Consider the following 908,683-nt stretch of genomic DNA (forward strand, 5'->3'; position numbering starts at 1 on the left):
CCCAGCGGGCGATGTCGCGCTGGGTGCGCAGGCGGCCCCACAGGTCCACTTCCCAGCCCAGCGAGACGCCGGTGGAATAGCTGCGGCGCCAGTCGTCGGCCTGGTCGGTGGCGCGGCTGGCGCTACCACTCACACCTGAAGACGAAGGCTGCGGCCACAACGCGTTGCTGGCCAGGCCGGCCTGCAGGCGCGAACGCTGCACGGCCAGGCCAGCGGCGGCAAGATCGCTGTTGGCGGCCAGCGCCTGCGCCACCAGACGGTCGAGACGTTCATCGCCGAAACCGGTCCACCAGGTGTCCTGGCGGATGTCGCGGCCCGGAGTATCCAGGCTGCTGCGCGGATCGTCGGCCGGCGCATTGAGGGTGGCATCGCCACGACCGTAAGTCGCCGCCACGTCGGGGGCCTGCACCGGATAGCGGCCCATCGATGCGCAGCCGGACAGAGCGAGCAGTACAGCGCCCGCCAGCAACAGGCGCGAGGGGGCAGGGAAGGGCAGTCGGGTCATCATCTTCATTCGCGGGCCAGGGCCTCCACCGGGTCGAGCTGCGCGGCGTTACGCGCGGGCAGGAAGCCGAACGCCACGCCGATCAGGGTCGAGCAGGCGAACGCGGCAACGATCGAGGCAGTGGAGAACAGCACCTGGAAGTCGCTGGCGAAGCGGCCGATCATCGAGCCCAGCAGCAGGGCCAGGCCGATGCCGAGCACGCCGCCGAGCAGGCACACCAGCACTGCTTCGATCAGGAACTGCTGGCGGATATCACTCTGCCGTGCACCGACGGCCATGCGCACGCCGATCTCGCGGGTACGCTCGGTCACCGAAACCAGCATGATGTTCATCACACCGATACCACCGACCAGCAGTGCGATGGCGGCGATGGCGCCGATCAGCAGGGTCATCGTGCGCGTGGTCTGCTCGATGGTCTGGCGGATCTCGGCGCTGTTGCTGAGGAAGAAGTCCTCGGTGCCATGGCGCATGGTCAACAGTCGGGTGATCGCTTCCTGTGCGGCATCCATCGGCGTGGCGTCGTCCACGCGCACGGTGATGCTGGACACGTGGCTCTGGCCGAGCATGCGCGACATCACCGTGGTGTACGGCAGCCACACGCTCAGGCTGGTGCTGCCGCCGAACCCGAAGCTCTGGCGCTTGGCCACGCCGACCACGCGCGCCGGCACGTTGCCGAGCAGGATCACCTGGCCGATCGGATCGACATCGGGGAAGAACTGGGTCTGGGTGTTCTCGTCGATCACCGCCACCTGGCCGAGGCCCTTCACTGCATCGGCATCGAAGAAGCTGCCGCTGAGCAGGGTCACACCCTTGACCCGGAAGAACTGCTCGCCGACGCCGCTGACCTGGGCGGTGGAGGACTGGTTGCGGTAACGCGCGGTGACCGAGGTCGACACGCTGGGCGTGGAGCTGTCGACGTAGCTCTGCCGGGCCAGCGCATCGGCATCACTGGCTTTGAGCGTCTGCACGCGGGCCGAGCGCATGTCGCCGAAACCACGGCCGGGGTAGACATCGATGGTGTTGGTGCCGAGCGCGCTGATGTTCTGCAGGATCTGCTGCTGCGAGCCGTTGCCCAGCGCCACCACCGAGACCACCGAGGCGATACCGATGATGATGCCAAGCATGGTCAGGAAGGTGCGCAGCCGATGTGCATTCATCGCCAGCAACGCCATGCGGAATGCTTCGGTGAAGCGGTCGCGCGCGGCTCGCCAGCTGTTGCCGCGGGCGACGCCGGTGCTGGCCTCGCGCTGCGCGCGGTAGGTCGGTGCATTCGGGTTGGCGCGGTCGGCGATGATCTCGCCGTCGCGGATCTCGATGATGCGCTGCGCGTGTTCGGCCACGCTCATGTCGTGGGTGACAATGATGATGGTGTGGCCTTCGGCGTGCAGCTCGCCGAGGATCGCCATCACTTCCTCGCCGGATTTCGTGTCGAGCGCGCCGGTCGGTTCGTCGGCCAGGATCACCTCGCCGCCGTTCATCAGGGCACGGGCGATCGACACGCGCTGCTGCTGGCCGCCGGACAGCTGGCCCGGCTTGTGGTGCATGCGGTCGCTCAGGCCCAGCCGCTGCAGCAGTTGTTCGGCACGCGCGTTGCGCACCGGGCCGGGGCTGCCGGCGTACACCGCCGGCACTTCCACGTTGCCGCGTGCATCGAGGTCGCCCAACAGGTGGTAGCGCTGGAAGATGAAGCCGAAATGCTCGCGGCGCAGTTCGGCCAGCTCGTCCGGCTCCATCTTCCCGGTTTCGCGGCCGGCCACCTGGTAGCTGCCACGGGTGGGACGATCGAGGCAGCCGAGGATGTTCATCAGCGTCGACTTGCCTGAGCCGGACTGGCCGACGATGGCCACCATCTCACCGGTGTGGATGTCGAGGTTGACGTCGCGCAGCACGGCGATCACATCGTCGCCGGCCGGGAATTCGCGTCGCAGGTCACGCAGGCGCAGCAGCGGCGCCGTCGTGCTCATCGGCGCCCCATGCCCGGGCCGCCGACCCGCATCTGCATGCCGCCGCGGTTGCCGCCGCCGGCGCTGGCACCGGCCGCACCGGCTTCGCCGACCACCACGCGCTCGCCTTCCTTCAGTCCCGACAGGATCTCGGCCGAGGCGCCGTTGTTGATGCCGACGGTAACCTTGCGCGGCTGCGGCTGGCCCTTGTCGTCCAGCACCCGCACCATGCGCTCGTCGCCACGGCGCTTCGGCCCCAGTGCCACCGCCGGCACCATCAGCACGCCCTTGGCCTGCTTCAGCAGTACCGAGACCTGCGCGGTCATGTCGATGCGCAGGGTGCCATCCGGATTCTCCACGTCGAACAACGCGTTGTAGTAGACCGCACTGCTGGAACTGGAACTGGACGAACTGCTGGAACTGGACGAACTCTCGTTGGCGATCGAGGCCGGCGCCGGATTGATCTGACGCAGCGTGGCGTGGTACTTGCGGTCCGGATCGCCCAGCGTGGTGAAGTACACCGGCATGCCTGCCTTGATCTTGACCACGTCGGCCTCGGAGATCTCGGCATTGACGGTGACCACGTCCAGCCGTGCCAGCATGACGATGGTCGGTGCGGTCTGGTTGGCGTTCACGGTGCGACCTTCCTCGGCCACCACCGCCACCACGGTGCCGTCCATCGGCGCGGTGATGCGGGTGTAGGCCAGGTTGGCGCGGGCGGTGCCCAGCTCGGTCTCGCGGCCCTTGATCTGTGCCTCGTAGGACTGCAGCTGGGCACGTGCGGTCTTCAGCTGTGCTTCGGCGGCATCGTATTCCTGGCGCGAGGTGGCCTCGGCGGCCAGCATCTGCTGCTGGCGCGCGAATTCCAGTTCGGCCTGGCGCAGGGTGGCCTGCTGCACGGCGCGCTGGGCGGTGACCTGGTCCAGCGAGGCCTGCGCATTGAGCACCTGGTTCTGCTGGGTGGTGGCGTCGATTTCGGCAATCAGGTCGCCTTCCTTCACGGTATCGCCCAGCTGCACCTTCAGCGACTTGATCTGGCCCGAGGCCTGGGCACCGACGCTGACCAGCTTGTAGGCGTCGATCACGCCGGTGGCGTCCACCGTCTGCTCGATGTCACCACGGCTGGCGGGCGTGGTCGCCACCGCCGGGGCGGCGGGCTTGCGCAGCAGCCACCAGGCGGCTGCGGCAACGGCAAGGGCGAGCAGGGCGATCAGTATCAGGCGACCCCGGCGGGTCGCGGGCAGCAGGCGGAACGTCACGTCGTGGCTTCACTCTCGGGGCCGCGGTGGCGGCGTTGGTGGGCATTGTGAAGACCGGGCGATGGGCGGCTCAATCCTCGGGGTATGTCTCTATGTAACACTGTCGGTGAATACGCGTAACCACAGGTATCCCGCCCATGGCTGGATACACTGGTACGCATTGCCCCGGATGCGGTTCAGCTGCCGACACGGGATGATCGCGACATGGAGACTGAAAACACGATGCATCGACTGCTGATCGTCGACGACGACAACGACATCCGCACCCTGCTGGCCGAACAGCTCGGCCGGGCCGGCTACCAGGTGAGCACGGCCGCCGATGGCACCGCCATGCGCCAGCTGCTGGACCGTGAGCATGTGGATCTGATCGTGCTCGATCTCAACCTGCCCCGCGAGGATGGCCTGACCCTGTGCCGGGACCTGCGCGCGCGCTCGAACACACCGGTGATCATGCTGACCGCGCGTGCCGAGCCGATCGACCGCGTGCTGGGCCTGGAAATGGGCGCCGACGACTACCTGGCCAAGCCGTTCGAACCGCGCGAGCTGCTGGCACGCATCCGCAACGTGCTGCGCCGGACCGAGGCGCTGCCGGCGAACCTGGAGCCGCTGGCGGTGCGCCGTGCGCGCTTCTCGCGCTGGGTGTTCGATCTGGAGCATCGCCACCTGGTGGACCCGGACGATCGCGTGGTGGTGCTGTCCGGCGCCGAGTTCCGCCTGCTGCGGGTGTTCATCGCCCACGCCAACAAGGTGCTGTCGCGCGAGCAGCTGGTCGCGCTCAGCAGCGGCCGCAACTACGAGGCGCAGGATCGCGCCATTGATCTGCAGGTCAGCCGGCTGCGCAACAAGCTGGGCGACGACGGTGGCCCGGACGGACTGATCAAGACCGTTCGCAACGAAGGCTATGTACTGGCCTCCTCGGTGAACCTGGAATAAGCCGCGATGAAGCGCCTGCGCCATTTCCTGTCCTCGATGGTCGGGCGGTTGTTCGTGATCCTGCTGCTGGGCATGAGCGTGGCCGCGATCGGCGCGACCATGCTGGCCACCTCCAAGCGCCAGCAGGAGTTCGAGCGGCAGAACCTGAACCGCATCGCTGACCGCCTCCAGGGCTACGTCAACCTGCTCGACGGCAACCCCGAACTGCGCGAGCGCCTGCTCGAAATCGGTGGGCCGAGCGTACGTGCGCTGCAACCCGGCGCACGCCTGGGGCGGGCCGATACCGCGTTGATGGAAGTACTCGATGACCGGCCCGGCCCGGTCGCACGCGCGCATGTGCACTTCGCTTCGTTCCGCTCCTGCATTCCCAAGCTGCAGGACCTGCTGCCCCCGCCGCCACCGGGGCATCGCAAGCATCCGCGCGAACGTGATCCGGCGTTCATCCCGCCCAAGTGCCGTGCGGTCGACGTGACCCTCAACGATGGCACGCTGCTGAAGCTGGCGCTGGATTCGCCGGCGGTGGCACACAACGGCATCCTCGCCGTGGACCCGTGGTTCCTGACCCTGCTGGTGCTCGCGATTGCGGTGCTGGCCTATATCGTCGCGCGCATGGCCAGCGCGCCGCTGCAGGAACTGGCCGCAGCCGCCGAAGACCTGGGCGACGACCTGCAGCGCGATCCACTGCCGCTGCGCGGCCCGCGCGAAGTGCAGCGCGCCGCCGAAGCCTTCAACGCCATGCAGCATCGCCTGCAGCGGCACCTGGCCGAGCGCACGCAGATGCTGGCGGCGATCACCCATGACCTGCAGACCCCGCTGACCCGGCTGCGCCTGCGCCTGGAGAATGTCAGCGACGAGGTGCTGCGCGAGCGCCTGATCGGCGATCTGGCCGCGATGCAGGCGTTGGTGCGCGAAGGCCTGGAGCTGGCGCGCAGCGCTGAGAGCGCCGAGCAGCGCGCCGCACTGGACCTGGATTCGCTGCTGGAGAGCATCGTTGAAGACACGGCCGAGGGCGGCGGTGATGTCGTCTTCGAAGGTGGCAGCGGAGCGGTGTTGATGTTGCGTCCGCTGGCCATGCACCGCCTGTTTTCCAACCTGGTGGACAACGCGGTGATGTATGCCTACCGGGTGCGGGTACGGGTCGAGCGTAGTGGTGGCGCGATCACCGTGGTGGTGGCCGATGACGGCCCGGGCCTGGCCGAGGATCAGCTGGAAGCCGTGTTCGACCCGTTCGTGCGGGTGGAAACCTCGCGTTCGCGCGAAACCGGCGGCGCCGGTCTGGGCCTGACCATCGCCCGCGCCCTGGCTGAGAAAGACGGGGCGCGGCTGTGGCTGCGCAACCGCGTCGAAGGCGGGCTGGAGGCGGTAGTGCAGTGGCCGGCCAGTGCACAGGTGACGCCGCCGGGCCGCGCGGGCTGAGCCTTCGCGGCTGGCGATGGTGACGCCCTGGGCCGGGTTTGGCCTATCATCTGCGCATCTTCCCAGTTCCCCCCCGATGAGCCAGCCCGTTCCCGCCGGCATGCCGTCCCGCGCTGCCCGGCAGTTCCCGCATGCTGCCAGGCCCGGCAGCCCTGCATGGCCGCCGCCGCTGCACTGATGGCCGGACAGGGGGACATCGGGCGCTGGGTGGAGCGCTGCGGATCAGATATCGGTCGATGGCTGCGACAGGGCCTGCTGTGGCTGCTGCTGGCCCTTGCACTGCCGGTGGCAGCGCAGGAGGGGGCTCCGCCACTGCGCGACTACGCCATTGATGTATGGACGTCGCGCAACGGCCTGCCGCACAACTCGCTGCGCGACATCGCGCAGACCCCCGAAGGCCACCTGTGGTTCGCCACCTGGGAAGGCCTGGTGCGTTACAACGGCCTGGATTTCACCGTGTTCGACCGCAGTACCCGGCCGGGACTGCGCGACAACGGCATCGGCGCGCTGTTCGTCGACCGCCAGGGTGGGCTGTGGATCAGTGATTCGCGGGGCAATGTCAGCCATCGCGGCAACGATGGCCAGTGGCGTGTCTGGGAGCACCAGGCCGATACCCCGCAGGTCCTGATCCAGTCCATGCAAATGGACAGCCAAGGCCGCCTGTGGCTGCTGTATGAAGGCAAGGGCATCGGCTATCTGACGCCGGACACCGGCATCGTCTACCAGGCTCCGGCCGCCGACCTGCCGATGGCGATGAGCTTCACCAAGCTGGTGGTCGATGCGCAGGACCGGGTCTGGGCCGGCACGTTGGATGGACTGGTGCTGCGCGACAACGACGGGGTGCTCAAGCGCGCGCCCGCGGCGTGGGAGCTGGGCGCCGGCAGTGGCCTGTCGTGGCCGTACCGCGCTCCGGATGGCGCGCTGTGGATCGTCGCCGGCGAGCGCCTGTACCGGGTGGAGGATGATCAGCTGGTGCTGATGCACCGCCTGCCGGGGCAGCTGCACCTGACCTCGATGCTGCAGGATCGCCATGGCGACCTGTGGCTGGGCACCGAGAACCAGGGCCTGCTGCGGATCTCAGCGCATGGCCTGGAGCGCCTGCCGGCGGGCCTGAACCTGCCGGGTGGGCGCGTGGTCAGCTTGCGCGAGGATGCCGAGGGCAGCATCTGGGTGGGTGCCAACGGTGGCCTGTACCGCCTGCGCGAAACACTGTTCAGCAGCTACACCGAGCGCGATGGCCTCAGTGGCGACTATGTGCGCACCGTGTTCGAGGACCGCGATCGCCAGCTGTGGGTCGGCAGTGCCAGCGGCCTCGACCTGCAGACTGCTGATGGCCGCTTCCGCGCGATGCCGCTGCACAACCGCGGCGGCAAGGCACCTTCGGTGCTCAGCCTGGCGCAGGGTCCGGACGGTGACCTGTGGGTCGGAACGTTCGGTGATGGAGTCTACCGTCTTGGCCCCGATGGCCGGCTGCGGCACAACTATGCCGCCGCCGATGGCATGCCGGGCGGCAACATCCGCGCGATCAGCGTGGACCCGCAGGGTGTGGTCTGGGCCGGCACCCAGAAGGGCGTGGTCCGCATCGACGGCGACCGCGTGCAGGTATCAAGCGTTGCGGGTATGCCCAGCGGCCTGATCACCGCGCTTGAGCACGATCACCAGGGCAACCTGTGGATCGGCACCATCGAGGGCATCCGCGTACTGCGCGGCGACCACGTGCAGTCGATCGACCTCGCGCCGATGGGCGGTGGCCGCAGCGTGTTCGGCTTCCATCAGCTGGGTGACGCGATGTGGATCAGCAGCGACCGTGGCCTGTACCGCTGGCGCAACGGCACGCTGGCACGGGTGGGGCTGGAGCAGGGCATGCCGGTGGATGCGGTGTTCCAACTGGTGCCGGATCGCCTTGGCAACGTGTGGATCAGCAGCAACCGCGGCGTGCTGCGCACCGACATGGCCACCCTCAACGCCGTGGCCGATGGCCGCGCACCCCGGGTGGTGGTGGAGCGCTACAACGAGATTGACGGCATGGCCAACGCGCAGGCCAACGGCAGCTCCGGGCCATCGGCGATCCTGCGCCAGGACGGCACGTTCTGGGTGGTCACCGCCGGAGGCCTGAGCACCGTCGATCCGCAACGCCTGCAGCGTTTCCGCGAGCGTCTTTCACCACCGGCAGCGATTGAAAGCGTGCAGGTGGATGGCGCACCGGTGCATTGGGAAGGCCCGGACCGCAACTACATTCCCGGCGGCCGCCGCTTGGCGGTGAGTTATGTCGGCCTGAGCTACCTGATGTCTGACCGGATCCGCTACCGCACGCGGTTGGACGGCCTGGATACGGGGTGGGTCGAACGCGGCCCGCAGCGCAGCGTGGAGTTCGTCGGCCTGCCGCCGGGCGACTACACCCTGCACGTGGCCGCTGCCCATCCGAGTGGCAGCTGGGGCCAGCAGGAAGCGGTATGGAGCTTCACCGTGGAGCCGTTCTGGTGGCAGCGACGCAGTGTGCAGGTGCTGGGTGGCCTGTTGCTGCTGGCCGGGCTGGTGGCGCTGTACCGCCTGTTGCTGCAGCAGCTGAAGGCCAGCAACCTGCGCCTGGCACGGCGGGTGGATGAAGCCACCTTTGACCTGCAGGCCAAGACCGTGCACCTGCAGGCGCTGAACCAGGAAAAGACCGAACTGGCCGAGCGTCTGGCACGCCAGGCCGAGGCCTTCGAACGGCAGGCCCGCGAGGATGCACTGACTGGCCTGGCCAACCGCCGTGCCTTCGATGAAACGCTGGCGCGTGACTTCGCGCGTTCGCAGCGCAGCGGTCATCCGCTGTGCCTGGTGGTGCTGGATATCGACCACTTCAAGGACGTCAACGACCGTCACAGCCACAGCATCGGTGATGCGGTGCTGGTGCAGGTGGCGCGGTTGATCGCCGCCGCCAGCCGCGATTCGGACCTGCCGGCGCGCACCGGCGGCGAAGAGTTCGCGCTGCTGCTCAACGACACCCGCCTGGAGGAAGCCGCGCAGCTGTGCGCGCGCCTGCGTGGTCTGTTCCATGACCACCCCGACTGGGCCGGCGTGGATGGACTGCGCGTGACCTTCAGTGCGGGCCTGGTGGAACTGGATGCCGACGACCGCACCCCGGCACTGCTGTACCAGCGCGCAGACCGCGCGTTGTACCGCGCCAAGAGCGACGGCCGCGATCGTACGAGTATTGGTTGATCGCATCCACGCATGGCGTGGATCTACGGGTGTTGCCGTACCAACGGTCGGCACCCACCAGAGACGTGACCCACCACAGAAGTGATCGGCAGCCCCCAACGAGCGCAGCGACCCGCGGTTGCTCCCGCTTTTTCTGATCTTTCCGTGGCGCCAGCTGGAAACTGTCCGTGCCCGGGCGGGTGGGCTGCGCAGGGGCGTGAGCCGCATGGATGCGGCGACCGAGCTTACAGGGACGTACTTGCAGCGTCCCCTGCGCAGTCCACCCGCCCGGCCCTACCAGGAATCGCTGTCAGCCCGCCACGAGGGGCTCCGCCGTTGGCCGCTTCACCGCGGCCAGGCGTTGGCGATGGTGCAGAACAACCGCGCGGTCTGCTCGGTGTCGTACACCGCGCTGTGTGCCTCGTTGGCATCCCAGCCCAGCCCGGCGGCGGTGGCCGCACGCGCCAGCACGGTCTGCCCGTAGGCGATGCCGGCCAGGGTGACCGTGTCGAACACGCTGAACGGATGGAACGGGTTGCGCTTGTGGCCGGTCCGCGCCACCGCTGCGTTGACGAAGCCCAAGTCGAAATGGGCGTTGTGGCCGACCAGGATCGCGCGCTGGCAGCCGTATTTCTTCATCGCCGCACGCACCGGGGTGAAGATGTGGTCCAGCGCGGCCTTCTCTTCCTTGGCCAGCCGGAACGGGTGGTCGAGGATGATGCCGGTCACTTCCAGTGACTTCGGATCGATCTCCAGGCCCTCGGCCGGCACCACGTGGGCACTGGCGGTCTGGCCGGGGTAGAGCAGGCCGTTCTCGTCCATCTCGATCGGCACGGCGGCGATTTCCAGCAGCGCGTTGCGCTGGCTGTCGAAGCCGCCGGTTTCCACGTCCACCACCACCGGCAGGAAGCCGCGGAAGCGTTGTGACATCGCGCGCTGCGCCTGGGGGACTGCGGAATCGGGAGCGGCGGCAGGTGCGGGGGTGGGGTCAGTCATGCGTGAATTCTAGCAGAGCGACCCTGAGCGCCCGGCCAGCCCTCGGTGCATGCGTTCCCTGCGCGGGCGTGTGTCGACCAAGGTCGACACCTACCGGGACACCGCGCGCTCAGGATTCCGGTAGGTGCCAACCCTGGTTGGCACACGGTGCGCCGACCAGGTTTGGCGATTACCGGACTGCTGGCCGTGCAGGTGTGGCCGAGGGAGACCACCGCGCCAACCACGCATCCACGCTCAGCCTGCCGGCGCCGGTGAAGATCAGCGGCAGCAGCATCGCCATGAACAGTACTGGCAGCTTGAAGTTGCCGAAGCCCTGGTCAGTGATCGCGTAGCCCATGGCCAGGTCGGCCAGCGAGTTCCACTCCATCGGCCAATGCACCGCATAAGTGGCCACTACGGTCAGCACCAGCAGACTGGCGGCGGCAAACCGCGTGCCGAAGCCAACCAGCAGGCAGGCCGCCCCAATCAGCTCGAACCAGGTGGCAAGCTGCCAGTTCAGGGTGGCCGGCAGCTGGTCGAACGGGAACGGGAAAGCGTCCTGCAGGTCGGCGAACCAGTTCTGGCCGCGCAGCTTTTCGCGGCCGGATTCGAAGTATTCCCAGGCCAGCAGCAGGCGCAGGCCAAGCGGCGCCAACCAGGGGGCGAGACGGTCCAGCTGGCCGCGCGCGGCGGCCAGGGTCGGAAGGTTCATCGGTGGTTCTCCGGGGGGAAGGGGCGTCAGCCAGGGACTGTGAGCGGGCCGATCACGCCGGCCTGCAGGAACTGCTGCAGCAGTGCAGCACCGGGTTCGGCCAGCGCCTCCTCAGCCAGGCCGTGCGCGGCGGCCAATTGCCGCAGATAGGTATGTCCATCGAGGCCGGGTTGTTCGCCGATGCTGGACAGCAGGTATACCGCCAGCGGGCTGAGTGCGGCGAAGCGCACTTCGCCGTCAGCCTCACGGCGCACCAGCAGGCCGGTCGGTTCGGCTGGCGGGTGCATTGGTGCATCCTCGGCACCCAGCCGGTGCACCGGCCACTGGTACAGCAGCGGCCACGCCAGCGGCGAGCGCTGCAGTGGTACCTGCAGCGGATCGATGTTGCCCGGCGCCGGCAGCGGCTCGGCAGGAAGCTGGTACAGCGCGGTTTCCACCCACTCGTAGTGGGCCAGCTCGGCCAACGCCGGGTGCGGCAGCTGCGGCTGTGCCTGCAGCCACTGCACGAATTCGGCGGCCAGTTCGGTGAACAGCGGCGTCTGGCAGCGATGGGTGGCGAAGTAGTGGCGCACCAGATCGCTCCAGGCCGGTTCGCCGAGCAGGCGCACGCAGACCGGGAAGCCGTTGCTCAACAGGCCCAGCAGGTTGTTGAACAGCAGCCGCTGGTACACTGCGACCCGGCGTGGTTCCAGCCCGACCGGCGGTGGCACACCCTGCGGATCGCGCAGGTGTGCGGTGAACGCATGCTGCTGTGCGCGCAGAGTGTGGGAGGTATCAGCCATGGGCGATACCGGCATGGCTGGACTGCAGGCGGCGGATGGTCTGCAGTTCGCCCTGCAGCTCGGCGTACGGGGGGAAGTTGAAATCGCGTTCGAGCAGGGTGGGGCGTGGGCCGATGCGCGCGTAGGTACGCGCCAGCAGCTCCCAGACCGGGTCGATCACCGCGCTGCCATGGGTGTCGATCTTCAGGTCCGGTGCCTCGTCCAAGTGCCCGGCCACGTGCAGGCAGACGATCCGCTCTGCGGGCAGCCCGGCAATGAAGCTGTCGGCATCGTAGCCGTGGTTGCAGGCGTTGACGTAGACATTGTTGACGTCGAGCAACAGGTCGCAGTCTGCTTCGGCGAGCACGGCATTGGTGAAGGCCAGTTCGTCCATCGCCGGCTCCGGCGCCAGGTAGTAGGACACGTTCTCCACCGCGATGCGGCGACCCAGCAGGTCCTGCACTTGGGTGATGCGTGCGGCGGTATGGCGCACGGCTTCGTCGGTGAACGGAATCGGCAGCAGGTCGTACAGGTGGCCGTCGTCGCTGCAGTAGCTCAGGTGCTCGCTGTACAGCGGCACGCGGTGTTTTTCCAGGAACTGGCCGACCTGTTCCAGCAGCTGCGTATCCAGTGGCGCGCTGCCGCCCAGCGACAACGACAGGCCGTGGCAGCTCAACGGATGGCGCTGCGCCAGTTCGGCCAGTGCATCCCCGGCGGGACCACCGACATGGATCCAGTTCTCCGGCGCGCATTCGAGGAAGTCGAAGTCACCGGCCGGTGCATCGCGCAGATCCTGCAGCAGCGCCCGGCGCAGCCCCAACCCGGCGGCCGCCGCACGAAGCGGCGACCGCAGGTGGACGGCGCTGGCGCGGACGTCAGTGCTTGGCACCGCACTTGCCTTCGCCGCACTTGCCCTCGGCCGACTTCTTGTCGCCGCTCTTGGCCTTGGCGCCTGCCGCAGCACCGGCGGCCTTGCCCTTGTCGGCGCCGCACTTGCCTTCGGCACTCTTGCCGTCGGCACCACATTTGCCTTCGGCGTGCTTGGTCGCGTCCGCGGCCATCTTGGTGTCCGCTGCCTTGGCATCGGTGCTGGCCTTGGCGGCCTGGCCAGCGACCAGATAGCCCTGGGCCAGGTCGCTCATGCTCAGGGCCGAGGCACTGGCGGTCATGCCCAGGCCGGCGGCCAGGGCGGTAGCAGTCAGCAGGGACAGGGTCTTGTTGGAACTGCTCATCGGTGGTGCTCCTGGGTGGTGTGGGCGGTTGCCCGGGTCGCCGGCAGGGATGCCGGTGGAAGCGATGGTGCAGCGATCCTACTCAACGAATCCTCGCCAAGACCTCAAATTTTCGTGAGGTTTGTTACAGAAGGGGAACACGGTTTCCGGTAGATCCACGCCATGCGTGGATGAATTGCCGGAATGCCCAGAAACAAGAAGGCCGCTGTCACCAGGACAGCGGCCACCTTGGAGTCAACTCCGGTGTTGCAGTGCAGCGTCAGGGCTGTCCGGTGCTGGAGGTCTCGTCGCGTTTTTCACGTGGCGGCAGTGGCTGCTCGCCATGTACCAGGAACCACACGTTCTCGGCGATGTTGGTGGCGTGGTCGCCCACGCGCTCCAGGTTCTTGGCCATGAACAGCAGGTGGGTGCACGGGGTGATGTTGCGCGGGTCTTCCATCATGTAGGTCAGCAGCTCGCGGAACAGCGCGGTGTACTGCGCGTCCAGGCGGGCGTCGTCCTCGCGCAGCGCCAGCGCAGCGTCGGCATCGTTGTCGCGGTAGGCGGCAATGGCGCGGCGCACCTGCTGCGCGGCCAGGCGACCCAGCGCCCGCAGGCCCTGGATCTGTGGCAGCGGCGGCACTTTGCCCAGCGCGATCGAACGCTTGGCAACGTTGGCCGCATAGTCGCCGATGCGCTCGATGTCGGCCGGGATGCGCAGGCCGGCCAGGATCTCGCGCAGGTCGCGCGCCATCGGCCCACGCAGCGCCAGGCGCATCACGTCATGGCTGATCTGCTGCTCCAGCGCATCGATCGCTTCGTCGTTGGCGATGATGCGATGGGCGGCGTTCTCGTCGCGCTTCTCGATCACGTCCATCGCCGCTTCGAGCTGAGCGACGGCCATCTCGCCCATGCGCACGATTTCGGCCACCAGCCGCTGCTGTTCTTCGTCGTAGCTCTTGACGATGTGGTCGTTGGGAAGATTCATGGTCTGCAATCCGGGTAGAGCCAGGCCATGCCTGGCTGGCGTGATTTGTAGAGTCGAGCCATGCTCGACTGACATTGTCTGTCTGTCGACTGCCGTTTCAGCCGAAGCGACCGGTGATGTAATCCTCGGTCTGCCGCTGCGACGGCTGCGAGAAGATCACTTCGGTGCGGTCGTGCTCGATCAGGTCGCCCAGGTACATGAAGGCGGTGTAGTCGGACACGCGCGCGGCCTGCTGCATGTTGTGGGTGACGATGACGATGGTGTACTCGTGCTTGAGCTCTTCCACCAGCTGCTCGATGCGGCTGGTCGAGATCGGGTCCAGCGCGGAGGTCGGCTCGTCCAGCAGCAGCACCGACGGGCGCAGGGCCACGGCACGGGCGATGCACAGGCGCTGCTGCTGGCCACCGGACAGGCCCAGTGCGCTCTGCCCCAGCTTGTCCTTCACTTCGTCCCACAGCGCGCCCTGGCGCAGCGCCTGCTCGACGCGGTCGGCCATGTCGGCCTTGCTCAGCTTCTCGTGGTGGCGGATGCCGTAGGCCACGTTCTCGAAGATGGTCATCGGGAACGGCACCGGCTTCTGGAACACCATGCCGACCTTGCTGCGCAGGCGGTTCATCGGGTACTTCGGCGACAGGATGTTCTCGCCGTCCAGCAGCACTTCACCACGCGCCTCCAGCTTCGGGTACAGCGCGTAGATGCGGTTGAAGATGCGCAGCAGGGTCGACTTGCCGCAGCCGGAGGGACCGATCAGCGCGGTCACGCGCTTTTCCGGAATCTCCAGGTTGATGCCCTTCAGGGCATGGAACTTGTCGTAGTAGAAGTCCAGTCCACGCGCAGCCAGCTTCACCGGCGACGGCGTGTGCAGGCTCTCGTGCGAGGACGGCACGGCGATGCGCTGCATCGGCACGGCGTTGGAAAGGTCGTTCATGGCGTTATCCACGGAAAGGTCAGTCATGGGAGATACGGTTGCGCAGCAGGATGCCGCGGGCGGCAAGGCTGACCAGCAACACGAAGACAGTCAGCACCAGGGCACCGGCCCAGGCCAGCACCTGCCAGGATTCATACGGGCTGCCGGCGAACTGGTTCATCACCACCGGCACCGAGGCCATCGGCTGGAAGATGTTGTTGTTCCAGTACTGGTTGCCGAAGGCAGTGAACAGCAGCGGTGCGGTCTCGCCGGAGATGCGGGCCAGCGCCAGCAGGATGCCGGTGATGATGCCGGCCGAGGCACTGCGGTACAGCACCTGCACGATCACCTTCCACTGCGGGATACCCAGCGACAGGGCTGCCTCACGCATCTGCGAGGGCACCAGGCGCAGCATCTCGTCGGTGGTGCGCACCACCACCGGCAGCACGATGAAGGCCAGCGACAGGGCACCGGCGAACGCCGAGAAGTTGCCGCCGGTCTGCATCACGTACAGCGTGTAGACGAACAGGCCAAGCACGATGGATGGGGCCGACAGCAGGATGTCGTTGACGAAGCGGACCACGGTGCCGGCCTTGCGGGCGTTGCCGTACTCGGCCAGCCAGGTGCCGGCCAGCACGCCCAGCGGGGTGCCGATGCCGATCGCCAGCGCACACATCACCGCACTGCCGAAGAAGGCGTTGGCGAGACCGCCCTCCTGCATCGGCGGCGGCGTCATCTTGGTGAACAGATCCCAGTTGATGCCGGCCAGGCCCTTGGAGGCCAGGGTGAACAGGATCCAGCCGAGGAAGAACAGGCCGAACAGGGCGGTGGCGCAGGAGGCGGTGATCGCAACGACGTTGCCGATGCGACGGCGCAGGTACAGCGAATCAGCGGTGGTGGACATCAGTTGCCCTCCTTGCGGGACAGGCGCATCAGCATCAGGCGGGCGATGGCCAGCACCACGAAGGTGACGATGAAGAGGACGAAGCCGAGCAGCAGCAGGGCCGAGCGGTAGGTTTCAGTGGCTTCGCCGAAATCGTTGGCGATCAGCGCGGCGATGGTAGTGCCCGGTTCGAGCAGCGACGGCGACAGGCGCACGCTGTTGCCGATCACGAAGGCCACTGCCATGGTCTCGCCCAGGGCGCGGCCGAGGCCGAGGAAGATGCCACCGATCACCGCCGAGCGGGTGTAGGGCAGCACGATGTCCCAGCTCACTTCCCACTTGGTGGAGCCCAGCGCGTAGGCCGATTCCTTCAGGCGGGTCGGCACGGTCAGGAACACTTCGCGCATCACCGAGGAAATGAACGGAATGACCATGATGGCCAGCACGAAACCGGCAGTGAGCATGCCGATGCCCAGCGGCGGGCCCTGGAACAGCGGGCCGATGATCGGCATCTCGCCCAGGGTTTCGTTGAGGAACGGGGTGACGTACTCGGTCATCACCGGCACCAGCACGAACAGGCCCCACATGCCGTAGATGATCGAAGGAATGCCGGCCAGCAGTTCGATGGCGGTACCGACCGGGCCACGCAGCCAGCGCGGCGCGACTTCGGTGAGGAAGAAGGCGATGCCGAAGCTGACCGGCACGGCGATGACCATCGCGATGAGCGCGGTGACCAGGGTGCCGTAGATCGGAGCGAGGGCGCCGAACTTGTTTTCGACCGGATTCCAGTCGGCGGAGAAGAAGAAGCTCAGGCCCTGCATCTGCAGGGCATGGCGGCCGCCCCACAGCATCGACAGCGCGGCGCAGGCCAGGGCGATCAGGACGAAGATGACGGTGCCGACCAGCACCCATCGGAACAGTTTGTCGTTGCGGGCATCACGCGCATCACGCGTGGACGGGGCGGCTACAGGCTGGGCGATGGCATTCATGGGGACGGCAGGGCCAGGAAGGGGCGGGGCGGCACGGCGTGGAAGAAGCGGTGCCCGCTCGGGGCGGGCACCGTCGTGTCCATCACTTCAGGTCGGTCGCCCAGTAGGCCTCGATCTGCTTGACCAGTTCGGCCGGCAGCGGCACGTAGTGCAGCTCGTTGGCCTGGGCCTGGCCGTTCTCGAAGGCCCACTTGAAGAAGGCCAGGGTGTCCTGGTTGCGCTTGGCGTCCTTCGGCTGCTTCTGCATCAGCATGAAGTTGGTGGCGGTGATCGGCCACGCCTGCTCGCCCGGGGCGTTGGTGATGACCAGGTTGAAGTCCTTGGCGCTGGCCCAGTCGGCGCTGGCAGCCGCAGCGGCGAAGGTTTCCGCGCTCGGCTCGACCCAGTTGCCGGCGGCGTTCTGCATGGCGGTGTACGGCATGCCGTTCTGCAGCGCGTAGGCCAGTTCGACGTAGCCGATCGAGCCCTTGATCTGCTTCACGTAGGAAGCGACGCCTTCATTGCCCTTGCCACCGACGCCGTCCGGCCACTGCACCGAGGTGCCTTCGCCGACCTTGCTCTTCCACTCCGGGCTGACCTTGGACAGGTAGTTGGAGAAGTTGAAGGTGGTGCCCGAACCGTCCGAACGGTGGACCAGGGTGATCTTGCCGTCCGGCAGCTTCACGCCCGGGTTGGCGGCGACGATGGCCGGGTCGTTCCAGGTCTTGACCTTGCCCAGGAAGATGTCGGCCAGCAGGGCGCCGCTCAGGCGCAGCTTGCCGGTTTCCAGGCCTTCGATGTTGACCACCGGCACCACGCCGCCGATGGCGGACGGGAACTGGGCCAGGCCGGCCTGGGCCAGCTCTTCGCTGCTCAGCGGCTTGTCGGAGGAACCGAAGTCGACGGTGCCGGCCTTGATCTGGGCGATACCGCCACCGGAGCCGATCGACTGGTAGTTGATCTTGGCACCGGTGCTGGCGTTGTAGTCAGCCGACCACTTGGAGACCAGCGGGAAGATGAAGGACGCGCCCGCGCCGGACACTTCGGCGGTCACCTTGGCACCGGCAGCGGCCGGGGCGGCGGCACCGTCGGCAGCCGGCTGCTGCGCGGCCTGCTTGTCGCCACCGCAGGCCGACAGGCCCAGGGCGATGGCCAGGGAAAGGGCGGCAAGGCCGGCCGAGTGCAGTTTCATGGTCACTCCATAGCGGGGAAGAGCCGACGTCGTCGGCGGATGCGGCTATGAAATGATGTTTTTGTTACAGCCGTATTACGACCATGACAGAGGTGTCCTGGATCACGTTCTGACAAGGGTTTCACGGGGTTGGCCTCCATTCGGAAGCTCCCCGGAGACCCCGGATCTGCGCACCGATATGACGGCAGGCACAAGGTACAGCCGAGCCCATGCTCAGCTGCGCGCGAGGCCAGGCCAGAAGCAGCCGAGCATGGGCTCGGCTCTACAAACACTCCTGCCTTTGCTCCTGCCTTCCATGACCCCACCGCGCCCCCGTTGAATCCGTCCAGAGGCGGTGGGCCAGGGCGTGCAGGACCGTCCACGGCATGGATGCCGTGGCCGAGCCCCCAGGGACGGGTTTACGGCGTGTCCTGCACGCCCTGGCCCACCGACTTCCCCACGGATCAGCGAAGGCGCAGCGCTCTTCACGATCAACCCCCAAAAACAAGAAGAGCGCGAGATCTCGAGGATCTCGCGCCCGGGGTGGGATCGGTGGGGGAGAGAGGACCCGCCGATCCCGTTCCTGCGGGGGAACGCGCTTGCTTACTTCAGGTTCTGCGTCCAGTAGGTCTCGATCTGGCGGACCAGGCTGTCCGGCAGCGGCACGTAGTCCAGCTGGCGGGCCTGGGCATCGCCGCTCTTGTAGACCCAGCGGAAGAACTCCTGGGTGGCCTTGCCGTTGGCAGCGTTCTTCGGCTTCTTGTGCACCAGGATGAAGTTGGTGGCGGTGATCGGCCAGGACTCGGCGCCCGGGGCGTTGGTCATCACCAGGTAGAAGTCCTTGGCGCTGGCCCAGTCGGCGCTGGCAGCAGCGGCGGCGAACGACGCGTCGCTCGGCTGCACGAAGCGGCCGGCGGCATTCTTCATCGCGGTGTACGACAGCTTGTTCTGCAGCGCGTAGGACAGTTCGACGTAGCCGATGCCGCCCTTGATCTGCTTCACGTAGGCAGCAACGCCCTCGTTGCCCTTGCCGCCGATGCCGGCCGGCCACTGGACCGAGGTGCCTTCACCGACCGAGCTCTTCCACTCCGGGCTGACCTTGGACAGGTAGTTGACGAAGTTGAAGGTGGTGCCCGAGCCATCCGAGCGGTGCACGACGGTGATCTTGGCGCTCGGCAGGGTCACGCCCGGGTTCAGCGCGGCGATGGCCGGGTCGTTCCAGGTCTTGATCTTGCCCAGGAAGATGTTGGCCAGCACGGTGCCGTCCAGCTTCAGCGCGCCCGGGGCGATGCCGGCCACGTTGACCACCGGTACCACGCCGCCGATCACCGACGGGAACTGCGCCAGGCCCGCAGCAGCCAGTTCTTCCGGCTTCAGCGGAGCATCGGAGGAGCCGAAATCAACGGTCTTGGCCTTGATCTGGGCGATACCACCGCCGGAGCCGATCGACTGGTAGTTGACCTTGTTGCTGGTGGCGGCGTTGTAGTCGGCCGACCACTTCGACATCACCGGGTAGATGAACGATGCGCCCGCGCCGGTGATTTCAGCGGCGTTGGCGGCGAACACGGACGACGCTGCGAAGACGGCAACGGCAACGCGCGACTTGAAGGCGTGGATCACGGGGTGGCTCCTGGGTTGATTGGGATGCGGGGTTACCCGCCCGGCGCACATTCCATAACGGTTCGATGACAGCGCAGGGACCGTTGTATGACGCAACCGTTACAGCGCTGCCCGGCGCCCGCACAGCCAGGGGCGTGAAGGTTCTGAGTGCTGCGGGCAACGTGATGACCATGCGCCGGAGACGGCCGTGGCCCGGTTGCGATCACGTTCTATATGTCGCTGATGGACTGCCCGGTGTGGTCGTCAATGCCATCCCGGCCTGGCATTCCGCAGTGATGCCGCGTCATCCACACGAAACCATCAATGCAGGTGAGCGCTGCGCGGCGGTCGGCCCGGGCCGGGACGCTGATACGTGACGCCATATGCCGCAAGGGATCGACAAGCATGTGGCGGCAAATGAGTCGTACGCATGACCGCACGAAGAAATCTGTGGTTGGTGCTCAGGTTGTCATTCGGCTGTCATGGTTTTAACGGAATGTTCGCAAAACGCTTGACCGGCCTGCCGGCGTGGCGTTCTGCCCAAGCCATTCCAACCCTCTGGAGAAATCCAAAATGCGTTCCCATTTGCTCGCCGCCGCGGTCGTTGCAAGCCTCGGTCTGGTTTCCGCCGACGCCTTCGCAGCTCCCGCCAGCACGGGCGTATCCCAGGCACAGCTGCAGCAGCTGCAGGCGCAGATCGCTGCCCTGCAGGCCCAGGTCCAGCAGTTGCAGAACGATTCGCAGGCGCTGCAGGCACAGTCCGATGCGCAGTCCGAAGTGAACATCACCCAGGCCCAGGCCCTGGAAGGTGCACAGAAGACCCAGACCAGCGTCGACAAGCTGGCCAAGCTGGTCAATGACAACAAGATCGGCGGTCGCATGTTCTTCGACCTGACCAACATCGACAAGACCAGCAACGGCAAGGACACCGCCGCCAGCGGCACCGGTCTGGACGTCAAGCGCTTCTACCTGACCGTCGACCACAAGTTCAACGACATCTGGTCGGCCAACCTGACCACCGACTTCCAGTACAGCTCGGCCATCGGCAACACCGAACTGTTCGTCAAGAAGGCCTACGTGCAGGGCAGCTTCGACCCGGCCTTCAACCTGCGCGTCGGTGCCGCCGACATGCCGTGGATTCCGTATGTCGAGAAGTTCTACGGCATGCGTTATGTCGAGAACACCCTGACCGACCGCCTGAAGTACGGCAACTCGTCCGACTGGGGCCTGCATGGCTTCGGCAACCTGGGCAACAACTTCAACTACGCGGTCTCGGTTGTGTCCGGCGCCGGCTACAAGAACCCGACCCGCAGCAAGGGCATGGACGTGGAAGGCCGCGCGGCCTATACCCCGAACGAGAACTTCGTGGTTGCCGTCGGTGGCTACAGTGGCAAGCTGGGCAAGGAAACCGACATCCAGAGCGCCGAGAACACCTACACCCGCGCCAATGCGATGGTGGCCTACGCCAGCAGCGACTTCCGCGTCGGTGGCGAGTACTTCCAGGCCAAGAACCTCAACAACGTGATGACCGTTGCCACCGACAAGACCAGCGGCTGGTCGGTCTGGGGCAGCGTGCGCGTCACCGACGGCGGCATCAACGTGTTCGGTCGTTACGATGACACCGACGTCAGCAAGACGCTGGACCCGACCCTGAACGACAAGTACTGGAACGTCGGCGTCGAGTTCCCGGTCATGAAGAACCTCAAGCTGTCGACCGTGTACAAGTACACGCACCTGGCCAACGCCAGCGACAAGAAGAACGACAAGACCAAGGAGTTCGGCGTCTGGGGCGACCTGTCGTTCTGATGTCCTGAAGCACTCTTGTCTACAAGCAAAGACGGCGGGCCCTGTGCCCGCCGTCCTTGTTTTGTCACACCACGAACGCGTTCACGCCTCGGCCGTGGTCTTTTCCTTGAACCGGCACAGGTCGGCGATCACGCAGCCCGGGCAATCCGGCTTGCGCGCCTTGCACACATAACGTCCGTGCAGGATCAGCCAGTGATGCGCGTCGAGCAGGAACTCGGCCGGAATCACCTTCACCAGTTTGTCTTCCACTTCGCGCACGTTCTTGCCCGGGGCCAGGCCGGTGCGGTTGGAGACGCGGAAGATATGCGTGTCCACCGCCATCACCGGCTCACCGAACGCAGTGTTGAGCACCACGTTGGCGGTCTTGCGGCCCACGCCCGGCAGCGCTTCCAGTTCATCGCGATCGCGCGGCACTTCACCGCCGTGCTTCTCCAACAGGATCGCGCAGGTGGCGATCACGTTCTTCGCCTTGGCGTTGAACAGACCGATGGTGGCGATGTACTGCTTCAGCCCGTCCTCGCCAAGCGCGAGGATCTTTGCCGGGGTATTGGCCACCGGGAACAGGCGGCGCGTGGCCTTGTTGACGCCCACGTCGGTGGCCTGCGCCGACAGCGCGACCGCCACCAGCAGTTCGAACGGTGAGCTGTACTCCAGTTCGGTCTTCGGGTGCGGATTGAGTTCGCGCAGGCGGGTGAACATCTCCACCACGTCGGCGCGCGGCATGCTGCCACCGCGTCGCGCCGGCGCGCGCGGGGTCTTCTTCGCAGCGGCCATTACTGCTCCTTGCCGGTGGCGCGGGCCTTGGCCCGGGCGAGAATCGCGGCGGCGGCCGGGGGCAGGGCGGGCTTCACGTCCGGCGCCGGGGCTGGCGTGCGTCGCGCATCGCGTTCGGCCTCGCGGCGCGCCAGGCGCACGGCACGGGCACGGTAGCGTTCGCGTGCGGCCCAGGCCGCGTGCAGCTGCTGCTGGGCCTGCTGCAGGCGTCGTGGAAGGTCCGGGTGGCCGGGCAGCAGCTGTTCGTCGCCGGCACGGGCAACGTAGTCCATGAGGCCGGCCTGCAGGGCGCCATCGAGATCGTCTGCCTGGACCCGGGCGAACAGCTGCGCGGGGTTGGGTCGGGATGCCATGGCGTCAGCGGTTCTGGAAGGCCGGCGGGCGGCGCTGCAGGAAGGCGCTGGTGCCTTCGCGCATGTCTTCGGTGGCGAACAGCAGGCCGAACTGCGCGCTTTCGTACTCCAGCCCAGCCTCCAGGCTGCATTCACCACCCACGTGTACCGCGTCGAGCAGGCCACGCAGGGCCAGCGGGGCCGAGCGTGCCAGCTGGCGCGCGATGTCCTGTACACGGTTGTCCAGCGCATCGGCGGGCACCACCTCGTTGACGATGCCCAGTTCCAGCGCACGCGCGGCGTTGATCGGTGCACCCAGCAGGCACAGCTCCAGGGTGGCGGCGCGGCCGCACAGGCGCAGCAGGCGTTGACTGCCGCCGAAGCCGGGAATCAGGCCGAGATTGATCTCCGGCTGCCCGACCTTGGCCGTATCGGCAGCGATGCGCAGGTGGCAGGCCATGGCCAGCTCCAGCCCGCCGCCCAGGGCGAAGCCGTTCACGCGTGCGATCACCGGCTTGGGCATGCGCTCGATCTGGCGCATCAGGGCCTGGCCGAGCAGGGAGAAATCACGTCCCTGAACCGCACTGAGTGTGTTCATCTCGGCGATGTCGGCCCCGGCCACGAAAGCCTTCGGACCGGCACCGGTCAGCACCACCACGCGCACGTCCGGGTCGGCTGCGGCGGCGCTGAACGCCTCGGTCAGCGCCTGCAGGGTCGCGGCATTCAAGGCGTTGAGCTTGTCCGGGCGCTGGACGGTCACGGTGCGGATGGCGCCGTCGTCGGCGACAGCGATCAGGGCATCGGCCACGGGGAAACTCCTGAAACGTTAAAAAAAAGTGAGATTGAACTCCGCCAACGCAGACGGGTCTTAGCCTGCATCGTGAGTAGCGGTTACACGTTGTGCCCGTTATCCTAACCCGTCGCCTCAGGGCGGCGCAGAACGTCCCTGAGTTACCACCCCTGGAGAACTGTTTGATGAAGTTGCGTTCTATCGCGGTCGCCGTCGCGGCCCTGGCCCTGACGGGCAATGCCTTCGCCCAGGACGTCTCGTCCGAAAAGGGCAAGCTGAGCTACTACTTCGGTTACGACTACGGCAACAACCTGGCGGAGCTGACCGGTCGTGGTGAGCAGCTGGACATCAACTCGGTGGTGAAGGGCCTGCAGGACGCCTACGCCAAGAAGCAGCCGGCGATTACCGCCGACCAGCTGAAGCCGGCCGTTGAAGCGTTCCAGAAGCGCGAGCAGGGCCGTGCCCAGGCTGCCAAGGCCGAGTACGAAAAGGCTGCTGCCGAAAACAAGACCAAGAGCGATCAGTTCATCGCGGCGAACAAGGCCAAGGCCGGCGTGCAGTCCCTGCCGAGCGGCGTCCAGTACCGCGTGATTGAAGCCGGCAAGGGCGCCAAGCCGACCCAGGCCAGCACCGTGCAGCTGGAAGTGGCCGGTCCGTTCCCGTACGGCCAGCGCCCGACCGAAGCCCGCCCGGCCCAGCAGATTCCGTCGATCAAGGTCAGCGAAGTCGAAATGAAGGCCATGCGCGAGACCCTGCTGCAGATGCCGGCTGGCTCGAAGTGGGAAGTCACGCTGCCGCCGGACCAGGCCTACGGTGCCGACCCGCGCACCCCGTTCCCGCCGAACGTGGCTGTGCAGTTCGAGATCAAGCTGGTCAGCGTCAAGTAAATCGAAGCGGTAAACGAAACGCGCCGGTGATCCCACCGGCGCGTTTTTGTTTGCGCGGAGCGCGACGCTGCCGTGCACTGCATATTGACCCCGCGCAAGTTCAGCCCGATCGCGCTACTGTTGTCGGGTGCAAACAATGGAAAAAACGGCGCGTGTTGTCGCAAGTCCCTGCATCGGAGTGTGCACGCTGGATCCGCACCGGCAATGCACCGGCTGCGGGCGGCATATCGATGAGATCGCGCGGTGGTCGTCGATGAGCAACGAGGAACGCAGCCGCATCCTGCATCGCGTGCAACCTCTGCGGGAACAGCTGCAGCAATCACTGCGCGGCTCGCTGGCTGATCACGAGCGCCTGATGCGCGCGCTGCATCCACTGGCCGAGCCGCCGGCCGGCGACGGCTGGAACCGCAGTGAACTGATCGATCTGCTGCCGCCCGGGCCCCCGGTGGAAGCCGCCGTACTGGCCGGCATCGTGCCGCGCGCCAACGGCGCACAGGTCATTCTCACCCGTCGCACCGAAACCCTGCGTACCCATGGTGGCCAGGTCGGTTTCCCCGGTGGCCGCACCGAACCCGATGACCGCGATGCGTTGGCCGCTGCACTGCGCGAGAGCCAGGAGGAAATCGCATTGGCGCCCGGCCAGGTGCAGGCGCTGGGCTATCTCGATCCCTTCGTGACGATCACCGGCTACCGGGTCACGCCGGTGGTGGCCGTGGTCGATCCGGATTTCGTGCCGGTGCCACAGCCCAGTGAAGTGGCCGAAGTGTTTGAAGTGCCGCTCGATTACCTGATGGCAGCCGACAACCTGCACCAGGTCGAAATCAATCATCGCGGCCGCGTCCGCCACGTCCTCGAATATGGCTGGCCCGGCCAGCGCATCTGGGGCGCCACCGCCGCCATCCTCTACAACCTGCGTCGCCGCCTGGAGCAAGTGCAATGAAGCCGATCGATCCGCCGTGGACCACCCTGGTCGATGTCGCCACCCTGGCCGCTGCATTGGGCGAGGGCGTTCGCGTGGTCGACGCACGTGCTACTGCCAGTACCGCCGTACGCGTGGTCGATGCACGTTCCTCGCTGGCCGATCCGCAGGCGGGTAACGGCCAGTATCTGGCGGGGCATGTTCCGGGCGCGGTGTATGCCGACCTCAATCGGGACCTGTCGGATCTGACCCGCAGCGGCCACGGCCGTCACCCGCTGCCGGACAGCGATGCCTTCGCCGCGAAACTGGGCCAGTGGGGCATCGGTCCCGACACCCAGGTGGTGGTCTACGACGGCAGCGATGGCAGCATGGCCGCCTCGCGCCTGTGGTGGCTGCTGCGCCTGATCGGGCACAGCAAGGTGGCCGTGCTTGATGGTGGCATCGCCGCATGGCAGGGCGCAGGGCATCCCTTGGCGACGGGGCAGGATGAGGTGACCGCGCTGCCGGTTTACCCGGGCCGTTTCGACACCACCCAGATCGCCAATGCCGAGGAAATCAGCGCACGCCTGAAGCACGCGCCGGGCTGGTTGGTCGACGCACGCGCAGGCGAGCGCTTCCGCGGCGAAGTGGAGCCGCTGGACCCGGTCGCCGGCCACGTGCCCGGCGCGGTCAACCGTCCGTTTGCGTTGAACGTCGCCGACGGCCGCCTGCGTGATGCACAGGAACTGCGCGCCGAACTGCAGGGCGTGATCGGCAACCGTGAGCCGCAGCAGGTGGTGCTGATGTGCGGCTCCGGCGTCACCGCCTGCCACCTGTTGCTGGCGATGGAAGCGGCCGGTCTGTCCGGCGCACGCATCTACGCCGATTCCTGGAGCGGCTGGGTGAGCGACAGCAGCCGCCCGGTCGCCACCGGCGCCTGAGCAATCCGGGCAAAGAGCAGTCGAGCGCGGCTCGACTCTACAAAGGCACCCTCCGATCGATTCGATCCCGTGCCGACCAACGGTCGGCACCCACCAACAGCAGCGGGAACCTGTCGAAGGCGGGGTGGGTCCGGTTGCGGGGGCGTGAGCCGCATGGATGCGGCGACCGAGCTTACATGGACGTACTTGCAGCGTCCCCCGCAACCGGACCCACCCCGCCTCCCCTCAGGAAGTCAGCTTCTGCTGTTGCTCTGGCTTCGGCTTCTGCGGGTGCAGGGCGCAGCCCTGCCGCTTACCCAACCGGCTGCAACGGCACCTTCGCCAGAATCCGCGCCCACGGGAACAACGGCCCTGGGTCACGCTTGCGCGCCACCATCATCGTCGGGTCATCACTGGCCGGCACCTGCTCCAGATCCAGCTGGTCATGCCCGGCAATCCGCCGCAGCGAGGGATAGCGCACCACCAGCGCCTGCAGCAGCTGCTCCAGCGCCTGCAGCTGCGCCTCGGTGTACGGCTCGTCCATCGCCTGCTGGCGGCTGTCGAACCAGTGCGGGTAGCGCCCGGTGTTGACCAGCTCGATGCCCAGCGTATGCGCGTTCATGCCGCGCACGTGATGCGCCACGCGTTCCGGTGCCACGTACTGCACCACGCTGCCATCGCGGTCGATGTAGAAGTGGCCGCTGTTACCGGCGCCACTGTCATACAGCACGCGCTCGCCGTACTCGCGGGCCATCGCCAGATCGGGCAGCTCGGTGCAGTGGATCACCACCATCTCCAGCGTGGCCGGGTCGCGCAGTGGCAGACGGTCTTCGTAGGGCAGGGGCTGCAGCTGCAGGCCGGGCAGGAGCGGGTTGGGCATCCGGCGATGCTAGCATTGCGGCATGAACCTGCCTTCCCTTTCCTCGTCGGCCTGCTCCCATGGAGCGCGCGCATGAGCCGCGGCCACTGCATCCTGTCCCACGGCTTCGAGAGCGGCCCGGAGGCGACCAAGGTCACCGCGCTGGCCGACGTGGCGCAGCGCCTGGGCTGGACCCATGAGCGCCCGGACTATACAGACCTGGACGCGATGAGCGAGGTCAGCCGCGTAGGTGACGTGCCGACCCGCCTGCGCCGCCTGGTCGAACGCACCGCCATCGCTGCCCAGCAGGGCCCGGTGGTGCTGGCCGGTTCCAGCCTGGGCGCCTACATCTCCGCCATCGCCTCGCTGCAGGTGCCGGTGGCCGGCCTGTTCCTGATGGTGCCGCCGACCACGATGGGCCCGATGCCGGCGCTGGACGCCGCCGCCGTGCCGACCACCGTGGTCCAGGCCTGGCATGACGACGTGGTTCCGGCCGCCGGGGTGATTGCCTGGGCGCAGGCGCGTTCGGCGCAGCTGCTGCTGGTCGACGACGGCCACCGCCTGGAGCACCACGTGGAGGCCTCCGCGCAGGCCTTCGAGCGCCTGCTGCGGCAACTGTGAAGCCCGGGCGCACGGCGCGCCCGCCCGCATTGACTACAATGGCAGCCCCGCCGCCCCCGGCGCGGGCCTGCCGGCCGTGCCTACGGCCCTCCTTTCCGACTGGCCCGGCCCCTGTGCCGCGCCCGACCACCTGCGAACCGATCCTGTGAAATTCTTCGTCTCCTGCGCCAAGGGCCTGGAATACCTGCTTGCCGATGAACTGTCGGCCCTGGGCCTTGGCAAGGCCACTGCCACCATTGCCGGCGTCAACGCCGAAGGCGAACTGGAGCAGGCGCTGCGGATCGTGATGTGGTCGCGCCTGGCCAGCCGCGTGCTGTGGCCGATCGACGAGTTCGACTGCCCGGACGAGCAGGCCCTGTATGACGGCGTGCGTGCGCTGCCGTGGCACGAGCACATCAAGCCGGAGATGACCCTGGCGGTGGACGCGCACGTGTCGGGCGACAAGATCACCCATGCCCGCTTTGCCGCGCAGCGGATCAAGGACGCCATCGTCGACCGCATGCGTGATGAAGGCCTGGAGCGCCCGTCGGTCAACACCGACCTGCCGGATGTGCGGGTCAACCTGTCACTGCGCAAAGGCCGTGCCTCGCTGTCGATCGACCTCGGCGGCGGCCCGTTGCATCGCCGTGGCTGGCGCGGCGCCGCTCACGAGGCACCGCTGAAGGAAAATCTGGCCGCCGCGCTGCTGCTGCGCGCGCAGTGGCCGCGGCTGCACGCCGCCGGTGGCGGCCTGCTGGACCCGATGTGCGGCAGCGGCACGCTGCTGATCGAAGGCGCGCTGATGGCCGCCGACGTTGCTCCCGGCCTGATGCGCCACGGCAGCCTGCCGCCGAGCCGCTGGCTGGGCTTCGACAAGGCCGCCTGGAAGAGCCTCCAGAGCGAGGCGCGTGACCGCGAAGCGGCTGGCCTGGCCGCGCTGAAGCCGGTCATCCACGGCAGCGACATCGACCCGACCGCGATCCAGGCGGCACGCGAGAATGCCGAGGTGGCCGGTGTCGCCCACGCGATCCGCTTCACCCGCGCCGATGTCGCCGACCTGGCCGCGCCGGAGCAGGAGATCGGTGCGGTGGTCTGCAACCCGCCGTATGACGAACGCCTGGCCGCCGACCCGGCGCTGTACCGCGCACTGGGCAATGCCCTGCAGAAGGCGGTGCCGCAGTGGCGCGCCAGCCTGCTGTGCGGCAATGACGAACTGGCCTTTGCCACCGGCCTGCGTGCGGGCAAGAAGTACCAGATGTTCAACGGTGCGCTGGAATGCGCGCTGATCGTCTGCGACCCGATCGCCGTGCCGGGCCGTGACCCGGCGCAGCCGCGCGAACTGAGCGAAGGCGCGCAGATGGTGGCCAACCGCCTGCGCAAGAACCTGAAGAAGTTCAAGAGCTGGCGCGCCCGCGAGGACATCACCTGCTTCCGCGCCTACGACGCCGATCTGCCGGAGTACGCGGCGGCCATCGATGTCTACGAGGAAGACGGTGGCAAGCGCCGCACCTTCCTGCATGTGCAGGAATACGCTGCACCGGCGGCGATTCCGGAGAACGACGTGCGCCGCCGCCGCAACGAGCTGCTGGCGGCCGCGCGCGAAGTGTTCGGCGTGCCGCCGGAACAGGTGTCGATGAAGTCGCGCGAGCGCGGCAAGGGCGGCAGCAAGTACGGCCGTTTCGAGCAGCGTGACGAATTCATCGTGGTGCGCGAGAACAACGCGCTGCTGCAGGTGAATCTGTTCGACTACCTGGACACCGGCCTGTTCCTCGACCATCGCCCGCTGCGCCGGATGATGGCCGAACAGGCGCGTGGCAAGCGTTTCCTCAACCTGTTCTGCTACACCGGCGTGGCCAGCGTGCAGGCCGCCGTGGCCGGTGCGGCCAGCACCACCAGCGTCGATCTGTCGGCCACTTACCTGCAGTGGTGCTACGACAACCTGGCGTTGAACGGGCAGGGTGGCAACCAGCACCTGCTGGTGCAGGCCGATGCGATGGCCTGGCTGGAAGGCGACCGTGGCCAGTACGACGTGATTTTCTGCGATCCGCCGACCTTCTCCAACTCCGCGCGTGCCGACGACTTCGACGTGCAGCGCGAACAACTGAAGCTGCTGCGCGCGGCGGTGGCACGGCTGGCACCGGGTGGCGTGCTGTACTTCTCCAACAACTTCCGCCGCTTCAAGCTGGAAGAGAACGCCATCGCCGAATTCGCCCAGTGCCGCGAGATCACCGCGCGCACCATCGGCCCGGATTTCGAGCGCAACGCGCGCATCCACCGCGCGTGGGAACTGAAGCGGTTGGGGTAAGCCCGGTAATGCCGGCCGCTGGCCGGCAACGGTGTCAGATCCGCAGAGGGTTCATGGGATGCCGGCCAGCGGCCGGCACTCCCCATATCTGGCCGGTACATCCACGCCATGCGTGGAGGGCTGTTCAGTAGATCCACGCCATGCGTGGATGGCGGTTACAGCAACGCCACCAGCAGCCCGGCCACGGGCAGCGCGATCGCCAGCGGCGCGATCCATTTCGGCCGGTACGGGTACAACCCGAACGACAGCACCACGCCGCCCACGGTCATCACGCCCAGCCACAGCACCGGGCCCATCGCCCAGCCGTGGTCGACCACGCACAGTGCAAACGCTACCGTCAGCAGCACCCAACCCAGCACCCGCCACTGCGTGCGCCGTGCCGGGGTGGCTGCAGCCTTGCCGTGCAGGTCGTGCTGGTGCTTCTCCATCGCCAGCGACAGCGCGGTGAACGCGGAGAACGACAGGGTCAATGCCAGCAGCATCATGCGCTGGCCTCCGCTTCGGCGGTTTCTGCAGCGTCCACCGGGGCCTTGGGCGCCGCCGCCGCCGCTGCACGCTTCTTCTTCTCGGCCGCGCTCAGCGGTGGTGTCCAGCGCTGCATGCGCCAGCCGCACAGCGCCAGCATCGCGCCGAACGCGATCATCGACAGATCAAAGCCAGCCAGCACCCAGTCCCCGTTGCGCAGGGTGTTGCCCAGGTGCGCATGCGTGGTCAGCGCATTGACCACCGGCACCAGCGCGAACGCGGCTGCGCCCAGGTACAGCTGCCAGGCCCACATCATCCGCTTCGGCCAGATGAAGGCGGCCAGCAGTGCCGCGCCCCAGGCGCAGAAGAACACGTTGGCCTCGGCGCTGGAGCGTTCGGCGATGTCCAGCGGCAGCAGGCGGTTGCCCCAGAAGTACGCTGCAAAGGCGATCGGCAGGCCGGCCACGGTACCGATGTTCAACGCATCGACCAGGCGCAGGCCGAAGCCTGTGCGGCCACTCTTGGCGTGCTTGGGCCGTTCCTTCACCGCCCACAGCACCACGCCGCTGGCCACCATCAGGCAGCCGACCAGGCCGGACAGGAAGAACAGTGCGCGCAGGCCCCAGTCGGCGAAGCGCGCCAGGTGCAGGCCGTACAGCACGCCGCGGGTGGCGGTGGCGCCACCGGAAGGCGGTGTTTCTTCCAGCAGCGTGCTATTGACCATGTCGTAGCGCACGGCCGGGGTGTCGGTGGACAGGCGCTTGCCGTCACGCTGGCGGATGTCGATCACTGCATTGGCCGCGCCCGGGTTGGACACGGTGAAGCCGGCCACTTCCACGCCGTGCCAATGCGCTCGCGCGCTGTCCAGCAGCTGCGCGATCGGCAGCGGCGTGGCGCGGCCTTCGGCAGGTGCAGTCACCTCCGGCATGCCACCGAAGGCCTCGCTGTAGAAGGCATCCTCGTCCTGCGGGTAGGCCACCTTCACGCCCCACGGCAGGTACATGATCATCAGGGTCACGATGCCGGTGTAGGTGATCATCGCGTGGTAGGGCAGGGCCATCACCGCGCTGACGTTGTGGAAATCGAGCCAGGAACGCAGGCCCTTGTCCTTGCGGAAAGTGAAGAAGTCCTTGAAGATTTTCTTGTGGGTGATGACGCCGGTGATGATTGCCACCAGCATGAACATCGCGCAGAAGCCGACCAGATAGCGCGCCCACAGCACCGGGATGTAGTGCAGGTCGAAATGCAGGCGGTAGAAGAAATCACCGCCGCGAGTCTCGCGGGCCTTCAGTGCCTGCCCGGTGTTCGGGTCCAGTGTTGCGTCGCCGAAGCCCCCTCGACGGCCACGGCTGGGGTCGGCCAGCTCCGGCGGCAGCCGCCAGAACATCTGCATGGCCGGGTTGCGCGGTTGTGGCAGGGTGACGAACCAGTTCTCGGCCTGCGCGGCGTTGGCCTGCAGGTAGTCCACGGCACGCTGCGCGGCCACATCGATGCTGACGTTGCTGGAGGGCAGTTCCGGGCGCATCCAGCGGCTGATTTCCTCGCGGTAGTAGCTGGCCGTGCCGGCCATGAAGATCAGCAACAGCAGCCAGCCGACCAGCAGGCCGGTCCAGGTGTGCAGCCAGGCCATCGACTGGCGGAATCCGTTCTTCATGCCCAGGCCCCCAGCATGCGCGCGATGACTGCCATCAGCAGGGTGGGGGCGAGGATGCCGACCCACGCACGCAGCGCACTGCGGGTGGCGAACGCCCACAGCGCCGCGCAGGCGGCCACCAGAATGGCCAGCAGCATGCCGGTCAGCACGGTCTGGCCACGTGCGCCGGGCAGCGCCACCGCGCAGAATACGCTGGTCACGGAAGCCAGCGCGTAGCCGCCGAAGATCGCCGCCAGCGAGCGTGACAGCACGCCCCAGCGCGGGTTGGAGAAGAAGGTGCGGGGGCTGGCGGTTGCGGGCGAGCGGTCCACGGCGTTCCTGCAGGTTTCAGTGAAAAGGAACCGGCGCACCGCAGCGCGCCGGGGTTGGCCATCCGTGGCCGGGCACCGGTCGCAGAACCGGTGCCATCCATCGAGGGTCAGAGCTTCCAGCGCAGTGTCACGGTGACATTGCGTGGTTCGCCCCAGTACACGCCGTTGTAGAAACCGACGTTGTTGAAGTACTTCTTGTCCAGCAGGTTGTTGATGTTCAGCTGCGCGCTGAAGTTCTCGTTGAAGCGATAGCCGCCGGCCAGGTTCAGCAGGTAGAAGGCGTCCTGAGTGATGTTGGCCTTGCTGCGATCCGCCTTGGTGCTGGTGTTCCAGATGCGGCTCTGCCAGGTCACGCCGCCACCCAGCCAGAAGCGGCCATCGATACCACCGGGGCGCCAGCTGGTGTTGAGGCGGAAGGTATCCTGCGGGGTCGTGGTCCGCTGCAGCACGCCATCCTTGTTGCGGATGACGGTGTGGGCGAAGCCTGCCGAGACGTTCCACTGCTCGCCGATGCTGCCCTGGGTTTCGATTTCCCAGCCCTTGACCTTGTTGCCCTTGCCGGTGGAGCGGTAGGCCTGCTCACCGCCGGGCAGCGAGTTGACCGGTACCGAATCATCCTTCTCGGCGACGTTGTCCTGCTTGCCCTCGAATACGGCGGCGGAGGCATTGAGCAGGCCGCCGAAGAACTCGGCTTTGACGCCAGCTTCGTACATGTTGCCGACTACCGGTTCCAGGAAGTTGCCGTTGCGGTCGCGGTTGCTCTGCGGCTTGAAGATATCGGTGTAGCTGACGTAGGCGCTGAAAATCGAGTTGAAGTCGTAGATCAGGCCGGCATACGGGGTGAGCATATCGTCGGGCTTGTAGCCGTTGCGCCTAGTGCCATTGCGGTTGCCGGTGGCGTCGTAGGAATAGTCCCACTTGCGGGTTTCCCAGCTGCCGTAGCGTGCGCCGACTACGGCCAGCAGCGGATCGGCAAGTCGCAGGCGCGCGGCGAGGTAGGCGGCGCGCTGGCGCAGCTCATCCTGTGATGACAGGCGGCCGAGACGGGTGACCGGCAATACCGGGACGTTGCCGGTCCAGTGCCGCCAGTCAGGCACCTTCGCATAGGCCGTGTCGTAGTTGAAATCCATTGCTTCCGATTCGCCCTTGCGAACCGATTGGCCCAGGCCGAACACAAGCTCATGCTCGCGACCGAACAGCTTGAACGGCCCCCCCACGTTGACGTCGAACACGTCCATCGTGCTGTGCTGGTTGAAGTGCGAGATGTAGGCCGTTATGCCGGTGCCGTCCGCGCTCGGATTGCCGGCCGCACCGTACCAGACGCTGCCGTCGGTATCGCGCACCGCATGGCTGACGTTGCCCTTCACCGACCAGCCGTCGCCCAGTTGCTGTTCCAGCCGCGCGAAGGTGGTCTTCTCCACGATCGGCCAGCTGCTCCACGACGCGGACAGGTTGGTCGAGCGCGGCAGGTTGGCCGGCGTGCCGTCTTCCCCCCAATAGGGCACTACACCCCAGGTCACGCCGGTGCTGCGGGGTGACTGGTATTCATAGCCCACTTCGAACAGCGTGCTATCGCTCAGATCGGCCTGGACGATGCCATAGAACACGTCCTTGTCCAGTGCGTAGACGTCGCGGAACGAATCACTCTGCTGCTTGGCGGCCACGATGCGTGCACGGATGCGGCCGTCCCAGGCGATGGGGCCGCCAAGGTCGGCTTCCAGGCGCCGGTTGCTCCAGCGGCCGAGGGTCAGGTTGGCACCCATCTGGAAGGTGTCGGTCGGACGCTTGCGGATCATGCTGATGGTGCCGGACGGATCGCCCGCGCCGGTGGTCAGGCCGGTGGCACCGCGGATCACTTCGATACGCTCGTAGATGACGTTGTCGGTGTTGGTCTTGACCGAGCCTCCGAACGTATTGAGCATGCCATCGACCTGGAAGTTTTCGATGGTGTAGCCACGCGAAACATAGTTGATGCGCTCGCTGTCGGTGACCGACACGCTGACGCCGGTGACCTGGCCCATCACGTCCGACAACGAGAACAGGCCCATGTCATCCAGGCGCTGGCGGGTCACCACCGTCACCGATTGCGGAGTCTCGCGTAGTGACAGGTCGAGCTTGGTCGCGCTGCGCGCCCCCTTCACCGTATAGCTGTTGGGAATCTCGCCATCGGCGGTCACCTTCACGGTATCCAGCGTGCGTGCGGAAGGATCGGCAGTGCCGTCGGCGTGGGCCAGCGGGGCGATCATCAGTGCGGTCACGGCCAGGGCCAGCAGAGTGGGACGAGGGTGGTTCAGCGGCATTGCCATCAGTGCGATTCCATGCAGGACGAAACAAGCGATGGAATGCGCAGACGCAGCAGCCGTGCGCTTCGCGCACGTCGCCCAGCAAGTCCCATCGACGGTGCGCCACCCGTGTAATGCGGGCGACCCGGTAGTCGGGGGATGTACACGGGCGAAGGGGCGGGTGGGTGCGTGCTTCCGTGCCCCGCTTGGCTAAGCGTACAACCGATCGGCAAATGATAGGCATTCGCATTTCGTTAATCAAGCGTGACGAATTCCGTCTCCACGCAGGACGTGGATCGACTGCCGGATGGGGTCCTAGAACCTGAACACCACCGTCGCGGCGTGCAGCAGCAGGCCGATCAGGCCGCCCACCAGGGTGCCGTTGAAGCGGATGAACTGCAGGTCGCGGCCCACGCTCAGTTCCAGCTGTTCGACCAGATGCCGTTCGTCCCAGCTCTTCACGGTCTGCGCGATATGCGTGGTCACGCCTTCGCGCAGGCGGCCGGTGAGGCGCTGGGCGCCCTCCAGAAGATGCTGGTTCAGCGCGTCGCGCAGGGCCGGGTCGGCCTGCAGGCTGCTGCCCAGTGACGCGAGGCTGCGCTGCAGGTGGCCGACCAGCGCCGAATCCTCACGCTGCAGGTCGGCACGCAGGCTGGCATGGATGCGCGCCCACAGCCCCTGCACGTACTCCTGCAGGGCAGGGTGGTCGATCATTTCCTGCTTGAGCTGTTCGATGCGCTCGGCCAGGGCCGGGTCCTCGCGCAGGCGCTGCACGTAGTTCTGCAGCCAGCTCTCGTAGTCCTGGCGCAGCGGATGCTGCGGCTCGGCCAGCACCTGCTGCAGTTCTTCCAGCACCGCCCGCGCCAGTCGCTCGGCCAGGCTATCGCCGATCTCGTCGATCGGCTTGACCCAGTTCACCGTGCTCGACAGCGTCGGCCACTCGCGCTGGATGTAACGCACGATCAGCTGCGAGGCGCGCTCCTTCACTTCCGGCTGCTCCAGCCAGCGTCCCAAGCGCTGCAGGCCCTCGTCCAGCACGCGCTGGTGGCGCCCATCGGCGGTCAGCAGGGCCAGCAGCTCACCGGCGGTGGCGGCGGCATTCCACTGCCGCAGTTGCTGCACCACGAAGGCGTGCAGCTGCCGGCGCACCGCGGTTTCGTCGAAGAAGTCCAGTGCCTGCAAGGCCCAGCCGCGGGCCATGTCGGCCAGCATCCGCGAACGTGCAGGGTCGGCCAGCCAACTGCCGAGACGGCTGGCCGGGTCGAATACCTGCAGCTTTGCCAAGAGGACCTGTGGTTCAAGGAACTGGTCGCGCACGAACAGGGCCAGGCTGTCGCCGATGCGTTCCTTGCTGCGTGGGATGATTGCCGTATGCGGGATCGGCAGGCCCATCGGCCGCCGGAACAGCGCGACGACCGCGAACCAGTCGGCCAGTGCGCCTACGGCCGCTGCTTCGCAGAAGGCCGAGACCCAGGCCCAGATGCCGCGCTCGCCCTGCCAGTGGCTGACCGCGAAACCGGCCAGCATCAACAGCAGCAGTCCCAGCGCGAGGGCTTTCAGGCGCCGCAGCTGTGCGCGGCGCGGATCGTTGGCAGACGTCATGCCGGAAGTCTAACCGGCACGGCATGAGCATCTGGTAGTGCCGGCCGCTGGCCGGCATCCGCAACGCACCCGGAACGTTCATGGGGTTGCCGGCCAGCGGCCGGCACTACCCGTTGGTTCAGAGCGCTTCGAGCTGCTTGCGCAACGCCGCCAGCTGCGCGCGCAGAGTGTCGTTCTCGCGGGTCAGCGCGACCACGCGGCGGCGCAGCGCCGGGGCATCCTCGCCCAGCTGCTCCAGTGCCGACAGCACCTCGGCGTCGCGGCTGGCGATCTGCTCTTCGTCCGCTTCCTCGAAGTCCATCTCGGCTGCTTCCGGCTTCGGTGCGCGCGGCTTGCGCTTGGACTCGCGCACGCGCTTGGCGGCCTGCTTCAGCTCATCCTTGCCACCGGCGGCAGCGGCGCGCTGCTCGTCTTCCGGCAGGTCGGCCACGGCAGCAGCAGCGCTGATCGAGATCACGCCGGCCTTCACCGCTTCCACCACCTCGGCCGCGGCCTGGGCGTGGATGCGTTCGATCATGCCGACCTGGCTGGTGCTCAGCTTGGCCTCGCGGGCCAGCTCGGCGCGGCTGATCTTCGGTGCCGGTTCCCACGGCGGGCTGTCCTCACCCGCGTCCTCGATGGCTTCGGCGGTGCCGTCGCTCTCGCGTTGCAGCTGCGCCTGCTCGATCTGCTTGCGGGCGGCCAGGATGTCGCGCTTGCGCAGCGCCAGCACGCCGCGCTGGAAGTCGGACACGCTGCGGCGGCCCAGGTGCTGCTCGATCATCCACAGGTGTACGTCTTCCATGCTCTGGAAGTGGGTGTTCTGCACGGTATTGAAGGGCAGGCCATGCTTCTGGCAGATGCCGAAACGGTTGTGGCCATCGACCAGCACATCACCCCACAGCACCAGCGCATCGCGGCAGCCTTCGGCCAGGATGCTGCGCTCCAGCGCGTCATGTTCGTCCGCGGTCAGCGGGTCGATGTAGGCCTTGAGTTCTTCTTTGACGACGATATCCATGGGCACGGCAGCGAGCAGGAGCGGAACCGCCCATTGTACCCGCTCGCCACCGCCGGCCCGGGCTCAGGCGGTGGCCCGGATCATCTCGCCCAGGATGCTGGTGATCTGGTCGATCTGCGCCTTGTCCACGATCAGTGGTGGCGACAGCGCGATGATGTCGCCGGTACAGCGCACCAGCAGCCGGCCGTCCTGGAAGCAGCGCCGGAACACCTCGTAGCCACGGCTGCCGGGGGCATCGCGGCGCGGCGCCAGCTCGACCGCGCCGACCAGCCCGAAGTTGCGGATGTCGATCACGTTGGGCAGGCCCTGCAGCGCATGCAGCCGTTCCTGCCAGTATTCGCCCAGCTCGATGGCACGCTCGAACAGGCGCTCCTCGGCATAGACCTCCAGCGTGGCCAGCGCTGCGGCGCAGGCCAGCGGATGGCCGGAATGGGTATAGCCATGGAACAGCTCGATGGCCTGCGGCGGTGCCTGCATCAGGGTTGCATGCACGGCGTCGCTGGCCAGCACGCCACCCAGCGGTACCGCGCCGTTGCTGACCGCCTTGGCGAAGGTCAGCAGGTCCGGGGTGACCCCGAAGCGCTGCGCGGCGAAGGGCATGCCGACCCGGCCGAAACCGGTGATGACCTCGTCGAACACCAGCAGGATGCCGTGGTGGTCGCACAGCTCGCGCAGGCGCTGGAGGTAGCCGGGCGCGGGCAGGATCACCCCGGCCGAACCGGCAATGGGCTCGACGAACACCGCCGCGATGGTCGAGGCATCGTGCAGCGCGATCAGCCGTTCCAGGTCGTCGGCCAGCTCCGCGCCCTGGCGTGGCAGGCCCTTGCTGAACGCATTGCGCGGCAGGTCCAGGGTATGCCGCAGGTAGTCCACGCCGCCCAGCTGCAGGCCGAACGCCCTGCGGTTGTTGGGCAGCCCACCCAGCGCCATGCCGCCGAAACCGACCCCGTGGTAAGCCTTCTCGCGGCTGATGAAGCGGGTGCGCTGGCCCTCGCCACGCTGGCGGTGATAGGCCAGCGCGATCTTCATCGCGGTATCCACCGCCTCGGAGCCGGAGCTGGTGAAGAACACATGGTTGAGCGGGGCAGGCGCCAGTGCGGCCAGCCGCTGCGCCAGTGCGAAGGCCGGCGGCGAGCCCATCTGGAAGGCCGGCGAATAGTCGAGCGTGCGTGCCTGCTCGACGATGGCCTCGACGATGCGCGGGCGGGCGTGGCCGGCGTTGCAGCACCACAGGCCGGCGGTGCCGTCGAGGATCTGGCGGCCGTCGACGTCCTCGTAGTGCATGCCTTCGGCGCGTACCAGCATGCGCGGCGCGGCCTTGTACTGGCGGTTGGCGGTGAACGGCATCCAGTACGCGTCCAGTGACTCGGGACGCTGGGTGGCCAGGTCGTGCAGATCGCTTTCGGGACGCTTCATGCCAGCTCCATCGGGTCCGATGCGACGAATGTAGCGCAGCCGCGTCACGGTGGAGTCGCGGCGGTCCCGGTATAACCAAAGCTCGTTGACCGCTGGAGCTTCCCATGGCCGATTTCCCCGACCGCAGCCACTGGCAGGCGCTGTCCCTTTCAGCTCTCGATGCCGGGCCAGGCCTTCATCGATGGCCGTTATGTCGATGCCGCCAGCGGCGCCCGCTTCGACTGCATCAGCCCGATCGATGGTCGCGTGCTGGGCGCGGTTGCCGACTGCGACGCGCAGGATGTCGAACGCGCGGTACTGGCCGCGCGGCGCAGCTTCGAGGCGGGCCACTGGTCGCAGGCGAGCCCGGCGCATCGCAAGCGCGTGTTGCTGGCGCTGGCCGCGCTGGTGGAGAAGCACGCCGATGAGCTGGCGCTGCTGGAAACCCTGGACATGGGCAAGCCGGTTCGTGACGCACGCCGTATCGACCTGCCCGGTGTGGTGCGCTGCCTGACCTGGACCGCCGAAGCGGTGGACAAACTGTATGGCGAGATCGCGCCGACTGGCCCGCACGAACTCGGACTGGTCACCCGCGAAGCCGCTGGCGTGGTGGCGGCCATCGTGCCGTGGAATTTCCCGTTGCTGATGGCCTGTTGGAAGATCGCGCCGGCGCTGGCGATGGGCAACTCGGTGGTGCTCAAGCCTTCGGAGCGGTCGCCGCTGAGTGCGCTGCGGCTGGCGGCGCTGGCCGCCGAGGCGGGCCTGCCGGAGGGCGTGCTGAACGTGCTGCCGGGCCATGGCGCGCGCGTTGGCGAACCGCTGGCCCTGCACATGGACGTGGATGTGTTGGCGTTCACCGGTTCCACTGCCACCGGCGCGAAGCTGCTGGAGTATTCCGGGCGATCCAACCTCAAGCGGGTCTGGCTGGAATGCGGCGGCAAGAGCCCGCACGTGGTGTTCGCCGACGCTCCCGATCTGGACGCGGCGGCCAAGGCCGTGGCGCAGGGCATCTTCTTCAACCAGGGCGAAGTCTGTACCGCCGGATCGCGCTTGCTGGTGCAGCGCTCGATCCGTGAGGATTTCGTGCACCAGGTAGTTGCTTATGGCCAGCACATGCAGCCGCAGCATCCGCTGGACGCCGACGCGCCGATGGGCGCGCTGGTGGACGCCGCGCATCTGGACAAGGTGATGCGGGATATCGCACGCGCCGAAGCTGAAGGTGCCCGCCTGCTGCTGGGCGGGCATCGTGCCGAGGTGGAGGCGGGTGGCAGCTATGTGCAGCCCACGGTGTTCGACCAGGTGCGCCCGGAGCAGGCCTTGGCACGCGAGGACGTGTTCGGGCCGGTGCTGGCCGTGCTTGGCTTTGACGACGAGGCCGAAGCGGTGCGCCTGGCCAACGACAGCCGCTACGGGCTGGCCGCCGGTCTCTGGACACGCGATCTGGGCCGCGCGCATCGGGTTGCGCGCCAGCTGCGCGCCGGCAGCGTCTGGGTGAACGGCTGGGATGGCGGCGACATGACCGCACCGTTTGGTGGTTACAAGCAGTCCGGCAACGGCCGCGACAAATCGCTGCACGCCTTCGACAAGTACAGCGAGATCAAGGCCACCTGGATCCAGTTGTAACGACGCGGCTGCTTGACCGCTGTTCGCTCTTTGTAGAGTCGAGCCATGCTCGACTGCTTTTCGTTCTTCGGTAGAGCCGAGCCATGCTCGGCTGCTTTTCGTTCTTCGGTAGAGCCGAGCCATGCTCGGCTGCTTTTCGTTCTTCGGTAGAGCCGAGCCATGCTCGGCTGCTTCTCGCGAAGAGCAGTCGAGCATGGCTCGGCTCTACAGAAGGCAGACAGCTGTCGAGCTACCGGCAGCGGGTACTCACCTGCAGCACCGCTGCACGCAGCAGATCCCGGTCGGCTTCTTCGACGGCATTCTGGAAGTAATCCATGTCCTGCCGGCCCAGCTCACACGGGTCGACGATGTATCCCGGTGGCCACAAACCCAGCAGTTGCGCTACGCCATGCACGATCTGCTCCGGCGTCATCTGCCGGCGGATCCGGAAGTAATTGCGGCGCGGCGCGAATGCCGGGTGTATCTCGCGGCGACCAATAAGGCGCGGAGCGACACCCGCAGCGCTGATGCCGTCGCCACCGTCGATGCTGCCCGCCGGGAGGCCCAGGATCAGCGGCGCCGCAACGGCCGTTTCCTCTGCGGCTGGTAGGGTGGAATCTGTCTGGGCAGCCGGGGCAGGACGTGGCATCGCCGAAGCGGCCGGACGCGTCACCTGTGCGGAGCGCAGGGTAGGCTGTTGAGGCGCCAGCGTTGGCGGTTCCGGCGGCAGCCAGCGCAGCGAGATCCTTGCGTCGTCGTTACTGCGCAGCATGATCCTGCCGCTGCCCAGCAGCCACACTGCCATCAACCCATGCACCAGCAGCACCACCAGCCATGCCGCCATGCGCGGCAGCTTCGGCGAATCGGACCACGACAGCGCGACTGCAGTCATCGGCAAAGCATCCATGCAGGGACCGGTGGCGCAGCCTAGCGGGTGGCCCGAAAAATTCCGTTGGCATCGGTGTCGGCTGAAACCATCGCCCCGTGCGGCCACCGGCCCGTGGCAGAATCGGGCGATCCGCCGTTACCCGTGTTGCCGATGTCGACGATCACCGCTGCCGCGCCGCCCGTGAATTCCCCCCGCCGTGTCCTGCTGGCCAGCCTGATCGGCACCACCATCGAGTTCTTCGATTTCTACATCTACGCCACGGCCGCGGTGCTGGTGTTCCCGCACCTGTTCTTCCCGGACAGCAGCGAACAGGCTGCGCTGCTGCAGTCACTGGCAACGTTCGCGGTCGCGTTCATCGCGCGTCCGGTGGGCTCGGCAGTGTTCGGCCACTTCGGTGACCGTATCGGCCGCAAGGCCACGCTGGTGGCCGCGCTGCTGACCATGGGCCTGTCCACGGTGCTGATCGGTTTGCTGCCGACCCACGCGCAGATTGGCCTGTGGGCCCCCGCGCTGTTGGCGCTGTGCCGCTTCGGCCAGGGCCTGGGGCTGGGCGGCGAGTGGGGTGGGGCAGTGCTGCTGGCCACCGAGAACGCACCGCCGGGCAAGCGCGCCTGGTACGGCATGTTCCCGCAGCTGGGTGCGCCGCTCGGCTTCCTGCTGTCGGCCGGCATTTTCCTGGTGCTCGGCCGCTGCCTGAGCCAGGACGACTTCCTGCAGTGGGGCTGGCGTATCCCGTTTGTGGCCAGCGCACTGCTGGTCGGCCTCGGCCTGTGGGTGCGCCTGAACATCCACGAGACGCCCGATTTCAAGAAGGCGCTGGAGCGCAAGGCACCGGTGCGGTTGCCGATGTGGACGGTACTGCGTGACCACCCGGTACCGATGCTGCTCGGCACGCTGGGTGCGTTCGCCACCTTCGTGCTGTTCTACCTGATGACGGTATTCAGCCTCGGCCACGGCACCGCGGTGCTGGGCTACAGCCGCGAGCAGTTCCTGCTGATGCAGATGGCCGGCATGCTGTTCTTCGCGCTGGGCATCCCGCTGTCGGCGCGCTATGGCGACCGTTGGGGCACGCGGCGCACGATGATTGTCGCCAGCGTACTGATCGTCGGCTTCGGTGTGCTGTTCGCGCCGCTGTTCCAGCCGCACAGCCCGTGGCTGGTCACGGCCTTCCTGTGCCTGGGCCTGTTCCTGATGGGGCTGACCTACGGCCCCTGTGGCACCTTCCTGGCCGAGATCTATCCGGTGGAGGTGCGTTACACCGGCGCCTCGCTGTCATTCAATCTGGCCGGCATTCTCGGTGCGGCACCGGCGCCGTACCTGGCCACCTGGCTGGCCGAACGCTTCGGCCTGGTCGCGGTCGGCTACTACCTGTGCCTGACTGCGGTGGCGACCCTGTGCGCGCTGGTGGCACTGCACCGGCGCGCCCTGCGGCTCAACCAAAGAAGCGCTTGAGCGTACGCCCCAGCCAACCGCCGCCCTGGTGCTCGCGGGCGAACTGGTTCAGGTGCGCCTTGACCTGTTCGGCATAAGCCTGGTCGTCGCCGCGGATGTGATTGAACAGCCAGCGTGAGAGCATGGTGCGCAGTTCGTCGCTGATGTCTTCGCCGGCCTGGAAGCGCATGCGGTATTCCGATACCCGCTTGATGAAGACCTCATGCACGCGCTTGTGCGCGGCACAGAACGGGTAGCCCGCTTCTTCCATCAACTCTTCTTCAAATGCGAAGTGCGACATGGTGTAGTCCACGACCTCGTCGATCACTTCACCCACCGCCGCACGCTGCATGCTGGCCTGGGCCACGTGCAGGTGGTTGAGCATCTCGATGATGCGGCGGTGTTGTTGATCGATCACATCGATGCCGATGTTCAGATCGTCCTGCCAGACCAGTAGTGCCATCCCCGGCTCCCCTTCATGCGTATGTCGGGGCCGACTGTAGAGCCGCCGCGCGGGTGCGGCGTTGATCTGGATCAAAGCGGGCCGGTCAGGGCAGGGCGGGCTCGCGCGGGCGCAGCGGGCTGGCCACCGTGGTGCAGCTGACCCGGTTGCGGCCACCGGCCTTGGCCAGGTACAGCTGGCGGTCGGCCTCGGAGATCAGCCGGTGCAGCGCATCACGCTGCGGGCGCAGGCAGCACAGGCCGATGCTGACCGTCATGCGAAGCGTCGCGGTGCCAATGTCCACTTCCAGTGCGGCGATGCGCTGGCGCAGCTCCTCGAAGTACTGCAGTGCCTCGTCCTGTTCCATGTCCGGCACCAGCAGGCAGAACTCCTCGCCACCGAAGCGTGCGATCAGGTCCTGGCTGCGTGCATGCGCGGCCACCGCACCGGCCACCGCACGCAGCGCATCGTCGCCGGCCTCGTGGCCGTGGGTGTCGTTGATGTGCTTGAAGTGGTCGATGTCGATCATCGCCACCGCCACGCACTGGCCATGCAGCTGCAGCTGCGGCAACTGGCGCTGGCTCTGTTCCAGGAAGCAGCGGCGGTTGGGCAGGCCGGTAAGGAAGTCTCGGGTGGCCAGATCCTGCAGGGTGCCGATCAGTTCCAGCTGGTCCACGTTCTGCGAGACACGGCAGAAGAATTCCTCGCGCGAGAATGGCTTGCGCAGGAAGTCGTTGGCACCGTTCTTCAGGAAGCGCGGGATCAGCGATGCGTCGGTGTTGCCGGAGATGCCGATCACCGCCACCTTGTCGCGTGAGCGCAGGGTGCGCAGGCGGCGGGTGAATTCCACGCCCTGCATGCCGGGCATTTCCTGGTCGACCACCGCCAGGCGGATCGCCGGATGCGCCTCGATCGCGGCCAGGCCCTCGTTGCCATCGGCCGCTTCGTGCACCTCATGGCCATACATGCGCAGCAGGGCGGCGGCATAGCCGCGCGCGGACGGGGAATCGTCCACCACCAGCGCCGCGATGCGGCGGTTGCGTTCCAGCCGCTGCACCAGCCACACCAGGTAGTCGATGCTGCCGGGGGTGTTCTTCAGTACGTAGTCGATGATCTGCTGCTGCAGCACGCGCTTGCGCAGGTCTTCGTCGTAGACGCTGCTGACCACCACGGTGGGCAGACCGCGCTTGAGGAAGAACTCGACCACCGCATCGCGGTCGCCGTCGGCCAGCACCAGCCCCGTCAGCACCAGGAACCAGCCGCCATCCTCGCTCAGCAGGCGATCGGCCTCGGCCAGGGTGGAGGCGATCACCACCGGCAGTTCCAGGCGTTGCTCGATGGCTTCGCGCAGCATGCCGGTAAAGGCACGGGAATTTTCGACCAGCAGGATCCGCTGCGGCAGCGGATCGGCCAGGTCGCCGTCGACGGCGGCCTGCGGCAGGACGGGCATGATGCGGTGGCTCACGAGGGAGGGGCTCGGCACGGATAGCGGCTGTTTCGGGTGTAACTTTAGCGGCGAACGTTGCGCGCCGGGCCAGATCCCGTGTCAGGCCGCCGCTGGCGAGGCGTGGGTGATCGATTCATGCAGGACCAGTCGCAGCCGATTGCCCCGGCAGTGGACCGTTCCGCCGTAGGCAAGCATCCGTCCGGCCAGACGCTCGACGGCCTGTTGGGTGGTGCGTGTCGACAGCGTGCAGTCACGGTCGAGCAGGCTCACGACGGCAACGATGCCGCGACGTCCGCCCGCGCGGCCACTTCGGGCGCGCACGCAGACTTGCCCGGTCTCCAGCTCCAGCAGCAGCGACACCGCCTCGATCAGGGAGCGGTAAATGGCAAGTTGCAGATCCACGGTCAGCAGGCAGGGGTTGCCCGCCAGCCTGGGCGGAATGACGCGGTGCGTGTTGTTCCAGATTTCGCATGCACCACCGGCTTGCAGCGCGATGTACAGCCCCACCTGCTCCAGTCCGGTGGGATAGACCAGGCTGGCCTGTTCACGGAACAGCCGTGAGTGCACGGATGAAGCGTGTTGCAGGCTGTTCGCCACTGCATGATGGCCCTGAGCCTTCAGCCAGCTGACCATTTCAACGAGCGAGCTGTCCATGCCGTCGCTCAGATGCTTCAGGTGGACGGCCCGTTCACGCAGCTCCCGCTCGCTGGTCTGGTGGGAACTGCGTGCCAGGCGCAGCGTCGTTTCTTCGGCCAGGCCGCGGGACCGGGCGCGCTGATGGTGGTAGCTGATGCTGGACCCGAGCGCGAGCAGCGCGACACTCATCACCGCCATGTTCTGCTGGGTGGCGAACGTACCGAGGTCGAAAGAGGAGGGCAGGCCGGTACTGGGCGTAGCGCCGTGAAGTGGGAGATTCAACAGCGGAATCGCGATGGCAGCGCCGCGCCAGCCATGCATGAAGGTCAGGGCGATGGCAGGTAGAGCCGCCAGCAGGACAAGGTGTGTGCGGGTGGTATGTGCGCTATTGTCTGTCAGCTGCATGCCCAATCCCAGTATCAGCATCGCCAGGATCGCCGCAGCTGTAGGCGCAACAAAGCGGGTGCTCCACCTGGGATCCGCGTGCCGCTGCGCCCAAAGGAAGGCCAGCGGGAGCAGGGTAATGATGGCCGCGAAGTGACCAAAGAGCGTTCGGTCGACCGCGTCCAGCAGGTTGCTCGGCGGAGGGTTCGACCAGAGGACATATGAAATGCTCAGGTTTAGACCCGGGACGAACAGTGCCGTGCAGATCGACAACGACAGCAGCCAGAGACCGGTGGCGGCCTCGGACGGTATTCTCCTGAGGTGAAGGTAGACCACCAGCATCGCCATCGGCATCAACAGTGTTGACGCCAGGATGACCCACGCCAAGCCGTAGGCATCAATCATGGGAATGCGCAGCGTCGCGAAGTAGATGTATTCGCCCAGCAACAGGTAGGGCCACAAGCGGGGCGGGACGATCAGCAGTGCCGCTGCCCGGATGCCTGCGGGCAGGAAGAACTGATCGAGAGAGAACTGACGCGATATGAGGCAGCTGGCCGCATAGACGGCGGCCAGCACGAGACCGACCGGACGGATCCGGAAGCTCAGTTCAATTGCTTTCTTGAATCGGTCCAAAAACAAGACTCCTTTGCTCCCGCTCAGCTACCGCTGGCCCGCTACTGGACACTATCCACTAGATCGTCGCAGGCGCAATCAGCACCCTCCTTCTTCTGCAGATGACATGGTGCGGGCATGGTGTGCAAGGGGGGCACGAATGGAACTAAATCGTCCGGATTATCCGTCAATCACTTTGTTGTGGCGGGAAGGCGCTACTATCGTTTTGAGGTTGTTTGCTCTTATCCCGACCAGGAGGTCATTGTGCGATCCATATTTGTTGGTGTTGTAGCCGGGGCAACATTGTTCGCCGCAGATCCGGTATTCGCGAGTGATAGAGGGGGCGGTGACTACCACGGCAGTCCCTTGGCAAGTGCCGCAGTTTCGAAGGCAGGCCTTGGTGAGACCAACCCTGCCGCCGCAGACATCAGCGCCGATCCCGCTTGGCAGGTGTATGCCTTCCAACGCGATGGCATGGTCTACCTGCAGGTCAACGATCTGACCGGGCAGGTAAAGCTGATCATCGGCAATGCCGCTGGTGCGTACTTTGCATTGCCTGCCGGCAAGTCCGCAGCACTTGTTTCGCTTCCCGGTCAGCGACTCACTGTCCCATCCACTGCAAAGCGTTCCGAGGTGTATCGTGCGCAGGACGTGGTACTGGTGCGGTATGCCACCGCGGATGGCGACATCTGGTCTGTCGAAACACCGTAGCGCCCGGACCGGAGGGCTTGAGGCGTGCGAGCGATCAAAACCGCTTGCACGTTTCCGCGACCACGCTCAAGGCGGGGGCAAATGCCTGCTATCGAAACAGAAGTCAGTAGACCTTGTCATTCAAGCCTGAGCGCGTGAGGGACCCGCTTCGAGTCCCGAAAGGCTGTTCCGGGCATCTGATGAAAAAGCATCCAGAGGAGCGGCTGTACCCGTTTCCTTCATTGCCAGCACGATGCGATTTCGGTTGCATTTCAGTGTGCCGCCGTAGGCAAGCGTCCTGCCGGCAAGTCGTTCCATCGCGGCGGCGGCGGTTGTGTCCGAAAGGCGTTGATGTTGATCCAGTAGTGATACCGCTATCAGGATTCCACGATGCGAACCCGTCCGTCCGCAACGCGCCCGCACGTAGATCTGTCCCGTTTCACCCTGGATCAGCAGTGACACCGCATCTATCACAGTGCGGTAGGCAGCAAGCTGCAGTCCGACACTGAGTTGACAGGGGTCGCCAAGCAACGACGGATTGGCGACGCGAGCCGTTCTTTCCCATGCTTCGCGAACGCCACCTGCTCGGAGGGCAACATAAAGGCCGAGCTGCTCCAGGGCGGTCGGATAAATCATGCTTGTCTGCTCGCGGAACTGGCGCGAATGAATCGACGCCACATGTACAAGGCTCTCCGCAATCGCATGATGGCCTTGTGCAGTAAGCCAGTTGATCACCTCATCAAGCGCATGATCAATGCCATCCCCAAGCTTCCGCAGATGCAACGCGCGTTCGCGAAGATCCAGCTCACTGGCGACATGGGAGCTCCGAGCAAGTCTGATGGCATTTTTCTCGCCGACCTCCCGCAGTCGATAACGGTGATAGTAGTGAGTGATCCGGGAGCCCAGTATGAGCAGTGCTGCGCCCGTGACGGCCATGATCTGCTGGGTCGCGAACGATGCAGGATCGAATGACTCAGGGTGAGACGAAGGTGTTGTCAGACCGATAATCATGTTCAGGGTCGGCACGCCGATGGCGGCGCCCCGCCACCCATATACGCATGTGAGAAGAACGGCGGGAAGCGCCATGAGGAGTTGCAGGGATACTTTTGTCGTCACAGCATCGGCAGGTACGTCCGCAGCCCAAAGGCCGAACACGACCATCAGCGCAAGCGCTCCTGCCATCTGTGCGATATCCCGTTTCCGGACCTGCACTTCAGCCTTGCCTCGCGACCACAGCAGCACAAGCGGCGCAAACGTGAGTATGCCTATGAAGTCACCTACTACCAGGCGGACGATTCCGGTCAACAGCGGAAAAGCGGGAGGTGTTGGCCAGAGGAAGTTCGCCAGAAGCAGGTTGATCAGTGTGACGGAAACTGCAGCGAAGGCAGCAATCGAGATGAGCCAAGCGTTCTTTACTGCCGAGATTACATTGCGATGGAGATAGACGATCGTCATTACAACCGGCATCTGGAACACCGAGCCGAGAATGACCCATGTCAGCCCGTACCGATCGATCATCGGCACTCGCATCTGTGCGAAATAGGCGTACTCGCCCAGCAGGAGATAGGGCCAAAGCCGAGGAGGGCAGAGCAGTACCGCGGCCACGCGTACACCAGCGGGCAGATAGAACTGATCAAGGGACAGCTGGCGGGTGGCCCAACAGGCAATGGCATACAGCACAGCCAAGGCAAGTCCTGCCGGATGGATGCGCAACTTCAGCTGCAGGCCTTCATTCCACCAATTCAATCGCACTACCCCTTCACAGTACGTTCCCTGTCAGCATCCATTCGCCGCGGGACCCGGTTCTTACCGACGGTATCGACACGCGTTCGATTATGCAATCACTGCAGCGCAGCGCCGGGCAAGTGAGAAAATCATCACATGAATTGCCGTGGCGACGGGTTTCACAGTTTTCGAGGCAGCTGATTCAGGGGGATCCCTGATCAACTCACCACAACGCATCCCGCAGCTTGTACCACGACATCGCCGCCACCAGCAGCGGCGTGCGCAGCAGCCGGCCACCGGGGAAGGGCGCATGCCGCAGGCGCTGGAACACGTCCAGGCGCTCGCTCTGGCCGGCAATGGCAGCGGCGATCACCTCGCCGGCCAGCCCGGCGGCGGCCACGCCATGCCCCGAGAAGCCTTGCGCGAAGTACAGATTGCCGTCCAGCCGGCCCCAATGCGGGGCGCGGTTGCGGGTAATGTCCACATAACCACCCCAGACCTGGTCCAGTGCCACGTCGGCCAGCTGTGGGAACACCTGGTGCATGCGCCGTTGCATCACCCCGCGCAGGCCCGGTGGGGGCAGGGCCGAGTAGCTGGCGCGGCCGCCGAACAGCAGGCGGTGGTCGTGGCTGAGGCGGAAGTAGTCCAGAGCCCACGCGGTGTCGGCCACGGCCATGTTGTTGCCGATCAGCGCCCGGGCGCGTTCAGCACCCAGCGGCTGGCTGGCGCCGATATAGGTGCCCACCGGCATGATCCGCCGTTCCAGCTCGGGCAGCAGGCCCTGCAGCCAGGCGTTGCCGGCCACCACCAGATGCGCAGCGCGCACGCTGCCCTGAGCGGTATGCAGGGAAGGCTGTGGTCCGCGCTGCACGCGGGTCACTGCGGAATTCTCGTGGATCACCACGCCGGCGGCGCGCGCCGCATCGGCCAGGCCGCGTGCATACGCCAGCGGTTGCAGGTGCGCGCTGAGCGGATCGAACATCGCGGCGCGGTAGCGCGGGCTGTCCAGCTGCGCGCGCAGGGCATCACGGTCCCACCATTGCATCGGGTAGTCGTAGTGGCGCTGCAGGTGCTCGCAGTTGGCCAGTAGTTCACGCTCATGGCGTTCACGGATGGCGACGCTGGCATGGCCTTCCACCCAATGGCAGTCGATGCCGTGGTGATCGATGCGCGTGCGCATTGCCCCGACCGCGTCACGTGACCAGTCGAACAGGTGGCGCGCATCGTCGCGGCCGAGCTGGCGCTCCAGCTCGTCCACCTCGCAGCCATAGCCCACCAGCGCCTGGCCACCGTTGCGACCGGACGCGCCCCAACCGATCCGCTGGGCTTCCAGCACCACTACGCGCTGTCCACGCGCGGCCAGCTCCAGCGCGGCGGTCAGGCCGGTGTAGCCGGCGCCAAGTACCGCGACATCGGCCTGCACATCGCCCTGCAGTGGGGGCAGTGCGGGTGGTTCGGGCAGGCTGGCGGCATACCAGCTGGGCGGGAAGGCGGCGCTCACCGCCGGCCTCGCAGGCGCAGTACGGAAGGACGGAGCGGGGGAGGACGATCAGTGTTCACGCGACTAGTTTCGCCGATGCGTGACGGCCATGGTGTGACGGCGACGACTTGCCGCATTCGCGGGCCGACGGGTAACGTGTCGGCACGCCAAGGAGTTTTCCCATGCGCCGCCTGCCCTGGGTGGGCCTGCCCACCGACAGCACCGTGCTCGGCCATCACCGCTTCGCGGTGGCCGGCGAGAAGTACGTGCGCGCGCTGGCCGAGGCTGCCGAAGTGACCCCGGTTGTATTGCCGAGCCTGCAGCCTCCTTTGCCGGCTGGCGAATGGCTGCAGGGGCTCGATGGCCTGCTGTTGACCGGCGCGGTCAGCAACATCGAACCGCAGCACTACGAGGGCGGCCGCAGCTGGCCAGGCAATCCGCACGACCCGGCCCGCGATGCCAATGCCTTCGGGCTGCTGCGCGAAGCGCTGGCGTTGGACCTGCCGGTGCTGGCGATCTGCCGCGGCTTCCAGGAGCTGAACGTCGCGCTGGGTGGCAACCTGCATCCGCAGGTGCACGCGGTGCCTGGTCTGGCCGACCATCGCGAAGACCCGCAGGCGCCGGTGGAGGTGCAGTACGGGCCGGCCCACACGGTCACCCTGGCCGCTGATGGCTGGTTGGCGCGGTGGAGCGGCAGTGGCCGGACGCAGGTCAATTCGGTACACGGGCAGGGTATCGCTCGTCTGGCGCAGGGGCTGCAGGTCGAAGCCGTGGCCGATGATGGCCTGGTCGAGGCGGCACGCAGCCTGCACCATGGTTTCGTGCTCGGCGTACAGTGGCACCCGGAGTGGCGTGTCATGGATTCGCCGTTCTATCACGCTATTTTCCGTGCGTTCGGCCAAGCTTGCCGGCAGCACCAACAGAACCGACTGGATTCCCGATGAGTTCCCGAACGCGCCCGCGCAAGACGGCTACGCCCCCCGCACCGCAGGAAAGCAGTCTGCTGCGTTGGCTGAAGGAGCGGCGCATCACCGAGGTCGAGTGCCTGGTGCCGGACATCACCGGCAACGCGCGCGGCAAGATCATTCCGGCTGACAAGTTCTCGCACGACTACGGCACGCGGCTGCCCGAGGGCATCTTCGCCACCACCGTCACCGGCGAATTCCCTGACGATTACTACGACCTGACCTCGCCGTCGGACTCGGACATGATGCTGCGCCCCGATCCGGACACCGTACGCATGGTGCCGTGGGCGGCCGATGCCACCGCGCAGATCATCCACGATTGCTACACCAAGAGCGGTGAGCCGCACGAGCTGGCACCGCGCAACGTGCTGCGCCGCGTGCTGGCGGCCTACGCCGAGCTGGGCCTGCGCCCGGTGGTGGCGCCGGAGCTGGAGTTCTTCCTGGTGCAGAAGAACACCGACCCGGACTTCCCGCTGCTGCCACCGGCCGGCCGCTCCGGGCGTCCGGAAACCGCGCGGCAGTCGTACTCGATCGATGCGGTCAACGAATTCGACCCGATCCTCGACCTGATGTACGACTACGCCGATGCGATGAAGCTGGACGTGGACACGCTGATCCACGAGTCCGGCGCGGCACAGCTGGAGGTCAATTTCACCCATGCCGATGCGATGGACCTGGCCGACCAGGTATTCCTGTTCAAGCGCACCATGCGCGAAGCGGCGATGCGCCACGGGGTGTATGCCACGTTCCTGGCCAAGCCGATGGAAAACGAGCCGGGCAGTGCTATGCACATCCACCAGAGCCTGGTGCGGGTGAGCGATGGCAGCAATGTGTTCGCCGGTGAGACCCATGCCGAGGGCGAGTTCAGCCCGGTGTTCGGCCACTACCTGGGCGGCCTGCAGAAGTACGTGCCGCAGGCGATGGCCTTCTTTGCGCCGAACGTGAATTCCTACCGCCGGCTGGTGTTCGGCGAGGTTTCGCCGAGCAACGTGCACTGGGGCTATGACAACCGCACCTGCGGGCTGCGTGTGCCGCTGGACACGCCGGAGAACATGCGCGTGGAAAGCCGCTTCGCCGGGTCTGACGCCAACCCGTACCTGGCGATGGCGGCGACCCTGGCCTGCGGCCTGCTGGGCATCCGCGAGCGGCTGGCACCGGATGCGCCGGTGACCGGCAGCGCCAAGGAACTGGGCTACAACCTGCCGCGCTCGCTGGGCGAAGCGCTGGACGGGCTGGAGCAGTGCAGCGAGCTGCAGGCGCTGCTGGGCGAGCGCTTCTGCCGCGCCTACATCTCGGTCAAGCGCAAGGAATATGAGACCTTCTTCCGCGTCATCAGCTCGTGGGAGCGCGAGTTCCTGCTGCTGAACGTCTGAGCATCTGGAATAGAAAAATCCGCCGCCGGGGGGTAGGCTGGCACCCGTCGCCGGCCCCGCCGGCCCCCTTTCCGCATTCTGGAGCACCCGATGAAGCTGCGTATCCTCACGCTCGGCCTGGCCTCCGCCATGCTCGCCGCCTGCAGCGGTGGCAACGGCGGCGCGCAGGACAGCCAGGTCCTGAACGTCTACAACTACAGCGATTACATCGCCGAGGACACCATCCCGACCTTCGAGAAGGAGAGCGGCATCAAGGTGACCTACGATGTGTTCGACAGTGATGAGATGGTCGAGACCAAGCTGCTGGCCGGCAACAGCGGCTACGACGTGGTGGTGCCGACCCTGAATTTCTTCGGCCGCCAGATCCAGGCCGGTGTGTTCCTGCCGCTGGACAAGAGCAAGATCCCGAACCTGGCCAACCTCGATCCGGCGGTGATGAAGCGCATCGCCACCCAGGACCCGGGCAACCAGTACGGCGTGCCGTACATGATCGGCACCACCGGCATCGGCTACAACGTGGAGATGCTGAAGCAGCGCTTCGGCGGCAGCACCGACATCGCCAACAGCTGGGACCTGGTGTTCAAGCCGGAGAACATCAGCAAGATGAAGGACTGCGGCGTGACTATCCTGGACACGCCGGCGGACATGATCCCGATCGCGCTGCATTACCTGGGCCTGGACCCGCACAGCGGCGACCCGGCCGAGCTGCAGAAGGCGGCCGACCTGCTGAAGTCGATCCGCCCGTACGTGCAGAACTTCCATTCCTCGCAGTACGTGGGTTCGCTGGCCAACGGCGGCACCTGCCTGGTGGTCGGCTGGTCGGGTGACATCATCCAGGCCCGCGACCGCGCTGAGGAAGCCAGCAATGGCGTGCACGTGGCCTACTCGATCCCGAAGGAAGGCGCCCCGCAGTGGTTCGACATGCTGGCTATCCCGAAGGATGCCAAGCATCCGGAAGCCGCGTACGCGTTCATCAACTACCTGCTGCAGCCGAAGGTTGCCGCGGCCAACACCAACTTCATCCACTACGCCAACCCGGTGCCGACCGCGACCCCGCTGGTGGATGAGGCGATCCGTACCGACCCGACCATCTACCCGCCGGCCGACGTGGCCGACAAGATGTTCACCTATTCGATCAATACGCCGGAAACCGACAAGCTCTACACCCGGCTGTGGACCGAGGTGAAGACCGGCCGTTAAGCCGGTCTGGCGCCGCCGGGCCATGCCCGGCGGATTGCTTCATCCTTGGCCGGGCGCGGTACCGCCGCCCTGGTCAAGGTGCCGCAGGATCGCCGGCAACAGGTCACGTGCATCGCGACCGCCGTTGCACAGGAACGACGAACTCATCCGCTGCAGGTTGTGCATGCCGATGAAGAACAGCCCCGGATGCGGTGAAACGCCGAACTCGCCGAGCGGATAGCCATGTGCGTCCAGCACGCCCTGCACGTCGAGCCAGGGCCATTCGGCGACGAAGCCGGTGGCCAGCACCACCGAGCGGATGCCTGCGGCCTGCAGATCCAGTTCACGCGGGGCGGCGTCCGGCTCCCAGTGCAGATAGACCTCTTCGGGAATGTAGCGGGCATCGTCGGTGCGTGGTTCGGGGCGCGTGGCGTAGTACGCGCTGGCCAGCGAATCGAGATAGGCATATTCGGTCCGTGTCGCCTCGATCGCGGTGCGCAGCTGCGGGCGCACATCGGCGAAGCGGGCGACGTTTCCATCGAAGCCCTGCAACCGGCCCAGCAACCTGATGCCTGCGCGGTGCATCGCCAGCAGGCTGATCGAGCTGCCCAGGCCGGCACGTCCCTTGCCGGAAATCAGCGGAAATTCAGCGGTGCGGGCCTTGCGCAGCGCATCCGGTTCTCCGGCCAGGACGGCGGCCGCTTCACTCACGTGCTGGTGGATGCGCCCGGCCATGTCCCACCAGGTCATCGAGTCCTTGCCGCGCAGCCGGCGAGTATGCGAATGCCGCTGGGCCAGTGACCAGTGCACGCTGCGACCGCTGTCGCGCAGGTCCTGGGCGATCTGCGCGCCGGACTGGCCACCGCCAATGACCAGCACGCCGCCGTCGGGCAGCTGGCGGGGGCTGCGGTAGTCGCCGGAGTGCAGCACCGTCAGACCCGGTGCGGGCGCGAAGGGGACCCGGGGCATCCGCGCGCGCCGGTATTCGCCGGTAGCGACCACAACCGCCCCAGCCCGGATCAATCCGTGGCTGGTTTCGATGGCATAGCCGCCCGATTCGGGCGTGACCCGCTGAACCGCACAACCTTCGCTGATCGGCAACGAACGTTCGTCGGCATAGTCGCGCAGCCGCCGGATCACCTCGGGGGCCCCCATGAAACCTTCCGGGTCGTCGCCCGCATAGGCATGGTCGTGCAGGGCCATCGTCGCGTTGGCGGTGTTGGTCTGGAACGAATCCCAGCGCCGCTGCCAGCTGGCGCCCACGGTTTCGGCCTCCAGCACGCGATGCTCGACGCCGGCTTCCTGCAGGAGCGCGCTGAGGGACAGCCCGGCCTGGCCGGCGCCGATGATGACCAGCGGCAGCGTTGCAGGCAGGGAGCCCGGCAGGCGGGGCGGGAAAGGGGAGGGGCGGTCCGGGGAAGTCACCAGGATGGGTCCATGCAGGGGCTTGATCCGGGCCATTGCGCGGGGAATGCCCCGGGCCTTCAACAGATCCGGTTCTGAAAAACGTTGCAGATCGAGGCGTCGCCTGTGGTGTCTGGCCGGGACGACCGCAGGGGCGTCCAGGGGAGCCCGGGCCTTTGCGCGGACAGGCCACCATGGCGGGGGAAAACCGACACTCCCAGGGCCCCCGGGGCTGGCCAGCGGCCGCTTCCGCCTGCCGCCGTCATATCCCCTGGGCCCCCCGGCCGTTAGAATGGCGGCCGCTGTCCACCGCCCGCTCCCGGAGCCCCCATGCCCGTTGAAGCCCAGCCGGTAGCCACCGTCGTCGACACGACCGGTGCGCCCGGCTATCTCTCCATTCGTGACCTGCGCAAGGAATTCGACGGTTTCGTCGCCGTTGACGACGTCAATCTGGACGTGCGCAAGGGCGAGATCTTTGCCCTGCTCGGTGGCTCCGGCAGTGGCAAATCGACCCTGCTGCGCTGCCTGGGTGGCTTCGAGACGCCCACCAAGGGCAGCATCACCCTCGACGGCCAGCGCCTGGACGCGCTGCCGCCGTATCAGCGGCCGGTCAACATGATGTTCCAGTCCTATGCCCTGTTCCCGCACATGACGGTCGAGCAGAACATTGCCTTCGGCCTGAAGCAGGATGGCCTGGGTAAGGACGCGATCAGCAAGCGCGTGGGCGAGATGCTGGACCTGGTGCAGATGGGCCACCTCGGCAAGCGCAAGCCGCATCAGCTGTCCGGCGGCCAGCAGCAGCGCGTGGCGCTGGCGCGGTCGCTGGCCAAAGGGCCGAAACTGCTGTTGCTGGACGAGCCGATGGGCGCGCTGGACAAGAAACTGCGCTCGCAGATGCAGCTGGAACTGGTCAGCATCATCGAATCGTCGGGTGTGACCTGTGTGATGGTCACCCACGATCAGGAAGAAGCGATGACCATGGCCACCCGCATCGCGGTGATGGATGCCGGCTGGATCCAGCAGGTCGGCAAGCCGGACGAGGTCTACGAGCAGCCGGCCAACCGCTTCGTCGCCGAGTTCATCGGTTCGGTCAACCTGTTCGACGGGGTGATCGACGAGGACCTTCCCGAGTACGTGACCGTGCGCTCGCCGCTGTTCCCGGCGCCGATCTACATCGCCCATGGCATCACCGGCTATGAAGGGCAGCCGGTCGCGTTCGCGCTGCGCCCGGAGAAGGTGATGATCGGCAAGGACGAGCCGGAAGGGCACACCAACAAGGCGCAGGGCGTGATCGAGGACATTGCCTACTTCGGCAGCCACTCGGTGTACCACGTGCGCCTGCCCAGCGGTGCCAAGGTACTGGCCAACTTCGCCAACTCGCAGCGCTGGGCCAGTGATGGCCTCACCTGGGGCGACGAGGTGTGGGTGCACTGGCGCGACAACGACGGCGTGGTGCTGACCTCATGAGCGTCGCCGGCCTGAAGCGCTGGTTGCCGGGGCTGCGTGCCACGGTGATCGGCATTCCGTATCTGTGGCTGCTGCTGTTCTTCGCAGTGCCGTTCCTGATCGTGCTGATGATCAGCTTCTCGCTCAGCCGGGTCGGCTCGCCGCCGTACACCTGGCTGCTGCAGTACGCCGATGGCGGCTTCTCGCTGAAGCTGAACCTGGAAAACTACCTGGCGCTGTTCCGCGATTCGATCTATGCGCAGGCGTTCCTGAGCTCGATCAAGATCGCGGCGATCTCGACCTTCCTGACCCTGCTGATCGGCTACCCGATGGCCTACGCCATCGCGCGCCTGTCGCCGGCCGCGCGCAACGTGGCGATGATGCTGGTGGTGCTGCCGTCGTGGACCTCGTTCCTGATCCGCGTGTATGCATGGAAGGCGATCCTGGACCGCAACGGCCTGCTCGACCAGTTCCTGCAGTTCACCGGTCTGCAGACGCTGATGACGTCGATGGGCCTGCCGAAACTGCAGCTGATCGACACCCCGACCGCCGCCTATATCGGCATCGTCTACTGCTATCTGCCGTTCATGGTGCTGCCGCTGTACGCCAACCTGGTCAAGCATGACCACCGCCTGCTGGAAGCTGCCTACGACCTCGGTGCCAAGCCGTGGCAGGCGTTCCTGCGCATCACCCTGCCGCTGTCCAAGGCCGGCATCATCGCCGGCTGCATGCTGGTGATGATCCCGGCGATCGGCGAATTCGTGATTCCGGAAATGCTGGGTGGCTCGGAAACGCTGATGGTCGGCCGCCAGCTGTGGAATGAATTCTTCAACAACCGCAACTGGCCGGGCGCGTCGGCGATGGCAGTTGCGATGATCCTGTTGCTGCTGGTGCCGATCCTGCTGTTCAACCGTTCCCAGCAGCGCCTGCTGGAAGGGAAGCAGGCATGAGCCCGCGTAGCGCAAAGGGCCTCGGGCTGGGCGTGCTGCTGCTCGGCTTCGCCTTCCTGTACCTGCCGATCCTGTTGTTGATGTTCTATTCGTTCAACAGCTCGCGGTTGGCGATGGTCTGGGCCGGGTTCTCCACCCGCGCTTACAGCGACCTGTTCGCCGACCGCGCGCTGATGGATGCGATGTGGACCAGCCTGGTGGTGGCGTTCTGGACCGCCTGTACCGCCACCGTGCTGGGCACGCTGGCGGCGATGGTGATGACGCGCTTCAAGCGCTTCCGTGGCAAGCCGCTGTTCGGCGCGCTGGTGACCGCGCCGCTGGTGATGCCGGATGTGATCCTGGGCTTCTCGCTGATGGCGCTGCTGGCCTCTATGGGCGCGATTCCCGGCTTTCCGGCGCGCGGCCTGACCACCATCTGGATCGCCCACGTCACCTTCACCCTGTGCTTCGTCACCGTGGTGGTGTCCTCGCGCCTGCAGGAAATGGACCTGTCGCTGGAAGAAGCAGCGATGGACCTTGGCGCCAGCCGGCTGACCGTGTTCGGCCGCATCACGCTGCCGATCATCGCGCCGGCGCTGGTGGCCGGTTGGCTGCTGGCGTTTACCCTGTCGCTGGATGACGTGGTGGTGGCCAGCTTCGTGGCCACGCCGGGCTCGACCACGCTGCCGATGAAGGTGTTCGCCTCGGTGCGCATGGGCATCAGCCCGAAGATCAATGCGCTGGCCACGCTGCTGGTGTCGGCGGTGTCGATCGCCGCAGTGATCGGCTGGTACATCAACGCCCGCGCCGAGAAACGGCGCCAGCGCGACCTGCAGCTGGCGCGGCAGGACAACGGCTGAGCACACGGTCTGTCGACAGCGTCGGCAACATCCGGCTCACGGTCGGCGGCGCACAATGGGGGTCTTCCAGATGGAGATCCCCCATGACCGTCGAGATTGTCGATCCGGCCACCGGCCAGGTGACCTACCGCCATGAACTGATGGGTGCTGCCGACGTCGAGCAGCGCCTGCAGGCCGCCGCCGATGCATTCCCCGGCTGGGCCGAGCGCTCGTTGCAGGAGCGGGGGGCGATCCTCAAGCAGATCGCTGGCCAACTGCGCGCGCGCCGCGACGATCTGCAGCAGGCGATGACCCATGAGATGGGCAAGCTCAAGGCCGAAGCGCTGGCCGAGGTCGACAAGTGCGCGGCAGCCTGCGAGTTCTACGCCGACCACGCAGCTGATTATCTCAAGCCGCAGCTGATCGACACCGAAGCCCAGCGCAGCTATGTGCGCTACGAGCCGATCGGCTGCGTGTTCGCGGTGATGCCGTGGAATTTCCCGATCTGGCAGGTGTTCCGTTTCCTCGCCCCGGCGTTCATGGCAGGCAACGTGGCCCTGCTCAAACACGCCAGCAACGTGCCGCAGTGCGCCGACCTGATCCTGGCGGTATGCCGTGACGGTGGCCTGCCTGACGGCGTGTTCGATGTACTGCACATCGACAACGACCAGGCGGCTGAGGTGCTGCGCGACGCACGGGTGAAGGCGGTGACACTGACCGGCAGCGAGCGGGCAGGGCGCTCGATCGCGTCCAACGCGGGCAGCCAGCTGAAGAAGTCGGTGATGGAGCTGGGTGGCAGCGATGCCTTCGTGGTGCTCGACGATGCCGACCTCGACAAGACCGTGGCGGCGGCGGTGAAGTCGCGCTTCGATAACAGCGGGCAGACCTGCATCGCGGCCAAGCGCTTCATCGTGGTCGAGGCGGTGGCCGATGAGTTCACCCGGCGCTTCGTGGAAGCCGCGGGCGAGCGCCAGTACGGTGATCCGGACGAGCGCGGTACCACGCTGGCGCCGATGGCGCGCGCGGACCTGCGCGACGAACTGCACAAGCAGGTGCGGGCCAGCGTGGCCAAGGGCGCGCGGGTACTGCTGGGTGGTGAGCCGATTGCGGGTACACATGCCGGCTATCCGGCCACCGTGCTCGATCAGGTCGGCCCGGGCATGCCGGCCTACGACGAGGAGCTGTTCGGGCCGGTGGCTGCGGTGATCCGTGTCGCTGACGAGGCCGAGGCACTGCGCGTGGCCAACGACACCCGCTTCGGCCTGGGCGGCAGCGTGTGGACGCGCGACCCGGTGCGTGGCGAAGGCTTTGCCCAGCGCATGGAATGCGGTGCCGCGTTCGTCAACGCCATCGTCAAGAGCGACGCGCGGCTTCCGTTCGGTGGCAGCAAACAGTCCGGTTTCGGCCGGGAGCTGGCCGACCACGGCATCCATGAATTCATGAACATCAAGACCGTCTACGTGGCTTGATGCACCAGCTTCTGTAGTCGAGCCATGCTCGACTGAGCTTCGCTCTCGTAGAGTCGAGCTTGCTCGACTGCTTTGGCTGGCATCAGTCGAGCAAGCTCGACTCTACAGAAGCGGGTCATGCGCCACGACCAACGGTCGTGGCCTACCGGTCCGGTGGGTATCGACCGTTGGTCGATACGCCCTACAACCACTTCGCGCGCTTGAACAACCGGTACAGCCCCACGCACACACCGCCCACGCCCACGATCATCAGCGGGTACGACCACGGCTCGCTCAACTCCGGCATGTGGCTGAAGTTCATGCCGTACCAGCTGGTGATCAGCGTCGGCGCCGCCAGCAGCGCGGCCCATGCGCCCAGGCGCTTGACCGTCTCGCCCTGCGCCAGCGTCACCAGCGACAGGTTCACGCTCAGCGCGGTGCCGAGCATCTCGCGCAGCGTGTCGATCACATCGCTGATGCGTACTGCGTGGTCGTGGACGTCGCGGATGTACAGCTTCACTTCGTCGGGGATCAGCTCGCCCTGGTAGCGGCGCAGCTGCGCCAGCACATCCTGCAGCGGCGCCACCGCCATCCGCATCTTGTTCAGCTCGCGCTTGAGCTCGTACAGCCGCACCACCGTGCTGCGCTTGTAGGTGTCGGCGAAGATGTCCTTCTCCAGCAGCTCCAGGGTGTCGCGGAAGCGGTGCACGATGGGCAGGTAGTTGTCGACCACGAAGTCGGTCACCGCGTACAGGCAGTACGACGGGCCCATCTTCAGCAGCTGCGGCTCGCGTTCCACCCGCGCACGCACCGGGGCATAGGACAGCGAAGCGCCATGGCGTACCGTCACCAGGAAGCGCGGGCCGAGGAAGGCATGGGTTTCGCCGTACTGGATGCGCTCGTCGACCATCTGCGCGGTGGTCACCACCACGAACATGGAATTGCCGTAGGTCTCGACCTTGGGCCGCTGGTGCGCGTTGCGCGCATCCTCGATGGCCAGGTCGTGCAGGCAGAACTCTTCCTGCAGTTTCAACAGCACATCATCATTGGGGTCGTACAGGCCGACCCAGACGAAGCCGTTGCCACTGGCAATGACATCGCTGATGGCGTCCAGGGTGATGTCGTGGCGTTTGCCCTCGTCATCGTAGTGGACGCAGTTGATGACGCAGGCGGGGTTGGCCGAGGCGGGCGCGGCAGCAGAGGCGGGCAATGACATGCCCGCCATCGTGCGTCAGGGCTGTGTTTTGGACAAGTGAGGAGTACGCCCCAGCACCCATGCCAGCGCGACGTGGACGGGCAGCAGCAGCACGATCCACTGCACGTTGTACTGTGCCTGCAGGCTCAGCCAGTGCAGTACCAGCGCGGCCACCGCCTGTACCGCCAGCAGCCACAACACGATCCTGAACATGCGGCCTGGCACGCGACGGCGCAGCAGGGCGATTGCACCCGGCAACAGCAGCACGGCCAGCGGCGAGAGCAACAGCAGGTTGCGGTTGGCCCATGCGGCGTAGTGGATGCTGAAGCCCCACAGGAACACCAGCACGCCACCAAACAGGGCGCACAGCAGCCAGAACGGCAGGGCCAGCCCGGCCAGCAGGCGCGGGCGGTTGCGCAGCGCCAGCACGCCGCCGGCCACGATCAGCCCGAGCAGCAGCCACGGCCACCAGCGGCGCGCGAATTCCTTCGGCTCCGCATCGATACGATGCGGCAGCAGTTCCTGTTCGGACTGCACCAGCGGACGGCCATCGCTGTTGCGTGCCTGGCGCAGCGCATCGGCCAGGCGCATCGGCACGAAGGCTTCCTGCCAGCGCGACAGCGGCTGGTCGGCAAATGGCCCAAGGCCGACATCGAAGCCCAGCCACATCCACGGTGCCGGCGACGCCAGGCGGACCGATTCACTGCGGTAGGTGTTGCCGCGCGAGCGCCCCGACAGCTGCGACTGCAGGCCGCCACCCAATGCCTTGTCCACCGTGTCGCGCACCATCGTGGCGCAGTTGGCGGTGTAGTAATCGTAGTGGTAGCGCGCGTTTTCCGGCTTGGCCCGCTCGGCCAGGTCGGCGGCCAGCGCACGCGCCTGGTCCGGGCGCAGGTCCAGCCACTGCACGCTGGCGCCACGGCCGGTCTCGTCGTAGTAGGACAGGTCCTGCTGCAACGGCAGCGCGACCAGGTAATACATCATGTCGCCGCGTGCGAAGCGGCTGATGAAATCGTCCTCGGACGGATCGAAGTAGCCGAAGTTGTACGAGGTTGCCTCGCCGCTGACCGGATCGACCACGACGATGGCGTCGTGGCCGAAGCGTTCGAAGAACACGGTGCCCGGCTGCATGGTCACCACGCCGATGCGCGGGGCAGGGGCTTCAGCGTTGGTCGCGGGTACGGCAGGTGTGGCTGCGACCGGCTGCGCGAAGGCGGCCAGCGGCAGGGCCATGGCCAGCACGCACAGTGCCAGCCACACCATGAGGATCAGGCCGCGGCGCTTCAAGCGTCGTCCTGCGCGTCCGGCGGCAGCACGGTCACGTGGAAGGCCTGTACCCGGCGCGCATCGGCGCGGGCCACGCGGAACATGAAGCGATCCAGCGCCAGCTCGTCACCGACTTCCGGCAGATGGCCCACGGCCTCGGTGACCAGGCCGCCGATGGTGTCGTAGTCCTCGTCGGAGAACGTCGCGCCGAAACGCTCGTTGAAGTCGCCGATCGGGGTCAGCGCGTCGACCACGTACTGGCCGTCGGACTGGATGGCGATCTGCGCCGAGGGATCTTCAGCCTCGTCATGCTCATCGTCGATCTCGCCGACGATCTGTTCCAGCACGTCCTCGATGGTGACCAGGCCGGCGACACCGCCGTACTCGTCCACCACGATGGCCATGTGGTTGCGCGACAGGCGGAATTCCTTCAGCAGCACGTTGAGCTTCTTCGCTTCCGGGATCAGCACCGCCGGGCGCAGCAGCTCGCGCACGTTGGCCGGGCCGTTGTCGGCAACCACGCCGCGCAGCAGGTCCTTTGCCAGCAGGATGCCAAGGATGTCGTCCTTGTTCTCGCCGTGTACCGGGAAGCGCGAATGGCCGGATTCGACCACCTGCTTCATCAGTTCCAGGAAGGGCGCTTCAACCGGCAGCGAGACCATCTGCGAGCGCGAAATCATCACGTCGCCCACGGTCAGCTCGGCCACCGAAATGGCGCCTTCCATCATCTTCAGGGTATCGGCGGCGATCAGACCCTCTTCCTGCGCAGTGTGCAGGACAGCGACCAGCTCGTCGCGGGTATGGGGTTCGCCGGAGAAGGCGGAGGTCAGGCGTTCAAGCCAGCCGCGCTTCTTTTCACTGTGCTCCGCAGGGGAGCTACTACTGTCGTCTTCTGACATCTCTGGAAAAAAGGCACCCGGCAGGCCGGGCGTTGACCCAAGTCTAGCAGGATGTGACGGCCTGTCAGTGACTGCCGGTGGCCGGGGTTGGGGCGGCCGGGGCCGGCTCCTCCTCGGGCAGGTCCAGGCTGTAGGTGCAGCCGGCCAGGGTCTTGCCGGGGTGGGAGGCCACGGTGGAGACACTGAGGATGATCGACTCGATCTGGGCCTCGCCGGTCTTCGGGTCGGTCACGTCGCGGCTGACCAGTTCGCGGCCGGCCATGAACTTGCCGTCCTGGTCGTAGCCGGTCTCCAATCCCAGCCGTTTGGCCAGCGGGCGTGGGTCGGCCTGCTCGAGCACCGCCATGATGCTGGCGCCGGCCACCGCCACCCGCTCGGTCTGTTGGCCGAAGACGGTGATCGGGCCGGCCAGCCGGAACTCGCTCATGAACTGGTTGCCCTGCGGCAGCGGCTGCAGGCCCTGGGCCACGGCCTTCAGCGGATCGGCCAGCAGCGGCGCCAGCGCGGCCTGCTCGGCCACGCCCTGGCGGCATTCGATCAGGGCCGGCAGGTCCAGGCTGGTGGCGAAGGCGGCGGGAGCGGCGAGGGCACAGAGCAGGGGCAGGCAGCAGCGCAGTGACACGGTCGATTTCCGCAGGCGAAGGGCCGCCATCATAGCCCCGGCGAGCGCCGGAACAGCCCCGTGAGAAGGCGCAGGAAACCGGTCATCGCCCGCCGCACGACCATCAGTGAGAGGGTCAGCACGACCGCAAGCATGGCGACCTGCATCGATTGCCCCGCGATGCGCGCCACCGCCGGCCACAGGCCCGGGCTGGTCAGCCAGGGCATCAGTTCCGCTGCCGCGGTCTTGGCCACTTTCATGTAGATCACAGCCAGCACGAACAGCACCAGCAGCGAGGTACGGCTGGCGTGGAAGAACGGGAGTGCGTTCACGGAGCGGCCCAGGCGGCGGTGCACGATCATCCGCCACAGGAGCGGAAGGGTCAGTGCACCCACCAGCGTCAGCACCATCGACGTTTCAAGCAGACCGGGGAGATGGGCCGGTTCCAACCGTCCGCTGAGGTGCGGGCCGATCATGCCGATCGCCAGCCCGGCCAGCAGGCACACGGGCGAGAGCAGGGCCAGGCTGCGCAGCAGCCAGTGCCTGCCGCTGGGTTCGTGGGCGCTGATGCGGCGCACGGTATAGGCACCCAGCACCAGCAGCATGGCGAACAAGGTGGCGCCGATCACAAACATCATTGAGCCGTTTCCCGAGGTCATCCTTGTTCCTCTCGTGTTCCTGGCGACGGGCGGTGGCCCGCTCAGCGCTCGCCCGCGTATGGATCGTCGATGCCCAGCTCGGCCAGGATTTCCCGCTCCAGCTGCTCCATCGCCTCGGCTTCCTTGTCGTCCTCGTGGTCCCAGCCGAGCAGGTGCAGCACGCCGTGCACGGTCAGATGCGCGTAATGGGCATTGAGTGCCTTGCCCTGTTCGTCGGCCTCCCGTGCCACGACCGGAGCACAGATCACCAGGTCACCCAGCAGCGGGAATTTGACGCCCTTGGGCAGGCCTTCGGGCACTTCGGCCGGGAAGCTGAGCACGTTGGTGGCGTAGTCCTTGCCGCGGTAATGGCGGTTCAGCGACTGTCCTTCCTTGGCATCGACCACGCGGATGGCCAGATCGGCCTCGCGGATGCGGCCCTTCAACGCGGCGGCCACCCACTTGCGGAAGCTCACTGCCGCCGGCAGGCCGGCGCGCGGCAGGGCATAGCTGACGGCGACGTCCAATCGCACGGGACCACGGGTCATGGAGTTGCTCCAGGTTGGATCTGATGCAGGTCGCGGCGGTCGTACGCGCTCACGATGCGCGCTACCAGCGGGTGGCGGACCACGTCACGGGATTCGAAGAAGGTGAAGCTGACGCCCTCGACCTCACGCAGCACGTCGATGGCGTCGCGCAGGCCGGACTTCACGTGCTTGGGCAGGTCGGTCTGGGTCAGGTCACCGGTGACCACCGCAGTGGAACCGTAGCCCAGGCGGGTCAGGAACATCTTCATCTGCTCGATGGTGGTGTTCTGTGCTTCGTCCAGGATCACGAACGCATCGTTGAGCGTGCGGCCGCGCATGTAGGCCAGCGGCGCGATCTCGATGACGTTCTTCTCCAGCAGCTTGACCACCTTTTCCACGCCCATCATCTCGTACAGGGCGTCGTACAGCGGTCGCAGGTAGGGATCGACCTTCTGGCTCAGGTCGCCGGGCAGGAAGCCCAGCTTCTCGCCGGCCTCCACCGCCGGGCGCACCAGGATCAGGCGCTGCACCCGCGATTCATTCAGGGCCTCGACCGCGCTGGCCACGGCCAGGAAGGTCTTGCCGGTACCGGCCGGGCCGATGCCGAAGTTGATGTCGTGGGTGGCGATCTGGTGCAGGTAGCGGCCCTGGTTGGCGCCGCGGCCGCGCACCGTGCCGCGCTTGACCTTGATCGCCACGTCCTGTGCTTCGTAGGAGCGCTCGGCGATCTGCTCGACATTGGCCTGCGCCAGGCGGAGGTGGATGGCGTGGTTGTCGAAGGTCGTTTCGCCGGCTTCGGCGTACAGCGCTTCAACCAGCTTCTGCGCCTCGACGATGGCTTCGTTGGGGCCGCTGATGCGGAACACGAAGCCACGATTTGCGATCTCCACGCCGAGCTTCAGCTCGATCTGGCGCAGGTGCCCGTCGAAGGGGCCGCACAGGTTGGCCAGTCGCTCGTTGTCTTCCGGCGACAGGGTGAAGTCTCGATGATCGATGCTTTTCATTGCTTTGGGTGGGGCGGACGCCTTCCACCGCAGTGTATTCAGGGAGGACAAGGGTAGCGCGCGTGCGGGGCACACGGCCAGCAGACGGTCGATACAGCGTTTTCCACACCCGGTGTGGACGGGGCACGCGGAAACCTGTGGATAGACCTTCGCAATGCTTGTGCCACAAGGCCCATGAGGTCCTGGTGAAAAAAACGTCATGGTCGCCGGTCGCTACGGCAGCACTGCCACGGGTGGCCTGCACGGGGGGATTCATCGTGATGGCAGTGCAGGTTTCGTTGCCGGGCGAGCAACAGCGCCGGGTCCTGCCGGATTTCCACAACGGTTGTGGAATGATGCCGAATCAACCTGTGGATAGGTGGTGCGGAGCCTTGCAGCAAAAGGCTTGCCCACGCGTGGTGAAAAAACCGTCAGGGCTGATTGGAATCATTGAGGGTGCACGGGGCACATGGCACCGTGTCGCCGTCGCAGGAGGGGATGGCATGGGCATCGGCAACGGGATGCGTGGAATCGGACTGGCGGGCATCGGCCTGCTGGTGGGGTGTGGGCAGTCAACGCCGACTGCGCTGGGCACGCTGGAGTGGGACCGGATCACGGTGCCGGCACCGGCGGCCGAAGTGATCGCCACGGTAGAGGTGCGCGAGGGCCAGCAGGTCAAGGTCGGGACCGTGCTGATGCAGCTGGACCCGGCGCGGGGAGACGCGCAGTTCGCCGCAGCGCAGGCTGATACGGCGCGTGCGCAGGCGCAGCTGGAAGAACTGCAGATCGGCCCACGCCAGGAGCAGATCGCTCAGGCCCAGGCACAACTGGCCGCGTTGCGCGCACAGGCTGCCGAAGCAAGTGCCTATTACCGACGAGTCCAGCCGTTGGCCCAGCAGCGCTTGATTGCCGCCGCTGAACTGGATCGAGCACGCGCCGCCGCCGGCAATGCCGAAGCCAGCGTGCGTGCTGCCGAGCAGGCCTGGCTGGAGCGGGTGCACGGCAGCCGTGTGCAGGATATCGCCCAGGGCCAGGCGGCCGCCGATGCCGCACGGGCACAGCAGGTGGTACAGAGCGTGAACCTGCAGAAGCTGCAGTTGCGTGCACCGCGCGACGGGGTAGTCGATGCATTGCCCTACCGGCAGGGTGACCAGGCACCGATCGGTGCGCCGCTGGCAGTGATGCTGGTCGGCGAGCGCCCCTATGCGCGCGTCTACCTGCCGCAACCGCTGCGTCTGCAGGTCAAGGTCGGGCAGGCCGCGCAGATACAGCTGGAAGGCGGCAACACCGTGCTGAAGGGGCATGTACGTGCGATCCGTAGCGAACCATCGTTCACGCCGTACTACGCACTGACCGGCGATGACGTCGAACGGCTGAGCTATCTGGCCGAGATTGAAGTGGACGGGAACAGCGATATGCAGAAACTGCCAGCGGGTCTTCCGGTACAGGTGCGCTTCTGAACACCGGTGCGGACATCGCGGTGCATGCGCAGGGCCTGACCCGCCGCTTCGGCGAGCTGCTGGCCGTGGACAACGTCGACCTGACCGTACCGCGCGGACAGGTATACGGTTTTCTGGGCCCGAACGGGTCTGGCAAGTCGACCACCATCCGCATGCTGTGCGGCCTGCTGGAACCCAGCGCCGGGCAGATCGAGGTGCTGGGCCTGGCGGTGCCGGAGCAGGCAGAGGCGCTGCGCCGGCGCATCGGCTACATGACCCAGCGCTTCTCGCTGTACGAAGACCTGTCGGTGCGCGAGAACCTGGAATTCCTCGCCGCCATCCAAGACCTGCCGCGTGCGCAGGCCCGGCAGCGGATCGAGGCGCTGCTGCAGCAGTACCGTCTGCAGGACCGGCAGCCGCAGTTGGCCGGCACCCTCAGTGGTGGGCAGAAGCAGCGCCTGGCGCTGGCCGGTGCGGTGATACATGGGCCGGAACTGCTGTTCCTGGACGAGCCGACCAGTGCGGTCGATCCGGAATCGCGCCGCGATTTCTGGGAAGCCCTGTTCGAGCTGGCCGACGCCGGTACCACCGTTCTGGTTTCAACCCATTACATGGACGAGGCCGAGCGCTGCCACCGGCTGGCGATTCTCGATCGTGGCGCACTGGTGGCCGACGGCACGCCGGACGAACTGTGTGCACAGCTGCAAGGCCGCACGTTGCAGGTCACGTCAGTGCAACCGCGTCAGGCCAGCCGCGCGCTGGCCGCATTGCCTGGCGTGCTGAGCGTGGCGCAGATCGGCACTCAGCTGCGCGTGCTGTGCAGTGAGGAGATGGCAGATGTTGCCGAGCTGCGCCGTGCACTGGCCGGTGCCGATCCGCAGGCCAGCATTGAGGCGGTGGCACCGAACCTGGAAGACGTGTTCGTGGCGGCCACCCGCGGCCGTGGCCGGGAGCCGGCGGCATGAACCTGCGCCGCCTGTGGGCGATCATGCTCAAGGAGCTGCGGCAGCTGCGCCGCGACCGCATCACGCTGGCGATGATCGTCGGCATTCCGGTGATGCAGCTGCTGCTGTTCGGCTACGCGATCAATCTCAACCTGCGCCATCTCAACGCCGGTGTCGCCGACCAGGCCAACAGCGCGGCGTCACGCGCGCTGGTGCAGGACATGGTCGCCACCGGCGTGATCACGCCGCGCAGCGAGGCGTACACGCCCGATCAACTGATGCAGGCGCTGCGCCGTGGCGAAATCAGTGTCGGCATCGTGGTGCCGGCCGACTTCGAGCGGCGCCGTTTCGATGGCCGTGAGGCAGTGCAGGTACTCGTCGATGGCAGCGACACCGTTGTACAGAGCGCAGCGATCCAGCTGGCACAGGTGCCGCTGGATACGCGCCCTGCCAGCAACACGCGGCCGCTGCGCGAAGGCAGCATCGCTGGTGGTCCGATCAGCGTGACCAGTTTCTACAACCCGCAGCGGCGTTCGGCGGTGAACATCGTGCCGGGCCTGATCGGGGTGATCCTGACCATGACCCTGGTGATGTTCACGGCCGTAGCGGTGGTGCGTGAACGCGAGCGCGGCAACATGGAACTGCTGATCGCCACACCGGTGTCGCGCAGCGAACTGATGGTCGGCAAGGTGCTGCCCTATGCGGCCATCGGTCTGCTGCAGACCACGCTGGTACTGGTGCTGGGCACCTGGCTGTTCCAGGTGCCGATCCGCGGCAGCCTGCTGGACATCTATCTGGCCGCGGTGCTGCTGGTGCTGGCCAACCTGGCGCTGGGCCTGCTGATCTCAACGCGCGCGCGCTCGCAGTTCCAGGCGATGCAGATGACGTTGTTCCTGTTCCTGCCGTCGATCCTGCTGTCGGGCTTCATGTTCCCGTTCGCCGGCATGCCACGGCCGGTGCAGTGGCTGGCCGAAGTGCTGCCGCTGACCCACTTCCTGCGCCTGGTGCGCGGCATCATGCTGCGCGGCGCCTCGCTGTGGGAGCTGTGGCACGATGCACTGGCGCTGCTGGCCTTCATCGTGGTGATGATGACTCTGGCGATCCTGCGTTTCCGCAAGCGATTGGATTAGGGAATGCCATCCGGTAGTGCCGGCTGCTGGCTGGCATCAACTCCGGTGGGTGCCGACCGTTGGTCGGCACACCCTAACCTTATTCCGCCACCACCCGCGCGCGCAGCGAATTGGTCAGCGCTTCGGTGATCACCACGTCCACGAACTGGCCGATCAACCGTGCCGGCGCCGGGAAGTTCACCGAACGCATGTTCTCGGTCTTGCCGGTCAGTTCGTTCGGGTTCTTCCGCGAAGGACCTTCCACCAGCACCGTCTGCACGGTACCGACCATCTTTTCGGAAATGCCGGCAGCGTGCGCATTGATGCGTTCCTGCAGGCGCGACAGGCGCGCGTGCTTCTCGGCATCGCTGATCGTGTCCTCCAGATCCGCAGCCGGTGTACCCGGGCGACGCGAATAGATGAAGGAGAAGCTGTGGTCGAAGCCGATGTCCTCGATCAGCTTCATGGTCTTCTCGAAGTCGGCATCGGTCTCGCCGGGGAAACCGACGATGAAGTCCGAGCTGATCGAGATGTCCGGGCGCACCGCGCGCAGCTTGCGGATCTTCGACTTGAATTCCAGTGCGGTGTAGCCACGCTTCATCGCCGACAGCACGCGGTCGCTGCCTGCTTGTACCGGCAGGTGCAGGAAGTTGGCCAGCTGCGGCACGTCGCGGAACGCGTCGATCAGCGAATCGCTGAACTCCAGCGGATGCGAGGTGGTGAAGCGGATGCGGCCGACGCCATCGATCTCGGCGATGGTGCGGATCAGCAGGCCGAGGTCGGCGAACTCGCCGTCCCCATAGGGCCCACGGTAGGCGTTGACGTTCTGGCCGAGCAGGTTGATCTCACGCACGCCCTGTGCAGCCAGCTGCGCCACCTCCACCACCACGTCCTCGAACGGGCGGCTGACTTCGGTACCGCGGGTGTAGGGCACCACGCAGAACGAGCAGTACTTGGAACAACCTTCCATGATCGAGACGAAGGCCGAAGCACCTTCGGCGCGTGGCTCGGGCAGGCGGTCGAACTTCTCGATCTCGGGGAAGCTGATGTCCACCTGCGGGCGCTTCTGCTCGCGCCGTGCACGGATCAGTTCCGGCAGGCGGTGCAGGGTCTGCGGGCCGAACACCAGGTCGACGAACGGCGCGCGCTTGATGATTGCCTCGCCTTCCTGCGAAGCGACGCAGCCGCCCACGCCGATGATGACCTCGCGGCCCTTGTTCTTCAGGCCCTTCCATACGCCCAGCTGGCTGAACACCTTCTCCTGCGCTTTCTCGCGGATGGAGCAGGTATTGACCAGGATGACGTCGGCGTCGTCCGGGCTGTCGGTCAGTTCCAGCCCATCGCTGGCGGCAAGCACGTCGGCCATCTTGGCCGAGTCGTACTCGTTCATCTGGCAACCGTGGGTCTTGATGTACAGCTTGCCTTTCACCTGGTCGGGCTTGCGCGGACCGGTGGGCAGGGCAACGAGCGGGGTACCGCCCGGCGTGGCGGGCGGAAAGACGTCTGGCGTCCCGGTCATGGCGCTTAATCCATTCGGGTGGCGGGAAAGCGGGCAATTCTACCCGCATCCCAGCGCGTGCGCCGGCCCAGTAGAGCCAGGCCATGCCTGGCTGCTTTCCGTCCCGCAGGCACGGCGGGCGGGTCATCCACGCATGGCGTGGATCTACTGGAATTCCGGGTCCGCCCCCCGGTAGCGCCCGGCCGCGCCCGTCGGCATGCCTCAGGCCGCTGCCAGCTCCGCATCGATCTGCCGCGAACGGTCGAAAGCGGTCATCGCACTCATCCGTGCAATGTAATCAGCCGTTGCCGGCGCCGGCTGCACCAGGCCAAAGGCGGTGGTCCAGGCCAGCGCATTGCCCCACAGCACGTCGGCGGCGCTCATCGTCTCGCCGAGCAGGTACGGCCCCTGTGCCAGCTGGGCTTCGATCACCTGCAGCACCGTCTCCGCGTCGTTGTAGGGCGACATCAGGCGCGGCGGCGGCTCGCGGTGCATTGCCTTGTCGATCATCGCCGGCTCGAAACAGGCGCCGTAGAAGGCCATCCAGCGCAGGTAGGGGCCGCGCAGGGCGTCGCCGATCGGCGGGGCCAGCCCGGCTTCCGGGTACAGGTCGGCCAGGTACAGGTAAATCGCCACCTGCTCGGTCACCAGTGCGCCGTTGTGGACGATGGCCGGTACCTTGCCCATCGGGTTGATGGCCAGGTAGGCCGGGGCCAGGTTGGCGCCGGCCTTCAGGTCCAGCACCTGCATGCGGTAGTCGGCACCCAGCGCTTCGAGCAGGGCCACGGCGCCGCTCGAGCGTGAACGGGCGGCGTGGTACAGGGTGATCTGGCGGGATGTCATGGCATTGCTCCTTGCGGTGGGTGGTGAACTGGAGCTCATCCTGGGGCACTATTGCGGACGACTTCTGTCCTCGATCCTTCATGCGCCATACCGCCCATCGACTGTTGCGCCTGATCGCCCTGCTGCAGGCCCGTCGCCAGTGGTCCGGGGCCGAGTTGGCCGAGCGCATGGGCGTGGACCGGCGCAGCATCCGTCGTGACATCGAGCGCCTGCGCGAACTGGGCTATCCGGTGCAGGCCTCATCCGGGGTTGGCGGCGGCTACCAGCTGGGGGCAGGGGCACCCGTACTTCCCATGCTGTTGGATGAGGAAGAGGCGACCACCCTGGCCATCGCCCTGCGCGCGGCCTCGGCCACCGTCGCCGGCATTGACGACACCGCGCGTGGCCTGCTGTCCAAGCTCGACCCGCTGGTGCCGACCCGTCGCCGCCAGCAGGCCGGCGAGGTGCATGCAGCGACGGCCACCCTGTCCGATCTTCCGTCCACCGATGCGCGCGTGCTCGGGCGGCTGGCCCAGTACTGCCGGCAGGCGTCGCGGCTGGCCTTCGAATACCGCAGCGCACAGGAGGCCGTCACCCAGCGCGAGGTCGAGGCCCAGCACCTGGTCAACTACGGGCGGCGCTGGTACCTGCTGGCCTGGGATCTGGGCCGGCAGGACTGGCGCACCCTGCGCGTGGACCGGATGGGCGAGGTGCGTGAGTGCTCCGAGCCGGGCATGCACCGGCGCACCCCGGCGCCGCCGGACGTGATGGTGCGGCAGGCGGTCAGCCAGGCCCCGTTCGCGCTGCAGGCCATCGTCCGTCTGGCCGGCAGCCGCGCCGAGCTGGAAGGCCGCATTCCGCCCTGGTGCGGGGTGCTGGAGGCGGATGGCGCCGAGCACTGCCTGCTGCGCATGGGGGCCGAGAGCCGGGGCATGATGCTGGCGCAGATCCTGAGCCTGGACCGCGTGCCGGTGGCGCTGTGGACGACGCCGCCGGGCCTGCGCGACGAACTGGCCCAGCGCTTGGCCGGGCTGGGCCAGGTGCTGGCTGTGCCGCCGGTCACAGGCTGAGCCACATCGCTTGGCAAGCCCCGACGAAGCTGGGACACTCGCCGCCATGAAGGGGATACTGGGGACAACGGCGATCATCATCGCTGCGCTGACCGCTGCGCCGGCCAGCGCCGGAACCCTGTACAAGTGCCAGGGCCCTGACGGCGTCACCAGTTATGTGAGCAAGCGGGTGGCCGGTGCGCGCTGCAGCACCATCAGTTACAGCCGCGACACCCGTCCGGCGCCGCGCCCGGTGGTGGCCGCGCCAAGGCCGACGCCGACCGCGGTGGCCAGCATTGAACGCAATCCGGTGGCCGTTGCCGCGAGCGCCGCAACGCCGGCAGCGGCCGCGCCGACACCTGCATCCGCGCCCGCAGCTGCTCCAGCACAGCCGGTCGCCCCGCGCGCCGGACGCATGGTCAGCGGCCAGGTCTATTCCTTCATGAAGGACGGCGTGCGCCACTACACCAGTGCGCGCCCGACCCAGGTGGCCAACCTCGGCCCGGTGCGGACCATCCGCTACAGCTTCATGGAGCGCTGCTACGCGTGCGGGGTCAATCCACGCGTGGACTTCGGCACCGTGCGCCTGAACACCTCGGCCTTCCAGGCCGAGATCACCTCGGCCGCGCGCGAGTTCGGCGTGGAAGAGGCTGTGGTGCGCGCGATCATCCACGCCGAGTCGGCCTACAACCCGACCGCGCTCAGCCGCGCGGGTGCGCAGGGCCTGATGCAGCTGATGCCGCCGACCGCTGCCCGCTTCGGGGTCAGTGATTCCTACGATGCCGGGCAGAACATCCGTGGCGGCGTGCAGTATCTTGCGTGGTTGTTGAAGCGCTTCAATGGCGATCTGACTCTGGCGGCGGCGGGCTACAACGCCGGCGAAGGCGCGGTCGACCGCCATGGTGGCGTACCGCCCTACAGCGAAACCCAGTACTACGTGCGCCGGGTTGGGCAGCTGGCCGAGCGTTACCGCAGCGCATTGACGCACCAGTAGTGCCGGCCGCTGGCCGGCAACCCCTGGGCAATGGCCGGTACCGACCGGCCGCTGGCCGGCAACCCCGCAATCAATGTTGTTGCAATGCGTTGTGTGGCGCGCGACGGTTCCGCTACACTCGACCGTGATTCAATGCGGCTCTGGCCCCCACCGGATCCGCTGGCAGCCTTAAAGCTACCTAATCAATATCGGAGTGCCGGATGGCCAACGATGGGGTACACGATCCAGTCAACACCGGACGTCGGCGTTTTCTTTCTGCCACCACAGCCGTGGTGGGCGCCGTCGGCGTCGGATTCACCGCAGTTCCTTTCATCAAATCCTGGAACCCCAGTGCCCGCGCCAAGCTTGCCGGCGCACCGGTGGTGGCCGACATCAGCGCCCTGCAGGAAGGCCAACGCCTGATCGTGGAATGGCGTGGCCAGCCGATCTGGATCGTCAAACGGTCCAAGGCGATCCTCGATGCGCTGCACGGGCTGGATGGCCGTCTCAAGGACCCCGAGTCCGGCGAGAAGGACCAGCAGCCGGAGTACGTGCTGAAGCAGAACCCCGAGCTGCGCTCGATCAAGCCGGACATCTCCGTGCTGGTCGGCCTGTGCACGCACCTGGGCTGCTCGCCGGAAATGGTCGCCGAGATCCGGCCTGAACCCTACGACCCGCAGTGGAAGGGCGGCTACTTCTGCCCCTGCCACAAGTCGCGCTTCGATATGTCCGGCCGCGTCTTCAAGGACGTGCCGGCGCCGATCAACCTGAAGGTGCCCGCGCACCACTACCAGGACGACAACACCATCATCATCGGTGTCGATCCGCAGGGGGCTGCCTGATGGCCAATATCCTCAGCCGTACCGCCAGCGGCGTGGCCGACTGGGTCAATGCCCGGGCACCGGGCCTGATGCCGGTGTACCGCAAGCACGTCAGCGAGTACTACGCGCCGAAGAACTTCAACATCTGGTACTACTTCGGTTCGCTGGCGCTGCTGGTGCTGGTCAACCAGATCGTCACCGGCATCTTCCTGACGATGCACTACAAGACCAACGCCGCCGAGGCGTTCGGTTCCATCGAATACATCATGCGTGATGTGGAGTGGGGCTGGTTGATCCGCTACATGCACTCCACCGGGGCCTCGCTGTTCTTCATCGTGGTCTACCTGCACATGTTCCGCGGCCTGCTGTACGGCAGTTACCAGAAGCCGCGCGAGCTGGTGTGGATCCTGGGCATGCTGATCTACCTGGTGCTGATGGCCGAAGCGTTCATGGGCTACGTGCTGCCGTGGGGCCAGATGTCGTTCTGGGGCGCCAAGGTGATCATCTCGCTGTTCGGCGCGATACCGGTGATCGGCAACGGCCTGACCGAGTGGATCATGGGCGACTACCTGCCCAGTGACGCCACGCTCAATCGCTTCTTCGCGCTGCATGTCATCGCATTGCCGTTGGTGCTGTTGCTGCTGGTGGTGCTGCACCTGGGCGCGCTGCACGAAGTGGGTTCGAACAATCCCGATGGCGTGGAGATCAAGAAGGGGCCGAAGGGCAACCGCTGGTCGCCGAACGCCCCGGCTGACGGTATCCCGTTCCATCCTTATTACACGCTCAAGGATGGCGTCGGCGCCGGTTTCCTGCTGATCATCGCCGCCTTCATCATCTTCTTCGCGCCCGGTTTCGGCGGCCTGTTCCTGGAGCACGACAACTTCACCGAGGCCAACCGCCTGGTGACCCCGGAGCACATCAAGCCGGTCTGGTACTACACGCCGTACTACGCGATGTTGCGCGTGGTGCCGAACAAGCTGGGCGGCGTGCTGGTTATGTTCTCGGCCATCGCGATCCTGTTCCTGGTGCCGTGGCTGGACAAGGCGAAGGTGAAATCGGTGCGCTACCGCGGCTGGATCTCGAAGGTGATGCTGGGCGTACTGGCGGTGTGCTTCGTCTGGCTGGGCGTGATCGGTTCCGGCCCAGGCACCGACGTGCACGAGACCTACATCGGGCGGGTGCTGACCTTCCTGTACTTCGCGTTCTTCATCACCATGCCGCTATGGACAAGGTTGGACAGGACCAAGCCGGTACCGGAGAGGGTGACCACCCATGACTGAACGCTGGATGGTCCGGCTGGCCCTGACGGCCGCCCTGATGCTGGGCAGTTTCCTGGCCTCCGCCGCCGAAGGCGGCACCAAGCTGCTGCAGGCCGGCAACGATCTCGGTGACCGCGCCTCGCTGCAGCGCGGCGCGCAGCTGTACATGAACTACTGCTCCGGCTGCCATGCGCTGAAGTACCTGCGCTATTCGCGGATGGCGCAGGACCTGGGCCTGACCGAGGAAGAGGTGATGAACAACCTCAACTTCACCGGCTCGGCGATCGGCGACCCGATCCCGGTGGCGATGCCCAAGGAGAACGCCGAGAAGTGGTTCGGCAAGATGCCGCCGGACCTCAGCCTGATCGCGCGCGTGCGCGGCAGTGACTGGGTCTACACCTACCTCAAGTCGTTCTACCTGGACAGCAGCCGGCCGCTGGGCTGGAACAACGCGCTGTTCGCCAACGCGTCCATGCCCAACCCGCTGTGGGAAATGCAGGGCCTGCAGCATGCCGTGCATGGCAAACCGGAGGCGCCGGGCATGGACCCGCCGGTGACCGGCCTGCGCCTGGAAACGCCAGGCAACGTCGATGCCGGACAGTACGACCAGGCCGTGCGCGACATCACCAACTTCCTCGAATACGCCGGTGAACCGGCCGCGCTCAAGCGCCAGCAGCTGGGCGTGTGGGTGATCCTGTTCCTGGCCCTGCTGACCTTCCTGCTGTACCTGCTGAAGAAGGAATACTGGAAGGACGTTCACTGAATCTGCCGCCGACCATCGCACGGGCCTATTGGCTTTTGTGATGGTCGGTTGCACACTCGGGGAGGAGTCGATCGCTGGCACGGTGCCGGCGGCGCCGATGCGGCAGGCGGTCTCCTGTCGTGGGAGAGCCTTTGATGGCGGCGAGCGTACGCATGCGCAATACACTGACGCTGTTTTCCTCGAACGACGATGTACTGTGCCACCGTGTACGCCTGGTGCTGGCGGCGAAAGGGGTCACGTTCGACTTCGTTCCGGTCGATCCGCAGAACCCGCCTGAAGACCTGATCGACCTCAATCCGTACCACTCGGTGCCGACCCTGGTCGAACGCGAACTGGTGCTTTACGCCGCGTCGGTGGTCAGCGAATACCTCGATGAGCGCTATCCGCATCCGCCGCTGATGCCGGTCGATCCGCTGTCGCGTGCCCGCATCCGGTTGGCCATGCTGCGCATCGAGCACGACTGGGTGCCGCAGGTGCAGGCCATCCAGCTGGGCAACAAGACCCAGGCCGAGGCCGGTCGCAAGCGCCTGAAAGAACTGCTGACGGCCTCGCTGCCGCTGTTCAAGGCCAGCAAGTTCTTCCTCAACCCGGAAATGAGCCTGGCCGACTGCGCGATGGCGCCGATCATCTGGCGCCTGCAGTCGCTGGATGTGCCGCTGCCGAAGGACGGCAAGGCGATTGAAGACTACGGCAACCGCATCTTCCGCCACCCGGGTTTTGTCCGCAGCCTGACCGACCAGGAAAAGAAGCTGCGCGATCTGCCGGGCTGATCCCGTCTTGCTTTACCCGTCTGCACGCCGACCGGCGTGCAGGCGATCCGCCCCGGCGGGGCGCCGGGCGCGTACACTTCACGCATGACCGAAGACTTCTTCCACATGACCAGCCACCGCCCGTACCTGCTGCGGGCGCTGGTGGAATGGATCAACGACAACCAGCTGACCCCGCACATCCTGGTCGACGCCGGCGTCCCCGGCGTGCAGGTCCCGCCTTCGGCGGTCAAGGATGGCCGGGTTGTGCTCAACATCGCCGAACGTGCTGTCGTGCGGTTGATGATCGACAACGAGATGGTGAGCTTCTCGGCGCGCTTCTCCGGCACCAGCTACCCGGTGCAGGTGCCGATCAGCGCCGTGCTGGCCGTCTACGCCCGCGAGACCGGGCAGGGCATGGCACTGCCGGATGACATTCCGGGCAGCGAAACTGCGCCGACCAGCGACGAACTGCTGCACGAGGAAGGCACGCCGCCGGACGATACCCCGCCGGCGAGTCCGCCGCCCAAGGGTCGTCCGAACCTGCGCGTGGTCAAGTAATCCCTCTGACGCCGCCCCGATGGGCGGCGTTTTCCTTTACAGGATTTACCGGTGGGTGCCGACCGTTGGTCGGCACTCAAAGCCCTTAGACATCCTCGGCATCCTCCGCATCCGGCCGGATCTGGCTGATCCGCGCCGCTCCCGGGCCAGTGAACGAGATCAACTGGTCGCCGCGCAGCACCATGCGGCCCACGTGGCGATCGATGCCATCGTAGGAATACTCGAACTTGAACGTGCGCTCGAAACCGAGCCGGCCATCCTCGCCGCGCGACAGGCGCAGGCCGGTGGCATGCACCGCCTGGTCCAGCCATTGCACGTCGGCTGCGCGGCAGGCATTGCGACCCAGCTCGACCGCGCGCTCGGCGGCCGAACGCGCAGCGTTCCAGAAGAAGTAGATGATTCCGCCGGCAATCAGCAACAGCAGCAGGGTGGGCATGGCGTCAGCCGTCAGAGGTCGATTCCGCAAAGATGGCGGCGAACGAGCGCTGGATCAAGCGCTGGATTCACCGCCGCGGCTGCGGTTCGCTGGATACCGGTTGCGCGGGCACGATGACCGGTTGCGGTGTCGGGGCGGGCTGCATCGGCGTCGCAGTGGGAGAGGGCATCACCAGCGGTGATGTGGCGGTCAACTGCAGCAGCGCTGCCCAGTCCTGCCGGTTGAAGCTGCATTCGTCCTCGCGGCCCGGCGTGCAGCTGGGGTCGATGCCGGTGCTGTTGCGTTCGCGCGCGGGCGGCAGCTTGATCAGCCCGGTGCGGTCCAGCGGCAGCAACCGCATCGCCACGTTGTTCATCACGTTGCCACCGACCAGGTACAGGGTCTGGTCGCCGCCAAGATTGGCCGCTACCACCACTTCGCAATGTGATTTCCAGTGGCCCACCGAGCCATTGCCGAGTGCCTGCACCAGCCCGCTGTAGCTGAGCGTGGTGCTGCGGTCGCGCAGGAAGCACAGCAGGTCGCCCGGTGCGGGCTTTGCGGTCGCGGGATCGACCAATCGGTACGGCACGCCCGAGGGGCCGCCCTGGTACGCGGCACGGATGTAGTCGATGTGGCGTGGCGAGGTGTTGAAGCCAGGAACGCCGGACTGCACCATCACCCAGGAAATGAACGCGGCCGACCACGGGTTGTCGACCAGGAAGGCGCGGCAGTCGCTGTCGGTGTAGCGCGTACCCAGCGGTGCCAGGCAGCTGCTGGCGCCAGCGATGCTGCCCATTGCGTTGAGCGTGCCGCTGTTGCGCCAGTAGCCGGCCACGCGCTGCCAGGCGATCAGGCCGTTGTCGGCCAGGTGATCGCTTTCGGCCTCGGTGACACTGAGGCTGGCGGCGCGGCCATCGCGATCAATGAAGGGCCGGAACCACAGCCGGTGCTCGTTGCAGGCGGTATTGCGGATGGCCACCGCCAACGGGCTCAGGCCGAAGCGGGGCGGCACATCGCAGGCTTCGGCGGCCGCTGCGGACAAGGGGGCTGCGGCCAGCAGCAGGCAGGCAGGCAAGAGCATCCGGCGCATGCGCGGCTCCTGTGGGGGATGACCGCAGCGTCGCAGCGCTGTCGTGAACGCCGGGTGTGAGAACCGGGTCAGGCCTCAGCCCGGCGGCGGGCCCAGCTTCAGCGACAGATCAATCGCCTGCACGTGCTTGGTCAGGCCGCCAATGGAGATGCAGTCGACGCCGTCCTCGGCGATCGAACGCAGGCCACCCAGGCCCACGCTGCCGGACACTTCCAGCGGAATGCGGCCCGCCGTGATGCGCACCGCCTCGCGGCGCAGGTCGGGGCTGAAGTCATCCAGCAGGATGCGTTCGCAACCAGCCTCCAGCGCCTGGCGCAGTTGCGCAAGATCCTCGACCTCGACCACCAGCGGCAACCCAGGCCATTGCCGGCGTGCGGCAGCCACGGCTGCGGCCAGTGAACCGGCAGCGCGGATGTGGTTTTCCTTCAGCATCACCGTGTCGTACAGGCCGAAACGATGGTTCTCTCCACCGCCGCAGCGCACCGCGTACTTCTGCGCCAGGCGCAGGCCGGGCAGGGTCTTGCGGGTGTCGAGGATGCGCGTGCCGGTGCCGGCCACGGCCGCCACGTAGCGCGCGGTGGTCGTGGCGGTGCCGGACAGCGTCTGCAGGAAGTTCAGCGAAGTGCGCTCGGCGCTCACCAGGCTGCGGCTGCGCCCGTGCAGCAGCGCCAGTACGGTGCCGGCGGTGACCGTGTCGCCCTCGGAGACATGCCATTCGATGCGCACGTCCGGATCGAGCGCGCGGTGGGTGGCGTCGAACCAGGGGCGGCCGGCGATCACCCCGTCCTGCTTGCACAACAGGTAGGCGCTGTCGGCCTGGTCGGGCAGCAGGGCGGCGGTGACGTCGCCGCTGCCCAGGTCCTCGGCCAGCGCACGCGCGACATCGGCGGCGACAACGGCCGCATCCGGCGTCGGCAGCGCGCTCATGCGGCCGGGAAGTCGGCGATCTGGGCGGTCGGGATGGCTTCCTCGGCCAGCAGCACCGGGATGCCGTCGTCAACGCGGAACACCTGCTTGCGGTCGCGGGTGACCAGCGCTTCGCGCAGCGGCTGCGCCAGCGGGTTGCCATCGGCCTTGTTCACCGCGCCGGTGGAAATGGCCTTGTTGAGGGCTTCCAGGCCCTTGCCATCCAGCAGGGACAGGGGCTGGCGGGTGTCCGGCGACACCAGCAGGTCGAGCAGCTTGCGATCCATGGTTCTTCGTCTTGCGTGGAAGACGGCTAGAATACGTCTTTAAGGCAGGTGACGGCCAATGACCCCCAACCCGATCGCGCCGCTTGTCGGCATCGTCATGGGTTCCCGTTCCGACTGGGAAACCATGCAGCACGCCGCCCAGAAGCTTGAAGCTCTGGGTGTTCCGTTCGAAGTGAAGGTAGTGTCCGCGCATCGGACGCCGGATGTGTTGTTCAGTTACGCCGAGCAGGCGGGCCCGCGTGGCCTGCGCGCGATCATCGCCGGTGCCGGCGGGGCCGCGCACCTGCCGGGCATGATCGCCGCCAAGACCGCCGTGCCGGTGCTGGGCGTGCCGGTGCAGTCCAAGGCCCTCAACGGCATGGATTCGCTGCTGTCGATCGTGCAGATGCCAGCCGGCATCCCGGTCGCCACCTTCGCCATCGGCAATGCCGGCGCCTCCAACGCCGCGCTGTTCGCCGCCGCGATGCTGGCCAGTGACCAGCCGGCGATCGGCCAGGCGCTCGACGCGTTCCGCGCACGCCAGACCGAAGACGTGATGGCCCACGACGATCCGCGCCAATGAGCCTGACCGTAGGCATCCTGGGTGGCGGCCAGCTCGCCCGCATGATGGTACTGGCCGGTGCGCCGCTGGGATTGCGCTTCGAACTGTACGACCCCGCAGCCGACGCCTGCAGCGGCCCGCTGGCGCCGCTCACCGTCGGTGCCTTCGATGACCGCCAGGCGCTGGCGGATTTCGCGGCCAAGGTCGACGTGGTCACGTTCGATTTCGAGAACGTGCCGGCCGACAGCGCGCAGTTCCTGGCCGACCGCGTGCCGGTCTACCCGCCGCCGGCCGCACTGGCCGTGGCCCAGGACCGGTTGAGCGAGAAGACCCTGTTCCAGCAGCTGGGCATTCCGCTGCCGGCCTTCGCTGACATCCGCAGCCGTGACGAGTTGGCCGCGAAGGCTGCCGAGTTCGGTCTGCCGTGCATCCTCAAGACCCGCCGCCTCGGTTACGACGGCAAGGGGCAGTTCCGCCTGCGCAGCGAGGCCGACATCGATGCCGCATGGGATGCGCTGGGTGCGCAGGTCGAGCGTACTGGTCTGATCCTGGAAGGCTTCGTGGCCTTCCAGCGGGAGGTCAGCGTGGTTGCCGTGCGTGGCCGCGATGGCAGCTTCGAGGCCTGGCCGGTCACCGGCAACTGGCACGTCGACGGCGTGCTGTCGGCCAGCGTGGCCCCGGCCGAGTTGTCGGCCGCCGAGCACGAGGCCGCGATCGGCTATGCCCGCCGCATTGCGGAGCACCTGCAGTATGTCGGTGTGTTCGCGCTGGAGCTGTTCTGCCGCGATGGCGAGCTGTTGGCCAACGAGATGGCGCCGCGCGTGCACAACTCCGGCCACTGGACCATCGAAGGCAGCGAGACCTCGCAGTTCGAGAATCACCTGCGCGCTGTGCTGGGCCTGCCGCTGGGCAGCACCCGCATGCTCGGCCATGCCTGCATGCTGAACTGGCTGGGCGCGATGCCCGACCCGGCGCCGGTGCTGGCCCAGGCCAGCGGGCACTGGCATGACTATGGCAAGGAGCCGCGCGAAGGTCGCAAGGTGGGGCATGCCACATTGCGCGATGACGATGCCGCAGCACTGGCCGACGCGCTGGACCAGGTGGGCCTGGAGCTGGGTCGCCAGGCCCAGGTGGCGCCGGCGGTACACGCGCTGCGCAACCGCTGAACCCGGTAGCGCCGGCCGCTGGCCGGCAATGCAACGCTTTGACGCGCCGGTGCAGGCATCGGCGCAACATTCCCGGTGGTAGCGTGGAGCTCCTTTCACAGGAGTCACGACCATGCTCGACTGGAATGCCTACCGCAAGGAACTGAAGGGCCGCATCGGCGAGATCGGCAAGCTCTCGCCGGATACGGTCAAGGGCTATGCCACCCTGGCCAATGCCGGCACGCAGACCAACCACCTGGATGCCAAGACCCGCGAGCTGATCGCGCTGGCCGTGGCAGTGACCACCCGCTGCGACGGCTGCATCACCGTGCATGTGGATGCAGCGCTGAAGCACGGCGCCAGCCGCGAGGAAATCGCCGAGGCGCTGGGCGTGGCAGTGTCGCTCAATGCAGGCGCCGCGCTGGTGTACTCGGCACGGGTGATGGACGCGGTGGCCGCGCACGAGAGCGCGTGAAGCTCCGTACTGTTTCCCGGTAGTGCCGGCCGCTGGCGGGCGGATCGGGTATGGTCGTGCGCGTATGGGGATGCCGGCCAGCGGCCGGCACTACCCCGTGGCGGAGCCGCTGCCTCAGCGCAGCTGGCTTTCGGCGAATTCCCAGTTGACCATCTGCCAGAACGCGTCCAGGTAGCGCGCGCGATCATTCTGGTAGTCCGTGTAGTAGGCGTGCTCCCAGACGTCGCAGCACAGCAGTGGGGTGCTTTCGCCGGTCAATGGCGTGCCGGCGTTTCGGGTGGCCTGCAGGCCCAGCTGCCCGCCCGGATGCTGCACCAGCCACACCCAGCCCGAGCCGAACAGGCCCAGTGCGGTGCGGTTGAATTCCTCGCGCAGGCGCTGCACGTCGCCGAACTGGCGCTTGACCAGCTCGCCCAGCCGCCCCTGCGGCTCACCGCCGCCGCGCGGGCGCAGGCACTGCCAGTAGAAGCCATGGTTCCAGGCCTGGGCGGCGGCATCGAACAGCATGCCCTGGGCATGGCGGACGATCTCCTCCAGCGACGCTTCCTCCCACTCGGTGCCGAGGATGCCGGCATTGACCGCATCCACATAGGCGCGATGGTGGCGGCCGTGATGCAGTTCCACGGTCTGTGCGGACAGGTGCGGCTGCAGGGAGCCGGAGAGGTAGGGCAGGGCAGGCAATTCGACAGGCATGGACAGGTTCGTGGCCAGGGGGCGGCGGCAGCCGGTTCCATCCGCTTACAATGGCGGCTACCGTGGGCAGTCTAGCCGACCATCACGGTCGGTTTGTCCGGCGAAGCAAGGAGTGTGGTTGTGGCGGTAATGCAGCAAATCCAGGCCGAGGTCGATCGTTACCCGCTCGTGCTGTTCATGAAGGGCACCCCGCAATACCCGATGTGCGGCTTCTCCAGCCGCGCCGTACAGGCATTGATGGCGGCCGGCGCGGTCACCCTGCGCACCGTCAACGTACTGGAAGAGCCCGAGATCCGCGCCAACCTGCCGCGCTTTTCCAACCTCCCGACCTTCCCGCAGCTGTTCATCAACGGTGAGTTGATCGGCGGCTGCGACATCGTGCTGGAGCTGTTCGAAGCCGGCGAGCTCAAGCGCATCGTCGAAGAGGCGACCCAGGGATGAGTGCCTGGCCATCGACGTCACCGGCCGACGGGGCGCTCGATGGCCGCCCGTTGCAGGATCGCGTGGTGCTGGTTGCAGGCGCTGGCGGTGGCTTGGGCAGTGCGGCGGCCGTTGCGGCCGCAGCGGCCGGTGCCACCGTGGTCCTGCTGGGCCGCAAGCCGCGCCGCCTGGACCGTGTCTACGCCCAGGTGCAGGCTGTCGGCCCGGAACCCCTGCTGTACCCGCTGGACCTGGAAGGCGCCGGCCCCGATGACTATGCCGAGCTGGCCCAGGCCCTGCAGCGCGAGCTGGGGCGGCTGGACGGCCTGCTGGTCTGTGCCGCCCACTTCCCGGGCCTGACCCCGTTCGAGCTGGCTGACCCAGCCAGTTTCGCCCGCGCGGTGCACGTTACCTTGACCGCGCCGGCCTGGCTGGCCCAGGCCTGCCTGCCACTGCTGCGGCAGCGCGAAGATGCGGCGCTGGTGTTTGCGGTCGATGCCCCCGACCGGGTCGGGCAGGCTTACTGGGGCGGTTACGGTGTGGCCCAGCATGGCCTGCGTGGCCTGATCGCCAGCCTGCACGACGAACTCGGCCGCAGCCCGGTACGGGTCAGTGGCCTGTACCCCGGTCCACTGCGCACAGCCCTGCGGGCCCGGGCGTATTCCGTAGACCAGGACCCGGCCGCCCAAGGCCCGGAGGCCGCCGCAGCTGCGGCCGTGACCCTGTTGTCCGGTGCTGGCGCCACCTGGCGCGGCCGGATTCTCGATGCCAGCGGGGCGTCCCCGGCCGAGTGAGTGCCGGGGAAAGGCGGAGTGAAGAACCCGTCACGATTGCGTTGCGATCGGGTGCCGTTTGTCGCACAACCGTCACATTGATGGCGTAGCGTGTTAATCTAGTGTTAACCGTTGTGGCTTCCTTCAGCCAAGCGGTAGGGAACCCCAGATAAATGTCCGACCAGCCACCCGCAGGGCTGTTTGGATGCGCTTTTTTTCCGCCATCGCCAACTCGCATCGAGGCTACCGAAAAATGACCCACCCACTCCGGATGTCCAAGCTCACCCTTGGTCTCGTGGCTGCGCTCGCCGCCGCTCCCGCCTTCGCCCAGAGCACCTCTGCCGGTGTCGGCGGCCAGGTGATGTCCTCTGCAGGCCAGCCTGTCGCTGGCGCTGAAGTCACTATCACCCACACCGAGTCGGGCACCGTTTCGCGTGCCACCACCGACGCGTCGGGTCGTTACAACGCGCGCGGCCTGCGCGTGGGTGGCCCGTACACCATCACCATCACCAAGTCCGGTGAGGGCACCAAGACCGAAGAAGGTGTCTTCCTGAACCTGAACCAGGTCAACACGGTCAACGCCAGCCTCGGCGGCGACCTGGCCGCGACCAACCTGGACGCCGTGAACGTTGTCGCCACCGCCGGCGGCCTGGACCTGTTCAGCGCCACCAAGATGGGTACCGGCACCAACGTGACCCGCGAAACGATGGACGCGCTGCCGTCGGCCAACCGCAACATCCAGGACTATATCCGCCTGGACCCGCGCATCTCGCAGGTCAGCAAGGCTGACGGTGCGATCTCGGCCGGTGGCCAGAACACCCGCTACAACGCCATCCGCATCGACGGCATCAGCGCCTCCGATCCGTTCGGCCTGGGCTCCAACAACCTGCCGACCGAGCGTCAGCCGGTGTCGATGGACGCCATCCAGGAAATCAACATCGACCTGGCCAACTACGACACCACCATCGCTGGTGGTACCGGTGCGGTGATCAACGCCGTGACCAAGTCGGGTACCAATGAGTTCCACGGCACCGTGTACGGTTCGTACCGCGACAAGGACATGGTCCGTTCGCGCCTGGAAGGTGATCGTACGGACTTCAACGGCTTCAAGGACGAGAAGACCTACGGCATGACCTTCGGCGGCCCGATCGTCAAGGACAAGCTGTTCTTCTTCACCAACTACGAAAAGTACGAGCGTAGCGGTGGCGGCGTCAGCCTGAGCGAAAGCCCGTACAACAAGGATCCGGCGAAGGGGGGCATCAGCGACGCCGACATCTCGGCCGTGCAGAAGCGCATGGCGGAACTGGGTCATCCGGTGGGTAGCGTCAGCGACCTGAACAACAAGACCGAGATCGAAGAGTACGCGGTCAAGCTGGACTGGAACATCAACGAGAACCACCGTGCGGCCCTGCGCTACAACAAGATGAAGCAGGACGTCGTCCGCTTCCCGCAGGTCAGCAGCAGCGCACTCTCGCTGAGCGATTTCTGGTACACCCAGCCGACCCAGTACGAAACCTGGATGGGTGAGTTGTTCAGCGACTGGTCCGAGAACTTCTCGACCGAGTTCAAGATCTCGCACAAGGACTACTCGTCCAACCGCGTCGCTGCCTCGCACCTGCCGCAGATGCGCGTCCGTTTCGGCAACAACTCGCTGTACCTGGGTACCGAGCAGAACACCCACACCAACCTGGTCGAGTCGAAGGAACTGAGCGCCTTCGGTGCCGGTACCTGGTACGTCGGTGACCACACCATCAAGTTCGGTTTCGATTACACCGACAACGACCTGATGAACTTCTACGGCCGCAACCTGTACGGCGCGTATGACTTCCGTGACCTGGCCTCGTTCCTGAAGGGCACCGCGAACGGCTACCAGCTGCGCGTTCCGCGTCCGGGCGGCAGCCTGGATGACATTCCGGCCAAGTTCCACCTGAAGAACACCGGTCTGTTCATCCAGGATACCTGGGCGGTCAACTACAACCTGAGCCTGATGTTCGGCGTCCGCGTGGACATCCCGGACTTCACCAGCCAGACCAAGTACAACGCCGACATCCAGACGCTGTATGGTTACAACAACACCAAGCTGGTGGACAAGAGCCTGATCCAGCCGCGTGTTGGCTTCAACTACACCTTCGACAGCGATCGCCCGACCCAGCTGCGCGGTGGCGTAGGCCTGTTCGGCGGTGCAGCCCCGAACGTGTGGCTGGCAGGTGCGTACCAGAACACCGGCCTGAACTACGTTGAGTACAACGTCAGCGGCAATCCGGGTGGCTTCAGCGTCGATGCCGACAATCCGTTCATCCCGGATCCGTCGAAGATCATCGCCCGCCAGAACGTCGACATCATCAACCCGGGCACCCGCCTGCCGTCGGTATGGAAGGCCAACCTGGCCTTCGATCACGAACTGCCGTGGTATGGCATCGTGGCGTCGGCCGAACTGCTGTTCACCAAGGTCAAGGATGGCCTGTACTTCGAGCGCCTGGACCTGACCAATGGCAAGGGCAATGGCCCGACCTACGTGTCCGCACAGGACGGTCGTGAGATCTACTGGAACGACAAGGGCCTGAACCAGGCCAACAGCAAGATCGACAACCGCAGCGGCGACAACCTGGGCATGGAGAACGGCACCAACGGCGTGCTGAACCGCAACTACCGCCCGAACAACATCGGCGACGTGCTGCTCCTGCGCAACACCAACAAGGGCCGTGGCAGCCAGGCGACCTTCTCGCTGGCCAAGCCGCTGACCGAGAACTGGGGCTGGTCGCTGGGTTACACCTACACCCAGTCGAAGGAAGTGAGCCCGCTGACCAGCTCGCAGAACACCTCGAACTGGAACAACACCCAGATCCTGAACGCCAACGAGAACATCGCGTACAACTCGCGCTATGCGATCAAGGACCGTGTCACCGGTACCCTGGAGTGGAAGCACAACTTCTTCGGTGACAACGCCACCCGCGTCGGTCTGTTCTATGAAGGCCGTTCGGGCCGTCCGTACAGCTACGTGTTCTACAACGATGCCAACGGCGACAGCGCAATCGGCAACGACCTGTTCTACGTGCCGAAGGGCCCGGGCGACGTGATCTTCGTGGGTGGTGCAACCATGGAGCAGAAGTTCTTCGACTGGCTGGCGCAGAATCCGGAACTCGATGCTTACCGTGGCAGCACGGTGCCGGCCAACCAGCACCGCGCCAAGTGGGTCAACAGCTTCGATGTCCGCATCAGCCAGGAGTTCCCGGGCTTCGCGAAGACCCACAAGGGTGAAATCGCGCTGGACATCATGAATGTCGGCAACCTGCTCAACAAGAAGTGGGGCCTGATCGACGACTACGGCTTCTACGCCACCCGTCGCGTGGGCAACTTCGCAGGTATCGATCCGGCCACCGGCAAGTACGTGTACTCGTTCACCGGTGCGGATGATTCCTCGGTCCAGGAAAACAACAACGACAAGGGCAACACCGCCGTGTCGCGCTGGTCGATGCAGCTGACCGTGAAGTACAAGTTCTGATCCATCAGAGCCTGAAGCAGTAAGTGAAAACGGCCGGGGAAACCCGGCCGTTTTCCGTTCATGCGAAAGTCCTTGCAGGTCATCTGGCATCGGCGTAGCATCCGGAAATGTGCGCGGTGCCAACGCCGCCGATGCGGTCCCGGAAAGGCGAACGCGGGAAGCACACATCCAACGGTCGGGCTTCCCGGCCGTTTTGCTTTTTAAGGGGGCGGCAGTACAGTCGGAAACCTTGAAGGAAGCGAAAAATTGGACATGACCACGAACGAAAAATCAGCCCGTGCACTGCCGGTGCAGGATGCGCGGATCTACCCGCGCGGTGGGCTGGATGTGCTGTCGCGGGCCGAAGTGGCCCGCCTGCGCGATGCGTCTGCCGGCGGTATGCACGAGCTGCTGCGCCGCTGCGCGCTGGCCGTGCTGACCAGCGGCAGCGCCTCTGACGATCCGCGCGCGGCGCGCGATCTGTATCCCGATTTCGACATCCAGGTGGCGCAGCAGGATCGCGGCGTGCGCATCGACCTGGTCAATGCACCGGCGATGGCCTTCGTCGATGGCGAGATCATCCGCGGCGTCGCCGAACTGCTGTTCGCCGTGGTGCGTGACCTGGCCTACATGGCCATCGAGATGGGCCCGGCCTACGCGGCCGAGCTGGAGTCGTCCGAGGGCATCACCAACGCGGTGTTCGGCCTGCTGCGCAATGCGCGCATCCTCAACCCGGGCGACCCGAACCTGGTCGTGTGCTGGGGTGGCCATTCGATCTCGCGCGACGAGTACCTGTACACCAAGCAGGTGGGTTATGAGCTGGGCCTGCGCGGCCTGGACATCTGCACCGGCTGCGGTCCAGGTGCGATGAAGGGCCCGATGAAGGGCGCCACGATTGCTCACGCCAAGCAGCGCCGTACGGTGACGCGTTACATCGGCCTGACCGAGCCGGGCATCATCGCGGCCGAGTCGCCGAACCCGATCGTCAACCACCTGGTGATCATGCCGGACATCGAGAAGCGTCTGGAGGCCTTCGTCCGCATCGGCCACGGCATCATCGTGTTCGCCGGTGGCGTCGGCACCGCCGAGGAAATCCTGTACCTGCTCGGCATCCTGCTGCGCGAGGAAAACAAGGACCTGCCGTTCCCGCTGATCCTGACCGGCCCGACGGTGGCAGCGCCGTACTTCGAGCAGATCGACCGCTTCATCCGCCTGACCCTGGGCGATGCGGCCGCCGAGCGCTACGAGATCGTCATTGGCGACCCGGTGGCGGTGGCCAAGAAGATGGCCAACGGCATCAAGCGCGTGCGTGAGCACCGCCTGGCACAGAAGGACTCGTTCTTCTTCAACTGGTCGATCGAGATTCCGTGGGAATACCAGCAGCCGTTCGTGCCGACCCACGAGGCAATGGCCGCGCTGGACCTGCACCACGGACGTGCCCCGCACGCGCTGGCGGCCGACCTGCGTCGGGCGTTCTCGGGCATCGTTGCCGGCAACGTGAAGGAAGACGGCATGCGCCGCATCGAGCAGTTCGGGCCGTTCCAGATCCATGGTGACCCGGACATGATGCAGGCCCTGGACGCGCTGCTGCGCGCCTTCGTCGAACAGCGCCGGATGAAGATCTCCGGCGAATACCAGCCCTGCTACCAGGTGCTGGCCTGAGCCTGCGCCGGCGCGATGGGGATCGTGCCGGGACAGGCAGGGGAGGGCGGGCCGTCAAGGCGTTGACGCCCGTCGCCCCGGAATGACCGTTCATCCTGCCGCCGCTTGCCGGTGGCAGGGCGATGGCCCATGGTGGCCATCAACACGCTGGGGAGCGTCCAATGTCTTTGCGCCGGCAAAACGGCTTTACGCTGGTTGAGTTGATGGTCACGGTTGCCGTGCTGGCGATCCTGAGCACCATCGCCTATCCCAGCTTCCAGAGCACGATCCGTTCCAATCGGATGGCCACGACCAGCAACGAGTTGATGGCCTCGCTGGCGTTGGCGCGCTCGGAAGCGGTCAAAAATGCGCACGGCGCTGGCATGTGTGCTTCCAGTACCGGTACCGGTTGCGATGGCAAGTCATGGACCGACGGCTGGATGGTTTGGGATGACACCAACGGCAATGGCGGCTTCGATGCCGGGGAGGCCGTCCTGCGCTACAGCGAGCCACGCGCAGCGATGTCCGGGGTTGATGTGAAAACGGTGTCGGTGGCGTTCGATCCCCGTGGGCGCAGTCGGGCCGCTACCGCCACCGACATTACTCTTCGCCCGGACAAATGCGGTGACCAGCCACTTCAACGGCGTCTGACGGTGTCGCTGACGGGCCAGCTCAGGTTGCACAAGGAGGCCTGCAAATGAATCGTCGTCGCATCCAGTGGAAGACGGCGCGCCATCGCGCGCAGAACGGGTTCAGCCTGATTGAAGTGCTGATCGCCATTCTTGTGCTCGGCATCGGGCTGCTTGGCTTTGCCCTGCTTCAGACCATGAACGTACGCTACGTCCAGAGTGCGAACTACCGTACCCAAGCCACCAATCTCAGTTATGAACTGCTCGATCAGGTCCGTATCAACCGTGTAGCTGCCGCGTTGTACGTAGGTGACTACTCAGCGACTACAAGCGAGTGCAATCCGCCGATCGGCAAGGACATTGATCAGGCCGCCTTCATGAAAGATTGGCGTTGCCGGTTGGGTAAAGCACTAGGCGACAACGCCAGTGCATCCGTCACTCGCAACAACAACGTGGTCACTGTGCGCGTCAGCTGGGGAGATGAGCGCTGGAGTGCAGATGCCGATGACACTACCTTCAGTGCGAGTACACGCCTGTGAGCACGCTTCGTTCCCGTCGTCATCTGGCTGGCGTGTCGATGATCGAGCTCATGATTGCGCTCGCGATCGGCCTGATCATCATGCTCGCCGTGATCCAGGTGTTCGCCGCCTCCCGCGCCGCCTATCAGTTGTCCGAGGGTATGGCGCGCGTGCAGGAAAATAGCCGCTTCGCGATGGATACCCTGCAGCGCGAACTGCGGATGGCCGGCCATTTCGGTTGCGTCAACGACCAGTCGCACGATCTTTCCGGATCGCTGCACAGCACTTTGACTGCCAACGCGCATCCAACCCTGGACTTCGGACGTTCCATTCAGGGCTATGAAGCTGTCGGGACCGCGCCCGGCAAAGATGTCACGATCAGCGCAGATCCGCCGACTGGTGGCGTGGACTACCTCCCCGTGCTGCCGAAGGAGATCGCTGATGCCCTGCCGAACCGGGTCAACGGTAGCGATATCGTGGCAATGCGTTACCTGATGCCCGACGGTGTCCCGGTAACCCTGATCGGCGGCACCGCGTCCAAGCCGATCTTCAGTTTCGATCCCAAGCGCGTAGCGGTGCTCAACAGTGGTGTCAGCAATCCGGGGTTGTTCGGTGTTGCGGATTGCATTTCCGCGACCACGTTCCAGGCCAATGCAGTGAATGCCACTGCCGGTACCGTGACCTTTGACACCGCGCCGAACAACACCGGCACATTCAGCAGCGTCTATACCGAAGGGCAGACCATGTTGCATCGCGCCGAAAGCGTGGTGTTCTACGTTGGTAAAGATGCCGACAGGGAGCAGACCTCGCTGTACCGCGTCCGCTTCGGCGCCGCTCCCAATGGTGCATTCACTGCCGGCGCGCCCGAAGCGCTGGTCGAGGGTGTGGCCAACATGCAGCTGCTGTATGGGCAGGATCGCGGCCTGACGCGGACCGCACCAACCGGCTTCATCGACCGCCAAGGCACCGCTGATGACGTGGAGAAGTCATTGACCGATACCGCGCAGGCCTGGCGACGTGTGGGTGCGGTGCAACTGGGTCTGGTTATGTCCAGCCCGGATCCGGCCGCTGCTGTGCAGGCCAAGGACGGGGCGGCACTCACTGCGCTGGGGGTCACCTTCGCCGCGCCCAGTGATGGCCGCATGCGCTCCACCTACCAGACGACCATCGCAATCCGTAACCGCCTGTTTGGCAACTGAGGCATCCCATGGCTCTACGCGCGCCCCGCTGGCAACCTCCTCGCACCCAACGGGGTGCGGTGCTCTACGTTGCCCTGATCATGCTCATCCTGCTGGCCCTGATCGGCATCGCAGGCATGCAGGTGACAGGCATGCAGGAGCGTATGGCGGCCAATTATCTAAGGACCAACCTGGCGTTCCAGAACGCCGAGCAGAACGCTCGTCAGGTTGAGGACACCATTGCCACCACCATCGAGGGCGGTGGGTTGTACGCTGCGGCGCAGGAGGCCTGCAGCCCTACCTACGACCCACTGACCTGGGCCAATGGAGTTTCCGCCAATTCGGCGCAGTACACCCGTCGGATCGACAAGTGCTTCCCGTCCTCCAGCCGTCGCGTGGGTGCGAAGTTGAACGAAGACACCGGCAACATCTATCAGGTCACTGCCCTGTCCAGTGATGCCACCACCAACGCTTCGGCCAGCGCCGTCATCGATACGGTTTTCATTCCATGAACACTCCGCGCCGTTTCCTCCGCCTCACTCCGTCCCAGTGGCTGCGATGGGGTACCGCTGGTGCTGTCGTCGCTGCTGTCGCCGCACTGGTGATTCCGCTACGTGCGGCCATTGGTGACTTCGATATCGCCCAGGAGCCGCTGTACAGCAAGCAGAGCCAGCCACCGCTGATGATGATGGTGATGTCGCGCGACGAACAGCTGTTCAACAAGGCATACAGCGACTACACCGACATTGGTGGCGGTCCTGATGGCAGTGAGGACGGCATCCTCGATACGACCTATCTGGATGCGTTCGAGTACGGCGGCTACTTCGACTCCAAGCTCTGCTACTCGGTGACAGGCACTGGCGCCAATGCACTGTTCAAGGCTGCGGCAAAGGGCGGCGGCAGTAACGGCCACAGCTGCACAGGCCAGTGGTCAGGCAACTTCCTCAACTGGGTCACCATGAGCAGGCTGGACGTCATGCGCAGCGTGCTTTACGGTGGACTGCGCACCACGGACAGCCTGACCCAGACCATCATTGAACGCGCGCGGATTCCCAATGATCTGCACGCATGGGTGAAGGTGTATACCGGTTCAGACATCGGCAATTTCGCACCGCTGACGGCGAACTCCACCGGCTGGTCATTCTGCAATGGCAACACATCTGCCACCAGCGGATCGTTGATGCGGGTGGCTTCGGGCAACTGGTCCGAGTGGGCAGCGACGGCCAGTTATCAGTGCGGCGTCGGTCGTACCGATACCGACGGCAAGCGCGACGTGCCCGGGTCGGCGGCGGACTATGCTGTACGCCTGGATGTCTGCGCGGGAGGCACTGATGCATTGCGGGAGAACTACTGCCGCAAGTACACCAGTGGCAATACCGATCGTTACAAGCCGGCCGGCCTGCTGCAGACCTATGGTGAGAGCGGGCGCCTGCGTTTTGGCCTGATTTCCGGTACATATGCCAATCCGCGTGATGGTGGCGTACTGCGCCGGAACATCGGCAAGCTGGCCGGCAATGGTGACAGCTTCTGCGGCACCGGTGACGAGATCGATCTCTCTACCGGCCAGTTCTGCTACATGAAGTCCGGCGCGACCGCCAATGGTGAAGGGGTGATCAACACGATCTCCAACTTCAGCATCGACCAGTGGAACTGGAAGGACAACTGGAGCGACTGCAACCAGTACGGCATCCTCAATCGTGTAGGTACCGATAATTCGAAGATCCTCAATAACCCGGGTGCGGGCAACCAGAGGTGCAGTGCCTGGGGCAATCCGCTGGCGGAGATGTATGCAGAGGCGCTGCGGTATGTGACCGGTGGAAGCAAGGTCTATGGTGACTCTGGTGACCTCGCTACGCTGCCAACCGGAATTGCCTGGGTCGACCCCTATCGGGACCCGGCCAAGGGCGGAAATTCCTATTGCGCCACCTGCAACATCCTGGTCATGTCATCCGGCCTGCCGTCATTCGACAGTGACAACATAGGTACGTTGCCAGTTTCGATCAACGCGACTACCGCGACCAACGATATCGGAACCGCTGAGGGCATCGCCGGCAAAAGCTGGATGATCGGCCGCGTCGGTGCGACCCCGAGCGGTACTGTGCTCAATACCCACGAAGACATATGCCAGGGACGTACCGTCGACAATCTCAGTCTGGCGCGCGGCATCTGTCCGGATATTCCTTCGATGGAAGGCAGTTATCTCATGGCCGGCATGGCCAAGTCTGCGGCGGCGACGGACCTTCGTCCGGGTGTACAGAGCAAACCGGCCAGTTACAAGATCACGGCTACCACGTACACCGTTGCGATGGCCGAGAATCTGCCGAAATTCGAAATCAAGGTCGGCGGCAAGACCATCAGCCTGGCACCGTTGTGCCAGGCCAACAATGACGGTTGGTTGGAAATCGCCGACAGCGGCTGGCGCAGCTGCTTCCTGGGTTCGGTTGGTATTGGAGTGAAGTCCGGCGTCAACAACAACAAGTACGGCCGACCGTATGCGAACGATGCGAGCTCGGGCAGCTTCTCGCTGGTGTGGGAGGATTCGCTGTGGGGCAACGACCACGACAACGATGTCGTGGCGATGATGAGCTACTGTGTAGGGGCGGCCTGCAACTCCGTGCCAGCCGGCGCCAACGACATCTGCTGGCGTGCCGATCCGATCCGCAGCGTGGTCGCCAATACCACCACCACACTGTGCAACCGCGACTCGTCCAGCCGTGGCACTACGCTGCGCAGCGCCGTGGCGGCCGATGAGGTGCTGATCCGGATCGAGAACCTCTCCGCCTTCGCCGGAAACGCGATGCTGACCGGCTACACCATCTCTGGCTCAAATGCCGCCAACACGGTGCAGAGGCTGACCCTGCGCAAGGGTGACTATAAAAGGGGCACTACTGGCCCTGCTCGCAATGGTTCCGTCATTACCCAGTCCGATGATTTCCCGAGTACTTGGGATCGGCCGGTTGTGATCAAGTACAAGGCCTCAAGTGGTGCGGCGGCCGGCCAGCTGGAAAGTCCGCTGTGGTATGCCGCCAAGTATGGCGTGCCGGCTGGCAAGAAATGGGACAGCAAGAAGCCCGGAGTGCCCGACAACTACTTCCTGGCTCGCAATCCTTCCAAGCTGCGCCAGGCGCTGGATGACATCTTTGCCAGTGCTGCCGAGGGCGACGCGCCGGTCGGTGGCAGTGGCTCGGGTGCACGCATCACTACCGGCTCGTTCACGGTAGGCTCGCATTACAAGGTTACTGCCGGCTCAAATGACTGGACGGGGGACGTGGTGGGAACCCAGGTGCTGCCCAGCGGCGCCGATGGTGATGAATTGTGGCGTGCATCGAGCAGGATGGCGGGCGCCAACCGCAAGATCTTCATGGCGACATCCGCCAATATGCAGGACACCAAGGATGTGGTCACGCCGGTAGCTGCAGCGGCGTTCACGGCGTCCAGCATTCCAGGCAGTACCCGCGCGCAGAAGCTGGCGGTGATGGGCTTCAGCACCACCCCGACGCCGATTCCGGCTTGGTTCGGTAGCACGACTGTCGACCAACTGGTCAACTATCTCAGCGGCAGCGCAGTGCCTGGGCTTCGGACCCGCACCTCGCCTCTGGGTGACATCATCAACTCCACTACCGAAATCGTGTCCAACCGCGATGATTTTGGCTATGGGGGATGGACGGCGCAGGGCGTTGTGTGGAAGCAGACGCTCGGCAGTGCCTACAAGACCTTCCTGAATGCCAAGCGTGCGGCGAATGGACCGCCAACCATGGTCTATGTCGGTGCCAACGACGGCATGTTGCACGGCTTCAATGCCAGCACCACAGCGGCGGCGGGCAGGGAGGAGTTTGCTTTCATTCCGTCCACATCGCTGCAGCACATTGCCGAACTGGCGAACCCGAAGTATGGCCACCGCTACTATGTGGACGGGCCGGTGACATCTTCGGATGTCTATTACGGTGATTCCTGGCATACCGTGGTGGCGGCGACCACCGGCGCCGGCGGCGCGAGCAAGGCGCCGAATGCGGCAAGCGTTGGCAATGGCTCGGTATTCGCTCTGGATGTCAGCGATCCGACCGGGTTCGATGCCAGCAAGGTCCTGTGGGAAGTATCCGGCAAGAACGAATCCGATCTTGGTTTCGTGCTTGGCAAGCCAGCGATCGTTCCGTTGACCAGCGCCACCAGTGGCGGAGCACCGCGTTTTGTCGCGTTGTTCGGCAACGGTGTGAACTCGTCAGGCGGCAAGGCTGTGCTGTATGTGGTCGATATCCAGACCGGCAAGGTGCTCAAGCGCTTGAGTCCGGCTGATTCCAAGTATGTTGGCCGCAATGGCCTGATGAACATCGTGCCGGTGGCACTGAAGAATGCGGACGGGGTGACCGATACGGTTTATGGCGGCGACATGAAGGGCAATCTGTGGAAGTTCGATCTGTCCAGCAATGATCCAGCCAACTGGAACGTGGCCTACAGCGGAGCACCACTGTTCACTGCAACCCGCAACAACGTGGCCCAGCCCATCACCGGAAGCATCGAAGTCAGCAGTGGTCCGGCCGGTGGCATCAGTTTGTTCTTCGGTACCGGGCAGTACTTCGCGGCCGACGACAACACCGTCAACGCGAATACCGGCGTGCAGACGCTGTATGGCGTATGGGACGATCTGAAGACACCGATCGCCGACCGCACCAGCCTGGTTCAGCAGAGCGTTCTGGTTGGTACCGACAGCAATGGCTATGAGACCCGCGACATTACCTCCAATCCGGTCAGCTATACGAACAAGCGTGGCTGGTACGTAGACCTGACAGTCGATTCAATCGTTGATGGTGAGCGTTTCATTGCAACGCCGACGATTCAGAGCGGCCGTGTGTTCTTCCTGACCTATGTTCCCGGGAGTGCAATCTGTGGCAGCGGCGGGGTCAACTGGCGCTACGGTGTGTATCTGCTGACAGGCGGGGGAGGCATGTCTGGCCTCAGCGACAAGCCTGGCGGTGATTCGATCTGCACCGGCAACTGTGGTGGAATCAAGTTGACCAAGGGAGGTAAGGGCAGCCAGGGCGGACCTATTACCAACAACAGCGTGTTCGTACCCAAGCTGACACCCTGCGACCCCAGCAAAACCAAATGCAAGGTGGATGAGTTACTGGAGCCATGCACCTATATGCTTGGTACCCAGGGGGCCGATGGCATGTATCTGCCCCGGCCCTGTGGGCGCCAGTCATGGCGGCAGATTCGATGAACTGTTTGCAATCCGGGAAGCCCATGCGCATGAAATCCCCACTTCGTATCGTCCGTGGTTTCACTCTGATCGAGCTGATGATCACCGTTGCCGTAGTTGCGATTCTTGCCGCTGTTGCCATGCCGGCTTACACCGAGCACGTGCGCAAGGCTCGGCGCGCTCAGGCCAAGGCCGATCTGGTTGAGCTGGCGCAGGTGTTGGAGCGCAACCACACCACTCAGAATACCTACGCCGGTCTGACTCTGCCGTTCACCAGTTCGCCGCGCAACGGCACCTCGTTCTATGCACTGTCTTTGAATGGTGATGCGACCGCAGCCACGTTCGAGTTGCAGGCGGTACCGGAGAATGGCCAGGAAGACGACAAATGCGGGACCCTGGCCTTGGACCAGGCCGGACGAAAGACGCCAAGCGCCAGCGAGGGCCCCGGATGCTGGTGAAGGGCGTGCCGATTTGCCACATCGCAGAAAAGGCTTGCACTCCCCTGCAAACGCTGGCTAAAATGCGCACCCCGCCCGAATAGCTCAGCCGGTTAGAGCACTTGACTGTTAATCAGGGGGTCGTTGGTTCGAGTCCAACTTCGGGCGCCAGATTCGAAAAAGCCGCGAGAAACCGCGGCTTTTTTCGTTTCCACGATGGCATTGCAGGTTTCAGCAGGGGGTGGACCTGCGCGGGCGCTGGCTCCTGACCCGTCCGGGGACGCTGATGATGACGCGGCTGTGCTCCTGTCCATCCACGCACAACACGATGGACTGGTTGGTACCGGCATTGCGGCCGTCGGGCCGGAACCGCACGTCGGGCCGATGATCGCTGGTGCGCAGGTCGACATGACGCTGGCGTGTCCTGTGCATGCGCAGTTCCCTTGCGGCGGCGGTCGCGCTGTTGGCCGGTTCGACCTGCACCCGCCAGCCCTGGCTCCATGCCTGGTCACACATCATGCCGTCCGACGATCCGCAGACCGTCACGCGGCGGTGTTCGGTGATGGCGGCGCTGCGCGCCATCGACAGGCTGGCGACCAGTTCGGCGCGCAGCGCTTCCGCCTGGACGTGCCGCAGCGTGCGTTGCCAAGGGCCCCAGGCCAACGCCAGCAGGACCGACAGCACCATGACGGCGACCAGCAGCTCGATCAGATGGAGCCCGCGGTGGAGCCGGGCAGGGCGAAGACGATGAGGCATGCCTCCAGCCTCGACGTACGCCGGGGCATTCACCATCAGCCAACGCCGCGCTCACCTGCCCGGAAACCCCTCAGCGGGCCGTCACTCCATGCCCCGTATACTCATCACTCCCGGGAACTGGCACCACCATGAGCGACCGTTTTGAACTCGTCTCGCCGTATTCACCGGCGGGCGACCAGCCTGATGCCATCGCGAAGCTGACCAGCAACTTCGAAGCGGGCATCGCCAAGCAGACCCTGCTGGGCGTCACCGGCTCGGGCAAGACCTACACCATCGCCAACGTCATCCAGAACGTGCAGAAGCCGACGCTGATCATGGCGCCGAACAAGACGCTGGCGGCGCAGCTGTATGGCGAGTTCAAGGCGTTCTTCCCGCACAACGCGGTGGAGTACTTCGTCAGCTACTACGACTACTACCAGCCGGAAGCCTACGTACCGTCGTCGGACACCTTCATCGAGAAGGACAGTTCGATCAACGAGCACATCGAGCAGATGCGGCTGGCGGCGACCAAGACCCTGTTGTCGCGCCCGGACGCGATCGTGGTGGCGACGGTGTCGGCGATCTATGGCCTGGGCGCGCCGGAAGACTACCTGTCGCTGCGCCTGATCCTGTCCAAGGGCGAGCGCATCGACCAGCGCGACCTGATCAACCACCTCACCCAGCTGCAGTACACGCGCAACGAATACGAGCTGCAGCGCGGTACCTTCCGCGTGCGTGGTGAAGTCATCGACGTGTTCCCGGCCGAGTCGGACAGCGAGGCGCTGCGCCTGGAGCTGTTTGATGGCGAGGTCGAGAAGATCACGTTGTTCGATCCGCTCACCGGCGAGACGCTGCGCAACATGCAGCGCTTCACGGTCTACCCGAAGACCCATTACGCCACCACGCGCGAGCGTGTGCTGGCGGCGATCGAGACGATCAAGGTCGAGCTGAAGGAGCGCCTGGAGCAGCTGTACGCGCAGAACAAGCTGGTGGAGGCGCAGCGCCTGGCGCAGCGCACCCAGTTCGATCTGGAAATGATGGCCGAGGTCGGCTACTGCAACGGCATCGAGAACTACTCCCGGCACCTGACCGGCAAGAACGCCGGCGAACCGCCGCCGACATTGTTCGACTACCTGCCGGCCGACGCGCTGCTGGTGATCGACGAATCGCACGTGACCATTCCGCAGATCGGTGCCATGTTCAAGGGCGACCGTTCGCGCAAGGAGACGCTGGTCGAGTTCGGGTTCCGGCTGCCCTCGGCGCTGGACAACCGGCCGCTGCGCTTCGAGGAGTGGGAAGAGCGCTGCCCGCGCAGCATCTATGTGTCGGCCACGCCAGGCCCCTATGAGTACCGCGAAGCCGGTGACGAGATCACTGAACTGGTCGTACGCCCCACCGGCCTGATCGACCCGGTGGTGGAGATCCGCCCGGTGGGCACCCAGGTTGACGACCTGATGAGCGAGGCCAACGCGCGTATCAAGGCCGGTGACCGTGTGCTGGTCACGACGCTGACCAAGCGCATGGCCGAAAATCTCACCGAATACCTGACCGAGCACGGCATCCGCGTGCGCTACCTGCACTCGGACGTGGACACGGTCGAGCGCGTGGAGATCATCCGCGACCTGCGCCTGGGCAAGTTCGATGTGCTGGTGGGCATCAACCTGCTGCGCGAGGGCCTGGACATGCCCGAGGTGTCCCTGGTGGCGATCCTGGATGCCGACAAGGAGGGCTTCCTGCGCTCGACCGGCTCGCTGATCCAGACCATCGGCCGTGCCGCCCGCAACGTGCGTGGCAAGGCGATCCTGTATGCGGACAAGATCACCCGCTCGATGCAGGCGGCGATCGACGAGACCGACCGCCGTCGCGCCAAGCAGGTCGAGTACAACGAGCAGCACGGCATCGTGCCGCGCTCGGTGGCGCGTCCGATCACCGACGTGCTGGAAGGCGCGCGCTCCGATGCGGCCGAGAAGGAAGCAAAGAAGGGCAAGGGCAAGGGCAGGCCCGGCGTTGCCGAGGAGGGGAGTGACTATCGATCGCTCAGCCCGGCCCAGCTGGCGTCCCGTCTCAAGGCGCTGGAGCAGCAGATGTACCAGCACGCCAAGGACCTGGAATTCGAGGATGCAGCCCGCGTGCGTGACCAGATCCGGCAGCTGAAGGAAGCGAGTCTGGGCTGAACGCGGCAGTGCAGCATCTTCTTCACAAAAGTGTTGCGCTTCACGGCCGGCATCCGTAATATACGCGGCCTGCACCGACGCAATCGCGGACGTTCAGAAGCAAAATCGGGCGGTTAGCTCAGCGGTAGAGCACTACCTTGACATGGTAGGGGTCACAGGTTCGAACCCTGTACCGCCCACCACGAAGTCCCTGGAAGGGGGCTGTCGTGAACTGCAAAGCCCGGCCCTGGCGCCGGGTTTTTACGTAGCAAGGCCAGCTTTCGGGCGGCAAGAACAAGATGGGCGGTTAGCTCAGCGGTAGAGCACTACCTTGACATGGTAGGGGTCACAGGTTCGAACCCTGTACCGCCCACCACCTGGCTCCCGGCATTGCCGGTGCAGCGGTGGATCACGACGGAAGCCGGCCTTGTGCCGGCTTTTCTCGTTTCAGGCATCGATCACGGTTCCACATGGTCAGCGTTGCACGACCAGGTCTTCGACGCTGATCATCCGCTGCAGCTTCCAGTGACCGTCCACGCGCTCCCAGAGCTGGGCGACGCGAACCGTCGCACCACGCGTGGGCTGGGCAACGCCGGGTTCGTGTTGCAGGGGCTGGTTGGCCAGCCTCAGGACCCGGTCCTGGCGCAGCCGGTAAAGCAGCAGGGAGGGCGAACCGCAATCCTGTCGTACGACGTCCGGCTGCTGGGTTTCGGCAAGCAGGATCTGGCTGCGAAGGGCCTCTTCAGTGGGCCCGTTGCCAGCGCCGAACAGGCTGGAGAGCAGCAGCATCAGGGCAAGCATCGGCATGGCACGGTGCTCCAGCGGGAAAGTGCACGCAGGCTGGCATGACATGTGGGGTGCTGCAGCCGGCCTGCGACGAAGGCCGGAATTGAACCGCCAAAGACGGCCGGGGGGCGATGAATCCGGGCCGTGCAGGCGTAGACTCCGGTCTACCGCGCAATCGCGCCGTCACTGCAAGGAGCTGCCGCATGAGTGATCACGTTCCGGTTTCCCGGCCCAATCCCATCATCGAACTGCTGTTCGGCGGCAACATGCTGGAGGGTACCTTCAAGGCGGTGATCTGGGTGGCCCTGCTGGCGGCAGTGCTGGCGTGGACCACGTTCCGCTGAGTCTTCCCGCTGCCTGCGGCAGCGGCGGCGTCGCAGGCCTGCGCTCAGGCGCTGAAGGCCTGGCGCAGGCTGCGCAGCGTGGCCTGGCGATGTTCCTTTGCGGTCGCTTCGCCCATCTCCAGTTCCTGCAGGCGCAATCCCACCAGCGTCATCGACAACGCGTAGCCGCGTGCCGCATCGGCAGCACGCGAAAGGCCCAGTGCGCGGCGCGTCAGCGCGTTCACGTGTTCCAGGTCGGGCAGCAGCCCCAGGTAGACGCGCTCGGCGCTGTCCAGGTCGGGGGCACGCAGGATCGCGTGCGCTTCAGCAGCAGGGGAGACGGAGGCCATGGGGGGTCCTTGTCCGTTGCGGGCGCTCGATCAGAACGAGCGCATCAGGGAAACGAAGGCCGACGTCTGCGTACCGCGACGGGCCATCGGGCTGTCCTTTACTGCATCGCCGAACCACTGGTTGGCGACGACGCCGGTCGCGCGCCACTTCGTGCCCAAGGGCGTGCTGACTGCGATCTGCAGGCTCGGTGATGTCGCGCTGCCCGGGTTGTAGGCGGCGAGTCCCGAGCGCAGCGCTTCTTCGTCGGTGATGCCGTAGTAGTAGTCGAGCAGGCGCGCACTGGAGTGCACCACGCCGACCTTGGGCACCCAGGTGAAGCGACCGGCCTGGATCGGATAGCTGTAGTGCAGGCGCGACTCCATGCCACCTCCGTGCCCGGTGACCTCGCGCATCACGCTGGCCTCGACGATGCCCCAGTCGGCGCTGTACTCACCGTTGATGCCGGCCATGGCCGACATCTGCCGGCTGTGCAGGCGACGTAGTTGAGGATCGTTCACGTCGTCGGTCTTGAAGCGCAGCGTGTAGGGCGTGACTGCCGCCGACAGGCGCAGGCCCTCGCGCTTGTACAGGTACATGCCCAGCGAGCCCGGGCTGGCGAAGAAGCGCTCGCCCTGCCAGGCAATGGACGGTACGACCAGCGGCTTGACGTCGTAGTGGGCGTACGCCCCCGAGGTCGCGCCGGCACTGATACCGGCCTGCACGCCCGGGTTCCGGTCGGCGGCGTGGGTGATCAACGGCAGGCCGATGGCAGCGGAGAACAGCAACGGGCGCAGCAGGGTCGGGGACAGCGACGGCATCGATCAACCACTTTGCGGGGGATGGCTGTGCATGGTGCGGGTACAACATTGTCAGAACATTGCGCCTTCGCAACTGGCACACGAAGACGCCCAAACCTGGCGCCAGGCACTATGATCGGCACCGTTTCCGGTAGCCGAGCCCCTGATGCGCATTCTCCTGGTCGAAGACGATCCCGATCTGTCCCGAGCCCTGCAGTCGGGCCTGGAGCGGCAGGGCGTGGTCGCCGACGTGGTCGGCAGCCTGGCCGAAGCCGCGGTTGCGCTGCGCGAGCCGGTGCATCAGCTGATGCTGCTGGACCGTCAGCTGCCAGATGGCGATGGCGTGGCTTTCGTCGCCACCGCACGCGCGCTGCGCCCGAACCTGGCGGTGATCATGCTGACGGCCAAGGGCAGGTTGTCGGACAAGGTCGAGGGCCTGGATGTCGGTGCCGACGACTACCTGGTGAAGCCGGTGGCGATCGAGGAGCTGATGGCGCGGATCCGTGCTGTCTCGCGGCGGCCCTCGGCCATGGTGACACCGAGCCTGCATCTGGGCCGGCTGGAATTCGACTTCGAATCGCTGCAGGCACAGGTGGAGGGCCAACCGCTGGCGCTGCCGCGGCGCCAGGTGCTGGTACTGCAGGCACTGGCGATGCGCCAGGGGCGCACGGTCACCCGCACGGCACTGGAGGCCGCGGTGTACGGCTTCGACGATGAGATCCAGTCCAATGCGCTCGATGCGCACATTTCCAAGCTGCGCAAGGCGCTGCAGCAGGCCGGGGCGGGCGTTGAAATCCATGTGATCCGGGGCGTCGGCTACCTGCTGGCGGAGGCCTGAGATGGCGCGTCCGACACGTCCGATCCGTTCCATCACGCTGGGGTTGGCCTGGCGGTTGTTCCTGGCGCAGGCCTTCACCGTGCTGTTCGCCGTTGTTGCGCTGATCCTGACCTGGGGCGACAAGGACACCTGGGGCATGGACATGTTCATGGCCGAAGCCGTGGCCAAGGCCGTGCACAGTGAAGGCGGGCGGTTGGTGCTGGACCAGGCGCGCTGGAACAAGCTCGACGCCGAGGCCGGGGGCAACCTCTGGTTCGCGGCGGTCGACGACAAGGGTGTCTGGCTGGAACGCGGCACGATTCCGGCGATCCACGCCCCGCTGCTCGCGCGCCTGCCGACGCTGGGTGCCACCGAACTCGGCTCGCTGGTGCCGCCGTACCTGGACGTGGCGCGGGTCATGATCCGCAAGGAGGACGGGCGGCGCATCACGGTGATGGTGGGTGGGGCGCCGAAGGGCGGGTTGCTGGACGGTGCGCTGATGGTGCTGCGCCTGATCGGGCTGTGGTTTTTCCTGCCGCTGATCGTGATCACGCTGCTGGTCATGCCGACCGTGATCCACCGCGCGATGCGCGGCGTGCGCCGCTCCGCACAACAGGCCAAGGAGCTGGATATCGGCCAGCCGGGGGCGCGTCTGGATGCGCAGCTGGTGTCGACCGAGGTCGCACCGCTGGTGGAAGCCTTCAACGACGCGATCGACAAGGTGCAGCAGGGGTATGCCGCGCGTGACAAGTTCCTTGCCGATGCCGCGCACGAACTGCGGGTGCCGATTGCAGTGGTGCAGGCGCGCCTGTCGCAGTTGCCGCAGGGCGAGCTGAAGTCGCAGCTGCTGACCGACGTGGCGCGGCTCGGTAACGTTGCCGAGCACCTGCTTGACCTGCAGCGACTTGATCGTAATGTCGGCGCACTGCAGCGGCTGGATCTGGCGTTGCTGGTGCGCGAAGCGGCCGCCGATCTGGCGCCGCTGGTGGTGGGGGCCGGTTACGGCTTCGAAGTGGATGCACCCGAGATGCCAGTGTGGATCCATGGCGACAGCCTGGCGCTGGGGCGGGTGATCGCCAACCTGGTGCACAACGCCATCGTCCACGGCGGCGGACGCGGCACCATCTGCGTGCGCCTGGATGCACGTGGCCTGCTGGAGGTCAGCGACCAGGGCGCCGGTATTCCGGTGGGCGACCGTGAAGCGATCTTCGAGCCGTTCCATCGTCTGCGCGCAGCGGGTAGCGGTAGTGGCCTGGGCCTGCATCTGGTGAAGGAAATCGTGCAGCATCACGGGGGTTCGGTCAGTGTCGGCGAAGCTGCCGGCGGTGGTGCCAGCTTCCGGGTCAACTTCCATCGCGGCACCGTCCGGCGCTGACAGCCACGCGGGGAAATCCCCGATAGGCAACCTCCTACGTCCCTCGGCAGGCTGCTGGAATGGTTCCCGAACGTTCCGCTCCGGCACTGTTTGGCCCCGGCTGCGCCGCCGGCCTGGTGCTGGGCGCGCTGGCCTGCGTGCAGATGCCGGCACTGCTGCCGTTGTGGCTGAGCGCGCCGATGGCCGTTGCCGGCGTCGCGGGCTGGCTGCTGCGCTGGCGCGGCCGCGCGTGGGCTGCAGTCCTGCTCGGCCTGGCATGGGCAACAGTGCACGGGCAGTGGGCCCTGCACGGCCAGCTTCCACCCGGTGCGCCGCCGCAGGATGTGCAGGTGCGGGGGCGGGTGGCCGATCTTCCACAGAGAGGGGCCGGCTACACACGTTTCGTACTGCACGTGGATGACGCCGATGCGCCGCCAGTGCTGCGTGGCAAGCGCCTGCAGGTCACCTGGAACGACCCGTGGCGCGGATCGCCAGCGCACCAGGCGGAGGGCGGGCGCCACGCGGTTCGTGCGGGATCACATTGGCAGTTGTCGTTGCGCGTGCGCGCGCCACGCTCGCGGATCAATCCTGGCGGCTTCGACGGCGAACGCCATGCATTGCTGCGCGGTATTTCCGGCAATGGCACGGTGCGCGACCCCGGCGCTGCGCGTGAGCGCGCGCCTGCGCAGGGCCTGCCGGCCTGGCGCGAGCGCAGCAGTGACGCCATCGCAATGCAGGTGGCACATCCTGCCGCGCGGTTCGTGCAGGCCCTGGCACTGGGCGACACGCGCGGCCTGTCCGACAACGACTGGGAACACCTGCGCGCGCTGGGCCTGACCCATCTGGTCGCCATTTCCGGTTTCCACGTTGGCGTGGTGGCTGGCTTTGGCGTACTGCTGTGCCGCGTGTCGTGGTGGCTGTGCCCGGTGCTGGGACGGTTCTGGCCTCGGCCGCAGGCGGCGGCATGGGGCGCGGCACTGGCCGCAGCCGTCTATGCCGTGGCCGCCGGCGGCGCGCTTCCAACAGTGCGTGCGGCGCTGATGATCGGGCTGGTGGCACTGGCCCGTGCCGGGCGTCGCCCGGTGGGTGCGGGGCAGGGACTGGCCCTGGCCGCGATGGTGATGCTGCTGCCGGCGCCGCTGTCGGTGCTGTCGGCCGGCTTCTGGCTCAGCTTCGGGGGCGTGCTGTGGCTGCTGTGGTGCCTTCCACGGACCGGGCCGGACGGCGTCGGTGGGGGCCTGCGCGGCTTTCTGGCCGCCCAGGGCGTGGCCAGCCTCGGCCTGTTGCCGCTGTGCGTGGCCCTGTTCGGCGGCACCGCGCGCTTGGGGCCGCTGGTCAATCTGCCGATCATTCCGTGGTGGACCCTGCTGGTGGTGCCGTTGTCGCTGCTGGGTACCGGCCTGCACGCGTTGCATGATGGCGCCGGGCGCTGGGCATGGCGCGCCGCCGCCTGGCTGTTCGAGCTCAGCTGGCAGGCCCTGCAGCCACTGGCGCTGCACCCGCAGGCGATGTGGTGGCTGGCCGAGGCACCGCGCTGGGCGGTGCCGGCGGCATTGGCGGGGGTGTTCTGGTGGCTGCTGCCACGCGGCGCTGGCGGTGGCCTGGCAGGCCTGCTGCTGTGCCTGCCACTGCTGTGGCCCGCCCGGCATGCACCGGCTGAAGGCGAACTGGAGCTGCTGGTGCACGACGTAGGGCAGGGCACCGCGGTGCTGGTGCGTACGGCGAGGCACGCGCTCTGGTACGACGTGGGGCCGCCGACCGGCGGCGACGGCAACGAACGCATTCTGGTCCCGGCCCTGCGCGCGCTCGGACAGGGGCCGCCCCAGCAGGCGATGCTCAGCCATGACCATCTTGATCACACCGGCAGCCTGCCGAGCCTGCGAAGGCAGCTGCCCGGGCTGCAGCTGCTGGCGCCACCGGGCAGCACCATCGCCGGCGCTGCGCCCTGCCAGCAAGGGATGCAGTGGCAGTGGGACGGAGTTGATTTCCAGGTCCTGCACCCGGCACCGGGCAGCCGCCAGGCCGAGAACGAGGACAGCTGCGTGCTGCGCGTCGCCAGCCGTCACGGCGTGGTCCTGCTGCCTGGCGATATCGGCCGCCCGGCCGAGCAGGTGCTGCTGCAGGCGTCTCCGGCAGCACTGAAGGCGGATGTGGTGCTGGTGCCGCACCATGGCAGTGGCGGCAGCTCCAGCGCGCCGTGGGTGGCCGCCGTGGCGCCACGGCTGGCGGTGGTCTCGGCCGGGCACCGCAACCGCTTCGGGCACCCCCGCCAGGACGTGGTCCAGCGCTGGCAGGCGCAAGGGGCGGAAGTGCTGGCCACGACCGATTCCGGGGCGATCCGCATATGGCTTGGCGCACAAGGGCTGCAGCTGCGTGAACAGCGCATCCACGCATCCCGGTGGTGGGATGCCGCTGGGCGGGCGCGGTCGGCTGCTATCCTATCGCCGATCGAACAAGCGGCCGTTGGGCCGGAGGGTTGAAACGTGTGGGAACTGGTCAAGGCCGGTGGCTGGCCGATGGTGCCGCTGCTGCTGTTGGGCGTACTGGCTTTGGCGATCATCCTGGAGCGTTTCTGGTCCCTGCGACGTACTGAAGTGCTGCCGCCCGGCCTCGGCCAGGAAGTGCGCAACTGGGCGGCACGCGGCAAGCTCGACCCCGCCCACCTGCAGACCCTGCGGGCGAACTCGCCGCTGGGCGCGCTGCTGGCCGCCGCGCTGGAAGCGCGCAACCGTCCGCGTGACCAGATCCGCGAGCGCATCGAAGACACCGGCCGCCACCTGGTGCACCGCATGGAGCGTTTCCTCAACGCGCTGGGCACCATCGCATCGGCCGGGCCGCTGCTGGGCCTGCTGGGCACGGTGATCGGCATGATCCAGATGTTCCTGGGCATCCTCGACCATGGCGTGGGTGATGTGAACCAGCTGGCCGGTGGTATCGGCAAGGCGCTGGTGTGCACCGCCACAGGCATGATCGTCGCCATTCCAGCGCTGATGTTCCACCGCTACTTCAAGGGCCGTATCCACGGTTACGTGGTGGAGATGGAGCAGGAAGCCAGCGCGCTGCTGGATACGCTGGATGGCCGCCCCGGCGTGATGAACCCTGCTGCTGCCACGCGCCCGGCCGGCGCGGCCACGGCGAAGGCCTGATCGATGCGTATCGGCAACGACCGATCCCAGGATGAGCCGCATATCGACCTGGTGCCACTGATCGACGTCATCCTGGTGCTGATCATCTTCTTCGTGGTCACCACCACCTTCGATGCGCGCTCGACACTCCAGGTGGAGCTGCCTACGGCCAGCCAGCAGCCCAGCAATGAGCCGCCGCGCTCGTTGAGCGTGCTGATCAACGCCGAAGGCCGCTACTTCATCAATGACCAGGAAGTGCTGCGCAGCGACGTCGAGTCGGTCAAGCAGACCATCGCGGCCGTTGCCGGCAGCGACCGTACCCAGCCGGTGCTGTTGCGTGCCGATGCCCGCACGCCCTATCAGGCCGTGGTGACCGCGCAGGATGCGCTGGGTCAGCTCGGCTTCCGCCGTATTGCCATTGCAACAGCACCCGAGGTGCGTCCATGAGTTCCAAACACGCGCCGGTGTGGCCGATCTACAAACGTCTGCTGGGATACACCCGTGCCTACTGGGGCATGATGGTCGCCGCCGTCATCGCCATGGCGGTGGAGTCGGTAGCCGGCTACCACTTCACCAAGCTGATGGAGCCGCTGGTCAACCGTGGCTTCGTCAATCCCGAACCGAAAATGGCGGTGATCCTGCCGCTGACCATCCTTGGCCTGTTCCTGATGCGCAGCGCCGCCACCTGGGTGAGCGACTACGCGCTGGCCAAGACCGGTCGCAGCGTGGTGCGCGACCTGCGTGAACAGGTGCTGGCCAAGTACCTGCACCTGCCGTCCTCGCATTTCGATACCGAATCGACGCCGGTGATGGTCAGCCGCCTCAACTTCGATACCGAGCAGGTCACCCAGGCCAGCGCCGATGCGCTCAAGACCGTGGTTGCCGACACCCTGACCATCATCGCAATGCTGGCGGTGATGCTGCAGATGAGCGTCAAGGTGACCGTGGCCATGCTGGTGGTGGTGCCGATGATCGGCGTGATCGTGTCTTACGTGGGCAAGCGCTACCGGCGCATCAGCCGCGGTATCCAGGACGGCATGGGCACGATGGCGCAGACCGCCGAGCAGTCACTGGCGGCCCAGCAGGAAGTGAAGGTGCACGGCACCCAGCAGCATGAGATGTCGCGCTACTCGCGCCTGGCCAACCGCATGCTGGCGCTGAACATGAAGGTGGAAATCACCCGTGCCGGTGCCTCCAGCGTGGTCCAGTTCCTGGCCGCGCTGGCGCTGGCGGTGATCGTCTGGGTGTCGACCCGCGAAGCACTGGCAGGGCGCCTCAATGCCGGCCAGTTCATGGGCCTGATGATCTCGATGACGGCGATCATCCCGTCGCTGCGCCGCCTGACCAGCGTGCAGTCCTCGATCTCCCGCGGTGTGTCCGCCGCCGAGCGCCTGTTCGACATCCTCGACATGCCGGTCGAGCGCGACGAAGGCCGCAACACGGTGCAGCGCGTGCGTGGCGAACTGGCCTTCGAGCACGTCATGCTGCGTTACCGCGAAGACAGTGGCATCGCCCTGGACGACATCAGCTTCGTGGCCAAGCCGGGTACGGTCACCGCCATCGTTGGTCGATCCGGCAGCGGCAAGACCAGCCTGATCCGGCTGGTGCCGCGCTTCTACGAACCCAGCGGCGGGCGCATCACCCTCGACGGGGTGGCACTGGACGACTATCCGCTGGCCGACCTGCGTCGCCAGGTGGCGATGGTCGGGCAGAAGGTCATGTTGTTCGACGACACCATCGGCGCCAACATCGCCTATGGCATGGACGCGACGGATGAACAGATCCGAGCGGCAGCTGAAGCCGCGAATGCCTGGGAGTTCATCGCACGCATGCCGCAGCAGCTGCAGACCCCGGTGGGCGAGAACGGCGCGCTGCTGTCCGGTGGCCAGCGCCAGCGCCTGGCGATCGCGCGTGCGATCCTGCGCGACGCGCCGATCCTGATCCTCGATGAAGCCACCGCAGCGCTGGACAACGAATCGGAGCGCCTGGTGCAGGACGCGCTGCAGCGATTGATGCCCGAGCGCACCACGCTGGTCATCGCGCATCGCCTGTCGACCATCGAGCATGCAGACCAGGTGCTGGTGATGGATCACGGTCGCATCGTCGAGCGCGGTACCCACAAGGAGCTGCTCACCATGGGTGGCCTGTACCAGCATCTGCACAGCATGCAGTTCCGCGAAAGGCAGGACTGATGGCCGGCAAGGGTACCCAGACCCCGCCGTACTGGTACGACGGCACCCCGGTTCCGTGGGCAATGCGCCTGCTGGCGCCGCTGTATGCCGGCGTCACCGCGCTGCGCCGGCGCGCCTATCGGCGTGGCTGGCGCAAGCGCTACACGCTGCCGGTGCCGGTCATCGTGGTTGGCAACATCACCGCCGGTGGAACTGGCAAGACGCCGCTGACCATCGCGCTGGTGGAGCGCCTGCGCGCCGCCGGTTGGAAGCCGGGCGTGGCCAGTCGTGGCTACGGCCGCGAAGATGCCGACAAGCCGCTGTGGGTAAAGGCCGATACGCCGACCGCCAAGGGTGGCGACGAGCCGGTGCTGATTGCCTGGAAGACCGGCGTGCCGGTGCGCGTGGACAGTGATCGTGTTGCAGCCGGCAAGGCGCTGATCGAGGCCGGCTGCGATGTGATCGTCTGCGACGACGGCCTGCAGCACTACCGGCTGGCACGCGACATCGAGATCGAGGTGGTCGATGCGCAGCGCCGCTACGGCAATGGCCGGATGATTCCGGCCGGGCCGCTGCGTGAGCCGGTCAGCCGCGCCAGCGAGTGCGATTTCCGCGTGGTCAACCTCGGCCAGGCCGATGAGGAGACTGCAGCACAGGCCTGCGGCTTCGGCCAGTGGCCGATGGCCCTGCACATCGACAGCGCACAACCGCTGGCCGGTGGCCGTGCCCGTCCGCTGTCGTATTTCAAGGGCCAGCGCGTGCACGCCGTGGCCGGCATCGCCCACCCGCAGCGCTTCTTCGACATGCTGCGCGCGCGTGGCATCGGCGTCGTGCCGCACGCCTTCGCTGACCATCAGGCCTATCAGCCGCAGGACCTGTCCTTTGGCAGCCAGCTGCCGGTGCTGATGACCGAGAAGGACGCGGTGAAATGCCGCGCGTTCGGCAATGACTGGCACTACGCGGTCCCGCTGCGCGCCGAGCTGCCTGCCGCATTCTGGGTGGCGCTGACCGACCGCCTGGACAAGCTGCGACCGAACTGAGTGGCGCGGCGGCGCTTGCATTCATGCGCCGCCGGCCGCATTCCCGTTGTAACGAGCCTGCCGAGTACCGCCCCATGACCGAATTCGTCGTCGCCATCCCGGCCCGCTATGCCGCCTCGCGGCTGCCGGGCAAGCCGCTGCGCCCGCTGGGCGGTGAGCCGCTGGTGCTGCACGTGGCGCGTCGCGCGCTGCAGGCCGGTGCCGGCGAGGTCTGGGTCGCTACCGACGATCAACGCATTGCCGACGCACTGTCCGGCCTGGCCGAAGTGAAGGTGGCGATGACCGCCACCTCGCATGCCTCCGGTACCGACCGCCTGGCCGAGTGCGCGCGCATCGCCGGCTGGGCCGATGACACTGTCGTGGTCAACCTGCAGGGCGACGAGCCGTTCGCGCCGGCTGCGGGTATCCGCGCGGTGGCCCAGGCACTGGTTGAAGGCAATGCGCCGATGTCGACCCTCGCCACGACCGTCGAAGACGCGCATACCCTGTTCGACCCGAACGTGGTGAAGCTGGTGCGCAACGTGCGCAACGAGGCGATGTACTTCAGCCGCGCCCCGATCGTCTGGCACCGCGATGGCTTTGCACGCAGCCGTGACACGCTGCCGGCCGGTCACAACTGGCTGCGCCACATCGGCATCTACGGCTATCGCGCCGGTTTCCTGCAGCAGTTCGCGGCGATGCCGCCGGGCCAGCTGGAGCAGATCGAATCGCTGGAACAGCTGCGCGTGCTGGAAGCGGGTTTCCCGATCAGCGTGGCGATCTCGCCGGAACCGTTCCCGCCGGGCATCGACACGCCCGAGGACCTGGAACGCGCCGAAGCATTGCTGCAGACGCTGGCTGCCCGATGAAGCTGCTGGTCGTCTGCCTCGGCAACATCTGCCGTTCGCCGATGGCCGAAGGTGCGCTGCGCGCGCGCCTGGACGCTTCGCCGCTGGCTGGTCGGGTGCAGGTCGATTCGGCCGGCACCGGCGACTGGCATGTGGGCGAGCCACCGGACCGGCGAGCGATCGCCTGCGCGGCCGGGCATGGCGTGGACATCGGCGGCCTGCGCGCGCGCCAGCTGCAGGTCGCGGATTTCGACCGCTTCGACTGGATCCTGTGCGCCGATGAGGCCAACCTGCGCGATGCGGGTCGCCTGGCGACACCCGCCCAGCGCGAACGCCTGGCGCTGTACCTGCCGTGGTCCGGCGGGCAGGGCAGGGGTGCGATCCCGGACCCGTACACCGGCGGCAGTGAGCATTTCGAACAGGTCTGGACATTGGTCGACGATGCTGCAAAACGTGCCGTGGCACGACTGTTGCATGACGCCGACTCCGGCATAATCGGGCCATGAACGTCCAGCCCGTCCCGGACCTGCCCGAGTTCGCCACCTGGCTCAACGCCACCCCCTGCACCCTGACCGAACTGCGCGGTCGGCCGGTGGCGCTGTTGTTCGTCAACGCGGCTTCCGCCTGGAGCGCGCAACGCCTGGCCGAGTTCGGCCAATGGCTGTCGCGCCACCCCGGCAAGCTGCAGCCGCTGGTGCTGCAGGTGCCGCGCTTCGATTTCGAACGCGAGGCCGGCGCCGCATTGAAGCTGCTGCGTCGCCAGGGCCTGACGATGCCGGTCCTGCTCGATGCCGACTGGGATGGCTGGCGCCGCTTCGGCATCACCGCCTGGCCGACCCTGGTGCTGCTGGATGCGCAGGGCCGCGAACAGCAACGGTTGGTCGGGCAGGGGGCACCCGGTGAGCTGGAGCGTGCCTTGAACGCGCTGTGCGAAGGCGCACCGTCGGCGCCGCCGCGTGGCGGCAGCGAACTGCACCCGGAACCCCGCCAGGCGCTGCGCTTCCCGCTGGGCCTGGCAGTCAGTACCGAACGGCTGTACATCGGCGACAGCGGCCATCACCGCATCCTCGAATGCAGCCATGGTGGTCGCATCCTTCGCCAGTTCGGGCTGGGCACCGCCGATTTCATGGACGGCAACCTCGCCGAAGCCGCGTTCCACCGCCCGCAGGCGCTGGTGCTGGAGCGCGATTCGCTGTACGTCGCCGACACCGGCAACCACGCGGTGCGCCGCATCAACCTGCTGACCGGGATCGTCGACACGCTGTGCGGCAACGGTCGTCCCGGTGCACCGATGGAAGGGCCGGTCGCGCAGGCGCGGCAGGTTGCGCTGGACCATCCGGTCGGCCTGGCCATCGCCGACAATCAGCTGCACATCGCCATGGCCGGCGACAACCGCATCTGGAGCTACCACCTGGGCCAGCGCAGCCTGCAATGGCGCGCGGGCAGTGGTTCCATCGACGAGCGTGATGGCAGCGGGCATCTGGCCGCCTTCGCCCAACCCACCGCGTTGGCCGTGGTGCAGCAGGTGCTGTACGTGGCTGATGCGTTGGGATCTTCAGTGCGTGCACTGCAGCTGCGCGGCGACCTGGTGCAGACCCTGGTCGGGCAGGGGCCGTGGCGCTTCGGCAGCGAAGACGGTCCGCGTTCGGACGCCAGCCTGCAGTTCCCACAGGCGATCGCGCTCAGCCCGGATGCGCCGCTGTTGTGGATTGCCGATACTGGCAACGGCCGCCTGCGCACGCTGCGCCTGGGCGGTGGCGAACTGACCACCCAGCCGTTGCCACGACGCCTGCATGGCCCGGCGGGGTTGGCGGTAGGCGCCGGTGCGGTGTGGATCGCCGAGACCGACGCCCATGCCGTGCTGCGATTCGACCCGGATAGCGGCGTGCTCAGCGAAGTCCCGATCAGCGAATGACAGACGTTCCCGCCCCGGCCTTCGACGGCAAGGCCTTCGCGGCCCAGCTCAGTACCGCCCCTGGCGTGTACCGCATGTACGCCGCCGACGACACGTTGCTGTACGTGGGCAAGGCGCGCGCGCTGCGCAACCGTGTCGGCAGCTATTTCAACGGCAGCCCGAAGAACGCGCGGATCATGTCGATGATCTCGCAGATCACGCGCATGGACGTGACCGTGACGCGCTCGGAAGCCGAGGCGCTGCTGCTGGAAAACCAGCTGATCAAATCACTGTCGCCGCGTTACAACGTCTCGCTGCGCGACGACAAGACCTATCCGCACGTGCTGCTGACCCGAGAGGACTGGCCGCGCATCGCGCTGCATCGCGGCCCGCGCGCCATTCCCGGCCGCTATTTCGGGCCGTATCCCGGCGTCACCGCGGTGCGTGAAACGCTGAACCTGATGCACAAGCTGTTCAAGCTGCGCAGCTGCGAGGACAGCGTGTTCCGCAACCGCTCGCGGCCGTGCCTGCAGTACCAGATCGGTCGCTGCAGCGCGCCCTGCGTGGAGCTGGTGCCGGCGCCGGACTACGCCGAGTCGGTGCGTCGCGCCGCACTGTTCCTGGAAGGCAAGAGCGACGAGCTGACCCGCGAACTGGGCGAGCAGATGCAGGCCGCCAGCGAGGCACTGGAGTTCGAGCAGGCCGCGCGCCTGCGCGACCTGATCTCCTCGCTGCGCAGCATGCAGACCCGCCAGTACGTGGATGGCCGTGCCGCGGATCTGGACGTGCTGGCGGTGGCCATGCAGGGTTCGCAGGCCTGCGTGCTGCTGCTGGCTTTCCGCGATGGCCGCAACCTCGGTACCCGCCCGTTCTTCCCACGCACCAACGGTGAAGAAAGCCCGGAGGAAGTGCTGGCCGCGTTCGTCTCGCAGTACTACATCGAATTCGAGCCGCCGCGCGAGATCCTGTTGGACCGCGAGATTCCCGATGCCGACCTGCTGGTCGCCGCGCTGTCGGCCTCGGCCGAGCGCAAGGTACAGCTGAAGTGGAACGTGCGCGGCGAGCGTGCCGGCTACGTGGAGCTGGCCAGCCGCAACGCGCAGCTGACCCTGGCGACCGAACTCAACAGCCGCAACGCGCAGCACGCGCGCAGCGATGCACTGCGCGACATGCTGGGCCTGGCCGAGCCGGTCAAGCGTGTTGAATGTTTCGATATCAGCCACACCATGGGTGAGGCCACCGTGGCCTCATGCGTGGTGTTCGACGCCGCCGGTCCGGTGCGCGCGCAGTACCGCCGCTTCAACATCAGCGGCATCGAGCCGGGCGACGACTACGCCGCCATGCGCCAGGCCATCGACCGCCGTTTCCGCCGTGCGGTGGAAGAGCAGGGCGTGCTGCCGGACGTGCTGCTGATCGACGGCGGCGCCGGCCAGTTGGCCCAGGCCCAGGCCGCGCTGGCCGACCTGGGCGTGGAAGGCGTGTTGCTGGTGGGCGTGGCCAAGGGCGTGGAACGCCGCGCCGGCCACGAAGCGCTGGTGATGCCCGATGGCCGCGAGCTGCGCCCGGGCGCGGCCAATCCGGCGCTGCAGTTCATCCAGCAGGTGCGCGATGAGGCGCACCGCTTCGCCATCACCGGCCATCGCGGCCGCCGCCAGAAGGCGCGGATGACCAGCAAGCTGGAGGACATTCCCGGTATCGGGCCGCGCCGCCGCGCCAGCCTGCTCAAGCATTTCGGCGGCCTGGTGGGCCTGAAAGCCGCTGGTGAAGCGGAAATCGCCAAGGTGGAAGGCATCAATGACGCCCTCGCGGCACGTATCTACGCTAACCTGCACGGGTTGGCCACGCCTGATGCGGCCGAGTAGAGAGAGAAGCACCCAAGCATGAAGTTGACCCTGCCCACCTGGCTGACGTTGTTGCGGATCGTGATGATCCCGGTGCTGGTGCTGGTGTTCTACCTGCCCTACACCTGGACCAACTTCGCTTCGGCGGCGATCTTCGGCCTGGCCGCGATCACCGATTGGCTCGACGGCTGGATCGCACGCCGTTACCAGCTGGAATCGGCCTTCGGCGCCTTCCTCGACCCGGTCGCGGACAAGCTGATGGTGGCGGTGGCGCTGTTCCTGATCGTGCAGGGTCACCCGACGCCGTGGATGGCGTTCTGGGCGGCAGTCATCGTCGGCCGTGAAATTGCGGTATCGGCGCTGCGCGAATGGATGGCCGAGCTGGGCCAGCGCGCCAAGGTGCGCGTGGCGATGATCGGCAAGGTCAAGACCACGGCGCAGATGGTCGCGCTGCTCTGCCTGCTGTATTCGGTGGCACCGAACGTGCCGGTGGAAGACATCTGGATGGGCTGGCCGGTGTTCCACATCGGCGACTGGACCCTGGCGATCGCCGCGGTGCTGACCCTGTGGTCGGGCCTGCAGTACCTGCACGCCGCCTGGCCGAGCCTGCGCGATGACGAGCGCGCTGCGCGCGAGCGTGCGCGTCAGAAGAAGCTGGGCAACTGAGCCCCGGGGTCGGATCCCTTTCCGCAGGAAAGGGCTCTGACCCCATCGATGCGCCTATCCACGCATGGCGTGGATCTACTGGGGTATGCCGTCTTCGACATGTACATGCTCCATTGATGCACATGTGAACCCTCCGATGAAGAGGGCTTCGCATTGCTCTGGGCGCTTGGGCATGAAGGTGCCCAAACGCAGTGCTTGGTCGTACGCGCCTTCATTCAATGGATAGCGGGTCAGTACGCCTGTCAGGGAGTGCTTGGCGGCCCAAGTCAGTCCCGACTCCCGGCTGACGAAGACACCTCCGGCGAAGCGCGCGCCTGCGCCATGGAAGACCCAGATGCCATGGATTTCGGTGTTGATGTTCATCTCCTTGGTAGATCCACGCCATGCGTGGAATCGACATTTCAGTGACTTCGTGAGGCCCCGGAAAAGCACTTGACGCCACTTCCAGAACAGGTAGAATTTCGCCTCCCAAGCGGGAATAGCTCAGTTGGTAGAGCGCAACCTTGCCAAGGTTGAGGTCGCGAGTTCGAGTCTCGTTTCCCGCTCCAGATTCAAGAAGAACGCTCCCGCAAGGGGGCGTTCTTCGTTATGGGCCATCAAAGTGCCCTGAGGTGATTTCGACCGGGTCTGAGAGTTGCTCGATGTGGTGTCCCCAACATCCGGCCTGTCAGGCCGGTCGATCATCATCGCGCACCAGACTTGGTCCTTGGCTCGCGAGGCTTGGTGTCCTCCAGAAAAATTTTCATCCATGCATCCATGACGCTGAAGACATCAATGTCGAATTCTGGAACTTCAGGATTCTCATGCCACCAAATCAGGCCATCCGAATCACCATGGTTGTCGGCGCTTACTGCGACATAGTCTCCGCCGCCGTTTGAGAATACGGTGATCCAACCTGCTGCAAAGGAGTCGTCTGACTCGTCGACCAGTTCGGAGATCCGTGACTGGTCGCCAAGGCGTTGCGGGCCCATGGAGCGTGCAGGAAAGAAGGTTTATCCGTCGTGCACTTCGCGATAGAAGTCCTGCAGTCTCCTGGGCAGATGCTTGAACTCGAAGGTCTCTGCGGCTTCACCTTCGACGGGCTTTCCCCCTACGTAGTAGTAGAGACCATCTCCGTCGTGAAAGATGTACGCCAATTCAACTTCATCACCTAGTAGCAGTGCTGTGCCCAGCAGGCAGTCGTTGAACAGTGCAATTGTCGATGGGAATTCATTGGAGAATGAGCTCCAGCCAGCAGGAAAGACCGGGGCGACGTCGGGCCTGAGTCCGAAGTTCTCCCAGCTTCTGGGCAATGCGACATCTTGAGGTACATCATCGAGTGAAAGACATACCTTGTGATGGGGGAATGTATTGCCAAGGTCCTTGGCAATGTCATCAAGCGTAGTCATGTAATTCTTCCTGCAGCGACCCGAAATAATTTCCTGTAAACCAATCGTCCTGCTGATCGATAAATCCGGCTGTCTCGAAGTTTTGAATAAGCATCTGCTCGGCCTCTTGGCAGTGCGCTCATTCCGAATGGCTTGTCGTACGTTGCTATGCTGGGCGGAAAGGGGCCATACAAATAGTCCGAAAAGACGCAGCAAATGCCCATGTTCGAATCTAATGTGACCAGGACATTTCCGGGCGACGAGGAGGGGCCTGTCAGCCTTTGGAACAGTGCCAGTCCTCCGACGCAGATCGGTCGATGCCGGAGGGAATAGACCAGTTGGTAGAGCGCAACCTTGCAAGGTTGAGGTCGCGAGTTCGAGTCTCGTTTCCCGCTCCAGATTCAAGAAAAACGCTCCCGCAAGGGGGCGTTTTTCGTTTGCGTCCAACGCGCTTCATTGCCACTTCACCGTCGCTCCATCGCCCCACCACATGAAGGTTGGATGCTGCATCCTTCGTTCCAAGGGTGACGCCGCGATGCTTCATCAATCCTCCGCCTACGACCACGATGTGGTCATCGTCGGCGCCAGTTTCGCCGGTGCCGCCTGCGCGCTTGCCGCTGCCCAATACGGCCTGCGCGTCTGCGTACTCGAACGCAAGGCCGACCCTGGCGAGCGCCTGCACACCACCGGCATCGTGGTGAAGGAGGTGATGGAGCAGACCTGGCTGGGGCGAATGCCGGAACACCTGGTGCAACGCGTTGCCAATGTGCGTCTGTATGCGCCGAACCTGCGCAGCGTGCTGCTGGCAGCACCGGGCTATTACTTCCTCACCACCGATACGCCGAACCTGATGCGCTGGCTGGCCAGCGAGCTGCGAGCGAACGGCGTGGACCTTCGCCTGCAGCAGTCCTTCACCGACGCACATCGCAGTGGTGACGGCTGGCTGGTGGAAGGGGGAGGGCGGTGCGCCTACCTGGTCGGCGCCGATGGCGCGCGCTCACGCGTTGCCCAGCGCACCGGCCTCGGCCAGGTGCGTGACAACCTCTACGGCGTGGAACGTGAGTTCGCCGGTCTGCAGTTGCCGCAGGGTGACGCACTCCATTGCTTCGTCAGCAAGCGCTTTGCACCGGGCTACATCGGCTGGGTCGCGCAGAATCCAACCGGCCTGCAGGTGGGATTGGCGCTGCGTCACGATCCGCAACAGGTGCGGCCGCCGGACATCGATGGCTTTCTTGAGCACGTGCGCGATGTGGTCGGCATTCCGCCTGCGGCGCGTCCCTCGGCCACCCGCGCCGGCCTGGTGCCTTGCGGCCGGCCGGATGGGCCGTTCACCGGCCAACGCGTGATCCTGACCGGCGACGCGGCGGGCATCGTCTCGCCATTGTCCGCCGGGGGCATCCACTCCTCGTGGCGGCACGGCTGGGCGGTCGGCGAGGCGATTGCCCGTCATCTGCGTGGCCAGGGGCCGGAAGCGGAACGGGTGGCGCGGCAGGTGGCGCCGGCATTCCATGGCAAGCGCCTGCTGCGCTGGGCGATGGATCATTTGCAGGCCGATTGGCCGCTCAATGCACTGCTGCACACGGCGACCACGCGGCGCATCGCCGAGCAGGTCTACTTCCATCGCCGTGGCCTACGCACGTGATTCGCAATTCGATGGCCATCTAATTCCATTATTCTGTATTTATTTGCGCAAATACGCATATAAGCCACAAAATTAGGGAATTAAATTCATTGAACAGGGGTGGTGCCGATCCTATAATTTGGGTGACAACTGGCATGGGAAGAGGGTGGTGAGCGCTATGTTGGATTTGGGCTTCAGCAAGCCCGGCGAGGTTGTCAAGCGACTCTGCGAGCGCTTGCGCACAGAGCGCATGGCGTTGGGCATGACACAGTCGGATCTGGCCGGGCGTGCCGGCATTGGGACCAACACCGTGTCCAACCTGGAGGCCGGGCGCAATGTTGGCTTCGAGGCGGTGGTCCGCGTGGCGATGGTCCTTGGTCGGATCAACGAACTCGAAGGCCTGTTCCAGCCAAAGCTGGACAGCATCGAAGACATTCGGCGCTACGAAGAGGCCGCGAATCGCCTGCGGACGAAGAGGAAGCCCCGCAATGCCTGAGCAAGTGAATGTCTTCTACGAGGGGTGGGGAGAGCGATGGCTCTGGGGAACGCTGGTCTCCACCACCGCCCTGACCGGTCGCCCGCTGATCGCGTTCGAGTACAGCAACGAGGCCAGGCAAAGGGGGCTGGAGCTGTCTTCGTACAAGCTGCCGCTGGCCGGCCCTCCGTTGCGGCGGGATTTTCCGGACCATCAACTGCAACTGCCCGGGCCCGTGTATGACGCCTTGCCAGACGGCTGGGGCATGCTGCTGATGGACCGCATGTTCAGGCGCCGAAGGATCAGCACAGCACGCATCGGCCCGCTCCAGCGTTTGGCCTGCATCGGTGGCAACGCGATGGGGGCCATGACGTTTGAGCCTGTGGCGCCCGAGGGCGAGGCGCCGCAGGTCCACGTCCCGCTGGAGCAGCTTGCCGCCGAAGTGCAGGAGGTGCTCCGGGGAGAAGGTGGCGAATTTCTGCAGACCTTGCTGCTGGTGGGCGGCTCACCCCAAGGTGCAAGGCCCAAGGCACTTGTCTATCGCGATCCGCAGTTCGGTGGGTTCACCACGGCCGCCGAGCCAGGGTTCGAAGCCTGGCTGGTCAAGTTCCCGGCCAGAGAAGAGCATGCCGAGGTGTGCGCCATCGAAATGGTCTACGCCGAGTGCTTGCGCAGGTGCGGCATCGAGACCCCGGACACGCAGTACTTCAGCCTGCCCAATGGGCTGGCCGCGTTCGCCAGCAAGCGCTTTGATCGCCACGATGGGTTGCGTGTACCCATGCAGAGTCTTGCCGCATTCACGGGCGCCAACTACCAGACGGCGGGGTCCTTGGACTATGTCAACTTCCTGCGCGCGACCCAGCTGTGTACCAATGACGTGCGGCAAATGGCCGTGGCCTTCGAGCGTGCGGTCTTCAACGTCGCCTTCAACAACCGGGACGACCATCCGAAGAATTTTGCCTACATCATGTCGCCGGATGGGCAATGGCGCTTGGCCCCGGCCTACGACGTGACCTTCTGCGAAGGACCCAACGGATATCACCAGATGGACGTCATGGGGGAGGCACTGGCGATTTCCCGTGCTGACATGCTTCGGCTTGCCGAGGAAGCAGAAGTGCAGCAGGGTGACGCCAGTCTGGCGATTGACAGCATCTGCGAGGTGGCCAGCCAATTCACCGAAATCGCCAACGGCATGTATTCAAGCGTTATTGCTCAAGACACCTTGAGCATGATCCAAGGGCGTATCAACGAGAACGTGGCTCTGCTGCGGCAAGTCCGGCCTGGCCTGCGGACCTGAGGCCCGGGCGCAGGGGCCTGAACGCCCCCCTTCACTTCACCTGAAAATTCCTGTTGACGCCGTGCAGCAATATCGACACAATAGCGCTCCTTCGACGCAGGTCGAACGGAATCTGCGGGAATAGCTCAGTTGGTAGAGCGCAACCTTGCCAAGGTTGAGGTCGCGAGTTCGAGTCTCGTTTCCCGCTCCAGATTCAAGAAGAACGCTCCCGCAAGGGGGCGTTTTTCGTTTGTCACACCGGTTGCACCACCGCCGCGCTAGCGTGCCTTGCCGGGCAGGGCGCTGCACCAGGTCCGGGCATCCTGCCGGTGGAAACCGGGGCAGCGGTTGTCCTGCGGGATGTAGACGTAGGGAGCGTCATCTTCGTAGGTGAAGTGGTAGTAGTAGGTCCGGTCCTTCCCGTACAACCAGTAGTTCGACGAGCCCTGGTTGATGGCATACGGCTCGAACGTGAAGATCGAGGATTCGGCGGGAATGAAGTTGCTGCGCTCCATCAGTAGCAGCGTGGCGTTCGAGACCAGTGGCGTGGTCAGGACGAGCACGATCACACCGACAGTCGCTGTCGTGATCGAGCCAATCAGCAGCCAGCAGCGGGGACGTTTCACGGTCGGGCAGCATCGAAGCAAGACAATGCCGCAATGTGCAATACGCTGTGAAAGTCGTCCAGTGTTCCGTGCCGGGAACGCATTGAAAGCGTAGTGAAAGACTGGGTCGGCGTTGCCTGAACCGCACGCGTGCTGTGACCTTTTTCGGACGATTTCTCCATGTTCGCTCCACAATCGCACGGTAGCCTTCATGCTCCTTCTACACGTTGGCGGGCTGGTGGTCAGGCGTATCACTTCAGTGGCAGTGCCCAAGGCCGGGCACCGACTCTCCCTGCATGCAGTGCTGCGCCCTGGTGCGTTGTTGGCAAGCCTGGCCCTGGCCGGTTGCATGTCGGTGCCTGTTCCGGACCTGCCTGACCGCACGCCCAGCACCTGGACCCAGGTGCCGCAGGGCCAGGGCGTGGCAGTGGATGCCAGACAGTGGTGGAAAGTGCTGTCCGACCCGGCACTGGATGGCCTGGTCGACCAGGCCATCGCTGGCAATCTGGACCTGCAGCAGGCTACGCTGCGCCTGCAGGCCGTTCGGATCGTCGCCGGCACTTCCGACTCGCGTTTCCTGCCGGAAATCTCGGCCAGCGCCAAGCAGGTGCAGGACGCCGCCGCCGTCGATACCTACTTCCATGCCGGCATCGAAGCGATCTGGGACCTGGGCCTGTTCGGCGCCGCCGAGAGCGCGCAGTTGAGTGCGCAGGCTTCGGCCGGCAATGCCGAGGCGCTGCGCAACGCCGCGCAGGTGGCGGTGATTGCCGACGTGGTGCGCAGCTATCTGGACCTGACCGTTGCACAGGCCCAGCAGGACCTGCTGGCCCGCCAGCAATCGGTGGATGACCGCGGCGAGCACCTGGCCCTGGTCCGCCAGCGCCTGCGCCTGGATGAGCCCGGCGAACTTGATCGCCTGCGTGCACGCCAGGCCGCCACCCACGCCGCCACCGCACAAGCCCGGGAAAACGCCGACAACGCCGCCCGTGCGCTGGCATTGTTGCTGGGCCGTGATGGCCCGGATCCGGCTTGGCGCGCCTATCGCTCGCCGCCGAAGCTGGGCACGTTCTCCCTGCAGCAGGTACCGGCCGATCTGCTGCGCCACCGCCCGCAGATTCTGCTGGCCGAATCTGAAGTGATGCAGGCCGCGGCCAGCAAGGGCTCCGCACGCGCTGCGATGTATCCGCGGGTCAGCCTCGGTGGCTCCATCCTGTACGCGTACAACCTCACCCAGAACGCCCGCTCCAACTCCGACTCCAGTCCCTCGATCGGCCCGTACGTCGATATCCCGCTTTGGGATTGGGGCCAGCGTCGTGCGCGCTTCAATGCCGATGAAAAGCAGCTGGATGCTGCACTGCTCGGTTACCGCAAGGCGGTACTGGAAGGCGTGAGCGAAGTGGAGGGCGCGCTGGGCAGCCTGGCGCGCCAGGACAGCAGCATCCAGTCGCTGCGTGCGGCCAATGATGCCGCCGGCCAGCAGGTCAAGCGCCAGGCACGGCAGGTGCAGCTGGGCCTGTCCAGCGAGTTCGATGGACTGGATACGCAGCGTGCCGCGCTCGCCTCGCAGGCTGATCTGATCGGTGCGCAGGGCGCACGCGTGCTCGCGTTTGCTTCGCTGTACCGCGCGCTTGGCGGTGCACCGCTGCCGGCTGAGGGTGAGGGCGAACAGCAATGATCGCGCTGGCCCGCAAGACCCTGGCCTATGAGTGGCGCCGGTTCCTGCCGGTAGTGCTGGCGATGTGCTTCGCTGGCGTGCTGCTGATCGTGCAGGCGGCGCTGGTGCTGGGTATCTTCGGTACCGCCGCGATCTACGTGAAGGCATCGTCGGCTGATATCTGGGCCGGTTTCCCCGGCACCCAGAGCGTGAACTACGGCCATGCAATCAGTGCGGATGTGGAAAGCCACCTGCGCATGGATCCGGATGTCACCCGCGTCGAACCCTACGAGTGGGTCGATGGCGAATGGCGTTCCAGCGCGCAGGGTACCGGCAACGTGTCGGTGTACCTGTCCGGCATCTCCACCCAAGGCGACGCGATGATGTTCGCGCGCATCCTGCCCGCCGACCTGCGCGCGCAGCTGCGCGAACCCGGTGCGGTGATCGTCGATAGCGCCGATCTGGATACGCTGGGCGTGGACCTGCAGAACAACCGTGCGTGGATCAATGGCAAGGCGGTGCGCGTGGTCGCGGCACAACCGGGCCTGCGTGGCCTTGGTGGAGTCAACGTGCTGGCCTCGCTGGATACCGCGCGCGCCATCGCGGGTACCGATCCGCACGAGGGCAGTACCTATTTCGTGGCGGGCCTGCGTTCGCCGGACCTGGCCGACCGTGTGCGCGACCGCCTGGCCACGTCGATGGGGCAGGCCACGCCGGTCGAGTTCTGGACGGCACCGGAGTTCGCCAGCCGCTCGCAGCAATACTGGCTGTTCGATACCGGTGCCGGCATCGCAGTGCTGTTCATGGCGGTCATCGTCTGCTTTGTCGGCGCGGTGATCACCAACCAGTCGTTCGCTTCGGTGGTGGCCGGTTCGGTGCGCGAGTACGCCACGCTCAATGCACTCGGTGCCGGTCGCTATGCGCTGGCGCGGGTGGTGTTCGAGCAGGCGCTGCTGATCGGCGGCGTGGGCATGTTGCTGGCGGCGGCGTTCAGCACCGTCGTGCTGTTGATCGCACAGACCCAGCGCGTGCCGGTGCAGCTGACGCCGATGGTCATCATCGGCTGCGTGGCACTGGTCGCGGTGATGGCCATGCTGTCGAGCATCATGGCGGTACGCAGTGTCGTCCGCTCCGATCCATCGTTGCTGCTGCGTTGAGGAGCGGCCGATGACTTCCATACGCGCCGTCGCCCCGACCCTGCAGGCCGATGCACTGGAAAAGGGCTTCATGTCCGGCGATGTGCAGGTGCCGGTGCTGCGCGGCCTGTCGCTGGACATCTATCCCGGTGAACTGACGCTGGTGTCGGGCCCCTCCGGCTGCGGCAAGAGCACGCTGCTGTCGCTGCTGTCCGGCTTGTCATCGCCCGATGGCGGTCGCGTGCACGCGCTGGGCCAGGACGTGGGCCACATGACCCGCAGTGAAGTGGAGCGCTTCCGCCTGCACCATGTCGGCTTCGTGTTCCAGGGCTTCAATCTGTTCCCCGCACTGACCGCACTGGAACAGGTGCAGCTGCCGCTGGGCTATCGCGGCATGAGCAATCGCGAAAGCGAACCGCTGGCCCGCAAGGCATTGGACGAGGTGGGCCTCAGCCACCGCAGCCACATGCGACCGGCGCAGCTGTCCGGTGGTGAGAAGCAGCGCGTGGCCGTTGCGCGCGCCTTCGCCAAGTCGCCGACGCTGATCTTCGCCGACGAACCCACCAGCGCGCTGGACGCCGAGAACGGCCAGCGCGTGATCGACATCCTGCATCGCTACGCACGTGCGCACGGCGCCACCGTGCTGTGCGTGAGCCACGATCCACGCCTGATCCGGCATGCCGATCGGGTGATCGCCATGGAAGACGGCATGGTCCGTGATGACCGCCGCCAGAACGAAACTGTAGAGTCCGCCCCATGACCAAGACGTTGCACCTGCTTCCCTTCAGCCTGGTACTGTCCGCGGCGCTGCTGCTCGGCGCCTGTTCCAAGGACGCGCCTGCCCAAGCACCTGCAGATAAAGCCGGCACTGCCACCGCCGGAAAGGTCGCGGTGGCGCGCGGCATCATCGACGTCGAGGGTGGCCTGATCGCGCTGGCGCCGCCGGTGGATGGCTCGATCACCGCCGCGCCGGTGAAGGAGGGTGCCACGGTGAAGAAGGGACAGTTGCTGCTGTCGCTGGATGGCGCCCTGCTGCAGCAGGAAGTGGCGATGGCCACCGCCGATCTGGCCCTGGCCAACGACCGCCTGAAGGGCAGCCAGGCGCAGTTGCGCGAACTGGAGCGCAACGCCACCCGGCTGTCCACCGGCGCCAGCGAAGGCGTGTCGTCCAACCAGCAGGCCGATGCGGCCAAGCAGCAGCTGGCCGGCGTACGTGCCGATGTCGATGTGGCCGGTGCGCAGGTCGACATGGCCCAGCACAAGCTGGAGCACGCCAGACTGAAACTGCAGCAGATGTCGCTGAGCGCGCCGGAAGCCGGCACCGTGGTCGGCCAGGTGCCGGGCCTCGGCGCCTTCGTGCAGGCTGGCAAGCCGGCGATCTCGCTGCTGCCGGCACGCCCGCTGCAGGTGCGTGCAGAACTGAGCGCCGCCTATGCCGATGCCGTGCAGGTGGGCATGAAGGCCACCGTCGTGCCGGACAGCGATGGCGCCGAGAACACCGGCTCACTGCCACCCGCGCGCGTGGTGCGCATCAGTCCGGTGTTCGCGCAGGCGCGCCTGCCTGAAGATGCCGGGCGGGGCGTGGCCAAGGTGGTGGAGTGCGTGCTGGAGTTCGACGGCGCGGCCAAGGCGCGCTTCGGCCAGCATGTGCGGGTGGAGTTCCGGAAGTAGGGCTCGGGCCTCAGTTCCCGAGCCAACGTCGTAGGCGAGGCCAGAGTGAGGCCGGCACAACCACGAGCAGTGCAAGCAGCAGGAGGGCGCTCATGCCGAGCAGCCAGTTCGAATGGACGTCGCGCACGGGGGATTGATGCATGGCAGCCAAGCCCCATAGGACGTTCCACCCCAGCCATGGAATGAGGCTGATCAGGATCCGCAGCCACAGGCGGCGGAACCGCCATGGCTGCACAGCCAGGCCCAGCGCTGTCATTTCCACGAGGACGATCAGCGCGAACGTGATCACCGAGCCGATGGGATAGGGCAGTGTCCCGGACTCGGTGTGACGCAGTTGCCAGTAGTCTGGCTTGAAGCCGGCATGGATGAGCGCGCAGACGAGCAGCAGCCACACAACCAGTGCGAACTGCCAGAAGCCTCTTGATGCTGCAGGGGGCTGGGAAGAGGATTTCATCTACTGGGTCAGGTAACCCTGCCGCCTCCAGAAGTTCATCGCGAACGCATCATCTCGCGCGAAGTACGGGGCTTCTCCGCTCAGCAGGTCAGCATTCGCACTGCGCATTTCCCTCGCGCCACGCTTGTAGATACGCAGTGCGCCTGCCAGTTCAGCCCCTCCAACGGGATCCAGTTGAGCCGGAGAGTCCTCCAGATCCTGGTCGGCCTTGTAGCGGATTCGGACGCGCTCACTGCCATCCATGCAGGTTTCAACGTCGAAGTAATAGCTCTCGATCACGCTCGTGCCGTCAGGCTGATTCAGTTCGCGAGACAGGCGAAGTGTAGGTTCCACTGGATCTGGTCCCTGCTCCTGTTGGCGAAATGCCGCATGACAGTGACCGATCCAGAATCCGCACCGGTCATCATCGTCATAGTTGTCGTAGGGCTGGCAGATCTCCAGCGCAAGAAGATCCTTGATCTCGCTCGCTGGAATGATCTCCGCGGTCCAATGGCGGCTGGACGCCCCTTCCTGCAGAAATTGCCAGGCTTTTAGGACGAGTGAAACGTGGGCGGGCGGGATCTCATGCGCTTCCACTCGCGCCCATTCGCTCTGGTCGCTATTGACATCACTGCAGATGTAATTCCAGAGACCCCAGCCAGTCTCGGGCCTTCGTCCCTTGAGGCGATCAATTATTCCGACAGATGTCTCAACCCGCTCCATGACGAAGCGTGCGGCGATATTCCTTGATGGGTCTTCCATCTGCATGATGTAAGAGGGGGCGCCAGCATCCTCGATGTCCGCTCGTACTTGAAGTGAGAGGCCGTCACGATGGAAATCATAGCCGCAGATATTCATCGGAAGCATGTCTTCGGCGCAGATCCGCAGGAAGTTGTCTGGACTGATAGTGCCGTCGCCAAACAGATTCACTGTGCATAGCAGCGGGTCCGGCGCTGACAGGCCCTCCGCACGGATGACGCTCTTTCCGGCAGTGAGCCTTTCCAGCATGGCTCCCGCGTCCAATGACCAGAAGCTGTCCGGATCCTCGGATTCGCGTGACAGACAGTCGGGTTCGATGATCTGCTCAATTCCGTCGTCAGTGATGGCTTCGTCGTCCATCCGACGCACGCAGTGAACCGAGCCATCGAATTGCATGGAGTAGTCGGTTTGAATGAGAACCGCTGCCTCGGTGTTCCCAACGACGTGCAGTTTCCCATGGTTGTAGTCGCCCCAGAACAGCTCGCGGACCCGTAGGTTGCCGCCTACGCGGATTTCCTGTCCGCCGACGATGGCATTGGTTGTCGTCAGGTCGCCCGAGACAAGCAGTCCGCATGCGCCGTCGGTTTCAAGGCTGTGAACATGGCGTGTGATCTCTGCATTGCCGCGAACCAGAATGAAACGGATGTACGCACCAAGATCCTCTTCCGGCCACGGGGCCAGCGGGTCGTCGAGATCCAGTGTGTCCAGCTTGAGATCGCCATCAACTAGGAGAACCAACTCATCGGGATCACCCCAGACGTAGTGCTCTGGTGCGTATGTTGAGTCCTGCGGTACCTCAGCCTTTATGTCGGCGTATCGGACGACCTGAAAGGGGCATTCCGGAGAAAGGTGAGCAACGATTTCCTCGGGTGTCGGTACGGGCGGTTGTCGCATGACGGCGACGAGTTCGCCATGCGACGCTTCACGGAAGAGCTGGAACTCGACAAGCTGGGCCAGTATCGAGAAGTGCACGGGTGCCTCAACCACCTGCAGTGAGTCCAGTTGCGCGACGCCTCCCAATCCGAGTGCAGGGAAGAATCCGTAGCAATGTCCTACACCCAAGGGGCCTTGCGCCAGCACTGCTGCATCGAACATTGGATGGCCGTCTTTGTCGACCAAGTCCAACCTCTCTTCAGGGAGCCGGAAGACGGAAGTTGCATCTCCGCCGATATCACCTGGCGAGAATCTGTCCTCCGTCAATCGCCTGCAGAGGACTGAGCCGCTCAAGAGATCGATCTGGCCCGGACCGTACTGCGTATGCACGAAGTAGATGGTGCCGAACGCAGAGTAAGCGTAGGCGAGTGTGTCCTCTGGAGCGAGATCCGGATCGTGCCGTAACGCCAGCTCCATCACCATTGCGAGATCCTGCGGATGGCATAGCTGGATGCGGCCGCCTCTGAAGACTGATCGCCCGCGACGGATCAGCAGGTCGCGAATCGCAGCTGGTATTACGTTTTCGAGTGCGTCAACTTCTACGTTGCTGAGGGGGGCAGAATTCAAAAGGCTCGATTGCTGCATGGACGGTCCTGACTCGACAGGAGGTCACTGCTGGGCATGGTCAATCGGAACGCTGCCAGTGCTGGAGACCTCGGGTCAGATACTGTCTGTCATAGATCTACCTTGAGGCTATGCAACTAGTCTGAAAAGAGGCTCGCGGGCGTGGCCTCGCATTCGCGATTCAGCATCTTCGACTACCGGCAGTCGGAGTTGCTGGAAGAAGCTCGCCTGAGCGCCCGCCATGCGCTCACCGCCGACACCACGCACAGCGCCAGCAGCAGTCCCACGTCCAGCAGCAGCAACCACAGCAGATGCATGCCGTGCACCGGCGGCTGGTGCATCGCCGACAGCATCCACGGTACCGACCACACCACAAGCAACGCGAACGCGATCAGCAGGCGCAGCCACAGGCGCTTCAGTTTCCAGGGCTGCACGATCAGTGCGGCCACCACCAGCTCGACGGCTCCCAGCAGCGCGAACACGATGACGCTGCTGGTCGGGTAGGGCAGCTCGGCGCCTTCCAGGTGGTGCAGCAGCCAGTAGTCCGGGGTGAAGCCGGCATTGACCAGTGCGGCGATCAGCGCCAGCCAGGTCAGTGCGACCAGCAGCCAGAACAGGCGAACGTAGCGCTTAGGCATGAGTGGAGTCCGTCGTGGTGAGCGCGCAGTGGAGCGATCGATAGCGCAGGCTTGCCACGATTGCAGCCAGCGCCAGCAGGCCGGGCCCCACGGTGAAGTACACCAGGCGCAGCGGATGGTTGTGCATCAGCGTCCAGGTCGCGAACGCCAACGGGATCGCCAGCACCAGCAACTTGGCGAACAGTGGCCGCAGTACCGCGATCAACGGCTGGGCGCCAATGAACATCCAGAACAGATGGAACTGGGCGATGCCCAGGCCGATGTCGCGATGGGAGGTGAAGCCGAAATAGTCGCGATACGCGTTCATTCCCCGCGGAATCAGTGCCCAGTACAGCAGCGCCACCAGCAGATGCAGCAGCAGGGCGATCAACAGGGGCGTGCCGCGAAGGAGCATGGGCGAACGGGGCCGGGCGGGGCAGCGTACCCCAGTGCGGACGCCCGTGACCGCATGATGTGAAGACTGTTGACGGCGTGAAGGAATTTGGACACAATAGCGCTCCTTCGACGCAGGTCGAACGGAATCTGCGGGAATAGCTCAGTTGGTAGAGCGCAACCTTGCCAAGGTTGAGGTCGCGAGTTCGAGTCTCGTTTCCCGCTCCAGATTCTACAGGGCCCCGGTAGGGGCCTTGTTTTTCTCCCGCCACGGCAAGGCGGGGCACGTTGGGCCACAAGGCTTTACGCGCAGTCAGAAAGGTGAAATCGCTGGTGTGTGTTCCGGATTTCCGGTACCATGGCGGCTTACGCGGGAATAGCTCAGTTGGTAGAGCGCAACCTTGCCAAGGTTGAGGTCGCGAGTTCGAGTCTCGTTTCCCGCTCCATGTTCCGACAGGCCCCATCATGGGGTTTTGTCTTGTCAGGGCTCCGTTCCTGGCGCGCAGTACGTTGGCCTCATGGCAGAGTGGCTATGCACCGGATTGCAAATCCGTTTACAGCGGTTCGATTCCGCTTGAGGCCTCCAATTGAAAAGCCCTGACTCCGGTCAGGGCTTTTTTGTTTGTCTGGATGCCAGCTAACCTGCGTCCGGATCGATATCCGCTACAGCCTGGCCAGCGCCTGCACCGTGGCCTGGGTCAGTGGCTGGGGCAGAGCATCCAGCGCGAACCAGCCCAGGCCAGTCTGCACGCCCGGCTCCTGGATGGAAGCCTCGGCACCCGCAGGTGCCCGTGCCTCGAAGATCGGCGCGACCCAGTGCTGCGCAAGCGCCGGCTCGAAATGATCGGCCACGCACAGCAGGCGCAGCAGCGTCACTTCCAACGCCGTCTCCTCGCGAGTTTCGCGGACCACGGCAGCCTCCACCGTTTCCATCCAGTCGACTTTGCCGCCGGGCAGGCCCCAGTGCCCGCGCTCCGGATCGCGTCCGCGCTGGATCAGCAGGATGCGGCCGTCGGCATCACGGACGACGGCGCCGCATCCAACGCGGGGAATCTGAAGTTCAGTCATGGCGGAGAGTGAAGAAGGAGCCGTCTTCATTCTTGCATGCACGCCGTATCAGGCGAACCCGCGCTAGGCTGGGCACCTGGGCATCAGCAACCTCACAGGTGTGTCGCATGCTTCTTCGGCAACTCGGCGCTGACGACGCCGATATTCTCTGGCAAGCCCGGTTGCAGGCCCTTCGCGAGTCGCCTGCGGCGTTCCTGTCCACGCTGGCCGAGGCGCAGAATGACTCGGCGGACGTGATGCGCGCCCAGCTTGGCGATCCTGGTACGCGCTACTTCGGCACGTTCGTTGACGGCATGCTGGCGGGCTTCCTGCGCTATGTGCGTCCGGTGCGGTTGGCGCGGTGGCATACGGCGGAGATCCACAGTGTCCATGTTGGCGCAGCCCATCGTGGACACGGCATCGCCCGTCAACTGTTCCTTGCCGCGTTCGCGGCTGCGCGCGCGGAAGGCATTGAATCGCTCACTCTCACGGTGCTGGCGGACAACGCCGCCGCGCGCGCGCTGTATGAATCGCTGGGTTTCACCGAATCCTGCGTCGAGCCGCGCGCTGTGAAGCGCGACGGCCGCTATGTGGACATGGTGTCGTACTGGATTTCAGTGACCAGCCACCCACCATCGCCGGCACCTTGAATCACCCGCTCTACGCCGGATCGTGGACCGGCGTCTGCGCGCGGAAGTTGCGCCCGACCGGTTCACCCACGCTCAGGTAGTGGCGGAACAGATAGATCAACGGTTTCCAGTGGGCGACATCGATGTGCTGGGTGCCAGCCACGGTGATCGCTTCGTGCGCATGCACGCAACGGATCCGTCCTTCGACGATCACGAAGCCCTGGCTGTCATCCTCGGCGGGCGGGTGCATCGCCATCACGCTGACTTCCACCTGCAGCGGGCACTCGGCAATCGCCTCTGGCGCGACGTGCGTCGAGGCGACCGCACTGAAGCCCCCCAGCGCGAACTTGTCGCGGACGTGCACGTAGCCCATCGCCTGTTTGGCAGTGGGCACCGGGTCGCAGCCTGTCGCGCGCGCGATGGCCTCGACCTGTGCGGCCTGCGCGGAGGATGGGAAGTTCAGTACGCACTCGTTGCGCAGCTGCAGGTTGCGATAGCCCTGACCCTGCACGCCGAGGCCCAGCACTACCCGGTTGCCCAGGGCCCAGAACGAAGACAACGGACTGATGTTGCTGCTGCCGTCGTCGTTCAGCGTGGTCATCAGCAGCACAGGTGTGCCCGGGTACAGGACCGAAGGGGTGATGCGGCGGCGGGGAATCGGAGCGGAATTCATGGCAGGCCTTGCACTATCGGGGTGGCCACTGTGCCGTGGCAGGGGGGGCCGACGCTTCGGCCTGCATCGAACTGTCGGCCTGCAACGGCGTGCCACAATGCGGGCATGGTCCACACCTCCGGTTCCCTTGTCAGCGTCGGTGCCCTGGTTGGCGACCAGGCGCGCGCATCCATGCTGCTGCAGTTGATGGATGGGCGTGCGTATACCGCGACGGAGCTGGCACGCGTGGCTGGGGTGACACCGCAGACGGCAAGCACGCATCTGCGCAGGCTGGTCGAGGGCGACCTGCTGGTCGCTGTCGCGCAGGGGCGCCACCGCTATCACCGGCTGGCCTCGCACGAAGTCGCCGACATGCTGGAGGGCATCCTGCGCGTTGCGGACCGCACGCCGTCCTGCACCGCTGAGGCATCACGCAGCATGCCGGCGTTGCGCCAGGCGCGTTCCTGCTACCGGCATCTGGCCGGTGTGCATGCGGTGGCGATCACCGACCGCTTGTTGCAGGCCGGGCACCTGGTCCCGCACCAGGCGCATTGGCAGGTGAGTGTGGAGGGCGCAGCGTTCCTGCAGGAGCTCGGCCAGCCGCTGGCTGAGCTGCTGCGGCTTCCCGTGACGGTCAAGCCTGCGCGCTACTGCCGAGGATGCCTGGACTGCACCGAGCGGCGCCCGCATCTGGCCGGGCTGGTCGGCGAGGCGATGCTGGACAGCTTCGTGAAGAACGATTGGCTTCGGCGGGTTGAGGGTCGACGCGAACTGCGCCTGACGCAGCCGGGGCGCGAAGCGCTGTGGACGCGGTTCGGCCTGGCGACATAAGGGCCCCTCCAGTCTCATTCGCCCACGACATGGCAAGGCGCTATGGTCGAGTTCCAAGTCTTAGGGAGCTGCAATGGCGAGCAAGGACATGAACGATCGCGGCACGCTGGCGGTATGCCGGCAATGAGCAAATCTTCTGTGGAAGTACGTTGGCTGACGTTCCGCCTGATGAACGGCCAGTCGATCGGACCGGATCGGCTGAAGGATGGATGGGTGATTGCTTCGGAGACCCGCCACTGTGGCGTGCGGCGTGAAGCCATCGAAGGCGCGGGCGTGGTCTACGCGCTGTATGCACCGGCCAACCTCGCCTCACCGCGGCGCGCGGAGATGCGCATGCGCGAATTCCTGATGAGCTCCGGCTACACCTTCACCATGGGTACGCTGGGCGGCTGACGCCGCCCTTTGGGGTCACGGGCGTACGGTCAGTGCCTGGCCGAGCATGCCGATCGGACCGCGCGCATCGTGCAGCACGGTGCTGGTCAAGCCGAGACCCTGGTGGCCAAACGACACCGACGTGTCGAAGCCCAGCCACTCGCCTTCGGGCACGCCGAACAGGTGCGCGGTCAGATCGAGGTTGGGGAAGGCGACCTCCTTCGGATCGGCGCGCACGGCCATGCCATTGGACAGATCGAACAGGGTGGCGGCACGGGCCAGCGGACTGACCGGCTCGCCGTCCAGCAGCGCGTGCTTCGCGCGCGCCCAGTAGGTGGCACGGCCGGGCCCCTGATCATGTCGGCGGATCTCCACGCTCTTGATGAAACCACCTGGCCAGACCGTACCTGGGTCCCACGCGGGCATTGATTCCGGCGGAGCAATGCCGGTGATCGGCGTGCCGGCGATGGCCTGCGTATCGTTCGGGCGCATCAGCCATGCACGCACGCGCAGCGCCGGGCGATCGTCATGGCGCAGCGTGGCTTCGACCAGTTCGATGGTGCGACCACCGCGCAGCACCTGTACGTCGGCCTCCATCGCTTCGATCGGAATGGTGCCGAGGATGTCGTAGGACAGGCGCGCGATCAGAAAACCGTGCCCACGCGCTGCGGCGTCGCGTTCCAGGTGGTGCGCCAGCAGCCCGATCGCAGGTGCGATGTGTTGTTCGCGGATGTTCCAGGCGCCGCCCGTGTGTTCGGTCGGCAGGTAGCGGGTGTCACTCAGTCGTTCGAAGAAGGCCATCGTATGCGTTGTGTCAGCAGGGAGGGGAGGCGGCAGATGCTGCGCGGGTCCCTGCATCGTAAGCGTTTGGCAGCGTGGCCGGCTGAGCCGGCTCCCGCAGGAGCCGGCCGGATGCCGGTCAGGAGGACTGGCAATCCATTTCGCGGCACATCTTGTACTGGGCCAGGCATTCTGCGGGTGTCTTGGCCAGTGGGCCTGAAGTTGCGCGCAGACAATATTCGTACTGCTGGCTGCAGAATTCACAGGGGCCTGCGGCGAAGGCCAGCCCGGTCACGGCCATGCCAAGGAACATCACGGTCTTCAAGGTCGTCTTGATCATCACGTCAGTCCTTTGTGTGCCCGTCAATGGGCCCGGCCACCATAGCAGTCCTTATGGCGCGCCCCTGATGCGCTGCGACACGTTGAGCTCAACGCTGGATTGCCTTCAAGGCGTCGACAACCTGTGCTTCAGAGAAGCCACAATGCCCTTCGCCCACCGGCGGCAGCACGCGCGGCAATGGTCGCGCGCCGGCCTGTGCGGCCATCTGCGGATACACCGCCTGCATGTGCGGCACGATGGTGGGATCGTTGTTGTTGAACTGGACCACCAGCGGTCGCTTCAACGCGCCGCTCAGTGCAAGCTTCGCGCGGACATCGGCCTGTGCCGCAGGCACGGGAGCGATGCGCTGCACGCCTGCATTGAACGCGGCGTCGTCACCGAATCCGCTGTACACCACACCAAGGTTGCCGGCCGGCATGCCGCCGCTGCGCGTGGCCAGTTCATGCAGGACCAGCGTGTGCAGGCTGATTGTCCCGGCCAGTGCATCCGGAGCGACCTGCAGTCGCTTGGCGAGCATGTCGGCATGCTGGGGATTCCGTTGCAGCGCGTCGGCGATGCCCTGATAGAGCACTCCCTGCGGCAGCACGGCCGCTTCATGCGAAGCCAGTCCGGTGGCCGGCAGGCCTGCAGCGTTGGGGAAAAAGTAATCGAAGGCGACCAGCGTGGTCAGCAGATCTGCGGCGATCTGTTCGCCACTGAGATTGGCACCGCACAGCGAGACGCCACCCGTGTAGTGCTGCGGGTAGCGCTCGAGGCTGGCGAGTGCCACCGCGCCGCCCATCGAGAATCCGAGCAGCCAGGTGTGGCGCACGCGCTTGAGTTCGCCCAGCGCGTGCTGGCGCAGGCGCTCCATGTCGGTGATCGCATCGGCCACTGCCCAGCCTTGGCTGGCGTAGGCACTCTGCGCGACGGCGTAGCCTGCGGACAGCAGCGTTGCGGTGCTGTCATTGGCGGTCATCGGCGTAGTGCGTGGCACGCCCACCGGCTCGTAGCCGTGCGCCAGCATCACCAGGTCGCCGTTCCAGTCAGCCGGCACGTCCAGCCGCCAGGGTGCGCCCTGCAGCTCGCCGCTGAGCATGCGTGGTGCCGTGGGGGGCGCAGCCAGCAGCGATGCCGCAGGCAGCAGAAGGCCGAGGGCGAGGGCGCATCGAAGCAAGGGTCGCATCGTGGTCATTCCATGCGGGAATGGCGCCGAGCATAGATCCCCGCAAAACCTTGCGCGCGCTGCACTGCCGCAGGGGATTGCCCGCCGGCCAGGCTGCGCTCTACGCTGGCGGCATGGTCCTGCACAGCACCGCGTCGATTATCCGCATTCCCCACGGGAAGGCGGGATAGCGCGCGGTTGCCACGGCCATGCAACCCGCCCGGGAAGGCGGGTTGCATGCGGCGCTCTCCCGGGTACTGGAATCCATCAAGGAGAACGCAGATGCATCATCTTTCATCGACCGACAATGCGCCGACCCTGCACCTGGTGTGCGGCAAGATCGGTGCCGGCAAATCCACCCTGTCGCAGCAGCTGGCGGCGCAGCCACGTCATGTGCTGATCAGCGAGGACGCCTGGCTGGCCGCGCTGTATCCCGACCAGATCCACTCCGTTGCCGATTACCTGCAGCGCGCGGCCGCGCTGCGCGGAGCGCTGACGCAGCATGTATGCGCGATCCTGCAGGCCGGCGTTTCGGTCGTGCTCGACGTTCCGTTCAATACGCGGGCCGCCCGTGCATGGGGCCGCGAACTGTTCGAGTCGGCCGGTGTTGCCCACCAGCTGCATTTTCTCGATGTTGCCGACGCCATCTGCAAGGCGCGGCTGCATGCCCGCAACGCGCGCGGCGAGCACCCGTTCCAGCCCAGCGACGAAGCCTTCGAGCAGATCACCCGTCACTTCGTGGCACCTGCACAGGAAGAGGGCTTCGTGGTGATCCGTCATTCACAGGAGGCTTGAGGGCGCAGAGAGGGCGGCGTTCAGTCGACCATTTCGGTGGCGATTCCGATACGATCTGTCGCATTGAGCTCGCCTCGCTTGACCCGGAGTCCCGTCATGGTCGACCGTCTCGCCATACTGCTTGAACGTTTTGCGGTGACCGCCTCGGTATTCCATGCCGGTGCGCTGTGCGGCATCAACACGCTGGAGGGCGAAGACGAGGCGGGTCAGCTGCACCTGGTGCGGCGCGGGCCGGTGCAGGTCAGCCACGGGCAGCAGACCGTGCAGGTCGAAGTGCCGAGCCTGCTGCTGTATCCGCGGCCGATGCCGCATCGCTTCAGCACCGACCCGCAGCAGGGCGCCGACATGGCCTGCGCCAACCTGCATTTCGAGGGCGGTCGGCTCAATCCGATCAGCGCCGCGCTGCCTGATTTCATCTGCCTGCCGCTGGCCGATCTGTATGGCGGCAACGCGGCGCTGGAACTGCTGTTCGAAGAAGCGTTCGAGCAGCGTTGCGGGCGGGCGGCGATGGTCAACCGGCTGTTCGAGGTGGTGATGATCCAGGTGCTGCGCCAGCTGATGGAAGGCGGCGAGATGCGTGGCGGCCTGTTCGCCGGGCTGGGTCATCCGCGGCTGCGGTTGGCGCTGGTGGCGATGCATGAAGCGCCGGCGCAGGCGTGGACGCTGGAGGACCTGGCCGAAGTGGCCGGCATGTCACGCAGCGTGTTCGCCGCCAGCTTCCGCGAGGCGATGGGCACCACACCGGGCCAGTACCTGCAGGGCTGGCGGGTGGGGTTGGCGCAGCAGGCACTGCGCCAGGGGCGGCCGCTGAAGCGGATTGCCGATGATGTGGGCTATGGCAGCGAAGCGGCGCTGTCGCGCGCGTTCAAGGCGCACACCGGGCAGTCGCCGCGGGAATGGCGGGGACAGGCCCGTGCCAGTGCGGCCTGAGCGTCAGCCGAGCACCAGCCGGGCCAGCTTCATCCCACCGAACAGGCCGGCCAGGCCCAGTGCCACCGAGCCGCCGGCATACAGAGCCGCCAGCCCATGCTGGCCACGCTGCAGCAGCAGGCCGATCTCCAGCGCATAGGTGGAAAACGTGGTGTAGCCGCCGAGGATGCCGGTGGCCAGCAGCAGACGCAGCTGCGGCGAGGCGCCATTGCGCATCGCGAAGACCTCGACCACCACGCCCATCAGCAGGGCGCCGCTGACGTTGATCAGGAAGGTCGACCAGGGCCAGGGACTGCCGACGGCCACCCGCGCGCCGATCAGGTTGCAGGCATGGCGCAGGCAGGCACCGATGCCGCCTCCGACGAAGACCAGGAAATAATTGTTCAGTGTTTGCATGGCGTGCCTCGAATGCGGGTTCGCAGGGTCAATGGCGAACGCCGAGGGCAGGCACGACCTGCCGTCGACGAACACCGGGTTCGTCCTGGCAGGAGCCATCAGCCTTCTCAGGCGGTTATCGGGGGAGCCCCATCCCCATCGCGGTCCATGCTACCAGCGGCGGTGCATTCACGTCATCGAGGTCGTCAGCACGCGGGCGACCTTGCTGCGGCTGAAGCCATCCATCAGCAGTTCGAACGCGAGCAGATCCAACGCTGCATGGCGGCGATGGTCGATCTCCAGCCCGTTCTCGGCCACCAGGTGACTGACCAGCTCGTAGGCGTCCTGCCAGACATCCAGATGGGCCTGGCTGGGGATGTAGGCACTGCCAGGCTCACCGACGCCGAGCCCGCTGACCCCGTACAGCAGCTCGCGTGCGTCCAGCTTGGCCGCATCGGCGATGCGGAACAGCTGTTCGGCTTTCACGTGCGAGGCGCTCACGTGGTCGTTGAGCCAGTTGCTGATGGTTGCTGTCGTTGATTTGGCGGCGCGTGCCAGATCGGCCGGGCGTGGGTGCCCGGCTTTCTTCATGGCTGCCGCGAGTCGTTGGCCGAGAGTATTCATCTATGCAAGCCAGCTTAACGCGTGGATTGCGAAGAAGCCTTGTCGCAAGAATCAGTCTGGTTAACAGAAGGACCGACCGTGACCGAATTCTGGAGCAAGCGGCAGGTGCGCACCCGGCTGGGATTCCAGACCGATGCCGAACTGGCCCGCTTCTTTGGCATCAGCCGTTCCGCAGTGTCGCAATGGCCGAAGGATTTCCCGATTCCGGCCCTGCGGCAGTACATCCTGCATCAGCGCTATCCGAACCTGTTCCCCACGACAGAAGCGTCGGCGGGCGAATCCATCTGACTTGCGCCGCCTTTTGTCGCATTTAGCACGCTAAGCGCAATTTGCTAAGTATGCTTAGCGAAATAGGCAAGATCGATCGATCTGAGGGTCACAATCGGCGCCATCTACTGGAGTCATCGGTCCATGGTTTCCGCGGCCTGTCGGCTTCACCCCATCCGGGGGACCCGGGGTCCCGTATGTAGTTTCGTGAACGATTAATAATTTCAATCGCTAAAGTCGCCGCATGTAATTGACCTGTCGTGAAATCTATGACTAATTGGAGTCAACCAAGCGTGAAGCCTGGGAGTCTTTCAGTAGCACGCAAGTGAGTCGGTAGACCGTCAACAATGCAGAACAAGTCCAACGGAGGTCGTATGGAATACGGCATGCATGGCTTGGCTGAACGGGTACGCCGCGAACTGGAAGCCAGTTACCACAAACACGGATGCGGTCCGGCGTTCTGGGATACCTACCAGCAGGTGCTGGACCGTCTGGTCCCGCAGGGGACCGAGCGTACCGAAGTCACCAACGAAATGGCGCTGATCATCGAACAGCTGGGCATCGTCCGGCGTGCGCAGCTTGTGCCGCCGCACGCCAGCGGGTCGCGTTGATTCAGAGCAGGCGCCAGGCGCCGCAGGCAAGCAGCGCCAGCAACAAGGACAGCAGGGCCAACGTCCGGGGTCGCCACAGGCGCTTCGGTTGTCCGGCCATTGCCTGCGGACTGCAGTAGCGCACCAGCGCCGGACCGAAACCGGCCCGGTGCTGCTGTTGTGCGCAGGCCTCCAGGCAGGCACCGCAGGCCAGGCAATCGGCTTGCGGTCCCTGTCGGATGTCCAGTTGCATCGGGCAGGCAATGACGCAGGCCGCGCAATCGGTGCAATCACCCAGACGGTCGGCGCTGAAGGTCGGCATCGGTCCAGCCAGCAGCGGATGCGCGGCGCGGAATACGTAGTCCTGCGCAGTGGTCGGGTCGAGCAGGCCGCGGCCACGGCCCAGCACCCCGCCGAGCCCGGATGGACGTGGCCCGCGCGGCTCACCGCGACGGGCGTCGTACAGCATGCGCGGCGTATGCGGATCGGTCAGCAGTGGTTGCATGCGTGCGAACGGGCACAGCGAACGGCAGACCTGCTCGCGCAGGAAACCGGCGTTTCCCCAGGTGGCAGCGGCATAGAACAGTACCCAGAACGTTTCCCAGCCGCTCCAGCCAGCGTTTGGCGCGGCGGCCAGCAAGCCGGTGATCGGGCTGAACAGGCCGACGAAGGTAATGCCGGTCCACACTGACAGCAGTCCCCAGGCAAGCTGGGTGACCGGGCGTACAGCAGGTGCCGGCAGCATGCGGGCCGCGCTGCGGGCGATCCAGTCGAAGGCGCGCCGCCACAGCGTCTGCGGGCAGGCATGGCCGCACCAGATGCGTCCGGCGAGGTGGGTAAGCAGCGCCAGGCCGACGGCCAGTACCGCCAGCAGGCCGATCAGTACGCCGACGTCGCCGGGCCACAGGGTCCAGCCGAACAGGTCGAATCGCCGCGCGTTGATGTCCAGCAGCAGCGCCTGGCGGCCCTCCCAGCGCAGCCACGGCAGTGCGTAGAACAGCGCCAGCAGGGCGGCGCTGAGCGTGCCGCGCCAGTGCCAGGGACGGGGAGTCCGGGTACATGACGTGCTCATCCCAGCGGCAGCTCGTCGTCGTCATCGCTCGGCATGGGCCGCTGCAGGTACCAGGTGACCGCGCTGGACAGTGCCGTCACCGACCAGAACATGAAGAATCCCGCCGTGTAGCCCAGTTCGCGGCTGATTGCGGTGCCCGGGAAACTGATGGCCTGCAGGCGCAATGGATCGACGAAGGCGAAGAACACCACGCTGGCCACGCCGGCGGCGATGAAGCTGGGCCAGAGGATGGCGCCCCACTGCTGGATCAGCCGCTGGCGGCGGTTGGGAGAAGGTCTGTTCATGCTGTCCCGGATCGAAAAGTGGGCGGCGCGTATACTTCGCCAGGGTCGGCGCCGCATCCGCAGGGCATGCTTCCTGCAAGCGTGCCAGCCTAGGCGCAGCGGACTGCGCCGACATTGATCTGGATCAACGGTGGTGATGGCCGGCTGCGGCACACTGCCGGCACGCTTTGGGTACCCCGATGAACGCAACACCGCCGCCTGTCCTCCCCGTCGCCTCGCCCGAGTTGTGCACCGAGCAGGAAGTGACCCGCCTGGTTCATGACTTCTATGCGCGCGTGCGCGAGGAAGAGCGGCTGGGGCCGGTGTTCGGCGCGCACGTCCACGATTGGCCCGAGCACCTGGCGCAGCTGGTCGACTTCTGGTCGGCGATGTTGCGCGGCACCCGCCGGTTCAAGGGCTCGCCGATGTCCAAGCACATGGCCATCGAGCTGGACAAGGACCTGTTCGACCGCTGGCTGGTGCTGTTCCGGATCACCACCGCCGAATGCAACAACCCGCCGATGCAGGAGCTGGCCAACGACGTGGCCGCGCGTATCGGTGACACCTTCTGGAAGCGCTACCAGATGCTGCGCTGGCCGCAGGTCGGCCTGCCGGTGCTGGGGATCCCCGGCAAGGATTGATCTGGGTCAAGGCGGCGCAGGCCGCCCGGCGCGATGCTGGCGGCATGGACACGTTCTCTCCCGCCGCTGGTGGCCTGGCCTGGACCTTCGACCCCGATCTTCTGCGCCGGCACGACCGGCCGGGCCCGCGCTACACCTCGTACCCGACCGCGCCGCATTTCCATGATGGCTTCGACGCGCCGGCGCTGCGCCAGGCGATCGCCGACAGCAACCAGCTGGCCCGTGCGCTGTCGCTGTACGTGCATGTGCCGTTCTGTTCCAGTCCCTGCTTCTACTGCGGCTGCAACCGGGTGATCACCCGTGATCGCGGTCGTGGCCACAGCTACGTCTCACGCGTGCTGGCCGAGGCCGACCTGCTGGCGCCGCAGTTCGATGACGGCCGTGAAGTGATCCAGCTGCACCTGGGCGGTGGTACGCCGAACTTCCTCGATGCCGAAGCGATGACCACGCTGGTGGAAGGGTTGCGCCGGCGCTTCGATTTCAGTGATTCGCCGCAGCGCGATTTCTCGATCGAACTCGATCCGCGCTTCATCGACACCCGCGACGTCGCCATGCTGGCGCGGCTGGGCTTCAACCGGGCCAGCCTGGGCGTGCAGGATTTCGATCCGCAGGTGCAGGAATCGATCAACCGCGTGCAGGGCGTGCAGCAGACGCTGGACATCCTGCGCGCCTGCCGCGACAGCGGCATGCGTTCGGTCAACGTCGACCTGATCTATGGGTTGCCGGGACAGAGCCTGGAAGGCTTCGGTCGCACCCTCGAGCTGGTGCTGGCGCTGCGCCCGGACCGCCTGGCGGTCTACGGCTACGCGCATCTGCCGCATCTGTTCCGCGCACAGAAGCAGATCGACGAAAGCTGTTTGCCGTCGCCGGAAGACAAGCTGGCATTGCTGGGCCTGGCGGTGGAGAAGCTCTCCGCGGCGGGCTACCAGTACATCGGCATGGATCACTTTGCGTTGCCGGAAGAGGATCTGTCGCGCGCACAGCGCTCCGGCCAGCTGCATCGCAACTTCATGGGCTATACCACCCACGCCGATACCGATCTGCTCGGCCTGGGCGTGAGTGCGATCAGCCACATCGGTGCCACCTACAGCCAGAATCCGCGCGACCTGCCGTCGTGGGAGGACGCGGTGGACCAGGGCCAGCTGCCGGTCTGGCGCGGCGTGGCGCTGAGTGCCGACGACCAGTTGCGCGCGGAACTGATCCAGCAGCTGATGTGCCAGGGCGAGGTGGATGGCGTGCTGCTGGGGCAGCGTCACGGCGTGGATTTCGAGCAGTACTTTGCCGAGGACCTGCGTTCGGTACAGCGGCTGCAGGAAGACGGCCTGGCCGAATACCGCGATGGCGTGGTGCGTGCCAGCGAACCCGGGCGACCGTTGCTGCGGTTGCTGGCGATGTGCTTCGATCCGTACCTGCGTGCGGCGCATGAGCAGCCGCGCTATTCGCGTGCGATCTGAAAGCGGGACGTGCTGCGTGCGTGTGGTGCCCGGAGCCGGAATCGAACCGGCATGGGGTTGCCCCCGGCGGATTTTAAGTCCGATGCGTCTACCAGTTTCGCCATCCGGGCCTGCAGCGCGGCGCCGATTGTAGCCCACCTGCGGTTCCGCGACCGGATTGCATCATGGCGGCGGCGTGCTTAACTGTCGATCGCATTCATGTCATAGTCCCTGCCATCGTTCCCAGGGGGGGAGCCACCTGATGTCGCTGCACGCGATTGCCTATGCCAGTGAGGCCCGCGCCGATCTGCAGACAACCGATCTTGACCGCCTGCTGGCCGACGCCACGGCATTCAATCGTGTAGCCGGTGTCACCGGCGTGCTGATGTTCGACGGAGCGCGCTTCCTGCAGTATCTCGAGGGCCCGGAGGACGGCATCGATTCGGTGTTCCAGCGCATCCTCAATGCGCGCAGCCACGGGCAGCTGAAAGTGTTGTGCCGTGCCCCCGTAGTGCAGCGCGCATTTCCGCGCTGGTCGATGGGCACGCGGCGGATCGAACCGGAGCTGCTGGCAGAGATCGTTGACGCCGCGTGGCCCGGCTTCCTGCTTGGCAGCGGTGGATTCGAGCGCCTGCTGCAGGCCTGGACCGGCGCAGACGGCGAACTGGAACCGGCCGCGGTGGCGTTGGGGTCCTGAGCCCGCCTTGGCGGCAGGGCGCCGGGACCGGTAGGCTGTAGCCTTTCTGGCGCAGGTTTTCCGGAGTGGTGCAGCAGATGAGTGTGTTGGCCGAGGCCATGGCAGCGTATGTGCGATCGCATCCGTTGCGCGGGATGTGCCGATGAGTGCACCGGTAGCGGCGGCCAGCGCACCCCGGTTTGCGGTGATCGGCCTGGGCTACGTCGGCCTGCCGTTGGCGGTGGCGTTTGGCCGGCAGTGGCCGACGTTGGGTTTCGATATCGATGCCGGTCGCATCGCCGAGCTGCGCAACGGCCAGGACCACACGCTGGAAATGGAATCCGACGAGCTGGCAAGTGCGCAGCTGCTGCAGTACGGCAGCGATCCGGCACTGCTCGATGCCTGCAACGTCTACATCGTCACCGTGCCGACCCCGATCGATGCTTACGAGCAGCCCGACCTGGAGCCCCTGCGTTCGGCGACACGGCTGATTGCCAGTCATCTTCGCGCCGGCGACCTGGTGATCTACGAGTCCACGGTCTACCCCGGTACCACCGAGGAAGTGTGCGTGCCGCTGCTGGAGCAGGGTTCGGGCCTGCGCTTCAACGAAGACTTCTATTGCGGCTACAGCCCGGAACGGGTCAGCCCCGGCGACCGCCAGCGGCGCCTGGCCGACATCCGCAAGATCACTTCCGGCTCGACACCGGAAGTTGCTGCGGTGATTGATGGTCTGTACCAGCGCATCATCGCCGCCGGTACCTTCCCGGCACCGTCGATGCGGGTGGCCGAAGCGGCCAAGGTGGTCGAGAACATCCAGCGCGACGTCAACATTGCGCTGGTCAATGAGCTGGCCCTGATCTTCGACAGGCTGGGCATCGATACCCAGGACGTACTGGACGCCGCCGGCAGCAAGTGGAATTTCCTGCCGTTCCGGCCGGGGCTGGTCGGCGGCCATTGCATCGGCGTGGACCCGTACTATCTGCTGCACAAGTCCGAGAGCGTGGGCTATCACCCGGACCTGATCCACACCGCACGACAGGTCAACAACCGCGTCGGCGAGCACGTGGCGGCGCGGGTGCTGGCGATGCTGGCCGAGCGTGGCCGTGCGCCGGCGGACGCACGCATCCTGGTACTGGGCGTGACCTTCAAGGAGGATTGCCCGGACCTGCGCAACAGCCGCGCGCTGGAGCTGGCGCAACGCCTGCGCGATGCCGGTGCGCAGGTGGAGGTCAGCGACCCCTGGGTCGGCCCGGCGGCGTTGACCGGCGAGGGCCTGGATTGGCTGGCCGATCCCGGGGCGGGGTGTTATGACGCGGTGGTGCTGGCGGTGGCCCACGCCCGTTTCAAGGCGATGGATGAATCCGCAATCCGGGGCCTGCTGGCGCCGGGAGGCCTGGTCTACGACGTGAAATCGGCCTGGCCGCGCAACGTGGTTGACGATCGCTTGTAAGCCTTGGCAGCGGGCGGCGCGGTAGACTCGGGGGCAGTTGCAACCGAGGAAAGCCATGCACCGGTATATCGTCTACCTGCTCGCCATCCTGATGTTCCCGATATGCCTGTGGCTGGCCACGATCTGGCCGGCCTGGTACTGGGGCGTCGGCCTGACTGCCGCGATGGTGGCGCTGGGGACCTGGGACCTGCTGCAGAAGCGCAGCACGCTGCGCCGCAACTATCCGGTGATGGCGCACTTCCGCTACGGGCTGGAATCGATCGGCCCGGAGATCCGCCAGTACTTCGTGCAGAGCGACCTGGAAGACGTGCCGTTCTCGCGCCAGCAGCGTGCACTGATCTACCAGCGCGCCAAGAACGAGATGGACACGGTGCCGTTCGGCACCCTGCGCAGCACCTATGCGGTGGATTACGAGTGGATCAACCATTCGCTGGCACCGACCGCCATCGCCAAGCATGACTTCCGTGTGTTGATCGGCCCGAACTGTGCCAAGCCTTATTCGGCCAGCGTGTTCAACATCTCGGCGATGAGCTTCGGTTCGCTTTCGGCCAATGCCATCCGCGCGCTGAACGAAGGCGCACGCCGCGGTGGCTTCTATCACGACACCGGCGAAGGTTCGATCTCGCCCTACCACCGCGAGATGGGCGGCGACCTGGTGTGGGAGATCGGCTCGGGCTACTTCGGTTGCCGTGACGAGAAGGGCGGTTTCAGCGAGGAACGCTTCGTTGCCAATGCCACCCATGATCAGGTCAAGATGATCGAGATCAAGCTGTCGCAGGGCGCCAAGCCCGGCCACGGTGGCGTGCTGCCGGCGCCAAAGGTGACCGCCGAGATCTCGGTGACGCGTGGCGTGCCGATGGGTGTGGACTGCGTGTCGCCGTCGCGCCACTCAGCGTTCTCGACGCCGGTCGAGCTGCTGCAGTTCGTTGCACGCCTGCGCGAGCTGTCCGGTGGCAAGCCGGTCGGTTTCAAGCTGGCCATCGGCCACCCGTGGGAGTGGTTCGGCATTGCCAAGGCGATGCAGGAAACCGGGCTGCTACCGGACTTCATCGTGGTCGACGGTGCCGAGGGTGGCACGGGTGCGGCACCGGCGGAGTTCGTCGACCATGTCGGCGTGCCGATGCACGAAGCGCTGCTGTTGGTGCACAACACCCTGGTCGGCCTGGATCTGCGCGATCGCATCCGCATCGGTGCGGCCGGCAAGATCACCAGCGCGTTCGACATCGCGCGGACCATCGCGCTGGGGGCTGACTGGTGCAATGCCGGCCGAGGCTTCATGTTCGCGCTGGGCTGCATCCAATCACTGAGCTGCCATACCGACAAGTGCCCGACCGGCATCGCGACCCAGGACCCTGCACGCTGGAAGCATCTGGATGCACCGGACAAGGCCACCCGTGTGTACAGCTACCACGAGCACACGCTGCACGCCCTGAAGGAGCTGCTGTGTGCGGCGGGCCTGAACGATCCGGCCGAGCTGGGGCCGGAGCACATCCTGCGCCGCGTCTCACCGGTGGAAATCCGTTCGCTGGCCTCGTTGTATCGCTACCTGGAACCAGGCGAACTGCTGCACAAGGTGCCCGACCATGCGGTGTTCCATGCGTTCTGGGCCGATGCACGCAGCGACTCGTTCCAGCCGCCGCCGAAGATCCAGGCGCTGCGCGCCAGCAAGTCGCGGTAACCGTTGCTGTAGCGTCGAGCCCTGCTCGACTGCCTTTCAATCAGGCGTCGAGATTAACGATTCTGTAGAGTCGAGTCTTGCTCGACTGCCTTTCAATCAGGCATCGCGCTGTTGGAACGAAGAACAGCCGAGCATGGGCTCGGCTCTACAAGGAGGCGTCATGCAGTTCAGGACCGGCACCATGGATGATGTGGCCAGGCTGTGGGCCCTGCGCACGCGCTGTGTGCGCGAGACCTGCAGCAGCCATTACCCTCCCGAGGTCATCGCGCCCTGGTCGGCCTCGCCGCCACCGTCGCAGTACGCGCGGCTGTTGTCGCAGGGGGGCTGCGTGGTGGCCGAGGACGGGCAGGGTGTCCTGCTCGGGTTCGGCGTGTTTGATACCGATGCCAACGAGGTTGATGCGTTGTTCGTCGATCCGGATCGCGGCGGCAAGGGCATCGGCCAGGCGCTGATGCAGCGCCTGCTGGCGATGGCCGATCGTGATCGTGAGGTAGTGCTGTCGGCCTCGCTCAACGCCGTGCCGTTCTATCAACGGCACGGGTTCATCAGCGTGCGCGAAGAGACCTATCCGCATCCCAGTGGCGTGGCGCTGGCCTCGGTGAGCATGCGCCGGCCGTGGTGATGTAGCGTCGAGCTTGCTCGACTGCTCTTGTAGAGTCGAGCTTGCTCGACTGCTGTTGATTCAAGCCAAGTGTGGCTCGGCTCTACAGCGCGAAGCAGTCGAGCAAGCTCGACTCTACCGGGCCGGTCCTACCGCGCCGCCAGCCACCCGATCACGCCTTCCGCAGCACGCAGGCCACTGGCGTAGCACGCGGTCAGCAGGTAGCCACCTGTCGGCGCCTCCCAGTCCAGCATCTCGCCGGCACAGAACACGCCGGGCACTGCCCGCAGCATCAGGCCATCATCCAGCGCATCCAGGCGCACGCCACCGGCGGTGCTGATCACCTCGGCCATCGGCCGGGGGCGCAGCAGGCGCAGGGGCAGGCGCTTGAGCGTAGCTGCCACGGCAGGCAGGTCGTTGCCCGCTTCCTTGCCCAGCATCTCAAACACCAGTGCGGCTTTCACTGCATCCAGGCCGGCCTGGCGGCGCAGGTGCTCGCCGAAACTGCGACCCTTGCGCGGGCGTGACAGGTCGGCCAGCAGGCGTGCTTCATCGCGGCCCGGTACCAGGTCCAGCCACAGCATCGCGTGGCCATCGCGGTTGATGGTCTCGCGCAGGTCTGCGGCCAATGCGTAGATCAGGCTGCCTTCGATCCCGTACTCGCTGGCCACGCACTCGCCCTGCAGCGACTGCGGTTGTCCCGCCAGGTCCAGCCAGTGCGCGACCACCGGCTTCAACGGTGCGCCGGCATTGCGCTCGGCGAAGAACGGCGTCCAGTCCACGTCGAAACCGCAGTTGGCCGACTGCAGCGGTGCGATGTCCACGCCACGTGCCTGCAGTGGCGAGACCCAGGCGCCGTCGCTGCCCAGCTGCGGCCAGCTGCCGCCGCCCATGGCCAGCACGGTAGCATCGGCATGCACTTCAACGGCGCCGTCTTCGGTTTCAAATCGCAGGGCGCCGTCGTCGCTCCATCCGATCCAGCGGTGGTTGGCGTGCAGGCGCACACCCTGTTCTTTCAGGCGGCGCACCCAGCCGCGCAGCAGTGGGGCTGCCTTGCGGTCGACCGGGAACACGCGGCCGGAGCTGCCCACATAGGTCTCCACGCCAAAGCCGGCAGCCCAGTCACGTAGCGCCTGCGCGTCGAAGCCGTCCAGCCAGCGTCCCACGGCAGAGGCCTGCTCGCGGTAGCGGCTGTCGAACAGCGGCCGCGGATCGGAATGGGTGAGGTTGAGCCCACCCTTGCCGGCGATCAGGAACTTGCGGCCGGGCGAACCCTTGGCCTCGTACAGGTCCACCTGCAGCCCAGCGGCGCGCAGGCGCTCGGCGGCGAACAGGCCGGCCGGGCCGCCGCCGATGACGGCGACCCGTGGAGGCGTTGCGGTATTACGGTTTGACATCGAGCAGCTCGACATCGAACACCAGCGACGAGCCGGCCGGGATCGGGCCAACCCGGCGGTCGCCGTAGCCGTAGTCCGGCGGGATCATCAGCGTGCGCTTGCCGCCGACCTTCATGCCGGCCACGCCCTCATCCCAGCCGCGGATGACCTGGCCGGCGCCGAGCGCAAAGGTGAACGGTTCGCCACGGCTGACCGAGCTGTCGAAGGTCTTGCCGTGCTTGGTTTCGGTGCGGTTGTCGTAGATCCAGCCGGTGTAGTGCACGGTGACCTTGTTGCCGGCAACGGCTTCGGTGCCGGTGCCCGGGACGGTATCGATGCGCTCGAAGGTGGTCAGGGTGCCACCCGGCGGTGGGCCGGACGGTTCGGTCGAGCAGCCAACGGCGGCGAGGGATAGCAGCAGGGGAAGCAGCAGGCGGCGCATCGGGCGTCTCCGGAAGGGCGCAGGGCGAGGGCGGCAAGGGTAGCGCATCGGCGCCGGGTATCATGGGGGCATGGCAAAACTCCTGCTCAATCTGCGCAATGTCGGCGACGACGAATACGCCGATGTCTGCACGCTGCTCGACCAGCACGGCATCGCCTGGTATCGCACCGAACCCAGCCCCTGGGGCATTTCCAACGGCGGCCTGTGGCTGCACGAGGACACCGATCATCCGCGTGCAAAGGCGCTGATGGCGGAGTACCAGGCCGAACGCGGGCCGCGCATCCGTGCCGAGCGCGAGCAGGCCTTGCGCGAGGGGACGGCGGAGACCTTCGGCAGCCTGTTCCGGCGCCGGCCGGTGTATGTGGTGCTGGTGCTGCTGGCGATGGCCGGTGCGGCGGCGCTGGTGCTGCTGCCGTTCGTGCTGTTGCGGGGATAAGGGGTTTCGGCCGGGTTGCACCCGGCACCCGCCGATGCCAGGGCAACTACAACAGCAACAGCAACAGCAGGCAATCCGTGGTGGGCAGGGCGGTGCGGGCAGGCGGGACACGCCGTAAACCCGTCCATGGGGGCTCGATGGCGCCATCCATGGCGCCAACGGTCCCGCCTGCCCACACCGCCACGCCTCTGACAGATTCCGGGTGCCTGCCGGGGTCGGATCCCTCTGCTGCGCAGAGGGCTCTGACCCCTGAATCTGTCCGTGCGGGCGGGAGGCGCTAAAATGGCGGGATGATCGCCAATACCGCTGCCTACCATTTCGCCGTCATCGACGCCCCCCAGGCCCTGTGCGACCAGCTGCTGGCGCGCGCCGAGGCGGCGCAGCTGCGCGGCACGATCCTGGTGGCGGGCGAGGGGCTGAACCTGTTCCTGGCCGGTGCGCCGGAGGCGATCGAAAGTTTTTATGCGGCGCTGCATGCCGATGCGCGCTTTGCCGATATGCGGGTCAAGACCAGCCTGAGCGAGCATCAGCCGTTCGCGCGGCTGAAGGCCAAGGTGAAGGACGAGATCATCAGCTTCCGCCGTGATGACGGCCAGCCGCTGGAGTATCCGCGTGCACCGGCGGTCGATCCGGCTACGGTGCAGCGTTGGCTGCGGCAGGGGCATGACGACGCTGGCAAGCCGGTGGTGATGCTTGATACGCGCAACCAGCAGGAAGTGGAGTACGGCACCTTCAAGGATGCGCTGGTGCTGCCCATCCACAAGTTCACCGACCTGCCCGAGGCATTGGCGCCGCACCGCGAAGCGCTGAAGGACAGCACCGTGGTCAGTTTCTGCACCGGCGGCATCCGCTGCGAGAAGGCCGCGCTGTGGATGGTCAACGATGGCATGGAAAATGTGCTGCAGCTCGACGGCGGCATCCTCGGCTACTTCGAGGAGGTGGGCGGCGAAGGTTACGAAGGCCGCTGCTTCGTGTTCGACGAGCGCGTGGCGCTGGATGCCGAGCTGAAGCCGATGGTCGACCAGCCGCTGCCGGAGCCGCGCCCCAGCGCGTTCTAAGCCGGGACGTCGATTCCCCGGTAGAGCCGGCCGCTGGCCGGCTGCCAGGGCAGGTTGCCTGCCGGCCAGCGGCCGGCACTACCGGATCAGCGCGGTCAGCCCTGAACCCGTCCCACGGGAATCAGCATCCCGCCACCGTCACTGGCCGCCGCGCCCGACCGACCCCATGCATGGGGGATCCTGTGACGGAAAACTGCTGATGATCCCGTTGTCGATCCTTGACCTGGCCCCGGTCTGCGAGGGCAGTGACACCACCGCTGCCTTCGCCAACATGCTGGAACTGGCCCAGCACGCCGATGCGCTGGGCTACCGCCGCTACTGGCTGGCCGAACACCACAACATGCCTGGCATCGCCAGCGCGGCCACCGCCGTGCTGATCGGTCACGTGGCGGGTGGCACAAAGCGCATCCGCGTCGGTGCCGGCGGCATCATGCTGCCCAACCATGCGCCGCTGCAGGTGGCCGAGCAGTTCGGCACGCTCGCCTCGCTGTATCCGGACCGCATCGACCTCGGCCTGGGCCGTGCGCCGGGCACCGATCAGCCGACCGCGCGTGCACTGCGCCGCTATTTCGACAGCGCCGACCAGTTCCCGCAGGACGTGCGCGAGCTGCTGCATTACTTCGAACCGGTACAGCCCGGGCAGGCGGTGCAGGCGGTTCCGGGTGGTGGCCTGCGGGTGCCGACCTGGATCCTCGGTTCCAGCCTGTTCGGTGCGCGCATGGCCGCGTCGATGGGCCTGCCATACGCGTTCGCCTCGCACTTCGCACCGGACGTGATGGACGAAGCGCTGGCGGTGTACCGCCGCGAATTCCGCCCCTCGGCCACGCTGAAGCAGCCGCACGCGATGCTGGCCCTGAACGTCGTTGCCAGCGACAGCGAAGCTGAATCGCGGCGCCTGTTCACCAGCCAGCAGCAGAGTTTCGTGAACCTGCGTCGTGGCCGACCAGGCAAGATTCCGGCACCCATCGACGACATCGAGTCCTTCTGGGAGCCGCACGAAAAAGTGGGCGTGGAGCGGGCACTGGCCTGCACCGTGCTGGGGGATCCGCAGCAGGTGGCGGAAGGCATCGCCGCGTTTGTCGAGCGCCACACGCCGGACGAGCTGATGCTCACCGCCAACCTGTATGACCACCGTGCGCGCCTGCGCTCGTTCGAACTGGCGATGCAGGCCTGGCACGCCCGCCACGCGGGCTGAACAATTGCGTCACGGCCCATTGCGGCCGAACCGCGTCTGATGGGGGCTCATATCGAAGGAGCCCCCACATGGCCGACACCCGCGCCGAACACATTGCCCAACTGGCAGAACTGATCAAGGACGTGGAGGTGGCGATGTTCACCACCACCGGCGTCGACGGCCGCCTCTACAGCCGGCCGCTGGCCACCCAGCAGGTCACCTTCGACGGTGATCTGTGGTTCGTCATCACTGCCGACAGCCCGAAGGTGGCCGAGATTGCGCTCGACCCGCGCGTCAACGTGGCCTATGCCTCGCCATCGAAGAACACCTATGTGTCGGTGGCCGGGCGCGCGCGCGTGGTTGATGATCGCGCGAAGATCGAGGAACTGTGGTCGCCGGCGATGAAGCTGTTCTTCCCGGGCAGCAAGGACGACCCGAACCTGCGCCTGATCCAGGTGCGCGCCGACTCGGCCGAGTACTGGGATGGACCGGGCACGCTGCTGGGCACAGCGCTGAGTTTCGTGTTGTCGGCAGTGCAGGACGAACCGGCGGCGTTGGCCGACAACGGATTCATCGACCTTCGATGATGGCCGATGTCCAGTATTGGTAGTGCCGGCCGCTGGCCGGCAAACCTGGAAACGTGGCAGCCGGCCAGCGGCCGGCTCTACCGGATTCCGGCTCAGAACCAGCGCTGGAACAGTTCCACCGTGTAGCCCACCAGCTGCCCCGAACTGAAACCGAAGAACGCGATCGCCGCCAGCGCCGCGATCCAGTTGAACAGCATCAGTGCGCCATCGCGTTCCAGCAGCGCCAGCGAGAACAGCAGCAGCTGGAAGCCGAACAGGAAGTTGGTGAACGGAATCGGTAACGACAGCAGCAGGCCCAGCAACACCAGCAGCAGGCCGCTGAAGGCATGCGCCGGCAGCGGTGTCAGCAGCTGCGGCAGGCGCGGTTTCAGCATCTTGTCCAATCGCCGCAGCGGGCGGTCGATGCGGTCCAGGAAGCGGTGCATGGTGCCGCGCTTGGGCCCGCGGCGGGCGATGAAGCCGGGCAGCCACGGCCGGCGCAGGCAGAACAGCATCTGCAGGCCGATCAGGATCACCAGCGGGCCGCTGACCGCGCCGCCCATGCCCGGGATCGGGATGAACGAGGGCAGGATCGCCACGAACAGGAACACGCCGAACGCGCTCTGCTGCAGGTTGCACAGGATCTGGCCGAGCGGCATGTGCTCGGCCGGGTCGCCGGAGGCGAACATCTCCAGCAGGGTGCGGATGCCCTCGTTGCGGTAGGCGGGGCGCTTGACGCCCGGGCCCTGGCCGGCCTCAGGCGGTGAGCTCATCGGCCTGCTCGTCGGACAGCGTGCGCAGCAGCAGCTTGTCCACCCGCGCACCGTCCAGGTCGACCACTTCGAAGCGCCAGCCGGCCCAGTCGAAATACTCGCCGGCGTGCGGGATGCGGCCGAAGTAGTGGATGCACATGCCGGCCAGCGTGTAGTAGTCACCATCCTCGGCATCGGGCAGGTCGTTGCTGCCGATCAGTTCGCGCACGTCTTCGATCGGCAGCGAGCCGTCCACCAGCAGCGAACCGTCTTCGCGGGTCACCACCAGTGCGTCCTCGTCGGCGTTCTCCACGGCCTGCAGGCGGCCGACCACGGCACCCATCAGGTCGCTGATGGTCACCAGCCCCTGGATCTCGCCGTACTCGTCCACCACCAGCGCCATCGACTGCTGTTCCTCGCGGAAGATCTCCAGCAGCTTCATCGCGTGGGTCGATTCGGAGACGTACAGCGGTTCGCGCAGGGTCTGGAACAGCGCGTTGTCGCCACGCGCCATGCGTGTGGCCAGCGATTTCAGTTCCAGCACGCCGACCACGTCCATGTCGTTGTCGCGGTACACCGGGTACCGCGAGAACTCGTGCTCGGCCATGATTTCCAGGTTGCGCTCCAGCCCAGCCTGGGTATCCAGCCAGGCGATGCGGTTGCGCGGGGTCATCAGGCTGTCGGCGGTGCGGTCGCCCAGGCGCATGACGCGGTTCATCATGTCGCGCTCGTGGGCGTCGATCACACCGGCCTCGTGGCTCTCGGCCACCAGCATGCGGATCTCTTCTTCAGTCACCGAGGCGACTTCATCCTTGCCCAGGCCGAACAGGCGCAGCACCAGCTGGGTGGTCCTGGACAGCAGCCAGACGAAGGGCAGGGCCAGCTTGGCCAGCCAGCTCATCGGCATCGCCACCAGGCCGGCAATGGCCTCCGAGCGGGTCAGTGCCAGGCGCTTGGGCACCAGTTCGCCGAAGATCAGCGTGATGAAGGTGATCAGGCTGACCGCCAGCGTGGTACCGACGTTGCCGGCGTAGGCAAAGCCCGGCATCAGGCCCTGGATCCAGCCGGCGAAGGCTTCACCCAGTGCTTCACCACCGAGGTAGCCGGTCAGCACGCCGATCACGGTGATGCCGATCTGCACAGTGGACAGGAAGCTCTCCGGCTTCTCCGACAGCTCCAGCGCCTTGGCGGCACGCTTGGAGGTGGCGGCCATCTGCTTCAGGCGGCTCTTGCGCGAGGTCATGACCGACATCTCGGACATGGCGAAGAAGCCGTTCAGCAGAACAAGCGCGAAGACAATCAGGATCATTTCAAACACGGGCGTCGTCCCCGGTTGGTGGCAGGGAGGGCGGGTGCTTGCGATGGCGGCTGGCGCTCAGGAACAGGGTCCGGCGCGGCGCAGGGGGGTAAGGGTCGTCGTCCATAAGGTGCGCCCGAAGGCGCGCTGGCATCTTAGCAAAGGGGCGTGGCAGGGTGGCAACCGCCTGTTCAGGTTGGGGCTTCCAGAGCCCCGGAAGGGGGCAGGGATACCCGTGATGGTCATCTAGCCGTCATAATTCCGTCTGGTGCCGTCCTTCCCGCGACGGCTGACAGGTTTCTCAATGTTCTCTCTGCAGACCATTTTCGGTTCCGGCAAACAGTTCTACACCCTGCTCGATGAGGCTGCCGTCGCGGCTTCCGACGCCGCCAAGGCGCTGCATTCCATGCTGCGCGAGGCCGACCGCCAGCCCGCGCTGGACGCGTTCAAGCTGGCCCGCCTGCGCGAACGCGCGGCCTCGGACAAGATCAGCCAGGCGCTGGTGGACAGCTTCATGACCCCGATCGAGCGCGAAGACATCGAAGCGCTGGGCTCGGCGCTGTACAAGATTCCCAAGCAGATCGAGAAGTTCGCCGATCGCTATTCGCTGGCCACGACCCACCTGGAGCACATCGACTTCGCGCCGCGCGCGGCGATGCTGGAACAGGCTGCCGGCGTGGTGGTGGAGATGGTGGCCGACCTGCGCCACATGAACCTGGACCGGATGACCGCTCTCAACGAGAAGCTGCGTTCGCTGGAGAACGAGGCCGACCGCCTGATGCTCGAGCTGTACCGCGACATCTACTCGGGCCGCCTGGACAACCTGCAGATGTTCCTGCTGAAGGAATTCTTCGAGATCCTGGAAAAGGCCATCGACCGCTGCCGCGAGGCCGGCGTGGTGGCGTACCAGATCGTGTTGAAGAACAGCTGACGGACGCCGCCGCATGTTGACCCTTGTCCTGGTGGTGATCCTGGCCGCGCTCGTCTTCGAGTTCATCAACGGCTTCCACGACACCGCCAACTCCATTGCCACCGTGGTGGCGACCAAGGTGCTCTCGCCCGGCTGGGCGGTGATGCTGGCCGCCTTCATGAACCTCATCGGTGCACTGACCGGTACCGCGGTGGCGCTGACCATCGCTTCGGGCCTGCTCAATACCAACGTGGTCGACGTCACCCCGCAGGTGATCCTGTGCGCCCTGCTGGGCGGCATCATCTGGAACCTGATCACCTGGTGGAAGGGGCTGCCGTCCTCGTCCTCGCACGCCCTGATCGGTGGCCTCTGCGGCGCCGGCCTGGCCGCTGCCCACAACAACTGGGACGCGCTGATCTGGTCCGAGCGCCTGGGCAGCTGGGCGCAGAACAAGGGCCTGCTGTGGAAGGTGTTCGTGCCGATGATCACCTCGCCGATCGCCGGCTTCCTGCTCGGCATCGTGGTGATGGTGCTGCTGTGGGGCCTGATTGCCGGCCTGGCCAAGATCGGTGGTGCCATCGGTCGCCTGGCCCGCCCGCGCATCGTCAACGCCTTCTTCGGCAAAGCGCAGATCGCCTCGGCGGCCTACATGGGCTTCGCCCACGGCCACAACGACGCGCAGAAGACGATGGGCATCATCGCCATGACACTTATCGGTGCCGAAGCCACCGGTGCGCTGGATGACCTGCCGTCGTGGCTGGCCTTCATGCACCCGGACGCCAGCGCCGGTGACGGCATCGCGATGTGGATCGTGCTGACCTGTGCGGTGGTGATGGCGGCCGGTACCGCCTCGGGCGGCTGGAAGATCATCAAGACCCTGGGTCACAAGATGGTCAAGCTGCACCCGATCCACGGCTTCGCCGCGGAGACCAGCTCGGCCACCATCCTGACCCTGGCCGCCCACTTCGGCATGCCGGTCTCGACCACGCACAGCATCTCCACCGCGATCATGGGCGTCGGCTTCGCCAAAAACCCGCGCTCGCTGAAGTTCGGCGTCATCGAACGCATCGTCTGGGCCTGGATCCTGACCATCCCGGCTGCCGGCGGCTGCGCGTACCTGATCCTGAAGCTGTTCGAACTGTTCGGCTGGACCTGATCGCCACGCCAGGGTTGCAAACGGAAAAGCCCGCCGGTATCCGGCGGGCTTTTTCATGGGCAAAGAATTTTTCCGCACACATCGTGTCGACCAAGGTCGACACCTACCAGAGCAGAAGCAGGGATCCGATCCCGTGCCGACCAACGGTCGTCACCCACCAACAGCGCACGGAAACTGTCGAAGGCGGGGTGGGATGGGCAGGCGGGGGCGCAGAGCGCCATGGATGGCGCTCTACGAGGCACGCAGGAGCAGTTTTTGCCGTCCCCCGCCTGCCTATCCCACCCCGCCAACCCACGGAAACCCTGCTTTTGCCGTTGCCGTTGCCGTTGCCGTTGATCCGGCGGGTGCCGGGCCGCAGGCCCGGCCGAACCCCTCAATTACGCTGGAACAGCGCCTGCACATCCTTCCGGAACGCCGCCTGGCTGTCCGCCCGGCTGTAGAACATGTGCCCGCCCGGATAACTGCGCACCTGCACCCGGTCCGGATTGCTGCCCATCGCCGGCATCTGGTCCACCGTCAGGATCGACCCCATGAACGGGCACGACAGATCATTCCAGCCATGCACGATCAGCACCTGCAGATGCGGATCGATCGCCACCGCCTGCCGCAGCTGGGTCACCGCGCCCTGGCGCAGCTCGCCGTTGCGGTCCCACAGCCGGTTCACGTCGTAGTTCAGCGCCTGGTAGCGTGCATCCACCTTCCAGCCAACCACCCGCGTCACGAAGTCGACCATCGCGGTGGTGGTCGGCGCAATGATGCTGTCCAGCAGCGGATCGTTGGCGCGCTGTTCCGGATCATTCGGGAACGGATCGAACGCGGTCACGTTGGAGTCGTAGCGGCTGCCCAGCGTGCCCTTGTCGCGGAACACCTCACGCAGATAGGCCTGCGTCTCCAGTCGGCCACCGGCGCGGCGCACGAACTGCGCATCCAGCCCGGTCAGCTCGGTCACCCGGCGCAGCATCGCCTCGGTCGCCTGCGGATCGCTGCGGCCCTTCATCAGCGCAGTGGCGTAGTCGCCGCGGGTGTATTCCACCACGTCGCGCATCGCCGCATCGGTCAGTTTGCCCTGGCGCTCCAGGTGCGCTGCAGCGATCGACGGCAGCGTCTGCATCCACGCCATCGGCGAGACATCGGCGTTGTCTTCCAGGGTCGGGCTCAGGTACGGCGACACCAGCACCAGGCCGTTCATCGCCACGCCCAGGCGGGTCTGCAGGAAGTGGGTGATGCGCGGGCCGCGGTAGCCGCCGTAGCTCTCGCCGGTCAGGTACTTGCGTGCACCCATGCGCTGGTTGCGCAGCAGCCAGTCGTAGATCGAGCGCGACAGGTATTCGATGTCGGCGCTGGGGTTGTACAGCTGCTTCTTCGCTTCGTCATCGCCGATGCGTGCACGGCTGAAGCCAGTGCCGACCGGGTCGATGAACACCAGGTCGGTGAAGTCCAGCCAGGTGCCGGGGTTGTCGTGCAGGGTGGCCGGCGCCGATGCGCTGTCACCCTCCGAACCAAAGGTGACCACCTTGGGCCCGATCGCGCCCATGTTGAGGTAGACCGAAGATGCACCCGGGCCGCCATTGAGCGCGAAGGTCACCGGCCGGTCCTTGCCCGGCATCGTGTAGGCGGTGAACACCACGTCGGCGATCACCTTGCCCTTGGCATCGCGTACCGGCAGGGTGCCGACGGTGGCGGTGTAGTCCAGGGTGCGGCCGGCCAGGCGCATGCTCTGGCGGGCCGACGCATCGGCGGGCAGCGCGGGCGCTTCGGTCTTGTCGTCTTTCGGATCGGGCTTGGCCTCGGCGTCGGGCGCGGCCAGCACGCTGGCTGGGGCGATGAGCAGGCCGACGCAGAGCGCGGCAGTGTGCAGCAGGGACTTCATGGCACCGGATCGGCAGCGGAAGGGGGTTCCGATGCTAGGCCGGTGGAGGGCATGTCGTATGTGTCCAAAGGCATGGCCGCGCGTCGAGGCCGCCAGTGGCCAGATTGGGTCAAGCGGGCAGGGTGGTGCGCAGTTCGTCGTCGGCCAGCAGGCCGTATACCGCCGAATCGGACAGTTCGCCCTGGATGCGCCAGCGCTGCCGCAGCACGCCCTCCAGGTGGAAGCCCAGCCGTTCAAGCACGTGTGCCGAGGGCCGGTTGCGCGGGTCGACTTCGGCTTCCACGCGATGCAGGCGCAGGGTCTGGAACAGGTAGTCCAGCAGGTGCTGCAGCGCTTCGTGCATGTAGCCCTGGCCTTGCCTGTCGGGGGCCAGAAGGTAGCCGATCTCGGCACGAGCGGCATCGCGATCCAGGGCGAACACCACGCAGATGCCCAGCAACGGGCCGTCCAGCGTTTCGCGCACGGCCAGCTTGAGCTGGGTGCCGGTGGCCTGTGCCGCCAGGTCATCGTCGATCTGCGCGCGCGCTTCGGCCGGTCGTGTCCACGCCGGGTGGTTCCAGAACCGCATCACGTCCGGATCGGACTGGATCGCGAACAGGGCGGCCGCATCGTCGCGGCGGATCGGGCTCAGGACCAGGCGCGCGCTGTGCAGCGGCAGGCCCGGGAACAGCAGCGAGTGGCTGGCCAATACGATGGTCCACACAGATGGACGCGCATTATGGCGCCGCCGGGTTTGCCGATGGGGGCGTAATGCCAAGGGCACATGAACCGGCATTACCGGGCGATGGGGCCAGAGCCGTTTCCCTGCAGGAAACGGATCCGGCCCCGCGTCGGGTCAGACTTCCAGCGAAGCCAGATCGCCCTTGCTCTCCAGCCAGCCCTTGCGGTCGGAGGCGCGCTTCTTGGCCAGCAGCATGTCCATCAGCGAACGGGTCTGCTCGCCGTCGTCCACGGTCAGCTGCACCAGGCGGCGGGTGTCGGGGTGGATGGTCGATTCACGCAGCTGTGGCGGATTCATCTCGCCCAGGCCCTTGAAGCGGGTGACGTTGATCGCGCCCTTGATCTTCTCGCGTTCGATCTTGTCCAGCATCGAGCGCTTCTCTTCTTCGTCCAGGGCATAGAACACCTGCTTGCCCACATCGATGCGGAACAGCGGTGGCATCGCCACGAACACGTGGCCGGCATCGACCAGCGCCGGGAAGTGCTTGAGGAACAGCGCGGTGAGCAGGGTGGCGATGTGCAGGCCGTCCGAGTCCGCGTCGGCCAGGATGATGACCTTGCCGTAGCGCAGGCCAGCAATGTCGTCCTTGCCGGGGTCGCAGCCGATGGCCACGGCCAGGTTGTGCACTTCTTCCGACGCCAGCACGCTGTTGGAGGACACTTCCCAGGTGTTGAGGATCTTGCCGCGCAGCGGCAGGATCGCCTGGAAGTCCTTGTCACGCGCCTGCTTGGCGCTGCCGCCTGCCGAGTCACCCTCCACCAGGAACAGCTCGGTGCGCGACAGGTCCTGGCTGATGCAGTCGGCCAGCTTGCCGGGCAGGGCCGGGCCCTGGGTGACTTTCTTGCGGACGACCAGCTTTTCGGTCTTCAGGCGCGCGCTGGCGCGCTCGATGGCGATCTGCGCGATCTTCTCGCCCAGCTCCACGTTCTGGTTCAGCAGCAGGCTGAACGCATCGTGGGCGGCGCCTTCGATGAAGCCGGCGGCCTGGCGCGAGGACAGGCGTTCCTTGGTCTGGCCACTGAACTGCGGGTCGGTCATCTTCAGCGACAGCACGAACGACACGCGGTCCCACACGTCTTCCGGGGCCAGCTTGACGCCACGCGGCAGCAGGTTGCGGAAGTCGCAGAACTCGCGCAGCGCCTCGGTCAGGCCGGTGCGCAGGCCGTTGACGTGGGTGCCGTGCTGGGCAGTGGGGATCAGGTTGACGTAGCTTTCCTGCACCAGCTCGCCTTCCGGCAGCCAGGCCACGGCCCAGTCCACGATCTCGGTGTCTTTCTTCAGGTTGCCGACGAACAGCTCGGCCGGCAGCATCTCGCGATCGCCCAGCTCCAGCTTCAGGTAATCGCGCAGGCCGTCTTCGTAGTACCAGGTATCAACTTCACCGGTGGCTTCGTCGGTCAGCTTCACGGTCAGGCCGGGGCACAGCACGGCCTTGGCGCGCAACAGGTGCTTGAGCGCGCGCACCGCGAACTTGGGCGTGTCGAAGTACTTCGGGTCCGGCCAGAAGCGCACGCGGGTACCGGTGTTCTTCTTGCCGACGCTGCCGACCACTTCCAGCGGGGTGGCGCGGTCGCCGTTGCGGAAGGTGATGCGGTGCTCGGCACCTTCGCGCTTGATGTGCACCTCGACCAGGGTCGACAGCGCATTGACCACGCTGACACCGACGCCGTGCAGACCGCCGGAGAAGGTGTAGTTGTTGTTGCTGAACTTGCCGCCCGCATGCAGGCGGGTGAGGATCAGCTCGACACCCGGGATCTTCTCTTCCGGGTGGATGTCCACCGGCATGCCGCGGCCGTCATCGCTGACCTCCACGCTGCCGTCCTTGTACAGGGTGATCTCGATCGAGCGCGCATGGCCGGCGAGGGCCTCGTCCACCGAGTTGTCGATCACTTCCTGCGCCAGGTGGTTCGGGCGCGCGGTGTCGGTATACATGCCGGGACGGCGCTTGACCGGGTCAAGGCCGGACAGGACTTCAATATCGGCGGCGTTATAACGGGCGTTCATCTGTCTTCGAAAGCTTGGAGCGACGGGCAAGTGTGGGGTCTGGCACGGGATTTTGCACGCCTGCGGTTCAGTCTCGGCGACGCAGAGGGGGTAAAATGGCAGTCGCTGGAATCTGAACACCGGCGACCCCCGTTGGGTCGAAACGTCCAAGCCATACCGCGAGGAGGACCTCATGAAGAAGTTGCTGACCATTGCGATCCTGGCCGCTGCCGCCGTTGCAGTGCCGCTGGTGGTGGCGCAGAACGCCGGCCAGCCGGCCCCGCAGCAGGGTGACCAGGCCGACAAGGCGCAGGCCGAAGCCGATGCCAAGGCCAAGCGTCGGGCCCAGGCCAATGCCGAAATGAAGGCGCAGGGCCAGCCGGCCCCGCAGCAGGAAGAGGAAGAGGAAGCGCGCAAGAAGCGCTGATCCCGCCCCCTGCCAGGCGCCCTTGCGACAAGGGTTGCGCTCCGGAACGCCCCGCTTTGCGGGGCGTTTCTTTTTAGTGGCGTGCCATCTGCCTCTTGGGTTGGCGGCCATCAATCTGTAAACTATGGCTTTCCGGGAGTAAGTGCGTGTCCACCATTTGCGAATGGGCTGGAGCGGCCAAGCGTGGCTTCCAGCATGGCGGGTCGCAGGTGACGGTCGATTTGACCGGCACGGTCGCCCCGACCTCGCACGGTGGTCCCCGTCCGGCGCCTGCCGTCGCACGGATCCGCACCTCCCTCGCTGCCACAGCGAACCGGAAAACCCCCTCTGAGCACCATGCCTGCCCTCCGGGCGCGCGTGGTGCTGCCGTTTTCCATTTCCAGACAGGATGCTTGCAGCCATGACTCCCTTGATTTTCGTAACCGGCGGCGTGGTGTCCTCGCTCGGCAAAGGCATTGCCGCCGCGTCGCTGGCCGCCATTCTCGAAGCCCGTGGCCTGAAGGTCACGATGATGAAGCTCGACCCGTACATCAACGTCGACCCGGGCACCATGAGCCCGTTCCAGCACGGTGAGGTCTACGTCACCGACGACGGCGCCGAGACCGACCTCGACCTGGGCCACTACGAGCGCTTCGTGCGCACCCGCCTGAGCCGCAAGAACTCGGTCACCACCGGTCGTATCTACGAGAACGTGATCCGCAAGGAACGCCGCGGCGATTACCTGGGCGCGACCGTGCAGGTCATTCCGCACATCACCGATGAAATCCGCCGCTGCATCGACGAGGCCACCGAAGGCTACGACGTGGCGCTGGTGGAGATCGGCGGTACTGTCGGCGACATCGAGTCGCTGCCGTTCCTGGAGGCGATCCGCCAGGTGCGCACCGAGCGTGGCCCGGAGAAGGCACTGTTCATGCACCTCACCCTGGTGCCGTACATCGGCGCCGCCGGTGAGCTGAAGACCAAGCCGACCCAGCACTCGGTGAAGGAACTGCGCTCGATCGGCATCCAGCCGGACGTGCTGCTGTGCCGTTCGGAACAGGCCGTGCCGGATTCGGAGCGCCGCAAGATCGCCCAGTTCACCAACGTTTCCGAGCGCGCGGTGATCAGCGTGCCGGACGTGGACGTCCTGTACCGCATTCCGTCGGGCCTGCATGCGCAGGGCCTGGACGAGATCGTCGTCAACCAGCTGAAGCTGGCCGACAAGGTCGGTCCGGTCGATCTGTCGATGTGGGAAGACGCGGTCGATGCGACCCTGCATCCGCTGGACGAAGTGACCATCGCCGTGGTCGGCAAGTACGTCGATCACCAGGATGCCTACAAGTCTGTCGGCGAAGCGCTCAAGCACGGCGGCCTGCGCCAGCGCACCAAGGTCAACCTGAAGTGGCTGGAAGCACAGGACCTGGAAGGCACCGACATGGCCGCACTGGCCGATGTCGACGGCATCCTGGTGCCGGGCGGCTTCGGTGACCGTGGTTTCGAAGGCAAGGTGCTGACCTCGAAGTTCGCCCGCGAGCAGCACGTGCCGTACTTCGGCATCTGCTACGGCATGCAGGCGGCCGTCGTCGATTACGCCCGCAACGTGGTCGGCCTGGAAGGTGCCAACAGCACCGAGAACGACCGCCAGTCGCCGAACCCGGTGATCGGCCTGATCACCGAATGGCGTACGGCAACCGGCGACGTCGAAAAGCGTGATGACAAGAGCGACCTCGGTGGCACCATGCGCCTGGGCCTGCAGGAACAGCGCCTGAAGCCGGGCACGCTGGCCCGTGAGCTGTACGGCAAGGACGTGGTTGCCGAGCGCCACCGCCACCGCTACGAGTTCAACAACCGCTACCGCACCCAGCTGGAAGATGCGGGCCTGGTGATCGCCGGCAAGTCGATGGACGACACCCTGGTGGAAGTGGTGGAGCTGCCGCGCGATGCGCACCCGTGGTTCCTGGCCTGCCAGGCGCACCCGGAATTCCTGTCCACGCCGCGTGACGGCCACCCGCTGTTCATCGGTTTCATCCGTGCCGCACGCGAGCGCAAGGCCGGCGGCAAGCTGCTGCAGGAAGCCCGCGCCTGACTTGTGATGGGGGCCGCCGGCCCCCATCTTGCACGCTTCAACCCCCAGCGCACCGGCCCGGCCGGTGCCGCGGACAACAAGGAAACGCCATGAAACTGTGTGGATTCGAGGTCGGGCTGGACCAGCCCCTGTTCCTGATCGCCGGCCCCTGCGTGATCGAGTCGATGCAGCTGCAGCTCGATACCGCCGGCAAGTTGAAGGAAGTCACCGACAAGCTCGGCGTCAACTTCATCTTCAAGTCCAGCTTCGACAAGGCCAACCGCACTTCGGGCACCGCATTCCGCGGCCCGGGCATGGAAGAGGGCCTGAAGGTCCTGGCCGAGGTCAAGAAGCAGATCGGCGTGCCGGTGCTGACCGACGTCCACGAATACACCCCGATGGACGAAGTGGCCTCGGTGGTGGACGTGCTGCAGACCCCGGCGTTCCTGGTCCGCCAGACCGACTTCATCCGCAAGGTGTGCTCGGCCGGCAAGCCGGTCAACATCAAGAAGGGCCAGTTCCTGGCGCCGTGGGACATGAAGCCGGTCGTGGAGAAGGCCAAGGCCACCGGCAACGAGCAGATCATGGTCTGCGAACGCGGTGCCAGCTTCGGCTACAACAACCTGGTCAGTGACATGCGTTCGCTGGCGGTGATGCGCGATACCGGTTGCCCGGTGGTGTTTGACGCCACCCATTCGGTGCAGCTGCCGGGTGGGCAGGGCACCAGTTCCGGTGGCCAGCGTGAGCACGTGCCGGTGCTGGCCCGCGCCGCCGTGGCGGTGGGCATCTCCGGCCTGTTCGCCGAAACCCATCCGGACCCGTCCAAGGCGCTGTCCGATGGCCCCAATGCATGGCCGCTGGACCAGATGGAAGCGCTGCTCGAGACCCTGATGGAACTCGATGCGGTGACCAAGAAGCACGGCTTTTCGCGCTTCGCGTGAGTCGTGACCCGTGGCTGGCGCTGGAAACCCAGCGTCACCGCCGGCACTGGAAACGGTGGCCCTGGGGCCTGATCGCACTGGGCCTGGCCGTGCTGTTCACCGTGGGCATGTTTGGCCTGGTGCTGATCGGTGCCGCGTCGGTGCGCCCCCCGGGTGATGGCAGCAGCGCGCTCGATCTGCGCGCGTACTTCATTGCGCTGCTGGTCGCGGAGCTGCTCGGTGCGGTGGGCTGCGTCGCTGCCGCGGTGCTGGCCTGGCGGCTGAACCGCGGCAAGGTGACGGCTGGCCTGGCGATCATCCTGCTCTCGCTGTGGCTGGGTGCCCTGTTCTACGGATTGCTTTGATGAATACGACCACGTCGGCGCGTGGCTGGCCCTGGGGCCTGATCGCGCTGGGGCTGTCCGTGTTGACCTGGATCGCCCTGGTGGTGGGCGTGCTGGCCTTCACGTCCGGTTTCCGGCCGCCGGGGGATGGAAACAACGGCGTGCAGGCCACGCAGTGGTGGCTGCTGGGCGCGCTGGTCACGATGGTGCTGTCCTTCCTGGGCAGCCCGGTGGCGATGGTGCTGGCCTGGCGACGGCGGCGTGGCCCCATCCTGGCAGCGATTGCCGGTGCATTGCTGGTGATGCTGGTGTCGATGATCCTGATCGTGATCGGGTCCAGTTGGGGCTGAAGCCGCCCACGCCATTTGGCAAGTGGCGGGCAGCCGGGGATAATCACGCGGCATTCGTTTTGTCGCCCCCTCTCCATACAGGTAACCGGCCCGACCATGAGTACGATCCGCAGCATCCACGCCCGTGAAATCCTCGACAGCCGTGGCAACCCCACGCTGGAAGCCGAAGTCATCCTGGAGGACGGTTCGTTCGGTCGTGCCGCGGTTCCCTCCGGCGCCTCGACCGGCACCAAGGAAGCGGTCGAGCTGCGTGACGGCGACAAGACCCGTTACCTGGGCAAGGGCGTGCGCAAGGCTGTCGACAACGTCAACACCACCATCGCCAATGCGCTGAAGGGCTTCGAAGCCACCGACCAGGCTGGCCTCGACCGTCGCCTGATCGACCTTGACGGCACCGAGAACAAGGGCCGCCTGGGCGCCAACGCGCTGCTGGGTGTTTCGATGGCCGCCGCGCACGCCGCCGCTGCATCGAACAAGCAGGCGCTGTGGCAGTACCTTGCCGCCAAGACCGGCGTGACCCCGTCGCTGCCGGTGCCGATGATGAACATCATCAACGGCGGCGCGCACGCCGACAACAACGTCGACTTCCAGGAGTTCATGGTGCTGCCGGTCGGCTTCACCTCGTTCTCCGAAGCGCTGCGCGCGGGCACCGAAATCTTCCATTCGCTGAAGTCGGTGCTGAAGGGCCACGGCCTGAGCACGGCGGTCGGCGACGAAGGCGGCTTCGCACCGGACTTCCGCAGCAACGTCGAAGCACTCGACACCATCCTCGAAGCGATCGGCAAGGCTGGCTATACCGCCGGTGAAGACGTGCTGCTGGGCCTGGACGTCGCCTCCAGCGAATTCTTCGAAAACGGCAAGTACAACCTGGTCGGCGAGAACAAGCGCCTGACCTCCGAGCAGTTCGTCGACTTCCTCGCCGATTGGGCCGCGCAGTACCCGATCATCACGATTGAAGATGGCCTGGCCGAGAACGACTGGGCCGGCTGGAAGCTGCTGACCGACCGCATCGGCAAGAAGGTGCAGCTGGTTGGCGACGACCTGTTCGTGACCAACCCGAAGATCTTCCAGGAAGGCATCGACTCGGGCACCGCCAACGCGATCCTGATCAAGGTCAACCAGATCGGCACGCTCAGCGAAACCCTGGAAGCGATCGCGATGGCCGACCGCGCCGGCTATGCCGCCGTCGTCTCGCACCGTTCGGGCGAAACCGAAGACACCACCATTGCCGATATCTCGGTGGCCACCACCGCCACCCAGATCAAGACCGGCTCGCTGTGCCGCAGCGATCGCGTGGCCAAGTACAACCAGCTGCTGCGCATCGAGGAAGCCCTCGGCGCCGGCGCGCGTTACGCCGGTCGTGACGCGTTCGTTTCGCTGAAGCGCTGAGCCGATGCGCGACTGGCGCTGGATGCTGCTGGTGCTGGCCCTGCTGCTGGGCTGGCTGCAGTACCGCTTCTGGTTCGGTCCGGGCAACTCGGGTGAAGTGATGATGCTCGAAGCCCAGGTCGCCAACCAGGAGCGGGACAATGAGGGTCTGCAGCAGCGCAACGACGCGCTCGCTGCCGAAGTGAAGGACCTCAAGGAAGGCCAGTCCGCCATCGAGGAACGCGCGCGCAGCGAGCTGGGCATGATCAAGCCTGGCGAGAAGTTCTACCGCGTGGTCGAGGATGCGCCGGTCCACCCGGCGCAGCCTGCTGCCGGCGTCACTGCCCAGGCGGGCGAACACCCGGCAGACGTGCCATGAGCGCGGCGATCTGGGTCGTTGTTCCTGCGGCCGGCCGTGGCACCCGCTTCGGTGCACCGCTGCCCAAGCAGTACCTGCAGGCGGGCGGGCAGATCCTGCTCGCCCACACGCTGGACGCGCTGCTGGCGCACCCCGCCGTGGCCGGAGCGATGGTGGTGATCGGCCAGGACGATGCCGACTGGCCGGGCTGGAATGAGTGGTCGGGCAAGCCGGTGCTGACCTGCATCGGCGGCGCGACCCGTGCCGCCTCGGTGCTGGCCGGGTTGCAGGCGCTGCCGGACACCGTGCGTGCCGATGAATTCGTGCTGGTCCACGATGCTGCACGGCCGAACCTGTCGCTGGCCGATCTCGGTCGTCTGCTTGAAGTCGGTCGTGCCGACCCGGTCGGGGCGATCCTGGCTGCGCCGGTGCGCGACACCCTCAAGCGCGCTGGCGACGACGGCGGCATCGATGGCACCGAGCCACGCGAGCGCCTGTGGCGCGCACTGACGCCGCAGCTGTTCCGCCGCCACCAGCTCAGCCGCGCGCTGTCTGACGCTGCGGCCGCCGGTGTTGACGTCACCGACGAGGCCATGGCCATGGAGCGCCAGGGCCAGCGCCCGCTGCTGGTGGAAGGCAGCGAGGACAACTTCAAGGTCACCACCCCGGCCGATCTGGACCGGTTCGAATTCGTACTTTCCCGCCGCGCCGGCTGACCGTCCGCGCGGCCCTGTTGCAAGGGTTGCATCCATGAGCACCGCACCGTTCCCGCCCGTCCGCATCGGCCAGGGCTACGACGTCCATGCCTTCGGTGAAGGCGATCACATCATGCTCGGCGGCGTGAACGTGCCGCACAGCTGCGGCGTGCTCGCGCACAGCGATGGCGACGTGATCCTGCACGCCCTGTGCGATGCGATGCTCGGCGCGCTGGCGCTGGGCGATATCGGCCAGCATTTTCCGCCGAGCGACGACCGCTGGAAGGGCGCCGACAGCAGTGATTTCGTTCGCCATTGCGACAGCCTGCTGCGCGAGCGTGGCTGGCGCGTCGGCAACACCGACATCACCGTGATCTGCGAGCGGCCGAAGGTCGGCCCGCATGCGCTGGCGATGCGTGAGCGCATCGGTGGGTTGCTGCAGTTGCCGCTGGATGCAGTCAGCGTCAAGGCCACCACGTCTGAGAAGCTGGGCTTCACCGGTCGTGGCGAAGGCATCGCCGCACAGGCGGTGGTACTGCTGGTGGCGGCATGATTCCGCTGCCGTTGGCGTTTGGTGCACCGTTGCTGACGGCGCGCATCCGCACCACGCCGGACGATTTCCAGGTTGACGAACTGCCGGCCTTCGAGGCGACCGGTGAAGGCGAGCACCTGCTGCTGCATATCCGCAAGCGTGGAGCCAACACCGTGCATGTGGCCAAGCTGCTGGCCAAGTGGGCGGGCCTGCCGGAAATGGCGGTGAGCTATGCCGGGATGAAAGACCGCCACGCGGTCACCACCCAGCGTTTCAGCGTGCACCTGCCAAAGCGCATCGCGCCGGATCTGGCCGAGCTGGCCAGTGACGAAATCGAGGTGCTCGAAGCGACCTGGCACAACCGCAAGCTGCAGCGTGGCGCACTGGCCGGCAACCGCTTCAAGCTGGTGCTGCGCGAGGTGCAGGGTGATGCTACGGCGATCAGCGAGCGCCTGCAGCAGATTGCCGAGCGCGGCCTGCCGAACTGGTTCGGCGAACAGCGCTTTGGCCGTGACGGCGGCAATGTGCCGGCGGCACTGGCGATGTTCGGTGGCCGCCGCATGCGCAAGGACCTGCGTTCACTTCTGCTCTCTGCAGCCCGCTCGGCGCTGTTCAACCGCGTGCTGGCCGCGCGCGTGGAGCAGGGCAACTGGGATCAGCCGCTCGATGGCGAAGTGTGGATGCTCGATGGCAGCCGCAGCGTGTTCGGACCCGAGCCGTACACCGACGTGCTGGCCGAGCGACTGGCGCGTTTCGACATCCATCCCAGCGCGCCGCTGTGGGGCGAAGGCGAGCTGCGCAGCGCCGACGCGGCACGTGAGCTGGAGCTGGCCGCGCTGGACGACGAGGAGTCAAAGGCACTGCGGGCCGGCCTGGAAGATGCACGGCTGAAGCAGGAGCGCCGCGCATTGCGCCTGCGCCCGGCGCTGCTGCAGCACCAGTGGCTGGCCGACGACGTGCTGGAGCTGTCATTCGCGCTGCCGCCAGGCTGCTACGCCACCGCCGTACTGCACGAACTCGGCCCCGTCGAAGACGCCTCTCAGGCCTGACAGGAAAAGGGGACGGAGGGAATTAAGTCGTTTGTGCCACAAACGACTTAATTCCCTCCGTCCCCTTTTTCATCTACGGGCCAGCAGCACCAGCACCGCGCCGGTGCCGCCTTGTCCGGTCGGCGCCGAATGGAACGCCAGTACGTCATTGCGCAGCCGCAGCAGGCGATCGACCAGATTCTTCAGCACCGGTGCACCGCCATCGGACTGCAGGCCCTTGCCGTGGATGATGCGCACGCAGCCATAGTCGTGTGCATGCGCTTCCAGCAGGAACTGGCGCAGCAGCGCCTCCGCCTGCGACGCAGTGGCGCCGTGCAGGTCCAGCTCGTCCTGCACCGAGTACTGGCCACGCTTGAGGCGCTGGAACAAGCGTGGTGGCAGGTTGTCGCGGCGATAGCTGGCCACGTCGCCGGCTTCCAGCGGCGTGCTGTCGCGCAGCAGCCGGGCGAATTCGCCGGCGGCTTCGGCCTCGTCACGTTCGGCCATGCGCGCGCGCGGCTTCGGCCGCGGCGCGGCAGGCGCCGGCTCGGCATCCTTGCGCAGCGGCGTCACTTCGCCGATGGCCGCACGGAACAATGCGGCCGGATCTTCGTCTTCAGGGTGCGACATGCGCACAGGGTAAACCGCCGGCGCAGCTCTGCCTATGACGGTTCGATGTCGGTCATGACCGCCGACAGGGTAGGACCGGCGGCTCGCATGCGGCACAATAGACGATGCCCTTGCAGGGTCGACGGCTTCCGCAGGGGAGTACGGCGGTCCCGCCCACACTGCACGGTGACGGAATCGAATTCTTGGAAAATCAAGCGGTTAAATCGAAGATGCGAATCCTGGTCAGTAACGACGATGGCGTCGACGCCGCAGGCATCCGGATGCTTGCTTCGGTGCTGCGCGAGGCCGGACACGAAGTCACGGTGGTCGCGCCCGACCGTGATCGCTCCGGCGCCAGCAATTCGCTGACTCTGGACCTGCCGATCCGCCTCAAGCGCATCGACCATTACACCGTTTCGGTGGCCGGCACTCCGACCGACTGCGTGCACCTGGCGCTGACCGGGCTGCTCGAGTTCGAACCGGACATTGTCGTGTCCGGCATCAACAATGCCGCCAACCTCGGCGATGACGTGATCTACTCCGGCACCGTCTCGGCGGCGATGGAAGGTCGCTTCCTCGGCCTGCCGGCGGTGGCGGTCTCGCTGGTTACCCGCAACCACGATCCGAAACATTTCGAGACCGCCGCGCGCGCTGCGGTGGAGATCGTTGCCCGGCTCAAGGCCGATCCGTTGCCGGCTGACACCATCCTCAACGTCAACGTGCCTGATCTGCCGTGGAGCGAGGTCAAGGGCTTCGAGGTCACCCGCCTCGGCAACCGCCACCGCGCCGAAGGCTGCATCGCGCAGAAAGACCCGCGCGGCAACGAGGTGTACTGGATCGGCCCGGCCGGCCGTGAGCAGGATTCCGGCCCCGGTACCGACTTCCATGCGGTGCGCACCGGGCATATCTCGATCACCCCGATCCAGGTGGACCTGACCCGCTACCAGGCACTGGAGAAAGTGGCCAGCTGGGTCGGCGGCCTCAGTGCCGCGCTGGACCAGCCGGCATGAGTCCACGCCTGCGCCTGCAACCGGAAGCCGTCGGTATCGGCATGACCTCGCAGCGTGTGCGTGACCGCCTGGTCGACCGCCTGCGCGAAGCCGGCATCGTCGACGAGCCGACCTTGAATGCGATCCGGGTGGTGCCACGCCATCTGTTCATCGACGAGGCACTGGCCTCGCGCGCGTATGAAGACACTGCGCTGCCGATCGGCCACGGCCAGACCATCTCGCAGCCCTGGGTGGTCGCGCGGATGACCGAGGCGGTCCTCCAGGTCGCGCCGAAACGGGTGCTGGAAGTCGGCACCGGTTCCGGTTACCAGGCCGCCATCCTCGGTGCGCTGGGCCTGGAGGTCTACACCGTGGAGCGCATCGGTGATCTGCTGCGGCAGGCCCGCAAGCGCTTCCGTGCGCTGGGCATGAACATCCGCACCAAGCATGACGACGGTCGCGTCGGCTGGGCCGAGCACGGTCCGTTCGATGCCATCGTGGTCACTGCGGCGGCGCCGGCACTGGTCGACGCCCTGATCGAGCAACTGGCCGAGGGCGGCCGCCTGGTGGCGCCGGTCGGTGGCCCCGGGGCGCAGTCGCTGGTACAGCTGGACCGCAAGGCCGACGGCAGCATCGAACAACACGTGCTGGCGCCGGTCACGTTCGTGCCGCTGCTGTCTGGCATGCTCGACTAATCCACGGAGCAGGGTTGCATGAAGATTTTCGGGCCGCTGTACGAGCGGGCGATGAAGTGGGCGGCGCACGAACGCGCGCCGACCTACCTGACGGTGTTGAGCTTCTTCGAGGCGATCATCTTCCCGGTGATGCCGGAGGTGATGCTGGCGCCGATGTGCGTGGCCCAGCCCAAGCGCGGTTGGTGGTTCGCCACCCTGAGCCTGGCCGGCTCGATGGTCGGCGCACTGGTTGGCTACGCGCTGGGTCATTACGCCTTCGAGGCGATCAAGCCGCTGTTCGAGGCGCTGGGCATGCTGCCGGCCATCGAGCAGGGCATCACCACCGTGCAGGCGAAGATGGCCGAGTCGCCGTGGGCAGTGTTCACCTTCCTGGTGCTGGGCGGATTCATGCCCATCCCGATGAAGGTCTTCACGTGGGCATCGGGTATCGTCGGTGTACCGATGCCGCAGTACCTGTTGAGCATGCTGATCGGTCGTGGCAAGCGCGTGTTCGTGCTGGCTGCGGTCATCCGTATCGGTGGTGCGCGTGCTGAAGCGGCACTGCGTCGCTGGATTGAACCGCTGGGCTGGATCGCCACCGCGCTGGTGGTGGTGCTGATCGCCTGGCTTGTATGGAGGTCGAAGTTCGCATGAGTCCTGATCGTCTGAGCAAGGGAGTGCGCATCGGCGCGCTGGCGTTGCTGGTTTCCACCCTGGCCGCCTGCGGCACCGCCACCGTGGTTCGTCCTGGTGGTGGCAGCGCCGGTGGCGGTGTGACCACGCCGAAGACCTCGGTACCCAAGCCGGGGCAGACCGTGGTGGTGCGCAAGGGCGACACCATCTATGCGCTGGCCCGCATCCATGACATCACCCCGGCCGACCTGATTGCCTGGAACAGCCTGGACAACCCCTCGACGATCTATCCGGGGCAGGTGATCCGGCTGTATCCGGCCGGTGCCAGCGGCGGCCGCGCGCCCACCACGGTGGTCACCCCGCCGCGTTCCGGTGGCAGCAGTGGCGGCAGCACCACGCCGGCCCCGGCGCCGGTCGGTCCGGTGAAGAGCAACATCGCCTGGCGCTGGCCGGCTGATGGCGCCATCGTTGGCCGTTACGTGGCTGGTGATGCGACCAAGCAGGGCGTCGACATCGCCGGCACCAGCGGCCAGGCGGTCAAGGCCACCGCCAACGGCGTGGTGGTGTATTCCGGCGCCGGCCTGGTGGGCTACGGCGAGCTGATCATCATCAAGCACAGCGACCAGTGGCTGTCGGCCTATGGCCACAACCGCAAGCGCCTGGTGAATGAAGGGCAGAGCGTGAAGGCCGGTGAGCAGATCGCCGAAATGGGCCGTACCGGTGCGAACCGCGACATGGTCCACTTCGAGATTCGCTACAACGGCAAGCCGGTCGACCCGCAGCAGTACCTGCCGGCACGCTGATCGTCAGATGCGATAGCGCCGGGCCATGCCCGGCGTTCCTGACCTGTAGAGTCGAGCCATGCTCGACCCGGGTACCGCAGAGTGGTCATTTGCGATCTTGTGTGTCGCAGGCTCACCTTCACGGCGGACGGGATACCCGGCATTCTTGATCGGTCCCAGTCGATCCGGTGCCCCATGCTCCGTCTTGCTTCCACTCTCGCGTTGCTCATCGTCGCGCCGCTGGCCTCCGCAGCCAGCGATCCGCGCGACGTGGTCACCCGTCTTTACGCGGCCGTCCAGGCGCCGGCTTCGGACGAAGCGACCATTCCGCCGTTGCTGGGCGATGCGCTGCGCTCAGCCATCGATGCGCAGCGCGCTTACGAGCGGGCCTGTGCGGTGCTGGCCGCGCATGACGAGAAGCCGCACATGCTGGACCAGAGCCCGTATCTCATGGCGCCGGATCGGCCGGAAACGGTAAAGGTGGGGCTGCCCGCGACGAGCGGCGATGGCAGTTGGGTACCCGTCGAAATGGCGGTGGGCGACTATCGCTGGACCGACCGTGTCCTGCTGCAAAGGCAGGGCCAGGACTGGAAGGTCATGGACATCCGCTGGGGCCAGAGCGGCAACCTGATCGGGCGGCTGAAGCAGTTCTCGGCCTTCCGCTGCACCGCTTCTGGCGGCTAGCGCCGGGGCGCGCCCGACGCCTCGACTCAGCCTTCCAGAATGAAAGCGGCCGCGACCTTGCGGCCTTCGCCCGCCAGGATGTTGAAGGTGCGCGCGGCGGCCGGATTGTTCATCACTTCCAGGCCGATGCCGCGTGACAGGCAGGCAGCCATCACCACTGCCGGCGGGAATACCTGGCGGTCACCCGTGCCGAGCACGATCAGCGCCGGGTTCAGCGCCAGGATCGGCTCCAGGTCAGCCAGCTGCAGCGCGGTGGCGCTCACTACCGGCCATTGCGTGACCAGCTGGTCCGGGGTCAGGAAGAAACTGCTGCCCAGCACCTGGTCATTCACCTTGGCCGAGCGGCCATCGGCGGCGCGCAGGCTGTAGGCGTAATCGGGCGGTTCGTGGTTCAGCTGCATGGCAGTAAGGCGATCAGCCGCGCGGCAGCACGATCTGGCGCTGTTCCTTGCTCGGGCGGTACAGCACGGCGACGTGGCCGATGCGCTGTACCAACGCGCTCTCGGTGGCTTCGACGATCTCGCCGATCATCACGTCACGGGCGTCGCGGTCTTCGGCAGCGACCTTCACCTTGACCAGCTCGTGGCGCTCCAGCACTTCGTTCAGCTCAGCGATGAAGGCCGGGGTCACGCCCTTGCCGCCGGTCTGCAGCAGGGCCTTCAGGTCGTGGGCTTGGCCGCGCAGGAAACGGGTCTGGGAAGCGGTCAGGGCGATGGACATGCAGGAAAACACGGTTGAATGGGGCGATCAGGGTATCATGAGGACCCCATCAGCCCCTATTTTCAATGGCTACCCGCAGCAAAAGCAGCCAGCGCTGGCTCAAGGAACACTTCTCCGACCCCTTCGTGAAGAAGGCCCAGGCCGAAGGCATGCGCTCGCGCGCGGCCTACAAGCTCGAAGAGCTGCTGGAACGTGACCGGTTGCTGAAGCCGCACATGGTGGTGGTCGACCTCGGCGCGGCCCCCGGCGGCTGGTCTCAGCAGGTTCGGAGACAGATCGGCGACACCGGCCGCGTGCTGGCACTGGATATCCTGGACATGCCGCCGCTGGCCGGCGTGGAGTTCCTTCATGGTGACTTCAGGGAAGAAGCCGTTCTATCGCAGTTTGAAGCCATGCTCGGGGATCAGCCGGTAGACCTTGTGCTGTCGGACATGGCCCCCAATAAGAGTGGTGTAGGCGCGGTCGACCAGCCGCGGATGATGCACCTGGCGGAGCTGGCCCTGGATTTTGCCGACAACCACCTGAAGACCGGTGGGGCATTCCTGATCAAGCTGTTCCAGGGCGAGGGCTTTGACGACTACGTGCGCGACATGCGCCGCCGGTACGACAAGGTCTCCATCCGCAAGCCGGAAGCCTCGCGCAAGCGCTCTCCCGAGGTGTATGCCTTGGGTCAGGGAAAACGCGCCCACATGAAGTAAGCTCGCAACGTACGCAAGTTCGACCCCAACGCAACGCCAGCACTGAGAGGAACACCGGAGCCAATGAGGATGAACGACTTGACCAAGAACCTCCTGCTATGGGTGGTCGTCGCCGTCGTGCTGATGGTGGTCTTCCAGAGCTTCTCGCCCAAGACCTCCGGGGCTGGGGCGCAGGGTGCGTCGTACTCGCAGTTCCTGGACCAGGTGGACAGCGGCAACGTGCAGAAGGTCGCCTTCGGCGGCGACATGCGCGGCGGTACCAGCCAGCTGACCTACACCACCCGGGGTGGGCAGTCGTCCACCATCACCGCACCGTTCGATCGTGACCTGATCAACGTGCTGCGCACCAAGAACGTGGAGATCGTGCAGGAGGAGCCGTCCAGCGGCATCTCCCTGGGCGCGATCCTGATGAATTTCCTGCCGGTCATCCTGATCATCGGCTTCTGGTTGTTCATCATGCGCCAGATGCAGGGCGGTGGCGGCGGTGCCAAGGGCGCGATGTCCTTCGGCAAGTCGCGCGCCAAGCTGCAGGGCGAAGACCAGATCAAGGTCACCTTTGCCGACGTTGCCGGTTGTGACGAGGCGAAGGAAGAAGTGGGCGAGCTGGTCGACTTCCTGCGCGATCCCTCCAAGTTCACCAAGCTGGGCGGCAAGATTCCGCGCGGCGTGCTGATGGTGGGCCCGCCGGGTACCGGCAAGACGCTGCTGGCCAAGGCCATTGCCGGCGAAGCCAAGGTGCCGTTCTTCTCGATCTCCGGTTCGGACTTCGTGGAAATGTTCGTCGGCGTCGGCGCCAGCCGCGTGCGCGACATGTTCGAGCAGGCCAAGAAGCACGCCCCCTGCATCATCTTCATCGACGAAATCGACGCCGTCGGTCGTCACCGTGGCGCCGGCCTGGGCGGCGGTCATGACGAGCGCGAGCAGACCCTGAACCAGCTGCTGGTCGAGATGGACGGTTTTGAAGGTGGCGAAGGCGTGATCGTGATCGCTGCGACCAACCGTCCGGACGTGCTGGATCCGGCGCTGCTGCGTCCGGGCCGTTTCGACCGCCAGGTGGTGGTCGGCCTGCCGGACGTGAAGGGTCGCGAGCACATCCTGAAGGTGCACATGCGCAAGCTGCCGCTGGCCGACGACGTCGAGCCGATGGTGATCGCGCGTGGTACCCCGGGCTTCTCCGGCGCCGACCTGGCCAACCTCTGCAACGAGGCTGCCCTGTTCGCCGCGCGTGGCAACGAGAAGGAGGTCCGCATGGACCACTTCGACCGTGCCCGCGACAAGATCCTGATGGGTGCCGAGCGCCGCTCGATGGCCATGAGCGAGGAGGAGAAGACCCTCACCGCCTACCACGAAGCCGGCCACGCCATCGTCGGCCGCCTGGTGCCCGAGCATGACCCGGTCTACAAGGTCACCATCATTCCGCGCGGCCGCGCGCTGGGTGTGACCATGTACCTGCCGGAAGGCGACAAGTACTCGATGAACCGCGTGGCGATCAAGTCGCAGCTGTGCTCGCTGTACGGTGGCCGCGTGGCCGAAGAGCTGATCTTCGGTGCCGACAAGGTCACCACCGGCGCCTCCAACGACATCGAGCGCGCCACCAAGATGGCCCGCAACATGGTCACCAAGTGGGGCCTGTCCGACCAGCTCGGCCCGATCGCCTATGGCGAAGAGGACGACGAGGTGTTCCTGGGCCGTTCGGTCACCCAGCACAAGAGCGTGTCCAACGACACCGCGCGCCGCATCGACGAGGAAGTGCGCAACATCCTGGACGAGGCTTACGCACGCACCACCGAGCTGATGACGGCCAACCTGGACAAGCTGCACGCGATGTCCCAGCTGTTGCTGCAGTACGAGACCATCGACGCGCCGCAGATCGACGCCATCATGGAAGGCCGCGATCCGCCGCCGCCGGCCGGTTGGAACAAGTCGAACAAGGATGGTGGCAACGACAAGGGCGGCGACGCCCGTCCGCTGCCGCCGATCGCAGGCCCGGCCGAATCGCACTGACGGCCCGCTGCACGTGACACCAGACGAGGCCGGGGCAACCCGGCTTCGTCGTTTCCGGGCCACTGGCCCATCCCGAAGAACTGATCTGACGCTGGAGCCCGCATGTCCGCCCCGAAGCCCGAACCGATTTCCCACACCGCCGAAATGGTCATCGCCACCGTGGTCGGCGTGGGTGTGGGCCTGGGGGCCGACAATCTGCTGCTGGGCTGCGTGGTGGGTATCGGTGTCGGCATCGTGCTGAGCATCGCCAGGACCTTGTACGTGGACCGCAAGCGCCGCCGCCGTTGAGGGGTATCGGCAGGGCTGCGCCCTGCACCTGCTCCGAGCCAGAGCAACAGCAACAGCAACAGCGAGTTTCTGGGGATGGCGGGGCGGTGTGGGTTGGCAGGACACGCCGTAAACCCGTCCTTGGGGGCTCGATGGCGCCATCCATGGCGCCAACGGTCCTGCCAACCCACACCGCCCCACCCCTGACAATTTCCTGCTGCTGTTGGTAGGTGTCGACCTTGGTCGACACGATAGATCCACGTCATGCGTGGATGAATCTTCATCGAAATTGAATATCTCGATATCTGTGAGATCTGAGCCGAGCATGGCTCGGCTCTACAGAAATGCCGACAGATCGCAGAAATCTGTCGAAGGCGGGGTGGGTCCGGTTGCGGGGGCGTGAGCCGCATGGATGCGGCGACCGAGCTTACATGGACGTACTTGCAGCGTCTCCCGCAACCGGACCCACCCCGCCATTCCTCAGCAAGCCAGCTGTTGCTCCGGCTCGTGCTGTCGCTCTGGCCTCTGCGGGTGCAGGGCGCCGCCCTGCCGAACTAAACTACCCGCCGTTGTCCCTGCAGGATTGCCCATGTTCGATACCTCGCCCCAGCTCGATTGCGCCGGCCGCATCCTGCGCCTCGACCGTGCCCGGGTCATGGGCATCGTCAACGTCACCCCGGATTCGTTCTCCGATGGCGGCGCGCACGACACCACCGAGGCCGCGGTCGCACATGGCCTGAAGCTGGTCGAGGAGGGCGCGGACCTGCTCGATATCGGCGGTGAATCCACCCGTCCGGGCGCCGCCCCGGTATCGGTCGAGGACGAGCTGCGCCGGGTGATTCCGGTGATCGAGCAGCTGGCCGCCCGTACCCAGGTGCCGATCAGCATCGATACCTTCAAGCCGGAGGTGATGCGTGCGGCGGTGGCCGCTGGCGCCGGCATGATCAACGACATCTACGGCCTGCGCCAGGAGGGGGCGCTGGACGCCGCCGCTGTAGCCGGCGTGCCGGTGGTGCTGATGCACATGCGGGGTGAGCCGGGCCACATGCAGGCCGATCCACACTACGACGATGTGGTCGCCGAGGTGCATGGCTTCCTGGTGCAGCGCCTGTTCGCTGCCGAGATGGCCGGCATTGCGAAGAAGAACCTGCTGGTCGATCTCGGTTTCGGCTTCGGCAAGACCACCGCCCACAACATGACCCTGCTGGCGCGCTCCGAGCGCTTCCTGGAACTGGGCGTGCCGATGCTGGCCGGCTTGTCGCGCAAGCGCAGCCTGGGGGAACTGACCGGCCGCGACACGCCGTCCGAACGCGTGGCCGCGTCGGTGGCCGCGCACCTGATTGCGGTGCAGCGTGGTGCGCGCATCGTGCGCGTGCATGACGTAGCCGCCACTGTGGATGCGCTGAAGATCTGGCAGGCGGTCGAGGCGGTGCCGACGCCACGCGCCGACGCCACGCCGACGATCCGCTGGCCGGACGAAGACTGATGGGCATCGACCGGCGGCCGCTGGCGATCGCCGTCATGGGGCCGACCGCCAGTGGCAAGACCGCCACCGCGATCGCCCTGGCGAAGCAGCTGGATGGCGAGATCGTCAGCGTCGATTCGGCGCTGGTGTACCGGCACCTGGACATCGGTTCGGCCAAGCCGGATGCGGCCGAGCGCGCGCAGGCCCCCCACCATCTGCTGGACCTGCGCGATCCCTGGCAGACCTACTCGGCAGCCGAATTCGCCGCCGATGCCGGCCGGGTCGTGGCCGACATCGTGGCACGCGGCAAGATGCCGATCCTGGCCGGTGGCACTGGCCTGTACTTCCGCGCCCTGTTGCAGGGCCTGTCGCCGATGCCGGAGGCCGATCCGGCGACGCGCGAAGCACTCAGCGCCGAGGCGGCCGAGCGTGGCTGGGCGGCACTGCACGCAGAGCTGGCCCAAGTCGATCCGGCGGCGGCCGCACGCATCCATGCTACCGACCCGCAGCGCATCCAGCGGGCGCTGGAGGTCTATCGCCTGACCGGCACCCCCATCACTGAATGGCAGCGCCGGCCGGGCGTGGCGCCGTTGCCGGTGCGCACCCTCAAGCTGATCCTGGCGCCGCGTGACCGCGCGGTGCTGCACCAGCGCATCGAGGCACGCTTCGACGCCATGCTGGCGCAGGGCTTCCTCGACGAGGTGCGGGCGTTGCGCGCGATGCCGGAAATGGCTGCCGTGGAGGCGCCGCTGGACCTGCCGGCAGTGCGCGCGGTCGGCTATCGCCAGGCCTGGGAGTACCTGGACGGGGAGGGCGATGCTGCCCGCTTCCGTGACAAGGCCATCTTCGCCACCCGCCAGCTGGCCAAGCGCCAGCTGACCTGGCTGCGCGGCGAGCTTGATGCGCGCTGGTTCGACCCCCATATCGACCACGAGCGCCTTGCCGGCGCGGTGTCGACCTTCGTCGCACGCTGAACCCCCGCCAGCCGTGTAACATCATCGGTCGGCGGGCGGCTCGGGGGCCGTGGCAACCGTCGGCAACCCAATAAGAACAATAATCAGGAGTGTGCAATGTCCAAGGGGCAATCGCTGCAGGATCCTTTCTTGAACGCACTGCGGCGCGAACGCGTGCCGGTTTCGGTGTACCTGGTGAACGGCATCAAGCTGCAGGGCACGATCGAGTCGTTCGACCAGTTCGTGGTCCTGCTGCGCAACACGGTCAGTCAGATGGTCTACAAGCACGCCATTTCCACGGTCGTTCCGGCACGCAACGTGAAGGTCGGTCCGGGTGGCGGTTACGTGCAGTCGGGTGAAGGTGGTCAGGCAGGTGATGAAGCAGACGAGTAATACCGGAGCGGTGAATGTTTGACCGCTCGAAAAAGGGTGAACACGCCCTGTTGATCCAGCCCCATTTCGGCAAGCTGGAAGACGATGTGCTGGAAGAATTCGGTGATCTGGCCCGCTCGGCTGGGGCCAGCATCGCCGCGACGATCACCGCGCGCCTGGATCGTCCGAATCCGTCGACCCTGATCGGCAGCGGCAAGCTGGACGAGATCAAGGCCGCGGCCGATGCCAGCGGTGCCGACCTGATCCTGGTCAACCATGCGTTGAGCCCGGGCCAGGAGCGCAACCTGGAACGTTTCCTCGAGCGCCGGGTGATCGACCGTACCGGCCTGATCCTGGACATCTTCGCCCAGCGTGCGCACAGCCACGAGGGCAAGCTGCAGGTCGAGCTGGCGCAGCTGCGCCACCTGGCCACGCGGCTGGTGCGCGGCTGGACCCACCTGGAGCGCCAGCGCGGTGGTTCGATCGGCCTGCGCGGCCCGGGTGAAACCCAGCTGGAAACCGACCGCCGCCTGCTGCAGAAGCGGGTCGAACAGCTGCAGAAACGCCTGGAAAAGGTGGAAGTGCAGCGCACCCAGATGCGCCGTGCACGCGTGCGCAGCGAACTGCCGCGCGTGGCCCTGGTGGGCTACACCAACGCAGGCAAGTCGACCCTGTTCAACGCCATGACCGGCGCCGAGGCTTATGCCGCCGACCAGCTGTTCGCGACGCTGGACCCAACCGTGCGCCGCATTGCGGTGCCGGGGGGCAACGTGGTGCTGGCCGACACCGTCGGTTTCGTCCGCGACCTGCCACATGACCTGGTCGCCGCGTTCCGTTCGACCCTGTCCGAAGCGCGCGAGGCCGATTTCCTGCTGCACGTGGTCGACGCTGCCGATCCGCATCGCGAGGAGCGCATCGCGCAGGTCGACGAGGTGCTGACCGCGGTCGGTGCCGGCGACCTGCCGCAGCTGCTGGTGTTCAACAAGATCGACCGCATCGACGGTGCCGACGTCCGCCACGACGGCCAGGATGGCATCCCGGACGAATCGCGCCGCGAGCGGGTGTGGATTTCCGCACGCGACGGGCAGGGCCTGGAGCTGCTGCAGAGCGTGCTGGGCAAGCGCCTTGGCCTGCAGCACGTGACCGGTGAGCTGCGCCTGCCGCCGGATGCCGGCCGCCTGCGTGCGCGCCTGCACCAGCTGGAAGTGATCCGCAGCGAGCAGGCCGACGAAGACGGCTGGCTGCTGCAGGTCGACCTGCCGATTGCCGAAGCCGAAAAACTGGCTGCCAGTGCCGACGGCGCGCCGATCCGGGCGCTGCTGCCGGAGAAACTGCCGGAGTGGTGAGGTAGCGGCCCATGCCCGGTAGTGCCGGCCGCTGGCCGGCAGCGCAACCGTGCCGGAGGGGCGCGACATCCAGCTGTCATCTGCGGTACAACGTGCAGGTTCTTCACCCCACCGTCATGCCGATGTCCATTCCCACCGATGCTGAACTCAACGCCCAGTCCGCCGCGCTCGGGCAGCGCCTGCAGCAGGCTTCGCTGCAGCTGGTGACCGCTGAAAGCTGCAGTGGTGGCTGGATCGCCAAGTGCATGACCGACATCGCCGGTTCCTCGGCGTTCTTCGACTGCGGCATGGTGGTCTACAGCTACGAGGCCAAGCAGCGCCTGCTGGGCGTGCGTGCGCAGACGCTGGAGCAGTTCGGCGCGGTCAGCCGCGAAACCGTGCTGGAAATGGTGTCCGGTGCGCTGGTCAATTCCGGCGCCGGTATCGCCGTGGCGGTGACCGGCATCGCCGGTCCTGGTGGCGGCAGCCCGGACAAGCCTGTCGGCAGCGTCTGGATTGGCTGGAAGCGCCGCGGTGGCTACGCCCGTGCCGAGCTGTTCCAGTTCGACGGCGACCGCGAAGCCATCCGCCGGCAAACCGTGGCGGCGGCATTGCGCGGTATCGACGCCCAGCTGTGACATGCTGCTCCGGTAATCGTCCGGAGCACGCATGATGTGGGAAACGCTGGGCACGGTCCGTGACCTGGGCCGACTGCAGGAAATCGCCGTCGTCCTGATCCGCTATGGCTTCGGCGACGTGGTGCGGCGCATCGGCCTGGCCAGCACGCTGGAGCGGGCAGGGCGCCTGCTGCACTGGAACGAGGAGCGGCAGGAACTGTTGCGGATGACCGCGCCGGTGCGCGTGCGCAGCGCGATGCAGGATCTCGGCCCGACCTTCGTCAAGCTCGGCCAGGTACTGGCGACGCGCGTCGACCTGCTGCCGCCGGAATGGATCGCCGAGCTCTCTGAACTGCAGAACGCAGTGCCGGCGCTGCCGTACGCGGATATCCGCGAGCAGCTCGAGGCCGACCTTGGCGCATCGCCTTCAGAAGTGTTCGCCTTCCTTGATGAAACCCCGATGGCCGCCGCCTCGTTGGCGCAGGCCCACCGCGCGCGCCTGCATGACGGTCGCGAGGTGGTGCTGAAGGTGCGTCGCCCCGGCATCCGCGATGTGGTCGAGGCCGACCTGCGGCTGCTGGCCCGCTTGGCGGAGATCGTCGAGGCGCGCCTGCCGGACCTGCGCCGCTATCGCCCGGCCGAGGTGGTGCAGCAGTTCACCGTGTCGCTGCGTCGCGAGCTGGATTTCGCCGCCGAATGCCGCAATGCCGAGCGCATCGCGCGCAACTTCAAAGGCCGCGACGACATCCTGATTCCCGACGTGCACTGGCAGTGGACCTGCGAAAGCCTCAACGTGCAGGACTTCGTCGACGGCATTCCAGGGCGTGATCTGGCTGGCGTTGATGCGGCAGGACTGGACCGGCGCGAACTGGCGCGACGCGGTGCGGACATCGTGCTGAAGATGGTGCTGGAGGACGGCAGCTTCCACGCTGATCCGCACCCGGGCAACATCATCTACCTGCGTGACGGCCGCATCGGTGTGATCGATTTCGGCATGGTCGGTGCGCTGTCCGAAGTGCGTCGTTTCCAGGTTGCGCAGCTGCTGCACGGGCTGGTCGAGCAGGACCCGCAGGGTGTGGCCGACGTGCTGCTGGACTGGGCCGGCGGCGTGGAAGTGGACGAGAACCGGCTGCAGCACGACATCAGCCAGTTCGTCGACCAGTACCGTGGCGTGCCGCTGAAGGACCTGCGCATCGGTCTGATGCTGGGCGACATCACCCAGCTGCTGCGCAGCTACAGCCTGACCCTGCCGGCCGACCTGGCGCTGATGATCAAGGCGTTCCTGACCCTGGAAGGCATGGGGCGGCAGCTGGACCCTGATTTCGACATGGCCAGTGCCGCGCGCCCGTTCCTGGAACGGGTGGTGCTGCAGCGCTATGCGCCCAGGGCCCTGCTCAAGCGCGGCCGCCGCAGCTTGCTGGGCCTGGTCGACTTCGCCGGTGAACTGCCCCGCGACCTGCGCAAGCTGGTCCAGGCCGCCCGCCGTGGGCGTCTGCAGCTGAAGGTGGAAACCACGGCGCTGCAGGGCTTCGGCGAGCAGGTCAACCGTGCGGCGAACCGGCTGGTGATGGGCATCGTCACTGCCGCCCTGATCATCGGCTCGTCGATCGTGATGCACAGCGTTGGCGGCGTCTCCAGCCGTTGGCTGCTGGCATTGGGCGTGTGTGGCTTCATCGGCGCCGGCTTCTGCGGCGTCTGGATCCTGTTTTCGATCTGGAGAAGCGGCAAGCACACATAGTGTGCTTGCCGCAGCGGTTCCCAACGGGAACCGCGGAATCGCTGCGCGATTCCTGTAGAGCCGACCGCTGGTCGGCGCTTTTGCTCCGCCTTTGTCTCTGCCAGCCAGGCCAAGCCCAGCGACGATTACCGAGCACAGCTCGGCACCACAGCTGTCGCCGTGTCGCCCCCGGCACTTGCAGTTCCGCTCATTAGTAGTAATACTACTAACCATGGACCTGACCGACACCCAGCAGGCGATCCTGCAGTTGATCGCCGAGCGTATCGAGAGCGAAGGCGCGCCGCCGTCGCAGACTGAAATCGCACGTGCGTTCGGCTTCAAGGGCGTGCGCGCGGCCCAGTACCACCTGGAAGCCCTGGAGCAGGCCGGTGCGATCCGTCGCATCCCGGGCCAGGCCCGCGGCATCCGCCTGGTACAGGCGCCACCGGTCGAGAAGCTGGCCGAGCCGGGCCTGCCCGACAGCGTCCTGCGCCTGCCGGTGCTGGGCCGTGTCGCAGCCGGTCTGCCGATCGGTGCTGATATCGGCTCGGACGACTTCGTGGTGCTGGACCGGGTGTTCTTCTCGCCGGCACCGGATTACCTGTTGAAGGTGCAGGGCGATTCGATGATCGACGAGGGCATCTTCGACGGTGACCTGATCGGCGTGCACCGCACCCGCGATGCCCATTCCGGACAGATCGTCGTGGCCCGCATCGATGACGAGATCACCGTCAAGCTGCTGAAGATCGCCAAGGATCGTATCCGCCTGCTGCCGCGTAACCCCGACTACAAGCCGATCGAGGTGCTGCCTGACCAGGACTTCTCGATCGAGGGCCTCTATTGCGGCCTGTTGCGACCCAACCGTTGACCCGTTCCATAGCGCATTACCCCGCGGTCTTTTGTGGCGATTCTCTGGTTCCACTGAGGTTGGTACGGATGTCCGATAATTCTTTTCAGAGCGCCGGGCAGAATCTCAGCCTGTGCGATACGTCCGACTTAAAGTGAACCCATGGCAAAGAAGACCCCCAAAGACAGCACCTCCAACGACACGACCTCTGCAAGGACCAATCCGATGGACGAGAACAAGAAGCGCGCCCTCGCTGCAGCTCTGGGCCAGATCGAAAAGCAGTTCGGCAAGGGCTCGGTGATGCGCATGGGCGACCGCGTGGTCGAGCCCGTCGAAGCCATCCCGACCGGTTCGCTGATGCTCGACATCGCGCTGGGCATTGGCGGTCTGCCGAAGGGCCGTGTCGTTGAAATCTACGGGCCGGAATCCTCGGGCAAGACCACGCTGACCCTGCAGGCCATCGCCGAATGCCAGAAGATGGGCGGCACCGCGGCCTTCATCGACGCCGAGCACGCGCTGGACCCGATCTACGCCGCCAAGCTGGGCGTGAACGTGGACGACCTGCTGCTGTCGCAGCCGGATACCGGCGAGCAGGCGCTGGAAATTGCCGACATGCTCGTCCGTTCGGGTTCGGTGGACATCCTGGTGATCGACTCGGTCGCCGCGCTGACCCCGAAGGCCGAAATCGAAGGCGAGATGGGCGACCAGCTGCCGGGCCTGCAGGCCCGCCTGATGAGCCAGGCGCTGCGCAAGCTGACCGGCAACATCAAGCGCTCCAACACCCTGGTGATCTTCATCAACCAGCTGCGCATGAAGATCGGCGTGATGATGCCGGGCCAGAGCCCGGAAACCACCACGGGTGGCAACGCGCTGAAGTTCTACGCCTCGGTCCGCCTGGACATCCGCCGTATCGGCGCGATCAAGAAGGGTGACGAGATCATCGGTAACCAGACCAAGATCAAGGTCGTCAAGAACAAGCTGGCACCTCCGTTCAAGCAGGTCATCACCGAGATCCTGTATGGCGAAGGCATCAGCCGTGAAGGCGAGCTGATCGACATGGGTGTGGATGCCAAGCTGGTCGAGAAGGCTGGCGCCTGGTACAGCTACGGTGAAGAACGCATTGGCCAGGGCAAGGACAACGCCCGCGGCTACCTGCGCGACAACCCGACGGTCGCTGCCAAGCTTGAAGCCGAGCTGCGCGAGAAGTTCCAGCCGACCGAAGCCAGCCGTGAGGAAGGCGACGACGAAGGCGACGACGAATAAGGCTTGCTGTGGGGCAGGGCGGCGCCGTCAGTGACGTCGCCCTGTCCCGCAGGTTCGAATCGCCCAGGGATGGGCTGGGCGCCACGGATGGCGCCACCCTTGGAGCACCGATGTCCGACGCCGACGACATTCCCACCGGCCGCAAACGCCGGCCGCGCGAGCAGACGCCCGTGCAACGAGCGCTGGGCCTGCTGGTCCGTCGCGAGCACTCGCGCAAGGAGCTCACCCGCAAGCTGACCGCACGCGGCATCGAAGACGAAGCCGCGCAGGCGGCTGTGGCCAAGTTGACAGAGGCCGGCTGGCAGGACGACACCCGTTTCGCCGAGAACCTGGTGCGGATGCGCGCCAACACCGGTTATGGGCCGATCCATGTCCGCGCCGAGCTGGGCACTCACGGCCTGGACAGTGCCGCGATTGCCGCGGCGATGGACAGCTACGAAGGCGACTGGCAGGAAAATGCCCGTGATCTGGTCCGCCGACGCTTTGGCGAGGCCGGTCCGCAGGACCTGACGCAGCGGCGCAAGGCCGCCGATCTGCTGGCCCGACGGGGCTTCGACGGCGACAGCATCCGCCGTGCGACCCGCTACGACCCGGATGACTGAGACTGGCGGCGCCGGGCCTGATACCCTTTAGGTTTTCGGCGGTCCCTCGCGACCCTGGCCAACGCGGCCGGTGGTCCGGGCCCGCCGGCCCGCAGACTGCCAGCCCCCAATGAACGCATCCGCCAAATTCACGACTTCCCAGATCCGCAGCGACTTCCTTGAATTCTTCAAGGGCAAAGGCCACACCATCGTGCCGTCGGCGCCGCTGGTGCCGGGCAATGATCCGACCCTGCTGTTCACCAACTCCGGCATGGTGCAGTTCAAGGACGTGTTCCTTGGCGCGGAGAAGCGCAGCTACGTGCGCGCGGCCGATGTCCAGCGCTGCCTGCGCGCCGGCGGCAAGCACAACGACCTTGACCAGGTCGGCTACACCGCACGCCACCACACCTTCTTCGAAATGCTGGGCAACTGGTCGTTCGGCGACTACTTCAAGAAGGATGCGATCGCCTGGGCCTGGGAACTGCTGACCCAGGTCTGGAAGCTGCCGGCCGAGCGCCTGCTGGTCACCGTCTACCAGACCGATGACGAAGCGTACGCACTGTGGCGCGACATGGTCGGCGTGCCGGAAGAGCGCATCGTGCGCATTGGCGACAACAAGGGCGCACCGTTCGCTTCGGACAACTTCTGGCAGATGGCCGACACCGGTCCGTGCGGCCCGTGCACCGAGATCTTCTACGACCACGGCGACCATATCGCCGGCGGCCCCCCGGGCTCCCCGGATGAGGACGGCGACCGCTTCATCGAAATCTGGAACCTGGTGTTCATGCAGTTTGACCGCCAGCCCGACGGCACCCTGGTGCCGCTGCCGGCACCGTGCGTGGATACCGGCATGGGCCTGGAGCGCCTGGCGGCGATCCTGCAGCACGTGCACACCAACTACGAGATCGATCTGTTCCAGGCCCTGATCCGCAAGGCATCCGAGCTGACCGGCACCGCCGACCTGGAAAACAAGTCGCTGCGGGTGATCGCCGATCACATCCGTGCCTGCTCGTTCCTGATCGTCGACGGCGTGCTGCCGTCCAACGAAGGCCGCGGCTACGTGCTGCGCCGTATCATCCGCCGCGCCCTGCGCCACGGCTGGATGCTGGGCGTGCGCCAGCCGTTCTTCAGCAAGCTGGTGCCGACCCTGGTCGAGCAGATGGGCGAGGCCTACCCGGAACTGCCGGCGGCGGTGGACACCGTCACCCGTGCGCTGCAGGCCGAGGAAGAGCGTTTCGCCGAAACCCTCGATGCCGGCATGAAGATCTTCGAGGACGTGGCCGGCAAGGCCAGCAATGGTGTGATCCCGGGTGTTGACGCGTTCCGCCTGTACGACACCTATGGCTTCCCGCTCGACCTGACCCAGGACATCGCCCGCGAGCGCGACCTGACCGTCGACATTGCCGGCTTCGATGCCGCGATGGAACAGCAGCGCGAGACCGCACGTGCAGCCGGCAAGTTCGGCGGCGGCGTGACCCTGCCGGCCGAGCTTGTGGCCACCCTCAGCCCGACCGTGTTCCTGGGCTATGACCGCCTGCAGGCCGACGGCCTGAGCGTGCTGGCCCTGCTCAAGGACGGTCGTCCGGTGCAGTCGGCCGATGCGGGTGATTCGGTCATCGTCATCACCAATCAGACGCCGTTCTACGCCGAATCCGGCGGCCAGGTCGGCGACACCGGCGTACTGACCGGTAACGGCGTGCGCCTTGCGGTGGAGGACACCCAGAAGTTCGCTGGCCAGTTCCATGGCCACGTCGGCACCCTGTCCGAAGGCGGCCTGAAGGTCGGCGATGTGCTGTCCGGCCAGGTCGATGGCGAGCGCCGTGGCGCCACCATCCTCAACCACTCCGCCACCCACCTGCTGCACGCCGCCCTGCGCGAAGTGCTGGGCACCCACGTGCAGCAGAAGGGCTCGCTGGTGGCGCCGGACCGCCTGCGCTTCGACTTCTCGCACTTCCAGCCGATCAGCGCGGAAGAGCTGGCCGTGATCGAGCGCAAGGTCAATCAGCAGGTGCGTGCCAACAATGCAGCCGAAGTGCACACCATGGGCATGCAGGAAGCGCTGGACTTCGGCGCGATGGCCCTGTTCGGCGAGAAGTACGGTGAGCACGTGCGCGTGCTGAAGATGGGTGACTACTCCACCGAGCTGTGCGGCGGTACCCACGTCAACCGTACCGGCGACATCGGCCTGTTCAAGATCACCTCCGAGGGCGGCGTCTCCGCCGGCGTGCGCCGCATCGAGGCGGTCACCGGCCAGGGTGCCCTGGACTACGTGGATGCCGAAGAGGCCCGCCTGGCCGAGGCCGCCGACCTGCTTGGCGGCAGCGCTGCCGACGTGGTCGAGAAGATCCGCGCCCTTGGCCAGCGCCAGAAGCAGCTGGAACGCGAGCTGGAGTCCGTGAAGGCCAAGGTTGCCGCTGGCGCCACCGCCGACCTGTCCGGCCAGGCCGTCGAGGTTGCCGGTGTGAAGGTGCTGGCGGCGCGCCTGGAAGGCTTCGACGCCAAGGCCCTGCGTGACGCCATGGACCGCCTGAAGCAGCAGCTGGGCGATGCGGTGATCGTGCTGGCGGGCGCCCAGGACGGCAAGGCCGCCCTGGTCGCGGGTGTGAACGGCAGCGCAATGGGCAAGGTCAAGGCCGGGGAACTGTTGTCCCATATCGCCGGTCAGATCGGGGGCAAGGGCGGCGGACGCCCGGACCTCGCCCAGGGTGGTGGCGAGGACGGGCCCGCCCTTGCCACTGCGCTGGCTGCAGTCGTCGAATGGGTCAGCCCCCGCCTGTGATGAACCTGGCCGTCCCCCTTCTTGTAGGAGCGGGACGGCTGACGGTACCATTGCGAATCTTTTCCCTTTGTCGTGGTAGCGCTTCTTGACGGAGCGTCAAGCCGGTGGGGGATACCCTTCCACACGGTTCCATGGAGACTTACAAAAATGTTGATCCTGACTCGCCGCGTCGGCGAAACCCTGATGATCGGAGACTCGGTGAGCGTCACCGTGCTTGGCGTCAAGGGTAACCAGGTGCGTATCGGCATCACCGCGCCGAAGGACGTCGCTGTGCATCGCGAAGAGATCTATCAGCGCATCCAGCGCGGTGACGAAGCCGGTGGCACCGGTAGCGAAAATTCTGCCGAATAACGCTTTACCTTCGCACTCGATTAACGTTATGATTCACGCCCCGCTGAGGTGCAACGCACCAGACGCGGAGAAAACCCCGGAGTGATGCCCGAGTGGCCGAAGGGGCTCCCCTGCTAAGGGAGTATAGGGTCAAAAGCTCTATCGAGGGTTCGAATCCCTCTCACTCCGCCAGATACAAAAAAGCGCCTGCAGATCCTCGATCTGCAGGCGTTTTTCTTTGCTCCAATACTCATCTCTGAATCACCATCCACCGATCATCGATCAGTGGATGGCGGCGAATCCTTTGTCCGCTCAAAGCTTCACCGTCACACCCACCTGGAAGCCTCGCCCGGGCAACGGTGCGATGTACTTCAACGGCGAGTTGTGCGGGCGTGCTTCTTCATTGAGCAGGTTGCTGCCGTTGACGAACACCTCCATGCCGGCGATGTAGCTGTTGCGTACCGGCAGCTCACGGCTGACCTGCAGGTCGACCAGGTTGAACGCGTCCAGTGGCACTTCCTCGCTGACATTGCGGCCGAGGTACTTCTGCGTGTCGTAGTAGGTGCTGGACAGCTGCGCCTTCCAGCCCTCGTGCTGCCATTGCAGGTTGGCACCGTAGCGGTTGGTCGGCATGTTCGGCAGGTACTCGCCGTCGTTGTGGGCACGCAGCGAATCGGGGTGGTCGGCCTTGTTCTTCACCAGGTCGGCGAAGGCGGAGACGTTCAACGTGCCATAGCGGCCCAGGTCCAGTGCCTGCGACGCATCGATCTCGAAGCCCTTCACCGTGGTGTCGGTCTGCTTCCAGTACTTCAGTGGCAGGCGGTTGGCGGTCTGCAGGCCGGAGTAGCCGAGGTAGAGGTAGTTCTCGTACCGCATCCGGTATGCGGTGGCGGACAGCTCGAAACCACCGAGGTGGAACAGGCCGGTCAGTTCCAGGTTCTTCGCGCGCTCCGGTTCCAGGTTCTGGTTGCCTTCTTCCTGTGTCATCACCGAATAGTGCGCGTTGCTGGCATACAGCTCGTTGATCTCCGGGGCGCGCTGTGAGGATGAGTAACGGATCTTGGCTGAGAACAAGGGGCCGAGCTCGACGTACGAGCCGAGGCTGTAGCTGTTGAGCCGGTAGTCGCGGTTCTGCAGTTTGGTGTTGGCGGCATTGCGCGCGGTCTTGAAGCTGCTGGGCTGCAGTGCGTGGTCGACGCGCTCGTGGCGCACGCCGGCATCGAAGGTGGCCCAGCCGAAGTCCAGCGTCTCCTTCAGGAACACCGCATTGCTGCGCGTGTCCACGTCCGGCAGGTAGCGCTGCGAGCCGCTGCCGGTGACATCACGCGACTGATGGCTGAAACCGAGCAGGCCGCTGAGAGGGCCGATGCGTTGATGGCTGAGCAGCAGCTCGGCCTGGGTGCTCTCGAAATCGTAGTCGTTGGCCTTGGTGGCGCCCAGCCGCTCGCCTGAGGTGTTGTCCAGCTTGGAAACACGGAGTTCCGCGCGCTCGAACCACGGCAGTGGATCACGCAGCAGGGCTTCCAGCGCGTAGCGCTGTTGCTTGATCACCACGCCCACCGGCAGGCCATCGGCATAGTTGGAACCGAACGACAGGTTCTGCATCGAGAAGCCCGGTACGCCGTACTCGCTGTCCTTGGCATCGATGCTGACACCCACGTAGCCACGGTCGAAGAACAAGGTCGAGCCGAAGGCCACCTGACTGTTGCGCGCATAGCTGTTGCCCAGCCGGTGATGGTAGTCGGGTGTGACATCGTTGTTGATCTGCTTCTGCACGTACGACGGCGTGCCGGGCACGTAGGCCGGGTTGACCGGATTGATGTAGGTGCGGCGCTGCCAGACCGAGGTCGGAGCGTTGGTGTAGAACGAGAAATCGCCGTCGGCCCAGTCCGGGTTCTCGGTCATGAACTGGTCGATGTATGGCTGCGAGGCTTTGTTGTAGATCTGCTGGACGCGCGCCTCTTTCTGGCAGGCGTCGGCCAGTGCCGAGTTGACGCCCCCGCCTGCCGGGAACAGCCCGGTGTTGCAGACGCTGGCCTTGCTGTTGCCGGGGATGTCGTAGTGCGAGATGCGCTGCCGCGACACCTGCAGATTGGTGGAGATGTTGCGCTGGTTGTTGAAGTTCATGCGGAAGCCCTGCGCGTCGGCCGCGTTGAAGCCCTTGCGCAGGACCAGTTCCATCGACTGATCCTTGTCTTCCATGCTGCGCGAGATCAGGCCCGAGTCGATCTCCACGCTGCCGCCGATCGCATTGCCGCCATAGCGCACGGTGTCGGAGGACTTGTTGACGGTGACGCTGCGTACGAACAGCGGATCGAACGGGATGTTGATGTCACCGCTGATCGCGTTCATGCCCAGAATCGATTGGCCGTCCTGCAGGATCTGCACACGGTTGCCGCTGAGGCTGCGGATGACCGGAGCGCCCGCGTTTGGCCCGAAGGCGCTGCTCTGCACACCGGAGACGTGTTCGAGCAGGCCGCCGAGGGTGCGGTTCTGCGCCTGCGGATTGTCGACGGTGACCCGGCTGTCAATGCGCGAAGGCTGGGTGGCCTGGACCTGGAGGGTGGGGAGGGTGGGTTCGTCCGCGGCCTGGGCGGTGTGGACGGCGAACAGAATGGCTGCAGCAAGGAGATGGCGGCGCATGACACGATCCGTGAACTTGATGTGAAATGTTATAACGTAACTCTTTGTATCGACAAGGGCGGATTGGGCCTTGCCACGAAGGCTGGATATGAGAACGGTTCTCATATGAGAATGGCGGGTGATTCTTCACGGGCGCACCATGCACAGCCTCACCCTCGCCGACCTGGACCGCCTGGGCCGCAGCAGCGGCTTCCGCTATCGGCTGCCTGCACTTGCGTCCGCCGCGGATTCGGGCGCGCTGTGCGTGGTCGAGGGCAGGGTGGAACAGCGCTGCTTGCGCCCTGGCATCAGCCTGGCGCTGTCGGACGTGGTCGCGCATCAGCCGTTCGAGGCGACTTCGGAGGCACCCCCGCCGTTCGCTGCGATCGTGATGCTGGAAGGTCGCGCCGGAGCACGCCTGGAAGGGCAGGCTGTGATCGGCATGAACCGCGGCGCCGGCGCGATGGTGTTGGCCGATGCCACCCCGATGACTGCGATTCATCCGGCCGGTCAACGGATGCGCAGTCTGAATGTCTCGCTGGATGCACCGGCCGAGATGGATGATCCGGTGATCAGCGAACTGCTGTTGCAGGCGCATCGCCATGGTCGCCGGCGGCTGCACAGCTGGCAGGTACCCGCGCATCTTGAACATGCCGCCGAACAGTTGCTGTCGGGGACCTGGCAGGGCGCAATGCATGCGCTGCTGTGCGAGGGTGTGGGCCTGCAGATGCTGGCGATGGCGTTGGGTGCGCCTGCCCAGGAGGCATCGCCGGACCAGCGTGTTTCAGCACGTGATCGCCGCATGCTGCAACGGGTGATCGACTGCCTACAGGCATCACCTGCGGCTGACCACAGCCTGGAGGATCTGGCGCGCCTGGCCTGCATGAGCCCGAGCAGCCTGCGGCTGAAGTTCCAGCAGGTGCACCGGTGTTCGGTGTTCGCCTGGCTGCGCGAGCGGCGCCTGCAGCTGGCCTGCGAGCAGCTGCGGCAGGGCTGCAGCGTGCAGCAGGCCGCACATTTCGTCGGCTACCGGCACGCCACCAATTTCGCGACCGCATTCCGCGCGCGCTACGGCATAGCGCCCAGCGAGCTTCGCTGAGTCCGGACCACCGTCGGCAGTGCGCATACGCCTGCTGCGTCCGCGCATACGTACGCTCACGCTCAAATGACAATAATTCTCATCCAGCCTTTCCTTCCCGCTGGATCTCCCATGCCTGCCTGTTTCCGCCCGTGTGCCCTGGCTAGCGCCATCGGCACGACCCTGGCGCTGTTCAACGCTGCCCACGCCGCCGAACGCACTCCGTCCGTAACGCCTTCCCAGCTTCCAACCGTGCAGGTCACGGCCGACCTCGATGGCAGCACCGAAACGTCGCGTTCCTACACCACCGACTCGATGGGCACGGCGACCGGACTGTCGCTGACCTCGCGGCAGACCCCGCAATCCGTCAGCGTGGTCACCCGCCAGCAGATCGAGGACCGTGGCCTGCTCAGCACCGCCGATGCCCTGGCGACCGCGCCCGGCATCTCGGTCACGCGCAGCGATGCCAACCGCTACTCGTTCTCCGCACGCGGCTTCGACATCGACAACTACCAGTTCGATGGCGTGGTGATGCCGGTGTTGTCGCCATGGAACTTCGGCGAGAACAATCTGGACATGGTGGTGTACGACCGCATCGAGATCGTGCGCGGTGCCAATGGCCTGATGACCGGCGCCGGCAATCCCTCGGCGGCAGTGAACTACGTGCGCAAGCGCCCGCTGCGCGAGTTCGCTGCCAGTGGTGGCATCAGCCTCGGCAGCTGGGACGCACGGCGCGCGTGGGCGGATGTGTCCAGCCCGCTGAGCCGGGAAGGGCGTGTGCGTGGTCGCGTGGTCGCTGCGCAGGCAGAGGGCGACAGCTACACCGCTGGCCTGGACAGTACGGCGAAGACGCTCTACGGCGTGGTCAGCGTGGACTTGGGCGAGGACACCGGGTTGATCGCCGGCATCTCCTACCAGAGCAACGACAACCGCGGCTTCGGCAGCGGCTTCGCGCTGTTCAACGCCGATGGCACGCGTACCCGCTTCGACCGCTCGGTATCAGCCACCGCGCCGTGGGCACGGATGAGCACCGATACCCGCAACGGTTTCTTCGATTTCAACCATCGTTTCAGCAACGACTGGCAGGCGCGCGTCTCCTACAGCCGATCGCATACCGACATGGAAATGAAGCATCTCTATCGCGGTGGCTACCCCGATCCGGTTACCGGCGCCATGCCCAATGGCAACAGCTTCACCCGCTACGACGGTCCGGTGCGCCGCGAAGCGATCAGCGCCAGCCTGACCGGTCCGTTCCAGCTGTTCGGCCGCCAGCACACTGCGTCCATCGGCTGGTCGCGCTCACGCGATGAAATCGCGCTGGGGCAGTACCGCGCGCTGGCGCCGCTGCCGCCGTTGGCCAGCTATCTGGACTGGCACGGGCCGGGCACGCCGGAGCCGACGTGGGCCAGCAGCAAGACCCAGGCCGATGACCTGGACAACCATCAGAGCGGTGCCTACGCGGTGGCGCGGCTGTCGCTGGCCGATCCGCTGCACGTGATCGTCGGTGGCCGCATGAGCAACTGGGAGACCGACCAGGTCTACTTTGGCACCAAGCGGAAGTACCGCTACCGCAACGAGTTCGTACCGTATGCCGGCGTGGTCTGGGATTTCAACGGCTACAGCAGCGTGTACGCCAGCTACACCGGCATCTTCAAGCCGCAGAACAACCGCAACGAATCCGGGCAGATCCTCGATCCGGTCAGTGGCCGCAGCTATGAGCTGGGCCTCAAGGGCAGCTGGCTGCAGGAGCGCTTGAATGCGTCGGCGGCGCTGTTCCGCACCCAGCAGGACAACCTGGCCGAGGCCACTGGTGGTCTGGTCGAAGGCAGCACGCAGGCGGCCTACCGTGCGGTGAAGGGCGCAACCGTGGATGGCCTGGAACTGGAGCTGGCCGGCGAGCCGCTACCGGGCTGGAGCCTGGGTACCAGCTTCACCACCTTCATCGCGCAGGATGCACAGGGACGGGCGATCAACACCGCCAAGCCGCGCAGCCTGTTCAAGCTGTTCACCACCTGGCGGCTGCCGGGTACCTGGGATCGGCTGACGATCGGCGGTGGCGTGGACTGGCAGAACCGCATGTACCAGACCGCCACCGCGCCAGGGAATCGCCGTGTGCCGGTGGAGCAGCCCAGCTACGCGCTGGTGAACCTGATGGCGCGCTATCAGTTCAGTTCCCACGTCTCTGCGGCGGTCAACATCAACAATCTGTTCGACCGCCACTATTACTCGCAGATCGGCTTCTACAATCAGGGCTGGTACGGCGCGCCGCGAAACGTGATGTTCACTGTGAAGGTTGGCTATTAAGGCACGGCGTTGCCCTCCGTTCAGCGCCCTGCCTTGTGCGGGGCGCCGATGCTGTGCAGCATCCGGATGCTGCGCCCCACAGTGCTTCACGCAGCGTCCTCTTCACGGGAACGGAGCAACGTATGAAGCTGTTGTCCGCTGTGTTGTTGTCTGCGCTTTCACTCCCCGCCGTTCCGGCGCTGGCAATGGAGGCATCTCCTTCGCCGCTGTTGGGGCGCTGGTCGCTGGATATCGCCACGTCCGCGCTACCCGAAGCGCAGCGCCCGAAGCATGTGGTGCTTGAGTTCAAGGACGCCGGTGCGGGGCGTTGGAGTTCACACGTGGACATCGTCCTGCACGACGGCAAGACCATGAAGTCCGACGGCACGCTGGCGCTGGACGGCACGCCGGGGCCCTTGTCCGGCACCTATGGCGCAGACAAGGCCAACCTGAAACTGCCAGCGCCGAACACCCTGGTGATGCAGCTGGTGGACCACGGCACGCCGGCCTCCACCCGTATCTATACCGTCGCGGCCGACCGCTCGACGATGACCGAGACCAAGGCGTTCTACGGCCACGACGGTACGCCGATCCTGCAGACCAATCTGTTCAAGCGAATGCCCTAGCGTTGCCGCCGGCACCACGCCCGTAGAACGGGCGTGGTGAATGCAGCAGCCTTACACCGCAGCCGGGTCGCGCTTGCCGGTGTCGATGCCGTACCTGTCGATGGCGTCCTGCATCCGCGCGCGCTCGATGCGGCCTTCGTCGGCCAGCGACTTCAAGGCGGCCAGCACGATGAAGTGGCGATCCACCTCGAAGAACGTGCGCAGCGACTCACGCGTGTCGGAGCGCCCGAAGCCATCGGTGCCGAGCGCGGTGAAGCGGCGGTCGTTGATGAAGGGACGGATCTGGTCGCCGACGATCTTCATGTAGTCGGTGGCCACCACCACCGGGCCTTCATGGCCCTGCAGGCACTGCTGCAGGTAGGGCACGCGGGGCTCCTCGGCAGGATGCAGCAGGTTCCAGCGCTCGGCGGCCAGGCCATCGCGGCGCAGTTCGGTCAGGCTGGTCGCGCTCCACACATCGCTGGCGATGCCGAAGTCCTGCTGCAGCAGTTCTGCCGCGGCTTCCACTTCGCGCAGGATCGAACCGCTGCCCATCAGCTGCACGCGTGGCTGCGAGTCGCTGTCGGCGGCCGCCGGGTGCAGCAGGTACAGGCCCTTCAGGATGCCGGCCTCGGCGCCCTCGGGCAGCGCCGGCTGCGGATAGTTCTCGTTGAGTACGGTGATGTAGTAGTAGATGTCTTCCTGCTCGACGTACATGCGGCGCAGGCCGTCGTGGATGATCACCGCCAGCTCGTAGTTGTAGGTCGGGTCGTAGGACACGCAGCTCGGGATCACCGACGACAGCACGTGGCTGTGGCCGTCATCGTGCTGCAGGCCTTCGCCCATCAGCGTGGTACGGCCGGAGGTGGCGCCGAGCAGGAAGCCGCGGGTGCGCGCATCGGCGGCGGCCCAGGCCAGGTCGCCGACGCGTTGCAGGCCGAACATCGAGTAGAAGATGTAGAACGGAATCGTCGCCAGCCCGTGGTTGCTGTAGGCGGTACCGGCGGCGATCCACGAACAGATCGCACCGGATTCGTTGATGCCTTCCTGCAGGATCTGGCCGTCCTTGGCTTCCTTGTAGTAGCTCAGCTGGCCGGCATCCTGCGGGGTGTACAGCTGGCCCAGGTACGAATGGATGCCGATCTGGCGGAACAGGCCTTCCATGCCGAAGGTGCGCGATTCATCGGGCACGATCGGAATCACCAGCTTGCCCAGTTCCGGGTCCTTCAGCAGGCTGGTGAGGATGCGCACGAAGCCCATGGTGGTGGACTGGCCGCGATCGCCGCTGCCCTGCAGCTGGGTGTTGAAGATCGACAGCGGCGGCAGCGGCAGCGGATCGACCTTGGCCAGGCGCGCCGGCAGCTGCCCGCCCTGGATGCGGCGGCGTTCGGCGAAGTAGGTCGCCTCGGCGCTGCCCGGCTCCGGACGCAGGTACGGCATGTCCTCCAGCTGGTCGTCGCTGACCGGCAGGTTGAAGCGGTCACGGAAGGCGCGCACCGCGTCGGCGCTCATCTTCTTCAGCTGGTGGTTGATGTTCTGGCCTTCACCGGCTTCACCCATGCCGAAACCCTTGACCGTCTTGGCCAGGATCACGGTGGGCCGGCCGCTGGTGTTCACTGCCTGCTGATAGGCAGCGAACACCTTCTGCGGATCATGGCCACCACGCGCCAGCGCCCAGATGTCGTCGTCGCTCATGTGCGCGACCAGTTCCAGCAGTTCGGGGTAACGACCGAAGAAGTGCTCGCGCACGTAGGCACCGTTCTGCGACTTGAAGGTCTGGTAGTCGCCGTCCACGCATTCCATCATGCGCTGGCGCAGCAGGCCGCTGTGGTCGCGGGCCAGCAGGTCGTCCCAGCCGCTGCCCCAGATCAGCTTGATCACGTTCCAGCCAGCGGCGCGGAAGGTGCCTTCCAGTTCCTGGATGACCTTGGCGTTGCCACGCACCGGACCGTCCAGGCGCTGCAGGTTGCAGTTCACCACGAACACGATGTTGTCCAGCCGCTCGCGGCCGGCCAGCGAGATCGCCGCCAGCGATTCGGGCTGGTCCATCTCGCCGTCGCCGAGGAAGGCCCAGACTTTGCGGCCCTGGTGTTCTTTCAGGCCGCGGTATTCCAGGTAACGCATGTAGCGCGCCTGGTAGGCGGCGGTCAGCGGGCCCAGCCCCATCGACACGGTGGGGAACTGCCAGAACTCCGGCATCAATCGCGGGTGTGGATACGAGGACAGGCCTTCGCGCCCGGCTTCACGGCGGAAGTTGTCCATGCGCGCCGGATCGATGCGGCCTTCCACGTACGCGCGGCCATAGATGCCCGGCGCGGAGTGGCCCTGGATGTAGATCATGTCGCCGTCGAAGGTGTCGGTACGGCCACGGAAGAAATGATCGAAGCCCACGTCGTACAGTACTGCCGCCGACTGGTAGGTGGCGATGTGGCCACCGACGTTGGAATGCTTGCCGGCACGCAGCACCATCACCATCGCATTCCAGCGGATCATCGCGTTCAGGCGGCGCTCGATGGCCAGATCACCCGGGTAGGCCGGCTGGCGCTCGGGCGGGATGGTGTTGACGTAGGCGGTCCAGGCACGGGTATGCAGGTCGCCGTGCTGCTGTGCATCCAGCTCGCTGAGCTGGTCGATCAGGTAGTGCGCGCGCGGCCGGCCACCGGTCTGCATCACCGCTTCCAGTGATTCACGCCACTCGCGGGTTTCCAGCGGATCGGTGTCGAAGGGAATGAGCGCTTGGTTCATGACTGTCTCCAGAGGGCGCCGGTCGGACGTCTGCCTGGGCGACAACACCGGCAGGGCGCACAGCACTGGAGCGGGGTCGCAACGGCGGGGCCGTGACGCGAAGGGCGACCGTGGCGGCCGCCGAGAAGACAAGCGTAGGCCCGGCCACCCGGCTTCGATAGGCGGGCCCGGCTTGGGTCTCTGGCAAGCAAGGGTTGGCACGGCGCGCCGTATCATGGGCGGGCGTGCTGGGTGCGGCCGCTGATCAGGCCGGTGACAGGCCCGGGAAGAACATCGGGATGACCGCCACACCAATGCCCAGCAGGCACCAGGCCACGATCGGCAGCCAGCCCGAGAGCTGCTGGCAGCGTTCCGGCAAGCGGCGTCCTCCGATCCACAGCAGCAGGGTGAGCAGGCCCAGCGCGTAGGCGAGGGCGACGACCACCGGATGCACGTGGACGACACGGCTGGGCGGCCACATCTGCTGCTGGTAGGCGGTGGTGTGGGCGACCAGCAGCAGGAACAGCAGGCTGCTGAGGGTGTTGATGGCGGTGCGGGCGTTCATTGCGGGGCACTCCTTGTGCCGGCTGCTGGAAACTGCAGGGGCGGCATTCTAGCGGCTGCGTGCCGGCAGTTGAAACGCCACTGTCATCGATGGCCGTCACCCTGCGGGGCTTTCCAGCCTTGGGGTGGTTGGCCGGCCGTGAACAGCGTGAGGATCTGGGAGAAGAGCTATGCGCTGCGGCGGCGGCTGCTGCGCGGCTTCTTCCTGCGCCGGGGTTCTGCCAGCGAAGATGCCGAGGATCTGGCGCAGGAGGTTTACCTGCGGCTGCTGCGCAGCACCGGTGAGCATGCCGACGCGGTCGAGAACCCGGAAGCCTACCTGTTCACCGTGGCCGCCAATCTTGCACGGGAGCACGCGCGCGCGCGTTCGTCGCTGCCTCCGCTGGAGGACGTCGACCTCCTGGCCGAAGTGTTGAAGAGCGAAGAAGACATCGAAGGCGAATTCGAGCGCGCGCAGCGGTGGAGCGATATCCGCAGCACCATCGCACGGCTGCCGGCGACCACGCGGCGGGTGATGGAGCTGCATTATCGCGACGGGCTGGACTGCCCGGCAATCAGCCAGCAGCTGCAGGTCTCGGTGCACATGGTGCGCAAGCATATCGGCAAGGGGCTGGACGCCTGCAGGAAGGCGCTGGGCGCCAGGGAGCTCACATGAAACGGAATCCATCGGGTGCGGCCGACGACGTGATCGCCAGCGAGGCCATGGATTGGTTCCAGCGCAATCGCGAGGGCGTGCTGGGCGAAGCCGAGCGGGTTGCGTTGCTGGACTGGATGAAGCGCTCGCCGGAGCATGTGCGCGCCTATATGCACGCCCTCGCACTGCACCGGCAGGTTGGTGAGGCGCTGCAATCGGCATTGGCTGAAGAGGCCTCGGTGCCGCCACAGCAGGCCGCTGCCAAGGTCGTGCCGCTGTTCGGACACGCACAGGCCCCGCTGCGCAGTGCGCCGCACAGCCGTCGCACGCGTTGGTGGGTGGCGGCTGCCGCAGCCTGTATCGCCCTGCTCGGCGTGGGCCTGGTACCGCAGCTGATGCCTACCGAGCAGCTTTACAGCGCCGGACATGGAGAAATTCGCGACCTGGTGCTGCCCGACCAGACCCAGGTGCGGCTCAACGCGGACAGCCGCCTGCGGGTGCGCATGGGCGGGTTCAGCCGCAGGGTGGAGCTGCTGCAGGGCGAGGCCACGTTCGACATCGCCCTGGACCGACGGCCGTTCGAGGTGCAGGTGAACGGATTGCAGATCCGCGATATCGGCACGGTGTTCGACGTGTCGCGACGGCTGCAGGGCACCCGCATCGGTGTGGTTTCCGGCGAGGTGGAAGTGTGGAGCCACGGTGCGGATGCGCGGCGTCTTGCACAACTGGGTAAAGGTCAGGTGGTGCAGGTCGACGCGCGCAGCCATGCGGTCGAGTCGTTGGATGTGCCGTTGTCGATGCTGCTGGACTGGCAGCAACGCAAGGTCTCTTTCCTGGACGAGCGGCTGGATGAGGTGGCCGCCGCCTTCAACCGCCACAACCAGGTGCAGGTTCGGGTGCTGGATGAAGGTGCGGCGTCGGCGCGGTTGTCCGGCAGCCTGGACGCGCATCGCATCGGTGCGCTGCAGGCCTTCCTCGAACGCGATCCGCGTTTCGTGGTGCGGCGCGAAGGCGACACCGTGCGGGTTGGCAGTCGCTGAGGTCGACATGGCCGTGGGTTGTCAGAAAAAATTCATCAAATCCGCGTTCTCCACTTCGGTGGATGCGGGCTCTTACTTGGGAGAAGCCGCTGCCGAGTCACGCAGCGGCACCTGCTGCTTTCTCTCTTCCAAGGACCCGTGATGCGCAACACGCTTTACCTGTCGATCATCCTCGCGCTGTCTCCCTGCAGCGTGCCGCTGGCGGCTGCGGCCACTGCCGATGGCCTCGAGGCCCGCGTTTCGGCGCCGATCGCGGCGCAGCCGCTGGCGCGCGCGCTGGAGCAGTTGTCGCGCAGTTCCGGCGTGCAGTTCCTGTATTCGGGCAGCGGTGACGTGCACATGGCCGGTGCGGTGCCGCGCGGTGCCACCGTCAAGCAGGCGCTGGACGCGCTGCTGGCAGGGACTGGCCTGGGCTACACCGTGGTGGATGGCAACGTCATCGCCATTGATCCTACGCCGGCACACAACGAACCGAAGCCGGCCGCGCCGAAGCCGCGCGAGGCCGAAGCTGTGGTGGCGCCGACCCTGGGCACGGTGAAGGTGATTGCTGCGCATGAGGTGATCGACCAGAAGAAGACCTCGCCGGTGATCAAGGATTCGGTGGTCTACGACGAGATGGACAGCTACGGCGACGAGACCCTGGCCGAGAGCCTGATGGCCGCGCCGGGCCTGAGTGCCGTGGAGGATGCCGGTGAGCCCCGTTACGTGACGGTGCGGGGCGTGCAGGCCAACCTCAACTACACCACCATCGATGGCATCGCGATTGCCAGCGTGGGTGGCAGTGGCTCGGGTGAGCGCATGAACAACCTGCAGCTGATTCCCAGCGACATCGGCACCCGCACCGACATCTACAAGAGCTTCAGCGCAGAGCAGGCGCCGGATGCGATCGGCGGCGTGATCGACATCATCAGCCGCAGTGCCTTCGACCGGTCCGGCAAGTACGTGTTCGCCGATGTGGCTGGTATCTACTCCACGGCCGAGACCAATGTCGAGCGCAGTGCCGGTGGCAACCACGAGACCCTGGGGCATTTCGGCAAGAGCGCCAAGATGGTGTTCTCCAACCAGTTCGGCGCCGACCAGGAATTCGGCCTTGTTGCGGTAGCGCGCTATGAGCAGCGTTCGCGCAACAGCGTCAAGCGCTGGGTGGAGTCGAACTACTACTATAACGACGCCGGCAAGTACCTCACCGACGGCACCACCGGGCCGGACGAGGCCAAGGGCTGGAACGGGCTGCGTGCGCCCGGCAACTTCAGCACCGGCACCTACACCAACTTCATCACCAACTTCGGGGGCTCGGCCAAGCTGGAATGGAAGCCATCGGACGATCCTTTCTACGCATCGTTGCTGCTGTACTCGTACCGGTTCTACGAGAACTCGACGATGAACAAGACCGATCTGTACGGCAACGCCAAATTTCCGATCCGCAACCAGACCGAAGACAGTGGCACCACCCAGATCAACAGCATCTACATCAAGAACCGCCACGACCGCTGGGACCGCAGCAATCGTGGCGCCATCGCCAGCTTCAACTGGGATATCGGTGATCGCTCGCGGCTGACCCTGCGCGGTGGCCACACCGAAGAGACCTTCCACAACAACCAGGTCTACTGGGGTGTGCGCGCCTACCCAAGCAATCTGTTCGTCGACTACGAGAACGACAGCCACGGCTTCCCGAACGCAGTGGCGGTTTCCGATTCCAGCCTGCTGACCAGCTCGGCGTTCAAACTCAACCCGGCACAGGCCTATGTCTCGCCGCGCGACGCCAAGGAGAGCATCGACAACCTGCGTGCCGACTTCAGCTACAACGTCGACGCCGATGCGCGTGGCTTCGGCCTGGCCGCCGGCGCCGAATACCGCCATCTGAAGATCTGGCAGGACATCGACTTCGACTACTTCAAGAGCAGTGCCACGCTCAACGATTACCTGTATCCGGGTTCGACGCTGCTGGGCAGCGTGCCGGGCTTCCCGCTGATCGACAACCGCAAGTGGAACGAGGAACTGCTGCCGAAACTGGGCAACAACAATGCGGCGTATCCAAATGCCAACTTCACCAGCGACTACAAGTACGTGGAGGACATCACCAATGCCTACGTGTCCGCACACTACGCCTGGGACCGGCTGCTGCTGATCGGCGGCCTGCGCTACGACCACACCCGCTTCGATGCCTACAGCCCATTCAGCGATGATGGCGGCACTACGTATACCTCTGCCTTCCGCAATACGAGCGGTGGCTACAACAACCTGCTGCCTTCATTGAATGCGACGTTCAAGTTGAGCGAGGACCAGCGCCTGCGCTTCTCCGCCAGCCGAACGCTGGGCCGGCCGACACCCAGCAACATCGCCCAGGCCACCAGCACCAGCTGTGGTGATGACGAGGAGGGCAGGGGCTTCTGCACCATCAAGCAGGGCAACGCCAACCTGCAGCCGCGCCGTTCCACCAACATCGACCTGGCGTGGGACCTGTACTTCAATGGCAATAACGGCCTGGTCTCGATTGCGCTGTTCGACAAGGTGATCAAGGACGACATCTACACCCTGACCACCTTCGAGAACGTGGGTGACACGCGCTACCGGGTCACCCAGCCGATGAACACCGATGAGTCCAAGCTGCGCGGCGTCGAGTTCGCGGTGGCCAACCGCAACCTGCAGTGGGGCCGCCAGCGCTTCGACATGTACTTCAACGCCACGCGGCTGGAAGGCCAGACCAACTACCGCATCAGTGATGGCACCGAACGCCGCCTGGACCGCCTGCTGTACCAGCCGGACTGGTCGCTCAATGGGTCGGTGATCTGGCGCATGCCGTGGAAGAGCGCACAGCTGCGCCTGTCCGGTACCTACCGCAGCCGGATGCTGGTCGACTTTGGCGATACCCAGTGGCTGGATTCGTACTACGACCCGTACATGACCTTCAACATGGGCTTCAGCCACAAGGTCAGCAGGCACGTGACGCTGAAGTACGAGGCCAAGAACCTGTTCAACACGCAGCCGACCTACAGCACCGGCCCGAACGGGCGCTTCCGTACCGAGATCGACGACTACGGCCGCTTCTTCTATTTCCACATCATCTACAACTGAGGGCACAGCCGTGGATATGATCAATCGCAGGCGATTCCTGGCCCTGGCCGGCCTGTCTGCTGCCGGCGCGTGGATGGGCACGGCGCACGCGCTGGCCGCACAGACCGATGCCGCCGCGCTGAACCCGCGCAACCTGCTGGCGTCGCCGCGGTTCGCCAGCACGCCGTTCACCCTGGGCGTGGCCTCGGGTGATCCTTCGGCCGATGGCATGGTGCTGTGGACACGGCTGGCGACCGAGCCGCTGGTGTTCGGCGGTGGCATGCCGACCCGGCCGATGGTGGTCGAATGGCAGCTGGCCGCGGACGAGGGCATGCGCAGGGTGGTACGCCAGGGTTCGGCGATGGCGCATCCCGAACTCGGCCACGCCGTGCACGTGGAGCTGGGTGGGTTGGCGCCCGCACGGCCTTACTGGTACCGCTTCACCGTAGGCGGCCACGCCAGTGCGGTCGGTTGCACCCGCACGCTGCCCGCAGCCACGGCCGCAGTGGATCGCGTGCGTTTTGCGGTGGCCGGTTGCCAGCACTACGAAGAAGGCCACTACACCGCGTGGCGGCGCATTGCCGAGGAACCGCTGGATTTCGTCTTCCACTACGGTGATTACATCTACGAAGGCGAAAGCCAGCCGGGCCTGCGGAAAATGAACGGCCAGCCGTTCACCAACCTGCGCAATCATGTCGGGCCGCAGACCTACACGCTGGACGACTACCGTCGCCGCTACGCCCAGTACAAGAGCGATGCCGACCTGCAGGCCGCGCATGCGTCGGCGCCGTGGTTCGTCACCTTCGATGACCATGAAGTGGACAACAACTGGGCCGGCGCCGAAGACCAGGACGATACGCCCAGCGAAGTGTTCCTGCTGCGCCGTGCACAGGCGTTCCAGGCCTACTACGAGAACATGCCGCTGCGCCGTTCGGCGTTCCCGCGCGATGGCCACATGCAGATGTACCGGCGCGCACGCTATGGCACGCTGATGGACCTGCACCTGCTCGACACACGCCAGTACCGCAGCAAGCAGGTAAACATGGCGCTGAGCGAGGAAGTGGAATCACCGGCGCGCAGCATTGTGGGTGCGAAGCAGGAGCGCTGGCTGTTCGACGGCCTGGCCGATGCCGCGCCGCGCTGGCACACCATTGCCCACCAGGTGGCGTTGGGCAACTACATGCGCGAGAAGGACGGGATGGTGCAGTCGTCCGACGACCAATGGTCGGGCTATCTGGACAGCCGCCGGCGCCTGCTCGATCACATCCAGAAGGTCGGATTCGGCAACGTGGTGACGGCGTGTGGCGACGCACACCGGCATTACGCCAGCGACCTGGTGCAGGACCATCGTGATTCAGGCGTGGTCTCCAGTGAGTTCCTCGCCACTTCGATCACTTCCGGCGCCGACGGCCAGGGCGTGGATGCGTACGCCAGGAATCAGCTCGCGCACAGCCCTTATCTGAGGGCGACCACCGACAAGCGTGGCTATGTGCTGTGCGATGTCACCCGTGATGCGTGGATCGGCGACATGAAAACGCTGGATACCGTGATGCAGCCAGATGGCGCACTGCAGAGCTGGAAGCGCTATGCGGTCGAGCACGGTCGGCCGGGGCTGCAGGAGGCCTGATCAGGCACGCCCCCTTGTAGAGTCGAGCCATGCTCGACTGCTTTTCGATCGTTCTTCGATCATTGACCGGAAAAAGCAGTCGAGCATGGCTCGACTCTACAACAGCGCGACGGTTCAATCGTGCTCGAACCGCAATGGTTCGCTGCCCATCGCGGGGTCGCTGGTGCCAGGACGCCCATCCTCGGCACGGCCCGCCAGGCGCAGCACACTCTCACCTGCGCTGACCTGCAGGTCATACCAGCCGGCGGTAGGCGTTGCATCCCACGCCAACGAAGTCTCTGCATGCGCGGGCAGTGCCAGCGTCTGCTCGGGCATGTGCCCGGCATAGGCACCGGCATGCACGCGCACTTGCTGTGCACTTTCACCCAGATTGCGCAGGTGCAGCCGCAGCTGGCCGTCGGCGCGCTCGACCGACGCCTGCACAACGGGTCCTTTGGCAGCGCCCTGGAAGTGACGGTGGAAGCCGTTCGGGCCCAGCAGCCAAAGGTCGTAGCGACCGTGCACATCCAGCGGCCAGCGCTCCCGCAGTGGCGTGCCCGGTATCAGTGTATAGCGGCGTGGCACCGCACCCAGCCGCAGCCGATCGTAGACATGCAGGACCGCTGCCGCACCTTCGCAGGACAACACCAGTTCCACGCCCGATGTGTTGATCGCGGCAATCGATGCCTGCGGCCGATAGGGCAGGGCACGCGCCGGACGTACGCCACGTTCCTGTTGCGCCGGTTCCAGCCCCTCCGGCAACGCCGGCACGGTGCGTCCCGGCAGGGCGGCGGCACGTGCGGCCGCCGCGCTCACGTCGGGCAGGCCGCGTATGAACGGACGGGTATCGCGCTGGGCGAAGTCGAAGGCGTTGCTCAGGTCTCCGCAGACCGCACGGCGCCAGGGTGAGATCTCCGGTGCGGCCACGCCGAAGCGGCGTTCGATCAGCCGTATGACCGAGGTGTGGTCGTACACCTGCGAATCGACCCAGCCACCGCGGCTCCAGGGTGAAATCACGTACAGCGGCACGCGCGGCCCCAGCCCATACGGGCGGCCGCGCAGTTCTGCGGCGTCGTACTTCTCATCCCCCGGTGCCGGATGACGGTGATACTCGCCTTCGGTACTGACCGAAGACACACCCGCCCAGCCACCGTTTTCCGGTGAAGGCGGTGCCGGTGGCGGCATGTGGTCGAAGAAGCCGTCGTTCTCGTCGAACATCAGCAGCAGGGCGGTGCGGCTCCACACCTCCGGATCGGCGGTCAGTGCATCCAGCACGCGTGCGGTATAGGCCGCGCCCTGGGCCGGGCTGGAGGGGCCGGGATGCTCGCTGCCGGCCGCGTCGGCGATGATGAAGCTGACCTGCGGCAGGCGTCCATCGACCACGTCCTGGCGCAGCTGCGCCAGGCCACGCGTGCTGACCCCGCGTGCTCGCAGCTGCGGGTCATGCCCCGGCGCAGCGCGGTAGGCCTGGCGGAACGCCTCGAAGCCGGCCAGCGGGTTGTCGGTGAAGTTGTCGGCCATGTCCTGGTAGATCTGCCAGGAGACGCCCGCCTTCTGCAGGCGTTCGACATAGCTGGTCCAGCGATACGACGCCGGATGCCCGCCGTGCTCGGGGAAGTTGTCGTGCGAGTTGGCGATCACCGGGCCGCCAGCACGCGCGTGTGCATCATTGTGACCGGTCCACAGGAACACCCGGTTCGGGTTGGTGCCGGCCTGCATCGCGCAGTGGTAGGCGTCGCAGATGGTGAAGGCATCGGCCAGTGCGAACTGGAAGGGCAGGTCGCTGCGCTGGAAGTAGCCCATCGAGTGGTTCTGCTTGGCCTTCGGCCATTGCCCCATGCGGCCGTGGTCCCAGGCGCGCTGTGCGTCCGGCCAGGTGTGTGGTGTGCCCTCCACCCGCATGTAGCCGAAGTGCGCAGCGGTATCCAGCGGGAACGGTGCGATCGCGCGCGTGCCGCTGGCATCGGGTTGCAGCCACAGGCTGCGCGTGCGGCCGCCGGTCTGCAGTGCCGGCGCGGGAGCCACGAAGCGATCGCCGAAACCCCGTACGCCCGGCAGCGTGCCGAAGTAGTGGTCGAACGAGCGGTTCTCCTGCATGAACACCACGATGTGCTGCAGGTCTTCGAGGCTGCGCGTCTGCGCGGCGGGGGCGATCGCTGCGGCCCGGGCGATGCTGGGCAGCAGCGGGGAAAGGCCGGCGGCAACGCCGGCCTGCAACAACCGGCGTCGGCCGATATCAGTCACGGGCTCACTCACAGGTCCACACGGAAGGAGATGCCGACAGTGCGCGGGGCGCCGATGAAGGCGTTGTCGCGGCCGTCCACCCCTGCAAGATACCGCTTGTCGGTGAGGTTGCTCACCACCAGGTTGGCACCCATGCCCTTCAGGCGCGGCGACAGGCCCTGCAGGTCGAAGCCGATATTGGCGTTGAACACGGTGGCCGAAGGCAGCTTGTTGACGTTGGCGGCATCGAGGTAGCGCGTGCCGAGGTAGCGACCGGACAGGCCGAAGTTCCAGTTTTCGCCCTGCCAGTCGGCCGACAGCACCAGGGTCTGTTCGGGCTGGCCGATCACCTTGGCACCGTCGACGATGCCCAGCTGGGTATCACGTGCGGCATCGCCACTGCCCAGGTACTTGGAGCGGTTGTAGGTATAGGCGGCGTTGAGGCGCCAGCCGTTGTCCCAGCCATAGCCGAACGCCGCCTCCAGGCCGTTGCTTTCCACGCCGCCGAAGTTCTCGTAAACGCCGTCGGTCTCGCCGAGGTAGTCGATGCCGCTGACGAAGCCGGCCGGCAGGTAGACGATGCGGTTGTCGAACTTGATGTTGTACAGGGTGACCGAGGCGGTCAGCGGCCAGCGGCTGATGCGCATGCCCACTTCGATGTTGTCGGCGGTCTCCGGCTCGACGTTGCGGAAGCGCTGCGGGTCGGTCTCGCCGAGCACGCCGGAGGGAATGGCGGCGAAGTTCTGCGAGAAGCCAGCGAACAGCTCCATGCCTTCCACACCGGGCGCCCAGGTGAAGCCGGTGGACAGCAGCGGATCGGACCTGGAATCGGATTTGACGTGCTCGCTGGCACCGATCACGCGGCGGCGCGACTGGTCGACGAAGAACTGCTTTACGCCCAGGCGTGCGCTGAACGGGCCGAAGCGGGCGACGTCCTCAACGTAGTACATCTGCTCGTCAACCTTGTACTTGTCTTCGAACTGCACCCAGTACGGCTGATGGTCGAAGGCGATGTCCTGGCCTACGTTGAGCAGGCGATGCCAGTCGCGGCGCGCCGAGCGGTCCAGCTTTTCCACCCACAGGCCGCCGCGGATCGTGTTGTCGACGGCACCGAAGGTCTGCCGCCATTCGACGTCGGCGGTCACGCCCATGCGGTCGTTGTCGTAGTGGGTGTGGCGATACGACTGCGCGCCCAGCACGTTGCCGGCATAGCAGTTCGGATCGTATTCGGCAGTGAAGCCCAGCCGCGGCGTGCAGCTGGCCAGGCGCTGCGCGGCGCTGCCATCGGGATTGACGAAGAAAATCTGGCCGCGGTTACTGCCACCGTACACGGTCTTTCCACCGATGTACTCCGACTCCGGGCGACCGGCACCATCATCGCTGACCTGCGCCAGGTAGGGGGGCAGCCAGTCGCCACGACCTTCCATGCGGTGCCCGTAAGCCGCCACCGAGGCCTTGAAGCCGTTGCCGCCGTCGAAGGCCGCGCGCAGGTAGCCGAAGGTGTTCTCGCGCAGCGCACGCGAGCCGGAACGGTAGTTCTGGTCCAGGTACGGAATGCCGGTGAGGGTGCCGACCAGGTTGTCGCGGTCCGGATTGGTGGCGAAGCCCTTCGGCGAGACGCTGGTGTACTCCGGCTCGTCGGCATCGTTGTAGGACAGGTAGCCGGTCAGCGTCCAGCGATCCAGCTCGGTGATGAACTTGCCGGCGATGTGGTCATTGCTGGTCTTGCCGCTGCCATCGATCCAGTCGTGCACACGTGCGGAAGAAGCGCTGACCCAGGCGCGGGTATGGCCGCCGAGCAGGCCGGTGTCGTAGCGCACGTAATACTTGCGCGCCTCGTTGTCACCGGCACCGACCACGAAACGCAGGCGGCTGTCCTGCAGCGGATCGCTGGTGAGGAAGTTCAGGGTGCCGCCGAGGGCTTCGTTCGAGCGCGAGGAGATATCGGCGGTGCCCTGGCTGACTTCCACTGTTTCCAGGTCCAGGGTATCGATGTAGCGGTTGGCCAGCGAACCGCCACCGTAGCCCGAGCCGCCATTGGGCAGGCCGTCGATGGTGGTGCCGATCTGCTGGGTGTCACGGTTGGTCACGAAGCCGCGCATGCTGATCTGCGTGCCCCACACCGACGAACCGGTGGCATCGGCCTCGCTGACCACCACGCCGGGCACTTCGTTGAGCGCGTCGTTGACGCTGCTCATCACCGTCTGCCGGTTCAGTGTTTCCGCGCGCACCGAAGTCTTCGCGTAGCTGGTGGCCTGACCAATCACCTGTACCTGGTCGAGGGTACGCGCATCGCTGCTGCGCGCTTCGCCCGTATCGCCCTGCGGTGCTTCTGCGAGGGCGTCCAGGGCGGGGGCGATCAGCAGGGCCAGCAGCGAGACACGGGGAAAACGCGCAATCGTTCGCATCGAAACCGGACCTTCAGAGGGAGGAAACCCCGGAGTGTCGGCAGCGCCAATGACATCGGGATGACGTGGCAGCGCAGGAACGATGGCACTGTGGGGGCGGTCACGGCCTTCGGGTATGCTCGGCGCTTCAATGGACCTGAGGTGGTGGCGATGCAGAAGCGATCGAAGATCTGGCTGGGAGGTGCAGCCCTGGTGCTGCTGGCAGGGTGCAACCGGACGCCCTCGGATGGAGAGGTGGCGCCGCCTGCGCCAGCCACGGCGGACGAGGCCGCAGCACCGGCCGCCGCCCCAGCGGGTTCAACGGCCGCCGCCGACGGCACCGCACTCACCGACCGCGATGGCAAGCCGGTGCCGCTGGTGCCTTTCGACACCGGCAGCGTGCCGCTGAGCGACACCACGCTGGGTGAGCTGCCGTTCTTCAGCCTGCCGCAGGGCTACGCGCCGCAGAACGCCCCGCACCCGCGCGCCTGGGCGCGCTTCCCGTTCCGGATGGGCGAGGGTGTGCATTGGGTGGAAGGTCCGAGCTGGTCGGCACGCATCGTGACCGACAGTGAGGCGGCCCCCGACAAGGCGTTCTCTGCGCTGGAAGTGCAGCGCAACTTCGACGGTGTGATCACCGCCGCTGGCGGCCGCAAGGTCTTTGAGGGCACGCTGCTGCGCGACATCTACTACGGCCCGCAACTGGAAGGCGAGATCGGTGGTGGCTTCATCGATGCGGTGAACGGTGAACAGGACGCACCCACCACCGTCTACGTGCTGCGCCAGGCCAACCGCACCGTGTGGGTGCAGCTGGCAGTGGACAGCAACGGCGCCGGTCTGGTGGTCGTGGATGACGTGCCGTTCAAGGCCACGGCGCAGTGGTCGGACCGTTTCCCGCACCTGTCCCTGCCGGCCGGCTATCGTGAGCGCAACACGCCCGAGCAGCGTGATTTCGATGCCTTCCCGTTCTGGACCGGAGATCACTTCGAACCGGTCGAGGGCCGCACCTTCGCTGCCGATTTCGACAAGGGCGAGCGCGAATACTCGATGCATGAAGTCCGTCGCAACCTTGAGGCGATGATGGCCCAGGTCAACGGCACCAAGGTGTTCGAGGGGCGCATCCCGCACGAGGCGGCCGAGGGCGTGTCGAAGCAGGTGCAGTCGTCCTACGGCAACGCGGCCAGCTACAGCTGGGACAACTACGACACCGTGGTCTATCGCGTCGATCTGGCTGACGGCCGCCAGGTGTGGGTACATGCTCGCCTCGAATACCTCAGCGCTGGCTGGGTCGTGGTCGAGCGCAAGGGTTTCACCCAGACCGCGGCGCTGCTGCCGGCCGATGCGTTGAAGAAGAAGCTGGACAGCGACGGCCGCGTGGCGATCCAGGTCAACTTCGCCACCGACAAGGCGCAGATCCTGCCGACGTCCGAACCGCAACTGGCGCAGGTGCTGGACCTGCTGCGTGCCGACCCGTCGCTGAAACTGTCGATCGAAGGCCACACCGACAACAGCGGCGCGGCCGCGCACAACCGCAGCTTGTCCGAGGATCGTGCGCGGTCGGTGGTGGCGGCGTTGACCGCCAAGGGGGTCAACGCCGACCGCCTGCAGGCGGCCGGCTTCGGCGCCGACAGGCCGGTGGCCGACAATGGCAGCGAGGAAGGCAAGGCGCGCAATCGCCGGGTCGAGCTGGTCAAGCGCTGAACCACGCCCTCCTCAGTACCGCGCGTCCTTGGGTTTCGGGTCGCGCGGCCAGTCCTTGGCCTTGTTGGCGAAGTCCGGCCGCGGTTGGTTGATGAAGTAGCTGGCGATGTCCACCGCATCCTGGTCGGGCATCACCTGCTGCCCCAGTGGCGGCTCGCGGGTCACCGCCGGCGGCATGTTGTGCTTGACGAAACCGGCCGCCTTGTACAGGCGCGCCATGCCGGCGCCGATGTTGAAGCTGTGGTCGCCCCACAGCGGCGGGAAGGCGATATCACCGCTGGCGTCGCGCCGGCCTTCGCCGTTGTCGCCATGGCAGGCGGCACACTGCACGGCGTACAGCGCCTGGCCACGGATCGGGTCCGGGGTCAGCGTGCTGTCGATGGGGCCCTCGCTGGGGGCGGCCACCTTTGCACCGTCTGGCACTGGACTGCTCAGCCACGCCATGTAATCGAGCATGGCGCGCATCTGCGGTGAGTCCTTCGGTAGCGGCTTGCCGTTCATCGAGCGCTGCAGGCAGCCATTGATGCGCTCGGTCAGCCCGATCACCTTGCCCGGGCGCGGCATGTAACGCGGATAGGCGCCGCCGCCGGTGTTGAAATAGTGGTTGCCGAACGGTCGCTTGCCCTCGGCCATGTGGCACGAATTGCAGTTCAGATCGTTGCCGACGTTGTCCGGCAGCAGCCGTGCGGTCTCGTTGAGGAGGCGGCGGCCAAGCATCACCGATTCGGCATTGCCGAGCCCGGCGATCTCCTCGGCGCTGGGTGCGTGGTAGTGGCCGACCACCTTGCCCTGCGCATCGAGGATATCGATCGTGCTGGCTACGGCAGCATCCAGGTCCGGGTACAGATGGCGATAGGCGAGGGTGCCGGCGCCGGCCAGCAGCACGAGGGTGACCACGCTGCCGACCAGCAGGCGGGAGCGTTTGCGCGAACGTTTCATCGTGCGGCCTCCTGCGGAACGTAGTGCACCGGCTTGTCACGCACCACCCGGCGCATGCGCGCCACGTCGACCTCGCTCACCGCGCTGGCCTGGTTGCCCCAGCTGCTGCGGATGAAGGTCAGGATCTGTGCCAGCTGTGCATTCGGCAGCTGCTCGAAACCGGGCATGGTGAAGGCCATGCGGTCGTGCGGGGTATGCGGCGTGCGGCCGCCGATCAGGGTTACCTGTACCAGCGAGCTGGGATCATCGGCGAACACGATCGAGTTGCCGGCCAGCGCCGGGTAGACCCGTGGCATGCCGCGGCCGTCGGCGCGATGGCAGGCCTGGCAATGCTCGGCATAGGCCAGCGAGCCGGCCACGCGATAGTCGCCACTGCGTAGTGCGGCGGTGGAGGTGTCGGTACCCGGTGACCACTGTGCACTGCGGCCCTCACGTGCCGGCAGCTGTTTCAGGTAGCGGGCCATCGCCAGCAGGTCGGCGTCGGACAGGTACTGGGTGCTGTGCTCGACCACGTCGGCCATGCCGCCGAAGGCCGCGGAGCGATCGGTGCGTCCGGTGCGCAGGAAGTCGACGATCTCGCCCTCGTTCCAGCTGGCCAGACCGGTTGATTCATTGCGCAGGTTCTTCGCATACCAGCCCTCCAGCACCGAGCCGGACAGGAACTGGCGGCTGCCATCATCGGCCATCGCCTTTTCCTGGAACGCCAGGCCGCGTGGCGTGTGGCAGGCGCCGCAGTGGGCAAGGCCTTCCACCAGTTCGGCGCCGCGCTGCTGGCTGGCATCCAGCGACGGATCCGGGTTGAACGTACGCGGGCGTGCGAACAGCAGCTGCCACCAGGCCAGTGGCCAGCGCATGTTGGCCGGCCAAGGGATCGTGCTGTCGGCGTTGCCCTGCTTCACCGGCTGCACCGAGCCCATGAAGTAGGCGTACAGCGCCTTGATCTCGGCATCGCTGGCGATCACGTATGAGGCATACGGCATTGCCGGATACAACGGCTGCCCATCGTGACGGATGCCGCGACGGACCGCGCGCTCGAAGTCGGCGTAGTCGTAGGCGCCAATGCCGGTGTCCGGATCGGGCGTGATGTTGGTCGAGTAGATCGTGCCCATCGGCGTCTGCATACCGAGGCCACCGGCGAACGGCTTGCCGCCCGGCGCAGTGTGGCAGGCGGCGCAGTCGGCGGCGCGCGACAGGTACTGTCCCTGCGCGATCAGCGTCGGATCGTGGATGTCGACCTGCGCCGTCTGTCGCGGTGCGAACCAGTAGGGCGTGGTGCGGGCGATGCCGTAGGCGGCGGCCAACGTGGCGGCCAGGGCAATGGCGAGCTTGAGCGAGGTGCGCATGGCGGCACTGTGGGCAATCCCGCGCGCGCGTTCATTGATCCGGATCAATGACTGAACGGATACAGCTTGTACACCAAGCTGAATCGTTCCTGCGTTGTCATCAAGCCGTCATCCGCGCGCGATAGATGACCGGTCTATCGGGGCGTTAACGTCCCAGCCTGTCTGATTCACCCCAATGACGTGATATGAAGCGCCTGCTGCTGTTGTTGCTGGCGTGCGCCGGCCTGTGGCTGGCTGCATGCTCGTCCTCGATCAATGCCTCGTCCACCTCGCTCGCCGATCGGCTGATCGCGCCGGGTGGCGTATCGACCCTGCTCGATCGCCCGCGCATTGCCGCGGCCATTGCCGAACTGCCCAATCGCCATGGCTTCGCGCCGGGCCGCGATGGCGTGCCGATCTTCTGGCGTGTGTTCGATCCTGGCGATTATGGCGCGCGTTACCACTACCTGCCGCAGCGCCACGAGAACGGCCTGCCGCTGGATACCGGCCTGAGCCTGGCAGTACCGCAGCCGTTCCGCGCGCAGCCACCGCGCGGCACCGTGGTGCTGCTGCACGGCTGGATGATGAACGGTGATTCGATGCTGCCGTGGTCGTTGCAGTTGGCCGAATCCGGCTACCGCGTGGTCACGCTCGACCTGCGCAACCATGGACAGTCCGGTACCGGGCCGTCGGGCTATGGCACCTATGAATCCGACGATGTGGTGGATGTGATCGGCGAGCTGCGCGCGCGTGGTGAAGTCACCGGCCCGCTGTACCTGTTCGGCGTGTCCTATGGCGCCGCCACAGCGGTATTCACCGCCGACAAGCTCGGTGACCAGGTGGAAGGCGTGGTGGCGATGGAATCGTTCGCCAATGCCGGTGTGGCGATCCGCACGATGATTCCGCACCTGATGGGACTGCAGCCGGAAGGCCTGAAGGCGCAGGCGGTGGCGTCGTACGCGCGCTGGCGCTACGGCGGCCAGGACATCAACCAGGTGATCGCCGCCGCCAGCCGCCGCATCGACGTCGATCTGGACCGCGTGGATGTAGCGCGCGCGCTGGCCGATACCCGCGCCTGCGTACTGCTGCTGCACGGGCAGGGCGACCAGCACATTCCGGTCAGCCAGGGCCGCGAACTGGCCCAGGCCAACCCGCGCGCACACTACATCGAGATGCGCGGCGAGGACCACATCACCCTGCCGCTGCGGCTGGACCTGCTGGCCGGGGTGGTCGATGACTGGATGGCGCGCGACGAGCACCATCCGCAGAGCGCGTGCCCGGCACCACAGCTGCCGGCCCAGGCCGAGTGGCTGACACGCAGCTGAGAAAAGGGGACGGAGGGGATTAAGTCGTTTCCCGCACACTTGCGCTAGAAACGACTTAATCCCCTCCGTCCCCTTTTTCTGTCAGGCCACCCGTCGTGCCAGTGATCGCGCGGATGCGGCTACGCCCAGCAGCAGCGCGGCCACGCACAGGAAGGCGAAGCCGAGGCTGGTAGCGTGTGCGAGTGCGCCGATCGCTGCCGGTCCGGCGAGGATGCCGGCGTAGCCCAGCGTGGTGACCGCGGTGATGGCGATGCTCTCCGGCATCACCCGCTGTTGGCCGGCCATCGAGAACAGCGCCGGCACGATGTTGGCGCAGCCCAGCCCGACCAGTACGTAGCCGGCCAGCGCCACCGGGAACGATGGGACCAGCGTCGCCAGGGTGAATCCCGCAGCCGCGGTGATGCCGCCGAAGACCAGGGTGCGGGTCCGGCCGAGGCGCTCGACGATGCCGTCGCCGAACAGGCGCATCGCGGTCATCGCCAGGGTGAACAGTGCGAAGCCGGCACCGGCCTGGTCACGTGGCACCTGCCGCACTTCGGCGAGGAACACCGCGCTCCAGTCCAGCATCGAGCCCTCGGCGAGGAACACCACGAAGGCCAGCACGCCGATGAACAGCACCACGCCATGCGGCAGTGCCAGCAGGGGGCCTTCATGCAGGATCCGTTGTGGGCGCCAGTGCGGTGCCGACAGCACTGCCACCAGCAGCAGAGCGGCCACGGACACCAGCGCGGCCAGCCACAGTGGCGTACCCAGGATCAGCAGGCCGGTCATGCAGCCGGCGCCGACGAAGCCGCCGATGCTGTAGAAGGCATGGAATCCGGACATCATCGCGCGCCCGGCGTCGCGCTCGACCGCGACCGCCTGCATGTTCATCGCACAATCCAGTGCACCGACGCCGGCGCCGAACACGAACAGGGCCGCGCCCAGCGCTACCGGAGAGGGCGCCAGCACCAGCAAGGGCAGGGCGCACAGCATCATCGCGCAGGTGATCACCATCACCCGGCGGCATCCCAGCCGCCCGGTCAGCGCACCTGCCAGTGGCATCGCCAGCAGTGAGCCGAGCCCGAGGCACAGCAGCACCGCGCCGAGGCTGGCGTCGGACAGCCCGGCCTTGGCCTTGGCGTAGGGCACCATCGGCGCCCATGCGGCGGTGGCGAATCCAGGGATGAAGAAGGCGGCACGGGTGGCGTGCTGTTGGGCACGTGGGGATGAAGGCGTCATGCGCGGTGCGAAGCTCCAAGGGGTGTTCATGAAAACGTTTTCAGGGCGGCTCGGCAAGTGCCATGCGTGACATCGGGCGACGCATACGATTGCAGTGACCCGATCGCGTCACTGGCGATTAACGTCGCCCACGGACAGTGGCGACACGGTCGGCATTCCGCCGGCCGCTGCCGGAGATCCGTACATGAGCACGACACCGACCATCCTCCTCGTCCATGGTTTCTGGGGCGGGGCCGCACACTGGGCCAAAGTGATCCTGGAGCTGCATCGCAACGGCCATGACCGCGTGCAGGCGGTGGAACTGCCACTCACCTCGCTGGCCGACGATGCCGGCCGCACCCAGAAAATGATCCGGCAGATCGACGGGCCGGTGCTGCTGGTCGGCCACTCCTACGGTGGTGCGGTGATCAGCCAGGCCGGCAACGAGGCCAACGTGAAGGGCCTGGTCTATATCGCAGCGTTCGCCCCGGATGCCGGCGAGAGCCCCGGTGGCATCACCCAGCAGCATCTGCCGGAAGCGGCGCCGAACCTTGCGCCGGACAGCGATGGCTACCTGTGGCTGCGTGCGGACAAGTTCCATGAGAGCTTCTGCCAGGATCTGAGCGAAGACGAGGGCCGGGTGATGGCGGTGACCCAGAAGGCGCCGCTGGCCAGCACTTTCGGTGATGCGGTGAGCGACCCGGCGTGGAAGCACAAGCCGAGCTGGTACCAGCTGTCCCGCCATGATCGGATGATCGCGCCGGAGAACCAGAGGGCAATGGCCACGCGCATGCAGTCCAAGCGACTGCTGGAGCTGGATGCCAGCCATGCCTCGCTGGCCTCGCAGCCGAAGGACGTGACCGCACTGATCCTGGAGGCCTGCGCCGCTATCGGCGGCTGAGCCTGCGGCAGCGCGCCGCACCACAGCACACCGCACGACAGCCGGGGCGCAGGGGAGTACACTCCTGCGCCTGCGGCCATCCGGCCGCGTCCCCGTCTTCCCTCCAGCCGCCGCCAGAGGATCCCACCCGATCGTGGAGGTCCCGCCGTGCTGTCTGTGCCTGATGCCCGTATTCCGTCCCCATTGCCGCGTCGCCGTGCGTTGCCGCAGGCGCTTGCCCAGGGCCTGCTGATCACCGCACTGGCCAGCAGCGGCATCGCAGCCGCGCAGTCCGCCGCCGAGCCGGACAAGGCCGCCGAGGCCCCGGCCTCGCAGACCCTGCAGACCGTACAGGTCACCGCCAACCAGCTCGGCACCATCACCGAAGGCAGCGGCGCCTACACGCCGGGCACCATCGCCACCGCCACCCGCCTGGTGCTGACCCCGCGGCAGACCCCGCAGACCATCAGCGTCATTACCCGCGCTCAGATGGACGACTTTGGCCTGAACGGCATCGATGACGTGATGCGGGTGACCCCGGGCATCAGCATCGTCACCTACGACAGCGAGCGCACCGAGTACTACGCACGTGGATTTGCCGTGCAGAACTTCCAGTACGACGGCATCCCGATGTCGCGTGACTCGGCCTATTCGGCGGGCAACACGCTCAGCGATACCGCGATCTATGACCGCATCGAAGTGCTCAAGGGCGCGACCGGCCTGCTCACCGGCATGGGCGATCCCGGCGCGACCATCAACCTGGTGCGCAAGAAGCCGGGCAAGGACTTCGCCGGCAGTGCCACGCTGGGTGTCGGCCGCTGGGATGACTATCGTGCCGAGATCGATGTGGGTGGCCCGTTGACCGCCGATGGGCGTGTCCGCGGCCGCGCGGTCGGTGCGTGGCAGGACAAGCATTCCAATCTCGACTTCTACCAGCGCACCAGCAAGGTGGGCTACGCGGTGCTGGAAGCCGATCTGGGCGAGCGCACCCTGCTGACCGTGGGTGGCGATGCGATGGACAGCGACCCGAAGGGCTCGACCTGGGGTGGCATCCCGCTGCTGGACAGTGCCGGCAACTTCAATGACATGCCGCGTTCGTTCAACAACGGCACCCGCTGGAGTGGCTGGCGCCAGTATGTGCGAACCGGTTTTGCCACGCTCGAGCATACCTTCGCCAACGATTGGGTGGCCAAGCTGCAACTCAACCACCAGGTCAACGGCTATGACGCCGCACTGGCCGGCGCCGCCGCCGGCAATCCCGATCCGTTGACCGGCGAGGGCGTCAGCCTGTGGCTCGGCAAGTACGTTGGCAAGACCGTCAGCAATGCGGCCGACTTCTACCTGAGCGGTCATTTCGGCCTGTTCGGCCGCGAGCATGAGCTGGTCGTCGGTGGCAGCGCCTCGCGCAAGCGCTGGACCAATACCGGCTACGGCCCGCAGGCGGGGTTCCCGGATACCGTGCCGGACTACAGAACCTGGAATGGCGACATTCCCGAGCCGGAGTGGCAGCGCAGCTACAGCAACAACGAAGTGACGCGTGAGAACGGCCTGTACGTGGTCGGTCGTTTCGACGTGGCCGATCCGTTGAAGGTGATCGTCGGCAGCCGCCTGGCCAGCTACCGTTCGCCGCAGACGCGCGAAACCGGCGTGTTCGTACCGTATGCCGGCGTGGTCTACGACCTTGGTGAGCACTATTCGGTGTACGCCAGCTACAGCACCATCTTCAAACCGCACAGCGAACGCGACGAGCAGGGCAAGGCACTGGATCCGCTGGAAGGCCGCAGCTACGAGATGGGCCTGAAGGCCGAGTTCCTCGATGGGCGCTTCAACGCCAGTGCGGCGCTGTTCCAGCTCGACCAGGACAACTTCGCCCAGCCCACCGGCGGCAAGACGCCGGACGGGCAGGATGCGTATCGCGCCCTGATGGGCGTGCGTACCAAGGGCTACGAGCTGGAAATGTCGGGCCAGCTGGCCGAGGGCTGGCAGGTGCAGGGTGGGTTCTCGCACAAGATCGCCCGCCAGGCCGGTGCCAAGGTGACCACACTGGAGCCGGAAAACCAGTTCAGCCTGCACACCAGCTACCGCCTGCGTGGCGACTGGAAGGGGCTGACGCTGGGCGGTGGCGCGCGCTGGCAGGATTCCACTTTCGGCGAGATCACCAACCCGGCCACGCAGGCCAAGGTGGTGCATCGCACCCAGCCCTATTGGCTGCTGGATGCGATGGCGCGCTATGAATTCAACGATCGCCTGTCGGCCACGCTCAACGTCAACAACCTGCTGGACAAGCGGTACTACACGATCTTCAGCTGGTACAGCACCTACACCTGGGGTGAGCCGCGCAATGTGCGGTTGGCGATGACGTACAAGTTCTGACGCCGGTGGTGCCGTAGAGCCGAGCCCGCGCTCGGCTGGCTGTCAAACCGCAGCCGAGCATGGCTCGGCTCTACAAATACGCCCGCGATGCTTTTCGGCATCGCGGGCGTTGTCGTTACAGCGGCAGGTCGAACACCAGCACTTCGGCGTCGTTGCCGTTCTCCAGGGTCAGCTGCGCTTCGTCGCTGACCTGCAGCGCATCACCGGCTTCCAGGGTGATGCCATTGACCTGCAGCTGGCCTCGGGCCACCTGCACATAGGCGCCACGACCGTTGCCGAGGGCGTGGTGCAGCTTCTGGCCGCCATCGAGGATGGTGGCGAAGATGCGGGCATCCTGGTGGATGCGCAGCGAACCATCGGCACCGTCCGGCGAAGCGATCAGGCGCAGCTGGCCGCGCTTGGTTTCCGGGGCGAAGTGGGTCTCTTCGTACGACGGAGTAATGTTCTCCGCGTCCGGGAAGATCCAGATCTGCAGGAAGTGCACGGTCTCGTCGGCGGAGTGATTGAACTCGCTGTGGCTGACACCGCTGCCGGCACTCATGCGCTGCACGTCGCCGTAACGCAGCACCGAACCGGTGCCCATCGAGTCCTTGTGCTCCAGCGCGCCGCCCAGCACATAGGAAACGATCTCCATGTTGCTGTGGCTGTGGGTGCCGAAGCCCTGGCCGCCGATCACCTTGTCTTCGTTGATCACCCGCAGCGGGCCGAAGCTGACGTAGCGGGGGTCGTAGTAGTTGGCGAAGGAGAAGGTATGGCGCGAGGACAGCCAGCCATGCTCGGCCAGGCCACGGGTAGCGCTCTTGCGGATCTGCAGCATGATGGAATCTCCTTGTTCGATGGTTTCGATGGGGCGGGGTGGGCTTGTAGCCGCTGTGTTTCCCCGTTGGAGAGAAGTATCCGCTTGCGCCCGGGGTTTGAAAAACGGATAGTTTTGACAGCCATCATCGAAAAATTCGAATGCTCAAGCTCAGCCTCGATGCCCTGCAGATCCTGGACGCCATCGACCGCCGCGGCTCGTTCGCCGGCGCCGGCAAGGCCCTGCACAAAGTGCCTTCGACCATCTCCTACACCGTGGCCAAGCTGGAGGAGGACCTGGGTGTACAGCTGTTCGACCGGGTCGGCCCGCGCGCCGAGCCGACCGAGGCTGGCCGCGCGTTGCTGGACGAAGGCCGCCACCTGCTGCGCGCAGCCCGGGAGCTGGAACTGCGGGTGCGCCGGGTGGCGTCGGGCTGGGAGACCGAACTGACCCTGGCGGTGGACTCGGTGTTCCCGACCTGGCTGCTCGGCCCGGACATCGCCGCATTTCGTGAGGCCGAGGCACCGACCCGGCTGCGATTGATCGGCGAGGCCCTGTCCGGTACCTGGGAGGCCTTGCTGGACCGCCGTGCCGACCTGCTGGTTGGTGCGCCGGGCGAGGGTCCCAGCGGCGGCGGTTACGTGGTCGAGCCGCTGGGTACGGTGGAGTTCGTGTTCGCGGTCGCCCCCGGTCATCCGTTGGCTGCAGTGCCGGGCGTGCTCGGACGCGAGCAGCTGGTCGAGCACTGCGCGATCGCGGTCTCCGATTCGGCGCGGCGGCTGCTGCCGCGCACGGTCGGCCTGTTGATGGGGCAGGAGATGCTGACGGTGCCGGACATGGCCAGCAAGCTGAAGCTGCAGTGCGAAGGCGTGGGCTTCGGTTTCCTGCCCGAGCCCTGCGCGCGTGCGGCGGTGGCGCGTGGCCAGCTGGTGATCCGCGAGGTGGAGGAGCACAAGCCGGAAGAGACCTTCTGGCTGGCTTGGCGCACCGGTGAGGATGGCGCCGCACTGCGCTGGTGGCGAGAGCGCCTGCGCAGGCCGGAGCTGCTGTCACAGTGGTGGCAGTCAATGGCCAGGGGGTAGGGGTACGGCAGGGCTGCGCCCTGCACCCGCTACGAGCTGGAGCAACAGCAACAGCAACAGCAACAGCAGAAGCTGGTTTCCTGTGGGGAGGCGGGGTGGGTCCGGTTGCGGGGGCCGCTGCAAGTCCCCCTCCGGGGCCCGGCCCAGCCGCTGGCGGCTGTGCGTTCGGGCGCTTGCGAAGCAATGCTTCGCAAGCAAAGCGCCCTCACCCATGTAAGCTCGGTCGCCGCTTGCTCGTGTGCGCTGTCCTGCGTACACGGCAAGACCCGGGTTGGGCGTCCTGCCCAACCCGCCCGAGGCATGCCTCGGGCCCATGCGGCTCACGCCCCCGCAACCGGACCCACCCCGCCTTCGACAGTTTTCCGCGATCTGTCGGAACGGCGTACTGCTCTGGTAGGTGTCGACCTTGGTCGACACGGTAGATCCACGCCATGCGTGGATGAATTCATTCGATATCTGACAGAGGTGTCGACCAAGGTCGACACCTACCAACAGCCGCGTGAACCTGTCGAAGGTGGGGCGGTGTCGGAGTGCGGGGTGTCAGCCGCATGGATGCGGCTGCCAAGCCTACAGGGACGTACTTGCGGCGTCCCCGCACTCCGACACCGCCCCGCCAACCCACGGAATGCCAGCTTTTGCTTTTGCTTTTGCTTTTGCTGTTGAGGTTGCCGGCCAGCGGCCGGCACTACCAGGGGTGCAGGGCGCAGCCCTGCCGAAAAACACACATAAAAAAACAGCAGGCCGAGGCCTGCTGTTTCGGTGTAATGGTGCGCCCGGAGAGATTCGAACTCCCGACCGCCTGGTTCGTAGCCAGGTACTCTATCCAACTGAGCTACGGGCGCCAATTACATAAACTTGTTGTGCTGACTGTGTATGGTGCGCCCGGAGAGATTCGAACTCCCGACCGCCTGGTTCGTAGCCAGGTACTCTATCCAACTGAGCTACGGGCGCGCGGTACACAATCAACTTACTGCTTAATTTTACTGCATTTCCAGCGGCGGATGCTGAAAACCTGTCGAGTGGTGCGCCCGGAGAGATTCGAACTCCCGACCGCCTGGTTCGTAGCCAGGTACTCTATCCAACTGAGCTACGGGCGCCCTGCGACAGGAGCGGAATTATGCGGATGTCGGCGCGTACCGTCAACAGTTTTGTGAAAATTTTCATCCAACTGAATGAAAAAGCTGTCAGCTACGGCCTCCGGCGCCTTCAGCCACGCGAAATGATCGGCGCGCGTGCCCAATTCCTGCGCGGACAGCACGCGCAGCTGCGCGTCCACATTCGGCAGCTTCGCCAGCAGCGTCTGCATCGATCCGGTCGGTGCCAACCAGTCGTGCTCCATCAATACGGCCTGTGCGCTGCCATGCACACGCGCCATCTGCGCATCGAGGTCTTCGTTCATGCCGGCCGCGGCGTAGTGGTTGTTCAGGCCAACGCGCGCCCAGTCGGCGATCAGCCCGCGCGCTTCGGTGCCACCAAAGCCGAGGCGCCGACCATGCAGCACGCCCTGGCGTTGCGCGATCCACGGCAGGAAACGATAGACCAGTGGCAGCAGCCAGCCACGCGGTGGCGGGAAGCCGCGCCAGAATGGTGAGCCGCTGGCGGCCAGCCACAGCCGGTTGAAGTGCTGCGGGTTGCGGCCGGCATGCACGCAGGCCAGCTGCCCGCCCAGACTGTGTCCACCGATGATCCAGGGCAGGGCGTCGGTGGCGTCATCGGCTGCGGCCAGGACGGCCTGGCTGGCCGGCAGATCCTGTTCGAGTACTTCGCGATAGCCCCAGTCCTGCGTGCGCGAGGGGCGCAGTGAGCTGCTGCCGTTGCCGCGCCACTCATGCAGGTAGACCGCCACGCCCTTCGCCGCCAGCGCCGATGCCAGTGGCATGTAGTGACGCGCGGCCACGCCCAGCGCTGGCAGCCACAGCAGGCGCGCGATGGGCTGTGCGGGCACGCAGGCGATCACTTCGTAGCGATGGCCATCAGTGCACTGCACGGCAACGACGTCCGGTGCGAGACTCATGCGTGCGGTGCCGCGCCGAAGTGATCGAGTACCAGCACCTCGCTGCGGCCAGGCGCGTAGCCCTGCTGCAGGCCGCGCGCAACGTAGTCGATGCCGGCTTCGCAGGCATTGGCCAGGCTCAGGCCGTTGCACAGCTGCGCGGCGATGGCCGAGGCGAGCGTGCAGCCTGTGCCATGTGCGTCCAGCGGCAGGCGGGCGTGGATGAATTCTTCGCTGCTGACGCCGTCGAAGTAGCGATCGATTACGCGGTTGCCTTCCTGCAGGTGGCCCCCCTTGAGCAGGACTGCGCCGGCTCCGAGATCGAGCAGGGCAGAGGCAGCCTGTTCGGCGTCATCGCCGTTGCCGATCTTCCGGCCGATCAGGAGTTCTGCTTCCGGGGTATTGGGTGTAACCAGCGTCGCCAACGGCAGCAGGCGTTCGCGCATGGCCTTGAGCGCACTTTCCTCCAGCAGGCGCGCGCCGCTGGTGGCGACCATCACCGGGTCCAGCACCACGTGCGGCGGGCGATGCTTTTCCAGTGCGTCGGCGACCGCATGGATCACCTCGGCGTTGGCCAGCATGCCGAGTTTCACGGCATGGATGTCGAAGTCATCGAAGCAGGCTTCGATCTGCGCCTGCAGGAATGCGATCGGTGGCACATGCACGGCGGTGACGCCACGGGTGTTCTGTGCAGTCAGCGCGGCGAACACGGCCAGGCCATGCACGCGGTGCGCGGCGAAGGCCTTGAGATCGGCAGGGACACCGGCGCCACCGCCGGAGTCGGAGCCGGCGATGGTGAGGGCGGAAACGGGAGTGGTCGGGCTCATTCGGCGATTGTGCCGTGGTCCAGCTGGGGAAGGTAGATCCACGCCATGCGTGGATGGCTTTGATTCAATGCCGCCAACGCGCCCACTGCTGGTACACCACATAACCCAGCCCGGTCAGGCCGGTCAGCAGGGCGGGGGCGAGCAGGGCGTCGTACTGCCAGCGCATGAACAACCAGGCGCCGAGGATGCCGCCGGCGAGGAAGCCGCTGATGATCAGGCCGCTGAGGGTCAGCCGCCGTACCTGCAGCGGCAGTCCGCGCAGCAGGTGGCCCAGGCCGATGCCGAGGTCGGTGAACATGCCGCTGAGGTGGGTGGTGCGCACCACCGCGCCACTGAAGGTGGTGGCCATTGCGTTCTGCAGGCCGCAGGCCATGGCGGCGGCCAGTGCACCCCAGATCTGATGCTGTTCGAACAGCGGAATGGCCACCAGCAACAGTGCTGATTCCAGCGCCAGTGCCACGCCGTAGCGCCGGCCCAGCTGCAATGCGCTGTCCTGGATCAGCAGGCCGCTGAGCATCGCGCCCAGCGAGAACGCGATCAACAGTCCCCATAGATGGCCGACTGCGCGCCAGTCGCCCTGGGCCAGCGCCATGCCCAGCTGGCTGGTGCTGCCGGTCATGTGGCTGACCGCCTGGTGCTCGAAACCGAGGAAGCCGACCACGTTGACCATCCCGGCCACGCACGAGAGCGCGACCGCGCCGATCCAGACCCAGGTGGGCAGGCGTATTCCCATCGGCGGGGCCCCTCAGGGCCCGCCGAAGCCGCCGTTGAACTGCAGCTCGCTGAAGGTGTTGCTGGCCGGGTCGAATACCGCGCCCCAGAACTGCGTGCCGCCGTCACAGACGCGGATCGCTTCCCGTGCCGGGTTGATGCCGCTGTCGTCGGGCAGATGGAAGGCGTTGATGTAGATCAGCCGCTTGCCGGTGCTTTCGATGCCGACGTATTGGCGGTCGAAGTCCAGCACCTTCGGTACCTGTGATTCCAGCGACGACAGCTGCGCTTCCAGCTGGTCGATCTGCTGCCGGCTGGGTGCCCAGTAGCCGCTGACCCGCCCGGCCTCGCGGCCGGGACTGGCGCGCGAGCAGGTGTCGAGCACCTGCGCGGCGATGATCGGGCGGGTGACCACCCAGGATTGGCCGGTACGCTCGGCGGTCGGCACGCTGGCCGGGCCGCGCGTGGTGGTGCAGGCCCCCAGGGCGGCTGCGAGGGCGATCGCAGCCGTGGGCAGCAGCATGCGGGTGCAGCGGTTCACAACACCTCCGAAGCGTAATCGGCCAGGCGCGAGCGTTCGCCTCGGCGCAGGGTGATGTGCGCACTATGCGGCCAGTTCTTGAAGCGATCCACCGCGTAGGTCAGGCCCGAGGTGGTTTCGGTCAGGTACGGGGTGTCGATCTGCTCGACGTTGCCCAGGCAGACGATCTTGGTACCGGGGCCGGCACGGGTGATCAGCGTCTTCATCTGCTTGGGGGTGAGGTTCTGCGCCTCGTCCAGGATCAGGTAGCGCGACAGGAAGGTGCGGCCGCGCATGAAGTTCATCGAGCGGATCTTGATGCGGCTGGCGAGCAGGTCGTTGGTCGCCTGGCGCCCCCAGGTGCCGCCTTCCTGGTTGTGCGTGAGCACTTCCAGGTTGTCGGTCAGTGCACCCATCCACGGCGTCATCTTCTCTTCCTCGGTGCCGGGCAGGAAGCCGATGTCCTCGCCGACGCTGACCGTGGCGCGGGTCATGATGATCTCGCGGTAGCGCTGCTGGTCCATCGTCTGCGCCAGGCCGGCGGCCAGCGCCAGCAGGGTCTTGCCGGTGCCGGCGGTGCCCAGCAGCGTGACGAAGTCGATCTCCGGATCCATCAGTGCGTTGAGCGCGAAGTTCTGCTCGCGGTTGCGTGCGCTGATGCCCCACACGGCGTGGCTGCCGTGGCGGAAATCATCGACCAGCGACAGCACCACCTTGCCGTCGCCGACCACGCGGCTGACGCGCAGCTCGACTTCATCTTCGCCAGGCAGGTAGGCGTACTGGTTCGGGTACCACTCCTCGCCATCCTGCGCCAGGATTTCGTAATGCGTGCGGCCCTTGTCGCTCCAGCTGCGCAGGTCATCGCCGTGGCGCTTCCAGAAGTCTTCCGGCAGCTCGGTGGCGCCGGTGTAGAGCAGGCTGAAATCGTCCAGCGCACGGTCGTTCTCGTAGTCCTCGGACACGATGCCGGCGATCGCGGCCTTGATCCGCAGGTTGATGTCCTTGGAAACGAACACCACCGGCAGGTCCGGGGTTTCTTCCTTCAGCGCCAGGATCGCGCCGAGGATGGCGTTGTCCGGGATGACCTTGCCGAAGCTCTTGCCGGCGTCGAAATGGCTGGTCTGGAAGCGCAGCTTGCCGGCGCTCTGCTTGCCGCGCAGCTGCAGGCCATTGGGTCGCTGCAGCGGAATGCCGTCGGCCAGGTTGTCCAGGCCGGATTCCTGCACCAGCTCGTTGAGGAAGCGGCTCACCTGGCGGGCGTTGCGGCTCGCTTCGGAGGTGCCCTTCTTGCCGTTGTCCAGCTCCTCGATCACCTGCATGGGCAGGTAGACGTCGTGCTCCTCGAATTTGAACAGCGCGGTGGGATCGTGCATCAGCACGTTGGTATCCAGCACGTAGATGCGCTTGCCTCGGGTCATCGTCGATTCCTGGTTACGGACAGGGAAAAACCACCACGGCCTGCTGCGGGGCAGGGTGATGGCAGACACAGTAGGCAGTGGGACTCACTTGGACTGGGAGGCCTTCAGTTCGGCGAGAACGGCATCGGCATGACCTGCAACCTTGACCTTGCGCCAGGACTGCACGATGCGGCTGTCGGGGGAAATCAGGAAGGTGCTGCGTTCGATGCCACGTACCTGCTTGCCGTACATGTTCTTCATCTTGATCACGTCGAAGGCGCTGCACAGCGCTTCGTCGCCATCGCTGACCAACGGGAAGTTGAAGCCCTGCTTGGCACAGAAGTTGTCGTGCGACTTCACCGAGTCGCGCGAGACACCGAGTACCACCGCGCCTGCCTTCTTGAATTTCGGCAGCAGTGCGTTGAAGTCGATGCCTTCGGTGGTGCAGCCGGGGGTGCTGTCCTTGGGATAGAAGTACAGCACCAGCCAGTGGCCGGCGTAGTCGCCGAGAGTGGCCTGTTCGCCACCGGACAGCGCCAGCGGCAGGGAGAGGGTGGTGCTGTCCAGGGTATCGCCGTTGTTCATGAGGTCCTTCTGTCGAGCCTGGGTTCTTTCTACGACAATTGCATGAAACGCCACGCGCCCGTGAGAGGCGCGCGAAGAATCAGAATTTCATCGGGTCCATGATCGCGTCCAGGTTCAGGTGGTCGCAGAATTCAAGGAAATCGTCGCGCAGCGCGGCGATGTGCATGTTGGCCGGCACGCCGATGGTGACCTGCGCGCTGAACATCTCCGCACCGGTCTGCATGGCGCGGTAGCGCGTGCTCTGCAGGTTCTCGATGGTGATGCCCTGGCGGTCGAAGAAATCGGCCAGCTGGAACAGGATGCCCGGCTTGTCGGCGGCGATCACTTCGACGATGTACGGCAGCAGGTTGGACTGCGCCTGCTTGGCGGCAGTGCGGTACCAGACCAGCTTCAGGCCCTCTTCGCGCTCCAGCCGGGTCAGCATCGCTTCCAGCTTGGCCACCGAGTCCCAGGAGCCGGTGGCCAGGGCGGTGACCGAGACATCGCGGCCGACCGTGGCCAGGCGTGCGTCCACCAGATTGCAGCCGCTGTCGGCAATGCGGCGGGTGACGGACAGCAGGGGAGACTCCGGATGCGTCGTGTAGGCGTTGATCAGGAGGTGGTTTTCGCTCGGCGCGGGGCGCGGGGTGGTGTCGGTCAAGGCGATTCCGGGTAATGCATGCGTTAGTCTGAATGCCCGCCAGAGGCGGGGATCCACCGGTGTCCAGCATACTTGCCCGTGCTTTCGCGCCGCAAGTAACATTCAGGTCGCCCCCGGCCTTTCGTGGCGGGCGTTTTCCCTTTCCAGCCAAGAGCAGCACGTCCTTGTCCCTTTCCGGCCTCATCACCGCGCTGGCGACCCCGTTCCGGGCCGACGGCGCCCTCGATCCCGACGGTTGGCAGCGCCTGCTGCACCTGCAACTGGAAGGTGGCGTCCATGGCGTTGTCGTAGCCGGCTCGACCGGTGAAGCAGCGACCCTCACCGATGCCGAGTACGACCTGCTGCTGGCCAGCGCGGTCGAGCGCATCGGCGGCCGCATCCCGGTCATGGCCGGTACCGGCCTGTCGGGCACCGCCAAGACCATCGAACAGACCCGCCGTGCCGCCGCGCTTGGCGCCAGCCACGCGCTGGTGGTCACCCCGCCGTACGTGCGGCCGACCCAGGCTGGCCTGATCGCCCACTACCGCGCGGTTGCCGACCAGGGCGGGCTACCGGTCGTGCTGTACAACGTGCCCGGCCGTACCGGGTGCGACATGCAGCCGGAGACCGTGGCCGAACTGGCCAGCCATCCCAACATCGTCGGCATCAAGGAGGCGGTGGGTGACACCGGCCGGGTGCAGGCGCTGCTCGCCCTGCGCAGCCCGCAGTTTGCCGTGCTCAGTGGCGACGACGGTACGGCGGCGCGCTCGATCCAGGCCGGTATCGATGGCCTGATCTCGGTCGGCTCCAACGTGCTGCCCGGCGCCTACCGCCGGATGTGCGAGCTGGCTGCCGCCCACGACCACGAAGCCACCGGGTCCTGGGATGCGCGCCTGCAGCCGTTCCATGATTTCTGCGGCGTTGAGCCGAACCCGATTCCGGTCAAGGCGTTGCTGCGCCGTATCGGCATCGGTCACGACCTGCGCCTGCCGCTGCTGCCGCTGTCGGTGGCGCACCACCCGGCGGCCGATCATCTTGCCGGCGACATCGCCGCCCTCGAAGCCCTTTCCAGCCACTGACCTTCCGTCTTGGTCTGACCCAGGAGATTCACATGCGTCAATCCGTATCCACCATCCGCGTGCTGTCCTACGCCCTGCTTGCGGTGGCCGTTGCCGCCGGCACCACCGGCTGCTTCAAGCGTGGCGTCAAGGGCGACTACGCCCTGGCCCCGGAGATGCGTCCGCTGGAAGTGCCGCCGGACCTGAACCTGCCCAACGCCACCAGTGACAACAAGGTGCCGACCCTTGCCTCGGCGACCAAGCCGGCGGCCCCGGTGGCTGCGGCCCCGGCCGTGGGCAACACCGGTTTCACCATTGCCGGCGGCAAGGACGAGGCTTTCGCCAAGGTCGGCACCGCGCTGGAAGGCGTGGAAGGCGTGACCATCGCCAGCCGCGCGCAGCTGCTGGGCTCGTATGACGTGGCCTACGAAGGCAGCAACTTCCTGGTCCGCGTGGTCGCCGTCGATGCCGGCGCCTACATCTCCGCGGTCGACCCGCGTGGCCTGCCGGCCACTGCAGAAGCGCCGGTGAAGCTGATCGCCGCGCTCAAGGCAAAGCTGGCCCAGTAAGGGCCGGTCGGGTAGGTGCGGGCCCAGGTCCGCACGTGCCCGGGTAGAGGCCGACCTTGGTCGGCGCTTCTGTGCCAACCAAGGTTGGCACCTACCGGATCCTGCGGTTGGCACCTACCGGATCCTGCGGTTGGCACCTACCGGATCCTGCGGTTGGCACCTACCGGATCCTGCGGTTGGCACCTACCGGATCCTGCGGTTGGCACCTACCGGATCCTGCGGTTGGCACCTACCGGATCCTGCGGTTGGCACCTATCGGATCTTGCGGTTGGCAGCTACTGGATCTTGCGGTTGGCATCTATCGGATCGCGCGGATGCTATCTGCCGAGCAACGAAAAAGGGCGCCATAGGCGCCCTTTTCGTTGCCGCAAGAGGCGCTTCTCAGCGCTCCAGCAGCTTCAGCTTGTCCGGCTTGCCGTCCCATTCGCCGGCGTCGGCGGGCGGGTCCTTGCGCACGGTCAGTACCGGCCACTCCTTCGCCAGCTCGGCGTTGAGGGCGACGAAGCTCTCCTGGCCGGCAGGAACATCGTCCTCAGGGAAGATCGCGTTGACCGGGCATTCCGGTTCGCAGAGGGTGCAGTCGATGCACTCATCCGGGTCGATCACCAGGAAGTTCGGGCCTTCGTGGAAGCAATCCACGGGGCATACTTCCACGCAATCGGTGTGTTTGCACTTGATGCAGTTTTCGGTGACGACAAAGGGCATGGGCTGGGGGTGGATCGATTCCTGAACCCGCCAATTCTAGAACAGGTTGGCCCCCGGTGTCGGCGCGGGGCGGAAATCGGGCGTCTGGCAGGCGCGGCCGTGGTGGTCGTTGGCGGCAGGGTGAGGCCTGTGCGACGCTGCGGGTCAGCCGGCTGCGTTGGATGGCCGGACCCCTTCCCAGCAGGATCGTTCATGTCCCCAGCCCAGCCCAACATCGCCTCCCATGGTGGTGAGAACACTGCATTCATCGTCCTGATCAGCTGCGTGGCCACGCTGGGTGGATTCCTGTTCGGCTTCGACAGTGGTGTCATCAATGGCACGGTCGACGGCCTGCGCCAGGCCTTCAACTCCAGCGAGGCGGCGCTCGGTTTCGAAGTGGCCTCGATGCTGCTGGGCTGCGCGATCGGTGCCTTCCTGGCCGGCTGGCTGGGGGATCGCCTGGGCCGTCGTGGCGTGCTGATCGCCTCGGCACTGATGTTCCTGGTCTCGGCGCTGGGCGCCGGTGCCGCTCACGCTTCCTGGCTGTTCATCGCCGCACGGGTGCTCGGCGGCTTCGCGGTGGGCGCGGCCAGCGTGATGTCGCCGGCCTACATTGCCGAGGTGGCCTCGGCGCGCTATCGCGGGCGTTTGGCCACGGTGCAGCAGATGGCGATCATCTGCGGCCTGTTCGCGGCCTTCCTCAGCAATTACCTGCTGGCCCGAGCTGCTGGGGCGTCAACCGAGCCGCTATGGCTGGGCCATGAGGCCTGGCGCTGGATGTTCTGGATGCAGGCGCTGCCGTCCGGGCTGTTCCTGCTGTTGTTGCTGGTGATTCCGGAAAGCCCGCGCTTCCTGGTCCTGAAGGGGCGTCAGCAGCAGGCGAGGGCGGTACTGTCGCGGCTGTACGGCGAGGCGGCAGCGGCGACCAAGCAGGCCGAGATCGAAGCCAGCCTGGCCCAGGATCAGCACAAGCCGCGCTTCAGCGACCTGCGCGACACGGTCACCGGCAAGCTGCGCCCGATCCTCTGGGTAGGCATTGGCCTGGCCATGTTCCAGCAGCTGGTCGGCATCAACGTGGTGTTCTATTACGGCGCGGTGCTGTGGCAGGCGGTGGGCTTCTCGGAAAGCGACGCGCTGCTGATCAACGTGCTGTCCGGCGCGCTGAGCATCGGCGCCTGCCTCCTGACGGTGCTGTTGATCGACCGCATCGGGCGCAAGCCGCTGCTGTGGATCGGCTCGGTTGGCATGTCGGTGGCGCTGGTGCTGATGGTGGTGGCGTTTGCCAGCGGCAGCCTGGCCGATGGTCGCCTGCAGCTGTCCGATGGCATGGGCCGGCTGGCGCTGGTTGCGGCCAACGTCTACGTGGTGTTCTTCAACATGTCCTGGGGCCCGGTGATGTGGGTGATGCTGGGCGAAATGTTCCCGAACCAGATCCGCGGCCCGGCACTGGCGGTGGCCGGCGCGGCGCAATGGACCTCGAACTTCGCCATTACCGTGACCTTCCCGATGCTGCTGGCCGGCATCGGCCTGGCCGGGGCCTACGGCATCTACGCTGTCGTTGCGATCCTCTCGATCTTCTTCGTGGTCCGCTGCGTGCGCGAGACCAAGGGCAAGGAGCTGGAGCAGATGGAAGGCTGACGTTGCCCGGCTTCGGTTGCATCCTGTTGGCGCCTGGTTGTCCCGAGTTTGAGGGGGCAGGCCGCCCTCTCCAGGACACGCAAAAGCCCATCCATGGTGCTCGATGGCGCCATCCATGGCGCCAACGGTCCTGGAGAGGGCGGCCTGCCCCCTCCTGACAGTTTCATGGTGCGTGCGGACGCGGCGAAGCGCTGGTCGGTTGTTGCCGGGGGCGCAGGAAACCGTCCAGAGCCGGTGGGGTCACCCAGGGCGGGACCGTTGGCGCCATGGATGGCGCCATCGAGCCCCCATGGATGGGTTCACGGCGTGTCCTGCCCTGGGTGACCCCACCGGCTCAAGCCGATTGCAGGGAGGCGCCGATGCGACCAACTCGACAGCAGTCACTGCAATCCCGGAAAACAGAAAAGCCCGCACGAAGGCGGGCTTTTTCGGTTCCTGCTGCGGCGACTGGCGCTCCCTAGGGGACTCGAACCCCTGTTTTAGCCTTGAGAGGGCCACGTCCTAACCACTAGACGAAGGGAGCGTAACTGTGTCGCTGCCGAGGCAGGAGCGCTAGTATATGCACCTCGATGCCATTGGGCAATCCCGAAACTTCAACCGGAAGCGCCAACATCATTTCCTCTGCTACATCACCGTTCAGCCTGCGCGTCATCCCGCGCGACCAGCACACGATCTCCCGCAAGGACATCAGCCCGAACGCCCTGCGCGTGCTTTATCGCCTGCGCGATGCCGGCTTCGGCGCCTACCTTGTCGGCGGCGCGGTGCGCGATCTGCTGGTCAATGGCCAACCCAAGGATTTCGACGTGGCCACCGACGCCACGCCCGAACAGGTCAAGCAGCTGTTCCGCAACTGCCGCCTGATCGGTCGCCGGTTCCGCCTCGCCCACGTCGTGTTCGGCCGCGAGATCATCGAAGTCGCCACCTTCCGTGCCAACAGCGATGACGGCAGCGGCGACCGCGAGATGGAAAACGGCATGCTCGTGCGCGACAACGTGTACGGCACCATCGAAGACGACGCCATCCGCCGCGACTTCACCTGCAACGCCCTGTACTACGCCATCGAGGACTTCTCGGTGCGCGATTACACCGGCGGCTTCGAGGACGTCCAGGCGCGCCTGATGAAGCTGATCGGCGACCCCGAGCAGCGTTACCGCGAAGATCCGGTGCGCATGCTGCGTGCGGTGCGCCTGGCGGCCAAACTCGGCTTCCAGATCGAAGAGGGCACCGCCGCGCCGATCCCGCACCTGGCGGGCCTGCTCAACGAAGCCGCACCGGCGCGCCTGTTCGAAGAAGTGCTCAAGCTGTTCCTGTCCGGGCACGGCGTGGCCAGCTTCGAAGGCCTCGAACGTTACGGCCTGCTGGACGTGCTGTTCCCGGAGAGCGCCAAGGCGCTGAAGTCCAACCGCACCGGCGCGCTGCGCCGCATGCTGGTGGAGGGCCTGGCCAACACCGATGCACGCGTGGCCAACGATGAACCAGTCTCGCCCGCGTTCCTGTTTGCGCTGCTGCTGTGGCCGGCGTTCTGCCGCGCCCAGGCAACCCTGCTCAAGCAGGGCGTGGCACCGGAAGAGGCGCAGCGCCGTGCGGCCGACCGCGTCACGGTGCAGCAGCTGAGCACCATCGCGCTGCCGCGCCGCTTCTCGCTGCCGATGCAGGAAATCTGGCTGCTGCAGTCGCGCTTCAGCTCGCGCCAGCGCAAGCGCGTTTTCCGTACCCTGACCCATCCGCGTTTCCGCGCTGCGTTCGACTTCCTCAGCCTGCGCCAGGTGGCCTCGGCCGAGCACGCCGCCGATGTCGAGTTCTGGCGTGAGGCGCAGGCGCAGTCCGGTCGCGAGCTGGAATCGTCGCTGGACGTGATGCACAGCGAAGAGGGGGATGACGAGAGCGGGGCACCGCGCAAGCGCCGCCGTCGCCGCCGTCGTCCGGGTGCCCCGGCCGGTGCGGCTGGCGAGTAAACGATGACCCTTGCCTGGATCGGCCTGGGCGCCAACCTTGGCGACGCGGCCGTCACCGTCGGCGCGGCGATTGCCGCGCTCGACGGCCTGCCCGATACCCGCCTGCGCCAAGCCTCAAGGCTGTACGCCACGCCGGCCTGGGGCAATGAAGACCAGCCGCCGTTCGTCAACGCGGTGGCTGCGGTCGAGACCACGCTGCCCGCCGATACGCTGCTGCAGGCGATGCTGGCGCTGGAGCAGCGTTTTGGTCGCGTACGCGATCCGGCGGTGCACTGGGGCCCGCGCGCGCTGGACCTGGACCTGCTGCTGTATGGCGCGCAGGTGCTCGACCAGCCTGGTCTGCAGGTGCCGCATCCTTACCTGCACGAGCGTGCCTTCGTGTTGGTGCCGCTGGCCGAAATCGCGCCGGATCTGGCCATTCCCGGCCATGGCCGCGTGCGGGATGCAGTGATGCGGGTGGATGCCTGCGGGATTGCGCCGATAGGGTGATAATGCCCGGGTTATCTCCCCCGGTTATCAGCACATGAGCACCCACGCAGACAGCAAGCCCTGGACCGTTCCCGCCCTGGCCGAGGCCAAGCGCAATGGCCAGAAGCTGGTCATGTTGACCGCCTACGACGCCGGCTTCGCCCGCACTTTCGATGCCAACGGCGTCGACCTGATCCTGATCGGCGATTCGCTGGGCATGGTCGTGCAGGGCCATGATTCGACCTTGCCGGTGACCGTGGCCGACATGGTCTACCACACCCGCGCCGTGGCCCGCGTGCTGCAGCGTGCGTTGCTGGTGGCCGACCTGCCGTTCGGCGCCGATGCCACCCCGGAGCGCGCGCTGGATGCCTCGTTGCAGCTGCTGCAGGCCGGCGCCGAGATGGTCAAGATCGAAGGTGCCGGCTTCAAGGTCGACATCATCCGCTACCTGGTGGAGCGCGAGATTCCGGTCTGCGCGCATCTGGGCCTGACCCCGCAGTCGGTGCTGCGACTGGGTGGCTTCAAGATCCAGGGGCGTGGCGATGCCGCGCGCCAGCTGGTGGAAGATGCCAAGGCTGTGGCCGCTGCCGGCGCCAGCATCATGGTGCTCGAATGCGTGCCGACTCCGGTCGCCGCCGAAGTGACCGCTGCGGTGGATGTGCCGACCATCGGCATTGGCGCAGGCCCGCAGTGCGATGGCCAGGTGCTGGTGCTGCACGATTTCCTCGGCCTGGACAGTGGTCATCGCCGTCCCAAGTTCGTCAAGGATTTCCTTGCCGAAGGCGGTTCGGTGGCCGGTGCCACCCGCGCCTATGCCGACGCCGTGCGCGACGGCAGCTTCCCCGACGAACAGCACGCCTACGCCCAATGATCCAGACCTTCAACGAGCTCGGCGCGCTGCGCGGGCAGATCGCCCAGTGGAAGCGCGAGGGCCTGCGCGTGGCGCTGGTGCCGACCATGGGCAACCTGCATGGAGGTCACCATTCGCTGGTGACCCTGGCCCGCCAGTACGCCGACAAGGTGGTGGCGAGCATCTTCGTCAACCCGACCCAGTTCGGGCCGAACGAGGATTTCAGCCGCTACCCGCGCACGCCCGAGGCCGATGTGGCCGGGCTGGAGCAGGCCGGCTGCGATGCGGTGTGGCTGCCCAGCGTCGAGGTGATGTACCCGCTGGGGCTGGACAAGACCACGCGCATGCACGCGCCGGGCGTGAGTGAAGTGCTGGAAGGCGCCAGCCGTCCGGGGCACTTCGATGGCGTGTGCACGGTGGTGGCGCGCCTGTTCCTGCAGGTGCAGCCGGATGTGGCCGTGTTCGGCCGCAAGGATTACCAGCAGCTGGCGGTCATCCGCCAGATGGTGGCCGAGCTGTCGTTCCCGATCCAGATCGTTGGTGCGGAGATCGTGCGTGACGAGGATGGCCTGGCCAAGAGTTCGCGCAACCAGTACCTGAGCGCCGAACAACGCCCGGTCGCGACCACCATCCACCGCACCCTGATGGGCATGCGCGAGGGTTATGTCGCCGGGCAGGCACGCGAGCGCATCGAGGCCGATGCCACCGCTGCGCTGCAGGCCGCCGGTTTCCAGGTCGACTACGCCGTGTTGCGCACTCCGGAACTGGCCGAGCCGACCTTCGACGGCGGTGGCCGCGTGGCGCTGATCGCCGCGCGGCTGGGCACCACCCGCCTGATCGACAACCTGGAGTTCTGAGCCGCATGCGGCTCCGGGGCGCCCGCAATGGGCGCCTCTCGACTTCCCACGGACGGGAGACCGGAAATGAAGACCCCCAGCACCGATACCGGCCGTCTTGCCCAGGCCTCGATCCTGGCGGTGCTGGCCGCCGGCATGCTGCCGGCCCAGCTGTTTGGCGGCCTGTTGTTCGCGCTTGAATTCCGGCGCACGCCGATGCCTGCGCTCACCGGCGGTGGGCTGATGTTCGTATTGGCCGTGTGCAATGCGATCGCGGTGTTGCTGCCGATGGCGCTGATCCTGCAGTCTCAACAGCGGCTGCGCCGGACTGGATTCGTGCTGGTCGGCTTCGGACTGGGCGCGCTGGCCATGGCCACCTGCACCTGGCCGGGCGCGGACAATGGTCCGCTGCTGCAGCGCCTGCGCTATGTCGACACCTTCGACGTGATCAGCTATGCCTTGCAGGTGCTGGCCGCAGGTGGCTTCGGCCTGGTCGCCGGGCTGGCCTTCCATACGGTGTTCCGGCTGTCTCTGGAGGGCAGTTCCGGGCATGCCGCGCCGCCGCCGCCGGGGGAGGGGGCCTGAACAGCCTTCAGCGTCCTGCTGCGGCCCCGTGACGATGGCCAAGCGGGTGCTAGAATCCGCTCTTTCCTTTGCCGTTGCAGCGCCCCCATGCACCTGTCCCTGCTCAAGACCAAGATCCACCGCGCCACCGTCACCCATTCCGAGCTGAACTACGAAGGCTCGATCGCCATCGATGACAACCTGCTGGCTGCCACCGGCATCCGCGAGTTCGAGCAGGTGCACATCTGGGACGTGACCAACGGTGCGCGCTTCTCGACCTACGCCATCCGCGCCGAAGCCGGCAGCGGCGTTGTCTCGCTCAACGGTGGTGCTGCGCGCCACGTGCAGGTCGGTGACATCATCATCATCGCCGCGTTCGCCAGCATGACCGAGCAGGAAGCTGACAGCTTCAAGCCGAAGCTGGTGTACGTTGATGGCAAGAACCAGATCTCCCACACCAACGACACGATCCCGACCCAGGCCGCATGACAACGAACAACGGATTCGACTCGCTGCATTCCCACGCCCAGCGCCTGAAGGGCGCAAGCATTCCCAGCCTGCTCGCCGCCGAACCCGGCCGCGTGCAGGACCTGGCGCTGCGGGTCGGTCCGTTGTATGTCAATTTCGCGCGGCAGAAATACGATGCCGCGGCGTTGCAGGCCCTGCTCACGTTGGCCGCCGACCGTGATGTCGGTGGTGCCATCACCCGCTTGTTCCGTGGCGAGCAGGTCAACCTGACCGAAGGTCGCGCCGCGCTGCATACCGCGCTGCGTGGCGACGTGGTCGATGCGCCGGTGGCGGCCGAGGCCTATGCCACCGCGCGCGACATCCGCCAGCGCATGGGCGTGCTGGTGCGTGCGCTGGAAGACAGCGGCGTCACTGACGTGGTCAGCGTCGGCATCGGTGGTTCCGATCTCGGTCCGCGCCTGGTCGCCGATGCGTTGCGCCCGGTCACCGGCGCGCGCCTGCGCGTGCATTTCGTATCGAACGTGGACGGCGCCGCCATGCAGCGCACACTGGCCACGCTGGATCCGGCGAAGACCGCCGGCATCCTCATCTCCAAGACCTTCGGTACCCAGGAAACCCTGCTCAACGGCCAGATCCTGCACGACTGGCTGGGTGGCAGCGAGCGCCTGTACGCGGTCAGTGCCAATCCGGAACGTGCCGCCAAGGCCTTCGCGATCGCCGCCGATCGCGTACTGCCGATGTGGGACTGGGTCGGTGGCCGTTATTCGCTGTGGTCGGCCGTTGGTTTCCCGATCGCGCTTGCGATCGGTTTCGAGCGCTTCGAGCAGCTGCTGGACGGCGCCGCGCAGATGGATGCGCACGCGCTGGATGCACCGCTGGAGCGCAACCTGCCGGTGCTGCACGGCCTGACCGACATCTGGAACCGCAACCTGCTGGGCCATGCCACGCACGCGGTGATGACTTACGACCAGCGCCTGGCGCTGCTGCCGGCCTACCTGCAGCAGCTGGTGATGGAAAGCCTGGGCAAGCGCGTGCAGCGTGACGGCCAGCCGGTGACCACCGACACCGTGCCGGTGTGGTGGGGCGGCGCGGGCACCGATGTGCAGCACAGCTTCTTCCAGGCGCTGCATCAGGGTACCAGCATCGTTCCGGCCGACTTCATCGGCTGCGTACACAACGACGATCCCTACACGATCAATCATCAGGCCCTGCTGGCCAATCTGCTGGCGCAGACCGAAGCACTGGCCAATGGCCAGAGCAGCGACGACCCGCACCGTGATTACCCGGGCGGCCGCCCGAGCACGCTGATCCTGCTCGACGCGCTGACCCCGCAGGCGCTGGGTTCGCTGATCGCCATGTACGAACACGCCGTGTATGTGCAGTCGGTGATCTGGAACATCAATGCCTTCGACCAGTTCGGTGTCGAGCTGGGCAAGCAGCTGGCCAGTGGCCTGCTGCCGGCGCTGCAGGGTGAGGATGTGGCGATTGCCGATCCGATGACCCGCGAGATCCTGGCGCAGCTGAAGGGCTGACCCGGCCTGCGGATGTGCCGGCGCCGGCCGGCCATCCGATGCCTCTGCGGTTGCCTTCGATCCGGTCACGCAGGAATGGCGGCGCGGCCACTCATTCCACGTCACTTCCGTACTTTACGTGCAGCGTATTCGTGCGTCCTGCCGCAGCGCAGCTTGACGCACTTCACACGCGGATGCAGTGTGCACGGGCGGCTGTACCTGTCATCCAGTATCGCTCGCAGCATGATGTTGATGCCAGGGACTGGCCGTATCCGAAGGGACGTGGAATCGATCCATGTCCTCAACGCCTCATGTTGTGAATGACAGGAGATTGCGAATGGATCTGAACGACGATGTTGTGTCCGGCTGGCTCAATGGCTCGGACGATGTGGATGGGTGTGCCAACCCTGCGGGTTCGCTGTTCATCTACGGTGCGGCAGCCACCGAAGCGGCCCTTACCGGAGCTTCGGACACCATGATCACCGGGGGCACCAACGAGTGCACCACCACGGTATCGGTGATCAACCACTGCCTGTGTTGCTGATGTAACCCGAGCCGGCACGCAGAGACATGCAGCTGCGTGCCGGCGACTGGAACAGACTCTCGATATCTCGCAGGGGGCGTAATGACCGCTTCTCCGGCTGCGGCCGCGTTTGCGTGCATCACCGAACATTTCCTTGCCCAGGCGCGCGCTGCGCTGGTTGCCGGCCTGCATGATCCCGCCATTGCTCTGCAGCCTGGCGAGCGCGATCTGCTGCATGCACGGGGCGATGCGGCACTGCGTGAGCATGCCCAGCTCAAGCTCAACCGCGTGCTGCTGCTGGAACTGCACGCCGCTGCGCGCAGCGGTGACATCGGCCCGCTTGACAGCGCTGGGGTGCTGGACGAATTCGTTGCCCTGGCCACCAGCGAGGGCTTCCGCACGCATCTGCAGCGACGCTATCCGGTGCTGCTGCCGCGCCTGACGCGCATGCTCGAAGGACAATGTGCGGCTGTGGTGGAGCTCGCTGTTCGCATCGGCAGCGATCGTGCGGCGCTGGCAGAGTTGCTGGGTGCGCCGGCGGGCACGCTGCATGCCGTTGCATTGGGACGCGGTGACCTGCATGGTGGCGGCCGGACTGTGGCACGGCTGCAGTTCGATGGCGGCACGGTGATGTACAAGCCACGCTCATTGCGCATCGATGCGACGCTTGATGGCCTGTTGTCCACGGTCTTCGGTGACGGCCCTGACCGCGTATGCGTGCCGAAGGTGATTGATCGTGGCAGCCACGGCTGGGCCGCCTTCGCCGCGCACCGCTACTGTGCCGATGACCTTGAACTGCGTGCCTACTACCGCGGTCTTGGCCATTGGTTGGCAATCCTGCGCCTGGTCGGTGGCACCGACATCCATCTGGAGAATCTGATCGCGGTCGGGCCGGTTCCTGTCGTGGTCGACGCCGAAAGCGTGTTCTCCCGGGTAATCGACATCGAGCCATCAGGGCTTGGCGATGCGTACGACACCGCCGTCAAGCTGATGCGTAATTCAGTGCTGCGTACCGGAATCGTGCCATTCCGTACTGCCGGCCTGGGCATGGAAGGCGTGGATCTGTCCGCAGCCGGCGCACTGCCGGGCGAGCAGCCGCGGGTGCAGGTGCCGGTGATTGTCGAGGATGGGACGGAACCGGCCCGCTTGGGCATGGTTGAGGCCGAGGTCTCCGTTGCGCAGAATCATCCCAGCGCGCAGCCCGATGTGTCGTTGTACTGGGATCACATCAGCGAGGGCTTCATCGACGCCAGTGGGCGCCTGCGCGCGCTCGATGCGAAGGGTGAACTGATGCCGCTCCTGGCGGCTTTCGAGGGCTGCCAGGTGCGCGATGTGCGGCGGCCGACCATGGCCTACGCCGAGCTCGGGAGAATGCTCTGGCATCCGGCATCGCTGCACAACGAAGCCCAGGCGGTTGAACGCGCGATCGACCTGCTGGTGCGCAATGCGGCGGTGTCACCGGCCGCGCCATCGGACCTGGAGACCGTGCGCGGCGAAGTGGACGACCTGCGCCACGGTGACATTCCGATCTTCGCATCGCAGCTGGACGCGGCCCGCATCCGCTCCATCACCGACAACTGGCGTGCGATGCGCATCGACCTCGAAGACGTGACCATCCGCAGCACGCTGGTAGCCACCGACCTGAACCAGCATGCGCTGGCCCGCGCCGAGGCTAGATCCGGCCACAGCTATGCAGCACAGCATCCGCGTGCGGACGACCTGGATGCACGCCGTCGCACGCTGGCCGCGCGCGCGGTGGAGAGCCTGCTGCGGCTGGCGGTGCACGGCGAAGACGGTTCGATGACCTGGATCACGCCCGAGGTGACCCGTACCGGATGGACCGTCCAGCCGGTGCAGCCCGACCTGTATTTCGGGCTGGGAGGCATTGCGTTCGCACTGGCGGCCTACCGCCGGGAAGTGGAGCAGGGGCGTGCCGACCCGGTAGTGGGGCTGGCCCCGGCCATCGATGGCGCCCTCGCGGTGTTCCAGACCATGTGTGAGCGGCATCCCGCCGAGATCGATGGTGGATTCGTCGGAACCGGTTCGCAGATCTGGACATTGCTGGCATTGAACGACCTGTTGCAGCGACCGGCGCTGCTGGCGCTGGCGGAGCGCTGCGCAGAAGCCGCAGAGCGTCGCGGATTCCAGGAGGCGACGAAGTTCGAACTGATTGATGGCGTGTCCGGCATGATCCTGCCGTTGCTGTCGCTGGCCGGGGCTACCGGAAACGCGCGCTGGCTGGAGCTGGCGGCCGCAGCGGGACGTCGCCTGCAGGATGCTGCGATCGTCGACATGGACGGTGCGCGCTGGTCAACGCCACAGTTCCGCGAGCCGATTGGTGGCTTTGGCCACGGCGCGATGGGCATGGGCTGGGCGCTGGCACGGCTGGCGCGTTCGGATGCCGGCAGCGTGCCTGAGCGGGCCGCCTGGCGGCAGCTGGCCGAAGGAGCCTTTGCGTTCCAGGCGGCGCTGTTCGAGTCGCATACCGGGCGCTGGCGCGATATCCACCTGGAGGACGGGCAGAAGAATTTCCCGACCTGGTGCCATGGCAGTGTTGGCATCGGTCTGGCGGCGGCGGATCTGTATGCCCGCACCGGCGATCCCGCGCAGTTGCGTGACATGCGGCGGGCTGTGGCCGACGCGCGCGGCAAATGGGGGTTCAGCCACACCCTGTGCCATGGCGATGTGTCCACCCGGGAGCTGCTGGTGCTGGCGGCTGCGCTGGATCCGGAGGGATGTCCCTATCCGCAGGACGAGGCCGCCATCGAGATCGTTTCTTCGATCGAGGAGCACCAGGGCATGGTCGGCGGGCTGACCCGCGCGGCCTTTACTCCGGGCCTGATGATCGGTCTGGCAGGTACGATCTATGGCTTCCTGCGCATGCATCCGGCCTGCACGCTGCCGTCGCCGCTGCTGCAGGAGACGGTAGCGGCGCGGGTCGATGCGACGGCGTCGCGCTCCAGCGCCGCGCAGGACCGAGCAGTGCTGGCCGAGGTCTGAGCCGGACGGGTCCGGCGATCAACGGCTGGGATCGCGTTCCGGGCTCGGCCGCTTGGCCAGCTTGCGCTGCAGCGAACGCCGGTGCATGCCGAGCAGGCGGGCGGCTGCGGACACGTTGCCGCCGGTCTCGTGCATCGCCTGCTGGATGTGTTCCCACTGCAGGCGGCTGATCGGCGTCATCGCATCAGGTACTTCCATTTCACCATCATCGGCCGGGCCGTCGTCTTCCTCGCCGAGCGCGCGCAGGATCATCGGCACCGTGGCCGGCTTCGGCAGGTAGTCGTCGGCACCGAGCTTGATCGCCTCCACCGCGGTGGCGATGCTGGCATAGCCGGTCACCAGCAGGATGCGCATGTCCGCGCGCAGGGCACGCAGCGGCTGGATCAGTGCCAGGCCGGAATCGCTGCCCAGCTTCAGGTCGATCAGCGCGAACGCCGGCGGATGCTGGCGGGCCAGCGCCAGCGCACTGGCGGCATCCTGTGCGGTCTGCGTTTCAAGCCCCTTGCGGGCCAGGCTGCGCTGCAGGGTGCGCAGGTACAGCTCGTCGTCGTCGACCAGCAGGCCCAGGGTGGAGTGATGAAGGCTCATGGGGTGTCCTCACGTGGGGTCAGCGGCAGGCGGAAGCCGACGCGGCTGCCGGCCCCCTGGGCCGGGCGCATCCACATCTCGCCGTCGAGGCGTTCGATGGTGGCATGGGACAGGGCCAGGCCGACGCCCATGCCCTCGCTTTTGCTGCTGCCGAACAGCTTGCCCGGCAGCACCGCGGCACGGGCGTCGAAGCCGTGGCCGTAGTCGCGGACTTCGCCGATCAGGTCGTCGCCTTCGATGCGCAGGTCCAGGTCCACGCGCGGCCGGCCGGCCTGCTCGCCGGCATCGGCGGCATTGTTGAGCAGGACCATCAGCAGATGGCCCACGCCCGGGTCGAGTGGCAGCCGCAGCGGCGCATCGTCATTGCGATGCAGGTCGATGGTCGGCCGCACCAGGCGCCACTGTTCCAGTACCTGCTGGGCGCTGGAGTGGCTGCGACCCGGTGCATCGGCCGAGGCCGGTGCGGCCAGCGCCAGCACGCGCTCGCGGCACTGCACCAGCAGCTCGCGCAGGGTTTCCATGTCTTCGCGTACTTCGGGCTCTTCGCTGCGCTCGGCGACGTCATCGGCGAGCAGGGTCATGGTCGCCAGCGGCGTGTTCAGTTCATGCGCCACCGAGGCGGCATGGGTGGCCAGGGCGACGATGCCCTCGTTGCGGGCGAAGCGTTCGCGCAGGGCCGACAGTTCCAGTTCGCGCTGGCGCAGCGCCAGTGCCAGGCGGGTGGAGAAGGTCAGCACGACCGCTGCGGAAATCAGGAAATTGGCGACCACGCCCCAGCGGTTGAGGTCCTGGGCGCGGAAATAGCCATCCGGCAGCGACTGGCCGAAGATGCCGCTGGCGGCGTAGCCGAGCAGGCAGGCCAGCGCCACCGCCAGTGCCCAGCGCAGGGGCAGGGCGAACGCGGCGAGCGCGATCAGGATCAGGAACAGCGAACTGAACGGGTTGGCCATGCCGCCACTCCAGCCCACCATCCAGGTCAGGATGATCACGTCCACCAGGATGTGGCCGAATGCGGTCAGTGGCGCGGTGTCGGCCGCCTCCGGGCGCAGCTGGGTGTAGATGTTGAACAGCGTCAGCACGGCCACGCCCGCCCACAATGGCAGCTGCGGCAACGGCAGGCCCAGCACCCAGGTGGCAACCAGGATGGTGGCGGCCTGGCCGCCTACGGCAAGCCAGCGCAGGCTGCACAGGGTTCGGAGAAACGGGGCGTCGGGACCGGTCATTCACGCTCATCGTATGCGTTCACGCGTGACCGTGCCTGCGACAATCGGCCGCAGCCGTGCCGCCGGCTGAATGCGAGTCACCCGGAATGCGGAGGCGGGCGGTAGAATGCGCCCATGCACGACGCCGTTACCCGCCCGACGCCCCCTTCCGATGCCACTGCCTGGCCCCGCCGCCAGACCCATGCCGTCCAGATCGGCGGGGTCACCGTAGGCGGAGGCAAGCCGGTCGTGGTGCAGTCGATGACCAACACCGATACCTCCGACGTGGCCTCCAGCGTGAAGCAGGTGGCCGAGTTGTGGCGTGCGGGTTCGGAAATGGTGCGGCTGACCGTCAATACCGTGGAAGCGGCTGCGGCGATCCCGCGCATTGTCGACAAGCTGGCGATGATGGGCATCGACGTGCCGCTGATCGGTGACTTCCATTACAACGGCCATCAGCTGCTGACCGCCGAACCGGCCTGTGCCGAAGCGCTGGCCAAGTACCGCATCAACCCGGGCAATGTCGGCTTCGGCAAGAAGAAGGACCTGCAGTTCGCCCAGTTGATCGAGTTCGCGATCCGCTACAACAAGCCGGTGCGCATCGGTGCCAACTGGGGCTCGCTGGACCAGGCCCTGGCGGCAAGGCTGATGGACGAGAACAACCTGCGTGAGCAGCCCTGGGACGCCGGCCGCGTGCTGCGCGAGGCGCTGATCCGCTCGGCGCTGGATTCGGCAGAGCAGGCGGTGGAGCTCGGCCTGCCGCGCGACCGCATCGTGCTGTCGGCCAAGGTCAGTGGCGTGCAGGAGCTGATCGCGGTGTACCGCGACCTGGCCCAGCGCTCGGATTTCGCCCTGCACCTGGGCCTGACCGAGGCCGGAATTGGCAGCAAGGGCATCGTCGCCTCGTCCGCGGCGCTGAGCGTGCTGCTGCAGGAGGGCATCGGTGACACCATCCGCATCTCGCTGACCCCGGAACCGGGCCAGTCGCGTACGCAGGAAGTGATCGTCGCCCAGGAGCTGCTGCAGACCACCGGCCAGCGCGCCTTCACACCGCTGGTCACGGCCTGCCCGGGCTGCGGCCGCACCACCTCCGAGTTCTTCCAGGAGCTGGCCAAGGTGGTACAGAACCACGTGCGCGAGAAGATGCCGCTGTGGAAGATCCACCACCCGGGTGCGGAGAACATGACCCTGGCGGTGATGGGCTGCATCGTCAACGGACCGGGTGAGTCGCGCCATGCCAATATCGGCATCTCGCTGCCCGGCACGGGTGAAACGCCTGCAGCGCCGGTGTTCGTCGATGGCGAAAAGAAGGTGACCCTGCGTGGCGAGAACATCGCCCAGGAATTCGTCGCCCTGATCGACGATTACGTCGAACACAAGTATGTCCGAAGCGCCGGATAAGCCTGCGATCCTCGCTGCACCGGAGTCCGCCTCCGGCTTCCGCCACTGGATGGCGCGCAATGCCTGGCGCCTGGTCCTGCTGTTCGGTGGCGTGCTGCTGCCGCTGGCCGGCTTCGTCGCCCTGGCTGACGAGGTGCACGAGTTTGAATCGTTCCATTTCGATGCGCCGCTGCTGTGGCAGATGCATGGCCTGCATTCGCCGCTGCTGGACCGCTTCTTCGTGCTCATTTCCAGACTGGGCTACGAATGGTTCCTGATCCCGGCCGACGTGCTGATCATCGGCGTGCTGCTGGGCTACCGGCGTTGGCGCGAGGCGACCTTCGTGGCGGTCAGCTTCGTCGGCTCGGCGCTGCTGAACATGGGCAGCAAGCACTTCTTCCAGCGCCAGCGCCCCAGCCTGTGGGAATCGATCGCGCCGGAATCGACGTTCAGCTTCCCCAGCGGCCATGCGATGGGCTCGATGACCCTGGCAGTGACCCTGGTACTGCTGGCCTGGAACACCCGCTGGCGCTGGCCGGTGCTGCTGCTGGCACCGGCATTCAGCCTGCTGGTCAGCGTGTCCCGGGTCTACCTGGGGGTGCATTACCCCTCCGATATCCTGGCCGGATGGTGTGCCGCGCTGGTTTGGGTGGTAGGGTGCTATCTGGTCATGTTCAGTCGCCGGCACCCATGGCGACGTCACGGCTCGCCGCCAGCGAAGGCCAGCGAAGCATCATCACAGGGGGATTGACGTGGATGGCCCTTGAGGGACGTCTACGTGATAGATCAGTTGTTTCGTTGCAGCAGGTTCTGCAAGACAGGGGGCAAGCACAACGCGCGGTAGTGTGATGCGCAAGGCAGATTGCCGGGGTCGCATTCCGAACGCGCTTGCAGGGGTATCGGCACCCTGCCTAGCTTGACCTGCAATGGCCGCATTCGAAGAGGTACGTGAATGACGATTCGAGTCTACCTGGTGGATGACCACGCGCTGGTCCGCACCGGGATGAAGATGATTCTGTCGGGGGAAACCGACATCGAGGTGGTGGGCGAAGCCGAGACCGGCGAAGACGCGCTGCGTGAAGTCCGCCAGCTGCTGCCCGATGTGGTGCTGTGTGACCTGCACCTGCCGGGTGTGAGCGGCATGGAAGTGACCGAGCGCATCGTGCGCAGCCACCGCAATACCCGCGTGGTGATCGTGTCGGTGCTGGAAGATGGCCCGCTGCCGAAGCGGCTGCTCGAGGCTGGCGCCGCCGGTTACATCGGCAAGGGCTGCGATGCGCAGGAGCTGTTGCGCGCGGTGCGTGACGTGGCCGGTGGCCGCCGTTACCTGGGCACCAGCATCGCGCAGAACCTGGCGCTGTCGACGGTGGAAGGCAACGGTTCGCCGTTCGACAGCCTGTCACCGCGCGAGCTGGAAGTGGCGCTGCTGCTGACCCAGGGCCTGCGCCAGGAAGACATCGCGCGGCGGTTGAGCCTGAGTGCGAAGACGGTGAACACGCACAAGGCGCGGTTGTTCGAGAAGATGGGGATCCACGACAACATCGCGTTGGCGCGGATGGCCAGCCAGTACGGGCTGGTGGATCCGGCACGGCCGCTGTAAGGGTTTCGGCCAACGGCTGAGCCCCTCGCGGTGTGCGGCAGGATTCGTGGGGTTGGCCCTGCGGAGGGATTGCGCAGGGGACGCCGTGAATCCATCCCTGGAGGCTCGGGCGCGCCATCCATGGCGCTTACGCCCCTGCGCAATCCCTCCGCAGGGCCACGGACAGGTTCCGTGCGCGTCCACCGCGGAATGAAGAAGGAAGAGCAGGAGCGGGTCGCGCGCTGTGCGCGCTCGTCGCCCGGGGTCGGATCCCTTTCCCGGTGGGAAAGGGCTCTGACCCTTGATGATGCCGGAGCCGAGCGTGGGCTCGGCTCTACCCCTTTGCCGGGCTCAGTGGCCGCGCACGCGCTTGATGATCTTCGCGGCGTCGGCGGCGCTGGCGCGCACCTTGTCCCATGCGCCGTCGGCGATCCAGTTGCCCGGCACCATCCACGAACCGCCGATGCAGACCACGTTCTTCTGCTCCAGGTATTCGGCGGCGGTGTTTTCGGTGATGCCACCGGTCGGGCACAGCTTGAGATCGGCGACCGGGCCGGCCAGGCCCTTGATCATCGCCAGCCCGCCCACGGCCGTGGCCGGGAACAGCTTGCACACGCGGAAGCCGCGCGCATACAGCGACAGCAGCTCGGTCGGCGTCGCCGCACCCGGCACTACCGGCAGCGGTGCCGCCGCCAGTGCATCGGCCAGCGCCGGTGGCGTACCCGGGGTCACCAGGAAGTCCGCGCCCGCATCGATCGACTGCTGCATCTGCTCCACGGTCAGCACCGTACCGGCACCCACCACCACATCCGGCAGCTCGCGCTTGAGCATCGCCAGCGCTTCCATCGCCACCGGCGTGCGCAGCGTCAGCTCGATCGCCGGCAAACCACCTTCCAGTAGCGCCGCACTGACCGCACGCGCCTGGTCCAGCGTATGAATCGTCACCACCGGCAGGATGCCCGCCGCACGCAACAGCTCCGCCGCCTTTACCTGATGTTGTTCGATACCCATGCTTTTGCCCTTGCCTTTGCTCTTCTTGATTCAGTGGCCGCAGCGCAAATGACGCGCCGGGAATTGTCCAAGGGCAGTAGAGCGCCCTGGCCGGGACCGTGAGCGGCATGGATGCCGCGATCGAGCCCCCATGGATGGGTTTACGGCGTGTCCCGGCCAGGGCGCTCTACTGCCCAGGCCGGGAAGCCTGCCGCGGCTTTTCGCTTCAGGCGTCTTTCGCCTCATGTGGCGCCGCCGCTGCCGCCGCATCGTGCCCCAGCTCGTATTCCGCGTCGTACTCCCACGGCCCACCATCAGCCGCCGCCGGCCCGCACGAAATCGAAATCGCCCCCTGGTCGGCCGGACCCACCACGCGACGGTTGATCGCGAACAGGTTGCGGCCCAGATCATGCGCGGCTGGCGCGGTGTTCGGCGCCAGCGGGCGCGCGGCCCATTCGGCTGCGTCCACCAGCACTTCCAGCGTGCCGGCCTCGCCATCGAGGCGGATCATGTCGCCCTCGCGAACCTTGGCCAGCGGACCACCCCGCGCCGCTTCCGGCGTCACATGGATCGCCGCAGGGATCTTGCCCGAGGCGCCGGACAGGCGGCCGTCGGTGACCAGCGCCACGCGCCGGCCCTGGTTCTGAAGCAGGCCCAGCAGCGGCGCCAGCGAATGCAGTTCCGGCATGCCGTTCGCACGCGGGCCCTGGTAACGCACCACCGCCACGAAATGCTCGGGCAACAGGCCGCCGGCATGCAGCTTGTTCAACACCTGCGGCGCATCGACCACCACCGCCGGTGCTTCGATCGTGCGGTATTGCGGCTTCACCGCCGACAGTTTGATCAGCGACTTGCCGAGGTTGCCGCGCAGCAGGCGCAGGCCACCCTGGTGCTCGAACGGATTGTCGACGCCACGCACCACCTCTTCGTCGGCGCTGCGTTCCAGGCCCGGCAGGTAGACCAGCTTGCCGTCGCGCAGCTGCGGTTCGCGTGCGTAGTCGGCCATGCCGCCACGCGCCACGCTGACCAGGTCGCCGTGCATCAGGCCGGCCTTGATCAGTTCGCCGAACACGAAGGCCGGGCCGCCTGCTGCGGCGAAGCGGTTTACATCGGCTTCGCCGTTCGGGTAGACGCGGGCCAGCAGCGGAATCAGCTGTGACAGCTCGTCGAAGTCGTCCCAGGTCAGCACGATGCCGGCCGCACGCGCCACCGCGATCCAGTGGATGGTGTGGTTGGTCGAGCCGCCGGTCGCCATCAGTGCGATGACCGCGTTGATGATCGCGCGCTCGTCGATGATCCGGCCCAACGGGCGGAAGTCGTCGCCGAGTGCCGTGATGTCGAGCGCGCGCTCGGTGGCTTCACGGGTGAGGGCGTCGCGCAACGGCGTGCCTGGATTGACGAACGATGCGCCCGGCAGCTGCACGCCCATCGCTTCCAGCAGCACCTGGTTGGAGTTGGCGGTGCCGTAGAAGGTGCAGGTGCCGGCGCCGTGGTACGAGGCGGACTCCGCTTCCAGCAGTTCTTCGCGGGTGGCTTCGCCGGCAGCATAGCGCTCGCGCACTTCGGCCTTCTGCTTGTTCGGGATGCCCGGGGTCATCGGGCCGGCCGGCACGAACACCGCTGGCAGATGGCCGAAGGCCAGCGCACCGATCAGCAGGCCCGGCACGATCTTGTCGCACACACCGAGGTAGACGGTGGTGTCGAACATATCGTGGCTGAGCCCGATCGCGGTGGCCTGCGCGATCACATCGCGCGAGAACAGTGACAGTTCCATGCCGCCGCGGCCCTGGGTGACGCCGTCGCACATCGCCGGCACGCCGCCGGCCACCTGTGCGGTGGCGCCCAGCTCGCGGGCGATCTCGCGGATCTGCTCGGGATAGGTCTCGAACGGCTGGTGCGCCGACAGCATGTCGTTGTAGGCGGTGATGATGCCGAGGTTCGGCGTCACGCCGCCGCGCAGGCGGCTCTTGTCGGTGCCGCCGCAGGCGGCGAACCCGTGGGCGAGGTTGCCGCAGCTCAGGCGGCTGCGGAACGGGCCTTCACGCAGGGAGGCGTCGATCGCGGCCAGGTAGGCGGCACGCGAGGCGGCGCTGCGGCGGATGACACGCTCAGTGATGGCTTGCAGTTGCGGATGGAGGCTCATTGGCTACCGGCGTTCGTGGTGGCGAGAGGCAAGCGGCGGCGCGGCGCCGCCGCCGACATCAATCAGCCCAGTGGACGCGCAGGCGCGCGCCTTCCAGATTGATCGCATTGAGGATGGGGTACTGCTGGGCGTCGTTGCTGTCCAGCGCCTGGCGCAGCACCTGCAGCTTCTGCTTGCCGCGCAGCAGCAGCAGGCGCTGGCGGCACTGGCGCAGGCCATGCGGGGTCAGGGTGATGCGCAGCGGCCACTGGTTCGCGCCCGGGCAGCCGGTGGCGTCCAGCGCGGCATAGGGCAGGGTGCTTTCCAGTGCGCGGGCCAGGTCCTTCGAGCCGGGGAACAGCGAGGCGGTGTGGCCGTCGTTGCCCATGCCCAGTGCCACCAGGCTCGGCGGCTGGCTGTGCTGCGCCTGCAGGTTGGCGGTGTACACGCATTCCGGCAGCGGCTTGCCGATCCGCACCAGCGGATCGAAATGCGCACCTTCGGCGCGCTTGAGCAGATTCTCGCGCACCAGCCAGGCATTGCTGTCGCGATCCTGCGGCGACAGCCAGCGCTCATCGGCCAGGCTCACTTCCACGCGGTCCCAGTGCACGTCCAGTTCGGCCAGCGCCTGGTACACCGGTGCCGGCGTGGTGCCGCCAGACAACAGGATGCGGGCGCGGCCCACTTCGTTGATGTCGTGGTTGAGGGTCTGCGCCATCTCGGCGGCCACCGCCTCGATCCAGCCATCGGCATCGCCGTGCTGGATGAACTCGATGCGGTCGTCGTGGAAGGTGGTGGGGCTCATGCGGCAACTCCAGGTGCGTCACGTTCGGCGTCGGCGGCATAGGCGGCGGCGCCCAGCAGTCCGGCGTGGGGATGCATCACGGCCAACGAGGGCACCCGCGCCATGATCGAGGAGAAGCGGCCCTTGTGTTCGAAGCGCTGGCGGAACCCGGAGTGCTGCAGCGAATCGAGCATCTTCGGGGTCAGCCCGCCGGTCAGGAACACGCCGTCCCATGCGCCCTGGGTCAGCACCAGGTCGCCTGCGATGGCGCCGAACACGGCGCAGAACACATCGACGGTGCGCATCGCCTGCGGGTCACCGTGCAGGGCGCGGGCGGTCACGTCCACCGGCTGCAGTTGGCCCGGATCGATGCCGGCCATCTCGCATACCGCGCGATGGATGTTGACCAGGCCAGGGCCGCAGATCAGGCGCTCGTTGGAGACGCGGCCGAACTGTTCGGACAGGATCTCCAGGATGCGGATCTCCTCCGGCGTTCCCGGCGGGAAGCTGACATGGCCGCCTTCGGTTTCCAGCGGGTAGCAGCGGCCGTGGCGCAGGATCAGGCCACCGACACCCAGGCCCGTACCCGGCCCGATCACCGCATAGTTGCGCGGCTGGCCCGGCTTGCCCGGGACCCAGGCGGCACCGCCGACCTGGACCACGTCATCGGGCTGCAGCAGTGAAATCGCCATCGCCTGCGCTGCGAAATCGTTGATCAGGTGCAGTTCGTCGAAACCGAGCATGGCGGCGGTGCGGCTGCGCGAGATCACCCACGGGTGGTTGGTGATGCGCGCTTCGTCACCGTCGACGCGACCAGCGACCGCGAACACGCCGCGGCTGGCGGTAGCGCCGATCTGTTCCAGATGGTGGCGCGCGGCATCACCCAGCGACGGGAACTCCGCCACCGCGTACTCGCGGATGCTGTCCTTCTGCAGCGGTGCGTCCTGCGAGGTGTCGGCCAGGGCGAAGCGGGCGTTGGTACCGCCGATGTCGGCGACCAGCACCGGCTGCGAGCTGGCACTCATGCCGACGCTCCGCTGTCCGGCGCGTCCACGCCCTGCGGCAGGAACTCGCCCGCATTGCTCGGGCCCCATTGGCCGGCCGGGTAGGGCTCCAGCGGCAGCTTGGCATCCTTCCAGGCGTCGGCGACGCTGTCGATCCACGCCCAGGCCGCGCGCACTTCGTCATCGCGCACGAACAGCGTGTGGTTGCCGTTGAAGGCATCCAGGAACAGGCGTTCGTAGGCGATGCGGCGGTGCAGACCGGTCGGCACCGACAGTTCCAGTTCCAGCGGATGCAGTTCCAGCGCGCCCCATTCCGGGCCGGCCAGGCTGCTCATCAGGCCCAGTTCGATGTTTTCCTGCGGCTGCAGCTGGAACACCAGGCGGTTCGGTGCGGCCTGCGCGCGCTGCGGGCGCTCGAACAGCCAGTGGGTGACCGGCTTCAGCGTGACCACCACGCGGGTGGTGCGTTCGGGCAGGCGCTTGCCGGTGACCAGGTGGAACGGCACGCCGCTCCAGCGCCAGTTGTCGATATGCGCGGTGACCCCGGCGAAGGTCTCCACGTCGCTGCCTTCCGGCGGCTGGTAGGCCTGGGCCGGCTGGCCGTTGATGGTACCGGCGGTGTAGCGGCCACGGATGCTGTCACGCGCGGCGTGCTTGGCATCGAGCGGGCGCAGGGCGCGCAGCACCTTGACCTTCTCGTCGCGGATGCGGTCGGCTTCCAGCGAGGCCGGCGGCTCCATCGCCACCATGCACAGCAGCTGCAGGATGTGGCTCTGCACCATGTCGCGCAGCGCGCCGGAGCGGGCGTAGTAGGCGTCGCGGCCATCCACGCCTTCGCTCTCGGCCACCAGGATGTGCACCGATTCGATGTAGTTGCGGTTCCACACCGCTTCCAGCAGCGTGTTGCCGAAGCGCAGTGCGATCAGGTTCTGCACCGCCGCCTTGCCCAGGTAATGGTCGAGGCGGAACACGCGGTCCTCGTCGATCCACTGGCCGATGGTGCTGATGATTTCCTCGGCGCTCTCGCTGTCGCTGCCGATCGGCTTCTCCAGCATCAGGCGTGCCGGTGCGGCGAGGGCGCCACCCTTGGCCAGGCCTTCGCAGGTGGAGATGTACAGGCCCGGCGGAATGGCCAGGTAGCTGACGCACTTGCGGTGCACCAGGTCGGAGACCGCGGCGGCAACCGAGTCGACGTCGCGCAGGTCCACCGAACGATAGTCGATGCGGCGCAGCAGGGCGCTGATGTCGTCCTGCGTGGCCATCGGCATGGCCTGCTGCAGGCGCGGCCGCAGGATGTCATGGAAGGCTTCGGTGTCATGCCCGGACAGGGCCAGCGCACGGATGCGGAAGTCCTCCGGCAGCAGGCCGTCGCCAAGCAGGCGAAGCAGCGAAGGGAACAGGTAGCGCTGGGCCAGATCACCTGTGGCACCGAACAGGAAGAGGGTGTCGTGCATCGCTCGAGTTTCAGATCCGGGTGACATCGTTGTCAATCGCTTCATGGCTGGGTTCGGGGGACATCCGCGCAACTGCCTGTCCGAGGTTCGTCAGGTGCGATCTCCGGGGTAGCGGAAGACCGTTCCATTCGAAACCACTGCCTCGGCGGAACCTTCGTTCAACCGCCGACGCAGATCGGTGCGCACCGATCATCGGATAGTGCCACGTGAAAACGTTTACATGGCAGAATGGGCAACTGTATTCGATTGCAGTGCTCGCCGTCATGCGGCAGGCGCGCAATCATCACTGCCATCGGGAGGGCCGAGGCAGTCCCAAAAGACAGCCCGGCTTCGGGCGGACCGGATAGGTGATATGGCAAAAGTGCAGTTGCAGGGTGTGCGCAAGGTCTATGACAACGGCCAGGTCGCGGTGAAGGACGCCAGCTTCGAGGTCGCCGATGGCGAGCTGATGGTGCTGGTCGGTCCGTCCGGCTGTGGCAAGTCGACCCTGCTGCGGATGGTGGCTGGCCTGGAGGAGATCAGCGGCGGCACGCTGACCATCGGTGATCGCGTGGTCAACGACGTGGCGCCGAAGGACCGCGACATCGCCATGGTGTTCCAGAGCTACGCGCTGTACCCGCACATGACCGTGGCCGAGAACCTGGCCTTCGGCCTGAAGCTGCGCGGGCATGACAAGGCGACCATCGACAAGCGCATCGCCGAAGCAGCGCAGACCCTGGGCCTGACCGAGATGATGGACAAGCTGCCCAAGGCGATGTCCGGTGGCCAGCGCCAGCGTGTTGCGCTGGGTCGCGCACTGGTGCGCGAGCCGGCGGTGTTCCTGCTCGACGAACCGCTGTCCAACCTCGATGCCAAGCTGCGCCACAGCGTGCGCACCGAGATCGCGCAGCTGCACCGCAAGCTGGGCACCACCATGATCTACGTGACGCACGACCAGGTCGAAGCGATGACCCTGGGCCAGCGCATCGTGGTGCTGAAGGACGGCATCATCCAGCAGATCGATACGCCGATGGCGCTGTACGACCGCCCGGCCAATCTGTTCGTGGCCGGTTTCCTCGGCAGCCCGGCGATGAACGTGCTGCGTGGCATGCTGCAGGGCGATGCCGGTGGCGTGACCGTGGTCGACGGCGAATGGCGTGCACCGCTGGGCCAGGCCACGATCGATCCGGCGTGGCTGCAGAAGCCGATCGCGGTGGGCGTGCGCCCGGAGCACCTGCAACCGGCGGCCGCCGATGATGCGCATGCGTTCATCGCGCGCATCGAAGGCATCGAGCCGGTCGGCAACGAGATCTTCGTGAATCTGAGCAGTGGCCAGCACGCGCTGACCATGCGCGTGGCGCCGCAGTCGCTGCCGGCGGTGGGCGAGCAGATCCGCGTGGCGATCCACCCGCAGGGCCTGCACTTCTTCAACCCGGAATCCGGCGAGCGGCTGTAACGGGTAGTGCCGGCCGCTGGCCGGCAACTTCAACCATGCATGGTTGCCGGCCAGCGGCCGGCACTACCATTCCTTCATCCACCGGGCTCAGCGCGCCAGGCCATCCAGCAACGGCATGCGCTGCGCGATCGCATCACCCACCTGCAGATCAGCGTCGCTGGCTTCCAGCGGCAGCACCGCCAGTGCCAGGTCGCCGGCCACGCAGGCAATCGTGCCCAGCGCTGCGCCACCCTGCTGCACGCCATCGCCGGCCTGCGCCGGTGCCGCGGTATGCAGCAGCTGCACCGCGCGCTTGGCTTTGCCGAGGAAGTGGGTGCGGGCGACGATTTCCTGGCCGGGATAGCAGCCCTTCTTCACGCTGTAACCGTTCAGGCGGTCCAACCCCAGCTGCTGCGGGGTCCACACTTCGCGCTGGCTTTCTTGCAGCCGGGGCAGGCCGTAGCGCAGGTCTGCTTGGCGCCAGGCCAGGGCGAAAGCGGCCTCATCGGCTTCGCTGCCAGCGGCGAACGCTTCGGCGCTGCCAATGCGCAGGGTGCGCGGCAGGGCGTCGCTGCCCAGGTCCAGCTCCCAGCCGTCACCTGCAGTCTGCGCAATCGCGGCGCCGCTGGCGGCCTCGGGTGCGGTGAACGCGCCGGCCACCGCCAGATCGCTGCGCACCTGCACCTTCACCTTGCGGCGGAACACGAAGCGCTGCAGTTGCGACGCAATCGCATCGGCATCACCATCGGCCAGCACCAGCATCACATGGTCTTCGGCCAGCCGAAGCAGCTGGAACACCGCCAGGGTGCGGCCCTTGGCGCTCAGCCAGGCGCTCCACTGCCAGTGCAGCAGGGGCAGGGCAGTGACATCGCTGCTGAACTGGGCGTGGGCAAAGACAGCCGCATCCGGGCCTTGCAGGCTCAGCAACTGGTGGCCGGGCAGGCGCGGATATCCGACGAAAGCAGGGGGCAGGTTGTCAGGCACGTGAACGAGGTCTAAAATTTGTGCGTTGCGAGACCGAACATGATAGGCCAAACAACCCCCACTCCCGACGACGAATCTGAAGCCCCGCTGGTCCCCGCGGCACCCGTGCCCGTGGAACAGGAAAAAGCAGAGGAATTCGGCGGCCGCGGCGGACTTGATCCGGTGCGGTACGGCGATTGGGAGAAAAACGGACGCTGCATCGATTTCTGATCAGCATTGAGCCAACGCGGCCGCGTGCCGCCCAGCCGAGACAACGAGCCCAGCGAATGGCGACCAGACAACGCCCACTTTCCCCGCACCTTCAGGTGTATCGCTGGCAGATTCAGATGGCCACCTCGATCCTGCATCGAGCCACTGGCGTCTTTCTGTCTGTTGGTGCCCTCATCATCGCTGCCGGCCTGCTGGCCCTGATGATGGGGCCCGAGTCCTGGAACTGCTTCACCGGCCATGCCGGGGCCTGGTATGGCCGCGTGTTCCTGTTCGCGTGGACATGGTCGTTCGCCTATCACCTGTGCAATGGCATCCGCCATGTGGTGCAGGACTTCGCCATCGGCTTCAGCATCCCCGCTTTCATCCGCAGCAGCTGGCTGTCGGTCATCGGCAGCCTGGTGATCACCCTGCTGGTGTGGGCCTATGTGATGTTCGGAGGTGCTGCGTGAGCAAGTTCCGTACCCCGCTGAAGAACGTGCGCGGCCTGGGCTCGGCCAAGACCGGCACCGAGCACTTCGTGCACCAGCGCCTGACCGCCGCCGCACTGGTGGTGCTGGGCATCTGGTTCCTGGTCTTCGTGCTGGGCCTGCTGGGCTCGGACTACGCGACCGCCGCCGCCGCCGTGGCCAAGCCGTGGAACGCGGTGCCGCTGATCGGCCTGCTGATCGCCATGTTCTGGCACGCGCAGCTCGGCATGCAGGTCGTGCTGGAAGACTACATCCACGAATCGCTGCTGGCCCTGGTGCTGCAGACCGCGGTGAAGTTCGTCGCCGTGCTCGGCATGATCGTCAGTGTGTTTGCGGTGGGCCGCATCGCCCTCGGCGTTGCCTGAGCCCAGGCACCTACACAGGAATCCAGATTAGATGTCCGCTTACAAGATCACCGAACACAAGTACGACATGGTCGTGGTGGGCGCCGGCGGCGCCGGCCTGCGCGCCACGTTCGGCCTGGCCGCCAAGGGCCTGCAGACCGTGTGCCTGACCAAGGTCTTCCCGACCCGTTCGCACACCGTTGCCGCCCAGGGCGGTATCTCGGCCGCACTCGCCAACATGGGCGAGGACGACTGGCGCTACCACTTCTTCGACACCATCAAGGGGTCGGACTGGCTGGGCGACCAGGACGCCATCGAATACATGTGCCGTGAGGCCATCCCGGCCATCATCGAGCTCGAACACTACGGCGTGCCGTTCTCGCGCACCGCCGAAGGCAAGATCTACCAGCGTCCGTTCGGTGGCATGACCACCAAGTACGGCGAAGGCCCGGCGGCGCAGCGTACCTGCGCGGCGGCCGACCGTACCGGCCACGCGATGCTGCACACCCTGTACCAGCAGTCGCTGAAGCACGATGCGCGCTTCATGATCGAGTACTTCGCGCTCGACCTGATCTTCGACGACGAAGGCGCCTGCCGCGGCGTGCTGGCGTTGGACATGTCCGACGGCACCCTGCACCTGTTCCGCGCCCAGGGCGTGGTGCTGGCCACCGGCGGTTACGGCCGTGCCTACTTCAGCGCCACCTCGGCGCACACCTGCACCGGTGACGGTGGCGGCCTGGCCATGCGTGCCGGCATCGCCATGCAGGACATGGAGTTCGTGCAGTTCCACCCGACCGGCATCTACGGCGCCGGCTGCCTGATCACCGAGGGTGTCCGCGGTGAAGGCGGCATCCTGCGCAACAGCAGCGGCGAGCGCTTCATGGAGCGTTACGCACCGCACTACAAGGATCTGGCCTCGCGCGACGTGGTCAGCCGTTCGATGACCATCGAGATCCGCGAAGGCCGCGGCGTCGGCGAGCACAAGGACCACATCCTGCTCGACCTGACCCACCTTGGCCCGGGCGTGATCGACGAGAAGCTGCCGGGCATTGCCGAGAGCGCCCGCATCTTCGCCGGCGTCGACGTGCACAAGCAGCCGATCCCGGTGATCCCGACCGTGCACTACAACATGGGCGGCATTCCGACCAATTACCACGGCGAAGTGGTGCGCAAGGATGGCGACAACCCCGATGCGGTGATCCCGGGCCTGTACGCGATCGGCGAAGCCGCCTGCGTGTCGGTGCACGGTGCCAACCGCCTCGGCTCGAACTCGCTGCTGGACCTGGTGGTGTTCGGTCGTGCGGTGGCCAACCGTTGCGCCGAGACCATCAAGCCGGGCGCGTCGCACAAGCCGCTGGCGGCCGATGCCTGCGACAAGGCGCTGGGCCTGCTGGACAAGCTGCGCCACGCCAACGGCGATACCCCGACCTCGGTCATCCGCGATCGCATGCAGCGCACCATGCAGGCCGACGCGGCGGTCTTCCGCACCAGCCAGACGCTGAAGGAAGGCTGCGAGAAGATGGACAAGATCTTCGACTCGTTCCAGGACGTGAAGGTCTCCGACCGTTCGCTGGTCTGGAACTCGGACCTGATCGAGACCTACGAGCTGAACAACCTGCTGCTCAACGCGGTGGCGACGATCAACTCGGCCGAACAGCGCAAGGAAAGCCGCGGCGCGCATGCGCACGAGGACTATCCGGACCGCGACGACGTCAACTGGCAGAAGCACACCCTGGTCAGCGTCGACGAGAAGGGCAAGTGCAGCTTCGACTACCGTCCGGTGCACATGTACACGTTGACCGACGACGTGTCCGTAGTGCCGCCGAAGCCGCGCGTGTACTGATCCGACCCCGCCTACCATGCAATCCGCGCCCACGGGCGCGGGCCGCCTGAGCCAACGAGAGCAGCCATGGCCGAGTTTTCACTCCCCAAGAATTCCAAGATCACGAAGGGCAAGCACTTCCCCGTCAAGAACGGCGGCAAGAACGTGCGCACCTTCAAGATCTATCGCTGGAGTCCGGACGACGACAGCAACCCGCGCACCGATACCTATGAAGTCGATCTGGACGCCTGTGGCCCGATGGTCCTGGACGCCCTGATCAAGATCAAGAACGAGATCGACCCGACCCTGACCTTCCGCCGCTCCTGCCGCGAAGGTATCTGTGGTTCGTGCGCGATGAACATCGACGGCACCAACACCCTGGCCTGCACCCGAGCCATCTCGGACTGCGGCAAGAAGGAAGTGCCGATCTACCCGCTGCCGCACATGAACGTGGTCAAGGATCTGGTTCCGGACCTGACCCACTTCTACGCGCAGTACGCCTCGATCAAGCCGTGGATCCGCACCCAGACCCCGGCACCGCCGGATCGTGAGCGCCTGCAGTCGCCGGAAGACCGCAAGAAGCTGGACGGCCTGTACGAGTGCATCCTGTGCGCCTGCTGCTCGACCAGCTGCCCGAGCTACTGGTGGAACGGCGAGCGTTACCTGGGCCCGGCGATCCTGCTGCAGGCCTACCGCTGGATCATCGACTCGCGCGATGAGGACACCGGTGCGCGCCTGGACGATCTGGAAGATCCGTTCAAGCTGTACCGCTGCCACACCATCATGAACTGCGCCCGGACCTGCCCGAAGGGCCTGAACCCGGCGCTGGCGATCGCCGAGATCAAGAAGCTGATGATGGAACGCCGCGCCTGATCAGGCCTGGCTGTACCCGGTAGAGCCACGCCACGCGTGGCTGTGCCACCCCAGTAGAGCCACGCCATGCGTGGCTTTGCTGTATCTGGAGAAACATGATGGAAGAAGACGTTCTGCTGAAGAAGCTGCGCTGGCGTTGCCGCCGCGGCATGCGTGAGCTGGACCAGCTGTTCGGTCGCTACCTGGACCACGAATGGAGCACTGCGCCGACCGAAGAGCGCGAGGTTTTCCTGTTCCTGCTCGACTGCGAGGACGATAAGTTGTGGCGCTGGTTCATGGGCTATGAGGCCTGCCCGCATGCGCACGCGATCCCCCTCATGCAGAAGATCCTCGCCCTCAAGCCTTGAGTGGCGCACCTCGCGGCTGCAGGCCGCCGCCCAGTTGGCGGTGCTGCTGGCTGCGCCCTGGCTGCTGCGCGCATCGGATCTGCCTTCACGGTTGCTGATGCCCGCGGTGGTGCTGGCCTGGGTCATCGGGTTGGCCGAACTGGCCTGGCGCCAGCGCAAGCCACGCGTGCAGGTGCTTCTGCCGGCACCGCCCGAGCCGCTGCAGGTGGCGGGGCAGGACGCCGATACACCCCAGCTGGTCGTGCGTGGTCCATGGCTGTTGTTGCTCTGGCGTGAGGATCGGCGCCGCCGGCGCCTGCTGTTCTGGCCGGATGTGCTCGATTCCGGGCAGCGACGTGAACTGCGACTGGCCGTGGCCGCACGTGGCGTTTCCCGTAGGCCCCGGTCGATGGCACCATAAGCTGAATTGACCGGCGTGCCTGCATGTTCAAACCCATTCCCGTGGCCATTGGCCTGCGCTACCTGCGCGCCAAGCGCCGCAACGGCTTTATCTCCTTCATCTCGATGGCATCGATCCTGGGCATCGCGCTCGGCGTCACGGTGCTGATCACCACCTTGGCGGTGATGAGCGGTTTCCAGAAGGAAATCCGCAGCCGCCTGCTGCAGATGACCGCGCACACCACCATCAGCCGTGACGGCGAGCCGATGCCGGACTGGATGCGCGTAGTCGACGTGGCCCGCAAGGACCCGCGCGTGGCTGGTGCTGCGCCGTACATCGAGATCCAGTCGATGATCAGCGGCCCGCGCGTGCAGGGCGCGATCATCCAGGGCATCGATCCGGCGCTGGAGCCGAAGGTATCGGTGATCGACAAGAAGGTCACCAAGGGCAGCTATGGCAGCCTCACGCCGGGCAGCTTCAACCTGCTGCTGGGCAAGGAACTGGCGATCTGGCTGGGCGTGGACGTTGGCGATCAGGTGCTGGTGACCTTCGCCGAAGTGCAGGGCACGCCTGCCGGTGCGGTGCCACGGATGAAACGCTTTACCGTGAGCGGAATTTTCGAGGCCGGCTACAACGAGGTCGACCGCGGCGTCGGCTTCGCCAACATGAAGGACCTGGAGCGCGTGCTGCGTTCCGATGGCGCCACCGGCGTGCGGCTGAAGCTGCACGACATGGACCGCTCGCTGGAAGTGGGCGTGGACCTCGCGCAGAACCTCGGTGGTGCGTACCGCGTGAGTGACTGGACCCAGCAGAACGCCAACCTCTACCACTCGCTGCGCATGGAGAAGGTGGTGATGGGCATCCTGCTGTCGCTGATCATCGCCATGGGCGCCTTCAACCTGGTGTCCTCGCAGGTGATGCTGGTCACCGACAAGCAGGCCGACATCGCCATCCTGCGCACGCTCGGCCTGACCCCGGGCGGGGTGATGCAGGTGTTCATGGTGCAGGGTTCGCTGATCGGCATCTTCGGCACGCTGGCCGGCCTGATCGGTGGCATCACCCTCACACTCAACCTGGAGCGCATCCTGGGTGCCATCGAGAGTGTGTTCAACGTCAAGCTGATGCCGGAGGATGTGTACTACATCACCGGCCTGCCGACCGACATGCAGACCGGCGACGTGGTGGCGATCACCGTGGTCGCGCTGCTGATGAGCTTCCTGGCCACCCTGTATCCCGCCTGGCGGGCAGCACGCACCCAGCCGGCGGAGGCCCTGCGTTATGAATAAGGTCTTCAACCGCGGCGATGAAGTGATCCGCGCCGAAGCACTGGGCAAGACCTACGCCGAAGGGCGCATGCAGACCCCGGTGTTCGATGGCCTGGACCTGACCGTGACCGCCGGCGAAACGGTGGCGATCATCGGTGCTTCCGGTGCCGGCAAGAGCACGCTGCTGCACCTGCTGGGTGGCCTGGACATTCCGACCGCCGGCGAGGTCTATGTGACCGGCCAGCGCATGTCAGCGCTGTCCGATACCGCGCGCGGCCTGCTGCGCAACCAGGCGCTGGGCTTCGTCTACCAGTTCCACCACCTGCTACCTGAGTTCACCGCGCTGGAAAACGTGATGATGCCGGTACTGCTGGCCGGTACTGCAGTGGCCGAGGCGAGCAGCCGGGCCACCACGCTGCTGGAAGCGGTCGGCCTTGGCCATCGCCTGGACCACAAGCCCGGCGAACTGTCCGGTGGCGAACGCCAGCGTGCCGCAGTGGCGCGTGCGCTGGTCAATCATCCGGCCTGCGTGCTCGGGGACGAGCCGACCGGCAACCTCGATGACCGCACCGCGGCGACGGTGTTCGAGCTGATGCTGGAACTGAATCGTGCGCGGCATACCAGCCTGGTGCTGGTGACCCACGACCGCAGCCTGGCACAGCGCCTGGACCGGGTGCTGGAGCTGCGCGAGGGGCGCCTGCACGCGTTGGCCCACGCCGACGTCTGAGGCGCCGGGCCCGCTTTGGTGGAAGCCGATCTTGGTCGGCTGCTCTTGCAGGGCAAGCGCCAACCAAGGTTGGCGACTACCGGAATCGGAGCCTTGGGCCTACTTGGGTCGACCGCCGACCGGCTGCTGAATGGGGCACTGGCTTTCGCGCCGGCGTTGTCTGCGCAGGCGCATGATGGCGACAGTTCCCCGAGGAGATCGCGATGAAGACCCCGATCCTGATGGCCGGACTCTGCTTGGCGTTGGCCGCCTGCGCGACCACCGGCCGGCTCAGCTCTGCCGAGAAACTTGACCTGTACCGTGCCCATGCCGGCGCGCCGCAGAACGACATGCAGTTCTTCGGCAGCCTCAACGGCTGGACCGAACTGGGTGACAGCGCGCTGGCGGTGTGGACGCGTCCCAGCGAGGCCTATCTGCTGGAATTGAGGGGTCCCTGCCAGGACCTGCCGTATGCCACCGCCATCGGCCTGACCAGCCAGATGAACCGTGTTTCGGCGCGCTTCGACAAGGTGCTGGTGCGGGACCCTGCCGGTGGCCCGCGCATGCCGTGCTTCATCGACAGCATCCGCAAGCTGGACGTGAAGGCGCTGCGCGCCTCCGAGCAGGAGCTGCGCCAGGCGCAGGTGCAGGAGCGCGAGGAAAGCACGAAATAGCGTGGTAGTGCCGGCCGCTGGCCGGCATCGCGCAGATGCCAGGTTGCCGGCCAGCGGCCGGCACTACCTGTGTGTCAGGCTTCCGGGGTGAAGCCGGCCGGCTTTTCCGCGTCCTTCTCGAACAGGAACTTGACCAGTTCGCCTTCAAGGAACGCGCGATGCTCCGGCGTGCGCGGCGACAGGCGGTTCTCGTTGATCAGCATGGTCTGGTGCGCCAGCCACGCAGCCCAGGCCTGCTTGCCGATGTTGTTGAAGATGCGCTGACCCAGTTCGCCGGGGTAGGGCACGAAGTCCAGGCCCTCGGCATCGCGTTGTTCGTACTGGCAGAAGACGGTTCGGGACATGGCATTCACTCGTGGTTGCGGGGTTTCTTGGAATTTCGTTTCGGCGTCTTGATCGTTGCGCCGTCGAGCAGTTTGCGGATCGGTGCCGGCAGGCCCAGCGCGTGCAGTTCGTCGCTGGCGACCCAGCGCAGCGTGGGTTCTTCCACGCGCAGTCCGTGTACCTGCCGCGACAATACCTGCAGATGCAGCTTGTAGTGGCTGAAGGTGTGCTGCAGCACTGGCAGCTCTTCGGCCTCTTCCAGCGAGCCGTCGACGTGCACGTCGAACCAGTCCTGCAGCACGCTGCCGGCATCGGCCTGCGGCAGCGTCCACAACTGCGCCCAGATGCCGGTGTCCGGCCGCTTCTGCAGCAGCACACGCTGCTGGGCGTCGCGCAGCAGCAGCGCAACGGCCTCGCGCTCGGGCAGGGTCTTGCTGGGCTTGGGCGTGGGTAGTTCAGCGGTGCGGCCTTCGCGCCGTGCCACGCAGTCATCCTGCAACGGGCAGATCACGCAGGCCGGTTTGGCACGGCTGCACACCGTCGCGCCCAGGTCCATCTGCGCCTGCGTGTAGTCGGCCATGCGCCCGGCCGGCACCTGCGCCACATGCGCCTCGGCGATCGCCCACAGCTGCTTCTCGATGGCCGGCAGCCCGGGGAAGCCATCGATGCCGTGGTAACGGCTGAGCACCCGCTTGACGTTGCCATCGAGGATCGCGAACGGGTCGTTCCAGGCCTGGCTGAGGATCGCACCGGCGGTGCTGCGGCCGATGCCGGGCAGAGCATGCAATGCATCGAAATCACGCGGCAGGTCGCCGTCGTGCAGTTCCACGCAGCGCTTCGCAGCGGCATGCAGGTTGCGTGCGCGGGCGTAGTAGCCGAGCCCGGCCCACTGCGCCATCACCGCGTCGTTGCTGGCGGCGGCGAGGTCGGGCAGGGTCGGGAAGTGCTGCAGGAACCGCTGGAAATACGGGATGACCGTACTCACCTGGGTCTGCTGCAGCATGATTTCCGACAGCCAGACCCGGTAGGGACTGCGTGGGTGCTGCCAGGGCAGGTCGTGGCGGCCGTGGTCGTCGAACCAATGCAGCAGGTGGGCGACGAAGCCATCGGTCTGCGTGGTTCCGGCGCTGGCGTGCGGCTGGCGGGGCATCGGTGTTCCAGAGAGGCAGCCACCCGTGGGGTGGCTCTACTGGATTGCAGTAGAGCCACGCCATGCGTGGCTGCACGGTGTATCAGGCGCCCAGCGCTTCGGGCAGCAGGGCGTCGACGAAGGCTTCCGGGTCGAACACGCGCAGGTCTTCCGGGCGCTCGCCGATGCCGGCGAAACGGATCGGAATGCCGAACTCGCGGGCCAGCGCGAACACCACGCCGCCCTTGGCGGTGCCGTCCAGCTTGGTCACCACCAGGCCGGTCACGTTCACTGCGGCATTGAACTGGCGCAGCTGCGACAGCGCGTTCTGGCCAGTGGTGCCGTCGATCACCATCAGCACTTCGTGCGGGGCGGTGGGGTCGATCTTGCCGAGCACGCGGCGGATCTTGCCCAGCTCGTTCATCAGGCCGGACTGGGTATGCAGGCGGCCGGCGGTGTCGGCGATCAGCACCGAGGTGCCACGGGCCTTGCCGGCCTGCAGCGCGTCGAATGCCACCGAAGCGGCATCGGCGTTCTGACCCTGCGCGACCACGGCCACGCCGTTGCGCTCGCCCCAGGCCTGCAGCTGTGCCACGGCGGCGGCGCGGAAGGTGTCACCGGCGGCCAGCATCAGGCTGTGGCCATCGTCCTTGAAGCGCTTGGCCAGCTTGCCGATGGTGGTGGTCTTGCCGACGCCGTTGACGCCGACGGTGAGCACCACGAAGGGCTTGGCGTTGCGGTCGATCACCAGCGGCTTGGCCACCGGCTGCAGGATCGCGATCAGCTCCGCGCGCAGCGCGGCCAGCAGCGCATTGGCGTCGGCGAACTCGCGCGACTTCATGCGCTTGCGCAGGCCCTCGACCAGGTCGGTGGTGGCGCCCACGCCGACGTCGGCGGTGATCAGCGCGGTTTCCAGCTCGTCCAGCAGGTCGTCGTCGAGCTTGGGGTTGCGCGAGAACAGGCCGCCGAAGCTGCGCGCGATGACGCTGTTGCGCAGGCGTTCGCGCCAGCCGGGCTTGCCAGCAGGCGCCGGAACGGCGTCGATCGAGGCGGCGGCAGGCAGGTCGTCGGTGACCGGTGCCGGTGCCGGGGTGGGCTCAGGCAGTGGTGCGGGTGCCGGTTCGATGGCCGGGGTCGCGATGGGGGCGACGTCGATCTGAGCCGTCGGCGCAGGAGTTGCTGGAACCGGTGCGGCTGGGGCCGGAATAACCGGGGTGGGCTCGACAGCGACCGGAACGGCGGTTGCTGGGGGCGGCTCGACCGGTACAGGCTCGGCCGGTACTGCTACCGGCGCCGGCTCCTTGTCCTCGACCGGCGCGGCCGACGGGAATGCCGCCGCCAGCTCTTCAGCCGAGTAGTGCTGGGTCTTGGGTGCCTCCGTTGCGGGGGCATCCTGGGGCTTCTTGCGGCGGAAAAAACTGAGCATTGGCAAAAGGCGCTGAAATCAGAGGGATATGCTACCACTCGGGCCTGTCGGGCCGATGTGGACTCAAGGTTGCGGCCCACCGGCCGTTAACCGGTCCGGAGGGCTGCGCGGTGCGGCCCGGAGACCGCCATGGACAACGTGATGGGAATCGCCCTCAGCGGGATGCGTGCGGCCCAGCAGGGCGTGCAGGTGGCCGCGCACAACGTGGCCAACCTGGCGACCCCGGATGCCCAGCACCTGCAGTTGCAGCGCAATACCACCGAGCAGGGTGGGGTGCAGGCTTCGGTGACGTCCACCGGCGCCGATGCCGGCGCGCCGCTGGGTGATCTGCTGGCCGCGAAAGCCGAGGTCGTGGCCTTTGCCGCCAATGCCACGGTGATCCGTCGCCAGGACCAGATGCTGGGCTCACTGCTGGATCGGGACGCCTGAACCCCCTCGGCAGCTGCCAACCGCCACCCCTGGTGGGTGCCAACCTTGATCGGCACGCTTCGACCCAGCCTGGTAGGTGCCAACCTTGGTCGGCACGCTCGACCCGCCCTGGTAGGTGCCAACCTTGGTTGGCACGCTCGACCCGCCCTGGTAGGTGCCAACCTTGGTTGGCACGCTCGACCCGCCCTGGTAGGTGCCAACCTTGGTTGGCACGCTCGACCCGCCCTGGTAGGTGCCAACCTTGGTTGGCACGCTTTTGGGGCGCCAACCAAGGTTGGCCTCTACCAGGGCAACAGTGCCAACCAAGGTTGGCACCTACCAGAGCAGGAATGCCAACCAAGGTTGGCCTCTACCAGGGCAGCAGTGCCAACCAAGGTTGGCACCTACCAAAGCAGGAATGCCAACCAAGGTTGGCATCCACCCGCACCCGGTAGCGCCAGGCCATGCCCGGCGACCACCGCCTCGATCAGACCGACAGCTCCAGCAGCAGCTTGTTCAGGCGCGCCACATAGGCACCCGGATCCTTCAGGCTGTCACCGGCGGCCAACGCAGCCTGGTCGAACAGCACCCGGCCGAGGTCGTCGAAACGCGCGCCATCGGCTTCGGCATCGAGCTTGGCGATCAGCGGGTGGCCCGGGTTGATCTCCAGCACCGGCTTGCTGTCCGGCACCTTCTGCCCGCTGGCTTCCAGGATCTGGCGCATCTGCAGGCCCAGGTCCTGTTCGCCGATGGCCAGCACCGCCGGCGAATCGGTCAGGCGGTGCGAGACGCGCACTTCGGCCACGTCGTCGCCCAGCACCGTCTTCAGGCGCTCGACCAGGCCCTGCTTGTCCTTGGCCGCCGCTTCCTGTTCCTGCTTGTCCGCTTCGGTTTCCAGCGCGCCCAGGTCGAGGTCGCCACGGGCGATGTCGACGAAGCCCTTGCCGTCGAAATCGGTCAGGTAGCCCATCAGCCACTCGTCGATGCGATCGGTCAGCAGCAGCACTTCCACGCCCTTCTTGCGGAACACTTCCAGGTGCGGGCTGTTGCGCACCTGGCTGTAGCTCTCGCCGGTCAGGTAGTAGATCTTGTCCTGGCCTTCGGTCATGCGGCCGAGGTAGTCGGCCAGCGACACGGTCTGCGCATCGCCGTCGCCACGGGTGGAGGCGAAGCGCAGCAGGCCGGCCACCTTCTCGCGGTTGTTGTAGTCCTCGGCCGGGCCTTCCTTCAGTACCTGGCCGAATTCCTTCCAGAACGTGGCGTACTGCTCCGGCTTGTCGGTGGCCAGCTTCTCCAGCATGTCCAGCGAGCGCTTGGTCAGCGCCGCCTTCATCGAATCGATGACCGGGCCGGACTGCAGGATCTCGCGCGAGACGTTCAGCGACAGGTCGTTGGAATCGACCACGCCCTTGATGAAGCGCAGATACAGCGGCAGGAACTGCTCGGCCTGGTCCATCACGAACACGCGCTGCACGTACAGCTTCAGGCCCTTGGGCGCATCGCGGTGGTACAGGTCGAACGGTGCGCGGCCGGGCACGTACAGCAGCGAGGTGTACTCCAGCTTGCCCTCGACCTTGTTGTGGCTCCACGCCAGCGGGTCGCTGTGATCGTGCGCGACGTGCTTGTAGAACTCGGTGTACTCGGCGTCGCTGATCTCGGTGCGCGGGCGGGTCCACAGCGCGCTGGCGCGGTTGACGGTCTCCCACTCACCGGCGGCGCCTTCTTCGCCCTCCTTCGGCATCTGGATCGGCAGGCCGATGTGGTCCGAGTACTTCTTGAGGATGCTGCGCAGGCGCCAGCCATCGGCGAAGTCGTGCTCGCCGTCCTTCAGGTGCAGCACGATGCGGGTGCCGCGCTCGGCCTTGTCGACGGTGGCGACGTCGAAATCGCCTTCGCCGCGCGAGGTCCAGCGCACGCCTTCGCCTGCAGCCAGGCCGGCGCGGCGCGAGGTCACTTCCACTTCGTCGGCGACGATGAAGGCGCTGTAGAAGCCGACGCCGAACTGGCCGATCAGCTGCGAATCCTTCTTCTGGTCGCCGGACAGCTGGCGCAGGAAATCGCCGGTGCCGGACTTTGCGATCGTGCCGAGGTGGGCAATCGCTTCGGCGCGGCTCATGCCGATGCCGTTGTCTTCGATGGTGATGGTGTGGGCGGTGGGGTCGAAGCTGACGCGCACGCGCAGCTCGCTGTCGCCTTCCAGCAGTGCCGGCTGGGTCAGGGCCTCGAAGCGCAGCTTGTCGGCGGCGTCGGCGGCGTTGGAGACCAGCTCGCGCAGGAAGATTTCCTTGTTGGAGTACAGCGAGTGGATCATCAGTTGCAGCAGCTGCTTGACTTCGGTCTGGAAGCCAAGGGTTTCGGTCTGGGTGGTCTCGGTCATCGATAAGGCTCCGTGTGCAATGCCGCGCCAGCGCGTGCGGCCTCGCCAAGGGGTATGGCTGATTGTCCCGAAATCAAGGGGTTGGTCGGCCGGGCTGCGCCCGGCACCCGCAGAGGCCGAAGCAACAGCAACAGCAACAGCAACAGCAGGCATTCCGTGAGATGGCGGGGCGGTGTGGGTTGGCAGGACACGCCGTAAACCCGTCCCTGGGGGCTCGATGGCGCCATCCATGGCGCCAACGGTCCTGCCAACCCACACCGCCCCGCCTTCGACAGGTTCACGCGGCTGTTGGTAGGTGTCGACCTTGGTCGACACATCTGTCAGATATCGATACATCAAATGGAGTCAGATCCGTTTTCCGCAGGAAAACGGATCTGACTCCAAGAGAGTTCCGACAGATCGCAGCAAACTGTCGAAGGCGGGGTGGGTCCGGTTGAGGGGGCGTGAGCCGCATGGATGCGGCGACCGAGCTTACATGGACGTACTTGCAGCGTCCCCCTCGACCGGACCCACCCCGCCATCCCAAGGAATGCCCGCTGTTGCTGTTGCTTCGGCCGTTGCTGTGGCTTCTGCGGGTGCCGGGCGCCGCCCGGCCGAACTACAATCCCGCTCATGCTGAAATTCTCGAATACCTCCCGCCGGGGGAGCCGATGAGCGGCCGTGGCGGCAATGAAGGCCAGGTCCGCATCATCGGCGGGCGCTGGCGCAATACCCGCCTGCCGGTGCCGATCCTGCCGGGGCTCCGCCCCAGCAGCGACCGTGTGCGCGAAACCCTGTTCAACTGGCTGATGCCCAGGCTCGGTGGGGCCCGCGTGCTGGACCTGTTCGCCGGCAGTGGCGCACTGGGCCTGGAGGCGGTCTCGCGCGGTGCCGCACACGCCACCCTGGTCGAACGCGATGCGCAGCTGGGACGCAATCTGACCGCTGCCGTGGCCAGGCTGCAGGCCTCCGACCAGATCAGCGTCGTGCAGGCTGATGCCCTGCGCTGGCTGCAGGGCGCGCCGGCGCAGCAGGCCGATCTGGTCTTCATCGACCCGCCGTTCGCCGACGGCCTGTGGCAGGACGTGCTGGCCCAGCTGCCGCGGCATCTGGCCGCCGATGCCTGGCTGTACCTGGAATCGCCGGCCGGCCACGTGCCGGTGCTGCCACCGGACTGGCTGCTGCACCGCGAGGGTGGCACCCGCGAGGTGCGCTTTGCCCTGTACCGCCGCGCCACTGCTACACTTTGACCTCATCTGAACATCTGCATCCGCCCATGACCGTGGCCAACCGCCGCATTGCCGTCTACCCCGGCACGTTCGACCCCATCACCAACGGCCATATCGACCTGGTGAGCCGGGCCGCGCCGCTGTTCGAAAAGGTCGTGGTCGGCGTGGCGCAGAGCCCGTCCAAGGGCCCGGCGCTGCCGCTGGAGCAGCGCGTGCAGCTGGCGCGTGGCGCGCTGGCCCACCACAGCAACGTCGAGGTCATCGGCTTCGATACCCTGCTGGCGCATTTCGTACGTTCGGTCCAGGGCGGGGTGCTGCTGCGCGGCCTGCGCGCGGTGTCCGACTTCGAGTACGAGTTCCAGATGGCCAGCATGAACCGGCACCTGATCCCCGAGGTCGAGACCCTGTTCCTGACCCCGGCCGAGCAGCACAGCTTCATTTCGTCCTCGCTGGTCCGCGAGATCGCGCGCCTGGGCGGCGACGTGTCCGGCTTCGTGCCGGCCGCGGTGCTCGAAGCCCTGCGCAAGGTCCGCGAAGCGAAGTCGGCACAGTCGTAAGCCCCGCTGTACCCGCACCCCATTACGTACAACACCACGCACCATTCCGGGAGGAAACCCATGAACACCACCATGCGCGCGATGCTGATCGCTTCGTTGGCCCTGGCCTTCACCGCCTGCAAGAAGGAAGAGGCCGCTCCGGTCGACGAGGCCAAGCAGGCCCTGGTCGCTCCGTCCAAGGACGACGATGCAGGCTGGAAGAAGTACCTGCAGGAAGTGGCGATCCAGAACATGGGCAACATCACCAACAGCCCGTTCCTGTACTACCTCTCGCCGGAATCGGACCCGGACTTCCAGGCCAAGTACGAGCGCCAGACCGAGAGCGCGACCCAGGCCGTGGCCCGTGGCGTGCAGCCGGGCAACATGCTGGCCTTCGGTTCGTCGGCCTCGGGCAAGATGGCTGACATGATCCAGGCCGTGTTCAAGGACGTGTCGCCGGATTCGATGAAGGGCGTGCGCGTCGTCTTCATCGGCCAGTCGGCCGACAACGCCCGCGTACAGGCTGCGATCCAGCCGACCGGTGCCGAGTACATTTTCGTCGAAGCCAAGTAATACCGAGCCATGGCGGCCATGCTCCGGCATGGCCCGGGCGGCGTCCTGCAAGGGCGCCGCTGATGACCTGACCGGCCCGCGCGCCCGCGCTGGCCGGTCCTTTGTCCCAGGGCGCGGGCGAGGAGTATCGCCGTGTCGCTGAAAATCAACGAGCTCTGCGTCAACTGCGACGTATGCGAGCCGGCCTGCCCGAACCAGGCCATTGCGATGGGTGAAACCATCTACGTGATCGACCCTGCGCGCTGCACCGAATGCGTGGGTCATTTCGACGAGCCACAGTGCGTGGTCGTCTGCCCGGTCGAGTGCATCGACCCGGACCCGGAGATCGTGGAAACGGAAGACCAGCTGCTGGCCAAGCTGCGCCAGCTGCAGCACGATCACCCCGAACTCTACGCGGAGCCCCCATCCGAATGAAGACGCTGATCGTCCGCCCCCTGTTGCTGCTCGGCCTGCTGCTGAGCCCGATTGCCTGGGCCGACAGCCCGGCCCGTGCCGAGCGCCCCGATGGCGCGGCCATTGCCAGCGGCCATGCCCTGGCCACCCAGGCGGGCATCGACATCCTGGCGCAGGGCGGCAACGCCTTCGATGCCGCGGTGGCGGTATCGTCCACGCTGGCGGTGGTCGAGCCGATCAGTTCCGGCCTGGGCGGTGGTGGCTTCTTCCTGCTGCACGATGCGGCCACCGGCAAGGATGTGATGCTGGATGCGCGCGAGACCGCGCCGGCTGCAGCAACCCCGCAGGCGTTCCTCGACAAGCAGGGCAACCTCGACCGTGATCGTTCGGTCAACGGTGCCTGGTCGGCCGGTATTCCTGGTCTGCCCGCAGCGCTGGTCGAGCTGTCGGCCAAGCACGGCAAGCTGCCATTGGCGACCTCGCTGCAGCCGGCCATCCGCATCGCGCGCGAAGGCTTCCCGGTGTACGACCGCATGGCCAAGGGCTATGCCTCGCGCCGTGAAGTGATGGAGCGCTATCCCGGAACGCGCGAGGTCTACCTGCGCAACGGCAAGCCGATCGCCAGCGGTGACCTGTTCAAGCAGCCGGAGCTGGCACAGACGCTGGAGCGCCTGGCCGCAGGTGGCTTCGATGGCTTCTACAAGGGCCAGACCGGAACGCTGTTGCTGGCCGGCGTGAAGCAGGCCGGCGGCAAGTGGACCGCTGAAGAGCTGGCCGGTTACCGCGTGAAGCAGCGCGAGCCGATCGTGTTCAACTACAACGGCTGGAAGATCACCACCGCGCCGCCGCCGTCGTCCGGTGGCATCGCGCTGGCCAGCATGCTGCAGATCCTGGAAGGCTGGGATATCAAGAAGATGGACCCGGCGCACCGCACCCACCTGGTGGTGGAGTCGATGCGTCGCGCCTACCGCGACCGCACCTTCTTCCTCGGCGATCCGGACTTCGTGCAGATCCCGCAGAAGGTGCTGACCAGCAAGGACTATGCACAGGGCCTGCGGGCGACCATCCATCCGGAGAAGGCCACGCCCAGCGACCTGCTGTCGGGCAACCCGACGCCGCTGGAAGACGACGAGACCACGCACTTCTCGATCATCGACCGCGACGGCAACCGCGTCGGCGCCACCCAGACCGTCAACCTGCTGTACGGCTCGGGGCTGATTCCCAAGGGCACCGGCGTGCTGCTGAACAACGAGATGGACGACTTCGCGCTGAAGCCGGGCACGCCCAATGCGTTCGGCGTGATGGGCTATGAAGCCAATGCGCCGAAGCCGGGCAAGCGCATGCTCAGCTCGATGACGCCGACCTTCATGGAGAACGCCGACAAGGTAGTGGTGCTGGGCACCCCGGGTGGCAGCCGCATCATCACCATGGTGCTGCTGGGCATCCTCGGCTACGACGACGGCCTGGATGCGCAGCAGGTTGCCGCACTGCCGCGCTACCACCACCAGTGGCTGCCGGACCTGATCGAAGCCGAGGACGATGCGTTCGACGCGGCGACGGTGAAGCAGCTGCAGGCGATGGGCCACAAGATCGACCTGCCGGGCAATGTCGCCGCGGGTGGCCGAGGTTCCAGCCACGTGTGGGGCAACCTGCAGACCGTGGAATGGGACCGCAAGACGAACACGCTGTTCGGCGGCAGCGACCCGCGCAATCCGGTCGGCAGTGCCCAGGTGGTGCAGGCACACTGATCCGGTGGTGCCGGCTGCTGGCCGGCAATCCGGCTGATTATCGAAACCCCGCCTTTGCCGGCGGGGTTTTCTGTTTCCCTTCTAGCGATTATTTAACGAGCCGGCGCCGATAATCGACACATGAAACTCTGGTCTATTCGTGGAAACTCGCAGCGCCTTGATGGCGGCGCGATGTTCGGCAACGCGCCGCGCGCGTTGTGGGAAAAATGGGCGGCACCTGACGAGCTCAATCGCATCGAGCTGGCCTGCCGTGCGCTGCTTGCCAGCCCGCTGGAAGGCAAGACGGTGCTGTTTGAAACCGGCATCGGCGCATTCTTCGATCCGCGCATGCGCGAACGCTACGGTGTGCAGGAAAGCCAGCACGTGCTGATCGATTCGCTGCGTGAAGCCGGTTTCGAGCACGAGGATATCGACGTGGTGGTGCTCAGCCACCTGCATTTCGATCATGCCGGTGGCCTGCTGGCGGCATGGAGCGAAGGACGCGAGCCCGAGCTGCTGTTCCCCAACGCAACCTATGTGGTCGGCGCGCAGCATTGGCAGCGCGCCGTGCAGCCACACCCGCGCGATCGCGCCAGCTTCATTCCGGAACTGCCGGGCCTGCTGCAGGCCAGTGGCCGGCTGGAAGTGGTGGACGGGGAGTACTCGAAGGCGCTCGGCCGCAGCGTGCGCTTCAGTTACAGCGACGGGCATACACCGGGGCTGATGCTGGCCGAGATCGTCGGTCACGCGCATCCAGGCGAAAGTGCGCATGGTGGCGTGGTGTTCTGTGCCGACCTGATCCCGGGCCGCTCATGGGTACACGTGCCGATCACCATGGGCTACGACCGCAATGCCGAGCTGCTGATCGACGAGAAGCGGCAGTTCCTGGAAGACAAGCTGGCGCGCAACGTGCGGCTGTTCTTCACCCACGATCCGCAGGTGGCATTGGCGCAGCTTGGCAGGGATGACAAGGGGCGTTTCGTGACCCTGCACGAGCAGGGTGAGCTGAAGGCACGCGCCCTGGGGTAATGGCATGGCCGGGCAATGCCCGGCCTTTTACTGATGTCCGTGGATCCACGCCATGCGTGGATGGCGTTTTATCCGGATGCGACCATTACGACGCCTTCAGGCAGCTGCTCATGAAGGTCTTGCGCGCATCACCGGCCAGCTTTTTGGCGCCCGCGTCAGCGTTGCACTTGCGCATGCGTTCCTGCTGCGTATTGACCGGCTTGGCGTCGGCCGCGTGGCCGCTGAGGCAGGAGCTCTGTGCAGTCTTGTAGGCATCGCCCTTCAGCCCCTTGTTCTTGGCCGAACATTCGGCCATGCGCTGCTGCTGCGGAGTGGTGGCATTGGCAGCCAGGGGCAGGCCGACCAGCAGGACGGCGGCCAGCAGGAAAGAGGCTTTCATCGGGAGCTCCAAGGGTGGCGGGTGCGCGGAGCATTCGCTTCCCGGCGCCAAGAGCACGTGAAGAATCGCAACGCGGCCGCGATGGCCTGCGCTGTTGGGGTCAGCCCCCTTTCGCGGTGAAAGGACTCTGACCCCGGTTCGTCGGATCAGCCGACGCGGGTACCGAAGATGCGGTCACCGGCATCGCCCAGGCCCGGCAGGATGTAGCCCTTGTCGTTGAGCTGGGCATCAATGGCCGCGGTGTAGATCTCCACGTCCGGGTGCACGGCCTTGACCGCCTCGATGCCTTCCGGCGCGGCCACCAGGAAGATGCCCTTGATGCGGCGGGCACCGGCCCGCTTGAGCATGTCGATGGTGGCGATCAGGGTGCCGCCGGTGGCCAGCATCGGGTCCAGGATCAGCGCGTCGCGCTCTTCCAGGCGCCCGGTCAGGCGCTCGAAGTAGGGCACCGGCTGCAGGGTTTCCTCATCGCGCTGCAGCCCGACCACGCTGACACGGGCCGCCGGGATCAGCGACAGCACGCCGCTGAGCATGCCCAGGCCGGCGCGCAGGATCGGCACCACGGTGATCTTGGCGCCCGCAATGCGCTGCACGGTGACCGGGCCGGCCCAGCCGGGCAGGGTGTGCGGCTCGGTGTCCAGGTCGGCGGTGGCCTCGTAGGCCAGCAGCGTACCCAGCTCGTTGGCCAGTTCGCGGAAATCCTTGGTGCTGAGCGCAGCGTTGCGCATCAGGCCGATCTTGTGCTGCACCAGCGGGTGGCGCACTTCGACGATCTTCATGGTCGGGAAGGGGAAAAGGAGAGAGGGCGCCATTTTGCCGGATCGGCGGGCCGAACCCAAACCGGGCCGTGGCCCTGGTACGCGAAATGTGCAGATGCATGTCATTGCCATGCAACCTTGCGGACATACCGTGCAGACCCATTCTTAACAGGAATGGGGATTCCCAGTGCATATCAAGACTCCGTTGGCCGTTGCCATCACCCTGACCCTGGCGATGGGGGCCGCAGCCCCGCTGCAGGCGGCCGGGCAGCAGGCGGTAGCCGCCACCGGCGCCGTGGCGTCCGACGCGGTCGACCTGGACCGCATCGAAGTGCGCGCCCAGCTCGAATCACAGATCCGCGCGGTTGACCTCAAGCGCAGCAGCGACGCCATCGAAGATGCGGTGTCCTCCGATGCACTGGGCCAGTACCCGGACAAGAACGTCGCCGAGTCGCTGCAGCGCCTGCCGGGCATCAGCGTGACCCGCGACCAGGGCGAGGGGCGCTTCGTGGTCATCCGCGGTCTGGACGCCAACCTCAACAGCGTCAGCGTGGATGGCATCGCCATCGGTACGCCGGAGGATTCCAGCCGCGCCGCACCGCTGGACGTGATCCCGTCCGACTCCACCGAGCGCCTGCGCGTGGTCAAGTCGCCGACCCCGGACATGCCCGGTGATGCCATCGGCGGCGCCGTGCTGGTGGAATCGGCCTCGGCCTTCGACCGTGACGGTCGCAGCCTGCGTGGCAAGATCGAAGGCAGCCACCAGCAGTTGTCCGGTGAGACCAGCCCCAAGGCTGCCTTCAACTACAGCGAAGTGTTCAACGACACCTTCGGTGTGGCGCTGGGCGTGAACTACCAGAAGCGCAGGTTCGAGTCGGACAACACCGAAGTGGAGTATGACGGCAAGGACGATGCCGTCCCCGGCGATGTCACCGCGATCAACCTGCAGCACCGCAAGTACGAGATCGAGCGCAAGCGCATCGGTGCCAACCTCAACCTCGACTGGCGCCCGAATGAAGACAGCAAGTACTACCTGCGCACGCTGTACAGCCAGTTCGACGATGCGGAGACCCGCCAGCGCGTGATCTTCAACTTCGACGACGCGAAGATGGTCAAGACCGGCACCGACCAGTACCGCCTGGATGGAATGCCTAAAGATTCCATCGACAAGCGCATGCGCTACCGCACCAAGAAGGAGAACACCTTCGCGGCCAGTCTCGGTGGCGAGAACAAGCTGACCAACGCCGTGGTCGATTACCGGATCGGCTACACCCGCACCGAAGAACGCGTGAACGACGAGATGGAGGCGCGCTTCAAGCTCAACGGCAAGGCCTTCAACGGCACCCTGGACCAAAGCAGCCGCCTGCCCAGCTACAGTTTCGACAACCCGCAGTGGCTGGACAACAGCAACTACGCGTTCGACCGCTTCGTGCTCTCACCCAAGCAGGTGAACGACAAGGAGCACAGCGCGCAGGTCAACGTGCGCTTCGACGGCGACAGCAGCAGCATCAAGTTCGGCCTGCTGGGTCGCTGGCGCGACCGTGACGTGAATGTGGACGAGCGCGAACTGCGTGTCGGCCCGAAGGTGGCGCTGTCGAGCTGGGGCACCTCCTCGCCGGAGCACCGCCACGGCAACCTCGGTGACGGCATGGATTCGGCCGCGATGCGTGCCTTCTGGGCGGCCAATGGCGGCCAGTACAGCGCCCGTCCCCAGGATGCCGGTGGCAACGCGATGACATCGCTGGAAGAGGACTACGTGGCCAGCGAAGACATCTTCGCCAGCTATGCGATGGGCACCTGGGACGTGGGCGCGCTGCGCATCATCGGCGGTGTGCGCGTGGAAAACACCCAGTTCAAGGCGATCGGCAACCAGGTGGACGTGGCCGCCAACGGGCGCAGCTTCACCGTCACCCCGAGGGTGGCCAACAGCAGCTACACCAACGTGCTGCCGGGCCTGCACCTGCGCTACGACGCGGCCGATGACTGGGTGCTGCGCGCCTCGGCCAACAAGACCGTATCGCGTCCTTCCTTCGGCGATGTCTCGCCACGCGTGGGCTACAGCCGCGGCGACGAGGAAGTGCGCCTGGGTAATCCGGAACTGGATCCGTACGAGTCGAAGAACATCGACCTGTCGGTGGAGAGGTACATCGGCAGCACCGGTATCGTTTCACTTGGCCTGTTCCACAAGTCGATCGATGGCTACATCGTGCAAACGGTGCGGACCAATGATCCCGCTTATGGCGGCTTCGACGTGACCCAGCCGATCAATGGCCGCAAGGCCACCGTGCGTGGCGCGGAATTCAACTGGCAGCAGCAGCTGGCCTTCCTGCCGGACGGCCTGGATGGCCTGCTGGTCGGTGCCAGTGGCACCTGGCTGGATACCAAGTTCGACGCCGGCATCAAGGACCGTGCAGGCGAGGACTTCACCCTGCCGCGCGCCTCCAAGCATGTCTACAGCGCACACATCGGCTATGAAAAGTACGGTGTGAGTACACGCCTTGCGGCGGTATACCGCAGCGAGTACCTGGACAGCATCGGCAAGGGCCGGGCGTTCGACATCTACGTTGCGCCGAACACCCAGCTCGATTTCTCGCTGGACTACAAGTTCACCCCGCGCGTGAGCATGTACTTCGAGGCGCAGAACCTGCTGGACAAGCCGCTGGAGCTGTACCAGGGCACGCGCTCGCGCACCCTGCAGATGGAAGAGTACGGCCGCACCTATGCGCTGGGCCTGAAGGTGGCACTGTGATGGGGCGTGGCATCACCGTCCTGGCGGTCGCGCTGGCGGTAGCATTGGCTGCCGGCTGCACGCCGGCCACCGGCAATGACCCTGCCTCGGCCGCGACGACAGCGAAGGCCAACGGCGAACGGGCGGTGACCACCATCGCCGAGGCCTTCCTTTCGCCGATGACCCCGGCCGACAACATCGACTCGCCGGCGGCCTGGCGCGCGCCGGACGGCGCGCTGTGGCTGATCGCCACCGCCAAGGCCACCGACAAGCTGGTGGTCTACGACGGCAGCACCGGCCAGCACCTGCGTGACGTCGGCAGCAGCGGCTCCGCACCGGGGCAGTTCGACCGCCCAAACGGCATCGCGGTAATCGACGACCTGCTGTGGATCGTGGAGCGCGACAATCACCGCGTGCAGGTGCTGAGCCTGCCGGACTTCGCGCCGCTGGCGACGTTCGCTGCGGACGACCTGCGCAAGCCGTATGGGCTGTGGGTCGACCGCCGTGCCGATGGCTACAGCGTCTACGTCACCGATTCCTGGGACAACGGCGAGGATGCGCAGGGGCGTGACATCCTGCCGCCGCTGGCCGAGCTGGACAAGCGCGTGCGCCAGTACCACGTGACCCGCGACGGTGCGAAGGTCGAGGCGAAGCTGGTGGCCAGCATCGGTGACACCAGCGAAACCGGTGCGCTGCGCGTGGTCGAGTCGATCTGGGGCGACCCGGAGAATGATCGCCTGTTGATCGCCGAAGAGGATGAAAGCTACGCCAGCGAGTTCAAGGTCTACACCCTTGCTGGACGCTTCACCGGCACCACATTCGGTCGCGACGTGTTCAAGGCGCAGGCCGAAGGTGTGACCCTGCGTACCTGCGGCAAGGACGGCTGGTGGATCACCACCGAACAGGGCAAGCAGCGCAGCGTGTTCCATCTGTTCGACCGGCACACGCTGAAGCCGGTGGGCGCGTTCCAGGGGAATACCGTGGCCAACACCGACGGCATCTGGATGATGCAGCAACCCAGTGCGCGCTTCCCGCACGGCGCACTGTATGCAGTGCATGACGACCAGGGCGTGGTGGCGTTCGACTGGGAGAGCATCGCCAAGCAGTTGGCATTGCCGCTGGAGTGTGGCGCATGAGCCGGCAGTGCGTGATGCGCACGCTGGCGTTGGGCCTGCTGCTGGCACTGCCGTCGCTGTCGTTCGCAGCGGCCGAACCGAATACCCAGGTGCCGGCGGGCAGCCACCACTACGCAGCGACGTCGGTGCCGGATCGCATCGTCGCCTCGCCGGCGGTGGATCCCAGCCACGGTTTCGCCGTGGCCTGGCGTACTGACGGCAGCGTGCAGGCACCGCTGCTCGAGATCGCTCTCGCCGGGGATTCGCCGGCCATCGAGGGCATCCGCCAGGTGCGCGCAACGACCCGCGCGCTGCAGACCGAGAACGGGCTGTCGCATCATCATCGCGCGGACATCAGCGGCCTGCAGCCGGATACCCAGTACGTCTACCGTGTGCAGGGCAACGGCAGTTGGAGCGCCTGGAACCAGCTGCGCACGCTGGCTGCGGCCGACCAGCCGCTGACCCTGCTGTACTTCGGTGATACCCAGAACAAGAACGTCAGCCATGTCAGCCGTGTAGTGCGCGCCGCGCAGAAGGCCGCACCGCAGGCGCGCATGAGCCTGTTCGCCGGTGACCTGGTCAGCGGCGGCGACAACATGGATGACAGCGAATGGGGCGAGTGGTTTGCTGCCACCGGCTGGCTGGCGCAGGAAACGCTGGTGGCCCCGGCGATCGGCAACCACGAGTATTTCGAGGAATTCGAGGACACGCCGCAGGAGCGTCGCGTGCTGGGCCGGCACTGGCCGGTGACCTTCGCGCTGCCGGGCAATGGCGCCACCGCCGCGCAGCAGACCAGCTACTGGTTCGATGCGCAGGGTGTACGCGTGGCGGTGGTCGATGGCACCTCGGCACTCGACCTCGGCACCGCCAAGGCACAGGCGCAGTGGCTGGACAAGGTTCTGACCGGCAACCGGCAGCCGTGGACCATCGTGCTGCTGCACCAGCCGTTCTACTCACCCCGCGAAGGGCGCGAGAACGCTGCGCTGCGTGACGTGCTGTTGCCGGTGGTACGCCGCCACAACGTCGACCTGGTGCTGCAGGGCCACGATCACACCTATGGCCGTCGCGGTGAAGGGCAGGCCGCCACGCCGCAGTACGTGGTGACCGTGGCCGGGCCGAAGCAGTACCGCCTTTCCGACGAGGCACGGAAGACGATGGATCCGGTAGCCGAGGATACCCAGTTGTTCCAGGTGTTGAACATTGATCCGCAGCACCTGCGCTATGAAGCACGCACGGTGACCGGCCGTCTCTACGATGCCTTCGAACTGCGCCGTGACGCCAAGGGTGGCAAGCAGCGCACGGAGCTGACCGAAGGTCGCATCAGGCCACGCGACTGCCCGCGTGCACAGACCGCCAAGGGTCGTGCCGACCGCTGCTGGGAGTGAGAAGAGGCATATGACCACGCCCCGACGCATCCTTCCGCTCGCCGCCATCGGTGCCGCCCTGCTGTTGCTGGCCAGTGCGGTGACCGCTGCCGATACCGTACTGCATCCGTTCCTGGTGGCCCAGCCGAAGCAGGCCCCACAGGAGGTGAATCTGGCGGTGGAGATTCCGGCCGGCAGCTTCACCAAGTACGAGATCAAGGAAGACGGCCTGGTCCATGTGGACCGCTTCCAGTCGATGCCGGTCGCCTATCCGGCCAACTACGGCTCGATGCCGCGCACTCTGGCCGGCGACAACGATCCGCTGGACGCGCTGGTGCTGACCCGTGAACCGCTGCATCCGGGCGTGATCGTGCGCTTCCGGCCGATCGGCTATCTGAAGATGATCGATGGCGGCGAGCACGACGAGAAGATCATCGGCGTGCCCACCGACAAGGTTGACCCGACTTACGCCAGCATCCGCGACCTGGCGGATCTGCCGGAGGTCGAGCGCCAGCGCATCGAGGCGTTCTTCCGGGTCTACAAGGACCTGCCGGCCGGTCGCAACCCGGTGCAGCTCAACGGTTGGGGCAACGCCGCCGAGGCGCGGGTACTGATCAGCGAAGCGATGAAGCGCTTCGAAAAGTAGATCCACGCCATGCGTGGATTCAGTCCAGCAACGTCTCGATGAACGACTCGGCCTGCAGGCGGTCGCCCAGTACCCGGGCCACCGCCTGTACGGCTGCCTCCTGGTGTTCAGGACGGATACCGCCATCGTCATCGTCGTTGTAGAGGTCGTCGCCTGCATCGAGGTACACCGTGCCTGCAGCAGCCAGAGCCGCCATCAAGGTCGGCACATCGGTAGTGACCTCGCCGGCATCCAGCAGGCCCGCACCGTGGTGACTGAACAGCACACGGCCGTCATCCAGGTCGAGGATGAACGGATCGGCGCCGCGATCGGCAATCACCAGCCAGTTCGATGGCCAGTTGTCGATCGGCTCGCCGCTGATGCCATGCCAGCGATAACCGGCCTGGTGACTCCACACACGCCGCAGCGGCGGTATCCAGACATCGAGGCCCGGAATGGTGATGCCGGAGTTGCCCACCTTCGCATTGATCTCATGACCCAGCGGTCCCACCTGCGCGTAGAAGCACGCCAGCACCGGTGGTAACGGGAACGGTCCCTGCCAGTCACCTTCGTGCTGGGCCCGCAGCAGCCCGAAGCGGGCGAATGAGGCGTACAGATCATCCATGGCGGGGTCCAACGAGGAGCGGCCCAGCAGCCTAGCAGACGGCGTCTGCGTGCAGCGCCTTCACCGCCTCTGGCTATCATGTCCGCCTTCAACAACGAAGGCGGTGTCTGTGTCGGTAGCGTTGGTATGGTTCCGCCGTGATCTGCGGCTGCAGGACAATCCGGCCCTGCAGGCCGCGCTGGATGCCGGTCACGACGTGGTGCCGATCTACATCCATGCGCCCCACGAAGAGGGTGAGTGGGTGCCGGGTGCCGCCTCCGATGCGTGGCGCCACCGTTCACTGGCCGCGTTGGACGCCGACCTGCGCGTGCGCGGTTCGTCGCTGGTGCTGCGCAGTGGTGACAGCCTGCCGGCCCTGCAGTTGCTGATCGAGCAGACCGGCGCCGGGGCGGTGTACTGGAACCGCAAGTACGAACCGGCCACCCAGCCACGCGACGCCACCATCAAGCGCACGTTGCGCGAGCAGGGCATCGACGCACAGAGCTGCAATGGCAGCCTGCTGTTCGAGCCGTGGGATATCGCCACCCAGCAGGGCCAGCCCTACAAGGTATTCACGCCGTACTGGCGCAATGTACTCAGTCATTGGCGCCTGCCCGCGCTGCAGGCCGCACCGGAAGCATTGGCGACGCACGCGGTCGACAGCCTGGCATTGGATGATCTCCAGTTGGCACCGACGCTGGACTGGGATACCGGCTTCTGGGAGCACTGGCAGCCGGGTGAAGCCGGTGCGCTGGAAGCGCTGTCCGTGTTCGAGGACGGTGCGCTGCGCGGCTACCGCGAGCAGCGTGACCTGCCAGATCGCGTGGGCACCTCGCGGATGTCGCCGCACCTGCATTTCGGCGAGATCGCACCGTGGCGCATTGCCCATGCGCTGGAAGGCCTGCGCAGTGCCGGTACCGACGCCGACATCGACGGCTATCTGCGCCAGCTCGGCTGGCGTGACTTCGCCTACCACCTGTTGCATCACTTCCCGAAGACGCCGACCGACAACCTCAACCCGCGCTTTGACCGTTTCCCGTGGGCCACACCGAGTGCCGCGCAGCTGCACGACTGGCAGCGAGGCAACACCGGCGTGCCGATCGTCGATGCAGGCCTGCGCGAGCTGTGGCACACCGGTTACATGCACAACCGGGTGCGGATGATCGTGGCCAGCTATCTGTGCAAGCACCTGCGCGCGCACTGGCTGCATGGCGCGCGCTGGTTCTGGGACACCCTGGTCGATGCCGACCTGGCCAACAACACGATGGGCTGGCAGTGGGTGGCCGGGACCGGTGCCGATGCCGCGCCTTACTTCCGCGTGTTCAACCCGGTCACCCAGGCCGAGAAGTTCGACCCCCAGGCCCGCTACATCAGCCGCTGGGTGCCCGAACTGGGGACGCTGCCGGTGAAAGCGCGCTTCGCACCGTGGCAGCATCCGTTGCTGCTGGCGGCACATGCCCCGGGCTATCCGCGCACGCCGCTGGTGGACCTGGCGGTTGGCCGCGATGCCGCATTGGCGGCTTACCGCCAGTCGGGGGCGGGGTAAAGGGCGACCTGAGCGATCTGGTCAGTTAGCTGAACGCGGCCCTGTCGGTGTGCCCGATCATCATTCCGGCATCGCATCGGGCTGTTTATTCTCTTTGCGCCCGCAGGCCGCCGGCCGACCGGAAACCAAGGAGAACCTCATGATCCGCAACACCACCCGCAACGTCGCACTGGCCCTGATGAGTGCGGCCGTCCTGTCGGCCTGCGCCACCGGCGGCTCCTACGTACAGAGTGACCAGTACGGCAACCCGACCGAGCAGCAGAACCGCACCGGCCGCAACGCGCTGATCGGCACCGCCATCGGCGTAGCCGCCGGCCTGCTGACCGGTGACAGCGCCACGGAGCGTCGTCAGCATGCGCTGATCGGCGCCGGTATCGGCGCGCTCAGCGGCGCCGCGGTAGGCCAGTACCAGGATCGCCAGGAACGCGCACTGCGCGAGCGCACTGCCAACACCGGCATTGATGTGCAGCGCCAGGGCGACAACATCATGCTGAACCTGCCGGACGGCATCACCTTCGACTTCGGCAAGTCGACCCTGAAGCCGCAGTTCTACGGCTCGCTCAATGGCGTGGCAGGCACCCTGCGTGACTACAACCAGACCATGATCGAAGTGGTCGGCCATACCGACAGCATCGGCAGTGACGCGGTCAACAACCGCCTGTCGAAGGAACGTGCCGACTCGGTCGCGCAGTACCTGATCGGCCAGGGCGTGCAGAGCGTGCGCATCGAAACCCTGGGCGCCGGCAAGTCGTACCCGATTGCCGACAACAGCACCGATGCTGGCCGCGCCAAGAACCGCCGCGTCGAGATCCGCGTGATTCCCCTGAAGCAGTAACGCGTAGCGTTACGGTTCCGGCGTAGCCGGAACGAAAATGCCGCCCTTGCAGGCGGCATTTTCTGTAGGTGCCGAGCTTGCTCGGCACACCGATAGCGCTCCCGGTCGCGGCTTCTCCAAACGGCGCCGACCAAGGTCGGCATCTACCAAAAGCCACGCCGCCGGAACGAAAATGCCGCCCTAGCAGGCGGCATTTTTGTGGGTGCCGAGCGTTGCTCGGCACGCCGAGAGCGCTTCCGGTTGCGGCTTCTCCGAACGGCGCCGACCAAGGTCGGCATCTACCGGAACTCCAGCGTAGCCGGAACGAAAATGCCGCCCTTGCAGGCGGCATTTTCTGTAGGTGCCGAGCTTGCTCGGCACACCGATAGCGCTCCCGGTCGCGGTTTCTCCGAACGGCGCCGACCAAGGTCGGCATCTACCGAAAGCCACGTAGCCGGAACGAGGATGCCGCCCTTGCAGGCGGCATTTTCTGTAGGTGCCGAGCTTGCTCGGCACACCGATAGCGCTCCCGGTCGCGGTTTCTCCAAACGGCGCCGACCAAGGTCGGCATCTACCGAAAGCCACGTAGCCGGAACGAAAATGCCGCCCTTGCAGGCGGCATTTTCTGTAGGTGCCGAGCTTGCTCGGCACACCGATAGCGCCCGTAGAGTCGAGCTTGCTCGACTGAAGCGCAAGAGCAGTCGAGCAAGCTCGACTCTACGGAATGCCCGTAGATCCACGCCATGCGTGGATGCTTCCGGTCATGCGGCCGAAGCGGCCACCTTCTCCAGGATCCGCTTGCCGCTGCTTTCCAGCGCGGCGTCTTCCTTTTCCTTCTGCTGCTGCGCCAGCTTCGCGCCCGGGCACTGGGCGAGCATGTAATTGGCGTCGAAGTTGAGCTTCTCGACCAGGAAGTCGACGAATGCACGCACCTTCGGCGAGACCAGGCGGCCACCGGCGAACACGGCGTTGAAGTCCACCTCCGGCCCGGTCCAGCCAGCCAGCACACGGCGCACCATGCCCGACTCAACGAACGGCTTGGCCATCACATCGCCGGTCAACAGCAGGCCTTCGCCACACACCAGCGCACCATTGAGCGCGGACATGTCGTTGGCGGTCATCAGCGGGGTGACCGGGAAGTCACGCAGCTCGCCGCCGTTCTCGCCCAGCTGCCAGGTGAAGCGCGGCGAGTTGCCGGTGTGGTACGGCTTGCGCATCGCCAGGATGCGATGGAACTGCAGCTCTTCCGGGTGCAGCGGCTCACCATAGCGTTCGATGTAGGCCGGGCTGGCGAACACCTGCGTGCGCAGGCTGCCCAGCTTGCGTGCCACCAGGTTGGAATCGGGCAGGGCACCCACGCGCAGGGCCAGGTCCGCCTCACCTGCAATCAGGTCCAGCTTCTCGTTGCCCATGTGCATGTCCAAGCGGATCTCTGGATACTGCGCATGGAACTGGCCCAGCAGCGGTGCAATCCAGGTGATGCCGATCGAGTAAGGCACAGTGAAGCGCAGCCAGCCGCGCGGACCGGACTGCAGCTGGCTTACCGCGCTCTCGGCTTCTTCAAGCTCGCGTGCGATGCGCTGGCAGTGCTCGTGATAGATCGAGCCGGCCTCCGTCAGGCCAAGGCGGCGGGTGGTCCGGTGCAGCAGTCGCGCACCCAGGCGGGTTTCCAGCTCCTGCACTTTGCGGCTGACCGTGGTCTTGGGCAGGCCGAGCGATTTGGCAGCGGCAATGAAACTGCCTTGCTCGACCACTTTGACGAAGATCAGCGTCTCGTTGAGATCGTGGGACATGGTCTGGGATCCTGGACGTCGGGGATGGGACAATCGTGACAGAACGATTGGACCGGGAGCGGGATGATTATTCCCCTTAATCAGGACTAATCAAGTAAAGGTTTGAGGTCTATCGTGGCGCCATTCGTTATTTGGAGCCCGTCCGCCATGAGCCTGCGCAACATTCTTGCCCGTCTCCGGAACGCCGGCCAGAGCACCCTGGACCTGGCAATGACCGTTGAAGTCCGCCCGAGTTCCTTGGTACACAAGGACTTCCGTGAGTTTACCGCGCCGATGCGTCAGCAGCGTGGCGGTGCCATCCGCCTGGCCCCGCACAAGGGCGACCGGCTGCGTCGAATCGGGACTATCCCGGATTTGGGAGGAAATGTCCCGTGAATGGGATGCTGACGCCCGAAGTCCTGGTCCTCGGCGGCACAGGTGCCGTCGGCCAGGGCGTGGTTGGCGCACTGCTGGAAGCCGGCAGCCCGGTGCTGGTGGTCGGTCGCGACCCGGGCCGGCTGGCGGCGCTGCATGAGCAGTTCGCCGATGAGCCGGGCCTGGAGACGCTGCTGGGTTCGCTCAGCGATGACGGCTCGGCGCGCGCACTGGCCGAACGCATCGCGCATCGCCCGCGTCCGCTGGCGGCAGTGATCGCCGCAATGGGCGGCCCTTACCGTCGCGGCCGGGTGACTGACCGCAACGGCGATGAACTGCTGGGCGCGATGCAGGCCGATCTGATGCCGCACGTGCACGCGGTGCGTCATCTGCTGCCGCTGCTGCAGGACAACGTGCATGCGCGCCGCTACGTGATGATCGGCAGCCCGGCCAATGCCAAGCCATGGGCGGGCTACGGCGAAACCTCGATCACCACTGCGGCGCTGCGTATGTACGCGCAGGTGGTGCACCAGGAAGCCCAGGCATTGGGCGTGCGCGCGCAGATGCTGGAAGTCTGCAGCCCGGTGTGTACGCCGGCCAACGCGGCCAATGCCTGCATCGAGTGGCCCAGCTCACTGCTGGTCGGTCGTCGCGTGGTCTCCCTGCTCGACGGCTGCCGCGACAACCGCGCCATCGTCCGCTGCGACAGCAGTGATGCCGAACTGCCGCGCGGCCTGCTGCACCTGGACGTTCCTCCCCTGTGGCGCGATACCGCGGGCGTCGCTTGACCTCGACCATGGTTGAGGTCGCAGGATACGCCGCCTGTTTTTGCAACACGTTCTCATCTAGCTGTACCACCCCTCCGTACGGATGCATGCCATGACTTCCCCCAATTCCACCCCACATCGTTTCGGCCATCGCATCGCGATGGTCGGCGTGTCGATCCTCGCCGCAGCCGTGCTGGCGGCCTGCAGCGGCGGCCACGCCGAAGAAGCCGGTGCACCGCCGCCGCCGCAGGTCAGTGCTGCACCGGTGCTGGTCAAGCAGGTCAGCCAGTGGGACGAGTTCAGCGGCCGCGTCGAAGCGGTACAGAGCGTTGAACTGCGCCCGCGCGTGTCCGGCTACATCGACAAGGTCAACTACGTCGAAGGCCAGGAAGTGAAGAAGGGCGAAGTGCTCTTCACCATCGACGCGCGCAGCTACCAGGCCGAGTACGATCGCGCCGCTGCCGAACTGGCCCGCGCCCGCACCCAGGCCACGCTGGCCCGCAGTGAATCCGAGCGTGCCAAGCGCTTGTCCGAGCAGCAGGCCATTTCCACCGAGACGGCCGAGCAGCGTCGCGCTGCGGCTGACCAGTCCGGTGCCGCCGTACAGGCGGCCCAGGCTGCGCTGGATGCGGCCCGCCTCAACCTGGAGTTCACCAAGGTGCGTGCGCCGATCGACGGCCGTGCCGGCCGCGCGATGGTCACCGCCGGCAACCTGGTCACCGCCGGCGACAGCGCCAGCGTGCTGACCACGCTGGTCTCGCTGGACACCGTGTTCGTCTACTTCGATGCCGATGAAAGCACTTTCCTTCGCTATGCACAGATGGCGCGCAAGGGTGAACGCCCGAGCGAGCGTGACAGCGATCTGCCGGTGAAGGTCGGCCTGTCCGGCGAAGAGGGTTACCCGCATTCGGGCAAGGTCGACTTCCTCGACAACCAGGTGGCACGCAGCACCGGCACCATCCGCGTCCGCGCGCTGCTGGACAACGCCGATCGCCAGTTCACGCCGGGCCTGTTCGCCCGCGTGCAGTTGCTCGGCAGCGGCCAGTTCCAGGCCCTGCTGATCGACGAGAAGGCTGTTCTGACCGACCAGGATCGCAAGTACGTGTACGTGGTCGACAAGGATGGCAAGGCCCAGCGCCGTGACATCCAGCTCGGCCGCACCGCCGACGGCCTGCGTATTGTCGAGCACGGCCTGGCCGCCGGCGACAAGGTGATCATCGACGGCGTGCAGAAGGTCTTCATGCCGGGCATGCCGGTGCAGGCCAAGGCCGTGGCGATGCAGCCGCAGGCTGCGCCACCGGCACCGGGCCGCGATGCCACCGCCGCGCTGAACCACTGATCCGCCGTCTCCTGATCCGCGTCCCCGCTTAGCTGCCGGCGCCAGCAGCAGCCTTCCCTGCCTTCGTCATCTCGGCGAGGGGCGGGGAGGCTGTTGCTCGCCGAACGCCTTTCCCAGGAATTCCTCCATGGACTTTTCCCGTTTCTTCATCGACAGGCCGATCTTCGCGGCGGTGCTGTCGATCGTGATCTTCGCCGCAGGCCTGATCACGATTCCAATCCTGCCGATCAGCGAGTACCCGGAAGTGGTGCCGCCGTCGGTGGTCGTGCGCACGGTGTATCCGGGCGCCAACCCCAAGGTCATTGCCGAGACCGTCGCCACGCCGCTTGAAGAGGCGATCAACGGCGTTGAAGGCATGATGTACCTGAAGTCGGTCGCCGGCTCGGACGGTGTGCTGCAGATGACCGTCACCTTCCGCCCGGGCACCGACCCGGATGCGGCGGCGGTGAAGGTGCAGAACCGCGTGGCGCAGGCGCAGGCGCGCCTGCCCGAGGACGTGCGCCGGCAGGGCGTGACCACGCAGAAGCAGTCACCGACCTTCCTGATGGTGGTGCACCTGACCTCGCCGAACGGAAAGTACGACACCCTGTACCTGCGCAACTACGCCCGTCTGCACGTCAAGGATGCGCTGGCGCGTATTCCGGGCGTGGGTGACGCGCAGATCTTCGGTGGTGGTGACTACGCCATGCGCGCCTGGCTGGACCCGGACAAGGTCGCCTCGCGCGGCCTGACCGCCAGTGACGTAGTGCGCGCCATGCGTGAGCAGAACGTGCAGGTCTCGGCCGGCCAGCTCGGCGCCGAACCGCTGCCGAACAGCCAGTTCCTGACCCTGATCAATGCCCAGGGCCGCTTGAAGACTGAAAAGGAATTCGGCGACATCGTGCTCAAGAGCGGTGTTGATGGCGAGATCGTGCGCCTGGCCGATGTGGCCCGCCTGGAACTGGGTGCCGGTGACTACACCCTGCGTTCGCAGCTGGACGGCAAGAACGCGGTGGGTATCGGTATCTTCCAGTCGCCGGGTGCCAATGCACTGGAGATCCGTGACCAGGTCATCTCGACGATGGACGAGATGCAGAAGACCATGCCGGCCGACGTGAAGTACGAAGCCGTGTATGACACCACCATCTTCGTGCGCGACTCGATCAAGGCCGTGGTCTCCACGCTTCTGGAAGCGATCGCGCTGGTGGTGCTGGTGGTGATCCTGTTCCTGCAGACCTGGCGTGCGTCGATCATTCCGCTGATCGCGGTGCCGGTGTCGGTGGTCGGTACTTTCGCCGCGCTGTACCTGCTGGGCTTCTCGATCAACACGCTGAGCCTGTTCGGCCTGGTGCTGGCGATCGGCATCGTGGTCGATGACGCGATCGTGGTGGTGGAGAACGTCGAGCGCAACATCGAGGAAGGCCTATCGCCCACCGCCGCGGCCCACCAGGCCATGCGTGAGGTGTCCGGCCCGATCATCGCGATCGCGCTGGTGCTGTGTGCCGTGTTCGTGCCGATGGCATTCCTGTCGGGTGTCACTGGCCAGTTCTACAAGCAGTTCGCGGTCACCATCGCCATCTCCACGGTGATCTCGGCGATCAACTCGCTGACCCTGTCGCCGGCCCTGGCTGCGCGCCTGCTGAAGGCCCATGGTGCGCCGAAGGACGGCCCGAGCCGCTTGATCGACCGCCTGTTCGGCTGGGTGTTCCGTCCGTTCAACCGCTTCTTCAAGTCCAGTTCGGAGAAATACGAGCGTGGCGTGGCCCGCATCCTCGGCCGTCGTGGTGCGGTGTTCGTGGTCTACGCGATCCTGCTGGTCGGTACCGGTGTGATCTTCAAGCTGGTGCCGCCGGGCTTCATCCCGACCCAGGACAAGCTGTACCTGATTGCGGGTGTGAAGCTGCCGGAAGGTTCGTCGATCGCGCGTACCGATGAAATGCTGCGCAAGGTCGCCAAGATCGCCCAGGAAACCGATGGCGTGGCCCACACCATCTCGTTCCCGGGTTTGAACGCGCTGCAGTTCACCAACACGCCGAACACCGGTGTGGCGTTCATTCCGCTCAAGCCGTTCGCCGAGCGCCATGGCCGTACCGCCGCGCAGATCAACGCCGAGATCAACCAGAAGATCGCCGGCCTGCAGGAAGGCTTCGCCTTCTCGATGATGCCGCCGCCGATCCTCGGCCTGGGCAACGGCAACGGCTACCAGATGTTCATCGAGGACCGTGGCAACCTGGGTTACGGCGCGCTGCAGAATGCCGTACAGGCGATGCAGGGCACCGTTGCGCAGACGCCGGGCATGGCCTTCCCGATTTCCAGCTACCAGGCCAATGTGCCGCAGCTGGATGCCGAGGTCGACCGCGTCAAGGCCAAGGCACAGGGCGTGCAGCTCACCGAACTGTTCGACACCCTGCAGACCTACCTCGGTTCGGCCTACGTCAACGACTTCAACCAGTTCGGCCGTACCTGGCAGGTCATCGCGCAGGCGGACGGTCCGTACCGCGAAACGGTCGAGGACATCGGCAAGCTGCGTACCCGCAATGACCGCGGCGAGATGGTGCCGATCGGTTCGATGGTCACCATCAAGCAGACCTTCGGCCCGGACCCGGTGCTGCGCTTCAATGGCTATCCGGCAGCGGATCTGGCCGGTGAAGCCGACCCGCGCCTGCTGTCTTCGGCCGAGGCGATGAACAAGCTGACCGAGATCGCCGGCAAGGTGCTGCCGGTGGGCATGACCACCGAATGGACCGACCTGAGCTACCAGCAGGCAACCCAGGGCAAGGCCGCCTTCATCGTGTTCCCGGTGGCGATCATGCTGGCCTTCCTGGTGCTGGCCGCACTGTACGAGAGCTGGTCGCTGCCGCTGGCGGTGATCCTGATCGTGCCGATGACCCTGCTGTCCGCGCTGTTCGGCGTATGGCTGACCGGTGGTGACAACAACGTGTTCGTGCAGGTCGGCCTGGTGGTGCTGATGGGCCTGGCGTGCAAGAACGCGATCCTGATCGTCGAATTTGCCAGAGAGCTGGAGATGGGCGGCAAGGGTATCGTTGAAGCTGCGCTGGAAGCCTGCCGCCTGCGCCTGCGCCCGATCGTGATGACCTCCATCGCGTTCATCGCCGGCACCGTACCGCTGGTGCTGTCGCACGGTGCAGGTGCCGAGGTGCGCTCGGTGACCGGTATCACCGTGTTCGCCGGCATGCTGGGCGTGACCCTGTTCGGCCTGTTCCTCACCCCGGTGTTCTACGTGGCCCTGCGCAAGTTCGTCACCCGCAACGGTGGTGGCCAGCTGGTGCAGCACGGCGAGCCGACCATCCACCACTGACATGGAACCCCGTCGCCGCCGGTCACTGGCCGGCGGCGGCTTCCCCCCCACGAGGCAAGAATCCATGAACTCTCATCAGAACAAGATCGCGCTGGTCACCGGCGCCACCCGCGGCATCGGCGCCGAGACCGTGCGCCAGCTGGCCCAGGCCGGCGTGCATACGCTGCTGGCCGGCCGCAAGCGCGAGACCGCCGTAGAGCAGGCGCTGAAGCTGCAGGCCGAGGGCCTGCCGGTGGAAGCCATCCAGCTGGACGTGACCGATGCCGCCAGCATCGCCGAAGCGGTCGAGCAGGTACGCCAGCGCCATGGGCGCCTGGACATCCTGGTCAACAACGCCGGCATCATGATCGAGAACCCGGCGCAGGCGCCGTCCGAACAGTCGCTGGATACCTGGAAGCGCACTTTCGACACCAACGTGTACGCACTGGTTGCGGTGACCCAGGCCTTCCTGCCACTGGTCAGGCAGGCCAAGTCCGGGCGGATCGTCAACGTTTCGAGCATGCTCGGCTCGCAGACCCTGCATGCTGATCCGACCTCGGGCATCTACGATTTCAAGATCCCCGCGTACAACGCCTCCAAGGCAGCGGTGAACAGCTGGACGCTGGCGCTGGCGCATGAACTGCGCAGCACCCAGATCAAGGTCAATACCGTGCATCCGGGTTATGTGAAAACCGATATGAACGGCGGCCACGGCGAGATTGAGATCAGCGAAGGCGCGCGCTCCAGCGTGCAGATGGCACTGATCGGCCATGAAGGTCCGAACGGCAGCTTCACCTACCTGGGCGAGGTGCTGCCATGGTGATCCGCACGTTGGCGATGGCCGTCTCCAGCCTGGTGCTGGCAGGCTGTGTCAGCGTCGGCCCGAACTACAAGGCGCCGGTGCAGGATCCGGTGGTGCTGCAGGGTGCGCAGCAGCCGGTGTTCAGCACCACCTCGCCGGTGGCCAGCTGGTGGGCGCAGTTCGATGATCCGGTGCTGGAAGAGCTGGTGCACGGCGCACTGTCGGACAACCTGGACCTGCGCGTGGCCGTGGCCCGCGTCAGCCAGGCCCGCGCGGTGTTCGTCGAAAGCCGCTTCGACCAGGCGCCGCATGTCACCGCAGGCGGCAGTTACGATCGCCGCAAGCAACCCGATCCGCAGCTGGGTGGGCAGCGGGTGTTCAGTGAAAGCTACCAGCTCGGCTTCGATGCGGGCTGGGAGCTGGATCTGTTCGGCCGCAAGCGCCGTGCTGCAGAAGCCGCCCGTGCCGACCTCGATGCCGAGCAGGCCAACCTGGCCGACGCACAGGTACTGATCGCTGCCGAAGTGGCACGCAACTACTTCGAGCTGCGCGGCACGCAGAAGCGCATCGCCGTGGCCCAGCACACCCTGGTCAATCTGCGCGAGACGCAGAAGCTGACCGAGGCACGCTGGGAGCTGGGCGCCGGCAGCGAGCTGGACGTGCAGAGCAGTCGTGCCCGGCTGAAGGCGATCGAGGCCGACATTCCGCTGCTGGAAGTGGCCGAAACGCAGTCGCGCAACCGCCTGGCGGTTCTGCTGGGCCAGCGTCCGGAAACGCTGACCGCCATGCTTGCGCCGCACGAAGTGCCGGCATTCGCCAAGGCGCTGCCGCTGGGCGATACCCGCGAGCTGCTGCGCCAACGCGCCGACGTGCGCGTGGCCGAGCGTCGTCTTGCCGCCGCTACCGCGCGGGTGGGCGTGGCCACGGCGGATCTGTTCCCGCGGCTGTCGCTGTCCGGATTCGTCGGCTTCCTCGGTGGCGATGCCAGTGGCCTGGTCAATGGCAACAACAAGGCCTGGTCGCTGACGCCGTCGCTGAGCTGGGCGGCCTTCGATTTCGGCACCGTGCGTGCACGCCTGCGTGCCAGCAAGGCCGAGGCCGAAGGCGTGGCAGCACAGTACGAGCAGACGGTGCTGCTGGCACTGGAAGACACCGAGAACGCGCTGACCCGCTATTCCAAGCAGCAGGCGCGGCTGGCGATCGTGGTCGAGCAGGCGCAGGCGGCACGCCGTGCCGAGTCGCTGGCGCAGATCCGCTATCGCGAGGGTTCGGAGGACTTCCTGACCCTGCTCGATGCACAGCGCACCCAGCTGTCCGCTGATGATGCGTTGGCCGCGGCCGAAGCCGAGGTCAACGTCAGCGTGGTGGGGGTGTACAAGGCGCTCGGTGGTTGGGGTCAATCACCGCAGCCGGCGAGTGTGGCGCAGGTGCAGTAACCGCAGGGGACGGAAGCAGTGGCTTCCGTCCCTTTCTTCTTTCAGGGCCAGTGATTGGCTGGTGTCTCGCGCTCGCGCTCGCGCTCGCGCTCGCGCTCGCGCATGCGCACGATGCAGAAGCGATGGCCGGTCGGTGCTTCCATCACCCACCAGCGTTTGACGAAGCCTATCCGCCGCGCGCCGAGCTTCTCCAGGCGGTCGGCCTCGGCGTCGATGTCGTCGCTCTCGATGTCCAGGTGCACCCGTGAAGGATGATTGACGCGTTGCACCTCCACGTTCAGGCCTGCGGGCGCGCCCTGCAGGTCGGCGTACTCGGCGCCGTCTTCGGCATAGGCGGGCTGCGCCTGCAGGCCGAGCGCGGCAGACCAGAAGCGGGCGCCTTCGTCGGCGGGAATGCCCTCGCAATCGATGATGAAACCGGCCAGGCGACTCTGGTGTGCCATGCCTTTCTCCACAGTTCGGGAACGGGGGCAGGGTAGCGCGGTGTGTGCTGTGGACGTTGTCACAGTCGTGACGTTTCTGACTCTGCCGGAAGCCGTGTCCGCCGTGTAACTAGTGGGGGCAGATTCCAGGGAGTAAAGACGATGAGTGATGACAGGCGGGATACCCAGCGCATGCTGTTTGGCGACCCGGGGCCACCCGGCGCGGGCCTTTCGGTGGCGGTCGTTGTGCTGCTGGTGCTGGCGACGATGGCCGCTGCGATCGGTTTCCTGCGACTGCCTGATCCGATGCTGGGGCTGGGCCTGATCGGCGTTGCCGTGTTCCTTGCTGTCGGCGCCCGCATCTGCCAGGCGCGCAACCAGCACCTGGCGTTGTACCGGCTGTTGTCGCGGCAGCCGCCGCGGTAGCCACGGCGGCCGCGGAGATTCAGTGCTTCGGCCAGTCCAGCTCGACCACCAGCGGGAAGTGATCCGACGGCAGCACGCCGTCGATGCGGCGGTCATCGGTGAGGAAACTGCGGGCATGGAAGCCGCGCACCAGCACCCAGTCCAGCTGCACGGTGGCCTTGCCGGTGAAGTCGTGGAAGGTCAGGCGTGGTCCCTGCGGTGCATTCACCTGCGTGCGTGTGTCCTGCAGCAGGCGGGTGAATGCCTTGTAGGTGTCACCGCCGGGCTCGCTGTTGAAGTCACCGGTCAGGACCACCGGCAGGTCGGCAGGCAGGGCTTGCAGGCGCTTGCCGATCAGCTCGGCACCCTTCACCCTGCGCGGTTCGTCCTCGTCGCGGTAGGGCAGGTGGGTATTCATGAAGTAGAAACGGCGGCCATCGTCCAGGCGCCGGAACAGGGCCCAGGTGACCATGCGCGGGTACAGGTTGCCCCAGGTGATGCTGCCGGGTACTTCGGGCGTATCGGATAACCAGAAGTTGCCGGATTCCTCGATGGCCAGCACCTTGCTGTCGTAGAACACGCCCATGTGTTCATCGCCGCTGCCACCGCGGCGGCCTTCACCGAACCAGCGGTAGCCGGGCAGATGCCCGGACAGGAAGTCGGCCTGTTCCTTCACCAGCTCCTGCGTGCCGATCACGGCCGGGTGTGCATCGAGGATGACCTTGACCATGGCATCGCGACGGTCCGGCCAGCGCTTGCCCGGTTCGGTATCGGCCGGGGTACGGACATTGAACGACATCACTTTCAGTGGCGCCGGCGCAGCAGCCCAGGCGACGGCAGGCAGAGCAAGCGCCAGCAGCGCACACAGCGCAGGGCGACGGAAACGCGACAACATCGTGGAATCCCTCCATTCCATGAAAACGGTTTCATGAAGCATGCCATGGACGGTGGGGTCGGCGATATGCCGGGATGGGCGGATGGAAGATGCCGGGCGGGCGGTGAAGGTCCCGCCCGGCGGATCGCGCGGGCGCGATCAGGGGGTCATGGGTGTTTAGTCGGCGGGCAGGTACCACTGGCCATTCTGGTCAATCCAGTACACCTGGATGTAGGGAGTGCCGTCCTCGTCGAAGTACGTCACTTCGCAACGTTGATGGTAATAGGGCCCCATCTTGACCCGGACGCAGTTCGTGTTCTCCGGACCACCGCCACCACCGCCGGCGGTGGCCTGGGACGGCGTGGAGAGAGCTCCCACGGCAAACATCAGTGCGGCCATCGAGGCCAGGTGCAGTTTCATGGGCATCATCCTTGTGTCTGCAATCGCGCATCTGCGCGGTGTCGTGCAACTACCCCCGGGTAGAGCATGCGCCCGAGTGGCAGCCGCTGCATGCGCGCCGGCCCGGCGGGCGGCCCGGCGCAGTCCCCTGCCGGCTCAGTCGCGCAGGTAAGGGTTGCCGTACTCGTCGATCCAGTACTCGGCTTCGTACACGTTGCCGAATTCATCGGTGTAGGTTTCAGTGCAGTGCTGGTGGACCCGGTTGTGGTCCACTTTCACCGGCACGCACGAAACATTTTCTTTCGGTCCCCCGGCATTGGCGTCCGCTACCGGAGCCAGGGTTGCCGTTGCCATCACCAACGCGGCCATCGCGGCCAGTTGCAGTTTCATAAGCATCGTCCTTGCTTTCTGCAATCGCGCACATGCGCATGGCGTGTGTAACACGCGAACCAGAGCGCCGGAAGTGTCTTGCCCGGATCAGTCCTCGATCTCGCCGCGCCGACTGGCAGCACGCACCGCCTGCGCGGTGGTTGCCACGCCCAGGCGCTGGCGCGCGCGTCGCAGATGATTCTCCACCGTACGGGCGGAAAGCCCCAGCGTGGCCGCGATTTCCGCCTGGCGACGGCCGGCGGCGACCCAGCGCAGCACCTCGCGTTCGCGCGTGCTCAACGCACTTCCGGAAAGCTCGGTGGGCGTCTCGGAAAGCCGGCGTGCGGCACGGAATGCTGCAGCTGCAGCAGCATCCAGCAGCAGTCGCGCGCTGGCCGATGCATCGATCGCTGTCCCCGCAAAACTGATCGCGCCTTCCAGCCCTGTGGTGCCGAACACCGGCACCTGCAGACCGTGCAGGCCTTCACCACGTGGCTGCTTTACCACCTGATAGCGTTCGCCGCGAACGCCCTGGCGCTTGCTCCAGAAGAACGGCGCGTCACTGTCCAGAACGTGGCGATTGACCGGACAGGCGTGCAGGTAGCGCGCGAGGTCGGTAGTGCTGCCGTCGCCGAACCAGTCGCCCTCGATCCAGTACACGCGCTGGGTACCGCGTTCCAACCCCGTGCCGGTGGCGAACACCAGCACGCGGTCGTAGCCCAGCGGTGCAGAGATGCCGCGTAGTACCGCGCCCACCGCACTCAGTGAGCGGGCGCGTTCCAGTTCCAGCAACGCCTGCACCAGATCGCTCACGCCAGTCAGCGCCCGGCCAATGCGTCGAGCAGCGTGCGCGCGGCCAGCCTGCCCAGCGCATTGCCGGCCAGCGGGCTGTCGCCGGTCAGTAACAGGCGGTCCTGCAGCACGCTGCCATCGATGCCGTCGTTGACGATCTGCACGCCCTGCTGCGCCAGGCGCTCACCGAAGAACCACGGCAGCTGCCCGGGCATGTAGCCGATCTCCGGCGTTTGCCGGTCCATCGCATCGGGGAAGGCACAGATGCGGTAGCCGCGGAACAGCGAACCACCGTCGGACTCGTCAACGCCTGCGGCCAGCAATGCGGCCGGGCCGTGGCAGAGGGTGATGATGTGACGTTGCTCGGCCATCGCCCAGTGCAGGGCCGCCTTTACCGCGCGACTCTGCGGCAGTCCGATGAGGGCGCCGTGGCCACCGGGAATGAACACGGCTGCATAGTCCGACGCGGCATCGAGGCCTGCCACCACCTCATCCAACGGCAGTGGCTGGCGGAAGCGGGCTTCGTAGCGGTCGTACAGTCCGCCGATCTCCTTGTCCTCATGCGGGAACGCCCACCACTCGAACTTGGCGGCGTTGCCGGACAGCGTCGCCACATCGATGTCGAAGCCGGCCTTGTCCAGGTGGTACATCGGCAGCAGGGTTTCCACCGGATGGTTGCCGGTGGAGAACAGGTGGCCGTTTGCGGTGGGCAGATAGCGTTCGTCCGCAGCGATCATCAGCACCTTCCAGCGGCCATCGCGGCGAGCGTCGGGATAGTCGGCGCCGGACAGGTCGCTCTTCGCCGATGTGAACTGTGACAGCGAGTACGGCGACGGGAAGAAGGCGTCGCGCTCGGCCGGATCGGGGCTGGGGTGGCGGCTGGGCTCTTGCGTGTTCATGCGGACCTCCAGTGGGGTAGTGGAGCCAGCATAGAAGGGCGGATGCGTACAGGCGATGAGGGTTTTCCCCTCATTCGCCCCCTGCTATTTCACCACGGCGCCGTGCTGTTGCATGTCTTCATGCAGGATCCGCCGCAGTTCGACGATGGCCGGCGTGGCTTCCTGCACGCTGTGCCCGGACACGATCACCTTCTCCGAATCCGCGTGCGGAAGGTGCGAGCTCCAGTAGGGCACCAGCCCGTCGTCGGTCTTTTCCAGCGGACCATCTGCCTTGGCGCGCGCGATGATCGAGTGGTAACGCACCTTCGGTGCCATCGGCAGGTCGGCCACGGCGCGCACGAAGGGATCGTCCTTGTCCAGGTTCTGGATGCTGTTCATCTGGTAGCCGTGCTTGCCGTCGTTGCGATCGATCTTGCCGTCGTTGGCGATGGTGGCCACGTCCTCCAGGACGGTCAGTGGCAGCCGTACCAGGCGGCCGATCCAGCGGCCGAGGCGGGTGCTCGCCACATCGGTACCGCGGTGCGGCGTGGCAATGAATACCACGCGAGATACTTCCGGTTCCGGCAGGAAGGTCAGCACCGGCGCGCCCTTGGTGCGCAGCAGCTCCTGCTGCGCAGGCGTCATCTGTGCGGTCGCCAGCAGGGTCTCTACCAGGTGGTCGCCGGAAGAAGACACCATCAGCCGTGAGATCACCCCACCCATGCTGTGCCCGACCAGCACCATGTCATGCGAGGCCTGCGCCTTGCCGCTGGGGTCGAAGTGCTTGAACACCTCATCCAGCGTGTGGCGCATCGCATCGTGGCTCATCGCGATGGGCATGTTGGTCGGGTAGTAGAACTGCCAGACCTGGAAGTCCTGGCGGATCTCGTCGTCGCGCATCAGCTCGTTGGCGACGTTGACCCAGGCTTCCGGGCTGCTGGCCAGGCCATGGATCATCAGCAGCACGCGGCGGTTCGGGTCGTAGGGCTGCATCATGTACAGATGCGGCGTGTCGATGCCGCCCTTGCCACCGAACAGCGAACGCAGCGATTGGTGGCTGAAATTGGAGCGCGCCAGCCACAGTGCGTAGCCTGCGGTGAAGTTCGCGGCCAATGGCACCTGCTGCCCATGCAGGGTGACTTCCGTGACCTGGTAGGGATCGTGGATCTCCAGTTCCGGCTCGTCGTCGTGCAGTACTTCCCACAGGTTCTTTCCGGAGAAGCGCAGCAGCACCGTCATCGATGGCGACGGCATCTCGCTCCAGCTCTGCGTGATGGGCATGGTGGCCTGCGCGGCGGCTGTGGTGGCCGGCGGCGTGGTGGCCGTAGTGGCGGCGGGATCATCCATCACGGCCACCAGTTCGGCACCGAAGCCATCGCGGCGATGCACGCTGCGCAGCGTGCCGGTGAACGACAGCGAGGCTGCCGGTACCAGTTCGGTGGGCGTACGCGTATCCAGCGGTGATGCTTGGCCCGACGGCGCCAGCACGAACGTCCAGCGGCCCAGCTGGAAGTGGCTGGCTTCACCATGCACGCGCCCGGTGGCATAGGCGTTGTACAACTGTACCGAGGCTTCCTGCACGGCCAGGTTGTAGTAGTCGCGCACCTGGGTCTGGCGGTCTTCGAAACCGCGCTGGTTGGCCGTGCGCTCGGTGAAGAACAGGTAGGCGTAGGCCTGCCGCGCGACCTGCATCCACGCGTCCAGGCGCGGCTGGAAGTCCGCATCCAGTTCGGTGATCGCGCTCTTGGCGCGGCCTGACGTGGAGTACTCGCGCTTGGGCGCGGGCAAGGTCATCGCATACTGCAGCCACAGCTCGGCCAGGCTTGAGCGCTTGTCCTCCTCGCGCACCACGATGCTGCCTTCCATGGCCTCGATGCAGGGCAGGCCTGGCTTGGCGCAGACGCCTTCGTCGAGGCCGGCGACGCGCAGCGTCTCCATGGTGGCCGAACTGAGCTTGCCGGTGGTCAGGATGTCGCCGCGTTTCAGGGCGATGTACTGGCCGGGGGTGACCGAGGCCACCTGCACCGACGGCCCGAACTGGCGCAACGTCGCGCAGCCGCCCAGAGTGAGCAGCACGGTGATGATGAGGGTCGTGCGGCCGATGAAGCCCAAGCCCGTGGTTGCCATACGATCCTCCTGCGCGGTGGCGCCACTCTAGCGGTCGGCATGTCAAAGCGGAAGATACCGGGCGGTCGGTTTGGAGTGCCGAAATGCCGCCAACCGGGCGATTCAGGCATTTCCGTGTGACACTGGGGTGAACAGGATGAATGCGGGGCTGCGATGCGATGGCTTGAGACCCGTGTTCCTCCGCCTCTTGTGATGCTGTTGTGCGCCGCCATCGGCTACATGGGCAGCCGATGGCAGCCGGGCGGGGCGCTGCAGCTACCCGTGCCGGAGGTGCTTGCGGGTCTGGTGATGGCCTTCGGCGTGGTATTGAACCTGCTGCCGAAGCTGGCCTTCCGGCGCGTGGGCACCACGGTCAACCCCCTGCGGCCAGCGACGTCGAGCGTGCTGGTCACGCACGGCGTGTACCGCTACACGCGCAACCCGATGTACCTGGGCCAGGCCACTGTCCTGGCAGGTGCCATGCTGTACCTGCAGAATCTGACCGCACTGCTGGCCGTGCCGCTGTTCGTGCTGTACATCAGCCGATGGCAGATCATGCCGGAAGAGCGGGCACTGTCGGCCCGCTTTCCGGAGGCATACGCAGCCTTCCGCCAGCGCGTACGGCGCTGGCTCTAGCGCGGGTCAGGCCGTCACGGTGTGATCTGGCATTTCACGGCAGCGGAATAACCTTCGTAATCGTCACCGGCAATCACGTGCAGGGTGTGGTGCTTGTCGATGCGCTTCACGTAGGACGGTGCTTCGGTGTTGGCGTATTCGTTGACCGTGGTCACCGACCAGGTCTTGGCCAGGCGCTTGGGGTCGACACCGTTCAAGTAGACGAAGATGCTCTTCTCGCCCTCGGCGACATTCACGTCGGCATGGGTGACGGTACCGCCGAACAGGGCGACCGGCGTGGTTTCCGGCTCGAACGTGCCGCCAGGCTTTCTGGCCAGGCCGGCTGCCTGCAGGGCATCGATGGCCTCGGCTTCGCTGAAGGTCGAGCCTGCCTTGCAGGCCAGCAGGGCTTCGAGTGTTGCGGTGCCGGGCGGCGCGATGGCGGGTGCAGCCGCGTGCGCAGCCGGGGTCGCGGCACAAGCAGCCAGGAGCAGGGCAGAGGTGATGATCACGGTTCTCATCGCAGGTCCTTCTGTAGATAGTGGGCAGCAACACGGACGGAGGATGCCGCCTCATTGTGCGATGTTCCAGTCAGTGCCGCGTGCAGCAATGGATCATGACCCATTCCGGTTGCCGTCGTCCGATTCAAGCAAGACGGCGCCGTCGCCGCGTTGTGACAACTGGTCGCCAGGGTTTCGCAACGGACAGTCCTTCAGTGACAGGCAACCACAGCCGATGCAGCCGTCAAGCTGGTCGCGCAGCTGGACCAGGCTGCGGATGCGCTCGTTCAGCATGTCGCGCCAGTTGCTGGACAGCCTTGCCCAGTCCTTCGAACTGGGCGCCCGTTCGGCTGGAAGATCATCCAGCGCGATCTTGATCGTGGCCAAAGGAACGCCCGCCCGCTGTGCGACCTTGATCACGGCAATGCGCCGCAGCACGTCGCGGCGGTAGCGGCGCTGGTTGCCGTTGTTGCGCCAGCCATGGATCAGTCCCTTGGCTTCATAGAAGTGCACGGTGGCAATGCTGACCCCGCTGCGACGCGCGACTTCGCCCACGGAAAGCGGAACGCTGACATCGATCTTCATGGCCGGGGTTCCTTGACCTCATCAATACATGAGGTTTTATAAGGCAGTTCCCTCTTTCCTGCATGTGAACCCTGGGCTGCAGGTCATGAATCATAGGTTTGAACGAAAATGGAACAGCAAGGCATCGCCGTCCCCGGCACCCGCTGGGGCGATCTCCTGTCCGGCCGCAATGCAGTGCGCTCACTTGCCCTGGCGGGCGGGGTCGCACTGCATGCGGTCAACGTCTACATCGCCACCACCATGTTGCCAACCGTGGTGGAGGACATCGGTGGCCTGGATCTCTACGCATGGAACACCACGCTCTTCGTGGTCGCGTCCATACTGGGGTCGGCACTGTCGATCAAGCTGCTTGAACGTGCCGGGCCTCGTGGAAGCTATGCACTGGCGACGCTCATCTTCGCAGCCGGTGCCGTGATCTGCGCGCTCGCGACCTCGATGCCGATGATGCTGGTGGGGCGGCTGGTGCAGGGTGTCGGCGGCGGCTTCCTGTTCGCACTGGCCTACGCCATGATCCGGCTCGCGTTCGAAGAGCCGCTCTGGCCCCGCGCGATGGCCCTGGTTTCGGGGATGTGGGGCGTGGCGACGTTGATCGGACCTGCGGTGGGCGGCGTCTTCGCCGAATGGGGCGTATGGCGGGCCGCATTCTGGTCGGTCACCGCGGTTGCCGTGTTGTTCGCGCTGCTGGCGTCGAACGTCCTTCCGCAGAGGGAGGCACCGTCTTCAGCTGCGGCCAGGTCTTCGGTCCCGTGGCTGCAGATCCTGCTGCTGACCCTGGCCGTCATCAGCGTCTCCCTTGGCAGTACATCCTCGAGCGCAGTCAACAATTTCATCGGCATCGTGATGGCCGTGTTCCTCGCAGTGGTGCTGATGAGGATCGAGTCCCGAGCGAAGCAGACGCTGCTTCCTTCCGGCGCTCTCCGGCTCCGCTCGCGGCTGGCCGGGTTGTATGGGCTGATGTCGCTGCTGGTGGTGATGATCACCAGCGGCGAGGTCTTCGTGCCACTGTTCCTGCAGGTGCTGCATCAGCAATCACCGCTTGCTGCGGGCTACCTCGCGGCGCTGATGGCGGCCGGTTGGACGCTCGGGTCGTTGGTCGGCTCCGGCTTCAGCGGGCGCGGCGTTGACCGGGCGTTGATGATCGGCCCGGCGCTGGGATGGCTGGGCATGATCGGGCTGGTGCTGTGGGTGCCGGCTGCCGGCAGCGGTACGTGGTTGCAGATGATGCCGATCTGCGTGGCGCTGGCCGTCATCGGGATTGGCGTGGGCCTGGCTTGGCCCCACCTGCTGACACGCGTTCTGACCTCTGCACCGCCGGAGGAGCAGGAGCGCGCCGGTGCGTCGATCACCACCGTCCAGCTGTTCGCCACCGCGGCCGGGGCAGCGCTTGCCGGGATGGTCGCCAATGCAGCGGGACTGATCGAGCCGGGCGGGGCCGAGGGAACCGCGCGTGCGGCCCGGTGGCTGTTTGCCACCTTCGCGCTGGCGCCGATGCTGGGCATGCTGCTGGTGAAGCGATGCCGCTTTCCGGCGGACGTGAACTGAGCAACGGAGGAGGGCGCAGCGACCTTGCCGGGCCGCTGCGCCATGCCATCAGTTGCTGGCTGCCTTCACGGCTTCGGCCGCGTCAATGATGCCTGGCCCGCAGCCACCCGGGCAGTTCGCTGCGGCGATCGGGTGCGCAGTGCGACGCAGGATGTCCTTGACCTGGTCGGTGGTCTTTGGCACCGGCGCCACCGCTTGCATCAGCGCGACGATGCCAGCGACGTGAGGCGCCGCCATCGAGGTGCCGGACATGAAGTCGAAGGCGTTGTTACCCACCGTGGACAGGATGCCCTGCGCCGGATGCTGACGGGTCGGGGCGCAGTTGGCCTGGCTAGGCGGCGTGGCCAGCGGCAGGAACTCGCCGACGGACGCGCGGCAGGACCAGGTTTCACCACCGGGTGCGGTGATATGGATGCCTGCGCCATAGTTGGAGTAGAACGCGCGTCGCCCGCCCTGATCGTTGGCAGCCACGGCGATCACGCCCTTGCAGTTCGCCGGAGCAAACTCGGACACATCCAGATTGCTGTTGCCGGCGGCGACCACCACGATCGTGCCCTGCGCGGTGATGTCGTCGATTGCATCCTGCTCGGCCGGCGAGCAGGCGCGGCGGCCGCCCAGGCTGAGATTGATGACTTCGGCCGGGTTCGCATTGGCCGGGACGTTGGGCACGTTGATACCGGCACTCCAGAGCATGCCATCGATGATGTCGGCGGAACCGCCATTGCCCTGGTTGCCGAGTACGCGTACCGGCACGACCTTCGCGTTGTAGGCCACGCCGGCCACTCCGATCTGGTTGTTGGTCACCGCAGCGACCGTTCCGGCGACGTGGGTGCCGTGTGCGATGCCCGAGGCATCGAAGGCATCGGCGTCGCGTCCATCGCCATCGTCGGATCCGCCACAGCCGGGATTCATTCCGCCGATGATGCACTGCCAATCACTGAACGGACGGGTCGACGAGATCATGTCGTAGCCCGGCAGCAGGTTGGCCTGCAGGTCGTTGTTGTTGAGGTAGCCCGAATCGACCACAGCCACCACCACGCCCTGGCCAGTGGAGCGATCCCACGCGCCGGGCAGGCGCGCACCACTGGTCGGATTGCTGTAGTGCCACTGCTCGCCGTAGCGTGGGTCGTTCGGTGTGGCGAATGCGCTCATCATGTAGTTCGGCTGCACGTACTCCACATCCGGATCGTCGGCGATGCGCTGCATCAGGATCTGCGCTTCCGGGAGGTCCAGTGGCTTGTCCGTGGTGACCACGTCGGCCCCGCCGCCCATGCGGCGTTGATGGGTTACGGACGCGGCTGCTGGCGGTGCGTTGCCGATCGAACGCTTGCTGCGCTGCTGGACGCCGAGGCGCTTCTTCAGCGCATCCTGCGCGGTGGTGGCGGAGACGCGCTTGCTGCTGCCGTCCCGGTACTTGACGATGAAACTGCTGTACTGCTCGTTGCTGGCCATGCCTCGCGTCCATACCCGTTCGGTGGGTTGGGCGAAGGCGGGGGCGCTGGCCAGGACCAGGGTGATGGCGCTGGCAAGGGAAACCCGAAGCGACGTACGCATGGATACAGTTCCTTTGTGGAAGATGTGTCGAACAGGCCGTGCCCTTCGGGCTCGGCTTGGATGTGAAGGGTGCAGGTGTCCCGTGGTCTCCTTTTGATGGCGACCAAGGACGAACGGCTTCGCGGACACATCCCCCCCAAGGAGAGGGTGGGAAATTTCTGAAGTGGTTTAGTGATGTCGAAAGCGAGAGAAGATGGCGGTTGCCGACATTGCTTGACGGCATCGGACCGCGATTGCGCCGCGGCGTCGAACTTCGCAGCGGCGTAGAGCAGCCAATAAAAAAGCCCGGAAACCCACGTTGGTGGAATTTCCGGGCTTCTCCGGTCCTTGACGGACCGTTCGTTGGTGGAGGTGGGCGGAATTGAACCGCCGTCCGAAGGCACTCCATCCCCAGCACTACATGCTTAGCTCACCGTTGAATCTCATCCCCGAGCAGCACGGTGTGCAAAGCGCACCCGGGAACCAGCCTGTTGTGTTCTAGTGCCGGACTGACAGGCAGCCGCCCAGCGCGATTCCATGATAATGACTCTACGCTGCGAGCATGGACACAAGCAGTTTCGAGGCTCCGCCTAAGTCGGCAGAAGGTCACGCACCGCAGTTTTTAGGCTGCGAGAGCGACCGGAGCGTAGTTGTCGTCGTTGGCAACTAGAGTTTTGCAGCTGGATTTACGAGGAAAGCTACCCCCTCGGCATGCGCCAGGCGACTTCACAACCCCCGTCGAAACCAATGCACCCCCGGTTTCTTCAAGCATTGCAAGGCTTTGCGGCCAATGCCGTCATAAAAGCTGACACTGACCCTGCCCAACGAGACGGATCTTACGGCAATCTTCCTGAACAGTCACGCGAGTGAGCGTCCGGCCCCCAGCTGTTTGGCACGTTGCGATCCCTTGGGACGCCGTGCTCGAATTTCCGGTACCACTCCACGGGGGGGCCTCATGGCCATTTCCGTCAGCCCCGGCAACTGGGGACAGTATCGGATCGGGCAAGAGGTGCGCGGTGGCATGCTGTCGGCTGAATCGTCCTGGTGCATCCAGCCACACGCAGATCGTGCGGCGAAGGCCCTCGCGGCAGCGTTTCCGGCAACGGGTCCTGCACCAGGGCTGCAGGCCGATCCGTTGTTGAAGGCAGTGGCATCGGTCTGTGCTCAAGACGGGCCGCAATAGCGCCAAACGCTGAAGTGGGCCGGCGTAGGTGCGATCAGGCTTGATAGCATCCAGATTCCTGAAGTTGAGCCAGTGGAAGGACGCCATGACGCTGGACGTTGCAGTTACAGATGAACCCAGCGACGAAGCGCTGGAGGTGATTGGCGCTGGCTTGGATCAGTTCAATCTTGACGCTGCCGGTTACGCCGATCGGCGCACACTGGCGGTGCTGGTCACCGATCCGGCCAGTGGCGAGGTGGTGGGGGGCCTTACCGGGCGAACCTCACTGGGCCTGTGGTTCGTGGATCTGTTCCATCTGCCAGCGGCCCATCGCGGCAACGGGCTGGGGTCGCGTGTGCTGAAGGCCGCAGAGGACGAAGCGCGGCGTCGCGGTTGCCGTTCCGGCGTGCTGTACACCCTCAGCTTCCAGGCGCCCGACTTCTATGTGAAGCATGGATGGGTCGTGTTCGGCCGGGTGCCATGCGATCCGGCCGGCACATGCAGGGTGTTCCTCAGCAAGGATCTGTCGGTGGGGTGAGCGCTGCGGGCGAGCCGCGCGTCCTGTCAATCCGCAACTTGTTGTAGAGCGTCTGTCATAGCGGATTGCTAACTTCGTGGGCACGAATTTGCGACACACTGGCGATGACCATCCGAGCCAGGACAGACACGGAGACCATGGGTGACCGATGCAAGCCAACAACGCAGCCTGCGGCAGCTGATCGGGCCGGTCGGTGCCGACTACCAGCGGCGTGCGTTGCCGCCGGGCTGGGTCTGGGCGGTGCTGGCGGTGCTGCTGGCGGCCACCTGGGTGACGGAGTTGCCGGCCACGGCAGCTGCGGCACTGGTCGCCAGCGCGGTGGTGGTGCACTGGTCGCAGCGCGGCCGCATCCATTGGCTGGGGTGGCGCCTGCCGGGCCTGGCGGTGCTGGCTGCCCTGCTGTGGGGGCCGGAGGTGCTGTCGCAGTGGTTTGAGCACGGGCTGGCCGTGGTCCTGATGTCGCTGGCCAGCCTCAGCATCGGTGTGCATGTCTGGCAGTCGCGACAGATGGCGCGCCAGCTGCAGGGCGCGGCCGATGCACTGGACGACGCGCAGTTGCTGGCGTTGCTGCCGGCTGATGCCGCGAACCTGGCCCAACAGTGGCGCTTGGGCGATGACCGTTACGCACCGGAGCTGGCGGTAGTGATGCACCTGGCGGTGATGCACGCGGCGCTGTCGCCGCGGATGCGCAGGCAGGGCATGCTGGCGGGGTGACCCGCCTTTTGCAGAGTCGGGCCATGCTCGACTTCGGCGTTCCACAAATACCGTAAAGCAGTCGAGCATGGCTCGACTCTACATGGTCGTTCGCAGACGCCTTACGCGTCGCGGTTGCCGCGACGCATCACGCGCTGCTTCTCGATCGCCCAGTCGCGGTCCTTGGCGGCATCGCGCTTGTCGTGGGTCTGCTTGCCCTTGGCCAGCGCGACTTCGAGCTTGATCTTGTTCTTGCTCCAGTACATCGCGGTGGGCACGATCGTGTAGCCATCGCGCTCGACCTTGCCGACCAGCTTGTCGATCTCGCTCCGGTGCAGCAGCAGCTTGCGATCGCGCCGGTCGTTGGCCACGACATGGGTCGAGGCCTGGATCAACGGAGTGATCTGCGCGCCGATCAGGAAGATCTCACCATCCTTCACGTAGGCGTAGGCATCGACGATGTTGCCGCGGCCAGCACGGATCGATTTCACCTCCCAGCCCTGCAGGGCCAGGCCGGCTTCGAAGCGGTCTTCGATGTGGTACTCGTGGCGGGCACGCTTGTTCAACGCGATGGTTTTGTTGGCCGTCGCGCTCTTTGCTTTATCCTTGCCGCTGTTCTTGCTCATTTCCGTATTGTCTCCGATTCGGGTCCGCCCGGTCGATTGCCGAAACGTCCTGTATTCATGCCTACTATCCGCCGCAGCGCCCTGGTCGAACATTCGGCCGCGCGCATGTTCGACCTGGTCAATGATGTCCAGGCCTATCCGCGCCGTTTCCGCTGGTGTTCGGCTGCCCAGATCCTGGAGCAGGGCGAGGACCGGCTGGTAGCACGCCTGGACCTGGGCCTGGGCTCGTTCAGCACCTGGTTCCAGACTGAAAACACCCTGCAGCGCCCGCACAGCATCGATATGCAGCTGCGCGACGGCCCGTTCAAGCAGCTGCACGGCCGCTGGGAGTTCCATGCGCTGGCCGAAGATGCCTGCAAGGTCACCCTGAGCCTGGACTTCGAGCCCAGTTCACGCCTGCTCGGTCCGGCGCTGGCGTTGGGCTTCCAGAGCCTGGCCGACCGCATGGTCAACGACTTCATCCGCGTTGCCGACGAGGCCTGAGCGATGATCGAGGTCGAGGTGGTGCTGGCCTGGCCGCAGCGGGTGCTTTCGCGCCGGTTGCAGCTGGACGAGGGCGCGACGGTGGCCGAGGCCATTGCCGCTGCTGCGCTGGACGGCAGTGCCGACTGCCCGGCGGCGGCCGTGCATGGGCTGCTGGCGCGCCCGCAGCAGGTGCTGCTGGATGGCGACCGCATCGAGCTGCTACGCCCGTTGCAGGCCGACCCCAAGGACAACCGCCGGCGTCGCGCGCTCGGCGGTTGATTCCTGTCGCCCGTCCGCGAGGACGGGCAGGGGGCGTCAGCGACCCTTCTTCTTCTTGTCCTTCGGCAGATTGCGGCCGAACTGGCGCACGGTCTGCTGGGCCAGGGCCTTGTCGTTACCCGGGAAGTAATCGCCTTCCCAGCGGGTCACGTTGTCATTGTCGAAGAACACGGTGAAGTTCTTCACCTCGGTACGGCCCAGGCGGTTCACGCGCTGGCTGGAGGTGTAGTCCCAGCGCTGGGCGTGGAACGGGTCCGGAATGGACGGGGTGCCCAGCAGCGCAGTGACCTGCTGCTTGCTCTGCCCGACCTGCAGCTTGGCCACGGCATCTTCCCGGATCAGGTTGCCCTGATAGATGGGTTGCTTGTAGATGATGCCGCACCCGGTGGTGGACAGGGCGACGGCGGCGACCAACAGGAGATTGCGCATCGGGACTGGCGGTTGGGGAAATCAAACCGATGATACACTCCCGGCGTGCCACCGCGACCCAATCCGAGGCAGCTGGCGCTAAATCGCCAATGAACGGAGACCTATGGAAACCCACGACCTGCGAAAAGTCGGCCTGAAGGTGACCCATCCACGGATGCGGATCCTGGCGCTGCTTGAACAGCGCAATGCCCAGCACCACATGACCGCCGAAGACATCTACCGCCAGCTGCTCGAGCATGGCGACGAGATCGGCCTGGCGACGGTCTACCGGGTGCTGACCCAGTTCGAGGCCGCCGGCCTCGTGCTCAAGCACAATTTCGAAGGCGGCCAGGCCGTCTACGAGCTGGACCGTGGCGGCCACCACGACCACATGGTCGACGTGGACAGCGGCAAGATCATCGAGTTCGAAAGCCACGAGATCGAGGAGCTGCAGCGCAAGATCGCGGCCGACCACGGCTACGAGCTGGAAGAGCATTCGCTGGTGCTGTACGTGCGCAAGAAGCGCAAGTAAGCCGTTCCAGCCAGCTGGATGCGACGAAACCCCGGGCCTGCCCGGGGTTTTTCGTTGCTTACGGCAGATCCACGCCATGTGTGAGGGGCCCCATCAACACCTCCAGATCCACCGCCTCGGCCATGGCCCGGTTACCCGCATCGCCCGGATGCAGGTGGTCGCCGGAGTCGTAGGCGGCGGCCATCCGTGACGGATCGGCCGGGTCGCGCAGCGCCGCATCCAGGTCGATCACCGCATCGAACGGGCTGTCGCTGCGCAGCCAGGCATTGAGCTGTTGGCGCAGTGCTTCCTTCTCCGGCTGGTAGTAGTCGTCCAGCGGCGTGCCGGGCAGGGCGCCGGCGAACGGCGTCAGGGTGGCGCCGAGGATGCGTAGACCCCGCCGATGGGCCTGCTCGGCCAGGGTGCGATACCCCGCCTGCAGTTCGGCCAGCGTGGGCCGGGCCTGGTTCCGGGCGAAGGCGGTGCCGGGCCAGCTGATGTCATTGATGCCGATCAGCACGACTACGCTGATCACGCCTGGTTGATCCAGCACGTCACGCCGGAAGCGGGCCAGGGCGGATTCGCCCATGCCATCGCGCAGCAGCCGCCCCCCGGAAATACCGGCGTTGACCACGGCAACGCCCCGCGGTGCCAGACGCGCCGCCAGATGGTCGGTCCAGCGCTGGTCCTGATCGAGGCTGGCGGTGGCGCCATCGGTAATCGAGTCGCCGATCACCACCACGCTGCGTGCGCTGGCAGCGGCCTCGACCTCGATGCCGGCCAGGAACAGGCGGGCAGTGGTGCTGCTGGCCCCGCTCAGAGCCTGGGCCAGGCTCTGGTCGCCGGGCGCAATCCAACTGGTCTGCCGACCCTCCCAGTGGAACGTCTGGACTGGAGTAGGTCCCGGCACAAAGACAATGATCTGCAACGCCTGGCGGTCATCCGTGGCCACCGCTAGTGGATCGCTCAGCCGTTCCTGACCGGGCTCGATCGATACGCCGGGCTGGCCGTCGAAGCTGAGCGGCTGCGGGGTGGCACCGGCGTGTGCGGCCACGCTGGCCGCCCCGATCCGCAGTGGCTGGGTGCCGTAGGCATTGCTCAGCCGCACCCGCAGCCGGGGCCCGCCCAGGCTGATGCGAGCGGTCTGGCGGAAGGTCTGGTCCTGCAGCGTGGCCGGGACCAGGGTCGGGAACAGGAATTCGGCGCCCCAGACCGGTTGCGGGCTGGCCTGCCAGCTGGCGACCCAGTGCGGGGCCGGGGCGGCACTGGCTGCGCTGGATAGGGCGATCAAGGCGGTCGCGGTGAGCTGGCTGAGGCGGTTCATCGGGCAATCCCGGGAGGAGGGAGGGCCATGGTGATTCTCCGTCGATCTGTGAACTAGACTGCGCATGGATAATCATCTGTGAACTGGATTCATCGCCATGGCGCGACCCGACATCAACCGATCCGGCGAACTGGAAGTGTTCGTGCGGGTGATCGAGACCGGTGGCTTCTCTGCCGCCGCCCGCACCCTGGACATGACGCCGTCGGCAGTCAGCAAGCTGGTGGCCCGGCTGGAGCAACGGCTGGGTACGCGCCTGCTGCAGCGCTCCACCCGCCAGCTGCAGCTGACCCCGGAAGGCTGCGCGTTCTACGAGCGCGGCCTGCGCGTGCTGGCCGACCTGGAGGAGGCCGAGCGCTGCGCCAGCGCCCATGCCGAGCCGCGCGGACGCCTGCGGGTCAATTCCAACGTGCCGTTCGGCCAGCATTTCCTGTTGCCGCTGCTGCCGGCATTCCTGGAGCGCAATCCGCAGGTGGGGGTGGATCTGACCTTGAACGACGAGGTGATCGACCTGCTTGAGCAGCGCACCGACGTGGCGGTGCGGGCCGGCCCGCTGAAGAGTTCCAGCCTGGTGGCGCGACGGCTGGGTGCGACGCGGATGATGATCGTGGCCGCGCCAGCCTACGCGCAGCGGCATGGACTGCCGCGCAACGCTGAGGAGCTGATGTCGCACAACCGTCTGGACATCGGCCATGCGCGTGCGATGCAGGGCTGGCCGCTGCTGCAGGACGGACGCGAGCGGATGGTGCTGCCCAGTGGCAATGCCCGCGCCAGCAACGGCAACGCGCTGCGGCAGCTGGTGCTGGGCGGGTTGGGCATGGCGCGGCTGGCGACCTACCAGGTGCAGGAGGACATCGCCGCCGGACGCCTGCTGCCGGTGCTGGAAGAGGCCAATCCCGGTGACCTGGAAGAGGTGCACGCGGTGTTCCTGGGGCAGGGTGGCTACCTGCCGCTGCGGGTGCGCGCGTTCCTTGATTTTCTGGTGGAAACGGTGGATCTGGCGCGGCCACAGGGGTAGTGCCGGCCGCTGGCCGGCAACCTCATGATCTTCGTTCACCTGTGTTGGGTTGCCGGCCAGCGGCCGGCACTACCTCGCGCGTTGTAGATCCACGCCATGCGTGGATAACCGCGAACAGGCCTCAGACCTGCAGCAGCTTGCGGGCGGCGGCGCGCGCTTCCTTGCTCACTTCCACGCCGCCCAGCATGCGCGCCAGCTCTTCCTCGCGCGCCTTGCTGTCCAGCTTTTCCACCGCGCTCTGGGTCATGCCTTCCACCGGCGCCTTGCTGACCCGGTAATGCGCGTGGCCCTTGGAGGCGACCTGCGGCAGGTGGGTCACGCACAGCACCTGGCGCTTCTCGCCAAGGGCGCGCAGCTTCTGGCCGACGATGTCCGCCACCGCGCCACCGATGCCGGAGTCGACTTCGTCGAACACCATGGTCGGTACTGCATCCAGGTCCAGCGCGGCCACTTCGATGGCCAGCGAAATGCGCGACAGTTCACCGCCCGAGGCCACCTTGCGCAGGGCGCGCGGTGGCTGGCCGGCGTTGGCCGCCACCAGGAACTCCACGCGTTCGGCACCCTGCGGGTCGGGCTTGCCGGCGTCCTGCGGTTCCAGTTCGATCAGGAACTGGCCACCGCCCATGCCCAGCTCGGCGATGATGCCGGTGGTGGTGGCCGACAGTTCGGCAGCGGCGCTGCGACGGCTGGCGGTCAGCACCTCGGCCTGTATGCGCCAGGCGGCGGCGGCTTTGTCGATCTCGCCGGACAGGCGCTGCAGGCGTTCGTCGGCGCCGCGCAGCTGTTCCACTTCGGCATGCATGCGCTCGCGCTGCGCGCCCAGCTCGTCCATCGGCACGCGGTGCTTGCGGGCCAGGTCGTGCAGGCGGCCGAGGCGACGCTCGTTCTCCTCGAACTGCTCCGGGTCGGCATCAAGGTCGTCGTGCACGCGGTCCAGCAGCGACAGGGCTTCGTGCAGCTGGATCGAGGCGTTCTCGATCAGACCGTCCACCTCGCCCAGGCGCGGGTCGTGTTCGATCAGGCGCGACAGCTCGTGGCGCACCTGCTGCAGCAGGTCCAGCGCGGAACTGCCGTCGTCGCCATTGAGCTGGTTGCTGGCCGCCTGGCAGGCGCTCAGCAGGGCGCTGGCATGGGCCTGGCGGCGGTGGCTGGCACCGAGTGCGACGATCGACTCCGGTTCCAGATCTTCGCGGTCCAGTTCGCGCAGCTGGTGCTCCAGGAAGCCGATCCGGTCACTGACGTCGCCCTGTTGCGACAGCGCCAGCGATTCATCGACCAGAGCCTGCCAGGCCGCGGCGGCGCGGCGCACCTGGCGGCGCTCGTTCTCGTTGCTGGCATAGGCATCCAGCAGGGCCAGCTGCGACGGGCGCGTCAGCAGGGCCTGCTGTTCGTGCTGGCCGTGGATCTCCACCAGCAACGAGGCCAGGTCGCCCAGCTGGGCCAGGGTCACCGGACGGCCATTGATCCACGCCCGCGAACCGCCGTCGGCACGGATCACGCGGCGCAGCTGGCATTGTTCCTCGTCGTCCAGCTCGTTGTCGGCCAGCCATTGGCGCGCGGCCTGCAGCTGGTCCAGCGCGAATTCGGCCGAAAGCTCGGCGCGGGCGGCGCCGTGGCGGACCACGCCACTGTCGGCGCGCAGGCCGGACAGGAAGCCCAGCGCGTCGACCATCAGCGACTTGCCGGCGCCGGTCTCGCCTGAAACCACGGTCATGCCTGGCCCGAACTCCAGTTCGGTGGCGCGGACGACGGCAAAATCCTTGATCGAAAGATGTCTGAGCATGGGTAAGGGGGTATCAGCAGCCGCGCAACGCTAGCACGCGGGCGAGGGAGGTCCAATGACTTGCCAAGGTGATGCGCCGCCATTATCTAGTGTCCGTGTCTCACAGGTTGATTCCATGCACGGTTCTCCCGACCAGCTTGCCCCGCGTGCGCGCCATCTGCTGCGCACGCTGATTGCGCGTTACATCCAGGACGGTGAGCCGGTCGGCTCGCAGACGCTGGCGCGCGTGGCCGGCCTGGAGGTCAGCCCGGCCACCATCCGCAACATCCTCGGCGACCTGGAAGACCTGGGGCTGCTGGCCTCGCCGCACACCTCGGCCGGGCGCATCCCGACCGCGCATGGCTATCGGGTGTTCGTCGACAGCCTGCTGCAGATGCAGCCGCCGGGCGAGGGCGAGCTGGCCCGGTTGCGCCAGGAGCTGGCCAGCGGCGGCAGCACCCAGGCCCTGCTCGGCAGCGCCTCGGAGCTGCTGTCGGCGATGAGTCACTTCGTCGGCGTGGTCAGCGCGCCACGGCGCGAGCAGTTCGCCTTCCGACAGATCGATTTCGTGGCGCTGGACGGGCGCCGGGTGCTGGCGATCCTGGTGTTCGCCGACAACGAGGTGCAGAACCGCGTCATCGAGACCCGGCAGGAGTTCGCGCCGGGCCAGCTGGAGCAGGTGGCCAACTACCTCAATGCGCATTTCGCCGGCCTGCCGATGGCCGAGATCCGCACCCGCCTGCTGCTGGAGCTGCGCGATGCCCGTTCCGAGCTGGAGCAGCTGCTGGCGCACAGCATCGAACTGGCCGAGCAGGCCCTGCAGCCGGCCGCCGACGACATGCTGGTGGCCGGCCAGACCCGCCTGATGGGGGTGCAGGACCTGTCCGACCTGGAGCGCCTGCGCGAACTGTTCGAGCTGTTCTCCAGCAAGCGCGAGATCCTGCAGCTGCTGGAGCGGACCATCCAGGCCCCAGGCGTGCGCATCTTCATCGGCGAAGAGACCGGGATGATGCCGCTGCAGGGGGTCTCGCTGGTCACCGCCCCGTACACCGCCAATGGCCAGGTACTGGGCGTGCTGGGCGTGATCGGCCCCAAGCGGATGGCCTACGACCGCATGATTCCGCTGGTCCAGGCCACTGCCGATGTGCTCGGCGCGGCCTTTTCACCGGCCGGGCGCACTCCCGGAACATCCGACGCTTGAAACGCAGCATCCCGCCCACACTAGGGTGGGTGGAGGCGGAGATTGACCGCCAGGGACCCAGACATGAACCACGAACATCCAGATATCGAATCCCAGCAGACTGCCGCCGATGCGGCCGCCGCCGCCGGCGTCAACGACGAAGTGGAGCGCCTGCGCGCCGAAGTCGAGCAGATCAAGGCCGATGCGCTGCGTGAGCGCGCCGACCTCGAGAACCAGCGCAAGCGTGTTGCCCGTGACATCGAGCAGGCCCGCAAGTTCGCCAACGAGAAGCTGCTTGGCGAGCTGCTGCCGGTATTCGACAGCCTGGATGCCGGCCTGAAGGCCGCCGGCGACGACCCGCATCCGCTGCGCGAAGGCCTGGAGCTGACCTACAAGCAGCTGCTGAAGGTCGCTGCCGACAACGGCCTGGTCCTGCTGGACCCGATCGGCCAGCCGTTCAACCCGGAACACCACCAGGCGATCAGCCAGGTGCCGACCCCGGGCGCCGCCCCGGGCAGCGTGGTGACCGTGTTCCAGAAGGGCTACCTGCTCAACGAGCGCCTGCTGCGGCCGGCGCTGGTGGTGGTGGCCGCCGATTGATCGGCCGGGCCGGGCCATGCCCGGTCGCGGTCGTGCCAGGCCATGCCTGGCAAGGTTTTCCAGGCGCTGAACACAGCGTTCGGGAGGTGGCTTGAATGTTCCACGAGCCTCCCCCACATCGTATTCATCCACCGGCCGAGCGGCCGGACTGACCCCAACAAGCATCCTCAGGAGTCTCCCCCATGGGCAAGATCATTGGTATCGACCTCGGCACCACCAACTCGTGCGTGGCGATCATGGACGGCGGCAAGGCCCGCGTCATCGAGAATTCGGAAGGCGATCGCACCACCCCGTCGATCGTCGCCTACACCAAGGACGGCGAAGTCCTGGTCGGCGCCTCGGCCAAGCGCCAGGCCGTGACCAATCCGAAGAACACCTTCTATGCGGTGAAGCGCCTGATCGGCCGCAAGTTCACCGACGCCGAAGTGCAGAAGGACATCGCCCACGTCCCGTACGGCATCCTGGCCCATGACAATGGCGACGCCTGGGTGTCGACCAGCGACGGCAAGAAGATGGCCCCGCAGGAAATCTCGGCCAAGGTGCTGGAAAAGATGAAGAAGACCGCCGAGGACTTCCTCGGTGAGAAGGTCACCGAAGCGGTCATCACCGTGCCGGCCTACTTCAACGACAGCCAGCGCCAGGCGACCAAGGACGCCGGCCGCATTGCGGGCCTGGACGTCAAGCGCATCATCAACGAGCCGACTGCGGCTGCGCTGGCCTATGGCCTGGACAAGGGTGACAACAAGGATCGCAAGATCGTGGTGTACGACCTGGGCGGCGGCACCTTCGACGTCTCGGTGATCGAGATCGCCAACGTCGACGGCGAGAAGCAGTTCGAAGTGCTGGCCACCAACGGCGACACCTTCCTGGGCGGCGAAGACTTCGACAACCGCGTCATCGAGTACCTGGTTGAAGAGTTCAACAAGGACCAGGGCATCGACCTGCGCAAGGATCCGCTGGCCCTGCAGCGCCTGAAGGACGCCGCCGAGCGCGCCAAGATCGAGCTGTCCAGCGCCCAGCAGACCGAAGTGAACCTGCCGTACGTCACCGCTGACGCCTCGGGTCCGAAGCACCTGAACATCAAGCTGACCCGCGCCAAGCTGGAAGCGCTGGTGGAAGACCTGATCAAGAAGTCGATCGAGCCGTGCCGCGTCGCCCTGAACGATGCCGGCCTGCGTTCGAGCGACATCAGCGAAGTGATCCTGGTCGGTGGCCAGACCCGCATGCCGAAGGTGCAGCAGGCGGTGACCGAGTTCTTCGGCAAGGAACCGCGCAAGGACGTCAACCCGGACGAGGCCGTGGCACTGGGTGCTGCGATCCAGGGCGGCGTGCTGGGCGGCGACGTCAAGGACGTGCTGCTGCTGGACGTGACCCCGCTGTCGCTGGGCATCGAGACCATGGGCGGCGTGTTCACCAAGATCATCGAGAAGAACACCACCATCCCGACCAAGGCCTCGCAGGTGTTCTCCACCGCCGAGGACAACCAGTCGGCCGTGACCGTGCACGTGCTGCAGGGTGAGCGCGAACAGGCCCGCTTCAACAAGTCGCTGGCCAAGTTCGACCTGTCCGGCATCGAGCCGGCCCCGCGCGGCCTGCCGCAGGTGGAAGTGTCCTTCGACATCGACGCCAACGGCATCCTGCACGTGTCGGCCAAGGACAAGAAGACCAACAAGGAACAGAAGGTCGAGATCAAGGCCGGTTCGGGCCTGTCCGAGGAGGAGATCGCACGCATGGTCGCCGACGCGGAAGCCAACCGCGAAGAAGACAAGAAGTTCCAGGAGCTGGTGCAGGCCCGCAACCAGGCCGACGCCCTGATCCACGGCACCCGCAGCGCCATCACCGAGCACGGCAGCAAGGTCGGCGGCGATGTCATCGGCAAGGTCGAGGCGGCGCTGGCCGACCTGGAAACCGCGATGAAGGGTGACGACAAGGCACAGATCGAAGCCAAGTCGAAGGCACTGGAAGAAGCCGGCCAGTCGCTGTTCGCCGCCGCTTCGGCCGACCAGGGCGGTGCCGCCCCGGGTGCCGACGCTGGCAATGCGGGCAAGCCGCAGGATGACGTGGTGGACGCCGAGTTCACCGAAGTCAAGGACGACAAGAAGTCCTGATCCGGACCGACACGGGACGCTGGCCATCAGCGTCCCGTTGTCGCATCAGGGTCCTGACCGCCCACCGGCGTGTCGGGGCGCCCGACGCAAGAGCGGACCTGGTTCCGCTCTTCCGCTTTGACGAATCCCGACTTTCCGGAACCCGATTCACGATATGAGCAAGCGCGATTACTACGAAGTGCTGGGCGTTGCCCGCACCGCCAACGACGAAGAGCTGAAGAAGGCCTACCGTCGCTGCGCGATGAAGTTCCACCCGGACCGCAACCCGGGTGATGCGGCGGCCGAAGCCTCCTTCAAGGAGTGCAAGGAAGCCTACGAAGTGCTGTCCGACGGCAACAAGCGCCGCATGTACGACAGCCATGGCCACGCCGCGTTCGAGCACGGCATGGGCGGAGGCGGTCCGGGCGGCCCGGACATGAACGATATCTTCGGCGATATCTTCGGCAACATCTTTGGCGGTGGCGGCGGTGGTCCGCGCCAGGCCCGTCGTGGCGCCGACATCGGCTACGTGATGGAACTGGACCTGGAAGAGGCCGTGCGCGGCGTCGAGCGCCGCATCGAGATCCCGACCCTGGCCGAGTGCGGCGACTGCGATGGCAGTGGCTCCGAAGACGGCAAGGTCGAGACCTGCAATGTGTGTCATGGCCGCGGCCAGGTGCGCATCCAACGCGGCATCTTCGCCATGCAGCAGGCCTGCCACAACTGCGGCGGCCGCGGCCAGATCATTGCCAAGCCCTGCAAGACCTGCCACGGCAATGGCCGTGTCGAGGAAGACAAGGTGCTGTCGGTGAAGGTGCCGGCGGGCGTCGATACCGGCGACCGCATCCGCCTGCAGGGCGAAGGCGAGGCCGGCCCGGCCGGTACGCCGCCGGGCGACCTGTACGTGGAAGTGCGCGTGCGCGAGCATGCGATCTTCCAGCGCGATGGCGACGACCTGCACTGCGAAGTGCCGATCCGCATCTCGCAGGCGGCACTGGGTGACACCGTGCGCGTGGCCACCCTGGGCGGCGAAGCGGAGATCCGCATTCCGGCCGAGACCCAGACCGGCAAGCTGTTCCGCCTGCGTGGCAAGGGCGTGCGTTCGGTGCGCAGCCGCAGCGAAGGCGACCTGTACTGCCGTGTGGTGGTGGAGACCCCGGTCAACCTCACCAACGAACAGCGCAAGCTGCTGGAGCAGTTCGAAGCCACCTTCGTCGGTGAGGAAGCGCGCAAGCATTCGCCGAAGTCGGCCACCTTCATGGATGGCGTGAAGGGTTTCTGGGACCGGATGACGTCCTGAGTTTTTCGACGGAAGCGATGAACGATAGCGCCGGGCCATGCCCGGCGTTGTCGTATGCGGTCAACGGAAAAACGCCGCCGGCGTCTGCCCCAGCTGCCGCTTGAACATGCTGGTGAACGCGCTGGGGCTGTCGTAGCCCATCGCCAGCGCGACATCGATGACCTTGTCGCCGACCGCCAGTCGCTCCAGGGCGGCCAGCAGCCGTGCTTGCTGCCGCCACTGCCCGAAGGTCATGCCCAGTTCGCTGGCGAAATGGCGCTGGATGGTTTTCACGTCCACCTGCAGCGCCTGCGCCCAGTCCTGCAGGGTGGCGTCGTCGCCGGGATGTTTCTGGATGTGCTGGCAGATCCGCTGCAGGCGCGGGTCGGAGGGCGAGGGCAGGTGTAGCGGCAGCACGTCCATGCGGTGCAGCTCGTCCAGCAGCAGGCGCACCACGCGGCCGTCGCGGCTGTCATCCACATGCGCGGTCTCGATCAGGCTGGCGGCGAGCAGCAGCTCGCGCAGCAACGGCGCTACCTGTACCGCGAACGCCTCGTCCGGCAGCTGCGGCGCGAAGTCCGGTTCGACATACAGGCTGCGCATATGCACCTCAGCGATGCAGTCCACCGCATGGGCCATGCCGGCCGGCACCCAGATCGCGCGGGTCGAGGGCACCACCCAGCGGCCGCCGTCCGCACGCACCACCATCAGTCCGGACATGGCGAACACCAGCTGGTGACGGCGATGCCGGTGGGGCGCGATGTGGGTGCCGGGTTTGTAGTGGCGGGCGCGGCAGGTCACCGGGCGGTGCACCGGAACCTCGTTCCACGGCGCAGTCTCGCGGACCGGGCAGGGAGTGTCCTTTTTGCGATATGCCATGACCCGAACGCGGCAGAAGGGAGGGGGAGGCCACCGTAGCATGCGTGGCTCGCCCCCAACCTGACTGTGTCCATGTCGACCCTGGCTTCTCCCGCAACGACCTCACGCCCGGTGGCCCCCGGCGTGCTGGCCGCCATTTCCACCTCGCATGTCGTCAACGACATGATGCAGTCGCTGATCCTGGCCATCTATCCGGTGATCAAGGGCGGCTTCAATCTCAGCTTCACCCAGATCGGCCTGATCACGCTGACCTACCAGCTCACCGCCTCGATCTTCCAGCCGTTGATCGGCATGGCCACCGACCGTCGCCCAGCCCCGTACTCGCTGCCGATCGGCATGGCCTCGACCCTGTGCGGCATGCTGCTGCTCGGCTTCGCACCGAACTACGCGGTGGTGCTGATGGCGGCGGCGATGGTCGGTATTGGCTCGGCCATCTTCCATCCGGAAGCCTCGCGCATCGCGCGACTGGCCTCGGGCGGCCGTCACGGCTTCGCGCAGTCGGTGTTCCAGGTGGGTGGCAATTTCGGAACAGCGCTGGGCCCGTTGATCGCTGCCGCAGTGATCGTGCCGTATGGCCAGCACGCCGCATCGTGGTTTGCCGGCGCCGCTCTGATCGGCATCGCTCTGCTGACCTATGTCGGCCGCTGGTACGCGTTGCATCTGGGCACGCCACGACCGGTCAGCACGGCTGCGATGGCGCCGCGGCATCCGCCGCGCACCGTGGCCAAGGTACTGGCGATCCTGCTGGTGCTGATCTTCAGCAAGTACTTCTACATGGCCAGCATCGGCAGCTACTTCACCTTCTACCTGATCCACCACTTCGGCATTCCGGTGGCGCAGGCCCAGCTGCATCTGTTCGCGTTCCTGGTGGCGTCCGCCGCCGGCGGCTTCCTTGGTGGCCCGCTGGGTGACCGCATTGGCCGCAAGCCGATCATCTGGACCTCGATCCTGGGCGTGGCCCCGTTCGCGCTGATGCTGCCGCATGCTGATCTGCTGTGGACGACCGTGCTGGCGGTGCTGATCGGCTTCGTGCTGTCCTCGGCGTTCTCGGCGATCGTGGTGTACGCGCAGGAAATGATGCCGCACCGCATCGGCATGGTGTCCGGCCTGTTCTTTGGTTTCGCATTCGGCATGGGAGGGCTGGGCGCTGCTGTGCTGGGCCTGCTGGCGGACAAGACCAGCATCGAGTACGTCTACCAGTTGACCGCGTTCCTGCCGCTGCTGGGCGTCGTGGCGGCGTGGCTGCCACCGTCGCGGCCTGCTGCTCACTGAGGGGGTGGGGTTTGCAGGGCTTGCAGCCCTGCACCTGCTGAAGCCAAGGCAACGTCAACGGCAACGGCAACGTCAAATTCAAAAGCTGGCTTTCCGTGGGTTGGCGGGGTGGGTCCGGTTGAGGGGGACGGCGTAAATACGTCCCTGTAGCCTCGGTCGCGCCATCCATGGCGCTCACGCCCCCTCAACCGGACCCACCCCGCCTTCGACAGTTTTCCGCGATCTGTCGGAACAGCGTCCGGCCCTGGTAGGTGTCGACCTTGGTCGACACGGATGAATTCGTTCGATATCTGACAGGTGTGTCGACCAAGGTCGACACCTACCAACAGCCGCGCGGAACAACAGGCGCAGTTGCCAACAGCCGCGTGAACCTGTCGAAGGTGGGGCGGTGTCGGATTGCGGGGTGTCAGCGGCATGGATGCCGCTGCCAAGCCTACAAGGACGTACTTGCGGCGTCCCCGCACTCCGACACCGCCCCGCCACCCCACGGAATGCCGCTTTGGCTTCGGCCGTTGCGGTTGCCGTTGCATTGAGCAGGTGCAGGGCTGCGAGCCCTGCCGAAAACTCCCTTGGGCGTAGAATGCGGGCATGAGCGAATCCCTCGATAACCACCTGGTCCACGGCCGCCGCCAGCGGCCCGACGGCCCGTCGCCGATCGATGTCATCTCGGTCCAGTCGCAACTTGTCTACGGCCACGCCGGCAACAGCGCCGCCGTACCGCCGATGCGTGCGCTCGGTGTGCGCGTCGCGGAAATTCCGACCGTGTTGCTGAGCAATGCGCCGTTCTACGACACCACGCGCGGTCGGGTGCTGCCCGCCGACTGGTTCGCCGACCTGCTGCTGGGCACCCACGAGCGCGGCCTGCCGCAGCGGGCGAAAATGCTGGTTTCCGGCTACTTCGGCAGCACCGCCAACGGTGCCGCCTTCGCCGACTGGCTGGACAACATCCTGCCGGCCTGTCCGCAGCTGCGTTACTGCCTGGATCCGGTGATTGGTGACACCCACACCGGCCCCTACGTGGAACCGGGCCTGGAAGCGATCTTCGCCGAGCGATTGCTGCCGCATGCCTGGCTGGTGACCCCGAACGCCTTCGAACTGAATCGTCTGACCGGTATGCCGGCACTGGCCGAGGCTGATGCCATCGCCGCCGCGCGTACGCTGCTTGACCGTGGCCCGCACTGGGTGATCGCGCACAGCGTGGGCGGTAACCCGGGTGAGCTGGTGACCCTGGCGGTCGGTCGCGAGGAAACCTGGCGCTGGACTTCGCCGCTGCTGCCGGTGGACGTGGCCGGCACCGGTGACGTGCTGATGTCGCTGGTGGTGTCGTTCCTGTTGCGAGGTGAATCGATGCAGCAGGCGATTTCGCGTGCGATTGCCGGTACCCACGCGGCGCTGGAGGCGACTCTGGACAATGGCTTCGAAGAGTTCGACGTGATCGCGGCGGCGCCTGCCGCACTGGCCGAAGGCACGCGCTTCCGCGCCGAACGCGTGGCATGAGCGGTCTGCTCGAACGCACGCCGCGCACGGTCGGCATCGTCGGCAGTGCCGGCGCCTATGGGCGCTGGCTGAGCCGATTCTTCCAGCAGCACATGCAGCTGCAGGTGATCGGCCACGATCCGGCCGATCCGGACTCGCATACGCCGGAACAGCTGCTGGCGCAGGCCGACGTGCTGGTGTTCTCGGCACCGATCCGGCATACGCCGGCTCTGATTGCCGAGTACGTGCGGCAGTCGGCCGGCCGTGAGCAGGACCGGCTATGGCTGGACGTGACCTCGGTGAAGGAAGCGCCGGTGCAGGCGATGCTGGCCTCTCAAGCCGAAGTGGTCGGCCTGCACCCGATGACCGCGCCACCCAAGGCGCCGACCCTGAAGGGCCGGGTGATGGTGGTCTGCGAAGCGCGCCTGCAGCACTGGCAGCCGTGGGTCGATACGCTGTGCACGGCGCTGCAGGCCGAGTGCGTGCGCGCCACGTCGCAGCACCACGACCAGATGATGGCGCTGGTGCAGGCGATGGTGCATGCCACCCACTTGGCCCAGGCCGGCGTGCTGCGCCAGTACCAGCCGCAGCTGGGCGATCTGGCCGCGATGATGCCGTACCGTTCGGCATCGTTCGAGCTGGACACGGCGATCATCTCGCGCATCCTGTCGCTCAACCCGGCGATCTACGAAGACATCCAGTTCGGTAACCCGTACGTGGCGCCGATGCTGGAACGGCTGGTCGGCCAGCTGCAGGCCCTGCAGGCGCAGGTCGGGCAGGGCGACGACCGTGCGCGTGGTGAATTCCGCGAGCAGCTGCTGTCGGCCAACCGCAGTGCCTTCGGCGAGCAGGCGCTGGCGGACGGCAACTACACCTTTGAACGCGTGGGTTATCTGCTGGCTGACCTGACCGAGCGCAACGCGTTGTCGGTGCACCTGCCGGAGGACCGGCCAGGCTCACTGCGTGAGCTGCTGAACGTGTTCGAGCAGCATCGCATCAGCCTGGCTTCGATCCATTCCTCGCGCACGCCTGGTGGCGAAGTGCATTTCCGCATCGGGTTCGTGGCCGGCAGCGATGCTGCGGCGATCACCCGGGCCGCAGCCGACGTGGACGCCAGCGGCATCGGGCGGGTACTGGGCTGAATTCATCCACAGGCGGTGTGGATGGTTCCTGAGCAAACGTGTGGATAACCGGGCGCAGCCCTTGGTGGTAAAGGCTGTCAAGATGGTTGGTCAAAAATTGACCGCGCTTTTTTGTAGGGTCGAGCCACGCTCGACTGCCCGTGGCAAAAGGCGTGTCGACCAAGGTCGACACCTACCAGAGGCAAAAGGCGTGTCGACCAAGGTCGACACCCACCAGAGCGGGGGCAATACGAAATCCGGTAGCGCCGGACCATGCCCGGCGAACCTCAGATCGTCAGCCGCAGCTCGCCGCCACTGGTGGTGAACTCGCGGCCATCGCGCACCAGCGGCCGCCCGTCATCCAGTTCGTAGCGTGGCGTGGCTTCGGAGTGATGCCCGCTGCCATTCGCCTCGGGCTTGAACTCGATGATGATGTGGCTTTCGCCGTTGCTGTCGACAGCGGGGAACTGACGGAACGACATCGTGCACCTCCTTCAGCGGATGCGGCTGTTGCGCGGCCAGCTTGGCCGCGCCGATGTTAGCCGGACGTCATCAATCGATGAACTGCAGGCGCGCAAGTTCAGCGTACAGTCCACCTTCGGCCAGCAGCTGTGCGTGCGTGCCCTCGGCGACGATGCGGCCCTGGTCCATCACCACGATGCGGTCGGCCTTGAGCACGGTGGCCAGGCGGTGGGCAATGACCAGTGTGGTGCGGCCCGCCATCAGCCGCTCCAGCGCTTGCTGCACGCTGTGCTCGCTCTGCGCGTCCAGCGCGCTGGTCGCTTCGTCCAGCAGCAGGATCGGCGCATCCTTCAGCAGCGCACGGGCAATCGCCACACGCTGCTGCTGGCCACCGGACAGGCGGGCACCGCGCTCGCCCAGCTCACTGTCATAGCCCTGCGGCAACGCGCGCAGGAAGCCATCGGCCTCGGCGGCGCGCGCGGCAGCCTCGACTTCGGCGTCGCTGGCCTGCAGGCGGCCATAGCGGATGTTGTCGCGCGCACTGGCAGCGAACAGCGTCGGCTGCTGCGGCACCAGCGCCAGCTGCGCACGCAGCTCGGCCGGGTCGGCCTGGCGCACGTCGATGCCGTCCACGTCGATGCGGCCGCTGGCTGGATCATGGAAGCGCAGCAGCATCGAAAGCACCGTGCTCTTGCCCGCCCCCGACGGACCCACCAGCGCCACGGTCTCGCCGGGGCGGACGTGCAGGTTGAAGTGGTCCAGTGCGGCCTGGTCCGGTCGCTGCGGGTAGTGGAACACCACGTCGTCGAACCGGATCTCGCCACGCAGCGGCTGCGGCAGCGCGTGCGGCTGTGCCGGCGCGCGGATCTCGATGTCTTCCTGCAGCAGTTCGCCGATGCGGCCCATGCCGCCGGCCGCGCGCTGCAGTTCGTTCCACACTTCGGCCAGCGCGCCCACCGAGCCGCCACCGATCAATGCATACAGCACGAACTGGCCCAGCGTACCGGCGCTGAGGCGGCCGTCGATGACGTCGTGCGCGCCCAGCCACAACACACCGACGATGGCGCCGAACACCAGCAGGATGGCGCTGGCGGTGACCAGCGACTGTGCGCCGATGCGGCGACGGGCGGCGCCGATGGCATCACCGAGTGCCTTGTCGAAGCGCCCGCGCTCGTACGGCTCGCGTGCATGTGCCTGCACCGTGCGTACCGCACCCAGGGTTTCACTGGCCAGGCTGTTGGCATCGGCGATGCGGTCCTGGCTGTTGCGTGCGACCGTGCGCAGCTTGCGCGCGCCGATGATGATCGGCAGCACCGCCAGCGGAATGCCGAGCAGCGACCATGCGGCCAGCCGTGGGCTGGTGACGAACAGCATTGCCAGGCTGCCGATGACGGTGACCGTGCTGCGCAGCGCCACGGACATGGTCGAGCCGACCACGCTGCGCAGCAGTTCGGTGTCCGCGGTCAGGCGCGAGACCAGCTCTCCGCTGCGGCTGCGGTCGTGGAAGCCGGCGCCCAGCTGGATCAGGTGGGCATACAGCTGGCTGCGCAGGTCGGCCACGACCTTTTCACCCAGCAACGATACGAAGTAGAAGCGCGCGGCCGTGCCCAACGCCATGACGACCGCCACCAGCATCAGCAGGGCGAAGGCACGGTTGATCTGGCCGCCGCTGCTGAAACCGTGATCGATCATCTGCTTCACCGCCGGAGGCAGGCTCAGCGTGGCTGCAGAAGACACCGCCAGGGCCAGCAGCCAGGCGGTGAACAGGCCGCTGTGGCGGCGCACGAACGGCCACAGCGTGCGCAGGCTGCCGAGGCGCCGCAGTGGCGGGGTCGAAGCGGGGGCGTCGTCCTTGTCAGTCATCCTGGTCGTCGTCTTCTATGCGGATACGGTCACGGGTGGCGTCGCGCAGGCGGATTTTCAATGCGTCGACCTGATCGGCAGGCAATTCGATCCGCAGGCACACACCATTGGCATCGAACTGTTCATCGCGCTTTTCGGCACCGAAGGCGGGCAGGGTGGCATGCAGGGTACCCAGGTCCTCGAAGCCGGCCAGCAGCTGCAGCCGGGCCATCGCCACCAGCGGCAGGCGCGGGGCGGTGCGCAGGCACTCGGCGGCGGCGCCGCCGTAGGCGCGCACAAGGCCACCGGCACCGAGCTTGATACCGCCGAACCAGCGCGTCACTACCACCATCACCCGGTCGAAACCCTGGCCGTCGATCGCCGCCAGAATCGGACGTCCCGCCGTGCCGGCCGGCTCGCCATCGTCGCTGGAGCGATAGTCCTGCCCATGCCGGTAGGCCCAGCAGTTGTGGGTGGCATCGGCCACCGCAACCTGCTGCAGGAACGCCATGGCCGCTGCGGCGCCATCGATCGGCGCGGCATGGGCGATGAAACGGCTGTGTTTGACTTCCAGCGTGTGGCTGACCGGCTGGGCGAGAGTATCGAGCATTCCCGTCATTCTACGGGGTTGCCGGGTATTCCCGTCCGCTTCAGTCGTCCAGCAGCGGGCGCAGGTCGCGCGGCAGGCGTGCTTCCGGGTACTGCTGCATGTAGCGCTCCAGGCTGGCACGGGCCAGATCGCGCTGGCCCTCGTCGCGTCGTGTACGGATCTTCTGCAGCCACTGCCGGCGCGGCAGTCGTGCGTCAGCGTCCACCTCGGCCTGCACGGCATCCGCGCTCAGGCCCGCATCGCTGCCGCGGCGCATGATGCCAGGTGCGGAACGGCTGGGAGCCTCACGCTTCATCGAGGTGATTTCTACCCGGTCCAATGCCGGGGCCTGTTCGGCCTGCACGCTGTTGGACTCTGGCGTGCCTGCCGAGCGCGCCTTCAGCGAACCACTGGCGACAACCGGCGCCATCAGCGGCGCGGGTGCGGAGTAGGCGGTGGGAGCCGGAGGCGCAGGGGGGGCTGCTGCCGGCGCTGCGGCCGGAGCGGGCGGCAGGGCCGCAAAGGAGGTATCGGCGGCCGCATCCGCAGCCATCGATCGTGCAGCCTGGGCCGGCGCTTCAGCGGTCCCGGCCGGCGCAGGCTTGCTTGCGCGCGCGATGGCCGGTGCCGGGGCAGCGGCAACCGGGGCTGCCTCGGGTGCTGCGGGCGCAGCGGCCGGTTCCGCAGTCGCCACCGCGCTGTCGGCTGCATTGCGCTCAGCGGCCTGATCGGCAGCCGCGACGTCTTCTGCCGCAGCCGGTGCCGCCGCAACAGCGGCCTCACCCGCCGGAACCGGTGGCGGTTCCGGACGCAGCTGCCAGGCGATGCCGATGGCGAACACCATCGAGGCGGCGATGCCGAACACCGCCGGCCAACGCGGGCGTGTGCGCTGCGTACGTGGTGCTTCGGGAGAGGCGACCGCATCGGCAGCCGGAGCGTCCACGGCAGCGCGGGCCGCGGCCAGGATGGCGGCGTCCAGTGCGGCGGGCGGTGCCTGTTCGGCGCGACGGCCGAGCAGCCGGGCCAGCTCGCGTTCTTCCGGCGTCAGCGGTTCGTCTCGGTTCATGCGTTCAATCCCGCACGCAGCTTGTCCATCGCATAGCGGAGCCGCGATTTCACGGTTTCCCGGCCTACGCCGGTGATCTGGCCGATCTCCTCCAGGCTCAGTTCCTGATCCAGCCGCAGTTGCAGCACTTCGCGCTGCTCGGGCGGCAGTTGTTCCATCGCCAGCTGGATGCGGCGACGTTGTTCGAATTCGGAAAGCTCGCCTTCCGGGGTCTGTCCATCCTCGATCGCGGCCAGGCGCAGGTCGGCATCGGCCGGGGCAGCCGGCCGGTGGCGGGCGGCGCGCCAATGGTCGTTCAGGCGGTTGTGGGCGATGCGGAACAGCCAGGTGCTGAACGCCGCGTCCGGTTGCCACCCCGCACGGGCGCTGATCACCCGCTGCCAGACGTCCTGGAAGATCTCCTCGGCCAGCGCGTTGTCGCGCAGTTGCCGCAGCAGGAAGCCGAACAGGCGCTTGCGATGGCGCGCATACAGGCTTTCAAACGCACGCAGGTCGCCACCGGCCCAGGCCAGCATCAAGGCTTCATCGGTTGGCAGTGCGCTGGCTTCCACGGCGTACAGGGTAAGGCCTGCAGGCGATGGCGCATAGCCGGTGGCGAGGGCGGGCAGGGTGAGGGTCATGGCTCGGAAGGGGCTACGGTCAGCAGGAAAAACGTACGGGCGCACGATTCGGGGTTTACGGGCTTCCATTGCCCCCCGGGTGGCGCGCTATGCTCGGCGGCTCAGGGGAGGCGACGCACTGACGGCGCCAAGAGATTGTCATTTGTCCACGCATGCTGAACCGGCGGAAGAGCCACCACACGAGGCCGTGCTGAGCACGGCGCTGGTGCGCGCGTTGCATGCGCTTCTGCCGGAAACGGCTGTGGTCCGCGTCGGCTGGGATGACCCGCAGCTTGGCCGTGGCCAGGGGGCCTGGCCGAGGGCGACTGCCGGAGGTGATGCGGCAGCGCCAGGCGTGGGCGATGGCCAGCACGGCTGGGAACATGATGGGGCGCGCCTGCTGTTGTCGGTGGAAGGCGCGGTGCCTTCGCCGGCATGGTGGGGGGTTGCCCGGCAGGCGATGGAGCTGGCGCTGCAGCGCGGCCGCCAGGCCGGCCAGATCAAGGCGCTGGAAGAGGCCGAGCGGTTGCAGCAGGCCTTGTTCCAGATTGCAGATCTGGCCGGTGCCGACCTGGAAATGCCCGAGATGCTGCGCCACGTGCATGGTGTGCTGGGCACGCTGATGTATGCCGAGAACTGCTACATCGTGGAATACGACGATGTGCGCGACCAGATCCGTTTCCTGTACTTCGCCGATCAGGTCGATGATTTCGTCGCCGATCCCACGCAGAGCCATGACGCCAGCGAGATGCCGCGCAGCCTGACCGTGGCGTTGCTGCGTCATGGCAAGCCGCTCAGTGGTCCCTCGCGCGAACTGCTGGCGCAGGTGATGGAGCAGGAGCACGACCCGCAACGCGGGCCCGAAAGCCTGGATTGGCTGGGTGTGCCGATGCTGCGCGATGGCCGCGTATGCGGTGCCATCGTGGTTCAGAGCTATGAGCAGGCGGCCCGCTATGGCGAGGCCGAGCGCGCATTGCTGGGCTTCGTTGCGCAGCACGTGCAGACCGCGATGGACCGGCGCCAGGCGCAGGTGCGGCTGGAGCAGCAGGTGGCGCGGCGCACCCAGGAACTGCAGCGCGCCAATCACAGCCTGCAGGACGAGGTTGCCGAGCGTCGACGCGCCGAACAGCTGCAGACCGCCCTGTACAACATCGCCGAGATGGCGATGTCGGCCGACAGCCTGGCGCAGTTCTACGGACAGGTGCATGGGGTGGTCGGGCGCCTGCTCGACGCTCGCAATTTCTACATCGCCCTGGTCAACCCGGCCGGCAACGGCCTGGACTTCGTCTATTCGGTGGACGAGCACAACGCCAGCCGCGCGCCACGACCGTTCAGCCGGGGCCTGACCGAGTACGTCGTGCGCAACCGGCGGCCACTGTTGGCGTCACGCGCGCAGATCGATGCGCTGCTGGCCAGTGGCGAAGTGCGTGAATCCGGTGCGCGTTCGCACTGCTGGCTGGGCGTACCGCTGCTGCGCGACGACGAAGTGGTCGGCGCGATCGTGGTGCAGAGCTACAGCGAGAACAGCATTTTCAGCGTGCATGACCAGCGCCTGCTGACCTTCGTCGCACAGAACATCGGTACCGGCCTGGCCCGTCAGCGCGACCAGCAACGGCTGCGCTCGGCGCATGCCGAGCTGGAGAAGCGCGTGGAGGAACGCACGCGCGAACTGGCCGAGGTCAACGAAAAGCTGCTCGGCCAGATCGGCGAGCGCCTGCGTGCCGAACAGCGCCTGACCCACCAGGCCATGCACGATGCGCTGACCGGGCTGCCCAACCGCCTGCATCTGCTGGACCGCCTGCAGGATGCGCTGGCCCTGGCCAAGCGTGAGGGCGGCCCGGTGTTCGCCGTGCTGTTCCTCGATCTGGACCGCTTCAAGCTGGTCAACGACAGCATCGGCCATGCTGCCGGCGACCGCATGCTGGTGGAAGTGGCCAAGCGCATCGTATCGATGGCCGGCACCGAGGACGTGGTGGCCCGGCTGGGCGGTGACGAATTCGCGGTGCTGCTGCAATGCCCGCAGGGCCTGGCCCAGGCCTTGGACTTTGGCCAGCGCCTGCTGCTGGCGCTGCAGGAGTCGATGTGGATCGCCGGGCGCGAACTGTTCCCGTCCGGCAGCCTGGGCATCGCGCTGTGGAACCCCCGCTACCGCACCGGTGAGGAGCTGCTGCGTGATGCCGACGCGGCAATGTACCGGGCCAAGGCGCAGGGCCATGACCGCTGTGCGATCTTCGACGAAGACATGCGCGAGCAGGCCATGCGCAGCCTCGATCTGGAAGCCGACCTGCGTCGTGCGATCAACAACCGCGATTTCGTCCCGTTCTACCAGCCGATCGTGCGCCTGTCCGATGGCGAGGTGGTGGGCCACGAAGCGCTGCTGCGCTGGCAGCATGAGCGCCGCGGCCTGCTGCTGCCGGGGGCGTTCCTGGAGCTGGGCGAGGAAAGCGGCCTGATCGAGCAGGTCGACTGGCTGATCTACGAACAGGTGATTGCCGGCCTGGCCGAGGGCGGGCAGAGCTACGTCTCGGTGAATGTATCACCGCGCCATTTCCGCTCCGCCGGGTTCAGCGGCCGCCTGTTCGGCCTGCTGGATGCATGTGGTGCCGATCCGCGTCGGCTGCGCCTGGAGATCACCGAGGTGGCGCTGCTGGACGATGGCCCGCACACGCTGCGCATCCTGCAGGGCCTGCGCGAGCGCGGCATCCAGGTGCAGCTGGACGATTTCGGTACCGGCTTCTCGGCGCTGTCCTACCTGCACCGTTTCCCGATCAGTACGCTGAAGATCGACCAGAGCTTCATCGCCGGCCTGCATGGGCCGGAAGTGCAGAGCACGCGGGCGCTGGTTGAGGGCGTGCTGTCGTTGGCGCGTACGCTGGGCATCGAGACCATCGGTGAGGGCATCGAAACCGAGGCGCAGCGGCAGACCCTGCGCGAACTGGGTTGCGACTACGGCCAGGGCTATCTGCTGGGGCGGCCCGCACCGTGGAGCTGCGCGGCGGTCTGAGCCGCCGCGCAGGAAAGCATCAGCGCAGGGCGGCGCGACGCTTTTCGTCGATCCACTTCGAGGCCTGCGCTGGCTTGTAGTTCTTCATCCACTCCAGCATCTCTTCGATATCCGAGCCGTACCACAGGTCCTGGCGCTGGTCCGGGTGCAGGAAGCGCTCTTCCACCATGCGGTCGATCATGCCGATCAGCGGGGCGTAGAAACCTTCCACGTCGAGGAAGGCGCACGGCTTGTTGCCGATGCCAAGCTGGCGCCAGGTCAGCATCTCGAAGATCTCTTCCATGGTGCCGAAGCCGCCGGGCAGCGTGACGAAGCCGTCGGCGAGGTCGAACATGCGCGACTTGCGCTCATGCATCGAACCGACAATTTCCAGTTCGGTCAGGCCGCGGTGGGCCACTTCCCAGTCGGCCAGCTGGCGCGGGATCACGCCGGTCACTTCACCGCCGGCGGCGAGCACGGCATTGGCCACGGTTCCCATCAGGCCGACATTGCCGCCGCCGTACACCAGGCGCATCCCGTCGCGGGCGATGCGATCACCCAGGGCAAGGGCGCGTTCGGTGTAGGCCGGCTTGCTGCCAGCGTTGGAACCACAGTACACACAGATCGATTTCATGGATCTTCCTGTCTCTTGGCCGGAAACGAAAACGCCCCGTCGCCGACCGCAGGGCGGTCAGGGACGGGGTGTCTATGGAGTATGGACCTTCGCGGTTGCCGTCTGTAGAGCCGCGCCGCGCTCGGCTGTTCTTCGTTCAGTAGAGTCGAGCTTGCTCGACTATCGCGGCGCCTGAACGAAGTGCAGTCGAGCAAGCTCGACTCTACAAAGAACGAGACTTACGCCGCCGCTGCCTGCTCGCGGCGCGGGCCTTCACGCAGCGCGCGGCCGACCATCCCCACCAGCAGGTCCAGCTCTTCGCTGTCCATGCCGAAGTGCGGAGTGAAGCGCAGCGAGTTCTCGCCACCGTGGATCACGTTGATGCCGTGCTGGCGCAGCCATTCTTCGGTGGAGTTGGCGCCGTAGCACTTGAACTGAGGAGCCAGCTCGCAGGAGAACAGCAGGCCGGTGCCCTGCACCTTGGTGATCAGGCCGCCCAGCTCGTTCTTCAGCTGTTCCAGCTTGCGCACGGCCTCGGCACCACGCTCGGCGATGTTGGCGCGCACCTGCGGGGTCAGCTGGGCCAGGGTGGCACAGGCCACGTCCAGCGCACGCGGGTTGCTGGTCATCGTGTTGCCATAGATGCCCTTGCGGTACAGCTGCGCGGCATGCTCGGTCACCGCCAGCACCGAGAGCGGGTACTGCGCGGCGTTGAGTGCCTTGGAGTAGGTCTCCATGTCCGGCGGGTCCAGGCCTTCGAAGCCCGGGTAATCGACCACCGAGAGCACGCCATGCGCACGCAGGCCGGCCTGGATCGAGTCGAGCAGCAGCAGGCTGCCATGGGCACGGGTCAGTTCGCGGGCAACGGCATAGAACGACGGCGGCACCGAGCGGCCCGGGTCGCCTTCGCCCATCACCGGTTCCAGGAACACCGCCTCGATGAACCACTGGTTGCGCGTGGCATCCTCGAACACCTTGCGCAGGCCGGCTTCGTCGTAAGGCGCCACGGTGATCACCGAATCCTCGCCACGGTAGCTGGCCAGGTGCTGCATGTAGCTCTTGCGGCTGGAATCCGAATAGAGGGCAGGGCGGTCGGTGCGGCCATGGAAGCTGCCCTTGACCACCACGCGCTTGATCGCAGCACCGGCGTGGCGTGCGCCCGGGTCGGTCTGCAGCTTCGCGTTGACGTCGGCGATGCGCGCGGCCAGGCCGACGGCCTCGGAACCGGAATTCAGGCACATGAAACGGGCAAACGGGCAGCCGCCACGGCGGTGGCCGATCTCGGCACGCAGGGCGGTGATGAAGCGCTGCTGCGACAGGCTGGGGGTCATGATGTTGGCCATCACCTGCGGGCGGGCCATCGCCTCCAGCACGGCGTCCGGGGTGTGCCCGAAGCCGAGCATGCCGTAGCCGCCGGCGTCGTACAGCACGGCGCCCTTCAGGGTGACCACCCACGGGCCGCGTGCAGCCAGTGCCACATACGGGGTCACCGCGTCATCGGCATAGAAATTGACGAAACCGTCCTGCATCGCGTCGATCTGCGCCTGTTCGTCCTGCGCCAGCAGCGGCCCCAGGTCGGCCTGCACGCGCGCGAATTCCTCGGCGGCGGCGTCCACCGCGGCGATCAGCTGCGGGTGGCTGGCGGACAGGGCGGTCAGGGTGGCGTCGTCCAGGCCGGAGGTGAGGCGGGTGCCGGGCTGGTTGCGCAGGGGGGCGAGGCGTTCGATGAAGCTCATTGCAGATCTCCTGAAACAATGGGTCGCACGGGTCTTCAAAAGCAAAACGCGCGTCATCACGCGCGCTTGGGGCAGGCTCGTGCAGCGGACTTCCGACTCGATGCTAGCACTTGTTTTTTTGCGCGATAACCCCGCAGAAACCTGCTGCATAGCAGCATTTTGCGCGACGTTCGCCGCGAAGCACGCCGGCTCGCAGACGCTGGACGTACAATGCGCGCCATTGTCGACCTGTTGCCGCCCACTGCCTTGAAGAAGTCCGATTTCAACTACGACCTGCCGGCTGAACTGATCGCGCAGGCGCCCCTGGCCGAACGTTCCGCAAGCCGCCTGCTGCTGGTGCCTCCGGCGCCCGATGCCTTCACCGACCTGCAGGTGCGCGACCTGCCGTCGCTGCTGCAGCCGGGCGACCTGCTGGTGTTCAACGACACCCGGGTGATCCCGGCGCGCCTGTTCGGGCAGAAGGCCAGTGGCGGCCGCGTGGAGATCCTGATCGAGCGCCTGCTGGGTGGCCAGCAGGCCCGCGCGCAGGTGGGCGCCAGCAAGTCGCCCAAGGCCGGCAGCCGCATCGCGCTGGATGCCGGTGGCGAAGCCGAGGTGCTGGGCCGCGATGGCGAGTTCTACGTGCTGCAGTTCCATGTGCCGGAATCGCTGGAACAGTGGCTGCTGCATGCCGGCCGCCTGCCGCTGCCGCCCTACATCCAGCGCGAGCCGGGTGTGGATGACCGCGAGCGCTACCAGACCGTGTTCGCGCGTGAAGTGGGCGCGGTGGCCGCGCCGACCGCTGGCCTGCATTTCGACGAACCGCTGCTGGCCGCATTGAAGGACAAGGGCGTGGACTTCGGCCACGTCACCCTGCACGTGGGTGCGGGCACCTTCCAGCCGGTGCGTGCCGATGACCTGAAGGACCACGTGATGCACCGCGAGTGGCTGAACGTGGGTGCCGAGCTGGTGCAGCAGGTACGGCGCACGCGCGCCGCCGGCGGCCGCGTGATCGGCGTCGGCACCACCGTGGTGCGCGCGCTGGAAAGCGCGATGCGCGATGGCGAGCTGCTGCCGTTCGCGGGTGAAACGCAGATCTTCATCACCCCCGGTTACCGCATCCGCAGCGTCGACGCGATGGTGACCAATTTCCACCTGCCGGAAAGCACGTTGCTGATGATGATTTCCGCGTTTGCCGGCAAGCAGCGCGTGTTCGAGGCCTACCAGCACGCGATCGAGCAGCGCTACCGGTTCTTCAGCTACGGCGACGCGATGCTGCTGTTCCCGCAGGCGGGGTAGGGCGCTGACCTCTGCCTGCTTGTGGTGGGTGCGCACCGTTGGTGCGCACTTGCAGGTGACTGAAGGCCAGGGAAGCCACGCATGGCGTGGCTCTACTGTCTTCGGCGCTGTAGTAAATCCACGCCATGCGTGGATCATTCCTTCCGCAAGTGGGTTCCGCCGGGCTGCTCAGCCCACATCCACCTTGCATTCGCTGAGCGGAACGGACTGGCCGTCGGAGATGATCAGGTGGTCATCTTCAATGCGGGCCAGGCTAAGGCCGAGGTTGCGTGCCCCGGCTTCCACAGCCTTCCGCCATCCATCCAGATCGCCGTGGAAGGAAAGGGCGAGGAAGCGCTGGCCGTTGGGTAGGGTTATCCGGCAGCTGTCCGATACGATGCCACCGCTGCTCGCGGTGAACTCGCCAGCAGAGGCCAGCAATTTGCGGAACTGACTTGAAGCGCTGCTGGTATGGAAATCCTCGTAGTAGATGAACTCCACTCCGGCTACAGGATTTATGCCCGGGGCGATTCGATCGGCTCGTTGCTCGATTTTTCCCCCAAGAATTGCTTCTAGTACCTCGCGGTCACTTCTATTCATCTTGGGCCTGATTTCCTGGCGAAATACGTAGTCCGCCATCTTGGAGGGGCGACCAGTCAGGGCCAAGGCCAGATGCGACAGTCCAGCAGCCGCGTCGCTCAGGTCATTGGTTCCGTTCAGGCCTGAATGGGCGGTCGACTCGGTTTTGGGAGACAATGGGCGACTATTTGCCCGAATGACCGCTCCATGTCCCGATTGCAGTTCCAGCTCCAGACCCGCGACGGCCGTGCCCGCCGTGGCCGCCTGACCTTCCCGCGTGGCACGGTGGAAACGCCGGCCTTCATGCCGGTGGGGACCTATGGCTCGGTCAAGGGCATCCTGCCGGACCAGGTGCGTGCGCTGGGCGCCGAGATCATCCTCGGCAACACGTTCCACCTGTACCTGCGCCCGGGCCTGGACATCATCGCCGACCACGGCGGCCTGCACGGCTTCTGCCGCTGGGATGGCCCGATCCTGACCGACTCCGGCGGCTTCCAGGTGTTCTCGCTGGCCCACCGCCGCAAGATCACCGAGCAGGGCGTGACCTTCGCCTCGCCCACCGACGGTGCCCGCGTGTTCCTGGGACCGGAAGAGAGCATGAAGATCCAGAAAGTGCTCGATTCGGACGTGGTGATGATCTTCGACGAGTGCACCCCGTACCCGGCTACCGAGGATGTGGCGCGCCGCTCGATGGAACTGAGCCTGCGCTGGGCCCAGCGCAGCCGCAACGCGCATGACGAGCTGGGCAACGACGCGGCCCTGTTCGGCATCGTCCAGGGCGGCGTGCACACCGACCTGCGCAGCCGCTCGGCCGAGGCCCTGCAGGCGATCGGCTTCGACGGTTACGCCATCGGTGGCCTGGCCGTGGGCGAACCGGAGCACGAGCGCAACGCCATGCTCGACCACCTGGACCCGGAACTGCCGGGCGACCGTCCGCGCTATCTGATGGGTGTGGGCCGGCCGGAGGACCTGGTCGAGGGTGTCGCACGTGGCGTGGACATGTTCGACTGCGTGATGCCGACTCGCAACGCCCGCAACGGCCACTATTTCACCTCGTTCGGCACCGTCCGCATCCGTAATTCCCAGTACGCGCGCGACATGGATCCGATCGAGCCCGGCTGCGGCTGCGTGGCCTGCAGCGGCGGTTACACGCGTTCGTACCTGCGCCACCTGGACCGCTGCAACGAGATGCTGGCGCCGATGCTGGGCACCCTGCACAACCTGTTCTATTACGAAAAGCTCATGGCCGACATCCGTGCGGCCATCGAGGCGGGAACCTTCCTGGCCTTCCGTGAGTCTTTCTACGCGGCACGCGGGGCGGTAGCACCGCCCCTGTAACCCGAACACCCCCTGCCAAACGGCCCAAGGACGAACGCCCGGGGCCGTGGCATACTTCAAGGCTGACCCAGATCCGCGGTCGACACCCCGTGCCCGTGAAAGGGCCGGAGCGCCGCCCAACCAAAGGACCAACGATGAACCTGCTTGCCTTCCTGATTCCCGCCGCCCACGCCCAGGCCGCCGGCGGCCAACCGCAGGGCATGGGCCTGACCACGCTGCTGTTCCCGGTCATCCTGATCGCCATCATGTACTTCCTGATGATCCGCCCGCAGATGAAGCGGCAGAAGGAGCACAAGGCCATGCTGGAGAAGATCAAGCGTGGCGACGAAGTGCTGACCAACGGCGGCATCGCCGGCATCGTCACCGACATCGGCGACAACTTCATCACCATTGAAGTGGCGGACAACGTGCGCATCCGCGTGCAGAAGGGCGCTGTCGGCAACGTGCTGCCGGCCGGTACCCTGAAGTCGGCCCAGTAAGCCACTCCCTTTCCGATGCACAACCGCGGCGCCGGGGATGGCGCCGCGCGGGACCCAAGCAATGCTCGAATTTCCACGCTGGAAGTACGTCGTCATCCTGATCGTACTGGCGCTCAGCGCGCTGTACGCGCTGCCCAACATCTACCAGAAGGACCCGGCCCTCCAGATCACCGCCAACCGTGGCGGCCAGATCGACGATGCGCTGCGTGACCGTGTGCTGGCCGACCTGAAGACGGCCGGTGTCACCACCATCGGTGTCGAGAAGGAAGGGGAAAGCCTGATTGTCCGCCTGCCGGACCTGAAGGCGCAGTCCGCTGCCAGCGACGCCCTGCGTGACACCATCGGCGAGAAGTACACCGTGGCCCTGAACCTGGCCTCGACCGTGCCGGACTGGCTGGCCAACCTCGGCGGTCGTCCGATGGTGCTGGGTCTGGACCTGCAGGGCGGCGTGCACTTCGTGCTGCAGGTCGACCAGAAGGCTGCCCTGGACAAGCGCCTGGATGCCTACGCCGAAGACGTGCGCAGCACCCTGCGTGATGCGCGCATCCCGTACCAGTCGGTGGAACGCCGCGCTGACAACAATATCGTGGCCAACCTGAGCCCGTCCGCCGGTGACGATGCCGCGCAGCGTGCCCGCACCGCCCTGGTGAAGGCGCAGCCGACCCTCGGCTACGACGTCAGCGGCAATCGCATCACGGTGACCGTGCCGGAAACCGAGATCACCCAGATCGCCAACGGCGCCATCGAGCAGAACATCAATACCCTGCGCAACCGCGTGAACCAGCTCGGCGTGTCCGAGCCGATCATCCAGCGCCAGGGTGCCGACCGCGTGGTGGTGCAGCTGCCGGGCGTGCAGGACACCGCCGAAGCCAAGCGCATGATCGGCGCCACCGCTACCCTGGAATACCGGGCCGTGGTGGACGGTAATGCACAGGACGCCATCAACTCCGGGCGCATTCCGCCGGAAGCGAAGGTCTACCAGCGTCGTGATGGCGGTGGTCCGGTCCTGCTGAACAAGCGCGTGATCGTCACCGGTGACCAGATGGTCGGCGCGCAGGCGGTGACCGATTCGAACAGCGGCTCTCCGGCGGTCAGCGTGACGCTGAACAATGTCGGCGGCCAGCGCATGTTCGACTTCACCAGCGCCAACGTGAACAAGCCGATGGCGGTGGTCTACACCGAGCGCGTGCCGACCGTGACCGTCGTCGACGGCCAGGAAGTGCGTGGCTTCAAGGTCAACGAGGAAGTGATCTCGGTGGCCAACATCAACGGCGTGTTCGGCAAGAACTTCCAGACCACCGGCCTGCAGAAGAAGGAAGCCGAGGACCTGGCCAAGCTGCTGAAGTCCGGCTCGCTGGCCGCGCCGATGGACTTCGTCGAAGAGCGCGTGGTGGGCCCGAGCCTGGGCGCAGAGAACGTCAAGAACGGTATGCGCGCGGTGGTGTTCGCATTCCTGTTCACCCTGGTGTTCTTCAGCGTCTACTACCGCATGTTCGGCGTGATCACCTCGATCGCGATGCTGTTCAACCTGCTGATCGTGGTGGCGGTGATGTCGCTGTTCGGCGCGACCATGACCCTGCCGGGCTTCGCCGGCCTGGCGTTGTCGGTCGGCCTGTCGGTGGACGCCAACGTGCTGATCAACGAGCGTATCCGTGAAGAGCTGCGTGCCGGCGTGCCGGGCAAGACCGCGATCGTGACCGGTTACGAGCGTGCTTCCGGCACCATCCTCGACGCCAACCTGACCGGCCTGATCGTCGGTGTGGCGCTGTTCGCATTCGGTACCGGTCCGCTGAAGGGCTTCGCGCTGACCATGATCATCGGTATTTTCGCCTCCATGTTCACCGCGATCACCGTGTCGCGTGCGCTGGCGACGCTGATCTACGGCCGCCGCAAGAAGCTCCAGAACGTGGCCATCTGACGGGACGACACGCACATGAAACTGTTTCCGCTGCACATCCTCCCGAACGACACCAAGATCGACTTCATGCGCTGGCGCCATGTCGCGATGGTCGTCACGGTCATCGTGTTCCTGGCCTCGGTCGCCATCATCGGCGTCAAGGGCTTCAACTACGCCCTGGACTTCACCGGCGGCACCCTGATCGAAGCCCGCTTCGACAAGGCCGTGGACGTCGAGCAGGTCCGCACCAAGCTCGAGCAGAATGGCTTTGAGGGTGCCCAGGTGCAGAGCGTCGGTGGCAACACCGACCTGCTGATCCGCCTGGCCCCGCATGGTGAGCACGCTGCCGGTACCGGCGACGCCGCGCACGAGGACAAGGCCACCGCCGCCGCCGTGGTGAAGGCACTGTCCACCGCCGACAACCAGGCCACCGTGCTCCGCAACGAGTTCGTGGGCCCGCAGATCGGCAAGGACCTGGCGATGAATGGCCTGTACGCCACGATCTTCATGCTGGCCGGCTTCCTGATCTACATCGCGGTGCGCTTCGAATGGAAGTTCGCGGTCACCGCCAGCATCGTGGCGATGTTCGATCTGATCGTGACGGTCGCTTACGTGTCCCTGCTGGGCCGTGAGTTCGACCTGACCGTGCTGGCCGGCCTGCTGTCGGTGATGGGCTTTGCGATCAACGATCTGATCGTGGTCTTCGACCGCGTCCGCGAGAACTTCCGCAGCCTGCGCGTGGACTCGATGGAGGTGCTGAACCGTTCGATCAACCAGACGCTGTCGCGTACGGTGATCACTGCGGTGATGTTCTTCCTGTCGGCACTTGCCCTGTACATGTACGGCGGCAGCTCGATGGAAGGCCTGGCCGAGACGCACATGATCGGCGCGGTGATCGTGGTGCTGTCCTCGATCCTGGTGGCGGTGCCGATGCTGACGATCGGTTTCCTGCGCGTCAGCAAGCAGGACCTGCTGCCGAAGGCGAAGGACATCGAGGCCCTGGCCCGTCGCCCGTAAGCACCCGCTGCACGCAACACACAGAGAACCCCGCGCAAGCGGGGTTTTTTGTGTGCAGGGCTTGCAGCCCTGCACCTGCTCAATGCAACGGCAACGTCAACGGCAACGTCAAAAGCCGGAGCTGGCTTTCTGCTGGTTGGGCGGGGCCATGTGGGTTGGCAGGACACGCCGTAAACCCGTCCTTGGGGGCTCGATGGCGCCATCCATGGCGCCAACGGTCCTGCCAACCCACATGGCCCCACCTCTGACAGATTCCTGCGGCTGTTGGATCGCGCGGCTGTTGGTAGGTGTCGACCTTGGTCGACACATCTGTCAGATATTGAATGAGTTCATCCATGTCGACCAAGGTCGACACCTACCAGAGCAGGATGCCGCTCCAACAGATCGCGGAAATCTGTCGAAGGCGGGGTGGGTCCGGTTGCGGGGGTGTCCGCGGCATGGATGCCGCGGCCAAGCCTCCATGGACGGATTTACGGCGTCCCCCGCAACCGGACCCACCCCGCCAACCCACAGGAACCCAGCTTTTGAAGTTGCTCCGGCTCCGGCCGTTGCTCCGGCCTCTGCGGGTGCAGGGTGCAACCCTGCAGAACAAACCCCACCCTACGCCGCCGTCGGTTGTGCAATCTTCCCCCGCGCACTACGATCCTGCGGTTCGCGCGCGCAGGCGCGCGCCCGTATTCCTGCTGAGCGCCCCGTGCGCCGCATCTGCCAACCCGAGGTATCCATGGTCATCAAACCGCGCGTCCGCGGCTTCATCTGCGTCACCACCCACCCGACCGGCTGCGAAGCCGCGGTCAAGCAGCAGATCGACTACATCCGCGCGCGCCCGCCGATCCAGAACGGCCCCAAGCGCGTGCTGGTCATTGGTGCCTCCACCGGCTACGGCCTGGCTGCACGCATCACCGCCGCCTTCGGCAGCGGTGCCGCCACCCTCGGCATCTTCTTCGAGCGCCCGGGTAGTGAAACCAAGCCGGGCACCGCGGGCTGGTACAACTCGGCCGCGTTCCATAAGTACGCCGACGAAGCTGGCCTGTACGCCAAGAGCATCAACGGCGATGCCTTCTCCGATGAAGTGAAGGCCAGGACCATCGAGATGATCAAGGCCGATCTCGGCCAGGTCGACCAGGTCGTCTACAGCCTGGCCGCGCCGCGCCGCAAGCATCCGAAGACCGGCGAGATCATCAGCTCCACGTTGAAGCCGATCGGTGAGCCGATCACCCTGCGTGGCCTGGATACCGACAAGGAAGTGCTGACCGAGACCCATCTGCAGCCGGCTACCCCGGAAGAAATCGCTGGCACCGTCGCGGTGATGGGTGGCGAGGACTGGCAGATGTGGATCGATGCGCTGGCCGATGCCGGCGTGCTGGCCAACGGCTGCACCACCACTGCCTTCACCTACGTGGGCGAAGAGATCACCCAGGCGATCTACTGGAATGGCTCGATCGGTGCGGCCAAGAAGGACCTGGACACCAAGGTGCTGGGCCTGCGCGAGAAGCTGGCCAGGATCGGTGGCGACGCGCGCGTGTCGGTGCTGAAGGCCGTGGTCACCCAGGCCAGCTCGGCCATTCCGACCATGCCGCTGTACCTGTCGCTGCTGTTCAAGGTGATGAAGGAAAAGGGCACGCACGAAGGCTGCATCGAACAGCTCGACGTGCTGTACGACATCCTCTACGGCGGCAAGGCCGAGGGCGTGGCGGTCGATCGTCTGCGCCACGACCTGGTCGATGGCGATGGCCACACCGTCGCGCTGGTCGATGACGAAGGCCGCCTGCGTGCCGATTACAAGGAAATGGCCGCGGACGTGCAGGGCAAGGTGGTCGCGCTGTGGCCGCAGGTGACCAACGAGAACCTGTACGAGATCAGCGATCTGGCCGGCTACAAGGCCGATTTCCTGCGCCTGTTCGGTTTTGGCGTGGAGGGTGTCGACTACGAGGCCGACGTCAATCCGGACGTGAAGATCGAAAACCTGGTCGACATGACCTGATCAACGAAGAGGCCGGCGAAAGCCGGCCTTCTCTTTGGGTGGTGCCGGCCGCTGGCCGGCAACCCCGGGTACCTGCAGCTGCCGGCCAGCGGCCGGCACTACCATCGGTCATCCGAACTCGAAGCCCATCTCCGGCAACGCCGGGCCGACGAAGTCGCCCTGCACGTAGTCCACGCCGGCGCTGAACAGCAACGTCATCGAATTGGCATCGCTGACGAACTCGGCGATGGTGCGGATGCCGGCTTCCTGCGCGCGCGCGGTGATCTGGCTGATGCGGTCGATGTTCTCGCGGGTGGCCGCCAGGTCACCGGTGAAGCCGCGGTCCAGCTTGAGGAACTGCGGCTGGAAGTGGGCCAGCAGCTGGAACGAATCCAGCCCCGAACCGAACTGCTCCAGGCCGATGCGGCAGCCCAGCGGTGCCACTTCAGCAAGGAACTGCTGTGCACTGCGCAGGTGGGTGAACACCTTCGCTTCCGGCGCATGCAGCCACAGCCGTTCGCCAGGCACACCCTGAGCCTGCAGCTCGCGGCGCAGGGTAGCGATCATCTGCGGGTCGTCGAAGGATTCCGGCGTCACTTTCACCAGCATCTGCGTGGCATGGCCTTCGCGTGCACGCTGGCCCAGCACCGCGATGGCCCGTGACACCACCCAGCGGTTGATGTCGGCCAGCAGGCCGTGCTCCTCCGCGATACCGAGGAACGCGGTCGGGCTCAGCAGTTCGCCATTGTGCTCCAGGCGCAGGTAGGCCTCATACAGCTCCAGCGACTCGCCCTGCAGGTTCAGCACCGGCTGGTAGTGCAGCTGGAAGCCGTCACCGGCCAGCGCTTCACGGATTCGGGCGACCCAGCGCAGCACGCGTTCTTCCTCCACGCGGTCGGCGGCAGCCGGGTCGAAGATGCGGCAGGTGTTGCCCAGTTCGGCGGCGGCCTGCGTGCACTCGCTGGCGCGCGCCAGCACCTGGCCGATGCTGGCGATCTTCTCGCCCACCTGCACGCCACCGATGCTGACCGTTACCGTGGCCGAGCGCGCGCCGATGCTGAAGACGTGTGCGGCGTAGGCTTCGCGGATGCGCTCGGCCAGTGCCACGGTCTGCGCATAGGGCCCGGCCTGCAGCACGGCGAAATTGTGCTCGCCGAAGCGGGCCAGCTGTGCGTCTTCGCCAACGACTTCGGCCAGCAGCGCGGCGAGCGCGCCGATCAGGGTGTCGGCCGAGGCCAGGCCAATGTCCGGCAGCAGGCGCGCGTAGTGGTCCGGCTCGATCAGCAGCAGGCCGAACTGGCCTTCGCTGCGCCCGGCCTGGGCCACCGCGCTTTCCAGCTGCAGCATGAAGGTCGGGCGATTGAGCAGGCCGGTGACCTGGTCGCGCTGGCGCAGGTCCTCGACCTCACGTGCCAGCTCAGGGTCGAATTCCATGCGGCGGCGGAGCACCACCTGCAGGCAGGATTCGCCTTCGTAGGTGGCAGCGGCAAACTCCATCGTCGCCGGGAACGCGCTGCCATCCTCGTGGCGCGCGTCGAGCTGGTACTGCGGCGGCGGCGCCTCGCCACGGCTCAGCCCCTTCAGCAGCTGCTTGAAGCCCTCCACGTGCTGGGCGGCGACCATGTCCAGCAGCGAGATGCCTTCGATGTCGTCGAAATGTTCGTAACCGAACATCTCCAGATAGGCGTCGTTGGCGCGGATGTGCATGCCTTCATGCACGTAGGCGATGGGGTCGCGCGAGGAGGCGATCAGCGCGTCGCAGCGGCGCTCGGTCTCGCGCATCTGCGCCTCGATGCGGCGCAGGCCGCGGCGTGCCTGCAGGTCCACCCACTGGTCGCGGACCACGGCGAGCAGGTGCTCGGGGCGCTGGCGCAGGGCGAGGGCGCGGATGCCATGGCTGCTGGCCTGCACCAGTTCGTCCTCGTCGATGCGCTCGGCCAGCAGTACCAGTGGAATGTCCTTGCCGCTGGCAGCAATATGCTGGGCCACCAGTGGCAGCGGGATGCCCTGGGAGGGCGAAGCCAGCACCAGGTCGATGGCCTGGCTGGCCAGCACCTGGGCCAGCTCGGCTGCATCCTGCGGACGCCACGGGCGTACCGCGATGCCGCTGTTGCGCAGCGTGCTGACGATGGCTTCGGCATTCTCGCCGCTGTCATCGACGATCAGCAGGCGGATGGTGATGTCGTTCGCGTTCTGCATGCACTGCTCCCCAATCTGCGAATCTAGATACACGATGCGCGGCGAACCGTCCATGCGCGCACCCCTTGCGCGCATCGAACGGCGATCTGGTTCACACCACGCCACCGGCCGCGTGGCCGCTGGCCCAGGCCCACTGGAAGTTGTAGCCGCCCAGCCAGCCGGTCACATCCAGTACCTCGCCAACGAAATGCAGGCCGGGCACGCGCTTGGATTCCATCGTCGAGGACGACACCTCGGCGGTATCCACGCCGCCCAGGGTGACTTCGGCGGTGCGATAGCCCTCGGTGCCGCTGGCCACCAGCGGGAACGCGGCCAGCAGCTGTGCGGCCTGGCGCAGCACCGGCTCGTCCAGCTGGCGCACGGGCCGGTCGGGCAGCCAGTGTTCGCACAACCGCTGTGCCAGCCGCTTCGGCAGTACCTCGGCCAGCACCGTGCGCAGCTCGGCGGCAGGACGTTCGCGCTTCATCTGGCGCAACCACTCGCCGGCATCCTGGCCGGGCAGCAGGTCCAGCTCCAGCGCGTCGCCGGGTTGCCAGAACGAGGAGATCTGCAGGATCGCCGGGCCACTCACGCCGCGATGGGTCAGCAGCATGAAATTCTGGAAGCTCTTTCCGTTGCAGCGCGCCTCGATGGGCAGAGCGACGCCGCTGAGATCGGCCAGCCGTTCCTGGTGCTTGCCGCTGAGCGTCAGCGGCACCAGCCCGGCGCGGGTCGGCAGCACCTGGTGGCCGAACTGTCGGGCCACTTCATAGCCGAAGCCGGTGGCGCCCATGCTGGGAATGGACAGGCCGCCGGTGGCCACCACCAGCGAGGCGCAATGGAACAGGCCCTGCGTGGTGTGCACGCGGAAACCATCGCTGCCATGCTCGATGCGCTGCACGCTGCAGTCGGTACGCACCTGCACGCCTGCCGCCAGGCATTCGTCCACCAGCATCTTCACGATCTGCTTGGACGAGACATCGCAGAACAACTGGCCCAGCTCTTTTTCGTGATACGCGATGCCGTGCTTGCTGACCAGCTCGATGAAGTGCCAGGGCGTGTAGCGCGCCAGTGCCGACTTGCAGAAGTGCGGGTTGGCCGACAGGAAGTTGGCCGGAGTGGTGCCGGTGTTGGTGAAGTTGCAGCGGCCACCGCCGGACATCAGGATCTTCTTGCCGACCTTGTTGGCATGGTCGATCACCTGCACCTGGCGGCCGCGCTGACCAGCCGTGATCGCGGTCATCAGCCCGGCCGCACCGGCGCCGATGACCACCACGTCGCAACGGATCGTGCTCATGCCTTGGCGCGCTTGCGCCAGTTCGGGATCACGTCGAGCTGGATCTGGTCGTTGAGCAGCTGCACTTCACCGTCCTGGATCAGCACGCTCCAGCGCATGGCGCGCTGGATCTGCTGGCCCCAGCGCTCGACGAATTCACCGTCCAGATCAACCACCGAGAGATTGTCGAAGCGTGCCAGGCCCTTGCTCTGCTTGCCCCACCAGATCTCCGAGGCGTTGCCGCCGTAGTTGATCACCTGCACCTGGCGGCTGCGATTGCTGGCCTTGCGGATGCGCGATTCGTCCGGATGGCCCAGGTCGATCCACTGCAGGATGTCGCCGGTGTAGTCGTGTTCCCACAGATCGGGCTCGTCATCGGTGCTCAGGCCGCGGCCGAATTCCAGGCGGTCGCCGGCGTTCAGCGCGAAGGCGAGCAGGCGCACCATCAGGCGATCGTCGGTCTCGGACGGGTGCTGGGCCAGGGTCAGGTTGTGGGTCGCGTAGTAGCCGCGATCCATGTCGCTGATCTGCAGTTCGGCCTTGCGGATGGTGGCGGTGAGGGCCATGGGGGGTCCGTGGACTAAAGACGACAATGATAGAGGTTTGCTCCAGGGGTGTCCGTTGCCGGTCTGTCTGCGCAGCGTCAACGGTGGCACTCTTGCGCTCTTTCCCGTGGCCGGAGTGGACGCCATGACCTTGCCCAGCCGCCTGCAGCTGCCGCCCGGCCACTGGTCCAGCCTGCTCGATGGCCTGTGCGCGCGTTTCCCGCGCATCGACCGTGCGCAATGGCAGGACCGCTTCGCCCGAGGCCGCGTGCAGGATGCGCAGGGCAGGGCACTGGCGCCGGACATGCCTTGGCAGGTGGGGCTGGAAATCCAGTACTTCCGCGAGGTGGCCGACGAGCCGGTGATTCCCTTTGCCGAGACCATCCTGCATCTGGATGCGCACCTGCTGGTGGTCGACAAGCCGCACTTCCTGCCGGTGACGCCGGCCGGTGGGTATGTACGGGAAACCCTGCTGTCGCGCCTGGTCGCCCGCACCGGCAACACCGAGCTGGTGCCGCTGCACCGCTTGGACCGGCTGACCGCCGGCCTGGTGCTGTTCTCGACCCAGGCAGGCACGCGTGATGCCTACCAGCGGCTGTTCCGCGAGCGGCGCATCGGGAAGACCTACGAGGCGCTGGCACCGGCGCTGCCGGGGCTGGAGTTTCCGCTGCAGCGGGACAGTCGTCTGGTGCCGGGGGAGCCGTTCTTCCGCATGGCCGAAGTGCCGGGCGAGCCCAATGCCCGCAGCCGGATCGAGCTGATCGAGGCCGAGGGGCCGGTCTGGCGCTACCGGTTGCGGCCGGAAACCGGCCGCAAGCACCAGCTGCGCGTGCATATGGCGATGCTGGGCGCCCCCATCGAGGGCGATGACCTGTATCCGCAGCTGAGGCCGCGCCCGGATGAAACGGTCGAGTCACCCCTGCAGCTGCTGGCGCAGGGGCTGACCTTCGACGATCCATTGAGTGGGGAGCCCAGGCGGTTCAGCAGCCAGCGTCGCCTGTGCCTGCCCGGCCAGAGCGGGTAGGGTCGTTCAGCGAACCGGGCGTCGCGCCAGCCAGCGGTCCAGCTCGGCCGCGAACAGCTGCCGGTCGCGCGGGCCCAGCGGCGGTGGGCCCCCGGTCTGCACCCCGGCGCCGCGCAGCTCTTCCATGAAATTGCGCATCGACAGCCGCTCGGCCATGTTGTTCGGGGTGTACAGCTGGCCGCGTGGGTTCAGCGCCACCGCCTTCTTCTCCAGCACCAGAGCGGCCAGCGGGATGTCCTGGGTGACCACCAGGTCACCGGCGGCGACCCGCTCGACGATGGCGCTGTCGGCCACGTCCAGGCCCTGGGGGACCTGGATCGAGCGCAGCCAACGTGAGGGCGGGGTCCGGATCCACTGATTGGCGACCAGGGTCAGCTCGATCCCAACGCGTTCAGCGGCACGGAACAGGATGTCGCGAATGACGGTGGGGCAGGCGTCCGCGTCTACCCAGATGCGTGGGAGAGCGGGTTCAGCTTGGGTTTCAGCTTCAGTCATTTACCCAGTGTAGGGTAGGAAAATCCTGAATGGGGGCTCGGAGTTAGCCTCGATCGGCTGCCAGCCCTTGTCACGTCTAGCGGGCGGGGTCTGCCCATGAACGTCCGGGCTATCGCTTTTTGCAGAAAACACGCGTATCGTTCGTCCCACTGTGTTTGCTAGGGTCACCGTGAATCGTGGCCTGGTGCAGTTGATCTCACGATCCGCTCATCGATCCGCTTTACCAACGCCTGCAACTCAGTCTCGGCCCCGATACCCGGTGGCTGCGATTTTTTCAACATGTGTTTCAGGAGTTAGTCAAATGTCTGATCGTCAGACCGGCACCGTCAAGTGGTTCAACGACGCCAAGGGCTTCGGCTTCATCACCCCGGAAAGCGGCCCGGACCTGTTTGTGCACTTCCGTGCCATCCAGGGCACCGGCTTCAAGACCCTGCAGGAAGGCCAGAAGGTTACCTTCATCGCCGTCCAGGGTCAGAAGGGTATGCAGGCTGACCAGGTGCAGGCGGTCTAATCCGTCTGCTACCGTTTGGTAGCCAGAACGCCGGAAGCGAAAGCTTCCGGCGTTTTTTATTGCCCGTTGTTTTGTAGAGTCGAGCTTGCTCGACTGTCTCTGGAAAGCAGTCGAGCAAGCTCGACTCTACAAAAGGCATGCAGCTGGGCGGGCTAAGATCAGATGCATCCTCCCATCGCGGAACCGTCCATGCGCATCGTCCACCATCTGGAAAACTCCCGTTCCCTGCGCGTGCTGTGGATGCTGGAGGAGCTGGGGTTGGACTACGAGCTGCGTCGCTATCCGCGCGATCCGAAGACGCTGCTGGCGCCGCCGGAACTGCGCAACGTGCATCCGCTGGGCAAGTCGCCGGTATTGCAGGATGGTGAGCTGGTGTTGGCCGAATCCGGCGCCATCCTCGATTACCTTGCCGACCGCTACGATACCCAGCGCCAGCTGTCGCCGTCGCCGATGCCGGCCGATGGTGCCGAGCGCATCGCCTACCGCTACTGGCTGCACTACGCCGAAGGTTCGGCGATGCCGCCGCTGCTGCTGACCCTGGTGATGGGCCGCATCCGCAATGCGCCGATGCCGTTTTTCGCGCGCCCGATCGCACGCAGCATCGCCGACAAGGCCGAGCGCGGCTTCATCGGTCCGCAGCGGCGCCTGCACCTGGACTGGATGGAGCGCCGCCTGGCCGAAAGCCCGTGGTTCGCCGGCGAGCGCTTCAGTGCGGCCGACATCCAGATGAGCTTCCCGATCCAGGCCGCTGCCGCGCGCGGTGGTGGCCTCGACGACAAGCCGGCACTGCGTGGCTTCCTCAAGCGTATCGGTGAGCGCCCGGCCTACCAGCGTGCCGAGGCCCACGGCGGCCACCTGCAGGCGCTCAGCGGCAATTGAGGCGGGCGGCCTTCGCCCCCATCTTCAGCACCATGGATACCGACAGCCCCCGTTTCGACAACCGCCTGCTGCATGCCCTGCCGGGCGACCCCGAATCCGGCCCGCGCAGGCGTGAAGTGCTGGGCGCGGCCTGGTCGCCAGTGATGCCGACCCCGGTGACGGCGCCCACGCTGCTGGCCTGGGCGCCGGACGTGGCCGAAATGCTTGGCTTCTATACCGCTGAGGTCGAGAGCGAAGGCTTCGCCCGTGTATTCGGTGGCAACGCACTGTACGCAGGCATGCAGCCTTGGGCGGCTAACTACGGTGGCCATCAGTTCGGCCATTGGGCCGGCCAGCTCGGCGACGGCCGTGCGATCTCGCTGGGTGAACTGGTCGCGCCGGATGGCCGCCACTGGGAGCTGCAGCTGAAGGGGGCCGGCCCCACGCCTTACTCGCGCGGCGCCGATGGGCGCGCAGTGCTGCGCTCGTCGATCCGCGAATTCCTGTGCAGTGAAGCGATGCACCATCTGGGGGTGCCGACCACGCGCGCGTTGTCGCTGGTCGGTACCGGCGACGACGTGGTGCGTGACATGTTCTACGACGGTCATCCGCGCGCCGAGCCTGGTGCCATCGTATGCCGGGTGTCGCCGTCGTTCCTGCGCTTCGGTTCGTTCGAGCTGCCTGCGTCGCGTGGTGAAACCGCCCTGCTGCAGCAGCTGGTTGATGCCTGCATCGCCCGCGATTTCCCCGAGCTGGAAGGGGAGGGCGAGACGCTGTACGGCGACTGGTTCGCGCAGATCGCGGTGCGCACCGCCGAGATGATCGCGCACTGGATGCGCGTGGGTTTCGTGCATGGCGTGATGAACACCGACAACCTGTCCGTGCTCGGCGTCACACTCGATTACGGCCCTTACGGCTGGGTCGAGGATTTCGATCCGGACTGGACGCCGAACACCACCGACGCACAGGGCCGCCGTTATCGTTTCGGTACCCAGCCGCAGGTGGCGTACTGGAACCTGAGCCGATTGGCCCAGGCGTTGTCGCCGTTGTTCGCCGATGTGGCGCCGCTGCAGGCCGGTCTGGCGGCCTACCAATCCACCTTCGTGGCCTGCACCCGTCGCGATGCCGCAGCCAAGCTGGGCCTGGCCGCTGCCGACGATGACGACCTGCAGCTCTACCTGCGCTGGCAGCAGCTGATGCAGGACGGTGGCATGGACATGACCCTGGCCTGGCGCGCGCTGATGCGCCTCGATCCGGCGGAACCGGATGCGGCGCTGCTGGACGCGGTGTACTACGACGAGGCGCGCCAGCAGGCGGTGCAGGCTCCGTTGCAGCAGTGGCTGCAGGACTACGCGGCACGGTTGCAGGCCGATCCGCTGTCGGCCACTGAGCGCACCGCGAAGATGGCCGCGGCCAATCCGCTGTACGTGCTGCGCAACTGGTTGGCGCAGGAAGCCATCGATCGTGCAGAGCAGGGCGACCTCGGTGGCGTTCACGCACTGCAGGACGTGCTGCGTGATCCGTACACCGAGCGTGCCGGGCTGGAGCATTTCGCCGGCAAGCGCCCGGCGTGGGCAGACAACCGTGCCGGCTGCTCGATGCTGTCCTGCAGTTCCTGAGGGTGGGTTTCGGCAGGGCTGCGCCCTGCACCCGCAGAGGCCAGGTCAAAAGCCAAGGCAAGAGCTGGCTTCCGTGGTTTGGCGGGGTGGTGTCGGAGTGCGGGGACGCCGCAAGTACGTCCCTGTAGGCTTGGCAGCCGCATCCATGCGGCTGACACCCCGCACTCCGACACCGCCCCACCTCTGACAGATTCCGGCGGCTGTTGGTAGGTGTCGACCTTGGTCGACACGGTAGATCCACGCCATGCGTGGATGCTCTTCGTTCAATTCTCGAAACATTCGATTTCGGTAGAGATCCATCCACGCATGGCGTGGATCTACAGAAAGCAATGCCCGACAGATCGCAGAAATCTGTCGAAGGCAGGGTGGGTCCGGTTGCGGGGGCGTGAGCCGCATGGGCCCGAGGCATGCCTCGGGCGGGTTGGGGAGGACGCCCAACCCCGGTCTTGCCATGTGCGCAGGACAGCGCACACGAGCAAGCGGCTGCCAAGCCTACAGGGACGTACTTGCGGCGTCCCCGCACTCCGACACCGCCCCGCCAGACCACGGAATCCGCTTTTGCTCTGGCGTTTGATCTGGCCTCTGCAGGTGCCGGGCGCAGCCCGGCCGAATACCCCCAACAGGCAGGCGACGCCCGGAACAGGTACCCTATGCCGCCATCAGATAGCCAACGTGACATGACCGACGCCATCGTCGCTCCGCAGTGGGCCTCCCGCCTGCGCGACATCGCCGACTTCCCCAAGCCCGGCATCCTCTTCAAGGACATCATGCCGCTGCTCGCCCATAGCGAGGACTTCCGCGGTGCCATCACCGCGATGGCCGACCGCTGGCGCGACCAGAAGCTGGACGCGGTGATCGGTATCGAATCGCGTGGGTTCATCCTCGGCGCCGCGATGGCGCTGGAACTGGGCGTCGGCTTCGTGCCGGTGCGCAAGCCGGGCAAGCTGCCGGGCCAGGTGCTGCGCGAGGAATACACGCTGGAATACCGCAGTGACTGCATCGAAGTGCACGCCGATGCGCTGCCGGCCGGTGCCCGCGTGGCGATCATCGATGACGTGCTGGCCACTGGCGGCACGCTGGTCGCGGCGCTGTCGCTGGTGCGCCGCCTGGGCGTTGACGTGGTCGGCGCCGGTGTACTGGTCGAACTCGACGGTCTCGGCGGCCGCGCGCGCTGGGAAGCGGATCTGCCGCTGTACACCGAACTGGTGTTCTGATCGAAGGGTGGGTGCCAACCAAGGTTGGCATCTACCAGAGCGAATGGCTTGGAGCCGGTAGTTGCCAACCTTGGTTGGCAGCGCCTTTCGCGACTGGCGCCACGGATGGGCCAACCAAGGTTGGCCCCTACCAGGTCAGATCGTTGCCAACCGTGGTTGGCAACGCTGCTTCAATCACAACATCCGCACGCGGAAACGACGGCCCTTGATCTTGCCGGCTTCCAGCTTGGCCACGGCCTTGTTGGCCTGCTCACGCGCGATCGCCACATAGGAGCGGGTCGGGAAGATCGCGATCTTGCCGATGAACTTGCTCGACAGGCCGGCATCACCGGTCAGTGCACCGAGGATGTCGCCCGGGCGCAGCTTGTCGGTCTTGCCGCCGTCGATGCGCAGCGTGCGCATTGCGGCCTGCGGCAGTTCAGACGGGCGCGAGGTTGCCAGCGGCGTCTTCTGCCAGTCCAGCGGCTGCCCCATCTGCGCTTCGATGGCTTCGGCGCGGGTCTTCTCGCGGCCGGCCACCAGGCTGATCGCCAGGCCACTGGCACCGGCTCGGCCGGTACGGCCGACGCGGTGCTGGTAGCTCTCCACATCGGTGGGCAGCTCGTAGTTGATCACCGCCGCCAGCTCTTCCACATCGAGGCCGCGTGCGGCGACGTCGCTGGCCACCAGTACGTTGCAGCTGCGGTTGGCCAGCAGCAACAACACTTCCTCGCGATCGCGCTGTTCCATGTCGCCATGCAGGGCCAGTGCAGAGAAGCCGAACTGCTGCAGTGAGTTGGCCACTTCGTCCACGTCCTTGCGGGTGTTGCAGAAGACCACCGCCGATTCCGGCGTGTACTTCAGCAGCAGGCCGGCCAGTGCCTTCTGGCGATGTGCCGGTTCCACCTCGCAGAACAGGTGGCGGATGGCTGGGGCCTGGTCGGCGCCTTCCACGGTCACTTCCACTGCGTCGCGCAGCAGGTCACGCGCCATGGCGCGGATGCTGTCGGGGAAGGTGGCCGAGAACAGCAGGCTCTGGCGATCCTTGTGGGTGCGGCCGGCGATCTCGCGGATCGGCTCTTCGAAGCCCATGTCGAGCATGCGGTCGGCCTCATCCAGCACCAGCGTGCGCACCGCGCCCAGGTTCAGCGCACGCTTGCGTGCCAGTTCCTGCACGCGGCCGGGCGTGCCGACCACCACATGCGGATCGTGGCCTTCCAGCGATGCCAGCTGCGGGCCCAGCGGCACGCCGCCAACCAGCAGCAGCAGCTTCAGGTTGGGGATGCCGGTGGCCAGCTTGCGGATCTGCTTGCCGACCTGGTCGGCCAGTTCGCGGGTCGGGCACAGCACCAGCGCCTGCACACGGATCAGGCTGGGGTCGATGGCCTGCAGCAGGCCCAGGCCGAAGGCGGCGGTCTTGCCGCTGCCGGTCGGCGCCTGTGCGATCACATCGCGGCCATCCAGGATGGCCGGCAGGCTCTGCGCCTGCACGGGGGTGAGGGTGGTGTAGCCGAGGGCGTCCAGGCCGGGCTGCAGGGCCGGGCTCAGCGGCAGAGTCGAGAAGTCAGTCATGGCGCATTGTACCCGTCCGGAAGGCTGGGCCCCCCGGCCTTCTTCACCCGCTCAGGGTGTGCGATCCAGTAGATCCACGCCATGCGTGGATGACACTGTCCAACCTTCAGTGCAAACCGAGGGCCACCAGCCGTACGGCCATCGCTTGCAGCTGCTCCTGGGTGGCCGGCTTTCCGGCGACCCGGGGTTCCAGCAGCAGCTGGTGAAACCACGGGTTGGCGTGCTGCGTGTCGAAATGGAACGCGCAGCTTGCCTGCTCGCCCATCACCGCCTGCACGATCGCGATCAGCGTGTCTTCGGCTTCATCGACATTGCCCGGCCCATAGCGATCATCCAGCAATCGCAACGGGACCGGCAGCAGGGCGGGGGAGGCGGGCATGCCTCAAGTCTAACGATCCACGTAGGACATGCGGAGCAGGCTCAGGCCGCGTCAACATGGAACTGAATCAGGCCACAGTGCAGGCACTCGAACGTGTAGAAGCCGATATCTCCACCGGGTGCGTAGTCGCCGACCAGCTCCGACCAAAGTGATTCGTCGGCGTCATTGGCCGCGCACCAGGCCGCGATGGTCGCTGCAGTGGCCTGACTCACCTGTTCCATCGTGGCGTCGCCCAGGAAGCGGCAGATATCGTTGCAATGCGCCAGCCATTTCTCCCCCTGAAAACTGACGTAGCCAGGCGTGCGCAGGGACAGCTCCTCCAATGCGGTTTCGGACACGCTTTCGTCGATGTCCAGACTGCAGGCAAATGCGACATCCAGCGCCGATGCTGCACGGCCATCGGCAATGCACCAAGGGCAGATCTGTTCCGAAAAATCACTGTGCCCATCATGCAGGGCATCGCGCAGGTACACATATCCACGCGCCTGCTGGCAGACCCTGCAGGCCGTAGTGGAGGGCCCCACGTTGCCCGTCGCTACCGGGTCCGGATGGTAACGGAAGCTCGGAAGGTGATGGATGGTCATGTCGTCCGTGTCGACCAGCGCAGGGGACGTTCTTTTACGGCCTGCGGATGGATTCGGCAAGCGGGGAGGGTCGATCAGCCAAGCACCGCCAGCACGCCCTGGTGGATCGCCAGGCCCCCGAACAGCAGCCAGGCAAACAGGATCAGCGCCAGCAGCAGCGGCTTCAGCCCGGCCTGGCGCAGCGCTGAGACGTGGGTGGTCAGGCCCAGCGCGGCCATCGCCATCGCCAGCAGCACGGTATCCAGCTGCACCAGCCCCGCCTGCAGGCCAGCCGGCAGCAGGTGCAGCGAGTTGAAACCGGCCACCGCCACGAAACCAAAAGCGAACCACGGCACCACAATGCGCGCCTTGCTGCCATCGGCGCTGGCCTTGCCGCCACGCGCCAGCCACAGCGACAGCGCCACCAGGAACGGTGCCAGCAGCATCACCCGCACCATCTTGGTGATCACCGCCGTGTCAGCCGCCGCTTCGTTGACCGCGCGGCCAGCGGCGACCACCTGTGCCACTTCATGCACCGTCGCGCCGGTGAACAGACCGTACTGGCGCGCGTCCATTGCCAGCCAGCCGTGTGACTGCACCAGCGCATACAGCGCCGGGTACAGGAACATCGCCAGCGTGCCGAACACCACCACTGTCGACACCGCCACCGTGACCTGTGCCGCGCGGCCACGCACCACCGGTTCGGCGGCCATCACCGCTGCCGCACCACAGATCGCGCTGCCGGCACCGATCAGCATCGCCGCCTCGCGCTCCATCTTGAACACGCGCATGCCCAGCCAGCAGGCCAGGCCGAAGGTGCTGGCGACCACCAGCACGTCCATCAGCACGCCGGTGACGCCGACATGGCCGATGTCCTGGAAGGTCAGGCGCAGGCCGTAGAGCACGATGCCGGCGCGCAGCAGCCAGTGCTTGGAGAAGCCGACACCGGCTGCGCTGCTCGGCGCCAGCCGCGGGTAGAGGGTGTTGCCGACTGCGATGCCGGCGACGATGGCCACGGTCAGCGCGCTCAGACCGTGCGCCTGCAGCCAGGGTAGCTCGGCCAGGTACAGCGACGCCGCCGCGATCAGACCCACCAGCAGCAGGCCGGGCAGGCGCGGCTGCCAGCGTTGGCGCAGGGCGGGCAGGGACCAGGGGGAGAGAGCGGGGGCGTTCATGGCAGGGGCAGGGCTGGAGTGATGGGGCAAGCGTGCGCCTCTGTCGCTGACCTGTAAAACGAATAATATGGGTGAAACCTACCTATCAAGCGGGTAAATTGCATGCGCCTGACCTTGCGCCAGCTGCAGGTCTTCGTCGCCATCGCCGATCATGGCAGCACTACTGCCGCCGGCCAGGCCATCGCCCTCTCGCAGTCGGCCAGCAGCGCCGCCCTGCAGGAGCTGGAGGCGCACTTCGGCACACCGCTGTTCGACCGCATCGGCCGCCGCCTGGCCCTGAACGGCCACGGCCGCGCGTTGCTGGAGCCGGCGCGTACCCTGCTGGTCAATGCCGCCGATCTGGAGCGGCAGCTGGCTGCCGGCGGCGACCCGTCGCAGGGTGCACCGCTGCGGCTGGTGCTGGCCGCCAGTACCACCATTGGCAACTACCTGCTGCCGCCGCGCATCGCCGAACTGCTGCGGCAGGCGCCGCAGGCCGAAGTCGACCTGCGCATCGACAACAGTGCCGGCGTGGTCGCCGCCGTGCAGCGACTGGACGTCGACGCCGGCCTGATCGAAGGCCCGTGCCACGAGCGCGGGCTGCAGGTGACCGCCTGGCAGCAGGATCCGCTGGTGATCGTCGGCGCCGCCGACGCCCCCGCGCGCTGGTCGCTGGATGAACTCCGCCGCGCCCGCTGGCTGCTGCGCGAACCGGGCTCCGGCACCCGCGAAGCGGTGGAACAGGCGCTGCTGCCGCACCTGCGCGGCTTCGCGCAGACCCTGCAGCTGGGCAATACCGAAGCGATCAAGCAGGCCGCCATCGCCGGACTGGGTCTGGCCTGTCTTTCCCGTCATGCGCTGGAAGAGCCGCTGGCCCTCGGCCGCCTGCGCGTGCTTGAGACCCCGTTGCCCGCCCTGCAGCGCACCCTGTGGCTGGTACGCCACCCCGGCAAGCAATGGTTGCCGGGGTTGCAGGCGTTGTTGGGGGAGGTGCAGTAGCCGGGATCCATCTTCCACAGCGCGAACTCCACGAAGGGGTCAGAGCCCGTTGCGCAGCAACGGGATCCGACCCCGACAGATCGACAGGCCTTGCAGCGCTCATCCACGCATGGCGTGGATCTACCGTGTCGACCAAGGTCGACACCCACCAGAGCAGAATGCCGCCCCGACAGATCGCGGTAGCCTCCCACAGGAAACCAGCTTTTGACGTTGCTGTTGAGGTTGCCGGCCAGCGGCCGGCACTACCGCGGGTGCCGGGTGCAACCCGGCCGACGCCCCCAACCCGTACAATAGGCGGATGCCTCTGATTACCCTACAGAACGTCGACTTCAGCGTCGGCGGCCCGTTGTTGCTGGAAAAGGCCGAACTGTCGATCGAGCCGGGCGAACGCATCGCCCTGATCGGCCGCAACGGCGCCGGCAAATCCACCCTGCTCAAGCTGCTGTCCGGCGACCACAAGCCCGATGACGGCGAAGTGCGCGTGCAGCAGGGCGTGCGTGTCACCCGCCTGGAGCAGGAAGTGCCGCACGGCGCTGCTGGCTCGGTGTTCGACGTCGTCGCCGACGGCCTTGGCGAGCTGGGCCAGTGGCTGGCCGAATTCCACCACCTCAGCCATGCCGAAGTCTTCGATGGCGAAGCCCTCGGCAACGTGCAGGCCAAGATCGATGCCGCCAACGGCTGGGGCCTGGACCAGCGCGTCAGCGAAACCCTGACCAAGCTCGACCTGGATGGCGAGGCCGAGTTCGGCCGCCTGTCCGGCGGCATGAAGCGCCGCGTGCTGCTCGCCCGCGCGCTGGTGTCCAGCCCCGATGTGCTGCTGCTGGACGAACCGACCAACCACCTGGACATCGAAGCCATCGACTGGCTCGAAGCGTTCCTGAAGGGCTGGAGTGGCAGCGTGGTGTTCGTCACCCATGACCGCCGCTTCCTGCGTGCCCTGGCCACCCGCATCGTCGAGATCGACCGCGGCCAGGTCACCAGCTGGCCAGGTGACTGGGCCAACTACGAGCGCCGCCGCGAGGAACGCCTCAATGCGCAGGCGCAGGAAAACGCCCGCTTCGACAAGCTGCTGGCGCAGGAAGAAGTCTGGATCCGGCAGGGCATCAAGGCCCGTCGCACCCGCGACGAAGGCCGCGTGCGCCGCCTGAAGGCGATGCGCGTGGAGCGTTCGCAGCGTCGCGACCTCAGCGGCAACGTCAAGATGGAAGCCGCACAGGGCGTCAGTTCCGGCAAGAAGGTCATCGACGTCAAGGATATTTCGTTCGCCTTCGGTGAGCGCACCATGGTCCGCGACTTCACCACCACCATCATGCGCGGCGACCGCATCGGCCTGATCGGCCCCAACGGCAGCGGCAAGACGACGCTGCTGAAGCTGCTGCTGGGCGAGCTGCAGCCGGCCAAGGGCGAAGTCAACGCCGGCACGAACCTGCAGATCGCGTATTTCGACCAGTACCGCGCCGTGCTGCGCGAAGACTGGAGCGCGATCGAGAACGTCGCCGAAGGCCGCGATTTCCTCGAGTTCAACGGCAAGCGCAAGCATGTGCATGCCTACCTGCAGGACTTCATGTTCACCCCGGAGCGCGCGCGTGCGCCGATTACCCGCCTGTCCGGTGGCGAGCGCAACCGCCTGCTGCTGGCCAAGCTGTTCGCGCAGCCGTCCAACCTGCTGGTGATGGACGAACCGACCAACGACCTGGACGTGGAAACCCTGGAGCTGCTGGAAGAGCTGCTGGGCGAGTACACCGGTACGCTGCTGCTGGTCAGCCACGACCGTGACTTCATCGACAACGTGGTGACCTCCACGCTGGTGATGGAAGGCGACGGCGTGATCGGCGAGTACGTGGGGGGCTACAGCGACTGGCAGCGTTATGCGGCCAGCATCGCAGCGCCTGCCGCGGCCCCTGCCGCCAAGCCGGCGGCCGCTGCGCCGGCCACCCCGGCTACCGCAGCTCCGGCTGCACCCAAGCGCAAGCTGGCCTACAAGGAAGCGCGCGAACTGGAGCAGCTGCCGAAGACCATCGAGAAGCTGGAAGGCGACGTCGAAGGGCTGACCTCGGCGATGAACGACCCGTCGTTCTACACCCGCAGCAGTGCCGAAGTAACCGCGCACACCCAGCAGCTGGCCAAGGTGCAGGCCGAGCTGGATGCCGCGTACGCGCGCTGGGAAGAGCTGGAAGGCTGAGCTGAGCGTCCGCCGGCGCTGCCGGTGAACTCAGTAGATCCACGCCATGCGTGGATATCGGGATCCGTGCGGACCAACGGTCCGCACCTACCGAAGCCGGTTACGCCTCCGTACGGACCAAGGTCCGCACCCACCAATCAACGGTCCGTGCGGACCAAGGTCCGCACCCACCGGGGCGCCGGCGGTCATTTAACCCCGTGCAGATCCCGCAGCTGGCTCGGCCGGCTGCCGAAATACGCCGCCAGATCGGCGATGTCCTGATCACTCAGGTCCTTCGCCTGCGGCGTCATCAGCGCATGCTGGCGGTCACCGGCGCGGTAGGCCTGCAGCGCATGCGCCAGGTAATCACCGTACTGCCCACCCAGCTTCGGATAGGTCGCATCGATCGGCGCGTTGCCATCGGCGCCGTGGCAGTCGAGGCAGCTCTGGTTGGTGGCCTTGCTCTTCACCTTGGCGCGGGCTTCACCGGCGGCCTCGCGGCCTGGTGGCAGGCCGGCAGAGGATGAAGAACCGTGTTCGCCGCTGGCATGGCCCGGGTCGGCGGCGGATTTCTCGCTGTTTTCCACCTGCGACTGTGAACAGGCGGCCAGCAGCAGGGCAACGGACAGCGCGATGGCGTGACGCATCGGATGCGCGGCTTTCGACATGGGCGGGCCTTACTTGACGGTGGACAGGTAAACAGAGAGATCGGCGATCTCCTGTTCGCTGAAACTCATCGACTGCGCCTGCATCGTCGGATGCCTGCGCTTGCCCTGGCGGTACTCGGTCAGGGCCTGGGCCAGGTACTGCTGGGTCTGGCCGCCGATCTTCGGCACCCGGTAGCTGGGGTAGGCGTTCTTGTAGCCGGTGATGCCGTGGCACCCCTGGCAGGTGTAGGCCAGCACGCGGCCATTGTCGAAGTTGCCGGTGGGGGCGGCAGGCGCCGGGGCAGCGGCGGGAGCCGGGGCCGGGGCAGGTGTGGCAGGAGCAGGAGCGGGCTGTGCCGCGGCCCCAAGGGGCAGGAGGACGGCCAGAGCGAGACAAGCGGCGAGCGGCTGCGGGCGCATGGTGTCGTTTCCGGGGATTCGGGTCTGGTCGTTCCGGCGTGGGGTACGGAACGACCCGAGTATAGCCCCAGGTTTCATCTAGCTGAAATGGGGGGCGGGCCGACCGGTGGCACGAAGACACCATGACCTTTGGGATATGGTGTTGCCGTGAAGTGGTGCATTACTTTGCTACCACACCTGTCCACGCATCCTCCAGGGATCTGACGATGTCTCACCCAACCTTCCTGTCCGGCCGCCGCAGCGGAATCTGCGCTGCCGCACTGCTGATCTCCACCTCCCTGCTGCTGGGCGGTTGCGCCGCAGGGCCCAATTCCGAAGCCAAGGCCGCCGAGACCAAGGAGGAGAAGAAGGTCGACGCGGTTCCGGTCGAGGTGGCCGTGGCGAGCCATCGCGCGGTCGCCGCCAGCTACACCGGCACCGCTGCGCTGGAGCCGCGTGCCGAGTCGCAGGTGGTCGCCAAGACCTCCGGCGTGGCGCTGGCGGTGCTGGTCGAGGAAGGCCAGCGGGTGACCGCCGGCCAGCCGCTGGTGCGTCTGGACCCGGACCGCGCGCGCCTGGCCGTGGCACAGAGCGAAGCGCAGATGCGCAAGCTGGAAAACAACTACCAGCGCGCGCAGAAACTGGTTGGCCAGCAGATGGTCAGCGCCGCCGATGTCGACCAGCTGCGTTACGACCTGGAAAACGTCCGCGCGCAGTACCGCCTGGCCACGCTGGAACTGTCCTACACCACGGTGGTGGCGCCGATCTCCGGCGTGATCGCGTCGCGCTCGATCAAGACCGGCAACTTCGTGCAGATCAACACGCCGATCTTCCGCATCGTCGACAACTCGCGGTTGGAAGCTACCCTCAACGTGCCCGAGCGCGAGCTGGCCACCCTGCGCGCCGGCCAGCCGGTGACGCTGGCCGCCGACGCGCTGCCGGGGCAGAGCTTCACCGGCACCGTCGACCGCATCGCACCGGTGGTGGATTCGGGCAGTGGCACGTTTCGCGTGGTCAGTGCCTTCGATGGCGCCGCGCACGCGTTGCAGCCCGGCATGTTCGGTCGCATCCGCATCGATTACGACCAGCGTGCCGATGCGCTGGTGGTGCCGCGCCTGGCGCTGCTCGACGATGGTGAGCCGGCGGTGTTCCGGGTGCGCGAAGGCAAGGTCGCACGCGTTCCGGTCAAGCTGGGTTACGCCGAGGGCCCGTGGGTGGAGATCCGTGATGGCCTGGCGGCCGGTGATCAGGTGGTCACCGCCGGCAAGGTCGCCCTGCGCGACGGCACCGCAGTGCAGGTGATCGCCGATCCGAAGGCAAAGGCGAAGACGGTCGCAGCATCGGCCAAGCCGGCAGACAAGGCCGGGAGCAAGCAATGACCGCCCCGGGCCACGACCACGGTGCCTCGCCGGCGAGCGACGGCGCCGCCGCCAGCATGCGCGGCGGTCTGGTGGAATTCGCCACCCGCCGCCGCGTGACCATCGCCATGTGCACGGTCACCCTGCTGCTGTTCGGCCTGATCGCGCTGGGCAACCTCAAGGTCAACCTGCTGCCCGACCTGAGCTACCCGACGCTGACCGTGCGCACCGAGTACACCGGTTCGGCGCCGACCGAAATCGAAACTCTGATCACCCAGCCGGTCGAAGAAGCGGTCGGCGTGGTCAAGAACCTGCGCAAGCTGAAGTCGGTCTCGCGCACCGGCCAGAGCGATGTAGTGCTGGAGTTCGCCTGGGGCACCAACATGGACCAGGCCAGCCTGGAGGTGCGCGACAAGATGGAAGCGCTGAACCTGCCACTGGAGGCCAAGGCCCCGGTGCTGCTGCGCTTCAATCCGTCCACCGAGCCGATCATGCGCCTGGTGCTGTCGAACAAGGTGGCGCCGACCAGCGATGCCGATGCGGTCCGTGAGCTGACCGGCCTGCGCCGCTATGCCGATGAAGACCTGAAGAAGAAGCTGGAGCCGGTCAGCGGCGTGGCGGCGGTCAAGGTCGGTGGCGGCCTCGAGGACGAGATCCAGGTCGACATCGACCAGCAGAAACTGGCCCAGCTGAACCTGCCGATCGACACCGTCATCAAGCGCCTGAAGGACGAGAACATCAACATCTCCGGCGGCCGCCTGGAGGAGGGTTCGCAGCGCTTCCTGGTGCGTACCGTCAACCAGTTCGCCGATCTGGAGGAGATCCGCAACCTGCTGGTCACCACCCAGGCGTCGAACGGCAGCGCGGCCGACTCGGCGTTGCAGCAGATGTTCAACATCGCCGCGTCGACCGGTTCGGCGGCAGCCATCGCGGCGGCATCGGCGGCGCAGAGCGCATCGTCCGGCGGTGGTTCCAGCGTGGTCGCCAACGGTGTGCCGGTGCGCCTGAAGGACGTGGCCACCGTGCGCCAGGGCTACAAGGAGCGCGAAGCGGTGATCCGCCTGGGCGGCAAGGAATCGGTGGAACTGGCGATCTACAAGGAAGGCGACGCCAATACCGTGTCCACCGCCGAAGCGCTGCGCAAGCGCCTGGAGCAGATCAAGGGCACGTTCCCGTCCGACGTCGAGATGACCACCATCGAGGACCAGTCGCGCTTCATCGAGCACGCCATCGCCGACGTCAAGAAGGATGCAGTGATCGGCGGCCTGCTGGCGATCCTGATCATCTTCCTGTTCCTGCGTGATGGCTGGAGCACGTTCGTGATCAGCCTGTCGCTGCCGGTCTCGATCATCGCCACATTCTTCTTCATGGGCCAGCTCGGCCTGAGCTTGAACGTGATGTCGCTGGGCGGTCTGGCACTGGCCACCGGCCTGGTGGTGGATGACTCGATCGTGGTGTTGGAGAGCATCGCCAAGGCGCGCGAGCGTGGCCTGGGCATCCTGCAGGCCGCCATCGCCGGTACCCGCGAAGTGAGCATGGCGGTGGTCGCCTCGACCCTGACCACCATCGCGGTGTTCCTGCCGCTGGTGTTCGTCGATGGCATCGCCGGCCAGTTGTTCCGCGACCAGGCGTTGACCGTGGCGATCGCCATCGCGATCTCGCTGCTGGTGTCGATGACCCTGATCCCGATGCTGAGCTCGCTGAAGGGACGGCCGCCGCTGGCGTTCCCGGAAGAAGCGCCGAACGAACCGTGGCAACCGCAGAACCGCTGGCAGAAGCCGGTGGCACTGGGCCGTCGTGGTGCCGTGGCGACCGCGCGCTGGAGCTTCTACGCGCTGGCCTGGCTGGTGGTGCGGGCGTGGCGTGGCGTGGTGGCGGTGGTCGGCCCGGTGATGCGCAAGGCCAGCGATCTGGCGATGAAGCCGTACGCCGGTGCCGAGCGTGGCTACCTGCGCCTGCTGCCGAGCGCACTGGCGCACCCGGGCAAGGTGCTGGGTGTCGCCTCGATCATCTTCGTGGCGACCATGGCGCTGGTGCCGATGCTCGGTGCCGACCTGATTCCGCAGCTGGCGCAGGACCGTTTCGAAATGACGGTGAAGCTGCCGGCCGGCACGCCGCTGAAGCAGACCGATGCGCTGGTGCGTGAACTGCAGCTGGCACACGGCAAGGGCGAAGGCGTGGCCTCGCTGTACGGTGTCAGTGGCAGTGGCACCCGCCTGGATGCCAGCCCGACCGAGAGCGGCGAGAACATCGGCAAGCTGACCGTGGTGATGGAAGGCGGCGGCAATGCGCGTACCGAAGCGGAGATCACCGAGCGCCTGCGTGACACCATGGGTCAGCATCCGGGGGCACAGGTCGACTTCGCGCGGCCGGCGTTGTTCAGCTTCTCCACGCCGCTGGAAATCGAGCTGCGCGGGCAGGACATGGCCACGCTGGAAGTGGCCGGCCAACGCCTGGCGGCGCTGCTGCGCGGTAACGCGCACTACGCCGACGTGAAGTCGACGGTGGAAGAAGGCTTCCCGGAAATCCAGATCCGCTTCGACCAGGAGCGTGCCGGTGCACTGGGCCTGACCACCCGCCAGATCGCCGACGTGGTGGTGAAGAAGGTGCGCGGCGATGTCGCCACCCGCTACAGCTTCCGTGACCGCAAGATCGACGTGCTGGTGCGTGCGCAGGAAGGCGACCGCGCCAGCGTGGAGAGCATCCGCCGGCTGATCGTCAATCCGGGCAGCACCCGTCCGGTCACGCTGGACGCGGTAGCCGAAGTGGTCGCCACCACTGGCCCCAGTGAGATCCACCGTGCCGACCAGACCCGGGTGGCGGTGGTGTCGGCCAACCTGCGCGACATCGATCTTGGCGCGGCCATGCGCGAAGTGCAGCAGATGGTCGCCGAGCAGCCGCTGGGTGCGGGTGTCGGCCTGCACATCGGTGGCCAGGGTGAGGAGTTGGCGCAGGCGGCGAAGTCGCTGATCTTCGCCTTCGGCCTGGCGATCTTCCTGGTGTATCTGGTGATGGCTTCGCAGTTCGAATCGCTGCTGCACCCGTTCGTGATCCTGTTTACCATCCCGCTGGCGCTGGTCGGTGCGATCCTGGCGCTGATGCTGACCGGGAAGCCCATTTCGGTGGTGGTGTTCATCGGCCTGATCCTGCTGGTCGGCCTGGTCACCAAGAACGCGATCATCCTGATCGACAAGGTCAACCAGCTGCGCGAGGCCGGCGTGGCCAAGCACGAGGCGCTGGTGGAAGGCGCGCGCTCGCGCCTGCGGCCGATCATCATGACCACGCTGTGCACGCTGTTCGGCTTCCTGCCGTTGGCGGTGGCGATGGGCGAGGGCGCCGAAGTGCGCGCGCCGATGGCGATCACCGTGATCGGTGGCCTGCTGGTGTCGACCCTGCTGACTCTGCTGGTGATCCCGGTGGTGTACGACCTGATGGACCGTCGCGGCGATGCGTATTACCGCGAACGTGGTCGCAAGCATGCCGGTGAGATCGAGCCGGGTGCAGCGGGCAGTGCGGCGGGTACGGAGGAACCGGCATGAGTGTGGCCGAGTTCTCCATCCGCCGTCCGGTCACCACCATCATGTGTTTCGTGTCGCTGGTGGTGATCGGCCTGATCGCTTCGTTCCGGTTGCCGTTGGAAGCGCTGCCGGACATCTCCGCGCCGTTCCTGTTCGTGCAGATCCCGTACACCGGCTCGACCCCGGAGGAAGTGGAGCGGACCATCATCCGCCCGGTTGAGGAATCGCTGGCGACAATGACCGGCATCAAGCGCATGCGCTCGTCGGCCACCTCCGAGGCGGCGCTGATCTACATCGAGTTCAGCGACTGGGACCGCGACATTGCGATCGCCGCGTCCGACGCGCGCGAGCGCATCGATGCGATCCGCAGCGACCTGCCCGACGACCTGCAGCGCTACAACGTGTTCAAGTGGTCCAGCAGTGATCAGCCGGTGCTGAAGGTGCGCCTGGCCAGCACCACCGACCTGACCACCGCGTACGACATGCTCGACCGCGAGTTCAAGCGGCGCATCGAACGCATTCCCGGCGTGGCGCGTGTCGACATCACCGGCGCGCCGCCGAACGAGGTCGAGATCGCCATTGATCCGAACCGCCTCAACGCGCACGGCCTGAGCATCAATGAACTGAGCGAGCGCCTGCGCACGCTGAATTTCTCGATCTCGGCCGGGCAGATCGACGACAACGGCCAGCGCGTGCGCGTGCAGCCAGTGGGTGAGATCACCGACCTGCAGGAAATGCGCGATCTGGTGATCAACGCCAAGGGCCTGCGCCTGGGGGACATCGCCGATGTGCGCCTGAAGCCGGCGCGGATGAACTACGGCCGCCGTCTCGATGGCAACCCGGCGGTTGGCCTGGATATCTTCAAGGAGCGCAGTGCCAATCTGGTGGAAGTGTCGCGCGCGGCATTGGCCGAGGTTGAATCGATCCGTGCCGAAGCGTCGATGCGCGACGTGCAGATCAAGGTGATCGACAACCAGGGCAAGGCGGTGACCTCCTCGCTGCTGGAACTGGCCGAGGCCGGTGCGGTCGGCCTGATCCTTTCGATCACGGTGCTGTTCTTCTTCCTGCGCCATTGGCCGTCCACGCTGATGGTGACCCTGGCCATTCCGATCTGCTTCACCATCACCCTGGGCTTCATGTACTTCGTCGGGGTGACGCTGAACATCCTGACCATGATGGGCCTGCTGCTGGCGGTGGGCATGCTGGTCGACAACGCCGTGGTGGTGGTGGAGAGCATCTACCAGGAGCGCGAGCGCATGCCGGGGCAGCCGCGCCTGGCCTCGATCATCGGCACCCGCAACGTGGCCATCGCGCTCAGTGCCGGTACGCTGTGCCACTGCATCGTGTTCGTGCCGAACCTGTTCGGCGAGACCAACAACATCAGCATCTTCATGGCGCAGATCGCGATCACCATCTCGGTCTCGCTGCTGGCCTCGTGGCTGGTCGCGGTCAGCCTGATCCCGATGTTGTCCGCGCGCATGGCCACGCCGAAGCTGGTGCACTCGCAGACCGGCGTGATCGCACGCCTGCAGCGGCGCTACGCGACACTGCTGGACTGGTCGCTGCGCCATCGCGGCTGGAGCCTGCTCGGCATCGTGCTGGTGGTGCTGGTCAGCCTGGTGCCGATGAAGCTGACCAAGGTCGACATGTTCGGTGGTGACGGCGGCAAGGACATCTTCATCGGCTACATGTGGAAGGGCGCCTACACCTACCGGCAGATGTCCGAGGAAGTGGCGCGGGTGGAGAACTGGATCGACGCCAACCGCGAGCGCCTGCACGTCAAGCAGGTGTATTCCTGGTACAGCGAGCAGGAAGGCAGCTCCACCGTGGTCACCCTGGACGAGAAGTACGCCAAGGACATCAAGGCGCTGCAGGAAGAGCTGCGCAAGGGCCTGCCGAAGTCGGCCCGCACCGACTACTTCGTTGGCAACCAGGGCGGTGATGGCGGCGGTGGCGGCAACCAGGGCGTGCAGGTGCAGCTGGTCGGCGACTCCAGTTCGATGCTGCAGGAGATCGGCCAGGAAGTGGTGCCGCTGCTGGCCCAGCGCGCCGAGCTGCGCGATGTGCGCATCGACAACGGCGAAAAGGGTGGTGAACTGAAGGTGCGCGTCGACCGCGAGCGTGCGGCGGCGTTCGGCTTCAATGCCGAACAGGTAGCCAGCTTCGTCGGCCTGGCCCTGCGCGGTGCACCGATGCGCGAGTTCCGCCGCGGCGACAACGAAGTGCCGGTATGGGTGCGCTTCGCCGGTGCCGAGCAGAGCAGCCCGGAAGACCTGGCCGGTTTCAGCGTGCGCACCGGCGATGGCCGCAGCGTGCCACTGCTGAGCCTGGTCACCGTCGATGTCGGTTCGTCAGCCACCCAGATCGGACGCACCAACCGCCAGACCACGCTGACCATCAAGGCCAACCTGGCCGAGAAGGTCACCGCGCCGGATGGCCGCAAGGCGATGGAGTCGGTGCTCAAGCCGATGAACTTCCCGGCCGGCTATGGCTTCACCTTCGATGGCGGTGACTACGGCAACGACGACGAAGCGATGCAGCAGATGGTGTTCAACCTGCTGATCGCGCTGGTGATGATCTACGTGGTGATGGCGGCGGTGTTCGAGTCGCTGCTGTTCCCGGCGGCGATCATGAGTGGCGTGCTGTTCTCGATCTTCGGTGTGTTCTGGTTGTTCTGGATCACCGGTACCTCGTTCGGAATCATGTCCTTCATCGGCATCCTGGTGCTGATGGGCGTGGTGGTGAACAACGGCATCGTGATGATCGAGCACATCAACAACCTGCGGCGCGGCGGCATGGGACGCACCCAGGCGCTGGTGGAGGGCTCACGCGAGCGATTGCGGCCAATCATGATGACCATGGGCACGGCGATCCTGGCGATGGTGCCGATCTCGCTGACCAGTACGCAGATGTTCGGCAACGGCCCGGAGTACGCACCGATGGCGCGCGCGATTGCCGGCGGCCTGGCGTTCTCGACCGTGGTCAGCCTGCTGTTCCTGCCGACGATCTATGCAGTGCTGGATGACCTGCGCAGTGCGGTCACGCGACTGATCCGCCGCGCCCGCGGTCTGGAGATCGTGCCGGGTACCCCGGTGTAGTGGTCGAGCTTGCTCGACCGTAATGCGCGCCAACGTGTTGTGGTGTGGGGGAGGCCGGTCGTAGTGGGGCGGCCTCCCCCTTTTTTTGATGTTCTGCGCAGAGCATGCTGGGCCGATCTTTGCGGTCGGCGTAAAGCGTGCCAACCAAGGTTGGCACCTGCCGGTCGCGCGCGCAGATGCGGTGCGGCCGGTAGCGCCGGGCCATGCCCGGCGGGGCGTTGCAATCAACCGGCGACCTTGCCCCACACCTTGAACGTGGTCAGCCACAGGCCCAGCATGCTGCCGATGTTGGTCAGCATGAAGGTCAGCACCACGCGGGTGACGCGGTTGCGATACCAGCCCTTCAGGCTCTGCGCATCGTCGCGCAGCTTCAGGAAGTCCTCATACGCCGGCTTGCGCAGGCGCGCTTCCACCAGGGCCGAGAATGCGCCAGTCGGGATGCTCAGGCGGAACGGCTTGAACGGCGCCACCGCGATCGCGGTGAGGATGCTCAGCGGATGGCCGCCGGCCAGCAGGCAGCCCAGGCCGGCGAGGCCGCCGGTATACATCGCCCAGGTCGCCAGCAGTTCGGTGCCCACGCCCAGGCCACCGCGGTAGAAGCCTACGCCGATGCCGGTCGCCACGATGGCCAGGATGCCCAGCGTGAACCACGGAATGTTGCGCTTCTTCGGCACCGCTTCCAGCTCGGCGCGCAGCGGTGCCGGTGCTTCGGTGTCGGTTTCCAGGTAGCGCGCCAGCCCGGCCAGGTGGCCGGCACCCACCACCGCCAGCACTTCACGCTGCTGCGGGTCGTGTTCCTCGCGCAGGCGCGTGGCCATGTAGCGGTCGCGCTCGCCGATGATGGTCTCGTACAGCGCCGGGCTCTCGCTGGCGAACTCGCCGAAGCTCGACTCCAGCATGTCGCCCTGCTTGAGCTTCTCGATCTCGTTTTCGCCCACTTCCTCGGATGAGAACAGACCTGCGCCAAGCCCGGCGACCAGCTTCAGCTTGCCGAAGAAGCCCAGCCGTTGCGAGGCACGGCGGAAGGTCAGGCCGACTTCACGGTCGATCAGGTGTACCGGCAGGTTGCGCTCGCGCGCCAGTTCCACCGCGCGCTTCAGTTCGGCGCCCGGCTCGATGTCGAGCTGTTCGGCCAGGCGGCGCTGGTAGGCGGACAGGGCCAGGTTGGCGGCGAACAGGGCGACGCGGCCCTTGCGGATCACCTCGACCAGGTCGAGCTTGGCCAGGGTGTCTGGGTCGCTCAGGGCCTGCAGGCGCTGCGGATCGAGCTCGACGGCCACCGCGTCGAAGCGGCCACTGTCGATCGCTTTTTCCACCGCTTCGACGCTGGCGCGGGAAACGTGCGCGGTGCCGAGCAGGGTGTAGCGCACGCCGTCGCGTTCAACGATGCGCACCGGCTGGCCGGCGAACAGGTCGTCGCCGGTGTCAGGAAGGGTTTCAGTCATGGGTTCATTCATTGGAAGGTGCGGTGTCGGCGCCATCGCCGAGCGCGCGCTGCATCTGCACGGTATCCAGCCAGCGGCCGTGCTTGCGGCCAAGGCCACGGAACACGCCGATCAGCTCGAAGCCGAAGCGTTCGTGCAGCTTGATCGACGCGGCGTTGGTCGGTTCGCCGATCACGGCCACCATCTGCCGGTAACCACGCGCCACGCAGGCATCGATCAAGGCCTGCAGCAGGCCGGTGCCCACGCCCTGGCCCTGGAAGCGGGCATCGACGTAGACCGAGTTCTCCACGGTCCACTGGTAGGCGATGCGGGTGCGGTAGGTGTTGGCGTAGGCATAGCCGGCCACCTGGCCGTCGATCTCGGCGACCAGGTAGGGGAAGCCGCGATCGATGATGTCGCGCATACGGCGCAGCATCTCGGTCGCGTCGGGGATGTCGTACTCGTAGGTGTTGACGAAGTCGGTCACTTCCACCGCGTAGATCGCGGTGATCGCGGCGATGTCGGCCGGGCCGGCATCACGGATGAGGACGGCCATGCGCGGGCTCCGGCTCAGTCGATGTAGCGCTTGAGCAGGTCACCGTACGCGTCGATGCGGCGATCGCGCAGGAACGGCCAGATACGGCGCACGTGCTCGCTGCGCTGCAGGTCGACATCGCACAGCAGCACGGTGGCGTCGGTGCCGGCTTCGGCCAGGAATTCGCCCTGCGGGCCGAGCACGTGGCTGTTGCCCCAGAACTGGATGCCCGAAGCACCCAGCGGCGAGGCTTCGTGACCGACGCGGTTGCAGCTCAGCACCGGCAGGCCGTTGGCCACGGCGTGGCCGCGGTGGCTCAGCACCCAGGCGTCGCGCTGGCGGGTCTTCTCGTCCTGCACGTCGTCCGGGTCCCAGCCGATCGCGGTCGGGTACAGCAGCAGTTCGGCGCCGGCCAGCGCCATCAGGCGTGCCGCTTCCGGATACCACTGGTCCCAGCACACCAGCACGCCGAGGCGGCCCACCGAGGTATCGATCGGCTTGAAGCCGATGTCGCCCGGGGTGAAGTAGAACTTTTCGTAGAAGCCCGGGTCGTCCGGGATATGCATCTTGCGGTACTTGCCCAGCAGCGTACCGTCCTTCTCGAACACCACCGCGGTGTTGTGGTACAGGCCGGCAGCACGGCGCTCGAACAGCGAGCCGACCAGCACCACGCCATGCTTCTTCGCCAGCGCGCCGAGGCGCTCGGTGCTCGGGCCGGGGATCGGCTCGGCCAGGTCGAACTCGTCCACCGATTCGTGCTGGCAGAAGTACGGGCCGTTATGCAGTTCCTGCAGCAGCACCAGCTTGGCACCCTGCGCAGCCGCCTCGGCCACGCGTGCTTCGATCACCGCCAGGTTGGCGGCGGCATCACCGTGGGTGCGCTCCTGGATCAGGGCGACGGTAAGGGGGCTGCGCGAGTTCATGCGGGGCGTTCCTGCGGGGGAAAACCTGCATGTTAGCGCGGATGGGCGGCGACGGCGTGTCGCGCGCTGAATGGGTGCTGGTAGTGCCGGCCGCTGGCCGGCAACCCCGTCAATCCATCAGGCATTGCATGGTTGCCGGCCAGCGGCCGGCACTACCCATCCTCAGGCCTTCAACAACCCGGCCGGCAGCTGCATGGTGATGCAGTGCAGGCTGCCGTTCTGCCAGATCAGCGAGCGGCAGGGCACCTGCACGATTTCGCGGCCCGGGTGCGCCTGCGCCAGTACATCGCGGGCCAGGTCGTCGGCCGGATCGCCATAGGCCGGCATCAGCACCGCACCATTGACGATCAGGTAGTTGGCGTACGACGCAGCCAGGCGGCGGCCTTCGTCGATCACCGGCTGTGCCCACGGCAGCGGGAACAGGCGGTACGGCTGGCCATCCTTGGTACGCAGCGCGGCCAGCTCATTGCCCATCGCCTGCAGTTCGGCGTAGTGCGAGTCGCTCTCGTCGTCGCAGGCCTGGTAGACGATGCTGTCAGCCGAGGCGAAGCGGGCGAGGGTGTCGATGTGCGCGTCGGTGTCGTCGCCTTCCAGGTAGCCGTGGTCCAGCCACAGCACGCGGTCCTGCTGCAGCCAGTCGGCCAGGTCGGCGCTCAGGCTGGCGCGGTCGCGGTCCGGGTGGCGCTCGTGCAGGCACTTCCAGGTGGTCAGCAGGGTGCCTTCGCCGTCGGTCTCGATGCCGCCGCCTTCCAGCGCGAACGGAATGCTGCGCACCGGTGCGTCGTTGAACACGCCGGCCTGGTCAAGCACGCCCACCAGCTGGTCATCCAGGGTGGCGTCGAACTTGCCGCCCCAGCCGGTGAAGCGGAAATCCAGCAGCTGGAAGCCGCCGTCGGCACGGCGCAGGGTGATCGGGCCGGAGTCGCGCAACCAGGTATCGTCGTAGGCCGCCGTGGTGAAGTGGACCTTGTCCATGTCGATGCGGTTGGAGCGCAGCCGCATCTCGGCATAGGTCTCCACATCGTCGTCGGCCACGCAGATCAGCACCGGCTGGAAGCGGGTGATGGCCGCGACCAGCGCGATGTAGGTCTCTTCCACCTGGCCCAGGCGGTCGGCCCAGTCGGTGTCGGCGGTGGGCCAGGCAATCAGGACGCCGCTCTGGGCTTCCCACTCGGCAGGAAAACGAAGGGTCTGGTTCATGGTCTCGCTACACAGGCCCGCCCACGGCGGGTAAAGGGATCAACGGATCGGCGGTTTCGGGCCGATTTCGTTCGGGTCCGCCTGGTTGGCCACCACGTCGATCACCTTCTGCTTCTCGAAGTAGACGGTGAACTGCGGGTACACCCAGCGGTTGATGGTCGGCCATTGCCGCTTCTGCCCGCCACGCGGCTGCAGCTGCTCGCTTGGCGCGCCGAACTGCGCCTGTACCTGCTGCATGCTCTGGCCGCGCACGGGCAGGGCACCGGCCGGCTTCTCGCGGGCACGGTCGACAAGCAGGGTATCGGCCAGCGCCGGCGTGGTGGCGGCCAGGGTGGCCATCACGGCCAAGGCGGACAGGTAACGCTTCATCTCGATCTACTCCCCAGTGGTCAAGAAAGGCGATTACAGCAAAAACGGCAGGAAAAAGCCGCATAAACAAAAAACCGCCCGAAGGCGGCTTTTTGCATCGGGTCGGCCCCGCGTAGGGCCAGCCGCAGCCGCGAAGGCTGTTGGGCTTAGCGCTGACGCGCCTTGAAACGCGGGTTCGACTTGCAGATGACGAAGATCTTGCCACGACGACGCACGACCTTGCAGTCACGGTGACGGGCCTTCGCCGACTTCAGGGAGGACAGGACTTTCATGGCATACCTCGGCGTAAACAGTAGTTGTTCGGGTGGAGCGTGGCCGCGATATGCGAAAGACAATCGGCAGTTGACGCTCGTTCAAGCCCGCCATTCTACCGGGCTTTTCCTCGTGGTTTCAAGTGGTTGCACAAAAGATCCCATTGGGGGCGTCTGACAGGGGCTAGAATGACCCCTTCACACGCTCTGGGAACCCCATGAATCCACTCGCTCCCGTCCTGACCATCGACGGCCCTTCAGGGGCTGGCAAGGGTACCATCAGCCGCATCATCGCGCGCCGGATGGGCTGGCATTACCTGGATTCGGGCGCGCTGTACCGGGCGGTGGGCGTGGCCGCGAGCTGGGCCGATATCGATACCTCCGATGCCTCGGCGCTGGTCCGCTGCACCTTTGATACCCACGTTCAGTTTGTCGAGCAGGGTGAAGCCATGCGGGTCATGGTGAACGGGACCGATGCCACCGACGAGCTGCGCCTGGAGACCACCGGCGCGCTGGCCTCGGCCATCGCCGCCATTCCCGAGGTCCGGGCTGCCCTGAAGGAGCGCCAGCGCGCATTCAGGGAGCTGCCCGGCCTGGTCGCCGATGGCCGCGACATGGGCACGGTGATCTTCAAGGATGCCCCCTACAAGGTCTTCCTGACCGCCAGTGCCGAGGAGCGCGCCGAGCGCCGGCATAAGCAGTTGAAAGACAAGGGGGTTTCTGTTAACTTTGATGACCTCCTGCGCGAGATCATGGCCCGCGACGCCCGTGATGCTCAGCGTACCGTGGCGCCCCTGAAGCCGGCAGACGATGCTGTCCTCATCGACACCACAGGCATCGGCATCGCAGATGTCGTTGCCAGAGTGATGGATCTGCTTCCGGTTCCGGCTGCCTGATCCGTTCGCGCGGGAGCACTGCCAGCAGCATCGGTGGTGGTCGCGCATAGCAGTGCTGTACCAGCTCCGTCGCGCAATGATGCGTGGCGGTTTTCCTACTACACACGACCTGCGTTTCCGGGGTCGACCAACAGGCGGGCGGTCGCCATTCCCCTGAAGGGGACGCCACCGACCCATGTGTCCAACAGAGTAAATCTAATGACCGAATCATTTGCCGAACTGTTTGAAGCCAGCCAGGCCAATCTGGCCAAGCTGAAGCCGGGCGCCATCGTCAGCGGTACCGTTGTTGAAGTCCGCGGCGACGTCGTGGTGATCAACGCTGGCCTGAAGTCCGAAGGCATCGTGCCGATCGAACAGTTCCGTAACGACGCTGGCGAAATCGACGTCGCCGAAGGCGACATCGTCAAGGTCGCCCTCGACTCGATCGAGAACGGCTTCGGCGAAACCGTCCTGTCGCGCGAGAAGGCCAAGCGCGCGATGGTGTGGGACGAGCTGGAAGAAGCGTTGGAAAAGAACGAAACCATCACCGGCCGCATCAGCGGCAAGGTCAAGGGTGGTTTCACCGTGGACATCAAGGATGTCCGCGCCTTCCTGCCGGGTTCCCTGGTCGATGTGCGCCCGGTGCGCGATCCGGCCTACCTGGAAGGCAAGGAACTCGAGTTCAAGCTCATCAAGCTGGACCGCAAGCGTAACAACGTCGTGGTCTCGCGCCGCGCTGTCGTCGAAAGCGAGCACTCGGAAGAGCGCGAGCAGCTGATGGACAAGCTGCAGGAAGGCGCGATCCTGAAGGGTGTCGTCAAGAACCTGACCGATTACGGCGCGTTCGTGGACCTGGGCGGTATCGACGGCCTGCTGCACATCACCGACATGGCGTGGAAGCGCGTGCGTCACCCGTCGGAAGTCGTGAACGTCGGCGACGAGCTGGACGTCCGCGTGCTGAAGTTCGACCGCGAGCGCAACCGCGTTTCGCTGGGCCTGAAGCAGCTGGGCGAGGATCCGTGGGACAACATCGGCCGTCGTTACCCGGCCAACAGCCGCGTCTTCGGCAAGGTCTCCAACGTCACCGATTACGGTGCGTTCGTTGAGATCGAGCCGGGCGTCGAAGGCCTGGTGCACGTCTCCGAGATGGATTGGACCAACAAGAACGTCAACCCGTCCAAGGTTGTCCAGGTTGGTGATGAAGTCGAAGTGATGGTGCTGGACGTCGATGAAGAGCGTCGCCGTATCTCGCTGGGCATGAAGCAGGTTGCCGCCAATCCGTGGGAAACCTTCGCTGCCACCCACAAGAAGGGTGACAAGGTGTCGGGCCAGATCAAGTCGATCACCGACTTCGGCATCTTCATCGGCCTGGACGGCGGCATCGACGGCCTGGTCCACCTGTCCGACATCAGCTGGAACACCACCGGCGAAGACGTCGTTCGCAACTTCAAGAAGGGCGATACCCTGGACGCCGTCGTCCTGGCTGTCGATCCGGAGCGCGAGCGCATCTCTCTGGGCGTGAAGCAGCTGGAGCAGGATCCGTTCGGCCAGTACATGGCTGCCAATCCGAAGGGCTCCAAGGTCGAAGGCGTGGTGAAGGAAGTCGACGCCAAGGGCGCGATCATCGAGCTGGCTGACGGCATCGAAGGTTACGTCTCGGCACGCGACATCGCCAACGAGCGCGTTGACGATGCCACCCAGCACCTGAAGGTCGGCGACAAGGTCGAAGCCAAGTTCGTGGGCATGGACCGCAAGGGCCGTACCCTGCAGCTGTCGATCAAGGCCAAGGACGACGCTGAAATGCGCGAAGTGCTGGAGGAATACCAGTCCTCTTCGGCTTCCAGCGGCACCACCCAGCTGGGCGCGCTGCTGCGTGCACAGCTGAACGGCAACAAGTCCGAGTAATCGGCCTTACGCTGTTCGTTGTTTCCTGGACGGCCCGGGCATTGCCCGGGCCGTTTCAGGCTGAGATACCCCTGATGTGAGCCGGTAATGACCAAATCCGAACTGATCGAAATCCTTGCGCGCCGCCAGGCGCACCTGAAGGCCGATGATGTCGATCTGGCGGTGAAGTCGTTGCTGGAAATGATGGGCGGATCGCTGTCCGCCGGGGATCGCATCGAAATCCGTGGTTTTGGCAGCTTCTCGCTGCACTATCGTCCGCCGCGCCTGGGTCGCAACCCGAAGACCGGCGAATCGGTTGCCCTGCCGGGCAAGCACGTCCCTCATTTCAAGCCGGGCAAGGAACTGCGTGAGCGGGTCAGCAGCGTGCTGCCGCTGGACGCCGATCCGGCCTGAGCCTCCCGTCGCGCCACCGCGTGCGAATCCAGCCGCGAGTCGGATAAGCTACGGACTCCTGCCACTGGAGCTGTCGCATGAAGGTTTTTCGTCTGCTGGTCCTGCTGGCGGTTCTGATCCTTGGGTTGATCATCGGTGCGGTCAACATGACCGCGATGTCGATCAACCTGCTGTTTACCCAACTGCATACCTCGGTGGGCGTGGCCCTGATCGCCGCGCTGCTGGTGGGTGTCATCGTCGGTGCCGGCCTGGTGCTGGTGAGCGTGGTCATTCCGCTCTACAGCCAGTTGCGCCGCGCCAACAAGTCCGCTGTCGCCACGCCGGCACCGGTTGCTTCCCCCCAATCTTTTGATGGACGCTGATCGAAGATGGATTTCGTCACCGAGTGGTTCTGGTTCTTCCTGTTCGTTCCGCTGGCCGCACTGGCCGGGTGGGTGATCGGACGGCGTGGTGGTCAACGCCACGGTGACAGCCAGGTCAGCCGCCTGTCCAGCACCTACTTCCGCGGCCTGAACTACCTGCTCAACGAACAGCCGGACAAGGCCATCGAGCTGTTCCTGCACATTGCCGAGCTGGACAAGGAAACCTTCGAGACCCAGGTCGCGCTGGGCCACCTGTTCCGCCGCCGCGGCGAAGTCGACCGCGCCATCCGCCTGCACCAGGGCCTGGTCAACCGCCACGACCTCAGCGATGCGCAACGCGTGCAGGCGCTGCTGGCACTGGGCGAGGACTACATGAAGTCCGGCCTGCTGGACCGCGCCGAGACCGTGTTCACCGAACTGGCCCAGCTGGACCAGCGTGCGCCGCAGGCACTCAAGCACCTGATCGGTATCTACCAGGCCGAGCGCGACTGGGAAAAGGCCATCGACAACGCGACCCGTTTCGAGGACGTCACCGGCGAGCCGATGGGCAAGCTGATCGGGCAGTTCGAGTGCGAACTGGCCGAACGCTTCCGCGGTGCTGGCAAGCTGGAAGAGGCGAGGGCAGCGATTGCCCGGGCCTACCAGGCCGATGCGATGTCGGTACGTGCCGGCATCATTGAAGGACGCCTGGAAACCGATGCCGGCAATCCGGAAGCGGCCGTGCGCGCCTTCGAGCGTGCCGCGCGCAACGACCCCGAATACCTGCCGGAACTGCTGCCGGCGCTGATGCAGAACTACCGCAAGGTGGGCGATCTGGCAGGCGCACGCGCGTTCCTGTCGGAGATGACCGAGCACTATCGCGGCATCGCCCCGGTGCTGGCGCTGACCCGCCTGATGGAAGAGCAGGAGGGTGTGGCCCCGGCCCGTGCCTACCTGGGCCGCCAGCTCAAGGATCGCCCGTCGGTGCGTGGCGAGTCCGCGCTGATCGACCTGACCCTGGCTGAAGGCGCCGATTCCACGGCGACCCTGCACGACCTGAAGCACATCACCGACCAGTTGCTGGTGCGCAATCCGGCCTATCGCTGCACCCGTTGTGGTTTCGGTGCGCGCACCCACCACTGGCAGTGCCCGAGCTGCAAGGAGTGGGGTACGGTCAAGCCGCTGCTGAACTACGCGGTGCTCTGATCCATGCCGTGGCTCGTGATGGGCGCGCTGCTGGGTCTGGCCCTGCTGAGTGCGGCACTGACCTGGGCGGCGCGGGGCTATGCGCTGCGCCGGCAACTGTTTGACCAGCCGGGCGAGCGCCGCAGCCATAGCGTGGCGACCCCCCGCGGCGGCGGCATCGCCATTGTCATCAGCCTGCTGGTGACCGCCGGTGTTGCCATGTGGGCCTGGCCCGAAGCGCGTCCGAGCCTGCTGGTCGCCAGCCTTGGCCTGGCGCTGGTGGCGGGTATCGGCTGGTGGGACGACCACCGGCCGCTGCCGGCCATGCGCCGCCTGATGGTGCACTTCATCGCCGCCGCGCTGCTGGCCGCGCTGGTCAAGGTCCACGGTGGCAGCTGGCTGCTGGCCGTACTGGTCCTGCTGTTCACCGCCTCGCTGATCAACATCTGGAATTTCATGGATGGGATCAACGGCATCGCGGCCAGCCAGGCCATCGTGGTCGCGCTGGGGCTGGCGCCGCTGCTGCCCTGGCCGTACTCGCTGGCGGCGGTCGCGTTGGGCCTGGCCTGCCTGGGCTTCCTGCCGTTCAACTTCCCGCGGGCCCGGATCTTCATGGGCGATGTCGGGAGTGGCGCGCTGGGCTACGCGGTGGCGGCAGTGCTGGCACTGGCCAGCGTCAAGACCGACATCCACTGGATCCTGCTGCTGGTGTCGGCATCGCCGTTCCTTGTGGACGCGGGCTTCACACTGCTGGCGCGCATCATTTCGGGACAACGCTGGATGGAACCCCATACCCAGCATGTCTACCAGCGCGCGGTGCAGGCAGGAGCCAGTCACGCCCAGGTAACAGGGATGTACTTTGCTTTGGGCCTGTTCAGTATTACAGTGCTTAATGTCTGCTCCAATTTGCAGCCGAGGTGGGAGGCTGCCGTGGCGTTCGCGTGGTTCATTGCGCTGAGCGTCCTCTGGCTCCTCCTGCGCAATGGATTGCGCCACCCAAAAGGAAATACCTGACTTATGGCTTCACCCTGGCGGGACAGAATCCTCGGCCTGATGCCGCGTTCGGCCATCGTCTGCCACGACCTGTTCATGGTCTGGGCATGCTGGCAGCTGCTCCACGCGGGGCGGTATTCGATCCTGGCCAACGCCCCCGAGCTCCCTCTCTGGAACGTCGACACCACGCTGGTGCTGCTGCTGCAGGGCATGGTGTTCTGGCGCGTGGGTCTCTATCGGGGCCTGTGGCGGTTCGCCAGCGTCAGCGACCTGCTGAACATCTTCAAGGCCAGCTTCATCGGCATGGTCGCCATCGTGCTGGTGCTGATGTGGAAGCGCTTCGACGGCGTGCCGATGTCGGTGCTGGTGATCTATCCGTTCGCGCTGTCGGCGCTGCTGGGCGCGCCGCGCCTGCTGTACCGGGCCTGGAAGGACTATCAGGCACTGCAGTCGGACTCGTCCGCGCGCCGCGTGCTGATCCTGGGTGCCGGCCAGGCCGCCGAGACCCTGGTCCGTGACCTGCGCCGTTCCGGTAATTTCGAGCCGGTCGGCCTGCTGGACGACGCGCCGCACCTGCGCGGCGCCAAGCTGCAGGGCCTGCCGATCCTCGGCACCCTGGACGATGCGCCGACAGTGGTCCGGGAGACGGCGGCCAAGCTGCTGGTGATCGCCATTCCGTCACTGGACGCGGCGGGCATGCAGCGGATCGTCGCCATCTGTGAAAGTACCGGTGTGCCGTTCCGCACCGTGCCCAAGCTCAGCGACATCCTGCAGGGCCAGTCGCTGCCGGGGCAGCTGAAGGAAGTGGCGATCGAGGATCTGCTGGGCCGCAAGCCGATCATGCCGGACTGGAACCTGATCCGTGGCTGGCTGGGCGGGCGTACGGTGATGGTCACCGGTGCCGGCGGTTCGATCGGCTCCGAGCTCTGCCGCCAGTGCGCACGGCATGGTGCCGGCCGCATCATCCTGCTCGAGATCAGCGAACTGCTGCTGCTGACCATCGAAGGCGAGCTGCGGCGCAGCTTCCCCGATGTCGAGATCGAAGCGGTGCTGGGCGACTGCGGTGACCCGGCGGTGATCCGCCACGCCCTGTCGCTGCATCCGGTCGACACCGCCTTCCACGCGGCTGCCTACAAGCACGTGCCGGTGCTGGAGCGGCAGCTGCGCGAAGCGGTGCGCAACAACATCCTGGCCACCGAGAACGTGGCCCGCGCCTGTCTGGAAGCGCGCGTTGAGCATTTCGTGTTCATCTCCACCGACAAGGCGGTCGACCCGGTCAATGCACTGGGCGCCAGCAAGCGCTATGCGGAGATGATCTGCCAGAGCCTGGACCAGAAGTCCACGCATACCCGTTTCGTCACGGTGCGCTTCGGCAACGTGCTGGCCTCGGCCGGCAGCGTGGTGCCGCTGTTCCGCGAACAGATCCTGCGTGGCGGTCCGGTGACCGTCACCGACCCGGAAGTCAGTCGCTACTTCATGACCATCCCGGAGGCCTGCCAGCTGATCCTGCAGGCGGCCGCTTCGGCATCGCATGGTGCGATCTATACGCTCGACATGGGCGAGCCGGTGCCGATCCGCGTGCTGGCCGAGCAGATGATCCGCCTGGCCGGCAAGCAGCCGTACAAGGACATTCCGATCATCTACACCGGGCTGCGTCCGGGCGAGAAGCTGCACGAGACGCTGTTCTATTCGGACGAGGACTACCGTTCCACCGCGCACCCGAAGATTCTCGAGGCCGGTGTACGTACGTTCTCGCGTGACCTGGTGCTGGGCAATGTCCCGCGCCTGCGCGATGCCGTGGCTGGTTACGACACGACCAGCATCCAGGAGATCCTGTTCGCGACGATGCCGGAGTTCTCTCCCATCGAACAGGATGCTTACATTTCATCCGCTAAAGTCGTGCCCTTTCCGGCACGTGAGGCCAACAGGCACCAATGAGCAAGCGAATTCGCAAGGCAGTTTTTCCAGTGGCAGGGCTCGGGACGCGCTTTTTGCCGGCAACCAAGACGGTTCCGAAGGAAATGTTGCCGATCATTGATCGTCCGCTGATCCAGTACGCGGTCGATGAAGCGATTGAAGCCGGTTGCGACACGCTGGTGTTCATCACCAACCGCTACAAGCATGCCGTGGCCGACTACTTCGACAAGGCCTACGAACTGGAGCAGAAGCTCGAGCGCGCCGGCAAGCAGGAGCAGCTGGAGATGATCCGCCATGTGCTGCCCAATGGCGTGCGCGCGATCTTCGTGACCCAGGCCGAAGCACTGGGCCTGGGCCATGCGGTGCTGTGCGCCAAGGCCGTGATCGGTGACGAGCCGTTCGCGGTGCTGCTGCCGGACGACCTGATCTGGAACCGCGGCGACGGCGCACTGAAGCAGATGGCCGACCTCAACGAGGCCAGTGGTGCCAGCGTGATCGCCGTTGAAGACGTGCCGCACGACAAGACTGCCAGCTACGGCATCGTTGCCACTGATGCGTTCGACGGCCGCAAGGGCCGCATTTCGCAGATCGTGGAGAAGCCCAAGCCGGAGGACGCGCCGAGCGACCTGGCGGTGGTTGGCCGTTATGTGCTGAGCCCGAAGATTTTCGAGTTGCTGGAACAGACCGGCAGTGGTGCCGGTGGCGAGATCCAGCTGACCGATGCGATCGCGCAGCTGCTGAAGACCGAAGAGGTCGATGCCTACCGCTTCGAGGGCACCCGCTTCGACTGCGGCACGCACCTGGGGCTGGTGGAGGCGACGATCCGTTTCGCGCTGGACAACCCGAAGCTGGCAGGGCCGGCGCGGGAGAAACTGACGGCGATGTTGGCGGATTAAGGGTTCTATCAAGCGCTCCGTGCTGCGCCTTGATTGATACGTGGGGGAGGGGGCGGATGGCCCTCTCCAAAACACGCCAAAGCCCTTCCATGGTGCTCGATGGCGCCATCCATGGCGCCAACGGTTTTGGAGAGGGCCATCCGCCCCTCTCGACAGTTTCCGTGCGGCGCGGACGGGAAGGGCGGAATCAAAGCACAAGCAAAAAAGGCAGCCGATGGCTGCCTTTTTTGCTTGTTGGGGTCGGATCCCTTTGCGCTGCAAAGGGCTCTGACCCCTGCCTTTGCCCCTGCCTTTGCTCACCCCTCCGCCGCGTGGAATGTTGGCTGGCACGGGTGGGTGAGGCTGACCGGGACCGTTGGCGCCATGGATGGCGCCATCGGGCCCCCAGGGACGGGTTCACGGCGTGTCCCGGGCAGTCTCACCCACCCGGGCCCTGCAGTACGCCGACATCCCGACCGGCAACGCTTTGAACCTTACAGCGCCTCGAAAATACCCGCTGCGCCCATGCCGGTGCCGATGCACATCGTCACCATGCCGTACTTCTGCTGGCGACGACGCAGGCCGTGCAGCAGGGTCGCGGTACGGATCGCGCCGGTCGCACCCAGCGGGTGGCCCAGGGCAATCGCGCCACCCAGCGGGTTGACCTTGCTCGGGTCCAGGCCGCAATCTCGGATCACCGCCAGCGACTGCGCGGCGAACGCTTCGTTCAGTTCAATCCAGTCCAGCTGGTCCTGGGTCAGGCCCGCCTGCTTCAGTGCCTTCGGGATCGCGGCGATCGGGCCGATGCCCATCACTTCCGGGCGCACGCCGGCTACCGAGAAGCTGACGAAACGGGCCAGCGGGGTCAGGCCGTAGTCCTTGATCGCCTGTTCCGAGGCCAGCAGCACGGCACCGGCGCCGTCGCTCATCTGCGACGAGTTGCCAGCAGTGACGGTGCCGCCGAACTGGCCGTTGCGGAACACCGGGCGCAGCTTGGCCAGGCCTTCAGCCGAGGAATCCGGGCGCGGGCCTTCGTCGGTGTCGGCGATCTTGTTGCGGGTGATGATGCGCTGGCCATCGGCCAGGTCCGGCAGGTGCGAGACGATTTCGTACGGGCTGATCTCGTCCTTGAAGTCGCCGTTCTGGATCGCGGCCATGGCCTTCTGGTGCGAGGCCAGGGCGAAGGCGTCCTGGTCTTCGCGCGAGACCTTCCACTCTTCGGCCACCTTCTCGGCGGTGATGCCCATGCCGTAGGCGATGGCGACGTGGTCGTTGTCGAACACGCTCGGCGCCATGGCGATCTTGTTGCCCATCATCGGCACCATCGACATCGATTCGGTGCCACCGGCCAGCATCAGGTCGGCATTGCCCAGGCGGATCGCGTCGGCGGCCTGCGCCACGGCCTGCAGGCCGGAGGAGCAGAAGCGGTTCACGGTCTGCGCGGCGATGGTGTTGGGCAGGCCAGCCAGCAGCACGCCGATGCGCGCCACGTTCATGCCCTGCTCGGCTTCCGGCATGGCGCAGCCGATGATCGCGTCATCGATGCGGTTGACGTCCACGCCCGGGGCCTGGGCGACGACGCTGCGCAGCACGTGCGCAAGCATGTCGTCGGGGCGGGTGTTGCGGAACATGCCCTTGGGCGCCTTGCCAACCGGGGTACGGGTGGCGGCGACGATGTAGGCGTCCTGGATTTGCTTGGTCATTGCAGTGATCTCTCGAATAGGTTTTGTAGAGTCGAGCCATGCTCGACTGCCACAGCAGGTGGTGCCGGCCGCAGCCGGCACCCGCCATCAATCAGTTACGCAGCGGCTTGCCGGTCTTGAGCATGTGCGCGATGCGGGCCTGGGTCTTTTCCTGCTGGGCCAGTTCGACGAAGTGCTTGCGCTCCAGGGTCAGCAGCCACTCTTCGTCCACCAGGGTGCCGCGGTCGACCTTGCCGCCGCACAGCACGGTGGCGATGCGCTCGGCGATCTCGTAGTCGTACGGGCTGATGAAACGGCCTTCCAGCATGTTGACCAGCATCATCTTGAAGGTGGCGATACCCACGTCACCGGCGACCTGGATGCGGCGTGCCGGCAGCGGCGGACGGTAGCCCGCTTCGGCCAGGGCGCGCGCTTCGGCCTTGGCGATGTGCAGGGCCTCGTAGCTGTTGAACACCACCTTGTCGGTGCTGCGCAGCAGGCCCAGTTCCTTGGCGTTGACCGCCGAGTTGGAGACCTTGGCCATCGCCACGGTTTCGAAGGTCTTCTTCAGTTCGGCGAACACGTCACCGCCCGGGCCAGCGGCCTGCGAGGCGCGCACGGCCAGTTCCTTGAGGCCACCACCGGCCGGCAGCAGGCCGACGCCGGCCTCGACCAGGCCGATGTAGCTTTCCAGGAAGGCCACGGTCTTGGCGCTGTGCATCTGGAACTCGCAGCCACCACCCAGCGCCAGGCCACGCACGGCAGCCACCACCGGCACCAGCGAGTACTTGATGCGCTGGCTGGTGCGCTGGAAGTTGGCGACCATCTCTTCGAACTGGTCGACCTTGCCGGCCTGCAGCAGGCCGAGCGCACCGGCCAGGTCGGCACCGGCGGAGAAGGGTTCCTTCTGCTGCCAGATCACCAGACCCTGGAAGTTCTTTTCGGCAAGTGACACGCATTCCTGCAGGCCGTCGAGCACCTGGTCGGACACGGTGTTCATCTTGGTCTTGAAGCTGACCACGGCGATGCCATCACCGTCCTGCCACATGCGCAGGCCGTCGTTCTCGAACACGGTCTCGCCCGGCGCGAACTTCTCGCCCAGCAGCGGATCGGGGAAGCGCTGGCGCTGATACACCGGCAGCGACGAGCGCGGTAGCTTGGCGTTGCGCGACGGGCTGTAGCTGCCCTCGGCGGCGTGCACGCCGTCGCGGCCATCGAACACCCAATCCGGCAGCGGGGCGTTGCTCATGCTCTTGCCGGCGACGATGTCATCAGCAATCCACTGTGCCACCTGCTTCCAGCCGGCGGCCTGCCAGGTTTCGAACGGGCCCAGCGACCAGCCGTAGCCCCAGCGGATGGCCAGGTCGACGTCGCGCGCGGTTTCGGCGATGTCGGCCAGATGGTAGGCGCTGTAGTGGAACAGGTCGCGGAAGGTCGCCCACAGGAACTGCGCCTGCGGGTGCTGGCTTTCGCGCAGCTTGGCGAACTTCTCCGCCGGGTTCTTGATCTTCAGGATCTCGACCACTTCCGGTGCGGCGGTGCGATCAGCAGCGCGGTAGTCCTGCTTTTCCAGGTCGAGGACGACGATGTCCTTGCCGACCTTGCGGAAGATGCCGGCGCCGGTCTTCTGGCCCAGCGCGCCCTTGGCGATCAGCGCGTCCAGCCACTTCGGCGACTTGAAGAATTCATGCCACGGGTCGTTGGGCAGGGTATCGCCCATGGTCTTGATGACGTGGGCCATGGTGTCCAGGCCGACCACGTCGGAGGTGCGGTAGGTGGCCGACTTCGGGCGGCCGACCAGCGGGCCGGTCAGGCCGTCCACTTCATCGAAGCCCAGGCCGAACTGCTGGGTGTGGTGGATGGTGGACAGGATCGAGAACACGCCGATGCGGTTGCCGATGAAGTTCGGGGTGTCCTTGGCGTACACCACGCCCTTGCCCAGGGTGGTGACCAGGAATTCTTCCAGGCCTTCCAGCACGGCGGCGTCGGTGGTGGTGGCCGGGATCAGCTCGGCCAGGTGCATGTAGCGCGGCGGGTTGAAGAAGTGCACGCCGCAGAAGCGGTGGCGCAGCTGCTCGGGCAGCACGTCGGCCAGCTTGTTGATGCCCAGGCCCGAGGTGTTGGAGGCCAGCACCGCGTGGTCGGCCACGAACGGCGCGATCTTCTTGTACAGGTCCTGCTTCCAGTCCATGCGCTCGGCGATGGCCTCGATGATCAGGTCGCAGTCCTTCAGCTGCTCCAGGCCGGACTCGTAGTTGGCCGGGGTGATGGCTTCGGCCAGCGACTTGCTGGCCAGCGGCGCCGGGCTCAGCTTGCCCAGGTTGGCGATCGCCTTCAGCACGATGCCGTCAGCCGGACCTTCCTTGGCGGGCAGGTCGAACAGCACGGTATCGACGCCAGCGTTGGTGAGGTGGGCGGCGATCTGGGCACCCATGACGCCGGCACCCAGCACGGCGGCGCGGCGGACTAGCAGGGAATTGGACATGGTGTAGGGCCTTTGTTGGTCAGCAGTTACTGGGTGGAATCAAGGGGAAGCGGGCAGGGCGCTGGCGCGTGCGGCGGCGCGGAACCCGGCTTCGGCGAAATGGATCAGTTCGTGGGCGGCATGGGCACGATGCGCCGCTTCGGTGACACCGGCGGGACGCTTGATCAGCCCGAAGTCGGCCATGGCATAGGTGAGCGAGCCGGCCAGGAAATCCAGGCGCCAGTACAGCTCTTCCTTGCTCAGGTCGGGTGCGCATTCGGCAATCGCCTTGCCGAACGCACGCAGCACGTGACCGTAGTGGTCGGACAGGAACTTGCGCAGGTTGTCGTTCTTCTCTGCGTAGGCGCGGGCGATCACGCGCACGAAGGCGCCGCCGTTCTGGCGGTCCTGGGCCAGCGCCAGTGCCGGCTCGACGAAGGCGGCCAGCACCGGGCGCAGCTGCCCGGGGTGTTCGCTGCGGGCGCGCTCGAGCTGCGCCAGGCGCGCGCCGGTCATCTCGTCCATGCGGCGGCGGAACACCTCGTTGACCAGGTTTTCCTTGGAGCCGAAGTGGTAGTTGACCGCGGCGATGTTGACGTCGGCCTGGCTCGTCACCTGGCGCAGCGAGGTGCCGGCGAAGCCGTGCTGTGCGAACAGCTCCTCGGCCGCGCCGAGGATCCGGTCCTTGGTCGAGAAGTGGGCGGGTTTGGCCATCGGCGGGCGGACCTTAATCAAACGATTGTTTGATACTAGGACCAGACGGTAGCGTATGGCATTTTGCAGTGCAGCAAAAATGCCAGGACCGGTCAGATTTCACTCAGGTGGGTGAATGGGCGCAAAGGGTAGTGCCGGCCGCTGGCCGGCAACCGCAGGCAGCCCGTGGGGCGCCAGCCTGCCGGCCAGCGGCCGGCACTACCACGCTGCCGCTTTATCTTTTACAATTCGCCTACGTTTATCAGGCTAAGCCCGCGTCCCGACGCGGGTTTTTTTCATGTTACCCTTCGGGCCATCAGCGGCCCGATTCCATTGGAGACATCCCATGGCGCTGGAGCGCACCCTTTCGATCATCAAGCCGGACGCCGTTGCCAAGAACGTCATCGGCGAAATCTACGCCCGCTTCGAGAAGGCCGGCCTGAAGGTCGTGGCCGCCAAGTACAAGCAGCTGTCGCGCCGTGAAGCCGAAGGCTTCTACGCCGTGCACCGCGAGCGTCCGTTCTTCAACGCGCTGGTCGAGTTCATGATCTCCGGCCCGGTGATGATCCAGGCCCTGGAAGGCGAGAACGCCGTCCTGGCCCACCGCGACCTGCTGGGCGCCACCAACCCGAAGGAAGCCGCGGCTGGCACCATCCGCGCCGACTTCGCCGAATCCATCGATGCCAACGCCGCCCACGGCTCGGACTCGGTCGAGAATGCCGCGATTGAAATCGCCTACTTCTTCGCCGCCACCGAAGTCGTTTCGCGCTGAGAGTAATGCCGTGAACGAGGTCGTACAGTCCCCCGCCATCCAGCCGCTGCCGAAGTCGGCACCCACGGCTGGCAAGCAGAACCTGCTCGACCTCGATCGCGCGGGCCTGGAGAAGTTTTTCGTCGAGGTTCTCGGCGAGAAGAAGTTCCGTGCCCATCAGGTGATGAAGTGGATCCACCATCGCTACGTCACCGATTTCGATGAAATGACCGACCTCGGCAAGGTCCTGCGCGCCAAGCTGCAGGCCCATGCCGAGGTGCTGGTTCCGAACATCGTGTTCGACAAGCCCTCCGCCGACGGCACCCACAAGTGGCTGCTGGCGATGGGCGTGGATGGCAAGAACGCCATCGAGACCGTGTACATCCCCGACAAGACCCGCGGCACGCTGTGCGTGTCCTCGCAGGTCGGTTGCGGCCTGAACTGCACGTTCTGCTCCACCGCCACCCAGGGCTTCAACCGCAACCTGACCACCGCCGAGATCATCGGCCAGGTGTGGGTTGCCGCACGCCACCTGGGCAACGTGCCGCACCAGATGCGCCGCCTCACCAACGTGGTGATGATGGGCATGGGCGAGCCGCTGATGAATTTCGACAACGTCGTGCGCGCCATGAGCGTGATGCGCGACGACCTGGGCTACGGCCTGGCCAACAAGCGCGTGACCCTGTCGACCTCCGGCCTGGTGCCGCAGATCGACCGCCTGTCTGCCGAAAGCGACGTGTCGCTGGCGGTGTCGCTGCATGCGCCGAACGACGCGCTGCGCGAGACCCTGGTGCCGCTCAACAAGAAGTATCCGATCGCCGAGCTGATGGCCTCGTGCGCACGCTACCTGCGCGCCAACAAGCGCCGCGAATCGGTCACCTTCGAATACACCCTGATGAAGGGCATCAACGACAAGCCCGAGCATGCCCGCGAGCTGGCTCGCCTGATGCGCCAGTTCGACAACGCGGTGCAGGCCAAGGATTCGGGCAAGGTCAACCTGATTCCGTTCAACCCGTTCCCGGGCACCCGCTACGAGCGTTCGGAAGAAGCGCACATCCGTGCCTTCCAGAAGATCCTGCTCGACAGCAACGTGCTGACCATGGTCCGCCGCACCCGTGGCGACGACATCGACGCCGCCTGTGGCCAGCTCAAGGGCCAGGTGATGGACCGCACCCGCCGCCAGGCGGAGTTCAACAAGACGCTGCAGGCGGGGAAGGGGAGCGATGCCGCGGCCTGACCGCCTCTGGCTGGTTCTGTTCGCAGGCGTGCTGGCCGTTGCGGTCGGTGGCTGCAAATCCCATCCCAAGGCCAAGCTGGGCCCCAGCGAGGCGCCGGTCTACTCGGTCCGTGATCCGGACAGCGTGCGCCGCCAGGTGCGCCTGCAGGACCTGTTGGCCCTGGCCGCCCGCGACATGCAGGTAGGCAACCTCGATGCGGCCGAACGCAAGGCGCGCGAGGCGCTGAAGCTGGCCCCCGAGTCGCCCGATGCGCTGGTGCTGCTGGCCGGCATCGACGAGCGCCGTGGCCGGACCCAGCAGGCTGGCGAGAGCTTCCGCAGGGCTGCCGAGCAGGCACCGCAGCGCGGGGACATTCTCAACAATTACGGCGCGTGGCTGTGCCAGCAGGGCCGGCCGGCCGAGTCGCTGGTCTGGTTCGATCGTGCGCTGCAGGCGCCGGGCTACGCCACGCCGGCCGAGTCCCAGGCCAATGCCGGGGGCTGTGCGCTGGACGCCGGCCAGTTCGAACGTGCCGAGCGCGACCTGCGTGCGGCGCTGGCAACGCTGCCGGGAAACCCGGTCGCGCTGGAGGCGATGGCCCAGCTCAGCTTCCGCCAGGGGCGCTTCATGGAGGCCCGGGCCTTCGCCGAACGTAGGATTGCGGCTGCACCCGCAACGCGTTCCGTGTTACAACTTGCGTCTCAAATCGAAGCGCGGCTGGGAGATCGGGCGGCATCTGACCGCTATCTTCAGCGCATTCGACAGGAATTTCCGCAGGAAGCGGGCTCCTAACTCCAGGGTTGATGCATTGTGATTGATGACCAGACTGTGAGCGCTCTCGAGACTGCGGCCGGCTGCGGCAGCCGCCTGCGCCAGGCCCGCGAGGCGGCCGGACTGACCCTCGAAGATGTCGGCTCGCGCCTGCGCATGCCGGTCCAGGTGGTCAAGTCGCTGGAAGAGGAACAATGGCAGAAGCTGGGGGCGCCGGTGTTCGTGCGCGGCCAGCTGCGCAGCTACGCGCGCCTGCTGGACGTGGATGTGAGCCAACTGCTGGAGCAGGCCCAGGTCGGCCCGGTGGTTCCGCCCACCCTGATCAGCCATACCCATACCCCGCGTGCGCGCCGCATTGCCGAGAATCTCGGCCGTCGCGTGCTGTATGTCGGTATCACCGCGGTGCTGGCGGTGCCGGTGTGGTTCGCCACCCGTGGTCATTTTGATGGCAGTGCGACGCCGTCGCCGAACACCGCTTCGCTGGACGCGATCCCGGCCGCTGTGCCGGTGACCCCGTCTGCCGCCGGCGTCGAGCCGGCCGCCGTGGCTGACGTGGCGAGCGCCCCGGCCAGCAAGCCAGCCGCCACCCCGTACGTAGCCTCGCTGGCCCCGGTGCCGCGTTCAGCCCCGGTACCAGCGGCTGCCGCCAACACGCTGGACATGCAGTTCAGCGGCGACAGCTGGGTCGATATCGGCGGCCCGGACGGCGCTACCGTCGAGAAGGCGCTGATCAAATCCGGCGAGAGCCGCAGCTTCACGCCGGGCCAGGTGACCCGGGTGACCCTGGGCAACGCCTCGGCGGTCCAGGTTCAGCAGAACGGCGCTATCGTCGATCTGACCCCCTACCAGCGAGCCAACGTGGCACGCTTTCAGGTATCCTCTGAAGGCTCCGTAGTCCCGGTTTCGCACTGAGGCGCGGTTTCACCACCTTCGATTAATCCCAATGGTCCCTCCCGATGGGCGGGGCGAGAGTACGCATGGCGATCGACGATCTGCTCGACGAGCACGAACAAAGTGAACGCGTCCGCAGCTGGCTGCGGAAGAATGGCGCCAGCATCCTCGGTGGCGTAGTCATCGCCATCGGTGCCATTGCCGGCTGGCAGTGGTACCAGAAGGATCAGGGCGGCAAGCTGGCCTCGGCCAATGTCGAGTACCAGAAGGCGCTCGTTGGCCTGCAGCAGAACAAGCTCGACGACGCCTCCAAGGCGGTCAAGGCGCTCGAAGCCGGCCCGTCCAGCATCTACGGCGACCTCGCGGCGCTGCAGCTGGCCAAGGCCCAGGTCGACGCCGGCAAGAACGAAGAAGCCCTGGCCACTCTGCGCGGCGTGAAGGTCGAAGGTGACCTGCAGCGCGTGGTCGACCAGCGTGTGGCCCGCCTGCTGGTGGCCACCGGCAAGAGTGACGAGGCGATCAAGCTGCTCGGCAGCGCCACCGACAGCAGCAGCCTGGAAATCCATGGCGACGCGCTGATGGCGCAGGGCAAGCGTGATGACGCCCGAGGCCAGTACGAGAAAGCGCTGAAGTCGCTGGACGTGGCAGCGCCGCAGCGGCGCCTGCTGGAAACCAAGGTTATGGACGCCGGCGGCACCGTTGCCGCCCCTGCGGAGTCGGTTTGATGAGTCAGAAGGTCATGATCACCCGCGTCGCCACCGTGCTCCTGATGGGCATGGCCCTGACCGGCTGCAGCACCGTGAAGGGCTGGTTCGCCGGCAAGGACGCGGCCGCGAAGAAGGCACAGGAACCGGCTGAGCTGGTCAAGTTCGAGCCGACCCTGAAGGTCAACAAGGCCTGGTCGGTCAACCTCGGCAAGGGCGAGCGCCGCATCGGCGTGCGCCAGGGCCCGGCCGTGGCCAACGGCCACGTGTTCGCTGCGGCACTCACCGGTGGCGTGCACGCCATCGACCTGCAGACCGGCAAGAAGGTCTGGACCTGGGAGCCGAAGAAGGAAAAGAAGAAGGCCAAGCTGCGCCTGTCCGGCGGCCCGGGGGTCGGTGAGAACCTGGTCGTGATCGGCACGCTCGATGGCCAGGTCATCGCCCTGGACATCAACGATGGCAGCGAGAAGTGGCGCGCCCGTGTTCCGGGTGAAGTCATCGCCGCGCCGGCCATTGCCCAGGGCGCGGTCTACGTGCGCAGCAATGACGGCCGCATCACCGCGTTCGATGCCGGCAACGGCACCCAGAAGTGGTTCAACCCGAGCGAGCTGCCGGCGCTGACCGTGCGTGGCAACGCGCCGGTGGTGACCGGCCCGGGCGTGCTGTTCATCGGCAAGGACGAGGGCGCGGTTGCCGCCCTGGCCCAGCAGGATGGCCGCACCCTGTGGGAACAGAATGTGGGCAACGGTGAAGGCCGTACCGAGCTGGAGCGCATGGCCGATGTCGACGGTGCGCCGGTGCTGGATGGCAACACCCTGTTCGTGAGCAGCTTCAAGAACCAGACGATGGCCATCGAAGGCCCGACCGGTCGCCCGCTGTGGGCGCGCGACCATGGCGGTGCCGGTGGCGTGGCGGTCTCGTCTGGCAATGTGTTCGTCACCGACAACAAGGGCGGCGTGTTCGGCCTGGACAAGGCCAGCGGTGCGGCGATGTGGTCGCAGACCGCACTGGCCCGTCGCTCGCTGACCGGCCCGGCACTGCACGGCGACTACGTCGTGGTCGGCGACTACAAGGGATACGTGCACTGGCTGCAGACCTCCGATGGTGCGATGGCGGCACGGGCAAAGAGCGGCGGTGACGCCCTGCTGGCCCAGCCAATCGTCGTAGACGGGGTGCTGCTGGTGCAGAACGTTGATGGCAAGCTGACCGCCTTCCGGTTGGCAAATTAAAAATTGGAGTAATCGCGATGCTGCCTTTGGTCGCCCTGGTTGGACGGCCGAATGTCGGCAAGTCGACTATTTTCAATGCGCTTACGCGCACCCGTGACGCGCTGGTCCATGACCAGCCCGGCGTCACCCGCGACCGCAACTACGGTGTCTGCCGTCTGGACGAGGACAATCATTTCCTCGTCGTCGACACCGGCGGTATCGCGGAAGAGGAAGAGGGTCTGGCAGGGGCTACCACCCGCCAGGCCCGTGCCGCTGCGGCGGAAGCCGACCTGATCCTGTTCGTGGTCGATGCCCGTGAGGGAACGTCGGCGATGGACGACGAGATCCTGGCCTGGCTGCGCAAGCTGTCGCGCCCGACGCTGCTGCTGATCAACAAGATCGACGGCACCGACGAGGACACCGTGCGTTCGGAGTTCGCCCGTTATGGCTTCGGCGAGATGCTGACCGTGTCGGCTGCGCATCGCCAGGGTCTGGACGACCTGCTGGACGAAGTGGTCCAGCGCCTGCCGGAAGAAGGCAGCGGCGAAGAGCTGGACAACGATCCGAACCGCATCCGCATCGCCTTCGTCGGCCGCCCGAACGTGGGCAAGTCCACCCTGGTCAACCGCATCCTCGGCGAGGAGCGCATGATCGCCTCCGACGTGCCGGGCACCACCCGCGACTCGATCGCAGTGGACCTGGAGCGTGATGGCCGCGAATACCGCCTGATCGACACCGCCGGCCTGCGCCGTCGTTCGCGCGTGGACGAGGTCGTCGAGAAGTTCTCGGTGGTCAAGACCATGCAGTCGATCGAGCAGTGCCAGGTGGCCGTGCTGATGCTCGACGCCACCGAAGGCGTGACCGACCAGGACGCCACCGTGCTCGGTGCCGTGCTCGATGCCGGCCGCGCGTTGGTGATCGCCATCAACAAGTGGGATGGCCTGACCGAGTATCAGCGCGAGCAGGCGGAAACCATGCTGTCGCTGAAGCTGGGCTTCGTGCCGTGGGCCGAGTCCGTGCGCATCTCGGCCAAGCATGGCTCGGGCCTGCGTGAGCTGTTCCGTGCGGTGCACCGCGCGCACGAATCGGCGAACAAGACCTTTACCACCAGCGAAGTGAACAAGGCGCTGGAAGTGGCGTACGAGACCAACCCGCCGCCGACCATCCGCGGCCATGTCTCCAAGCTGCGTTACGTGCACCCGGCCGGGGCAAACCCGCCAACCTTCATCGTGCACGGCACGCGCCTGAAGGAGCTGCAGGAATCGTACAAGCGCTACCTGGAGAACTTCTTCCGCAAGCGCTTCAAGCTGATTGGTACGCCGGTGAGCTTCATCTTCCGCGAGGGTACCAACCCGTACGAGGGCAAGAAGAACGTCCTCACCGAGCGGCAGGTCAAGGCCAAGCGGCGCTTGATGAAGCACGTCAAGGGCAAGTGATGCAGAGAAAGGCGGCCGCAGGGCCGCCTTTCTTGTTTGTGGTAGTGCCGGCCGCTGGCCGGCAACCCGATGATGCCTGGCGTGTTCACGAGGTTGCCGGCCAGCGGCCGGCACTACCCCCACGTCTACAGATCTCGATCAGGGCGGACTGCTGCGACGAGCGCGGCAATGCGGCAACGCGCATGGGATGCCTCGGCCGCGCCGCGATGTTGAAGCCGGTTGCACCTGGCTTGTGGCGGGGATCGATTCCGGCAGCTGCACCTGCCCCGAGATGCTTGCCCAGACCAGGGTCGTACCCAGTGCACCTGCCAGGTACGCCACCGACACCGCCCCGATCAGCAGGCCCGCGGCATGCTCCAGCCATGGAAGCAATCGGCAACACCCCTGTGCCCTGCGCGGATGGCTGCCGAGCCACGCCATCAGCAGGCCGAGCGACAGCGCGACGCCACTCAGGCAGGCCACGTAAGCGGCCTGGGTGCCAGTGTCGGCTACGAGGCCGGTAACCAGGGCTGCAATCGCGAACTGCAGCATCCAGTTGCTGCTGCTGGCGAGCGCCAGCAGGCATCCTGCTTCGGCGTGCGGCCAACGGGAGCGGGCGCGCAGGCCCAAGGGCATCTGCAGGGAAAGCGGAGAGAACGGGGTCAAGCCGGCGTCGCGCAGGCACATGCCCGCCAGGCGCAGCAGCAGGAGGCAGCCCGCGCACTGCATCGCCAGCGTCCACAGGCCGCGGTTTCCCAGCATGCCCGCTGCAACGAAAGCCGTCGCACAGATGACGCCCGTACCGATGGCGATACCGAACGACGCGGCCATGGCGGCGTGCCCGCCCGCGCCCATCGCGGTGCGCAGGATCTTCGCGTGATGCGAAGCAGGCAGGAGCATGGCGAAGCCGTACAGCACCGCGACGATGAAGAACTGCTGCACGTAAACCTGCCACTGACCTACAGAAAGTGCAGAGTGTGGGCGGGTGTGAACGCGCGGTATTGAACGCCATTGCGACAGGCGCGAATCGCCGGCATCAGCCGGCCCGCAGCGACACGACGATCCATAGCGCCAGTGCGATCATCAGTAGCCCTGCGGCCCGCTCCAGCCAGGGCAGGGCGCGTGCGAACCGACGCAGCACCCACGGGTGGCCGACCAGCGCGGCGACCAGCAGATCCCAAAGCAGGACGATGCCGAACATCCACGCGCCATAGAAGAACTTCGTTGCGGCGTTGGCCTGGGGGCCATTGAGCATTGCCGCCAACGTTGCGTAGAACAGCGCATTCTTCGGGTTCAGCAGCGCAGACAGGGCGCCCAGCCCTGCCGCCTTCCACCACCCGTGCGTATCGCCTGCGCGCGATTCCGCGGCAGGTGCCTGCAGCGTCGTCGAGCCCGCATGGCGCAGGAACAGCGTGCCGAGGTACAGCAGGAATCCGCAGCCCGCCAACTGCACCGCAATGAACCCTGCGCTGCCCGCGCGCAGCATGGCCATTCCAGTGAAGGCGGCCACGATGAAGACGCCATTTCCGAGGGCGATGCCTGCGCAGGCGCCACTGGCGGTGCGCCAGCCAGAGGTGATCGCAGTGCGCGCAACAAGGAAGAAGTCGGGGCCGGGTGAGAGCAGGGCGAGAAAATGTACGGTGGCGATGACCAGGAACTGTTCCATCGGGTCCGGCGGCGGCTGGCGGGGGCGCCAGTGTGGGGATGCGCCGCGCGGTGGTATTGAACGTTATTGCAGGCTCAGCGCCGGTACTGGCCCGGGGTCGCACCGGCGTGGGCCTTGAAGACCCGCTGGAAATGGCTCTGGTCGGCGAACCCCAATGCATGGGCGACCACGGCCAGTGCCTGCCCTTCGCACAGCCGCCGCCGGGCCTCCTGGATGCGCTGGTCGATCTGCCAGGCGTGCGGGGTCAGGCCCGTGGCACGTCGGAAGGCGCGGATCAGCTGGTAGCGGCTCATGCCTGCCAGCGATGCCAGCTCCTGCAGGGCCGGGGTGTGTTCGAGCCGCTGGCGCAGAGCGTCCATCACCGGCTGCACCCGCTGCTGTAGTGCGGCGTCTTCAGGCGGACCGGCGACGGCTACCCCATCGTGTTCATCCAGATCGCCGACGAACGCGATCAGGGCCGCTTCCTTGACGCTGACCGGATCGTCGGAGAACAGCGTCTCGTTGAGCTGGCAGTACTGCTGGTAGCGCGGGCGATGGTGGGAAATCCGGATGGGTTCCTGCTGCCAGTCGGGTCCGGGCAGGCCGTCATACTCGGCGCGGACTTCGGCCATCCAGCGCGCATCCAGGTGCAGCATCTGGTAGCTCCAGACCTGGCCGGGCAGGGGGTTGCAGGCATGCACGCGGCCTGCGGGTACGCCGACCAGATTGCCGGGTTGCAGCAGGCGCTGTCCTTCCGCCGCGCCGGTGAACACGCTGTTGCCAGCGTCCACGGCGCCGATCGAGAAAGTGTCATGGCTGTGCGGGCGATGGCAGGCGCGGCTGTCGCACGCCCGTCGGCTTTCGACGAAGGGCATGCGCGGGTCACGCCAGAATTCGGTGGCAGAGCGCATGCAGCGGTTCCGGGATGCAGGGAGCAACGCCCGCATGGTGCCATGTTCGGGGCAAGGCGCGTCGAGGGTGTCTGCGCGATAATGCGGCCATGAGCATCCAAGAGCTTTTCCCCGCGCAGGCGCGTGAACGCCTGGCCCACGGCGCCGTGCTGATCGATGTGCGCGAGACGCATGAACGGGCCGGGGGCATGGCCGAGGGCGCGCGTGGCGTGGCCAGGGGCGAGCTGCAGGCCGACCCGGCCGCGCATCTGCCAAAGCACGACCAGGAAATCCTGCTGATCTGCCAGAGCGGCAAGCGCTCGGCCGATGCTGCGCAGTTCCTGCTGGAGGCTGGATACACCAATGTGGCTTCCGTGAGCGGCGGTACCGTGGCCTGGCGCGAGCAGTCGCTGCCGCTGGTGCAGCCGCTGGCCAGCGCCGCCGACCGCGACTTCTACGACCGCTATTCGCGCCACCTGCTGCTGCCGCAGGTGGGCGAGGCTGGCCAGCGTACGCTGCAGCAGTCGCGCGTGCTGGTGCTGGGTGCCGGTGGCCTGGGCGCGCCAGCCGGCTTCTATCTGGCCGCCGCCGGGGTAGGGCACCTGCGCTTCGCCGACCATGACCGCGTGGAGCGCAGCAACCTGCATCGGCAGATCGTGCATACCGAAGCCAGCGTCGGCCAGCTCAAGGTCGATTCCGCGCGCGAGCGGCTGCTGGCGCTGAACCCGTCGATCGAGGTCGAGGCGGTGCCGGAGCGGGTCACCTCCGAAAACGTGGATGCGCTGCTGGAGGGCGTGGACGTGGTGCTGGATGGGTCGGACAACTTCCCGCTGCGCTACCTGCTCAACGACGCCTGCATCAAGCACGCCAAGCCGCTGGTGTATGCCGCCATCGAGCGCTTTGATGGCCAGGTAAGCGTGTTTGACGCTGGCCGCCAGCGTGGCGTGGCGCCGTGCTACCGCTGCCTGTTCCCGGAGCCGCCGCCGCCGGAGTTCGCGCCGAACTGTTCCGAGGCCGGCGTGCTGGGTGTGCTGCCGGGATTGGCCGGCGTGCTGCAGGCCACCGAGGTGCTGAAGCTGCTGCTGGGCATCGGCGAGCCGCTGGTCGGCCGCCTGCTGCGCTTCGATGCGCTGGGCATGCGCTTCCGCGAGACCGGCATCCGGCCAGACCCGCATTGCCCGGTGTGCGCGCCGGGCGTGCCGTTCCCGGGGTATATCGATTACGCGGCGTTTTGCCGGGGTGGGTGAACCCGGCCGGGGAATGCCTTGGTAGATGCCGACCTTGGTCGGCGCTCTCGTGCCAACCAAGGTTGGCACCTACCGAAGCGGGTGCATGGTTGGCGCCTACCGAAGCGGGCGCATGGTTGTCAGCTACCGAAGCGGCGCATGGTTTCAGGATCCCGCATCCGGCCGGACCCGCATTGCCCGGTGTGCGCGCCGGGCGTGCCGTTCCCGGGGTATATCGATTACGCGGCGTTTTGCCGGGGTGGGTGAGGCTGGCCGGGGAATGCCTTGGTAGATGCCGACCTTGGTCGGCGCTCTCGTGCCAACCAAGGTTGGCACCTACCGAAGCGGGTGCATGGTTGGCACCTACCGAAGCGGGTGCATGGTTGGCGCCTACCGAAGCGGGCGCATGGTTGTCAGCTACCGAAGCGGCGCATGGTTTCAGGATCCCGCATCCGGCCGGACCCGCATTGCCCGGTGTGCGCGCCGGGCGTGCCGTTCCCGGGGTATATCGATTACGCCGCGTTTTGCCGGGGCGGGTGAGGCTGGCTGGGGAGTGGATTGGTAGATGCCGACCTTGGTCGGCGCTCTTGTGCCAACCAAGGTTGGCACCTACCGAAGCGGGTGCATGGTTGGCGCCCGCCGATGCGCATGCATGGTTGGCACCCATCGACGCGCATGCATGGTTTCGGGATGATGCTGGGGGTCGCTCCCAGCATCGTTCCACCTCCAAGACAATCCGGCGCAACATGCGTGCTATTGCCGTCATCGGCATTGCTCTATTGTTGAACCCGATTCTGGATCTTGGGGAAAACACCGCATGGCGGTAGAAGCAGCGACCAGCGAGCTGGTCAAGGTCGTGGCCCTGTTGGGCGCGGCGGTGGTGATGGTGCCTTTGTTCCGCCGGGCCGGCCTGGGCTCGGTGCTGGGCTACTTCGCTGCCGGCCTGGCGATCGGACCGTTCGGGCTGGGCTGGTTCTCCGACCCGCAGGCGATCCTGCATACCGCCGAGCTCGGCGTGGTGATGTTCCTGTTCGTGATCGGCCTGGAGATGCGGCCCTCGCACCTGTGGAGCCTGCGCAAGGAAATTTTCGGACTGGGCACGCTGCAGATCGTCACCTGTGCGGTGGTGCTGACCAGCATCGCCAAGCTGTTCGGCCTGCCGTGGCAGGTCGCCTTCATCGGCGCCACCGGCTTCGTGCTGACCTCCACCGCGGTGGTGATGCAGCTGCTGGCCGAGCGTGGTGACATCGCGCTGCCGTCGGGGCAGAAGATCGTCTCCATCCTGCTGTTCGAAGACCTGCTGATCGTGCCGTTGCTGGCGCTGGTGGCCTGGATGGGTCCGAGCGCCGGCAGTGCCGACGGTGAGGGTTCGCGTTGGTTGTCGGTGGCGATCGGTGTCGGTGCCATCGTCGGCCTGGTGCTGGTCGGCCGCTTCCTGCTCAACCCGCTGTTCCGCGTGCTGGCCGAATCGAAGGCGCGCGAAGTGATGACCGCCGCTGCGCTGCTGGTGGTGCTGGGTGCGGCGCTGCTGATGCAGCTGTCCGGCCTGTCGATGGCGATGGGCGCGTTCCTGGCCGGCGTGCTGTTGAGCGAGTCGACCTTCCGCCACCAGATCGAGGCGGACATTGAACCGTTCCGCGGCATCCTGCTCGGCCTGTTCTTCCTCAGCGTCGGCATGGCGCTGGACCTGGGCGTGGTGGCCGGTAACTGGCAGCTGATCCTCGGCCTGGTGCTTGCGTTGATGGCAGCCAAGGCGCTGTGCATCTACGTGGTGGCGCGCATCATGGGCAGCGACCACGCGCAGGCGCTGGACCGTGGTGTGCTGATGGCGCAGGGCGGCGAGTTCGCCTTCGTGCTGTTCTCTGCCGCCGCATCGGCCGGCGTGATCAATCTGGAGATCAATGCCAACTTCACCGCCGTGGTGGTGCTGTCGATGGCACTGACCCCGCTGGTGGTGCTGGTCTACAAGCGCATCGCGCCGAAGCCGACGGTGAACATGGACGGCGTGGACGAAGCCGATGGCCTGTCCGGCAGCGTGTTGCTGATCGGCTTCGGTCGCTTCGGCCAGGTTGCCAGCCAGTCGCTGCTGGCGCGCGACGTGGACGTGACCATCATCGACAACGATGTGGAGATGATCCAGAGCGCCGCGCGCTTCGGTTTCAAGATCTATTACGGCGATGGCACCCGCCTGGATGTGCTGCATGCCTCGGGTGCCGCGACTGCGCGCGCGATTGCGGTGTGCGTGGACAAGGCCGAAGCGGCTGACCGCATCGTGGAACTGGTGGCGCATGAGTTCCCGCAGGCCAAGCTGATGGTGCGCTCGTTCGACCGCGAGCATTCGCTGCGGCTGATCCACGCCGGTGTCGATTTCCAGATCCGCGAGACCTTTGAATCGGCGGTGTTGTTCGGCCAGGCCGCACTGGTGGAGCTGGGGGCGGATGAGGACGACGCGATCGAGATCGCCGAGCAGATCCGTCGTCGCGATGCCGAACGCTTTGAGCTGGAGATTGCTGGTGGCGGTCTGAATGCCGGCGCGCGGATGATCTATGGCAACAGCCCGCAGGGCGTACCGACGCCCACGCCGTTCACTGCGCCGAAGCGGGAGAGCAAGACGCTGAACCCGCAGGATGTGCCGGAAGAGGAAGAGTAGCCCCGGTAGTGCCGGCCGCTGGCCGGCTACCTCAGCGCACCACCCGTCGGTAGTGCCGGCCGCTGGCCGGCAAATACGGAAACGTTCCGACGTCATGAGGTTGCCGGCCAGCGGCCGGCACTACCGGAGGTTGGCAATTTGCGTAACCCCGGGGTCAGAGCCCTTTGCCTGCGGCAAAGGCATCCGACCCCATCAGGACCCATTCCGCGGTGGGCGAGGGGGCCTGAATCGGGGACAATAGCGTCCCCGCCGCCCCACGCCTGCTCCCGATGACCGATTCCGCCCCCCAGCTTCCTGCCCGCATCCTTGATGGCCGCCGTATCGCCGAGGACCTGCTCGACAGCCTGAAGGTGCGCGTCGACGCCCGCGTGGCCGCCGGCGGCAGCCGTCCGGGCCTGGCCGTGGTGCTGGTGGGTGGCGACCCGGCCTCGACCGTGTACGTGCGCAACAAGCGCCGTGCCGCCGAGAAGGTCGGCATCGAAGCACATGACTACGATCTGCCGGCCGGTACCACCGAGGCCGAGCTGCTCGACCTGATCGACCAACTCAATGCCGACCCGAAGATCAACGGCATCCTGATCCAGCTGCCGCTGCCGGGAATTCCGGACGCGCGCCGGCTGATCCAGCGCATCGACCCGCGCAAGGACGTGGACGGTTTCCACCCGGAAAACGTCGGCCACCTGGCCCTGCGCGAGTTCGGCCTGCGCCCGTGCACCCCGCGCGGCATCACCACGCTGCTGGGCCACACCGACCAGCCGGTGCGCGGCCGCAACGCCACCATCGTGGGCGTGAGCAACCACGTCGGTCGCCCGATGGGCCTGGAGCTGCTGATTGCCGGTTGCACCGTGACCAGCTGCCACAAGTTCACCCCCAAGGACGTGCTGGAACAGGCCGTGCGCAACGCCGACATCCTGGTGGTGGCGGTCGGCCGCCCGGGCATCGTTCCGGGCGAATGGGTGAAGCCGGGCGCGGTGGTGATCGATGTCGGCATCAACCGGTTGGATGACGGTCGCCTGGTGGGTGATGTCGGGTTTGAAGCGGCGGCCCAGCGGGCGAGCTGGATCACCCCGGTGCCCGGTGGTGTGGGCCCGATGACCGTGGCCACCTTGATGCAGAACACCCTGGAAGCGGCGGAAGCGCTGAGCTGACCTGCTGTTGGGGAGATCTGCCGTCGGTGGGTGCCGACCGTTGGTCGGCACAATGCCGGCAGGCCGATGACCCGCTCCTGGTAGGTGCCAACCTTGGTTGGCACACATCCATCGGGGCCATCGGCCCATCTGGGGCACCGGTGCCGGACGGATCGTGCCAACCAAGGTTGGCACCTACCAAAGGCAGTTCCAGGACTGGCCCGAGTGATCCTCTTAAGGTGGGTGCCGACCGTTGGTCGGCACATCCATCGGGGTCATCGGCCCATCTGGGGTCCAGGTGCCGGATGGGCCGTGCCAACCAAGGTTGGCACCTTCCAAAGGCGGTATGCCGTCGGCCCCGACGGCCCCCCTGAACCAATCACCGCCCGCGCGACAGTGCGTCGCATCTACCCCCTGCCACACGGCGCGAAAACAGGGTAAAATGTCGCGCTTCCCCACATCTCGGGTATGCCGATGCTGCGCATCCAGGCTGAAGCACTCACTTACGACGACGTCTCGCTCGTCCCCGCCCATTCGACCATCCTGCCCAAGGACGTCAACCTCGAAACGCGGTTGACTCGCGACCTGAAGCTGAAGCTTCCGATCCTGTCCGCAGCCATGGATACCGTCACCGAAGCCCGCCTGGCCATCGCCATGGCACAGCTCGGCGGCATGGGCATCATCCACAAGAATCTCAGCCTGGAACAGCAGGCCGCGGAAGTGGCCAAGGTCAAGAAGTTCGAGGCCGGTGTCATCCGCGACCCGATCACCGTCGGCCCGGAAACCACCATCCGCGACGTGCTGGCCCTGACCCAGGCGCACAACATTTCCGGCGTGCCGGTGGTGGGCAGCGACGGCCTGCTGGCCGGCATCGTGACCCACCGCGACATGCGCTTCGAGACCGAGCTGGACGATCCGGTCCGCCACATCATGACCAAGAAGGATCGCCTGATCACGGTCAAGGAAGGCGCCGCGTCCGACGAAGTGCTGCAGCTGCTGCACCGCAACCGCATCGAAAAGGTGCTGGTGGTCAATGATTCGTTCGAACTGCGTGGCCTGATCACCGTCAAGGACATCCAGAAGAACACCGACTTCCCGAACGCCGCCAAGGATCTGTCGACCCGCCTGCTGGTCGGCGCTGCCGTCGGCGTGGGTGGCGATACCGATCGCCGCGTGGAAGCGCTGGTCGCCGCCGGCGTGGACGTGATCGTGGTCGATACCGCGCACGGCCACTCGCAGGGCGTGCTGGACCGCGTCAGCTGGGTCAAGAAGAACTTCCCGAACGTGCAGGTCATCGGTGGCAACATCTGCACCGGCGAAGCCGCACTGGCGCTGCTGGACAGCGGCGCGGACGCCGTGAAGGTCGGCATCGGCCCGGGCTCGATCTGCACCACGCGCGTGGTTGCCGGCGTCGGTGTGCCGCAGGTCACCGCCATTGATCTGGTGGCCGAAGCCCTGCAGGACCGCATCCCGCTGATCGCCGATGGTGGCATCCGCTACTCGGGCGACATCGGCAAGGCGCTGGCCGCCGGTGCCTCGACCATCATGGTCGGCGGCCTGCTGGCCGGTACCGAGGAATCGCCGGGCGAGACCGAGCTGTACCAGGGCCGTTCGTACAAGAGCTATCGCGGCATGGGTTCGCTGGCTGCCATGGAGAAGGGGTCGAAGGACCGCTACTTCCAGGACGCCGCCACCGCCGACAAGCTGGTGCCGGAAGGCATCGAAGGCCGCGTGCCGTACCGCGGCCCGGTGGGCGGCATCATCCACCAGCTGATGGGCGGCCTGCGCGCCACCATGGGCTACGTGGGCTGCGCCACCATCGAAGACATGCGCAGCAAGCCCAAGTTCGTGAAGATCAGCGGCGCCGGCCAGCGTGAGAGCCACGTCCACGACGTGACGATCACCAAAGAGCCGCCGAACTACCGCGCCTGATGCGCTTGCGAACTGCTCTTGCGATTACGGGCAGCCTGCTGATGGCAGGCTGTTCGTTGTCCGAACCGCCGCCGCGCTCCGGGTCTCCGGGCGCGGCGGTTTCGCAATTGCAGGACGTACAGGCCTGCCAGAACGCGTTCTCGCTGCCGAAGGGCTGGCAGGTGCAGGCCGCTGGCGAACAGCGCTGGCTGCTGAAGGGCACCGGCGAGCGCCCGCTGCAGGTCATCCTGCGGTGCGTTACCGATCTGGGTGACAGGCTCGAAGACCCCGTGGTCACCGCCGAGCTGGGGCCGCTGGAGCCGAAGCGGATGAGTGCAGCGATGGCCGATTGGGGTAATGCGAAAGCATCTGGCTACCCGATGCGTGCCTTTCAACGGCGCATCGTGCCCGGCACCGAAGTGCAGGAAATCGCCGAGCTGCCGCGCGCTGACCGCTCCAACCCCAACGCACCGCACGGCCTGCTGATGCTGCGCTGGGACGAGGAAGACCCCTCACATATTCAACAACGCGAGGCGTTCATCGCCACGCTGACGCAGAGCCTTGAAGCGCCGGGCACTGCGAAAAACACCACTGGAACGGCACCATGACCAACATCCATAACGACAAGATCCTGATCCTCGATTTCGGCGCGCAGTACACGCAGCTGATCGCCCGCCGCATCCGCGAGCTGGGCGTCTACTGCGAAATCTGGGCCTGGGACCACAACCCGGCCGAGATCGCCGCGTTCGGCGCCAAGGGCATCATCCTGTCCGGTGGCCCGGAATCGACCACGCTGCCGGGTGCCCCGGCCGCGCCGCAGGAAGTGTTCGACAGCGGCCTGCCGATCTTCGGCATCTGCTACGGCATGCAGACCCTGGCCGCGCAGCTGGGCGGTGCCACCGAAGCCGCCGACCAGCGCGAGTTCGGCCACGCCGAAGTGAACGTGATCAACCCGGATGCGCTGTTCAAGGGCCTGAGCGACCACGGCGGCGAGCCGAAGCTGAATGTCTGGATGAGCCACGGCGACCACGTCTCCGTGGCACCGCCGGGCTTCACCATCACCGCCACCACCGACCGCATTCCGGTGGCCGCCATGGCCAACGAAGAAAAGCGCTGGTACGGCGTGCAGTTCCACCCGGAAGTGACCCACACCCTGCAGGGCCAGGCGCTGCTGCGCCGCTTCGTGGTAGACGTGTGCGGCTGCCAGACCCTGTGGACCGCCGCAAACATCATCGACGACCAGATCGCCCGTGTGCGCGAACAGGTGGGCGATGACGAAGTGATCCTGGGCCTGTCCGGCGGCGTCGATTCGTCCGTGGTGGCTGCGCTGCTGCACAAGGCCATCGGCGAGAAGCTGACCTGCGTGTTCGTGGATACCGGCCTGCTGCGCTGGCAGGAAGGCGACCAGGTGATGGCGATGTTCGCCGAGCACATGGGCGTGAAGGTGGTGCGCGTGAATGCCGCCGACCGTTACTTCGCTGCGCTGGAAGGCGTGAGCGACCCGGAAGCCAAGCGCAAGATCATCGGCAACCTGTTCGTTGAGATCTTCGACGAAGAGTCGAACAAGCTGAAGAACGCCAAGTGGCTGGCGCAGGGCACCATCTACCCGGACGTGATCGAGTCGGCCGGAAGCAAGACCGGCAAGGCGCATGTGATCAAGAGCCACCACAACGTGGGCGGCCTGCCGGAGCACATGAAGCTGGGCCTGGTGGAGCCGCTGCGCGAGCTGTTCAAGGACGAAGTGCGCCGCCTGGGTGTTGAGCTGGGCCTGCCGCGCACCATGGTCTACCGCCATCCGTTCCCGGGCCCGGGCCTGGGCGTGCGTATCCTGGGCGAAGTGAAGCGCGAATACGCCGAGCTGCTGGCGAAGGCTGATGCCATCTTCATTGATGAGCTGCGCAAGGCGGACCTGTACGACAAGACCAGCCAGGCGTTTGCCGTGTTCCTGCCGGTGAAGTCGGTGGGCGTGGTAGGCGATGCGCGCGCTTATGAGTGGGTGATTGCACTGCGGGCCGTGGAGACGATTGACTTCATGACGGCCCATTGGGCGCATCTGCCGTATGAGTTCCTGGGTACGGTGAGCAACCGGATCATCAATGAGTTGCGGGGGGTTTCACGGGTTGTCTATGACATCTCGGGGAAGCCGCCGGCTACTATTGAGTGGGAATGAGTTGAAAGAACGAGGGCGCCGAGAGGCGCCCTTTTAATTTCTGCTTAGACACCAGCGCGACTGTCAATCAATTCGTTCTCTGACTACGCTCGCTTCTTCTCTGTGGGCTGAAGTGCGAGCCGTGCTTCAGGTGATCTTGCCACTCATTTCTATGAATACTAATATCTGAAAGCTGCTTCGCGTCGGGCAGGTTTACAGGTAGATATGCTCTGTCGCTAGTTCTTGCCGAATCGCAAGTGAATAATGAGTCGCTTAATCTGCAATGATGGTTTGATTTTTTGGATTTCAGTTAAAGGGAAACGCGCGTCGGCTGGGGTTATGGTGTTTGAATCATTAATAGCGACCTGTATGTCGCACCATTCGCAAAGGGAAGAGCGTGGAAAGTATTAAGGTCTTTATTTCATACAGTTGGGACGGCGAGGGCCATAGGGCCTGGGTTAAAAATCTTGCTGATTCACTTGAGGAGATTGAAGAGGTGTCGGTAACTTGGGATGGTTACGACCTCGATAGCCTTGTTGACAAGAACTTTTTCATGGAGTCCGGCATCCATGAGGCTGATTACATCCTTGTCGTCGCCACTGAAAATTATAAGGAAAAGGCCGATGAGCGGAAGAATGGTGTTGGGTTGGAGACATTTTTAGCCTCTGCAGTGCACTGGGACGGAATGTTGCGAGATAAGAGAAGTAAGATAATAATAATTAGCCGTGATCCGGAGTCGACACCCAACTACCTCAAGGGTCACTTTCATCTTGATTTCGCGGATGAATCTCAGTTTCACAAGAAATTTGAAGAGCTTCTTAGGCTTTTGCAGAATAAGATGGTTTCCGATAGGCCTAGAAAAAGAAGAAGTATCAGCACCATTGCAGATGGTGTTTATGATTTCAGTCGCTTTGAAGAGGTAATACAAGTAAATTATCCAAACAGGCGCGCGATTGTGGGTAGTTTGGAGGGGACTGATTTTTCAGGCGGGAGCAGGGTGAAGTATGAGCTATGGGAGACGAAGTCGCCCGCCCTTAGCTACTTCCTAGCATTGCATGCTAGCGGAAACATCAGGCAGAGCGTGCAACATGCCGCGCGCCAACTTCTTAAGGCTGGATTAAGACCGGCAGATATTACTGTCCTTCGTCCTCGTGAGGCGAGGCCAGAGCAGGATTTGATTACAAGGTCGTTCGCAGAAGAAGGTCTCGCGATACGTGCTCACGAATGTACTTATAAGGAATACATTTGGGAGTACTGTATCGATGCTTCGCTGAAGAAGATTGAGCCCCCAAGCCCAATTGAGAATTACACGAATCAGGCTATAAGCTACCGAGGTAATGATGTTAATGAGATCATGCGTGCCGATTCGGCGCTGGATTTTATTGTGGACGCGCTTCAAAAGACTTCGGGAGTGGCTGCTCATCTCATTGTTGCGCCAGGAGGAATGGGGAAGACGTCTCTATGCCTATCGGTGGCGCAGCGTTTGCATTTCAGAGAGGATCTTCGTTCTTCCGTTATCTTGATACAGGCTGAACTAATAAAGAGATACGTCGCAGAGAGTGGTCTTGCTCAATCAAGAATTGATAGCATTTACGACTTGTATGAGCTTTATGCGAAGTGTCACGGTCATTTGCGGCTTTTTGAGAGATCAACTTTCGATCTCGCGGTTGTTTGTGGAAATTTGTCGGTGATTATTGACGGATTGGATGAATTAACAACTCTTTTCCAGGAACGGTTCGATGTTTCTTCGTTTCTTGAGTCCCTTAAGTATCTTCATGATCAGCTTGGCAGTTCTCATGTTCTTTTGACTACTCGCAACAATGCAATCGCCGAGGGCACTAGACTTGAGTCATTGGCTATTGAGCGGTATGAGTTGCTTGGCTTTGATGCCGAAACCTGTCAAAGGTATGTCAAGCGGCGACTGTCGGCTTACCCGTCAGCAGGCGCAATGATTGACAGGGTTATGAGTCAGATTGAAAAAATAAAGATGCGTGATGAAGAGGGGAGAATTATCCCCTTCTTGGCTGATATATCCGCGACCGTCGTCGAGGATGGGTTGCGAGAGGGTAAGGCTAATGATTTTGAAGTGTCAGAGGATGCGACGCCCTATCGATCTAATAACAGGGTCACTGATCATATAATTTTCTCGGTCCTCAGGCGAGAGGCGACTCGGCATGACATGGAAATACCCGTTGTTGAGGTTGTTGAGTTGCTGTCAGACCTAGCCGCAGATTTTGGTAAGCGCTGGCCAGCGAAGGAGATGTCCGAAAGGCTTCAGATAATGTACGAAGCTAGGGCTGCATCAATACAGTCCAAGCTCTGCCTAAATCCGCTACTCACACAGAAAGGCGATCAGATAGAGTTGAGATACTCTTTTCTTGGGTCCTACTTTGAATTGCTGTTGATGCTTCGTGGACTTGGCGCAGCTCCGCTTGACAGAACTGCGATGAGAACCTTCTCTCGCCTCGATCTGGAGAGTGAAGAGTCTGGAGAAATTAAGCTCTTCTTCAGAGAGAATGCCGAGTTGGCGGATTCTTCATTGAAGTCTATGATTCCGTCCATTCGAGATCAGGCTGTGGCTGAGGTTTCAAGTCGGTATTCTAGGGTTGAGATAGAGCATGCAAAGAGTGCGATGTCTAACATTCTAGATCTGTACTTTTCAACTCAGAATTCTTCGGTATCCGACACGACAGAGCGGCTGTTCTCATTCTTTGACTTCAGTCGGGTGCAGGAAGGAGGACGTGGAACAATAACCGGGTTGCATTTGAAAGGGGAATTTCCAGTTCTTGATTTCTCGGGCGTTATTGTCACCCAGTCAAGGTTTCAGGGGTATCGGAATTTTATGTCGTGTCGTTTTAGGGACTCCACATTTATGTATTCCGTTTTTGAGGAGTGTGCAAATCTGTCCTTGAGAAATACGCAGCTTGAACCATCGATGATTGATTCGACCTGTGATATTGGCGACCTGCGTGACGCATTTGCTGTGGCGCTTGGAGTAAGGGCGGAAGAGAAGGCCATGATAAGTGGCGAGGTGGCGAAGTTCTGGCGCTCGTTCTATCGCGGGAATCGATTTGTAGATAATCGGATCGAGTTCATAAAGTTTTCAAGTAAGGTTCCGGGTATTGCCAAAGGGAATTTTAATCGATTAGTTGCTAGTGGATATTTTGTTCATACAAAAGCAAAGGTGGTCGCTGACTTTTATGAGATTGCCCCGGAATACAAGAGTAGTGTAAGAAAATTTCTTAGTGATGGGTATCCGGATGGGAAGATGAGGAAATTTATATCGCTCGTGAGCTAGTTTGATTTTTAGGCTTGCGCGCAATGATCCTCCGTTACCTTTCTCTACGGAGACACCGATGAGCGGAATAATGGGAGGAGGAAATCAACAGTTGAGCCAGCGCCCGCGTCTGGCTGGAGACAGGAGTTCGCCGATGCAAAGTTCGGCCAATTCTGCCGTAAGCGTCTTGCGGTTGAGCCAGTCACCCCGGCCTAACTTCCCGACAAGCCCACTCAACCAACCCCCGGCAAGCTAGAAACAACCCGTCCACAACCCCCTCATCCAAATGCCGCTCCGGCTCCGCTGCCACCCGGCAGCGGTCTGCCGCGTGCAGCAGCTCCAGAACAGTCAGCGCGCCTACCATCGCGCGCTCGCTCCGGGCCAGGCTCACGCGGCGGCCGGGTGACACGTCGGTCTCCGGCCAAGGGTGCCCATCTGCGCCCTCGCAGCCGCGCATGCGCTTGAGGATGCCGAGCAGGGAGTTCAGGTCGGGCAGGGGAGTGTCGTCGTTGATGGGCTCAACAACGGTGTACGAGGAAAAGGTGTCGGATTCGTTCATGGCGTCGGCTTCCGTGGCTGTGCTTAACAGCGCCACCGCGAAGAGGTGGCGGACGATGCGTGGCTGCAAACCGGGATGAAGTAGCGTCATAGAACCGGTGGATCCGAAGACCCCCACGCACCGCCCGCCAAAAAGGCCGACGGATTGCCCGCCGGCACCGGTTAAGGACGGTGCCGACGGGCAAGCGCAAACTACAGACGCGTACATCAATGCGGGTTTGCAGACCCGGCCACCCGTTGTCGGTGGCGCGCCATGGTGTTTACGCCGCCGCTTCGAATGCCAATAGAAATTGGCGAAGGAATCGCGGAATCCGAGAGCGAAGAACTATTGTTGCACGCACCATTCGTGCAGCACGCGACACCGCCGGACGCATTAGCGCAGCTGCTCTGTTGATTGCGATTCTGAATGACGCAATCGCCTGCACCATAAGCGAATAGCGCGACGGCCTTCTTTGCAACAGTTCTTAGTCCTGCCCCGCAGGCATCGGCGCCCGATCAGCCTCACACTCAGAAAATCGGTTCAATCCCGACAACGCCAGCGAACCTCGCGGCCTCAGCCAGCACCATCCTCAGCAGGCCCCGCATTGCCCACCAGCAACTCAATCATCGCCCGCGCCGCCGCAGACTGCCGCCGATGCGGCGCATAGATCACCGAGAACGGCCGTGATCTTCCCCGCAGCTCCGGCAGCACTTCCACCAGCTCCCCACGCATCAACCGCTCGCGCACGATGAACTCGTAGCTCTGGCAGATGCCGATGCCCTGTTCGGCCAGCGACACCACGCCCAGTACGTCGTCGGAGGTCTCGATGGACGAACGCGGCAGCCAGTCCACGTCGCGCCCGCCGTCTCGGAAGATCCAGGGCGCCAGCCGCCCGGTGCGCGGCATCACGAACGGCAGGCACAGGTGCTGCTGCAGGTCGTCCAGCGTCTGCGGCGTGCCGCGGCGCTGCAGATAGTCCGGCGCGGCCACCAGCAGCAGCGGCGCGTCTTCCAGCTTTCGCGCTACCAGTCCGCTGTCCGGCAGCTGGCCCAGGCGGATGGCCAGGTCGAAGCCTTCGGCCACCAGGTCCACGTTGCGGTTGGTGATGTTCAGTTCCACCTGCACCTGTGGGTACTGTTGGGCAAAGCGCGCCAGCACGGGCGGCAGCCGGTAGTGGCCATAGGTGGTGGGCACGCTCAGGCGCACGCGGCCAGCCAGCGCACCGTCCTGGGCCAGTACGTCGCGCTCGGCGTCGTCCAGCAGGCCGAAGGCGGTGCGCACCTGTTCCAGATAGAGCCGCCCGGCGTCGGTCAGGCCCACGCGGCGGGTGGTCCGCTGCAGCAGCTGCCGGCCCAGCCGCGCTTCCAGGCGGGTGACCGCGCGGCTCAGCACCGAGGGCGTGGTGGACAGCGCCACAGCGCCGGCGGTGAATGAGCCGTGCTCGACCACCGCCAGGAACACTTCCACATCGCCAAGGTAGTCGAACTTTCGGCTCATTTGGCTCTCCGGAGAACAGATGTTTTGCGATGGGGCCAATTTATCGCCGCTGCGGCGATCAATAAAGTGGCAATCAATCCCCGATAGGAGCTCCCGTGAACCTGATGACTCGACTGGCCGCAACCCTGGCCCTGACCCTGGCCGCTACCGGCGCACATGCCGCCAACGTGCTGGTGGTGCTGTCCGACGAAAACCACTTGGACCTGAAGGACGGCAAGGTGCTGTCCACCGGCTTCTATCTCAACGAGCTGATGCAGCCGGTCAAGCTGCTACTGGATGCGGGCCACGAGGTGACCTTCGCCACGCCGCAGGGGCGGGCGCCGACGGTGGATGTGTCCTCGGTGACGCCGGCGTACTTCGGCAACGATGCCGCGCAGCTGACGCTGCACAAGGAGCTGCTGGAGAAATTGGCACTGACCTCGCCGATGGCCTCGCCGGTGGTCAGCCTGGCGCGCGTTGAGCAGCAGGGCTACGCGCGCTTCGATGCGGTCTACATTCCCGGTGGCCACGCGCCGATGCAGGACCTGCTGAAGAGCCCGGCGCTGGGCCGGTTGCTGGCCGACTTCCACCAGCGCAACAAGACCACCGCGCTGGTCTGCCACGGGCCGATCGCGCTGCTGTCCACGCTGCCGGATGCTGCGGGTTTCGTGGCGAAGATGGAAGCCGGTGCGATGCCGGCCACGCCGCAGTGGATCTACAGCGGCTACCAGATGACGGTGATCAGCAACCAGGAAGAAGAGCAAGCCAAGCCGCTGCTTGGCGGTGGCGAGATGAAGTTCTACCCGCAGACTGCGTTGGAGCGGGCGGGTGCGAAGTTCAGCAGCAATGCCACGCCGTGGACGGGGCATGTGGTGGTGGATCGTGAGCTGATTACCGGGCAGAACCCGGCTTCGGCGCTGGAAGTGGGGCAGCGGTTGGTGGAGCGGTTGAAGTAGGGCCGATTCCGCATCGCGTGCGATGCCGTGGCACCATGGTGGGCTGGCCTCGTCCTTCCGGGCGGGGCCGTTTTCCCAGGGAAGCCCTCGAACACGACATGCGAACGTCTTTTTTCATTCTCTCCGCCCTGTGCCTTGGCTTGCTGTCCGGCTGTGCCAGTGGCCCGGAGGAGCACGCCTCAAGCCGCGAGATCACGGGTGCGTTCGTGGCCGATGACGGCCAACTGTATCTACTACCGCGCTTTGAAGAACCGATGCGTTTCAATGCCGCGCCGTTCCGCGAGTACCGCGCGCTGATGGACAGCCCGCTGCGCGAGGCGGTGGCCTGCGCGCAGATGTACTTCCATGAGGATTGGCGCGACCCGGCCAACAAGGCCAAGGTGCACGGCAGCTATGCGCTGCTGCTGCGGCCGGAGCAGGTGACGCCGGAACAGGCCGCGCAGTTCAAGCTGGAGCGGATTGAGGTGCTCCCGCGCGAGGCGAAATATGTGGACGAGCGTGCGCGCTACTACCTGCCGCAGGACCGGAGCCGTTATGCGCTGGCGTTTGATCGGGCCTGCAATCTTTCAAAGAAGGGTGGCAGCTATTACAGCGCGCTGTTCGAGGGCGACGGCGAGCGGGTGAAGTTGCCGGACGCTGCTGCGTTGGCGGAGAAGGGGAAGCTGGCACAGCCGATCAGTGCGCGGGCGCAACGGATCCTGCCTGAGCGGGAGGACAAGCCGGGTGTGGGTTCGGCGGCGGGCAAGGTGCTGGGGGCCGCGTTGATCCCTGTGGCGGTGCCGGTGTTTGTTTTGAGCCTGCCGTTCCTGGGGCCGGATCATTGGAAGTGATGGGGCGTTGAGGGAGAGCATCCACGCGTGGCGTGGATCTACTTGGGTATCGCCTGAAAGTTCATCCTGGAGATCTGTGTGCCCAGCACGCTGGAAACTGTTTTGAAGACCGTAGGCTTCATTGTCCTCGCGGCACTTCCGTTGGTGATCCTCTGGTTCACACTTCGGCGAATGTCAGCGACCGCGCGTTCTGCATTGGGATCAGGGCTGCGTTTGGATCCCCCTCGCCGGATTTCTGGCAAGTCCATGACCTTGGTGTTGGTGGATGGCAAAGAGGATCGCGAGCACTATTTCTTTGATACAGAATCCTTCTACCTGCGACGTGGGCCGGTGCCCACGGCAGTTCCGCTTTCGCAGATCACCTCAGTCACACGAACGTCCGACAGGATTTACGGGCGCTATGTCTGGAAGGTGTGCTTCAGCAGAGCATCGGGCAGAAAGGGTGTGACGTTCACCAACAACCTGACGCTGTTCAATCGGGATTTCCTGCTGTTCCTGGAGGCGGTGCGGAAGGCCAATCCACTGGCGACCGTCGATCAGGCGGGTCTGTTCTTCTGATTGTGCGGCGATATCAATAGGCCGATTGGCAAACAGAGGGACCAGGAGGGCGGGTTGTTGTGAATGATTTCGCGCGTGTCTCGCCCACTCAGCCCATGCTGGCGGCGCGTATCTGGATATCGTGCTGCGCGCGCTGATCTTCCAGCTGCTGTTCGAGTTGGTTGGCGATGGCGCGCTGCTGTGCTTCGCGGCTGACTGCGTCGAACTGCTGCATTGATTCTTCAACTGAGGTCTGTGCAGCCAATTCGGTCGGCATTGCGGCGCGCTGGTGTGCGGGGTCGCTGGGCTCGCCCTGGACCACGAACAGAGTATGACCGGCGGGTTTGTCCGCGGTGGCGTTGCTCAGCAGCACGTGGTCGACGCGGTCGAGGTCATTGTCCTTTGCCAGCACCAGCAAACTGGCAGTCATGCGCTCGCTGGCTTCGTCGAACGTGCGGCCGTGCTTTGCATCCAACGTGGCTATGCGTTCGCGCACCTGCTGGTAGAGGGCATGATCGGGATGTTCAGGCTGGGTGGGTAGCAGGGGCGCGGGCGGTGCTTCGGGTTCTCGCTGGGCCGTTGCGCTCGGGGGCGGTGCTACCGGTGCTTCCACGGGTGGCGACGTGTAAAGAGGCTCTTGCTCCGAGACCTTGGGCGCGGCGTCTGTTGCCAGTGCGGGTGCAGCGGGCTCGGCTGCTGCGAGGTTGGCTGGAACGCCTGACTCCGAATGGATCGGCGCGGGCGTTGCTTCCAATTCGTGGAGGCGAGCAGTAACCGGCGCGGCGTCAGCCACTTCGGTCTGGATCGACGAGACCGAGGAGTGGGTGTGAGTCGCAACGGCCTCCTGCTTGGGATCGGGGTGCTCGACATCCGGCGGAGGTAATGTACTCACTTCCGGCTGGGCGGGAGATCGCTCAGCGGGGGGAGTGCCGGATGACGGCACAGGGGCAGCCGGCGTCGGGTGCGCGGGAGGATTTGCCTCGGTATGCGCTTGCCGCTCGCTTGACTCTTTCGATGCCGGCGGCGTTGCGACTGAGGTCGGCTCCGGCCGTGGCGCTTCGCGGCGAGCCGGTTCCTCTACGGGTTCCGCACGATCCGATGGCATTGGCGCTGCAGGCGTAGGGGAGCGATGTTCCTGCGCCAGAGGCGGCGCGCTGGGCGACAGTGCCGCCTGCCCATCGGTGCGTGCATCGATCACCGCTTGCGGGGTCAGGCGCTCTTCGGCGTGCTCGCCGCGAACCTCAGCCACGGCAGCGGCGGCCACCTGCTGCGCCTGCGGTGCAGCGACACCCAGTCGATTGGCTTCCTGCATGGCCTGGTCGTGGGCATCGCGCTCATTGACGGTCAGTGCCTCGATACGACGCTCGTGGGCACTGGGTACGGGCGCCTCCATTTGTTGAATGGCGCGAATCTGTGGGTAGGTGCTGTTCAACTCGTCGCGGACGTTGCCCTCGGCCAGCGAATCGTAGATCCAGCCGTCATGCAGCCACTCGCCATCGCCTTGGCGCTGATAGGTGCGTCCATCGGATGCCAGTACGTGATCGGGATGGTCTTGGGCCCAGATCACTTCGTCCGGAATCGCTCCATATCGAGACCAGCCCTGTGCGATGTAGGCCTGTTCGTACTGCTTGGCGAAGGCGGCTGAGCTTCGGGCGGCGTTGAAGGCCATGATGCCCTGTGCGGCTTCATCAAGCTGGGCAGCCTTGGTGGCGTCGGCCACTTCTACTGTGGTGTTCTTGATGCCGTGCTCGAGGACCTGATGGACGACCTCGCGCCGCCATTCGCCATTCTCCGGGTTGCGCTCCCAGGAACGCGGAAGGGCGCTGGGTGTATCGCTGGCGTCGCCGGCAATGCTGAAGGGATTGATAGGTTGATCAGGCTCGGACAGCCGCAGCCCGACGGCCCGGCTTGAGGCCTGGTAGTTCAGTTGCTGGGTCAATTCGGCATCGGCGGTAAGCAACGTGGTTGCGCCGTAGATCGGGCGATCCGCAAGGGTGCCGACGGTGCCTATGATTTCCCGTTCGCTGTGCGTCCAGCCCTTTTCAGGGTTCGCCGGATCAAACGTCCAGATCTTGCCGGTGCTGTCGGCCTGGTTGTTGATCTGGTACTTCTCGATCCAATCGACGATCTCACTGCCACCCCAGGCGCCTAACCCGCCACCAATGATGCCGGTGACAATGGCGCCAGGGCCGGACTCGATGCCCAGCAGCGTACCGACCTTGGCGCCCACCGCCGCGCCGGTCCAGCCGCCGACACTGCGTGCACCGAAGTCCAGCAGCGCGGCTTCCGCGCCCGTCCGGTTGTCGTGCGCGTACAGGTCGGCAATCTTTGTTCCTTCCGTGGCGGCTTCAAGGACGGTCGCTGCGGCGCCACCGATGACGGCACCCCGCACCATGTTTGGACGCACGCGGATGGTGTGGTCGATGCCGCGGGCTTCCTGGATGTTGGGCGTTATGCCTTCAACAACCTTGAGCGTTGCGCGCTCATCGAAAACGGCTGCTGCTGTTGGTGGACTGACCTTGTCGTTGAGCGGCAGGGTGTCCGTAAGTTCGGCGTGCCACCGGCCTTGTGCGCGCCAGCCATCGCGCACTGTTTGGGTGATTCGAGGGTCTTTCAGCCGAGCTTCGCGTTCGGCTTCCAGTGCTGCGCCCGGCAGACGGGTATCGCTATGGCTGTCGTAGACCTGAGCGCCTTCGCGTCCGTAGAGTCGAATCTGGATGCCGGTCTCGGCCTGGACCTTGTCCAGATTGCCGGGCAGGGCATCGTAAACGTGTTTGCGTACGTCTTCGGGGACGTAGCGGCCGAAGCCGACCAAGTCCAAGTCAGACGTGAAACGTCTATCGACACCAAGCTCGCTCTCCAGCCGGTGCGCTACAACTCCCCGAATCTCGACTTCATAGCCATTTGCTTGTAGATCTCTGATCAAGGCGACTGCGCTGTCACCATTGCCCAGTGTAGTATCGAGGATGAGGTTCTTGCGACCATCGATTGCTGAAGATCGTAGTTCCTTGGCCCACTGGCTGGCGTCGTCGTGCGTGTGGCCTGCCCAAGTGTAAGGATATTGCTTGCGTAGACTCCGAACGTACTCATGCTCGTCACGTAGTGCGTCGGGATCGATAGTGATGACATCGTTGTGCAGTTCCCGCCGAACCTGACCTGCTAGGCCACCCTTGCCAGCCCCAGGTTGACCGGCGAGTATCACTGCCTGGGGATTTTCATATGACGTGCGGCTATCCAGGCCGCTCTTGGGAATGATCTGTTCCCATAGAATCTGCTGGTGCAAATCAGGCGAAAGAGGGTTAGTGGTGGAAGCCATCAGGTCCCTCTGAAGTTGACTTGAAAGTACTCCCACAAATCGTCAATTTCAGCCATGCCAATGTTTTTGGACCTGGCGAACGACATCAGTCGTTTTTTCTCATTGGCCTCAGCTATTGCCTTTGGGTTGCCCGACGTCTCCGCAGCCTCAAGCTCATCGCTAGCTTCCATGATGAACGCCCCGAGCACCCCTTCCAAGGCCCAGATTGCGTCATCGAACGGCATCAGCGGAACTCTTCGCGATCGTTCAACCGATCGATTGAGAGCTGCCTGCAGTCTTTCGATATGCTCCGGATAGCCCTTGAGCATTTCGCGGAGCTTGGCTGGAACTGGAGGAGTGGCTTGAAGCATGGTCGACACCTATTCAGCGGTCTGACACGTTTTCATGAGTATCTGTACTGGTAATGGCAAGTTCAATGCCATCTGTGGCTTCTGACTATCGGAAGGCGTCGTTAGATGCCTCTTGAATGAAGGTCGAAGTACTCTCTGAGTTCGCCGAGCCTGAGCATACCAATCCCGCCGGACCTGGCGAAGGACATGAGCCTCTCCTTTCCTTGAGCCTGGGCAATGGCTTCGGGGTCGCCCGACGCTTCTGCGGTTGCCTGTTCAGCTCGCGCTTCGGAAATAAAGCCACTGAGGTGGTCCACCAGTAGCCAGACTGCGGCTTCATAGGGCGGGATGGACTGGGTACTTCTGTCCTTTACCGAATTGAGGGCCCTCAGCAGCTTTTCGATATGTTCCGGATAGTCCTTATGCATTTCACGTGGCTTGGCTGGAACAGGAGGGTATGAGGAAGCCATGGCTGCTGGATGATTCAAACATGCGGACGCTGAGGCAGTTAATCCACGCGTGGCGTGGATCTACAGCTTGACTTGCCGCCCGCCACGCATGTCGCCCGCCAAGGCTCCCAGGCCTTGGCATCGATGCCGGCCTTCATCGCAATGGCCTGCAGCTCCGACCAGTTCCTCGGCGAAGGCGCGGCCAGCAGCCCGCGCATGAAGGCCTGCATCTTCGCTTCGCCCACCTGCTTCTCCAACGAGAGCAGCAGCAAGGGCGCATAGACGTAGCGATACACCTCGCCGAGATCCGAGTTGCCGTCGATGGCATCGAACGCCGGCAGCGGCTTCTCCTGCATTTCGATGGCCGATTGCAGTCGCGCAATGTAGCGATCCGCCGCGGCATCCCCACTGATCTCACGCAGCGCCTTGATCGACAGGAACTCTGCGCTGGATTCCAGCAGCACCCAGAAGTACGGCCCCTGCGGACGGTTGAGCGTACCGAAGTAGTAGTGGCCCATTTCATGCGCGATGTACTGCACGCGTCGCTCGGCTTTCTCGCCACCGGCCATCAGCGAATCCGCGACGTTGCCGATGCTGCCGCTCATGGCGATGGTCGGCCAGGTGGCAAAGCCCCACTCGCTGCCCTCGCGGTCGCGCTCGATCTGGTTGAGCGTGACCATACGCAGGAAGGTGGGGCGGTCGACCAGCGGCACGCCCATGTAGCGGCTGTGCACGTCGGCTATCTTCTGTACCGTGCTGGACAGTGCCTCGACCTTGGCCGCGGGCAGGGTCTCATTGAGGATCGTGACCTGCGCAGTGCGGGTGATCGGGCCGCTGCCGCCGAACAGCAGGATCGGCCGCGCCTTGTCGCTGCGGAATCGTCCCTGCGCGCCTTCGATGGCCGGGCTGCCGTTGAGATACAGGAAGCGGCAGCCACGGCAGTCCACCTGCAGGTCGTAGCGGCTTTCGCTGCTGCGCACGCGGGCCTTGGGATCGAACGCCTGCGGCAGCCATGCGGACTGTTCGGTGAAGCGGGCGCTGTCGCCGTTGAAGGCGATCAGGCCCTTGAAGTCGGTCGGGGCATCGTGCCGGGCGTAGACCGGGAAGGCGCCCACGTACTGCACGCAGAGCGTGGCGGGTGGCTTGGCCACGGTGTACACGCGTGCTTCGCCATCCACGCCGGGGTCGTACCAGCCTTCGAAGTCCAGCGGCGCGCCATTGCCATCGGTGACCCGTGCGACATTCAGGCCGGCGTTGAGCACGAACGAGCCCATCGATTCGGCAGGTCGGCTGGATACGCAGACGTTGCCTTCCACGCGGCCGGTCGCTATATCCACCCGCACGCTGCCGGTGGTGAGCGGTGTGGCGTCTTGAGCAGGCGGCGCGGCCTGGCTGATGGCAGGGGCGAGCAGTGCGGCAACAACGGCGGGCAGCAGGGCCTTGCAGGGGTTCATCGGGCCATCCATGGGTGGATTGGGGTGAATATAGGGGGGGATGTGGATTTTTGCCGAGGGGCAGCATCCACGCATGGCGTGGATCTACTGATCCAAGCGTGCGGTGGATCCAGAGGGCTACACTGCCTACCTACGCCCCTTGGAAGCTCACCCATGTTCTCTGGAAAGGTTGCGGTGGTTACCGGCTCCACCAGCGGTATTGGTCTTGGCATTGCCACGGCGCTGGCGCGGCAAGGCGCCGACATCGTGCTGAATGGCTTCGGCGATGCGGCGGAGATCGAACGCATCCGTTCCAACCTGGAAGCCGAGTTCGGCGTGCAGGTGGTGCATGACGGCGCCGATCTGTCCCGTGGTGAGGCGGTGCGCGGAATGATTGACCACGCCGTTGCGAAGATGGGGCGCATCGACATCCTAGTGAACAATGCCGGCATCCAGCACACCGCGTCGATCGAGGAGTTTCCGGTCGAGAAGTGGGATGCGATCCTGGCGCTGAATCTCTCGGCGGTGTTCCATGCAACGGCAGCGGCCTTGCCCCACATGAAGCAGCAGGGCGCCGGCCGCATCATCAACATCGCATCCGTGCACGGCTTGGTGGGCTCGGTGAACAAGTCGGCCTACGTGGCGGCCAAGCACGGCGTGGTGGGATTCACCAAGGTGACCGCGCTGGAGAATGCGGGCACTGGCATTACCGCCAACGCGATCTGCCCAGGTTGGGTGCGAACCGCACTGGTTGAGCAACAGATCACTGCGTTGGCGGAGCGCGAAGGCACGGATCAAGAGTCCGCCGCGCGCGCGCTGTTGGCCGAGAAGCAGCCTTCGTTGCAGTTCGTGACGCCCGAGCAGCTGGGCGAGGTGGTGGTGTTCCTGGCTTCGGACGCGGCGGCGCAGATCACCGGCACGGCGTTGCCGGTCGATGGTGGCTGGACCGCCCGCTAGCGGACCCGCATCGGCCGCATTGCCGACGCCGCAGCAGCCAAGGCGCCTGCGGCGTCGTCCCGACGCAGCCGTTTACTGCGGCTTCGCAAAAACATCCAATCCCTTGCCGGTCTCCAACATCGACTTCAGGCTCGACAGCACGATCGGCCAGCCCTGGCGGATGCCGGTATCCATGCCGCTGCCGGGTTCCAGTTCGTCGTGGGTGACGGTCAGCCGCACCATGTCCTGGTAGGGCACGATGTCGAAGGTGACGCGGCTGTAGGCAGCGGGGTTGTCGGCCTGCGAGGCGGCGGCCCAGGTGATGACCAGCCGCGAGGGCGGGGTGCTTTCCACCACTTCGCCGACCAACTCGACCGAGCGCGTTTCGTTGGCGCGCACATGCTGCCAGCGCGAGCCGGGTTTCCAGTCCGAGACGTTCTCGTGGCCCCAGTAGCGGCTGGCGATCTCGGGGCGGGTGATGGCCTCGAACACCTTCTGCGGCGTGGAGGCGATGTAGATCACGTGGATGAAGCGGGTGGACTCTGCGGACATCGTCATTCTCCTTCCAGTTCTCGTTTCAGGTCATGCAGCAGGCTCAGGCGCTGCTGCTCGAACTTGCGTACCCAGCGCTCGTAGACTTCGTGCAGTGGCACCGGGTTGATGAAGTGCAGCTTCTCGCGGCCACGGCGCACGGTGCTGATCAGGTTGGCGTCTTCCAGCAGGCCCAGGTGCTGGGTGACCGATTGCCGGGCCATGTCCAGGTGCTCGCACAGCTGGCCGAGCGTCTGCCCGTTGTCTTCGCAGAGCAGATCCAGCAGCGTTCTGCGCGTGGGATCGGCCAATGCCTTGAACACCTTGTCTGCATTCATGCGGGGCGTCTTCAATTCCAGTTGTCGATCCTGATGTCGTGTGGGTTGGGCTGGCCCTTGCCGGATTCCACCAGCGCTTTGAGGCTGAGCAGGAAAACCGCCCACTTGGTACTGCAGTGCGAGGTGAACTCGACGCGTTCCTTCCAGCCTCCATGGGTGAACAGGACGATGCAGTAGTCACCTTCCTGTTTCAGCACGAAGCGCGCGTGGGTGCCGATCCATTCAGCAGGGCCGGCGACGAACTGCCAGAGCACGAGCTCGCCTGGAACAAGCTGCTCAAGTTTCATTTCCATGGCGCCGATTTCCTGGCCGTTGTTCGTGAAGCGAACCTTGACCGTCCCGCCGGCCACGCGGTCGCCATGAATGTCTTCAGCCCACCAGGCGGCGACGCCTTCGGGGGTGGCCAGCGCCTGGTACACCTGGCTTGCGGGGGCCTTGATGCCGACCCTGTGTGCGATATCCACCATTGCAGGTTCCTCGCGATGGGCCGGCAGGCGCCGCCCTTGAGTGGACTATATGCAGGTAAATGCCTGCATGTCAAATCCGGTGGACGGGGGGGGCTGGATCAACACACTGGGCACCTGCCAGGCATGGCCTGGCACTACTGGATCTACGGGACGTCAAGGAGTGCAGGCATGACTGAAGCTGGAAAGGAAATCTTGAACATCCGCCGCGCCAGCGAGGCCGATGCCCCTGCGGTGCTGGCGCTCTTCGACGAAGTCATCGAATGGTTCGTATCGATCGGCAATGTGCAGCAATGGGGCAGTGAGCCGTGGTCCACGATGCCGCGCCGGATCACCCAGGTGACCGATGCCTGCGCGCTGCCCGGTGCATGGGTTGCCCATAACGAGCACGGCGTGGTGCGCGCGTTCCTTGCGCTGGGCGAGTCGATGCCCTATGTGCCTGCGCCCACCGGCCCGGAACTGTATGTACGGGTACTGGTGGCATCGCGTGATGCGCGCGTGCGTGGCATCGGCCGCCGCCTGATGGCCTTTGCCGATGAGCAGGCGCGGGCTGCAGGGCTCGACCATCTGCGTGTGGACTGCTACGGCGGTGGCAACGGTGATCTGGTGCGCTTCTATGAGACCTGCGGCTACACGCGCATCGCGCCGTTCAATGTGGATGGCTGGCCGGGCATGCTGCTGGGGCGACAGCTCTGACGTGGCTGCGTCACTCGGTCGCAGCCTGTGTGCAGGAAACGGTACATCGGTTCGGCGCTAGAGTAGGGGCATGACCTGCATGGAATGGCTGTGTCATTCCACTGTGGGTTCCTGATGACCCCCTCCAGGAAGGAGCAACGCATGTACTACAGCAGTGGCAACTACGAAGCCTTTGCGCGCCCGCGCAAGCCCGCCGGTGTCGACGGCAAGCGCGCATGGTTCGTCGGTTCGGGCCTGGCCTCGCTGGCCGGCGCCGCGTTCCTGGTGCGCGACGGCCGCATGGCCGGTGAGCGCATCACCATTCTCGAGCAGCAGCAGATTCCCGGTGGCGCGCTGGATGGCCTGAAGGTGCCTGAAAAGGGCTTCGTGATCCGCGGCGGCCGCGAGATGGAAGACCACTTCGAGTGCCTGTGGGATCTGTTCCGCTCGATTCCGTCGCTGGAGATTGAAGATGCCAGTGTGCTGGACGAGTTCTACTGGTTGAACAAGGATGATCCGAACTATTCGCTGCAGCGTGCCACGATCAATCGCGGCGAAGATGCGCACACCGACGGCCTGTTCACGCTGAGCGAGCAGGCGCAGAAGGACATCATCGCGCTGTTCCTGGCCACCCGGCAGGAGATGGAGAACAAGCGCATCGACGAGGTGCTGGGCCGCGATTTCCTGGACAGCAACTTCTGGCTGTACTGGCGCACCATGTTCGCCTTCGAGGAATGGCATTCGGCGCTGGAGATGAAGCTGTACCTGCACCGCTTCATCCACCACATTGGCGGCCTGCCGGATTTCTCGGCGCTGAAGTTCACCAAGTACAACCAGTACGAATCGCTGGTGCTGCCGCTGGTGAAGTGGCTGCAGGACCACGGCGTGGTGTTCCAGTACGGCACCGAGGTGACCGACGTCGACTTCGATCTGGCGGCCGGCCGCAAGCAGGCCACGCGCATCCACTGGACGCGTGACGGTGTAGCCGGTGGCGCGGATCTGAGCGCGGATGACCTTGTGTTCATGACGATCGGTTCGTTGACCGAGAACTCGGACAATGGCGATCACCACACGGCTGCGCGATTGAACGAGGGACCGGCACCCGCCTGGGACCTGTGGCGACGCATTGCCGCCAGGGATCCCGCATTCGGCCGCCCGGACGTGTTCGGCGCGCACATTCCGCAGACCAAGTGGGAGTCGGCGACGGTGACCACGCTGGATGCGCGCATTCCGGCCTACATCCAGAAGATCGCCAAGCGCGACCCGTTCAGTGGCAAGGTGGTGACCGGCGGTATCGTCAGCGTGCGCGATTCGCGCTGGTTGATGAGCTGGACGGTGAACCGCCAGCCGCATTTCAAGAACCAGCCCAAGGATCAGATCGTGGTCTGGGTGTATTCGCTGTTCGTGGATACGCCTGGAGACTACGTGAAGAAGCCGATGCAGGACTGCACCGGCGAAGAGGTCACCCGCGAGTGGCTGTACCACCTGGGCGTGCCGGTGGAGGAGATCGACGAATTGGCCGCGACCGGCGCGAAGACGGTGCCGGTGATGATGCCGTACATCACCGCGTTCTTCATGCCACGCCAAGCCGGTGATCGGCCGGACGTGGTGCCGGAGGGTGCGGTGAACTTCGCCTTCATCGGACAGTTCGCCGAATCGAAGCAGCGCGACTGTATCTTCACCACCGAGAATTCGGTGCGCACACCGATGGAAGCGGTGTACACGCTGTTAGGTATCGAGCGCGGTGTGCCCGAGGTGTTCAATTCCACCTATGACGTGCGCTCGCTGTTGGCGGCGACCGGTCGCCTGCGCGATGGCAAGGCGCTGGATATTCCCGGGCCTGCGTTCCTGCGCAACCTGCTGATGAACAAGCTGGACAAGACCCAGATCGGTGGCCTGCTGCGCGAGTTCAAGCTGGTGCAGGAGGACTGAGCGTGCGTCAGCGTGGAGGGGAACGCGCCGGCAACACCGCGGATCAGTCGGCCAGCACGGTACCCGCTCGTTCGCCATAGGTCGCCCTCGCGCTGCCACACACCGCGTAGGTGGCAGCGCTGGCTGGCAGGCCAGTGGCCTTGATGCCGCGCCGCGAATCGCCGTCAAACACTTCGGCGTAGCGTTCGGCGGCCAGCGCGTCATCGGGCAGCATGTACAGCAGGACGCGCTGCAATGTGGACTGCCCGTGCAGTGGCTGCGGCTGCCGGAACGCGGGCACCTGCACGCGCGCGCTGTGCCACCGCGTCGGCGCGTCTGCAGTCTGCCAGCGTACCTGCAGGGGCAGGTTGAGCGGCAACAGCGCGGGGCTGACCGGGTAGCCGTAGGCCGTGCAATCCCGGGGCGCTTCCGGGATGTTCGCGATGGCCCCGTCGCCGATGTCCAGTGTGAGGCCATTGATTTCCACCCGAAGGATGGGCGCACTGCTGTAGTTGTGGATCTTGAACAGCGTCAGGCCTTCGAAGCGGCTGCGCTCCAGATCATCGGTGGTGAAGCCACTGAGGCGTGCGAGTGCGGGCGCGACCTCTACGTGATCGCTGTAGTGGTAGTAGATATGCACGAGCTCGGGTGTACCCGCGCGTCGCCAGGCCGCATTGAATGACGCAAGCTCGGGGTACGGCCGACGGACCAGCGGCACATCGGTGACGGCGCGATCTCCAGACGGTGTGGCGTAGCGGTAGTGGTCGACGGAGGGCTTCAGGCGCGCTTGTTCATACGGGAAGGACCTGTCTGCATCGGACTGCGGGTTGGGGTAGCGGTGGAAGGCCAGGAAGCGCTGGGGCGTTTCGCCCTGCATGGGCAGGTCCGGGCCAGCGCCAGAACCGGTGGATGCATACGGCGAGGTGTCCAGCCAAAGGGGTTGCCCGCTGAGGTTGACGTGCAGCTCGGCGATGGACACACGTGAGCCGCCGGCCAGGCTGTCCACACTGCCTTGCAGGACGTGCCACAGTGGAATGATGAGCATGGCGGCGGCGGTTGGCACGAACATCAGCACGTGTATGCGGCCCGGTACCTGCCCGCGCTGGCGCACCATGTAGCGCAGCCAGGCCAGCACGAGCACCAGCAGCAACGGGACGGCGACCCAGATCGCGATGGTGGCCAGCGCCACGACGCCCCAACCCAGGTTGGGGCTGGACACGGCAATCAACGAGAGCGTGGCGATCAGTGCCGCCAACAGCAGCGATACGCCGATTCCGACGCGGTAGGTCCTGTAGGGGCTGTCGGTCATCACCGGTCCGTCGGCAGTGCGGGGCATGCCCCTATAGTGCAGTGGTGGTGATGGCGTGGAAAGTCGTCGACGAAGAGGGCGGGGGGCCTTGCCTGCCGGCCAGGGGCCGGCATTACCCGGGGCTCAGCAGCCGACCAGGCGGTCCGCACTGATGCCGTTGCGATGCTGGCTGCGGTACTCGGTGGGGCTGGCATCGACCTGACCACGGAAGTGCCGACGGAATGATTCCTGCGAACCAAAGCCGGCCTGCTCGGCAATCCACTGCAGTGGCCGGTCGGTGGTTTCCAGCAGCTCACGCGCGAAGGCCACGCGCTCGCGGATCAGCCAATCGATGGGCGACAGGCCGGTGGCTTCCAGGAACTGCCGTTGCAGAGTGCGCTGGCTGAGTGCGGCCTGCTCGGCGAGGCTGCCTAGCGAATGTGGCTCGCGCAGGTTACGGCGCATCCACTCCATCAGCTTCGCCAACCGCGTGGGCTCGCCGTTGGGGATGGCCCGGCTGACGCGCTGGCTGCGCCCGGCATCACGCCAAGGTGCCAGCACCAATCGCTCGGCCACCAGATTAGCCACGCGCGCGCCGTAATCCTTGCGCACCATGTGCAGCATCATGTCCATGCCGGTGGCCGAGCCGGCCGAGGTGATGATGCTGCCGGTGTCCACGTACAGCACATCCTCGCGCACATCGATGCGTGGGAACTCGCGTGCCAGCGCTTCGGTGAGGCGCCAGTGGGTGGTGGCCTCGCGGCCATCGAGCAGCCCGGCCCAGGCCAGCACGAACGCACCGGAGCAGATCGACGCGATGCGTGCGCCGCGTGCATGGGCGCGGATCAGTGCATCGAGCAGTGCCTGCGGCGGACGCTCGCTGGGCTCGCGCCAACCGGGGATGACGATGATGTCGGCGTCATCGACGCTGCTGAGATCGTAGGGCAGCTGCACCTGGGTGCTGCCGAGCATGCGCAGTGCGCCGGGTTCGCCGGCGCACAGCTGGGTGCGGTACCAGGCCACGCCCAGTTCAGGCCGTATCGGTGCGAACAGGCCGACCGCACAGCCGAACTCGAACAGCCCCTGGCCGTGGCAGGCGACGATGGCGACGAGTGGTGCGGTGGGATCGGCGGAAGGGCTGTGCATGGCCTGATGCTACGGGTGGTGGTGCGTGGCGCAGAGTGGTGCGCGGGCATGAGGTGATGCCTGCGGGGTATGTAGAGCCGAGCCATGCTCGGCTGCTCTTTGTGGCTCAATTGAATGGGCTTCGTCCGGCATTGAGCCGAGCGTGGGCTCGGCTCTACAGAGAGCAGTGCACCGGCGCTGCCGCCTAACGTCATTACCAGCAGTCATGTGGGTGGCCGGATATTACGGTTGGGTGACGCGATCCCGCCTGTCGCGGTGGGTGAACAGGCCCTTGAATGGAAGCGTGTTTCCGGCCCACCCCCACGAGCCCCCATGCCTGCCGCCTACGCCCCAGTCCTGAGCACTCTTGCCGTCCTGATCGCGGCCGCCCTCTCTGCATCGCCCAGCCATGCGGCGGAAGCCGATGCGGACCCTGCCACCACTGCAGCCACCGCCAATGTGGCGGCCTCCACGCTGGATGCGGTGGTGGTCACCGGCTCACGCACCAGCACGCGCACGGTGAAGAACAGCTCCACGCCCATCGATGTGATTTCCGCCGAAGACCTTGCCGCCACCGGCCAGGGCAACCTGCTGGAAGCGCTGCAGCGCAGCCTGCCGTCGCTGAGCCAGATCGGCGGCTACCAGAGCGACCAGGAGAGCCTGATCCGCGGCTACCAGCTGCGCAATCTGTCGCCGGGCTACACCCTGGTGCTGGTCAACGGCAAGCGCCGCAATGCCAGTGCCTATGTGAGCGGTGCCAATGGGGGCGGCTTCCCCGGCCATGCGTGGGCAGACCTGGCGCTGATTCCGGTCTCGGCCATCGACCATGTGGAAGTGCTGCGTGATGGTGCCTCCGCCATCTACGGCTCGGACGCGATCACCGGCGTGGTCAACGTGATCCTGAAGTCGCAGGCGCACGGTGGTGATGTGTCGGTGGAGAGCGGGCAGAGCACCGATGGTGATGGTTCGCGAACCAGCGTGCGCGCCAACGTCGGCCTGCCGTGGGGCGAGGATGGCTTCATCAACCTCTCCGGCGAGACCACCCGCCAGCATCATGCGATCCGTACTCGTCGCTACATCGACGGCTACCTGAGCTATCCGGCAGTGGATGGCAGCGGCAATCTGGTGGCGCTGCGGCCGAACAATCGTTTGCCAGCAGGTGCCACGCCGAATCCGGCCGAGGCCAGCCGCAATGCCGAGGCCAACACCATCCTCAGCTCGCCGTCCTATGCGCTGAAGGCCTTCGCGGTGAACGTGGGCCATGGCCTGGGCGAGAGCGCGCAGTTCTACGCCAATGCTACGGCCAGCGATCGCACCGCACAGGCGATCCAGAATTTCCGTCTGCCGGCGACCATCTTCACCACTTACAGGGCTCCCGGCGTTCTGAGCGTGTTTCCCGATGGCTTCCTGCCGGTGCTGGAAACCAAGGAAAAGCAGTACACCGGTACGGCCGGGGTAAAAGGCCAGATCGCGGGTTGGGACTACGACGCCAGCCTGACCGGCAACCGCAGCACCGTGCGCACCTATACGCGTAACTCGGTGAACTACTCGCTGCCGTATCCCGGTTCACCCACCGACTTCTATGACGGCAAGCTGGACTACCAGCAGGGCATCGCCAACCTGGACCTGCGCCGCGGCTTCGAGGTGGCGGCATTTGCTTCGCCGCTGGAGGTGAGCGCGGGCGCCGAGTATCAGCGCGAACAGTACGAGCGTGGAGCAGGGCAGTGGGAGTCGTATACCGGCTTCGGCGCTGCAGCCTTCGTCGGCTATTCCACCGCCGATGCGGTGAAGGCTACCCGCAACAGCAAGGCGGTGTACGTGGGTGCGGCCACCAACATCACCTCGCGCTGGTATCTGGATGCAGCCGCGCGTTGGGAAGATCACTCCGACTTCGGCAGTGTCTCCACCGGCCGCCTGACCACGCGCTTCGACTTCACCGACGCGCTGGGTGTGCGTGCCACGGTCAGCAATGGCTTCCACGCGCCCAGTCTGGGTGCGCAGTTCTACCAGGCCACCGGCAGTTGCCCGTGCGGCACCACGCTGGTGGCGCAGGTGTCTTCGCCCGCGGCGATTGCGTTGGGTGCCACACCGCTGAAGCCGGAAAAGGCCACCAACTACAGCCTGGGCGTGACCTGGGACCCGAGCCCGGCGTTCCATCTGGCGGTGGATGCCTATCAGATCGACATCCGCGGCCAGCTCGGCCAGTCCAGCCAGATCGGCTACAACGCGCAGGATCCGGCGCGCGTCACCGACAACAGCGGCACGGTGCTGAGCGCGGCGCAGAAGAACACCATCGACGCACTGCTGGGTTCAGCCGGCATCAGCATCCTGCCGGGTGATGCGTTCTACGCCAGCTACTTCACCAACGTGGGTAATACCCGTACACGGGGTGTGGAGCTGACCCTGGAGGCGAACCAGGAAACCGCGTGGGGCAAGCTGCGCTGGAGCTACGCGGCCAACGTCGGCCGTACCACGATCCAGAAGGTCAGCGACATTCCGGCGGCGCTGCAGGGGCTGCCGAACATCAACCTGCTGACCAGATCCAGCGAGTACGCGCTGCGCTTCCGCACGCCCAGCTATACGCAGGTGGCAGGGCTTGGCTGGCAGAACGGGCGCTGGCGCTCGAATCTGGACTTCACCTACTACGGCCCGATCAAGCGCCTGAACAACGGCGTGGAATACAAGCAGCCGCCGGTGCTGGTGACCAACCTGTCCGGTGGCGTGGAGCTGGGCGCGGGCTGGAGTGCGGCGCTGGGCATCAACAACGTGTTCGACAAGCGCACCCGCAAGGTGCCGGAGTACGCGCGCAGTGCCACCGATGTGGCGAGTATCGAGACCACGTGGGACAGCGGCGATGTGCTGAGCAATGTGGGTGCGTACTGGTACGGGCGGGTCAGTTACCGGTTCTGAGGTGGGAAGCAGTCGAGCATGGCTCGACTCTACAAAAGCGAAGGGCAGCCGAGCATGGCTCGGCTCCATACGGGAGCAGTTCATGTCTTCTGCATTGAGGGTGGTTGCATTGGTGGGGTCACCGACCAGCTCGGCGACGTCGCGCACGTTGTTGCTGGTACGGCATCTGCTGGACTCGCTGCAGCAGCGGGTGCACGCCAGCGTGGAGCTGGTGGAGCTGGCGCCGATCGCGCGTTCGCTGGGCCAGTCGCTGTCGCGTGGCGAGGCGGAGCCGGCGGTGGAACAGGCACTGCAGACCATCGAGGCGGCGGAGCTGCTGGTGGTCGCAGCGCCGGTCTATCGCGGCTCGTATCCCGGCTTGTTCAAGCACCTGGTCGACTTCATCGGGCTGGAGGCGCTGGTGGATGTGCCGGTACTGCTGGCAGCGACCGGCGGCAGCGAGCGCCATGCGCTGGTGATCGATCACCAGCTGCGGCCGTTGTTCAGTTTTCTGCAGGCGCACACGCTGCCGATCGGGGTGTATGCCACGCCTGCCGACTTCGAAGGCGAGCACATCAGCAGCGCGGCCCTGCAGGCGCGCATCGAACTGGCGACCGAGCGTGCGGCCGGGCACTTGGCCACGCAGGCGCAGGCGCTGACGGTAGCGGCGCCGCTGCGACGTATTGCCTGACGCCATAACCGGCGGCGCTTTGCTTATGGCTACGCCGCATCTGCGTGGCCGGATCTGACCGCCGATTGTCGCCAGCCGTCGCTGCTGTGGCTGCTGGCATCTCTAGCATCGATATCGAAGCGGCATCGCATTGCCGGCCCCGATGAGGACGACCCCTGTGACTTTCGACGCAGCAAGCAAACCCATCCTGTTCCTGCTCGACCGTGAATTCGAGGACGGCCAGATTCCCGGCCAGCGCTTTTTCTGCCGGCACAGCCTGTTGCTGGAGGGCGCGCTGTCGAGCATCGATGGCCTGGACGCGCAGCTGGACGTGCGCCGCATCGGTTTCGCGCGGCCGCGCCGCGAGGTGATTGCCGAGATCGGTGAGCAGGACCAGTCACTACCCAAGCTGGTGTTGCCGCAGGGCGTGCGCAGCGAACTGGCCAGTGGCGCGCACCAGGACCGCCAGTACATCTCCGGTGCCGAGCCGATCCTGGCCGCGTTGAACGGCTTGCTCGGCATTCCCGTGGCCCACCCCTGAGCGAGGACGTGACCATGAGCTATCAGATCAGCGTGCTGGACAAGAGCCCGGTGGCCGAAGGTGCCTCGCCGGAGCAGGCGCTGCGCAACAGCCTGCAGCTGGCGCAGCGCGCCGAGCAGCTGGGCTACCACCGCTACTGGTTTGCCGAGCACCACGCTGCGCCGACGCTGGCCAGCCCTGCACCGGAAGTGCTGGCTGCGTGGGTGCTGGCGCAGACCCGGCGCATCCGCATCGGCAGTGGCGGGGTGATGCTGCGCCACTACGCGCCGTACAAGGTGGCGGAGAACTTCAACCTGCTGGCGGCGTTGGCGCCAGGGCGCGTCGATCTGGGCGTGGGCAAGGCCCCGGGTGGCCTGCCGGCCTCGACTGCCGCGCTGGCGGCCGGGCGCCCGGCGTTCGCCGACTTCGATCAGCAACTGCGCGACCTGGAAGGCTATCTGTCCGGGGCGGACACCGAGGCGCTGGCACGGCCGGTTCCGCAGCAGGCACCGGAGCGCTTCCTGCTCGGGGCCAGCCCGCAGAGCGCGCAGCAGGCGGCCGAGCTGGGCTGGCGCTTTGTCTATGCCGCGCATTTCGATGGTGACCCGAAGCACATCGAAGCTGCGTTCGACGCCTACCGCAGCGTCTCCTCGCAGCCACCGCTGCTGGCCACGGTGGCGTTCGCCGCCCCAACTGCCGAAGCCGCAGCGCGTCATATCGGTGCGCTGCGCGTCTACAAGCTGCACCTCGGTCCCGGGCAGACGGTAAACCTGCCCAGCCCCGAAGCAGCTGCCGAGTATGCGCGGCAGGTGGGCGTGGCCGACTTCCGCATCGAGGAAACGCGCCCAAGCGTGTTGTCCGGTGATGCGCAGCACGTGCGTGACGAACTGGATGCGCTGCACCGGCGCTTCGGCGTGGGCGAGTTCATCCTCGATGCGCCGGTGGCCGACCTTGATGCACGCCTGACATCCCTTGAACTGCTGTCGCCCGCGCCGCGCGCGGCGGTGGCCTGACCTGCAGGAGCGATTCCCATGAGCACGACCCCGCGCCACATTCCGTTCGGCATCATGCTGCAGGGTCCTGGCAGCCACATGCATGCCTGGAAGCATCCCTCCAATCCGGCCGATGCCAGCGTTAACCTGCAGTTCTACATCGACATCGCGCGTACCGCCGAGGACAACGGCATCGCCTTTGGCTTCGTGGCCGACGGCCTGTACATCAACGAGAAGTCGATCCCGCACTTCCTCAACCGCTTCGAGCCGATCTCGCTGCTGTCGGCACTGGCCACGGCGACAAAGAAGATCGGCTTGGCCGGCACGCTGTCGACCTCCTACAGCGATCCGTTCACCGTGGCCCGCCAGTTCGCTTCGCTGGATCTGCTCAGCGGCGGTCGCGCTGGCTGGAACGTAGTGACGTCGCCGCTGGAGGGTTCGGGGCGCAACTACGGTCGCCCGCACCCGGAGCACGCGCTGCGCTACCAGATCGCCGACGAGTACCTGGACGTAGTGCAAGGGCTGTGGGATTCCTGGGATGACGATGCCTTCGTGCGTGAGCGCGACAGCGGCACGTTCTTCGCACCGGAGAAGTTCCGGCGGCTCGATCACAAGGGACGCTTCTTCCAGGTGGAGGGGCCGCTCAACATCCAGCGCTCGCCGCAGGGACAGCCGGTGATCTTCCAGGCCGGTTCGTCTGATGATGGCATTGCGTTGGCCGGCAAGTACGCCGATGCGGTGTTCACCCATTCGCCATCGCTGGAGGAGACCCGCGCGTTCACCCAGAAAGTGAAGAACTCGGCGATCGCCCACGGCCGCAGCGGCAATGACGTGAAGATCTTCCCGGGCATCGGCCCCATCGTCGGCCGCACCGCGGAGGAGGCTGAAGCCAAGTACCAGGCGATCGCCGCACTGGCCACGCTGGAGGATGCACTGGCGTACCTGGGGCGCTTCTTCGACCACCACGATTTCAGCCAGTACGATCCGGACGCGCCGTTCCCCGAGCTGGGTGACATCGGCAGCAATTCGTTCCGTTCCACCACCGACCGCATCAAGCAGGATGCACGTGAGAAGGGCCTGAGCCTGCGCCAGGTGGCGTTGGAAGCGGTGAGCCCGCGACCGAATTTCATCGGTACGCCGGAACATGTGGCCGACGAGCTGATCCGTTGGTTTGATGCTGGTGCCAGCGACGGCTTCATCCTCGGTTTCGCGGCACAGCGCGAAGGCCTGGACGATTTCGTGACCCAGGTGCTGCCGATCCTGCAGGCGCGCGGCTACCACCAGCGTGAGCTGGAAGGGCAGACGCTGCGAGCGCATCTGGGCCTGCCGTACAAGGCCAGCCGCCATGCGACCGATGCCGAGCCGGCGCGGAAGGCAGGGTAAGGCGATGAGCGGAGAATACGCGGCAGCGCCGGGCCATGCCCGGCGGAATTCCCAAACGACGGGCGTATTGCCGGAGATCGCGGCACGCGCCGAGGCCGCCATCGCGATCCGCCATGACCTGCATCGGCACCCGGAGCTGGCTTTCGAGGAGCACCGCACCAGCGCACGCGTGGCTGAGCTGCTGCAGCAATGGGGCTATGAGGTCACCACCGGTCTCGGTGGCACCGGCGTGGTCGGCACGCTGCAGCGCGGGCAGGGCAGCCGACGCCTCGGCCTGCGTGCCGACATCGATGCACTGCCGATCCATGAGGATTCCGGCCTGGCCTACGCCAGCCAGAACGAGGGGCTGATGCATGCCTGCGGCCACGATGGGCATACCGCCATCCTGCTGTCTGCGGCGCACTACCTGGCCCATCACGGCCGCATCGACGGCACCCTGCAGCTGGTGTTCCAGCCGGCCGAGGAAACCGGTTCGGGGGCCTCGAAGATGATCGCCGACGGCCTGTTCGAACGCTTCCCGGTGGATGCGATCTATGGCCTGCACAACTGGCCGGGTGTGCCGGTGGGGCACTTCGGCTTCGTCGATGGCCCGGCGATGGCATCGGTGGACTGGGCGCGGCTGAAGGTGATCGGCAAGGGCGGTCATGGCGCCGAGCCTCAGGGCAGTGTCGACCCGATCCTGGCGGCGGCGCATATCGTCACCGCGCTGCAAAGCGTTGTCTCGCGCAATGTGGATCCACGGCAGATGGGCGTGGTCACCGTCGGTTCGATCCACGGCGGGCAGGCCGCCAATGTGATCCCGGACGTAGTGGAGCTGAAGCTGACCGTGCGCGCCTACCTGCCCGAGGTACGTGACACCCTGCGGCGCCGTGTTACCGAGGTCGCCGAGCAGACCGCCGCCGCGTTCGGCGCGCGCGCGGAGATCGAGTTCCCGCGTGGCTTCCCGAGCGTGATCAACCACCCGCAGCAGACCGCCTACATCCGCGACGTGGCCGTGCAGGGCTTCGGCAGCGAGCAGCTGGTGCCGGAGTTCGCGCCGCGCACTGCCAGTGAGGATTTCGCGTTCCTGCTGCAGGCGCGGCCCGGCAGCTTCGTGTTCGTCGGCAACGGCGACAGCGCACCGCTGCACAGCCCGCGCTATGTATTCAACGACGCCGCCATCGCACCCGCCGCCAGCCTGTGGGCGCGGCTGGCTGAAGACTATCTGGTGAAGGACGTGGCATGAGCAGCAACGAACGCTTTCTCTACACCTCGGTGGACGATCCACTGGCCCGTCCACTGTTCGATGGACTGGAACAGGAGTACGACAGCCGCTACGCCGACGTGCGTCGACGCATCGGCGGCAGCGCCCGCGAGGAACTGCAGCGCTACCCGGCACAGGCGTTCGCGGCACCGGTTGGTGCGTTCGTGCTGCTGCTGCGCGATGGTGTGGCGATCTCCGGCGGTGCCTTCATGCCGCACCGCGATCCGGACACCGCCGAGTTCAAGCGCATCTGGACATTGCCAGGGCTGCGCCGCCAGGGCATCGCGCGGCGCGTGCTGCAGGAGCTGGAAGACCAGGCAGCGCGGCAAGGATACCGGCGGGTGTTCCTGACCACCGGCTTCCGTCAGCCTGAAGCCGTCGGCCTGTACCTCAGCCACGGCTACACCGCGCTGTTCGATCTGGAGGCCGATCCGGAATCCATCGCCCACTTGCCGTTCGAGAAGCACCTGGGCGTATCGGCACCCGCCGTTGTGCCATCACAGACCGTGCTGCACGGAGCCCACGCATGAGCACGCCTTCGACCGCGCTGGATGGAATTGCCACACGCCCGGCGCCAACCCCGGCGTTGAAGATCGTGCCGGCCCGGCATCCGCTGCAGGTGGTCGGAACCCTCCTCGCGTTGGCGCTGATCCTGATCGGGCTGCAGTCAGTGTTGGGCAATCCGCGCTGGGGCTGGGGCACCTTCGCTGAGTGGTTCTTCGCACGCCCGGTTCTGGAAGGCCTGGGTCGCACACTGCTGCTGACCGCACTGGGTACCGGACTGGGATTCGCGCTGGGTACCTTGCTGGCGTTGGCCCGCGTGTCCGGCTCGCCACTGCTGTCGGCGGTGTCGTGGGGCTATGTGTGGCTGTTCCGGTCGATCCCGCTGCTGGTGCTGTTGCTGCTGCTGAACAACCTGGGCTACCTGTACAGCACCATCGAACTGGGGGTTCCCTTCACCGGCATCAGCCTGTTTTCGTACCCGACCACGCAGCTGATCGGTGTGTTCACCGCCGCAGTGCTGGGCCTGACCTTGAACCAAGCCGCGTTCTCGGCTGAGGTGATCCGTGGCGGCATTCTTTCGGTCGACCACGGCCAGTACGAAGCTGCGGCCGCGCTTGGCCTGCCCCGTGGTCGCCAGGTGCGCCGCATCATCCTGCCACAGGCGATGCGTTCGATCCTGCCGGCCGCGTTCAACGATGTGATCGGCCTGGCCAAGAGCACCTCGGTGGTCTACGTGCTGGCGCTGCCCGAGCTGTTCTACACCGTGCAGGTGATCTACCGGCGCAACCTGGAAGTGGTGCCGCTGCTGATGGTGGCCACGGTCTGGTACCTGGTGATCCTGACCGTGCTGTCGCTGCTGCAGCGGCGCGTGGAGCAGCGCTTTGCGCGCGGCCAACTGCAGCGCGAGCGTTCGGTATCGCGTGTCTCGTCACCGAGGCGCGCCACAGGTGAGGCTGCACCGCGCGTGGTCAATCGCCCGCGCATCGCCGCGCAGGTTGAAGCGGGCGAGGGGGCATCGGTATCGCTGCATGGTGTGGGCAAGGTGTTCGGCGACCAGCCGGTGCTGGAAGACGTGAACCTGGACCTGCGCGCTGGCAGCGTGACGGTGCTGATCGGCCCGTCCGGCGCTGGCAAGTCCACGTTGCTGCGGCTGATCAACCACCTGGAACGTGCCGACAGCGGTTACGTGACCGTCGGCGGCCAGCTGATCGGCTACCGCCGCGATGGCGACACCCTGTACGAGCTGCCCGAACGTGAGATCCGCCGCCGTCGTGCGGAAGTGGGCATGGTGTTCCAGGGCTTCAACCTGTTCCCGCACCTGACCGCGCTGGAGAACATCATCGAGGCGCCGATCGCGGTGCGCGGCGTGCCGCGTGCGCAGGCTGAGCAGCAGGCGCGCACGCTGCTGGAACGGGTCGGCCTGGCCGACAAGGCCGATGCCTTCCCGCGCCAGCTGTCCGGCGGCCAGCAGCAGCGCATCGCGATTGCCCGCGCACTGGCGCTGCAACCGAAGGTGCTGCTGTTCGATGAACCGACCTCGGCACTGGACCCGGAGCTGGTGGCCGAAGTGCTCAGCGTGATCGAGGAGCTGGCCCGTTCCGGCACCACGCTGGTGATCGTCACCCATGAGCTGAGTTTCGCCCGCCGCGTGGCTGACCACGTGGTGATGATGGACCAGGGCCGGGTGATCGAGCAGGGCACGCCCGAGGCGCTGTTCGAACGTCCGCGCCAGCAACGCACCGCCGATTTTCTGGCCAAGACCCTGTAACCCCGGAAGGAAGACCATGAGCCCTGCAGCACCGCGTCGCCCCTCACGCAGCACCCTGTTGATCGTGGGTGTGCTGGTCATCGGCATCGCCGGCATCGTCTACTCGCGCGTGCGTCAGGCGCCGGATACCGGCACCGTGGCCGCAACCAGCCTGGCGGGTGCGAACACCACCATCCTGAAGGGCACGCTCGATCCGAAGGCGCAGGCGTTGATCCCGGCCGACTATCGCTTTGTCACGCCCGGTACGTTCACCGTGGCCACCCATCCGGGGCAGCTGCCGCTGGCCGATTATGGTACCGACAGCAAGGACGTGGTCGGCATCGAGCCGGACATCGCACGGCTGATCGCCGATGGGCTGGGCCTGAAGCTGGTGATCGTGCCGGTGGCGTGGGCGGACTGGCCGTTGGGGTTGGAATCAGGCAAGTACGATGCGGTGCTGTCCAATGTGACGGTTACCGAAGAGCGCAAGAAGAAGTTCGACTTCTCCAGCTACCGCTACGACCTGCTCGGCATCTATACGCGCACTGATGGGCCGATCCAGAAGATTGAAAAGCCGGCTGACGTGGCCGGGCTGAAGGTGGTGGTCGGCGCCAGCACCAACCAGGACCAGATCCTGCGCCAGTGGGACCAGCAGAACATCGCCGCTGGCTTGAAGCCGGTGGAGTACCAGTACTTCGATGACGCCGTGGTTGGGCGGCTGGCGGTGATCACCGGGCGCGCCGATGTCTCGTTCGAGCCCAACGCCACTGGTGCCTATTCGGCGCGCGATGGCAAGGTGCGGCGTGTGGGCCTGTTCCCCGGTGGCTGGCCGAACGCCGCGGCGATCTCGGTGACCACGCGCAAGGGCAGCGGCCTGGCTGATGCGGTGACGCAGGCGCTGAACACCCAGATCAGCAGCGGCACTTATGCGCAGGCGCTGAAGCGATGGAATGTGGCCGAGGAGGCCGTGCCGCAGTCGCAGACCAACCCGCCAGGGCTGCCGACGCTCTGACGCCGGGCATGGCCGGCGCGCCCCTGTAGAGTCGAGCTTGCTCGACTGGCGCATGGTGATCGGCGAAATGCAGTCGAGCAAGCTCGACTCTACCAACGCGCCTCCAGCGTCTTGAACGGTTTCGCGAGGCGCACGCCCTCGGCATCGAAGTCGGAAACGCTGCGTCCATCCACGCGCACAGACTTCGGCGCGGTCCGGTTCGGCCACCACATGCGCACGGCGGTGTCCTTGCGCAGCCCCTCGCCAATCACCACTGTCAGCAGCCCGTCGCGCTGCCGCGCCTGCATCTGCAGCGTGCCATACGCGGTCGGCAGGCGTTCCACCGCCAACCCATCCCCGGCCACCCAAGACGGCGGCGTGCCCGGCAGCAATGACAACGCGTCATCGTCCTCGCGCATCAACATGCCGAACAGCGTGCGGCCGTATTCGGCACCGATCCAGGTATGCGGCATGTCGCCGAGGTAGCGCGGGAAGCGCAGCCGCGAATGCACGACCTCGGCCAGCACCTGCCACTCAAGCGGGCGCCGATCATGCAGCAGCCCCTGTAGCAGCTCGTCGGCCGCCTGCGGCTGGCCCAGGTGCACATAGCTCAGCACGTTGCGGATTTCGTAGGGCGTATAGGCGTACAGCGCGCCTGGCTGGTTGCGCTTGCGCACATCGTCCAGATAGCGGGCGAAGGTGGTTCGCAGCGCATCTGCCGGCAGCACGCTCTGCGCACCGGTGGGGTCCAATGCAATCGAAACGCCGGTGGGATCACCATCGCCCAGATCCGCGGAGGAAGGAATGAAGTCGATGCCCTTCCACGCCATCGTCTCCCGGATCGAGGCATGCAGTGCGTCGTACAGCAGCTTGTACTGTTCGCGCGCCCAACGGGCGGTTTCATGGTCGCCAAGTGCCTCTGCCAGCCACGCGCCGTCGTGCCAGCCCTTCAGTCCCCAGTAGTCATCCCAATAGCTGTGGGTGGGCGAAGGGTAGCCCTCGTGGCTGATCGACGGCGCAAGAATGCCCGCGAAGCGCTCCGGCGCTGGCTGGTCAGCCATGTAACCCGCTACCAGCGTGCGCTCGCGCAGCTGCTGCAGGAAGCGCAGCGCCGCCTTCACTTTCGGCAGGTACGCGCGCACCGACTCCGCACCGCCATCGAGGCGGGCGACATCGGCGACCAGTGCCACATACTGGCCCTGGCTGTCGTACTCGATGTCCGAACCAAAGCCGGTGTTGACGCTGCCATCGTCGTTGAGGATCGGCGAGACCAGTCCGCTGCCGTGCACGCCGTGCTGGCTGTACCACGCCAGGTAGTCGCGCGCGACCTTGGCTTCGCCCATGCGCAGCAGCACCGCCGAGGTGGCCATGCCATCGCGGATGAAGGAGCGGTTGTAGTTGCGCGGGCCGGGCTGCATGGCCGGGCCGGTCTGGTTGATCAGCATGTAGGCAGCCTGCGCGCGCAGCATGTCGACCAGCGAGGGATCGGGCAGGCGCAGGCCGACCTGGCCCAGCCGCGCCTGCCAATCTGCGGACGCCTGCGTGGCCAGCGTCTCGAACGCCGCATTGGCATCACGGGGCAGCGTGGACAGGTCAAGGGCAGGCGCCTCGGGCAGCACGCCATTGGCATCGGCAGCGGCGGTACCGAGTGGGAACGCCACGACCACCGCATCGCTGGCACCGGGCGCGAGGCGGATCCGGTAGCTCAATGCGGCTGCGGCCAGTCCTTGCTCGTCACGTGCCTGCTGCGAGGAAGGCAGTTCGCCGGCAGCGATGTCCGCGGTGATCTCCGTTGTGCCGTCCTTCCCGAACGGCGCAACGCCGGACGCAGCCACCGGCGTGAGCGAGCGCAGCAGCGTGCGGCCGTTCACGCGCACCGTGTTGGCTTCGACGGCGACCTCGCGGATCGGCGACAGCCCACCGTTCTGCCATGGCGGGTTCATCTGCATCGGTCGTACCGCCAGGGTCAGCGTGCCGTCGATCGCGGTGGTGCCGGTGTTGTGCAGTCGATGGCGGAGAAAGGTCACCGGCTGGCCATCGCGCTCGATGGCGAACACCTCACTGCGCAGCTCCAGCCCGGGTTGCGGTGACCAGGTGGCGGAGGGCATTGGCTTCCAGCCGTCGCGCAGTGCGTGCTGCACCTTCTGCCCGGCGGCACCGGCTGCGCTGCCATCGGCATTGCGCCAGATCGGCTGTACCAGCGGCGCACCCTTGAACGCTTCCAGGTTGCCGTATTCGTCGAAGATGGATTTCTGCCGACCCGCGTGCACACCCACGGCGGTCCAGTAGGTCTGCTGCATCTGCAGCGAAGCGGGGAACAACGCGCGCTGTGCACCGCTGGCGGCGATCTGGTAACGCTTCATCGGCGTCATCACCGCCTTCGGGCCGAGAAGGCGGATGCGTGCCACCTGGGGGGCATCGCCGTCGACGTTCAGCCGCAGTGCCTGCAGGTCCAGCGGCGCGCTGGCCGCGAGCCAGCTCTGCTGCCGGGTTGCCGCCTGTGCATCCGTGGCCAGTTCGTGCCAGCGGCCCTGGGCATCGCGTGCCTGCAGGCGCGCAGCGCCGTGCTCATTGGCCCAGTCCACCGCCAGCCCGGTGCTGGACTGCGCGCGCGGCAGAACGATGTCGAGTGTGTGGGTACCGCCCTTGCCGGCGGGAATCGCCACCGCACTGCCGCCCTGCCAGAGTGCCGCGGACTGCGTGGCATCGAGTCCGGCCACGCGCGCACTGAGCGTGCTGTCCAGCGGCTCCATCTCGAAAATCGACACGCCCCAGTCGGACGTGCGCTGCGGGCTGGCCAACCGCAGGTAGCGCGCCTGGCGTGGCGCGAAGTACAGCGTTTCCACGTCGCCCAGCGAATCGGCCATGGTGTACGCGGTCTGCCACTGTGTGCCGTCCAGCGAGGTCTGCAGCGAATAGCCTTCCGGGTTGGAGACATCCCAGGTGAGGCGTGCGCCGGCCAGCATTGTTGGCGCGCCGAGGTCGATCTGGAACCAGTGGCCCGGACTGAAGGCACCGCCGGTGACGGTCTTGGGGTCGCCGTCGATCAGATGGCTGATCGCCATCGCCGGAACCTGCTGCGAGGAGGCGCTGGCCTGCCATTGGCTGCGTGGTGGCAATGTCTGTGCCTGCGCGGAGGATGCCAGGACGGCGAGCATCAGAGTGGCGGCAGGTCGCCATGGGGCAGGTGGGCGGGAGACCTTGGAGCGTTCGGCGCGCAACGTCATTACGGACAGCCTCGCAGGTTCGACCGGAATCGGGCGAGCGCTACGCTAGCAAGGGATGTAATCGGTTACATGACGCACTGCAGCGCCGCCGGGCGCTGGCGCTGCCATCGCGGGAGCGCTGACGGATGTGGCTCTGGACGGCTGCCGGCTTGCCCCTATCCTGACTGGCAGCGACCACCGATCTGAAATGGATTGATGATGGAATTCAGTTTCACGCTGATGTACCGAGTGCCTGATACCGGAAAAGATCTCAGTGCATTTGAGCGAGGTCTTGCAGAGGTGGGGTGCGACGATGCGCTGCTGGGCAGTGGTTCGCCGGGCGTGTTGGCGTTGCGATTCCAGCGAGAAGGCACAGCCGCAGACGATGTCGCGCGTGCCGCATGCGTGCAGGTTCAGAGTGCGCTACCGGAAGCCGAATTGATAACCGTGTATGTCGATGTCAGCAATGCTGCCGGCGTCTCCAATTTCGGTGCCTCCAAAGCTGAGCTTGTTTGACGTCCACGGCGCATTTCTCGGAAGCAGCCGAGCATGGCTCGGCTCTACATGGCTTCCGGCAGGTCAAGCGGCATCCCCCATTACAGCTCCACCGTCTCCCACCAGCGCGTACCCGCCTGCGGCGCCTGCATGTCCAGTGCTTCGCCCATCATCGGCGTGGCCACCGGCACGTTCTTTGCGGCGGCCAATGCGGTGATGCGCTCGAACGGTTGCTGCCAGGCGTGCAGCGCCAGATCGAAGGTGCCGTTGTGGATCGGCAGCAGCCACTTGCCGCGCAGGTCCAGGTGCGCCTGCAGGGTCTGTTCGGGCTGCATGTGCACGAATGCCCAGCGCGGGTCGTAGGCACCGGTTTCGATCATTGTCAGGTCGAACGGGCCGTACTTCTCACCGATGGCCTTGAAGCCGTCGAAGTAGCCGGTGTCGCCGCTGAAGAAGATGCGGAAGTCATCGTCCTGGATCACCCATGACGCCCACAGGCTGCGATCGCTGTCGCCCAGACCGCGGCCGGAGAAATGCTGGCCCGGGGTGGCGGTCAGGCGCAGGCCACTGGCCTCGGTCGATTGCCACCAGTCCAGCTGTTCGACCTTGCTGGCGTCCACGCCCCACGCAATCAACTGGTCGCCCACGCCCAGCGGTGCGATGAAGCGCGCGGTCTTGCCGGCCAGCTGCATCACTGCGGCATGGTCCAGGTGGTCGTAATGGTTGTGCGAGAGGATCACGCCGGCGATCGGCGGCAGTTCGTCGATGCTGATCGGCGGTGCGTGGAAGCGCGCCGGGCCCATCCACTGCACCGGCGAGGCGCGCTCGGAGAACACCGGATCGGTCAGCCAGTATTGGCCACGCAGCTTCAGCAGGATCGTGGAATGCCCGAGCCGGAACAGGCTGCGATCAGGCGCGGCGTCCAGGGTGGCGCGGTCCAGCGGCAGCACCGGAATGGGGTGGGCGGGCACGGTGCCCTTGGGCTTGTTGAACAGGAATGTCCACCAGATCTCCGCGCCATCGCGCACGCCCATCGCCGGACGCGGCAGGGCATTGCGGAACTTGCCGTCGCGGTACTGCGGCGAATCGGGGAAGTCGGGGAGGGACCAGGACTTGCAGAAGGTGTAGGCGGTCACGGCGAGGATTCCAAGCAAAAGGACAAGGAGCAGGCGCTTCATGGGTGACGTCCGCTGGGTACACTGCACAGTGTAGTTTTGTATTTTTCAAAAGTACACTGCCGGGTGTAAAATGGTGGCATCCGTTCAGTTATCTGGTTCCTGCCATGTCCCGTGCCCCGCAACGCCTGACCGACCGCAAACGCGAAGCCATCGTGCGTGCGGCGGTGGAGGAGTTCCGCGCGTCGGGCTACGAGGCGACCAGCATGGACCGCATCGCCGAGGTGGCCGGGGTCTCCAAGCGCACCGTCTACAACCACTTCCCGAGCAAGGAAGCGTTGTTCTCGATGATCCTGGAGGAGCTGTGGGAGCGCAGCGTGGCCAGCGACGCACTGCCGTACCGCGCCGACCAGCCGCTGCAGGCGCAGCTGATGCAGCTGCTGGGGCAGAAGCTGGAGCTGCTCAGTGATGCCAACTTCATCGACCTGGCGCGGGTGGCGATGGCCGAAATCATCCACTCACCGGAACGGGCGCAGGCCATCGTCTGCCGCATGGGCGAGAAGGAAAGTGGCGAGAGCGCATGGATCCGCGCGGCAATCGCCGATGGCCGGCTGCGCCAGGTCGATCCGGAGTTCGCCGGCCACCAGCTGCACGGCCTGGTGAAGAGCTTTGCATTCTGGCCGCAGGTGACGATGGGGCAGGCGCCGTTGAACGAACAGGAGCGCGCACGCGTGGCCGAATCGGCGGTGGCGATGTTCCTGGGTTACTACGCGGTCTAGCTGGCGGCGAAGCGGCGGAACTCGTCGGCCGGCAACGCGGCCGAGTACAGATAGCCCTGGCCGACATCCACGCCCAGTGCGCGCAGTTGCTGTTCCTGCGCGAGGGTTTCGGTACCCTCGGCCACCACGATCGCACCGCAGCGATGCGCGACTTCGACGATGAAGCGAACGATCGACTGCGACTTGGCGTCGGACAGGGTGGCAATCAACGCCTGCTCGATCTTGACCTCGGCAATGGCCAGCTGCGAGAGCAGGATCAGGGTTGAATAGCCGGCACCGAAATCATCCAGTGACAGCGTGACCTCCGCCGCCAGCAGCTGTGCGATGTTGGCATCGACCACGTCGCGCTCGACGATCTCGGTCCATTCGACGATCTCCAGGCGCAGCATCACGCCGGGCACATCGTGCAGTGCCAGCAATTCCTGCAGGCGCAGGCCGAAGTCGGGCAGGCGCAGTGACTCGGCCGAAACGTTCACGGCGATCTTCAGCTGCGAGCCATCGCGTCGGCACTGCTGCAGGAAGTGGATGGCCGACTGCAGCGTGGCCCATTCCAGTTCAGCCAACCGCCCCTGCCGGCGCAGCAGCGAGATCACCCGCATCGGCGCGATCAGCCGGCCCTCGCTGTCGCGCATGCGCAGCAGTGCTTCGGCGCCGACCAGCTGGCGATCCTGCAGGCGATGCTTGGGCTGGTAGCACAGGGGGGCATCTCCCTGCTGCAACCAGCGTTCGAGGGCGACTTCGATCAGGGCGTCGATCTCGCTGTCGCGCTGGATCGGGTCGTCGAAGAACACGACGCCGGATTCGATCGCACTCAGCGCCACGGTGATCGCGCGGAACGGAAGATGTCCTTCGTCGGCATCGGAGGGGGGCTTCAATTCGACCACCGCACAGCGGAACAGCGGCCGGAAGCCGGGCCAATCGCGGCCGACCCGATCGGCCAGGTTGCTGGCCAGCTCGGTGATCTGCGGCTGCGTGCGCAGTTCGAACAAGGTCAGGTCGCGCACCAGGATCGCCAGCGCGGCATCGCCGAACTGGTAGATCTCCAGCTGCCCGGCTGGCAGCGAGGGCAGCAGCCGATGCACCTCGTCGGTGCTGTCGCGCTGCCACAGGCCGTTGTCCTGCAGCGGACCATAGCGCAGGCGCAGATCGCGCAGGTTGCCCATCTCGGCCACGATCAGGCAGGCCTTGCCGATGCCGTCGTTGTCGCGCCAGTAATGTTGCAGGCGTTCGCCAAGTGCACGCATGTTGGGCAGGCCACTGATCGGATCGATGCGCAGCCAGGCCTGTTCGCGCTGACGCTGTGCATCGATCTGCGCATCGTTGTAGACCAGCGCGAACACCGCGCCGAGCATCAGCAGCGATAGTGGCAGTGCCAGCAGCCGCTGGATTGCCAACTCCTCCACGGGCAGCTGATTGGCGCCGATGATTGCGACGCCCAGTGCCAGGCCCAACGCAGTGACGGCGATACGCACGCCCCAGGCCTGCAGGATCACGCGCAGCGAGAGCTCATTGAGCATGCGCGGGTGCAGGCGCCTGCGCAGCCAGACGCCGGCCAGCATCTGCAGCGTGGCCTCGAGGCCGGCCGGCAGGAAATACTGGGTGCCGGCAAACTGGTAGCGCGCCAGCAGGCTGGCGGCCAGGCAGGTCAGGCCGCCGCGCCAACCGCCCAGCAGGCCACTGACCAGCAGGATGTCGAAGCCGAGGTGCAGCTTGACCACACCCTGGGTGTAACGGGCCACGAACCAGGAATTGAACAGGTAGATCAGGCCCAGCGCCACGCCGACATACAGGCGACGGCCTTCAATGGCGTGCCCGGCGCGGCGGGTGGCGATCAGCAGCACGCCGATCATGCCGATCACCGCCGTGGCCTGCAGCAGGTACAGCGGCAGGCTGGGCAGGGCGCTGTCCAGGACCTGGGCCGAGACCCGTGAAAGCGCATCCATAGCAGGTTCCCGCCTGTGACCGACGGCCAGTGACGAGCAGCGTAGTCGCAGCAGGGCGCAGGTTCAATTGCACTGGCTGGGTTCGGGCAGGAGGTGGTCGGCCATGAAATCGACAAACGCGCGTACACGCGGCTGCTGATGGCGATGGCTTGGCCAGAGGGCCCAGAAGGTGCTGCGCTCGGTGCTCCATGGGTCCAGGACGCTGACGAGTTCACCGCGGTCCAGCGCATCACGCGTGGCGAAGTCGGGCAGGCACGCAATGCCATGGCCATCAATGGCCATGTGCAGGATCGTCTCAAGATGATTGGCGGTCATTGCGGCAGTCAGCCGTGGCTCAGTGCCTCCCTCATGCGTGGGCAGCGGCCAACGTTCGATCAGGCCGGTGCCGGGAAAGCGATGGAGGAGGCACGCGTGGCCGCTCAGATCATCCGGGTGCTGTGGCGTGCCGCGCTTGGCGAAGTACGCAGGGGCGCCCACACAGAGCAGGCGGGCACTGCCGAGGTTGCGGCCGCGCAGCCTGGAGTCGGCGGGGTTGCCCGTGCGGACAACGGCGTCGAAGCCCTCCTCGATGACATCGACAAGACGGTCGCTGAAGTGCAGGTCGAGTTCGATGGCCGGGAAGCGGTGCGCAAAGGCCGATAGCACCGGCAGCATCAGTCCGCTGGCGAGTGGAAGACCGACCTTCAGGCGACCGCTGGGCACGGCCTGGGCGTCGGTCAGCTCGCGCTCCGCTGCGGCGACCTCGATCATGATGCGACGGCAGCGTTCAAGGAACTGCTCGCCTTCGGCAGTCAGGCTGACGCTGCGGGTATTGCGATTCAGCAGGCGGGCGCCCAGACGCTCTTCCAGCCGGGCAATGGTCTTGCTTGCCGCCGAAGGGGTGATGCCACGCTGTCGTGCTGCGGCCGCGAAGCTGCGTGCCTCGGCGACCAGAACGAAGAGGCTGAGACCGGCAAAGCTGTCCATGACATGGCCATTGATGACGTTCATGTCATTAAAGCACGGACACAACGATGGATTCTTAGGCGATAGCGTCGTCGATAGCATCAATGCGGTGGCGCCTGGCCACGCTGGAGCTTCATCGACATGTCAGTTGCTTCTGCTGAGACGGCCGGATCATCACGCTTTGGAGTGGTGCTGGCGGGCTGCCTGACGGCGCTCACCATTCCGTTGAGCATTGCCAGCCCCGCCGTTGGCATTCCCGCCATCCGGGACGCGCTGGGCGGTTCGCCTGCGGCGTTGTCCTGGATCATCAACGCTTATCTGTTGACCTACGGCTGCACCACGCTGGTGGCCGGTGGGCTGGCCGATCTGCATGGCAGGCGCCGGATCTGGCTTCTGGGCGGCGCGTCGTTTGCGCTGGTCACCGGCCTGATCCCCTTGATGCCCGATGTGGCGTGGATCAATGCACTGCGACTGCTTCAGGGGATGGCGGCGTCGGCTGCGTTCGCCGGTGCGATGGCGTCGCTGGCGCAGGTGTTCGACGGCCAGGCGCGGGCCAGGGTGTTCAGCCTGATCGGCACCACCTTTGGTGCAGGAGCTGCAGGCGGTCCGCTGCTGGCAGGCGGATTGATCGATGCGCTGGGCTGGGAATGGGTGTTCTTCCTGCCTGCGTTGCTGGCCACCCTGACCGTACCGTTGGTCGCCCTGTCATCCGTCGAATCGAAGAGCACCGGTTCGCCACGCCTGGATTGGCTGGGCGCCGTCACCTTCATGCTGGCGCTGGGGTCACTCACCTACGCCATGATCGTGCTGCCGGAACGCGGCCTGTTGCATCCGCAGACGCTGGTACTGCTGGCGCTCTCGATGGTGTTGCTGGCCACGTTCGTTGCCGTCGAGCGCTCCCATCGAACACCGCTGCTGGATCTCGGGCTGTTCCGCAACCGGCGCTTTGTCGGTGTGCAGATTCTCGCCGCTGCGCCTGCATTCTCGTACGTCGTCCTTCTGGTGGTGCTGCCGGCGGGGTTCATCGGTGTTGAAGGACTGCGGCCCACCGAGGCTGGACTGGCGATGGCAGCACTGTCTGCACCCTTGCTGGTTGTGCCCCTGGTTGCCGGTTACCTGCTGCGCTGGATTCCGGCGCGGACGCTGTGCTGTGCGGGCCTGTTGATTGGCGCGCTTGGGCTGGCATGGCTGGCCCAGGTGTTCCAGCTACCTTCGGTGCGCTGGATGCCGATGCTGGTCATCGGGATCGGCATCGGTCTGCCTTGGGGGATCATGGATGGCCTGGCGGTCAGCGTGGTTGGCAAAGAGCAGGCAGGCATGGCCGCGGGCATCTTCAACGCAATGCGACTGGCAGGCGATTCCATTGCCCTCGCGCTTGTCGGCATCATGCTCTCATCCCGCATTGGCGGGAGTATGGCGCTTGAGGCCAGCGTCGTGGCCCGTGCCGCCGTGCACAGGCTTTCCATGGGCGACCTTGGCGGAGCGGTGGAGGCATTGCCCGGCGTTTCGAGAACGGCGCTGGCCCAGGCATACATGGAGGCCGTCCGTGGCCAGCTGTTTGTCCTGGCGATGGCGACCGTGCTGACCGCCATCGTGCTTGGGTACCTGTTGCGCGAAGAGGGGGAGCCTGGCCTGTGCAGGCGCGGTCAGTAGCGCGGGTCGGCGATGGCCGGCAGCACCAGTTCGCGCACGAAGCCGGACGGTGACAACTGCAGCAACGCGCGCACCATCGCAACGACGTCGTGCACCGGCACCAGCTCGCCGTCGCCGCGCGCTGCGGCCTCGGCCACCGGCACTGAAAGTGCATCGTCGGTGTTGAGGTAGCCCAGCTGCAGGCTGGTCACCGCCAGGCGGCGATCGCGGAAGCCCTCGCGCAGTGCATCGGCGATGCCGTTGAGCGCGAACTTGGATGCGCCGAACGCCACTTCCGGGCGGCCGCTGCGTGGCAGTGCCGAGGTCGAGCCGGTCAGCACCAGCTGCGGGCGTGGCGCGCCCAGCACCCGAGGCAGCAGGCGCTGCAGCAGCACCAGGGTGGCGGTGATGTTGACGTCGACCAGTTGGGTGAGTGCGGCATCGGTTTCGTCGAGGAAGGCGTACTCGTCGCTGAAGGCGGTCTGTTCCCAGATGCCCAGGTTGTGGATCAGCACATCCAGATCGGCAGGTGCCTGTGCTGCGATGTGGTCGGCAGCCACGGTCGGCTGGGACAGATCGGCTTCGATCCACTGCAGGGTGACGCCCTCGGGGCATTCAATGTCGCGCGGTCGGTTGCGTGAAACGCCGATGACGGTGTCGCCTGCACTGCACAGGCCTTCCACGAACGCCCGACCGAGGCCCCTGCTGGCGCCGATGACCATCAATTTCATGTTGCTTCCTTGTTGTACTGCGGCGGCCTCAGTCGGCCGCCAGAACGGTGTCCCAATCGGCGAACGCACGCAGGCCGCTGCGTTCGGCGGTAATGATCGAGGCGGTGTTGTCGAGCTGGCAACGGTACTGCGGCTGCAGCCCCGCCGTCTGTGCGGACACGGCCATGGCGTGTACCAGCTGGCGCGCGTGCCCGCGACCGCGGGCCTCGGGCAGGGTCAGCACGCCCATGTCGGCCAGGGCCGGATCCAGGCTCCACGGGTACATGCTCCCCGCGGCAACCAGCCGCTCGCCATCGAAGGCGCCGAACACCTGCCAGTGGTCCAGCTCGACCCATGCGGCATCCAGATCCTCCTCGCTCGCGCTGGCCTGGAACCCGTCGAACGCGGCTGCGTCGGCCGGGCCAAGACGGCGGATATGTGGCGGTGCAGGGCGCTCGGCCAGGGCCGCAAGTTCTGCGGCGGGGAAGTAGAAGACGCGATCCGCGCCATGCGTGCGCTGGCCGAGCTGCTGCAGGCGCAGTTGCAGCTGCGGGAGCGTCCAGTGCGGCTGCGCGTGCAGTTGCAGGCGAGCGGCCAGGGCCGGGCGCAGCAGTGCGCGCGCGGGGCCCGCGACCGGCTGCAGCAGCATGCCGTCCTCGCCCTCATCGAAATCATCGCTGCACGCCAACTGCAGCAGTGGATCATCCTGCAGCATGCGCTGCCCGGAGAACACGCTGCGCCAGGTCGCATCGATCAACGGGGCAAACACATCATCCATGACCGGTGTCTCGCTCAGTGCCGGGGCAGGTCCACCTGCAGGCCGGCGGCCTTCCATTCGGGGTAACCGGCGGCGAGCCGCTGCGCGGTCAGTCCGGCCTCGCGCAGCATCGCCACCGCATCGTTGGACAGCACGCAGTAGGGACCGCGGCAGTACGCGACAATGTGGACGGCACGCGGCAGTTCGTCCATCCGTGCACGCAGTTCCGTAACGGGAATGTTCAGCGCGCCGGGCAGGTGTCCCAGATCGAATTCCTCACGCGGCCGCACATCCAGCAGCACCACGCTGCTGCGTTGTTCCAGCAACTGCTCGACAGTCAGGCCTTCCAGAGCATCGCGGCGCTGCAGGCTGTCGTGGATCACGCCGTGCATCTCGCTGCGCTGGTGGTCGGCATAGTCGCGCAGCGCGGCCAGCAGGTTGCCCAGCGGACCCTCACCACTGCGGTAGAGGATGCGCTTGCCATCGCGTCGGGTCTGAACCAGGCCGGCACGGCGCAGCTGCTGCAGATGCTGGGAGGTATTGGCCACCGACAGCCCGGTCAGTTCGGCCAGGCGCTCCACGGCGCGCTCGCCCTGGGCGATGTGCTCCAGCAAGGCCAGGCGATGGGCATGGCCGAGCGTGCGGGCGATCTCGGCCAAGGCTTCCAGCGGTGAGAGCGGTGGCTCCGTTGCAGCGTTCATGCGGCGCACGCTAGCATCGCTCTATCATTCAAGCAAATAATTGAAGGTGTGCGATATGACTGGCCTGGCGACATTCGTGATGGATTCGGTGGTAGTCGGCGTGGGAGCGACCGCAGTGATGGACCTGTGGGCGCTGGTGCAGCGGCGGCTGCTCGGCATTCCCTCGCTGGATTTCGCGATGGTGGGCCGCTGGCTGGGGCATCTGCCGCGCGGGCGCTTCCGCCACGATGGCATCGGCCGCTCGGCGGTTGTCAGTGGCGAGCGCGCGCTGGGTTGGACCGCGCATTACGTGATCGGTGTGGTCTTCGCCGCGTTGCTGCTGGCCGTGGTGGGGAACGGTTGGGTGCAGGCGCCGACACTGTGGCCGGCGCTGGCCTTCGGCATCCTCAGCGTCGCCGCACCGTTCCTCATCCTGCAGCCGGGCATGGGCGCGGGCATCGCCGCTTCAAAGACCCCGGCGCCGGGCAAGGCGCGCCTGCGCAGCCTGGTGGCGCACAGTGTGTTCGGCCTGGGCATGTACCTTTCCGCGTTGTTGTTGGCTGCGGTCCATGCAGGATGAGCGAGAATCCGTGGGGTCACCGGCAACAGGAACACCTCGGCATGGAAGCACCCGAATCCATCACTGATGACATGCCGCTGCCGTGTGCGTGGCAGGAGGCGTTGGCCGATGCACGCATCGAACGGCAATCGATCGGTGTGTCGCGTGCGGATGTTGCCCGCGTGCATCGGCCGGGCCAGGCCGATGCCTTCCTGAAGTCGGAAGTGATCGACGCCTTCAGTGAGCTGGGCGATGAGACCGCGCGCCTGCGTTGGCTGCAGGCACAGGGACAACCGGTGCCAACGGTGATTGCCACTGCCGAAGAGGCGGGCCGGCGCTGGTTGCTGATGAGCGCGCTGCCTGGCCGCGACCTGGCCTCGTCGCCGGAGCTCGCGCCGCAGCAGCTGGTGGAACTGCTGGCCGACGCGCTACGCGGGCTGCATGCGTTGCCGGTGGCAGCCTGTCCGTTCGACCAGCGACTGGCCTCGCGCGTGCAGGTCGCGCAGGCCCGCATTGAAGCGGGCCTGGTGGATGCCGATGATTTCGATGACGAACGCCTGGGCCAGAGTCCGCAGCAGGTCTTCGCCGAACTGTGCAGCACCCGGCCCGACCATGAAGACCTGGTGGTCAGCCACGGAGACGCCTGCCTGCCGAACCTGATGGCGGTCGAGGGCCGCTTCAGTGGCTTCATCGACTGTGGCCGGCTGGGTGTGGCCGACCGCTACCAGGACCTGGCGCTGGCCGCGCGCAGCCTTGTCTACAATTTCGACAACACGCGTTGGGTGGTGCCGCTGTTCAAGCGCTACGGCATGGTTGCCGACGAACGACGGTTGGCGTTCTACCGGTTGCTCGACGAGTTCTTCTGAGCCCGCGCATGGCTGGCGATGGCCGCGCAGATCAGGCCACCGACCACGCTCAGGTGCTCCAACGCGAAGAACAGGGCCAGCTGCTGTTCGGCGCCGTGCTTGTTCCAGAAGGTATGCACGATGACGATGGTCAGCAGCATGAACACCGCCAGCGCGCCGCTGCCCAGCCAGAGCAGGCGATCGAGCAGCAGGCACACTGCGCCGCCCAGCAGCACCACGGCGCTGGCGATGTTGAACAGCACAGGCGGTTGCAGCCCGGCCGCCTGCATTTCGGCCACGCTGTTGTCCCACGCCAGCAGCTTGGCCAGGCCCGAGGACAGGAACACCACGGCCAGCAACAGCCGCGCGAGGAACCACAGCACGCGGCTGTCGAGCAGGGTGATGATCATCCGTGGCATGCAGGAGCTCCGGCTTGAGCGTGGGACAGGCCGCGCAGCATCGGGCCTCAACCGCAGTTGAGGTCAAGGCTGGCTGAACGGAGCCCGGCGTTGGCCGGATTGCCAGCTTCTAATTGGACGAACGTTCGTTCACTATTTGTGCCATGAACCGAGCCGACCGCAACGAGCAACGCATCGCGCAGATCCTGCAGGCCGCCCTGCAGTGCTTCCTCGCGAAGGGATTCCACCAGACCAGCATGCGTGACATCGCGCAGGTGGCCGGCGTCAGCCTGGGCAATCTCTACAACCACTTCCCGGGCAAGGAAGCGATCATCCTTGCGGTGGCGGTGGCCGAGAGCGAAGAACTGGCACCGTTGCTGCAGCGACTGGCCGCGTCCGATGGCGAACGCACACAGGTGATGGCCTTCCTGCAGGACTTCCATGCGCTGTGCCGGCAGCCGGAGTGGGCAACACTTGCGGTGGAGGTGCTGGCCGAGAGTGCACGCAATCCGGCCGTGGCCGAGGCCTTCGCGGCCAATCGCAGGCAATTGCAGGCGACGCTGGCCGAAGCCCTGCAGCAGATGGCACAGCGCGAACGTCGGCGTCCCGTACTGGCGCCGGCACTGCAGGCGCAGGTGCTGCTGGATGCCATCGAAAGCGACGCACTGCGTCGGGGGCTGGGCGAAGCCGAGGGCACCGATGAAGCATCGCTGGATCTTGGCCTGCTCGCGCTGCTGCTGGGCGCACGCGCATGAATGCTGCTGACCGGCGGTTGCACGGGCTGGACCTGGCGCGTTACCTGGGACTGGCCGGCATGGTGCTGGTGAATTTCCGTCTGGCGATGGCCGTGCCGGCAGAGGGTGAGGGTTGGCTGGCAGGGTTCTTCCATCTGCTGGAAGGCAAGGCTTCGGCGACGTTCGTTACGCTGGCTGGCTTGGGCCTGGTGTTGGCCACGCAGCGGCAAGGGTGGTGGCCGGCCAGCGTGCAGACCTGGAGGCGCGCGCTGTTCCTGATGGTGCTGGGCCTGCTCAACCTGACCCTGTTCCCGGCCGATATCCTGCACTACTACGCGGTGTATTTCGCGCTGGCGGTGGTGTGGCTGCGTGCCTCGCCGCGGGTGTTGCTGGCCAGCATCGTGGGCCTGGCGGCCTGTTCGTTCTGGGCGTTGCTGCACTGGGACTACAGCCAGGGATGGAACTGGCAGACGCTGGAATACGCCGGTCTATGGCAATGGCCGGGCGCGGCCCGCAACCTGCTGTTCAATGGCTTCCACCCGTTGATGCCGTGGCTGTGCTTCTTCCTGCTGGGCATGCTGCTGGCGCGCCTTCAGTTGTCGCAGCCTCGGGTGCAGCATGCATTGCTGGTGCTGGGCCTGTTGCTGATCGCGGCTGGACATGGCGTGCAGCAGCTCGCACAGGGAACGCTCTGGCAGGCGTGGCTGGGAACGCAGCCGATGCCGCCGGGACCCGCCTACGTGCTTACTGGTGCGGGCGCGGCCTGCAGTGCCATCGCCGCCTGCCTGTGGCTGACGCGTGTACGCCCGGGCGACTGGCTGGAGCCGTTCACCGCGGCCGGGCGCATGACCCTGACCCTGTATGTGGGTCACATCCTGCTGGGCATGGGCACGCTGGAAAGCCTGGGCCTGCTCGATGGCAGTGCCTCGCTCGCGTCGGTGCTGTTGTGGGCGCTGCTGTTCCTGATGCTGGCGACCGCTGCGGCGTGGCTGTGGTCATGGCAGTTCGCGCGCGGTCCACTGGAGGCGGTGATGCGCCGTATTGCAGGCTAGTTCTTTGGTCGTGCCGAGGCGATGTTGTGACGGACATGTCTGTGTCGTGGCGAGCGCATCTGCGATAGTGGCGGCAGGTAACACTTTCCGCTTGCATCCATGTCATTCGCTTCGGCGCAGCATCTCGGCGAAGTCCTGCAACAATCCTATGGCATCACCCCGACCGCCGTGGTGCCACGCCCGGTGGGCGCCGACGCCAATGCCAGCGTGTATCGCGTCGATGCGCGGCACGGGCAGTGGTGGTTGAAATGCCGCACCTACCAGGTCGACCCATCGGTGTGGGACAGCCTGCACTGGATGCGCGGCACGTTGGGTATCGATGAGATCGTCGCGCCGTGGCCGGCACTGACCGGTGGTGCGTCGGTACAGCGCTGGGGATTGCAGTTCACCCTGTTCCCTTACGTGGAAGGCCAGTCCGGGTTCGAGGCAGCGTTGAGCCGCACCCAGTGGAAACGGCTGGGTGAGGTGCTGCGGCGCCTGCACGGCGCGCAGCTGCCGGCGGAACTGCAGCAGGCGCTGCCGATCGTCCGGCTGGAAACCGCGGCGCTGGAGACCGTCGGGCAGTGGTTGGCCGGCGAGGGCCTGGCGGCCGCGAAGGACGGGCTGGGCCGCGCATTCGTTTCGGTATGGGACCAGCAGCATGCACGCATCGCGGCGCTGCATTCACAGGCACGGGAACTGCGCGCGGCCTTGCAGGACGTGCCGGTAGACCTGCATCTGTGCCACACCGATCTGCATGCCGGCAACCTGCTGATGGGCAATGACGGTGGGCTGCACCTGATCGATTGGGATGGCCTGTCGCTGGCACCGCGCGAGCGCGACCTGATGTTCATCGGTGCGGCGGTTGGCGGGCGCTGGGGGCGCGAGAATCCGCTGGGCTTCGAGGACGGCTACGGCAGCGACCGCGGCGATCCGCGCTGGATCGCCTGGTACCGGCACTGGCGCATCCTGCAGGACCTGATCGAGTTCCAGCAGGTGCTGCTGGGCAGCGATGGTGAGGAGCGCTCGCCGCAACTGCGCCGGCAGTCGCTGCATTACCTGGGCGAGCAGTTCGCGCCAGGTAATGTGTTCGATGCGGCGGAGCGGGTGTATCGCGCGTTGTAAATGCACGTCACCTGCCATGGGTGAACCGTCGCGCTTCGCGCGATGAGTCGAGCATGGCTCGACTCTACAGTTACGCTCGGCAGCTCTTTGTGTCGCCATCGTTGATCGGGCGGACAGGAATCATCCGCGCAGGGCGCGGATCTACTCGGCGGGCTTGGCTGCCGCCGAGGCCGCTGCGCTTGCGGCGCGGCGCGACAGCACGGCCTCGCGATGGGCGATGTAGGCGTTGGCGGCGAGGATGATGCCGGCACCGATGATCGTCCAGCGGTCCACCGTTTCGTTGAACAGCAGCCAGCCGAACAGCGTCACCAGTGGCAGTTGCAGGAAGCTGATCGGGGTCAGTGCCGAGACTTCACCCAGGCGCAGCGCACGCGTCCACAGCAGCTGGCCGATGGTGCCGAGCACGCCGGTGGCCAGCAGCCACAGCCACGCCACGCCGGTGGGCCAGACCCAGACGAACACTGCCGGGATCAGCGACAGCGGCACCCAGAACACGTACGTGTAAAGCACCACGGTGTCGGCGCTGTCGATGCGGGTCAGCTGCTTGATCTGGATCGCCACCAGCGAGCTGAGCACGGCGGCGGCCACCGCGACCAGACTGCCAGCGGTGAAACCGGCGGTGCCGGGACGCACGATCACCAGCACGCCGATGAAGCCGACAACCACCGCCGCCCAGCGGCGCACGCGCACGGTTTCACCCAGCCACAGCACCGCGGCAATGGTGACGAACAGAGGGGTGGAGTACGAAAGCGAGACCGCCTGCGCCAACGGCAGATGGCCCAATGCCCAGAAGGCGCACAGCATCGAACCCAGGCCGATCGCACTGCGCACGAAGTAGCGCGGCAGCTGTTGGGTCTTCAGCGGCGCGTGGCTTGGCCGCAGCAGCATCGGCAGCAGTGCCAGCAGGCCGAAGGCATTGCGGAAGAACGCCACTTCCTGGGTGGGCACGTAGCGCGTGGCATAGCGGATCGCCACCGCCATCAGGCCGAATGCCATCGTGCTGCCGAGCATCAGCAGCGCCGCCCGCATCGGGGTGGCGCTGGGGGAGAGGGCGGGGGTGTTCACCACTGTGCGCCGAGCAGGCGGGGCTCCGGTTCGATTGGCACGCCGAACTTCTCCAGCACGGAAGCAGAGATGCGTCGCGCCAGCGCCAGCAGTTCAGCGCCGGTGGCGTTGCCGTGGTTGACCAGCACCAGTGCGTGGCTCGGCGCCACGCCAGCATCACCTTCGCGGAAGCCCTTCCAGCCGCAGGACTCGATCATCCATGCCGCCGAGACCTTGCGCTTGCCGTCCTGGTCGGACGGGAACACTGGCAGCTCGGGGAAGTGCTGCAGCAGCACGTCGACCTGTTCCAGCGGCAGCACCGGGTTCTTGAAGAAGCTGCCGGCGTTGCCCAGTACATCCGGGTCGGGCAGCTTGCGGCGGCGGATCGCGATCACCGCATTGGCCACGTCCACCGCACTGGGCAGCTCCACACCCTGTGCCTGTAGTTCCTCGCGGATGCCGGCGTAGTCCATGCGCAGGTCATGCAGCAGTGGCAGCTTCAGTTCGATGGCGGTGATCAGATAGCGGTCCATCTGCTGCTTGAACACGCTGTCGCGGTAGGCGAAGCCACACTGTTCGTTGTCCAGCCGCACCCAGGCCTGCCCCTGGCAGTCCCAGGCTTCGACGGCCTGGATGAACTCGCCGACCTGCGCGCCGTAGGCGCCGATGTTCTGGATCGGCGCGGCACCGGCGGTGCCGGGAATCAGGGCCAGGTTCTCCAGGCCGGACAGGCCTTCCTGCAGCGACCACATCACCAGGCCGTGCCACGGCACACCGGCACCGGCGCGGATCACGGCATGGTCGGCGCGATGCTCGAGGAAGCTGATGTCACGGTTGCCGAACACCAGCACGGTGCCCGGCAGGTCCTCGGCGATCAGCACGTTGCTGCCGGCACCCAGCACCAGCAGCGGGCCGCTGGCCACTTCGGGCAATGCCAGCACTTCCGGCAGCAGCGTGGGATCGTGCAGTTCCAGCAGCTGAGCGGCGCTGGCCTGCACATGGAAGGTGTTCAGCGCCTGCAGCGGCGCATTGCGGGTGAGCGTCCAGCGCAGCGGGGCGTTGCCGTCGACGGTATCCATGGGTGTGCTCACAGTGGGGCCACCGCGCCGCGGCTCGGCGCTTCGCGGCGGCGACGGATCGCCTCCACGCATTCGGAGACGAGGGCCGGGCCACGGAAGATCAGGCCGCTGTAGCACTGCACCAGCGCCGCACCAGCAGCCATCTTGGCCACGGCGTCGGCACCGGACAGGATGCCGCCAACACCGATCAGCGGCACCGACTCGGGCAGGCGCGAACGCAGGCGGCGCAGTACCAGGGTGGACTGCTCCAGCACCGGCGCGCCGGACAGGCCGCCGGCCTCGTTGGCCAGCGGGTCGCCGGCCACCTTGCTGTGGTCGATGGTGGTGTTGGTGGCGATCACGCCGTCCACCTGCAGTTCGCCCAGCACGCGGGCAGCGGCATCGATGTCGCGCTCGCTCAGGTCGGGCGCCACCTTGACCAGCATCGGCACGCGGCGACCGTGGCGGGCCGCGAGATCTTCCTGGCGGTCGCGCAACTGGCTGACCAGCTGGCGCAGCGCGGTTTCTTCCTGCAGTTCACGCAGGCCGGCGGTGTTGGGCGAGGAGATGTTGACGGTGATGTAGTCGGCCAGCGGGTACACCTTGTCCAGGCAGGCGATGTAATCGTCCACGGCCTGTTCGTTCGGGGTGTCCTTGTTCTTGCCGATGTTGATGCCGAGCAGGCCGCGGCGGTTGCGCGCGCGCTCGACGTTGCGCACCAGCGCGTCCACGCCCGCATTGTTGAAGCCCATGCGGTTGATGATCGCGTTGTGTTCCGGCAGGCGGAACAGGCGCGGCTGCGGATTGCCGGCCTGCGGGCGCGGCGTGATGGTGCCGATTTCGACGAAGCCGAAACCCAGCGCGAACAGCGCATCAATGTGCTCGCCATTCTTGTCCAGGCCGGCGGCCAGGCCGACCGGATTGGGGAAGGTCAGCCCGAACACCGTGCTGGGCATCGGCGCGATGCGTGCGGCCAGCAGCGGCGTGGTGCCGGTGCGATAGGCCAGGTCCAGTGCGGACAGGCCAAGGCCGTGGGCGCGCTCGGCGTCGAGCGAGAACAGGAAGGGGCGGGCAAGCGAATACATGCGTCGGTTCAGTCCAGCGTGCCGAGGAAGGCTCGGGTTCGATATTCAAAAGCAACCTGGCCGTCGACCGCGTGGGCGGCGAACAGGTCCTGCAAAGCGTCGATCATCGGCGCGTGGCGCGGATGACCGGCTTGCGGGGCATAGGAGGAGGACAGCAGGCGCCCGCGCAGGGCATCGAAGTCCAGGTGCTGCACGTTCGGCAGCTCCACCATGCCGCGCAGGCCGGGGCCGAACCAGGCCTGCATGGTGGCATCGTCCTGGTAGCGCTCGGCCACGGCGGAGTAGTCGGTGCCGTAATCCAGCAGCAACTGTTCGTAGCCGACCAGGAACGGACTGGCATCGAGCAGGCGCGAATTCCAGTAGATCAGTGCCAGGCCACCCGGGCGCAGGATGCGCTGCCACTCGGCGCGCACCGCCACGGTGTCGAACCAGTGGAAGGCCTGCGCGACACTGACCAGATCGATGCTGGCGTCGTCCAGTGTGGTGGCCTCGGCGCGGCCGTCGACCGCGCGGAACTGCGGGTACTGCGGTGCCAGCCATTGCTCGGCCGCGCCCCGCATGGCGGCATTGGGCTCAACCGCGACTACCGGATGGCCGCTGGCCAGGAACAGGCGACTAGAAATACCGGTACCGGCGCCGATGTCGGCGACCAGCGCCTCGCGGCTGACGCCCATCGGGCCGTGCAGCCATTCCAGCAGCGCGGGTGGATAATCGGGCCGGTAGCGGACGTAATCGGCGACGCGGCTGCTGAAGCGTTCAGTGCTGTCGGAGGCGGTCATGGCAGTCAGTTCGACATCGCAGCGAGCCAGGCCAGGCCGCCGAAGAACAGGATGAAGACCAGGATGGCGGCGATCACGGCACCGACCATCACCCAGCCCAGTACCAGACCGGTGACGGCCAGGCCATCGCCTTCCAGTTCATGCGGGCGGCGGCGGATCTCGGCGCGGGCCATGTGGCCGGTGATGATGGCCACGATGCTGGCCACGAAGGGCAGGACGGTCCAGCTGGCGATGCCCATGACCAGGCTGACCACGGCCAGGGCGCTTGTCTGTCGGGGTGCCACGCTCATCGGGGTCCTCCTTGGCAGTGTGCACATGATAGTGCCTCTGCCCGGGCAATCCCATGCCCGGCGGATGCGATGGCAGGCGTCGACCTTGGTCGACGCAGGGCATTCCAGCCAGGCAGGCGTCGACCTTGGTCGACGAAAGGCATTCCAGCCGTGGTAGGCGTCGACCTTGGTCGACGAACCGCATGCCAGCCGTGGTAGGCGTCGACCTTGGTCGACGAAAGGCATTCCAGCTGTGGTAGACGTCGACCTTGGTCGACGAAAGGCATTCCAGCCGTGGTAGGCGTCGACCTTGGTCGACGAAAGGCATGCCAGCTGTGGTAGACGTCGACCTTGGTCGACGAAAGGCATGCCAACCAAGGTTGGCAACTACCGGCGTGCCGGTGTCAGCCCATCAACACCTGGCCACCATCCACGTTGAGCACATGGCCGGTGATCCAGCGCGCCAGCGGCGAGCACAGGAACAGGGCGGCATCGGCGATCTCACGCGGGTGGCCGAAGCGACCGAACGGAATCTTCGCCAGCGTGCCGTGGTACAGCGCCGGGTCTTCGGTGCGGCGGCGGTCCCAGAGGCCGTCATCGAACTCGATCGAGCCCGGCGCGATTGCGTTGACGCGGATCCGGTCCTTGGCCAGCGCGAGCGCCTGCGAGGTGGTGTAGTGCGACAGCGCGGCCTTGGCGGCGGCGTAGGGCGCACCACCGGGACGCGGCTGCTGCGCGGCGATCGAAGAGAGATTGAGAATGCAGGCGTCACTGGACGCGCGCAGCCAAGGCAGGGCCAGGCGCGAGGCCCGAACCGCCGCCATCAGATCGACCTGCAGGCTGGCGGCCCAGCCGTCCTCGTCGTCGGCCATGCCGTAGCCAGTGGCGTTGTTGACCAGCACATCGATGCCACCGAATACATCGGCGGCGGCCTGCAGCCACGCCTGGATCTGGCCGGGATCGGCCAGATCGGCGGAAAACGTGTGGAGTTCGAAGTCCTGCGCCCGTGCATCGGCGCGCAGGCCATCCAAGCCGGCCTGGCCGCGGGCGCAGACCGAGACCTGCGCACCAGCGCCGGCAAACGCCAGCGCCATTTCACGGCCAATGCCCTTGCTGCCGCCGGCGATGAGCACGCAGCGGCCGGTGAAATCAATCACCGGCTTGCCAGCCTGAAGAGCCGAGCCATGCTCGGCAGCATTTCCTGCGGTGTTCATGGCGCATCCTGCCGAGCATGACTCGGCATTACAGAAAGCGTTACAGGTCGAACTTGATGCCCTGGGCCAGCGGCAGCGAATCCGAGTAGTTGATGGTGTTGGTCTGGCGGCGCATGTAGACCTTCCATGCATCCGAGCCGGACTCGCGACCACCGCCGGTGTCCTTCTCGCCACCGAAGGCGCCGCCGATCTCCGCACCGGACGTGCCGATGTTGATGTTGGCGATGCCGCAGTCGCTGCCGGCCGCCGACAGGAACTTCTCGGCGGTCTTCAGGTTCTGGGTGAAGATCGAGGACGACAGGCCCTGCGGCACGCCGTTCTGCATGTCGATGGCTTCGTCGATGCTGTCGTACGGCATCACGTAAAGGATAGGCGCGAAGGTTTCGTGCTGGACCACGGCGTCGCTGTTCTTCAGGCCCGAGACGATCGCCGGCAGCACGAAGTTGCCGGCGCGGTCGATGCGGGTGCCGCCGGTTTCGATGGTGCCGCCGGCCGCCTTGGCCTGGGCGATGGCATCGAGGAACTGCTGCACGGCGCCATCGCTGTTCAGCGGGCCCATCAGGTTGGCGGCGTCGGTCGGGTCGCCGATCTTGCCTTCCACCTGCTTATAGGCCTTGACCAGCGTGGCCAGCACGTCGGCATAGATCGAGCGGTGCACGATCAGTCGGCGGGTGGTGGTGCAGCGCTGGCCGGCGGTACCGACGGCGCCGAACACGATGCCCGGCACGGCCAGCTTCAGGTCGGCGGTTTCGTCCAGGATGATGGCGTTGTTGCCACCCAGCTCCAGCAGGCAGCGGCCCAGGCGGCGGGCGACCTTCTCATTGACGGTGCGGCCAACCTGGGTCGAGCCGGTGAAGCTGATCAGCGGCACGCGGCGGTCATCGACCATCTTCTCCGACAGCGCGGTGCCGGCATCGTTGATCAGGAAGAAGATGTCCGGGAAGCCGGCTTCACGCAGGGCGTCGTTGCAGATCTTCAGCGAGGCGATGGCGGTCAGCGGCGTCTTGTTGGACGGCTTCCAGATGCACACGTCGCCGCAGATGGCGGCCAGGAACGAGTTCCAGCTCCACACCGCGACCGGGAAGTTGAAGGCCGAGATGATGCCGACCAGGCCCAGCGGGTGGTACTGCTCGTACATGCGGTGGCCGGGGCGCTCGGAATGCATGGTGTAGCCGTACAGCATGCGGCTCTGACCCACGGCGAAATCGGCGATGTCGATCATCTCCTGCACTTCGCCATCGCCTTCCGGCTTGCTCTTGCCCATTTCCAGGGCGACCAGCGAACCCAGCGCGTCCTTGTGCTTGCGCAGTGCTTCGCCGCACAGGCGCACGGCTTCACCGCGGCGCGGGGCCGGCGTGGTGCGCCAGATCTTGAAGGCTTCCTGGGCGCGGGCGACGACGGTCTCGTACTCGGCCTCGGTGGTCGCGCGGACCTGCGCGATCGGCTCGCCGGTGGTCGGGTTGACCGGGGTGATCAGCTCACCGCTGGTCGCGCTCGACCACTCCCCGTTGCCCAGGTACGTGCCAGCGTTGATCGCGTCCAGGCCAAGGGACTTGAGCAGCTCGGAAGACATGCAGACTCCTGTGTTTCGTTACGTTGTTTGGCGCCATCGCGGGCAGGTGGGGGACGCGATGAACAGAACCGCCGATGGTAGCAGAGGGAGGTTGCTGGGCTTTGGTGCGGTGCGGGGTGGGGTGAGCTCGAGACTGTCAATTTGCCGACATGCGATCCGGACGTGGATGGATGATTTCGACGCAAAATGACGCACATTGACTCATTGTGACACATATGAAATTCACAATAATTCTAGGGACTTACGTAACTTCCTGACGATAACTTCAGTCAGTCCCCGACTTGACGTTCCTATCTTTTGCTTCGGACTTCATTCACAATCCCTCCACATTTAATTGACGCAGCCTCGATATTTCCGTGCTGGGTGGGGAGTCCATGCACGTGACCGCGGACGCTCCGGCGTCCGGTCGAGCAGGTATTGGAGAAGTGCTTTGCTACATGGATCAGTAGAAGACCTTCCCGCAGAGCGGGCCCGGGCGGGTCGCCGCCGCGTCGAGGCCCGAGCCGCCCTCGAATTGGGGTTGCGCCTGGGCGATCTGTTGCTGCTGCCGGGTATGGCAGTGCTCTCCCACATCCTGATGTCTGGGGCAGGGGCCCCGGATTCCTCCCAGCGCATCGTGTTTGGTGCATTGATCCTCAGCGCAGTCATCTGCTTCTCGGTGGCGCCGGTTTATCGCAACTGGCGGATGCGCGGACTTCTCGCTGATCTCTGGTTGTTGCTGCTGGCGTGGTCTGCCACCTTCGCGTTGTTCTCGCTCTACGTCGTCCTGGTCGGACTTGCCGATGCGGTCCCCTCTACCTGGCTGATCGGCTGGTATGCCTTTGGCCTGGGCTCCATGGCTGCACTGCGCGTATTGCTGAGAGTGCAGTTGCATCGCTTGCGTTCACGCGGGATGGATCATGAGCGGATCCTGCTGGTCGGGCTGCGGGCGCCTGCCTTGAGGCTGCACCGTCTGCTGCGTGGGAAACCAGAGCTTGGCAAAGACGTCATCGGCTATTTCGCCAGTGCGGGCGATATCGCCACCCGTCGCGGTGGGGACGCGCCGTGCCGGCTGGGGCGACTGGAAGACGTCCCGCAGTACATGGATCAGCACCGCGGCGAATTCGATCAGGTCTGGGTGTCGATGCCGATGGGGCACGCGGCCGCGATCAAGGACATGCTCAAGCAGATCGAGCGATTTCCGGTGCCGGTGCGCCTGATTCCGGATACCACGGGGCTGGGTGCGTTGAATCCCGGCGTACACCAGGTGGGTGACGTGCCGATGATCGGCGTACGCCAGGGTCTGGTGGATCATCGCTTCCGCCTGTTCAAGCGGGTTGAGGACATCGTTGTGGCAGGCATTGCGGTGATCCTTCTGGCACCGCTGTTTGCCGTGCTGGCCATCGGCGTGAAGCTGAGCTCACCGGGGCCGGTGCTTTTCCGGCAGAAACGTCATGGCCTTGGCGGTAAAGAGTTCTGGATGCTCAAGTTCCGCTCCATGCGTGTGCACGCGGAGGGGGAGGGGCGGATCACCCAGGCAACGCGGGGTGATCCGCGCGTCACCCGGTTTGGCGCCTTCCTGCGCCGCAGCAGCCTGGACGAGCTGCCGCAGTTCTTCAATGTACTGGGTGGGAACATGTCGGTGGTGGGGCCGCGACCGCACGCGATCCAGCACAACAACCACTACGAGCGGGTGATCGAACGCTACATGCACCGCCACTACGTCAAGCCGGGAATCACAGGCTGGGCGCAGGTGCATGGGTTGCGTGGCGAGACGCCGGAGCTGCGCTCGATGAAGAAGCGCGTCCAGTACGACATCGATTACATCCGGCGCTGGAGTCCGACTTTGGATGTGCGCATCATCGTGATGACGGCATTCAAGGTGTTGGGCCAGAAGTCGGCTTATTGACGCGTCGCTGGTTGGGGAAGTGCGACGTAATGCCATGAATTTACTGGTCATTTCATCGCTTGTAACGTCATCGTAAGGTATCCTGTATGGCTGCCGCCGCCCCACTTTGGGGCCGTGGCGCTGCATGGAATGCCACAGGATCGAAGTCAGTGTTCAAGAATGTTCTATTCGTATGTGTCGGCAACATCTGCCGCAGTCCTTCGGCCGAAGTCATGCTGAGGCAGGCCGTCGCCGGCAAGGGCATCCAGATCTCCTCCGCAGGACTAGGGGCACTGATCGGCCATGGCATTGATGCCACGGCACAGGAATTGCTGGCGGAGCAGGGCATGGACGGCCTGGCGCACCGCGCCCGGCAGATCGATGACGCCATCCTGGGAGCGGCCGACCTGGTGCTGACCATGGAGCGCAAGCACGTGCGCCGAATTGCCGAAATCGCGCCGCAGGCCTCGGGCAAGACGTTTCTGCTGGGCAAGTGGCAGCAAGAGCAGGAAATTCCTGACCCGTACCGGCAGCAGCGGCCGGCGTTTGAGCACGTATACAAGTTGATGGCTGAGGGTGTTGAGAGTTGGGCGCGGCACTTGTAGTGCTGCTGCACTTTCTTTTCCCTCAGTCCTCAACCCGTACGCAATTGAAGAGCGTTTACTGATGACCACCGATCCCCGTAGTCCGACGCAGGGCGATACCGATGAAATTGACCTGCGACAGTTGCTTGGCACTTTGATTGACCATAAGTGGTTGATCGCAGGGGTTACCTGCGCCTTCTTCGTCATTTCTGCGGTTTTCGCAGTCCTCTCGACGCCGATCTATCGAGCGGATGCAATTGTCCAGGTAGAGCCCAAGGTTCCTAGCCTGCCCGGGCTTTCAGATATCAGTCAGTCACTCGGAATGGGAGGTGGCGCTGCCGAGGCGACTACAGAAATTGCCCTGATTACCTCGCGCGCGGTAGTTGGTAGTGCTGTCGAAGCGTTGAAGCTCGATGTGGCAGTGGAGCCGAATCGTTTCCCGTTGATCGGTGGTTATTTTGCACGCCGCTCTGAAAGTGCAAACCCCGACGGCTTGGCTGGCGTCCGATTCGGCATGTCGCGATTCGGCTGGGGTGGAGAGCGGCTTGACGTCTTCCAGTTGAATGTCCCGCGCCATTTGATTGGCAAGCCACTGACTCTTGTTGCAGGTGAAAATGGGAGTTACGAGCTGGAGGACGATTCCGGTAATCAATTGCTGACTGGCCAGGTGGGGAAGCTGGCTTCAAAGGCAGGTGTAGTGATGCAGGTTGCCGAGATGCGGGCACACTCGGGGATGCGATTTGAAGTTGTAAAGCATCGGAGCCTTGCGGTCGTAAGCGACCTGCAGAAGTTAATTGCGGTTGGCGAAGCAGGTAAGGATTCTGGGATTCTTACTCTGGGGTACGAGAATTCGGACCCCGATCTCGCCCGCAACTTCCTGCAACAGATTGCCTCGGCATACGTTCGGCAGAATGTCGAGCGAAATTCTGCAGAGGCTTCGGCACAGCTTACCTTTGTCAAGGAGCAGCTTCCGAGTATCAGGAATCAGGTTGACGCAGCCCAGAAGGCACTTAGCGCCTATCAAACCCGCGCCAACTCCGTTGACCTTACTCTTCAGACTAAGGGCTTACTCGATCAAGAGGTGGCTGTCGAGACGAGTATCCAGCAGCTTCGCCTCCAGCAAGCTGAGATGGATCGGAAATTCACCCGTGATCACCCTGCATATCAGGCGTTGATGCGCCAGATTGGCGAGTTGGAAGGAAGAAAGAACAGTTTCCAGGGGCAGGTGAAGCAATTGCCTGAAGCGCAGCAGGAGCTGTTGCGTTTGACACGAGATTTGCAGGTTAGTAATGAGATGTACACCGGCATGCTTAACCAGGCTCAGCAGCTCGATGTCGCGCGGGCAGGCACCGTCGGTAATGTGCGAATCGTCGACTCGGCTGAAGTGGACTCGACCACGCCAGTGAAGCCTCGCAAGCCGATGGTAATGCTGATAGGAACAGTGCTGGGTCTGTTCCTTTCTATTGCATTGGTGCTTCTGAAGCAAATGCTCAATAGAGGGGTTGAAGATCCGGCACAGATTGAGGAGCTAGGACTGCCTGTTTACGCATCGATTCCCGTTAGCGCGCAACAGCAAAGCGACTCTGTGCGTGGCAAGTTCCGAGGCGATGGCAAGCTCCACTTGCTGGCCGTAAAGGATCCTGCTGACTTGGCTGTAGAGGCTGTCCGGAGTCTCCGGACTAGTTTGCACTTTGCGCGCTTGGAGGCAAAGAATAATATTGTGCTCATCTCTGGTGCCAGCCCGAATGCTGGTAAGACATTTGTCTCTTCAAACCTCGCCGCAGTGATTGCACAGGCGGGGCAGCGTGTCCTAATCATTGATGCTGATATGCGTAAGGGGACTTTGCATAAGGCTCTCGGAGTGTCGCAGACCCCGGGGCTTTCGGACTTGCTCGCTGAAACTGCAACTGCAGGTGAGGTTGTTCGCGCTCTCCCTGGTATCGATAATCTCAGCTTTATTTCACGTGGCGAGGTTCCGCCGAATCCATCAGAGCTTTTGATGCATTCGAATTTCACGCGCCTTCTTGAAGATCTCTCGCCGCATTACGACTTGGTTATTGTTGATACTCCCCCAATTCTGGCTGTGACTGATGCTGCGATCATAGGGCACCAGGCTGGTACATGTCTGATGGTCGCAAGGTTTGGATTGAATCAAGCAAAAGAGCTTGCTCTCGCTAAGCGCCGCTTTGAACAAAACAATGTCCGTGTCAAGGGCGCCATTTTCAATGCTGTCCAGCGACGCGCCACGGGCTATTACAGCTACGGGTACTACGAGTACAAATCGACATCTCATTGATCTCGGTTAAGTCCCGCACTTCGTATTTTCAGCTGGTGGTTTTCGATCACCAGTTGCGCATTTTAGCTGCGGGACTGAGATTTAAGGCAGGGAGGCGACGTGGGTTCGATTACAATTTTTGACCTTTCATTCATTGCTGATCGGCGCATCAGTGGTGTTGAGCGATTTTCAATCGAAATCTATGAGGCGGCGGCTGGCCTGGCTCCGGATGCAGTGATTGCTCTGGTTCCAAGGGGGGGCGCTGCACTCGTTTCTATTGGCAGAGTCCACGCTCTGCCGTTCAGATCCAAGGTGCTCAATCAGCTCTTCGGCGTCCCATTCGCGATCTGGAAGCTGCGTGCCACCAAGATCGTCTTTCCGAGTTTTCCTCCAAGCCCGCTGTGTTTGCTGATTCGTAATCTTTCAGTATTTCGTGTAATCCACGACACCGTATATTGGGACAAGTCGTCCACGCTATCCCGCAAGGCGAGGCTCTATCTCAAGCCGCTGGAGAGGGCCTGGCTTATGCGATACAGAAGAATTGCAACTGTTTCGTCGTTCTCAAAGAGTAGACTCACTAAGCTCTTCCCTGGACTGCTTGGGAAAATAGAGGTCGTTCCCAACGCTGTCTCTGGTCGGCTAGCAGATCCAGGGCCCGCGCCAAGTATCGATAAGTATGTACTTTCGGTCGGTACCATTGAACCTAGAAAGAATTTCCCCTTCTTAGTCGCGGTTTTCGAGCACCTCGCTAAGTCAGATGGAGATCTCAACTTGGTGATCTGTGGCAGGCGAGGCTGGGCCTATGCTGGGCTGCGTGAGCTTTGCGACAAATCTCAATTCTGTAGCCGCATTCATCTGATAACAAACTCTTCCGACTCTGAACTTGCTTCTTACTACAAACACTGTCGAACATTCGTCTTCCCCTCGATTGAGGAGGGGTTTGGAATTCCTCTCATTGAGGCTATGTTCTACGGTCGACCCGTAGTTGCCGCAAATAACTCTGCCATCACTGAGATTGTCAGCGGTGTTGGTACGTTAGTTGATGGGTACGATATCAATAAGTGGTCCGCCGAGGTGGAGCGTTCCATTGTTGAGACACCCCTGGAAAAGCAGGAGCGCCTGCGCGAGCGTTCAGCGCAGTACTCTTGGACCGCCTCGGCGCGAAAGCTGATAAGGATGATCGAAAATGAGGCCGCATAGTGTTTTTCCAATAGGCATCGATGATTTTCCCCTGCCTGAGGTGGTTCGCCTGTGCTTGGAGCTTGGTAAGTTTCGATACGTAGTCACGCCTAACGTCGATCACATGTGCCGAATTTATGATGACGTCGAGATGCGTCGCCTTTATGAAGAAGCTGACCTCTGCGTCTGCGATAGCAAAATTCTTCAATACATTGCCACGCTGAAAGGCGCTCCTGTAAAAAATGTCGTCCGCGGGAGTGATTTGGTTTTCGCAATTCTGAGCGAGATTCCCAAGGATCGACGAGTGTTTGTTCTCGGTTCGCACGATGATCTAGGGCCCGCCGTGAGCTCTCGATTTGGACTGAGACACGTTGGGGTGATGTCGCCGCCATTCGGCTTTGAGCACGAGGCGGAGGAGATGGATCGCGTGTTGAAGGCGATTAAAGCCTTTGATGCGAGCCTCATTCTTCTCGCTGTTGGATCTCCAAGGCAAGAGATTGTCGCTCGTCATCTCGCCTCCATTCTAGATTCGGGTGTCGCTGTCTGCTGTGGGGCTGCGGTGAGCTTTGCTGTTGGCGATGTGAAGCGAGCTCCGCGCTGGATGTCGGCGATCGGTGCTGAATGGTTGTACCGCATGCTCCAAGATCCTAAGCGGCTCTTGCCTCGGTATGCAGGAAATCTACAGATATTTCGCAAGGCATTTTTGAAATGAGAGACTCGTCCAGTTCTCAATCGCGCATGTTGCTGGTCTGGCATGAGGCCGGGAATCCGCTTTACGTGGATCGCTTTCATGCTCTCTCGGAGCACTTTGAGCTCACGGTCTATGGATTCAAGGAATTCCAGGGCGTCAGTTTCTCAAAGCCTGTACTTGATCATGGGAATTTTGTTTTTGAGCTCTTCCGACCCATCTTCGCTGCACACTGGCTAACAGTTTTCTCATTCTCGCTGCTTTGGCGAGCATGGCGGGGTCGATTCGAAACTATCTATGTTCATCAAGAGCCTCACTCGTTGCTAGCGTTCCTGCTCGTGCTCTTCTGTAGAGAAAGTGCCATCTATCTTGACGCAGCTGTAATTAATAAGCGACTGAATTTTGGTGGTCTAAATCCATTCGAACGCTACGTCTATCGGCGCACGAGCGGAATTTTTTATCGTAATGACGACGTGCGTAGCGTGCTGAGGTTTCGTGGTTGCCCAGATTCAAAGCTTGTTCAGCGCTTGGGAAATGGAGTTTCAAGCAGAACGTTTTACGACAAAGGTGTAGACGCCAGGGAGGAACTCACTGGTTTTCCCGCGTCTGGAACCCTCGTGGTGGGTTATGCGGGTCGAATTTGGGGGTACAAAGGCGTTGAAATTCTGGGGGCGATCGCTGCAATGCCTGGAGTATCCGCCGTCGCGTGTGGGCCAGTATGGGACGAGGAGCTGGCCGCATCCCTTGCGGCAAGAGGCGTAATACTCTATCCAAAGCTCGATAAGGACGAGTTGGTTTCCTTCTATTCGTCGATTGATATATTCATCTTGCCAAGTATTCCGTCGCCGAACTGGGTAGAGCAATTCGGCAGAGTCGTGGTTGAAAGTGTATTTTGCGGCACGCCCGCCATTGGTAGTAGTGCAGGCTTCATCCCCAGCCTGGTCGGCAAAGCACAAGTCTTCGATGCATATCGTCCAGGCGAAGCTTTGCCACTAATAGATCGGCTGCGAAATAGTGCCCTGAGGGCCGAATTGCTCGCGGAGCAGAGGTCACGCCTAATGGATGAGTATTCATGGGAAGGGATCGCTAGTGCCGTCCGCAAGCGCATAGTGCCAAACTCCTTGGTTGAGAATTCGACTTATGAAAGATGAACGACTGTACGCGCTTGATGTAACTCGGGGCCTTGCCGCCTTGGCGGTCGTCTTCTCTCATTGGCGACACTTTTTCTATGTTGGCGGATCACTGCCCGAAGGCGTAAGTTCTCAATCCTTCCCCGGTTATTCATGGCTGTGGCCGCTCTATGACTACGGATGGATTGCCGTAGACTATTTCTTTGTTGTTTCTGGATTTGTGTTCTTCTGGCTCTATGTCGACGTTATTCGAGATCGTGCGATTTCATTTGGAAGGTTTGCCTGGTTGAGGTTGTCGAGGCTTTATCCACTGCACTTTGCAACACTGATTCTGGTGCTGGTTCTGCAGTGGGCATGTCTGTCCAGAACGGGTGAGTATTTTGTGTATCAGTACAACGATGCACTTCATTTCATACTAAATATTTTCTTTGCGTCGCACTGGGGTTTTCAGGCTGGTGACTCCTTCAATGGGCCAATTTGGTCTGTTTCAGTCGAAGTCGCTTCCTATGGGGCTTTCTTTCTCGTTGCTTTTCTGATTCGTGGCAAAATCTTGCGCATTGTCATTCCACTGATGCTGTCACTGGCGTTTAATGCGGCTGGTTTTAATCCGCCTCTGGCGAAGGCGCTGCTGCTTTTCTTTGTTGGCGGTGGAGTTCATCTGCTTGTGGCTCGATTTCCGGTCCGGAATCAAGCTGCCTCACTCGCCTGGCTTGCTGTGGCAGCAATCAGCTGGATAGTTACGATCCAGTTCGTATCCCGTGGCTCATGGGAGGCGGCGTCGAACATCCTCGGTTTTCCATCGATCCTTTCCGAAAACACGAAATACTTGTCAAGAGTATTTACTAGTTTCTGGCTTTTCCCTGTTACAGTCTATTCGGTTGTTGGTATAGACTTTGCGAAATTGATCTCCTTGCGATCAGTTTCTTGGGTCGGAGACATCTCTTATGCGTCGTATTTAACGCACTTCCCGCTTCAGTTAATTGCGCACTTGATCATGCCGGTGTTCGGGCTGGGCATTGCCGTGTTCTATACCTGGCAGTCTCTGTTGATCTTCTACGCCATTCTTATCGGTCTTTCGCTTGTTGTCTTCACTCAGTTTGAGAAACCAGCGCAGACCAAGATGCGAGATGCATTCTTCGCGAAAGGCAGATTGGTGCGCAGTGTCTAGCGTATCGGCTAAGCGCGTCCCATTTGGTGTAGCCGAGTGGCTGGTCATCGCGTTCGTATTTTTCAATGCTTTGCTCTGCGCAGCGCTGGGCGCGGGTGTGCAAGTTACCAATACATACGTAGCGGTAGTTCAGGCGCTTCTCTTTTCGATGTTCGCTGTAGTCATAGCTATTCGTGGTGGTCTGCGGGCTGTTGACTTGGTCCTGATTCTTCTTCTTGTCCTGGCTGTTGGTTACTCCCTTCTAGTCGGAAAAGTATCTTCACCAAAGGCTTTCTTTGACGTTCTTGTTCTTCCTTTGGCTCTTATTTTCGGATTAAAAATCCGCATAAATATCTGGCTTGTAGTTAGACTTGTGTTCATCGTCAATGCGATGTTTGCCGTTCTTGAGTGGTTCTTTCCCTCTCAGTTTCTAGATATATTGCCAGTGGGTAGGTACTACTTTGAGACGCGGGCATGGGTGGCTGATGGCGCTCCTGACTTTGATGTATCGGGTTTCTATATTGGTGCAGAGCGCGCTGGCGGGGGCTATTTCACCGGTGGACACCGCTTGGCATCCTTAATGCTAGATCCCCTGACGCTCGGGTACCTGATGGTTCTTGTGGCGGCTTCTGCATGCATATTCTCGCGATCGAAAAAAGAGTTTTGTTTCTACTACTTCGGTGCGATAGCTTTGACGGTTCTAAGTGACTCCCGAGTAGCATTGCTCCTGCTGTTGCTTACTCCTTTGCTGGGGAGGGGGATAATTCCCCGTCTTCATCTCATTTTAACTATGGCCGCGCTATGGATTTCTTCACTGGTCATTTGGTTCTTCTACGGAAGTTTGTTGGGCGAATTCAATTATCGAATTTCTCTCACGGTATCTGCTTTGCGTGATAATGGTTTGGATGGTTTGTTGGGCTTCTCGGAATTTGCTGGAAAGGCAAACGATTCTGGGTATGTTTACTTGCTCAATATTATGGGCCTTCCTCTGGCCATTGTGGCAGTAGCTTATTTGGATGGCTATAGAAAGATGGCCTGTAGGGCAGGTGTGGCTGGTGGTGTGGTCGCATTGGCGCTATACCTTGCAGTAACCATGTTCTTCGGCGCAGCGTCACTTTCGGCTAAAGTCGCTATCATCTGGGGTGCCTTTGCTGGCGCATTGGCCCAGCAGGGGCGATCCACTAGTAAGCACCAGGAATCGTGGTGATCAGGTCTTGGAAGTCAATTGTGTCGAGGATCCCGCACAGGCTTTCCGATAGGGAGACTCGAAGAATACTGCTGCAGACGATGCTTTCCCTGCTGCTTAAGGTTTTCGCGGGAGTTTCTGGTTTTGTTCTCAATTTGGTCGTATCCCGCTCGCTTGGTGCGTCTGATGCGGGTACGTTTTTTCTGGGCCTGACCATCAGCAATGTTGTTGGTATCTGCATTCAATTCGGCTGCGATCAGGCTGTTTTGAGGCGAGTCGGGGTCGCGAAGAGCGCTGGTGACTTTAGTTCGGCGCGGCAAGCTCGAAGAGCGAGTTTCCAGATTCTCGCGATCGGTGCCGGAATCTCCATCCTTGTTGGCCTTCCCCTTGGGCTATCTGCGCTCAAAAGTCACAATCTCACGGAGGTTCTGCCTCTCGCGGTAATGTGGCTGGGTGCAATTCCTTTTGCGATCAGTTGGTTGCTCGCGCACTGCTTTCTCGGATGGGGCTTGATTGCAAAGTTCCAGGCGTACCAGAATTTAGTGTCTGCAGCGTTGTTCTCGTTGTTGTTCCTTGCGTGGCAGTTCTTTACGGGGCGGCATGAGGTTCTAGATGCATCTATACTTTACCTGCTCTCTCTGAGTGTGGTTGCGGTGGCGGGTGAGTTTTCCTGGCGCCGATTGATTGGTGTCGGGCTTGCCGAGGCTGCGTCTGTCCGCAAGCTTGCGCATGAGGCCGCTCCTCTGTTCGGCATTGCGGCGCTTGGTCTACTGATGACTTGGGGAGCGCAGGTTGTTCTGGCAATGTTTGCTCCTGCATCTGACGTGGCAGTATTTACGGTGGCGCTGAGAACAGCCACCTTAGTTTCCGTGGTACTCACTGCGGGTAACAACATACTCTTGCCAAGATTTGCCTCGCTTTATGCGAAGGGTGAAATTGTCGCGCTTAGAAAGCTCTGTACGCTATCAACTCGCGTCATGCTCGTACTGTGCGCTCCGGCACTTGTACTCATGTTCGTCTTTCCTCGCGAGGTTATGTCGCTCTTTGGTGGCGATTTCTCTCACGGCGGCGCCGTCCTGAGCATTCTTGCGTTAGGACAGTTAGTAAATGTTGCTACCGGAGCCGTCGGTGGCTTGCTGAATATGACGGGCAATGCATCTCTCGCGCTGAAGGCGAATGTGATTGCTGCAGCATTTACGATCTGTGCGATATTTCTTTTGGTGCCAGCTTATGGCTTGGTAGGGGCGGCCGTAGCGCAAGCTCTTGGTCTGGCCCTCCAGATGATTCTTCTGTCGGTATGGGCAAAAATCAAACTCGGCTTCATGCCCGCGAGTTTGAGGTGACATTCGCCTGTCCTTGCCTTGTATGAGATCTGCAAGTTGCTTGTCGAATGATGGGCCGCCGGTGCTCAGACGGCTGCTTTGAGCGTCAATTGAGTGGGTGCGAATAGACTCCTCGTGCTGCGGTGAGTCGGGCCACTGTGTCCTCTTTCCTTGGCGTCTACAGCGCACTTATCCGGCAAGTGGCAGTACAAATGACTGCTACGATTGCAGGTGTAACGTTCCTATCAGTGCCGATTCGGTCATGGTCTCATTACGAGCAAGCACGACCCTCTTGGAAGGTCCTGTTTAGACGCTGACCGCTGCTCAATTTTTCCGATTCATCACTTTTCCGTGCTCTGGTGCCGGCAGCCGATTCGTCTTCTTCTCGTAGATACACGCTGGGCAACGTGTGTGTTGTCAGATTGGCGCGCTTACTTCGAGATATTTCCTAGGTTGCGGAAGAAGAAGTCGGGATCGCGTTCTGAAGTGGCCTGATAGAGGTTGTAGCCTCTGGAGAGTCGCGCGCCACCATCTCTGTAGAGTGGTGTCCAGGCAAAATTCGCGCGCGCCCTTGTTGACCGAGGTAGCAGAAAGTCAAATGGCACTGATACGTAGATGCCCTTGTCGAAGCTGCCCTCACCAAACTCTGCAGAGGATACATTCGTCTTTGTAGCGTATGCACCAATTGAGGCGCCATTATCAAACGCGCGAGAGACGGAGACGGTTGCGCCCCAGTCCTTTGCAAGATACCGGCCTGCGCTCAGCACACTTACTATCTTTCTCTCGGTGCCCCATTGGTAATAGAGCGTTGCATGGCCAGTGGTAACACTATAGTCGCGGAAGCTGAACCTCTGATCGAAGTCGCGTTGCTTTACCCAGTTGAGCTCTGCGCCAACTGACCAGCGTTCGTTGAGCGGGCGGTAAAGTAACTCGCCTCCGATTCCTCCGTACATTGATTCAAATAATCCCGCGTACGCCGAAGCATAAACGTCTCGCCCAAGCTGTTGTGTGCTGGTCAGCTGAAGATTGGGGATGGTCAGGTCTTCGGTGGTGAGATACTTTCGAATGTCAGTTCTCACTCGTGGGAGATCGCTGGGTGCGTCGTAACGGAAACGATGGTAATTGTTGTATGCGTTATAGCTTGCGCTGCCGCTCAGCCAAGTGCTCCTCGACAAATTAAATGTCGCTGAGTACGATCCGGCAATTTGGAAAAGGATGAATCCATCGGGGCCGCCGATAGACTGCTGATATCCCAAATTGAACGCGCCATCGAAGCGCTTGAGCGGCGCTTTGTACAAAGTCTCATGCGACTGCTTAACTGGAGCAGTGAGTTCAATGTGGCGAGCGAGCTGTTTCAGTTCCAGGCGATTATCTAGATACGCGTTGAATGCTTCGCGCTCTATGCTGGTGTCCACTATGGGCAGGCCAAGTCGCGTGTTTTTGACAGTAAACCAAGTGGTACTCTGAGGAAGTGCATAGTCGAGCAGTCGTGCGGAACGCCCCAGACCTTGGCTGGGATAGAAGTACCGGCGTTGCTCTCCACTAACAACCACCTCTTGCCCTTGGCGGCTAATTTCCAGGACGCGAACGCCAGCGTTCTCCTCCAGCTGGACTGCCAATGCCTTCCAGTCCACACTCTCATACGCCGCAGGTTGACTGTGCTGCTCCTCGCGTTGAGGTGCTGAAAATGGTGGCGGATCCAACAGCTTGGGTGCCGACTTGGTCGTTGCCACGTTGCCCCGGAGTGTAATCCCCAGCATGAGTGCATCTCCTCGCTCCCAGCCGGCATGCAATTGCACGTTGGGACTTAGGAGGTAGCTGGCCCCGAAGTTGATCGGAAGGCGCTGTCTTTGGTTATTTCGCTGAGGCTCGCTCTTGTAGTCGTTGCCGTCGTACTCTAGCTTCAACTGCAGGGGGTGCCACGGGGTTTGGTAGGCAATCCCGCCAAAAATGCCCACAGGCCCTTTGAACATAGAATTTGAGTTCAGGCGCCCAGCCTCTTCAACGCCTCGGAATTGATCTGGACGATTGCGAAAATCTGCGTCAAGCCAGCCCAGCGGATTGTTGAAGTCGCCTCTGTTCCCAATGTAACCCGTCGCCAAGCCCAAACTGGCATCGACGCTTCCGAACCTCTTGCTTGCCACAATGTATTCGCTGGAGAACTGACCGGTGCCTCCTATGTCTCGCATGCCGGCTGCTACGCTTGGGAGCCAGTGCGTTTCCTCAAACAGACGCACCTTGAGGTCGATCGATTTGTCCTTGTAACTCTGACGTCCGCTAAGCCACTCCGGGCCATACTTTCGGTTCGCTACGGAGACGTAGCGGAAAGCGCCTTCGACCCAAGGCATTGGTTGCATGACCACAGAGTATCGGCTGTACGGGGAAGTATGGCTTGCGGTTAGAGCGATCTCGCCTTCGTCAGCCATGCGGGCAGTCGGCGTCTGCAGGAGGCCAATTCCACCCCAGTCACTGGCGGTCGGAATCGGTGCGCTCTCCGCATGAAGGGCGGCGCTGATGCTGAGGCTAAGAAGTGCGAGGGCAACACGGGTTGGGGGCGCCAGAATCGAGCGATGGTGCATTAGAGGGAGGCTCCCGGCGCATCCAGCACCTGGGTGGCGAGGAAGCGAGCAGCCTCCTCATTGATGTCGGGGGCGACGGATTTGATCTTGTCGTCGTTTAGCGGAACCAATACAACCGCGCCAGGCGCGAGGTGCGCGGGTTCTCCACGATTCCAGAGGGCGATGCCTACCTTCTGGACGTGACCATCCGGTTGAATGACGTACAGGCTATCCGGGCTGGCGACGCGCAACACGCCGCAGGCATCCCGATAGGCGCGCGCGTCTTGGCTGAAACTGTGCGGAAGCATGCAAGGCCGAGTCACGGCGCCAGTCACTTGTACCGTGGCGGGTCGGGTAGGGTAAATCAGTCGGTCTCCTGCTTCGGCAGGACGATCCTGCTCCCTGCTTACTTCCAGTCCGCGTGGGTCAAGCATTTGTGGCTCGCGACCGGTCACTGGCAGGCTGGTAAAGCTGTCGGCCATGGCCCGTGCAGTCGCCGCAAGATCTGGTGATTCGGGCTGCGCGGCCAATGTCTCGAGGTCGAACAGCAGGCCCGCCTTCAAGCGCGTTTGTGACTGTAAGGCGCTCTGACGCAGCAAAGCTGCGCCCAGTAGATACGCATCTTCGGTAGGGATGGCGGCCAGTGCAGCCACGCTCAGGCGAGTTCCGGCCGGGATTGCTTGGCTACCGCCGTTGCGGACATTGCCAGTGACTTCTACTTGGATGGGGGCGGCGGCACTGACGCCGCTAGCCATGCCGATGCCAAGCATGAGCATTGTCAATCGCAGCATCATTGGGCTTTCAGGTCCTGCGAATAGGGCTTGAGCTGGATGATTTCCAGGCTGGTGTCGGGGGCAATGGCCTGCACACTCTTCCAGATGAAACCATTGGTGGGATCGACCCAGTAGTCGTTGTTGCGGCTCCAGCCGCTGCCATGCAGTCGTTCGCGGACATGGAGCAATTCGCGTGATCTGCCAAGAATCTCAACGCTCTCACGGCCCATTGTGTTTAGCGTGCCTGTGACTTCCATGCCGAAGCGATAGCCGGGCATCACGTCGTAGCGCCGGCGAACCGTTGTGCCGTTCGCAACCTGGTGGAGCGCCCGGAACGGGGACGCGTCCTCGATATGCATTTCCTGCAGCTCTGGCTGGCCGTTATGGGTTCCGACGACCAGGCCATCGGCCAGATAGACAATGCTGCGATCAGCGCTGTACCACGCGCGACGCTCACCGTCGACGTTACCCAGCACGAGGACAGCGCCGCCGGCAGGGCCCGTTACCTTTATCTGTGGATAACGGGCCGCGGCCACTTCGGCGGCTGTGGGCTGTACATCGGGCTTGCCCTGGATGGCCAGTTGCACAGTTTTAATACTGGTGCGGCCGACTACGCCGCATCCGGCCATCATCAGCACGCCCAGCGCAGCCAGCGTCCAGGCGAGCTGGATTCCAGCGAAACGGGCGAGACTGGCCAAAGCGCTCCTGCGCATGGTGAACCTCGTCAGTTGCCCAGATCGTTCTTTGCGCTGGCGGCGTTGGTGATGATCGCGGTGAACGGCAACAGCTGGTTGACGAAGCGACTCCAGCGCGTCACGCCGGCGGCGCCGACAAAGACGACGTCACCGGGCTGCAGGTTGAACTGGCTGGCGACGGCGAAAGCGGCGGGCGAGCGTGCTTCCAGATGGAACACCTGGGACGGCGTACTCTGCAGATCATTGGAGCCGCGGATCACATACACTGCGTTGCCGTTGGAGGTGGTCTGCAGCAGGCCGCGAGCCCGGCCAAGTGCTTGGCTCAGCGAGATGTCGCCGGTCTTGAAGTTCAGTGCGCCGGGCTGATTGACCTCGCCGACCACGAACACTTCCTTGCGATCCAAGTAGGGCACGTAGATGTGGTCGCCGGCCGCCAGGAACACATTGGTGTCGCCACCACCATTGCGGCCCAGACGATCCAGGTCGATGGTGTAAGTGGTGCCATCGCGCGTGAGGCGTACACCCGATAGGTCCGCCTGGGTCGCGTCCAGGCCGGCCTGGCTGATGGCGTCGCCCAGCGTGAGGGGCACCACGGTGAGTGCCACGATAGCAGGCTGGCGCGAGGCGCCGGTCACCCACACGCGTTGACTCGCATACGTCAGCAGCGAGACATCGACCTGCGGTGATTCAATGTAGCGCGCCAGCTTCGTGGTCAATTCCTCCCGAAGTTCGCCTGGCGTCTTGCCTGCCGCGGTGATCTTGCCGATGTAAGGGTAGAACAGGGAGCCGTCGGACTGCACGGGGCGGCCAGCTGCGTTCAGCTGCTGCTGCGGACCGGCGGGCACGGTCAGTTCGGGGTGGTCCCAGACCGTGATGTACAGGACGTCGCCCGCACCAACGCGATATGGGCCCGGCCGGAACTGCGTCAATGCAGCCGGCAGGCCTCGCGCATTGTTCGACGCACGATCCATTGCGATCAGCTTCGGCGTGATGGGGATCAGCTCGATCTGGTCATTGCCGACGGGCTGGTCGTCGCGCGCCAGTACGCTTGAGCGCAAGTGCTGGCCAGGGGCCCACATGCAGCCGGTCAGGGTAAAGGCGATTGCCATCGTGGCAACGAGACGCTTGCAGTCCATGGAAAATTCTTCCTGGCCCTGACGGGCATGAAAAAACCCCCACCGAACTGACGCCCGGCGGGGGCGGGGGTACAACGTCGGTCAACCGATCAGTTGGTGCCGGTGGTGCCGGTGGTGCCCGTCGTACCGGTGGTGCCGGTCGGCGGCGGGCTGGTGCCACCGCCATTGTTGTTGCCCGCATCGTCCTTGCTGCTGTCGCTGGCGACGCTGTAAACAACGGCGGCGGCGGCAAGGCCCATGCCAACGGTCGCAACCGTGGTCAGGGTGCCAGTGGCGGCAGCGCCGGCGCCTTCAGCACCGGCAGCAACTTCGGCGGCCGGCTCGGCAGCCGGGGCATCCTGAGCGAACACCGGCGAGGACAGGCCCAGCAGGGCCAGAGCGGCAATCATCTTCTTCATCTACGGGGTCTCCTACTCCGTGAGGGAAATTTTTCCACCGCTATGTTGGCTGCTATTCATTTGCCCTGTCAAGGAACGTGAAGGAAATGTGGGGTCGCCCTGGCGATTCTCAGAAGTGTTGGAAGATCTCAGCCCTGCCGGAGATGAGCTTTGCTAGTGCAATGACGAGTTGGTGCGTGTGGACGTCCGGCAAGGCGAAGGGCAGGACCATTCCCGCGAGCACGGCAGCGACAACAGCCATCGCAGGGGCACGACCGACGGGTGATGCGGCGTGCAGTGCCCAAGTGCTGCAGCTCAGCCCAAGAGCCAGTCCGGCAATGACTTCCGAAAGGCTATGGGCATGCAGCGGGATTCGTGACCAGGCAATGGCGGTGGCCAACAGCGCGCCGATTACCAGGCCGATCGACCGTGTGCGCTTGCCGGGGCCGGCAAGCAGTACACCAACGACCGGATAGACGACACTGGACATCGCGGCATGCCCGGAGAAACCGGTGAAGTGCACGCTCTTGATGCCAATCCCCCAGCCCATGAAGGCCAGCTTTGAGGCAAGCGTAACGCCGGCGGTGACGGCGATGGCCAGCAGCCATCGCCATTTCAGGCGTGCGTCTGCACGGGGCAGGGTGATCAGTAGCACCTGGGCCATCGGCAGCAGCCAGCGGCTGTCGCCGAGGGCGGAGAGGGTTCGCCAGACGTCGGACATCCAGTTCACAACGGGTCGCGGCGGGCCAGCATATCTACTCCGAGTGCCCTGCAGAACGCCCCGCGCTTGGTCCATTCAGCCAGACGAGGTATCCTTTCCCGCTACCAATGGCCCCGTAGCTCAGCTGGATAGAGCGTCCCCCTCCTAAGGGGAAGGTCGCCCGTTCGAATCGGGCCGGGGTCACCATCTTCCGCAGGCGCCTGGCAGCCGCACTCCGGGGTTCTACAACAACCCCAGCCCGCCCAGCACCGCCGCCACCTCCTCGCGCTCGCCACCACGCAGCCCCTGCAACGGCAGCGGCAGGCAGTCCTCGCAGCACAGTCCCAGCAGTGCCGCCGCGCAGGCCATGACGCGAATCCCGCCGAACCGGTCGTACAGGGACCACAGCGGCGCCAGCCGGGCAGACAGGGCAATAGCACCCTCTTCATCGTCACTACCCACGGCCCGCATGATCTGCAGCGCAACCTCGGGGAACAGTCCGGCGGTCACCGAATACCAGCCGTCACACCCCGCCAGCAGCCCTCGCACCGCCGAGGCGTCACCACTGACGCCCAACGTCACATGTGCGGGAACGCACGCACGCAGTGCAGCAACGCGCGCGTCAGCCTCGACGGGATCATCAGCAAGGCGCGGAATCTTGATCGAAGCGATGTTGGGCAGCGCGGCGATCCGGCCATGCAGTGCATCGGTGAAGCGAAAGTGGGTGGTGCCCGGATTGTCGTAGACGCAGATAGGCGTGCGGACCGCTGCGCATACTGTTTCGAACAGTACTTGCACCTCATGGTCCTTCAGGGGCTGGTAAGACACGGGGGCGAGCAGCAGGCCTGCAGCACCTGCATCCTCGGCGTCCAGGGCCAGTTCCAGCACATCGCGGGTACGCAATGCACCGATGCCGGCGATCACCTGAACACCCCCGGCGTGCGCGAGTGCTTCGCGCAGCACGCGCTTGCGCTCGTGCTTCTCCAGATAGGCGTAGCTGCCAGTGGAGCCAAGCACGCCCATCGAATCAACATCGGAATCCGCCAGGCGCTCGACCAGTCCGGCAAACGCACGAAAGTCGATGCCGGCTTCAGAGAGCGGGGTCAGTGGAAACGCGCTGAGGCCTTTGAACATGGGATCTCCCGAAGGGGGAATGGGCTGGACACCTGGAATTGTTTATTGTCCTATGACAAAACTCAAGTGTCGCCATGCAGCGTGTCTAACCGCCACGAATGACGCACCATGCGGGTCATGAAACCAAGCCTTTGCGCCGTCCAGCCTTCCCACTACGCCACCATTGCCGATTGGCTTGATTCCGCCGAGGCCACCCAGCGCTGGGCGGGCCCCGGCGTGCCGTTTCCCTTGCCGCAGGAACGGTTCGCGCAGGTGCTCGAACTCGGGCCGAGGCCGGGCTGGGCGCTGCTGGACGAGCAGGGCCAGTGCCTGGGCTTTGGCCAGTACTGGATGACCGACGCCGGCACCGCGCACCTGGGTCGCATCATTGTTTCCCCGCTGGCACGCGGGCGCGGCCTTGGCCGGCTGCTCATGCAGGCCTTGAGTGAACAGGCCATGCGCGAAGACGGTGTGCAGCGCCTCACGTTGCGCGTCTATCGTGACAACGCAGCTGCCGTGGCCCTGTATCGCGACCTCGGTTTCCAGCAGGTTGATGCGTCCTCGACGCCGGAACTTCTGTTCATGCAGCGCACGTCGGCCTGAACTCCGCTCATGCTGGCAAGGTGGCCTGCAGGGCAAACCATTGCTCGCGGGTAATGCGGCTGATGTGCTCTGTGCGGTAGTCGCCGAGGAAGCTGTTGAACTTGTTCACTTCGGTATGGTGATGCTGGAAGCCGCATTTGCTCTGCGCGCTGAGCGATTGCAGGTTGTCAGCGAAGTAGCCGCACCACAGTGCGTCCAGTTCCAGTTGCATGAAGGCGTGCCGCATCACTTCGCGCACCGCTTCGGGTACCAGTCCGTGGCCCCAGTACGGAACGCCGATCCAGTAGGCGATCTCACCCTCTCGATCGCTGATCTCGAAGTTGCTGTCGGTGCCGATCAGGATGCCGACACAGCCGATCGCGTGTCCGTCCTCGCGGCTCTGCAGCGCGTAGACCTCTGGCCGGTTGAAGACGGTGCGGATGATTTCGGTACTTTCCTCAACGCTGGTGTGCACCGGCCAGCCGGCGATGGGGCCCACGCGCGGGTCGCGGGCGTACTCGTACAGATCGGCAGCGTCGGTGTCGCGCCAGGGGCGAAGGATCAAGCGTTTGGTGTGCAGCTGCATGTCAATTCCACGGGAACAAAGAGAGTGCACAGGCTAGGTCGCCAGGCGCGATCGGCCCAGAGCGGGACCTTGATGGTTTCGGTACTTTTCACAACGGGTGGTCGAGCCCGGGTATGCTGGGGCCCGGAATACAGCCGGATCGGCCGATGGATCGCGTACCCCAGCTCCTGGACCAGGACGAATCCATGCGCCTGGAGGTCAGTACGCTGGCCGAAGGGCAGGGCGTCCCGTTGTCGTTCGGCCACGCTTATCTGGCGGTACTGGTATGCGTATCGGGGCGTGCGCGCTTTGCACTGAACTTCCGCGAGGTAGCGGTGCAGCGGCACGATGTGCTGGTGCTGGCAGAGGACACGCTGGCGCTGCTGCGGCAGCGCTCACGCGGCTTTCTGGCGGTGGTCTGCCTGATGCCCAAGGCGCTGGCATCGGAGGTGGCCTATGTGCTTCCCAATGCACTGTTCAAGTTCCTGCACGATCAGCCCCACTGCGTTCCGTCGCCGCTGGACGTGCCGCTGCTGCAGGGCTGGCTGCAGCAGTTGATGGATGCGCAGCACAATGGCGGCCGCTATCGTCACGTGATGCTGCGCAACCTGCTGCAGACGTTCTTCCTCAAATTCGCAACGCTGTTGCCGGCGCGCAGTGTGGCCGTGGCGCAGGTCAGCCGACGCGAGCGCTTGGCCTGGAACTTCTGGGAACTGGTCGGTGAGCGGAGCACGCGCCAGCGCGACGTGCAGTCCTATGCCGACGCGCTGTGCATCACCCCGTTCTATCTTTCGCAGCTGACCCGCGAGTGCTTCGACGAAACGCCAAAGGCGTTGATTGATCGCCAGGTGGTGCTGGAAATCAAGGCGCTGCTGACCTACAGCGAATTGCCGATCGGGCGCATCGCCGAGCGCCTGTGCTTCGAGGATGCATCCTACCTGTGCCGCTACTTCCGGCGGCACACCGGGCAGTCGCCGACCGGCTATCGCCGGGCAGGGCAGGGCGGTACTAGTGCGACACGAACAAGGGCGCCGGTACTTCGGCCAGCAGATCCTCGGTGACCCCGCCGAGCACACGCTCGACCACCCGGCTGCGGCTGTAGGGGCCCAGCACCAGCAGGTCGGCGTCGGCATCGAGCACGTGCTGGCGGATGGTCGCGGCAACGCCGCCCTGGCTTGAACTGATCGCCTGGATCTCTACTTCGACGCCGTGCCGCGCCAGGTGCTGGGCCATCTCGGCGCCAGGTGTGGCCTCGGCCTTGGGCGTGTCGACCATCAGCAGGTGCACCGCTTTTGCACGTGCGAGCAACGGCAGTGCATCGGCTACCGCACGGCGTGCCTGCTTGCTGGCATTCCAGGCCACCACGATGCGATGGCCGACCTGGTCGCCATGCCAATGCGGTGGCACCAGCAGCATCGGCACGCCGGTCTGGCGCAGCGTTCCCAGCGGGTGCCAGCCAGAAGGGGCGCCGGGAGTACGCGGATAGCCGGCGATGATCAGGTCGCAGTACAGCGACTGCAGGGCCAGGTCGGCGCCGCCCAGATAGTCCGAGACGATGCGCAGTTCGGTGCTGATCTGCAGCGGCTCGGACACGGCACGCAGGTTCTGCATCAGCTGCGCGGTGCAGGCGGCATCCGCGCGCGCCTCGTGGTCGAGTGCGGCGGCGATGCCGGCACCGCGCGCGAAGCCGTTGGCGATGTCGGTGGGATGCTGGGCGGTGGAGACCGCGACCAGATGGGCCTGCTGTGCCTGCGCCAGATGGGCGGCGATGTTGAGAACGCGGTCCCCGGTGTCGCTGGCGTCGAACAGCACAGCGATATCGCGTAGTGGATGCAGCATGGCGTTGTCTCCTTCGATGCCTGTGACGCGTTCCCTGCCGTGCACCGACCCGGGTGCACCGGACGCATCCCTGTTTTAGCGCATCGGTGATCCGAATGAATCATTTGTGATTCAGTTTATTAATTGGTGATTCATGCTAGCGTGAGGGCGAACCCACACCTCAGCGCTTTCATGCGACCTGCTGCAGCACGCACCCGCCGCGACCTGCCCCACGCGCTGGCGGCCACCCTGGTCAGCCATCCACGCTGCACCCTCAGCGAACTCGCGCGCGGGGCGGGTATCAGCCGCGCGACCCTGTACCGGTTTGCGCCCACCCGGGAGGCGATCGACGAGGCACTGTTCGCGGCCGGCTTCGAGCGCGTGGAAGCGGCGGCGGTCTGGTTCGATGAGGGCGGTGATGCACACCACGTGCTGGAGCAGGTCACCGCCACGCTGCTGGCGGACTGGGAACTGGTAACGCTGCTGTTCGCGCGGATGATGGAAGAGCAGCAGCGCCAGGGTGACCTGCATCTGCTGCCGGAGCGCTGGGCGCCGATCGGCGAGCGCTTCGAGGCCTTTTTCCTGAGAGGTCAGGCGGCCGGAGAGTTCAACGTCGGTTTCACCGCAGTGTGGCTCGCGGACTTCTACTGGACCTGCTTCTATGGCATCACCTGGTCACTGGCGCGCGGTCGGCTGGCGCCGGCAGCGGCAGCCTCTACGCTGCTGGCTTCGTTCCAGCGGGGGGCGATGACGGGTTGACCGCAGGGCCCTGCTGCCGGGGCACCGTGGATTACGCCTGCTTCAACAACTGCACCAGCTGGCGCAGGCGGTACGGCTTGGGCAGGAATTCCACCTGTTCCGGCAGGGGCGGCAGCTGCGAGCGCGCATAACCGGACGACAGGATCATCCGCGCCTGCGGCTGTTCGCGCGCCACATGCTCGCTCAGTTCGATGCCGGACATGCCGTTGGGCATGCTGACGTCACTGAACACCACGTCGAAACGCGCTTCGCCCTTCAGCAGGGCGGCGGCCTCATGCGCATCGGCGGTCGTGGCCACGTCGATGCCGAGGTCGCGCAGGGCCAGGCCGATCATTTCACGCAGATCGGTCTGGTCTTCCACCATCAATACGCGGATCGGGTCATCGGTCATCGGCAGGGTCCTCCATTGCGGGGAGCAGCAGGCTGACCGTGGTGCCGACACCGGGCGTGGTGGACACGTCGACGAAGCCGCCGCTCTGGGTAGTAAATCCGAACACCTGGCTCAGGCCCAGGCCGCTGCCTTTGCCGATGTCCTTGGTGGTGAAGAACGGCTCCGTCGCCCGTTCGGCGATGTCGGCCGCCATCCCGTGGCCCTCATCGCAGACGCTGAGGGTGACATAGCCACGTTGCAGCGTGGAGTCCGCATCCGGGTCGAGGCGATGCTCCAGCGCGGTGCCGATCAGGATGCGGCCGCCTTCAAGGGTAGCATCCGCGGCATTGGCGACCAGATTGGCCAGCGCCGTCTGCAGCTGCAGCGCATCGGTGTTGATCGCAGGCAGGCCGGGCGCCAGCTGGGCATCCAGCACCACCGTGGGCGGGCAGGCGCGTCGCAGGTCCGGCAGCCACTGCCGTATCAGCGCATTGATATCCAGTGGTTCGCGGATCAGGGTCTGGCCGGTGCTGAAGGCCAGCAGCTGGCGGGTCAGCAGCGCACCACGATCGGTCGCGGTCTGCGCCGCATCAAGCAGCTCGGCGGCGCGTGCATCGTCACCGTTCACGCGCAGGGACAGCAGGTCCAGGGCGTTGCCGATGGTGGTCAACAGATTGTTGAACTCGTGCGACAGCCCGCGGCTGAGGCGGCCGACGGTCTCGAACTGTTGGGTATTGCGCAGCGCACGCTGGGCATCACGCAGCAGCCGCTGTGCCTGCCACTGCTCGGTGATGTCGCGGGTGATCTTGACGAAGCCGAGCAGCTCGCCTGTTTCGACGACCGGCTCGATGACCACGCTGGCACGGAAAGACGAGCCATCGCGGCGCACCCGCCAGCCTTCACTGGCGACGTGACCGTGCTGCGCTGCGAGGCGGAGCAGGCGCTGCGGTTCCCCGGCTTCGCGATCGGCAGCCAGATAGAAACGGCCAAAGTGCGTGCCGACCACTTCACCGGCTGAATAGCCCTTGATGCGCTCCGCGCCCGGGTTCCAGCTGCAGACGATGCCATCAGGATCAAGCAGGTACAGCGCATGGTCGCGCACGCTGTCGATCAGCAGTCGCAGTTGGCGGGAAGGGTCCGTCAGCACGGACGTCGTAGAAGCAGCTGCGTCCACGTGGAAATGAGCATTACCCCTGGGAGGGACGTGAAGCTAGGCAGTGCAGTGTGAAGAGTGCGTGCAGGCGCGGCACGTGCCAATGGTCCTGTGCGGCTGAATACGACACGGAGTACCATCACCCACCCTTTGTGCTCTGGAACCGACCTGCATGCGTCCTGGTGCGACTACGCGTGACCGCTGGATCTGGATGACCTCCGCCGTACTGCTGGCAGCGACCATTGCGTTGGAACTGGTGGTTCCGCTGGGCTACGCCGTCTGGCTGGCGTACTTCCTCGCTGTCGGCGTCACGCTGTTCCAGCGCAGTGCACGCGCGCCGTTCATCGTGGCCGTCGTCGCCTGCATCCTGTTGATCATCGGCTACAACGTTGCCCCGGCCAGCTCCAACTCGGCGTTCTCGTTCGTCAACCGCAGCATTGGCGGGTGTGCGTTCCTGATGATCGCGCTGATCGTCTCCCGCGCCATCCAGGCGCGGCGCGAAGCGATGCGCGCGCTGTGGCTGCAGGAGGCCGAGAACGCGGTGGCGATGAGCCTGCGCGGTGATCTGGGTCCGGAGCAGATCGCCGAGGCGGCGGCAACCAGCCTGGGGGCCCAGCTGCAGGCCGACGTCGCCGCCGTCTACCGTCTGGAAGGGGGAAGACTGCAGCTGACCGGCGGTCTGGCGTTGCCGTCCGGTATGCCGGCGTCGCTGGCATTGCAGGAGGGCGTGGCCGGGCAGGTGGCACGGGACGAACGCATCCGCCACCTGCATGGGGGGGATGATGCGGTGCTTGAGCTGCAGACCAGCCTGGGGCGGTTGCCGGTACGCGAGCGCATCCTGGCGCCGATCAGCAACGATGGTGCGGTGGTGGGCATCATTGAACTGGGACGCACCCGCGCCGGCGAACAGGATCGACTCGATGTCGAGCTGCTGGAGCGCTGTGCCGAGACCATCGGCATGGCGCTGCGTGCCTCGCTGCTGCGCGCACAACTGGTGGTACTGCTGGAGGAATCCCAGCGCCAGGGTGAGGAGCTGCAGGCCCAGCAGGAAGAGCTCCGCGTGGCCAATGAGGAGCTGGAAGAGCAGAGCCGCAGCCTGCTGCAGTCGCAGAGCCATCTGGAAGAACAGCAGGCCGAGCTGGAACAGAGCAACGTCCAGCTGGAAGAGCGCACCCACGAGCTGGAGGCGCAGAAGCAGGCGCTGCTGGTCGCGCAGAGCCAGCTGGTGCGCAACAGCAACGAACTGGCCGCCACCTCGCGCTACAAGTCCGAGTTCCTGGCCAACATGTCGCACGAGCTGCGCACGCCGCTGAACAGCTCGCTGATCCTGGCCAAGCTGCTGGCCGACAACAAGGACGGCACGCTCACCGAGGAACAGGTGAAGTATGCGCGTGCGATCCTGTCGTCCAACAACGATCTGCTGGCGCTGATCAACGACATCCTGGACCTTTCGCGCATCGAGGCCGGCCACGTCGAGCTGGCCGATGAAGTAGTGGTGACGGGCAGCGTACTGCAGCGCCTGCGCGAGACCTTCGAGCCGATGGCGCGGCAGAAGGGCCTGGCCCTGCAGATCGAGGCCGATGCGCTGGCCCCCAGCCAGCTGGTGGTCGACAGCCAGCGCCTGCAGCAGATCCTGAAAAACCTGCTGGCCAATGCGGTGAAGTTCACCGAGCATGGCAAGGTCAGCCTGCACGTGCGTGCGGGCGGTCAAGGACGCATCCGTTTCGAGGTCTGCGACAGCGGTATCGGCATTGCCCGCGAGCAGCTGCAGGTCATCTTCGAAGCCTTCCGCCAGGCCGATGGCAGCACCCGCCGCCGCTACGGTGGCACCGGCCTGGGCCTGTCGATCTCGCGCGATCTGGCCGAGCGCATGGGTGGCAGCATCCAGGTCGACAGTGAACCGGGTCGCGGCAGCTGCTTCATCCTGGAACTGCCGTTGCAGGGCGCGCCGGTTTCGGAACCGGGCGAAGTGCCTGCCGCCGCCTCAACAGCGCCTGCGCCGCAGCCTGCGCCGCCGATCGCTGCGCGCACCCCTGTCGCACCGACCGTTGCATCCGTGGCGCCCGTCACCGCCAGCGTGGCCGATGACCGCGGCCGTCGCCAACGCGCCGGCCGCTTGATCCTGGCCGTCGAGGACGACGCCACGTTCGCCGAAGCGCTTGTGGCCCTGGCCCATGAACTGGACTTCGACTGCGTGGTGGCCGGGACTGCCGAAGAGGCGCTGACCCTGGCCAGCGAACTGCGCCCCAACGGCATCCTGCTCGATATCGGCCTGCCGGACGTGTCCGGCCTGAGCGTGCTGGAGCGCCTGAAGCGCAACCCCGATACCCGGCATATCCCGGTGCACGTGGTTTCGGCGATGGACCGCAGCCAGGTGGCGCGCGAGCTGGGTGCGATTGGTTTCGCGATCAAGCCGACCACGCGCGAGCGGCTTGTGACGGCCATCGAACAGCTGGAACAGACCAGCCAGCGCGACGTGCGGCGCCTGCTGATCGTCGAGGACGACAGCGAGCTGCGCCACAACCTGGAACTGCTGCTGGGCCGTGATCAGCTGCAGATCGTTGCAGTGGGAACGCTGGCCGGCGCGCTGGAGCAGCTCAGCACGGTCACCTTCGACTGCATGGTGATGGACCTGTCGCTGCCCGACGGCAGCGGCTACGACCTGCTCGAGCACATGGCCGGCAATGATGATGTCGGCTTCCCGCCGGTGATCGTCTATACCGGTCGCGCGCTCGGCCGCGAGGAAGAGCAGCGCCTGCGCCGCTATTCGAAGAGCATCATCATCAAGGGCGCGCGTTCGCCCGAACGCCTGCTGGATGAGGTCACCCTGTTCCTGCACAGCGTGGAAGCCAGCCTGCCCACCGACCAGCAGCGCCTGCTGCGCGAGGCCCGCCGTCGCGACACCGTGCTCGATGGCCGTACTGTTTTGCTGGCCGAGGATGACGTACGCAACATCTTCGCGCTGTCCAGCGTGCTTGAGCCGCTGGGCGTGACGCTGGAGATCGCGCGCAACGGCCAGGAAGCGGTGGATCGCCTGGCCGAGCGCGAGGTCGACCTGGTGCTGATGGACATCATGATGCCGGAGAAGGACGGCCTGGCCGCGATGCGCGAGATCCGCGCGCAACGTCACCTGCAGGACCTGCCGATCATCGCGCTGACCGCCAAGGCCATGCCCGATGACCGCGAGCGTTGCCTGCAGGCCGGTGCCAACGACTACATCGCCAAGCCCATCGACGTCGACAAGCTGGTCTCGCTGTGCCGGGTCTGGTGCTCGCGGCAATGAACGAACAGGCGTTGTTCGACCTGGAGCTGAAGGTTCTTCTGGAGGCGCTGTACCAGCGCTACCACTACGATTTCCGCAGCTATGCGGTGTCGTCGCTGCGCCGGCGCATGCGCCAGGCGATGCAGCGCTATGAGTGCGAACGGCTGGTCGACCTGCAGTACCGGCTGCTGCATGAGCCGGAGCTGTTCGCCCAGGCCATGCAGTTCTTCACCGTGCAGGTCTCGGAGATGTTCCGTGATCCCGCGTACTTCCGTGAACTGCGCGAGCAGGTGGTGCCGGTACTGCGCACCTATCCCTCGGTGAAGCTGTGGGTCGCCGGTTGCAGCACCGGTGAGGAAGTGTGGTCGCTGGCGATCCTGCTGCATGAGGAAGGTTTGCTTGATCGCAGCATCGTCTATGCCACCGACATCAATCCGGCCGCGTTGGCCACCGCCGAGGCGGGCGCCTATGGCATCGACCGGATGGCCCAGTTCAGCCGCAACTACCTGGCGGCCGGTGGCACGGCGTCGCTGTCCGACTATTACGCCACGGCCTACGACGGCGCGGTGTTCGACCGCCAGCTGCGTCGCAACGTGGTGTTCGCCGACCACAGCCTGGCGACCGATACCGTGTTCTCCGAAGTACACCTGGTGTCGTGCCGCAACGTGCTGATCTATTTCAACCGCGACCTGCAGGACCGCGCTGTCGGTCTGTTCCGCGAAGCGCTGGTGCACCGGGGCTTCCTCGGTCTTGGCAGCAAGGAATCGCTGCAGTTCGGATGCCACCATGACGCCTTCGAGGTCTGTTCGCGCGAGCACCGCCTGTACCGGAAGGTGGCCTGATGGCGCTGCCGGCGCGTCCTGCCGTGCTGGTGATCGGCGCGTCTGCCGGTGGCGTGGCGGCCCTGCAGGCGGTACTCGGTGCGCTGCCGGCGACGCTGCAGGTGCCGGTACTGGCCGTGCTGCACCTGCCGCGTGACCGCACCAGCCGCATCGCCGAGGTGCTGGCGCCGTACTGCGCGCTGCCGGTGCGCGAAGCCGAAGACAAGCAGCCGTTGCAGCTGGGCACGGTGACGTTCGCGCCGCCGGATTACCACCTGCTGGTGGAGGACGAGGGGGCGGTGGCGTTGTCGGTGGATGCGCCGGTGCTGTTCTCCCGTCCGGCCATCGATCCGCTGTTCGACTCCGCTGCTGCGGTGTTCGGCAGGCGGGTATTGGCCCTGCTGCTGACCGGTGCCAGCAGTGATGGAAGCGAGGGCGTTGCCGCCGTGCGCCGTGCCGGTGGCCGTGCCTGGCTGCAATGTCCCGAGGAAGCCGAAGCGTCGATGATGCCGGCCTCCGCCCTGCAGTACGCCGGCGCCGATGCCGTGCTGCCCCTTGAACTGATGTGTCGTCGCCTGAAGGAGTTGTTTGCATGAACCTGCTGCCACCGGACCCTGCGCAGTCGCAGTCCCCGGTCAACCTGCTGATCGTCGATGACGTGCCGCAGAACCTGGTGGCCATGCAGGCGCTGCTGCAGCGCGAGGGCGTGAATCTGCTGCTGGCCGGTTCCGGCGCGCAGGCGCTGGAGCTGCTGCTCGAGCACGAGGTGGCACTGGCCCTGCTGGACGTGCACATGCCGGAGATCGATGGCTTCACCCTGGCCGAACTGATGCGCGGTTCGCATCGCAGCCGCGACGTGCCGATCATCTTCCTGACCGCCTCCCCGGATGATCCCCTGCGCGTGTTCAAGGGCTACGAGAGCGGTGCGGTCGATTTCCTGCACAAGCCGGTAGCGCCGCAGGTGATCCTGAGCAAGGTCAACGTCTTCATCGAGCTGTACCAGCAGCGGCAGCTGCTGAAGGCGCGCAACGAGGCGCTGGAACGCGCGCTCAAGCTCAACGAAACAATGGCGGCGGTGCTGACCCACGACCTGCGCACGCCGCTGTCGGCGATCCTGCTGTGCAGTGACAAGCTGGCGCTGGAGATCCCGCAGGACAATGCGGGCGCGCAGCAGACCCTGCAGTACCTGGAGGCCAGCACCCTGCGCATGGCACGCATGGTCGAGCAGCTGCTGGACTTCTCGCGGATCCGCAGCGGTGGCCTGCGCCTGCAGGCCAGTGCCTGCGATCTGGCCGACGTGACCCGCGCAGTGGTGGCCGAAGCGGGCAGCGCGCATGGCGCGGACCGGATCCATCTGGACATGCACGGCGATACGCGGCTGCAGGGCGATCTGGACCGTCTCGGCCAGGTTGCCGCCAATCTGGTCGGCAACGCGCTCACCCATGGCAGCGAGGCGAGGGTGGAGGTGGATGGGCGCGATCCGCGCAGCGTGCTGCTGCGGGTCAGCAATGCCGGCCGGATCGACGACGCGCTGCTGCCGCGGCTGTTCGAGCCGTTCAAGGCCAGCTTCCACCAGAGCAAGGGCCTGGGGCTGGGCCTGTATATCGTCGATCAGTTCGTGCGCGCGCACGGAGGGCGCATCGCAGCGCGCAACGAGGCCGGGCAGGTGGTGTTCGAAGCCCTGCTGCCGAGACGCGCAGAAGGGTTGCCTGCAGCGGCAAACTGAATTCTTCAGGAAACATCCACGTGCACTGAGACGGACTCGTCCGCAACTGCTACCGTGGGTGTACATCTTGTCAAGGAAGCACCATGCCACTGCGTGCCATCGCCTACGTCAGCCAGGCGTTGCCGGATCTTTCCGCTGAACGGTTGCAGGCGCTGGTCGACGATGCCGCCCGCTTCAACAAGATGGCGGGCGTGACCGGTGTGCTTCTGCATGACGGCGGGCGATTCCTGCAGTACATCGAGGGGCCGCCGGACGGTATCGATTCGGTGTACGAGCGCATCCTGCAGGCCGGCAGCCATGTCGACATCATCGAGCTGGCGCGCGGCCGCCTGGGCCAGCGTCAGTTTCCGTACTGGTCGATGCGCGCGTTGCCGGTGGATGCAGCATTGCTGCGCCAGCTGTCGGCCAGCGACTGGTCGGGTTTCAGCCGGGCGCTGGAAGGTGATCGTTCGGCGCCGACCCCGGTGGATCTGCTCGACAACGTCGTGCAGCCTGCCCTGCACGCCGGCTGAGCGTCAACGCGAAGTGCCGCCGCAGTAGGCGGCATGCAGCGCCTGCAGCACGCCCAGTGCGGGCCCTTCAATCACGCGGTAGTGGATGGCCTGCGCTTCGCGACGCGTCGCGACGATATCCAGTTCGCGCAGCACCGCCAGATGCTGTGACAGCGCCGATGCGCTGAGGCCGGTCAATGCCTGCAGTTCCGGTACTGGTGCCTCACCTTCGACCAAGCGGCACAGCACGCGCAGCCGCGCAGGATGGGCCAGGCTCTTAAGCAGCGTTGCAGCCTCTGCGGCGTGTTCGGCCATGGCGGCGCTGTCGAGCGGGGTGCGGGCCATGGTTGACCTTTTTGTTTAGAAGTGTCTAATTTAGATAAATCTAAATTAAAGGGCAATCCCATGAGCGGCGTGAAAGAGGGCAGGGCATGAACCTGCCATGGACTGCGGTGGCTGGCGGAGCGCTGATCGGCGCCGCCGCGGTGTTGCTGCTCGCCACTGTCGGGCGCGTGGCGGGTATCAGCGGGATCGCTGCGGGCAGCCTGCGCGCAGCGGAAGGCGAGCGTGGCTGGCGCTGGGCATTCCTGCTGGGGCTGCTCGCAGCAGCGGGGCTGGTGCTGTGGTGGCAGTCGCTGCCCGAGGCCTCGCCACGTGTGCTGCTGCGCGATGCCTTGCCTGCCTGGCAGTTGATCGGCGCTGGCCTGCTGGTGGGCTTCGGCACGCGCCTGGGGAGTGGTTGTACCAGTGGTCATGGCGTCTGTGGCATGGCCCGCGGCTCGAAGCGCTCGCTGCTGGCAGTGCTGGTGTTCATGGCCTGCGCGATGCTGACCACGTTCCTGGTCCGTCACGGCGGAGGCCTGGCATGAGCCGCGCGGTCGTGGCCGCCGCGGTGGCAGGTGCGCTGTTTGGCGCGGGGCTTGCGCTCTCGGGGATGACCGACGCGCGTCGGGTACTCGGCTTCCTCGATGTGGCCGGTGATTTTGATCCGACGTTGATGTGGGTGCTGGGCTCGGCACTGCTGGTCAGTGCCGTCGGGCAGCGCTGGGTACTGCGACGCGCGCAGCCGTGGTTCGCGCTGCGCTTCCAGCTACCCAGTGTACGTGATGTCGATGCTCGCCTGCTGCTGGGTGCTGCACTGTTCGGTATCGGCTGGGGATGGGCTGGTTACTGCCCCGGACCGGCCATCGCCGGGCTGGCCGTCGCATCGCGTGAAGCGCTGTGGTTCGTGCCTGCCATGGTGGTGGGCTTCTGGCTGCACGATCGCTTCGTGCGCTGAGGCTTCACCCCTGTGTCACCATGGATCGGGTCAGATCGACGGACCACGGGGAAAGGAGCGTAACGACATGGCACGGATGAAGTGGAAGGGAAAGGCAATGCTGGCCATGGCGCTGGCATCTGCGATCACGCAGGCACTGGCCTGCACGCGTGCGGTGTATCGGGGCGACAACGGCGATGTGATCACTGCGCGCTCGATGGACTGGAAGGTCGATGTGGCGACCAACCTCTACGTGTTGCCGCGTGGCATCGCACGCACCGGCCTGGCCGGTCCGAAATCGCTGGCCTGGACTGCGCGCTACGGCAGCGTGGTGGCCACCGGCTACGACGTGTCGACCACCGATGGCATGAACGAGAAGGGGCTGGTGGCCAACCTGCTGTGGCTGGTGGAATCGGAGTATCCGCAGCAGCGTGGCAACAAGCCGGGACTGGCGATCTCGCTGTGGGCGCAGTATGTGCTGGACAATTTCGCCACCGTGGACGAGGCGGTCGCGGCGCTCAAGCGTGAGCCGTACTCGATCGTCACCGACAAGGTGCCGGGCGAAGACCGCCAGGCGACGCTGCACCTGTCGCTGTCCGATGCCACCGGCGACAGTGCCATCGTCGAGTACATCGGCGGTCGCCAGGTGATCCACCATGACCGGCGCTATCAGGTGATGACCAACTCGCCGATCTTCGAGCAGCAGCTGGCCCTCAACAGTTACTGGCAGCAGATCGGTGGCACGGTGATGCTGCCGGGCACCAACCGCTCCGCCGATCGTTTCGCGCGCGCCTCGTTCTACATCAACGCCATTCCCAAGGCCGAAGATCCGGTGGAGGCCCTGGCCAGTGTGTTCAGCGTGATCCGCAACGCGTCGGTGCCGTATGGCATCACCACGCCGGGTGAGCCGAACATCTCATCCACGCGCTGGCGCACGGTGGCTGATCACAAGCGGCGGCTGTACTTCTTCGAGTCGGCGTTGACCCCGAACACCTTCTGGGTCGATCTGAACAAGGTCGATTTCGGCGGCCAGGTGCTCAAGCTCGATCTTGGCAAGGACCAGCGCAATACCTTTGCCGGCGATGCACTGGGCCAGTTCGTGCCCAGCGCACCGTTCACCTTCCTGGGCGTCGACGGTTAGTTCGACGCCTGGCTGGAGGCCGGGTAGACCGCCTGGATCGCGCAGCTGCCGCGGGTGTACTGCGGCAGTGGGGCGATGCTTTCACCGCGCAGATCGTCTGTCTCGAACTCGGCAGTCATGATCCGATCGCCGGGATTGCCACAGATCAGGCCGTTCTGCAGGCCCGAGTGGAAGCTCAGCTGCGGCGCTCGGTCGAGCTGGCGGCAGTGGCTGCCGAGTTCGACCCGGTAGTAGCGGTGGCCGCCATTGCGGCGCGGATTGGTCTCCACCAGCATGCCCTGCGGGTCGGACGACCACGCGCGGACGTTGCGGGTGGCAAAGCAGTACGACGGTGAGCCGCCGAAGCTGCGGCGGATTTCCCTGCGCTCGCGGATGGTCACGGCGGGCAGGGTAGCCGTGCGCAGGCGGTCGCTGTCGCGGGCGACGCTGGCGTAGTCGCGATCCTGCAGCGGGGTGACCGCACTGACGGCGCAGCGGCGGCCGTCGACCACGACGCGTTCGCTGGGACGACCACAGGCCCAGCCGGCAGGTGCTTCCAGCTTAAGCGAGGTGGCACCGCGGACGCCGGGGCAATCCTCGCTGAAGTCGATGCGATAGGCTTGTCCGGAGGCGGCGCGCAGTGCGATCGAGCGCGGTGATGCCTGCTCCACTTCCTGCACGCCGACCGCGTCCATGCAGTGCGGGGCCGGGGGCGTACGCTCCTGTGCGGAGACCGAAGCTGCGAGCGCCAGGCCGAGGCTGGTGGCGAGCATCAGTGACACCTGCCGATGGGCCATGTCCTGCACTCCCTGCGTTGGATGACGGATCGACTATAGCAGCGGTTTGCACGGCCGTTGCTACACGCGCACACTGCGCGGATGGGCGCCATCTTCCATCTGCGGCACTACGGCCAGGCCACCGGCCTGGATCGCCATGACTACGCGCAATGGGTGTTGCCGCTGCAGGGCGAACTGCACTTCGAGATGGAAGGCCGCGGTGGTCGCCTGGACCTGCTGCAGGGGGTTTTCGTTGCGGCCGGCGAAGCGCATGACCAGATGGCCGATGGCCCGAACGGTTTCGTGATCGTCGATTGTCCTCCCGGCGTGCTTGATGACGGCACGCAGGAGCATCTGTGCCGGCAGCGCTGGCTGCACCTGCCGCATGCGCTGCGACAACGCCTGGCGGGCGTGCAGGACGGGCAGCCGATGCCGGCCCTGCTGCCGCAGCTGCTGCAGGTATTTGCACCGGCCGGCAGTGGCGCGCGCATGCAGGGACTGTGTGCGGCAGTGCAGGCCGATCCGGGCCAGGCGTGGCCGGTGGCGCGCATGGCCGCGTCTGTCGGGGTCAGCGAGAGCCGGTTGCACGCGCTGTTCCAGCGTGAGTTCGGGCTCAGCCCGCAGGCATGGCTCAGTACATGCCGGTTGCGCTGGGCCAAGCACCAGCTGCGCACCAGCACGGCGCCGATCAGTGATATCGCGCTGGCCGCAGGCTATTCCGAGCAGAGCGCACTGACCCGCGCGCTGCGCCGTGAGTGTGGGCAGACCCCCGCCGCGTGGCGCAGGAACGCCGGACTGTAGCGTCGAGCCATGCTCGACGGCTTCTGCACCGACCACCTCGCGAACGGCAGTCGAGCATGGCTCGACGCTACAAAGGCGGGAGGGCAGTAGCCTCGGTCAAGAGCGCCCAGCGGCCAGCGCTTACACTGCGCGGCCTGTTCTCTCCCCCCGAAGAACCCGAATGCGCAACAACCCGATGGCCTTGGGCATCGCCAATGGCGTTGCCGCTGGCGCGCTGTGGGGCGTGGTCTTCCTCGCGCCCGCCGTGCTGCAGTCGTTCAATGCCCTGCAACTGTCGGCCGGCCGCTATCTGGTCTACGGTCTGATCGCTGTAGCCCTGCTGCTGCCGCGCTGGAAGCGGCTGGCACCACGGCTGGGCCGCGCCGAGTGGATCGGCCTGTTGTGGCTGAGCCTGGCCGGGAACCTGGTGTACTTCCTGCTGCTGGCGACGGCGGTGCAGTGGGCCGGCGGTGCGGCGGCGTCCTTGATTGTCGGCCTGATTCCGGTGGTGGTGACCCTGGTCGGTGTGCGCGAGCAGGGCGCGGTGCCGCTGAAGCAGCTGCTGCCGGCACTGGGCCTGTGCGTGCTGGGCGTGGCACTGGTTGGCTGGGAAGCACTGATGTCTGAGCACCTCGCGACACCGTGGCGGCAGCGCCTGATCGGCCTGCTGTGCGCGTTCGGCGCGCTGTTTTCGTGGGCGTTGTACTCGATCGGCAACAGCCGCTGGCTGGCGCGCCGACCGGATCTGTCCAGCCACGACTGGTCGCTGCTGACCGGTGTCACCACCGGCGGCCTGGCTCTACTGCTGGTGCCGATGGCCTTCATCGGCCACACCGGCGGGCACACGGCGGCGCAGTGGAGTGGTTTCTGGGCGATCAGCGCGGGTGTGGCGGTGGTCGCCTCGATCCTTGGCAATGCGTTCTGGAACCGTGCCAGCCGCCTGCTGCCGCTGACCCTGACCGGCCAGATGATCGTGTTCGAGACCCTGTTCGCGTTGCTCTACGCATTCGCCTGGCAGCAGCGCTGGCCCTCGCTGCTCGAAGCGCTGGCGATCGTGTTCCTGGTGGCCGGCGTGATGCTGTGCGCGCATGCGCATCGCACGCCCCGCGCGATCGCCGAACATGTCGGCTGAATGCGGCCATCAAGCATACTGATGGCCGCTTTGTCTCAGATGCAACCAAATGCCGGCACGTTGGCCGATGATCGCGGCAACGACTTTTTGCACCGCAGCACTTGACAGCGGCCCGGCGCACGGTGTTTTCTGTGCGTCATGGTTCTTGATGCCGCCCACGCCAGCCTGATCGCCTCCGCTACTGCGGGCCGTTCGTCTGCGCCGGTCGCCACCACCACCATTACCACCACCACCGTCACCACTGCCCTGGTGCGGCCCGTCGTCTTCGTGTAACTCCCGAAAACCACGGCCCCGCACCATACAGGTGGCGGGGAAACTCGACACCTGCATGCGACGGGGCCTCCTGCCGAGGTCTGCATGTCTTCCCACGCCCCCGCTCATCCCGTTGCCCCGGCCGATCTGGCTGCACCGTCCATCGTCGTGCACAAGTTCGGCGGCACCTCGGTGGCCGATGCCGAACGCTACCGCCATGTTGCCGGCCTGCTGCTGGCCCGCCCCGAATCGCTGCAGGTCACTGTCGTCTCGGCGATGAAGGGCGTCACCGACGCACTGATCGATCTGGCCCAGCTGGCAGCCAAGGGGGACGAAGGCTGGCGCGAGGCCTGGCATGCGCTGCGCGCGCGCCACCGTGGCGCCGCCGTGGCCCTGCTGGGCGAGCAGGTGGGCGAGACCGTCGAATGGATCGACGCCCGCTTCGATCAACTGGCCGAAGTGCTGGCGGCGTTGGCGGTGATCGGCGAGCTGCCACGCGAAGTACTCGACCGCGTGCAGGGCCTGGGCGAAGTGTTTTCCGCGCAGCTGCTCGGCACGCACCTGCAGGCGCTGGGCGCAGACTGTGCAGTGCTGGATGCGCGCGACGTACTGGTGGTGGGGCATGGCGAACTGGGCGTGGATGTCGACTGGGAAGCCAGTGCCGACCGCCTGGCCAAGTGGCGCCTGCAGCATCCGCAGCCACGCCTGGTCGCCACCGGCTTCGTCGCCCGTGACCGTCATGACCGCATCACCACGCTCGGCCGCAACGGCAGCGATTACTCCGGCGCGATCTTCGCCGCGCTGTTCAACGCCGATGAACTGCACATCTGGACCGATGTCGACGGCGTGCTGTCGGCCGACCCGCGGCTGGTGCCCGAGGCGGTGCAGCTGGAGTCGCTGAGCTACGACGAGGCCTGCGAGCTGGCTTATTTCGGCGCCAAGGTGGTGCACCCGCAGACGATGTCGCCGGCGATCCGCCTCGGCCTGCCGATCTTCATCCGCAATACCTTCCAGCCGGCGCATCCGGGGACGCGCATCAGCGCCGAGCGCTCGCCGCGTGGGCCGGTGAAGGGCCTGACCCTGAGCCCCGGGTTGGCCCTGCTGAACCTGGAAGGCACCGGGCTGATCGGTGTGCCCGGTACCGCCGAGCGCGTGTTTGCCGCCCTGCGCCAGGCGCAGGTGTCGGTGGTGATGATCTCGCAGGGGTCGTCGGAACATTCGATCTGCTGCGTGGTGCGTGCTGCTGAAGCCGGCCGTGGCCGCGAGGCGCTGCTGCATGCGTTCGCGCATGAACTGTCGGTGGGCCAGGTGCAGCGCGTGCAGGTCAGCGAAGGGGTCAGTGTGCTGGCCGCAGTCGGTGACGGCATGGCCGGCCAGCCCGGTGTGGCCGCACGTCTTTTCGAGGCGCTGGGCCGTGCGCAGGTGAACATCCTGGCGATCGCGCAGGGCTCGTCCGAGCGCAACATTTCGGTGGCGGTGGACAGTGCCGATGCCACCCGCGCCTTGCGCGCTGCACATGCCGGCTTCTGGCTGTCGCCGCAGACCTTTGCGGTCGGTGTGATCGGGCCGGGCAACGTCGGTGCCGCACTGCTGGACCAGCTGCTGGCCGCACGCCCGCAGCTGCTGGCCAAGGCCAATGTGGATCTGCGCCTGCGCGCGCTGGCTTCGCGTTCGCGCATGCGTCTGGAAGTGGATGGCCTGCACGCCGACTGGCGGGAGGCCTTGCAGGAAGCAGGTGAGTCCAGCGATCTGGATCGTTTCACCGAGCACCTGCTGGCCGCCCACCTGCCGCATGCGGTGGTGATCGACTGCAGTGGCAGTGCCGAGGTGGCCGAGCGTTATGAGGGCTGGCTGGCGGCCGGCATCCACGTGGTCACCCCCAACAAACAGGCCGGCGCCGGGCCGCTGCCGCGCTACCAGCGCATCCGCGCCGCTGCGGCGGCCAGTGGTGCGCGCTTCCGCTACGAGGCCACGGTCGGTGCGGGCCTGCCGGTGATCACCACGCTGCGCGATCTGGTCGATACCGGTGACGAGGTGCTGGCGATTGAAGGCATCTTCTCCGGCACGCTGGCCTGGCTGTTCAACCGCTTCGATGGCAGCCAGCCGTTCTCGCAGCTGGTCGCGCAGGCGCGGTCGATGGGCTACACCGAGCCGGACCCGCGCGATGATCTTTCAGGCGTGGATGTGGCGCGCAAGCTGGTGATCCTCGCCCGCGAAGCCGGCCACGCGCTCAGCCTGGAACAGGTACAGGTGGAAAGCCTGGTGCCGGCGCTGCTGCGCGACGGCAGCGTGGATGAGTTCATGGCGCGGCTGGGTCAGTCTGATGCCAGCCTGCTGCAGCGCCTGCAGGACGCGCGGGCGCGGGGGGCGGTGCTGCGCTATGTGGCACGGCTGGGTGCCGACGGCGCCTCGGTCGGCCTGCAGGAACTGCCGGCCGATCATGCCTTCGCCAACCTGCGGCTGACCGACAACGTGGTCCAGTTCCGCACCCGCCGTTACTGTGACAACCCGCTGGTGGTGCAGGGGCCGGGTGCCGGCCCGGAAGTCACCGCGGCGGGTGTGTTTGCCGACCTGCTGCGGGTCGCGGCCGGTGAAGGAGCGCGGCTGTGATCGCACGTGCGTTCGCGCCTGCCTCGGTGGCCAACGTGGCGGTGGGCTTCGATATTCTCGGCCATGCCATTGCCGGCATTGGCGATACCGTGAGCGTGCGCCGCATCGATGAGCCGCTGGTGCGCATCGAGGCGATCCGTGGCAGTGCCGTCGAGCTGCCGCTGGATGCCGCCGGGAACACTGCGGGTGCTGCGTTGATGTCGCTGCGCGCTGGGCTGGGCCTGGACTTCGGTTTCGTGGTGGAGATCGACAAGGGCATTCCGTTCGGTTCCGGCATGGGCGGTTCGGCAGCGTCGAGTGTCGCGGCGCTGGTCGCCGCCAACGCGCTGCTGGATGTGCCGCTGTCGCGCGAGGCGCTGTATCCGTTTGCGCTGGATGGCGAGGCGGTGGCCAGTGGTGGTCGCCACGGTGACAACGTGGGGCCGCTGCTGCTGGGTGGTCTTGCGCTGTGCACGGCCGATCGGCTGCTGCCGATTCCGGTGCCGGCTACCTGGCACAGCCTGCTGGTGCATCCGCATGCGGTGCTGGAAACACGCCGCGCACGCCAGGCCCTGCAGGGCAGCTATGCGCTGGGCGAGTTCGTGGCGCAGAGCGCGAACCTCGCACTGGTGCTCAGTGGTTGCCATCGCAGCGATGCCGCACTGGTGCGCGCGGGACTGCGCGACGTGCTGGTCGAACCGCGACGGGCCGGATTGATTGCCGGCTTCGAAGCCGCCCGTGATGCGGCGCTGTCGGCCAATGCAATGGGCGCAGGCATCTCCGGTGCCGGTCCCAGCGTGTTCGCCTGGTTCGAGGATGCCGACCAGGCGCGTGCCGCCGCCACACCGGTGCAGGCCGCATTTGCAGCCGCAGGTTTCGACAGTGACGCCTGGGTGTCGCCGCTGGATGCACCGGGAGCTCGCTTGTGCTGAATCCTTCCCCTTTACTGGATACCGAACCCATGCAATTTGTTTCGACCCGCGGCCAGTCTCCGGCCGTTGGCCTCAGCGCGGCGATCGCCGCCGGATTGGCGCCCGATGGCGGGCTGTATGTTCCGCAGATGCTGCCGGCGCCACGTGAGCTGCAGGCCGGCGCGACGCTGGCCGATACCGCCGCCGATCTGCTGATGCCGTTCTTTGCTGGCGACGCGCTGGAGTCTGCTCTGCCATCGATCTGTCGCGACGCCTTCGACTTCCCGGTCCCGCTGCGCGCTCTCGGCGATGGTGACCACGTGCTGGAGCTGTTCCATGGGCCGACGGCGGCGTTCAAGGACATCGGCGCGCGCTTCCTGGCCGGTACGCTTTCGCGGCTGCAGGCCGGCAAGGACCGCGATCTGACGATTGTCGTCGCTACATCCGGCGACACGGGTGCTGCGGTGGCAGCGGCTTTTCATCGCCAGCCCGGCGTGCGCGTGGTGGTGCTGTATCCGGATGGCCGCGTATCTCCGCGCCAGGCGCACCAGCTAGGCTGCTTCGGCGACAACATCCAGGCGCTGCGCGTGGCGGGCGCATTCGACGATTGCCAGGCGATGGTCAAGCAGGCGCTGGCTGACCGCGAACTGCAGGCGCAGGTGCCGTTGAGTTCGGCCAACAGCATCAGCCTGGGCCGACTGCTGCCGCAGATGAGCTACTACGCGCATGCAGCGTTGACCCACTACGCCGCGCATCGTCGCCGGCTCAATCTGGTGGTGCCGACCGGCAACCTGGGCAATGCGATGGCGGCCGTGCTGGCGCGCGCGCTGGGCGTGCCGATCGGTCAGATCGTGCTGGCCACCAATGCCAATGCGGTGCTGCCGGCGTACTTCAATGGCGGCGACTACCAGCCGCAGGCCAGTGTGGCGACGGTGGCCAATGCAATGGACGTGGGTGCGCCGAGCAACTTCGAGCGACTGCGCTGGCTCTACCACGGCGACGACGCGGAACTGCGTGCTGCGTTCCGCGCGTTCGCGGTGGATGACGTAACCATCCGCGCGACGATTGCGGCGGCGCATGCCAGCAATGGCGAGCTGTTCTGCCCGCATACCGCGACGGCGGTGAAGGTGCTGCAGGACCTGCGTGCTCGCGGTGCCAAGGGTGACTGGGCGGTGGTGGCCACGGCGCATCCGGCCAAGTTCGAAGCCGTGGTCGAGCCGTTGATCGGCGAAGCGGTGGCGGTGCCGCCTGCACTGGATGCGTTGCTGCAGCGGCCGGCGCACGCCGAACCATTGGCGGCCGATTACGCGGCATTGCGTGAGGTACTGCTGCGCTGAGCGGAGAGGGACGCGGTTGCCGGCCAGCGGCCGGCACTACCCGTGCTGCGTTATCTGGTAGTGCCGGCCGCTGGCCGGCAACCCCACGGACCGCGATGCGGTCAGATCAACCCTTCACCGGCCAGCGTACGCAGCCCATCCTCGTCGAGGATCTCCACCACGTTCAGGTGGGGCAGGGCGATCAACCCCTGCTGGCGCAGCTTGGTGAAGGTGCGGCTGACCGTTTCCATGGTCAGGCCCAGATGGTCGGCAATATCGCCGCGGCCCATCGGCAGCGATACGCGCAGGCCGTCGCCGCCCAGCTTGGCCTCGCGCGCGGCCAGGCGCAGCAGGAAATCAGCCAGCTTCTCGGCCGGCTGCAGGCGCGCCAGTGCCAGCGCGGCGTCCTGCGCGGCATCCAGTTCCTGGCAGGCACGCTGCAGCAGCTTGCGCTCCAGGTGCGGGAAACGGCTGCGCAGTGCCTTCATCTGTGGCAGCGCGACGCGGCAGACGCGGCTGTCGGCGATGGCCTCGATGTCGTAGCGATGGTGGTCGCTGCCGCTCAGGCCCAGATAGTCGCCGGGCAGCACGAAGCCGTTGATCTGGCGGCGGCCGTCGGCCAGGGTGCGCACCAGGCGCAGTGCGCCGCCGGTCAATGTATAGACATGGTCGCGCTCTTCACCGGTGCGGGCCAGCGTGCTGCCCATGCTGACCTGCTGCGAGACGGTGACCTGCTCCAGCGCCTGCACTTCATCGGGCGACAGCGCCGAGCACACCGCAAGGTGGCGAACCGAGCAGTGCAGGCAGTCCAGCGTGGTGCAGGACGGCGAGGCGGGATCGTTGGTGGCGGGCGGAGCGCCGGAAGGCCGTGACATGTTGCGGGGGGCGTATCGCGGGCGGGGAGGGCCTTATGATACTTCAAGCGGCCGTTCGACCCTGCCCGCGGCGGGGGCGCTAGAATGTCGCCCCCTCCCACGTCCCGTTCCAGCAGGAGTTCCGCCCGTGATCAAGCCCCGTACCCCGCCCGGCACCCTTGAACTGCTGCCGCGCGAGCAGATTGCGTTCCAGCGCATGCTGGACGTCATCCGCCGCAACTACGAGCGCTTCGGGTTCCTGCCGGTGGAGACGCCGGTGTTCGAGCTGTCCGACGTGCTGCTGACCAAGTCCGGTGGCGAGACTGAGCGCCAGGTGTACTTCGTGCAGTCCACCGGCGCGCTGGCCAACGCGGCCGAATCGGGTGACCGCTCGCTGCCGGAAATGGCGCTGCGCTTCGACCTGACCGTGCCGCTGGCACGCTACGTGGCCGAGCACGAACACGAACTGACCTTCCCGTTCCGCCGCTACCAGATGCAGCGCGTCTACCGCGGCGAGCGCGCCCAGCGCGGCCGGTTCCGCGAGTTCTACCAGTGCGACATCGATGTGATCGGCAAGGACAGCCTGAGCGTGCGTTACGACGCCGAAGTGCTGGCGGTCATCCATGCGGTGTTCTCGGAACTGCGCATCGGTGATTTCAGTATCCAGTTGAACAACCGCAAGCTGATGCGCGGCTTCTTCGAGAGCCTGGGCGTGGCCGAAGGCGAGCGCCAGCTGGCGGTGCTGCGCGAAGTGGACAAGCTGGACAAGCGCGGTGCCGATTACGTGCGCGAGACGCTGGTGGGCGAGGGCTTCAACATCCCGGCAGAACAGGTCGAGAAGATCCTGGCGTTCGTCGCCGTGCGTTCGCAGGGCCATGCCGATGCACTCGCGCAGCTGGCCACGCTGGAAGCCGACGCCGGTTCTTCGGAGATCCTGCGCACCGGCGTCGCCGAACTGCGCGAAGTGCTGCAGCTGGTGCAGGCGCTGGGCGTGCCGGAAACCGCGTATTGCCTGAACTTCTCCATTGCGCGCGGCCTGGATTATTACACCGGTACCGTCTACGAGACCACGCTGACCGACCACCCGCAGATCGGTTCGATCTGCTCGGGCGGCCGTTACGAAGACCTGGCCAGCCACTACAGCAAGTCCAAGCTGCCGGGTGTGGGTATCTCCATTGGCCTGTCGCGTCTGTTCTGGCAGCTGCGCGAGGCCGGCCTGATCGACGGCATCGAAGCCAGCAGCGTACAGGCGCTGGTGGCGCTGATGGACGAGCAGGGCATGCCGCAGTCGCTGGACATTGCCCGCCGCCTGCGTGCCGGTGGCATCAACACCGAAGTGCAGATGGAGCCGAAGAAGATCGGCAAGCAGTTCCAGTACGCGGCCAAGGCTGGCATCCGCTTCGTGGTGTTGGCGGGTGAGGATGAACTGGCGCGCGGCGTGGTGGCAGTGAAGGACCTGCTGCGCGAACAGCAGTTCGAAGTCTCCCGCGACGAGCTGGCCAGCACCCTGCTGGTGGAGCTGGAGCAGTCCAAGGCGATGGTGTGAAGCCTGCCGCCGCAGGAGTGCTGAGCGTGCTCCTGCTGGCGGGCTGCCAGAGCGACCCGGCGCTGCACAGCACGCGGATCGGGCCGGCGCAGTACCGGCTGGCGGTTGATCGCTGCCATGCGATCGACCGCGCACAGCTGGAGGACGATCTGCAGGCCCTGGCCTCGCGGACGTGCCGGGCGGGAGCGGGGGCGTTGGAGAACATCCAGTCCCTGCCGAGCCGGCAGGGCAGCCTGTTCGGCGAATGCCTGCGGCGCGGAGCGCTGCAGGCGGAGGTGCGCTGTATGCCCTGAGTCGGGCCAGGTGGTTGATTTAAAAGTAGAACGCCCGCCCTTCGGTGGGCGTTTTGCGTTTGTGGAAAACAGCAGTCGAGCACGGCTCGACTCTACAAAAGCCGGTTCCGATCAGTTTCTCAGCGAGATCCAGCAGATCGCGGCCAACTGTCGAAGGCGGGGAGGGTCCGGTGGCAGGGGTGTGAGCGGCATGGATGCCGCGACCAAGCCCCCATGGATGGGTTAACGGCGTCCCCTGCCACCGGACCCTCCCCGCCAACGCTCAGCAAATCAGCATTTGCTTTTGCTCTGGCTCTTGGCGGGTGCAGGGCAGCAGCCCTGCCGCCCCCTCAATCCTCGATTTGACGCACTGCGCAAGAATGCGCTAATGTACTAACGCGCTATTACATTGATGCATGGAAGCGACCCCGTGAAAGCCCGCCCCGAGATTGCCGCCAAAGACCCGAAGGCCGACCTGGAAGCCCTGGCCCAAGCCTTTGCCGCCCTGCGCGAACCGGAACAGGTCGAAGCCTTCCTGCGTGATCTGTGCACCCCGGCCGAGCTGGAAGCCATGGCTGACCGCTGGAAGGTGGTGCCGCTGCTGCAGCAGGGCGTGCCGTACCGCGAGATTCACGAGCGCACCGGCGTCAGCGTGACCACCACCGGACGGGTGGCACGCACGCTCGAGCATGGCCATCGAGGCTATGCCGCCGCCATCGACCGCCTTGCCTCGCGCTGATCCGCGCCCCGTTCCGAACTTCGAGACATCCCCCATGAGTGCAACCCAGGCAGCGCCGGCACGAGACCGGCTGCGTATCGCCATCCAGAAGAGTGGCCGGCTGGCCGAACCCGCGCGCAACCTGCTCAGCGCCTGCGGCCTGAGCTGGCGCGAGAGCCGCGACAAGCTGTTCTGCTACGGCGAATCGCTGCCGGTGGATCTGCTGCTGGTGCGCGACGACGACATCCCCGGCCTGATCGCCGACGGCGTCTGCGATCTCGGCATCGTCGGCCGCAACGAGCTGGACGAACAGGCCGCCGCGCGGCGCCAGATCGGTCTGCCGGATGCCTACCAGGCATTGCGCGGGCTGGGCTTCGGCCAGTGCCGGCTGATGCTGGCGGTGCCCGAGGAATGGCAGTGGCAGGGCCCGGCGCAGCTGGCCGGCACCCGCATCGCCACCAGCTACCCGGCCATCCTCAAGCAGTGGCTGGCCGAGCAGGGCGTGGACGCACAGGTGGTCGAGCTGTCCGGTTCGGTGGAAATCGCCCCGCGCCTGGGCACCGCCGACCTGATCTGCGATCTGGTGTCCAGCGGCGCCACCCTGCGCGCCAATCAGCTGACCCCAGTGCACAACCTGCTCGACAGCGAGGCGGTGCTGGCCGGCGCGGTGCGCGCGCCGGATGATGCACGTGCATCACTGCGCGCGATGCTGCTGCGCCGCCTCGACGGCGTGGTTCAGCGGCAGGACCGCAAGCTGCTGATGTTCCGCGCCAGCGAGGATCGCGTCGACGCGCTGGCACAGCTGCTGGCCGATGCCGAGCCGCTGGTGCGGTTGCCGGCCGATGGCGGCGCGCTGCGCCTGCAGACCATGTGCCCCGGGCCGTTGAGCTGGCAGCGCATGGAGGAACTCGAGCGCGCAGGTGCGCAGGGCCTGATGGTACTGAGCGTGGAGCGGTCGCTGGCATGAACCGTCTGATCTGGTCCCGACTTGATGAGGCCGCGCGCAGCGCGGCATTGACCCGCCCGGTGCAGACCGTGGCGCAGCAGACCCGTGACGCGGTGGCGGCCCTGATTGCACAGGTGCGCGCGCAGGGCGACGACGCATTGCGTGCGATTACTGCACGTTTCGACCGTGTCGAGCTGGCCTCGTTTGAAGTTTCCGAAGCCGAATTCGCTGCTGCCGAAGCCGCCGTGCCCGCCGAACTGCGACAGGCGATGGTCGAAGCCGCCGAACGCATCGCGCGCTTCCACGCCGCGGGCATGGGCAAAGGCTATGCAGTTGAAACCGCGCCGGGCGTGGTCTGCGAACGCATGTTGCGTCCGATCGGCCGGGTGGGCCTGTACGTACCGGCCGGCAGCGCGCCGCTGCCGTCCACCGCGCTGATGCTGGGTGTTCCGGCGCAGCTGGCCGGCTGCCCGCAGGTGGTGCTGTGCACGCCGCCGCGCGCCGATGGCAGCGCCGATCCGGCGGTCCTGGTGGCCGCGCGGCTGACCGGCGTGCAGCGCGTGTTCAAGCTGGGCGGCGCGCAGGCGATCGCCGCGATGGCTTACGGCACGGCCAGCATCCCGGCCTGTGACAAGCTGTTTGGGCCCGGCAACAGTTTCGTCACCGAAGCCAAGCAGCAGGTCGCACAGGATGGCGCCGCCGCCATCGACATGCCGGCCGGTCCCTCCGAAGTACTGGTGATCGCCGATGCCGGCGCCAATCCGGCGTTCGTGGCCGCCGACCTGCTGTCGCAGGCCGAGCACGGTCCGGATTCGCAGGTACTGCTGTTGACCGATGATGCCGTGATGCTGGCGGCGGTCGAGGCCGAGGTTGAGCGCCAGGTGGCCCTGCTGCCGCGCCAGCAGATCGCGCGACAGGCCTTGTCGGCGTCGCGGCTGATCCAGGTCGATTCGCTGGACGAGGCCTTCGCGATCAGCAACCGCTACGCGCCCGAACACTTGGTCCTGGCCCTGCGCGAACCGCGCGCGTGGCTGGACAAGGTGCAGGCAGCCGGCTCGGTGTTCCTCGGCGACTACACGCCCGAGGCACTGGGTGACTATTGCAGCGGCACCAACCACGTACTGCCCACCGCCGGTGCCGCGCGTGCCTACAGCGGTGTCAGCGTGGCCAGCTTCCAGAACCTGATCAGCGTGCAGAGCGCCAGCGCTGCAGGGTTGGCGGCAATCGGCGGCTGCGCACGCATCATCGCCAGCGCCGAAGGCCTGGATGCGCATGAGCGTGCGGTTGCGCTTCGCATGGAGGCGGCGGCATGAACGCGGCTATCGATGATGTGCTGGCGCTGGTGCGCCCGGATCTGCAGGCCTTCGACGGCTACAGCTCGGCGCGCAGCGCGGCGGTGCAGGGCGAGGTCTGGTTGAACGCCAACGAGTCGGCCTGGGCCAATCCGGCTGATGCGGCGGGCAACAGCCGGCGCTATCCGGAACCGCAACCGCTGGCGTTGCGTGAGGGCCTGGCGGCGCTGTACGGCGTGACGCCGCCGCAGCTGCTGATCGGCCGTGGCAGCGACGAAGCCATTGATCTGCTGGTGCGCGCCCTGTGCGTGCCGGGCCGCGATGGCGTGCTGGTCACGCCGCCGGTGTTCGGCATGTACGCGGTCTGCGCGCGCCTGCAGGGCGCCGCACTGATTGAAGTGCCGCTGGTGGATGCCGAAGACGGCCTGCGTGCCGATCTGGATGCTGTGATCGACACCGCCAGGGCACGCAATGCCACGCTGGTGTTCCTGTGCGCACCGTCGAACCCGGCTGGCAGTGACATCGCCCTGGACGAGGTCGAACGCGTGGCGGTTGCCTTGCGCGGGCAAGCGCTGGTGGTGGTGGACGAGGCTTATGTCGAGTACGCGCAGCGCCCGTCGGCGACCACGTTGCTGGCCACGCACGCCAATCTGGCAGTGCTGCGCACGTTGTCGAAGGCGCACGCACTTGCGGCCGCGCGCATCGGCACCCTGATCGCCGCGCCGGAACTGATTGCCGTACTGCGGCGCTGCCAGGCGCCGTACCCGGTGCCGACCCCGTGCGCCGAGCTGGCCGTGCAGGCGCTGCAGCCGGCCGCACTGGCACGTACCGCCGAGCGCGTGGCCACGGTCATCGCCGAGCGCGAACGCCTGTTCGCTGCGCTGCCGGGCCTGCCTGGCGTTCGTCGCGTGTACCGCTCGTCCGGCAACTACCTGCTGGTCCGCTTCGCTGATGCGCAGGCAGCGTTCGACACCTTGCTGGATGCCGGTGTGGTGGTGCGCGACCAGCGCGCCGCGCCGCAGCTGGGTGATGCACTGCGCATCAGTATCGGCAGCCCCGAAGAGAATGACCGCGTGCTTGCGGCTCTGTCGGCGCGGAGGGCCGCAGCATGACACCGATCCTGTTCATCGACCGCGACGGCACCCTCATTGAAGAACCGGCCGACTTCCAGATCGATGCTTACGAGAAACTGCGCTTCGTGCCACAGGTGATCCCGGCGCTGCTGAAGCTGCGCGATGCCGGCTACCAGTTCGTGATCGTCACCAATCAGGATGGCCTCGGCAGCGACAGCTACCCGCGCGCCAGCTTCGATGGCCCCAACGACCTGATGCTGCAGATCTTCGAAAGCCAGGGCATCACCTTCCGTGACGTGCTGATCGACTGCAGCTGGCCGCAGGACAAGGCGCCGACCCGCAAGCCGGGCATCGGCTTGATGACAGGCTACCTGCAGGACCGCAGCATCGACTGGGCGCGCTCGGGCATGGTTGGTGACCGCATCACCGACCTGCAGTTCGCCGACAACCTCAACATCCGTGGCTTCCAGTTGCGCACCGAACAGTTCGGTGGCGAGTGGGACTGGCCGGGCATCGCCCACGCACTGGCCGACGCGCCACGCATCGCGGTGGTCCAACGCAACACCAAGGAGACGAAGATCCGCGTTGAACTGGATCTGGACCGTGCCGGTGATGCGCGCATCGCCACCGGGCTGCCGTTCTTCGATCACATGCTGGAACAGATCGGCAAGCACGGCGGGTTCGCGCTGGACATCCAGGCCGAGGGCGACCTGCACATCGACGAGCACCACACCATCGAGGACACCGGGCTGGCGCTGGGTCAGGCCCTGCGCGAGGCGCTGGGCGACAAGCGTGGCATCGGACGCTACGGCTTCACCCTGCCGATGGACGAGACCCTGGCCAGCGCTGCGCTGGATTTCAGCGGCCGCCCCTATTTCGTGTTCGAGGGCGAGTTCAAGCGTGAGCGCGTGGGCGATATGCCGACCGAGCTGGTGCCGCACTTCTTCCGTTCGCTGTGCGACGCCAGCGGCCTGAACCTCAACCTGCAGGTGCGCGGCGACAACGACCACCACAAGGTCGAGGCCTGCTTCAAGGCACTGGCGCGCGCGCTGCGCCCGGCATTGGCGCGCCAGGGCACGGCACTGCCGAGCACCAAGGGGGCGCTGTGAGCGACGTTGCGCTGATCGACGCCGGCGGTGCCAACCTGGGCTCGGTGCGCTACGCATTGGAGCGCCTGGGCGCGACGGTGCGGCTGGTGCGCGATGCGGACGGTCTGGTCGGTGCGCAGCGGGTGATCCTGCCCGGCGTCGGCGCCGCCGGTCCCGGCATGCAGCGCCTGCACGCACAGGGCCTGGTGGAGCCGTTGCAACGACTGGAAGTGCCGTTGATGGGCATCTGCCTGGGCATGCAGCTGCTGTTCGAGCGCTCCGAAGAGGCCGGCGTCGAGACACTGGGATTGATTCCGGGCGTGGTGCGCAAGCTGGTACCGGCCTGTGGCATCCGTGTGCCGCACATGGGCTGGAACCGCCTGCTCCCGCTGCGCGAATCGCTGCTGCTGCAGGGCGTGCCGGAGCGCGCCAGCGCCTATTTCGTGCACAGCTATGCGGCACCGCTCAACGCCCACACGGTAGCCGCCTGCGATCACGGCGGCCTGTTCACCGCGGTGGTGGAGCAGGGGCGCTACTTCGGCGCGCAGTTTCATCCCGAGCGCTCCGGTGAGACCGGTTCGCTGATGCTGCGCAACTTCCTCGAGGGCACTGCTGCATGAGTTTCATCGTCTACCCCGCGCTGGATATCCGCGATGGCCGCGTGGTGCGGCTGCGCCAGGGCGACTACGCGCAGGAAACCTCGTATGGCGACGATCCGTTGCCGCGCGCACAGGCCTTTGCCGCGCAGGGCGCGCAGTGGATGCATCTGGTCGACCTGGATGCTGCACGCGCAGGTGGCTACACGCTGGCGCCGCTGTTGGCATCCATTCGTGCGCAGACCCCGCTGCAGGTACAGACCGGTGGGGGTGTGCGCGGCCGCGACGACGTGGCACGCATCCTCGACGCCGGCGCCGGCCGCGTGGTGGTGGGTTCGCTGGCAGTACGCCGCCCTGACGAAGTGGTCGGCTGGCTGGAAGAGTTCGGTGCCGAGCGCATCACCATCGCGCTGGATGCCCGCCAGGATGCGCAGAGCCAATGGCAGCTGCCGGTGCACGGCTGGACCGAGAACGCCGGGGTGACCCTGGATGATCTGGCCCAGCGCTATGCGCGTGCCGGCATGCGCCACCTGCTGTGTACCGACATCGCCCGCGACGGCATGCTGGCCGGGCCCAACATCAGCCTCTACCAGCACCTGTCGGCGCTGCTGCCGGGCGTGGCCGTGCAGGCCTCCGGCGGTATCCGTGACGTGGCCGATGTGACAGAAGCCCGTGCCGCAGGTTGCGGCGGTGCGATCCTCGGCAAGGCGCTGCTGGAGCAGCGCATGGACCTGGCGGAGGCGCTGGCATGCTGAGCCGCCGCATCATTCCCTGCCTGGACGTGCGCGATGGCCGCGTGGTCAAGGGCGTGCGCTTCCGCGACCACGTCGACATGGGCGACATCGCCGAGTTGGCGCAGCGCTATCGCGACCAGGGGGCGGACGAGCTGGTGTTCTATGACATCGGCGCCAGCCCCGAGGCGCGTTCAGTCGACGTCGCCTGGATCGAGCGCATCGCACGCCTGATCGATATTCCGTTCTGCGTGGCCGGTGGCATCGACAGCGTGGAAACCGCGCGCCGCGTGCTGTTCGCCGGTGCCGACAAGGTGTCGATCAACTCGCCTGCGCTGGGCCGCCCGGAGCTGATCACCGAGTTGGCAGACGAGTTTGGCGTGCAATGCGTGGTGGTCGGTGTCGATTCGGTGCGCGAGACTGATGGCCAGTGGCGGGTACGCCGTTTCAGTGGTGACCCGGACAAGACCCAGGCGGTGCCGCTGCGCACGCTGGACTGGATCGTCGAAGCACAACGACGTGGCGCTGGCGAGATCGTGCTGAACTGCATGGACAGCGATGGCGTACGCCGTGGCTACGATGTCGTGCAGCTGCAGCAGGCGCGGGCCCTGTGCCAGGTGCCGCTGATCGCCTCCGGCGGTGCCGGTGCGATGGAGCACTTCGCCGAGGCCTTCGACCAGACAGATGTCGACGGCGCGTTGGCGGCCAGTGTGTTCCACAGCGGCGCCATCGCCATTCCAGAATTGAAGCGCTACCTGCGCGGACAGCAGATCGAGGTGCGGGATGTCTATTGAAGTGAGGCCGTCGCTGCATGCGCTGCAGGCGCTGGACTGGGGCAAGGGCGACGGCCTGCTGCCGGCGGTGGTGCAGGATGCCGACACCCTGCAGGTGCTGATGCTGGGCTATGTCAGTGCCGATTCGCTGGCGGCCACGCTGGCCATCGGTCACATGACCTTCTTCAGCCGCAGCAAGCAGCGGTTGTGGACCAAGGGCGAGCAGTCCGGCAACGTGCTGGTGGTGCAGTCGATCAGCGTCGACTGTGATGCCGACACGCTGCTGGTGATGGCGCGCCCGGCCGGGCCGACCTGCCACACCGGCGCCGAGAGCTGTTTCGACGGGGCACCGAAGGATTTCCTGGGCGGGCTGGGCCAGCTGGTGGCGATGCGTGAGGTGCAACGCCCGCCGGGCAGCTATACGACCAGCCTGTTCGAGGGCGGTATCCGCCGCATCGCGCAGAAGGTGGGCGAGGAGGGCGTGGAGACGGCGCTGGCGGCGGTGGCACAGGACGACGAGGCGTTGCTGGGCGAGGCCTCGGACCTGCTGTATCACCTGCTGGTGCTGCTGCGCGCGCGAGGCTTGTCGCTGGATGATGCGCGGGCGGTGCTGGAAAAACGCCACCGTTGAGGAAGGCGTGCGGACCAACGGTCCGCACCCACCTCTGCAATGCAGCCGAGCATGGCTCGGCTCTACAATAGGGGGTCTTCTTCTTTCCCGGACCGCCCATGAAACTGCCTGCCGCCTGGCTGTGCTGCCTGTTGCTGACCTCGCCGGCCTGGGCCGCGGATACCGTGGTCAGCGGCAAGGTCTACCTGGAGCGCGACGGCAAACCCGGGCGCGGTGCGACCGATCCGGGCCTGGCCGGGGTGCAGGTCTCCAACGGCGAGGCCATCGTCAAGACCGCCGCCGACGGCAGCTACAGCCTGCCGGTGCGCGACGGCCAGACCGTGTTTGTGATCAAGCCTGATGCGTACGCCTTCCCGAAGGCCACCGACGGCCTGCCTTCGTTCTGGCGCCACTACCGCCCGAACGGTTCACCGGCACTGAAGTACGGTGGCATCGCCGCGACCAGCGACGTCACCCGCAACTGGGATTTCGCCCTGCAGTCGGATCGCCATGACAGCCGCCGTGGTTTCCAGATGCTGGTGTTCACCGATTCGCAGACCGCCAGCCTGAAGGACATCGGCTACTACCAGCAGTCGATCGTGGCGCCGCTGGTTGGCCAGACCAGGGCGCGCATGGGCACCACCCTGGGTGACATCGTCAACGACGACCTGACCCTGTACCCGGCGATCAACAAGGTCACCACCGCGCTTGGCGTGCCGTGGTTCCACGTGCCGGGCAACCACGATCTCGACTTCGATGCGGCCAGCGACGAACACTCGCTGGACAGCTGGCGCAACATCTACGGCCCGGACACCTATGCGGTGGAAGAGGGTGGCGCCAGCTTCGTGTTCCTGGACGACGTGGTCTACGACCCCAAGGCCAAGCCGAAGTACATCGGCGGCCTGCGCGAAGACCAGTTCGCTTTCCTCGCCAGCTACCTGAAGGGCCTGCACAAGGACCGCCTGCTGGTGCTGGGCATGCACATCCCGCTGTTCGACGCCGCGCCGGGGCGCGAGACCTTCCGCCACGCCGACCGCCAGCGCCTGTTCGACCTGCTCAAGGACTTCCGCAACGTGCTGGTGCTCAGCGGCCACAGCCACACCCAGCAGCACGTCTACCACGGCAAGGCCGAGGGCTGGAACGGCGACAAGCCGCTCCACGAATACAACGTCGGTGCCAACTGCGGTGCGTTCTGGTCGGGGGTGAAGAATGCCGCTGGCGTGCCGGACAGCACCATGAGCGACGGCACGCCGAAGGGCTATGCCCTGCTCGATGTGGCCGGCAACGGCAGCTACAAGCTGCAGTACCGCGTGGCTGGCCAGCCGGCCAGCGAGCAGATCGGCCTGCATGCACCCAAGGTACTGCGCCAGGGCGCTTACCCGGCCTGGGGCATCTATGCCAACGTCTACATGGGTGAGGACGCCAGCGTGGTCGAGTACCGCGTCGATGGCGGCGCGTGGCAGCCGATGAAGCAGGTCAGCCAGCCCGATCCGCGCCTGATGGTGGAGAACGTGGCCGATGATCTGGCCAGCAGCCTGCGCGGCTACGACCGCTCGCCGGAGGCCACTGCATCGCCGCACCTGTGGCGCGGCGCGTTGCCGACCGATCTGGCCGTGGGCAGCCACAAGGTCGAGGTACGCTCCACCCAGCCTGATGGTGCAGTGTTCACCGCCACCACCAGCTACAGCCTGCAGACTGCCCAGCCCTGATCCAGGGCGCCGCTGCCCAACGCGAAAGGACCCCGCATGGATATCCGCTTCATGGCCGGCACCACGCCGGTGACCCTCAGCCGCCACTGGTTCACCGGCGCGATGCTGCTGCAGAGCGCCACCGAGAAGGTCTGGGTGCAGCACCCGCTGCATCCGGGCACCCACTTCTCGTTCTCGCTGGTACAGTCGTGGCTACGTCACATCGCCGGCCACGAAGTGCTGGTCGAGCGCACCCGGCCGCTGTTGTTCGCCGGCTTCCGCCCGCAGCGCCTGCGCGTGCTGGTGGATGGCGTGCAGGTGGCCGAACAGGAAGGCATGTAGACCAACCTGAACCATCGGCGCGCTAGGCAAAGCCGCCCCGATGCCTGAGAATCGGGGCGATTCAATCGATCCAAGCAGGCCAGCGTGACCATCGCAGCAGCGTCCCCGGTTTCCTCCGACTCCGCCCGCGGCGGTCTTCCGCGCCATCTGGTCGTTGCCGATGTCGGCGGCACCTTCGCCCGCCTGGCCTTGGCTGAGACCCAACCCGGTCAGGCGCCGCGGCTGGGCAGCCATCGCACCTATGCCTGCGCCGAGCATCCCAGCCTGGCCGCGATCCTGGCCGATTTCACCGAAGGCCTTGGTCAGCCGGTGCAGACCGCGGTGGTCGCCATCGCCGGCCTGCTCGATGGCGATGTGCTGATCAACTCGAACCTGCCGTGGACGGTCTCGCTGTCGACCACGCGCGAACAGTCCGGCCTGCGCGAACTGCAGCTGATCAATGATTTCGAAGCGGTGGCGCTGGCCATCCCGTACCTGCAGCCGGAAACCCTGGTGCCGCTGAACGGCGACGCCGATCCAGCCCAGGCCTTCCCGGCGCTGGTGCTGGGTGCCGGTACCGGCCTGGGTGCCGCGCTGCGTTTCGCCGATGGCGAGCGCCCGGTGCTGGCCAGCGAGATCGGCCATGCCGCGCTCGGCGCCGGCAACGCGCTGGAACTGCAGGTGCTGGGCAAACTGCTGCAGCGCTGGCCGCACGTGGACAACGAACGGGTGCTTTCCGGCAGCGGCCTGATGAACCTGTATCCGTGCCTGTGCGAACTGCGCGGCGTCACCCCGGTGTGGACCAGCACCGAGGCACTGATCGGCGCCGCGCGCAGTGGCGAGGACGCGCTTGCTGTGGAAACGTTGCAGGTGTTCTGTGCCTGGCTGGGCAGCCTGGCCGGCGACGCGGCGATCGCCGTCGGCGCGCGCTCGGTGTATCTGGCCGGGGGCATTTCCGCGCATGTGCAGGATTTCCTGGCAGATGGCCGCTTCCGTGAGCGCTTCCTCAACAAGGGCGTGCTGACCGAGGTGCTGCGGCAGGTGCCGGTGTGGCGCGTGGAGCACGGCCAGCTGGGCGTGCTCGGTGCAGCGGTCTGGCACGCCGCACGGCAGCCCACGCACGACTGATCGGCAGGGCCGGCATCGGGCCGGCCATGCATTGCAGACTGGGAGGGGAAGATGGTGGATCGCAGGCAGTTCCTGCAGGCCGGTGCACTGGCCGCAGGCATGGCGGCATTGCCGGGCGTGCAGGCGCGCACGCAGGGTGGGGCCAAGGTGGTTTCGACCTGGGACTTCGGCGTGCCGGCCAACCAGGCTGCATGGCAGGTGCTGGCGCAGGGTGGCAGCGCACTGGATGCAGTCGAAGCCGGTGCACGCTGGGCCGAGAGCGAGCTGTGCAACCCCACTGTCGGTCATTGCGGCAACCCGGATCGCGACGGCGTGCTGAGCCTGGATGCGAGCATCATGGATGGCGATGGCCGTTGTGGTGCGGTGGCGGCGCTGGTCGACATCCTGCATCCGGTGTCGGTGGCGCGCAAAGTGATGGAGAACAGCCCGCACGTGCTGCTGGTGGGCGAGGGCGCGCAGCAGTTCGCGGTGCAGCAGGGTTTCGAGCGCAAGCACCTGCTGACGCCGCAGGCCGAAGCGGCCTGGCGCGAGTGGCTGAAGACCGAGAAGTACCAGCCGCAGATCAATGCCGAGCGCCGCGGTATTCCCGGCAACAGCGACAACCACGACACCATCGGCATGCTGGCACTGGATGCCAATGGCCATCTGGCCGGTGCCTGCACCACCAGCGGCATGGCGTGGAAACTGCACGGTCGCGTTGGCGACAGTCCGATCATCGGTGCCGGCCTGTACGTCGACAACGACGTGGGCGCGGCCACTGCTTCGGGCGTGGGTGAAGAGATGATCCGCAACGCCGCCTCGTTCCTGGTGGTCGAGCTGATGCGCCAGGGGCGCTCGCCGGCGCAGGCCTGCCGCGAAGCGATCGACCGCGTGGTGCGCAAGCGCCCTGAAGCGAGCAAGACACTGCAGGTCTGCTTCCTGGCCATGAACAAGCAGGGTGAGGTCGGCGCTTACGCGCTGCATCGTGGTTTTGTCTATGCGGTGTGCGATGCACAGCGCCAGGATGACCTGCGCGACTCGCCATCGATCTACACGAGCACCCAGACGTGAGCACGCGGCTGACCCTGGAGATCGCCAGCAATTCGCTGGCATCGGCGCTGGCCGCGCAGGCCGGCGGTGCCGACCGCATCGAGCTGTTCGACAACCTGGCCGAAGGCGGCACCACACCGTCGTTCGCCAGCATCGCGATTGCCCGCGAACGCCTGTCGATTCCGCTGTTCGTGCTGGTGCGGCCGCGCCCGGGCGACTTCCACTACGACGGGCTGGAAGCCGAACTGATGCTGCGTGACATCGCGCAGTGCCGCGCACTGGGCTGCGATGGCGTGGTGATCGGCGCGCTGGATGTACAGGGCGGGATCGACGTGGCGCTGTGCCGCGAGCTGGTGCAGGCTGCCGGGCCGTTGCAGGTGACCTTCCATCGCGCCTTCGATGCCGCCCGCGATCTGCCCGCCGCGCTGGAGCAGGTGATCGGGCTGGGCTGCCAGCGCGTGCTGACCTCGGGCGGTCAGGTCAGTGCCGAGGCGGGTGCCGATGTGCTGGCAGGCCTCGTTACCCAGGCAGCAGGCCGCATTACGGTGATGGCTGGTGCCGGATTGGCACCGGGCAACATCGCTACCGTGGCAAGGCAGACCGGCTGCACCGAACTGCACGCCTCGGCCAAGGGCCTGCGGCGCTCGGCCATGCAGTTCCAGAACCAGGCTTTGCGAGGGCTGGACCCGGACTGGAGCCAGACCGCCACCGCCACCGTAGCTTCGCTGCGGCAGGCGCTGGACGGTTGAACGCCGCCGGGGTCGGATCCCTTCGCAGAAGGGCTCCGACCCCACTGTTCGCGATGGATTGGGCGCTGGATCAGATGACGCTTCAGGCACATGTGATTGCCGGGGTCGAAGCGGCAAGTCACGGAAAGTAAACGTCATCTGCGTCTGCATATGGCGGAGCACGGTATCAATCCGGACAGTGTGGCCGACCATCCTTCGACCGCGAGCGCCCAGATGTTTCGACTGCTTCCGCTGCTCTCCTGTTTGCTTGCGCTCAGTGCGAGTGGCGACGAAGAGGTTTCGGCATCCGTGTGGCAGTGGCACGAAGCCAATGGCGAGGAAGGTCGGGAGATCCTGCCTATGCCCGGCGTGAAACTGGCGCCAGCCGCTCGGGGCGCATTCGTCGACAGGCGCATGCATGAAGTTGGGGGAAAGCGCTTTCGCGCGCTGTACCAGGTATTCGATTCAAACGCCGATAATCCGATGGGCCGTTGTGGCGCGGGGCGCGAGATCGAACTCTACGTCTACGAATTGATCCCGCCCAAGCCTGTCGAGCGGGGCAGGATACTGATCAGTAGTTGCCTTGAGACCGTGTCCCTGGCCAGCCAGAACTCGGGAAGTCCCGAAAGTGAGTCCGACTTTTCCTCGGTGGTCTGGCAGCACGACGGGTTCACCATCACGTGGTGGGGTGCCAGGCCTGACGGGAAGGCCTCAAGCCACTATGCACTCCGCAATGGCCGTTTTGTCCCGGCTCAATCGGACGAGAGAAGCCGCTGGGGGCGGACAAAATAGTTCCGCGCACGATTGTCGCGATCGTGTCATTGACGTGTGCGCCGTCTTCTCAGCGATGTTTCGCAACCCTTTGATTGTTCTGGATACCTGCAGCCGATAACGGCATTGCGCCACGTGTTGCTGCGTCGCCGCATGCCCGGCGCGGTTCAGCTGTGCTTTAGTTTGGATCGATCCACAGGGGAGGGCGCCGTATCGGTCTTGAACCGATCCAGGTGCCCGGATCAGCCGTAGTGCCGCGCCACCACCCGTCCGTGCGTCCACACTTTCGAAGAGCAACCACCCATGGCTCAGATCGTCCGCAAGCGTCGTCACCTGCTGTCCCAGGCCCTGGTCCTGGCCCTGTTGCCCCTGGCGGCCAGCGCGCAGGAGGCCGCCAGTTCGTCCACCAAGGATCTCGACGCGGTCACCGTCACCGGTTCGCGCATCAAGCGCGCCAGCGTTGAAGGCCCAGCGCCGGTCAACGTGATCACCGCCGCACAGATCCAGAAGGAAGGCTTTGTTAGCGTTTACGACGCACTGAAGACGCTCACTGAAGCCACCGGTACCGTCGAGGCGGCCTCGCAGTGGGGTTCGCACACGCCCAATGCCAGCGGCCTGAACCTGCGCGGGATGGGCCCGAACCGTTCGCTGCTGCTGGTCAACGGGCGTCGCGTAGCGGACTACCCGTTGCCCTACGGTGGCGAAACCAACTTCTCCAACTACGGGAACATTCCCGCTGCCGCGGTGGAGCGCATCGAAGTGCTGACCGGTGGTGCCTCGGCCATCTATGGCTCGGATGCGATCGCCGGCGTGGTCAACGTCATCCTGAAGACCAACTACGACGGCGACGAAGTACGCGTGCGCGGCGGCACCTCCACCGAAGGCGGTCGCGATACCTGGGATCTGTCCTGGGCCGGCGGCAAGACCGGCGACAACTGGAGCGTGACCTACGCGCTGCAGTACACCAAGCGCGATCCGCTGTTCGGCCGTGACCGCCCGCAGATGGACGATGCCGATGATGCGCCGTACCCGTCCTGGAACATGGAACAACGCAAGGTCGGCTTCCGTCCCACTGCCGGCCTGGCGCTGATCGATCCGACCACCGGCCAGCGCCTGGCGCCGCCCACCGGCACCTGCGAGAAGTTCGATGGCGAGTACTACACCGCCGATCGCCTGGTCTACAACTACGCCGCCAACACCATCACCAACACCGGCCGCCTGTGCGGCATGAGCGCCGACTACGCCAACTGGCTGCTCACCGGCGGTGCCGAGAACGTGTCCGGCAACCTGTATGCCACCTTCGATTTCAGCAATGACCTGCAGGCCTGGACCAACCTGGCGGTATACCGCTCCGAAGCGATCTGGGGCACCAATCCGCCCGGCGTGTCGCTGATCGACGATGACAACGGCTACTACTGGGATGCCAACCGCAACCGCCCGATCCTCGGCGTGCGCCAGTTCACCCCGAACGAGGTGGGCGGCCTGGATACGCTGCGTAACACCAACCGCGAACTGTCCTGGGACTGGAGTGCGGGCCTGCGTGGACGCCTGGCCGATCGCTTCGACTGGAGCGCCACGGTGGGGCGTTCCTATTACCGCGTGGAAGAACGGCAGAACGTGGTCGACAAGCAGAAGTCGTACGACTATTTCCTCGGCCCGAAGCTGGGCACTACCGCCGACGGCGAGGCGATCTATGCGTTGAACGAATCGCGCTGGTGGAACCCGCTGACGCCGGATCAGTACTGGCAGATGGGCACCGTGGCGAAGAACCGTGCGTCCTCATGGGTCAACCAGGCGTCGGCGGACATCACCGGCGAGCTGTTCCAGGGCTGGGCCGGCCCGATCTCGTTCGCGGCGGTGGCCGAAGTCGCGCAGCAGGGCTATCACCTCAGTCCGGATCCGCGCGCCGGCATCGACTTTGACCTGCAGAACGTCGATCGCGGTGGCGGCGAGCGCACCCGCTATTCGGCCGGCGTCGAGTTCAAGATCCCGCTGCTGGAAAGCGTGACCGCCACTGCGGCCGCGCGCTATGACCGCTATGGCAGCTACAAGGCTGACAACAGCGGCGAAGCGCTGGACATCGGCAGCCAGAAGGAGACCACCTGGAATGTCGGCCTGGAATGGCGCCCGGTGGAGTCGCTGCTGGTGCGTGGCTCCTATGCCACCAGCTTCCATGCGCCGGACATGCACTACCTGCTGGGCCAGCCGAGCAGCTCCGAAGTGCAGACCTATGACCGCCTGCGCTGCATCCAGAGCGGCGCGTACCTGGTCAACAACTGTGGCGTGGGCAATACCGATGTCTGGTACACGTTCGATGTGAACCGGCGTGGCACGCCGCTGCTGCGCTCGGAGACCGGTGATTCGTGGACGGTCGGTTTCGTCTGGGACGTGATGCCCAATCTCTCGGTCAGTGCCGACTACTGGGCAATCAAGCTGGAAGACATGATCGTCGACGTTGGCGCCGACGAGGTGCTGGCCAGCGAAGCGGGCTGCCTGACCGGCAAGAACATGGACGGTACGCCGTGGGCCAATCCGGCCGGTGGCGAGTATTGCGCTGGCATCCTGGCCCGCGTGAACCGTGACAGCAACGGCCGCCTGGTATCGATCGAGCGCGGCCCGTTCAACCTGGCCAGCCGCGAAGTGCGCGGCATCGACCTGGCCGCGCGCTATCGCCTGGAAACCGCGCAGTGGGGCAGCTTCCAGCTCGGCCTGAACTACACCAACCAGATCTCGACCAAGGAGCAGCGCTACGCCAACGATCCGAACCCGGAGCGTCGTGACCGTGACCTGCGCAGCAAGCTGCGCGCGAGCCTGGCCTGGCAGCGTGGCAACTGGAATGCCAACGTCTATGCCGATCGCATCGGTTCGGTGCCGGGCGTGCGCTACCACTGGGGCACCGATCGCCTGGACAATCCTGGCGGCTGCCTGCCGTTCGCCGATGGTTACGTGCCCAGCGACAGCCCGTCGCTCAACTGCCTGGAGCCGGCCACGCGTCCGGACGGCTCGCCGAATCCGAATCCCAACGCCGGCCAGCAGACGGCGCGCTACTACGGGCGGGTGGGGCCGTTCATCACCTGGAACTTCAACGTGGGCTACCAGGTGACCGAGCACGCCAAGGTCAACGTCTACGTCAACAACGCGTTCAACTCGGCCAGCTGGAACCACAAGGACCCGTACAAGCTGGACTACGATTTCGCCCCGACCCGCCTGCTCGGCGCGGTTGGCCGCGAGTTCGCGCTGGAATACGTGTTCACCTTCTGAGGTGGACGGCGGGCGGTACGCCGGGCATGGCCCGGCGCTACCGGCTGGACGGGGTGGCTGGATTTGACCTTCCCACGATGGCAAGGTTTAGCTTGTCCGCATCCAGAAGGAACCCCGGGAATCCGATCATGAGCACGCCCCGCGCCACTGCAGTCCCCGCAAGCCCGTCCACCATCAGCCTGCCCATCGAGGGCATGACCTGCGCCAGCTGCGTCGGCCGTGTCGAAGCGGCGCTGTCCAAGGTCGAGGGCGTCGGCAGTGTTTCGGTCAATCTGGCCACCGAGCGCGCGGATATCCGCGCGTCCGGTCCGGTCGATCGCGCCGCGCTGATCCAGGCGGTGGAGCGGGTGGGCTATGACGTGCCGGCCGGCACCATCGAGCTGGCAGTGGAAGGCATGACCTGTGCCTCCTGCGTCGGTCGCGTCGAGCGCGCGCTGCTGGCGGTACCGGGCGTCAGCCAGGCCAGCGTCAACCTGGCCACCGAACGCGCCACGGTGCGCGGCGTGGCCGCTGTGGATGCGCTGGTAGCGGCCATCGACAAGGTCGGTTATGCCGCCCATGCCATCGAAGCGGGCGTTCAGTCCGATGACGAAGCGGCGGAAAAGAAGGATGCCGAGCGCGCCGAACTGAAACGCGACCTGATCGTGGCCACCGCACTTGCACTTCCGGTGTTCGTGCTGGAAATGGGTTCGCACCTGATTCCCGGCATGCACGAATGGGTGATGGCCACCCTCGGCATGCAGACCAGCTGGTACCTGCAGTTCGTACTGACCCTGCTGGTGCTGGCCATTCCCGGCCGCCGTTTCTACCAGAAGGGTTTCCCGGCACTGCTGCGGCTGGCGCCGGACATGAACTCGCTGGTGGCGGTGGGTACCGCCGCAGCGTTCGGATACTCGGTGGTGGCGACCTTTGCACCGCGGTTGCTGCCGCCGGGCACGGTGAACGTCTACTACGAAGCAGCGGCGGTGATCGTCGCGCTGATCCTGCTCGGCCGCTTCCTTGAAGCGCGCGCGAAGGGCCGTACCTCGGAGGCGATCAAGCGCCTGGTCAACCTGCAGGCCAAGGTCGCGCATGTGATCCGTGACGGCCGCACGATCGAGATCCCGGTCAACGAGGTTCTGAGCGGCGATGTGGTGGAAGTGCGCCCGGGCGAGCGCGTGCCGGTCGATGGCGAGGTGATCGAGGGGCGCAGCTACATCGACGAGTCGATGATCAGTGGCGAACCGATTCCGGTCGAGAAGCAGCCGGGCAGCAGCGTGGTCGGCGGCACGGTCAACCAGAAAGGTGCACTGACCGTGCGTGCCACGGCGGTGGGCGCGCAGACCATGCTGGCGCAGATCATCCGCATGGTCGAACAGGCACAGGGCTCGAAGCTGCCGATCCAGGCGGTGGTCGACAAGGTCACCCTGTGGTTCGTGCCGGCGGTGATGCTGGCCGCACTGGCGACCTTCGCGGTCTGGTTGATCTTCGGCCCATCGCCGGCGTTGAGCTTCGCGCTGGTCAATGCGGTGGCGGTGCTGATCATTGCCTGCCCCTGCGCGATGGGCCTGGCTACGCCGACGTCGATCATGGTCGGAACCGGTCGTGGCGCCGAGATGGGCGTGCTGTTCCGCAAGGGTGAAGCGCTGCAGTTGCTGAAGGACGCGCAGGTGGTGGCGGTGGACAAGACCGGCACGCTGACCGAAGGCCGCCCGCGCCTGACCGACCTGGAGATCGCCGACGGCTTCGATCGCGCCACGGTACTGGCCGCGGTGGCTACCGTGGAGTCACGTTCGGAGCATCCGATCGCCCGTGCCATTGTCGATGCAGCCACCGAGCAGGGCCTCGCAGTGCCGGCCATGGTCGACTTCGAATCGGTCACCGGTATGGGTGTACGCGCCAGCGTGGAGGGTGCGCGTGTGGAGGTCGGCGCCGATCGTTTCATGCGCGATCTTGGCGTGGATATCACCGCGTTTGCAGCGCTGGCGGCCGAACTCGGCGCGCAGGGCAAGTCGCCGTTGTACGCGGCCATCGATGGACGCCTGGCAGCGATCATCGCAGTATCCGATCCGATCAAGCCGAGCACGCCGGCCGCGATCGCGGCACTGCACCAGCTGGGCCTGAAGGTGGCGATGATCACCGGCGACAATGCCGGCACCGCGCAGGCGATCGCACGCCAGCTGGGTATCGATGAAGTCGTTGCCGAGGTGCTGCCGGAAGGCAAGGTCGAAGCGGTGCGTCGCTTGAAGGCCACGCACGGCCAAGTCGCCTTCGTTGGTGACGGCATCAACGATGCGCCGGCGCTGGCCGAGGCCGATGTTGGCCTGGCGATCGGGACCGGCACCGATATCGCGGTGGAGTCGGCCGATGTGGTGCTGATGTCGGGCAACCTGCAGGGCGTGCCGAATGCCATCGCGCTTTCGAAGGCAACGCTGGGCAACATCCGGCAGAACCTGTTCTGGGCCTTCGCCTACAACACCGCACTGATTCCGGTGGCGGCCGGCGTGCTGTACCCGGTCTGGGGTGTGCTGCTCTCGCCGGTGTTCGCCGCCGGTGCGATGGCGCTGTCCAGCGTATTCGTGCTGGGCAACGCGCTGCGCCTGCGCCGCTTCCAGCCGCCGATGGCGGATGCCCCCGCTGCGAGCCACTGAAGGAGAACCGCATGAACATCGGTGAAGCCGCCAAGGCGTCCAGCGTTTCGGCGAAGATGATCCGCTACTACGAACAGATCGGCCTGATTCCTGCGGCCGATCGCACCGAGTCCGGCTACCGGGCATATTCGCAGGCGGACATCCACCGCCTGCGCTTCATTCGGCGGGCGCGCGATCTTGGCTTCCAGGTGGCCGAGATCACCGATCTGCTCGGCCTGTGGAACGACACCTCGCGGCACAGTGCCGACGTCAAGCATCTTGCCGAACAGCACATCGCCGACCTGGAGCAGCGTATCGAAAGCATGCGGCAGATGGCCGACACGCTGAAGTCGTTGATCAGCTGCTGTGCGGGCGATGAGCGCCCGGAATGCCCGATTCTGCAGCGGCTGGGCGAGGACGAAGAGACCCTGGCACCGCCGGAGACCGCGAAGACCGGTGCAGTACGGCGCCGCACGCACAAGCACTGACCTGGCGTTGCGTGCATGAAAAAGCCCGCCCGGTGCAGCTGCACCGGGCGGGCTTTTCGTTGCAGGCGCAGGGTAGGGGATCAGGCCGTGCGCGGCGGGAAGCCTGCATCGGTCAGCGCCGCCACGATCTGCGCTTCGCTGGCCGAGGTCTGCACCTGCACGCGACGGCTGGCCGGATCTGCCTGCACGCTGGCCTGCGGATCGACCAGCTCGATCGCCTTGGTCACGCTGCGTGCGCAGCCGCCGCAGGTCATGCCTTCCACGTGGAATTCCATCTGTAGCTCCTTCGGTGCTCTTGGGGTGGCGCCAGTGTGCACCTTCCAACATTGGCAGGGTCAAGCGCAGGGCTGAACCGAAGACAAAGCACCAATGAAAACGGCAGCCACCTGTACCAGCGTGGCTGCCGTGGAGGAACGTCCCCGCCAGGGCGGGGCGTGGGTTGCACCGGGGCAGGCCCGGGCAACCCGGTGTTGCCTTAGAACTTCCAGGTAGCGCCGAAGTACAGCTGGCGGCCTGCGTAGGTATTGGAGATCAGGCGTGCCTTGGTGTCGCTGCCCAGGTGAACGCGCTGCTCGGACTTGGTGGCATTGATCACCGAGGCGGTCAGGGTCCAGTCCGGGGTCAGGTTGTAGGCCACGTTCAGATCCAGCTGGTCATACGGCTCGGTGTAGACGGTGAGGCCATTGTTGAGCCCACCGACCACCTGGCCGCGACGGTTGAACGAGGCGCGCGCGAGGAACTTATCGTTCTCGTAGAAGACCGTCACGTTGGCCTGGTTCTTGGCGCTGCCGACCAGCGGCGAGGAGCCGATTTCCTGCCCGTCCAGAACAATCGAGGCCAGGTTGGTGTCGTTGTAGGTGTAGTTGGCCTGCACACCGAAGCCGAAATCGAAGGTGTACTGGCCATACAGCTCGACGCCCTGCGAGACACCATCGCGGCCATTGGCCTGGGTCTGGTAGCGCTGCACGTTCACCGCTTCACCGTTGATGACCATCGGCGTGTCGCGCACCACCGGCAGGGTGAAGTTGTCCACGTTCTTGCGGAACAGGCCGACGCCGGCGACCGCGCCCGGCTGGAAGTACCATTCCAGGCCCAGGTCGAACTGGGTGGCCTTGAACGGTTCCAGTTGCTTGTTGCTGCCCTGGCCGACCCAGCCTGCGGTCGATGCGCCACCGGCAACGCGGCGATCATTGACGTACTCCTCGCTGTAGTAGCTCAGTGCGCCCGGTGCTGCGATGTCGGTGTAGCCAGGGCGGGCGATCACCTTCGATGCGGCACCACGCAGCACCAGCGTGTCGGTGATGTCCCAGGCGATATTGAAACTCGGCAGCACGTCGGTGTAAGTACGATCCACGCCGATCAGGCTGTAGGTCTTGCTCTGCGCCAGGTCGTACGGCAGGCGCACGAAGCCGCTCTCGCAGCTGTAGGCCGGGTAGGCCGCAGCGGCTGGATCGGTGCACGCCATCGGCGCACCGGACGCGTTGTCCAGGAAGTAGTCGTTGAACTTCTCGATCGAGTCGGAGGACTGCGCGAACTGCTTGGTGCGCACCACGCGCACGCCGACGTTGCCGCGCAGGCGCTCGGTGCGGAAGTTGGCCTGGAAGTAGCCCGAGTAGATCTTTTCGTTGACGTTGTAGACGAAGTCTTCCTCGGTGCGGTTGTGCGAGCCGCCGTAGGTCTTGTTCAGATAGTCGATGTACGCCGGGTAGTTGATGCCCGGGAACACGTTGGCATTGAAGCCGCCGGCAATATTGCTGATCGGATTGGACAGGAAGAAACCGGGCTGCGCGTCGCCGGCAGTGGGGTCGCAACCTGCTTGGTAGCGGCCGTCCTTGTAGTCGGCGGGATCGCGGCCCTGGCAGGTCCAGTAGGTGTTGCCGGTGTTGCGATGGACCTTGCCATCGCGGTACTTGGCACCAAACTGGATGGAGTCCAGCCAGCCCGATTCAAACAGCTTGGTCACATCGGCCTGGAAGTAGTTCTGCTTGACCTCGGTGCGCTTCCACGACGAATCGGTCGAGCCGGTGTCGACTTCGGCGATGCCGTTCATCAGCTGCTGCTGCAGGTCGGGCGAGAAGGTGGCCGACGGCGTACCGGTCAGGTCCCAGGCGCTGTACAGGTTGCCCGACAGGTAATCGTTGCCGACCTTGCGGCGCGGCTTGGCCGACATCCGGAAGTTCATCGACGGACCACCTTCGGACCAGGTACGGCCGCCGGTGAACGAGGCCTTCCACAGCGGGCTGATGTCCCAGTCGATGGTCAGGTCAGCGGTCTGCGAGAGCGCCTTTTCCTTGCTGTAGCCACCGGTCAGCTGCGGCGTCGGAACCGTGCAGTCGTCCGGGCCCCAGCCGCCGGGCTTGAGGCCAGCGGCCTTGGCCTGGTCTTCGCTGCAGTAGTAGGTCTTTCCAGCCAGCTTTTCGAACTGGGCGCCGGTAACGGTGTTGCCGCTGGGATCGAAATCCAGGCCGTTGAGCAGGCGGCCGCCGGCCCAGTTTCCATCGCCGTTGAAGCGGGCCATGCTCCATTCCGGAATCTTCAGCATGTTCTGGGTGTAGTCACCCTGCAGCTCGAAGCGGAAGTAGTTGGCCGTCATCGTAACGTTGTCGACCGGCTTGAACTGGAAGGTCAGCTGGCCGCCCTTGCGTTCGCGCTTCTCTTCCTTCACCGCGAAGTTGACCGACGTCGGCATGAAGAAGTCGCTGTAGTTGCCGCCGGTCTGGTTGTTGAAGCCGGACTTGCCCCACCAGTAGTGGATGCCATCCTGCGCCTGCACGTTGCCATAGGCATCGCGCGCCTTGCCGGCGCCGTACCACTGGTAGTCCTCGGTGCTGGCTTCCATGGTACGGGTGGTGCGCTTCTGCTGCGTCACGCCGATCAGCACGCCGAAACGCTCGTCCTTGCTGTGCCACGAATACAGCGCGGAGGCCTGCGGGTCGATATCGTGGTGGGTATCGGAGGAGGTGCCCTCAAGCGTGACGAAGCCCGAGTTGGACTCCATGTCCAGCGGGCGACGGGTGTGCAGGATGACCGTGCCGCCGATGCCGCCTTCATCGATGCGTGCTTCCGGCGACTTGAACAGCTCGGCGCTGGACAGCATGTTCGACGGCAGCAGGGTGTAGTTGAACGAACGGGTGGCTTCGTCGTTGGTTTCCGACGTGGCCACGTAGTTGCCGTTCAACTGGGTCAGGGTCAGGTCGGGTGCCAGGCCACGCACGCTGACGCTCTTGCCTTCGCCGCCACTGCGGGTGATGACCACGCCGGGCACGCGCTGAAGAGCGTCGGCGACGTTCTTGTCGGGGAACTTGCCGACGTCTTCGGCGGTGATCACTTCGACCACGGCGTTGGCGTCGCGCTTCTGCTCAAGACTCTTTTCAATGGCGTAGCGGTAGCCGGTGACCTGGACGCTGTCCAGGTTGGTGGCTTCCTGCGAGCCGGTGGAAGCGGCCTGCTGCGCGGCGGCGCCAGCCGGAATGACGGCGGCGGCCAAGGCCAGCGCGATGGCCAGCGCCAGTGCGTCCTGGCCATGCGTACGTGTTGAATGCTTCATTCCCATCTCTCCCTCTCTCCTGGATTGATCCGGTGACGTGGCACGGACAACTTGAATCGATCTAATTTGAAGTGACATTGTCGCTATTGCCATGCAGTGGCAGTAGCACCGTGCGCGTGGCCTGGTACGTCCTGTTGCTGCTCCCCCAACTCCCGGCCATCGCAGTGTCGTTCTTGGATCGATCTAAGCGATGGGCGGGCGTTTTTTAGCATGGGTCGCCCGCGGGCGCATGCTGCTCCGCAATATGGTACTGGCGTGGCGAAGGCGTGACGGTTTGCTGAAATCAGTGAAATCGTTTTCGTGCGCAGGGGAGGGTGGGGCGGCAGGGCTGCGCCCTGCACCTGCGGTAGTGCCGGCCGCAGGCCGGCAACAGCCAAAGCCCCGGCAACAGCCAAAGCCAAAGCCAAAGCCAAAGCCAAAGCCAAAGCCAAAGCCAAAGCGGCTCTGGGTTTCTGCTGGTTTGGCGGGGCGGTGTGGGCTGGCAGGACACGCCGTAAACCCCCAGACCGGCCCAGCCGCTGGCGGCTGTGCGTTCGGGCGCTTGCGAAGCAGTGCTTCGCAAGCAAAGCGCCCTCACCCCTGGGGGCTCGATGGCGCCATCCATGGCGCCAACGGTCCTGCCAGCCCACACCGCCCGACCATTGACAGTTTGCCGGTGACGGTTGGATAGGTCCTGGAATCACCGGGATCATGTGGTCAGATCCGTTTTCCATTGGAAAACGGATCTGACTCCCGATTGATTTCGATATCTGATAGAGATTCATCCACGCACGGCGTGGATCTACAGATCGCGGGAATCTGTCGAAGGCGGGGTGGGTCCGGTTGCGGGGGCGTGAGCCGCATGGATGCGGCGACCGAGCTTACATGGACGTACTTGCAGCGGCCCCCGCAACCGGACCCACCCCGCCTCCCCACAGGAAATCAGCTTCTGCTGTTGGTGTTGCTGTTGCTCCAGCTCGGAGCGGGTGCAGGGCGCAGCCCTGCCGAACACCCCCTCTCATGCTGCGCCGCAGAATGCATTCGGCTGAACCTGCATGCTCTACTTGAATCGATCTAAATTCACGGTCTGGTGGGTCGGGCGTCATTCCAGGGGGAGCTTTCTGCCAGTCGTGGCGGGGCTCAGCGGAACGGTGCCGGACGGCCCCGGCCGTCTGCCTTCGCGTCATCGACTACAGGAACCCGACATGCGTCCAGTGCCGTCCGCTCCCGCCGTCCCATTGTCCTCGCGCCCGCTGCTGCGCCTGGCCTGCCTGCTCGCACTATCGTCAGTGCCGGTGCTGCTGCAGGCTGCACCGGCTGCGCTGGAGCGCGAGGTCAACACCTTCATCGGCAGCAAGGACGACGGCAACACGTTCCCGGGCGCGTCGGCACCGTTCGGCCTGATCCAGGTCAGCCCGATCGGCAGCCACTATTCGGGCTGGCGCTACGACGACGAGAAGATCCGCGGTTTCGGCCACTCCTTCATCTCCGGCGCAGGTTGCTGGGAGCAGGGTGGCCAGGTGTCGGTGCTGCCGGTGACCGGTTCGATCGGTCCCGGCGGCGATTTCGATACCGGCAACGCGAAGAAGTTTGACCACAAGGCCTATGCCGCGTCGTACACGCATGACGGCGAGATCGGCCAGGCGGGCTATTACAAGGTGCGGCTGACCAGCTACGGCGGCATCGATGCCGAGACCACCGCGCGTACGCGTGCCGCGGCCGAGCGCTACACCTTCAGCCAGCGCAGTGGCGATGGCCACGTGCTGGTCAACGTCGGCCAGGCCAATGAGCGCCACTCGGTGATCGGCAGCGTGGTTGATGTGGTCGGCGACCGCGTGGTGGAAGGCAAGCTGGTCACCAAGAGTTTCTGTGGTGGCCATCAGTACACCACCTGGTTCCGCATCGAGTTCGACCGCCCGTTCAAGGCACACGGTACCTGGGGCGAAGGCGGTGGCCTGCCGGGTGCGCGCCACAGCATGGAAGGCGAGCAGAAGCCGAACGGCGCCTGGCTTAGCTTCGACCTGGCCAAGGGCCAGTCGGTGACGGCGGTCAGCGCGATCTCGCATGTGGACGCCGAAGGCGCGCGCATCAATCTGCGCGCGGACGGCATGCAGGGTGGGGCGCTGCTCGGTTTCGACCGCATGCGCACACTGTCCCAGCAGGCGTGGCGTGAGCAGCTGGGTCGGGTGCGTGTGCAGGGCGGTACGTCCGATGACCGCACCGTGTTCTACAGTGCGGCCTACCACGCGCTGCTGCAGCCGATGACCGGCAACGATGCCGACGGCCGCTATCGCGGCTATGACGATGGCATCCACCGTGCCGATGGCTGGACCTATTACGAGTACTTCTCGCTGTGGGATACCTACCGCGCGCAGAACCAGTGGCTGGCACTGACCCGCCCGGACGTGGCGCGTGACATCGGCCGTACCCTGCTGGCGATCGACGAGCAGGGTGGCTGGCTGCCGCGCTGGGGCTATGCCAACTTCGAGACCAACATCATGACCGGCGATCCGGTCACGCCGTTCATGGTCGACCTGTGGCGCTTCGGTGCGCTCAAGGGCCGCGAATCACAGGCCTGGGACGCGCTGCGTCGCAATGCGTTCGGCACGCCGCCGCTGAACTCGCGCATGGCCGGCCGTTCCGGCAACCCGACCTACCTGGACAAGGGCTACGTGGTCTACGACCGCGCATTCCCATCCAAGGGCATGGACGTCGATCCGCACCACGGCGGTTCGGCCACCTTGGAATATGCGCTGGCCGACTGCGCGCTTTCGCAGATGGCCGATGGCCTCGGCCACGCGCAGGACGCGGCGACGCTGCGTGAGCGCGGCCGCAACTGGCGCAAGGTGTGGGACCCGCAGGTGCGCGATGCCGAGACCGGCTTCACCGGTTTCCCGCGCCCGCGTACCGAGGACGGCCAGTGGTACACGCCGGCCGATGGCCATTACAGCCCGCGCTCGCACCATGGTTTCCATGAGGGGACGGCGTGGCAGTACCAGTGGCTGGCGCAGCAGGACGTGCCGGGCCTGGTCGAAGCGATGGATGGCCGCGAACAGGCTGGCCGCCGCCTCGATGCCTTCTTCGCGATGGACGCGCTGCAGGCCGACCCGCTCAATGCGGCCCGCAAGGAGTGGGTGGTCGGGCCGTACAGCTACTACAACCAGTTCCGCTACAACCCGAACAACGAGCCGGACCTGCACTCGCCGTGGCTGTACACGCTGATCGGCCAGCCGTGGAAGACCGCCGCCGTGGTGCGTGCCGCGCAGCAGTTGTTCACCAATGCCCCGAATGGCGTGACCGGCAATGATGACCTCGGCACGATGTCGGCCTGGTACCTGTTCAGTGCCATCGGTGTGTATCCGGCGGTGCCGGGCAGCGGCCAGTTCCTGCTGCATACCCCGCGTTTCAGCAAGGTGGAAGTGGACATGGGCAATGGCCGCACCCTGCGCATCGACGCGCCGGGTGCCGATGGCCGCCGCCTGCAGTACGTGCAGGGTGTGAAGGTCGATGGCCAGGCGCATGCGCCGGTGTGGCTGGATTGGAACCAACTGCAGCAGGGCCCGCGCCTGCAGTTCGCGCTCGATGCGAAGGCGCCGGAGCAGGGCTGGGGCACGGCGGTGAAGGACCTGCCGGTGTCCTGGTGTGCGGCACCGGGGAGCCAGCTGCGCTGAGACGGACTGTGCCGTTCGCGGTGACCCAGCGAACGGCACGGCACGACAGGGCCCTGATCCATTAGGCTTGAGCCTCCAGCGGAGTCCGGGAAGACGATGAACGACAACGGCAGCAGTCCCAGCAAGCGCGCCGGCAAGGCGGTGACGGTGACCGACATCGCGCGTGCCATCGGCGTGTCACGGGCAACCGTGTCGCTGGTGCTGCGCGGCAGCCCGCTGGTCAACGTCGATACCCGCGCCAAGGTCGAGGCCGAGCTGCGTCGCCAGCGCTATGTCTACAACCGCGCGGCGGCCAACCTGCGCCGGCGGACCTCGTCGAGCATCGCGCTGGTCATCAACGATCTGTCCAACCCGTTCTTCGCCGAATTCGCGTCCGGCGTGGATGAGGCGCTGGGCGGACGCGGTTACGTGACCCTGCTCGGCAGTACCGGTGAATCGCCGGAGCGGCAGCAGGCGGTGCTGTCCACGTTGATGGAGCACACGCCGGCCGGCCTGATCCTGTCGCCGGCCGAGGGCAGCGATACCGCGCTGCTGCGGCAGGCGCTGGGTGCCAACGCCAACGTGCTGCTGTTCAACCGCGAGCTGGACGGGGCCGACTGGGATTTCCTGACCCTGGACAACCAGCACGGCGCCTATCTGGCCACGCGCCACCTGATCGAACGCGGCCATCGCCAGATTGCCTTCTTTGGCGGCCACGCTGCATCGAGCTCGTGCCACCAGCGCCGTGCCGGTTTCCAGCAGGCGCTGGCCGAGGCCGGTCTGTCGCTGCCGCCGGGCTGGATGATCGAGTCGGCGCCGAACCGCCTGGAAGCCGCGGCGCGCACCGATGAGCTGTTTGCCGACGGTCATCGCCCGAGTGCAGCGGTCTGCTACAACGACACCGTCGCGCTGGGCCTGATGCTGGGCTTGAACTCGCGTGGCATCCGTCCGGGCGGTGACTTTGCCGTTACCGGATTCGATGATATTTCCGAGGCATCTGTCGCGGTGCCGCCGTTGACCACGCTCACCGCCGATCCGCGCGAGCGGGGCCGGCAAGCTGCCGCGCTGTTGCTGCAACGACTGGACGAGCCGGATGCGCCGCCACGGCGCACGGTCGCGCCGGTGCAGCTGCGCATCCGCGAAAGCAGTGCCGCACGACCGAACTGATTCCTTCCATATACCCCTTCCACGCAACAACGACCTTCCGCGCATCGAGGCGCGTACCGCATGCCGATCTCCGCAACGCCCCGTCCATCGGGTACCTCCAGCAGCCAGGCGCCGGTCATGAATGTCCGTGCTGCTCTGGCGGTTGCCACCACCATATTCTTCATGTGGGGCTTCCTGACCAGCCTCAACGACGTGCTGATTCCGCACCTGAAGGCGGTGTTCGAACTGAATTACACCCGCGCGATGCTGGTGCAGTTCACCTTCTTCGGCGCGTACTTCCTGATGTCGGTGCCGGCCGGTCGGCTGGTGGCCCACCTGGGCTACAAGAAGGGCATCATCGCCGGCCTGCTGATCGCCGGCGTGGGCGCGCTGGGCTTCTGGCCGTCGGCCGCATTGCGCACCTATGAAGCGTTCCTTGGTTCGCTGTTCGTACTTGCTACCGGCATTACCGTGCTGCAGGTGGCAGCCAATCCCTACGTCGCGCTGCTGGGCCCGGAACAGACCGCATCGAGCCGTCTGACCCTGGCGCAGGCACTCAACTCGTTGGGTACCACGCTGGCGCCGCTGTTTGGTGGTTTCCTGATTCTGAGCACCGCAGTGAAGAGCGGCGACGAGATCAACGCGCTGCCCGTGGCCGAACAGATTGCCTACCGTACCGCCGAAGCGCAGTCGGTGCAGGGCCCGTACGTGGGCCTGGCCATCGCACTGGTGCTGCTGGCAGTGTTCGTCTACCTGTTCCGCCTGCCCAGCCTGACCGAGACGACCGAGCAGGCCGACAGCGGCCACCACACGCTGCTGGATGCACTCAAGCATCCGCACGTACTTTTCGGCGTGCTGGCTATTTTCTTCTACGTCGGTGCTGAGGTGTCCATCGGCAGCCTGATGGTGAACTACCTGGCACTGCCGGAGATCGGCGGCATGACTGAACAGCAGGCCACGCACTATGTGTCGGCCTACTGGGGCTGCGCCATGGTTGGTCGCTTTGCAGGTGCGTGGTTGCTGGCCAAGTACTCGCCGCGCGGCCTGCTGGCCGGATTCGCAGTGGCCAATGTGGTGCTGCTGGGCGTCACGCTGGCGTCGGGTGGCAAGGTCGCGCTGTACGGCATCGTGGCGACCGGTCTGTTCAATTCCATCATGTTCCCGACCATCTTCTCGCTGGCCATCGAACGCCTGGGCCCGCTGACCAACAAGGCGTCCAGCCTGTTGATCATGGCCATTGTCGGCGGCGCGATCATCCCACTGCTGCAGGGCGTGCTGGCCGACCGCATCGGTCTGCACCTCAGCTTCGTGCTGCCGATGGTCTGCTACGTCTACATCATCTTCTACGGCCTGGTGGGTTCGCGCCCGCCGGCTTCCGCAACGCAGGGAGGCTGAGTCGGAAATGGGTGCCATTGTCTGCTTCGGCGAAATTTTGATCGATCTACTAGCGCAGCCGCCGGCCTCGGCCGATACCCCGCGCGCGTTCCTGCAGTACGCCGGCGGTGCGCCGGCGAACGTCGCGGTGGCGGCTGCGCGGCTGGGGGCGAAGACGCAGTTCGTCGGCATGCTTGGCCGCGACATGTTCGGTGATTTCCTGGCCGACAGTCTGGTCGAGCACGGCGTGGGCACGGATTACATCGTGCGCACCGACGCCGCCAAGACTGCGCTGGCCTTCGTCGCGCTGGATGCCAGTGGCGAGCGCAGCTTCAGTTTCTACCGCCCGCCGGCGGCTGACCTGCTGTTCCGTGACAGCGATTTCCAGGCCGCGTGCTTCGACAGCGCGCAGTGCTTCCACGTCTGTTCCAACAGCCTGACCGAGCCGGCCATCGCCGAGGCGACCTTCGCCGGCATGGAGCGCGCCCGTGCCGCCGGTGCGGTGGTCAGCCTGGACCTCAACCTGCGCCCGGCTCTGTGGCCAGCCAACGAAGATCCGACGCCGCGCCTGTGGCAGGCGCTGGAGCGCGCCGACCTGGTCAAGCTGTCGCGCGAGGAGCTGGATTACCTGGCGGCACCGCTGGGTGCCGATGGCGAGTCAGTGGTGCTCAAGCGCCTTCTGGCCGCGCAGGCGCGCTGGGTCATCGTTACCGATGGTGCGGCCACGCTGCACTGGTACACGCGCGACAACCACGGCACGGTCACCAGCTTCCGCGTGGCCACCGTCGATACCACGGCCGCCGGCGATGCCTTCGTCGGTGGCGTGCTGGTCGGCCTGCTGGAGCGTGGTGGGGCGGGCGCAGGCTTTGCCGCGTTCTGCCAGGACCCGGAGGCGATCACCGCCACGCTGCGCTTCGGTGCCGCCGTGGGTGCGCTGGCTGTTACCCGCAAGGGCGCGTTCGCCGCGATGCCCTCGCTCGATGAAGTGCAGCAGCTGCTGCAGGCCCAGGACATTACCGCATGAGCACCTCGCCCGATTTCCGTTCGCCCGCGTTCCTGCGCGCGCATATCGCCGACACGATGGCGTTCTACCACCCGCGCTGCATCGATCCGGACGGCGGTTTCTTCCACTACTTCCGTGATGACGGCAGCATCTACGATGCCAGCCACCGCCACCTGGTAAGCAGCACCCGCTTCGTCTTCAACTATGCGATGGCCTACCGCGAGTTCGGCAATGCCGAATACCGGGAGGCTGTCGAGCATGGCGTGCGCTATCTGCGCGAGGTGCACCGCAACCCGGCCACCGGCGGTTATGCCTGGACCCTGCGCGACGGCAAGGTCGAGGACGACATGAACCACTGCTACGGCGTGGCCTTCGTGCTGCTGGCCTACAGCTGCGCACTGAAGGCCGGCATCGAGCAGGCCCGCGACTGGATGGACGAGACCTGGCAGCTGCTGGAAGCACGCTTCTGGGAGCCGCAGCATGGCCTGTACAAGGACGAAGCCGACGGCCAGTGGAACTTCACCGGCTACCGCGGCCAGAACGCCAACATGCACATGTGCGAGGCGATGCTGGCCGCGTTCGAGGCCAGTGGCGAGCAGCGCTATGTCGAGCGCGCGCTGCAGCTGGCCGACAACATGACCCGCCGCCAGGCCGCCAAGGCCGGTGGCCTGGTCTGGGAACATTACGATGTGAACTGGGAAATCGACTGGGACTACAACCTGGACGATCCCAAGCACCTGTTCCGCCCGTGGGGCTTCCAGCCGGGGCATCAGACCGAGTGGGCCAAACTGCTGCTGATCCTCGATCGCCACGTGCAGGCCGACTGGCTGGTGCCGACCGCGCAGCATCTGTTCGACGTCGCCGTCGCACGCAGTTGGGACGACACCCGTGGTGGCCTGTACTACGGCTTCGCACCGGAATCGCGCCGGCAGCCCGGTATGGACGGCGCCCCGATCGGCGGCGACAGCTTCGTCTGCGACGACGACAAGTATTTCTGGGTGCAGGCCGAAACGCTGGCGACCGCCGCGCTGATGGCCAAGCGTACCGGCGATGACCGCTACTGGCAGTGGTACGAACGCATCTGGGCGTATTCGTGGGAGCACTTCGTCGACCACCAGTACGGTGCATGGTTCCGCATTCTCGATGCCGACAACCGCAAGTACAGCGACGAGAAAAGCCCTGCCGGCAAGGTGGATTACCACACCATGGGCGCGTGCTACGAAGTGTTGAACGTCGTGCGTTGAAGATCGTTCGAATGCAGTAGTGCCAGGCCATGCCGCGCCGCGCCGCGCCGCGCCTCGGTCCGGGCGCCGGGATGATGAACGCATCGCCATGCGCGCGGAGCCAGCCGCAGGCAATGGACACTCGCTTTGGCCTTCAGCAGAGAAACAGGAGTATCACGTGCATCGCATTTCCCTCGTTGTCCGTCTGCTCCTGCTGCTGGTCGCAGCCTCCGCTTTCCCGGCAACTGCAGCGCCTCTGCAGGCGCAGTGGGAATTCCGCATGCTGCCCGGCGACGCGCAGGGCGCCGCGCGTCCAGGCCTGCAGCAATGGCGTGCGGCGAAGGTGCCGGGCAGCGTGCACACCGACCTGCTGGCGCATGGGCTGATCCGCGATCCGTACGTCGGTGCACCCGAGGCCGAGCTGCAATGGATCGGCTTGGCTGCCTGGGAGTACCGCGCCCGCTTTGACGTGGACGCCACGACGCTGGCCAAGCCGAATGCCGAACTGCGTTTCGACGGGCTGGATACCTACGCCGAGGTCAGCCTCAACGGCAAGCCGCTGCTGCGCGCGGACAACGCGCACCGCACATGGCATGCACGTGTGGACGGGCGCCTGCGCGCGAACGGCAATGAACTGCAGATCGTGTTCCGCTCACCGATCCGCACGCTGCTGCCGGGCGTGCAGGCAATGCCGCACAAGATCGCTGGCAATTACCCGTCGCCCTATGGCGATGAGCCGAAGGAGGCGATGGTCGGCAACTTCGCGCGCAAGCCGGCCTACCACTTCGGCTGGGACTGGGGCCCGCGTTATGTCACCGCCGGGGTCTGGCGCGGGGTCGACCTGCAGGCCTGGGACGCGCACCGCCTGACCGATCTTGCCGTGCGTACCGATGCATTGAGCGCGGAGCAGGCGAAGCTGGCGGTGTTGCTGCAGGTGGAGCAGGATGCTGCAGCGGGTTCGGCCTTGGTGAATGTGGATGTGCGTGATCCGGAAGGCCGCAACGTGGCGCAGGTGCAACGCACGGTGTTGCTGAAGCCAGGCCAGAATACGGTTGAGCTGCCGGTTGAGCTGGCCACGCCGCGGCGCTGGTGGCCGGTGGGCCATGGTGCTCAGGATCGCTATACCGTGCAGGCTCGCCTGGATGGTGGCGGCGATGCAACGCTGGCGCGCGAGCAGCGCATCGGCCTGCGCACGGTCGAACTGCGCCGCGAGGAAGACGGCAAGGGAGGGCAGGGCTTCGCCTTCGTCATCAATGGTGTGGAGATCTTTGCCAAGGGCGCCAACGTCATTCCGTTCGACGCCTTCCCCGCACGCGTCGATGCCGCACGCCTGCGCCAGGTGCTGACCGCCGCGCGCGACGCCAACATGAACATGCTGCGCAACTGGGGCGGCGGCTACTACGAGGACGATGCGTTCTTTGACATCGCTGATGAGCTGGGCCTGCTGGTCTGGCAGGACTTCATGTTCGGCGGCGGCATGCAGCCGGGCTACGATCCGGCCTTCCGGGCAAGCGTGGTGGCCGAGGCGCGCGACAACGTGCGCCGGCTGCGCCATCACCCCAGCATCGTGCTGTGGTGTGGCAACAACGAGGAAGAAACCGCCTGGAAGGACTGGGGCCACGGCCGCGACCTGAAGGCGGCCGACCCGGCATTTGCGGCGAAGGTCTGGCAGGGCTATGTCGACCTGTTCGGCAGCGACCTGCGCCAGGTGGTGGGCGAGGAGGGATTGGGCGTGCCGTACTGGTCCAGCTCGCCCAGCAATGATCTGGATGAGAAGGCCAACGATTCCACCCGCGGCGACAAGCACTACTGGCAGGTCTGGGGCAATCCAGCGCTGCCGGTGCAGGCCTACCTGCGTGAGACCCCGCGCTTCATGTCCGAGTACGGGCTGCAGGCGTGGCCGTCGGTGGCGACGGTGGACCAGATCGCCACCCGCGCCGAGCAGCGCATCGACAGCCCGGTGATCCGCGCGCACCAGAAGTTCATGGCCGGCGAGGGCAACAGCCGCCTGCTGCACTACATCGAACTGGGCTACGGCACGCCGAAGGACTTCGAGGACTTCGTCTACCTCAGCCAGGTGATGCAGGCCGATGGCATCGCACTGGCGGCGCTGCATCATCGCGCCTCGCGGCCGTACACGATGGGCTCGCTGTACTGGCAGCTCAACGACGTCTGGCCAGGTGCTTCATGGTCCAGCGTGGACTACTTCGGTCGCTGGAAGGCGCTGCACTTCGCCGCGCGGCGTTTCTTCGCGCCGGTGGCGGTGGCGGCGTTGCGCGACGAGGGCAGTACGCGGGTGCGCCTGATCAACGACGGTGCCGCGCTGGATGCACGCTGGCGGTTGCGGGTGATGGATGTAGACGGCAAGGTGCTTCGCCGCCGCGAGGAAGCGGTGTCGCTGGCTGCCGCCGGTGTCACCTCGATCGGTGATTTCCGCGACGCCGAATTGCTGGCCGGTGCCGATCCGAAGCGCTCGCTGGCGGTGTTCGAGCTGCTGCAGGGTGGGAAGGTCAGCGCGCGCCAGGTGGTCGGCTTCGTCGAGGCCAAGGATCAGATCCTGCCGCGGCAGAAGCTCAAGGCCAGCCTGTCCATTGAAGGCAACCACTACCGTCTGCGATTGGAAAGCGCGGCCTACATGCGTTCGGTGTGGATCGACTTTGGTGCATTGGACGTGCAGGTGGAAGACAACCTGCTGGATCTGCTGCCGGGCGAAACCCGGGACATTGCGTTGCGTGGCCCGGTGGACCTGGTGACCCTGCGCGAAGCGCTGAAGGTGAAGACCCTCAACGATCGTTGAGCAAAAAAGGGGACGGAGGGGATTAAGTCGTTTGTGGCCCATGTGTGCCACAAACGACTTAATCCCCTCCGTCCCCTTTTTCTTGCTTACAGCTGGATCTGCTGGAAATTCTCGACCCGCTCGTGGCCGTTGGCGGCCTGGCCGGTGCGCGGCAGCGGGTAGTCATCCAGGCGATCAATCAGGCGGGTCTGCAGGCCGGCTTCGCGGGCGGCATCCAGTTCTTCCACCACATCCGACAGGAACAGGATCTCGCCGGCCGGCACGCCAATGGCCTGCACGATGCGGCGGTAGCTGTCGGCCTCGCGCTTGCCGCCGACTTCGGTGTCGAACCAGCCCGACACCAACGGGCTGAGGTCACCGGCGTCGCTGAAGCCGAAGAACAGCTTCTGCGCCGGCACCGAGCCGGAGGAGTACACGTACAGCGGCAGGCCGGAGGCGTGCCAGCCCTTCAGCACCGGCGCGACTTCCGGGTAGAAGTGCGCGGTGTAGTCGCCGCGGCGGTAGCCTTCGTCCCAGATCAGGCCCTGCAGCGCCTTCAGCGCGGTGTGCTTGCGGTCCTGGTCGATCCAGCCCTGCAGCGTCTCGGCTACCAGGCTGTCCTGGCAGGCGCCGCCGATCTCGGTGGCCACCGCATCCAGCCAACGGCGGACTTCCGGCTGCTGGCCGTGCTCGGCGACGAACGCGGGCAGCGCCTTGCGGGCATAGGGGAACAGCACGTTCTTGACGAACGAGATGCTGCTGGTGGTGCCTTCGATATCGGTCAGGATGACGCGGGGCTGCATGGATCAGGATGCCTGGGTAGGTACGTAACGGGGGAATTTCTGCGCGATGTCGGTGCCGGTGAAGTGACCGACCCAGCCATCCGGCTCGGTGAAGAAGCGGATCGCCACGAAGCTGGGCTCATCGCCCATGTCGAACCAGTGGGTGGTGCCGTCGGGCACGGCGATCAGGTCGTCTTTCACGCACTTGATCTCATAGACCTTGTCGCCCACGTGCAGGGTGAACAGGCCGGAGCCTGCGACGAAGAAGCGCACCTCGTCTTCCTTGTGGAAGTGTTCGTCGAGGAACTTCCTGCGCAGCTCGGCGCGGTTCGGGTTGTCCGGGGCGATCGAGGCCACGTCCACGCTCTTGAAGCCGCGCTCGGCAACCAGGCGGTCGATGTCGGCGCGGTAAGCGGCGAACACTTCATCCTGGCTGGCGCCCGGTGCGACCGGTGCGGTGGCCTGCCAGCGCTCGAAGGTGACGCCGATCTTCTGCAGCTCGGCAGCGATGACCGCGCCGTCCTGGGTATCCAGAAGCGGCGATTCGGGGCGGGTGTCGTCGTAGATGCGCAGTCGGCTCATGGCGGCAGCTTGAACGTCTCGGGGGGAAGACAGGGTAGCAGGGTGGGCACGAGGTGCAGATTCCGGATCGGCATCTGCACCTGCTTGCGGGTTCAGCCGCGCAGCTTGCGCAGTTCCAGCTCGCAGTGGAACAGGAACTCGAACGCTTCCAGGTGGCGGCGTGCCTCGGCCATGTCGCGGCCCCAGGCATACAGGCCGTGGCCGTCGATCAGGTAGCCCCACAGGTTCTGCCGGTCGAGCAGGTCATCGACCTGCTTCGAAAGCACGTTCATGTCCTGGGTGTTGGCGAACACCGGCACGTCGATGGCCATCTCGTGGGTGCTGTTGCCGGCGAAGGCCTTCAGCAGTTCGTAGCCTTCCAGGCGGATGTGGCCCTGCGGCGCGTACAGGCGCGAGGCGACGGTCTGCACCGGCGAGTGGGTGTGCAGCACGCAGCCGATTTCCGGGAAGCGGCGGTACAGCTGGGTGTGCAGCAGGGTTTCGGCGGACGGGCGCAGCGGGCGGCCGACGGCCAGGCCGTCGAAGTCCACCACCATGATGTCGTCCTCGATCAGGCGGCCCTTGTCCTTGCCGGAGACGGTGATCGCGGCGTGGCGGTCGTCCAGGCGGTGGGAGAAGTTGCTGCTGGTGGCCGGCGTCCAGCCGGCGTGGGCCAGCTCGCGGACGTTGTCGATCAGCAGCTGGGCCAGTTCGCTCAGGCGCGCGGTGTCGTACGGGAAGGTGGGGGCGTTCATGCCGTCGATTTTACTGGATTCGGCCAACGGCTGAGCCCCTCGTGGCTGTCTCGCCGGGCTGGATTTCTTGCTTTGGCCGGGCGGGTGGGCTGTGCAGGGGACGCCGTAGACCCTTCCTTGGGGGCTTGGCCGCGGTATCCATGCCGCGGACACCCCTGCACAACCCACCCGCCCGACCACGGACAGGTTCCGTGCGCGTCAGCCACGGAGTGAAGAAGGAAAGGCAGAAGCGGGTCGCGGCGCTGCGCTTGCTCGGAGCCGAGCATGGCTCGGCTCTACAGAGAATTCATTTCCCAGACCGAATTCATCCACGCATGGCGTGGATCCACCGGACGCGCCGGGAGAGTGTCAGGGGTGGGGAGGCATGGGTTCGCGGGGGTGTCCGCGGCATGGGCCCGAGGCATGCCTCGGGCGGGTTGGGCAGGAGGCCCAACCCCGGTCTTGCCGTGTGCGCAGGACAGCGCACGCGAGCAAGCCGCGGCCAAGCCTCCAGGGATGGATTCACGGCGTCCCCCGCGAACCCATGCCTCCCCGCCAAACCCTCTGCCCAGCTCTTGTCGTTGCTCCGGCTTCAAAGGCGGGTGCAGGGCCGCAGGCCCTGCAATCCCTTTACTTCACCCGCAGCCGGCTGTGCCTGAACCCGTAGCAGAAATAGATCACGAAGCCGACGAACGTCCACACCCCCATCAGCATCCAGTTGTGCATCGTCATCGCCGACAGCAGGGCAAGGCAGCTCAACACGCCCAGGCTGCAGATCAGCCACGCCATCGGCATGCGGAACGGACGCGGCAGGTCCGGCTGGGTGCGGCGCAGGATCAGCACGCCGGCGCACACGGCTGCGAACGCGATCAGCGTGCCCATCGAGGTCAGCTCGCCGAGGATGTCCAGCGGGAACAGCGCCGCCAGCAGCGCGATGCCGATACCGGTGATCACCGTGTTGATGTGCGGGGTACGGTACTTCGGGTGGATCTTGGTGAACACCGGCGGCAGCAGGCCGTCGCGGCCCATGATCATGAAGATGCGCGGCTGGCCGATGATCATCACCAGCACCACCGAGGACAGGCCGACCAGTGCGCCGACCTCGACCACCCAGCGCAGCCAGCCCAGCTGCGGATGCGCGGCCACCGCGGTCACCACCGGCTCGTCGGTGCCCAGCAGCTGGAACGGCACCAGGCCGGTCATCACTGCGGCCATCGCGATGTACAGCACGGTGCAGATCACCAGCGACAGCATCATGCCGAACGGCATGTCGCGCTGTGGATTCTTCGATTCCTGCGCCGCCACCGACACCGCCTCGAAGCCGATGTAGGCGAAGAACACCATCGCCGCACCGCGCAGCACGCCTTCCATGCCGTACTTGCCGGGGCCTTCGTTGGCCGGAATGAACGGGGTCCAGTTGCTGGTGTCCACGTACTTCCAGCCGACCACGATGACGAGCACGATCAGGCCGGTCTTGAGCACGACCATCGCCATGTTCATCGCCGAGGACTTGCTGATGCCGACGTAGCACAGCCAGGTCAGCAGCAGTACCAGCGCGGCGGCCGGCAGGTTGGCGATCGCGCCGGTGGGGCGCAGCTGTGCATCGAGTGGGGCACTGACCAGCGCCGCCGGTAGATGGATGTCGAACTGGCTGAGCAGGCTGAGGAAATAGCCGGTCCAGCTGACCGCGACCGCCGAGGCGGAGACGCCGTACTCGAGCACCAGCATCCAGCCGATGAACCAGGCGGAGAGCTCGCCGAAGGTGGCGTAGGTATAGGTGTAGGCGCTGCCGGAAACCGGCACCATCGAGGCGAATTCCGCGTAGGCCAGCGCGCAGAAGGCGCAGCAGATGGCGGCCAGTACGAAGGACAGCATGATGGCCGGGCCGGCGTGGTTGGCGGCGGCCTGGCCGGTGATGACGAAGATGCCGCCGCCGATCACCGCGCCGATACCCAGGGCAGTCAGCCCCCAGGGGCCGAGGTGGCGGCGCAGGCTCAGGCCGTTGGCGTCTTCATGGGCGGCATGCGGGTGCTTGGTGGCCCACAGTTGCTTGAACATGTGTGGTGGTCTTGTCGAAGCGCGCCATGACCGGCGCGCGGGGAAAACGGACGGGCCGGCGCGAGGCCGGCCCGTAGGCGGATCAGGGCGACTTGGCCAGCTTGCTGTTGCGGATGCCGTAGCCCAGGTAGATCAGCAGGCCGAGCAGCGTCCAGCCAACGAACAGGTGCCAGTGCACCACGAACGCCTGCCAGAACAGGAACAGGCAGGTGGCTGCGCCGAGCGGGCAGATGATCCACACCGCCGGCACGCGGAACGGGCGGTGGATGTCCGGCTTGGTATAGCGCAGCACCAGCACGCCGATGCAGACCGTGGCGAAGGCCAGCAGGGTGCCCATCGAGACCAGTTCGCCCAGCACGTTCAGCGGTACCAGGCCGGCCAGTGCCGCGGCGATCACGCCGACCACGATGGTGGCGACGTAGGGGGTGCGGAAGCGGGCGTGGACCCTGCCGAAGAACTTCGGCAGTAGGCCGTCGCGGGAGATGGTGTAGGCGATGCGGGTCTGGCCCATCATCATCACCAGCACCACCGAGGACAGGCCGGCGATGGCGCCGATTTCCACGAACGTCTTCAGCCAGGACAGGGTCGGGTAGGGCTCCAGCGCGGTCGCCACCGGCTTGTCGGTGCCCAGCAGGTGGTACGGCATCATGCCGGTCAGCACCGCACAGACGATGATGTAGACGATCGTGCACACCGCCAGCGAGCCGAGCAGGCCGATCGGCATGTTGCGCTGTGGGTCCTTGGTTTCACCGGCGGCGGTGGAGACCGCGTCGAAACCGATGTAGGCGAAGAACACGATGGTGGCCGCGCGGAAGATGCCGCTCCAGCCGAACTCACCCGGCACGCCGGTGTTTTCCGGGATGAACGGCTGCCAGTTGGCCGGGTCGATATGGGCCGCGCCGATGCCGATGAACAGGCAGATGACGGTGACCTTGATCGCCACGATGATGGCGTTGACGAAGGCCGACTGGGTCACGCCCACGTACAGCAGGCCGGACACCGCCGCCACGATCAGCACCGCCGGCAGGTTGAACAGCTTGCCGGAGGAGACGAACTCGCTGCCGGTCCAGGCGATGGGCGCGGCGCTGAGCAGGTCCGGGAACGGCATGTGCAGGGTGGTGGTGATGAAGCTGATCAGGTACGCCGACCAGCCCACCGCGACCGAGGCCGAGGCGAACAGGTACTCCAGCACCAGGCACCAGCCGATGAACCAGGCCATGCCTTCGCCCAGGGTGGCGTAGGAGTACGAGTAGGCACTGCCGGAGACCGGCATCATCGCCGCGAACTCGGCGTAGCACAGGCCCGCCAGGGCACAGGCGAAACCGGCCAGCACGAACGAAAGCATCACCGCCGGGCCGGCATGGTTGGCCGCGGCCTGGCCGGTCAGCACGAAGATACCAGCGCCGATCACCGCACCCACGCCAAGCAGGATGAGGTGTTTAGCCGTGAGGGTCCGTTTCAACGTGGCTTCGCCGTCCAGGCTGCCTTCGATGGGTTCGCCAGCATCGACGTGCCCGGCCGGTTCAACCGGCTTGACCCTCAACAGAGCTTTCAGCATGCAGTACTTCCTAGTGATCGGATTGGGTGGGCCGCCGATACGTTGCCGGCAACCCTGGAATGGTGAAGGCCGCGCGAACGGCCCGCTGTACCTTAGCCAAAGCTGAAGCCAACGCACAAGCGCAATCGCAACAATGAACGGCGATAATGAGCAGTATTTTTCCAAACGCCGCCCATTCATGAGCCAGACCGCCGAAACCCTTGCCGTGCTTGACGATCGCCTGCGTGGCCTGCTGCGGGACTACGCCCGCCGCGAGCCCGCCCACGACGCATTGGCTGCCGAATTCGGCACATTGTTGGACGATCCGGAAGATCCGTTCCGGCGCGAGCGGCTGGCCGGCCACTTCACCGCCAGCTGCTGGCTGGTCAGTGCCGACGGCCAGCGCCTGCTGCTGACCCATCACCGCAAGCTGCAGCGCTGGCTGCAGCTGGGCGGCCACGCCGACGGCGACCGCGACCTGGCCCAGGTGGCACTGAAGGAAGCCGAAGAAGAATCGGGACTGAGCGGCCTGGTGCTGGAAGACCCGGCCATCTTCGATATCGACAAGCACTGGATTCCGGAGCGCAGGGACGTGCCGGGACACTGGCACTACGACGTGCGTTTCGTGATCCGGGCACTGGGTGGAGAGGCCTTCGTGCTCAGCGAGGAGTCGCTGGAGCTGGCCTGGCGGCCGGTGGCCGAGGTCGCCGCCGATCCGGAATCGGACGAATCCATGCAGCGCATGGCGCGCCGGTGGTTGGCGCGCTGATGCTCTCCGACGGCTGTGCAGCGTTTGTTGCGGCTCATGCCTGTGGTGAGGCGAAGCAGGATGCGGCACTCGCGATGATCAAGGCTGCATTGCCCGTCATCACATCCATCGACTGGGAGCGCGTGCCATCGCGCCTGGAGGTCCCAGAGGTGGGGCGGGAGCGGCTGGCGCAGGAGTTGAGTGCCATTGCAGGTGCTGTTGGCTTGCCATGCGAAGCTGTGTTGACGATTGTCCAGGTGGATGGGGCGGTGCCTTCGCTGGGCAGCCGCCTGCAGGACTGGCTGGTTCATGCCGAGGAGCTGGATTTCGTCGATACGCTGTTCCTGTCGATGGAAGACAGGGTTCTGATCCATTGGGACTTCTACAAGAGCCTTTACGCCGTAAGGTTCTGAGGTGTCCCATCCACGCATGGCGTGGCTCTACTGCAACCCAGCAGATCCGCTCCATGAGGGGATCGCGTGGTGCTGATGCATGTCGCCGGGCATGGCCCGGCGCTACCATCATCTTGCGGGCCGGGCCATGCCCGCCGAACCTTCGATCAGTACAGGATGCGCGTGCGCAGCGTGCCCGGAATCGCGGCCAGCTCGTCGCGCACGGCGGCGGCTTGTTCCTCGCTGGCGGTGATGTCGATCACCACGTAGCCCACCTTCGGGTCGGTGCGCAGGAACTGGCCGTCGATGTTGACGTTGTGGCGCGAGAAGATCTCGTTGACCTTGGACAGCACGCCCGGCACGTTCTGGTGGATGTGCAGCAGGCGCAGGCTGTCGGCGTGCTCGGGCAGGGTCACTTCCGGGAAATTGACCGCCGACAGGGTGCTGCCGTTGTCGCTGTAGCGCACCAGCTTGGCGGCCACTTCAACGCCGATGTTGTCCTGCGCCTCCAGCGTGCTGCCGCCCACGTGCGGGGTCAGGATCACGTTGTCGTGGCGGGTCAGCGGCGATTCGAAGATATCGCCATTGCCCTTCGGTTCGACCGGGAACACGTCCAGCGCGGCGCCGCCGACGTGGCCGCTGGCCAGGGCCGCGTCCAGCGCATCGATGTCGACCACGGTGCCGCGCGCGGCGTTGATCAGGTGCGCGCCCTTGCGCATCTTCGCCAGCTCGGTGCTGCCGATCATCCACTGCGTGGACGGGGTCTCCGGCACGTGCAGGGTGACGATGTCGGCGCGTGCCAGCAGGTCGTCCAGGCTGGCCGCTGCACGGGCATTGCCCAGTGCCAGCTTGGTTTCCACGTCGTGGAAGATCACCTGCATGCCCAGCGATTCGGCCAGCACGCCGACCTGGGTGCCGATGTGGCCGTAACCGATGATGCCCAGCGTCTTGCCGCGCACTTCATGGCTGCCGCTGGCCGACTTCGACCAGCCGCCGCGATGGCATTCGGCGTTCTTCTGCGGAATGCCACGGGTCAGCATGATCGCTTCGGCGATGACCAGCTCGGCCACGCTGCGGGTGTTGGAGTAGGGCGCGTTGAACACCGGGATGCCGGCCAGCTCGGCCGCATCCAGGTCGACCTGGTTGGTGCCGATGCAGAAGCAGCCCACCGCGATCAGGCGCTTGGCCTCGGCCAGCACTTCGGCGCTGAGCTGGGTGCGCGAACGGATGCCGACGATGTGCGCCTCGGCGATGCGCGCCTTCAGTTCGTCCTCGGGCAGCGCCTTGGTGTGCGCTTCGATCTGGCTGTAGCCGGCGGCGCTGAATACCTCCACGGCGGTCTGGCTGACCCCCTCCAGCAACAGCACGCGGATATCCTGCTTCGGGAACGAGGTCTTCTTCGGCGACATGGGGCGACACGGCCAGTGGGACAGGGGCTGACCACTATGCCAGATCGCAGCGACCATGGTGCAGTGCGCAATTGGTTGCATCCGTAGCTATCTGCACGGCTGCGGGGCTGGACGCTGGCGCGTGCCGCTGGCACGCTTGCCCGTTCTTCACGCACCGCGCTGGACCGTCATGACCGATTCCCGCATTGCCTCGCTGCAACAGGCCTGTCCCGGCCTGAAGCTGAAGACCGACCCGGCCGACCTGGAGCATTACGGGCGCGACTGGACCCGGCGCTGGACGCCGGCGCCGCTGGCGATCGCACTGCCGGCCACGGTCGAGGAAGTGCAGGCGGTGATGCGCTGGAGTGCAGGCGAGGGCGTGGCCGTGGTGCCGTCCGGTGGCCGCACCGGCCTCTCGGGTGGCGCGGTGGCCGCCAACGGCGAGCTGGTGCTCAGCCTGGAACGGATGAACAAGGCACTGGCCTACGACGCGGTCGATCGCACCCTGGTGGTGCAGGCCGGCATGCCGCTGGAGGCCGTGCACAACGCCGCGCTGGATCACGGCCTGATCTACCCGGTGGATTTCGCCGCGCGCGGGTCCTGCTCGATCGGCGGCAACATCGCTACCAATGCCGGTGGCATCCGCGTGATCCGCTACGGCAACACCCGCGAGTGGATCGCCGGGCTGAAAGTGGTCACGGCTGATGGCGAGTTGCTGGAGCTCAACAAGGGCCTGATCAAGAACTCCAGCGGCTACGACTTCCGCCAGCTGCTGATCGGCTCGGAAGGCACGCTGGGCGTGATCGTCGAAGCCACGGTGAAATTGACCGATCCGCCGCCGGCCAGCAATGTGATGCTGCTGGCCGTACCCAGCTTCGAGGTGCTGATGCAGGTATTCGCCGCGTTCCGCGCGCGCCTGCAGCTGCAGGCCTTCGAATTCTTCACCGACCGGGCGCTTGAGCACGTGCTGGCGCATGGCGCGCAGGCGCCGTTCGACGAAGTGCACCCGTATTACGTGGTGACCGAGTTCGCGGCCGGCGACGAGGCCCAGGAAGCGGCGGCGATGGCCGCGTTCGAGGACTGCATGGGCAATGGCTGGGTCAGCGATGGCGTGATCAGTGCCAGCGACGCGCAGGCCGCGCAGCTGTGGCGCCTGCGCGAAGGCATCACCGAATCGCTTGCCCGTTACAAGCCCTACAAGAACGATGTTTCGGTGCGGATCTCGTCGATGCCGGCGTTCCTGGCCGAGACCCAGGCGCTGATCGGGCAGGCCTACCCGCATTTCGATGTGGTGTGGTTCGGCCACATCGGCGACGGCAATCTGCACATCAACGTGCTCAAGCCGGACGACACCAGTGACGCTGATTTCGTGGCGCAATGCGAGCACGTAACCAAGCTGCTGGCGCAGGTGCTGGCCCGCTTCGACGGCAGCATCTCGGCCGAGCACGGCATCGGTCTGGTCAAGAAGGGCTACCTGGACAGCACCCGCGGCCCGGCCGAGATCGCCCTGATGAAGGCGGTCAAACGCGCGTTCGATCCCCAAGCGCGGCTGAATCCCGGCAAGCTGTTCGACGTTTGAGTCGGGCAAATCCTTCACGCACCCGTTACGCTCCACGCTTCCTAACAACCGGCTTCGAACCGATGACCCGTCCGCTTCTGCTGCTTGCCCTGCTGTCCCTGCCGCTGGCCGGCTTCGCTTCCAGCTTCGCCGGCACCTCGGCCGGCTCGGCCACCGGTGCGTCCTCCGGTTCCTCGGGCAGCAGCTCGGGTGACGACAAGGTGGTGCTGGCTGCACGCGACGATGCCGCTGCGTTCGTCGCCAGCGACGGCCAGATCCGTGGCGCTCGCCTGCAGGCGGCGCTTGTCCACCTGCGTGAGCAGAGCACTGCCGCACAGCAGCAGAGCGACCTGGAACTGGCCCGCGCGCTGCTGGCGCGTTGATCCCGCCTTCGGGTAGTGCCGGCCGCTGGCCGGCAACGCCATGACAACTGCAAGGAACGCAGCCACGCACGGCGTGGCTCTACTGCTGATCGCTCATGTCGCGCACGCGGCTGATCGCCTACAGCTCGATCCTGCGGGGCTGAGCCCTGCACAGCAGCAGGTGGCGACGCAGACACTGACCGACGTACAGTCACTGCTGCCGGAGGGTCTGCTGCGCGCTTTGCCGGCTCAGGTGCAGGTGCGCTGGAATGACGACCTTCCTGCCAAGGTGCACGGCCGCGCTTTCGGCGACCGCATCACGTTGCGCCGCGATCTGCTGGATGACGGCATGCCCGGCGCCCGGCGCGCACGCCGCAGCGCGCTGGTACACGAACTGAGCCATGTTGCCGACCGTACGGGGGCGAACTGGTCGCGCAGTGTGCGCTGGCGTGATCTGGCCGGATGGCAGCGCAAGCCCTGGCATCTCGGCCGTGGCGGCAATGACTTCCGAGACCGTAGTCCCGATGCGTATGAACTGAAAGATCCGGCCGAGTACCTGGCAGTGAACGCCGAGCATTTCGTGCTCGACAGTGAATTCGCTTGCCGGCGACCGGCACTGGCGCAGTGGTACCAGATGCATTTTGGAACGCCGCCTTCGTTGCCGCAGCCGCAATGCGCTACGACACTGCCGTTGCTGCAGGCCGAACCGGAAGAGGGCGCGGCGTCGTTGCTGCAACTCGACCCGGCACGCGTCTACGCGGTGGATTACCTGTTTGCCGAAGGCAGTGCCCAGCCGATGAGCCGCTGGGGCCACAGCATGCTGCGGTTGGTGATCTGCCGGCCTGGCCGTGCGCCGGGGCCGGACTGTCGACTGGACCTGGAGTACCACCGGGTGCTGTCGTTCCGTGCGTTCGTCGGTGACGTGCAGATTTCCAACTGGCGTGGGCTGACCGGCGGTTATCCCTCGCGGCTGTTCGTGCTTCCGCTGCAGCAGGTTGTGGACGAGTACACCAAGGTCGAGCTGCGCGGGTTGCAATCGCTGCCGTTGCAGTTGGAGCGCAGCGAGATCGCCAGCCTGCTTGAGCGCACAGCACAGGTGCACTGGAGCTACGACGGGCGCTACTACTTCGTCAGCAACAACTGCGCGGTGGAAACCGCAAAGCTGTTGCAGGCCGGCGTGCCGAGGTTGGGCGAGGCCGGCCTGGCCCAGCTCAGCCCGCGTGGTTTGAAGCGTCGGCTGTCGCAGCTGCATGTGCTGGACGAGCAGGTACTCACGGACCGCAATGCAGCACAGGCGCAGGGTTACTACTTCGCCTCGGCACGCGATCACTACCAGCAGTTGTTCGGCGTGGCGGCAGCCCAGCTGGCATTGCCCGCACGCGACGTACGCGGCTGGTTGAAGCTGCCCGCACAGCAGCGTGCGCTGTGGTTGCTGCAGGGCGACCTGCGCGCAAGCGCCGGCCTGCTGCTGCTGGAACAGGCTGCGCAACGCCGCGCCGAGCTGCGCGCGCGCGATGTGCTGAAACGGCGCCTGCTGGCCGCACCGGACAGTGCCGAGACCCGGGGCCTGCGCCAGTTGCTGGAGCAGGGTGGGCAATGGCTGCGCCCGGGTACGCTGCTGGCGGACGGCGGCTACGGGTTGCCGCTGGCCGATGAGCAGGCGGTGCTGGCCGAAGCGGTTGCCACCGCCAGCGCACAGGCGGTGCCGGCCTGGCAGGCGCTGCGCGTACAGCTGCGTCAGCAGCTGCCGGAGAAGCAGCGCAACGAAATGGATGCGATCGACGCCAACCTCGCTGCGCTCGGTGCCCGCCTGCGGGAACAGGCAGCCACGCCGGCTATTGGCGCGGCAGCTCGATAACGAAACGGCTGCCACCAGCGTTGCCCGCCGTGCAGTAGACGCGGCCGCCGTGCGCGTCGGCGATGGCCTTGACCACCGCCAGGCCGAGCCCGCTACCGCCACCCTGGCGCGAACGCGAACCGTCGGCACGCATGAACGGAGAGAAGATGTCGGCGTGCAGCTCAGGGTCGATGCCCGGGCCCTCATCCTCGATCGCTACCTGCACATGGCCCGGTGTGTCATGCACGGCAATCCGCACCTTGCCCGGGCTGGCATAGCGGCGCGCGTTCTCCAGCAGCGCCAGCAGCGCCTGGCGCAGGCGGGTCGGATCGCAGTGCGCGTTGTGTTCTTCGCGGCTGGTTTCCAGCTCCAGCACGAAGCCGGCGGCGCGGAACTGGGGATCGACCAGGGTCATCACCGAATGCACTTCGGCCACCACGTCGGTACGTGCGCGGCGCACGTCCAGCCGCGCATTGTCGGACAGGCTCAGCACGCGCAGATCCTCGATCAGTCGTGACAGGCCCTCGACCTGGGCGAGCAGGCTGCGGAACTGTGATTCGTCCGGCTGGAAGACGCCCTCGGCCAGGCCCTGCAGGCGGCCGCGCAGGATCGTCACCGGAGTCCGCAGTTCATGGGCGATGGCTGCATGCCACATCGCACGCTCGCTCTCCACGTGCTGCAGCCGCCGCGCCATGGCATTGAAGTCCTCGACCAAGGTGGCCACTTCGCCCGGCGAGTTTTCCTCGACGCTGGCACGGGCACCGAGGTCGCCGCCCGCGAGCGCGCGCACGCTGTCCACCAGCGAATTCAACGGCGACAGGATGCGATGGGCAAGACGGAACGAGGCGGCGATGGCCAGCGCCAGGCCGGTCAGGATCACGCCGACCATCCATGCCAGTTCAGGGCCGGTCGGCAGCCAGCTTTCCGGTTCCTCGGTAGTGCCGGGGAAGAATTCGACCAGCACCGCATACAGCAGCCACGATGACAGGATCATCATCACGATGACGCCGATCACCATCAGCGACATCGAGACGATGATGTGGCGGCTGAGCCCGGAGCGGCGCAGGCGGGCCATCAGCGGTCGGCCATCAACCGGTAGCCGACGCCACGCACGCTGGCCGGCACATTGACCATGCCCACCTCATCCAGCTTGCGGCGCAGCTTGCTGACATGGCTGTCGACCGTGCGCTCCAGCGCCTCGCTTTCCGGCAGGCATTCGTGCATCAGTTCACTGCGGCTGAAGATGCGGGTCGGCGCCAGCGCCATGCAGTGCAGCAGCTTGAACTCGGTGAGCGTGAGCAGCACTTCGTGGCTGTAGCCTTCGCCTTCCACGTGTACGGCGTGGGTGGCCGAGTCGATCAGCAGCGGGCCCGCCCGCAGCGCGGTCGGGGCGTCCACGCGCGAGGCGCGCAACGTACGGCGCAGCACGGCGCGCACGCGCGCCGCCACTTCGGCCGGATTGAATGGTTTGACCACGTAGTCATCAGCGCCCATGCGCAGTGCGGTCAGCTTGTCCAGGTCCTGGTCCAGTGCGGTCAGCATGATCACCGGCGTCTCGCCGCGCTGGCGCAGCTGGGTCAGCACGCTCCAGCCATCCAGCCGCGGCAGCTGCACGTCGAGCAGGACCAGGTCGGGGCGGGCGCTGCGATGCAGGTCCAGTGCGCTGTGGCCGTCGGCGGCGCGCAGCGTACGCAGTCCTTCGCGTTCCAGATAGGCGGTAAGAATGTCGGCGATCTCGGCCTCATCCTCGACGATCAGGACGAGGGCGGCGAGGGCAGGGGCGGCATGCATGCAGGGGCGGGGCCTTAAGGTGCTTGCCTCCATCGTATCTCCACAGTTCCTCCATCGAAACCCCATCATCGCCACGCACACTGGGTTCTTCAGAACCTATCAGCCGCCCGCGCGGCATTGTGCACAGCAATGAGAACCTTCAGGACTCCGGTCGCGTTGATCGCGGCCCTCGCCCTGGCCATGACGGCCTGCTCCACCCCCGAAGCCACGCCCGAAGCCGCACCCCGCGTGAGCGTGGTTACCGTTGGCCCGCAGGTGGTGCAGCGTGACGACGAACTGCCTGGCCGCGTGGCCGCCGTGCGCACCGCGCAGATCCGAGCGCAGGTGGGTGGCATCGTGCAGCGCCGGCTGTTTGACCAGGGCGCGGAAGTAGACGCCGGCCAGGCCCTGTTCCAGATCGATCCGGCGGCCTTCCGTGCCGATGTCGATTCGGCACTGGCCGCGCTGCAGCGCAGTGAGGCCGCCCTGGGCCGCAGTCGCGTGCAGTCGCAGCGCCTGCATGCACTGGCCGCGGCACAGGCCGTCAGCCAGCAGCATCGCGACGATGCCAGTGCCGAGTACGAACAGGCCCGTGCCGCGGTGAATGAAGCGCGCGCGATCCTGGCCCGTCGCCAGCTCGACCTGCGCTATGCCACGGTCAGCGCGCCGATTGCCGGCCGCATCGATCAGGCGCTGGTGACCGAAGGCGCACTGGTCGGCGTGGCCGATGCCGAGCCGATGGCGGTGGTACAGCAGATCGACCAGGTCTACGTCGATGTGCGCCAGCCGGCGGCCCAGCTGGAATCGCTGCAGCGCAGTGCTGCCGGTGGTGGCGAGCTGCCGGTGACGATCATCGGTGCCGCCGGCAAGCCGCTGTCCGAGCGTGGCCAGATGCTGTTCTCCGGCATCAACGTCGATGCGCGTACCGGTGATGTGATTCTCCGCATCCTGGTCGACAACCCGCAGCGCCAGCTGCTGCCCGGCATGTATGTGCGCGCGAAAGTGCCGCGGGGTGCACCGGCCAGTGCGCTGACCGTGCCGCAGCAGGCCGTGCTGCGCAGCGCCGGTGGCCAGGCCTATGCCTGGGTGATCGGTGGCGATGGCAAGGCGGTGATCCGCACGCTGGAAGTCGACGGCAGCGTTGATCGCCAGTGGCTGGTGCGCACCGGTCTGAAGGCGGGCGAAAAGGTGGTGGTCGAGGGCCAGGAACGCCTGCAGGAAGGCGTGGTGGTCGATGCGCGCGACTGGCAGGTGCCGGTCGCCAGCGCCGGCGCGGTGCAGGCCGGCAGCAAGGGCTGAGCCTTTCCCGGGCCAGCCCATCCAGGAAAATCCAACATGGCACGTTTTTTCATCGATCGCCCGGTGTTCGCCTGGGTGCTGGCGATCTTCATCATCCTGGCCGGCGTACTGGCGATTCCGCGCTTGGCCGTGGAGCGCTATCCGGCGGTCGCACCGCCCAGCGTCAGCATCTATGCCAGCTACCCGGGTGCCAGCCCGCAGACGCTGAATGATGCGGTGGTCGGCCTGATCGAGCGCGAGCTGTCCAGCGTCAAGCACCTGCTGTACTTCGAATCGTCGGTGGACACCTCCGGCGAAGCCTCGATTACTGCGACCTTCAAGCCCGGTACCAACCCGGAGCTGGCGCAGGTGGACGTGCAGAACCGGATCAAGGCGATCGAGCCGCGCCTGCCGCGCAGCGTGCGCCAGAACGGCCTGTTCGTGGAGGCCGCCGATTCCGGCTTCCTGATGCTGGTCGGCCTGCGTTCGCCGGATGCCAGCGTCAGCGAAGCCGCGCTGGGCGATTTCATGGCGCGCAACATCATCGAAGAGCTGCGCCGCATCGATGGCGTCGGCCGCGTGCAGCTGTTCGGTGCCGAACAGGCGATGCGCGTTTGGCTGGACCCGGCCCGGTTGACCGGCTACGGCCTGACCATGGGCGATGTGGCCAGCGCCATCGAGCAGCAGAACCTGGAGATCTCGCCGGGACGCATCGGTGATTCGCCGGGTGTTCCGGGCCAGCGCATCACCGTGCCGCTCAGCGCCGATGGGCAGCTGTCCACGCCGGAGCAGTTCGCAGCCATCGTGCTGCGCGCCGGGGCAGACGGTTCACGGGTGGTGCTGGGCGATGTCGCCCGCGTCGAACTGGGCGCGCAGAGCTATGCGTGGGGCACCCGCGAGGATGGCCACCCGGCCACCGCCGCCGGCGTGCAGTTGCGTCCTGGCGCGAACGCAGTGCGCACCGCGTCGGCGGTCCGTGAGCGCATGGCCGAACTGGCGCCGCTGCTGCCGCGCGGCGTGGAGTCGAGCATTCCGTTCGACACCGCACCGTTCGTGAAGATCTCGATCCAGAAGGTGGTGCAGACGCTGCTGGAGGCCATGCTGCTGGTGTTCGCGGTGATGTACCTGTTCCTGCAGAACTGGCGCTACACGCTGATTCCGGCGCTGGTCGCACCGATCGCGCTGCTCGGCACCTTCGCGGTGATGCTGGCACTGGGCTTCTCGATCAACGTGCTGACCATGTTCGGCATGGTGCTGGCGATCGGCATCATCGTCGACGACGCCATCGTGGTGGTCGAGGGCGTGGAACGGATCATGGCCGAGGAAGGACTGCCGCCGCGCGAGGCCACCATCAAGGCGATGCGCGAGCTGACCGGTGCGGTGATCGGCATCACCCTGGTGCTGACCGCTGTGTTCATTCCGATGGCCTTGGCCAGCGGCTCGGTGGGCGCGATCTACCGCCAGTTCACCGTGGCGATGGCGGTGTCGATCCTGTTCTCGGCGCTGCTGGCATTGAGCCTGACGCCGGCGCTGTGCGCGACCCTGCTGCGCCCGAATACCCATGGACACCATGGTCGTGTCGGGCTGTTCGGTGCCTTCAATCGTGGCTTCGAGGCGATGACCGGGCGCTACCAGCGTGGCGTGGCCTCGGTGCTGCAGCGCAGTGGGCGGGTGATGGGCGTGTTCGCCGCACTGGTGGTGGCGCTGCTGCTGGGCCTGCACTGGTTGCCGGGTGCGTTCCTGCCGGAAGAAGACCAGGGCTATTTCATGACATCGATCCAGCTGCCTGCCGAAGCCACGGCCGAGCGCACGCTGGCCGTGGTCGAAGCCTACGAGCGGCATGTGGCGTCACGCCCGGGCATCGGCTCCAACCAGTCGATCCTTGGCTACAGCTTCTCTGGCTCCGGTCCGAGCGCGGCGCTGACCTACACCATGCTCAAGGACTGGGGCGAGCGCGCAGGCGCCACCGCAGCCGGCGAGGTGGAGGCCGCGCAGAAGGCGATGTCCACGATTGCCGAGGGCGAGGTGATGAGCGTGATGCCGCCGGCGATCGACAGCCTGGGCCGTTCGTCCGGGTTCTCGCTCGCCCTGCAGGCGCGTACCGGGCAGAGCCAGGCCGAACTGCGCGCGGCCCTGCAGCAGCTGCTGAAGCTGGCCGAGGCCAGCCCGCTGCTGTCCGAGGTGCATGCCGATGGCCTGCCGGCAGGCACCAGCGTGCGGCTGGACATCGACCGGGCCAAGGCCGAGGCGATGGGGGTGGGCTTCGAACACATCAGCAGCACGCTGTCGGCTGCGATGGGCTCGCAGTACGTCAATGACTTCCCCAACAAGGGCCGGTTGCAGCAGGTGATCCTGCAGGCAGACGCCTCGCACCGGATGGAACTGGAGGACGTGCTGAAGCTGTACGTGCGGAACAGCGAGGGCGGCATGGTGGCGTTGTCCGAACTGGTGACCCCGCACTGGACTGAGGCGCCGCTGCAGCTGCAGCGCTACCTCGGCTTCCCGGCGCTGAACCTGTCCGGCGCCCCGGCCTCCGGCGTGTCGACCGGCCAGGCCATGGCGGAGATGGAGCGGCTGGCCGAAAAACTGCCGTCCGGCTTCGCCCTGCAGTGGACCAGCCAGTCGCTGCAGGAGCGTGAGTCGGGCGCGCAGGCGCCGTGGCTGCTGCTGTTGTCGATGCTGGTGGTGTTCCTGGTGCTGGCGGCGCTGTACGAGAGCTGGTCGATTCCGCTGGCGGTGATGCTGGTGGTGCCGTTGGGCCTGCTCGGCGCGGTCGCCGCCGTGTTGTTGCGCGGCATGCCCAACGACGTGTTCTTCAAGGTCGGCATGATCACGGTGATCGGGCTGTCGGCGAAGAACGCGATCCTCATCGTCGAGTTCGCACGCCAGCTGCAGCAGCAGGGCCGTGGCCTGGTCGAAGCGGCCTTGGAAGCGGCACGGCTGCGCCTGCGGCCGATCGTGATGACCTCGCTGGCGTTCGCGCTGGGCGTGGTGCCGCTGATGCTGGCACAGGGCGCGTCGAAGGAAACCCAGCAGGCGATTGGAACCGGTGTGTTCGGCGGCATGGTCAGTGCGACCGTGCTGGCGGTGTTCTTCGTGCCGGTCTTCTATGTAGTGGTGCAGGGCGCGCGGCAGTGGATCGCGCAGCGCCTGCGCAGGCGCCGGCCGATGCCGGAAGGATCCGTGGATGGAACGGGACATCGTTGAAGATCTGCATGAGCGGCAGCTGGCAGCGCTGGAACAGCGCCTGCGGCAGGCATTGCTGGATGACGACCACGATGCGCTGACCGCGCTGGTATCGCCGGCCTTGTTCATGATGGACAGGCAGGGCGGGCGCATGCTCGATCTGCCCTGGCTGGGTGACTGGCTGGCCGGGAGCCTGCAGGTGCGAAGCCTGCAGTCGTACGCGGTGGAAACGCTGCTGTGCGGACGCCTGGCATTGTTGTCCAGTGACGTGCGCTTGTCGGTGCGCGGGCAGGGCCAGGAGCGCGAGCTGAAACTGCGCCTGCTGCGGGTCTGGACCTGCAGTTCCGGCGACAGTGGCGCACAGCTGCTGTCGATGGCGGTGCTGGCCGCGTGAGTGCGGTCAGGCCGCTTTCAGGCCCCGCTCACCGGCAGGTGGTAGGGTCGAAGATCTCTGTAGTGTCGACAAGGAGTCGAGCCATGCGTGTAGTCCCCAGTCTGTTGGCAGCCTCCCTCGGGTTGGTCCTGGCCGCGTGCCAGCCGGCACAGCCACCCGCTGCGGGCGGCACTGATGCCGCGCCGCCGGCCGCGCCCGAACCGGCTGCCAGCACCGGTGCCGGTACCGGTGCCGGTACCGGCAGCGAGACCATGTACCGGTGTGGTGATCTGAACGTGCGCGCGACCTTCAATGGCGAGGATGCGGCGACGGTAGTGATCGGCGAACGTACCTTCGCCATGACTTCCGAGCGTGCGGCGTCGGGCGCGAAGTATGGCGATGGCCAGGGCAACAGCTTCTGGACCAAGGGCAGCGATGACGGCCTGTTGAGCCTGAAGGGCGAAGCCGATCGCGAGTGCCATGCGGTCGAAGCCACCGAAGGCGATGGCAGCGCCGGCAATGCCGCGTTCCGTGCCACCGGCAACGAACCGGGGTGGCTCGCGGTCGTAGATGGCGACACGCCAGGCCTGCAGGTGGAAGTCGATTACGGTGAGCGCCGCTTCGACGTGGCCAAACCCACCGAAGGCGCTGACGGCTGGAGCGGCAAGGCGTCCGACGGTTCCGACGTCAAGCTCAGCTTCCAGCGCACCACCTGCCAGGACGACATGAGTGGTGAGGCGTTCGAGGCCAAGGTGAACCTGACCATCGGCACCCGCCAGTACCACGGCTGCGGCAATTTCGGCGCGAAGTAACGCCCGATTCCGCGGATCGGTGACGCCGGGCCATGCCCGGCGTGCATCGATCAGCCCCCGCAGGGCTTCAGGTCGAGGCCGAAGTCCAGGTCATAGCGGCCGTTGATCCCGATCAGCGCTGCGCGGACAGCGCAGTCACCGCGATGACGCGCGACCAGATCGGTGAAGATCTTCTCGCGGCCCTCGCAGTACTTCGCGCTGGCCTCTTCCAGTTCGCGGCGACGCTCGTCGTCGTACGGCTCTTCGCCGGCGAAATGCTGGCAGGTGTTCTCGCGCGCGAGGAAGGCCTGCACGTCGGCCGGCATCGCGCAGTAGATGCGCACGTCGTCGACGTCATACACATCCTCCGGGACCGGACAGCCTGCGGCTGCACGTACCTTGTCCAGGTCCTCTTCGCCCGAGGGCTGCTCGGTAGCGGGCTCCGCTTCGGCGATGGCCTCCACGGCGGCCGGTGCCTCCACCGCTGGTGCGGCGGTCACGGCCGGTTCGGCTGGCGTGGCGTCGGCAGCATTGTCCGCTGCCTGCGGCGAACATGCCGCAAGCAGGGACAGGCAACCGATCAGCGCAAGGCGCTTAGTCGGCACGGCCAGCGAACTCACCGGTGGCGGTGTTCACCAGCACGCGCTCGCCGTTGACGATGTACTCCGGCACCATGATTTCGATGCCGGTGTTGAGCTTGGCCGGCTTCGGGCGCTTGGTGGCGGTGCCGCCCTTCAGTTCCGGCGGCGTCTCGATCACTTCCAGCACCACCGAGGCAGGCAGCTGGATCGCCACCGGCTGCTCGTCGATCACCTGCACGTAGATGCCGGTCAGGCCGTCGGTGATGTAGCCGGCGTCGTCGCCGATCACGTCCGCGTCCAGGGTGTACGGGGTGTAGTCCTCGTCATCGAGGAACACGAAGGCATCGCCGTCCTTGTACGAATAGGTGGACTGGCGGCGCAGCAGTTCGACTTCGACCAGGTTGTCGTCGGCATCGAAGCTGGCGTCGAGCTTGTTGCCGCCCGGCACGCTGTACATGATGAAGCGGAAGCGGACGTTGCCGCCGCGACCCTGCGGCGAGCTGCGCTCGATGTCGCGGATCTGGTACACGCCGTTGTTGTACTCGACGACGTTGCCCTTCTTGATGTCGTTGGCTTTCATGGTGATCTAGGTCGTTGGGGGAGGGCGCCGTCCCGGCGCCAGGGGGGAATCACTTCGGAGCGAGGCGGGTAGCGCCGTCCAGGCGGATGGTCTCGCCATTGAGGTAGGTGTTGCCGAGGATGAAGCCGACCAGGCTGGCGAAGTCTTCCGGCTTGCCCAGGCGCGACGGGAACGGAATCGAGGCGGCCAGCGACTGCTGCACGGCCTCGGGCATGCCGTCCACCATCGGCGTCCAGAACACGCCTGGAGCAATCGTATTGACGCGGATGCCGAAGCGCGACAGTTCGCGCGCCATCGGCAGCGTCATCGACACCACGCCACCCTTGCTGGCGGCATACGCGGCCTGGCCGATCTGGCCTTCGTAGGCGGCGATGCTGGCGGTGTTGATGATCACGCCGCGCTCGCCATCGGTACCGGCCTCGTTGTGCTGCATGCGGTTGGCCGCGGCCTTGGCCACGTTGAAGCTGCCTACCAGGTTGACCATCACCGTGCCCTGGAAGCCGGCCAGCGGCATCGGACCTTCCTTGCCCAGCACGCGGCCAGCGCCGAGGATGCCGGCGCAGTTCATCGCCACGTTCAGGCCACCGAGGAACTCGTGGGCCTGGTCGATGGCTGCCGAGACGGCCGCTTCATCACTGACGTTGACGTTGAAGTAGCGGGCCTTGTCGGCACCCAGATCGGCGACGGCGGAGGCGCCCTTGTCGTCGTTGAGGTCGAACAGGGCCACCTTGCCGCCCTGGGCGACGAGGTGCTGGGCCACGGCCAGGCCGAGGCCGGAGACGCCGCCAGTGATCACGGCACGTACGGAAGACAGCTGCATTGCACGGTCCTGCAGGTTCGAGAACCGCCGATTCTAACGGAAGCCGCGACCGCCGCTGTTGTGCACTGCGCCGCCGGTGCAGGGCGGCGCAGTGCGGCGGTCAGCCGGCGGCGGCCAGCGCCTGGCCGGTGCGGCTGGCGGTGGCGCGTCCGAGCAGGCCGGCCAGCCAGCGGCCGGTTTCGGCCAGTGCCGGCAGGTCCACGCCGCTGTCCAGGCCCAGGCCCTGCAGCAGGTAGACCACGTCCTCGCTGGCGACATTGCCGCTGGCGCCCTTCGCGTACGGGCAACCACCGGCGCCGGAGACGGCGCTGTCGACCACGCGCACGCCTTCTTCCAGGCAGGTGGCGATGTTGGCGATGGCCTGGCCATAGGTGTCGTGGAAGTGCACGGCCAGTGCGGCCATCGGAATCTCGGCGGCAACCGCCTGCAGCATTGCCCGAGCCTTGCGCGGGGTGCCGACGCCGATGGTGTCGCCCAGCGAGATTTCGTAACAGCCCATCTGGTGCAGGGCACGCGCCACCCGCACCACGTCGGCCAGTGGCACCTCGCCCTGGTAGGGGCAGCCGAGTACGGTGGACACGTAACCGCGCACGCGCACGCCATCGGCGGCGGCGCGGCGCAGGATCGGCTCGAACCGGGCCAGCGATTCGTCGATGCCGGCATTGGTGTTGGTGCGGTTGAACGCCTCCGAAGCGGCGGTGAACACCGCCACTTCCTCCACGCCCACCGCACGGGCGCGGTCGTAGCCCTGTTCGTTCGGCACCAGCACCGGGTAGTGGATGCCGGGCTGGCGCTGGATGCCGGCATAGACCTCGGCGGCGTCGGCCAACTGCGGGATCCACTTCGGGCTGACGAAGCTGGTCGCCTCGATGCTGCGCAGGCCGGTGGCCGACAGGCGGTTGATCAGTTCGATCTTGTCGGCGGTGGACACCGACTGCTTTTCGTTCTGCAGACCGTCACGCGGGCCGACCTCGACGATGCGGACGTAGTCGCTCATGCGGCCACCTCGTCGGCAGGGCGGTGGCAGACCGCCTCGATGTTGTTGCCATCCGGGTCGAGCACGAAGGCGCCGTAGTAGTCGGGGTGGTACCACGGGCGCAGGCCCGGCGCGCCGTTGTCGCGTCCGCCGGCGGCGAGGGCAGCGGCATGGAAGGCGTCCACCTGGTCGCGGCTGGCGCAGGCGAAGGCCACGTGCACACCGTGGCTGGCGGTGCCGCCATTGCCGAGCCAGAAGAACGGCTTGCCCTCGCTGCCGAAGCCGATGTGGTCGTGCGCGCCGGTCTGTTCGGCGGTGACTTCCATCACCACGCCGATCTGCAGCGGCGCCAGCGCCTGCAGGAAGAAGGCCTTGCTGCGCGCCAGGTCGGCGCTGGTCAAACCAAGATGATCGAGCATGTTCAGGCTTCCGTGACCCAGTGGGGCGCGCGCTTGTCGAGGAAGGCGCCCAGGCCTTCCTGGCCCTCGGCGGACACCCGCAGGCGCGCGATCAGGGCGGCATTATCGCGATCCAGGGCATCGCGGTCATGGCTGTCACGCACCTGCCGCACCAGCTGCTTGGCGCTGGAAGAAGCGATCGGGCCGGCCTTGTCGAGCAGGGCCAGCTGGCGTTGCACGGCCTCGTCCAGGCGTTCCGGCTCGACCAGCTGGTGGACCAGGCCGATGCGCAGCGCGGTATCGGCATCGAAGTGCTCGCCGGTGGCGAACCAGCGACGGGCCTGGCGCGGGCCGATGGCCTCGATCACGTAGGGCGAGATCACCGCCGGCAGCAGGCCGAGGCGGCTTTCGGTCAGGCCGAAGCGGGCCGCGGTGCTGGCGATGGCGATGTCGCAGCAGGCGACCAGGCCGACGCCGCCACCGAAGGCCGCGCCGTGGACCCGGGCCAGGGTCGGCTTGGGCAGCTCGTCCAGGGTGCGCATCAGCCGCGCCAGGGCCAGCGAGTCCTCGCGGTTGTCGGCCTCGCTGGCGGCGGCCATGCCACGCATCCACTGCATGTCGGCGCCGGCCGAGAAGGAGGCGCCGTGGCCGGCCACCACTACCGCGCGCACCGCGTCGTCGCGTCCGGCGGCTTCGAGGGCGGCGGTCAGCCGCGCTATCAAGCCGGCGTCAAAGGCATTGTGCAGCTCGGGCCGGTTCAGCCAGAGGGTGAGGACGGCGCCGCTGCGCTCGATCTGCAAAGCATCGTTCATGGGATTCCAGGGTCACTCCATACCTGTATGGATCATAGCGGGCCATTGGTCATGGGCCATGACGCGACGCGGGAATGTTAGAATCGAGAACCATTTACATCCAGCAGAGAATGCGCTAGATGACGCTGTCCGAACTGCCGCTGCACGCCTCGGCCGTGGTCGAGTCCGTGCAGGACCTCCATGCCAACGATGCCATCGCCCGTCGCCTGCGCGAGCTGGGTTTCGTGAAGGGCGAGGAAGTGCGCCTGGTGGCCAAGGGCCCGGTCGGTGGCGAGCCGCTGCTGGTGCAGGTCGGGTTTACCCGGTTTGCGCTGCGGATCAGTGAAGCCAAGCGCGTCGTGGTCGACGCCAACCGCCAGGAGCGTCGCGCATGACCGCTGCAACTTCTACCGCGCCCCTGCGCATTGCGCTGGTCGGTAACCCCAACAGTGGCAAGACCGCGCTGTTCAACCAGCTGACCGGCAGCCGGCAGAAGGTTGCCAACTACACCGGCGTCACCGTCGAGCGCAAGGAAGGCCGCCTGCGCGCGCCGTCCGGCCGCGAGTTCGCCGTACTCGACCTGCCGGGCGCCTACAGCCTGCACCCGGCCAGCCTGGACGAGGCAATCACCCGTGACCTGTGCCGGGGCTTCTACCCGGGCGAGGCTGCACCGGACGTGCTGCTGTGCGTGATCGACGCCACCAACCTGCGCCTGCACCTGCGCTTCGCGCTGGAACTGCGCGAGCTGGGCAAGCCGATGGTGGTTGCGCTGAACATGGTCGATGCGGCCCAGCGCCGTGGCATCCAGGTGGACGTGGCCGCGCTGGAGCGCGAGCTGGGCGTGCCGGTGGTGGAAACCGTGGCGGTGCGCAAGCAGGGCGCCAAGGCCCTGGTCGAGCGCCTCGATGCGATGGTGCCGCACCTGGATGCGCCGGTGCCGGGCCCGGAAGGTGGCATCGACTACCACGCCAAGGTGCGCGAGATCCTGTCGGTGGCCGTGCGCATGCCGGCACGGACCGCCAAAGTCGACGACGCGCTGGACCGCTGGCTGCTGCACCCGGTGTTCGGCCTGATCAGCCTGGCGGTGGTGATGTTCCTGATCTTCCAGGCGGTGTATGCCTGGGCGACACCGTTGATGGATGGCATCGAGGCCGGTTTCGCCTGGCTTGGTGCCTTCGTTGGCAGCGTGCTGCCGGAAGGCCCGTTGGCCAGCCTGCTGACTGACGGCATCATCGCCGGTGTGGGTGGCGTGGTGGTGTTCCTCCCGCAGATCCTGATCCTGTTCTTCTTCATCCTGGTGCTGGAGGAATCCGGCTACCTGCCGCGTGCGGCGTTCCTGCTCGACCGCATGATGGCCGCCGCCGGCCTGTCCGGCCGCTCGTTCATCCCGCTGCTGTCCAGCTTCGCCTGCGCGGTGCCGGGCATCATGTCCACGCGCAGCATCCAGGACCCGCGTGACCGCCTGGCCACGATCCTGGTCGCGCCGCTGATGACCTGCTCGGCACGCCTGCCGGTGTATGCGCTGCTGATTGGCGCGTTCATCCCGCAGAAGACGGTGTGGGGCGTGTTCAACCAGCAGGGCCTGGTGCTGTTCGGCCTGTATGCGGCGGGCATCCTCAGTGCGCTGGCGATGTCGTGGATCATGAAGAAGTGGCGCCGCGACAAGAGCGAGCACCCGCTGATGCTGGAGCTGCCGTCATACCGCCTGCCGCACGTGCGCGACCTGGCGGTCGGCCTGTACGAGCGGGGCATGATCTTCCTCAAGCGTGTCGGCGGCATCATCCTGGCGCTGACCATCCTGCTGTGGGTGCTGCTGTCGTTCCCGGCGGCTCCGGCCGGCGCCACCATGCCGGCCATCGATTACAGCTATGCGGGCCAGATCGGCCATGCGATGGCGGTGTTCTTCGCGCCGCTGGGCTTCAACTGGCAGATCTGCATTGCGCTGATTCCGGGCCTGGCCGCGCGCGAAGTGGCGGTGTCCTCGCTGGCGACCGTGTACGCGCTGTCCGCAGCCGATGACGATGCCGCCAGCCAGGCGCTGACCCCGCTGATCAGCGACGGCTGGTCGCTGGCCACCGCGCTGTCGCTGCTGGTCTGGTACATCTACGCCCCGATGTGCATCTCGACGCTGGCCACCATCAAGCGCGAGACCAATTCGTGGAAGACGATGGCCTTCTCGGCGTTCTACCTGTTTGCTGGGGCCTACGTGGCGGCGCTGATCACCTACCAGGTGACCAAGGCGCTGGGAGGCGGCTGATGGACCGTGGACTGCTGCTGCAGTACCTGATCATTGCGGTGGCCGTGCTGGTCAGTGCCTGGGTGGTGTTGAAGAAGCAGTTCCCCGGCACCGTGCGCAAGCTGCGCGGGGCGCTGGCGCTGGCCCTGCTGAAGCCGGGCCGCGCTGCCTGGCTGCAGGCGCTGGGGCGGAAGATCGCACCGCCGGTGAGCGGAGGCGGTGGCGCCTGTGGCGGTTGCGACAGCTGCGGGCCGACGCCGCCCAAACAGCACTGAATGTGTCCTGGTAGGTGCGAACCTTGGTCCGCACACTCCTGGAGTCCATCCACGCATGGCGTGGATCTACTAGACCTCTCTGCGGATGAGCGCGCGGAAGTTCCCGTTCTGATTCAACCGCCGCACCGACTCCCGGTTTCCATGGGTTGTCGCGAAGCCCGCCACGTCGGCAAGGGCATCGAGCAGCAGGCATTTCATCCCATCGCGATTGCCGGCCTCCAGCAGATCATCCAGATCCTGCTGGATGAAAGCCCGGCGCAGGCCGGGCGTCTCTTCGATCCGCCAGTCGACATGGGGCGTGGGAATGCTGGAGCGGTACCTGAAAGCTGTTTCAAGATCGTCAGGTGCAAGGGGATACTCGAGCAGCTCTGGAAAGTAGAGCCCGGCATTCACATAGAAGCCCCGGCTTTCACTGGCGCGTTGGTGATTCACGACAAGCAGGGCGGCATCCAGCAAGCGGTAGCGGGTCGTCGACGTGCCGGAAAAGCCGGCCTTCCTGGCGCACTTGCTGAAGACAGTCGAGGATTTCATGGGCTTTGCCTGGGCCGTAAGAAGTGCCCACAGCCTTGAGGCACGGTGCCTGGCGGTCAATTGGCAAACGCGACACATGGAATGTGGCCGGCATTTCATCCACGCATGGCGTGGATCTACCTGGCGCGTGAACCCAGCTCTGCTGCCAACGCCAGCCACTTGCTGCGTTGTGCTGGGGTACTGCTGCGCACCGCACCGAGACGGCTGACCCGCACCGGGCGGATGCCGCAGAATTCCAGAATGGTGGCGCGGATCTGGGTGATGCCCGGGTCGCGGTAGATCCAGCGGTAGTACCAGGGCGGCGTATCCAGCGTGGTGATCACCCGCGCGCTGCGCCCGGCCAGCAGCCGGTCCCACCACACCGAATCGCGCCGGTAGCGGAAGGCGTACCCCGGCAGCAGCGCGCGATCGAAGAAGCCCTTCAACAACGCCGGCATCGCGCCCCACCAGGTCGGGTAGACCAGCACCAGGTGATCGCAGGCCTCGATCGCATCGGCGGCGTCCTGCAGATCGGCTTCCAGTGGCTGGATCTGGCGATAGCCATGCCGCAGCACCGGATCGAACTCGAGTTCACCCAATGCGATCAAGCGCACCCGGTGGCCGGCATTCTCGGCGGCGGTGGCGTAGCGCTGGGCGAGGGCGCCGCACAGGCTGTCGCGGTCGGGATGGCCGAGCAGGATCAGGATGGAACGGGACACGGCAACCTCGGGCAATGGAAAGTGCGCGAGGCTGCGGTCTGCCCCAAGGGCAGAGTCAAGCCTGGGTCGTGCAGCCGCTGGGTTCCAGCACGCAGTCATTGCTGCCGGAGAGCAGCCACTGCTGCAGTTCGTCGCTGACCTGCTGCAGGTCGAGCTCGACCTGCGCCAGCCGTGCCCGCTCGCTGGCAATGCGGCTGCGCTGCTGCTCAAGCAGGGTCAGCACTGCCTGCCAGTCGAGCCGCCCGTCGCGGCCCTGCAGGCGCGAGATTGCCGCCAGCGTGATACCCAGCCCCAGCGCCTGGCGGATCAGCTGCACCCAGGCCACATCCTGTTCGCTGTAGTCGCGGTAGCGGTTCAGTCGTGGCACCGGCGGCAGCAGGCCGCGCGCCTCGTACAGTCGGATGGCCTTGGCGCTGGCACCGGTCAGGCGGCTGACCTCGGAGATGCGCATCGGCTCAGTCCCGCACCAATCCGCCATCCACCACCAGGTTCTGGCCGGTCACCGCGCGTGACCACGGGCTGGCGAAGAACAGCGCGGCATCGGCGAATTCGGCCGGGGTGGTGACGCTGCGCAGCGGGGTGTTGGCGGCGATGTAGTCGAACACCGCTTCGGGCGTGGCGGAACTGGCATCGGTGGTGCGCAGCAGGCCGCCGGACAGCATGTTGACGGTGATGCCGTGCGGGCCGAGGTCGCCGGCCAGTGTGCGGGTCAGCGACAGCAGTGCGGCCTTGGCGGCGGTGTAGTCGTGGTAGGGCACGACCGGGTTCTGGAACAGGTTGGTGCCGATGTTGATCACACGGCCGAAGCGGCGGGCCTGCATGCCGGGCAGGGCGGCCTGCACGGTGTTCAGCGCGCCGCGCACGCTGCCCTCGAACTGCGCCTGGAAGGCCGGCCAGCCGATATCGGCGGCGCCGTCGCGGGCATCGCCATTGAACGAGAACGCTGCGAGTGCGTTGTTGACCACCGTGGTGACGCCCTGGCCGAAGTGGGCCAGGGCGTGCTGCAGCATCGCATCGACCTGGTTGCGATCAGTGACGTCGGCAGGCAGTGCGATTGCCTGTCCGCCCAGCTCGGCGGCCAGCGCTCGAGCGGTGCCTTCGCTGCGGTGGTAGTTGACGATGACGCGCGCACCCTGCGCAGCGAAGGCGCGGGCGATGTGCTTGCCAAGGCCGCGGCCGGCGCCAGTGACCAGCACCAGCTGTTCGCTGATCTGCATGAAGGAGCTGCCATCCATTGCATGAAAGGGCATGCAGCGTAGCAGCGATGGCGCTTGCCGGAGCGGGCGTGCTGCCGCTAGCCTGCAGGCATGAACCAGACTCCCCTGCGATTGCTCATTCACGGTGCCTCCGGGCGCATGGGCCAGGCCCTGCTGCGGCTGGCCGCCGAACATCCCGAAACCCTGCAGATCGTGGCTGCGGTAACCGGCCGTGCGCCGACCCAGCGCGTGGTCGACGGCGTGCCGTTCTTCGCGGCCAGCGAACTGCCTGGCGCGCCGGTGTTCGATGTGGCGATCGACTTCAGCCTGCCGGAGGGCTTCGACCCGATGCTGGCGCTGTGCGTGGAGCGGGGTGCGGGCCTGGTCTCGGGCACTACTGGCATCTCCAGCACACAGCGGCAGGCGCTGGAGGCCGCGGCGGCGTCCATCCCGCTGGTCTGGGCGTCGAATTTCAGCCTGGGCGTGGCGGTACTGGACGAGCTGGTCGAGCGCGCGGCGCAGGCGCTGGCCGGTTGGGACTGCGACATCGTCGAATCGCACCACACGCAGAAGAAGGACGCGCCGTCGGGCACCGCGCTGACCCTGGGCGCGGCCGCGCAGCGGGGTGGGGCGGAGCCGCATTACGCCAGCCTGCGTGCCGGTGACATCGTCGGCGAGCATCTGGTGCAGTTCACCGGCCTGGGTGAGCGCATCGAGCTGGTGCACCGGGCCACCAACCGCGACATCTTCGCCCGCGGCGCCCTGTTTGCCGCCCGCCAGCTGCAGGGCCGCGCCCCGGGCAGCTACCGGGTGCGGGACCTGCTGGACGGCCCCCGGTAACGGTCCAGGCCGATGGTAGATGCCAACCTTGGTTGGCAGGCTTTCCGGGAAGCGCCAACCAAGGTTGGCGTCTACCAGGGTCATGGCGGCCCGCATACGCCGCCGGATTGAAATGAATGCGCAATCGCCTGTTCATGAAGTGCGATAACCGCTGGCGCGAGCGCCCCGGCAGCGCTACAATTCGCACTCGCCGAATCACGAAAGCCGGACCGGTCCCAGACCGCACGTCCGCGCTTTTTTGCAACCGGATTTCCGTGAAGCGCAGGCGTGACTTCGGCAGCCCCCTCGGTAGCCAAAGTGAGATTCCCGTGACCCAAGCCGCAATCCTCGTCCTCGAAGACGGCACCGTATTCGAGGGCGAATCCGTAGGCGCGCCCGGCCTGTCCGTCGGTGAGGTGGTGTTCAACACCGCCATGACCGGCTACCAGGAAGTGCTGACCGACCCGTCCTACGCCCGGCAGATGGTCACGCTGACCTATCCGCATATCGGTAACACCGGCATGACCGACCAGGACAATGAAGCGTCCAAGGTGTGGTCGGCCGGCCTGATCGTGCGCGATGTTCCCCGCCGTCCCAGCAACTGGCGCAGCCAGGTGTCGCTGCAGGACTGGCTGATCCAGCGTGGCGTGGTCGCCATCGCCGGCATCGACACCCGCAAGCTGACCCGCATCCTGCGCGAGAAGGGCGCGCAGAACGGTGCGCTGATGGCCGGTGACATCGACGTGGAAAAGGCACTGGAAGCCGCCCGCAAGTTCCCGGGGCTGAAGGGCATGGATCTGGCCAAGGTCGTCACTACCGAGAAGACCTACACCTGGACCGAGGGTCAGCTGGACCTGGATGCCAACGCCTTCGTCAGCGTGCCGGCCAAATACAAGGTCGTGGCCTACGACTTCGGCGTGAAGACCAACATCCTGCGCATGCTGGCCGAGCGCGGCTGCGAAGTGACCGTGGTGCCGGCACAGACCCCGGCCGCCGAAGTGCTGGCACTGAAGCCGGACGGCGTGTTCCTGTCCAATGGCCCGGGTGACCCGGAACCGTGCGACTACGCCATCGAAGCGATCAAGACCTTCATCGACGTGAAGATCCCGACCTTTGGCATCTGCCTTGGCCACCAGCTGCTGGGCCTGGCCTCGGGCGCGCAGACCATGAAGATGGGCCACGGCCACCACGGTGCGAACCACCCGGTGCAGGACCTGGACAGCGGCCGGGTGATGATCACCTCGCAGAACCACGGCTTCGCGATCGATGAAGCGACCCTGCCGGCGACCCTGCGCGTGACCCACCGCTCGCTGTTCGATGGCACCAACCAGGGTGTCGCCCGCACCGACGTGCCGGCGTTCTCGTTCCAGGGCCACCCGGAAGCGTCGCCGGGCCCGACCGATGTCGGTCCGCTGTTCGACCGCTTCGTGGTGCTGATGGAGCAGGCCAAGGCGTGATCAGTACGCCGCCGGCCCCCCGGTGGCGTCGCGATGGACCGTAAACCCCGCAACGCTGCTGCCGCTGGCGCGGCGCTGCGGATCAAGATTCCTGATCGACAGCGTGCGATCACCCCCCTTGTCACGCTGTACTGACTTAGAGAAGAAAATGCCCAAGCGCACTGACCTCAAGACCATCCTCATCATCGGTGCTGGCCCGATCGTCATCGGCCAGGCCTGCGAGTTCGACTACTCCGGCGCCCAGGCCTGCAAGGCCCTGCGTGACGAGGGTTACCGCGTGGTGCTGGTCAACAGCAACCCGGCCACGATCATGACCGACCCGGAGATGGCCGACGCCGTCTACATCGAGCCGATCAACTGGCAGACGGTCGAGAAGATCATCGCCAAGGAAAAGCCCGATGCACTGCTGCCGACCATGGGTGGCCAGACCGCGTTGAACTGCGCGCTGGACCTGGCCGACAACGGCGTGCTGGAGAAGTACAACGTCGAGCTGATCGGCGCCAAACGCGAAGCGATCCGCATGGCCGAAGACCGCGAGCTGTTCCGCGTCGCCATGGGTGAGATCGGCCTGGAATGCCCGACCGCCGCCGTCGCCCATACCCTGGACGAAGCGCTGGAGATCCAGACCCGCGTCGGCTACCCGACCATCATCCGCCCCAGCTTCACCCTGGGCGGCAGCGGTGGCGGCATCGCCTACAACCGCGAAGAGCTGGTCGAGATCGTCAGCCGCGGCCTGGAACTGTCGCCGACTACCGAAGTGCTGGTGGAAGAGTCGGTGCTGGGCTGGAAGGAGTTCGAGATGGAAGTGGTCCGCGATACCGCGGACAACTGCATCATCGTCTGCTCGATCGAGAACCTGGACCCGATGGGCGTGCACACCGGTGACTCGATCACCGTGGCGCCGGCGCAGACCCTGACCGACAAGGAGTACCAGCGCCTGCGCGATGCCTCCATCGCCGTGCTGCGCAAGATCGGCGTCGATACCGGTGGCTCGAACGTGCAGTTCGGCATCAACCCGAAGACCGGCCGCGTGGTCGTCATCGAGATGAACCCGCGCGTGTCGCGTTCCTCGGCGCTGGCCTCCAAGGCCACCGGCTTCCCGATCGCCAAGGTCGCCGCCAAGCTGGCCGTGGGATACACCCTGGACGAACTGAAGAACGAAATCACCGGTGGCCTGACCCCGGCCTCGTTCGAGCCGTCGATCGACTACGTCGTCACCAAGATCCCGCGTTTCGCCTTCGAGAAGTTCCCGGCTGCCGACGCCCGTCTGACCACCCAGATGAAGTCGGTGGGCGAGGTGATGGCGATGGGCCGTACCTTCCAGGAGTCGGTGCAGAAGGCGCTGCGTGGCCTGGAAACCGGCAAGGTCGGCTTCGACCCGACCGGCCTGGACCTGAGCAACGAAGAAGACCTGCAGACCCTGCGTCGCGAGCTGAAGGCCCCGGGCCCGGAGCGCCTGTTCTTCGTCGCCGATGCGTTCCGCGCCGGCATGAGCGTGGAAGAGATCTACGCGCTGTCGTTCATCGATCACTGGTTCCTGGACCAGATCGAGGAAATCATCGCTGCCGAGGCTGAAGTCGCTGCTGGTGGCATCGACGCGCTGGACGCTGCACGCCTGCGCAAGCTGAAGCGCGCCGGTTTCTCCGACGCACGCCTGGCGCAGCTGACTGGTACCAACGAAGCCGCCATCCGCGCGCTCCGTCGTGCGCACAAGGTGCGCCCGGTCTACAAGCGCGTCGATTCCTGTGCCGGTGAGTTCTCCACCGGCACCGCCTACCTGTACTCGACCTACGAGGACGAGTGCGAGGCCGCGCCGAGCAACCGCGACAAGATCATGATCCTCGGTGGTGGCCCGAACCGCATCGGCCAGGGCATCGAGTTCGACTACTGCTGCGTGCACGCGGCACTGGCGCTGCGCGAGGATGGCTATGAAACCATCATGGTCAACTGCAACCCGGAAACCGTGTCGACCGACTACGACACCTCCGACCGCCTGTACTTCGAACCGCTGACCCTGGAAGACGTGCTGGAAATCGTCGAACTGGAACAGCCGAAGGGCGTGATCGTGCAGTACGGCGGCCAGACCCCGCTGAAGCTGGCGCGCGCGCTGGAAGCCAACGGCGTGCCGGTGATCGGCACCAGCCCGGACTCCATCGACCTGGCCGAAGACCGCGAGCGCTTCCAGCAGCTGGTCGACAAGCTGGGCCTGAAGCAGCCGCCGAACCGCATCGCCCGCAACGACCAGGAAGCCCTGCTGCTGGCCCGCGAGATCGGCTACCCGCTGGTGGTGCGCCCGAGCTACGTGCTGGGCGGCCGTGCGATGGAGATCGTCTACGGCGAAGCCGACCTGGCCCGCTACGTGCGCGACGCGGTGAAGGTGTCCAACGATTCGCCGGTGCTGCTGGACCGCTTCCTCGACAATGCCGTGGAGTGCGACGTCGACATCATTGCCGATGCGCAGGGCAACGTCCTGATCGGCGGCGTGATGGAGCACATCGAAGAAGCCGGCGTGCACTCGGGCGATTCCTCGTGCTCGCTGCCGCCGTACTCGCTGTCGGCTGAAACCCAGGCCGAACTGCGCCGCCAGGTGGTGGAGCTGGCCAAGGCCCTGAACGTGGTCGGCCTGATGAACACCCAGTTCGCGATCCAGACCAGCGATGAAGGTGCCGACACCATCTACCTGCTGGAAGTGAACCCGCGTGCCTCGCGCACCGTGCCGTTCGTGTCCAAGGCCACCGGCATGCCGTTGGCCAAGATCGCCGCCCGCTGCATGGCCGGCAAGACGTTGGCCGAGCAGGGCGCGACCAAGGAAATCGTGCCGGACTACTACTCGGTGAAGGAAGCGATCTTCCCGTTCGCCAAGTTCCAGGGCGTCGACCCGATCCTCGGGCCGGAGATGCGCTCCACCGGTGAGGTGATGGGCGTGGGCCGCACCTTCAACGCCGCCTTCGCGCGTGCGCAGGAAGCGGGTGGCATCAAGGCGCCGCCGGTCGGCAAGGCCTTCGTCTCGGTCCGCGATCCGGACAAGAAGCGCGTGCTGCCGGTGGCCAAGGCACTGCTGGCGCGTGGCTACAGCCTGGTCGCCACCCGCGGCACCGCCGCGTGGCTGCAGCAGCACGGCATGGACTGCGAGATCATCAACAAGGTGGTCGAGGGCCGTCCGCACATCGTCGACTCGATCAAGAACGGCGAGATCGTCTACATCGTCAACACGACCGAAGGTCGTTCGGCGATCAACGACTCGTTCTCGATCCGTCGCGAGGCGCTGCAGCACCGCGTCACCTACTCGACCACCATTGCCGGCGCCAAGGCGCTGGTGGATTCACTGGAATTCCGTGGCACCGGCCCCGTCTGGTCGCTGCAGGAGCTGCACAAGGAGTTGAATGCATGAGAGCCCCCATCACGATGAAGGGCGCGCAGAAGCTGCGCGACGAACTGGATCACCTGAAGTCGGTCAAGCGCCCGAAGGTGATCGCCGCGATCGCTGAAGCGCGTGAGCATGGCGACCTGAAGGAGAACGCCGAGTACCACGCCGCGCGCGAGGAACAGGGCTTCATCGAAGGCCGCATCAAGCAGCTGGAAGGCGAGCTGTCGCACGCCGAGATCATCGACGTGAGCAAGCTCAACGCCGGCTCCAAGGTGGTGTTCGGTGCCAGCGTGACCCTGGCCGACGTGGAAACCGACGAAGAGAAGAAGTACCAGATCGTCGGTGACCTGGAAGCGGACATCAAGCTGGGCCTGATCGCGATTTCCTCGCCGGTGGCACGCGCGATGATCGGCAAGCTGGAAGGCGATTCGATCGTGATCGACGCCCCGGCCGGCCAGCGCGAGTACGAGATCGTCAGCGTCAGCTACGTGGACTGACCCGGTGGCAACGGCGACCCTGCTGTTGCCGGCACGCAGCCGCTTTGCCGCGGCTGCGTTGCCTGATGACGTGGCGCGTGCCCTGGGCCGCGCCAATGCCTCGCAGTTCGAAGCCGGCGAGCGGGCACAGCTGCAGCGCCATTTCACGGTCGCCGCGCCGCACTGGCCGGTGGCCGCACTGAGCCGCCAGCGTGACGTCGGCGATGCTGCCGGCGCGTGCTGGCTGCGTGCCGATCCGGCCTGCATGGTGCCGGACATGCACGGTGCGCGGATGATGGCCTATGGCGAAACACTGCGGCCGACGCTGGCCGACAGCCTGGCCCTGCTGCCGGTGCTGCAGCCGTTGTTCGCCGATGCCGGGTTCGTGCTCGACGCGCCCGATCCCTCGCGCTGGTACCTGCGGCTTCCGATCGACCTGGCCCTGCCGGACTTCGACAGTCCGGACGAGGTGCTGGGCGATGACCTGTTCTCGCACCTGCCGGAAGGCGAGGGTGGCCGCCGCTGGCGGGCGCTCATGACCGAAGCGCAGGTGCTGCTGCACAACCATTCCTGGAACCAGCAGCGCGCCGCGCAGGGACAACAGCCGATCAATTCGCTGTGGTTCTGGGGTGGCGGCGTGATGCCGGTGTCGGTCAGCACGGCGCATGCGCAGGTGCGCAGTCGTGATGCCCTGCTGCAGGGCCTGGCTCTGGCGGCAGGCGTGGCCGTGGATGGCGAGCAGGCGGTGGATGCACTGGTCGACCTGCGCCAGCTGCGCTCCCTGCAGCAGCTCGGCAATGATGCGATCCGTCCGCTGCTGGCCGCGCTGAAACGTGGCGAGCTGCAGCGACTGGTGCTGGATTTCGAGGATGGCCTGCAGTTCCAGCTGGATCGTGGCCAGCGCTGGCAGTTCTGGAAAAAGCCGCGGCAGCTTCACGATTGAGCGGGATCGGATCCGTTTTCCATCGGAAAACGGCTCTGACCCTGGACGTTTGCCGGGGTTGCCGGCCAGCGGCCGGCACTAGCGCAGGTAACGGGCGAAGCCCTGCCGGCATCAACGAACCTCGCTGACCACCGTCGGCAGCGTCCAGTGCCCACCGAGCATATTGCGACACTGGCCAGTCGTGAAATCGCTGCTCTTCACGAAGCGCTCGCCGTCCCAGACCCAGTCATTTGCGGAGATGCAATCACCGACACCGCGGCCCCGGAAACGGCCTCGCAACGTAGCGTCATCGCGGTCAAAATCTTCGGCCAGGTCGGTGACAAAGGTCGCCTGGTACGGCGATTTGTCTCGCACCACCCAGTAGCCGTTGCTCATGTTGTAGGGCCCCACGAAGCAGCTGGTGCTTGCCAGCACATGCTGGGCGTCCAGTCGCTGGATCTCGATCTCATCTTTCCCCCCATCGCTCAGGCGACCGCACACATCCGGCTTCGGCAAGCTGCCGATCAACGCCTTGCGCAGGCCCGGTGCTTTCGCCAGCGCCGCGTCCGCGGCGCGCGGTTCCACCAGCGTGCCGCGCATGATCACCGGCACCGGCAATGCCGCAGGCACGTTCGCTTCGGCCTTGTGGCCGCGTCGCACCAGCGCACCCGGCGTGCCCAGCCGGCCCTGTGCCTCGTCCATCTTCAGCAGTACGGCCGCTGCACCGCTGTCGGAGATCGGCCAGACCTTGCCCTTGCCGTCGATGATCTCGATGCGTGCCTGGCGGGGCAGTGCGGCGACCAGTGCATCGGTCTGTGCCTGCTGCAACAACTCTTTGTCCCCGTCGCCCGTGTCGCGCACCGGGCCCAGGTGCTTGCCGTTCAGGCGCAGGCGCAGCGCTCCGGTTGGCGTTGGGCTTACACCGTCCTCGCCATTGCGCAGCCGTGCGAACACCTTCGTGCCCGGACCACCTGCGCGTTCCAGCATCAGACTGAGCAGGTTACCTGCAGCTTGCGGGCTGTATCCAGCCGCGCGGCAGGTGCGGGTGTTGTCACAGGCCAGCGACCAGTCGTTGTGCTCGAATTCGACCCCCGCCTTGGGCTCAGGTGTGGCGGCGTAAGCGGCCGGGGCCACGACGAGCGCCAACAGCGCGGTCTGCAGAGTGCGAAGCATTGGAAGATGTTCGTTGCAGGGCAGGCAAGCATGGAAGATGCGCCCGCGAAAACCAACTGCTCTGTCAAGAGTCAGAGACCTGCGTCCGCAGAGGCAGCCGACCGGGGCGGAGGTCGCACGCTATGATGTGCGGGTCTTCCGTAACCCGGCGATGCCGATGTCCCTTGCCGCCGATGCTGCGCATTCCTCCTCTGATACGCCGATGATCCGCCGCCGCGATGCGGTCGCGCCCGGCAGCTGGCCGGAGGGCACGCTGCCGCTGCTGGCGCGGCTTTACGCCAGTCGTGGTGCAGGCACACCCGAACTGGCGCTGCCGAAGCTGGGCAGCCTGCATGCGCCCGAGCTGCTGACCGGCATCGACGATGCAGTGGGCCTGCTGGTCGAGGCCATCGCCAACGATAAGCGCATCCTGGTGGTCGGCGATTTCGACTGCGATGGTGCTACCGCCTGTGCGGTCGGTGTGCGCGGCCTGCGCATGCTCGGCGCGCAGCATGTTTTCCACGCGGTGCCGAACCGCATGGTGCACGGCTATGGCCTGTCGCCGTCGCTGGTGGAGGAGCTGGCCGAGCTGCAGCCGGACCTGCTGGTCACGGTCGATCACGGCATTGCCTGCCATGCGGGTGTGACTGCGGCCAAGGCGCGTGGCTGGCAGGTGCTGGTCACCGACCATCATCTTCCCGGCCCGCAGCTGCCGCCTGCCGATGTCATCGTTGATCCGAATCTGGACGGCGATGCCTTCCCCAGCAAGTCGTTGGCCGGTGTCGGCGTGATCTTCTACGTGCTGATGGCGCTGCGCCGGCAGATGCGCGAGGCCGGCGTCTTTGCCGATGGCAAGGGGCCGGACCTGACCACGCTGCTGGACCTGGTGGCGGTCGGCACCGTTGCCGACCTGGTGGCACTGGATCCGAACAACCGTGCGCTGGTCAGTGCGGGCCTACGCCGTCTACGCGCAGGGCAGGGCTGTGTCGGCCTGCGTGCGCTGATCGAAGCCAGTGGCCGTGATGCCGCGCGACTGACCGCCACCGATATCGGCTTCGCACTCGGCCCGCGCCTGAACGCGGCGGGCCGGCTGGAAGACATGGCGCTGGGCATCGCGCTGCTGCTGACCGAAGACCCGCGCCAGGCGCGCGAGATCGCGCAGACGCTGGAGCAGATCAATTCGGAACGGCGCGCGGTGCAGCAATCGATGACCGATGATGCCGAGCAGGCGTTGACCCGCGTGGTGCTGGACATGGCCGGGCAGCGCCCGGTGGCGGCCTGCCTGTTCGACGCCGATTGGCACCCGGGCGTGGTCGGCCTGGTCGCGTCGAAGATGAAGGATCGCCTGCATCGCCCGGTGATCGCCTTCGCGCCTGCAGAACCCGGTGCCGACACGCTGCGTGGCTCGGCGCGCTCGATTCCCGGCCTGCATATCCGTGACGCGCTGGCACTGGTCGACGCGCGCCATCCGGGCCTGATCGAACGCTTCGGTGGCCACGCCATGGCGGCCGGTCTCAGCCTGCGGCTTGATCACGTCGATGACTTCAAGGCGGCCTTCGTGGCTGTCGTGCTGGAAATGCTCGACCCCGCGGCATTGCAGCAGCAGGTGTTGAGCGACGGCGAACTGGCCGCGGACGAGCTGGATCATCGCCACGCCGATGCGTTGCGCCTGGCTGGGCCGTGGGGCCAGGGCTTCCCCGAACCGCTGTTCGATGGCCACTTCGAGGTGGCCAACTGGCGCGTGTTGAAAGAGCGCCACCTGAAGCTGGAGCTGCGCCTGCCCGGCGTACCCGGCACGATCAACGCGATCCATTTCGGTGGCTGGCACGGCAACGCGCCGGGCCGCCATGTGCATCTCGCCTACCGGCTGGCCTGCGATGACTATCGCGGCGGCAGCGCCATCCAGCTGATCGTGGAGCACTGCCTGCCTGCATGAAAAAAGGGGACGGAGGGGATTAAGTCGCTAGTGCCTTGTTTGCCACTTGCGACTTAATCCCCTCCGTCCCCTTTTTCTGTGGCGTTAGCGGACCTCGCTGACCAGCATCGGCAGATCCCATGTGCCACCGGGCACGCCCCGGCATAGCCCAGGTGCCACCTCGGACGTCGCGATGAAGTTCGTCCCGTCCCACGTCCAGGCTGCGTGCGACATGCAGTCAGCGAGGCCGCGGCCCTTCTGCGCGGCAATGATCTGGCCGTCGGCGTAGTCGATCGCATCGCTGGTCACCCATTGCGCCTGGAACGGCGCCTGCGGGCGCGCGACCCAATAGCCATCGCCGATGTTGTAGGCCCCGCGCCAACACGGGACCGTGACCAGCACATGCTGCGCGTCCAGGCGCTGGACCTGCAGCGGGGAGTTGCTGAGCGGAACGTCGGCGTCGGTTTCCTGCAGGCCCTCGCATCTGTCGTCCTCCAGCGTGGCGCGCAGTGCCGCGCGCAGGGCGGGTGAGGCGGCCAGCCGAGCAAACGCGGGATCATCCGGAGTCGAGTCCAGGGTAGCGGCCTTGCGTACAACCGGCACCGGAAGTGCGGCGGGAACGCCGGACTCAGGCGTGCTGCCCCTGCGCATCACGGCGCCGGGCGTGCCGAGGCGGCCCTGGTACTCATCGATCTTCAGCAGTACCGCTGCGGCACCCTTGTCCGACAGCGGCCAGCGATGGCCAGCGTCATCGGTCACGCTGATTCCTCCATCGCGTACCAGTGCGGACAACAGTGCGCTGGTCTGCGCGGCATTCAAGCTGTGCGTGCCTTCGCCCTTCACGGGAGCCAGTACGCCCAGGTCCTGGCGCTGGATGCGCAGATGCAGCGCGCCCTTGGGCTGGGTCTGGCCTTCTTCCGGCTGCAGCGTCAGGCGGCCCTGGATGGCCTGATCCGGGCCGCCCTTGCGGGTGAGCAGCACACTCAGGGTGCTGCCATCGTCGGTGGCGTAGCCGGCGGCGCGGCAGGTCAAGGTGTTGTCACAGGCCACGACCCAGTCGTGGTGCTGGAAATACAGACTCTTGGCCGGAGCCGCAGCAAGCGCTGTCAGGGGGCAGGCCAGTGCCAACAGAGTGGCCAGCAGGGGCAATCGCATCGGCATCCTTGCGCGTGTGGGAGCGTGGGGCATGGTGCCTGTGGATGGGGGCAAAGAAAAGCCGCGCACGGTCCAACCCCATTCCGGGTGTCCGTGCGTTCAAATGTCCACGATCCCACTGGAGCCCTGTCATGGTCTTCGTCCGTTGCTGCGCTGTGTTGTTGCTGGCCCTCGCGGCTGGGCCTGTCGGCGCTCAGGCGCCACGTATTGCCAGGCCGCAAGCCACCACCCCGCTGTTGATCGCGCCTGCCGCCGAACAGCCGGTGCAGCTGCAGCGTGCCCGCATCGAAGGCGAGGTCCAGGCCGGCATCGCCCAGACCAGGATCACCCTCGAATTCCACAACCCGAACCGACGCGTGCTGGAGGGCGAGCTGCAGTTCCCGCTGGCCGATGGCCAGCAGATCAGCGGCTTCGCACTGGACATCAACGGTGAACTGCGTGACGCCGTGCCGGTGCCCAAGGACCGTGGCCGCCAGGTGTTCGAGGAAATCGCCCGCCGCGGTGTCGACCCGGGCCTGCTGGAACAGACTGCCGGCAACCAGTTCCGCCTGCGTATCTATCCGCTGCCGGCCGGCGGCAACCGGCGCCTGCAGCTGGTGATTCGCGAACCGCTGGCCTTCGCCGGCCAGGGCTGGCAGTGGACGCTGCCGCTGCAGTTCGCCGCTGGCGCTGCATCGGTCGAGTTGAAGCTGCAGGCGCCGGAAGCGGCCACCGCAGGTACGGCTCCGTTCCGCATCAACGCGGGCCAGCTGCACTGGCAGGGAAAGGGCGCGCAGTTGCCGTCGCAGCTGCAGTGGAGCCTGCCCGCAGCACGTCAGGCGCAGGTCCAAGTGGCGCCCTGGCAGGACGGGCACTACCTGTTGGCGCAGCTGCCGGTGTCGCCCAGCAGCACGCCCCGCACGTTGCCCAGCGAGATCGGCCTGCTGTGGGATGGCTCCGGTTCGGCGGGCCAGCGCGACCGCACACGTGAGTTCGCCTTGCTGGATCGCTATTTCGCAGCGCTGGGTGACGGCACCGTGGCGTTGACCGTGCTGCGCGACCGCGCGGAACCGGTGCGTCGCTTCCGTGTCCGTGCGGGCAACTGGAGCGAGCTGCGTGCAGCACTCCAGGCCGTACGCCCGGACGGTGCCAGCGCCCTGGCGCAGTGGCAGCCGCAGCCGAACGTGAAGGAATACCTGCTGGTCAGCGATGGACTGTTGACCTATGGACCGGAAGCATTGCCAGCACTCGCACCGGAGCAGCGCCTGTTCGCGGTCAGCAGTGCTGGTGCGCGAACCGATGCAGTGCGCCTGCGTGGCTGGAGCGAAGCCCATGGCGGACGCTTCGTCGCGCTGGGCAAGGATGTTGATGCGGCTGCGCGGGAACTGCTGTCGTCGCCGTTGGACGTACAGGTGGATGCGGGCCGTGGCGTACAGGATGTTGTGATCGATCGTCGCAGCGAGGCCGAAGGCTGGCTATGGCTGCATGCTCGCCTTGCGGCGGACGGCGTGCCGATGCGCGTACGCGTCGGCGGCGGTGAATGGCAGGCACTGCCGGCAACGCAGAAAAGTGACGACGGTGAGCTGCTGGCCGGCTTGTGGGCGCAGGCCCGTCTGCAGCAACTCGGCGCCGACCGTCGAGGCAACCGCGAGGCAATGCAACTGCTGTCGCAGCAGTTCGGCCTGGTCGGTCCGGATACCTCGCTGATCGTGCTGGAAACGCTGGAGGACTACCTGCGCTACGCGATCCGCCCGTCCGGCAAACTGCGCGCCGAGTACGATGCCCGCTTCGCACGGCAGGTGAGCGATCGCGCCGCTGCCGATCGCCAGCGCCTGGACCAGGTTGCCGCACGTTGGAGGGAGCGCCAGCAGTGGTGGAACCGAAGCTGGCCGAAGGGAGCGCCTCCGCAGTTGAAGGGCGGGGCGCTGGAAGTTGCATCCGCGGATTACGCGATGGACTCGGCGCCGGTGGCGATGCTCGCTGCGCCGGCCCCCGCGGCACCGCCCGCGCCGGCACCGATGGCCGCCGCTGCCGAGCAGCGCATGGAAGCCAGCAGCGCGCGTGCACGTCGCTCAGCGTCCGCATCGAACAAGGCCCTGGATTCAATCACGGTCACTGGTGGTCGTGTCGCTGCGCCCGCTGCCGCCAACGAGGGCGAGCTCGGCATCCAGCTGGCGGCCTGGCAGCCGGACTCGGCCATCGCCCGGCGGCTGCGCCAGGGCCCGGCGTCGCAACTGTATGACCGCTACCTGTCCGAGCGCGATGCACATGCCGACAGCAGCGCGTTCTTCCTCGATGTGGCCGATCTGTTGCTGGAGCAGGGTCAGCGCGAACTTGCACTGCGCGTGCTGTCGAACCTGGCCGAGATGGACCTGGACAACCGCCACCTGCTGCGTGTGCTCGGCTACCGGCTGATGCAGGCCGATGCCCCGGCACTGGCGGTGCCGGTGTTCGAGCAGGTGCTGGCGATGGGCCAGGAGGAACCGCAGAGCTTCCGCGATCTTGGCCTGGCACTGGCGGCTGCGGGCAAGCCGCAGCAGGCGTTGGCGCCGCTGTACCAGGTGGTGGTGCGGCCGTGGGACAACCGCTTCGACGGCATCGCCCTGATCGCGCTGGATGAGCTGAACAACCTGGTGGCACGCAGCACGCCACGGCTGGATACCCGCAGCATCGACCCGCGCCTGCTGCAGGCGATGCCGCTGGACCTGCGCGTGGTGCTGTCGTGGGATGCCGACAACAGCGACATGGACCTCTGGGTGACCGACCCGAACGGCGAGCGCGCGTACTACGGCAACCGCCTGACCTACCAGGGCGGGCAGATGTCGCAGGACTTCACCGGCGGCTATGGTCCCGAGCAGTTCTCGCTGCGCAATGCCAAGCCCGGCAAGTACAAGGTGGAGGCGAACTACTTCGGCAGCCGCCAGCAGCTGGTGACCGGTGCGACGACACTGATGCTGCGGCTGACCACGCACTGGGGCACGCCGAAGCAGAAGGACCAGATGGTCACGATGCGGCTGAAGGATCGTGCCGAGACTGTGCTGGTGGGCGAGTTCGAGGTGAAATGATCGATCCCGGGCTTTTGTAGAGTCGAGCTTGCTCGACTGCCTCAAGGTGGAGCCGAGCCCATGCTAGGCTCACGGCAGAAGCAGCCGAGCGTGGGCTCGGCTCTACAACGGCACCGAACTCAGCGCGCCGTTGCGGCGCGTGCAATCGGCGACGCTGGCGGATCGGCGCGCAGGCCGAACAGCGGCCGCAGCCAGCGCGAGCGGCGGATCAGCAGCTCGTGGATCAGCAGGCAGCCGCCGATGGTACCGGCCAGCAGCAGGGCCGGTTCCATCCACGGGCCCAGTTGTAGTGGCTTGAGCCAGAACAGCAGCCCGATGATCAGGCTCTGGTGCAGCATGTACCACGGATAGATGGCTTCGGTGCAGTACGGCAACCAGCGGAACGGGCGATCAAGGAAGACCTTTCCCCAGCCCAGGATGGCCAGCAGCGCGGTCCATACGTACAGCGACTGGCTGGTTCGGACCTGCAGGTCCCAGAACGGTTCGGGCCATTGCCGCAGGGGGGAATCGGCCGCCAGCACCTGGTCAAGGATGCGCAGGCCCATGTACCAGCCGACCGCCGCCAGCGCCAGCCACAGCGTGGTGCGGCGCAGGGCCACCACCCGTTCCCAGAACAGTGGCTCGCGACCCAGCAGGTAGCCTGCCAAGAATACTGTGGCGTACTTCGCGTGCTGGTACCAGTCACCGAGCAGCGCATTGGTGGACGGATAGATCGGCTCCAGCCAGATCACCCAGGCCAGCAACAGGGCGAACGGAATGCCAATCAGCAGCGCGGGCGAGGCTGCAACGCGTGCCATCGCGCCGCGCACTACTGTCGTTCCCAGCAATGGCATCAACAGGGCCAGCGCCAGGGTGTAGTTCCACAGGTAGGCCAGGTACCACAGGTGGTTCCAGGTGATGCCGTACTGCCAGCCGGCGAAGCTGCCTTCCGGCCAGGGCCGCACCTGCCAGTAGCGCAGCAGGAAGTGGCCGAAGCCCGGCGCTACATGGCCGTTGGCCACGCCTTCGCAGTACGGCTGGATCGGTACGATCACGAACATGCCGAACAGCAGGGGCAACAGCAGCTTCCAGGTGCGCAGGCAGGCGAAGCGCAGCAACCTGCCTTCGGGTCGCATCAGTGCGATGGCGATGCCCGAGATCAGGAACAGCAATGACATCCGCCAGCGATTGACGAACACCATCGGCCACTGCAGCCATTCGGCCGTGTGCACGCTCTTGAGGTGGAAGCCCCAGTCGTCCACATAGGCCATGGCGGTGTGATAGAGGATCAGCAGGGCGAAGGCGAACACGCGCAGGGCGTCGATGTCGTGGCGTCGGGTCATGGGGGTGGTGTGCCGGAGAGTCGAGCCAAGGTGACGCCGCCCGGTCCGAGCAGCGACTTCCAAGGGGCCGCCGGAAGCCGCGCAGTGACCAATGGCGGGGGTGGTGGGACCAATGGAGCCGCTACCCTCGGTCCCTTGAGGCAGGCTGGAGCACCGCAACGACATGGATGCAGCAATGACCCAGGGCCGACCACCGCGCTGGCGCACGTCAACCCGCCTGCTGGTATGGGCGGCCATCCTGTCCGCTTCAGCAGTGACCAATGCGCTGGTGGAAGTGATGGATGCCGGACGTCGCGGCGCCGATCTCGGCCTGTGGGAACCGATGATCTGGGAGTTCAGCAGCCTCGGCCTGATCCTGTTGACCCTGCCACTGCTGTGGTGGGGCTGCGAGCGTTGGCCGCTGCATGCCGATACCTGGAAGCAGCGATTGCCGCTGTATCTGCTGGCCAGCGTCGGCTGGTCGCTGCTGCACGTGGTGGGGATGATGCTGCTGCGGCACCTGGCCTATGGAGCGCTGGGCTATCGGTACCAGGACGATGCCGGCTGGCTGGAGCGTTTTGCGTACGAATACCTGAAGGATGTACGCACGTTTGCGATGTTCGTGGCACTGGAGCACTTTGCGAGCTGGTTTGGCCGGCGCCGGCAGGGTGAGGCGCACCTGCTGGCCGAGCCCGATGTCGGCCCGCCGGTGGAGCCGGTCGAGCGCCCCCAGCACTTCCTGGTGCGCAAGCTGGGCAAGGAGTTCCTGGTCGCCACCGCCGACGTGGAGTACGCCCAGGCGGCGGGGAACTACGTGAACCTGCGGGTACGCGGCCACGACTACCCGCTGCGGATCACCATGGCGGTACTGGAACAGCGGCTGGACCCGGGTGAGTTCCTGCGCCCGCACCGCAGCTGGCTGATTCATCGGGGCCAGCTGCGCTCGATCGAGCCGCTGGACGGCGGCGAGGCCCTGCTGCACATGGCCGACGGGGCGAAGGTGCCCTGCAGCCGGCGCCAGCTGCCGCTGCTGCGGCAGGCGCTGGGGGCAGGGTGAGGCCCTCATTCCGGGCATCCCCGGCCTGCGGTATCATTACCAGTCATCTTTTGAATGCATAACCGCCGACATGATCGAACTGAATCCTGTCCGCCAGCGCATCACCGATCTGACCGATCGCGTGCTGTCGCTTCGGGGGTATCTTTGACTACGACGCCAAGAAAGAGCGTCTTGAAGAAGTAACGCGGGAGCTGGAAAGCCCCGACGTCTGGAACAACGCCGAATACGCCCAGAACCTGGGCCGCGAGCGTTCCAGCCTGGAAAAGACCGTGGGCGGCATCGCCTCGGTGCTGGACGGCCTGGCTGATGCCACCGAACTGCTTGAGCTGGCTGAGTCCGAACAGGACGAGGACACCGCGCTGGCCGTGGTCGCCGACCTGGACAAGCACCAGTCGCACGTGGAGAAGCTGGAGTTCCAGCGCATGTTCTCCGGCGAGATGGACAATGCTGCCGCGTTCGTCGACATCCAGGCCGGTGCCGGTGGCACCGAAGCCCAGGACTGGGCCGAGATCCTGCTGCGCATGTACCTGCGCTGGTGTGAATCGCGCGGCTGGAAGACCGAGCTGATGGAAGTCTCCGGTGGCGACGTCGCCGGCATCAAGTCGGCCACGCTGCGCGTGGAAGGCGACTATGCCTACGGCTGGCTGAAGACCGAGACCGGCGTGCACCGCCTGGTGCGCAAGTCGCCGTTCGACTCGGACAACCGCCGCCACACCAGCTTCACCTCGGTGTTTGTGTCGCCTGAAATCGATGACAACATCGACATCACCATCAACCCGGCCGACCTGCGGACCGACGTGTACCGTTCGTCCGGTGCCGGTGGCCAGCACGTGAACAAGACCGAGTCGGCGGTGCGAATCACCCACATCCCGACCAATATCGTCGTGGCCTGCCAGACCGGCCGCAGCCAGCACCAGAACCGCGACAACGCGATGAAGATGCTGGCCGCCAAGCTGTATGAGCTGGAGATCCAGAAGCGCAACGCCGAAAAGGACGCCGTGGAAGCCACCAAGTCCGACATCGGCTGGGGCAGCCAGATCCGCAATTACGTGCTCGACCAGAGCCGTATCAAGGACCTGCGCACCGGCATCGAGCGTTCGGATACGCAGAAGGTGCTCGACGGCGACCTGGACGAGTTCGTCGAAGCCAGCCTGAAGGCCGGCCTGGCCGTGGGCTCCAAGCGCGTCGATGCCTGATCGACGTGCCTGCGCGGAGATCGTCACCCTCGCGCGCAACGCCGAGGGTGGTTGAACCGTTTTTGTGTAGAGCCGAGCCATGCTCGGCTGCTTTTCGCGAGCTGGCGGACGCGTCGAGCATGGCTCGACGCTACAAAGGGTAGGACGGGCCGATGATGCGCAGCGAAAGTGAACGCAAGGAACTCGGCGGCTTCCTCAAGGCCTGCCGCGCCCGTGTCGATCCCGCCACGCTCGGCCTCCCGGCCGGGCGTCGGCGCACCCCGGGCCTGAAGCGGGAGGAAGTCGCACTGGCGATCGGCGTCAGCGTCAGCTGGTACACCTGGATCGAACAGGGCCGCGAAGTGCGCGCTTCGCCGGAGGTGCTTGAGCGCTTGGCGCAGGTACTGCGCATGAGTGACGACGAGCGCGCCTATGCGTTCGCGCTGTCCGGCTACGGTGTGCCACTGGAATCTCCCGACGAGACGGTGACCGATGGCCTGCGCCAGCTGGTCGAAGCCATGCAGCCGATCCCGGCCTACGTGCGCAATACCCGTTACGACATCCTGGCCTGGAACCCGGCCATCGCCGACCTGTTCGTGGACTACAGCCAGCTGGCGCCACATGAGCGCAACACGCTGCGGCTGATGTTCCTGTACCCGCCGTACCGCACGCTGATCCTCAACTGGGAAGAAATGACCCGCGGCCTGCTGGCCGGCTTCCGCGCGGCGATGGCGCAGGCGCCGGACAAGGCCCCGTTCCTGGCGCTGGCCGAGGACATCGCCGCGCACAGCGAGGAGTTCCGCCAGTGGTGGCCGGAGCACGACGTGCGCCGCTTCGACGAAGGTGCGAAGAAGCTGAACCACCCAACGCGCGGGTTGCTGGACCTGCAGTACGTGGCGCTGGTGCCGGAGAGCCGGCACGACCTGTCACTGGTTACCTACCTGCCGCGTAGGTAGGGGGTTGTTCGGCAGGGCTTGCAGCCCTGCACCTGCTTCAAGCCGAAGCAACGGCAACAGCAACAGCGAGCTATCCGTGGCTTGGCGGGGCGGTGTCGGAGTGCGGGGACGCCGCAAGTACGTCCGTGTAGGCTTGGCAGCCGCTTGCTCGTGTGCGCAGGACTGCGCACACGAGCAAGCGGCGACCGAGCTACATGGACGTACTTGCAGCGACCCCCGCAACCGGACCCACCCCGCCATCCCGCAGGAAACCAGCTGTTGCTGTTGCTTCGGCTGTTGCTGTTGCTTCGGCGGGTGCAGGGCGCAGCCCTGCCAAGAGCTCCCCATTCAGGCAGGTAAGTGCAGGTCACAGGATAAGCAGACGCCTTGTTGCCTCCGCCAATCGGGTCCACATTCCTGTGCAGGAGACGGGCCGCCGCCCGTTGTCGAGACACCAGGAGACCTGCATGTCCGCTGCCCCCAGCACCGCCATTTCCCGCGATCCGGCCACCGGCCAGCAGATCGCCAGCCATCCCTTTGCCACCGACGCCGAACTGGAAACAATCCTGGATCGCGGCCAGGTTGGCTTCGCGGCCTGGAGCGCCAAGAGCCTTGAACAGCGTGCAGACGTACTGCGTGCGATGGCGGTGGTACTGCGCCGTGACCGTGAAAAGCTGGCTGCACTGGCCACCGCCGAGATGGGCAAGGTGCAGGCCGAATCGCTGGCCGAGATCGAGAAGTGCGCCGTGCTGTGCGACTGGTACGCCGACCACGGTGCGCAGTTCCTGCGCGACGAACCGACCCAGGTGCCCGACGACAAGGCCTACGTGTCCTACCTGCCGCTGGGCGTGGTGCTGGGCATCATGCCGTGGAACTTCCCGTACTGGCAGGTGATGCGCGCGGCGGTGCCGATCCTGATGGGCGGCAACGGCTTCCTACTGAAGCCGGCCGAAAACATCGTCGGTACCGCGCAGCTGCTCGACGCGGCTTGGCGCGATGCCGGTCTGCCGGAAGGCACCTTCATCGCCGCCAACATCAGCCGCGACGGCACCAGCCGCGCGATCGCAGATGATCGCATTGCTGCGGTCACCTTGACTGGCAGCGTGGCCGCCGGCCGCAGCATCGCCGCCCAGGCCGGGCAGGCGCTGAAGAAGGTGGTGCTGGAACTGGGCGGCTCGGATCCGTTCATCGTGCTGGCCGACGCCGATCTGGACGCTGCCGTCGATGCGGCGGTGACCTCACGCTTCCAGAACACCGGGCAGGTCTGCATCGCCGGCAAGCGCATCATCGTTGAAGACGCGGTGTACGACCGCTTCGTGGCGCAGTTCTGCCAGAAGGTGCAGGCGCTGACCATCGGCGACGGCCGTGAAGCCGGCAACCGTATCGGCCCGATGGCACGCCAAGACCTGCTGGAACAGCTGGACGCGCAGGTACGGGCCTCGGTGGACGCGGGCGCGAAGCTGCTGGTCGGCGGCCATCAGCTGGATCGCCCAGGCGCGTTCTATGCCCCCACCGTGCTGGCGGACGTGGAGCCGGGCATGCAGGCTTTCGATACCGAGACCTTTGGTCCGGTTGCCTCGATCAGCCGTGCCCGCGATGCCGACCATGCGGTGGAACTGGCCAACCAGAGCGAGTTCGGCCTCAGCGGCAACCTGTGGAGCGGCGACCGCGCACGGGCCATGCAGCTGGCGCGCCGGCTGCAGACCGGCGGCGTGTTCGTCAACGGTTTTTCCGCCTCTGACCCGCGCGTGCCGATCGGCGGCGTGAAGAAGAGCGGCTTCGGCCGCGAGCTCTCGCACTTCGGCATCCGCGAATTCGTCAACGCGCAGACGGTGTGGTTCGACAAGCGTTGACGCGCAGCTTCCATCCTTCCTGCAACGATCCATCATCAGTCCAGCGAAAAGGACGGCATTCCAATGTCCAAGGGTTCAGATCTGCTCGTCGCCGCGCTTGAGAACGAAGGCGTCGAGCGTATTTTCGGTATTCCCGGCGAAGAGAATCTCGACGTGGTCGAGTCGCTGCGCCATTCCAGCATCGAGCTGGTCATCACCCGCCACGAACAGGCGGCCGTGTTCATGGCGGCCACCTATGGCCGCCTGACCGGCAAGCCGGGCGTGTGCCTGGCCACGCTTGGCCCGGGCGCGCTCAACTTCACCACCGGTGCCGCCTACGCGCTGCTTGGCGCGTGGCCGGTGATCATGATCACTGGCCAGAAGGGCATCGTCGCCAGCAAGCAGGCGCGTTTCCAGATCGTCGACATCGTCAGCACCATGAAGCCGCTGACCAAGCAGGCGCGGCAGATTGTCTCGGCGCGCACCATTCCGACCATCGTCCGCGAGGCATTCCGTACCGCGCTGGAAGAGCGCCCGGGCCCGGTGCTGCTGGAGCTGCCCGAAGACATCGCGGCCGATGAGGTCGGGGAGGTGGCGCTGATTCCGCCGCACGCGGTGGATCGTCCCATTGCCAGTCCGGAAGCACTGGACCGCGCGGCGGAGATCATCCGCAATGCCAGGCGCCCGCTGCTGATGATCGCCTCGGCGGCGTCGCGGCCGCAGTCCAGCGAAGCGCTGTCGGCGTTCGTGTTGCGCGCGGGCATTCCGTTCTTCACCACGCAGATGGGCAAGGGCGCGGTGGCCGGTGGTTCGGGCCTGTACATGGGCACCGCCGCGCTGACCGAGCGCGACTACGTGCACATGGCGATCGACCAGGCCGACGTGATCGTGACGATCGGCCACGAGGTCACCGAGAAGCCGCCGTTCGTGATGCGCCCGGGTGGGCCGACCGTGATCCATATCGGCTATTCGCAGGCAGCGGTGGAGCAGGTGTACTTCCCGCAGGTGGAAGTGATCGGTGACATCGGCCGTTCGCTGACCCAGCTGGCCGACCGTATCGAAGGTGCAGTGCCGAACGCCGACGCGCTGCTGCCGCTGCGCGCGACCATTCTGGAACACTTGGCTGACCGTGCCGAGGAAGCTGGATTCACCCCGCAGCGGCTGGTGCACGACGTGCGCCAGGTGATGCCGCCGGACGGCATCGTGGCGCTGGACAACGGCATGTACAAGATCTGGTTTGCGCGCAATTACCGCACCCAGGTGGCCAATACGCTGCTGCTGGACAACGCGCTGGCGACGATGGGCGCGGGCCTGCCGTCGGCGATCATGGCCTCGATCCTGTACCCGCAGCGGCGGGTGCTGGCGGTGTGCGGCGATGGCGGTTTCATGATGAACAGCCAGGAGCTGGAGACCGCGCGGCGGCTGGGCCTGAACCTGGTGGTGCTGATCCTCAACGACGGCGCCTACGGGATGATCCGCTGGAAGCAGGCGGTGGATGGCTTCACCGACTACGGCATGACGTTCAGTAACCCGGATTTCGTGAAGTATGCGGAAGCCTATGGCTGCAAGGGGCATGAGGTGACGGCCATCGAGCAGTTCATCCCCACGCTGGAGGCGGCGTTCAACGAGGGTGGGGTGCACCTGGTATCGGTGCCGATCGACTACTCGGAGAACCAGCGGGTGCTGGTGGACGAGCTGCGGCAGGCGTTTCCCGGGAACGGTTGACGCCTACCGGGGCATCGGTTCCCCGGAATCCGGTAGGTGTCGACCTTGGTCGACACAGGGACCGCCAACCAAGGTTGGCGGCTACCAGAGCGGCGGGCAGCGGACCTGGTAGGTGTCGACCTTGGTCGACACGATGGAGCGCCAACCAAGGTTGGCGGCTACCAGGCGGCGGGCAGTGGGCCTGGTAGGTGTCGACCTTGGTCGACACGATGGAGCGCCAACCAAGGTTGGCGGCTACCAGAGCGGCGGGCAGCGGACCTGGTAGGTGTCGACCTTGGTCGACACGATGGAGCGCCAACCAAGGTTGGCGGCTACCAGGCGGCGGGCAGTGGGCCTGGTAGGTGTCGACCTTGGTCGACACGATGGAGCGCCAACCAAGGTTGGCGGCTACCAGAGCGGCGGGCAGCGGACCTGGTAGGTGTCGACCTTGGTCGACACGATGGAGCGCCAACCAAGGTTGGCGGCTACCAGGCGGCGGGCAGTGGGCCTGGTAGGTGTCGACCTTGGTCGACACGATGGAGCGCCAACCAAGGTTGGCGGCAACCGGGCAGCGGGCCGGGGCCCGGCCCCGGCCCAGGGCTGGGGCGGGGCGGTTTTGGTATGCTGGGCAACCGGCTGTGCCGGGCGCAACATCCCCCCTCACTACACGATTCCCGCAGATCCATGAGCGAAGCTACCGATACCCCCCCCCGTTGACGAAAACAAGTTGATCGCCGAGCGCCGCGAGAAACTCAAAACGCTGCGTGGGCAGGGCATCGCGTACCCGAACGATTTCCGTCGCGAGGACTTCGCCGGCCGCCTGCAGGAAGAATTCGCCGACGCCGAACAGTGGACCGCTGAGGCGCTGGAAGGCAACGGCCGCCAGGTGAAGATGGCCGGCCGACTGATGGCCAAGCGCATCATGGGCAAGGCCAGTTTCGCGCAGATCCAGGACGAGTCGGGCCGCATCCAGCTGTTCCTGCAGGGCACGGTGCTGGGCGATGCCTACACCGCCTTCAAGGGCTGGGACGTGGGCGACATCATCGCCGTTGAAGGCGGCTTGACCCGTACCAAGACCGGCGAGCTGTCGGTCAAGGCCGAATCGATCCGGCTGCTGACCAAGTCGCTGCGCCCGCTGCCGGACAAGTGGCATGGCCTGGCCGACGTCGAGCAGCGCTACCGCCAGCGCTATGTCGACCTGATCGTGACCCCGGAGTCGCGCGCGGTGTTCATCAAGCGCTCGAAGATCATCCGCGCGATGCGCGCGTGGCTGGACAACCGCGACTTCCTCGAAGTCGAAACGCCGATGATGCATTACATCCCCGGCGGCGCGGCGGCCAAGCCGTTCACCACCCACCACAATGCGCTGGACCTGGACCTGTACCTGCGCGTGGCGCCGGAGCTGTACCTCAAGCGCCTGACCGTGGGTGGCCTGGAGCGCGTGTACGAGATCAACCGCAACTTCCGCAATGAAGGCGTCAGCACCCGCCACAACCCGGAATTCACCATGATGGAGCTGTACGAGGCCTATGCCACGTACAACGAGATCATGGACCTGACCGAAGGTGTGATCCGTGACGTGGCCACGACCGTCAACGGTTCCACCGAAGTGGAGTGGGACGGCGCGAAGATCGACCTGGGCCCGGCGTTCCGCCGCTGGCGCATGGACGAGGCGGTCCGCCACCACAACCCGGAAATCTCTGCTGCCGACTGCACCGACCGCGATGCACTGCTGCGCCATTGCGAGCGCTTGAAGATCCGCGTCAAGCCGTCCTACGGCTGGGGCAAGCTGCTGCTGGAGATCTTCGAAGCCACCGTCGAGCACACCCTGATCCAGCCGACCTTCATCACCGACCATCCGGTGGAGGTCTCGCCGCTGGCCCGTGCCAACGACAACGATCCGGGCTACACCGACCGCTTCGAGCTGTTCGTCAACGGCAAGGAGCTGGCCAATGGCTTCTCCGAGCTGAACGACCCGGAAGACCAGGCCCAGCGTTTCCAGGCCCAGGTAGCCGCGAAGGAAGGCGGCGATGACGAGGCCATGCACTACGACGCCGACTACATCCGTGCGCTGGAGTACGGCATGGCACCGACCGGCGGCCTCGGCATCGGCGTCGATCGCCTGGTGATGCTGCTGACTGGCAGCAGCTCGATCCGTGACGTGCTGCTGTTCCCGTACATGCGTCCGGAGCAGTAAGTCGTCTTTTTGACTCCTGTTTGTGCGCGCCGTCGCGAAATGAGACGGCGCGATTGACGCCTCCCGCACTCGGCGTATCGTTAATGCACTACCTTGACGTCTGTTATGGCTTGATCGGCGCCAGGGGGAGTGCGCATTGTGGAGAGTCCGCTTCACAATGTGATGACGATCATGAACCGGGACGCATGACACGGGAGTCAGGCCGATGCAGGGTGCGAGCGTTCGCAGCGGCAGGGTATCCTCGCCTGCTGATGATCCAGCATGGTCGAGAAACCAGGCAGAGTACGCGTTGAACATCGTCATTGTTGACGACCAGACGTCCGCCCGGACGATGCTGCGTCACGTCATCGAAGATATCGCGCCGGAACTGAGCGTGTATGACTTCGGTGATCCGCTGACCGCATTGGCCTGGTGTGAGGCGCATCCGGTCGACCTGCTGCTGCTCGATTACCGCATGCCGGAAATGGACGGGCTGGAGTTCGCCCGCCGTTTCCGTCGCCTGCCCAAGCATCGCGACATTCCCGTGATCCTGATCACCGTGGTCGGCGACGAGCCGATCCGTCAGGCGGCGCTGGAAGCGGGGGTCATCGACTTCCTGGTCAAGCCCATCCGTCCGCGCGAACTGCGCGCGCGCTGCTACAACCTGTTGCAGCTGCGCCAGCAGACCGAGAACGTGAAGCAACGCGCCTTGTCCCTGGAGCAGCGCTTGCTGGCCAGCATGCACGAGGTCGAGGAGCGCGAACGCGAGACCCTGTCGCGGTTGGCACGGGCGATCGAGTTCCGTGATGCCGGCACCAGTGCCTACCTCGAACGCATGGCGCGCGTGGCAGGGCTGATCGCCGAGCAGCTCGGCCTGCCCGAAGACGACGTGCGCCTGATCGAGATGGCCGCGCCGCTGCATGACATGGGCAAGATCGCCATTCCCGATGCAGTGCTGCTCAAGCAGGGCAAGCTCAACGACGAGGAGCTGGCGATCATGCGCCGGCACCCACGCATCGGCCATGAGCTGCTCAGTGGCAGCCAGAACCGCTTCATCCAGGTCGGCGCATTGATCGCGCTGCGCCACCACGAACGTTACGACGGCAGCGGCTATCCGGATGGGCTGGTCGGTGAGGCGATTCCGCTGGAAGCGCGCATCGTCGCCGTGGCCGACGTCTTCGACGCACTCATCTCACCCCGTCCGTACAAGGAAGCATGGACCATGGAAGCCACACTGGCCTATCTGTATGCCCAGCGTGGCCGCCTGTTCGATCCACGCTGCGTGGATGCGCTGATGCGCGGCCACCAGCAGTTGATGGATATCTGCGCCCAGCACTCGACGGCATCGACGCGACCGGGTGGGTGACATGCAGGACCTGTTCGCACGCGTGAGGCGTCGGCTGGCGCAGCGTCCGGATTCGGAACATGGCCAGGCGATCGTGCGGGTGGTGCTGATCTCGCTGATCCTGGTCTATGTGCTGCTGTCCGGTGCGCGCCTGCACCGTCTGGAGCAGTACCAGGGCGTGCTGGCGACGGTACTGACCGGATTGGGACTTTCGCTGCTGCTGTTCGGTTGGCTGCTGTGGAAGCCTGATCGCTCCGATCCGCGCCGGGTGGCCGGGATGCTGGCCGATTACGGCTTGATCGCCATCGGCATGATCCAGATGGGCGAACCGCTGGCCTGGGTGTACGCGGTGGTGATGTGGGTCACGGTGGGCAACGGCCTGCGCTTCGGGCCGCGTTACCTGGCCGCTGCCATCGTGCTGGCGATGGTCAGTTTCGGCGCCACCGTGCTGTTGACCCCTTACTGGCAGGCCAACCTGGGGCTGGCCATTTCCCTGTGGTTGGGGTTGCTGGCAGTACCGTTGTGCTGCTCCTCCCTGCTGCGCCGAAGGATGCGACATCCGACCATGGATACGACTCCCGCCGCTGGCTCCGACAAGCGCTCGCTGCTGGCACGCTTCAAGCAACGCCTGTCCGGGCGCGAGGACAGCGAGCACGCGCAGAACCTGATCCGCATCATCATCACGGCGCTGTTCATCAGCTACCTCGGCTGGCGCTCGCTGAGCGGCGGCGGTGAGGCGCTGACCGCGACCTGGTTGATCCTGGCCTTCGAGCTGACCATTTCCGCCGGCCTGCTGACCGCGATCCTGGTCAATCCGGGTGTGTCGCATGTGCGCCGGGTGATCGGCATGCTGACCGACTACACCTGCATGGCCTGGATCATGACCATCCAGGGTGAGCCGGCGGCACCGCTGTATGCGGTGATGCTGTGGGTCACGATCGGCAACGGCATGCGCTACGGCAGCACCTACCTGCGCGTGGCCACGGCCATGGGCTGCCTGGCCTTCCTGTGCACGGTGATGCTGTCGCCGTACTGGCGCGGCCACGACTATCTGGGCTGGGGCCTGCTGCTGGGCCTGGGCGCGATTCCGCTGTACTTCGATTCGCTGCTGCATGCCTTGACCCGGGCGGTGGCAGAGGCGCGCCAGGCCAACGAAGCCAAGAGCCGTTTCCTGGCCAACATGAGCCATGAGTTCCGCACGCCATTGAACGGGCTGGCCGGCATGACCGAAGTGCTGGCCACCACCCGCCTGGACGACGAACAGCGCGAGTGCCTGAACACCATCCAGGCCTCGACCCGCAGCCTGTTGGCGCTGGTGGAAGAGGTGCTGGACATCTCCGCGATCGAAGCCGGCAAGGTGCGCGTGGAGTGGCACGAGTTCGCACTGGCCGACGTGCTGCAGGCGATCAACCTGATCCTGACCCCGCAGACCCGCTCCAAATCGCTGGACTATCGCGTGCAGGTGGATGACAACGTGCCGCCGCGCCTGCTGGGTGATGCCGGTCATCTGCAGCAGATCCTGCTCAATCTGATGGGTAACGCGGTCAAGTTCACCGACAGCGGCTACGTGCATCTGCGCGTGTCCAGCCCCGATGTGCTGGGTAGCGAGCGGATGCGCCTGCGATTCGAGATCGTCGACAGCGGCATCGGCGTGCCGGTGGCGCTGCGCGGCCGGCTGTTCAATGCCTTCGAACAGGGCGATGTCGGCCTGGCCCGCCGGCATGAAGGCACCGGTCTGGGCACCGCAATTGCCAAGGGCCTGGTCGAGTCGATGGGCGGGCAGGTCGGTTATGCGCCGAACAGCCCGCGCGGCAGCGTGTTCTGGGTCGAGATCACGCTGGACGTCGCAGACACTTCATCAGCCCCGGCGGTTCCGTCCGAGGTGGCTGAAGCCGGCAATGTCATCGCGTTCTCCAATCCCTTCCTGCGCCATCGTGCGCGCGTGCGCAGCCTGCGGGTGCTGGTGGCCGACGACCACGAAGCCAACCGCATGGTGCTGCAGCGGTTGCTGGAGAAGGCCGGCCACAAGGTCACCTGCGTCAATGGCGGCGCCGAAGTGCTCGATGCGTTGGAGCAGGCCAGTTACGACGCAGCGATCGTCGATCTGCACATGCCCGGCATGAGCGGACTGGACCTGCTCAAGCAGTTGCGGGTGATGCAGGCCAGTGGCATGCCTTACGTTCCGGTCATGGTGCTGAGCGCGGACGTCACCCCCGAGTCCATCCTGCGTTGCGAGCAGGCCGGTGCCCGCGCCTTCCTTGCCAAGCCCGTGGTGGCCACCCGTCTGCTGGAAGTGCTGGCCGATGTCGCCGCCAATACCCGCGCCGAGTCCGGCATCCAGTCGGTGCCGGCATTGCCGGTTGGCGATGGCGTGCTCGATACCGCGGTGCTGGACGAGCTGGCGTCGCTGGGCATGGGCGATGGCTTCGAACGCAAGTTCATCGACCAGTGCCTGGCGGACGTCGACGCGAGCATGGGCCAGCTGCAGGGCTGCGGCGAGCGCCAGGCCTGGGAGGATTTCCGCGAGCACGCACACGCGCTGCGCGGTGTGGCGAGCAACCTGGGGCTTGTCCAGGTTGCCGCCTCCAGTGGCGAAATCATGCGCATGGCGGACTGGCAGCTGAAGGGTGAATGGAACGCCCGCCTCGGCAGCCTGGCGACCGCCCTGCGCAACGGCAGGAATGCGTTGGCTGCCCGTAGTGCGGGAGCATCGCACCGCGACGACAGCGAGCGCAGCCCGTCCTGACCCGCCAGACGGTCAGGCCGGGTCGCCATTGCGCCGGGCCTGCGCCCGTACCAGCCGATCCATGGTGCGCAGGGACTTCTCGCCGAGCTGCATGGCGGTGTCCACCCAGATCTCGGTGATCCGCATCATTTCATGCAGCGGCACCATGGTGGCGATCTCGTTGACCTCACGCATCGCCGCCCACGCGTGCGGAATGCGCCGGCTTTCCTTGATCACCTGTTCGACCGCGGCAACACCTTCGCCCACCGGCACCACGATGTCGACCAGGCCCATCTCCTTCAGCTGGCTGGCGGTGTAGAGGTTGCCTTCCAGCATGATCTTCTCGGCCAGGCGCGGGCTGATCCGCTGGCACAGGAAGGAGTAGGCGCCCATGCCCGGGAACAGGTCGAACAGCACCTCGGGCAGGCCCATCAACACGCCTTCCTCGGCGACGATGGTGTGGCAGCTCAGTGCGGCCTCGAAGCCGCCACCCAGTGCATTGCCCTGGACCAGGGCGATGCTGTGGGCACGGGTGCCCAGGCCGGCATGGAAGGCATGCACGCCGCGCACGCAGCGTTGGGCATAGTCGAGCAGGCGGGCACGGTCGCCCTCGCGGATCAGGCGGCAGAACAGTTCGAGATCGCCACCCAGGTTGAACACGTCGCTGTCCGAGGCAAGAACGACATGGGGTGACAGAGCGTGCGAGGCGCTGAGGCGATCGCCCAGTTCGCGCTGGTAGTCGACGATGTCATCGACCAGGCGCGAGGCGAAGCACGGCCGGCCCGGCTGGTTGACCAGGTTGGCGTGCATGTGGATCCAGTAGACATCCCGCTCGGGTTCTTCGGTGATACGCAGGGTAGGGTGCTGCGAGGGACGGGTGATGATGGGGCGTACTGCGGACATGGGAGTTCTCCGTGTGACCGTCCGGCCAACCGCAGAGCGGACGGAGAGGAGTGAGGGGGCGGGCTGAACGTGCGGCGGCGACTGATTCTATGCACCCGTCGTGAACCGCCCGCAAGCGCTGTACCGGCCATGTTCCGGTAATAAAAAAGACCCCGCCGTCTCCGGCGGGGTCCCTGTACTCTCCCGTTGCCCGGAAACCCTTACTGGGCGGGCGTATCACGCAGCTCGCGACGGAGAATCTTGCCGACGTTGGTCTTCGGCAGCTCCTTTCGGAATTCTACGATTCTGGGGTGCTTGTAACCGGTCAGGTTTGCCCGCGCATGTTCCTTGACCATTTCCGCGGTCAGGTTCGGGTCCTTCTTCACGATCACGACCTTGACCACTTCGCCGGACTTTTCGTCCGGGACACCGACGGCGGCGACTTCCAGCACGCCCGGCATCATCGCGATGACGTCTTCGACCTCATTCGGGTACACGTTGAAGCCGGACACCAGGATCATGTCCTTCTTGCGGTCGACGATGTAGAAGAAGCCCTGTTCGTCCATCTTCGCCATGTCGCCGGTGTGCAGCCAGCCGTCCGCATCGATGGCGGTGGCGGTTTCTTCCGGACGCTGCCAGTAGCCCTTCATCACCTGCGGGCCCTTGATGCACAGTTCGCCCACTTCGCCCAGCGGCAGGATGTTGCCGTTGTCGTCCTTGATGCAGGCATCGGTGGACGGGATCGGCAGGCCGATCGAACCGTTGTACTCGGGCAGGGTGAGCGGGTTGATGCAGGCCGCCGGCGAGGTTTCGGTCAGGCCATAGGCCTCGACCAGGGTCACCCCGGTGGTCTTCTTCCAGCGTTCGGCCACGGCACGTTGCACCGCCATGCCGCCGCCCAGGGTGAATTTGACCGAAGAGAAGTCGATCTCGTCGAAGCCCGGGGTGTTGAGCAGGCCGTTGAACAGCGTGTTGACGCCGGTGATGGCGGTGAAGCGGGTGCCCTTGAGCTCCTTGACGAAGCCCTTCATGTCGCGTGGGTTGGTGATCAGGTGGTTGCAGCCACCGAACTTCATGAAGACCAGCCCGTTCGCGGTCAACGCGAAGATGTGGTACAGCGGCAGGGCAGTGATGATCACTTCCTTGCCCGGCTCGATGCCCGAGGTGGACAGCCACGCCGACGCCTGCTGCATGTTGGCGATCAGGTTGCGGTTGGTCAGCATCGCACCCTTGGCCACGCCGGTGGTCCCGCCGGTGTACTGCAGGAAGGCAATGTCGTCGTGGTCGATCTCGACCGCCGGAAGCGCGTGGCGGCTGCCCAGCTTGAGCGCCTGCTTGAAGCGGACGGCGCCCTTGATGTGGTAGTTGGGCACCATCTTCTTGATGTACTTCAGCACGAAGTTGACGATCGCGCCCTTGGCGCCGAGCAGGTCGCCCAGGCCGGTGGTGACCACGTGCTTGACCGGCGTATCGGCGATGACCTGTTCGACGGTGTCGCCGAAGTTGTCGACCACCACCAGGGCGCTGACGCCGGCATCAACCAGCTGGTGCTTGAGTTCGCGCGCGGTGTACAGCGGGTTGACGTTGACCACGGTCAGGCCGGCGCGCAGCACGCCGAAGGTGGCCACCGGGTACTGCAGGCAGTTGGGCATCATCAGGGCGACGCGGTCACCCTTCTTGAGCTTGAGCTCACCCAGCAGGTAGGCGGCGAACTGGGTGACCAGCGCGTCCGTCTCACCATAGGTGAGGACCTTGCCGAAGCTGGAGTAGGCGGGACGGTCGCGGAATTTCGCGACGGAAGCGTCGAAGACCGAGGCGACCGAATGGAATTCGTTGACGTCGATTTCGGCGGGAACGCCTTTCGGATAGCTCTGCAGCCAGGGACGATCCAGACTCATATTCCCCCTCCAGGAATCGTGATGTTTTAGGTTACGGCCCTGAGCGTATCGACAATGGCCGTTCATTGCAGCATACCCCGCCGTAGGGAAAACGCGAAGAGGGGTCGCGGAGGCTGCAGTGGTAGGTGCCGACCTTGGTCGGCACAGGATTGCGAGGGGGCGCTGTGGAGGCGTGCCCACCAAGGTGGGCACCTACCGATTAGGGGTGTGCGTCTGCCGAAGGGCCGCTTGCGTCAGCCCTGCTTGCGTACCGGTGCGCCGTTGGCCTTGTAGTACGGCGCGGTGCTGCGGGCCAGCGGAGTGCGGCCACGGATCACGTCGGCCAGCTTCTCGGCCATCATGATGGTCGGCGCGTTGAGGTTGCCGGTCACCACCTGCGGCATGATCGAGGCATCGACGATGCGCAGGCCTTCCAGCCCGTGCACGCGGCCCTGGCCGTCGACCACCGCCATCGGGTCATCGGCATGGCCCATCTTGTTCGAGCACGACGGGTGGTAGGCGGTCTCGGCATGCTCGCGGACGAACGCATCGATCTGCGCATCGGTCTGCAGTGCGCTGCCCGGCGAGATCTCGCGGCCGCTGTACGGCGCCAGTGCCGGCTGCGCGAAGATCTCGCGGGTGATGCGGATCGCCGCGCGGAACTCGCGCCAGTCCTGGTCGTGCGACATGTAGTTGAACAGGATGCTCGGATGTTCGCGCGGATCCTTCGAACGCACGTGGATGCGGCCGCGGCTGGGCGAGCGCATCGAACCGACGTGCATCTGGAAGCTGTGCGCCTTGATCGGGTTGGAGCCGTTGTAATTGATCGCCACCGGCAGGAAGTGATACTGCAGGTTCGGCCAGTCGAACTCGGCGTCGCTGCGGATGAAGCCACCGGCCTCGAACTGGTTGCTGGCGCCGATGCCGGTGCCCAGGAACAGCCACTCGGCACCGATCGCCGGCTGGTTGTACAGCTTCAGTGCCGGGGCCAGCGACACCGGCTTCTTGCACTCGTACTGCAGGTACATCTCCAGGTGATCCTGCAGGTTGGCGCCGACGCCCGGCAGGTGGTGCACCAGGTCGATGTCCAGGCTGCGCAGCAGGTCGGCCGGGCCGACGCCCGAGCGCTGCAGGATCTGCGGCGAGGCGATGGCGCCGCCACACAGCAGCACTTCGCGGCGGGCGGTGGCACGCTGCGGCTGGTCGTTGTGCAGCCACTGCACGCCCACCGCACGCTTGCCCGAGAACAGGATGCGGTCGGTCAGCGCGTGGGTGACGATGGTCAGGTTCGGGCGCGGCTTGGCCAGGTCCAGATAGCCGCGGGCGGTGCTGGAACGACGGCCCTTCGGGGTCACCGTGCGGTCCATCGGGCCGAAGCCTTCCTGCTGGTAGCCGTTGAGGTCGTCGGTGCGCGGGTAGCCGGCCTGCACGCCGGCCTCGACCATCGCGGCGAACAGCTCGTTGTTGCCGGCCTTGGGCGTGGTCACCCGCAGCGGGCCTTCGCCACCGTGGTAGTCGTTGGGGCCGATGTCACGGGTTTCGGCCTTGCGGAAGTACGGCAGGCAGTCCAGGTAGGTCCAGTCTTCCAGGCCGGGCATGCTGGCCCAGTTGTCGTAGTCCATCGCGTTGCCGCGGATGTAGCACATGCCGTTGATCAGCGACGAGCCACCCAGCCCCTTGCCACGGCCGCAGTCCATGCGGCGGTTGTTCATGAAGGGCTCGGGATCGGTCTTGTACGCCCAGTTGTAGCGCTTGCCCTGCAGCGGGAAGGCCAGTGCCGCCGGCATCTGGGTACGGAAGTCGAGCCGGTAGTCCGGGCCACCGGCTTCCAGCAGCAGCACGCTGACATCGGCATCTTCGGTGAGGCGGGTGGCCAGCACGTTGCCGGCCGAACCGGCGCCGATGATGATGTAGTCGTACTCGTTATGGGTGCTCATGGGTGTCTCCTGCAGGCCGGGGCGCGCTGCGTGCAGGCGTCCCGGCGGAATGTCGGATCGGCGCGGTGGCCGGACGAAGGTGCGCGCTCGCGGCGCGCCGATCAGAACACGCTGGCGTAGTCGCCCAGTTCCACCTGCACCGACTTGATGCGGGTGTAGTGGCCAAGGGTGGAGAGGCCGTTCTCACGGCCGACGCCGGATTCCTTGTAGCCGCCGACCGGCATTTCGGCCGGCGATTCGCCCCAGGTGTTGATCCAGCAGATGCCGGCTTCCAGGCGGTGGATGATGCGATGGGCGCGGCTGACGTCCTTGCTGACCACGCCAGCGGCAAGGCCGAAGGTGGTGTCGTTGGCGCGACGCACCACTTCGTCTTCGTCGTCGTAGGCGAGGATGCTCATCACCGGCCCGAAGATCTCTTCCTTGACGATGGTCATGTCATCGCGGCAGTCGGAGAACACGGTCGGCAGCACGTAGGCGCCATTGGCCAGCGCGCCTTCGGTGGCACGGCCGCCGCCGGTCAGCAGGCGAGCGCCTTCGGCCTTGCCGCTTTCGATGTAGCGCAGCACGTTTTCCATGTGCGGGAAGCTGGTCAGCGGGCCGAAGTTGGTCTCGGCGGCCATCGGGTCGCCGATGCGGATGCGCTTGACGCGCTCGACCACGGCGGCTTCGAAGGCGGCGAGCATGCTGCGCGGCACGAACACGCGGGTACCGTTGGTGCAGACCTGGCCGGAGCTGAAGAAGTTGGCCATCACCGCGATGTCGGCGGCGCGGTCCAGATCGGCGTCATCGCAGATCACCAGCGGCGACTTGCCGCCCAGCTCCATGGTCACCTCCTTCAGTGACGAGGACGCGGCGCTGGCCATGACCTTCTTGCCGGTGGCGACGCCGCCGGTGAAGGAGATCTTCTCGATCACCGGGTGCTCGGTCAGCCACTGGCCGATCTCGCGGCCCGGGCCCTGCACGACGTTGAACACGCCGGCCGGCACACCGGCTTCGGTGTAGATCTCGGCCAGGCGGATCGCGGTCAGCGGGGTCACTTCGGACGGCTTGAACACCATCGCGTTGCCGGCGGCCAGGGCCGGGGCCGACTTCCACATGGCGATCTGGATCGGGTAGTTCCAGGCACCGATACCGGCGACCACGCCCAGCGGCTCGCGGCGGGTGTAGAAGAAGCTCGATTCGCGCAGCGGCAGCTGGATGCCTTCGATGGCGGTGGCCAGGCCGGCGTAGTACTCGACCACGTCGGCGCCGGTGACGATGTCCACGGTGGTGGTTTCGGCCAGCGCCTTGCCGGTGTCCAGGGTTTCCAGGTGCGCCAGTTCGTCGTTGCGCTCGCGCAGGATCTCGACGGCGCGGCGCAGGATGCGCGAACGCTCCATGGCAGTCATCGCCGCCCACACCTTCTGGCCTTCGGCCGCGCTCTGCACGGCGCGTTCGACGTCGGCCTGGCTGGCGACCTGCACTTCAGCGATCACGTCACCGGTGGCCGGGTTCACGGTCTTGAAGGTCTTGCCGCTGCTGGCATCGACGCGCTGGCCGTGGATGTAGAGCTGTTGGACGGGCAGGGTGGTCATGGGGCGTACTCCTTGGAAGGGGGCGGGTGCTGAAGCGCTTATAGCGCGACAGCCTGCAACTGGAAGTCGATGTAGCCGTAAGCAATGCGCCGGGACTTCTCGGCGTTGAACTGGCCGCCGACCAGGCTGCCGCGCAGCCAGAGGCCGTCGATCATCGCGGCCAGGCCACGGGCGGCCAGGCGGGCCTGCGGGTGGGGCAGCAGGCGGTTGAACTGGTGGCACAGGTTGGAGAACAGGCGCTGGTCGTTGGCGCGCTGCAGCCGGGCCAGTTCCGGCTGGTGCATGCTGGCGGCCCAGAAGGTCAGCCAGACGCGCATCGCGGTGCCGTTGATCTGGCTGTCGTCGAAGTTGCCATCGACGATGGCGCGCAGCTGCTCGCGCGGGTCGTCACCAGCGTCGGCACGGTAGCGGGCGACCGCGTCCTTAAGTTCACGCAGGATCTGCCGCATTGCAGCATTGAGCAGGCCGTCCTTGTCGCCGAAGTAGTGGGCGACGATGCCGCTGGACAGCCCTGCTTTCTTCGCGATGGTGGCGACGGTCGCATCGGCCATGCCGATCTCGTCGATGGTCTGGAAAGTGGCCCGGATCAGCTGTTCGCGCCGTACCGGTTCCACGCCTTTCTTCGGCATTGTCTCTCCACGGAATGCGACCCGAAGGATCGGGCTGCCCGCCATTATGCTTTTTATTGATTGAACGTTCAATCAATAAACCCTAGGATGCGCTCGCGCCCCACGCCATGGGCCCGGTTTACCGGTCCGGCCCCGCCCATGTGCCCCCTCGGACTTGATGAGACGACCCCATGTCTTCCCTGGCTCATCCCAAGCGTTCGCCCCTGCGCTTGAACCGTTTTGTCTTCTTCAGCTCTTCGGTGTCGATCGGCATCCTCGGGCTGCTCACCGTTCTTTATCCCGAAAGCAGCGAGCACTGGTTGCAGTGGGCGCAGGCCGAAGTCTCGGCGGCGTTCGGCTGGTGGTACATGCTGCTGATCGTGCTGTGCCTGGGCTTCGTGCTGTGGCTGGCGTTCTCACCGTATGGCCGCATCCGCCTGGGCCACAACGAGGAATCACCGGCCTTCGGTTACGTGGCCTGGGTGTCGATGCTGTTCTCGGCCGGCATCGGCATTGCGCTGCTGTACTACGGCGCCTACGAGCCGCTGGACCACTTCCTCAATCCGCCCGGGCAGCCCGGCGGGACCGTGGCCGCCGGCCGCGAGGCGATGGTGCTGACCTTCCTGCACTGGGGCCTGCACGGCTGGGCGCTGTATGCGCTGGTCGGCGTGGCGCTGGGCTATTTCGCCTACCGCCGCGACCTGCCGCTGGCGCTGCGCTCGGCGCTGTACCCGATCTTCGGTGAGCGCATCCATGGCCGCATCGGCGACATGGTCGATGGCTTCGGCATCCTCGCCACGCTGATCTCGATGGTGACCAACCTCGGCATCGGTGCGCTGGTGGTGCAGTCCGGCCTGGTCTACCTGTTCCACATTCCGGATACGCCGCAGGTGCTGGTGGCAATCGTGCTGGTGATGATGGTGGTGGCCACCATCGGCGTGGTGGCGGGTGTGGAGAAGGGCATTGCCTGGCTCTCCAACCTCAACGTGCGCCTGCTGTGCGGCCTGCTGCTGTTCGTGCTGGTCACCGGTCCGACCCTGCACCTGTTCGATGGTCTGATCCAGAACACCGGCGATTATCTCGGCGCATTCGTGCGCAAGAGCTTCGACATGTACCTCAACGACCCGAAGGGCCGTGAGTGGATGGGCTCGTGGACGCTGTTCTACTGGGCGTGGTGGATCGCCTGGGCGCCGTTCGTCGGTCTTTTCGTGGCGCGCATCTCGCGTGGCCGCACCATCCGTGAAGTGATCATGGGCGTGCTGCTGATCCCGCTCGGCTTCACCCTGGCCTGGCTGTCGATCTTCGGCAACACGGCTATCGATCTGGTGCTCAATCACGGCCAGGCGATCCTGGGTGACGTGGCCCAGCATGATGCGGCGATGACGCTGTTCAAGCTGCTGGAGTACCTGCCCGCGGCGCCGTACGTGGCCGGTGCCGCGGTGGTGATCGGCTTCGTGCTGTTCCTGACCCCGGTCGATTCGGGCACGCTGATGATCGCCAACCTGTGCACCCGACGCGTTGACGACGGCGTGGAGGATGGCCACGACGCGCCGATCTGGCTGCGCGTGTTCTGGGCGGCCGGCATCACCGTGGCCAGCGTCGGCCTGCTGCTGGCCGGCAACTTCAGTGCGATGCAGACCGCGGTGGTGCTGTGCGGCCTGCCGTTCTCGTTCACCCTGGCGTTCTACATGTGGGGCCTGCTGAAGGCCCTGCGCACCGACCCGGACGCCCCGCGGCGGTAGGTAGCGCCGGGCTATGCCCGGCGAACGCCAAAGCAAAGGGCCGGATCTGTGAGGATCCGGCCCTTTGCGTTTGCTTCCGGGATCCGCCGGGCATGGCCCGGCGCTACCAGTTACTTGGCTGCCAACTGGCGCAGCACGTACTGCAGCAGGCCGCCATGACGGAAGTACTCGACTTCCTTCGGGGTCAGCAGCATCACCGAGACTTCGAAGGTCTTCCTGGTGCCGTCGGCCTTGGTCGCGGTGACGGTGGCACGCTTGCTGGCACCGTCCTGCAGGCCGGTGATGTCGATCACTTCCGAGCCGTCCAGGCCCAGGCTCTGTGCGTTCTCGCCGTTGCGGAACTGCAGCGGCAGCACGCCCATGCCGACCAGGTTGGAGCGGTGGATGCGCTCGAAGCTCTCTGCGATGACCGCCTTCACCCCCAGCAGCAGGGTGCCCTTGGCCGCCCAGTCACGCGACGAGCCGGTGCCGTACTCCTTGCCGGCCAGCACCACCAGCGGCACCTTGTCGGCCTTGTACTTCATGGCTGCATCGTAGATCGCCAGCTTCTCCGGCTGGCCGCCGCCGGCCGGGTAGTACAGGGTGTTGCCGCCTTCCTCGCCACCGAACATCAGGTTCTTGATGCGGATGTTGGCGAAGGTGCCGCGGACCATCACGTCATCGTTGCCGCGGCGGCTGCCGTAGCTGTTGAAGTCGGCCGGCTGCACGCCGCGCTCCTGCAGGAAGCGGCCTGCCGGCGAGTCCTTCTTGATGTTGCCGGCCGGGGAGATGTGGTCGGTGGTGATCGAATCACCGAACAGGCCCATCACGCGTGCACCGTGCACATCGTCGATGCTGCCGGTCTGCATGGTCATGCCATCGAAGTACGGCGGGTTCTTGATGTAGGTAGAGGCATCGCTCCACTCGTACAGGTTGCCGTCCGGCGAGGCGATGGTGTTCCAGCGGGTGTCACCCTTGAACACGTCGGCGTAGTTCTGCTTGAACATCTCCGGGCCGATGGTGGCGGCGATGACATCGCCGATTTCCTTGTTGCTCGGCCAGATGTCGCGCAGGAACACCGGCTGGCCATCGCTGCCGGTACCCAGCGGCTGGGTGGTCAGGTCGATGTCGGTGGTGCCGGCGATGGCATAGGCCACCACCAGCGGCGGGCTGGCCAGGTAGTTCATCTTCACTTCGGGGTGCACGCGGCCCTCGAAGTTGCGGTTGCCGGACAGTACCGAGGTGACGACCAGGTCGCCGGTGGCGATGCCGGCGCTGACTTCGGTCGGCAGCGGGCCGGAGTTGCCGATGCAGGTGGTGCAGCCGTAGCCGACCACGAAGAAGCCGATCTTCTCCAGCTCCTTCAGTACACCGGCCTTTTCCAGGTAGTCGGTGACCACGCGCGAACCCGGCCCGAGCGAGGTCTTGACCCACGGCTGGCGGTTCAGGCCCTTGGCGGCCGCATTGCGGGCCAGCAGGCCGGCGCCGATCATCACCGCCGGGTTGGAGGTGTTGGTGCACGAGGTGATGGCGGCGATGACCACCGCACCGTCCTTCAGCCGCACCTTGCGGTTCTCGATTTCGATATCGGCGTAGCCCTTGGCCAGCTGCTCGTTGCCGACCGCGGCGCCGCCGCCCTCATTGACGAACGAGGAGACGTCGTCGCTGCGCTTGTCACGGTTGGCGGTCATGCCGACCAGGGCTTCGCGGTAGTTCTTCTGCACGTCTTCCAGCAGCACGCGGTCCTGCGGACGCTTCGGGCCGGCCAGCGACGGCTTCACCGTGCCCATGTCCAGTTCCAGCGTGGTGCTGTACTGCGCGTGCGGGCTGCCCGGTTCGTGCCACAGGCCCTGCGCCTTGGCATAGGCTTCAACCAGATCGATCTGCTCTTCGCTGCGGCCGGACAGGCGCAGGTAGTTCAGCGACTCGGCGTCGATCGGGAAGATGCCGCAGGTGGCGCCGTATTCCGGCGCCATGTTGCCGATGGTGGCACGGTCGGCCAGCGGCAGGTGCTGCAGGCCGTCACCGTAGAACTCGACGAACTTGCCGACCACGCCCAGCTTGCGCAGCATCTGGGTGACGGTCAGCACCAGGTCGGTGGCGGTGGCGCCTTCGGGCAGCTTGCCGGTCAGCTTGAAGCCGACCACCTGCGGGATCAGCATCGACGACGGCTGGCCGAGCATGGCCGCCTCCGCTTCGATGCCGCCCACGCCCCAGCCCAGCACGCCGATGCCGTTGATCATGGTGGTGTGGCTGTCGGTACCGAACACGGTATCGGGGTAGGCGACCGCCTTGCCGTCCTTGTCCGCCGTCATCACCACGCGGGCCAGGTTCTCCAGGTTCACCTGGTGGACGATGCCGGTGTTCGGCGGCACTACCTTGAAGTTGTCGAAGGCCTTCTGGCCCCAGCGCAGGAAGCCGTAGCGTTCCTGGTTGCGCTGGAATTCGATCTTGCCGTTGAGGTCCAGCGCGTCCGGCTTGCCGAACACGTCGACCTGCACCGAGTGGTCGATGACCAGTTCGGAGGGAATCTGCGGGTTGATCTGCTCCGGCGAGCCGCCGAGCTTGACCACTGCGTCGCGCATCGCGGCCAGGTCGACCACGCAGGGCACGCCGGTGAAGTCCTGCAGGACCACGCGCGCCGGCATGAAGGCGATCTCGGTGTCCGGCTCGGCGGCCGGGTTCCAGCGGGCCACGGCTTCGATGTGGTCCTTGCCGACGGTGACGCCGCCGTCCTCGTGCCGGAGCAGGTTCTCCAGCAGGATCTTCATCGAGTAGGGCAGGTGGGAGATATCGAAGCGCTGGCCCAGCGTGGGCAGGCTGAAGTAGTCGTAGGTCTTGCCGCCGACATTCAGCTGGCTGCGGGTGGAGAACGAATCGCTCATGCGGGGTAACTCCTTCTTGCGGATGGCTTGCAGTGGCCCGCGCATGGGCGGACCTGCTTGCGGTCGCCGCGGGCCTGACGGCCCCGGTGGTCCCAGTATGAACCCCAGACTGAATGGATTCATCCGGGCCGGGTTCCGGCCTGCGGCATCGGTTCCAGACTACAGGGGAAGGTGTATGGCGTATGTCACGTTTGTGGCCGATCCTTTGCGAGGCAAGGGCTGGCGGGGTGCCGGTCCTGTTCAGGGTGGAAGTATGCCCGGGGAAGTATGTATAATTTGTGCATACTCTGGAGGGCCTACCGATGGAAGCCACTGTTGCAGAACGCGGACAGATCACCCTGCCCAAGGCGGTGCGTGATGCCCTCGGCCTGACCAAGGGCACGCTGCTGAAGGTCGAACTGGACGGCAGCCGCATCATCCTGCGCAAGAGTGTTGACGATGCCATTTCACGGGCGCGCGGCAAGTTCGCGCTGGACGGTTTCGAATCGTCCGACGCAGCGGTACGCGCGGTGCGTGACGAGGAATAAGCCGTGATGATCGCCGTCGACTCTCCGGTGCTGGTCGAGCTGCTCAGCAATGGTCCGCAGGCCGATGCCGTGGAAGCCATCCTCAGGCAGAGCCTGGTCGGTGGCCGCGTGGTGGTCTGCGGCGCGACCCTGGCCGAGGTCTGCGCATCGCTGCGTGGCGGTGCCGAGGTGCTCGAAGCGCTGGAAGAAATGGGCGTGCACTTCAATCCGATGGAAGCCAAGTCGGCGCTGCGTGCCGGCGAGATGCACCGTCGCCACCGTCAGCGCAGCGGCAGCCGCCGCAGCCTGGACGAATTCATGGTCGGCGCCCACGCACTGTTGCAGTGCGATGGCCTGATCACCTGGAACGACACGTTTTACCGCGACTACTTCAAGGGCCTGAAGCTGATCGTGCCGCAAGCCTGAGCCCACTTTGTTTTTTCAACCTACGCATTACCCGGGAGTTGTCATGTTGGAAGCCTACCGCCACCACGTCGCCGAGCGCGCTGCGCTTGGCATCCCGCCGCTGCCGCTGAGCGCGCAGCAGACGGCCGATGTCATCGAACTGCTGAAGAACCCGCCGCAGGGCGAGGCCGAGTTCCTGCTCGACCTGCTGACCCACCGCGTGCCGGCCGGCGTCGACGACGCGGCCAAGGTCAAGGCCTCGTACCTGGCGGCGATCGCCCTGGGCAGCGAGCAGAACCCGCTGATCAGCCGCGAGCGCGCCACCGAACTGCTGGGCACCATGCTCGGCGGCTACAACGTCGCTCCGCTGGTGCAGCTGCTGGACGATGCCAGCGTCGGCACCATCGCCGCCAACGGTCTGAAGAAGACCCTGCTGGTGTTCGATGCCTTCCACGATGTGCAGGAAAAGGCCAAGGCGGGCAACGCCAACGCCCAGGCCGTGCTGCAGAGCTGGGCCGACGCCGAGTGGTTCACCAGCAACCCGGAAGTGCCGCAGAGCCTGACCATCACCGTGTTCAAGGTGCCGGGCGAAACCAACACCGACGACCTGTCGCCGGCGCCGGACGCGACCACCCGCCCGGACATCCCGATGCACGCCCTGGCGATGCTGAAGAACAAGCGCGACGACGCGCCGTTCACCCCGGAAGAAGACGGCAAGCGCGGCCCGATCCAGCAGATCCTGTCGCTGAAGGACAAGGGTCACCTGGTCGCCTACGTCGGCGACGTGGTCGGCACCGGTTCCTCGCGCAAGTCGGCCACCAACAGCGTGCTGTGGTGGACCGGCGATGACATTCCGTTCATCCCGAACAAGCGCGCCGGTGGCGTCTGCCTGGGTTCGAAGATCGCCCCGATCTTCTACAACACCATGGAAGATGCCGGTGCACTGCCGATTGAGCTGGACGTGTCGAAGATGGAGCACGGCGATGTGGTCGAGCTGCGTCCGTACGAAGGCAAGGCGCTGAAGAACGGTGAAGTGATCGCCGAGTTCCAGGTCAAGTCCGAAGTGCTGTTCGACGAAGTGCGTGCCGGTGGCCGCATTCCGCTGATCATCGGCCGTGGCCTGACCGGCAAGGCGCGTGAAGCGCTGGGCCTGGCCCCGACCGACCTGTTCCGCCTGCCGGTGCAGCCGGTCGATACCGGCAAGGGCTTCTCGCTGGCGCAGAAGATGGTTGGCCGCGCCTGTGGCCTGCCGGAAGGCCAGGGCATGCGCCCGGGCACCTATTGCGAACCGAAGATGACCTCGGTCGGCTCGCAGGACACCACTGGCCCGATGACCCGCGACGAGCTGAAGGACCTGGCCTGCCTGGGCTTCTCGGCCGATCTGGTGATGCAGTCGTTCTGCCACACCGCCGCCTACCCGAAGCCGGTGGACGTGAAGACCCACCACACCCTGCCGGAGTTCATCTCCACCCGTGGCGGCGTCTCGCTGCGTCCGGGCGACGGCGTGATCCACAGCTGGCTCAACCGCATGCTGCTGCCGGACACCGTTGGTACCGGTGGTGACTCGCACACCCGTTTCCCGGTGGGCATTTCGTTCCCGGCCGGTTCGGGCCTGGTTGCCTTCGCCGCTGCCACCGGCGTGATGCCGCTGGACATGCCGGAGTCGGTGCTGGTGCGCTTCAAGGGCAAGATGCAGCCGGGCGTGACCCTGCGTGACCTGGTCAACGCGATCCCGCTGTACGCGATCAAGTCGGGCCTGCTGACCGTGGCCAAGGCTGGCAAGAAGAACATCTTCTCCGGTCGCATCCTGGAAATCGAAGGCCTGCCGGAGCTGAAGGTCGAACAGGCATTCGAACTGTCCGACGCCTCGGCCGAGCGTTCGGCGGCCGGTTGCTCGGTGCGCCTGAACAAGGAACCGATCATCGAGTACCTCAACAGCAACATCACGCTGCTGAAGTGGATGATCGCCGAGGGTTACCAGGACCCGCGTTCGCTGCAGCGCCGTATCGAGAAGATGGAAGCGTGGCTGGCCAACCCGGAGCTGCTGGAGCCGGATGCCGATGCCGAATACGCTGCCGTCATCGAGATCGACCTGGCCGACATCCACGAGCCGATCGTGGCCTGCCCGAACGACCCGGACGACGTGAAGACCCTGTCCGAAGTGGCCGGCGCCAAGATCGACGAAGTGTTCATCGGTTCGTGCATGACCAACATCGGTCACTTCCGCGCCGCTGCCAAGCTGCTGGAAGGCAAGCGTGACCTGCCGACCCGCCTGTGGGTGGCCCCGCCGACCAAGATGGATGCCTCGGAGCTGACCAAGGAAGGCGTGTACGGCACCTTCGGCGCCACCGGTGCACGCATGGAAATGCCGGGCTGCTCGCTGTGCATGGGCAACCAGGCGCAGATCCGCGAAGGCTCCACCGCGATGTCGACCTCGACCCGCAACTTCCCGAACCGCCTGGGCCGCAACACCAACGTGTACCTGGGTTCGGCGGAACTGGCCGCGATCTGCTCGCGTCTGGGCCGCATCCCGACCAAGGAGGAGTACATGGCGGACATCGGCGTGATCAACGCCAATGGTGCGGAGATCTACCGCTACATGAACTTCGACCAGATCGAGGAATACCAGGACGTGGCCAAGACGGTTGCTGCCTGATGCGGTAACGAAAAGCCACCGGCTCGCGCCGGGGGTTTTTTTGTGGGCCGACGACGCATGGTAGTGCCGGCCGCTGGCCGGCAACCCGTTGAAACGAAGAACCCCCGGTGAAAGCCGGGGTTTTTTTGGACAGGGCACTTTCGTAGAAGTTGTATGTCTCTGGCGATGCATGGCGCCTACCGTGGATGCCCTCCATTTCGGTCTTGCCTGAGATGCGCCGCTCATTTCTGCTGCCTTTCAGCTCTACCCATCGCGGTAGCGTCATCGCCCAGGCCCTAGGCGTTCTGCTGGCCTCTGTACTTCTGACCATGGCGCCATCGGTAGGCGCAACGCAGGCGTCTGCAATTCCGCAGCCTACCAAGCCGCCGCCAATTTTCGATGGAACTACACGCCACGGCCTCTGTCATGAGGGCCGCTGCGTGGTGCTGGATGGCACGGGCCGGCAACTGGCCGAGCATCGGGGAATGCAATACCTCCGCCCCTTCAAAAATGGGGTGGCGGTCTTCGAAAGGGGGGAGAACAGGGGCGTCATGAATTCAGAAGGGCGTATCGTCCTTGAAGCGCATTACGACTCGGTTGAGGTACATGGCAACGGGGTGATCGAGGCCAAGGTGCTGCTGCGGAGCCCGCCCAAGGCGTATACGCGAATCGACTTCTTCAATGCACGAGGCCGATTGGTGCGTCGGTTTGAGCAGAAAGGCGAGATTGATCTCCTGCGCTCGGCGTCCTGGGCTGGAAACCCGGCTGTAGAACTCTGCAACAGTGAGAAGCAGCGCTGTACGACCCGCTTCCTTGACGCAAAGGGCAGGTCCGGTCCCGTCTTCAGTGTCTTCGGTAGTTTTGGTCCCTTGGGTCATGAGGGGGACGTGGCCATCGCTTCGCGCGATGGTGTCAACTTTGGCCTGGTTGATCGATCGCTGGCAGGCATAGGGCGTCAGGACTACGACCAGATGACGTTCAACAGGTCGGGTTTCGCGCTCGCCACCCAAGGCGGGAATGACACGGTGTTGGATCCCCATGGGGTGCAAGTGGCGCCCATGGGTCGATACCGGTTCAAGTTTGGTCGGGGTGAGTACCTGCTTTCTGCGGTAGCCGAAGACGGTGCGTGCCTGCATTTCACGCGAACTGGGCAGCTGTTCCCGGCGCCTACAGGCCTTTGTATGGAGACAGACGAGCGCGCTGAAGGTGTGGGCTACGTAATCTTCGGTTCGGAGGATGACGAATACGTAGTAGGCCTGGATGGATTGCCGCGCTCCGCGCAACACAATGCGGACCTGCATCCGTTGAATCGCAGGATGGTCCAGTATCGAAAGCCCGGCGAAGCGGGGGTGCGTTTCATGATGCTGGAAGATGCCAGCATCTCGTCCTCCCAGTACCGCCAACTTGCGCCTTTTCAAGCCGAGGCAGGACTGGATGACCAACTGCTGCTGGCGGAAGCCGATGAAGGCTGGGGTTTAATAGATGCCGCTGGCGCTTGGCTGATTCCTCCTCGCTACCGCCGGATACAACCATTGGGTCCGAATCTGGTCGCGGCATTCGAACGGCCGGGATATGACCCCGGGTATCACATACTCGATCTGCGCGGTAATGCGCTGGCTGATTTCACGCCGCATACTCCCTCACCGGCGCTCTTGGCGGATGGAACGAGGGTCTACGCCCTCTCACTGCGTGGTCGCTGGGGGCTTCTGGATGAGTCGGGACGATGGAGGCTTGCGCCACGCTACGGCTACGTGAGTGTTTCGAATGGCTTGGTTTTCGTGCGTGAGCGAAACAGCGCCGGTGATGTTACGGTTAACTTTCTTGACCCAGACACAGGAACGACGCTGTTCGAACAGGGATTTCTATCGGTTCATTCTCGTACGGATGGTCTGTTTGAGACATTGAAGACAGACCAGACCTTGGAGCTGATCAAGCTTGACGGGACCGTTCTGGGGCGTCTGCATCCCCGTCCCAACCGATAGCCGGAGCAGTGACTGGCGGGATCGCTGGAGCCTGGCGCGATCCAAATGGCAGATTTTGGCGTTTGGGCAACAACGGAACGGTTAGGCTTGCGGCGCTACTGAATGGTCCAGTCCGCGCTGCCTTCCAGCCGACGGCCGCCGATCAGCACGTTGCCGCGCTCACCGGAAACATCCATCTCGAACCAGGGCAATCCATCACGGCTATGTGGACGCACATAGGCCTGGCGCTTTGCGCGGTTGAACTCGATGTAGTAGCGGCGATGCACGTTGGGGTACGGCGGGATCGACGCGCCTTTCCAGCTGACGCTTACCGCGCCGGGGTCTTCGCGACCCACCAGCATCAGCATGAAGAACACATCACCTTGCTTGGCCTCGAAGTAGAACAGATCGCCACTGGCGCCGGCGGGTGCCAGTGGCAATGAAAGCAGTACGGCCGCCAGGGCGGCCTTCCATATGCCTTTGATCATGTGCAGCGTTCCTTGTGCAATGCCCCTATCAAAGTACACATGCGGGTAGCGCGTTGAAACGAAGAACCCCGGTGAAAGCCGGTGCCTTTTTTGCCTGATGGCCTGTAGCACCGAGTCCATGCTTGGCTGCTGTTCGTGCGATGCGCGATGAGTCGAGCATGGCTCGACTCTACAACGGCATCCACGCATGGCGTGGATCTACTGCAAGCGGAGTCCTTGAGCCGGGGCGCGCAATCAGCCGCGCGCGAGCGCCAGCAACCGCTCGGCAATCCGTTCCAGCGGCACCTGTTCCTCGGCGGCGCCGAGCTTGAACGCGGCACCGGGCATGCCCCAGACCACGCTGGTGGCCTCGTCCTGCACCAGCGTCGGTGCGCCGGCCTGGCGCATTTCCAGCAGGCCGCGTGCACCGTCATCGCCCATGCCGGTGAGAATGGCACCGATGGCGTTGCCGCCGGCGTTCTGCGCGACCGAGCGGAACAGCACATCCACCGCGGGCTTGTGCCGGTTCACCGCAGGGCCGTCGTCGACCCGGCAGCGCCAGCGCGCACCGTCGCGGATGATCCGCAGGTGCTTGCCACCCGGTGGCAGGTAGGCGTGGCCGGGCAGCACGGCTTCGCCGTCGCTGGCCTCGCGTACGGCCATCGCCGAGTGCCGGTCCAGGCGTTCGGCGAAGGCGCTGCTGAAGCTGGCCGGCAGGTGCTGGGTCATCACCACGGCCGGGCCGTCGGCGGGCATGCCTTCCAGCACCACGCGCAGGGCCTCGGTGCCACCGGCCGACGAGCCGATTGCGATCAGCCGGTCGGTGGTGCGGAACTGGGGCGTGGCGGGACGCGTCGCTGGGGAGGCGTCCAGCAGGAGCTTCGGTGCGGCAGCGCGCACCAGCGGGCGCACACGCGAACGCGCCGCCATCTTCACTTTGGCGATGATCTCGTCGGCGTAGGCCTGCAGGCCGCGCGCCACGTCCAGTTTCGGCTTGGAGACGAAGTCCACCGCGCCCAGCGCCAGTGCCTGCAGGGTGGTGTCGGCGCCGCGCTCGGTCAGCGAGGAGATCATCACCACCGGCAGCGGGTGCAGGCGCATCAGGTTTTCCAGGAACGCCAGGCCGTCCATGCGCGGCATTTCCACGTCCAGCGTGATCACGTCCGGGGCCAGACGCTTGATCTTCTCGCGCGCCAGCAGCGGGTCGGCGGCGGTGCCGACCACGTCAATGGCGGGATCGCTGGACAGGATTTCCGTGAGCATCTGGCGCACGACGGCGGAGTCGTCGACGATCAGGACCCGGCAGGGGGCGTTGCCGGTCAGGGTCATTCGAACAGCTCCACGCCGCCGGTGACCGGGGCCTTGGACAGGCGTGCACGCACCGCCGATTCGGTCGCGGCCACTTCGGCCTCATGGGCATGCGGCAGGCGCTGCACTACCACGCGGCCAGTATCGGCGAAGAACCAGATCTTGCGCGGATGGATGCCGCACAGGTCCTCGGCAATGATCGGGATGTGCTCGGCCTGCAGGTACTGGCGCACGAACTCGGCGTTGCGGGTACCGACCGGGTTGCTGGTGAAACCCTTCAGCACGTTGGCACCGCCGAACACCTTGGCCTCGATGCGCTTGCGGTGGGCGCCACGCTTGAGCATGTCGTTGATCAGCAGCTCCATCGCGTAGCTGCCATAGCGCGCAGGTGCGCCGTCGCCGGCATTGCCCTCGGGCAGCAGGAAATGGTTCATGCCGCCGATCTTCAGCACCGGGTCGCGCAGGCAGGCGGCCACGCAGGAGCCCAGCGTGGTGGTCAGCGCGGTGGTGTCGTCGACCACCAGGTACTGGGTCGGCAGCAGCTTGGCCGCAATGGTCTTGAAGCGCGCGTCCTGGTAACGCATCACATCATCGGTGCGCAGCGATGCGTTCATGCGCCTGCCTTTGCCGCACGGCGGTACAGGGTGCGTCCGCAGGGCTGGATCAGGTCGGCGGCGTGCAGGTAGTTCTCCGAGTGGCCGGTATACAACAGGCCGTCGTCGGCCAGGTGCTGTACCAGACGGCCGAGGATCGCGCGCTGGGTCGGCTTGTCGAAGTAGATCATCACGTTGCGGCAGAACAGTGCGTCGAACGGGCCGCCGACGTCATAGCGGGGGGCAAGCAGGTTCAACGGGCGGAACTCGATCAGCTCGCGCAGCGCCGGCAGCACACGGCACTGGCCCTCGTTGGGGCCGCTGCCACGCTGGAAGTAGCGACGGCGCAGGTCCGGATCGAGGCTGGTGACGCGGTCGATGTTGTAGACGCCACGGCCGGCGGTGGCCAGCACCTGGGTATCGACGTCGGTGGCGATGATGCGTACCGGTGGCTTCAGGGTGCCGAAGGCTTCGCAGGCAGTGATCGCCATCGAGTAGGGCTCTTCGCCGGTGGAGGCGGCGCACGACCACAGCAGCAGCGGTGTGCGGCTGGAGCGCTGCTGCAGCTCCTCGCGCAGCTTGTCGAAGTGGTGCGGCTCGCGGAAGAACGAGGTCAGGTTGGTGGTCAGCGCGTTGGTGAACGCCTGCCACTCGTCACCGTCTTCCTGCTCCAGATGGTCCAGATACTGCTGGAAGCTGCGCATGCCCAGCGTGCGCAGGCGGCGCGACAGGCGGCCATAGACCATGTCGCGCTTGGCCGGGGCAAGGGCAATGCCCACGCGCTGGTAGATCAGGTCGCAGACGCGGCGGAAATCACGGTCGGCGAACTCGAATTCGCGCGGGCCGGTGACGATGGGAGTAGGACTTTGCACGGGGGACGTGTCCATCGGCAGAGGCGGCGGCCGAAGCCGCCGCGGGTGGGTCTCAGAATTCCTGCCAGTCGCTGTCGCTGGCGACGAAGGTGCTGGCGTTGCTGCCGGTGCGGCGAACCGGTGCTGGCGTCGGAGCCGGCCGCGGACGCGCCACGGCGGCGGCAACATGCACCGGCTCGACACGCGCGGCCACGGCCTTCACTGCGGCCGAGACCTGGTTGTCCAGGCGGAAGATCGCCACGGCGTCGGCCAGCTGGCCAGCCTGTTCTTCCATCGCACGTGCGGCGGCGGTGGCTTCTTCCACCAGCGCAGCATTCTGCTGGGTGGTTTCGTCCATCTGCACCACGGTCTGGTTGACCTGCTCGATGCCGGCCGACTGCTCCTGCGAAGCCGCGGAGATCTCGGCCATGATGTCGGTCACGCGCTGCACCGAGGCGACGATCTCGCCCATGGTGCTGCCGGCCTGGTGCACCAGGCTGGAGCCTTCGGCGACCTTGCCGACCGAATCATCGATCAGGCCCTTGATCTCCTTGGCCGCGGCGGCCGAGCGCTGGGCGAGGGTACGCACTTCGCTGGCGACCACGGCGAAGCCACGGCCCTGTTCGCCGGCGCGTGCAGCTTCCACTGCGGCGTTCAGCGCCAGGATGTTGGTCTGGAAGGCGATGCCGTCGATGACCGAGATGATCTCGGCGATCTTCTTCGACGAGGCTTCGATGGCCGACATGGTGTTGACCACCTGGCCGACCACGCTGCCACCCTGCGAGGCCACGCCTTGCGCGCCGATGGCGAGCTGGTTGGCCTGGCGGGCATGCTCGGCGTTCTGGCGCACGGTGGAGGTCAGTTCCTCCATCGAGGCGGCGGTTTCTTCCAGATTGGCGGCCTGCTGCTCGGTGCGGCGCGACAGGTCGCTGTTGCCCGACGCAATCTCGCCGGCGGCGAGGGTGATGCTGGACGCGCTGGCCTGGATCTGGCCGACGATCTGGGTCAGCTGGGTGACGGTGGTGTTGGCGTCGTCACGCATGCGTGCGAACACGCCCTGGTAGTCGCCGTGCATGCGCGCGGTCAGGTCGCCTTCGGCGATGGCCGACAGCAGCTGCGAGAGCTTGCCGAGGTTGTCATCGCTGACCGCCATCATCGCGTTGAGGTTTTCCAGCATCAGGCGGAAATCGTGATCGAAGCGCTGCGCGTCGCCACGGCGGCTGAAGTCGCCTGCGGCGGCGGCACTGGCCAGCTGCTTGATCTCGGCGTTGATGCGGCCGAGGTTGGCCTTGACCGTGTCGACGGTGGTGGTCATCGCGGCCTTCTCGCCGGGGTAGCGCGCGACGTCGCGGCTCAGATCGCCCACCGCGTACTGCTGCACCACGTCCAGCACATCGTGCAGGGTCTGCACGTGGCCGCCGACCAGGGCATTGGTTTCCTGCACCATCAGCCCGTACTCGCCGGGGAAGGCGCTGGCATCGATGCGGTAGCTCAGTTCGCCGCCATCGTGGCGACGCGCCATCTCGCGCTGGCCGCTGATCACCGCGTGCAGCTGCTGCTGCATGCCGGACATGGCGTCCAGCAGGCGGCCGGTCTCGTCATGCGGCTGCGGGCCGATGTGGCTGTCCAGCTTGCCGCGGGCGATACCCTCGGCGACGGCCGTTGCCTGCTTCAGCGGTACGGCGATGCGGTTGCCGATGAGCCAGCTCAGGGCCAGCACGATCAGTACCAGCACGCCACCGGAGACGGCCATGATGGCGGTGAACACCAGTGCCTGCTTCTGCACGTCGTCCATGTAGACGCCACTGCTGACCACCCAGTTCCAGGGCGCGAACAGGCCGGCGTAAGCCACCTTCTCGACCTCGCCCTTGCTGCCGGGCTTGGCCCAGCGGTAGTTGACGAAGCCGCCACCGGCCTTGGCTGCTTCCACCTGGTCGTAGTAGATGCGCACACCGTCGTCGGTGCGGAAGTCCTTCATGTCCTTGCCGACCAGGTCCTTGCGGAACGGGTGCATCAGCAGGCGGTAGCCGGTGTCGTAGATGTTGAAGTAGTAGGCATCGTTATCGGCGCGCATCACTTCCAGCGCCTGCAGGGCGGCGGCCTTGGCAGCGTCCTCGCTGAGCTCGCCGGTACCGGCCAGGCGATGGTAGTGCTGGAGGATGCCGTAGCTGAGTTCGACCTGGGTCTTCAGAGCGGTCTTGCGGGTCTCGGTCAGGTCGAGGTACTGCATGCGGGCGGCGATCACCGAGAGCGCGATCACGCCAAGCGCGATGAGCAGCGTCAGCAGGTTGAGCTTGCGCCGGACGGAGAGGTTGCTGAAGTAGTGTTGCCAGCGATGCATGAGATTCATCGAGCAGGACCAGGTCGAAGCGGGCGGGCGGCGCCGTGCCGGTCACAGCGGGACAAGCGGTGACAACCCCGTTATCGGCCGCGCGGGCGGGGGATTGAGGTGCGGTGTCCGAACGTATTCAGGTTTCCTTGCAGCGGCGGTTGCGGCGCTGCCTGCGGCCGGCTTTTGAAGCAACAGCAACAGCAACAGCAACAGCGGTTGGTCGGCTCTGAATTTTCAGTGGGTGGCTGGATCGGGGGGGGCTGGCGGGACACGCCGTAAACCCCGCTCCGCGGTCCGGCCCAGCCGCTGGCGGCTGGGCGTTCGGGCGCTTGCGAAGCAGTGCTTCGCAAGCAAAGCGCCCTCACCCTTGGGGGCTCGATGGCGCCATCCATGGCGCCAACGGTCCCGCCAGCCCACCCCGACCCAGCCCTCTCGGCATTCCTGTGACGGACGGCAAGAGCGTTGGGTTTCCAAGTGGGAAGAGGGGGCAGATCCGTTTTCCTGCGGAAAGCGAATCTGAACCCGGAAGCGGTGCTCTTGCTCTTCTTTCTTCAATCCGGGGTGGACGCGCACGGAAACTGTCCGTGGCCGGGAGGGTGGGCTGCGCAGGGGCGTGAGCGCCATGGGCCCGAGGCATGCCTCGGGCGGGTTGGGCAGGACGCCCAACCCCGGTCTTGCCGTGTGCGCAGGACAGCGCACACGAGCAAGCGGCGACCGAGCTTACATGGACGTACTTGCAGCGGCCCCTGCGCAGCCCACCCTCCCGGCCAACCCTCAGTAGCCACGCGCCTACCGCGACCACCCCGAGGGGCTTCGCCGTTGGCTGGATATCCAGATACCCCGTAAACAAAAACGCCCCAGCGCAGGGCCAGGGCGTTCTCGTGCATCAGGTCAGGCAGGCATCAGAACTCCTGCCAGTCTCCATCAGCCAGTTCGGTGGCCATCGGACGACCACCGGCGCTGCGGCGGGCTGGCGGGGCGACCGGGGTCGGTGCGGCCGGTGCGGCAGCACGCGGGGCCGGGGCAGCGGCGATGCGCGGGGCAACCACGGTCTCGGCTTCGTCCACCACGAAGATCGACACGGCCTCGCTGAGGTGACCGGCCTGTTCTTCCATTGCGCGTGCGGCGGCGGTGGCTTCTTCCACCAGCGCGGCGTTCTGCTGGGTGGTTTCGTCCATCTGCACCACGGTCTGATTGACCTGCTCGATGCCAGCACTCTGTTCCTGCGAAGCCGCGGAGATCTCGGCCATGATGTCGGTCACGCGCTGCACCGAGGCGACGATCTCGCCCATGGTGGCGCCGGCCTTGTGCACCAGCGCCGAGCCGTCGTTGACCTTGCCGACCGAGTCGTCGATCAGGCCCTTGATTTCCTTGGCGGCGGCGGCCGAGCGCTGGGCGAGGGTACGCACCTCGCTGGCGACCACGGCGAAGCCACGACCCTGTTCGCCGGCACGTGCGGCTTCCACAGCGGCATTCAGCGCCAGGATGTTGGTCTGGAACGCGATGCCGTCGATGACCGAGATGATCTCGGCGATTTTCTTCGACGAGGCCTGGATGGCCGACATCGTGGTGACCACCTGGCCGACCACGTCGCCGCCCTGCGAGGCCACGCCATGTGCGCCGATGGCCAGCTGGTTGGCCTGGCGGGCATGCTCGGCGTTCTGGCGAACGGTCGAGGTCAGCTCCTCCATCGAGGCGGCGGTTTCTTCCAGGTTGGCGGCCTGCTGCTCGGTGCGGCGCGACAGGTCGCTGTTGCCCGAGGCGATTTCGCCGGCGGCCGAGCTGATCGCACGGCTGGACTGCTTGATACGGGTGACGATCTCGCTCAGCTGCGCGGCGGTGGCGTTGGCATCATCGCGCATGCGGGCGAACACGCCCTGGTAATCGCCGTGCATGCGCACGGTCAGATCACCCTGCGACAGCGCAGCGAGCAGGCCGGAGATCTGTTCGATGCTGCCGGCGTTGGCGTCGAGCAGGCCGTTGATCTGCTGGGCCAGCTGCAGGAAGAAGCCTTCCTTGTCGCTGGCGTCGATGCGGCCGGACAGGTCGCCGGCGGCAGCCTGGGCGATCACGCGCGCCACTTCGGCCTCGACCTGCGCTTCCTGGGTGCGGTCGCGCCATTCCACCACGTAGCCAACGGTGTCGCCGCCTTCGTTGCGGATGGTCGACACCACCTGGGCGAACTGGGCATCGCCGTACTGCATCGGACGACGGGCCACGCCGTGCGCCTTCAGGTTGCCGAGCAGGGTCTGGTCCATCTCGCCACGGTGCTCGAGCACGGTGACCGGCTTGCCGACCAGCGAGGCCTGCGCATCGAAGTCCGGCAGGTCGCGGCGGACCTCGTCCTGGTACTGGGTCAGGGTCTGCTGCAGGGCGCGATTGCTGTAGACGATGGTGTTGCTGGTGTCGGTCAGGTACACGCCGGTCGAGCTGTAGTCCAGCGCGGTGCGGATGCGCAGGTTCTCGCGGGCGATGGCCTGGTCGGTTTCGGTGCGCTCGCGCAGGTCGCGCTGCATGCGCTGCATGGCCTGCATCAGCTCGCCGACTTCGTCCTTGCGGCTGACATCGATATGGCCATCAAGCTTGCCACCGGCCACATCGTTGGCAACCGAGACGGCGCCACGCACGCTGCCGACCAGGGCGCGTGCGAACAGCCAGACCAGCACCAGGCCGAGCGCGGCACCGCCCAGCAGGGCGATCACGGTCAGCACGGCCGAGGCGGCGTAGGTGGATTCGGCCTCTTCGCGCGAAGCGCGGGCGAGGCGATTGTCTTCGGCAATCAGGGCTTCCAGTGCGGCCCCGGCCTTGCGGTGCTTGGCGCGGGTCTCACCGACGAAGGTGTCGATCGCATCGTCGGGCAGGTCCAGCTCCAGCATCTCGGTGACGCTGTCGTAGGAGGCCAGTGCCTCCTTCCATTCCTTGGCGAAGGTATCGAACAGCTTCTTCTGCTGCGGGTTGTCGACCAGCGCCGGATAGCCCTTGATCGACTTGTCCATGCTTTCGCGCAGTTCAGTGGACTGCTTGCGTGCATCAGCCTTGACGTCGTCGCTGGCGCGGATCAGCTGCTGGTAGGCGGCGTTGCGGTACTCACCGAGCATGCCGCGCATCTCGCCGGCCATGCGGATGCTCTCCATGCGTGAACCGGCCAACTCGGTGGTGACGTTGTTCAGCGAGTGCAGGCCACGGTAGGCGACGATGCCCTGCAGCAGCATCACCAGCAGGAGAACGCCGAAGGTCAGCATCAGCTTCGGCATCAGTTTCAGGTTGTTGATCCACGGCATGGGCGTTGCGATCTCCTAAGGCAGACGCGTCCGGGCGTCGGGCCCGGTTGCAGCAGCGACCACGCCGGTCCAGGGGCCGGCGTGGTTCGACGGACAGCGGATTACTTGATGTTGGCCAGCTTCAGGCCGGCCGGCGAGCTGACTTCGATTTCGGCGCGCGAGGCGTCGCGCTGGATCTTGCCGATCACGCAGACGGTCTTGCCTTCCAGGGTTTCCAGCGGGAAGGAGAACTTGCCGCGGTTCTCGCCAGCGATGCGGGCCGAGAAGGTGTGGCGCGGGAAGGCGCCGCCCATGTACAGGAAGGTCGGCTGGCCTTCGGAACCTTCCGCGTAGCGAGCCTTCTCGACCTTGCCACAGACCATGCCGTCCTTGCCGACCGAGCGCGGTGCCAGTTCCGGCGGGATCATGTCGGCCGCCTGGGCGAAAGCGGAGGACGCAGTGGTGGCCAGGACAGCGGCCGAAACGAACGCAAGCAGGGACTTCATCGAGGTGTATCTCCGGGGATGGTGATGGTCGTTCCGGTCCTGCGCGCTCCTGCGCGGCCGGCTTCTGTCCCCCTATCGGCACTGCCGGGGGGAACTGAAGGGTTTTGTGACCAGAACGTGAAGCAGGTCCGCTGGCTCAGGCGGCGGCGTCTTCAACGACGCTGGCCTGGCCCATGTCGGCGCTGTCCAGCAGGGTCTCGATGTCCAGCAGGATCAGCATGCGGTCGTCCTGGGTGCCGATGCCGGAAATGAAGCGGGTATCGACGGCAGCGCCGAATTCCGGGGTCGGGCGGATCTGCTCGGCCGACAGCGGGATCACGTCGGAGACGCTGTCCACGACGATGCCGACCACGCGGTCGTCGACGTTCAGCACGATCATCACGGTGAAGGCGTCGTAGCGGGCATCGTCCAGGCGCAGCTTCAGGCGCAGGTCGATCACCGGGACGATGGTGCCGCGCAGGTTGATCACGCCCTTGATGTAGTCCGGTGCATCCGGGACCCGGGTGACCGCGTCATAGCCGCGGATTTCCTGGACCTTGAGGATGTCCACGCCGTAGTGCTCGGCACCGAGGGTGAAGCTGAGGAATTCGCCACCGGCGCTGGCGGCGGAGCTGGTCTTGTCGTTCATCGAGGGGTCCTGGTTCTGCCGGAAGTCCCGGTGTCAGGCTCGATATCGGCCCCTCGGTGGGGGACTTTAGGTGCCCGGGGAAGGCATCCACGCATGGCGTGGATCTACCGGGGAAGATGGGGGCATCCACGCATGGCGTGGATCTACACGGGAAGCGGGAGTGCCGGCCAGCGGCCGGCACTACCGGTCGGGAGGCCTTACAGCTCGCCGTTGCGGCGCGCCTTGCGCTGGCGGTCGATGCGGAAGATGTAGCGCTGGATGGCACTGTCGGCGCCACGCGGCAGGATGTCGAAGCGCATGCCCACGCGCTTGATCTCGATGCCATTGGGTTGGCGCTGCGGCAGCAGGTTGCAGACGACCAGCTCGATCTCCAGGTCGGGGCCGTCGGGCAGCGACAGCATCGCCGGGTAGCGCTTCTGCAGGCTGAACACCGCGCAGTCGGTAGGTACGGCCACCGCCAGGCCGCCGCCGCTGATGTCCACCACCCGCATCGACAGCGCTTCGGCACGGCTCTCGCCGGCGGGGATCAGCAGCTGGGGCGAATCGGTGACTGGCGTCTCCAGCCGGTACATCTCACGTCGCTGCAGATGGACCAGTTCGTCCGGCAGAGGGGCACGGAAGGCGACGTGGCCGTCGTTGTCCACACGCTGCAGTGCCTGCAGGCGGAACCGCACCAGCACGCGTTCGAGCTGGGCAAAGCACAGCAGATGGTCGGCCTGTTCGGCGGCGCGGTTGGACGCCTCCTGCGGGCTGCCATCGAGCAGCAGGGTGTCGTCGTCCTCGTCGAGTTCAAGCAGCGCGGTCGGGAACGAGCGGTCGCGGCCGTCGATATGCGCATTGATCAGTGATCGCTGGTCGATCAGCGATCGCAACAGCTGCCGCAGCTGGCGCGGATTACGGACCAGGAAACGTTCGTCAGCGGCATCAGCCGCGTGGACATCATGCACTGCAGTGTCGTTGCCGTCGGACATGGAATCTACGGTCAGGGGCGGGCGCCAGCACGCGTTGGCGCGAGGCTCGATGGGGATATCGGCCACTGTGCCCGATTATGAAGTGAGAATTGCATCACTTTCCATGCGTCAGGGGTCGGATCCCTTTCCCGAAGGAAAGGGATCCGACCCCGGGTACATCAGAACTCCTGCCAGTCGCCGTCTGCGGCCAGCGCCGGCTGGGCCGTCGCGGTGCGCAGCGTACGCGCCGGGACCGGCTTTGCGGCCGGTGCGGCGGCTGCGACCTGGCGCGGTACCGGTGCCGCCAATGGGCGTGCCGGGATGGCCGTCGTGCCCTGTGATGCCAGCCGGAAGCGGGCCACGGCTTCACCCAGCTGCTCGGCCTGGTCTTCCATTGCACGTGCGGCAGCGGTGGCTTCTTCCACCAGCGCAGCATTCTGCTGGGTGGTCTCGTCCATCTGCACCACGGTCTGGTTGACCTGCTCGATGCCGGCACTCTGTTCCTGCGACGCTGCGGAGATCTCGGCCATGATGTCGGTCACGCGCTGCACCGAGGCGACGATCTCGCCCATGGTGCTGCCGGCCTGGTGCACCAGGCTGGAGCCTTCGGCGACCTTGCCGACCGAATCATCAATCAGGCCCTTGATCTCCTTGGCGGCAGCGGCCGAGCGCTGGGCGAGGGTGCGCACTTCGCTGGCGACCACGGCGAAGCCACGGCCCTGTTCACCTGCGCGGGCAGCTTCCACTGCAGCATTCAACGCCAGGATGTTGGTCTGGAAGGCGATTCCGTCGATGACCGAGATGATCTCGGCGATCTTCTTCGACGAGGCTTCGATGGCCGACATGGTCGTGACCACCTGGCCGACCACTTCACCGCCCTGCGAGGCGACGCCATGTGCGCCTATGGCGAGCTGATTGGCCTGGCGGGCGTGCTCGGCGTTCTGGCGCACGGTGGAGGTCAGTTCCTCCATCGACGCGGCGGTTTCTTCCAGATTGGCGGCCTGCTGCTCGGTGCGGCGCGACAGATCGCTGTTGCCCGACGCGATCTCGCCAGCGGCGAGGGTGATGCTGGACGCGCTGGCCTGGATCTGGCCGACGATCTGCGTCAGCTGCGCGACGGTGGTGTTGGCGTCGTCACGCATGCGTGCGAACACGCCGTTGAACTGGCCGTCCATGCGCGCGGTCAGGTCGCCGGCGGCGATCGACTGCAGCAGCTGCGAGAGCTGGCCGAGGTTGCCGTCGGCGACCTGCATCATGCTGTTGAGCTGCTCGATCATCACGCGGAAATCGTGATCGAAACGCTGCGCATCACCGCGCTGGCTGAAGTCGCCGGCTGCGGCGGCCGAGGCCAGCTGCTGGATCTGCGTGTTGATGGCCAGCAGGCTGGCCTTGGCCGCATCCATCGACTCGTGCAGGATCGCGCGGCTGCCGGGCAGGCGGCGTGCGTCCGGGGTGAGGTTGCCGGTGGCGTACTGGTTGAGCACGTCGATGGCATCGCGGATCGCGTCGAGATGTTCGAAAATGACCGTGTTGATACCGCTGGCCAGCTGCCCATAGACGCCCGGGAAGTCTTCCGGAATGCGGTGGCTGATGTCTGGACCGGCGTGCATCTGCGCCATCAGCTGGGTCTGCTCGGAGAAGCGGCGCAGCATCGCGGTCATTTCGGTGGTGGCGGCCAGCATCTTGCCGGCTTCGTCCTTGCTGGTGGCTTGGGTGCTGACGCTGAGATCGCCACGGGCAACGGCCTGGATGGCATGCACGGCCTTGCCGAGCGGGCCGGTGACGGCGCGCGAGATGACCGTTGCCAGCGCGGCTGCCACCAGCGACAGCAGCACGATGCAGCCGATGATGGCGATCATGCTGGCGCGGTGGGTGGCATTTGCATCGGCGATCTTGGCATCCATCAGGCCGGCGATATGGGTGCCGAGGGTCTTCATCGCAGCGAACAGATCACGGCGGGCCGGGCGCGACTGTTCGTCGGAGATCTGCCGCGCCAAGGTGCCGTCGCCTGCCGCGACGGCTTCGCGCATGGCCTTGTTGGCAGCGAAGTAGCGGTCCAGTTGCACGTTTGCCGCAGCGTACAGCTCGCGCTCCTTGGCCAGGGCTGGCAGTGCCGAGTAGGCGGCCAGTTCGTCATGTACGGCCTTGGCGGTGTCGTCCATGCGCTTGTAGTAGTCGGCCACCTTGTCAGGCTGGTCGAGCATGCTCAACAGAGCCAGCTCGTAGGTGCGGAACTCGCCGAGTTGCGAGCGCGCCTCGCCGAGATGCTGCACCGAGGGAATATCGTTGCTGGCCATTTCGCCCAGTTGCTTGTTGGCCTCGTTGAGCCGCAGCAGTGCGAATGCGCCGAGGACGAGGGTCATCAAGGTGGTGAGGGTGAACCCCACGGCCAGCTTGCGGGCGATGGGCAGATCGTGGAACCACTTCATGCAGGGTGCTCCAGGTGGGCAGGGCGCCGGCGTCGTTGCGTCGGCTGGGGGTGGTTGCAGAGCGAACGGTGGTGCCCGGTGGGGGTTCGGTGACGGCCGTCAAAGCGAAATAGCGGCGCAGTTCGGATGGACTTTATGGACGCAGATCACATTCGGTTGCGTAGGGACGGCGGCGCGAAAGTGGCGCCATGACAGGGCTTTCGCTTGAACGGCAAGGTTGCGCCCGAAACCTTCGTGCAGACGGAGTTCACGGTATGCCTGGCGAAGCGAGCGCGGTCAGATCGTGGCCGTGCGCGCAAACGAAAACCGCCGCCCCGAAGGGCGGCGGCTCAGTGCACGCATGCAACGTGGATCAGGCGGCCTGCGGCATCCGCAGCGAGCGCACCAGACCGCCGATGTCGACGATCAGGGCCACGCGGCCATCGCCAAGGATGGTGGCACCGGATACCCCGCCGATGCGGCGGTAGTTGTTCTCGATGTTCTTCACCACCACCTGCTGCTGACCGACCAGCTCGTCCACTTCCAGCGCAATCTTCTGGCCATCACCTTCAACCACCACCACCAGCGATTCGCTGCCCGGTGCGCGGTTGCCGTAGCCGTAGTACTCGCTCAGCGACAGGATCGGCAGATACTCGCCACGCACGCGCAGCACGCGGCCTTCGCCGGCCATGCTGCGGATGTCCTCGGCCTGCGGCTGCAGGGCCTCAAGCACATAAGCCAGCGGCAGGATCAGGGTTTCACCGGCCACCGCCACGGTCATGCCGTCGAGGATGGCCAGGGTCAGCGGCAGCCGGATCAGCGTGCGGGTGCCAGCGCCGAGGCTGCTTTCGATCTGGACCTCGCCCCCCAGCGCCTGGATGTTGCGGCGGACCACGTCCATGCCGACGCCACGGCCGGACAGGTCGGTGACTGCATCGGCGGTGGAGAAACCCGGCTGGAAAATCAGGTCCCAGACCTGCGAATCGGTCGGGTTGTCCGGCACCGCCAGGCCGCGTTCGGTGGCCTTGGCCAGGATCTTGGCGCGGTCCAGGCCGCGGCCGTCGTCGCTGACTTCGATGACGATATGGCCGCCCTGATGCGAGGCTGCCAGGGTGATCGTGCCGGTCTCGTCCTTGCCCGCACCGCGACGTACGTCGGGCATTTCCAGACCGTGGTCGATCGAGTTGCGCACCAGGTGCACCAGCGGATCGGCGATCTTTTCGATCAGGCCCTTGTCCAGTTCGGTGCCTTCGCCGACGGTGCGCAGGCGTACCTGCTTGCCGAGGCGGCTGGACAGGTCGCGGACCAGGCGCGGGAAGCGGCGGAACACCGCATCGACCGGCAGCATGCGCACGCCGATCACCGCTTCCTGCAGGTCGCGGGTGTTGCGTTCAAGCTGGTCCAGGCCGGCGAACAGGCTCTCGGCGTGGACCGGGTCCAGCGCGTGCGAGACCTGCTTGAGCATGGCCTGGGTGATGACCAGTTCGCCGACCAGGTTGATCAGCGCATCGACCTTGTCGACGCTGACCCGGATCGAGGTTTCGGCTTCCTGGCCGCCAGCGCTGCTGGCAGCGGCGGCGGGTGCCGCCGGTAGAACGGCAGCCGGTGTGGAAGGGGCGGGTGTGGCAGGTGCCTCGGTGGCCAGGCTCGGCGGCGCAGCCGGACGGATGTCCAGTTCGCAGTCGTCCAGCACCCAGGCGAAGGTGTCTTCGATCTTGCTGCGCGGCACCTTGCCGACCAGGCCGAGATCCCACGCCAGGTGGGCCTCCAGCGGGTCGAGCTGGGCGAAGCCGGGCAGGCGTTCCATGCGCGCGGCGACCTGCAGCGAACCGAGATGTTCCAGTTCGCGGATGATGCGCAGCGGGTCGTTGCCGCTCATGAACAGCGATGGCGCCGGGGTGAAACCGATCTGCCAGGCTTCCGGCGTATCGTCCACCTTGGCTGCGGCGGCCGCGGGGGCGCTCGCTGCGGCCTCCCCGGAAAGAACCGCCTCCAGGCGCGCCTTCACCGCAGCAACTGCGGCGGGATCGGCGGCCTGGCCGTGTTCGGCTTCGCGCAGCAGGGCGCGCAGCACGTCCACCGAGGACAGCATGGCGTCGACGGCGTGGCCTTCCAGCGCCCGCTTGCCGGCACGCAGCTCATCGAGCAGCGTTTCCAGCACATGGGTCAGGCCGGCGATCGCGTCGAAGCCGAAGGTGCCGGCGCCGCCCTTGATCGAGTGGGCGGCGCGGAACACCGAATTGATGATCTCCGCGTCCTGCTGCCCCGATTCCAGGGCCAGCAGGCCAGCCTCCATCGCGTCGAGGCCTTCGCGGCTCTCCTCGAAGAAGGTGGCGTGGAAGCGTTGCAGGTCCATGCTCATGGCAGTGGTGGTCCGGAAGCGAAGAGGGGGAGCGGTGGCGGGCGATCAGCCCAGCACTTTCTGCACGGTGGCGACCAGCTGTTCCGGATTGAACGGCTTGACCAGCCAGCCGGTGGCACCGGCGGCCTTGCCTTCGGACTTCTTGTCGGCGGCCGATTCGGTGGTCAGCATCAGCAGCGGCGTGAACTTGTAGTCCGGCAGCTGGCGCAGTTCGCGGATCAGCGCGATGCCGTCCATGTTCGGCATGTTGACGTCGGTGACCACCGCATTGAAGCGCTGGCCCTTGGCGCGACCGAGCGCGACCGCGCCGTCTTCAGCTTCTTCGACGGCAAAACCGGCCGAGGTGAGGGCAAAGGACACCATCTGGCGCATTGACGCCGAATCGTCCACCACCAAGATACGTGCGCTCATGCAGCGTTCTCCACAGATTTCAGGTTGTCATGGGTTACGTCCAGGCCCAGGGCCTGGGTGACGCCCAGCAGGCGCGCGGCGTCACGGAAGGTTGCAGTGCAACCGTGGAAGCCGGTGCCGAGGCCTGCCTCGCGGCGGGCCTGCACGAACGCACACAGCACCTGCACGGCGGCCGTGTGGATGCGGGCGACCTGGCTGGCATCCAGGGTCAGCTCGCCTGCCTGCGCCACCAGCGGGGCGAGGCGGTTCTTGAGCTCGGTGGTGCTCTCGATGCCGAGATCCCCACCCAGTTCGACAGTGCTCATCGTTGCTCCGGACAAACGGTTCCGTGATCCATAACGGCACCCCGGTGGGGTTCTTTAGGGGAATCGACGCGGTGCGCCGATGCGGGCGCTGTTGAAAAGGGGACGGAGGGGATTAAGTCGCAACTGGCTCGGCGCTTTGCGCCGATGCGGTGCCTGTCGGGGACGCAAGGCGTTGATCCGTTGGATCAATACCTTACGTCCCCACTGCGTGGTCGCGGTTGCCGAGGGTGGCTGCGGGAGAGCCTGGTCGATTGCGACTTAATCCCCTCCGTCCCCTTTTTTCGCTCAACTCAACAACCGGGTGGCATCCAGCAGGATCATTGGGCGCTGGCTGACCCTGGCGACGCCACGGAACAGGTCGTTGGAGATCTGGCAGATGCGCGCGGTATCGGGCGGCTCGATCTGCGAGTCGGTGAGGTTGGCGACATCTTCCACTGCCGACACGCGCAGGCCGATGGTCTCGCCGTCTTCCTCCAGCACCACGATGCGGGTCTGTGAGTCGTCTTCGGCGGCCGCGGCGCCCAGGTGCAGGCCGAGGTCCATCACCGGTACCACCTGGCCACGCAGGTTCATGATGCCCAGCATGGCCGGCGCAGTACCGCGCAAGGGCAGCAGCGGCACTGGCAGCACCACTTCCTGCACTTTCAGCAGTTCCAGTGCATAGGCCTGGGTGCCGCAGCGCAGGCGCAGCCAGCGCGAGGTGCGCTCGCCGGCGCGTCGGTTCTGTGGATGCGGGCTGCTGGCGGGCCGATGTGCCTGTGCCTGCAGCTCCTGCCAGCTGCTCGGGCGGTTGCCTGCTGGCGCGTCCACGGCCACGCGCGGGGGCGGCGCGGCATCGGTGCGTGCAACTGGAGCGGGTGCTGTGACCACGGCCGCTGGTGGCGCAGGAACGTCCTCGCCGCCGGCAGCGGCCTCGAACGCGGCTTCCAGGCCGGGGCTGTCGGTGTGGGCGAGTCGATGGCTGTCGGCCGGATCGGTCTCGTAGATCACTTCGTCCGGCAGGTCGTCCCATGTAGGTTCCGGGCCGGACTTGGCGGTGGCGGGAGCAGGGGCCGTCTCGTGGATCACCTCGTCAGGCAGGTCATCCCAGGTCGGTTCGCGCTCGGGGGCGGCGACAGGCATTGCGGCGGCCTCGAAGGCGGCCTCCAGTGCTGCGTCGTCCTCTGCCGCGGCAGCAGCAACAGTCTCCGTTTCGTAGATCACTTCGGCGGGCAGATCGTCCCAGGTGGGTTCGCGCTCAGCCGTTGCGGCCGCCTCGAAGGCGGCTTCGAGTGCGGCGTTGTCGACGGCAGGCGCAGCGGCGACGGTCTCGGTTTCGTAGATCACCTCGGCCGGCAGGTCATCCCAGGTCGGCTCGCGTTCGGCGTCGGCTGCAATTGCTGGGCACGCTTCGTCGCTCGCCGGCGGCGGCGCAGCCGGTGGTGCCACGGCGATCGCTTCGCCCAGCAGTTCGTCCAGGTAGTCGTCCAGTACACCGGTGCTGTTCATGCGGCCTGCTCCAGGGCGCGGGCATCCTCGCCGAGGATCCAGTTCAGCGCGCGGCGATAGGCGGCCAGGCCGCGGCCCGGGTAATCCTCACCAACGCTCGGCAGGGTCAGGCCGGCGGCGTTGCTGATGCGGGTGTCGATCGGAATCGCGTCTTCCCACACACGGGTGCCGTGACGATCCTGCATCGTGCGCAGCGACTCGTTGCCGGCGCGGGTGCGGCGGTCGAACAGGGTCGGCAGGATCGAGATCGGCAGCGGGCGGCGGCGCGAGCGTTCGACCATCTCGCCGGTGCGGACCATGCCATCCAGGCCATGCAGGGCCAGCGGCTCGGCCTGGGTGGGGATGATCAGGCGATCGGCTGCGGCCAGCGCATTGATCATCAACAGGCCGAGGGTGGGGGCGCAGTCCAGCAGGATGTAGTCGTGCTGGCCCTGGTGGCGCGCAAGCGCATTCTGCAGTGCCAGGCCAAGGCCAGGCTGGTTGGCGCTGCGGCGTTCCAGCGTGGCCAGCGCGGACTGTGCGCAGACATAGTCCAGGCCATGGATGCTGCTGGCATGGCACAGGCTGGAAAGATCGGCGGGCGGGGCGCCGAACAGCTCCAGCACGCCAGCCGGCGGCGGGTCCACCGGTACGCCGAACGCGCGGCTGAGCGAGGCGTGCGGATCGAGGTCGATCAACAGCACGCGATGGCCAAGTGCGGCCAGTCCGCGGCCGAGGGCGAGGGTGGTGGTGGTCTTGCCGACTCCGCCCTTCTGGTTGGCGACTGCCCAGATGCGCATCGGATTACTCCTTCATTGCCGGGGGAACGGCGGCGCCGACGCGGCTGCCAGCCGGCACCGGCGGCAACTTCACCGGTGCGATGGGGGAGGTGGGGGCGGTAGCCGGAGTTGCCGCGGCTTGTTCGGTATCGGTGTTCCGGGTGGCGCCGGTGGCTGCGTTCAGGCGCTGGCCGAGCGGGTCCACCGAGTGCGAGGTGTCGGCCAGGATGATGACCATCACCCGGCGGTTGCGGTTGCGGCCCTGCGCGCTGTCGTTCTCTTCGCGCGGGCGGAACTGGCCGTAGCCGACCATCGCCAGCCGCGACGGCTGCACGCCCTGGTCGGCGAACAGGTGCACCACGCTGGCCGCGCGCCCGGCCGACAGTTCCCAGTTCGACGGGAAGGTGGCGGTGGCGATCGGTACGTTGTCGGTGTGGCCTTCCACGCGCACGCTGTTGGGTACGTCGCGCAGGACCTCGGCCAGGCTGGCCAGGGTCTGCCGCGCATGCACGTCCAGCGCGGCCGAACCGGTGGGGAACAGGATGTCGCTGTTGATCTCGACTTCGATCCACAGCTCGGTGCGGCGCACGCTGATCATGCCGCGGTCGATCAGCGGCGCCAGTGCGGCGGTCAGGCGGTCCGCGATGCTGTTGAGCTGGCGCTCGGCGCGCGCGATCTGCTCCTGGTTGTGCACCGAAACAGGCATGCGCATCTGCGAGGCCATCGACGGCAGCAGGGTCGGGTCGTGCGACGGCGCAGGCGCCGAGGGCCCGATCTTGGTGCCGGACTTGATCACCGAGGGGCTGTCCCAGCCGCCACCCTGCACCTGCTTGTTGCCCACCTGTACCGGATTGATGGTGCGCGGCGCGCCCCCGAAGGCATCGGTCAGCGCGTCGGCCATGATCCGGTACTTGCCTTCGTTCACCGAGGAAATCGCGTACATGACCACGAAGAAGGCGAGCAGCAGCGTCATCAGGTCGGCATAGGGGATCGCCCATGCTTCGTGGTTGGCGTGCTCTTCGTGGTGCTTGCGGCGGGCCATGTCAGTGCAGGAAGCCGGAGAGGTTGGTTTCGATGTTGCGCGGGTTTTCGCCCTGGGCGATCGAGATCAGGCCTTCGATGACCATTTCGCGGTCGCGGGTGTTGTGCGAGATCACACTCTTGAGCTTGGCGGCCACCGGCAGGAACAGCAGGTTGGCCGAGGCGATGCCGTAGATGGTGGCGGTGAACGCGGCGGCGATGCCGTGGCCGAGCTTGCTCGGATCGGCCAGGTTCTTCATCACCGCGATCAGGCCAAGCACGGCACCGATGATGCCCAGCGTCGGTGCATAGATGCCCATCGCTTCGAAGACCTTGGCACCGGCCTGGTCCTGGTGTTCCTGGCTGCCCAGTTCGATTTCCAGCATGTGCCGCATCGATTCGGGTTCGACGCCGTCCACCAGCAGCTGCAGGCCCTTGCGCAGGAACGGGTCCTGCTGTGCTTCCACCTGCGATTCCAGGCCCAGCAGGCCCTGGCGGCGGGCGATGTTGCTCCACTCGACGATCTGCTGGATCAGTTCGCGGCGATCGCTGTGCGGCGGGCGCACGACCCAGCGCACGATCTTGAAGGCATGCTTGAACACCGCCGGCGAGGTGTGCAGCAGGATCGCGGCGACGGTGCCGACGATGACGATCACGAACGCCGCAGGCGACCACAACGACGCCAGGCCGGCGCCCTTGAGGATGCTGCCGCCGACCAGCGAGGCCAGGGCGAGAAAGAGTCCAATGAGGCTGAGTCTATCCATGGTTCCGGTATCGGCGTGTATGAATGGGACTTGAGACACCGGTAGATCGCGTACAGACGGTAGTCACAGTTTTCGGGGCGCCGGGCATGGCCCGGCGGGGGTCATCGCAGCCCGTCCACGTCCAGGATCAGCGCCATGCGACCATCGCCGATCAAGGTTGCACCGGCATAACCGCGCAGGCCGCGCAGCGCTTTCGGCAGCGGCTTGATGACCACTTCCTCACGCCCGCGTACCTGGTCCACGACCAGCCCGAAGCGCGCTTCGCCAGCCTGCAGCACCACGATGGTCAGCAGCGGCGAGGCGGCCGGCGTCACATCCAGCCACTGGCGCAGATCGACCAGCGGCAGCGTGTGCGAGCGGCGGTCGAGCACGGCACGGCCATCGAACCAGCCCAGCGAGGTGCGCGGCGCGTGCAGCACTTCCATCACGCGGGCCAGCGGCAGCGCATAGACGTCCTCGCCGGCCTGCACCAGCAGGGTCGGCAGGATCGCCAGGGTCAGCGGCACGCGGATCAGGAAGCGGCTGCCACGGCCCAGTTCCGACTGGATCTGGATCTGGCCGCTCAGTTCGCGGATGCGTGACTGCACCACGTCCATGCCGACGCCACGACCGGAGATGTCGGTGACCTGCTGCTTGGTCGAGAAGCCGGGCAGGAACACCAGGTGCAGGCACTCCTCGCTGCTCAGGCGCGCGGCGGCTTCCGGATCGATCAGGCCCTTCTCGCGCGCCTTGGCGCGCAGCTTTTCCGGGTCGATGCCGGCGCCATCGTCCTGTACCTCGATGCTGACGTAGTCGCCTTCCTGCTGTGCCGACAGGCGCACATGGCCCATCCGTGGCTTGCCCTGTGCCTCGCGCAGGTCGGGCATTTCCACGCCATGGTCGATGGCGTTGCGGACCAGGTGCACCAGCGGGTCGGCCAGCGCTTCGACCAGGTTGCGGTCGAGCTCGGTCTCGGCGCCGATCAGTTCCAGGTCCACTTCCTTCTTCAGCGAGCGGGCGACGTCGCGGGCAACCTTGGGGAAGCGCGAGAACACCTTGCCCACCGGCTGCATGCGGGTGCGCATCACTGCCGACTGCAGGCGGGCGGTGGCGATATCCAGAGTGGACACGGCCCGGTCCAGCTCTTCATCGCGCAGGCGTGCACGCAGGGTCTTGAGCCGATTGCGTGACAGCACCAGTTCGCCGATCAGGTTGACGATCGCGTCCAGGCGCTTGGTGTCCACGCGCACGGTATGTTCGGCCTCGGCCAGCGGCTTGGCGGCCGGCTTCGCCGCCGGTGCCGGTGCGGCGACCGGGCGCGGCGCTGCGATCGGTGCCGGTGCCACCACGGCCGCAGGCTTGGTGCCCGGTGCCGCGCCACCGTGCAACTGGTCGAGCAGGGCTTCGAACTCGTCTTCGCTGATCAGTCCGTCGTCGGCCTTCTTCGCTGGCGCGACCGCGGTCGGCGCGTTGCCACCATGCAGCTGGTCGAGCAGAGCCTCGAATTCGTCGTCGGTGATCAGGTCGCTGTCACCCGCGGTGGGTGCTGCGGCGGCGGCGGGTGCAGCCACGGCACCGCCGTGCACGTCGAACTGTGCGATCAGGTCCGGCGGCGCATAGCCCGGCTCGGTGCCGGAGGAAACCGCGTCCAGCATCGACTGCAGGTAGTCCAGCGATTGCTGGGCCGCGTCGAAGTGGTGGGCCTGCAGCACGGCCTGGCCGGCACGTGCGGCGCCCAGCGCCTCTTCAGCGGCATGGCACAGCTCGACCATGGCGGTGACGCCGAGGAAGCCGGCGCCGCCCTTGAGCGTGTGGTAGCCGCGGAACACCGCGTTGAGCTGGTCGCTGTCCTGCGGTGCCTGCTCCAGCGACACCAGCTGTTCGCCGAGGCGATCCAGGATTTCCTGTGCCTCGATGATGAAATCGGCAGTGATGTCGTCGGATACCGCGCTCATGCTTACAGCCCCAGATCCGACAACAGGTCGTCGGCGTCGTTCTGCGAGACCGCGTGGCGGTCCAGTCCCTTCAGTGCCGGCCCGGCCAGTTCCGGGTCGGTGCGATGCTGTTCCGGTGGCAGGCCGAGCGCGCCGAAGCCTTCGTGCACGCGGCGGACGATGCCGACCACGCGACGGATGATCTGCCCGGTCAGGTCCTGGTAGCTCTGGGTCAGGGCGATCTCGGTCAGGTTGTGGCGGATGCGCTCGAGCTGCGCGTCCTGGCCCGGCTGCAGGCCTTCGGCGCGCAGCTGTTCGGTCAGGCTGCGGCATTCCTCGGCCAGGTCCAGGGTGCGGTGCGTGGCCTGTTCGGTCATCGCCACCACGTGGTCCAGTCGCGCGCAGGCGTCGTCCAGTTCGCCGGCTTCGCTCGGCACGGTCGGCAGTTCGCCCAGCGCCTGTCCCAGCTCGCGGGCCAGCCGCGAGAGGCCGCTCATCATCGGCTGCGTGCGCAGCGCGACCAGCCCGTCGATGCGCTGCCGCCAGGCGGCCTCGTCACCGGATTCGAGCGCGTCCAGGGCCTCCTGCAGGCGCAGGGCGAGGGCGTTCTTGTCGACCGTGGTATCCATCAGGCGCTGGCCGCCAGGCGTTCGAAGATCTTGCCGAGCTTCTCTTCCAGCGTCTGCGCGGTGAACGGCTTGATGATGTAGCCGTTCACGCCGCTCTGGGCGGCTTCGATGATCTGCTCGCGCTTGGCTTCTGCCGTGACCATCAGCACCGGCAGGGTCTTCAGCTTGGCATCGGCACGGATGGCCTTGAGCAGCTCGATGCCGGTCATCACCGGCATGTTCCAGTCGGTGACCACGAAATCGAACGGCTGGCTCTGCAGCAGCGACAGCGCGGCATGCCCGTCCTCGGCTTCGGCGGTATTGGTGAAGCCCAGATCGCCCAGCAGGTTCTTGACGATTCGACGCATGGTCGAGAAGTCGTCGACGATCAGGATGCGCATGTTCTTGTTCAAAGCAGAATTCCTTTGTTGTTCATTCCGGACGGCCGGGGGCAGCCGCCTCGGGGATGTTCATTCTTCGAGGCCTGCGTCGGCAGCCTCGAACAGCTTCAGCCGGCCACGCAGGCGCAGTACCGCCTGGCCGTGGATCTGGCAGACCCGCGACTCGCTCACGCCGAGCACCGCGCCGATCTCCTTCAGGTTCAGTTCCTGCTCGTAGTACAGCGAGAGCACCAGTTGTTCGCGCTCGGGCAGGTGGCCGATGGCCTTGCCCAGCTCGCGACCGAACTCGCCGCGCTCCAGTACCTGCTGCGGGGTCGGCCCGCCCTGGGCGACGGTGTCCAGCTCGCCCTGGTCCTCGATGCGCGATTCCAGGCTCAGCACCTGGCCACGTGCAGCGTCTTCCATCAGCCGCAGGTACTCAGGCAGCGGCATCTCCATCGCGGCGGCCACTTCAGTGGCGCTGGCGGCACGGCCACTGCTCTGTTCCAGGCGGCGGATGGTGGCGGCGGCATCACGTGCACGGCGGTGCACCGAGCGCGGGACCCAGTCACCACGGCGGATCTCGTCGATCATCGAACCACGGATGCGGATCGAGGCGTAGGTCTCGAAAGAAGCACCCTGGTCGGCGTCATAGCTGCGCGAGGCTTCGATCAGTCCCATCATGCCGGCCTGGATCAGGTCGTCGACCTCGACGCTGGCTGGCAGGCGCGCGGCCAGGTGGTGGGCGATGCGCCGCACCAGGTCCGAATGCTGGGCGATGACTTCGTTCGCCGCCGAGCGCTGCACTTCCCTGTACTGGGCTGCGCCTTTCATGCCGTCACCCCACGCTGCTTGAGGATGCGTTCGAGGAAGAACTCGACGCCGCCACGCGGTTCGGTCGGCGCCTGCCAGCGCGCGGTACGGCGCGCGATCTCGGTGATCGCCAGCGCCGCCGGGCTGGACGGATAGGCCTTCACCACCGGCTGCTGGCGCTGCACCGACAGGCGCAGCCAATCGTCCTGCGGCACGCAGCCCAGGTAGTTCAGCGAGACATCGGCAAGGAACTTCTCGCAGACGCGGGTCAGCTTCTCGTACAGCACGCGGCCCTCGTTGGGGTCGCGCACCATGTTGGCCACCACCTGGATGCGGTCCACGCCACGCTCGCGCGACAGCACCTTGATCAGTGCGTAGGCGTCGGTGATCGAGGCCGGCTCGTCACAGACCACCACCACGGTGTCCTGTGCGGCCTGGCAGAAGGTCAGCACGCCATCGGTGATGCCCGCGGCAGTGTCCACCACCATGATGTCCAGCTCGCGCTCCAGCTCGGAGAACACGTTGACCAGGCCAACGTGCTCAGCCGGGGCCAGCTCGGCCATGTGGCGGCGGCCGGACGCGGCCGGGACCACCAGCACGCCGTTCGGGCCTTCGACGATGACGTCATCCAGCGTGCAGCGGCCGGCGACCAGGTCGGCCAGCGTAAAGGTGGGGTTCAGGCCCAGGATCACGTCGATGTTGGCCAGGCCGAGGTCGGCGTCCAGCAGCAGCGTGCGCTTGCCCATGCCGGCCAGCGCCACGGCCAGGTTGGCCGACACATTCGTCTTGCCCACGCCGCCCTTGCCGCCAGTGACCGCAATGGTGCGCACAGGGCCGAGCGGCTCGCTGCGGGTGGCCGACAGCGGGAAGGTCTTGGTCAGCTTGGCGTACTCACGCGACGGCATGGTTCAACTCCGGGTTGCAGGGCATATCGGCCGCGCGGCGCAAATCTTCAAGGCGAAGTACAAGATTGGCTGCACTGGCCCGGTGCAGGTCCTCCGGGACGTCCTGGCCATCGGTCACCCAGGTGATCGGCAGGGCATGATCCACGGCCACCGACAGGGCATTGCCGAAGCGGCCGGTCTCGTCCAGCTTGCTCAGTACCAGGCCCTGCAGGTTGGCGGCGCCGAAGCGGCGGACCACCTCGTCCATGTCGCCGAAGCTGGTGTTGGCCGGCAGCACCAGCAGGGTGCGGACCTGGCGCGCGGCACGCAGCCACTGCAGCTGGGCGGCCAGTGCGCGGTCGCGCGGGCCCAGGCCGGCGGTGTCGATCAGCACCAGCTTGTAGTCCTTCAGGCGTTCCAGCAGCTGGTCCAGGTCGGTGCCGCTGTTGGCCTCATGCACCGCGATGCCGAGCTGGCGGCCGTAGCCGTACAGCTGCTCGCGGGCACCGATGCGGGTGGTGTCGGTGGTGACCAGGGCCACGTCACGCGGCGCGTGCTTCTCGGCGAAGCGCGAGGCCAGCTTGGCGATGGTGGTGGTCTTGCCGGCGCCGGTCGGTCCGACCAGTGCGATCACGCCACCTTCTTCCAGCGGGTCGACCGGGGCGATCGGCAGCTTGCGCGAAATCAGCCCCAGCATCAGGCCGCGGCCTCGATGGGCCTCGGTCTCCAGCGGGATCTGCATGGCCACGTCGCGGGCCAGGCCGGCATCGAAGCCATACTCGTCCATCAGGTCCAGCGCGGTGGCGCGCACCGGGCAGCCGCGCAGGCGCTCGTCGGTGAAGCGGTTCATCTCGCGCTCGATCACATGGCGCATGCCGGCCACTTCCTGGCGCAGCTGGCGGATCTCGGCGTCGTCCTGGGCCACCAGGGTCAGTGCCGGGGCTGGGGCCAGCACGGGGGCAGCGCCGGTTTCGTCGCTGGCTTCGACCGGTGCCGGTTCGCTGGCGACGATCCCGGGTTGCGCTTCGGTCACGGCAGCGGTCGGCAGCGGCGGCGGCTGCACGGCCGACGCCGCGCTTTCGTGATGCGTCTCGTGTGGCGGGTCGATCTGGAAGCGGGCGCGGTTGGCCGGTGCGGCGGTGCTGGGCGCCGGTGCGACGATGGCTTCGGCGAACGGAGCGAAGATCTGATCCGGCAGCGCCGGTTCGTTGACGGCGGCGCGTGCCAGGGTGGCGGCGAAGCCGGTGCTGCCGCGGGTCGGCACGATCTCGTCGGCGCTGTCCAGGGTGCGGCCGGTGGCGCCGACCGCAGCGCGGGCGAGGGCAGCCACGGCCGAGGTGGTTGCGGCGACCGGTTCCGGTGCCGGGGTATTGCTGCGGCGGCGGGTGACCGCGGCGATCACCGCGTCGGCGGCGGTGCGCGGCTTCGGCGCCGGCGGCGGAGCGATGTCACGACGCGAGGCTTCCAGTGCACGCTGCACGGCGCTCTCGTCGTAGTTGGCGGCGGCGACGATCTCGATGCCTTCCTCGATCCGGCGGTTGGACAGGATCACGGCGTCAGGACCATGTTCCTTGCGCACCAGGTTCATGGCCGAGCGCATGTCGGCGGCGACGAATCGTTTGATTTTCATGCTGTGGTCACGGGACGAAGACGGCGGGGTGGCGGTCGGAGAACTCGGGTGGTCGGTGGTCTGCACGGTGCGGGTTCCCCTTGGTATCTGTCTGTTGCGTTGGTTCGAAAGTGGTGTCTGTTTTCTGGCGCATCGGAGGGCGGCGTCAGCTGATCGTTCCGACCAGCTTCAGGCGCTTGTCCTCCGGCACCTCGCTGTAGGCCAGGACCGACAGCGACGGAACGCTGTGGCGGACCAGGCGGGCCAGCGCGGCACGCACCGGGCCAGGTACCAGCACGACCGCGGGCTCGTTGCGGGCTTCCTGCTTGCTGACACATTCGGCCAGGCTCTGGTGCAGTCGCTCAGCGAGTCCGGGTTCCAGCGCGGCGCCGTTGCCCTGCGTGGACTCCTGCAAGACACGTTCCAATTGTGGGTTGAGCGTGAACACCGGCAGCTCCGCCGACATTCCGGCGATCTCCTGCACGATGAAACGACCCAGTGCGGTGCGCACCGCGGCGGTCAGCATCGCCGGGTCCTGGCTGCTCGGTGCGTGTTCGACCAGTGCTTCGGCGATCTTGCGCAGCTGGCGGATCGGAATGCGCTCGATCAGCAGGTTCTGCAACACGCGCACCACCGCCGACAGCGGCAGCGCCTTCGGCGTCAGATCTTCGACGAGCTTGGGTGCGCTCTTGGCCAGGTTGGCCAGCAGGTGCTGCACTTCCTCGTGGCCGAGCAGCTCGGGCGCGTGTTCGCGGATCAGGTGCGACAGATGGGTGGCCACCACGGTGGCTGGATCGACCACGGTATAGCCCAGCGTTTCAGCCTGGGCACGCTGGTGCGGTTGGATCCAGGTCGCGTCCAGGCCGAACGCGGGGTCCTTGCCGGCGATGCCTTCCAGTGCGCCAAGGGCGCTGCCCGGGTCCAGCGCCAGTTCGCGGTCGGGGTGGATCTCGGCGGTGGCCACCGGTACGCCGTGCACCAGCACGCGGTAGCCGTTGGCCGGCAGTTCCAGGTTGTCGCGGATGTGCACCGAGGGGATCAGGAAACCGACGTCCTGGGTCAACTTGCGCCGCACGCCCTTGATGCGTGCCATCAGTTCGCCGCCCTGGCTGCTGTCCACCAGCGGAATCAGCCGGTAGCCGACCTCCAGGCCCAGCGGATCGACCGGGCGCAGTTCGTCCCAGCTCAGTTCGGCAGTCGGAGCCGGCGCGGCCGGGCGGCCGAGTGCGTTGAGCGCGGCAGCGTCATTGCCTGCGGCTGCCGGATCGGTGGCCGCGGCCTTGCCCTTGCGGTAGACCTTCCAGGCGATGAAGCCGAGGATCGCGGACAGCGTCAGGAAAGCGACGTTGGGCATGCCCGGCACCAGGCCGACCACGCCGATGATGCCGGCGGTGATCGCCAGCGCGCGGTACTGGCCGAACACCTGGCCGGTCATGGCCTGGGCCATGTCCTGCGAACGCGAGGCGCGGGTGACCAGCATGGCCACGGCGCTGGAGACCAGCAGCGCCGGCAGCTGCGCCACCAGGCCATCACCAATCGACAGCAGGGTGTAGGTGGCAGCGGCATCGCCGAACGGCATGCCATGCTGCAGCACGCCTACGGCCAGGCCGCCGAGCATGTTGATGAACAGGATCAGGATGCCGGCAATGGCATCACCACGGATGAACTTGCTGGCACCGTCCATCGCGCCGTAGAAATCGGCTTCCTCGCGGACTTCCTCGCGGCGCAGCTTGGCTTCTTCACGCGTCAGCAAACCGGCGTTGAGGTCGGCGTCGATCGCCATCTGCTTGCCGGGCATCGCGTCGAGGATGAAGCGCGCGGTCACTTCCGAGACGCGGCCGGCGCCCTTGGTGATGACCACGAAGTTGATGATGGTCAGGATCGCGAACACCACGATGCCGACCGCGTAGTTACCGCCGATCACGAATTCGCCGAAGGCAGCGATGACCTTGCCCGCGGCGTCATGGCCGTTCTGGCCGTTCAGCAGGATCACGCGGGTGGAGGCGACGTTCAGCGCCAGCCGCAGCATGGTGGTGATCAGCAGCACGATCGGGAAGATCGTGAAATCCAGCGGGCGCTTCACGTAGACCACCGCCAGCAGCACCATCAGCGAGATGGCGATGTTGAAGGTGAACAGGGCGTCGAGCACCGGCGCGGCCAGCGGCACCACGACCATGGCCAGCAGGGCCAGCACGATCAGCGGTGCGCCAAGGCCCTGGCGGATCATTTCCAGCGCGCGGCGGGTGTTGAAACCGGGGGAGGGCTGGGCGCTCACGGGCGGCCTCCCTTGCCGAATTCATCCACCTGGATGTGCGGGGCGTCCGGCATCGGGCCAGTGCGCCAGGCGCGCAGCTGGTAGACGTAGGACAGGACCTGGGCGACGGCCGAATACAGTCTCACGGGGATTTCCTTTCCGAGTTGGCCTTCCCGATACAAGGCGCGTGCCAAAGGCGGGGCGGAGACGATCGCCACCTTGTTGCCGTCGGCCACTTCACGGATGCGCAGGGCGGTCTCATCCACACCCAGGGCGACCACTTTGGGGGCGTTCATGGCGCCGCCCTCGTACTTAAGGGCGACCGCGTAGTGGGTGGGGTTGACCACCACCACGTCGGCAGTGGGCACCGCCTCCATCATCCGGCGGTTGGCCATCTGCTGCTGCAGCTGGCGGATGCGGCCCTTGACCTCGGGGCTGCCCTCGCTTTCCTTCATTTCCCGGCGCAGCTCTTCACGCGTCATCTTCAGCTTGCGCATCCAGTTCCAGCGCTGGTACGGGGCGTCGATGGCCGCCAGCACCAGCATCGCGCCGGCGGTGGCCAGCAGCAGGCGCAGGGTGAAGCCGAGGCCGTCGGTGATGGCGGTCTCCAGCGGGTGGTGGATCAGCCCGCGCAGGGTGTCGAAGCCGGTCCACACCACCAGCCCGGCGGCAACGCCGACAAAAGCCACGCGCAACAACGACTTGGTGAACTCGGCGATGGCTTCCGGGCCATACAGGCGCTTGAGCCCGCTCATCGGGTTCATGCGGTTGAAGTCGGGCATCATCGCCTTCTGCGACCAGCGCAGGCCGCCCATCACCAGCGGGGCGACGAAGCTGGCCAGCAGGCAGACCAGCACCAGCGGCGCGATCACCAGCATGAACTGCAGCAGCAGGTCGCCGAAGTGGCCGAACAGCGCCTTCGGGTTCTGCCGCAGGCTCTGTTCCGGGCTGAGTGCATGCTTCATCCAGGCGCTTGCACCACGGCCGATCGAGCCGCTCATGGCCATCACCGCCAGTACGCCGGCGCCGAACACGGCGGCCGTGCCGAGCTCGCGCGAGCGCGGCAGGTTGCCCTGTTCACGGGCGTCGCGCAGGCGTTTTTCGGTAGGTTGTTCGGTCTTTTCGCCGGCGGATTCGTTCTCGGACATCACGGGCACTGCGGCAGGGGATGCCGGGGTGCGTGCAAGAAGTGTTCCGTGATGGGTTCATGTGCCAACCAAGGTTGGCATCTACCAGAGCAAGTGCAGGTGGGAGCGCAGCCTGGATCTACCCCGGCGGGTGCTGCGTCGGCGGGCTCTGCGCCAGTTCCACCCGAGGCCGGGGCAGGTCATGCAGCTGCATGAAGCGCGCCGCATCCACCGGGCGGCCGAGCAGGTAGCCCTGCAGGTAATCGCAGCCCAGCCGCTCCAGGTAGGCGCGCTGCGCGGCGGTTTCCACGCCTTCGGCGACGATGTCCATGTCCAGCGCGTGGCCCAGCGCCACGATCGCCGAGACGATCACCACGTCCTCGGCGCTGTGTTCCAGGTCGCGCACGAAGGCGTGGTCGATCTTGATTTCGGTGGCCGGCAGCCGCTTCAGGTACAGCAGGCTGGAATAGCCGGTGCCGAAGTCATCGATGGAGATGCCCACGCCCAGTGCCGAGAGCGCCTGCAGCAGGCGCAGGCTGGTATCGGTATCGCGCATGACCGTGCTTTCGGTGATCTCCAGCACCAGGTGGCGTGGGGCAATGTCGTAGCGTTCGATCACTTCACGCACATCCTGCAGCAGGTGCGGCGAACTGAACTGCACCGGCGACAGGTTCACCGACATCGACCAGCCCTCGTGGCCGGCATCGTGCCAGCGGCGCAGCTGCTGGCAGGCCTGGTCCAGCGCCCAGCGCCCGATCTCATTGATCGCACCGCTGCGTTCGGCCAGTCGGATGAAGCGGTCCGGCGGGATCAGGCCATGCTCCGGATGGCGCCAGCGGATCAGCGCTTCGGCACCGGCCACCTTCTGCGTGGCTACCTGGATCTTCGGCTGGTAGTGCAGGAACAGCTGCTCGCTGCCGATGGCCCGGCGCAGGTCGGCCAGCAGCCGGAACTGTTGTTCGGCGCTGTCATTCATCCAGTCGGCGAACAGCACGAAGGCGTTGCGTCCGGATTCCTTGGCCTGGTACATCGCTGCATCGGCAAAGGCCATCAGCTGCCGCTCGCTGGCAGCGTGATCCGGACAGATCGCCACGCCGATGCTGGCGGTCACCTGCAGTTCGTTGTCGGCCAGCAACGGCCCGCTGCCGACCGCCTGCAGGATGCGCCGGGCCAGGGTCGGAAGGTCCTCGTCGTGCTCGATGCGCACCACCAGCACGAACTCGTCGCCGCCCAGCCGCGCCAGCATGTCGTTGGGCCGAAGCAGCTGGCGCGTGCGTTCGGCCACCGCAACCAACAGTGCATCGCCGGCCTGGTGGCCGTAGGCATCGTTGACCTGCTTGAAGCCATCCAGGTCCATGAACATCACCGCGAAGCGGCTGCCGCCCTGTTCGGCCTCGGCCAGCGCCTGCACGATGCGACGCTGCAGCAGCAGGCGGTTGGGCAGGCGGGTAAGCGGGTCGTGCAGTGCGGCCTGGGTCAGTTCCTGCTGTGCGTCGGTTAGCGAGGTACTCAACAAGGAATTGCGCAGGCGCAGCAGTTGCGCCTCCACCCGCTGGTCCAGCCAGGAGACCACCAGCACCACGGCCAGGATGGCGACGGTCAGCACCACCACCAGCATGGCCAGCCATTCGCTCTGCAGCCCATCGCCGACGGCTGCGCCGCAGATGCTGCCTTCCGGAAATCGTGCGGCGGCCATGCCGGTGTAGTGCATGCCGACGATGGCCAGCCCGAGCAGGCCGGCAGCCGCGAGCCGGTCGCCGACACGGGTGCGCTGCGCGCGCAGGCGGAACGCCACGTACAGCGCCGTCCACGAGGCGGCCACCGCCACCATCAGCGAAAAAAGCAGCCAGCCCGGGTCGTAGTCGATGCCCGGCTGCATGCGCATTGCGGCCATGCCAACGTAATGCATGCCGGCAATGCCGGTGCCCATCAGCAGCGCGCCACCGGCCAGCCGTGGGTGCGGCAGGGTACGCAGCGAAACCAGCCATAGCGCGAACACCGATGAGGCGATCGCCAATGCGAGGGAAAGCAGGGTGATGGGCAGGTCGTAGCCGAGCGGAATGGGCAGGTCGAAGGCGAGCATGCCGATGAAGTGCATCGACCAGATGCCCAGGCCCATGGCGAAGCCACCACCGAGGCGCCACCACCACGCCGCGCCCTTGCCGGGTGCAGTGACCGTGCGCCCGGCCATCGCCAGCGCGGTGTACGAAGCCATCACGGCCACCAGCAGCGAGATCGCCACCAGCCACGGGCTGTACGTGCCTACCAGCATTCGTCAGTCTCCCGGACCTGCCTGTCGACGGAAACCACGGTGGGGCATGCATGAGGCAGGCCGACGCACGGCGCCGGCCACGTGCGGCATCCCCCCGGTTGCCGCGTATTCACTCTAACGCGCAGACCCGGGGGAAGGGCAAGCAGTAAAACGTGATGATCCGGTCAGTGTGTGACCGTGTCCGCAGCCTGGAAGGCGGCATCGAACAGGCGCTGTACCGGCGGGCCCATTTCCCCGGCCAGCAGCGCCAGCAGGAACAGGCCCAGCAGCAGCGAGACCGGCAGGCCGAGCTGGATCGGGTTCAGCGCCGGGGCGGCACGGGCCAGGACGCCGAACGCCAGATTCACCGCCAGCATTGCCACGGTCAGCGGGATCGCCAGGGTCAGTGCGCCGCGCAGCACGGTCAGCAGGAAGGTCGGGGCGATGCTGAAGAAGGCGTGCGGGTCCGGCAGCGGGGCGCCGATCGGCAGCGCCCGGTAGCTGTCCACCACCAGCGAGATCAGCGCCAGGTGCCCGTTGGCGGTGAAGAACAGCAGGCCGAACAGCAGATAGAACCACTGGCCGATCACGCCGGAGGTGCCGCCACGCAGTGGGTCACTCATCTGCGCGAAGGCCAGGCCGGTGCCCTGGGCGATCAGTTCGCCGGCCATCGCGCCGGCTTCGAACACCAGCCGAAGCAGGAAGCCGATGGCCACGCCGATGGCCAGTTCACGGGCGATGGTCAGCACCGTGGCGGCATCGAAACCGGTCCAGTCCGGAACCGGCGGCAGCAGCGGCGCCAGCGCGATGGCCAGGGTGCCAGCAAGCACCACGCGCACCCGCGCGGGTACGGCACGGGTACCGACCATCGGCATGGCCATGGCCACTGCGCCGATGCGCAGCATGGTCCACAGCACGGTGCCGATCATGCCGAAGGCCTGCAGGCCGTCGGCAGCCATCTGGGTGGCGGCGTCCATCGAAGCGCGTGTCCTAGCCGATCAGGTGTGGAATGCGCTGGAACAGCAGCGTGGTGAACTCCACCAGGTGGCCGATCAGCAGGCTGCCCAGCGCGAACAGCACCGCGGTCAGCGCCGCCGCCTTGGCAACGAAGGCGATGGTCGGCTCATTGAGCTGGGTCGCGGCCTGCACCACGCCCACCACCACACCGACCACCAGCACGGTGAGCAGCAGCGGGCCGGCCACCCACAACACGGTGATCAGGCCGCCACGCAGTTCGGTCAGGGCAAGTTCGGGAGTCATTCGGGTTCCATCTGCTCATGTAGAGTCGAGCCGCGCTCGACTGTGCTTCTGTAGAGTCGAGCCATGCTCGACTGCCTCTCGATCACGCCGGATTGAAGCTCGCCGCCAAGGTGCCGACGGTCAGCACCCAGCCATCCACCAGCACGAACAGCAGGATCTTGAACGGTGCCGACACCAGCATCGGCGACAGCATCATCATGCCCATCGACATCAGCACGCTGGCCACCACCAGGTCGATGATCACGAACGGGATGAAGATCAGGAAGCCGATTTCGAAGGCGGTCTTCAGCTCGCTGGTAACGAACGAGGCGACCAGCACCGGGAACGGGATCGCATCGGGGCTGGCGTAGGTGCCATGCCCGGCGATGCCGGCAAAGGTCATCAGGTCGGTCTCGCGGATCTGCGCCAGCATGAAGGCGCGCAGCGGCGTGGTGGTCAGCGTCCAGGCGGTCTGGAAGTCGATCTCGCCGTTGAGATACGGCGCCATGCCGGTGCTCCAGGCCTTGTCCCAGGTCGGCAGCATGATCATTGCGGTGAGGAACAGTGCCAGGCCCAGCAGCACCTGGTTGGACGGCGTCTGCCCGGTACCCAGTGCCTGGCGCAGCAGGCCCAGCACGATGATGATGCGGGTGAACGAGGTCAGTACCAGCAGCATCGACGGGATCAGGGTGATCGCGGTCATCAGCAGCAGGGTCTGCAGCGGCAGGCTGACCGGTGCACCGCCGATCTTGCCGACATTGATGTCCGGCAGCGGCGTGGTCGGGGCACCGGGGGCGGCGAAGGCCAGTGCCGGCAACAGGCACAGGGCGAGCATCAGCAGCCACGGCATCAGGGTGGCAAGACGGGTACGGGTGACACGCATGTCAGGGATCCTTGCGCAGCCGCTGCTGCAGCAGCTGGGCGAAATTCGGCAGGTTCTTGAAGTCCGGCACGCGCACCGGCGCGGGCGGCGGCAGCGGTTCGGGCAGGGTGTGCAGGGTGTTGATACCGCCGGCGGTGACGCCCAGCAGCAGCTGCTGGCCGTTGACCTCGACCACCACCACGCGCTCCTTGGCACCGACACTCAGGCTGGCCACCACCTTCATGCCGTCGGCCGGGCGGAAGCCGCTGCCGGGCAGGCGCTTGAGCAGCCAGCCGAGGCCGATGACCAGCGCCAGCACTGCCAGCAGCGCCAGCACCGCGCCGAACAGGCTCGGTGCGGCGGCCGCGTGCTGGCCGACCTGCGGACCGATCGGTGCGGCGGTCTTGCCGACCGCCAACAGGGTGGAGGCCAGCAGGCTCAACGCAGTCTCCGGATCCGCTCGCTCGGGCTGACCACGTCGGTCAGGCGCACGCCGAAGCGGTCGTTGATCACCACCACCTCGCCGTGGGCGATCAGGGTGCCGTTGACGAACACGTCCAGCGACTCGCCGGCACCGCGTTCCAGTTCCACCACCGAGCCCTGGTTGAGCTGCAGCAGATTGCGGATCGGCAGGCGGGCACGACCGACTTCCAGCGACAGGGTCACCGGCACGTCGAGGATCACGTCCAGGTTGAGGTCGGCGCCGGCCCCTTCTTCGGCCTGCAGGGTGCCGAACTGGGCCGGGGTCGGTTCGAGGGCGTCGATATCGTTCATTGCGGGTCTTCCTGGATGACGGGTGCGCGCGGGCGGGTGCCCGGCGGATGGGTAGCGGTGATCTTCACGGCGTTCATGCCGTTGGCGATGCCGAACTCGCCGGTGAACACCGGGATGTTCTCCACGCACAGCGGCACCTGCGGGCTGAGCTCGATCGGCAGGATGTCGCCGACCTTCAGCTGGGTCAGGTCACGCAGGGTCATGCGCTTGCTGGCCAGTACGCTGGACAGGGTCACCTCGGCGATGTTGAGCTGTTCGCGCAGGGTCTGGCCCCAGCTTTCGTCGCGATCATTGCGGTCGCTCTGGATGCCAGCGTCGAGCAGCTCGCGGATCGGTTCCAGTATCGAATACGGCAGGGTGACGTGGATGTCGCCGCCGCCGCCGTCGAGTTCGACGTGCAGGCGGCACACCACCACGTACTCGCGCGGCGTCACGATATTGGCGAAGTGCGGGTTGATCTCCGAGTTGATGTACTCGAAGTCGACATCCATCACCGGTGCCCAGGCCTCGCGAAGGTCGGCGAAGGTCTGCTTCAGCAGCAGGTGGATCACCCGCATTTCGGTGGCGGTGAACTCGCGGCCTTCGATGCGGGTGGGGTAGCGCCCGTCGCCGCCGAAGAAGTTGTCGACGATGGCGAACACCAGGGTCGGCTCGAACACGATCAGGCCGGTACCGCGCAGCGGCTTGAAGCGGATCAGGTTCAGGTTGGTCGGCACATACAGCGAGTGCATGTAGTCGTTGAACTTGATCAGCTCGATGCCACGCACCGACAGCTCGGCCGAACGCCGGATCAGGTTGAACAGGCCGATCCGCCACAGGCGTGCGAAGCGCTCGTGGACCATTTCCAGGGTCGGCATGCGACCGCGGATGATGCGGTCCTGGCTGGCGAAGTCGTACGAGCGTGCTTCGCCTGACGGTGGTTCCGCATCGGTCTCGACCGCACCACTGTCCACGCCGTGGAGCAGGGCATCGATCTCGTCCTGGGACAGCAGATCATTCATCGGTGGGCCCTTACTGGGTCACGAAGCTGGTGAACAGCAGATCGTCGGCGCCGTTGCTGCCGGTCTCGGCCTTGAGCACTTTCTGCACTTCGGCCAGCGAAGCGGCCTGCAGCTTCTGCTTGCCGGCGATGTCGGCGATCTGGTCGGGGCTGACCTGCGAGAACAGCATCAGCAGGCGTGCGCGAATGGCTGGCGCATGCGTCTTGATCGCTTCCAGTGCGGCCGGATCGCGGGTCATCAGCTGCACTTCCAGCTGCAGGTAGCGCGGGCCGTCGACCGGGCCGTTGAGATTGACCACGAAGGCCGGGTCCAGGGCGAAGTACTGCGCCGGTGCCGGAGTACTGGCCTTCTTCGGGGCCTGCGCGGTCTTCTCTTCGTGCTTGGACTGGGTGAAGAACCAGACGCCGCCACCGGCGGCAGCGGCGGCGAGCACGGCCACCAGTGCGGTGATCAGGATCGGACTACGCGGCTTGGCGGCCTTGTCCTTCTCGGCGGTCTTCTTGGTTTTGTCAGCGGCTGCGGCCACGGGGTGAAGCTCCTGAGGGTTGCTTCACCGGGATATGCAAGGGGTGTGCCGGAGCCGGGGCAGAGGGGTGCGACGGAATTCCGTCGGGGTGCCGGTAGGGCCGTGCGGAGCACGCTACGCACCCACCAACGCGATACGGGTAGCTGCTGCTCTATTGCCCCGGTGCCCTGGTGGGTGCCAACCGTCCCGCTCTGGTGGGTGCCAACCTTGGTTGGCACGCTTGTCAGGCGTATGCGTCCAGCAACCCGCGCTGGCGGATCAACTGCGCGGACGACACGCTGGCCTCGCCCGGCGACGGTTCTCCGTCACCCGCGATGCCGCCGCCACTGGCCTGGCCTGACGCATTGCCGTCACCACCGGGCGCCTGATGACCAACATCAGCATGAGCCAGCTGGAAGCCCTGCTCGCCGAGGAGTTCGCGCAGGCGCGGCAGGCTGTTTTCCAGTGCCTGGCGCACATCCACGTGTGGGCTGCTGAAGCTGGCATGCACCTTGTCGCCGTTCAACTGCAGGCGCACATCGACCGGGCCCATGTCGTCCGGACTCAACCGGATGTGGGCGTGGCCGATCTTCTGGTCGGCCAGCCAGCCCAGGCGCGCGCCGATGGCCTGGTCGAAACCATCGTCACCGAGCACCGGCTTCGGTGTCGGCTCGCCATTGAAAATGGCGTTGCCGGTCGCGAGTGCGGCTTTCAGATCCTGCACAGCCGCGTTGCCGGGCGCATGCAGCAGCGGCGCTGCGGTACGGTCGCCGATGAGGGGTGCGTCGCTGCCTTCGCCACGCTCGTTGCGCTTGCCGGGCAGCACCAGTTCAGGCAACGGCAGCGTGGCTGTCTGGTCGGTGCCGCTGCTGGTGGTGGACGATGTGGCAGCCGCCGCTGTGGATGGCAGGGCTGCGGCGGCCGGCAGTGCGGCGGGGGCGGGTAGTGCGTTGCCGTCTGCGTCGGTAGCCGTTGCGGCCACTGTTGGCAGAGCGGCGGCAGGATCGGCAGGCGCGGGTACCGCCAGCACCAGCCCAGCCAGGCCGAGTGGCGGCCAAGGGGCTTCTTCGGTCGCCGCCGGGGTGTCCTTTTCGGCAACCGGCTTGGCCGGTGCTGTGGGCACCGTGGCGGCGGTCTCTTCGGGGGCGGCAGCGCTGTCCGGCCTGCGCTCGGCGCCGGCCTGGCCAGTACTGTCCGATGCCGGTCCCTGCGTGGACGGCATGGGCGAGTTCGAGGGTTTCGAGGGTGCATCGGCACCCGGCGAGCCACCCTGCAGCAGTTGGCTGAACCCCTTGTTGCCATCACCGCGTGGTGCGCGGGGGGCGCTGCTGCCGGAATGCTGTGGCTGCGCGTTGGCGCTGCTGGCCAATGGCGCGGGCATCACGAGCGGCCTCCCTGCTCGGCGCTGTCCTGATCTTCGGCCTGTACCAGGCGGGCGCGACGCGCGCCAATGTCGTCCATCTCGCGCTGGTCGCGGCGGTCCGTCACCACCTTTTCCTGTGCGCGGTAGCTGGCGGCCAGCTGTTCCAGCACAGCTTTGTCACGGCTGGCCAGGATCAGGCGGGCGCGCTCGGCTTCCACCTTTTCGCGGTTGCCGTTGACCGTGGCCTGCTGCTGCTCCACCGCACTGTCGAGACGGTCGAGGAACGCGCGCCGGTTCAGCAGCTGCGCCGGGCTGGTCGCTGCCATCTGCGCGTTCGCATATTCCTCGGCATAGCGGCGCAGTTCGTCCAGTCGCGATAGATGGGTATCGAGCACGCGCTGGCGTTCGGCCAGATCGCGGGCGACTGCGTCCTCGTGTTCCTGGGCCCGCTTGAGCAGGGGATCGATGCGCTTGGACTGGTTCATGGCTTAACTCTCTTGTTCCACCAGGCGTTGCAGTGCCGCCTGGCTGTGCGGGAGATCTGCGGCCTTGGCGACGTCCTGGCCGAGGAACTCCATGATTTCCGGCCAGCGTTCCAGGGCTTCGTCGGTGGCCGCGTCGTTGCCGCGCTGGTAGGCACCGATGGCAATCAGGTCACGGTTGGCCGAATAGGCCGAGACCAGCCGCTTCAGCTTGCGGATGCGCAGGCGCCACGGTTCGTCGGCGATTTCCGTGACCACGCGGCTGACCGACGATTCAACGTCGATGGCCGGGTACAGGCCACTGTCGGCTACGCGCCGCGACAGCAGGATGTGGCCGTCGAGGATCGCGCGCGCTGCATCGGCGATTGGATCCTGCGGATCGTCGCCTTCGGTCAGCACCGTGTAGAACGCGGTGATCGAGCCACGGCCCTTGGCACCATTGCCGGCACGCTCGACCAGCGCCGGCAGCTTGGCGAACACCGACGGCGGATAGCCGCGGGTGGTCGGCGGTTCGCCCACCGACAGGCCGATCTCGCGCTGGGCCTGGGCGAAGCGGGTCAGCGAGTCCATCAGCAACAGCACGTTCAGGCCCTGGTCGCGGAACCATTCGGCAATGGCGGTAGCGCGATAGGCACCATGCAGGCGCGCCAGCGGCGGCCGGTCGGCGGGACTGGCCACCACCACGGCGCGGCGCAGGCCTTCCTCGCCCAGCGTGGTCTCGACGAAGTCGCGTACTTCGCGGCCACGTTCACCGATCAGGCCGACCACGATCACGTCGGCGGCGGTATAGCGGGTCATCATGCCCAGCAGCGTCGACTTGCCGACGCCGGAACCGGCGAACAGGCCGACACGCTGGCCGCGGCCGATCGGCAGCAGCGCGTTGATCGCGCGCACGCCCACGTCCAGCGGCTGGGTGATCGGTTCACGCGCCAACGGATTGATCGAGACGCCGGCCATGCCGACATGCCCTTCGGCGCGGATCGGGCCCTTGCCATCCAGCGGCACGCCATCGCTGTCGATGACGCGGCCGAGCAGGCCTTCGCCCACTTCCACGCCGCCACGGCGCGCGGACGGCACCACCCGGGCATTGGGCAGAAGGCCGTGCAGTTCGGCGCTGGGCATCAGGTAAGTGCGCTCGCCGGCGAAGCCGACCACTTCGGCATCGACCCAGCCACCATCGACCACTTCCACCTTGCAGCTGGCGCCCAGCGGTGCCTCGCAGCCGACCGCTTCCAGCGTGAGCCCGACCGCGCGGCGCAGCACGCCCTCGCGGATCAGGCCGCGGCCATGGGCGGTATCCACACGCAGGCCATCGAGGCGACGGGCCAGGCGCAGGTTGCGGGCAATGGCCCAGTCGGCCGGTGGCGGCGTCGGCTGCTGATCGGGGTTCATGCATTGGCTCCGGTCTGGCGGATCACCGCGTCCAGCGCGCCGCGCAGGCGGGCTTCCAGGGTGCCGTCGATGCGCACGGCTTCGGCGTGCACGCGAAGATCGCCGCGGCTGAGGCTGGTGTCTGGCACCAGGCGCTGTTGTGGCGGCAGGCTCAACAGCGGGGCGAGGGCGGCGATGTCGTCCGGGTGCAGGCGCACTTCGACCTCGCGGGTGCTGCCACCGACCGCGTCGATGGCCTCACCGACCAGCTGTGCCAGCAGTGCCGGGTCGGCTTCATAGGCGCGGCCGACCAGCGCACCGGCGATGCGTACCGCCAGCTCGCCCAGTGCGCCGACCACTTCGTTCTCCAGCCGCACCAGCGGTCGGCTGAAGTTGTCCAGGATGCCTTCGATCTGCGCGGCGAGACGACGCACCTCCGCCTGGCCCTGGCCGTAGCCTTCGGTATGGCCGTGCTGGAAGCCTTCCTTCTCTGCGCTGTCCTGTATGGCCTGGATTTCCTCCAGGGTCGGCAGCTGCAGCGGCGGCTCCGGCTCGTGTTCCGGGTCCGGCTCGGTGAGTTCGAACGCATCCGCCTGATCCAGCACCGGTTCGGGCTGGGCCAGCAGGTCCGGGGCAAGCCAGCGCACGACGTTGCTCACAGCATGGCCTCCGCGCTGCCACCGATGGTGACGGTGCCTTCATCGGCCATGCGCTTGACGATGGCCAGGATCTCGCGCTGCGCGCCTTCCACGTCGGACAGACGCACCGGGCCGCGGGCTTCCATGTCTTCCAGCAGGATTTCGGCCGCGCGCTGCGACATGTTGCGGGTGATCTTGTCGCGCACCTTGATGTCGGCACCGCGCAGGGCCAGGCCCAGGCGCTCGCCGCTCACTTCGCGCAGCACCAGCTGCATTTCGCGGTCGTCCAGGTCGACCAGGTCGTCGAACACGAACATCAGGTCCTGGATGCGGTTGCTCAACGGCGCATCGATGCGGGCGATCTCGCCCAGAATCGCCTGGTCCTGGCCGCTGTCCATGAAGTTCAGGATGTTGGCCGCGCACTGCACGCCGCCGATGTTGGACGACTTCAGGTTCTGGTTGCCGGCGAACTGGCGCTCCATGATCTCGTTGAGTTCATTGAGCGCGTTCGGCGGGATGCCATCGAGCGTGGCGATGCGCAGCAGCACGTCCACGCGGGTACGGTCGGGCAGCAGCTTCAGCGCGTCGGCGGCCTGGTCGGTTTCCAGGTGCGCCATCACGATGGCGATGATCTGCGGGTGCTCGTTGCGCACCAGGTCGGCCACCGCACGCGGGTCCATCCACTTCAGCGCGTCCAGGCCGGTGGTGTTGCGGCCGAGCAGGATGCGGTCGATCAGGTTCCCGGCCTTCTCGCTGCCCAGTGCCTGCACCAGCATGTTGCGGATGTAATCGTCCGAGCCCACGCCCAGCGAGGTCTTCGAGCCCAGCTCCTGGCCGAACTGGTCCATCACCCGTTCCACCTGTTCGCGGGTGATGTCGGTCATGGTGGCCATGGCGATGCCGATTTTCTGCACTTCCTTGGGTTCCATGTGACGCAGCACTTCGGCCGCATCCAGCTCACCCAGCGAAAGCAGCAGTACCGCGGCGCGCTGCACGCCAGTCAGTGCGGCCTCAGTCATTGGCCACCCAGCCCTTGACCACCTGGGCCACGCGCTTGGAGTCGGTCTTCACGGCTTCACGCGCCATCCGCAGTCGTTCCTCATATGAATCCACCGGCAGGGCCAATGCATCCGGCCCGCCCAGGCTGGCCCGGTCGGCGCCCAGCGCCGGCAGCGGCATGCCATCGTCATCGACCAGCTGCACGTCCGCGGTATGCGGCTCCAGTGCCTGTTCGTCGTTCTTCTTGTTCTGGCCTGTGATCGCGCGCAGTGCAGGGCGCAGCACACCGAACAGCAATGCCAGCACCACCACGGCACCCAGCAGCATGCGACCGGCGTCGTGCACCCACGGCAGCTCCCACCATGCCGGGCCTTCGACCGGCGTGGTGTCACGCACGAACGGGGCATTCATCACCGACACGGTGTCGCCACGCTCGGCGTTGAAGCCGACGGCCTGCTTGACCAGCGCCTCGACGCGGGTCAGTTCGGCAGCCGACAGCGGCTGCGGGCTCATCTTGCCGTTGGCACCGGCGCGCGGGACGTTGTCCACCAGCACCGCCACCGAGACGCGCTTGATGCGGCCGGCCGGCTGGCGGGTGTGCTGCAGGGTGCGGTCCAGCTCGTAGTTGCGGGTCGCGTTCTTGCTGCTTTCGGTCGGGGCCTGGGCAGTGGCCGGTGCGGCCTGCTGGCCCGGCGGGCTGTTGCTGGTCGCGCCCGGCACGCCCTGCGGGCCCGGGGTGCTGGTGGTGTTCTCGCTCATCTGCTCGCTGCGCAGCTTCTGCGGTTCACCGTTGTAGAGCTCGCGGGCTTCCTCGGTTACCGAGAAGTCCATGTCCACGCTCACTTCCGGATTGACGCGGCCAGGACCGGTCATCGGCTCCAGCAGCTCGCGGATGCGCTGGTTGAACGAGGTTTCCTGGCGGCGGACCTGCTCGAACTGGGCCGCATTGACTGCCGCTTCGCTGTTCGGGTCGGTGATGCTGAGCATGCGCCCGCTCTGGTCGACCACCGTCACCCGTTCTGGAGCGAGGTCCGGAATGCTGGCCGCGACCATGTGCACGATGGCATCCACCTGGCTGCGTTCCAGCTGCTGGCCGCCACGCAGTTCCAGGGTGACCGAGGCGCTGGCCACGTCACGCTGCCGGGTGAAGGCGCTGGGCTTGGGAATGGCCAGGTGCACGCGCGAATCGCGCACCGGGCGCAGCGTGTTGATGGTGCGCGACAGCTCGGTTTCCAACGCATGCTGGTAGCGCGCGCTTTCCACGAACTGGCTGACGCCGAAGCCCGGGTCGCGTTCCATCAGCTCGAAGCCGAGCTTGCCGCTGTCGGTCAGGCCGGAGCCGGCCAGCTTCAGGCGGGCGTCGTGCAGGTTCTTTTCCGGCACGGTGATGCCACCGGTGGCCGGGTCGAGCGCGAACGGGATCTGCGCGGCGCGCAGCAGGTCGGTCGCTTCAGCGGTGGCCTTCTGGTCCAGGCCGGTATACAGCGGGACCATGCCGGGCTTCTGCGACCAGAAGAACACGGACAGCCCGGCCGCTACGGCCACGGCGATCATCGCCATCAGTCCGAGCCGACGGGTGATCTGCAGGCTTTGCAGCCGATCGAACCACTGGCCCGCCTTTTCGGCGTTCAGGGATTCCTTGGAGAGCGACAGGGCCATGCGGTTCTATCCTTACAGCGGCATGTTCATCACGTCCTGGTAGGCCTGGACGAGACGGTTGCGGACTTCCACGGTGGCGCGGAAGGCGATCTGGGACTGCTGCGAGGCGACCATGACCTTGGCGAGGTCGGCGCTGGGGTCGCCCATTTCGAAGGCTTTTGCCAGGGCGCCGGATTTCTGTTGCGCGTCGTTGACGCCGGCAATCGCACCACGCAGGGTTTCGGTGAAGCTGGCCGGCTGGGCCTGCGGTGCATCCAGCACCGTGCCCGGCAGGGCGTTGCTGCGCGGCGTTTCGCCCAGCGGGTTGAGCGCCGGTTGTCCCATCTGGGTCTGATAGGAGCGGATCTGCGAAAGGATCGACGTGACGGAGTGGGACATCTGCAACGGTTCCAGAAACAGGGGATGGGGTTGTCTGCTGGAGCAGGTGCAAGTGCCGTGCCGAAACCGGTTTTCGATTCAGTGAAGTGAGGAGGTTGGGTGTGCGTGCGGGGTTGCACCCCGCTCCCCGCGGTAGTGCCGGCCGCTGGCCGGCAACCTCAGCAGCAACGGCCGAAGCCGAAGCCGAAGCAACGGCAGAAGCTGGTTATCCGTGGGATGGCGGGGTGGGTCCGGTTGCGGGGGACGCCGTAAATCCGTCCATGGAGGCTCGGTCGCCGCATCCATGCGGCTCACGCCCCCGCAACCGGACCCACCCCGCCTTCGACAATGTCCTGCGATCTGACGGACGAGCATGGACTGCCCATGGTGGGTGTCGACCTTGGTCGACACGTTCTGGTCGGCACGGGCTCTTACCCCATTGAAGGCGCCATTTAACCGGCGTCGGTTTTCTGGCCTATGGCTGCAGGGTCCAGCGGCCGGAATTCTGGCGCTGGCGGGGTGCGATGGGGCCGTCGTGCTGGGTGTAGATGAAGCGGCCCTGGCGGTCGGTCTGGCAGGTCAGCAGCAGGGTGTAGTGGGTAGGGCTGGCCGGGTGGGCTTCGGTCATCTGGATCTCGGCGATGTGCGGGGCCAGGCGCCGGTAGCGGTAGCTGCCGTCGATGCGCAGATCGGTGCCGAGGATGTCCAGCACGTACTGGTTGCCGGCGAAGCTGAGCTGGACCATGCGTCCGGCATTCGGATTATCTGGCTGGTACAGCGGGTCGCTGAGGTTGGTGAACTGGCGTTGGTCCAGCGTGGTGGGCAGGGTGCAGTCGGCGGCGGTGGCCAGGGCCGGGCAGAGCAGGGCGGCGAGCAGGGTGAGGCGATGCATGGTCGGAGCTCCTTGGGATGTCCTTGCCATGCTCCGCACTGCGGCGGTGATGTCTTTAGGAAAACGTGCAAATGCAATGGGGTCAGATCTCTTTCCGCAGGAAAGGGATCTGACCCCTGGTACTGGAAACACCAACGCCTGGGCTAACCCAGGCGTTCGTGCCCCCTTCATGCTGGTCGCGAGCTTCAGCCGGCCAGTTCGGCCTGCTCGCGTTCGATGCCGTACTTGCGCAGCTTTTCCACCAGGGTGGTGCGGCGCAGGCCGAGCAGCTGGGCGGCGTGGGCGACGACGCCCTGGGTGCGTTCCAGTGCTTCGTTGATCAGGCCCAGTTCGATGTTGGCCATGTGGTTGCGCAGGTCCATGCCTTCATCGGGCAGCGCCGCCGGTGCTGCGGCGCGATTGACGGCAATGCCGTGCTCCAGCGCCGGTTGGTTGCCGCCGCCCGGGGTGTGGAACGAGAAGCTGCGCAGGTCGAGGCGTTCTTCGCTGGCCGTCGGCTGTACCGGTGCCGGTGCGGCCACCGCTGCCAGTGCAGCGTCGCCACGGTAGCGGGCCGGCAGGTCCTGCACGCGCACCGATCCGCCCGGATGCAGCACCGCCAGGCGCTCGACCAGGTTGGTCAGTTCGCGCACATTGCCCGGCCACTCGTAGCCGGCCAGGGCCTGCAGGGCTTCCGGGGTGAAGCGCACTTCGCCACGGCCGGTGCGGGCCAGCTGTGCGGCGATGGTTTCCACCAGCGCCGGCAGGTCTTCGCGACGCTCGCGCAGGGCGGGCACGTCGATCGGGAACACGTTGAGACGATAGAACAGATCCTCGCGGAACTTGCCTTCGGCAATACGGGTTTCCAGGTCGCGGTGGGTTGCGGCCACAACGCGTACGTTGCAGCGGATGGTCTGGTTGCCGCCGACGCGCTCGAAGCTGCGCTCCTGCAGCACGCGCAGCAGCTTCACCTGCATCGGCAGGCTCATGTCGCCGATTTCGTCGAGCAGCAGGGTACCGCCTTCGGCCATTTCGAAACGGCCCTTGCGCGCGGTCAGTGCGCCGGTGAAGGCACCCTTTTCGTGGCCGAACAGTTCGCTTTCCAGCAGGTCGGCCGGAATGGCGCCGCAGTTGATCGCCACGAACGGGCCGTCGCGGCGCGGCGAGCGCTGATGAATTGCGCGCGACACGACTTCCTTGCCGGTACCGGATTCGCCCAGCACGAGCACGGTGGTGTCGAATGCGGCCACCTGTTCGATCATGGTGCGCAGTTCGGTCACCGCCGGGCCATTGCCGGTCGGGCCCTGGTCCTGCGCGGCGCCGGCCTGGTGCTCGGCGTCCAGGCGCTTGAGGCTGGCGCGGCGCAGCAGGGCTTCCATCTGCGCATGGCGCAGCGGCGTTTCCAGCGGCCAGATGTTGGCTTCGTGCAGGCCGTGGTGGTGGGCAAAGGCTGCGGCATCACCGTCGGCCAGCAGTACCGGCGGCGGCAGGCTGCTGCCGCCCAGCCAGTTGTACAGCGCGGTGCTGGCAGCGGTGTCGTCCAGGCTGCCGACGATCACGGCCATCCAGTCGTTCTGGCGCTGGCGACCCAGGTCGAAGTCGGCCGCGTCGGAAACCCAGCGCGGGTTGAAATCCATGAATTCCAGCAGGGCAACGGTGCGCTCTGCGCGCACGGCGTCGTTGTCCAGCACCAGGATGCGCGATTCGCTCACGATCGATCCTCCCTGAGGCCTTCCAGGATCGGCATGACTTCCTGGATGTAGGACAGCTTGCTGACAAAATTGTCGGCGCCAGCGCGTAGCGCGTGTTCGCGGTGCTCGGCGTCGTCGAAGTGGCTGGCGATCACGATGTACGGTGCATCGTCCTGCGACTTGATCAGGCGGGTGGCCTGCAGGCCGCCCATTTCCGGCATCGCCAGGTCCATCAGCACCACCTGCGGGCGCAGCGTTTCCGAGCGCTCGATCGCTTCCAGGCCGTTGCCGGCGCTGCCGACGATCTGCAGCCAGTCGATCTTGCGGAAATGGCGCATCGCCGCGTTGATGAAGCCCTCGTGGTCATCGACCAGCAGGACCGTGAGCTTGTTCATGTCCAACATCCTTTTCAGCCCACCCGGGCCAGCTGCGGTTGCCTGGCGCCAAGCCGGCGCCGTTCACGGGCCGGGGCGATGTCCAGTTGTTCTCGGTATTTTGCGACGGTTCGGCGGGCAATGTTCACCCCCTGGCGCGACAGCAGGCCGGCGATGGCCTCGTCGGCCAGCGGGCGGCCGGCCGGTTCGGCGTCGATCAGGCGGCGGACCATGGCCTTCACGGCCTGGCCGGAGACGCTGGCGCCTTCCAGGCGCACGGCGAAGAAGTGCTTCAGTTCGAAGGTGCCGCGCGGGGTCTGCAGGAACTTGCCGGTGGTGATGCGCGAGACGGTGGACTCGTGCATGCCGATTTCCTCGGCCACTTCCTTCAGGGTCAGCGGCGCCATGGCCTCCTCGCCACGCACCAGGAACGCGGCCTGGCGCTCGACGATCACCCGCGCGGTGCGCAGCAGGGTGTCGTAGCGCATCGACAGGCCGCGGCTGAACCAGCGCGCTTCCTGCAGCATTTCGCGCAGTGCCGGTGCGGCCTCGCTGGTCTCGGCCAGCGCCTGTTCGTACTGGCTGTTGATCGAGACGCGGCGGCTGGTCGCCGGATTCAGCGCCACCTTCCACTGGTCGTCGGCGTGCCAGGCGACCACGTCAGGTACCACCACGGCATTGCGTTCGGGCAGCAGGCTGTCGCCCGGCCGCGGCTGAAGCGACAGGATCAGGCGCACGGCTTCGCGCACGTCGTCGATCTCGGCGTCGTGCTGGCGGGCGAGGGCGGGGTAGTCGTGCGCGGCCAGCGCGTCGAGCGCGCCATCGAGAATGCGTGCCGCCAGGTGGCGGGCGGGGACTACGCCGTGCAGGCTGTGCAGCTGGGCCTGCAGGCCTTCGCGCAGGTCCTGTGCGGCCATGCCGGCCGGCTCGCCATGCAGCAGCTGCTGACGGATGGCTTCCACGCCGTCGGCGGCGATGTCGAACTGGGCGCTGGCCAGCAGCTGCAGCTGGTCCAGCGGTGCCTGCAGGTAGCCTGCCTCATCGCAATGGTCCAGCCAGAAGGCGGCCACGGCCAGCTCGCGGTCATCCATGTCCAGCGACAGGCGCTGCAGCACGCGCAGCTGCGGGTCGCTCGATTCGCCGGCGGCGATGCGCGCCATGCGGTCGTCGTCGCCGTCCTGCCAGCTGGCGCCGGCCACGTCCCACATCGACGACTCGGGCAGCTCGTCGAACGCAGCGGTTTCCAGCGTGGTGGCGCCGGCCTCGGTGGCTTCGGCGGTGGGTGCTTCAGCCTCTTCGATCTCCAGCAGCGGGTTGGAGTCCAGCAGGCGCTGGATTTCCTGTTCCAGGTGCAGGCCATCGAGCTGCAGCAGCCGGATCGACTGCAGCAACTGCGGGGTGAGGTGAAGTTGTTGGCCCAGCTGGGCCGAGAGTGCAGCCTTCATCGTGGTTCCCCGGCACCGCTCCCCGGCGCCTTGTGGAACGCATCTTGCTTTTGATCCGGCGGGGGCGGAATCAGGGGGTTCCTGAGGGGCTTCGTGAATGTCCTGACAGGGTGTAGGGGTATTCCCTACATTGTCGCGGAATGTTGACGATGATCGCCGCTAAGTTGCTGATTCCCGGTGTGGGTGCCGGGTTAAGCGGGCTGCGCCGCGTACGGATTCCTGTCGGGGCGTGTCGGGGTGACGGGAATTCGTCGTCAGTGCGGATCTGGCCTCCTTCGCGGAGGATCACTCCAGCTCGTGCTGGTGGCGCGCGGCCAGCAGCAGCAGATCGTTGGCGCGGCGACAGCCCAGCGACTCCATCATGCGTGCGCGGTGGGTTTCCACTGTCTTGACGCTGATGCCGAGGTCGGCGGCGATTTCCTTGTTGCTTTCGCCCTTGCCGATGCGGCGCAGGATCTCGCGCTGGCGCGGCGACAGTGCGGCGATGCCGGTGGGTTTCTCGCGGCCGAGCATCGGTGCCAGCATCTTGGCGGAGATCTGCGGGCTCAGGAACACCTGGCCGGCGTGCGCGGCACGCAGCGCCAGTTCAAGCTCCTGCGGTGCGGCATCCTTGACCAGGAACCCGACCGCACCGCGATCGAGTGCATCGCGCACGTGGGCGGCGTCGTCGTGCATGGTCATCATCACCACCCGCGTGCCGGGGGCGCGCAGGCGGATGTCGCTGAGGGCTTCCAGGCCGGTGCGGCCGGGCAGTGACAGGTCCATCAGGATCACGTCCGGGGCGTGCTGCAGGGCCAGCTGCAGTGCCTGCTCGGCATTGCTGGCCTCGGCGACGAGCTGCACGTCGGCAAACCCCTGCAGCAGCCGCGCCAGGCCGGCGCGGACCAGGGTGTGATCGTCGACGATGAGAACTCGCACAGGCACGTTGGAGGTCCGTGAGGGGAGTCCACCTTAACTTAGCTGAACGGGCGCGCCAAGGGTTGCCCATCCGGCGTCATGGTGGCAGGTTTCAGCGGGCGCGGCGTGCTTCGGCCACCTGGCGGCGATGCAGGCGGAACAGATGCCGCTCCATTGCCATCTCCAGGCCATCGCCAAGACGCTGGAAACGCAGCCACAGGTAGTGACCACCGCCACCGTCCGCCGCTTCGGCGATCACTTCCACGGGCAGGTCGATATGGTCAGGCAGCCAGTCGCTGGGCTGCAGGCGCACCAGGCCGGCCTGGCCGGGGCTGGCGCCGCTGCGCGGCCCCAGCTGCAGGCGGATGCCGCGGCGTGACCAGCGCACGGGGCGCAGCGTCAGTTCCTGGCCCTGCTGGCGTACCAGACGGCCGAGCAGCACCATCGCCAGATCCAGCTTGGCTTCCAGCCGCTGCAACTGCAGGCTGGACTCATTGCGGTCGTCGTGCTCGTCAACGCGACTGTCCTCGACCAGGGCCAGGCTGCGCAGCAGGCCTTCGGCACTGCTGGTGCGACCGGCGGCGCTGCCTGCCTGGAACTCGGCCGGCAAGGCCAGCTCGCAGCTGAGCGTTTCGTCGAACAGCTCGCTTTCGGCGGGGTGGTGCAGCGACGTGGTCGGCAGTTGGGTCATGCGAGTGATTCTGCCTGCAGGTAGGCATGCGCCGCGCGAAGGGAGCGGCCGGTGTGCTTCAGGTGAGCTGCGGCTTCATCGCGGAGGGAGATCATGCGCGCCAGTACGCGTTGCTGGTGGTCACGCAACGCGAGGATGGCGGCATCACTGGGGCGCTCGACAACCAACGACAGGGCAGCCACGGCTTCCAGGTGTTCGGCCATCAGCCGTTCGCTGGTGTCGTGGTCCTCGCCCTGGAGGCTGGTTTCCAGCGTATCAAGGGCGTCGTGCATAGTCTGAAGGTTCATGGCGCCACCGCTTTGGTGACCTGGCGCTGGTCTGCCGGAATCGCGTTCCAGGCCGAGTCGATCTCCACCATCAAGCCCAGGGCTTCCTTCAGTGCGGTCGGATCGTTGTGCAGGTTGCCCTCGGTCAGGCGCATGATGACGAAGTCGTACAGTGCCGACAGATTGCCGGCAATCTCGCCGCCGGCTTCGTGATCGAGCGAGCCGTTGAGGTGGCCGACGATGGCGCAGGCTTCGCCGATGGCCTTGCCCTTGCGCGCCTGGTCATTCTGCTGCAAAGAGGCTTCAGCGGTGCGGATGCGCTCGCAGGCACCGGCAAGCAGCAGCGCTACCAACTTGTGTGGATCGGCATCGACGACCGAGGTGGTCACGCCGACTTTTCGGTACTGCTCGGCGAACTGCCGATTGGAACCGTACATAGGGGAAGTCTCCTGGAATGCCTGCCCATCCGCGTGGGTTGAGGGGTTCGGCACGGGTCTAACGGGTTATCGGCGCAGCCGGGGCTCTACTTGAGTACCGACTGCGCCGGAAAAATGCCTGGAAATCAGTTGCCGAGCTGCTGGATGAGCGAGCCGCCGGCCGATTGCATCTGCGTGACCATCTTTTCCATCGCGGTGAACTGCTTGGTGTAGCGGTCGGTCACCTTTTCCATGTTCTTGTCCAGCTCGTCCAGCTGCTTTTCCAGTGCCTTGATCTGCTTGTTCAAGGTCGCCGTACGCTGGGTGATCGTGCCGGTGGTCGCGTCCAGGCTGCTCTTCAGCAGTTCGGTCATCGGCTTGCCCAGCGCGCCCTCTGCACCGAACAGCTTGGTGGCGGCCTCCGGGTTCTTCGCCAGCGCGGTGTCGAGCTTGGCGCCATCAAGGCTCATGCTGCCGTCGGCGGCAATGGTGATGCCCAGATCCTTGAGGTCGTTGACGTTGGCACTCAGCTGGGCGCGCAGCTGCTGCTGCAGGCCACGGACCATGGCGTCGCCGGTCATGGTCGAGGCTGTGCGCGTCTCAGCGTTGTAAGCGCTGGAATTCTTCAACGTGGTCTGGATGCCGTTGTAGGCGGTGATGAAGGCCGTGAGATTGGTCTTCAGCGTGCTGTTGTCCGGAGTGACGGTCAGCGTCTGCGTCTCGCCTTCCTTCGCCTTGGTCAGGGTGAGGCTGATGCCGGGCACCAGATCGGTGATGGTGTTGGAGCTGCTGGTGCGGGTGAAGCCATCCACCACGACCACAGCGTCCTTGGCGGGCACCATCTCGGTCATCTTCGACGCCGATGTGCCGTCATAGGCCAGTTCGGAGAGTCCGCCATTGCCGCCACTGGCGCTGACCTTCAGCGCGCCCTTGCTGCCGGAATCGACAGCGGTCAATACCAGGTGCATGCCATCGTCGGCGGTCACCACGGCTGCGGTAACGCCCTTGCTCTCGGCGGCGGAATTGATCTCGGCTGCGATCTTCTCCATCGTCGCGCCGGGTTCGATGTTCACGCTGATGGACTTGTCGCCGTATGCGATCGTCAGCGTTCCGTCGCCAACCACGGCATCCTTTGTATACGCCTTGGAGCTGAGCTTCTGGTTCTGTGCCAGGGATTTGACTTCCACCTGGTGGCTGCCCGCAGCGGCCTTGCCGGCGGTCGTGCTGGTGTCCAGGGTCGCAGTGAAGTTCGACTCGGTCGGCGTGCTGACTTTCAGGCCGGGGGTGGCCACACCCTTGACCAGGGTCTTCAGCGCGCTCTGCAGACCTGTCATTCCGCTTTTGATGGTGCCAAGCGCCGAAAGCTTGGCGCTGGCGGCAACACCCGCCGAGTTGATCTGCTTTTCCCGGGGCTCGCGTTCCTTGGCGGTCAGCTGTGCAACCAGGCTGGGAATGTCGAGGCCGGAACCAATCGTGCCGATGGCCATGAGGGGAATCCTTTTTCTTGGACGGGCCGGGCGGGTGTCCTGCACCTGCTATCGGCCTGGGAGGGGCGAGCTTGAGCGTGGAAACGCTCTCCAGCCTTCTGCAAGGCCCATGCCAATCCGCCACCGGGCACGAAGAAGGGGGCTTGCGCCCCCTTCCCGTTGTTGCCTTGTACTACCGCTGGATCAGCGCAGCAGGCTCAGCACGTTCTGGCTGGACTGGTTGGCCTGGGCCAGCATGGCGGTACCGGCCTGCTGCAGGATCTGGTTGCGGGTCAGCTCGGCGGTTTCCGAAGCGTAGTCCACGTCGCGGATGCGGCTGCGGGCAGCCGACATGTTTTCCGACGAGGTGTTCAGGTTCGCAACCACCGAGGTGAAGCGGTTCTGGATTGCACCCAGGTCGGCGCGGGCGGAGTTGATCGAGTTCAGGGCCGCGTCCATCGCCAGGATGGCGTTGTCGGCACCGCCCTTCGACGAGATGTCCAGATCGGCAAAGCCGGTCTTGGCGCCGCCAGCGGAGTAGTTTGCGGTGGTGCCAGTGGTCAGGCCGGTTGCTTCAAGCAACGCGTCACTGTCAGCCGATGCGATAGTGAAGTCGCCCTCCTTGCCCGTCAGCTGCACCTTGCCTTCGACCAGGGCCGCGCTCACGCCGGTTTCATGAGTCTTTGCATTGACCGCATTTACCAACTGTGTCGCACGGTCGCCAGCGGTCTTGGCGGCTTCCAGATCAATGGTGACAGCCGAGCCAAGCTTTCCGTCGACGGTGCCGGCGATGGTGAAGCTGGTCTTGCCAAACGAAGCGGCAACGGCCTCGGTGCCAGTAGCATGGGTCTTGGCAAAGCCGGTGCCGAAGCCGGCTGCGGTCTCTGCGATCGTGATTTTCGTGCCGTCGGCCTTGGTGAAGGCAAGGTCGTCGCCGGCTGCCGTGCCGGTGAACGTGATACCTGCATCTGCCAGCTTCTTGGTGAGCGTGGTGTCCTTCAGGGCGGTATCAATCGCGGCGGCGTCTACAGGGTTTGCACCACCGGCTGCCTGGTCGATGATCGAGATGCCATTGACGCTCAGCTTGTAGGCAGTGCCGGCGGCAACGGTCGTGAAGGCAGCCGTTTGCGTGGCCTCGGTCGGCTTTGCATCTTTCGCGCCACCGTTGGCAACAACGCCCGTGGACGATGCGTCTTTCGTTGCGCTGGTCCAGCTGCCCAGCTTGCTGATATTGGCGTTGGTGACCTGCGAGATGTTGATCGTCTGGCCCTGGTTGGCGCCGATCTGGAAGGCCTGGTTGGTGAAGGTGCCGTCCAGCAGGTTGGTGCCGTTGAAGTTGGTCTGTTCGGCGACGCGCTGGATTTCCTGCTTCAGCAGCTGCACTTCGGCGTTCAGGGCCTGACGGTCGGAATCGGAATTGGTGGCGCTGCGCGACTGCACGGCCAGCTCGCGGACGCGCTGCAGGTTGTTGCCGATCTCACCCAGTGCGCCTTCGGCGGTCTGGGCCAGCGAGATGCCGTCGTTGGCGTTGCGGGCGGCCTGGTTGGCGCCGCGGATCTGGGTGGTGAAGCGCTCGGAGATCGCCAGGCCGGCGGCATCGTCCTTGGCGCTGTTGATGCGCATGCCCGAGGACAGGCGCTGAATGGTGGTGGCCAGATTGGCGCCGCTGGTGCCCAGGTTGCGCTGGGCGTTCAGCGACATGGTGTTGGTGTTGATGACTTGTGCCATGGTGCGGTTTCCTTGTAGGCAGTGTGTCCGGCAGAGCAGCCTGACCGGTTTCGGGGGGCAGTGGCTGGCTTCCCCCCAAGGGGTGTGCTACCGCTGCTGAAATCAATAACGGCACTACCCCTCCGGCCTTTAGCGGAGTTTCGATCCTTTTTTCTCTGGTCAAACGAAAAGGCCCCGCCATCTGCATGGCGGGGCCCGGCTCCAGCTCGAGTGGTGCAGGTATTACGACTGCAGCAGCCGCAGTACGTTCTGCGGCACCTGGTTGGCCTGGGCCAGCATGGCCGTGCCAGCCTGCTGCAGGATCTGGCCACGGGTCAGCTCGGCGGTTTCCTGTGCGTAGTCAACGTCGCGGATGCGGCTGCGTGCTGCGGACAGGTTCTCCGAATTGGTGTTCAGGTTGGCGATGGTCGAGGTGAAGCGGTTCTGGATTGCACCGAGGTCGGCGCGGGCGGAATTGACGGACTGCAGCGCGGCATCCATGGCGAGGATGGCGTTGTCGGCGTTGGCCTGGTTGGAGATATCCAGTTCGGCGAAGCCAACTTGCGCAACGCCAGCCGCAAAGTTTGAGGTAGTGTCTGCGGTCAGGCCGGTCTGCTGCGCCAATGCAGTCTTGGCTGCGGCCTGGTCGGTGCCAATTGCGCCGACGGTGAAGTTCGCGTCCTTCGACGTGAGCTGCAGTGTTCCATCCACGAGAGAGGCACTTACACCGGTTTCGTGGGTCTTGGCGTTGATCGCGTTGACCATTTGCGTCGCACGCTCTGCGGCGGTCTTGGCGTTGTCCAGATCAATGGTGACGGGCTGGCCCGGCGCACCGTTCACCGTGCCGGTGATGGTGAAGCTGGTCTTGGCATAGTTGGCTGCCTTGGCTTCGGTGCCAGTGAAGGTTCCGGCAATCGCGGCGGGGAAGCCACCACCGGTCTGGGTGATGACCAGGTTGGAACCATCCGCCTTGCTGAACTTGAGGTCTTCGCCAACGGCTGAGCCGGTGACGGTGATGCCAGCTTTCTTCAGTTCATCTGCTTTCTCGGTCAGCTTCGCATCAACGTCAGCGGCGGCAACAGCGTCAGTCGCTTCGTCAACAATCGTGATGCCGGCAACGGTGAGCTTGTAGGCAGTGCCAGCGGCCACGGGTGCAAAGGCACCTGCCGCGCCGGATTCGGACTTGACAGCTTTGATGGCACCGCCATCGGGCGTGACGCCCTGTGCTGAGGCGCTCGTCGAAGCACTCGTCCAGCTGCCCAGCTTGTGCACATTCGCATTGGTGATCTGCGAGATGTTGATGGTCTGGCCCTGGTCGGCGCCGATCTGGAAGGCCTGGTTGGTGAAGCTGCCGTCCAGCAGGCTGGTGCCGTTGAAGTTGGTCTGCTCCGCAACGCGCTGGATTTCATGCTTCAGCAGCTGCACTTCGGCGTTCAGCGCCTGGCGGTCCGAGGCCGAGTTGGTTGCACTGCGGGCCTGAACGGCCAGTTCGCGGATGCGCTGCAGGTTGTTGCCGACTTCGCCCAGTGCGCCTTCAGCGGTCTGTGCCAGCGAGATGCCGTCGTTGGCGTTGCGCGCGGCCTGGTTGATGCCACGGATCTGGGTGGTGAAACGCTCGGAGATCGCCAGGCCGGCGGCGTCGTCCTTGGCACTGTTGATGCGCATGCCCGATGACAGGCGCTGGATCGAGGTGGCCAGCGAGCTGCTGCTGGTGGACAGGTTGCGCTGAGCGTTCAGCGACATGGTGTTGGTGTTGATGATCTGTGCCATGGTGCTTCTCCGTGGTTGCTCGGTTGTTTCGGTGTGGAAGGCGCGGGACGCGCCGTGCTGGAAGACGGATGGAACGGGGAAAGGGACTAGCGGATCTTGTTGAACAGGGACATCGCCTGCATCTGGCTGAAGATCGTCTGGGCGGCTTGAAGGGCGGCGGTCTCCAGCTTGTATTGGCCGATGGCATCGGCGTAATCGAGGTCGCGCATCGTCGAGAGCGTACTCTTGACGGTGACGGCAGTGGCTTCGCGGGCGCTGGCCGCGGTATCGATGGCGGCCAGCTGGGCGCCGCCCTTGGCGCGGGCGTCGATCATCGTTTCCGAGGCCCTGTTGAGGTCGCGGATGCTGGACTGCAGCGTGTTCTGCAGCGCCGTGCGCTGGCTTTCGGTGGACGGGTCGGTTTCCAGTGCGGCGACCAGTTTGTCCAGGGTGGAGAAGATGTCGCGGCTACCCGCGTCGCTGACGTTGAACTGATCACCGACGGCTGGCTTGCCCTCGATGCGCATGCGCACGCCGCCAACGACAATGTCCTCGCCGGGTTTGTGGGTTCCGCTGCCGACCACCGTGCCGGTGCCATCAACCACCTCATAGGCACCTTCGGCAGTGCCGGTGAAGCGGACATTGAGCGTGCCGCCGGCCCAGCTGCCGCTGCCGTCACGGCTGACTGAGGTCAACAGGCCACTGCCGGTGTTGCCGGCGGCCGCGCTGGCATCCACACGGCCATCGCCGGTGGGGATGCGCATGAAGATCTCGCTGCCGGGCAGGGCGTCGGAGACCAGTTGGCCCGGTGCCACCTCCACCTGCCGCTGGTTCTGGTCACCGCTGTAGGTCACGGTGCCGCCGCTTCGCTGGAACGGGGCGTCAGCGTCGTTGCTGCCACCGAACAGGTAGCGTCCGCTGCCATCCCTGGAATTGGCCAGCGACAGCAGGCTTTCCTGGATGGTCTTCAGCTCGCTGACGATAGCCTTGAGGTCACTGGCCTTGGGCACCGGACTGTTGGCCTGGATACTCAACTCCACGGCGCGCGACATGAGCTCATTGACCTGAGCCAAGGCGTTTTCCTGCAGGCCCAGGCGGTTCTGCACGCTGTTGGCGTTCTTGCCGAGCTGCTCGAGCCCGGCCACGACACGGTCCAGGCCAACGGCCGTACCTGCAGCGACCGGGTCGTCCTTGGCGGAGGTGATCTTGCTGCCAGTCGCGATCTGCTGCTCGAGGTGGCTGATTTTCGACTGCTTGGCGAGCATCAGCGACACGGACTGGTTGAACATCATCCCGGTGGAAATTCGGCTGCTCATCGACGGACGGCTCCCAGGATGGTCTGGAACATGTTGTCGGCGGTGGAGATCAGCTGTGAGGCGGCCTGATAGGCCTGCTGCAACCGCAGCATGTCGGCTGCTTCCTCATCCAGGTTGACGCCGGAGATCTCGTCGCGGGCTGCCTGCGCCTTGTCTGTGATGACCTGCTGCGCGTCCAGCGAGTACTCAGCCGAACGTGCCGCCGCGCCGACCTGCGTGGTCAACCCCCCCAGCGCACCGTTGAGGGTGACGGTGCCGCCGTTGAACGCCTTGGCGTCCTCGACCTTGGCCAGCTTTGCCGCGTTGCTGTTGTCCGACGAGCCTGCCGGAGTAGGGCTGATATTGAAGGTGTCGCCGACCTTCGGTGCACCGTCCAGCACGAAGCTCCAGCCATTGGCGCTGATGGTCTGGCCCGGTGTGTAGGTCTGCGGCGGCCCACCGTTGATGGTGTAGGTGGTCGCCGACGTGAACACGATTGCGGCAGGATCGCGCAGGTTCGGATTGGATACATCGTTGACGGTGACGCCGGTCAGCTTCCCGGTGCCGGTGTTGGCCAGTGCAGCCGTACCCTTGACCGCTGCCGCTGCGGCGATGCGGGAGGGATCGGTGATGGCGGTTTCCAGGCTTCCGGCGACGCCCGCGGTCGGCTGCAGGAGGAAACGGTCGTTGGTGGCCGGGGTGCCGCCGACCACCAGCTTGACGCCATTGATCACCAGCGGATCGGCGGTCGTGCCGGTACCGGTCAACGCAACGGTGGCGCCAGTGTCGGCGCGGGTGGCCTGCCACTGGGTGCCGTCGAACTTGAGGACGATGTTCTGTGCCTCCAGCTTGGACAGGTCACCATAGGTCGCAGTGAGGCTGCCGGTACCGGTATTGCTCGCGTTGGGCGTGACGCGTGGGTTGCCGATGGTGAAGAAGTCGCCGCCCATCTTGCCGTACAGGTCCACGCCCTGGTGGTGCGCCTGGTTGAAGCTCTCGGCCAGGCCGACGGCGAGCTTGCCCAATTCGGCCTGGGCCGGTGTCAGCACGGTATCGCGGAACTCGAGCATGCCGCCGATCTTTCCGCCCACTGCCTTGGGATCGAGCGTGATCGTGTTGCCCTGGGTTTCCAGCGCCAGTTGCAGGCGTTCGGGCTGGTATGGATCGGTCACCGTAGTGACCTTGGACGCGGTCGTGCCCACCACCAGCGCATTGCCGCCTGCGGTATAGACGTTCATCACGCCGCCATCCTGGACGACGGCAGTGCCACCGGTGTAACCGATCAGCTGCGAGATCAGCTGGTCGCGACGGTCGAGCAGGTCCGGCGCCGCGTTGGCCACGTTGCTGCCAATGGCGCCGTTGATCTGCGCAATCTCCTGCGCCAGGCGATTGACTTCCGTGGCGCCGGCAATGAGCCCGTTGTTGACCTCGCTGCTCAGGTTGTTCATCTGCGTGTTGAGCTGCACGAAGCGGCTCGCCAGGGCCTTGCCGCCATCGAGCAGGCTCTGCCGGTCGGCCGTGCCGGCCGCGTTGGACGAAAGGCCACTGACGGCGTCGAAGAAGTTGGACCAGGAGCCGGCGACATTCGTGGCCGGGTCCGAGAACAGGGCATTCACCCGGTCGGCCATGCCCGAAAGCTGCTTCAGGCGTGCCAGCTCGCCGCTACTGTCGAGCAGGCGCGAGATGGCCAGCTGGTCGGCAGCACGGCGGATATCGGTGATGCGGGTGCCGCTGCCAACGTCCCCAAAGCCGTAGTTCTGCGGATCAGACGTGGCGAAGTCGACCTTCTGCCGGCTGTAGCCAGGGGTGTTGATGTTGGCGACGTTGTGGCTGGTGGTCGCCAACGCACGCTGGAAGGCGAGCAGGGCACCAGTACCGGTGGAAAGTACGCTGGACATGGGGTTCCTCAACGACGAGTGATACCCAGCGCCGCGGTTGCGGTGCTGGCGAAGGTCTGGCCAAGGCGCGAGCCGGCATCGGCGACGGCGCTGACGGCGCGCTCGATGGTCGGGCCGCCGGCGATCGCGGCGATCTTGGCCGCGTAACGCGGATCGGTGGCATAGCCGGCGCGCTGCAGGCCGCGGGCGAAGCCCTGCACGTCGGTGCCGGCCTGCAGGGCCTGCTGGTAACGCGGGCTGGTCTTCAGCAGGCGCACATAGTCGGCGAAGCTCTCGGCCGGCGAACTGTAGGCACGGAAGCTGGCGGTCTCGTTGCGGCGCACGCCATCGACATATTCATGGGTGCCGGCTACGGCGCGCTGGCCGTTCCAGCCATTGGCCTTGATGCCGAACAGGTTGTGCGAAGTGCTGCCATCGGCGTGCTTGATGTGGCGCTTGCCCCAGCCGGTTTCCAGCGCGGCCTGGGCGACCAGGGCGCGGGCATCCACGCCCAGTTCCTTGGCTGCACTCTGCGCGTGCTGCCAGATGCTGGCAACGAAGCCTTCCGGAGTGTGCTCGCCCAGCTGGGCGACGGCGGTGCGGGTAGCCATCGCATCGGCCGGGCTGATGGCGGTGCCGCGGTTGCTGGCGGTGGCCGACCACTGGTCGCCGTTGGCGGCCCAGTCCTCGCCCTGCAGGCTGCCGATGTACGGATCCTCGGTGCCCAACGAGCGGTGCATGCTGCTGCTCTCGCGGCCGGCGATCAGGTCCAGGGCCTGTTCCATCGGTGCGACTGCCGCCTGCGCACCGTGCTGTGCACCGGCGGCCATCTGCTGCAGCAGGCGCACGGCCTGGCTGCCGTCTTCCAGCGGCAGCGACGGTGCCGGCTTGGCCGGTGCATTGAGCTGGTAGGCACGACTGGCCTTGGCCGGGTCCACGCGGGTATCCAGCGCCGGGCCGTCGGCGGCCTGGCCGGACAGCTGCCGGCTGATCATGCCCGACAGGCCCAGGCCCTTGCCGCGGGTCATCGCCTCGGCAATCTTCTGGTCGTACATCTCGCGGAACATCTTGTTTTCGCCGGGGAACAGCGAATCGCCGAAGCTGGCGTCACGCATGCTCTTGACCAGCATCTGCGCGAACTGGCCTTCCAGCTGGCGCGCGACCTTGTCGATCTTGGCCGGATCGTTCTGTTGCGCCGGGTGCAGATCGAATGCGGGAGTGATACGCATATCAGATCACCTCGAGCTCGGCACTCAGTGCGCCGGCCTGCTTCAGGGCTTCCAGGATCGCGATGAGATCGCCCGGTGCCGCGCCCACGGCGTTCACCGCGTGCACGATCTCGTCCAGGGTGGTGCCGCCGCTGAACTTGAACATGCGGCTGCCGTCGTTGGTGGCGGTGATGGTCGACTGCGGGCTGGCCACGGTGCGGCCGCCGGACAGCGCATTGGGCTGGCTGACGTTGGTGTTTTCCTGGATGGTCACGGTCAGCGAACCATGCGAGATCGCAGCCGGTCCCACGCGCACCTGCTGGCCGATGACCACGGTGCCGGTACGCGAATTGACCACCACCTTGGCCGGGGCGCTGCCGGGGGTGAGTTCCAGGTTCTCGATGCGTGCCAGCAGGCCGATGCGCGCGCCTGGGTCGGTCGGCGCGGTGACCGCCACGGTCACGCCATCGACCGCACGCGCCGCACCTTCGCCGAAGGCGTTGTTGAGCGCGGCAACCATGCGCGAGACCGTGGTGAAGTCGTTGTTGTGCAGGTTCAGGGTGATGTCGCCGCCGTTGGCCAGAGGGTCGGGCAGGGCGCGTTCAACGGTGGCACCGTTGGGAATGCGGCCGACGCTTGGCACGTTCACCGAGACACGGGAACCATCCTTGCCCTGCGCACCAAAGCCGCCGACGATCAGGTTGCCCTGGGCGATGGCATAGATCTGGCCATCGGCACCGCGCAGCGGCGCCATTAGCAGCGAACCGCCACGCAGCGAGACCGCGTTGCCGATCGAGGACACGGTGATGTCGATCGGCTGGCCCGGCTTGGCGAACGGCGGCAGTTCGGCGTGGATCGCCACGGCGGCCACGTTCTTCAGCTGCGGGTTGACGTTCGGCGGCACGTTGACGCCCAGTTCGCCGAGCAGGTTCTTCAGGCTCTGCACGGTGAAGGGTGCCTGGCTGGTGCGGTCGCCGCTGCCATCCAGGCCGACCACCAGGCCATAACCCACCAGCGCATTGCCGCGCACGCCGCCGACCTGGGCCAGGTCCTTGATGCGCTCGGCGCTGGCAGGGGCAGCCACGACCAGCAGCATCAGCGCGACGAACGACGCCATGCGTCGCTGCCAGGAAGAAGAGGAGAAGAGTTTCATGGCCATACTCAGAACGGCGTCAGGCCGGAGTTGAAGAAGCGGCTCAGCCAGCCCATCGCGTTGGACTGCGCGACGGGACCGCGGCCGCCGTAGACGATGCGGGCCTCGGCCACGCGGCTGGACGGAATGGTGTTGTCCTGGCTGATGTCGCCCGGGCGCACGATGCCCTGCACCTGCACCAGTTCATCGCCCTGGTTGAGCCGCAGGTTCTTCTGCCCCTGCACCACCAGGTTGCCGTTGGGCAGGCGTTGGACTACGGTGACGGTGACGCTGCCCTGCAGGCGGTTGCTCTGCGCGCTGTTGCCCTTGCCGGTGAAGTCACGCGCGCCCTTTGCCGTGGCACTCAGGATGTCCTTGCCGCCAAGGGTGACCGGAGCGCCGAGAATGGACGGTGTACCCAGGCTCAGGTTCGATTCCTTGTTGGTGGCCGTGTTGGCACTGGTCTGCGCGGTGGTGTTTTCCAGCAGGGTGATGGTCAACAGGTCGCCAACATCGCGCGCGCGTCGGTCCGAATACAGCTGCAGGGTCGGGCCGGCAGCGTAGATTGCACCGGCGGTCGGCTGTGCCTGCGGCGGCATGATCGGCTGGATCGGTGCCATCGTCGGGTAGGGGCGCACGTCGCCCGCGATCACGCAGCCACCGAGCAGGGCGGCCACGGCGCAGGCGAGGGCAGTGCGGGCGAAGTTGGAAATGGGCGACATGGCGGTTTCCCGGTTTGGCCGGTCAGAGCTTGTTGTTGAGATAACCGAGCATCGAGTCGGTGGTGGAGATCGCCTTGGCGTTCATCTCGTAGGCGCGCTGGGTTTCGATCATCGACACCAGCTCTTCCACCACGTTGACGTTGCTGCCTTCCAGCGCGCCCTGCACCACAGTGCCGAGGCCGTTGAGGCCGGGGTTGCCGTTCTGTGCCGGGCCGGACGCAGTGGTCTCCAGGAACAGGTTCTCGCCACGTGCCTGCAGGCCAGCGGGATTGACGAAGTCGGTCAGGGTCAGTGCGCCGACTTCCACCGAGGCGGCGCCGTCGGCCATCTTCACGCTGATGGTGCCATCGGTGCCGATGGTCACCGACTGCGCGCCTTCGGGAATCTGGATGCCCGGCTGCACCGGGTAGCCGCTGTTGGTGACCAGCTCGCTGTCCTGGTTGATCTTGAACGAGCCATCACGGGTGTAGGCCGAGCTGCCATCGGGCATCTGAACTTCGAAGAAGCCGCGGCCATTGACCATCACGTCCAGGGCGCGGCCGGTCTGCTGCTGGCCACCCTGTTCAAAGTTCTTGGCGGTGGCGACCACGCGCACGCCGGTACCCAGCTGCAGGCCGGTGGGCAGCTGCGTCTGCGCCGACGAGGAGCCGCCGGGCTGGCGCACCTGCTGGTACAGCAGGTCTTCAAAACTGGCACGGTCCTGCTTGAAGCCGGTGGTGTTGGTGTTGGCGAGGTTGTTGGAAACCACCGACATGCGCATCTGCTGCGCATCCAGTCCGGTTTTCGCGATCCACAATGCCTGGTTCATCTTCGATGTCCTGTCTGCTGAAGCCGGCCGCGTGGTGCGGCCCTTGGTATCGGGTGTGCAAGCGGTGTGCCAGCGCCGGCATCAACCGGCGCCGGAATTCCGTCAGCTGCCCAGGCGCAGCATGCTGTTGGCGCTGCGCGCGTTTTCGTCGCCGTGCTTGATCACCTGCACCTGCATTTCGTACTGGCGCTGCAGCTGGATCATCTGCACCAGCGCGCCAGCGGCATCCACGTTGCTGCCTTCCAGCTGGCCGCTGTGCACGGCCGTGCCCTGTGCCGGTGCGAACGGCTGTAGCGGGTCGGTGTTGCGGAACAGGCCATCCAGGCCACGCTCCAGGCGTTCATCCGGTGCCTGCACCACTTTGATGCGACCGATCTGCGCCATGGTCTGCGGACCTTCGCCCTGCGGGATGATCGAGAGCGTGCCGTCGGCGCCGATCTCCATCGCCTGGTAGGGCGGAATGGCGATCGGGTTGTTGTTGTCATCCAGTACCGGGCGGCCGCTGGAGGTCACCAGCTGGCCGTTCGGCGTCACCGACAACGCCGCGCCGCGCGTGTACGCCTCGCTGCCGTCACTGGACTGCACGGCCAGCCAGGTGCCGGTCTGCAGGGACAGGTCCAGCGGTTTGCCGGTGATGTGCTGCGAACCGGGCGTGCGGTTGAATCCGGCGTCGACATGCAGCGCATCCACCCGCGAGGCAAAGCCCGGGCCACGGATCGGGAAGGCTTCGGTGTTGGCCAGCGCTTCCTTGAAGCCGGGGGTGTCGGAGTTGGCGAGGTTGTGGCTGAGCGTACCCTGCGCCTGCAGGGAGGCGCGGGCACCGGTCATCGCCACGTAAAGGGCTTTATCCATGCGGGGAGTTCCGTGACGGGGTCAGCAGGTCATCAACGGATGTTGATGACGGTCTGGGTGATCTGGTCCTGCGTGGTGATCATCTGCGCGTTGGCCTGGAAGTTGCGCTGCGCGGTGATCATGTTGACCAGCTGCTCGGTGAGGTCGACGGTGGACGCTTCCAGCGAGCCGGCCTGGATCTTGCCGAGGTTGGAGGTGTCCGGCATGCCGGTGCGCGGGGTGCCCGACTCGAACGTCTCCACCCACAGGTTGTTGCCCTTCTGCTCCAGACCCTGCGTGTTGTTGAACGTGGTCAGTGCGACCTGGCCGAGGGGCTTGTCGTCGCCGTTGGAGTAGCGGGCATAGACCACGCCGGTTTCCGACACGGTGATCTCGTTGAGCTTGCCGGCGGCGTAGCCGTCCTGCTGGGTGTTGCGCAGCGCGAACTTCTCGCCGTACTGGGTCGAGCCGCTGATATCCAGCGTCATGTTCAGCTGGCCCGCGCCGGTGGTCGGGGTGAAGGTGCCGAGGCTGACCTTGCCGTTGGCAGGATTGGTCAGCTTGCCGCTGTTGTCGAACGTCACCGGGGTCGGTGCGCCGGCCGGCTGGCCATCCACGTAGTTGCGCACGGTCCACTCGTTGGGGTTGGCGCCCTTCACGAAGTACGAAACCTGGATGTGGCTCACGCCCAGCGAGTCGTACACGGTGATGCCGCCGCTGGAGTGGTTGTAGCTGTTGGAGTCGGTCGGATCGAAATTGGTGACCGTCGGTTGCTTGGCGTTGGCGGGCAGGGTGAAACCGACCTTCACTTCGCTGGTCTGCTTCGGCGCGCTGTCGGTAGTCAGCAGCTGCAGGTCCACCAGGCGGCCGGCATCGAAGTTGGTGCCATCGGCGTTCGGCGCGAACACCTGCAGGCGCGCGCCCTGCGGGTTGATCACATAGCCGGCGGAATCGGTCTGGAAGTTGCCGGCACGCGAGTACACGCGCGAGCCGTTCATGTTCATGGTGAAGAAGCCCTCACCGGAGATCGCCATGTCCAGGCTGCGGCCGGTCTGCTCGTTGTGGCCCTGGATGAACTGTTGGGCCACGTTGGAAACGCGCACGCCCGAGCCGGTCTGGTTCTTCGACAGGCCGTAGCTGGTGGAGGCGAACAGGTCAGCGAACTCGGCGCGTGATTGCTTGAAGCCGGCGGTATTGACGTTGGCGACGTTGTTGGCGGTGACGCTCAGGTCGGTATTGGCGGCATTGATGCCGGACAGGGAGACGTTGAAGCCCATGGGATGCTCCTGGTAGATGCGGAATGTGCGGCTCAGCTGACGCGGAGCACGTAGTCGATCGGGGCCGTGCCCAGGCCCTTGAGATTCAGGTACAGGCCGTCGGAGCCGACGGTTACGCTCTCCACCGGGGCCTGCACGAAGGTGGACAGCTTGGTGCTCTTGCCGGCGGTGTCGACGTGGTTGGCGACGATGGAGTACTTGCCCGGTTCCATGCGCTTGCCGTTGGCGTCCTTGCCGTCCCACTGAAACGCGGTTTCGCCAGCGGCCTTGGCTTCTACGCTCAGCGAGGTGATCTTGGTGCCGTTGGCATCGGTGATGTCGACGGTCACGATGCCGGCCGAGGGCGCAGCCACCGTGCCTTCGACGCTGCCTTCCTTTTCCAGTACCAGCTTTTCCGACGGCACCAGTACCTGGTGGCCAACCAGAGCGGCACCGCGCAGCACCTGGTCGCTGGCCATCGATTCCTGGAAACCCTTCACCGTCTTGTTCAGATCGGTGATGCCCTGCACGGTGGACATCTGCGCCATCTGCGCAACCATCTGCGTGTTGTCCATCGGCTTCAGCGGATCCTGGTGCTGCAGCTGCTCGGTCATCAGGCGCAGGAAATCGGCCTGGTCCAGCGTGTTCTTCTTCTTGGTGGCGTTGCTGTTCGGGGCGTTCAGGCCGAGCGCGGCGTAGACGTCCTGGTTGGTCTGGTTGTTGACGGCGGTGGTCATGGTGGTATCCGGTGCTGCGGGCCTCAGCGGCCCATGGTCAAGGTCGCCAGGGCCAGTTCCTTGGCGGTGGTCAGCATCTCCACGCCAGCCTGGTAATTGCGCGAAGTCGAGATCAGGTTGACCATCTGCGCCACCGGATCGACATCGGGCTGGTAGATGTAGCCATCGCCGTCGGCCAGCGGGTGGCCCGGTTCATAGCGCTTGATCGGCGCTGCCTCGCTCTGGGTGATCTCCTTGACCTTCACCGACGTGATGTTCGGATCGTTCTTGCTGGTCACTGCCTGGAAGATCGGTTCCAGCGGCTTGTACACGGCATCGGCGGAACCGGCGACGGTGTCGGCGTTGGAGAGGTTGGAGGCGATGGTGCTCATGCGCACCGACTGCGCCTGCAGCGCGGAGCCGGCGATATCGAAGATCGGCAGGTTGCTCATGGCTTATTGCCCCGTGATCGCGGTCAGCATGGAACGCACCTTGCTCTCGACGAAGCTGAGCGAGGCGCGGTATTCGAGTGCGGCGCGGCCATAGGCGGCACGCTCGGCATCGGGATCGACGGTGTTGCCGTCCAGGCTGGGTTGCACGCCTTCGCGCGCGATCTGGAACGGGTTCAGGCCACTACTGATCTCGTAGTGCTGCTCGTGGGTGGTGGCCATCAGGCCATTGGCATCCTGCCCCTGGGCGTGGCGCAGGGCGGCATCGAAGTCCAGATCCTGGGCCTTGTAGCCGGGAGTGTCGGCATTGCCGAGGTTGCTGGCGATCAGCTTCATCCGCTGTTCGCGCAACGGCATGGCCTGGGCGTGGACGCCCAGGTAGTCGGTAATCAGGTTGCGCACGGTGCACTCCCACAGGAACGTTGCCCGGGAAGCTGCAAGGGGTGTGCCAAATTCGAGAGGGTAGTGCCGGCCGCTGGCCGGCTTCCCGGATTGTCCGCGGTTGCCGGCCAGCGGCCGGCACTACCGGATCAGAGGCCTCAGGCCGCCATCGCGACCTTGCGCAGGCGGTCCAGCACGAAGTCGGCCAGTTCGTGCGGCGAGTACTTGGCGACGAAGGCGTTGGCGCCGACGCGCTCGACCATCGCATTGTTGAATACGCCCGACAGCGAGGTATGCAGCAGGACGTAAAGGCCGGCCAGGCCCGGATGGCGCCGGATTTCCGTCGTCAGCGTATAGCCGTCCATGGCCGGCATTTCGATGTCCGAGATGACCATGGCGTAGCGCTCGGCGGGGTTCTCGCCCGAGGCCTGGATCTGCAGCAGGTGGTCCAGCGCCTGCTTGCCGTCGGAAAGCAGGGTGGCGCCGACCCCAAGCTGGTCCAGCACGCTGCGGATCTGCTGGCGGGCTACACGAGAGTCATCCACCACCAGCACCTGCAGTTGCGGGCCGTCGGCGGGCATTGCCATCGCCGGGTCGAGTACTGCTTCACCGCGCACCTGGGCGATATCGGCCAGCACGCTTTCAACGTCGATCACCTGGATCAACTCGCCCTGGAAGCGGGTCACCGCCGTCAGATAGCTCGATTCGGCGCCCAGTTCCGGTGGCGGGTGAATGTCTTCCACCGCGATGTTGACGATGCGCTCCACGCCGCTGACCAGGAAGCCCTGGATCGAGCGGTTGAACTCGGTGACGACCAGGTAGCCGGGCGAGGTGTCCGCATCGGGCTCACGCTCGGGGTGGCCGATGGCCAGGCCCAGGTCCAGCACTGGCACCGAGCGGCCACGGACGTCGGCCACGCCGGCGAACTGGCTGGGCAGTCCGGGCACCTGGAACAGCTCCGGGCGGCGCAGGACTTCCTGCACCTTGAAGACATTGACGCCAAAAAGCTGACGTCCGCCGAGGCGGAACAGCAGCAGCGCCAGGCGATTGTGGCCGGCCAGTCGGGTCCGCTGGTCGATCCGGTTGAGCAGGTCATGGGACATGGCTGCTGTATCGGCGGGGTAGGCGCCGAACTTGAGCGCTTTTGTAGAGTCGAGCCATGCTCGACCCTGCCTCTGTAGAGTCGAGCTTGCTCGACTGGTCATGAAAGCAGTCGAGCAAGCTCGACTCTACACAAGCCCCTCTGGCACACCCCTTGCACGCACCTGGGCCAGATCCCATCGACAGGAGGCGCCATGCGCCGGGTCACATCGCTCTTCGCCATCGCGCTGGCCCTGGCCTCGCCGTGGGCGGATGCCGCCGACTGGCAGCCGGTGGCCAGTATCCGCACCGCCGCGTTGTCGACGCTGCCGGCAGGCAGCGAGGGCGAGGCCCAGGTGGCCGATGCGCTGCGCTTGCCCAGGTGTGGTGGCGCGCTGCAGGTGCAGCCCACCGCCAACACCACGGTTGAAGTCAGCTGCCCCGATGCCGGCGGCTGGCGCCTGTTCGTGCCAGTAAAGGTGCGGCGAAACCAGACCGTGCTGGTGCTCAACCGCGGAATCGGTACTGGAGAAACCCTCACCGTTGCCGATATCACCACTGCCCAGCGTGATGCCGCCCGGATTGCCGGTGCGGTGCTGGCCGATCCGAATGCGGCGATCGGCCGCATCGCCCGCCGTCCGTTGCAGGCCGGAGCCCTGCTGTCGAACAACGATCTGGTGGTGCAGCGTCTCATCAAGCGAGGAGACAATGTAGCCCTGGTTTCGCGTCGCGGCTCGGTCGAGGTCCGTATTGCAGGCCGTGCGATGGGCGATGCCGGTGAAAACGAACGGGTCTCGGTGGAGAACCTGTCCTCGCGGCGGATCGTGCAGGGCACGGTCGATGCCGCCGGTGACGTAATCGTGGCGCGTTGATTTACCGCAAAATATCCCTAAAGATCACGGCCCTGCGGCCGTTATCCCTTGTGAACGGCAACTCCAGGACACCCCATGAGCCAGAAAATCGACGGCAACCTGCAGGTCCCCCAGGCACTGCGCAGTGTGACGACCACGGCCAACAAGCCCGGCGTCAGCACCGATGCGGCGGCGCGCCCGGTCGAAGCGGCCGACAGCCTGCGCCTGACCGGCGAGGCCACCAATCTGCAGGCCATCGAGCGTGAGCTGACCACCGCCCCGGCAATCGACGCCCAGCGTGTGGCCGCAGTGCGCGAGTCGCTGCAGAACGGCACCTACAAGATCAATCCGGACGCGATCGCATCGCGCATGCTTGAGCTGGATCAGCAGCTGCACGGATGACCGCGCCGATGAGCGAACAACTGCAGCGGCTGGCCCAGGCGCTTGACGTTGAACGTCAGGCGCTGGTCGATCATGACGTACACGCGCTGATCCGGGCGACAGGTGCCAAGCTGGAGGCGCTGCGTGCACTGGAAGGCACGCCGCCGCTTGGTGAGGGGGATCACCTCCAGGAGCTGGCCGAACGCAACCGTGCCAATGGTGTGCTGCTGTCGCGCCGGCGCCGCGAGGTCGATTGGGCGCTGCGCCAGCTCGGGCGTACCGAGGCCTCCTCCTCCTATGATGCCAAGGGCCAGTCGCATACGGTCACTGCGCGGCGCCCACTCGCCATCGCCTGACGCGACGGCGGTCGCACATCCCACCCCCGCGGGCTGAAGCCCGCCGCACGACCGCGTATATTGGGCGCCTGTTCGAATGCCCCGAGTCGCCGTGTCCGCTGCCAACGCCCTGGTTACCGCCCCCCTTCCGCCGCAGCCGGTGCTGCAGGCGCTGCTTGAGCGCCTGCGCGAAGGGCTGCTGCTGTTCACCGAAGACGGGCAGGTGGCCCTGGCCAACCCGGCCGCGCAGAACCTGCTGGCCAGCGGTGAGGGCGGCGGCCTGCCACCGCCGCAGCGCCTGCGTGAACTGCTGCCGCCTGATGCATTGGAGCAGGCGCGCCAGCATGGTCACTGGAACGGCAGTCTGCCGCTGGGCGAGGGCGTGGTCATCGCCCATCTGTATCACCACGGCCCGGTGGGCCAGGGCCACTTCCTGGCATTGTTCCGCCACATCGAAGGCCAGGAAGACTACGAACGCGAACTGCAGCAGCGCCATGCAGAGCTGCGGCAGGCCTACCTGCGCCTCAACGGTACCCAGGAAAAACTGCTGCAGTCGGAGAAAATGGCCTCGATCGGCCAGCTCGCCGCAGGCGTCGCGCACGAGATCAACAACCCGATCGGCTACGTGCACTCCAACCTGGGCAGCCTGCAGGAGTACCTGCGCAGCCTGTTCACCGTGATCGAAGCCTACGAGCGCGCATTGCGGGCGCCGGACCCGAAGGCGCTGATCCCGGAGATCGACGATATCCGTGACCGCCTGGACATCGATTTCATCAGCCGCGATCTGCCGCAGCTGATGGCCGAGTCGCGCGAAGGCATCGAGCGGGTGACGCGCATCGTGCGTGATCTGAAGGACTTCTCGTATTCCGGCCGCGACGAGTCGTGGAAGCTGGTCGACCTGCACGCGGGCCTGGAATCGACCATCAACATCATCTGGAACGAGCTGAAGTACAAGGTCACCCTGGTGCGGGAGTTCGGCCAGTTGCCGTTGGTGGAGTGCCTGCCGTCGGAATTGAACCAGGTCTACATGAACCTGCTGCTCAACGCCGGCCACGCCATCGCCGAGCGCGGCACGATCACGGTGCGTACCGGCGTCGATGGCGATCATGTATGGGTCGAGTTTGAAGACACCGGCGGCGGCATCTCGCCGGAACTGCGCCAGCGCATCTTCGATCCGTTCTTCACCACCAAGCCGGTGGGCAGCGGTACCGGCCTGGGCCTGTCGATCTCCTACAGCATCATCAACAAGCACCACGGCCGCATCGACCTGGACAGTACCCCAGGCGTGGGCTCGCGCTTCCGCGTGGTGCTGCCGGTGAAGCAGCCGCGCTGACTGCTCAGGGTAGTGCCGGTCGCTGGCCGGCAACCTCATTGAACCGGGCATCGAGAGCGGCCGGCCAGCGGCCGGCGCTACCAGAGGGGATCGTTACCGCAATGGGCGATCCTCGCCGCCATCTCCGCTTTCCACCGGCGCCGGACCGGCGTTGCTGCGGCGCTGTTCCTCATAGGTGCGGAACGCCTGGTGGATGTGCTTGCGCAGCTCGTCGTCGTTCCACGGCTTGGTCAGGAAGCGATAGATCGCACCGCGGTTGATCGCGTCGGTCACGGTGTTCAGATCGGTGTAACCGGACAGCACCAGGCGGATCGTGTCCGGGTACAGCATCTTCACCCGGCCCAGGAACTCGGTGCCGCTCATGTCGCTCATGCGCTGGTCGGACAGGATCACCTGCACGTCATTGATTGCCAGCAGGTCGAATGCATCGCGCACGTTGCCGGCGGCCAGGATGCGGTAGCCGTCGCGACGGAACAGGCGCACCAGCGAGCGCAGTACGTTCTCTTCGTCGTCCAGCAATAGCAGCGTGCGGTCGGGACGGGTCTCGGCAAAGGCTTCCGGACGCAGGTAGCGGCGGCGCAGGGTCATGCCGGCGGCATCGGCCGACATCGGTTCGCCGAACAGGTAGCCCTGGAACACATCGCAGTCGTTGCGGCGCAGGAAGCCCAGCTGGGCCTGCGATTCCACACCGTTGGCGATCACGGTCATGCCCAGCTGATGGCCCATGGCGATGATCGCGCGGGCGATGGCCGCCTCACGGTTGCCGGCCGGCGCGCTCTTGATGAAGCTGCGGTCGATCTTGAGCTTGTCCACCGGGTAGCGGACCAGTGCACTCAGGCTGGAATCGCCGGTGCCGAAATTGTCCAGGCTCAGGCTGATGCCTTCGTTGCGCAGATTGGCCAGCGTCTCGTGCACGAAGTTGACGTTGTTGGTCAGCGCGCTTTCGTTGATCTCCAGTGTCAGCATCTGTGCCGGCACGCCCGCGGCCTGGATCAGGCCCATGACTTCAGCGAAGAAGTTGGGCCGCAGCAGCTGCAGGGTGGAGACATTCACCGCGATGGTGAAGTCGTCGAAGCCCTGGTCGCGCCACAGGCGTGCCTGCTTCAGTGCGCCTTCCAGCACCCAGGTGCCGATCTGCACGATGATGCCCAGCCGCTCGGCGGTGCGCATGAAGCGCTCCGGCACCAGCATGCCCAGCGTCGGCGACTGCCAGCGCAGCAGCGCTTCCATGCCGACCACGTGGCCATCGCGGGCACTGACCAGCGGCTGGTAACGCAGTTTCAGTTCTCCGTTGGGAATGGCGTCCACGATCTGGCGGGCGATGATGCTCTCGCTGTGCGCGCTCGGTGGCGTATCCACGGCGTGGATGCGCACCGCGTTGCCGCCTTCGCGGGCCGCCTGGTACAGCGCATCCTCGGCGTGATCGAGCAGGCGCGAGGTGCTGCTGGCATGGTCCGGGCACAGGCTGACGCCCAGCTTGCCGGTCATGAACAAGGTGTACGGAAGCACCGACAGCGGCAGCTCCATCTGCTGGCGGATCTCCTCGGCGAAGTCCTCCGGCAGCGGCACGTCGGCGGTGCGTGGCACTGCGATCAGGAACTCATCGCTGCCGTGGCGCCACAGCTTGCCGCGACCACGCAGGTAGGACTGCAACCGCTGCGCCACCAGCACCAGGGCCTGGTCACCCACCTCGGCGCTCATGTTTTCGTTGACCGAGGCGAAGTGGTCGATGTCCACGTGCATCAACATCAGTGCGGTGCCGCCCGAGGCCGCCTCGGCGACCATCGCCTGCAGCTCGGGGTTGCCGGCGCCAAGGCGATCAGGCGCATCATCGATGCTGACCGGGGGCTGGTTGGGATTCCACATAGGCTCAGTAGTCCGGTGACTCAACGGCGGCCATGCTGGCCGCCTGGTAGGGGAGGTGTACGTCGATCAGGGTGCCTTCGCCGTGTGCGGATTCGATCCGCACATGGCCACCGACGCTCTGCGCACGCTCACGCATCACGATCAGGCCCAGCCCGCGCGGACCGTCCGGGTCGAAGCCCTCGCCATCATCACGGATCTGCAGGTGCAGGCCGCGCTGGCCGACATCGCGCAGCTGCAGCAGGACCTGGCTGGCGCGGGCATGGCGCAGGGCATTGGTCAGGCTTTCCTGGGCGATGCGGAAGCAGGCCTGTTCGATGCTGTTGTCGGGGCGGTGCGGCAGCGGCTCGATCTCGGCCAGCAGCTCCACCGGCGAAGAGCGGAACAGCACACGCGCCTGCCAGCTCAGCGCCGCCTCCAGGCCCAGTGCATCCAGCTGCGGTGGGCGCAGCAGGGTGGAGATGTCGCGCAGCTTGGCCACGGTGGTGTCGGCCAGGCTGACGATCTGCGCCAGATCTTCGCCACGGCGCTTCGGATCGTCCTCATCCTGCGCCGCATGCGCCGACAGCTTGATCGCGGTGATGGCCTGGCCGATGTCATCGTGCAGGTCGCGCGAGATTGCACGACGCTCGTCCTCCTGCAGCGAGAACAGCCGTCCGGCCATCGCCTGCAGTTCGCGGTTGCTGGTTTCCAGCGCGCTGCGGGTGCGTTCGGAATCACTCAGGTCGCGCACGATCAGCAGCTTGCAGTCGCGGCCGCCATAACGCACTTCGCCCACCGCCAGGCCGGCATGGAAGCTGCGGCCATCCGCGCGCTGCATCGCCACCACGCTGCTGTGACCGGGCCCCAGGTGTGGCTGGCCTGCACACAATTGGCTGCGCACGCGGGCCAGATCGGCGCTGTCCACCAGTGCTGACAGGGGCTCGCCCAGCAGGGTGTGGCTGCCATAGCCGAACAGGCTGGCGGCCCAGGCGTTGGCGTACAGCACGTGTTCGTCGGAGAGGATGACCACGCCGTCGGGCAGTACCCGTACCAGCTCGCGGAACTGTTCCTCGCGCTCGCGCAGCAGGCGTCGCGACTGCTCGCGCTCCGTCACGTCCTGCAGGGTGCCCAGCACGCGGTTGCGGCCGGCCTCGTCGATGCCGCTGGCCGCACGCAGATGCACCATCAAGGCGCGCCCATCCATCGACAGCAACGGCAACAGCACGTCCACCTGCACGGGATCGCCGGAGCAGAGCTCGGCCAGCAGCTGTTCGGTCTGGGTGGCGGTGGCCGGGTCGGCCGGCACCAGCAGTTCGTCGAAGCGATGCCAGCGCCGCGCCTCGGGCGGGCGGCGACCGAGCAGGCGATAGACCTGGTTCGAATAGCGGCCAAGTCCCGTGGAGGGGTCCAGCTCCCAGGCGCCGATGCGTGCCAGCTCGTGGGCTTCTTCAACCCGCGCCAGCGCCTGGTCACGGCGCAGCTGGGCCAGGTCTTCGGCGGTGCGGTCGATGGCAATCAGCAGGCGGGCGTTGTGGCCGTCATAGCTGATGGCGTTGGAGCGAAGTTCCATCTGACGCAGGGAGCCGTCGCGCAGCTGCAGCTGGGTACGCAGGATGCACAGTTCCTCCGGTGCCTCGCGGATCGCCTCCAGCTTGGTCTGCAGTGCCTGGTCCTGGCCTGGCGGCCACAGCGAATCGATGGTCTGCTCCAGCAGTTCGTCACGGTCCCAGCCGAAGGCCGTACAGGCCGCCGGATTGGCATCGAGGATCGCCAGTGTGTCCAGGTCGTAGACCAGGATCGGGCCGGGGTTGCCTTCGAACATCTGCCGCAGGCGCAGCTCGGAGGCCTGCTGGCGTGCATGGGTGTGCAGCACATGCTCGGCCAGCGGGCGCAGCAGTAGATACAGCAGGCCGGCGCTGGCAAGGGCGAAGAACGAGCCCTTCAGGCCCTGCCACAAGGCCGCCTGCTGCGGGTCGGGCACCAGTGCCTGCACTGCACTGTCGGTGGAGATCATCCAGGCCAGCGCCATCGCCAGGTAGCTCAGCACCACCCGTCGCCGGTCGCGGCTCAGCGCCTGCGCCATCCGCGGGTCGGGAACTGGGGCGTTGCCGGTCGGTTCTGCGGGCATGGACAGGGCGGAAGAAAGGGGCGCCGGCCATCTTACCGCGCAGGTGCGCCCAGACCACTCAATTATCCGCCGCAGGCGCCGTTAACCACTGCGTGCCCCGCTGACGGGCGTGTCATCCGGAGCAAGATCGCGTGGACCAAGGGATCATCGCCAGCCTGCTGCAGCACCCGCTTGCGTCGGCGCTGGTCATCGTCGACCGCACGGGCCGCCCGCTGGCGGCCAATCCGGCTGCGCGCGAGCATGGCCTGCCGGCGACCGTGGCTGCGTATGCGCCGATGCTGGAAGATCTGCGCCTGATGGCCGCCGATGGCGGCATCGTGGCCTGCACGCTGCCGGGTGGCCCGCACGGGCACTACGACGGCCACCTGCGCGCCGTGCATGATGGCGCCGGCAACCTGCTGGCCTTCACGCTGAGCATTCCCGAGCCGGTGCCGCTCGGCGGCGGTGGGCGCTGGGAGCTGGCGCTGGACAGTGCTGGCCACAGCCTCTGGGACTGGGACATTCCCAGCGACCGTGTGGTGCGCACCCCGGCACTGGGCGATGAAACCGCTACCGAGATTCTGGCCCGCGTGCACAGCGAGGACATCGCACAGGTGCGGGCTGCACTGGATGAGCATCTGCGTGGCTTGAGCGAACAGTACAGCGCACAGTTCCGTTTCCGCCAGGCCGATGGCCAGTGGCGTTGGGTGCTGGACCGCGGCCGCGTGATCGCGCGCACCGCTGATGGCCAGCCGCTGCGCATGGTCGGCACGCATACGGATATCGAGCAGCAGAAGCAGCTCGAATCGCTGCTGCAGGAGCAGCAGCTGCACCTGAGCGAGGCCCAGCGCATCGCCAGCATGGGCAGCTGGTCGTTCGACCCCAACAGTGGTCATTTCTGGTGGTCGCCGGAGCTGCGTTCGCTGCTGGCGTTGGAGCAGGGGGCCGTACCCGGCCAGCGGCGCTGGCTGAAGCAGCTGCATCCGCGCTCGCGTGGTGCGCTACGCGCAGCATGGCGGCGCTTGTGGCGCGACGGCCGGGCCGCCAACCTCGAGCTGGAGCTGACCCGCGGCAACGAACCGTCGCAGCATCTGCGGCTATGGATGCAGCCGCTGCTGGACATGGATGGCCAGCCCAAGCGCCTGCTCGGCCAGGTGCAGAACATCACCGAGCAGCACCAGACCGATGCACTGATCCGCTGGCGTACAGAACTGCTCAACCGTGTTTCCGCGCTGGGCCGCATCGGCGGCTGCGAGATCGAAGTGCAGACCCGGCACATGCAATGGACCGAGGAGTGCTACCGCATCCATGGGCTGCGCAAGGAGCCGATCACCCTCGATCAGGCGCTGGCGCTGTACACCGAAGATTCGCGCAATGCCTTCGAGGCTGCACTGGTCCGGATTGCCGGCGGCGGGCTGCCCGAACAGCTGGACCTGTGCTTCTACCGCCAGTCTGGCCTGCGCGTGTGGGTGCAGGTACTGATCGAGCTGGATCGCCGTGACGGCCTGCCGCCTCGGTTCGTGGTCCTGTTCCGTGACATCACCCGCGAGCGCGAGGCCAACGAGCGCATCGAGCTGCTGGCGCACTACGATCTGCTCACCGGTCTGCCCAATCGTGTGCTGCTCGGCGAGCAGACCGCCGAAGCCATCGAGGAAGCGCGCGACCGCGGCACCTCGCTGGCGATGTTGTTCATCGACCTGGACGGCTTCAAGACCATCAACGACAGCTTCGGTCATGCCACCGGTGATGCGCTGCTGAAGGCCGCCGCCACCCGCCTGCACCAGAACCTTCGCAACAACGACCTGTTCGGCCGCTTCAGTGGCGACGAGTTCATCGTCGTGCTGCGCGACCTGGCCGAGCCGGAAGACGCCGGCCACGTGGCGCGGAAGCTGATCGCTTCGCTGGCCGAGCCATTGCGCCGTGGCGAGACCACGTTGAAGGTCGGTGCCAGCGTCGGCATCGCGATGCTGGGCGATGCGCAGACCGATTTCGATTCACTGCTGCGTGCCGCCGACGCCGCGATGTACGCGGCCAAGGAAGCGGGGCGCAACACCTACCAGTACTACAGCCAGGACGCATTGGCCCGCATCCAGCGCAAGCTCGAGTTGGAGCATGCCCTGCACGGGGCGATCGAACGCGAAGAGTTCAGCCTGGCCTACCAGCCGCTGCTGCATGCGCACCAGGGCGAGCCACCGGCGATCGAGGCACTGCTGCGCTGGCATCGGCCCGGCATCGGCTACTGCAGCCCGGCCGAGTTCATTCCGATTGCAGAGAAGTGCGGCGAGATCGTGCGCATCGGCGACTGGGTACTGAATGAAGCCTGCCGCCAGGCGATCGCTTGGGACCGGGCTGGCCTGTGTTTCGACCGCATCGCGGTCAATGTATCGGCGGTGCAGCTGCGCGACCGCGGTTTTGCCGAACGTGTGATCGAGATCTGCCATGCCCATGGCTGGCCGCCGCAGCGGCTGGAGCTGGAACTGACCGAGTCGGCGCTGATCCGTGACACCGACATCCTGCGGCATTGCTTCGACGTGCTGGAACGGCATGGCGTGCCGCTGGCGGTGGATGATTTCGGTACCGGCTTCTCCAATCTGAACTACCTCAACCGTTTCCCGGTGGGGCGCCTGAAGATCGACCGCAGTTTCGTGCAGGGCATGCTGCATGACTCGGGCACGGCCGAAGTCACCCAGGCCATCGTGCACCTGGGCCACGCGCTGGGCATGAAAGTGGTGGCCGAGGGCGTGGAAACGCACCAGGAAGAAGATATGCTGCGTCGCCAGGGCTGCGACGAGATCCAGGGCTACCTGTACTCGCGCCCGCTCAGCCCGCGCGACCTGGCGCAGTGGCTGCGGCAGCAGCATCCGGCGCCCGGGCGCACAGACGCTGCCAGCGAGGTCGTGCTGGCACGCTGAGGGTAGCGCCGGGCCTTGCCCGGCGGGATCGCCGTACGCCGACGCACCGCTCTGGTAGGTGTCGACCTTGGTCGACACAGATCTATCAAGGCATCTTGAACTCAGCTCCCCGTGCGCTGAATGGCATCGATGGCCAACCATACTTTGAAGTTATTCAACGGGGTAAGCGGCGAGAGACTCTTTGCCTCCATTTCGCTTGCCGGGCACTCAATCGAGTTTCCCGCATTGACCTTGGTCCAGCTTCCTGTGGCACCGTAAACGAAGAAGTGCTGTTCAGCATTATGGGCATCGATGACCTCATGGCGCCCCACAATCCGCCAGTCGCTGTCCACATCACTTTTTCTGTCGAATAGCGAATAGCTGTCCAGCACAACCGGCTGCATCAAGCGGGAGGCACGCACCAGTTGCCCTGCATCGAGCGTAGGTTGGTCGAGTTGGATGTCAAAGATCTGGGCGGAATGGCCGCAGAGAATCTTCGAGATGATCTGGCCGAAAAAGTAGGTCCCGTCGTTTCGAGTGAAGCAGAATACGTCGCCTGCGCGAATGAAGCGGAGCATTGTTCGACGTTTCTTCGTCCAGCCATTGAGAATCCCGCCGGTGGTTCCAGTATCTTTCTTCGTCCTCTTTGGTGTTGGCGTCGCCATAGGGTTTCACTCAATGTCCGGTTCAAGAGACGTCAAGTGTTGACGAGGCGCGTTGCCAGGACCATGCAAACATTCCGAAATGCATGGATCGCGGAACTACCCTTTGTCGGCATCCGATTGGGTCGGCGGCTTCCCAGTCGCTATCCCGGCAAGAGCTTCCAGCTCGGCGAGACGATCCGCCTTCACCAGGTGCGCAGCGTTCCAACCGCCTTCGGAAACCGCGGGCGAAAAGCTGTAGATCTCATTCGGAGCCAATGGCCCAAGTCGGTCACGTGCATGGGCATGCAGGGGCTGCTCATCGTCGTCGGTGACGTCAAGATAGGGACCATCCAGGGCCTCCAGCAGGAATGCCAGTTTCCAGTTGCGTTCCACCGCATCGGCGGGGTCTGGTAGATCCGATTCTGTTGAGACGTGTCCGCTGTGCGGATCGATGCTGATCTGCGCGGAGGTGTTCTCCCCACACAGCAGAATCTGGCCGAAAGCCGTCACCGCGTAGACATGGAAAGTATCGGCACCCTCCATGGGATTGCCTTGCAGGAACGCGGTAGCAATCTCCGCATACAGGTGGGGATCGACCAAGGCGAGCCTGTCGTCGCGATAGCGTGCGAGGCCATCACGTCGCCACAGTGCCAGCAGCAGGTTGGGTAGCACGTCTTCCCATGCCGTCAGGGTGGCTTCGGAAACTGCTTCAACCTTGGAGCTCGGAATGAAGCCCTGAAGAAACTCGTCAGAATCCAACCCCGTCACAGGCAACGCGGTGTTCGGTACGGCCAGCGCATTCCAATCCGTGCTGATTGGCAGGTAGTCCAGGAAGGCGAGTAGTGTCTCCGCCCGTGCAAGTTCCGGGCTGCCCTCGTGGGTTGGAATGACGGTCACCGAGCCTCCGGAGACAAGCAGCAACGTGCCCGCAGGAAGGTCATGCCAAGCCTTGTCCAGCACCAGATACCGCTCTGGCGCCTCATCGATATCAGCGTCCAGGATGATGACCTGTGGGCCACCCTGCAGGCAGCCGGCGGAGACCTCGACGGTTGCGTCGGTCACACCTGCATCAGGATCGTTCACATCCATAGGCGCGGAGTACGGCTGCTGGAAATCGCCGAATGACTGTAGAGCTTGATGAAGCGCAATCAGGGAATCGGGATCCAGGGCAAGCGGGTCTGGGGCAACCGGGAGTTGCAGGGCAAGTGAAAGGCAGAGGGCGGCGCTGGCCATGGGCGGTGGGCTGATCTGAACTGAAATCGGACCTGCACGATGATGGGCTGTCCGGCCCAGGTCCATGCAAACAATCCGAATCTGCGCGTCTTTATCGGCGACATCCACGCATGGCGTGGATCTACTGCGATGCGGCAACCATTCGCTGCGGAAATTCGGAGCGAAGCCGTGCGCGCACTGCTTCCACCACGTGTGCATAGCGTCGGCGCTGGATGAAATAGCCCATGTAGAACAGCAGCAGGGCCACCAGCATCGGCGACGCAGCCGGGCGGACCAGGATGATCGGCACCAGCATCACTGTCAGGCCCAGCGCGAACCAGCTGCACCGCCCGACCACCCGCACCTCCCTGCGTTGCGCGTCGATCATCACCCGCCCGCGCATCAGCGGAAAGTAGCGACCGCCAAAGCTCGGCGCGAAGCTCTCGCGAAAGGCGACACTGCCGTCCGGCAGCGCGCGGAACACCAGGCGCAGCCAGGTATCGGCCGGCAGATCATGCTCCAACCCGGCCAGCGAAAGCTGCGCCAGCTCTGCGGGCGTAGCGGCGATGCGCTGATTGAACAGGACGATGCCTGTGCGGAAGAAGAACGGCGCCCACAGCACAAGCAGCAGGACTTCGATCAACAGCACGGCGATCAGGGCGATGGCCATCGGTCTTCCATGAACGGGACCTGCGCATCATGCCATAGCGATTTCGCCACGCCAGTAGATCCACGCCATGCGTGGATGTTGCCCGGAACCAGCTACCATCCTCGCGGGGCGGTCCAGTGAATCGAGCAGTCTCCTGCATTCAATCGTCTTCCACCAGATCGCTGAGATCCAGAATCTGTGGATCCACACTGTGCGCGACGATGCTTCGGAGCATTCCAGCCTTTGGGCGTAGGGCATAGCAATGCATCGTATGGATGGGATTGAATTCCAGCCACGGGCAGGACGAGTGCCCCACGATAACCGGCATGTTGAAATTGATGTCTTTTGGATCATCCAGTGGCAGGGTCCATTTGCCGCCGTGATGCTCCCACACTACATCGCCCAGATATCGTGCAAACACAATCCTCAGGCCATCCTGTTCGTCCTCCGACAACGTTGCAGCCATCGTCGTGTACAGCGTCTCCAGGCGATCAAGGCTCTCCAGGCTGCCGTCAAGGTCGACACCGCGGAGCTGTGCTTGTTCGATCAGCCATTCAATCTGATCGTCCATGATGATCAGAAACTGTTCGAAGGTTTCTCGCGCTTCTTCGGAATTGAATGCCATGCGGCCACCAGGGAGGGAGAGCGGCGAGTGTGCCCCGGGCCTGTGATCCACACCATGCAACAAGTCCGAAAGGGTGGAAGGGCGATCGCATGCATCCACGCATGGCGTGGATCTACCGTTTCATCAATGCGATGCCTGCAATGGAATAGCTGGCGATCAACAGCCCGAACGCGTACTCCGCGACGATGATCAGCCAGAAGGTCATCGGCTCGATGTCCCGCCATGCATCAATGGTGCCGGAGCGGTGATGGCTCAGATGAACATGCCCGGTGTTGATGGCAGTTGCCGGCGCCCAGGCGAATAGAAAGGCCATCAGCATGAAGAGCAGGCTGCCGAACAGGAATGCGACAGGTCTATGCCGGGGTGGCCGCAAAGTGGCGTAGGCGGGGCGCCAGGTGAAGGTGACCGCGATGAGCACCATCACAGCAAATCCCAGCCAGGTCATGAACGTGGTGCTCATGCGACGACACTCCGTGTCCAGCCGTAGGTGGCATGGGCGGATCATGCCATGGGTTTGGAGCGGGTGGTGGTGAAGACCATCCACGCATGGCGTGGATCTACCTCAAGGCTTCCCCATCCAACCCCAGGTCCCACGCCAGACCCAGCAGCGCGTCGTCCGTGCGGGACAGGGCAGGGCGCGCATCGGCCAGCTGCTGCAGTTCGCGGATCTCCTCGCGGGCCACCTCTTCCAGCTGCTGCAGCTGCTCACGCACGCTCGCGTTGCGCGGGCGCTCGGTGTCGGCGAGGGAGGGCAGGGCGCGGATCAGGGTCATGGTGCGTGTACAGGATGCATCCAACGGCGGGTTACAGGCAAAGGCCCCGGACGAACCGGGGCCTTGCGGGCTGCCGGCGGCGGCAGCGGACATCAGGATCAGAACAGCTCGACGGTGCCGGCGCCCATGCTCTGCTGGGCAACCGGCTTGTGCGGCGGGCGTTCCCATTCGCTGCGCAGTTCGCGCAGGCGGCTGCCGGTGCGCTGCAGGGCGGTGGCGATCTCTTCGTCGAACACGCCGCCATTGCGGTGCAGCAGTTCCTGCAGGGCCACCGCTTCGCGGTTGATCGCGGTCAGGCGGTCCAGGTGGGTGTGCACGCCGCCCAGCGCCTGGGTGGCGATGTCTTCGAACTGCAGGGCGCGCACGGCTTCGGCCACGCTGCCATCGATCGAACGGGCGCAATCGGATACTTCGCGCATGCCATCGCCCAGCGACGCGTTGATCTGCGCCACGTTATCGAGCATCGCCGCCGCCTCCTGGCGCGCTTCGCGGGAGCGGTCCATGTCACGCGAGGCCATGTGCGAGACCGTCTCGCGCACCTTGGCGATGGCGTCCTTGGAGCTGTGCGCCAGCTTGCGGATCTGCTCGTTGAAGGTGGTCGAGCGCTCGGACAGGTTGCGCACTTCGTCGGCGACCACCGCGAAGCCACGACCGGCTTCACCGGCACGCGCGGCTTCGATGGCGGCGTTCAGCGCCAGCAGGTTGGTCTGGTCCGCGATCGACTTGACGTCTTCCAGCAGCGCGAAGATGCCATCCAGGTGCTGCGCCATCTGGTCGATGTGCTGCACGGTGGTGCTGCTCTGGCCGCTTACCTGTTCCAGTGCTTCCACCAGCTGCTCCATGCGATGGCTGGCGTGCTGGGCGAAACGGGCAACGTCGAGGCCGGCATTGCCTTCATCACCGGCACGATCGACGATGCGCGACAGGGCCTGGCTCTGCTGGCGCGACTTGCGGTTCATGGCGTCGAAGCTGCCGCCCAGGCTGGACACCGCCTGGCGGATCAGGTCACGGGCGCGTTCCACTTCGCCACGCGAACCGTCGATCTCGTTGCCGACGAAGTTGCGCAGTTCGGTCAGCAGCTGGTCCTGCTCACGCAGGACACGGGCGTGTTCCGGGGAACGGTGCGCCTGGGCGCGGGTGGTCCACCACGCAAAGCCGAGCCAGCTCAGCGTCATCGTGGTCAGGATCGCCCAGCGCAGGGCGGCCGGCCATTCGAAACCGATGGCGAAGGGGAGCAGCAGGGTCAGAGCCAGGGGGGCGGCCAGACGGATGAAAATGCGTGAGTACATGGACGTTCTCGGGAGGTGCACGGAGGATGTATCGGCCGTACCCCCTTTCTCTTTAACGTCGAAATGCCTCGAAGTGCATTCTGAATGCGCCGGTTTTCCGACGCCTCGGCGGCTTCGGGGTCAGAGCCCTTTCCTTGCCGGAAAAGGATCCGACCCCATGGGGCTCAGGCCAGCTGGCGGTCCACGGCCTCGATCATCGCCTTGCGGCTGAACAGGAAGTCCCAGTAGCTGCCGCCCAGCTGCCGCCACAGCACCGCCGAGCGCACCGCGGCCAGCAGCAGGGCGCGGATCTCGGCGACCACACCGGCCTGGCCCAGGTAATGCGGGTTGCCCTGCACCATCACCCGCGGCTTCAGGTGGCTGATGGTGTCGGCGTACAGGCCACCCAGGTTGGCCAGCACGTCCGGGTGCCCACTGTCGCCCAGCTCGACGGCCTGGCGCTGGGCGCGTTCGATGCCCGAGGCGACCTTGTTCACGGTGGCGCCGTCCTGCACGAAGCGGCGCTCCAGCTGCAGCACCGACAGGGCCAGCTTGGGCAGGATCGGGTCCTGGCCCTGGCTGCGGAAGTAGTTGTGCAGCAGGCGCAGCCCAGCCTTCAATGCATGGCGGTCACCGAACACCTCCTGCGGCGAAGACGCGTCGACGCGGAACACGCTGTCCACGGCGGTGCGCACGGCAGCGGCGTCGGAATGGCCGGTATCGGCGATGCGGCGTACCTGCTGCAGGGCCTGGGCAATGCCGGCCAAAGCCAGGACGCGGTCGTCGACAGTGAAACTCATGCAGCGATTACCTCAAAAGGGGAAGGGGTGGTGCGCAGGCGCTGTTCCAGCGGCGCATCGGTGGCGGCGATCACCGCGCCCCCCAGGCACACATCACCGTCATACAACACCAGTGATTGACCGGGAGTAACGGCGCGCTGCGGGCGCGCAAAGGTGACCAGCACGCTGCCATCGTCCAGCACCTCGACCGTACACGGCTCGTCGGGCTGGCGGTAGCGGGTCTGCGCGGTGCATTCGAAGCGCCGTGCCGGCGGCGCGCCGGCAATCCAGTGCGCGGTTTCCGAGCGCAGGCGGTCGGACAGCATCCACTTGCTGTCGCGGTCCTGGTCCACGTACAGCACGTTGCTGGCCACATCCTTGCCGACCACGTACCACGGCGCGGCCGGGCGGCCACGCACGCCGCCGATGTTCAGGCCCTCGCGCTGGCCCAGGGTGAAATAGAAGACGCCTGGGTGCTCGGCGATCACACTGCCGTCGGCCGGGTCCAGGATCTGCCCGGGCTTGGCCGGCAGGTAGCGGCCGAGGAACTCGCGGAAGTCGCGCTCACCGATGAAGCAGATGCCGGTGGAGTCCTTCTTGGCGTGGGTCGGCAGGCTGACGTCACGCGCGATCCGGCGCAGGTCGGTCTTTTCCAGGTCGCCGATCGGGAACAGGGTGGCCGCCAGCTGCGCCTGGCCCAGCTGGTGCAGGAAGTAGCTCTGGTCCTTGGAGCGGTCGGCACCACGCAGCAGCAGCCACTGGTGGCCGCGCTGGGCCACGCGCGCGTAGTGGCCGGTGGCAATGCGTTCGGCGCCCAGCTCGCGGGCGGCATCCAGGAAGTGCTTGAACTTCACTTCGCGGTTGCACAGCACGTCCGGGTTCGGGGTGCGGCCGGCCGCGTACTCGGCCAGGAAGTGCTCGAACACACCCTGCCAGTACTCGCTGGAGAAATCACGGAAGTGGAACGGGATACCGAGCAGGCCGCAGACGGCCACTGCATCGCGGCGGTCGTCCTCAGCGCGGCAGTCGCCGCTGCCGTCGTCGGCCCAGTTCTGCATGAACAGACCGGCTACGGCCTCGCCCTGCTGCACCAGCCGCCAGGCGGCGACCGAGGAGTCGACGCCACCGGAGACGCCCACCATCACGCGCGGAGTGCTCATGCGACCTCCCGGACCAGCGAAAGCGGATGGCGCTGGCCACCCAGGAAATCAGCCACCACCTGCCAGACCAGCGGGCTGCGCAGGCGCTCCGTGGCGGCCTGCAGCTCGGCCGGGGTCAGCCACAGCGCGCGATCGATGCCGGTGTCCAGCGGCTGCGCCGGGTCGTGCGAGACCGGACGCGCCGCATAGCAGAAGCGCAGGAAGGTGGTGCCGTCGCCGGCCGTCCACTGGTAGCAGCCTATGAAGTGGGTCAGCTGCACCGTCCAGCCGGTTTCCTCGCGGGTCTCGCGCAGGGCTGCCTCGGCCAGGCTTTCGCCCGGCTCGAGGTGGCCGGCCGGCTGGTTCAGCACCTGGCGGCCGTCGATGGTCTCCTCGACCAGCAGCACGCGGCCACCGTCGACCACCACGGTGGCGACAGTGGCGTGCGGTGCCCAGCGCGGGTCCGGCGTGGTGTTCAACTCAGAACTCGTCCTTCTTGGTCAGTTCCAGCTCCATGGCGTCGGCGGTGCGGATGGCCGCATCGATGGCGTCGCTGAGCTGGTCGGCCGTGGCATCGGCGTCGATCTTGACCACGAACATGGCGGTGGTGTCCTGCTTCACCCAGCCGCCCATCTTGGCGTCCTGCGAATCTTCCAGCAGGCGGTTGGCTACGGCCACCGGGAACTGCTTGGTCTTGGCGTTGTAGGCCGGCGACCAGATCTCGCGGATGTTGTGGGTGCCGAAATCTTCCACCGACGAGCGCACGTAGACCATCTGGGTGCGATCACCCTCGACGTCGAACACCATGCGGTAGTCGCCGTCCTCGTCGACCTCGTAGGTATAGCCCAGCTTGTCCAGGTGGCGGGCCACGGCCTTGTCGGCCTGGGTCTCGGCGGCGGCGGAGCCGGCGGCGGCCAGGGCGATCAGCAGGGCGGGAAGAAGGGTCCTTTTCATGAAGATCCTGTGAAACAGTGTTGAGAGAGGGTGCAATTGTGACGGTGGGCGTGCGTGCCGTCCAATCTGCGGCAGGCCGACGCAGGCTGGCCCGTGCCTCTATAATGGGCAGATGCCCCATGAGTCTTCCCCCGATTCCCATCACGAGCACGGCGTTGCCGTGGAGCCCGCGCGCCCGGAAGTGGCGCCGCCGCCGTTCTACCAGGTGATGCTGCTCAACGACGACTACACCCCGATGGATTTCGTGGTGGACGTGCTGCAGCAGTTCTTCAGCATGGACCTGGACAAGGCCACGCAGGTGATGCTGCACGTCCATACCCGTGGCCGCGGCGTGTGCGGGGTGTTCACCCGCGAAGTGGCCGAGACCAAGGTCGCCCAGGTCAACGAGTACTCGCGTATGAACCAGCACCCGCTGCTGTGCACGATGGAAAAGGCCTGACCGGCTGCCGGTTTTCGTCCGGGCACATCGATTCCGGACCCGGTGTGCCCACCAAGGTGGGCACCTACCAAGGCAGGGGCCTGTATCGATAATGGATGGGGCGTGCCCACCAAGGTGGGCATCTACCAGAGCGCGGGATCAGCCCTCCGCCAACGCCTCCAGCGCCATTCTCGCCACCGCCTCGTCGACTTCGGCGGGGTCGCCATCATCGCGGAACCACGCCGCTGACAGCCCCGCGCTGGCTGCGATCCAACGCAGCAGCCTGTGTCGCTCGATCCCCGCCAGCGCAGTGACCTGCTCCACCCGGGCGGCAAACCGCTCGGGCTGTGTCGCAACGTGGATTCCCGGCCCGCACAGGTCCGGGTTGCTGAACAGCGTCGTGTAATCGAACGCACGGTCGCCGATCAGTCGCTTCGGATCGATCGCCAACCAGCCGCGCGCGCCGAAATCCAGCACGTTGTCGTGGTGCAGGTCGCCGTGCAGCGGCCGGATCTCCTGTTCCTGCTGCAGCAGTCCCTCCGCCAGTGATCTGCACTGTTCCAGCAGTGTCGGCAGCGCAGCCCTTGGCTGCAGCAGGTCGGCGAACCATGTTCGCAGGCAGACCAGTTCCGCTGGCGGTGCGCTCCGTGGCCGGTGCAGCCGTTGCAGGACCTGGCACAGGACCGTGGTGCAGGTGTCATCGTCGCCCTTGATCGAACGTTGCCGCAGCGAGTCGCCGCCGGCACGTTCGATCAGGATCGCCGGCCCCTCGTGGGCCAGCAGGCGGGCGGCGCCGTCACCGTCCCACCAACGCAGCAGGCGATGGCTGTTCTGCTCTTCGGTTTCGCTGCTGATCTTCAGCATGGCCGGCTCGCCGGTGGCGGTCAGCACCGGCCAGAGCCGGGCATGGGGCGTTTCGATGGCTGCGCCATCACGCCGCAATCGCCAGCGGCTCAGGTAGGGTTCGCTCATGCTGGGTGGGCTGTCCTGGAGTGAATGAAGATCAAGCGATTCGCACTGATAACGCCATCTGAACGCAGCAATCCGCTAGGGTGATGGAAATCGCGTAGTCAGGCCGCATATTGTCCCCATCTGCCGCCGGAGTAATCCATGTTCAGCAAAGACCTCGAACACACCATCGGCCAGTGCTACAAGCGCGCCCGTGAGGCCCGGCATGAGTTCATGACGGTCGAACACCTGCTGTTGGCACTGCTCGACAACCCGTCCGCCCAGGCCGTACTGAAGGCCTGTGGCGCCGACGCCGAACGCCTGCGCCAGGAGCTGGAGCAGGCCATCGAGGCCTCCGTGTCCCGCCTGGCCGAAGATGACGGCCGCGATACCCAGCCGACCCTGGGCTTCCAGCGCGTGTTGCAGCGGGCCGTTTACCACGTGCAGTCCTCGGGCAAGAAGGAGGTCACCGGCGCCAATGTGCTGGTCGCCATCTTCGGCGAGAAGGACTCGCACGCCGTCTACTACCTCAACCAGCAGGATGTCACCCGGCTGGATGTGGTCAATTACCTGTCCCACGGCATCGCCAAGCTGGGCGAGGAAGGCGAGCAGCCGTCGTCCTCCTCCGAGGGCGAAGGCCGCATCGAAGGCGGGGAGGGCGAGCCGAAGGGTGATGCCCTGACCGAGTTCGCCAGCAACCTCAACGAACAGGCCCGGGCCGGTCGCATCGACCCGTTGGTTGGCCGAGCCGACGAGATCGAGCGCACCATCCAGGTCCTGTGCCGCCGCCGCAAGAACAACCCGCTGTACGTGGGTGAGGCGGGCGTAGGCAAGACCGCCATCGCCGAGGGCCTGGCCCGCCGCATCGTCGAGGGCTCGGTGCCCGACGTTCTGGCCGATGCGGTGATCTATTCGCTCGACCTGGGCGCGCTGGTGGCTGGCACCAAGTACCGCGGCGACTTCGAGAAGCGCCTGAAGAGCGTGCTGACCGCGCTGAAGAAGGTGCCCAATGCAGTGCTGTTCATCGACGAGATCCACACCATCATCGGTGCCGGTTCGGCGTCGGGCGGCACGATGGATGCGTCCAACCTGATCAAGCCGGCGCTGGCGTCCGGTGAGCTGCGCTGCATCGGCTCGACCACCTTCCAGGAGTACCGTGGCATCTTCGAGAAGGATCGGGCGCTGGCCCGCCGCTTCCAGAAGATCGACATCGTCGAGCCGACCGTCGGCGAGACCTACGAGATCCTGCAGGGCCTGAAGTCCAAGTACGAGCTGCACCACGGTGTGACCTATTCCGACGAGGCGCTGCAGGCGGCGGTGGACCTGTCGGTGAAGCACATCGGCGACCGCCTGCTGCCGGACAAGGCCATCGACGTGATCGACGAGGCGGGCGCCCGCCAGCGCCTGCTGCCGGAAGGCCAGCGCAAGGAACTGATCGACGTCGAGGAAGTGGAGGCGATCGTCGCCAAGATGGCGCGTATCCCGACCAAGCAGGTCAGCGCCACCGACAAGGATGTGCTGCAGCACCTGGAGCGCAACCTGAAGATGGTGATCTTTGGCCAGGACCCGGCCATCGAGACGCTGTCCTCGGCGATCAAGCTGGCCCGTTCGGGCCTGGGCAACCCGGAAAAGCCGATCGGCAACTTCCTGTTCGCCGGTCCGACCGGTGTCGGCAAGACCGAGGTGACCAAGCAGCTGGCGCTGCAGCTGGGCATCGAACTGGTCCGCTTCGACATGTCCGAGTACATGGAGCCGCATTCGATCAGCCGCCTGATCGGTGCGCCTCCGGGCTACGTCGGCTTTGACCAGGGCGGCCTGTTGACCGAGAAGATCGTCAAGACGCCGCACTGCGTGCTGCTGCTGGATGAGATCGAGAAGGCGCACCCGGACATCTTCAACATCCTGTTGCAGGTGATGGACCGCGGCGTGCTGACCGATACCAACGGTCGCGAGGCCAACTTCAAGAACGTCGTGCTGGTGATGACCACCAATGCCGGTGCGGCGCAGGCCTCGCGGCGTTCGATCGGCTTCACCAAGCAGGACCATGCCACCGACGCGATGGAGACCATCCGCCGCAGCTTCACCCCGGAATTCCGCAACCGCCTCGACGCGGTGGTGCAGTTCCAGGCGCTGGGCTTCGAGCACATCCTGCGCGTAGTCGACAAGTTCCTGATCGAGCTGGAGATGCTGCTGCAGGACAAGCACGTCAGCCTGTCGGCCACCCCGACCGCGCGCGACTGGCTGGCCCACCATGGTTTCGACCCGCTGATGGGTGCCCGCCCGATGGCCCGCATGATCCAGGACAAGATCAAGCGTCCGCTGGCCGACGAGCTGTTGTTCGGCAAGCTGGTCAACGGTGGCAAGGTCAGCATCGACGTTCGCGACGACGAGCTGGTGGTCGAGACCCAGGCCGAGCCGGAGCGGCTGCTGCCGGTCACGGTGGAATGAGCTGATGCCATAGGCTTGGCGTGAAAGCCTGGAAATGACAAGGGCGGCTTCGGCCGCCCTTGTTGTTTCCAGTGGGACTGTCGTCCGCGGCCTTGCTTGAACGGAACGGAGGTGCCAATGCTGTCTTCTGGTCGCGATAGGGTGTTGCCCTGTTTGTATCGCGAAACGATACAGGATACAGTGATGATCATCGGTTTTCGCCACAGGGGCCTCGAGCGGCTCTACTTACCTTCCGTTTCGCCGGCAGCGACGTGGAGCTGCTGGATTACCTGGACTATCACTGAGGCCGCGCATGATTCATCACCATCCGCATCCCGGGCAGGCGATCAAGGCAATGGTCTTTGATCCAATGGATCTGTCTGTGACCGAAGCGGCCGAGCGCCTGGCAATGTCGCGGGTAGCCCTTTCGCGGGTTCTGAACGGCAAGGCGGGCATCAGTCCTGACCTGGCCATCCGCCTTGAGATGGCGGGGGTGAGTACTGCGGTTTTCTGGATGGGGCTGCAATCCAGCTACGATCTCTGGTTGGCACGGCAGCGCGCGCAACCGAGAGTGTTGTCGCTGGTTGCCGCGACGCGTTGACGTATATCGCGACAAGGGCGGCTTCGGCCGCCCTTGTCCTGTCTGGGGTCAGCGGCTGCGGCGGCGCGCCTCACGCTTGAATCGCTCGGCATCGATCGGCTCGATGCGTGCAACCTCGCAGCTGCCGCGACCTGTGTCCAGTGCGCTTCGGCCCTCGCTGCACAGCTCGTCAGCTTCTTTGCCGTCGGTCTTGAAGCCGAGGCGGGTGGCCAGTACGGCAGAAGGGCAGCTGTTGCGGAAATGCACAACATAGTGGTCTTCGCCGGAGCGAAGCAGGATGTTCTTGTCGGCGCCGGCGCGAACGATCTGCTGTTCGCCGGTCAGTGATACGCACTGTGCCGGCGCGGTGTCGGCGGCATGGGCGGACGACGCCAGCAGGGTGACGGCAGACAAAGCCAGGGGGATGAGCAGGGAAGACAGGTTCATGGCGGGGCAGGGGGCAGCGATCCGGACTGGATCGGATCCCAGGATGCCGCCGCCGCTGCAAATGCGAATCTGCCGCAAGCAGGGCTGACCGACGCCACGGTGAGATCGGTCACGATGACCTTTGGCGCATCAGGCCGCGATTGAGCGGAATCCCTGCTGGCGCCCCTGGTCGCCGCCATCCTCGATGACGAATGCGACTGCCTCATGTGGAATATGCAGGCGCTGCTTAAGTGTGCCTCCCGCATGTGCGATCTCGCGCTGCACGGCCAGGTACAGCGGGTGCGAGGCGTCCATGCTGGTGCAGACCAGGCAGGGCTGGCCGAACCAGGTGCCGTCCGGGCCCTTGCTGGCGTAGCAGCGGCTGGTGACGGACTGGGGGTCCAGGACGATCAGGTAGGTCATGCGCGCAACGCCTTCTGTGAAGAACGCGTTGAGTCTAGAGTGCCGGCGCGAGGCTGGATTTCAGACAAGGACGAAAATCGAACAACCTCGGTGTCGGGCATTTTCTTCCGCGCACGACAAAGGGCCAGCAGCGAGGCCGGCCCTGTCGGAGTGGCGCAATGCGCCGACCGCTTACTTCATGCGGTAGGTGATACGACCCTTGGTCAGGTCGTACGGGGTCATTTCAACCTTGACCCGGTCACCGGTGAGGATGCGGATGTAGTTCTTGCGCATGCGGCCGGAGATGTGGGCGATGATTTCGTGCCCATTTTCCAGACGAACGCGGAAAGTGGTGTTCGGCAGCGTCTCGCTGACGGTGCCCTCGAACTCGATGGAATCGTCTTTCGACATGTAGTCCTGTGCGGTTCAGAAAACGGCCACGCTGGGCCTAAGGCGCGGTATTTTACGCGTGATGGGCCCGGCTTGCAAAGTTTGTGTTAACCCCCTGCCAAACGCTGTGCTGGCAAGCGTCCTACCCCTTGTGTCCAGGGGCCTTCACGGCCGTCACGGTGTACGGCCTGGCGGACGTGCTCCAGAAAGTCCGCGCGCGGCAGGTGCTCGGCGCCCATCCGCAGCAGGTGCGGATTCTCCACCTGGGCATCGATCAGTTCCCAGCCCCAGCCACGCAGGGTGGCTGCCAACGCGGCCAGGGCGATCTTGGAGCCGCCACTGGCGCCACTGAACATGCTCTCGCCGAAGAACATGGCGCCGATCGCGACGCCGTAGATGCCGCCGACCAGTGTCTGCCGATCCCAGACTTCGAAGGAATGGGCGAAGCCAAGGTCGTGCAGTTGGCTGTAGGCCTCGACCATCGCCGGGCTGATCCACGTACCGTCCTGGCCAGGGCGTGGTGCGGCGGCGCAGGCGCGCATCACCTGGCTGAAGGCGGTGTCGGCGGTGACCTCCCACGTGCTGCTGCGCAGCTGGCGGCGGAAGCGGCTGGACAGATGCACGCCGTCGGTGCGGAACACCATGCGCGGGTCCGGCGACCACCACAGGATTGGCTCACCCTCGCTGAACCACGGAAAGATACCGCCGGCGTAGGCATTGAGCAGACGCACCGGATGCAGGTCGCCGCCCACCGCCAGCAGGCCATCGGGCTGGCGCAGTGCGGTCTCGGCCGGAGGGAAGGGGGCGTCCGGCGCATCGGCCAGGCGCCAGGGCAGCTGGCGGGTCATGGGGCCATTGTATTCGTCGTGGTGATTCGTGATGTCTGGCACCATCACTGTTCACCGGCAAGGAGCCTCCGAATGAGTGACTCGATCAGCGCCATCCTCGACCTGCATGACGCCCCGCGCACGCGCAACGACAGCCAAGGCATGCTGCTGTCACTGGCCACTGAACAGCCGCGTCAGCTGGGGGAGTTGATGCTGCAGGCGCTGGCGCGGCCTTCGCCGGGCTCGGCCTTCCTCGACATGGCACTGGACCTGCTGCCGGATGACGCGGTGCCCGCGGTCGCGGCCGACGCGTGGCGCCGCCATCGCGCGGGCGAGCGCGGTGACGTGTTGACGAGCGTGATGGAGTTCGCCAGCTATCAGGCGCCGCAGGTGCTGCAGGACGATTGGGAGGCATTGCTGGCGGTCGCCAGTGAGGATGTGGTGCAGTTGGCCACGCAGGTCTGGCAGGGCCTGCCCAGCGCGACGGCCGCGCATTGGGCGCAGATCCTGGCCGAAGCCGATGACGATCGCGAAATGGCGCGGGCCAGGGCGTTGCTGCTCGCCGCCCAGCCCGAAACCTACGCCATTGCTCGCGGCTACCTGGTCGACTGGGGGCGGTTGGATGCAGAGGTTTGGGCCCACTGGGCCGGCGTCGCCGAAGGTCCGCAGCCGCGTCGCCTGCATGGCGAGCGGCCATTGCACTTCCGCTTCGGCCGCGAACAGCATCGCGCGCAGCAGGCGGACGAACCGAGCTGGCGCAAGCGCACCTGGCGCCTGCACCCGACCTGGAATGGTGGGCAGGTACACCATGCTGGGCAGATGGGAGGGCCGCTGGAAGCGCTGTGTAGCAGCTGCCATGCGCCGCTTCAGCGCCTGCTGCAGACCGATGCCGCCGCGCTGCAGCCGGGCGCGTCGGGCGAGATCACGCTGGGGCTGTGCCTGGACTGCTGCGGCTGGGAAGACCCGCCCGTGCGTTTCTATCGCCATGATGCGGCCGGCCTGCCCAGCTGCCACCCCAGCCAGCACCGTGAGGTACCGAACACACCCACCGACAGTGGCGACCTGATGCAGGCCGAGGTGGGTCTGGTCGCCATGGACAGTGCGCGCTGGCAACAACAGGACTGGGGCCAGTCCAATCATCGGCAGAACCTGTCGCGCGTGGGCGGCGCGCCGAGCTGGGTGCAGAGTGCCTGGTACCCGGCGTGCATCGATTGCGGCGAAGAGATGCCGTTCGTGATGCAGCTGGATTCGACACTGCCGACCACGGGTGAGGGCACGCTGCTGTGGGGCAGCGGCGGCATGCTCTATACGTTCTGGTGTGCAAAGTGCCGGGTGAGCGGGCACTTCTGGCAGTGCACCTGAGCACAGCGCCCTCGCTATTGCCTTGGTAGGTGCCAACCTTGGTTGGCACGCTTTTCGGCACCGCGCCAATCGAGCAAGCGCGCCTCTACGGTTCTACGCGGAACGGCCCATGCCCCTGCAGCTCCTGCTGGTAGCGCCGCACACTCTGTCGCTCCTGCCGGCACCACTCCTGCAGCGCTTCCGCGAAGTCCGGATCGGCCACCCAGTGCCGGCTGTGCACCAGCGTCGGCAGGAAACCGCGTGCCAGCTTGTGCTCGCCCTGTGCGCCCGGCTCGAAGCGGGTCAGCCCTTCGCGCAGGCAATACTCGATGCCTTGGTAGTAGCAGGCCTCGAAGTGCAGGCCGGGCAGCGTGGCGCCGCCCCAGTAACGGCCGTACAGCGTGTCGCCACCCCGCAGGCACAGCGCGCCGGCAATCGGCTCGCCGTCCTGTTCGGCCAGGAACAGCACCAGCCCGCGCCCCAGCGAAATCGCCAGATGGCGCAGGAAGGCCTCAGTCAATGCCGGGGCGTTGCCGTACTCGAGGAACGTCTGCAGGTAGAAGCGGTACATCGCCTGCAGGTCGGCGCGACTGGCCTCGTCGCCGTGCACCACGCGGAAGGTGATGTCTTGGCGAACGACCTTGGCCCGCTCCTGGCGGATGTTCTTGCGATGCTTGTGGTTCATCGCACCGAGGAACTGGTCGAACGTCGCCCAGTCGCCCGGGTTCTGCCACTGGAACTGCACGTCTTCGCGCAGCAGCCAGTCATCGCCGAACAACGCCTCGTCCACTGCGGTGTGGAAGTTGATATGGGCCGAGGACACGTCCAGTGCCGGCAGCGCCTCGCGCAATGCCGACAGCAAGGTGGCGCGCCCTGAATCGTGACGGGCCAGCAACCTCGGGCCAGTGACCGGCGAGTACGGCACCGCGCCCAGCCACTTCGGGTAGTAGTCGCGGCCGTGGCGGGCATAGGCGTTGGCCCAGGCGTGGTCGAACACGAATTCGCCGTGCGAGTTGGTCTTCAGATAGCCCGGAATGGCGCCGACCAGAGTGTCCCCCTCCCACAGAGTGAAATGCTGCGACTGCCAGCCCCAGTCCTCGCGCAGGCAGCCATGTTGTTCCAGGCCCGAGAGGAAGGCGTGGCTGACGAAAGGGTTGCGGCCGTCGTGCAGGGCATCCCAGTCGGTGGCGGAAACGGACTGCAGGGAGTCGAGGAAACGGGAGGAGGGCATGGGGGAAGGATAGGGCAGATGAAACAGAAAGGCCGACGCACTGGCGTCGGCCTTTTATCCGGAGTCGAGCATGGCTCGACCCTACAGGAGCGGGTCAGCCTCTCAGCTGGCCTTGCCCTGTGCGTCCAGGTAGCGCTCGGCGTCCAGTGCGGCCATGCAGCCGAAACCGGCCGAGGTGATCGCCTGGCGGTAGTGCTGGTCGGCCACGTCGCCGGCGGCGAACACGCCTTCCACCGAGGTCTGGGTGGCGTTGCCGCCCAGGCCCGAGCGGATTTCCAGGTAGCCGTTGTTCATCGCCAGCTGGCCGTCGAACAGGGTGGTGTTCGGGTGGTGGCCGATGGCCACGAAGAAGCCGTGGGCGTCGATGTCGCGGGTGCTGCCGTCCAGCGTGGACTTCACGCGCACGCCGGTCACGCCGGCATCATTGCCCAGCACTTCCTCCACCTGGTGGTGCCAGACGGTCTCGATCTTGCCTTCGGCGACCTTCTTGAACAGCTTGTCCTGCATGATCTTTTCCGCCTTCAGGGTGTCGCGGCGGTGGACCAGGTAGACCTTGCGGGCGATGTTGGACAGGTACAGCGCCTCTTCCACGGCGGTGTTGCCGCCGCCGACCACGACCACGTCCTGGTCGCGGTAGAAGAAGCCGTCACAGGTGGCGCAGGCAGACACGCCGCGGCCCTTGAACTCGTCCTCGGTCGGGATGCCCAGGTACTTGGCGGTGGCGCCGGTGGCGATGATCAGGGCATCGCAGGTGTACTCGTGGCTGTCGCCGATCAGCTTGAACGGGCGCTGCGACACGTCGGCGGTGTGGATGTGGTCGAAGATGACTTCGGTCTCGAAGCGCTCGGCGTGGGCCTGCATGCGCGCCATCAGGTCCGGGCCCATCAGGCCGTGGGCGTCGCCCGGCCAGTTGTCCACCTCGGTGGTGGTCATCAGCTGGCCGCCCTGCTGCAGGCCGGTGATGACGACCGGCTTCAGGTTGGCGCGGGCGGCGTAGACGGCGGCGGTCCAACCGGCCGGGCCGGAACCGAGGATGACGAGGCGCTGGTGGCGGGAGGGCAGGCTGGTGCTCATGTAGACTCGCGAAAAGGTAGATGGGACAAGGCGCTGGCGATGTTTGCGCAGCATCCGTGGCTGGTCATAGAGTGGCGGCTGGGGCAGGGCGATTCAAGCCGATGAACAGAACGCCGTCATCCAGCAGTGGTTCCGGCCCTCTGATTGCCCTGTCAGATGCCGCATAACTGAAAACTGACGCCGTCTCATTTATTATCAATCACTAACAGCGCATTCCAAAGGTATGGTCTAAGGTGGCGAAGCAGGTCCCCGAACGCTCCAAGTCCGACGACAGCAAGGCGTCACGTCGCACGGCCGCGGCGGCGACGACCGACAATCCACGCCGCCAACGCCTCTGGCGCGACCTTGGCCTGATCGCCATCGCGCCGGCGCTGCTGTACCTGGCGGCCAGTCTGTTCACCTATTCAGCGACCGACCCGGGCTGGTCGCACACCGGCAGCGTGGTCGCGCCGGTGCACAACCTCGGCGGTCGCGCCGGCGCCTGGATCGCCGACGTGCTGCTGCAGCTGTTCGGCTACATCGCCTTCCTGCTGCCAGTCGTGCTGGGCGCGCTGGCGTGGATTGCCATGTTCGGCCTGAAGCGCGAGAGCAAGGGCGAGAACGATCTGGACCCGGCGCTGCGCCTGGTCGGCCTGGTCGGTTTCCTGATCGCCGGCACCGGCTTCCTGCATGTCCGCCTGTTCAGTGGCGATGTCTCCAGTGCGGGCGGCATCCTCGGCAAGCTGGTCGGCAATTCACTCACGGTGGGCTTCGGTGCGCTGGGCGCGAACCTGTTCGTGCTGGTGCTGCTCTTGGCCTCGATCACCCTGGCCACCGGGCTGTCCTGGTTCACGGTGATGGAGAAGATCGGTCGCGGCGTGATGTCGCTGGCGCCGTTGCTGGCGCGCAAGAAGGAAGAAGTCACCGAGTGGCAGCAGACCCGGGTGATGCGCGAGGAACGCCAGGAGGTACGCAAGGCCGATGCCGAGGTGCGCGCCAAGCGCGAGCCGGTGAAGATCGAGCCACGCCCGGAGCCGGTGATCGAGAAGAGTGACCGGGCCAAGCGCGACACGCAGATCCCGATGTTCCGGGGCGTCAACGGCGACGGCTCGGACCTGCCACCGCTGGCCCTGCTGGACGATCCCAAGCCGCAGCCGGTGGGCTACGACAAGGAAACCCTGGACGCGCTGTCGCGGCAGATCGAGTTCAAGCTGAAGGACTTCCGCATCGACGCCCAGGTGGTCGGCGCCAACCCCGGCCCGGTCATCACCCGCTTCGAGATCGAGCCTGCGCCGGGCATCAAGGTCAGCCAGATCAGTTCGCTGGACAAGGACATCGCGCGCGGCCTGTCGGTGAAGTCGGTGCGCGTGGTCGACGTGATTCCGGGCAAGTCGGTGATCGGCCTGGAAATCCCCAACGTCACCCGCGAGATGATCTACCTCTCCGAGCTGCTGCGTTCGAAGGAGTACGACAAATCGGCCAGCGTGCTGACCCTGGCGCTGGGCAAGGACATCGCTGGCCGCTCGACCGTGGCCGACCTGGCGCGCATGCCGCACCTGCTGGTGGCTGGTACAACCGGTTCGGGCAAGTCGGTGGCGGTCAACGCGATGGTGCTGAGCCTGCTGTTCAAGGCCTCGCCGAAAGACCTGCGGATGCTGATGATCGACCCGAAGATGCTCGAATTGAGCGTCTACCAGGGCATCCCGCACCTGCTGGCGCCGGTGGTCACCGACATGAAGGAGGCCGCCAACGGCCTGCGCTGGTGCGTGGCCGAGATGGAGCGCCGCTACAAGCTGATGAGCGCGGTGGGCGTGCGCAACCTGGCGGGCTTCAACAAGAAGGTGAAGGAAGCCCAGGACGCCGGCCAGCCGCTGATGGACCCGCTGTTCAAGCCGAACCCGGAACTGGGCGAGGCGCCGCGTCCGCTGGAGACGCTGCCGTTCATCGTCATCTTCATCGACGAATTCGCCGACATGATGATGATCGTCGGCAAGAAGGTGGAAGAGCTGATCGCGCGCCTGGCACAGAAGGCGCGTGCGGCCGGCATCCACCTGATCCTGGCCACGCAGCGCCCGTCGGTGGACGTGATCACCGGCCTGATCAAGGCCAACATCCCGACCCGCATCGCCTTCCAGGTCAGCTCCAAGATCGACTCGCGCACCATCCTCGACCAGTCCGGCGCGGAAACCCTGCTCGGCCACGGCGACATGCTGTATCTGCCGCCGGGCACCGCCATGCCCGAGCGCGTGCACGGCGCCTTCGTCTCCGACGAGGAAGTGCACCGCGTGGTCGAACACCTCAAGGCGATGGGCCCGGCCGATTATGTCGACGGCGTGCTGGACGAAGTGCAGACGATGGGCGACGGCGTGGTCGTCGGTGCCACTGGCCTGCCCGAGAACAGCTCTGCCGGCGATGAGTCCGACCCGTTGTATGACGAAGCGCTGCGGGTGGTCACCGAGACCCGCCGTGCCTCGATTTCCGGCGTGCAGCGCCGGCTGAAGATCGGCTACAACCGTGCAGCGCGACTGATCGAGGCCATGGAAGCGGCCGGCGTGGTCAGTCCGCCCGAGCACAACGGCGACCGCACGGTGCTGGCACCGCCGCCGCCGAAGTAAGACCCGACGTATCCCCCACGACGTCCAAGGAACCGACGCATGCTTCACCCCGTACCAAGCGCGCTGGCACTGGCGCTGGCAGCCCTGATGGTTGCCGGCCCGGCACTGGCAGACACCGCCACCTCCGCGCCCGCCACGGCGCCGCCTTCCACCAGCGGCGATACCGAAGCCAGCAATAATTTCAGCATTGTCCGTTACCGCGCCGACTACCAGGTGCGGCCGGATGCGGGCAATGTGCAGACCGAAACCTACGAAGTCCTGCTCAAGACCAAGGCCTCCGTCGAGCAGTTCAGCCAGGTGCGGCTGAGCTACAGCGAGAAGATGGAGACGCTGGACGTGCTCGGCGCTTACACGATCACCGCCGACGGCCAGCGCCGCGACGTGCCGGCCGACCGCATCTACACCCAGGAGAGTTATTCCAGCGCCTCGGCGGCGATGTATGCCGACCGCAAGGTGCGGGTGATCGTATTCCCGAACCTGGCGCCGGGCACGCGCCTGTACTACCAGGTGCGCCGCACCCAGGCCACGCCGTACTTCCCGGGCTACTTCGGCCTGTGGGAGACCTTCAATGTCTTCACCGAGTACGAGGACGCCGAGGTCACCCTGAGTGCGCCGGCCAACCTGCCGATGTTTGTCGACAGCCGCGGCGTGCAGGGCAGTGATCGCCCGACGGTGAAGAACGGCCAGGCACAGTGGCGCTGGCGCTACCAGCGTCGCGAAGCCATGCCGGCGCAGAACTGGTCGGCGGCAGGCTGGGAGTTCGGCCCGAACATCATGGCCAGCACCTATCGTGACTGGTCGCAGATGGGTCGCGCCTACCAGCTCAAGGCCGGCCCGGCCGCGCAGGTCACGCCGGAACTGCGGGCGCTGGCCGATGAGATCACCGCTGGCATCAGCGACCGTCGCGAGCAGGCCGATGCGCTGTACCGCTGGGTGGCGCAGAACATCCGCTACGTGGCCGTGTACCTGGGCAATGGCGGCCTGGAGCCCAACAGCGCGCAGAGCATCCTCGACAACCACTACGGTGACTGCAAGGACCATGTGACGATCCTGGAGGCGCTGCTGGCGGCCAAGGGCATCGCCAGCTCACCGGTGCTGATCGGTGCCGGTGGCGGCCCGACACTGCCGAAGATTCCGGTGCTGGGTCGCTTCAACCACGCCATCACCTACATCCCCGAGTTCGATCTGTACCTGGATTCGACCACGGCCTGGGCGCGCTTCGGCCAGCTGCCGGAAGGCGACCTCGGTGCGCCGGTGATGCGTACGCGCGACGCCACGCTGGCACGCACCCCGGCCAATACGCCGCAGCGCAATGCCACTTCGATGGAAGTGCGCTTCACCTTCGACGCCAACGGCAACCTGCGCGGCGAGACCATTCCGAAGCTGGGCGAGAACGCCGAGATCGGCATGCGCGCCCAGTTCTCCCAGCTCAACGCACAGAACCGTGCGCGCGCTGAAGAGCAGATCATGGCCGCGTCCGGTTTCGATGGGCGAGGGCAGCTGCAGATCCAGGGCGTGCCGGTCGACCTGACCCGGCCGTTCGGCTATCGCATGGCCTTCCAGGCCGAGGACTACGCCGACTTCAGCGTGGCCGGCGGCATGGCCGTACCGGACCCGCCGGGTGGCGAATCGGTGCGTGGCCTGTACGCCACCGCCTCGGCGCCGGCCAACGAGACGCCGTTCTACTGCAATGCCAGCCTGCGCGAGGAAACCTATCGCCTGCAGTTCCCGGCCAATGCGCCGATCATCGCCATCCCGGCCAGTCAGCGTTTTGCCAACGCCGCCGGCGAGTACCGGGTGGACTGGAGTCGCGATGGCCAGGACGTGATCGTGCATCATCGGTTGCAGCAGAACGCGGTGCGTGGACCAGAGGCGCTGTGCCAGCCGCAGGACTATCCGGCGTTCCGCGCGCTGTACCGCGAAGTGCGGCGCGGCTTCCGTGGCCAGGTGCTGTACGGCAAGCTGCCCGGCTCGGGTGGCTGAATCGCCGATGGACGTTCGGGGCGGCATAATGTCGCCCTGATCGCCCATTCATCTTTGTCCGGGCACACTGGCAACCACCTTTCCTGGCGCGCGCGCCCACACAGGATTCCCGCATGAACGTCCGCTTCCGCCGTTTCCTTGCCACCACCACCCTGGCCGTGGCCTGCGCCGCCGCCGGCAGCGCCTGGGCTGGCGCCCGCGATGACCTGAAGACCTTCACCAGTGGCCTGAAGGGCCTGGATGGCCAGTTCAACCAGCAGGTGTTCGACAGCCGCGGCAAGGTGAAGGAATCGACCAGCGGCCGCGTGGCCTTGTCCGCGCCGCGCCTGTTCCGCTGGGAATACGTGCGCCCGCACGAGCAGTTGATCGTGGCTGACGGCAAGAAAGTCTGGATGTACGAGCCGGACCTGGAGCAGGCCACCGTGCGCGAGCAGGGCAAGGAAGAGCAGAACAGCCCGCTGACCGCGCTGATCAATCCGGCGCTGCTGGAACAGCAGTACGACGTCAGCGAAGAAGCCGCGCAGCGCGACGGCCTGCAGTGGCTGTCGCTGTCGCCGAAGCGCGAGACCGAAGCCAGCTTCCAGTACGCCGCGCTGGGCTTCAACGCCCAGGGCCTGGCCAAGATGGAAATCACTGATGCCGTTGGCCAGCGTACCGTGATCAGCTTCAGTGGCTGGAAGCGCAACCCGGGCTTCGCCGCCGGCACCTTCAGCTTCACCCCGCCGAAGGGCACCGACGTCATCGGTAATTGATCTGTGGGCGGAGGCGCTTTGGTGGGTGTCAACCTTGGTTGACACGCTTTTGATCTGCCGGCCAGCGGCCGGCACTACCACCCTTGCGGCCTGATCCGCCGGGCAGGGTTCGGTGCTGCCGCGATCCGACCTGACCCGCTCTGGTGGGTGCCAACCTTGGTTGGCACGCGTTCGGCCAGCTCATCCGTTGTCCGGGTGAACGATGACCTGCCAGTTGAGGCCATCAAATCGAACCAGATCCCACTGCGTCAACACCCATAGCACCCCATCGGCGGAACTGATGTCGTTAATGGCGGCGTCCACCAGTTCTTCAGGAATGCCCGCAGCCAAGCGTTCAACCACTCCAGAGGTGGGGCTGTAGAGATAGAGTCCATTCTCCGAGCCGATGTAGATGGATTGCCCGTACTGGCAGGCGCAGTAGAACGGTACGTCAGGGCTGATCTGATGCGGGACGGGCATGAAACCCGTATTGATCTGACCCGTTACGATTGTTGCCTCGGTACCGACCAGGAACAGTTCGCCCGAATCCGTTTTGGATGCATGCAGCAGTTCGGCGAAGGTGATCTGGTCCGGGATGGTCCAAGTTGCGCCATCCCAGTGCGCAATCAGGCCGTCAGAACCGATCGCATAGAGATCGGTAAAGCCGGTTCCGCAGAGGTCATTCACGCTGGCCAGTTCCAAATTGGCCAGCAGTTGGTCGAGCGCATGATCCTTCCCGATTCGAGCCAGATCAGCGCGTGATTCTTCGAATCTTCGCCGAAGCTCTGCGTCGCGCTCCGCCGGGTCAGCTGGTAGCGACGGCACACCGTCCAGTTCGAATAGATGGCCAACGCAGTCAAGCCAGTTGTCGAAATCATCCAAATCAGGATCGTCTTCGCAGATCTGATGCTCGGGGGCAGGGAAGTGAGTAGGAAGCTGCTCCCAACCTGCCTCGCTCCGGTAATAGATCATGCCATGCACTCCGCAGCAGAATAGATCCTCACCCAGCTGCCGGATCCGGGTCAGCCCACCGGAAAAGTCATCACCATCATGTGAAATGTACTCGCATGTCGTGCCTGCTCGAGCGAGATCCTCAAGCTGGCCGTAGTAGTCAAGAGCCAATACTCGACGAGCGCGCCCGTCCTGTTGTTCAGGGACGAAGATGGTGGACTCGACCTGCCAGTCGGACAGGTCGTGATAGAACCATTTCTCATCCGTTTGATGTTGATAAAAGAACATCCGGGAGGGCGGGCCCGGATCCGGGTCGTAGCATTTGTGCCCCGGACCGATCCTTGCAGCCAAGTAGTAAATGTTCGCATCGACAGCGCAGCCGGCAACGAACTCAAGGACATTGGATTCGGGATCGCGCACGAGTGGGGCCTGGATGGTTGAGCTGCAAATTCTCGGCTACTAATGAGGATGCATGGCTCCCGGGAAAGGCCGTTCCATGTGAATCAGTGGCTTACCGATGAATTGGCTCCGGCGGCTTCGGCTCATTTCCGACACATTGCGGGGCTGCCGGCCAGCGGCCGGCACTACCACCCGTGCGGCCTGATCGCCGGCATGGCCCGGCGCTTTCTGCTCTGGTGGGTGTCAACCTTGGTTGACACGCTGTTGATCTGCCGGCCAGCGGCCGGCACTACCAGACATCGCGTCCCGCCCGCCGGGCACAGCCCGGCGCTACCGTTGGGCGGCGCGGTACAATGACCGGGTGCCAAGACATCGCTCCACTTCATTCCCCGGACCCGATCTGCTGAGCGTCGATCGGGAACACATGCGCCCGCTGGCCGAGCGCATGCGCCCCCGCACCCTGGACGAAATGGTCGGGCAGAAGCGCCTGCTGGCGCCGGACAGTGCGCTGCGCCGCGCGGTCGAATCCGGTCGCGTGCATTCGATGATCCTGTGGGGGCCGCCGGGCTGCGGCAAGACCACGCTGGCGCTGCTGCTGGCCGAGTACGCCGATGCGGAATTCCGCGCCATCTCTGCCGTACTGTCCGGCCTGCCGGAGGTGCGCCAGGTGCTGGCCGAGGCCGCGCAACGCTTCGCTGAAGGCCGCCGCACCGTGCTGTTCGTGGATGAGGTGCACCGCTTCAACAAGGCGCAGCAGGATGCGTTCCTGCCGCATATCGAGCGCGGCACCATCCTGTTCGTCGGTGCCACCACCGAGAATCCATCCTTCGAGCTGAATTCGGCGCTGCTGTCGCGTTGCCGCGTGCATGTGCTGGAAGGCGTTTCGCCCACAGACATCGTCGAGGCGCTGGAGCGTGCGCTGGGTGACCGCGAACGCGGCCTGGGTGAAGAGCACATCGAGGTCGCTCCCGAGCTGCTGCTGGAAATTGCGACCGCCGCCGACGGCGACGTGCGCCGTGCGCTGACCCTGCTGGAGATCGCCGCTGAGCTGGCGGGCGGGGAGGGTGGGCGCATCACGCCGCAGACCCTGACCCAGGTGCTGGCCGATCGTACCCGCCGCTTCGACAAGGGTGGCGAGCAGTTCTACGACCAGATCTCGGCGCTGCACAAATCCGTGCGCAGTTCCAACCCGGATGCCGCGCTGTACTGGCTGACCCGGATGCTCGATGGCGGCTGCGATCCGTCCTACCTGGCCCGCCGGCTGACCCGCATGGCCATCGAGGACATCGGTCTGGCCGATCCGCGCGCGCAGAGCATGGCGCTGGAGGCCTGGGACATCTACGAGCGGCTGGGCAGCCCGGAAGGCGAGCTCGCCTTTGCTCAGTTGGTGCTGTACCTGGCCAGTACCGCCAAGTCGAATGCAGGCTATGCGGCCTTCAACCAGGCCAAGGCCGATGTGCGCGAGAGCGGTACCGAAGAAGTACCGCTGCACCTGCGTAATGCGCCGACCAAGCTGATGAAGGAGCTGGGCTACGGTGCCGAGTACCAGTATGACCATGATGCCGAAGGCGGCATCGCACTGGACCAGACCGGCTTCCCGGATGCGATGGGCGAGCGCGTGTATTACAACCCGGTGCCGCGCGGCCTGGAAATCAAGCTGAAGGAAAAGCTGGACCGGCTGCGCGCCGAGCGCGAGGCGGCGCGGGCGGCAAAGGGTCGTTGAGCCCGCTCTTGTAGAGTCGAGCCATGCTCGACTCCGCTCTTTGACGGACTACGGGTGCCTTCTGGAGCAGTAGTCGAGCATGGCTCGATTCTACAGGGGGCAATGGCAGCCGAGCGTGGTTCGTCGCCACATTGTCCATAGCGCGTGCATTTGGCACACTGCGCGGCTTCTCTTTCAAGGATCGATGCCGTGCAGGAAATGATTCTGCCGTTGAAGCGCTACGCCCAGTTCGAGGGCCGCGCCAACCGCCGCGAGTACTGGATGTACCAGCTGTTCCTGTTCCTGGTCGCAACCGCGGTGATGCTGCTGGCCGGTGTGCTGGCGATCCTCCTGCGCAACAGTCCCGATGCACTGGCCGGCATCCTGATCGGCATGGTGGTGCTGCTGGGCGTGATGTGGCTGGCCACGATCGTGCCGCTGATTGCCGTGACCGTGCGCCGCCTGCATGACTGCAACCAGTCGGGTTGGCTGTTCCTGCTGGCCTTGGTGCCGGGCGGTGGGATCGTGATCATGATCTTCTCGCTGCTGCCGGGCACGCCGCAGGAGAACGTGTACGGTCCGGTGCCTTCGGGGCCGTGATCTTGCATGAGTCGAGCATGGCTCGACTCTATAGAGGCAAAGAGAAGAAGCCGGCGTTTCGCCGGCTTCGTCGTTATTTCAGGGTGCAATCGCCGAAGGACAGGTAGTCCGTGCCGGAGCTGAACTGCAGCGTGCAGCTGGCGGTGAAGACGGCGCCTTCTTCCAGTGCGCCCAGTTTGGCGGCCTGCTGCTCATCATCGCTGGTCAGCCGAGCCAGGACATTGCCCTGGTCATCGCCCGCTTCGATCAGCGGCTCGCCCGCCAGGTTGCTGGAAACGCCCAGTGCCACGGCGGTGAACGTCACCGTCTGGTTGAGTTGGTCCATGCTCAGCGTCGAATTGCCGGCCTCTTCAAAGGCCTGGTAGAGCGACGGCAGATCCTGCGCGGCGTGCGCGGCCAGTGGGGCGAGCAGGCCGAGGGACAGGGCGATCAGTGCGGTGTGCTTCAAGGGTTCTCACAATCATGGGATCCAATCCCATGGCGGTTGTGTGCAGATGAACGCGACCCGGATGGCGGCAAGTGCCCGCCATCCACGGCTGCGCTGGAAGCGGGGCGATCCAATGCCCCGATGGCCGGCAAAATAGGTGAATTGCCGCCCCTTGCGCAACCCGGCATGCGCGCGCGTGATACACAGCGTGACGTTCGATCGATGTGATAATCATTCGCGTTTAAGGTAGACTGCGGTCCCTTGTGAACCGGCGGCCGTGAGCCGCTTCTGCCGCCGCTGATGAAGCATTTCGTCCCGCCTTCGCGCCGTGGTCCACTGCCCCGCGGCCTGGTCGCCTTGATGATGGGTCTGCTCCTGGCCACCCCGTACGCCCATGCCCAGCAGCGCAATCCGCTGCAGAAGATCGGCCACACCGTGCTCGACGAGCCGGCGGTCAGTTATCGCTTCGAGCATTTCGTGGTGGACAGTCCCGACCAGCAACGCCGCTGGCGGGTGAACCTGGCGATTCCGGCCAAGGCCGGCAAGACGCCATCGCCGGTGCTGTACGCGCTGGATGGCAATGCCGTGGCGATGGTGCTGGATCAGCCGTTGCTGGCCGAGCTGGCGGCACGCAAGGCGCCGCCGGTACTGGTGCTGATCGGTTATGACAACGACCTGCGCATCGATTCCAAGGCGCGCACCCGCGACTACACCGCGTGGATCGACCGCGCCGACGACGAGAGCGGTACGACCCAGGCGGTCGGTGGCGGTGCTGCCGCGTTCCTGGATGTGATCGAACGCCGCATCAAGCCGGAAGTCGAGCGCCGCGCACGCATTGATACGCAGCAGCAAGCACTCTGGGGCCACTCACTGGGTGGGTTGTTCGTGCTCAATGCGCTGTACACCCGTCCCGCCGCCTTTCAGTCCTATCTGGCGGCCAGTCCGTCGCTGTGGTGGAGCCAGGGCGCGGCGCTGGGTGATCCGGAACAGCAGTTCGTGCAGAACGTGCATGGCCAGCCGGCAAAGCTCTGGCTGATGCTGGGCGGTGCCGAGCGTGTTGGCGATCGCGGCAAGCGCGACATGAACAATCCGCGCGTGGTCGCACACCTGCGCCGCATCGGTGGTGCCACCCCGGATGCGGCGATGCAGCTGTCCGAGCGGTTGGCCAAGGTGCCGGGCATGCGCGTGCAGTACCGCGAGTTCGATGGCCTCGGCCACGGCCCGATGCTGCCTGCGTCGTTCCATGCCACGCTGCATGAACTGTACGGCGTGACCGACCGCAGTGCCGGTGACGGCGCGCCCAATAGCGGTGACAACGCCGCCGAATGAATCCCTTCGCATGCCAAGGCGTGCGACCCCACTACCCAGGCGAGGCTGCCGATGTGCAGCGGCCCAGGCAACCGATGAATCCCGCGTCACGTGGCGCGGCCTACGTGTGCAAGGAGCCTTCCATGTCGTTCCGTCCGTCTTTCCGTCTCACCTCTCTCGCCGCTGGCCTGTTGCTGGCCGTGACCGCCGCCGCACAGCCGGTGTTCGATCAGCCGGCCAACGCCACCTTCAAGGGTGAGGTCGTCTCGCGCGGTGAGAACGTGGTTCCCGGCAGCACTGCCGACGTGGTCGGTCGCGGTTTCGTGCCGGGCCAGAAAGTCAGCCTGCTGCGTGGCGACAGCGTGCTCAACACGCAGCCGCTGGTGGTCGATGCCGATGGCAACTTCAAGACCCAGCTGAGCATTCCGGCCGATGCCGTGCCGGGTACCCACCCGGTGGTGGTGCGCGCCAGCCAGCCGGCTGCAGCCACCGTGCTGAAGCTGCGCGTCTCGCCGCAGTTGCCGCTGTCCGGCCAGGCGCAGTTCGCCATCCAGTCCAACAAGCTGGTGCCGGGCCTGTACCAGTCCGCCTACAGCGCAGCCAGCAACGCGGTATTCGTGACCTCGGCCGTGGGCCGCCCACCGGTGACCCAGTCGCAGCTGCTGAAGCTGGACCCGAAGTCGCTGAAGGTGACCAAGGCGATCACCCCGGCGCAGGTGCCGGGCAGCACCAATGGTGCGGTGTACGCGGTCTACGGCGTTGGCGTGGATGACACCAACGGCAACGTGTGGGTCACCAACACCCGCCAGAACTCCATCGCGGTCTACCGCCAGAAGGACCTGTCGCTGGTCCACCAGTTCCCGGTCGATGCCGTGCCGCACGCGCGCGACGTGGTGGTTGATGGCACCCACGGCAAGGTGTTCGCCTCGGCCACGGGCGAGGACCATCTGTCGGTGTTCGACGCCAAGACCCTCAAGGAGCTGCCGGCGGTGACGCTGGAGTCCGGCGTGGACGACGGCAAGTTCACCCCGATGAGCCTGGTGCTGGACGAGAAGGGCGGCAAGTTGTTCACCGTCAGCATCGGCACCCCGGAAGCGGCAGTGATCGACGTCGCCAGCGGCAAGGTCGAGAAGGTCATCGACCTGGGCAACTCGATCAGTGCCTCGGGCGTGGCCTTCGACGCAGCGCGCAACCGCCTGTACGTGGCCTCGCAGGGCACCGACAACCTGCTGATCGTCGACGTGGCTGCCGGCAAGGTGCTGCACGATGTACCGGTCGGCGCCGGCGCGCTGAACGTCGCCTTCGATGATGCCTCCGGCCTGGCCTACGTCAGCAACCGTGGCGCTGGCACGGTCACCGTGGTGAACGGTGACGGCAAGGTGGTCGCCAACCTCGACGGCGGCACGCTGCCGAACCACGTCCGTGCCGATGGCAAGGGCAACGTGTTCGCGGTGAACAAGTCGCGCGGTGCTGAAGATCCGAAGGGTGACCGCATCACCCGCATCACCCCGAAGCAGTAAGTCACACGGCGGGGCGGCGTGCGCGTCGCCCTGCCAGCAAGGAGAACGAGCATGAACATCGCGTCCCGTCTGCGCCTGTGCGCGCTTCCGTTGGCTGTCTCGCTGGCACTGGCTGCCTGTGGCGGTTCATCGACGCCCTCCGATAGCGGCAAGCCGGTTGAGCCCGCCGCCGCCGCAACCGCGGCTGGCGAAGCCGCGTTGCCGGCTGGCTGGCAGCGCGTGGCTGGCACCGATATGCCGGCCGTGCGCGACCAGAAGGCAGTGCTGCCGGCCAAGGTGCATTCCGATGACGGCGCCGACGTCGAGGTGACCGATACCAGCCGCATCATTGCCGGTGGTGACGACGTGATCGCGGTGATCGAGGCGCTGGGACTGGACAAGCAGGTGTTCGCCGCGCCGACCAATACCACCACCCAGGCCGGCCTGGCTGCCCCGCACCAGTTCCTGTTCAACCGCACCACGGGCGTGGAGGGCGTGCTGAGCCTGCAGGGGTCGCTGTTCCTCGGCAACAGCCTGCGCCGCCACACCGAGCTGGCGAAGAAACTGCGTGAGGTGGGCGAACCGGCGGTGGTCATCGATGACCTGCAGCCGGCACCGGACAAGGTGCGCAAGGTCGCCGCCGCACTAGGGCTGGCCGAAGCAGGGCAGGCACTTGCCACGCAGGTGCAGCGTCAGCTCGACGAGGCTGCAGCGATTGGCAAGGGGTTGGGCCATGCGCCACGAGTGATCCACGTCTCGGCCACCGGCGCCGGTGGCTCACCCACCGTTGCAGGTGCCGACAGTGCGTCGGCGCAGCTGATCGCACTGGCGGGCGGCATCAACATCGGTACCGAAGCGGGAGTGAAGAACTACTCGCAGCTGAGCAATGAGGGCGTGGTCGCGGCGGCACCGGAAGTGATCCTGGTGACCGAGCACGATCTGCAGTTGTTCGGCGGTGCCGAGGGCCTGTGGAAGGCGTACCCGACGCTGAAGCAGACCCCGGCCGGGCAGGCCAACCGGGTCTGGGTGATGCCGGATGTGCAGCTGAAGTACACCAGTGTCGGTTCCGGTGCTGGCGCGCTGGCGCTGGCCAAGGCCCTGGCGGCGTTGCCGAAGGCATGAGTCCGGCGGATCGGCGCCGCCGTCGCGGGCGGACGATGTTGCTGGTGGCGTTGCTGGCACTGCTGGGGGCAGTGCTGGCCTCGTTCGCCGTGGGTCCGTTGCGGTTGCCGCCGCTGGAGGTGATGCAGGCGCTGGCGGTGAAGCTGGGCCTGCTCGATCCGCAGGCGGTCAGCAGCCGCGACCTGGCCGTGGTCTGGCAGCTGCGCATTCCGCGTGCCCTGTTGGGCGCGATGGTCGGTGCGTCGCTGGCGATGGCCGGTGCCAGCCTGCAGGGCCTGTTCGGCAATCCGCTGGCCGATCCCGGCATTGTCGGTGTCAGCCAAGGCGCCGCACTGGGTGCAGTTGCCGCCATCGTGCTGGGTGCTGCGGGCGCGGCCGGTTGGCTGGTGCCGGTGGCCGCGTTCGCTGGCGGCGCACTGGCCATCGGCCTGACCTACGCATTGGCTCGGCCCGGCAAGGGTACGGGCAACGCCACGCTGCTGCTGGTCGGTATCGCGATGGCCGCGTTCTGCTCGGCGTTGATCGGTTTCCTTACATATATCGCCAGCGAGAGCGAGCTGCAGTCGCTGGTGTTCTGGCAGATGGGCTCGCTGGCGCGCGCCAACTGGGCCGATGTGGCGGCCGTGGTGCCGTTGTTTGCCATCGGTGTGTTCGCGCTGCAGCGGCTGGCCACGCCGCTGGACATGCTGGCGCTGGGCGAACGCCAGGCACAGCACCTCGGGCTGGATGTGACCCGCACGCGGCGTCGTCTGGTGGCGTTCAGTGCGCTGCTGGTGGGCGCAGCGGTGGCGTTTGCCGGTTCGATCAGTTTCGTCGGCCTGGTGGTGCCGCACGTAGCGCGCCTGCTGGTCGGCCCTGGTCATCGCTGGTTGCTGCCGTTGTCCGGGCTGCTCGGTGCGCTGCTGATCGTGGTGGCCGACACCGCCGCGCGCACATTGGATCCGCCGGCGGAGATTCCGCTGGGCCTGTTCTCGGCCGCGCTGGGTGCGCCGTTCTTCCTCTGGCTGGTGCTGCAGCAGCGCCGCAAGGCCGCACCATGAGCGTGTTGTTGAAGCTGCACGAGGTGGTGGTCCGTCGCCAGCAGCGCGAGATCCTGCACGGCATCTCGCTGGCGTTCGAGCCGGGGACGGTGACCGCGCTGGTCGGCCCGAATGGCGCGGGCAAGTCCACGTTGTTGGCGGTCGCCGCCGGTGACCTGCGCGCTGACGCGGGCGAAGTCAGTCTGCTGGGCCGGCCGCTGACCAGCTACAAGGCCGGGCCACTGGCGCGCGAGCGCGCGGTGATGCCGCAGGAGCACGGCGTGCGCTTCGCGTTCAGTGTGGAAGAAGTGGTGGCGATGGGGCGGCTGCCGCATCCGCCGGATCCAGCCGTGGACGACGCCCAGGTGGAAGCGGCAATCGATGCCGCCGAGCTGCAGGCGCTGCGCCTGCGCGAGGTGCAGCAGCTGTCCGGTGGCGAGTCCGCCCGGACGACGTTCGCGCGCGTGCTGACGCAGGACACGCCGCTGCTGCTGCTGGATGAGCCGACCGCAGCGCTGGATCTGCGTCACCAGGAACGCACGCTGCGCAGCGTGCGCGCCTGTGCCGAGGCCGGTGCGTGCGTGATCGTGGTGCTGCACGATCTGAATCTGGCCGCCGGCTATGCCGACCGCATCGTGCTGCTGGAGCAGGGCAAGGTGGCGGCCGATGGCACGCCGTTGCAGGTGCTCACCGAAGACAACCTGCAGCGTGTCTACCAGCAGGATGTGGTGGTGCTGGAGCACCCGCGGCGCGGGGTGCCGCTGGTGGTGGTGACCTGATATCAGGGTGATGTCGTAAATAGCCGCGTCTTTGACAATACCCTGAGCTGCTTTCCGCTGATTCTCCGCCCTGCCACCGGGGAAGCTGGTGTGTTGGGCCTTGGGGTGGCAGGAGCTGCGCTGGCTGCGCCCTCCCTTCAGGTACGAGCGCTGCTAGTTGATTATTGCTTTGATGTTTCGGGCTGACTGACCATTGGGCATTCCGGAGCGGGGAAGTCCATATGTTCACCTTTGGTCGCGAGCATGAAATCAAATGCGCGATTAGCAGACACCACAAGGATGATGAGCTCCAGATGGTGCTTGCCATCGTCAGCCCCATTCACGATTTGAAGGACGGCATCGTTCCGATCGAGAGCGCAGTGAATGCGATTCGCAAGGGACTTGTGGACGGCGCCTCGGGGACATGGGAGGCATCTGGCAGCTGGCTTTGCAAGCTGAATGATGCGTATCCAACTACAGAGTGCGTCTGGTTTGAACTGGCATCGCACTCCACGGCCAAGGTGAGATTCCGAGTGGCTTGCCACATGCTTTGGATCTCAGAGGAGCTTGCCGCGAGGTTGTATCCGATACTCGCAAGAGATAGGAGCCGCCGCGTCAGGGAGCAGGCGCAAGGAAACTGGGACTACCTGCAGTACCCGGGAAAGTACGGTGGGGATTCATAGCCCCTATCTGGGGGGGCAAACTCCAAGCAGTAGATCCTACTGGTCCGTTCCATGCGCAAGGGAGGACCCGATGAGCACTTGCTGGAATTGCTTGTCCTTTCCCGCGCATCTCAGAAAAGTTGCATGGCACTGGAGTGCTTCCGGTGGGATCGTGCTGGGAGACATGCACTGCTCCGAAAACAGTATGAATCGCGCGCACTACATCTCACTGCTCATCAGCCTTCTGGTGTTGCCCAGCTGTGCTCCTGGGCCTGGAAGTGCTGCGGAAATGCGATACATCTGCAACAGCCGCTTGGAGGGAGCAAGCGATCGCTGTGCAGATGAGGCTTTGGCAGCTCTGCAGCGCATTGTTGCCGTGCGTGAAAAGCGATTCGAGCGTAGGGATGACTGCTCTGCCATCTCCAGCCGGAGCGAGAGCGTGGGAATTTCGTTCTTTTCCCAGGTGTTGCGCCCGCTGGAATATCCGCCAGAGAAGCGCTCTGGCGGTGTGGCGCGCTTGCGGATGCACGTGGATGCCTCGGGTCTGCTTCAGTCCGTTGAGGTTGTTCAGTCAAGCGGTGATCCTGCACAGGATGCTGTTGCCATCGAGCATGCATGGGGATGGTGCTACGTCCCTGCGCAGCGCGCTGGAAAAGACGTCGGCGGCACAGTTGAGGAGACTTTCCCCTTTGACATCGAAGCGCCATAGTCCCGGTGGCCTCGATCGTGCCCGGTATCATGTTGGACTTTCCGCCATCAAAGGAATGACCCCATGCGATTCAAACTCCCGCGCTTTGCACTTCTTGTTTCGTGTGTTGCCACGACGTGCGCGGCCCACGCCGCGTCCGCATCCTCGGTCTCCCTGATCAAGGCCGCCGAGCAGGCCTCGCTGATCGAGAGCCGGTATTCCGCCGGCGGGGGCGCTCCGGTGGTTCCGGTGACGACCCGCTATTTCGCCAGTGATGAAGTGCTCATCAGCTGGGATGACCAGCAGGTGCTGATGCTGTGCAGGGAGGCGGTGTACCTGCAGATTCCTGCCGGCAAGGCAGGTGACGTTGCGCTGGCCGCTGAACAGCGGCAGATGATTGCCTATCAGGCAATGATGTCCGGCCTGGGTTCGCTTGCGGCCGTGGCCGAAGCGGCGGGGGATTCGGTGGTGGTGGCGGACGACGGCAGCGAGACCCGTCGCGCGGGTGAGAGCAGCTGGGCCTACGGGGTGGAACGCCATGACGTCACTACCCAGCGCATGGCCGATGGCGCGCTGCGGATCCGGGCACGCAAGACCGAGACCGTGAACAAGGCCAAGCCTGCGGAGCCGGACGACATGTTCAGTACCGAAGACGACCAGGTGGCGCGACTGTCGGAGCTGGCGCCGGTCGGCAGCTGGACCGAGGTGGTGGTCCATGGCGGCCCGCGCCAGGCGCAGGTGGATCCGGCGATGTCGTTGAAGGGATGGATCTCGATGGGGGACGACCAGGCTGCGACCGTGGCTGAGGCGCGCAAGCTGCATGAGTGCAAGTGAGCTGAGCTGGGGTCAGGGCCCTTTGCCCGTGGCAAAGGGATCCGACCCCGAGACCCGCCGGCCTCATTGTTCTATTGATGTGCGCAATATTCACTTGCGCGCCAGATTGGCAGGTCTAGAATACGCGCCATGAACCGGATGCCGCTCCTGAAGTTTTTCACCCTGACCCGCGCAAGCGCGGAACGGGCGTGTCTGCCTGGAGCCCCACGAGGCCGTTGAAGCGGCCATCGCTGGACCTTCGACAGAGCGCCCTCCGGGGCGCTCTTTTTGTTTCCGTAGTTCCATTCCCCGTAACCCGGTGTACCGCAAGGAGAACGTGCCATGCACCAGATCGCCGAGACCGAACGCTAGCCGCGCACCCTGTCGCCAACCGGGGTGCGCGGCCCCCGAAGTTGGCTTTGCAGGAACCTCTCTCATGAACACCCAAGTCCTTTCCCGTCGTCGCAATCTCGGCATCATTGCCCACATCGACGCCGGCAAGACCACGCTGACCGAACGCCTGCTGTGGAAAAGCGGCGAGATCCATCGCGTCGGCGAAGTGCACGATGGCAACGCGACCACCGATTTCTCGGCGATCGAACGCGAACGTGGCATCACCATCGGCGCTGCTGCCGTACAGGCGCAGTGGGCGCCACGCGACCTGCCGCCGCATCGGCTGACCCTGATCGACACTCCCGGCCACATCGACTTCGCCATTGAAGTCGAGCGTTCGCTGCGCGTGCTCGACGGCGCCGTGGCCGTGTTCTCGGCGGTGGATGGCGTGCAGCCGCAGTCGGAAACCGTGTGGCGCCAGGCGCGTCGCCATCGCGTGCCGCTGATCGCGTTCGTCAACAAGATGGATCGCGTCGGCGCCTCGTTCGAGCGCGTGCTGGAGCAGCTGCAGGACAAGCTGCAGGCGCGGCCGTGGGCGCTCGGTGTGCCACTGGGCAGCGAAAGCGACTTCAACGGCTGGGTCGACCTGGTCGATGAGCGCGTGCTGCACTGGCAGGATGGTGCCGTAACCACGGTGACCCCGTGGGACGACGCGGCGCGCACCGTGTGGCAGCCGCAGCGCGACGCACTGGTCGAGGCCGTGGCCGACCACGACGAACTTCTGGCCGATGCCTGGCTGGAAGGTCGCGTGATCGATGCCGAACAGCTGCGCGCTGCGATCCGACGGGCGACGCTGGCCGGTGCGGGCGTGCCGGTACTGGCCGGTGCGGCCTTCAAGGACAAGGGCGTCGAGACGCTGCTGGATGCGGTGGTCGATTACCTGCCGTCGCCGCTGGATCGGCCTGCAGTCACCGCTGAAAGCGAGAGCGGCGAGGTGGTGCTGTCGCCGGATCCGGACGGTCCGCTGGCGGGCCTGCTGTTCAAGATCACTCACCAGCAGCACGGCGCATTGAGCTTCGTGCGGCTGTACTCGGGCACCTTGAAGGTCGGTGATGCCGTGGCCAGTTCGCAGCATCCGCAGGGTCGACGTGTCAGTCGCCTGGTGCGGGTGCAGGCCGACCAGACCCACGACATCGAACAGGCCGTGGCCGGTGACATCGTTGCGGTGCTGGGCTGGAAGGACGCGGTCAGCGGTGAAACGCTGAGTGGCCGTGCGCAGCCGCTGCGCCTGGAGAACATCCAGGCACAGGCGCCAGTGCTGGCCTGGCGGCTGGAGCCGGCGCGTGCGGCCGACCTGATCCGGATGGCGCAGGGCCTGGCCAGCCTGGCCCAGGAAGATCCCTCGTTCCGCGTCGAAACCGATCGCGACACGGCGGAGACCCTGGTCTGGGGCATGGGCGAGCTGCACCTGGAGGTGATGGTCGAGCGCCTGCGCAGTGAATGGAAGGTCGACGTGGGCGTAGGTTCGCCGCGCGTGGCCTACCAGGAGACACCGCAGCGTGCGATGACCGGCGTGGTGGGGCGGCTGGTCAAGCAGACCGGTGGCCAAGGCCAGTTCGCGCACGTGGTGCTGGATGTGTCGCCGCGCGAGGATGACCAGGTGGTGTTCAACGACCGCATCGTCGGTGGCGTGGTGCCGCGCAGCTTCATCGCCGCGGTGGAAAAGGGCGTGCGTGCCGCGCTGTCGGAAGGTCCGCAGGGCCATCCGGTGGTCGGTATCGAGGTCAGTCTTGTCGATGGCCAGACCCATGCCAAGGACTCGTCGGAGATGGCGTTCCACCGTGCCGGTGCCGAAGCGGTCAAGGCGGCACTGGTGGAGGGCGGTACGCAGCTGCTGGAGCCGGTGATGGCGGTGACGGTGCATTCCCCGTCAGCGTCGGTGGGTGATGTGGTCGGCGACCTCAATCGACGCCACGGCCGTATTGCCCGCATCGAGGACCAGGACGGTCGTGCCGAGGTCAGTGGTTTCGCACCGCTGGCGCAGCTGGTGGGGTACACCACATCACTGCGTTCGCTCAGCCAGGGGCGGGCCAGCAGTGAGGCGCACCTGCATGGTTACGAGCCGGTACGCGCTGCGTAAGGAAAGGCGAGGGGAGCCCGTGAGCGGGCTCCCTTTTTTTGTCGTCGGGAATGCCCATCCACGCATGGCGTGGATCTACCGGGTGATCGGGTTGCAGGCCCTGCAGTAGATCCACGCCATGCGTGGATGAATTCGCATCGACACCGGGATAATGCACTGCATCGCAACAAAACTGCAGAAAAAGCTGGATTAAAGTGATGCCTCACGATAAATTGCGCACCCCCCGTTGCTCGCCGCCGCCCGCACCCCTCTCATGCGTGATGACAAAGACCCCGGAACCCTGGAGCTGACCCTGCCGCGAAAGCGCGGTCGTCCGCCCAAGTTCGGGTACGCAATGAGTGACGCGCAGCGCGCAGCGCGCTACCGCGCGCGCCGGGCCGGGCAGGCCAACCACGCCGATGTGCGCTCCTGCTCGGACATGGTGCTGCTGGACAAGATCCGCGCTGCGGTGAGCGCGCGCGACACCGAGCTGGCCGGGTTCCTGGTCCACGTCCTCTGGCAGCGCTACCCCCTGCAGTTGAAATAGGCCGTCGGTGGGGTGGCCGTTGTCATCGAGCTTGTTGATAATGCGGGATTCAGGTTGTTCCCGCTGGCGCGCCCGGGATGGCAGGCGCGCATGATCGAACGGTTCCCAAGATGACGACCACCAGCGACACCACCACCGAAGCGGCGCCGAGCAGCGCCCCCCTGTTCTACACCCGTCCGGTGCCGCTGCAGGCCGATGTGCATGCCGATCTGCGCATCCTGCCGGGCAGGCTCGAGTTTGCCGCCGGCAACAACGCCATTCCGCTGGTGCTGGGCGAGTTCTCGCTGGCCCTGCACCACTTCCCGATCCTGTTCGCCGGCCCGACCGCCGTGCCGATGGCAGCCGTGGGCGTGTCCGACCAGAACCTGTTCATCAAGGACGGCCTGTGGGAAGACGAGGCCTATATCCCGGCCTACCTGCGTCGCCACCCCTTCATCTTCATCGACACCGGTGCAGACAACGACTTCCTGCTGGGCATCGACGAAGAGAGCGCGCGCGTGGTCAAGGGCGGTGACGAAGGCCAGCCGCTGTTCGTTGATGGCAAGGCCACCGACATGGTGCAGCAGGCGTTGGAGTTCTGCGGCCAGTACACCCGCGAGCACGAACAGACCCAGGCCTTCTCCAAGGCGCTGATCGACAACGGCCTGCTGGTCGAGCGCAACGCCACCGTCCGCACTCCGGATGGCCGCGAGTTCAATCTCAACGGCTTCCTGGTGGTGGACGTCGAGAAGTTCGTGGCGCTGCCGGAAACGACCGTGGTCGAGTGGCACCGCAGCGGCTGGCTGGCGCTGATCCACCAGCATCTGATGTCGCTGGGTCGCTTCAATGACCTGACCCGTCGCCAGGTCGAGCGCCTGGCGGCCTGATCAGGCCGATGGTGCGGCTTCCGCCTTGCGGGAGCCGTGCCACTGCTGCAATCCCCGCAGCAGTCGCCGCGCCTCGACCCAGTCAGGCGCGGCCTCATGCCCCAGTTCCCACAGGTCGGCCGCTGTGCCGGCCTGATCCGTTGCCCGGCACATCTGCAGCGTTCCCTGTAGCCGATGTGCATGATGGCGCAGTGTCGAGGTATCGACGTCCTGCACGGCCTGTTCAATCCTGGCCAGCTCATGGGCAATGTCCGCAGCGTAATCCGGCTCGGCGCCAGGGGTGTCATCGGGCGCGGTGCCGTGCGCCGAGGGCGGCAGGTCCAGCGCCTGCAGCAGGCTCGCAACCTGCAGCGGCTTGACCAGGATGGCGTCGAAGCCGGCCCTTCGGCAGCGTGCCGCGTGCCGGCGCCCCATGCGGGCGGACAGGGCAATCACTCGCAGAGGTGCCTGTGCCTGCGCGCGCAGCTGCTGCGCCAGTGCATAGCCATCCGAGCCGCGAAGCCCGATATCCAGTACTACCGTGCCGCGCGGTCGTAGCGCATGCTCGGCCAATGCGGCGTCGGCATCGGCAACCGCGCGTACGTCGGCGCCCAGCCGACGCAGTTGCTCTGCGACGACATGCCGGCTGAGTGCATGATCTTCGACAAGGAGCAGGTCGATGCCGGTCAGTGGCGTCTGCTGCAGCGGCTCGATGGGCGGCTGATCGCCGTGAACGGCGCGGACCGGCAATCGCAGGGTGAAACGGCTGCCGCGCCCATGCACGCTGTGTGCGGTCAGGTTGCCGCCCATGGCAACGGCCAGTTCGTGCGCAATCGTCAGGCCCAGTCCGCTGCCGCCACGTCTCTGGCCATCCTCGTTCTGCTGGAATGGTCGGAACAGAAGCGCCAGTTGAGCGGGTGCGATGCCGATGCCGCTGTCGATCACATCCAGCAACAGCTCCCGGGGAGACAGGGCGGGTTGTAGTTGCAGGCGCACCTCGATACCGCCGACATCGGTGAATTTCAATGCATTGCCCAGCAGGTTGTCGACAATCTGACGCAGTCCATCAGCATCGAGCACAACCACTGGCGCTGGATCGGGCCCGCGATCCAACTGGAGTGACAGCCCTCTCCGCAGTGCCTCCGGCCGGATTGCTTCCAGTGCACGGGCACAGAGTTGGCCGACGTCGCAGGGCGTGGGATGCGGCCTGAAGCTGCCGCTGGCAAGGCGCGAGAACGCCAGCGAGCGATCGAGCAGCCTGCGCAGCGAGTGGCCGGCGGCAAGGGCAGCCGCGAGCAGTTCACGCTGCCCCTTGGGCAGGTGTGACTGGCTCAGCAGGTCGATCGAAGCCAGTACTGTCTGCGCGGAATTGCGCACTTCATGGCTGATCATTCCCGCCGCGCGCCCGAGGCGTTGTTCCGCGCGGCCGATTCGCCAGCGTAACGCCTGCCAGAGCACGGGCAGGCCGATGAGTGCCGCGGCCAGACACAGCAGCCAGAGCAGGAGCGGGGAACGCACCCGATCCAGTGCGCTCTCGATGGATGTGGGCAGCATCTGCTGCGCCCACAACTCCAGCAGGCCTGCGTGCTCTTCGAGGGTGATGGCGCGCAGCGCCTGATCGATGCGCGCCAGCAGCTGCTGGTCCTCCCGGCGGACAAGCAGGTGCAAATCGGTGGAGAATCCGCTGTCGAACGGGTGCAATTGCAGGTTTCCCGTGAAGTGCTGCCGGATCATCGAGTGCAGCGTTGCTTCCAGGCCGATCGCAGCATCGGCGTTGCCGCTTTCAACAGCGGCCAGGGCCGCATGGCGGTCGGGGAGATGCAGGAGGTGGATCCGGGGGTGGTGGATCGTCAGCCAGTCGGCATAGGGACCGCCTTCAACTACGGCCAGCAGCTGCGCCCTCACGCCGGTAATGTCACGGGGCGGGTGCTCGCCTTTACGCACAGCCAATACCGTCTTGCCGCCATGGAAGGCGCCGGAGGCCCTCAGGTCGGGACAGGGAAGCGGGTGATGCGAGGGGCTGCCCATGACCAGCACCAGGTCGGCCTCGTCCCGGCAGACGGCAGCGACCGCTGCGCTCGTGCTGGGGTAGTTGAGATCGCGGAAGCGCAGGCCGGAATGCCGAGCCACAAGCTTGGCATAGCCATGGGCGAGGGTGGGCAGTGCGCTTGAATCCGCCAGCGTTGGGGGGAGCGGTCGCAATGATGGCGCGGTGGCAACCCGCACTTCGCGGCCGGCGGACCATCTCCGCAACTGTGCATCCTCGGCCGATGCAGCCGGCAGCAGGATCAGGGCCAGCAACAACGTGCACGACGTGCGCAGACGGAGGCGAACGCGCCGCCTCATTGGATCTCCAGCTGCTGCCGCAGTGCATAGATCTCCGCATCATTGCGCAACCCGAGCTTGCGCAGGGCCGCGACCTTCTGGGTACTGACCGTCTTGACGCTGCGGTGGCGACGCAGCGCGATTTCCGAGACAGTCAGGCCGGCCAGGAGCAGGTCCAGCACTTCGCGTTCATTGCGGCTGAGTTCCTCGCGGCACGCCGGGAACAGGCAATCGGCAGGGAGGCGGCACAGCCCCTGCGAGATGCGCACGATGGCATCAGACAGCATCTCCAGGGGCTCGGACTTGCTGACTACGCCGGAGATGCCGGTCGCCAGCAGGTGGTCGATGCGGGTGGATGGCGTCAGCGTGGCGAAGGCGAGCAGGGGAATATGTGGGAAGCACTCGCGCAGCAGCGGAACCAGCTCATCACTGCTGCGGTCGCCAGGCGCCAGGGTGAGATCGATGATGGCGACGTCCACTGCCAACTGGCGCAGGCTGCCGATGAGCTCATCGCTGCGGGTGTGGCTGGCGACAATGCTGAAGCGGACGTCGTGGGACAGGTGCAGGGCGGTGCCGCGGCGGACGATTTCGTGATCGTCGAGGAGTGCCAGCCGCAGTCGGCGCGGTGCAGGATATCCATTCATGCGCAGGGAGGTGATCGGCGCCCGCAGGGCGTGGCGATCATTCTGGCGCCGCTGTCGCGTCGAGCATCGAACTTGTTGGAATTTTGCGATTATTCCTAAGAATCGATGCGTAAAGCCCATCAATTCAATGCCGCCGATTGATGAGGTGGATCGTCAGTACCCAATCAAGCGCTTCGGGGTACTTCGCTCGCGCTGCGCAGGTCGCGGGCCATTTCGCTGGTCGCAGCCCATCCGAGATCCGCATACAGTGGTTTCCCTTGGGTGGTAGCGTGCAGCACCGCGTAGGCCACCGCTCGTCCGGCGAATGCATGGTCGGCCAGTTTCATCAGTTGGCGGGCGATGCCGCGACGCCGATAGCCGGGCTCCACGTAGACATTGAGTACGTAGCCGCGCGTGTCCTGCTCTGGATGGGCGGGGTGGGGCGGCCAGTCGATCAGCATCAGGCCAATGCCTGCGATGGGTTGTCCATTGTCGGAAAGGACATGGCCGAAGTAGTCGCCTGACACCAGGCGCGGTTCGAGCCAGGTACGGAACGGGGCCGCCATCTGCTGAAGGATCTCTTCGCTCCGGCCGCTTTCACGGAACATCGCTTCTCGGTGAGCGCAGATGAGGTCGAGGTCGCACGGAAGGATCTGCCGGACTTCGAATCCATTCCAGGAGGTTGTGATGGCATCGTCCGCGGGGCTGTTCATCGATCGTGTATCCGTTCCGGCCTTGCTGGCCTGCACAGCATCGTATCTGCAGGGCGCGTCGCGAGTGCACCACGTTGCAATGATTGATGATCGACTGATGCTCCAGGACGATCGACCCGGGCAGAAGGTGCCGCGTCATCGCACCGATTGCGGCACCCGCCTCAGCTTGCGGGTGTCGTAACCCATGGCCGCAATCCGCTCGACCGCCTGCTGGTAGTCACTGTCCGACACCTGCGGGGTGCGGGCCATGTACCAGACGTAATCGCGCTTGCTTCGTGCCACGATGGTCTGGCGGTAGCTTTCATCGAGCCAGGCGATCACGTACTCAGCCTGGATCGGCCAGATGAACTGCATGCCCCAGACCGCGCCGTTGCCTTCCTTCTCGACACGGCCGATGGGGTGCATGGACTTCTGTGGCGCTTCGAAGCTGCCTTTGCGGTACGTGAAGGTGGTCTGGATGCGTCCATCGGGGCGCAGGGCATAGCTCTCCACGGCGTCGAAGGCTTCGCGCTCAGGGCGCGACGGGATATGCGCGATCACGTACCAGTCGCCCATGAAGCGCGGCACATCCACCGACGGTGGACGCGGCAACGGGCGGGTGTCGCTGGAACTGCAGCCGGAACCGAACAGGCCGACCGCGATCAGGGGAAGCAGCGGAAACATGCGCATCGGGCACCTCAGCGGGGTCGGAACAGATAGTGGGCCACCAGCCACTGCTGGCCGTCGTCGTAGCCGAACAGCTCGGCGCATGCCATCCAGAACATCCGCCAGCGCTGCCACCAGACCTTCGCTGCAACCTGGCCATAGGTGGCGATCAACACCGGCATCACCTGCTCGCGGGCTGCATCCTGGTTTGCCAGCCAGTGGTCGGCCGTGCGCTGGTAATGGGTGCCGTCCAGCAGCCAGCGTTGCTCCAGGCGCAAGTCGCGCTGGAAATGCAGCAGCGTGTCGGCCGCCGGCATCAGTCCGCCGGTAAAGAAGTGGCGACCCATCCAGTTGTCGCCGCCGTCTGTCTCGAACGGATACATCAGTGTGCGATGGGCGAAGATGTGCACGAACAGTGCACCGTCCGGTTTCAGCCACCGTGCGATGCCTGCCAGCAGGCGCTGGTAGTTGCGTACGTGCTCGAACATCTCCACCGAGACACAGCGGTCGAACCGGGCCGTCGGCAGGTCAAGCTGGTTGACGTCGCGGGTCATCACCTCGACGTTGCCCAGGCCGCGCGCCTCGCACTGCGCCATGATGTACTGGCGCTGGCTGTGCGAGTTGGAGACGGCGGTGATATGCGCCTGCGGGTAACGTTCTGCCATCCACAGGGTCAATGAGCCCCAGCCGCAGCCCAGCTCAAGTATCTGCTGGCCATCGGCCAGTCCGGCGCGCTGGCCGTACAGTTCCAACATGGCGTCCTCGGCCTGGTCCAGCGTTTCGCGCCCGGTGGCGTAGTAGCAGCTGCTGTACTTCAGCCGCTTGCCCAGGCAGGCCTGGAAGAATGCCGCGGGAACTTCGTAGTGCTGGCGGTTGGCCGCTTCGGTATGCAGCGCGAGTGGGCTGTCGGCCAGCTCGGTGATGCGCTGGCTGAAGCGTGCCGATTGGCCTTCGATGCCGCCTTCGCTTTCCTCATGCAGGCGTTGCGCGCACAAGCGGCGGATGCCCGCACGCAGCGCCGCATCGGGCACCAGCCCACGTTCGGCCCAGGCGATCAGCCCGGTTTCCGCATCTTCGGCCGGATTCAGTGAAGGGATCGCGCTCATGCGGAATGCTCCTTGGAAGAACGGGAGAACCAGGGAAAGAACATCGATGTAGTGCGCTGGTAGGCGCGGTAGTCGGCGCCTCGGCTGCGCAGCGCTTGCTTTTCAGTGAAGGGAATGCCGCTGAGATAGCGCAGGAACACGTACATCAGCAGCGGGCCGGTCCAGGCCAGCCACCACAGTGGCGAGCCGACCGCGAGCAGGACATAGCTGAACCAGTGCAGCCACTCGAAGAAGTAATTGGGGTGGCGGGAGTAACGCCAGAGCCCCTCGCGGCAGGTGCGGCCCTTGTTCGCTGGATTCGCGCGGAACCGGGCCAGTTGATGGTCGGCCAGGCTCTCGCCGCCGACGCTCAGCAGCCAGACGAGTGCGGCGGCCACGATCCACAACGTCGTGCTTGTCTGCGGATTGTCAGCCACCGCGACGAAGGGCAGGGCGAACAGCACGACCAGCAGGGCCTGGGCCATGAAGAAGCCGAAGATCCTGCCTTGATGCCCTTGCCAGTGCTCGCGCAGATAGCGGTAGCGGCCGTCTTCCTGTTCGTGGCCGACCCGGTGCCACAGGTGCAAGGCGAGTCGACTGCCCCACAGGCCACCGAGCACGCCGAGCGCCATCCGTGGCGCCGCCGCACCATCGCCGAGCCACGCCAGCAACAGGGCTGATGCGCCCACGCCCTTGGCCCAGAGCACATCGACCACGCCGATGTTGTCGTGGCGGCGCTGCCAGGCCCAACCCCAGCTCATCACAAGTACGGCATACAGCAGGACCCACAACAGATTGATCATGACGGTGCTCCTGCCAAGGGCGGCGGGAGGGTGCGGGAGCCGCGACGAGCGGCCATGCACAGCAGCGAAAGCGCGATGCTCCAGCCCACACCCAGCACCAGCAGGCCCTGCCACAGCGGCGCAGTGAAACGGACCGCCTCGAAACCGCGCGATGCGGAGAGATACGCCAGCGGGGCCAGCAACAGGCCGAACAGGGCTGGCAGGGCAGGGTGGCGCAGCAGGAAGCGCATCGACGTGGTCAGCGTCATCGCAAACGCGGCCCACAACGCCATGATCCAAAGGGGTGGAGTCCAGCCCAGCGGGGCAGCAGCGTAGCGCACGGCGCCGCTGGCGGCGGCACTGGCGTCGACCAGCCACGCGCAGGCCAGCGCCAGCAGCATCAGCCGAAGGTCCAGTCGAGGGTGCGGTGAAGTCAGCAGCTGGCTGCCGATATAGATCGTTGCGGCCAGCAGCGCCGGCCACTGCCAGCCTCGCCCTGCGCCGGCCACGGCACACAGCCAGACCAGCTGGTTGCCAAGCAGATTGGCCCAGAACCGGCGCATGTCAGCGGCTGTCGCCCGCAGCGAGGACGGGCCGGTGGTCCGGACGGGCCAGCAGCAGATGCGAGACGCCGATCGAACGTTCCAGGAAGCCGCCCTCGCAATAGGCCAGATAGAACTCCCACAACCGGCAGAAGCGCGCATCAAAGCCCTGCGCCTGCACCGCAGGCAGCTGGGCTAGGAAGCGCTGGCGCCAGGCGCGCAGGGTCAGTGCGTAGGAGTGGCCGAAGTCCTGCTGGGCGATCAGCTGCAGGTCGCTGGATCGGGTCTTGGCGGCCATGATCGCGTTGATCGATGGGATGAAGCTGCCCGGAAATACATAGCGCTTGATGTAGTCGACGCTGCGCCGGGCCTGTTCGTAGCGATGGTCCTCGATGGTGATTGCCTGCAGCAGGGCAACGCCATCCGGCTTGAGCAGGCGTTGCAGCGTAGCCATGTAGGTGTCCAGGTACTCGGCGCCGATCGCTTCGATCATCTCGATCGAGACCAGCTTGTCGAACTGGCCCTGCAGGTCGCGGTAGTCCTGCATCAGCAGCGTGACCTGATCCTGCAGGCCCGCCGCCTCTACGCGCTGGGCGGCCAGCGCATGCTGTTCCGCGGAGATGGTGGTGGTGGTCACATGGCAGCCATAGTGCTGGGCGGCGTGTACCGCGAAACCGCCCCAGCCGGTGCCGATCTCCACCACGCGGTCGCCTGGCTTGAGCTGCAGCTGCTGGCAGATGCGGTCCAGCTTGCGCCGCGAGGCGGATTCCAATGGCTCGGATTCGCTGTCGAACATCGCTGACGAGTACATCAGGTCCGGCGACAGGAACAGGGCAAAGAAGTCGTTGCCCAGGTCATAGTGCGCGGCGATATTGCGGCGGCTGCCTTCACGGCTGTTGCGGCGCAGGCGGTTCCAGACCCGCAGCATCCCCCCACCCAAGCGGGCCGGGCCACGCTCCATGCCGTCGAGCAGATCGCGATTGCGCACCAGCAGCCGGATCAGTGCCACCAGATCATCGCAGTGCCACTCGCCCTGGATGTAGCTTTCACCTGCGCCCACGCTGCCTTGCGCAGCAACCTTGCGATAGAACGCCGGGTCATTGATGGTGACGGTGACATGCAGTTCACCACGGGCATCGCCCAGCCAGACTTCGCCGAGTGCATCGCGCACGCACAGCCGACCGTCGCGCATCGGGGCCAGCTGGGCCAGCAGGCGGCGGCGCAGGAACGCGTCCAAGGCGCCGGGGCGCGGCAGGGCAACCCAGGGAGTCATCGAGTTCATCGCGGTTTCTCGGCAAGAGTGGGGTGGTCGTGCAGGGGATTGCGTTTCAGCCACAGCCGCAACGCGTGCCAGTGGATGGCGGCCACCACCTGGGTGGTCATCAGTGGATAGCAGGCCAGGACGCGGGCCAACCCGCGGCCATCCAGGGTGTGCCGTTGCATGACCTGGGTGGCATCAAACTGGCGCGCGCCGTCGCGCCAGACCTGCATGTGCACGCGCAGATCCTCATCCGGGCAGTTGAACCGCCAGTCGTAATGGCAATCCATCGGCATGAAGGGCGAGACATGGAAGCACTTGTCGAACTGCCAACGCAGTGAGCTGCCTTCGTGCGTGGCCGTCGCGACCGGCAGCACATAGGCGTGCCGTTCCTTCCAGGGCGTGTTGGTGATCTCGGCGACAATGCAGTCCAGCGTGCTGCCGTCGGCCTGGTAGCAGTAGTAGAAACTGACCGGGTTGAACACGTGCCCGGCAAAGCGAAGATGGGTGAGCAGGCGCACCGGGCCGGTCGGCCGGTAGCCAAGCGTGTGGGCAGCGTGATCGCGGATGGCATCGGCCAGTGGCCGTGCGGGATCGCCGAAGTAGTCGCTGCGGCGGAACTCGGCCAGGTTGCGGCGATTGACCGACCACAACCATCGCCCGGCGAACACCGTATCGAGTTCGTCCAGATCGAGCAGCAGCTGGGCGATGGGGTAACGGAAGGCATGCGGGTGCGGATGATGCCGGCGATGCATCACCTGCCCGATGTAGAGCGCGCTGGTGCTCATGCCGCCACCTCATCCGCGGCGGATGCCAGCCGATGTGGAGGGCAGGCCTGCAGGGCATCGACCACGCGGCGGGCGCTGCGGATGCCATCCTCATGGAAGCCCCAGCCCCAATAGGCGCCTGCGAACCACGTATGGCGACGGCCCTGCAGTTCCGCCCAGCGCTGCTGTGCCCGCACCGCGGCGTGGTCGTGCACCGGGTGGGCATAGCGCAGCGTACGCAGTACTTTGGCCGGATCGATTGCCTCGCTGCGGTTGAGGGTAACCACCAGGGGCGTATCGCCGGGCAGGCCCTGCAGCAGGTTCATGCAGTAGCTGACCGTGCAGGGCGCGGCGCGATCCTCTGGCACGTGCGCGTTCCATGCCGCCCACGCCTTGCGGTTGCGCGGCAGCAATGACGCATCGGTGTGCAGCACCGCTTCATTGGTTTGATAGCGGATGGCGCCGAGCACGTCGCGCTCGATGGGGTCGGCGTCGCGCAGCAGCGCCAGGGCCTGGTCGCTGTGGCAGGCCAGGATCACTTCGTCGAAGGCCTCCGCGCCGGCCGCGCTGTGCACGCGTGCACCCCAGGGCATGCGTTCGACCATCCTGACCGGGCATTGCAGCCGCTCATGCACCCGCCAGCGGCGGCGCAGCGCATCCACGTAGCGCGCCGATCCCCCGCTGACCACCCGCCAGCTCGGGCGCCCGCTCATCTGCAGCATCTGGTGGTTGGCCATGAACTGGGCCAGATAGCGCGCCGGGAAGTCCTGCACGGTGGCGGTCGGTGAGGACCACAGTGCCGAGGCCATCGGCAGCAGGTGCTCGTCGATGAAGGCCTCGCCATAGCGCTGGCTGCGCAGGTACTCGCCGAGCGTGGGGCCGTCTTCCTCGGCCAGCAGCAACGGCGCATCCCGATAGAACCGGCGCAGGTCGGCCAGCATGCCCCAGAATCGAGGTGACATCAGGTTGCGGCGCTGGCAGAACAGGCCATCCAGCGAGGTGGCGTTGTACTCCACGCCGCTGCGCTCGCTGTGCATCGAGAAACTCATCGTGGTCGGCTGCGAAGCCACACCCAGCTCGTCGAAGAGTGCGGTCAGCAGCGGATAGCGCTGGGGATTGAACACGATGAAGCCGGTATCCACCGCCATGCGTGTGCCATCCACCTGCACGTCGTGCGTGTGGGTATGGCCACCGAGGTAGTCGTTGGCCTCGAACAGTGTGACGTCGTGCTGGCCATCGAGCCACCAGGCACTGGCCAGCCCCGCGATACCCGAGCCGATGACGGCGATGCGCATGTCAGTACCTCGCCTTGGCCAGGACCCACTCGGGGATGGGCTTGAGACCTTTGACCAGGCCCAGGGCCGCCATTGCGCGCAGTCCGTACCAAGTCAAATCCACTTCCCACCAGCGGAAGCCCTGGCGGACAGTGCCGGGGAAGAAGTGGTGGTTGTTGTGCCAGCCTTCGCCGAAGGTGAGCAGCGCCAGCCAGAGGTTGTTGCGGCTGTCATCGCGTGTGTCGAAGCGGCGGCGGCCGAATCGATGCGCCAGCGAATTGATGGTGACCGTGGCATGGAACAGCACGATGGTGGAGATGAAGAAGCCCCACACCAGCAGCTGTGGGCCGGAGGTGTGCAGGCCCGGTGCCCAGCGCTCCAACCCGGCGCCCAATGCATACAGCGCTGCGGCCAGCAGTACCGGTACGGCCGTATCGAAACGGTCCAGCCAGCGCAGTTCGGGGAAGCGCGCCAGGTCCGGTACCCGTGACAGATCGGTGGCGAACGCCTCGCGGGTCAGGAACCAACCCATGTGGCTGCGCCAGAAGCCGCCCTCGCGTGGCGAGTGCGGATCCAGCGGCTGGTCGGCATGCCGATGGTGATGGCGATGATGGGCGGCCCACCAAAGCGGCCCACGCTGCACGCTGGAGGCGCCGATGACAGCGAACACGAACTGCACCGGCCGCGATGCCTGGAAGGTCCGGTGCGAGAAATAGCGGTGATAGAACGCCGTGATGGCAAACATGCGCACCGCATAGAGCACTGCGGCGACGATCACCGCTGTCCATGAGATTCCGACCCAGAGCACAGCGATGCAGGCCAGGTGCATCAGTGCAAATGGCACGGCGCGCAACCAGTCGACGCGGCCGGGCTGTTCGCCGGTGGTCTCTGCGACGTTGCCGGTGTCGATCCAGCGCTGCAGCGTACGCAGCAGGCGCGAGCGTCGACGGGGGAGGGGCGCTACAGAGGCCATTGGGGGATCTCGGCGGGTGTCGTGTCTACCTGTACGCAGCAGCGCGTGCAATGGATGCGCTGCGACGCGAAGAATCTCGACTTCACCTGGGCGTCACGGCGCAGCGGTCGACCAGAGGATGCGTCCAGGCCTGCTGCCATTCCGCGGCAGTCTGCTCGGCAGCAGGCGAGCTGAAGCGCACCGTCACCTGCGGATAAGTGCCGCGTGCATCGCGCAGGTTGCTGGTACCGCGGAATTCCAGCAGGCGGCGGTCGGTGCTGGCATAGACCAGTGACAGACGCGGGGCGATGCCGCCGTACCAGGTGTCCAGACTGACGTCGATCGACTGGCCATCAATACCCTGCCAACGTACCGTACCGATGCGCCGCACCTGCACCGGGAAGTAGCGCTGCCGCCCCGGCACCAGGAAGGGCAGACTGATGCGTTCGCCGCGCAGCAGCGCCGGCCAGTGCAGGCGCACCGCGGCGTCGAACCCTGCATCGATCACCGCGTCCGGCGGCAGTTCAAGCCGGCGCTGATGCGGCTGGCTGGCGGCATCTTCCTTCCAGGCAATCGACACCGAGTCGCCAGTGGCGTCGACCTCGGCGGTCTGGCCGCTGCGGCGGTCCTGCAGCGAATAGCTCCGTGCCTGCGGGCGGGCGCTGGCGGGCAGATGCTTGCGGGCGAAGGGCTGGCCATCCGGGCACTGGTACAGCACCCAGCGTTCGGCACCCTCCGTTGCCTCGCGCCGCCAGTGCACTTCACGGTAGAGGATGTCGCCCTGCGCGGAGGTGGCCACACCCTCACTTCGCAGCCAGGGTGCCGCCAGCGCGGCATGGGGCAGGCACAGCAGCAGCCAGGCAGTGCGCATGGTGTTCATCCGGAAGGGTAGGTCTCTCAGGTCATACGGCGGGGGCGCCCGGTTGGATGCGCAGTGCCGACTGCATCCAATGGCTGCCCCTGCACGTACAGAGGACAGACCTTCACCCGCCCGCCGCGAACGCAGATGTACCCTGACGCCGCCAGCACACTCCTCAACTTCGATAGCGCACGCACCGTGTCCAGTTCCCAGCAGCCGAGCAGCGAGCCGACGAACTGGGCCGGTGACATGGACGGCGTGGCGCGGCTGCGCGACCGCGAGTGTTTCATGCGGATCTACGACTACTTCATGCCGCGGCTGTGCGTGTACCTGCGCGGCCTGGGCGCACCCGATGCCGTAGCCGAGGAGCTGGCGCAGGAATGCCTGTTGCGCCTATGGCTGCGGGCCGCCGATTTCGATCCGGCACAGGGGGCGCTGAGTACGTGGTTGTATCGCATCGCCCGCAACCTGCATATCGATCGAGTGCGCCGTGAGCGCAGCTGGATGCAGGTGCAGGCGGCGGTGGAGGACGCGGCGACGCTGGATGTGATCGAGCGCAGCAGCGCCGAGCAGTTCGCCGATCAGGCGCGCCTGCGCCAGCGCATCAACGAGCTGCCTGCGGTGCAGGCGCGGCTGGTGCGGATGTCCTATTTCGAGGCCAAGAGCCACAGCGAGATCGCCGAAGCGCTGGGCATGCCGCTGGGGACGGTCAAATCGCACCTGCGCCGTGCCTTCCTGCAACTGCAGACGAAAGTGGGAGGTGTGCTGTGAAACCGCACCACCACCTGCACGAATCCACGCTGATGAGCTATGCCGCGGGTGCGCTGCCGGCGCCGTTGAGCATCGTGGCCGGTGCTCATCTGGAGCAGTGCCCGCATTGCCGTCAGCGCCTGCGCGATGCTGAGGCGATCGGTTCGGTGCTGCTGGAGCAGACCCAGCCGCCTGCAACCGACACGCGGCGCGAACAGTTGCGCGAGGCCATGCTGATGCAGCTGGTCGCGGAAACGCCGATGGCCATGACGGAATCCCTGCGCCCTATGCCGAAGGAGCGGCCCGAGGCCGATCCCGATCATCTGCCGGTGTCACTGCATCCCTACTTTGGCACCTCGCTGGGTGACCTGCGCTGGCGTTGGATGGCGCCGGGGGTGCACTGCATCCGGGCCGAGCAGATGCCCTCGCTGATCATGCTGAAGATCGCCCCCGGCAAGTGCCTGCCCATGCACAGCCATGGCCGCAGCGAGCTGACCCAGATCCTGCGCGGTTCCTACAACGACGCGCTGGGGCTGTTCGCGCCGGGTGACGTGGCGGATCTGGACGAGGAGGTGGAGCACCAGCCGGTGACCGCGCCGGGTGTGCCGTGCATCTGCGTGTCTGCGTTGGATGCGCCGTTGGTGTTCATCGGTTGGCTGGCGCGGAAGATCCAGCGTTTCGTGAAACTCTGAGGCGGGTGCGATGATGGTCGGGACGGGTGCATTACGGATTCTGTTGACCGGTGCCGCAGGCCTGGTCGGGCAGGGTGTGGTGTTGGCCTGCCAGCGCTCACAACAGGTTTCCCGCCTGACCGCGCTGGTCCGTCACCCCGGCAGTCTGAGCGGCACCGGCAGCGAACTGATTGTCCCGGACTTTCTGCGTATCCAGGAGCGGGTGGAGGAGCTTGCCGGGTTCGATGCATGCCTCTACTGCGCCGGTGCGCCACCGGTCGGCACCGCCGAGGCCGAGTACCGACGCGTTACCGTGGACACCACGCTGGCGGTGGCCCGTGCCTGGGCGGCCGCGAATCCCGAGGGATGCTTTCTGTATGTATCCGGTGCGGGTGCAGACCCTCAGAGCCGGCTGATGCCGCTGAGGGTCAAGGGCGAGACCGAAGTTGCTTTGCAGGCCCTGCCGGTGCGCTCGGTGATGCTGCGCCCGGGTGGCGTCAGGCCGGTCGCGGGAACCGGCACCCGTCATGCCCTGTTGAAGCCCTTGTACTGGGGCGGCGCGCCGTTGATGAAGCTGGCCGGTGCGATTGCGCCTTCGTTGATGACCAGCAATCTGGCCCTGGGCCAGGCGATGATTGCACTGGCCGCCAGGGAGCATCCGCCGGCCACGGTGGAGTGCGCGGACATCAACCGGATCGCCGCTGGCATGCGCGATCCGGCGTCCTGACCTCAGTGCGGCGTCGCCTCCAGCGCGGTGCGCACCGCCGCTGCAAGATCACTGCGGGTAAACGGCTTTGGCAGCAATGAAACGGCGCGTCCCTGGCTGCCCACCTGGTCGTGGTCGCGTGGATAGCCCGACGTGAACAGGACGGCGACTTCCGGCCAGCGTTCACGTACTTCGTGCACCAGTTCCCAGCCCGACATGCCGGGCATCACCACGTCCGAGAACAGCAGATCCACCTTCGTATCGGGGCGTTCCAGCAGCCGCAGTGCGGAGGGGCCGTCGTGGGCTTCCAGCACGCGGTAGCCGAGCAGCCGCAGCGCATCCACCGTGTGGGCGCGGACATCGTCATTGTCCTCGGCCACCAGAATGGTTTCCTCGCGCGGTGAGTAACCCGCCAGGCTGGTCTGTGGGGTGCGTGCTTCGCAGGGCAGGGACAGCGGAGAGCGCGGGAACATCATGGTGATGCTGGTGCCGCCGCCTTCCACCGAGTCGATCAGCACGTGGCCGCCGGACTGCTTGACGAAGCCATGCACCATCGACAGGCCAAGCCCGGTGCCGCGGCCAACCTGCTTGGTGGTGAAGAACGGCTCGAACACGCGCGCCAGGGTCGCCGCGTCCATGCCGTGGCCATTGTCGCGCACCCGCAACATCACGTACTCGCCCGGCGTTGCGTCTGGGAACAGGGCGGCGTAGTCGTGGTCGAGGTGGCTGTTGTCGACTTCGATCACCAGCCGGCCGCCATGCGGCATCGCATCGCGGGCATTGACCGCCAGGTTCAGTACGGAGGCCTCCAGCTGGCTGATGTCGATCTCCACGCACCAGATGTCCTCGGCGTTGCGGATCTCCAGCTGCACCAGCTCACCCAGTGCACGCTGCAGCATGTCGTGCATGTCCAGCAGGCGTTCGTTGAGGTTGGCGGCCTGGCTGTGCAGCGGCTGGCGACGGGCAAACGCCAGCAGGCGCTGGGTCAGGCTGGCGGCACGGCCGACGCCTTTCAGTGCATTGTCCAGTGCACGGCTGACCATTGCCCCGGGTTCTCCGGCGCGTTCGTTGAGCAGCATGGCGTGCTCGACGTTGCCGGAGATGACCGTCAGGATGTTGTTGAAATCATGGGCGATGCCGCCGGTGAGCTGGCCGACCGCCTCGATCTTCTGTGACTGGCGCAGCGCGTGTTCTGCCTGCAGCCGCGCGGTGGTTTCCACTGCCTCGGAAACCACGGCGGTGACCACGCCTTCGGTATCCAGCAGCGGGCGGAACGAGAAGTCGAAGCTGCGCCGCCCGGTCGGGAGTTCCAGTTCCAGTGCATGCAGCGAACTGCGGCCCTGTACGGCTGCGGCGACGGCCTGGTCGATCAGCGCACTGATGCCATCGGTTGTGGCAAACCAGAGCGATTCGCCGAAGCGCGCGCCAACGGTGTCCTTCTTGTCCGCAAGCACCGCGGCCAGTGACGCGTCATTGGCATCAACCACGCGTCCGGACAGATCCAACAGCACCTGATGCTGGAAGCTGGATTCGAAGATCGCCTGCAGGCGCCGCTTGCTGGCCCGCAACTCGGCGGTGCGTGCCTGCACCTGTCGCTCGAGAACCTGGTTGTCCTCGCGCAGCGCCAGTTCGGCCTGCTTCAACAGTGAAACATCGCTGCCCATGCAGATGTAGCCGACCACGCTGCCATCGGCCGCATGTTCCGGTACGCAGTCCATCTGCACGAATCGTGACTCGCCGCTGCGGTGGATCAGTTCGACCTGGAAGCTGGTGCGCTCGCCCTGCAGTACCCGCTCCAGGCTGGGCAGGGCGTGCTCGAAGGCGGAAATGCCGCTGACATCCCGTGCCGCGCGACCCAGCAGTTCGGCCAGGCTGACGCCGTGCCAGTCCAGGAACGCCTTGTTCGCGAAGCGGTAGCGATGCGCCGTGTCGAGCTGGGCGATCAGCGCAGGGACGGCATCGGTTACCTGCTGCAGTTGGGCCTGGCTGTCATTCAGGGCGGCCTGCGCGTGGGCCAACTGGGTGCGCTCGTACGCCTCCTGGCGGGCGCGTCGGATCGCATCCGGCAGGCGTTGCAGGCGCTGCTTGACTACGTAATCGCGTGCGCCGCGGGTCAGTGCCTGCACCGCCAGTTCTTCGGTCAGCGTGCCGGAAACGAAGATGAAAGGGGTCTGCGGAATCCGCTCGCGTGCCAGTGCAAGGGCCGCATCGCCGTCGAATCCGGGCAGCACATGATCGGCCAGGATCACATCGAAGGCGCGATTCTCAATTGCCTCGATGAAGGCATTGCGGGTCCACAGGCGCTCGGCCTCGAAATCGAGGCCGGCACGCTGCAGCTGTGCGCTGATCAGCTCCGCATCAAGCGCGCTGTCCTCCAGCATGAGGATGCGCAGGCGCTCGCTGCGGCGCGATCCATCACGCATTGTGCTGCCCCGAGCCGTTGGGCCGATACGGCGGGGGTTGGTTGGTGATGCCCCAGAACATGCCCAGCCCCTGGATAGCGTCGAAGAACTCCTTGAAGTCCACTGGCTTGACCACGAATGCGTTCACGCCCAGTTCGTAACTGCGCACGAGATCCTGTTCTTCGCGCGACGAGGTCAGCATCACCACCGGGGTGCTGCTCAGCTGTGGGTCACCACGCACCTGTTCCAACACTTCCAGGCCGTTCACCTTGGGCAGCTTCAGGTCCAGCAGCACCACCACCGGGCCGCCGTGCATGGCGCCGGCGAACTTGCCTTCGCAGCGCAGGTAATCCAGCGCCTCGGCACCATCGCGTACATGGATGACATCGTTCAGCAACTGGCAGCGCGATAACGCGGCCAGCGTCAGCTCGGCATCCTTGGGGCTGTCCTCCACCAGGAGGATCGGCCGCAGGTCCCTCATGGGAGATCTCCTGTGGAACGGGGTAGGGTGAAATGAATTGTGGCGCCCTTGCCGGGCTCGCCCTCGGCCCAGGTACGGCCGCCATGGCGGCCGATGATGCGGCGTACATTGGCCAGGCCGATGCCGGTGCCTTCGAATTCTTCGACGTGATGCAGGCGCTGGAACACACCGAACAGCTTGTCCACGTAGCGCATGTCGAAGCCGCAGCCGTTGTCACGCACGAAAAAGTGGTCTTCGTCGACGTTGCGCTCGTGACCGACCTCGATAACGGCCTGCTCGCGCTCGCGGGTGAACTTGATCGCGTTGGCCAGCAGGTTCTGCCAGACCAGACGCAACATCGTGGGATCGGCCTCCACCTCCGGCAGCGGCGCCAGCGTCCATTGCACATCGCGTCCGGCGTAGTCCAAAGCCAGGCTCCGGTGCACATCTTCGGCCAGCGCCGCCATATCCAGCCGTACCCGGCCGAGCGTGGAACGGCCCATCTGCGAGAAGCTCAGCAGATCGTCCACCAGTGTCCCAGCGGATTTGGCCGACTCCACGATCGTATCCAGGAAGCGGCGCTCGGTATCGTTGAGGCGTTCGCCGGCCGAGCTGCCCAGCAGCTCCGAATAACCAACGATGTGGCGGAACGGCGCGCGCAGGTCGTGGCTGACCGAATAGGAAAACGCTTCGAGTTCCTTGTTGCTGCGGACCAGCTGCTCGTTGAGCTCGGCCATTTCCTCGGCCTTGCGCAGCACGATATCGACGATGGCCGTGCGCATTTCGTGTGCGGCATCGCAGTCGGCGTCGGTCCATGGCAGGCTGCGTTGCTGTACGGTCTCTTTCCAGGCTTCGAATGAACTGCGCGGGGACAGTGCCACGCCGGGCGCCGCGGCTTTGCGTGGGTCGCCACCCCAACGCACGGTGCGCACCACTTCCGGGCGGAACCACATCAGATAGCTGTCGTGCAGCTGCGAAATGGACACCGCCAGTACGCCGCTGGCCACATCGGACAGGCGCGCGCCGGGCGCCCAGTCGGCTGCCAGATGGTCACTGCAGTACGTTTCCTGCCCGGTCTGCTGGGTAGCCAGCCAATCAGCCAGGGCCAGCACGTCGCTGGCGGGTGGGCACTCACCCACGCGCATGCAGTCGCCCTTGTGCACGATGGCCGCACCGGCAGCGCCGGTCAGCGACAGCAGGCTGGCTTCATCGTGGCGCAGCGCAGCCATGAAATCCTCGTCGCCGGCCATGCGTGCCAGCAGCTTGACCAGCACCGAACGGCGCGCCACGCGCTCTTCGATGGCGCGTGCACGCTCCTTCAGGGCGATCTGCAGTGACAGGATCTGGCCCATGAACTCGCAGGCAGTGCGCACGTGGTAGGGCAGGCGGCGTGGCTGCACCGTGTGGCAGGACACCAGACCCCACAGCTGGTCCTCGTGCACCAGTGACACCGACATCGACGCGCCAGTGCCCATGTTGCGCATGTACTGCAGGTGCACGGGCGAAACGCTGCGCAGCACGGCCAGGCTCAGGTCGGTAGCCGGCGCGTCGCGATGGTCCTCGGCCCGCATCAGCGGGGTAGGGGTATAGCTGTTGTCCGCGATCAGGCGCACCCGATTGCGGCGGTACAGCTCGCGGGCCTGCGCAGGAATGTCCGACTCGGGGAAGCGCAGGTCCAGGTAGGACGGCAACAGGCCGTTGCCATCCTCGGCGACCACGATGCCGTTCCAGCCGGGATCGAACTGGTAGACCAGGGTGCGATCGAAGCCGGTCAGCCGGCGCATGTGCGCGGCCGCCAGCTGGCACAGATCTTCCACGGTGGTAGCCGATTCGATGCCGGTCATCAGTTCGCGGATCGACGGATACAATTCTTCCAGCGAACCCGGCTGGCCGGGAACCGGCGCCTCCAGCTCGATCAGCAGATCGGTGGCGGAGCGATGCACCAACAATTGATGGCGGCCGTGGCCATCCAGGTGCACGGCGCCGACATGCGCGCTGCTGCCCACCGCGGCCTGCTGGAACAGCGCCTGGAAGGGCGCCAGCACGCCGCCCAGTACCTCGCTGACATGCTGCATCAACGGTTCGCCGAACTGCTGCAGCAGCCCGGGATGACTGACGGCGCGCTCGCGCACCCGCAGGGACTGCGGTTCAACGACCAGAAGCACGCCGTAGGGCTGGATCGCGCCGGGGGTGTGGATCGGTTCGCGCGCACAACGGGACTGGGCAGTGTCGTGCGTGGACTCGGCAGAAGGCATCAAAGGCGGGACTCAGGATTCGTGGATGGCTGGAATGGCCCAGCGTTGCATCCGGCATGCACGGATGGTGACGCAAAATCGTGCATTCGCATACCAGCACGTGCGTGTGAAGAACGTTTCATTCAAACCTGAATTCTTCATCTGAGCATTCCAACAGCACTTGCATGTTTCGCGAAAGGTACATGTGCGCTGCACGCGCGCTCGACACCCACTTGCCTAGGGTGAACGCACATTCCTGAGTGACTACGCCCCGTGAACCTGCAGACCCTGCTTTCAACGCCATACCGCATGCTTGCCGACAGCTGCCAGTTTGAGCTGCTGGATGTGGATGCCCTGCAGGATCCGGCCAGCGGGCGCCTGCTCCACCTGTACTCGCTGGTTGCGCGGTGCATGAGCTGCGACACGGTGTTCAAGGCGGAGGAAGGGCAGGGGTTGGTCAGCCACACCGCCGCGCGGGTGGTGCGATGCCCAACGGGCTGTGGCCAGCAGGCGTTCAAGCCGGCGTTGCTGCGTGCATGGCAGCCGCAGCGCGTCGCGCAGGCCTGAGAGCACTGATACGGGGTCACAGCACCCCGGGATTGGCGCGCCACACCGCGAAGTTCAGCGCGGATGCGAACGATATCCAGGCCAGGTAAGGCAGCAGCATCACCGCCGCACCGCGATGGAGGCGGGCGAATGCAACGATCGTTGCGCACACCAGCGCGATCAGTATCAGGATGTCGACGAAGGCCAGCGCGCCCAGCTTCCAGCCGAAGAACAGCCAGCTCCAGAGGGCATTGACGGCCAGCTGCACCAGATAGAGCGCCAGGGCCGGTTGCGCGTTGCGCCAGCCGCGTTCGCGCCAGACCAGCCACGCCGCAATGGCCATCATGGCGTAGAGCAGGCTCCACACCGGGGCAAACACGGTGGCAGGCGGTGCCCACGCGGGCAGGGCGAGGGTGGCGTAGAAGCTGGCGGCGGAGGCCGATGCCCATGCGCCGACTGCGGCCGCCGCAAAGGTGACCACGCCCCATCCCAGAAGACCCAGAGCCTGTGAACGCCGCTTCATTCCGTACCGCTCCATCCTGCGTTTACCGCTCATACGAACGGAAGCGGCAAATGGATGCAACCCGGGGCGATCAGTCTGAAGAACCCGCGGCGCTTCCACGTTCGGCAGCCGGCAACAGCGAAGGGCGCTGATCGAACCATTCACGCGCCTTGGCCAGATGCCACTGGCGCTGTTCGCCATCAAGCTCGATGCCCGCGCCCAACAGCCCCCAGCGCAGATAGAGATCGCCCCGCTTGCGCTGCTCCAGCAGATCCAGCCGCGCACGTACCGACAGGCGATCATTCTCGGCCCGCAGGCCGTCGATCAGCAGATGACCCGGACGCCAGCGCAGCGTGGCCTGTGCATCGACCTGGCCGGAATCCAGCAGGGACAGCGTCCAGCGCGGGTAGTCGGTGCGCTTGGCGAACACGGCCAGCAAGGGGCGTGCATTGCTCAGGGTCAGGTCGGTGGTAGCGTCCACCTGGAACGGGGACTGCGCGTCGATGCGGCCCCGCTTGAACACAGCACGGCCTTTCCACGCACTGCTGGAATCGGTGCCCGCCACCTGCACATTGCGCAGCTCCACGGTGGTGCCGGACAGATCGAAATGACGCTGGTTGAAGTCCCCACGGCGAAGCGTCGCGTTCACGTCGACATCGCCGCCCATGTCCAGGCCTGTAACCTTCGCACTGGCGTTGCGACCCAGCAGGCGCGCGGTGCCGTGACCGACGCGGCCATCGGTGTCGAGCGTGGCGTCGCCGCTGAGGCTGCCGGTGCCACGCAGCAGGCGCACCTGTTGGGAACCAAGGTAGCGGTTGTAGGCGGCCAGGTCCGGGATGGTCGCTTGGCTGAAGCGCAACCGCGCACGAACGCCCTTGCGCAGTTCCTGCAGGCGGCCATCGCCGGTGAGGTCCACGGCCAGGTCGCGACCGTCGAACAGGCGTACATCCTTCGCATCGCTTGGGCGAGCGGTGAAGCGGGGCAGCCGGATCGCCAACTGTGCCTGAGTGGGGCTGCCGGCCTTCAGCTCGCCATGCGCACTGGCCGTGCCGGCCAGCCGCACGCCAGCGATCTCGGCCACGGCGGCAGCCGAAGGGATGTCCACGGTACTGCCTTCGATCAGTTCGCCATTGCGCAGGCGCAGATCTGCTTTCAGGGTGCCGCCGCCATCCAGCTGCAGCCACGGCTTGCGCACGAACAGGGCAGGGATCCAGTTGAGCGAGGTGAAGGCCCATTCGCCACGCACGGTACCGGAGCTGCGCTCCAGCAGCTGGGTAGGGTGCTGGAACGGAATCTCGCGCCCGGTGATGTGCAGGTCGGCATCGATGCCGGCGGCCGAATCCGGACGTGGCGGCAGGCGGGCCTGCAGGCGCAGGTCGTTGGCCACATTGAGCTGCAGGGCCAGCACGCCGCGATTGGGCGCGCCATCGCCGAGGAAGAGCGGCACCTGCCAGAGCGCGCGGTCACCGGGTTGCAGTTGGCCGTCGATCAGGTGGACCGCCAGTTGCAGGCGTCCGGGCACGGGCGCGCTGGAGATCTTTGGCGTTGTGGCATCCGTATCCATGCGCAGGCCCTGGCTGCGCGCATCCACCTCAAGTTGCGCATGCAACAGCTTCAACTTGGCCAGGCCGGGCGCCTGGTCGCGATAGTGCCGCGGATAGCTGAAGCGCGCAGTCAGATTCATGTCGCCCAGCAGCTGCACGCCGTCATAGCTGGTGTCTGCCTTGCTGAACGAGACCTCGGAATCGAACAGTTCCGATGGGCCGCCGCGCAGCTGCTTGAGGAACCCGACCGTGCCCTGGCCCTTGCCGATGATCAGCAGCCTGCCCAGCCGGGCGCTGCGGATGCTGTCGCTGTGGATGGCGTCGAAACGCAGGGTCCAACCCTGGTCGCTGCGCGGGGGCGACGGAATAGCGTCCTCGACGCGGCTGATTTCGGCCGACACGCCTGTGGCCTGCAATCGGGGAACCCGCACTTCGCGACGGAACAGGGGCAGCACGGCCAGCCGGGCGCTGGCGCGTTCGGCGTGCAGTACGTAGACGGTGTGGTTGACATGGCCGCGCATATGCACGTTCCAGGCAATGACGTGGCCGGGCAGCAGCGTGATGGCCGGGCCGGTGGTCATCACGAACTTGTGCGGCTTGCGGTTGGTGACCTGGTCGAACAGCGGGGTGTTGAGGAAGATGTTGCCGGCGAGCAGGTAGGCAGCGTACACGACAAGCAGAATGCGCACCGTGAGGCGCGCATGGCGAGGCCATTGAGGGTAGCGAACGGAAATCAGCGGCTTCAACCTTCATCGCATGGGGAGCCAGCGCACTATTGCGAAGTGTTGGGTTGCGCCGTGTGAATGCGGGCGTGGAGACGGCCTGAAGCCGGCTACCTGGAGCAATTAGGTGGTACTTGGAATAAGTGCAATGCTTTTTTCCGGGATTATCAACCCAATAGCGGCGGCCTACGCTTTGCCTGCCGAATCCAATCCCCTGGAGAACTGAAATGAGCACCCAACAGACCGTCAGTTTCAAGAACCGTAGCTGGGATGTCGCCGCCACCCTGCGCTTTCCGGAAGGCTTCGACCCTGCCAGCAAGTACGCTGCCATCGTCTGCGCGCACCCGATCAGCAGCTGCAAGGAGCAGACGTCGGGCGCCATCTATGGTGAGGCACTGACCGCCGCTGGTTTCATCACTCTCGCTTTTGACGCCTCCACCCAGGGCGCCAGCGGCGGTGAGCCCCGCTTCATGGAAGATCCCGCTACCCGAGTAGAGGACTTCCGCTGTGCCATGGATTACCTGATGACGCTGCCGTACATCGATGAAGATCGTGTTGGCGTGCTGGGCGTCTGCGGCGGCGGTGGCTATGCGGTGAGCGCGGCCACTACCGACCACCGTTTCAAGGCAGTCGGCACGGTGGTGGCTGCCAACTATGGCCGGCTGATGCGTGAAGGTGACATGTCGCCGGATGCTGCGTTGAAGACGTTGGAAGCGCTGGGCAAGCAGCGCACTGCCGAGGCACGGGGTGCTGAGCCGTTGATCGTGGGCTACATTCCCGGCTCTGAAGCGGAGCGCGAAGCCGCCGGAGTCAACGACATCGACATCGTTGAGGCGGTGCAGTACTACTGCACGCCGCGTGGCCAGCAGCCGGGCTCGCCGAACAAGCTGCGCTTCACCAGCACCGGCGCCGCCCTGAGCTGGGATGCCTTTGCGTTCACCGAGCATCTGCTGACTCAGCCGCTGCACATCGTCATCGGCGGTGTGCCCGGTGGTTTCGGCTCGTATCGTGACGGCCTGGAGCTGTACGCAAGGGCGCGTTCGGCGCAGAAGAGCATCCAGATCGTGGCCGGCGCCAGCCACTACGAGCTGTATGACCAGCCAGCAGCCACCACCCAGGCGCTGCAGCAGCTGATTCCGTTCTACCGGACGCATCTTGGCGCTTGATGCAACAAGGCCAACCAGAGCAGCGTACGTCCCGCCGGCCCATTTCAGGCCGGCGGGACGTTTGCTTTACAGCTGGATCTGCACTGTAGCGGCGCCCTCGAACGCGGTATCGATACCGCGCTCACGCCACCTGGCCAGATCGGCCTGGCGGTTGGCCAGTGTGGTCTCCCAGATCGAATAGGCATCCGCACCCAGCATCAGCCGCACCGGCGGGTCATTGCTGGCTACAACGTCCAGCATGCGCTGTGCGGCCTTTGCCGGGTCACCCATCTGCTGCCCGGAGGATGATTCCAGGTAGGTTTCGAATGGCTCCACAACCGGCCGATAAGCATCGATGCGGTGTGCTGGCCGCATGTTGGCATCACCGGCGAACTCGGTGCGGAATGCGCCCGGTTCCACCAGAGTCACCCGGATGCCGAGCGGCTTTGCTTCGATCGCCAGTGCTTCGGTCCAGCCTTCGATGGCGAACTTCGCTGCACAGTAGGGGCCGGCCGCGTTCATTGCCACCAGCCCGGCAATGCTGCTGACAGTGAGAATGTGGCCAGCGCCCTGCTTCCGCATCTGCGGCAACACGGCGCGACTCATTTCGGCAGCAGCGAAGAAGTTCAGCTCCATCTGCTCGCGCAGCTGTTCCAGGCTGAACTCCTCGCAGGCGCCCACCACACCGCGGCCAGCCACATTGGCCAGCACATCGATGCGCCCGAAGCGTTCGATGGCGTCGGCCACGGCACGTGCACGGCCATCGGCATCGTTCACGTCAAGCGCCAGCGGCAGGACGTGGTCCTCATGGCCTGCGGCGATCGCGCGAAGTCGGTCCAGCCGCCGCGCGGTAAGGATGGCGCGGTCACCCCGGGCAATGACCGCTTCGGAAAGGGCCTTGCCCAGACCGGATGACGCACCGGTGATGAACCAGGCGCGTGGTTGTTGTGTATTCATTGGAGAATCCTGCGGAATGTTGTGCAACACGCGATCAGATGATGGTCAATCCACCGTCGACCACCAGTTCGGCACCGATGACGTAGGACGCGTCATCGCTGGCAAGGAACAGCGCGGCCTTGGCGATTTCCTCCGAAGTGCCGACGCGGCCGATCGGAATGCCCTTGAGCAGGCTTTCCAGGAGTTGCGGGTCCTCGGTGAAATGGGTGGCCATCGGCGTGTCGATCAGCCCCGGGTAGATGCCGTTGACGCGGATGCCGCGGCGGGCGAAATCGACGGCGGCGGCCTTGGTCAGATGACGGCTGCCGCCCTTGGAGGCGCTGTAGCCCGGCGGCACGTCGGGGAAGACGATGATGCCGGCGGCAGACGAGATGTTGATGATCGCGCCACTGTGCTGCAGTTCCATCTGCGGCGTGACCGCCTTGATGCCATGGAACTGGCTGGTCAGATTGACGTCGATGACGTGGCTGAAGTCCTCGGCCGTGGCGTTGTCCCAGCGGCCGTCGCGCGGCCCCGGCGTGCCGGCGTTGTTGACCAGGATATCGATGCGGCCATGGCGCTCGATTGTGGTGGCGGCCACCTCGGCCCATTGTTCGGGCCGGGTCACATCCAGGAACGCCGATGTTGCACGATGGCCCTGGGCGGTGAGGTCCTGCACCAGTGCGTCAAGGTTCTGTTTGCGGTCGGGGGTGCCGGTAGCAACAACGACGGCGCCTTCGCTGGCGAAGACCCGGGCGATGACCGCGCCCATGCCGGTGCCGCTGCCGGCGCCGGTGATGATGGCGACTTTGTCCTGCAGGCGTTTCATGGGCAATTCCTGTGTTTGATCGGGAGCGGGGCGGTGATGTGCCGCCATGGAATGCACGATAGGCCCGGGGTTCTGTACGATCCATGCCGTGGCGTTCGCCTGACTTCTTCGAGCGTACGGAAATGAGCGCTGATCCGCTGTCCGATGTGTTGTCACTGCTGCAGCCAAGCAGCCAGTTCTTTGCCGGATTCGATGCCGCCGGCGACTGGGCATTCGATTTCCCGGCGCACGAAGGCATCAAGTTCACGGCAGTCATGGGGGGCGGCTGCTGGGGCCGCGTCGAGGGTGAGCCCGCACTGTTCCACTTCGAAGCCGGCGACTGCTTCCTGCTCAACAGCCGCTGCCGGTTCGTGCTCGCTTCGGATCCTGCAGTGGCCATCGCCAGCGGCGAGCCCATCATCGAAGCGGCGGCGCGGCAGGGCGTTGTCACTCACAACGGGGGAGGAGAGACCTTCCTCATCAGCGGCCGATTCGCGTTTCCCGGGCGGCATGCCGCCGTGCTGTTCGATGCGCTGCCACCCCTGATCCATGTGCCACGTGCTTCGGGACAAGCAGGCGTGCTGCGCTGGGCGCTGGATCAATGGGCCAATGAACTGCACGCGCCGCAGCCGGGCGCAGGGTTGATGTCCACCCATCTGGCCCATCTCATGCTGGTACAGGTGCTGCGCCTGCACCTGGCTACCCCGGGCCGGGTGCCGAAGGGCTGGTTCCTGGCCCTGACCGACAGCCACATCAGCCTGGCCCTCGGGGCGATGCACGCAGCTCCGGCCCAGTCCTGGACGCTGGAGTCACTGGCGCGTATCGCAGGGGTTTCGCGCACGGTGTTCGCGCAGCGCTTCAAGGCACTGGTCGGGCACACGGCAATGGACTATCTGTCACGTTGGCGGATGCTGCTTGCGGCGGACCGGCTGTCCCATGGCGCCGATGCCGTGTCCAGTATTGCCTTTGCCGTGGGCTACGAATCGGAGAGTGCGTTCAGTACTGCGTTCAAGCGCATCATGGGGCAGGCGCCCGCGCAGTATCGCAGGCAGGCCACCTCGCCCAGGTAAGAAGTATCAGGTCGTGCGCCGGCGAGGCCTGGCCGGCGCACGCTGGGTGGCGGCACGTGTCGCACTCGTTGCGGTGCGCTTCCTGCTGTCTTCCAGGTTGTCACGCAACGCTTGCAGCAACAGTGTGAACACCGGCGAAGCCAAGCGCCGGTTCGGGTAGTAGAGGTGATACCCCTCGTAAGTCTTGCGCCACTCGGTCAGCGCCTCGACCAGCTCTCCTGACGCCAGCCGGTCCTGCACGTAATGCAGTGGAAGATAGGTAAGGCCGACGCCCTGCAAAGCTGCATCGCGCATGGCCGAAATACTGTTGACCACCACCTGGCCTTCGGATTTCACCCGGTGGTCGCGGCCGGCGCGAGTGAATGTCCAGGCATAGATCTCGCCATGGGTGGGCAGGCGCAGGTTCACGCACTGGTGCTCTACCAGCTGCTGCGGCTGTTGGGGTGCCGGGTGGCGGGCGAAGTAGGCCGGTGATGCCACCACCACCATCGGTATCGGCAGGCTGATCGGCACTGCGATCATGTCCTTGGCAACCAGGCCGCCGCGACGCACGCCGGCATCGAAGCGCCCGCTGACGATGTCGGTCAACCCGTAGTCGGTGGTGATTTCCACACGGATGTCGGGGTAGTCCGGTACCAGCCGGGCGATGGCGGGCATCAGTACAGCGTGCACGGCATATTCGTCTGCGGTCAGGCGCAGGGTGCCGGCGGGCTTGTCGCGCAGTTCACCGATGCGGGCCAGCCCGGCTTCCAGTTCGTTCATGGCCGGGCCGATGAGTCCGAGCAGGCGCTCGCCGGCCTCGGTCAGGGCCACGCTGCGGGTGGTGCGAGCGAACAGGCGCAGCCCCAGGCGGGTTTCCAGCCCGCGGATGATCTGGCTGAGCGAAGACTGGGTGATGCCCAGCCGGATCGCGGCGCGGGTGAAGCTTGCCTCTTCGGCAACCATCAGAAAGGCCGAGAGATCCTTGAGGTGACTGCCTGCCATTAGGTGATCCTGCTTATAAGTTCATTACGATTTTTGCGGATTATCACCACGCCATGCCAGCCCTATCGTAGCTGTCATTCCACACAACGTGGACAGCAACCTGTGAGGACGGCAATGAAAGCAGTGCAATTCCCCAATGGCAACATCACCATGGCCGGCCAGCTGCATGTGCCGGAGCACGCCGCACTGTCGGCCCGTCATCCGGCCATCGTGGTCGTTCACCCGGCCGGTGGCGTGAAGGAGCAGACCGCAACGGTGCATGCGGCCAGCCTGGTCAAGCAGGGCTTCGTGGTGTTGACCTTCGATGCCTCCTGCCAGGGCAACAGCACCGGCGCACCGCGCGGCAATGAGAACCCGTATGCGCGTGTGGCCGATATCAGCGCGGCGATTGACCTGCTGGTCACGCTGCCGATCGTCGACGCTGATCGGATCGGTGTGCTCGGTATCTGTGCCGGTGGCGGCTATGCGGCACACGCCACGATGAACGATCGCCGCATCCGCGCGGTGGGCACCATCAGTGCCGTCAATTACGGCCAGATGTTCCGCCAGGGTTGGGACGGCGATGCCGATCCCCGGAATTCAGTCGCGCTGCTTGATGCCGCAGCGCAGGCCCGCACCCGTCAGGCCGAGGGCGGACAGCTCCAGTACCAGGATGCGCTGCCAGCCAACCGCGAAGCCGCCACACACCCGGACTTTGCCGAAGCCTTCGACTACTACCGCACACCGCGTGGCCAGCATCCGAACGCCACTGGGCTGTTCCCGCTGCAGAACCTGGCCGAACTGGTGGGCTACGACGCCTTCAACAACGCGGAACTGTTCCTCACCCAACCGTTGCTGGCGATCGCCGGCAGCGAGGCCGGCACCCGCTGGATGAGCGAAGAGCTGCACCAGCGCGCGGCAAGCACCGACAAGCACCTGCTGATCCTGGCCGGTGGTACCCACGTGGCGCTGTACGACCAGCCCGAATTCGTGGCGCGTGCGGGCGCGGCACTGGGCGAGTTCTACCACCAGGCGCTGGTTGCGCGCTGAGCACGCCAGTACGGCGTTTCGTTGAATTACTCAAGGATCTGCAGATGAAAACCCAGGCCTACGCTGCGCTGTCGGCAACTACGCCAATGGTGCCGCACACCATCGAACGTCGTGAACTGCGTGACGACGATGTCGCTATCGAAATTCTCTACAGCGGCGTCTGCCATTCGGACCTGCATATGGTCCGCAACGACTGGGGCAGGGCGATCTACCCGGTCGTGCCTGGCCACGAGATCATCGGTCGTGTGGTGGCCACCGGCGCGTCCGCGCATCGCTTCAAGGCAGGTGATGCGGTGGCTGTCGGCACCTTCCTCGACAGCTGCGAGCACTGCGACCAGTGCCACAAGGGCGAAGAGCACATGTGCCGCGAGGTGCTGACCGAGACCTACAACGGCCTGGACCGCGTCACCGGCCAGCCGACCCTGGGGGGCTATGCGCGGCACATTGTGGTGAAGGAGGCTTTCGTGCTGCGCGTGCCCGAAGGATTGGACCTGTCTCGGGCCGCACCGCTGCTGTGTGCCGGCATCACCACGTATTCGCCGCTGCGCACCTGGAACGTTGGTCCCGGCAGCCGGGTGGCCGTGGTTGGCCTGGGCGGGCTGGGCCACATGGCGGTCAAGCTGGCGATCGGACTGGGCGCACACGTCACCGTCATCAGTCGCTCGCGCGCCAAGCAGGCCGACGCGCTTGCTCTGGGTGCAGAGGCACTCCTGCCGACCGACGATGCGCAGGCATTGGCGGCTGCGGCTTCCAGCTTCGACCTGATCGTCGATACCGTACCGACCAAGCACGACATCAACCCCTACATTCCGCTGCTGGATATCGACGGCACGCTGGTGGTCGTTGGGCAACTGGGCGATCTGCAGGAGCCGTTCACCGTGCCCATGATCATGGGCCGCCGCCGCGTAGCGGGCTCGATGATCGGCGGAGTCCGCGAGACCCAGGAAATGCTGGATTTCTGCGCGCGACAACAGATCCTGCCGGACTGCGAGCTGATCCGCATGGACCAGATCAACGAGGCCTTTGATCGGCTTGAGCGGGCCGACGTGCGGTATCGCTTCGTCATCGATATGTCCACGTTGGCCTGAAGGCCTGCGGTAGAGCGGACGAGGAGCACAGCATGCGCACGGCATTGATCATTGGTGGTTCGCTGGCAGGATTGTCAGCGGCCCTGGCACTGGCCAACGTCGGCGTGGCCTCCACCGTGCTCGAGCGAGCACCGGCGCGCGGGCGTGCTGGTGTGGCCATCCGCGCCGGCGGCACTGCCTTGCGGATGGCATTCACTGTACCGGCGAGCCAGCAGGTGGTGGATGCATTGGGCGGTGATGCCATCGAACAGGCCGTGCTGCCGCATGCGTGGTGGGACGTCTACACTGCGCTCCGCCAGGCGGCCAGCGTTGAGCCCGGCATCACGCTGGTGGACGGCGAGGCGGTGGCCACCGTTGGTGAGCGTGTTGACGCGGCATGGGCGCGTAGCGCAGAAGGGCGGGAGTGGACGGCCGACCTGCTGATCGGGGCCGATGGCCATCGGAGCGTGGTTCGACGGTGCGTCGCCCCGGAGCAGCCCGAGGCCTCCTACGCAGGCTATCTGGCGTGGCTGGCGCAACTGGACGTGCCACCCCGGAACGCGCGTGCGCTGAGCGGTGTCGAGTTCCATTCGGCCGGCCACGATGTGCTGGCCATCTACCCGTTGCTGGAGGCTGCACACGCCACCCCGCGACGCGTGGGTTGGGCGTGGTTCGAAGCGCGCAGCACCCGGCTGTTGCAGGCCCTCGGTGCGGTCTGCGAGGACCGGGTGCGGTTCACGCCGAGGGCGGACGCAGTGCCCGCAGACACCCGCATTGCGTTGGCCAATCGTGCGCGGATGCAGTGGCCTGCACCGTGGGGCAAGGCACTTTCGCGGGCGATCCGGCAGACGGGCGCGCTGCCGATGCCCATCTCCGAGTACGTCCCCACGCAGGTCGCGCGCGGGCGCCTGGCCCTGGTGGGGGACGCTGCGCATGCGCAATCGCCGATGACCGGCGCGGGATTCGCTGAGTCCATGCTCGATGCCCTGCACGTGTCACGGGCGTTACGCCTGGAACCCGACGTGGTGGACGCCCTGGCGCTCTACCAGCAACGGCGCCTGTCCCACATGCGCGAGCAGGTGCTGCAGGGCCAGGTCTTCGGGCGCTCCTTCCGCGACGCCACTTCGCCGGGTGCGGCGCGCCAGCGCTGGGCCTGACTTCATTCCGAACCGAGACAGAAACATGTTCAGTCACGTCACCCTTGGCAGCAACGATCTTGTGCGGTCCCGTCGCTTCTACGACGCCGTAATGGGAGTACTGGGCGCCCGCCCGGCACTCAGCCTCAACTTCAATTCCGAGCGCATCCTCTACCAGCACGCAGGTAGCCTGCTGGTGCTGGCCACGCCGCTGAACGGCGAAGCTGCCTCGGCGGCCAATGGCGGCACGATCGGCCTGCTCATGGCCAGCCCGGCACAGGTGGATGCCTTCCATGCTGCGGCGCTGGCCAACGGTGGAACCTCGTGCGAGGAACCGCCCGGTGTGCGCGAGACTCCGGCGGGCTCGCTGTATCTGGCCTATCTGCGTGACCCGGACGGCAACAAGTTGTGCGCGTTCCATACGCTGGCCGATTCCGCTCCCACGCTTGACACTGCGGGGGCGTCGTCGTGATGAGCCCTCAGCGCCCCTTGAACTCCGGCTTCGACCGGACGAGTTCCGCAGCCGATGTGGTGCGGGGTATCGATCTGCGCGGCAAGCTGGCCATCATCACTGGCGGCCACGGTGGCCTCGGCCTGGAAACCACCCGGGCCCTGGCCAGCGCCGGCGCAGACGTGCTGGTACTTGCGCGCAACCCGACGGCGGCCCGGGCCACGCTGGCCGATGTGCCCGGGGTGGAGGTGGACATGCTTGATCTGGCGGACCAGGCCAGCGTGCGTGCCTGTGCCGAGCGCTTCGTCGCCAGCGGACGCAGGGCGGATATCGTGATCTGCAATGCCGCGGTCATGGCCAACGATGAATCGCGCGTGGGCAACGGTTGGGAATCGCAGTTCGGCACCAACCACCTGGGTCATTTTGCATTGGTCAATCTGCTGTGGCCGGCCATTGCGCGAGGTGCCCGCATCGTTTCGCTGTCCTCGATGGGACATCACTATTCGCCCACGCGCTGGACGGACCTGCAGTTCGAAACGGGGTACGACAAGTGGCTGGCCTATGGGCAGTCCAAGACCGCCATCGCGCTGTTCGCGCTGCACCTGGATGTGCTCGGTCGCACCGCTGGCGTGCGTTCCTACTCGGTCCATCCGGGCAAGATCCACACGGCGCTGCAGCGCCACATGGCACTGGAAGAAATGCAGGCATTGGGCTGGCTTGATGCAGAGGGCCGGTTGATCGACCCCAGTTTCAAGACGTCCGCTCAAGGTGCGGCGACCACGGTGTGGGCGGCCACATCGTCGCTGCTGGATGGCATCGGTGGGGTGTACTGCGAGGACTGCGACGTCGCATGGGAGGAAGACCTTCCCGTCCCGAGCGAAGGGGGTGTTCGCCCGTATGCGGTGGACGCCGCGCAGGCAGAACGCCTGTGGCGGCTGTCGGCCGAGCTGACCGGTATCAATGCTTTTGCTGGCGTGACGTCAGGCGCGGAGTGATGTCGCAGGCACGCGCTCCCTTGGCCGAACGGCTGCGCCCAGTATCGCTTGCCGGCGTTGTCGGGCAGTCCCATCTGCTGGCGGATGGACAGCCGCTGCAGCGGGCACTGGAAGCAGGCCTGCCACGTTCGATCATCCTGTGGGGGCCGCCGGGGTGTGGCAAGACCAGTATCGCGCAACTGCTACTGGGGGCATCGGGGCATCGCCACACATCGCTGCCTGCAGCGGTGATGACGCCCTCCGAACTGGGCCGGGCGCTGGCCGTGGCCAGCCACCAGGCAGGCCGCGGCCACCTGCTGTTCGTCGACGAGGTTCATCGTCTGGACCGTGCCACGCAGGATGTGCTGGTACGTCATCTGCAGGGCAACGACGCTCGCTTGCTTGCTGCCACCACCGAGAATCCGTCGTTCCAGTTGCGACCGTCACTGCTTCAGCGCTGCGACGTTCATGTACTGCAGCCGCTGCAGCCGATCCACATCATCGGACAACTGCGGCGTGCGGTGGTGGATGGGATGCAGGGGCTGGCCCACTGCGATCTGAAGATCGACGACGACGTTCTGGGCGCCATCGCCGTTCGCGCTGATGGAGATCTGCGCAGGGCGCTGAATGCTCTGGAGATCCTGGCGGATCTGGCGCCCGCGGATGGCCGGATCCCACATTCGTTGCTGGATGACGCGCTGCCCCGCCAGGTGCGCCGCTTCGACAAGCAGGGTGAATTGTTCTACGACCAGATATCCGCGGCGTTCAAGTCGGTGCGCAGCACGAATCCCGACGCGGCCCTGTACTGGATCTGCCGGATGCTGGATGGAGGCTGTGATCCACGGTACCTGGCACGCAACCTGAGCAAGATGGCCATCGAGGACATCGGCCTGTCCGACCCGAGAGCGCAGACCAGGGCCTTGGAGGCCTGGAAGGTACTGGAGCGATTCGGCGACGAACTGGGCGCGGCCGCACTGGCCAACACGGCCCTGTACCTGGGGGCCACCCACAAATCCAACGCCACGGTGATGGCATGGCTGAACGCGCGCTCGCGCAGCGGGTCACCTGCGGACGCTGGCTGAGTGATCGCGGTCAGACACGCATGGCCTGAGCGTTGCTCGCGGCGCTTAATGACCTGAACACGACGCTTGCGGCCATGGCATGGAATCCAACGCCAGCCGCAGCTGTTTCAACCCGCGCACGATGTGCGCCTCAACAAGGTGAATGTGAGATGCAACTTGGTATCCAGAACAAGGTCGCCGTGGTTACCGGTGCGACCCAGGGCATCGGTTATGCCATCGCCAGCACGTTGCTGGCGGAGGGCGCTACGGTGGTGGTGAATGGCCGCAGGAGCGACCAGGTGGACCAGGCTGTTGCGCGGCTGAAGGCCGAGCACGGCGACGCAGCACCGGTGCAGGGCGTGGTTGCGGACCTGGCCAGCGCGGCAGGTTGCAACGTGCTGCTGGCACAGGTGCCGGCGTGCGACATCCTGGTCAACAATGCCGCTGTCTTCGAAACCGCAGACTTCTTCGAGATTGCCGATGACACGTGGGACACCTACTGGGCGGTGAACATCATGGCTGGCATGCGCCTTGCGCGTTCGTACCTGCCGGCCATGGCAGGCAAGGCCTGGGGCAGGGTTGTCTTCATCGGCTCGGAGTGCGGCATCAGCACGCCTCCCGACATGTTGCACTACGCAACCACCAAGACCGCACTGCTGGGTCTCTCGCGTGGCATGGCCAAGCGCATGGCCGGTACTGGCGTGACCGTCAACGCGGTGCTGCCAGGGCCGACCCTGAGCGAAGGTGTGGAGGCGATGTTGCAGGATGAGATCCGCCGGACCGGCAAGAGCATCGAGGAGCAGGGCGCGGCGCTGGTGAAGGCCATGCGGCCTTCGTCGATCACCGAGCGCTTCCAGACTGCGCAGGAAGTGGCCAACCTGGTGGCCTACACCTGCTCAAGCCTCGCATCCGGCACTACCGGCGCCGCGCTGCGTGCGGATGGTGGCGTGGCTGACACGCCATTCTGATGCGCCTGGCTGCCGCCATCAGTCCGCATCGATACTGGTGCGGACCTGGCGGCGATAGCGGCCAGGTGCGACGTCCATCACCCGGGTAAAGGCTGCGATGAAGGAGAACTCGGAGCTGTAGCCCACGTCTGCCGCGATGCGTGCCAGCGTCTGCTGGGTGCTGCGCAGGCGGGAGGCGGCCAACAGCATGCGCCAGTTGGTCAGGTACTCGATGGGCGAAACGCCCATCAGCTGCTTGAAGCGGCCGGCGTAGACCGTGCGTGACATGGCCGCGATGCTGGCAAGATCGTCCAGCCGCCAGGTACGGGCCGGCTCGCCGTGCATCGCGCGGATGCTGTCGGCGATACGCGGGTCGGTCATGGCCTGCATCCAGCCGGGCGGCAGGGCAGGATGCTCGGAGGACAGGAACAGGCGGAGCATCTCCACCAGCATCAGATGGGCAAGGTGCTCGACCACCAGCGCAGCCCCCGGGCGTGGCTGTACCAGTTCTTCGGCAAGGCGGGCCAGCGCACGGCGCAGCAGGATGGCCTCGCTGTCGCCATGTGACACCTGCACGATACCGGGCAAGGGGTCGAGGACGCGCACCGCATCGGTATCGGCGAAGCGGAAGCTGCCGCTGACGATCAGGTGGTCGCCGCCACCGTGCAGCGTCCTGCGGCCAGTGGCTTCGAGGTCGAGCACCGAGGCGGCATCAACAGGGGCGAGTTGAGGGTCGCTGCACAGGACATACGAGCCGGCTTTGCTGAGCAGGAAGCAGTCACCTTCCTGCAGGCGCTGCGGCTGTTGGCCGCCATCTGCGGAGATCCAGCATTCCCCGCGCTCGACGGCACAGAACTTGATGCCCTGCCGGTTGGGAAAACGCAGTGACCATGGGCCCGCCACATCCAGCGCTGCGGTACGCGTATGGGTGGGGCGGAGCAGGGTTAGTACTTCAGACAGAGGATCCATGCACCAGAACGGCAACAGAAGGGCCGCACATAGCGTACCGCGCCAACCCCGTCTCCGGCGCGAAGCGGGCGGACGAATGCACATCAACCACGAACGGTGGCGAATGGTACAGCCCGTGTTCCGTTCCTAGAATTTCCGGCTGGACGTGCCGGTCGCCGGCCTGCGTCCCGGTCCATCTTTCCACCTCGGCGCCATGGCGCTTGCCGCCTTGCGCCTTCCGGGCCCTTCCTCGTGAACCCACTTCCAGAATCGCGGTGGCCGGCATGAATGCGGCGGCCACCCTGTTGTTCGCATTGAAGCTCTATGTGGCCTGCATGTTGGCGTTCGTCGCCTCCGTGCACCTCGGGCTGGAGCAGAATTACTGGGCCAGCGTGACCTGCGTCGCGTTGGCCAATCCAATCTCGGCCAATGTCCGCTCCAAAGCGCTGTACCGTCTACTGGGCACCCTCGGTGCCGGCGTGACTGCGCTGGCCATCGGCGGCCTGTTCGGCATTCTTTCCTTCCCAGTGGTGCTGGCCAGTGGTGTGGTTGCCACGCTGGGCTTCACCGTGGCGGCGGCCAACCGCACCCCACGGGCATATGCGCTGCAGTTGTTTGCCGTCACGTTGTGCCTGATCGCCGTGGGCAACGTGGAACACCCGGGGCGCCTGTTCGACATCGCGCTGCTGCGCGTCACCGAGATCTGCATCGGCATCGCCGCGATCACCCTGGTGGACGGCCTGGCGCCAACCGCGTTGGGCCCTTCGGTGAGAACCCGACTGCGCCGCTGGTTACCAGAGGTCAGGCAGTGGCTGGACGACGCGGTCGCTGGCAACGTGGCTACGGACGTGGCTGCGCAGCATCGGCTCAAGGCCGTGGCCGACCTTTCGGCGCTCTCGTTGGTGGCCGAGCAGCTGCGTTTCGACAGCACGGTAAGCAATCGCCAGCACCGGCTGCTGTTTGCGCTGCAGCGGCGGCTGGCGCGTCTTGTGCCCTTGATCGGAGCGTTGGAAGCGACGACCGCGGGCAGCTCGCGCCTGCATGACCCGGCCTGGCGCGCGCGCATCGTGGCAACCCGCCAGCGCGACCTGGCGCGTGCACGGCAGGCATGGACCGATATCCAGGTGCTGGATGATGCCCTGGAGAAAGGTGACCCGCTGCCGCCGCATCTGGAGCGCAGCCTGGCCACGAGCCAGCCACTGCCGCTCGCGCCGGATCATCATCACGCACTCCGCATCGGCGGTGGCTGCGCCCTCGCGTATGCGCTGATCTGCCTGCTGTGGTGGGCCACCGGTTGGGCACAGGGGCCGAACATGCTGATCATGGGTACCGTGACGCTGGCCTTCTTCGGCATCTTCGATGGTGCCAACCTGGCCGCGATGAAGTTCGGTCGCTTCGCCGCGTTGTCGGTCGCGTTGTCGGTGGTACTGGGATACCTGCTTTTACCCATGGCCCAGAGCTTCTCTGGGTTCGCACTTGCCTGTGCACTGGTGATCCTGCCATTGGCGGTGTGGAGCATCGAGGAGCCGCTGGCGATCCTGCTGCTGGCGCTGACACTCAGTAATGCAGGTCTGGCCAGTCACTACCAGCCCCAGGACTTCGGTACCTTCCTGGACATGGCCGCGGGAACCCTGATCGGCATCTTCATCGGCTTCTTCTGCCTGCTGCTGGTCAAGCGCATGGGCGCCGAAGCGGCCTCGAAGCGATTGCAGGAGGACGGGCGGCAGGACCTGGCGACGCTGGGCCGGACCGCGGATCGCGACGTGGAGGACGCCTTCCTTGAGCGCGATCTCGATCGCATCGGGCAGCTTGGCGCCCGTGCCACAGGCGCGAATGCGGTGGCGGCAGCGCACCTGTTTCGGCAGCTTCGCCTGGGCCACAGCCTGGTGCACCTGCAACGTGCCACCCACCATGTGGCAGGGATCGAACGCGACTTGCTTGATGCGCTGATGCGTCGACTCCACCGTGAACTGGCGGGCGCAGCGTCGCCCGGAATGCTGGGCGATCACCTCGACCGGGTGCTGCGACGCGACATCCTGCTGGGCAGCCCTGAAGGCGACGCACTGACCGATGCACTGGTTCACCTGCGCCTGGCCCTGGAGCCGGTGCCGGCGCAGAACGGAGAGGCAGCATGATCGGAGAGCTCGACCTGGCTGGACTGTTTGTCTCGCCGTTGCTGCCGTGCCTGCTGATCGGATTCGTGCTGCGCATTGCGTTGTCGCGCGTGCTGGATCGGATTGGCGCCTATCGGCTGCTCGGCAATCGCCCTCTGTTCGACCTGTCGCTGCTGGTGATGCTCGTCGGCGCGCTCTTGGTTCTCTTTCCGCTTGTCTGGCGCACATCGTCATGAAGAATCTGCAACCCCTGCTGCTTGCCGTTGCCCGGCAGGCCCTTACCCTCATGTTCAGTGCCATTGCTGCGTTCGTGGCCTGGCACATCTACAGCTACTACATCAGTGCGCCACAGACCCGTGACGGCAAGATTCGCGCTGACGTGGTGGCATTGGCCACCGAGGTCTCCGGCCGCGTCTCTGAAGTACATGTGAGAGACAACCAGCAGGTGCAGCGTGGCCAGGTCCTGTTCGTGCTGGACCGTGACCGCCTGGCCAATGCCCTGGAACGGGCGGACGCCGCGGTGGCACTGGCTGCGGAGCGATCCCGCGCTGCGCGCCGTGAGGCGTCGCGCTACGGCGGATTGGTCGGCGTAGCATCCGACCAGGACATCGCTGCCCGCCGCACGCAGGCTGAAGAGGCGGCGGCCAGTCATCGCCAGGCCATCGCTGAGCGGGACCTGGCGCGTTTGAATCTTGAAAGCGCTACCGTGCGTTCGCCGGTGAACGGCACCATCAGCAATTTCTCGTTGCGCCCCGGCACCTACGCCAGCGCAGGCCAGCCGTTGGTGAGCATCGTCGACAGCGAGAGCTATCACGTCGCAGGCTACTTCGAGGAAACCAAATTGCCACGCATCCATCCAGGTGCACCGGTCCAGGTTCATGTGATGGGTGAGGCCGCCACGCTGCGTGGCCACGTGGTCGGCCTGGCACCGGGCATCGATGACCGTGAGCGTGTGACTGCAAATGGCACCCTGCTGGCGAACGTCAATCCGACGTTCACCTGGATCCGGCTGGCCCAACGCATTCCAGTGCGGGTCGAACTGGATGAAATCCCTGAAGGGATGGCGATGATCGCGGGGCGCACCGCCACGGTGACCCTGATCGAAGATGATTCGCAGGGGAGGGCCCCATGATGCGCGCCGTTCCCTGTGGGCATGTCGCCCGGTGGGTACTGCCGGTGTGCATCGTGCTGGCCATCAGCGCGTGCCGTACCGCAGGACCGGACTACCGGCCTCCGAGACCGCCGGCTGCAGGCCTTGGGTTTGCATCGATCGAACCCGTACAGGGAGCGTCGGCGGCCGTCAGCAATGCTCCGTTACCAGAACGATGGTGGCGGCTGTACGACGACCCCGCGCTCGATGCCCTTGTGCAACACGCCCTTGCCGCCAACACCGATCTGCGGATCGCACAGGCGCGGCTGGAGCAGGCCCGGGCCCAGGCGCGGGAGGTCCGCGCCGCAGCGGGTATGGGTACTGCTGTCAGTGCCGGGGCAGGTGCCGGCCAGGCTTCCAGCCTCGGAATTGGACCCAGCGCAGGCGTGCATGCCAGTTTCGATGCTGGCATCAGCATCGACTACGATCTTGATCTGGCCGGGCGGGTAAAGCGGCTCCTCGAGGCGCAGGACGCGCAGACCGAGGCCGTCGCTGCGGCGCGGGACCTGGCCACCATCGGTATTGTCAGCGACGTGGTGCGTGCGTACACCGACAGTTGCGCCGCCGGCGCGAGCCAGCAGGTGGTGGCACGTTCCATTCAGCTGCAGGCCTCGGAGCTGGCATTGATCGAGCGTGCATGGAAGGCCGGGCAGCAGCCAGCCATCAATGTGACCCGTGCCAGGGGCTTGCTTGGGCAGCTGCAGGCGCAGATGCCGCCACTACAGGCCGGCCAGCAATCCGCACTGTCACGACTGGCGCTGTTGCTGGGACAGGCACCCTCGCAACTGGATGCGCAGTACCAGCACTGCACCTCGATTCCGACCATGGCCGGTGTGGTGCCAGCGGGCGAGGGCGCCGACCTGATCCGACGACGCCCGGACGTACGTGCGGCCGAGCGTCGACTGGCAGCGGCCACGGCACGGATTGGTGTGGAGACGGCGGGCCTGTATCCCAGTGTGCATCTTGGCTTGAGTGCGGGTGCCACATCGCGTCGACTGGACCATCTGTTCGACGATTCCGCACTGCGCTATTCGGTAGGCCCGCTGGTGTCATGGAGCTTTCCGAACCGCTCCGTGGCACGGGCGAGGATAGACGCTGCCGACGCGGCGTCACGGGCTGAACTGGCCGCCTTCGACGGTACGGTTCTCAAGGCGTTGTCGGAAACAGAGACTGCCGCGGCAGCCTATGCCAAGGCATTGGAAGAGAACGCCGTACTGGTGGATGTGCGCGAGGCGGCCCGACTGGCGCATGCGCAACAGCAGCAGATGCTGAAGGCAGGAACAGTATCGGCATTGGAAGCGCTGGATGTGGCGCGTAGCCTTGCGGCCGCCGAGCAGGCCGTCGCCACCTCCGATGCGACGGTCGCTCGAAGCCGCATCGCCCTGTTCCTGGCGCTGGGAGGAGGGTGGGAGTCGTAAGGAAGGGCCGCAATGCAATCGGGGCCATGGCTGGCCCCGATGCACCGTCTTCTCCTCAGGCAAGACGAACGCGCGGTTGAACGCAGCCATTCAAGCGTTCGGCCATCCACAGCAGGGTCGCCTTGCGGAAGCCGTGCAGCGCATGCTGGTGGCGGCGATAGAGCAGCGCATGGCTGAGATGTGCGAATCGCCCCTTGATCGACGCGCCACGGAAGAATCCGAAGTCTCCCAGCGTGCCAAAGGCGTTGTAGTCGCTGATCGAAACGAGTGCACCGAAGTCACGGAACGCGAACTCGGGCAGCGGCCGGCCCTCCAGCCAGGCCGGAAGGTGGCGGGCCAGATGCTGCGCTTGCTGAGTGGCCACCTGCGCCGTGGGTGGCAGGGCGCGCGTGGCACCAGCCAAGGTCAGGCTTGCGGCATCCCCGAGCACGAAGACCGTGTCGTCCATTGTGGATTGCAGGTTGGGGCGCACCCGTACCTGATTTGCGTGATTGAGCTCCAGTCCATCCAGTCCCTCTGCAAACGTGATGCCTTTCACCCCAGCCGCCCAGACCATGAGGTCGGCTGGAACCAGGTTGCCATCGGCCTGACGGAAGCCTTCGGCCTCGGCGGCGATCACGGATGCCCCGGTCAGGACCTGGAAACCGATGTGGCGCAACTGGTGTGTGGCCGACGATGAGATCGCTGGGGTAAATGCCTGCAGGATGCGCGGGCCTCCCTCAAGCAGGGTCAGATCCAGGCGATCACGCAGGGTAGGGTCTGCATAGCTGGACGCGAGTTCCAGCAACCGACTCAGTTCCGCAGCCAGCTCCACACCGGTGGCACCGCCCCCGACGATGGCCACACGCAGGCGCTCGTCCTGGGCCATGGCACGCATCACCCGGGTTCGAAGTGCATCGTTGAAGACTTCGGCCTGGGCCAGGCTGTCGATGAAGTGGCAGTGCTCGCGGACGCCGGGTGTGCCGAAATCATTTGCATGGCTGCCCATGGCGAGGATGAGCACGTCGTAGGGGATTCGATGCGCAGGTACCCGCAACTCTCCGTCGGGTGAGCGCAGGTCGCCGATAAGGACTTCCCGCGATTCCCGGTCCAGGCCGCGCATTTCCCCCGGCTGGTAAGTGAAGCCGTGCTCGCTGGCATGCGCAAGCAATACCACCTGTTGCTGCTGCAGGCTGCGCGTGCCCGCTGCCAGCGTGTGCAGCATGGGCTTCCAGATATGGGTGGGGCTCTTGTCCACCACAGTGATGGCAGCACGACCGCTGCGACCCAGCTGTTGGCCGAGCTGGGTCGCAAGCAGCAAGCCGCCGATGCCACCGCCGACGATGACGATTCTCTTCTGATCTGACATGGGGTGTGCCTGATGGCGCGAGGGTGAGGCCGTCCCGCGCCGGATGGGCTCAGACAATGACGTAGCCGCCATCGACAATGATCTCGGCACCGGTGACATAGGACGCTTCGTCACTGGCCAGGAACAGCACCACATTGGCAACTTCCTCTGCACGTCCGAAGCGACCGAGCGGGATGCGTGAGCGCATGCCATGGTTGGCGCCATCGTTGGCGATCAGGTCCTTGTTCTGTGGCGTATCGATGATGCCCGGGTGCACGGAGTTGACGCGGATGTTGAAGCTGGCGAACTCGGCAGCAGCCCCCTTGGCAAGCAGGCGATTGGCGCCCTTGGACGGGCAATAGCCAGGATGGATGCCGGTGATGGCCACGAGCCCACAGATGGACGACATGTTCACGATAGAGCCCTTGCCCGCGCGCTTCATGTGCGGACTGACCGCCTTCATGCCGAGGAAATGGCTGTTGAGGTTGAGCTGGATGATGGCGTTGAAGCCTTCCAGTGTGGCGTTGTCCCAGGTATCAAAAGGGCCGGGAAGCCCCGCATTGTTGACCAGGACGTCAATGCGGCCGTGCGTTGCGATGACCTGGTCGACCACGTCGTTCCAATGGTCTTCGCGGGTGACATCCAGGGGCAGGGCCGTGGCCGACAGGCCTTCAGCACTGAGCTCCGCCGCAATGGCCTGTGCCGCGTCGGCGCGGATGTCAGTGATGAAGACGTGGGCGCCCTCGCGCGCGAACAGGCGGGCATCGGCCGCCCCCATGCCGGCACCCGCGCCGGTGATGATTGCTACTTTGTCCTTCAAACGTGCCATGTGAACGCCTCTGTGCTGTGGATCATGGGTTGAGAGGCCCATGCGCTACGGCTCACTGGCCGGCGCCGGGTTCTGCATCCATTGGGCGCTCTGGCAGCTCTCAATCCCATGTGCAGGCGTCCGCATTACCTGCGGGATTGTTCGTGCCTGGATTCTGCTAGTGTCCGCCTTGTCCATCACGCCACTCCGCGAGGAACCGCATGGAAATCCGGCCCGCCAGCGCGGACGACATCGAGACCATGTGGGCGATCTTCCAGGCCGCCATTGCGACGGAAGATGCGCTTCCGTTCGCCGGCACCTTCGAGGCCGGGACCTTTCGGAGCCATTGGTTTGGAGTGCAGCCGGCCTTTGTGGCCGTTCTGGAAGGGCGCGTGGCCGGAATGTACAAGATGGGCGCCAACTATCCAGACCTGGGAGCGCACGTGGCCAGCGCTACCTATGTGGTCGATCCTCGGGTACAAGGTCGCGGCATTGGCCGGACGCTGGTGGAGCACAGTCTTGATCGAGCCAGATCGGAAGGCTTCCTGGCCATGCAGTTCAATTACGTGGTCAGTACCAATGCGCCAGCGGTTGAGCTGTACCGGAAGCTGGGCTTTGCCGTGGTCGGGACGCTACCGGCGGCGTTCCGGCATCGGTCGCTGGGGTTGGTTGATGTATATGTGATGCACCGCTTTCTATAGGGCGACGTGGAGGAGGGGGCTCACAGTAAGCGGCCGCCGCTGGTGCCGCGCACGAAGGCGGCAGCCAATCGCAGTGCGTCGTCGCTGCCACGATCGCCACGCAGGGCATTCGCCAGTCGGCCGGGCGTGACTCCTGTCCAGCGGACAAGGTCGCGCGTGGCATGGGCCTGGTCGCTGTAGCCATGGCGTGCGGCTGCAGCGGCAATGCTCGTGGCTTCCTCATCAAGTGTGTGCAGAATTGCCTGCAGACGGCACACACGGGCGTACTCCTTCGGAGTCATGCCCACCGCAGCCAGAAAGCGGGATTGCAGGCCGCGCAGGGACATGGCAAGCCGCCGCGCCAGTTCGGCGATGCGCAGGTCACCCTCCATCGCATCCAGATCTGCTACGGCCTGTTCAACACGCTCGTCCAGGATGAAGCTGGCGCAACGATCCCGCAGGGCCTGCCAGAGAGGCTCGGGCGTGTTGATGACCGCACTGGCGCGTGCGGCGGCACTGAAGGTCTCGGCAAAGGAGGCATCCAGCGTGTACAGGTCCGGGGCCTGGTCACGAAGGCCGGGTAAGCGGGCACCGGCGATCAAGGCGCTCGCGGCCGGCTGCAGGCGCACACCGATGCAGAACACCGCACCAGCGGCCTGCAAACGGATTGGCCCTGACTGCTGTGCCGCGAAACAGAACGGTAGATCGGAACGGATACGGCCATCTGTGCCATGCAGCTGCAGCGGCACGCCCAGTTCGGCCAGCAGCTCGCAACGGCCATCGGGATAGATAGCCTGCACGTCATTCCCGGGTGCGTCGTCCTGCAGCCACCAGATGCACTGGACGTGACGGCGGAGGTCGTCGGGGGCAGGGTGCTCGCAGTAGTCCATGCGGCATCGGACGCCATCCTGCGCGTTTTTACAAGCGCCCTCGGTGTCCGTGCCGCTAGCCTGCAGCCAACCCATCCAGGAGGTCAGGACATGGTGAAGTCGAAGGTGGCGGTGTTGGGCGCAGGCCTTGCGTTTGGAAGTGGCGCGGCTATGGCCGCACCGGCCGAGTTTGACTGGATGGCCGGGCATTGGTGTGGCGGTACCGAGGAGCGCAGGCTTGATGAGGTCTGGCTGCCCGAGGCCGGCGGCGCTTTGCTTGGGATGTCGCGCACGCTGAGCCACGGCGACATGGAGTCATTCGAGTACATGCGCCTGGTGCCTGCAGGCAAAGCGGCTGGCCTGCATGTGCAGCCCAATGGCGTGGCATCAACCACGTTTGTCATTGCTGACCATGGTGCGAACTGGGTCGTGTTCGAGAACCCGCAGAATGACTTCCCGAAGCGAATCGAGTACCGGCGTGATGGCACTGCGCTGAAGGCGAGCATCACCGGTCCGGGAGATGATGGCAAGATCCTGCTGTTGCACGCTTGGAGTTTATCAATCCTATCTTGTTGATTCGTAAGGGCGGGGTCCTCGAGATGCACTAAGATGGCGCATGGATCACTGCTAGCAAGTTGGACATTGAGCAATGCTCTGCAATGAATTTGGTGCATTGCCAATGCAGTGCGCCAAATTTGAAGCAATGCCAATGTAACGCGACGCTATTCCTGGGCCGGAGCGGGCTCCTGCCCTCTGACGTAGTACACGGATGTCCAGCCAGTTCTGAGCTCTGCCTGCGGTTCAGGTTGGACATTGGTGCGAGCGCGTCGCTATGGTGTGGATGCGTGGCTTCGCACATTCTCAATTGAGATCGAGAGCCTTAAAGAGAGATGCTCGATCCACGTCGTTAGCTACTCGAGAGCGTCGCTACCTCGAATCGCCTCTCGGGGGAACGCCCCTCTGGCCTCGATCGCTTCCCTTGTGACTTCAACATCTGAAGCGAAGACAACCACCGCTAGGTCTTTCGTTGCGCGCTAGCAGCAGAAGTGGAGCAGTCTGCGGGTTCGATCAAGGACTGGTTCGCTCCCAGCAGCGATGTTCTCATCGTCAGTTCGCGACAACTGCGTGTATCCGAGATACTTCTCGTAAGAGTGCTGCAGACAGTTGGCTTCCTCGTCGTCAATCACAACCAGCACGCGCTCGAACTGAGCGCCTTTATCGCCATGATGAGTAAGAAAGGGAGACTCTTCCGCCAGGTATCGTCGGTAGTTCCACAGATTCTGTACTCGGCAGAATATGAGCGCCCGGACGTTCCGGTATCCGCCGCTTTCATCGCCCCCGCCTCATCGCCGAGATGGACATCGAGGCGATCCTCAAGTTAAATCAACTCACTGTCTCGTATGTGCCTTAGCGCCGGGAGAATCGTTGCCTGCGAACCTTCGGCAAGCAATTTCACGAGCGTTTGAACTGCAAGTTGCAATTCTCCAAGGACTTCGAAAGCGTTCTGCCCGCTCAAAGCGCGACCGTGGTCGCGCCGACATCGCCCCTTGCTGAGGTCGCAGAAGCCGCACTTAGCTCGCGCGCTCCGACAAGCTCGCCAGATAGACTCTGCGCTCCTGACCGAAGGCCCGGAGCTCGTTCTCCTTCACCTCGCGTGCGACACCGTCCAGGTCCGGGAAGACGAAGGACGGGGTGATCCCGAGGATGTGTAGTTCTTGGCGAATTCTGATCGCCGCATCATTAGGGATTAGGATCTTGGTGATTAGAGGCCGCGTGACTGTGTAGTAATCGAGTGGCTCCAAATTTGAACCGTGTAGTGAAAATAGGCCGGCCTGCGCGCGAATTCGTGGCGAGATTTGCGGCGCTAGAATGCAGAGTGGGGCGTACGTGCTCATCTCGCTTGCGCTACTCATAGGCCTCGTGTACGGATGCCAAGTTTCGTAATCCTGCGCCACATCCACAGGCGTGGTCACGTCCACATGCAGTTCTGCATTGATCCTTTCCGGGTTCATCAGAAACACGGCCGCAGAGTTTCTGTCAAATTCTTGGACGGAGTCATCTGGATCGCTCGAGACGGATTGACTTGGCGCTGCGCTCCGAACTCCATCGACTGCAAAATAGAGCGCAACCAGAGCGTTCGTGGTCCAGTCGAGTAGGCGGGTAGGGACCCCATGGTGCTGCATAAGGAACAGCCATTCGAAGTCATTGCGCGGTACGCTTGTTATAAATGGGAGCGCTCTCCGCTTAAAATCTTCAAGCATCCGCTCAGGATTTGGCCCGGTGTCTATGACGCCACTGGCTTGGAAGGTCTCGTTGCCTACCAGTGCCTGTCCTCGCGGTCCAATCAGGGGAATAGTTTCCCGCAAGACAGACGGCAATAGCCTGTGGGCTGCCTGAGACTGTCCTCGCATCCAGACGGGACCATCTTCGTTCTGAACTATAGCCCGCACCTGCTCGACGTAGGCAGATACGCTCTCAACCTTGATCAGAGTCGGGCCTTTTGCGACGCCTGAATTCCCTTCTTTCATACTATCTCCATTGTAAAAATAATTTGCCCCCATTGGCTTGAGGGCCTTTAGCCCACGGCCGCCGTACTCAACAGCCCTTGGACATTCAGCTTGATTCTATGCCCCTCCCGCAGCCCCATCAATCAGAACTTCCAAGTGCGAGCTCACTACTTCGGCGACGAATTTCGTCCTTTAGGTCAGCCCCGCTTCGCGGTGCGGGTGGGACGCGGAATAGGGGGGGGGGAGGGCTGAGATCGAGCATGCATCGCGCTGGCTCGCTGACACCGAGTGTTGCACAAGTCGGGCGCGTGACGCCCCAAGTTGAAGCATCTGTAAATTGTGCCAAGAAAGTGACCTCACTGAGTCCGCCTCGACCTAGTCACGAGACGGGTGAAATCCAGAGGCGTCTTCCGAAAGCAGGCTTCCTGCGCGACTGCGCGACTGCAGGCCTGACGCCCTGGGCCATCGCGCAAGCGCGCGGCGGGTCGTCCTCGGTAATCCTGAGCAAATTGGCGGCGATGGTTCGATGAGTCCACGCAAGAGTATTCTCAGCGGCCAGTCGCCGCCTCAGTTTCAAGTCTTGCTCGACCGAATACCGGCGCTCAGCATGGATTTCTGGTCAACGAGATTCCATCTTCCGGCCCTAGGCGAGGGGGAGGGGTGGATAGATGGGGCCGATTCGATCGGGGAGGTCATCGACGTCAAGCCGGCGCGTGCCCAGAAGGTCGCTACTGGGTGCTGTAAGGTCGAGAGCCCGGCAGAGTGGCCCCCAACCCATCGGGGAGACTTGGGCAGGCCGAGGGCTGGCACCCAAAGCCTTCACGACGCGGGCCAAGTCGGTCGACGGCAAGGCTAGGGCGCTGGCCCATCCAGGGGGGGGGGGCAAGTTCCCATCTGTCCATTTCCAGGCGCAAACAGGCGGCTTCACCATCTCGGCAGCGGAGCCGCGCGTCAGAAATCTAGGGAAGGGTGATCGATGCCTTTGCTCAGGGTTGTGCTATCCGAACGCCACGCGCAATTCAGGTGGATGGCTCGTGTGCAAAATTGCAATAGGAGCGGGCGATCTATAGCGCTCCGGAAGCGCGCTCAAGTTGCCCTCATGCTCCGAGAGGAGAATGCCCTCCGCGTAGCCCTGGGCGAGCACCGCCAATCTCACTCGTAGATCGAATTCCGCGTTGCCCACCAGTCGTGGGCTGGAATGGCTGAACTTGTCCAAGAGCTCATCTACGAAGCTCAAGTGGTTGGGGTGAATACCTCGATAGCGCCCACCTGACCTCGTCGCGGCGTAGCTGCTCCATCCATCCGGAGCCGGCTGATCCTGAGCTCCGGCGATTCGCTCACCTTGATGGCTAAAGGACTGATCTGATCGACCTCGTCGGGAACCTTTGGCCGCATTCTGGTCAATGTGACGGAGGATTGGGTCTGAGTCGTCCTCAAGGTCCGTATGGCTTGCGCGTCGTGCTGTGTCTGCGCCTGCTGGTGGTGATTGTTGGTCTAGGTGTGTCGTGAGTCTGTACCTTTTAGCGTTGCAGACCCTCCTGGCCTGGCGTAGCGCCAGGCCAGGAGGGAGGTCCACAAGGCTGGAAATCCTGCTGGGATCAATGTGCGTTCCTGGAGTTACGATCAGCCGACTTGTACGCCTTTGCTCCGCGCACCAGTTGAGGTAGGCCTGTAAGTACGCCGCAGCAGTGGGGTGGGGCTGCCTCTGCAAGGCGGAAGCTGACTCATTCATAAGGTCAAAGCCGCACGCACAGGTGAGCAACTTCGTGGGCGTGCCGGCGACTGTCACCGGAAATCCATTGCATCGTGGGCAATTCTGGCGCAGGCGAACGCCATGCCAAGGACACGTGGAAATCCAGGGCAGCTGATGCAGTGTGGTGTGATACCCGAGTCTGATGCATGGAAGGCAGTACCTCAACCTGAGATGGGAGGGCAGTCTCGGGTCGTCAGTCATGAACGGATACCACGCCGCTAAGTCCCACTCGGGCGGAGTCTCGATCCCAAGGGTTGTAGAGAGCGCCTCTTGTTGTACTTGCGAGGTCGTCAGGCTCAAGAGCAGGTTGATGTGTCTGTTTGGCTTGATTCCGAGGAGCTGTGAGTACTCCGTGACCCGCCTGGCCTGGTTCAGTCGCGATAGCCTCGCGACGCAGCCAAATGCCGATTGGTATGGAACAAGTCGGAGATTGCCTCCGACCAGCTGAGCGCCGCTCCTCATTTGCCTACGGCCCTATTTCTTGAGCTTTCGAAGCCGGCGTATGCGCTGCGCAGGAGAGCTTCATCAATGTGCTGGGTAGTAAGCCCTTCGAAATCGTTGCGCCCAGCAGCGATCTTGGTGAGTAGGTGGTAGACAAACTGGTTGAAGGAGGCCATGAGCCAATCCTTGGGAACGGGATAGTTGCCTTGATTGGCAAGGTTCTCAATTCGTTCGCGTATCGCTTCGGTCTCCTTCTCAAGGCGCCAGCCAACGCTGTAAGCATAGGGTGCGAATGCTTCGGTGTAGGTCTTTCCTCCCTCGTCCGGCCACCTCATAACTTGGTCAAGCTGGCGAAATGCCAAGGCGACGTCACATGCGTCCTGCACGTCAGCGTCCTCCGTCGGGATGTCCCAGAGAAGCCCGGTAAAAGGATGGCTGTCGACAAAGAATCGGCCATACAGATGTGGCGGCGCCAGTTGACTAAGATCGTCTGCGCCTCCAATCACGCTGTTGCTCTGGTGGATGAAGAGAAAAAACGGTTGCACTGATGATCCGAGGAAGTGGTTCTGAAGCTTTGCAAGGTGGGCATAGTCCTTGAGCGTGAGCTGCTCAGCCGTATCGATCGCAATCACGACCACGTCGGCCGATGCTCTAGCGGCTTCCTGCTCAATTGCCCGGATGATCCTGAGGAGGAGATCCTGTGGGCTGGCTACGGTTGTTGCCCTCATACCCAGTCCAAGGATGACCTCGCGGAAGAAGTTGCCTTCGCTAGGGGTAGTCGGTTTTCCGACGACCATCCGGAGGAATCCAATAGGAAATGGTCGCCAAGAAGTGGTGGTTTCAAGTATTCGCGTGGCAGTTGACTTCCCGCACCGGCCATCGCCAATGATCCTCAGGCTCGGCCGCCCGTACTCCAGGCACGTGGCGAAGCCAGATGCCATTCGCAGTAAGGGGAGAGTCTGGATATTGGGGCGATGTCGCGCGTGCATTGGGTGGTTCTCAAGGCTCGCCGGGGCCTTCATCAGCGGAGCCTCGTGTTGAACGTGGCCCTGCGGATTCCCATCAGTGGAGAGCCTTGCCCCTGACTGTTGGTCGTGGAAGGTGGCTTGGGCACATCGCCAGCTGCCATGAGCGAGGCGCTGTCCCTGACGCCAGCGGCCGCCGATCGGACGGCTGCGTGATAGGCCTCAATGTTGTCGGCTACACAGTAGTTACCGGGCTCCCGTGACGCGTCGCTCTTCGCCCAGCGTGCCGCGCGCTTCCTGATCGACAGCGTGTGGGCCACGCTCGCATATGGGGCGAGAGCGTGAAGTGTGAGTACACGCTTACCGCCTCTCCAGAGGGTCAGCTTGCGAATGTCTCGCCAGTCTTCGTAGGTAGCGTCAAATGACTGCCCAATCAGGTGCCACTGTCCAGACAGTGTTGGTGACCTGTACCTTGCGTGGTCGAGATAGACGAGGGGAGGTACACCACTCCTTCTGGAGCCTCTGATGGTCACCTTCATCCGCCTAACGGTCATGTTTCTCACGTCATCTTCGGTGCCAGGTGCATGCCACACCCACTCCCCGGATGCCAGATGCTCATCAATGATTCGCTTGGGCGACCTGGGTTCGCGAGTGGACCGGCTCGTCACATTGTGCGAGGTAACATAGGTGTCAATGAGGTCTTTCAAGACCTCCACGAGGATGGGGTGGTCTTTCCCGTCAAGCTTTGTAGTGACTTGACGCTCATTCACTTGCGTTGCGGGAGCAAAGCCGCCGGCGATGTGGCGCAGCAGGCCATTCTCAATCTTCTTGAATAGAGCCTCGATGTAGGGGCGACCTTCGCCCATCCCGGATCGTCCAAAGTGCAGGATTCCCTTGTGATGATCAATGAGATTTCGGACTGTCATCTTGGCGTGATGGGATGAGTCGTTGTCCATTGCGATCATTGCGCTTCTCATCACTACCTCATCCACTAGGTAGATCGACGGCATCCATGCACTAGTCGAGTAGCTCAAGTTCGACGTGCTCAGATCCCTTGGTTGCCAGGGGCTCATGATCTTCGCGAACAGGCTGACTACATCGTGTTGCTCGTACTTCCGGCCAAGCACCATTTCCCATCCAAGGATGGCGCCACTCCCGACATCAACAACTGCCAGTAGCCAGATCCGACTAATCTTCTCTAGCCGGAATGAGCCGTCCGCCATCGGCATGGCCAGCCATGCGTCGATGTCGACGGAATGCTCGTCGTACTCAACTCGATCAAATGGCCGAATGCTGAGTAGGTTCTCGATTCGGGTGGAAGTAGGCTCATCCGCAGCCAAGAGCATCTCATTTTCGCTCTTTGTGCCTCGTATGCGCTTTATGAGGGAGGTCAGTGCTCGTCTTCCCTTGTCACGGATGTTGAGCGGATACATGGCCTGAAAGCCCTTCCCAGTCAGCACCTTCACGAACTGGGAATGCAGCCTGTCGAACGCGGGGCTCCTTTTGGACTGTGTTGGCAAGGCACCCTTGAATCTTGCGACTGCATCGCCGAGTTCGGGGATCGCTTGCAGGACAGCATCTATGGCGAACGGATGTGAACTATCGGGGACGACCGAGTTGTTGCGATCTGACACGCTGAATCGCGCATAGGGAATGCAGGCTCGGTATCCGACTCGATGACCGCTCTCGTCGAAGAGCAGTGCGGTCCGGATCATTCGAGAGAGGGTATTTCGCGGCACGCCCCATCGAAGGGCTGCGTCGACCAAGGTTGCCCCATCAAGGACGCTGGTGAGTGCGGACAGGCGGGCTTGAAATTCCGACTGTTGATCAGCTGGAAGTACGATCCCATTTGGCCTTGGAGTTGCCCGGATCGACTCGAGGTCGACGGCATTGAACTTGGAACTCATGGGTCGGCCCTCCAGATCCTTGATCGCCCCGTCATTCGAGGAAATGCATCGGTCGCCAGAAATCCGACGTGAAGCAACTCAGCCACGACCCCCTGAATGTGAGTTCGAGGGTGGTGCCTGAGCTCATGGATGAGTTCATCTGCACTGATGCTGCCGCTTCGCTCGATGGTCGCGGCGATTTCCTGTCGCAACGCCAGGCTGCTCCCCAGATCCTTGGCTGACTGGCAGAACCCGAGCAGTTGGTAGCAGAGCTCATTCCTGCCGCCGGGCGCCTTGAGTTCGTCCTCCGTGATTAGCCACAAAGAGATGCCTGCATCCTTGGCTGCTGAACGAAGCCGGTCCAGCTCGCGAGGACGACGCTTGCCATCCACGCCGGGTACTGTCTGCGAATTCGGAATGACGTTTGCATAGATCTCCTGGCCTCCGCGCCTCTGAAACCAGAAATGGAGTTCCATGCTGTCAAGTCCTACCGGGATGGACCGAGGCCTCTCGGTCACGGCCGCCACTGATGGATCAAACTCCAATTGCAGTCGAAGCGCGAGTTGCAGGGGGCCGTGTACGGTAACCGTCCGGTTCTCTTTCGGGCTAAAGAAGGTGAAGATGTCCCCCCTCTTGATCTGGCCAGCGGTGAGTTCACGGGGGGCCAGCGGTCGATCCGTCCCATTGTGGAGCGGGTCGGAGGCGCGTGCAGACGCTACGCCTTGGAACGGGCTCACGGGATTGGTCGCGTGGTTGCTCATGCTGCCTCCTTGTGGATAACTGCAGTTCGCATGGTCGAGGAGTGGCGCTGCGCAATCGCGATTGAGGGATGACTCAATGCATGGGCAGCTGAGTGTTGGATCTTCATCGATCGACTTCCCGGTTGGCCTCGGAGAATGAGGCTCGGTACTGGCGGCAATGGCCAGCAGGGTCATTGGGGATTTCGGGCATGGGGCGCCGTGCCGATTGCCATACGATGGCAGTCGGAGCGCGCAGATGCCCGCTCAAGCAGCTTTGCCGCTTGACACGAAGTCGGAATTGCGGGAGCCTACATTCGTTATCGTAGAGCTTCACCCCCTCTCGCTCCGGCGAGAGGCTATCGCCCCCGTTGCTGCGGGGGCGATTTCATTTCCGGGGTCGGAGATTTGATGGGCTGGGGGGCTAAATGCCTCCTTCGAAGCTGGAGTTTTGGCGTCAAGCCGTGTTCAGGGGCGCACTGTGCGCCCAGGTGAGTTTCAGCAGATCAGAAGTGGTGCGGGCCTTTTGGCTTCGGCCTCAGCTCGCGTGCTCAGGAATTACAGCGAGTTCAGCCACTCAGCGACATCTCGCGTTTTGGCGAACAACCCCCGCCGACCTGGCAGCGGAAAGGTGCGAACCGGCAAAAGTTCACGCTGGACGGCTCGGCCGAAGGTGCGGCCGTTTGGAAAGCCAAGGTTCCGCTGGAGGTCGCTGCCGCCCATGAGCTCCCCATGCCGCTCTAGCAGCTCGCGACTGAGTTCGGTGGAGACTGCTGCTTCTGGATTCTGGATAGGCATGACGCAACTCCTAGCTACCGTTGGGCCCCATCATGCACAATTGCAGCCAGTTCTAGGGGATTCTTTAGTCCCGCTTCAGAAGATCCATAAGTATGCCTCGTGGCAAGATTCCAACAGACGTGGCGCTGGTCGTCCGCAATAGCGTGTGGGCCTGCGTTGTGCGAAGGCTGCATGGCGATCGACTGACCTGGGATGATCTTGATCAGTTGCTCTTGCCTAGAGTTGGGCTCGATATACACGCGCAAGCGGCCAACGGTCGTCCCCGATCCTTCTACCGGTTCTTCAGCAAGGGGCATCATCCAGGGAAGCTACGCGGTCCTGGTGGATACTTGATTGACTCGGTGCATGGGGATCCAGCGTTCGCGGCTGCAAAGGAGGCCTTCGAGCATCCGATCTGGATGATCTGCAGCACAGAGGCTCCCACTGCGGAGCAATTGCGGGGCGTACGTCGATCACTAATGGAGCGTCTTGGGCTACTGATGCCGTCCATCACCGAACGCCTGGTGGCTTCTCATCACAATCTCCCTGGCCTCAGCAGCTATGCGCCAAGTCGGGTAGATGCCTTGGAGTCCATGTTCAACGTGGCCGAAGGTGGCTCCTTGGACGCGATAGGCCTGTGTGCGTGTAACTATCTGTTAGCTATAGACAGCGGTAGGCTCGAGACCGCAGTAGATGTCCGGGATGCACTACGCTGGGCAATTATTCGTTTTTGTGCTGTTTGGGGATTGCGCCCCGACGCATGCACGGCAATCCAGCTGTTGATGGAGCAGCGAGTGGTCAGGCTTCGTAGGGGATCGCTCTTGCCAAAGGATGTTGGGTTTCCACTTGGCAATACGGATTCCAGCGCGTTTAGTAGCAATTCGGCGAAGGGGGTATTCTTCGCAGATGACTATCCGTGCATGCTTCCGGTGACTCCTCGCACAGGTGGGGTGGATACATTCTTCGCCCAGTTTCACTCGCACTATCTTGCTTTCGTGAATGATCTGACAAGGCAAGGAGCATTCGCGCAGCTGGCTGGGACTGAGCTCGGCGGATCTTTGCCGACTCAAGACGCAATTGACGACCTGTTTCTTGGGCTGCTGGACGTGCCGGAGGATGTTTGTCACGGCGAGGTTGCAACTCTCAAGCAGTTTGCGCCAATCAGTCCGGTAGCGGCATGCGTGGCGGAAGTCCTGCCCACTTCTAGCATCGGAAGCTCGCCCTACACCCGCATCAAGCCTCTGGGCGCAGTGCTTCTGAAGTTCATGCGTTCTGTCGACATGCTGGTTGACGTTGAGCATCCGCGTCCCATGGTTGATGAGCCGTGAGATGCGCCTCCAGGATCTTTCGTTATCTTGAAGTGGCGTCAACAAGGGAGAGGTATCAACGCTAGCCGCGGGGTGGAGGTCAGTGTTCTTGCGGGGAGATGCGCATGCTGGTTCTGCAATGCATGCCGAGCCTTTTAAGCTATGGCCAGTACAAAGAGATCGCCCCAGAAGGATTTCCTTGAAGCGCTGAATCTCTTATTACGAAGGAATCGTCAGTCAAGCGCGCCGACAGGGCTTATGAATGCTCTCCCCGCTAGCTCGGATAGTGCGCTGGAGGCCACCACTTGACCAGCCAGTCCTGTATAGCCAGAACTGGTAAGAAGCCATTTGCTCAAAGTGGTCGCATGCTCGTTGGGCGGGAGAGTGGGGTGGGCACTAGGTGTGAGCCTAGCGGTACGCATCTGAAGAAGACTGAGCCTTAGCTCAGTAAAGTCAGTCTTTGAGTCGCTTCTCAAAGTCGGCAATGAGCTTGCCCAGGGATAGGCCTGTCAGGCGCGCTATGTCCCTAAGCTCCACGACGTCAACCCTGCGCTTCCCTGTCTCAACATCGCTAATGAACGACTGGCTGCGCCCCAGCTTGCTGGACACTTGTACTTGGGTAAGGCCAGCAGCCAAGCGCGCGTCTCTGACGGTCTCAATCAGGGCGGCGTATTCCTTGCGATGGATTGTCTTGGCCACGGCCGCACCCTGGTTGAGCGGCTTCAGAAGCTATATCCAGTTCTCCGATATCTAAAAACCAGATATCCTGTGCTTCTCATTGACAGGGGAAGGGCATGATCAAAGAACAATGTCGACGCGACGCAGCTGGCTGGGGCAGGCAGGGCTTGCTGCTTGCTCTGACGGTCCTAGTTGCCGCCTGCGGCGGTCCAGTAGACAGGAAGATGGTCACTGACGGCACGCAGGAGCAATACCGAGCGTCGATTGACGCAATCGACGCCGAGCTGAGTGCCCATGAGCGGGATGCCTTCAACTGGGCCGTTGCCGGCCTTGATCTGGCTGAGCTGAACAAGGCCTACCCGAATGCATCTATAAGACAGGTGGTTAGGGGGCACATCAAGCAGATTAGGGATGCCCATCCAAAAGAAATTCTTGCTCTGCAGGAGCAGGCCAACGCGCAGCGGCCGACGATCACCGAACTAGAAAGAGTGCGTGCGAGTGGCGCAACGTTACGGATCGAGGACAGCTTCTTTGGCCCGAAGCCGGTCATTGAGGCGCGAATTGCGAATAGCTCAACTTTGGCGCTCAGCCAGGCCAGCTGGGCGGCGACGCTCTACATCAATGGCGAAGCTCAGCCCACGGCAAAGTCGCGGGTGCACAGCGACTTCCGATCGATTGATGGCCTCAAGCCGAACCACGACGTCACGGCGCGCTTCAACGTTGGCTTCGTAAAAGGTGATGATGCGTGGTCGACACTGGCAATTCGACAAACGTCTTCAACGCGAGTCGAGCTCGAACTAATTCCTCAGACGGCTTTGGACTTCAATGACAAGCCCTACATAGCTGCCAACTATAGGGAAAAGATCCAGTCTCTGGAGAATCAGCTTAAGCAAGCCGAGAAGTTCTCAGATATCTGACTCATTGGCGTTCCGCAACTGCGTCCGATGATCAAGCGCAGCGCGGAACGCTCCAGATCCAAGTGTCCAACTGCTGATGAGGATCCTAGCGCTCAATGCGACCGACCATCCTTGCTCTCGATCTCGAGGGGACGCTGATCTCAAATGCGGTCAGCCAGATTCCACGCCCAGGGCTCTATCAGTTCCTTGAGGCCGTTCATGAACTCTTTGAGCATCTGGTCATCTACACCACGGTCCCTGAGGCAGCTTTTCGCAGGATTTCGCGGCTGCTGGTCGAGGAAGGGGGCGTGCCAAGTTGGTTCGCTGAGTTGCCATATACATTCTGGGGAGGGGCAACGAAGGACCTCCGGTATGTGTCTCCGATCCTGGGGGCAGCGCTGTTGCTGGACGATCACTCGGACTACATCCATCCGGGGCAGGAGCGCTATTGGATTGAGGTCTCTTTGTTCGGCGCTCCATATGACGCGGATGACGTCGGCTTGGAAGTGGCCCTCGAGATGCTGAAGGAACGATTTGTTGTTCCGTTGTAGTTGGTGTGCTTAGTGAGTGGCTTGGCGGGTGCAGCACCTCCAGCCAGCAGGGCCGGTTGCTACATAGGAATGGGCCGTCGTTCAGGAGATCCGACATGATTCGAACAAGTTTGACCCACCCTTTAGCTATTGCGGAACTCCCGGTTGGCGAAAGGGGAGGGGCAATTGGTGTGACCTTCGCGCCAGGTAAGTACCAAGAAGTTGCGATGACGGGGGCATGGGCGAGAGACATCGATGTGGATGTCTCTGTGATTCAGTGTTGGGGAGCCAGCCACCTGATTACGCTACTCGAGCCGTGGGAGTTCAGTGAGTTGCGGATCGAGTGCTTGCCTCAAGTGGTTGAAGGGCAGGGCATCTCATGGCATGGCCTTCCAATCACGGATGGCGCAGCGCCTGACCAGAGGTTGCTCGAACGATGGCCAGTACTGGGGTCAATGCTCGTTCGGAGTTTGCATTCGGGCCTGCGCATTGTGGTCCACTGCAAGGGTGGGCTGGGGCGAGCCGGCACTGTCGCAGCGATGCTTCTACTGCAGTCAGGGGCTGAGCGAACAGCGCAGGCTGCCATTTGCTCGGTGCGACGTGTCAGGCCGGGTGCCATCGAGACCGCTGTCCAGGAGGAGTTCCTGCAGCAATGGGCACAGGGACTGCGCTCGTAGTTGCCCTTCCAGATCAAACGCGTGGCGAGCTCATCAGTCGTTCAAGGCCAGGCCCTGGCTATTGGCGCCACCGATACCTACGCGATCTAGTTGACCGCTGACACCGGATTCGCTGGGTCGCGCGCCCACTAGTGGACGCGGCGCGGAGAGTATCCGCTAAAGCCTCCAGTCGCTACTTGGCTGCAGCCAGTACTGTCTGCCCAGAGGGATAAAGGTCTCCATTGCCACGTCCAAGATCAACGGCTGACGCCAGCCATGGCCTGGCACGAAGCAAAAGTCAGTCGGGTCAAGTGCTCCCGATTGAATTCGGCTAACGAGCCAAGTGCATCTCCTGCTGATCTCTCGATCAAGTACCCGACGGGCGGCCTCCTCGTCCAGATCAGCTTTCAGGAACTCCGACGCAACGTTGCGCATGCCGGCCCACAGTACATACCTCTTGCGTCCCAAGCTCAGTGCATTCCACTCCGGGAGCTGGGTCGATCTCAGGCCATTGCCCAGCGTGGGAGATAGCCGATACTTGCGTAGCAGGTTGGCCAGGTATGCACGGGCTTCGCTCTCTGCGAGCGAGGTTCCCAAGGTCCGTTTGGCAGTGGACGGGCATTCGGCAGCCCATCGGGTAAGCGTACTGGTCAACCTGGCCTCCAGACTCACGTCCTGACGTGACCAAGCGGCCTGATAGGTCCATGCCAGAGGCTCATACAAGGACCTCGCCCCGGAATTGGGGGCTGCGATGGGAATGCGCTGCAGTACGCGAAGTGAGGCAAGCGTATCGAGTGCGGCTGAGGCCAAGCCCTCGGCGGCAACAGGCCCGCTTACGGTCCTTGAGCGCTCCAGTGCGCACCAGGCGCAGGCTAAGAACGGGCCGATTGAACGAACGAAATCGTCCAACTCTGGCCAATGCGAAATGAGGGTCGGTTGGGTGACAACATAGGCCACTTGTCTCTCAGATCGCTCGCCTAGCTCACCAGCATAGCAGCGAGGCGAGTTCGCGTCTATCTGATCTTCAGATATCGCCACACTGCTGTCCGTGGCTGCGCTGGAGTTGTGAGTGAAAGTCCCGTCGCTTCCTCCAGCGGTGTTCTAGGTTCTTTGGGGAGCCGTGCTATGCCGAGGAGCGCGAGTAGGCCATTGAGCATGGACGAATCAGTGGTTCAAGTTCCATGTCGCGCGGCCGATACAGCCCTATCCAGACTCCTGGCGGGTCGTCCCGGCCACGAATCCAGTCGATGGCATCCCGTTTGCCCAGGAGCTCCGGAGCGACGTTCTAAGTACCCTGCCATGTACTCAATTCAGAAGATCATCGACCTGCTGCTGCTATTGGGCGTTCCTTCGCTGCTCTTCATTGGCGCTTACGTTCTGCGCCGCCCCAAAAGAGAGCTCAGTTGGGAGCCGGTGCTGGATCAGCGAGTTCATTGCTGGAAATGGTGCGCCTATGGCTTCATTTTTCTCTTGTATGTTCCCGGGACGACGTTGTATCGAACGTTGATTCCTACGGGTTGTGATGGACTTGTTTGCGTCCAGTTCTTCACCGCGAGTGGATACCGTATCGCCCCGAGCGAACTTCATGTTGTTCTCGTCGCAACTGCCGTTTTCGCGGGGTACTTCTTTGCGCGTGTTCGAGCTTCGTACTCACCGATTCCTACCAGGGCCCGGGGCTACGTCCTGAAGGTTGCCTATCATGGCAAGGGGGAGTACTCGCCACACTTGGAGATAGCCCGCCAAGTTCGCCGGCGTCAGCTCAGAGCGGAGCTTGCTGAAAGGCGTAGGCTTGAGCGGGAGGGCTTCCACCTATGGTTAAGATCCGTACGGCCGTGGGTTTGCACGTTGGCCAGAGGCTCTACTGTTGAGCTACTTAGCCCCATGCTGTCGGGAAGGGACCCACTCACTCTTGTCAGGTGGCTATCTCGTAGCGGCCCCATACATGATGTAGTCCTTCTTTCTAGGCGGCTTCGTTGGTGTGAGGCGTTCTTCTACCACCTCACCGTGAATCATCGACTTTCCTTCAAGTCAGTTCGATCCGAAGGCATACGATTCAGGGTCGGCTGAAGGCCTCATTCATCACATCCTGTGTGTCTTAGGGCGATACACGATTCTGGGAGGCCGGGCGTATTGGCTAATCAGGCGAATGGGTGGTATATCACGCTCAATGATAGCTCGTGCTCGCACTCACCTTGCCGCGGAAAACGCGGTATGACCAGGCGGTGTAGCCCAGGATGACCGGAAGCATGACCGCCAAGCCGACCAGGCTGAAGCCAAGCGACGACACTGGCGCTGCTGCATCCCAGATCGTCAATCCGGGCGGGAGCAGGTACGGCCACATGCCGAGTACGAGACCTAGGTAGCCCAGGACAAACAACGACAGGCTCAGTAGGAAAGGGGCAAGATCATGAGTGGGGCGTTTCTCCGCGCGCCACAGCGCCACTGCCACGGCGAGCGTAAGAAGGGGGACGGGGGACAGCCACCAGAAATTCCCGTCACTGAACCAGCGAGTCATTAGTCGCAGATCAAGGAACGGCAGCCAGCTGCTTACGAGCCCCATGGCCACGATCACGGCGACCACCAGGGGGCGGGTCAGGCGCCTGGCAAGTGCGTGGGTTCGCCCCTCGGTCTTCAAGATTAGCCAGGTGCCTCCAAGCAAGGCGTAGCCGGCAACCAAGGCTGCTCCGGTAAGCATGGCAAAGGGGCTGAACCATAGGAATGGCCCGCCAGCGTAGGTGTCACCAGTCATTGGCACGCCTTGCACCACCGTGCCAAGAATCACTCCTTGAGAGAACGCGGCCAGAAGCGAGCCAAGGCCAAAAGCCACGCTCCAAAGCCTCTTGGAGCGATGGGCTTTGAACCTGAACTCAAAGGCGACCCCCCGGAAAACCAATGATACAAGCAGCAGAAGTACTGGAAGGTACAGGGCCGAAAGAAGCGCTGCATAGGCTGTTGGAAACGCTGCTAGCAATCCGGCTCCGCCGAGCACCAGCCAGGTTTCGTTGCCATCCCATATTGGGGCAGCGGTGTTCATCATCACATCGAGCTGCTCTTCATCCTCGGCAAAGGGCGCGAGAATGCCAATACCGAGTACGAAGCCGTCGAGGATGACGTACATCAGGACGCCGAAGCTGATGACGGCGAACCAGGCGATGGGCAACCAGGTCATCGAGTCCATGTCAGCGTTCCTCAGAGAGATTGATCAGCGGCCGAGATAGGCCGTGCAGGTGTGCGATCACCACCCTCTAGCGACGGACTTCCGTCTTGGGCATGTGGGCCATGTCGGAGGATCTTGACCAGATACCAGATGCCCCAACCAAATACGAACGCATATCCAGCGACATAGACCGCGAGTGAGATCGCTGTCATCCAGGCCGTTTGCGGTCCCACGGCATCAGCCGTTCGCAAAACGCCATAGACAATCCAAGGCTGGCGCCCCATCTCGGTGACAAACCAGCCGGCCACCAAAGCAACGAACCCACTTGGAAGCATCCAGTTCCAAGCGCGCAGCAGGGCCCCGGAATCGAACAGCTTACGGCGGGCCAGGGTGAAAGCAGAAAGCCAGGCGAGCAGTAGCATGAGGGTGCCTATCCCAACCATGATCCGGAATGCGAAGAACACAGGCGTGACCGGAGGTCGTTCGCTCGCCGGTACGGATGTCAGCGGTGCGAAGGTTCCATCCATGGAGTGAGTCAGGATGAGGCTGCCAACACGCGGAATCGCGATCTCAAGATCGTTCCGCTCTTCCTTCTCATTTGGTACAGCGAAGACGACCAGCGGAACTCCTTCACCTTCTTGGCCCTGATGCCAGTGAGCCTCTACCGCTGCGATCTTCATCGGCTGGTGCTTGAGGGTGTTCAGACCATGCATGTCACCCACGAAAATCTGAACAGGAACGGTAATGGCCGCAAATATCACAGCCGCCCCAAGCATCTTGCGGCCGGCTTCGACGTGCTCCTTACGCCGCAGGTAACAGGCGCCAACACCACCCACCACGAAGCAGGTTGTTATGAATGAACCTATTGCCATATGGGCCAGTCGATAGGGGAACGATGGATTGAACACAACCTCGAACCAGTCAACCGGATGGACCACTCCGATGATCATTTCGTAGCCCGCAGGCGTATGCAACCAGCTGTTGGAGGCAAGAATCCAGAACGTTGAAAAGAGCGTTCCAAGTGCGACCATGCATGTGGAAAAGAAGTGCAGGCGTGGTGATACTCGCCCCCATCCGAACATCATCACTCCGAGGAAACTTGCCTCCAGGAAGAAGGCTGTCAGGACCTCGTAAGTCAGTAGGGGGCCGATTACGGTTCCGGCGATCTGGCTCAAACGAGGCCAGTTTGTGCCGAACTGGAACGCCATGACGATACCGCTTACCACGCCCATGCCGAAGGACACGGCAAAGATCTTCTGCCAGAAGAAGAACAGATCCCGCCACACCGGGTTGCGGGTTCGAAGCCAGCGCCATTCCACGAAACCAAGCCAACTGGCCAAGCCAATGGTGAAGGCAGGGAAGAGCACATGGAAGCTGATGAGAAAGCCGAACTGAATTCGGGAAAGGAGGAGGGCGTCCATAACGATCCCAATAGGGGGTGGGTGGTGGCTAGCGGCTCAAGTTCCGATCGTGCTTGGCAATTTCATCGGCGGAGATCCTTGCTTATTGCACGGCAGGCGTCATCTGGCGTCATACGGCTGCTAGGTGTGCAGCTTCCAAATCGAGTAGGCGCTGGGGGTGTGAATAGATATTGAAGCCATCCGAGCGCGCGAAGCCGACAAGACAGATTCCTGCTGCCTTTGCGAGATCTATGGCTAAGGCTGTGGGTGCCGATACCGCTGCAACGATCGCCATGCCTGCATAGGCGGCCTTACTCACCATTTCGTAGCTAGCACGGCTAGATAGAAGCACGAGACCTTCGTTGGTTGAAGTCGATGAGCGCCTCATTGCACCAATGAGCTTATCTAGTGCGTTGTGCCTGCCTACGTCTTCGCGTACCACTTCGATAGCTCCGTCCGGGAGAGCCCACGCTGCTGCGTGGGTTGAGCCGGCAGCCTCGTTCATTGGCTGTAGCCCTTTTAGCGAGGACAGCGCTACGCGTAGCGCCAAGGCGGAGTAGGTGGTGGGTCGGTCGATTGGCAAAGGCATTCTGAGCACTTGCTCCAGTCGACTAGCTCCACATAGCCCGCAACCGCTACGCCCGGGTAGGTTGCGGGTGGCGTCCTTGGGCATTGACACGATGGGCGCACTATCTGTGACTTCCATCGCCAGCTCAATGCCTTCCAGCGATGGCCTCACTTCAATCCGGAGAAGTTGGGAGGGATCAGAAATTGTTCCCTCCGTCATGGAAAAGCCCAGCGCAAAGTCTTCCAGATCCGTTGGGCTGGCCATCATCACCGAGAAAGGATTGTCATTGTAGAGCATCGCGACAGGCACTTCTTCGGCAACGCTGTCCATGATTGAGCCGCGCTCGCCACCACGCCACCGAAGGGTTCTTCGATATGCGATGCCGCAGGGCTCGTTGGCAGGTACTGGGCTGGGCGCTTGCATGGAGATGAGGCCTGGCGGTGAGGGAAGCCGGTAACGATGATCTGGGCGTGCAGGGTCCCTCGGGTCGGGGACTTCTTAGTGGTTTGACAGTGCGGAGAGTATCCCAAGGCGTACACCCCGCTGCGGTCAAAATTTACAAATGTTCGCAGATGGACAGTTTGGCTGAGTTGATCCGACATTCTGTTCGAGGGGCTGTGGTCCGCCTGTCCGCTACAGGTGTCTGTAGCTAGAAAACGCCCGATAAATTAGATAGTTACAATCGATGGTGAGTGGCGTGAAGACCTGTTCGTGGTGAGGGCCAGGATGAGCGCTTCGGGTCCGTTGAGGCGCTCGTATCGGACACCAGTGCCTCGATTCGAGGCCCGGCGTGTACGCCGGACGTCTTGTCTGGGCAGGGTGGACATACTGTCCGTGGAAGGGGCGGGCGTCGCGTGCTTAACTTTTCCCACTCCCAATTGCATGCTGCGAGTGCCTGTCATGTCAGAGCAGAAGATCCCCCGTTACAAAGCCTACGACCATCCTGCCGGTGGCTGGGGTGCCGCCGGTGCAACCGCCAAGGTCTTGATGCAGCAGAGCGTCATTGCCAAGGGATCTAAAGCGCTCTTGTCGATGAATCAGCCTGGGGGATTCAAGTGCCCCAGTTGCGCTTTCCCGGATGCAGATCACACCAAGAAGCTGGAGTTCTGCGAAAACGGTGCGAAGGCCTTGGCATGGGAGGCAACCAAGCATCGCGCCACGCGTGAGTTCTTCGCGGAGCACACTGTCCAGGAGCTGATGGCGCAGTCCGACTATTGGCTGGAGATGCAGGGTCGATTGACCGAGCCGATGCGATATGACCCGGTAACCGACCATTACGTTCCTTGTAGCTGGGATGAAGCCTTCGCGCTGATCGGGCGACACCTGCAGGCCCTGTCCAGCCCGCATGAGGCTGAGTTCTACACCTCGGGGAGGACGCCGAACGAAGCCGCGTTCCTGTACTCGATCTTCGTGCGCGAGTTCGGAACCAACAACTTCCCGGACTGCTCGAACATGTGCCACGAGCCGACCAGCCGGGGGTTGCCGCCGGCAATTGGCGTCGGCAAGGGCACTATCGTGCTCGATGACTTTGAGCATGCTGAGGCCATCTTCGTCATCGGCCAGAACACAGGCACCAACTCACCACGAATGATGTCCAACTTGGTGGAGGCGCGGAAGCGTAATGCTCCAATTGTCGCGGTCAATCCTATGCCGGAACGTGCGCTGATTCGCTTTGCCGAGCCCCAAGACGTCGTGCAAATGGCCACGTTTGGCTCCACCGCGATTTCCAGTGAATTTGTACACATTCGCATCGGCGGTGACCTGGCCCTGATCAAGGGCATCATGAAGGCTATGTTCGAGCGGGAAGCGGCCGGCGAGTCTGTTCTCGATCACGAATTCCTGACCGAGCACACCGTCGGGCTGGAGGCATTGCGTGAAGACGTGATGTCCCTGGAGTGGAGCCAGATCGTCCAAGTGTCCGGGATCAAGAAGGAGCAGATTCTGCGTTGTGCAGAGATCTACATCCGTTCCCGTGCGACCATTATCTGCTATGGCATGGGCCTGACCCAGCACCAGCAAGGATCTCGCCTTTTGCAGCAGGTTGCCAATCTGCTGATGCTACGCGGCAACTTCGGAAAGCCCGGGGCGGGCATTGCTCCTATTCGCGGCCATTCCAACGTGCAAGGCGACCGTACCGTCGGCATTGATGAGAAGCCGACGCAACGCTACCTGGACCAAGTTCGCGACGTGTTCGGGTTCGAACCGCCGCGCGAACATGGGCACCATGTGGTTGAGTCTATTGAGGCGATGCTGGCTGGAACCGCCAAGGTCTTCATCGGCATGGGCGGGAACTTCATCCATGCTGTTCCTGATACCGAAATTGCCTACAGGGCAATGCGTGGTCTTGAGCTTACGGTTGGCATCGCCACCAAACTCAACCGTGGCCACCTAGTGCATGGCAAGGAGGCGCTGATCCTACCGGTGGTGGCGCGCTCGGAGTGGATCCATACCCCGCTGGGTGAGCAGTTTGTCACCATCGAGGATGCCATGTCGAATGTCACCGCATCCCGTGGAGTGCTGGAGCCTGTGAGTGAACATGTTCTTCCGGAAGTTGAGATCGTGTGCCGCATGGCAATGGCGACACTGCCGGACAGCAAGGTCGACTGGGCAGCTTGCATGCACGATTACAACCATGTTCGTGAGCTGATCGCGGCGGTCTATCCCGGCATCTACGCAGACTTCAATGAACGGATCCAGGCGCCGCGTGGCTTCCACTTGGACATTCCGCCGCGCCGCCGTGAGTGGCCGACACCTAACGGAAAGGCCAATATTCTGGTGTTGCCGGGTCTTGAAGTGAACGACCTGGTCGAGGATCCCACTATGCTTCGGCTGGCCACGGTTCGCTCCCATGACCAGTACAACACGACAATCTACAGCTACAACGATCGCTATCGCGGTGTGTACAACGATCGAATGATCCTCTTCATGAACCTGGAAGATCGAGTAGCACGAGGGATTGGGAAGGAGGAACAGGTGAGCCTCGAGACGATCTCCAGTGATGGCGTCTGCCGGCGGGTCGATGGGTTGACTGTGCTTGACTATCCGATGCCGCGTGGCGCGATTGCGGGCTACTACCCTGAACTCAATCCACTGCTACCTCTGGATTACTTCGATCGCATCAGTGGTACCCCCGCGGCGAAGTCGATCCCGGTCAGGGTGGTCATTTCACAGTGATTGCGCCGGCATGTCGTAGGGAGGACTAAGAATGTCAGCCGAGCTCATTCGGGCGCCAGAGCCGGTAGGTGAGGGCGCACTGGCAGGTCATCCACGCCAACTCACCGACGGTTTCGGACGCAGCTTCCCGTACCTGCGCCTGTCGTTGACCGAAGCCTGCAACTTCCGTTGCAGCTACTGCCTGCCCGACGGTTACCAGTCCGATGGCCGCCCGCGCTTCCTGCAGGTGGATGAAATCGCGCGCCTGGTGCGTGCGTTCGCCGCGCTGGGCATGAGCAAGATCCGCCTGACGGGTGGTGAGCCCAGCTTGCGCAAGGACCTGGATGAGATCATCGCCACCGTGGCGGCGGTGCCGGGCATCCGCAAGGTGGCCATCACCACCAATGGCACGTTGCTACCGCGGCGCCTGCCGGGCTGGCACCGGGCAGGCCTGACTGCGCTGAACGTGAGCATGGACAGCCTGCAGCGCGAACGCTTCAAGACCATCACCGGGCATGACCGTCTGCCGGAGATCGAACAGGGCCTGGCCCTGGCACAGGCACTGGGCCTGCCGGCGATCAAGCTCAACGCGGTGCTGCTGCGCGGCCTGAACGACGACGAGCTGCCGCAGTGGATGGACTACCTGCGTGACCGCCCCTTCAGCGTGCGCTTCATCGAACTGATGCGCACCGGCGACAACGAAGCCTATTTCCAGCGCCACCACCTGCGCGCCGACGTGGTGATCGAGCAGCTGCTGGCTGCCGGGTGGCGCGAACGCCCGCGCGCGGCCGATGCCGGCCCAGCGCGCGAGTTCGGTCATCCGGACCATCGCGGCAGCATCGGCATCATCGCCCCGTATTCGCGTGACTTCTGCAAGGGCTGCAACCGTTTGCGGGTGACCGCCAAGGGTGACCTGCGGCTGTGCCTGTTCGGCGAGTCCGGGGTACCGCTGCGCCCGCTGCTGCAGCGCGACGATGACCACGACGCGCTGCTGGTACGCATCACTACCCAGCTTGGCCTGAAAGCGGCCGGGCACGGACTGCACCAGGGCCAGACCGGGCTGACCCCGCACCTGGCCTCGATCGGAGGATGAGCAACACGATGAGTGGGGAATTGAATGCGGCCTTCCACATGGCTGATGTCCGCAACAAGCGCATCAGCCGCCGCCGTGCGGTGGCGGTGGGCGAGCTGCATGCCGGTCCAGTGGCCTATCCGCTGATCGTCGAGCGCCGCCTGCCCAAGGGCGATGCGCTGGTGATGGCCGAGATTGCCGGCCTGCAGGGCGCCAAGATGGCCTCGATGCTGATGCCGCTGTGCCATCCGCTGCCGCTGGAACTGGTGCAGGTGTTCTGCGCGCCGGTACCGGAACGGCAGGCGATCCGCGTGTGGTGCGAGTGCGCCAGCGAGGCGCGCACCGGCGTGGAGATGGAGGCGCTGGCCGGGGTCAACGCGGCGCTGCTGACCCTGTACGACCTGAGCAAGCCGGTGGAACCGGCCCTGCGCATCGAAGGTATCCGCCTGCTGTTCAAGGAAGGCGGCAAGCGCGGTGTCTGGCTGCACCCCGACGGCATGAACGATGCCGAGCGCACGCGTTTCAAGCCGCGTGCGCCGAAGGGCCTGGAGGGCGCGGCCTGCACGGTGATCACGCTGAGCGATCGCGCCAGCGACGGCACCTATGAGGATATCTCTGGCCCGACCCTGGTGACCGGCCTGAAAAAGCTGGGCGGCGAGGTGGTGGCCGCTGAGGTGTTGCCCGATGGCATCGAGCCATTGGCGGGCCGCCTGCAGGCCTTGGCCGCCGAGGGCGTGCGCCTGTGCCTGTGTACCGGTGGTACCGGGCTGGGCCCGCGTGACCTGACCCCGGAGGCGCTGCGTTCCCTGAACGCGCGGCCGGTACATGGCCTGGCGCAGATGGTGCGGGCACTGAGTGCACAGCACACGCCGATGGCCTGGCTGAGCCGCGCCGAGGTGGTGCAGCTGGGCAACATGCTGGTGTTCGCGCTGCCCGGCAGCCCGAAGGCGGCGGCGCAGTGCCTGGACATCCTGGCGCCGGTACTGGGCCATGCCCTGGCGATGGTCGAAGGTGGTGGCCACTGATGATTGCCTACAGCGAAGCCCTGCAGCACCTGCTGGACGCAGCCACGCCGCTGCCGGCCGAGCGCCTGCCGCTGCATGAGGCCGGCGGCCGTACCCTGGCCAGTGACATCCACAGCGGGCAGTCGTTGCCGCCGTTCGACAACTCGGCGATGGACGGCTTCGCGCTGCGCGCCAACGGCGCGGCGTTCGAGGCCGGTACCGAATTCGCGGTGCAGGGCTGGCAGGCGGCCGGCGATGCCGGCGCCGAAGGCGGCGAGGGTGCATGGGAAATCATGACCGGTGCACGTATGCCGTCCGGGCTGGATACGGTGGTGCCGGTCGAGAACGTGGAGATCCTCGCCAGCGAGGAGGGACGCCCGACCGGCATCGCCTTGAAGGCATCGGTGAAGCCGGGCCAGCATGTGCGCCTGCGCGGCCAGGACGTGAGCGAAGGCGAGCGCGTGCTGCAGGCCGGGCTGGTGCTGGATATCAATGCGCGCACCCTGCTGCATGCCATCGGCGTGGGCCAGGTGGCGGTGGTGGCGCGGCCGAAGGCGGCAGTGATCGCTACCGGCAAGGAGTTGGTGACCGAGGCGGCGCAGGCGCTGGAATCCGGCCAGATCCGTGACAGCAACCGGCCGTATCTGGTCGGCCGCCTGCAGGCCGCCGGTGCCGAGGTGGTCTGGCAGGGCACGGTGGGCGACGACGTGGCCGCGTTCAATGCGGTGCTGGATGAAGCGCTGGCCGCTGGCGCGCAGGTGCTGATCAGCACCGGCGCGGTGTCGGCCGGGCGCTACGATTTCGTTCCCGATGCGCTGCGCGGCCGTGGTGCGCGCATCGTGTTCCACAAGGTAGCGATCCGCCCGGGCAAGCCGCTGCTGTTCGCGGTGCTGCCCAATGGCGCGCTGTACTTCGGCCTGCCGGGCAACCCGGTGTCGGCGGCCGTGGGCCAGCGTTTCTTCGTCGAGCCGGTGCTGCGCCGCCTGTTGGGGCTGGCGCCGGAGCTCATGTTGCAGCTGCCGCTGCAGGCCGACGTGCGCAAGCCGCCGGGCCTGCGCTTCCACGCGCGTGCGCGGGTGGAAATGGATGGGCAGGGGCGCCTGAGCGCGCGCGTGCTGTCCGGGCAGGAGTCGTTCCGTTTGATGTCCATGCTGCAGGCCAACGCCTGGGTGGTGCTGGAGGCCGAGGGAGACCTGGCCAGCGCTGGCACCTTCGTGCGCGTGCAGGGCTGGGGTCACCACGAACCGGTGCAGCTGGTGAGCCAGGAGTCATGATGAAACAGGTGAATCTGCAGTTGTTCGGTGCGTTTTCCGATCTGGATGCCAGCCGCGAGATTGCCGTGGATGTGGCCGGTGGCACCGTGGCCGATCTGCGCCAGGCGCTGCGCGAGCTGCTTCCGGTGCGTTGGCCGGGATTCCGTGCCGGCCTGCTGGATTATTCGGCGTTCGCCGACCAGCAACGCGTGCTGCGCGACCACGAGGCGCTGCCCGACGATGGCCGGGTGGCGATCCTGCCGCCGGTGAGCGGGGGCTGAGCCATGAGCGGGAAGATCATTGCGAAGGTGGTGGACCGCGCGCAGGCGTCGATCGATCCGGGCGAGGGCATCGCCGCGGTCTCAGATCCGGGCTTCGGCGGCATTGACGTGTTCATCGGCAAGGTGCGCGACGTCAACATCGGCCGCGCAGTGACGGGCATCACCTACGACCTGTTCGAGCCGTTGGTGCTGAACGAATTCAAGCGTCTGGCGGCAGAGGTCGAGGCGACGTTCGGTCCGAAGTTGAAACTGTATGTGGCCCACGCGAAGGGGCGACTCGGCATTGGCGATGTGGCGGTGGTGGTGGCCGCGGGCAGCCCGCACCGCGACGAGGCGTTCCGGGCCTGCCGGCAGCTGATCGAGGTGGTGAAGCACCAGTGCCCGATCTGGAAGCAGGAGCACTACGAGGACGGCGACAGCGAGTGGACCGAAGGCTGCAGTCTCTGCCATGCGGACAGCGAACCCACGCAAGCTCATGACAATGCCCATGAATGTGCACACGATCACGAACATTCCCACTGACGGCATCGTGCTGGCCGGTGGTCTTTCCAGCCGGATGGGCCGTGACAAGGCGCTGCTACCGTGGCACGGGCGAGCCCTGCTAGAGCACATGCGTGGCCTGCTGCGACAGGCAGGTGCGGAAAGGGTATGGGTGAGTGGCAACTACCCGGCCTTCGGTGGCATTCCTGATCGCGTGGCACGCTGCGGCCCGTTGGGCGGGCTCTACAGTGTGGCCATGTGCATGCCGGACGCTGCCGCTCTGGTGCTTCCGGTGGATACGCCCAATGTGACCCCAGCGTTACTACAACGGTTACGTGATGCGCCTTCGGCTGCCTGTGTGCTGTTTGCGGAAGAACGCCTGCCGATGCGGTTGCAGATTGATGACCATTGCCGGCATGTGTTGCGGGAATTGATCGAGAATCCGGCGGCGCACCGCTCGCTACGCGCCCTGCGAGAACGCTTGGGCGCAATCGAGCTGCCACTGGCGGATAGCGAATACGACCAGCTACTCAACTGCAACACCTCAACCGAGCTCGAGTTCATTGCATCATGAAAGTCCAGCTACAGCGGCAGGCAGTTCGTCTGCGCGTTGATGAAGAGGAGCTAGCGCAGTTGCTGGCCGGCGAATCGGTGGAGAACCTGACGCGGTTCGGCGGCGATCGCGGCTGGGGCATGGTGCTATCACTGCATGCAGGGCAACAGGCGGTGCTTCTGGAGGGGAGCGAGTACTGCCGGTTGATGCTTCCTCGCGAAGCGGTTCAGTCCTTGGCATCACGTTTGCCCTGTCGTGATGGTCTTGGTTTTGGCATCGCGCTGGGTGATGACATCTCGCTGCAGCTTCAATTCGATGTGGATGTACGAGACAGCCTGCGCCAACGAGGTCCGCACCGTCGTGCACCCTCTGCCTAGCTCTGGGCGGGCCACCTATGTAGCGCCTGCGATGCCAAGGATAGGCGGTGAAACCGATCTAAACCCAACCAAACGGGGAAACCAATGATGAAACGAGCTGGACTGTTGTTGCTGGGACTGCTGGCCGCGGTGCCAGCCTGGGCAGCCGACCTGACGGTGTCGGCGGCGTCGAGCCTGACCGAGAGCTTCCGCGAGCTGGGCGCGGCCTACGAGAAGGCGCACCCGGGAACCAAGGTCGATTTCAACTTCGCCGCCTCCGGCGTGCTGCTGCAGCAGATCAGCCGTGGCGCGCCGGTGGACGTATTCGCATCGGCCGACGAAACCACGATGGACCAGGCCCAGCAGCAGGATCTGCTGGCGGCGGGCACCCGCGAGGTGTTCGCGGTGAACGCGTTGTGGGTGGTGGTGCCGCCGCAGGCGAAGGCCGCGCCGCGTACCTTGAAGGACCTGGCCGGTGCCGGTGTGCAGCGCATCGCACTGGGCAACCCGGACAGCGTGCCGGTCGGGCGCTATGCCAAGGGCGCGCTGGAAGCGGCGGGCCTGTGGCCGTCGGTACAGGGCAAGGCCATCACCACGCAGAATGTGCGCCAGTCGCTGGACTACGTGGCGCGCGGCGAAGTGGATGCCGGCTTCGTCTATGCCACCGATGCACAGGCGATGCCCGACCGGGTACGCCGTGCCTTCGCGGTGCCGGTGGCGGGGCGCATTGCCTATCCGCTGGCCGTGACCAAGGCCAGCGCGCAGCCGGCCGAAGCCCAGCGCTTCACCGCGTTCGTGCGTTCGGCACAGGGCCAGGCGATCCTGGCCAGGCACGGGTTCGGCAAGCCCTGAGGCATGGATCTGGACTGGAGTGCCCTGTGGCTGTCGCTGAAGGTGGCCGGTTGGGCCACGGCGATCAACCTGGTGCTGGGCGTGGCACTGGGTGCGTTGTTGGCGCGGCGGCGCTTCCCGGGGCGTGAGCTTCTGGATTCGCTGCTGACCCTGCCGATGGTGCTGCCACCGACGGTGCTGGGCTACTACCTGCTGGTACTGATCGGTCGCAACGGCCTGATCGGCGCGTGGCTGCAATCGTGGTTCGGCATCAACCTGGTGTTCACCTGGCAGGCGGCGGTGATTGCTGCGGCGGTGGCTTCGCTGCCGCTGGTGTTCAAGCCTGCGCGCGCGGCGTTCGAGGAGGTCGACGGGCAGCTGGAGCAGGCCGCACGCACGCTCGGTGTGTCCGAGGCGGCGGTGTTCTTCCGCATCACACTGCCGCTGGCCTGGCGCGGCATCCTCGCCGGGCTGCTGCTGGCGTTTGCACGCGCGATGGGTGAGTTTGGCGCGACATTGATGGTGGCCGGCAGCATTCCCGGCCGCACGCAGACGCTGTCGATCGCCATCTACGAGGCGGTGCAGGCCGGCCAGGATGGCAAGGCCAATGCGTTGGTGATCCTGACCTCGGTGGTCTGCATCGTGATCCTGTTGCTGGCCGCGCGGCTGGTGGGCGGACGCCGCCGGGAGCTGCGTGATGTGGCTTGACCTGCAGGTGCAGCGCCGCCTGCAGGCGGCCGGCCAGGATTTCGTGTTGGACGTATCGCTGCAGTGCACGCAGCGCCAGGTGGTGCTGTTCGGACCCTCGGGCGCCGGCAAGAGCCTGACCCTGAAGGCGGTGGCCGGACTGCTGCGGCCGGGGCAGGGCCATGTACGGCTGCAGGGGCAGGCCCTGTTCGATGCGGCCACCGGCGTGGATCTGCCGCCGCAGCGCCGCCGGTTGGGCTATGTCTTCCAAGATTACGCGTTGTTCCCGCATCTGAGCGTGCGCCAGAACGTGGCGTTCGGTCTGGAGAAGGGCTGGTTGAATCCGCGGGTCGGCCAGCGCTTCGATGCGGTGGAGCAGTGGTTGCACGCATTCCGCATCGACACGGTGGGCGATCTGCTGCCCTCGCAGGTCTCCGGTGGCCAACGCCAGCGTACTGCCCTGGCACGCGCCCTGGTGACGCAGCCGCAGGCGCTGCTGCTGGATGAACCGTTCTCCGCGCTGGACCATGATCTTCGCCAGCACCTGCGCCAGGAGCTGGAGGCCGTGCTGGACGGGGCCGGTATTCCACTGCTGCTGATCAGCCATGATCCCAACGACATTGAGATATTTGGGGACCAGATCGCCTGCATCGAAAATGGGCGACTGACCTCTCCTCCCGGCTCGCGTCAGAGGCCGACCCGTCAGCCCCGCCTTCTACCATCCTTAGTCAGCTCCCCAACAAGCCCAGGTCTTGAGGGGAAGAGCAACCATCAGTCGGTCGGAGACTCAGAGAGCCCAAAGCCACGATACATCTGCCCGCGAGCCGCGCAAATGGGAGACGACCCTGGTGCATAGGCATCTCTATGCCGGTAGGCGAGCGGTAGGGCCTGGACCTTCTTGCAAGGCGGATCGACTCGCCCGTGCTTGGCCGCGCTGCGTGGCTCCGGCCGAGGCGGGGACAACGCGCACCCAGCGCTTCCCATATGGCCGAATTGGCGTAATGATCCGCTCGAAGGGAGCGAGACTTCTCCAGCCTCCCGTGGCGGCCGACCGCCGAGGGGCTTGGAGGGGCACGGAGGCCATTGGCGCTCTGGGCAATATGGCGAGGAGCCTCCGGTCCGTTTGGCCACCAAGAGGTCGATACGAGGCTTATAGGGCAAGAATTCCGGATTGGCATATGACTGAGGTCGACAGCATTGAACGTCTCAGACTGGCCTTTGGTGCACAACGTCCTACGTCGTGAGAGGGGGTGTTTTGTTCGATATGTCACCCGTCGTCTAGCGGTCGAAAGATCGAAATGAACTCGACCACGAATCGACGGAACTAGCCAAGCTTCAATTGTACTGAGGGAAACATGACGCCAAAGAGCGCCAACCAATCTTCCGAAGAGCGCGCAAACGGCGATCTTGCATGGCCGGACCTTGCGCGCTCATCGATACTGATCGTTGACGACGAACCTGGCATGCGTAGCTTCTTGGTTCGTGCCTTGCGACCGCGATGCAAAGCTGTGGAAGCTGCAGCTGACACCATTGAAGCGGAGCAGCATCTGACGGAGCGCCACTTTGACATCGTGATTGTGGACAACGTGTTGCCAGGGAAGAGTGGCATCGCGTGGCTGGAGGACCAGCGCAGGGGAGGGGTCTTGGCCGACTTCATTCTGATTACTGCGTACGCAGACTTGGATTCCGCTATCGGCGCTATCCGCGCGGGAGCGGCTGATTTTCTTCTCAAGCCTTTCAGAACCAATCAGTTGCTGGCCGCTATATCGCGCTGCCTGGAACGCGGTCGCCTACGGCGGGAGAATGCCATTCTCCGTCACGAGCTACATGGCTCCGGTGCACCAGCTGCGCTTCGAGACAGGCTCACAGGTAGCTCGCGTGCGATTCAGGCCACCAAGGATCTGATCGCGAAGGTCGCACCACTGCCCAGTAGCGTGCTGTTCACTGGAGAATCCGGCTCTGGAAAGGAGGTTGCCGCAAGATCGCTGCACGCGTTGTCCGCACGGGCATCTCATCCTTTCATTCCAATAAATTGTGCAGCTGTTCCCAGCGAGTTGATTGACGTTGAACTGTTCGGGAGTCTCAAAGGAACGTTCAGTGGAGCGAACTCGTCTCGCCAAGGGCTGGTCGCCTATGCAGAAGGCGGAACATTGCTGTTTGACGAAGTCGCTGATCTTCCCTTGGCTCTCCAAGGAAAGCTGCTAAGGATGCTTGAAGATAGACGGATACGACCAGTTGGCGCAGATCGGGAGATTCCGATCGATGTCAGATTCATCTTCTCAACCAACAGGAATTTGGTTGCGGAAGTGAAGAATGGAACATTCCGGTCGGATCTCTACTATCGCATCAACGTTCTCGAGGTGTCGCTTCCTCGCCTTCATGACCGCGGCGCTGATGTGTTGGAGCTGGCGGCGGGCTTCATGCGTGAGCTGGGGCTGCAGCTTGGCCTTCAACCGATTCCGATCGACGAAAGGACCCGGGCATATCTTCAGAGCTACTCGTGGCCCGGGAACGTCCGCGAGCTTCACAACTACGTTGAGCGTAGCCTGATACTCGGACACTTTCCGACTCAGCTTGAGCGGTTGGAGTCACTCTCTGACCCACGAAGCCGGCTGCTCTCGGAGGTCGAGCGCAGGCACATCCTTGCAGTGCTTCGTGAGACTGGCGGAGATCGCGAAAGAGCGGCCACGATCTTGGGCATATCGCGAAAGACGATTGATCGTAAGTGCTCCAGTTGGAATGTATCAGCCTAGGAATCTGCAATGAACCGAGCGCGCTCAGTTCGCTTCCGCCTGCTTCTAATCGCGATCCTTCCAATGTTTGTGATCCTGCCGGCTATCGTCGGCGGACTCATCTACCAATGGGATTTGCGCTTCGACCGACTGCTCGCCTCGAAGGTCGGCGGGGACCTGAAAGTTGCGGGACAGTACATGAACCAGCTGCTCGTCAACGACCGCGCGACGCTGGCTGCGATTGCTGATTCGCAGAGCTTCCATGGCGTCATTAGCCAGGGGGTCAACAAGAATGCAGAGCTTGGCAGCCTACTAGCGTCGAAAGCCCAAGGTGGTTCACTAGACTTCATCGCACTGTTGGATTCAAACGGTCGCTTGTTGGCTAGTAGCGAGCCGGCCTCGCCAGCTGAGCTTGACTTGGACTGGTCAGTCATCGAAAAGGCCCTGAAGGGGGCGTCCAGCGTGGAGGTGGGGGTGGTAAGTCGGGACGATCTGATGGAGATCTCCCCAAAGCTCGCCGCACGGGCCGAGGTCATTCGTCCGCATAACGCAAGGAATCCTGTCGATTCGGCCCAGAGTGAGAAGCGGGGCCTAATGATTCAAGCTGCAACGCCGGTTGCACTGCCAAACAATCAGGTCGGCGTCTTGATTGCGGGTACTCTGCTGAACCACAACACCGAATTCATCAAGCAGATCACTGATCTTGTCTACCGCGATAAGGCCCTGCGTACTGGCGCAACAGGGATAGCCTCCATCTTCCTTGGTGATACCCGCATCAGCACCAACGCGTTGTTGGCGGGAGGGAACCCAGCGTCGGGGACACGGGTGTCTTCTGAAGTGGCCGAGGCCGTGCTGGGCCAGGGAAAGACCTGGCAGGCGAGAGCCTACGTAGTCAATGATTGGTACATTGCCGGCTATATGCCCATTCTCAATGGCCGGGGCGTACCCATTGGTATGCTCTTCGTGGGCTTTCTGGAGGAGCCATTCACCACCGCCCGTCGAAATTCCATCGGAGCGATCGTGTTCGGTTGCCTGCTTGTTGCAGCCATCACCGTACCCCTTTTTCTGTACATCGCTCGCGGCGTGTTCAAGCCACTTGAGCGGATGGATCAGGCAATTGGACGGGTCAAGGCGGGTGACCGCAGTGCTCGCTCCGGAGCAGGGGCATCCAATGATGAAATCGGACGTGTCGCTTCGCACTTGGACCAGCTGCTCTGTCAGCTGGAAGAGAAGGAACGACAGCTGGTCGCCTGGAACGAGGAGCTCAATTCCAGGGTAGAGGAGCGAACTGCTGGTCTCGCACTAGCCAATAGACGGTTAGAAGAGACGACCCAGCACCTGATTGTCACTGAGAAGCTGGCAACAATTGGCGAGATCGCAGCAGGAATAGCGCACGAGATCAACAATCCGCTTGCCGTCATGCAGGGGAACCTCGAGCTTCTGCGTGACTCGATCAGGGAGCCCGAGGGCCAGCGGTTTGGAGAAGAGATTGACCTCATTGAGGATCAGATTGGGCGTATCAGCACCATTGTTTCCAAGTTGCTGCAGTTCTCCAAGCCCAGTGAGTACTCCGGTCATAGTGAGCTGCTAGAGCCCGCCACGCTGATGTTGGAGACGCTGCCCCTGATTCAACACCTCATCAAGCGCCATCCCGTGAAGATAGAGGAGAACTTCCTGTCCACACGGCTCGTAACGGGCAATCGGGGCGAGCTGCAGCAAATTCTTGTGAACCTCATGATCAATGCAATCTATGTGATGCAGAAGGGCGGAACGCTGGGATTGGCGACGTTGGACGTTGACGACGTTCATGGTCACCCTGGCGTCGCTTTGCGAGTCTCAGATACTGGAAGCGGCATTCCTCAGGATATTCTGGTCCGAATTTTTGAGCCATTCTTTACGACCAAACATCGTCAAGGTACCGGGCTGGGTCTTTCCATCAGTCAGATGCTTGCCAACCGCTACGGTGGCAGCCTGTCTGTGGAGAGAACCGGCCTGACAGGGACGGTCATTGAACTATGGATGCCCGAGGCTGCCGACGATGAACTGCATTAGACCTGCTGTAGCAGTGTCATGCGAACGGCGTGATGTCATTCGCATTTCGAACTCAAGTGGAAGGAATTTGTTGCCTGGGCGTATCGACGCCAGCAGTCGATCAATGAATCAGAGGTTGGCATGACACACCGTCTCCCAGATGTTGAAACGAGAATGCGAAGGCAGCCGACGTTGTGGGACGTTGCGTTTGCCGTCAGGGGTACCATCCTGCCCAGGATCGCATTGCATCTACTACTGATTAGCATTGTGACCGCAGGAGCGGTGCTCGCATCAACGGAGCATCCAGGAATCTTTGCTCGCTTCAGTGCCGTTCCGTTCACGCTCATTGGTATCGCACTTTCCGTATTCATGAGCTTTCGAAACAACGCTTGCTACTCCAGATGGTGGGAGGCGAGGCACCTTTGGGGTGACCTGGTCATAGCGTGTCGCTCGATAGCCAGGCAGACGTCCCTGCTGGATCCAAACAGCCGAGCACAGATCCTGCGAGGCCTGTGTGGCTTCAGTGCGGGCCTCTATTCTCGACTGCGCCGAGCCGACGAAGCCCATGCGATCGCACCTTGGTGGGATATTGGCAAGGCATCACAAGGCCCGAATCCGACGGACGCTGTGCTCCAGGGCATTGGCTTGAAGCTTGCCCATCTGGCTCATGAGGGAAGGATCGACTCGATTCAGTACTCGGTGCTGGACAAGCAGCTTGCCAACTTGGCTCGTATCCAAGGTGGGTGCGAGAGGATACTCAATACTCCGATTCCATTCTCGTATTCGCTGCTGCTTCACCGGACTGCGATCGTATTCTGCACAACGCTTCCTTTTGCGCTGGCAGGAACATTGGGGTGGTGGACCTTTCTACCGGTGCTCATTGTGGCGTACACGTTTTTTGGTCTCGATGCGCTGGGCCGTCAGCTGGAGGAGCCATTCAGTTCCGCGCCGAACGCGCTCCCGATCTACTCAATGCAGAGGACGATCGAGACAGAGCTAATGTCTACGCTGGCCCTGACTGTGGTCGATCAGGAGTCGGTACAGCAGCCAGTGCAGCAGCCACGTAGGGAGGAGTGAGGTGTGAGCGGAGGAAGGTCGGTGCACTTGTGAGGCCGCTCCGGCATTTTCCAGCAGGCAAGCTCATGCCCTAGCGTCAGTCAGCCATGGATTACGAGGCTCACCTGGAAAGAACTTGCCCAAAGGTAGCATTCGTGTCGCTCATCCGATTCTGTCCGCACGTATGCGGCGGAATATTCTAGACGGCTTTAACTTCCATAACGATCAAAAATTGAGCCAGCAGGAGCAAGAGTGATGTCAACAGATATGTTCGTGATGCATTCGGATCATACGCCGGCGGGGGATCAGCCCGAGGCGATTGCCAGGCTGATTGCTGGCATCGAGGAGGGAGCAACACATCAGACCTTGAAGGGAATTACAGGGTCAGGGAAGACCTTCACGATGGCCAATGTGATCCATCGGCTGAAGCGACCCACGCTCATTCTTGCGCCAAACAAGACGTTGACTGCTCAGCTCTACGGGGAGATGAAGGCGCTGTTCCCCGAGAACGCCGTGGAGTATTTCGTTTCCTACTACGACTTCTTCCAGCCAGAGGTCTATATCCCAGGTAGCGATCGTTACATCCAGAAAGACTCAGCCATCAATGATCACCTTGAGAGGCTTCGACTATCGACTACGAAGTCTCTGATTGAGCGTAGAGACGTGATTGTTGTCGCTTCGGTGTCCTCAATCTATGGACTGGGAGACCCACAGAGCTACCGGGATCTGCAGGTTGAGCTTGCGCTTGGAATCGAGCTGGATCAGAGGGACTTCCTGCGTCGGCTTGCATCGCTTCAGTACGACAGGACTGAGCGGACCCTGAAGCGTGGCACGTTCCGTGTGTCTGGCGATGTGGTCGATATTTTTCCCGCCGACTCTGAGTACAAGGCAATTAGAGTAGAGCTCACGGACGAGGGGAGAGTGCAGTCGCTCATCTGGATTGATGCGGTTACAGGGAAGAAGCTTGGCGATGAGACGCGCTACCTCGTTTCTCCAAAGACACTCTTCGCAAGCCCCAAAACAGAAATCAATGAGGCTACGAAGGCCATCCTCAAGGATTTGGAGGCCAGGGTGGCGGAGCTCAACGCATCTGGTCGAATCGTTGAGGCAAATAGGCTTTACGAGAAGATCACGAACGACGTGGAGATGATGAGGGAGCTGGGATATTGCTCTGGCATGGAGAACTACTCCAGTTACCTGAACTCAAAGCCGTCAGGAGCTAGGCCGACGACGCTCATGGACTACCTCCCGAAGGATGGCCTGCTATTTGTTGACGAGTCGCACGTCATGGTTCCCCAGATCGCGGCAATGTTCAGGAGCGATCAGAGCAGGAAGGAGACTCTAATCGAGTACGGGTTCCGTCTACCTTCGGCAATGAACAACAGACCGCTTAGCTTCTCTGAGTTTGAAGCCATCAAGCCCCAGACGATCTTCGTTTCGGCTACGCCTGGCGCCTATGAGATTGGGAGATCCAAGGGAAGATTGATTGACCAGCTCATCAGGCCCACTGGCTTGCTCGATCCGCTGGTAGAGGTGAGGCCTAGGGAGGGCTACAGGTGCGATCTTCTGTCAGAGATCGCCCGTTGTGTACGAGAGGGCGACAGGGTCTTGGTGACCACGCTGACAAAGGTGTCTGCTGAGGAGCTGTGCGAGTTCCTCGAGGATCAAGGGGTGCGTGCGAAGTACATGCACTCGGATATCAAGGCAGAGGATCGAGTTGAGATCATCAATGGGCTGAGGGCCGGCGAGTTCGATGTGCTAGTGGGTATCAGCCTGCTGAGAGAGGGGCTCGATATTCCCGAGGCCTCTCTGGTCGCTATCGTTGATGCGGACCAGGCGGGCTTCCTTCGGTCGAGCCAGGCCCTCATTCAGATGATTGGACGAGCTGCAAGAAACTCGCGCGGTAAGGCGATCATGTATGCCGATACGATCACCAGTGCGATGCGGCAGGCCATTTCTGAGACTGATGACAGGCGACAGCATCAGATCGCGTTCAATGAGGAGTTCGGCATCACCCCGTCAACGTCTCGCGGAATGTTGGGATCAACAGAGGCTCGCCCTGACCGGTCGCATGCCCATTCAGCGGAGTTCTGCGCCAGCCTAAAAGATCTCTGTGATCGAATTACATCAAAGGAGCGACAGCTTCTGGATCTCTCTGATGCCGGGGACGAGGAGGAGATCGAGTTCGTCAGGCTGGAGCTAGACAAGCTATACCGCCAATTCATCTACATGTAACCACTCTCCCGAGTGGTGGGGCGTGGCTCCTGCAGGAGCCCGCCTTTTCTGGTGTGCGGGTGGGGCGAGAGGGGCCTTTCACTGGCCTCTGGCGGCTGCTCGAAATCAGGCGCAGACTCAGTTGACGGAGTTAAAGACCCTCCCAGATTGCTAGCTTGCATACTATCGGGGAGTATAGTATCGTTCCCTCATGTGATACGGACAGGTGCGCAATGCCTCACAGCCCTCGGGAGAAAAAGCAGGCCCTTACCCGCGTACGTCGGATCAGCGGACAGGTGGCTGCATTGGAGCAGGCTCTGGAGAGCGGGGCGGAATGTGCTGCAGTACTTCAGCAGCTTGCTGCTGTGCGCGGGGCGGTCAATGGTTTGATGGCGACGGTTCTGGAGAGCTATCTGCGTGAAGAGTTCCCGCATAGCGACACCCACACCGACTCTCAAAGGAAGTCGATTGACGAGACCATCTCTATTGTCCGCTCCTATCTCCGTTAGTCAGTTCGCGACATTGCTTGATGGCGCTAGTACTAAGTAGAGGAGGCAATCTATGGGTGTCCGAACTACTTCATTTCCAAGTAGAACCCGCCATTCCTAACCCCTTCGTGGGTTAGGGCGTCACGACTAGGACGTTGAGGCCTTTCCAGGAGGCTCCAAGGCATGCTGGATGATGTCAGTCGAGTTGTGCCTGTCTGTATTTCTTGGGGCGGGCAATCTCTGTCGGCATCGTTGCCTTCCGCATCTGACTGAGTCATGGCAGGCCCTTTGAAGTGAGCTTCCAGCCTCGTTGCGACTCCCATGTGGTCCGCGCCTGGCTTGGAAGGTGGGAGAGCAAGGGCCTGCGATCTATGCGGTGCCGTCCTCCCAGCTTGTTGTGGTTCCCACTACCGCCCTACACCAGAGCCGGTTCCACCACGCGACCTTTCGCTGAGCTATCGCACAAGCAAGTGATAGACCTCCCGTGAGCGGTGTTTAGAAGATCATCCATTCTTGAGGCTATGTATGAATGACCCATCCGGCCTGAGCCAAGCTGCAGGCACGCCAGCAGAAGGCTACGTATATGGGATGCCGGCGCACGCGGACCGCCGCGCCGCCGTTGAGGAAGTCCATGCGCGACCGCACCTGCTCACCCAGTCTCCGCGAAGCCTTCTCCAGCTCTCCTTCATGACAGAAGGGGACATGAGTCGAGATCGTGCCGCGATCGACGATCTTTCAGGTCGTATGGGGGCTGCAGTCGAGGATCACACCACACCTCATCACGCGCTTACGTGGAATGAGGGCGATCTGCACTGCGAGAAGCACACTGAGTTCTCTTCCTACCTCTGGAGCGCACCACTGAGCTCAGAAACAGGTGAGCCTTGTGGGGACAACCCGTTTAGACAGGGATTCAAGCCGCCAGGACCCGTGATCTCGGCTGTTAGCGTCAGGCTTTTGCCTTGGACCGCGGTGGCGGAGAAGGAAATAGATTGCTTTGATCCCGTCAGCCGCTGCTATTCGCTGGTTGAGAACGGTGCCGCGGCCATTGTGACCGACTTCCGGCAAGACGAGGAAGGGCTAACCCACATGCTCATCCTTGATCGCGGCCTGACTCCGGCGCGGGCAGGGGCGCTGGCACAACGACTGCTCGAGGTCGAGACATACCGAACGCTTGCCCTGCTAGCGCTACCGCTGACTCGCTCCATGACGTCGAATCTTCGTCGCATGGAGGCGCGTCTGGCTGCAATTACTGAAGAGATGCGCAGGGCCTCCGGTGGACGTCGTGACAGTGACGTACTCCTCTCGGATTTGACCAGCTTGGCTGCAGAGTTGGAGGCGGACGCCGCGGCAAATCTCTATAGGTTTGGTGCAAGTCGGGCTTACTACGAAATTGTTGAAGAGCGACTGGATGCGTTGGCGGAGGATCAAGTTGCCGGCTATAGCACCTGGGCGGACTTCTTGTATCGAAGGATTGCACCGGCCATGCGAACTTGCCAGTCAGTGAAGGAGCGACAGGGGAAGCTCTCAGACAAGTTGACGCGCTCAATCTCGCTCCTTCGGTCGTGGATTGATGTTGAGCTCGAGCGGCAGAACCGCGACCTACTGGCGTCCATGAATGAACGGGCGAAGGTTCAGCTGCGCCTGCAGCAGACGGTGGAAGGTTTGTCGGTGGCCGCCATCTCGTACTACGTCGTGAGTCTTCTCGCATACCTGCTCAAGGGTTTGCCTGGGACGCATGACATCGCAGCAACCGTCACTGCGATCTTGGTTCCCGCTGTATTGCTGCTGATTTGGTGGATTGTCCGAAGGATTAGGCATGCACACGGTGACTCGGCAGTCGAGGACAAGGCCTAAAGCCTCGCTTAAGGCCACATTCGATTCGCGATAGATGGCCTATCAAATTCAATTCAGAGGAAAGAACAATGGAACGCATTGAGCGTCACGCAAGCTTCGGTGGATGGCAGGACGTCTACCAGCATGAATCATCCAGCCTTGGTTGCACCATGAAGTTTGGAGTCTATCTCCCTCCGCAGGCGTCCAGCGGCCCGGTACCTGTTCTCTACTGGCTCTCTGGCCTGACGTGCACAGAGCAGAACTTCATCACCAAGTCTGCAGTGCAGCAGCTCGCTGCTGAGCATGGCATTGCCATCGTTGCTCCGGATACAAGTCCGCGCGGAGAGTCCGTCGCGGATGATCCAGCTTACGATCTCGGCCAAGGCGCGGGGTTCTACGTCAATGCCACCGAGGCACCGTGGTCTGACCACTACCGCATGTATGACTACGTTGTAAGTGAGCTGCCTGCTCTCGTTGAGAAGAACTTCCCTGTTAGCCAGGCTCGCTCAATTAGCGGCCATTCAATGGGCGGCCACGGTGCCTTGGTCATCGCTTTGCGAAACCCAGGTCGCTATCGCAGCGTATCCGCCTTCTCTCCGATAGTGGCGCCCACCCAGGTTCCTTGGGGCCAGAAGGCGTTTTCGGCCTACCTGGGGGGAGATCAGGAGCAGTGGCGGCAGTATGACGCCGTGGAGCTGATTGCAGATGCAAAGGAGCGCCTGCCCCTACTGGTGGATCAAGGGCTCAGTGATGACTTCTTGCAGAATCAGCTTCGCCCTGAACTGCTTCGAGATGCATGCGCCAAGGCGAATCATCCGCTTTCGCTGAACCTTCGCGATGGTTACGACCATAGCTACTACTTCATCTCCAGCTTCATTGCCGATCACCTCAAGCACCACGCATCGGCACTGAGCACCTAATTAGGGAGTGCTGCCGTGATCAAGACCTCCAGAAATCGTCATCAAGTTGTGATCGTTGGGGCGGGCTTCGGCGGACTGGAGGCCGCCACGCACCTTGAAGGAGTGGATGTCGATGTAACAATCATTGACCGGCGGAACTATCACTTGTTCCAGCCGCTGCTCTACCAGGTAGCTGGTGCGTCACTGTCACCGTCGGAGATTGCATGGCCGATCCGCTATCTGTTCCGTGACCGCCCGGAGGTGAGGACCCTCATGGCGGAGGTCGAGGGTGTGGATAAAGCTGCCCGCCAAGTGATCCTTCAGGACGGCACTCGATACCCTTACGACACCCTTGTGCTCGCTACGGGAGCGACACATGCCTACTTTGGGCATGACGAATGGTCGAAGTACGCTCCAGGCCTGAAGAGCCTGGAGGACGCAACAACCATTCGAGGCAGGATCCTGAGCGCGTTCGAGCAAGCGGAGCTCTGCAATGATCCCGAGGTTCGAGAAGCCCTTCAAACCTTTGTGATCATTGGTGGTGGGCCTACAGGTGTCGAGCTTGCCGGAACCATCGCGGAGCTGGCGCGAGGCACGCTGCAGGATGACTTTCGGTCAGTTGATCCCAGCAAAACCCGGGTATTTCTCATTGAAGCGGGTCCGCGGCTGCTTCCTGTCTTTCCTGAAAAGCTCTCCGAGTACACGAGGCGCGCCCTCGAGAAGCTTGGGGTATCCGTTTTGTTGGGGGCACCTGTCACAGAGTGCGCCTCTGATGGGGTGATGCTCAATGGCAGGAAGCTGGCGGCATCCACAATCGTCTGGGCAGCCGGAGTTCAGGCGTCTCCAGCCGCACGTTGGCTCGACACCGAATCAGATCGGGCGGGGCGCGCAATCGTCGGCCCTGATCTAACGGTGCCTGGTTCCCCCAACATCTTCGTGATTGGGGACACTGCTTCATCAGCCACTGCGAACGGAAAGACCGTTCCTGGAATCGCGCCGGCGGCCAAGCAACAAGGCAAGTACGTCGCGGGCCAGATTGAAGGGCTGATAACAGGGGCGCGGAGGACCGCTGCATTCAAGTACCGGCACCAGGGCAACCTCGCCACGATTGGACGCAGCCTTGCAGTAATCGATATGGGGAAGCTAAAGCTGAGCGGAGGAATCGCATGGTGGATCTGGAAGCTCGCTCACATCTACTTCCTTATCGGAGTGCGAAATCGCCTGAGCGTCGCAATGAGCTGGGTATGGAATCACAGCGTTGGATACAGAGGAGCTCGCATCATCCTCCGTGATAAAGCAAGCAATGCCACAAGCGGCTCATTGGATGGGAAGCTGAAATAGGGGCCAAGAAGCTCCGAATGCATACTCGCAACTGACTTCCCGAAGGAGAACACCTTGGCAGATCTATTCACAGCGAAACCAAGGGCACCCCTGGCCGAACTGCTACGACCGAAGTCTCTCGACGAGTTTGTTGGGCAGCAGCACCTGCTGGGGCCGGGGAAGCCTTTGCGTCTTGCCTTTGAAGCAAGAAGTCTGCACTCCTTCATCATGTGGGGGCCCCCGGGCGTCGGTAAGACCACCCTGGGGCGCCTCGCAGCGATGGTGACTGACAGTCACTTCATTGCGATCTCCGCCGTACTCGCCGGGGTAAAGGACATCAGGCAGGCCATTGATGATGCGCGGGCCGAACTCGACGTACGCGGTCGCTCCACGGTGCTTTTCGTCGACGAAATTCACCGGTTCAACAAGGCCCAGCAGGATGCGCTGCTACCTCACGTTGAATCAGGGCTACTCACGCTGGTGGGCGGCACCACAGAGCATCCAGGACTGGCCGTTAACTCGGCGCTGCTTTCGCGCGCGCAGGTGTACACACTTGAGCCTCTGTCTGACGCAGATCTTGAGAAGCTCTACGAACGCGCCAGACCTCACTTGCGAGGCGTTGACCTCTCCGATCCCGCATTGCAGCTGCTGAAGGGCTTCGCTGATGGTGATGGCCGCAGATTCCTGAATCTTCTCGAGCAGGTCTCAACTGCGGCCTCTGAGAAGCGGGTGGAAGAGGTGGATCTTGAGTTTGCCAAGCGCTCCACCAGCCCGTCACTGCGTCGATTCGATAAGGGTGGGGACGAGTTCTATTGGCAGCTCTCCGCGTTTCACAAATCACTGCGTGGCTCTGATCCCGACGCCTCCCTCTACTGGCTAGCGCGCATTCTGGATGGGGGCGGGGACGTGAGCCAGGTCACACGTCGAATGATTGTTATGGCAAGCGAAGATATCGGAAATGCTGATCCGGGCGCTCTGCACTTGGCCATCCACGCTGCGCAGGCGTATGAGCGACTTGGCTCTCCTGAAGGTGAAATTGTCTTGGCCCAGGCTGCGACCTATCTGGCGCTCTCCCCCAAGTCGAATGCGTCCTATGCGGCTTGGGATCTAGCAAGGGCCTTCGTCAAGGAGCACGGATCATTACCAGTTCCCATGCATCTTCGGAATGCTCCAGCGAAGCTTATGAGGCAGATGGGGTATCGACAAGCATATCGCTACGCGCATCATGAGCCAGACGGCTACGCAGCTGGACAGACGTACCTGCCGGAGGGTGTGGAGAGGCCGAACTGGTATCGGCCCACTGATCGGGGAGCTGAGCGCGCCTTGGCTGAGAGACAGGCATGGCAGCGAGCCTTGGATGAAGAGGCATCGCAAACCGAAGCCGATCCCTCTTCGGGCCAGTGATCCAGCTGAACTTAACGTCTACAACCTACAGAGACATGCACATGCCAAACGCCACATTCGGTGAAGCTTCCTGCAGTGTCGCAGCAAGCGGCCTTGTAGAGGTGCGCGGTGCGCGTGAGAACAACCTTAGAGACGTTGATGTCTCAATTCCTCGCAACGCACTGGTCGTCTTTTCCGGTGTATCCGGTTCCGGGAAGTCATCTCTTGCATTCGGGACAATCTATGCGGAAGCTCAAAGGAGGTACTTTGAGTCCGTTGCTCCCTATGCTCGACGCCTAATCGATCAAGCAGGCGTCCCTGATGTTGACTCCATCGATGGACTCCCGCCAGCGGTAGCACTGCAGCAGCAGCGTGGTGCCAGCAATGCGCGATCTTCGGTGGGTAGCGTCACCACGCTATCCAGCCTCATTCGTATGATGTATTCCCGCGCGGGAGCATATCCGGCTGATCAGCCTATGCTCTATGCCGAGGACTTCTCACCCAATACTCCCCAGGGCGCATGCGCGACCTGCCATGGCCTTGGCCATGTGTACGAGGTGACAGAGGCCCTCATGGTGCCGGATCCAAAGCTGAGCATCCGTGAGCGTGCCATTGCTTCGTGGCCACCTGCATGGCACGGGCAGAACCTTCGCGACATTCTGGTGACGCTGGGCTACGACATTGATAGACCTTGGAAGGACCTTCCCAAGAAGGACCGCGATTGGATTCTGTTTACCGAGGAGTCGCCCACTGTGCCGGTCTATGCTGGGTTCACGCCAGCGGAGACGCGTGCGGCCCTGAAGCGTAAGACTGAGCCAAGCTACATGGGAACCTTCACTGGCGCCCGTAGGTATGTCCTGCACACGTTTGCTAACACGCAAAGTGCCCTGATGAGGCGCCGCGTATCGCGATACATGGAGGGAAAGCTTTGTCCCACCTGCCATGGCAAGCGCCTTAAGGCAGAGTCGCTGTCAGTGACATTTGCGGGTGTGGACATTGGTCAATTCATGCAGATGCCTCTTGACCAACTGGCGTCCCTGCTCGAGCCCATTTCTCGAGGAGACTTCAGTGCTCATGCTGGCGGGGGGAAGGCGAACAAGGAGGCCACCCGTCGTGATCGCGCCGATAGGGCGGCCAGTGGGCGGGCGGTCCACGCGGTGTCTCCTGACGTCCGCCGCACCTCAGCGCTGTCGGAGGAGAAGCGCCTGGCCGCGCAGCGCCTCGCTAGTGGAGTGATGAGCCGAATCAGTCAGTTGCGTGGCCTTGGGCTTGGTTATCTAACTTTGGATCGCGCTACGCCGACATTGTCCGCTGGCGAGTTGCAGCGATTGAGACTCGCCACGCAGTTGAGCTCGCTGCTCTTTGGCGTGGTGTACGTGTTGGACGAGCCGTCGGCAGGCCTTCATCCCTCCGACAGCCAGGCTCTCTATGACGCCTTGGACCGCCTCCGCGACGGTGGTAATTCCGTATTTGTTGTGGAGCACGATCTGGAGCTGATGCGCCGTGCCCAGTGGTTGGTGGATGTTGGGCCTGAGGCGGGAGAGCGGGGCGGCAAAGTGCTCTACAGTGGAGAGCCGGATGGTCTTCGTGACATCGACGAGTCACGTACCGCGTTGTACCTCTTTGACAAGGTCCCGCCCCCTAGTGGCCAAGAGCGTCAAGCGAGTGGTTGGCTGGAACTTCAGGGCATCCAGCGTCACAACCTGAAGCGCATTGATGCAAAGATACCTTTGGGCATCCTCACCGCGGTGACCGGGATTTCGGGATCGGGCAAGTCCAGCCTCGTCGCCCAGGCGTTGCCGGAGCTGATGATGCTTCAACTTGGGCACGAGCCTGAGGACGACGCGGTGGAAACGGGGGCAGCAGACGGGCCAACCGTCATCGAGACGACAGGGGGACACCTCGGCGGAGATGTCGATGCTATTCAGCGTCTCGTCCAGGTTGATCAGAAGCCAATCGGACGGACGCCGCGATCGAATCTCGCGACTTACACCGGCCTTTTCGATCATGTTCGAAAGCTTTTTGCCGCAACACCAGATGCGCGGCGTCGACGTTACGACGCAGGTCGATTCTCCTTCAACGTGGCCAAGGGACGTTGTGAGACGTGCGAAGGGGAGGGATTCGTGAGCGTCGAGCTGCTGTTTATGCCTAGCGTCTATGCACCGTGCCCAACGTGCCACGGTGCGCGATACAACGAGGCTACGCTGAAGGTGCTTTGGAACGGTAAGAACATTGCAGACGTTCTGCGGATGACTGTGGAGGATGCACGTGAATTCTTTGGCGATGAGGACGCGATCGCTCGCCCACTTCAGTTGCTGAAGGAGATCGGCCTTGGATACCTTCGACTGGGCCAGCCGGCTACCGAGCTATCGGGTGGTGAAGCGCAGCGAATCAAGCTGGCCACAGAGCTTCAACGGAGCCAGCGCGGGCGGACACTGTATGTCCTGGATGAACCTACTACGGGCCTCCATGCCTCGGACGCGGATAGGCTGCTTGTGCAGCTCCAGCGGCTCGTTGATTCCGGCAATACGGTGGTCATGATCGAGCACGACATGCGTGCCGTTGCTCAGGCGGATTGGGTAATCGACGTGGGTCCAGGTGCCGGTGACGCGGGCGGGCAGATCGTGGCGGCAGGAACTCCAAAACAGGTCGCTCGCGTGAAGAGAAGCCGTACCGCCCCCTTCTTGGCTGAGGAACTCGCCCGCGCGGGTTGACCCGACGCTCTTCTGGCCACCATGAGCGTCCCTGGCGCTCATGGTGGCCAGATCCCGTATCAGAGAGCGGCCAAGCGACTCGGCGTTAGCGCTTCCCTGCTTTGGATGGCGTTAGGGCCGAGGTGGGGGAGGGCGTCATCTGCATAAGGCTCGGTAGTGCTCCGACGGCGGAATGGAGTGCATCGAAAACTACTCTGACGCGAGGTGAGACTGGGCCGCGTTGTGGCCGATAGACGTACAAGCCCCACGGGGCAGGATCGAATTCTTCCATCACACGCTGCAGAACACCTGACTGAATGAGTGGGGCAGCCATGTAATCAGCAAGTTGGGCAAACCCCAAGCCCGCAATGACCCCTGCCATCTCCATGTCGGCATTGTCTGCAATGAAGGCCGGTGCTGTCGGCGCCACCTGTACGCCTCCAGCCAGGTACCAGGGCCAGGGCCTGCCTGTATTGATGTCCACCGACGCAACCAGTGGAAACCGCGAGAGCTCGCTAGTCTCCGCTGGTGCTCCGATTCTCTCTACAAGTGCGGGGGAGCCAACGATGTGCAGTCGCATCTCTCCTGCCTTCTTCGCAATGAATCTGCTATCACGCATGAAGCCGACGCGGATTCCGACATCGATCCCTTCATCGACAGCGTCTGCAACCCGATCGCTTAAGCGAACGTCCAAGACAATTCCCGGGTGACTTTGGGTCACTGTATCCAAGGCGGCAAGAACTGCCCTGGAGCCCATGCTGTGAGGGGCACTAATTCGGACTGTGCCCACAATCTGTGAGGCCGTCGCCTTGGTTCGCGGGCGCCACAGCTTGTCTAAGCCCTCAAGCGCCGGCCGCAGCTGATGTAAGAGATCCTCCCCAAAGGCCGTGATGCGAACCTGGCGTGTGCTTCGGTGGAACAACAGCTCCCCGTAATGACTTTCAAGGGCCTGTATCGCTCGGGTGATGGCCTGAGGAGAGCTTCCCAGTCGAACAGCGGCCTCACGAAAGCTCGGCGCCTCAGCCGCGGCCCTAAACGTCTTTAGAAGATCCAGCTCGCTGTTCATCTCAAGGCCCCCGTGGTCGTTGGGCTCATATTATTCCATTTTAGGGAATTATGAAATCCTATCAATTCCATATACAACAATTCTCCAGGTCTCCAGAATTCCTCCACACCCTCACCTGACCGGAGAACCTGATGAGCAAGTTCAACTACATCGAAGAGTACTACCAGGCATTCAACCGCGGTGATCGCGACGCGATGCTCTCGATGCTCACTGATGACGTTGTGCACGATCTAAATCAGGGGAATCGCGAAGTAGGGATCGACGCATTCCGCGCGTTCCTGAGCCGCATGGATTCCTGCTACAGCGAGCAGCTTCACGACATCGTGGTGATGTACAGCAGCGATGGTGCGCGTGCCGGCGCGGAGTACGTGGTGCACGGACTCTACCACCACACGGACGAAGGTCTCCCTGCAGCGGCAGGGCAGATCTATGTTCTTCCCGGTGGCGCGTTCTTTGACATCCGTGATGGAAAGATTGCGCGCGTTACCAACTACTACAACCTGGAGGACTGGATTTCCCAGGTCCACAAGGCGCCCTGAAATGGCTACCAACGTGCGAGTAGAGGTACTGGTCGGCACCGAAATCGAGGACTGGCTCGATCGCGTCGCTCAGCTGCGGATCGAGATATTCAGTAGCTATCCCTACCTGTACGAAGGAGACATGGACTATGAGCGTCACTACCTCCGCAACTATGCGACGTCTGACGGGGGCATCGTTGTCCTGGCCAGGGATGGAAGGGACGTTGTAGGTGCATCGACTGGCCTTCCTTTGTTGAGCGCCGATGCCGCTTTCATTCGTCCCTTCCAGGAGCACGGTCCCCGGCCAGAAGAAGTCTTCTACTGCGGGGAGTCCGTACTGAGGCCGGAGTACAGAGGAGCTGGCTTGGGCCACGTCTTCTTTGATCGAAGAGAGGAGCAAGCCCGACGAAAGGGCTTCAAGTGGTCTTCTTTCGCGTCGGTGGTTCGGTCGGAGACTGATCCGCTTAGGCCACCTGGATATCGAAGCAATGAAGGCTTCTGGACTCGCCGTGGGTATGCACAACAGAGCGCGATGAAGGTCGCTCTTCCCTGGCGGCAGCATGGGGCCACGCACGAAACCGAGCAGACACTTTCACTTTGGCTCCGTTCCTTGGAGGACGTTACATGAAGATTGCAGCAGCTAAGTACGTGATCGGTCGTCCGAAGACCTTTGCCGAGTTCGCTGCGCGCCAGCGCCGAATTCTGAATGACGCAAGGGAACAAGGAGTTGAGCTTGCAGTACTTCCGGAATACCTGTCGCTGGAACTGGGTTCGACTCTTCCAGAAGCTCTTCAGCTTAGCCTGAGGTCCACCCTGGAGTCGCTCCAGATCTATCAGAGCGCATGGTGTGAGCTCTATAGCACCTTGGCTGTCGAACTGGGAATGACCATCCAGGCAGGAACGTTCCTCACCGCAACATCCCATGGGATGTATCGCAACCGTGCCTGGTGGTTCACAGCTGATGGTCGCAGCGGATGGCAGGACAAGCTTCAGCTTACTGGCTTCGAGAAGCAGGCAGTTGTCATCGAGCCTGGCGATCGCATCGCGGCGTTTGAGCAGGACGGAAAGCGTGTCGGGATTGCGGTTTGCTATGACAGCGAATTTCCGCTTCCTGTTCGCCTCCAGCAGGAGGCAGGGGTGCGCTTGCTGTTGGTGCCAAGTTGCACCGACACCGACGCCGGTGCCACCCGTGTCGATGTTGGGTGCCGAGCGCGAGCGCTTGAGAATCGGATGTTCGTGGCAAAGGCGGTCACCGCCGGCGTCGCCGACTGGAGTGAAGCGCTTGATGTCAACACCGGTGAAGCAATGATCCTCTCACCGATGGACCATGGCTTCCCCAGTGACGGCGTGCTCGCAGCGACCTCCGACGATCAGGAGTGGGCGATTGCTGACATTGACTTCGCAGCGCTCGAAGCAAGCCGTGCACGAGCGCAGGTAGCCGTCGACAAGGATTGGGATGGTCAGCTCCGCTTCCATTCCGTTGAGGTCCTGAACTAACCAACGTCTAGATGCCTGAGCCATGAAGTGCTCGTGGGCGTCGCTGGCAACTCAAATACCTGGGGAATCAAAATGCATCGTATTGTCATTGTTGGTGGTGGGGCCGGAGGGCTGGAGCTGGCTACGCAGCTGGGCCGGAAGCTCGGGCGCTCAGGGCGAGCAAAAGTCACTCTTGTCGATGCTCGGATGACGCATCTGTGGAAGCCACTTCTTCACGAGGTTGCCTCAGGCGCGTTGGATGCCGCAGAAAGTGAGCTCAACTATCTCGCCCAGGCTAGCTGGAATCACTTCCAGTTTCAGTTGGGGCGGATGACGGGTTTGGATCAGAAGTCCAGAAAGATCGAGCTTGCCCCACTGTACGATGAGGAGGGCAACGTTATTGCGCCCCGTCGCTCGATCTCCTACGACACCCTGGTGATCAGCGTGGGTAGCGGAACGAACGACTTTGGAACTCCCGGTGCAGCGGATCATTGCCTGTTCCTGGACGATCCCGATGCCGCCATTGCTTTCCAGAAGCGGCTGCTGAGCGAGTACATGGGCGCGCAAGCGCGTGGCAAGTCAGAAACACTGGAGGTTGCGATCGTCGGCGCCGGTGCCACCGGTGTCGAGCTGGCTGCCGAGTTGCGTGATGCTGCGAGGCAATTTAGCGCTTATGGGCTGGACAAGATCTCTCCCGAGAATCTAAAGATCACGCTTATCGAGGCTGGTCCGCGAGTGCTGCCAGCTCTGCCAGAGCGCGTGAGCCTGCCGGTAGCCGAGCGACTTGTACATGAAGGCGTTCGTGTCATGTGTGGCTCGGCTGTCACCCTGGTGGATGAAGAGGGCCTGCAACTCGCCAATGGCATCAAGGTTGCTGCGAGGCTGAAGGTATGGGCGGCGGGCATCCGTGCTCCCGTCTTCCTTGCATCCCTCGGGAACCTCAAGACCAATCGCATCAACCAGCTCGAGGTATCTGAAACGCTGCAGACAACGCAGGATCCGAAAATCTTCGCATTCGGGGATTGTGCAGCCTGCCCGAATGGACACAGCGGTACAAACGTGCCTCCAAGGGCACAGGCCGCTCATCAGCAGGCTCACTTCCTTGCGCTGGCAATTGCCCGCCGTATCGAGGGGCGCCCGCTGCCCAGCTTCACCTATCGGGACTATGGATCGCTGGTGTCCCTGTCGAGGGAGGGCGCCGTTGGCACGCTGATGGGCAACCTCATGGGGTCATTCAAGGTCGAGGGCTGGCTGGCCAGGATGTTCTACATCTCACTGTATCGCATGCATCAGAGGAGCCTGTTCGGTACACGGCGGGTGGTTGCTCGCATGCTGGCAGACGCATTGGGACGGAGTACGGAGCCCCGCCTCAAGTTGCATTGATGCGGGCGAGCTGGGGGGCGGAGCTGTGAGTTAATAATTCCAAGGATAGGAATTATGAAATCCAATCTATTCCATATACAGCAATCCATCGAAGTCCAATACTTGGTCCCAACAGCTCGCCAAGAAGAATGCTGTAGGCGCATTCGACCTGATTGAAACGCGTTCTAGAGCCGGCGCCAGGGGCGGCGCGCCCGATGTTCCACTGATCAAGCTCGCCCCAAAGACCGTTGTCGCACTTATCTCGTTACACCCAAGGAGAACTCACATGAAATCCCGTGCAGCCGTTGCATTCGGTCCCGGTCAACCGCTCGAGATCGTCGAAATCGATGTTGCTCCGCCGAAGAAGGGCGAAGTACTGGTGAAGATCACCAGCACCGGTGTCTGCCATACCGACGCATTCACCCTGTCGGGCAATGACCCTGAAGGCCTGTTCCCGGTGGTGCTGGGCCATGAAGGCGCCGGCATCGTTGTCGAAGTGGGCGAGGGCGTGACCAGTGTGAAGCCCGGCGATCACGTCATCCCGCTGTACACCGCAGAATGCGGTGAGTGTCTGTTCTGCAAGAGCGGCAAGACCAACCTGTGCGTTGCCGTACGCGCCACGCAGGGTAAGGGCGTGATGCCTGATGGCACCAGCCGCTTCAGCTACAACGGCCAGCCGCTGTATCACTACATGGGCTGCTCGACCTTCAGCGAGTACACCGTCGTGGCCGAAGTCTCTCTGGCCAAGATCAATCCGGAAGCGAATCCGGAGCACGTCTGCCTGCTCGGTTGCGGTGTCACCACTGGCATTGGTGCGGTGCACAACACGGCCAAGGTGCAGGAAGGTGACAGCGTGGCCGTGTTCGGCCTCGGTGGCATCGGCCTGGCGGTGATCCAGGGTGCTCGTCAGGCGAAGGCTGGTCGCATCATCGCAGTGGACACCAACCCGTCCAAGTTCGAGTTGGCCAAGCAGTTCGGCGCAACCGAATTCGTGAACCCGAAGGATTACGACCGTCCGGTTCAAGAAGTCATCGTTGAGATGACCGGCTGGGGCGTCGATCACAGCTTCGAGTGCATCGGCAACGTCAATGTGATGCGTTCTGCGCTGGAGTGTGCACACCGCGGCTGGGGCCAGAGCGTTGTCATCGGTGTGGCCGGTGCTGGTCAGGAGATCTCCACCCGTCCGTTCCAGCTCGTGACCGGTCGTCGCTGGATTGGCAGTGCCTTCGGTGGTGTGAAGGGCCGTAGCCAGCTGCCTGGCATGGTCGAAGACGCCATGCGGGGTGAGATCGATCTGGCTCCGTTCGTGACCCATACGATGGGCCTGGAAGCAATCAACGAAGCCTTCGAACTCATGCACGAAGGCAAGTCCATTCGTACTGTCATCAACTACTGATGCACCGCAGCACCGGGCAACCGGTGCTGCACTTCCAACAATAGGAGTTTAAGTCCATGCAACACCAAACTATCCATCCCTCGGTCGATTCCGGCGTCGTTGCCGGAACCGCCGGCTTCAAGGGCGGCACGCTGAAGTGCCTGTGCTCTGACAAGCCGGTTGAGATCTCCGTCGCAAGCAATGTGGCCCACAACCACGCCTGTGGTTGCACCAAGTGCTGGAAGCCGGAAGGCGCCATCTTCTCCGTGGTCGGTGTCGTTCCCCGCGATACCGTTTCGATCACGGCGAACGCCGACAAGCTGGCGATTGTCGATCCGGCTGCGACCATCCAGCGCCACGCGTGCAAGGACTGCGGTGTCCACATGTTTGGCCGCATCGAGAACAAGTCCCATGCCTTCTACGGCCTGGATTTCATTCACGTTGAACTGTCCGAACAGAAGGGCTGGGAAGAACCGCGCTTCGCCGCATTCGTGTCTTCGATCATCGAAGGCGGCGGCGCAAGGCCGGAACAGATGGACGGCGTCCGTAGCCGCCTGAAGGCTCTGTCCCTGGAGCCGTACGACGTGTTGAACCCGCCGCTCATGGATGCGCTGTCCGCGCATGCTGCACGACTCAGCGGCGTTCTCTCCTAAGTAGTGTAAATGCCGCCCCTTGCATGCAAGGGGCGGTACTTCCTGACAGTACGCCACCGGCGTATACATTTTCGCTCAGAGCCTGGAGTCTTCGACCATGTCCTTGCTTCCCCCCAACGCAATGCACGAGCGGACTCTGCAGGGCGTACAGAGCACCGGCAACGCACGGGCAATTACGAAGGCCGCGACTCTCACTGCGGTCATGATGTCCGTCGAAATTGCTGGAGGATGGGCCTTCAACTCGATGGCTCTTCTCGCAGATGGCTGGCACATGAGCTCTCACGTGCTGGTACTCCTGTTCGCACTTTCTATCGCTTGGTACGCTGAGCGGAATCAGAGCCGCCCAGAGCGCGCGGCTCGGGTGCTAGCGGTTGAGCTCATCGCGGCGAGCGTAAGCGCGATGATCATGCTTTGGATTGCCGCTTCGATGGCCTATGAATCGACGGAGCGTCTCCATGCGCCAGAGGCTGTTCAGTACTCAGAAGCGCTTGCCATCGCCGTTGCGGGTTTGATTACAAATATATTCTCAGCGCGGTGGCTACATTCTGCCTACCATCGCGAAGGTGCTGCGGTTGATCATTGCCACGTTCCGCATGAGCGCCATGCTGACGAGAAGGGGCCCGGTGCGCGCAGGAGTCCCAATCTTCGTGCGGCCTATCTTCACGTCGCTACGGACACCGCTGTAACGGCACTCGCAATTACTGCACTTGTCGTGGGGATGATCTGGGACGTGACATGGCTGGACTCAGTCACAGGCCTCATCGGCGCGTCGGTTGTCGCAGTCTGGGCCATTAGATTGCTTCGTAGCTCCATTTCGGCGTGGACAGGTCGGCGTAAGTAGCTAGTGCGGTGGTGCCTCCGTGCTCAGCACGGAGACTAGCCCTGCGATTGGGAGCCTTCCACAAAACTCGCTGTGACCGGAGTCATTCCTGGACGCATCTGGCGAGCCCGCCGAGCGCCTATGCCCCACCTCACATGATGCGGAGTTGCTGGCGGGGTGGCCATTCTCTCAGTCAGAGATCAACAAACTGACTGTGATTCTGAAACGTCCATCTTGAGCGGCTGACGTTGCTTCGCAGCGAGGTGACGTGCCCTTCAGTCTAGGTCAGCACCTGGGGCGCCGGCTGTTGCTGCACTTAGAGAGGGCCTGGACGATCTCTTGCTCAGGCGAACGTCTTGGCGAGCCCAAGAGCGCTAGATACTGCTGCAGGGATGCGCCGCCTTTGAAAGCAATTGGCGTGCGGCCGGCTGATGGCCTGGTGTATGGCTCAAACCCCTTCCTCCGGGTCTACTGCGACAGCGCATTAGATCTTCAATTGAACCTCACATTGAGTCCAATGGCAGCAAGCCCATGAAAAGACTGGCGCTTAGTCGGTTGTCTGTGATGGCGGCACTTGTGTTCCTAGCCGCTGCCCGAGCCCCGGTGGCCCAGGCGGCCGAACAATGTGGCCCGGACGCGATGCGCGACCACCCGCCGCATATCAGCTTCCGCGCCGACAACGACCTGTTTGGTGGCCGCCACCAGGACCAGGGCTATACCAACGGCGCGCAGCTGACCCTGGTCTCGCCCAACCTGGTCGACTACACCGACGACCCCTGCCTGCCGCGCATGGCGCGCTGGGTGAACCAGTACCTGGAAGGCCTGCACCCGGGCAGGTTCGAACAGCAGAACATGATCTTCAGCATCGGCCAGGGCATCTTCACCCCCACCGACCCGACCCGCCGCGACCTGATCGAGGACGACCGGCCCTACGCCGGCGTGCTGCTGGCCAGCTTCGGCTTCAACGCGCGCAGCGGCGACCGCCTGCAGACCACCCAGCTGGCCGTGGGTGTGGTCGGCCCCTGGGCACAGGGCAAGCAGGTGCAGGACGCGGTGCACAACATCCTGGGCGACAAGAAGTTCGAGGGCTGGGACAACCAGCTGCACAACGAACCGGTGTTCATGCTGACCCATGAGCGCATGCGGCGCTGGCCGGCCGATGCCAGCGTCAATGCCGGCGGCTGGGGCTGGGATGCGATCAGCCACTACGGCGGTGCGATCGGCAACCTGGAAACCAAGTCCAATGCCGGTGGTGAAGTGCGCTTCGGCTGGAAGCTGCCCGACGACTTCGGCAGCACGCCGCTGCGTCCGGCCGGTGAAAACACCGCGCCGACCCGTGGTGGCCGCCCCAGCGGCTGGTCCTGGCACCTGTTTGCGACCACCGACGCGGCATGGGTAATCCGCGACATCACTCTGGACGGCAATACCTTCCGCAACAGCCACAGCGTGGACAAGCGCCACGTGGTCGCCCAAGGCGGCTACGGCATCGCGGTGATGCGCGGGCGCTGGAAATTCGCAATGGCGCGTTACCACAGCACCCGGGAGTTCTATGGCCAGCGCCAGTCGCCGGTGTTCGGAAGCTTCACTATTAGCCGCTCGCTATAGTAGATGGCGACGATCGCGGGTGTTCGACCATGCAATGTCCTTGAGTGCAGTACCTCGCAGAGCGACTACAGAAGTAACGCGGGAGTGCATGATGGAGAGTACTGAATGATGCTAATCACCAAGCTCGTCGTAGTCATCGTCGCGCTTGCCGCTGGGATCAAGGTGATTGATTGCTGTGTCGTGTGGGCAGCGCGACGAAGGCTGGAGAAACTTCAGAAGCAAAAGGCTCCGGCCCCATCGAGATCTCCTTTACCCGATGCCCTGGTGGTCTACTACTCTCGCTCTGGGCACACCGCCTTAGCCTCTAGTTATCTGGCGAACCAGTTACACGCCGATCTGCGTGCTGTCGAAGCATTTGACTACTCATTGGGCTTGGCCGGGTGGGTGAATGCTATGGCTGATGGGGGTCTTGATGACGCGTGGATAAATCCCGCGTGGATGGATCTAGCTCCCTATGACGCTATCTATTTGGGAACACCCATCTGGCGTGGTTGCCCAGCGCCGCCGGCTTGGGAGTTTGTTAGGAGCAACATGTTCCCTGGGAAAAAGGTCGTACTAGTCACTACATCCAGAGGATCATGGAAGCAGTCAGCTATTGAGCTCCTTGGGCGAGAGATAGTTCGACGAGGTGCGCGATCATTCGAGCATCGGCCTTTGGCGCGCAAGCGTGCCTGGTTCAGAAGATCGGACCCAGATGATCTCAGAATTACGGATCTGATGTGACCGACCTACCATGAATGCCCCCGGCCAATGCTGCGTTTAGTCGGCACCCCTCGCCTTAGCTAGCGCTATGCCAATCGCCGCGTCGCCCCTTGCTGCACGCTCGTCAACGGCCTAGGGCCGTCCCGAGAGTTTCGTGAGGTGGTTTCATTCGCGATTGTCGAGCCGTCCGTTAGACAACGCATGCTGGAGAGCAATCGCAACCTGCGTCGCGGCGTAGACCCAATCGTTGTCTTCTTCGTACGGATCCACTTCCGAATCTTCTTTGCCACCATGGAAGAGGTTGTTGCGGACTTGCCGCATGGCTTCCACCAGCGCGACCGCATCCGATTCGGCATCCAATGGGCAGGGGCAAAAGCGGGCCACCAAGTTCCCGTTCTCTTCAATAATCATCTGCTTCATGGGGCGCTCATCGCGTTGACAGAGAAGGCGCGCACGCGCCGACTCAGGAACCTCTGACGCGAAATCGTCGCCCAACTTTCGGACGCGCTCTTGCACCTTGCGCCAAGCCACGTCGGACGTCGGTTGCCCCGTCCGGTCTTTCCGGAAGAAGTCCCCGTGCCGTCGGAGCTGGAATTCCAGTTTGCTCACGGTCTTGAGAAGGTCGTAGGCGAGATTGGCGCTTACCGGCATTTCAGCATTCTATGTGAGTAGTGTGAGGTCCGAATCGCAAACTGCCACAGCGAAGGCACAAGGACCACCAAGAAATGGCGCTACTTGAGAGCCGCCTATCACGCGGGAGGATGTCATCCTGTAGGCCGGGCGTCGCACCTCATCTAGATTCTTGACCTATAACCGCTTCGGGCTGGCAACGCAGGTCGGCAGTGACTTGGGGCAACTTTGCCTAGACACCGCTAAGAATACTTGGACGGGGTTCGCGTGAAGGCCGCGCTTACGATTCGCCTCTCAGTAGTCGTCCATTGATTGCAGGTGAGTGCTGCGCTTCGACTTGGTGGCTGTCGAGTCTAGGTCGGGTTCATCTCCGTTCACCGTTACCCACTCGATGAGAGGGCCCAGGTCGGATTGGCGGCGGGCTTCCGCATACAGCTTGCTATAGGCGGCCATGGCGTATATCGGCGACAGCATGAGCTCCGCTGCCAAGGCGAAGACATCGGACTCGGGTGGCAGCGACACAGTGGTGAAGGCGTCGCTGTCGGCATCGGTGTGGCGCTCAGCCAGCGCATCCAGAAGACGCCGACGGAGTGCTTGCTGGAAGGGGCTATGGGTGGGATTAGGACACCTCAGGCCGTCTTCGACCGGAACCCAGGTGTCCAGTGACCAGGCGGGGGCGAGCACTTGCGGGGTTGCCGCGTCGTCAATCCCCTGTGCATTACCCTTCAGAGTGCCCATAGCCTGGACAGAAAGCCGATTTCGCAACAACCAGCGGTCATCAACCGAACGCTGCCAGAGAGTCCATAGACTCCCACCGGACCGCCATTGGCCGATCTCCTCGAACAGTTCGGAGGCCAGTCCGCCTCGCGCCTCCAGCTTTGAGGCAAGGCTCCATGAGGCCGCCAGCGCGGGTGGGTTACGGAGCGGATGGGCCACGTTCGACAGGCCTAGCCATTGCGCGAGCACCGCAAAATCGGATAGACCCTCCCTGATTTCCTTAGGAACGGCTGCAACGCATTGTCCAACGCTATCGATGTGCTGCCCGCCCCGCTGGAAGGCAGCGAGGGCCGCGTACAAGGCCCACATCGGGCTGGCCATTGCTTGCTCGGTTGATGGCACCGCCACCTCACGGCCGACTGTAAGCTGCGCTCGCGCCGCCTCCGTCGCAAGCCCGATCGGATCGAACAGCAGTGACGCACTTCCCATCCGGATCAGATGGATGGAGGCAGTCGCCAAGTCGAGCATTCGTGCGCCCTGAGTGTCCACCATCGGAGGGGTTGGCGGAGCTGAGGTACAGTCAAGGTAGATCTCGGTACGCCACCCCTTAATCACCGGGACGACCAGTCCGTCTTCATTCGACTCGCCCCAAGGGCTGGCCGTTCGCAGTGCGAGGCTGCCAGCTGTTGCTGCTAATTTGAGGTAGGCGTAGCCGAGCCTGTCGTCCGTACCACTGTGGATGAGGCGCTCCTCCAAGGTTGCCCCTACAATGGAACTGAGGTGCCACTGCCGCCACGGTGGCGCGGGGTTTAGAGCCCCGTCGGGACTGAAACTGGAGTCGCGCGCGAAGACAAAGACCTCACCGATTTCGCTGAGATCGCGGCTTGGCTCCGTCGGAATCATCGAGTATTCAGCGGCATGAAGGGACTGATATTCGTGCGTGGTTGACGTGCCGATGACGGGCGCAGCCGCGGAAAATTCGGGCCCGGGCAACCGCTGGTCGAGGGGCGCATCCGCCACAACGAACAGCGATTGCGTCGATTCGGCCCCGACGTGCACCAGGGCTTTGTAGAGTCCCGGAGCTAAGGACAGCGAGACCACTCCCGTACCGATGCTGACACGAGCGTAGCTAGCATCGAGCACCGTGATCTGCGCGTTGGGATTGTCCGTCCTCAACACCACCGGCTGCGCTGCAACCTGGTCGGTTCGCAAAGCGGGCATGTCGATAGGTGCAGCAACGGGAGGGGTGTTGCCTGCAGCTGGCAGCACCGGGTAGGGAACCTCGAAGGCGAGGTCGGGTAGATTCCCTGGTGTAACGACGAGATGCAGACCCGGGGTCAGCTCCACGATGGGATGCTCGAGCTGGCGAAGCTGGCTACTGCGTAGCTGCCCATTTGGCGCCATGTCGGTGGGCGGCGCGGGTGGGTAAGGAGAGATGTCAGGATCCGGTTGCCGGTCGATGGCCGCGGATTTAGCAATGATGCGGCTCAGGTCGACGGCAACCCGGCGTGGGAGCGCGGAAGCTGGCGCCGACGCCGGGCGCTGATATATTCGAATCCGCTTCGTTGCGGGAGTCAGTGGTGGCGTGTATCCGGTTTCCTGTTCGTAGCGATCGGCCCATAGCACTTGGAAGTAGTCCGCGACGGCGCGATCCGTCACCCATCCGTCGGCGTCAGGCGGTGCGCTGCGCAGCGCGTCCAGTAGGACGCTAGTGAACAGGCCGCGAGACTGCCCGGCCGGGCCAATGTTGCGCTCAAAGGACTGACGTCCCCGCGGCGCTCCATACGCCTGGAACAATCGGACGTGTGCCGTTCGTTGCCGGTCCGGCGGGGTCCAAGTCGGTTCGAGCACCTGGCTCGCCTTGAGTACGTCCTGGCAGCAGTCCGTTACCAGGATGATTTCATCAAAGAAACCCGCGTTGGCGATTTTCGACGCATAACGTAGGACGGCGATATGCGCCGTATCGCCGTTTTGCGCGACGGCCGAGAATAGTGCCGGGTCGTGGATCGTCGAACCTGCTGTGAACCCGTGTCCGGCGAAGAACAGATACAAGCGCTGTCCAATGCGGTCATGCCATCCGTTCGGGGTGCGCAGCCATAGATTAAGCGCCTTCTTGAGCTCCTTCTCGGTCGGGTTTGCGTCGTCCGGGGTCGCTGCCACGCCATAATCCTGCGACCGTATGACTTGGATACGTCGGGTGTCCAGGTCGCCGTACTCCGGATCGAGGAGCCATTGCCGGAACTCTTCGCCATCGTTCTCAGGTCCATGGAGGTCACTCAGGCCGGGATAGCGGTTAATTGTCAGCACGATCGCGTAGTGATCATCTCGCGGCATGTCCACATCTCTCCCTGTTGCGTACACAAGGGCACCTTTGGCGTGCTCTCGAAGATGTCACCATCCGCCGAGGAGGCTCTCAACGCTGAGCAGCGTATCTTCGTCGTCGTCGAAAGCTCCGTGATCAATGCTTGTGCTGTTCAAGCCTGCTGTCTGTCCTTGGGACTTGGACCAGATCGTACGGTTCGGTGCAGCTCCGAGCCACGCGCGGACTGCACCTATTTCGGGAAACTTGCTATCTGAGTAGATGTGGTGCCAAGCGAAGAAGCGTTCCATGCCCAGCAGCGGCATGTCCGGTTCGTCGACGAGCGTTCCGTCGGAATTTTGGCGCGATTCGAGGACACCCGACACCAGATAGAGGAGGGAGCTGGGATAGATGAAGCGCTTCCAGTCCTGCCCATTGGGAAATTTAGAGTCGTCTCCGACGACCTGATCGTCCCGTTCGAATTCATCGCGCATGCCAAACAAGCGGAAGTGACGGATGCGATCGCCATGTTGGGTGATCGTGGCGGCAAAGCGCTCGTAGGTGATGGCGGGCGCCAGGAACACGACGTCGAATGCAATCTCGGCCGGCAGAAGCTCTGATGCCTTGTCAAGCCAATTGGCGATGTAGACGGCGCCAGTGCTGTGGCCGACTAGAGTGATCCTCGATAGCAGCCCTTCAGAGGCATGGGCGGCACGCAGCCGCTCCAGCAGCGCAGTTCCGGCATACAGGTCGGAGCCGTCGCCGAACGCATCGAGTGAGTCCTGCTTCATGCGGTTCCACTGGAGTGCCTTGCCCCATTCATTGAGTCCACTGCCACCAAAATGAACACCACGCAACACTTCCTCTACGACCGTTGCATACAGGCCGTGATCGCGTTGATCCGCGTACCGACGCAGAACACCCTGCAGGATGCGCTTCACCAGAAGGGCAACTTTGAACCAGACGATCAACCCGCGGCCTCCCTCGATCCCGGCGACCTGCGTTGATACCGCCTGCGAGAACGGGGTATCTCGAACGCTCGCTCCTCCCCCGATGAATGCATCGCGTGCTTCGTCTAACGCGGTTGGCAGGGTTTGCATGGCGACCACAAACTCGCTGTCGGTTTGCAAGTCGGCTTCGATCTCGGCGTCGTCGATCAGCGCACTCGCCGCACGCGCACCTGAGGGCCCAACTACAGGTTTGAAATCACGGTAGGGCACGTGATTGCGACTGGGATCGCTCCAATATGTATCAACTGCCTGGCGGACCTTCTCTGCATCGACGTTGCCCGGCGTGATGGTCCGGGCGCCGTTGCTACCTCCCAAGCGGCGGAGCGCGTGCTCTAGCGCCTTGCGCACCAGATTCTTGAATACCGGCTCATCCGGCAGCTCGCGCAGGTTGTTGCGGATCGTTTCAACGAAACCCGACTCCCACACGGAAAAAACCGGATAGGCCGATTGAGAAAAGCGCCCCTCAAGTCGCTGGGCAATACCGATACCCGCGGCCTTGTCGACCAGGCCCCCGTGAAAGTAAAGCAGCAAATGACCACGCCCGTCCTTACGAAGCGCCGTGACGATAGCGTCGATATCCTCTGGCTTCGTATCGGTTCCGGCACCGATACAGCCGTTGCGACTGTGGATTTGATGCAGACTGCCCATACCTAGCCCCCTGTGACCAGAATGATGCCAACCCAGAGTGCCATGAGTTTATGAAGTGGGCAATCAGTAATCGCCTAGGTAGGGATTGGTCACCTCAATGCCGAGTAAGCGAAGGGCTAGAGTTGAATGCCCCGGACCATGCCGCAGCTGGGGCGGTAGTTTGCATTTGGCGCTCGATCGATAGGGACACGAGGGCACGGCTCATCGACCGGATCATTGAGGTACAGACGGAGAATTGGCTTTGAATGCCAATGGCGTCCATCTGATACGGTTGCTATGTAGGGTAGCTACCCAGGCAGGGGTAGCGCGGTATCCGTGCCGGGCCTCAAGTTTGGCTACGATCATGCCATCCGCTAATTCAGCTCGCCAAATAGCCACGGTTGGATCGCGGTTGGATCGTCGACGCAGAGGTGAAATTCGTTCGGCGGCTCCTTCTCTGCATCGGTGGCGCAGCGCAGCTCATGTAGTCGGTATTGGAGTAGTGCTGCACGGGTTCTTAACCTGTAGGCTGCCTTACCTCCGAAATACTCGATACGCACCATATCCTTCTGATCTGGTGTCAGATGCGGATGGGGGACGATCGACAGCTCTACCTGTGTCTGCCAGGCGGCGTCCTGGCTAGGCTCGGCCCGCTCTGGCCGAGGATCAGCCAGCTGTTTCAAGCCGCTCAGCCGATTTATAGACAGGTCCAGGAAGCGTCCGGCTTCCGCCTCGTCCTCGGCGATGACAAATGCGCGAACATGCCAGCGCCTGCCTGCCTGCACCAGCGCATGAGGGAACAGTCGTTTGGTGCGAGGTGCTGGGTTGCGCATGGAACGGTGCTCGCCAACGAGCCCCTTGCCCTCTCTGCAGGCACGATTAAGCAGTGCGAAGTGGCGTCGTTCAACGCCGCCGAGGATAAGCTGGGAGCTCTCGATAAAGCCTGTAGCTTCCTGGGGGCGCTCAAACGCAAGGTACTCTTCGATCAGCCCTTCGGTTAGGAGGGGTCTGAAGCCAGACATCGCCACGTATCCGCGCACATGGCTTCGGTACTCAAGGCCGCCTCCATTGAGTTCAGCATATTGGGTTAACAATCGACTTACCGTGGTGATATGCAGATCAAACACTTGGCGTACTCGCTCATTGGTGACTTGCCCCTCCCAGAGGAGCAGCGTTTCGATGGCTCGAAGTGTTTCCGGACTTTTGTTTGGATTGGGGCGGGGGCGGGGCATGGGGCTGGGCCGGGGTCAGATGACACGCAGCTTAGCATTGATGCTAAGTTAGCGTTTATGATATGTTAGCGTTTATGCTAATGTGAAGTAGACAGCCCAACTTCTGTGGAGTTGCACAGTGTCCAGCTCTCTGTTTGAGGTACTGCCATCGCAACTCTTTCGCCCATTGGCCTCGGCAAATCGGGAGAACTACTGGCGGCTGCTCTTGGGTCTGTACGAAGAATTCTTCGGGCCAGAGGCTGAGGTTCCCCCGGCGACCGGCTGGGAACGGCGGCAGTTGACGCAGTTCATCGAGAACTACCTCGAACACGATGACGCTTGGCAGGCAGAAGAGGGGGTAGGCCAGCTCACTCCGCTCAACATTCGCGCCAACATGTACTTGAGCCATCTCACGGAGAATGGCTGGTTCGAAGAAGAGCAGGTGGGACTCACGCGCACTCTGTCCATGACTGCTGTGGTAAGCCGTTTCCTTGCCACCTTGCAGGTCTTCACAGAAGACACGCCGGCGATGGTCGGCGCGAAGATGCGTTCCATTGAAGACACATTACGTCGGGTGCTTGATCCTGCAAGCAATGTCTACGGCGACGACTTCGTAAACGCCGGCGACAGCGCCCATGCGCTTCTGTCCGGGATTGCCGCCATGAGTCTGAACGTGCGTACCCTACAGCGCGAGATATTCAAGTCCGCGACCCCCGGGGCGGCTATCCGTCGGTTGTTTGAAGACTACATTTCCAAGCACGTCATGGCTGACTATGCGGACTTGGCTGGCGCCGATCACCCCCTCGCACGAAAGGCGCAGGTGCTGAGCCTAACTCAGGAAATCCATTACGGGGATCATCGGGAACGGATCATCGTGTGGTTGGCCGAGCGACGCTACAAAGGTGATAAAGGCACGGCTGAGGCTGTCTATGAGAAGGCGGTCAGGCGATTGAGCAATGTCTATCGTCTGCAAGACTACTTCGATCGCTTGGGCCAGGATCAGCGCCATATCGAGCGTCGCATGCTGGCCATGATCGAGTACCAGCTTCGCGCGCCGGGCCAGCTCGAGAGACGGATCAAAAAGGCTATCGCCGGAGTCAATGCTGCGGAGAACTTCGACGCCTCCATGCCCGTTGGGCCCGGAGCATTGCTTTCCGGTGAACTCCTGTTTCAACCACGCATCGCCCGTCCGCCCATTCCCAGGACCGCCGATTCTCCCCGGCAGATGACAGCCGAGCAGGAGGCGCGGATGAACCTGCACAGGCGTGCGCGTGATGCGCGTACCGCCATGCCAACAGAGGTGAGGGTGTACTTGCAGGGTGTCATGGGAGGAGGCAGGCAGATCCGGGCGTCTCAGCTTCCCATCACCGGTATCAAGCAATTTCGAATGGTGCAGACGCTGTCCACCTACGCACAGGAAGCAATGACAGGCCTCGGAAAGAAGCACCATGAAGGAATTTCAAAGCGACTACCTGGATATCGCTTCCAAAGCGCCGGTGATGAACGAATTGCCGGGCCGTATTTGGACATGCCGGACTTCTACATCACCAAGGTGAAATGACATGGCACGCCACTGGGAAAAGGCGCTTAGCCGCGACACTATGTACGAGGAGCAGGACTACGAGCAGGCGGCCTATCGGCTAGTAACCCACCAGGTCTTGTCCGCCTCGGACCGGGCGACCCGGAAGGATTACGGCATTGTCAGCCGAAATATCAATGACTTTGAGCAGGTAGTTCGTCCCCTCGGCATCGAGCTGTTGCACGACACCAACTACCAGTACATCGTGGCGCGGCCCGTGCACGTACTGACCCAACAGCGAGCCAGCAAGGACGAAACCCTGCTGCTGTTGGTGCTCGCCGGCGTTCATCATCGCGTCCGTTTCGAGGGGCGCGAAGAGCCAAATGGCGAAACTTTCGTCGATTTGCCTGACTTGCAAGAGCACTACGAGAAGGAAACGGGCAGGGACTTTCCCTCGCCTGGGGACTTCCGCTCTTTGATGGCCAAGTTCAAGCGCTGGGGGATTGCTGCCTTTGAGGACAGGGACGATGTACGGAATCAGCTCGCGAAGGTTCGCATCCATCCCGCGATCGGAGATCTGCTGCGGAAGGAATACTTGAGCCATCTGGAATCCTTCCGCAAGGAAGTGGCAGGTGAGGGGGATGCAGCTACTTTCGACGCAATGAATGAAGTCACGGAGGATGGCAATGTATCTGCTTGAGAAATTTCACCTGGTACAGTTTTTCCTATTCCGTGCCGAAACCCTGAGCTTTAGTCCTGCAACGGGCATTGTGGCGCCTAACGGATCGGGAAAATCTGCGATTCTGGATGCGATGCAGATCGTCTTGTACGGAGGGGATCAGAATCAAATCGATCTCAATGCGCAGTCAGGGGGCGTATCAGGCACTCGGGGGCGTTCAGTGCGCGAATACTGCCTCGGTTACTATCGCGGTGACGAGCATATTCGTGAGAATGCGACGTCCTATTTGACCATGGTGTTTCGCGACACTGAGGGCGAATTGCCGCCGGTTTCGGTTGGCCTGGCCCTGGGCGCATCAGTGGGCGACCCAAAGCTGCACGTCTACGGGCGCTATGTGGTCCAAGGGGTTGCGCTCGCGTTAGATGATCATCTTGAAGCGAACGCCGAGGCGGAACTTTTGCCGTTGGCCTGGGGAACGTTCAATAAGCTGATGGAGGACGCAGTCAGTCGCGTGAATGGTAGGCTCGCAGTGCCTCCGTCGGCGGAGAAGCAGGTTGAAGCAATGTTGTTCGCCTTGCGCCCCAAAGGAGGGGGCAGCATCGACCCGAGAGCTTTTCGGCGAGCGATGAAGAATGCGCTTAATCTGCAGAAAGTTCCTGACACCAGCAGCTTTGTTCGAAATTACATTGTCGATGCCCATCCTATCGAGCTCAAGAACTTCCGCTCCCAGCTCGACAATCTGCGCTCGCTTCAAGCCAAGGTTCTGGAAACACTGGACAGGCTTGAGTACGTCAAAAGCTTGATCGCAGCCGGTCATAAGGCTACTCAGACTCGGATGCACGCAGCGACCTATAGGGCGCTGTTGGATGACTATGAGCGTGAACAACACATGGATGCTGTTGATGCGGCACAAACTACGCTGCATGAAGCGCGGGACAGGCATCAGGCAGCGCAGAACGCAGTCGACAGCGCCAAGGCAGAGCATGATCGACTCAACGGCGTGCACATCGAACTAGAGCTTCAATCAGCAGCAGATCCGGCGATCAGTGCCGCCCGTGACCTGGCCAGCGAACGAGAGAGATCACTTAGACCTATCAAAACCAATGTGGCCCAGGCCCTTCGCGAGGTGGTGGCGGGCTTCGAGAAGGCCAACCGCGTGAAACCCGATCTCGGAGGCTGGCAGCATCTGGCGATGCCTTGGGTTGAGCTTCTTGACGCGGTTTCCAGCACATCCGTATCCGATGCGCTTGTGCTTGACGTTTCGCAGGCCTCGGCAGCATTGCGCGAGTCCAGCATGCGGGTTGCTCCGATCATCCAGTCGGCAAGGCGTCAGCTAGACCATGACGAGCAGAGGCTGTCCAAGCTCGGAAATGAGCTTAGGATCGCTAACGAGCAGATCAAACGCATCCAAGAAGGCAAAGCGGAACTCCCGCCGGCCGTCCAAGCAGTTGTGAACATACTTGGAGATAAAGGACTTCTGTGCACGCCCGTCTGCGATTTGGTCACGGTCACAGATGCTGACTGGGCACCCGTAATCGAGGGATTCCTTGGTCGTTCGCGCACTGCCCTGGTTGTCCGTAGCGGCAAATTTGAGGATGCCTTGTCCGTTTTCAACAAGATTCCGTGGGATACAAAGCCGGATTCAGTACTGTTGGTGAACCCGGTGAAGTCGAAGGCGGATATGGGTGTAGTTCCGCCAATGGGTCTCGCGCATCTGATCGCGGGTGACAATCAAGTGGCGGTGGACTATATCCGTCTTCGACTCGGCCGGCTGGAGCGATTGGAGCGCGTCACTACGGATAGCCCTGAGGGCTTCACCCGTACTGGCGAGCAGGCTGGACGTGCTGATTTCGGCCGTCGACGCCCCTTGTCTGCAACGGAACTGGTGCTGGGACGCCAAGATGCCAGCCATCGCCTGGCGGTGCTTCGGCAGCAGCGCAGCACGTTGGGGCAGAACGCAGCCGAGTGCGAGCAGGAGGCGAACCGGTCGCGCCAGTTGGTTGAAGCCCTTGAGAAGTTGGTGGGACTTGAAGGACGTATCCAGGACATTGAAAGATGGCTGAACTCGCACATTCAGGAGCAATCCGCGCTTGATGCAAAGGCGGCGATGCAAGAGATCGCAAGCGCACCTGATCTCCTTGCTCGTCAGCTGCTCATCACAGAGGCAAGGCGAGCTGCCTTGGCAGCACAGTCGAAGCTGGAAGAAAGCAGCAGAGACGTCGGAACTCATGGTGAGGCTTTCCGGCAAGCACAGAGACGGCTAGACGAGCTTGCGGATAGAACCAACGGAATCTGCTCAAAGGCGGCTCTCAGTCGCCGCAATGAATACGTGGGTGATGAGTGGTTCGAAACAAAACGCGATGAGTTTGATGGTTCCGGCCTATCGCTGCATACGATTGTGGCGAAGATCAGTGACGCTACGGTTAGAAGTGGCAATCAGCTGTCTTCCCAAGTGCAGGCGTTGGCAAGTGACATGTCCACGTACGCAAACCAATTCGATCCTCAGATGGATATCGCGGTGGGCGACCTGGGCGCCATGTGCGAGACAATGGCTCAGGAGAAGCAACGGCTAGAGGAATCCGAGCTCCATCACTACCAAGTGCTTTCCGCGGAAGCTGCAGAAGCGGCAGAGCAAACGTTCAAGGTGCAGATCGCCGCCCGCCTGAGCGACCACTTCGCCAGCATGCGCAGCACGCTCAATGAGCTGAACAGTACGATGGAGCGCTTGCCGCCATTCTCGAACAACGAGAAGTATCACTTCGTCACCAATCTCAATAAGGATCATGAGTCGCTGTACAAATTCATACTGAAGGTGGCTGGTGCGGGACTGGAGGGGGATATCTTCTCTGGCCAGGTGGATGCTCCTCCTGAGTTCAGGGCGATGCTTGAGGGAAAGGATGCAGAGGCCAACAGGCTTCTGGAGGACTATCGCAATTTCTTCAACTTCGAGATTGACGTTCGCAGCAATGGTGTGACGGTGACCGACTTCTCAAAGCGCATGGACAAGGGTTCCGGGGGCGAGCACCGCGCGCCTCTTTTCATCGTTGCTGCAGCGTCGATGGCGCGCGCATTGGGAAAGTTGCGCGGTGATCAAGGCGGCATGTCGCTGATAATTTTCGATGAGTTGGGTGACAAGATTGACTCAGTGAATACCCGTGCCGTCTTTGAGTACCTGAAGGCATTGGGCCTTCAGCCCATCGTCGCGGCACCGGACGATGCCTTGGGTAAGATCAACGAATCGGTGGATACCTACATCGAGATGTACCGTGACGACGATCTTATCTCCATCAAACACGTCCGCATTGATGACGATGGTCATGTAATTCTGGATTCCGACAACTGGCGCAAGCATCCCGAGCTTCTCGAGGAAGAGCTCAAGCGTGTTGAAGCAAGTCGAATGCCCCATGGGGAAGGGGTCGTTGCATGACTATAGCCCGGGCCTTCCTGACGTCAATTTTCAATCGCTCCCAGAAAGCAGTGAGTCGTGGCAAGGATGAGCGAATAGCTCTCAGGCTGACAGAGTCATCATGCCCAGAGTTCTTCAGCCTGCGCAGCATCGAGGATGCAAGAGCGTTTCGTTCCGAACTTGAACTGGCTGAGCGCTCTGGAGCCATCGAAATCAAGGCCAAGGTGATGGTGCAGCCGCCTCTAGATGTTGCGGGCGTTGCCGTACTGAACCTCGCAAAGCTGGCGAACTTCTTGGGCGCACGACTTCGTCGTGATTCCGTATCAGAGGCCCGTTCCATGCTGGACACTCACACCGGCCTTTTCCCCGTACTGACCGAGGTCATTGAGCGCTGGTCGCTGGGCCATAAGGTTCGCGGGCAAGAGGCTACCGATGCTTCTGTAGCGCAAATACTGGATGCAATCAGACTCATTTCAGCAAGGCGAGGTGTCGTCAGGGACGAACTGTTGCGCCGGGTTTCGGCCATGATGTTTGGTGACAGCAAGCGAGTGGAGGGCATCGTGAAATGGATCGATTTGCTTTGGTTCAACTCTATTGCACCATCTGGACTTGATAGTAGCGAGGTCTTCTCGGCCATAGGCCTGCACAAGGAACCATTGCCCGTACTGATCTCAGGTCCGCTTACGGTTGTTACGTCGACTACGGTGGTGGGAGTGGTTCATCCATATCTCGGCTTCGCTCCTGCCCACATCGCTGGATTCGTGCCGAATCCAGCCGTGCCGAGCTGGCGTGTTCTTACCATTGAGAATCGACAGACATTCCATGAGTTTGCTGAGGCTGCATCTGATCAGGTCGGCCTCGTACTGCTCTATACCGGTGGTATGCCGTCCCCATCCTGGAGACAGGTCTACATGCTGATCTTGAAATCACTTCCTCGCCAGACAACTCAGGCGTTCCATTTCCGCGACTTGGATGAGGGCGGGATGAGGATTGGCGCCGTCATCGCAGGATCTGCCGCCGAGGCGGGGTTCACCCTGAAGCCGTGGTTGATGGATCCCAGGGAGCTCATTGGTCTCGGTTACGCTCTCAAGCCAACGGCTGAATCGGTGTCTAGCGCAATGTCTCGAACTTGTCGATCCATCGGGTGGAATGACTTGGCCATTCATGTGGAAACGCATCCGGGGACGCTGGAGCAGGAGGTTCTCCTTCCACAGTTTCCAGGCTCCTAGAATTCTGGGCAGTCTGACCTAGGCGACAAATTGCTTTGCGCCGTCTTTAATGCCTTGATGCGCGTGCCCCGATCATTGCGGGAAGGGAATCATGAGATTTTTTGAACTTGATGCTGTAGATATCACGGCGCTCAGTGCTGGCGATCTGCGTGAATTGGTTGCCCGTCTTTGCGAAGCGGAGGTAATCCAGCAGGGGCGTCGGCCGAAGAGCGTTATGTGGGGAGGTGCGCAGGAGGCACCTGATGGCGGTTTGGATGTCCGTATTGAGGCTATGGACTTGCCGTCCAACGACGGCTTTGTTCCTCGTGGGATCTGCGGTTTCCAGGTCAAGAAGCGTGCTATGGGTGCGGCGGCATGCAGGGACGAGATGTTGGAGGGTGGCACCCCAAAGCTCGTACTTGCAGATCTTGCCGATCGGAATGGTGCCTACATTATCGTTAGTGGCAAGGACGATTGTTCAGACAGCATGTTGGCGAGTCGAGTGCGGGCGATGGAGGCGGTCGCGGGGATCCTTCCTGGAAAAGCGTCTCTGCGCGTTGACTTTTATGGTCGAGATCGATTGGCGACTTGGCTACGGCGGCATCCAAGCGTTGCGCTGTGGGTTCGTGCGCGCCTCGGCCGCCCCTTGTCCGGCTGGAGGCCTTTCGGGAGGTGGGCAGCTACTCCCCCAGCCCAGAACGACGCATTCCTTGTTGATGACCACCCCTGCGTGATTGACGCGAACTCGAGCGCAAAGACTCCCATGCCTGTTTCTGAGGGCATACATCTAGCTCGAGAACGGTTGCGCCGCCGCGGTAGTGCGGTTCGCATCACCGGCCTCTCCGGAGTGGGGAAGACGCGATTCGCGCAGGCCCTGTTTGAGGCGAACGTTGGTGAGGAGGCCTTGTCACCAGCTAGCGCAATCTACGCCGACCTGGGTGAGAACTTGACACCGACGGCATCCGAGCTAGTTTCATACATCGTGGCTAACGATCATGCGGTTCAATTGGTGCTGGACAACTGCCCGCCAGACGTGCATCGGCAGTTGCAGAAGCAGGTCTCCGCAAGTAGCGCGATGCTCAGCCTTCTGACAATCGAGTACGACATCTCGGACGATCGTCCTGAGGAAACCGAAGTGATCCACCTCGAGCCGTGCAGCGAGGAGACGGTCTCGATGCTGATCCAGCGGCGGCACCCAGACATCGGGAAGTTGAACGCTGGCAAAATCGCCGAATTTTCCGGGGGCAATTCGCGCATCGCGATCGCGCTGGCCAGCCGGGTAGATGCAGATGAGACGTTGACAAACTTCTCCGACGAGGACCTTTTCCATAGGTTGTTCAGTCAACGAAAAGGAGCGTCCAATGAACTTCTGGAATGCGCTGAAGCGCTATCGCTCGTCTATTCCTTCAATGTTTCCTCGTCCGAGTTCAATGATGAGCTTGGCGTCCTAAGTGCCGTCGTTGGCCTCGATCGTCGTGGTCTGCATCGGGCTCAGGCTGAGTTGATGCGTCGTCAGCTCGCGCAGAGTCGTGGTGAGTGGAGAGCAGTTCTTCCTCATGCACTTGCCAATCGTTTGGCGAAGCGTGCGCTGGAGAACATCCCTGTCGACGCAATCAATGCCGAGCTGCTAAAGCCAGAGAACCTCCGACTTTTCGTCTCATGTGCGCATCGACTGGGATACCTGCACGATTTCGGGCCTGCGGTTCGGATGGCAAATAGTTGGGTGAGCCCCGGCGGACCGCTGCATGATATTGGATCGTGTAACGAAGGCACGCTGTCTGCATTGCTATACATAGCGCCGGTATTCCCGGAGACCGTGCTGCAGCTGATCGAGAACGCCGCAACCAAGCCAGGCTTTGCCTCGCGCGAGAACCGAAACTTCAGGTTGTTCGTGCGCCTGCTGCACCAGCTAGCTTACGACGAGGATAAGTTTGATCGTGCTGCGACGGTCATGCTGAAGTTCTCCGAGGCCGAGAAGTCAGGTGAGAACAGGGACAGCATAGTTGGACAGATGCGGCATCTGTTCTCGTTGCACCTGTCAGGTACGCTGGCGCGACCAGAACGGCGGTGCGCGTTTGTCAGCAAGCTACTCGAGTCGGGCACCGAGAGGCATCGCGAGATCGCAGCCGAGCTGTTCCATGCTGCGTTCGAAGCGACGCACTGGACGTCTTTCTCGGCGTTCGACTTCGGTGCACGTAGACGTGATGCTGGCTGGCAGCCGCGAACGCGTGCCGAAGAGCTCGAGTGGTATGTCGGCTTCTTGAACTTGCTGCGACCGGCGCTTACATGCGATGACTTGACTCTTCGCGAATGGGCGCGCTCACTCCTGGCAGGTCATTTTCGGGAACTATGGACGTTTGCGGGCTGTTTTGATGATCTCGAGGAGATAGTCAGAAATCATGCTTCGAAGGGGGAGTGGCCGCAGATGTGGGTCTCGGTAAAGAAGACGCTTGGCTTCGATGGCGACTCAGCTCATCCCGACCTACTGGCTCGGCTGGAGTCACTTTCGCGCGTTGCGGCACCATCCGACCTCTATTCGGAGATCGAGGCCTATGTGCTGTCCAATACTTGGGATCACATCGAGAGTAGGGGGGAGCAAGTAACCTTCAGTGACGAGATGATCCAAGAGAAGATCATCTCTCTTGGTGAGATGGCCGCAGCAGAGCTAAGTTGCTTAGAGCGATTGGGTCCAGGGATTTGGTCGGGCGAGTTCGATGCACTGCATCCTTTCGGCATTGGGCTGGCGCAAGGCAGCGTCGACCTACTTGCTACTTATGAGCGTCTCTTGAGCCTGGTGCAACTGCAAGTGCCTGCGGAGCTCAATCCACAGATGCTTCGAGGCTATATCAGCGCTGCGCACGATATCGACCCCGGCTTGGCCATGGTGATGCTGGAGCGCGTGCTGGATCATCCATTGTTGCGGGCGTTTTTCATCTACCTGCTCAGCGCCATCAAGATTGGCCCATGGGGGTTCAATATGCTCATTGAGTTGGCACGAGGGGAAGAGTTCGAAGCGTGGCGGTTTGGTCAGCTTGCCTATGGCCGCATGCACGAGTCCCTTACCGACAGCGAGCTCACGGAACTATTCACCATATTGAACCAGCGGCACGATGGCTTCTACACCACGCTTAGTGTGCTGGAAATGCGATTCTTCGCGGGGAGAGGCGGAAACTATGCGCCGAATGAAGATCTCCTTTCGGCAGGGCGCGTCGCCATTCGCGGTCTACTCGCGGGGAAGTGCGGACAGACTGAACTGAAGCGCATCCGAGGGACCAAGCGCATCGCCCAGCAGTGCCTATCTGAGTCGGCTCCAGAACAGGAAGTCAAAGAGATCGTGAGGTTGCTTTGCGAAGGGTTGGATGATCTCAGAATTCGTAGCTCTGACTTCGAAGTCCTCATCACAACGCTATTCCGCAACTTCCCGGAGATTGTCCTTGGAGAGATCTTCACGGGCGACGATAGGGAGCGTCGTTTGATTGATCACCTTTTCAAGTATAGGTTCGGAGGTACGTCGCCGTCACTCAGTAGTATACCGGTGGATCGACTGGTTGCCTGGTGTCGTGGCGATCAAGATCGGATCGTGCGCGTTGCTGCAGCGACTTGCGCCTACTCAACTGTAGAGGCAAGCGATATACCACTAGAGCATCCCAAACGCGTTGTCCTCAGTGCGTCCATCAAAGGCTTGCTGGAAGCCGCAGTGGACAAGCAATGCATCGTCGATGTGATGTTTGCCGGAATCCAGCCCATGAGTTGGTCTAGCTCGTTGGCTGACATCATAGAAATTCGGGCCAAAGCTTTTGCTGAGCTGCTGGAGCATCCATTGGCTGAAGTGAGAAATCTTGCGGCGGAAAGGCTTGAACGGGTCGAGCTCACAGTGAGAAGAGAGCGACAGCGGGAGGCGCAAGATCAAAGTCGACGGGAACAGCGCTTTGAATGATGCGTATGGGTGAGATGGAGCCGGCTAGTCATCTTGGTGTTGCGCCCCGCATAGATACTCGGTCCTGTTGGCTCATTGTGAATTCGATGTCCAGCCGATATGGGGCCAGCTGGCATCGCCAGGTGAGCCGCTCCAGGTTGTGACGCCCAACATGGCCCAGTCGGATCTGCTGGGCCGTGGGCGTATGCAGGCCGACTACCTCAACGGGTAGCGGGGCGGCGTGGCAGCGTGGGTGCAGGCTGCGCTCGCATAGCGGTCCTTCCAGTTCTTACGCCAGAAGGGCTGTCGTCAGCGATAACAGCCTGTAGTTAAGCGTCTAGGATCGAAGCGGAGTATGGATGGCCTTAGACCGAGTATCCGCCCTTCGCCGTTCTTAGGAGAGTTTGCCCGCAATTACTCGGCTGCTCTATATGCCTGCTTGCGAACACGTTAACGGCTAAGGACTCTTTCCCACAAGCGGCGGTGAGTTGCTCCAGGCCAGCCGGCGTCACAACGAGGTAGCAACCCTCGCCCCACAGAGAATCCGCATCGATTCCAACCGGGCCGGCGTCACGCCACCAGTGAAGCTCTGCGACCACCGTTCCGCTCGCATCGAAGAATACGCTCGGTGTCTCGTCATGAGCGCGCCAGCGAAGCCCCTCAACCCAGTTTGGGCATAATGCAAACGGATTGGCCGCTGTGTCAAAGCCCATGTCCACGGAGCAGACAACTCGCCTTACCAGCGTTGGTGCCAGATCATTGTCGAGTGGGACGTACTGGCCTAGCCAAACAGCGATGGGCAGCTTGGCGTAACAATCGTCGAAGTCTTCACTATCAGTCTCTGCCCAAGGTGCTCTAAAGCGGTAGAAGCGGTGCTCTGACAGTCGTGCCTTGTGGATATGGAAGCGAGACACCTCGGCCACGACTTGGCCGTCGCAGTGCGCCAGGAAAGGGGCAACATCGCCGTCAACCTCGTCAATCCACTTCTGCTCTCGCTCGGACCAACCGGCACTTCGGTCAATCAGCGGCCTTCGAATCCACTCGGGACGAACTCGCGGGAGCATCAATGGCCGAGGCGGAAGGGGGTAGCCCAATTTCTCCAACAGCATCGGACTGTCCCGGCTCTCCAACTTGCCGGCCAGGCGCAGTTCCCCTGCGACGTGGCGAAGGGCAGCAATGGCAATGTAGGCGTGTGGCTTCATGTAAGTGATCTGCATATCAAGGACACGAAGCTGAGCCTCAAGCTCTTTGACACCAGAGGGCCCGAAGGCCTCAAGTCCACCCCAATCCTGGATGAACATCGCCGCGCGCCGGCGGACTGTCATCTCCTCGATGTCTGCCGCCTTTGCAATGTGACGTGCCGTCGAGCGCAACATACGAGTCCAGCCAAGCGGCGATTCGACGCGCATTGCACCAGTTCTCTCGTCCGTGAATGCCTGGTCGCTCTCTGGCAGGTCACTGAATTCGAGGAGATAGAAGAGTGGCAGTGGCGTCGCGTCCAAAGAGACAGCCAGCCCCCACCGATGCGACAAGAGCGTGGCTGACTCGGCTACCGCAATGTCACGGTGACTGACCATTGCAGCTACGGCGCGGCCCAATACGGGCTCGAGGTTCGCGCTGTCGGCAGCGAGCAGCGTTCCGAGTGCCTGCAAGGGGGCGTCCAACTCACCGTCCATAAGTCGCCGGATAAGAGATGTGAACAAAGATTGACCCTGTCCGGCTTGCCTTGCCAAGCTCAGCGCGCAATTGCGCGCGTGCCGCTGAACCTCTGCAATGGGAAGCCGATAGGCAAAGTGCAGCAAATCCTCCAAAAGGTCCGTGTCGCTGAGTGGTAGCTCGCTCGACTGGAAGGGCCGCCCCAACTGGAACTCGCGAGTGCAGGTCATCTGCTCCTCAAGCAGCGACCAGATAGCCGGCCAGTCTGGCGTCAAGCTGATGACCGGCAGTATCGAATCCAGCTCTGTGAGCAGTGCCTGGGTATTCTCCTGGCCCGTCGTCACTGAATCGACTATGTTCTCGAAGGCCGCAAGGCATGTGGATGATCCGTGCAGAAGCTTCTTCGCCTTAAAGTAGAAGAACCTGCCGCCACCCATCCACTGGCTCCAGGAGCTCCAGGGGTCGTTGCTTGTCTCGTAGCCTTGCATAAGCTTCTTGGCGTAATCGACCTCATCGGCCGCAGCAAACCGCTCCACCATCAGGAAGCGGCAGCGTGCGTTGTCCTGCAATACCTGCCAGCGCTCAAAGACCCTTCGCGCCAGATGAAGCGGAGCTGTGTCTGCCAGATCTTCGAAACGGTCCGGGGCGTTGTGGTTCAGCTCGTCGCTATCTGCTTCAAACGCGAGTTCAAGATCCTCGAGAGTAGCTTCCGAGGCGTACTTGTTAGGTGTATATGAGTGTCGAGGCTCCGGCGCTTCTGGCGTCCACCGGGCGATGGCGGCTTCGAGCTCAGGCGACGAGAGTCCATGCTTTCCGGAAGCCTTGTGAATGCGCTGGAGCAGCGCGATTCTCTCGTGCGCTCTGCTGGCTACCTCGACCGCCCCAACCAGCATCAGAGCGAGCGGTTCAATCTGGTCAGGGCCGGCTGCGTCCGCGGAGGCGTCGATGAAGTCACCAACATGGGACGGATCCCGGTAGTGCGGTTCCATATAGAATGGCAGGCACAGACCGCACCAGACGGTCGCGCATGCCAAGACGAGTTCAGGGTTTCGCCTGACCATCCCCGTCATGAGCAGGTCGACACGATTCGGCCAGCCGATTAGATGCCAATCCGCCAGTGTTTTTGACACCTCGAAGCCGAAGCGAGGTCCAACCTGCATCGCTTCCTTAATCAGTGCCATCGTAAGGCGATGCGCGGCCGACGACCCTTCCGTTTTGGTCATGCCACCGACCTGACGCATCAGGTCTGAGACCCGCTTGACACGGCTTTCCGGGTCAGCTGCGTTCGCGAGAGCTAGAATGTTTCGCCAGATCGCATACTGCGGGTCTTTCTTGGGGGCCAAGGCATAGCCAAGGCATTGCTCAGGAACTGTCGCCAGCAACTGATTCGCCCGCTCTAACTCCCCGACCGCAGCCAACGCGATGGCTAGATTCGCTAGCCCGTCGATCTGCTCGCTTGGTGTACTTTCTTTAAGCTCCGCCACGAGGGCATTAAGCCGATCCGCCGCCGCCGCACGATCACCGTCAATGCGATATGCATCGACAGCCAATCTGCGTCGCAGGTAAGCAGTTCCCTTCGACGCCGATGAGGCGATGGCTGAGTCAACCTCCCGAAGTACCGCGCGATATTCAGTCTCACCGCGCTCGGCGCCGAGCCTCAGCAGCGCTTGCACGAGCGTGGGGATCGCTTTCAAAGACTGCTGGATACGGTATGACTCGCTGCCGCCTTCTGATGCGAGACGTAGGACATACCCAAGGGACGTGCGGGCTATGCCTTGGATGCCGCCTGCCGATAAGGACCCGTTGACGTCGGCAGCGCGAGCTAGAAGCACACCTATCGTTGAAGCGTGCTGTTGGAGTGGATGAAGGAAGGTGTGCTTCGACGGTGTCACGCTTGGCAGTGGCCTCTTGAGCAGCGTGCAAAGCCTCGCGTGATGCATCACTGCGCCGACCAGATTGCCCAGCCCAGCCAGGTCCGTCTTGTCGTCGCACATGGAGATCATCGGTGCGACCAGCTTGTCGAACAGGGCCTCGGCTAGGTCACGACGGCCAGCTTCGAATGCGATCAGCGCCATCCGACGACGGTAGCCGTTTGGTACCTCCCCGAACCCGGGAAGAGCGACGGCACTATCAAACAGCGCAAGCGCTTGCCCAACGTCGCCACGTCGACTGGCCGCAAGCCCTGCGTGAACCATCACCGACGGCTTATCTTCGTTGGCTACTCCGAGCTTGCTACATAGTTCTTGAGGATCGGAGCCAATCTTCTGAACGAGCATCGCCTTTGCGGCTTCCCTCCTAAGATGCAGCCGCAGCGCGACGGCAGATTGCGGATCCACCTTTTCCGGCTCCCGTAGACCCTCTGCGGCGAGATGATCAACCGCTATCTGGATCTGCTCGGTGTCTCGGAAGTGGACGGCGCGCATTGCCCATCTTTCGAATTCCTTGATGTTGTGCTGGTGCCCGTAGTTTCTGAACTTGGGCGTATGGAGCTGCGATAGCGGTTCGAGGCTTTCAAACAGCTCCTTCGCGCGGTCGAAGTCGCCTCGCGCTAGTAGGGCGTCGACGACCTCGTAGCCCTGGCTGGGGAAGTCCTGCACGAGGGAGACGGCTGCTTCAATGTTCCCCACCGCCAGCATAGCCAGCGGGAGTTGGTTGGCGTACTCAAGGGCTGATTTGCGCCGATCCACTTCGTCACGACACAGCAGCAGCCGTGTAAAGGCGGTCGCGTCGTGCGTTTCACGCACTGCCAGCAGGGCGAGGCGGATGTCGGCGTGAATCTCGGCGATAGAACGCCCGTCAGCCAGCTGCTGCCTGAAGCGAGCGGGCATCGCCAATGCCAGTACATCGGCACCGTCGCCAGCACGGGCGCGGTAGCGCAGCTCAAGCCAGTACTGTGCCGATTCAGGTGGCGCGCTCTTCGCCAACTGGGCAAGGTTGCGGTATACGCGCTGCGAGTATTCAGCGTCGACGCTCCCGAGGCGGGTTCGCGGTTGAGCGATGACGAATAGCCTAAAGCTGTTGTGGAAGACGCTCCATCCCCGGGATGAACTGCGGAGCAGGTGCTGCGCAATGACCAGGGCGCGTTCAATCGAGGACTCCTTGACCATCGTGGCCAGCAGTCGCAGGTCCATGGGTGCCTCAGCCCGAGCGATGAAGCCCAGCACATCCATGGCATCGACATCGTTTGCGATCTCGCGCCAAGCAGCTGAATATACAGTCTCAATATCGCCGTCGAACGGCATCCCGCCGCTAAGAAGGTGCTTGCGACTAGCTTCGTCAGCGTGCAGCAGTGCCTGAATCAAGTAGCGCGTTGCCAGCGGGTGGCCATGCGTGAGATTGCTGAGATCCAATCTTGGAATCTCGGCAGGCAAGCCTAGCGCATCCGCCATCCAGGTGAGTTCCTCGCGACCGAGAGGCCCCATGAGAACCTGTCGCTCGCTCTTCTCCGCTTGCGCTCTTACGGCGGGCTTCAGATTAGCGAGATCCAACCGTTGCGTGCCGAGCACGAACACGACCCCGTTCGGGATTGCCGCGGGAAGAGGAAGCTCTCCCAGAAACGAATTGGTCGGCCGTTCTTCGCGTGGCACATGGTCTAGCCCGTCGACAACGATGATTGTACGGATCCCTTCGCGAGTGAAGCGCTCACCAGCCTGCCATAGCAGGACGCCGAACTGTTCGCGGCGCTCAGATAGCGAGTCATCGCGAAGACGAAGTCCAACTAAACCGCTGTTTCGCAGCTGCGTACCTACGTCGGTCAGAAAGTTGTCGGCCTCCCCACGACCCACGCCTTGAGCCGCGCCCGGCACGTACGCCAAGTAACGGACGAGCCGGACACTTGCTTCAGTGGCCAGCGCAACCTGCAGGAGAGTGGATTTTCCGGAGCCAGGTGGTCCTATGAGTGAGACGTAGCCGTGATTGGAGGCATGAAGCGCTGCTAGTAGCTTGACCTCAGTGTCCCGATTGCGCTGGACATAGGCGCCGACCGGGAACCGATGGATGAGCAAAGTCTTGGCGGGATCGCGCCATCCAAGCTCACGAAGCAGCTCGTCACGCGTCCACCTGTCCTTGTCGCGTTCATCGGCGACTAGCTTGGGCAGCACGCTGGCAATCTCGCATGCCTGTCTCGCCTGCTCCGCATTCAGCTTGTGCGACTGGATGAAGTTCGCTGCAGCTCCGCACACCACGCGCAGGGCGTGCATGAACTGTTCGAAGTCGTCATCATTTAAGCCGGCTTCGCGGCGCAGGTGGTCGATCAGTCGGCTCCATCCTCGCGCGGACCAATCCGACAGCGACCGATTTGGATGCTGTTGGAACTCCTCGAGAAATGCAGCGCTGTGCCGTAGCCTGCCGTCGCCTGGCTTGTCGGTAACCGATGGAAAGTCGTTGACGACCAAGTGAATCTCGACGCGACTTCCTGGGTTGTCCTTGGACAGGCACTGCCAAGCTTGAACTAGGGGCTTCAAGAGACCATTGGCACCAGTAAACAGCGTCTCAACAGTGAAAGTGCCTGGGAACTTGGACGTCTTGAACTGGTGACCGACCACCAATCCATCGAATCCTAGTACCAGGTCGTCCGCAATGCCCGCGTTGCGGTCAGCGACGCCAATCCAAAGCAGCTCGTCGCGCTCAAGCGCGGCATAGATGGCAGCGCCCGCGCGCTCGTACTGGCCGACGTATCCACGAAGCGCTCGGCGTTCGCCCTCCGCCGGTGCCGTTGCGGGAGCTGTAGCAGCGGATGGCTGCGAATTTTTGGGCGCTTTCGAGGCCATAAATATGGATTGGGTAGTGGGTGCGAACCTGAGAAAAGGGAGCCGCTCCAGCATAACCCGGGGGCGTCGAGCACCAGCGGGTATGCCGTCGCCGCATCGAGCGGCATTGTGAATCGAAGTATATCCGTCGTCGATCACATCGGTCACTCGCACGGACGCGAGAACGGCTGTTCAGCCCATGGCTGACATTTGTCCGTAGGAGCTGATCGGACGCATGTGGCCGCAGGCGGACATCAACGGAACAAAAGGGGGGGGCAGGGGGAATTATCGGGGGTGAAGCATGGCAGCTGTCGGCCCGAAACGGAGGCTCGACTTACACCTTCCAGACTTTGCTAATCACGGGCACATCAGCTTTATCGAGTCTAGGGAGATAGGCAATCAGTTTGTAGCCGCCAGGTCGAAAGTGGTCGAGACGAAGCTCCGCTTCTGCTTGCAATCTGGTGCCGTCCGGACCTTCGACCATGACCGCATAAACGGGATTCTTCTTGCCATGCGAGAGCGGCAAATCGGACGTCAGGGTCGAGTGGCCATTGCCTTTCGCACCGCCAAGCATCGCAGGATCTTTGGTGTAGCCGCGCGCGATTTACTGGAGACGGCCGACTCAAGCATCGGGCACAGATCACCCGATCTCCGTGACGTGAGGGCCGACTGCGACGGGAGATCATCAGAGACCGACAGTGATAGATCGCAGCGAAGCCGCGACGATCAAAGGATACTTCTACTAGTTTGACCGCACGATTGCCTAGGACTCAGTGCTCGTCGTGTCTCCATACCGCCCTATGGGGCGCTCGGCACTTGACCTTGCGGCAGCTTCCAGCATTCGAGCCGCCGGATTCGTTTCGGCCGCACCGGCCTGATAGTAGCCGATGACACTGACCACCGATCGGTGATCGGTCATTGCCATAATGGCTGGCAGGGCAATTCCTTGCCTAGCACCTTCCGTTACGAAACCCGATCGTAGGCTGTGACCGCCAAAGCTCCCCACCAATCCGGCAGCGCGGGCGCGATTCTGGATGATGGTGGCCACCGACTTGGGTGACAAGCCGGCCCCAACTTTCCCGCGTGTCAATTGGCGGAAGAGGGCACCCTCCTGCAGTCCAGCCGCTTCGATCCAGGTGCGAAGCGCTTCGGCCGGTGGACCTAACAAGGGCTTGTCCGGCGAGCCGCCTGCTTTGACGCCCTCCTGAAGCGTTTTGCCGACGTCCAGGTGGTAGAGGTAGCCGCCGTCGATCGGCGCAAGCTTGCTCAAGACGGCATGGGCCGTCTCGCTCCGACGGCGCCCACCACTGGCGAAGGCGAAGTAGAGCAGGGCACGATCACGTTTCCCAACAAGATCGTCCTCACAGGTCGCAATCATCGCCATCAATTCGGTCGCAGTGATCGCCGTCTTCTTGCTCGGCCGCTCGCCGCGCTTATGTGCGGCGCGACGGCCCTTGGCCAGCAGCTGCCGAACCTCGCTGCTTTCGCAGGGATTGGCCAGCTTGAGCAATTGATGGGCGCTGGAGAGCACCGCAACGCGGTGGACGATGGTCGACAGCTTGAGCGGTCCTTGGCGCTGCTTGAATTTGCCTTCCACCAAAAGCGCATCCAGTGTCGGCGGCAGCTCCCAGGTCAGGGCATCGCCTGAGCGCCGGGCCAGATGATCGATGATGAACTGGATCACGCAAGACGCGTCGACCGGCATGGCGATGACCGCTCCGTAGCGGCCTTGGTACCAGGCCGCCCAGTAGCGCAAGGCGGTGGCGTAACTGCGCGTGGTGTTGGCCGAGGCCGCTTCGGCGAAGACTTCGCGCACCGCGTCCGCCGAGGACTGCGAGAGCTGCGCCACAGTCGGATTGGCAGGAGCCGCGGTGGTCAGAGCTGGAAGAAGGTCGCCCATAAGTGGTTGAAAGTAGGGCTTAAAAATAGCCTGAGTTCCGATAAATATATCTTATCGGAAGTCGAATTTCATAGGGCAGGGTGATGATTTTCTAGTGTTCCGGCGCCAGTAATCGCCGCCCATTCCGGGACGTGCGTCGCACTTGCTAAGATCACGTGGACACAGTGGGTGTCAGACGCGAAGGATCGAAATGGCTGTCTATGTAGTGACCTGGAACTTGAACAAGGAAGTGGACTACAACGCCAAGAGAGCTGCGTTCATTAAACACTTGGAGCGCTATCAGAATGTAGCGGATGCGGCCTTGGAGTCGGTTCGTTGGGTTTCCGCGAACATCACAGCCCATCAGCTCTGCGCAGATCTTCAGCAAAAGCTCGACAAGAATGATCGAATCTTCGTCTCTCGTGTGCCGCCTGGTGAATACTACGGATACATCAGCAAGGCGGCTGGAGACTGGATCCTCAAGCATAGCGGCTGAGGGTTGAGTTCGATGGCGCCCTCAGCTTCGTAAAGCAAGCTCTAGATGTCTTCGTTGCTTGGGGAAATGGTACCAATGCGCTGCCTTGGTACCATCTCTAGCTCTAGATGAAGCGCCCTGATGTGCCATTGGCGTTGCTTCAAATTCGCGACCTACCATTGGTGATGCACCAAAGTCACAGCGAGTCATTGGCAGTGCACGCAGCTCAGCGCATCAGTTGCTACAAGTTGCCGCACAAGCTGCACCAAGTTCACAGCGCTCAACACGCTGGCCAAGAGCGAGATAAGGGATCTGAGGACCGGGAAGGCTCAGGCTTCTTGGGCAGCGATCCTATTCGTAACATAATATACAGAATGCGGCTGATCGGAGCCGGAAAATCCTTGTGAATCAATGGATTTAGCGCGGGCGGCGCCGGGTGCTGCGAACACTACCAGCGCCAACACTGCGGCGACCGCGCTCAACCTGTCCAACATCGATTTCCACATTGCGCGCTCGGCCGGGGATGCCGCGCGCTCCGCATGGATGCGTGCCGTCCATGCCGGTCCATCGAGCTTTGCCATGGCGCAAAGCTGCGCAATTCGCTCATCAGGAATGGGATTCCGGGCCTGTCGCCAGTTCGAGACGACGGCGCGGGTGACCCCCATGCGCTGAGCTAAAGCATTGTCTGAAGGGAGATTTGTTCCGACACGGGCTTGGTCGAGCAGCTGGTTGACGGCGTCCATGTACACGATTCCGTTGACAGGGTGTATTCGGGGAACTATACATCGGCCCCGTATGCGGGATCGCATACGCCCGCCACCGGCACCCCAAGGCCGTTGGCGGGTTCCCTTGGGGTAGGGGCTTGGGGACGGGGTAGGGCAATGGATGCGCTTATCGGGGTCGTTCTTGCTGGCTGCATTGCGGCCGTCTCCTTCGGGCTGGCGCTGATTCCGCGCCGCCTGTCTGTCGCACTGGCTGCGACTCGATCCAATCCGGCCGCTGAGGCTGCCGTCATCGCCCGGGCATTGGCCGAGGTGCGCCGATGATCCCGGCTCCGCCCATCTTCATCACTGCACCGGTCGTCCAGGTGGCAGGCGATCCGCTCGATCTGTTCCTGCGCATCAACGTGATCGCGTTCGGTGTGTTCGTTCTCTGCGCCTGCGTCGCTATGTGGGTTGCCGACGACCGCGAGGGTGGCCGATGAGTGATTTCGAATACTTCTCCGGGATTGTGGGCGGCTGGATTCTTGTCTGCGCATTCGTGGCATGGCTGAACGCCAACGAGAGGCGCAAGAAGTGAGCGCCGTCCAGCATCTGCAATGCGCCTTCTGCGGCAACGTCGCGACCTATCTCTTCAAGGGCGGTTGCTGCTTTGAATGCACCGAGTCGGACGGTCGCATTGAAATCCCGCCGACTCCTGTTGACCCGCGCTCGCCAGAGTTGCGGGCATTCGACCTGTCCGTTGCTATGGACAGGGCAGGGCAACGCAGTGTGGAAATCGCCAACGAGGACATGCGTCGCGCGCAGCGCGCTTCTGGCACGTCCCTGCAAGAGTATTTCCGTGTCGGGGAACTGCTGAAGGGCGACGGCCGCGCAGCGGCCGACGCCCTTGGGCTTGTCTATTACAAAACAAGTGACACGCCGGTCCGCCTTGGCCGGGTCACCATCGAAATTGATCCCCTTCTTGCGAAGGCGCAACGGCTGCGAAAGTCCGTCATTACCGGAGCACGGCTTCATGACCAAGAGGCGCAAAAAGGTTCGCGCCGTGGCGCGTGGTATTTCCTCACGCTCACCTACCGAGACGGAAGCGATAGCAGCCCTCGTGACGTTAGCGAGCTACTTAAGCGCATGCGCGGCTTCTTCAATCGAACTCGAGATCGGCGAGAACGGTGGAAAGGTGAAGTGTTCCGTTACGTATGGGTCGGTGAACTCACTCAGCGTCTTCGCCCCCATTACCACGTAATGGTGTGGGTGCCGAAAGGAATGTATTTCGGCAAGGTCGATCAGCGCGGCTGGTGGCCTCATGGCTCCAGCCAGATCGAGAAAGCCCGCAACTGCGTTGGGTATCTCGCGAAGTACGCCAGCAAGTTCACCAGCGTCGTGGCAGGCGCATTTCCCAAAGGATTCCGAACCAGTGGCGTCGGTGGACTCAATGAAGAGTCCAGGCGCGAACTGCGTTGGTGGAAAGCACCGAAAGAGGCCCGCGAGGCGCTCGGCGGTGAGGCGGACATCCGCAAGATCAAAGGCGGGTGGTTCGACAAGGCTACCGGGGTGTTCTGGCCGTCCCCGTGGAAAGTCACATTCGCATTCGGCCGGACAATCGCTTGGAAGGTGATCCCAATATGAAAGTTGAAGTCATGACCGATCAGGTCGAAACCCGTTCGTTCCCCGCTCGCGACGGCAAGGCTGCTGTCCATTTCCGTGAGCAGAAAGCTGCCGTGCTTCGCCCCGGAGATTTCCCGCTTCCGTTCAAGCTGACGCTGGATGACGACCAGCAGCCGTACAAGCCCGGCACCTACGACCTGTGCCCGACCTCGCTGGAAAGCAACAAGTATGGCGGCCTCGATTTCGGTCGTCGGATCCGCCTGCTGACGCCGTCGCCCACTCCGGGCGCGGCCCAGCCGAGGGCGTAACCCATGAATGGGCCCACGCTCTACCTCGCATGCGACTCGTCTGACTACGACGTGGCGACGGGGCAGTGTGCCCAGCCGTACTACGCCTTACCGCCCAGCTTCATTCCTTACCTCAGCTACACAGATGGCATCCAGATTGCTGGCGCCATCGCCGGGGTATGGGCGGTGGGTGTAGCAGCCCGCGTGTTTATCCGCGTCGCGGATCACGCAACCCCGTAGCAGTACCCAACCAGAGAGAGATCTATGAATCGCAGTGATATTTCGTTCCGCAATCTGCCCGTCGCCGTGAAGAAGGCGCGTTCCGCCATTGCCAAGGGTGCAACCGCCGTTGGTGGTCTCGCGATGTCTGGCATCGCCTTCGCCCAGGACTCCGGGCTCGGCGCCGCTGCTACCGCTGAAGTCGGCGGCATCAAGACCGATGTGACCGGCGTACTCAAGGTGCTGATCGGCGTTTGCTTCCTGCTCGTCGCCTTTACCTACCTCAAGCGCGCGAAGTGATCCACCGGGGGGCTTCGGCCCCCCATTCTTACTGGAGGTTGCATGGACGGTTACTGGATCATCATCGCTGCGCTCGGTGCATTCTGGCTCGGGTTCAGCAAGGTATGAGCCTTTCTGCAAAGGCGCAGGGGGTTCTGCCCTCGTGGGCGGCCTTTGCCGCCCTTCTTGTTTTGATGTTCGCTGTAATACCTGTGGCGACGGCCGCGATGTATCCGGATCAGGGACGCGCGTACGCAGCCTGTCAGCGTGACATTGCTGGCGGCCCTTCTGGCTGGCAACCGATGAAATGCAAAGGTGACCTCTATAGCAACGGATCAGGCGTTTACTACGCGCTGGATGCGTCGGGCCGCGCCGTAGGCTGGGACTATGCGTGGGGCGCCAACACTAGTTGCAAGAGTCGTGTAGATGGGCAGGCCGGAATGATCAATGGCACGCTGTATAGCGGCGGTGTCTGTGACAACGGGTGCAAGGTGCAACCGAACCTTGATCCCGGCACCAACTACTCAATTCGGGAAAGCGGCAATCCTAACGCTATCGCTGTTCGTTCCGGAACGTGGAAAGCTACTGGCGACGTGTGCAGCATTACCGACACGCAGCCAAAGCCGGATCCGAAAGACGAGTATTGTCACACCACGTCTTCCGGCCATCAGGTGTGTAAGGGCAAGGACAGGACTTGCGTTACCTCGCCGAGCGGTTTCCGCACCTGTGCCAGTGATACGGCGAACGAAAAGGGGCACACGGCCACCAACAACCCGCGTACGGAAGCAACAAGCATCGGTGCACCTAACACGCCTCCCAATGCGCCGACCAATCGTCCTGGCGAAGACTGGAAGCCCAGCGGTCCATCGACCACGATCACGAATAACAACTCCGGCAGCACCACCAACACGCAGAACTACAACAACCAAGGCACGCCCAACGGCAATCAGCCTACGCCGGGCGACGGGTCCGGACCGGGTAGCGGAGGCAGCAACGGAAACGGCGATGGTGATGACGGCGGTAGCAAGCCGGACTATGGCTCGGTCGGCGGGGATGGTAAGTGCACCGGCAGCTTTACATGCAGTGGTGGTGATCCGGTTCTTTGCGCCATTGCGCAGCAAACGTACAACCAGCGTTGTGAGGCTGAGGCCCGCTGGGGCGATGGCGAGGGTGGCGGAACGTTCCCCGGTGATGGCGATGGCGGAGCAGGGCAGGACCCCGACCCTAAGAAGTCCCTTCGCACTGCCACACCTTCTCTCAGCATGATCGATAAGGGGGGCTTCTTCGGTGGCGGTAGCTGCCCACAGTTCGCTGTGGCCGACACCAGCTTCGGCCCGTTTTCGTTCAATGACGTTGACTTCTGCAAGTTGGTCGTTCTGGTGCGCAATTGCTTGATGCTTCTCGGCGCGTTCATTGCGCTCGCAATTCTGATGGGCTGGCAGGGGAAAGACTGATGTTTGAAAAGCTGACAACCACTCTCGTTGGTTTTGCCGCCCATCTTCTAGGTGCGCTGAAAGTTGCCGCAAGCTTCATCTTTGCTCGCGTCCTGGCTGCAGCTGGTTTGACGTTTGTCAACTACAAATACGTTCTGCCTGACGTCAAGCAGTTCGTTGCCGAACAGGCAGGTGGAATGGATGGCTCAGTCGTGCAGCTGGCGGGTGCGATGGGGGTTGATGTCTTCATGACAATGATTCTGTCCGCATTGGTTGCCCGCGTCGGCATGCGGGCATTCATTGCGGGCATTGAGCAGATTCAGGGCATGATCAACGACGCAGGGGGTTAAACGATGCTCTACCAATACACGGGACAGCCGGGGCACGGAAAGACGGTCCTTGCGATTGAATCCGCACTCGAAATGAAGGCCAAGGCTGATAAGCAGCACGAGTCTGACCCGAAGAAGCATCCGCTTCGGGAGCTTTACGTCTGCAACGTTCGCGACTTCAATCATGGCGCGTGTGGCGCGCTTGATCTGACGCCGCAAGAGCTTATGAACTGGCACGATGATGCTCGTTTCGACAATGCCATCATCCTTGTCGATGAGGCATACGAGCACGGCATGTTCTCTCGTCGTCCACCTGGGCGACCTGTTCCCGAGCACGTCAAGCAGGTCGCCAAGCACCGGCATCGCGGTATCGACTTCATCATGATCTGCCAGTCGCCCAAAAAGCAGATGGACGACTTCCTACATGATCTGATTGAAGAGCACTACCACATTCGGCGTCGTTTCGGCCTTCCCTTTGTTCACGTAAAGCGATGGGACAAGTTCGAGGAAAAGCCCGATAAGGCAGTGCCACTGACCACCAAGCGTCGCGGCTACCCGAAGCACGTCTTTAAGCTCTACACCTCGACCAAGTACGACACGAGCGAAAAGCGGGTGCCGTGGTTCTATTGGGCTGCCATTGGCATCGCTGTTTTCACCGCGTTTAGCGTATGGCAGTCGTACGGGCAGATGCGCAATCGGTTCTTCGGCAGTCCAGAACCACAAGAGGAAGCCGTTAAGCGGGTGCGAGCGGACGGAGTGCCAGCGACGGCCGCGAAGCCAGCCGCGCAGGCGGCGTCACGTCCTAAGGATCGAGGTACCACTTCTGACTATGTTGAAAGCCTGATGCCACGTGTTGCTGCCCAGCCTTGGTCAGCGCCAATCTACGATGCGGCGTTGTCGGTTCCCGCCGAACCCCCACGCTTGTTCTGCATGGCGGCGGGCGAGGGCACTGATGCCATGGGCGAGCGTCAGGGGGAGTCGTGTACCTGCGTGACGGAGCAGGGCACGCGCTACACCGTCACTTTCGATACCTGCACGATGATTGCGAGGCACGGTCAATATGAGCCGTACCGCAAGCCTGACCGGTCTTCCGGCGCGCTTGTTCAACCGTCCGCGCCTCAGCAGCCGGCCGCTCCGCCCCCTGGCATCGCCGGCACTGCGATTAGCCGCGGGAATCGGTCCATGGGAACTTTTCCTGAGTCCCCAACGTTTGAGTCGGGCACATCAATGACTATCGGCACCGTGCCCACGCAGCTTTGATTTCGTGATGCGTTACGGGCACGAACCGGATTGCACCCAGCCGTTGTCTACTCGTTGTAGGCGTGTTTTTCCGACACAGCGTTCATCTGGCTTCAGGGGCGCTGGACGGTTTGCAGCTTCGAACTGACGCTGCTGTTCTGCGCTTACGCGCCTGTGTTCCTCAGCCTTCGCTGCGAAGCCAAATGGATCGGGATCGTTCGCCGATTTGATGAACTCGGCCACGGCTTGATTGGCTTGTTCCTCGCGTTGCTGCTCGATGGCATAGCCCATAGTTCCCAGTACCGTGCACGTGACCAGCCCGCATGCGCTCAGGCCCAGGAACACGCCAAGTGCAATCTTCCATACCAATCCGTTGTTCGCTGCCATCGTGGCCCCCTGTGTGCGTCCTGCGCGCATTCTAGCCGGGGTGTAGGGGCAGCGCCCCTACGAAAGCGCCTCACACGCGCTGGCGGCGCTTCGGCCCCGGTACCGGCAGGACTGCTGCTGGCGGCTCGGCGTCGGGGCCAGCCATCGCGCCGGATGACCGCTTTTTCCGGCGCTGTGCCAACGCATCTGAGAGGTTCACCACGCTGGCGGCGTTGAAGGACAAGGGCTTCCTTGGCTTGCCGATCGCGCGGCCGCTCTCCATCATTCGACGCCATTCCTGCGCTTGCGCAGCGGTGAGCGACAGCCAGGCCAGATCCTGCGGCTCAAGCTCGCGACCCTCCGGCGTGACCAGTCGGCCACCCTTAAACGAAAAACCGGCCCAAGGGCCGGTCAGTTTCCGATCACGCACGATCAGGCTCCATGCCAGAGTAGGTGCCGGGGCAGCGGCAAGAGACGTGCCAGCCACCCCAAGATGATCTGAACATAATATACATTATGCGAAATGCTGTGTCCGTCGAGTATGAGGGTCGGCAGGGAATCATTACGTACAGGGCCAAAAGCTGCCTAAGCGACTGAATTTCAAGGTTGATTGCTCGTCTCTCGATCAGGTTCTCCCCATCTATGGGGTCTGTTCAAGCACCTTGGCTGTGTAGCTCAGCGGCGCCACTTCCCTTTCAAGATCCAGGTGGTAGTCGCCGAAGCGATTGATGTGGCTGGTCCGATAAGGCGACAGGCCGGCCAGGATCTCGGGCGTCAGTTCAATCCCCTCCTTCCTCATCTCGGCCAAGGTCCGGCTCATGCCTTCCACGTTGTGGAGGATGATCATGTTGGCCACCAGCTGGCTGTACTTGATGATCTTGCGCTGCTCGTGTTGGACGTTCTCAGCAATGATCCCCTGGCTGCCAAAGAACACCCATTTCACGAAGCCGTTGTATTCCTCGCTCTTGTTGGTGGCAGCATGGATCGTTTTGCGGATCTCATTGTCATCAATGTAGCGCAGCAAGAACAGCGTTCGAACGGCCTTGCCAAGTTCCCGGAAGGCGAAGTACAGCTTGTTCTTCCGGCTGTAGGTGCCCAGCCGGCGCAGGATCGAGGACGCGGTGATCTTGCCCAATCGGATTGAGATCACCACCCGCAGCATGTCGTGGAGATGGGTGGCGATCAGTTGCCAGTCGATGCTGTCCCCGAACAGTGCCTGGATGTTCTTATAAGCCCTACCCGGTTCGGGCCGAAAGAATGTCAGGTCCTTGATGTTCCGGATCCGGGGCATCAGCTGGATGCCCAGCATGTGGGCCAGGCCGAAGACCGGATAGCTTTGGGCCTGCGTGTCGCCATGGACGATCTCAGGCTGGATGTCGGAAGTGTTGGCCAACAGACCGTCGAGGATGTAGATGCCCTCGTGCACGCCACAGGGAATGAAGTGGCTGAACAGCGCTACGTATTTGTCGGACACGTGGTAGTAGCCGATGCCACCGTAGCCGCCGTAGCGGATGTGATACTCCGACAGCAGGTTGTCCTCGTAGACGCTCCACTTCGTGCCATCAGCTGATGCGCTCTTGCCGCTGCCCCAATAGCCAGGCAGGTCGAATTTGTTGTAGGTATTGATGACCTCCACGATGGCCTTCTCAAGCACATCCTCGGTCACGTATTTCAGGTTGAGCCAAGCGACTTGGCGCCGGCTGAAGCCCTTGATCGACCGCGCCGTCTGCGTCGGCCCCAGGTTGCAGCCATAGCAGAATAGCGTGGTGATCACACGTCGGGGCAGATCTTCGACCTGGCTCTCGGTGCCGGCGATCGGGCGGAAGAAACGGTGCAGATCCAGCCATTGGCTGGCATCGATCAGGACATCGACGATGCTGGATTCTGGAAGCCGTTCGGCGATGAGGCGATCCACCGTGGTAATCGCGCTGGAGACTTCGGCGCGTTGCCCCTTCCGCAGCACCAGGCGCCCATCCAGGATGTCCGCATGTACGTTCTCCGGGAAACGCGCGTCGACCTCATCGGCCAGGGAGGTCAGTTGTGCACGTAATCCCGCCACGAAAGACTCGGCGTCGGTGGGCAGGCCTGACACCTGGCCGTAGGCTTCCAGTTCCTGGGCCAAGGTGGCTTCATCGACCAGCTGCTCACGGTAGTCATCAAACCGTTCGCTGCTGGGAATGAAGAGATCTCCGGACTTCAGTTCGTCCTTGACCTGCACCAGCACGGCCAGCTCGAAGTACTTACGGTGCATCCAGCCGGCGCCGGCTGCACTGGCCCGCTTGCCGAACACGTGCTGACACCAGAGCTTGGACATCCAGTCAAAGTCCTTTTCCGGGTCCAAACCGAGGGAGGCGACCTCGATCAGCTCACGGCGCTGGTTGCGCAGCGAGAGCACCGCTGCGATCAGCGGCTCCATGCCGGCGTCGTGGCTGGTCGCCCGAAGTTTCATCAGCTCCAGCCCATTGAACAGCAGCGGCCTGACCGCGCCATAGGGCTGCAGCATGAAAGGCAGGTAGTTCTTCCCGGCGTAGGCCATATGTTCTTCGCATTCGGCCAGCAAGGTCGACACTTCCGCTTCCAGGCTGTTGTCGATGGCATCCACGCGCTGACTATCGCTGCCGTCTAGCTGATAGGCCTGCAGGATTTCCTTGAGCTGGCCGATGAGGAAGTCGGCCCGTTTGGCATGTTCGAGCTGGTAGGCCAGCAATTTCTGCTGGGCCGTGTTCTCCAGCCCGCGCACCTGCTTGATGAACAACTCGGCTGCATCATCCAGTGTCTTGGCATGCTGGGCGCGAATGAAGATGGTGGCCAGCGCATAGCGCTTGTCCGGAGCCAGTTCGGCCAGCTCGCTGGCGTCATAGGCCCGAGCCATTGCACGGAACTGCTTGAGCTTGGGCACCGGCACATCGATGGGAGGCAGCTGGTCGGCCAACTGCTGCAGCATGCGGATGTGCTGCAGGTAGAACCGAACTTCCTTGTTGGTGGGCCGGCCGGGCTCGCGCTTGAGTGATTGCCAGCCGGTGAACCTGGACCCTTCCGGTGCGCGCAGCAGTTCGTCGATGAGCGTGCGCGTGGCAGGCGTCAGCGCGTGGCTGATGCTGCGGTAGTAGCCCAGATTGACCCGCTCACGGGCGCCGATGGCGGCCAGCTCCAGAGTGCGGAAACCGGGCAGTTCGTAGCGATGGTGCACCAGCTCTTCGAGCAGGACGTTCACGATGTCCGGGATGGTGTGCTTGGTCTGGGCTGCTCCGGTGGCCACTGTGTCCAGCCAAGCCAAGCCCGATTTATCCAGGGGACGTACCCCGATGAATTGCCGAAGCTGCGGCATATGCCGGCGCTGGCTGCCGGAAGCGTCGTAGCGTTCGAGCTGGTCGGTGTCCAATACGCGCCCGAGTCGGGCGGCCTTGGCGATGTGCTTCCGGATCCGCTCGGGTACGTCGGCCAACAGCGTGAAGTAGCCCAAGCGTTGGAAGAGCTTGAGATGAATCAGTACCGCCAGCTGCGGACCCGGCTGGGTGGTCAGCTGCTTGGCGAATGCAATCTCAGCGGCGGTCGGGGTATAGATCTCCTCCAGTTCCTTGGCGGTGGGATCAGGCTTCAGTCGCGGGTAGGCGGTCTCGTGAAGGGTAGCCATTGGATCCGGAGGGTGTGAGGGGGATCAGTCCCAGTGCCGGCCGTCGTCTGTACTGAGCGACGCTTCCAGGAAGCACTGGTGCGTATCGGCCATGCGGTGCATGTCATCGAGCAACGTGGCCAGGATTTCATCCAGATCCCTTTCGGGATCGGTGGGAGCAGTCAACTGGTACTCGCTGCTGGCGGTGTTCAGGCGCACAGCCTGGAACGGGGCCAAGCAGATCTCTTCAATTCGGCCTCGGGCCTTGGCCGCGCCGCGGCCCGTGCGGGCAAACGGGGTCAGCACCATGCGCAGGCGCAGCTGCAGGGCCGATTTGCCCTCCGGCGCCGGCAGTGCCATCGCCGGTACCGGCACGGTTGGACTGGGCAGGCTTGCTTCAATGCGGTCCCGGGCAAACGGGTCACGCCCGTCCAGGTAACGCATGGCCGACTGCACATCGCGCCAGCCCACGTACTCCATCAAGGCCTTCATGTCCCAGCCTTGGTCGTTGGCCCAGCTGGCAAAGCCGCGGCGCAACGAATGGCTGCTGTGGAGCCCCGCATCGGCAAAGCCGGCACTGGTCAGCAACTCGCGCAGCAGGCGCACCAAGCTGTTGGGATGCAGGCCTTCGGCGCTCACCTGGCCCCATTGGTTGACTGCCCGAAACACCGGCCCTTCTTGCAGGTCGGCCGCCTGCAGCCACGCCTGGGTCGCCTCCACCGGACATAACCGCGACAGCGCCGGCACCTTGTAGGTGACGCCGGCTGCCTGGCGATCACCCTTGCTGCGTGGCAAGAAGCAGGTCATCCCCTGTCCCGGCACCAGCGTGAGATGGGCCACGTCCAGACGCAGCAGTTCATCGCCACGGAATCCCCGCCAGAACCCGAGCAGCACCAGCGCTCGGTCTCGTTGATGGCGCAGCGCCGCCGGCCCATCGCCCCGGGCATGTGCCGCAGCGATCGCCGCGGCCAGCCAGTCATCGAGCTCGACCAGCCGCCGAATCTGGAGCGGCGCGGCTTGCTTGACCTGGCCCGGGTGCAGGGTCTGGATGCCTTTGAGCACCTTGCGCACCAGCGGCGATCGGGTCGGGTCGACAAAGCCGTGGTCGCGGTGCCAAGAGGCGATGGCCGCCAGACGTTGGCGGAGGGTGCTGGTCGCCAAGGTCTGCGCATAAGCGGCCAGGTACCGGGCCACGCTGTCAGGTGTCGCTGGGAGGTGGCCTTGCCATTCAACCTCGAAGTGCCGCAGCGCCGACGCATAGCTGCGCACCGTGTTCTGGCGCGTGGCCGCATCGAGGTAGCGGTCCAGTTCGGTCACTGGCGCGTGGCCTCCACCGAGGTCGTCTGGCGCAGCGTCGACAGGATGGTGCATTCCGCCCGCTGCCCGCCATGGCAACTGGCAATCACCCGTTCCAGCTCGCTGGCCATGCGCTGCAGGTCGGCCATGCGGGCGCGCACGTCGGCCAGATGGCTGCGGGCCAACCGGTCCACGTCCCCGCACGAAAGCTCCTCATCGCCGGCCAGCTGCAGCAGGCTGCGGACCTCCTCCAGGCTGAAGCCCAGGTCCCGGCCACGCGCAATGAAGCGCAGCCGCTCGATGTCGGCCGGGCCATAGACCCGGTAGCCGTTGCCCGTGCGCCCCGGGCGCGGCAGCAACCCGATCCGCTCGTAATAGCGAATCGTCTCCAAGTGGCATCCGCTGGCGTCGGCAGCCTCACTGATTTTCATTCGTAGTACGCTTGACTCCGTAGTAGCTACGGACTTTACGCTGAACCCGTATCCGCCGCCACTCCGGCCGCGGCGCTGCATGTGACGACCATGCCACTGCCCATCGCCTTGATTCGCTACTGCCTGATTGCCTTGCTGATCGGCTGGGTTCTGCCCGCTTCTGCTCAGGCGGAGCCTGCCGCAGCAGACCTGCGCCAAACCTGGCAGATGCTCGATTACATCGCGGTCGACTACCCCGGCGCGGTCCAGGCCGGTCGCGTAATTGCCCCCAACGAATACGCCGAAATGAGCGAGTTTGCCGGCGCCGTGCGCAGTCAGCTGGCAGCATTGCCCGGTGGCCAGAACCAGCAGGAGCTGACGGCCCAGGCCGACCGCCTGGTCCAGGCGGTGGCAGAGAAGGCCGACCCGGCGCAAGTGGCAACGTTGGCGCGCGGGCTCGGCACGACGCTGTTGGCCCGCTACCCGATCGGCGCTGTTCCGGCGAGCGCGCCGAAGACCTCCCAGGCCGCGTCCATCTACAGCCAGCAGTGCGCGGCCTGTCACGGCCCCACAGGTCACGGTGATGGCCCCGCCGCGCAAGCGTTAAGTCCGCCGCCGATCGCGTTCACCGATGCCACTCGCGCCGCGCAGCGAACGCCGCTGTCGTTGTACGAGGTCATTTCCCAGGGTGTGCCGGGTACCGGCATGGTCAGCTTCTCTGGGCTGTCAGAAAGTGATCGCTGGGCGTTGGCATTCTATGTGGGCAGCTTGGGGTACTCCTCGCAAGCCAAGGCTCAAGGTGAGGCGTTATGGCGCACCAGTGCCGAGGCCCATACGCACATTCCCTCGCTCGAAGCGCTGACACGCACGCGAGAGGCCGATCTTGCCACCACGATGCCCGCCGATCAGGCAAACGCGATCATCGCCTACCTGCGTTCGCAGCCACAGGCAGTAAACGAAGCGGTACCAGGAGCCGATCGCTTTGCGGTGGCGCGGCAGCGACTGGCCGCCAGCCAGCGCGCTTACGCTGATGAGGACCTGGCTCAAGCCAAAAAGCTTGCGCTCTCGTCCTATCTGGATGGTGTAGAGCCGCTTGAACCCACGCTGGCCACGCGCAATCCGTCATTGCTGCGAGAGATCGAGACGGCCATGGCAGGCTACCGCGCGCAGCTGGATCAGCATGCGCCCGCGGCTGACGTTGCCGGGCAGGCAGCGCAAATTGCCCAGCTGTTTGATCGCGCGGACGTGGCGCTGCAGGACACCCGAATAGGCGCCAGCACCGCGTTTCTAGGCAGCTTTACCATCTTGGTACGCGAAGGACTGGAAGCGCTGCTGATCGTGATTGGTATCGTGGCGTTCTTGCGTAAAGCCGAGCGGTCTGATGTGTTGCCGTATGTGCATGCGGGTTGGATCTGCGCGTTGTTGGCAGGCGCAGCTACCTGGGCAGTGGCCACTTACTTTGTTGATATCAGCGGTGCGAACCGGGAAGTCACTGAGGGCGTCTCGGCCTTGTTCGCTGCCGCTGTCCTGCTCAGCGTAGGCATCTGGATGCACCAAAAGAGCCTTGCAGGGCGGTGGCAGGAGTACCTGCACGCCAAGCTGACGACTGCGCTGACACGGCGCTCGGCTGTTTTCCTGTTCATGCTGGCCTTTGTCGCGGTGTACCGCGAGGTGTTTGAGACGATCTTGTTCTACATCGCGATGTGGAGCGATCAGGCGTCCACCGCCATCCTCGCAGGCCTGGTGGCGGGAATCGCGGTGTTGGCTGCGGTGGCGTACTGGATGCTGCGCATGAGCAGGCGGCTGCCGATTGGCCGGTTCTTTTCGATCAGCTCGATTCTCATCGCGGTGATGGCGGTCATCCTGATCGGTAAAGGCGTGGCCGCGTTGCAGGAAGCGGGCTGGATCTCTCAAACACCGCTCGCGTTGCCGCGCATCGAGTGGATCGGCCTGTATCCCACCTGGCAGTCGCTGCTGGCGCAGGTATTGGTAGGCACCGCCGCCATCGTGGGGTTCCTCGCCAATGCCCGTTCCGGTGTGCGTAGACAGCCAGGCGCAAACAAGCAATGAAACAACACAGCAGAGGACCAAGACATGAGTGATTGCGGGTGCCACCACGAAGCCAAGAACAAGGAGGAGCGACGCATCCTCTGGATCGCCTTGGTCCTGAATGCAGCGATGGCCGTGATCGGCGGCATTGCCGGCTGGATTGCCCATTCCACCGGGCTGCTGGCTGACGCGCTGGACATGCTGTCTGACGCCACCGCCTATGCCATTGGCCTGGTCGCTATCGGGCGCACGGCGCGCTTCAAGGCCAACGCCGCGTGGGTCAGTGGCAGCGTGCTGCTGGTGCTGGGCGTAGGCGTGCTGGTCGAAGTCGGCCGCCGGGTGATGTACGGCGCCGAGCCGGTCAGCGGTTGGATGATCGGTACCGCTCTGGTCTCGCTGGCCGTGAACCTGAAGGTGCTCCGTATGCTCGCCCCCTTGAAGTCTGGCGAAGTGCATCTGCGAGCGACCTGGCTGTTTACCCGCGCCGATGTGGTGGCCAACGTTGGGGTGATTCTGGCCGGCCTGTTGGTGTGGTGGCTGGCCAGCCCCTACCCGGATTTCGTGATCGGCGCCCTGATCGGCCTGTATGTGATCAAGGAGGCTTTCGAGATCTTGGGTGATGCTCGCCGGGCGCGTGCCGACGCGCGCAAAACGCCTGCATGACAGCGCTTGGCCGGCTGAGCTGTGGCCTGCGCTGGCTGCTGCTGGCGCACTTGGCCGTGGGCCTTGTGACGCAGCCGGTGCTGGCAGTGGTTGGCGAGCTCCATGCTCAAACCCATCTGGCCGCGGCCGACCATGACCCGGCAGTGGCATCACCAGCTTCCGAGCGTGGCGTAGACGCCGCGCTGCACCGGCTACAGCAGCTGGTGCTGTGCTGTAGCCAGGCCGCGCCGGCTCCAGAAATAGTGTTGGCCATTGCTCATATCGGCCGGCATTGGCCGTCGGCGACAGCCCATGCGGACAGATATCGGCATGAGCACCTGCTCGCGCCGTTCCGGCCGCCGATCGCAGGGTGATGCGCGCCGGCGTGCGCCGGATCCCTGTTGGCTATCGAAAATTCTGGAGTACTTCATGCATGTGCGATTGGCGGCCCTGGCCGCGTGGCTACTGTTGAGCGCGGCGGCAACGCCGGCGACAGCAGAAGAGCTGATGACCTTGGACGACGCGTTTGCACGCGTGGCCCAAACCCACCCCGAGCTGCGCCTGGTCGATGCGCGAGCCACGGTGCTCGCTGCCGAGCGCGACCAGGCCGTGCAGCGGCCACCGTGGACGTTGGGGGCGGAGGTTGAAAATGCGCTGGGCACGGGCGCGGCCCGTGGCCTGGACAGCGCGGAGTTGACCTTGAGCCTGAGCTCGGTCCTGGAGCGCGGCGGCAAGCTCGACGCCCGCCGCACCTTGGCCCAAAGCCGGATTGATGCACTGGCCGTGCAGCGCGAGACCGGGCGGCTGGACCTGCTCGCCGAGACGGCGCAGCGCTATTTGGCCGTTGTCGGTGCCGACCGGCAACGCAGCCTGGCGAACATGGATGTCGGCCAGCGCCAGCGGACCGTCGCCGCTGCCCGGCAGCGCCTGCAGGCTGGCGCGTCTCCCGAATCGGTGATGCTCACCGCACAAGCAGCACTGGCGAGAGCAGAATTGACCCGTGATCGGGCCGAGCAGCAGCGCATTGCCGCCCGGCAGCACCTTGCTGCCCTCTGGGGCGAACGTGCTCCGAGCTTCGAGGTGGCCGCGGCGGATCCCATGACCCTGCCGGCGATCGCGTCCATGCAGTCGCTGGCCGAGGAATTGGAGCGCACTCCCGAGTTGGCGCAGTTTGCCGATGCCCGCCGGATCGCGCAGGCACGACTGCAGCTGGCGCGTTCGGCGGCCTCGCCGGACTTGTCGTGGCAGCTGGGCGTGCGCCGCCTGCAGGAGACTGACGACACCGCGCTGGTGGCCAGCCTGTCCATGCCACTGGGCAGCCGCAGCCGCGCGCAGCCGGAGATCCGCGCCGGCGAAGCCGAGCTGGAGGTTCTGACGATCGAGCGCGAGGCCAAGGGCCTGTCGCTGTATTCCACGCTGGTCGAAGCCCATGGTCGCTACACCGTGGCGCAGGCCGAGGTGGCACGGCTGCAAGGCGAGGTGCTGCCGAAGTTGGCCCGGGCTGAGCAGGCCGCCGAGCGCGCCTATCGCGCCGGCGCGATCAGCTACCTGGAATGGGCACAGCTGCAGTCCGAACGCACGGCCATGGCCCAGCAGCAGCTGGACGTGGCGCTCGATGCGCAGCGCGCCCTGATCGAAATTCAACGCCTGACCGGCCAGGCGCTTGTCGCGCCGCCGGCGGCTGCTTCCACCGGAGAGACCCCATGAATCGCTTTTCCTGGACCGCACTGGGCATGGCCCTGATGATGCTGGCCGCCTGCAACGCGTCGGCCCCCAACGAAGCGTCCGAAGGCGGCGCCGCCGCTGAGGGCGAAGAGCACGGCGAGCACGAGGAAGCGCCGCTGGAAACCAAGATTGCCGCCAAAGCTGCGCAGGCAGCGGGTATCCAGGTCGCACCGGCAGGCCCCGGTGAGATTGCTGACGAGCATGAGGTGCAAGGGCTGTTGACCCCGATTGACGGTCGCATCGCGCAGGTCACGGCACGCTTCCCCGGACCGGTCCGCTCCGTGCGTGCGGGCGTGGGTGATCAGGTACGGGCCGGCCAGGTACTGGCCACGGTAGAGAGCAACCTGAGCCTGACCACCTATACCGTCACCGCGCCGATCAGTGGCGTGGTCATGGCGCGCACGGCCGCCGTAGGCATGGCCGCCGCTGAGGGCGCGCCGCTGTTTGAGGTCGCCGACCTGTCCACGCTGTGGGTGGACCTGCACATCTTCGGCGCCGACGCCCAGCACATCGGTGCTGGCGTGCCGGTGACGGTTACCCGCTTGAGCGATGGCGTCACCGCACAGACCACCTTGGAGCGCGTCCTGCCCGGCACCGCCACCGCCAGCCAAAGCACCATTGCGCGCGGCACGGTGGCCAACACCGATGGCCTGTGGCGGCCGGGGTCGGCGGTCAAGGCGCGGGTCACCGTGGATCGCCAATCGGCAGCGTTGGTGGTGCCGATCACGGCGCTGCAGACCGCAGAAGACCAGGACGTGGTCTACGTGCAGCAGGGCGAAACCTACCACACCCGGCCGGTGAAGCTGGGGCGCCGCGACGCCGAACGCGCCGAAGTGCTGGAAGGCCTCAAGGCCGGTGAACAGGTGGTGGTGGCCCAAAGCTTCCTGATCAAGGCCGACATCGAAAAGTCCACCGTGGAAGAAGAATGAGGCCCGCCATGCTCGAACGCCTCATTGGGCTGTCCATCCGCCATCGCTGGCTGACGCTAGTGCTCACCGCTGCGCTGGTTGCGCTGGGCGTGTGGAGCTACCGTCACCTTTCCATTGACGCCACACCCGACATCACCAACGTCCAGGTCCAGATCAACACCCAGGCCCCGGGTTACTCGCCGCTGGAGGCCGAACAACGGGTCACCTTTGCCATCGAAACGGCCATGGCCGGTCTGCCCAAGCTGGACTACAGCCGCTCGCTGTCGCGCTACGGGCTTTCGCAGGTCACCGTCGTCTTCAAGGACGGCACCGACCTGTACTTTGCCCGCCAGCAGGTCGCCGAGCGCCTGCAGCAGATCGCCTCCCAGCTTCCCGAAGGGTTGGACCCGGAAATGGGGCCGATCTCCACCGGGTTGGGTGAGATCTTCATGTACACCGTGGAGGCCGAACCCAACGCTCGCAAGCCCGACGGCACCCCGTACACGGCCACGGACCTGCGCACCCTGCAGGACTGGGTGATCCGGCCGCAGCTGCGCACCACGCCCGGCGTCACCGAGGTCAACACCATCGGCGGCTTCGAGCGGCAGATCCACATCACTCCCGATCCAGCTCAGTTGGTGGCGCTGGGCTTCACGTTGAACGACGTGGTCGCCGCGGTCATGCGCAACAACCAGAACATCGGCGCCGGCTACATCGAGCGCAACGGACAGCAGTTCCTGGTGCGCGTGCCGGGCCAGCTAGCCAATCTGGAGGCAATCGGCAACATCGTGCTGGACCGGCGCGATGGCGTGCCCATTCGGGTGCGCGACGTCGCTAGCGTGGGCGAAGGCAAGGAGCTGCGCACGGGCGCGGCCACCCAGAATGGCCACGAGGTCGTGGTCGGTACCGCCTTCATGTTGTTCGGCGCCAACAGCCGGGAAGTCTCCCAGGCGGCCGCGGCCAAGCTGGATGCCGCCAACGCCAGCCTGCCTGCCGGCGTCCATGCCAAGGCCGTCTATGACCGCACCGCGCTGGTGGATCGCACCATCGGCACGGTGTCCAAGAACCTGATCGAGGGCGCGCTGCTGGTGGTGGTGGTGCTGTTCCTGCTGCTGGGCAATGTGCGCGCCTCGTTGATCACCGCGGCGGTGATCCCGTTGGCGATGCTGTTCACCATCATCGGCATGGTGCGTGGCGGCGTGTCGGGCAACCTGATGAGCCTGGGCGCGCTGGACTTCGGCCTGATCGTGGACGGGGCGGTGATCATCATCGAGAACTGTCTGCGCCGGTTCGGCGAGGCGCAGCACGCGCTGGGCCGCCAGCTCAACGATGAAGAGCGCTATGACCTGACCGCCTCGGCCACCGCCGAGGTGATCCGTCCCAGCCTGTTTGGCCTGGGCATCATCGCCGCGGTCTACCTGCCGATCTTCGCGCTGTCCGGGGTAGAAGGAAAAATGTTCCACCCGATGGCGATCACGGTGGTGCTGGCCCTGACCGGCGCCATGGTGTTGTCGCTGACCTTCGTGCCGGCGGCGATCGCCAGCTTCCTGCGCGGCCGTGTGGCTGAGCACGACAACCGCCTGATGCGCTGGTCGCGTGCCCGTTATACGCCGCTGCTGGATTGGGCCCTGCGTCGGCGCGTGGTGGTGCTGGCCGGCGCGGCCGTGCTGGTGGTGGGCTGTGGCGTGCTGGCCACCCGCTTGGGTTCGGAGTTCGTGCCGAGCCTGGATGAGGGCGACATCACCTTGCAGCCCATGCGTATTCCCGGCACCAGCTTGGAGCAGTCGGTGGCCATGCAGGAAACGCTGGAGAAGCGCCTGGCCCAGTTCCCGGAGGTGGCCAACATCTTCTCAAAGATCGGCACCGCCGAGGTGGCCACCGATCCTATGCCGCCGTCGATGGCCGACACCTTCCTGATGCTCAAGCCCCGCGACCAGTGGCCCGACCCGCGCAAGCCCAAGGCCGAGCTGGTGGAAGAGCTGGAGGCGGCGGCCAAGGAAATCCCGGGCAGCAACTACGAGTTCACCCAGCCCATCCAGATGCGCACCAACGAGTTGATCTCCGGCGTCCGTTCGGACGTGGCGGTCAAGGTCTACGGCGACAACCTTGACCAGTTGACGCGCCTGGCCAGCCGGGTCGAGCGGGTCATGCGTAGCGTCCCCGGCGCCGAAGACGTCAAGGCCGAGCAGGTCTCCGGCCTGCCGCTGCTGACCATCACGCCAGATCCGGCGGCATTGGCACGGTATGGCCTGAACCCGGGCGATGTGCAGGAAACGGTGGCCACCGCCATTGGGGGCAGTGTTGCCGGCCAGTTGATCGAGGGCGACCGCCGCTTCGACCTGGTCGTGCGCCTGCCCGAAGCGCAGCGCCAAGACCCCGCTGTGCTGGCAGATCTGCCCATTCCGCTGCCGGCAAGCACCAGTGTCGATGAGTCCAGCCGTCTGGCCGCCGGCGCCAATGGGGGGCCTCGCACGGTGCCGCTGCGGGAAGTGGCGAAGATCCAGGTAGAGCGCGGGCCCAATCAGATCAACCGCGAGAACGGCAAGCGCCGCGTGGTGATCACCGCCAACGTGCGCGAGCGCGATCTGGGCGGGTTCGTCGGCGAGTTGCGCACACGCATCGGCCAGGATGTCGCGCTTCCAGAGGGCTACTGGATCGATTACGGCGGCACCTTCGAGCAGCTGATCTCGGCCACCCAACGCCTGGGCGTGGTCGTTCCGGTGACACTGGCGTTGATCTTCGCTCTGCTATTCATGGCCTTCGGCTCGGCCAAGGATGCGGCCATTGTGTTCAGTGGCGTGCCGCTGGCGCTGACCGGCGGTGTGCTGGCACTGGCTCTGCGCGGGATTCCGTTGTCGATCTCTGCCGGCGTGGGCTTCATCGCGCTGTCGGGCGTGGCCGTACTCAACGGGCTGGTCATGATCGCCTTCATCCGCCGTCTGCGCGAACAGGGCGATCCGCTAGACGACGCTGTGCGCGACGGCGCCCTTGGACGCCTGCGACCGGTGTTGATGACCGCCCTGGTAGCCTCGCTGGGCTTCCTACCCATGGCCTTGAATGTCGGTGCTGGCTCGGAAGTGCAGCGGCCGCTGGCCACTGTCGTCATCGGCGGCATCGTCTCATCCACCGCATTGACCTTGTTGGTGCTGCCGGTGCTCTATCGTTGGCTGCATCGCGACCGAGCTCCCCGCGCCGGTAGCACTGCTTTGGAGTCCCCATGAACGAGCTCAACCTGGAACAGGTCCGTGCGGCGATGTTTACCGACCCGGGCGTGAAAGCGGTGGACGACCTGCGCCTGGTCGCCGGTGAGCATGGCCGTGCGATCGCGGCCACCATCACCGTCGCTGCGCCCTCGGTCGACCTGGACCTGGTGCATGCTGTGATTGCCCAGGTCCTGGCCGATCAATTCGGCATCGATCAGATCATGCTGTGTTTCAACGACCCGGGCCCGGTACCGCCGCCGCCCACCGCGGTGCCGTTAAAGAAGATGTGATCGCAGCCCCTGGCTCTATGCGTCTGCGCTGGCAGGCGCATAGAGCTGATGACCCGGCAACGCGCACGCGCCGGCATACACAAAGGCCACGCTTTGCCGCACGCACGTCAGCTATTACCGCGAGCCTAAGCTGCGCCCCAAGCGAATCTGCGATGAGGCGTCCCATGGGCAGCACGGTACACGAAACAGCAAGTAGCGATGCTCGGGTTCGCTTGTACGCACTCAACGCGTCTGCGAGCCCGAGAGCTGCTTCAACCCAATCGCGGAAAACAAGGTGTGTCACGAAAGTATCCCGTTTTTCAGAAGATTCGCACTCTCCGCCCATGCCGACGGGCGCCAACGAACTACGGCGTCTGCAGCCATGCCGGACCTTACTCAGCCCGGGTCGAGATCAATGTGCTGTAAGTACTCGGGGATGCATGCAGACCAATGCAGCTGCCGCTCAATGGCTAAGAGGGCTGGCAGGGAATCGTTACGAGCACGGCCAGATCTTCGCTAACCGATTGATGGATCGCTGAATTCTACCCTCGGCCGCACTTCCAGGCTCGGCCCCCCGGGAAGCTGTGGCACCATTCAATCATGGCCACCACGTACTACTTCTTGGACACCGAGTGGGCCGATGTAACGGGCAGCGAGCTGGTGAGTCTGGCGCTGGTGAACGAAGGTGGAGACCGCCTTTTCTACGCTGAGCGAGCCAGCCTGCCCGAGGCTCCCACCGACTTCGTTCGTCAGAGCGTCTACCCGCTGCTCGACCGCGGCGACGCAGCCCTGCCGGATGCCGTCCTGACTACCGAGCTGCGCGCCTTCCTCAGCGAGACCGACGCGCTGGCGGTGATGGCGGATTTCCCGAACGATCTCCAGCTGCTGCGGTATGCACTGGATGGTTTTGAGCTACCCGATGACCAGGTTGCCGCATGCGGACCCCGGCCGGCCCCGGTCATGACATGCATGTCGAAGGAAGGCCTTCCTGGGCTGCTGGTCGAGGACTGGTTCGCAGCCCATCCGGAACATAGGGCCAGGCGCCACCATGCGTTGGTGGACGCGCAGGCCTTGCGGATGGCCTGGCTGGTGGCGACCGGCCGGATCTCTGCTCCGGCGTGGGCCCACTCCTACCGCCGCGCCCGGGGATAGCGGCATAGCGTCCATCCCCGGTATGCTTGCCCCATGAACCGCCTGAGCCAGCTCGACCCTCGAATACCGGCGTGATCGCATCGATCGATCACGCCCCTGTTGCTCATGTTGGTCAGAGGGCCGGCCTTATACCCCGGTGAGAGCACGCGCCAGATAAGCGCGTACACGTCGGTTCGATTCCGACCAGGGGCACCACCGTCAACGACGGAAAAATGCTTCTACTTGAGGGTCGGCAGGGATTCGTGAGAAAAACAGCCGAATCGGCTCTATCGCCATGATTCAACGAGGAAACACCCCTCGACGTCAACAGTTCGTGGATTACAGAGCTAGGCTTGATCGAACCAGAAGTCGCGTGACAGAGGCATTGCGGAAGTACTGCTCAGGCACGCGTGCCCTTCTTGAATATTGGATTCAAGAGTTTCCACGCTCCTGACCCAACGGAAACCCTCAACAAGAAGGCTCCGACAGTCGCCTGACCCATTGCAGTAGTTCCTAGTGCGGGATCGTCCGTCCAGCGTCGACGTCGGCCAAACCCTCGCGGGTCTGCCGATCCTTCTCCTCCTCGGTCAATTCCGGTATGTGATCGCCGCCGTGCTCCCTTCTGAGGCCGACACGCCAGCCGCCCCGGCCGCATCCCCCTGCTGCGGCGGATGCCACCGCTGAGTCCGCGCGATGGCTTGATCGTGATCAATGCCAGTCGGCCCCAAGAGGGCTAGACTGGCAATTATGAGAGCTCGCACGTCCCCTGCCCTGATCTGCCCAGCGTCCGCAGGCGCTGCTTCGGGCGTGCGGGAGCTGTCATGGTGAAGCTGCTGAGGCGATGGCGGCGACCCCGTCCTCGTGCCCGACTGGCATGGCTGGGACTGTGGGCGCTGCTGCTGCAACAACTGGCGCTGGTGGCCTACGCCTGTCCGCTGGAATCGGTGGATGCTGGTGACTGCCACAACGGAAACGCCCCAGATCCCACAGCTGTCCGCCCGTATTTCCCCACAAGGACGCCCGCGATTTCCAGATCTCCCCCAAAGATGCCCTTGATTCCTGGATCCGCACCTAAGACGCCCTCGATTTCTGGCTCCACATCCAGCTCGCCCTTGAGTTCCCAACTGCGCACCTGATCGGTCAGAGCTTGTCGCCTGCACTTCCCAGTTCCGCCAGTCGCGACATTGGTCGCAAGAACAATTAGACGAGATCTCGGGCCTGAACGTGCGAACAGTTCAGCGGGTTGAGCAGGACTACAACACCGCGACTTCCCTGGGTGACGCGCCACGCCCCGCTCCACCTGCTCAAGCGCGTCGCTCGCCCCCTGACCAAGCTTTGACCTTAACTGGGCGTCGGTGACTCCCTCCCGTTCTGGTCGGCATCTGGGCCTTGTAGCGGCTCAAGCGCTGAGCTATAACGCCTTAGCCAGTCGCTATAAAGCGCCGGTGTTGTGCCCGCATAGCCAATAGGCTCCGGGTGCCCGAGGTCCACCCAATGGGGGCACGGGAATCCTTCGATTCCGGAGCCATCCATGACCGCCAAACGCCGCAGATCCCTTCGCACTTCTGCCTTCTACGCCCAATCGGGCCGTTGCTTCTATTGCGGCCTGCCGATGTGGCTCACTGCACCCTCAGAGCTCGGGCTGAAGGCCAGTAAGGCCCGAGCCTTTCAATGCACCGCCGAGCACCTGGTGGCCCAACAGGACGGGGGCAGAGACGTGTCCGGGAACGTGGTGGCCGCGCATAGCCGGTGCAACCAGGGCAGGCACCAGCGGAAGGGACCAGCCCCTTCCGCTGAAGCGTTCCGGGCGCTGGTTCAGACGCGGCTGGCAATGGGGAGATGGTGGTCCCGACTGCCATCAGGGATTGCACGTGCTTCCGTATGGCCAATTGAATTGAATCTTTGCAAGGAATCGGCAGCTGCTTGCCTGATTCGCTAGTCCACACTAGTGGCGCCCGGTTGCGGTGCTAGAACGGCGAGTCTGCTGCGAAATGGTCGCGCATTGGGCCTAACAAGGTCTGCGACCCTGTCAACACGTCCGAGAATTCCACCTGTCGCCACCTTCTCGTTCCAATATCGTTCCATCCACTCGGCTTTATCCAGGATCTTACCCGGAGCGCCTAGCAGCCTCTTGGCGATGAAATGCCGGATGAGAGCGGCCTGGCTATCGAGAATCACGACGCCCGCCCTTGGATTAGAGTCATAAGCGCTGTACGAGATCAGATAGTGGACATAGTGGCGGTCTGGCTCTTCGTCATCCCACGTCAACAGGTTGCTTAACCCCGCAGCGCGAGCATCCGATCGCACCTCTTCGCTCACGAGCACCATGGGATTGCGTGCTTCCTTACATTCCATGCGATAGGCGTCCAGCATCGCCGGTCCGAAGATCATCTGAGAATCATGATGAATGCTTCCAACTGTGAGCCCTCCACGTATCAATATATCAACCACTAGCAGGTTCTCGGCCAACATTCTGATGCAGCTCAGGATGTCGGCAAGGCCAGCAGGAGAGCGGCTGCTTGATATGACGATGCAGTCGCTGAAGTAAGTGAACAAAAGTCCTGTTGCTGGGTTGCAGCACGCTGTGTTCTTTAGTCTGTCGATGGCCTCTGCTATTTCATCAAGCTTGCTCATGTCGGCTGCCGACTCTTGGACAAGTGCGGAGAACCCGAGCATGTCGATGAAGGCGACGTACTTATCTTGGTAGAGCATGAAGAACTCCTTAGATGGTCGTGCCCATGGTGCCGAGGGCGGTTCCATTTGACCAGCGGGTGCGGGGCACGTCATAGGCCATGGAGCAATGTCAGCGACCTGGCTCGCGCACTAGTCTCGCAGAGGCTTGTTACGGCGCATCTTCGCATCGGATAGAAGCGAGCGAACGAGAGAGTTGAAGTCCATCCTGGCCCTAAAAGTTTCCTTCACCCTTGGTTAAACGAATGTCCGCTTTCGGTCAGAAGCGGACCAAAGTAGCCGGTGCTCTTCGCAGCCCGTACGCGACTTGGAGTCATATCATCAATCTGTATCAGGGCTCAGACCTAAGTGCCTGATGGTCCAATTCAGCGACACTATCCAGCTTCGGCGTCATCGCACACTTCGGGATACAGCCAGCGCGATCCGCTTATGGAACCAAACCGCACTGTGCCTTACTCTTAAGGAACATTGCCAACGGCAACCTTCGGCAATTGAATTTAGAGAATCCGGGCGGTTCATCCCGCGCGGCCCGTTAATGTCTACAGCTGTGGAGTTGTGAATGGCAGAAGATCAAGGTGGTGAAGAGGTAATTAGGGAGATAGGGAAGGCGCTAGCCCTTGCGTCTGAGCTTGATCCACAAATTGTTAGATCGCTTCGCTCCGCGATTGTTCAGGCGATGTCTGATTACGAGGACGACACGAATGCACAAGCTGCAGCCGCACTTGCGGCGGTTCTCGATTTTAGACCTGTGACGACCCAAGACGCCCTCTCGCAAACCTTGGGTGAGATCGGGAAGCTGGTCCAAGGTCTCACCGGACTGGAGGACGTTCATTACACTGTTGAGACACCAGAAGGTCGCCGAGTTCGCTCAATCCGGTCACATCTACCAACTGTATCACCCCAGCGTTTGACGGATCACGAGCAGGCAGATCTTGAGGCCTATATCGCTCGATATCTGCCACCGGACGACCCTCGCGAGGAACACGCGCCACGAGGACCGCGACTGTGACGATCAGTAAGTTAGCAATCCTCAACGCTGTGAAAGCAGCCATTTCGCGTGCTAAGGCGAGCGGGTCTCCCTACGCGCAAGGAAAGGCTTACGAACTTCGGGTGCTGCTTAGGCTTCTGCGAATCATCGATAGTGCGGGCTACAAGCTCACGTGTACCCCCAAGATGGCAGGCGTCCTGACGTTTGGAGGATCTCCATGCAAAGCAAACCATCCGGATCACGATTACATCAGTGGATCTACGTCTACTGAGAAGCTCGAGATTAGGATTTCAGTGCAGGTCACCACACTAAGCCATAGCTGGAAAGGCACGACGGTGGTCAAAGCGGCTGACCGTCACGAGATTGACGTCGGTGTATATCGTCCGATTAAGACCCGTCGCTATCCCGCATTTACGGAGTTACTTCTTGGGGTCTCGTGCAAGACTGGCGGCTGGAACAAGGCGTACGTCCGCGAGGCGCTAGGTATGCGTAGGGAGCTAGGATTCCTCACATCACCTAGGACGAGCTTGACGAGCTCAGCTCCGTGGTTCATCGCAACAGTTCCCTGCGATCCTCCGGTTCCCTTTGCCTTGTACGCGACCAACGCTGGGTCCGCCGTGTATGCGTCGTTGGCAGCTTTGGGGCTCTACGTCGAGCACTACAAGGGGTAGCGGAAACAGGCTTTGGAGTACGGATCAACTCAGGTGTGTCGAGAACGATGCCCGCTTTGGGTCGAAGGCGGATGCCATCACCGGGCCGGTCGCCGCCCAATGTCCGCTTCCGGCCAGAAGCGGACATCCACCCTGCCCTCGATAAACATCCCAAATCCACGGACGACCTTGGTCTGCTTTGGCCTTCTGCCTTAGGGCCAGACCTGAACTTCGATTTCAGCCCCTAGCGTATTTGACTCCCGCGACCTAGATCTCTCCTAGATCCTTGAGCAGGGCTTGCCCCTTCTGCAGAAACCCAACTAGCAGTCGACCTCCTGCTACTTTCCGGCCCAATTGCCCATTGAGGTAGCTGACCTGGAGACGCGCATGGGCCAGCAGATCCACCTGGGCCATGCTAGGGGTCGCGGCCTGGAGCGGTTCGCCCGGCGACGCCATCTGCCCCCCGATCGGCTGGACAACGCAAGGGCGCCGGCTGTCACTCTTCGCATACGCCGTGGCCATCATCCGGCCGTTCTTCAACGACCATCCACCAAGCACCAACTCGGTCCCGAGTTGCTCGATCGGCAATCCCGCTTCGCTAACCGCTTTCTCAAAGTTCGGCCAGAGTTGGTCCACCACCAGCCCTAGCTGTGATGTCCAGGGACGTTGTTCTGGCCCCCGCCCGTAATGACACCGTGCCGATTCAAGAAGTATCTGTCCAGACCGCTTGCCATTGAAGGCATGTTAGAGTTTGGGGCATGTCGAGTCCCGAATCAGACAGGTCAGGGGTTGTCGGTCACACCGCCAGCCCCTTGAACCACTAGTTACGACGCCCACGATCTGTGTGGGCGTATGTCTGGCGTACCCGGGGCGCTGGCCGTGGTGACAAGAAGAACCATTTCTTGATCTCACACCTCGGAGTACTCGATGCCTTTTGCCCTCTACATGCTTGCCCTGGCGGTCTTCGTCATGGGCACTTCAGAATTCATGCTCGCGGGATTGCTCCCCGCGATCGCGACCGAACTTGACGTCTCGGTCGGCACTGCGGGCCTGCTGACCTCCGCATTCGCAGTCGGTATGGTCGTCGGCGCGCCAGTGATGGCGGCATTCGCTCGCCGTTGGCCACCGCGGCTCACATTGATCGTTTGCCTTCTCGTGTTCGCGGGAAGCCACGTCATCGGAGCGATGACACCAGTGTTCTCTCTCCTGCTCATCACCCGGGTGCTCAGCGCTCTCGCAAACGCAGGATTCCTCGCCGTAGCTCTGAGCACGGCCACTACCCTCGTGCCAGCGAACCAGAAGGGGCGTGCACTGTCGATCCTGCTCTCCGGCACGACGATCGCAACCGTCGTGGGCGTCCCCGCCGGGGCACTGCTCGGCACAGCGCTGGGCTGGCGAACGACGTTCTGGGCGATCGCCATCCTCTGTATTCCCGCGGCCGTTGGAGTCATTCGTGGCGTCACGAACAATGTTGGTCGGAGCGAGACTAGCGCGACCTCACCAAGGCTCCGTGTCGAGCTCAGCCAGTTGGCGACGCCGCGGCTCATCCTGGCCATGGCACTCGGAGCGCTGATCAACGGAGGGACCTTTGCGGCATTCACCTTCCTGGCACCCATCGTGACCGAGACCGCGGGCTTGGCCGAAGCGTGGGTGTCCGTCGCGCTGGTGATGTTCGGCATCGGATCGTTCCTTGGCGTCACGATCGCAGGACGACTATCAGATCAACGACCTGGCCTCGTGCTCGCAGTCGGCGGACCGCTATTGCTGACAGGCTGGATCGTGTTGGCAGTGGTCGCATCTCATCCCGTTGCGCTTATCGTCCTCGTCCTCGTTCAGGGATTCCTGTCGTTCGGCGTCGGCAGTACTCTGATCACGCGTGTGCTGTATGCAGCATCGGGTGCGCCAACGATGGGCGGTTCGTACGCAACCGCAGCATTGAATATCGGAGCTGCAGCGGGGCCCGTGCTTGGTGCGCTCGGGCTCGCGACCGGGCTGGGGCTGCTCGCGCCGGTTTGGGTCGCTTCGGTGCTGACAGCGATCGCTCTCGTCATCATGCTTCTCACCAGACGCGCGCTTACGAAGACCGCGGCGGAGGCCAATTGATGACCCATCCGAACGCTCTTCTCACTCCTCGTGCCCGTCTCCGGTTAGCTCGGCTGATTGTCGAAGACGGCTATCCGGCCACGATCGCCGCAAAGATGTTCATGGTCTCCCCGATCACTGCCCGGAAATGGGCAGGCCGCTACCGGGAAGAGGGTGAGTTTGGGATGCAGGATCGCTCCAGCAAGCCGCACCGGATCCCAGGCAGGACGCCCGAGCATGTCAAGAAGAAGATCATCAACCTGCGCTGGCGGCTTCGACTGGGGCCAGCCCAGATCGCTGCGCGACTTGGTCTCTCGACGTCGACTGTTCACGCGGTCCTCGTCCGTTGCCGCGTGAACCGCCTCTCGCATATCGATCGTGTCACTGGCGAGCCATTGCGGCGATATGAGCATCCTCATCCGGGATCGTTGATTCATGTCGATGTCACGAAGTTCGGCAACATCCCCGACGGCGGTGGACATCGTTACGTAGGTCGGCAGCAAGGCGCACGGAACAAGCTCGCGACTCCGGGATTACCACGAGGAAAAGATCACAAGCCGCGCACCGGGACGGCGTTCGTTCACACAGTCATCGACGACCACTCCCGCGTCGCATACGCAGAAATCTGGTCGGATGAGCAGGCGAGCACAGCGGTGGGAGTTCTCGAACGCGCCGTGGCCTGGTTCGCCGAACGAGGCGTGACCGTCGAGCGAGTCCTATCCGACAACGGGTCGGCATACAGATCCCACGCATGGAGGGACTTCTGCGCTCGGCTCGGCATCCGACACAAGCGGACACGCCCCTACCGGCCGCAGACGAACGGGAAGATCGAGCGATTCCACCGCACGCTCGGGGACGGCTGGGCCTATGCCAGGTTTTACGGTTCAGAGGCCGAACGACGCCTGGCGCTGCCCGGCTGGCTCCACTTCTACAACCACCACCGACACCACTCTGCGATTGGCGGCGTACCCTTCGACCGACTCAACAACGTCCCTGGACATCACACCTAGCTCGGCAGATAGCTGTTCTATTGTGAAATCTGCGCGGAAGCTGGCCTGCAGTGCAAGCTCGTAGATGCGGAGGAAGGGGGAACCGCAGAATTCGGAAAAAATCGTACGCTAAGCTAACGGTGTTCTCGTGACAGCTCTTTGACTAGGCTTTCTAAGGGGTCGTCTCAGAAAACGGAAAATAAAGCACGCTAAGGCATAGCCGAACCTGCCAAGCTTGCTCCACCCTGTAGTGACGCGATCAGCGGGCAGGAAACGTTCCCCCTTCGCGCATGGCAGGCGCGCACCAACTCAGACAGCACGGCCTCCATGCGCGCCAGGTCAGCCATTTTCTCGCGCACGTCCTTGAGCTTGTGCTCGGCCAGACTGCTGGCTTCCTCGCAATGGGTGCCATCCTCCAGCCGCAGCAGCTCGGCGATCTCATCCAGGCTGAAGCCCAGCCGCTGGGCTGATTTCACGAAGCGCACCCGCGTTACATTCGCCTCGCCATAGCGGCGGATGCTGCCATAGGGCTTGTCAGGCTCCAGCAACAAGCCCTTGCGCTGATAGAAACGGATGGTCTCCACATTGACCCCGGCCGCCTTGGCGAAAACGCCAATGGTCAGGTTCTCCAAATTGTTTTCCATATCGCTTGACTCCGTACATGAGTACGGAAGTAAGGTTACGCTATCCAATTTCAATTCGAAAGGACAAGCGCATGTCTGAACCAAAAACCGGGCGCGGCGCGCTCTTCACTGGAGGGCTTGCCGCCATCCTCGCCTCGGCTTGCTGCCTCGGGCCGTTGGTTCTGATCGCCTTGGGGTTCAGCGGCGCTTGGATCGGCAACTTGGCGGTGTTGGAACCCTATCGCCCCATCTTTATCGGCGTGGCGCTGGTGGCGTTGTTCTTCGCCTGGCGGCGCATCTACCGGCAGGCAGCGGCCTGCAAACCGGGTGAGGTCTGCGCGATTCCCCAAGTGCGAGCTACTTACAAGCTCATTTTCTGGATCGTGGCCGCGCTGGTTCTGGTCGCGCTCGGATTTCCCTACGTCATGCCATTTTTCTACTGATCGGAGTTCACCATGAAGAAACTGTTTGCCTCCCTCGCCCTCGCCGCCGTTGTTGCCCCCGTCTGGGCCGCCACCCAGACCGTCACGCTGTCCGTACCGGGCATGACCTGCTCCGCCTGCCCGATCACTGTCAAGAAGGCGATTTCCAAGGTCGAAGGCGTCAGCAAAGTTGACGTGACTTTCGAGACACGCCAAGCGGTCGTCACCTTCGACGATGCCAAGACCAGCGTGCAGAAGCTGACCAAGGCAACCGCAGACGCGGGCTATCCGTCCAGCGTCAAGCAGTGAGTCACTGAAAACGGCACCGCAGCACAACGGACGTCATTGTCTGGCGCCACAAACGATAAAGGATCTGTTGCATGACCCATCTAAAAATCACCGGCATGACTTGCGACTCGTGCGCGGCGCACGTCAAGGAAGCGCTGGAAAAAGTGCCAGGCGTGCAGTCGGCGCTGGTGTCCTATCCGAAGGGCACAGCGCAACTCGCCATCGTGCCGGGCACATCGCCGGACGCGCTGACTGCCGCCGTGGCCGGACTGGGCTACAAGGCAACGCTAGCCGATGCGCCACTGGCGGACAACCGCGTCGGACTGCTCGACAAGGTGCGGGGATGGATGGCCGCCGCCGAAAAGCACAGTGGCAACGAGCCCCCGGTGCAGGTAGCGGTCATTGGCAGCGGTGGAGCCGCGATGGCGGCGGCGCTGAAGGCCGTCGAGCAAGGCGCGCAGGTCACGCTGATCGAGCGCGGCACCATCGGCGGCACCTGCGTCAATGTCGGCTGTGTGCCGTCCAAGATCATGATCCGCGCCGCCCACATCGCCCATCTGCGCCGGGAAAGCCCGTTCGATGGCGGTATTGCGGCAACTGTGCCTACGATTGACCGCAGTAAGCTGCTGGCCCAGCAGCAGGCCCGCGTCGACGAACTGCGGCACGCCAAGTACGAAGGCATCCTGGGCGGTAATCCGGCCATCACCGTTGTGCACGGTGAGGCGCGCTTCAAGGACGACCAGAGCCTTACCGTCCGTTTGAACGAGGGTGGCGAGCGCGTCGTGATGTTCGACCGCTGCCTGGTCGCCACGGGTGCCAGCCCGGCGGTCCCGCCGATTCCGGGCTTGAAAGAGTCACCCTACTGGACTTCCACCGAGGCCCTGGCGAGCGACACCATTCCCGAACGCCTTGCCGTAATCGGCTCGTCGGTGGTGGCGCTGGAGCTGGCGCAAGCCTTTGCCCGGCTGGGCAGCAAGGTCACGGTCCTGGCGCGCAATACCTTGTTCTTCCGTGAAGACCCGGCCATCGGCGAGGCGGTGACAGCCGCTTTCCGTGCCGAGGGCATCGAGGTGCTGGAGCACACGCAAGCCAGCCAGGTCGCCCATATGGACGGTGAATTCGTGCTGACCACCACGCACGGTGAATTGCGCGCCGACAAACTGCTGGTTGCCACCGGTCGGACACCGAACACGCGCAGCCTCGCGCTGGACGCAGCGGGGGTCACTGTCAATGCGCAAGGTGCCATCGTCATCGACCAAGGCATGCGCACGAGCAACCCGAACATCTACGCGGCCGGCGACTGCACCGACCAGCCGCAGTTCGTCTATGTGGCGGCAGCGGCCGGCACCCGTGCCGCGATCAACATGACCGGCGGCGATGCGGCGCTCGACCTGACCGCAATGCCGGCCGTGGTGTTCACCGATCCGCAAGTGGCGACCGTGGGCTACAGCGAGGCGGAAGCCCACCACGACGGGATCGAGACCGACAGCCGCACCTTGACCTTGGACAACGTGCCGCGTGCGCTCGCCAACTTCGACACACGCGGCTTCATCAAGTTGGTTATCGAGGAAGGCAGCCATCGGCTGATCGGCGTACAGGCGGTCGCGCCGGAAGCGGGTGAACTGATCCAGACGGCGGCTCTGGCCATTCGCAACCGCATGACGGTGCAGGAACTGGCCGACCAGTTGTTCCCCTACCTGACGATGGTCGAGGGGTTGAAGCTCGCGGCGCAGACCTTCAACAAGGATGTGAAGCAGCTTTCCTGCTGCGCCGGGTGAGAAAAAGGAGGTGTTCAATGAACGCCTACACGGTGTCCCGGCTGGCTCTTGATGCCGGGGTGAGCGTGCATATCGTGCGCGACTACCTGCTGCGCGGATTGCTGCGCCCGGTGGCGTGCACACCAGGCGGCTACGGCTTGTTCGATGACGCCGCCTTGCAACGGCTGTGCTTCGTGCGGGCGGCCTTCGAGGCGGGCATCGGCCTCGACGCGCTGGCGCGGCTGTGCCGGGCGCTGGATGCGGCGGACGGCGACGAAGCGGCCGCGCAGCTTGCCCTGCTGCGTCAGTTCGTCGAGCGTCGGCGCGAAGCGTTGGCCGATCTGGAAGTGCAGTTGGCCACCCTGCCGACCGAGCCGGCACAGCACGCGGAGAGTCTGCCATGAACAACCCCGAGCGCTTGCCGTCCGAGACGCACAAACCGATCACCGGCTACCTGTGGGGCGGACTGGCTGTGCTGACTTGCCCCTGCCACCTGCCCATCCTCGCTGTCGTGCTGGCCGGCACAACCGCCGGTGCTTTCCTCGGCGAGCATTGGGTCATCGCGGCGCTCGGTTTGACCGGCCTGTTCCTTCTGTCCCTGTCGCGGGCGTTGCGGGCATTCAGGGAAAGAGAATGAGCGCTTTCCGGCCGGATGGATGGACGACGCCGGAACTGGCCCAAGCGGTCGAGCGCGGGCAGCTTGAACTGCACTACCAGCCCGTCGTCGATCTGCGCAGTGGTGGGATTGTCGGCGCGGAAGCCCTGTTGCGCTGGCGTCATCCGACGCTTGGACTATTGCCACCGGGCCAGTTCCTGCCCGTGGTCGAATCGTCCGGCCTGATGCCTGAAATCGGCGCTTGGGTGCTGGGCGAAGCCTGCCGCCAGATGCGTGACTGGCGAATGCTGGCATGGCGACCGTTCCGGCTGGCCGTCAATGTTTCGGCGAGCCAAGTGGGACCGGACTTCGACGGGTGGGTAAAGGGCGTGCTGGCTGATGCCGAGTTGCCCGCCGAGTATCTCGAAATCGAGCTGACCGAATCGGTCGCGTTTGGTGATCCGGCGATCTTCCCCGCCCTGGACGCCTTGCGGCAGATCGGTGTGCGCTTCGCCGCCGATGACTTCGGGACGGGGTATTCCTGTCTGCAACATCTGAAGTGCTGCCCAATCAGCACGCTCAAGATCGACCAATCGTTTGTCGCCGGGCTCGCCAACGACCGCCGCGACCAAACCATCGTGCACACCGTGATTCAGCTTGCGCACGGGCTGGGCATGGATGTGGTGGCTGAAGGCGTGGAAACATCGGCGAGTCTTGATCTATTGCGACAAGCGGACTGCGACACAGGACAAGGCTTCCTGTTCGCGAAGCCAATGCCGGCGGCGGCATTCGCCGTCTTCGTCAGTCAATGGAGGGGTGCCACCATGAATGCAAGTGACTCGACCACCACCAGTTGCTGCGTGTGCTGCAAGGAAATCCCGCTCGATGCCGCCTTCACCCCGGAAGGCGCGGAATACGTCGAGCACTTCTGCGGGTTGGAGTGTTATCAACGCTTCGAAGCGCGTGCCAAGACAGGGAACGAAACCGATGCCGATCCGAACGCCTGCGACTCGCTACCGTCAGATTGAGGCATACCCTAACTGGATGTCAGGCAGGGCCGCGCCGCTTAGTCAGAATAGAGTCATCTTTCGCATTTTTTGACACATGCCTGCGAAGGTCATAGATTTCAGCCTGACAGAAACGGGGTTTGAGGCACAACGGAACAGAAGGAGCACTTAAGCCGCCTTCAACCAAGGAGACATCGTGCAGGGGCACCGCATCGGCTACGTCCGGGTCAGCAGCTTCGACCAGAACCCGGAACGCCAGCTGGAACAGACACAGGTGAGCAAGGTGTTCACCGACAAGGCATCGGGCAAGGACACCCAGCGCCCCCAGCTCGAAGCGCTGCTGATGTCATTTTCAGAAGACGACTGCACCAATCAACGAGACATGAAGCCTGCTGTGCATACGGCTCCTGACAGCCCGATATCAGGACTCCTCTGCACGAAACTCGTCTATGCTCAATACTCGTGTGCACCAAAGCGAGGCGAGCATGGCGACCGATACCGTACCGATTGCCGAGCGCGGCGTAGCCACCCTGTCAGAACAGGCATGGGAGCGTGCTCGCTGCCGCGCGGAGATCATTGGGCCGTTGGCGCAGTCGGAGACGGTCGGGCATGAAGCGGCCGACGCAGCAGCCCAGGCGCTGGGTCTGTCCCGGCGGCAGGTCTACGTCCTGATCCGCCGTGCCCGGCAAGGTTCGGGGCTGGTCACTGATTTGGCTCTTGGACAGTCGAGCGGTGGCAAAGGTAAAGGCCGCTTGCCGGAGTCGGTCGAACGAATCATCCGCGAGCTACTGCAAAAGCGCTTCCTGACCAAGCAGAAGCGCAGCTTGGCGGCGTTCCACCGTGAAGTTGCGCGGGTGTGCAAGCTGCAAAAGCTGCGGATGCCGGCGCGCAACACGGTCGCGTTGCGGATCGCCAGCCTTGATCCACTCAAGACCACTCGACTTCGGGAAGGCCAGGATGCGTCCCGCATCCTGCAAGGTGTTGGCGGTGTTCCTCCGCCAGTCTCCGCACCGCTGGAGCAGGTACAGATCGACCACACAGTCATCGACCTGATCGTGGTGGACGAGCGCGACCGGCAACCGATTGGCCGTCCGTACCTGACCCTCGCCATCGACGTGTTCACCCGCTGCGTGGTTGGCATGGTGGTCACGTTAGAAGCGCCATCTGCCGTCTCGGTCGGCCTGTGCCTCGCACACGCCGGTTGCGACAAGCGCCCTTGGTTGGAAAGGTTGGACGTGGAAATGGACTGGCCGATGAGCGGCAAGCCCGCGCTGCTCTACCTGGACAACGCGGCCGAATTCAAGAGCGAGGCGCTACGCCGTGGCTGCGAGCAGCATGGCATCCGGTTGGACTATCGGCCTCTCGGGCAGCCGCACTATGGCGGCATCGTGGAACGGATCATCGGCACGGCGATGCAAATGATCCACGACGAATTGCCGGGGACGACCTTCTCCAACCCTGACCAGCGCGGGGAATACGCCTCCGAGAAGATGGCCGCCCTGACACTGCGCGAGCTGGAACGCTGGCTCGCATTGGCGGTTGGCACCTATCACGGCTCCGTGCACAACGGCCTGCTCCAACCGCCGGCCGCACGCTGGGCCGAAGCTGTCGCGCGTACCGGCGTTCCAACCGTCATCACTCGCACCACGGCTTTTCTGGTCGATTTCCTGCCCGTCCTCCGCCGCACCCTGACCCGCACTGGCTTCGTCATCGACCACATCCACTACTACGCCGATGCGCTCAAGCCGTGGATAGCTCGGCGCGACCGCCTGCCTGCGTTCCTGATCCGGCGCGACCCACGCGACATCAGCCGCATTTGGGTGCTGGAGCCGGAGGGGCAGCACTATCTGGAAATTCCATACCGTACCTTGTCGCACCCGGCTGTCACCCTCTGGGAACAACGGCAGGCGCTGGCGAAATTGCGGCAGCAAGGGCGCGAACAGGTGGATGAGTCGGCGCTGTTCCGCATGATCGGGCAGATGCGCGAAATCGTGACCACTGCGCAGAAAGCCACGCGCAAGGCGCGGCGCGACGCGGATCGACGCCAGCATCTCAAGTCAACGGAACAACCTGTCAAAACCACGCCACCAGCGGACACGGACATGGCAGACCCGCAGGCGGACAACCAGCCACCTGCCAAACCGTTCGACCAGATTGAGGAGTGGTAGCCGTGGACGAATATCCCATCATCGACCTGTCCCACCTGCTGCCGGCGGCCCAGGGCTTGGCCCGTCTCCCGGCGGACGAGCGCATCCATCGCCTTCGCGCCGACCGCTGGATCGGCTATCCGCGAGCAGTCGAGGCGTTGAACCGGCTGGAAGCCCTGTATACGTGGCCAAACAAACAACGCATGCCCAACCTGCTGTTGGTCGGTCCAACCAACAACGGCAAGTCGATGATCGTCGAGAAGTTCCGCCGCGCCCACCCGGCCAGCTCCGACGCCGACCAGGAGCACATCCCGGTATTGGTCGTGCAGATGCCGTCCGAGCCATCGGTGATCCGCTTCTACGTCGCGCTGCTCGCGGCGATGGGAGCACCATTGCGACCGCGCCCACGGCTGCCGGAAATAGAGCAACTGGCGCTGACACTGCTGCGCAAGCTCGGTGTGCGTTTGCTGGTGATCGACGAGCTGCACAACGTCCTGGCCGGCAACAGCGTCAACCGCCGGGAATTCCTCAACCTGCTGCGCTTCCTCGGCAACGAATTGCGCATCCCGCTGGTCGGTGTGGGCACACGCGACGCCTACCTGGCCATCCGCTCGGATGACCAGTTGGAAAATCGCTTCGAGCCGATGATGCTGCCGGTGTGGGAGGCCAACGACGATTGCTGTTCACTGCTGGCCAGCTTCGCGGCTTCGCTCCCGCTGCGGCGACCTTCGTCGATTGCCACGCTGGACATGGCTCGCTACCTGCTCACGCGCAGCGAGGGCACTATTGGCGAGCTGGCGCACCTATTGATGGCGGCGGCCGTGGCCGCCGTGGAGAGTAGTGAGGAAGCGATCAACCACCGCACGCTCAGCATGGCCGATTACACCGGTCCCAGCGAGCGGCGGCGGCAATTCGAGCGGGAACTGATGTGAAGCCAGCGCCACGCTGGCCACTGCATCCGGCACCCAGGGAAGCCGAAGCCCTGTCTTCGTGGCTCAACCGCGTGGCCCTTTGCTATCACATGGAAGTGTCCGAGCTGCTGGAGCACGATCTTGGTCACGGCCAGGTTGATGACCTGGACACCGCGCCACCACTGGCGCTGCTGGCGATGCTCTCCCAGCGGAGCGGTATCGAGCTGGATCGGCTGCGCTGCATGAGTTTCGCCGGCTGGGTGCCTTGGCTACTGGACAGCCTTGATGATCAGATTCCAGCCGCATTGGAAACCTATGCGTTCCAGCTCTCGGTACTGCTGCCGAGACTCCGCCGTAAGACGCGATCCATCACGAGCTGGCGTGCCTGGCTGCCCACCCAACCGATACACCGCGCCTGTCCGCTCTGCCTGAACGATCCGGAGAACCAAGCCGTACTGCTCGCGTGGAAGCTGCCCCTGATGCTGAGCTGCCCACTGCATGGCTGCTGGCTGGAATCCTATTGGGGCGTGCCAGGGCGGTTTCTCGGCTGGGAGAACGCCGACGCCGAACCGCGCACTGCCAGCGACGCGATTGCGGCGATGGACCAGCGTACCTGGCAGGCACTGACGACCGGCCACGTGGAGTTGCCGCGCCGACGCATCCACGCCGGATTGTGGTTTAGGCTGCTACGCACGCTGCTCGATGAGCTGAACACCCCGCTTTCGACGTGCGGCACCTACGCGGGGTATCTCCGCCAAATCTGGGAATGCTGCGGGCATCCGCTGCGTGCTGGGCAAAGTCTGTGGCGACCGTATGAAACCCTGAACCCGGCAGTACGGTTGCAGATGCTGGAGGCGGCGGCAACGGCAATCAGCTTGATTGAGGTGAGGGATATAAGCCCGCCAGGCGAGCACGCAAAGCTATTCTGGTCCGAGCCCCAAACCGGGTTCACCAGTGGCCTGCCGGCGAAAGCGCCGAAGCCCGAACCCGTCGATCACTGGCAGCGTGCAATCCAGGCCATTGATGAGGCCATCATTGAAGCACGACACAACCCCGAGACGGCACGCTCGCTGTTCGCGTTGGCTTCCTATGGTCGGCGCGACCCCGCTTCCTTGGAACAGTTGCGCGCCACCTTCGCGAAGGAAGGCATCCCCCCGGAATTTCTGTCACATTATGAGCCTAGCCTACCCTTTGCATGCCTTAGACAGAATGACGGGTTAAGTGACAAATTTTGACGTGCAGAGCTTCCCGATGCAAACTGTCACATAATCGAACGTATATGTGACAGGACAAAATATGCAAATTGGCTACATGCGGGTATCCAAGGCTGACGGCACCCAGGGGACGGACTTGCAGCGCGATGCGCTGGTTGCTGCCGGCGTCGATCCGGCCCACCTCTATGATGATCAGGTGTCCGGCAAGCGCGAGGACCGCCCCGGTCTGGTCGCATGCCTCAAAGCGCTACGGCCAGGTGACACGCTGGTGGTCTGGAAGCTCGACCGGCTGGGTCGGGACCTGCGTCACCTCATCAACACCGTGCACGATATGACCGGGCGCGGTGTCGGGCTAAAAGTGCTGACCGGACATGGCGCTGCCATCGACACCACGACGGCAGCTGGCAAGCTGGTCTTTGGCATCTTTGCGGCACTAGCCGAGTTCGAGCGCGAACTGATTGCCGAGCGCACCATTGCCGGCCTGGCGTCGGCGCGGGCGCGCGGTCGAAAGGGCGGGCGTCCGTTCAAGATGACCGCAGCCAAGCTGCGGCTGGCCATGGCCGCGATGGGCCAGCCAGAAACCAAGGTGGGTGACCTGTGTCTGGAGCTTGGAATCACACGGCAGACCCTGTACCGGCACATTTCGCCCAAGGGCGAGTTGCGCCCCGATGGCGAGAAGCTGCTTGCCCGCACGTGACACGATGAGTGCCACCTACGCCATCGGCTTAGAGCCGCTAACACCACCTATCCACGAAGCGTGCGCAGATGATCGCGGCTGCCAACTTCAAAAGCGCTTCGTGGATGTCAAGGCGCCTTTCAAAGCGGATTCGCAGTTTGCCAAAGCCAGCAAACCATCCGTGCGTCCTCTCCACTACCCAGCGATGTTTGCCCAGCCTTTCGCTGCTTTCAATGCCGCGCCTGGCAATGCGGCTGGATATGCCTCGCTGCCTCAGATGGGCACGGCAGCGTTTGTAGTCATAGCCTTTGTCAGCATGCAGCTTCGCTGGTCGCTTGCGAGGTCGACCCTGCAGGCCTGCAACGCCAGGGATCGCATCCAAGCACCGCTCGAACATCATGGAGTCATGTCTGTTCGCCCCGCTGACAAGAACCACCAGCGGGATGCCTCTGGCGTCTACGACGATGTGCCGCTTGGAGCCGAGTTTTCCTCTGTCGGTGGGGTTCGGGCCTGTTTCCTGGCCCCCCGGGGGCTTGGTACCGAAGAGCCATCAATACTGGCCCGGCTCCAATCGATCTGGTCGTGTTCACGCAAACGCATCAGCATGGCCTGGTGCAACCTCTGCCAAACCCCTGCTGCGCTCCAATTCCGAAGTCGCCGCCAGCAAGTCATGCCGCTGCCATAGCCAAGGGATTGTGGGAGGTCTTCCCATGGAATGCCGGTATGCAACACGAACAAGATGCCGTTGAGGGCGGCCTCATCGCTCACTGCGAGCTTGCGTGCGCCACCTTTGGCGGAGGGAGTGAAGGTGGGGATCAGGGGCTGCAACTGCAGCCACAGTTCTTTGCTAACGGGTTGTCTTGCCATGAGGGCATGAAGCATAACTGCTTCATGCGGGTCTCTTGGGCAGTGGTGTTAGCGACTCTTAGAGTGCTTTATTTTCCGTTTTCTGAGACGACCCCACATAGGGCGAAAAGTCGCCGGCCGTGACGGCCAGTGGCAGGACGAGGGCGCTGGCGAGCAGAGCGCCGGTGAGTGCGATTTTCATCGTGTTCTCCTTATATGCCTATGGAGATCAGACGGCGACCACGGGGAAATCCACCGTGGTGTCGGCGATGTGGTTGGTGTAGTTGGTGAGCGTGTTCAGCGCGACGTTGGCGATCACTTCCAGTATCAGGCCGTCGTCGAGCCCCGCGCGGCGGTAGTTGGCCATGGCGTCGGCCGACACCACGCCGCGTTGCTCGACCAGCGCGCGGGCAAAGCCGGCGATTGCATCGTCAAGTGCGTTGGCCGCCTGGCCGGTGCGGGCCGCGGCGATGGCCTCTGCCGACAGTCCGGCACCTTTGCCGATCAGGGTGTGTGCGCTCAGGCAATACTGGCAGCGATTGGCTTGACCGGCAGCGAGCGCAACGATCTCGCGCTGGGAGGCATTCAGGCGGCCGGTGCCCAGCGTTTCGGACAAGCCGAGGTAGCCATTGAGCGCCGCCGGCGCGTGGGCCAGCGTGGCGAACAGGTTCGGCACCATGCCAAGCTTGGCTTTGACGGCCTTGAGTGTGGCAGCGGTAGCGGCGTCAGCGGTGTCGATGGTCAGGGGGGCGATTTGGGTCATGTCTATCTCCGTAGTGGGTGAGGTGCAAGAGCACGTGGGCATGATCGCCCTTTGTTTGGTACGATATGGCACGTAAAGTATCAAATACGTAACCTATCGTCTTATATGGAGAGTGGAATGGCGGATCGACTGGCCGGCTTGCTCCGGCACTACTCGCTTTCGGCGCGCGTTTTTCACAGCGGCGCCTTCTGTGGGCAGCATCATTACGCGGCGCCGCATGGCTATATCCATCTGGTGCGGCGCGGCCCGATTACGGCGCGTTCGCCCGTGCATGAAGATCTGCTGGTTACCGAGCCGAGCCTGCTGTTTTATCCGCGCGTGGCGTCGCATCGTTTTGTCGCCGCCCCCGGCGATACCGCTGAGCTGTTGTGTGCGGAGGTCGACCTGGGCGCTTCGACGGGCAATCCGTTGGCCATGGCCTTGCCGTCGATGCTGCTGATTCCGTTGGCGGACTTGCCCGGCCTCGGGCCGACGCTAGAGTTGCTGTTTGCCGAAGCCGAGCGCGACCAGTGCGGTCGGCAGGCCGCCATCGACCGCTTGTACGAGTTGCTACTGATCCAGTTGCTGCGTTATCTGATGGATGGGCGGCTTGGCGCCACCGGACTGCTGGCGGGCCTGGCCGACCCGAAACTCGCGCGCGCCATAACCGCCATGCACGATGCGCCGCAGACCGCGTGGTCGCTCGAGGCGCTGGCGGCGAAGGCGGGCATGTCACGCGCGCGCTTCGCCGCCGCGTTCAAGGACGCGGTGGGCGTCACGCCGGGCGACTATCTGGCCGACTGGCGGATGAACGTCAGTTGCACCCTGCTCAAGCAGGGGCGGCCGGTGGCGGTGGTGGCCGACCGCGTCGGCTACGGCAGCCCGAACGCTCTGGCGCGCGCCTTCCGCGTGCGCATGGGCTGCGCCCCGCGCGACTGGCTGGCGCAGCAGCGCGGTGACGCGGCGCTCAGCGGTTCGTGAGTTTGAGTTCGATTCGCCGGTTCTTGGCGTAGGCGGCGCCGGTGTTGCGCTCGTCGAGCGGGTGAAATTCGCATCACGCCGGAACAACTGGCGGAACTCCAGGTGGCGATCCGTCAACGGCTGGTCAGTCTGTTCGTGCGGCGCGGCCGGCTGGACAAGGCTGAGTCAGTGGCGCAGGTAGCTGGATGACGCTGTCCCGCCCTGAGCCGACGCTCACAGGCGGGGATTTCCAGTGTCGTCATTGTCGGCTATTGGCCGGCAGCAGCCCGTCGTTGCCTGATGGATCCAACCCCTCCGCTGCTATAGTGCAGTCGGCTTCTGACGTTCAGTGCAGCCGTCTTCTGAAAACGACAGCTGAGCTTCGTCCGCGAAGGCGATACAGTGGTGGTGCACAGCATGGACCGGCTGGCCCGCAACCTCGATGACCTGCGTCGCTTGGTACAGAAGCTGACTCAACGCGGCGTGCGCATCGAGTTCCTGAAGGAGGGCCTGGTGTTCACTGGCGAGGACTCGCCGATGGCCAACCTGATGCTGTCGGTGATGGGGGCCTTCGCTGAGTTCGAGCGCGCCCTGATCCGCGAGCGGCAGCGTGAGGGCATCACCTTGGCCAAGCAGCGTGGCGCGTACCGGGGCCGCAAGAAAGCCCTGTCCGATGAGCAGGCTGCTACCCTGCGGCAGCGAGCGACGGCCGGCGAGCCCAAGGCGCAGCTTGCCCGCGAGTTCAACATCAGCCGGGAAACCCTCTACCAGTACCTCCGCACGGACGACTGACACATGCCGCGTCGCTTGATCCTCTCGGCCACGGAGCGGGGCACCCTGCTCGCGTTGCCAGAAAGCCAGGATGACCTGATCCGCTACTACACCTTCAACGACTCCGACCTGTCGCTGATCCGTCAGCGGCGCGGCGACGCCAACCGCCTCGGCTTCGCCGTGCAACTCTGCCTGCTGCGCTACCCCGGCTATGCGTTGGGCACTGACAGCGAGCTGCCCGAACCGGTCATCCTGTGGGTGGCCAAGCAAGTCCAGACCGATCCGGCGAGTTGGACGAAGTACGGCGAGCGCGATGTGACCCGTCGCGAGCACGCCCAGGAACTGCGCACCTACCTTCAACTGGCCCCGTTCGGCCTGTCCGACTTCCGCGCCCTGGTGCGCGAGCTGACCGAACTGGCCCAGCAGACCGACAAGGGCTTGCTGCTGGCCGGCCAGGCGCTGGAGAGCCTGCGGCAGAAGCGACGCATCCTGCCGGCGTTGAGCGTGATCGACCGGGCTTGCTCGGAGGCCATTGCACGGGCCAATCGGCGGGTCTACCGCGCCCTGGTTGAACCGCTCACGGACTCGCATCGGGCCAAGCTGGACGAGCTGTTGAAGCTCAAGGCCGGCAGCAGCATCACCTGGTTGACCTGGCTGCGCCAGGCACCGCTGAAACCCAACTCTCGGCACATGCTTGAGCACATCGAGCGGCTGAAGACATTTCAGCTGGTGGACTTGCCCGAAGTCCTGGGCCGGCACATCCACCAGAACCGCCTGCTCAAGCTGGCCCGCGAGGGTGGGCAGATGACGCCCAAAGACCTCGGCAAGTTCGAGCCGCAGCGGCGCTATGCGACCCTGGCCGCCGTGGTGCTGGAGAGCACTGCAACCGTGATTGATGAGCTGGTGGATCTGCACGACCGCATCCTAGTCAAGCTGTTCAGCGGCGCGAAGCACAAGCATCAGCAGCAGTTCCAGAAGCAGGGCAAGGCGATCAACGACAAGGTGCGCCTGTACTCCAAGATCGGCCAGGCGCTGCTGGAGGCCAAGGAAGCCGGCAGCGACCCCTATGCCGCCATCGAGGCGGTGATCCCCTGGGACGAGTTCACCGAGAGCGTCAGCGAAGCCGAGCTGCTGGCCCGGCCGGAGGGCTTCGACCACCTGCACCTGGTCGGCGAGAACTTCGCCACCCTGCGCCGCTACACGCCGGCTCTGCTGGAGGTATTGGAGCTGCGCGCCGCCCCGGCCGCGCAGGGCGTGCTGGCAGCCGTGCAGACGCTGCGCGAGATGAACGCCGACAACCTGCGCAAGGTGCCGGCCGATGCTCCCACCGCCTTCATCAAGCCGCGCTGGAAGCCACTGGTGATCACCCCGGAAGGCCTCGACCGGCGCTTCTACGAAATCTGCGCCCTGTCCGAGCTGAAGAACGCCCTGCGCTCCGGCGACATCTGGGTCAAGGGCTCGCGGCAGTTCCGCGACTTCGACGACTACCTGCTGCCGGCCGAGAAGTTCGCCGCGCTCAAGCGGGAACAGGCCCTGCCGCTGGCGATCAACCCGAACAGCGACCAGTATCTGGAAGAGCGCTTGCAGCTGCTGGACGAGCAGTTGGCCACTGTCGCCCGCCTGGCCAAGGACAACGAGCTGCCCGATGCCATCCTCACCGAGTCCGGGTTGAAGATCACCCCGCTGGATGCGGCGGTGCCGGATCGGGCGCAGGCGCTGATCGACCAGACCAGTCAGTTACTGCCGCGCATCAAGATCACCGAACTGCTGATGGACGTGGACGACTGGACGGGCTTCAGCCGCCACTTCACCCACCTGAAGGACGGGGCCGAGGCCAAAGACCGGACGTTGCTGCTGTCCGCGATCCTCGGTGATGCGATCAACCTCGGGCTGACCAAGATGGCCGAGTCGAGCCCCGGTCTGACCTACGCCAAGCTGTCCTGGCTGCAAGCCTGGCACATCCGCGACGAGACCTATTCGGCGGCCCTGGCCGAGCTGGTCAACCACCAGTACCAGCATGCCTTCGCCGCCCACTGGGGCGACGGCACCACCTCATCCTCCGATGGCCAGCGTTTCCGGGCTGGCGGCCGGGGCGAGAGCACCAGACACGTCAACCCGAAGTACGGCAGTGAGCCGGGACGGCTGTTCTACACCCATATCTCCGACCAGTACGCGCCGTTCAGCACCCGCGTGGTGAATGTCGGCGTGCGCGATTCCACCTATGTGCTCGACGGCCTGCTGTACCACGAGTCCGACCTGCGGATCGAGGAGCACTACACCGACACGGCCGGCTTCACCGATCACGTCTTCGCCCTGATGCACCTGCTGGGCTTCCGTTTCGCGCCGCGCATCCGCGACCTCGGCGAAACCAAGCTGTACGTGCCGCAGGGCGTGCAGACCTACCCGACGCTGCGGCCGCTGATCGGCGGCACCCTGAACATCAAGCACGTCCGCGCCCATTGGGACGACATCCTGCGCCTGGCCAGCTCGATCAAACAGGGCACCGTCACTGCCTCGCTGATGCTGCGCAAGCTCGGCAGCTATCCGCGCCAGAACGGCCTGGCCGTGGCCCTGCGCGAGCTGGGCCGGATCGAACGCACGCTGTTCATCCTAGACTGGCTGCAAAGTGTTGAGCTGCGCCGCCGCGTGCATGCCGGCCTGAACAAAGGTGAGGCGCGCAACTCGCTGGCCAGGGCGGTGTTCTTCAACCGCCTTGGGGAAATCAGGGATCGGAGCTTCGAGCAGCAGCGCTACCGGGCCAGCGGCCTCAACCTGGTGACGGCGGCTATCGTGCTGTGGAACACGGTGTACCTGGAGCGCGCCACCCAGGGGTTGGTCGAGGCCGGCAAGCCGGTGGACGGCGAGCTGCTGCAATTCCTGTCGCCGCTGGGCTGGGAGCACATCAACCTCACCGGCGATTACGTCTGGCGGCAGAGCCGCAGACTGGAAGACGGGAAGTTTCGGCCCCTACGGATGCCCGGAAAACCTTAGCGTACGATTTTTTCCGAATTCTGCGAGCCCCCCAGGAAGAATTGCGTAGACCCGCGCGCAGCAAGCACTACGTTGTGCTGAGGGATCAGCAGCAGCTTTGCCCCCGCGGAATACGCCCCTGTGAGAGCATCCTCTGCCAGGGTATCCGCTGCGACGACGAGGTGGTCACGAGTGAGGAGAACGTTGAGGATGCTCATTGCGGGATCGTCTAGACGTTTGCAGACTATCGCCTTCCCCTCCCCTCCTGTCCAGACTGCTATGGCCTCCGCGATCACACAAATTCTTGGTCGCCCCAATGCTTGCGAGAACGCACTTGAGATACGCCGCGGCTACCTCAAGGCGATGGAAGATGCGCTGCGGGTTTCGCTTCTGATCCACCAAGATCCAAGGCTTCTGTTCGACACGTGGGCCAGACTGCTCCCCTTGATCGCTCAAAGCCACGAGAGTGACGGCAGCCAGCCATTTGCGACCGGGATCGTCCGCTCGCGCGATCATGGATCCCGGCGGTTGGCTGGCTGAGCGTATGGTTGCAATATAGGAAGCAATCGCGCGCGGACCAGAACGCTGTTCATCGCAGACATTCTTAGGGTGCCATTGCAGAGATTTCAGCTTTTGAGGAATAAAATTTCAGTGCAAGACGGTCCATTGCAGAAAAATTTGACTTGCGACTGACGCAACGCAGAAATTGCTGATGCACGGATGATGCAATGCAGAGATTACCGGCTAACAGATGCTGCAGCCCAGCCGGCCAACTGAGGGCTTTGCCCGATGGACGAGCCGTTACTCTTGCCTGCAGATCACGATTCTAGGATGACTTGTGCCTCAATCGGCTGACCAGGATCGGGCGTCTGTGCTGGAGGGCTCCTTAGAGCTCTTGGGTGAAATTCGAGCCGCTTGGATGGAGATAGAGCATGGACGTGACCGAAGATCGACGGCGGTGGCGGCACTTTGCCAGATGTCCCTTGATCACGCCGTGGCAGTACAGTCCCTGATCGCTACTCTGCCCCAGTCAGCAATCTCGCTGGTCCGGCCCCAGTATGAGGCCCTCGTGCGTGCAACCTGGGCATGTTATGCAGCTACCGACACCGACATCGAGAAGCTTCTTGCGCCCCTGACTCTGGAGAGTCAGCAAGCGGCAAAGAGGCTCCCTGGCGTTCAGGACATGCTCGTAAAGCTTGAGTCCTCTGGGCCCCGAGGAGCATCACAGTTGTTGGGCAGAGCCAGACAATGCCTTTATGTCGGCTTGAACTCCTATCTCCATGCCGGGATTCACCCCTTGGCAAGGCAGTTAAATGGCTACCCGGGCGCGCTTCTGGCGGGGGTGGCCATGAACAGCAATGCGCTTGCCATGCTAACCCTTCTGAATCTGGCGCACCTGTGGCCAGGCGAACCAGTTCTGGCATGGATGAATGCACTGCATCATCAATTTGGGGGTGTTTTGCCAGAGTTGGAGCCATTGACCCCCCATCAGCCCTCGCCATAGAGCTGTCCCGGATCGCCTGCGCGTCTAGGGTGGGGTCTGTGGTGAGTGACTAGGCAGTTGGGCCTCGCCCCCCTCTGGGGGCACGGGGAGAACATCACGGGCGCATAAGCAGTTGCCCCGGATTTCTCGTTGGGGCAAGTCCTGGCAGTTGATCTGTGTCGGGGGCCTGTCGGGCGACTGTCATGTTTCCAAGTTCGGCACCCTCCTAATCTGGGCTCCCTACCCCTCCGGAGTTATCTTCTATGACCACCAAGACCCCGCCTCGCCTGCTTACCGCTGCTGAGGTTGGCGCCTGCATTCGCCAGTTCCGCCAGTTGCGTCATTGGTCGCAAGAACAATTGGCCGAGATCTCGGGCCTGAACGTGCGAACAGTTCAGCGGGTTGAGCAGGGTGACTCGGCCAGTTTCGACACCCGTCGCGCACTGGCGCGCGCCTTCGATTTCAATGACATCGATGCACTCAACAAGCCTTTCTCGCTGCCGACAGACGAGGAACTGCAGGCGGCGCAAGCGCAGTTTGAGCGCGACTACATCACCCTGGCGGTGTCCCCGCTTGCTGCTGGGCGCGAGCTGGCCAGCCTGATCGTTTCGTGCGACATGGATCTGTCCGAACCGGCTTTCGAGCTGTCGCGCGAGGCGGCGAGCGAGTTTGCTGCACTGGTCGACTACTACCGTGAGTATCGCGACTGCCAAGACCTGTATTCAGAAGTCGACAAGCTAGACATCTACGACGGGCTGCAGCAGCGCATTGAGGTCCTGCGGGAACTGGGAGTATCACTGTCGCACGGTCAGCGTAAGGTCGTCATTCGGATGGGCTCAGGTATGCCGATGGATGCCACGGTCCTGTACGTCGTGGCGTTTCGCCTCGGCCACGAGTGCAGTCAGATCGTAACTCCTAAGGCAGCACGCATCGGCTGAGTCAGCATTCATTAGATCGATAGTGGTGGCGATACATCTGACAGATGTCTATTGATCGCGCCGTCGCAGTACAGTCCCTGGAGGTTGCCCTGCCTTAGTCAGCGATAGCGCTGGTCCGGCCCCAGCACAAGACCCTGATTCGTGCGACAGCAAGGTTCTTAGCTTTCGAGGCAGCGAATTTTTGATGTGCCCTGAACCCTCGCGAAGATCCACTATGGAGACGCCGTCGATTTCTGGATCCAGACCTAAGAAGCCCTCGAGTTCTGGATCCACAGGCAACTCGTCCTTGAGTTCCTGACTGCGCACCTGAGTGGTCAAGCTCCGCCCGGGTGAAGGCTCTGCGCCCAGTACTCTAGGAACTCCTCTTGAGCAATCGTTTCGATTGCGCCTGGCCTGGCATGCCGCACCATGTGGATGGCATCCGATGCCCGCTTGGCCTCGCCAGACTGCAGCAAAAGCATGGCAGCGACCGTTCCCGCGCGTCCCAACCCCCCCTTGCAGTGGACCACGATCCTTTGACCGCTCAGCATGTCAGCGACGAGCTCAGCACTTAGCTGTAGCCAATCTTTGAGGAGTCTGTCGTCTGGTGCGGCTCCATCAGTGATTGGCAGTCCATGCCAAGAGATGCCCTTCCCCGCCACTATCGCCGGTAAGCTCTCGATTCGAAGGTCCTTGAGCTCCCAAGGCTCAAGCAAGGTGACTAGGTGAGTGGCACCCCAGTCCTGAATAGCCGAGACGTCCACATCTAGGTCTCTCGCCCATGCTCCAGTCATGGCGACTTCCTGGTACTTGCCTGGCGCAAATGTCACCCCTATGCCGCCTCCATGGGCTCCAACAGGCAACTCTGCAATCAGTAACGGGTGGCTAGCGCTGGTGCGCATCATTTCGGCTCTCCCAACATGCGGTAACGTTCTGCGTCGTGCGCCGGGGCGCTCCCCGCTCATTCGCTGCACGGCTAGGATATCGGATGTTCAGATATCGTTGAACTGGAGAGAACACCTAAGGGTCAATATCGGAAAGCCAGATAGACAGTCTGTGGGCAGGTTGATATCCTGACAACTGGTATCGCGATTTGAGGGCTGTGTGGCCTATGTCGTTAGCCAACCGACCCTCATCGCGCCCTGGCCAGAACTGGACAATTTCGTTCGTTCAATAGGTCCCTTTCTTGCGTGCGCGTGGTGCGCGCTAGATGTGATGTCCAGGGACGTTGTTGAGTCGGTCGAAGGGTACGCCGCCAATCGCAGAGTGGTGTCGGTGGTGGTTGTAGAAGTGGAGCCAGCCGGGCAGCGCCAGGCGTCGTTCGGCCTCTGAACCGTAAAACCTGGCATAGGCCCAGCCGTCCCCGAGCGTGCGGTGGAATCGCTCGATCTTCCCGTTCGTCTGCGGCCGGTAGGGGCGTGTCCGCTTGTGTCGGATGCCGAGCCGAGCGCAGAAGTCCCTCCATGCGTGGGATCTGTATGCCGACCCGTTGTCGGATAGGACTCGCTCGACGGTCACGCCTCGTTCGGCGAACCAGGCCACGGCGCGTTCGAGAACTCCCACCGCTGTGCTCGCCTGCTCATCCGACCAGATTTCTGCGTATGCGACGCGGGAGTGGTCGTCGATGACTGTGTGAACGAACGCCGTCCCGGTGCGCGGCTTGTGATCTTTTCCTCGTGGTAATCCCGGAGTCGCGAGCTTGTTCCGTGCGCCTTGCTGCCGACCTACGTAACGATGTCCACCGCCGTCGGGGATGTTGCCGAACTTCGTGACATCGACATGAATCAACGATCCCGGATGAGGATGCTCATATCGCCGCAATGGCTCGCCAGTGACACGATCGATATGCGAGAGGCGGTTCACGCGGCAACGGACGAGGACCGCGTGAACAGTCGACGTCGAGAGACCAAGTCGCGCAGCGATCTGGGCTGGCCCCAGTCGAAGCCGCCAGCGCAGGTTGATGATCTTCTTCTTGACATGCTCGGGCGTCCTGCCTGGGATCCGGTGCGGCTTGCTGGAGCGATCCTGCATCCCAAACTCACCCTCTTCCCGGTAGCGGCCTGCCCATTTCCGGGCAGTGATCGGGGAGACCATGAACATCTTTGCGGCGATCGTGGCCGGATAGCCGTCTTCGACAATCAGCCGAGCTAACCGGAGACGGGCACGAGGAGTGAGAAGAGCGTTCGGATGGGTCATCAATTGGCCTCCGCCGCGGTCTTCGTAAGCGCGCGTCTGGTGAGAAGCATGATGACGAGAGCGATCGCTGTCAGCACCGAAGCGACCCAAACCGGCGCGAGCAGCCCCAGCCCGGTCGCGAGCCCGAGCGCACCAAGCACGGGCCCCGCTGCAGCTCCGATATTCAATGCTGCGGTTGCGTACGAACCGCCCATCGTTGGCGCACCCGATGCTGCATACAGCACACGCGTGATCAGAGTACTGCCGACGCCGAACGACAGGAATCCCTGAACGAGGACGAGGACGATAAGCGCAACGGGATGAGATGCGACCACTGCCAACACGATCCAGCCTGTCAGCAATAGCGGTCCGCCGACTGCGAGCACGAGGCCAGGTCGTTGATCTGATAGTCGTCCTGCGATCGTGACGCCAAGGAACGATCCGATGCCGAACATCACCAGCGCGACGGACACCCACGCTTCGGCCAAGCCCGCGGTCTCGGTCACGATGGGTGCCAGGAAGGTGAATGCCGCAAAGGTCCCTCCGTTGATCAGCGCTCCGAGTGCCATGGCCAGGATGAGCCGCGGCGTCGCCAACTGGCTGAGCTCGACACGGAGCCTTGGTGAGGTCGCGCTAGTCTCGCTCCGACCAACATTGTTCGTGACGCCACGAATGACTCCAACGGCCGCGGGAATACAGAGGATGGCGATCGCCCAGAACGTCGTTCGCCAGCCCAGCGCTGTGCCGAGCAGTGCCCCGGCGGGGACGCCCACGACGGTTGCGATCGTCGTGCCGGAGAGCAGGATCGACAGTGCACGCCCCTTCTGGTTCGCTGGCACGAGGGTAGTGGCCGTGCTCAGAGCTACGGCGAGGAATCCTGCGTTTGCGAGAGCGCTGAGCACCCGGGTGATGAGCAGGAGAGAGAACACTGGTGTCATCGCTCCGATGACGTGGCTTCCCGCGAACACGAGAAGGCAAACGATCAATGTGAGCCGCGGTGGCCAACGGCGAGCGAATGCCGCCATCACTGGCGCGCCGACGACCATACCGACTGCGAATGCGGAGGTCAGCAGGCCCGCAGTGCCGACCGAGACGTCAAGTTCGGTCGCGATCGCGGGGAGCAATCCCGCGAGCATGAATTCTGAAGTGCCCATGACGAAGACCGCCAGGGCAAGCATGTAGAGGGCAAAAGGCATCGAGTACTCCGAGGTGTGAGATCAAGAAATGGTTCTTCTTGTCACCACGGCCAGCGCCCCGGGTACGCCAGACATACGCCCACACAGATCGTGGGCGTCGTAACTAGTGGTTCAAGGGGCTGGCGGTGTGACCGACAACCCCTGACCTGTCTGATTCGGGACTCGACATGCCCCAAACTCTAACATGCCTTCAATGGCAAGCGGTCTGGACAGATACTTCTTGAATCGGCACGGTGTCATTACGGGCGGGGGCCAGAACAACGTCCCTGGACATCACACCTACCTCTCACTAGTGAGGGGCGGCAGCGCATCAAGCGGTGAGCGCACTCCGGCACCGCCAACTTTCAGCACATGCGTGTAAATCATCGTCGTAGAGACGTCGGAATGGCCGAGCAGATCCTGCACGGTTCGAATGTCGTAACCGCTGCGGAGCAAGGCCGTCGCGAACGAGTGGCGGAGGGTGTGCGGTGTGGCGGGCTTCGTGATGCCTGCTTGTTAGGCCTTGCTTCCCGCACTGTTGTTGCCGGGTTCCAGGCATTCTGCAGCGCCTCGCTTATCCGCAGCGTTTGTACCTCGCGCGCGCGGTGCAGGCATTGGTAGTCAGCCCTGCAGAACCTCGGCTTCGGACAGGCGCGACTCTCCGCAAGATTCGACCGGCCGGGTCGGCTTCGGGCGAGGGCGTAGTGAGAGTTCTTGGTCGCGCGAGTCGCTGGTTCTGGCTTCGGCCCCGGCAAGTGCCAGCCTCAGGCCGTTCAGTCAGACATGTTGTACTGTTCGGCTCAGGGGTTGGGCTGTCGCAGGGGCGGGCGCAAGCTCGGCGTGCGGCGGCCTAACAAGTCGTTCAAGCCGAAGCCGCTTCGTTACGCAAAACACATGGCAGGTAAAGCTTGCCATGTGTTTCGCTCCACTACGCGTCTCGGCTTAACTCTGGTGTTCTACGGCACGTTTGAAGGCGCGCTGAAAGGTCTGGTCATACATGTGATGGCGACGCACGACACCGCTCCGTGGATCGGTCGAATGCGTGTGCTGCGCAAAAACCCAGAACCACGGCCAGGAATGCCCGGCGCGCGGATACTTCCGCTCAAGGGCGTCGGGAAGCGCAACGCCGCTGCGGCCCTCGGCCTGGTCCTTCAGCCACCATGCCCGTGCACGCGACAGCTGCTCGCGCAGGCTGGGTGCCAAGCTCTCGGGTAACATCAAGGCCCGATCCTTGGAGCCCTTGCCCTCCCGCACGATGATCGTGCCGTGATCGAAATCCAGATCCTTGACCCGCAGTTGCAAACCCTCACTGATCCGCATGCCCGTTCCATACAGAAGCTGGGCGAACAAACGATGCTCGCCTTCCAGAAAACCGAGGATGCGAACCACTTCATCCGGGGTCAGCACCACCGGCAAGCGCCGCGACGGCCGAGGTCTTCCGATCTCCTGAAGCCAGGGCAGATCCGTGCACAGCACCTTGCCGTAGAAGAACAGCAAGGCCGCCAATGCCTGACGATGCGTGGAGACCGAAACCTTGCGCTCGTTCGCCAGCCAGGACAGAAATGCCTCGACTTCGCTGCTGCCCAAGGTTGCCGGGTGACGCACACCGTGGAAACGGATGAAGGCACGAACCCAGTGGACATAAGCCTGTTCGGTTCGTAAACTGTAATGCAAGTAGCGTATGCGCTCACGCAACTGGTCCAGAACCTTGACCGAACGCAGCGGTGGTAACGGCGCAGTGGCGGTTTTCATGGCTTGTTATGACTGTTTTTTTGTACAGTCTATGCCTCGGGCATCCAAGCAGCAAGCGCGTTACGCCGTGGGTCGATGTTTGATGTTATGGAGCAGCAACGATGTTACGCAGCAGGGCAGTCGCCCTAAAACAAAGTTAGACATCATGAGGGAAGCGGTGACCATCGAAATTTCGAACCAACTATCAGAGGTGCTAAGCGTCATTGAGCGCCATCTGGAATCAACGTTGCTGGCCGTGCATTTGTACGGCTCCGCAGTGGATGGCGGCCTGAAGCCATACAGCGATATTGATTTGTTGGTTACTGTGGCCGTAAAGCTTGATGAAACGACGCGGCGAGCATTGCTCAATGATCTTATGGAGGCTTCGGCTTTCCCTGGCGAGAGCGAGACGCTCCGCGCTATAGAAGTCACCCTTGTCGTGCATGACGACATCATCCCGTGGCGTTATCCGGCTAAGCGCGAGCTGCAATTTGGAGAATGGCAGCGCAATGACATTCTTGCGGGTATCTTCGAGCCAGCCATGATCGACATTGATCTAGCTATCCTGCTTACAAAAGCAAGAGAACATAGCGTTGCCTTGGTAGGTCCGGCAGCGGAGGAATTCTTTGACCCGGTTCCTGAACAGGATCTATTCGAGGCGCTGAGGGAAACCTTGAAGCTATGGAACTCGCAGCCCGACTGGGCCGGCGATGAGCGAAATGTAGTGCTTACGTTGTCCCGCATTTGGTACAGCGCAATAACCGGCAAAATCGCGCCGAAGGATGTCGCTGCCGACTGGGCAATAAAACGCCTACCTGCCCAGTATCAGCCCGTCTTACTTGAAGCTAAGCAAGCTTATCTGGGACAAAAAGAAGATCACTTGGCCTCACGCGCAGATCACTTGGAAGAATTTATTCGCTTTGTGAAAGGCGAGATCATCAAGTCAGTTGGTAAATGATGTCTAACAATTCGTTCAAGCCGACCGCGCTACGCGCGGCGGCTTAACTCCGGCGTTAGATGCACTAAGCACATAATTGCTCACAGCCAAACTATCAGGTCAAGTCTGCTTTTATTATTTTTAAGCGTGCATAATAAGCCCTACACAAATTGGGAGATATATCATGAAAGGCTGGCTTTTTCTTGTTATCGCAATAGTTGGCGAAGTAATCGCAACATCCGCATTAAAATCTAGCGAGGGCTTTACTAAGCTTGCCCCTTCCGCCGTTGTCATAATCGGTTATGGCATCGCATTTTATTTTCTTTCTCTGGTTCTGAAATCCATCCCTGTCGGTGTTGCTTATGCAGTCTGGTCGGGACTCGGCGTCGTCATAATTACAGCCATTGCCTGGTTGCTTCATGGGCAAAAGCTTGATGCGTGGGGCTTTGTAGGTATGGGGCTCATAATTGCTGCCTTTTTGCTCGCCCGATCCCCATCGTGGAAGTCGCTGCGGAGGCCGACGCCATGGTGACGGTGTTCGGCATTCTGAATCTCACCGAGGACTCCTTCTTCGATGAGAGCCGGCGGCTAGACCCCGCCGGCGCTGTCACCGCGGCGATCGAAATGCTGCGAGTCGGATCAGACGTCGTGGATGTCGGACCGGCCGCCAGCCATCCGGACGCGAGGCCTGTATCGCCGGCCGATGAGATCAGACGTATTGCGCCGCTCTTAGACGCCCTGTCCGATCAGATGCACCGTGTTTCAATCGACAGCTTCCAACCGGAAACCCAGCGCTATGCGCTCAAGCGCGGCGTGGGCTACCTGAACGATATCCAAGGATTTCCTGACCCTGCGCTCTATCCCGATATTGCTGAGGCGGACTGCAGGCTGGTGGTTATGCACTCAGCGCAGCGGGATGGCATCGCCACCCGCACCGGTCACCTTCGACCCGAAGACGCGCTCGACGAGATTGTGCGGTTCTTCGAGGCGCGGGTTTCCGCCTTGCGACGGAGCGGGGTCGCTGCCGACCGGCTCATCCTCGATCCGGGGATGGGATTTTTCTTGAGCCCCGCACCGGAAACATCGCTGCACGTGCTGTCGAACCTTCAAAAGCTGAAGTCGGCGTTGGGGCTTCCGCTATTGGTCTCGGTGTCGCGGAAATCCTTCTTGGGCGCCACCGTTGGCCTTCCTGTAAAGGATCTGGGTCCAGCGAGCCTTGCGGCGGAACTTCACGCGATCGGCAATGGCGCTGACTACGTCCGCACCCACGCGCCTGGAGATCTGCGAAGCGCAATCACCTTCTCGGAAACCCTCGCGAAATTTCGCAGTCGCGACGCCAGAGACCGAGGGTTAGATCATGCCTAGCATTCACCTTCCGGCCGCCCGCTAGCGGACCCTGGTCAGGTTCCGCGAAGGTGGGCGCAGACATGCTGGGCTCGTCAGGATCAAACTGCACTATGAGGCGGCGGTTCATACCGCGCCAGGGGAGCGAATGGACAGCGAGGAGCCTCCGAACGTTCGGGTCGCCTGCTCGGGTGATATCGACGAGGTTGTGCGGCTGATGCACGACGCTGCGGCGTGGATGTCCGCCAAGGGAACGCCCGCCTGGGACGTCGCGCGGATCGACCGGACATTCGCGGAGACCTTCGTCCTGAGATCCGAGCTCCTAGTCGCGAGTTGCAGCGACGGCATCGTCGGCTGTTGCACCTTGTCGGCCGAGGATCCCGAGTTCTGGCCCGACGCCCTCAAGGGGGAGGCCGCATATCTGCACAAGCTCGCGGTGCGACGGACACATGCGGGCCGGGGTGTCAGCTCCGCGCTGATCGAGGCTTGCCGCCATGCCGCGCGAACGCAGGGGTGCGCCAAGCTGCGGCTCGACTGCCACCCGAACCTGCGTGGCCTATACGAGCGGCTCGGATTCACCCACGTCGACACTTTCAATCCCGGCTGGGATCCAACCTTCATCGCAGAACGCCTAGATGTGATGTCCAGGGACGTTGTTGAGTCGGTCGAAGGGTACGCCGCCAATCGCAGAGTGGTGTCGGTGGTGGTTGTAGAAGTGGAGCCAGCCGGGCAGCGCCAGGCGTCGTTCGGCCTCTGAACCGTAAAACCTGGCATAGGCCCAGCCGTCCCCGAGCGTGCGGTGGAATCGCTCGATCTTCCCGTTCGTCTGCGGCCGGTAGGGGCGTGTCCGCTTGTGTCGGATGCCGAGCCGAGCGCAGAAGTCCCTCCATGCGTGGGATCTGTATGCCGACCCGTTGTCGGATAGGACTCGCTCGACGGTCACGCCTCGTTCGGCGAACCAGGCCACGGCGCGTTCGAGAACTCCCACCGCTGTGCTCGCCTGCTCATCCGACCAGATTTCTGCGTATGCGACGCGGGAGTGGTCGTCGATGACTGTGTGAACGAACGCCGTCCCGGTGCGCGGCTTGTGATCTTTTCCTCGTGGTAATCCCGGAGTCGCGAGCTTGTTCCGTGCGCCTTGCTGCCGACCTACGTAACGATGTCCACCGCCGTCGGGGATGTTGCCGAACTTCGTGACATCGACATGAATCAACGATCCCGGATGAGGATGCTCATATCGCCGCAATGGCTCGCCAGTGACACGATCGATATGCGAGAGGCGGTTCACGCGGCAACGGACGAGGACCGCGTGAACAGTCGACGTCGAGAGACCAAGTCGCGCAGCGATCTGGGCTGGCCCCAGTCGAAGCCGCCAGCGCAGGTTGATGATCTTCTTCTTGACATGCTCGGGCGTCCTGCCTGGGATCCGGTGCGGCTTGCTGGAGCGATCCTGCATCCCAAACTCACCCTCTTCCCGGTAGCGGCCTGCCCATTTCCGGGCAGTGATCGGGGAGACCATGAACATCTTTGCGGCGATCGTGGCCGGATAGCCGTCTTCGACAATCAGCCGAGCTAACCGGAGACGGGCACGAGGAGTGAGAAGAGCGTTCGGATGGGTCATCAATTGGCCTCCGCCGCGGTCTTCGTAAGCGCGCGTCTGGTGAGAAGCATGATGACGAGAGCGATCGCTGTCAGCACCGAAGCGACCCAAACCGGCGCGAGCAGCCCCAGCCCGGTCGCGAGCCCGAGCGCACCAAGCACGGGCCCCGCTGCAGCTCCGATATTCAATGCTGCGGTTGCGTACGAACCGCCCATCGTTGGCGCACCCGATGCTGCATACAGCACACGCGTGATCAGAGTACTGCCGACGCCGAACGACAGGAATCCCTGAACGAGGACGAGGACGATAAGCGCAACGGGATGAGATGCGACCACTGCCAACACGATCCAGCCTGTCAGCAATAGCGGTCCGCCGACTGCGAGCACGAGGCCAGGTCGTTGATCTGATAGTCGTCCTGCGATCGTGACGCCAAGGAACGATCCGATGCCGAACATCACCAGCGCGACGGACACCCACGCTTCGGCCAAGCCCGCGGTCTCGGTCACGATGGGTGCCAGGAAGGTGAATGCCGCAAAGGTCCCTCCGTTGATCAGCGCTCCGAGTGCCATGGCCAGGATGAGCCGCGGCGTCGCCAACTGGCTGAGCTCGACACGGAGCCTTGGTGAGGTCGCGCTAGTCTCGCTCCGACCAACATTGTTCGTGACGCCACGAATGACTCCAACGGCCGCGGGAATACAGAGGATGGCGATCGCCCAGAACGTCGTTCGCCAGCCCAGCGCTGTGCCGAGCAGTGCCCCGGCGGGGACGCCCACGACGGTTGCGATCGTCGTGCCGGAGAGCAGGATCGACAGTGCACGCCCCTTCTGGTTCGCTGGCACGAGGGTAGTGGCCGTGCTCAGAGCTACGGCGAGGAATCCTGCGTTTGCGAGAGCGCTGAGCACCCGGGTGATGAGCAGGAGAGAGAACACTGGTGTCATCGCTCCGATGACGTGGCTTCCCGCGAACACGAGAAGGCAAACGATCAATGTGAGCCGCGGTGGCCAACGGCGAGCGAATGCCGCCATCACTGGCGCGCCGACGACCATACCGACTGCGAATGCGGAGGTCAGCAGGCCCGCAGTGCCGACCGAGACGTCAAGTTCGGTCGCGATCGCGGGGAGCAATCCCGCGAGCATGAATTCTGAAGTGCCCATGACGAAGACCGCCAGGGCAAGCATGTAGAGGGCAAAAGGCATCGAGTACTCCGAGGTGTGAGATCAAGAAATGGTTCTTCTTGTCACCACGGCCAGCGCCCCGGGTACGCCAGACATACGCCCACACAGATCGTGGGCGTCGTAACTAGTGGTTCAAGGGGCTGGCGGTGTGACCGACAACCCCTGACCTGTCTGATTCGGGACTCGACATGCCCCAAACTCTAACATGCCTTCAATGGCAAGCGGTCTGGACAGATACTTCTTGAATCGGCACGGTGTCATTACGGGCGGGGGCCAGAACAACGTCCCTGGACATCACAGCTAGAGCGCTCAAGAACGGCTAGTTCGCCGGTAGCTGCTGAGGGGTTGGCCTCGCAGGCACTTGACACGCTTGCGACGCTGCGCGTCCTCCATCGCGAACCAGTCGAATGTTCTCGGCTTGCCGCAAGATCTCTGTATGAGCCCCTGGCTTGGTCCTACAAATCTCCGTGGTCTCGCAGTGACTTGAACCTTGAGTCGGCATTGACCCGGTCGCTCACCCAGTGGGCGGCTGAGTGCACGCCCAGTGCGAGGCGGAATCTCGGAATTTCACTGGCATCCACCGAAGCTCGAGCGTACTTGGCAAACCTTCTGCGGAAGCATCGGTTGGACCCGAAGCTAGGCGACGGGCTTCAGTCGATTGGATCGCCTGAATGGAATGCGCTCAGCTTGGGGCGTAAGCGCTACGTGCTGTGGGCGAGCATGCGAAATTCTGCCTCGGAGTTCATACAAAGCGGTTTGGATGAGCATGCCGCGAGGCGAGCACTTGATCGCGAGATAAAACGCAGATGCATCTGGTTAGCTGGACGCGAGCAAGCTGGAACCCTCGCCCGGAAGGATTTTTGCTTCTTGCCTGGTCAGGGTTGGCGTCAGCCGTTGATCCTGGACGTTGCAATGGAGACTTTCCTGCCGCTGGGCATGGCGTACTGGCTGGAACCTAGCGGCAGTTGGCAGCTTTAGCTTCTAGTCTGAGTAGACCGACCAGCTGCCACGGGTCCATGAGATGGTTTGAGGGGGCTCAGGACTCTATCGCGGTAAACGCCCCCCCAGGTCTATATCGACGGTTCTCCAACGAAGCGCTGGACCTTGGTTGACCGGCGAGCCTGTGGCCCATTGGACGCTGGCCAAGAGATGGCCCTCTAGTACTCGTTCAGTCGCTTACGGATTGCCTCGATGGCATCGTCCAGTCCCGCGTCGTCCTCGGGGTAAGGAGAACAAAACAGTTGAACCGGGACCCAGCAATGTTCCTGTCCCGGTTGTACAT

Annotated in this window: 822 protein-coding genes, 16 tRNA genes, 1 other RNA gene, 6 pseudogenes and 1 riboswitch (2 of these 846 running past the window's edge); of the genes and pseudogenes, 466 read left to right on the forward strand and 379 right to left on the reverse strand. The window is 65.1% G+C overall.

Annotated features, from left to right (window positions below):
• The 3 genes in view from ACZLIB_RS07390 to ACZLIB_RS07400 are tightly spaced (each overlapping or abutting the next) and all read right to left on the reverse strand, a layout consistent with a single transcriptional unit that may run on beyond the window.
• On the reverse strand, positions 1–514 hold the 5' end (the start) of the coding sequence (locus ACZLIB_RS07390; protein WP_414577574.1) for an efflux transporter outer membrane subunit. It extends 926 nt beyond the left edge of the window; the window shows 514 of its 1,440 coding nt (coding positions 1–514); the start codon lies at positions 512–514; its stop codon lies off the left edge, out of view.
• Positions 511–2,469, reverse strand: a complete 1,959-nt coding sequence (locus tag ACZLIB_RS07395; protein WP_478469510.1) for a MacB family efflux pump subunit — start codon at positions 2,467–2,469, stop codon at positions 511–513. The genes ACZLIB_RS07390 and ACZLIB_RS07395 overlap by 4 nt, the downstream gene beginning before the upstream one ends.
• Positions 2,466–3,707, reverse strand: a complete 1,242-nt coding sequence (locus ACZLIB_RS07400; protein WP_253143317.1) for an efflux RND transporter periplasmic adaptor subunit — start codon at positions 3,705–3,707, stop codon at positions 2,466–2,468. The genes ACZLIB_RS07395 and ACZLIB_RS07400 overlap by 4 nt, the downstream gene beginning before the upstream one ends.
• Before the next feature lie 204 nt (positions 3,708–3,911).
• On the opposite strand from ACZLIB_RS07400, the gene ACZLIB_RS07405 reads away from it, so the two are divergent.
• From ACZLIB_RS07405 to ACZLIB_RS07415, 3 genes are all read left to right on the forward strand, one after another.
• On the forward strand, positions 3,912–4,640 hold the full coding sequence (locus ACZLIB_RS07405) for a response regulator (RefSeq protein ID WP_005408779.1): 729 nt from the start codon (positions 3,912–3,914) through the stop codon (positions 4,638–4,640).
• Positions 4,641–4,646: 6 nt separating this feature from the next.
• Entirely contained in the window at positions 4,647–6,056 is a 1,410-nt protein-coding gene (locus ACZLIB_RS07410) for an ATP-binding protein (protein ID WP_032127908.1), read from the forward strand.
• A 177-nt stretch (positions 6,057–6,233) separates the two neighbouring features.
• Positions 6,234–9,260 (forward strand): two-component regulator propeller domain-containing protein, encoded by a 3,027-nt coding sequence (locus tag ACZLIB_RS07415; RefSeq protein ID WP_478469915.1) that lies wholly within the window; start codon positions 6,234–6,236, stop codon positions 9,258–9,260.
• 324 nt (positions 9,261–9,584) lie between these two features.
• Here ACZLIB_RS07415 and rnt read toward each other — a convergent pair whose 3' ends face one another.
• The 11 genes from rnt to pstS (ACZLIB_RS07470) form a co-directional block, all read right to left on the reverse strand.
• On the reverse strand, positions 9,585–10,235 hold the full coding sequence (gene rnt / locus ACZLIB_RS07420; protein WP_014036542.1) for a ribonuclease T: 651 nt from the start codon (positions 10,233–10,235) through the stop codon (positions 9,585–9,587).
• A 169-nt stretch (positions 10,236–10,404) separates the two neighbouring features.
• Complete coding sequence (locus ACZLIB_RS07425) at positions 10,405–10,926, reverse strand: HvfX family Cu-binding RiPP maturation protein (protein WP_317216878.1); 522 nt, start codon at positions 10,924–10,926, stop codon at positions 10,405–10,407.
• A 26-nt stretch (positions 10,927–10,952) separates the two neighbouring features.
• Positions 10,953–11,708, reverse strand: a complete 756-nt coding sequence (locus ACZLIB_RS07430) for an HvfC family RiPP maturation protein (protein ID WP_478469512.1) — start codon at positions 11,706–11,708, stop codon at positions 10,953–10,955.
• The gene (locus tag ACZLIB_RS07435) at positions 11,701–12,576 is read right to left on the reverse strand and encodes an HvfB family MNIO-type RiPP peptide maturase (protein ID WP_478469514.1); all 876 of its coding nucleotides are present in this window, start codon (positions 12,574–12,576) and stop codon (positions 11,701–11,703) included. Before ACZLIB_RS07435 ends, ACZLIB_RS07430 begins: the two co-directional genes overlap by 8 nt.
• Entirely contained in the window at positions 12,563–12,919 is a 357-nt protein-coding gene (locus ACZLIB_RS07440; protein WP_032127903.1) for an HvfA family oxazolone/thioamide-modified RiPP metallophore, read from the reverse strand. The genes ACZLIB_RS07435 and ACZLIB_RS07440 overlap by 14 nt, the downstream gene beginning before the upstream one ends.
• A 259-nt stretch (positions 12,920–13,178) precedes the next feature.
• Positions 13,179–13,886, reverse strand: coding sequence for a phosphate signaling complex protein PhoU (gene phoU / locus ACZLIB_RS07445; protein WP_008265615.1), 708 nt, complete (start codon positions 13,884–13,886; stop codon positions 13,179–13,181).
• Positions 13,887–13,983: 97 nt separating this feature from the next.
• Positions 13,984–14,814 (reverse strand): phosphate ABC transporter ATP-binding protein PstB, encoded by an 831-nt coding sequence (pstB, locus tag ACZLIB_RS07450; protein WP_005408788.1) that lies wholly within the window; start codon positions 14,812–14,814, stop codon positions 13,984–13,986.
• A 19-nt stretch (positions 14,815–14,833) separates the two neighbouring features.
• Positions 14,834–15,697: a phosphate ABC transporter permease PstA gene (gene pstA, locus ACZLIB_RS07455; RefSeq protein ID WP_032127902.1), complete on the reverse strand. Its 864-nt coding sequence runs from the start codon at positions 15,695–15,697 to the stop codon at positions 14,834–14,836.
• Positions 15,697–16,665 (reverse strand): phosphate ABC transporter permease subunit PstC, encoded by a 969-nt coding sequence (gene pstC, locus ACZLIB_RS07460; protein WP_049421601.1) that lies wholly within the window; start codon positions 16,663–16,665, stop codon positions 15,697–15,699. The genes pstA and pstC overlap by 1 nt, the downstream gene beginning before the upstream one ends.
• Positions 16,666–16,747: 82 nt before the next feature.
• Positions 16,748–17,836 (reverse strand): phosphate ABC transporter substrate-binding protein PstS, encoded by a 1,089-nt coding sequence (pstS, locus tag ACZLIB_RS07465; RefSeq protein ID WP_049399479.1) that lies wholly within the window; start codon positions 17,834–17,836, stop codon positions 16,748–16,750.
• Between the two features lie 582 nt (positions 17,837–18,418).
• A complete protein-coding gene (gene pstS, locus ACZLIB_RS07470; protein ID WP_049421598.1) occupies positions 18,419–19,435 on the reverse strand; it encodes a phosphate ABC transporter substrate-binding protein PstS in 1,017 nt (338 codons plus the stop codon).
• A gap of 552 nt (positions 19,436–19,987) precedes the next feature.
• Here pstS (ACZLIB_RS07470) and ACZLIB_RS07475 point away from each other — a divergent pair.
• Entirely contained in the window at positions 19,988–21,220 is a 1,233-nt protein-coding gene (locus ACZLIB_RS07475; RefSeq protein ID WP_478469515.1) for a porin, read from the forward strand.
• A gap of 81 nt (positions 21,221–21,301) precedes the next feature.
• Here the strand turns inward: ACZLIB_RS07475 and nth are convergent, their stop codons facing one another.
• From nth to ACZLIB_RS07490, 3 genes are read right to left on the reverse strand one after another with little or no spacing between them, the layout of a single operon-like run.
• On the reverse strand, positions 21,302–21,994 hold the full coding sequence (gene nth / locus ACZLIB_RS07480) for an endonuclease III (protein ID WP_049463598.1): 693 nt from the start codon (positions 21,992–21,994) through the stop codon (positions 21,302–21,304).
• Positions 21,994–22,347 carry a hypothetical protein gene (locus ACZLIB_RS07485; RefSeq protein ID WP_049399879.1) on the reverse strand — a complete coding sequence of 118 codons (354 nt, stop codon included), beginning with the start codon at positions 22,345–22,347 and terminating at the stop codon, positions 21,994–21,996. The genes nth and ACZLIB_RS07485 overlap by 1 nt, the downstream gene beginning before the upstream one ends.
• Before the next feature lie 4 nt (positions 22,348–22,351).
• On the reverse strand, positions 22,352–23,134 hold the full coding sequence (locus ACZLIB_RS07490; protein WP_032127897.1) for an enoyl-CoA hydratase/isomerase family protein: 783 nt from the start codon (positions 23,132–23,134) through the stop codon (positions 22,352–22,354).
• A 167-nt stretch (positions 23,135–23,301) separates the two neighbouring features.
• Here ACZLIB_RS07490 and ACZLIB_RS07495 point away from each other — a divergent pair, with 167 nt between their 5' ends.
• The 3 genes from ACZLIB_RS07495 to ACZLIB_RS07505 all read left to right on the forward strand — a co-directional run bounded on the left by ACZLIB_RS07495 (position 23,302) and on the right by ACZLIB_RS07505 (position 25,842).
• On the forward strand, positions 23,302–24,003 hold the full coding sequence (locus ACZLIB_RS07495) for an FKBP-type peptidyl-prolyl cis-trans isomerase N-terminal domain-containing protein (protein ID WP_032127896.1): 702 nt from the start codon (positions 23,302–23,304) through the stop codon (positions 24,001–24,003).
• A 136-nt stretch (positions 24,004–24,139) separates the two neighbouring features.
• Positions 24,140–24,943 carry a CoA pyrophosphatase gene (locus ACZLIB_RS07500; protein ID WP_032127895.1) on the forward strand — a complete coding sequence of 268 codons (804 nt, stop codon included), beginning with the start codon at positions 24,140–24,142 and terminating at the stop codon, positions 24,941–24,943.
• Positions 24,940–25,842 carry a sulfurtransferase gene (locus tag ACZLIB_RS07505; protein ID WP_369352705.1) on the forward strand — a complete coding sequence of 301 codons (903 nt, stop codon included), beginning with the start codon at positions 24,940–24,942 and terminating at the stop codon, positions 25,840–25,842. Before ACZLIB_RS07500 ends, ACZLIB_RS07505 begins: the two co-directional genes overlap by 4 nt.
• A 292-nt stretch (positions 25,843–26,134) precedes the next feature.
• Here the strand turns inward: ACZLIB_RS07505 and ACZLIB_RS07510 are convergent, their stop codons facing one another.
• On the reverse strand, positions 26,135–26,701 hold the full coding sequence (locus tag ACZLIB_RS07510; protein WP_049399883.1) for an N-acetylmuramoyl-L-alanine amidase: 567 nt from the start codon (positions 26,699–26,701) through the stop codon (positions 26,135–26,137).
• 72 nt (positions 26,702–26,773) lie between these two features.
• On the opposite strand from ACZLIB_RS07510, the gene ACZLIB_RS07515 reads away from it, so the two are divergent.
• Both ACZLIB_RS07515 and rlmKL read left to right on the forward strand, forming a co-directional pair.
• Positions 26,774–27,301 (forward strand): alpha/beta hydrolase, encoded by a 528-nt coding sequence (locus ACZLIB_RS07515; RefSeq protein WP_049399884.1) that lies wholly within the window; start codon positions 26,774–26,776, stop codon positions 27,299–27,301.
• A 145-nt stretch (positions 27,302–27,446) separates the two neighbouring features.
• A complete protein-coding gene (gene rlmKL / locus ACZLIB_RS07520) occupies positions 27,447–29,585 on the forward strand; it encodes a bifunctional 23S rRNA (guanine(2069)-N(7))-methyltransferase RlmK/23S rRNA (guanine(2445)-N(2))-methyltransferase RlmL (protein WP_121503821.1) in 2,139 nt (712 codons plus the stop codon).
• Between the two features lie 155 nt (positions 29,586–29,740).
• On the opposite strand, the gene ACZLIB_RS07525 is transcribed toward rlmKL, so the two are convergent.
• The 7 genes from ACZLIB_RS07525 to aptA form a co-directional block, all read right to left on the reverse strand.
• The gene (locus ACZLIB_RS07525) at positions 29,741–30,070 is read right to left on the reverse strand and encodes a DUF3325 domain-containing protein (RefSeq protein WP_049399886.1); all 330 of its coding nucleotides are present in this window, start codon (positions 30,068–30,070) and stop codon (positions 29,741–29,743) included.
• Entirely contained in the window at positions 30,067–31,704 is a 1,638-nt protein-coding gene (locus ACZLIB_RS07530) for a PepSY-associated TM helix domain-containing protein (protein WP_478469517.1), read from the reverse strand. The genes ACZLIB_RS07525 and ACZLIB_RS07530 overlap by 4 nt, the downstream gene beginning before the upstream one ends.
• Positions 31,701–32,015 (reverse strand): DUF3649 domain-containing protein, encoded by a 315-nt coding sequence (locus ACZLIB_RS07535; RefSeq protein ID WP_032127889.1) that lies wholly within the window; start codon positions 32,013–32,015, stop codon positions 31,701–31,703. Before ACZLIB_RS07535 ends, ACZLIB_RS07530 begins: the two co-directional genes overlap by 4 nt.
• 107 nt (positions 32,016–32,122) lie before the next feature.
• Positions 32,123–34,321 (reverse strand): TonB-dependent siderophore receptor, encoded by a 2,199-nt coding sequence (locus ACZLIB_RS07540; RefSeq protein ID WP_478469518.1) that lies wholly within the window; start codon positions 34,319–34,321, stop codon positions 32,123–32,125.
• A 291-nt stretch (positions 34,322–34,612) separates the two neighbouring features.
• Positions 34,613–35,899, reverse strand: a complete 1,287-nt coding sequence (locus tag ACZLIB_RS07545; RefSeq protein ID WP_071228415.1) for a DUF445 domain-containing protein — start codon at positions 35,897–35,899, stop codon at positions 34,613–34,615.
• Positions 35,900–36,017: 118 nt separating this feature from the next.
• A complete protein-coding gene (locus tag ACZLIB_RS07550) occupies positions 36,018–36,896 on the reverse strand; it encodes a ParB N-terminal domain-containing protein (protein ID WP_478469519.1) in 879 nt (292 codons plus the stop codon).
• A 63-nt stretch (positions 36,897–36,959) separates the two neighbouring features.
• Positions 36,960–38,312 carry an omega-aminotransferase AptA gene (gene aptA / locus ACZLIB_RS07555; RefSeq protein ID WP_032127885.1) on the reverse strand — a complete coding sequence of 451 codons (1,353 nt, stop codon included), beginning with the start codon at positions 38,310–38,312 and terminating at the stop codon, positions 36,960–36,962.
• 104 nt (positions 38,313–38,416) lie between these two features.
• Here aptA and ACZLIB_RS07560 point away from each other — a divergent pair.
• Positions 38,417–39,914 (forward strand): annotated as a pseudogene (locus tag ACZLIB_RS07560) (aldehyde dehydrogenase).
• A gap of 229 nt (positions 39,915–40,143) precedes the next feature.
• On the opposite strand, the gene ACZLIB_RS07565 reads toward ACZLIB_RS07560, so the two are convergent.
• On the reverse strand, positions 40,144–40,785 hold the full coding sequence (locus ACZLIB_RS07565) for a hypothetical protein (RefSeq protein WP_478469520.1): 642 nt from the start codon (positions 40,783–40,785) through the stop codon (positions 40,144–40,146).
• Positions 40,786–40,941: 156 nt separating this feature from the next.
• Between ACZLIB_RS07565 and ACZLIB_RS07570 the strand changes: the two genes are divergently transcribed.
• Positions 40,942–42,234, forward strand: coding sequence for an MFS transporter (locus ACZLIB_RS07570; protein WP_180847697.1), 1,293 nt, complete (start codon positions 40,942–40,944; stop codon positions 42,232–42,234).
• Here the strand turns inward: ACZLIB_RS07570 and ACZLIB_RS07575 are convergent.
• From ACZLIB_RS07575 to ACZLIB_RS07585, 3 genes are all read right to left on the reverse strand, one after another.
• Positions 42,215–42,676, reverse strand: a complete 462-nt coding sequence (locus tag ACZLIB_RS07575; RefSeq protein ID WP_004151683.1) for a bacteriohemerythrin — start codon at positions 42,674–42,676, stop codon at positions 42,215–42,217. The two genes, ACZLIB_RS07570 and ACZLIB_RS07575, sit on opposite strands and share 20 nt — an antisense overlap.
• A gap of 85 nt (positions 42,677–42,761) precedes the next feature.
• Positions 42,762–44,105: a diguanylate cyclase gene (locus ACZLIB_RS07580; RefSeq protein ID WP_180847696.1), complete on the reverse strand. Its 1,344-nt coding sequence runs from the start codon at positions 44,103–44,105 to the stop codon at positions 42,762–42,764.
• 96 nt (positions 44,106–44,201) lie between these two features.
• Positions 44,202–45,755, reverse strand: a complete 1,554-nt coding sequence (locus ACZLIB_RS07585; protein WP_369352710.1) for an MASE1 domain-containing protein — start codon at positions 45,753–45,755, stop codon at positions 44,202–44,204.
• A gap of 117 nt (positions 45,756–45,872) precedes the next feature.
• Between ACZLIB_RS07585 and ACZLIB_RS07590 the strand changes: the two genes are divergently transcribed.
• On the forward strand, positions 45,873–46,445 hold the full coding sequence (locus ACZLIB_RS07590; protein ID WP_478469523.1) for a hypothetical protein: 573 nt from the start codon (positions 45,873–45,875) through the stop codon (positions 46,443–46,445).
• 120 nt (positions 46,446–46,565) lie between these two features.
• Here the strand turns inward: ACZLIB_RS07590 and ACZLIB_RS07595 are convergent, their stop codons facing one another.
• A complete protein-coding gene (locus ACZLIB_RS07595) occupies positions 46,566–48,176 on the reverse strand; it encodes an MASE1 domain-containing protein (RefSeq protein WP_080355162.1) in 1,611 nt (536 codons plus the stop codon).
• A 196-nt stretch (positions 48,177–48,372) separates the two neighbouring features.
• Positions 48,373–49,650, reverse strand: a complete 1,278-nt coding sequence (locus tag ACZLIB_RS07600; RefSeq protein ID WP_478469524.1) for an NAD(P)/FAD-dependent oxidoreductase — start codon at positions 49,648–49,650, stop codon at positions 48,373–48,375.
• Between the two features lie 161 nt (positions 49,651–49,811).
• On the opposite strand from ACZLIB_RS07600, the gene ACZLIB_RS07605 reads away from it, so the two are divergent.
• The 3 genes from ACZLIB_RS07605 (at position 49,812) to ACZLIB_RS07615 (ending at position 53,167) form a co-directional block, all read left to right on the forward strand.
• Positions 49,812–50,573, forward strand: coding sequence for a gamma-glutamyl-gamma-aminobutyrate hydrolase family protein (locus tag ACZLIB_RS07605; protein WP_478469525.1), 762 nt, complete (start codon positions 49,812–49,814; stop codon positions 50,571–50,573).
• Positions 50,570–51,967, forward strand: coding sequence for a glutamine synthetase family protein (locus ACZLIB_RS07610; protein ID WP_032127878.1), 1,398 nt, complete (start codon positions 50,570–50,572; stop codon positions 51,965–51,967). Before ACZLIB_RS07605 ends, ACZLIB_RS07610 begins: the two co-directional genes overlap by 4 nt.
• 90 nt (positions 51,968–52,057) lie before the next feature.
• Positions 52,058–53,167, forward strand: a complete 1,110-nt coding sequence (locus ACZLIB_RS07615; protein WP_032127877.1) for a polyamine ABC transporter substrate-binding protein — start codon at positions 52,058–52,060, stop codon at positions 53,165–53,167.
• Between the two features lie 39 nt (positions 53,168–53,206).
• On the opposite strand, the gene ACZLIB_RS07620 is transcribed toward ACZLIB_RS07615, so the two are convergent.
• A complete protein-coding gene (locus ACZLIB_RS07620; protein ID WP_478469527.1) occupies positions 53,207–54,607 on the reverse strand; it encodes a flavin-containing monooxygenase in 1,401 nt (466 codons plus the stop codon).
• 273 nt (positions 54,608–54,880) lie between these two features.
• Here ACZLIB_RS07620 and ACZLIB_RS07625 point away from each other — a divergent pair, with 273 nt between their 5' ends.
• From ACZLIB_RS07625 to ACZLIB_RS07640, 4 genes are all read left to right on the forward strand, one after another.
• The gene (locus ACZLIB_RS07625; RefSeq protein WP_032130239.1) at positions 54,881–56,017 is read left to right on the forward strand and encodes an ABC transporter ATP-binding protein; all 1,137 of its coding nucleotides are present in this window, start codon (positions 54,881–54,883) and stop codon (positions 56,015–56,017) included.
• Positions 56,014–56,946 (forward strand): ABC transporter permease subunit, encoded by a 933-nt coding sequence (locus ACZLIB_RS07630; protein WP_049399899.1) that lies wholly within the window; start codon positions 56,014–56,016, stop codon positions 56,944–56,946. The genes ACZLIB_RS07625 and ACZLIB_RS07630 overlap by 4 nt, the downstream gene beginning before the upstream one ends.
• A complete protein-coding gene (locus ACZLIB_RS07635; RefSeq protein ID WP_008267688.1) occupies positions 56,943–57,785 on the forward strand; it encodes an ABC transporter permease subunit in 843 nt (280 codons plus the stop codon). The genes ACZLIB_RS07630 and ACZLIB_RS07635 overlap by 4 nt, the downstream gene beginning before the upstream one ends.
• Before the next feature lie 83 nt (positions 57,786–57,868).
• Positions 57,869–59,233, forward strand: coding sequence for an NAD-dependent succinate-semialdehyde dehydrogenase (locus tag ACZLIB_RS07640; RefSeq protein WP_478469528.1), 1,365 nt, complete (start codon positions 57,869–57,871; stop codon positions 59,231–59,233).
• A 181-nt stretch (positions 59,234–59,414) separates the two neighbouring features.
• Here ACZLIB_RS07640 and ACZLIB_RS07645 read toward each other — a convergent pair whose 3' ends face one another.
• The 7 genes from ACZLIB_RS07645 to ACZLIB_RS07675 form a co-directional block, all read right to left on the reverse strand.
• Positions 59,415–60,437 carry a magnesium and cobalt transport protein CorA gene (locus ACZLIB_RS07645; RefSeq protein WP_012510579.1) on the reverse strand — a complete coding sequence of 341 codons (1,023 nt, stop codon included), beginning with the start codon at positions 60,435–60,437 and terminating at the stop codon, positions 59,415–59,417.
• Positions 60,438–60,443: 6 nt separating this feature from the next.
• Positions 60,444–61,694, reverse strand: coding sequence for a lipoprotein N-acyltransferase Lnb domain-containing protein (locus ACZLIB_RS07650; protein ID WP_100434371.1), 1,251 nt, complete (start codon positions 61,692–61,694; stop codon positions 60,444–60,446).
• Positions 61,691–62,572, reverse strand: a complete 882-nt coding sequence (locus ACZLIB_RS07655; RefSeq protein ID WP_005408827.1) for an HlyC/CorC family transporter — start codon at positions 62,570–62,572, stop codon at positions 61,691–61,693. The genes ACZLIB_RS07650 and ACZLIB_RS07655 overlap by 4 nt, the downstream gene beginning before the upstream one ends.
• 64 nt (positions 62,573–62,636) lie before the next feature.
• Complete coding sequence (locus ACZLIB_RS07660; protein ID WP_478469530.1) at positions 62,637–63,224, reverse strand: hypothetical protein; 588 nt, start codon at positions 63,222–63,224, stop codon at positions 62,637–62,639.
• Positions 63,224–63,832, reverse strand: a complete 609-nt coding sequence (locus ACZLIB_RS07665) for a hypothetical protein (RefSeq protein ID WP_478469531.1) — start codon at positions 63,830–63,832, stop codon at positions 63,224–63,226. Before ACZLIB_RS07665 ends, ACZLIB_RS07660 begins: the two co-directional genes overlap by 1 nt.
• Before the next feature lie 41 nt (positions 63,833–63,873).
• The gene (gene ybeY, locus ACZLIB_RS07670) at positions 63,874–64,359 is read right to left on the reverse strand and encodes an rRNA maturation RNase YbeY (protein WP_005408831.1); all 486 of its coding nucleotides are present in this window, start codon (positions 64,357–64,359) and stop codon (positions 63,874–63,876) included.
• On the reverse strand, positions 64,356–65,342 hold the full coding sequence (locus tag ACZLIB_RS07675; protein WP_005415936.1) for a PhoH family protein: 987 nt from the start codon (positions 65,340–65,342) through the stop codon (positions 64,356–64,358). Before ACZLIB_RS07675 ends, ybeY begins: the two co-directional genes overlap by 4 nt.
• 482 nt (positions 65,343–65,824) lie before the next feature.
• Between ACZLIB_RS07675 and ACZLIB_RS07680 the strand changes: the two genes are divergently transcribed.
• The 3 genes from ACZLIB_RS07680 to ACZLIB_RS07690 are packed head-to-tail and all read left to right on the forward strand — an operon-like array spanning position 65,825 to position 68,834.
• A complete protein-coding gene (locus ACZLIB_RS07680; protein WP_049399906.1) occupies positions 65,825–66,781 on the forward strand; it encodes an HlyD family secretion protein in 957 nt (318 codons plus the stop codon).
• A 20-nt stretch (positions 66,782–66,801) separates the two neighbouring features.
• A complete protein-coding gene (locus ACZLIB_RS07685) occupies positions 66,802–67,725 on the forward strand; it encodes an ABC transporter ATP-binding protein (RefSeq protein ID WP_478469532.1) in 924 nt (307 codons plus the stop codon).
• Complete coding sequence (locus ACZLIB_RS07690) at positions 67,722–68,834, forward strand: ABC transporter permease (protein WP_154262997.1); 1,113 nt, start codon at positions 67,722–67,724, stop codon at positions 68,832–68,834. Before ACZLIB_RS07685 ends, ACZLIB_RS07690 begins: the two co-directional genes overlap by 4 nt.
• Before the next feature lie 79 nt (positions 68,835–68,913).
• Here ACZLIB_RS07690 and miaB read toward each other — a convergent pair whose 3' ends face one another.
• Both miaB and ACZLIB_RS07700 read right to left on the reverse strand, forming a co-directional pair.
• The gene (miaB, locus tag ACZLIB_RS07695; protein ID WP_049463570.1) at positions 68,914–70,332 is read right to left on the reverse strand and encodes a tRNA (N6-isopentenyl adenosine(37)-C2)-methylthiotransferase MiaB; all 1,419 of its coding nucleotides are present in this window, start codon (positions 70,330–70,332) and stop codon (positions 68,914–68,916) included.
• 201 nt (positions 70,333–70,533) lie between these two features.
• Positions 70,534–71,154 (reverse strand): glutathione S-transferase family protein, encoded by a 621-nt coding sequence (locus tag ACZLIB_RS07700; protein WP_012510589.1) that lies wholly within the window; start codon positions 71,152–71,154, stop codon positions 70,534–70,536.
• Positions 71,155–71,234: 80 nt separating this feature from the next.
• On the opposite strand from ACZLIB_RS07700, the gene ACZLIB_RS07705 reads away from it, so the two are divergent.
• The 7 genes from ACZLIB_RS07705 (at position 71,235) to ACZLIB_RS07735 (ending at position 77,305) form a co-directional block, all read left to right on the forward strand.
• Positions 71,235–72,203: a helix-turn-helix transcriptional regulator gene (locus ACZLIB_RS07705; RefSeq protein ID WP_121503802.1), complete on the forward strand. Its 969-nt coding sequence runs from the start codon at positions 71,235–71,237 to the stop codon at positions 72,201–72,203.
• A gap of 46 nt (positions 72,204–72,249) precedes the next feature.
• Positions 72,250–73,176, forward strand: a complete 927-nt coding sequence (locus ACZLIB_RS07710; RefSeq protein WP_180847477.1) for a lytic transglycosylase domain-containing protein — start codon at positions 72,250–72,252, stop codon at positions 73,174–73,176.
• A 200-nt stretch (positions 73,177–73,376) separates the two neighbouring features.
• Positions 73,377–73,997 carry a ubiquinol-cytochrome c reductase iron-sulfur subunit gene (petA, locus tag ACZLIB_RS07715; RefSeq protein WP_010486121.1) on the forward strand — a complete coding sequence of 207 codons (621 nt, stop codon included), beginning with the start codon at positions 73,377–73,379 and terminating at the stop codon, positions 73,995–73,997.
• Positions 73,997–75,256: a cytochrome b gene (locus ACZLIB_RS07720; protein WP_032128877.1), complete on the forward strand. Its 1,260-nt coding sequence runs from the start codon at positions 73,997–73,999 to the stop codon at positions 75,254–75,256. The genes petA and ACZLIB_RS07720 overlap by 1 nt, the downstream gene beginning before the upstream one ends.
• Positions 75,249–75,998, forward strand: a complete 750-nt coding sequence (locus ACZLIB_RS07725; RefSeq protein WP_032128878.1) for a cytochrome c1 — start codon at positions 75,249–75,251, stop codon at positions 75,996–75,998. Before ACZLIB_RS07720 ends, ACZLIB_RS07725 begins: the two co-directional genes overlap by 8 nt.
• A gap of 134 nt (positions 75,999–76,132) precedes the next feature.
• Positions 76,133–76,768 (forward strand): glutathione S-transferase N-terminal domain-containing protein, encoded by a 636-nt coding sequence (locus ACZLIB_RS07730; RefSeq protein ID WP_032128879.1) that lies wholly within the window; start codon positions 76,133–76,135, stop codon positions 76,766–76,768.
• 84 nt (positions 76,769–76,852) lie between these two features.
• Complete coding sequence (locus tag ACZLIB_RS07735) at positions 76,853–77,305, forward strand: ClpXP protease specificity-enhancing factor (protein WP_019659028.1); 453 nt, start codon at positions 76,853–76,855, stop codon at positions 77,303–77,305.
• An 85-nt stretch (positions 77,306–77,390) separates the two neighbouring features.
• On the opposite strand, the gene ACZLIB_RS07740 is transcribed toward ACZLIB_RS07735, so the two are convergent.
• The 4 genes from ACZLIB_RS07740 to ACZLIB_RS07755 all read right to left on the reverse strand — a co-directional run bounded on the left by ACZLIB_RS07740 (position 77,391) and on the right by ACZLIB_RS07755 (position 80,003).
• On the reverse strand, positions 77,391–77,741 hold the full coding sequence (locus ACZLIB_RS07740) for a DUF3301 domain-containing protein (RefSeq protein ID WP_049423257.1): 351 nt from the start codon (positions 77,739–77,741) through the stop codon (positions 77,391–77,393).
• A 67-nt stretch (positions 77,742–77,808) separates the two neighbouring features.
• On the reverse strand, positions 77,809–78,810 hold the full coding sequence (locus tag ACZLIB_RS07745) for a DUF2272 domain-containing protein (RefSeq protein WP_478469535.1): 1,002 nt from the start codon (positions 78,808–78,810) through the stop codon (positions 77,809–77,811).
• 75 nt (positions 78,811–78,885) lie between these two features.
• Positions 78,886–79,737: a carboxylating nicotinate-nucleotide diphosphorylase gene (gene nadC / locus ACZLIB_RS07750; RefSeq protein WP_049463565.1), complete on the reverse strand. Its 852-nt coding sequence runs from the start codon at positions 79,735–79,737 to the stop codon at positions 78,886–78,888.
• Positions 79,734–80,003: a Trm112 family protein gene (locus ACZLIB_RS07755; protein WP_032128883.1), complete on the reverse strand. Its 270-nt coding sequence runs from the start codon at positions 80,001–80,003 to the stop codon at positions 79,734–79,736. The genes nadC and ACZLIB_RS07755 overlap by 4 nt, the downstream gene beginning before the upstream one ends.
• 58 nt (positions 80,004–80,061) lie before the next feature.
• Here ACZLIB_RS07755 and purE point away from each other — a divergent pair, with 58 nt between their 5' ends.
• The 3 genes from purE (at position 80,062) to ACZLIB_RS07770 (ending at position 82,164) form a co-directional block, all read left to right on the forward strand.
• The gene (gene purE / locus ACZLIB_RS07760; protein ID WP_005412808.1) at positions 80,062–80,565 is read left to right on the forward strand and encodes a 5-(carboxyamino)imidazole ribonucleotide mutase; all 504 of its coding nucleotides are present in this window, start codon (positions 80,062–80,064) and stop codon (positions 80,563–80,565) included.
• Positions 80,562–81,710, forward strand: a complete 1,149-nt coding sequence (locus ACZLIB_RS07765; protein WP_478469537.1) for a 5-(carboxyamino)imidazole ribonucleotide synthase — start codon at positions 80,562–80,564, stop codon at positions 81,708–81,710. Before purE ends, ACZLIB_RS07765 begins: the two co-directional genes overlap by 4 nt.
• A 112-nt stretch (positions 81,711–81,822) precedes the next feature.
• Positions 81,823–82,164 (forward strand): carboxymuconolactone decarboxylase family protein, encoded by a 342-nt coding sequence (locus ACZLIB_RS07770; protein ID WP_478469538.1) that lies wholly within the window; start codon positions 81,823–81,825, stop codon positions 82,162–82,164.
• A gap of 114 nt (positions 82,165–82,278) precedes the next feature.
• Here ACZLIB_RS07770 and ACZLIB_RS07775 read toward each other — a convergent pair whose 3' ends face one another.
• Positions 82,279–82,857: a superoxide dismutase gene (locus ACZLIB_RS07775; RefSeq protein WP_121503800.1), complete on the reverse strand. Its 579-nt coding sequence runs from the start codon at positions 82,855–82,857 to the stop codon at positions 82,279–82,281.
• A 120-nt stretch (positions 82,858–82,977) separates the two neighbouring features.
• On the opposite strand from ACZLIB_RS07775, the gene grxD reads away from it, so the two are divergent.
• The 11 genes from grxD to ACZLIB_RS07830 all read left to right on the forward strand — a co-directional run bounded on the left by grxD (position 82,978) and on the right by ACZLIB_RS07830 (position 97,302).
• Positions 82,978–83,298, forward strand: a complete 321-nt coding sequence (gene grxD, locus ACZLIB_RS07780; RefSeq protein ID WP_005408852.1) for a Grx4 family monothiol glutaredoxin — start codon at positions 82,978–82,980, stop codon at positions 83,296–83,298.
• On the forward strand, positions 83,295–84,071 hold the full coding sequence (locus ACZLIB_RS07785) for an SDR family NAD(P)-dependent oxidoreductase (RefSeq protein ID WP_121503799.1): 777 nt from the start codon (positions 83,295–83,297) through the stop codon (positions 84,069–84,071). Before grxD ends, ACZLIB_RS07785 begins: the two co-directional genes overlap by 4 nt.
• 232 nt (positions 84,072–84,303) lie before the next feature.
• Positions 84,304–87,552: a TonB-dependent receptor gene (locus ACZLIB_RS07790; RefSeq protein WP_478469540.1), complete on the forward strand. Its 3,249-nt coding sequence runs from the start codon at positions 84,304–84,306 to the stop codon at positions 87,550–87,552.
• Between the two features lie 252 nt (positions 87,553–87,804).
• A complete protein-coding gene (gene ppnN, locus ACZLIB_RS07795) occupies positions 87,805–89,193 on the forward strand; it encodes a nucleotide 5'-monophosphate nucleosidase PpnN (protein ID WP_010486098.1) in 1,389 nt (462 codons plus the stop codon).
• A 161-nt stretch (positions 89,194–89,354) separates the two neighbouring features.
• Positions 89,355–89,873 carry a GspH/FimT family pseudopilin gene (locus tag ACZLIB_RS07800; protein WP_132809751.1) on the forward strand — a complete coding sequence of 173 codons (519 nt, stop codon included), beginning with the start codon at positions 89,355–89,357 and terminating at the stop codon, positions 89,871–89,873.
• Complete coding sequence (pilV, locus tag ACZLIB_RS07805; RefSeq protein ID WP_121503796.1) at positions 89,870–90,340, forward strand: type IV pilus modification protein PilV; 471 nt, start codon at positions 89,870–89,872, stop codon at positions 90,338–90,340. The genes ACZLIB_RS07800 and pilV overlap by 4 nt, the downstream gene beginning before the upstream one ends.
• Entirely contained in the window at positions 90,337–91,518 is a 1,182-nt protein-coding gene (locus ACZLIB_RS07810) for a PilW family protein (protein WP_121503795.1), read from the forward strand. The genes pilV and ACZLIB_RS07810 overlap by 4 nt, the downstream gene beginning before the upstream one ends.
• A gap of 80 nt (positions 91,519–91,598) precedes the next feature.
• Positions 91,599–92,009, forward strand: a complete 411-nt coding sequence (locus ACZLIB_RS07815; protein WP_343144385.1) for a pilus assembly PilX family protein — start codon at positions 91,599–91,601, stop codon at positions 92,007–92,009.
• Complete coding sequence (locus ACZLIB_RS07820) at positions 92,006–96,715, forward strand: pilus assembly protein (protein ID WP_240792119.1); 4,710 nt, start codon at positions 92,006–92,008, stop codon at positions 96,713–96,715. The genes ACZLIB_RS07815 and ACZLIB_RS07820 overlap by 4 nt, the downstream gene beginning before the upstream one ends.
• Before the next feature lie 23 nt (positions 96,716–96,738).
• Positions 96,739–97,152 carry a type IV pilin protein gene (locus tag ACZLIB_RS07825; RefSeq protein WP_121503794.1) on the forward strand — a complete coding sequence of 138 codons (414 nt, stop codon included), beginning with the start codon at positions 96,739–96,741 and terminating at the stop codon, positions 97,150–97,152.
• A gap of 73 nt (positions 97,153–97,225) precedes the next feature.
• Positions 97,226–97,302 (forward strand) — tRNA-Asn (locus ACZLIB_RS07830).
• Between the two features lie 60 nt (positions 97,303–97,362).
• Here ACZLIB_RS07830 and ACZLIB_RS07835 read toward each other — a convergent pair.
• On the reverse strand, positions 97,363–97,887 hold the full coding sequence (locus ACZLIB_RS07835; protein ID WP_478469543.1) for a GspH/FimT family pseudopilin: 525 nt from the start codon (positions 97,885–97,887) through the stop codon (positions 97,363–97,365).
• Positions 97,888–98,015: 128 nt separating this feature from the next.
• Here ACZLIB_RS07835 and uvrB (ACZLIB_RS07840) point away from each other — a divergent pair, with 128 nt between their 5' ends.
• From uvrB (ACZLIB_RS07840) to ACZLIB_RS07850, 3 genes are all read left to right on the forward strand, one after another.
• A complete protein-coding gene (gene uvrB, locus ACZLIB_RS07840; protein ID WP_032128896.1) occupies positions 98,016–100,040 on the forward strand; it encodes an excinuclease ABC subunit UvrB in 2,025 nt (674 codons plus the stop codon).
• Between the two features lie 107 nt (positions 100,041–100,147).
• Positions 100,148–100,222, forward strand: a tRNA-Val gene (locus tag ACZLIB_RS07845).
• A gap of 98 nt (positions 100,223–100,320) precedes the next feature.
• Positions 100,321–100,395: transfer RNA gene (locus ACZLIB_RS07850), tRNA-Val, on the forward strand.
• Between the two features lie 98 nt (positions 100,396–100,493).
• On the opposite strand, the gene ACZLIB_RS07855 is transcribed toward ACZLIB_RS07850, so the two are convergent.
• Positions 100,494–100,826, reverse strand: a complete 333-nt coding sequence (locus ACZLIB_RS07855) for a hypothetical protein (RefSeq protein ID WP_125893534.1) — start codon at positions 100,824–100,826, stop codon at positions 100,494–100,496.
• 182 nt (positions 100,827–101,008) lie between these two features.
• On the opposite strand from ACZLIB_RS07855, the gene ACZLIB_RS07860 reads away from it, so the two are divergent.
• On the forward strand, positions 101,009–101,149 hold the full coding sequence (locus tag ACZLIB_RS07860; protein ID WP_165929929.1) for a hypothetical protein: 141 nt from the start codon (positions 101,009–101,011) through the stop codon (positions 101,147–101,149).
• Positions 101,150–101,193: 44 nt separating this feature from the next.
• Here the strand turns inward: ACZLIB_RS07860 and ACZLIB_RS07865 are convergent, their stop codons facing one another.
• Together ACZLIB_RS07865 and ACZLIB_RS07870 are read right to left on the reverse strand one after the other, a co-directional pair.
• The gene (locus tag ACZLIB_RS07865) at positions 101,194–101,478 is read right to left on the reverse strand and encodes a hypothetical protein (protein WP_032128898.1); all 285 of its coding nucleotides are present in this window, start codon (positions 101,476–101,478) and stop codon (positions 101,194–101,196) included.
• Between the two features lie 30 nt (positions 101,479–101,508).
• Complete coding sequence (locus ACZLIB_RS07870; RefSeq protein WP_049412592.1) at positions 101,509–102,276, reverse strand: MipA/OmpV family protein; 768 nt, start codon at positions 102,274–102,276, stop codon at positions 101,509–101,511.
• A 145-nt stretch (positions 102,277–102,421) separates the two neighbouring features.
• Between ACZLIB_RS07870 and ACZLIB_RS07875 the strand changes: the two genes are divergently transcribed.
• The 12 genes from ACZLIB_RS07875 (at position 102,422) to pgsA (ending at position 115,990) form a co-directional block, all read left to right on the forward strand.
• Entirely contained in the window at positions 102,422–103,093 is a 672-nt protein-coding gene (locus ACZLIB_RS07875; RefSeq protein ID WP_032128900.1) for a response regulator transcription factor, read from the forward strand.
• A gap of 1 nt (position 103,094) precedes the next feature.
• Entirely contained in the window at positions 103,095–104,447 is a 1,353-nt protein-coding gene (locus ACZLIB_RS07880; RefSeq protein ID WP_049399928.1) for a sensor histidine kinase, read from the forward strand.
• Between the two features lie 59 nt (positions 104,448–104,506).
• On the forward strand, positions 104,507–106,906 hold the full coding sequence (locus ACZLIB_RS07885) for a DNA internalization-related competence protein ComEC/Rec2 (RefSeq protein WP_478469545.1): 2,400 nt from the start codon (positions 104,507–104,509) through the stop codon (positions 106,904–106,906).
• A gap of 3 nt (positions 106,907–106,909) precedes the next feature.
• Positions 106,910–107,572, forward strand: a complete 663-nt coding sequence (locus ACZLIB_RS07890) for a MotA/TolQ/ExbB proton channel family protein (RefSeq protein ID WP_019337175.1) — start codon at positions 106,910–106,912, stop codon at positions 107,570–107,572.
• A 3-nt stretch (positions 107,573–107,575) separates the two neighbouring features.
• Positions 107,576–107,998 (forward strand): ExbD/TolR family protein, encoded by a 423-nt coding sequence (locus tag ACZLIB_RS07895; protein ID WP_032128903.1) that lies wholly within the window; start codon positions 107,576–107,578, stop codon positions 107,996–107,998.
• Positions 107,995–109,743 (forward strand): lipid A export permease/ATP-binding protein MsbA, encoded by a 1,749-nt coding sequence (gene msbA, locus ACZLIB_RS07900; RefSeq protein ID WP_032128904.1) that lies wholly within the window; start codon positions 107,995–107,997, stop codon positions 109,741–109,743. Before ACZLIB_RS07895 ends, msbA begins: the two co-directional genes overlap by 4 nt.
• On the forward strand, positions 109,743–110,762 hold the full coding sequence (lpxK, locus tag ACZLIB_RS07905; protein WP_032128905.1) for a tetraacyldisaccharide 4'-kinase: 1,020 nt from the start codon (positions 109,743–109,745) through the stop codon (positions 110,760–110,762). Before msbA ends, lpxK begins: the two co-directional genes overlap by 1 nt.
• 74 nt (positions 110,763–110,836) lie before the next feature.
• Positions 110,837–111,610: a 3-deoxy-manno-octulosonate cytidylyltransferase gene (kdsB, locus tag ACZLIB_RS07910; protein WP_478469547.1), complete on the forward strand. Its 774-nt coding sequence runs from the start codon at positions 110,837–110,839 to the stop codon at positions 111,608–111,610.
• Entirely contained in the window at positions 111,607–112,095 is a 489-nt protein-coding gene (locus ACZLIB_RS07915) for a low molecular weight protein-tyrosine-phosphatase (RefSeq protein ID WP_032128907.1), read from the forward strand. The genes kdsB and ACZLIB_RS07915 overlap by 4 nt, the downstream gene beginning before the upstream one ends.
• Positions 112,092–113,504, forward strand: a complete 1,413-nt coding sequence (locus tag ACZLIB_RS07920; protein WP_478469549.1) for a hypothetical protein — start codon at positions 112,092–112,094, stop codon at positions 113,502–113,504. Before ACZLIB_RS07915 ends, ACZLIB_RS07920 begins: the two co-directional genes overlap by 4 nt.
• On the forward strand, positions 113,501–115,345 hold the full coding sequence (gene uvrC / locus ACZLIB_RS07925) for an excinuclease ABC subunit UvrC (RefSeq protein WP_132809760.1): 1,845 nt from the start codon (positions 113,501–113,503) through the stop codon (positions 115,343–115,345). The genes ACZLIB_RS07920 and uvrC overlap by 4 nt, the downstream gene beginning before the upstream one ends.
• An 18-nt stretch (positions 115,346–115,363) precedes the next feature.
• Positions 115,364–115,990, forward strand: a complete 627-nt coding sequence (pgsA, locus tag ACZLIB_RS07930) for a CDP-diacylglycerol--glycerol-3-phosphate 3-phosphatidyltransferase (protein ID WP_012510614.1) — start codon at positions 115,364–115,366, stop codon at positions 115,988–115,990.
• 75 nt (positions 115,991–116,065) lie between these two features.
• Here the strand turns inward: pgsA and ACZLIB_RS07935 are convergent, their stop codons facing one another.
• Complete coding sequence (locus tag ACZLIB_RS07935) at positions 116,066–116,353, reverse strand: DUF7710 domain-containing protein (RefSeq protein WP_478469550.1); 288 nt, start codon at positions 116,351–116,353, stop codon at positions 116,066–116,068.
• 109 nt (positions 116,354–116,462) lie between these two features.
• On the opposite strand from ACZLIB_RS07935, the gene ACZLIB_RS07940 reads away from it, so the two are divergent.
• Positions 116,463–116,538: transfer RNA gene (locus ACZLIB_RS07940), tRNA-Gly, on the forward strand.
• Positions 116,539–116,673: 135 nt separating this feature from the next.
• Here the strand turns inward: ACZLIB_RS07940 and ACZLIB_RS07945 are convergent.
• Together ACZLIB_RS07945 and ACZLIB_RS07950 are read right to left on the reverse strand one after the other, a co-directional pair.
• Positions 116,674–116,961 (reverse strand): hypothetical protein, encoded by a 288-nt coding sequence (locus ACZLIB_RS07945; RefSeq protein ID WP_478469551.1) that lies wholly within the window; start codon positions 116,959–116,961, stop codon positions 116,674–116,676.
• 21 nt (positions 116,962–116,982) lie between these two features.
• Positions 116,983–117,378 carry a hypothetical protein gene (locus ACZLIB_RS07950; protein ID WP_478469552.1) on the reverse strand — a complete coding sequence of 132 codons (396 nt, stop codon included), beginning with the start codon at positions 117,376–117,378 and terminating at the stop codon, positions 116,983–116,985.
• 514 nt (positions 117,379–117,892) lie between these two features.
• On the opposite strand from ACZLIB_RS07950, the gene ACZLIB_RS07955 reads away from it, so the two are divergent.
• The 4 genes from ACZLIB_RS07955 to ACZLIB_RS07970 all read left to right on the forward strand — a co-directional run bounded on the left by ACZLIB_RS07955 (position 117,893) and on the right by ACZLIB_RS07970 (position 120,940).
• Positions 117,893–118,999 carry an NAD(P)/FAD-dependent oxidoreductase gene (locus tag ACZLIB_RS07955; RefSeq protein ID WP_478469553.1) on the forward strand — a complete coding sequence of 369 codons (1,107 nt, stop codon included), beginning with the start codon at positions 117,893–117,895 and terminating at the stop codon, positions 118,997–118,999.
• A 157-nt stretch (positions 119,000–119,156) separates the two neighbouring features.
• On the forward strand, positions 119,157–119,474 hold the full coding sequence (locus ACZLIB_RS07960; protein ID WP_049399935.1) for a helix-turn-helix domain-containing protein: 318 nt from the start codon (positions 119,157–119,159) through the stop codon (positions 119,472–119,474).
• The gene (locus ACZLIB_RS07965) at positions 119,467–120,750 is read left to right on the forward strand and encodes a type II toxin-antitoxin system HipA family toxin (protein WP_049399936.1); all 1,284 of its coding nucleotides are present in this window, start codon (positions 119,467–119,469) and stop codon (positions 120,748–120,750) included. Before ACZLIB_RS07960 ends, ACZLIB_RS07965 begins: the two co-directional genes overlap by 8 nt.
• Before the next feature lie 114 nt (positions 120,751–120,864).
• Positions 120,865–120,940 (forward strand) — tRNA-Gly (locus ACZLIB_RS07970).
• A gap of 67 nt (positions 120,941–121,007) precedes the next feature.
• On the opposite strand, the gene ACZLIB_RS07975 is transcribed toward ACZLIB_RS07970, so the two are convergent.
• Positions 121,008–121,355 (reverse strand): hypothetical protein, encoded by a 348-nt coding sequence (locus ACZLIB_RS07975; RefSeq protein WP_071228372.1) that lies wholly within the window; start codon positions 121,353–121,355, stop codon positions 121,008–121,010.
• Between the two features lie 190 nt (positions 121,356–121,545).
• On the opposite strand from ACZLIB_RS07975, the gene ACZLIB_RS07980 reads away from it, so the two are divergent.
• The 4 genes from ACZLIB_RS07980 to ACZLIB_RS07995 are packed head-to-tail and all read left to right on the forward strand — an operon-like array spanning position 121,546 to position 125,795.
• Complete coding sequence (locus ACZLIB_RS07980; protein ID WP_478469555.1) at positions 121,546–123,009, forward strand: efflux transporter outer membrane subunit; 1,464 nt, start codon at positions 121,546–121,548, stop codon at positions 123,007–123,009.
• Positions 123,006–124,145 carry an ABC transporter permease gene (locus ACZLIB_RS07985; protein WP_414578612.1) on the forward strand — a complete coding sequence of 380 codons (1,140 nt, stop codon included), beginning with the start codon at positions 123,006–123,008 and terminating at the stop codon, positions 124,143–124,145. Before ACZLIB_RS07980 ends, ACZLIB_RS07985 begins: the two co-directional genes overlap by 4 nt.
• 10 nt (positions 124,146–124,155) lie before the next feature.
• Positions 124,156–124,884, forward strand: a complete 729-nt coding sequence (locus ACZLIB_RS07990) for an ABC transporter ATP-binding protein (protein ID WP_049399942.1) — start codon at positions 124,156–124,158, stop codon at positions 124,882–124,884.
• On the forward strand, positions 124,881–125,795 hold the full coding sequence (locus tag ACZLIB_RS07995; RefSeq protein ID WP_049399943.1) for an HlyD family secretion protein: 915 nt from the start codon (positions 124,881–124,883) through the stop codon (positions 125,793–125,795). The genes ACZLIB_RS07990 and ACZLIB_RS07995 overlap by 4 nt, the downstream gene beginning before the upstream one ends.
• Before the next feature lie 10 nt (positions 125,796–125,805).
• Here the strand turns inward: ACZLIB_RS07995 and ACZLIB_RS08000 are convergent, their stop codons facing one another.
• The 4 genes from ACZLIB_RS08000 to ACZLIB_RS08015 form a co-directional block, all read right to left on the reverse strand.
• Positions 125,806–126,249, reverse strand: coding sequence for a hypothetical protein (locus ACZLIB_RS08000; protein ID WP_478469556.1), 444 nt, complete (start codon positions 126,247–126,249; stop codon positions 125,806–125,808).
• The gene (locus tag ACZLIB_RS08005; RefSeq protein ID WP_478469557.1) at positions 126,250–128,505 is read right to left on the reverse strand and encodes a T6SS immunity protein Tdi1 domain-containing protein; all 2,256 of its coding nucleotides are present in this window, start codon (positions 128,503–128,505) and stop codon (positions 126,250–126,252) included.
• Between the two features lie 173 nt (positions 128,506–128,678).
• Positions 128,679–129,122 (reverse strand): hypothetical protein, encoded by a 444-nt coding sequence (locus tag ACZLIB_RS08010; RefSeq protein WP_180859799.1) that lies wholly within the window; start codon positions 129,120–129,122, stop codon positions 128,679–128,681.
• Entirely contained in the window at positions 129,115–129,516 is a 402-nt protein-coding gene (locus ACZLIB_RS08015) for a hypothetical protein (protein WP_153855180.1), read from the reverse strand. The genes ACZLIB_RS08010 and ACZLIB_RS08015 overlap by 8 nt, the downstream gene beginning before the upstream one ends.
• Before the next feature lie 130 nt (positions 129,517–129,646).
• Between ACZLIB_RS08015 and ACZLIB_RS08020 the strand changes: the two genes are divergently transcribed.
• From ACZLIB_RS08020 to ACZLIB_RS08030, 3 genes are all read left to right on the forward strand, one after another.
• Positions 129,647–129,722: transfer RNA gene (locus ACZLIB_RS08020), tRNA-Gly, on the forward strand.
• Positions 129,723–129,864: 142 nt separating this feature from the next.
• Positions 129,865–129,940, forward strand: a tRNA-Gly gene (locus ACZLIB_RS08025).
• A gap of 66 nt (positions 129,941–130,006) precedes the next feature.
• A tRNA-Cys gene (locus tag ACZLIB_RS08030) sits at positions 130,007–130,080 on the forward strand.
• Positions 130,081–130,157: 77 nt separating this feature from the next.
• On the opposite strand, the gene ACZLIB_RS08035 is transcribed toward ACZLIB_RS08030, so the two are convergent.
• Entirely contained in the window at positions 130,158–130,562 is a 405-nt protein-coding gene (locus ACZLIB_RS08035; protein ID WP_049420992.1) for an NUDIX hydrolase, read from the reverse strand.
• 107 nt (positions 130,563–130,669) lie between these two features.
• Between ACZLIB_RS08035 and ACZLIB_RS08040 the strand changes: the two genes are divergently transcribed.
• Positions 130,670–131,191: an N-acetyltransferase family protein gene (locus tag ACZLIB_RS08040; RefSeq protein WP_478469559.1), complete on the forward strand. Its 522-nt coding sequence runs from the start codon at positions 130,670–130,672 to the stop codon at positions 131,189–131,191.
• 10 nt (positions 131,192–131,201) lie between these two features.
• On the opposite strand, the gene ACZLIB_RS08045 is transcribed toward ACZLIB_RS08040, so the two are convergent.
• Positions 131,202–131,843: a flavin reductase family protein gene (locus ACZLIB_RS08045; protein ID WP_478469560.1), complete on the reverse strand. Its 642-nt coding sequence runs from the start codon at positions 131,841–131,843 to the stop codon at positions 131,202–131,204.
• A 105-nt stretch (positions 131,844–131,948) separates the two neighbouring features.
• On the opposite strand from ACZLIB_RS08045, the gene ACZLIB_RS08050 reads away from it, so the two are divergent.
• Entirely contained in the window at positions 131,949–132,653 is a 705-nt protein-coding gene (locus ACZLIB_RS08050; RefSeq protein WP_049399948.1) for an ArsR/SmtB family transcription factor, read from the forward strand.
• Between the two features lie 123 nt (positions 132,654–132,776).
• Entirely contained in the window at positions 132,777–133,046 is a 270-nt protein-coding gene (locus ACZLIB_RS08055; protein WP_032128923.1) for a hypothetical protein, read from the forward strand.
• Positions 133,047–133,061: 15 nt separating this feature from the next.
• Here the strand turns inward: ACZLIB_RS08055 and ACZLIB_RS08060 are convergent, their stop codons facing one another.
• The 3 genes from ACZLIB_RS08060 to ACZLIB_RS08070 all read right to left on the reverse strand — a co-directional run bounded on the left by ACZLIB_RS08060 (position 133,062) and on the right by ACZLIB_RS08070 (position 135,310).
• Positions 133,062–133,826: a thioesterase family protein gene (locus tag ACZLIB_RS08060; protein ID WP_182267561.1), complete on the reverse strand. Its 765-nt coding sequence runs from the start codon at positions 133,824–133,826 to the stop codon at positions 133,062–133,064.
• A gap of 118 nt (positions 133,827–133,944) precedes the next feature.
• A complete protein-coding gene (locus tag ACZLIB_RS08065; protein WP_032128925.1) occupies positions 133,945–134,145 on the reverse strand; it encodes a hypothetical protein in 201 nt (66 codons plus the stop codon).
• Positions 134,146–134,233: 88 nt separating this feature from the next.
• Positions 134,234–135,310, reverse strand: coding sequence for an alpha/beta hydrolase family protein (locus tag ACZLIB_RS08070; RefSeq protein ID WP_478469562.1), 1,077 nt, complete (start codon positions 135,308–135,310; stop codon positions 134,234–134,236).
• Positions 135,311–135,571: 261 nt separating this feature from the next.
• On the opposite strand from ACZLIB_RS08070, the gene ACZLIB_RS08075 reads away from it, so the two are divergent.
• Positions 135,572–136,084, forward strand: a complete 513-nt coding sequence (locus ACZLIB_RS08075; protein ID WP_107432313.1) for a P-loop nucleotide/nucleoside kinase family protein — start codon at positions 135,572–135,574, stop codon at positions 136,082–136,084.
• 96 nt (positions 136,085–136,180) lie between these two features.
• Positions 136,181–137,014 carry an AraC family transcriptional regulator gene (locus ACZLIB_RS08080; protein WP_032128928.1) on the forward strand — a complete coding sequence of 278 codons (834 nt, stop codon included), beginning with the start codon at positions 136,181–136,183 and terminating at the stop codon, positions 137,012–137,014.
• A gap of 3 nt (positions 137,015–137,017) precedes the next feature.
• Here the strand turns inward: ACZLIB_RS08080 and crcB are convergent, their stop codons facing one another.
• Together crcB and ACZLIB_RS08090 are read right to left on the reverse strand one after the other, a co-directional pair.
• Positions 137,018–137,410, reverse strand: a complete 393-nt coding sequence (crcB, locus tag ACZLIB_RS08085) for a fluoride efflux transporter CrcB (protein ID WP_032128929.1) — start codon at positions 137,408–137,410, stop codon at positions 137,018–137,020.
• Positions 137,411–137,492: 82 nt separating this feature from the next.
• Positions 137,493–137,556, reverse strand: a riboswitch (Fluoride riboswitch).
• Between the two features lie 22 nt (positions 137,557–137,578).
• Entirely contained in the window at positions 137,579–137,980 is a 402-nt protein-coding gene (locus ACZLIB_RS08090; RefSeq protein ID WP_010486043.1) for a transcriptional regulator, read from the reverse strand.
• Between the two features lie 111 nt (positions 137,981–138,091).
• Here ACZLIB_RS08090 and ACZLIB_RS08095 point away from each other — a divergent pair, with 111 nt between their 5' ends.
• Both ACZLIB_RS08095 and ACZLIB_RS08100 read left to right on the forward strand, forming a co-directional pair.
• Positions 138,092–138,301 carry a helix-turn-helix domain-containing protein gene (locus ACZLIB_RS08095; RefSeq protein ID WP_032128930.1) on the forward strand — a complete coding sequence of 70 codons (210 nt, stop codon included), beginning with the start codon at positions 138,092–138,094 and terminating at the stop codon, positions 138,299–138,301.
• Between the two features lie 353 nt (positions 138,302–138,654).
• Positions 138,655–138,891 (forward strand): hypothetical protein, encoded by a 237-nt coding sequence (locus ACZLIB_RS08100; protein WP_032128931.1) that lies wholly within the window; start codon positions 138,655–138,657, stop codon positions 138,889–138,891.
• Position 138,892: 1 nt separating this feature from the next.
• Here the strand turns inward: ACZLIB_RS08100 and ACZLIB_RS08105 are convergent, their stop codons facing one another.
• Positions 138,893–139,942, reverse strand: a complete 1,050-nt coding sequence (locus ACZLIB_RS08105) for a 4Fe-4S dicluster domain-containing protein (protein WP_121503772.1) — start codon at positions 139,940–139,942, stop codon at positions 138,893–138,895.
• Positions 139,939–140,226: a hypothetical protein gene (locus tag ACZLIB_RS08110; RefSeq protein WP_010486039.1), complete on the reverse strand. Its 288-nt coding sequence runs from the start codon at positions 140,224–140,226 to the stop codon at positions 139,939–139,941. The genes ACZLIB_RS08105 and ACZLIB_RS08110 overlap by 4 nt, the downstream gene beginning before the upstream one ends.
• A gap of 179 nt (positions 140,227–140,405) precedes the next feature.
• Between ACZLIB_RS08110 and ACZLIB_RS08115 the strand changes: the two genes are divergently transcribed.
• Both ACZLIB_RS08115 and hemN read left to right on the forward strand, forming a co-directional pair.
• Positions 140,406–140,846, forward strand: coding sequence for a group III truncated hemoglobin (locus tag ACZLIB_RS08115; RefSeq protein ID WP_049399954.1), 441 nt, complete (start codon positions 140,406–140,408; stop codon positions 140,844–140,846).
• Between the two features lie 44 nt (positions 140,847–140,890).
• Entirely contained in the window at positions 140,891–142,300 is a 1,410-nt protein-coding gene (gene hemN, locus ACZLIB_RS08120) for an oxygen-independent coproporphyrinogen III oxidase (RefSeq protein ID WP_478469564.1), read from the forward strand.
• Positions 142,301–142,323: 23 nt separating this feature from the next.
• Here the strand turns inward: hemN and ACZLIB_RS08125 are convergent.
• Positions 142,324–142,410 (reverse strand) — tRNA-Leu (locus tag ACZLIB_RS08125).
• Positions 142,411–142,541: 131 nt separating this feature from the next.
• Between ACZLIB_RS08125 and ACZLIB_RS08130 the strand changes: the two genes are divergently transcribed.
• The 4 genes from ACZLIB_RS08130 (at position 142,542) to ACZLIB_RS08145 (ending at position 146,705) form a co-directional block, all read left to right on the forward strand.
• Positions 142,542–142,976, forward strand: a complete 435-nt coding sequence (locus tag ACZLIB_RS08130) for a BLUF domain-containing protein (RefSeq protein ID WP_478469565.1) — start codon at positions 142,542–142,544, stop codon at positions 142,974–142,976.
• Between the two features lie 142 nt (positions 142,977–143,118).
• Positions 143,119–144,405, forward strand: coding sequence for a nucleotide sugar dehydrogenase (locus tag ACZLIB_RS08135; protein WP_032128936.1), 1,287 nt, complete (start codon positions 143,119–143,121; stop codon positions 144,403–144,405).
• Positions 144,406–144,460: 55 nt separating this feature from the next.
• A complete protein-coding gene (locus ACZLIB_RS08140; protein WP_049420983.1) occupies positions 144,461–146,083 on the forward strand; it encodes an FMN-binding glutamate synthase family protein in 1,623 nt (540 codons plus the stop codon).
• 160 nt (positions 146,084–146,243) lie between these two features.
• Positions 146,244–146,705 (forward strand): GNAT family N-acetyltransferase, encoded by a 462-nt coding sequence (locus tag ACZLIB_RS08145; protein WP_049399957.1) that lies wholly within the window; start codon positions 146,244–146,246, stop codon positions 146,703–146,705.
• Positions 146,706–146,833: 128 nt separating this feature from the next.
• Here the strand turns inward: ACZLIB_RS08145 and ACZLIB_RS08150 are convergent, their stop codons facing one another.
• Together ACZLIB_RS08150 and ACZLIB_RS08155 are read right to left on the reverse strand one after the other, a co-directional pair.
• A complete protein-coding gene (locus ACZLIB_RS08150; RefSeq protein WP_197614999.1) occupies positions 146,834–148,081 on the reverse strand; it encodes a TIGR03862 family flavoprotein in 1,248 nt (415 codons plus the stop codon).
• Positions 148,068–148,502, reverse strand: a complete 435-nt coding sequence (locus ACZLIB_RS08155) for an FKBP-type peptidyl-prolyl cis-trans isomerase (RefSeq protein ID WP_004152813.1) — start codon at positions 148,500–148,502, stop codon at positions 148,068–148,070. Before ACZLIB_RS08155 ends, ACZLIB_RS08150 begins: the two co-directional genes overlap by 14 nt.
• 70 nt (positions 148,503–148,572) lie before the next feature.
• On the opposite strand from ACZLIB_RS08155, the gene ACZLIB_RS08160 reads away from it, so the two are divergent.
• The 4 genes from ACZLIB_RS08160 (at position 148,573) to ACZLIB_RS08175 (ending at position 151,757) form a co-directional block, all read left to right on the forward strand.
• Entirely contained in the window at positions 148,573–148,938 is a 366-nt protein-coding gene (locus ACZLIB_RS08160; RefSeq protein WP_478469566.1) for a DUF6164 family protein, read from the forward strand.
• A 290-nt stretch (positions 148,939–149,228) separates the two neighbouring features.
• Positions 149,229–149,996, forward strand: a complete 768-nt coding sequence (locus tag ACZLIB_RS08165; protein WP_478469567.1) for a sulfurtransferase — start codon at positions 149,229–149,231, stop codon at positions 149,994–149,996.
• A 199-nt stretch (positions 149,997–150,195) separates the two neighbouring features.
• On the forward strand, positions 150,196–151,191 hold the full coding sequence (locus ACZLIB_RS08170) for an LLM class flavin-dependent oxidoreductase (protein WP_032128942.1): 996 nt from the start codon (positions 150,196–150,198) through the stop codon (positions 151,189–151,191).
• Positions 151,192–151,259: 68 nt separating this feature from the next.
• On the forward strand, positions 151,260–151,757 hold the full coding sequence (locus ACZLIB_RS08175) for a pyridoxamine 5'-phosphate oxidase family protein (RefSeq protein ID WP_478469568.1): 498 nt from the start codon (positions 151,260–151,262) through the stop codon (positions 151,755–151,757).
• Positions 151,758–151,849: 92 nt separating this feature from the next.
• Here the strand turns inward: ACZLIB_RS08175 and ACZLIB_RS08180 are convergent, their stop codons facing one another.
• Complete coding sequence (locus tag ACZLIB_RS08180) at positions 151,850–152,509, reverse strand: exopolysaccharide biosynthesis protein (RefSeq protein WP_478469570.1); 660 nt, start codon at positions 152,507–152,509, stop codon at positions 151,850–151,852.
• Positions 152,493–153,797: a hemolysin family protein gene (locus ACZLIB_RS08185; RefSeq protein ID WP_478469571.1), complete on the reverse strand. Its 1,305-nt coding sequence runs from the start codon at positions 153,795–153,797 to the stop codon at positions 152,493–152,495. Before ACZLIB_RS08185 ends, ACZLIB_RS08180 begins: the two co-directional genes overlap by 17 nt.
• Before the next feature lie 292 nt (positions 153,798–154,089).
• Here ACZLIB_RS08185 and ACZLIB_RS08190 point away from each other — a divergent pair, with 292 nt between their 5' ends.
• Together ACZLIB_RS08190 and ACZLIB_RS08195 are read left to right on the forward strand one after the other, a co-directional pair.
• Positions 154,090–154,716: a DUF47 domain-containing protein gene (locus ACZLIB_RS08190; protein ID WP_004152833.1), complete on the forward strand. Its 627-nt coding sequence runs from the start codon at positions 154,090–154,092 to the stop codon at positions 154,714–154,716.
• A 13-nt stretch (positions 154,717–154,729) separates the two neighbouring features.
• On the forward strand, positions 154,730–155,851 hold the full coding sequence (locus ACZLIB_RS08195) for an inorganic phosphate transporter (RefSeq protein ID WP_032128946.1): 1,122 nt from the start codon (positions 154,730–154,732) through the stop codon (positions 155,849–155,851).
• A 373-nt stretch (positions 155,852–156,224) separates the two neighbouring features.
• Here ACZLIB_RS08195 and ACZLIB_RS08200 read toward each other — a convergent pair whose 3' ends face one another.
• From ACZLIB_RS08200 to parE, 3 genes are all read right to left on the reverse strand, one after another.
• Positions 156,225–157,721: a S10 family peptidase gene (locus ACZLIB_RS08200; protein WP_149908629.1), complete on the reverse strand. Its 1,497-nt coding sequence runs from the start codon at positions 157,719–157,721 to the stop codon at positions 156,225–156,227.
• A 109-nt stretch (positions 157,722–157,830) separates the two neighbouring features.
• The gene (locus tag ACZLIB_RS08205) at positions 157,831–158,409 is read right to left on the reverse strand and encodes a GNAT family N-acetyltransferase (RefSeq protein WP_107432345.1); all 579 of its coding nucleotides are present in this window, start codon (positions 158,407–158,409) and stop codon (positions 157,831–157,833) included.
• Between the two features lie 147 nt (positions 158,410–158,556).
• Complete coding sequence (gene parE, locus ACZLIB_RS08210; RefSeq protein WP_019338185.1) at positions 158,557–160,446, reverse strand: DNA topoisomerase IV subunit B; 1,890 nt, start codon at positions 160,444–160,446, stop codon at positions 158,557–158,559.
• 172 nt (positions 160,447–160,618) lie between these two features.
• Here parE and ACZLIB_RS08215 point away from each other — a divergent pair, with 172 nt between their 5' ends.
• The 10 genes from ACZLIB_RS08215 to truD all read left to right on the forward strand — a co-directional run bounded on the left by ACZLIB_RS08215 (position 160,619) and on the right by truD (position 168,512).
• The gene (locus ACZLIB_RS08215) at positions 160,619–160,852 is read left to right on the forward strand and encodes a hypothetical protein (protein ID WP_005416022.1); all 234 of its coding nucleotides are present in this window, start codon (positions 160,619–160,621) and stop codon (positions 160,850–160,852) included.
• A 400-nt stretch (positions 160,853–161,252) separates the two neighbouring features.
• A complete protein-coding gene (locus ACZLIB_RS08220) occupies positions 161,253–162,917 on the forward strand; it encodes a CTP synthase (RefSeq protein ID WP_032130113.1) in 1,665 nt (554 codons plus the stop codon).
• 89 nt (positions 162,918–163,006) lie between these two features.
• The gene (gene kdsA, locus ACZLIB_RS08225) at positions 163,007–163,837 is read left to right on the forward strand and encodes a 3-deoxy-8-phosphooctulonate synthase (RefSeq protein WP_014036736.1); all 831 of its coding nucleotides are present in this window, start codon (positions 163,007–163,009) and stop codon (positions 163,835–163,837) included.
• On the forward strand, positions 163,834–164,181 hold the full coding sequence (locus ACZLIB_RS08230; protein ID WP_329893763.1) for a hypothetical protein: 348 nt from the start codon (positions 163,834–163,836) through the stop codon (positions 164,179–164,181). Before kdsA ends, ACZLIB_RS08230 begins: the two co-directional genes overlap by 4 nt.
• On the forward strand, positions 164,181–164,510 hold the full coding sequence (locus tag ACZLIB_RS08235) for a hypothetical protein (RefSeq protein WP_049400376.1): 330 nt from the start codon (positions 164,181–164,183) through the stop codon (positions 164,508–164,510). The genes ACZLIB_RS08230 and ACZLIB_RS08235 overlap by 1 nt, the downstream gene beginning before the upstream one ends.
• Positions 164,511–164,606: 96 nt before the next feature.
• Positions 164,607–165,899, forward strand: a complete 1,293-nt coding sequence (eno, locus tag ACZLIB_RS08240; RefSeq protein WP_032130116.1) for a phosphopyruvate hydratase — start codon at positions 164,607–164,609, stop codon at positions 165,897–165,899.
• Positions 165,900–165,903: 4 nt separating this feature from the next.
• Positions 165,904–166,257, forward strand: a complete 354-nt coding sequence (gene ftsB / locus ACZLIB_RS08245) for a cell division protein FtsB (RefSeq protein ID WP_032130117.1) — start codon at positions 165,904–165,906, stop codon at positions 166,255–166,257.
• Positions 166,254–166,952, forward strand: coding sequence for a 2-C-methyl-D-erythritol 4-phosphate cytidylyltransferase (ispD, locus tag ACZLIB_RS08250; protein ID WP_049400377.1), 699 nt, complete (start codon positions 166,254–166,256; stop codon positions 166,950–166,952). The genes ftsB and ispD overlap by 4 nt, the downstream gene beginning before the upstream one ends.
• A gap of 34 nt (positions 166,953–166,986) precedes the next feature.
• Positions 166,987–167,484, forward strand: coding sequence for a 2-C-methyl-D-erythritol 2,4-cyclodiphosphate synthase (gene ispF / locus ACZLIB_RS08255; RefSeq protein ID WP_005409005.1), 498 nt, complete (start codon positions 166,987–166,989; stop codon positions 167,482–167,484).
• The gene (gene truD / locus ACZLIB_RS08260) at positions 167,481–168,512 is read left to right on the forward strand and encodes a tRNA pseudouridine(13) synthase TruD (protein WP_478469573.1); all 1,032 of its coding nucleotides are present in this window, start codon (positions 167,481–167,483) and stop codon (positions 168,510–168,512) included. The genes ispF and truD overlap by 4 nt, the downstream gene beginning before the upstream one ends.
• 69 nt (positions 168,513–168,581) lie before the next feature.
• Here the strand turns inward: truD and ACZLIB_RS08265 are convergent, their stop codons facing one another.
• Positions 168,582–169,121, reverse strand: coding sequence for a Smr/MutS family protein (locus ACZLIB_RS08265; RefSeq protein ID WP_032130120.1), 540 nt, complete (start codon positions 169,119–169,121; stop codon positions 168,582–168,584).
• Positions 169,122–169,330: 209 nt separating this feature from the next.
• Between ACZLIB_RS08265 and surE the strand changes: the two genes are divergently transcribed.
• From surE to ACZLIB_RS08290, 5 genes are all read left to right on the forward strand, one after another.
• Positions 169,331–170,110 carry a 5'/3'-nucleotidase SurE gene (surE, locus tag ACZLIB_RS08270; RefSeq protein WP_010485979.1) on the forward strand — a complete coding sequence of 260 codons (780 nt, stop codon included), beginning with the start codon at positions 169,331–169,333 and terminating at the stop codon, positions 170,108–170,110.
• The gene (locus tag ACZLIB_RS08275) at positions 170,107–170,784 is read left to right on the forward strand and encodes a protein-L-isoaspartate(D-aspartate) O-methyltransferase (RefSeq protein ID WP_010485977.1); all 678 of its coding nucleotides are present in this window, start codon (positions 170,107–170,109) and stop codon (positions 170,782–170,784) included. The genes surE and ACZLIB_RS08275 overlap by 4 nt, the downstream gene beginning before the upstream one ends.
• 18 nt (positions 170,785–170,802) lie before the next feature.
• On the forward strand, positions 170,803–171,417 hold the full coding sequence (locus tag ACZLIB_RS08280) for a YqaA family protein (protein ID WP_014036746.1): 615 nt from the start codon (positions 170,803–170,805) through the stop codon (positions 171,415–171,417).
• A complete protein-coding gene (locus tag ACZLIB_RS08285; protein ID WP_049462716.1) occupies positions 171,414–172,199 on the forward strand; it encodes a peptidoglycan DD-metalloendopeptidase family protein in 786 nt (261 codons plus the stop codon). The genes ACZLIB_RS08280 and ACZLIB_RS08285 overlap by 4 nt, the downstream gene beginning before the upstream one ends.
• A gap of 174 nt (positions 172,200–172,373) precedes the next feature.
• The gene (locus ACZLIB_RS08290; protein WP_164080495.1) at positions 172,374–172,862 is read left to right on the forward strand and encodes a YqhG/Tai3 family protein; all 489 of its coding nucleotides are present in this window, start codon (positions 172,374–172,376) and stop codon (positions 172,860–172,862) included.
• Positions 172,863–172,888: 26 nt separating this feature from the next.
• Here ACZLIB_RS08290 and ACZLIB_RS08295 read toward each other — a convergent pair whose 3' ends face one another.
• Together ACZLIB_RS08295 and yhbY are read right to left on the reverse strand one after the other, a co-directional pair.
• Complete coding sequence (locus tag ACZLIB_RS08295) at positions 172,889–173,263, reverse strand: Mth938-like domain-containing protein (protein ID WP_012510659.1); 375 nt, start codon at positions 173,261–173,263, stop codon at positions 172,889–172,891.
• 13 nt (positions 173,264–173,276) lie between these two features.
• Positions 173,277–173,582 (reverse strand): ribosome assembly RNA-binding protein YhbY, encoded by a 306-nt coding sequence (yhbY, locus tag ACZLIB_RS08300; RefSeq protein ID WP_004152868.1) that lies wholly within the window; start codon positions 173,580–173,582, stop codon positions 173,277–173,279.
• A 65-nt stretch (positions 173,583–173,647) separates the two neighbouring features.
• On the opposite strand from yhbY, the gene rlmE reads away from it, so the two are divergent.
• The 15 genes from rlmE (at position 173,648) to ACZLIB_RS08375 (ending at position 188,992) form a co-directional block, all read left to right on the forward strand.
• Positions 173,648–174,280, forward strand: coding sequence for a 23S rRNA (uridine(2552)-2'-O)-methyltransferase RlmE (gene rlmE / locus ACZLIB_RS08305; protein ID WP_005409014.1), 633 nt, complete (start codon positions 173,648–173,650; stop codon positions 174,278–174,280).
• Between the two features lie 69 nt (positions 174,281–174,349).
• A complete protein-coding gene (ftsH, locus tag ACZLIB_RS08310; protein WP_014036751.1) occupies positions 174,350–176,284 on the forward strand; it encodes an ATP-dependent zinc metalloprotease FtsH in 1,935 nt (644 codons plus the stop codon).
• A gap of 102 nt (positions 176,285–176,386) precedes the next feature.
• Complete coding sequence (locus ACZLIB_RS08315; protein ID WP_021202558.1) at positions 176,387–176,572, forward strand: hypothetical protein; 186 nt, start codon at positions 176,387–176,389, stop codon at positions 176,570–176,572.
• 568 nt (positions 176,573–177,140) lie between these two features.
• Positions 177,141–178,037: a dihydropteroate synthase gene (gene folP / locus ACZLIB_RS08320; RefSeq protein WP_180847928.1), complete on the forward strand. Its 897-nt coding sequence runs from the start codon at positions 177,141–177,143 to the stop codon at positions 178,035–178,037.
• The gene (gene miaA / locus ACZLIB_RS08325) at positions 178,037–178,990 is read left to right on the forward strand and encodes a tRNA (adenosine(37)-N6)-dimethylallyltransferase MiaA (protein ID WP_164080819.1); all 954 of its coding nucleotides are present in this window, start codon (positions 178,037–178,039) and stop codon (positions 178,988–178,990) included. The genes folP and miaA overlap by 1 nt, the downstream gene beginning before the upstream one ends.
• 96 nt (positions 178,991–179,086) lie before the next feature.
• Positions 179,087–179,362, forward strand: a complete 276-nt coding sequence (gene hfq, locus ACZLIB_RS08330; RefSeq protein WP_004152891.1) for an RNA chaperone Hfq — start codon at positions 179,087–179,089, stop codon at positions 179,360–179,362.
• 14 nt (positions 179,363–179,376) lie between these two features.
• Entirely contained in the window at positions 179,377–180,687 is a 1,311-nt protein-coding gene (hflX, locus tag ACZLIB_RS08335; RefSeq protein ID WP_201863910.1) for a ribosome rescue GTPase HflX, read from the forward strand.
• A 122-nt stretch (positions 180,688–180,809) separates the two neighbouring features.
• Positions 180,810–181,304, forward strand: a complete 495-nt coding sequence (locus ACZLIB_RS08340; protein WP_010484249.1) for a CinA family protein — start codon at positions 180,810–180,812, stop codon at positions 181,302–181,304.
• 34 nt (positions 181,305–181,338) lie between these two features.
• Positions 181,339–183,021, forward strand: a complete 1,683-nt coding sequence (gene ubiB, locus ACZLIB_RS08345) for a 2-polyprenylphenol 6-hydroxylase (protein ID WP_049461320.1) — start codon at positions 181,339–181,341, stop codon at positions 183,019–183,021.
• A gap of 211 nt (positions 183,022–183,232) precedes the next feature.
• Complete coding sequence (gene lexA, locus ACZLIB_RS08350) at positions 183,233–183,868, forward strand: transcriptional repressor LexA (RefSeq protein ID WP_032128412.1); 636 nt, start codon at positions 183,233–183,235, stop codon at positions 183,866–183,868.
• Positions 183,869–184,072: 204 nt separating this feature from the next.
• Positions 184,073–185,110 carry a recombinase RecA gene (gene recA, locus ACZLIB_RS08355; RefSeq protein WP_478469575.1) on the forward strand — a complete coding sequence of 346 codons (1,038 nt, stop codon included), beginning with the start codon at positions 184,073–184,075 and terminating at the stop codon, positions 185,108–185,110.
• 110 nt (positions 185,111–185,220) lie between these two features.
• Positions 185,221–185,712 (forward strand): recombination regulator RecX, encoded by a 492-nt coding sequence (recX, locus tag ACZLIB_RS08360; RefSeq protein WP_014036760.1) that lies wholly within the window; start codon positions 185,221–185,223, stop codon positions 185,710–185,712.
• A gap of 109 nt (positions 185,713–185,821) precedes the next feature.
• Positions 185,822–188,470, forward strand: coding sequence for an alanine--tRNA ligase (gene alaS, locus ACZLIB_RS08365; RefSeq protein ID WP_478469576.1), 2,649 nt, complete (start codon positions 185,822–185,824; stop codon positions 188,468–188,470).
• A 147-nt stretch (positions 188,471–188,617) separates the two neighbouring features.
• On the forward strand, positions 188,618–188,821 hold the full coding sequence (gene csrA / locus ACZLIB_RS08370; RefSeq protein WP_004152909.1) for a carbon storage regulator CsrA: 204 nt from the start codon (positions 188,618–188,620) through the stop codon (positions 188,819–188,821).
• A 78-nt stretch (positions 188,822–188,899) separates the two neighbouring features.
• Positions 188,900–188,992: transfer RNA gene (locus ACZLIB_RS08375), tRNA-Ser, on the forward strand.
• A gap of 120 nt (positions 188,993–189,112) precedes the next feature.
• On the opposite strand, the gene ACZLIB_RS08380 is transcribed toward ACZLIB_RS08375, so the two are convergent.
• Positions 189,113–191,443 carry a TonB-dependent receptor gene (locus ACZLIB_RS08380; RefSeq protein WP_478469577.1) on the reverse strand — a complete coding sequence of 777 codons (2,331 nt, stop codon included), beginning with the start codon at positions 191,441–191,443 and terminating at the stop codon, positions 189,113–189,115.
• Positions 191,444–191,582: 139 nt separating this feature from the next.
• On the opposite strand from ACZLIB_RS08380, the gene ACZLIB_RS08385 reads away from it, so the two are divergent.
• From ACZLIB_RS08385 to ACZLIB_RS08395, 3 genes are all read left to right on the forward strand, one after another.
• Positions 191,583–192,521 carry a helix-turn-helix transcriptional regulator gene (locus tag ACZLIB_RS08385; protein ID WP_049422688.1) on the forward strand — a complete coding sequence of 313 codons (939 nt, stop codon included), beginning with the start codon at positions 191,583–191,585 and terminating at the stop codon, positions 192,519–192,521.
• Positions 192,522–192,632: 111 nt separating this feature from the next.
• Positions 192,633–194,804 carry a TonB-dependent alcaligin siderophore receptor FauA gene (gene fauA / locus ACZLIB_RS08390; RefSeq protein WP_478469578.1) on the forward strand — a complete coding sequence of 724 codons (2,172 nt, stop codon included), beginning with the start codon at positions 192,633–192,635 and terminating at the stop codon, positions 194,802–194,804.
• Positions 194,805–194,926: 122 nt separating this feature from the next.
• Positions 194,927–195,409, forward strand: coding sequence for a hypothetical protein (locus ACZLIB_RS08395; RefSeq protein ID WP_049422682.1), 483 nt, complete (start codon positions 194,927–194,929; stop codon positions 195,407–195,409).
• Between the two features lie 51 nt (positions 195,410–195,460).
• Here ACZLIB_RS08395 and aceE read toward each other — a convergent pair whose 3' ends face one another.
• Both aceE and ACZLIB_RS08405 read right to left on the reverse strand, forming a co-directional pair.
• The gene (gene aceE / locus ACZLIB_RS08400; RefSeq protein ID WP_478469579.1) at positions 195,461–198,133 is read right to left on the reverse strand and encodes a pyruvate dehydrogenase (acetyl-transferring), homodimeric type; all 2,673 of its coding nucleotides are present in this window, start codon (positions 198,131–198,133) and stop codon (positions 195,461–195,463) included.
• 244 nt (positions 198,134–198,377) lie between these two features.
• Positions 198,378–198,677, reverse strand: coding sequence for a hypothetical protein (locus ACZLIB_RS08405; RefSeq protein ID WP_049422680.1), 300 nt, complete (start codon positions 198,675–198,677; stop codon positions 198,378–198,380).
• A 138-nt stretch (positions 198,678–198,815) separates the two neighbouring features.
• Here ACZLIB_RS08405 and ACZLIB_RS08410 point away from each other — a divergent pair, with 138 nt between their 5' ends.
• The 4 genes from ACZLIB_RS08410 to ACZLIB_RS08425 all read left to right on the forward strand — a co-directional run bounded on the left by ACZLIB_RS08410 (position 198,816) and on the right by ACZLIB_RS08425 (position 205,031).
• A complete protein-coding gene (locus ACZLIB_RS08410; protein ID WP_032128424.1) occupies positions 198,816–199,331 on the forward strand; it encodes an RNA polymerase sigma factor in 516 nt (171 codons plus the stop codon).
• Complete coding sequence (locus ACZLIB_RS08415; protein WP_279912523.1) at positions 199,328–200,350, forward strand: FecR family protein; 1,023 nt, start codon at positions 199,328–199,330, stop codon at positions 200,348–200,350. The genes ACZLIB_RS08410 and ACZLIB_RS08415 overlap by 4 nt, the downstream gene beginning before the upstream one ends.
• 141 nt (positions 200,351–200,491) lie before the next feature.
• Complete coding sequence (locus tag ACZLIB_RS08420) at positions 200,492–203,425, forward strand: TonB-dependent receptor (RefSeq protein WP_478469580.1); 2,934 nt, start codon at positions 200,492–200,494, stop codon at positions 203,423–203,425.
• 10 nt (positions 203,426–203,435) lie between these two features.
• A complete protein-coding gene (locus ACZLIB_RS08425; RefSeq protein ID WP_478469582.1) occupies positions 203,436–205,031 on the forward strand; it encodes an alkaline phosphatase D family protein in 1,596 nt (531 codons plus the stop codon).
• A gap of 114 nt (positions 205,032–205,145) precedes the next feature.
• On the opposite strand, the gene ACZLIB_RS08430 is transcribed toward ACZLIB_RS08425, so the two are convergent.
• Positions 205,146–207,254, reverse strand: a complete 2,109-nt coding sequence (locus ACZLIB_RS08430) for a phosphocholine-specific phospholipase C (RefSeq protein WP_478469583.1) — start codon at positions 207,252–207,254, stop codon at positions 205,146–205,148.
• 8 nt (positions 207,255–207,262) lie between these two features.
• The gene (locus tag ACZLIB_RS08435) at positions 207,263–209,641 is read right to left on the reverse strand and encodes a TonB-dependent receptor domain-containing protein (RefSeq protein WP_478469584.1); all 2,379 of its coding nucleotides are present in this window, start codon (positions 209,639–209,641) and stop codon (positions 207,263–207,265) included.
• A gap of 150 nt (positions 209,642–209,791) precedes the next feature.
• Here ACZLIB_RS08435 and ACZLIB_RS08440 point away from each other — a divergent pair, with 150 nt between their 5' ends.
• Positions 209,792–211,321 (forward strand): OmpA family protein, encoded by a 1,530-nt coding sequence (locus ACZLIB_RS08440; RefSeq protein ID WP_478469585.1) that lies wholly within the window; start codon positions 209,792–209,794, stop codon positions 211,319–211,321.
• 12 nt (positions 211,322–211,333) lie between these two features.
• On the opposite strand, the gene ACZLIB_RS08445 is transcribed toward ACZLIB_RS08440, so the two are convergent.
• Both ACZLIB_RS08445 and ACZLIB_RS08450 read right to left on the reverse strand, forming a co-directional pair.
• A complete protein-coding gene (locus ACZLIB_RS08445) occupies positions 211,334–212,260 on the reverse strand; it encodes a c-type cytochrome (protein WP_032128430.1) in 927 nt (308 codons plus the stop codon).
• Entirely contained in the window at positions 212,257–213,603 is a 1,347-nt protein-coding gene (locus ACZLIB_RS08450) for a c-type cytochrome (protein ID WP_478469587.1), read from the reverse strand. Before ACZLIB_RS08450 ends, ACZLIB_RS08445 begins: the two co-directional genes overlap by 4 nt.
• 185 nt (positions 213,604–213,788) lie before the next feature.
• Between ACZLIB_RS08450 and ACZLIB_RS08455 the strand changes: the two genes are divergently transcribed.
• Positions 213,789–214,907: an alpha/beta fold hydrolase gene (locus ACZLIB_RS08455; protein WP_478469588.1), complete on the forward strand. Its 1,119-nt coding sequence runs from the start codon at positions 213,789–213,791 to the stop codon at positions 214,905–214,907.
• Positions 214,908–214,988: 81 nt separating this feature from the next.
• Here ACZLIB_RS08455 and ACZLIB_RS08460 read toward each other — a convergent pair whose 3' ends face one another.
• Positions 214,989–216,128: an MFS transporter gene (locus ACZLIB_RS08460; protein WP_097049882.1), complete on the reverse strand. Its 1,140-nt coding sequence runs from the start codon at positions 216,126–216,128 to the stop codon at positions 214,989–214,991.
• Between the two features lie 184 nt (positions 216,129–216,312).
• Between ACZLIB_RS08460 and ACZLIB_RS08465 the strand changes: the two genes are divergently transcribed.
• Together ACZLIB_RS08465 and ACZLIB_RS08470 are read left to right on the forward strand one after the other, a co-directional pair.
• A complete protein-coding gene (locus ACZLIB_RS08465; RefSeq protein WP_478469589.1) occupies positions 216,313–217,008 on the forward strand; it encodes an alpha/beta hydrolase in 696 nt (231 codons plus the stop codon).
• 147 nt (positions 217,009–217,155) lie between these two features.
• On the forward strand, positions 217,156–219,360 hold the full coding sequence (locus tag ACZLIB_RS08470; protein ID WP_478469591.1) for a TonB-dependent siderophore receptor: 2,205 nt from the start codon (positions 217,156–217,158) through the stop codon (positions 219,358–219,360).
• 115 nt (positions 219,361–219,475) lie between these two features.
• Here the strand turns inward: ACZLIB_RS08470 and ACZLIB_RS08475 are convergent, their stop codons facing one another.
• Positions 219,476–220,177 (reverse strand): pirin family protein, encoded by a 702-nt coding sequence (locus ACZLIB_RS08475; protein ID WP_012510689.1) that lies wholly within the window; start codon positions 220,175–220,177, stop codon positions 219,476–219,478.
• Between the two features lie 140 nt (positions 220,178–220,317).
• On the opposite strand from ACZLIB_RS08475, the gene ACZLIB_RS08480 reads away from it, so the two are divergent.
• On the forward strand, positions 220,318–221,238 hold the full coding sequence (locus ACZLIB_RS08480) for a LysR family transcriptional regulator (protein WP_049461318.1): 921 nt from the start codon (positions 220,318–220,320) through the stop codon (positions 221,236–221,238).
• A 765-nt stretch (positions 221,239–222,003) separates the two neighbouring features.
• Here ACZLIB_RS08480 and ACZLIB_RS08485 read toward each other — a convergent pair.
• The 10 genes from ACZLIB_RS08485 to ACZLIB_RS08530 all read right to left on the reverse strand — a co-directional run bounded on the left by ACZLIB_RS08485 (position 222,004) and on the right by ACZLIB_RS08530 (position 227,911).
• Positions 222,004–222,080 (reverse strand) — tRNA-Arg (locus ACZLIB_RS08485).
• Positions 222,081–222,112: 32 nt separating this feature from the next.
• Positions 222,113–222,189 (reverse strand) — tRNA-Arg (locus ACZLIB_RS08490).
• Between the two features lie 69 nt (positions 222,190–222,258).
• Positions 222,259–222,335, reverse strand: a tRNA-Arg gene (locus ACZLIB_RS08495).
• Positions 222,326–223,252, reverse strand: coding sequence for an alpha/beta hydrolase family protein (locus tag ACZLIB_RS08500; RefSeq protein ID WP_478469593.1), 927 nt, complete (start codon positions 223,250–223,252; stop codon positions 222,326–222,328). Before ACZLIB_RS08500 ends, ACZLIB_RS08495 begins: the two co-directional genes overlap by 10 nt.
• Positions 223,249–224,058: a bifunctional hydroxymethylpyrimidine kinase/phosphomethylpyrimidine kinase gene (gene thiD / locus ACZLIB_RS08505; protein ID WP_049423499.1), complete on the reverse strand. Its 810-nt coding sequence runs from the start codon at positions 224,056–224,058 to the stop codon at positions 223,249–223,251. Before thiD ends, ACZLIB_RS08500 begins: the two co-directional genes overlap by 4 nt.
• A gap of 64 nt (positions 224,059–224,122) precedes the next feature.
• Positions 224,123–224,791, reverse strand: a complete 669-nt coding sequence (locus ACZLIB_RS08510) for a YoaK family protein (RefSeq protein WP_049463692.1) — start codon at positions 224,789–224,791, stop codon at positions 224,123–224,125.
• Between the two features lie 12 nt (positions 224,792–224,803).
• The gene (locus ACZLIB_RS08515; protein WP_478469594.1) at positions 224,804–225,310 is read right to left on the reverse strand and encodes a hypothetical protein; all 507 of its coding nucleotides are present in this window, start codon (positions 225,308–225,310) and stop codon (positions 224,804–224,806) included.
• Complete coding sequence (locus ACZLIB_RS08520) at positions 225,307–226,707, reverse strand: PhoH family protein (protein WP_478469596.1); 1,401 nt, start codon at positions 226,705–226,707, stop codon at positions 225,307–225,309. The genes ACZLIB_RS08515 and ACZLIB_RS08520 overlap by 4 nt, the downstream gene beginning before the upstream one ends.
• Positions 226,708–226,791: 84 nt before the next feature.
• A complete protein-coding gene (locus tag ACZLIB_RS08525) occupies positions 226,792–227,271 on the reverse strand; it encodes a peroxiredoxin (RefSeq protein ID WP_049445310.1) in 480 nt (159 codons plus the stop codon).
• Between the two features lie 79 nt (positions 227,272–227,350).
• Positions 227,351–227,911, reverse strand: coding sequence for a glycine cleavage system transcriptional repressor (locus tag ACZLIB_RS08530; RefSeq protein WP_005409051.1), 561 nt, complete (start codon positions 227,909–227,911; stop codon positions 227,351–227,353).
• Positions 227,912–228,075: 164 nt separating this feature from the next.
• Between ACZLIB_RS08530 and dapA the strand changes: the two genes are divergently transcribed.
• Together dapA and ACZLIB_RS08540 are read left to right on the forward strand one after the other, a co-directional pair.
• Positions 228,076–228,969, forward strand: a complete 894-nt coding sequence (dapA, locus tag ACZLIB_RS08535) for a 4-hydroxy-tetrahydrodipicolinate synthase (protein ID WP_032128847.1) — start codon at positions 228,076–228,078, stop codon at positions 228,967–228,969.
• A 32-nt stretch (positions 228,970–229,001) separates the two neighbouring features.
• Entirely contained in the window at positions 229,002–229,517 is a 516-nt protein-coding gene (locus tag ACZLIB_RS08540; protein ID WP_049400937.1) for a hypothetical protein, read from the forward strand.
• 381 nt (positions 229,518–229,898) lie between these two features.
• On the opposite strand, the gene fdxA is transcribed toward ACZLIB_RS08540, so the two are convergent.
• Positions 229,899–230,222 (reverse strand): ferredoxin FdxA, encoded by a 324-nt coding sequence (fdxA, locus tag ACZLIB_RS08545; protein ID WP_004153066.1) that lies wholly within the window; start codon positions 230,220–230,222, stop codon positions 229,899–229,901.
• Between the two features lie 192 nt (positions 230,223–230,414).
• On the opposite strand from fdxA, the gene ACZLIB_RS08550 reads away from it, so the two are divergent.
• Positions 230,415–231,839, forward strand: coding sequence for a sugar porter family MFS transporter (locus tag ACZLIB_RS08550; protein ID WP_049400938.1), 1,425 nt, complete (start codon positions 230,415–230,417; stop codon positions 231,837–231,839).
• A 448-nt stretch (positions 231,840–232,287) separates the two neighbouring features.
• On the opposite strand, the gene ACZLIB_RS08555 is transcribed toward ACZLIB_RS08550, so the two are convergent.
• Positions 232,288–232,362 (reverse strand) — tRNA-Glu (locus ACZLIB_RS08555).
• Between the two features lie 52 nt (positions 232,363–232,414).
• On the opposite strand from ACZLIB_RS08555, the gene pcnB reads away from it, so the two are divergent.
• The 9 genes from pcnB to ACZLIB_RS08600 all read left to right on the forward strand — a co-directional run bounded on the left by pcnB (position 232,415) and on the right by ACZLIB_RS08600 (position 242,014).
• The gene (pcnB, locus tag ACZLIB_RS08560; RefSeq protein ID WP_032128849.1) at positions 232,415–233,794 is read left to right on the forward strand and encodes a polynucleotide adenylyltransferase PcnB; all 1,380 of its coding nucleotides are present in this window, start codon (positions 232,415–232,417) and stop codon (positions 233,792–233,794) included.
• A 3-nt stretch (positions 233,795–233,797) separates the two neighbouring features.
• Complete coding sequence (gene folK, locus ACZLIB_RS08565; protein WP_032128850.1) at positions 233,798–234,283, forward strand: 2-amino-4-hydroxy-6-hydroxymethyldihydropteridine diphosphokinase; 486 nt, start codon at positions 233,798–233,800, stop codon at positions 234,281–234,283.
• Between the two features lie 34 nt (positions 234,284–234,317).
• Positions 234,318–235,133, forward strand: a complete 816-nt coding sequence (gene panB, locus ACZLIB_RS08570) for a 3-methyl-2-oxobutanoate hydroxymethyltransferase (protein ID WP_005416119.1) — start codon at positions 234,318–234,320, stop codon at positions 235,131–235,133.
• On the forward strand, positions 235,130–235,969 hold the full coding sequence (gene panC / locus ACZLIB_RS08575; RefSeq protein ID WP_478469597.1) for a pantoate--beta-alanine ligase: 840 nt from the start codon (positions 235,130–235,132) through the stop codon (positions 235,967–235,969). The genes panB and panC overlap by 4 nt, the downstream gene beginning before the upstream one ends.
• 66 nt (positions 235,970–236,035) lie before the next feature.
• The gene (locus ACZLIB_RS08580; protein ID WP_149909427.1) at positions 236,036–236,533 is read left to right on the forward strand and encodes a hypothetical protein; all 498 of its coding nucleotides are present in this window, start codon (positions 236,036–236,038) and stop codon (positions 236,531–236,533) included.
• An 87-nt stretch (positions 236,534–236,620) separates the two neighbouring features.
• On the forward strand, positions 236,621–237,001 hold the full coding sequence (gene panD / locus ACZLIB_RS08585; protein ID WP_032128853.1) for an aspartate 1-decarboxylase: 381 nt from the start codon (positions 236,621–236,623) through the stop codon (positions 236,999–237,001).
• Positions 236,998–238,512, forward strand: a complete 1,515-nt coding sequence (gene pgi, locus ACZLIB_RS08590) for a glucose-6-phosphate isomerase (RefSeq protein ID WP_478469599.1) — start codon at positions 236,998–237,000, stop codon at positions 238,510–238,512. The genes panD and pgi overlap by 4 nt, the downstream gene beginning before the upstream one ends.
• A 316-nt stretch (positions 238,513–238,828) precedes the next feature.
• Positions 238,829–239,035 (forward strand): DUF6229 family protein, encoded by a 207-nt coding sequence (locus ACZLIB_RS08595; protein ID WP_010484314.1) that lies wholly within the window; start codon positions 238,829–238,831, stop codon positions 239,033–239,035.
• An 81-nt stretch (positions 239,036–239,116) separates the two neighbouring features.
• On the forward strand, positions 239,117–242,014 hold the full coding sequence (locus ACZLIB_RS08600) for a type 2 lanthipeptide synthetase LanM family protein (RefSeq protein ID WP_478469600.1): 2,898 nt from the start codon (positions 239,117–239,119) through the stop codon (positions 242,012–242,014).
• Positions 242,015–242,032: 18 nt separating this feature from the next.
• Here ACZLIB_RS08600 and ACZLIB_RS08605 read toward each other — a convergent pair whose 3' ends face one another.
• A complete protein-coding gene (locus tag ACZLIB_RS08605; protein ID WP_012510702.1) occupies positions 242,033–242,602 on the reverse strand; it encodes a response regulator transcription factor in 570 nt (189 codons plus the stop codon).
• Positions 242,599–243,825, reverse strand: coding sequence for an ATP-binding protein (locus tag ACZLIB_RS08610; RefSeq protein ID WP_032128856.1), 1,227 nt, complete (start codon positions 243,823–243,825; stop codon positions 242,599–242,601). The genes ACZLIB_RS08605 and ACZLIB_RS08610 overlap by 4 nt, the downstream gene beginning before the upstream one ends.
• A gap of 114 nt (positions 243,826–243,939) precedes the next feature.
• Between ACZLIB_RS08610 and ispG the strand changes: the two genes are divergently transcribed.
• The 3 genes from ispG (at position 243,940) to ACZLIB_RS08625 (ending at position 246,784) form a co-directional block, all read left to right on the forward strand.
• The gene (gene ispG / locus ACZLIB_RS08615) at positions 243,940–245,205 is read left to right on the forward strand and encodes a flavodoxin-dependent (E)-4-hydroxy-3-methylbut-2-enyl-diphosphate synthase (RefSeq protein WP_180838578.1); all 1,266 of its coding nucleotides are present in this window, start codon (positions 243,940–243,942) and stop codon (positions 245,203–245,205) included.
• The gene (locus ACZLIB_RS08620; protein ID WP_032128858.1) at positions 245,186–245,935 is read left to right on the forward strand and encodes a phosphatase PAP2 family protein; all 750 of its coding nucleotides are present in this window, start codon (positions 245,186–245,188) and stop codon (positions 245,933–245,935) included. Before ispG ends, ACZLIB_RS08620 begins: the two co-directional genes overlap by 20 nt.
• Positions 245,936–246,136: 201 nt before the next feature.
• A complete protein-coding gene (locus ACZLIB_RS08625; protein WP_004153112.1) occupies positions 246,137–246,784 on the forward strand; it encodes a response regulator in 648 nt (215 codons plus the stop codon).
• A 330-nt stretch (positions 246,785–247,114) separates the two neighbouring features.
• Here ACZLIB_RS08625 and eda read toward each other — a convergent pair whose 3' ends face one another.
• From eda to zwf, 5 genes are all read right to left on the reverse strand, one after another.
• Positions 247,115–247,774: a bifunctional 4-hydroxy-2-oxoglutarate aldolase/2-dehydro-3-deoxy-phosphogluconate aldolase gene (gene eda / locus ACZLIB_RS08630; protein WP_110711920.1), complete on the reverse strand. Its 660-nt coding sequence runs from the start codon at positions 247,772–247,774 to the stop codon at positions 247,115–247,117.
• Positions 247,775–247,979: 205 nt separating this feature from the next.
• A complete protein-coding gene (gene edd, locus ACZLIB_RS08635) occupies positions 247,980–249,896 on the reverse strand; it encodes a phosphogluconate dehydratase (protein WP_125895701.1) in 1,917 nt (638 codons plus the stop codon).
• A gap of 58 nt (positions 249,897–249,954) precedes the next feature.
• Complete coding sequence (gene pgl / locus ACZLIB_RS08640) at positions 249,955–250,680, reverse strand: 6-phosphogluconolactonase (RefSeq protein WP_012510707.1); 726 nt, start codon at positions 250,678–250,680, stop codon at positions 249,955–249,957.
• Entirely contained in the window at positions 250,677–251,684 is a 1,008-nt protein-coding gene (glk, locus tag ACZLIB_RS08645; RefSeq protein ID WP_010484331.1) for a glucokinase, read from the reverse strand. Before glk ends, pgl begins: the two co-directional genes overlap by 4 nt.
• Positions 251,681–253,117, reverse strand: a complete 1,437-nt coding sequence (zwf, locus tag ACZLIB_RS08650; protein WP_010484333.1) for a glucose-6-phosphate dehydrogenase — start codon at positions 253,115–253,117, stop codon at positions 251,681–251,683. Before zwf ends, glk begins: the two co-directional genes overlap by 4 nt.
• A gap of 352 nt (positions 253,118–253,469) precedes the next feature.
• On the opposite strand from zwf, the gene ACZLIB_RS08655 reads away from it, so the two are divergent.
• Entirely contained in the window at positions 253,470–254,552 is a 1,083-nt protein-coding gene (locus ACZLIB_RS08655) for an ABC transporter ATP-binding protein (protein ID WP_478469602.1), read from the forward strand.
• Positions 254,553–254,639: 87 nt separating this feature from the next.
• Here the strand turns inward: ACZLIB_RS08655 and ygfZ are convergent, their stop codons facing one another.
• Positions 254,640–255,515, reverse strand: a complete 876-nt coding sequence (gene ygfZ / locus ACZLIB_RS08660) for a CAF17-like 4Fe-4S cluster assembly/insertion protein YgfZ (RefSeq protein WP_478469603.1) — start codon at positions 255,513–255,515, stop codon at positions 254,640–254,642.
• Positions 255,516–255,554: 39 nt separating this feature from the next.
• On the opposite strand from ygfZ, the gene ACZLIB_RS08665 reads away from it, so the two are divergent.
• The 10 genes from ACZLIB_RS08665 to ACZLIB_RS08710 all read left to right on the forward strand — a co-directional run bounded on the left by ACZLIB_RS08665 (position 255,555) and on the right by ACZLIB_RS08710 (position 262,602).
• Positions 255,555–255,725, forward strand: coding sequence for a DUF1674 domain-containing protein (locus ACZLIB_RS08665; protein ID WP_005409075.1), 171 nt, complete (start codon positions 255,555–255,557; stop codon positions 255,723–255,725).
• A gap of 56 nt (positions 255,726–255,781) precedes the next feature.
• On the forward strand, positions 255,782–256,174 hold the full coding sequence (sdhC, locus tag ACZLIB_RS08670) for a succinate dehydrogenase, cytochrome b556 subunit (RefSeq protein ID WP_024958620.1): 393 nt from the start codon (positions 255,782–255,784) through the stop codon (positions 256,172–256,174).
• Positions 256,171–256,557: a succinate dehydrogenase, hydrophobic membrane anchor protein gene (sdhD, locus tag ACZLIB_RS08675; RefSeq protein ID WP_005409077.1), complete on the forward strand. Its 387-nt coding sequence runs from the start codon at positions 256,171–256,173 to the stop codon at positions 256,555–256,557. Before sdhC ends, sdhD begins: the two co-directional genes overlap by 4 nt.
• Positions 256,558–256,588: 31 nt before the next feature.
• Positions 256,589–258,379 carry a succinate dehydrogenase flavoprotein subunit gene (gene sdhA, locus ACZLIB_RS08680; protein WP_049460632.1) on the forward strand — a complete coding sequence of 597 codons (1,791 nt, stop codon included), beginning with the start codon at positions 256,589–256,591 and terminating at the stop codon, positions 258,377–258,379.
• 66 nt (positions 258,380–258,445) lie between these two features.
• A complete protein-coding gene (locus tag ACZLIB_RS08685; RefSeq protein WP_005409079.1) occupies positions 258,446–259,231 on the forward strand; it encodes a succinate dehydrogenase iron-sulfur subunit in 786 nt (261 codons plus the stop codon).
• 98 nt (positions 259,232–259,329) lie between these two features.
• A complete protein-coding gene (locus tag ACZLIB_RS08690) occupies positions 259,330–259,578 on the forward strand; it encodes an FAD assembly factor SdhE (RefSeq protein ID WP_005409080.1) in 249 nt (82 codons plus the stop codon).
• A complete protein-coding gene (locus ACZLIB_RS08695) occupies positions 259,529–259,978 on the forward strand; it encodes a hypothetical protein (RefSeq protein ID WP_478469605.1) in 450 nt (149 codons plus the stop codon). Before ACZLIB_RS08690 ends, ACZLIB_RS08695 begins: the two co-directional genes overlap by 50 nt.
• Before the next feature lie 23 nt (positions 259,979–260,001).
• Positions 260,002–261,243, forward strand: a complete 1,242-nt coding sequence (locus ACZLIB_RS08700) for a lipoprotein-releasing ABC transporter permease subunit (RefSeq protein WP_049400955.1) — start codon at positions 260,002–260,004, stop codon at positions 261,241–261,243.
• Positions 261,236–261,949, forward strand: coding sequence for a lipoprotein-releasing ABC transporter ATP-binding protein LolD (lolD, locus tag ACZLIB_RS08705; RefSeq protein ID WP_478469607.1), 714 nt, complete (start codon positions 261,236–261,238; stop codon positions 261,947–261,949). Before ACZLIB_RS08700 ends, lolD begins: the two co-directional genes overlap by 8 nt.
• 203 nt (positions 261,950–262,152) lie before the next feature.
• Positions 262,153–262,602: a DUF6491 family protein gene (locus tag ACZLIB_RS08710; protein WP_049460626.1), complete on the forward strand. Its 450-nt coding sequence runs from the start codon at positions 262,153–262,155 to the stop codon at positions 262,600–262,602.
• A 74-nt stretch (positions 262,603–262,676) separates the two neighbouring features.
• Here ACZLIB_RS08710 and ACZLIB_RS08715 read toward each other — a convergent pair whose 3' ends face one another.
• The 3 genes from ACZLIB_RS08715 to ftsY all read right to left on the reverse strand — a co-directional run bounded on the left by ACZLIB_RS08715 (position 262,677) and on the right by ftsY (position 265,481).
• A complete protein-coding gene (locus ACZLIB_RS08715) occupies positions 262,677–262,946 on the reverse strand; it encodes an oxidative damage protection protein (protein WP_004153160.1) in 270 nt (89 codons plus the stop codon).
• Between the two features lie 5 nt (positions 262,947–262,951).
• Positions 262,952–264,076: an A/G-specific adenine glycosylase gene (gene mutY / locus ACZLIB_RS08720; protein WP_049423543.1), complete on the reverse strand. Its 1,125-nt coding sequence runs from the start codon at positions 264,074–264,076 to the stop codon at positions 262,952–262,954.
• Positions 264,077–264,158: 82 nt separating this feature from the next.
• Positions 264,159–265,481, reverse strand: a complete 1,323-nt coding sequence (gene ftsY, locus ACZLIB_RS08725) for a signal recognition particle-docking protein FtsY (RefSeq protein WP_478469609.1) — start codon at positions 265,479–265,481, stop codon at positions 264,159–264,161.
• Positions 265,482–265,610: 129 nt separating this feature from the next.
• On the opposite strand from ftsY, the gene ACZLIB_RS08730 reads away from it, so the two are divergent.
• Positions 265,611–265,910 (forward strand): hypothetical protein, encoded by a 300-nt coding sequence (locus ACZLIB_RS08730; RefSeq protein WP_478469610.1) that lies wholly within the window; start codon positions 265,611–265,613, stop codon positions 265,908–265,910.
• A 466-nt stretch (positions 265,911–266,376) separates the two neighbouring features.
• Here ACZLIB_RS08730 and htpG read toward each other — a convergent pair whose 3' ends face one another.
• Positions 266,377–268,266 (reverse strand): molecular chaperone HtpG, encoded by a 1,890-nt coding sequence (htpG, locus tag ACZLIB_RS08735; protein WP_248860341.1) that lies wholly within the window; start codon positions 268,264–268,266, stop codon positions 266,377–266,379.
• Positions 268,267–268,916: 650 nt separating this feature from the next.
• Here htpG and rsmD point away from each other — a divergent pair.
• The 6 genes from rsmD to ACZLIB_RS08765 all read left to right on the forward strand — a co-directional run bounded on the left by rsmD (position 268,917) and on the right by ACZLIB_RS08765 (position 273,732).
• The gene (gene rsmD / locus ACZLIB_RS08740; RefSeq protein WP_049400409.1) at positions 268,917–269,495 is read left to right on the forward strand and encodes a 16S rRNA (guanine(966)-N(2))-methyltransferase RsmD; all 579 of its coding nucleotides are present in this window, start codon (positions 268,917–268,919) and stop codon (positions 269,493–269,495) included.
• 26 nt (positions 269,496–269,521) lie between these two features.
• Positions 269,522–270,031, forward strand: coding sequence for a pantetheine-phosphate adenylyltransferase (coaD, locus tag ACZLIB_RS08745; protein ID WP_032130277.1), 510 nt, complete (start codon positions 269,522–269,524; stop codon positions 270,029–270,031).
• 60 nt (positions 270,032–270,091) lie between these two features.
• On the forward strand, positions 270,092–270,583 hold the full coding sequence (locus ACZLIB_RS08750) for a hypothetical protein (protein WP_004153167.1): 492 nt from the start codon (positions 270,092–270,094) through the stop codon (positions 270,581–270,583).
• Positions 270,584–270,715: 132 nt separating this feature from the next.
• A complete protein-coding gene (locus ACZLIB_RS08755; RefSeq protein ID WP_004153175.1) occupies positions 270,716–270,997 on the forward strand; it encodes a YfhL family 4Fe-4S dicluster ferredoxin in 282 nt (93 codons plus the stop codon).
• A complete protein-coding gene (gene ggt, locus ACZLIB_RS08760; protein ID WP_478469612.1) occupies positions 270,994–272,724 on the forward strand; it encodes a gamma-glutamyltransferase in 1,731 nt (576 codons plus the stop codon). Before ACZLIB_RS08755 ends, ggt begins: the two co-directional genes overlap by 4 nt.
• A 120-nt stretch (positions 272,725–272,844) precedes the next feature.
• Complete coding sequence (locus ACZLIB_RS08765) at positions 272,845–273,732, forward strand: MBL fold metallo-hydrolase (protein ID WP_049400411.1); 888 nt, start codon at positions 272,845–272,847, stop codon at positions 273,730–273,732.
• A gap of 85 nt (positions 273,733–273,817) precedes the next feature.
• Here the strand turns inward: ACZLIB_RS08765 and ACZLIB_RS08770 are convergent, their stop codons facing one another.
• Both ACZLIB_RS08770 and upp read right to left on the reverse strand, forming a co-directional pair.
• On the reverse strand, positions 273,818–274,111 hold the full coding sequence (locus ACZLIB_RS08770) for a PsiF family protein (protein WP_032130275.1): 294 nt from the start codon (positions 274,109–274,111) through the stop codon (positions 273,818–273,820).
• Between the two features lie 146 nt (positions 274,112–274,257).
• Complete coding sequence (gene upp / locus ACZLIB_RS08775) at positions 274,258–274,890, reverse strand: uracil phosphoribosyltransferase (RefSeq protein ID WP_005409099.1); 633 nt, start codon at positions 274,888–274,890, stop codon at positions 274,258–274,260.
• Positions 274,891–275,104: 214 nt separating this feature from the next.
• Here upp and ACZLIB_RS08780 point away from each other — a divergent pair, with 214 nt between their 5' ends.
• Genes ACZLIB_RS08780 through ACZLIB_RS08795 form a run of 4 tightly spaced genes read left to right on the forward strand, consistent with a single transcriptional unit; the run spans position 275,105 to position 280,722 of the window.
• On the forward strand, positions 275,105–277,618 hold the full coding sequence (locus tag ACZLIB_RS08780; protein ID WP_478469916.1) for a TonB-dependent receptor: 2,514 nt from the start codon (positions 275,105–275,107) through the stop codon (positions 277,616–277,618).
• Positions 277,618–278,733: an NHL repeat-containing protein gene (locus ACZLIB_RS08785; RefSeq protein ID WP_164081129.1), complete on the forward strand. Its 1,116-nt coding sequence runs from the start codon at positions 277,618–277,620 to the stop codon at positions 278,731–278,733. Before ACZLIB_RS08780 ends, ACZLIB_RS08785 begins: the two co-directional genes overlap by 1 nt.
• Positions 278,734–278,747: 14 nt before the next feature.
• On the forward strand, positions 278,748–280,097 hold the full coding sequence (locus ACZLIB_RS08790) for a purple acid phosphatase family protein (RefSeq protein WP_478469917.1): 1,350 nt from the start codon (positions 278,748–278,750) through the stop codon (positions 280,095–280,097).
• Positions 280,098–280,107: 10 nt separating this feature from the next.
• Complete coding sequence (locus ACZLIB_RS08795; protein ID WP_121503710.1) at positions 280,108–280,722, forward strand: inorganic diphosphatase; 615 nt, start codon at positions 280,108–280,110, stop codon at positions 280,720–280,722.
• 19 nt (positions 280,723–280,741) lie between these two features.
• Here ACZLIB_RS08795 and ACZLIB_RS08800 read toward each other — a convergent pair whose 3' ends face one another.
• Positions 280,742–281,326, reverse strand: coding sequence for an SMI1/KNR4 family protein (locus ACZLIB_RS08800; RefSeq protein WP_478469613.1), 585 nt, complete (start codon positions 281,324–281,326; stop codon positions 280,742–280,744).
• A gap of 109 nt (positions 281,327–281,435) precedes the next feature.
• On the opposite strand from ACZLIB_RS08800, the gene ACZLIB_RS08805 reads away from it, so the two are divergent.
• On the forward strand, positions 281,436–282,851 hold the full coding sequence (locus tag ACZLIB_RS08805; protein WP_164081131.1) for a cryptochrome/photolyase family protein: 1,416 nt from the start codon (positions 281,436–281,438) through the stop codon (positions 282,849–282,851).
• A 139-nt stretch (positions 282,852–282,990) separates the two neighbouring features.
• Positions 282,991–283,686: a YiaD family glycine zipper/OmpA-like lipoprotein gene (locus ACZLIB_RS08810; protein WP_010484399.1), complete on the forward strand. Its 696-nt coding sequence runs from the start codon at positions 282,991–282,993 to the stop codon at positions 283,684–283,686.
• Positions 283,687–284,426: 740 nt separating this feature from the next.
• Here the strand turns inward: ACZLIB_RS08810 and ACZLIB_RS08815 are convergent.
• Positions 284,427–285,458, reverse strand: a complete 1,032-nt coding sequence (locus ACZLIB_RS08815; RefSeq protein ID WP_005409107.1) for a LysR family transcriptional regulator — start codon at positions 285,456–285,458, stop codon at positions 284,427–284,429.
• A gap of 147 nt (positions 285,459–285,605) precedes the next feature.
• On the opposite strand from ACZLIB_RS08815, the gene ACZLIB_RS08820 reads away from it, so the two are divergent.
• From ACZLIB_RS08820 to ACZLIB_RS08845, 6 genes are all read left to right on the forward strand, one after another.
• Positions 285,606–285,833, forward strand: coding sequence for a hypothetical protein (locus ACZLIB_RS08820; RefSeq protein ID WP_032128321.1), 228 nt, complete (start codon positions 285,606–285,608; stop codon positions 285,831–285,833).
• Positions 285,830–286,600 (forward strand): SDR family NAD(P)-dependent oxidoreductase, encoded by a 771-nt coding sequence (locus ACZLIB_RS08825; protein ID WP_049400332.1) that lies wholly within the window; start codon positions 285,830–285,832, stop codon positions 286,598–286,600. Before ACZLIB_RS08820 ends, ACZLIB_RS08825 begins: the two co-directional genes overlap by 4 nt.
• 91 nt (positions 286,601–286,691) lie before the next feature.
• The gene (locus tag ACZLIB_RS08830) at positions 286,692–287,918 is read left to right on the forward strand and encodes an efflux RND transporter periplasmic adaptor subunit (RefSeq protein ID WP_032128263.1); all 1,227 of its coding nucleotides are present in this window, start codon (positions 286,692–286,694) and stop codon (positions 287,916–287,918) included.
• 127 nt (positions 287,919–288,045) lie between these two features.
• The gene (locus ACZLIB_RS08835; protein WP_032128264.1) at positions 288,046–291,216 is read left to right on the forward strand and encodes an efflux RND transporter permease subunit; all 3,171 of its coding nucleotides are present in this window, start codon (positions 288,046–288,048) and stop codon (positions 291,214–291,216) included.
• Positions 291,217–291,280: 64 nt separating this feature from the next.
• Positions 291,281–292,018, forward strand: coding sequence for an SDR family oxidoreductase (locus ACZLIB_RS08840; protein ID WP_012510730.1), 738 nt, complete (start codon positions 291,281–291,283; stop codon positions 292,016–292,018).
• Positions 292,012–293,433: an efflux transporter outer membrane subunit gene (locus ACZLIB_RS08845; RefSeq protein WP_201118764.1), complete on the forward strand. Its 1,422-nt coding sequence runs from the start codon at positions 292,012–292,014 to the stop codon at positions 293,431–293,433. The genes ACZLIB_RS08840 and ACZLIB_RS08845 overlap by 7 nt, the downstream gene beginning before the upstream one ends.
• A gap of 41 nt (positions 293,434–293,474) precedes the next feature.
• Here the strand turns inward: ACZLIB_RS08845 and ACZLIB_RS08850 are convergent, their stop codons facing one another.
• On the reverse strand, positions 293,475–293,876 hold the full coding sequence (locus ACZLIB_RS08850) for a VOC family protein (RefSeq protein WP_478469615.1): 402 nt from the start codon (positions 293,874–293,876) through the stop codon (positions 293,475–293,477).
• 141 nt (positions 293,877–294,017) lie between these two features.
• Here ACZLIB_RS08850 and ACZLIB_RS08855 point away from each other — a divergent pair, with 141 nt between their 5' ends.
• Positions 294,018–294,281 carry a hypothetical protein gene (locus ACZLIB_RS08855; RefSeq protein ID WP_049423576.1) on the forward strand — a complete coding sequence of 88 codons (264 nt, stop codon included), beginning with the start codon at positions 294,018–294,020 and terminating at the stop codon, positions 294,279–294,281.
• A 19-nt stretch (positions 294,282–294,300) separates the two neighbouring features.
• Here the strand turns inward: ACZLIB_RS08855 and ACZLIB_RS08860 are convergent, their stop codons facing one another.
• From ACZLIB_RS08860 to ACZLIB_RS08885, 6 genes are all read right to left on the reverse strand, one after another.
• Positions 294,301–295,155, reverse strand: coding sequence for an endonuclease/exonuclease/phosphatase family protein (locus ACZLIB_RS08860; protein WP_478469617.1), 855 nt, complete (start codon positions 295,153–295,155; stop codon positions 294,301–294,303).
• A gap of 156 nt (positions 295,156–295,311) precedes the next feature.
• The gene (locus ACZLIB_RS08865; protein ID WP_049462602.1) at positions 295,312–295,554 is read right to left on the reverse strand and encodes a hypothetical protein; all 243 of its coding nucleotides are present in this window, start codon (positions 295,552–295,554) and stop codon (positions 295,312–295,314) included.
• 135 nt (positions 295,555–295,689) lie between these two features.
• On the reverse strand, positions 295,690–295,923 hold the full coding sequence (locus tag ACZLIB_RS08870) for a hypothetical protein (protein WP_032128272.1): 234 nt from the start codon (positions 295,921–295,923) through the stop codon (positions 295,690–295,692).
• Positions 295,924–296,010: 87 nt separating this feature from the next.
• Positions 296,011–296,715, reverse strand: coding sequence for a PA1136 family autoinducer-binding transcriptional regulator (locus ACZLIB_RS08875; RefSeq protein ID WP_049423583.1), 705 nt, complete (start codon positions 296,713–296,715; stop codon positions 296,011–296,013).
• A gap of 5 nt (positions 296,716–296,720) precedes the next feature.
• Positions 296,721–297,593, reverse strand: a complete 873-nt coding sequence (gene hchA / locus ACZLIB_RS08880) for a glyoxalase III HchA (protein WP_277778605.1) — start codon at positions 297,591–297,593, stop codon at positions 296,721–296,723.
• A gap of 84 nt (positions 297,594–297,677) precedes the next feature.
• Complete coding sequence (locus tag ACZLIB_RS08885) at positions 297,678–299,699, reverse strand: esterase/lipase family protein (RefSeq protein ID WP_478469619.1); 2,022 nt, start codon at positions 299,697–299,699, stop codon at positions 297,678–297,680.
• 153 nt (positions 299,700–299,852) lie between these two features.
• Between ACZLIB_RS08885 and ACZLIB_RS08890 the strand changes: the two genes are divergently transcribed.
• Complete coding sequence (locus tag ACZLIB_RS08890; RefSeq protein ID WP_149909409.1) at positions 299,853–300,314, forward strand: methyltransferase family protein; 462 nt, start codon at positions 299,853–299,855, stop codon at positions 300,312–300,314.
• A 14-nt stretch (positions 300,315–300,328) separates the two neighbouring features.
• On the opposite strand, the gene ACZLIB_RS08895 is transcribed toward ACZLIB_RS08890, so the two are convergent.
• Complete coding sequence (locus ACZLIB_RS08895) at positions 300,329–300,814, reverse strand: hypothetical protein (protein WP_071229467.1); 486 nt, start codon at positions 300,812–300,814, stop codon at positions 300,329–300,331.
• A gap of 93 nt (positions 300,815–300,907) precedes the next feature.
• Positions 300,908–301,378: a redox-sensitive transcriptional activator SoxR gene (gene soxR / locus ACZLIB_RS08900; protein ID WP_071229468.1), complete on the reverse strand. Its 471-nt coding sequence runs from the start codon at positions 301,376–301,378 to the stop codon at positions 300,908–300,910.
• Between the two features lie 108 nt (positions 301,379–301,486).
• On the opposite strand from soxR, the gene ACZLIB_RS08905 reads away from it, so the two are divergent.
• On the forward strand, positions 301,487–302,920 hold the full coding sequence (locus tag ACZLIB_RS08905; RefSeq protein ID WP_478469621.1) for an MFS transporter: 1,434 nt from the start codon (positions 301,487–301,489) through the stop codon (positions 302,918–302,920).
• A gap of 48 nt (positions 302,921–302,968) precedes the next feature.
• On the opposite strand, the gene ACZLIB_RS08910 is transcribed toward ACZLIB_RS08905, so the two are convergent.
• Positions 302,969–304,474, reverse strand: coding sequence for a S8 family serine peptidase (locus ACZLIB_RS08910; protein WP_223224726.1), 1,506 nt, complete (start codon positions 304,472–304,474; stop codon positions 302,969–302,971).
• Positions 304,475–304,817: 343 nt separating this feature from the next.
• Positions 304,818–305,210, reverse strand: a transfer-messenger RNA (tmRNA) gene (ssrA, locus tag ACZLIB_RS08915).
• Between the two features lie 511 nt (positions 305,211–305,721).
• Between ssrA and ACZLIB_RS08920 the strand changes: the two genes are divergently transcribed.
• On the forward strand, positions 305,722–306,153 hold the full coding sequence (locus ACZLIB_RS08920) for a GNAT family N-acetyltransferase (protein WP_478469622.1): 432 nt from the start codon (positions 305,722–305,724) through the stop codon (positions 306,151–306,153).
• A 141-nt stretch (positions 306,154–306,294) separates the two neighbouring features.
• Positions 306,295–306,867 carry a hypothetical protein gene (locus ACZLIB_RS08925; protein ID WP_032128284.1) on the forward strand — a complete coding sequence of 191 codons (573 nt, stop codon included), beginning with the start codon at positions 306,295–306,297 and terminating at the stop codon, positions 306,865–306,867.
• A gap of 101 nt (positions 306,868–306,968) precedes the next feature.
• Here ACZLIB_RS08925 and smpB read toward each other — a convergent pair whose 3' ends face one another.
• Complete coding sequence (smpB, locus tag ACZLIB_RS08930; protein ID WP_010484447.1) at positions 306,969–307,472, reverse strand: SsrA-binding protein SmpB; 504 nt, start codon at positions 307,470–307,472, stop codon at positions 306,969–306,971.
• Positions 307,473–307,529: 57 nt separating this feature from the next.
• Between smpB and ACZLIB_RS08935 the strand changes: the two genes are divergently transcribed.
• Both ACZLIB_RS08935 and ACZLIB_RS08940 read left to right on the forward strand, forming a co-directional pair.
• Positions 307,530–307,955 carry a type II toxin-antitoxin system RatA family toxin gene (locus ACZLIB_RS08935; RefSeq protein WP_478469624.1) on the forward strand — a complete coding sequence of 142 codons (426 nt, stop codon included), beginning with the start codon at positions 307,530–307,532 and terminating at the stop codon, positions 307,953–307,955.
• A gap of 3 nt (positions 307,956–307,958) precedes the next feature.
• Positions 307,959–308,216 carry an RnfH family protein gene (locus tag ACZLIB_RS08940; protein ID WP_478469626.1) on the forward strand — a complete coding sequence of 86 codons (258 nt, stop codon included), beginning with the start codon at positions 307,959–307,961 and terminating at the stop codon, positions 308,214–308,216.
• A gap of 36 nt (positions 308,217–308,252) precedes the next feature.
• On the opposite strand, the gene ACZLIB_RS08945 is transcribed toward ACZLIB_RS08940, so the two are convergent.
• A complete protein-coding gene (locus tag ACZLIB_RS08945; RefSeq protein ID WP_010484453.1) occupies positions 308,253–308,645 on the reverse strand; it encodes an outer membrane protein assembly factor BamE in 393 nt (130 codons plus the stop codon).
• Between the two features lie 103 nt (positions 308,646–308,748).
• On the opposite strand from ACZLIB_RS08945, the gene fur reads away from it, so the two are divergent.
• Complete coding sequence (gene fur / locus ACZLIB_RS08950; protein ID WP_005409235.1) at positions 308,749–309,156, forward strand: ferric iron uptake transcriptional regulator; 408 nt, start codon at positions 308,749–308,751, stop codon at positions 309,154–309,156.
• A 58-nt stretch (positions 309,157–309,214) separates the two neighbouring features.
• On the opposite strand, the gene ACZLIB_RS08955 is transcribed toward fur, so the two are convergent.
• The gene (locus tag ACZLIB_RS08955) at positions 309,215–310,459 is read right to left on the reverse strand and encodes an SGNH/GDSL hydrolase family protein (protein WP_478469627.1); all 1,245 of its coding nucleotides are present in this window, start codon (positions 310,457–310,459) and stop codon (positions 309,215–309,217) included.
• Between the two features lie 97 nt (positions 310,460–310,556).
• Here ACZLIB_RS08955 and ACZLIB_RS08960 point away from each other — a divergent pair, with 97 nt between their 5' ends.
• Entirely contained in the window at positions 310,557–311,474 is a 918-nt protein-coding gene (locus tag ACZLIB_RS08960) for a LysR family transcriptional regulator (protein WP_032128287.1), read from the forward strand.
• Positions 311,475–311,595: 121 nt separating this feature from the next.
• Here ACZLIB_RS08960 and recN read toward each other — a convergent pair whose 3' ends face one another.
• Entirely contained in the window at positions 311,596–313,257 is a 1,662-nt protein-coding gene (gene recN, locus ACZLIB_RS08965; protein ID WP_478469628.1) for a DNA repair protein RecN, read from the reverse strand.
• A 115-nt stretch (positions 313,258–313,372) separates the two neighbouring features.
• Between recN and hrcA the strand changes: the two genes are divergently transcribed.
• From hrcA to dnaJ, 4 genes are all read left to right on the forward strand, one after another.
• Positions 313,373–314,437 (forward strand): heat-inducible transcriptional repressor HrcA, encoded by a 1,065-nt coding sequence (hrcA, locus tag ACZLIB_RS08970; RefSeq protein WP_107432375.1) that lies wholly within the window; start codon positions 313,373–313,375, stop codon positions 314,435–314,437.
• A 63-nt stretch (positions 314,438–314,500) separates the two neighbouring features.
• Positions 314,501–315,016, forward strand: a complete 516-nt coding sequence (grpE, locus tag ACZLIB_RS08975; RefSeq protein ID WP_032128290.1) for a nucleotide exchange factor GrpE — start codon at positions 314,501–314,503, stop codon at positions 315,014–315,016.
• A gap of 182 nt (positions 315,017–315,198) precedes the next feature.
• On the forward strand, positions 315,199–317,124 hold the full coding sequence (gene dnaK / locus ACZLIB_RS08980; RefSeq protein ID WP_032128291.1) for a molecular chaperone DnaK: 1,926 nt from the start codon (positions 315,199–315,201) through the stop codon (positions 317,122–317,124).
• Positions 317,125–317,278: 154 nt separating this feature from the next.
• Positions 317,279–318,403: a molecular chaperone DnaJ gene (dnaJ, locus tag ACZLIB_RS08985; RefSeq protein WP_032128292.1), complete on the forward strand. Its 1,125-nt coding sequence runs from the start codon at positions 317,279–317,281 to the stop codon at positions 318,401–318,403.
• A gap of 60 nt (positions 318,404–318,463) precedes the next feature.
• Here the strand turns inward: dnaJ and ACZLIB_RS08990 are convergent, their stop codons facing one another.
• Entirely contained in the window at positions 318,464–319,261 is a 798-nt protein-coding gene (locus ACZLIB_RS08990) for an AraC family transcriptional regulator (RefSeq protein ID WP_049463047.1), read from the reverse strand.
• A 72-nt stretch (positions 319,262–319,333) separates the two neighbouring features.
• Here ACZLIB_RS08990 and ACZLIB_RS08995 point away from each other — a divergent pair, with 72 nt between their 5' ends.
• The 3 genes from ACZLIB_RS08995 to ACZLIB_RS09005 all read left to right on the forward strand — a co-directional run bounded on the left by ACZLIB_RS08995 (position 319,334) and on the right by ACZLIB_RS09005 (position 323,151).
• On the forward strand, positions 319,334–320,533 hold the full coding sequence (locus ACZLIB_RS08995) for an MFS transporter (RefSeq protein ID WP_107432372.1): 1,200 nt from the start codon (positions 319,334–319,336) through the stop codon (positions 320,531–320,533).
• Positions 320,534–321,121: 588 nt separating this feature from the next.
• Positions 321,122–322,030 (forward strand): pyridoxal kinase, encoded by a 909-nt coding sequence (gene pdxY, locus ACZLIB_RS09000; protein WP_043035460.1) that lies wholly within the window; start codon positions 321,122–321,124, stop codon positions 322,028–322,030.
• A complete protein-coding gene (locus ACZLIB_RS09005) occupies positions 322,027–323,151 on the forward strand; it encodes a prephenate dehydrogenase (protein WP_279913397.1) in 1,125 nt (374 codons plus the stop codon). The genes pdxY and ACZLIB_RS09005 overlap by 4 nt, the downstream gene beginning before the upstream one ends.
• 266 nt (positions 323,152–323,417) lie before the next feature.
• Here ACZLIB_RS09005 and ACZLIB_RS09010 read toward each other — a convergent pair whose 3' ends face one another.
• The 5 genes from ACZLIB_RS09010 to ACZLIB_RS09030 all read right to left on the reverse strand — a co-directional run bounded on the left by ACZLIB_RS09010 (position 323,418) and on the right by ACZLIB_RS09030 (position 327,604).
• Positions 323,418–323,612: a hypothetical protein gene (locus ACZLIB_RS09010; protein WP_005409247.1), complete on the reverse strand. Its 195-nt coding sequence runs from the start codon at positions 323,610–323,612 to the stop codon at positions 323,418–323,420.
• A gap of 70 nt (positions 323,613–323,682) precedes the next feature.
• Complete coding sequence (locus ACZLIB_RS09015) at positions 323,683–325,455, reverse strand: ABC transporter transmembrane domain-containing protein (protein WP_458075563.1); 1,773 nt, start codon at positions 325,453–325,455, stop codon at positions 323,683–323,685.
• Positions 325,448–326,044 carry an IMPACT family protein gene (locus tag ACZLIB_RS09020; RefSeq protein WP_049400110.1) on the reverse strand — a complete coding sequence of 199 codons (597 nt, stop codon included), beginning with the start codon at positions 326,042–326,044 and terminating at the stop codon, positions 325,448–325,450. Before ACZLIB_RS09020 ends, ACZLIB_RS09015 begins: the two co-directional genes overlap by 8 nt.
• Before the next feature lie 40 nt (positions 326,045–326,084).
• Positions 326,085–327,089 (reverse strand): hypothetical protein, encoded by a 1,005-nt coding sequence (locus ACZLIB_RS09025; protein WP_478469630.1) that lies wholly within the window; start codon positions 327,087–327,089, stop codon positions 326,085–326,087.
• The gene (locus ACZLIB_RS09030) at positions 327,086–327,604 is read right to left on the reverse strand and encodes an RNA polymerase sigma factor (protein ID WP_229301232.1); all 519 of its coding nucleotides are present in this window, start codon (positions 327,602–327,604) and stop codon (positions 327,086–327,088) included. The genes ACZLIB_RS09025 and ACZLIB_RS09030 overlap by 4 nt, the downstream gene beginning before the upstream one ends.
• Positions 327,605–327,851: 247 nt before the next feature.
• Between ACZLIB_RS09030 and ACZLIB_RS09035 the strand changes: the two genes are divergently transcribed.
• Positions 327,852–330,692: a bifunctional diguanylate cyclase/phosphodiesterase gene (locus ACZLIB_RS09035; RefSeq protein WP_478469632.1), complete on the forward strand. Its 2,841-nt coding sequence runs from the start codon at positions 327,852–327,854 to the stop codon at positions 330,690–330,692.
• Between the two features lie 19 nt (positions 330,693–330,711).
• Here ACZLIB_RS09035 and ACZLIB_RS09040 read toward each other — a convergent pair whose 3' ends face one another.
• Positions 330,712–331,305, reverse strand: coding sequence for an LOG family protein (locus ACZLIB_RS09040; protein ID WP_032128301.1), 594 nt, complete (start codon positions 331,303–331,305; stop codon positions 330,712–330,714).
• 218 nt (positions 331,306–331,523) lie between these two features.
• Complete coding sequence (locus ACZLIB_RS09045; RefSeq protein WP_478469633.1) at positions 331,524–333,020, reverse strand: aminotransferase class III-fold pyridoxal phosphate-dependent enzyme; 1,497 nt, start codon at positions 333,018–333,020, stop codon at positions 331,524–331,526.
• Between the two features lie 210 nt (positions 333,021–333,230).
• Between ACZLIB_RS09045 and queA the strand changes: the two genes are divergently transcribed.
• Positions 333,231–334,298: a tRNA preQ1(34) S-adenosylmethionine ribosyltransferase-isomerase QueA gene (queA, locus tag ACZLIB_RS09050; RefSeq protein ID WP_032128303.1), complete on the forward strand. Its 1,068-nt coding sequence runs from the start codon at positions 333,231–333,233 to the stop codon at positions 334,296–334,298.
• A gap of 168 nt (positions 334,299–334,466) precedes the next feature.
• On the opposite strand, the gene ACZLIB_RS09055 is transcribed toward queA, so the two are convergent.
• On the reverse strand, positions 334,467–335,033 hold the full coding sequence (locus ACZLIB_RS09055) for a hypothetical protein (protein ID WP_478469635.1): 567 nt from the start codon (positions 335,031–335,033) through the stop codon (positions 334,467–334,469).
• A 30-nt stretch (positions 335,034–335,063) separates the two neighbouring features.
• Here ACZLIB_RS09055 and tgt point away from each other — a divergent pair, with 30 nt between their 5' ends.
• From tgt to fabV, 5 genes are all read left to right on the forward strand, one after another.
• Positions 335,064–336,194, forward strand: a complete 1,131-nt coding sequence (tgt, locus tag ACZLIB_RS09060) for a tRNA guanosine(34) transglycosylase Tgt (protein ID WP_189719629.1) — start codon at positions 335,064–335,066, stop codon at positions 336,192–336,194.
• A gap of 134 nt (positions 336,195–336,328) precedes the next feature.
• Positions 336,329–336,673, forward strand: a complete 345-nt coding sequence (yajC, locus tag ACZLIB_RS09065; protein ID WP_005409257.1) for a preprotein translocase subunit YajC — start codon at positions 336,329–336,331, stop codon at positions 336,671–336,673.
• Between the two features lie 61 nt (positions 336,674–336,734).
• On the forward strand, positions 336,735–338,591 hold the full coding sequence (gene secD, locus ACZLIB_RS09070; RefSeq protein ID WP_313208039.1) for a protein translocase subunit SecD: 1,857 nt from the start codon (positions 336,735–336,737) through the stop codon (positions 338,589–338,591).
• Between the two features lie 15 nt (positions 338,592–338,606).
• Positions 338,607–339,587, forward strand: coding sequence for a protein translocase subunit SecF (secF, locus tag ACZLIB_RS09075; RefSeq protein ID WP_049400104.1), 981 nt, complete (start codon positions 338,607–338,609; stop codon positions 339,585–339,587).
• Between the two features lie 724 nt (positions 339,588–340,311).
• Entirely contained in the window at positions 340,312–341,571 is a 1,260-nt protein-coding gene (fabV, locus tag ACZLIB_RS09080; protein ID WP_478469637.1) for an enoyl-ACP reductase FabV, read from the forward strand.
• A gap of 108 nt (positions 341,572–341,679) precedes the next feature.
• Here the strand turns inward: fabV and ACZLIB_RS09085 are convergent, their stop codons facing one another.
• The 3 genes from ACZLIB_RS09085 to ACZLIB_RS09095 form a co-directional block, all read right to left on the reverse strand.
• On the reverse strand, positions 341,680–343,749 hold the full coding sequence (locus ACZLIB_RS09085; protein WP_049400115.1) for a GGDEF/EAL domain-containing response regulator: 2,070 nt from the start codon (positions 343,747–343,749) through the stop codon (positions 341,680–341,682).
• A gap of 91 nt (positions 343,750–343,840) precedes the next feature.
• A complete protein-coding gene (locus ACZLIB_RS09090; protein ID WP_478469639.1) occupies positions 343,841–345,025 on the reverse strand; it encodes a BaiN/RdsA family NAD(P)/FAD-dependent oxidoreductase in 1,185 nt (394 codons plus the stop codon).
• Positions 345,022–345,570, reverse strand: coding sequence for a YaeQ family protein (locus tag ACZLIB_RS09095; RefSeq protein WP_049400101.1), 549 nt, complete (start codon positions 345,568–345,570; stop codon positions 345,022–345,024). Before ACZLIB_RS09095 ends, ACZLIB_RS09090 begins: the two co-directional genes overlap by 4 nt.
• Before the next feature lie 124 nt (positions 345,571–345,694).
• Between ACZLIB_RS09095 and ACZLIB_RS09100 the strand changes: the two genes are divergently transcribed.
• Positions 345,695–346,573 carry a pseudouridine synthase gene (locus ACZLIB_RS09100; RefSeq protein WP_071228980.1) on the forward strand — a complete coding sequence of 293 codons (879 nt, stop codon included), beginning with the start codon at positions 345,695–345,697 and terminating at the stop codon, positions 346,571–346,573.
• A gap of 6 nt (positions 346,574–346,579) precedes the next feature.
• On the opposite strand, the gene ACZLIB_RS09105 is transcribed toward ACZLIB_RS09100, so the two are convergent.
• On the reverse strand, positions 346,580–347,068 hold the full coding sequence (locus ACZLIB_RS09105; protein WP_010484520.1) for a YaiI/YqxD family protein: 489 nt from the start codon (positions 347,066–347,068) through the stop codon (positions 346,580–346,582).
• Positions 347,069–347,369: 301 nt separating this feature from the next.
• On the opposite strand from ACZLIB_RS09105, the gene ACZLIB_RS09110 reads away from it, so the two are divergent.
• From ACZLIB_RS09110 to ACZLIB_RS09125, 4 genes are all read left to right on the forward strand, one after another.
• Positions 347,370–347,579 carry a cold-shock protein gene (locus ACZLIB_RS09110; RefSeq protein WP_004153307.1) on the forward strand — a complete coding sequence of 70 codons (210 nt, stop codon included), beginning with the start codon at positions 347,370–347,372 and terminating at the stop codon, positions 347,577–347,579.
• Positions 347,580–347,768: 189 nt separating this feature from the next.
• The gene (locus tag ACZLIB_RS09115; RefSeq protein WP_010484523.1) at positions 347,769–348,458 is read left to right on the forward strand and encodes a glutathione S-transferase family protein; all 690 of its coding nucleotides are present in this window, start codon (positions 347,769–347,771) and stop codon (positions 348,456–348,458) included.
• Between the two features lie 32 nt (positions 348,459–348,490).
• On the forward strand, positions 348,491–350,056 hold the full coding sequence (locus tag ACZLIB_RS09120; protein WP_478469641.1) for a protein adenylyltransferase SelO: 1,566 nt from the start codon (positions 348,491–348,493) through the stop codon (positions 350,054–350,056).
• A gap of 677 nt (positions 350,057–350,733) precedes the next feature.
• On the forward strand, positions 350,734–351,270 hold the full coding sequence (locus ACZLIB_RS09125) for an adenine phosphoribosyltransferase (protein ID WP_071228978.1): 537 nt from the start codon (positions 350,734–350,736) through the stop codon (positions 351,268–351,270).
• A 174-nt stretch (positions 351,271–351,444) separates the two neighbouring features.
• Here ACZLIB_RS09125 and dbpA read toward each other — a convergent pair whose 3' ends face one another.
• The 4 genes from dbpA to ACZLIB_RS09145 form a co-directional block, all read right to left on the reverse strand.
• Positions 351,445–352,821 (reverse strand): ATP-dependent RNA helicase DbpA, encoded by a 1,377-nt coding sequence (gene dbpA, locus ACZLIB_RS09130; protein ID WP_478469643.1) that lies wholly within the window; start codon positions 352,819–352,821, stop codon positions 351,445–351,447.
• A gap of 106 nt (positions 352,822–352,927) precedes the next feature.
• Entirely contained in the window at positions 352,928–353,200 is a 273-nt protein-coding gene (locus ACZLIB_RS09135; protein WP_032128315.1) for a hypothetical protein, read from the reverse strand.
• A gap of 41 nt (positions 353,201–353,241) precedes the next feature.
• Positions 353,242–353,784 carry a CbrC family protein gene (locus ACZLIB_RS09140; RefSeq protein ID WP_478469918.1) on the reverse strand — a complete coding sequence of 181 codons (543 nt, stop codon included), beginning with the start codon at positions 353,782–353,784 and terminating at the stop codon, positions 353,242–353,244.
• 74 nt (positions 353,785–353,858) lie between these two features.
• Positions 353,859–354,938 (reverse strand): YeiH family protein, encoded by a 1,080-nt coding sequence (locus tag ACZLIB_RS09145; protein WP_478469645.1) that lies wholly within the window; start codon positions 354,936–354,938, stop codon positions 353,859–353,861.
• Between the two features lie 102 nt (positions 354,939–355,040).
• Here ACZLIB_RS09145 and ACZLIB_RS09150 point away from each other — a divergent pair, with 102 nt between their 5' ends.
• Together ACZLIB_RS09150 and ACZLIB_RS09155 are read left to right on the forward strand one after the other, a co-directional pair.
• Entirely contained in the window at positions 355,041–355,916 is an 876-nt protein-coding gene (locus ACZLIB_RS09150; protein WP_478469647.1) for a LysR substrate-binding domain-containing protein, read from the forward strand.
• A gap of 298 nt (positions 355,917–356,214) precedes the next feature.
• Entirely contained in the window at positions 356,215–358,098 is a 1,884-nt protein-coding gene (locus tag ACZLIB_RS09155) for an ATP-binding cassette domain-containing protein (RefSeq protein WP_005409272.1), read from the forward strand.
• Between the two features lie 185 nt (positions 358,099–358,283).
• Here ACZLIB_RS09155 and ACZLIB_RS09160 read toward each other — a convergent pair whose 3' ends face one another.
• Together ACZLIB_RS09160 and ACZLIB_RS09165 are read right to left on the reverse strand one after the other, a co-directional pair.
• Entirely contained in the window at positions 358,284–358,745 is a 462-nt protein-coding gene (locus tag ACZLIB_RS09160; protein WP_049423686.1) for a c-type cytochrome, read from the reverse strand.
• 9 nt (positions 358,746–358,754) lie between these two features.
• Entirely contained in the window at positions 358,755–359,144 is a 390-nt protein-coding gene (locus ACZLIB_RS09165; protein WP_005413034.1) for a c-type cytochrome, read from the reverse strand.
• 206 nt (positions 359,145–359,350) lie between these two features.
• Between ACZLIB_RS09165 and ACZLIB_RS09170 the strand changes: the two genes are divergently transcribed.
• Genes ACZLIB_RS09170 through ACZLIB_RS09180 form a run of 3 tightly spaced genes read left to right on the forward strand, consistent with a single transcriptional unit; the run spans position 359,351 to position 367,097 of the window.
• Positions 359,351–360,502 (forward strand): efflux RND transporter periplasmic adaptor subunit, encoded by a 1,152-nt coding sequence (locus ACZLIB_RS09170; RefSeq protein WP_121503068.1) that lies wholly within the window; start codon positions 359,351–359,353, stop codon positions 360,500–360,502.
• Entirely contained in the window at positions 360,499–364,020 is a 3,522-nt protein-coding gene (locus tag ACZLIB_RS09175; RefSeq protein ID WP_478469649.1) for an efflux RND transporter permease subunit, read from the forward strand. Before ACZLIB_RS09170 ends, ACZLIB_RS09175 begins: the two co-directional genes overlap by 4 nt.
• Complete coding sequence (locus ACZLIB_RS09180; protein WP_478469651.1) at positions 364,017–367,097, forward strand: efflux RND transporter permease subunit; 3,081 nt, start codon at positions 364,017–364,019, stop codon at positions 367,095–367,097. Before ACZLIB_RS09175 ends, ACZLIB_RS09180 begins: the two co-directional genes overlap by 4 nt.
• 224 nt (positions 367,098–367,321) lie before the next feature.
• On the opposite strand, the gene ACZLIB_RS09185 is transcribed toward ACZLIB_RS09180, so the two are convergent.
• The 6 genes from ACZLIB_RS09185 to ykgO all read right to left on the reverse strand — a co-directional run bounded on the left by ACZLIB_RS09185 (position 367,322) and on the right by ykgO (position 371,820).
• Positions 367,322–368,542, reverse strand: a complete 1,221-nt coding sequence (locus tag ACZLIB_RS09185) for a TraB/GumN family protein (protein WP_100437560.1) — start codon at positions 368,540–368,542, stop codon at positions 367,322–367,324.
• A gap of 4 nt (positions 368,543–368,546) precedes the next feature.
• Entirely contained in the window at positions 368,547–369,077 is a 531-nt protein-coding gene (locus tag ACZLIB_RS09190) for an N-acetyltransferase family protein (RefSeq protein WP_478469653.1), read from the reverse strand.
• A gap of 14 nt (positions 369,078–369,091) precedes the next feature.
• The gene (locus ACZLIB_RS09195; RefSeq protein ID WP_478469654.1) at positions 369,092–369,979 is read right to left on the reverse strand and encodes a carbon-nitrogen hydrolase; all 888 of its coding nucleotides are present in this window, start codon (positions 369,977–369,979) and stop codon (positions 369,092–369,094) included.
• Between the two features lie 162 nt (positions 369,980–370,141).
• A complete protein-coding gene (locus ACZLIB_RS09200; RefSeq protein WP_032130076.1) occupies positions 370,142–371,179 on the reverse strand; it encodes an agmatine deiminase family protein in 1,038 nt (345 codons plus the stop codon).
• Between the two features lie 39 nt (positions 371,180–371,218).
• Positions 371,219–371,548 (reverse strand): hypothetical protein, encoded by a 330-nt coding sequence (locus tag ACZLIB_RS09205; protein ID WP_404830375.1) that lies wholly within the window; start codon positions 371,546–371,548, stop codon positions 371,219–371,221.
• A gap of 146 nt (positions 371,549–371,694) precedes the next feature.
• On the reverse strand, positions 371,695–371,820 hold the full coding sequence (ykgO, locus tag ACZLIB_RS09210; protein WP_005409283.1) for a type B 50S ribosomal protein L36: 126 nt from the start codon (positions 371,818–371,820) through the stop codon (positions 371,695–371,697).
• Positions 371,821–372,017: 197 nt separating this feature from the next.
• Between ykgO and cmk the strand changes: the two genes are divergently transcribed.
• From cmk to galU, 8 genes are all read left to right on the forward strand, one after another.
• Positions 372,018–372,695 (forward strand): (d)CMP kinase, encoded by a 678-nt coding sequence (gene cmk / locus ACZLIB_RS09215; RefSeq protein WP_049399452.1) that lies wholly within the window; start codon positions 372,018–372,020, stop codon positions 372,693–372,695.
• A gap of 198 nt (positions 372,696–372,893) precedes the next feature.
• The gene (rpsA, locus tag ACZLIB_RS09220) at positions 372,894–374,579 is read left to right on the forward strand and encodes a 30S ribosomal protein S1 (protein ID WP_005416230.1); all 1,686 of its coding nucleotides are present in this window, start codon (positions 372,894–372,896) and stop codon (positions 374,577–374,579) included.
• 87 nt (positions 374,580–374,666) lie between these two features.
• Positions 374,667–374,972 (forward strand): integration host factor subunit beta, encoded by a 306-nt coding sequence (locus ACZLIB_RS09225; RefSeq protein WP_005409286.1) that lies wholly within the window; start codon positions 374,667–374,669, stop codon positions 374,970–374,972.
• Between the two features lie 77 nt (positions 374,973–375,049).
• The gene (locus tag ACZLIB_RS09230) at positions 375,050–375,334 is read left to right on the forward strand and encodes a LapA family protein (RefSeq protein ID WP_010484569.1); all 285 of its coding nucleotides are present in this window, start codon (positions 375,050–375,052) and stop codon (positions 375,332–375,334) included.
• Positions 375,335–375,340: 6 nt separating this feature from the next.
• Complete coding sequence (lapB, locus tag ACZLIB_RS09235) at positions 375,341–376,519, forward strand: lipopolysaccharide assembly protein LapB (RefSeq protein ID WP_005416232.1); 1,179 nt, start codon at positions 375,341–375,343, stop codon at positions 376,517–376,519.
• Positions 376,520–376,522: 3 nt separating this feature from the next.
• Positions 376,523–377,512: an MraY family glycosyltransferase gene (locus ACZLIB_RS09240; protein ID WP_049462301.1), complete on the forward strand. Its 990-nt coding sequence runs from the start codon at positions 376,523–376,525 to the stop codon at positions 377,510–377,512.
• Between the two features lie 3 nt (positions 377,513–377,515).
• Positions 377,516–379,429, forward strand: coding sequence for a polysaccharide biosynthesis protein (locus ACZLIB_RS09245; RefSeq protein ID WP_032130079.1), 1,914 nt, complete (start codon positions 377,516–377,518; stop codon positions 379,427–379,429).
• Positions 379,426–380,304: a UTP--glucose-1-phosphate uridylyltransferase GalU gene (gene galU, locus ACZLIB_RS09250; protein ID WP_182267645.1), complete on the forward strand. Its 879-nt coding sequence runs from the start codon at positions 379,426–379,428 to the stop codon at positions 380,302–380,304. Before ACZLIB_RS09245 ends, galU begins: the two co-directional genes overlap by 4 nt.
• A gap of 473 nt (positions 380,305–380,777) precedes the next feature.
• Here the strand turns inward: galU and ACZLIB_RS09255 are convergent, their stop codons facing one another.
• The 3 genes from ACZLIB_RS09255 to ACZLIB_RS09265 all read right to left on the reverse strand — a co-directional run bounded on the left by ACZLIB_RS09255 (position 380,778) and on the right by ACZLIB_RS09265 (position 385,143).
• A complete protein-coding gene (locus ACZLIB_RS09255; protein ID WP_057500646.1) occupies positions 380,778–381,986 on the reverse strand; it encodes an acetyl-CoA C-acyltransferase in 1,209 nt (402 codons plus the stop codon).
• Positions 381,987–382,077: 91 nt separating this feature from the next.
• Positions 382,078–384,450, reverse strand: a complete 2,373-nt coding sequence (locus ACZLIB_RS09260) for a 3-hydroxyacyl-CoA dehydrogenase/enoyl-CoA hydratase family protein (protein WP_478469656.1) — start codon at positions 384,448–384,450, stop codon at positions 382,078–382,080.
• A gap of 39 nt (positions 384,451–384,489) precedes the next feature.
• A complete protein-coding gene (locus ACZLIB_RS09265; protein WP_006431024.1) occupies positions 384,490–385,143 on the reverse strand; it encodes a TetR/AcrR family transcriptional regulator in 654 nt (217 codons plus the stop codon).
• Positions 385,144–385,468: 325 nt separating this feature from the next.
• Between ACZLIB_RS09265 and ndk the strand changes: the two genes are divergently transcribed.
• From ndk to der, 7 genes are all read left to right on the forward strand, one after another.
• Complete coding sequence (ndk, locus tag ACZLIB_RS09270) at positions 385,469–385,894, forward strand: nucleoside-diphosphate kinase (RefSeq protein WP_008265389.1); 426 nt, start codon at positions 385,469–385,471, stop codon at positions 385,892–385,894.
• A 10-nt stretch (positions 385,895–385,904) separates the two neighbouring features.
• Positions 385,905–387,110, forward strand: a complete 1,206-nt coding sequence (rlmN, locus tag ACZLIB_RS09275; RefSeq protein ID WP_005409296.1) for a dual-specificity RNA methyltransferase RlmN — start codon at positions 385,905–385,907, stop codon at positions 387,108–387,110.
• Positions 387,097–387,882, forward strand: coding sequence for a type IV pilus biogenesis/stability protein PilW (pilW, locus tag ACZLIB_RS09280; protein WP_121503074.1), 786 nt, complete (start codon positions 387,097–387,099; stop codon positions 387,880–387,882). Before rlmN ends, pilW begins: the two co-directional genes overlap by 14 nt.
• An 18-nt stretch (positions 387,883–387,900) precedes the next feature.
• The gene (locus tag ACZLIB_RS09285; protein WP_478469658.1) at positions 387,901–388,773 is read left to right on the forward strand and encodes a RodZ domain-containing protein; all 873 of its coding nucleotides are present in this window, start codon (positions 387,901–387,903) and stop codon (positions 388,771–388,773) included.
• A gap of 65 nt (positions 388,774–388,838) precedes the next feature.
• The gene (locus tag ACZLIB_RS09290) at positions 388,839–389,477 is read left to right on the forward strand and encodes a YfgM family protein (protein WP_032130493.1); all 639 of its coding nucleotides are present in this window, start codon (positions 388,839–388,841) and stop codon (positions 389,475–389,477) included.
• Positions 389,477–390,685 carry an outer membrane protein assembly factor BamB gene (gene bamB, locus ACZLIB_RS09295; RefSeq protein WP_121503076.1) on the forward strand — a complete coding sequence of 403 codons (1,209 nt, stop codon included), beginning with the start codon at positions 389,477–389,479 and terminating at the stop codon, positions 390,683–390,685. The genes ACZLIB_RS09290 and bamB overlap by 1 nt, the downstream gene beginning before the upstream one ends.
• Positions 390,686–390,702: 17 nt before the next feature.
• Positions 390,703–392,100 (forward strand): ribosome biogenesis GTPase Der, encoded by a 1,398-nt coding sequence (der, locus tag ACZLIB_RS09300; protein WP_049453247.1) that lies wholly within the window; start codon positions 390,703–390,705, stop codon positions 392,098–392,100.
• A gap of 138 nt (positions 392,101–392,238) precedes the next feature.
• On the opposite strand, the gene ACZLIB_RS09305 is transcribed toward der, so the two are convergent.
• From ACZLIB_RS09305 to ACZLIB_RS09315, 3 genes are all read right to left on the reverse strand, one after another.
• A complete protein-coding gene (locus tag ACZLIB_RS09305) occupies positions 392,239–393,021 on the reverse strand; it encodes a lysine transporter LysE (RefSeq protein ID WP_478469660.1) in 783 nt (260 codons plus the stop codon).
• Between the two features lie 94 nt (positions 393,022–393,115).
• On the reverse strand, positions 393,116–393,745 hold the full coding sequence (locus ACZLIB_RS09310) for a LysE family translocator (RefSeq protein WP_478469661.1): 630 nt from the start codon (positions 393,743–393,745) through the stop codon (positions 393,116–393,118).
• 74 nt (positions 393,746–393,819) lie between these two features.
• Complete coding sequence (locus tag ACZLIB_RS09315) at positions 393,820–394,635, reverse strand: helix-turn-helix domain-containing protein (RefSeq protein WP_478469662.1); 816 nt, start codon at positions 394,633–394,635, stop codon at positions 393,820–393,822.
• A gap of 89 nt (positions 394,636–394,724) precedes the next feature.
• Between ACZLIB_RS09315 and moeB the strand changes: the two genes are divergently transcribed.
• The 7 genes from moeB to ACZLIB_RS09350 all read left to right on the forward strand — a co-directional run bounded on the left by moeB (position 394,725) and on the right by ACZLIB_RS09350 (position 406,975).
• Positions 394,725–395,861 (forward strand): molybdopterin-synthase adenylyltransferase MoeB, encoded by a 1,137-nt coding sequence (gene moeB, locus ACZLIB_RS09320; RefSeq protein WP_478469664.1) that lies wholly within the window; start codon positions 394,725–394,727, stop codon positions 395,859–395,861.
• A 796-nt stretch (positions 395,862–396,657) separates the two neighbouring features.
• Positions 396,658–398,490 carry a monovalent cation:proton antiporter-2 (CPA2) family protein gene (locus ACZLIB_RS09325; protein ID WP_478469666.1) on the forward strand — a complete coding sequence of 611 codons (1,833 nt, stop codon included), beginning with the start codon at positions 396,658–396,660 and terminating at the stop codon, positions 398,488–398,490.
• A gap of 269 nt (positions 398,491–398,759) precedes the next feature.
• Positions 398,760–399,638, forward strand: a complete 879-nt coding sequence (gene folD, locus ACZLIB_RS09330; protein ID WP_014036908.1) for a bifunctional methylenetetrahydrofolate dehydrogenase/methenyltetrahydrofolate cyclohydrolase FolD — start codon at positions 398,760–398,762, stop codon at positions 399,636–399,638.
• Positions 399,639–400,091: 453 nt separating this feature from the next.
• Positions 400,092–401,549, forward strand: a complete 1,458-nt coding sequence (gene guaB, locus ACZLIB_RS09335) for an IMP dehydrogenase (RefSeq protein WP_005409308.1) — start codon at positions 400,092–400,094, stop codon at positions 401,547–401,549.
• A 107-nt stretch (positions 401,550–401,656) separates the two neighbouring features.
• Entirely contained in the window at positions 401,657–402,136 is a 480-nt protein-coding gene (locus tag ACZLIB_RS09340) for a hypothetical protein (protein ID WP_478469919.1), read from the forward strand.
• Positions 402,133–403,698 (forward strand): glutamine-hydrolyzing GMP synthase, encoded by a 1,566-nt coding sequence (gene guaA, locus ACZLIB_RS09345; RefSeq protein WP_005413109.1) that lies wholly within the window; start codon positions 402,133–402,135, stop codon positions 403,696–403,698. The genes ACZLIB_RS09340 and guaA overlap by 4 nt, the downstream gene beginning before the upstream one ends.
• Before the next feature lie 376 nt (positions 403,699–404,074).
• Positions 404,075–406,975: a TIR domain-containing protein gene (locus tag ACZLIB_RS09350; RefSeq protein WP_478469667.1), complete on the forward strand. Its 2,901-nt coding sequence runs from the start codon at positions 404,075–404,077 to the stop codon at positions 406,973–406,975.
• Between the two features lie 181 nt (positions 406,976–407,156).
• On the opposite strand, the gene ACZLIB_RS09355 is transcribed toward ACZLIB_RS09350, so the two are convergent.
• Positions 407,157–407,513, reverse strand: a complete 357-nt coding sequence (locus ACZLIB_RS09355) for a hypothetical protein (protein WP_478469668.1) — start codon at positions 407,511–407,513, stop codon at positions 407,157–407,159.
• Positions 407,514–408,065: 552 nt separating this feature from the next.
• Positions 408,066–408,989, reverse strand: a complete 924-nt coding sequence (locus ACZLIB_RS09360; protein ID WP_478469669.1) for a LysR family transcriptional regulator — start codon at positions 408,987–408,989, stop codon at positions 408,066–408,068.
• Positions 408,990–409,084: 95 nt separating this feature from the next.
• Between ACZLIB_RS09360 and ACZLIB_RS09365 the strand changes: the two genes are divergently transcribed.
• The 3 genes from ACZLIB_RS09365 to ACZLIB_RS09375 all read left to right on the forward strand — a co-directional run bounded on the left by ACZLIB_RS09365 (position 409,085) and on the right by ACZLIB_RS09375 (position 411,312).
• Complete coding sequence (locus ACZLIB_RS09365) at positions 409,085–409,924, forward strand: type 1 glutamine amidotransferase domain-containing protein (RefSeq protein ID WP_478469671.1); 840 nt, start codon at positions 409,085–409,087, stop codon at positions 409,922–409,924.
• Positions 409,925–410,022: 98 nt separating this feature from the next.
• The gene (locus ACZLIB_RS09370; protein WP_180864537.1) at positions 410,023–410,754 is read left to right on the forward strand and encodes a hypothetical protein; all 732 of its coding nucleotides are present in this window, start codon (positions 410,023–410,025) and stop codon (positions 410,752–410,754) included.
• Positions 410,755–410,832: 78 nt separating this feature from the next.
• Positions 410,833–411,312, forward strand: a complete 480-nt coding sequence (locus ACZLIB_RS09375; protein ID WP_478469673.1) for a hypothetical protein — start codon at positions 410,833–410,835, stop codon at positions 411,310–411,312.
• Between the two features lie 88 nt (positions 411,313–411,400).
• Here ACZLIB_RS09375 and ACZLIB_RS09380 read toward each other — a convergent pair whose 3' ends face one another.
• The 4 genes from ACZLIB_RS09380 to ACZLIB_RS09395 all read right to left on the reverse strand — a co-directional run bounded on the left by ACZLIB_RS09380 (position 411,401) and on the right by ACZLIB_RS09395 (position 416,839).
• Entirely contained in the window at positions 411,401–414,607 is a 3,207-nt protein-coding gene (locus ACZLIB_RS09380) for a zeta toxin family protein (RefSeq protein WP_478469674.1), read from the reverse strand.
• Complete coding sequence (locus ACZLIB_RS09385) at positions 414,607–414,957, reverse strand: hypothetical protein (RefSeq protein WP_478469676.1); 351 nt, start codon at positions 414,955–414,957, stop codon at positions 414,607–414,609. The genes ACZLIB_RS09380 and ACZLIB_RS09385 overlap by 1 nt, the downstream gene beginning before the upstream one ends.
• Positions 414,958–415,058: 101 nt before the next feature.
• The gene (locus ACZLIB_RS09390; protein ID WP_478469677.1) at positions 415,059–415,364 is read right to left on the reverse strand and encodes a hypothetical protein; all 306 of its coding nucleotides are present in this window, start codon (positions 415,362–415,364) and stop codon (positions 415,059–415,061) included.
• A gap of 80 nt (positions 415,365–415,444) precedes the next feature.
• The gene (locus tag ACZLIB_RS09395) at positions 415,445–416,839 is read right to left on the reverse strand and encodes a M1 aminopeptidase family protein (RefSeq protein WP_478469679.1); all 1,395 of its coding nucleotides are present in this window, start codon (positions 416,837–416,839) and stop codon (positions 415,445–415,447) included.
• Between the two features lie 153 nt (positions 416,840–416,992).
• Between ACZLIB_RS09395 and ACZLIB_RS09400 the strand changes: the two genes are divergently transcribed.
• Positions 416,993–417,775 carry a 3-hydroxybutyrate dehydrogenase gene (locus tag ACZLIB_RS09400; protein WP_478469920.1) on the forward strand — a complete coding sequence of 261 codons (783 nt, stop codon included), beginning with the start codon at positions 416,993–416,995 and terminating at the stop codon, positions 417,773–417,775.
• A gap of 72 nt (positions 417,776–417,847) precedes the next feature.
• Here ACZLIB_RS09400 and ACZLIB_RS09405 read toward each other — a convergent pair whose 3' ends face one another.
• From ACZLIB_RS09405 to ACZLIB_RS09415, 3 genes are read right to left on the reverse strand one after another with little or no spacing between them, the layout of a single operon-like run.
• A complete protein-coding gene (locus ACZLIB_RS09405; RefSeq protein ID WP_478469680.1) occupies positions 417,848–418,306 on the reverse strand; it encodes an SRPBCC family protein in 459 nt (152 codons plus the stop codon).
• Positions 418,307–418,308: 2 nt separating this feature from the next.
• On the reverse strand, positions 418,309–418,623 hold the full coding sequence (locus tag ACZLIB_RS09410; protein WP_005416268.1) for an ArsR/SmtB family transcription factor: 315 nt from the start codon (positions 418,621–418,623) through the stop codon (positions 418,309–418,311).
• An 11-nt stretch (positions 418,624–418,634) separates the two neighbouring features.
• Entirely contained in the window at positions 418,635–419,090 is a 456-nt protein-coding gene (locus tag ACZLIB_RS09415; RefSeq protein ID WP_478469682.1) for an SRPBCC family protein, read from the reverse strand.
• Between the two features lie 168 nt (positions 419,091–419,258).
• On the opposite strand from ACZLIB_RS09415, the gene ACZLIB_RS09420 reads away from it, so the two are divergent.
• On the forward strand, positions 419,259–419,783 hold the full coding sequence (locus ACZLIB_RS09420; RefSeq protein ID WP_478469683.1) for an N-acetyltransferase family protein: 525 nt from the start codon (positions 419,259–419,261) through the stop codon (positions 419,781–419,783).
• A 141-nt stretch (positions 419,784–419,924) separates the two neighbouring features.
• Entirely contained in the window at positions 419,925–421,694 is a 1,770-nt protein-coding gene (locus tag ACZLIB_RS09425) for an oleate hydratase (RefSeq protein WP_478469684.1), read from the forward strand.
• 43 nt (positions 421,695–421,737) lie between these two features.
• Here the strand turns inward: ACZLIB_RS09425 and ACZLIB_RS09430 are convergent, their stop codons facing one another.
• Together ACZLIB_RS09430 and ftrA are read right to left on the reverse strand one after the other, a co-directional pair.
• A complete protein-coding gene (locus ACZLIB_RS09430) occupies positions 421,738–423,009 on the reverse strand; it encodes a hypothetical protein (protein WP_478469686.1) in 1,272 nt (423 codons plus the stop codon).
• A 96-nt stretch (positions 423,010–423,105) separates the two neighbouring features.
• Positions 423,106–424,107 carry a transcriptional regulator FtrA gene (gene ftrA / locus ACZLIB_RS09435; RefSeq protein WP_478469687.1) on the reverse strand — a complete coding sequence of 334 codons (1,002 nt, stop codon included), beginning with the start codon at positions 424,105–424,107 and terminating at the stop codon, positions 423,106–423,108.
• Positions 424,108–424,419: 312 nt separating this feature from the next.
• Between ftrA and ACZLIB_RS09440 the strand changes: the two genes are divergently transcribed.
• From ACZLIB_RS09440 to ACZLIB_RS09480, 9 genes are all read left to right on the forward strand, one after another.
• Positions 424,420–426,996: a TonB-dependent receptor plug domain-containing protein gene (locus tag ACZLIB_RS09440; RefSeq protein ID WP_478469688.1), complete on the forward strand. Its 2,577-nt coding sequence runs from the start codon at positions 424,420–424,422 to the stop codon at positions 426,994–426,996.
• 82 nt (positions 426,997–427,078) lie between these two features.
• Entirely contained in the window at positions 427,079–427,666 is a 588-nt protein-coding gene (msuE, locus tag ACZLIB_RS09445) for an FMN reductase (protein WP_478469690.1), read from the forward strand.
• 142 nt (positions 427,667–427,808) lie between these two features.
• A complete protein-coding gene (locus tag ACZLIB_RS09450; RefSeq protein ID WP_219626372.1) occupies positions 427,809–428,186 on the forward strand; it encodes a DUF3088 family protein in 378 nt (125 codons plus the stop codon).
• Positions 428,187–428,200: 14 nt separating this feature from the next.
• Complete coding sequence (locus ACZLIB_RS09455; protein ID WP_478469691.1) at positions 428,201–429,178, forward strand: MsnO8 family LLM class oxidoreductase; 978 nt, start codon at positions 428,201–428,203, stop codon at positions 429,176–429,178.
• Positions 429,179–429,196: 18 nt separating this feature from the next.
• On the forward strand, positions 429,197–430,540 hold the full coding sequence (locus ACZLIB_RS09460; RefSeq protein WP_478469692.1) for an LLM class flavin-dependent oxidoreductase: 1,344 nt from the start codon (positions 429,197–429,199) through the stop codon (positions 430,538–430,540).
• Between the two features lie 4 nt (positions 430,541–430,544).
• On the forward strand, positions 430,545–431,765 hold the full coding sequence (locus ACZLIB_RS09465) for a M20 aminoacylase family protein (RefSeq protein WP_423162743.1): 1,221 nt from the start codon (positions 430,545–430,547) through the stop codon (positions 431,763–431,765).
• Positions 431,762–432,313: a GNAT family N-acetyltransferase gene (locus ACZLIB_RS09470; RefSeq protein WP_049399083.1), complete on the forward strand. Its 552-nt coding sequence runs from the start codon at positions 431,762–431,764 to the stop codon at positions 432,311–432,313. Before ACZLIB_RS09465 ends, ACZLIB_RS09470 begins: the two co-directional genes overlap by 4 nt.
• Positions 432,310–434,055 (forward strand): amino acid ABC transporter permease/ATP-binding protein, encoded by a 1,746-nt coding sequence (locus ACZLIB_RS09475; RefSeq protein ID WP_080291824.1) that lies wholly within the window; start codon positions 432,310–432,312, stop codon positions 434,053–434,055. Before ACZLIB_RS09470 ends, ACZLIB_RS09475 begins: the two co-directional genes overlap by 4 nt.
• 16 nt (positions 434,056–434,071) lie before the next feature.
• Positions 434,072–435,046, forward strand: coding sequence for an ABC transporter substrate-binding protein (locus tag ACZLIB_RS09480; RefSeq protein WP_478469694.1), 975 nt, complete (start codon positions 434,072–434,074; stop codon positions 435,044–435,046).
• A gap of 89 nt (positions 435,047–435,135) precedes the next feature.
• Here ACZLIB_RS09480 and ACZLIB_RS09485 read toward each other — a convergent pair whose 3' ends face one another.
• On the reverse strand, positions 435,136–438,252 hold the full coding sequence (locus ACZLIB_RS09485) for a discoidin domain-containing protein (RefSeq protein ID WP_478469695.1): 3,117 nt from the start codon (positions 438,250–438,252) through the stop codon (positions 435,136–435,138).
• 198 nt (positions 438,253–438,450) lie between these two features.
• On the opposite strand from ACZLIB_RS09485, the gene ACZLIB_RS09490 reads away from it, so the two are divergent.
• A complete protein-coding gene (locus tag ACZLIB_RS09490) occupies positions 438,451–438,747 on the forward strand; it encodes a hypothetical protein (RefSeq protein WP_478469696.1) in 297 nt (98 codons plus the stop codon).
• A gap of 80 nt (positions 438,748–438,827) precedes the next feature.
• Here ACZLIB_RS09490 and ACZLIB_RS09495 read toward each other — a convergent pair whose 3' ends face one another.
• Complete coding sequence (locus ACZLIB_RS09495) at positions 438,828–439,904, reverse strand: MBL fold metallo-hydrolase (protein WP_478469697.1); 1,077 nt, start codon at positions 439,902–439,904, stop codon at positions 438,828–438,830.
• A 104-nt stretch (positions 439,905–440,008) separates the two neighbouring features.
• On the opposite strand from ACZLIB_RS09495, the gene ACZLIB_RS09500 reads away from it, so the two are divergent.
• The gene (locus tag ACZLIB_RS09500; protein ID WP_049398557.1) at positions 440,009–440,620 is read left to right on the forward strand and encodes a TetR/AcrR family transcriptional regulator; all 612 of its coding nucleotides are present in this window, start codon (positions 440,009–440,011) and stop codon (positions 440,618–440,620) included.
• Here the strand turns inward: ACZLIB_RS09500 and ACZLIB_RS09505 are convergent.
• Positions 440,617–442,563, reverse strand: coding sequence for an EAL domain-containing protein (locus ACZLIB_RS09505; protein ID WP_478469698.1), 1,947 nt, complete (start codon positions 442,561–442,563; stop codon positions 440,617–440,619). The two genes, ACZLIB_RS09500 and ACZLIB_RS09505, sit on opposite strands and share 4 nt — an antisense overlap.
• Positions 442,564–442,626: 63 nt before the next feature.
• Complete coding sequence (locus ACZLIB_RS09510; RefSeq protein WP_478469700.1) at positions 442,627–443,553, reverse strand: LysR substrate-binding domain-containing protein; 927 nt, start codon at positions 443,551–443,553, stop codon at positions 442,627–442,629.
• A gap of 96 nt (positions 443,554–443,649) precedes the next feature.
• Between ACZLIB_RS09510 and ACZLIB_RS09515 the strand changes: the two genes are divergently transcribed.
• On the forward strand, positions 443,650–445,161 hold the full coding sequence (locus ACZLIB_RS09515; RefSeq protein WP_478469701.1) for an MFS transporter: 1,512 nt from the start codon (positions 443,650–443,652) through the stop codon (positions 445,159–445,161).
• On the opposite strand, the gene ACZLIB_RS09520 is transcribed toward ACZLIB_RS09515, so the two are convergent.
• The 3 genes from ACZLIB_RS09520 to ACZLIB_RS09530 are packed head-to-tail and all read right to left on the reverse strand — an operon-like array spanning position 445,155 to position 447,308.
• On the reverse strand, positions 445,155–445,871 hold the full coding sequence (locus ACZLIB_RS09520) for an SDR family NAD(P)-dependent oxidoreductase (RefSeq protein ID WP_071228927.1): 717 nt from the start codon (positions 445,869–445,871) through the stop codon (positions 445,155–445,157). The two genes, ACZLIB_RS09515 and ACZLIB_RS09520, sit on opposite strands and share 7 nt — an antisense overlap.
• 28 nt (positions 445,872–445,899) lie before the next feature.
• A complete protein-coding gene (locus tag ACZLIB_RS09525; protein WP_107431736.1) occupies positions 445,900–446,628 on the reverse strand; it encodes a GNAT family N-acetyltransferase in 729 nt (242 codons plus the stop codon).
• 14 nt (positions 446,629–446,642) lie between these two features.
• Positions 446,643–447,308 (reverse strand): ArsR/SmtB family transcription factor, encoded by a 666-nt coding sequence (locus ACZLIB_RS09530; RefSeq protein WP_032129739.1) that lies wholly within the window; start codon positions 447,306–447,308, stop codon positions 446,643–446,645.
• A 55-nt stretch (positions 447,309–447,363) separates the two neighbouring features.
• On the opposite strand from ACZLIB_RS09530, the gene ACZLIB_RS09535 reads away from it, so the two are divergent.
• The gene (locus tag ACZLIB_RS09535; protein ID WP_201118878.1) at positions 447,364–447,867 is read left to right on the forward strand and encodes a DUF2938 domain-containing protein; all 504 of its coding nucleotides are present in this window, start codon (positions 447,364–447,366) and stop codon (positions 447,865–447,867) included.
• Positions 447,868–447,908: 41 nt separating this feature from the next.
• Positions 447,909–448,712, forward strand: a complete 804-nt coding sequence (locus ACZLIB_RS09540; protein WP_478469704.1) for an APH(3')-II family aminoglycoside O-phosphotransferase — start codon at positions 447,909–447,911, stop codon at positions 448,710–448,712.
• Here ACZLIB_RS09540 and ACZLIB_RS09545 read toward each other — a convergent pair.
• On the reverse strand, positions 448,685–449,110 hold the full coding sequence (locus ACZLIB_RS09545; RefSeq protein WP_478469705.1) for a DoxX family protein: 426 nt from the start codon (positions 449,108–449,110) through the stop codon (positions 448,685–448,687). The two genes, ACZLIB_RS09540 and ACZLIB_RS09545, sit on opposite strands and share 28 nt — an antisense overlap.
• Positions 449,111–449,253: 143 nt before the next feature.
• Between ACZLIB_RS09545 and ACZLIB_RS09550 the strand changes: the two genes are divergently transcribed.
• The 3 genes from ACZLIB_RS09550 (at position 449,254) to ACZLIB_RS09560 (ending at position 451,979) form a co-directional block, all read left to right on the forward strand.
• Positions 449,254–449,844: a TetR/AcrR family transcriptional regulator gene (locus tag ACZLIB_RS09550; protein ID WP_478469706.1), complete on the forward strand. Its 591-nt coding sequence runs from the start codon at positions 449,254–449,256 to the stop codon at positions 449,842–449,844.
• Positions 449,841–450,875: a DUF418 domain-containing protein gene (locus ACZLIB_RS09555; RefSeq protein WP_478469708.1), complete on the forward strand. Its 1,035-nt coding sequence runs from the start codon at positions 449,841–449,843 to the stop codon at positions 450,873–450,875. Before ACZLIB_RS09550 ends, ACZLIB_RS09555 begins: the two co-directional genes overlap by 4 nt.
• A gap of 99 nt (positions 450,876–450,974) precedes the next feature.
• On the forward strand, positions 450,975–451,979 hold the full coding sequence (locus tag ACZLIB_RS09560) for a phosphotransferase (RefSeq protein ID WP_182267681.1): 1,005 nt from the start codon (positions 450,975–450,977) through the stop codon (positions 451,977–451,979).
• 141 nt (positions 451,980–452,120) lie between these two features.
• On the opposite strand, the gene ACZLIB_RS09565 is transcribed toward ACZLIB_RS09560, so the two are convergent.
• The 7 genes from ACZLIB_RS09565 to amaB form a co-directional block, all read right to left on the reverse strand.
• Complete coding sequence (locus ACZLIB_RS09565; RefSeq protein WP_478469921.1) at positions 452,121–453,008, reverse strand: DMT family transporter; 888 nt, start codon at positions 453,006–453,008, stop codon at positions 452,121–452,123.
• Positions 453,009–453,040: 32 nt separating this feature from the next.
• A complete protein-coding gene (murB, locus tag ACZLIB_RS09570; protein ID WP_049398544.1) occupies positions 453,041–454,102 on the reverse strand; it encodes a UDP-N-acetylmuramate dehydrogenase in 1,062 nt (353 codons plus the stop codon).
• An 8-nt stretch (positions 454,103–454,110) separates the two neighbouring features.
• Positions 454,111–455,166 carry a quinone-dependent dihydroorotate dehydrogenase gene (locus ACZLIB_RS09575; protein WP_032127499.1) on the reverse strand — a complete coding sequence of 352 codons (1,056 nt, stop codon included), beginning with the start codon at positions 455,164–455,166 and terminating at the stop codon, positions 454,111–454,113.
• Between the two features lie 8 nt (positions 455,167–455,174).
• Entirely contained in the window at positions 455,175–455,945 is a 771-nt protein-coding gene (locus tag ACZLIB_RS09580) for a class I SAM-dependent methyltransferase (protein ID WP_478469709.1), read from the reverse strand.
• Positions 455,946–455,950: 5 nt separating this feature from the next.
• Positions 455,951–456,235 carry a DUF4190 domain-containing protein gene (locus tag ACZLIB_RS09585; RefSeq protein ID WP_010484694.1) on the reverse strand — a complete coding sequence of 95 codons (285 nt, stop codon included), beginning with the start codon at positions 456,233–456,235 and terminating at the stop codon, positions 455,951–455,953.
• A 383-nt stretch (positions 456,236–456,618) separates the two neighbouring features.
• Entirely contained in the window at positions 456,619–457,428 is an 810-nt protein-coding gene (locus tag ACZLIB_RS09590) for an SDR family NAD(P)-dependent oxidoreductase (protein ID WP_478469710.1), read from the reverse strand.
• 40 nt (positions 457,429–457,468) lie between these two features.
• Entirely contained in the window at positions 457,469–459,001 is a 1,533-nt protein-coding gene (amaB, locus tag ACZLIB_RS09595; protein WP_032127496.1) for an L-piperidine-6-carboxylate dehydrogenase, read from the reverse strand.
• Between the two features lie 520 nt (positions 459,002–459,521).
• Between amaB and ACZLIB_RS09600 the strand changes: the two genes are divergently transcribed.
• From ACZLIB_RS09600 to ACZLIB_RS09640, 9 genes are all read left to right on the forward strand, one after another.
• Positions 459,522–460,889 (forward strand): undecaprenyl-phosphate glucose phosphotransferase, encoded by a 1,368-nt coding sequence (locus ACZLIB_RS09600; protein ID WP_478469712.1) that lies wholly within the window; start codon positions 459,522–459,524, stop codon positions 460,887–460,889.
• Positions 460,890–461,038: 149 nt separating this feature from the next.
• Positions 461,039–461,473, forward strand: a complete 435-nt coding sequence (locus tag ACZLIB_RS09605; RefSeq protein WP_134951083.1) for a low molecular weight protein-tyrosine-phosphatase — start codon at positions 461,039–461,041, stop codon at positions 461,471–461,473.
• A gap of 61 nt (positions 461,474–461,534) precedes the next feature.
• Positions 461,535–463,748 carry a polysaccharide biosynthesis tyrosine autokinase gene (locus tag ACZLIB_RS09610; protein WP_182267683.1) on the forward strand — a complete coding sequence of 738 codons (2,214 nt, stop codon included), beginning with the start codon at positions 461,535–461,537 and terminating at the stop codon, positions 463,746–463,748.
• A gap of 99 nt (positions 463,749–463,847) precedes the next feature.
• Entirely contained in the window at positions 463,848–464,927 is a 1,080-nt protein-coding gene (locus tag ACZLIB_RS09615) for a glycosyltransferase family 4 protein (RefSeq protein ID WP_182267684.1), read from the forward strand.
• Positions 464,914–465,618 carry a WecB/TagA/CpsF family glycosyltransferase gene (locus ACZLIB_RS09620; protein WP_478469714.1) on the forward strand — a complete coding sequence of 235 codons (705 nt, stop codon included), beginning with the start codon at positions 464,914–464,916 and terminating at the stop codon, positions 465,616–465,618. The genes ACZLIB_RS09615 and ACZLIB_RS09620 overlap by 14 nt, the downstream gene beginning before the upstream one ends.
• A gap of 26 nt (positions 465,619–465,644) precedes the next feature.
• On the forward strand, positions 465,645–466,745 hold the full coding sequence (locus tag ACZLIB_RS09625; protein WP_182267686.1) for a glycosyltransferase family 4 protein: 1,101 nt from the start codon (positions 465,645–465,647) through the stop codon (positions 466,743–466,745).
• The gene (locus tag ACZLIB_RS09630; RefSeq protein ID WP_182267687.1) at positions 466,735–467,892 is read left to right on the forward strand and encodes an acyltransferase family protein; all 1,158 of its coding nucleotides are present in this window, start codon (positions 466,735–466,737) and stop codon (positions 467,890–467,892) included. The genes ACZLIB_RS09625 and ACZLIB_RS09630 overlap by 11 nt, the downstream gene beginning before the upstream one ends.
• On the forward strand, positions 467,885–469,078 hold the full coding sequence (locus tag ACZLIB_RS09635) for a hypothetical protein (protein ID WP_182267688.1): 1,194 nt from the start codon (positions 467,885–467,887) through the stop codon (positions 469,076–469,078). Before ACZLIB_RS09630 ends, ACZLIB_RS09635 begins: the two co-directional genes overlap by 8 nt.
• An 80-nt stretch (positions 469,079–469,158) precedes the next feature.
• Positions 469,159–470,400, forward strand: a complete 1,242-nt coding sequence (locus ACZLIB_RS09640) for an MATE family efflux transporter (RefSeq protein ID WP_182267689.1) — start codon at positions 469,159–469,161, stop codon at positions 470,398–470,400.
• A 410-nt stretch (positions 470,401–470,810) separates the two neighbouring features.
• Here the strand turns inward: ACZLIB_RS09640 and ACZLIB_RS09645 are convergent, their stop codons facing one another.
• The 6 genes from ACZLIB_RS09645 to ACZLIB_RS09670 form a co-directional block, all read right to left on the reverse strand.
• The gene (locus ACZLIB_RS09645; protein WP_182267690.1) at positions 470,811–472,958 is read right to left on the reverse strand and encodes a YjbH domain-containing protein; all 2,148 of its coding nucleotides are present in this window, start codon (positions 472,956–472,958) and stop codon (positions 470,811–470,813) included.
• Positions 472,958–473,731, reverse strand: coding sequence for a capsule biosynthesis GfcC family protein (locus ACZLIB_RS09650; RefSeq protein ID WP_182267691.1), 774 nt, complete (start codon positions 473,729–473,731; stop codon positions 472,958–472,960). Before ACZLIB_RS09650 ends, ACZLIB_RS09645 begins: the two co-directional genes overlap by 1 nt.
• Complete coding sequence (locus tag ACZLIB_RS09655; protein ID WP_232528329.1) at positions 473,728–474,408, reverse strand: YjbF family lipoprotein; 681 nt, start codon at positions 474,406–474,408, stop codon at positions 473,728–473,730. The genes ACZLIB_RS09650 and ACZLIB_RS09655 overlap by 4 nt, the downstream gene beginning before the upstream one ends.
• A gap of 26 nt (positions 474,409–474,434) precedes the next feature.
• The gene (locus ACZLIB_RS09660; protein ID WP_182267692.1) at positions 474,435–475,541 is read right to left on the reverse strand and encodes a polysaccharide biosynthesis/export family protein; all 1,107 of its coding nucleotides are present in this window, start codon (positions 475,539–475,541) and stop codon (positions 474,435–474,437) included.
• An 89-nt stretch (positions 475,542–475,630) separates the two neighbouring features.
• Positions 475,631–475,939: a hypothetical protein gene (locus ACZLIB_RS09665; RefSeq protein ID WP_182267693.1), complete on the reverse strand. Its 309-nt coding sequence runs from the start codon at positions 475,937–475,939 to the stop codon at positions 475,631–475,633.
• 109 nt (positions 475,940–476,048) lie between these two features.
• On the reverse strand, positions 476,049–476,639 hold the full coding sequence (locus ACZLIB_RS09670; RefSeq protein WP_478469716.1) for a phosphatase PAP2 family protein: 591 nt from the start codon (positions 476,637–476,639) through the stop codon (positions 476,049–476,051).
• Positions 476,640–476,748: 109 nt separating this feature from the next.
• On the opposite strand from ACZLIB_RS09670, the gene ACZLIB_RS09675 reads away from it, so the two are divergent.
• A tRNA-Arg gene (locus ACZLIB_RS09675) sits at positions 476,749–476,825 on the forward strand.
• A 36-nt stretch (positions 476,826–476,861) separates the two neighbouring features.
• On the opposite strand, the gene ACZLIB_RS09680 is transcribed toward ACZLIB_RS09675, so the two are convergent.
• The gene (locus tag ACZLIB_RS09680) at positions 476,862–477,752 is read right to left on the reverse strand and encodes a dihydrodipicolinate synthase family protein (RefSeq protein ID WP_478469717.1); all 891 of its coding nucleotides are present in this window, start codon (positions 477,750–477,752) and stop codon (positions 476,862–476,864) included.
• Positions 477,753–477,860: 108 nt separating this feature from the next.
• On the opposite strand from ACZLIB_RS09680, the gene ACZLIB_RS09685 reads away from it, so the two are divergent.
• Positions 477,861–478,334 (forward strand): GNAT family N-acetyltransferase, encoded by a 474-nt coding sequence (locus ACZLIB_RS09685; RefSeq protein ID WP_478469719.1) that lies wholly within the window; start codon positions 477,861–477,863, stop codon positions 478,332–478,334.
• 7 nt (positions 478,335–478,341) lie between these two features.
• On the opposite strand, the gene ACZLIB_RS09690 is transcribed toward ACZLIB_RS09685, so the two are convergent.
• Positions 478,342–478,899: a GNAT family N-acetyltransferase gene (locus ACZLIB_RS09690; protein WP_478469720.1), complete on the reverse strand. Its 558-nt coding sequence runs from the start codon at positions 478,897–478,899 to the stop codon at positions 478,342–478,344.
• A 146-nt stretch (positions 478,900–479,045) separates the two neighbouring features.
• On the opposite strand from ACZLIB_RS09690, the gene ACZLIB_RS09695 reads away from it, so the two are divergent.
• Positions 479,046–479,939 (forward strand): helix-turn-helix domain-containing protein, encoded by an 894-nt coding sequence (locus ACZLIB_RS09695; RefSeq protein ID WP_478469721.1) that lies wholly within the window; start codon positions 479,046–479,048, stop codon positions 479,937–479,939.
• On the opposite strand, the gene ACZLIB_RS09700 is transcribed toward ACZLIB_RS09695, so the two are convergent.
• Positions 479,887–480,717 carry a universal stress protein gene (locus ACZLIB_RS09700; protein WP_032127431.1) on the reverse strand — a complete coding sequence of 277 codons (831 nt, stop codon included), beginning with the start codon at positions 480,715–480,717 and terminating at the stop codon, positions 479,887–479,889. The genes ACZLIB_RS09695 and ACZLIB_RS09700 overlap by 53 nt on opposite strands.
• A 171-nt stretch (positions 480,718–480,888) precedes the next feature.
• Here ACZLIB_RS09700 and ACZLIB_RS09705 point away from each other — a divergent pair, with 171 nt between their 5' ends.
• Positions 480,889–481,455: a TetR/AcrR family transcriptional regulator gene (locus tag ACZLIB_RS09705; protein WP_049421338.1), complete on the forward strand. Its 567-nt coding sequence runs from the start codon at positions 480,889–480,891 to the stop codon at positions 481,453–481,455.
• Between the two features lie 31 nt (positions 481,456–481,486).
• On the opposite strand, the gene ACZLIB_RS09710 is transcribed toward ACZLIB_RS09705, so the two are convergent.
• Together ACZLIB_RS09710 and ACZLIB_RS09715 are read right to left on the reverse strand one after the other, a co-directional pair.
• Complete coding sequence (locus ACZLIB_RS09710; protein ID WP_010482617.1) at positions 481,487–481,846, reverse strand: response regulator; 360 nt, start codon at positions 481,844–481,846, stop codon at positions 481,487–481,489.
• The gene (locus tag ACZLIB_RS09715) at positions 481,836–482,999 is read right to left on the reverse strand and encodes a two-component system sensor histidine kinase NtrB (RefSeq protein ID WP_478469722.1); all 1,164 of its coding nucleotides are present in this window, start codon (positions 482,997–482,999) and stop codon (positions 481,836–481,838) included. Before ACZLIB_RS09715 ends, ACZLIB_RS09710 begins: the two co-directional genes overlap by 11 nt.
• Before the next feature lie 151 nt (positions 483,000–483,150).
• Between ACZLIB_RS09715 and ACZLIB_RS09720 the strand changes: the two genes are divergently transcribed.
• From ACZLIB_RS09720 to ACZLIB_RS09740, 5 genes are all read left to right on the forward strand, one after another.
• Positions 483,151–486,261, forward strand: a complete 3,111-nt coding sequence (locus ACZLIB_RS09720; RefSeq protein WP_478469723.1) for a response regulator — start codon at positions 483,151–483,153, stop codon at positions 486,259–486,261.
• Positions 486,258–487,082, forward strand: coding sequence for a CheR family methyltransferase (locus ACZLIB_RS09725; RefSeq protein ID WP_032127427.1), 825 nt, complete (start codon positions 486,258–486,260; stop codon positions 487,080–487,082). Before ACZLIB_RS09720 ends, ACZLIB_RS09725 begins: the two co-directional genes overlap by 4 nt.
• The gene (locus tag ACZLIB_RS09730) at positions 487,082–487,657 is read left to right on the forward strand and encodes a chemotaxis protein CheB (RefSeq protein ID WP_032127501.1); all 576 of its coding nucleotides are present in this window, start codon (positions 487,082–487,084) and stop codon (positions 487,655–487,657) included. The genes ACZLIB_RS09725 and ACZLIB_RS09730 overlap by 1 nt, the downstream gene beginning before the upstream one ends.
• The gene (locus ACZLIB_RS09735; protein ID WP_049421342.1) at positions 487,654–488,787 is read left to right on the forward strand and encodes a hybrid sensor histidine kinase/response regulator; all 1,134 of its coding nucleotides are present in this window, start codon (positions 487,654–487,656) and stop codon (positions 488,785–488,787) included. Before ACZLIB_RS09730 ends, ACZLIB_RS09735 begins: the two co-directional genes overlap by 4 nt.
• Positions 488,788–488,870: 83 nt before the next feature.
• Positions 488,871–489,299 (forward strand): BLUF domain-containing protein, encoded by a 429-nt coding sequence (locus ACZLIB_RS09740; protein WP_032127425.1) that lies wholly within the window; start codon positions 488,871–488,873, stop codon positions 489,297–489,299.
• Positions 489,300–489,302: 3 nt separating this feature from the next.
• On the opposite strand, the gene ACZLIB_RS09745 is transcribed toward ACZLIB_RS09740, so the two are convergent.
• Positions 489,303–489,623, reverse strand: coding sequence for an ArsR/SmtB family transcription factor (locus ACZLIB_RS09745; RefSeq protein WP_071228893.1), 321 nt, complete (start codon positions 489,621–489,623; stop codon positions 489,303–489,305).
• 86 nt (positions 489,624–489,709) lie between these two features.
• Between ACZLIB_RS09745 and ACZLIB_RS09750 the strand changes: the two genes are divergently transcribed.
• The 3 genes from ACZLIB_RS09750 (at position 489,710) to ACZLIB_RS09760 (ending at position 491,677) form a co-directional block, all read left to right on the forward strand.
• On the forward strand, positions 489,710–490,147 hold the full coding sequence (locus ACZLIB_RS09750; protein ID WP_032127423.1) for a YeeE/YedE family protein: 438 nt from the start codon (positions 489,710–489,712) through the stop codon (positions 490,145–490,147).
• Positions 490,144–490,557 (forward strand): DUF6691 family protein, encoded by a 414-nt coding sequence (locus ACZLIB_RS09755; RefSeq protein ID WP_478469724.1) that lies wholly within the window; start codon positions 490,144–490,146, stop codon positions 490,555–490,557. The genes ACZLIB_RS09750 and ACZLIB_RS09755 overlap by 4 nt, the downstream gene beginning before the upstream one ends.
• A 67-nt stretch (positions 490,558–490,624) precedes the next feature.
• Positions 490,625–491,677, forward strand: coding sequence for a linear amide C-N hydrolase (locus tag ACZLIB_RS09760; RefSeq protein ID WP_478469726.1), 1,053 nt, complete (start codon positions 490,625–490,627; stop codon positions 491,675–491,677).
• Here ACZLIB_RS09760 and ACZLIB_RS09765 read toward each other — a convergent pair.
• Positions 491,674–492,453 (reverse strand): DUF6491 family protein, encoded by a 780-nt coding sequence (locus ACZLIB_RS09765; protein ID WP_478469728.1) that lies wholly within the window; start codon positions 492,451–492,453, stop codon positions 491,674–491,676. The two genes, ACZLIB_RS09760 and ACZLIB_RS09765, sit on opposite strands and share 4 nt — an antisense overlap.
• A gap of 81 nt (positions 492,454–492,534) precedes the next feature.
• Here ACZLIB_RS09765 and ACZLIB_RS09770 point away from each other — a divergent pair, with 81 nt between their 5' ends.
• Both ACZLIB_RS09770 and ACZLIB_RS09775 read left to right on the forward strand, forming a co-directional pair.
• A complete protein-coding gene (locus ACZLIB_RS09770) occupies positions 492,535–493,233 on the forward strand; it encodes a helix-turn-helix domain-containing protein (protein ID WP_049398521.1) in 699 nt (232 codons plus the stop codon).
• Between the two features lie 160 nt (positions 493,234–493,393).
• Positions 493,394–494,344: a DMT family transporter gene (locus ACZLIB_RS09775; protein ID WP_478469729.1), complete on the forward strand. Its 951-nt coding sequence runs from the start codon at positions 493,394–493,396 to the stop codon at positions 494,342–494,344.
• 9 nt (positions 494,345–494,353) lie between these two features.
• Here ACZLIB_RS09775 and ACZLIB_RS09780 read toward each other — a convergent pair whose 3' ends face one another.
• The gene (locus ACZLIB_RS09780; RefSeq protein WP_478469730.1) at positions 494,354–494,674 is read right to left on the reverse strand and encodes a hypothetical protein; all 321 of its coding nucleotides are present in this window, start codon (positions 494,672–494,674) and stop codon (positions 494,354–494,356) included.
• 27 nt (positions 494,675–494,701) lie between these two features.
• On the opposite strand from ACZLIB_RS09780, the gene thrA reads away from it, so the two are divergent.
• Genes thrA through thrC form a run of 3 tightly spaced genes read left to right on the forward strand, consistent with a single transcriptional unit; the run spans position 494,702 to position 499,433 of the window.
• Positions 494,702–497,206 (forward strand): bifunctional aspartate kinase/homoserine dehydrogenase I, encoded by a 2,505-nt coding sequence (thrA, locus tag ACZLIB_RS09785; RefSeq protein ID WP_478469732.1) that lies wholly within the window; start codon positions 494,702–494,704, stop codon positions 497,204–497,206.
• Positions 497,203–498,117: a homoserine kinase gene (locus ACZLIB_RS09790; protein WP_478469734.1), complete on the forward strand. Its 915-nt coding sequence runs from the start codon at positions 497,203–497,205 to the stop codon at positions 498,115–498,117. Before thrA ends, ACZLIB_RS09790 begins: the two co-directional genes overlap by 4 nt.
• 29 nt (positions 498,118–498,146) lie before the next feature.
• Entirely contained in the window at positions 498,147–499,433 is a 1,287-nt protein-coding gene (gene thrC, locus ACZLIB_RS09795) for a threonine synthase (RefSeq protein WP_478469735.1), read from the forward strand.
• 101 nt (positions 499,434–499,534) lie between these two features.
• On the opposite strand, the gene ACZLIB_RS09800 is transcribed toward thrC, so the two are convergent.
• A complete protein-coding gene (locus tag ACZLIB_RS09800; RefSeq protein WP_032127414.1) occupies positions 499,535–500,287 on the reverse strand; it encodes a Crp/Fnr family transcriptional regulator in 753 nt (250 codons plus the stop codon).
• A 127-nt stretch (positions 500,288–500,414) separates the two neighbouring features.
• Here ACZLIB_RS09800 and hisS point away from each other — a divergent pair, with 127 nt between their 5' ends.
• From hisS to cueR, 20 genes are all read left to right on the forward strand, one after another.
• Positions 500,415–501,812, forward strand: coding sequence for a histidine--tRNA ligase (hisS, locus tag ACZLIB_RS09805; RefSeq protein WP_014037003.1), 1,398 nt, complete (start codon positions 500,415–500,417; stop codon positions 501,810–501,812).
• A 26-nt stretch (positions 501,813–501,838) separates the two neighbouring features.
• Positions 501,839–502,105: a hypothetical protein gene (locus ACZLIB_RS09810; RefSeq protein WP_478469736.1), complete on the forward strand. Its 267-nt coding sequence runs from the start codon at positions 501,839–501,841 to the stop codon at positions 502,103–502,105.
• Positions 502,106–502,514: 409 nt separating this feature from the next.
• Positions 502,515–502,823, forward strand: coding sequence for a YerC/YecD family TrpR-related protein (locus tag ACZLIB_RS09815; protein ID WP_088025802.1), 309 nt, complete (start codon positions 502,515–502,517; stop codon positions 502,821–502,823).
• Between the two features lie 34 nt (positions 502,824–502,857).
• Positions 502,858–503,769 (forward strand): ATP phosphoribosyltransferase, encoded by a 912-nt coding sequence (gene hisG, locus ACZLIB_RS09820; RefSeq protein ID WP_032129944.1) that lies wholly within the window; start codon positions 502,858–502,860, stop codon positions 503,767–503,769.
• Positions 503,766–505,061, forward strand: coding sequence for a histidinol dehydrogenase (hisD, locus tag ACZLIB_RS09825; protein ID WP_478469738.1), 1,296 nt, complete (start codon positions 503,766–503,768; stop codon positions 505,059–505,061). The genes hisG and hisD overlap by 4 nt, the downstream gene beginning before the upstream one ends.
• The gene (gene hisC, locus ACZLIB_RS09830) at positions 505,058–506,152 is read left to right on the forward strand and encodes a histidinol-phosphate transaminase (protein WP_478469739.1); all 1,095 of its coding nucleotides are present in this window, start codon (positions 505,058–505,060) and stop codon (positions 506,150–506,152) included. The genes hisD and hisC overlap by 4 nt, the downstream gene beginning before the upstream one ends.
• Complete coding sequence (gene hisB / locus ACZLIB_RS09835) at positions 506,149–507,222, forward strand: bifunctional histidinol-phosphatase/imidazoleglycerol-phosphate dehydratase HisB (protein ID WP_478469742.1); 1,074 nt, start codon at positions 506,149–506,151, stop codon at positions 507,220–507,222. The genes hisC and hisB overlap by 4 nt, the downstream gene beginning before the upstream one ends.
• Positions 507,219–507,821 carry an imidazole glycerol phosphate synthase subunit HisH gene (gene hisH / locus ACZLIB_RS09840; protein WP_478469743.1) on the forward strand — a complete coding sequence of 201 codons (603 nt, stop codon included), beginning with the start codon at positions 507,219–507,221 and terminating at the stop codon, positions 507,819–507,821. Before hisB ends, hisH begins: the two co-directional genes overlap by 4 nt.
• Positions 507,818–508,552 carry a 1-(5-phosphoribosyl)-5-[(5-phosphoribosylamino)methylideneamino]imidazole-4-carboxamide isomerase gene (gene hisA, locus ACZLIB_RS09845; protein ID WP_478469745.1) on the forward strand — a complete coding sequence of 245 codons (735 nt, stop codon included), beginning with the start codon at positions 507,818–507,820 and terminating at the stop codon, positions 508,550–508,552. The genes hisH and hisA overlap by 4 nt, the downstream gene beginning before the upstream one ends.
• Entirely contained in the window at positions 508,546–509,322 is a 777-nt protein-coding gene (hisF, locus tag ACZLIB_RS09850; protein ID WP_478469746.1) for an imidazole glycerol phosphate synthase subunit HisF, read from the forward strand. Before hisA ends, hisF begins: the two co-directional genes overlap by 7 nt.
• Positions 509,312–509,932: a bifunctional phosphoribosyl-AMP cyclohydrolase/phosphoribosyl-ATP diphosphatase HisIE gene (gene hisIE / locus ACZLIB_RS09855; protein ID WP_049424727.1), complete on the forward strand. Its 621-nt coding sequence runs from the start codon at positions 509,312–509,314 to the stop codon at positions 509,930–509,932. The genes hisF and hisIE overlap by 11 nt, the downstream gene beginning before the upstream one ends.
• 98 nt (positions 509,933–510,030) lie before the next feature.
• Positions 510,031–511,620: a calcineurin-like phosphoesterase C-terminal domain-containing protein gene (locus ACZLIB_RS09860; protein WP_478469747.1), complete on the forward strand. Its 1,590-nt coding sequence runs from the start codon at positions 510,031–510,033 to the stop codon at positions 511,618–511,620.
• A gap of 36 nt (positions 511,621–511,656) precedes the next feature.
• Positions 511,657–511,941 carry a hypothetical protein gene (locus tag ACZLIB_RS09865; RefSeq protein ID WP_005409434.1) on the forward strand — a complete coding sequence of 95 codons (285 nt, stop codon included), beginning with the start codon at positions 511,657–511,659 and terminating at the stop codon, positions 511,939–511,941.
• Between the two features lie 84 nt (positions 511,942–512,025).
• Positions 512,026–513,048 (forward strand): glucokinase family protein, encoded by a 1,023-nt coding sequence (locus ACZLIB_RS09870; RefSeq protein WP_478469748.1) that lies wholly within the window; start codon positions 512,026–512,028, stop codon positions 513,046–513,048.
• A gap of 51 nt (positions 513,049–513,099) precedes the next feature.
• Complete coding sequence (locus ACZLIB_RS09875) at positions 513,100–514,098, forward strand: glycosylasparaginase (RefSeq protein ID WP_478469749.1); 999 nt, start codon at positions 513,100–513,102, stop codon at positions 514,096–514,098.
• On the forward strand, positions 514,095–514,826 hold the full coding sequence (locus tag ACZLIB_RS09880) for a copper homeostasis protein CutC (protein WP_478469750.1): 732 nt from the start codon (positions 514,095–514,097) through the stop codon (positions 514,824–514,826). The genes ACZLIB_RS09875 and ACZLIB_RS09880 overlap by 4 nt, the downstream gene beginning before the upstream one ends.
• A gap of 213 nt (positions 514,827–515,039) precedes the next feature.
• The gene (locus ACZLIB_RS09885) at positions 515,040–515,597 is read left to right on the forward strand and encodes a hypothetical protein (RefSeq protein WP_478469752.1); all 558 of its coding nucleotides are present in this window, start codon (positions 515,040–515,042) and stop codon (positions 515,595–515,597) included.
• 282 nt (positions 515,598–515,879) lie between these two features.
• Positions 515,880–518,837 (forward strand): TonB-dependent receptor plug domain-containing protein, encoded by a 2,958-nt coding sequence (locus ACZLIB_RS09890; protein WP_478469753.1) that lies wholly within the window; start codon positions 515,880–515,882, stop codon positions 518,835–518,837.
• Between the two features lie 128 nt (positions 518,838–518,965).
• A complete protein-coding gene (locus ACZLIB_RS09895) occupies positions 518,966–521,467 on the forward strand; it encodes a heavy metal translocating P-type ATPase (RefSeq protein ID WP_478469754.1) in 2,502 nt (833 codons plus the stop codon).
• Between the two features lie 11 nt (positions 521,468–521,478).
• Positions 521,479–521,934, forward strand: coding sequence for a Cu(I)-responsive transcriptional regulator (gene cueR, locus ACZLIB_RS09900; RefSeq protein ID WP_032129957.1), 456 nt, complete (start codon positions 521,479–521,481; stop codon positions 521,932–521,934).
• 80 nt (positions 521,935–522,014) lie between these two features.
• Here cueR and ACZLIB_RS09905 read toward each other — a convergent pair whose 3' ends face one another.
• Positions 522,015–522,209: a heavy-metal-associated domain-containing protein gene (locus tag ACZLIB_RS09905; protein WP_021204511.1), complete on the reverse strand. Its 195-nt coding sequence runs from the start codon at positions 522,207–522,209 to the stop codon at positions 522,015–522,017.
• Positions 522,210–522,409: 200 nt separating this feature from the next.
• Positions 522,410–525,487, reverse strand: coding sequence for a TonB-dependent receptor (locus ACZLIB_RS09910; RefSeq protein ID WP_478469755.1), 3,078 nt, complete (start codon positions 525,485–525,487; stop codon positions 522,410–522,412).
• 1,178 nt (positions 525,488–526,665) lie between these two features.
• On the opposite strand from ACZLIB_RS09910, the gene ACZLIB_RS09915 reads away from it, so the two are divergent.
• The 6 genes from ACZLIB_RS09915 to ACZLIB_RS09940 all read left to right on the forward strand — a co-directional run bounded on the left by ACZLIB_RS09915 (position 526,666) and on the right by ACZLIB_RS09940 (position 536,653).
• Positions 526,666–529,131, forward strand: a complete 2,466-nt coding sequence (locus ACZLIB_RS09915; RefSeq protein WP_478469756.1) for a GH92 family glycosyl hydrolase — start codon at positions 526,666–526,668, stop codon at positions 529,129–529,131.
• A 96-nt stretch (positions 529,132–529,227) separates the two neighbouring features.
• The gene (locus ACZLIB_RS09920; RefSeq protein WP_049424705.1) at positions 529,228–530,277 is read left to right on the forward strand and encodes a LacI family DNA-binding transcriptional regulator; all 1,050 of its coding nucleotides are present in this window, start codon (positions 529,228–529,230) and stop codon (positions 530,275–530,277) included.
• 117 nt (positions 530,278–530,394) lie between these two features.
• Positions 530,395–531,651: an L-fucose:H+ symporter permease gene (gene fucP, locus ACZLIB_RS09925; protein WP_478469758.1), complete on the forward strand. Its 1,257-nt coding sequence runs from the start codon at positions 530,395–530,397 to the stop codon at positions 531,649–531,651.
• 7 nt (positions 531,652–531,658) lie between these two features.
• Complete coding sequence (locus ACZLIB_RS09930) at positions 531,659–532,654, forward strand: carbohydrate kinase family protein (protein WP_100468324.1); 996 nt, start codon at positions 531,659–531,661, stop codon at positions 532,652–532,654.
• A complete protein-coding gene (locus ACZLIB_RS09935; protein WP_049398497.1) occupies positions 532,651–533,877 on the forward strand; it encodes an AGE family epimerase/isomerase in 1,227 nt (408 codons plus the stop codon). The genes ACZLIB_RS09930 and ACZLIB_RS09935 overlap by 4 nt, the downstream gene beginning before the upstream one ends.
• A gap of 157 nt (positions 533,878–534,034) precedes the next feature.
• Positions 534,035–536,653: a beta-mannosidase gene (locus ACZLIB_RS09940; protein ID WP_478469759.1), complete on the forward strand. Its 2,619-nt coding sequence runs from the start codon at positions 534,035–534,037 to the stop codon at positions 536,651–536,653.
• 86 nt (positions 536,654–536,739) lie between these two features.
• Here the strand turns inward: ACZLIB_RS09940 and mtnC are convergent, their stop codons facing one another.
• The 5 genes from mtnC to ACZLIB_RS09965 form a co-directional block, all read right to left on the reverse strand.
• Entirely contained in the window at positions 536,740–537,435 is a 696-nt protein-coding gene (gene mtnC / locus ACZLIB_RS09945) for an acireductone synthase (protein WP_043397315.1), read from the reverse strand.
• A gap of 3 nt (positions 537,436–537,438) precedes the next feature.
• Positions 537,439–537,996, reverse strand: a complete 558-nt coding sequence (locus ACZLIB_RS09950; RefSeq protein WP_478469761.1) for a 1,2-dihydroxy-3-keto-5-methylthiopentene dioxygenase — start codon at positions 537,994–537,996, stop codon at positions 537,439–537,441.
• Between the two features lie 92 nt (positions 537,997–538,088).
• The gene (locus ACZLIB_RS09955; RefSeq protein ID WP_032130340.1) at positions 538,089–538,730 is read right to left on the reverse strand and encodes a methylthioribulose 1-phosphate dehydratase; all 642 of its coding nucleotides are present in this window, start codon (positions 538,728–538,730) and stop codon (positions 538,089–538,091) included.
• Positions 538,731–539,339: 609 nt separating this feature from the next.
• A complete protein-coding gene (locus ACZLIB_RS09960; protein WP_049424691.1) occupies positions 539,340–540,767 on the reverse strand; it encodes an amino acid permease in 1,428 nt (475 codons plus the stop codon).
• An 82-nt stretch (positions 540,768–540,849) separates the two neighbouring features.
• Positions 540,850–542,325: an amino acid permease gene (locus tag ACZLIB_RS09965; protein ID WP_132810017.1), complete on the reverse strand. Its 1,476-nt coding sequence runs from the start codon at positions 542,323–542,325 to the stop codon at positions 540,850–540,852.
• Positions 542,326–542,458: 133 nt separating this feature from the next.
• Here ACZLIB_RS09965 and ACZLIB_RS09970 point away from each other — a divergent pair, with 133 nt between their 5' ends.
• Both ACZLIB_RS09970 and ACZLIB_RS09975 read left to right on the forward strand, forming a co-directional pair.
• Positions 542,459–543,073, forward strand: a complete 615-nt coding sequence (locus ACZLIB_RS09970; protein WP_285318191.1) for an NUDIX hydrolase — start codon at positions 542,459–542,461, stop codon at positions 543,071–543,073.
• Positions 543,073–543,465, forward strand: a complete 393-nt coding sequence (locus ACZLIB_RS09975) for a hypothetical protein (protein ID WP_478469763.1) — start codon at positions 543,073–543,075, stop codon at positions 543,463–543,465. Before ACZLIB_RS09970 ends, ACZLIB_RS09975 begins: the two co-directional genes overlap by 1 nt.
• A gap of 146 nt (positions 543,466–543,611) precedes the next feature.
• On the opposite strand, the gene serA is transcribed toward ACZLIB_RS09975, so the two are convergent.
• A complete protein-coding gene (serA, locus tag ACZLIB_RS09980) occupies positions 543,612–544,853 on the reverse strand; it encodes a phosphoglycerate dehydrogenase (protein ID WP_014037034.1) in 1,242 nt (413 codons plus the stop codon).
• 169 nt (positions 544,854–545,022) lie between these two features.
• On the opposite strand from serA, the gene ACZLIB_RS09985 reads away from it, so the two are divergent.
• The 3 genes from ACZLIB_RS09985 to ACZLIB_RS09995 all read left to right on the forward strand — a co-directional run bounded on the left by ACZLIB_RS09985 (position 545,023) and on the right by ACZLIB_RS09995 (position 548,610).
• The gene (locus ACZLIB_RS09985) at positions 545,023–546,411 is read left to right on the forward strand and encodes an FAD-binding oxidoreductase (RefSeq protein WP_032128778.1); all 1,389 of its coding nucleotides are present in this window, start codon (positions 545,023–545,025) and stop codon (positions 546,409–546,411) included.
• Positions 546,412–546,473: 62 nt separating this feature from the next.
• Positions 546,474–546,773, forward strand: coding sequence for a DUF2388 domain-containing protein (locus tag ACZLIB_RS09990; protein WP_014037036.1), 300 nt, complete (start codon positions 546,474–546,476; stop codon positions 546,771–546,773).
• Positions 546,774–546,813: 40 nt separating this feature from the next.
• A complete protein-coding gene (locus ACZLIB_RS09995; RefSeq protein ID WP_478469764.1) occupies positions 546,814–548,610 on the forward strand; it encodes a DUF7844 domain-containing protein in 1,797 nt (598 codons plus the stop codon).
• Here the strand turns inward: ACZLIB_RS09995 and ACZLIB_RS10000 are convergent.
• Entirely contained in the window at positions 548,588–549,664 is a 1,077-nt protein-coding gene (locus tag ACZLIB_RS10000) for an ATP-binding protein (protein ID WP_032128780.1), read from the reverse strand. The two genes, ACZLIB_RS09995 and ACZLIB_RS10000, sit on opposite strands and share 23 nt — an antisense overlap.
• Complete coding sequence (locus ACZLIB_RS10005) at positions 549,664–550,380, reverse strand: response regulator (protein ID WP_020424480.1); 717 nt, start codon at positions 550,378–550,380, stop codon at positions 549,664–549,666. Before ACZLIB_RS10005 ends, ACZLIB_RS10000 begins: the two co-directional genes overlap by 1 nt.
• Positions 550,381–550,509: 129 nt before the next feature.
• On the opposite strand from ACZLIB_RS10005, the gene ACZLIB_RS10010 reads away from it, so the two are divergent.
• The 4 genes from ACZLIB_RS10010 (at position 550,510) to ACZLIB_RS10025 (ending at position 556,008) form a co-directional block, all read left to right on the forward strand.
• Positions 550,510–551,658 carry an efflux RND transporter periplasmic adaptor subunit gene (locus ACZLIB_RS10010; protein ID WP_032128781.1) on the forward strand — a complete coding sequence of 383 codons (1,149 nt, stop codon included), beginning with the start codon at positions 550,510–550,512 and terminating at the stop codon, positions 551,656–551,658.
• A gap of 36 nt (positions 551,659–551,694) precedes the next feature.
• On the forward strand, positions 551,695–554,844 hold the full coding sequence (locus ACZLIB_RS10015) for a multidrug efflux RND transporter permease subunit (RefSeq protein WP_478469765.1): 3,150 nt from the start codon (positions 551,695–551,697) through the stop codon (positions 554,842–554,844).
• Entirely contained in the window at positions 554,825–555,217 is a 393-nt protein-coding gene (locus tag ACZLIB_RS10020; RefSeq protein WP_478469767.1) for a nuclear transport factor 2 family protein, read from the forward strand. Before ACZLIB_RS10015 ends, ACZLIB_RS10020 begins: the two co-directional genes overlap by 20 nt.
• Before the next feature lie 83 nt (positions 555,218–555,300).
• Positions 555,301–556,008 carry a COG3650 family protein gene (locus tag ACZLIB_RS10025; RefSeq protein WP_478469769.1) on the forward strand — a complete coding sequence of 236 codons (708 nt, stop codon included), beginning with the start codon at positions 555,301–555,303 and terminating at the stop codon, positions 556,006–556,008.
• A 50-nt stretch (positions 556,009–556,058) separates the two neighbouring features.
• Here the strand turns inward: ACZLIB_RS10025 and ACZLIB_RS10030 are convergent, their stop codons facing one another.
• From ACZLIB_RS10030 to ACZLIB_RS10055, 6 genes are all read right to left on the reverse strand, one after another.
• Positions 556,059–556,592: a hypothetical protein gene (locus ACZLIB_RS10030; protein ID WP_478469771.1), complete on the reverse strand. Its 534-nt coding sequence runs from the start codon at positions 556,590–556,592 to the stop codon at positions 556,059–556,061.
• Entirely contained in the window at positions 556,582–557,148 is a 567-nt protein-coding gene (gene yeiP / locus ACZLIB_RS10035; protein ID WP_005409468.1) for an elongation factor P-like protein YeiP, read from the reverse strand. Before yeiP ends, ACZLIB_RS10030 begins: the two co-directional genes overlap by 11 nt.
• A 49-nt stretch (positions 557,149–557,197) precedes the next feature.
• Positions 557,198–557,968: an SDR family oxidoreductase gene (locus ACZLIB_RS10040; protein WP_032128786.1), complete on the reverse strand. Its 771-nt coding sequence runs from the start codon at positions 557,966–557,968 to the stop codon at positions 557,198–557,200.
• 100 nt (positions 557,969–558,068) lie between these two features.
• On the reverse strand, positions 558,069–558,965 hold the full coding sequence (locus tag ACZLIB_RS10045) for a hydroxymethylglutaryl-CoA lyase (protein WP_149909265.1): 897 nt from the start codon (positions 558,963–558,965) through the stop codon (positions 558,069–558,071).
• Positions 558,962–559,363, reverse strand: coding sequence for a VOC family protein (locus ACZLIB_RS10050; RefSeq protein WP_478469773.1), 402 nt, complete (start codon positions 559,361–559,363; stop codon positions 558,962–558,964). Before ACZLIB_RS10050 ends, ACZLIB_RS10045 begins: the two co-directional genes overlap by 4 nt.
• Positions 559,364–559,365: 2 nt before the next feature.
• Positions 559,366–560,154: an enoyl-CoA hydratase-related protein gene (locus ACZLIB_RS10055; protein WP_032128789.1), complete on the reverse strand. Its 789-nt coding sequence runs from the start codon at positions 560,152–560,154 to the stop codon at positions 559,366–559,368.
• 119 nt (positions 560,155–560,273) lie between these two features.
• Between ACZLIB_RS10055 and ACZLIB_RS10060 the strand changes: the two genes are divergently transcribed.
• Genes ACZLIB_RS10060 through ACZLIB_RS10070 form a run of 3 tightly spaced genes read left to right on the forward strand, consistent with a single transcriptional unit; the run spans position 560,274 to position 562,644 of the window.
• A complete protein-coding gene (locus tag ACZLIB_RS10060; protein WP_032128790.1) occupies positions 560,274–560,528 on the forward strand; it encodes a FeoA family protein in 255 nt (84 codons plus the stop codon).
• Positions 560,525–562,390, forward strand: coding sequence for a ferrous iron transporter B (gene feoB / locus ACZLIB_RS10065; RefSeq protein WP_478469775.1), 1,866 nt, complete (start codon positions 560,525–560,527; stop codon positions 562,388–562,390). Before ACZLIB_RS10060 ends, feoB begins: the two co-directional genes overlap by 4 nt.
• Complete coding sequence (locus ACZLIB_RS10070; protein WP_049400125.1) at positions 562,390–562,644, forward strand: DUF6587 family protein; 255 nt, start codon at positions 562,390–562,392, stop codon at positions 562,642–562,644. The genes feoB and ACZLIB_RS10070 overlap by 1 nt, the downstream gene beginning before the upstream one ends.
• 69 nt (positions 562,645–562,713) lie before the next feature.
• On the opposite strand, the gene ACZLIB_RS10075 is transcribed toward ACZLIB_RS10070, so the two are convergent.
• From ACZLIB_RS10075 to ACZLIB_RS10090, 4 genes are all read right to left on the reverse strand, one after another.
• A complete protein-coding gene (locus ACZLIB_RS10075) occupies positions 562,714–563,175 on the reverse strand; it encodes a DUF4304 domain-containing protein (RefSeq protein WP_277779189.1) in 462 nt (153 codons plus the stop codon).
• A 116-nt stretch (positions 563,176–563,291) separates the two neighbouring features.
• Positions 563,292–563,873, reverse strand: coding sequence for an NAD(P)H-dependent oxidoreductase (locus tag ACZLIB_RS10080; protein WP_279913338.1), 582 nt, complete (start codon positions 563,871–563,873; stop codon positions 563,292–563,294).
• Positions 563,874–563,928: 55 nt separating this feature from the next.
• Positions 563,929–564,324 (reverse strand): MerR family transcriptional regulator, encoded by a 396-nt coding sequence (locus ACZLIB_RS10085; protein ID WP_032128795.1) that lies wholly within the window; start codon positions 564,322–564,324, stop codon positions 563,929–563,931.
• A 4-nt stretch (positions 564,325–564,328) separates the two neighbouring features.
• A complete protein-coding gene (locus tag ACZLIB_RS10090; RefSeq protein ID WP_434060514.1) occupies positions 564,329–565,090 on the reverse strand; it encodes a 3-oxoacyl-ACP reductase in 762 nt (253 codons plus the stop codon).
• A gap of 138 nt (positions 565,091–565,228) precedes the next feature.
• On the opposite strand from ACZLIB_RS10090, the gene ACZLIB_RS10095 reads away from it, so the two are divergent.
• The 5 genes from ACZLIB_RS10095 to ACZLIB_RS10115 all read left to right on the forward strand — a co-directional run bounded on the left by ACZLIB_RS10095 (position 565,229) and on the right by ACZLIB_RS10115 (position 572,131).
• Entirely contained in the window at positions 565,229–565,909 is a 681-nt protein-coding gene (locus ACZLIB_RS10095; protein ID WP_049400120.1) for a 4-hydroxy-tetrahydrodipicolinate reductase, read from the forward strand.
• Between the two features lie 308 nt (positions 565,910–566,217).
• Positions 566,218–567,345, forward strand: coding sequence for a glutamine-hydrolyzing carbamoyl-phosphate synthase small subunit (gene carA, locus ACZLIB_RS10100; protein WP_032128798.1), 1,128 nt, complete (start codon positions 566,218–566,220; stop codon positions 567,343–567,345).
• Between the two features lie 148 nt (positions 567,346–567,493).
• Positions 567,494–570,736, forward strand: coding sequence for a carbamoyl-phosphate synthase large subunit (gene carB / locus ACZLIB_RS10105; RefSeq protein WP_032128799.1), 3,243 nt, complete (start codon positions 567,494–567,496; stop codon positions 570,734–570,736).
• A gap of 8 nt (positions 570,737–570,744) precedes the next feature.
• Positions 570,745–571,209: a transcription elongation factor GreA gene (gene greA / locus ACZLIB_RS10110; RefSeq protein ID WP_026347191.1), complete on the forward strand. Its 465-nt coding sequence runs from the start codon at positions 570,745–570,747 to the stop codon at positions 571,207–571,209.
• Between the two features lie 4 nt (positions 571,210–571,213).
• Positions 571,214–572,131, forward strand: a complete 918-nt coding sequence (locus ACZLIB_RS10115; protein WP_049462102.1) for a phosphoglycerate mutase — start codon at positions 571,214–571,216, stop codon at positions 572,129–572,131.
• A gap of 111 nt (positions 572,132–572,242) precedes the next feature.
• Here the strand turns inward: ACZLIB_RS10115 and ACZLIB_RS10120 are convergent, their stop codons facing one another.
• A complete protein-coding gene (locus tag ACZLIB_RS10120) occupies positions 572,243–573,283 on the reverse strand; it encodes a DUF1176 domain-containing protein (protein ID WP_180860498.1) in 1,041 nt (346 codons plus the stop codon).
• Positions 573,284–573,440: 157 nt separating this feature from the next.
• Here ACZLIB_RS10120 and recJ point away from each other — a divergent pair, with 157 nt between their 5' ends.
• Positions 573,441–575,198 (forward strand): single-stranded-DNA-specific exonuclease RecJ, encoded by a 1,758-nt coding sequence (gene recJ, locus ACZLIB_RS10125; RefSeq protein WP_478469776.1) that lies wholly within the window; start codon positions 573,441–573,443, stop codon positions 575,196–575,198.
• Positions 575,199–575,282: 84 nt separating this feature from the next.
• Here recJ and ACZLIB_RS10130 read toward each other — a convergent pair whose 3' ends face one another.
• Complete coding sequence (locus tag ACZLIB_RS10130; protein ID WP_478469777.1) at positions 575,283–576,332, reverse strand: DUF1176 domain-containing protein; 1,050 nt, start codon at positions 576,330–576,332, stop codon at positions 575,283–575,285.
• Positions 576,333–576,463: 131 nt separating this feature from the next.
• Here ACZLIB_RS10130 and ACZLIB_RS10135 point away from each other — a divergent pair, with 131 nt between their 5' ends.
• On the forward strand, positions 576,464–579,376 hold the full coding sequence (locus ACZLIB_RS10135; protein WP_478469778.1) for a VIT domain-containing protein: 2,913 nt from the start codon (positions 576,464–576,466) through the stop codon (positions 579,374–579,376).
• Positions 579,377–579,495: 119 nt separating this feature from the next.
• Here the strand turns inward: ACZLIB_RS10135 and ACZLIB_RS10140 are convergent, their stop codons facing one another.
• A complete protein-coding gene (locus tag ACZLIB_RS10140; RefSeq protein WP_478469780.1) occupies positions 579,496–580,698 on the reverse strand; it encodes an acyltransferase family protein in 1,203 nt (400 codons plus the stop codon).
• Positions 580,699–580,873: 175 nt separating this feature from the next.
• Between ACZLIB_RS10140 and ACZLIB_RS10145 the strand changes: the two genes are divergently transcribed.
• The 8 genes from ACZLIB_RS10145 (at position 580,874) to ACZLIB_RS10180 (ending at position 593,647) form a co-directional block, all read left to right on the forward strand.
• Positions 580,874–581,734: a LytTR family DNA-binding domain-containing protein gene (locus ACZLIB_RS10145; protein ID WP_478469782.1), complete on the forward strand. Its 861-nt coding sequence runs from the start codon at positions 580,874–580,876 to the stop codon at positions 581,732–581,734.
• Positions 581,735–581,804: 70 nt separating this feature from the next.
• A protein-coding gene (gene prfB, locus ACZLIB_RS10150) for a peptide chain release factor 2 (RefSeq protein ID WP_097048047.1) occupies positions 581,805–582,930 on the forward strand; the annotation gives its coding sequence in 2 pieces (ribosomal slippage) (positions 581,805–581,879 and positions 581,881–582,930; 1,125 coding nt in all).
• Between the two features lie 152 nt (positions 582,931–583,082).
• The gene (locus ACZLIB_RS10155; RefSeq protein WP_046985666.1) at positions 583,083–583,865 is read left to right on the forward strand and encodes a helix-turn-helix transcriptional regulator; all 783 of its coding nucleotides are present in this window, start codon (positions 583,083–583,085) and stop codon (positions 583,863–583,865) included.
• Between the two features lie 446 nt (positions 583,866–584,311).
• The gene (locus ACZLIB_RS10160) at positions 584,312–585,697 is read left to right on the forward strand and encodes an NAD-dependent succinate-semialdehyde dehydrogenase (RefSeq protein WP_478469783.1); all 1,386 of its coding nucleotides are present in this window, start codon (positions 584,312–584,314) and stop codon (positions 585,695–585,697) included.
• 63 nt (positions 585,698–585,760) lie between these two features.
• Positions 585,761–587,401 carry an acetolactate synthase large subunit gene (locus tag ACZLIB_RS10165; protein WP_132810043.1) on the forward strand — a complete coding sequence of 547 codons (1,641 nt, stop codon included), beginning with the start codon at positions 585,761–585,763 and terminating at the stop codon, positions 587,399–587,401.
• A gap of 679 nt (positions 587,402–588,080) precedes the next feature.
• Positions 588,081–589,577, forward strand: a complete 1,497-nt coding sequence (lysS, locus tag ACZLIB_RS10170; RefSeq protein ID WP_478452012.1) for a lysine--tRNA ligase — start codon at positions 588,081–588,083, stop codon at positions 589,575–589,577.
• Between the two features lie 205 nt (positions 589,578–589,782).
• Complete coding sequence (rpfG, locus tag ACZLIB_RS10175; RefSeq protein ID WP_006364528.1) at positions 589,783–590,922, forward strand: cyclic di-GMP phosphodiesterase response regulator RpfG; 1,140 nt, start codon at positions 589,783–589,785, stop codon at positions 590,920–590,922.
• Position 590,923: 1 nt separating this feature from the next.
• Entirely contained in the window at positions 590,924–593,647 is a 2,724-nt protein-coding gene (locus ACZLIB_RS10180; RefSeq protein WP_279913459.1) for a response regulator, read from the forward strand.
• Between the two features lie 12 nt (positions 593,648–593,659).
• On the opposite strand, the gene rpfF is transcribed toward ACZLIB_RS10180, so the two are convergent.
• The 5 genes from rpfF to betI form a co-directional block, all read right to left on the reverse strand.
• Positions 593,660–594,529 carry a diffusible signal factor synthase RpfF gene (rpfF, locus tag ACZLIB_RS10185; RefSeq protein ID WP_012480080.1) on the reverse strand — a complete coding sequence of 290 codons (870 nt, stop codon included), beginning with the start codon at positions 594,527–594,529 and terminating at the stop codon, positions 593,660–593,662.
• A 200-nt stretch (positions 594,530–594,729) separates the two neighbouring features.
• The gene (locus tag ACZLIB_RS10190) at positions 594,730–596,406 is read right to left on the reverse strand and encodes a long-chain fatty acid--CoA ligase (protein ID WP_478469784.1); all 1,677 of its coding nucleotides are present in this window, start codon (positions 596,404–596,406) and stop codon (positions 594,730–594,732) included.
• 233 nt (positions 596,407–596,639) lie between these two features.
• Positions 596,640–598,322: a choline dehydrogenase gene (betA, locus tag ACZLIB_RS10195; protein WP_014037074.1), complete on the reverse strand. Its 1,683-nt coding sequence runs from the start codon at positions 598,320–598,322 to the stop codon at positions 596,640–596,642.
• 101 nt (positions 598,323–598,423) lie between these two features.
• Positions 598,424–599,896, reverse strand: coding sequence for a betaine-aldehyde dehydrogenase (betB, locus tag ACZLIB_RS10200; RefSeq protein ID WP_049399436.1), 1,473 nt, complete (start codon positions 599,894–599,896; stop codon positions 598,424–598,426).
• Between the two features lie 38 nt (positions 599,897–599,934).
• Entirely contained in the window at positions 599,935–600,525 is a 591-nt protein-coding gene (betI, locus tag ACZLIB_RS10205; RefSeq protein WP_005416394.1) for a transcriptional regulator BetI, read from the reverse strand.
• A 170-nt stretch (positions 600,526–600,695) separates the two neighbouring features.
• Between betI and ACZLIB_RS10210 the strand changes: the two genes are divergently transcribed.
• Complete coding sequence (locus ACZLIB_RS10210; protein ID WP_032129837.1) at positions 600,696–602,246, forward strand: BCCT family transporter; 1,551 nt, start codon at positions 600,696–600,698, stop codon at positions 602,244–602,246.
• A 110-nt stretch (positions 602,247–602,356) separates the two neighbouring features.
• Here ACZLIB_RS10210 and acnA read toward each other — a convergent pair whose 3' ends face one another.
• Positions 602,357–605,110, reverse strand: a complete 2,754-nt coding sequence (gene acnA, locus ACZLIB_RS10215; protein ID WP_478469786.1) for an aconitate hydratase AcnA — start codon at positions 605,108–605,110, stop codon at positions 602,357–602,359.
• Positions 605,111–605,412: 302 nt separating this feature from the next.
• Between acnA and ACZLIB_RS10220 the strand changes: the two genes are divergently transcribed.
• The 4 genes from ACZLIB_RS10220 to ACZLIB_RS10235 all read left to right on the forward strand — a co-directional run bounded on the left by ACZLIB_RS10220 (position 605,413) and on the right by ACZLIB_RS10235 (position 610,638).
• Positions 605,413–605,637, forward strand: a complete 225-nt coding sequence (locus ACZLIB_RS10220) for an AbrB/MazE/SpoVT family DNA-binding domain-containing protein (protein WP_005409505.1) — start codon at positions 605,413–605,415, stop codon at positions 605,635–605,637.
• A 6-nt stretch (positions 605,638–605,643) separates the two neighbouring features.
• Positions 605,644–606,042, forward strand: a complete 399-nt coding sequence (locus tag ACZLIB_RS10225) for a type II toxin-antitoxin system VapC family toxin (protein ID WP_008267153.1) — start codon at positions 605,644–605,646, stop codon at positions 606,040–606,042.
• A gap of 43 nt (positions 606,043–606,085) precedes the next feature.
• A complete protein-coding gene (gene acnB, locus ACZLIB_RS10230; protein ID WP_478469788.1) occupies positions 606,086–608,677 on the forward strand; it encodes a bifunctional aconitate hydratase 2/2-methylisocitrate dehydratase in 2,592 nt (863 codons plus the stop codon).
• Positions 608,678–608,862: 185 nt separating this feature from the next.
• The gene (locus ACZLIB_RS10235) at positions 608,863–610,638 is read left to right on the forward strand and encodes a WG repeat-containing protein (protein WP_478469789.1); all 1,776 of its coding nucleotides are present in this window, start codon (positions 608,863–608,865) and stop codon (positions 610,636–610,638) included.
• 95 nt (positions 610,639–610,733) lie between these two features.
• On the opposite strand, the gene ACZLIB_RS10240 is transcribed toward ACZLIB_RS10235, so the two are convergent.
• The 63 genes from ACZLIB_RS10240 to ACZLIB_RS10550 form a co-directional block, all read right to left on the reverse strand.
• On the reverse strand, positions 610,734–611,105 hold the full coding sequence (locus ACZLIB_RS10240) for a hypothetical protein (RefSeq protein WP_121503190.1): 372 nt from the start codon (positions 611,103–611,105) through the stop codon (positions 610,734–610,736).
• 234 nt (positions 611,106–611,339) lie between these two features.
• On the reverse strand, positions 611,340–612,413 hold the full coding sequence (locus ACZLIB_RS10245; RefSeq protein WP_478469791.1) for a protein-glutamate methylesterase/protein-glutamine glutaminase: 1,074 nt from the start codon (positions 612,411–612,413) through the stop codon (positions 611,340–611,342).
• Positions 612,410–613,006, reverse strand: coding sequence for a chemoreceptor glutamine deamidase CheD (gene cheD, locus ACZLIB_RS10250; RefSeq protein ID WP_008264676.1), 597 nt, complete (start codon positions 613,004–613,006; stop codon positions 612,410–612,412). Before cheD ends, ACZLIB_RS10245 begins: the two co-directional genes overlap by 4 nt.
• A complete protein-coding gene (locus ACZLIB_RS10255) occupies positions 613,003–613,872 on the reverse strand; it encodes a CheR family methyltransferase (protein WP_014037084.1) in 870 nt (289 codons plus the stop codon). Before ACZLIB_RS10255 ends, cheD begins: the two co-directional genes overlap by 4 nt.
• 37 nt (positions 613,873–613,909) lie before the next feature.
• Complete coding sequence (locus ACZLIB_RS10260) at positions 613,910–616,186, reverse strand: methyl-accepting chemotaxis protein (protein WP_478469792.1); 2,277 nt, start codon at positions 616,184–616,186, stop codon at positions 613,910–613,912.
• 884 nt (positions 616,187–617,070) lie between these two features.
• On the reverse strand, positions 617,071–619,449 hold the full coding sequence (locus ACZLIB_RS10265; protein WP_478469793.1) for a methyl-accepting chemotaxis protein: 2,379 nt from the start codon (positions 619,447–619,449) through the stop codon (positions 617,071–617,073).
• A 101-nt stretch (positions 619,450–619,550) separates the two neighbouring features.
• A complete protein-coding gene (locus ACZLIB_RS10270; protein WP_005409515.1) occupies positions 619,551–619,934 on the reverse strand; it encodes a hypothetical protein in 384 nt (127 codons plus the stop codon).
• A gap of 136 nt (positions 619,935–620,070) precedes the next feature.
• Positions 620,071–620,562, reverse strand: coding sequence for a chemotaxis protein CheW (locus tag ACZLIB_RS10275; protein ID WP_049401162.1), 492 nt, complete (start codon positions 620,560–620,562; stop codon positions 620,071–620,073).
• A 197-nt stretch (positions 620,563–620,759) separates the two neighbouring features.
• Positions 620,760–621,533 carry a flagellar brake protein gene (locus ACZLIB_RS10280; protein ID WP_032129226.1) on the reverse strand — a complete coding sequence of 258 codons (774 nt, stop codon included), beginning with the start codon at positions 621,531–621,533 and terminating at the stop codon, positions 620,760–620,762.
• A gap of 158 nt (positions 621,534–621,691) precedes the next feature.
• A complete protein-coding gene (locus ACZLIB_RS10285) occupies positions 621,692–623,941 on the reverse strand; it encodes a methyl-accepting chemotaxis protein (RefSeq protein ID WP_478469795.1) in 2,250 nt (749 codons plus the stop codon).
• A gap of 352 nt (positions 623,942–624,293) precedes the next feature.
• Positions 624,294–626,282 (reverse strand): chemotaxis protein CheA, encoded by a 1,989-nt coding sequence (locus ACZLIB_RS10290; RefSeq protein ID WP_478469796.1) that lies wholly within the window; start codon positions 626,280–626,282, stop codon positions 624,294–624,296.
• Positions 626,283–626,327: 45 nt separating this feature from the next.
• On the reverse strand, positions 626,328–626,693 hold the full coding sequence (locus ACZLIB_RS10295) for a response regulator (protein WP_005409521.1): 366 nt from the start codon (positions 626,691–626,693) through the stop codon (positions 626,328–626,330).
• Entirely contained in the window at positions 626,690–626,998 is a 309-nt protein-coding gene (locus tag ACZLIB_RS10300) for an STAS domain-containing protein (protein WP_014037092.1), read from the reverse strand. Before ACZLIB_RS10300 ends, ACZLIB_RS10295 begins: the two co-directional genes overlap by 4 nt.
• A 285-nt stretch (positions 626,999–627,283) precedes the next feature.
• A complete protein-coding gene (locus ACZLIB_RS10305; RefSeq protein WP_285303045.1) occupies positions 627,284–628,486 on the reverse strand; it encodes a chemotaxis protein CheW in 1,203 nt (400 codons plus the stop codon).
• Positions 628,483–629,265: a ParA family protein gene (locus ACZLIB_RS10310; protein WP_005413243.1), complete on the reverse strand. Its 783-nt coding sequence runs from the start codon at positions 629,263–629,265 to the stop codon at positions 628,483–628,485. The genes ACZLIB_RS10305 and ACZLIB_RS10310 overlap by 4 nt, the downstream gene beginning before the upstream one ends.
• Positions 629,266–629,269: 4 nt before the next feature.
• A complete protein-coding gene (motD, locus tag ACZLIB_RS10315) occupies positions 629,270–630,286 on the reverse strand; it encodes a flagellar motor protein MotD (protein ID WP_032129222.1) in 1,017 nt (338 codons plus the stop codon).
• Between the two features lies 1 nt (position 630,287).
• Positions 630,288–631,028: a flagellar motor protein gene (locus ACZLIB_RS10320; RefSeq protein WP_010482457.1), complete on the reverse strand. Its 741-nt coding sequence runs from the start codon at positions 631,026–631,028 to the stop codon at positions 630,288–630,290.
• A gap of 101 nt (positions 631,029–631,129) precedes the next feature.
• On the reverse strand, positions 631,130–632,962 hold the full coding sequence (locus ACZLIB_RS10325) for a chemotaxis protein CheA (protein ID WP_478469798.1): 1,833 nt from the start codon (positions 632,960–632,962) through the stop codon (positions 631,130–631,132).
• A 2-nt stretch (positions 632,963–632,964) separates the two neighbouring features.
• A complete protein-coding gene (locus ACZLIB_RS10330) occupies positions 632,965–633,570 on the reverse strand; it encodes a protein phosphatase CheZ (protein WP_006442968.1) in 606 nt (201 codons plus the stop codon).
• Complete coding sequence (cheY, locus tag ACZLIB_RS10335; RefSeq protein ID WP_006365466.1) at positions 633,570–633,962, reverse strand: chemotaxis response regulator CheY; 393 nt, start codon at positions 633,960–633,962, stop codon at positions 633,570–633,572. The genes ACZLIB_RS10330 and cheY overlap by 1 nt, the downstream gene beginning before the upstream one ends.
• Before the next feature lie 57 nt (positions 633,963–634,019).
• Positions 634,020–634,763: an RNA polymerase sigma factor FliA gene (locus tag ACZLIB_RS10340; RefSeq protein WP_049401180.1), complete on the reverse strand. Its 744-nt coding sequence runs from the start codon at positions 634,761–634,763 to the stop codon at positions 634,020–634,022.
• Positions 634,760–635,647 (reverse strand): MinD/ParA family ATP-binding protein, encoded by an 888-nt coding sequence (locus ACZLIB_RS10345; RefSeq protein WP_049401182.1) that lies wholly within the window; start codon positions 635,645–635,647, stop codon positions 634,760–634,762. Before ACZLIB_RS10345 ends, ACZLIB_RS10340 begins: the two co-directional genes overlap by 4 nt.
• Positions 635,634–637,256 carry a flagellar biosynthesis GTPase FlhF gene (gene flhF, locus ACZLIB_RS10350; protein ID WP_049461532.1) on the reverse strand — a complete coding sequence of 541 codons (1,623 nt, stop codon included), beginning with the start codon at positions 637,254–637,256 and terminating at the stop codon, positions 635,634–635,636. Before flhF ends, ACZLIB_RS10345 begins: the two co-directional genes overlap by 14 nt.
• 145 nt (positions 637,257–637,401) lie before the next feature.
• Positions 637,402–639,462, reverse strand: coding sequence for a flagellar biosynthesis protein FlhA (flhA, locus tag ACZLIB_RS10355; RefSeq protein ID WP_478469922.1), 2,061 nt, complete (start codon positions 639,460–639,462; stop codon positions 637,402–637,404).
• 44 nt (positions 639,463–639,506) lie between these two features.
• Positions 639,507–640,637 (reverse strand): flagellar biosynthesis protein FlhB, encoded by a 1,131-nt coding sequence (gene flhB / locus ACZLIB_RS10360; RefSeq protein ID WP_049461531.1) that lies wholly within the window; start codon positions 640,635–640,637, stop codon positions 639,507–639,509.
• 118 nt (positions 640,638–640,755) lie between these two features.
• Positions 640,756–642,888, reverse strand: a complete 2,133-nt coding sequence (locus ACZLIB_RS10365) for a putative bifunctional diguanylate cyclase/phosphodiesterase (RefSeq protein WP_478469800.1) — start codon at positions 642,886–642,888, stop codon at positions 640,756–640,758.
• A gap of 164 nt (positions 642,889–643,052) precedes the next feature.
• Positions 643,053–643,844: a flagellar biosynthetic protein FliR gene (fliR, locus tag ACZLIB_RS10370; protein ID WP_478469802.1), complete on the reverse strand. Its 792-nt coding sequence runs from the start codon at positions 643,842–643,844 to the stop codon at positions 643,053–643,055.
• A 13-nt stretch (positions 643,845–643,857) separates the two neighbouring features.
• Positions 643,858–644,127 carry a flagellar biosynthetic protein FliQ gene (locus ACZLIB_RS10375; protein ID WP_012510965.1) on the reverse strand — a complete coding sequence of 90 codons (270 nt, stop codon included), beginning with the start codon at positions 644,125–644,127 and terminating at the stop codon, positions 643,858–643,860.
• 82 nt (positions 644,128–644,209) lie between these two features.
• Entirely contained in the window at positions 644,210–644,989 is a 780-nt protein-coding gene (gene fliP, locus ACZLIB_RS10380; RefSeq protein ID WP_049421888.1) for a flagellar type III secretion system pore protein FliP, read from the reverse strand.
• A gap of 1 nt (position 644,990) precedes the next feature.
• Positions 644,991–645,410: a flagellar biosynthetic protein FliO gene (gene fliO, locus ACZLIB_RS10385; protein ID WP_080355366.1), complete on the reverse strand. Its 420-nt coding sequence runs from the start codon at positions 645,408–645,410 to the stop codon at positions 644,991–644,993.
• A complete protein-coding gene (gene fliN, locus ACZLIB_RS10390; protein WP_012510967.1) occupies positions 645,407–645,742 on the reverse strand; it encodes a flagellar motor switch protein FliN in 336 nt (111 codons plus the stop codon). The genes fliO and fliN overlap by 4 nt, the downstream gene beginning before the upstream one ends.
• The gene (fliM, locus tag ACZLIB_RS10395) at positions 645,739–646,743 is read right to left on the reverse strand and encodes a flagellar motor switch protein FliM (RefSeq protein ID WP_478469803.1); all 1,005 of its coding nucleotides are present in this window, start codon (positions 646,741–646,743) and stop codon (positions 645,739–645,741) included. Before fliM ends, fliN begins: the two co-directional genes overlap by 4 nt.
• Before the next feature lie 10 nt (positions 646,744–646,753).
• Positions 646,754–647,269, reverse strand: a complete 516-nt coding sequence (locus ACZLIB_RS10400) for a flagellar basal body-associated FliL family protein (RefSeq protein ID WP_049421892.1) — start codon at positions 647,267–647,269, stop codon at positions 646,754–646,756.
• Between the two features lie 223 nt (positions 647,270–647,492).
• Positions 647,493–648,629: a flagellar hook-length control protein FliK gene (locus ACZLIB_RS10405; RefSeq protein WP_478469805.1), complete on the reverse strand. Its 1,137-nt coding sequence runs from the start codon at positions 648,627–648,629 to the stop codon at positions 647,493–647,495.
• A complete protein-coding gene (gene fliJ / locus ACZLIB_RS10410; protein WP_032129208.1) occupies positions 648,629–649,096 on the reverse strand; it encodes a flagellar export protein FliJ in 468 nt (155 codons plus the stop codon). Before fliJ ends, ACZLIB_RS10405 begins: the two co-directional genes overlap by 1 nt.
• Positions 649,097–649,099: 3 nt before the next feature.
• Positions 649,100–650,485, reverse strand: a complete 1,386-nt coding sequence (locus ACZLIB_RS10415) for a FliI/YscN family ATPase (RefSeq protein WP_049421896.1) — start codon at positions 650,483–650,485, stop codon at positions 649,100–649,102.
• Positions 650,482–651,123, reverse strand: a complete 642-nt coding sequence (locus ACZLIB_RS10420) for a FliH/SctL family protein (protein WP_032129206.1) — start codon at positions 651,121–651,123, stop codon at positions 650,482–650,484. Before ACZLIB_RS10420 ends, ACZLIB_RS10415 begins: the two co-directional genes overlap by 4 nt.
• Positions 651,120–652,106: a flagellar motor switch protein FliG gene (fliG, locus tag ACZLIB_RS10425; protein ID WP_024958226.1), complete on the reverse strand. Its 987-nt coding sequence runs from the start codon at positions 652,104–652,106 to the stop codon at positions 651,120–651,122. The genes ACZLIB_RS10420 and fliG overlap by 4 nt, the downstream gene beginning before the upstream one ends.
• 7 nt (positions 652,107–652,113) lie before the next feature.
• Positions 652,114–653,760: a flagellar basal-body MS-ring/collar protein FliF gene (gene fliF / locus ACZLIB_RS10430; RefSeq protein ID WP_049401196.1), complete on the reverse strand. Its 1,647-nt coding sequence runs from the start codon at positions 653,758–653,760 to the stop codon at positions 652,114–652,116.
• Between the two features lie 12 nt (positions 653,761–653,772).
• A complete protein-coding gene (fliE, locus tag ACZLIB_RS10435; protein WP_005409552.1) occupies positions 653,773–654,138 on the reverse strand; it encodes a flagellar hook-basal body complex protein FliE in 366 nt (121 codons plus the stop codon).
• Positions 654,139–654,592: 454 nt separating this feature from the next.
• Positions 654,593–655,009 carry a hypothetical protein gene (locus ACZLIB_RS10440; RefSeq protein WP_478469807.1) on the reverse strand — a complete coding sequence of 139 codons (417 nt, stop codon included), beginning with the start codon at positions 655,007–655,009 and terminating at the stop codon, positions 654,593–654,595.
• A 185-nt stretch (positions 655,010–655,194) separates the two neighbouring features.
• Entirely contained in the window at positions 655,195–656,700 is a 1,506-nt protein-coding gene (locus tag ACZLIB_RS10445) for a sigma-54 dependent transcriptional regulator (RefSeq protein ID WP_182267764.1), read from the reverse strand.
• A complete protein-coding gene (locus tag ACZLIB_RS10450) occupies positions 656,697–657,074 on the reverse strand; it encodes a response regulator (RefSeq protein ID WP_010485922.1) in 378 nt (125 codons plus the stop codon). The genes ACZLIB_RS10445 and ACZLIB_RS10450 overlap by 4 nt, the downstream gene beginning before the upstream one ends.
• A 14-nt stretch (positions 657,075–657,088) precedes the next feature.
• Positions 657,089–658,498, reverse strand: coding sequence for an RNA polymerase factor sigma-54 (gene rpoN / locus ACZLIB_RS10455; protein WP_478469809.1), 1,410 nt, complete (start codon positions 658,496–658,498; stop codon positions 657,089–657,091).
• Positions 658,499–658,783: 285 nt separating this feature from the next.
• On the reverse strand, positions 658,784–659,416 hold the full coding sequence (locus ACZLIB_RS10460) for a response regulator (protein WP_032970105.1): 633 nt from the start codon (positions 659,414–659,416) through the stop codon (positions 658,784–658,786).
• 91 nt (positions 659,417–659,507) lie between these two features.
• Positions 659,508–660,086, reverse strand: a complete 579-nt coding sequence (locus ACZLIB_RS10465; protein ID WP_010485910.1) for a PilZ domain-containing protein — start codon at positions 660,084–660,086, stop codon at positions 659,508–659,510.
• Positions 660,083–660,373 (reverse strand): hypothetical protein, encoded by a 291-nt coding sequence (locus ACZLIB_RS10470; RefSeq protein ID WP_125429337.1) that lies wholly within the window; start codon positions 660,371–660,373, stop codon positions 660,083–660,085. Before ACZLIB_RS10470 ends, ACZLIB_RS10465 begins: the two co-directional genes overlap by 4 nt.
• Complete coding sequence (gene fliS, locus ACZLIB_RS10475) at positions 660,370–660,789, reverse strand: flagellar export chaperone FliS (RefSeq protein WP_049398118.1); 420 nt, start codon at positions 660,787–660,789, stop codon at positions 660,370–660,372. Before fliS ends, ACZLIB_RS10470 begins: the two co-directional genes overlap by 4 nt.
• Before the next feature lie 125 nt (positions 660,790–660,914).
• A complete protein-coding gene (fliD, locus tag ACZLIB_RS10480; RefSeq protein ID WP_478469810.1) occupies positions 660,915–662,255 on the reverse strand; it encodes a flagellar filament capping protein FliD in 1,341 nt (446 codons plus the stop codon).
• A 183-nt stretch (positions 662,256–662,438) separates the two neighbouring features.
• The gene (locus tag ACZLIB_RS10485; protein WP_478469811.1) at positions 662,439–663,962 is read right to left on the reverse strand and encodes a flagellin N-terminal helical domain-containing protein; all 1,524 of its coding nucleotides are present in this window, start codon (positions 663,960–663,962) and stop codon (positions 662,439–662,441) included.
• Positions 663,963–664,184: 222 nt separating this feature from the next.
• A complete protein-coding gene (locus ACZLIB_RS10490; RefSeq protein ID WP_478469812.1) occupies positions 664,185–665,711 on the reverse strand; it encodes a flagellin N-terminal helical domain-containing protein in 1,527 nt (508 codons plus the stop codon).
• Between the two features lie 86 nt (positions 665,712–665,797).
• Entirely contained in the window at positions 665,798–667,006 is a 1,209-nt protein-coding gene (gene flgL, locus ACZLIB_RS10495; protein WP_478469813.1) for a flagellar hook-associated protein FlgL, read from the reverse strand.
• The gene (flgK, locus tag ACZLIB_RS10500) at positions 667,003–668,883 is read right to left on the reverse strand and encodes a flagellar hook-associated protein FlgK (RefSeq protein ID WP_049398113.1); all 1,881 of its coding nucleotides are present in this window, start codon (positions 668,881–668,883) and stop codon (positions 667,003–667,005) included. Before flgK ends, flgL begins: the two co-directional genes overlap by 4 nt.
• Positions 668,884–668,891: 8 nt before the next feature.
• The gene (flgJ, locus tag ACZLIB_RS10505) at positions 668,892–670,091 is read right to left on the reverse strand and encodes a flagellar assembly peptidoglycan hydrolase FlgJ (RefSeq protein WP_032127379.1); all 1,200 of its coding nucleotides are present in this window, start codon (positions 670,089–670,091) and stop codon (positions 668,892–668,894) included.
• A gap of 1 nt (position 670,092) precedes the next feature.
• Complete coding sequence (locus ACZLIB_RS10510; RefSeq protein ID WP_049421917.1) at positions 670,093–671,229, reverse strand: flagellar basal body P-ring protein FlgI; 1,137 nt, start codon at positions 671,227–671,229, stop codon at positions 670,093–670,095.
• A 2-nt stretch (positions 671,230–671,231) separates the two neighbouring features.
• On the reverse strand, positions 671,232–671,924 hold the full coding sequence (gene flgH, locus ACZLIB_RS10515; protein ID WP_010485899.1) for a flagellar basal body L-ring protein FlgH: 693 nt from the start codon (positions 671,922–671,924) through the stop codon (positions 671,232–671,234).
• Between the two features lie 22 nt (positions 671,925–671,946).
• On the reverse strand, positions 671,947–672,732 hold the full coding sequence (gene flgG / locus ACZLIB_RS10520) for a flagellar basal-body rod protein FlgG (RefSeq protein ID WP_005409571.1): 786 nt from the start codon (positions 672,730–672,732) through the stop codon (positions 671,947–671,949).
• A gap of 102 nt (positions 672,733–672,834) precedes the next feature.
• The gene (locus tag ACZLIB_RS10525; protein ID WP_032127377.1) at positions 672,835–673,584 is read right to left on the reverse strand and encodes a flagellar basal body rod protein FlgF; all 750 of its coding nucleotides are present in this window, start codon (positions 673,582–673,584) and stop codon (positions 672,835–672,837) included.
• 32 nt (positions 673,585–673,616) lie between these two features.
• Positions 673,617–674,840 (reverse strand): flagellar hook protein FlgE, encoded by a 1,224-nt coding sequence (gene flgE, locus ACZLIB_RS10530; RefSeq protein WP_107431886.1) that lies wholly within the window; start codon positions 674,838–674,840, stop codon positions 673,617–673,619.
• Between the two features lie 32 nt (positions 674,841–674,872).
• A complete protein-coding gene (locus ACZLIB_RS10535) occupies positions 674,873–675,556 on the reverse strand; it encodes a flagellar hook assembly protein FlgD (RefSeq protein WP_071229188.1) in 684 nt (227 codons plus the stop codon).
• A 23-nt stretch (positions 675,557–675,579) separates the two neighbouring features.
• A complete protein-coding gene (gene flgC, locus ACZLIB_RS10540; protein WP_010485892.1) occupies positions 675,580–675,987 on the reverse strand; it encodes a flagellar basal body rod protein FlgC in 408 nt (135 codons plus the stop codon).
• 3 nt (positions 675,988–675,990) lie between these two features.
• Positions 675,991–676,386 (reverse strand): flagellar basal body rod protein FlgB, encoded by a 396-nt coding sequence (flgB, locus tag ACZLIB_RS10545; RefSeq protein ID WP_005409576.1) that lies wholly within the window; start codon positions 676,384–676,386, stop codon positions 675,991–675,993.
• Positions 676,387–676,523: 137 nt separating this feature from the next.
• Positions 676,524–677,468, reverse strand: a complete 945-nt coding sequence (locus tag ACZLIB_RS10550; RefSeq protein ID WP_032127374.1) for a chemotaxis protein — start codon at positions 677,466–677,468, stop codon at positions 676,524–676,526.
• A gap of 192 nt (positions 677,469–677,660) precedes the next feature.
• On the opposite strand from ACZLIB_RS10550, the gene flgA reads away from it, so the two are divergent.
• The 4 genes from flgA (at position 677,661) to ACZLIB_RS10570 (ending at position 680,345) form a co-directional block, all read left to right on the forward strand.
• Complete coding sequence (flgA, locus tag ACZLIB_RS10555; protein ID WP_478469815.1) at positions 677,661–678,317, forward strand: flagellar basal body P-ring formation chaperone FlgA; 657 nt, start codon at positions 677,661–677,663, stop codon at positions 678,315–678,317.
• A gap of 75 nt (positions 678,318–678,392) precedes the next feature.
• The gene (gene flgM, locus ACZLIB_RS10560; RefSeq protein ID WP_132810066.1) at positions 678,393–678,698 is read left to right on the forward strand and encodes a flagellar biosynthesis anti-sigma factor FlgM; all 306 of its coding nucleotides are present in this window, start codon (positions 678,393–678,395) and stop codon (positions 678,696–678,698) included.
• Complete coding sequence (locus ACZLIB_RS10565) at positions 678,695–679,033, forward strand: flagella protein (RefSeq protein ID WP_049399388.1); 339 nt, start codon at positions 678,695–678,697, stop codon at positions 679,031–679,033. The genes flgM and ACZLIB_RS10565 overlap by 4 nt, the downstream gene beginning before the upstream one ends.
• A gap of 91 nt (positions 679,034–679,124) precedes the next feature.
• Positions 679,125–680,345, forward strand: coding sequence for an ATP-binding protein (locus tag ACZLIB_RS10570; RefSeq protein WP_019337422.1), 1,221 nt, complete (start codon positions 679,125–679,127; stop codon positions 680,343–680,345).
• A 93-nt stretch (positions 680,346–680,438) separates the two neighbouring features.
• On the opposite strand, the gene ACZLIB_RS10575 is transcribed toward ACZLIB_RS10570, so the two are convergent.
• Complete coding sequence (locus tag ACZLIB_RS10575) at positions 680,439–682,211, reverse strand: EAL domain-containing protein (RefSeq protein WP_032127372.1); 1,773 nt, start codon at positions 682,209–682,211, stop codon at positions 680,439–680,441.
• A gap of 4 nt (positions 682,212–682,215) precedes the next feature.
• Entirely contained in the window at positions 682,216–684,318 is a 2,103-nt protein-coding gene (locus ACZLIB_RS10580) for a sensor histidine kinase (protein ID WP_478469816.1), read from the reverse strand.
• 131 nt (positions 684,319–684,449) lie between these two features.
• Between ACZLIB_RS10580 and ACZLIB_RS10585 the strand changes: the two genes are divergently transcribed.
• Positions 684,450–687,209: a bifunctional diguanylate cyclase/phosphodiesterase gene (locus ACZLIB_RS10585; RefSeq protein WP_423174086.1), complete on the forward strand. Its 2,760-nt coding sequence runs from the start codon at positions 684,450–684,452 to the stop codon at positions 687,207–687,209.
• Positions 687,210–687,310: 101 nt separating this feature from the next.
• Here the strand turns inward: ACZLIB_RS10585 and ACZLIB_RS10590 are convergent, their stop codons facing one another.
• The 11 genes from ACZLIB_RS10590 to ACZLIB_RS10640 all read right to left on the reverse strand — a co-directional run bounded on the left by ACZLIB_RS10590 (position 687,311) and on the right by ACZLIB_RS10640 (position 695,231).
• Complete coding sequence (locus ACZLIB_RS10590; RefSeq protein WP_478469817.1) at positions 687,311–687,853, reverse strand: Imm26 family immunity protein; 543 nt, start codon at positions 687,851–687,853, stop codon at positions 687,311–687,313.
• A 96-nt stretch (positions 687,854–687,949) separates the two neighbouring features.
• On the reverse strand, positions 687,950–689,173 hold the full coding sequence (locus ACZLIB_RS10595; RefSeq protein ID WP_478469819.1) for a GAD-like domain-containing protein: 1,224 nt from the start codon (positions 689,171–689,173) through the stop codon (positions 687,950–687,952).
• A 13-nt stretch (positions 689,174–689,186) separates the two neighbouring features.
• Positions 689,187–689,714, reverse strand: coding sequence for a hypothetical protein (locus ACZLIB_RS10600; RefSeq protein WP_478469821.1), 528 nt, complete (start codon positions 689,712–689,714; stop codon positions 689,187–689,189).
• A gap of 139 nt (positions 689,715–689,853) precedes the next feature.
• Positions 689,854–690,318 carry a hypothetical protein gene (locus tag ACZLIB_RS10605; RefSeq protein WP_107431880.1) on the reverse strand — a complete coding sequence of 155 codons (465 nt, stop codon included), beginning with the start codon at positions 690,316–690,318 and terminating at the stop codon, positions 689,854–689,856.
• 112 nt (positions 690,319–690,430) lie between these two features.
• Positions 690,431–690,778, reverse strand: a complete 348-nt coding sequence (locus ACZLIB_RS10610) for a hypothetical protein (RefSeq protein WP_049399381.1) — start codon at positions 690,776–690,778, stop codon at positions 690,431–690,433.
• 97 nt (positions 690,779–690,875) lie between these two features.
• Positions 690,876–691,091, reverse strand: a complete 216-nt coding sequence (locus ACZLIB_RS10615) for a hypothetical protein (protein ID WP_049399379.1) — start codon at positions 691,089–691,091, stop codon at positions 690,876–690,878.
• Positions 691,092–691,189: 98 nt separating this feature from the next.
• Positions 691,190–692,380, reverse strand: coding sequence for a methyl-accepting chemotaxis protein (locus tag ACZLIB_RS10620; protein ID WP_032127364.1), 1,191 nt, complete (start codon positions 692,378–692,380; stop codon positions 691,190–691,192).
• 164 nt (positions 692,381–692,544) lie between these two features.
• A complete protein-coding gene (hflD, locus tag ACZLIB_RS10625; RefSeq protein WP_032127363.1) occupies positions 692,545–693,159 on the reverse strand; it encodes a high frequency lysogenization protein HflD in 615 nt (204 codons plus the stop codon).
• A complete protein-coding gene (gene mnmA, locus ACZLIB_RS10630) occupies positions 693,156–694,298 on the reverse strand; it encodes a tRNA 2-thiouridine(34) synthase MnmA (protein ID WP_107431878.1) in 1,143 nt (380 codons plus the stop codon). The genes hflD and mnmA overlap by 4 nt, the downstream gene beginning before the upstream one ends.
• Positions 694,295–694,756, reverse strand: a complete 462-nt coding sequence (locus ACZLIB_RS10635; protein WP_071227431.1) for an NUDIX hydrolase — start codon at positions 694,754–694,756, stop codon at positions 694,295–694,297. Before ACZLIB_RS10635 ends, mnmA begins: the two co-directional genes overlap by 4 nt.
• A 1-nt stretch (position 694,757) precedes the next feature.
• On the reverse strand, positions 694,758–695,231 hold the full coding sequence (locus ACZLIB_RS10640; RefSeq protein ID WP_032127360.1) for a hypothetical protein: 474 nt from the start codon (positions 695,229–695,231) through the stop codon (positions 694,758–694,760).
• A gap of 112 nt (positions 695,232–695,343) precedes the next feature.
• Between ACZLIB_RS10640 and clpS the strand changes: the two genes are divergently transcribed.
• Entirely contained in the window at positions 695,344–695,670 is a 327-nt protein-coding gene (gene clpS, locus ACZLIB_RS10645) for an ATP-dependent Clp protease adapter ClpS (protein WP_006444529.1), read from the forward strand.
• Between the two features lie 138 nt (positions 695,671–695,808).
• Here the strand turns inward: clpS and ACZLIB_RS10650 are convergent, their stop codons facing one another.
• Positions 695,809–696,621: an APH(6) family putative aminoglycoside O-phosphotransferase gene (locus ACZLIB_RS10650; protein ID WP_478469822.1), complete on the reverse strand. Its 813-nt coding sequence runs from the start codon at positions 696,619–696,621 to the stop codon at positions 695,809–695,811.
• A gap of 138 nt (positions 696,622–696,759) precedes the next feature.
• Between ACZLIB_RS10650 and clpA the strand changes: the two genes are divergently transcribed.
• Together clpA and ACZLIB_RS10660 are read left to right on the forward strand one after the other, a co-directional pair.
• Complete coding sequence (gene clpA, locus ACZLIB_RS10655; protein ID WP_478469823.1) at positions 696,760–699,045, forward strand: ATP-dependent Clp protease ATP-binding subunit ClpA; 2,286 nt, start codon at positions 696,760–696,762, stop codon at positions 699,043–699,045.
• A gap of 292 nt (positions 699,046–699,337) precedes the next feature.
• Positions 699,338–699,625 carry a HigA family addiction module antitoxin gene (locus ACZLIB_RS10660; RefSeq protein ID WP_032127356.1) on the forward strand — a complete coding sequence of 96 codons (288 nt, stop codon included), beginning with the start codon at positions 699,338–699,340 and terminating at the stop codon, positions 699,623–699,625.
• 48 nt (positions 699,626–699,673) lie between these two features.
• Here the strand turns inward: ACZLIB_RS10660 and ACZLIB_RS10665 are convergent, their stop codons facing one another.
• The 4 genes from ACZLIB_RS10665 to aat all read right to left on the reverse strand — a co-directional run bounded on the left by ACZLIB_RS10665 (position 699,674) and on the right by aat (position 701,670).
• Positions 699,674–700,051, reverse strand: a complete 378-nt coding sequence (locus tag ACZLIB_RS10665) for a hypothetical protein (RefSeq protein ID WP_032127355.1) — start codon at positions 700,049–700,051, stop codon at positions 699,674–699,676.
• A gap of 129 nt (positions 700,052–700,180) precedes the next feature.
• Positions 700,181–700,453: a hypothetical protein gene (locus ACZLIB_RS10670; RefSeq protein WP_032127354.1), complete on the reverse strand. Its 273-nt coding sequence runs from the start codon at positions 700,451–700,453 to the stop codon at positions 700,181–700,183.
• 171 nt (positions 700,454–700,624) lie between these two features.
• Positions 700,625–700,843 carry a translation initiation factor IF-1 gene (infA, locus tag ACZLIB_RS10675; protein ID WP_005409596.1) on the reverse strand — a complete coding sequence of 73 codons (219 nt, stop codon included), beginning with the start codon at positions 700,841–700,843 and terminating at the stop codon, positions 700,625–700,627.
• A gap of 86 nt (positions 700,844–700,929) precedes the next feature.
• A complete protein-coding gene (gene aat / locus ACZLIB_RS10680) occupies positions 700,930–701,670 on the reverse strand; it encodes a leucyl/phenylalanyl-tRNA--protein transferase (protein ID WP_478469824.1) in 741 nt (246 codons plus the stop codon).
• 72 nt (positions 701,671–701,742) lie between these two features.
• Here aat and ACZLIB_RS10685 point away from each other — a divergent pair, with 72 nt between their 5' ends.
• On the forward strand, positions 701,743–703,011 hold the full coding sequence (locus ACZLIB_RS10685; protein ID WP_478469825.1) for a hypothetical protein: 1,269 nt from the start codon (positions 701,743–701,745) through the stop codon (positions 703,009–703,011).
• A gap of 85 nt (positions 703,012–703,096) precedes the next feature.
• Here ACZLIB_RS10685 and ACZLIB_RS10690 read toward each other — a convergent pair whose 3' ends face one another.
• The gene (locus ACZLIB_RS10690; protein WP_478469826.1) at positions 703,097–704,221 is read right to left on the reverse strand and encodes a GNAT family N-acetyltransferase; all 1,125 of its coding nucleotides are present in this window, start codon (positions 704,219–704,221) and stop codon (positions 703,097–703,099) included.
• Positions 704,222–704,323: 102 nt separating this feature from the next.
• Positions 704,324–705,295, reverse strand: a complete 972-nt coding sequence (gene trxB / locus ACZLIB_RS10695) for a thioredoxin-disulfide reductase (protein ID WP_014037154.1) — start codon at positions 705,293–705,295, stop codon at positions 704,324–704,326.
• 233 nt (positions 705,296–705,528) lie between these two features.
• Here trxB and ACZLIB_RS10700 point away from each other — a divergent pair, with 233 nt between their 5' ends.
• The 3 genes from ACZLIB_RS10700 to lolA all read left to right on the forward strand — a co-directional run bounded on the left by ACZLIB_RS10700 (position 705,529) and on the right by lolA (position 710,624).
• Positions 705,529–707,889, forward strand: coding sequence for a DNA translocase FtsK (locus ACZLIB_RS10700; RefSeq protein WP_032127351.1), 2,361 nt, complete (start codon positions 705,529–705,531; stop codon positions 707,887–707,889).
• Positions 707,890–707,928: 39 nt separating this feature from the next.
• Entirely contained in the window at positions 707,929–709,872 is a 1,944-nt protein-coding gene (locus ACZLIB_RS10705; protein ID WP_478469828.1) for a DUF3857 domain-containing protein, read from the forward strand.
• 113 nt (positions 709,873–709,985) lie between these two features.
• Positions 709,986–710,624, forward strand: coding sequence for an outer membrane lipoprotein periplasmic chaperone LolA (lolA, locus tag ACZLIB_RS10710; protein ID WP_164161856.1), 639 nt, complete (start codon positions 709,986–709,988; stop codon positions 710,622–710,624).
• A gap of 180 nt (positions 710,625–710,804) precedes the next feature.
• Here the strand turns inward: lolA and ACZLIB_RS10715 are convergent, their stop codons facing one another.
• A complete protein-coding gene (locus ACZLIB_RS10715; protein WP_088025927.1) occupies positions 710,805–711,974 on the reverse strand; it encodes a hypothetical protein in 1,170 nt (389 codons plus the stop codon).
• 403 nt (positions 711,975–712,377) lie between these two features.
• Between ACZLIB_RS10715 and ACZLIB_RS10720 the strand changes: the two genes are divergently transcribed.
• Positions 712,378–713,676, forward strand: a complete 1,299-nt coding sequence (locus ACZLIB_RS10720) for a replication-associated recombination protein A (RefSeq protein ID WP_227843153.1) — start codon at positions 712,378–712,380, stop codon at positions 713,674–713,676.
• 189 nt (positions 713,677–713,865) lie between these two features.
• Positions 713,866–714,255: a DUF805 domain-containing protein gene (locus ACZLIB_RS10725; protein WP_106548556.1), complete on the forward strand. Its 390-nt coding sequence runs from the start codon at positions 713,866–713,868 to the stop codon at positions 714,253–714,255.
• A gap of 73 nt (positions 714,256–714,328) precedes the next feature.
• On the opposite strand, the gene ACZLIB_RS10730 is transcribed toward ACZLIB_RS10725, so the two are convergent.
• Positions 714,329–714,703 carry a hypothetical protein gene (locus ACZLIB_RS10730; RefSeq protein ID WP_107431869.1) on the reverse strand — a complete coding sequence of 125 codons (375 nt, stop codon included), beginning with the start codon at positions 714,701–714,703 and terminating at the stop codon, positions 714,329–714,331.
• A 279-nt stretch (positions 714,704–714,982) separates the two neighbouring features.
• On the opposite strand from ACZLIB_RS10730, the gene ACZLIB_RS10735 reads away from it, so the two are divergent.
• The 11 genes from ACZLIB_RS10735 (at position 714,983) to ACZLIB_RS10785 (ending at position 726,416) form a co-directional block, all read left to right on the forward strand.
• The gene (locus tag ACZLIB_RS10735; RefSeq protein WP_478469829.1) at positions 714,983–716,011 is read left to right on the forward strand and encodes an alpha/beta hydrolase; all 1,029 of its coding nucleotides are present in this window, start codon (positions 714,983–714,985) and stop codon (positions 716,009–716,011) included.
• A gap of 122 nt (positions 716,012–716,133) precedes the next feature.
• The gene (locus tag ACZLIB_RS10740; protein WP_478469830.1) at positions 716,134–717,510 is read left to right on the forward strand and encodes a YncE family protein; all 1,377 of its coding nucleotides are present in this window, start codon (positions 716,134–716,136) and stop codon (positions 717,508–717,510) included.
• A 51-nt stretch (positions 717,511–717,561) separates the two neighbouring features.
• The gene (locus tag ACZLIB_RS10745) at positions 717,562–718,611 is read left to right on the forward strand and encodes a heme/hemin ABC transporter substrate-binding protein (RefSeq protein ID WP_478469831.1); all 1,050 of its coding nucleotides are present in this window, start codon (positions 717,562–717,564) and stop codon (positions 718,609–718,611) included.
• On the forward strand, positions 718,608–719,651 hold the full coding sequence (locus ACZLIB_RS10750) for a FecCD family ABC transporter permease (RefSeq protein ID WP_014037165.1): 1,044 nt from the start codon (positions 718,608–718,610) through the stop codon (positions 719,649–719,651). Before ACZLIB_RS10745 ends, ACZLIB_RS10750 begins: the two co-directional genes overlap by 4 nt.
• Positions 719,648–720,409, forward strand: coding sequence for a heme ABC transporter ATP-binding protein (locus ACZLIB_RS10755; protein WP_478469833.1), 762 nt, complete (start codon positions 719,648–719,650; stop codon positions 720,407–720,409). The genes ACZLIB_RS10750 and ACZLIB_RS10755 overlap by 4 nt, the downstream gene beginning before the upstream one ends.
• A gap of 221 nt (positions 720,410–720,630) precedes the next feature.
• On the forward strand, positions 720,631–721,071 hold the full coding sequence (locus tag ACZLIB_RS10760) for a hypothetical protein (protein WP_478469834.1): 441 nt from the start codon (positions 720,631–720,633) through the stop codon (positions 721,069–721,071).
• Positions 721,072–721,141: 70 nt separating this feature from the next.
• The gene (locus ACZLIB_RS10765) at positions 721,142–721,759 is read left to right on the forward strand and encodes an energy transducer TonB family protein (RefSeq protein WP_478469835.1); all 618 of its coding nucleotides are present in this window, start codon (positions 721,142–721,144) and stop codon (positions 721,757–721,759) included.
• Between the two features lie 63 nt (positions 721,760–721,822).
• On the forward strand, positions 721,823–722,572 hold the full coding sequence (locus ACZLIB_RS10770) for a hypothetical protein (protein WP_478469836.1): 750 nt from the start codon (positions 721,823–721,825) through the stop codon (positions 722,570–722,572).
• A 415-nt stretch (positions 722,573–722,987) separates the two neighbouring features.
• A complete protein-coding gene (gene fusA, locus ACZLIB_RS10775; protein WP_478469837.1) occupies positions 722,988–725,024 on the forward strand; it encodes an elongation factor G in 2,037 nt (678 codons plus the stop codon).
• A gap of 253 nt (positions 725,025–725,277) precedes the next feature.
• The gene (locus ACZLIB_RS10780; protein WP_005409616.1) at positions 725,278–725,550 is read left to right on the forward strand and encodes a hypothetical protein; all 273 of its coding nucleotides are present in this window, start codon (positions 725,278–725,280) and stop codon (positions 725,548–725,550) included.
• Between the two features lie 110 nt (positions 725,551–725,660).
• Positions 725,661–726,416: a SapC family protein gene (locus tag ACZLIB_RS10785; RefSeq protein ID WP_164079840.1), complete on the forward strand. Its 756-nt coding sequence runs from the start codon at positions 725,661–725,663 to the stop codon at positions 726,414–726,416.
• Here ACZLIB_RS10785 and ACZLIB_RS10790 read toward each other — a convergent pair whose 3' ends face one another.
• The 12 genes from ACZLIB_RS10790 to ACZLIB_RS10845 form a co-directional block, all read right to left on the reverse strand.
• The gene (locus ACZLIB_RS10790) at positions 726,417–728,741 is read right to left on the reverse strand and encodes an ATP-binding protein (protein ID WP_164079839.1); all 2,325 of its coding nucleotides are present in this window, start codon (positions 728,739–728,741) and stop codon (positions 726,417–726,419) included.
• Positions 728,738–729,364, reverse strand: a complete 627-nt coding sequence (locus ACZLIB_RS10795) for a LuxR C-terminal-related transcriptional regulator (protein ID WP_049399337.1) — start codon at positions 729,362–729,364, stop codon at positions 728,738–728,740. Before ACZLIB_RS10795 ends, ACZLIB_RS10790 begins: the two co-directional genes overlap by 4 nt.
• A gap of 164 nt (positions 729,365–729,528) precedes the next feature.
• Positions 729,529–730,056, reverse strand: coding sequence for a GNAT family N-acetyltransferase (locus tag ACZLIB_RS10800; RefSeq protein ID WP_032127338.1), 528 nt, complete (start codon positions 730,054–730,056; stop codon positions 729,529–729,531).
• 135 nt (positions 730,057–730,191) lie between these two features.
• Positions 730,192–730,725 carry a lipocalin family protein gene (locus ACZLIB_RS10805; RefSeq protein ID WP_049421983.1) on the reverse strand — a complete coding sequence of 178 codons (534 nt, stop codon included), beginning with the start codon at positions 730,723–730,725 and terminating at the stop codon, positions 730,192–730,194.
• 8 nt (positions 730,726–730,733) lie between these two features.
• Entirely contained in the window at positions 730,734–731,807 is a 1,074-nt protein-coding gene (locus ACZLIB_RS10810; protein WP_049421984.1) for an SAM-dependent methyltransferase, read from the reverse strand.
• Complete coding sequence (locus ACZLIB_RS10815) at positions 731,804–732,589, reverse strand: DUF1295 domain-containing protein (RefSeq protein WP_478469838.1); 786 nt, start codon at positions 732,587–732,589, stop codon at positions 731,804–731,806. Before ACZLIB_RS10815 ends, ACZLIB_RS10810 begins: the two co-directional genes overlap by 4 nt.
• Complete coding sequence (locus tag ACZLIB_RS10820) at positions 732,586–733,131, reverse strand: DUF2878 domain-containing protein (RefSeq protein ID WP_478469839.1); 546 nt, start codon at positions 733,129–733,131, stop codon at positions 732,586–732,588. Before ACZLIB_RS10820 ends, ACZLIB_RS10815 begins: the two co-directional genes overlap by 4 nt.
• 1 nt (position 733,132) lies before the next feature.
• Entirely contained in the window at positions 733,133–734,392 is a 1,260-nt protein-coding gene (locus tag ACZLIB_RS10825) for a class I SAM-dependent methyltransferase (protein WP_478469840.1), read from the reverse strand.
• A complete protein-coding gene (locus ACZLIB_RS10830; protein WP_478469842.1) occupies positions 734,389–735,156 on the reverse strand; it encodes a DUF1365 domain-containing protein in 768 nt (255 codons plus the stop codon). Before ACZLIB_RS10830 ends, ACZLIB_RS10825 begins: the two co-directional genes overlap by 4 nt.
• Entirely contained in the window at positions 735,153–736,430 is a 1,278-nt protein-coding gene (locus ACZLIB_RS10835) for an NAD(P)/FAD-dependent oxidoreductase (protein ID WP_478469843.1), read from the reverse strand. Before ACZLIB_RS10835 ends, ACZLIB_RS10830 begins: the two co-directional genes overlap by 4 nt.
• A 1-nt stretch (position 736,431) precedes the next feature.
• A complete protein-coding gene (locus ACZLIB_RS10840; RefSeq protein ID WP_478469844.1) occupies positions 736,432–737,382 on the reverse strand; it encodes an acyl-CoA desaturase in 951 nt (316 codons plus the stop codon).
• Between the two features lie 82 nt (positions 737,383–737,464).
• Complete coding sequence (locus tag ACZLIB_RS10845; protein WP_478469845.1) at positions 737,465–738,232, reverse strand: hypothetical protein; 768 nt, start codon at positions 738,230–738,232, stop codon at positions 737,465–737,467.
• Between the two features lie 135 nt (positions 738,233–738,367).
• Between ACZLIB_RS10845 and ACZLIB_RS10850 the strand changes: the two genes are divergently transcribed.
• From ACZLIB_RS10850 to ACZLIB_RS10860, 3 genes are read left to right on the forward strand one after another with little or no spacing between them, the layout of a single operon-like run.
• Positions 738,368–738,991, forward strand: a complete 624-nt coding sequence (locus ACZLIB_RS10850) for a sigma-70 family RNA polymerase sigma factor (RefSeq protein ID WP_478469846.1) — start codon at positions 738,368–738,370, stop codon at positions 738,989–738,991.
• Entirely contained in the window at positions 738,988–739,662 is a 675-nt protein-coding gene (locus tag ACZLIB_RS10855) for a ChrR family anti-sigma-E factor (RefSeq protein WP_478469848.1), read from the forward strand. Before ACZLIB_RS10850 ends, ACZLIB_RS10855 begins: the two co-directional genes overlap by 4 nt.
• Positions 739,663–739,675: 13 nt before the next feature.
• On the forward strand, positions 739,676–740,368 hold the full coding sequence (locus tag ACZLIB_RS10860; protein WP_423163874.1) for a Rossmann-fold NAD(P)-binding domain-containing protein: 693 nt from the start codon (positions 739,676–739,678) through the stop codon (positions 740,366–740,368).
• Between the two features lie 2 nt (positions 740,369–740,370).
• On the opposite strand, the gene ACZLIB_RS10865 is transcribed toward ACZLIB_RS10860, so the two are convergent.
• From ACZLIB_RS10865 to ACZLIB_RS10875, 3 genes are read right to left on the reverse strand one after another with little or no spacing between them, the layout of a single operon-like run.
• Complete coding sequence (locus ACZLIB_RS10865) at positions 740,371–742,770, reverse strand: response regulator (RefSeq protein WP_478469850.1); 2,400 nt, start codon at positions 742,768–742,770, stop codon at positions 740,371–740,373.
• Positions 742,763–743,230, reverse strand: coding sequence for a response regulator (locus tag ACZLIB_RS10870; RefSeq protein ID WP_049399316.1), 468 nt, complete (start codon positions 743,228–743,230; stop codon positions 742,763–742,765). Before ACZLIB_RS10870 ends, ACZLIB_RS10865 begins: the two co-directional genes overlap by 8 nt.
• Positions 743,227–745,464 (reverse strand): ATP-binding protein, encoded by a 2,238-nt coding sequence (locus tag ACZLIB_RS10875; RefSeq protein WP_478469852.1) that lies wholly within the window; start codon positions 745,462–745,464, stop codon positions 743,227–743,229. The genes ACZLIB_RS10870 and ACZLIB_RS10875 overlap by 4 nt, the downstream gene beginning before the upstream one ends.
• Positions 745,465–745,716: 252 nt before the next feature.
• Here ACZLIB_RS10875 and ACZLIB_RS10880 point away from each other — a divergent pair, with 252 nt between their 5' ends.
• Positions 745,717–746,010, forward strand: coding sequence for a hypothetical protein (locus ACZLIB_RS10880; protein WP_121503249.1), 294 nt, complete (start codon positions 745,717–745,719; stop codon positions 746,008–746,010).
• A gap of 16 nt (positions 746,011–746,026) precedes the next feature.
• Here the strand turns inward: ACZLIB_RS10880 and ACZLIB_RS10885 are convergent, their stop codons facing one another.
• The gene (locus ACZLIB_RS10885; RefSeq protein ID WP_478469854.1) at positions 746,027–746,512 is read right to left on the reverse strand and encodes a TspO/MBR family protein; all 486 of its coding nucleotides are present in this window, start codon (positions 746,510–746,512) and stop codon (positions 746,027–746,029) included.
• A gap of 70 nt (positions 746,513–746,582) precedes the next feature.
• Complete coding sequence (locus ACZLIB_RS10890; RefSeq protein WP_478469855.1) at positions 746,583–748,724, reverse strand: AsmA family protein; 2,142 nt, start codon at positions 748,722–748,724, stop codon at positions 746,583–746,585.
• A gap of 260 nt (positions 748,725–748,984) precedes the next feature.
• On the opposite strand from ACZLIB_RS10890, the gene ACZLIB_RS10895 reads away from it, so the two are divergent.
• Positions 748,985–749,923: an alpha/beta hydrolase gene (locus ACZLIB_RS10895; protein ID WP_197615500.1), complete on the forward strand. Its 939-nt coding sequence runs from the start codon at positions 748,985–748,987 to the stop codon at positions 749,921–749,923.
• A 66-nt stretch (positions 749,924–749,989) separates the two neighbouring features.
• Here ACZLIB_RS10895 and ACZLIB_RS10900 read toward each other — a convergent pair whose 3' ends face one another.
• The gene (locus ACZLIB_RS10900) at positions 749,990–750,859 is read right to left on the reverse strand and encodes an oxidoreductase (RefSeq protein WP_478469856.1); all 870 of its coding nucleotides are present in this window, start codon (positions 750,857–750,859) and stop codon (positions 749,990–749,992) included.
• Positions 750,860–750,893: 34 nt separating this feature from the next.
• Positions 750,894–751,667 carry an SDR family NAD(P)-dependent oxidoreductase gene (locus tag ACZLIB_RS10905; RefSeq protein ID WP_049399308.1) on the reverse strand — a complete coding sequence of 258 codons (774 nt, stop codon included), beginning with the start codon at positions 751,665–751,667 and terminating at the stop codon, positions 750,894–750,896.
• A gap of 122 nt (positions 751,668–751,789) precedes the next feature.
• Here ACZLIB_RS10905 and ACZLIB_RS10910 point away from each other — a divergent pair, with 122 nt between their 5' ends.
• A complete protein-coding gene (locus tag ACZLIB_RS10910) occupies positions 751,790–752,716 on the forward strand; it encodes an AraC family transcriptional regulator (protein WP_164079825.1) in 927 nt (308 codons plus the stop codon).
• A gap of 6 nt (positions 752,717–752,722) precedes the next feature.
• On the opposite strand, the gene ACZLIB_RS10915 is transcribed toward ACZLIB_RS10910, so the two are convergent.
• On the reverse strand, positions 752,723–753,700 hold the full coding sequence (locus ACZLIB_RS10915) for a LysR family transcriptional regulator (RefSeq protein ID WP_065427809.1): 978 nt from the start codon (positions 753,698–753,700) through the stop codon (positions 752,723–752,725).
• A gap of 114 nt (positions 753,701–753,814) precedes the next feature.
• On the opposite strand from ACZLIB_RS10915, the gene ACZLIB_RS10920 reads away from it, so the two are divergent.
• The 7 genes from ACZLIB_RS10920 (at position 753,815) to ACZLIB_RS10950 (ending at position 760,386) form a co-directional block, all read left to right on the forward strand.
• Positions 753,815–754,729 carry an alpha/beta hydrolase gene (locus ACZLIB_RS10920; RefSeq protein ID WP_478469858.1) on the forward strand — a complete coding sequence of 305 codons (915 nt, stop codon included), beginning with the start codon at positions 753,815–753,817 and terminating at the stop codon, positions 754,727–754,729.
• 44 nt (positions 754,730–754,773) lie between these two features.
• A complete protein-coding gene (locus ACZLIB_RS10925; RefSeq protein WP_478469860.1) occupies positions 754,774–755,817 on the forward strand; it encodes an NAD(P)-dependent alcohol dehydrogenase in 1,044 nt (347 codons plus the stop codon).
• Positions 755,818–755,849: 32 nt separating this feature from the next.
• A complete protein-coding gene (locus ACZLIB_RS10930) occupies positions 755,850–756,953 on the forward strand; it encodes an FAD-dependent monooxygenase (RefSeq protein ID WP_478469862.1) in 1,104 nt (367 codons plus the stop codon).
• Positions 756,954–756,978: 25 nt separating this feature from the next.
• Positions 756,979–757,404 (forward strand): VOC family protein, encoded by a 426-nt coding sequence (locus ACZLIB_RS10935; RefSeq protein ID WP_049399299.1) that lies wholly within the window; start codon positions 756,979–756,981, stop codon positions 757,402–757,404.
• The gene (locus ACZLIB_RS10940) at positions 757,404–758,378 is read left to right on the forward strand and encodes an SDR family NAD(P)-dependent oxidoreductase (protein WP_478469864.1); all 975 of its coding nucleotides are present in this window, start codon (positions 757,404–757,406) and stop codon (positions 758,376–758,378) included. The genes ACZLIB_RS10935 and ACZLIB_RS10940 overlap by 1 nt, the downstream gene beginning before the upstream one ends.
• Positions 758,312–759,439 carry an AAA family ATPase gene (locus tag ACZLIB_RS10945; protein ID WP_478469865.1) on the forward strand — a complete coding sequence of 376 codons (1,128 nt, stop codon included), beginning with the start codon at positions 758,312–758,314 and terminating at the stop codon, positions 759,437–759,439. The genes ACZLIB_RS10940 and ACZLIB_RS10945 overlap by 67 nt, the downstream gene beginning before the upstream one ends.
• A gap of 149 nt (positions 759,440–759,588) precedes the next feature.
• Positions 759,589–760,386, forward strand: coding sequence for an SDR family NAD(P)-dependent oxidoreductase (locus ACZLIB_RS10950; protein WP_049399295.1), 798 nt, complete (start codon positions 759,589–759,591; stop codon positions 760,384–760,386).
• An 18-nt stretch (positions 760,387–760,404) separates the two neighbouring features.
• Here ACZLIB_RS10950 and ACZLIB_RS10955 read toward each other — a convergent pair whose 3' ends face one another.
• Positions 760,405–761,334 (reverse strand): AraC family transcriptional regulator, encoded by a 930-nt coding sequence (locus tag ACZLIB_RS10955; RefSeq protein WP_478469866.1) that lies wholly within the window; start codon positions 761,332–761,334, stop codon positions 760,405–760,407.
• A gap of 263 nt (positions 761,335–761,597) precedes the next feature.
• Here ACZLIB_RS10955 and ACZLIB_RS10960 point away from each other — a divergent pair, with 263 nt between their 5' ends.
• Genes ACZLIB_RS10960 through ACZLIB_RS10975 form a run of 4 tightly spaced genes read left to right on the forward strand, consistent with a single transcriptional unit; the run spans position 761,598 to position 765,995 of the window.
• Complete coding sequence (locus ACZLIB_RS10960) at positions 761,598–763,448, forward strand: FUSC family protein (protein WP_478469867.1); 1,851 nt, start codon at positions 761,598–761,600, stop codon at positions 763,446–763,448.
• Positions 763,445–763,663, forward strand: coding sequence for a DUF1656 domain-containing protein (locus tag ACZLIB_RS10965; protein WP_049399289.1), 219 nt, complete (start codon positions 763,445–763,447; stop codon positions 763,661–763,663). Before ACZLIB_RS10960 ends, ACZLIB_RS10965 begins: the two co-directional genes overlap by 4 nt.
• Positions 763,660–764,559, forward strand: a complete 900-nt coding sequence (locus tag ACZLIB_RS10970; protein ID WP_049399287.1) for an efflux RND transporter periplasmic adaptor subunit — start codon at positions 763,660–763,662, stop codon at positions 764,557–764,559. Before ACZLIB_RS10965 ends, ACZLIB_RS10970 begins: the two co-directional genes overlap by 4 nt.
• Positions 764,559–765,995: an efflux transporter outer membrane subunit gene (locus ACZLIB_RS10975; protein WP_478469923.1), complete on the forward strand. Its 1,437-nt coding sequence runs from the start codon at positions 764,559–764,561 to the stop codon at positions 765,993–765,995. Before ACZLIB_RS10970 ends, ACZLIB_RS10975 begins: the two co-directional genes overlap by 1 nt.
• Positions 765,996–766,050: 55 nt before the next feature.
• Here ACZLIB_RS10975 and ACZLIB_RS10980 read toward each other — a convergent pair whose 3' ends face one another.
• Positions 766,051–767,343, reverse strand: coding sequence for an FAD-dependent oxidoreductase (locus ACZLIB_RS10980; protein WP_164079862.1), 1,293 nt, complete (start codon positions 767,341–767,343; stop codon positions 766,051–766,053).
• A 49-nt stretch (positions 767,344–767,392) separates the two neighbouring features.
• The gene (locus ACZLIB_RS10985; RefSeq protein ID WP_478469868.1) at positions 767,393–768,151 is read right to left on the reverse strand and encodes an SDR family NAD(P)-dependent oxidoreductase; all 759 of its coding nucleotides are present in this window, start codon (positions 768,149–768,151) and stop codon (positions 767,393–767,395) included.
• Between the two features lie 200 nt (positions 768,152–768,351).
• Between ACZLIB_RS10985 and ACZLIB_RS10990 the strand changes: the two genes are divergently transcribed.
• Complete coding sequence (locus tag ACZLIB_RS10990; protein WP_049399282.1) at positions 768,352–768,831, forward strand: GNAT family N-acetyltransferase; 480 nt, start codon at positions 768,352–768,354, stop codon at positions 768,829–768,831.
• Positions 768,832–768,851: 20 nt separating this feature from the next.
• On the opposite strand, the gene ACZLIB_RS10995 is transcribed toward ACZLIB_RS10990, so the two are convergent.
• Entirely contained in the window at positions 768,852–769,775 is a 924-nt protein-coding gene (locus ACZLIB_RS10995; protein WP_478469870.1) for a helix-turn-helix domain-containing protein, read from the reverse strand.
• A 15-nt stretch (positions 769,776–769,790) separates the two neighbouring features.
• Here ACZLIB_RS10995 and ACZLIB_RS11000 point away from each other — a divergent pair, with 15 nt between their 5' ends.
• Positions 769,791–770,255 (forward strand): DUF6265 family protein, encoded by a 465-nt coding sequence (locus tag ACZLIB_RS11000; RefSeq protein ID WP_478469872.1) that lies wholly within the window; start codon positions 769,791–769,793, stop codon positions 770,253–770,255.
• Between the two features lie 995 nt (positions 770,256–771,250).
• On the opposite strand, the gene ACZLIB_RS11005 is transcribed toward ACZLIB_RS11000, so the two are convergent.
• The 5 genes from ACZLIB_RS11005 to ACZLIB_RS11025 all read right to left on the reverse strand — a co-directional run bounded on the left by ACZLIB_RS11005 (position 771,251) and on the right by ACZLIB_RS11025 (position 778,766).
• On the reverse strand, positions 771,251–772,207 hold the full coding sequence (locus tag ACZLIB_RS11005) for an FRG domain-containing protein (protein ID WP_164171444.1): 957 nt from the start codon (positions 772,205–772,207) through the stop codon (positions 771,251–771,253).
• Positions 772,208–774,397: 2,190 nt separating this feature from the next.
• The gene (locus ACZLIB_RS11010) at positions 774,398–775,402 is read right to left on the reverse strand and encodes an ATP-binding protein (protein ID WP_332840906.1); all 1,005 of its coding nucleotides are present in this window, start codon (positions 775,400–775,402) and stop codon (positions 774,398–774,400) included.
• Positions 775,402–777,252: a hypothetical protein gene (locus ACZLIB_RS11015; RefSeq protein WP_164171443.1), complete on the reverse strand. Its 1,851-nt coding sequence runs from the start codon at positions 777,250–777,252 to the stop codon at positions 775,402–775,404. Before ACZLIB_RS11015 ends, ACZLIB_RS11010 begins: the two co-directional genes overlap by 1 nt.
• Entirely contained in the window at positions 777,249–777,992 is a 744-nt protein-coding gene (locus ACZLIB_RS11020) for a hypothetical protein (protein WP_164171442.1), read from the reverse strand. The genes ACZLIB_RS11015 and ACZLIB_RS11020 overlap by 4 nt, the downstream gene beginning before the upstream one ends.
• Before the next feature lie 534 nt (positions 777,993–778,526).
• On the reverse strand, positions 778,527–778,766 hold the full coding sequence (locus tag ACZLIB_RS11025) for a hypothetical protein (RefSeq protein ID WP_049399270.1): 240 nt from the start codon (positions 778,764–778,766) through the stop codon (positions 778,527–778,529).
• Positions 778,767–778,885: 119 nt separating this feature from the next.
• Between ACZLIB_RS11025 and ACZLIB_RS11030 the strand changes: the two genes are divergently transcribed.
• On the forward strand, positions 778,886–780,073 hold the full coding sequence (locus ACZLIB_RS11030) for a hypothetical protein (protein ID WP_197598269.1): 1,188 nt from the start codon (positions 778,886–778,888) through the stop codon (positions 780,071–780,073).
• A 432-nt stretch (positions 780,074–780,505) separates the two neighbouring features.
• Here the strand turns inward: ACZLIB_RS11030 and ACZLIB_RS11035 are convergent, their stop codons facing one another.
• Positions 780,506–780,751, reverse strand: a complete 246-nt coding sequence (locus ACZLIB_RS11035; protein WP_017354505.1) for a helix-turn-helix domain-containing protein — start codon at positions 780,749–780,751, stop codon at positions 780,506–780,508.
• A 95-nt stretch (positions 780,752–780,846) separates the two neighbouring features.
• Between ACZLIB_RS11035 and ACZLIB_RS11040 the strand changes: the two genes are divergently transcribed.
• The 3 genes from ACZLIB_RS11040 (at position 780,847) to ACZLIB_RS11050 (ending at position 782,833) form a co-directional block, all read left to right on the forward strand.
• Positions 780,847–781,647 carry a hypothetical protein gene (locus ACZLIB_RS11040; protein WP_197598268.1) on the forward strand — a complete coding sequence of 267 codons (801 nt, stop codon included), beginning with the start codon at positions 780,847–780,849 and terminating at the stop codon, positions 781,645–781,647.
• 95 nt (positions 781,648–781,742) lie between these two features.
• Positions 781,743–782,177 (forward strand): NIF family HAD-type phosphatase, encoded by a 435-nt coding sequence (locus tag ACZLIB_RS11045; protein WP_164171439.1) that lies wholly within the window; start codon positions 781,743–781,745, stop codon positions 782,175–782,177.
• A 206-nt stretch (positions 782,178–782,383) separates the two neighbouring features.
• The gene (locus ACZLIB_RS11050) at positions 782,384–782,833 is read left to right on the forward strand and encodes a phosphatase domain-containing protein (RefSeq protein ID WP_164171458.1); all 450 of its coding nucleotides are present in this window, start codon (positions 782,384–782,386) and stop codon (positions 782,831–782,833) included.
• 2,143 nt (positions 782,834–784,976) lie between these two features.
• Here ACZLIB_RS11050 and cydB read toward each other — a convergent pair.
• The 3 genes from cydB to fdhD all read right to left on the reverse strand — a co-directional run bounded on the left by cydB (position 784,977) and on the right by fdhD (position 788,360).
• Entirely contained in the window at positions 784,977–785,990 is a 1,014-nt protein-coding gene (cydB, locus tag ACZLIB_RS11055) for a cytochrome d ubiquinol oxidase subunit II (RefSeq protein WP_478469873.1), read from the reverse strand.
• A gap of 11 nt (positions 785,991–786,001) precedes the next feature.
• Complete coding sequence (locus ACZLIB_RS11060; protein ID WP_164171437.1) at positions 786,002–787,390, reverse strand: cytochrome ubiquinol oxidase subunit I; 1,389 nt, start codon at positions 787,388–787,390, stop codon at positions 786,002–786,004.
• 109 nt (positions 787,391–787,499) lie between these two features.
• Entirely contained in the window at positions 787,500–788,360 is an 861-nt protein-coding gene (gene fdhD / locus ACZLIB_RS11065) for a formate dehydrogenase accessory sulfurtransferase FdhD (protein WP_404830372.1), read from the reverse strand.
• Positions 788,361–788,837: 477 nt separating this feature from the next.
• Between fdhD and ACZLIB_RS11070 the strand changes: the two genes are divergently transcribed.
• From ACZLIB_RS11070 to ACZLIB_RS11170, 21 genes and pseudogenes are all read left to right on the forward strand, one after another.
• Positions 788,838–791,111, forward strand: a complete 2,274-nt coding sequence (locus ACZLIB_RS11070) for an FdhF/YdeP family oxidoreductase (RefSeq protein WP_164171436.1) — start codon at positions 788,838–788,840, stop codon at positions 791,109–791,111.
• Between the two features lie 31 nt (positions 791,112–791,142).
• The gene (gene moaA, locus ACZLIB_RS11075; RefSeq protein ID WP_239518981.1) at positions 791,143–792,183 is read left to right on the forward strand and encodes a GTP 3',8-cyclase MoaA; all 1,041 of its coding nucleotides are present in this window, start codon (positions 791,143–791,145) and stop codon (positions 792,181–792,183) included.
• An 8-nt stretch (positions 792,184–792,191) separates the two neighbouring features.
• The gene (moaCB, locus tag ACZLIB_RS11080) at positions 792,192–793,187 is read left to right on the forward strand and encodes a bifunctional molybdenum cofactor biosynthesis protein MoaC/MoaB (protein WP_164171456.1); all 996 of its coding nucleotides are present in this window, start codon (positions 792,192–792,194) and stop codon (positions 793,185–793,187) included.
• Entirely contained in the window at positions 793,187–794,440 is a 1,254-nt protein-coding gene (locus ACZLIB_RS11085; protein WP_478469875.1) for a molybdopterin molybdotransferase MoeA, read from the forward strand. Before moaCB ends, ACZLIB_RS11085 begins: the two co-directional genes overlap by 1 nt.
• Positions 794,440–794,700, forward strand: coding sequence for a MoaD/ThiS family protein (locus ACZLIB_RS11090; protein WP_017354494.1), 261 nt, complete (start codon positions 794,440–794,442; stop codon positions 794,698–794,700). Before ACZLIB_RS11085 ends, ACZLIB_RS11090 begins: the two co-directional genes overlap by 1 nt.
• Positions 794,701–794,703: 3 nt before the next feature.
• A complete protein-coding gene (locus tag ACZLIB_RS11095) occupies positions 794,704–795,222 on the forward strand; it encodes a molybdenum cofactor biosynthesis protein MoaE (RefSeq protein ID WP_164171434.1) in 519 nt (172 codons plus the stop codon).
• Positions 795,188–795,754, forward strand: coding sequence for a molybdenum cofactor guanylyltransferase (mobA, locus tag ACZLIB_RS11100; protein WP_164171433.1), 567 nt, complete (start codon positions 795,188–795,190; stop codon positions 795,752–795,754). Before ACZLIB_RS11095 ends, mobA begins: the two co-directional genes overlap by 35 nt.
• Positions 795,751–796,110: a hypothetical protein gene (locus ACZLIB_RS11105; RefSeq protein WP_032966746.1), complete on the forward strand. Its 360-nt coding sequence runs from the start codon at positions 795,751–795,753 to the stop codon at positions 796,108–796,110. Before mobA ends, ACZLIB_RS11105 begins: the two co-directional genes overlap by 4 nt.
• A gap of 87 nt (positions 796,111–796,197) precedes the next feature.
• Complete coding sequence (modA, locus tag ACZLIB_RS11110) at positions 796,198–796,941, forward strand: molybdate ABC transporter substrate-binding protein (protein ID WP_164171432.1); 744 nt, start codon at positions 796,198–796,200, stop codon at positions 796,939–796,941.
• A 3-nt stretch (positions 796,942–796,944) separates the two neighbouring features.
• A complete protein-coding gene (gene modB / locus ACZLIB_RS11115) occupies positions 796,945–797,628 on the forward strand; it encodes a molybdate ABC transporter permease subunit (protein ID WP_164171431.1) in 684 nt (227 codons plus the stop codon).
• Positions 797,618–798,274, forward strand: a pseudogene (locus ACZLIB_RS11120) (ATP-binding cassette domain-containing protein); the annotation flags it as partial. The gene modB and the pseudogene ACZLIB_RS11120, both read left to right, overlap by 11 nt.
• Positions 798,275–798,962: 688 nt before the next feature.
• On the forward strand, positions 798,963–800,360 hold the full coding sequence (locus tag ACZLIB_RS11125; protein ID WP_164171429.1) for a sigma-54-dependent transcriptional regulator: 1,398 nt from the start codon (positions 798,963–798,965) through the stop codon (positions 800,358–800,360).
• Between the two features lie 9 nt (positions 800,361–800,369).
• The gene (locus ACZLIB_RS11130) at positions 800,370–802,391 is read left to right on the forward strand and encodes a cache domain-containing protein (protein ID WP_164171428.1); all 2,022 of its coding nucleotides are present in this window, start codon (positions 800,370–800,372) and stop codon (positions 802,389–802,391) included.
• A 120-nt stretch (positions 802,392–802,511) separates the two neighbouring features.
• The gene (locus ACZLIB_RS11135) at positions 802,512–803,447 is read left to right on the forward strand and encodes a bestrophin family protein (protein ID WP_239518979.1); all 936 of its coding nucleotides are present in this window, start codon (positions 802,512–802,514) and stop codon (positions 803,445–803,447) included.
• A 234-nt stretch (positions 803,448–803,681) separates the two neighbouring features.
• Entirely contained in the window at positions 803,682–805,661 is a 1,980-nt protein-coding gene (uvrB, locus tag ACZLIB_RS11140; protein ID WP_197598266.1) for an excinuclease ABC subunit UvrB, read from the forward strand.
• Between the two features lie 212 nt (positions 805,662–805,873).
• The gene (gene frmR / locus ACZLIB_RS11145; protein ID WP_017354484.1) at positions 805,874–806,149 is read left to right on the forward strand and encodes a formaldehyde-responsive transcriptional repressor FrmR; all 276 of its coding nucleotides are present in this window, start codon (positions 805,874–805,876) and stop codon (positions 806,147–806,149) included.
• 504 nt (positions 806,150–806,653) lie between these two features.
• Positions 806,654–807,982, forward strand: coding sequence for a DUF3422 family protein (locus tag ACZLIB_RS11150; RefSeq protein ID WP_164171426.1), 1,329 nt, complete (start codon positions 806,654–806,656; stop codon positions 807,980–807,982).
• Between the two features lie 68 nt (positions 807,983–808,050).
• Entirely contained in the window at positions 808,051–808,881 is an 831-nt protein-coding gene (fghA, locus tag ACZLIB_RS11155; protein ID WP_005413342.1) for an S-formylglutathione hydrolase, read from the forward strand.
• A gap of 15 nt (positions 808,882–808,896) precedes the next feature.
• Complete coding sequence (locus tag ACZLIB_RS11160) at positions 808,897–810,201, forward strand: NAD(P)/FAD-dependent oxidoreductase (RefSeq protein ID WP_164171424.1); 1,305 nt, start codon at positions 808,897–808,899, stop codon at positions 810,199–810,201.
• 54 nt (positions 810,202–810,255) lie between these two features.
• Complete coding sequence (locus ACZLIB_RS11165) at positions 810,256–811,584, forward strand: replication-associated recombination protein A (protein ID WP_005413341.1); 1,329 nt, start codon at positions 810,256–810,258, stop codon at positions 811,582–811,584.
• Positions 811,585–811,625: 41 nt separating this feature from the next.
• Positions 811,626–814,277, forward strand: a complete 2,652-nt coding sequence (locus tag ACZLIB_RS11170; RefSeq protein WP_032967168.1) for an excinuclease ABC subunit UvrA — start codon at positions 811,626–811,628, stop codon at positions 814,275–814,277.
• Positions 814,278–814,362: 85 nt separating this feature from the next.
• Here ACZLIB_RS11170 and ACZLIB_RS11175 read toward each other — a convergent pair whose 3' ends face one another.
• Positions 814,363–815,322, reverse strand: coding sequence for a LysR family transcriptional regulator (locus ACZLIB_RS11175; RefSeq protein WP_032966742.1), 960 nt, complete (start codon positions 815,320–815,322; stop codon positions 814,363–814,365).
• A 131-nt stretch (positions 815,323–815,453) separates the two neighbouring features.
• Between ACZLIB_RS11175 and ACZLIB_RS11180 the strand changes: the two genes are divergently transcribed.
• The 9 genes from ACZLIB_RS11180 (at position 815,454) to ACZLIB_RS11220 (ending at position 823,854) form a co-directional block, all read left to right on the forward strand.
• Positions 815,454–815,861, forward strand: a complete 408-nt coding sequence (locus ACZLIB_RS11180; RefSeq protein ID WP_005413338.1) for a ketosteroid isomerase-related protein — start codon at positions 815,454–815,456, stop codon at positions 815,859–815,861.
• A gap of 1 nt (position 815,862) precedes the next feature.
• Positions 815,863–816,468 carry a GNAT family N-acetyltransferase gene (locus tag ACZLIB_RS11185; protein WP_017354477.1) on the forward strand — a complete coding sequence of 202 codons (606 nt, stop codon included), beginning with the start codon at positions 815,863–815,865 and terminating at the stop codon, positions 816,466–816,468.
• Positions 816,465–817,337, forward strand: coding sequence for a carbon-nitrogen hydrolase family protein (locus ACZLIB_RS11190; protein WP_017354476.1), 873 nt, complete (start codon positions 816,465–816,467; stop codon positions 817,335–817,337). The genes ACZLIB_RS11185 and ACZLIB_RS11190 overlap by 4 nt, the downstream gene beginning before the upstream one ends.
• A gap of 72 nt (positions 817,338–817,409) precedes the next feature.
• Positions 817,410–818,699, forward strand: a complete 1,290-nt coding sequence (locus tag ACZLIB_RS11195; protein WP_164171422.1) for an NAD(P)/FAD-dependent oxidoreductase — start codon at positions 817,410–817,412, stop codon at positions 818,697–818,699.
• Positions 818,700–818,964: 265 nt separating this feature from the next.
• Positions 818,965–820,074, forward strand: a complete 1,110-nt coding sequence (locus tag ACZLIB_RS11200) for an S-(hydroxymethyl)glutathione dehydrogenase/class III alcohol dehydrogenase (protein ID WP_005413335.1) — start codon at positions 818,965–818,967, stop codon at positions 820,072–820,074.
• Positions 820,075–820,130: 56 nt separating this feature from the next.
• Entirely contained in the window at positions 820,131–820,706 is a 576-nt protein-coding gene (gene gfa / locus ACZLIB_RS11205) for an S-(hydroxymethyl)glutathione synthase (protein ID WP_005413334.1), read from the forward strand.
• Between the two features lie 97 nt (positions 820,707–820,803).
• On the forward strand, positions 820,804–821,547 hold the full coding sequence (locus tag ACZLIB_RS11210) for a cation diffusion facilitator family transporter (RefSeq protein WP_099596065.1): 744 nt from the start codon (positions 820,804–820,806) through the stop codon (positions 821,545–821,547).
• 543 nt (positions 821,548–822,090) lie between these two features.
• On the forward strand, positions 822,091–823,131 hold the full coding sequence (locus ACZLIB_RS11215) for a lipid A deacylase LpxR family protein (protein ID WP_164171421.1): 1,041 nt from the start codon (positions 822,091–822,093) through the stop codon (positions 823,129–823,131).
• A gap of 108 nt (positions 823,132–823,239) precedes the next feature.
• On the forward strand, positions 823,240–823,854 hold the full coding sequence (locus ACZLIB_RS11220; RefSeq protein ID WP_442245956.1) for a flavodoxin family protein: 615 nt from the start codon (positions 823,240–823,242) through the stop codon (positions 823,852–823,854).
• A gap of 144 nt (positions 823,855–823,998) precedes the next feature.
• Here ACZLIB_RS11220 and ACZLIB_RS11225 read toward each other — a convergent pair whose 3' ends face one another.
• The 4 genes from ACZLIB_RS11225 to ACZLIB_RS11240 form a co-directional block, all read right to left on the reverse strand.
• Entirely contained in the window at positions 823,999–824,484 is a 486-nt protein-coding gene (locus ACZLIB_RS11225; RefSeq protein ID WP_017354472.1) for a hypothetical protein, read from the reverse strand.
• Positions 824,485–824,757: 273 nt separating this feature from the next.
• Complete coding sequence (locus ACZLIB_RS11230; RefSeq protein ID WP_164171420.1) at positions 824,758–827,514, reverse strand: caspase family protein; 2,757 nt, start codon at positions 827,512–827,514, stop codon at positions 824,758–824,760.
• 57 nt (positions 827,515–827,571) lie between these two features.
• A complete protein-coding gene (locus ACZLIB_RS11235; RefSeq protein WP_164171419.1) occupies positions 827,572–829,137 on the reverse strand; it encodes a hypothetical protein in 1,566 nt (521 codons plus the stop codon).
• Between the two features lie 353 nt (positions 829,138–829,490).
• A complete protein-coding gene (locus ACZLIB_RS11240) occupies positions 829,491–830,348 on the reverse strand; it encodes a BrxR family helix-turn-helix transcriptional regulator (protein ID WP_146027645.1) in 858 nt (285 codons plus the stop codon).
• Positions 830,349–830,466: 118 nt separating this feature from the next.
• Here ACZLIB_RS11240 and ACZLIB_RS11245 point away from each other — a divergent pair, with 118 nt between their 5' ends.
• The 5 genes from ACZLIB_RS11245 (at position 830,467) to ACZLIB_RS11265 (ending at position 841,076) form a co-directional block, all read left to right on the forward strand.
• On the forward strand, positions 830,467–831,888 hold the full coding sequence (locus ACZLIB_RS11245; protein WP_164171575.1) for a Wadjet anti-phage system protein JetA family protein: 1,422 nt from the start codon (positions 830,467–830,469) through the stop codon (positions 831,886–831,888).
• A gap of 1 nt (position 831,889) precedes the next feature.
• Positions 831,890–832,546 (forward strand): DUF4194 domain-containing protein, encoded by a 657-nt coding sequence (locus ACZLIB_RS11250; RefSeq protein WP_102947213.1) that lies wholly within the window; start codon positions 831,890–831,892, stop codon positions 832,544–832,546.
• Positions 832,533–835,952 (forward strand): SbcC/MukB-like Walker B domain-containing protein, encoded by a 3,420-nt coding sequence (locus ACZLIB_RS11255; RefSeq protein ID WP_164171574.1) that lies wholly within the window; start codon positions 832,533–832,535, stop codon positions 835,950–835,952. Before ACZLIB_RS11250 ends, ACZLIB_RS11255 begins: the two co-directional genes overlap by 14 nt.
• Positions 835,949–837,160 (forward strand): hypothetical protein, encoded by a 1,212-nt coding sequence (locus ACZLIB_RS11260; RefSeq protein WP_478469878.1) that lies wholly within the window; start codon positions 835,949–835,951, stop codon positions 837,158–837,160. The genes ACZLIB_RS11255 and ACZLIB_RS11260 overlap by 4 nt, the downstream gene beginning before the upstream one ends.
• A gap of 91 nt (positions 837,161–837,251) precedes the next feature.
• Positions 837,252–841,076 carry a hypothetical protein gene (locus tag ACZLIB_RS11265; protein WP_239518989.1) on the forward strand — a complete coding sequence of 1,275 codons (3,825 nt, stop codon included), beginning with the start codon at positions 837,252–837,254 and terminating at the stop codon, positions 841,074–841,076.
• Between the two features lie 344 nt (positions 841,077–841,420).
• Here ACZLIB_RS11265 and ACZLIB_RS11270 read toward each other — a convergent pair whose 3' ends face one another.
• The 3 genes from ACZLIB_RS11270 to ACZLIB_RS11280 all read right to left on the reverse strand — a co-directional run bounded on the left by ACZLIB_RS11270 (position 841,421) and on the right by ACZLIB_RS11280 (position 849,359).
• Entirely contained in the window at positions 841,421–847,480 is a 6,060-nt protein-coding gene (locus ACZLIB_RS11270) for a DEAD/DEAH box helicase family protein (protein ID WP_164171573.1), read from the reverse strand.
• Between the two features lie 313 nt (positions 847,481–847,793).
• Complete coding sequence (locus tag ACZLIB_RS11275) at positions 847,794–848,033, reverse strand: hypothetical protein (RefSeq protein WP_164171572.1); 240 nt, start codon at positions 848,031–848,033, stop codon at positions 847,794–847,796.
• Between the two features lie 189 nt (positions 848,034–848,222).
• A complete protein-coding gene (locus ACZLIB_RS11280; protein ID WP_164171571.1) occupies positions 848,223–849,359 on the reverse strand; it encodes a site-specific integrase in 1,137 nt (378 codons plus the stop codon).
• A gap of 190 nt (positions 849,360–849,549) precedes the next feature.
• Between ACZLIB_RS11280 and ACZLIB_RS11285 the strand changes: the two genes are divergently transcribed.
• Entirely contained in the window at positions 849,550–849,834 is a 285-nt protein-coding gene (locus ACZLIB_RS11285; protein WP_164171570.1) for a hypothetical protein, read from the forward strand.
• 308 nt (positions 849,835–850,142) lie between these two features.
• On the opposite strand, the gene ACZLIB_RS11290 is transcribed toward ACZLIB_RS11285, so the two are convergent.
• Positions 850,143–850,562, reverse strand: coding sequence for a DUF3693 domain-containing protein (locus tag ACZLIB_RS11290; protein ID WP_478469880.1), 420 nt, complete (start codon positions 850,560–850,562; stop codon positions 850,143–850,145).
• A gap of 132 nt (positions 850,563–850,694) precedes the next feature.
• On the opposite strand from ACZLIB_RS11290, the gene ACZLIB_RS11295 reads away from it, so the two are divergent.
• The 8 genes from ACZLIB_RS11295 to ACZLIB_RS11330 all read left to right on the forward strand — a co-directional run bounded on the left by ACZLIB_RS11295 (position 850,695) and on the right by ACZLIB_RS11330 (position 855,944).
• A complete protein-coding gene (locus tag ACZLIB_RS11295) occupies positions 850,695–850,859 on the forward strand; it encodes a hypothetical protein (protein ID WP_478469881.1) in 165 nt (54 codons plus the stop codon).
• The gene (locus ACZLIB_RS11300) at positions 850,856–851,017 is read left to right on the forward strand and encodes a hypothetical protein (RefSeq protein ID WP_478469883.1); all 162 of its coding nucleotides are present in this window, start codon (positions 850,856–850,858) and stop codon (positions 851,015–851,017) included. The genes ACZLIB_RS11295 and ACZLIB_RS11300 overlap by 4 nt, the downstream gene beginning before the upstream one ends.
• 262 nt (positions 851,018–851,279) lie before the next feature.
• Positions 851,280–852,158: a rolling circle replication-associated protein gene (locus ACZLIB_RS11305; RefSeq protein WP_478469924.1), complete on the forward strand. Its 879-nt coding sequence runs from the start codon at positions 851,280–851,282 to the stop codon at positions 852,156–852,158.
• An 11-nt stretch (positions 852,159–852,169) separates the two neighbouring features.
• Positions 852,170–852,445 carry a single-stranded DNA-binding protein gene (locus ACZLIB_RS11310; protein WP_478469885.1) on the forward strand — a complete coding sequence of 92 codons (276 nt, stop codon included), beginning with the start codon at positions 852,170–852,172 and terminating at the stop codon, positions 852,443–852,445.
• Between the two features lie 243 nt (positions 852,446–852,688).
• Positions 852,689–852,943: a hypothetical protein gene (locus ACZLIB_RS11315; protein ID WP_279938400.1), complete on the forward strand. Its 255-nt coding sequence runs from the start codon at positions 852,689–852,691 to the stop codon at positions 852,941–852,943.
• 104 nt (positions 852,944–853,047) lie between these two features.
• On the forward strand, positions 853,048–854,376 hold the full coding sequence (locus ACZLIB_RS11320; RefSeq protein ID WP_478469887.1) for a hypothetical protein: 1,329 nt from the start codon (positions 853,048–853,050) through the stop codon (positions 854,374–854,376).
• The gene (locus ACZLIB_RS11325) at positions 854,376–854,705 is read left to right on the forward strand and encodes a DUF2523 family protein (protein ID WP_182267810.1); all 330 of its coding nucleotides are present in this window, start codon (positions 854,376–854,378) and stop codon (positions 854,703–854,705) included. The genes ACZLIB_RS11320 and ACZLIB_RS11325 overlap by 1 nt, the downstream gene beginning before the upstream one ends.
• Positions 854,706–854,708: 3 nt before the next feature.
• The gene (locus ACZLIB_RS11330; RefSeq protein WP_478469889.1) at positions 854,709–855,944 is read left to right on the forward strand and encodes a zonular occludens toxin domain-containing protein; all 1,236 of its coding nucleotides are present in this window, start codon (positions 854,709–854,711) and stop codon (positions 855,942–855,944) included.
• A 12-nt stretch (positions 855,945–855,956) separates the two neighbouring features.
• On the opposite strand, the gene ACZLIB_RS11335 is transcribed toward ACZLIB_RS11330, so the two are convergent.
• The 5 genes from ACZLIB_RS11335 to ACZLIB_RS11355 form a co-directional block, all read right to left on the reverse strand.
• Positions 855,957–856,310, reverse strand: coding sequence for a hypothetical protein (locus ACZLIB_RS11335; protein ID WP_279938397.1), 354 nt, complete (start codon positions 856,308–856,310; stop codon positions 855,957–855,959).
• A 70-nt stretch (positions 856,311–856,380) separates the two neighbouring features.
• A complete protein-coding gene (locus ACZLIB_RS11340; protein ID WP_478469890.1) occupies positions 856,381–856,719 on the reverse strand; it encodes a DUF3653 domain-containing protein in 339 nt (112 codons plus the stop codon).
• 210 nt (positions 856,720–856,929) lie between these two features.
• Positions 856,930–859,923: a Tn3 family transposase gene (locus ACZLIB_RS11345; RefSeq protein WP_005413372.1), complete on the reverse strand. Its 2,994-nt coding sequence runs from the start codon at positions 859,921–859,923 to the stop codon at positions 856,930–856,932.
• A gap of 24 nt (positions 859,924–859,947) precedes the next feature.
• On the reverse strand, positions 859,948–861,219 hold the full coding sequence (locus tag ACZLIB_RS11350; RefSeq protein ID WP_005413373.1) for a site-specific integrase: 1,272 nt from the start codon (positions 861,217–861,219) through the stop codon (positions 859,948–859,950).
• On the reverse strand, positions 861,216–861,629 hold the full coding sequence (locus ACZLIB_RS11355; RefSeq protein WP_012480230.1) for a MerR family transcriptional regulator: 414 nt from the start codon (positions 861,627–861,629) through the stop codon (positions 861,216–861,218). Before ACZLIB_RS11355 ends, ACZLIB_RS11350 begins: the two co-directional genes overlap by 4 nt.
• Before the next feature lie 90 nt (positions 861,630–861,719).
• Here ACZLIB_RS11355 and ACZLIB_RS11360 point away from each other — a divergent pair, with 90 nt between their 5' ends.
• From ACZLIB_RS11360 to ACZLIB_RS11410, 11 genes are all read left to right on the forward strand, one after another.
• Entirely contained in the window at positions 861,720–863,678 is a 1,959-nt protein-coding gene (locus ACZLIB_RS11360) for an FTR1 family protein (RefSeq protein ID WP_021201907.1), read from the forward strand.
• Between the two features lie 24 nt (positions 863,679–863,702).
• Positions 863,703–864,320: a cation efflux transmembrane domain-containing protein gene (locus tag ACZLIB_RS11365; RefSeq protein WP_005413376.1), complete on the forward strand. Its 618-nt coding sequence runs from the start codon at positions 863,703–863,705 to the stop codon at positions 864,318–864,320.
• Entirely contained in the window at positions 864,317–864,673 is a 357-nt protein-coding gene (locus ACZLIB_RS11370; RefSeq protein WP_012480228.1) for a hypothetical protein, read from the forward strand. The genes ACZLIB_RS11365 and ACZLIB_RS11370 overlap by 4 nt, the downstream gene beginning before the upstream one ends.
• A gap of 55 nt (positions 864,674–864,728) precedes the next feature.
• Positions 864,729–866,006, forward strand: a complete 1,278-nt coding sequence (locus ACZLIB_RS11375) for a TolC family protein (protein WP_012480227.1) — start codon at positions 864,729–864,731, stop codon at positions 866,004–866,006.
• Positions 866,003–866,953 (forward strand): efflux RND transporter periplasmic adaptor subunit, encoded by a 951-nt coding sequence (locus tag ACZLIB_RS11380; RefSeq protein ID WP_478469891.1) that lies wholly within the window; start codon positions 866,003–866,005, stop codon positions 866,951–866,953. Before ACZLIB_RS11375 ends, ACZLIB_RS11380 begins: the two co-directional genes overlap by 4 nt.
• Before the next feature lie 8 nt (positions 866,954–866,961).
• On the forward strand, positions 866,962–870,153 hold the full coding sequence (locus ACZLIB_RS11385; protein WP_019184736.1) for an efflux RND transporter permease subunit: 3,192 nt from the start codon (positions 866,962–866,964) through the stop codon (positions 870,151–870,153).
• Positions 870,150–870,425 carry a hypothetical protein gene (locus ACZLIB_RS11390; RefSeq protein ID WP_005413380.1) on the forward strand — a complete coding sequence of 92 codons (276 nt, stop codon included), beginning with the start codon at positions 870,150–870,152 and terminating at the stop codon, positions 870,423–870,425. The genes ACZLIB_RS11385 and ACZLIB_RS11390 overlap by 4 nt, the downstream gene beginning before the upstream one ends.
• 579 nt (positions 870,426–871,004) lie before the next feature.
• Positions 871,005–871,556, forward strand: a complete 552-nt coding sequence (locus ACZLIB_RS11395) for a 3'-5' exoribonuclease (RefSeq protein WP_074058992.1) — start codon at positions 871,005–871,007, stop codon at positions 871,554–871,556.
• Between the two features lie 92 nt (positions 871,557–871,648).
• A tRNA-Ile gene (locus tag ACZLIB_RS11400) sits at positions 871,649–871,751 on the forward strand.
• 993 nt (positions 871,752–872,744) lie between these two features.
• Positions 872,745–872,894: a hypothetical protein gene (locus ACZLIB_RS11405; protein WP_324615445.1), complete on the forward strand. Its 150-nt coding sequence runs from the start codon at positions 872,745–872,747 to the stop codon at positions 872,892–872,894.
• A 253-nt stretch (positions 872,895–873,147) separates the two neighbouring features.
• On the forward strand, positions 873,148–873,474 hold the full coding sequence (locus tag ACZLIB_RS11410) for an HNH endonuclease (protein WP_323162603.1): 327 nt from the start codon (positions 873,148–873,150) through the stop codon (positions 873,472–873,474).
• Here the strand turns inward: ACZLIB_RS11410 and ACZLIB_RS11415 are convergent.
• Positions 873,471–874,247 (reverse strand): hypothetical protein, encoded by a 777-nt coding sequence (locus tag ACZLIB_RS11415; RefSeq protein WP_032966761.1) that lies wholly within the window; start codon positions 874,245–874,247, stop codon positions 873,471–873,473. The two genes, ACZLIB_RS11410 and ACZLIB_RS11415, sit on opposite strands and share 4 nt — an antisense overlap.
• Before the next feature lie 2,469 nt (positions 874,248–876,716).
• Between ACZLIB_RS11415 and ACZLIB_RS11420 the strand changes: the two genes are divergently transcribed.
• From ACZLIB_RS11420 to ACZLIB_RS11430, 3 genes are read left to right on the forward strand one after another with little or no spacing between them, the layout of a single operon-like run.
• Positions 876,717–876,770 carry a chloramphenicol resistance leader peptide gene (locus ACZLIB_RS11420; protein ID WP_011113070.1) on the forward strand — a complete coding sequence of 18 codons (54 nt, stop codon included), beginning with the start codon at positions 876,717–876,719 and terminating at the stop codon, positions 876,768–876,770.
• A 21-nt stretch (positions 876,771–876,791) separates the two neighbouring features.
• Positions 876,792–877,967 (forward strand): chloramphenicol efflux MFS transporter Cmx, encoded by a 1,176-nt coding sequence (gene cmx, locus ACZLIB_RS11425; RefSeq protein WP_005297378.1) that lies wholly within the window; start codon positions 876,792–876,794, stop codon positions 877,965–877,967.
• Complete coding sequence (locus tag ACZLIB_RS11430; RefSeq protein ID WP_011113072.1) at positions 877,967–878,956, forward strand: IS481-like element IS5564 family transposase; 990 nt, start codon at positions 877,967–877,969, stop codon at positions 878,954–878,956. Before cmx (ACZLIB_RS11425) ends, ACZLIB_RS11430 begins: the two co-directional genes overlap by 1 nt.
• Positions 878,957–879,144: 188 nt before the next feature.
• On the opposite strand, the gene merR is transcribed toward ACZLIB_RS11430, so the two are convergent.
• Complete coding sequence (gene merR / locus ACZLIB_RS11435; RefSeq protein ID WP_005413387.1) at positions 879,145–879,579, reverse strand: Hg(II)-responsive transcriptional regulator; 435 nt, start codon at positions 879,577–879,579, stop codon at positions 879,145–879,147.
• A 71-nt stretch (positions 879,580–879,650) separates the two neighbouring features.
• Between merR and merT the strand changes: the two genes are divergently transcribed.
• The 11 genes and pseudogenes from merT to ACZLIB_RS11490 all read left to right on the forward strand — a co-directional run bounded on the left by merT (position 879,651) and on the right by ACZLIB_RS11490 (position 888,596).
• Complete coding sequence (gene merT, locus ACZLIB_RS11440) at positions 879,651–880,001, forward strand: mercuric ion transporter MerT (protein WP_003131974.1); 351 nt, start codon at positions 879,651–879,653, stop codon at positions 879,999–880,001.
• A 12-nt stretch (positions 880,002–880,013) separates the two neighbouring features.
• Positions 880,014–880,289, forward strand: a complete 276-nt coding sequence (merP, locus tag ACZLIB_RS11445) for a mercury resistance system periplasmic binding protein MerP (protein WP_003131987.1) — start codon at positions 880,014–880,016, stop codon at positions 880,287–880,289.
• A gap of 71 nt (positions 880,290–880,360) precedes the next feature.
• Positions 880,361–882,046, forward strand: a complete 1,686-nt coding sequence (merA, locus tag ACZLIB_RS11450; protein WP_003156770.1) for a mercury(II) reductase — start codon at positions 880,361–880,363, stop codon at positions 882,044–882,046.
• 17 nt (positions 882,047–882,063) lie between these two features.
• Positions 882,064–882,429, forward strand: coding sequence for a mercury resistance co-regulator MerD (merD, locus tag ACZLIB_RS11455; RefSeq protein ID WP_000995360.1), 366 nt, complete (start codon positions 882,064–882,066; stop codon positions 882,427–882,429).
• The gene (merE, locus tag ACZLIB_RS11460) at positions 882,426–882,662 is read left to right on the forward strand and encodes a broad-spectrum mercury transporter MerE (RefSeq protein WP_003132004.1); all 237 of its coding nucleotides are present in this window, start codon (positions 882,426–882,428) and stop codon (positions 882,660–882,662) included. The genes merD and merE overlap by 4 nt, the downstream gene beginning before the upstream one ends.
• On the forward strand, positions 882,659–883,648 hold the full coding sequence (locus ACZLIB_RS11465) for a DUF3330 domain-containing protein (protein ID WP_003132006.1): 990 nt from the start codon (positions 882,659–882,661) through the stop codon (positions 883,646–883,648). Before merE ends, ACZLIB_RS11465 begins: the two co-directional genes overlap by 4 nt.
• Positions 883,649–883,823: 175 nt before the next feature.
• A pseudogene (locus ACZLIB_RS11470) lies at positions 883,824–883,925 on the forward strand (hypothetical protein); the annotation flags it as partial.
• A 187-nt stretch (positions 883,926–884,112) separates the two neighbouring features.
• Positions 884,113–885,795, forward strand: coding sequence for a Mu transposase C-terminal domain-containing protein (locus ACZLIB_RS11475; protein ID WP_011494284.1), 1,683 nt, complete (start codon positions 884,113–884,115; stop codon positions 885,793–885,795).
• Between the two features lie 2 nt (positions 885,796–885,797).
• Entirely contained in the window at positions 885,798–886,706 is a 909-nt protein-coding gene (locus ACZLIB_RS11480) for a TniB family NTP-binding protein (protein ID WP_011494285.1), read from the forward strand.
• Positions 886,707–886,777: 71 nt separating this feature from the next.
• Positions 886,778–887,920, forward strand: coding sequence for a TniQ family protein (locus ACZLIB_RS11485; RefSeq protein ID WP_425356159.1), 1,143 nt, complete (start codon positions 886,778–886,780; stop codon positions 887,918–887,920).
• Between the two features lie 61 nt (positions 887,921–887,981).
• Positions 887,982–888,596: a recombinase family protein gene (locus ACZLIB_RS11490; protein WP_047306878.1), complete on the forward strand. Its 615-nt coding sequence runs from the start codon at positions 887,982–887,984 to the stop codon at positions 888,594–888,596.
• Positions 888,597–888,633: 37 nt separating this feature from the next.
• On the opposite strand, the gene ACZLIB_RS11495 is transcribed toward ACZLIB_RS11490, so the two are convergent.
• The 3 genes from ACZLIB_RS11495 to ACZLIB_RS11505 all read right to left on the reverse strand — a co-directional run bounded on the left by ACZLIB_RS11495 (position 888,634) and on the right by ACZLIB_RS11505 (position 890,184).
• Positions 888,634–889,442, reverse strand: a protein-coding gene (locus ACZLIB_RS11495) for an IS5 family transposase (protein ID WP_099421609.1) whose coding sequence is annotated in 2 segments (ribosomal slippage) — positions 888,634–889,112 and positions 889,112–889,442 — 810 coding nt in all. Because the reading frame shifts where the segments join, the coding sequence is not laid out codon by codon here.
• 58 nt (positions 889,443–889,500) lie between these two features.
• Positions 889,501–889,623 (reverse strand): hypothetical protein, encoded by a 123-nt coding sequence (locus ACZLIB_RS11500; protein ID WP_256213827.1) that lies wholly within the window; start codon positions 889,621–889,623, stop codon positions 889,501–889,503.
• Between the two features lie 27 nt (positions 889,624–889,650).
• The gene (locus ACZLIB_RS11505; RefSeq protein ID WP_020309197.1) at positions 889,651–890,184 is read right to left on the reverse strand and encodes a carboxymuconolactone decarboxylase family protein; all 534 of its coding nucleotides are present in this window, start codon (positions 890,182–890,184) and stop codon (positions 889,651–889,653) included.
• Positions 890,185–890,301: 117 nt separating this feature from the next.
• Here ACZLIB_RS11505 and ACZLIB_RS11510 point away from each other — a divergent pair, with 117 nt between their 5' ends.
• The 3 genes from ACZLIB_RS11510 (at position 890,302) to ACZLIB_RS11520 (ending at position 894,885) form a co-directional block, all read left to right on the forward strand.
• On the forward strand, positions 890,302–891,144 hold the full coding sequence (locus ACZLIB_RS11510; RefSeq protein WP_047306875.1) for a helix-turn-helix transcriptional regulator: 843 nt from the start codon (positions 890,302–890,304) through the stop codon (positions 891,142–891,144).
• 354 nt (positions 891,145–891,498) lie between these two features.
• Positions 891,499–891,915: a recombinase family protein gene (locus ACZLIB_RS11515; RefSeq protein ID WP_478469926.1), complete on the forward strand. Its 417-nt coding sequence runs from the start codon at positions 891,499–891,501 to the stop codon at positions 891,913–891,915.
• Between the two features lie 3 nt (positions 891,916–891,918).
• Positions 891,919–894,885 (forward strand): Tn3-like element TnAs1 family transposase, encoded by a 2,967-nt coding sequence (locus ACZLIB_RS11520; RefSeq protein ID WP_005413400.1) that lies wholly within the window; start codon positions 891,919–891,921, stop codon positions 894,883–894,885.
• Here the strand turns inward: ACZLIB_RS11520 and ACZLIB_RS11525 are convergent.
• Complete coding sequence (locus ACZLIB_RS11525) at positions 894,882–895,082, reverse strand: hypothetical protein (protein WP_032966765.1); 201 nt, start codon at positions 895,080–895,082, stop codon at positions 894,882–894,884. The genes ACZLIB_RS11520 and ACZLIB_RS11525 overlap by 4 nt on opposite strands.
• Positions 895,083–895,143: 61 nt before the next feature.
• Between ACZLIB_RS11525 and ACZLIB_RS11530 the strand changes: the two genes are divergently transcribed.
• From ACZLIB_RS11530 to ACZLIB_RS11540, 3 genes are all read left to right on the forward strand, one after another.
• On the forward strand, positions 895,144–895,404 hold the full coding sequence (locus ACZLIB_RS11530) for a hypothetical protein (protein ID WP_049401600.1): 261 nt from the start codon (positions 895,144–895,146) through the stop codon (positions 895,402–895,404).
• 436 nt (positions 895,405–895,840) lie between these two features.
• Entirely contained in the window at positions 895,841–896,368 is a 528-nt protein-coding gene (locus ACZLIB_RS11535) for a DUF6988 family protein (protein ID WP_395760189.1), read from the forward strand.
• A gap of 242 nt (positions 896,369–896,610) precedes the next feature.
• Positions 896,611–897,285, forward strand: a complete 675-nt coding sequence (locus ACZLIB_RS11540; protein WP_005413401.1) for a helix-turn-helix domain-containing protein — start codon at positions 896,611–896,613, stop codon at positions 897,283–897,285.
• 314 nt (positions 897,286–897,599) lie between these two features.
• Here the strand turns inward: ACZLIB_RS11540 and ACZLIB_RS11545 are convergent, their stop codons facing one another.
• The 6 genes and pseudogenes from ACZLIB_RS11545 to intI1 all read right to left on the reverse strand — a co-directional run.
• Positions 897,600–898,229 (reverse strand): cyclin-dependent kinase inhibitor 3 family protein, encoded by a 630-nt coding sequence (locus ACZLIB_RS11545; protein WP_306341171.1) that lies wholly within the window; start codon positions 898,227–898,229, stop codon positions 897,600–897,602.
• Between the two features lie 241 nt (positions 898,230–898,470).
• Positions 898,471–899,460, reverse strand: coding sequence for an IS481-like element IS5564 family transposase (locus tag ACZLIB_RS11550; protein WP_011273866.1), 990 nt, complete (start codon positions 899,458–899,460; stop codon positions 898,471–898,473).
• Complete coding sequence (cmx, locus tag ACZLIB_RS11555; RefSeq protein WP_005297378.1) at positions 899,460–900,635, reverse strand: chloramphenicol efflux MFS transporter Cmx; 1,176 nt, start codon at positions 900,633–900,635, stop codon at positions 899,460–899,462. Before cmx (ACZLIB_RS11555) ends, ACZLIB_RS11550 begins: the two co-directional genes overlap by 1 nt.
• Positions 900,636–900,656: 21 nt before the next feature.
• Positions 900,657–900,710 carry a chloramphenicol resistance leader peptide gene (locus ACZLIB_RS11560; protein ID WP_011113070.1) on the reverse strand — a complete coding sequence of 18 codons (54 nt, stop codon included), beginning with the start codon at positions 900,708–900,710 and terminating at the stop codon, positions 900,657–900,659.
• 204 nt (positions 900,711–900,914) lie between these two features.
• Positions 900,915–901,130 (reverse strand): annotated as a pseudogene (locus ACZLIB_RS11565) (tyrosine-type recombinase/integrase); the annotation flags it as partial.
• Between the two features lie 438 nt (positions 901,131–901,568).
• Positions 901,569–902,366 (reverse strand): annotated as a pseudogene (intI1, locus tag ACZLIB_RS11570) (class 1 integron integrase IntI1); the annotation flags it as partial.
• Between the two features lie 145 nt (positions 902,367–902,511).
• Here intI1 and ACZLIB_RS11575 point away from each other — a divergent pair.
• The 4 genes and pseudogenes from ACZLIB_RS11575 to ACZLIB_RS11590 form a co-directional block, all read left to right on the forward strand.
• Positions 902,512–903,303, forward strand: coding sequence for an ANT(3'')-Ia family aminoglycoside nucleotidyltransferase AadA2 (locus ACZLIB_RS11575; protein ID WP_001206356.1), 792 nt, complete (start codon positions 902,512–902,514; stop codon positions 903,301–903,303).
• 163 nt (positions 903,304–903,466) lie between these two features.
• On the forward strand, positions 903,467–903,814 hold the full coding sequence (locus tag ACZLIB_RS11580) for a quaternary ammonium compound efflux SMR transporter QacE delta 1 (protein ID WP_000679427.1): 348 nt from the start codon (positions 903,467–903,469) through the stop codon (positions 903,812–903,814).
• Complete coding sequence (gene sul1 / locus ACZLIB_RS11585) at positions 903,808–904,647, forward strand: sulfonamide-resistant dihydropteroate synthase Sul1 (protein ID WP_000259031.1); 840 nt, start codon at positions 903,808–903,810, stop codon at positions 904,645–904,647. Before ACZLIB_RS11580 ends, sul1 begins: the two co-directional genes overlap by 7 nt.
• 217 nt (positions 904,648–904,864) lie before the next feature.
• Positions 904,865–905,155: pseudogene (locus ACZLIB_RS11590) on the forward strand (GNAT family N-acetyltransferase); the annotation flags it as partial.
• Positions 905,156–905,257: 102 nt separating this feature from the next.
• Here the strand turns inward: ACZLIB_RS11590 and ACZLIB_RS11595 are convergent.
• The 4 genes from ACZLIB_RS11595 to ACZLIB_RS11610 form a co-directional block, all read right to left on the reverse strand.
• Complete coding sequence (locus tag ACZLIB_RS11595; RefSeq protein ID WP_011273866.1) at positions 905,258–906,247, reverse strand: IS481-like element IS5564 family transposase; 990 nt, start codon at positions 906,245–906,247, stop codon at positions 905,258–905,260.
• Positions 906,247–907,422: a chloramphenicol efflux MFS transporter Cmx gene (gene cmx, locus ACZLIB_RS11600; RefSeq protein ID WP_005297378.1), complete on the reverse strand. Its 1,176-nt coding sequence runs from the start codon at positions 907,420–907,422 to the stop codon at positions 906,247–906,249. The genes ACZLIB_RS11595 and cmx (ACZLIB_RS11600) overlap by 1 nt, the downstream gene beginning before the upstream one ends.
• 21 nt (positions 907,423–907,443) lie before the next feature.
• Entirely contained in the window at positions 907,444–907,497 is a 54-nt protein-coding gene (locus ACZLIB_RS11605) for a chloramphenicol resistance leader peptide (protein WP_011113070.1), read from the reverse strand.
• Between the two features lie 1,061 nt (positions 907,498–908,558).
• On the reverse strand, positions 908,559–908,683 hold the 3' end of the coding sequence (locus ACZLIB_RS11610) for an NIF family HAD-type phosphatase (protein ID WP_031269101.1). It continues 307 nt past the right edge of the window; 125 of the gene's 432 nt are visible here — the last part of the coding sequence; its start codon lies beyond the right edge, outside the window; the stop codon is at positions 908,559–908,561.

Source organism: Stenotrophomonas sp. 220_Sma (assembly GCF_056487375.1).

Excerpts from the sequence above, each read along its gene's own strand:
- ACZLIB_RS08890 (WP_149909409.1), top strand. The coding sequence starts at position 299,853 with ATGCGATGGCTTGAGACCCGTGTTCCTCCGCCTCTTGTGATGCTGTTG.
- ACZLIB_RS07395 (WP_478469510.1), bottom strand. The coding sequence starts at position 2,469 with ATGAGCACGACGGCGCCGCTGCTGCGCCTGCGTGACCTGCGACGCGAA.
- ACZLIB_RS07895 (WP_032128903.1), top strand. The coding sequence starts at position 107,576 with ATGCGTATCGGCAACGACCGATCCCAGGATGAGCCGCATATCGACCTG.
- purE (WP_005412808.1), top strand. The coding sequence starts at position 80,062 with ATGACCCCCAACCCGATCGCGCCGCTTGTCGGCATCGTCATGGGTTCC.
- ACZLIB_RS09165 (WP_005413034.1), bottom strand. The coding sequence starts at position 359,144 with ATGCGCCCGCAGCCGCTCGCCGCTTGTCTCGCTCTGGCCGTCCTCCTG.
- ACZLIB_RS09495 (WP_478469697.1), bottom strand. The coding sequence starts at position 439,904 with ATGAAGCGCCTGCTCCTTGTCCTTTTGCTTGGAATCCTCGCCGTGACC.
- ACZLIB_RS10010 (WP_032128781.1), top strand. The coding sequence starts at position 550,510 with ATGAGAACCTTCAGGACTCCGGTCGCGTTGATCGCGGCCCTCGCCCTG.
- ACZLIB_RS11025 (WP_049399270.1), bottom strand. The coding sequence starts at position 778,766 with ATGCCTATCCAGAATCCAGAAGCAGCAGTCTCCACCGAACTCAGTCGC.
- sul1 (WP_000259031.1), top strand. The coding sequence starts at position 903,808 with ATGGTGACGGTGTTCGGCATTCTGAATCTCACCGAGGACTCCTTCTTC.
- ACZLIB_RS07540 (WP_478469518.1), bottom strand. The coding sequence starts at position 34,321 with ATGGCAATGCCGCTGAACCACCCTCGTCCCACTCTGCTGGCCCTGGCC.
- fauA (WP_478469578.1), top strand. The coding sequence starts at position 192,633 with ATGCCTGCCTGTTTCCGCCCGTGTGCCCTGGCTAGCGCCATCGGCACG.
- ACZLIB_RS09225 (WP_005409286.1), top strand. The coding sequence starts at position 374,667 with ATGACCAAATCCGAACTGATCGAAATCCTTGCGCGCCGCCAGGCGCAC.
- ftsY (WP_478469609.1), bottom strand. The coding sequence starts at position 265,481 with ATGCTCAGTTTTTTCCGCCGCAAGAAGCCCCAGGATGCCCCCGCAACG.
- fdhD (WP_404830372.1), bottom strand. The coding sequence starts at position 788,360 with ATGCAAGCGCCCAGCCCAGTACCTGCCAACGAGCCCTGCGGCATCGCA.
- ACZLIB_RS07410 (WP_032127908.1), top strand. The coding sequence starts at position 4,647 with ATGAAGCGCCTGCGCCATTTCCTGTCCTCGATGGTCGGGCGGTTGTTC.
- ACZLIB_RS10190 (WP_478469784.1), bottom strand. The coding sequence starts at position 596,406 with ATGAGTCTGGATCGTCCCTGGCTGCAGAGCTATCCGAAAGGCGTTCCC.
- yhbY (WP_004152868.1), bottom strand. The coding sequence starts at position 173,582 with ATGTCCATCGCCCTGACCGCTTCCCAGACCCGTTTCCTGCGCGGCCAA.
- ACZLIB_RS09465 (WP_423162743.1), top strand. The coding sequence starts at position 430,545 with ATGAGCGGAGAATACGCGGCAGCGCCGGGCCATGCCCGGCGGAATTCC.
- ACZLIB_RS08340 (WP_010484249.1), top strand. The coding sequence starts at position 180,810 with ATGTCCATTCCCACCGATGCTGAACTCAACGCCCAGTCCGCCGCGCTC.
- ACZLIB_RS07785 (WP_121503799.1), top strand. The coding sequence starts at position 83,295 with ATGAGTGCCTGGCCATCGACGTCACCGGCCGACGGGGCGCTCGATGGC.
- ACZLIB_RS08005 (WP_478469557.1), bottom strand. The coding sequence starts at position 128,505 with ATGCAGCAATCGAGCCTTTTGAATTCTGCCCCCCTCAGCAACGTAGAA.
- ACZLIB_RS09185 (WP_100437560.1), bottom strand. The coding sequence starts at position 368,542 with ATGACTGAAACCCTTCCTGACACCGGCGACGACCTGTTCGCCGGCCAG.
- ACZLIB_RS11210 (WP_099596065.1), top strand. The coding sequence starts at position 820,804 with ATGTCCTTGCTTCCCCCCAACGCAATGCACGAGCGGACTCTGCAGGGC.
- ACZLIB_RS08165 (WP_478469567.1), top strand. The coding sequence starts at position 149,229 with ATGATCGCCAATACCGCTGCCTACCATTTCGCCGTCATCGACGCCCCC.
- ACZLIB_RS07590 (WP_478469523.1), top strand. The coding sequence starts at position 45,873 with ATGGTGTGCAAGGGGGGCACGAATGGAACTAAATCGTCCGGATTATCC.
- tgt (WP_189719629.1), top strand. The coding sequence starts at position 335,064 with ATGTCCCGATTGCAGTTCCAGCTCCAGACCCGCGACGGCCGTGCCCGC.
- carB (WP_032128799.1), top strand. The coding sequence starts at position 567,494 with ATGCCCAAGCGCACTGACCTCAAGACCATCCTCATCATCGGTGCTGGC.
- ACZLIB_RS09170 (WP_121503068.1), top strand. The coding sequence starts at position 359,351 with ATGTCTCACCCAACCTTCCTGTCCGGCCGCCGCAGCGGAATCTGCGCT.
- ACZLIB_RS08945 (WP_010484453.1), bottom strand. The coding sequence starts at position 308,645 with ATGCGCAATCTCCTGTTGGTCGCCGCCGTCGCCCTGTCCACCACCGGG.
- ACZLIB_RS09425 (WP_478469684.1), top strand. The coding sequence starts at position 419,925 with ATGTACTACAGCAGTGGCAACTACGAAGCCTTTGCGCGCCCGCGCAAG.
- ACZLIB_RS11365 (WP_005413376.1), top strand. The coding sequence starts at position 863,703 with ATGAGTGATTGCGGGTGCCACCACGAAGCCAAGAACAAGGAGGAGCGA.
- ACZLIB_RS08625 (WP_004153112.1), top strand. The coding sequence starts at position 246,137 with ATGACGATTCGAGTCTACCTGGTGGATGACCACGCGCTGGTCCGCACC.
- ACZLIB_RS08445 (WP_032128430.1), bottom strand. The coding sequence starts at position 212,260 with ATGAAACGTTCGCGCAAACGCTCCCGCCTGCTGGTCGGCAGCGTGGTC.
- merT (WP_003131974.1), top strand. The coding sequence starts at position 879,651 with ATGTCTGAACCAAAAACCGGGCGCGGCGCGCTCTTCACTGGAGGGCTT.
- ACZLIB_RS07965 (WP_049399936.1), top strand. The coding sequence starts at position 119,467 with ATGCCTGAGCAAGTGAATGTCTTCTACGAGGGGTGGGGAGAGCGATGG.
- ACZLIB_RS08190 (WP_004152833.1), top strand. The coding sequence starts at position 154,090 with ATGTTCTCTCTGCAGACCATTTTCGGTTCCGGCAAACAGTTCTACACC.
- ACZLIB_RS11070 (WP_164171436.1), top strand. The coding sequence starts at position 788,838 with ATGTCAGAGCAGAAGATCCCCCGTTACAAAGCCTACGACCATCCTGCC.
- ACZLIB_RS07985 (WP_414578612.1), top strand. The coding sequence starts at position 123,006 with ATGATCGCGCTGGCCCGCAAGACCCTGGCCTATGAGTGGCGCCGGTTC.
- ACZLIB_RS08845 (WP_201118764.1), top strand. The coding sequence starts at position 292,012 with ATGGTGATCCGCACGTTGGCGATGGCCGTCTCCAGCCTGGTGCTGGCA.
- ACZLIB_RS10300 (WP_014037092.1), bottom strand. The coding sequence starts at position 626,998 with ATGAGCACTGTCGAACTGGGTGGGGATCTCGGCATCGAGAGCACCACC.
- flgE (WP_107431886.1), bottom strand. The coding sequence starts at position 674,840 with ATGGGCTTCAACGTCTCCCTGTCCGGCATCAATGCCGCCAATACCGAC.
- ACZLIB_RS08480 (WP_049461318.1), top strand. The coding sequence starts at position 220,318 with ATGCTCAAGCTCAGCCTCGATGCCCTGCAGATCCTGGACGCCATCGAC.
- ACZLIB_RS07765 (WP_478469537.1), top strand. The coding sequence starts at position 80,562 with ATGAGCCTGACCGTAGGCATCCTGGGTGGCGGCCAGCTCGCCCGCATG.
- ACZLIB_RS09505 (WP_478469698.1), bottom strand. The coding sequence starts at position 442,563 with ATGGATGCGCTTTCACGGGTCTCGGCCCAGGTCCTGGACAGCGCCCTG.
- ACZLIB_RS11505 (WP_020309197.1), bottom strand. The coding sequence starts at position 890,184 with ATGACCCAAATCGCCCCCCTGACCATCGACACCGCTGACGCCGCTACC.
- coaD (WP_032130277.1), top strand. The coding sequence starts at position 269,522 with ATGACCGTGGCCAACCGCCGCATTGCCGTCTACCCCGGCACGTTCGAC.
- ACZLIB_RS10085 (WP_032128795.1), bottom strand. The coding sequence starts at position 564,324 with ATGCGCATCTCCGAGGTCAGCCGCCTGACCGGTGCCAGCGCCAAGGCC.
- ACZLIB_RS10440 (WP_478469807.1), bottom strand. The coding sequence starts at position 655,009 with ATGCATCGCCTCACCCTGCTCGCCGCCCTGCTCTGCCCGGCCCTGGCC.
- ACZLIB_RS08790 (WP_478469917.1), top strand. The coding sequence starts at position 278,748 with ATGCGCACGCTGGCGTTGGGCCTGCTGCTGGCACTGCCGTCGCTGTCG.
- ACZLIB_RS08380 (WP_478469577.1), bottom strand. The coding sequence starts at position 191,443 with ATGCGCCGCCATCTCCTTGCTGCAGCCATTCTGTTCGCCGTCCACACC.
- glk (WP_010484331.1), bottom strand. The coding sequence starts at position 251,684 with ATGAGTGCCAGCTCGCAGCCGGTGCTGGTCGCCGACATCGGCGGTACC.
- cmx (WP_005297378.1), top strand. The coding sequence starts at position 876,792 with ATGCCTTTTGCCCTCTACATGCTTGCCCTGGCGGTCTTCGTCATGGGC.
- ACZLIB_RS07920 (WP_478469549.1), top strand. The coding sequence starts at position 112,092 with ATGAACGTCCAGCCCGTCCCGGACCTGCCCGAGTTCGCCACCTGGCTC.
- ACZLIB_RS09515 (WP_478469701.1), top strand. The coding sequence starts at position 443,650 with ATGTCAGTTGCTTCTGCTGAGACGGCCGGATCATCACGCTTTGGAGTG.
- ACZLIB_RS10620 (WP_032127364.1), bottom strand. The coding sequence starts at position 692,380 with ATGTACTCACGCATTTTCATCCGTCTGGCCGCCCCCCTGGCTCTGACC.
- ACZLIB_RS09680 (WP_478469717.1), bottom strand. The coding sequence starts at position 477,752 with ATGTTCAAAGGCCTCAGCGCGTTTCCACTGACCCCGCTCTCTGAAGCC.
- zwf (WP_010484333.1), bottom strand. The coding sequence starts at position 253,117 with ATGCACGACACCCTCTTCCTGTTCGGTGCCACAGGTGATCTGGCCCAG.
- fliS (WP_049398118.1), bottom strand. The coding sequence starts at position 660,789 with ATGTACGGTTCCAATCGGCAGTTCGCCGAGCAGTACCGAAAAGTCGGC.
- ACZLIB_RS11285 (WP_164171570.1), top strand. The coding sequence starts at position 849,550 with ATGGCTGTCTATGTAGTGACCTGGAACTTGAACAAGGAAGTGGACTAC.
- sdhA (WP_049460632.1), top strand. The coding sequence starts at position 256,589 with ATGTCCGCTTACAAGATCACCGAACACAAGTACGACATGGTCGTGGTG.
- ACZLIB_RS09530 (WP_032129739.1), bottom strand. The coding sequence starts at position 447,308 with ATGAACGCTGCAACGGAGCCACCGCTCTCACCGCTGGAAGCCTTGGCC.
- ACZLIB_RS08265 (WP_032130120.1), bottom strand. The coding sequence starts at position 169,121 with ATGTCGCACCCTGAAGACGAAGATCCGGCCGCATTGTTCCGTGCGGCC.
- merR (WP_005413387.1), bottom strand. The coding sequence starts at position 879,579 with ATGGAAAACAATTTGGAGAACCTGACCATTGGCGTTTTCGCCAAGGCG.
- hflD (WP_032127363.1), bottom strand. The coding sequence starts at position 693,159 with ATGAGTTTCACTGTCGACGACCGCGTCCTGGCTTTGGCCGGCATTGCC.
- ACZLIB_RS07630 (WP_049399899.1), top strand. The coding sequence starts at position 56,014 with ATGAGCGTCGCCGGCCTGAAGCGCTGGTTGCCGGGGCTGCGTGCCACG.
- rpfG (WP_006364528.1), top strand. The coding sequence starts at position 589,783 with ATGCAGGGTGCGAGCGTTCGCAGCGGCAGGGTATCCTCGCCTGCTGAT.
- ACZLIB_RS08115 (WP_049399954.1), top strand. The coding sequence starts at position 140,406 with ATGAACGCAACACCGCCGCCTGTCCTCCCCGTCGCCTCGCCCGAGTTG.
- ACZLIB_RS10565 (WP_049399388.1), top strand. The coding sequence starts at position 678,695 with ATGACCGCGCCGATGAGCGAACAACTGCAGCGGCTGGCCCAGGCGCTT.
- ACZLIB_RS07475 (WP_478469515.1), top strand. The coding sequence starts at position 19,988 with ATGCGTTCCCATTTGCTCGCCGCCGCGGTCGTTGCAAGCCTCGGTCTG.
- ACZLIB_RS11170 (WP_032967168.1), top strand. The coding sequence starts at position 811,626 with ATGCCAAACGCCACATTCGGTGAAGCTTCCTGCAGTGTCGCAGCAAGC.
- ACZLIB_RS10640 (WP_032127360.1), bottom strand. The coding sequence starts at position 695,231 with ATGAAAAGGACCCTTCTTCCCGCCCTGCTGATCGCCCTGGCCGCCGCC.
- ACZLIB_RS09485 (WP_478469695.1), bottom strand. The coding sequence starts at position 438,252 with ATGACGTTGCGCGCCGAACGCTCCAAGGTCTCCCGCCCACCTGCCCCA.
- pdxY (WP_043035460.1), top strand. The coding sequence starts at position 321,122 with ATGAGCGAATCCCTCGATAACCACCTGGTCCACGGCCGCCGCCAGCGG.
- ACZLIB_RS09915 (WP_478469756.1), top strand. The coding sequence starts at position 526,666 with ATGCGTCCAGTGCCGTCCGCTCCCGCCGTCCCATTGTCCTCGCGCCCG.
- ACZLIB_RS09960 (WP_049424691.1), bottom strand. The coding sequence starts at position 540,767 with ATGTTCAAGCAACTGTGGGCCACCAAGCACCCGCATGCCGCCCATGAA.
- pilW (WP_121503074.1), top strand. The coding sequence starts at position 387,097 with ATGCCGCGGCCTGACCGCCTCTGGCTGGTTCTGTTCGCAGGCGTGCTG.
- hisIE (WP_049424727.1), top strand. The coding sequence starts at position 509,312 with ATGTCTATTGAAGTGAGGCCGTCGCTGCATGCGCTGCAGGCGCTGGAC.
- thrA (WP_478469732.1), top strand. The coding sequence starts at position 494,702 with ATGTCTTCCCACGCCCCCGCTCATCCCGTTGCCCCGGCCGATCTGGCT.
- ACZLIB_RS10910 (WP_164079825.1), top strand. The coding sequence starts at position 751,790 with ATGAGCGCTGATCCGCTGTCCGATGTGTTGTCACTGCTGCAGCCAAGC.
- ACZLIB_RS10375 (WP_012510965.1), bottom strand. The coding sequence starts at position 644,127 with ATGACTCCCGAACTTGCCCTGACCGAACTGCGTGGCGGCCTGATCACC.
- fliP (WP_049421888.1), bottom strand. The coding sequence starts at position 644,989 with ATGCGTGTCACCCGTACCCGTCTTGCCACCCTGATGCCGTGGCTGCTG.
- ACZLIB_RS09575 (WP_032127499.1), bottom strand. The coding sequence starts at position 455,166 with ATGTATTCGCTTGCCCGCCCCTTCCTGTTCTCGCTCGACGCCGAGCGC.
- ACZLIB_RS08510 (WP_049463692.1), bottom strand. The coding sequence starts at position 224,791 with ATGGGAATACGCCTGCCCACCTGGGTCTGGATCGGCGCGGTCGCGCTC.
- ACZLIB_RS07605 (WP_478469525.1), top strand. The coding sequence starts at position 49,812 with ATGCGCCGCCTGCCCTGGGTGGGCCTGCCCACCGACAGCACCGTGCTC.
- ACZLIB_RS09005 (WP_279913397.1), top strand. The coding sequence starts at position 322,027 with ATGAGCGGTCTGCTCGAACGCACGCCGCGCACGGTCGGCATCGTCGGC.
- ACZLIB_RS11020 (WP_164171442.1), bottom strand. The coding sequence starts at position 777,992 with ATGAGCAACCACGCGACCAATCCCGTGAGCCCGTTCCAAGGCGTAGCG.
- ACZLIB_RS11325 (WP_182267810.1), top strand. The coding sequence starts at position 854,376 with ATGTTTGAAAAGCTGACAACCACTCTCGTTGGTTTTGCCGCCCATCTT.
- ACZLIB_RS10050 (WP_478469773.1), bottom strand. The coding sequence starts at position 559,363 with ATGCTCGATCATCTTGGTTTGACCAGCGCCGACCTGGCGCGCAGCAAG.
- ACZLIB_RS09100 (WP_071228980.1), top strand. The coding sequence starts at position 345,695 with ATGACCTTGCCCAGCCGCCTGCAGCTGCCGCCCGGCCACTGGTCCAGC.
- ACZLIB_RS11135 (WP_239518979.1), top strand. The coding sequence starts at position 802,512 with ATGACACACCGTCTCCCAGATGTTGAAACGAGAATGCGAAGGCAGCCG.
- ACZLIB_RS07640 (WP_478469528.1), top strand. The coding sequence starts at position 57,869 with ATGACCGTCGAGATTGTCGATCCGGCCACCGGCCAGGTGACCTACCGC.
- ACZLIB_RS09895 (WP_478469754.1), top strand. The coding sequence starts at position 518,966 with ATGAGCACGCCCCGCGCCACTGCAGTCCCCGCAAGCCCGTCCACCATC.
- ACZLIB_RS10015 (WP_478469765.1), top strand. The coding sequence starts at position 551,695 with ATGGCACGTTTTTTCATCGATCGCCCGGTGTTCGCCTGGGTGCTGGCG.
- flgA (WP_478469815.1), top strand. The coding sequence starts at position 677,661 with ATGCGCCGGGTCACATCGCTCTTCGCCATCGCGCTGGCCCTGGCCTCG.
- ACZLIB_RS08175 (WP_478469568.1), top strand. The coding sequence starts at position 151,260 with ATGGCCGACACCCGCGCCGAACACATTGCCCAACTGGCAGAACTGATC.
- folP (WP_180847928.1), top strand. The coding sequence starts at position 177,141 with ATGTTCGATACCTCGCCCCAGCTCGATTGCGCCGGCCGCATCCTGCGC.
- panB (WP_005416119.1), top strand. The coding sequence starts at position 234,318 with ATGAGCACCCACGCAGACAGCAAGCCCTGGACCGTTCCCGCCCTGGCC.
- ACZLIB_RS08770 (WP_032130275.1), bottom strand. The coding sequence starts at position 274,111 with ATGAAAGCCTCTTTCCTGCTGGCCGCCGTCCTGCTGGTCGGCCTGCCC.
- hemN (WP_478469564.1), top strand. The coding sequence starts at position 140,891 with ATGGACACGTTCTCTCCCGCCGCTGGTGGCCTGGCCTGGACCTTCGAC.
- ACZLIB_RS11510 (WP_047306875.1), top strand. The coding sequence starts at position 890,302 with ATGGCGGATCGACTGGCCGGCTTGCTCCGGCACTACTCGCTTTCGGCG.
- ACZLIB_RS07645 (WP_012510579.1), bottom strand. The coding sequence starts at position 60,437 with ATGGCGGGCATGTCATTGCCCGCCTCTGCTGCCGCGCCCGCCTCGGCC.
- ACZLIB_RS10935 (WP_049399299.1), top strand. The coding sequence starts at position 756,979 with ATGTTCAGTCACGTCACCCTTGGCAGCAACGATCTTGTGCGGTCCCGT.
- ACZLIB_RS10265 (WP_478469793.1), bottom strand. The coding sequence starts at position 619,449 with ATGCCGTGGATCAACAACCTGAAACTGATGCCGAAGCTGATGCTGACC.
- ACZLIB_RS10025 (WP_478469769.1), top strand. The coding sequence starts at position 555,301 with ATGCGTGTAGTCCCCAGTCTGTTGGCAGCCTCCCTCGGGTTGGTCCTG.
- ACZLIB_RS08075 (WP_107432313.1), top strand. The coding sequence starts at position 135,572 with ATGCATCATCTTTCATCGACCGACAATGCGCCGACCCTGCACCTGGTG.
- ACZLIB_RS11125 (WP_164171429.1), top strand. The coding sequence starts at position 798,963 with ATGACGCCAAAGAGCGCCAACCAATCTTCCGAAGAGCGCGCAAACGGC.
- ACZLIB_RS07505 (WP_369352705.1), top strand. The coding sequence starts at position 24,940 with ATGAAGCCGATCGATCCGCCGTGGACCACCCTGGTCGATGTCGCCACC.
- ACZLIB_RS10975 (WP_478469923.1), top strand. The coding sequence starts at position 764,559 with ATGCGCGCCGTTCCCTGTGGGCATGTCGCCCGGTGGGTACTGCCGGTG.
- ACZLIB_RS09385 (WP_478469676.1), bottom strand. The coding sequence starts at position 414,957 with ATGCTTCAAGCCACTCCTCCAGTTCCAGCCAAGCTCCGCGAAATGCTC.
- secD (WP_313208039.1), top strand. The coding sequence starts at position 336,735 with ATGCTCGAATTTCCACGCTGGAAGTACGTCGTCATCCTGATCGTACTG.
- ACZLIB_RS08550 (WP_049400938.1), top strand. The coding sequence starts at position 230,415 with ATGTCCCCAGCCCAGCCCAACATCGCCTCCCATGGTGGTGAGAACACT.
- ACZLIB_RS11305 (WP_478469924.1), top strand. The coding sequence starts at position 851,280 with ATGGACAGGGCAGGGCAACGCAGTGTGGAAATCGCCAACGAGGACATG.
- ACZLIB_RS09310 (WP_478469661.1), bottom strand. The coding sequence starts at position 393,745 with ATGGAACAGTTCCTGGTCATCGCCACCGTACATTTTCTCGCCCTGCTC.
- ACZLIB_RS07935 (WP_478469550.1), bottom strand. The coding sequence starts at position 116,353 with ATGAACATCAACACCGAAATCCATGGCATCTGGGTCTTCCATGGCGCA.
- ACZLIB_RS10510 (WP_049421917.1), bottom strand. The coding sequence starts at position 671,229 with ATGGCCATGAAACTCTTCTCCTCTTCTTCCTGGCAGCGACGCATGGCG.
- parE (WP_019338185.1), bottom strand. The coding sequence starts at position 160,446 with ATGAACGCCCGTTATAACGCCGCCGATATTGAAGTCCTGTCCGGCCTT.
- ACZLIB_RS11370 (WP_012480228.1), top strand. The coding sequence starts at position 864,317 with ATGACAGCGCTTGGCCGGCTGAGCTGTGGCCTGCGCTGGCTGCTGCTG.
- panD (WP_032128853.1), top strand. The coding sequence starts at position 236,621 with ATGCACCTGTCCCTGCTCAAGACCAAGATCCACCGCGCCACCGTCACC.
- ACZLIB_RS10165 (WP_132810043.1), top strand. The coding sequence starts at position 585,761 with ATGTCCAAGGGTTCAGATCTGCTCGTCGCCGCGCTTGAGAACGAAGGC.
- fliE (WP_005409552.1), bottom strand. The coding sequence starts at position 654,138 with ATGTCCCACTCCGTCACGTCGATCCTTTCGCAGATCCGCTCCTATCAG.
- ACZLIB_RS10780 (WP_005409616.1), top strand. The coding sequence starts at position 725,278 with ATGCGTGATGACAAAGACCCCGGAACCCTGGAGCTGACCCTGCCGCGA.
- ACZLIB_RS08715 (WP_004153160.1), bottom strand. The coding sequence starts at position 262,946 with ATGTCCCGAACCGTCTTCTGCCAGTACGAACAACGCGATGCCGAGGGC.
- pstC (WP_049421601.1), bottom strand. The coding sequence starts at position 16,665 with ATGAATGCCATCGCCCAGCCTGTAGCCGCCCCGTCCACGCGTGATGCG.
- ACZLIB_RS08420 (WP_478469580.1), top strand. The coding sequence starts at position 200,492 with ATGCGCAACACGCTTTACCTGTCGATCATCCTCGCGCTGTCTCCCTGC.
- ACZLIB_RS10415 (WP_049421896.1), bottom strand. The coding sequence starts at position 650,485 with ATGAACCCCGATCAGCAGCCGACGCCGCCACCGGCCGACTGGGCCATT.
- ACZLIB_RS10240 (WP_121503190.1), bottom strand. The coding sequence starts at position 611,105 with ATGATCAAAGGCATATGGAAGGCCGCCCTGGCGGCCGTACTGCTTTCA.
- ACZLIB_RS10260 (WP_478469792.1), bottom strand. The coding sequence starts at position 616,186 with ATGAATCTCATGCATCGCTGGCAACACTACTTCAGCAACCTCTCCGTC.
- ACZLIB_RS09110 (WP_004153307.1), top strand. The coding sequence starts at position 347,370 with ATGTCTGATCGTCAGACCGGCACCGTCAAGTGGTTCAACGACGCCAAG.
- hisA (WP_478469745.1), top strand. The coding sequence starts at position 507,818 with ATGAGTTTCATCGTCTACCCCGCGCTGGATATCCGCGATGGCCGCGTG.
- ACZLIB_RS08920 (WP_478469622.1), top strand. The coding sequence starts at position 305,722 with ATGACGCTGGACGTTGCAGTTACAGATGAACCCAGCGACGAAGCGCTG.
- ACZLIB_RS10095 (WP_049400120.1), top strand. The coding sequence starts at position 565,229 with ATGGGCCAGGCCCTGCTGCGGCTGGCCGCCGAACATCCCGAAACCCTG.
- ACZLIB_RS08080 (WP_032128928.1), top strand. The coding sequence starts at position 136,181 with ATGGTCGACCGTCTCGCCATACTGCTTGAACGTTTTGCGGTGACCGCC.
- ACZLIB_RS11475 (WP_011494284.1), top strand. The coding sequence starts at position 884,113 with ATGGCGACCGATACCGTACCGATTGCCGAGCGCGGCGTAGCCACCCTG.
- ACZLIB_RS09020 (WP_049400110.1), bottom strand. The coding sequence starts at position 326,044 with ATGCTCGATACTCTCGCCCAGCCGGTCAGCCACACGCTGGAAGTCAAA.
- ACZLIB_RS08405 (WP_049422680.1), bottom strand. The coding sequence starts at position 198,677 with ATGAACGCCCGCACCGCCATCAACACCCTCAGCAGCCTGCTGTTCCTG.
- ACZLIB_RS08955 (WP_478469627.1), bottom strand. The coding sequence starts at position 310,459 with ATGAACCGCCTCAGCCAGCTCACCGCGACCGCCTTGATCGCCCTATCC.
- ACZLIB_RS11295 (WP_478469881.1), top strand. The coding sequence starts at position 850,695 with ATGGATGCGCTTATCGGGGTCGTTCTTGCTGGCTGCATTGCGGCCGTC.
- ACZLIB_RS07860 (WP_165929929.1), top strand. The coding sequence starts at position 101,009 with ATGAGTGATCACGTTCCGGTTTCCCGGCCCAATCCCATCATCGAACTG.
- ACZLIB_RS08315 (WP_021202558.1), top strand. The coding sequence starts at position 176,387 with ATGTCCGCCCCGAAGCCCGAACCGATTTCCCACACCGCCGAAATGGTC.
- ACZLIB_RS09010 (WP_005409247.1), bottom strand. The coding sequence starts at position 323,612 with ATGTCGTTCCGTCAGTTCCCCGCTGTCGACAGCAACGGCGAAAGCCAC.
- infA (WP_005409596.1), bottom strand. The coding sequence starts at position 700,843 with ATGTCGAAAGACGATTCCATCGAGTTCGAGGGCACCGTCAGCGAGACG.
- ACZLIB_RS07790 (WP_478469540.1), top strand. The coding sequence starts at position 84,304 with ATGACCCACCCACTCCGGATGTCCAAGCTCACCCTTGGTCTCGTGGCT.
- ACZLIB_RS08855 (WP_049423576.1), top strand. The coding sequence starts at position 294,018 with ATGAGTGATGACAGGCGGGATACCCAGCGCATGCTGTTTGGCGACCCG.
- ACZLIB_RS07500 (WP_032127895.1), top strand. The coding sequence starts at position 24,140 with ATGGAAAAAACGGCGCGTGTTGTCGCAAGTCCCTGCATCGGAGTGTGC.
- ACZLIB_RS08050 (WP_049399948.1), top strand. The coding sequence starts at position 131,949 with ATGGTCCACACCTCCGGTTCCCTTGTCAGCGTCGGTGCCCTGGTTGGC.
- ACZLIB_RS08195 (WP_032128946.1), top strand. The coding sequence starts at position 154,730 with ATGTTGACCCTTGTCCTGGTGGTGATCCTGGCCGCGCTCGTCTTCGAG.
- ACZLIB_RS11095 (WP_164171434.1), top strand. The coding sequence starts at position 794,704 with ATGAGCGGGAAGATCATTGCGAAGGTGGTGGACCGCGCGCAGGCGTCG.
- ACZLIB_RS11040 (WP_197598268.1), top strand. The coding sequence starts at position 780,847 with ATGATCAAAGAACAATGTCGACGCGACGCAGCTGGCTGGGGCAGGCAG.
- ACZLIB_RS08520 (WP_478469596.1), bottom strand. The coding sequence starts at position 226,707 with ATGACCCGAGGCAAGCGCATCTACGTGCTGGATACCAACGTGCTGATG.
- ACZLIB_RS11490 (WP_047306878.1), top strand. The coding sequence starts at position 887,982 with ATGCAAATTGGCTACATGCGGGTATCCAAGGCTGACGGCACCCAGGGG.
- cueR (WP_032129957.1), top strand. The coding sequence starts at position 521,479 with ATGAACATCGGTGAAGCCGCCAAGGCGTCCAGCGTTTCGGCGAAGATG.
- ACZLIB_RS07565 (WP_478469520.1), bottom strand. The coding sequence starts at position 40,785 with ATGACTGCAGTCGCGCTGTCGTGGTCCGATTCGCCGAAGCTGCCGCGC.
- ACZLIB_RS08595 (WP_010484314.1), top strand. The coding sequence starts at position 238,829 with ATGGATCTGAACGACGATGTTGTGTCCGGCTGGCTCAATGGCTCGGAC.
- mutY (WP_049423543.1), bottom strand. The coding sequence starts at position 264,076 with ATGCCCCGCCAGCCGCACGCCAGCGCCGGAACCACGCAGACCGATGGC.
- clpA (WP_478469823.1), top strand. The coding sequence starts at position 696,760 with ATGTTCAGCAAAGACCTCGAACACACCATCGGCCAGTGCTACAAGCGC.
- bamB (WP_121503076.1), top strand. The coding sequence starts at position 389,477 with ATGAGTCAGAAGGTCATGATCACCCGCGTCGCCACCGTGCTCCTGATG.
- ACZLIB_RS08235 (WP_049400376.1), top strand. The coding sequence starts at position 164,181 with ATGAATACGACCACGTCGGCGCGTGGCTGGCCCTGGGGCCTGATCGCG.
- flgG (WP_005409571.1), bottom strand. The coding sequence starts at position 672,732 with ATGAACCAGGCATTGTGGATCGCGAAAACCGGACTGGATGCGCAGCAG.
- ACZLIB_RS09085 (WP_049400115.1), bottom strand. The coding sequence starts at position 343,749 with ATGCAGAACGCGAACGACATCACCATCCGCCTGCTGATCGTCGATGAC.
- ACZLIB_RS10820 (WP_478469839.1), bottom strand. The coding sequence starts at position 733,131 with ATGCGCCGGTTCTGGGCCAATCTGCTTGGCAACCAGCTGGTCTGGCTG.
- ACZLIB_RS09545 (WP_478469705.1), bottom strand. The coding sequence starts at position 449,110 with ATGCCACGGATGATCATCACCCTGCTCGACAGCCGCGTGCTGTGGTTC.
- ACZLIB_RS08455 (WP_478469588.1), top strand. The coding sequence starts at position 213,789 with ATGAAGCGCCTGCTGCTGTTGTTGCTGGCGTGCGCCGGCCTGTGGCTG.
- ACZLIB_RS10950 (WP_049399295.1), top strand. The coding sequence starts at position 759,589 with ATGCAACTTGGTATCCAGAACAAGGTCGCCGTGGTTACCGGTGCGACC.
- ACZLIB_RS10310 (WP_005413243.1), bottom strand. The coding sequence starts at position 629,265 with ATGCGCATCTGGGCAGTCGCCAACCAGAAGGGCGGAGTCGGCAAGACC.
- ACZLIB_RS08040 (WP_478469559.1), top strand. The coding sequence starts at position 130,670 with ATGCTTCTTCGGCAACTCGGCGCTGACGACGCCGATATTCTCTGGCAA.
- ACZLIB_RS11265 (WP_239518989.1), top strand. The coding sequence starts at position 837,252 with ATGAGATTTTTTGAACTTGATGCTGTAGATATCACGGCGCTCAGTGCT.
- ACZLIB_RS07835 (WP_478469543.1), bottom strand. The coding sequence starts at position 97,887 with ATGCCTCATCGTCTTCGCCCTGCCCGGCTCCACCGCGGGCTCCATCTG.
- ftsH (WP_014036751.1), top strand. The coding sequence starts at position 174,350 with ATGAACGACTTGACCAAGAACCTCCTGCTATGGGTGGTCGTCGCCGTC.
- ACZLIB_RS08285 (WP_049462716.1), top strand. The coding sequence starts at position 171,414 with ATGAGTCCTGATCGTCTGAGCAAGGGAGTGCGCATCGGCGCGCTGGCG.
- ACZLIB_RS09725 (WP_032127427.1), top strand. The coding sequence starts at position 486,258 with ATGAACGAACAGGCGTTGTTCGACCTGGAGCTGAAGGTTCTTCTGGAG.
- ACZLIB_RS08475 (WP_012510689.1), bottom strand. The coding sequence starts at position 220,177 with ATGCTGCAGATCCGCAAGAGCGCTACCCGTGGCCTGGCCGAGCATGGC.
- ACZLIB_RS08090 (WP_010486043.1), bottom strand. The coding sequence starts at position 137,980 with ATGAAGAAAGCCGGGCACCCACGCCCGGCCGATCTGGCACGCGCCGCC.
- ACZLIB_RS07530 (WP_478469517.1), bottom strand. The coding sequence starts at position 31,704 with ATGAAGAACGGATTCCGCCAGTCGATGGCCTGGCTGCACACCTGGACC.
- ACZLIB_RS11545 (WP_306341171.1), bottom strand. The coding sequence starts at position 898,229 with ATGAGCGGGGAGCGCCCCGGCGCACGACGCAGAACGTTACCGCATGTT.
- ACZLIB_RS11255 (WP_164171574.1), top strand. The coding sequence starts at position 832,533 with ATGTATCTGCTTGAGAAATTTCACCTGGTACAGTTTTTCCTATTCCGT.
- ACZLIB_RS09890 (WP_478469753.1), top strand. The coding sequence starts at position 515,880 with ATGGCTCAGATCGTCCGCAAGCGTCGTCACCTGCTGTCCCAGGCCCTG.
- ACZLIB_RS09535 (WP_201118878.1), top strand. The coding sequence starts at position 447,364 with ATGACTGGCCTGGCGACATTCGTGATGGATTCGGTGGTAGTCGGCGTG.
- ACZLIB_RS07675 (WP_005415936.1), bottom strand. The coding sequence starts at position 65,342 with ATGAAAAGCATCGATCATCGAGACTTCACCCTGTCGCCGGAAGACAAC.
- galU (WP_182267645.1), top strand. The coding sequence starts at position 379,426 with ATGAGCAAGCGAATTCGCAAGGCAGTTTTTCCAGTGGCAGGGCTCGGG.
- ACZLIB_RS11530 (WP_049401600.1), top strand. The coding sequence starts at position 895,144 with ATGGCCTCCGCGATCACACAAATTCTTGGTCGCCCCAATGCTTGCGAG.
- flhF (WP_049461532.1), bottom strand. The coding sequence starts at position 637,256 with ATGAAAATCAAACGATTCGTCGCCGCCGACATGCGCTCGGCCATGAAC.
- mtnC (WP_043397315.1), bottom strand. The coding sequence starts at position 537,435 with ATGCAGCCCCGCGTCATCCTGACCGATATCGAAGGCACCACCAGCAGC.
- ACZLIB_RS09920 (WP_049424705.1), top strand. The coding sequence starts at position 529,228 with ATGAACGACAACGGCAGCAGTCCCAGCAAGCGCGCCGGCAAGGCGGTG.
- ACZLIB_RS10405 (WP_478469805.1), bottom strand. The coding sequence starts at position 648,629 with ATGCCCGCGCCATTGGCCAGCAGCGCCAACGCGCAGCCACAGCATTCC.
- ACZLIB_RS09440 (WP_478469688.1), top strand. The coding sequence starts at position 424,420 with ATGCCTGCCGCCTACGCCCCAGTCCTGAGCACTCTTGCCGTCCTGATC.
- ACZLIB_RS07700 (WP_012510589.1), bottom strand. The coding sequence starts at position 71,154 with ATGACATCCCGCCAGATCACCCTGTACCACGCCGCCCGTTCACGCTCG.
- ACZLIB_RS10750 (WP_014037165.1), top strand. The coding sequence starts at position 718,608 with ATGAGTCCGGCGGATCGGCGCCGCCGTCGCGGGCGGACGATGTTGCTG.
- ACZLIB_RS08835 (WP_032128264.1), top strand. The coding sequence starts at position 288,046 with ATGGACTTTTCCCGTTTCTTCATCGACAGGCCGATCTTCGCGGCGGTG.
- ACZLIB_RS09905 (WP_021204511.1), bottom strand. The coding sequence starts at position 522,209 with ATGGAATTCCACGTGGAAGGCATGACCTGCGGCGGCTGCGCACGCAGC.
- ACZLIB_RS08870 (WP_032128272.1), bottom strand. The coding sequence starts at position 295,923 with ATGAAACTGCAACTGGCCGCGATGGCCGCGTTGGTGATGGCAACGGCA.
- ACZLIB_RS10330 (WP_006442968.1), bottom strand. The coding sequence starts at position 633,570 with ATGGATACCACGGTCGACAAGAACGCCCTCGCCCTGCGCCTGCAGGAG.
- edd (WP_125895701.1), bottom strand. The coding sequence starts at position 249,896 with ATGAGCCTCCATCCGCAACTGCAAGCCATCACTGAGCGTGTCATCCGC.
- ACZLIB_RS10685 (WP_478469825.1), top strand. The coding sequence starts at position 701,743 with ATGAGTGACTCGATCAGCGCCATCCTCGACCTGCATGACGCCCCGCGC.
- ACZLIB_RS08895 (WP_071229467.1), bottom strand. The coding sequence starts at position 300,814 with ATGAGAACCGTGATCATCACCTCTGCCCTGCTCCTGGCTGCTTGTGCC.
- ACZLIB_RS09865 (WP_005409434.1), top strand. The coding sequence starts at position 511,657 with ATGGATATCCGCTTCATGGCCGGCACCACGCCGGTGACCCTCAGCCGC.
- ACZLIB_RS10325 (WP_478469798.1), bottom strand. The coding sequence starts at position 632,962 with ATGAGCGCGGTATCCGACGACATCACTGCCGATTTCATCATCGAGGCA.
- ACZLIB_RS11395 (WP_074058992.1), top strand. The coding sequence starts at position 871,005 with ATGGCCACCACGTACTACTTCTTGGACACCGAGTGGGCCGATGTAACG.
- ACZLIB_RS09975 (WP_478469763.1), top strand. The coding sequence starts at position 543,073 with ATGCTCTCCGACGGCTGTGCAGCGTTTGTTGCGGCTCATGCCTGTGGT.
- ACZLIB_RS07615 (WP_032127877.1), top strand. The coding sequence starts at position 52,058 with ATGAAGCTGCGTATCCTCACGCTCGGCCTGGCCTCCGCCATGCTCGCC.
- ACZLIB_RS08655 (WP_478469602.1), top strand. The coding sequence starts at position 253,470 with ATGGCAAAAGTGCAGTTGCAGGGTGTGCGCAAGGTCTATGACAACGGC.
- ACZLIB_RS07800 (WP_132809751.1), top strand. The coding sequence starts at position 89,355 with ATGTCTTTGCGCCGGCAAAACGGCTTTACGCTGGTTGAGTTGATGGTC.
- ACZLIB_RS09325 (WP_478469666.1), top strand. The coding sequence starts at position 396,658 with ATGGCGGTAGAAGCAGCGACCAGCGAGCTGGTCAAGGTCGTGGCCCTG.
- murB (WP_049398544.1), bottom strand. The coding sequence starts at position 454,102 with ATGGATACCGTCGACGGCAACGCCCCGCTGCGCTGGACGCTCACCCGC.
- ACZLIB_RS10705 (WP_478469828.1), top strand. The coding sequence starts at position 707,929 with ATGCTTCACCCCGTACCAAGCGCGCTGGCACTGGCGCTGGCAGCCCTG.
- htpG (WP_248860341.1), bottom strand. The coding sequence starts at position 268,266 with ATGACCGAGACCACCCAGACCGAAACCCTTGGCTTCCAGACCGAAGTC.
- ACZLIB_RS11315 (WP_279938400.1), top strand. The coding sequence starts at position 852,689 with ATGAATCGCAGTGATATTTCGTTCCGCAATCTGCCCGTCGCCGTGAAG.
- ACZLIB_RS10305 (WP_285303045.1), bottom strand. The coding sequence starts at position 628,486 with ATGAACAGCACCGGTGTACTGGACGACTACCTGGACGAACTGCTGGGC.
- ACZLIB_RS09190 (WP_478469653.1), bottom strand. The coding sequence starts at position 369,077 with ATGGCCGTCCTCATCCGTGATGCCGGCCCGGCCGACATCGCCGCGATC.
- ACZLIB_RS10745 (WP_478469831.1), top strand. The coding sequence starts at position 717,562 with ATGAACATCGCGTCCCGTCTGCGCCTGTGCGCGCTTCCGTTGGCTGTC.
- fghA (WP_005413342.1), top strand. The coding sequence starts at position 808,051 with ATGGAACGCATTGAGCGTCACGCAAGCTTCGGTGGATGGCAGGACGTC.
- frmR (WP_017354484.1), top strand. The coding sequence starts at position 805,874 with ATGCCTCACAGCCCTCGGGAGAAAAAGCAGGCCCTTACCCGCGTACGT.
- ACZLIB_RS08000 (WP_478469556.1), bottom strand. The coding sequence starts at position 126,249 with ATGAAATCCTCTTCCCAGCCCCCTGCAGCATCAAGAGGCTTCTGGCAG.
- ACZLIB_RS08450 (WP_478469587.1), bottom strand. The coding sequence starts at position 213,603 with ATGCGCACCTCGCTCAAGCTCGCCATTGCCCTGGCCGCCACGTTGGCC.
- ACZLIB_RS08275 (WP_010485977.1), top strand. The coding sequence starts at position 170,107 with ATGAGTCCACGCCTGCGCCTGCAACCGGAAGCCGTCGGTATCGGCATG.
- truD (WP_478469573.1), top strand. The coding sequence starts at position 167,481 with ATGATTCCGCTGCCGTTGGCGTTTGGTGCACCGTTGCTGACGGCGCGC.
- ACZLIB_RS11410 (WP_323162603.1), top strand. The coding sequence starts at position 873,148 with ATGTGGCTCACTGCACCCTCAGAGCTCGGGCTGAAGGCCAGTAAGGCC.
- ACZLIB_RS10180 (WP_279913459.1), top strand. The coding sequence starts at position 590,924 with ATGCAGGACCTGTTCGCACGCGTGAGGCGTCGGCTGGCGCAGCGTCCG.
- ispD (WP_049400377.1), top strand. The coding sequence starts at position 166,254 with ATGAGCGCGGCGATCTGGGTCGTTGTTCCTGCGGCCGGCCGTGGCACC.
- yeiP (WP_005409468.1), bottom strand. The coding sequence starts at position 557,148 with ATGAAAGCCAACGACATCAAGAAGGGCAACGTCGTCGAGTACAACAAC.
- ACZLIB_RS10255 (WP_014037084.1), bottom strand. The coding sequence starts at position 613,872 with ATGGACACGTCCCCCGTGCAAAGTCCTACTCCCATCGTCACCGGCCCG.
- amaB (WP_032127496.1), bottom strand. The coding sequence starts at position 459,001 with ATGTCTTCCGAGCTGCTCAAGTCCCTTGGCCTGGACGCGATCAACGCT.
- ACZLIB_RS10735 (WP_478469829.1), top strand. The coding sequence starts at position 714,983 with ATGAAGCATTTCGTCCCGCCTTCGCGCCGTGGTCCACTGCCCCGCGGC.
- ACZLIB_RS09620 (WP_478469714.1), top strand. The coding sequence starts at position 464,914 with ATGAGGCCGCATAGTGTTTTTCCAATAGGCATCGATGATTTTCCCCTG.
- ACZLIB_RS10140 (WP_478469780.1), bottom strand. The coding sequence starts at position 580,698 with ATGACCCGACGCCACGACATCGACGCCCTGCGCGTGTTCGCCTTCGCC.
- ACZLIB_RS11335 (WP_279938397.1), bottom strand. The coding sequence starts at position 856,310 with ATGGCAGCGAACAACGGATTGGTATGGAAGATTGCACTTGGCGTGTTC.
- ACZLIB_RS09720 (WP_478469723.1), top strand. The coding sequence starts at position 483,151 with ATGCGTCCTGGTGCGACTACGCGTGACCGCTGGATCTGGATGACCTCC.
- ACZLIB_RS08140 (WP_049420983.1), top strand. The coding sequence starts at position 144,461 with ATGCACCGGTATATCGTCTACCTGCTCGCCATCCTGATGTTCCCGATA.
- fucP (WP_478469758.1), top strand. The coding sequence starts at position 530,395 with ATGAATGTCCGTGCTGCTCTGGCGGTTGCCACCACCATATTCTTCATG.
- ACZLIB_RS10690 (WP_478469826.1), bottom strand. The coding sequence starts at position 704,221 with ATGCCCTCCTCCCGTTTCCTCGACTCCCTGCAGTCCGTTTCCGCCACC.
- ACZLIB_RS11595 (WP_011273866.1), bottom strand. The coding sequence starts at position 906,247 with ATGACCCATCCGAACGCTCTTCTCACTCCTCGTGCCCGTCTCCGGTTA.
- ACZLIB_RS08130 (WP_478469565.1), top strand. The coding sequence starts at position 142,542 with ATGTCGCTGCACGCGATTGCCTATGCCAGTGAGGCCCGCGCCGATCTG.
- ACZLIB_RS08620 (WP_032128858.1), top strand. The coding sequence starts at position 245,186 with ATGTCCGAAGCGCCGGATAAGCCTGCGATCCTCGCTGCACCGGAGTCC.
- eda (WP_110711920.1), bottom strand. The coding sequence starts at position 247,774 with ATGGGTATCGAACAACATCAGGTAAAGGCGGCGGAGCTGTTGCGTGCG.
- ACZLIB_RS07710 (WP_180847477.1), top strand. The coding sequence starts at position 72,250 with ATGAAGGGGATACTGGGGACAACGGCGATCATCATCGCTGCGCTGACC.
- ACZLIB_RS10120 (WP_180860498.1), bottom strand. The coding sequence starts at position 573,283 with ATGCTTCGCACTCTGCAGACCGCGCTGTTGGCGCTCGTCGTGGCCCCG.
- ACZLIB_RS10365 (WP_478469800.1), bottom strand. The coding sequence starts at position 642,888 with ATGCTGGTAGGCACGTACAGCCCGTGGCTGGTGGCGATCTCGCTGCTG.
- ACZLIB_RS09645 (WP_182267690.1), bottom strand. The coding sequence starts at position 472,958 with ATGCACCATCGCTCGATTCTGGCGCCCCCAACCCGTGTTGCCCTCGCA.
- moeB (WP_478469664.1), top strand. The coding sequence starts at position 394,725 with ATGAGCATCCAAGAGCTTTTCCCCGCGCAGGCGCGTGAACGCCTGGCC.
- ACZLIB_RS11430 (WP_011113072.1), top strand. The coding sequence starts at position 877,967 with ATGACCCATCCGAACGCTCTTCTCACTCCTCGTGCCCGTCTCCGGTTA.
- ACZLIB_RS07660 (WP_478469530.1), bottom strand. The coding sequence starts at position 63,224 with ATGGCGGCCCTTCGCCTGCGGAAATCGACCGTGTCACTGCGCTGCTGC.
- ACZLIB_RS07745 (WP_478469535.1), bottom strand. The coding sequence starts at position 78,810 with ATGCGCCGGATGCTCTTGCCTGCCTGCCTGCTGCTGGCCGCAGCCCCC.
- ACZLIB_RS10295 (WP_005409521.1), bottom strand. The coding sequence starts at position 626,693 with ATGAGCGCACGTATCTTGGTGGTGGACGATTCGGCGTCAATGCGCCAG.
- fliN (WP_012510967.1), bottom strand. The coding sequence starts at position 645,742 with ATGAACGATATCGACGCCCTCGAACCGACCCCGGCCCAGTTCGGCACC.
- merE (WP_003132004.1), top strand. The coding sequence starts at position 882,426 with ATGAACAACCCCGAGCGCTTGCCGTCCGAGACGCACAAACCGATCACC.
- ACZLIB_RS11320 (WP_478469887.1), top strand. The coding sequence starts at position 853,048 with ATGAGCCTTTCTGCAAAGGCGCAGGGGGTTCTGCCCTCGTGGGCGGCC.
- ACZLIB_RS11175 (WP_032966742.1), bottom strand. The coding sequence starts at position 815,322 with ATGAACAGCGAGCTGGATCTTCTAAAGACGTTTAGGGCCGCGGCTGAG.
- ACZLIB_RS10550 (WP_032127374.1), bottom strand. The coding sequence starts at position 677,468 with ATGTCCCATGACCTGCTCAACCGGATCGACCAGCGGACCCGACTGGCC.
- ACZLIB_RS10925 (WP_478469860.1), top strand. The coding sequence starts at position 754,774 with ATGAAAACCCAGGCCTACGCTGCGCTGTCGGCAACTACGCCAATGGTG.
- fliD (WP_478469810.1), bottom strand. The coding sequence starts at position 662,255 with ATGGCCATCGGCACGATTGGTTCCGGCCTCGACATTCCCAGCCTGGTT.
- ACZLIB_RS11085 (WP_478469875.1), top strand. The coding sequence starts at position 793,187 with ATGATTGCCTACAGCGAAGCCCTGCAGCACCTGCTGGACGCAGCCACG.
- ACZLIB_RS10785 (WP_164079840.1), top strand. The coding sequence starts at position 725,661 with ATGACGACCACCAGCGACACCACCACCGAAGCGGCGCCGAGCAGCGCC.
- ACZLIB_RS11520 (WP_005413400.1), top strand. The coding sequence starts at position 891,919 with ATGCCGCGTCGCTTGATCCTCTCGGCCACGGAGCGGGGCACCCTGCTC.
- ACZLIB_RS09115 (WP_010484523.1), top strand. The coding sequence starts at position 347,769 with ATGCGCATCGTCCACCATCTGGAAAACTCCCGTTCCCTGCGCGTGCTG.
- ACZLIB_RS11230 (WP_164171420.1), bottom strand. The coding sequence starts at position 827,514 with ATGCCGCGAGATGATCACTACGCGATCGTGCTGACAATTAACCGCTAT.
- ACZLIB_RS11010 (WP_332840906.1), bottom strand. The coding sequence starts at position 775,402 with ATGAAGGCCCCGGCGAGCCTTGAGAACCACCCAATGCACGCGCGACAT.
- ACZLIB_RS10875 (WP_478469852.1), bottom strand. The coding sequence starts at position 745,464 with ATGCCTTCTGCCGAGTCCACGCACGACACTGCCCAGTCCCGTTGTGCG.
- ACZLIB_RS10650 (WP_478469822.1), bottom strand. The coding sequence starts at position 696,621 with ATGAGCGAACCCTACCTGAGCCGCTGGCGATTGCGGCGTGATGGCGCA.
- ACZLIB_RS08540 (WP_049400937.1), top strand. The coding sequence starts at position 229,002 with ATGCGTCAATCCGTATCCACCATCCGCGTGCTGTCCTACGCCCTGCTT.
- cheD (WP_008264676.1), bottom strand. The coding sequence starts at position 613,006 with ATGAACGCATCGCTGCGCACCGATGATGTGATGCGTTACCAGGACGCG.
- ACZLIB_RS10575 (WP_032127372.1), bottom strand. The coding sequence starts at position 682,211 with ATGTGGAATCCCAACCAGCCCCCGGTCAGCATCGATGATGCGCCTGAT.
- hrcA (WP_107432375.1), top strand. The coding sequence starts at position 313,373 with ATGCACGGTTCTCCCGACCAGCTTGCCCCGCGTGCGCGCCATCTGCTG.
- ACZLIB_RS10535 (WP_071229188.1), bottom strand. The coding sequence starts at position 675,556 with ATGACCACCGCCGTCAACAACCAGACCAACCAGGACGTCTACGCCGCG.
- thrC (WP_478469735.1), top strand. The coding sequence starts at position 498,147 with ATGCAATTTGTTTCGACCCGCGGCCAGTCTCCGGCCGTTGGCCTCAGC.
- ACZLIB_RS10610 (WP_049399381.1), bottom strand. The coding sequence starts at position 690,778 with ATGAGCACCACGTTCATGACCTGGCTGGGATTTGCTGTGATGGTGCTC.
- ACZLIB_RS10055 (WP_032128789.1), bottom strand. The coding sequence starts at position 560,154 with ATGAACGATGCTTTGCAGATCGAGCGCAGCGGCGCCGTCCTCACCCTC.
- merP (WP_003131987.1), top strand. The coding sequence starts at position 880,014 with ATGAAGAAACTGTTTGCCTCCCTCGCCCTCGCCGCCGTTGTTGCCCCC.
- ACZLIB_RS09875 (WP_478469749.1), top strand. The coding sequence starts at position 513,100 with ATGGTGGATCGCAGGCAGTTCCTGCAGGCCGGTGCACTGGCCGCAGGC.
- ACZLIB_RS08860 (WP_478469617.1), bottom strand. The coding sequence starts at position 295,155 with ATGTTGTCGCGTTTCCGTCGCCCTGCGCTGTGTGCGCTGCTGGCGCTT.
- ACZLIB_RS11195 (WP_164171422.1), top strand. The coding sequence starts at position 817,410 with ATGCATCGTATTGTCATTGTTGGTGGTGGGGCCGGAGGGCTGGAGCTG.
- hisG (WP_032129944.1), top strand. The coding sequence starts at position 502,858 with ATGAGTGCAACCCAGGCAGCGCCGGCACGAGACCGGCTGCGTATCGCC.
- ACZLIB_RS11300 (WP_478469883.1), top strand. The coding sequence starts at position 850,856 with ATGATCCCGGCTCCGCCCATCTTCATCACTGCACCGGTCGTCCAGGTG.
- ACZLIB_RS10990 (WP_049399282.1), top strand. The coding sequence starts at position 768,352 with ATGGAAATCCGGCCCGCCAGCGCGGACGACATCGAGACCATGTGGGCG.
- merD (WP_000995360.1), top strand. The coding sequence starts at position 882,064 with ATGAACGCCTACACGGTGTCCCGGCTGGCTCTTGATGCCGGGGTGAGC.
- ACZLIB_RS09470 (WP_049399083.1), top strand. The coding sequence starts at position 431,762 with ATGAGCAGCAACGAACGCTTTCTCTACACCTCGGTGGACGATCCACTG.
- ACZLIB_RS10605 (WP_107431880.1), bottom strand. The coding sequence starts at position 690,318 with ATGGCATTCAATTCCGAAGAAGCGCGAGAAACCTTCGAACAGTTTCTG.
- ACZLIB_RS08525 (WP_049445310.1), bottom strand. The coding sequence starts at position 227,271 with ATGAACAACGGCGATACCCTGGACAGCACCACCCTCTCCCTGCCGCTG.
- ACZLIB_RS10345 (WP_049401182.1), bottom strand. The coding sequence starts at position 635,647 with ATGCCGTCGCGTGAGTACGCCAAGCTGACCAAGACCTTCCCGCTGTCG.
- panC (WP_478469597.1), top strand. The coding sequence starts at position 235,130 with ATGATCCAGACCTTCAACGAGCTCGGCGCGCTGCGCGGGCAGATCGCC.
- grpE (WP_032128290.1), top strand. The coding sequence starts at position 314,501 with ATGAACCACGAACATCCAGATATCGAATCCCAGCAGACTGCCGCCGAT.
- ACZLIB_RS08905 (WP_478469621.1), top strand. The coding sequence starts at position 301,487 with ATGGAACAGCAAGGCATCGCCGTCCCCGGCACCCGCTGGGGCGATCTC.
- ACZLIB_RS08280 (WP_014036746.1), top strand. The coding sequence starts at position 170,803 with ATGAAGATTTTCGGGCCGCTGTACGAGCGGGCGATGAAGTGGGCGGCG.
- ACZLIB_RS11235 (WP_164171419.1), bottom strand. The coding sequence starts at position 829,137 with ATGGGCAGTCTGCATCAAATCCACAGTCGCAACGGCTGTATCGGTGCC.
- ACZLIB_RS09640 (WP_182267689.1), top strand. The coding sequence starts at position 469,159 with ATGCTTTCCCTGCTGCTTAAGGTTTTCGCGGGAGTTTCTGGTTTTGTT.
- ACZLIB_RS08610 (WP_032128856.1), bottom strand. The coding sequence starts at position 243,825 with ATGACCGGTCCCGACGCCCCGTTTCTCCGAACCCTGTGCAGCCTGCGC.
- flgM (WP_132810066.1), top strand. The coding sequence starts at position 678,393 with ATGAGCCAGAAAATCGACGGCAACCTGCAGGTCCCCCAGGCACTGCGC.
- ACZLIB_RS10895 (WP_197615500.1), top strand. The coding sequence starts at position 748,985 with ATGAGCACCCAACAGACCGTCAGTTTCAAGAACCGTAGCTGGGATGTC.
- ACZLIB_RS08100 (WP_032128931.1), top strand. The coding sequence starts at position 138,655 with ATGGAATACGGCATGCATGGCTTGGCTGAACGGGTACGCCGCGAACTG.
- hflX (WP_201863910.1), top strand. The coding sequence starts at position 179,377 with ATGTTTGACCGCTCGAAAAAGGGTGAACACGCCCTGTTGATCCAGCCC.
- ACZLIB_RS09755 (WP_478469724.1), top strand. The coding sequence starts at position 490,144 with ATGAGCCGCGCGGTCGTGGCCGCCGCGGTGGCAGGTGCGCTGTTTGGC.
- ACZLIB_RS07730 (WP_032128879.1), top strand. The coding sequence starts at position 76,133 with ATGGCGGCGAGCGTACGCATGCGCAATACACTGACGCTGTTTTCCTCG.
- recJ (WP_478469776.1), top strand. The coding sequence starts at position 573,441 with ATGTCCCTTGCCGCCGATGCTGCGCATTCCTCCTCTGATACGCCGATG.
- ACZLIB_RS09155 (WP_005409272.1), top strand. The coding sequence starts at position 356,215 with ATGCCTCTGATTACCCTACAGAACGTCGACTTCAGCGTCGGCGGCCCG.
- flhA (WP_478469922.1), bottom strand. The coding sequence starts at position 639,462 with ATGATCCGCCAGGGCCTTGGCGCACCGCTGATCGTGCTGGCCCTGCTG.
- ACZLIB_RS07525 (WP_049399886.1), bottom strand. The coding sequence starts at position 30,070 with ATGATGCTGCTGGCATTGACCCTGTCGTTCTCCGCGTTCACCGCGCTG.
- motD (WP_032129222.1), bottom strand. The coding sequence starts at position 630,286 with ATGGCCCGCCGCAAGCACCACGAAGAGCACGCCAACCACGAAGCATGG.
- ACZLIB_RS09760 (WP_478469726.1), top strand. The coding sequence starts at position 490,625 with ATGGCACGGATGAAGTGGAAGGGAAAGGCAATGCTGGCCATGGCGCTG.
- ACZLIB_RS10790 (WP_164079839.1), bottom strand. The coding sequence starts at position 728,741 with ATGAGGCGGCGCGTTCGCCTCCGTCTGCGCACGTCGTGCACGTTGTTG.
- ACZLIB_RS07960 (WP_049399935.1), top strand. The coding sequence starts at position 119,157 with ATGTTGGATTTGGGCTTCAGCAAGCCCGGCGAGGTTGTCAAGCGACTC.
- ACZLIB_RS07620 (WP_478469527.1), bottom strand. The coding sequence starts at position 54,607 with ATGGCCCGGATCAAGCCCCTGCATGGACCCATCCTGGTGACTTCCCCG.
- ACZLIB_RS08145 (WP_049399957.1), top strand. The coding sequence starts at position 146,244 with ATGCAGTTCAGGACCGGCACCATGGATGATGTGGCCAGGCTGTGGGCC.
- ACZLIB_RS11005 (WP_164171444.1), bottom strand. The coding sequence starts at position 772,207 with ATGAAAGAAGGGAATTCAGGCGTCGCAAAAGGCCCGACTCTGATCAAG.
- rpfF (WP_012480080.1), bottom strand. The coding sequence starts at position 594,529 with ATGTCCGCAGTACGCCCCATCATCACCCGTCCCTCGCAGCACCCTACC.
- secF (WP_049400104.1), top strand. The coding sequence starts at position 338,607 with ATGAAACTGTTTCCGCTGCACATCCTCCCGAACGACACCAAGATCGAC.
- ACZLIB_RS11275 (WP_164171572.1), bottom strand. The coding sequence starts at position 848,033 with ATGCTTGGCGGTGCGAAAGGCAATGGCCACTCGACCCTGACGTCCGAT.
- ACZLIB_RS10235 (WP_478469789.1), top strand. The coding sequence starts at position 608,863 with ATGCCCTCCATTTCGGTCTTGCCTGAGATGCGCCGCTCATTTCTGCTG.
- ACZLIB_RS09160 (WP_049423686.1), bottom strand. The coding sequence starts at position 358,745 with ATGTCGAAAGCCGCGCATCCGATGCGTCACGCCATCGCGCTGTCCGTT.
- ACZLIB_RS07870 (WP_049412592.1), bottom strand. The coding sequence starts at position 102,276 with ATGCCGTCGCTGTCCCCGACCCTGCTGCGCCCGTTGCTGTTCTCCGCT.
- ACZLIB_RS09475 (WP_080291824.1), top strand. The coding sequence starts at position 432,310 with ATGAGCACGCCTTCGACCGCGCTGGATGGAATTGCCACACGCCCGGCG.
- csrA (WP_004152909.1), top strand. The coding sequence starts at position 188,618 with ATGTTGATCCTGACTCGCCGCGTCGGCGAAACCCTGATGATCGGAGAC.
- aat (WP_478469824.1), bottom strand. The coding sequence starts at position 701,670 with ATGACCCGCCAGCTGCCCTGGCGCCTGGCCGATGCGCCGGACGCCCCC.
- ACZLIB_RS08065 (WP_032128925.1), bottom strand. The coding sequence starts at position 134,145 with ATGATCAAGACGACCTTGAAGACCGTGATGTTCCTTGGCATGGCCGTG.
- ACZLIB_RS08180 (WP_478469570.1), bottom strand. The coding sequence starts at position 152,509 with ATGAGCTCACCGCCTGAGGCCGGCCAGGGCCCGGGCGTCAAGCGCCCC.
- flhB (WP_049461531.1), bottom strand. The coding sequence starts at position 640,637 with ATGTCCGAGAACGAATCCGCCGGCGAAAAGACCGAACAACCTACCGAA.
- ACZLIB_RS09765 (WP_478469728.1), bottom strand. The coding sequence starts at position 492,453 with ATGGCCCATCGGCAGGTGTCACTGATGCTCGCCACCAGCCTCGGCCTG.
- ACZLIB_RS10770 (WP_478469836.1), top strand. The coding sequence starts at position 721,823 with ATGCGATTCAAACTCCCGCGCTTTGCACTTCTTGTTTCGTGTGTTGCC.
- miaA (WP_164080819.1), top strand. The coding sequence starts at position 178,037 with ATGGGCATCGACCGGCGGCCGCTGGCGATCGCCGTCATGGGGCCGACC.
- ACZLIB_RS08935 (WP_478469624.1), top strand. The coding sequence starts at position 307,530 with ATGCCTACTATCCGCCGCAGCGCCCTGGTCGAACATTCGGCCGCGCGC.
- uvrC (WP_132809760.1), top strand. The coding sequence starts at position 113,501 with ATGACAGACGTTCCCGCCCCGGCCTTCGACGGCAAGGCCTTCGCGGCC.
- ACZLIB_RS11345 (WP_005413372.1), bottom strand. The coding sequence starts at position 859,923 with ATGGCTACCCTTCACGAGACCGCCTACCCGCGACTGAAGCCTGATCCC.
- ACZLIB_RS09965 (WP_132810017.1), bottom strand. The coding sequence starts at position 542,325 with ATGCTGAAAGCTCTGTTGAGGGTCAAGCCGGTTGAACCGGCCGGGCAC.
- ACZLIB_RS09685 (WP_478469719.1), top strand. The coding sequence starts at position 477,861 with ATGCGGGTCATGAAACCAAGCCTTTGCGCCGTCCAGCCTTCCCACTAC.
- ACZLIB_RS07735 (WP_019659028.1), top strand. The coding sequence starts at position 76,853 with ATGACCGAAGACTTCTTCCACATGACCAGCCACCGCCCGTACCTGCTG.
- ACZLIB_RS09480 (WP_478469694.1), top strand. The coding sequence starts at position 434,072 with ATGAGCCCTGCAGCACCGCGTCGCCCCTCACGCAGCACCCTGTTGATC.
- ACZLIB_RS09120 (WP_478469641.1), top strand. The coding sequence starts at position 348,491 with ATGGATACCGACAGCCCCCGTTTCGACAACCGCCTGCTGCATGCCCTG.
- ACZLIB_RS08070 (WP_478469562.1), bottom strand. The coding sequence starts at position 135,310 with ATGCGACCCTTGCTTCGATGCGCCCTCGCCCTCGGCCTTCTGCTGCCT.
- fliJ (WP_032129208.1), bottom strand. The coding sequence starts at position 649,096 with ATGAACCAGTCCAAGCGCATCGATCCCCTGCTCAAGCGGGCCCAGGAA.
- upp (WP_005409099.1), bottom strand. The coding sequence starts at position 274,890 with ATGAAGATCGTCGAAGTGCGCCACCCGCTGGTGCAGCACAAGATCGGC.
- ACZLIB_RS07415 (WP_478469915.1), top strand. The coding sequence starts at position 6,234 with ATGGCCGGACAGGGGGACATCGGGCGCTGGGTGGAGCGCTGCGGATCA.
- folK (WP_032128850.1), top strand. The coding sequence starts at position 233,798 with ATGACCCTTGCCTGGATCGGCCTGGGCGCCAACCTTGGCGACGCGGCC.
- ACZLIB_RS11465 (WP_003132006.1), top strand. The coding sequence starts at position 882,659 with ATGAGCGCTTTCCGGCCGGATGGATGGACGACGCCGGAACTGGCCCAA.
- ACZLIB_RS09315 (WP_478469662.1), bottom strand. The coding sequence starts at position 394,635 with ATGCGCTCTGCCACCGAATTCTGGCGTGACCCGCGCATGCCCTTCGTC.
- ACZLIB_RS10580 (WP_478469816.1), bottom strand. The coding sequence starts at position 684,318 with ATGCCCGCAGAACCGACCGGCAACGCCCCAGTTCCCGACCCGCGGATG.
- ACZLIB_RS09995 (WP_478469764.1), top strand. The coding sequence starts at position 546,814 with ATGACAACTGCAAGGAACGCAGCCACGCACGGCGTGGCTCTACTGCTG.
- flgH (WP_010485899.1), bottom strand. The coding sequence starts at position 671,924 with ATGTCGCCCATTTCCAACTTCGCCCGCACTGCCCTCGCCTGCGCCGTG.
- ACZLIB_RS09660 (WP_182267692.1), bottom strand. The coding sequence starts at position 475,541 with ATGGACTGCAAGCGTCTCGTTGCCACGATGGCAATCGCCTTTACCCTG.
- ACZLIB_RS10660 (WP_032127356.1), top strand. The coding sequence starts at position 699,338 with ATGATTCATCACCATCCGCATCCCGGGCAGGCGATCAAGGCAATGGTC.
- ACZLIB_RS09105 (WP_010484520.1), bottom strand. The coding sequence starts at position 347,068 with ATGACTGAAGCTGAAACCCAAGCTGAACCCGCTCTCCCACGCATCTGG.
- ACZLIB_RS09730 (WP_032127501.1), top strand. The coding sequence starts at position 487,082 with ATGGCGCTGCCGGCGCGTCCTGCCGTGCTGGTGATCGGCGCGTCTGCC.
- ACZLIB_RS08060 (WP_182267561.1), bottom strand. The coding sequence starts at position 133,826 with ATGGCCTTCTTCGAACGACTGAGTGACACCCGCTACCTGCCGACCGAA.
- ACZLIB_RS09665 (WP_182267693.1), bottom strand. The coding sequence starts at position 475,939 with ATGAAGAAGATGATTGCCGCTCTGGCCCTGCTGGGCCTGTCCTCGCCG.
- ACZLIB_RS07545 (WP_071228415.1), bottom strand. The coding sequence starts at position 35,899 with ATGACGTCTGCCAACGATCCGCGCCGCGCACAGCTGCGGCGCCTGAAA.
- ACZLIB_RS10275 (WP_049401162.1), bottom strand. The coding sequence starts at position 620,562 with ATGAACGACAAGACCAGCTCCGCCGCCAGCGCCGGTGGCGAATTCCTC.
- ACZLIB_RS10590 (WP_478469817.1), bottom strand. The coding sequence starts at position 687,853 with ATGGCGACGCCAACACCAAAGAGGACGAAGAAAGATACTGGAACCACC.
- ACZLIB_RS10075 (WP_277779189.1), bottom strand. The coding sequence starts at position 563,175 with ATGAAATCCTCGACTGTCTTCAGCAAGTGCGCCAGGAAGGCCGGCTTT.
- ACZLIB_RS11575 (WP_001206356.1), top strand. The coding sequence starts at position 902,512 with ATGAGGGAAGCGGTGACCATCGAAATTTCGAACCAACTATCAGAGGTG.
- ACZLIB_RS09990 (WP_014037036.1), top strand. The coding sequence starts at position 546,474 with ATGACCCGTCCGCTTCTGCTGCTTGCCCTGCTGTCCCTGCCGCTGGCC.
- clpS (WP_006444529.1), top strand. The coding sequence starts at position 695,344 with ATGCCCCATGAGTCTTCCCCCGATTCCCATCACGAGCACGGCGTTGCC.
- ACZLIB_RS07550 (WP_478469519.1), bottom strand. The coding sequence starts at position 36,896 with ATGGATATCGTCGTCAAAGAAGAACTCAAGGCCTACATCGACCCGCTG.
- ACZLIB_RS08800 (WP_478469613.1), bottom strand. The coding sequence starts at position 281,326 with ATGGATGATCTGTACGCCTCATTCGCCCGCTTCGGGCTGCTGCGGGCC.
- ACZLIB_RS09025 (WP_478469630.1), bottom strand. The coding sequence starts at position 327,089 with ATGAACCGAGACGAACCGCTGACGCCGGAAGAACGCGAGCTGGCCCGG.
- ACZLIB_RS07430 (WP_478469512.1), bottom strand. The coding sequence starts at position 11,708 with ATGGCTGATACCTCCCACACTCTGCGCGCACAGCAGCATGCGTTCACC.
- ACZLIB_RS09950 (WP_478469761.1), bottom strand. The coding sequence starts at position 537,996 with ATGAGCCGACTGCGCATCTACGACGACACCCGCCCCGAATCGCCGCTT.
- ACZLIB_RS11225 (WP_017354472.1), bottom strand. The coding sequence starts at position 824,484 with ATGCCGGTAAGCGCCAATCTCGCCTACGACCTTCTCAAGACCGTGAGC.
- ACZLIB_RS11185 (WP_017354477.1), top strand. The coding sequence starts at position 815,863 with ATGGCTACCAACGTGCGAGTAGAGGTACTGGTCGGCACCGAAATCGAG.
- ACZLIB_RS08395 (WP_049422682.1), top strand. The coding sequence starts at position 194,927 with ATGAAGCTGTTGTCCGCTGTGTTGTTGTCTGCGCTTTCACTCCCCGCC.
- ACZLIB_RS07880 (WP_049399928.1), top strand. The coding sequence starts at position 103,095 with ATGGCGCGTCCGACACGTCCGATCCGTTCCATCACGCTGGGGTTGGCC.
- ACZLIB_RS10995 (WP_478469870.1), bottom strand. The coding sequence starts at position 769,775 with ATGGGTTGGCTGCAGGCTAGCGGCACGGACACCGAGGGCGCTTGTAAA.
- phoU (WP_008265615.1), bottom strand. The coding sequence starts at position 13,886 with ATGAATCTTCCCAACGACCACATCGTCAAGAGCTACGACGAAGAACAG.
- fliF (WP_049401196.1), bottom strand. The coding sequence starts at position 653,760 with ATGGCCCTGTCGCTCTCCAAGGAATCCCTGAACGCCGAAAAGGCGGGC.
- ACZLIB_RS09580 (WP_478469709.1), bottom strand. The coding sequence starts at position 455,945 with ATGACCGCCTCCGACAGCACTGAACGCTTCAGCAGCCGCGTCGCCGAT.
- ACZLIB_RS07855 (WP_125893534.1), bottom strand. The coding sequence starts at position 100,826 with ATGCCGATGCTTGCCCTGATGCTGCTGCTCTCCAGCCTGTTCGGCGCT.
- ndk (WP_008265389.1), top strand. The coding sequence starts at position 385,469 with ATGGCGCTGGAGCGCACCCTTTCGATCATCAAGCCGGACGCCGTTGCC.
- ACZLIB_RS08055 (WP_032128923.1), top strand. The coding sequence starts at position 132,777 with ATGAGCAAATCTTCTGTGGAAGTACGTTGGCTGACGTTCCGCCTGATG.
- ACZLIB_RS08765 (WP_049400411.1), top strand. The coding sequence starts at position 272,845 with ATGAAACTCTGGTCTATTCGTGGAAACTCGCAGCGCCTTGATGGCGGC.
- ACZLIB_RS10835 (WP_478469843.1), bottom strand. The coding sequence starts at position 736,430 with ATGCGCATCGCCGTCATCGGCTCGGGTATCGCGGGGCTGGCCAGTGCC.
- alaS (WP_478469576.1), top strand. The coding sequence starts at position 185,822 with ATGAACGCATCCGCCAAATTCACGACTTCCCAGATCCGCAGCGACTTC.
- ACZLIB_RS09500 (WP_049398557.1), top strand. The coding sequence starts at position 440,009 with ATGTCCCGTGCCCCGCAACGCCTGACCGACCGCAAACGCGAAGCCATC.
- flgJ (WP_032127379.1), bottom strand. The coding sequence starts at position 670,091 with ATGCGTATCACTCCCGCATTCGATCTGCACCCGGCGCAACAGAACGAT.
- modB (WP_164171431.1), top strand. The coding sequence starts at position 796,945 with ATGGATCTGGACTGGAGTGCCCTGTGGCTGTCGCTGAAGGTGGCCGGT.
- ACZLIB_RS11240 (WP_146027645.1), bottom strand. The coding sequence starts at position 830,348 with ATGCCCCGCCCCCGCCCCAATCCAAACAAAAGTCCGGAAACACTTCGA.
- ACZLIB_RS08690 (WP_005409080.1), top strand. The coding sequence starts at position 259,330 with ATGGAAGAAGACGTTCTGCTGAAGAAGCTGCGCTGGCGTTGCCGCCGC.
- ACZLIB_RS07405 (WP_005408779.1), top strand. The coding sequence starts at position 3,912 with ATGGAGACTGAAAACACGATGCATCGACTGCTGATCGTCGACGACGAC.
- ACZLIB_RS10145 (WP_478469782.1), top strand. The coding sequence starts at position 580,874 with ATGACCCAGGGCCGACCACCGCGCTGGCGCACGTCAACCCGCCTGCTG.
- ACZLIB_RS07820 (WP_240792119.1), top strand. The coding sequence starts at position 92,006 with ATGAACACTCCGCGCCGTTTCCTCCGCCTCACTCCGTCCCAGTGGCTG.
- ACZLIB_RS08780 (WP_478469916.1), top strand. The coding sequence starts at position 275,105 with ATGGGGGCCGCAGCCCCGCTGCAGGCGGCCGGGCAGCAGGCGGTAGCC.
- ACZLIB_RS07665 (WP_478469531.1), bottom strand. The coding sequence starts at position 63,832 with ATGACCTCGGGAAACGGCTCAATGATGTTTGTGATCGGCGCCACCTTG.
- ACZLIB_RS07705 (WP_121503802.1), top strand. The coding sequence starts at position 71,235 with ATGCGCCATACCGCCCATCGACTGTTGCGCCTGATCGCCCTGCTGCAG.
- hisB (WP_478469742.1), top strand. The coding sequence starts at position 506,149 with ATGACACCGATCCTGTTCATCGACCGCGACGGCACCCTCATTGAAGAA.
- ACZLIB_RS09040 (WP_032128301.1), bottom strand. The coding sequence starts at position 331,305 with ATGAAATCGATCTGTGTGTACTGTGGTTCCAACGCTGGCAGCAAGCCG.
- ACZLIB_RS08200 (WP_149908629.1), bottom strand. The coding sequence starts at position 157,721 with ATGAAGTCCCTGCTGCACACTGCCGCGCTCTGCGTCGGCCTGCTCATC.
- ACZLIB_RS07580 (WP_180847696.1), bottom strand. The coding sequence starts at position 44,105 with ATGCCCGTCCTGCCGCAGGCCGCCGTCGACGGCGACCTGGCCGATCCG.
- ACZLIB_RS07815 (WP_343144385.1), top strand. The coding sequence starts at position 91,599 with ATGCTCATCCTGCTGGCCCTGATCGGCATCGCAGGCATGCAGGTGACA.
- ACZLIB_RS09625 (WP_182267686.1), top strand. The coding sequence starts at position 465,645 with ATGTTGCTGGTCTGGCATGAGGCCGGGAATCCGCTTTACGTGGATCGC.
- ACZLIB_RS07485 (WP_049399879.1), bottom strand. The coding sequence starts at position 22,347 with ATGGCATCCCGACCCAACCCCGCGCAGCTGTTCGCCCGGGTCCAGGCA.
- ACZLIB_RS07440 (WP_032127903.1), bottom strand. The coding sequence starts at position 12,919 with ATGAGCAGTTCCAACAAGACCCTGTCCCTGCTGACTGCTACCGCCCTG.
- rnt (WP_014036542.1), bottom strand. The coding sequence starts at position 10,235 with ATGACTGACCCCACCCCCGCACCTGCCGCCGCTCCCGATTCCGCAGTC.
- ACZLIB_RS07865 (WP_032128898.1), bottom strand. The coding sequence starts at position 101,478 with ATGGCCTCCGTCTCCCCTGCTGCTGAAGCGCACGCGATCCTGCGTGCC.
- msuE (WP_478469690.1), top strand. The coding sequence starts at position 427,079 with ATGTCTTCTGCATTGAGGGTGGTTGCATTGGTGGGGTCACCGACCAGC.
- ACZLIB_RS10755 (WP_478469833.1), top strand. The coding sequence starts at position 719,648 with ATGAGCGTGTTGTTGAAGCTGCACGAGGTGGTGGTCCGTCGCCAGCAG.
- ACZLIB_RS11190 (WP_017354476.1), top strand. The coding sequence starts at position 816,465 with ATGAAGATTGCAGCAGCTAAGTACGTGATCGGTCGTCCGAAGACCTTT.
- ACZLIB_RS11280 (WP_164171571.1), bottom strand. The coding sequence starts at position 849,359 with ATGGGCGACCTTCTTCCAGCTCTGACCACCGCGGCTCCTGCCAATCCG.
- ACZLIB_RS09490 (WP_478469696.1), top strand. The coding sequence starts at position 438,451 with ATGGAATTCAGTTTCACGCTGATGTACCGAGTGCCTGATACCGGAAAA.
- ACZLIB_RS10870 (WP_049399316.1), bottom strand. The coding sequence starts at position 743,230 with ATGAGGGACCTGCGGCCGATCCTCCTGGTGGAGGACAGCCCCAAGGAT.
- recN (WP_478469628.1), bottom strand. The coding sequence starts at position 313,257 with ATGCTCAGACATCTTTCGATCAAGGATTTTGCCGTCGTCCGCGCCACC.
- ACZLIB_RS07995 (WP_049399943.1), top strand. The coding sequence starts at position 124,881 with ATGACCAAGACGTTGCACCTGCTTCCCTTCAGCCTGGTACTGTCCGCG.
- ACZLIB_RS10280 (WP_032129226.1), bottom strand. The coding sequence starts at position 621,533 with ATGTCCGACGGCAACGACACTGCAGTGCATGATGTCCACGCGGCTGAT.
- lolD (WP_478469607.1), top strand. The coding sequence starts at position 261,236 with ATGAATAAGGTCTTCAACCGCGGCGATGAAGTGATCCGCGCCGAAGCA.
- ACZLIB_RS11150 (WP_164171426.1), top strand. The coding sequence starts at position 806,654 with ATGAATGACCCATCCGGCCTGAGCCAAGCTGCAGGCACGCCAGCAGAA.
- ACZLIB_RS10765 (WP_478469835.1), top strand. The coding sequence starts at position 721,142 with ATGAGCACTTGCTGGAATTGCTTGTCCTTTCCCGCGCATCTCAGAAAA.
- ACZLIB_RS11090 (WP_017354494.1), top strand. The coding sequence starts at position 794,440 with ATGAAACAGGTGAATCTGCAGTTGTTCGGTGCGTTTTCCGATCTGGAT.
- ispG (WP_180838578.1), top strand. The coding sequence starts at position 243,940 with ATGCACGACGCCGTTACCCGCCCGACGCCCCCTTCCGATGCCACTGCC.
- cydB (WP_478469873.1), bottom strand. The coding sequence starts at position 785,990 with ATGGACTCGATGACCTGGTTGCCCATCGCCTGGTTCGCCGTCATCAGC.
- ACZLIB_RS07680 (WP_049399906.1), top strand. The coding sequence starts at position 65,825 with ATGGGCATCGGCAACGGGATGCGTGGAATCGGACTGGCGGGCATCGGC.
- ftsB (WP_032130117.1), top strand. The coding sequence starts at position 165,904 with ATGCGCGACTGGCGCTGGATGCTGCTGGTGCTGGCCCTGCTGCTGGGC.
- ACZLIB_RS10225 (WP_008267153.1), top strand. The coding sequence starts at position 605,644 with ATGATCGCCGTCGACTCTCCGGTGCTGGTCGAGCTGCTCAGCAATGGT.
- moaA (WP_239518981.1), top strand. The coding sequence starts at position 791,143 with ATGTCAGCCGAGCTCATTCGGGCGCCAGAGCCGGTAGGTGAGGGCGCA.
- ispF (WP_005409005.1), top strand. The coding sequence starts at position 166,987 with ATGAGCACCGCACCGTTCCCGCCCGTCCGCATCGGCCAGGGCTACGAC.
- ACZLIB_RS10670 (WP_032127354.1), bottom strand. The coding sequence starts at position 700,453 with ATGACCTACCTGATCGTCCTGGACCCCCAGTCCGTCACCAGCCGCTGC.
- ACZLIB_RS10665 (WP_032127355.1), bottom strand. The coding sequence starts at position 700,051 with ATGAACCTGTCTTCCCTGCTCATCCCCCTGGCTTTGTCTGCCGTCACC.
- recX (WP_014036760.1), top strand. The coding sequence starts at position 185,221 with ATGTCCGACGCCGACGACATTCCCACCGGCCGCAAACGCCGGCCGCGC.
- ACZLIB_RS09410 (WP_005416268.1), bottom strand. The coding sequence starts at position 418,623 with ATGAATGCAGACAAGGTGTTCAAGGCATTGGCCGATCCCACGCGCAGA.
- ACZLIB_RS10955 (WP_478469866.1), bottom strand. The coding sequence starts at position 761,334 with ATGGATCCTCTGTCTGAAGTACTAACCCTGCTCCGCCCCACCCATACG.
- ACZLIB_RS11270 (WP_164171573.1), bottom strand. The coding sequence starts at position 847,480 with ATGGCCTCGAAAGCGCCCAAAAATTCGCAGCCATCCGCTGCTACAGCT.
- ACZLIB_RS08415 (WP_279912523.1), top strand. The coding sequence starts at position 199,328 with ATGAAACGGAATCCATCGGGTGCGGCCGACGACGTGATCGCCAGCGAG.
- ACZLIB_RS09420 (WP_478469683.1), top strand. The coding sequence starts at position 419,259 with ATGACTGAAGCTGGAAAGGAAATCTTGAACATCCGCCGCGCCAGCGAG.
- guaB (WP_005409308.1), top strand. The coding sequence starts at position 400,092 with ATGCTGCGCATCCAGGCTGAAGCACTCACTTACGACGACGTCTCGCTC.
- ACZLIB_RS07625 (WP_032130239.1), top strand. The coding sequence starts at position 54,881 with ATGCCCGTTGAAGCCCAGCCGGTAGCCACCGTCGTCGACACGACCGGT.
- ACZLIB_RS09045 (WP_478469633.1), bottom strand. The coding sequence starts at position 333,020 with ATGAGCTTCATCGAACGCCTCGCCCCCCTGCGCAACCAGCCCGGCACC.
- pstA (WP_032127902.1), bottom strand. The coding sequence starts at position 15,697 with ATGTCCACCACCGCTGATTCGCTGTACCTGCGCCGTCGCATCGGCAAC.
- kdsA (WP_014036736.1), top strand. The coding sequence starts at position 163,007 with ATGAAACTGTGTGGATTCGAGGTCGGGCTGGACCAGCCCCTGTTCCTG.
- ACZLIB_RS10160 (WP_478469783.1), top strand. The coding sequence starts at position 584,312 with ATGTCCGCTGCCCCCAGCACCGCCATTTCCCGCGATCCGGCCACCGGC.
- ACZLIB_RS11535 (WP_395760189.1), top strand. The coding sequence starts at position 895,841 with ATGTCCCTTGATCACGCCGTGGCAGTACAGTCCCTGATCGCTACTCTG.
- serA (WP_014037034.1), bottom strand. The coding sequence starts at position 544,853 with ATGTCGCCGAAGAAGACCTCGTTCCCGAAGCAGGATATCCGCGTGCTG.
- ACZLIB_RS09735 (WP_049421342.1), top strand. The coding sequence starts at position 487,654 with ATGAACCTGCTGCCACCGGACCCTGCGCAGTCGCAGTCCCCGGTCAAC.
- ACZLIB_RS08815 (WP_005409107.1), bottom strand. The coding sequence starts at position 285,458 with ATGTCCCACGATCTCAACGAGACGCTGATCTTCGTCAAAGTGGTCGAG.
- trxB (WP_014037154.1), bottom strand. The coding sequence starts at position 705,295 with ATGAGCACCAGCCTGCCCTCCCGCCACCAGCGCCTCGTCATCCTCGGT.
- ACZLIB_RS10980 (WP_164079862.1), bottom strand. The coding sequence starts at position 767,343 with ATGTCAGATCAGAAGAGAATCGTCATCGTCGGCGGTGGCATCGGCGGC.
- ACZLIB_RS09525 (WP_107431736.1), bottom strand. The coding sequence starts at position 446,628 with ATGGATGATGTGTTTGCCCCGTTGATCGATGCGACCTGGCGCAGCGTG.
- ACZLIB_RS09140 (WP_478469918.1), bottom strand. The coding sequence starts at position 353,784 with ATGACCATCCATCACCTTCCGAGCTTCCGTTACCATCCGGACCCGGTA.
- eno (WP_032130116.1), top strand. The coding sequence starts at position 164,607 with ATGAGTACGATCCGCAGCATCCACGCCCGTGAAATCCTCGACAGCCGT.
- ACZLIB_RS10490 (WP_478469812.1), bottom strand. The coding sequence starts at position 665,711 with ATGGCACAGATCATCAACACCAACACCATGTCGCTGAACGCTCAGCGC.
- ACZLIB_RS10720 (WP_227843153.1), top strand. The coding sequence starts at position 712,378 with ATGCGCCCGCTGGCCGAGCGCATGCGCCCCCGCACCCTGGACGAAATG.
- ACZLIB_RS10155 (WP_046985666.1), top strand. The coding sequence starts at position 583,083 with ATGATGCGCAGCGAAAGTGAACGCAAGGAACTCGGCGGCTTCCTCAAG.
- ACZLIB_RS10845 (WP_478469845.1), bottom strand. The coding sequence starts at position 738,232 with ATGCGCACTGCCTGGCTGCTGCTGTGCCTGCCCCATGCCGCGCTGGCG.
- ACZLIB_RS08220 (WP_032130113.1), top strand. The coding sequence starts at position 161,253 with ATGACTCCCTTGATTTTCGTAACCGGCGGCGTGGTGTCCTCGCTCGGC.
- kdsB (WP_478469547.1), top strand. The coding sequence starts at position 110,837 with ATGACCGAATTCGTCGTCGCCATCCCGGCCCGCTATGCCGCCTCGCGG.
- rpsA (WP_005416230.1), top strand. The coding sequence starts at position 372,894 with ATGACCGAATCATTTGCCGAACTGTTTGAAGCCAGCCAGGCCAATCTG.
- ACZLIB_RS10290 (WP_478469796.1), bottom strand. The coding sequence starts at position 626,282 with ATGAGCATGGACCTGCAACGCTTCCACGCCACCTTCTTCGAGGAGAGC.
- ACZLIB_RS10020 (WP_478469767.1), top strand. The coding sequence starts at position 554,825 with ATGGAACGGGACATCGTTGAAGATCTGCATGAGCGGCAGCTGGCAGCG.
- ACZLIB_RS07955 (WP_478469553.1), top strand. The coding sequence starts at position 117,893 with ATGCTTCATCAATCCTCCGCCTACGACCACGATGTGGTCATCGTCGGC.
- ACZLIB_RS07720 (WP_032128877.1), top strand. The coding sequence starts at position 73,997 with ATGGCCAATATCCTCAGCCGTACCGCCAGCGGCGTGGCCGACTGGGTC.
- folD (WP_014036908.1), top strand. The coding sequence starts at position 398,760 with ATGACCGATTCCGCCCCCCAGCTTCCTGCCCGCATCCTTGATGGCCGC.
- ACZLIB_RS07950 (WP_478469552.1), bottom strand. The coding sequence starts at position 117,378 with ATGACTACGCTTGATGACATTGCCAAGGACCTTGGCAATACATTCCCC.
- ACZLIB_RS09205 (WP_404830375.1), bottom strand. The coding sequence starts at position 371,548 with ATGAAGCGTTACCTGTCCGCCTTGGCCGTGATGGCCACCCTGGCCGCC.
- ftrA (WP_478469687.1), bottom strand. The coding sequence starts at position 424,107 with ATGCACAGCCCTTCCGCCGATCCCACCGCACCACTCGTCGCCATCGTC.
- ACZLIB_RS08295 (WP_012510659.1), bottom strand. The coding sequence starts at position 173,263 with ATGCAGCTGAACCACGAACCGCCCGATTACGCCTACAGCCTGCGCGCC.
- ACZLIB_RS10865 (WP_478469850.1), bottom strand. The coding sequence starts at position 742,770 with ATGCGTGATGGATCGCGCCGCAGCGAGCGCCTGCGCATCCTCATGCTG.
- aptA (WP_032127885.1), bottom strand. The coding sequence starts at position 38,312 with ATGAAGCGTCCCGAAAGCGATCTGCACGACCTGGCCACCCAGCGTCCC.
- ACZLIB_RS09380 (WP_478469674.1), bottom strand. The coding sequence starts at position 414,607 with ATGGCTTCCACCACTAACCCTCTTTCGCCTGATTTGCACCAGCAGATT.
- ACZLIB_RS08710 (WP_049460626.1), top strand. The coding sequence starts at position 262,153 with ATGAAGACCCCGATCCTGATGGCCGGACTCTGCTTGGCGTTGGCCGCC.
- ACZLIB_RS08840 (WP_012510730.1), top strand. The coding sequence starts at position 291,281 with ATGAACTCTCATCAGAACAAGATCGCGCTGGTCACCGGCGCCACCCGC.
- ACZLIB_RS08580 (WP_149909427.1), top strand. The coding sequence starts at position 236,036 with ATGAAGACCCCCAGCACCGATACCGGCCGTCTTGCCCAGGCCTCGATC.
- ACZLIB_RS10245 (WP_478469791.1), bottom strand. The coding sequence starts at position 612,413 with ATGACCCTGACCGGCAACGCCCCCTGCCGGGTCCTGATCGTCGACGAC.
- ACZLIB_RS10220 (WP_005409505.1), top strand. The coding sequence starts at position 605,413 with ATGGAAGCCACTGTTGCAGAACGCGGACAGATCACCCTGCCCAAGGCG.
- fur (WP_005409235.1), top strand. The coding sequence starts at position 308,749 with ATGGAAACCCACGACCTGCGAAAAGTCGGCCTGAAGGTGACCCATCCA.
- ACZLIB_RS09935 (WP_049398497.1), top strand. The coding sequence starts at position 532,651 with ATGAGCACCTCGCCCGATTTCCGTTCGCCCGCGTTCCTGCGCGCGCAT.
- ACZLIB_RS10805 (WP_049421983.1), bottom strand. The coding sequence starts at position 730,725 with ATGCGCATGTTTCCGCTGCTTCCCCTGATCGCGGTCGGCCTGTTCGGT.
- ACZLIB_RS11000 (WP_478469872.1), top strand. The coding sequence starts at position 769,791 with ATGGTGAAGTCGAAGGTGGCGGTGTTGGGCGCAGGCCTTGCGTTTGGA.
- ACZLIB_RS10915 (WP_065427809.1), bottom strand. The coding sequence starts at position 753,700 with ATGGCAGGCAGTCACCTCAAGGATCTCTCGGCCTTTCTGATGGTTGCC.
- ACZLIB_RS09690 (WP_478469720.1), bottom strand. The coding sequence starts at position 478,899 with ATGCAGCTGCACACCAAACGCTTGATCCTTCGCCCCTGGCGCGACACC.
- ACZLIB_RS10860 (WP_423163874.1), top strand. The coding sequence starts at position 739,676 with ATGGTCGGGACGGGTGCATTACGGATTCTGTTGACCGGTGCCGCAGGC.
- ACZLIB_RS09180 (WP_478469651.1), top strand. The coding sequence starts at position 364,017 with ATGAGTGTGGCCGAGTTCTCCATCCGCCGTCCGGTCACCACCATCATG.
- fusA (WP_478469837.1), top strand. The coding sequence starts at position 722,988 with ATGAACACCCAAGTCCTTTCCCGTCGTCGCAATCTCGGCATCATTGCC.
- cmx (WP_005297378.1), bottom strand. The coding sequence starts at position 907,422 with ATGCCTTTTGCCCTCTACATGCTTGCCCTGGCGGTCTTCGTCATGGGC.
- ubiB (WP_049461320.1), top strand. The coding sequence starts at position 181,339 with ATGTGGGAAACGCTGGGCACGGTCCGTGACCTGGGCCGACTGCAGGAA.
- der (WP_049453247.1), top strand. The coding sequence starts at position 390,703 with ATGCTGCCTTTGGTCGCCCTGGTTGGACGGCCGAATGTCGGCAAGTCG.
- ACZLIB_RS11220 (WP_442245956.1), top strand. The coding sequence starts at position 823,240 with ATGCTAATCACCAAGCTCGTCGTAGTCATCGTCGCGCTTGCCGCTGGG.
- aceE (WP_478469579.1), bottom strand. The coding sequence starts at position 198,133 with ATGAACCAAGCGCTCATTCCCTTCGACACCGATCCGCTGGAAACCCGC.
- ACZLIB_RS10795 (WP_049399337.1), bottom strand. The coding sequence starts at position 729,364 with ATGAATGGATATCCTGCACCGCGCCGACTGCGGCTGGCACTCCTCGAC.
- hisF (WP_478469746.1), top strand. The coding sequence starts at position 508,546 with ATGCTGAGCCGCCGCATCATTCCCTGCCTGGACGTGCGCGATGGCCGC.
- ACZLIB_RS08940 (WP_478469626.1), top strand. The coding sequence starts at position 307,959 with ATGATCGAGGTCGAGGTGGTGCTGGCCTGGCCGCAGCGGGTGCTTTCG.
- ACZLIB_RS11310 (WP_478469885.1), top strand. The coding sequence starts at position 852,170 with ATGACCGATCAGGTCGAAACCCGTTCGTTCCCCGCTCGCGACGGCAAG.
- lpxK (WP_032128905.1), top strand. The coding sequence starts at position 109,743 with ATGGCCGGCAAGGGTACCCAGACCCCGCCGTACTGGTACGACGGCACC.
- betI (WP_005416394.1), bottom strand. The coding sequence starts at position 600,525 with ATGCCGAAGAAAGGCGTGGAACCGGTACGGCGCGAACAGCTGATCCGG.
- ACZLIB_RS09745 (WP_071228893.1), bottom strand. The coding sequence starts at position 489,623 with ATGGCCCGCACCCCGCTCGACAGCGCCGCCATGGCCGAACACGCCGCA.
- ACZLIB_RS09970 (WP_285318191.1), top strand. The coding sequence starts at position 542,459 with ATGAACGGCGATAATGAGCAGTATTTTTCCAAACGCCGCCCATTCATG.
- ACZLIB_RS09930 (WP_100468324.1), top strand. The coding sequence starts at position 531,659 with ATGGGTGCCATTGTCTGCTTCGGCGAAATTTTGATCGATCTACTAGCG.
- ACZLIB_RS11045 (WP_164171439.1), top strand. The coding sequence starts at position 781,743 with ATGCGACCGACCATCCTTGCTCTCGATCTCGAGGGGACGCTGATCTCA.
- acnA (WP_478469786.1), bottom strand. The coding sequence starts at position 605,110 with ATGAGCGATTCGTTCTCCACCCGCAGCCAGCTGAATGTCGGCGGCAAG.
- ACZLIB_RS09590 (WP_478469710.1), bottom strand. The coding sequence starts at position 457,428 with ATGAACACCGCAGGAAATGCTGCCGAGCATGGCTCGGCTCTTCAGGCT.
- ACZLIB_RS11060 (WP_164171437.1), bottom strand. The coding sequence starts at position 787,390 with ATGGACGCCCTCCTCCTTTCCCGAATTCAGTTCGGCTTTCTCATCAGC.
- flgC (WP_010485892.1), bottom strand. The coding sequence starts at position 675,987 with ATGAGCAACCTGCCGATCTTCGATATCGCCGGCTCCGCGCTGCAGGCG.
- ACZLIB_RS07775 (WP_121503800.1), bottom strand. The coding sequence starts at position 82,857 with ATGCCTGTCGAATTGCCTGCCCTGCCCTACCTCTCCGGCTCCCTGCAG.
- ACZLIB_RS08135 (WP_032128936.1), top strand. The coding sequence starts at position 143,119 with ATGAGTGCACCGGTAGCGGCGGCCAGCGCACCCCGGTTTGCGGTGATC.
- ACZLIB_RS08150 (WP_197614999.1), bottom strand. The coding sequence starts at position 148,081 with ATGTCAAACCGTAATACCGCAACGCCTCCACGGGTCGCCGTCATCGGC.
- petA (WP_010486121.1), top strand. The coding sequence starts at position 73,377 with ATGGCCAACGATGGGGTACACGATCCAGTCAACACCGGACGTCGGCGT.
- ACZLIB_RS09450 (WP_219626372.1), top strand. The coding sequence starts at position 427,809 with ATGAGGACGACCCCTGTGACTTTCGACGCAGCAAGCAAACCCATCCTG.
- ACZLIB_RS07990 (WP_049399942.1), top strand. The coding sequence starts at position 124,156 with ATGACTTCCATACGCGCCGTCGCCCCGACCCTGCAGGCCGATGCACTG.
- ACZLIB_RS09175 (WP_478469649.1), top strand. The coding sequence starts at position 360,499 with ATGACCGCCCCGGGCCACGACCACGGTGCCTCGCCGGCGAGCGACGGC.
- recA (WP_478469575.1), top strand. The coding sequence starts at position 184,073 with ATGGACGAGAACAAGAAGCGCGCCCTCGCTGCAGCTCTGGGCCAGATC.
- ACZLIB_RS07515 (WP_049399884.1), top strand. The coding sequence starts at position 26,774 with ATGAGCCGCGGCCACTGCATCCTGTCCCACGGCTTCGAGAGCGGCCCG.
- ACZLIB_RS09510 (WP_478469700.1), bottom strand. The coding sequence starts at position 443,553 with ATGAACGTCATCAATGGCCATGTCATGGACAGCTTTGCCGGTCTCAGC.
- dbpA (WP_478469643.1), bottom strand. The coding sequence starts at position 352,821 with ATGACTGACTTCTCGACTCTGCCGCTGAGCCCGGCCCTGCAGCCCGGC.
- smpB (WP_010484447.1), bottom strand. The coding sequence starts at position 307,472 with ATGAGCAAGAACAGCGGCAAGGATAAAGCAAAGAGCGCGACGGCCAAC.
- ACZLIB_RS09230 (WP_010484569.1), top strand. The coding sequence starts at position 375,050 with ATGAAGGTTTTTCGTCTGCTGGTCCTGCTGGCGGTTCTGATCCTTGGG.
- ACZLIB_RS07875 (WP_032128900.1), top strand. The coding sequence starts at position 102,422 with ATGCGCATTCTCCTGGTCGAAGACGATCCCGATCTGTCCCGAGCCCTG.
- ACZLIB_RS10930 (WP_478469862.1), top strand. The coding sequence starts at position 755,850 with ATGCGCACGGCATTGATCATTGGTGGTTCGCTGGCAGGATTGTCAGCG.
- ACZLIB_RS08500 (WP_478469593.1), bottom strand. The coding sequence starts at position 223,252 with ATGAGTCTCGCACCGGACGTCGTTGCCGTGCAGTGCACTGATGGCCAT.
- ACZLIB_RS10830 (WP_478469842.1), bottom strand. The coding sequence starts at position 735,156 with ATGAGCACCAGCGCGCTCTACATCGGGCAGGTGATGCATCGCCGGCAT.
- hchA (WP_277778605.1), bottom strand. The coding sequence starts at position 297,593 with ATGAACACGCAAGAGCCCAGCCGCCACCCCAGCCCCGATCCGGCCGAG.
- ggt (WP_478469612.1), top strand. The coding sequence starts at position 270,994 with ATGAAGACGCTGATCGTCCGCCCCCTGTTGCTGCTCGGCCTGCTGCTG.
- gfa (WP_005413334.1), top strand. The coding sequence starts at position 820,131 with ATGCAACACCAAACTATCCATCCCTCGGTCGATTCCGGCGTCGTTGCC.
- ACZLIB_RS11525 (WP_032966765.1), bottom strand. The coding sequence starts at position 895,082 with ATGAGCATCCTCAACGTTCTCCTCACTCGTGACCACCTCGTCGTCGCA.
- ACZLIB_RS09145 (WP_478469645.1), bottom strand. The coding sequence starts at position 354,938 with ATGAACGCCCCCGCTCTCTCCCCCTGGTCCCTGCCCGCCCTGCGCCAA.
- ACZLIB_RS08605 (WP_012510702.1), bottom strand. The coding sequence starts at position 242,602 with ATGAGCCTTCATCACTCCACCCTGGGCCTGCTGGTCGACGACGACGAG.
- ACZLIB_RS10485 (WP_478469811.1), bottom strand. The coding sequence starts at position 663,962 with ATGGCACAAGTCATCAACACCAACACCATGTCGCTGAACGCCCAGCGC.
- ACZLIB_RS11380 (WP_478469891.1), top strand. The coding sequence starts at position 866,003 with ATGAATCGCTTTTCCTGGACCGCACTGGGCATGGCCCTGATGATGCTG.
- fdxA (WP_004153066.1), bottom strand. The coding sequence starts at position 230,222 with ATGCCCTTTGTCGTCACCGAAAACTGCATCAAGTGCAAACACACCGAT.
- thiD (WP_049423499.1), bottom strand. The coding sequence starts at position 224,058 with ATGAGCCCGACCACTCCCGTTTCCGCCCTCACCATCGCCGGCTCCGAC.
- ACZLIB_RS11360 (WP_021201907.1), top strand. The coding sequence starts at position 861,720 with ATGCCACTGCCCATCGCCTTGATTCGCTACTGCCTGATTGCCTTGCTG.
- ACZLIB_RS11580 (WP_000679427.1), top strand. The coding sequence starts at position 903,467 with ATGAAAGGCTGGCTTTTTCTTGTTATCGCAATAGTTGGCGAAGTAATC.
- ACZLIB_RS08155 (WP_004152813.1), bottom strand. The coding sequence starts at position 148,502 with ATGCGCCGCCTGCTGCTTCCCCTGCTGCTATCCCTCGCCGCCGTTGGC.
- guaA (WP_005413109.1), top strand. The coding sequence starts at position 402,133 with ATGACCAACATCCATAACGACAAGATCCTGATCCTCGATTTCGGCGCG.
- ACZLIB_RS08795 (WP_121503710.1), top strand. The coding sequence starts at position 280,108 with ATGACCACGCCCCGACGCATCCTTCCGCTCGCCGCCATCGGTGCCGCC.
- ACZLIB_RS10920 (WP_478469858.1), top strand. The coding sequence starts at position 753,815 with ATGAAAGCAGTGCAATTCCCCAATGGCAACATCACCATGGCCGGCCAG.
- surE (WP_010485979.1), top strand. The coding sequence starts at position 169,331 with ATGCGAATCCTGGTCAGTAACGACGATGGCGTCGACGCCGCAGGCATC.
- ACZLIB_RS10905 (WP_049399308.1), bottom strand. The coding sequence starts at position 751,667 with ATGAAACGCCTGCAGGACAAAGTCGCCATCATCACCGGCGCCGGCAGC.
- ACZLIB_RS09240 (WP_049462301.1), top strand. The coding sequence starts at position 376,523 with ATGCCGTGGCTCGTGATGGGCGCGCTGCTGGGTCTGGCCCTGCTGAGT.
- flgK (WP_049398113.1), bottom strand. The coding sequence starts at position 668,883 with ATGTCCAGCGTACTTTCCACCGGTACTGGTGCCCTGCTCGCCTTCCAG.
- uvrB (WP_197598266.1), top strand. The coding sequence starts at position 803,682 with ATGTCAACAGATATGTTCGTGATGCATTCGGATCATACGCCGGCGGGG.
- moaCB (WP_164171456.1), top strand. The coding sequence starts at position 792,192 with ATGAGTGGGGAATTGAATGCGGCCTTCCACATGGCTGATGTCCGCAAC.
- ACZLIB_RS10470 (WP_125429337.1), bottom strand. The coding sequence starts at position 660,373 with ATGAACCTTCAGACTATGCACGACGCCCTTGATACGCTGGAAACCAGC.
- ACZLIB_RS08830 (WP_032128263.1), top strand. The coding sequence starts at position 286,692 with ATGACTTCCCCCAATTCCACCCCACATCGTTTCGGCCATCGCATCGCG.
- ACZLIB_RS07770 (WP_478469538.1), top strand. The coding sequence starts at position 81,823 with ATGCTCGACTGGAATGCCTACCGCAAGGAACTGAAGGGCCGCATCGGC.
- ACZLIB_RS09800 (WP_032127414.1), bottom strand. The coding sequence starts at position 500,287 with ATGTCACGGCCTTCCGGCGCTCCGCCCGCCACCAACGATCCCGCCTCG.
- ACZLIB_RS08960 (WP_032128287.1), top strand. The coding sequence starts at position 310,557 with ATGGCGCGACCCGACATCAACCGATCCGGCGAACTGGAAGTGTTCGTG.
- ACZLIB_RS09775 (WP_478469729.1), top strand. The coding sequence starts at position 493,394 with ATGCGCAACAACCCGATGGCCTTGGGCATCGCCAATGGCGTTGCCGCT.
- ACZLIB_RS09455 (WP_478469691.1), top strand. The coding sequence starts at position 428,201 with ATGAGCTATCAGATCAGCGTGCTGGACAAGAGCCCGGTGGCCGAAGGT.
- ACZLIB_RS11130 (WP_164171428.1), top strand. The coding sequence starts at position 800,370 with ATGAACCGAGCGCGCTCAGTTCGCTTCCGCCTGCTTCTAATCGCGATC.
- ACZLIB_RS07655 (WP_005408827.1), bottom strand. The coding sequence starts at position 62,572 with ATGTCAGAAGACGACAGTAGTAGCTCCCCTGCGGAGCACAGTGAAAAG.
- ACZLIB_RS09550 (WP_478469706.1), top strand. The coding sequence starts at position 449,254 with ATGAACCGAGCCGACCGCAACGAGCAACGCATCGCGCAGATCCTGCAG.
- pstB (WP_005408788.1), bottom strand. The coding sequence starts at position 14,814 with ATGAACGACCTTTCCAACGCCGTGCCGATGCAGCGCATCGCCGTGCCG.
- msbA (WP_032128904.1), top strand. The coding sequence starts at position 107,995 with ATGAGTTCCAAACACGCGCCGGTGTGGCCGATCTACAAACGTCTGCTG.
- ACZLIB_RS09015 (WP_458075563.1), bottom strand. The coding sequence starts at position 325,455 with ATGACTGACAAGGACGACGCCCCCGCTTCGACCCCGCCACTGCGGCGC.
- ACZLIB_RS08750 (WP_004153167.1), top strand. The coding sequence starts at position 270,092 with ATGAACACCACCATGCGCGCGATGCTGATCGCTTCGTTGGCCCTGGCC.
- ACZLIB_RS10800 (WP_032127338.1), bottom strand. The coding sequence starts at position 730,056 with ATGAACAGCCCCGCGGACGATGCCATCACAACCTCCTGGAATGGATTC.
- merA (WP_003156770.1), top strand. The coding sequence starts at position 880,361 with ATGACCCATCTAAAAATCACCGGCATGACTTGCGACTCGTGCGCGGCG.
- ACZLIB_RS09200 (WP_032130076.1), bottom strand. The coding sequence starts at position 371,179 with ATGAACCAGACCCTTCGTTTTCCTGCCGAGTGGGAAGCCCAGAGCGGC.
- nadC (WP_049463565.1), bottom strand. The coding sequence starts at position 79,737 with ATGAGCGCGCTGCCGACGCCGGATGCGGCCGTTGTCGCCGCCGATGTC.
- ACZLIB_RS11550 (WP_011273866.1), bottom strand. The coding sequence starts at position 899,460 with ATGACCCATCCGAACGCTCTTCTCACTCCTCGTGCCCGTCTCCGGTTA.
- acnB (WP_478469788.1), top strand. The coding sequence starts at position 606,086 with ATGTTGGAAGCCTACCGCCACCACGTCGCCGAGCGCGCTGCGCTTGGC.
- ACZLIB_RS08910 (WP_223224726.1), bottom strand. The coding sequence starts at position 304,474 with ATGCGTACGTCGCTTCGGGTTTCCCTTGCCAGCGCCATCACCCTGGTC.
- ACZLIB_RS11355 (WP_012480230.1), bottom strand. The coding sequence starts at position 861,629 with ATGAAAATCAGTGAGGCTGCCGACGCCAGCGGATGCCACTTGGAGACG.
- ACZLIB_RS11050 (WP_164171458.1), top strand. The coding sequence starts at position 782,384 with ATGACGGGGGCATGGGCGAGAGACATCGATGTGGATGTCTCTGTGATT.
- ACZLIB_RS07945 (WP_478469551.1), bottom strand. The coding sequence starts at position 116,961 with ATGGGCCCGCAACGCCTTGGCGACCAGTCACGGATCTCCGAACTGGTC.
- ACZLIB_RS07610 (WP_032127878.1), top strand. The coding sequence starts at position 50,570 with ATGAGTTCCCGAACGCGCCCGCGCAAGACGGCTACGCCCCCCGCACCG.
- ACZLIB_RS09780 (WP_478469730.1), bottom strand. The coding sequence starts at position 494,674 with ATGCAGGTGTCGAGTTTCCCCGCCACCTGTATGGTGCGGGGCCGTGGT.
- ACZLIB_RS08290 (WP_164080495.1), top strand. The coding sequence starts at position 172,374 with ATGCTCCGTCTTGCTTCCACTCTCGCGTTGCTCATCGTCGCGCCGCTG.
- ACZLIB_RS09355 (WP_478469668.1), bottom strand. The coding sequence starts at position 407,513 with ATGAACGAATCCGACACCTTTTCCTCGTACACCGTTGTTGAGCCCATC.
- ACZLIB_RS11415 (WP_032966761.1), bottom strand. The coding sequence starts at position 874,247 with ATGCTCTACCAAGATAAGTACGTCGCCTTCATCGACATGCTCGGGTTC.
- ACZLIB_RS11385 (WP_019184736.1), top strand. The coding sequence starts at position 866,962 with ATGCTCGAACGCCTCATTGGGCTGTCCATCCGCCATCGCTGGCTGACG.
- ACZLIB_RS07980 (WP_478469555.1), top strand. The coding sequence starts at position 121,546 with ATGCTCCTTCTACACGTTGGCGGGCTGGTGGTCAGGCGTATCACTTCA.
- ACZLIB_RS09540 (WP_478469704.1), top strand. The coding sequence starts at position 447,909 with ATGGAAGCACCCGAATCCATCACTGATGACATGCCGCTGCCGTGTGCG.
- ACZLIB_RS10885 (WP_478469854.1), bottom strand. The coding sequence starts at position 746,512 with ATGAAGCGGCGTTCACAGGCTCTGGGTCTTCTGGGATGGGGCGTGGTC.
- cmk (WP_049399452.1), top strand. The coding sequence starts at position 372,018 with ATGAATCCACTCGCTCCCGTCCTGACCATCGACGGCCCTTCAGGGGCT.
- ACZLIB_RS09705 (WP_049421338.1), top strand. The coding sequence starts at position 480,889 with ATGCGACCTGCTGCAGCACGCACCCGCCGCGACCTGCCCCACGCGCTG.
- ACZLIB_RS09245 (WP_032130079.1), top strand. The coding sequence starts at position 377,516 with ATGGCTTCACCCTGGCGGGACAGAATCCTCGGCCTGATGCCGCGTTCG.
- lolA (WP_164161856.1), top strand. The coding sequence starts at position 709,986 with ATGAACGTCCGCTTCCGCCGTTTCCTTGCCACCACCACCCTGGCCGTG.
- ACZLIB_RS09090 (WP_478469639.1), bottom strand. The coding sequence starts at position 345,025 with ATGAGCACGATCCGTTGCGACGTGGTGGTCATCGGCGCCGGTGCGGCC.
- nth (WP_049463598.1), bottom strand. The coding sequence starts at position 21,994 with ATGGCCGCTGCGAAGAAGACCCCGCGCGCGCCGGCGCGACGCGGTGGC.
- ACZLIB_RS07495 (WP_032127896.1), top strand. The coding sequence starts at position 23,302 with ATGAAGTTGCGTTCTATCGCGGTCGCCGTCGCGGCCCTGGCCCTGACG.
- ACZLIB_RS10040 (WP_032128786.1), bottom strand. The coding sequence starts at position 557,968 with ATGCAGCTGTCTTCCGTACGTGCCGTGATCACTGGCGGCGTCTCCGGC.
- ACZLIB_RS07725 (WP_032128878.1), top strand. The coding sequence starts at position 75,249 with ATGACTGAACGCTGGATGGTCCGGCTGGCCCTGACGGCCGCCCTGATG.
- ACZLIB_RS09390 (WP_478469677.1), bottom strand. The coding sequence starts at position 415,364 with ATGCATAAGGACTATCCGGAACATATCGAAAAGCTGCTGAGGGCCCTC.
- feoB (WP_478469775.1), top strand. The coding sequence starts at position 560,525 with ATGACCGCTGCAACTTCTACCGCGCCCCTGCGCATTGCGCTGGTCGGT.
- ACZLIB_RS07425 (WP_317216878.1), bottom strand. The coding sequence starts at position 10,926 with ATGAACCTTCCGACCCTGGCCGCCGCGCGCGGCCAGCTGGACCGTCTC.
- ACZLIB_RS09370 (WP_180864537.1), top strand. The coding sequence starts at position 410,023 with ATGCGAACGTCTTTTTTCATTCTCTCCGCCCTGTGCCTTGGCTTGCTG.
- ACZLIB_RS08435 (WP_478469584.1), bottom strand. The coding sequence starts at position 209,641 with ATGCGAACGATTGCGCGTTTTCCCCGTGTCTCGCTGCTGGCCCTGCTG.
- ACZLIB_RS11250 (WP_102947213.1), top strand. The coding sequence starts at position 831,890 with ATGGCACGCCACTGGGAAAAGGCGCTTAGCCGCGACACTATGTACGAG.
- ACZLIB_RS10965 (WP_049399289.1), top strand. The coding sequence starts at position 763,445 with ATGATCGGAGAGCTCGACCTGGCTGGACTGTTTGTCTCGCCGTTGCTG.
- ACZLIB_RS08185 (WP_478469571.1), bottom strand. The coding sequence starts at position 153,797 with ATGATCCTGATTGTCTTCGCGCTTGTTCTGCTGAACGGCTTCTTCGCC.
- miaB (WP_049463570.1), bottom strand. The coding sequence starts at position 70,332 with ATGACCGGGACGCCAGACGTCTTTCCGCCCGCCACGCCGGGCGGTACC.
- ACZLIB_RS10760 (WP_478469834.1), top strand. The coding sequence starts at position 720,631 with ATGTTCACCTTTGGTCGCGAGCATGAAATCAAATGCGCGATTAGCAGA.
- ACZLIB_RS10970 (WP_049399287.1), top strand. The coding sequence starts at position 763,660 with ATGAAGAATCTGCAACCCCTGCTGCTTGCCGTTGCCCGGCAGGCCCTT.
- ppnN (WP_010486098.1), top strand. The coding sequence starts at position 87,805 with ATGACCACGAACGAAAAATCAGCCCGTGCACTGCCGGTGCAGGATGCG.
- ACZLIB_RS09395 (WP_478469679.1), bottom strand. The coding sequence starts at position 416,839 with ATGAACCCCTGCAAGGCCCTGCTGCCCGCCGTTGTTGCCGCACTGCTC.
- ACZLIB_RS09770 (WP_049398521.1), top strand. The coding sequence starts at position 492,535 with ATGGGCGCCATCTTCCATCTGCGGCACTACGGCCAGGCCACCGGCCTG.
- ACZLIB_RS11375 (WP_012480227.1), top strand. The coding sequence starts at position 864,729 with ATGCATGTGCGATTGGCGGCCCTGGCCGCGTGGCTACTGTTGAGCGCG.
- ACZLIB_RS09955 (WP_032130340.1), bottom strand. The coding sequence starts at position 538,730 with ATGAACGCCCCCACCTTCCCGTACGACACCGCGCGCCTGAGCGAACTG.
- betA (WP_014037074.1), bottom strand. The coding sequence starts at position 598,322 with ATGAGCACCCATAACGAGTACGACTACATCATCATCGGCGCCGGTTCG.
- ACZLIB_RS08990 (WP_049463047.1), bottom strand. The coding sequence starts at position 319,261 with ATGGCATATCGCAAAAAGGACACTCCCTGCCCGGTCCGCGAGACTGCG.
- ACZLIB_RS11015 (WP_164171443.1), bottom strand. The coding sequence starts at position 777,252 with ATGAGTTCCAAGTTCAATGCCGTCGACCTCGAGTCGATCCGGGCAACT.
- ACZLIB_RS10525 (WP_032127377.1), bottom strand. The coding sequence starts at position 673,584 with ATGGATAAAGCCCTTTACGTGGCGATGACCGGTGCCCGCGCCTCCCTG.
- ACZLIB_RS09885 (WP_478469752.1), top strand. The coding sequence starts at position 515,040 with ATGTTTCGACTGCTTCCGCTGCTCTCCTGTTTGCTTGCGCTCAGTGCG.
- ACZLIB_RS10130 (WP_478469777.1), bottom strand. The coding sequence starts at position 576,332 with ATGCGATTGCCCCTGCTGGCCACTCTGTTGGCACTGGCCTGCCCCCTG.
- ACZLIB_RS08995 (WP_107432372.1), top strand. The coding sequence starts at position 319,334 with ATGTCGACCCTGGCTTCTCCCGCAACGACCTCACGCCCGGTGGCCCCC.
- ACZLIB_RS09360 (WP_478469669.1), bottom strand. The coding sequence starts at position 408,989 with ATGAGCCGAAAGTTCGACTACCTTGGCGATGTGGAAGTGTTCCTGGCG.
- rsmD (WP_049400409.1), top strand. The coding sequence starts at position 268,917 with ATGAGCGGCCGTGGCGGCAATGAAGGCCAGGTCCGCATCATCGGCGGG.
- ACZLIB_RS09255 (WP_057500646.1), bottom strand. The coding sequence starts at position 381,986 with ATGACCAAGCAAATCCAGGACGCCTACATCGTCGCCGCCACCCGTACC.
- rlmE (WP_005409014.1), top strand. The coding sequence starts at position 173,648 with ATGGCTACCCGCAGCAAAAGCAGCCAGCGCTGGCTCAAGGAACACTTC.
- ACZLIB_RS08885 (WP_478469619.1), bottom strand. The coding sequence starts at position 299,699 with ATGGCAACCACGGGCTTGGGCTTCATCGGCCGCACGACCCTCATCATC.
- ACZLIB_RS09195 (WP_478469654.1), bottom strand. The coding sequence starts at position 369,979 with ATGAACTCGCGCAGCCCCCTTACCGTCGCCCTGATCCAGGAGCGCACC.
- ACZLIB_RS09695 (WP_478469721.1), top strand. The coding sequence starts at position 479,046 with ATGGATCGCGTACCCCAGCTCCTGGACCAGGACGAATCCATGCGCCTG.
- ACZLIB_RS07690 (WP_154262997.1), top strand. The coding sequence starts at position 67,722 with ATGAACCTGCGCCGCCTGTGGGCGATCATGCTCAAGGAGCTGCGGCAG.
- ACZLIB_RS09125 (WP_071228978.1), top strand. The coding sequence starts at position 350,734 with ATGACCGACGCCATCGTCGCTCCGCAGTGGGCCTCCCGCCTGCGCGAC.
- fliR (WP_478469802.1), bottom strand. The coding sequence starts at position 643,844 with ATGGACGCCGCCACCCAGATGGCTGCCGACGGCCTGCAGGCCTTCGGC.
- ACZLIB_RS09985 (WP_032128778.1), top strand. The coding sequence starts at position 545,023 with ATGACCGATTCCCGCATTGCCTCGCTGCAACAGGCCTGTCCCGGCCTG.
- ACZLIB_RS10045 (WP_149909265.1), bottom strand. The coding sequence starts at position 558,965 with ATGAGCGACTACGTCCGCATCGTCGAGGTCGGCCCGCGTGACGGTCTG.
- ACZLIB_RS10600 (WP_478469821.1), bottom strand. The coding sequence starts at position 689,714 with ATGGCCATCGCCCTGATCGCCGTGCTGTTGATCGAAGTCCTGCTGCTT.
- ACZLIB_RS10340 (WP_049401180.1), bottom strand. The coding sequence starts at position 634,763 with ATGAAAGGCGCAGCCCAGTACAGGGAAGTGCAGCGCTCGGCGGCGAAC.
- lexA (WP_032128412.1), top strand. The coding sequence starts at position 183,233 with ATGGACCTGACCGACACCCAGCAGGCGATCCTGCAGTTGATCGCCGAG.
- ACZLIB_RS10005 (WP_020424480.1), bottom strand. The coding sequence starts at position 550,380 with ATGCATGCCGCCCCTGCCCTCGCCGCCCTCGTCCTGATCGTCGAGGAT.
- ACZLIB_RS08850 (WP_478469615.1), bottom strand. The coding sequence starts at position 293,876 with ATGGCACACCAGAGTCGCCTGGCCGGTTTCATCATCGATTGCGAGGGC.
- ACZLIB_RS07755 (WP_032128883.1), bottom strand. The coding sequence starts at position 80,003 with ATGGATCGCAAGCTGCTCGACCTGCTGGTGTCGCCGGACACCCGCCAG.
- ACZLIB_RS11180 (WP_005413338.1), top strand. The coding sequence starts at position 815,454 with ATGAGCAAGTTCAACTACATCGAAGAGTACTACCAGGCATTCAACCGC.
- ACZLIB_RS11390 (WP_005413380.1), top strand. The coding sequence starts at position 870,150 with ATGAACGAGCTCAACCTGGAACAGGTCCGTGCGGCGATGTTTACCGAC.
- ACZLIB_RS08110 (WP_010486039.1), bottom strand. The coding sequence starts at position 140,226 with ATGAACAGACCTTCTCCCAACCGCCGCCAGCGGCTGATCCAGCAGTGG.
- ACZLIB_RS08105 (WP_121503772.1), bottom strand. The coding sequence starts at position 139,942 with ATGAGCACGTCATGTACCCGGACTCCCCGTCCCTGGCACTGGCGCGGC.
- pilV (WP_121503796.1), top strand. The coding sequence starts at position 89,870 with ATGAATCGTCGTCGCATCCAGTGGAAGACGGCGCGCCATCGCGCGCAG.
- fliM (WP_478469803.1), bottom strand. The coding sequence starts at position 646,743 with ATGAATGATCTGCTGTCCCAGGACGAGATCGATGCCCTGCTCCACGGC.
- ACZLIB_RS09400 (WP_478469920.1), top strand. The coding sequence starts at position 416,993 with ATGTTCTCTGGAAAGGTTGCGGTGGTTACCGGCTCCACCAGCGGTATT.
- queA (WP_032128303.1), top strand. The coding sequence starts at position 333,231 with ATGCGCGCCATTGTCGACCTGTTGCCGCCCACTGCCTTGAAGAAGTCC.
- ACZLIB_RS09910 (WP_478469755.1), bottom strand. The coding sequence starts at position 525,487 with ATGGGAATGAAGCATTCAACACGTACGCATGGCCAGGACGCACTGGCG.
- ACZLIB_RS10135 (WP_478469778.1), top strand. The coding sequence starts at position 576,464 with ATGGTCTTCGTCCGTTGCTGCGCTGTGTTGTTGCTGGCCCTCGCGGCT.
- ACZLIB_RS09415 (WP_478469682.1), bottom strand. The coding sequence starts at position 419,090 with ATGGTGGATATCGCACACAGGGTCGGCATCAAGGCCCCCGCAAGCCAG.
- ACZLIB_RS09095 (WP_049400101.1), bottom strand. The coding sequence starts at position 345,570 with ATGGCCCTCACCGCCACCATCCGCAAGGCCGAACTGCAGATCAGCGAC.
- flgL (WP_478469813.1), bottom strand. The coding sequence starts at position 667,006 with ATGAGCAGCCGAATTTCCACCGGGATGATGTTCAACCAGTCCGTGTCG.
- ACZLIB_RS09710 (WP_010482617.1), bottom strand. The coding sequence starts at position 481,846 with ATGACCGATGACCCGATCCGCGTATTGATGGTGGAAGACCAGACCGAT.
- ACZLIB_RS10985 (WP_478469868.1), bottom strand. The coding sequence starts at position 768,151 with ATGGCACGTTTGAAGGACAAAGTAGCAATCATCACCGGCGCGGGTGCC.
- dnaJ (WP_032128292.1), top strand. The coding sequence starts at position 317,279 with ATGAGCAAGCGCGATTACTACGAAGTGCTGGGCGTTGCCCGCACCGCC.
- ACZLIB_RS11215 (WP_164171421.1), top strand. The coding sequence starts at position 822,091 with ATGGCGGCACTTGTGTTCCTAGCCGCTGCCCGAGCCCCGGTGGCCCAG.
- hisC (WP_478469739.1), top strand. The coding sequence starts at position 505,058 with ATGAACGCGGCTATCGATGATGTGCTGGCGCTGGTGCGCCCGGATCTG.
- hfq (WP_004152891.1), top strand. The coding sequence starts at position 179,087 with ATGTCCAAGGGGCAATCGCTGCAGGATCCTTTCTTGAACGCACTGCGG.
- hisD (WP_478469738.1), top strand. The coding sequence starts at position 503,766 with ATGAACCGTCTGATCTGGTCCCGACTTGATGAGGCCGCGCGCAGCGCG.
- ACZLIB_RS09610 (WP_182267683.1), top strand. The coding sequence starts at position 461,535 with ATGACCACCGATCCCCGTAGTCCGACGCAGGGCGATACCGATGAAATT.
- ACZLIB_RS08730 (WP_478469610.1), top strand. The coding sequence starts at position 265,611 with ATGGACAACGTGATGGGAATCGCCCTCAGCGGGATGCGTGCGGCCCAG.
- ACZLIB_RS07915 (WP_032128907.1), top strand. The coding sequence starts at position 111,607 with ATGAAGCTGCTGGTCGTCTGCCTCGGCAACATCTGCCGTTCGCCGATG.
- ACZLIB_RS11260 (WP_478469878.1), top strand. The coding sequence starts at position 835,949 with ATGACTATAGCCCGGGCCTTCCTGACGTCAATTTTCAATCGCTCCCAG.
- soxR (WP_071229468.1), bottom strand. The coding sequence starts at position 301,378 with ATGAAGATCGATGTCAGCGTTCCGCTTTCCGTGGGCGAAGTCGCGCGT.
- ACZLIB_RS10000 (WP_032128780.1), bottom strand. The coding sequence starts at position 549,664 with ATGGCCCGCCTGCGCCGCTCCGGGCTCAGCCGCCACATCATCGTCTCG.
- ACZLIB_RS10465 (WP_010485910.1), bottom strand. The coding sequence starts at position 660,086 with ATGACCCAACTGCCGACCACGTCGCTGCACCACCCCGCCGAAAGCGAG.
- ACZLIB_RS08820 (WP_032128321.1), top strand. The coding sequence starts at position 285,606 with ATGAGCCTGCGCAACATTCTTGCCCGTCTCCGGAACGCCGGCCAGAGC.
- ACZLIB_RS10810 (WP_049421984.1), bottom strand. The coding sequence starts at position 731,807 with ATGAGCGCGATCCCTTCACTGAATCCGGCCGAAGATGCGGAAACCGGG.
- ACZLIB_RS10615 (WP_049399379.1), bottom strand. The coding sequence starts at position 691,091 with ATGACCCTGATCCGCGCCCTGCCCTCCCTCGCCGACACCGAGCGCCCG.
- sdhC (WP_024958620.1), top strand. The coding sequence starts at position 255,782 with ATGGCGACCAGACAACGCCCACTTTCCCCGCACCTTCAGGTGTATCGC.
- dnaK (WP_032128291.1), top strand. The coding sequence starts at position 315,199 with ATGGGCAAGATCATTGGTATCGACCTCGGCACCACCAACTCGTGCGTG.
- ACZLIB_RS08170 (WP_032128942.1), top strand. The coding sequence starts at position 150,196 with ATGATCCCGTTGTCGATCCTTGACCTGGCCCCGGTCTGCGAGGGCAGT.
- ACZLIB_RS08700 (WP_049400955.1), top strand. The coding sequence starts at position 260,002 with ATGTTCAAACCCATTCCCGTGGCCATTGGCCTGCGCTACCTGCGCGCC.
- ACZLIB_RS09750 (WP_032127423.1), top strand. The coding sequence starts at position 489,710 with ATGAACCTGCCATGGACTGCGGTGGCTGGCGGAGCGCTGATCGGCGCC.
- ACZLIB_RS10960 (WP_478469867.1), top strand. The coding sequence starts at position 761,598 with ATGAATGCGGCGGCCACCCTGTTGTTCGCATTGAAGCTCTATGTGGCC.
- ACZLIB_RS09555 (WP_478469708.1), top strand. The coding sequence starts at position 449,841 with ATGAATGCTGCTGACCGGCGGTTGCACGGGCTGGACCTGGCGCGTTAC.
- ACZLIB_RS10825 (WP_478469840.1), bottom strand. The coding sequence starts at position 734,392 with ATGAACTCGATGACTCCCTGGGTTGCCCTGCCGCGCCCCGGCGCCTTG.
- ACZLIB_RS08035 (WP_049420992.1), bottom strand. The coding sequence starts at position 130,562 with ATGACTGAACTTCAGATTCCCCGCGTTGGATGCGGCGCCGTCGTCCGT.
- ACZLIB_RS08440 (WP_478469585.1), top strand. The coding sequence starts at position 209,792 with ATGCAGAAGCGATCGAAGATCTGGCTGGGAGGTGCAGCCCTGGTGCTG.
- ACZLIB_RS10320 (WP_010482457.1), bottom strand. The coding sequence starts at position 631,028 with ATGGATAGACTCAGCCTCATTGGACTCTTTCTCGCCCTGGCCTCGCTG.
- pgsA (WP_012510614.1), top strand. The coding sequence starts at position 115,364 with ATGAAGTTGACCCTGCCCACCTGGCTGACGTTGTTGCGGATCGTGATG.
- ACZLIB_RS08785 (WP_164081129.1), top strand. The coding sequence starts at position 277,618 with ATGGGGCGTGGCATCACCGTCCTGGCGGTCGCGCTGGCGGTAGCATTG.
- ACZLIB_RS08665 (WP_005409075.1), top strand. The coding sequence starts at position 255,555 with ATGATAGGCCAAACAACCCCCACTCCCGACGACGAATCTGAAGCCCCG.
- cmx (WP_005297378.1), bottom strand. The coding sequence starts at position 900,635 with ATGCCTTTTGCCCTCTACATGCTTGCCCTGGCGGTCTTCGTCATGGGC.
- ykgO (WP_005409283.1), bottom strand. The coding sequence starts at position 371,820 with ATGAAAGTCCTGTCCTCCCTGAAGTCGGCGAAGGCCCGTCACCGTGAC.
- ACZLIB_RS09585 (WP_010484694.1), bottom strand. The coding sequence starts at position 456,235 with ATGAGCGTGGCACCCCGACAGACAAGCGCCCTGGCCGTGGTCAGCCTG.
- ybeY (WP_005408831.1), bottom strand. The coding sequence starts at position 64,359 with ATGACCCGTGGTCCCGTGCGATTGGACGTCGCCGTCAGCTATGCCCTG.
- ACZLIB_RS07825 (WP_121503794.1), top strand. The coding sequence starts at position 96,739 with ATGCGCATGAAATCCCCACTTCGTATCGTCCGTGGTTTCACTCTGATC.
- modA (WP_164171432.1), top strand. The coding sequence starts at position 796,198 with ATGAAACGAGCTGGACTGTTGTTGCTGGGACTGCTGGCCGCGGTGCCA.
- ACZLIB_RS07510 (WP_049399883.1), bottom strand. The coding sequence starts at position 26,701 with ATGCCCAACCCGCTCCTGCCCGGCCTGCAGCTGCAGCCCCTGCCCTAC.
- mnmA (WP_107431878.1), bottom strand. The coding sequence starts at position 694,298 with ATGAGCACTCCGCGCGTGATGGTGGGCGTCTCCGGTGGCGTCGACTCC.
- ACZLIB_RS09560 (WP_182267681.1), top strand. The coding sequence starts at position 450,975 with ATGTCATTCGCTTCGGCGCAGCATCTCGGCGAAGTCCTGCAACAATCC.
- ACZLIB_RS08695 (WP_478469605.1), top strand. The coding sequence starts at position 259,529 with ATGCGCACGCGATCCCCCTCATGCAGAAGATCCTCGCCCTCAAGCCTT.
- ACZLIB_RS10090 (WP_434060514.1), bottom strand. The coding sequence starts at position 565,090 with ATGCAGATCAGCGAACAGCTGGTGCTGGTCACTGGCGCCGGCCGCGGC.
- ACZLIB_RS09520 (WP_071228927.1), bottom strand. The coding sequence starts at position 445,871 with ATGAAATTGATGGTCATCGGCGCCAGCAGGGGCCTCGGTCGGGCGTTC.
- ACZLIB_RS09260 (WP_478469656.1), bottom strand. The coding sequence starts at position 384,450 with ATGTCCAATTCCCTGCTAGTCCGCCGCGCCGCCGTGCTGGGTGCCGGC.
- pstS (WP_049399479.1), bottom strand. The coding sequence starts at position 17,836 with ATGAAACTGCACTCGGCCGGCCTTGCCGCCCTTTCCCTGGCCATCGCC.
- ACZLIB_RS10210 (WP_032129837.1), top strand. The coding sequence starts at position 600,696 with ATGTCTTCCCTGGCTCATCCCAAGCGTTCGCCCCTGCGCTTGAACCGT.
- ACZLIB_RS09265 (WP_006431024.1), bottom strand. The coding sequence starts at position 385,143 with ATGGCCAAACCCGCCCACTTCTCGACCAAGGACCGGATCCTCGGCGCG.
- mobA (WP_164171433.1), top strand. The coding sequence starts at position 795,188 with ATGAATGTGCACACGATCACGAACATTCCCACTGACGGCATCGTGCTG.
- ACZLIB_RS10285 (WP_478469795.1), bottom strand. The coding sequence starts at position 623,941 with ATGAAGTGGTTCCACGATCTGCCCATCGCCCGCAAGCTGGCCGTGGGG.
- ACZLIB_RS10270 (WP_005409515.1), bottom strand. The coding sequence starts at position 619,934 with ATGAAGTCCCTGCTTGCGTTCGTTTCGGCCGCTGTCCTGGCCACCACT.
- ACZLIB_RS08160 (WP_478469566.1), top strand. The coding sequence starts at position 148,573 with ATGGCAAAACTCCTGCTCAATCTGCGCAATGTCGGCGACGACGAATAC.
- ACZLIB_RS08685 (WP_005409079.1), top strand. The coding sequence starts at position 258,446 with ATGGCCGAGTTTTCACTCCCCAAGAATTCCAAGATCACGAAGGGCAAG.
- ACZLIB_RS09630 (WP_182267687.1), top strand. The coding sequence starts at position 466,735 with ATGAAAGATGAACGACTGTACGCGCTTGATGTAACTCGGGGCCTTGCC.
- ACZLIB_RS09430 (WP_478469686.1), bottom strand. The coding sequence starts at position 423,009 with ATGCCCCGCACTGCCGACGGACCGGTGATGACCGACAGCCCCTACAGG.
- ACZLIB_RS10840 (WP_478469844.1), bottom strand. The coding sequence starts at position 737,382 with ATGGCCTCTGTAGCGCCCCTCCCCCGTCGACGCTCGCGCCTGCTGCGT.
- crcB (WP_032128929.1), bottom strand. The coding sequence starts at position 137,410 with ATGCAAACACTGAACAATTATTTCCTGGTCTTCGTCGGAGGCGGCATC.
- ACZLIB_RS08460 (WP_097049882.1), bottom strand. The coding sequence starts at position 216,128 with ATGACGCCTTCATCCCCACGTGCCCAACAGCACGCCACCCGTGCCGCC.
- ACZLIB_RS08465 (WP_478469589.1), top strand. The coding sequence starts at position 216,313 with ATGAGCACGACACCGACCATCCTCCTCGTCCATGGTTTCTGGGGCGGG.
- ACZLIB_RS09565 (WP_478469921.1), bottom strand. The coding sequence starts at position 453,008 with ATGCGGGCGGCGCTGCTGATGCTCGGCAGCACGATGGCATTCGGCCTG.
- ACZLIB_RS10850 (WP_478469846.1), top strand. The coding sequence starts at position 738,368 with ATGTACCCTGACGCCGCCAGCACACTCCTCAACTTCGATAGCGCACGC.
- ACZLIB_RS09290 (WP_032130493.1), top strand. The coding sequence starts at position 388,839 with ATGGCGATCGACGATCTGCTCGACGAGCACGAACAAAGTGAACGCGTC.
- ACZLIB_RS10940 (WP_478469864.1), top strand. The coding sequence starts at position 757,404 with ATGAGCCCTCAGCGCCCCTTGAACTCCGGCTTCGACCGGACGAGTTCC.
- ACZLIB_RS08865 (WP_049462602.1), bottom strand. The coding sequence starts at position 295,554 with ATGAAACTGCACCTGGCCTCGATGGCCGCACTGATGTTTGCCGTGGGA.
- ACZLIB_RS11105 (WP_032966746.1), top strand. The coding sequence starts at position 795,751 with ATGAAAGTCCAGCTACAGCGGCAGGCAGTTCGTCTGCGCGTTGATGAA.
- rpoN (WP_478469809.1), bottom strand. The coding sequence starts at position 658,498 with ATGAAGGCTGCACTCTCGGCCCAGCTGGGCCAACAACTTCACCTCACC.
- yajC (WP_005409257.1), top strand. The coding sequence starts at position 336,329 with ATGAACCTGCTTGCCTTCCTGATTCCCGCCGCCCACGCCCAGGCCGCC.
- ACZLIB_RS11500 (WP_256213827.1), bottom strand. The coding sequence starts at position 889,623 with ATGAAAATCGCACTCACCGGCGCTCTGCTCGCCAGCGCCCTCGTCCTG.
- ACZLIB_RS10450 (WP_010485922.1), bottom strand. The coding sequence starts at position 657,074 with ATGAACAAGCTCACGGTCCTGCTGGTCGATGACCACGAGGGCTTCATC.
- ACZLIB_RS08010 (WP_180859799.1), bottom strand. The coding sequence starts at position 129,122 with ATGCCTAAGCGCTACGTTCGCCTGTTCTGGCTGCTGGTCGCACTGACC.
- uvrB (WP_032128896.1), top strand. The coding sequence starts at position 98,016 with ATGAGCGACCGTTTTGAACTCGTCTCGCCGTATTCACCGGCGGGCGAC.
- ACZLIB_RS11330 (WP_478469889.1), top strand. The coding sequence starts at position 854,709 with ATGCTCTACCAATACACGGGACAGCCGGGGCACGGAAAGACGGTCCTT.
- ACZLIB_RS10900 (WP_478469856.1), bottom strand. The coding sequence starts at position 750,859 with ATGAATACACAACAACCACGCGCCTGGTTCATCACCGGTGCGTCATCC.
- ACZLIB_RS07885 (WP_478469545.1), top strand. The coding sequence starts at position 104,507 with ATGGTTCCCGAACGTTCCGCTCCGGCACTGTTTGGCCCCGGCTGCGCC.
- ACZLIB_RS07635 (WP_008267688.1), top strand. The coding sequence starts at position 56,943 with ATGAGCCCGCGTAGCGCAAAGGGCCTCGGGCTGGGCGTGCTGCTGCTC.
- ACZLIB_RS11540 (WP_005413401.1), top strand. The coding sequence starts at position 896,611 with ATGACCACCAAGACCCCGCCTCGCCTGCTTACCGCTGCTGAGGTTGGC.
- betB (WP_049399436.1), bottom strand. The coding sequence starts at position 599,896 with ATGACCACCCTGCCCGTCCAACAGCTCTACATCCACGGCCAGCGCGTC.
- ACZLIB_RS10815 (WP_478469838.1), bottom strand. The coding sequence starts at position 732,589 with ATGATCAATCTGTTGTGGGTCCTGCTGTATGCCGTACTTGTGATGAGC.
- ACZLIB_RS08015 (WP_153855180.1), bottom strand. The coding sequence starts at position 129,516 with ATGCTCCTTCGCGGCACGCCCCTGTTGATCGCCCTGCTGCTGCATCTG.
- ACZLIB_RS08385 (WP_049422688.1), top strand. The coding sequence starts at position 191,583 with ATGCACAGCCTCACCCTCGCCGACCTGGACCGCCTGGGCCGCAGCAGC.
- ACZLIB_RS10070 (WP_049400125.1), top strand. The coding sequence starts at position 562,390 with ATGGACCGTGGACTGCTGCTGCAGTACCTGATCATTGCGGTGGCCGTG.
- ACZLIB_RS09030 (WP_229301232.1), bottom strand. The coding sequence starts at position 327,604 with ATGCTGGCCTGGGCCGGTGGCGACCTGCGTGCGTTTGAAAGCCTGTAT.
- ACZLIB_RS08215 (WP_005416022.1), top strand. The coding sequence starts at position 160,619 with ATGAAGAAGTTGCTGACCATTGCGATCCTGGCCGCTGCCGCCGTTGCA.
- pgl (WP_012510707.1), bottom strand. The coding sequence starts at position 250,680 with ATGAGCCCCACCACCTTCCACGACGACCGCATCGAGTTCATCCAGCAC.
- ACZLIB_RS08810 (WP_010484399.1), top strand. The coding sequence starts at position 282,991 with ATGATCCGCAACACCACCCGCAACGTCGCACTGGCCCTGATGAGTGCG.
- ACZLIB_RS08600 (WP_478469600.1), top strand. The coding sequence starts at position 239,117 with ATGACCGCTTCTCCGGCTGCGGCCGCGTTTGCGTGCATCACCGAACAT.
- ACZLIB_RS09460 (WP_478469692.1), top strand. The coding sequence starts at position 429,197 with ATGAGCACGACCCCGCGCCACATTCCGTTCGGCATCATGCTGCAGGGT.
- lapB (WP_005416232.1), top strand. The coding sequence starts at position 375,341 with ATGGATTTCGTCACCGAGTGGTTCTGGTTCTTCCTGTTCGTTCCGCTG.
- ACZLIB_RS09150 (WP_478469647.1), top strand. The coding sequence starts at position 355,041 with ATGCGCCTGACCTTGCGCCAGCTGCAGGTCTTCGTCGCCATCGCCGAT.
- pgi (WP_478469599.1), top strand. The coding sequence starts at position 236,998 with ATGACAACGAACAACGGATTCGACTCGCTGCATTCCCACGCCCAGCGC.
- ACZLIB_RS11200 (WP_005413335.1), top strand. The coding sequence starts at position 818,965 with ATGAAATCCCGTGCAGCCGTTGCATTCGGTCCCGGTCAACCGCTCGAG.
- ACZLIB_RS10060 (WP_032128790.1), top strand. The coding sequence starts at position 560,274 with ATGACGCTGTCCGAACTGCCGCTGCACGCCTCGGCCGTGGTCGAGTCC.
- ACZLIB_RS09740 (WP_032127425.1), top strand. The coding sequence starts at position 488,871 with ATGCCACTGCGTGCCATCGCCTACGTCAGCCAGGCGTTGCCGGATCTT.
- ACZLIB_RS09700 (WP_032127431.1), bottom strand. The coding sequence starts at position 480,717 with ATGCTGCATCCACTACGCGATATCGCTGTGCTGTTCGACGCCAGCGAC.
- ACZLIB_RS08045 (WP_478469560.1), bottom strand. The coding sequence starts at position 131,843 with ATGAATTCCGCTCCGATTCCCCGCCGCCGCATCACCCCTTCGGTCCTG.
- ACZLIB_RS09135 (WP_032128315.1), bottom strand. The coding sequence starts at position 353,200 with ATGCCCGCCTCCCCCGCCCTGCTGCCGGTCCCGTTGCGATTGCTGGAT.
- ACZLIB_RS09405 (WP_478469680.1), bottom strand. The coding sequence starts at position 418,306 with ATGTCCGCAGAGTCCACCCGCTTCATCCACGTGATCTACATCGCCTCC.
- ACZLIB_RS10740 (WP_478469830.1), top strand. The coding sequence starts at position 716,134 with ATGTCGTTCCGTCCGTCTTTCCGTCTCACCTCTCTCGCCGCTGGCCTG.
- ACZLIB_RS07740 (WP_049423257.1), bottom strand. The coding sequence starts at position 77,741 with ATGCCCACCCTGCTGCTGTTGCTGATTGCCGGCGGAATCATCTACTTC.
- ACZLIB_RS09670 (WP_478469716.1), bottom strand. The coding sequence starts at position 476,639 with ATGTCCGACGTCTGGCGAACCCTCTCCGCCCTCGGCGACAGCCGCTGG.
- ACZLIB_RS07575 (WP_004151683.1), bottom strand. The coding sequence starts at position 42,676 with ATGGCACTACTGGTCTGGCAGGACGATCTGAACATCGGCATCGATGTG.
- ACZLIB_RS09860 (WP_478469747.1), top strand. The coding sequence starts at position 510,031 with ATGAAACTGCCTGCCGCCTGGCTGTGCTGCCTGTTGCTGACCTCGCCG.
- ACZLIB_RS09650 (WP_182267691.1), bottom strand. The coding sequence starts at position 473,731 with ATGATGCTGCGATTGACAATGCTCATGCTTGGCATCGGCATGGCTAGC.
- fabV (WP_478469637.1), top strand. The coding sequence starts at position 340,312 with ATGGTCATCAAACCGCGCGTCCGCGGCTTCATCTGCGTCACCACCCAC.